The organism is Nonomuraea endophytica (genome assembly GCF_014203235.1).
GTDB classification, from domain to species: Bacteria; Actinomycetota; Actinomycetes; order Streptosporangiales; family Streptosporangiaceae; genus Nonomuraea; species Nonomuraea endophytica.
Genome location: NZ_JACHIN010000002.1, coordinates 169,150 through 843,122 on the forward strand (window position 1 = coordinate 169,150; position 673,973 = coordinate 843,122).

General features: G+C 70.8%; 608 protein-coding genes, 8 tRNA genes, 2 pseudogenes and 3 riboswitches. Of the genes and pseudogenes, 280 read left to right on the top strand and 338 right to left on the bottom strand.

Annotated features, from left to right (window positions below; all coding sequences use genetic code 11):
* Positions 1-491: 491 nt before the first annotated feature.
* Positions 492-1,025, top strand: a complete 534-nt coding sequence (locus HNR40_RS08870) for an RICIN domain-containing protein (RefSeq protein ID WP_184959776.1) — start codon at positions 492-494, stop codon at positions 1,023-1,025.
* A gap of 130 nt (positions 1,026-1,155) precedes the next feature.
* Here the strand turns inward: HNR40_RS08870 and HNR40_RS08875 are convergent, their stop codons facing one another.
* Positions 1,156-1,350, bottom strand: a complete 195-nt coding sequence (locus HNR40_RS08875; protein WP_184959777.1) for a hypothetical protein — start codon at positions 1,348-1,350, stop codon at positions 1,156-1,158.
* A gap of 475 nt (positions 1,351-1,825) precedes the next feature.
* On the opposite strand from HNR40_RS08875, the gene HNR40_RS08880 reads away from it, so the two are divergent.
* Positions 1,826-2,206 carry a hypothetical protein gene (locus tag HNR40_RS08880; RefSeq protein ID WP_184959778.1) on the top strand — a complete coding sequence of 127 codons (381 nt, stop codon included), beginning with the start codon at positions 1,826-1,828 and terminating at the stop codon, positions 2,204-2,206.
* Positions 2,207-2,742: 536 nt separating this feature from the next.
* Here HNR40_RS08880 and HNR40_RS08885 read toward each other — a convergent pair.
* Positions 2,743-3,129, bottom strand: a complete 387-nt coding sequence (locus HNR40_RS08885) for a hypothetical protein (RefSeq protein ID WP_184959779.1) — start codon at positions 3,127-3,129, stop codon at positions 2,743-2,745.
* 24 nt (positions 3,130-3,153) lie between these two features.
* Here HNR40_RS08885 and HNR40_RS08890 point away from each other — a divergent pair, with 24 nt between their 5' ends.
* Together HNR40_RS08890 and HNR40_RS08895 are read left to right on the top strand one after the other, a co-directional pair.
* Positions 3,154-3,786: a PadR family transcriptional regulator gene (locus HNR40_RS08890; protein ID WP_184959780.1), complete on the top strand. Its 633-nt coding sequence runs from the start codon at positions 3,154-3,156 to the stop codon at positions 3,784-3,786.
* On the top strand, positions 3,783-5,354 hold the full coding sequence (locus tag HNR40_RS08895; RefSeq protein ID WP_184959781.1) for an FAD-dependent monooxygenase: 1,572 nt from the start codon (positions 3,783-3,785) through the stop codon (positions 5,352-5,354). Before HNR40_RS08890 ends, HNR40_RS08895 begins: the two co-directional genes overlap by 4 nt.
* Before the next feature lie 81 nt (positions 5,355-5,435).
* Here HNR40_RS08895 and HNR40_RS08900 read toward each other — a convergent pair whose 3' ends face one another.
* Both HNR40_RS08900 and HNR40_RS08905 read right to left on the bottom strand, forming a co-directional pair.
* Positions 5,436-5,681 (bottom strand): Mu transposase domain-containing protein, encoded by a 246-nt coding sequence (locus HNR40_RS08900; RefSeq protein WP_221340180.1) that lies wholly within the window; start codon positions 5,679-5,681, stop codon positions 5,436-5,438.
* Positions 5,682-5,944: 263 nt separating this feature from the next.
* Complete coding sequence (locus tag HNR40_RS08905; protein ID WP_184959782.1) at positions 5,945-6,892, bottom strand: sulfotransferase domain-containing protein; 948 nt, start codon at positions 6,890-6,892, stop codon at positions 5,945-5,947.
* Between the two features lie 101 nt (positions 6,893-6,993).
* On the opposite strand from HNR40_RS08905, the gene HNR40_RS08910 reads away from it, so the two are divergent.
* Positions 6,994-7,239 (top strand): GNAT family N-acetyltransferase, encoded by a 246-nt coding sequence (locus HNR40_RS08910; protein WP_376773462.1) that lies wholly within the window; start codon positions 6,994-6,996, stop codon positions 7,237-7,239.
* A 665-nt stretch (positions 7,240-7,904) separates the two neighbouring features.
* On the opposite strand, the gene HNR40_RS08915 is transcribed toward HNR40_RS08910, so the two are convergent.
* A complete protein-coding gene (locus tag HNR40_RS08915) occupies positions 7,905-8,093 on the bottom strand; it encodes a hypothetical protein (RefSeq protein ID WP_184959783.1) in 189 nt (62 codons plus the stop codon).
* 155 nt (positions 8,094-8,248) lie between these two features.
* On the opposite strand from HNR40_RS08915, the gene HNR40_RS08920 reads away from it, so the two are divergent.
* A complete protein-coding gene (locus HNR40_RS08920) occupies positions 8,249-8,467 on the top strand; it encodes a tetratricopeptide repeat protein (RefSeq protein WP_184959784.1) in 219 nt (72 codons plus the stop codon).
* A gap of 107 nt (positions 8,468-8,574) precedes the next feature.
* Here the strand turns inward: HNR40_RS08920 and HNR40_RS08925 are convergent, their stop codons facing one another.
* Positions 8,575-9,168 carry a TetR/AcrR family transcriptional regulator gene (locus HNR40_RS08925; RefSeq protein WP_184959785.1) on the bottom strand — a complete coding sequence of 198 codons (594 nt, stop codon included), beginning with the start codon at positions 9,166-9,168 and terminating at the stop codon, positions 8,575-8,577.
* A 101-nt stretch (positions 9,169-9,269) separates the two neighbouring features.
* Between HNR40_RS08925 and HNR40_RS08930 the strand changes: the two genes are divergently transcribed.
* Together HNR40_RS08930 and HNR40_RS08935 are read left to right on the top strand one after the other, a co-directional pair.
* Positions 9,270-10,793, top strand: coding sequence for an MFS transporter (locus tag HNR40_RS08930; protein ID WP_312896251.1), 1,524 nt, complete (start codon positions 9,270-9,272; stop codon positions 10,791-10,793).
* A 68-nt stretch (positions 10,794-10,861) separates the two neighbouring features.
* Positions 10,862-11,191 (top strand): Tn3 family transposase, encoded by a 330-nt coding sequence (locus tag HNR40_RS08935; RefSeq protein WP_221340181.1) that lies wholly within the window; start codon positions 10,862-10,864, stop codon positions 11,189-11,191.
* A 382-nt stretch (positions 11,192-11,573) separates the two neighbouring features.
* Here HNR40_RS08935 and HNR40_RS08940 read toward each other — a convergent pair whose 3' ends face one another.
* The 3 genes from HNR40_RS08940 to HNR40_RS08950 all read right to left on the bottom strand — a co-directional run bounded on the left by HNR40_RS08940 (position 11,574) and on the right by HNR40_RS08950 (position 13,664).
* On the bottom strand, positions 11,574-12,077 hold the full coding sequence (locus HNR40_RS08940) for a DoxX family protein (RefSeq protein WP_184959786.1): 504 nt from the start codon (positions 12,075-12,077) through the stop codon (positions 11,574-11,576).
* A gap of 314 nt (positions 12,078-12,391) precedes the next feature.
* Positions 12,392-12,634, bottom strand: a complete 243-nt coding sequence (locus HNR40_RS08945) for a hypothetical protein (RefSeq protein ID WP_184959787.1) — start codon at positions 12,632-12,634, stop codon at positions 12,392-12,394.
* Between the two features lie 187 nt (positions 12,635-12,821).
* Entirely contained in the window at positions 12,822-13,664 is an 843-nt protein-coding gene (locus HNR40_RS08950) for an alpha/beta fold hydrolase (protein ID WP_184959788.1), read from the bottom strand.
* Between the two features lie 353 nt (positions 13,665-14,017).
* Here HNR40_RS08950 and HNR40_RS08955 point away from each other — a divergent pair, with 353 nt between their 5' ends.
* From HNR40_RS08955 to HNR40_RS08965, 3 genes are all read left to right on the top strand, one after another.
* Positions 14,018-15,022, top strand: a complete 1,005-nt coding sequence (locus HNR40_RS08955; protein ID WP_312896252.1) for a GlxA family transcriptional regulator — start codon at positions 14,018-14,020, stop codon at positions 15,020-15,022.
* On the top strand, positions 15,019-15,621 hold the full coding sequence (locus HNR40_RS08960; RefSeq protein ID WP_184959789.1) for a DJ-1/PfpI family protein: 603 nt from the start codon (positions 15,019-15,021) through the stop codon (positions 15,619-15,621). The genes HNR40_RS08955 and HNR40_RS08960 overlap by 4 nt, the downstream gene beginning before the upstream one ends.
* Before the next feature lie 365 nt (positions 15,622-15,986).
* Positions 15,987-16,697, top strand: a complete 711-nt coding sequence (locus HNR40_RS08965; RefSeq protein WP_184959790.1) for an alpha/beta fold hydrolase — start codon at positions 15,987-15,989, stop codon at positions 16,695-16,697.
* Here the strand turns inward: HNR40_RS08965 and HNR40_RS08970 are convergent.
* The 6 genes and pseudogenes from HNR40_RS08970 to HNR40_RS56130 all read right to left on the bottom strand — a co-directional run bounded on the left by HNR40_RS08970 (position 16,621) and on the right by HNR40_RS56130 (position 22,946).
* On the bottom strand, positions 16,621-17,265 hold the full coding sequence (locus tag HNR40_RS08970; protein ID WP_184959791.1) for a hypothetical protein: 645 nt from the start codon (positions 17,263-17,265) through the stop codon (positions 16,621-16,623). The genes HNR40_RS08965 and HNR40_RS08970 overlap by 77 nt on opposite strands.
* A 351-nt stretch (positions 17,266-17,616) precedes the next feature.
* A pseudogene (locus HNR40_RS08975) lies at positions 17,617-18,530 on the bottom strand (DUF817 family protein).
* A 770-nt stretch (positions 18,531-19,300) separates the two neighbouring features.
* The gene (locus tag HNR40_RS08980; RefSeq protein ID WP_184959792.1) at positions 19,301-19,621 is read right to left on the bottom strand and encodes a hypothetical protein; all 321 of its coding nucleotides are present in this window, start codon (positions 19,619-19,621) and stop codon (positions 19,301-19,303) included.
* Between the two features lie 365 nt (positions 19,622-19,986).
* Entirely contained in the window at positions 19,987-20,583 is a 597-nt protein-coding gene (locus HNR40_RS08985; protein WP_184959793.1) for a transposase, read from the bottom strand.
* 363 nt (positions 20,584-20,946) lie between these two features.
* Positions 20,947-22,497, bottom strand: a complete 1,551-nt coding sequence (locus HNR40_RS08990) for an SdrD B-like domain-containing protein (protein WP_184959794.1) — start codon at positions 22,495-22,497, stop codon at positions 20,947-20,949.
* Between the two features lie 317 nt (positions 22,498-22,814).
* Positions 22,815-22,946 (bottom strand): hypothetical protein, encoded by a 132-nt coding sequence (locus HNR40_RS56130; RefSeq protein ID WP_281395109.1) that lies wholly within the window; start codon positions 22,944-22,946, stop codon positions 22,815-22,817.
* 30 nt (positions 22,947-22,976) lie between these two features.
* Between HNR40_RS56130 and HNR40_RS08995 the strand changes: the two genes are divergently transcribed.
* Positions 22,977-23,297, top strand: a complete 321-nt coding sequence (locus tag HNR40_RS08995) for a hypothetical protein (protein WP_184959795.1) — start codon at positions 22,977-22,979, stop codon at positions 23,295-23,297.
* Positions 23,298-23,380: 83 nt separating this feature from the next.
* On the opposite strand, the gene HNR40_RS09000 is transcribed toward HNR40_RS08995, so the two are convergent.
* Positions 23,381-23,536, bottom strand: coding sequence for a hypothetical protein (locus tag HNR40_RS09000; RefSeq protein ID WP_184959796.1), 156 nt, complete (start codon positions 23,534-23,536; stop codon positions 23,381-23,383).
* Positions 23,537-23,849: 313 nt separating this feature from the next.
* Here HNR40_RS09000 and HNR40_RS09005 point away from each other — a divergent pair, with 313 nt between their 5' ends.
* Together HNR40_RS09005 and HNR40_RS09010 are read left to right on the top strand one after the other, a co-directional pair.
* On the top strand, positions 23,850-24,995 hold the full coding sequence (locus HNR40_RS09005) for a serine hydrolase domain-containing protein (RefSeq protein ID WP_184959797.1): 1,146 nt from the start codon (positions 23,850-23,852) through the stop codon (positions 24,993-24,995).
* On the top strand, positions 24,992-26,305 hold the full coding sequence (locus HNR40_RS09010) for an alpha/beta hydrolase family protein (protein WP_184959798.1): 1,314 nt from the start codon (positions 24,992-24,994) through the stop codon (positions 26,303-26,305). The genes HNR40_RS09005 and HNR40_RS09010 overlap by 4 nt, the downstream gene beginning before the upstream one ends.
* 27 nt (positions 26,306-26,332) lie before the next feature.
* Here the strand turns inward: HNR40_RS09010 and HNR40_RS09015 are convergent, their stop codons facing one another.
* The 4 genes and pseudogenes from HNR40_RS09015 to HNR40_RS09030 all read right to left on the bottom strand — a co-directional run bounded on the left by HNR40_RS09015 (position 26,333) and on the right by HNR40_RS09030 (position 28,879).
* The gene (locus HNR40_RS09015) at positions 26,333-26,482 is read right to left on the bottom strand and encodes an ABC transporter permease (RefSeq protein ID WP_246508779.1); all 150 of its coding nucleotides are present in this window, start codon (positions 26,480-26,482) and stop codon (positions 26,333-26,335) included.
* Between the two features lie 124 nt (positions 26,483-26,606).
* Positions 26,607-27,521 (bottom strand): annotated as a pseudogene (locus HNR40_RS57825) (aminotransferase class III-fold pyridoxal phosphate-dependent enzyme); the annotation flags it as partial.
* Positions 27,437-27,784: a hypothetical protein gene (locus tag HNR40_RS09025; protein WP_184959799.1), complete on the bottom strand. Its 348-nt coding sequence runs from the start codon at positions 27,782-27,784 to the stop codon at positions 27,437-27,439. The gene HNR40_RS09025 and the pseudogene HNR40_RS57825, both read right to left, overlap by 85 nt.
* Positions 27,785-28,276: 492 nt before the next feature.
* A complete protein-coding gene (locus HNR40_RS09030) occupies positions 28,277-28,879 on the bottom strand; it encodes a TetR/AcrR family transcriptional regulator (RefSeq protein ID WP_221340182.1) in 603 nt (200 codons plus the stop codon).
* 82 nt (positions 28,880-28,961) lie between these two features.
* Between HNR40_RS09030 and HNR40_RS09035 the strand changes: the two genes are divergently transcribed.
* The 3 genes from HNR40_RS09035 to HNR40_RS09045 all read left to right on the top strand — a co-directional run bounded on the left by HNR40_RS09035 (position 28,962) and on the right by HNR40_RS09045 (position 32,113).
* Entirely contained in the window at positions 28,962-30,188 is a 1,227-nt protein-coding gene (locus HNR40_RS09035; protein ID WP_184959800.1) for a metal-dependent hydrolase family protein, read from the top strand.
* Positions 30,185-31,051, top strand: coding sequence for an alpha/beta hydrolase (locus HNR40_RS09040; RefSeq protein WP_184959801.1), 867 nt, complete (start codon positions 30,185-30,187; stop codon positions 31,049-31,051). The genes HNR40_RS09035 and HNR40_RS09040 overlap by 4 nt, the downstream gene beginning before the upstream one ends.
* A 183-nt stretch (positions 31,052-31,234) precedes the next feature.
* Positions 31,235-32,113, top strand: a complete 879-nt coding sequence (locus tag HNR40_RS09045; RefSeq protein ID WP_184959802.1) for a hypothetical protein — start codon at positions 31,235-31,237, stop codon at positions 32,111-32,113.
* A 67-nt stretch (positions 32,114-32,180) separates the two neighbouring features.
* On the opposite strand, the gene HNR40_RS09050 is transcribed toward HNR40_RS09045, so the two are convergent.
* Both HNR40_RS09050 and HNR40_RS09055 read right to left on the bottom strand, forming a co-directional pair.
* Positions 32,181-32,549, bottom strand: coding sequence for a PASTA domain-containing protein (locus HNR40_RS09050; protein WP_184959803.1), 369 nt, complete (start codon positions 32,547-32,549; stop codon positions 32,181-32,183).
* A gap of 370 nt (positions 32,550-32,919) precedes the next feature.
* Entirely contained in the window at positions 32,920-33,444 is a 525-nt protein-coding gene (locus tag HNR40_RS09055; RefSeq protein WP_184959804.1) for a hypothetical protein, read from the bottom strand.
* 331 nt (positions 33,445-33,775) lie between these two features.
* On the opposite strand from HNR40_RS09055, the gene HNR40_RS09060 reads away from it, so the two are divergent.
* The 8 genes from HNR40_RS09060 to HNR40_RS09095 all read left to right on the top strand — a co-directional run bounded on the left by HNR40_RS09060 (position 33,776) and on the right by HNR40_RS09095 (position 41,839).
* Complete coding sequence (locus HNR40_RS09060; protein WP_184959805.1) at positions 33,776-34,477, top strand: LuxR C-terminal-related transcriptional regulator; 702 nt, start codon at positions 33,776-33,778, stop codon at positions 34,475-34,477.
* A gap of 86 nt (positions 34,478-34,563) precedes the next feature.
* The gene (locus HNR40_RS09065) at positions 34,564-34,923 is read left to right on the top strand and encodes a hypothetical protein (RefSeq protein WP_184959806.1); all 360 of its coding nucleotides are present in this window, start codon (positions 34,564-34,566) and stop codon (positions 34,921-34,923) included.
* Positions 34,924-34,932: 9 nt separating this feature from the next.
* Positions 34,933-35,715: a hypothetical protein gene (locus HNR40_RS09070; RefSeq protein ID WP_184959807.1), complete on the top strand. Its 783-nt coding sequence runs from the start codon at positions 34,933-34,935 to the stop codon at positions 35,713-35,715.
* Entirely contained in the window at positions 35,715-36,137 is a 423-nt protein-coding gene (locus HNR40_RS09075; RefSeq protein WP_184959808.1) for a hypothetical protein, read from the top strand. Before HNR40_RS09070 ends, HNR40_RS09075 begins: the two co-directional genes overlap by 1 nt.
* A complete protein-coding gene (locus HNR40_RS09080; RefSeq protein ID WP_184959809.1) occupies positions 36,134-36,700 on the top strand; it encodes a hypothetical protein in 567 nt (188 codons plus the stop codon). The genes HNR40_RS09075 and HNR40_RS09080 overlap by 4 nt, the downstream gene beginning before the upstream one ends.
* A gap of 15 nt (positions 36,701-36,715) precedes the next feature.
* The gene (locus HNR40_RS09085; RefSeq protein ID WP_184959810.1) at positions 36,716-37,177 is read left to right on the top strand and encodes a PASTA domain-containing protein; all 462 of its coding nucleotides are present in this window, start codon (positions 36,716-36,718) and stop codon (positions 37,175-37,177) included.
* A gap of 8 nt (positions 37,178-37,185) precedes the next feature.
* Positions 37,186-40,881: a S8 family serine peptidase gene (locus HNR40_RS09090; protein WP_184959811.1), complete on the top strand. Its 3,696-nt coding sequence runs from the start codon at positions 37,186-37,188 to the stop codon at positions 40,879-40,881.
* Between the two features lie 376 nt (positions 40,882-41,257).
* Entirely contained in the window at positions 41,258-41,839 is a 582-nt protein-coding gene (locus tag HNR40_RS09095) for an HAD family hydrolase (protein ID WP_184959812.1), read from the top strand.
* Positions 41,840-41,849: 10 nt separating this feature from the next.
* Here HNR40_RS09095 and HNR40_RS09100 read toward each other — a convergent pair whose 3' ends face one another.
* A complete protein-coding gene (locus HNR40_RS09100) occupies positions 41,850-42,629 on the bottom strand; it encodes a helix-turn-helix domain-containing protein (RefSeq protein WP_184959813.1) in 780 nt (259 codons plus the stop codon).
* Positions 42,630-42,751: 122 nt separating this feature from the next.
* On the opposite strand from HNR40_RS09100, the gene HNR40_RS09105 reads away from it, so the two are divergent.
* From HNR40_RS09105 to HNR40_RS09125, 5 genes are all read left to right on the top strand, one after another.
* Positions 42,752-43,165, top strand: coding sequence for a hypothetical protein (locus HNR40_RS09105; protein WP_184959814.1), 414 nt, complete (start codon positions 42,752-42,754; stop codon positions 43,163-43,165).
* Positions 43,166-43,458: 293 nt separating this feature from the next.
* The gene (locus tag HNR40_RS09110) at positions 43,459-44,934 is read left to right on the top strand and encodes an alpha/beta fold hydrolase (RefSeq protein ID WP_184959815.1); all 1,476 of its coding nucleotides are present in this window, start codon (positions 43,459-43,461) and stop codon (positions 44,932-44,934) included.
* Positions 44,935-44,963: 29 nt separating this feature from the next.
* On the top strand, positions 44,964-45,785 hold the full coding sequence (locus HNR40_RS09115) for a S1 family peptidase (protein ID WP_184959816.1): 822 nt from the start codon (positions 44,964-44,966) through the stop codon (positions 45,783-45,785).
* 126 nt (positions 45,786-45,911) lie between these two features.
* Positions 45,912-47,993, top strand: a complete 2,082-nt coding sequence (locus HNR40_RS09120; RefSeq protein WP_281395111.1) for a WD40 repeat domain-containing serine/threonine protein kinase — start codon at positions 45,912-45,914, stop codon at positions 47,991-47,993.
* A 205-nt stretch (positions 47,994-48,198) separates the two neighbouring features.
* The gene (locus tag HNR40_RS09125) at positions 48,199-48,975 is read left to right on the top strand and encodes a maleylpyruvate isomerase family mycothiol-dependent enzyme (RefSeq protein WP_184959818.1); all 777 of its coding nucleotides are present in this window, start codon (positions 48,199-48,201) and stop codon (positions 48,973-48,975) included.
* A gap of 204 nt (positions 48,976-49,179) precedes the next feature.
* Here the strand turns inward: HNR40_RS09125 and HNR40_RS09130 are convergent, their stop codons facing one another.
* A complete protein-coding gene (locus tag HNR40_RS09130) occupies positions 49,180-49,779 on the bottom strand; it encodes a TetR/AcrR family transcriptional regulator (RefSeq protein WP_184959819.1) in 600 nt (199 codons plus the stop codon).
* A gap of 81 nt (positions 49,780-49,860) precedes the next feature.
* On the opposite strand from HNR40_RS09130, the gene HNR40_RS09135 reads away from it, so the two are divergent.
* Together HNR40_RS09135 and HNR40_RS09140 are read left to right on the top strand one after the other, a co-directional pair.
* Complete coding sequence (locus HNR40_RS09135) at positions 49,861-50,841, top strand: SDR family NAD(P)-dependent oxidoreductase (RefSeq protein WP_184959820.1); 981 nt, start codon at positions 49,861-49,863, stop codon at positions 50,839-50,841.
* Positions 50,838-51,251, top strand: a complete 414-nt coding sequence (locus tag HNR40_RS09140) for a hypothetical protein (protein ID WP_184959821.1) — start codon at positions 50,838-50,840, stop codon at positions 51,249-51,251. The genes HNR40_RS09135 and HNR40_RS09140 overlap by 4 nt, the downstream gene beginning before the upstream one ends.
* A gap of 15 nt (positions 51,252-51,266) precedes the next feature.
* Here the strand turns inward: HNR40_RS09140 and HNR40_RS54315 are convergent, their stop codons facing one another.
* Positions 51,267-51,740, bottom strand: a complete 474-nt coding sequence (locus HNR40_RS54315; RefSeq protein WP_312896253.1) for an Lrp/AsnC family transcriptional regulator — start codon at positions 51,738-51,740, stop codon at positions 51,267-51,269.
* Positions 51,741-51,917: 177 nt separating this feature from the next.
* Between HNR40_RS54315 and HNR40_RS09150 the strand changes: the two genes are divergently transcribed.
* A complete protein-coding gene (locus HNR40_RS09150) occupies positions 51,918-53,264 on the top strand; it encodes a transaminase (protein ID WP_184959823.1) in 1,347 nt (448 codons plus the stop codon).
* On the opposite strand, the gene HNR40_RS09155 is transcribed toward HNR40_RS09150, so the two are convergent.
* Both HNR40_RS09155 and HNR40_RS09160 read right to left on the bottom strand, forming a co-directional pair.
* Positions 53,265-54,692, bottom strand: coding sequence for an MFS transporter (locus HNR40_RS09155; RefSeq protein WP_221340183.1), 1,428 nt, complete (start codon positions 54,690-54,692; stop codon positions 53,265-53,267).
* A 25-nt stretch (positions 54,693-54,717) separates the two neighbouring features.
* Entirely contained in the window at positions 54,718-55,161 is a 444-nt protein-coding gene (locus tag HNR40_RS09160; RefSeq protein WP_184959824.1) for a MarR family winged helix-turn-helix transcriptional regulator, read from the bottom strand.
* 131 nt (positions 55,162-55,292) lie between these two features.
* On the opposite strand from HNR40_RS09160, the gene HNR40_RS09165 reads away from it, so the two are divergent.
* Genes HNR40_RS09165 through HNR40_RS09195 form a run of 7 tightly spaced genes read left to right on the top strand, consistent with a single transcriptional unit; the run spans position 55,293 to position 65,237 of the window.
* Positions 55,293-56,729, top strand: a complete 1,437-nt coding sequence (locus HNR40_RS09165) for an amidase (RefSeq protein ID WP_184959825.1) — start codon at positions 55,293-55,295, stop codon at positions 56,727-56,729.
* On the top strand, positions 56,726-57,964 hold the full coding sequence (locus HNR40_RS09170; RefSeq protein ID WP_184959826.1) for an alpha/beta hydrolase family protein: 1,239 nt from the start codon (positions 56,726-56,728) through the stop codon (positions 57,962-57,964). Before HNR40_RS09165 ends, HNR40_RS09170 begins: the two co-directional genes overlap by 4 nt.
* Before the next feature lie 28 nt (positions 57,965-57,992).
* Positions 57,993-59,360: an MFS transporter gene (locus HNR40_RS09175; protein ID WP_184959828.1), complete on the top strand. Its 1,368-nt coding sequence runs from the start codon at positions 57,993-57,995 to the stop codon at positions 59,358-59,360.
* 4 nt (positions 59,361-59,364) lie between these two features.
* Positions 59,365-60,108: an SDR family NAD(P)-dependent oxidoreductase gene (locus HNR40_RS09180; protein WP_184959830.1), complete on the top strand. Its 744-nt coding sequence runs from the start codon at positions 59,365-59,367 to the stop codon at positions 60,106-60,108.
* Positions 60,109-60,119: 11 nt separating this feature from the next.
* Positions 60,120-61,373 carry an aminotransferase class V-fold PLP-dependent enzyme gene (locus HNR40_RS09185; protein ID WP_184959831.1) on the top strand — a complete coding sequence of 418 codons (1,254 nt, stop codon included), beginning with the start codon at positions 60,120-60,122 and terminating at the stop codon, positions 61,371-61,373.
* Positions 61,363-63,444, top strand: a complete 2,082-nt coding sequence (locus tag HNR40_RS09190; RefSeq protein ID WP_221340184.1) for a hydantoinase/oxoprolinase family protein — start codon at positions 61,363-61,365, stop codon at positions 63,442-63,444. The genes HNR40_RS09185 and HNR40_RS09190 overlap by 11 nt, the downstream gene beginning before the upstream one ends.
* Positions 63,441-65,237, top strand: coding sequence for a hydantoinase B/oxoprolinase family protein (locus HNR40_RS09195; RefSeq protein WP_221340185.1), 1,797 nt, complete (start codon positions 63,441-63,443; stop codon positions 65,235-65,237). The genes HNR40_RS09190 and HNR40_RS09195 overlap by 4 nt, the downstream gene beginning before the upstream one ends.
* On the opposite strand, the gene HNR40_RS09200 is transcribed toward HNR40_RS09195, so the two are convergent.
* From HNR40_RS09200 to HNR40_RS09255, 12 genes are all read right to left on the bottom strand, one after another.
* Entirely contained in the window at positions 65,234-66,790 is a 1,557-nt protein-coding gene (locus tag HNR40_RS09200; protein ID WP_184959833.1) for a dipeptide ABC transporter ATP-binding protein, read from the bottom strand. The genes HNR40_RS09195 and HNR40_RS09200 overlap by 4 nt on opposite strands.
* Positions 66,787-67,602, bottom strand: a complete 816-nt coding sequence (locus HNR40_RS09205) for an ABC transporter permease (RefSeq protein ID WP_312896254.1) — start codon at positions 67,600-67,602, stop codon at positions 66,787-66,789. The genes HNR40_RS09200 and HNR40_RS09205 overlap by 4 nt, the downstream gene beginning before the upstream one ends.
* Positions 67,603-67,623: 21 nt before the next feature.
* A complete protein-coding gene (locus HNR40_RS09210) occupies positions 67,624-68,529 on the bottom strand; it encodes an ABC transporter permease (protein WP_184959835.1) in 906 nt (301 codons plus the stop codon).
* Positions 68,526-70,121 carry an ABC transporter substrate-binding protein gene (locus tag HNR40_RS09215; RefSeq protein ID WP_312896255.1) on the bottom strand — a complete coding sequence of 532 codons (1,596 nt, stop codon included), beginning with the start codon at positions 70,119-70,121 and terminating at the stop codon, positions 68,526-68,528. Before HNR40_RS09215 ends, HNR40_RS09210 begins: the two co-directional genes overlap by 4 nt.
* Positions 70,118-71,209, bottom strand: coding sequence for an LLM class flavin-dependent oxidoreductase (locus tag HNR40_RS09220; RefSeq protein WP_184959837.1), 1,092 nt, complete (start codon positions 71,207-71,209; stop codon positions 70,118-70,120). Before HNR40_RS09220 ends, HNR40_RS09215 begins: the two co-directional genes overlap by 4 nt.
* Complete coding sequence (locus HNR40_RS09225) at positions 71,206-72,240, bottom strand: LLM class flavin-dependent oxidoreductase (RefSeq protein ID WP_184959839.1); 1,035 nt, start codon at positions 72,238-72,240, stop codon at positions 71,206-71,208. The genes HNR40_RS09220 and HNR40_RS09225 overlap by 4 nt, the downstream gene beginning before the upstream one ends.
* A complete protein-coding gene (locus tag HNR40_RS09230; RefSeq protein ID WP_184959841.1) occupies positions 72,237-73,382 on the bottom strand; it encodes an LLM class flavin-dependent oxidoreductase in 1,146 nt (381 codons plus the stop codon). The genes HNR40_RS09225 and HNR40_RS09230 overlap by 4 nt, the downstream gene beginning before the upstream one ends.
* Complete coding sequence (locus HNR40_RS09235) at positions 73,379-74,698, bottom strand: NtaA/DmoA family FMN-dependent monooxygenase (RefSeq protein WP_184959843.1); 1,320 nt, start codon at positions 74,696-74,698, stop codon at positions 73,379-73,381. The genes HNR40_RS09230 and HNR40_RS09235 overlap by 4 nt, the downstream gene beginning before the upstream one ends.
* A complete protein-coding gene (locus HNR40_RS57100) occupies positions 74,695-75,582 on the bottom strand; it encodes a glutathione S-transferase C-terminal domain-containing protein (protein WP_184959845.1) in 888 nt (295 codons plus the stop codon). The genes HNR40_RS09235 and HNR40_RS57100 overlap by 4 nt, the downstream gene beginning before the upstream one ends.
* 15 nt (positions 75,583-75,597) lie before the next feature.
* Complete coding sequence (locus HNR40_RS09245) at positions 75,598-76,110, bottom strand: flavin reductase family protein (RefSeq protein ID WP_184959847.1); 513 nt, start codon at positions 76,108-76,110, stop codon at positions 75,598-75,600.
* A gap of 438 nt (positions 76,111-76,548) precedes the next feature.
* Positions 76,549-76,929 carry an ester cyclase gene (locus tag HNR40_RS09250; protein WP_221340186.1) on the bottom strand — a complete coding sequence of 127 codons (381 nt, stop codon included), beginning with the start codon at positions 76,927-76,929 and terminating at the stop codon, positions 76,549-76,551.
* Between the two features lie 78 nt (positions 76,930-77,007).
* Positions 77,008-78,105: a GDSL-type esterase/lipase family protein gene (locus tag HNR40_RS09255; RefSeq protein ID WP_184959852.1), complete on the bottom strand. Its 1,098-nt coding sequence runs from the start codon at positions 78,103-78,105 to the stop codon at positions 77,008-77,010.
* 175 nt (positions 78,106-78,280) lie between these two features.
* Between HNR40_RS09255 and HNR40_RS09260 the strand changes: the two genes are divergently transcribed.
* On the top strand, positions 78,281-78,724 hold the full coding sequence (locus tag HNR40_RS09260) for a winged helix-turn-helix transcriptional regulator (protein WP_184959854.1): 444 nt from the start codon (positions 78,281-78,283) through the stop codon (positions 78,722-78,724).
* A gap of 178 nt (positions 78,725-78,902) precedes the next feature.
* Here the strand turns inward: HNR40_RS09260 and HNR40_RS09265 are convergent, their stop codons facing one another.
* Complete coding sequence (locus HNR40_RS09265; RefSeq protein WP_184959856.1) at positions 78,903-79,829, bottom strand: NmrA family NAD(P)-binding protein; 927 nt, start codon at positions 79,827-79,829, stop codon at positions 78,903-78,905.
* 127 nt (positions 79,830-79,956) lie between these two features.
* Between HNR40_RS09265 and HNR40_RS09270 the strand changes: the two genes are divergently transcribed.
* Genes HNR40_RS09270 through HNR40_RS09280 form a run of 3 tightly spaced genes read left to right on the top strand, consistent with a single transcriptional unit; the run spans position 79,957 to position 83,826 of the window.
* Entirely contained in the window at positions 79,957-80,553 is a 597-nt protein-coding gene (locus HNR40_RS09270; protein ID WP_184959858.1) for a TetR/AcrR family transcriptional regulator, read from the top strand.
* A gap of 10 nt (positions 80,554-80,563) precedes the next feature.
* The gene (locus HNR40_RS09275) at positions 80,564-82,084 is read left to right on the top strand and encodes an ABC transporter transmembrane domain-containing protein (RefSeq protein ID WP_221340187.1); all 1,521 of its coding nucleotides are present in this window, start codon (positions 80,564-80,566) and stop codon (positions 82,082-82,084) included.
* Entirely contained in the window at positions 82,081-83,826 is a 1,746-nt protein-coding gene (locus tag HNR40_RS09280; RefSeq protein ID WP_184959859.1) for an ABC transporter ATP-binding protein, read from the top strand. Before HNR40_RS09275 ends, HNR40_RS09280 begins: the two co-directional genes overlap by 4 nt.
* Here HNR40_RS09280 and HNR40_RS09285 read toward each other — a convergent pair.
* The gene (locus HNR40_RS09285) at positions 83,810-84,676 is read right to left on the bottom strand and encodes a serine protein kinase RIO (RefSeq protein WP_246508782.1); all 867 of its coding nucleotides are present in this window, start codon (positions 84,674-84,676) and stop codon (positions 83,810-83,812) included. The two genes, HNR40_RS09280 and HNR40_RS09285, sit on opposite strands and share 17 nt — an antisense overlap.
* Positions 84,677-84,907: 231 nt before the next feature.
* Here HNR40_RS09285 and HNR40_RS09290 point away from each other — a divergent pair, with 231 nt between their 5' ends.
* Together HNR40_RS09290 and HNR40_RS09295 are read left to right on the top strand one after the other, a co-directional pair.
* Positions 84,908-85,267 (top strand): PadR family transcriptional regulator, encoded by a 360-nt coding sequence (locus HNR40_RS09290; RefSeq protein WP_184959861.1) that lies wholly within the window; start codon positions 84,908-84,910, stop codon positions 85,265-85,267.
* A 74-nt stretch (positions 85,268-85,341) separates the two neighbouring features.
* Positions 85,342-86,217 (top strand): hypothetical protein, encoded by an 876-nt coding sequence (locus HNR40_RS09295; RefSeq protein WP_184959862.1) that lies wholly within the window; start codon positions 85,342-85,344, stop codon positions 86,215-86,217.
* Positions 86,218-86,245: 28 nt separating this feature from the next.
* Here the strand turns inward: HNR40_RS09295 and HNR40_RS09300 are convergent, their stop codons facing one another.
* Positions 86,246-86,590, bottom strand: a complete 345-nt coding sequence (locus HNR40_RS09300; protein WP_184959863.1) for a hypothetical protein — start codon at positions 86,588-86,590, stop codon at positions 86,246-86,248.
* Between the two features lie 173 nt (positions 86,591-86,763).
* Here HNR40_RS09300 and HNR40_RS09305 point away from each other — a divergent pair, with 173 nt between their 5' ends.
* Positions 86,764-87,537, top strand: a complete 774-nt coding sequence (locus HNR40_RS09305; RefSeq protein ID WP_184959864.1) for a hypothetical protein — start codon at positions 86,764-86,766, stop codon at positions 87,535-87,537.
* A gap of 350 nt (positions 87,538-87,887) precedes the next feature.
* Here HNR40_RS09305 and HNR40_RS09310 read toward each other — a convergent pair whose 3' ends face one another.
* Positions 87,888-88,643: an SDR family NAD(P)-dependent oxidoreductase gene (locus tag HNR40_RS09310; protein ID WP_184959865.1), complete on the bottom strand. Its 756-nt coding sequence runs from the start codon at positions 88,641-88,643 to the stop codon at positions 87,888-87,890.
* Positions 88,644-88,734: 91 nt separating this feature from the next.
* Between HNR40_RS09310 and HNR40_RS09315 the strand changes: the two genes are divergently transcribed.
* Positions 88,735-89,601 (top strand): LysR family transcriptional regulator, encoded by an 867-nt coding sequence (locus tag HNR40_RS09315; protein WP_184959866.1) that lies wholly within the window; start codon positions 88,735-88,737, stop codon positions 89,599-89,601.
* On the opposite strand, the gene HNR40_RS57105 is transcribed toward HNR40_RS09315, so the two are convergent.
* A complete protein-coding gene (locus tag HNR40_RS57105) occupies positions 89,576-90,466 on the bottom strand; it encodes a nitroreductase/quinone reductase family protein (RefSeq protein ID WP_184959867.1) in 891 nt (296 codons plus the stop codon). The two genes, HNR40_RS09315 and HNR40_RS57105, sit on opposite strands and share 26 nt — an antisense overlap.
* A gap of 78 nt (positions 90,467-90,544) precedes the next feature.
* Between HNR40_RS57105 and wrbA the strand changes: the two genes are divergently transcribed.
* Complete coding sequence (gene wrbA, locus HNR40_RS09325) at positions 90,545-91,156, top strand: NAD(P)H:quinone oxidoreductase (protein ID WP_184959868.1); 612 nt, start codon at positions 90,545-90,547, stop codon at positions 91,154-91,156.
* Positions 91,153-92,571: an MFS transporter gene (locus HNR40_RS09330; protein WP_312896256.1), complete on the top strand. Its 1,419-nt coding sequence runs from the start codon at positions 91,153-91,155 to the stop codon at positions 92,569-92,571. The genes wrbA and HNR40_RS09330 overlap by 4 nt, the downstream gene beginning before the upstream one ends.
* 15 nt (positions 92,572-92,586) lie before the next feature.
* Here HNR40_RS09330 and HNR40_RS09335 read toward each other — a convergent pair whose 3' ends face one another.
* From HNR40_RS09335 to HNR40_RS09350, 4 genes are all read right to left on the bottom strand, one after another.
* Positions 92,587-92,928: a hypothetical protein gene (locus HNR40_RS09335; protein ID WP_184959869.1), complete on the bottom strand. Its 342-nt coding sequence runs from the start codon at positions 92,926-92,928 to the stop codon at positions 92,587-92,589.
* A 100-nt stretch (positions 92,929-93,028) separates the two neighbouring features.
* The gene (locus HNR40_RS09340; RefSeq protein WP_184959870.1) at positions 93,029-93,940 is read right to left on the bottom strand and encodes a YihY/virulence factor BrkB family protein; all 912 of its coding nucleotides are present in this window, start codon (positions 93,938-93,940) and stop codon (positions 93,029-93,031) included.
* Between the two features lie 46 nt (positions 93,941-93,986).
* A complete protein-coding gene (locus tag HNR40_RS09345; protein WP_184959871.1) occupies positions 93,987-94,310 on the bottom strand; it encodes an STAS domain-containing protein in 324 nt (107 codons plus the stop codon).
* Positions 94,307-94,768: a DUF5994 family protein gene (locus tag HNR40_RS09350; RefSeq protein ID WP_184959872.1), complete on the bottom strand. Its 462-nt coding sequence runs from the start codon at positions 94,766-94,768 to the stop codon at positions 94,307-94,309. The genes HNR40_RS09345 and HNR40_RS09350 overlap by 4 nt, the downstream gene beginning before the upstream one ends.
* A 189-nt stretch (positions 94,769-94,957) precedes the next feature.
* On the opposite strand from HNR40_RS09350, the gene HNR40_RS09355 reads away from it, so the two are divergent.
* The 4 genes from HNR40_RS09355 to HNR40_RS09370 all read left to right on the top strand — a co-directional run bounded on the left by HNR40_RS09355 (position 94,958) and on the right by HNR40_RS09370 (position 99,700).
* Complete coding sequence (locus HNR40_RS09355; RefSeq protein WP_184959873.1) at positions 94,958-95,965, top strand: glycosyltransferase family 4 protein; 1,008 nt, start codon at positions 94,958-94,960, stop codon at positions 95,963-95,965.
* Between the two features lie 158 nt (positions 95,966-96,123).
* Complete coding sequence (locus HNR40_RS09360) at positions 96,124-97,248, top strand: glycosyltransferase (protein ID WP_184959874.1); 1,125 nt, start codon at positions 96,124-96,126, stop codon at positions 97,246-97,248.
* Complete coding sequence (locus HNR40_RS09365) at positions 97,245-98,240, top strand: glycosyltransferase (protein ID WP_184959875.1); 996 nt, start codon at positions 97,245-97,247, stop codon at positions 98,238-98,240. Before HNR40_RS09360 ends, HNR40_RS09365 begins: the two co-directional genes overlap by 4 nt.
* Entirely contained in the window at positions 98,237-99,700 is a 1,464-nt protein-coding gene (locus HNR40_RS09370) for a glycoside hydrolase family 130 protein (protein WP_184959876.1), read from the top strand. The genes HNR40_RS09365 and HNR40_RS09370 overlap by 4 nt, the downstream gene beginning before the upstream one ends.
* On the opposite strand, the gene HNR40_RS09375 is transcribed toward HNR40_RS09370, so the two are convergent.
* The 4 genes from HNR40_RS09375 to HNR40_RS09390 all read right to left on the bottom strand — a co-directional run bounded on the left by HNR40_RS09375 (position 99,697) and on the right by HNR40_RS09390 (position 103,577).
* Positions 99,697-100,620: a LysR family transcriptional regulator gene (locus HNR40_RS09375; RefSeq protein ID WP_184959877.1), complete on the bottom strand. Its 924-nt coding sequence runs from the start codon at positions 100,618-100,620 to the stop codon at positions 99,697-99,699. The two genes, HNR40_RS09370 and HNR40_RS09375, sit on opposite strands and share 4 nt — an antisense overlap.
* Positions 100,621-100,868: 248 nt before the next feature.
* A complete protein-coding gene (locus HNR40_RS09380) occupies positions 100,869-101,873 on the bottom strand; it encodes an acyl-CoA desaturase (protein WP_184959878.1) in 1,005 nt (334 codons plus the stop codon).
* An 18-nt stretch (positions 101,874-101,891) separates the two neighbouring features.
* Positions 101,892-102,203 (bottom strand): UBP-type zinc finger domain-containing protein, encoded by a 312-nt coding sequence (locus tag HNR40_RS09385; RefSeq protein ID WP_184959879.1) that lies wholly within the window; start codon positions 102,201-102,203, stop codon positions 101,892-101,894.
* Between the two features lie 123 nt (positions 102,204-102,326).
* Entirely contained in the window at positions 102,327-103,577 is a 1,251-nt protein-coding gene (locus HNR40_RS09390; RefSeq protein WP_184959880.1) for a serine hydrolase domain-containing protein, read from the bottom strand.
* A gap of 227 nt (positions 103,578-103,804) precedes the next feature.
* Here HNR40_RS09390 and HNR40_RS09395 point away from each other — a divergent pair, with 227 nt between their 5' ends.
* Complete coding sequence (locus HNR40_RS09395) at positions 103,805-104,563, top strand: GbsR/MarR family transcriptional regulator (protein WP_184959881.1); 759 nt, start codon at positions 103,805-103,807, stop codon at positions 104,561-104,563.
* Here HNR40_RS09395 and HNR40_RS09400 read toward each other — a convergent pair.
* Both HNR40_RS09400 and HNR40_RS09405 read right to left on the bottom strand, forming a co-directional pair.
* A complete protein-coding gene (locus HNR40_RS09400) occupies positions 104,532-105,329 on the bottom strand; it encodes a CPBP family intramembrane glutamic endopeptidase (RefSeq protein WP_184959882.1) in 798 nt (265 codons plus the stop codon). The genes HNR40_RS09395 and HNR40_RS09400 overlap by 32 nt on opposite strands.
* An 80-nt stretch (positions 105,330-105,409) precedes the next feature.
* Positions 105,410-107,245 carry an AMP-binding protein gene (locus tag HNR40_RS09405; RefSeq protein ID WP_184959883.1) on the bottom strand — a complete coding sequence of 612 codons (1,836 nt, stop codon included), beginning with the start codon at positions 107,243-107,245 and terminating at the stop codon, positions 105,410-105,412.
* A gap of 365 nt (positions 107,246-107,610) precedes the next feature.
* On the opposite strand from HNR40_RS09405, the gene HNR40_RS09410 reads away from it, so the two are divergent.
* The 4 genes from HNR40_RS09410 to HNR40_RS09425 are packed head-to-tail and all read left to right on the top strand — an operon-like array spanning position 107,611 to position 113,618.
* Entirely contained in the window at positions 107,611-109,005 is a 1,395-nt protein-coding gene (locus HNR40_RS09410) for an asparagine synthase-related protein (RefSeq protein ID WP_184959884.1), read from the top strand.
* A 1-nt stretch (position 109,006) separates the two neighbouring features.
* A complete protein-coding gene (locus tag HNR40_RS09415) occupies positions 109,007-110,797 on the top strand; it encodes an alpha/beta hydrolase family protein (protein WP_184959885.1) in 1,791 nt (596 codons plus the stop codon).
* Entirely contained in the window at positions 110,794-112,230 is a 1,437-nt protein-coding gene (locus tag HNR40_RS09420) for an asparagine synthase-related protein (RefSeq protein ID WP_184959886.1), read from the top strand. Before HNR40_RS09415 ends, HNR40_RS09420 begins: the two co-directional genes overlap by 4 nt.
* A complete protein-coding gene (locus HNR40_RS09425; RefSeq protein ID WP_184959887.1) occupies positions 112,227-113,618 on the top strand; it encodes a hypothetical protein in 1,392 nt (463 codons plus the stop codon). Before HNR40_RS09420 ends, HNR40_RS09425 begins: the two co-directional genes overlap by 4 nt.
* Here HNR40_RS09425 and HNR40_RS09430 read toward each other — a convergent pair.
* Both HNR40_RS09430 and HNR40_RS09435 read right to left on the bottom strand, forming a co-directional pair.
* Positions 113,593-115,299: a TfuA-like protein gene (locus HNR40_RS09430; RefSeq protein ID WP_221340188.1), complete on the bottom strand. Its 1,707-nt coding sequence runs from the start codon at positions 115,297-115,299 to the stop codon at positions 113,593-113,595. The two genes, HNR40_RS09425 and HNR40_RS09430, sit on opposite strands and share 26 nt — an antisense overlap.
* Positions 115,296-116,414 (bottom strand): YcaO-like family protein, encoded by a 1,119-nt coding sequence (locus tag HNR40_RS09435; RefSeq protein ID WP_184959889.1) that lies wholly within the window; start codon positions 116,412-116,414, stop codon positions 115,296-115,298. The genes HNR40_RS09430 and HNR40_RS09435 overlap by 4 nt, the downstream gene beginning before the upstream one ends.
* Before the next feature lie 277 nt (positions 116,415-116,691).
* Between HNR40_RS09435 and speB the strand changes: the two genes are divergently transcribed.
* Complete coding sequence (speB, locus tag HNR40_RS09440) at positions 116,692-117,531, top strand: agmatinase (protein ID WP_184959890.1); 840 nt, start codon at positions 116,692-116,694, stop codon at positions 117,529-117,531.
* Here speB and HNR40_RS57110 read toward each other — a convergent pair.
* From HNR40_RS57110 to HNR40_RS09495, 11 genes are all read right to left on the bottom strand, one after another.
* Entirely contained in the window at positions 117,528-119,318 is a 1,791-nt protein-coding gene (locus HNR40_RS57110; protein ID WP_184959891.1) for an ABC transporter ATP-binding protein, read from the bottom strand. The genes speB and HNR40_RS57110 overlap by 4 nt on opposite strands.
* Positions 119,315-120,262 (bottom strand): phytanoyl-CoA dioxygenase family protein, encoded by a 948-nt coding sequence (locus tag HNR40_RS09450; RefSeq protein WP_184959892.1) that lies wholly within the window; start codon positions 120,260-120,262, stop codon positions 119,315-119,317. Before HNR40_RS09450 ends, HNR40_RS57110 begins: the two co-directional genes overlap by 4 nt.
* Before the next feature lie 28 nt (positions 120,263-120,290).
* Positions 120,291-120,812 (bottom strand): GNAT family N-acetyltransferase, encoded by a 522-nt coding sequence (locus tag HNR40_RS09455; protein WP_184959893.1) that lies wholly within the window; start codon positions 120,810-120,812, stop codon positions 120,291-120,293.
* A gap of 38 nt (positions 120,813-120,850) precedes the next feature.
* Entirely contained in the window at positions 120,851-121,669 is an 819-nt protein-coding gene (locus HNR40_RS09460) for a phytanoyl-CoA dioxygenase family protein (protein ID WP_184959894.1), read from the bottom strand.
* A gap of 73 nt (positions 121,670-121,742) precedes the next feature.
* Positions 121,743-122,528, bottom strand: a complete 786-nt coding sequence (locus HNR40_RS09465) for a PIG-L deacetylase family protein (protein WP_184959895.1) — start codon at positions 122,526-122,528, stop codon at positions 121,743-121,745.
* Positions 122,525-123,679: a glycosyltransferase family 4 protein gene (locus tag HNR40_RS09470; RefSeq protein ID WP_184959896.1), complete on the bottom strand. Its 1,155-nt coding sequence runs from the start codon at positions 123,677-123,679 to the stop codon at positions 122,525-122,527. The genes HNR40_RS09465 and HNR40_RS09470 overlap by 4 nt, the downstream gene beginning before the upstream one ends.
* Positions 123,679-124,809 carry an acyl-CoA dehydrogenase family protein gene (locus HNR40_RS09475; protein WP_184959897.1) on the bottom strand — a complete coding sequence of 377 codons (1,131 nt, stop codon included), beginning with the start codon at positions 124,807-124,809 and terminating at the stop codon, positions 123,679-123,681. Before HNR40_RS09475 ends, HNR40_RS09470 begins: the two co-directional genes overlap by 1 nt.
* Positions 124,806-125,096, bottom strand: a complete 291-nt coding sequence (locus HNR40_RS56150) for an acyl carrier protein (RefSeq protein ID WP_312896257.1) — start codon at positions 125,094-125,096, stop codon at positions 124,806-124,808. Before HNR40_RS56150 ends, HNR40_RS09475 begins: the two co-directional genes overlap by 4 nt.
* Positions 125,097-125,101: 5 nt before the next feature.
* Positions 125,102-125,962 carry a hypothetical protein gene (locus HNR40_RS09485; protein ID WP_184959899.1) on the bottom strand — a complete coding sequence of 287 codons (861 nt, stop codon included), beginning with the start codon at positions 125,960-125,962 and terminating at the stop codon, positions 125,102-125,104.
* Positions 125,959-127,368 carry a condensation domain-containing protein gene (locus HNR40_RS09490; protein ID WP_184959900.1) on the bottom strand — a complete coding sequence of 470 codons (1,410 nt, stop codon included), beginning with the start codon at positions 127,366-127,368 and terminating at the stop codon, positions 125,959-125,961. Before HNR40_RS09490 ends, HNR40_RS09485 begins: the two co-directional genes overlap by 4 nt.
* Positions 127,368-128,384, bottom strand: a complete 1,017-nt coding sequence (locus HNR40_RS09495) for a ParB/RepB/Spo0J family partition protein (RefSeq protein WP_221340189.1) — start codon at positions 128,382-128,384, stop codon at positions 127,368-127,370. The genes HNR40_RS09490 and HNR40_RS09495 overlap by 1 nt, the downstream gene beginning before the upstream one ends.
* Positions 128,385-128,660: 276 nt before the next feature.
* On the opposite strand from HNR40_RS09495, the gene HNR40_RS09500 reads away from it, so the two are divergent.
* The 3 genes from HNR40_RS09500 to HNR40_RS09510 are packed head-to-tail and all read left to right on the top strand — an operon-like array spanning position 128,661 to position 133,078.
* Entirely contained in the window at positions 128,661-130,205 is a 1,545-nt protein-coding gene (locus tag HNR40_RS09500) for an FAD-dependent oxidoreductase (RefSeq protein ID WP_184959902.1), read from the top strand.
* A 15-nt stretch (positions 130,206-130,220) separates the two neighbouring features.
* Positions 130,221-131,465: an aminotransferase class III-fold pyridoxal phosphate-dependent enzyme gene (locus HNR40_RS09505; protein WP_184959903.1), complete on the top strand. Its 1,245-nt coding sequence runs from the start codon at positions 130,221-130,223 to the stop codon at positions 131,463-131,465.
* A gap of 35 nt (positions 131,466-131,500) precedes the next feature.
* A complete protein-coding gene (locus HNR40_RS09510) occupies positions 131,501-133,078 on the top strand; it encodes a bis-aminopropyl spermidine synthase family protein (protein WP_312896258.1) in 1,578 nt (525 codons plus the stop codon).
* A 13-nt stretch (positions 133,079-133,091) separates the two neighbouring features.
* Here HNR40_RS09510 and HNR40_RS09515 read toward each other — a convergent pair whose 3' ends face one another.
* From HNR40_RS09515 to HNR40_RS09535, 5 genes are all read right to left on the bottom strand, one after another.
* Positions 133,092-133,880 (bottom strand): class-II aminoacyl-tRNA synthetase family protein, encoded by a 789-nt coding sequence (locus HNR40_RS09515; protein WP_184959904.1) that lies wholly within the window; start codon positions 133,878-133,880, stop codon positions 133,092-133,094.
* A complete protein-coding gene (locus HNR40_RS09520) occupies positions 133,877-134,536 on the bottom strand; it encodes a class I SAM-dependent methyltransferase (RefSeq protein ID WP_184959905.1) in 660 nt (219 codons plus the stop codon). The genes HNR40_RS09515 and HNR40_RS09520 overlap by 4 nt, the downstream gene beginning before the upstream one ends.
* 78 nt (positions 134,537-134,614) lie before the next feature.
* A complete protein-coding gene (locus tag HNR40_RS09525) occupies positions 134,615-135,730 on the bottom strand; it encodes a MerR family transcriptional regulator (protein ID WP_221340190.1) in 1,116 nt (371 codons plus the stop codon).
* Between the two features lie 34 nt (positions 135,731-135,764).
* Positions 135,765-136,958 (bottom strand): FAD-dependent monooxygenase, encoded by a 1,194-nt coding sequence (locus HNR40_RS09530; RefSeq protein WP_184959906.1) that lies wholly within the window; start codon positions 136,956-136,958, stop codon positions 135,765-135,767.
* The gene (locus HNR40_RS09535; protein ID WP_221340191.1) at positions 136,955-137,596 is read right to left on the bottom strand and encodes an MFS transporter; all 642 of its coding nucleotides are present in this window, start codon (positions 137,594-137,596) and stop codon (positions 136,955-136,957) included. Before HNR40_RS09535 ends, HNR40_RS09530 begins: the two co-directional genes overlap by 4 nt.
* Before the next feature lie 89 nt (positions 137,597-137,685).
* Here HNR40_RS09535 and HNR40_RS09540 point away from each other — a divergent pair, with 89 nt between their 5' ends.
* The gene (locus HNR40_RS09540; protein WP_184959907.1) at positions 137,686-137,985 is read left to right on the top strand and encodes a hypothetical protein; all 300 of its coding nucleotides are present in this window, start codon (positions 137,686-137,688) and stop codon (positions 137,983-137,985) included.
* 24 nt (positions 137,986-138,009) lie between these two features.
* Here the strand turns inward: HNR40_RS09540 and HNR40_RS09545 are convergent, their stop codons facing one another.
* The gene (locus HNR40_RS09545; protein ID WP_184959908.1) at positions 138,010-138,720 is read right to left on the bottom strand and encodes a hypothetical protein; all 711 of its coding nucleotides are present in this window, start codon (positions 138,718-138,720) and stop codon (positions 138,010-138,012) included.
* A 118-nt stretch (positions 138,721-138,838) separates the two neighbouring features.
* Here HNR40_RS09545 and HNR40_RS09550 point away from each other — a divergent pair, with 118 nt between their 5' ends.
* Together HNR40_RS09550 and HNR40_RS09555 are read left to right on the top strand one after the other, a co-directional pair.
* The gene (locus tag HNR40_RS09550; RefSeq protein ID WP_184959909.1) at positions 138,839-141,955 is read left to right on the top strand and encodes a S8 family peptidase; all 3,117 of its coding nucleotides are present in this window, start codon (positions 138,839-138,841) and stop codon (positions 141,953-141,955) included.
* Between the two features lie 88 nt (positions 141,956-142,043).
* A complete protein-coding gene (locus HNR40_RS09555) occupies positions 142,044-142,430 on the top strand; it encodes a peptidase inhibitor family I36 protein (protein WP_184959911.1) in 387 nt (128 codons plus the stop codon).
* 52 nt (positions 142,431-142,482) lie between these two features.
* Here the strand turns inward: HNR40_RS09555 and HNR40_RS09560 are convergent, their stop codons facing one another.
* Positions 142,483-142,824, bottom strand: coding sequence for a VOC family protein (locus tag HNR40_RS09560; RefSeq protein ID WP_184959913.1), 342 nt, complete (start codon positions 142,822-142,824; stop codon positions 142,483-142,485).
* Between the two features lie 84 nt (positions 142,825-142,908).
* On the bottom strand, positions 142,909-143,862 hold the full coding sequence (locus HNR40_RS09565) for an alpha/beta fold hydrolase (RefSeq protein ID WP_184959915.1): 954 nt from the start codon (positions 143,860-143,862) through the stop codon (positions 142,909-142,911).
* 243 nt (positions 143,863-144,105) lie between these two features.
* Here HNR40_RS09565 and HNR40_RS09570 point away from each other — a divergent pair, with 243 nt between their 5' ends.
* Positions 144,106-144,951, top strand: a complete 846-nt coding sequence (locus HNR40_RS09570; RefSeq protein WP_184959917.1) for a GNAT family N-acetyltransferase — start codon at positions 144,106-144,108, stop codon at positions 144,949-144,951.
* On the opposite strand, the gene HNR40_RS09575 is transcribed toward HNR40_RS09570, so the two are convergent.
* From HNR40_RS09575 to HNR40_RS09620, 10 genes are all read right to left on the bottom strand, one after another.
* The gene (locus tag HNR40_RS09575) at positions 144,912-146,522 is read right to left on the bottom strand and encodes a PucR family transcriptional regulator (protein ID WP_184959919.1); all 1,611 of its coding nucleotides are present in this window, start codon (positions 146,520-146,522) and stop codon (positions 144,912-144,914) included. The genes HNR40_RS09570 and HNR40_RS09575 overlap by 40 nt on opposite strands.
* 221 nt (positions 146,523-146,743) lie before the next feature.
* Positions 146,744-147,367, bottom strand: coding sequence for an FMN-binding negative transcriptional regulator (locus HNR40_RS09580; RefSeq protein ID WP_184959921.1), 624 nt, complete (start codon positions 147,365-147,367; stop codon positions 146,744-146,746).
* A complete protein-coding gene (locus HNR40_RS09585) occupies positions 147,358-148,200 on the bottom strand; it encodes an ABC transporter ATP-binding protein (RefSeq protein WP_184959923.1) in 843 nt (280 codons plus the stop codon). The genes HNR40_RS09580 and HNR40_RS09585 overlap by 10 nt, the downstream gene beginning before the upstream one ends.
* Positions 148,201-148,212: 12 nt before the next feature.
* On the bottom strand, positions 148,213-149,274 hold the full coding sequence (locus HNR40_RS09590) for a FecCD family ABC transporter permease (RefSeq protein ID WP_221340192.1): 1,062 nt from the start codon (positions 149,272-149,274) through the stop codon (positions 148,213-148,215).
* A gap of 5 nt (positions 149,275-149,279) precedes the next feature.
* A complete protein-coding gene (locus HNR40_RS09595; RefSeq protein ID WP_246508785.1) occupies positions 149,280-150,314 on the bottom strand; it encodes a FecCD family ABC transporter permease in 1,035 nt (344 codons plus the stop codon).
* Positions 150,311-151,693, bottom strand: coding sequence for a serine hydrolase domain-containing protein (locus HNR40_RS09600; RefSeq protein ID WP_184959924.1), 1,383 nt, complete (start codon positions 151,691-151,693; stop codon positions 150,311-150,313). The genes HNR40_RS09595 and HNR40_RS09600 overlap by 4 nt, the downstream gene beginning before the upstream one ends.
* Positions 151,690-152,796: an o-succinylbenzoate synthase gene (gene menC, locus HNR40_RS09605; RefSeq protein ID WP_184959925.1), complete on the bottom strand. Its 1,107-nt coding sequence runs from the start codon at positions 152,794-152,796 to the stop codon at positions 151,690-151,692. The genes HNR40_RS09600 and menC overlap by 4 nt, the downstream gene beginning before the upstream one ends.
* A gap of 30 nt (positions 152,797-152,826) precedes the next feature.
* Positions 152,827-153,918, bottom strand: coding sequence for an ABC transporter substrate-binding protein (locus HNR40_RS09610; RefSeq protein ID WP_184959926.1), 1,092 nt, complete (start codon positions 153,916-153,918; stop codon positions 152,827-152,829).
* Between the two features lie 191 nt (positions 153,919-154,109).
* Positions 154,110-155,591, bottom strand: coding sequence for an amidohydrolase (locus HNR40_RS09615; RefSeq protein WP_184959927.1), 1,482 nt, complete (start codon positions 155,589-155,591; stop codon positions 154,110-154,112).
* A 181-nt stretch (positions 155,592-155,772) separates the two neighbouring features.
* Positions 155,773-157,164, bottom strand: a complete 1,392-nt coding sequence (locus HNR40_RS09620; protein WP_246508787.1) for an MFS transporter — start codon at positions 157,162-157,164, stop codon at positions 155,773-155,775.
* A gap of 72 nt (positions 157,165-157,236) precedes the next feature.
* Here HNR40_RS09620 and HNR40_RS09625 point away from each other — a divergent pair, with 72 nt between their 5' ends.
* Complete coding sequence (locus tag HNR40_RS09625) at positions 157,237-157,701, top strand: MarR family winged helix-turn-helix transcriptional regulator (RefSeq protein WP_184959928.1); 465 nt, start codon at positions 157,237-157,239, stop codon at positions 157,699-157,701.
* On the opposite strand, the gene HNR40_RS09630 is transcribed toward HNR40_RS09625, so the two are convergent.
* Entirely contained in the window at positions 157,698-158,057 is a 360-nt protein-coding gene (locus HNR40_RS09630; RefSeq protein ID WP_184959929.1) for a winged helix-turn-helix transcriptional regulator, read from the bottom strand. The genes HNR40_RS09625 and HNR40_RS09630 overlap by 4 nt on opposite strands.
* 121 nt (positions 158,058-158,178) lie before the next feature.
* On the opposite strand from HNR40_RS09630, the gene HNR40_RS09635 reads away from it, so the two are divergent.
* Together HNR40_RS09635 and HNR40_RS09640 are read left to right on the top strand one after the other, a co-directional pair.
* The gene (locus tag HNR40_RS09635; RefSeq protein WP_184959930.1) at positions 158,179-159,057 is read left to right on the top strand and encodes an NAD(P)-dependent oxidoreductase; all 879 of its coding nucleotides are present in this window, start codon (positions 158,179-158,181) and stop codon (positions 159,055-159,057) included.
* Positions 159,058-159,120: 63 nt separating this feature from the next.
* Positions 159,121-159,717, top strand: a complete 597-nt coding sequence (locus HNR40_RS09640) for a dihydrofolate reductase family protein (protein WP_184959932.1) — start codon at positions 159,121-159,123, stop codon at positions 159,715-159,717.
* Positions 159,718-159,723: 6 nt separating this feature from the next.
* On the opposite strand, the gene HNR40_RS09645 is transcribed toward HNR40_RS09640, so the two are convergent.
* Positions 159,724-160,356: a pyridoxamine 5'-phosphate oxidase family protein gene (locus HNR40_RS09645; RefSeq protein ID WP_184959934.1), complete on the bottom strand. Its 633-nt coding sequence runs from the start codon at positions 160,354-160,356 to the stop codon at positions 159,724-159,726.
* A gap of 228 nt (positions 160,357-160,584) precedes the next feature.
* On the opposite strand from HNR40_RS09645, the gene HNR40_RS57115 reads away from it, so the two are divergent.
* From HNR40_RS57115 to HNR40_RS09655, 3 genes are read left to right on the top strand one after another with little or no spacing between them, the layout of a single operon-like run.
* Entirely contained in the window at positions 160,585-160,719 is a 135-nt protein-coding gene (locus tag HNR40_RS57115) for a hypothetical protein (protein ID WP_312896259.1), read from the top strand.
* Between the two features lie 2 nt (positions 160,720-160,721).
* On the top strand, positions 160,722-161,267 hold the full coding sequence (locus HNR40_RS57120; RefSeq protein WP_184959936.1) for a HesA/MoeB/ThiF family protein: 546 nt from the start codon (positions 160,722-160,724) through the stop codon (positions 161,265-161,267).
* A 27-nt stretch (positions 161,268-161,294) separates the two neighbouring features.
* The gene (locus HNR40_RS09655) at positions 161,295-162,116 is read left to right on the top strand and encodes a hypothetical protein (RefSeq protein WP_184959938.1); all 822 of its coding nucleotides are present in this window, start codon (positions 161,295-161,297) and stop codon (positions 162,114-162,116) included.
* Here HNR40_RS09655 and HNR40_RS09660 read toward each other — a convergent pair whose 3' ends face one another.
* Genes HNR40_RS09660 through HNR40_RS09695 form a run of 8 tightly spaced genes read right to left on the bottom strand, consistent with a single transcriptional unit; the run spans position 162,117 to position 172,419 of the window.
* Positions 162,117-163,283, bottom strand: a complete 1,167-nt coding sequence (locus HNR40_RS09660; RefSeq protein ID WP_184959940.1) for an MFS transporter — start codon at positions 163,281-163,283, stop codon at positions 162,117-162,119.
* Positions 163,280-163,831 (bottom strand): Chromate resistance protein ChrB, encoded by a 552-nt coding sequence (locus HNR40_RS09665; protein WP_312896260.1) that lies wholly within the window; start codon positions 163,829-163,831, stop codon positions 163,280-163,282. Before HNR40_RS09665 ends, HNR40_RS09660 begins: the two co-directional genes overlap by 4 nt.
* 24 nt (positions 163,832-163,855) lie before the next feature.
* Positions 163,856-165,091, bottom strand: a complete 1,236-nt coding sequence (locus HNR40_RS09670; protein WP_184959942.1) for an aminotransferase class I/II-fold pyridoxal phosphate-dependent enzyme — start codon at positions 165,089-165,091, stop codon at positions 163,856-163,858.
* Positions 165,088-166,560 carry an MFS transporter gene (locus HNR40_RS09675; RefSeq protein WP_184959944.1) on the bottom strand — a complete coding sequence of 491 codons (1,473 nt, stop codon included), beginning with the start codon at positions 166,558-166,560 and terminating at the stop codon, positions 165,088-165,090. Before HNR40_RS09675 ends, HNR40_RS09670 begins: the two co-directional genes overlap by 4 nt.
* Before the next feature lie 6 nt (positions 166,561-166,566).
* Positions 166,567-167,427 (bottom strand): SDR family NAD(P)-dependent oxidoreductase, encoded by an 861-nt coding sequence (locus HNR40_RS09680; protein WP_184959945.1) that lies wholly within the window; start codon positions 167,425-167,427, stop codon positions 166,567-166,569.
* A complete protein-coding gene (locus HNR40_RS09685) occupies positions 167,424-168,509 on the bottom strand; it encodes an amidinotransferase (RefSeq protein ID WP_184959946.1) in 1,086 nt (361 codons plus the stop codon). Before HNR40_RS09685 ends, HNR40_RS09680 begins: the two co-directional genes overlap by 4 nt.
* A gap of 23 nt (positions 168,510-168,532) precedes the next feature.
* Positions 168,533-169,777, bottom strand: a complete 1,245-nt coding sequence (locus tag HNR40_RS09690) for a beta-ketoacyl-[acyl-carrier-protein] synthase family protein (protein WP_184959947.1) — start codon at positions 169,775-169,777, stop codon at positions 168,533-168,535.
* A gap of 20 nt (positions 169,778-169,797) precedes the next feature.
* Complete coding sequence (locus HNR40_RS09695) at positions 169,798-172,419, bottom strand: aldehyde dehydrogenase family protein (RefSeq protein WP_312896297.1); 2,622 nt, start codon at positions 172,417-172,419, stop codon at positions 169,798-169,800.
* Positions 172,420-172,766: 347 nt separating this feature from the next.
* On the opposite strand from HNR40_RS09695, the gene HNR40_RS09700 reads away from it, so the two are divergent.
* The 6 genes from HNR40_RS09700 to HNR40_RS09725 are packed head-to-tail and all read left to right on the top strand — an operon-like array spanning position 172,767 to position 177,971.
* The gene (locus tag HNR40_RS09700; RefSeq protein ID WP_184959949.1) at positions 172,767-173,024 is read left to right on the top strand and encodes an acyl carrier protein; all 258 of its coding nucleotides are present in this window, start codon (positions 172,767-172,769) and stop codon (positions 173,022-173,024) included.
* Positions 173,021-173,791, top strand: a complete 771-nt coding sequence (fabI, locus tag HNR40_RS09705; protein WP_184959950.1) for an enoyl-ACP reductase FabI — start codon at positions 173,021-173,023, stop codon at positions 173,789-173,791. Before HNR40_RS09700 ends, fabI begins: the two co-directional genes overlap by 4 nt.
* Positions 173,778-175,463, top strand: a complete 1,686-nt coding sequence (locus tag HNR40_RS09710) for a thiamine pyrophosphate-binding protein (protein WP_221340193.1) — start codon at positions 173,778-173,780, stop codon at positions 175,461-175,463. Before fabI ends, HNR40_RS09710 begins: the two co-directional genes overlap by 14 nt.
* Positions 175,453-176,532, top strand: coding sequence for an SAM-dependent methyltransferase (locus tag HNR40_RS09715; protein WP_184959951.1), 1,080 nt, complete (start codon positions 175,453-175,455; stop codon positions 176,530-176,532). The genes HNR40_RS09710 and HNR40_RS09715 overlap by 11 nt, the downstream gene beginning before the upstream one ends.
* Positions 176,533-176,565: 33 nt before the next feature.
* Positions 176,566-177,384, top strand: coding sequence for a metalloregulator ArsR/SmtB family transcription factor (locus HNR40_RS09720; protein ID WP_184959953.1), 819 nt, complete (start codon positions 176,566-176,568; stop codon positions 177,382-177,384).
* The gene (locus tag HNR40_RS09725; RefSeq protein WP_184959956.1) at positions 177,381-177,971 is read left to right on the top strand and encodes a dihydrofolate reductase family protein; all 591 of its coding nucleotides are present in this window, start codon (positions 177,381-177,383) and stop codon (positions 177,969-177,971) included. Before HNR40_RS09720 ends, HNR40_RS09725 begins: the two co-directional genes overlap by 4 nt.
* Before the next feature lie 10 nt (positions 177,972-177,981).
* Here the strand turns inward: HNR40_RS09725 and HNR40_RS09730 are convergent, their stop codons facing one another.
* Both HNR40_RS09730 and HNR40_RS09735 read right to left on the bottom strand, forming a co-directional pair.
* A complete protein-coding gene (locus HNR40_RS09730) occupies positions 177,982-178,896 on the bottom strand; it encodes a CU044_5270 family protein (protein ID WP_184959958.1) in 915 nt (304 codons plus the stop codon).
* Complete coding sequence (locus HNR40_RS09735) at positions 178,896-179,429, bottom strand: RNA polymerase sigma factor (protein ID WP_184959960.1); 534 nt, start codon at positions 179,427-179,429, stop codon at positions 178,896-178,898. The genes HNR40_RS09730 and HNR40_RS09735 overlap by 1 nt, the downstream gene beginning before the upstream one ends.
* A gap of 126 nt (positions 179,430-179,555) precedes the next feature.
* Between HNR40_RS09735 and HNR40_RS09740 the strand changes: the two genes are divergently transcribed.
* The gene (locus HNR40_RS09740; RefSeq protein WP_184959962.1) at positions 179,556-179,945 is read left to right on the top strand and encodes a Cpe/LpqF family protein; all 390 of its coding nucleotides are present in this window, start codon (positions 179,556-179,558) and stop codon (positions 179,943-179,945) included.
* 36 nt (positions 179,946-179,981) lie between these two features.
* Here HNR40_RS09740 and HNR40_RS09745 read toward each other — a convergent pair whose 3' ends face one another.
* The 3 genes from HNR40_RS09745 to HNR40_RS09755 all read right to left on the bottom strand — a co-directional run bounded on the left by HNR40_RS09745 (position 179,982) and on the right by HNR40_RS09755 (position 183,855).
* On the bottom strand, positions 179,982-181,691 hold the full coding sequence (locus tag HNR40_RS09745) for a S8 family peptidase (protein ID WP_312896261.1): 1,710 nt from the start codon (positions 181,689-181,691) through the stop codon (positions 179,982-179,984).
* 115 nt (positions 181,692-181,806) lie between these two features.
* Positions 181,807-182,751, bottom strand: a complete 945-nt coding sequence (locus HNR40_RS09750) for a hypothetical protein (RefSeq protein ID WP_184959964.1) — start codon at positions 182,749-182,751, stop codon at positions 181,807-181,809.
* Between the two features lie 63 nt (positions 182,752-182,814).
* Positions 182,815-183,855, bottom strand: coding sequence for a TetR family transcriptional regulator (locus HNR40_RS09755; protein WP_184959966.1), 1,041 nt, complete (start codon positions 183,853-183,855; stop codon positions 182,815-182,817).
* 77 nt (positions 183,856-183,932) lie between these two features.
* Here HNR40_RS09755 and HNR40_RS09760 point away from each other — a divergent pair, with 77 nt between their 5' ends.
* The gene (locus tag HNR40_RS09760) at positions 183,933-185,024 is read left to right on the top strand and encodes an FAD-dependent monooxygenase (RefSeq protein ID WP_184959968.1); all 1,092 of its coding nucleotides are present in this window, start codon (positions 183,933-183,935) and stop codon (positions 185,022-185,024) included.
* A gap of 350 nt (positions 185,025-185,374) precedes the next feature.
* On the opposite strand, the gene HNR40_RS09765 is transcribed toward HNR40_RS09760, so the two are convergent.
* Positions 185,375-186,160 (bottom strand): hypothetical protein, encoded by a 786-nt coding sequence (locus HNR40_RS09765; protein ID WP_184959970.1) that lies wholly within the window; start codon positions 186,158-186,160, stop codon positions 185,375-185,377.
* A gap of 140 nt (positions 186,161-186,300) precedes the next feature.
* Entirely contained in the window at positions 186,301-189,252 is a 2,952-nt protein-coding gene (locus HNR40_RS56160; RefSeq protein WP_184959972.1) for a helix-turn-helix transcriptional regulator, read from the bottom strand.
* Between the two features lie 74 nt (positions 189,253-189,326).
* Here HNR40_RS56160 and HNR40_RS09775 point away from each other — a divergent pair, with 74 nt between their 5' ends.
* The 7 genes from HNR40_RS09775 to HNR40_RS09805 are packed head-to-tail and all read left to right on the top strand — an operon-like array spanning position 189,327 to position 195,060.
* Positions 189,327-190,373: an MFS transporter gene (locus tag HNR40_RS09775; RefSeq protein WP_184959974.1), complete on the top strand. Its 1,047-nt coding sequence runs from the start codon at positions 189,327-189,329 to the stop codon at positions 190,371-190,373.
* A 30-nt stretch (positions 190,374-190,403) separates the two neighbouring features.
* Positions 190,404-190,757 carry a GntR family transcriptional regulator gene (locus tag HNR40_RS09780; RefSeq protein ID WP_184959976.1) on the top strand — a complete coding sequence of 118 codons (354 nt, stop codon included), beginning with the start codon at positions 190,404-190,406 and terminating at the stop codon, positions 190,755-190,757.
* A complete protein-coding gene (locus HNR40_RS09785; protein WP_184959978.1) occupies positions 190,754-191,620 on the top strand; it encodes an ATP-binding cassette domain-containing protein in 867 nt (288 codons plus the stop codon). The genes HNR40_RS09780 and HNR40_RS09785 overlap by 4 nt, the downstream gene beginning before the upstream one ends.
* Entirely contained in the window at positions 191,617-192,318 is a 702-nt protein-coding gene (locus tag HNR40_RS09790; RefSeq protein WP_184959980.1) for a hypothetical protein, read from the top strand. The genes HNR40_RS09785 and HNR40_RS09790 overlap by 4 nt, the downstream gene beginning before the upstream one ends.
* A gap of 3 nt (positions 192,319-192,321) precedes the next feature.
* Entirely contained in the window at positions 192,322-193,014 is a 693-nt protein-coding gene (locus HNR40_RS09795; protein WP_221340194.1) for an ABC transporter ATP-binding protein, read from the top strand.
* A 1-nt stretch (position 193,015) separates the two neighbouring features.
* Positions 193,016-193,999 carry an ABC transporter permease gene (locus HNR40_RS09800; protein WP_184959981.1) on the top strand — a complete coding sequence of 328 codons (984 nt, stop codon included), beginning with the start codon at positions 193,016-193,018 and terminating at the stop codon, positions 193,997-193,999.
* Positions 193,996-195,060: an ABC transporter permease gene (locus HNR40_RS09805; protein ID WP_184959983.1), complete on the top strand. Its 1,065-nt coding sequence runs from the start codon at positions 193,996-193,998 to the stop codon at positions 195,058-195,060. The genes HNR40_RS09800 and HNR40_RS09805 overlap by 4 nt, the downstream gene beginning before the upstream one ends.
* Here the strand turns inward: HNR40_RS09805 and HNR40_RS09810 are convergent.
* Entirely contained in the window at positions 195,050-195,676 is a 627-nt protein-coding gene (locus tag HNR40_RS09810; protein WP_221340241.1) for a hypothetical protein, read from the bottom strand. The two genes, HNR40_RS09805 and HNR40_RS09810, sit on opposite strands and share 11 nt — an antisense overlap.
* A gap of 20 nt (positions 195,677-195,696) precedes the next feature.
* On the opposite strand from HNR40_RS09810, the gene HNR40_RS09815 reads away from it, so the two are divergent.
* Positions 195,697-195,870, top strand: a complete 174-nt coding sequence (locus HNR40_RS09815) for a hypothetical protein (protein ID WP_184959985.1) — start codon at positions 195,697-195,699, stop codon at positions 195,868-195,870.
* Here HNR40_RS09815 and HNR40_RS09820 read toward each other — a convergent pair.
* Positions 195,846-197,399 carry an ABC transporter substrate-binding protein gene (locus HNR40_RS09820; RefSeq protein WP_184959986.1) on the bottom strand — a complete coding sequence of 518 codons (1,554 nt, stop codon included), beginning with the start codon at positions 197,397-197,399 and terminating at the stop codon, positions 195,846-195,848. The genes HNR40_RS09815 and HNR40_RS09820 overlap by 25 nt on opposite strands.
* A 161-nt stretch (positions 197,400-197,560) precedes the next feature.
* Between HNR40_RS09820 and HNR40_RS09825 the strand changes: the two genes are divergently transcribed.
* Together HNR40_RS09825 and HNR40_RS09830 are read left to right on the top strand one after the other, a co-directional pair.
* Positions 197,561-199,450 (top strand): sensor histidine kinase, encoded by a 1,890-nt coding sequence (locus tag HNR40_RS09825; RefSeq protein WP_246508792.1) that lies wholly within the window; start codon positions 197,561-197,563, stop codon positions 199,448-199,450.
* The gene (locus HNR40_RS09830) at positions 199,443-199,799 is read left to right on the top strand and encodes a DUF742 domain-containing protein (RefSeq protein ID WP_184959987.1); all 357 of its coding nucleotides are present in this window, start codon (positions 199,443-199,445) and stop codon (positions 199,797-199,799) included. Before HNR40_RS09825 ends, HNR40_RS09830 begins: the two co-directional genes overlap by 8 nt.
* Positions 199,800-199,836: 37 nt before the next feature.
* Here HNR40_RS09830 and HNR40_RS09835 read toward each other — a convergent pair whose 3' ends face one another.
* From HNR40_RS09835 to HNR40_RS09865, 7 genes are all read right to left on the bottom strand, one after another.
* Positions 199,837-200,703 carry an ABC transporter ATP-binding protein gene (locus HNR40_RS09835; protein ID WP_184959988.1) on the bottom strand — a complete coding sequence of 289 codons (867 nt, stop codon included), beginning with the start codon at positions 200,701-200,703 and terminating at the stop codon, positions 199,837-199,839.
* Positions 200,700-201,428 (bottom strand): ATP-binding cassette domain-containing protein, encoded by a 729-nt coding sequence (locus HNR40_RS09840; RefSeq protein WP_184959989.1) that lies wholly within the window; start codon positions 201,426-201,428, stop codon positions 200,700-200,702. The genes HNR40_RS09835 and HNR40_RS09840 overlap by 4 nt, the downstream gene beginning before the upstream one ends.
* Entirely contained in the window at positions 201,425-202,342 is a 918-nt protein-coding gene (locus tag HNR40_RS09845) for an ABC transporter permease (protein WP_184959990.1), read from the bottom strand. Before HNR40_RS09845 ends, HNR40_RS09840 begins: the two co-directional genes overlap by 4 nt.
* A complete protein-coding gene (locus tag HNR40_RS09850; RefSeq protein WP_184959991.1) occupies positions 202,339-203,355 on the bottom strand; it encodes an ABC transporter permease in 1,017 nt (338 codons plus the stop codon). Before HNR40_RS09850 ends, HNR40_RS09845 begins: the two co-directional genes overlap by 4 nt.
* Positions 203,355-204,962 (bottom strand): ABC transporter substrate-binding protein, encoded by a 1,608-nt coding sequence (locus HNR40_RS09855; RefSeq protein WP_184959992.1) that lies wholly within the window; start codon positions 204,960-204,962, stop codon positions 203,355-203,357. The genes HNR40_RS09850 and HNR40_RS09855 overlap by 1 nt, the downstream gene beginning before the upstream one ends.
* A 77-nt stretch (positions 204,963-205,039) precedes the next feature.
* Positions 205,040-206,587, bottom strand: a complete 1,548-nt coding sequence (locus tag HNR40_RS09860; RefSeq protein ID WP_184959993.1) for a hydantoinase/oxoprolinase N-terminal domain-containing protein — start codon at positions 206,585-206,587, stop codon at positions 205,040-205,042.
* Complete coding sequence (locus tag HNR40_RS09865; protein ID WP_312896262.1) at positions 206,584-207,645, bottom strand: S-methyl thiohydantoin desulfurase family protein; 1,062 nt, start codon at positions 207,643-207,645, stop codon at positions 206,584-206,586. Before HNR40_RS09865 ends, HNR40_RS09860 begins: the two co-directional genes overlap by 4 nt.
* A gap of 264 nt (positions 207,646-207,909) precedes the next feature.
* Between HNR40_RS09865 and HNR40_RS09870 the strand changes: the two genes are divergently transcribed.
* The 7 genes from HNR40_RS09870 (at position 207,910) to HNR40_RS56165 (ending at position 214,309) form a co-directional block, all read left to right on the top strand.
* Positions 207,910-207,982: transfer RNA gene (locus HNR40_RS09870), tRNA-Met, on the top strand.
* A gap of 1 nt (position 207,983) precedes the next feature.
* Positions 207,984-208,056 (top strand) — tRNA-Arg (locus HNR40_RS09875).
* Between the two features lie 15 nt (positions 208,057-208,071).
* On the top strand, positions 208,072-208,509 hold the full coding sequence (locus HNR40_RS09880) for an RpiB/LacA/LacB family sugar-phosphate isomerase (RefSeq protein ID WP_184959994.1): 438 nt from the start codon (positions 208,072-208,074) through the stop codon (positions 208,507-208,509).
* The gene (locus HNR40_RS09885) at positions 208,506-209,000 is read left to right on the top strand and encodes a hypothetical protein (protein WP_184959995.1); all 495 of its coding nucleotides are present in this window, start codon (positions 208,506-208,508) and stop codon (positions 208,998-209,000) included. The genes HNR40_RS09880 and HNR40_RS09885 overlap by 4 nt, the downstream gene beginning before the upstream one ends.
* Positions 209,001-209,032: 32 nt before the next feature.
* Positions 209,033-210,196: an amidohydrolase gene (locus tag HNR40_RS09890; protein WP_184959996.1), complete on the top strand. Its 1,164-nt coding sequence runs from the start codon at positions 209,033-209,035 to the stop codon at positions 210,194-210,196.
* Between the two features lie 28 nt (positions 210,197-210,224).
* Complete coding sequence (locus HNR40_RS09895; RefSeq protein WP_184959997.1) at positions 210,225-212,954, top strand: Tex family protein; 2,730 nt, start codon at positions 210,225-210,227, stop codon at positions 212,952-212,954.
* 104 nt (positions 212,955-213,058) lie between these two features.
* Entirely contained in the window at positions 213,059-214,309 is a 1,251-nt protein-coding gene (locus HNR40_RS56165; protein WP_184959998.1) for a hypothetical protein, read from the top strand.
* 272 nt (positions 214,310-214,581) lie between these two features.
* Here HNR40_RS56165 and HNR40_RS09905 read toward each other — a convergent pair whose 3' ends face one another.
* The 9 genes from HNR40_RS09905 to HNR40_RS09945 form a co-directional block, all read right to left on the bottom strand.
* On the bottom strand, positions 214,582-215,007 hold the full coding sequence (locus HNR40_RS09905; protein WP_184959999.1) for a hypothetical protein: 426 nt from the start codon (positions 215,005-215,007) through the stop codon (positions 214,582-214,584).
* Between the two features lie 123 nt (positions 215,008-215,130).
* Complete coding sequence (locus HNR40_RS09910) at positions 215,131-215,994, bottom strand: sigma-70 family RNA polymerase sigma factor (protein ID WP_221340195.1); 864 nt, start codon at positions 215,992-215,994, stop codon at positions 215,131-215,133.
* Between the two features lie 40 nt (positions 215,995-216,034).
* Positions 216,035-216,421 carry an STAS domain-containing protein gene (locus HNR40_RS09915; RefSeq protein ID WP_184960001.1) on the bottom strand — a complete coding sequence of 129 codons (387 nt, stop codon included), beginning with the start codon at positions 216,419-216,421 and terminating at the stop codon, positions 216,035-216,037.
* Positions 216,422-216,462: 41 nt separating this feature from the next.
* On the bottom strand, positions 216,463-217,440 hold the full coding sequence (locus HNR40_RS09920; protein WP_184960002.1) for a phosphotriesterase family protein: 978 nt from the start codon (positions 217,438-217,440) through the stop codon (positions 216,463-216,465).
* 59 nt (positions 217,441-217,499) lie between these two features.
* Positions 217,500-218,849, bottom strand: a complete 1,350-nt coding sequence (locus HNR40_RS09925; protein WP_184960003.1) for an APC family permease — start codon at positions 218,847-218,849, stop codon at positions 217,500-217,502.
* Positions 218,850-218,930: 81 nt separating this feature from the next.
* Positions 218,931-219,389, bottom strand: coding sequence for a universal stress protein (locus tag HNR40_RS09930; protein WP_184960004.1), 459 nt, complete (start codon positions 219,387-219,389; stop codon positions 218,931-218,933).
* A gap of 73 nt (positions 219,390-219,462) precedes the next feature.
* Complete coding sequence (locus HNR40_RS09935) at positions 219,463-220,098, bottom strand: DUF998 domain-containing protein (RefSeq protein WP_184960005.1); 636 nt, start codon at positions 220,096-220,098, stop codon at positions 219,463-219,465.
* A 147-nt stretch (positions 220,099-220,245) separates the two neighbouring features.
* Positions 220,246-221,397, bottom strand: a complete 1,152-nt coding sequence (locus tag HNR40_RS09940; protein ID WP_221340196.1) for a low temperature requirement protein A — start codon at positions 221,395-221,397, stop codon at positions 220,246-220,248.
* Positions 221,398-221,426: 29 nt separating this feature from the next.
* A complete protein-coding gene (locus HNR40_RS09945; RefSeq protein WP_184960006.1) occupies positions 221,427-222,347 on the bottom strand; it encodes an anti-sigma factor RsbA family regulatory protein in 921 nt (306 codons plus the stop codon).
* Positions 222,348-222,527: 180 nt separating this feature from the next.
* On the opposite strand from HNR40_RS09945, the gene HNR40_RS09950 reads away from it, so the two are divergent.
* Entirely contained in the window at positions 222,528-223,076 is a 549-nt protein-coding gene (locus tag HNR40_RS09950; protein WP_221340198.1) for a DUF1707 SHOCT-like domain-containing protein, read from the top strand.
* Here HNR40_RS09950 and HNR40_RS09955 read toward each other — a convergent pair.
* The 4 genes from HNR40_RS09955 to HNR40_RS09970 all read right to left on the bottom strand — a co-directional run bounded on the left by HNR40_RS09955 (position 223,046) and on the right by HNR40_RS09970 (position 226,588).
* Positions 223,046-224,149: an aromatic ring-hydroxylating oxygenase subunit alpha gene (locus HNR40_RS09955; protein WP_184960007.1), complete on the bottom strand. Its 1,104-nt coding sequence runs from the start codon at positions 224,147-224,149 to the stop codon at positions 223,046-223,048. The genes HNR40_RS09950 and HNR40_RS09955 overlap by 31 nt on opposite strands.
* Before the next feature lie 74 nt (positions 224,150-224,223).
* On the bottom strand, positions 224,224-224,646 hold the full coding sequence (locus HNR40_RS09960) for a hypothetical protein (RefSeq protein ID WP_184960008.1): 423 nt from the start codon (positions 224,644-224,646) through the stop codon (positions 224,224-224,226).
* Positions 224,631-225,179: a hypothetical protein gene (locus HNR40_RS09965; protein WP_246508793.1), complete on the bottom strand. Its 549-nt coding sequence runs from the start codon at positions 225,177-225,179 to the stop codon at positions 224,631-224,633. The genes HNR40_RS09960 and HNR40_RS09965 overlap by 16 nt, the downstream gene beginning before the upstream one ends.
* Before the next feature lie 56 nt (positions 225,180-225,235).
* Positions 225,236-226,588: an APC family permease gene (locus HNR40_RS09970; protein WP_184960009.1), complete on the bottom strand. Its 1,353-nt coding sequence runs from the start codon at positions 226,586-226,588 to the stop codon at positions 225,236-225,238.
* Positions 226,589-226,697: 109 nt separating this feature from the next.
* Here HNR40_RS09970 and HNR40_RS09975 point away from each other — a divergent pair, with 109 nt between their 5' ends.
* The 3 genes from HNR40_RS09975 to HNR40_RS09985 all read left to right on the top strand — a co-directional run bounded on the left by HNR40_RS09975 (position 226,698) and on the right by HNR40_RS09985 (position 230,258).
* Entirely contained in the window at positions 226,698-227,078 is a 381-nt protein-coding gene (locus HNR40_RS09975) for a DUF8711 family protein (RefSeq protein ID WP_184960010.1), read from the top strand.
* A 567-nt stretch (positions 227,079-227,645) separates the two neighbouring features.
* Positions 227,646-229,094, top strand: coding sequence for a DUF2079 domain-containing protein (locus HNR40_RS09980; RefSeq protein WP_312896263.1), 1,449 nt, complete (start codon positions 227,646-227,648; stop codon positions 229,092-229,094).
* Positions 229,095-229,469: 375 nt separating this feature from the next.
* The gene (locus HNR40_RS09985) at positions 229,470-230,258 is read left to right on the top strand and encodes an NAD-dependent epimerase/dehydratase family protein (RefSeq protein WP_184960011.1); all 789 of its coding nucleotides are present in this window, start codon (positions 229,470-229,472) and stop codon (positions 230,256-230,258) included.
* 9 nt (positions 230,259-230,267) lie between these two features.
* Here the strand turns inward: HNR40_RS09985 and HNR40_RS09990 are convergent, their stop codons facing one another.
* Positions 230,268-231,464 (bottom strand): glycosyltransferase family 4 protein, encoded by a 1,197-nt coding sequence (locus HNR40_RS09990; RefSeq protein ID WP_184960012.1) that lies wholly within the window; start codon positions 231,462-231,464, stop codon positions 230,268-230,270.
* A 24-nt stretch (positions 231,465-231,488) separates the two neighbouring features.
* On the opposite strand from HNR40_RS09990, the gene HNR40_RS09995 reads away from it, so the two are divergent.
* The 3 genes from HNR40_RS09995 (at position 231,489) to HNR40_RS10005 (ending at position 236,791) form a co-directional block, all read left to right on the top strand.
* Positions 231,489-232,307, top strand: a complete 819-nt coding sequence (locus HNR40_RS09995; protein ID WP_312896264.1) for a PIG-L deacetylase family protein — start codon at positions 231,489-231,491, stop codon at positions 232,305-232,307.
* The gene (locus HNR40_RS10000; protein ID WP_184960013.1) at positions 232,307-233,359 is read left to right on the top strand and encodes a lysylphosphatidylglycerol synthase transmembrane domain-containing protein; all 1,053 of its coding nucleotides are present in this window, start codon (positions 232,307-232,309) and stop codon (positions 233,357-233,359) included. Before HNR40_RS09995 ends, HNR40_RS10000 begins: the two co-directional genes overlap by 1 nt.
* A gap of 63 nt (positions 233,360-233,422) precedes the next feature.
* Positions 233,423-236,791, top strand: coding sequence for an ATP-binding protein (locus tag HNR40_RS10005; RefSeq protein ID WP_184960014.1), 3,369 nt, complete (start codon positions 233,423-233,425; stop codon positions 236,789-236,791).
* On the opposite strand, the gene HNR40_RS10010 is transcribed toward HNR40_RS10005, so the two are convergent.
* Positions 236,760-237,263, bottom strand: coding sequence for a hypothetical protein (locus HNR40_RS10010; RefSeq protein WP_184960015.1), 504 nt, complete (start codon positions 237,261-237,263; stop codon positions 236,760-236,762). The genes HNR40_RS10005 and HNR40_RS10010 overlap by 32 nt on opposite strands.
* A gap of 161 nt (positions 237,264-237,424) precedes the next feature.
* Here HNR40_RS10010 and HNR40_RS10015 point away from each other — a divergent pair, with 161 nt between their 5' ends.
* Entirely contained in the window at positions 237,425-237,940 is a 516-nt protein-coding gene (locus tag HNR40_RS10015; RefSeq protein ID WP_184960016.1) for a DedA family protein, read from the top strand.
* Positions 237,941-237,952: 12 nt separating this feature from the next.
* Here HNR40_RS10015 and HNR40_RS10020 read toward each other — a convergent pair whose 3' ends face one another.
* Positions 237,953-238,144, bottom strand: a complete 192-nt coding sequence (locus HNR40_RS10020; RefSeq protein WP_184960017.1) for a YegP family protein — start codon at positions 238,142-238,144, stop codon at positions 237,953-237,955.
* A 117-nt stretch (positions 238,145-238,261) separates the two neighbouring features.
* Between HNR40_RS10020 and HNR40_RS10025 the strand changes: the two genes are divergently transcribed.
* Complete coding sequence (locus HNR40_RS10025; RefSeq protein WP_184960018.1) at positions 238,262-239,104, top strand: D-alanyl-D-alanine carboxypeptidase family protein; 843 nt, start codon at positions 238,262-238,264, stop codon at positions 239,102-239,104.
* Here the strand turns inward: HNR40_RS10025 and HNR40_RS10030 are convergent.
* Both HNR40_RS10030 and HNR40_RS10035 read right to left on the bottom strand, forming a co-directional pair.
* On the bottom strand, positions 239,101-239,910 hold the full coding sequence (locus HNR40_RS10030) for a TrmH family RNA methyltransferase (RefSeq protein ID WP_184960521.1): 810 nt from the start codon (positions 239,908-239,910) through the stop codon (positions 239,101-239,103). The two genes, HNR40_RS10025 and HNR40_RS10030, sit on opposite strands and share 4 nt — an antisense overlap.
* Positions 239,907-240,668: a DUF4184 family protein gene (locus HNR40_RS10035; RefSeq protein ID WP_184960019.1), complete on the bottom strand. Its 762-nt coding sequence runs from the start codon at positions 240,666-240,668 to the stop codon at positions 239,907-239,909. The genes HNR40_RS10030 and HNR40_RS10035 overlap by 4 nt, the downstream gene beginning before the upstream one ends.
* Positions 240,669-240,788: 120 nt before the next feature.
* Between HNR40_RS10035 and HNR40_RS10040 the strand changes: the two genes are divergently transcribed.
* The 8 genes from HNR40_RS10040 (at position 240,789) to HNR40_RS10075 (ending at position 250,573) form a co-directional block, all read left to right on the top strand.
* Positions 240,789-241,424 carry a cation diffusion facilitator family transporter gene (locus tag HNR40_RS10040; RefSeq protein ID WP_312896265.1) on the top strand — a complete coding sequence of 212 codons (636 nt, stop codon included), beginning with the start codon at positions 240,789-240,791 and terminating at the stop codon, positions 241,422-241,424.
* A 240-nt stretch (positions 241,425-241,664) separates the two neighbouring features.
* A complete protein-coding gene (locus tag HNR40_RS10045; RefSeq protein ID WP_246508794.1) occupies positions 241,665-243,335 on the top strand; it encodes a substrate-binding and VWA domain-containing protein in 1,671 nt (556 codons plus the stop codon).
* A 108-nt stretch (positions 243,336-243,443) separates the two neighbouring features.
* Positions 243,444-244,979, top strand: a complete 1,536-nt coding sequence (locus HNR40_RS10050) for an RNA polymerase sigma factor (protein WP_184960021.1) — start codon at positions 243,444-243,446, stop codon at positions 244,977-244,979.
* A gap of 416 nt (positions 244,980-245,395) precedes the next feature.
* Positions 245,396-246,514, top strand: a complete 1,119-nt coding sequence (locus HNR40_RS10055) for a GNAT family N-acetyltransferase (protein WP_184960022.1) — start codon at positions 245,396-245,398, stop codon at positions 246,512-246,514.
* 149 nt (positions 246,515-246,663) lie between these two features.
* Positions 246,664-247,497: a glycosyltransferase family 2 protein gene (locus HNR40_RS10060; RefSeq protein WP_184960023.1), complete on the top strand. Its 834-nt coding sequence runs from the start codon at positions 246,664-246,666 to the stop codon at positions 247,495-247,497.
* Between the two features lie 16 nt (positions 247,498-247,513).
* Complete coding sequence (locus HNR40_RS10065; RefSeq protein ID WP_184960025.1) at positions 247,514-248,443, top strand: glycosyltransferase family 2 protein; 930 nt, start codon at positions 247,514-247,516, stop codon at positions 248,441-248,443.
* Positions 248,440-249,234 carry a polysaccharide deacetylase family protein gene (locus tag HNR40_RS10070; RefSeq protein WP_184960026.1) on the top strand — a complete coding sequence of 265 codons (795 nt, stop codon included), beginning with the start codon at positions 248,440-248,442 and terminating at the stop codon, positions 249,232-249,234. The genes HNR40_RS10065 and HNR40_RS10070 overlap by 4 nt, the downstream gene beginning before the upstream one ends.
* The gene (locus tag HNR40_RS10075) at positions 249,227-250,573 is read left to right on the top strand and encodes a lipopolysaccharide biosynthesis protein (protein WP_184960028.1); all 1,347 of its coding nucleotides are present in this window, start codon (positions 249,227-249,229) and stop codon (positions 250,571-250,573) included. The genes HNR40_RS10070 and HNR40_RS10075 overlap by 8 nt, the downstream gene beginning before the upstream one ends.
* On the opposite strand, the gene HNR40_RS10080 is transcribed toward HNR40_RS10075, so the two are convergent.
* Positions 250,511-251,449, bottom strand: a complete 939-nt coding sequence (locus tag HNR40_RS10080) for a glycosyltransferase family 2 protein (RefSeq protein WP_184960030.1) — start codon at positions 251,447-251,449, stop codon at positions 250,511-250,513. The two genes, HNR40_RS10075 and HNR40_RS10080, sit on opposite strands and share 63 nt — an antisense overlap.
* 62 nt (positions 251,450-251,511) lie before the next feature.
* On the opposite strand from HNR40_RS10080, the gene HNR40_RS10085 reads away from it, so the two are divergent.
* Together HNR40_RS10085 and HNR40_RS10090 are read left to right on the top strand one after the other, a co-directional pair.
* Complete coding sequence (locus HNR40_RS10085; RefSeq protein ID WP_184960032.1) at positions 251,512-252,690, top strand: DegT/DnrJ/EryC1/StrS family aminotransferase; 1,179 nt, start codon at positions 251,512-251,514, stop codon at positions 252,688-252,690.
* 54 nt (positions 252,691-252,744) lie between these two features.
* Positions 252,745-253,827 carry a glycoside hydrolase family 26 protein gene (locus HNR40_RS10090; RefSeq protein ID WP_184960034.1) on the top strand — a complete coding sequence of 361 codons (1,083 nt, stop codon included), beginning with the start codon at positions 252,745-252,747 and terminating at the stop codon, positions 253,825-253,827.
* On the opposite strand, the gene HNR40_RS10095 is transcribed toward HNR40_RS10090, so the two are convergent.
* Positions 253,824-254,870, bottom strand: coding sequence for an XRE family transcriptional regulator (locus tag HNR40_RS10095; RefSeq protein ID WP_184960036.1), 1,047 nt, complete (start codon positions 254,868-254,870; stop codon positions 253,824-253,826). The two genes, HNR40_RS10090 and HNR40_RS10095, sit on opposite strands and share 4 nt — an antisense overlap.
* Before the next feature lie 449 nt (positions 254,871-255,319).
* On the opposite strand from HNR40_RS10095, the gene HNR40_RS10100 reads away from it, so the two are divergent.
* Positions 255,320-258,337 carry a glycosyltransferase family 2 protein gene (locus HNR40_RS10100; protein WP_184960038.1) on the top strand — a complete coding sequence of 1,006 codons (3,018 nt, stop codon included), beginning with the start codon at positions 255,320-255,322 and terminating at the stop codon, positions 258,335-258,337.
* Positions 258,334-258,729: a hypothetical protein gene (locus HNR40_RS10105; protein ID WP_184960040.1), complete on the top strand. Its 396-nt coding sequence runs from the start codon at positions 258,334-258,336 to the stop codon at positions 258,727-258,729. Before HNR40_RS10100 ends, HNR40_RS10105 begins: the two co-directional genes overlap by 4 nt.
* Positions 258,730-259,289: 560 nt before the next feature.
* On the opposite strand, the gene HNR40_RS10110 is transcribed toward HNR40_RS10105, so the two are convergent.
* Positions 259,290-259,928 carry a pyridoxamine 5'-phosphate oxidase family protein gene (locus tag HNR40_RS10110; protein ID WP_184960042.1) on the bottom strand — a complete coding sequence of 213 codons (639 nt, stop codon included), beginning with the start codon at positions 259,926-259,928 and terminating at the stop codon, positions 259,290-259,292.
* 73 nt (positions 259,929-260,001) lie between these two features.
* Between HNR40_RS10110 and pdxR the strand changes: the two genes are divergently transcribed.
* From pdxR to HNR40_RS10160, 10 genes are all read left to right on the top strand, one after another.
* Positions 260,002-261,396 carry a MocR-like pyridoxine biosynthesis transcription factor PdxR gene (pdxR, locus tag HNR40_RS10115; protein WP_312896266.1) on the top strand — a complete coding sequence of 465 codons (1,395 nt, stop codon included), beginning with the start codon at positions 260,002-260,004 and terminating at the stop codon, positions 261,394-261,396.
* A gap of 9 nt (positions 261,397-261,405) precedes the next feature.
* Positions 261,406-262,437, top strand: a complete 1,032-nt coding sequence (locus tag HNR40_RS10120; protein WP_184960046.1) for a phosphotransferase family protein — start codon at positions 261,406-261,408, stop codon at positions 262,435-262,437.
* Positions 262,434-263,195, top strand: a complete 762-nt coding sequence (locus HNR40_RS10125; RefSeq protein WP_184960048.1) for an SDR family oxidoreductase — start codon at positions 262,434-262,436, stop codon at positions 263,193-263,195. Before HNR40_RS10120 ends, HNR40_RS10125 begins: the two co-directional genes overlap by 4 nt.
* A gap of 681 nt (positions 263,196-263,876) precedes the next feature.
* Positions 263,877-266,186 carry a serine/threonine-protein kinase gene (locus HNR40_RS56170; RefSeq protein WP_184960050.1) on the top strand — a complete coding sequence of 770 codons (2,310 nt, stop codon included), beginning with the start codon at positions 263,877-263,879 and terminating at the stop codon, positions 266,184-266,186.
* Between the two features lie 88 nt (positions 266,187-266,274).
* On the top strand, positions 266,275-268,083 hold the full coding sequence (locus tag HNR40_RS56175) for a serine/threonine-protein kinase (protein WP_184960052.1): 1,809 nt from the start codon (positions 266,275-266,277) through the stop codon (positions 268,081-268,083).
* Between the two features lie 22 nt (positions 268,084-268,105).
* Positions 268,106-269,419, top strand: a complete 1,314-nt coding sequence (locus HNR40_RS10140; RefSeq protein WP_184960054.1) for a protein kinase family protein — start codon at positions 268,106-268,108, stop codon at positions 269,417-269,419.
* 37 nt (positions 269,420-269,456) lie between these two features.
* Positions 269,457-270,848 carry a DUF2510 domain-containing protein gene (locus HNR40_RS56180; protein WP_184960055.1) on the top strand — a complete coding sequence of 464 codons (1,392 nt, stop codon included), beginning with the start codon at positions 269,457-269,459 and terminating at the stop codon, positions 270,846-270,848.
* A gap of 22 nt (positions 270,849-270,870) precedes the next feature.
* On the top strand, positions 270,871-271,464 hold the full coding sequence (gene orn, locus HNR40_RS10150) for an oligoribonuclease (RefSeq protein ID WP_184960056.1): 594 nt from the start codon (positions 270,871-270,873) through the stop codon (positions 271,462-271,464).
* A gap of 67 nt (positions 271,465-271,531) precedes the next feature.
* Positions 271,532-271,604 (top strand) — tRNA-His (locus tag HNR40_RS10155).
* Between the two features lie 159 nt (positions 271,605-271,763).
* The gene (locus HNR40_RS10160; protein WP_184960057.1) at positions 271,764-271,991 is read left to right on the top strand and encodes a helix-turn-helix domain-containing protein; all 228 of its coding nucleotides are present in this window, start codon (positions 271,764-271,766) and stop codon (positions 271,989-271,991) included.
* A gap of 122 nt (positions 271,992-272,113) precedes the next feature.
* On the opposite strand, the gene HNR40_RS10165 is transcribed toward HNR40_RS10160, so the two are convergent.
* The gene (locus HNR40_RS10165) at positions 272,114-272,446 is read right to left on the bottom strand and encodes a nuclear transport factor 2 family protein (RefSeq protein ID WP_184960058.1); all 333 of its coding nucleotides are present in this window, start codon (positions 272,444-272,446) and stop codon (positions 272,114-272,116) included.
* A gap of 86 nt (positions 272,447-272,532) precedes the next feature.
* Between HNR40_RS10165 and HNR40_RS10170 the strand changes: the two genes are divergently transcribed.
* Positions 272,533-273,372 (top strand): helix-turn-helix domain-containing protein, encoded by an 840-nt coding sequence (locus HNR40_RS10170; RefSeq protein WP_184960059.1) that lies wholly within the window; start codon positions 272,533-272,535, stop codon positions 273,370-273,372.
* Here HNR40_RS10170 and lat read toward each other — a convergent pair.
* The 5 genes from lat to HNR40_RS10195 all read right to left on the bottom strand — a co-directional run bounded on the left by lat (position 273,344) and on the right by HNR40_RS10195 (position 277,861).
* Entirely contained in the window at positions 273,344-274,615 is a 1,272-nt protein-coding gene (lat, locus tag HNR40_RS10175) for an L-lysine 6-transaminase (RefSeq protein WP_184960060.1), read from the bottom strand. The two genes, HNR40_RS10170 and lat, sit on opposite strands and share 29 nt — an antisense overlap.
* A gap of 82 nt (positions 274,616-274,697) precedes the next feature.
* On the bottom strand, positions 274,698-275,225 hold the full coding sequence (locus tag HNR40_RS10180) for an HdeD family acid-resistance protein (protein ID WP_184960061.1): 528 nt from the start codon (positions 275,223-275,225) through the stop codon (positions 274,698-274,700).
* Positions 275,226-275,271: 46 nt separating this feature from the next.
* The gene (locus HNR40_RS10185; protein ID WP_184960062.1) at positions 275,272-275,637 is read right to left on the bottom strand and encodes a PPOX class F420-dependent oxidoreductase; all 366 of its coding nucleotides are present in this window, start codon (positions 275,635-275,637) and stop codon (positions 275,272-275,274) included.
* Entirely contained in the window at positions 275,634-276,281 is a 648-nt protein-coding gene (trhA, locus tag HNR40_RS10190; protein ID WP_184960063.1) for a PAQR family membrane homeostasis protein TrhA, read from the bottom strand. Before trhA ends, HNR40_RS10185 begins: the two co-directional genes overlap by 4 nt.
* A 41-nt stretch (positions 276,282-276,322) precedes the next feature.
* Positions 276,323-277,861 (bottom strand): penicillin-binding transpeptidase domain-containing protein, encoded by a 1,539-nt coding sequence (locus HNR40_RS10195; RefSeq protein ID WP_184960064.1) that lies wholly within the window; start codon positions 277,859-277,861, stop codon positions 276,323-276,325.
* A 29-nt stretch (positions 277,862-277,890) separates the two neighbouring features.
* Between HNR40_RS10195 and HNR40_RS10200 the strand changes: the two genes are divergently transcribed.
* A complete protein-coding gene (locus tag HNR40_RS10200) occupies positions 277,891-278,736 on the top strand; it encodes a spermidine synthase (RefSeq protein ID WP_312896267.1) in 846 nt (281 codons plus the stop codon).
* Between the two features lie 18 nt (positions 278,737-278,754).
* On the opposite strand, the gene HNR40_RS10205 is transcribed toward HNR40_RS10200, so the two are convergent.
* Positions 278,755-279,435 carry a response regulator transcription factor gene (locus tag HNR40_RS10205; protein WP_184960065.1) on the bottom strand — a complete coding sequence of 227 codons (681 nt, stop codon included), beginning with the start codon at positions 279,433-279,435 and terminating at the stop codon, positions 278,755-278,757.
* On the bottom strand, positions 279,428-281,137 hold the full coding sequence (locus HNR40_RS10210; protein ID WP_184960066.1) for a sensor histidine kinase: 1,710 nt from the start codon (positions 281,135-281,137) through the stop codon (positions 279,428-279,430). The genes HNR40_RS10205 and HNR40_RS10210 overlap by 8 nt, the downstream gene beginning before the upstream one ends.
* 109 nt (positions 281,138-281,246) lie before the next feature.
* Here HNR40_RS10210 and HNR40_RS10215 point away from each other — a divergent pair, with 109 nt between their 5' ends.
* Complete coding sequence (locus HNR40_RS10215; RefSeq protein WP_184960068.1) at positions 281,247-282,587, top strand: serine hydrolase; 1,341 nt, start codon at positions 281,247-281,249, stop codon at positions 282,585-282,587.
* Here the strand turns inward: HNR40_RS10215 and HNR40_RS10220 are convergent.
* From HNR40_RS10220 to HNR40_RS10260, 9 genes are read right to left on the bottom strand one after another with little or no spacing between them, the layout of a single operon-like run.
* A complete protein-coding gene (locus HNR40_RS10220; protein ID WP_184960070.1) occupies positions 282,571-284,109 on the bottom strand; it encodes an amylo-alpha-1,6-glucosidase in 1,539 nt (512 codons plus the stop codon). The genes HNR40_RS10215 and HNR40_RS10220 overlap by 17 nt on opposite strands.
* A 2-nt stretch (positions 284,110-284,111) precedes the next feature.
* Positions 284,112-284,933 carry a carbohydrate ABC transporter permease gene (locus HNR40_RS10225; protein ID WP_184960072.1) on the bottom strand — a complete coding sequence of 274 codons (822 nt, stop codon included), beginning with the start codon at positions 284,931-284,933 and terminating at the stop codon, positions 284,112-284,114.
* Between the two features lie 9 nt (positions 284,934-284,942).
* Positions 284,943-285,875, bottom strand: coding sequence for a carbohydrate ABC transporter permease (locus tag HNR40_RS10230; RefSeq protein ID WP_184960074.1), 933 nt, complete (start codon positions 285,873-285,875; stop codon positions 284,943-284,945).
* The gene (locus HNR40_RS10235; protein WP_184960076.1) at positions 285,875-287,170 is read right to left on the bottom strand and encodes an ABC transporter substrate-binding protein; all 1,296 of its coding nucleotides are present in this window, start codon (positions 287,168-287,170) and stop codon (positions 285,875-285,877) included. Before HNR40_RS10235 ends, HNR40_RS10230 begins: the two co-directional genes overlap by 1 nt.
* A 19-nt stretch (positions 287,171-287,189) precedes the next feature.
* Complete coding sequence (locus HNR40_RS10240) at positions 287,190-287,930, bottom strand: SDR family NAD(P)-dependent oxidoreductase (protein ID WP_184960078.1); 741 nt, start codon at positions 287,928-287,930, stop codon at positions 287,190-287,192.
* A complete protein-coding gene (locus tag HNR40_RS10245) occupies positions 287,927-289,108 on the bottom strand; it encodes an ATP-NAD kinase family protein (RefSeq protein WP_184960080.1) in 1,182 nt (393 codons plus the stop codon). The genes HNR40_RS10240 and HNR40_RS10245 overlap by 4 nt, the downstream gene beginning before the upstream one ends.
* A gap of 3 nt (positions 289,109-289,111) precedes the next feature.
* A complete protein-coding gene (gene gcvPB, locus HNR40_RS10250) occupies positions 289,112-290,677 on the bottom strand; it encodes an aminomethyl-transferring glycine dehydrogenase subunit GcvPB (protein ID WP_184960082.1) in 1,566 nt (521 codons plus the stop codon).
* Positions 290,674-291,996 carry an aminomethyl-transferring glycine dehydrogenase subunit GcvPA gene (gene gcvPA, locus HNR40_RS10255; RefSeq protein WP_184960084.1) on the bottom strand — a complete coding sequence of 441 codons (1,323 nt, stop codon included), beginning with the start codon at positions 291,994-291,996 and terminating at the stop codon, positions 290,674-290,676. Before gcvPA ends, gcvPB begins: the two co-directional genes overlap by 4 nt.
* Positions 291,993-293,927 (bottom strand): beta-galactosidase, encoded by a 1,935-nt coding sequence (locus HNR40_RS10260; protein WP_312896268.1) that lies wholly within the window; start codon positions 293,925-293,927, stop codon positions 291,993-291,995. Before HNR40_RS10260 ends, gcvPA begins: the two co-directional genes overlap by 4 nt.
* Positions 293,928-294,037: 110 nt before the next feature.
* Here HNR40_RS10260 and HNR40_RS10265 point away from each other — a divergent pair, with 110 nt between their 5' ends.
* Positions 294,038-294,682: a GntR family transcriptional regulator gene (locus HNR40_RS10265; RefSeq protein WP_184960088.1), complete on the top strand. Its 645-nt coding sequence runs from the start codon at positions 294,038-294,040 to the stop codon at positions 294,680-294,682.
* 64 nt (positions 294,683-294,746) lie between these two features.
* On the top strand, positions 294,747-295,712 hold the full coding sequence (locus HNR40_RS10270) for a pirin family protein (protein WP_184960090.1): 966 nt from the start codon (positions 294,747-294,749) through the stop codon (positions 295,710-295,712).
* A 3-nt stretch (positions 295,713-295,715) separates the two neighbouring features.
* Here the strand turns inward: HNR40_RS10270 and HNR40_RS10275 are convergent, their stop codons facing one another.
* A complete protein-coding gene (locus HNR40_RS10275) occupies positions 295,716-296,951 on the bottom strand; it encodes an alkyl sulfatase dimerization domain-containing protein (RefSeq protein ID WP_184960092.1) in 1,236 nt (411 codons plus the stop codon).
* Between the two features lie 165 nt (positions 296,952-297,116).
* Here HNR40_RS10275 and ngcE point away from each other — a divergent pair, with 165 nt between their 5' ends.
* From ngcE to HNR40_RS10310, 7 genes are all read left to right on the top strand, one after another.
* Positions 297,117-298,559, top strand: coding sequence for an N-acetylglucosamine/diacetylchitobiose ABC transporter substrate-binding protein (ngcE, locus tag HNR40_RS10280; protein ID WP_184960094.1), 1,443 nt, complete (start codon positions 297,117-297,119; stop codon positions 298,557-298,559).
* Between the two features lie 55 nt (positions 298,560-298,614).
* Positions 298,615-299,478, top strand: coding sequence for a carbohydrate ABC transporter permease (locus HNR40_RS10285; RefSeq protein WP_312896269.1), 864 nt, complete (start codon positions 298,615-298,617; stop codon positions 299,476-299,478).
* Between the two features lie 54 nt (positions 299,479-299,532).
* Complete coding sequence (locus tag HNR40_RS10290; protein WP_184960098.1) at positions 299,533-300,375, top strand: carbohydrate ABC transporter permease; 843 nt, start codon at positions 299,533-299,535, stop codon at positions 300,373-300,375.
* Positions 300,376-300,385: 10 nt separating this feature from the next.
* Positions 300,386-300,634, top strand: coding sequence for a 4a-hydroxytetrahydrobiopterin dehydratase (locus HNR40_RS10295; protein WP_184960100.1), 249 nt, complete (start codon positions 300,386-300,388; stop codon positions 300,632-300,634).
* A 58-nt stretch (positions 300,635-300,692) separates the two neighbouring features.
* Positions 300,693-301,238, top strand: coding sequence for a superoxide dismutase family protein (locus HNR40_RS10300; protein WP_184960102.1), 546 nt, complete (start codon positions 300,693-300,695; stop codon positions 301,236-301,238).
* A 376-nt stretch (positions 301,239-301,614) separates the two neighbouring features.
* Positions 301,615-302,709, top strand: coding sequence for a low temperature requirement protein A (locus tag HNR40_RS10305; protein ID WP_184960104.1), 1,095 nt, complete (start codon positions 301,615-301,617; stop codon positions 302,707-302,709).
* On the top strand, positions 302,706-303,029 hold the full coding sequence (locus tag HNR40_RS10310; RefSeq protein WP_184960106.1) for a nuclear transport factor 2 family protein: 324 nt from the start codon (positions 302,706-302,708) through the stop codon (positions 303,027-303,029). The genes HNR40_RS10305 and HNR40_RS10310 overlap by 4 nt, the downstream gene beginning before the upstream one ends.
* A gap of 39 nt (positions 303,030-303,068) precedes the next feature.
* Here the strand turns inward: HNR40_RS10310 and HNR40_RS10315 are convergent, their stop codons facing one another.
* Entirely contained in the window at positions 303,069-304,283 is a 1,215-nt protein-coding gene (locus tag HNR40_RS10315; protein WP_184960108.1) for an aminotransferase class III-fold pyridoxal phosphate-dependent enzyme, read from the bottom strand.
* Position 304,284: 1 nt separating this feature from the next.
* The gene (locus HNR40_RS10320; protein ID WP_184960110.1) at positions 304,285-305,220 is read right to left on the bottom strand and encodes a carbohydrate kinase family protein; all 936 of its coding nucleotides are present in this window, start codon (positions 305,218-305,220) and stop codon (positions 304,285-304,287) included.
* 49 nt (positions 305,221-305,269) lie between these two features.
* On the opposite strand from HNR40_RS10320, the gene HNR40_RS10325 reads away from it, so the two are divergent.
* The 3 genes from HNR40_RS10325 to HNR40_RS10335 are packed head-to-tail and all read left to right on the top strand — an operon-like array spanning position 305,270 to position 307,455.
* Positions 305,270-305,863, top strand: a complete 594-nt coding sequence (locus HNR40_RS10325) for a TetR/AcrR family transcriptional regulator (RefSeq protein ID WP_184960112.1) — start codon at positions 305,270-305,272, stop codon at positions 305,861-305,863.
* Positions 305,864-305,901: 38 nt separating this feature from the next.
* Complete coding sequence (locus tag HNR40_RS10330) at positions 305,902-306,783, top strand: ClpX C4-type zinc finger protein (protein WP_184960114.1); 882 nt, start codon at positions 305,902-305,904, stop codon at positions 306,781-306,783.
* A 24-nt stretch (positions 306,784-306,807) separates the two neighbouring features.
* The gene (locus HNR40_RS10335) at positions 306,808-307,455 is read left to right on the top strand and encodes a class II aldolase/adducin family protein (RefSeq protein ID WP_184960116.1); all 648 of its coding nucleotides are present in this window, start codon (positions 306,808-306,810) and stop codon (positions 307,453-307,455) included.
* A gap of 142 nt (positions 307,456-307,597) precedes the next feature.
* Here the strand turns inward: HNR40_RS10335 and HNR40_RS10340 are convergent, their stop codons facing one another.
* Entirely contained in the window at positions 307,598-309,163 is a 1,566-nt protein-coding gene (locus HNR40_RS10340; RefSeq protein WP_312896270.1) for a DUF885 domain-containing protein, read from the bottom strand.
* 23 nt (positions 309,164-309,186) lie between these two features.
* Between HNR40_RS10340 and HNR40_RS10345 the strand changes: the two genes are divergently transcribed.
* The 5 genes from HNR40_RS10345 (at position 309,187) to HNR40_RS10365 (ending at position 312,439) form a co-directional block, all read left to right on the top strand.
* Entirely contained in the window at positions 309,187-310,404 is a 1,218-nt protein-coding gene (locus tag HNR40_RS10345; RefSeq protein WP_184960120.1) for a DUF4032 domain-containing protein, read from the top strand.
* 137 nt (positions 310,405-310,541) lie between these two features.
* Complete coding sequence (locus tag HNR40_RS10350) at positions 310,542-310,910, top strand: roadblock/LC7 domain-containing protein (protein WP_184960122.1); 369 nt, start codon at positions 310,542-310,544, stop codon at positions 310,908-310,910.
* Positions 310,911-310,914: 4 nt separating this feature from the next.
* Positions 310,915-311,613 (top strand): hypothetical protein, encoded by a 699-nt coding sequence (locus HNR40_RS10355; RefSeq protein WP_184960124.1) that lies wholly within the window; start codon positions 310,915-310,917, stop codon positions 311,611-311,613.
* Between the two features lie 59 nt (positions 311,614-311,672).
* Positions 311,673-312,047 carry a roadblock/LC7 domain-containing protein gene (locus tag HNR40_RS10360; RefSeq protein ID WP_184960126.1) on the top strand — a complete coding sequence of 125 codons (375 nt, stop codon included), beginning with the start codon at positions 311,673-311,675 and terminating at the stop codon, positions 312,045-312,047.
* A gap of 20 nt (positions 312,048-312,067) precedes the next feature.
* A complete protein-coding gene (locus HNR40_RS10365) occupies positions 312,068-312,439 on the top strand; it encodes a hypothetical protein (protein WP_184960524.1) in 372 nt (123 codons plus the stop codon).
* Positions 312,440-312,483: 44 nt separating this feature from the next.
* Here HNR40_RS10365 and HNR40_RS10370 read toward each other — a convergent pair whose 3' ends face one another.
* From HNR40_RS10370 to HNR40_RS10405, 8 genes are all read right to left on the bottom strand, one after another.
* Entirely contained in the window at positions 312,484-313,347 is an 864-nt protein-coding gene (locus HNR40_RS10370) for an alpha/beta fold hydrolase (RefSeq protein ID WP_312896271.1), read from the bottom strand.
* A gap of 25 nt (positions 313,348-313,372) precedes the next feature.
* Positions 313,373-314,218 carry an RlpA-like double-psi beta-barrel domain-containing protein gene (locus HNR40_RS10375; protein WP_221340200.1) on the bottom strand — a complete coding sequence of 282 codons (846 nt, stop codon included), beginning with the start codon at positions 314,216-314,218 and terminating at the stop codon, positions 313,373-313,375.
* A gap of 184 nt (positions 314,219-314,402) precedes the next feature.
* A riboswitch (cyclic di-AMP (ydaO/yuaA leader) is annotated at positions 314,403-314,542 on the bottom strand.
* Between the two features lie 164 nt (positions 314,543-314,706).
* Positions 314,707-314,907, bottom strand: coding sequence for a DUF5302 domain-containing protein (locus HNR40_RS10380; RefSeq protein WP_184960130.1), 201 nt, complete (start codon positions 314,905-314,907; stop codon positions 314,707-314,709).
* Between the two features lie 72 nt (positions 314,908-314,979).
* Positions 314,980-315,834 (bottom strand): aldo/keto reductase, encoded by an 855-nt coding sequence (locus HNR40_RS10385; RefSeq protein WP_184960131.1) that lies wholly within the window; start codon positions 315,832-315,834, stop codon positions 314,980-314,982.
* Positions 315,819-316,607: a class I SAM-dependent methyltransferase family protein gene (locus HNR40_RS10390; protein ID WP_184960132.1), complete on the bottom strand. Its 789-nt coding sequence runs from the start codon at positions 316,605-316,607 to the stop codon at positions 315,819-315,821. Before HNR40_RS10390 ends, HNR40_RS10385 begins: the two co-directional genes overlap by 16 nt.
* A gap of 6 nt (positions 316,608-316,613) precedes the next feature.
* Positions 316,614-317,195 carry a lysophospholipid acyltransferase family protein gene (locus HNR40_RS10395; RefSeq protein ID WP_221340201.1) on the bottom strand — a complete coding sequence of 194 codons (582 nt, stop codon included), beginning with the start codon at positions 317,193-317,195 and terminating at the stop codon, positions 316,614-316,616.
* Positions 317,192-317,977: a phosphatidate cytidylyltransferase gene (locus tag HNR40_RS10400; RefSeq protein WP_184960133.1), complete on the bottom strand. Its 786-nt coding sequence runs from the start codon at positions 317,975-317,977 to the stop codon at positions 317,192-317,194. The genes HNR40_RS10395 and HNR40_RS10400 overlap by 4 nt, the downstream gene beginning before the upstream one ends.
* Positions 317,974-318,546, bottom strand: coding sequence for a CDP-alcohol phosphatidyltransferase family protein (locus HNR40_RS10405; protein WP_184960134.1), 573 nt, complete (start codon positions 318,544-318,546; stop codon positions 317,974-317,976). Before HNR40_RS10405 ends, HNR40_RS10400 begins: the two co-directional genes overlap by 4 nt.
* A 163-nt stretch (positions 318,547-318,709) precedes the next feature.
* Here HNR40_RS10405 and HNR40_RS10410 point away from each other — a divergent pair, with 163 nt between their 5' ends.
* From HNR40_RS10410 to HNR40_RS10420, 3 genes are read left to right on the top strand one after another with little or no spacing between them, the layout of a single operon-like run.
* Entirely contained in the window at positions 318,710-319,714 is a 1,005-nt protein-coding gene (locus HNR40_RS10410; RefSeq protein ID WP_184960135.1) for a rod shape-determining protein, read from the top strand.
* Between the two features lie 9 nt (positions 319,715-319,723).
* Positions 319,724-321,925: an AfsR/SARP family transcriptional regulator gene (locus tag HNR40_RS10415; RefSeq protein WP_184960136.1), complete on the top strand. Its 2,202-nt coding sequence runs from the start codon at positions 319,724-319,726 to the stop codon at positions 321,923-321,925.
* A gap of 47 nt (positions 321,926-321,972) precedes the next feature.
* Positions 321,973-322,851: an alpha/beta fold hydrolase gene (locus HNR40_RS10420; RefSeq protein ID WP_184960137.1), complete on the top strand. Its 879-nt coding sequence runs from the start codon at positions 321,973-321,975 to the stop codon at positions 322,849-322,851.
* A gap of 68 nt (positions 322,852-322,919) precedes the next feature.
* On the opposite strand, the gene HNR40_RS10425 is transcribed toward HNR40_RS10420, so the two are convergent.
* Positions 322,920-324,029: a DUF3089 domain-containing protein gene (locus HNR40_RS10425; protein ID WP_184960139.1), complete on the bottom strand. Its 1,110-nt coding sequence runs from the start codon at positions 324,027-324,029 to the stop codon at positions 322,920-322,922.
* Positions 324,030-325,047: 1,018 nt separating this feature from the next.
* Between HNR40_RS10425 and HNR40_RS10435 the strand changes: the two genes are divergently transcribed.
* Positions 325,048-327,300 (top strand): glycoside hydrolase family 3 C-terminal domain-containing protein, encoded by a 2,253-nt coding sequence (locus HNR40_RS10435; protein ID WP_184960141.1) that lies wholly within the window; start codon positions 325,048-325,050, stop codon positions 327,298-327,300.
* A gap of 660 nt (positions 327,301-327,960) precedes the next feature.
* Here the strand turns inward: HNR40_RS10435 and HNR40_RS10440 are convergent.
* The 4 genes from HNR40_RS10440 to HNR40_RS10455 all read right to left on the bottom strand — a co-directional run bounded on the left by HNR40_RS10440 (position 327,961) and on the right by HNR40_RS10455 (position 333,755).
* The gene (locus HNR40_RS10440) at positions 327,961-328,488 is read right to left on the bottom strand and encodes a TetR/AcrR family transcriptional regulator (protein ID WP_184960143.1); all 528 of its coding nucleotides are present in this window, start codon (positions 328,486-328,488) and stop codon (positions 327,961-327,963) included.
* 424 nt (positions 328,489-328,912) lie between these two features.
* On the bottom strand, positions 328,913-329,482 hold the full coding sequence (locus tag HNR40_RS10445; RefSeq protein ID WP_184960145.1) for a TetR/AcrR family transcriptional regulator: 570 nt from the start codon (positions 329,480-329,482) through the stop codon (positions 328,913-328,915).
* Between the two features lie 281 nt (positions 329,483-329,763).
* Positions 329,764-331,107: an MFS transporter gene (locus tag HNR40_RS10450; protein WP_184960147.1), complete on the bottom strand. Its 1,344-nt coding sequence runs from the start codon at positions 331,105-331,107 to the stop codon at positions 329,764-329,766.
* Positions 331,108-331,244: 137 nt separating this feature from the next.
* Positions 331,245-333,755, bottom strand: a complete 2,511-nt coding sequence (locus HNR40_RS10455; protein WP_184960149.1) for a family 78 glycoside hydrolase catalytic domain — start codon at positions 333,753-333,755, stop codon at positions 331,245-331,247.
* Between the two features lie 36 nt (positions 333,756-333,791).
* On the opposite strand from HNR40_RS10455, the gene HNR40_RS10460 reads away from it, so the two are divergent.
* On the top strand, positions 333,792-334,364 hold the full coding sequence (locus HNR40_RS10460; RefSeq protein ID WP_184960151.1) for a TetR/AcrR family transcriptional regulator: 573 nt from the start codon (positions 333,792-333,794) through the stop codon (positions 334,362-334,364).
* Here the strand turns inward: HNR40_RS10460 and HNR40_RS10465 are convergent.
* From HNR40_RS10465 to HNR40_RS10475, 3 genes are all read right to left on the bottom strand, one after another.
* A complete protein-coding gene (locus tag HNR40_RS10465) occupies positions 334,361-335,773 on the bottom strand; it encodes a carboxylesterase/lipase family protein (protein ID WP_184960153.1) in 1,413 nt (470 codons plus the stop codon). The two genes, HNR40_RS10460 and HNR40_RS10465, sit on opposite strands and share 4 nt — an antisense overlap.
* An 87-nt stretch (positions 335,774-335,860) precedes the next feature.
* On the bottom strand, positions 335,861-336,988 hold the full coding sequence (locus HNR40_RS10470; protein ID WP_184960155.1) for a PucR family transcriptional regulator: 1,128 nt from the start codon (positions 336,986-336,988) through the stop codon (positions 335,861-335,863).
* A gap of 435 nt (positions 336,989-337,423) precedes the next feature.
* On the bottom strand, positions 337,424-338,371 hold the full coding sequence (locus HNR40_RS10475; protein WP_184960156.1) for an alpha/beta hydrolase: 948 nt from the start codon (positions 338,369-338,371) through the stop codon (positions 337,424-337,426).
* 92 nt (positions 338,372-338,463) lie between these two features.
* Here HNR40_RS10475 and HNR40_RS54395 point away from each other — a divergent pair, with 92 nt between their 5' ends.
* The 4 genes from HNR40_RS54395 to HNR40_RS10495 are packed head-to-tail and all read left to right on the top strand — an operon-like array spanning position 338,464 to position 345,428.
* On the top strand, positions 338,464-339,987 hold the full coding sequence (locus HNR40_RS54395) for an ABC transporter substrate-binding protein (RefSeq protein WP_184960157.1): 1,524 nt from the start codon (positions 338,464-338,466) through the stop codon (positions 339,985-339,987).
* Position 339,988: 1 nt separating this feature from the next.
* A complete protein-coding gene (locus tag HNR40_RS10485) occupies positions 339,989-340,927 on the top strand; it encodes an ABC transporter permease (RefSeq protein ID WP_184960158.1) in 939 nt (312 codons plus the stop codon).
* Positions 340,924-343,434 (top strand): ABC transporter ATP-binding protein/permease, encoded by a 2,511-nt coding sequence (locus tag HNR40_RS10490; RefSeq protein ID WP_184960160.1) that lies wholly within the window; start codon positions 340,924-340,926, stop codon positions 343,432-343,434. Before HNR40_RS10485 ends, HNR40_RS10490 begins: the two co-directional genes overlap by 4 nt.
* Entirely contained in the window at positions 343,431-345,428 is a 1,998-nt protein-coding gene (locus HNR40_RS10495; RefSeq protein ID WP_184960162.1) for a hypothetical protein, read from the top strand. The genes HNR40_RS10490 and HNR40_RS10495 overlap by 4 nt, the downstream gene beginning before the upstream one ends.
* Here HNR40_RS10495 and HNR40_RS10500 read toward each other — a convergent pair.
* The 6 genes from HNR40_RS10500 to HNR40_RS10525 form a co-directional block, all read right to left on the bottom strand.
* Positions 345,361-345,750, bottom strand: coding sequence for a hypothetical protein (locus HNR40_RS10500; RefSeq protein ID WP_184960164.1), 390 nt, complete (start codon positions 345,748-345,750; stop codon positions 345,361-345,363). The two genes, HNR40_RS10495 and HNR40_RS10500, sit on opposite strands and share 68 nt — an antisense overlap.
* On the bottom strand, positions 345,747-346,652 hold the full coding sequence (locus tag HNR40_RS53515; protein WP_221340203.1) for a 2'-5' RNA ligase family protein: 906 nt from the start codon (positions 346,650-346,652) through the stop codon (positions 345,747-345,749). The genes HNR40_RS10500 and HNR40_RS53515 overlap by 4 nt, the downstream gene beginning before the upstream one ends.
* A 210-nt stretch (positions 346,653-346,862) precedes the next feature.
* Positions 346,863-347,924 (bottom strand): YhaZ family DNA alkylation repair protein, encoded by a 1,062-nt coding sequence (locus HNR40_RS10510; RefSeq protein ID WP_184960166.1) that lies wholly within the window; start codon positions 347,922-347,924, stop codon positions 346,863-346,865.
* Complete coding sequence (locus HNR40_RS10515) at positions 347,909-349,111, bottom strand: RNA polymerase sigma factor (RefSeq protein WP_184960167.1); 1,203 nt, start codon at positions 349,109-349,111, stop codon at positions 347,909-347,911. The genes HNR40_RS10510 and HNR40_RS10515 overlap by 16 nt, the downstream gene beginning before the upstream one ends.
* 59 nt (positions 349,112-349,170) lie before the next feature.
* Positions 349,171-349,506, bottom strand: a complete 336-nt coding sequence (locus tag HNR40_RS10520; protein WP_184960169.1) for a YciI family protein — start codon at positions 349,504-349,506, stop codon at positions 349,171-349,173.
* On the bottom strand, positions 349,506-350,201 hold the full coding sequence (locus HNR40_RS10525; RefSeq protein ID WP_184960171.1) for an SRPBCC domain-containing protein: 696 nt from the start codon (positions 350,199-350,201) through the stop codon (positions 349,506-349,508). Before HNR40_RS10525 ends, HNR40_RS10520 begins: the two co-directional genes overlap by 1 nt.
* 114 nt (positions 350,202-350,315) lie before the next feature.
* Between HNR40_RS10525 and HNR40_RS10530 the strand changes: the two genes are divergently transcribed.
* From HNR40_RS10530 to HNR40_RS10540, 3 genes are read left to right on the top strand one after another with little or no spacing between them, the layout of a single operon-like run.
* Positions 350,316-351,125: an ABC transporter ATP-binding protein gene (locus tag HNR40_RS10530; RefSeq protein ID WP_376773466.1), complete on the top strand. Its 810-nt coding sequence runs from the start codon at positions 350,316-350,318 to the stop codon at positions 351,123-351,125.
* A gap of 10 nt (positions 351,126-351,135) precedes the next feature.
* A complete protein-coding gene (locus HNR40_RS10535) occupies positions 351,136-352,128 on the top strand; it encodes an ABC transporter substrate-binding protein (RefSeq protein WP_184960175.1) in 993 nt (330 codons plus the stop codon).
* Complete coding sequence (locus HNR40_RS10540; protein WP_184960177.1) at positions 352,125-354,197, top strand: iron ABC transporter permease; 2,073 nt, start codon at positions 352,125-352,127, stop codon at positions 354,195-354,197. The genes HNR40_RS10535 and HNR40_RS10540 overlap by 4 nt, the downstream gene beginning before the upstream one ends.
* 188 nt (positions 354,198-354,385) lie before the next feature.
* Here HNR40_RS10540 and HNR40_RS10545 read toward each other — a convergent pair whose 3' ends face one another.
* The 3 genes from HNR40_RS10545 to HNR40_RS10555 all read right to left on the bottom strand — a co-directional run bounded on the left by HNR40_RS10545 (position 354,386) and on the right by HNR40_RS10555 (position 357,870).
* On the bottom strand, positions 354,386-355,639 hold the full coding sequence (locus tag HNR40_RS10545) for a lamin tail domain-containing protein (RefSeq protein ID WP_184960179.1): 1,254 nt from the start codon (positions 355,637-355,639) through the stop codon (positions 354,386-354,388).
* A gap of 66 nt (positions 355,640-355,705) precedes the next feature.
* Entirely contained in the window at positions 355,706-357,040 is a 1,335-nt protein-coding gene (locus HNR40_RS10550; protein WP_184960181.1) for a vWA domain-containing protein, read from the bottom strand.
* Complete coding sequence (locus HNR40_RS10555) at positions 357,040-357,870, bottom strand: AAA family ATPase (RefSeq protein ID WP_184960183.1); 831 nt, start codon at positions 357,868-357,870, stop codon at positions 357,040-357,042. Before HNR40_RS10555 ends, HNR40_RS10550 begins: the two co-directional genes overlap by 1 nt.
* Positions 357,871-357,974: 104 nt before the next feature.
* Between HNR40_RS10555 and HNR40_RS10560 the strand changes: the two genes are divergently transcribed.
* A tRNA-Lys gene (locus HNR40_RS10560) sits at positions 357,975-358,048 on the top strand.
* 312 nt (positions 358,049-358,360) lie between these two features.
* Here the strand turns inward: HNR40_RS10560 and HNR40_RS10565 are convergent.
* A complete protein-coding gene (locus HNR40_RS10565; RefSeq protein ID WP_184960185.1) occupies positions 358,361-361,153 on the bottom strand; it encodes an AAA domain-containing protein in 2,793 nt (930 codons plus the stop codon).
* Between the two features lie 617 nt (positions 361,154-361,770).
* Positions 361,771-365,196 (bottom strand): serine protease, encoded by a 3,426-nt coding sequence (locus HNR40_RS10570; protein ID WP_184960187.1) that lies wholly within the window; start codon positions 365,194-365,196, stop codon positions 361,771-361,773.
* Between the two features lie 48 nt (positions 365,197-365,244).
* Here HNR40_RS10570 and HNR40_RS10575 point away from each other — a divergent pair, with 48 nt between their 5' ends.
* Both HNR40_RS10575 and HNR40_RS10580 read left to right on the top strand, forming a co-directional pair.
* On the top strand, positions 365,245-365,565 hold the full coding sequence (locus HNR40_RS10575; RefSeq protein WP_184960189.1) for a CU044_2847 family protein: 321 nt from the start codon (positions 365,245-365,247) through the stop codon (positions 365,563-365,565).
* Between the two features lie 54 nt (positions 365,566-365,619).
* Positions 365,620-366,843, top strand: a complete 1,224-nt coding sequence (locus HNR40_RS10580; RefSeq protein ID WP_184960191.1) for an MFS transporter — start codon at positions 365,620-365,622, stop codon at positions 366,841-366,843.
* A 2-nt stretch (positions 366,844-366,845) separates the two neighbouring features.
* On the opposite strand, the gene HNR40_RS10585 is transcribed toward HNR40_RS10580, so the two are convergent.
* The 8 genes from HNR40_RS10585 to HNR40_RS10620 all read right to left on the bottom strand — a co-directional run bounded on the left by HNR40_RS10585 (position 366,846) and on the right by HNR40_RS10620 (position 373,264).
* Positions 366,846-367,610 (bottom strand): NAD(P)-binding domain-containing protein, encoded by a 765-nt coding sequence (locus HNR40_RS10585; RefSeq protein ID WP_184960193.1) that lies wholly within the window; start codon positions 367,608-367,610, stop codon positions 366,846-366,848.
* 28 nt (positions 367,611-367,638) lie between these two features.
* A complete protein-coding gene (locus tag HNR40_RS10590) occupies positions 367,639-367,875 on the bottom strand; it encodes an FCD domain-containing protein (protein WP_184960195.1) in 237 nt (78 codons plus the stop codon).
* Positions 367,876-367,884: 9 nt separating this feature from the next.
* Entirely contained in the window at positions 367,885-368,145 is a 261-nt protein-coding gene (locus tag HNR40_RS10595; RefSeq protein WP_184960197.1) for a DUF6510 family protein, read from the bottom strand.
* A complete protein-coding gene (locus HNR40_RS10600; protein ID WP_184960199.1) occupies positions 368,142-368,810 on the bottom strand; it encodes a ferredoxin reductase in 669 nt (222 codons plus the stop codon). Before HNR40_RS10600 ends, HNR40_RS10595 begins: the two co-directional genes overlap by 4 nt.
* The gene (locus HNR40_RS10605; protein WP_184960201.1) at positions 368,803-369,399 is read right to left on the bottom strand and encodes a sulfite oxidase-like oxidoreductase; all 597 of its coding nucleotides are present in this window, start codon (positions 369,397-369,399) and stop codon (positions 368,803-368,805) included. The genes HNR40_RS10600 and HNR40_RS10605 overlap by 8 nt, the downstream gene beginning before the upstream one ends.
* Before the next feature lie 504 nt (positions 369,400-369,903).
* Positions 369,904-371,637, bottom strand: a complete 1,734-nt coding sequence (locus tag HNR40_RS10610) for an alpha/beta hydrolase (protein ID WP_184960203.1) — start codon at positions 371,635-371,637, stop codon at positions 369,904-369,906.
* A gap of 234 nt (positions 371,638-371,871) precedes the next feature.
* Positions 371,872-372,705, bottom strand: a complete 834-nt coding sequence (locus tag HNR40_RS10615; RefSeq protein ID WP_184960205.1) for a DUF72 domain-containing protein — start codon at positions 372,703-372,705, stop codon at positions 371,872-371,874.
* A 10-nt stretch (positions 372,706-372,715) separates the two neighbouring features.
* Entirely contained in the window at positions 372,716-373,264 is a 549-nt protein-coding gene (locus HNR40_RS10620; RefSeq protein WP_184960207.1) for a TetR/AcrR family transcriptional regulator, read from the bottom strand.
* 54 nt (positions 373,265-373,318) lie between these two features.
* Between HNR40_RS10620 and HNR40_RS10625 the strand changes: the two genes are divergently transcribed.
* Positions 373,319-376,405, top strand: a complete 3,087-nt coding sequence (locus tag HNR40_RS10625) for a bifunctional cytochrome P450/NADPH--P450 reductase (RefSeq protein ID WP_184960209.1) — start codon at positions 373,319-373,321, stop codon at positions 376,403-376,405.
* A gap of 34 nt (positions 376,406-376,439) precedes the next feature.
* Here the strand turns inward: HNR40_RS10625 and HNR40_RS10630 are convergent, their stop codons facing one another.
* The 5 genes from HNR40_RS10630 to HNR40_RS10650 form a co-directional block, all read right to left on the bottom strand.
* Positions 376,440-377,684, bottom strand: a complete 1,245-nt coding sequence (locus HNR40_RS10630; RefSeq protein WP_184960211.1) for a TIGR02679 family protein — start codon at positions 377,682-377,684, stop codon at positions 376,440-376,442.
* Positions 377,677-381,675, bottom strand: a complete 3,999-nt coding sequence (locus HNR40_RS10635) for a TIGR02680 family protein (protein WP_184960213.1) — start codon at positions 381,673-381,675, stop codon at positions 377,677-377,679. The genes HNR40_RS10630 and HNR40_RS10635 overlap by 8 nt, the downstream gene beginning before the upstream one ends.
* A complete protein-coding gene (locus HNR40_RS10640; RefSeq protein WP_184960215.1) occupies positions 381,675-382,805 on the bottom strand; it encodes a TIGR02678 family protein in 1,131 nt (376 codons plus the stop codon). The genes HNR40_RS10635 and HNR40_RS10640 overlap by 1 nt, the downstream gene beginning before the upstream one ends.
* Positions 382,802-384,304, bottom strand: a complete 1,503-nt coding sequence (locus HNR40_RS10645) for a TIGR02677 family protein (protein ID WP_184960217.1) — start codon at positions 384,302-384,304, stop codon at positions 382,802-382,804. The genes HNR40_RS10640 and HNR40_RS10645 overlap by 4 nt, the downstream gene beginning before the upstream one ends.
* A 130-nt stretch (positions 384,305-384,434) precedes the next feature.
* Positions 384,435-385,199: a nuclease-related domain-containing protein gene (locus HNR40_RS10650; protein WP_184960219.1), complete on the bottom strand. Its 765-nt coding sequence runs from the start codon at positions 385,197-385,199 to the stop codon at positions 384,435-384,437.
* A 154-nt stretch (positions 385,200-385,353) separates the two neighbouring features.
* Here HNR40_RS10650 and HNR40_RS10655 point away from each other — a divergent pair, with 154 nt between their 5' ends.
* Together HNR40_RS10655 and HNR40_RS10660 are read left to right on the top strand one after the other, a co-directional pair.
* Complete coding sequence (locus tag HNR40_RS10655) at positions 385,354-385,947, top strand: TetR/AcrR family transcriptional regulator (protein WP_184960221.1); 594 nt, start codon at positions 385,354-385,356, stop codon at positions 385,945-385,947.
* A gap of 49 nt (positions 385,948-385,996) precedes the next feature.
* Positions 385,997-389,278 (top strand): protein kinase domain-containing protein, encoded by a 3,282-nt coding sequence (locus HNR40_RS10660; protein WP_184960223.1) that lies wholly within the window; start codon positions 385,997-385,999, stop codon positions 389,276-389,278.
* On the opposite strand, the gene HNR40_RS53520 is transcribed toward HNR40_RS10660, so the two are convergent.
* The 3 genes from HNR40_RS53520 to HNR40_RS10670 are packed head-to-tail and all read right to left on the bottom strand — an operon-like array spanning position 389,258 to position 392,648.
* Positions 389,258-390,307 carry an acyl-CoA dehydrogenase family protein gene (locus tag HNR40_RS53520; protein WP_221340284.1) on the bottom strand — a complete coding sequence of 350 codons (1,050 nt, stop codon included), beginning with the start codon at positions 390,305-390,307 and terminating at the stop codon, positions 389,258-389,260. The two genes, HNR40_RS10660 and HNR40_RS53520, sit on opposite strands and share 21 nt — an antisense overlap.
* A complete protein-coding gene (locus HNR40_RS53525; protein WP_312896273.1) occupies positions 390,304-391,455 on the bottom strand; it encodes an acyl-CoA dehydrogenase family protein in 1,152 nt (383 codons plus the stop codon). Before HNR40_RS53525 ends, HNR40_RS53520 begins: the two co-directional genes overlap by 4 nt.
* Positions 391,446-392,648, bottom strand: a complete 1,203-nt coding sequence (locus tag HNR40_RS10670; RefSeq protein WP_184960225.1) for an acyl-CoA dehydrogenase family protein — start codon at positions 392,646-392,648, stop codon at positions 391,446-391,448. Before HNR40_RS10670 ends, HNR40_RS53525 begins: the two co-directional genes overlap by 10 nt.
* A 105-nt stretch (positions 392,649-392,753) precedes the next feature.
* Here HNR40_RS10670 and HNR40_RS10675 point away from each other — a divergent pair, with 105 nt between their 5' ends.
* Both HNR40_RS10675 and HNR40_RS10680 read left to right on the top strand, forming a co-directional pair.
* Positions 392,754-393,317: a GNAT family N-acetyltransferase gene (locus tag HNR40_RS10675; protein WP_184960227.1), complete on the top strand. Its 564-nt coding sequence runs from the start codon at positions 392,754-392,756 to the stop codon at positions 393,315-393,317.
* A gap of 24 nt (positions 393,318-393,341) precedes the next feature.
* A complete protein-coding gene (locus HNR40_RS10680) occupies positions 393,342-395,708 on the top strand; it encodes an nSTAND1 domain-containing NTPase (RefSeq protein ID WP_184960229.1) in 2,367 nt (788 codons plus the stop codon).
* 272 nt (positions 395,709-395,980) lie between these two features.
* Here HNR40_RS10680 and HNR40_RS10685 read toward each other — a convergent pair whose 3' ends face one another.
* Positions 395,981-396,580, bottom strand: coding sequence for a TetR/AcrR family transcriptional regulator (locus HNR40_RS10685; RefSeq protein WP_312896274.1), 600 nt, complete (start codon positions 396,578-396,580; stop codon positions 395,981-395,983).
* 77 nt (positions 396,581-396,657) lie between these two features.
* Here HNR40_RS10685 and HNR40_RS10690 point away from each other — a divergent pair, with 77 nt between their 5' ends.
* A complete protein-coding gene (locus HNR40_RS10690; protein WP_184960231.1) occupies positions 396,658-397,827 on the top strand; it encodes an FAD-dependent monooxygenase in 1,170 nt (389 codons plus the stop codon).
* On the opposite strand, the gene HNR40_RS10695 is transcribed toward HNR40_RS10690, so the two are convergent.
* Positions 397,724-398,614, bottom strand: coding sequence for a DMT family transporter (locus HNR40_RS10695; protein WP_184960234.1), 891 nt, complete (start codon positions 398,612-398,614; stop codon positions 397,724-397,726). The two genes, HNR40_RS10690 and HNR40_RS10695, sit on opposite strands and share 104 nt — an antisense overlap.
* Positions 398,615-398,693: 79 nt before the next feature.
* Positions 398,694-399,065 carry a VOC family protein gene (locus HNR40_RS10700; protein ID WP_184960236.1) on the bottom strand — a complete coding sequence of 124 codons (372 nt, stop codon included), beginning with the start codon at positions 399,063-399,065 and terminating at the stop codon, positions 398,694-398,696.
* 113 nt (positions 399,066-399,178) lie between these two features.
* On the opposite strand from HNR40_RS10700, the gene HNR40_RS10705 reads away from it, so the two are divergent.
* The 5 genes from HNR40_RS10705 to HNR40_RS10730 all read left to right on the top strand — a co-directional run bounded on the left by HNR40_RS10705 (position 399,179) and on the right by HNR40_RS10730 (position 404,749).
* Positions 399,179-399,604 (top strand): cupin domain-containing protein, encoded by a 426-nt coding sequence (locus HNR40_RS10705; protein WP_184960238.1) that lies wholly within the window; start codon positions 399,179-399,181, stop codon positions 399,602-399,604.
* Positions 399,605-399,767: 163 nt separating this feature from the next.
* Positions 399,768-400,937, top strand: coding sequence for a DMT family transporter (locus HNR40_RS54400; RefSeq protein ID WP_246508806.1), 1,170 nt, complete (start codon positions 399,768-399,770; stop codon positions 400,935-400,937).
* A 111-nt stretch (positions 400,938-401,048) separates the two neighbouring features.
* Positions 401,049-403,232: an accessory Sec system translocase SecA2 gene (gene secA2, locus HNR40_RS10720; protein ID WP_184960241.1), complete on the top strand. Its 2,184-nt coding sequence runs from the start codon at positions 401,049-401,051 to the stop codon at positions 403,230-403,232.
* Positions 403,233-403,285: 53 nt separating this feature from the next.
* Positions 403,286-404,161 (top strand): hypothetical protein, encoded by an 876-nt coding sequence (locus HNR40_RS10725; protein ID WP_184960243.1) that lies wholly within the window; start codon positions 403,286-403,288, stop codon positions 404,159-404,161.
* Between the two features lie 12 nt (positions 404,162-404,173).
* Complete coding sequence (locus tag HNR40_RS10730; RefSeq protein WP_184960245.1) at positions 404,174-404,749, top strand: GrpB family protein; 576 nt, start codon at positions 404,174-404,176, stop codon at positions 404,747-404,749.
* On the opposite strand, the gene HNR40_RS10735 is transcribed toward HNR40_RS10730, so the two are convergent.
* The gene (locus HNR40_RS10735) at positions 404,746-405,546 is read right to left on the bottom strand and encodes an SAM-dependent methyltransferase (RefSeq protein ID WP_184960247.1); all 801 of its coding nucleotides are present in this window, start codon (positions 405,544-405,546) and stop codon (positions 404,746-404,748) included. The two genes, HNR40_RS10730 and HNR40_RS10735, sit on opposite strands and share 4 nt — an antisense overlap.
* An 86-nt stretch (positions 405,547-405,632) precedes the next feature.
* On the opposite strand from HNR40_RS10735, the gene HNR40_RS10740 reads away from it, so the two are divergent.
* Together HNR40_RS10740 and HNR40_RS10745 are read left to right on the top strand one after the other, a co-directional pair.
* Positions 405,633-406,139 (top strand): DUF6328 family protein, encoded by a 507-nt coding sequence (locus HNR40_RS10740; RefSeq protein WP_184960249.1) that lies wholly within the window; start codon positions 405,633-405,635, stop codon positions 406,137-406,139.
* A 16-nt stretch (positions 406,140-406,155) separates the two neighbouring features.
* Entirely contained in the window at positions 406,156-406,305 is a 150-nt protein-coding gene (locus tag HNR40_RS10745) for a GPGG-motif small membrane protein (protein WP_181019798.1), read from the top strand.
* Between the two features lie 35 nt (positions 406,306-406,340).
* Here the strand turns inward: HNR40_RS10745 and HNR40_RS10750 are convergent, their stop codons facing one another.
* The 3 genes from HNR40_RS10750 to HNR40_RS10760 all read right to left on the bottom strand — a co-directional run bounded on the left by HNR40_RS10750 (position 406,341) and on the right by HNR40_RS10760 (position 410,071).
* Complete coding sequence (locus HNR40_RS10750) at positions 406,341-407,891, bottom strand: amidohydrolase family protein (RefSeq protein WP_312896275.1); 1,551 nt, start codon at positions 407,889-407,891, stop codon at positions 406,341-406,343.
* 57 nt (positions 407,892-407,948) lie between these two features.
* Positions 407,949-409,664: a phosphomethylpyrimidine synthase ThiC gene (gene thiC, locus HNR40_RS10755; protein ID WP_281395129.1), complete on the bottom strand. Its 1,716-nt coding sequence runs from the start codon at positions 409,662-409,664 to the stop codon at positions 407,949-407,951.
* Positions 409,657-409,769: riboswitch (TPP riboswitch) on the bottom strand. It overlaps the preceding gene by 8 nt.
* 41 nt (positions 409,770-409,810) lie before the next feature.
* Positions 409,811-410,071: a DUF6458 family protein gene (locus tag HNR40_RS10760; RefSeq protein WP_184960253.1), complete on the bottom strand. Its 261-nt coding sequence runs from the start codon at positions 410,069-410,071 to the stop codon at positions 409,811-409,813.
* A 30-nt stretch (positions 410,072-410,101) separates the two neighbouring features.
* On the opposite strand from HNR40_RS10760, the gene HNR40_RS10765 reads away from it, so the two are divergent.
* The 4 genes from HNR40_RS10765 to HNR40_RS10780 all read left to right on the top strand — a co-directional run bounded on the left by HNR40_RS10765 (position 410,102) and on the right by HNR40_RS10780 (position 415,339).
* The gene (locus HNR40_RS10765; RefSeq protein WP_184960255.1) at positions 410,102-410,587 is read left to right on the top strand and encodes a shikimate kinase; all 486 of its coding nucleotides are present in this window, start codon (positions 410,102-410,104) and stop codon (positions 410,585-410,587) included.
* Positions 410,588-410,596: 9 nt separating this feature from the next.
* The gene (locus tag HNR40_RS10770; RefSeq protein ID WP_184960257.1) at positions 410,597-411,145 is read left to right on the top strand and encodes a GNAT family N-acetyltransferase; all 549 of its coding nucleotides are present in this window, start codon (positions 410,597-410,599) and stop codon (positions 411,143-411,145) included.
* 97 nt (positions 411,146-411,242) lie between these two features.
* The gene (locus HNR40_RS10775; protein ID WP_246508953.1) at positions 411,243-414,620 is read left to right on the top strand and encodes a protein kinase domain-containing protein; all 3,378 of its coding nucleotides are present in this window, start codon (positions 411,243-411,245) and stop codon (positions 414,618-414,620) included.
* A 56-nt stretch (positions 414,621-414,676) separates the two neighbouring features.
* Positions 414,677-415,339: a hemerythrin domain-containing protein gene (locus HNR40_RS10780; protein ID WP_184960261.1), complete on the top strand. Its 663-nt coding sequence runs from the start codon at positions 414,677-414,679 to the stop codon at positions 415,337-415,339.
* Here HNR40_RS10780 and HNR40_RS10785 read toward each other — a convergent pair.
* Positions 415,336-418,521, bottom strand: coding sequence for an ATP-binding protein (locus HNR40_RS10785; RefSeq protein ID WP_221340205.1), 3,186 nt, complete (start codon positions 418,519-418,521; stop codon positions 415,336-415,338). The two genes, HNR40_RS10780 and HNR40_RS10785, sit on opposite strands and share 4 nt — an antisense overlap.
* A gap of 68 nt (positions 418,522-418,589) precedes the next feature.
* Here HNR40_RS10785 and HNR40_RS10790 point away from each other — a divergent pair, with 68 nt between their 5' ends.
* Entirely contained in the window at positions 418,590-419,696 is a 1,107-nt protein-coding gene (locus tag HNR40_RS10790; RefSeq protein WP_184960265.1) for a winged helix DNA-binding domain-containing protein, read from the top strand.
* Between the two features lie 16 nt (positions 419,697-419,712).
* On the opposite strand, the gene HNR40_RS10795 is transcribed toward HNR40_RS10790, so the two are convergent.
* The 3 genes from HNR40_RS10795 to HNR40_RS10805 are packed head-to-tail and all read right to left on the bottom strand — an operon-like array spanning position 419,713 to position 422,638.
* On the bottom strand, positions 419,713-420,531 hold the full coding sequence (locus tag HNR40_RS10795; RefSeq protein ID WP_184960267.1) for a carbohydrate ABC transporter permease: 819 nt from the start codon (positions 420,529-420,531) through the stop codon (positions 419,713-419,715).
* Positions 420,528-421,409 (bottom strand): carbohydrate ABC transporter permease, encoded by an 882-nt coding sequence (locus HNR40_RS10800; RefSeq protein WP_312896276.1) that lies wholly within the window; start codon positions 421,407-421,409, stop codon positions 420,528-420,530. The genes HNR40_RS10795 and HNR40_RS10800 overlap by 4 nt, the downstream gene beginning before the upstream one ends.
* A complete protein-coding gene (locus HNR40_RS10805) occupies positions 421,406-422,638 on the bottom strand; it encodes an extracellular solute-binding protein (protein WP_184960269.1) in 1,233 nt (410 codons plus the stop codon). Before HNR40_RS10805 ends, HNR40_RS10800 begins: the two co-directional genes overlap by 4 nt.
* A 108-nt stretch (positions 422,639-422,746) precedes the next feature.
* On the opposite strand from HNR40_RS10805, the gene HNR40_RS10810 reads away from it, so the two are divergent.
* The 9 genes from HNR40_RS10810 (at position 422,747) to HNR40_RS54415 (ending at position 431,596) form a co-directional block, all read left to right on the top strand.
* Positions 422,747-423,520 carry an IclR family transcriptional regulator gene (locus HNR40_RS10810; RefSeq protein ID WP_184960271.1) on the top strand — a complete coding sequence of 258 codons (774 nt, stop codon included), beginning with the start codon at positions 422,747-422,749 and terminating at the stop codon, positions 423,518-423,520.
* Positions 423,517-424,461: a sugar kinase gene (locus tag HNR40_RS10815; RefSeq protein WP_184960273.1), complete on the top strand. Its 945-nt coding sequence runs from the start codon at positions 423,517-423,519 to the stop codon at positions 424,459-424,461. The genes HNR40_RS10810 and HNR40_RS10815 overlap by 4 nt, the downstream gene beginning before the upstream one ends.
* Positions 424,462-424,548: 87 nt before the next feature.
* Positions 424,549-426,138, top strand: a complete 1,590-nt coding sequence (locus tag HNR40_RS10820) for an ABC transporter substrate-binding protein (RefSeq protein WP_184960275.1) — start codon at positions 424,549-424,551, stop codon at positions 426,136-426,138.
* Entirely contained in the window at positions 426,135-427,049 is a 915-nt protein-coding gene (locus HNR40_RS10825) for an ABC transporter permease (protein ID WP_184960277.1), read from the top strand. Before HNR40_RS10820 ends, HNR40_RS10825 begins: the two co-directional genes overlap by 4 nt.
* Positions 427,046-427,873 carry an ABC transporter permease gene (locus HNR40_RS54405; RefSeq protein WP_184960279.1) on the top strand — a complete coding sequence of 276 codons (828 nt, stop codon included), beginning with the start codon at positions 427,046-427,048 and terminating at the stop codon, positions 427,871-427,873. Before HNR40_RS10825 ends, HNR40_RS54405 begins: the two co-directional genes overlap by 4 nt.
* Positions 427,873-429,525 (top strand): ABC transporter ATP-binding protein, encoded by a 1,653-nt coding sequence (locus HNR40_RS10835; protein ID WP_184960281.1) that lies wholly within the window; start codon positions 427,873-427,875, stop codon positions 429,523-429,525. Before HNR40_RS54405 ends, HNR40_RS10835 begins: the two co-directional genes overlap by 1 nt.
* The gene (locus tag HNR40_RS57125) at positions 429,522-430,271 is read left to right on the top strand and encodes a (2Fe-2S)-binding protein (RefSeq protein WP_221340206.1); all 750 of its coding nucleotides are present in this window, start codon (positions 429,522-429,524) and stop codon (positions 430,269-430,271) included. The genes HNR40_RS10835 and HNR40_RS57125 overlap by 4 nt, the downstream gene beginning before the upstream one ends.
* A gap of 18 nt (positions 430,272-430,289) precedes the next feature.
* Positions 430,290-430,664 carry a BlaI/MecI/CopY family transcriptional regulator gene (locus HNR40_RS10845; protein WP_184960283.1) on the top strand — a complete coding sequence of 125 codons (375 nt, stop codon included), beginning with the start codon at positions 430,290-430,292 and terminating at the stop codon, positions 430,662-430,664.
* Positions 430,661-431,596 (top strand): M56 family metallopeptidase, encoded by a 936-nt coding sequence (locus HNR40_RS54415; protein ID WP_184960285.1) that lies wholly within the window; start codon positions 430,661-430,663, stop codon positions 431,594-431,596. The genes HNR40_RS10845 and HNR40_RS54415 overlap by 4 nt, the downstream gene beginning before the upstream one ends.
* Here the strand turns inward: HNR40_RS54415 and HNR40_RS10855 are convergent.
* Positions 431,589-432,743 carry a 4-hydroxybenzoate 3-monooxygenase gene (locus tag HNR40_RS10855; RefSeq protein ID WP_184960287.1) on the bottom strand — a complete coding sequence of 385 codons (1,155 nt, stop codon included), beginning with the start codon at positions 432,741-432,743 and terminating at the stop codon, positions 431,589-431,591. The two genes, HNR40_RS54415 and HNR40_RS10855, sit on opposite strands and share 8 nt — an antisense overlap.
* 96 nt (positions 432,744-432,839) lie before the next feature.
* On the opposite strand from HNR40_RS10855, the gene HNR40_RS10860 reads away from it, so the two are divergent.
* Both HNR40_RS10860 and HNR40_RS10865 read left to right on the top strand, forming a co-directional pair.
* Entirely contained in the window at positions 432,840-433,985 is a 1,146-nt protein-coding gene (locus HNR40_RS10860) for an AMP-binding protein (RefSeq protein WP_184960289.1), read from the top strand.
* Positions 433,982-435,601, top strand: a complete 1,620-nt coding sequence (locus HNR40_RS10865) for a serine/threonine-protein kinase (protein ID WP_312896277.1) — start codon at positions 433,982-433,984, stop codon at positions 435,599-435,601. The genes HNR40_RS10860 and HNR40_RS10865 overlap by 4 nt, the downstream gene beginning before the upstream one ends.
* 4 nt (positions 435,602-435,605) lie before the next feature.
* Here HNR40_RS10865 and HNR40_RS10870 read toward each other — a convergent pair whose 3' ends face one another.
* Positions 435,606-435,971 carry a hypothetical protein gene (locus HNR40_RS10870; RefSeq protein ID WP_184960291.1) on the bottom strand — a complete coding sequence of 122 codons (366 nt, stop codon included), beginning with the start codon at positions 435,969-435,971 and terminating at the stop codon, positions 435,606-435,608.
* 184 nt (positions 435,972-436,155) lie between these two features.
* On the opposite strand from HNR40_RS10870, the gene HNR40_RS10875 reads away from it, so the two are divergent.
* From HNR40_RS10875 to HNR40_RS10885, 3 genes are all read left to right on the top strand, one after another.
* On the top strand, positions 436,156-438,438 hold the full coding sequence (locus HNR40_RS10875; protein ID WP_184960293.1) for a serine/threonine-protein kinase: 2,283 nt from the start codon (positions 436,156-436,158) through the stop codon (positions 438,436-438,438).
* 72 nt (positions 438,439-438,510) lie between these two features.
* Complete coding sequence (locus HNR40_RS10880; protein ID WP_184960294.1) at positions 438,511-440,319, top strand: serine/threonine-protein kinase; 1,809 nt, start codon at positions 438,511-438,513, stop codon at positions 440,317-440,319.
* 77 nt (positions 440,320-440,396) lie between these two features.
* Positions 440,397-441,170, top strand: a complete 774-nt coding sequence (locus tag HNR40_RS10885) for an FHA domain-containing protein (RefSeq protein ID WP_184960295.1) — start codon at positions 440,397-440,399, stop codon at positions 441,168-441,170.
* Between the two features lie 150 nt (positions 441,171-441,320).
* Here the strand turns inward: HNR40_RS10885 and HNR40_RS10890 are convergent, their stop codons facing one another.
* The 5 genes from HNR40_RS10890 to HNR40_RS10910 all read right to left on the bottom strand — a co-directional run bounded on the left by HNR40_RS10890 (position 441,321) and on the right by HNR40_RS10910 (position 445,919).
* Positions 441,321-442,196 carry an alpha/beta fold hydrolase gene (locus tag HNR40_RS10890; RefSeq protein WP_184960296.1) on the bottom strand — a complete coding sequence of 292 codons (876 nt, stop codon included), beginning with the start codon at positions 442,194-442,196 and terminating at the stop codon, positions 441,321-441,323.
* Positions 442,193-442,876 (bottom strand): TetR/AcrR family transcriptional regulator, encoded by a 684-nt coding sequence (locus tag HNR40_RS10895; RefSeq protein ID WP_184960298.1) that lies wholly within the window; start codon positions 442,874-442,876, stop codon positions 442,193-442,195. The genes HNR40_RS10890 and HNR40_RS10895 overlap by 4 nt, the downstream gene beginning before the upstream one ends.
* A 26-nt stretch (positions 442,877-442,902) precedes the next feature.
* A complete protein-coding gene (locus HNR40_RS10900; protein ID WP_184960300.1) occupies positions 442,903-443,841 on the bottom strand; it encodes a CU044_5270 family protein in 939 nt (312 codons plus the stop codon).
* On the bottom strand, positions 443,834-444,430 hold the full coding sequence (locus HNR40_RS10905; RefSeq protein ID WP_184960302.1) for an RNA polymerase sigma factor: 597 nt from the start codon (positions 444,428-444,430) through the stop codon (positions 443,834-443,836). Before HNR40_RS10905 ends, HNR40_RS10900 begins: the two co-directional genes overlap by 8 nt.
* A 265-nt stretch (positions 444,431-444,695) precedes the next feature.
* Entirely contained in the window at positions 444,696-445,919 is a 1,224-nt protein-coding gene (locus HNR40_RS10910; protein ID WP_184960303.1) for a hypothetical protein, read from the bottom strand.
* Positions 445,920-445,985: 66 nt separating this feature from the next.
* Between HNR40_RS10910 and HNR40_RS10915 the strand changes: the two genes are divergently transcribed.
* Positions 445,986-446,447, top strand: coding sequence for a hypothetical protein (locus tag HNR40_RS10915; protein WP_184960304.1), 462 nt, complete (start codon positions 445,986-445,988; stop codon positions 446,445-446,447).
* Positions 446,448-446,490: 43 nt separating this feature from the next.
* Here HNR40_RS10915 and HNR40_RS10920 read toward each other — a convergent pair whose 3' ends face one another.
* The 12 genes from HNR40_RS10920 to HNR40_RS10975 all read right to left on the bottom strand — a co-directional run bounded on the left by HNR40_RS10920 (position 446,491) and on the right by HNR40_RS10975 (position 460,307).
* Positions 446,491-446,904 carry a hypothetical protein gene (locus tag HNR40_RS10920; RefSeq protein WP_184960305.1) on the bottom strand — a complete coding sequence of 138 codons (414 nt, stop codon included), beginning with the start codon at positions 446,902-446,904 and terminating at the stop codon, positions 446,491-446,493.
* A gap of 87 nt (positions 446,905-446,991) precedes the next feature.
* Positions 446,992-447,423 carry a hypothetical protein gene (locus HNR40_RS10925; protein WP_184960306.1) on the bottom strand — a complete coding sequence of 144 codons (432 nt, stop codon included), beginning with the start codon at positions 447,421-447,423 and terminating at the stop codon, positions 446,992-446,994.
* Positions 447,424-447,441: 18 nt separating this feature from the next.
* Entirely contained in the window at positions 447,442-447,885 is a 444-nt protein-coding gene (locus tag HNR40_RS10930) for a hypothetical protein (protein WP_184960307.1), read from the bottom strand.
* The gene (locus HNR40_RS10935) at positions 447,882-449,102 is read right to left on the bottom strand and encodes a hypothetical protein (RefSeq protein ID WP_184960308.1); all 1,221 of its coding nucleotides are present in this window, start codon (positions 449,100-449,102) and stop codon (positions 447,882-447,884) included. Before HNR40_RS10935 ends, HNR40_RS10930 begins: the two co-directional genes overlap by 4 nt.
* Positions 449,103-449,106: 4 nt before the next feature.
* Entirely contained in the window at positions 449,107-449,373 is a 267-nt protein-coding gene (locus HNR40_RS10940) for a hypothetical protein (RefSeq protein ID WP_184960309.1), read from the bottom strand.
* 10 nt (positions 449,374-449,383) lie between these two features.
* Complete coding sequence (locus tag HNR40_RS10945) at positions 449,384-451,462, bottom strand: transglutaminase family protein (RefSeq protein ID WP_184960310.1); 2,079 nt, start codon at positions 451,460-451,462, stop codon at positions 449,384-449,386.
* A complete protein-coding gene (locus tag HNR40_RS57130; RefSeq protein WP_184960311.1) occupies positions 451,459-452,544 on the bottom strand; it encodes a DUF58 domain-containing protein in 1,086 nt (361 codons plus the stop codon). Before HNR40_RS57130 ends, HNR40_RS10945 begins: the two co-directional genes overlap by 4 nt.
* Entirely contained in the window at positions 452,541-453,518 is a 978-nt protein-coding gene (locus HNR40_RS10955; protein ID WP_184960312.1) for an AAA family ATPase, read from the bottom strand. The genes HNR40_RS57130 and HNR40_RS10955 overlap by 4 nt, the downstream gene beginning before the upstream one ends.
* A gap of 20 nt (positions 453,519-453,538) precedes the next feature.
* The gene (locus tag HNR40_RS10960) at positions 453,539-454,948 is read right to left on the bottom strand and encodes a serine/threonine-protein kinase (protein ID WP_184960313.1); all 1,410 of its coding nucleotides are present in this window, start codon (positions 454,946-454,948) and stop codon (positions 453,539-453,541) included.
* A gap of 62 nt (positions 454,949-455,010) precedes the next feature.
* The gene (locus tag HNR40_RS10965) at positions 455,011-459,255 is read right to left on the bottom strand and encodes a type VII secretion EssC family protein (RefSeq protein WP_184960314.1); all 4,245 of its coding nucleotides are present in this window, start codon (positions 459,253-459,255) and stop codon (positions 455,011-455,013) included.
* A 31-nt stretch (positions 459,256-459,286) separates the two neighbouring features.
* Positions 459,287-459,550: a WXG100 family type VII secretion target gene (locus tag HNR40_RS10970; protein ID WP_184960315.1), complete on the bottom strand. Its 264-nt coding sequence runs from the start codon at positions 459,548-459,550 to the stop codon at positions 459,287-459,289.
* A gap of 79 nt (positions 459,551-459,629) precedes the next feature.
* Positions 459,630-460,307, bottom strand: a complete 678-nt coding sequence (locus HNR40_RS10975) for an FHA domain-containing protein (RefSeq protein WP_221340207.1) — start codon at positions 460,305-460,307, stop codon at positions 459,630-459,632.
* A gap of 162 nt (positions 460,308-460,469) precedes the next feature.
* Between HNR40_RS10975 and HNR40_RS54425 the strand changes: the two genes are divergently transcribed.
* Positions 460,470-462,866 (top strand): PASTA domain-containing protein, encoded by a 2,397-nt coding sequence (locus HNR40_RS54425; protein ID WP_184960316.1) that lies wholly within the window; start codon positions 460,470-460,472, stop codon positions 462,864-462,866.
* Positions 462,867-463,188: 322 nt separating this feature from the next.
* On the opposite strand, the gene HNR40_RS10985 is transcribed toward HNR40_RS54425, so the two are convergent.
* The 4 genes from HNR40_RS10985 to HNR40_RS11000 all read right to left on the bottom strand — a co-directional run bounded on the left by HNR40_RS10985 (position 463,189) and on the right by HNR40_RS11000 (position 466,069).
* Complete coding sequence (locus tag HNR40_RS10985; RefSeq protein ID WP_184960559.1) at positions 463,189-463,485, bottom strand: hypothetical protein; 297 nt, start codon at positions 463,483-463,485, stop codon at positions 463,189-463,191.
* A gap of 726 nt (positions 463,486-464,211) precedes the next feature.
* A tRNA-Lys gene (locus HNR40_RS10990) sits at positions 464,212-464,285 on the bottom strand.
* A 45-nt stretch (positions 464,286-464,330) separates the two neighbouring features.
* Complete coding sequence (locus HNR40_RS10995) at positions 464,331-465,251, bottom strand: nucleoside hydrolase (RefSeq protein WP_221340208.1); 921 nt, start codon at positions 465,249-465,251, stop codon at positions 464,331-464,333.
* A 425-nt stretch (positions 465,252-465,676) separates the two neighbouring features.
* Positions 465,677-466,069: an OsmC family protein gene (locus tag HNR40_RS11000; RefSeq protein WP_184960317.1), complete on the bottom strand. Its 393-nt coding sequence runs from the start codon at positions 466,067-466,069 to the stop codon at positions 465,677-465,679.
* A 106-nt stretch (positions 466,070-466,175) separates the two neighbouring features.
* Here HNR40_RS11000 and HNR40_RS11005 point away from each other — a divergent pair, with 106 nt between their 5' ends.
* A complete protein-coding gene (locus HNR40_RS11005) occupies positions 466,176-466,946 on the top strand; it encodes an FAD:protein FMN transferase (protein ID WP_184960318.1) in 771 nt (256 codons plus the stop codon).
* Here the strand turns inward: HNR40_RS11005 and HNR40_RS11010 are convergent.
* Positions 466,943-467,218 (bottom strand): hypothetical protein, encoded by a 276-nt coding sequence (locus tag HNR40_RS11010; RefSeq protein WP_184960319.1) that lies wholly within the window; start codon positions 467,216-467,218, stop codon positions 466,943-466,945. The two genes, HNR40_RS11005 and HNR40_RS11010, sit on opposite strands and share 4 nt — an antisense overlap.
* A 106-nt stretch (positions 467,219-467,324) precedes the next feature.
* On the opposite strand from HNR40_RS11010, the gene HNR40_RS11015 reads away from it, so the two are divergent.
* The 3 genes from HNR40_RS11015 to HNR40_RS11025 are packed head-to-tail and all read left to right on the top strand — an operon-like array spanning position 467,325 to position 470,211.
* Positions 467,325-468,512: a cation:proton antiporter gene (locus HNR40_RS11015; protein ID WP_184960320.1), complete on the top strand. Its 1,188-nt coding sequence runs from the start codon at positions 467,325-467,327 to the stop codon at positions 468,510-468,512.
* Positions 468,509-468,883 carry a phage holin family protein gene (locus HNR40_RS11020; protein WP_184960321.1) on the top strand — a complete coding sequence of 125 codons (375 nt, stop codon included), beginning with the start codon at positions 468,509-468,511 and terminating at the stop codon, positions 468,881-468,883. Before HNR40_RS11015 ends, HNR40_RS11020 begins: the two co-directional genes overlap by 4 nt.
* 8 nt (positions 468,884-468,891) lie before the next feature.
* Positions 468,892-470,211 carry an aromatic amino acid ammonia-lyase gene (locus tag HNR40_RS11025; protein ID WP_184960322.1) on the top strand — a complete coding sequence of 440 codons (1,320 nt, stop codon included), beginning with the start codon at positions 468,892-468,894 and terminating at the stop codon, positions 470,209-470,211.
* Here the strand turns inward: HNR40_RS11025 and HNR40_RS11030 are convergent.
* The 4 genes from HNR40_RS11030 to HNR40_RS11045 are packed head-to-tail and all read right to left on the bottom strand — an operon-like array spanning position 470,179 to position 473,621.
* Positions 470,179-470,826 carry a hypothetical protein gene (locus tag HNR40_RS11030; protein WP_221340209.1) on the bottom strand — a complete coding sequence of 216 codons (648 nt, stop codon included), beginning with the start codon at positions 470,824-470,826 and terminating at the stop codon, positions 470,179-470,181. The genes HNR40_RS11025 and HNR40_RS11030 overlap by 33 nt on opposite strands.
* A complete protein-coding gene (locus HNR40_RS11035; protein ID WP_184960323.1) occupies positions 470,823-471,596 on the bottom strand; it encodes a hypothetical protein in 774 nt (257 codons plus the stop codon). The genes HNR40_RS11030 and HNR40_RS11035 overlap by 4 nt, the downstream gene beginning before the upstream one ends.
* Complete coding sequence (locus tag HNR40_RS11040; RefSeq protein WP_184960324.1) at positions 471,586-472,707, bottom strand: ATP-grasp domain-containing protein; 1,122 nt, start codon at positions 472,705-472,707, stop codon at positions 471,586-471,588. Before HNR40_RS11040 ends, HNR40_RS11035 begins: the two co-directional genes overlap by 11 nt.
* Positions 472,704-473,621, bottom strand: coding sequence for an NAD-dependent epimerase/dehydratase family protein (locus HNR40_RS11045; RefSeq protein ID WP_312896278.1), 918 nt, complete (start codon positions 473,619-473,621; stop codon positions 472,704-472,706). Before HNR40_RS11045 ends, HNR40_RS11040 begins: the two co-directional genes overlap by 4 nt.
* A gap of 274 nt (positions 473,622-473,895) precedes the next feature.
* Here HNR40_RS11045 and HNR40_RS57135 point away from each other — a divergent pair, with 274 nt between their 5' ends.
* Genes HNR40_RS57135 through HNR40_RS11070 form a run of 5 tightly spaced genes read left to right on the top strand, consistent with a single transcriptional unit; the run spans position 473,896 to position 478,586 of the window.
* Positions 473,896-474,792: a GNAT family N-acetyltransferase gene (locus HNR40_RS57135; RefSeq protein ID WP_184960326.1), complete on the top strand. Its 897-nt coding sequence runs from the start codon at positions 473,896-473,898 to the stop codon at positions 474,790-474,792.
* Positions 474,789-475,778 (top strand): hypothetical protein, encoded by a 990-nt coding sequence (locus tag HNR40_RS11055; RefSeq protein WP_184960327.1) that lies wholly within the window; start codon positions 474,789-474,791, stop codon positions 475,776-475,778. The genes HNR40_RS57135 and HNR40_RS11055 overlap by 4 nt, the downstream gene beginning before the upstream one ends.
* Entirely contained in the window at positions 475,775-476,494 is a 720-nt protein-coding gene (locus HNR40_RS11060; RefSeq protein WP_184960328.1) for a hypothetical protein, read from the top strand. The genes HNR40_RS11055 and HNR40_RS11060 overlap by 4 nt, the downstream gene beginning before the upstream one ends.
* Positions 476,491-477,669, top strand: a complete 1,179-nt coding sequence (locus HNR40_RS11065; RefSeq protein WP_184960329.1) for a hypothetical protein — start codon at positions 476,491-476,493, stop codon at positions 477,667-477,669. The genes HNR40_RS11060 and HNR40_RS11065 overlap by 4 nt, the downstream gene beginning before the upstream one ends.
* Positions 477,666-478,586, top strand: a complete 921-nt coding sequence (locus tag HNR40_RS11070) for a glycosyltransferase family 2 protein (protein WP_312896279.1) — start codon at positions 477,666-477,668, stop codon at positions 478,584-478,586. The genes HNR40_RS11065 and HNR40_RS11070 overlap by 4 nt, the downstream gene beginning before the upstream one ends.
* An 11-nt stretch (positions 478,587-478,597) precedes the next feature.
* Here HNR40_RS11070 and HNR40_RS11075 read toward each other — a convergent pair whose 3' ends face one another.
* Positions 478,598-479,587: a LacI family DNA-binding transcriptional regulator gene (locus tag HNR40_RS11075; RefSeq protein ID WP_184960330.1), complete on the bottom strand. Its 990-nt coding sequence runs from the start codon at positions 479,585-479,587 to the stop codon at positions 478,598-478,600.
* A 162-nt stretch (positions 479,588-479,749) separates the two neighbouring features.
* On the opposite strand from HNR40_RS11075, the gene HNR40_RS11080 reads away from it, so the two are divergent.
* Together HNR40_RS11080 and HNR40_RS11085 are read left to right on the top strand one after the other, a co-directional pair.
* A complete protein-coding gene (locus HNR40_RS11080) occupies positions 479,750-480,610 on the top strand; it encodes an amidohydrolase family protein (RefSeq protein ID WP_184960331.1) in 861 nt (286 codons plus the stop codon).
* Positions 480,607-481,179 carry a cysteine dioxygenase gene (locus HNR40_RS11085; protein WP_184960332.1) on the top strand — a complete coding sequence of 191 codons (573 nt, stop codon included), beginning with the start codon at positions 480,607-480,609 and terminating at the stop codon, positions 481,177-481,179. The genes HNR40_RS11080 and HNR40_RS11085 overlap by 4 nt, the downstream gene beginning before the upstream one ends.
* Before the next feature lie 7 nt (positions 481,180-481,186).
* On the opposite strand, the gene HNR40_RS11090 is transcribed toward HNR40_RS11085, so the two are convergent.
* The 3 genes from HNR40_RS11090 to HNR40_RS11100 all read right to left on the bottom strand — a co-directional run bounded on the left by HNR40_RS11090 (position 481,187) and on the right by HNR40_RS11100 (position 484,134).
* Positions 481,187-482,209: a glycerophosphodiester phosphodiesterase gene (locus HNR40_RS11090; protein ID WP_312896280.1), complete on the bottom strand. Its 1,023-nt coding sequence runs from the start codon at positions 482,207-482,209 to the stop codon at positions 481,187-481,189.
* A gap of 86 nt (positions 482,210-482,295) precedes the next feature.
* On the bottom strand, positions 482,296-482,958 hold the full coding sequence (locus HNR40_RS11095; RefSeq protein WP_184960334.1) for a (2Fe-2S)-binding protein: 663 nt from the start codon (positions 482,956-482,958) through the stop codon (positions 482,296-482,298).
* 15 nt (positions 482,959-482,973) lie between these two features.
* Complete coding sequence (locus HNR40_RS11100; protein WP_184960335.1) at positions 482,974-484,134, bottom strand: MFS transporter; 1,161 nt, start codon at positions 484,132-484,134, stop codon at positions 482,974-482,976.
* Between the two features lie 69 nt (positions 484,135-484,203).
* Between HNR40_RS11100 and HNR40_RS11105 the strand changes: the two genes are divergently transcribed.
* On the top strand, positions 484,204-485,193 hold the full coding sequence (locus tag HNR40_RS11105; RefSeq protein WP_312896281.1) for a LacI family DNA-binding transcriptional regulator: 990 nt from the start codon (positions 484,204-484,206) through the stop codon (positions 485,191-485,193).
* Here HNR40_RS11105 and HNR40_RS11110 read toward each other — a convergent pair.
* Positions 485,182-486,387 carry an MFS transporter gene (locus tag HNR40_RS11110; protein ID WP_184960336.1) on the bottom strand — a complete coding sequence of 402 codons (1,206 nt, stop codon included), beginning with the start codon at positions 486,385-486,387 and terminating at the stop codon, positions 485,182-485,184. The two genes, HNR40_RS11105 and HNR40_RS11110, sit on opposite strands and share 12 nt — an antisense overlap.
* A gap of 116 nt (positions 486,388-486,503) precedes the next feature.
* Here HNR40_RS11110 and HNR40_RS11115 point away from each other — a divergent pair, with 116 nt between their 5' ends.
* The 9 genes from HNR40_RS11115 (at position 486,504) to HNR40_RS11155 (ending at position 496,315) form a co-directional block, all read left to right on the top strand.
* A complete protein-coding gene (locus tag HNR40_RS11115; RefSeq protein ID WP_312896282.1) occupies positions 486,504-487,502 on the top strand; it encodes an ArsR/SmtB family transcription factor in 999 nt (332 codons plus the stop codon).
* A 43-nt stretch (positions 487,503-487,545) separates the two neighbouring features.
* Positions 487,546-488,487: a sugar-binding transcriptional regulator gene (locus tag HNR40_RS11120; protein ID WP_184960337.1), complete on the top strand. Its 942-nt coding sequence runs from the start codon at positions 487,546-487,548 to the stop codon at positions 488,485-488,487.
* A 68-nt stretch (positions 488,488-488,555) separates the two neighbouring features.
* Entirely contained in the window at positions 488,556-489,605 is a 1,050-nt protein-coding gene (locus HNR40_RS11125) for an ABC transporter substrate-binding protein (RefSeq protein ID WP_221340210.1), read from the top strand.
* Positions 489,606-489,607: 2 nt separating this feature from the next.
* Positions 489,608-490,363 carry an ATP-binding cassette domain-containing protein gene (locus tag HNR40_RS11130; protein ID WP_184960338.1) on the top strand — a complete coding sequence of 252 codons (756 nt, stop codon included), beginning with the start codon at positions 489,608-489,610 and terminating at the stop codon, positions 490,361-490,363.
* A complete protein-coding gene (locus HNR40_RS11135) occupies positions 490,360-491,553 on the top strand; it encodes a sugar ABC transporter permease (RefSeq protein WP_184960339.1) in 1,194 nt (397 codons plus the stop codon). The genes HNR40_RS11130 and HNR40_RS11135 overlap by 4 nt, the downstream gene beginning before the upstream one ends.
* The gene (locus tag HNR40_RS11140) at positions 491,553-493,004 is read left to right on the top strand and encodes an FGGY-family carbohydrate kinase (RefSeq protein WP_184960340.1); all 1,452 of its coding nucleotides are present in this window, start codon (positions 491,553-491,555) and stop codon (positions 493,002-493,004) included. The genes HNR40_RS11135 and HNR40_RS11140 overlap by 1 nt, the downstream gene beginning before the upstream one ends.
* A gap of 214 nt (positions 493,005-493,218) precedes the next feature.
* On the top strand, positions 493,219-494,709 hold the full coding sequence (locus HNR40_RS11145; protein ID WP_184960341.1) for an FGGY-family carbohydrate kinase: 1,491 nt from the start codon (positions 493,219-493,221) through the stop codon (positions 494,707-494,709).
* The gene (locus tag HNR40_RS11150; protein ID WP_184960342.1) at positions 494,706-495,299 is read left to right on the top strand and encodes a histidine phosphatase family protein; all 594 of its coding nucleotides are present in this window, start codon (positions 494,706-494,708) and stop codon (positions 495,297-495,299) included. The genes HNR40_RS11145 and HNR40_RS11150 overlap by 4 nt, the downstream gene beginning before the upstream one ends.
* On the top strand, positions 495,296-496,315 hold the full coding sequence (locus HNR40_RS11155; RefSeq protein WP_184960343.1) for a 2-hydroxyacid dehydrogenase: 1,020 nt from the start codon (positions 495,296-495,298) through the stop codon (positions 496,313-496,315). Before HNR40_RS11150 ends, HNR40_RS11155 begins: the two co-directional genes overlap by 4 nt.
* On the opposite strand, the gene HNR40_RS11160 is transcribed toward HNR40_RS11155, so the two are convergent.
* The 6 genes from HNR40_RS11160 to HNR40_RS11185 form a co-directional block, all read right to left on the bottom strand.
* Positions 496,305-497,132, bottom strand: coding sequence for a carbohydrate ABC transporter permease (locus tag HNR40_RS11160; protein WP_184960344.1), 828 nt, complete (start codon positions 497,130-497,132; stop codon positions 496,305-496,307). The two genes, HNR40_RS11155 and HNR40_RS11160, sit on opposite strands and share 11 nt — an antisense overlap.
* Complete coding sequence (locus tag HNR40_RS11165; RefSeq protein ID WP_184960345.1) at positions 497,129-498,010, bottom strand: carbohydrate ABC transporter permease; 882 nt, start codon at positions 498,008-498,010, stop codon at positions 497,129-497,131. The genes HNR40_RS11160 and HNR40_RS11165 overlap by 4 nt, the downstream gene beginning before the upstream one ends.
* Positions 498,011-498,059: 49 nt before the next feature.
* On the bottom strand, positions 498,060-499,358 hold the full coding sequence (locus tag HNR40_RS11170; protein ID WP_184960346.1) for an ABC transporter substrate-binding protein: 1,299 nt from the start codon (positions 499,356-499,358) through the stop codon (positions 498,060-498,062).
* A gap of 109 nt (positions 499,359-499,467) precedes the next feature.
* The gene (locus tag HNR40_RS11175) at positions 499,468-500,247 is read right to left on the bottom strand and encodes an AMP-binding protein (protein ID WP_184960347.1); all 780 of its coding nucleotides are present in this window, start codon (positions 500,245-500,247) and stop codon (positions 499,468-499,470) included.
* 392 nt (positions 500,248-500,639) lie between these two features.
* Positions 500,640-503,000, bottom strand: coding sequence for a tetratricopeptide repeat protein (locus HNR40_RS11180; protein WP_184960348.1), 2,361 nt, complete (start codon positions 502,998-503,000; stop codon positions 500,640-500,642).
* 20 nt (positions 503,001-503,020) lie between these two features.
* Positions 503,021-505,429, bottom strand: coding sequence for a LuxR C-terminal-related transcriptional regulator (locus HNR40_RS11185; RefSeq protein WP_184960349.1), 2,409 nt, complete (start codon positions 505,427-505,429; stop codon positions 503,021-503,023).
* Positions 505,430-505,570: 141 nt separating this feature from the next.
* On the opposite strand from HNR40_RS11185, the gene HNR40_RS11190 reads away from it, so the two are divergent.
* Positions 505,571-507,436: an ABC transporter ATP-binding protein gene (locus tag HNR40_RS11190; RefSeq protein ID WP_184960350.1), complete on the top strand. Its 1,866-nt coding sequence runs from the start codon at positions 505,571-505,573 to the stop codon at positions 507,434-507,436.
* On the opposite strand, the gene HNR40_RS11195 is transcribed toward HNR40_RS11190, so the two are convergent.
* Entirely contained in the window at positions 507,433-508,356 is a 924-nt protein-coding gene (locus HNR40_RS11195; protein ID WP_184960351.1) for an aldo/keto reductase, read from the bottom strand. The genes HNR40_RS11190 and HNR40_RS11195 overlap by 4 nt on opposite strands.
* A gap of 69 nt (positions 508,357-508,425) precedes the next feature.
* On the opposite strand from HNR40_RS11195, the gene HNR40_RS11200 reads away from it, so the two are divergent.
* Complete coding sequence (locus HNR40_RS11200; RefSeq protein ID WP_184960352.1) at positions 508,426-508,794, top strand: MerR family transcriptional regulator; 369 nt, start codon at positions 508,426-508,428, stop codon at positions 508,792-508,794.
* 36 nt (positions 508,795-508,830) lie between these two features.
* The gene (locus HNR40_RS11205) at positions 508,831-510,288 is read left to right on the top strand and encodes a peptidoglycan D,D-transpeptidase FtsI family protein (protein WP_184960353.1); all 1,458 of its coding nucleotides are present in this window, start codon (positions 508,831-508,833) and stop codon (positions 510,286-510,288) included.
* Positions 510,289-510,346: 58 nt separating this feature from the next.
* Here the strand turns inward: HNR40_RS11205 and HNR40_RS11210 are convergent, their stop codons facing one another.
* The gene (locus HNR40_RS11210; RefSeq protein ID WP_184960354.1) at positions 510,347-510,985 is read right to left on the bottom strand and encodes a TetR/AcrR family transcriptional regulator; all 639 of its coding nucleotides are present in this window, start codon (positions 510,983-510,985) and stop codon (positions 510,347-510,349) included.
* Positions 510,986-511,065: 80 nt separating this feature from the next.
* On the opposite strand from HNR40_RS11210, the gene HNR40_RS11215 reads away from it, so the two are divergent.
* Positions 511,066-512,358 carry a GH1 family beta-glucosidase gene (locus tag HNR40_RS11215; protein ID WP_184960355.1) on the top strand — a complete coding sequence of 431 codons (1,293 nt, stop codon included), beginning with the start codon at positions 511,066-511,068 and terminating at the stop codon, positions 512,356-512,358.
* On the opposite strand, the gene HNR40_RS11220 is transcribed toward HNR40_RS11215, so the two are convergent.
* From HNR40_RS11220 to HNR40_RS11230, 3 genes are all read right to left on the bottom strand, one after another.
* Positions 512,340-513,440: an NAD(P)/FAD-dependent oxidoreductase gene (locus HNR40_RS11220; RefSeq protein WP_184960356.1), complete on the bottom strand. Its 1,101-nt coding sequence runs from the start codon at positions 513,438-513,440 to the stop codon at positions 512,340-512,342. The genes HNR40_RS11215 and HNR40_RS11220 overlap by 19 nt on opposite strands.
* 64 nt (positions 513,441-513,504) lie before the next feature.
* Positions 513,505-514,350: an RNA polymerase sigma factor SigJ gene (gene sigJ / locus HNR40_RS11225; protein ID WP_184960357.1), complete on the bottom strand. Its 846-nt coding sequence runs from the start codon at positions 514,348-514,350 to the stop codon at positions 513,505-513,507.
* Complete coding sequence (locus HNR40_RS11230; protein ID WP_312896283.1) at positions 514,350-515,240, bottom strand: coiled-coil domain-containing protein; 891 nt, start codon at positions 515,238-515,240, stop codon at positions 514,350-514,352. The genes sigJ and HNR40_RS11230 overlap by 1 nt, the downstream gene beginning before the upstream one ends.
* A 274-nt stretch (positions 515,241-515,514) precedes the next feature.
* On the opposite strand from HNR40_RS11230, the gene HNR40_RS11235 reads away from it, so the two are divergent.
* A complete protein-coding gene (locus tag HNR40_RS11235) occupies positions 515,515-518,448 on the top strand; it encodes a M14 family metallopeptidase (protein WP_312896284.1) in 2,934 nt (977 codons plus the stop codon).
* Positions 518,449-518,951: 503 nt separating this feature from the next.
* Positions 518,952-520,385 carry an aldehyde dehydrogenase gene (locus HNR40_RS11240; RefSeq protein ID WP_184960359.1) on the top strand — a complete coding sequence of 478 codons (1,434 nt, stop codon included), beginning with the start codon at positions 518,952-518,954 and terminating at the stop codon, positions 520,383-520,385.
* Positions 520,386-520,869: 484 nt separating this feature from the next.
* Here HNR40_RS11240 and HNR40_RS11245 read toward each other — a convergent pair whose 3' ends face one another.
* Genes HNR40_RS11245 through HNR40_RS11260 form a run of 4 tightly spaced genes read right to left on the bottom strand, consistent with a single transcriptional unit; the run spans position 520,870 to position 525,236 of the window.
* A complete protein-coding gene (locus HNR40_RS11245; RefSeq protein WP_184960360.1) occupies positions 520,870-521,628 on the bottom strand; it encodes an alpha/beta hydrolase in 759 nt (252 codons plus the stop codon).
* A gap of 10 nt (positions 521,629-521,638) precedes the next feature.
* Positions 521,639-521,989 carry an AMP-binding protein gene (locus HNR40_RS11250; RefSeq protein WP_184960361.1) on the bottom strand — a complete coding sequence of 117 codons (351 nt, stop codon included), beginning with the start codon at positions 521,987-521,989 and terminating at the stop codon, positions 521,639-521,641.
* A 55-nt stretch (positions 521,990-522,044) separates the two neighbouring features.
* Positions 522,045-524,459, bottom strand: a complete 2,415-nt coding sequence (locus tag HNR40_RS11255; protein ID WP_184960362.1) for a LuxR C-terminal-related transcriptional regulator — start codon at positions 524,457-524,459, stop codon at positions 522,045-522,047.
* 42 nt (positions 524,460-524,501) lie between these two features.
* Complete coding sequence (locus HNR40_RS11260) at positions 524,502-525,236, bottom strand: AMP-binding protein (RefSeq protein ID WP_184960363.1); 735 nt, start codon at positions 525,234-525,236, stop codon at positions 524,502-524,504.
* Between the two features lie 78 nt (positions 525,237-525,314).
* On the opposite strand from HNR40_RS11260, the gene HNR40_RS11265 reads away from it, so the two are divergent.
* Both HNR40_RS11265 and typA read left to right on the top strand, forming a co-directional pair.
* The gene (locus tag HNR40_RS11265) at positions 525,315-525,854 is read left to right on the top strand and encodes a TetR/AcrR family transcriptional regulator (RefSeq protein ID WP_221340211.1); all 540 of its coding nucleotides are present in this window, start codon (positions 525,315-525,317) and stop codon (positions 525,852-525,854) included.
* A 72-nt stretch (positions 525,855-525,926) separates the two neighbouring features.
* A complete protein-coding gene (gene typA / locus HNR40_RS11270; protein WP_184960365.1) occupies positions 525,927-527,780 on the top strand; it encodes a translational GTPase TypA in 1,854 nt (617 codons plus the stop codon).
* Between the two features lie 53 nt (positions 527,781-527,833).
* Here typA and HNR40_RS11275 read toward each other — a convergent pair whose 3' ends face one another.
* Positions 527,834-528,448: a hypothetical protein gene (locus tag HNR40_RS11275; protein WP_184960366.1), complete on the bottom strand. Its 615-nt coding sequence runs from the start codon at positions 528,446-528,448 to the stop codon at positions 527,834-527,836.
* A 142-nt stretch (positions 528,449-528,590) separates the two neighbouring features.
* Here HNR40_RS11275 and HNR40_RS11280 point away from each other — a divergent pair, with 142 nt between their 5' ends.
* On the top strand, positions 528,591-531,080 hold the full coding sequence (locus HNR40_RS11280) for a hypothetical protein (protein WP_184960367.1): 2,490 nt from the start codon (positions 528,591-528,593) through the stop codon (positions 531,078-531,080).
* A gap of 68 nt (positions 531,081-531,148) precedes the next feature.
* Here the strand turns inward: HNR40_RS11280 and HNR40_RS11285 are convergent, their stop codons facing one another.
* The 6 genes from HNR40_RS11285 to HNR40_RS11310 form a co-directional block, all read right to left on the bottom strand.
* Positions 531,149-532,576, bottom strand: coding sequence for a DUF2079 domain-containing protein (locus HNR40_RS11285; protein WP_312896285.1), 1,428 nt, complete (start codon positions 532,574-532,576; stop codon positions 531,149-531,151).
* A gap of 274 nt (positions 532,577-532,850) precedes the next feature.
* Positions 532,851-533,501, bottom strand: a complete 651-nt coding sequence (locus tag HNR40_RS11290) for a DUF2461 domain-containing protein (RefSeq protein ID WP_184960369.1) — start codon at positions 533,499-533,501, stop codon at positions 532,851-532,853.
* A 29-nt stretch (positions 533,502-533,530) separates the two neighbouring features.
* The gene (locus tag HNR40_RS11295) at positions 533,531-535,060 is read right to left on the bottom strand and encodes a helicase HerA-like domain-containing protein (RefSeq protein WP_184960370.1); all 1,530 of its coding nucleotides are present in this window, start codon (positions 535,058-535,060) and stop codon (positions 533,531-533,533) included.
* Positions 535,057-535,782, bottom strand: a complete 726-nt coding sequence (locus HNR40_RS11300) for a polysaccharide deacetylase family protein (RefSeq protein ID WP_184960371.1) — start codon at positions 535,780-535,782, stop codon at positions 535,057-535,059. The genes HNR40_RS11295 and HNR40_RS11300 overlap by 4 nt, the downstream gene beginning before the upstream one ends.
* A 90-nt stretch (positions 535,783-535,872) precedes the next feature.
* On the bottom strand, positions 535,873-536,178 hold the full coding sequence (locus tag HNR40_RS11305) for a hypothetical protein (protein ID WP_184960372.1): 306 nt from the start codon (positions 536,176-536,178) through the stop codon (positions 535,873-535,875).
* A gap of 111 nt (positions 536,179-536,289) precedes the next feature.
* Positions 536,290-536,865 carry a helix-turn-helix domain-containing protein gene (locus tag HNR40_RS11310; RefSeq protein WP_184960373.1) on the bottom strand — a complete coding sequence of 192 codons (576 nt, stop codon included), beginning with the start codon at positions 536,863-536,865 and terminating at the stop codon, positions 536,290-536,292.
* An 88-nt stretch (positions 536,866-536,953) separates the two neighbouring features.
* Between HNR40_RS11310 and HNR40_RS57140 the strand changes: the two genes are divergently transcribed.
* Positions 536,954-537,787, top strand: coding sequence for an EamA family transporter (locus HNR40_RS57140; protein ID WP_184960374.1), 834 nt, complete (start codon positions 536,954-536,956; stop codon positions 537,785-537,787).
* Positions 537,788-537,866: 79 nt separating this feature from the next.
* The gene (locus tag HNR40_RS11320; RefSeq protein ID WP_184960375.1) at positions 537,867-538,772 is read left to right on the top strand and encodes an anti-sigma factor RsbA family regulatory protein; all 906 of its coding nucleotides are present in this window, start codon (positions 537,867-537,869) and stop codon (positions 538,770-538,772) included.
* Here the strand turns inward: HNR40_RS11320 and HNR40_RS11325 are convergent.
* Complete coding sequence (locus HNR40_RS11325) at positions 538,749-539,333, bottom strand: sigma-70 family RNA polymerase sigma factor (protein ID WP_184960376.1); 585 nt, start codon at positions 539,331-539,333, stop codon at positions 538,749-538,751. The two genes, HNR40_RS11320 and HNR40_RS11325, sit on opposite strands and share 24 nt — an antisense overlap.
* A gap of 245 nt (positions 539,334-539,578) precedes the next feature.
* On the opposite strand from HNR40_RS11325, the gene HNR40_RS11330 reads away from it, so the two are divergent.
* Positions 539,579-540,652, top strand: coding sequence for a PLP-dependent cysteine synthase family protein (locus HNR40_RS11330; protein WP_184960377.1), 1,074 nt, complete (start codon positions 539,579-539,581; stop codon positions 540,650-540,652).
* On the opposite strand, the gene HNR40_RS11335 is transcribed toward HNR40_RS11330, so the two are convergent.
* Positions 540,649-541,614, bottom strand: coding sequence for an ABC transporter substrate-binding protein (locus tag HNR40_RS11335; RefSeq protein WP_184960378.1), 966 nt, complete (start codon positions 541,612-541,614; stop codon positions 540,649-540,651). The genes HNR40_RS11330 and HNR40_RS11335 overlap by 4 nt on opposite strands.
* A 95-nt stretch (positions 541,615-541,709) precedes the next feature.
* On the opposite strand from HNR40_RS11335, the gene HNR40_RS11340 reads away from it, so the two are divergent.
* Genes HNR40_RS11340 through HNR40_RS11350 form a run of 3 tightly spaced genes read left to right on the top strand, consistent with a single transcriptional unit; the run spans position 541,710 to position 544,569 of the window.
* Entirely contained in the window at positions 541,710-542,741 is a 1,032-nt protein-coding gene (locus tag HNR40_RS11340) for a FecCD family ABC transporter permease (RefSeq protein WP_184960379.1), read from the top strand.
* A complete protein-coding gene (locus HNR40_RS11345; RefSeq protein WP_312896286.1) occupies positions 542,738-543,790 on the top strand; it encodes a FecCD family ABC transporter permease in 1,053 nt (350 codons plus the stop codon). Before HNR40_RS11340 ends, HNR40_RS11345 begins: the two co-directional genes overlap by 4 nt.
* Positions 543,787-544,569: an ABC transporter ATP-binding protein gene (locus HNR40_RS11350; RefSeq protein ID WP_184960380.1), complete on the top strand. Its 783-nt coding sequence runs from the start codon at positions 543,787-543,789 to the stop codon at positions 544,567-544,569. The genes HNR40_RS11345 and HNR40_RS11350 overlap by 4 nt, the downstream gene beginning before the upstream one ends.
* A gap of 41 nt (positions 544,570-544,610) precedes the next feature.
* On the opposite strand, the gene HNR40_RS57145 is transcribed toward HNR40_RS11350, so the two are convergent.
* The 6 genes from HNR40_RS57145 to HNR40_RS11375 form a co-directional block, all read right to left on the bottom strand.
* Entirely contained in the window at positions 544,611-546,281 is a 1,671-nt protein-coding gene (locus HNR40_RS57145) for a tetratricopeptide repeat protein (protein WP_184960381.1), read from the bottom strand.
* Between the two features lie 336 nt (positions 546,282-546,617).
* Complete coding sequence (ftsY, locus tag HNR40_RS11360; protein ID WP_184960382.1) at positions 546,618-547,799, bottom strand: signal recognition particle-docking protein FtsY; 1,182 nt, start codon at positions 547,797-547,799, stop codon at positions 546,618-546,620.
* 54 nt (positions 547,800-547,853) lie between these two features.
* Positions 547,854-551,531 carry a chromosome segregation protein SMC gene (gene smc / locus HNR40_RS11365; RefSeq protein WP_184960383.1) on the bottom strand — a complete coding sequence of 1,226 codons (3,678 nt, stop codon included), beginning with the start codon at positions 551,529-551,531 and terminating at the stop codon, positions 547,854-547,856.
* A 219-nt stretch (positions 551,532-551,750) separates the two neighbouring features.
* Positions 551,751-551,945: a hypothetical protein gene (locus tag HNR40_RS53530; protein WP_221340212.1), complete on the bottom strand. Its 195-nt coding sequence runs from the start codon at positions 551,943-551,945 to the stop codon at positions 551,751-551,753.
* Between the two features lie 190 nt (positions 551,946-552,135).
* Positions 552,136-552,414, bottom strand: a complete 279-nt coding sequence (locus HNR40_RS11370; protein ID WP_184960384.1) for an acylphosphatase — start codon at positions 552,412-552,414, stop codon at positions 552,136-552,138.
* Positions 552,415-553,332: a LysR family transcriptional regulator gene (locus HNR40_RS11375; RefSeq protein WP_184960385.1), complete on the bottom strand. Its 918-nt coding sequence runs from the start codon at positions 553,330-553,332 to the stop codon at positions 552,415-552,417.
* A 78-nt stretch (positions 553,333-553,410) separates the two neighbouring features.
* On the opposite strand from HNR40_RS11375, the gene HNR40_RS11380 reads away from it, so the two are divergent.
* Entirely contained in the window at positions 553,411-554,544 is a 1,134-nt protein-coding gene (locus HNR40_RS11380) for an MFS transporter (RefSeq protein ID WP_184960386.1), read from the top strand.
* Here HNR40_RS11380 and mutM read toward each other — a convergent pair.
* From mutM to HNR40_RS11420, 8 genes are all read right to left on the bottom strand, one after another.
* Complete coding sequence (mutM, locus tag HNR40_RS11385; RefSeq protein WP_184960387.1) at positions 554,492-555,334, bottom strand: bifunctional DNA-formamidopyrimidine glycosylase/DNA-(apurinic or apyrimidinic site) lyase; 843 nt, start codon at positions 555,332-555,334, stop codon at positions 554,492-554,494. The two genes, HNR40_RS11380 and mutM, sit on opposite strands and share 53 nt — an antisense overlap.
* Before the next feature lie 2 nt (positions 555,335-555,336).
* Complete coding sequence (gene rnc / locus HNR40_RS11390; protein ID WP_184960542.1) at positions 555,337-556,056, bottom strand: ribonuclease III; 720 nt, start codon at positions 556,054-556,056, stop codon at positions 555,337-555,339.
* Between the two features lie 209 nt (positions 556,057-556,265).
* Positions 556,266-556,445 (bottom strand): 50S ribosomal protein L32, encoded by a 180-nt coding sequence (gene rpmF, locus HNR40_RS11395; protein ID WP_184960388.1) that lies wholly within the window; start codon positions 556,443-556,445, stop codon positions 556,266-556,268.
* A 1-nt stretch (position 556,446) separates the two neighbouring features.
* Complete coding sequence (locus tag HNR40_RS11400) at positions 556,447-556,998, bottom strand: YceD family protein (protein ID WP_184960389.1); 552 nt, start codon at positions 556,996-556,998, stop codon at positions 556,447-556,449.
* Between the two features lie 72 nt (positions 556,999-557,070).
* Positions 557,071-557,547: a pantetheine-phosphate adenylyltransferase gene (gene coaD, locus HNR40_RS11405; RefSeq protein WP_184960390.1), complete on the bottom strand. Its 477-nt coding sequence runs from the start codon at positions 557,545-557,547 to the stop codon at positions 557,071-557,073.
* 15 nt (positions 557,548-557,562) lie between these two features.
* Positions 557,563-558,129 (bottom strand): 16S rRNA (guanine(966)-N(2))-methyltransferase RsmD, encoded by a 567-nt coding sequence (gene rsmD / locus HNR40_RS11410; protein ID WP_184960391.1) that lies wholly within the window; start codon positions 558,127-558,129, stop codon positions 557,563-557,565.
* A gap of 885 nt (positions 558,130-559,014) precedes the next feature.
* Entirely contained in the window at positions 559,015-561,228 is a 2,214-nt protein-coding gene (gene recG, locus HNR40_RS11415) for an ATP-dependent DNA helicase RecG (RefSeq protein WP_184960543.1), read from the bottom strand.
* 52 nt (positions 561,229-561,280) lie between these two features.
* A complete protein-coding gene (locus tag HNR40_RS11420; RefSeq protein WP_184960392.1) occupies positions 561,281-562,825 on the bottom strand; it encodes a fatty acid kinase ATP-binding subunit FakA in 1,545 nt (514 codons plus the stop codon).
* 198 nt (positions 562,826-563,023) lie between these two features.
* On the opposite strand from HNR40_RS11420, the gene rpmB reads away from it, so the two are divergent.
* Positions 563,024-563,209, top strand: coding sequence for a 50S ribosomal protein L28 (rpmB, locus tag HNR40_RS11425; protein ID WP_049556934.1), 186 nt, complete (start codon positions 563,024-563,026; stop codon positions 563,207-563,209).
* A 76-nt stretch (positions 563,210-563,285) separates the two neighbouring features.
* On the opposite strand, the gene thiD is transcribed toward rpmB, so the two are convergent.
* The 3 genes from thiD to HNR40_RS11440 form a co-directional block, all read right to left on the bottom strand.
* On the bottom strand, positions 563,286-564,095 hold the full coding sequence (gene thiD, locus HNR40_RS11430; protein ID WP_184960393.1) for a bifunctional hydroxymethylpyrimidine kinase/phosphomethylpyrimidine kinase: 810 nt from the start codon (positions 564,093-564,095) through the stop codon (positions 563,286-563,288).
* An 8-nt stretch (positions 564,096-564,103) separates the two neighbouring features.
* Complete coding sequence (locus tag HNR40_RS11435; protein WP_184960394.1) at positions 564,104-565,117, bottom strand: cellulose binding domain-containing protein; 1,014 nt, start codon at positions 565,115-565,117, stop codon at positions 564,104-564,106.
* Between the two features lie 1,457 nt (positions 565,118-566,574).
* Positions 566,575-567,693 (bottom strand): thiamine-phosphate kinase, encoded by a 1,119-nt coding sequence (locus tag HNR40_RS11440; protein ID WP_246508807.1) that lies wholly within the window; start codon positions 567,691-567,693, stop codon positions 566,575-566,577.
* Positions 567,694-567,945: 252 nt separating this feature from the next.
* On the opposite strand from HNR40_RS11440, the gene HNR40_RS11445 reads away from it, so the two are divergent.
* Positions 567,946-568,179: an Lrp/AsnC family transcriptional regulator gene (locus HNR40_RS11445; RefSeq protein ID WP_184960545.1), complete on the top strand. Its 234-nt coding sequence runs from the start codon at positions 567,946-567,948 to the stop codon at positions 568,177-568,179.
* A gap of 20 nt (positions 568,180-568,199) precedes the next feature.
* Complete coding sequence (locus HNR40_RS11450) at positions 568,200-568,634, top strand: DUF3515 domain-containing protein (RefSeq protein ID WP_184960395.1); 435 nt, start codon at positions 568,200-568,202, stop codon at positions 568,632-568,634.
* Here HNR40_RS11450 and HNR40_RS11455 read toward each other — a convergent pair.
* From HNR40_RS11455 to HNR40_RS11465, 3 genes are read right to left on the bottom strand one after another with little or no spacing between them, the layout of a single operon-like run.
* Complete coding sequence (locus HNR40_RS11455) at positions 568,617-569,711, bottom strand: D-alanine--D-alanine ligase family protein (RefSeq protein ID WP_184960396.1); 1,095 nt, start codon at positions 569,709-569,711, stop codon at positions 568,617-568,619. The two genes, HNR40_RS11450 and HNR40_RS11455, sit on opposite strands and share 18 nt — an antisense overlap.
* Before the next feature lie 28 nt (positions 569,712-569,739).
* Positions 569,740-570,750 (bottom strand): NAD(P)H-dependent glycerol-3-phosphate dehydrogenase, encoded by a 1,011-nt coding sequence (locus HNR40_RS11460; protein ID WP_184960397.1) that lies wholly within the window; start codon positions 570,748-570,750, stop codon positions 569,740-569,742.
* A gap of 4 nt (positions 570,751-570,754) precedes the next feature.
* A complete protein-coding gene (locus tag HNR40_RS11465; protein WP_184960398.1) occupies positions 570,755-571,465 on the bottom strand; it encodes a lysophospholipid acyltransferase family protein in 711 nt (236 codons plus the stop codon).
* Positions 571,466-571,545: 80 nt separating this feature from the next.
* Here HNR40_RS11465 and cofC point away from each other — a divergent pair, with 80 nt between their 5' ends.
* Positions 571,546-572,181 carry a 2-phospho-L-lactate guanylyltransferase gene (gene cofC, locus HNR40_RS11470; protein WP_184960399.1) on the top strand — a complete coding sequence of 212 codons (636 nt, stop codon included), beginning with the start codon at positions 571,546-571,548 and terminating at the stop codon, positions 572,179-572,181.
* 173 nt (positions 572,182-572,354) lie between these two features.
* Here the strand turns inward: cofC and HNR40_RS11475 are convergent, their stop codons facing one another.
* Positions 572,355-573,578: an MFS transporter gene (locus HNR40_RS11475; RefSeq protein WP_246508808.1), complete on the bottom strand. Its 1,224-nt coding sequence runs from the start codon at positions 573,576-573,578 to the stop codon at positions 572,355-572,357.
* A gap of 55 nt (positions 573,579-573,633) precedes the next feature.
* On the opposite strand from HNR40_RS11475, the gene HNR40_RS11480 reads away from it, so the two are divergent.
* On the top strand, positions 573,634-573,834 hold the full coding sequence (locus HNR40_RS11480; RefSeq protein WP_184960401.1) for a hypothetical protein: 201 nt from the start codon (positions 573,634-573,636) through the stop codon (positions 573,832-573,834).
* A 57-nt stretch (positions 573,835-573,891) separates the two neighbouring features.
* On the opposite strand, the gene HNR40_RS11485 is transcribed toward HNR40_RS11480, so the two are convergent.
* The 4 genes from HNR40_RS11485 to leuC all read right to left on the bottom strand — a co-directional run bounded on the left by HNR40_RS11485 (position 573,892) and on the right by leuC (position 576,507).
* Entirely contained in the window at positions 573,892-574,191 is a 300-nt protein-coding gene (locus HNR40_RS11485; protein WP_157250888.1) for an HU family DNA-binding protein, read from the bottom strand.
* A 91-nt stretch (positions 574,192-574,282) separates the two neighbouring features.
* Entirely contained in the window at positions 574,283-574,525 is a 243-nt protein-coding gene (locus HNR40_RS11490) for an SCO5555 family protein (protein WP_184960402.1), read from the bottom strand.
* Positions 574,504-575,091, bottom strand: a complete 588-nt coding sequence (gene leuD, locus HNR40_RS11495; RefSeq protein ID WP_184960403.1) for a 3-isopropylmalate dehydratase small subunit — start codon at positions 575,089-575,091, stop codon at positions 574,504-574,506. Before leuD ends, HNR40_RS11490 begins: the two co-directional genes overlap by 22 nt.
* Before the next feature lie 18 nt (positions 575,092-575,109).
* The gene (gene leuC, locus HNR40_RS11500) at positions 575,110-576,507 is read right to left on the bottom strand and encodes a 3-isopropylmalate dehydratase large subunit (RefSeq protein WP_184960404.1); all 1,398 of its coding nucleotides are present in this window, start codon (positions 576,505-576,507) and stop codon (positions 575,110-575,112) included.
* Between the two features lie 65 nt (positions 576,508-576,572).
* Between leuC and HNR40_RS11505 the strand changes: the two genes are divergently transcribed.
* Positions 576,573-577,289, top strand: coding sequence for an IclR family transcriptional regulator (locus tag HNR40_RS11505; RefSeq protein ID WP_157250884.1), 717 nt, complete (start codon positions 576,573-576,575; stop codon positions 577,287-577,289).
* 68 nt (positions 577,290-577,357) lie between these two features.
* Entirely contained in the window at positions 577,358-579,085 is a 1,728-nt protein-coding gene (locus tag HNR40_RS11510; protein WP_184960405.1) for a hypothetical protein, read from the top strand.
* Positions 579,086-579,113: 28 nt separating this feature from the next.
* On the opposite strand, the gene HNR40_RS11515 is transcribed toward HNR40_RS11510, so the two are convergent.
* From HNR40_RS11515 to HNR40_RS11540, 6 genes are read right to left on the bottom strand one after another with little or no spacing between them, the layout of a single operon-like run.
* On the bottom strand, positions 579,114-579,680 hold the full coding sequence (locus tag HNR40_RS11515; RefSeq protein WP_184960406.1) for a hypothetical protein: 567 nt from the start codon (positions 579,678-579,680) through the stop codon (positions 579,114-579,116).
* On the bottom strand, positions 579,677-580,240 hold the full coding sequence (locus HNR40_RS57150) for a DUF6286 domain-containing protein (RefSeq protein ID WP_184960407.1): 564 nt from the start codon (positions 580,238-580,240) through the stop codon (positions 579,677-579,679). Before HNR40_RS57150 ends, HNR40_RS11515 begins: the two co-directional genes overlap by 4 nt.
* Positions 580,237-580,656 carry an Asp23/Gls24 family envelope stress response protein gene (locus tag HNR40_RS11525; RefSeq protein WP_184960408.1) on the bottom strand — a complete coding sequence of 140 codons (420 nt, stop codon included), beginning with the start codon at positions 580,654-580,656 and terminating at the stop codon, positions 580,237-580,239. The genes HNR40_RS57150 and HNR40_RS11525 overlap by 4 nt, the downstream gene beginning before the upstream one ends.
* On the bottom strand, positions 580,653-580,838 hold the full coding sequence (locus tag HNR40_RS11530) for a DUF2273 domain-containing protein (RefSeq protein ID WP_184960409.1): 186 nt from the start codon (positions 580,836-580,838) through the stop codon (positions 580,653-580,655). Before HNR40_RS11530 ends, HNR40_RS11525 begins: the two co-directional genes overlap by 4 nt.
* Complete coding sequence (locus HNR40_RS11535) at positions 580,835-581,107, bottom strand: Asp23/Gls24 family envelope stress response protein (RefSeq protein ID WP_184960410.1); 273 nt, start codon at positions 581,105-581,107, stop codon at positions 580,835-580,837. Before HNR40_RS11535 ends, HNR40_RS11530 begins: the two co-directional genes overlap by 4 nt.
* Positions 581,104-581,574, bottom strand: coding sequence for an Asp23/Gls24 family envelope stress response protein (locus HNR40_RS11540; RefSeq protein WP_184960546.1), 471 nt, complete (start codon positions 581,572-581,574; stop codon positions 581,104-581,106). Before HNR40_RS11540 ends, HNR40_RS11535 begins: the two co-directional genes overlap by 4 nt.
* 179 nt (positions 581,575-581,753) lie before the next feature.
* On the opposite strand from HNR40_RS11540, the gene HNR40_RS11545 reads away from it, so the two are divergent.
* A complete protein-coding gene (locus HNR40_RS11545) occupies positions 581,754-582,530 on the top strand; it encodes a fumarylacetoacetate hydrolase family protein (protein WP_184960411.1) in 777 nt (258 codons plus the stop codon).
* The gene (gene gltX / locus HNR40_RS11550) at positions 582,523-583,896 is read left to right on the top strand and encodes a glutamate--tRNA ligase (protein WP_184960412.1); all 1,374 of its coding nucleotides are present in this window, start codon (positions 582,523-582,525) and stop codon (positions 583,894-583,896) included. Before HNR40_RS11545 ends, gltX begins: the two co-directional genes overlap by 8 nt.
* Here the strand turns inward: gltX and HNR40_RS11555 are convergent.
* Positions 583,790-585,073, bottom strand: coding sequence for an MATE family efflux transporter (locus HNR40_RS11555; RefSeq protein WP_184960413.1), 1,284 nt, complete (start codon positions 585,071-585,073; stop codon positions 583,790-583,792). The genes gltX and HNR40_RS11555 overlap by 107 nt on opposite strands.
* Positions 585,074-585,128: 55 nt before the next feature.
* Here HNR40_RS11555 and HNR40_RS11560 point away from each other — a divergent pair, with 55 nt between their 5' ends.
* Positions 585,129-585,668 (top strand): PadR family transcriptional regulator, encoded by a 540-nt coding sequence (locus HNR40_RS11560; RefSeq protein WP_184960414.1) that lies wholly within the window; start codon positions 585,129-585,131, stop codon positions 585,666-585,668.
* A 43-nt stretch (positions 585,669-585,711) separates the two neighbouring features.
* On the opposite strand, the gene HNR40_RS11565 is transcribed toward HNR40_RS11560, so the two are convergent.
* Entirely contained in the window at positions 585,712-587,679 is a 1,968-nt protein-coding gene (locus tag HNR40_RS11565; RefSeq protein ID WP_184960415.1) for a M3 family metallopeptidase, read from the bottom strand.
* A gap of 166 nt (positions 587,680-587,845) precedes the next feature.
* On the opposite strand from HNR40_RS11565, the gene HNR40_RS11570 reads away from it, so the two are divergent.
* From HNR40_RS11570 to HNR40_RS11585, 4 genes are all read left to right on the top strand, one after another.
* A tRNA-Gln gene (locus HNR40_RS11570) sits at positions 587,846-587,917 on the top strand.
* Positions 587,918-587,959: 42 nt separating this feature from the next.
* A complete protein-coding gene (locus HNR40_RS11575; RefSeq protein ID WP_184960416.1) occupies positions 587,960-588,541 on the top strand; it encodes a hypothetical protein in 582 nt (193 codons plus the stop codon).
* A 78-nt stretch (positions 588,542-588,619) separates the two neighbouring features.
* Positions 588,620-588,695 (top strand) — tRNA-Glu (locus HNR40_RS11580).
* Positions 588,696-588,713: 18 nt separating this feature from the next.
* Positions 588,714-588,786: transfer RNA gene (locus HNR40_RS11585), tRNA-Glu, on the top strand.
* Positions 588,787-589,327: 541 nt separating this feature from the next.
* Here HNR40_RS11585 and HNR40_RS11590 read toward each other — a convergent pair.
* Genes HNR40_RS11590 through HNR40_RS11600 form a run of 3 tightly spaced genes read right to left on the bottom strand, consistent with a single transcriptional unit; the run spans position 589,328 to position 591,121 of the window.
* Positions 589,328-589,684, bottom strand: a complete 357-nt coding sequence (locus HNR40_RS11590; protein WP_184960417.1) for an antibiotic biosynthesis monooxygenase family protein — start codon at positions 589,682-589,684, stop codon at positions 589,328-589,330.
* A gap of 44 nt (positions 589,685-589,728) precedes the next feature.
* A complete protein-coding gene (locus HNR40_RS11595) occupies positions 589,729-590,502 on the bottom strand; it encodes an SAM-dependent methyltransferase (RefSeq protein ID WP_184960418.1) in 774 nt (257 codons plus the stop codon).
* A 13-nt stretch (positions 590,503-590,515) separates the two neighbouring features.
* The gene (locus HNR40_RS11600; RefSeq protein ID WP_184960419.1) at positions 590,516-591,121 is read right to left on the bottom strand and encodes an HD domain-containing protein; all 606 of its coding nucleotides are present in this window, start codon (positions 591,119-591,121) and stop codon (positions 590,516-590,518) included.
* A 112-nt stretch (positions 591,122-591,233) separates the two neighbouring features.
* On the opposite strand from HNR40_RS11600, the gene HNR40_RS11605 reads away from it, so the two are divergent.
* Both HNR40_RS11605 and HNR40_RS11610 read left to right on the top strand, forming a co-directional pair.
* The gene (locus HNR40_RS11605) at positions 591,234-592,853 is read left to right on the top strand and encodes a heparinase II/III family protein (RefSeq protein WP_312896287.1); all 1,620 of its coding nucleotides are present in this window, start codon (positions 591,234-591,236) and stop codon (positions 592,851-592,853) included.
* 84 nt (positions 592,854-592,937) lie between these two features.
* Positions 592,938-594,458: a golvesin C-terminal-like domain-containing protein gene (locus HNR40_RS11610; protein ID WP_184960420.1), complete on the top strand. Its 1,521-nt coding sequence runs from the start codon at positions 592,938-592,940 to the stop codon at positions 594,456-594,458.
* A gap of 65 nt (positions 594,459-594,523) precedes the next feature.
* Here the strand turns inward: HNR40_RS11610 and cimA are convergent, their stop codons facing one another.
* Complete coding sequence (cimA, locus tag HNR40_RS11615; protein ID WP_184960421.1) at positions 594,524-596,098, bottom strand: citramalate synthase; 1,575 nt, start codon at positions 596,096-596,098, stop codon at positions 594,524-594,526.
* A gap of 230 nt (positions 596,099-596,328) precedes the next feature.
* Complete coding sequence (locus tag HNR40_RS11620; protein WP_184960422.1) at positions 596,329-596,976, bottom strand: DsbA family protein; 648 nt, start codon at positions 596,974-596,976, stop codon at positions 596,329-596,331.
* Between the two features lie 132 nt (positions 596,977-597,108).
* Here HNR40_RS11620 and HNR40_RS11625 point away from each other — a divergent pair, with 132 nt between their 5' ends.
* Positions 597,109-597,696: a Uma2 family endonuclease gene (locus HNR40_RS11625; protein WP_184960423.1), complete on the top strand. Its 588-nt coding sequence runs from the start codon at positions 597,109-597,111 to the stop codon at positions 597,694-597,696.
* A 14-nt stretch (positions 597,697-597,710) separates the two neighbouring features.
* Entirely contained in the window at positions 597,711-598,355 is a 645-nt protein-coding gene (locus tag HNR40_RS11630) for an O-methyltransferase (RefSeq protein ID WP_184960424.1), read from the top strand.
* Between the two features lie 468 nt (positions 598,356-598,823).
* Here the strand turns inward: HNR40_RS11630 and HNR40_RS11635 are convergent, their stop codons facing one another.
* Positions 598,824-599,921, bottom strand: a complete 1,098-nt coding sequence (locus HNR40_RS11635) for a branched-chain amino acid aminotransferase (RefSeq protein ID WP_184960425.1) — start codon at positions 599,919-599,921, stop codon at positions 598,824-598,826.
* 310 nt (positions 599,922-600,231) lie between these two features.
* Positions 600,232-601,287, bottom strand: coding sequence for a 3-isopropylmalate dehydrogenase (locus HNR40_RS11640; RefSeq protein ID WP_184960426.1), 1,056 nt, complete (start codon positions 601,285-601,287; stop codon positions 600,232-600,234).
* A 99-nt stretch (positions 601,288-601,386) separates the two neighbouring features.
* Positions 601,387-601,532: riboswitch (cyclic di-AMP (ydaO/yuaA leader) on the top strand.
* 315 nt (positions 601,533-601,847) lie between these two features.
* On the opposite strand from HNR40_RS11640, the gene HNR40_RS11645 reads away from it, so the two are divergent.
* Positions 601,848-602,336: a C40 family peptidase gene (locus HNR40_RS11645; protein WP_184960427.1), complete on the top strand. Its 489-nt coding sequence runs from the start codon at positions 601,848-601,850 to the stop codon at positions 602,334-602,336.
* Between the two features lie 293 nt (positions 602,337-602,629).
* Here HNR40_RS11645 and HNR40_RS53535 read toward each other — a convergent pair whose 3' ends face one another.
* Complete coding sequence (locus HNR40_RS53535) at positions 602,630-604,240, bottom strand: ROK family transcriptional regulator (protein ID WP_221340216.1); 1,611 nt, start codon at positions 604,238-604,240, stop codon at positions 602,630-602,632.
* Positions 604,241-604,783: 543 nt separating this feature from the next.
* Between HNR40_RS53535 and HNR40_RS11660 the strand changes: the two genes are divergently transcribed.
* Genes HNR40_RS11660 through HNR40_RS11680 form a run of 5 tightly spaced genes read left to right on the top strand, consistent with a single transcriptional unit; the run spans position 604,784 to position 609,444 of the window.
* Entirely contained in the window at positions 604,784-605,869 is a 1,086-nt protein-coding gene (locus HNR40_RS11660; protein ID WP_246508809.1) for a sugar ABC transporter substrate-binding protein, read from the top strand.
* A complete protein-coding gene (locus HNR40_RS11665) occupies positions 605,870-606,580 on the top strand; it encodes an ATP-binding cassette domain-containing protein (RefSeq protein ID WP_184960429.1) in 711 nt (236 codons plus the stop codon). It begins immediately after the preceding gene.
* Positions 606,577-607,752 carry a sugar ABC transporter permease gene (locus HNR40_RS11670; protein ID WP_184960430.1) on the top strand — a complete coding sequence of 392 codons (1,176 nt, stop codon included), beginning with the start codon at positions 606,577-606,579 and terminating at the stop codon, positions 607,750-607,752. Before HNR40_RS11665 ends, HNR40_RS11670 begins: the two co-directional genes overlap by 4 nt.
* Positions 607,749-608,621 carry an ROK family protein gene (locus HNR40_RS11675; RefSeq protein WP_184960431.1) on the top strand — a complete coding sequence of 291 codons (873 nt, stop codon included), beginning with the start codon at positions 607,749-607,751 and terminating at the stop codon, positions 608,619-608,621. Before HNR40_RS11670 ends, HNR40_RS11675 begins: the two co-directional genes overlap by 4 nt.
* Before the next feature lie 10 nt (positions 608,622-608,631).
* A complete protein-coding gene (locus HNR40_RS11680) occupies positions 608,632-609,444 on the top strand; it encodes a class I SAM-dependent methyltransferase (RefSeq protein ID WP_184960432.1) in 813 nt (270 codons plus the stop codon).
* A 431-nt stretch (positions 609,445-609,875) separates the two neighbouring features.
* Here the strand turns inward: HNR40_RS11680 and serA are convergent, their stop codons facing one another.
* Positions 609,876-611,465, bottom strand: a complete 1,590-nt coding sequence (gene serA, locus HNR40_RS11685; protein ID WP_184960433.1) for a phosphoglycerate dehydrogenase — start codon at positions 611,463-611,465, stop codon at positions 609,876-609,878.
* 276 nt (positions 611,466-611,741) lie between these two features.
* Here serA and HNR40_RS11690 point away from each other — a divergent pair, with 276 nt between their 5' ends.
* The 3 genes from HNR40_RS11690 (at position 611,742) to HNR40_RS11700 (ending at position 614,782) form a co-directional block, all read left to right on the top strand.
* Positions 611,742-612,605 (top strand): hypothetical protein, encoded by an 864-nt coding sequence (locus tag HNR40_RS11690; RefSeq protein WP_184960434.1) that lies wholly within the window; start codon positions 611,742-611,744, stop codon positions 612,603-612,605.
* Between the two features lie 84 nt (positions 612,606-612,689).
* Positions 612,690-614,069 (top strand): MFS transporter, encoded by a 1,380-nt coding sequence (locus HNR40_RS11695; protein ID WP_184960435.1) that lies wholly within the window; start codon positions 612,690-612,692, stop codon positions 614,067-614,069.
* Complete coding sequence (locus HNR40_RS11700) at positions 614,027-614,782, top strand: class I SAM-dependent methyltransferase (protein ID WP_184960436.1); 756 nt, start codon at positions 614,027-614,029, stop codon at positions 614,780-614,782. Before HNR40_RS11695 ends, HNR40_RS11700 begins: the two co-directional genes overlap by 43 nt.
* Here the strand turns inward: HNR40_RS11700 and HNR40_RS11705 are convergent.
* The 4 genes from HNR40_RS11705 to HNR40_RS11720 all read right to left on the bottom strand — a co-directional run bounded on the left by HNR40_RS11705 (position 614,779) and on the right by HNR40_RS11720 (position 619,029).
* On the bottom strand, positions 614,779-615,150 hold the full coding sequence (locus HNR40_RS11705; RefSeq protein WP_184960437.1) for a hypothetical protein: 372 nt from the start codon (positions 615,148-615,150) through the stop codon (positions 614,779-614,781). The two genes, HNR40_RS11700 and HNR40_RS11705, sit on opposite strands and share 4 nt — an antisense overlap.
* A 104-nt stretch (positions 615,151-615,254) precedes the next feature.
* Positions 615,255-617,843 (bottom strand): ABC transporter permease, encoded by a 2,589-nt coding sequence (locus tag HNR40_RS11710; RefSeq protein WP_184960438.1) that lies wholly within the window; start codon positions 617,841-617,843, stop codon positions 615,255-615,257.
* The gene (locus HNR40_RS11715; RefSeq protein ID WP_184960439.1) at positions 617,840-618,520 is read right to left on the bottom strand and encodes an ABC transporter ATP-binding protein; all 681 of its coding nucleotides are present in this window, start codon (positions 618,518-618,520) and stop codon (positions 617,840-617,842) included. The genes HNR40_RS11710 and HNR40_RS11715 overlap by 4 nt, the downstream gene beginning before the upstream one ends.
* Entirely contained in the window at positions 618,517-619,029 is a 513-nt protein-coding gene (locus HNR40_RS11720; protein ID WP_184960440.1) for a PadR family transcriptional regulator, read from the bottom strand. The genes HNR40_RS11715 and HNR40_RS11720 overlap by 4 nt, the downstream gene beginning before the upstream one ends.
* A gap of 88 nt (positions 619,030-619,117) precedes the next feature.
* On the opposite strand from HNR40_RS11720, the gene HNR40_RS11725 reads away from it, so the two are divergent.
* From HNR40_RS11725 to HNR40_RS11740, 4 genes are all read left to right on the top strand, one after another.
* Positions 619,118-619,669, top strand: coding sequence for an FHA domain-containing protein (locus tag HNR40_RS11725; protein ID WP_184960441.1), 552 nt, complete (start codon positions 619,118-619,120; stop codon positions 619,667-619,669).
* A gap of 79 nt (positions 619,670-619,748) precedes the next feature.
* Positions 619,749-621,302, top strand: coding sequence for a D-alanyl-D-alanine carboxypeptidase/D-alanyl-D-alanine endopeptidase (gene dacB, locus HNR40_RS11730; RefSeq protein ID WP_184960442.1), 1,554 nt, complete (start codon positions 619,749-619,751; stop codon positions 621,300-621,302).
* Positions 621,303-621,843: 541 nt separating this feature from the next.
* Positions 621,844-622,653 (top strand): CAP domain-containing protein, encoded by an 810-nt coding sequence (locus HNR40_RS53540; RefSeq protein ID WP_221340217.1) that lies wholly within the window; start codon positions 621,844-621,846, stop codon positions 622,651-622,653.
* 266 nt (positions 622,654-622,919) lie between these two features.
* On the top strand, positions 622,920-623,852 hold the full coding sequence (locus HNR40_RS11740) for a YobF C-terminal domain-containing protein (RefSeq protein WP_312896288.1): 933 nt from the start codon (positions 622,920-622,922) through the stop codon (positions 623,850-623,852).
* 60 nt (positions 623,853-623,912) lie between these two features.
* Here HNR40_RS11740 and HNR40_RS11745 read toward each other — a convergent pair whose 3' ends face one another.
* Positions 623,913-624,419, bottom strand: a complete 507-nt coding sequence (locus HNR40_RS11745; RefSeq protein WP_184960443.1) for a MarR family winged helix-turn-helix transcriptional regulator — start codon at positions 624,417-624,419, stop codon at positions 623,913-623,915.
* A gap of 30 nt (positions 624,420-624,449) precedes the next feature.
* On the opposite strand from HNR40_RS11745, the gene HNR40_RS11750 reads away from it, so the two are divergent.
* Entirely contained in the window at positions 624,450-625,391 is a 942-nt protein-coding gene (locus tag HNR40_RS11750; RefSeq protein ID WP_184960444.1) for an EamA family transporter, read from the top strand.
* Here the strand turns inward: HNR40_RS11750 and HNR40_RS54445 are convergent.
* Positions 625,378-627,675 (bottom strand): LuxR family transcriptional regulator, encoded by a 2,298-nt coding sequence (locus HNR40_RS54445; RefSeq protein ID WP_246508815.1) that lies wholly within the window; start codon positions 627,673-627,675, stop codon positions 625,378-625,380. The two genes, HNR40_RS11750 and HNR40_RS54445, sit on opposite strands and share 14 nt — an antisense overlap.
* Entirely contained in the window at positions 627,626-628,168 is a 543-nt protein-coding gene (locus HNR40_RS11760; RefSeq protein WP_312896289.1) for an AAA family ATPase, read from the bottom strand. Before HNR40_RS11760 ends, HNR40_RS54445 begins: the two co-directional genes overlap by 50 nt.
* A gap of 102 nt (positions 628,169-628,270) precedes the next feature.
* Here HNR40_RS11760 and HNR40_RS11765 point away from each other — a divergent pair, with 102 nt between their 5' ends.
* On the top strand, positions 628,271-629,680 hold the full coding sequence (locus tag HNR40_RS11765; protein WP_312896290.1) for an MFS transporter: 1,410 nt from the start codon (positions 628,271-628,273) through the stop codon (positions 629,678-629,680).
* 52 nt (positions 629,681-629,732) lie between these two features.
* Here HNR40_RS11765 and ilvC read toward each other — a convergent pair whose 3' ends face one another.
* From ilvC to HNR40_RS11790, 5 genes are all read right to left on the bottom strand, one after another.
* Complete coding sequence (gene ilvC, locus HNR40_RS11770; protein ID WP_512699310.1) at positions 629,733-630,725, bottom strand: ketol-acid reductoisomerase; 993 nt, start codon at positions 630,723-630,725, stop codon at positions 629,733-629,735.
* A 14-nt stretch (positions 630,726-630,739) separates the two neighbouring features.
* Positions 630,740-631,264: an acetolactate synthase small subunit gene (gene ilvN / locus HNR40_RS11775; RefSeq protein WP_184960445.1), complete on the bottom strand. Its 525-nt coding sequence runs from the start codon at positions 631,262-631,264 to the stop codon at positions 630,740-630,742.
* A complete protein-coding gene (locus HNR40_RS11780; RefSeq protein ID WP_184960446.1) occupies positions 631,264-632,997 on the bottom strand; it encodes an acetolactate synthase large subunit in 1,734 nt (577 codons plus the stop codon). Before HNR40_RS11780 ends, ilvN begins: the two co-directional genes overlap by 1 nt.
* Before the next feature lie 215 nt (positions 632,998-633,212).
* Positions 633,213-635,852, bottom strand: coding sequence for a putative bifunctional diguanylate cyclase/phosphodiesterase (locus HNR40_RS11785; protein ID WP_312896291.1), 2,640 nt, complete (start codon positions 635,850-635,852; stop codon positions 633,213-633,215).
* Between the two features lie 178 nt (positions 635,853-636,030).
* Positions 636,031-636,939, bottom strand: coding sequence for a 2-hydroxyacid dehydrogenase (locus HNR40_RS11790; RefSeq protein WP_184960447.1), 909 nt, complete (start codon positions 636,937-636,939; stop codon positions 636,031-636,033).
* 38 nt (positions 636,940-636,977) lie between these two features.
* Here HNR40_RS11790 and HNR40_RS11795 point away from each other — a divergent pair, with 38 nt between their 5' ends.
* Positions 636,978-638,003 (top strand): PQQ-dependent sugar dehydrogenase, encoded by a 1,026-nt coding sequence (locus tag HNR40_RS11795; RefSeq protein ID WP_184960448.1) that lies wholly within the window; start codon positions 636,978-636,980, stop codon positions 638,001-638,003.
* Here HNR40_RS11795 and HNR40_RS11800 read toward each other — a convergent pair.
* From HNR40_RS11800 to HNR40_RS11810, 3 genes are all read right to left on the bottom strand, one after another.
* Entirely contained in the window at positions 637,984-639,954 is a 1,971-nt protein-coding gene (locus tag HNR40_RS11800; protein ID WP_184960449.1) for a VanW family protein, read from the bottom strand. The two genes, HNR40_RS11795 and HNR40_RS11800, sit on opposite strands and share 20 nt — an antisense overlap.
* A gap of 90 nt (positions 639,955-640,044) precedes the next feature.
* Positions 640,045-640,695, bottom strand: coding sequence for a response regulator (locus tag HNR40_RS11805; RefSeq protein ID WP_184960450.1), 651 nt, complete (start codon positions 640,693-640,695; stop codon positions 640,045-640,047).
* Entirely contained in the window at positions 640,692-642,251 is a 1,560-nt protein-coding gene (locus HNR40_RS11810) for an ATP-binding protein (protein WP_184960451.1), read from the bottom strand. The genes HNR40_RS11805 and HNR40_RS11810 overlap by 4 nt, the downstream gene beginning before the upstream one ends.
* 136 nt (positions 642,252-642,387) lie before the next feature.
* On the opposite strand from HNR40_RS11810, the gene HNR40_RS11815 reads away from it, so the two are divergent.
* The 3 genes from HNR40_RS11815 to HNR40_RS11825 are packed head-to-tail and all read left to right on the top strand — an operon-like array spanning position 642,388 to position 645,395.
* A complete protein-coding gene (locus tag HNR40_RS11815) occupies positions 642,388-643,362 on the top strand; it encodes a Bug family tripartite tricarboxylate transporter substrate binding protein (RefSeq protein WP_184960452.1) in 975 nt (324 codons plus the stop codon).
* Positions 643,362-643,868: a tripartite tricarboxylate transporter TctB family protein gene (locus tag HNR40_RS11820; RefSeq protein ID WP_184960453.1), complete on the top strand. Its 507-nt coding sequence runs from the start codon at positions 643,362-643,364 to the stop codon at positions 643,866-643,868. Before HNR40_RS11815 ends, HNR40_RS11820 begins: the two co-directional genes overlap by 1 nt.
* 3 nt (positions 643,869-643,871) lie before the next feature.
* The gene (locus tag HNR40_RS11825) at positions 643,872-645,395 is read left to right on the top strand and encodes a tripartite tricarboxylate transporter permease (RefSeq protein WP_184960454.1); all 1,524 of its coding nucleotides are present in this window, start codon (positions 643,872-643,874) and stop codon (positions 645,393-645,395) included.
* A 423-nt stretch (positions 645,396-645,818) separates the two neighbouring features.
* Here the strand turns inward: HNR40_RS11825 and HNR40_RS11830 are convergent, their stop codons facing one another.
* Together HNR40_RS11830 and HNR40_RS11835 are read right to left on the bottom strand one after the other, a co-directional pair.
* Positions 645,819-646,136: a type II toxin-antitoxin system PemK/MazF family toxin gene (locus HNR40_RS11830; protein ID WP_312896292.1), complete on the bottom strand. Its 318-nt coding sequence runs from the start codon at positions 646,134-646,136 to the stop codon at positions 645,819-645,821.
* Complete coding sequence (locus HNR40_RS11835) at positions 646,133-646,426, bottom strand: hypothetical protein (RefSeq protein WP_184960455.1); 294 nt, start codon at positions 646,424-646,426, stop codon at positions 646,133-646,135. Before HNR40_RS11835 ends, HNR40_RS11830 begins: the two co-directional genes overlap by 4 nt.
* Here HNR40_RS11835 and HNR40_RS11840 point away from each other — a divergent pair.
* Positions 646,425-646,973 carry a hypothetical protein gene (locus HNR40_RS11840; RefSeq protein WP_221340218.1) on the top strand — a complete coding sequence of 183 codons (549 nt, stop codon included), beginning with the start codon at positions 646,425-646,427 and terminating at the stop codon, positions 646,971-646,973. The genes HNR40_RS11835 and HNR40_RS11840 overlap by 2 nt on opposite strands.
* A 451-nt stretch (positions 646,974-647,424) precedes the next feature.
* Here HNR40_RS11840 and HNR40_RS11845 read toward each other — a convergent pair whose 3' ends face one another.
* The 4 genes from HNR40_RS11845 to gatC all read right to left on the bottom strand — a co-directional run bounded on the left by HNR40_RS11845 (position 647,425) and on the right by gatC (position 652,181).
* Entirely contained in the window at positions 647,425-648,753 is a 1,329-nt protein-coding gene (locus HNR40_RS11845; RefSeq protein WP_246508817.1) for an MFS transporter, read from the bottom strand.
* 148 nt (positions 648,754-648,901) lie between these two features.
* Positions 648,902-650,389 carry an Asp-tRNA(Asn)/Glu-tRNA(Gln) amidotransferase subunit GatB gene (gene gatB, locus HNR40_RS11850; RefSeq protein WP_184960557.1) on the bottom strand — a complete coding sequence of 496 codons (1,488 nt, stop codon included), beginning with the start codon at positions 650,387-650,389 and terminating at the stop codon, positions 648,902-648,904.
* A gap of 5 nt (positions 650,390-650,394) precedes the next feature.
* Positions 650,395-651,885 carry an Asp-tRNA(Asn)/Glu-tRNA(Gln) amidotransferase subunit GatA gene (gatA, locus tag HNR40_RS11855; RefSeq protein WP_184960457.1) on the bottom strand — a complete coding sequence of 497 codons (1,491 nt, stop codon included), beginning with the start codon at positions 651,883-651,885 and terminating at the stop codon, positions 650,395-650,397.
* A complete protein-coding gene (gatC, locus tag HNR40_RS11860) occupies positions 651,882-652,181 on the bottom strand; it encodes an Asp-tRNA(Asn)/Glu-tRNA(Gln) amidotransferase subunit GatC (protein ID WP_184960458.1) in 300 nt (99 codons plus the stop codon). Before gatC ends, gatA begins: the two co-directional genes overlap by 4 nt.
* 176 nt (positions 652,182-652,357) lie before the next feature.
* Between gatC and HNR40_RS11865 the strand changes: the two genes are divergently transcribed.
* Positions 652,358-652,948 carry a TetR/AcrR family transcriptional regulator gene (locus HNR40_RS11865; RefSeq protein WP_184960459.1) on the top strand — a complete coding sequence of 197 codons (591 nt, stop codon included), beginning with the start codon at positions 652,358-652,360 and terminating at the stop codon, positions 652,946-652,948.
* A 99-nt stretch (positions 652,949-653,047) separates the two neighbouring features.
* Positions 653,048-653,281 carry a hypothetical protein gene (locus HNR40_RS11870; protein WP_184960460.1) on the top strand — a complete coding sequence of 78 codons (234 nt, stop codon included), beginning with the start codon at positions 653,048-653,050 and terminating at the stop codon, positions 653,279-653,281.
* On the opposite strand, the gene HNR40_RS11875 is transcribed toward HNR40_RS11870, so the two are convergent.
* From HNR40_RS11875 to HNR40_RS11900, 6 genes are all read right to left on the bottom strand, one after another.
* Positions 653,265-655,340, bottom strand: a complete 2,076-nt coding sequence (locus tag HNR40_RS11875; RefSeq protein ID WP_184960461.1) for a putative bifunctional diguanylate cyclase/phosphodiesterase — start codon at positions 655,338-655,340, stop codon at positions 653,265-653,267. The genes HNR40_RS11870 and HNR40_RS11875 overlap by 17 nt on opposite strands.
* 196 nt (positions 655,341-655,536) lie before the next feature.
* Entirely contained in the window at positions 655,537-657,711 is a 2,175-nt protein-coding gene (ligA, locus tag HNR40_RS11880; RefSeq protein WP_184960462.1) for an NAD-dependent DNA ligase LigA, read from the bottom strand.
* A 55-nt stretch (positions 657,712-657,766) separates the two neighbouring features.
* A complete protein-coding gene (locus tag HNR40_RS11885; RefSeq protein ID WP_184960463.1) occupies positions 657,767-658,084 on the bottom strand; it encodes a hypothetical protein in 318 nt (105 codons plus the stop codon).
* A gap of 32 nt (positions 658,085-658,116) precedes the next feature.
* On the bottom strand, positions 658,117-662,013 hold the full coding sequence (locus HNR40_RS11890) for a caspase, EACC1-associated type (protein ID WP_184960464.1): 3,897 nt from the start codon (positions 662,011-662,013) through the stop codon (positions 658,117-658,119).
* An 85-nt stretch (positions 662,014-662,098) separates the two neighbouring features.
* A complete protein-coding gene (locus HNR40_RS11895) occupies positions 662,099-662,518 on the bottom strand; it encodes a hypothetical protein (RefSeq protein WP_184960465.1) in 420 nt (139 codons plus the stop codon).
* A 14-nt stretch (positions 662,519-662,532) separates the two neighbouring features.
* Complete coding sequence (locus HNR40_RS11900; RefSeq protein ID WP_184960466.1) at positions 662,533-663,525, bottom strand: methionine synthase; 993 nt, start codon at positions 663,523-663,525, stop codon at positions 662,533-662,535.
* A 28-nt stretch (positions 663,526-663,553) separates the two neighbouring features.
* Here HNR40_RS11900 and HNR40_RS11905 point away from each other — a divergent pair, with 28 nt between their 5' ends.
* Positions 663,554-664,186 carry an MBL fold metallo-hydrolase gene (locus tag HNR40_RS11905; protein ID WP_184960467.1) on the top strand — a complete coding sequence of 211 codons (633 nt, stop codon included), beginning with the start codon at positions 663,554-663,556 and terminating at the stop codon, positions 664,184-664,186.
* Positions 664,187-664,872: 686 nt separating this feature from the next.
* On the opposite strand, the gene mnmA is transcribed toward HNR40_RS11905, so the two are convergent.
* Positions 664,873-665,934, bottom strand: coding sequence for a tRNA 2-thiouridine(34) synthase MnmA (gene mnmA, locus HNR40_RS11910; RefSeq protein ID WP_184960468.1), 1,062 nt, complete (start codon positions 665,932-665,934; stop codon positions 664,873-664,875).
* A gap of 367 nt (positions 665,935-666,301) precedes the next feature.
* Between mnmA and HNR40_RS11915 the strand changes: the two genes are divergently transcribed.
* Positions 666,302-667,357 (top strand): DUF695 domain-containing protein, encoded by a 1,056-nt coding sequence (locus HNR40_RS11915; RefSeq protein WP_184960469.1) that lies wholly within the window; start codon positions 666,302-666,304, stop codon positions 667,355-667,357.
* Here HNR40_RS11915 and HNR40_RS11920 read toward each other — a convergent pair.
* Together HNR40_RS11920 and HNR40_RS11925 are read right to left on the bottom strand one after the other, a co-directional pair.
* On the bottom strand, positions 667,278-669,083 hold the full coding sequence (locus tag HNR40_RS11920; RefSeq protein ID WP_184960470.1) for a sensor histidine kinase: 1,806 nt from the start codon (positions 669,081-669,083) through the stop codon (positions 667,278-667,280). The genes HNR40_RS11915 and HNR40_RS11920 overlap by 80 nt on opposite strands.
* A complete protein-coding gene (locus HNR40_RS11925; RefSeq protein ID WP_184960471.1) occupies positions 669,070-669,753 on the bottom strand; it encodes a response regulator in 684 nt (227 codons plus the stop codon). Before HNR40_RS11925 ends, HNR40_RS11920 begins: the two co-directional genes overlap by 14 nt.
* 80 nt (positions 669,754-669,833) lie before the next feature.
* Between HNR40_RS11925 and HNR40_RS11930 the strand changes: the two genes are divergently transcribed.
* Positions 669,834-670,358 carry a hypothetical protein gene (locus tag HNR40_RS11930; RefSeq protein WP_184960472.1) on the top strand — a complete coding sequence of 175 codons (525 nt, stop codon included), beginning with the start codon at positions 669,834-669,836 and terminating at the stop codon, positions 670,356-670,358.
* On the opposite strand, the gene HNR40_RS11935 is transcribed toward HNR40_RS11930, so the two are convergent.
* Entirely contained in the window at positions 670,355-671,479 is a 1,125-nt protein-coding gene (locus tag HNR40_RS11935) for an MFS transporter (RefSeq protein WP_246508819.1), read from the bottom strand. The two genes, HNR40_RS11930 and HNR40_RS11935, sit on opposite strands and share 4 nt — an antisense overlap.
* Before the next feature lie 149 nt (positions 671,480-671,628).
* Positions 671,629-672,129 (bottom strand): TetR/AcrR family transcriptional regulator, encoded by a 501-nt coding sequence (locus tag HNR40_RS11940; protein WP_221340219.1) that lies wholly within the window; start codon positions 672,127-672,129, stop codon positions 671,629-671,631.
* A 54-nt stretch (positions 672,130-672,183) separates the two neighbouring features.
* Here HNR40_RS11940 and HNR40_RS11945 point away from each other — a divergent pair, with 54 nt between their 5' ends.
* Together HNR40_RS11945 and HNR40_RS11950 are read left to right on the top strand one after the other, a co-directional pair.
* Positions 672,184-673,347, top strand: coding sequence for a cysteine desulfurase family protein (locus tag HNR40_RS11945; protein WP_312896293.1), 1,164 nt, complete (start codon positions 672,184-672,186; stop codon positions 673,345-673,347).
* A complete protein-coding gene (locus HNR40_RS11950) occupies positions 673,344-673,835 on the top strand; it encodes an HIT family protein (RefSeq protein ID WP_184960475.1) in 492 nt (163 codons plus the stop codon). The genes HNR40_RS11945 and HNR40_RS11950 overlap by 4 nt, the downstream gene beginning before the upstream one ends.
* Positions 673,836-673,973 lie beyond the last annotated feature (138 nt).

Consider the following 673,973-nt stretch of genomic DNA (forward strand, 5'->3'; position numbering starts at 1 on the left):
CTGCCCGACTCGGTCATGGCGGCAGGTGTGGGATCTGAACACCGGCAAGCAGCGCGGCCAGCGTCGCCGGCGAAGCCTGCTGCAACGCCTTGACGGCGGAGAAGAGTCAGTAACTACAAAGATCTTGGCGGAACCCTGGCAAAGGTGGATCATTCGCATCTTGACCTGGATCGTCGTAGGTCAAAGAGAGTGAACAGTCTGATTTTCTCAGCTACTCCCACCATTTCCCAGTCACTCCCTTTCCTGCGCCCGTAGCTCACGATCACGTAGATGGCCTGGTCGCAGGTGCGGTAGACGCCGCAGCTCGCCTGGGGTGTCCGGTGTCGCACCCGAATCGGCTTCGGTCAAACGCCACAGCCGCGCTGTGTATAAGGACATACAGTCATCCGCCGGACCGCGGTGTACTTCTCTCGCGCCCGACAACGGGCCGTCTCAACACGTGACGCCAGCACCGACTGGCTCTGAAACGCAGAGGACTTTCAATGTCACAGATGCTTGTTCTCCGCCGTGTCGCCGCCCTGGTCATGGCTGGCCTCGCCAGCACAGTCGCCCTCGCCGCGCCGGCCCAGGCCGGCTTCAGCACTCACGCGCCGCTGCGCAATGACAATGACACGGGAATGTGCATGGGTGTCAGCGGTGGTTCGAACGCGGCTGGCGCCGAGATCAGGCTGTTCCGGTGTGTTGGAGGGGGAAACCAGGACTACAAGTTTCTCGCTACCACCACCAACGCTATTCTGTTGCACGCGAACAATGGCAGCGGAAACTGCGTGGGTGTGAAAGACGGCTCGTTCGCCAACGATGCGCAACTCGTACTGGTTCCCTGCAGCCGAAGCGATGCGCGATGGATCCCTATCGGTACTCTTTCCGGAACCGGGAAAGTAACGTTCCGGAACGCCAAGACAGGACGATGCATCGGCGTGGACGGTGGCTCCACAGCCCACGGCGCTCGAATTGCCCAGTACACGTGCGGCGACACCACCCGTGGCAACCAGGTTTGGCATTCCGATGACCGCGCCGGCTTGTGAGCGAGGGACGTAGGGGGCGCCCGCCGGGGCATTGCGACTCCTTGGAAGGATCGTCCCCGGGTAACTCCAAGGCGTGGATGGCAGCCGTTATGGTCAACCGGCCGGTGACTCGATCAACTGGGCTTCCAGATCAGCGATCATCTTGGCGAGCACGCTGGTGTCCGGATCCTGCCGGCCACCTGGGGGCGACCGTGGCGAGGGCCGGGCGGCGTTTGTCGGCCAGCGCGTCCAGCCGGAAGAACTGCTCCAACTCCAACGCCGTCGGCTCCTCAGGGAAGCGGCCGTAGCGGGCTACCTGCTCATCGGAGAGAAATTCGAATGGCATGAGCCAGAACCGTAAGCCCCATCCACCAGGGCAAACAGTCCTCGTCACTGAACCGAAACGAAGATCAAGTTTCGAGCGCCAATCCCATCGGCGGGTCGGCGGCGACAACGCTGAGCCTTTTGCTCATATTGAGCCTATTCATGCCGAATGAGGGTTTTGTCTCCATGGGCTGGTCGACAGAAACCGGCCATGGCCACCCCTCCTCACCAGCAGCGACACGCTCGAACGCGGCTTCGCGGCCCGACCGAGCCGATGCTGGCAAGGACCGTGGATCACCTGCCTGCGGGCAAGCCCGACCGGTGGGCCTACGAGCCCAAGCTCGACGGCTTCCACGCGCTGGCCACCATCGACTCAGCTGAGGCGGATCCCTGTAGAGAGGTGAGGCAGGCGCGGGCCGATGAACGGTGCTGGTGTCATCCAGGGGGTGGTCCACGGCCGAAGAAGGGGGTGTCAACTCCTCGACAGGAAGATGAACATGACCGAGACACTCACGAAGATGCCCCTGTCCACTCCGCTCACCACCGAGGACGCGCAGCGCATCGTGGACCAGATCTGCGCGGACGACGAACTGGCCTGGCAGGTGGCTGCCGAACTCGACCGTGATCCCCGGCTCCTGCTCGCCCGGCTGTTCAAGCTCAACCCCGCCCAGCAGGGCGGGCTGCTGCGGATCAAGCTGGAGCGCGCTCGGTCCACCTTCGCCGTGGTCGCCCGCGCACTGCGCGAGGGCGATCCCGTGATCGTGCGCGTCAACCAGGCCGCCGCGGTCACCTCGGCGTTCAAATGCTCCATCAGCGCCTCGATGGAGATGAGCCTGACCGGCGGCGGAACGGTCACCGTTGAGGCTTCCATCTCCTAGCAGGGAGGTTTCTGACCCTCGACTGAGCGACTCGTGCCCGGTCGGCTAGCACCGGGGCACGAGGAGCAGCGGAGTGAACCGGCGGCATGAGCGCGCTGGTGGCTCAGCACTGAGCCACCAGCGCTGAGCGGCGCATTGGTACCTCCCGCGTCGAGCAGGTGCGGCAGGGCAGCGGGGGCTCGAGTGGAGACAGCCTCTCGGGCTCACCGCGCGGAACTGCCTACGGTCTGCCGATCGTCCCTGCTCTCACCCTCAGCATCGCCGCGGCCGCCGTCGGCCCGGGATGTTGTCGGCGTCCCTGTTGGAGGTGACCACACGATGGACCGTCGCCAGCGCCACCCGGAGGCGGCTGGCGAGCGGCCGCACCGGCAGCTTGCCGGTCTGCCAGTAGACGACACAGCCCAGACCGTTAACCGGCTGATCGGGACGATGGAGGTGTGACCGGCCAGCCGCCTATGGAGGGAGTTCCCCAAGGCCACAGCGAAGATCACCGACGACCTCGACCAGTTGCTCGACAACCCCGCCGAGCACTGGGTTCATCTGCGCACAACCAACACCTGCCCAAACAGCGGCCCCCAGCGCGGTTCCGCCTGCTCGACCCGCTCGCCGAAGCCCGTGTCGCAGTCGGCGAACATGCCTGCCAGCAACACCCGGCGCTGATCGGCGTCACCGTAGCCGGGCCGATTGGCGTCCAGGTCGTCGTCGGCCTCGATGTTGATGGCGGCGATCGTGGTGATGTCCCACAGACGCCGCCGATCACATGCCGGCCACGCGGCGGCCCCGAGACGGGGATAGTCGGCGGCCCTGACCCGCTGCCGCTGCCCGGCCGTGGGGAACCGCCCGGTGGACAGGAACCACTCGTGCCAGTCCCGCGAGATCTCCTTGAAATGCGCGCACACCCGGGATCTGAGTTGATTAGTCATAATCTAACTAGTAATGTCATGACTATGAAAGCGACGGAACGACGCTCAGCGCTCGGGTTGGTCGTCTTGGTGGCACTCCACGAGGAGCCGATGCACGCCTACCGCATCCACGCGCTCATCAAGGCCCGCGGCAAGGATCGGCTCGTCAACGTTCGCGGCCGGGCGAGCATCTACCAGGCCATCGATCGGCTGCAACGACTCGGGCTCATCGCCGTTCGCGAAAGCGGCAGCGTCGACAAGCGGCCCGAACGCAGGGTCTACGAGATCACCAAGCAGGGCCGCGAGACCACCGGCCACTGGCTGAAGGAGATGCTCACCGAGACCGGCGACGAGTTCCCGGAATTCCTCGTCGGCGTCTCCTTCCTCACCGTACTCACTCCTGAAGAAGTCCAACAGGAGTTGACCCAACGCGCCGAACGCCTGCAAACAGAACTCGACGCGCTCGACGCGGTGTTCCAGCAGGCCGGCGACGTTCCACGCGTCTTCATGCTCGAAGAGGAGCTCCGCCGCGCGAGCGTCAGGACCGAACTCGACTGGCTCGGGTCCGTGCTCGACGACCTACGTACCAAGCGCATCAGCTGGAACGACCAGTGGCTGATGGAAATCGCGGCCAAATACAACTACCAAATCGACGATCGGGAGGGGCCCGAGACATGACCACCGCCCACGAGCACGTACCAGTTCTCATCGTCGGGGGCGGCCTCGTCGGCCTGGCCACCTCGATGTTCTTGTCCCAGCACGGCGTACGCCATCTGCTCGTCGACAAGCACCCCGAGGTCACGCTGCAGGGCAGAGCGCGGGGCATCAACCCACGCACGATGGAGATCTACCGCGCCTTCGGAGTCGCCGACGCCGTGAACGAGGCGGGCACGCCGTTCGCAGACGATGCCGGCGGCGTGCGCTGTGAGACCGTGGCCGGTGAGTGGCACTGGCTGTTCCCGCCGGAGCTGCCGCGTGCGTGGCCCGAGCACACGGCCGGAACGTTCAACCTGGCCGACCAGAACGCCGTCGAGCCGGTCCTCATCGAGGCCGCTCGGCACAACGGCGCCGAGCAGCGCTTCGAGACCGAGCTGACCGCCTTCGAGCAGGACGACGACGGCGTCACCGCCACGATCCGGGACCGGAAGACCAACGAAACAAGGACACTCCGCGCCGACTACATGGTGGCAGCCGACGGGCGGCGGAGCCCGATCCGGGAACAGCTCGATATCGCCAAGCCTCTCCAAGGGCAGACGCTGAACTTCGTCAGCGTCATCTTCAAGGCCGACCTCGACCAGATCATCGAGCGGCGCGCGATCCTGTGGCTCATCGTGAACGAGAAGATCGGCGTCACCCTTCTCGCCACGACCGCCAAGCACGGCCGCTGGGGGCTCAGCATCGGCTACGACCCGGCCACGCAGTCGCCTGGCGACTTCACCGCGGAGCGCTGCGCCGAGATCATCCACGGCGCCCTCGGCCGCGACGACATCCCCGTCGTCGTGCAGGACGTGACCCCGTGGACGCAGGAAGTGTCGGTCGCCGAGACGTTCCGGCAGGGGCGTGTCTTCCTCGCCGGCGATGCCGCGCACACCTGGTCGCCTGCCGGTGGCATTGGCGCCAACACCGGCGTCCAGGATGGTCACAACCTCGCCTGGAAGCTCGCCGCGGTGCTGAACGGCTCGGCCGCGCCCGCCCTGCTGGACAGCTACGAGCCCGAACGCCGGCCGATCGCCCAGACCCTTGCCGAACTCACCGAACTGCGGCAGGCCAGGCGCTCCGGCCACAACCCGGAGCATGATGAGATCGACGACCTCCACTGGGCGCTCGGCCAGCGCTACACCTCGCCGGCGGTGCTCGGCGCGCCGTACGGCACCGTGTTCGGCGACGTCCTCGACCTGCACGGCCAGCCCGGTACGCGGGCACCGCACCTGTGGCTGGAGCGGGACGGCGAGCGCATCGCGGTGCACGACCTGTTCGCCCACTCGTTCGTGCTGCTCACCGGCGCAGACGGCAAGGCCTGGCTGGAGGCCGCGGACAACGTCGAGGTGTACCGCATCGGTACGGCGGGCGAGAACGTGGAGCTGGTGGACGTCGAGTCGGAGTTCGCCCACCGGTACGACCTGGGAACCGACGGCGCGGTGCTGGTTCGGCCGGACGGCTACGTGGCCTGGCGCGCCGAGCCCGGCACCACCGACCCGGCCCGCGCCCTCCGCGATGCCCTCGCCACGATCCTCGGCCAGTCATAGCGAGCACGAACTCGGCCGGGACGGATCCGCCGGTCGAGTCTTCGGCGGACTCGACCCTGTCCGCCGCCAGTCTCCCGCACGTCATCGCGGGCATCCACAGCGTCGATCCCCGCCGCCCTCGGCGATCAGCCGCTCGTGCCGGGCCACCTCCTGCCCCTTGCGGTAGACCACCAGATGCGAGGCGCGCAGCAGCACCCGCGCCGTCTGCCCGATCGGCCAGGCGGGCACCGAGTAGCGGTTGGTGCGCACCACGATCACGCTGTAGCGGTCCACCCGTGGGGTGAACAGCCGTGCCGTCTCGAACCGTTCGGTCCGCAGAACACCCATGCCTGGCCGGCTGTTGCGCATGCTCCGCGACCACGGCGCCGAGAACGCGCTCGACAGCAGCTGCTGGAGGTATGTCTCGTCGGTGCGTTGAGGCTTCCGTCACCAGGGCGGTTCGGCGAAGGAGTCGGCCAGGGGGTCGCCGCGGGTCGGGCGCAGGCTGTGCCGGCACTCGTCGTACGGGATCACTGGCTGCGGGGGCGCGATGCCGTCCGCCGCCAGTTTCGCGGTCAGCTCCGGTGCGGCTTCACTCGTGCGCCGCGTTCCTAGGGGTTGCCTGCCGCCGGCAGGGCGGGCCGATGGATCCAGGCGGTGAGGTCCGCGGGTGCGCATTCGGCGACTCGGGCGGCGTACCGGGGAAGCTCTTCCTCGCTGAGGATCTGCCGCCATTGGCCTGTTGTTCCGTTGTGGAAGAACTGGCTGTGGTCGTGATAGAAGCCGTGGTGGCTGGCTTCGGGCGCGAGTTCGACGGCTCGGCCTTTCATGACCGTGAACGTGGCGGCCTGGACCAGGTCCGGCCAGGCTGTCTCGGTGATGGCGATGCCGAGCCGGGCTGCTATGTGGTGCATCTGCCCTTGGAGGTCGTCGAGGAGGTCCTCGTAGCGCAGCAGCACGATGTTCGGCTGGTCGCGGACCTGCCAGAACGTGTGTAGATGGTGAAGCATGATCTCCAGGTCGGACACGGCCTTGCCGGGCGCGGCCGGATTGACCCAGGACCAGAAGCGCTCGCGCGTGGTCCCGCTCGGCGGGGACGGAGCGGCGGCCAGCAACTCGTCAAGGGCCGCGGCGCCGACGGCGTCCTTCCGCAAGGCGAGGGACACGGCGCGGTCGGTGTTGCCGGCATGGTTGTCCAGGGACACGGCCACGTCCCGGGGGTCCCGGCTTGCGCAGAGGTAGGTGACCCGGTCGTCGAGGGGCAATCCGTCGAGGGGCGTATGGGTCTTGATGATCCGCCGGTGCGTCTGTGCCTCGAGGTCGGCCAGTACTCCGGTGAGCGGGCGCAGCAGGACGTCCAGCCACGGCGAGATCTGGTCGAGCGGCCGGTCGAAGGTCGTGCTCTTGAAGATTTCCAGGGCGCAGATCATCTGCAGCCAGGTCGTGCCGCACTTGGCCGGGGTGCTGATCACGATGTCGCCGGGACGGAAGACGAACCCATCCCAGCGGGCCGAGTCCGTAAAGGAGGTCTGGTAGCGAACGCGTTCCCCCAAGCCCATGCGGGGAGAGTGGCAGCAGCCAGATCGGGCCGTCAACCGTCAGATCAAGCCGCCCGAGCGGGGCCATTCAAGCGAGGGTCGCGCGTCGCGGGGGCTATTGGGTGGTCGGCTCGGCTCGTGGCCGCGGGGTTGCCGCGCAAGCCCTTCGAGTGGTCGCTGTATGGGCCCTTGGTGACCTGCACATTCCCCGTCTTCAGCTGTTTGTCGAGCCATGGAATGCCGCGTCACGGCGGACGGCTGAGCGTGTGGGTTTCCGGCGCGAGGGCCTGCTGCGCGGTTGGCAGCAGCTGGGTGAGGAACGCCGAGACATGATCATGTACTCGATGCTGGATGTTGATCTGTCCTGACTGGCCGCCGGCTGACCGCGGCGGCGTAGGTGGGCCAAGACCAGGTCCAGGATCAGGACCAGGGAGCGTCCGGTGTGTTCGCCCTCCAGCACCTTGACCGCGACGCCGCGCTGGAACAGCTCGTTGAGGACGATCAGTCCTTCCGGCAGATTACGGCCGAGGCGGTCGACCTTCCTGGACCGCGACGCCACCCGGGGCGCCGTAAAGAACCAGCATCCTGTGGTGCCTGCGACCGATGTGTTTCGCCTGAACGTCTGCCTGATCCGGATTCGGCGGAATGGGTTGCCCCGGGGTGGCGGGCTTGGCCATCGTGGCGGTTGTGGGTGTCCACGATGATGCCGCTTCTGCCCGTGGGTGCGCGGGTGGAGGCGAGCGGGCCGCGATCGGCCGTGGCGCGGGACAACTCGGGCACCATCGTCACCGGCGACCTCCACGCGGCGGCCGCCCCTGCCTGCGCCGGCCCAGATCGAGGCGCCCGCCGGGCTGCTTGGATTGCCGCGCCGTCCCACACCCTGGTTCGCCGGACGCGAGGGGGCATGGCAGGAACTGGCGACCACGTTGGAGGCCGGTGCCGGAGCGGGGGTGATCTGTCAGGCGGTGGTCGGGCTGGGCGGGATCGGCAAGAGTGAGCTGGCGTTGCAGTACGGCTTCGCCCGCCGTCCGGATTACGCGCTGGTGTGGTGGATCGACGCTGACAGCCCGGCGCAGATCCAGGCCGGTCTGGCCGCCTTGGCGCGGGCGCTGGTGGCGGGCAGCGACTCGGTGGCGGCCGGGCAGGCCTCGCCGGAGGAGGCAGCCGCCTGGGCGATCACCTGGCTGGCCGGCCGTACCGGCTGGCTGGTGGTGTTCGACAACGTCGAAGAGGCGGCGCACGTCGAGCCGTACCTGGCCAGGTTGACGAGCGGTCATGTGCTGATCACCACCCGGCGTGACGTCGGCTGGCGGCAGCTGGGCGTCACCCCGCTACGGTTGGACGCCTCGCCCGGCCTCGATCCGGTCGCTGGGCGACTTGATCGGCCCGCCGGACGCCGCCGACTCGGCCGACACGCTGACCAACCGCGCCAACCTCGCCTACTGGATGGGGGACGCGGTGGCCGCTGGTGCCATGTACGCCGAGATGCTGCCCATCAGCGAGCGCGTCCTCGGTCCTGAGCACCCCGAGACGCCGGCCGTCCGCGCCAACCTCGCCTTCTGGAGTGATCAGGCTGAGGCTCGGAGGCTTCAGTAGACGATGACGGTCTCAACGGGTCAGCGCATCACGGCTGGACGCACGGGATCGATCACGCGGGCACGTTAACCCCGGCTCCTTGCAGGGCGCTGAACGGCCTTTGACTTCTATGCGGCGTTTCCGGTGGTGAAGGCGCCCAGCAGGGTCTCCCTGATGACCCGTGAGGCGTCGCCCGGGTCCAGTCGCCCGGCCGCGATCTCGTCGGCGGCGCCGTGCATGACCAGGTGGGTGACCGTCAGCAGCCAGCTCACCGGCAGATCGGCGCGGAACACCCCCTCCCGCTGCCCCCGCCCGAGCAGCTCGCGTACCCGAGCTTCTGACCTCACGTGCAGCTCGCGAATCCGGGCAGGCGCCAGCTCCTTCTGCGCCGCGACCAGCAGCGCACGCGAGTCGTCCACGAGCTGCCAGCTGCTCTCGACGAGCTGGACCAGCGCGGCCCGCGGATCACCCTCCGGCTCCAGCGCCCCCAGCGTCTGTTCCCCTCGCTCCAGCGCGTGGGTCAGAGCGGCCTCCAGCAGCTCGGCCCGCGTGGGGAAGTGCCCGTAGAGGGTCATCCTGCCCACCCGCGCCGCCGCCGCGATGTCGATCATCGACGCCTCGGGCGTACGGCGCAGCGTCTCGATGGTGGCGGCCACGATCGCGGCGCGGTTGCGTCGGGCGTCGGCGCGGAGGCCGCCTTTGGGGCGCTCTTCTACGGCCATGTCCCCAACTCCAGGAATTCGTAGTGCTGCATACGAGTTATGCTACCGTGCCGACGATACCTCAAGGGGGTATCCCACTCCGACAATGAAGGGACGTCCCTGTGTCCACGCAGACGCCCGCCGGCCAACGCGCCGGCCTCAGGCAGTGGCTCGGCCTGGTGGTACTGGTCCTGCCGGCCATGTTGCTGTTCATGATGCTCACGATCTTGTTCCTGGCGATCCCGCATATGGCCGCGGACCTACGGCCGAGCAGCACCCAGACGCTGTGGATCATCGACATCTACGGATTCCTGATGGCCGGACTGCTGATCACCATGGGCACCCTGGGCGACCGCATCGGCCACCGACGACTGCTCATGGCAGGCGCGGCGGTGTTCGCCGTCGTCTCCCTGATCGCCGCCAACACCTCCGACCCGGCCATGATGATCGTGTGGCGAGCCGTACTCGGAATCGCCGCGGCCACCCAGATGCCCGCCACCCTGGGCCTGGTCTTCGCCACCTTCGCCGACGCCCGCCAGCGCGCCATCGCCGTGGGCATCTGGTCCGGCGCCATCTCGGTCGGCACCGGCCTGGGACCCGTACTCGGCGGCGTGCTCCTGGAAGCCTTCTCCTGGCGGGCCGTCTTCCTGATCGCCGTACCGATCATGGCGGTCGTAGCGATCGGCGCCCTCCTCCTGCCCGACCACCGCAACCCCGCCGCCGGCCGCATCGACCTGGCCAGCGTGGCACTATCACTGGCGACCCTGCTCCCGATCGTCTACGGCGTGAAGGAACTCCCCAAGAACGCGCCCCTCGCACTGACAGCCATCGCGATCGGAGCGGCTTTCGGCACCTGGTTCGTACGCCGCCAGCTACGCCTGCACGAACCCCTCCTGGACATTCGCCTGTTCGGCAACCGCACCATCGCCGGCGCCTTGGGCGTCTTCCTCCTGGCCGCGACCGCACTGGGCGGCGTGTACCTGCTGTTCACCCAATACCTCCAGCTAGTAGAGGGCCTCTCCCCCCTGCGGGCGGGCCTGTGGGTACTCCCGGGCGCGGCTCTACTGGTGATCGTCTCCACCCTCACCCCTGCCCTGGTACGGCGGGTGCCCCCCGGCCACCTGATCGCGGCAGGCCTGACCACCCAGGTCATCGGCTACGTCATGCTCACCCAGGTCAACGCGGTAGGCGGCCTGCCGCTACTGGCAGCCGGCTTCTTCATCCTCTACCCCGCGGTCGCTCCGTCCATGGCCCTGACCACCAACCTGGTCGTCGCCTCCGTGCCCCCGCACAAGGCAGGCGCCGCCTCCGGACTCGCCACCACCTGCAGCGACCTGGGCATCTCCCTGGGCATCGCCGTCATCGGCAGCATCGCCGCCGCCATCTACCGAACCGACATCGCCACCACCCTGCCCACAGGGCTCCCCGAAAGGACAGCAGCCGCCGCCCGCGAAAGCCTCGACAGCGCCGTCCCCGCCGCCAAAACCCTGTCCCCCGAGCTGAGCACCGCACTCCTGACACCAGCCCGCGAAGCGTTCACCAGCGGCCTGAACACGGCAGCCGTCATCGCCACAGTCATCGCGGCAAGCGCCGCAATCCTGGCAGTCGCAACCCTGCGCCACATCCCCAGAACCCCCGCCAACTAACCCCATCAGACCGCCCGGCCGTACAGGAAGCACGCGATCAAGCAGAAGACCGCTCCACCGAGGCGATCTTGCGCCGGTTCACCGAGTCGGCCTCCCACCCCACCTACCAGGCAATGCTGGAGGTCGGCCGCGCCCAGAAAACGATCTTTGTGGCACGTTACCTACGGCTGCGTGAGCCGCAGCGGGAGATCCACGAGGACCTGAACGTGGTGGAGTCCTTTACGGTGATCTTCTCCGGCAAGGGCGCTGACATCGCCACCAACCGGCGCGAGGAGTTGGAGATGACCGTCTTGTGCCTGCGCATCCCGCAGGCGGCGCTGGTCTACATCAACACCCTGATGCTCCAGGACGTCCTGGCCGAAGCCGCCTGGGCCGACAAGCTCACCACCGAGGCCTGACCCCGCTGTTTTGGCAACATGTCCTGCCGTACGGCGAGGTGCGCCCGGATGTGGCCAAGCGGCTGGCGCTGGGCAGCGCGGCCCCGCCGCCCGCTGCGGACTCGCGCGAGCCCGAGGAGTAGGCAACCACCAGGAGAGGAGGAGGGGTGTAAACCCTGGCCTCGCGCAAGGGAACGGCCAGTGGCGCATCCGGTGAGACTGCCGGGTTACGCCATTGACCGTTCGGGCATCGTCCACGGGCTTTGCTCTGTCCAGCGGCACGGTCGTGGTCCGAGCGCCAGCCCTTAGGAGGCGGGTCTGATGCGTGAATACTGGGCCTGGAACCGGTCGGCGGCGATGCCGGTTTCCGTGATGCGTCCGGCCAGGCGCATCGCCGGCGACCCTAGGCCGCCACCCGCTCGCGGATCTCATGGACCGGCGCCTGGCGCTCGTACGCCGGAATCAGGCGGGCGCCCAACGCCCGGGCGCCGATCACCATGGCGGCGGCGGCCAGGACGATGTCCTTGAAGATGTACTGCGCCTCCAGCGTCGGCGCGCCGGGGAACAGGTCCGTGAAGAACAGGACGTACGGTGCGAAGAACCCGGCCATCGCACCGGTCATCACGACCAGCCCGGTCTTCAGCAGCTTGCCGGTGACCAGCGTGAGACCGATGAAGACCTCCATGCTGGCGATCACGAACTGTGCCGCGTAGCCCGACACCGTTCCCAGGGACAGCTTCTCCAGTGTGGCCACCGACAAGGCCTCCGCCGGACTGACTCCTGGGAAGTACTTGAGCGTCCCGAAGGCCACGAAGACCAGGCCGAGGCTGACGCGCAGCACGTCGATGCTGTGGCGGGACAGCCAGCCGGTCAGTTTGACGATCATGTTCTCGATGGTTCCGGTCATTTCGCACTCCTGGGTGGATGCCGTTTTCGTCTGGGTTCAGACTCGCGAAAACGTCGCCGGAGAACGTCAGGCCGGCGGACGCATTTGGGCTACTCCGTCGCGCGTACGATGGGCCGGCCCGTACCAGCCTTTCGGCGTAAGGGATTCCCCCAAGGGGGGCCGTCGGCCACGTCGGAGCGCACGGGACCCGTACTCCGCGGGGAGTAGTTCGCCCGAATCCGGCTGCGCTCATCTCATTGCGATGACAGCGGAGACGTGGCCAAAAGTCCTTCTACCGGACGGGTGCGGTCGGAGCGCTGACCTGCGGCAGAGGACTACACCTTGGCGGCCGCCGAGTCCTGGCCGGCGCCGAACTCGGCGCGCCGGCCGCGCGGCTGGCCTGACCGGAAGAGCCGGTCGCTCCCGGCGAGGTCGCCGCCGCCGACCGCCGCGGGCCGCGACTGGTACGCCAGCCCGTCTACGCCGGATGGGACGGGGTCTCGTTCCTGCTGCGCCAGGTCTGCAACGTCATCGAGTGACGCCCGGGTGAATTGACCTTCACGGGGGTTGAGAATCATCAGCCAGCTCACCGGCCGTAGTGGTCGAGGGGCTGCAGCCAGGTGTCGGTTTGGAGTTGGCGAGTCAAGCTCCGCTGTCGGGGTGTTCACCAGTGCGCGTGAGCTGGTGTGGAACATGCCACAAGAAGACCGCTTCCCCACGCGACGTTGATCGTTCCCAGGCTGGTGTCATGGTTGCCGACTGAGTTCAGTGCCCTGCCTGCGGGGCGTCGAGTTGTCGCAGAACGTCCTCGACTGTCTGGATGATGATCTCGGGTTGATCGTGGGGGATCTGGTGGGTGGCGCGTTCGGCGATGATGAGGCGTCCTTGGGGAGATTGGGTGGCCAGCCGGTGATGGTTGGCGTTCAGGTGCGCAAGCTGGGTCTGGGGCATTCGGGGGCGTTTGCCGGCGGTGATCACTCGGATGGGCACGGGCGGCAGGGTGCGCTGGTCCAGTGCATCGGCGACCTCGCGCATGTGGTGTGGCATGGCCGCCAGGGTGCCGGCGAGTTCACGGATGGACCGGGAGGTCTTGGAGGGCACGAGCGCGCGCAGGCGGAGCAGTTTCGAGGCGAGGGTGAACGACGTCGTGCGCACCAGTGCTGAACCGGGTGGCGTCTGGCTGACGGTGGGGTCTACGAAGACCAGCCCTGCTATGTCGTCGGGGTAGCGCAGCGCGTAGAGCTGGATGACCAGTCCCCCGTAGGACCATCCGGCGAACACAGCCGGCAGCGGAAGACCAAGGCTGCGCAGGAGCCGGTGCAGATCGTCGGTCATATCGGCGACGGTGCGTGCTTGCGGGCCGTCGGACCGGCCGGCGCCGGCCCGGTCGTAGGTGACCAGGGTGGTCAGTTCGGCCAGCTTGGCTTCCAGTTCCGTTCCCCAAGCGCCGCCAACGCCCTGTCCCGCGCCGCCGCAGTCGAGAACCAGGGTGGTGCTGCGGCCTCGGACCTGCGCGCATAGTTTGCGCTCGTCGATGTCGACCAACACAGTCCTCGAGGCGCGGCCGCCGATGTCGCTGCCATCAACATTCATGCCGTCAACGTACATTGACGTCACCTTTGACGTCAATCTTGATTGACTCCAGGGGGTTACGCACCCGTACGAGCGGAGCTCGACGCTTGCAGATGTTGCAGACCCTGAACCAGTACGGCTGCGGCGACATAGAGGATCACTTCTGGCGGCTGGATATCGAGGCGCCCGCCAAGCCTCCAGGCACGAGCCTGGTGCCGAGGCACGGGGGAGATCTTCTCCAGTTCGGCGTGCACCGAGCCGCTACGCCCCCCGGGTACCGTGCCCGTGCGCGGCCCGCAGACCGCCGGCTCGACAAGCCGCCGCTCTCGGGACACTCACCAGGAGCGGCGCGGAGGGCATGGAGCGGCATGGCGTGATATGTGGGGTACGTGTCGTTGCGCCATGGCCTGGGCGTCGGCGACGCTGAAGGAGTGACCCCACCACCATGTGTCGCCTTCGTCATCTTCGAGGGCTTCCAGCCACTGGACCTGGCCGGCCCGTACGAGGTGTTCACCCATCCGGGTGAGTACCTGTGTCAGATCGTGGCCTCCGCATCCGGGCCCGTACGCTCTGCCGGTGGCCTGTGCGTCCAGGCTGGGCACAGTGTCGGCGACCTCGACCCGTCCGGCATCGACACGCTGATCGTTGTCGGTGGCAACGGCGTGGACGAGGCACGGCACGACAGCGCTCTGATCCGGTGGATCGCCGTCGCCGGGACATCCGCGCGACGCGTGGCCTCTGTCTGCAGCGGCGTGTTCCTGCTCGCCGCGGCCGGCCTGCTGGACGGCCGCCGGGTCACCACGCACTGGCGCAGGGAAGCTCAGCTGGTCCGCGAGCATCCCGAGGTGAGCGTGGACTGCGATCCGATCTTCATCCGCGACGGTCACGTGTGGACCTCAGCAGGGGTGACCGCGGGAATGGATCTCGCGCTCGCACTGGTCGAGGACGATTTCGGACGGCATGTGGCCCATGACGTGGCCCGGGAGATGGTGCTGTTCCTGCGGCGCCCGGGCAGCCAGTCGCAGTTCAGCGTGCCGTTGTGGTCCGCGCAGCCGTCCAGCGACCGGATCCGTGTGGTGGTGGAGGCGATCCACGCGGATCCGGGCGCCCGGCACGGCCTGCCGGAGCTGGCCGCCCGTGCCGGGTTGAGCCCGCGGCACCTGCAGCGGCGTTTCACCGCCGAACTCGGTGTGCCGCCCGCGACGTACGTGGAGCGGGTGCGGGTGGAGGCGGCGGGCCGTGCCCTGGTCGAGGGTGACGAGCCGGTGGAGGTGGTCGCCCGGCGAAGTGGGTTCGGCACGGCGGAGTCCCTGCGCCGCGTGTTCCACCGCCATCGGGGGGTTGCGCCATCCGAGTACCGGGACCGATTTCGATCTGCGAAGGAGTACGTATGACGAGCTATGGGTTGCTGATCTTCGAGGGTGCCGAGGAGCTCGACTTCGCCGGGCCCTGGGAGGTGTTCACCGCATCTGCCATGGTCCGCGACCGGGGTGACACCGCCGTGCTGATCGCCGAGCGGGAGGATCCGGTTCGCTGTGCCAAGGGCATGCGCGTGCTGCCCGATCACACGCTGGGCGACCACCCGCCGCTGGACGTCCTGCTGGTCCCCGGCGGCATGGGCACCCGCCGCGAGGTGGGCAATCCGGTAGTGACCGGCTGGATCGCCAAGGTCTCCGCCCAGGCGGACTGGGTGACCAGCGTGTGCACCGGAGCGCTGCTCCTGCACGAGGCAGGACCGGCACGAAACCGCCGCGTCGCCACCCACCACGCGTTCGAGGACACGCTCCAGGCCCGTGGACAGATCACGGTGGTGCGTGACGCGCGCTATGTCGTCGACGGCAACCTGGTCACCAGTCAGGGCGTCTCGGCCGGAATCGACATGGCGCTGTGGCTGATCGGCCGCTTGCACGGCCGCGAGCACGCGCGTGCGGTCCGCCGCTACATCCAGTACGAGCCCGCGCCGCCGTACCTCGCCGACGAGCCCATCGGCTGAAACCGCGATACCGAAGAAGCCGACGGCCCCGACCTTGCCGCAGGGCGCGCTGCTCTCGGCCGCCGTCGTCATCGGCTCCGAACACGACCGGCCGACGCGCGGCCGAACGCGCCGACCAGGTCCGTGCCACACGCCACAAGGCGATCGATCGGGGACACGTTCCTCGGCGGCTGTGCGGCCGGGTTCCGCGGCAAAGGCTCGGCCCGCACCGACCGCCGGCACCCCCGGCGCGTACGGCATGACGCCACCACCACCCGTGACGGCGGCACCCCTCGTCGACGGCCTGATCACCATGCCCGCCGCCGCCGTCGCGCGCTCGGAATTTCCACGACAATTCCTGGCCCCACCGATCAAGGGAGACTTCCATGAGCACATTCGTATTGATTCACGGCGGCGGAGACGTTGGATGGTACTGGCACCTGGTCGAAGCCGAACTACGGGCACAAGGGCACGACGTCCTGGCTCCCGACCTCCCAGGCGATGACGAGTCCCAGACCCTGACCGACTACGCCGACCACGTGGTCGAAGTCGTCGGCGACAGGCGGGACCTGGTCGTCGTGGGCCACTCCTTCGGCGCCTTCACCGCCCCGCTGGTCGCCGACCGGCTCCCCGCCGATGTGCTGGTCCTGATGGCCGGCATGATCCCGACACCGGGCGAGTCGCCCGATGAGTGGTGGGCCGGCACCGGCTGCCAGACTGCGGTGGCCGAGCAGGCCAAGCGCGACGGCGGGCTGACCGGCCACGCCGACCCCTACGTCAGCTTCTACCAGGACGTCCCCCGGGAACTGGCCGAAGAGGCGTTGAGCAAGGAACGCGCCCACCACCCCTCCAGGACCGCCTCTGCCGCCCCGTGGCCGCTGGCCGCCTGGCCGGACGTTCCGACCAGGTTCGTACTCAGCACCGAGGACCGCACCTTCCCGCCCGACTTCATGCGCCGGCTGGCCGCCGACCGCCTCGGCATCGTCCCCGACGAAATCCCGGGCAGCCACTGCGTCGCCCTCAGCCGCCCCAAACCAGTGGCCGACCTGCTGGTGAACTACGCCAGGGCAGCATCGGCCACGAAGACCCGGCAGTGACCCGCTCCCCCGCCGAGCGCCGCCCGGGAACGGACGCGGACCACCCCACAAGCTGATCTTCGTCGGCGCCGAGGCGCCGGTGACAGGCGGGTGCAGCGTATGACACGACATGATGGCCGGTGGCGCGGCCGACGTGCTCGATCGCCTGCTGCCGCTCGGCCAGGCGCGCGAGCTCGGCGCGGCGCACCTCCAGGACGGCGGTGATGGCCTCGGGCGGCAGCTGCTCGCGCAGGTCGACGGCGGCGCCGCGGTATCTCTCGCGTACGGCGTCGCGGACGGTGTGTTCGTACGCGGAGCGGGCCGACTGCAAAGGGTGCTTGGCCAGGACGTCACGGTGCTTGCGGTAGTCCGGCGGCATCGCCTCGTCCGGCAGCCAGTCGACCGCCTTGTCCGGCCAGCCGTCGGCGCCGGGCGACGGCACTTCCGGCGGCCAGCCGTCCGGCAGCTGGCTGCCGACAGCCGCAGTCGCCGGCGGCGGCGGCGGCCTGGTGGTGCTGGCGGGCGGATCCCGGGGCAGGCGGGTGTAGTCGACGCCGTCGATCGGGCCAGGCCCAGCAGCGGCATCCACTCCTGCCGCTCCTTCAGCCCGCCGGTGAACCCCTGGTCGCGCCGGTTCCAGGCAGCGGGTCCTGGCCGACCGGCGCCCCGGCGATCCCCTATCCAGCGCTGCCCGCTCCTGCGGAGCGTCGCCAGCGAGGTTCTCGGCACCGGGGGTGGCCACCTCCAGGCAGGCCGTACAGCACGTGGACAGCCGCTCCCCAGGAGATCGGCGCGCCGCCCATCCACAGTCCGTACCTCGTTCCCGACATCACAAGCGATAGGCCGGTCGGCGGCCCGACGCAGGGTGCGTCGCGCAGAGCCGTGCGGTCGCGCGGAACATGGCTATGCGGTTCTCGGGGTGTTCTGGAACGAACGCCGGTCAGCCGTAGAGGGAACGATCCGGTTGGCGTGGCTGGTCACATGCGCCGTCGAGGCGGCGCAGCGGCAGTGCCCAGCCGCGGGTGCGGCCAGGGAAGGGCGGCCGCAGGTGTAGCCGCCCCTGTCTCCCCTGCCAGCAGGCGACCATCACGAAGGTGACGCTGACCAGCAGCGCCCAGGCTCCGAACTTGGCCGGATGGACCAGCTGCCACGTCCCCCGCTGATAGGGGTACTGCCAGGCGCCCAAGTAGGTCGCGATGTTCTCGGCCACCCACAGGAAGAATCCGATGAGGACGAGCGACTGTGCCAGCGGCATCTGGTAGCGATGCTCGCCCACGGTGAAGTGCACCACGGTCCCCCACGTGGCCACGGCGAGCGCGAGGGCGAGCGGGATACGCAGGTCGATCCACCAGTGCTGGGTGATGAAGTTCGCGTAGATCGCCCGAACTTCGTGAAGGCGTCCTCGGGATAGCTCCACGACCCGAACCTGACCTTGATCAGCTCGAAGGCCAGCCCGACCAGATGGAACCCTGCGATGACCACCGTCTCCTGGGTGCTCTCCCACCGCAGCGCACGGAAGACCACAGTCACGGTCACGGCGTAGACCAGCAGTGCGTCGTAGCGCGGGATCGGCAGCGGCAGTACCGACGAGGCGGCGAGGCCCACGAACATGGCCACTGCGAACCGGCACGACCTGGCCTCGGCGCACACGAAGCGGATCAGCTGGGCGACTGAGAACGTCATGCTCTGTCCGAGATCCTCCACGACGCCGAAGTTCTGCGGCCTTCGGGGAGGTTCAGTGCAGAAACGAGGAAGTCGCAACCGGCCCGGCGACGGCGACTGCTGCAACCTGACTTCGCGGCTTGTCGGTGGAGTGCGCGATGTGGTGGCGGCCGATGGTCTGCAGGCGCGCATGGCGGGGCTGCTGGTGCGGCGATCCTCGGCACCGAGCGCCCAAGGTGAACGGGAGATCGCCTACTAGCACGGAGGCTTGCGTTCCGCCCTGCGACGAAGAATCAGAAGTTATGTCCGGATTCTGGAGCGTGCCTGAACCGATCGCCGGTAACCCCTCGGCGGACCGCGATTACCTGGACGAGTTCGGCCTTCTCGATGGCGTCTCCCGCCTGGAATACGGCTGGCGCCGAGGCTGCTACGTCGGCCGCGATCGAAGAGCTGACCGGCCGCCGGGTGATGGGCTGGGATCCTGACGCTCCTGCCGTTTCATCCACGGCGAGCCGGCCTGATGCTCATGCTCGGTCACTGCGTGACGCGTCAATAGGCGTCACCCAGCACCACAGCGCGAGTTCGGCGCCGACGAGGGCTCAGTTAGCGTGGGCCGTCCCTGGTCAGGGCCACATGGCGACAGCGCTGAAGCCCGTGCCGCTATTGACGCTTCCCGGCTACTCCCGTGACTCCCTCGCGCGGCGAGGCCAACTCGGCTGGAGCTGTGAGGTCGCAGCCGAAGTGGCGAGTTCTCAAGTGATCTGGCGGAGCCGGTGGCGAAGCGACACTGTTTCTCACCCGATGTGGCGAGCACCGACTCAGGGACCGCGCTGGTCGCGGCCACAGCCACCATCAGACGATACGGCTTCCAGAAACTCGCCACATCGGGCGAGAAGCACCGACCGCCTCGATGCTGTCCAGGAGGTGAGCACCCCACCGGGTGCTCACATCCGAGGGCCTGGCTAGCAGTGGATCGTGGTGTACTGCGCGCCCTTGACAGTCCAGTTGAACCACCACGAGACCACGCCGTTGGCGTCGGCGTACTTCCTGATGTTCCTGAGCTCCGTTCGCTTGCCGTCCTTGGTATAGGCCGGGCAGACGCCGACCCTGGTCTCGGTGCAGTTCTTGTAGTAGTGGACCATCGCGCCCCCATTGGGGCTCGGCGGATCGAAGCTCGTCCAGCAGGGCAACGCGCTCTGGGCGGTTGCCGACGCGCTGGTGGGGAGGGTGGTGAGACCCATCACGGCAACAGCCGCAGCAACCAGGGCCAGGGATCGCTTCAACGGATTCATGCTCCTTCGGTGCATCTGTTGATCTTCGAAGTGGCTACGTCCGGAAAGCTAGTCGGTTTGGCTTTTGATCGGCTTTTCGTGGCGGCATACTGTGCCGCGCCGGTCTGCGCGGGAGGCACGCTGTTGTGGCCACCGCACCCGTGATCGTCGAGCCGGCGAACATCGCCGCAACCACCGAGCCCTGCTGCCGCAGACCGTCCGGCTCGTGGACGCCATCGACGAGGTGTTCAGGATCTTCATCGCCGGCGCCCAGCTCGCGCCCGACGCCGACCCACGCAGCTGCCCGTCGCCGACGACTACATCGACGCGCTCAGCCTGTTCCGCCCGAATATTGAGGTGCGTGCCCTGAGCTGCGGTTACGCAGAGTGGCGGTGTTCGCTGATCGTGCCTGCGACGACGGGCTGTCGGCGGATGGATCGCAGGTCGTTGAGGTCGGTTACGTCCCGGGTGGGCCTTGCTACGCTGTCCGCGGGACGTTGGTCCCGTAGCTGGTGCGGCCGGTGCCCGTTGTGGTGCATTGGATGCTCCTGGAGCACGCGGGTCAGGTGGCGTTCATTGAGGATCACGCTTCGGTCCGGGAGTTCGCGGCGCAGTGTGGCGATGACCCGCTCGCAGACGGCGTTCATCCGCGGCGTCCGCGCCAACGTGGTGACGATCCGCAGCTCTGCAACTGTGAAGACCTCCCGGAAGGCGGAGGTGAAGAGCGGTTCGCGATCGTGGATCACGAACCGTAACCCCGGGAAACGGTCACCCAGGTCCATCACCAGGTTGCGAGCCTGCGCACCGTCCACTCCCCGGTCGGATGTACAGCCGCCCCGGCCAGCTGCGGTCGCCGGGTGCCATGCTCGGCGGTACGCCGGGCCGAAACCGGCGTGCAGGATTCCCATGCCGTTGGAGGCAGCGAGGTTGTACCCCAGCCGGGCCAATTCGCCTGCATTCTCCGATGTCCCCAAGTCAGGTTCCCCCGGACATCCGCACAATCAGTGCTCTGATCGGCCGACGGGTGCGGGCCGTCCCGAACGCCGCCGGTTGGTGAAGGTCCATTTGCGTGCTACGAGGTTGCGATGCCAGCGCAAGATCGGGGCTGGGGTGACCTGGCATCATCGCCGCCGTCCAGTTCTCCCCACGCCCGTGGGGGGTGAACCGATAGTGATCCAGGGACGGATTTGGTGTGCCCCGGGCCTGGTGGAGTCGCGTTTCTGGACTGTCACGCCACGGATGGTCATGAGATCCTCTTCGTCCGGCCAGTACTCGGCAGCGCCGATCCTTCCAGAGGGTGGCGACAGCGGCAGCAGCACGTTCATCGACCATCAGCCTCATGGTGTGACGGTCCAAGTGCCAAACGGCTTGAAGGCGCTGCACTTGGCTCCGGACTGGATGTCCGTGGTCTTTTTCGGCCCTGGCCCCACGGTGAGGGCGAGGAGCGCGGTGTCTCGCAGGTAGTACGTGGCTTGCGCGTCGATCGTGGCGCTCAAGCCGCTGTTGGCCGCCGCGTCGTTGTACCACAGGCGTGCCACGCCGGAGTTGTGCCTCGAGCCTGTGCACGCGTTTCGCACCGACACTCGCAGCTTGAGCTGTGATCCCGGGGGGAAGCTCACCGGGGTGAATGGGGCGAGGGTGACGGTGGCCAGATGCGCGTTGTTGAAGCCGCTGCTGCCGCCACCGAAGCTGTTGAGCTGACCGGAGGCCACCAGGGTGGAGTCGCGGTAGACCTCGGCGAGCAGGTCGAATTTAACGCCCACGTCGTCGCTGTTCTTGAGCCCGATCCAGATCCTCGGCGAGCCCAGCGCTGTGAGCTGCCTGGTCTGCGCCTGGAGGCCCTCGATCTTCACGTTGTCGATAACGTTCCCTGCGCTGATCCCGAGGCTGAGGTATCCCTGGGCGTAGGCGGCGTCGGTCGCGGCGTTGGTGAGCGTGTCGTCGACGTAGCTGCGAAGCTGGCCGCCGATGGCGCACAGCTTCACCCGGTGCGGGTCGGTGCCGAACACGGCCTTGGGCGGGTTGGTCCCGTTGTTGAAGTAGCCGCCGTCCTTGTAGAGGGAGATGAAGTTGTAGTTGGGGTGTTCGGCGATGGTGTTGAGATCAGAGCCGTAGCCCGTGCCGCCGAACGGTGTGGCGTGCTGCTGCCGTACGTGGAGGGCGACGATCCCGGCTGTGGGGAATCTGACGTCGAAGGACAGGCACTGGTCGGTGAGCAGGAGCGCGGGCAGTCCGACGGGGTCGGCCCCGCCGGGGAAGGTCAGGGCGTTGCCCTGGATGACAGGCATGGACTGCTCAGCTGTCCACCCGTTGTCGTGTGCGACGAGGGTGGTGCCGTCGGCGTCGGTGAAGTCGTCGGCGAAAACCGTGGCCAGCGCCGGCGCCGGGGAGATGCCGAAATCCTGCACGTAGCCGGATCCCAGATGGGGCAGGCCGACGATGCCCAGTGTCGTGCCGACCGTCCCGGACGGCGGTCGCATGTGGAGCCAGTTCTCTTCGGCGGGCGCGACGTCGGGGAAGGAGTAGCCGCCATCGGCGTCCGTGGTGGCCGTTAGCTGCTCGTTCACCTGCCCGAAGCCCAGACCGGAGTAGAGCGTGACGATCACGCCCGCGTGCCCGCTCTCCCCGGTGTCGCGGACGCCGTTGCCGTTGGCGTCGTCGTAGACCGTGCCGTCGAGGGTGACGCCTGTGGTGTAGAGCTCGGCGGTCGAGGCGGCGTGGTTGCCGGCGTCGTAGGCACCGGCCATCAGTACGTCACCGTCGTCGAGCTTGACCGGCTCCCCGCCGTGCTGGCTGGTGAAGGCAGCAGCACCGTAGGTCCAGTTGTCGGAGGCGGACGCCGCGCCGGGAAAACAAAGTATGGCAGCGAGCGCAATTAATGCACACATACCGCGCGACAGCCTTTTCGGGGAAACTGTGGATCGCATGTCGACCTCTGCGATAAGAAACGTGAACACTGATCCCCGATGGACCTAGAACACTAACCGAGGCGACCGGTCCGACAACACGCGCAATAGCCATAAAATTCTAACCCGAGGAGTATTCCATTTCCCCCGCAAATAGGACTCTAGGGGTGAAAATCCAACAAAGGGACTATTTGGGAGGTTTCCATGAAGTCCTTATTGCTCGTCGGCGAGGTCCTTAAGTTCGGCCAGGGCTTGTCGCAGGTGGCCCGGGAGGGTTCAGAGGCCGCGGCCAGTGTCGCTCAGATCGAGGGCGGCGAGCGCGTAGTGAGCACCGCCCGGCACTCCTGACCGCCCGCGCTGCGGCGGACCAACATGGAAAGCAGTTCCTGATCGCCCAGGCCGAGCACATCGTTGCCGCCGATTTCTTCCACGTCGACACAATTCTCTTGCAGCGTCTGTACGTGTTGTTTGTGATGGAGGTGGAGGCACGGCGCGTGCACATCCTGGGCGTGACCGCCAGCCCCACCGGCGCGTGGACGACTCAGCACGTCCGCAATCTGCTCATGAACCTCAGGAGCAGGCTGGGCTCGTTTCGGTTCCTCATCCGTGATCGGGATACCAAATTTACCGCCGCCAGCGAGGGGATCACGGTGATGAAGACTCCACCGCGAACGCCTCCAGCCAACTGCTACGCCGAACGCTGGGGGCGCACCGGCCGAGCTGAGTGCACCGACCGCATGCTCGTCTACGGCGAACGCCACCTGCGATCACACGAGTTTTGAAGCGGTAGCACGCACCTGCTCCTCCAGCGCGCCACGGCCACGGGGGCGCGCACGACACGGCCATGTGGCACCTGGTTCCTCGATCATCTCCATCGCGCCAACTCCCGGATCCACACCAGCGGCTCGGGCCGGGTCTTGGCCGGCATCTCCAGCACCGCCGCAGGGTTGGAGTCGATCAGCCGGCCCTGGCAGATGGCCACGCTCAGCGCATGCCGAAGGGTCGCCCGGATGCCGTGCATCGTGGCCACGCTCACCGCCCGCCGGACGACCGAGCCGTCCGTGCTCGAGCACGCCGACCAACCGCGCGCCTGACCGGGAAGCCAGCCCCGGACATGGTGAACGCAGGCCCGCTACGCGTGCGCCACCGAAATCGGGGCACGCTCGACCTCTTGGACGCTGACCTGCGTGTTCGCGTAGGCGGTTGAGGTCGGCTCCGTCATCCTCCTGACGGAGCGACCCGCCGACCGGCCTGTGCGAAATCCCGTTCTCCAGGGCGATAACCCCGCGTCAACCGCTTCCTAGCGTGGAGTGACCACCAACACGGGAGTGAACATGCGCAGAAGAACGGGATCGGCGCTCGCCCTCGCGGCCGCGCTGACCTTGAGCTTTGCCCCGGCGGCCCAGGCCGCGGAGCGGCCGGTGAGCGCCGCCGGGGATGAACTGGGCGATGTGCAGGCGGCGGTCGACGCCCTGGCCAGGACCCCGGGCGTGCTCGCGGTGATCGGCGAGGCACGGGTCGACGGCCGCCTGGTCGGCAGCGGCTCGGCCGGATCGCGCCTGCGGGATGGCAAGGGTGGGAAGGTGCCGCCGGGCGCCCGCTACCGGGCCGGTTCGCAGACGAAGCTGATGATCGCCGTGGCCGTGCTGCAGTTGGTCAAGGAGGGCAAGCTCGGCCTGGACGACAAGGTCGGCAAGCTGCTGCCCCAGGTCAGGCGGGGGGCCATCGTGCAGAAGGCGAACAGCATCACTGTCCGGCACCTTCTGCGCCACACCTCCGGCATCCCCGACTGGGGCGGCAAGATCGCCGCCGACCCCGACCGCTACTTCTTCAAGGACGTCGACCGCCACCACAGCCCGCTGGAGGTCGTCAAGCTGTCCAGGGGCCTGCCCCGCACCGGCGCACCCGGCGAACGCTTCTCCTACTCCAACACCAACTTCACCCTGCTCGGCATGATCGTCGAGAAGGTGACCGGCCGCTCTCTGCGGAGCGAGATCGACCGGCGGATCTTCAAGCCGCTGCGCATGACCCGCAGCTATCTGGCCACGAAACCGGGTATCAAGGGCACTCACGCGCACAGCTACATGTCCGACGCCTCGGGAAAGCTCCATGACGTGTCCCGGCTGAATCCGTCCTTCGGCGGCGCGGCCGGCGGTGTCATCTCCACGGCCCGTGACCTCAGCACCTTCGCCCGCGCGTTCCGCGGCGGCAAGCTGCTGCCGCCCAAGCTGATGAAGGTGCTCAGCGACCCGCCCGAGGGCATGCCCGAACCGCCTCCGGGGCCTCAGCCCTGCGCCGGTACGCAGGTCGGCAGTTTCCCCGGCTACATCAGCGCCACGGCCACGTCCAACGACGGACGGCGCCAGTTCGCGTTCTCCATCACCCTCAGCGGGCCGGACAAGGTCCGCAGGGACGTCCTGGACAAGCCCGGCCTGCTGCAGAAGGCGGCGGAGTCCGTGATCTGCCCCGGTGCGTCATGATCGAGCAGACGCGCCCGAGAAGGCGTGCCGTCCTGGGGCTCGCGCCGGCCGTGCTGCTGGCGGTCAACGCGCTACCGGCGATCGCGGCGGGGTCGTCGCCGACGTCGTTCACTCCCGTGATGCCGGCGCCGACGGGCGCCTATCCGATCGGCCGGGTGATGATCCACCTGGTCGACCGTAAGCGGCGAGATCCCTGGAATCCCGGCAGGAAGCGCGAGCTGATGGTGACCGTCACCTACCCGGCTCGTGCGACCGGAGGGTGCCCACGAGGTTCCTGGATGACGCCGACTCAGTCGAAGGCCCTGGAGGGCCTCAACGACTACCTGGGCATCGCGAAGGGAACGGTGAACTGGCGCGGGATGCTCGGGCACGCCCGAGTGGGCGCTCCCGTCCACCGGCGGCGCGGCGGGCTGCCGGTGGTGCTGGTTTCGCACGGGGTCTGGGGCAGCCGCGAAGCGCACGGCGCGCACACCGAGGACCTGGCGAGTCACGGCTACGTGGTGGTGTCGATCGACCACACCTTCGAGGCGGCGGCGGTCGAGTTCCCCGGTGGTCGGGTCGAGGTCTCGGCTCAGCGGCCGAGCCCGGAACTGCTGAAGAACATCGAGTTCATCAATAAGATGATGAACGCCCGGGTGGCCGACGTCAGATTCGTCCTCGACGAGCTGGAACGCCTGGACGACGGCCACAACGTGGACGCGTCCCGAAGGCCGCTGCCTCCGGGCCTGCCCGGCTCGCTGGATCTGCGGCGGACCGGCATGTTCGGCCACTCCGGCGGGGGTTTCACCACGGCCGAGGCGATGTTCCACGACAGGCGGATCCGCGCCGGGATCAACCTCGACGGCCAGATGAAGCCGCCCTTCGACGGCTCGTACGGCCAAGCCGCCCAGCGGGGCCTGGGCAGGGATCGGGCCTTCCTCCTGTTCGGCGGCGGCCGGCTGATCAATCCCCAGGGCCAGATCGTCAACCACAACCATGTGATCGGAGCGGCCAACCCCACCAACGACGACACGTCCTGGGCGAGCTTCTGGAAGGCGCACCGGGGGTGGAAGCGCGATTTCACCCTGCGTGACGGCGCGCACGAGAGCTTCACGGATCTCCAGCTCCTGTTCCGGCAGGTCGCCGAGCACTGGAACCTCTCCGTGGCGGCCAAGCTCGACCCCCGCATCGGCGTCGTCGCCGGCGGGAGGTCGATCCTGGCCCAGCGCACGTACATCGCCGCCTTCTTCGATCTGCACCTGCTGGGCCGAGACCGCCATATGCTGAACGGCCCTTCACGCCACTTCCCCGAGATCGCCTTCGTACCTTAGGAGACCCCTGGCCGGGCCGGGTGGATGTCAGCGGAGGGCGTCCGCCGGTTCCATCCGGGCGGCGCGCAGCGACGGGTAGAGCCCGGCGAGCAGGCCGACGACCGCACCCAGGAGCGGGGCCAGCAGGGTGACGCGCACGTCGAGGAGCGGGGTCCAGGCCCGCCAGGTCGAGCGCATGGAGTCCGGCCAGGTCGTGGACGGGCCGCGGTGGCCCGAAGCTCACGTGGAAGGCCACCGGCAGCCCTTGCACCCGCAGCGGCACGCCGTGCCGCCGCCCCAGCTCGGCCAGCCCCGCCATCAGCCGGCGCCCGTGGTCCTCGATCCGCGCGTACGGCGGGGCCGAGGTCAGCGTGTCGAGGGTGGCGACGATGGCGGCCGCCGCCATCACCGAGGCGTTGAACGTGCCGGAGTGGTTGACCTTTCCGGTGCCGAACCTGGCCATCAGATCGGCCCGTCCGGCCACCGCGCTGACCGGCCAGCCTCCCGCCAGCGCCTTGCCGTACACGGCGAGGTCGGGTGTCACGCCGAAGTGCCGCGCGGCACCGCCGAGTGCGAGCCGGAACCCCGTGATGACCTCGTCGAAGACGAGCACGGCGCCGGCCCGGTCCGTCAGCTCGCGCACCAGGTCGAGGAAGCCGGCCCTGGGCGGGATGGCGCCCGCGTTGCACATCATCGGCTCGCAGATGACGGCGGCGATCTCGGCGCCGTGCCGGTCGAACAGCGCGGTGAGGGCCTCGGCGTCGTTGAAGGGGACCACCAGCCAGTCGGCGAGAGCGCCGGCGACAGGGCCCTGAGCGCCGCGTCCATCGCGGTGGGCAGGACGAAGCCGGGGCCGAGTCCGTATATGGCCGTCATCGCGGTGCCGGTGGTGGCTCCGTAGAACAGACAGGCGGCCAGGAGCGTGAGGCCCAGGGCGGCGGCGAGTTGGGGGCCGATCGTCCGGCTCAGCCTGCTCGCCGGGATCATCCCGGCCGCGAACACCAGCGTGTAGACGGTGACGATGCGGAGAGGTGCTTTCCCCGGGGTGGTTCCGACCCGAGCGGAAGGCCCAGACAGCGGAGCGACGAGTTACGGCCGGAGTGACCGCCGGGCTGGGGCGCCCGGCGGCCCGCGTGGATGCGGCTACCGGTTCTAGGAGAACACCACCGACCGCAGCTTCAGCCGCTCGCCACCCCGGCCGACGACCGGGCGAAGGGTGAAGTAGTCGCCATCGCATTCGGGGCCGGTGAAGACCGTGGCGGTGGACGTGGTCCGGTTGCGCGGCGAGTGGGCAGGTTGGCTCGCATCAGGGTCGGCCACCTCGGGCAGGGTGATGCACTCCCAGCTCTCCGGATCGGAAAGCGTCGCTCGCTGCGGGGTCCCGTCCAAGCCCACGAAGGTGTACGAGAACTCGCCCTCGGCGGCGAAGGCGGGAGCGGGAGCGGTGGACATGGCGGTGAGGACGACGGCGAGGGCAACAGCGGCTTGGCGCAGACGCACGGGGCACGACCTTTCACGGTGGGCTGGGAGGGGGTCCGGAAGGCCGGAACCCCACCCTTTGTTACTCAACGCTTTCACGTGACTACGCCTCGCGCATGTGGCGGAGGGGTAAAAGTCTTCGCAGGCGGTGAGCGCACAGGCGCTCGCCTCGTCATGGCGTGACAGGTCCAGTACGAAGCGGTAGCGCGCGTTGCCCTGCGCCAGGCGATCGAGCACGTCCTGGACGCGGGCCGAGGGCAGGACCTCGACGTCTGCGGTGGTCTGCTGCTCGGCGCAGTGTGCCATCCAGGGCGGCGGCCAGCTTCACCCCGAGGTGGCCCAGGCGGGCTACGGCCACTCGGGAGCCCGGCCCGACGCCGACGGACTCCCAGACCGTGATGGCCCGCTGGTACTCGTTGATGGCTCCGCTGAGTACCTTTCGGCGCTGTATCCAGGGGCAGAAGGTGAAGCGGGTGCGGGAGGTAGGCGTCGTGGCGACAGGCGGCTCCCTGCTCAAACCCCAGGACGTGTTCGTGGAACGGATCGGCCCTTGCTCATGCGCAGAATCAAGGCGACAGCGTCCTCCGACTGGACCGCTGGAGTCAGAACCTGCTGTAAGAGCAGGCCACGAATCGCGGCAACGGTGACAGTGGCCGTAGTCAGCGCTTCCGTGGTGGAGAGTCCTTCACGTTCCGCGAGCGACGCCAGCATCTTGGTCAGGTCGTCGAGCGAGTCGATGAACTCACGAAAGTCCTCCGGCCTATAGGCAGCCAGTCCGACCACGTGAAAGAAGCCGCGTACCCGTGACAACTGCTGCGGGCGGGTGTAGGTCCGCCAGATCGCCACGACGAGGTCGTCAAAGGTGCCCTGCTGGGCGGCCGCGAAAAGTGCCTCGTTGTCACGAGATCGCTGCGCCTTGAGCATGGCCGCCAAAACGCCCGGGAGTGACCCGAAGTGGTACCGCAGGAGGGCATGGCTGGTCTCGGTCCGGGCGGCGATCTCGCGGAGCGACACCTCCGGTGAGGGAAGGTCCTCGCCGAAGGCGTCGAGAAGCCGAGCCAGGAGACGCTCGCGTGCGTCGCCTTTGCGTTCCGTGCTTGACAGGATCACTCCCACAGTTTATCCATTGGAAAAGAAGGCTGGCGATGTTGCTTCCCACATGGTGGCAGTCGGCTCGCAACGGCGGAGGGATCGACTCGTGGGACGTTTTCAGGTAGTCGGCGCGGCGGTCGTGGACGGGTCGGGCCGCGACCCCAGCGACGTCGACGTCACCGTCGAAGACGGGCACATCACCCGGCTCGGCGCCTCCAGCGCACATGGCGAGCGCCTCGATGCCGGGGGACTGACGATGACGCCCGGCCTGATCGACGCGCACGTTCACCTGGGTTTGTCGAGCCCGATCCAGCCGCAGTTCTCGTTTCAGATCAGTGCCGCCGAGATCGCGGCGGACATCTTCGCCACGGCCGGCGCGACGCTCGATGCCGGTTTCACGACCGTCCGGGACACCGGCGGGATCGACGGCGGCGTCGTCACCACGATCGCGAAGGGCAAGGTCAGGGGACCGCGCGTGCTGTCGTGCGGGCCGGTGCAGTGCCAGATCGGCGGGCACGGCTACTACGGAGCCGACTGGGAACCCACCGAGCTGTGGAGCAGTCATCACATTCCGGGTCTGTGTGCCCTCTCCATGATGTCGGGCAACGCGGACGAGCTACGCGCCAATGTGCGGGAGACCTTCCGCCGCGGAGCCTCCTTTCTGAAGCTCTGTGTGACCGGCGGAGTGGTCGGCGCTCACGACCAGCTGACCGACACCCAGTTCACCGTGGAAGAGATCGCCGTCGCTGTCCAAGAAGCTGCGGCACGGGGCACCTATGTGACGGTTCACGCCCATAACAACGAAGGCATCCGAAACGCGGTCGAAGCCGGGGCGCGTTGTGTCGAGCACGGCACCGACCTCGATGAGTCCACGGCCACCCTGATGGCCACGCGCGGGGTCGCCCTCGTGCCCACGTTCGCTGTCGTCGAGCAGCTGCTGCACAACCCCTCCGGAGCCGGCCTCGGCGAGTCGGCTCGCGATCGAGTGATGGGTGTACGTGAACGGATGACGCAGGCGCTTGCCGTAGCCAAGGAGGCCGGAGTGCGGATCGGGCTGGGTTCCGATCTCATCGGTCCGGCTCAGGACCGTCGAGGAGAGGAGCTCAGGTTGCGCGCGAACCTCGAGACGCCGATGGACGCCCTCGTGGCGGCCACGAAGACCAACGCCGAGATCCTCGGCCTGTCCGGCCAGGTGGGGGTCATCGCCCCCGGCATGCGGGCAGACCTCGTGCTCTGGAACGGCGACCCACTCGAAGATCCGAAGCTCTTCGCCGATCCCGCCAACGCCGTCGTCGTCGTCCAGGCCGGACGCGTTGTGAAGGACCTGCGATGAGCGCCATGTGGCAGGGCTGCCTCGCCGACACCGACTACTTCGAGGTGCGTTCCGGCGGTGGGCATGACTACGGCGTCTGGGTCACCACGCCACCGCGCTACGACCCCGCCACGACGCGAGCGCCTGTCGTGTACGTCCTCGACGGCAACTTCGCCGTGGGCATGACGGCTCCGCTCATCGTCACCCAGCTCGACCCCATGCAACAGATCCAGCCCTACGTCCAAGTCAGCGTCGGCTACGCGGGCGAGGAAGCACAGCACTGGGCACGGCTGCGCAACAGAGACCTCGTGCCACCCGGCGAACCCATCTCCAGGGAGTTCATCGACGCCGTGGAGAAGAGTCTTCAATCGGGCGCGATGACACGCGAGCAGGCCGACGCGTACCTCGCCGAACTACGCGACACCCACGCCGACGCGTTCCTGAGTTTCCTCACCACCGAACTGCACCCGCGAATCGAACGCGACTACGGCACAGCCACGAGCGGTCACGGCCTTTTCGGCTATTCCTACGGCGGACTTTTCAGCCTCTACACCTGGCTCACCGGCAGCACGTTCTTCGAGAGCATCGGCGCGGGCAGCCCCGGCGTCGCCAGTGAAGACAGTCAGGTCTTCGCCCAGCTCAAAGAGATGGGCGACAGCCATAATGCCACCAAGCTTCACGTGACCTTCAACGACCGAGAGCTTCTCGGAGACCTGGCCATTTACCAGAGCATCACGAAGAACACGGCCACCCTGCTTCACCGCCTCACCTCCCACAGCGGATCCGTCACCAGCGCGGTCCTGAAGGAAACGCACGTGACAGGACTGCAGGCCTCATTCCTCAGCTACCTCAGAACCTGCCGTTCCTCTCAGTTCGCTCACTGAGGGGTCCGTCCGGGCTCTGACGGCCGCATTGGTGTACGGCGCGGCGAACAACCAACATCCATTCCCTAGGCCGCTCCCGAAGGGCGTTCATCGAGCGGGGAGAGCGGTCGAGGGCTATCCTCCTATGACGCAGTGGGTGCAAGGTGTAGCCGTGCCCGGTCGGATCGACGGCAGGAGATCTTCGTGGCCCTTCTCGCTGAGGTCATGGCGCTGACCGCTGTCCTTGGCCTGTACCTGCCAGGGCCGACCCCGCCTGACGAGCCCCCATCGACCAAGATCGAACCGTGGTCCAGCTCGGCCGAGGCCAAAAGCGCGAACGCCCCCGTCTTCGTCCAGTCCTCACCCGTCAGGGTGCCCGCGGGCGGGAGCGCCGAAGCCGTCGCCACCTGCCCGGCCGGTACGTTGGTGTTCGGCGGAGGTGAAAGCAACCCCGTCTCCGGGAGCGTGGTCCTCACCCGCTCGGTCCCGTGGCGCGACACGTGGGAGACCACCGTACGCAACAACGGCACGAGCGACGCCTACGTCACCGGGTACGCGGTCTGCGGGAGCGGCCTCACCGCGTACCAGCAGGTCCGCGGAAGCGCGGTCAGCGTCACCCCGAACGGCGGGCAGGACATCGCCAGCGTGACCTGCCCGGCCGGGATGCGCATCCTCGGCGGCGGGCAGTGGATCAGCGGCCCGCTCAACGTCTCCATCGACGCCTCGCTTCCGCTGAGCGACTCCGGCGGTGATGACTGGTTCATCCGGGTCCGCAACCACAACGCGGAGATCATCGGCATTCAGCCCATCGCCATCTGCGGCAGCGACCTGACGACCCAGCTCGTTCGGGGAGCGGGAGCCGTCCTCGCCCCGGGCGAGTACAAACCGGTCACCGCGACCTGCCCGGCAGGGACCACGCTTCTCGGCGGCGGCGGAGGCGGTGTCTGGTACGAAGTCCACCAGGGCGTGACCATCACCGACTCCTACCGTTCCGCACAGGACTCCTGGACGATCTACGCCCGCTCGCATCCCTCCAACACCGGCCGGAGAAGCATCATTTCGTACGCCATCTGCGGAACCTGACAGGCCGGCTCTTCCCTCCGACCGAAACCTCGCAGCGGGAAGGGGCGTCGTCGGGTCGCTCTGAACGTCAGGGGCAGGGGTGCGGCGGGCGCTGCCAGATCCAGACGTCGACCGCGGTGCCGGCCGGGTAGAGGACCAGCGGGTTGGAGCCGACGGACGTGCGCGGGCTCTGCCGGGCGATCAGGCCGATGTTGTTGCAGACGTGGTCGATCGTGGAACGCTGGACGCCGAAGGAGAAGCCGAAGGCGGCCAGCGTGGACCGGGCCTCGCCGATGCCCAGGCCGACGATGTCCGGCATCTCGCAGAATCGCACGCCATGGTTCGTGACGCAGACCGGGGACGCGACAGCGCTCTGCGCGCTGGCGCTGCCGGTGAGCAGGGCGGTGCCCAGGCAGGCGGTGGCGGCAACGGCGCTCGCCCAGCGGAGTGTTCTCATCAGGTATCCCTTCGGGGAGGTGTCATCACCCTTGGGGCGTTCCATCACGTTCCTCGCCGTGCCATGAACAGGCAGCTCGCCCTGGCGCAGGCGATCCGCGGTGCCTGTGGTCCCTGCCCGAACGTCCCGCATGAGGGTCGACGTCAAACGCCCGGCCAGTTGATCGCGGCTTCGGGCAGGACGCGGTCAGGGGCGCCGGGAAGCTTGTCGGTCAGGCGGAGGCCGGGGCTGCGGGATCGCTGGTAGTTCAGGGTCTTCTCGGGCTCATCAGAGAAGTACGGCTCCTGCGCTTACCTGGGCCGCCGGCTCGGTCCGGGATCTGGTGGAGTCGAGCCGGCGGCCTACCCGGGGTGCTGCGTCGGGGTGCGGGTCAGTAGCGGATCCAGAGGGAACTGGTCCGGTCGTTCATGCGGTCCCCGACGTAGCCCACGTTGGGCCCGTTGCCTACCCCGTCGTACCAGTACTGCGAGTCGCCGTTCAATCTGTAGCCGTCGTAGATGGTCACCTCACGACAGTCGCTGTACGTGTAGAAGCCGGAGATCTCGTTGTCCCAGATGAGGTTCGGCCGCAGGCGGTAGCCGGACGAGTCGCAGGGGCCCTCCTCCGCCGACACGATGATGCGTGTGATCTCCGGCGGGTTGTTGTGCGCGTTCCAGAACCACTCCATGAGCAGCACGTCGGGCGCGGCAGCCGCCGTGAAGGCCGAGGAGGTCGGGTCGTCGCCGCACGTCTGCGACTTCACCGGCGAGAAGCGCCCGCCGACCGACTTTCCGACCTCGACAACGCAGAACTTCCCGTCGGGTATCGCCTGGGCGTGGGCCGGAGCCGTCAGCAACGTGCCGGCGAAGATGAGCGCGCTGGCGGCGCCCAGCAGCGTTCGTAAGCTGCGTTTCACGATTTCCTCCTGATCGAATACGGGTTTCACTGCCTTCGCCGCTCGGACCGCGCCCATCGCGATCTCTAGCGCTGCCCCTGGTCACGAAGGCCTTCAGCTCCGATTTAGCACGGGGGAATTGATCGGCCTCAGAGCTGAGCGGCCAATCAATCAATGGCGAACAATCATGTGAGGGCTGGGCACGATTGGGGATTTGGGCGTGCCGGGGCGAGGAAGGTTGCCCGTACCCCGTGTACTGGCGGCTCGGATTGTTGATGCGGTCGCCGGGACGGCCGATGGTTGCGGCAAGGGAGCGTTGTCCTGCGCTCACCCACGTCTCCCGGGATAGCCGATGGATCATCACGAACACCGGTCTCTGCCGCTCGACGCCACGGCACGCCGTACCAGCGGACCTGTGATGTTGCTGATCGACGACGTCTGCTTGACGCGGGACGCGCTGGCGGGCCGGCTGCGCGAGGAGAAATGGGTGGGTGAGGTGCTCACGGCCGGCGACGCGCGGACCGTCACCGAATCGCTTGTCGCGCACCCGGTGAACATCGTCCTGCTCAGCCTGACCTGCGTGGCGTGGCAGCCGATTCTCGCCGCCGTACGCCTCGCCGCGCCTGTCGTGCCGGTCGTGATCCTGGCCACCTCAGGCGCGGAGAACGAAATCCTGTGCTGCGCGGAGGCGGGGGTGCTCGGCTTCATGATGAGGGACGGCACGTGGGCGGATCTCCAGCGGACGGTCACGGCGGCGGTCAGGGGCGAGACTGCGTGTCCTCAGCCGGTCGCCCACGCCTTGATGCGGCTGGTGGCCCGCTCGCGCGCCACCCCGCCGGACCAGGCCAGGCTGACGCCGAGGGAACGCGAGGTCCTGGTCCTGATCGAGCGCGGAATGGCGAACAAGCAGATCGCCCGGCAGCTCGGCATCGAGGTACGCACGGTGAAGAACCACGTGCACAACGTCCTGGAGAAGCTACGCGTGAGCCGCCGTGGCGAAGCGGCGGCCCGGCTGCGTTCGGCGGAGCACGAAGACCATCTGGGCCCTGTCTAGTACCTCGGGCTTGGTCCTCCCGCTGGATCCAAGATGGGCCTTAGGCTCCATTCTCTTCAGGGCCGGCGGTTCCTACGGTCGAGGTTGTGCCACGGATCCGCGTCGCCCTCGCCGGGGTCACCGCCACGCTCAGCCGCGTGGTCCGGGACGCCCTGGATCAGGAGGCCGATCTCCTGCTCGTCGCCGAGGAAAGTGGCGAGATCCGCATCCTGCTCGACGTGGGCCGCGCCGACGTGGTGATCGTGAATCTGGCCGGTGGTGAGCTGCCCCCGATGGTGGAGCGGCTCGTCGATGAGTATCCAGACATCGGTGTTCTGGGCGTCGACCTCGACCACGGGCGAGGCCTGCTGTATCGCCTGCGGCCGACGCTCGTCGCGATCGATCCCCTGTCGCCGGCCACGCTGGCCGCCGCCATCAGATGGGCGGCCGGAGACGCTGCCGCCTGAGGAGGTGCGATGGCCGAGACTTTCTACCCATCCCTGCGCGAGGTGCTGGACCCCCGGTACGCGGACCTGGCCGATGCCCAGTTGGAGGGGGCGTTCGCCGCGGCCTTCGGCGAAGACGTCACCCCGGCCGAGTACGAGGAGTTCTTCAACCAGCTCGGCCGGGCGCTCAACACCGCGGCGCCGGTGCTGGCCAGCATCGGGCAGGGAGCACTGTCCGGAGCGGCGGCGGGCGGGGCGCTGGGCGGTCCATGGGGTGCGCTCGGCGGCGCGATCACCGGAGGCGTGGGTTCCGCGCTGGCCGGGCACACCACGGGGCCGGCCCGTGACGTCGGACGGGTCATCACCGGCGTGGTGGGCACCGCCGGTTCCCTCACCAGCCGTCAGGCTCCGGCGGGCGGTCCCTCCGCCGTGCCCGCCGCCGGACATCTGCAGGCGTTGCTCGCCGACCCTCGGATCATGTCCGCGCTCGCCCTCCTGTTGCAGCGCGGCGGCGGCACGGTTCCGGTCGGGGCCGCCCGCACGCCGGTCGAGGCCTCCGAGGTCGCCGGGCTGGTCGGCGCCCTGGCGCTGGAGGCGGCAGCGGAGGCGCACGCCGGCGAAGCCGTACCCGCCTATCTGCTCGACACGGCCGGGCAGCTCGTCGTCGATCCCGCCGACCCCGCACAACGAGCGGGACGGCTGCTGCAGCTCTTCGGCACGGAAGGCGCGGAAGGCACGGAAGGCGCGGACACCGACTGGGGCGATGTCTGGGACGACGCCGACTCGGCGGACGAGGTCTGGCAGGAGCTCTGATGACGGAACCCATGGCGGCGCTCCTGCAGCAGCAACTGTCCAAGGGCGACCCGCAGCTGGCCCAGCTCGCCCAGTTCCTCACCCGGCGAGAGGAGCAGCTCACCAGGGAACTCGCCGACGAGGAGGCTGAGCGCGCCCTCGCGCTCAGCAGGGAGGCATCCTCCCTGCGCCGTCTCATGGACGAGATGTCCGCCCGCGTCGACACGCTCCAGCACCGCCTCGACGAGTTGGCGGGCGCGCTGGGAGCGTGCCCGGGATGCTGGGGTACCGACCCCGATTGCCGCTACTGCCGCGGGCACGGGCGTCCCGGCCAGTTGCCGCCCGACAAAGTGGCGTTCGACCAGCTCGTTCTTCCCGCCGTCAGGACCCACACCGTCCTGAGCCGGCGATCTCACCCACGGCAGACAGGGAGCGAGACGTGACATCCGCCTACTTCGAAGAACTGGAAGCGCTGCTCGACGACGCCGAGTCGGAGGACTTCGACGAACGTACGCGCCGCCCGCCGGCCACCGTTCGCACGCCGCCCAGGCAGAGCAGCTTCGTCCAGCGGTCGGCGCCGTCGGCGGCCAGCCAGTCGCAGGTCCAGGCCGCCGCGCGCAACCTCGACTCGAAGATCGAGACACTGAGCACCGCGGTGCGGGCCCTGGAGACGCGGACCGACGCGCTCACGACGGCCCAGGACAGGCAGACCGCCCTCCTGCGCAGGGAGGTCGCGGGCCGGCGCAAGGCCGCCGACGGCCTGCGTACCGACCTTCAGCAGACCAAGATGCTGGCCGTGTTGCTGCCCATGCTCACCCAGCAGGCCGTCGAGTCCACCGACGACAACGGCCGCCCCGTCAGGGTTCTCACGCAGTCGCAGAACCCGCTCACGATGATCCTGCCGTTGCTGCTGCTCACCCAGCCGCCCTCGGGCGCCGACGGGAACAAGGGCGCCTTCGGCGACCCGACCATGCTGATTCTGCTGCTGACAGCGTTCAACCGCTGAGAGGGGGCGGCGACCATGCAGGGACTCGTCATCGGAGGCGCCCCCGGCCAGACCGCCGCGGTCCAGGTCGGCGTCCCCAACGTCATCGGCAAGAGCCGCGCGGACGCGGAAGCCGACCTCGGGCAACTGGGTCTCAGGGCACGGGTCGAGGAGATCGAAGCGATCGGCCCGGTCGGCACCGTCTACGCCCAGGATCCGATGCCGCCGGCCAGGCGGGCGAAGGGCTTCGCGGTGCTGCTCCACATCGTCAGGGCCGTGCCTGGGCCGCCCCCCGACCTGTCGGCCAAGCTCGACGCGCTCAAGGCGGTGGTGGACAAGGTCGACTCCGCGCTGACGGCACTCACCGCTACGGCCGGCGGGCTGGAGACCGACACGGCCGCGGGAACTCGGCACGGGCAGGTGACCACCGCACTTCAGCAGATCAGCGACAAGCTCGACAGGCTTACGAAGATCACTCCGACGAAGAAGCGCACGTAGGGCCGGCCGTGGATCCGGCCCTCAGCAAGCTGGTGTCGGGCGGCGCGGCCGACGACGAGGTACGCGTGCTGATCCGCCTGCGGGACCCGGCCAGAACCCCGGATCTGGCCAGGATCGTCAGCCGGTTCGGAGACGTCGTCACGGCCCGGGTCCCGCGCGGCTCGATCACCCGCTTGTGGGCCGATGACACCACGTGGTCGGTCAAGGCTCCGCACGCCTACGCGCCGGAGGTGGAGTCGCTCACCGAGGAGGGGCCCGGAGCTGCCACAACCACCGTGCCGACGGCCTACACCGGGCACGGGGTTGTCCTGGGAGTCGCCGACTGGGGGTGCGACTTCGCCCATCCCGACCTCAGAAACGCCGACGGCACCACACGTCTCCTGGCCCTCTGGGACCAGCGGCCGGCCGCTCCAGGCGGCGCCCAGCCCTACGGGTACGGCCGGATCCACGACGCCGACCGGATCAACGCCGCGCTCGCCCGGCCCGACCCCTACCGTGCGCTGGGCTATCACCCCGCCGACTTCGACTACGGGGCGGGGGCGCACGGGTCTCACACCATCAGCCTCGCCGCCGGGAACGGCCGGGGTGGCGGGCCGCGCGGTGTCGCTCCCTCCGCCGCGCTCGTCTTCGTCAACCTGAGGAAGGGGGAAACCCGCCCGCTGGGTGACTCGGTCGAACTTCTGGAGTCGATCGACTTCATCCACCGCATCGCCGGCCGCCCCTGCGTCATCAGCCTCAGCCTTGGCCGTCACGCCGGCGAGCACACCGGTTGCACGCTGGTCGAAAGGGCCATGGACCACCTGCTCGCCGTCACACCCGGCCTGGCGATCGTGCAGAGCTGCGGCAACTACTACCAGCGGCGGGCTCACGCCTCGTGGCTCCTGCGCCGGGGAGAAACGCGCAGCTTCGCCGTACGGGCGGATTCCGCCGACCGGACGACCAACGAGGTCGACATCTGGTACGAGGGCCGTGACACGCTAACCGTCGAAGTCACCGCTCCGGACGGATCGCAGCGATGCGTCGTACGGCAGGGCGAACAGGCCACGCTCACCGCGGAAGACCGGCAGATCGCACGTGTCTACCACCGGGCCTGCGACCCCAACAACGGCGATCACCAATGCGCGGTCTTCCTCGAGCCCCACGCGGGAGAAGGGGACTGGACGATCGCGCTGCACGCCGAGGACGTGGTCGACGGCAGGGTTCACGCGTGGATCGAGCGGGATGGCGGCTGCCGGAGCTGCCAATCCCACTTCGACCGGGAAGACAGCGACCCGCGCACCACGACGGGCTCGATCGCCAACGGCTTCCGGACGATCGTGGTCGGCGCCTACGACGCGCTGCAGAGCGACCGCCCCAGGGCGCCGTTCAGCTCGGTCGGCCCCACCCGCGACCATCGCGACAAACCAGACCTGGTCGCGCCGGGTGTCCAGGTGCTCGGCGCGAGATCCCAGCCCCGCGACGGCGACCGGAACTCGTTGTACGTCGGGATGTCGGGCACGTCCATGGCCGCGCCGCAGGTCGCCGGGGCCGTGGCCCTGCTGTTCGAGGCGGCCGGGAGGCTTCTGCCCATCGACGAGACCAGAAGACTCCTGCTCGCCGGCTGTGACCCACCCAGCAAAGACACCCAGGGGCTGGGCAGCGGATACCTCAACGTGGAGCAGTCGCTCGCACACCTCTTCGCACAGGAGCCGACAGTGAACCCCATCCCTTCCGGTCTCGGCGCGGCCGATCTCTTCGACGCCTATGCGGTACGAAGGAGCGGACCCGGGAACTTCGACGTCATCGGCGCACCCCGGGAACCCCTCCAGGTTCCTCTCCGGGCCGGCGATCTCGTGATCACCAGCCCGCGCGGGATCCCCTACGCTTCGGTGTCGGTTCTGGCGGGGCCCGATGTGCTCACGCATCCGCAGGCGGGCCGCGGCCGGCCGCCTGGGCGATACGTCGCGGTGCTCGATGGCCCGGCCAGGCTGGTCGCCGATCTGGGCGGGACGCTGCTGCCGTACACCCTCATCTTGCGCTCGCGCGAGGACGCCGAGAGCGAGCCCGGACTGTGGGTCCCCCGCGCCGAACGGGTCCCGCACGCCAAGAGCGCCGGGCTGAGCCATGTCCGCACCGCGCCATGGCGCCTGGTCATGCACACCATCGAGGCCGAGCCGTCCGTCGACGGCTTCCGCGCCATGGTGGCCAGACACCCCAGCCCCGCGCACCTGTGGGCCATGCCGTCGGCCGACCTGCTCCTGCAGGTCATCCCGCTCGACCGGGCGGCCTACGCGCTCAAGCACCCGAGCGGCACGGTCGAGACCAACCGTTCGCGCGCGGTCCAGGTGGAGATCTGGGGGAACGCCGCGAACATGGCCAACGCCCCTCGCGAGACGCTCGACTGGCTCGCCGAACGGGTCCTGCGTCCGGTGGCCGAGCTCGTGCCGCTCAACCTGCTCAACGTCAAAGCCACCGGCGGGCGGGAGTGCTACGGCGCGAGGGCGGCCTGCCGCATGTCCGACGCTGAGTGGGCGGCCTTCGACGGCGTCTGTGGTCACCAGCACGTCCCGAACAACAGCCACTGGGACCCCGGACGGCTGGACCTCGGCTACCTGGCCCGGCGAGCCGGATCCCCGGCCGCCGAGGCAGAAACCGTCGACGACGCCGAGCGGACGACGGCCAGCGCCGCCGCCAGACTCGAGTGGCTGGACCTGTCCACCACGACCGGTGGCGACGGTGCCGCGCACCTGTACTACCTGGCCTCCGGCCCGCCGGGCGGCGGCGGCTCGACGTTCCGGCTGCGCGTCACCAACACCAACACCGTCAGCAACTTCAGGAACCCGCGGCTCAAGGTCCGGCTGCTCGCCGACGATCCGTCGGGCAAACCTGTGGTGATCCCCCTGGGCGGCCAAGGGGACAAGCCATGGAAAATCATCAGAAGCGAGGAGGTGCCCGACGAGAGTTCACGAGTGATCGAGCTCGAACTCGACCGGGCGACCCGATGGAAGGCCTACGACCCCGACTCGCCCCGGCGCTGGATCGAGGTCGAGTACCACTGGTACGAGGGTGGCCTGGGCGGCTACGTCGCCCACTACACCGCCACCCGGCTCAGCTTCTTCCTGGTCGCACCCTTCGAGCTGCTGGCAGGCCGCAAACGTTTCGTCGAGGATCGGCCGCTGGACGACCCCGCCCAGTACCGCGGGTACTGGCGACTGCTGTGGGCCAACGCCGACCCGCGGCCCGCGACCTACACCCTCTCCATCGAGGCCTCCGCGTCCCTCGCCCGATCCGGCGAGATCTCCGTCACCACCGCCACGACCCTGACAAGAGCGAAAGAAGAGTCACACACCATCACGGACACCGCCGAACTGTCGGCGGGATTCAGCGTGCAGTCCATGCTCACCCTCGGCCAGAAGTTCGGAACCTCGGTCAGCAGCGGCGTTCGCTGGAACGAAACGCTGGCCAAGGCGCTCACGACGGTGGCATCCCGCAGCCGGACCTTCACCCAAGGCCACACCGAACGCTTCCAGACCTCCGGAACCATCCCGGCCGCACCGCCCGGGCGCGAGCAAGTCCTGTACGCGTACCCGATCCTCGGCCTGTACGAGGTGCCGGTCGTCATCTACGGCGGCGCCAACGGCCTCGGCCAGGCGACCACGCGGAAGACGGACGTCGTCCCGGTCGTCTGGCTCAGAGGTTGGGGGGCCAAGGTGGAACTTCTGTAGCCCGCGGCTCAGAGCATGGTGTCCTGCCGGGGTGATCTGAGTTCGAACGCGCGAACGATGCTCGCGACCTGGGCTATCGCGGCGACAACGGCGATGGCAAGATCGGGTTACTCGTCGCCGTCCTCTGGGTGAGCGCGGCCTGGCTGGTCGTGCTGCGGTTGAAGGACGTACCGCTGCCGATGCTGACCGCCTGTGGCCTGCTGCTGTCGTGGGCGCGGCCATGTACCGCATGCTCATCAACCCGGGCACCAGCCGACCCCGCGTACCTGGAGGCCGTCATCCACCAAGCCGACCGGCTACTGCGCCCCGCCCCTCAACAAGAAGGACCAGACGACTACGCACTCCCGAGCCAGAGTGGCCTCGATAAAATGGCCCGGTGATTCTGGCTCTTCCCTCCGGCGAGTTCGACGCCTACCTCTTCGACTGCGACGGGACCATCGCCGATTCCATGCCGCTGCGCTTTCTCGCCTGGCGGCAGGCGTTGGGCGAGTGGGGATGTGAGCTATCCGAGGAACTGTTCTACGCGTGGGCCGGTCGGACGGTGGCCGACATCCTCACCGACCTCAACGCGAGTCAGGGGCTGGCCATGCCGGTGCCGGCCGTCGCCCGGCGCGGTGAGGAACTGTGCCAGGAAATGCTGCCCCAGCTGACCGCAGTTCCCGGCGTGCTCGAACACATCGAAGCTGAATTCGGACGCATCCCGTTCGCTGTCGTGTCTGGCAGCAGTCGTGAATCGGTGACGGCGACGCTGACCGCCCTGGCACTGCTCGACAAATTCGAGGTAATGGTCTGCGCCGGCGATTATGCGCGGGCCAAACCCGCCCCGGATCCGTTTCTGCTGGCAGCCCGGCAATTGGGCGTCGACCCGAAGCGCTGCCTGGTTTTTGAGGACGCCGACAACGGAATTCAAGCTGCTGAGGCCGCCGGCATGGCCTGGGTCCGCGTTCCCCCGCCATGAATCCCTGCCCTCAGGCAGGGGACGGTTTCGGGTGCTGCACGATGGAGGAGGTGCAGCGGACGACGCCGATCCCGGAGACGGCGCGGCCGTCATTGTCCTTCCAGAGCTCGAAGTTGTAGCGGCCCGGCCGCAGTCCGGTCCAGGTGTGAACCTGCCAGGAATTGCACTCGAAGCGGGCGGACGCGCCGCCGGGCCGTAACGCGATCCAGTACTCGATCATCCCGGTGGGGCAGGAGAAGTTCGCCCAGATCTCCAGGTCGCCCTCGGTGTGCTGCGTCCACTCGCGAGAGGTCACCTGCTTGAACATGTTCGTGACCTTCCAGGGGAAGCCGTTGGCAGGCGATACCGAGGGAGAGGCCGAGGCGGGAGTGGCGGCCGCAGGACCCGGCTCCCGGCTGGAGAACCAGAGGTATCCGACACCCCCGGCGATGATCACAACGGCGAGCGCGGCGGCCAGCGGGACCCGCCAGGACGCACGCCGCACCGACTCGCCGGCAGGTTCTGCTGGAAGCTCCACCGCTGATCCCGGCTCCCCGGCGATCACGCGCCACCGCGCCTCCCAGACATCCGGATCCCCGCCACAGGCCGCGACATACGATCGGACGAAGTCCAGCGGCGGCAACTCCGCCGGATTCAGCCGCCGGGAAATCGTGCTGGAGTGGTAGCGCATCCGCTGCCCGACCTCCTGCAGCGACATCTCGCCGCGTAGCCGGCGCAGATCGTCGACGAATTCCGCAATGGGACCCGTCTCCCGGTCGATCGGCTGATCCTTACGTCCACCTCGCGACATGGCCCGCTCCGGATTGTTGCGGTTGTTGCTGCTATTGATGCGTAGCCCAGAAGCGATGACAAGAGCAATCAGTTATGGCGAGCTAGCACTGTCCTCCAACTCCCGACCAAAGGAGATGACAGATGTCAGGCCGAATCCGGAAGCTGCTGGCCACCCTCGCCATCGTCGCGGCCACTCTGGCCGTCATACCGGCGGGGGCGTCCGCCGACAGCGTCATGCACCGGGACATCTATTCCTACGCGGGCGGCTACAAGGTCAACCTCTCGATCTTCGGCAACGCCGGCCAGGCACGGGGCATGTGCACCATCACCAACTTGCCGGAATCGATGATCATCCGCGCCTGCCAGCTCCTCCGCAGCACCTCCGGCGGCGCCGGCACGGAAAGCGGCAACGGCTGGCAGAGGCACTTCCCGAGGGCCTACTCCAGGACGCTCGGGCTGGCCTGCGGCACCTTCTACCGGGTCTTCATCCGCTTCCAGGCCGTGAGCGCCAGCGCACCGTCCACCGCCTACGGGAACTGGTGGCGTCCCTGCTAAGTCACCGACGCCACCAACTGGGAGAGATCTTTCCAGTTGGTGGCGAACGTCGGTCCAGCAAAACGTCAATCCGTTGGCGGCGGCGTTTCGCAAGAGGTGATCTTGTCCGGAGAGACGGGCACCGTCGAACCACAGCCCGGAGCCGGCGCGCGGATGACGGCGTAGTGGATGGGCGACCGCGTGGCAGTCGACACGGCCTGGATACATGTGGTGCTCAGGATGGCCGGAGTACGCCTGCCGGCGTGCCTCGCGTGCCGCAGGGCGCGCGGGCAGGACCACCGAAGGGGGCGCCGATGCTCAGCACTCGTCATCTCTCACGTGCCGCACTGACGCTGGCCGCGACCGTGTGCCTGACCGGCCTGCCGGCTCTGGCCGGTACGGCGGGCGCGGCGACGGAGCCGCTGGCGTGGAAGAGATGCGCCACGACGGCCAAGGACTGGCCGGTCGCGAACGACGCCGAATCCGAATGCGCGATGCTGACGGTCCCGATGGACCACGCGAACCCGCGGGGCCGTACGATCAAGATCGCGGTGAGCCGGCTCAAGGCCAAGGACCCCGGCCGGCGCCGCGGCGTGCTGGTGATCAGCCCCGGCGGCCCCGGCATCTCCAACATCACCGCCCCGGCCTCGTACGCGACCAACAGCCTCGGGACGCTGACCGCCGACCACGATCTGATCGGGTTCGACCCCAGAGGCGTGGGCTACAGCGACAAGATCAATTGCGAGGAGGGCGCCGTCAGGGAGCCGCCGCCCGGCGCGTCCGCCAAGGCCAGGGCGAAGGCCGCCTTCAGCCAGATGGCCGCCTCCAACAAGCGGTGCACGGCGATGGATCCCGGCTTCGTCCGGCAGTTGACCACCACGAACATCGCCCGCGACGTCGATGCCATCCGTGCGGCGCTCGGCGCGCCGAAGATCGGTTTCTACGGCGTGTCGTACGGCACCGCGGTGGGCTTGACCTACCGGTCGCTGTTCGACGACCGGGTGGACCGGATGTGGGTGGACTCGGTGATGCCACCCGTCATGGACCTCGCCGCCATGGACGCCGTCACCGACGCTGTCGGCGAGAAGTCCTTCGAGCGGTTCCTCACATGGCTGGCCGGGCGCGACGCCGAGTACCACTTCGGGACGACCGCCGCCGCCGTCCGCACGACGATCTTCGCCCTGCGCGACCGGCTCGACCGCGAGCCGCTGACGGCCGGCAAGGAGACCCGGCTGGACGGCGACTGGGTCAGAGGCCTGCTCGGCGCGGGCGCCGACGGCTGGGCCGCCTCTGCCAGGGATCTGGCCACCGTCCGGGAGGACGGCATCCCACGGTCGGCGCGGACGGAGGCGGCCGGCGCGCAGGTGTTCGGCTTCGACGACGCGCCCCTGGGCATGAACACCACCCAGTACAACGCGATCTTCTGCAACGAGGGAACCGGCGGGCGCGACTTCGAACAGGTGTGGGCCGATGCGCAGGATCGCCGGCAACGCTTCCCGGGCACCGGCGGCAGAATCGAGTTCAGCAGCTGGTGCGCGGGATGGCCGTGGCCCGCGCGCCCGTGGCAGCCGGTCAAGGGGAGCAGCCCGCTGCAACTGTCCGGCCACGTCGGCGAATCCGTCACACCGTACGGCTGGGCAGTGGACGCCCAGAACGCTGTCGGCGGAACCTTGCTGACGATCCAGGACGACACGCACGGCTCGCTGGGCCGGCTGCCCTGCGCCGCGAAGGCGATCGACTTCTTCCGCACCGGCCGCACCAGCGGGGGCACCTGCCCCGGCACGCGATGAGCCCGCCCGCTTCCACGAACGGACCTGACATGCGCAGACTTCGACGAATCAGCGCGGCGCTCGCCGCCACCCTTCTCGGCCTGTCGCTGGTGACGCACCCGACGCAGGCCACCACCGTGGACCTGACCGGCAGCGTCAACGTCAACGGCTGCTCGGGAGCACTGGTACGGCTGCCCGCCTCCACACCCGCAGACCCGGCTCTCGTCCTGACGAACGGACACTGTTACGAGGGTGCGTGGCCCGTCCCCGACGAGGTTCTGGTGGACCAGCCCTCCCACCGCCTGTTCGAGCTGCTCGACGCCACCGGCAAACCCGTGGCCGCCCTGCACGCCGCCAGAGCGCTCTACGTGACCATGACCGGTACCGACATCGCGCTGTACCGGCTCGGCATGACATATCAGCAACTGGAGCGGGACCACCGCATCCGGCCGCTCACAGTCTCGGCGCAGCGCCCCGAGCCGGGGAAGGAGATCCGGGTGGTCTCCGGCAGCCTGAAGAAGGTCTTCTCGTGTGCCATCGACCGGCTCACGTACCGCGTACTGGAGTCGGGCTACATGACCAAGGACGTCCTGCGCTACACGTCGGCCTGCAAGACGGGCCCGGGAACCTCGGGCTCTCCGGTCCTCGACGTGGCGAGCGGCGAGGTCGTCGGGATCAACAACACCAGCAACCGCGACGGCGGCAGGTGCACGCTGAACAACCCGTGTGAGATGAGCCGCGACGGCGTCATCACCGCCCGGAAGGCCACCGCCTACGGCACCCAGACGTACTGGCTCACGACGTGCGTCACGGCGGGAAACAAGCTCGACCTGGACCGGCCCGGCTGCCTGCTGCCCAGACCCGGCCGCTAGGCAGGCGGACGATCCTGGCGGTGACCAGCGCGGCAGGCCGGTCGAGGTCCAGCACGATCCCGATAGCACAGCAGGAGCGAAAGGGCACAGAGGTGCCCACCCCGCGCATCTGATTTACTGCGAATCATGAACGGGGTCTTAGTGGGTGGCCGATATCGCTTGCTGGAGGAGATTGGCGCAGGTGGGATGGGCCGCGTCTGGCGCGGTCAGGACGAGCTGATGGGCCGTCCGGTCGCGGTCAAGGAGATCCGCCTGCCGACGGCCGACCAGCAGTTCTACGAGCGGGTCGTGCACGAGGTCAAGTCGGCGGCCCTGCTCCACCATCCCCGCGTCGTGACTATCCACGACATCGTGTCGGCCGACGACGGTCCGATGATCGTCATGGAGTACTTCGCCGGCCGCTCACTGGCCCAGGTGATCGCCACCGACGGCCCGCTCCCGGTGGCGCACGTACGCGGAATCGCCGTCGACGTGCTGAACGTCCTGGTCGAGGCCCACCAAGCCGGCATCGTCCACCGCAACCTCAGGCCGTCGAACATCCTGCTGTCCGACGCCCGCCTCGTGGTGACCGACTTCGGCGTCAGCCGTCCCCCCGAAGAACACTCGCCCACGCCGTTGACCACCGCGGCCTTCCTGCCGCCGGAGCAGGTACGCGGCGAGCACGCGGGCCCGGCGGGCGACCTGTGGTCACTGGGCGCCACGCTCCACGCCGCGCTGGAAGGACGCTCGCCGTTCGAGGGTCCGACCCTCGTCGCGACAATGGCGGCGGTCCTGGCCGCGGATCGGCCTCGCCCCGAACGTGCGGGCCCACTGACCCCGCTGCTGGACGCCCTGCTCCAACGGGATCCGGCCCGCCGCCCGACCGCCACTCAGGCGCTGGCGCTCCTGGCGGCGCCTCCCCCCGCCATGCCCGCCGGACCGCCCATAGCCGTGCGGCCCACGCCTCCCACCGCCCCGTACAACGCATCACCCGCCATCCCGAACGCACCGCACCGCACATCGCCCGCCGCGCCGCCGACCGGGCCGGCGCTCCTGCGCCGCCGCAGTCTCCTGTACGGCGGAGCCGCCGCCGCCCTGCTGACCGGCATCGGCGCCACGGCCGCGTTCCTGCTGCAAGACGACACACCCGAACGCCCAACCCGGCGGGCCCAGCCGTCAACCACGCCGCAGACCGGCACGCCCAGTCCGGCGACCACCGCTCTCAAGTGGACGGCCCTGCACACCTTCACCGGCCACGACAAGAAGACTCCCGGCGAGGCGGTGTTCACCCCGGACGGCGACTCCGTGATCATCAGCCGCTACCGAGGCGGCGGCATGCTCGCGTCATGGGATGTCCGCACCGGCAAGCGCCTGCGCGTCTTCGGCGACGCCGACCTCGGCACCGACTCCCTCTCGCTCAATCCGGACGGAACCAGGGTGGTCACCTCCGGCGTGGACAGGACTTCGTTGTGGAACCCCGCGACCGGCGCCCTGGTCGAGAAGCTGGGCGGCCACAGCACCTCCTGGGCGGCGAAGTTCAGTCCCGACGGCTCGACGCTGGTCACCACCGGCGGAGGCGAACCCGTTCTGCTTTGGACCCCGGAAGGCAAGCTGCTCGCGAAGCTCAAGGGACACAAGGGCATCGTCTGGAACCCCGCCTTCAGTTCCGACTCCACACTCCTCATCACCCCCAGCGAAGATCGCACGGCCCGGCTGTGGGACGTACGCGAACGCGAGCTCCTGCACACGCTCAAGGGCCACCTCGACATCGTCACCGACGCCTCCATCAGCCCCGACGGCAAGCTCGCGGCCACCTCCAGCCGCGACGGCACCGCCCGGCTGTGGGACACCGGCACCGGCGAACAACTGGCCGAACTGGAAGGCGAGGTCTACAACCTCGCCTTCCGCCCCACGGCGCCCGCGCTCCTGGCGACCACCGACATCACCGGACCATTCCGATACTGGAACCCCGCCTCACCCGGCCAGCCCACCGAGCTGCCCGATCAGGGCCGGCTCAACGCCCTGACCTTCTCCGCCGACGGCTCGCTCCTGGCCACCTGCGCCGAGAACGGCGAGATCTACCTGTGGGACGGCGCCACGGGAGCCGCGGCCGCGACCCTCACCGGCCACACCGGCGCGGTACGGTTCGCGGCCTTCAACCACGACGGCACCACGCTGGCCTCCTGCGCGGAAGACGGCACGGCGCGCGTCTGGCAACTCTCACGGTAGGACCGACTCCCCCAAGTCATCGCCAGTCGTTCGACCGATGCGGCCCGGTCCCCTCCGCCCCTACCGTTGCGACAAGGGCGGAGGCGCCTTTCACCCCCGGGCCGCGGATACCACAGGTAGCCTCTGATCATCGACAGGCGTTTCGGCATTGAGTGACCTGGCCCGCGAACTTCGTGTAGATCACACAGCACTTGGAGGTGCAGCGATGGACACGTCCGCGTATCTGAAGGCCGTTGTCGAGCAGACGAGTACGTTCGCCGATTGGGTGCACGACAAGGACGCGACGGCCCCGGTGCCGACATGTCCGGAGTGGACCCTGGCCGATCTCGTCGACCACGTCGGCAGCGTACAGCGCATGGTGTCCATGCTCGTGGGCGAGCGGATGACCGAGCCGAGCAAGGCGTTCGAAGGCTATGTTCCGGGTCCGGCCGATTCGGGCCAGTGGCGTGCCTGGCTGAACGACGGCGCGGCGGAGGCGACTCAGGCGTTCACGTCGGTCACCGACGACACGCCGGTGTGGGATCCCTCGGGCGCCGCCGCGGGCGTGCCGTTCTGGTCACGCCGGCTCCTGGGCGAGGCCTGCGTGCACCGCGCGGACGCGGCTTCGGCGCTCGGCACACGGTACGAGCTGGCGCCGGACCTCGCCGTTGAGGCCTTGGAGGACTGGCTCGACACGATGACCTCCCGCGGCTACTGGGAGAACAGGCCGGGCTTCGCCGATGCGATGCGCGGGGACGGTCAGACGCTGCACTTCCACGCGACCGACGCGCCCGGGGAGTGGGTGGCCCGCCGGGAACCGGACCGGGTCGCGCTGGAGCGCACCCACACCAAGGCGGACGTCGCGGTACGCGGCCCGGCCGCCGAACTCCTGCTCGTGATCAGCAGGCGGCGCCCCCTGGAAGCGGCTCCCACGCTGGAAGTGCATGGGGATCGGGCGCTGTTCGTCCACTGGATCGAACACATGGACTGGGTCACCGGCTGACCCACGCGAGCGCCACCCCGTCGCCTCCGGGGAAGGACCATTCCGTCGCGGACGAGCTCGCCATAGGGCTCGGGTTCGGCGGGCTTCAGGGCGAGGTCCAGGTCGCCGCCGGCCGCGGCATCACCACGATGCCCGCCGCGCCGCCCGCCTGGCCGCCGCGCTGCGCACCGCCGTACTCGAAGCGGAAACACCGGCGTGAAGGGGTCAGGCGATGGATCGCGCCACCAGGGCCATGGCCTGCCGCATGGCGTTCCGCACCTCGTCGGGGCCGTCGCCGCGCTGCAGAGAGGTCAGCGCGGACGCGCTGACCGCGCCCACCATCGCGCCGACCAGCGCGGCGGCGAGGACGGCGTCGAGCCTGTCGGGGTACGCCCGCTGCAGCGCCCGGGCCAGTTCGGCCTGGGCGGTGAGGTAGCGCTGCAGCAGCCGGGCCTGCAGCGCCGGTTCCGAGGCTGCGAGTCGTGCCCGGAGCGCCGCGAGTCCACTGGACAGGTCGCGGTCCCAGGCGTTGACGATCATCTGGTCCGTCGCCCGCACCAGCACGTCGGGCAGCCGCTCCCCCGCGTCGCGCTCGGCGATCGCCTCCAGCGCCAGGTCGACGCGGACGTCGGTGTCGGCCAGGAGCACGTCCTCCTTGGTCTGGAAGTGGAGGAAGTAGGTGCGGGGGGACACCTCGGCGGCGTCGGCGATCTCGGCCACGGTCACCTGGTCGTAGCCCCTGTCCTGGAACAGGCGGACGGCCGCCTCGATCAACGCCTGCCGGGTGCGTTGCTTCTTGCGCTCCCGCAGTCCCAGTTTCTCCATGTGAGCCATCTTACTTCAGCATCTGCAGTCATACACACGATGAATCGCTACAGTGACTGCATCGAATGAAGGGTGAAGATCATGGGAAGTCTGGACGGACGGGTCATCCTCATCACCGGGGCGGGGCGTGGCATCGGGCGGGAGGAGGCGTTGTTCTTCGCCGCCGAGGGCGCCAAGGTCGTGGTCAACGACCCGGGCGTCGCCATCGACGGCACCGGCGGGGACGGCGGCGTGGCGGCGGAGGTCGTCGAGGAGATCACCGCGGCCGGCGGACAGGCGGTGGCCAGCACCGACAGCGTCGCCGACTGGGACGGCGCCCGGCGGATGGTGGAGACGGCGCTGCGCTCCTTCGGCGACCTGCACGTCGTGGTCAACAACGCGGCCATCACCCGGAACGCCGGCCTGACCGACCTGACGGAGCGGGACTTCGACGACGTCCTGGCCGTCAAGCTCAAGGGCACCTTCGCGGTGACGCACTGGGCGGCCCGGCACTGGCGCGACCGGTTCCGGGCGGGGGTCCGTGCCGATCGTGCCGTCGTCAACACCGCCTCCGGCTCCGGGCTGCTCAACCCGCTGCCCGCGCAGGTCTCCTACGCGGCGAGCAACGCCGGGGTCGCGGCGCTGACCATCGTGGCCGCCCTCGAACTGGGGCAGTACGGCGTGCGGGTCAACTGCGTCTCGCCGTCGATGGCCCGCACCCGGCTCACCCTCGGCGTCCCGGGCATGAGCCAGGAAGGGCCGGCGGCCGCGTTCGACCCGCTGCACCCGGCCGCCATCGCGCCCGTCGCCGCCTACCTGGCCGGTCCGGCCTGCCCGCTCACCGGCCAGGTGCTGTCGGTGCGAGGCGGTACGGTCTCGGTCAACCACGGCTGGACCCTCGCCGGCCACCTCCACAAGGACGGGCCATGGAGCGTGGCCGAACTCGCGGAGAAGGTGAAAGAGCTGCCGATGGACGACCCGTTCGACAAGCTCGCCGAGGCCCTGTCCGGCGCGCTCGGCACCACCGGACGGGCCGAACTCCAGGAGATGATCAGCTCCCTGCTGGGCGAACCCGCTCGATGAGCCTGGCCAGCCTGGGGCTGAGCGCCGTTCAGAAGCGTCTGTACTGCCACTTCTACCTCAACCCGGCGCGCGGCGGCGGCACCTCCCGACCCAACCGGTTCGCCTTCATGGCCTGGCCGGACTGGCTGACCTACGACTCCATCGCGCCGGCGCCGAGCGTCTCCCGGCCCACGCTGATCGTGCACAGCCAGGACGCCGCCATCCCTGACGGCGCCCGCCGCTTCCACGACGGAGCGGACATGACCGGGCGGATGCCGGAGAGGTACATCGAGGCGATCTTCAGCTTCTACGGCGACGGGACACTCGACGAATCCCGGATCTATCCGACGGTGGAGGACGTGACGGGCACTCCCCCGCGAAGTTTCCGGCAGTGGGCGCTGGCCCACCGCGCGGCCTTCTCCGGGGAGTGATCCGCTCCTGGGGCGTCACAGCGCGCCCCAGGAGTACGTCACCTTCTCGATCTTCATGTAGGTGAAGAGCTCGGTGCTGCGCACGCCGGGAATGCGCCGGACGACGTCGTTCAGGATGGTCAGCAGTTCGGCCGAGTCGCGCCCGATGACCTCGATGAGGATGTCGTAGCGCCCGGAGGACAGCACCACGTAAACGATCTGGTCGACGTCCGACAACGCCGCGGCGACCGCCCGCAGGTCTCCGTCCGCGTTGATCCCGATCATGGCCTGGACGTTGAAGCCCATCTTGAACGGCTCGGAGACGGCCACCACTTCGATGACGCCGTTGTCGAGGAGCCGCTGCACCCGCTGGCGCACCGCGGCGCGGGACAGCCCGACCTCAGGCCCCAGTTTGGAGTACGGCATGCGCCCGTCCACCTGGAGAACCCGGATGATCGACTTGTCGATTTCATCAAGTTCGACCTGGTGTGCCCGGTTGTCCTCGGCCACGCGGCGCCTCCCACACTGATCTTTACTCCCAACCGTACAACGCGTCGATCGTATCGCTTCCCGATACCGAGTACGGCAAGCGATTAGCTTGCCTCCGACTAGAGTGCCAGCGAAAAGCTTGAAAACATCGAGATCTGGTGTACAGAATGACTGTCTCGTCCATAGGAGGCAGTCACGATGAGCGACGTGTTGAGCGAACTGCTGGCCAGGGAACGGGCCGCGTACGCCGCCCGCAACCCCCGATCGCGCGCGGCGCACGAGCGCGCCGACCATCTGCTGGGCCGGGTGCCGATGACCTGGATGGCCAAGTCGGCCGCGGAGTTCCCGCTGTACCTGGACCGTGCCTCCGGGGCGCGGGTGTGGGACGCCGACGGCCATGAGCTCGTCGACTTCTGCCTGGGCGACACCGGCGCGATGGCGGGGCACTCGCCCGAGGCCACGGTCAAGGCGGTGACCAGGCGCTACGCCGAGCTCGGCGGCGCCACCACGATGATGCCGACCGAGGACGCCGCGGCCGTGGCCGAGGAGCTGACCCGGCGGTTCGGCGTCAGCCGGTGGAGCTTCGCCCTGACCGCCACCGACGCGAACCGGTGGGCGTTGCGGCTGGCCCGCGCGGTCACCGAGCGGCCGAGGGTGCTGGTGATGAGCTTCAGCTACCACGGCAGCGTCGACGAGTCGTTCATCGTGACCGGGCCGGACGGTCCGGTGTCGCGTCCCGGCAACGTGGGCGCGCCGTTCGACGTGACGCGGACCAGCCGGGTGGTCGAGTTCAACGACGTGGAGGCGCTGGAGCGGGAGCTGGCCCCGTGCGACGTGGCCGCCGTGCTGATGGAGCCGGCCATGACCAACATGGGCATCGTGCTGCCCGAGCCGGGTTATCTCGCCGCGGTCCGCGAGCTGACACGGCGGGCGGGAACGCTGCTGATCAACGACGAGACGCACACGGTCTCGGCGGGACCGGGCGGCTGCACGAGGGCGTGGGGGCTGCGGCCCGACGTCGTGACCGTGGGCAAGGCGATCGCCGGCGGGCTGCCCATCGGCGCGTACGGGCTGACCGGCGAGCTGGCCGAGCGGCTGCTGGGGCGCGCTGACCTCGACCTGGTCGACACCGGCGGCGTCGGCGGCACGCTGGCCGGCAACGCGCTGTCGATGGCGGCGGCGCGGGCGACCCTCGGCGAGGTGCTCACCGAGGGCGCCTACGACCGGATGATCGCCCTGTCGGCCCGCTACACCGAGGGCGTCCAGCGGCTCATCGACACCCATGGGCTGCCGTGGGTGGTGACGCGGCTCGGCGCGCGCTCCGAGTACCGGTTCATGGCGCCGGGGCCGCGCAACGGCACCGAGTCCTACCTGTCGACCGACGCCGAGCTCGAGGACTACCTCCACCTCTATCTGCTCAACCGGGGCGTGATGCTGACGCCGTTCCACAACATGGCCCTGATGTGCCCCGACACCACCGAGGCCGACGTCGATCTGCACCTGGAGATCCTCGGCGCCGCGGTGGCCGCACTGCCCACAGCTTGATCAGGCGCGCAGGGGGACCGCCTTGATCGCCAGTGCGGCCAGCAGGCTGATCGTGGCCAGCCCGGCCGACACGGCGAAGACGGTCCCCGTCGCCCCGGCATAGGCATCGCGTACGGCGGGGCCGTACCCCTGGGCGGAGCTCACGGCGTGCGTGACGATCGCGCCCAGCACGGACATGCCCATCACCCCGCCGAGCGAGCGGAAGAACGACACCGACGCGCTCGCCGCGCCGACCCGGTCGGCGGGCGCGCCGTTCTGGACGGCAAGCACGTAGTTCTGCATCACGACCCCGATGCCGAGACCGACGAGGACGGTCGATGCGACGACATACCAGAGGGGCGGCCCCGAGCCGAGGACCGCCAGCATCGCCAGGCCGCCGGCCAGCGCGGCCGAGCCGCCCACGAGAAAGCCCTTCCAGCGTCCGAACCGGGTGATGAGGTGACCGGAGCCGAGCGAGGCGAGCGTGGTGCTCACCATCATGGGCATGCACAGCAGCCCGGCCTCGGTCGGCGAGTAGCCGCGGGCGAGCTGGAAGTACTGGCTGATGAAGACGATGGAGCTGAACATGACCATCCCCACGGCCGCGCTCCCGGCGATCGCGAGCGCGGTGGTGCGCCGGCGCAGCAGGGACAGCGGTACGACGGGGTCGGGGTGCCGCCGTTCGGCGAGGTACAGAAGGACACCGGCGACGAACGTGCCGGCCAGGCACGCGGCGCTCTGCCAGGACACCCACGGGAAGGCGCGGCCGGCGAAGGTCACCCACACCGCGGGAGTCATGGCGGTCACGGTGGTCAGCAGCGCGCCGAGGTAGTCGACGCGGGCCTCGCTCCGGATCCAGGGCACGCGCAGGTATCTGTTCAGGATGACCAGGCTCACCACCGCGAAGGGGACAACTACGAAGAAGCACCAGCGCCAGCCCAGCCAGGCGGTGTCGACGATCGCCCCGCCGATCAGCGGTCCGCACAGGGTGCCGAGGGCCATCACGGTGGCGATGTAGCCGCCGTAGCGCCCGCCCTGCCGCGGCGGGACGATGCCGGCCACGATGGCCTGCGCCGTCGCCAGTAACCCGCCCATCGCGACGCCCTGTACGGCGCGCATGCCGATGAGCATCTCGATGGTGGGGGACGTCCCGGCGGCCACCGACCCGGCGGCGAACAGCGCCAGCGCCGCCTGGACGACCTTGCGCTTGTCGAACTGGTCGGCCAGCCGCCCCCACAACGGGATGCTGACGGTCATCGTGAGCAGGGAGGTGGCCACGAGCCAGGTGTACTGCGCCTGGCTTCCGCCGAGAGCGGTCACGATCGACGGCACCGCGTTGGTGACGATCAGCGTGCTGGACACGGCGGAGAACAGGGCGAGTAGCAACCCGGCCAGGGCCTTCAGGATCTCGCGCTCGGACAGCCGGGAGGAGGGAGCATCTAGTTCCATGCTTTAACTATATGGACATGTCGCACTACTTGGCAGGGCCGAAGTCCTTGTCGGCCTGCTCGTCGAGGGCCGCGTCGAGCGCCTCGCTGTTGAGCACCTTCAGGACCTCCTGGGCGTCGCCGAGCACGTCCTGGAAACGCTCGACGAGCAGGCGGTTCACGGTGTCCAGGACCTCGTGCCCGTGCCGGGTGACGTCGAAGACCACGCCGCGCCCGTCGGAGGCCAGCCCGCCGCGCTCGATCAGGCCGCTCTTGACCATCCCGTTGGTGAGGGCGGAGATGGCCGGCCTGCTGACGGCCGTGTACCTGGCCAGCTCGTAGGCCCGTTGCCGACCGGCGGCCGCGCTGGTCAGGGCCCGGTACTGCGGCATGGTCAGGCCGCCCTCCTCGCACGCCTGCTGGGCGATGCGGGCCAGGCGGACGATCGTCCGGACGGCGGCGAGCAGGTCGGCGTCCATGCCCTTGTCCATGTCTCTCCTTCACACTGCGTCCCTGATCGGCCACAGCCTAATTCAATGGATTGGGGCGCTCTGCCCCATTGCGCACGACGAGAAAGTGGCTACACTCCCCATATGATTAAAGCACTTAACTACTTCTGGCCATGGGCGGCCGGGTAACGCCAGCCGGCCTGGACGCACTGGCCCAGGCCGAACTCGTCCGCACCCGCCAGGTCACCCCGGCCGAGCTGCTGGACGACACGATCGACCGCATCGAGAAGACGAACCCGGCGATCAACGCAATCGTCACCAAGATGTACGACGAGGCCCGCGAGACGCTGGCCGCCCCACTGCCGGAAGGGCCGTTCACCGGCGTGCCGTTCCTTCTGAAGGACGGCGGCGGCGTGGCCTACGCGGGAGTGCCGATGACCTCCGCCAGCAGGTTCCTGGCCGACTACGTCCCCGACCGGGACGGCGAGCTCACCCGCAGGTACAAGGCCGCCGGGCTCGTGGTCTGCGGCAAGACCAACCTGCCCGAGTTCGGGCTCCAGCCGACCACCGAACCGGAGCTGTTCGGCCCCACCAGGAACCCCTGGGACCCTGACCTGTCGGCCGGCGGCTCCAGCGGCGGCGCGGCCGCGGCGGTCGCGGCCCGCATGGTCACGATGGCCAACGCCAGCGACAGCGGCGGGTCCATCCGGGTGCCGGCCTCGTGCTGCGGCGTGTTCGGGATGAAGCCGACCCGGTTGCGCATCGCCTCCGCCCGCAGGCGGGCCGGGGTCTCCATGCGCATCGCGGTGCTGAGCGAACACGCGATCACGCTCAGCGTCCGCGACTGCGCGGCCCTGCTCGACGCCACCGCCGGACCGCTGCCCGGCGACCCCTTCGTCGCACCCCCGCCACCCCGCCCGTACCTGGAGGAGACCAGAACCGACCCCGGCAGGCTGCGGATCGTCTTCACCAGGCAGTCACTCGTCGGCGCGCCGATCCACCCGGACGCCGTCGCGGCCGTGGAGGACGCGGCCCGCCTGTGCGAGAGCCTCGGCCACCACGTGGAGGAGGGCACGCCCCGGCTGGGCTCCGATCTGGCCAGGCCGTTCACGACCGTCTCCGCGGGCGGTCTGGCCTGGGACATCGCCCACCTCGAACGCGTCACCGGCAAGAAGGCCCGGCCTGAGGACTTCGAGGCGGCCACCTGGGCCATGATCGAGAAGGGCCGGTCCGGCTCGACCAGCCTGATCGACTACATGGACGCGCTAGCCGAGCTGCAGACCCTCTGCGACGACCTGGCCGCCTTCCAGGCGCCTTACGATCTCTGGCTCACGCCCGCCACCGCCTCCCCGGCCCCGCCGCTGGGCGCGTTCGCCACCGGCGGGCTCGCCGCCATGGGCGCATTCCTGCAGTTCACCACGCTCATCAACATCACCGGCCAGCCGGCCGTGTCGATCCCGCTCTACTGGAACTCCGCCGGGGTCCCGCTCGGCGCCCACTTCGTCGCGCCCTACGGCGACGAAGGCATGCTCTTCCGTCTCGCCGCCCAGCTCGAGGCCGCGCGCCCCTGGGCCGCGCGGGCCCCCCACCAAGCCGAGAGGTTCTCATGACGACGTCCACCGACACCCGGCCCAATCCGTACTTCCCCGGCGACCACTGGACCTCGCACGTGTTCATCGCCAACGAGGTGATGGACGACCAGATCAAGCACACGCTCGGCATGATGTTCTTCGGCATGTCCGACCTCGGCGAATGCCTGGAGGCGGCGGCGAAGGTCCGGCTCGACGACGAGGAGAGCTGGGTCACGGCCTGGTCCGACGTGGCCTTGCGGCTGCAGCGGCGGGCCGAGGCGGCCGAGCGGAAGGGGCGGCTGGTCAGCGCGGCCGACGCCTACCTGCGGGCCTCGACGTACTGGCGCACCTCGCTGCTGCACTTCAGCTTCCCCGACGACCCCAGGGTCAGGGGGAACGCGGTCGCGGCCTACGCCTGTTACGACCGCTACCTGGAGCTGTCGGACTATCCGGGACAGCTGCTCAAGATTCCCTACCAGGACAGCTTCCTGCCCTCCTACCTCTACCGTTCCCCGCTGGCCAAGGGGCCGGCGCCGCTGCTGATCTTCTTCCAGGGGCGGGACGCCTGGGCGGAGGACACCCGCTGGGTCTACGACAACGCGATCCGGCGTGGCTACCACTGCCTCGCCGTACAGGGACCTGGGCAGGGTGCGGCGCTGCGCGTCAACAACCTCCACTTCCGCCACGACTGGGAGAACGTCGTCTCCCCCATCGTGGACGTGGCCGAGAAGCTCGACGGCGTCGACCGCGAGCGCATCGGCCTCATGGGACTGAGCTTCGGCGGCTACCTCGCGCCCCGGGCGGCGGCGTTCGAGTCCCGGCTGAAGGTGTGCGTGGCCAACCCGGGCGTGCTGAAGTGGGGCGCCTCCATCAAGGAGAACCTGCCGGAGACGATCGGCCAGGCCCTGGAGGAGGGGCCCGACGCGTTCAACGCCGCGGCGGCCGCCCTCAGTGAGGCCTCGCCGCTGGCCGACTGGTTCATCCGCGACTCCTCCTGGAAGCACGGCGTGCAGACGCCGTACGAGCTGTTCAAGGAGCTCGACGCCTGCGACCTGACCGACGTGGCCGGGCAGATCACCTGCCGCACGCTGGTCATGGACGGCACCGAGGAGCGGTTCTCCGCAGGACACGCCGAGCAGCTCTATGACGCGCTGACCTGCCCGAAGGACTTCCTGCTCTTCGACGCGGACTCGACCGCGCAGCTGCACTGCCAGACCGGCGGCACCGCGACGGCAGCCGAGTTCACCTTCGACTGGCTGGACGAGCACCTCTAAACGGCGCCGTGAAGGAAGAGGGCGACCCATGACCGCCGCCGATGCGCCGGATCCGTCCGAACCCGTCGTCCTGCCGGACGACCTGCTGCCCGGTGCCGAAGCCACGGAGCCGGGACTGCTCGACACACTCCGCCACGGCGGCTGGTCGCTCTGCGCGACCGCCATCCCGCTCGTGGCCCTCGAACAACTCACCCGCGACGCGACCACCACGCTGGCGCCGGACATCAGGGACTACTTCGGCATCTCCGCCGGCTTCCTCACCGCGATGGCCGGGCTGTCGGGGGTGGCGCTGACGGTCGGCGGCATTCCGATGGCGTGGCTGGCCGACCGGGTCAACCGCAAGCATCTCGTGGTCGCCTCGGCCGTGCTGGGCACGTGCGCGCTGACGCTGGCCGGGCTGGCGCAGGACACCTGGCAACTGCTCGTGGCCTACCTGCTGACCGGCGTCGCCGCCGCGTACTCCAACCCGGTCTTCCTGTCGATGTTGTCCGACGGCTACCCCGTCCAGGGGCGCGGCCGGATCCTGTCGCTGCACGCCATGGCCACTCCGCTGGGACAGGCGCTGGGCCCGGCCCTGGCCGGTGGGGTGGCCGGGCTCGTGGGCGGGCCGCAGGCGTGGCGGTGGGCGTACTTCGCGCTCGCCGTGCCGTACGCGCTGGCCGCCATCGCCGCGGCCGTCTTCCTCAGGGAGCCCGGCCGGGGCCGGGCCGAGCAACACCTGTTCTCCGGTACGGCCGGCCCGCCGGTGGGCATCTTGCAGGCGTTCCGGGAGATGATGCGGGTCAAGACCTTCGTCCACATGTGCGTGGGCATCGGGGTCCTCGGCCTGGCCCTGGCCACGCTCCCCCTCCAGATGTCGATCCTGCTCGGCGACGAGTACGGGTTCGACGCCTCAGCCCGGGGCGTCGTCTTCTCCCTGGCCCAGATCCCGGTCATCGCCGCGATGATCATCACCGGGCACCACTTCGACCGCTCCTACCGGCGCCAACCGGAACGGATCATGCACCTGGCCGGCTTCGCCATGCTGGCCTTCGGCGGGCTCGTGCTCGTCGGCGTCTGGTTCCCGTCGGTCTGGCCCCTGCTCACCTTCTACGTGCTGGCCTGCATGTGCAGCGGCATCGCGCTCACCGCGGTCAACCCGCTGATCGCCTCGGTCACCCCGCCCCGGGTGCGTACCCAGGCGTTCGCGATCCTGCCGGTGTTCACCTTCCTCATGGGCGGCTTCCTCGGGTCGGTCTTCGCCGGTTTCGTCGCCGACTCCTTCGGGCCGCGCATGGCGCTGACGGTGGTCATGCCGCTGTCGGCGTTCGCCGCCGGATACGTCTTCCTCCACAGCGCCCGCTACCTGCGGCCGGACATCGCCGCGGCGCTGACAGAACTCACCAGAAGGGCGTGACAGCATGTTCGACCTGTCAGGCAAGGTCGCCGTGGTCACCGGCGCCAGCTCCGGCATCGGGGCGGAGATCGCCCGCGCGGCCGGCGCGGCCGGGGCCCACGTGGTCCTGGCCGGCCGCTCCGAGTCCCGGCTGGAGGAGGCCGCGAAGGCGGTGACCGCCGCCGGGGCCGACGCGGCCACCGTGGCCGTGGACCTGCGCGCCGACGACGCGCCGGAGGCGATCGTCGCGGCGGCGCTGGCCCGGTTCGGCCGGATCGACGTCCTGGTCCACTCAGCCGGGATCTACACGCAGGCGTCGCTGGAGGAGACCACCGACGAGGTGTTCGACGACCAGTGGACGATCAACGTGCGGGCGCCCTTCCGGCTCACCCGGGCGGTCCGGCCCCACCTCGGCCGCGGAGCCTCGATCATCTTCGTCTCGTCCATGTCGGGGCACGTCGGCTCGCCCAACGACAGCGCATACTGCGCCTCCAAGGGCGCCATTGAGCTCATGGTCAAGGCCCTGGCCACGGAGCTGGCGCCCGCCGGGATCCGGGTCAACGCGGTCGCGCCGGGCAACGTGCACACCCCGATCAACCAGGAGCTGATCACCGCCGAGGTGGAGCGGGAGATCGTGGCAGCCACCCCGGCCGGGCGCATCGGGCTGGTCCACGACATCAGCCCGGCGGTCGTGTTCCTGGCCTCCGACGCCGCGGCGTACGTGGTCGGCGCGAGCCTGCCCGTCGACGGCGGCTTCATCGCCCAGTAAAGGAGTTTGGCATGACCCGTTTTCCCAGTGGCGTCGGATCCGACGACTGGCACCGCGAACTCGACCGGCTGGAGCTGGTCTCCCGTTTCCACGAGACCGCGCGCAACCTTTTCGACGAGGGCCCGCACCTGGTGTCGACACCCGATCTGCCCTGGGGAGACGCGGTCCGCGAGGCGTCGGTGGAGGCGTACCGCCGCTTCGTCCACGGCGAGACCTGGATCACCGGCGGCGGCGCGCGCGAGATGGAAGCCGAGATCGTGCGGTGGATGGGCCGCCTGCTCGGCGCCGAGGAACCGGCCGGTTTCGTGACGTCCGGCGGCTCGGAGTCCAACATGTGCGCCATCCTGACCGCCAGGCAGTTGTCCGGGCGGCGTACCGGAAGCGTCGTCTATCCCGACAACGGCCACTACTCCCTGCCCAAGCTGTGCGCGATGTTCGGCCTCGACCCGGTGCCCGTCCCCGCTCCCGCCGAGGGGCTGCACCTGGTGGACCCGGCCGCCATCGAGGCGGCGATCCGCCCGGACACCATCGCCATCATCGCCACCGCCGGCACCTGGGCCTATGGCAGCATCGACCCGATCGAGGCGATGAGCGAGATCGCGCTCAGGCGGGGCCTGTACCTGCACGTCGACGGCGCGTTCGGCGGCTACATCCTGCCCTTCCTGGAGCGTTCCGGTTACGACCCGGGCATCCCGCCCTGGGACTTCCGCCTGCCCGGCGTCTGCTCGATCAGCGCCGACCTGCACAAGAACGGCATGGCCCCGCCACCGGCCGGCACGTTGTTCTTCCGCGACGCCTCCCTGCTCGCCGCGGCGAAGGAGATCTGCCCGCCCAACGGCACGATGTCGGGCACCCGGGGCACCGGGCCCATCGCGGGCGCCTGGACCATGGTCAAGCTCCTGGGCGAGCCCGGCTACACCGCCGTCTCCCTGGCGTCGATGGCCATGCGCGACGAACTGGCCGAGGGCGTGGCCAAGATCGACGGCCTGCGGGTGCATCCCGGGTCGCGGATCAACATGTCGCTCATCCATTCCGACACCCTCGACCTGCGACCGGCCGCCGACGAACTGCGGGCGCGCGGGTGGATGTTCGCCGCCCGCGTGGTGCCGGCCCCGGTCGGCATCGTCGTGGTGCCCATGCCGCACAACCATGGGCAGATCCCCCACTTCCTCGACGATCTTCGCGATGCGGTACGGCTGGCCGTACCCCTGACCGGCGACGCGGCCGAGGCCGAGCGAGAGAGCGTGTCCAGCTATGGCTTCTGAAGCCTCCCTGCGGGTGTCGGTGGACATCGGCGGGACCTTCACCGATCTGGTGGTGGAACGCGAGGCCCGCCTGCGCCTGTTCAAGTCGCCGACGGTGCCGGACGACCCGGTGCTCGGCATCCTGAACGTCCTGGGCATGGCCGCCGCGGCCGACGGCGTGCCGCTGGAGGCGTTCCTGGGCCGGGTCGGGTCGTTCGCGCACGCGACCACCCGCGGCCTGAACGCCGTCCTCACCGGCGCCACGGCCCGCACGGCGCTGCTCACCACCGCCGGTCATCCGGACGTCCTGCTGTTGCGCGAGGGCGGCAGGCGGGATCCGTTCGACTTCACCACGCCCTTCCCCGAGCCGTACGTCCCGCGCTCGCTCACCTTCGAGGTGGACGAACGCGTCTCCGCCACCGGCGCGGTCCTGCGGCCGCTCGACCTGGCGGCGCTGGAGCGCACCTGCGGGCTGCTGATCGAGGCGGAGGTCGAGGCGGTCGCGGTCTGCCTGCTGTGGGCCACGGTCAACCCGGCCCACGAGCAGGCCGTGGGCGAGGTGCTCACGCGCCGGCTGCCCGGGGTGCCGCACACGCTCTCGCACGCGCTCAACCCGTCCCTGCGCGAGTACCGGCGGGCCTCGTCCACGGCCATCGACGCCTCGCTCAAGCCGTTGATGAGCGCCTACTTCGACGGGCTCACCGCCCGGCTGCGCGCGGCCGGGCTGACCGGCCGCGTCCTGATGGTCACCTCCGCCGGCGGCGTCGCCGACGTGGCCGACGCCATCGCCATGCCGATTCTCACGATCAACTCGGGACCGTCGATGGCGCCGGTGGCCGGCCGCGCCTACGCCTTCACCGACCTGGGCGCGGACGAGGTGATCGTCGCGGACGCCGGCGGCACCACCTACGACGTGACGCTGGTGCGCAAGGGCGAGATCCCCTCGACCCGCTCGGCGTGGGTGGGCGCGGAGGGCACCGGGCACATGACCGGCCTGGCGTCCATCGACGTCAAGAGCGTCGGCGCGGGCGGCGGCAGCATCGCCTGGGTGGACTCCGGCGGCCTGTTGCACGTCGGCCCGCGGAGCGCGGGCTCGGTGCCGGGCCCCGCCTGTTACGGTCGCGGGGGCACCGCGGCCACCGTGACCGATGCCGCGCTGGTCCTGGGCTACCTGGACCCGGACTCCTTCTCCAACGGCTCGATGACCCTGGACCCGGCCGCCGCCCTGGCCGCGGTCACCCGGGACGTCGGCGGGCCGCTCGGGCTCGATCCGGTCGGCGCGGCCCGGGCGATCCTGGAGCTGACCACCGAGCAGATGGTCCGCGCCATCGAGGAGATCACCCTGCAGCAGGGCATCGATCCCGGCCGCGCCGTCCTGGTGGGCGGTGGCGGAGCGGCCGGGCTCAACGCGGTCGCGGTGGCCGCCCGCCTGGGCAGCCGCAGCCTGGTCGTTCCCGCCGTGGGCGCCGCCCTCGCCGCGGCCGGCGCCCTCATGTCCGACCTCACCGCGGTGTACTCCGCCACGGTCCCTGCCGTGACCAGCGCCTTCGACACCGGGAAGGTCAACCGCGCGCTCGCCGGCCTGCTCGCCCGCTGCCGCGAGTTCGTCGCCAGGATGCCGGGCTCCGGCGCCTCCATCACGCTGTACGCCGAAGCGCGCTACCCGCAGCAGATCTGGGAACTCGAGGTCCCGTTGCGCGTACGCGCCTTCGAACCCGGCGACGTCGAGGAGTTCGAGACCGACTTCCACGCCATGCACCGGCAGATCCTCGGCATCGCCGACGAGGCGTCGCCGGTGGAGGTGGTGAGCTGGGACGCGAGGGTACGCGTCGCGCTGCCCGGCTCCGGCGCCACGCTGACGACCCGGCTCGCCGATCCACGACGCCCGTCGATGCGGCGGGCCTTCGTGGCCGGTCACGGCATGACCGACGTCCCCGTACGGCCCCTGGCCACGATCGCGCCGGGCGAACGGGTGCCGGGACCGGTGCTCGTCGAGTCGCCGTTCACCACCGTGGTGATCGCCGACACCACCAGCACGGCGGAGCTGGGACCCTCCGGCTCCCTGATCATCAATGGAGGTGACGCCGCGTGACCAGCGTGGAAGCCCCGGCGCCGGGCCGTACCGGAGAACGGCTGGACGGAGCCAGGCTCGCGGTGCTCAGCCACCGCTTCGAGGCCATCGTGCGCCGGATGTCGAACACCCTGGCCCGCTCGGGACGCTCCGGCGTGCTGAACACCGCCAGGGACTTCTCCTGCTGCGTGCTCACCGCGGCCGGCGAGGTGCTGATGACCGGCGACAGCCCGCCGATCCACGTGATGGGCGGCCCTGACCTGCAGGCCAGGTCGATGCTGGAGTTCTATCCCCGGCCACGGGCGGGTGACGCGTTCCTGCACAACTCGCCCTACCACGGCAACACGCACGCGGCCGACCACTCCATCCTGGTGCCGGTGGTGGACGACGACGGCGTGCACCGCTTCACCGTGCTGGCCAAGGCCCATCAGGCGGACTGCGGCAACTCGGTGCCCACCACGTACATGGCCAGCGCCCGCGACGTGTACGAGGAGGGGGCGCTGATCTTCCCGGTCGTCCGCGTGCAGGACGCCTACGCCGACTGCGCGGACATCCTGCGCATGTGCGAGATGCGCATCAGGGTGCCCGAGCAGTGGCGCGGCGACTATCTCGCGGTCCTGGGCAGCGCCCGCATCGGCGAGCGCGCGCTGCTCCAGCTCGCCGACGAGGTCGGCTGGAACACGCTGAGCGGCTTCGCCCGCGACTGGCTCGACTACGGCGAGGCCCGCATGGACGCGGCCATCCGCGCGCTGCCCGAAGGCGTGGCGACCACCGCGACCCGGCACGATCCTTTCCCCGGCGTGCCCGACGGTGTGCCGATCCAGGCCACGGTGGCAGTCCGCCCGGACGCGGGCATGATCGAGGTCGATCTGCGCGACAACCCCGACTGCGTGCCGTCCGGCCTCAACCTCAGCGAGGCGTCGTCGCGTACGGCCGCGCTCATCGGCGTCTTCAACAGCATCGACCACACCGTCCCGCACAACCAGGGCAGCTTCCGCCGCGTGCGGGTGCGCCTGCGCGACAACTGCGTCGTCGGCATCCCGCGCCACCCCTTCAGCTGTTCGGTGGCCACCACGAACCTGGCCAACCGGGTGGGCAACATCGTCCAGCGCGCGATGGCCGAGATCGGGACGGACATGGGGCTGGCGGAGGTCGGCTCCGGCATGTCGCCGTCCGAGGCGGTCGTGTCCGGCGTCGACGAGCGGACCGGCGCGCCGTTCGTCAACCAGATCTTCATCGGCCCCAACGGCGGCGCCGGCGGACCGGCGGCCGACGGCTGGCTGACCATGAGCGACCTCGGCAGCGGTGGCACGCTGCTGCTGGACAGCGTGGAGATCGACGAGCTCAAACAGCCGATCGTCATCCACCGGCGGCATCTCGCGCCCGACACGGAAGGCGCGGGCCGGCATCGCGGCGCGCCTGGGCTGGAGGTCGAGTACGGCCCGCTCGGCGGCACGATCGCGGCCATCTACGCCAACGACGGCTCGATCAACCCGATGATGGGCGCCGGAGGCGGCCTGCCCGGCGCCCCGTCGGCCCAGCTCAAGCGGGAGCGCGACGGGACGCTGCGCCCGGTGGACATCTGCGGCCCGGTCCACGTCGAGGACGGCGAACGCCTGCTCGCCCGTACCAGCGGCGGCGGCGGGTACGGTCCCCCGCACACCCGCGAGCCCGAGGCGGTGGCCCGCGACGTGCGCGAGGGCTGGATCACCGCGGCGCGGGCCCGCGAGGTCTACCTGGTCGCCCTCGACGCAGACGGCCACCCGGACCCGGCCGGGACGGCCCGCCTGCGCTCCGCTCAGGTGTCTGACTAGAGGGTGGAGAGTTCCAGGCGGGGCACGGCGGCCATCAACGCCTGGGTGTAGGGGTGGCGGGGCCGGGTGAACACCTCCTCGACGTCGCCCTCCTCCACCACCCGGCCGTCCTTCATGACCAGCACCCGGTCGGCGATGGCGGCGACCACGGCCAGGTCGTGGGAGATGAACACGATCGCGGTACCGTACTCGGCCTGGATGTCGGCGAGCAGGTCGAGGACCTGCGCCTGGATGGACACGTCGAGAGCGGAGACCGGTTCGTCGCAGACCAGCACGTCGGGCCGGGGACCGAGGGCGCGGGCGATGGCGACGCGCTGGCGCTGGCCGCCGGACAGCACGCGGGGGCTCAGGGCGGCCGTCTCCGGCGGCAGCCCGACGCGGGCCAGCAGGTCGAGCACCCGCGCGAACCGCTCGGCCCTGGGCAGGCGGAGCGGTTCGGCGATGAGGCGGCCGACGGTGTGGCGGGGGTCGAAGGAGTCGAGCGGGCTCTGGGAGATGAGCTGGATCCTGGGCCGGAGCGGGCGGCGTTCGCGTTCCCGCAGCTGAGTCCAGGGCTCCCGGTGCAGGGTGGCGTGGCCCTGATCGGGTTCGAGAAGGGCGAGTGCCAGGCGGGCGAGCGTGGTCTTGCCCGACCCGGACTCGCCCACGACGCCGAGCGTCTCGCCCTTGTGGAGGGCGAAGGAGACGTCGTGGACGACGCGGCGGGAGCCGTACGAGCGAGTGAGATTTATGCCCGCGAGGGCCTGAACGGACAGGTCGGGGGCGGGGCGGGTCGCCCGGGAGGTCGCGGACGGCACGGCGGCCAGCAGCGATCGGGTGTAGTCGTGCCTGGGCGCGGCCAGCACCTCGCGCGCGGGCCCCTCCTCCACGATCCGGCCGTCCTTCATGACCAGGATGCGGTCGGCGATCGCGGCGACCACGGCCAGGTCGTGGCTGATGAGCAGCAGCGCGGTGCCCGCGGCCCTGCGCTCGGCGAGCAGGCGCAGGATCTGGGCCTGGATCGTGACGTCGAGCGCGGTGGTGGGCTCGTCGGCGATGATCAGTTGCGGGTCGGCGGCGATGGCCGAGGCGATGAGCGCCCGCTGGCGCAGCCCGCCGGAGAGCTGGTGCGGGTACTGCCCGGCCCGGGTCCGCGGTTCTGGCACGCCGACCGCGTCGAGCAGTTCGGCCACCCGGTCCGCGCGGCGGGCCCGGGGCACGACGTCGTGCAGGGCGAGCACCTCGGCGATCTCGGCGCCCACGGTGCGCAGCGGGTCGAGCGAGACCAGCGCGTCCTGGAGGACGAGCCCGGCGAACCTGCCGCGCAGCCGCCGCCAGTCGCCGGTGGTGAAGGCGCGGGCGTCCCGGCCCGTGACGCGGAACGTCCCAGCTTGGACGGCCGAGCCGGGTCCGGCCAGGCCGAGCAGGGTCCGCGCGGTGACGCTCTTGCCGGACCCGGACTCGCCGACGATCGCCACGCACTCGCCGGGCTCGATCGACAGGGAGACGCCGTGGACGACCTCGGCGGGCCCGAAGCTCACCCGCAGATCCTCCACGGTCACCAGTGAGGTCATGGTTTTCTCCCCTCGAAGCGGCGTTGCGGGCGGCGGCCGACGACGGTCAGGCAGACGACGGTGAGCGTGATCGCCAGGCCCGGGAAGAGCGCCTCCCACCAGGCGACCCGCAGGTAGTTGCGGGCCTCGGAGAGCATCGCGCCCCACTCGGCGGCGGGCGGCTGCGGCCCCATGCCGAGGAAGCTGAGCCCGGCGCTCGCGATGACGGCCTGGCCGAGGCCGATCGTGGCGAGTACGGGGATCGGGCCGAGCACGTTGGGCAGCACGTGCCCGGCGATGATCGCCAGGCGGGAGCGGCCGAAGGTGAGCGCCTGCTCGACATAGCCGGAGTGGCGCACGACGAAGGTCTGGGCGCGGATCACCCGGGCGTAGTTCGGGATCTGCGCGATCGCGATGGCGAAGATGACGTTGACGGTGCCGGGCCCGGTGATCGCCACCACCAGGAGGGCGAGCAGCAGTTCGGGCAGCGTGGACAGCACGTCGAACGAGCGGGCCAGCGCCTCGTCGAGCCACTTCGGCGACAGCCCGGCGGCGAGACCGAGCAGCGTGCCGCAGGCGACGGCCAAGAGGGAGGCGGCGAGGCCGATGCTGAGGGAGTGGCGGGCGCCGTGGACGACTCGGGCCAGCACGTCGCGGCCGAGGTGGTCGGTGCCGAACCAGTGATCGGCGTTGGGCGGGGCCAGCGCGTTCAACGGGTCGGCGGCCAGCGGATCGGCGGCGGTGAGCAGGACCGGCACGGCCACCGCCAGGGCGAGCACGGCGAGGAACACCACCGGCACGTGTGAGAGCTTGGGCCCTGAACGGGCGAGCACGTGTGCGAGCTTGGGCACGCGTCAGCCCCGGATCCGGGGGTCGATGACGCGGTAGGCCAGGTCGAGCAGCGTGCTGATGGTGACGTACGCGACGGCCGACAGCAGCACGACGGCCATCACGACCGGCATGTCGCGGCCGGTCACCGCCTGCATCGCCACCTGGCCGAGCCCCGGCCGCCCGAACAGCACCTCGGTGATCACCGCGCCGCCCAGCAGCGTCCCGGTGAACCACCCGGCCAGCGTCAGGGCGGGGATCAGCGCGTGCCGCAGGGCGTGCCGGGCGACCAGCGCGCGTTCGGTGAGCCCGCGCGCCCTGGCCGTCACCGCGAACGGCTGCTCCAGCGCCCGCTCCAGCCCGCCACGCAACACCTGCCCGAGCACGCCCGCGACGGGCAGTCCGAGCGCGAGCGCGGGCAGCACCAGCGCCCGCGGCCCCTGCGCCCCCGAGACGGGGAACCAGCCGAGCGTGAACGAGAACACCGACAGCAGCACGATCCCGATGAGGAACGGCGGCACCGACACCGACACCAGTTCGGCGGCCGAGGTGACGCCGCGCAGCCACCGCCCCCTGCCCGCGGTGACGATCGCGATGATCCCGGCCAGCGCCACCCCGGTCCCGGCGGCGGCCAGCGTGAGCTGCACGGTCGGCCCGATCTGGGTGGCGAGGATCTCGCCGACCCCGCGCTGCAACTGATAGGAGCGGCCGAGGTCGCCGTGCAGCAGCCGCCACAGGTAGGACAGGTACTGCACGAACTCGGGCCGGTCGAGCCCCCACTCGGTGATGATCTTCGTTCTGATCTCCGGCGTGTCGGGACCGTCGCCGACGAGGATGTCGATGGTGTCGCCGGGAGCGAGCAGGAGCGCGACGTACGAGGCGGTGGCGGCGGCCCAGAGCACCGCCAGCGCGGTGCCCAGTCGCTTGATCATGTGCCGATCCGGACGTCGTACGCGCTCGCCGGGGTGCCGGACGCGGGGTCGAAGCCGAGCCCCTGCACACTCTTCTGCGCGGCGATCTGGTCGGCGGGGACGTAGAGCGGGAACACGATGGCGTTGTCCACCACGGCCGCCCGCTGGACCCGGGCGTAGAGCTTCTCGCGTTCGGCCTGGTCGTGGGTGGCTGAGGCGGCCGCGAGCCAGGAGTCCACCTTGGGGTCGGCGAAGCGGGTGCGGTTGATCGCGGCCTTCTCCGGCAGGATGAGGTTGAGCGCGGCGCCCGCGTCGGAGTCGCCGCGGGAGTTGCCGAACAGCTCGTACTCGTTCTCGTCCAGGGCCTTCTGCGCGCTGCCCTGGTCCACGATCTTGACCTGGAGGTCGATGCCCGCGTTCTGCTTGACCTGGGCCTGGACGGCCTGGGCGAGGATGTCGCGGCGGTCGCGGACGAACGGCGCCGAGGCGACCTCGCGCACCGTGAGCCGCTTGCCGGCCTTGACCCGGTAGCCCTCGGCGTCGCGCTGCTTCCACCCGGCCGCGTCGAGCAGGGCGTTGGCCTTGGCGACGTCGCCGCCGTACCCGTTTTCGAGGGTGGCGTCGTAGAAGGGGCTCTTCGCGCCGACGATGCTCCACGCCCTGGTGGCGGTGCCCTGGTAGACGGACTTCAGCACGGCGTCCACGTTCACGGCCTCGCGGAACGCCTCGCGTACGCGCTGGTCGTCGAAGGGGGCGTGCTCGGTGTTGAAGTAGTAGGAGTAGGCGGTGCCGGAGTTCAGTGACGTCTGCAGGGCCAGGTTCGGGTCCTTCTTGATCAGGGCCACGTCCGTGGCGGGCACACCCTCGATGACCTGCACCTGGCCGGAGCTGAGCGCGCCGATGCGGACGGCGGCCTCGGGCAGGAACCGGTAGGTGATCTCGGAGAGGTGGGCCGGGCCCCGGTGGGCCGCGCCGGCGGGCGGCCAGTTGTAGGCGGGGTTGCGCCGGTAGTGGATCTCCTGTCCCTGGACGTACCTGTCGAGGATGAACGGCCCGGTGCCGGCCAGGTCGAGGCCGCCGAACCGGAGGTCCTTGGCGCTCTTGAGCGCCTTCGGCGAGACCTGCCCCGCGTAGGGCGAGGCGAGGAAGTCCAGGAACAGCGCGTCGGCCTCTTTGAGGGTGATCTTCACCTGGTACGGCGCCGCGACCTCCGCCCGGTCGAAGGCCTTGAGCTGGATCGCGGCCACCGCCGGGTTGTAGCCGGGCACGAGGAACTGGTCGAGGTTGGCCTTGACGGCGGCGGCGTCGAACTTCGTGCCGTCGTGGAACGTGACGTCGTCGCGCAGGTCGAGCGTGTAGGTCAGCTTGTCGTCCGAGACCTTCCACGAGGTGGCCAGCCACGGCCGGAAGGAGCCGTCCTCGGCCTTGGACAACAGCGCGTCGAACTGGTTGAACACCAGCAGCCTGACCTTGTTCTGCGCCCACAACTGCGGGTTCAGGGTGATCGGCTGCGTCTCGATCGCCCAGGTCAGCGTGGTGGCCGGGGCGGAATCCGCAGGCTGCGCGCCGCACGCGGCGACGGCCAGCAGAAGGACGGGGATCAGGCGCTTCACGGGCGGTTCCAGGCGTCGGCGAGCAGCTCGTAGGAGAGCGCCCGGTCTTCGTGGCGGTGGGTGATGGTGGTGATGAGCAGTTCGTCGGCCCCGGTCACCCGGCGCAGCACGCGCAGCCCCTCCGCCACCTGTTCCGGCGGGCCGACGAACCGCGTGTCGACGCGGTCCTTGACCAGTTCCCGGTCGGCGTCCGTCCAGATGTGCGCGTCGGCTTCCTCGGGAGTGGGGTACGGCATCGCGCCCGCCCCGGTCCTGATGCTGCGGACCCACAGGTCGTACCCCTTGGCCACCTCGCGGGCCGTGGGCTCGTCGGCGGCGGCGAGCACGTCCGCCGAGACGATCACGTACGGCTCGGCCAGCACGTCCGACGGTTTGAAGGCGGCCCGATACGCGTCGACCGCTTCCAGCACGCCGGACGGGCTGACGTGGTAGTTCGCGGCGAACGGCAAGCCCCGTTCACCCGCGACCTGGGCGCTCTGCCCGCCGCTGCTGCCGAGGATCCACACCTCCACGCCGGCGCCCTCACCGGGGACGGCGTGCGCCTCGTGGGTGCCGTTGAGGAAGGCGAGCACGTCGTCGATCTGCTCGGCGAAGTCGGGCGTCTGGGCGCCCGGCTGCTGAAGCAGGGTCGCGTAGTGGACGAGATGGGGGTGCTTGGCCAGCCGCGAGAAGTCGAACGGCGGCGGGATGAGCAGCCCGTCCACGACCCGGGCGTCCTTCGGCTCGAAGGCCGGCGCCTTGGCCAGCTCGGCGCGGCGCTGCCCCGAGCGGCCTATCCCCAGGTCGACGCGGCCCGGATACAGGGCGTCGATGAGCCCGAACTGCTCGACCACGGACAGCGGTGTCTGATGCCCGAGCTGCACGGCGCCCGATCCGACCCGGATCGTGGAGGTGGCCGCCGCCACCAGGGCGATCAGCACGGCCGGGGCGGAGCTGGCGACGCCGGGCGCGAAGTGGTGCTCGGCGAGCCAGTAGCGGCGGTAGCCGAGCCGCTCGGCCCGCCGGGCGAGGTCGATGGTGTCGCGGAGCGCCTCGGCGGCGGTCTGCCCCGAGCTGATCGGGGCGAGGTCGAGAATGGACAGGGTCACGACACGCCTCCGGGGAACGGCCGGCTGGGAATCTCCGCGCGCAGCACGGGCGCGATCTCGGTCTGGAACAACTCCAGCGCCTCGCGGTGCTGCCCCGGTGTGAGCCCGTCGGCGTCGGCGTGCAGGTGCATGACCTCGTGCCCGAACCGTTTCCGGTAGCGCAGCACCTTGTCGATGACCTGCTGCGGGCTGCCGACCAGGATCGAGCTGCGCTCGATGGCGTCCTCCAGGGTCGGGAAGACGATGGGCAGCCCGGCCTCGCGCTGGAATGCCACCCGGGCGTCATAGATCGGGCGGTACGTCGCTATCGCCTCCTGCGAGGTGGAGGCCGCGTAGAAGCCCGCGCTTCCGGCTCCGACCAGCGCGTCGGCGGGATCGTGCCCGTAGTGCGCCCAGCGCTCCCGGTAGTAGTCGATCAGTTCGGCGTAGGGGTCGATGGGATTGGTGACGTTGGCGGAGAACAACGGGTCGCCGTAGCGGGCCGCCAGATCCACCGACTCCTTGCTGGTGGCGCTGCCGTGCCAGACCCGGATCGGCTGCTGCAACGGCCTCGGCCAGGTCTGGGCCTCGGTGAGCGACGGCCGGAACGTGCCCTGCCAGGTGACCTTGTCCTCGCGCCACAGGCGGCGGAACAGCTCGTACGCCTCCCTGTTGCGCTCCCACTGGTCCTTGGCGGTGACGTGGAAGAGCCTGGCCTGCGCGGAGCCGTTCCCCTTGCCGATGATCAGCTCCAGCCGGCCTTCCGACAGGTGATCGAGCGTGGCGTAGTCCTCGTACGCGCGGACCGGGTCCAGCAGGCTCAGCGTCGTGACCGCCGTGAACAGCCGGATCCTGGACGTCCTGGCCGCGATGTGGCTGAGCACCACCGGCGGCGAGGAGGAGAGGAACGGATACTCGTGCCGTTCCCCCACCCCGAACCCGTCGAAGCCCAGCTCCTCCCCCAGCACCGCGTTCTCGACGACCTCGCGGAACCGCTCGGTGGGCGACCGATCGTCGTTGTGCACGATCAACGTGATGAGCAGAAATTTCATGTCACCTCCGCATAGCGGCTGAGCGGGCGCGGCAGGCCGAGCAGCCCGCGCAACGTGGCGGCCTCGTACGCGTGCCGGAACGCCCCGCGCCCGCGCAACTCCGCCGTCAGCTCGCGGGCGATCTGTTCCAGGTCGTACGGCAGCGCGCCGGGCCGTAGCCGGAATCCCTGGATCCCGGCCCGCCGCCACTCCAGCAGCAGGTCGGCGAGCTGGGTCACGGTCCCGGCGAAGATCGCGGCATCGGAGACGAGCTCGGCCCCGTCCAGTTCGTCCAGGCGCGCCTTGCGCCGGGCCGCGTCATCGCCGAGGAACACGACCAGGTCGGCGAAGATCTTCAGCTCGCCGGACAGCCCGCCGACCTCCTCGACGACGGCGCGGGCGTGCTCGGCGGAGTGCGGGGTGACGTAGACGACGTCGGCGCCGGCCGCGGCGAACTCGTACGGCAGCCGCGAGTGGGCCAGCGCGGTCACCACCGGCTGCCCCTGCGGCGGCCTGGGCGTGATGGACGGTCCCTTGACCGAGAAGTAGCGCCCGGCGAAGTCGACGTAGTGGAGCTTGACCCGGTCGATGAAGCGGCCGGTGGCCACGTCGCGGATCTCGGCGTCGTCCTCCCAGCTGTCCCAGAGCCGCCTGGCCACCTCGACCGCGTCCGTGGCCTCGGCGAACAGCTCGCGTACGTGCGGATCAGCCTCGTGACCCAGTGGCTTCAGCGGCGGGACCTCCTTGCGGCCGAAGTGCCGCGCCTCCGAGGCGCGCGGCGAGATCTGCGCCCGCCACCCCGCCCGGCCGCCGCTGACGTGGTCGAGCGTGGCGATGCCGATGGCCACGTGGAACGGCTCGGTGTGGGTGACGGTCGCGGTCGGCACCAGCCCGATCCGGCTGGTGACCGGCGCCAGCCGGGCCGCGAGCAGCACGGCGTCGAACCGCCCCCGCACCTGATCAGTGCGGTCGTCGTCGCCGTCGAGAAGGGTGGACTGCAGTCCCAGGGCGTCCTCGATGGTCACGAAGTCGAGCAGCCCGCGCTCGGCCTCGGCCACCAGCCGCGCCCAGTGGCGGGCGGAGAAGACGTCCGGCGGCGACTCGCGCCAGGCGGCCGGATGCCATCCCGCGCCGTCCAGCGCCACGGCCAGGTGCAGTGTCATGTCAGCCCCAGGTGTTCTCGCAGGGTGGCGCCGGTGTAGTCGGCGCGGAACGCACCGCGCTCCTGCAGCAGCGGCACCACCCGGTCCACGAACTCGTCCAGCCCGCCGGGCGTCAGGTGCGGCACGAGGATGAACCCGTCGGCGGCCTTCGCCTGCACGTGCTCGTCGATCCGCCGCGCGACGCTCTCCGGGGTGCCGATGAACGTCTGCCGCCCGGTCACCTCGATGACCAGCTCGCGGATCGACAGCCCCTTCTCCTCGGCCAGCGCCCGCCACTTGGCGGCCACGGAGGCCCGGTCCTTGAGCGGCACCCGGCCCTGGGAGACGCCTTCGGACAGGTCCGGCTCGATCTCCGGTAGCGGGCCTTCCGGATCGTAGGCGGACATGTCACGACCCCAGACCTGTTCCAGGAACGCCGTCGCGGTCTGCGGCCCGACCTGCTGGCGGCGGATCGTGGCCGCGTTCTCGGCCGCCTCCGCCTCGGTGTCGCCCAGCGCGAACGTCACGCCTGGCATGATCTTGAGCTGGTGGGGCTGCCGGCCGTACCTGGTCAGGCGGCGTTTGACGTCGGCGTAGAAACGTTTGCCGTCCTCCAGGCCGCCGTGCGGCGTGAAGATCACGTCGGCGTGCGCGGCGGCGAACTCGCGGCCCTCGTCCGAGTCGCCCGCCTGGATGATGACCGGGCGTCCCTGCGGGCTGCGGGGCGAGGTGAACCGGCCCTCGACGGAGAAGTGGTCGCCGTGGTGCTCGACCGTCCTGATGCCGCCTTCCCGGATGAACCGGCCTGTGGCCGATTCCGCCACGACCGCGTCCGGCCGCCAGGAGTCCCACAGCTCGCGTGACAGCCGCAGGAACTCGGCGGCCCGCTCGTAGCGCTGGGAACGGTCGAGGTAGCCGCCCCTTCGGAAGTTCTCGCCGGTGAACGCGTCGGAGGTGGTCACCACGTTCCACGCGGCCCGGCCCTCGCTCAGGTGGTCGAGCGTGGACAGGCGCCTGGCCAGCTCGTACGGCTCGTTGAAGGTGGCGTTCACGGTCCCGGCCAGGCCGAGCCGGTCCGTGACGGCCGCCAGGGCGCTGAGCACGGTGAGCGCCTCCGGGCGGCCCACCACGTCGAGGTCGTGGATGCGTCCCTTGAGCTCGCGCAGCCGTAGCCCTTCCGCGAGGAAGAAGAAGTCGAGCTTGCCGCGCTCGGCCGTCCGGGCCAGGTGGACGAAGGAGGCGAAGTCGATCTGGCTGCCGGAGCGGGGGTCGGCCCAGACGGTGGTGTTGTTCACGCCGGGGAAGTGGGCCGCCAGATGGACCTGGGTGCGCGTCATCGACCACGCCCGTGCGGGGCGTCCCAGGCGGCGGGCAGGTTTTCGGTGGTCTCCCGGAAGGCGGTCCGCTGGTAGAGGTCGCGGGCGTAGGGCCACAGGTGCTCGAAGTCGCCCAGTTCCCACCGGCCGGTGTCGAACCTGGCCAGCGTCACCCACAGCCGCACGTCCGCCTCGGTGATCGTGTCACCGGTCAGGAAACGCCGCTCGGCCAGGCGCTCGTCCAGACGTTCCAGCGCCGAGACGACCGTGTGGCGCTCCCGCTCGCGATCGTCCTCGGTGGCGGCGCCGGCCACGCGGGAGACGCCGGTGTTGACGTCGCGGTAGATCCACGCGTTCAGCTCGTCGATCTCCGGGCGCAGGGCCGGCGGGTAGAGGTCGATCGAGGTGTCGGCCCATTGCTCGAACTGGGTGGCCAGGTCGATCGTGATGTCGGGGAAGTGGTTGCTGACGACGGCGCCGGTCCGCCGGTCCCAGAGCACGGGGACCGAGATGTGTCCGGCGTACCCCTTCTCGGTCGCGTCGTAGGCCTGCTCCAGCAGGGTGAACCCGTTGACCGGGTCGGCTCCCCTGCGCTCCCTGAACGCCCAGCCCCGGCCGTCGCGCTCGTCGTCCACGTAGGACAGGGAGACGACGTCCTCCAGGCCCTTGAGCTTGCGGACGATGGCGGCCCGGTGGGCGTAGGGGCAGACCCAGGCGACATAGAGGTGGTAGCGGCCGGGCCCGGCGCGGAATCCGCTGGAGCCGTCGGCGGTGATCCGGCCCTGGAAGGGATAGACGGGGCGGTTCCAGTCCGGCGAGAGGTGCGCGCGGCCGGGCCCGTAGTGGCCGTGGGCGACGTGGTCGACGGGGCTCGCGTAGGCCCGCGTCTGCGTGGGTGTGGACACAAGCTGCTCCGGGGTTCAGGAGTCGGGGTGGGCCAGGAAGCGGCCGAAGCGGCCCTGGTGGTAGAGGAGCGGGCGGCCGGGGTGCCGCACGTCGGTCTCGGCGACCAGCCCGACCACCAGGACGTGGTCGCCGACGTCGGCCCTCTCGTAGGGCAGGCAGATCAGATGCGCGGAGACGTCCTGCAGGAGCGGCGCGCCCAGCGGCCCGGACCGCCAGCGGGTGGGCGCGGCGAACCGGTCGACGTTCTTGCGGGCGAAGCGGGCTGCCAGCTCGGCCTGGTCGCTGGCCAGGATGTTGACCGCGAAGTGGTCGGCGGCGCCCAGTTGGGGCCAGGTGGTGGAGGAACGGTCCACGTAGAAGGAGACCAGGGGTGGATCGAGGCTGACGGCGGAGAACGACGTGGCGGTGAGGCCGACGGGCCGGCCGTCACGCTGGGCGGTGATGACCACGACGCCGCTGGCGTGCACGGCAAGCGCCTGCCTGAACTGGTCGGCGGCGATGGAACGGTCGGGCAGCGTGTCGGTCATGCGGACGAGCTCGTTCTGTCGGGGTGACCGAATGTGGGGGTTGGCTTGATCACGAGAGTTCCTCACGGGAGTGGGCATGCTCGCGCCGGCGACTGTTCGGGGCGCGCGAAATCGTCGGTGAGGCCAGTGAGGGTGGGATTCGGCGGCTACAGGTTCATGATCAGCAACACTGCGCGCTGGCGACGTGGCCGTGATCCACGTGGGAGCGCCTGGTCAGCAGGAAACCCTTGCTCATACAACGAAGCTAGGCCGAGACTGGTCAAAAGTCAACATTACCTACTCGTTTAGAGGGTTATTATCCGTGGCCGGAACCCTGCCACCATCGCTGACCTGGCGCTTCGCTGCCGATCGCCCTCAGGATGCCCGGCCGGACAGCGTGAAAGAGCCGGGCGACCAGTTTCGCCCGGCTCTTTCCAAGCCTTGTTCGGTCTCCAGAACTTAACCGGCGGCAGGCGAGATCTGCTGAATCAGGCCGAGCATGTCCGGAGCCACCCACTCCTCAGCGATCTTGTCTCCCTTCATGCGATAGACCTCGACGCTCCGGAAGCTGACGCGCCTGCCGGTGGCCTCGAACTGCTGGAACGCCCCCGTGTGCGTGCCATGAAGGGAAAGCAGCACCGTCACCTTGTCGCCCACGCCGAACATGTCCTGAACCTCGATCTTCAGGTCGGGAAAGGCGCCCTTCATCTCCTCCCCACCCGCACGCCAGATCTCCCGCCCGCGCAGCGGCTCGAGGCTTCCGGGCACGTTCGCGATGAAGTCCTCCGTCAGCAACTCCTCGGCCGCGTCCAGATCGCCGTCAAGGTCAAACCCCTCCAAACGGCAGCCCGGCAACCCCCAAGCCCGCAACTAGTCGCCACGCAGCCGGCGTCCGGGTTCGTCACAAGGGCGTGCTTGCTAGAGGGTGCCGAGGGTGACGGCGTTGGCCATGGCTTGGGCGCCCTTGTCGTTGAGGTGCATGCCGTCGCCGCTGTCCAGGTCGGGGTGGATGTAGTCGGGGGCTTCGGGGTTCGCGACCGCTTGGGCCACGTCGAAGACCGCGTCGAAGGTGTCGGTGGTACGGATCCAGGCGTTCACTTCGCGTCGGGTGGCGAGGCCATCGGGGGTGCTGATCCCCGGGTAGATGGCGCCCGCGTAGGGGCCGATGGTGGCGGCGAGGATCTTCAGGTCGGCCTTGTGCGCGCGGTGCGCCAGGGTCTTGAAGCCTTCGATGAGGGCGTCGGCGGTGACGGGTGGTTCTCCCGTCATGCCGGGAAGGCCGAGGTCGTTGATGCCGAAATGCACCAGGACGTGGGTCAGGCCGGGAATGGAGAGAACGTCGCGGTCGAAGCGCGCCAGTCCGTGTTCGCCGATCTCGTCGCGCAGGAGGCGGTTGCCGGCGATGCCCTGGTTGACGACCCATCCCCGCTTGAGGCGCCGGTTGAGGAAGTCCACGGAGCGGTTGTTCGCGCTGATCGTGGAGCCGACGCCTTCGAACCAGGAGTCGCCGAACGCCACGGCGATCGCGGTGTCGTCCGGCGCGAGCACGTCGACGCCCGAGACGTAGAATCTGCCTTCTACCTGCTCGGCATCGGGGAGCGAGAGAGCCGTGACGTGGTTGCCGCCGATGATGTGAGCGGTCTCCGCGGGTTTGTGGGAGTAGGTGGCCAGGCCTGTTTCCTCAGGGAGATGGAGACTGAGGAGCAGGTCGGCGCCGGGGGCGACGGGCAGGTCGATCGCGTCGCTGGTGATCTCCTCTCCCGGCGCAATGGTGATCCTCTCGGCGCCGTCGAAGGTGAGAGCGGCCTGGCCGTACTCGGTGACCGCGCTCGTCGCGGCGATGGTCAAGGGGGTACGGCCGTAGCGGTTTGTCAGACCCACCCGAATGCGTTCTCCACCGCCGGCCATGTGGAGCACCTGGCGCACCGTCTGGTCGGCGAAGCCGCGCGGTTCGGTGAGCTGGACCCGCTCGTACGGACTGATCACCGCGCTACGGAAGCCGGCTATCCAGATCATGCTGAATCCATTCTTCGCTGTGCGGACGTGATGGCGAATTCGACGTCCAGGACCAGGGCGAGGCTCGTGGCTTGTCTTCGGCAGTTGCCTTGCACCACTATGGGTGGGCAACTCTCCGAGGGGAAGTGCGCACTTCGAAGTGCGTAACTCACCCACTGGCAGGAAAGAGCGGTCAATGCCATCGAGTACGGCGGCGCAGAAGCGGGCACAGGCGAAGGGCGACTACGACGCGTTCCTGGCGATGTGTCCAAGCCGCCAGTTGCTCGACCGGATCTCCGACAAGTGGGTCGCGCTCATCATGGCCGCACTCGGGAGCGACGGCCCCCAGCAACCCGGCCACGACAGCACCGGCGAGTCGCGGTCGATGCGCTACTCCGAGCTGTCCCGCAGGCTGGCCGGGGTCAGCCAGAAGATGCTCACCCAGACGCTGCGCTCCCTTGAGCGCGACGGGCTGGTCACCCGCACGGTGACGCCGACGGTGCCGATCACGGTCACGTACGAACTGACCGAACTCGGCCTCTCGCTCCACCACCTGATGCGCGGCGTCAAGGCATGGGCCGAGGCGCACATGGACACGGTTCTCGCCAACCGCGAGCATTACGACACCCGCAGCGCCTGAATCAGCACAGCAGAACTCCGGCCTATCGGCGAGGGTCACCGCCATACGCCGCAGACCGACCGTAGATGAGCCTGTCCCCGGCCGATCCCGGTCACCTCGTCCGAGTTCGGCAAGGGCGAGCTGACCGGACGGCAGCTGCCGCAGCGCGGGGACGGGTCCAGGTCCGGGCCACACGACGTCAGACGAGCGTGGGATCGAGGTGCCGGCCTGCCCACTCCTCGAAGGTGGTGAGCGGGAGACCCAGGTCCTCGGCGTATCGCGGGCGCGCAGGCTGCCCGGCCACGTTCATCCACTCGTGCGCGATGCCCATAGCCGGCATTCCGGCGGCGAGCGCCTGCTCCTCGGTCATGTCCGGCGCGACCAGGCGCGTGTCCAACACGCGGGAGAGCACCTCGGCGATCACCGTCATGGTCAGGTAGTCGCTCGCCAACTCCAGCTCCAGCCCGTCGAACCGCTCGGGCTCGGCGATGGCCGCGGCGGCCGCGGCGCCGATGTCGTCCACAGCCACCAGGGACAGCCGGGTCCCGGGCTTGACGACGCTCACCAGGCCGCCCTCCAGGCCGCGCGGGAACAGGAACGCCATGGCGGGCTGGAAGTTCTCCATGAAGAAGGACGGCTTGAGGATCGTCCAGTGGGGGAAGCCGGCCGCGCGTACCCGGTCCTGGATCGTGCTCTTGGCCCCCAGGCTGTCGTCCAGTGAGCCCCAGCGGCCGGGGATCCAGCCGGGAGTATCGGTGTGCTGGCCGGCGCCGCTGGTGGACGTGTGCACGAACTGCGGCACGCCGGCGGCCTTCGCGCCCTCGATGAGGTTGACGGCCTGGGCCACCTCTCCGTCGAAGTCGAAGCCTTCGCCGGTCATGGGGGCCATCTGCACGGAGAAGACGGCGCGTGCGCCCTCGGCGGCCCGGATCACCGAGTCGCGGTCGCCCAGGTCGCCGGTGACGAGTTCGGCGCCGAGCGCCTCGACGGCCTTGGCCCGGGTGGTGGCCGGGTCGCGCACGAGGGCGCGGACCGGAACGCCGGCGGCGCGGAGGGCACGGGCGGTGGCCCCGCCCTGCCTGCCGGTGGCGCCGGTGACCAGGACGGGCGCGGAATCGGTGGACATGGCTCTCCCTCAGACTCGTAAACGGCGGGGCCCGCCGTTTTCCTCTGCGGTACGATATGGCGGGGCACGCCACTTAGCAAGCCGAAGTGGCGGCACCCGCCACTTAGCCGAACTTGGAGACGACGCCATGCCCGACCGCCAGCGCGCGGACGCCCAGCGCAACTACGCGCGCATCCTCACCGTGGCCGAGCAAGAGGTCGCCACGCACGGCGCCGGCGCCTCCCTGGAACAGATCGCCCGCGTCGCGGGGGTGGGCTCGGCGACCGTACGGCGCCACTTCCCCACCCGCCGGGCCCTGCTGACGGCCGTCTCCCACCAGCGGATCGAGGCCCTGGCCGAACGCGCCCACGAGCTGGCCGGCAAGGACGACAGCCGCGCCGCGCTCCTGGAATGGCTCGGCGACGTCGTCGCCTACTGCGTCGCGGCCCGGGGACTGGCGGCGGCACTGGCCTACGACGAGGCGGGACTCGACAACAGTTGCTCGGCGATGCTGGAAGAGGCCGGAAACCCGCTGCTGCGCCGCGCCGCGCGGGACGGCGCGGTGGCGGAGGGCATCACCGTCGCCGACCTGATCGCCCTGATCGTCGGCATCGTCCTCGCCACAGAGCACCACCCCGACCCCGTCACCCGCGCGAGCCGGCTTTTCGCGCTGGCCGTGGTGGGTCTCAGCCCAGAGAACGAATACCCCCAGGGCGGACAAAGAGGCACCAAAGCCGTGCTCTAGCGTCTTCACCATGAAGGCGGCCCGGTATCTGTGCTGGCTGGCCTGGGCACAGAAGGGCCGGGTCGCGCTGGGCGCGATGCTGGGAACCCTGTGGATGGTGGGCCTGACGCTCCCGCCGTACCTGCTGTCCAGGGTGATCGACGACGGTCTGGCGCCCGGCTGGGTGCTGGCGCTGCTCGGCGCGGGGCTGGTCAACGCCTGGCTGGCGATGTTGCGGCACCGCACGATGACCAAGATCCGGATGGACGCCAACTTCCGCACGGTGCGCGCCCTGATCGAGCAGATCAACAACCTGGGCGCCGACCTGCCCAAGCGCACGTCGGCGGGGGACGTGGTGACGATCGGCATCGGCGACGTCATCGCCATCGCCGCCTCGCTGACCGTGACCGGCCCCGGTGTGGGCGCGGTGGTCAGCTACGGCGTGGTGGCGGTGCTGTTGCTGCAGGTCTCCGTGCTGCTGGCCGTGGTGGTGCTGCTGGGCGTGCCGCTGCTGGCGATCGTGCTCGGCCCGCTGCTCGGGCGGCTGATGAAGGTCCAGTACGGCTACCGCGAGAACCAGGGCAGGCTGACCACCCGCCTGGTGGACCTGATCGAGGGATTGCGGGTCCTCAACGCCTTCGGCGGCAAGGCTGCCTACGCCGAGCGGTACCGCGCCGACTCGGCGAGCCTGCGCGAGCAGGGTTACCGGGTGGCGTCGCTGACGAGCTGGATCGGCGCGCTGGGCACCGGTTTGCCCGCTCTGTTCCTGGCCGCCGTCACCTGGCTGGGCGCCCGGCTGGCAGCCGAGGGGACGATCACGGTGGGCGAACTGGTCGGTGTATACGGATATATCGCCATGCTGGTGGTTCCCGTCTCCTTCTTCATCGAGGGCAGCTTCCAGATCAGCCACGGCCTGGTCGCCGCCCGCCAGGTCACCCGTTTCCTCGCGCTGCGCGCCCCGGACCGGCCCCCGCCCGCCGGGCCCGAGGTCGCGCCGGGCAGCCTGGTGGGGCTGGTCAGCGCCCGGCCCGAGGAGAGCGTGGCCATGCTCGAAGGGATGGGCGGGTTCGACGGCACCTCACTGATCGCCGACCACGACGCCGCCCTGTTCGCGGGCACGCTGCGCGAGGTACTCCAGGGCCGGGGCGAGGCGGACGACGAGGCCGTCCACCGGGCCGTGCACGTCGCCGCGGCCCAGGACGTGGTCGCGGGGCTGCGCCACGGGCTCGACTCGACGATCGAACCCGGCGGCCGCAACCTGTCGGGCGGCCAGCGTCAGCGCGTACGCCTGGCCCGGGCGCTGCTGGCCGAACCCGAGGTGCTGCTGGCCGTGGAGCCCACCTCCGCGCTGGACGCCCACACCGAGTCCCTGCTCGCCGGGCGGCTCCGCAAGGCACGCGCCGGCCGTACCACATTCGTCGCGACCACCTCGCCGCTGCTGCTCGCCCAGGCCGACCAGGTGCTGTTCATCGAGGACGGGCAGGTCGCCGCCACCGGCACCCACCACGAGCTGATGGACTCCACCCCCGCCTACCGATCGGTGCTCGGATGAACCGCGACCTGCCCGTCGCCGACCGCCGGCAGGTACGCCGGGCCGCCCTGCGCCTGGTCAGGCGTGACATCCCGGGCTTCACCACGACGCTGCTGCTCAACAGCCTCGCGGCGGCGGCGGCGCTGGTCAGCCCGTGGCTGCTGGGCCGCATCATCGACGCGATCAGCGCCGGGCGCACGGTCGACCTGCTCGCCGCGATCGCCGTGGGCGCGGCGCTGGCCCAGCTGGTTCTGTCCAGGTACGCCGAGAAGGTCGGCACCCGCTTCAGCGAGCGGGTCCAGGAGCACATCCGCGGCGAACTCCTGGATCGTGTGCTGGCCCTGCCCGCCGCCACGGTCGAGCACCTCCGCACCGGCGACCTGACCGCCCGGGGAACCACCGACGTGGCCCTGGTCGGCCGCACCCTGCGCGACGCCGCCCCCGCGATCCTCGTCTCCTCGTTGCAAGCGCTCTTCCTGATCGTCGCCGTCTTCCTCGTCGACCCGGTCCTCGGCGCCTGCGGCCTGCTCGCGCTGGCCGGCATCGGGGCCGCCTCCCGCTGGTACCTTCGCCGGGCCCGGCCCGCGTACCTGGAGGAAGGCGCCGCCCGCTCGGAGCTGGCCGAGCACCTGGCCGCCAACGCGGCGGGAGCCCGTACCATCGAGGCCCTGGGCCTGCGGGACAAGCGCACGCGCGCGGCCGAGCGAGTGATCGAGCGCGGCCGCACCGCCCAGCTGCGGACCCTCTTCCTGCGCAGCGTGCTCTGGCCGTCGGTGGAGGTCTCCTCGATCCTGCCGCCCGTGCTGGTGCTGCTGCTCGGCGGCGTGCTCCTGGACCGTGGCCAGGTCACACTGGGCGCGGTCGTCACCTGCGTGCTGTACCTGCGCCAGCTCGGCCAGCCGATCGAGACGATCCTGATCTGGCTGGAGCAGTTGCAGAGCAGCGGCGCCTCCTTCGCCAGGATCGAGGGCCTCGCGACGCCGGCGCGCGAGGAGGTCGCCGCCGCGCCGCCGCAGGGCGACCGCATCGAGGCGCGCGCCGTGCACTTCGCCTACGAGGCCGGCGACGACGTGCTGAAGGGCGTCGATCTCGCGGTACGGCCCGGCGAGCGCCTGGCCGTCGTGGGACCCTCCGGAGCCGGCAAGTCCACCCTCGGCAAGCTGCTGGCCGGCATCGACCGCCCCCGCCTGGGCCTGGTCACCGTCGGCTCGGTGCCGGTCGCCGACCTCTCCCCCGCCCAGCTCCGCGAGCACGTCGTCCTGGTCACCCAGGAGCAGCACCTGTTCCTCGGCACCGTCCGCGACAACCTGCTGCTGGCCGACCCGGCGGCCGACGACGACCGCCTGTACAAGGCGCTCGCGGCGGTCGGCGCCGACTGGGTCGCCTCGCTCGACGACGAGCTGGGGTCCCAGTCGTCCGGTGAAGCCCTCGGCCCGGACCGGGTCCAGCAGCTCGCCCTGGCCAGGGTCGTCCTGGCCGATCCGCACACGGTCGTCCTCGACGAGGCCACCGCCATGCTCGACCCCCGCACCGCCAGGCGCGCCGAACGTTCGCTCGCCGCCGTCCTGGAGGGGCGTACCGTCATCGCGATCGCCCACCGCCTGCACACGGCCCGCGACGCCGACCGCGTGGTGGTCATGGACGACGGCCGGGTGGTGGAGGTCGGCCCCCACGACGAGCTGGTCGCCGCGGGCGGGGTCTACGAGACGCTGTGGAGTTCGTGGTACGGCTCGCGCGCTCCCGAGGTCAGAACACCATCGTGAGCAGGTCGGCGAACAGCTCCTGCTCGTCGACCTCAAGCCCGCGGTTCGTGAACCACGCGGCCATGTTGTGGCAGTCGCGCATCAGGAAGTCCATGCCCCTCGGGTTGCCGACGACGTCGACCACCTGAGGCAGGTCGATCATCACGATCCGCTCGCCCTGCGCCAGAACGTTGAACGGCGAGAGGTCGCCGTGCGCGAGCCCCGCGCGGGCCAGTTCGCGCATGCCGTCACGGAGCTGCTCGAAGTAAACGCCAAGCAGCTCCTTCGACGGCCGGACCTGGGCGAGCCGGGGCGCGGCGCCGCCCTCGCCGTCGTCGATGAACTCCATCAGCAGCTCGGTGCCCTCCACCTGCACCGGATACGGCACCGGGACCCCGGCCGTCCACAGCAGGTTGAGGGCATCCCATTCGGCGTACGCCCACTGACCGGCCGCGACACCGCGACCGTGCGTGGTCTTCTTCGCCATCGCCCGGCTGTCGCGGCTGTTGCGGGTACGGCGGCCCTCGACGTACGCCGCGCTGCGGTTGAAGGTCCGGTGTTCCTCGGTCCGGTACCGCTTCGCGGCCAGCAGCGAGGACTTCGCCGGGTTGTCGCCAATGGCCTCGACGGCCCGTTCGAGCAGGAAGACGTCGGCTTCCTTGCCGGTCTTGAGAATGCCGAGCTCGGTGTCGATCGCCGCCTGTTCCGTCACGACCCACGAGGGGCGTGGTTCCGGGCCGCGAGAGCCGCGTTCGACATCCAGCCAGGTGGACCACCGCTGATTCGGGCCCAGCTTCTCGTCGACCGCGTGGAAGGTGAAGACGAAGGCGTCGGCGTTGGAGTGGTCAGAGAGTTCGTACTCGGAAGACAACGGGTGTGCTCCTGAACAGAGAGGTGGGACTGATGCGGACATGCCGCAGCACGGTGATGGCCATCCGTCAGCCCTCCTTAGTCCAGGCAGCGCTCGCCGCCGCTCGATCAACCCAGCCTGCCCACCCGATCCGAACCCCGCAACGCATTTTCCGGGACCGCGCGGCTCCCCCTGAGGCGCATTGCTATAAGTTGTCGTTCTGTATATATAGATCACATGAGTATGCGATCGATGCAGGAGCCAACGTTCCTGATCTTGACCGCCCTGGCCGCCAGACCGCAGCACGGCTACGGCATCATCGCCGATGTCGCGGAGATCTCCAGCGGGAAGGTTCGGCTACGCGCCGGCACCCTATACGCCGCGCTCGACCGCCTCTCGGGCGAGGGGCTCATCGAGACCGAGCGGGAGGAAATCGTCGATGGGCGGGCGCGACGCTATTACCGCCTGACCGCCAACGGCGCCACCCGCCTGTCCGCCGAAGCACAGCGGCTGCGCAACCACGCCGAGACCGCCTTCGCCCGGCTGAGCATTCCCCCCGGCACGGCCTTCAGCCCGTTCCCCCTCCCACTGTCGCCCCGGGAGGCCTGGTGACCTCCTTGGAGCAGCGTTACCGCAGTCTGCTGAGGTGGTATCCACGATGGCACCGCCGGCTCCATGGACAGGAGATGCTCGCGGTTCTTCTCCAAACCGCGGCACCCGGCCAGCGGCGCCCCGGCTTGTCCGATGCCCTGGATCTCATTCGCGGCGGCCTGCTCGTTCGGGTCAACCACACGGTAGGGGCGCCGTCCGCACCACACTGGCGGCGAGCCGTCAATCTGGCGGCCCTGCTTGGGCCATTGGCGCTCTTCACTCTGGGAATGGCCGACACGGCGGGCTTCGCCGTCCGGTGGCTGCACGACGCCCGCTCCGGCATGCATTTCCTGAATTCCCCGGGCCGCCTCGTCATGCAGTTACTCGCGTTCGCGTTGCCGTACCTGCTGATCGGGGTGCTCGCCTGGCGCGGACGGCGGAAGCTCGCGGCGGGTTGTGCCTGGGCATGGGTGTTCGTGCACGCCTACCTGGTCACGGCTGTCCCACCTGACCTGGACCTGGCTCCCCATCACGTCACTCTGGGTGCCGGAATGGCCTACCTCGGCGGCCTCGCCAGCATCGAGTCTGCCAACATTATCGTCGCCGTTCTGGTGACCTTCGCCGCCGATCCCAAGGCCGCTTCTCTAACGTTCGGCAAGGCGCTGACCTGGATGACCGCCGGATTCGCCACGCTGTTCGCAGGTGAATTCCTGGTGCTCGTCATATCCGGCGTCGGTGGGCCGGTGGCCTACGTCCTCCTTCTCCTCGCCGTTTCGCTGCCGGTCGCTACGGTGGCCATGAACTCGGCCACCGGGCGCCGGGTGGCGTTCATCTTGCTCTTGCTGCTTGTGCTGGTCTTCCCTGGCAACCTCGTGCGCCCAGCAATGGCTCTCACCGCAATGGCACTGGCGATCATCACGAGTCTCGCCATACGGGTATGTGCCCAGGAACGGAGGCCCGGATCGTCGTAGCCATCCGGATGAACGCGATATGGGGCGTTCAAGGGGTGCGGCGGAGGGCGGCGGTGAGTCCTGCGATCACGGCCGTGGTCAGTACCCATCCGGCCGTGATGAATCCCCAGAACCAGTAGAGCGCCGGGGTGGCCGGACGGGGACGGAAGGCTTTCTCCTGCCCGAGGTCCACCAGGGGCGGCATGAGCACGTCGAGGCTGTAGGCGAGCCGGTGGTACTGCACGGCGGGCGTGCCGGAGACCGGGATGAGCTGCGCGCCCGGGAAGACGAACTGGCCCAGGACGAGGAAGGCGAGGATCCACAGGGCCGCCAGCCAGGTGCGGTAGCCGTAGCCGACAAGCATGAGCAGGAGCCAGCTCGCGAGCCTGGCCACGGGTTGAGTACCCGGCTCCGCGCCCAATGCTTGGCGATCATGACGCGTCTGGCGGCTTCCTCGCGGTCCGTCCGGTGGTAGGCGGCGGCGAGCTGGTCGTAGATGCCGGGGGTGCAGCCCGCCTCATTGGTTCGCAGCCACCGCAGGGCCGCCCGGACAGGGACGTCGTTGTCTTGGCCGTCGAGGAGGGTGTCGTAGACGAAGCCACGCAGGAGAGCGGTGGGGGGCCAGGTGGCCTCGGAGTAGGTGAAGGTGCCTGTCCGCGCACGGGTGAGGTTGATCTTGCCCGCGGGGAATCGGGCCAGTTTCACCGTCAGCTGTCCGGTCTGCACCGCACCGAGATCGAGGGCGTTCCTGTTCTCCTCTCCGGTGACAGTTGCCCTCGAGCCGAAGGCGAGATGGCCGGCGATGCGCGCGGCGTTCAGCCGCACCCGCCCCACGGCCTTGAACTCTTCGCCGCACTGCATGTCCTCTCCGACGATCAGCCCCCACCCGCTGATCGCCCTGCCGCCCTCGTTCACGAGGACGGCGCCGTTGAGGCCGAGACGCCCACCGATCTCGGCATGCACGAGCCTGATTCCGCCCTCGGCGCGGAAGCCGTTGCCGCACGCCATCCCTCCGGTGACCCTCAGGTCCTTGGCGTTCAGCGCGAACACGTCGTGAACCGCGGCCGGCGCGACATCGCCCCGGTCCAGGACGGCTCCCGAGAGGTCGAGGTTGCCGCTGATGTGCGCCCCGGCGAGGAGTACTCCACCGCTGTGCGCGGTGAAGTCGGTGAGCTTGAGATCGCCGGTGAGCCGCAGGCGTCCGGCGATCAGCTTGGGCACGTGGCAGCCGGGCAGGTGGATCGAGCGCGCCGTGGCCTCGGTGAGGTTGACCGGTTGCGCGAAATGGCAGCGGTCCAGGAACAACGGGCAGGTGAGCTCGGCCGCCTCCAGATCGAGTAGGCCGGCGATGCGGGCGCCCCGCAGCTTGATCCAGAGCGCTCGTTTCGGACGTCGCCTGAGCGGCTGCGATCCCGGCAGCGCCTGCCCCGTGAGGAGTGCCGCAAGAACCTGAGCGCGGATGGTCCGCTGCGCTGCCCAGGCGCCTCCCCTCGCCGGATCGTCCTGGCCCGGTTTGGACAGATCCAGCAGTGCCTTGGTCGAAGCGCAGTCAACGAGGCGTCGTTCGGGGTGAGTCAGGCGCATCGGTCCTCGCCTCCAACCGGTGGGTCGAGACGTGGAGTTATCGGGAGAAGCAGAGCACGTGTTAGCACAGGCCGTCGCGGGCTCCTTCCCGCCGGCGGGGCTGGGCGCTAGACGGGGATGGCGTCGCTCTTTGGGCCCAGGAAGTAGCCGCCGCTGACGTCGAGGACGTGGCCGGTGATCCAGCGGGAATCCTCGCGGGCGAGCAACGCGACCGCGTCGGCGATGTCGGCGGGCTGGCCGATGCGCCCCTGGGCGGTGAAGGCGGCGACGAGCTCGGCGGCTTCGGGGGCGTGTGGGATCCAGGCGTTCATGTCGGTCTCGGTGACGCCCGGTGAGACGGTGTTGATGGTGATTCCGCGCTCGCCCAGCTGCGGCGCGAGGCTGAATCCGAGCGTGTCGAGCGCTCCCTTGGTCATCGCGTAGACGATGTCGGGCAGCGCGATCCGCACGACCGCGGAGGAGATGTTGATGATCCGGCCGCCGTCGTTGAGCAGCGGCAGCGCGTGTTCGATGATGAAGTACGGCGCGCGCACGTTGACGGCGAACACCCGGTCGAAGTCGGCCACGTCCACCTGGCCGAACCGGCCGCCGAGGATGGCGGCGTTGTTGACCAGAATGTCGAGCCGGGTCTCGCCGAGTCCGTCGAACAACGCGTCCACGCCGTCCTCGAAGGCGGCCTGGACCGTGCGGGCCTGACCTCCCGCTCGCTCGATCCCGGCCACGACCTCCTTGGCCAGTGCCTCGTTCCCGGCATAGTGCACGATCACCTGGGCGCCGTCGGCGGCGAGCCGTTCGGCGATGGCGCGGCCGATGCCGCGTGAGGCTCCGGTGACCAGCGCCGTCTTGCCCGACAAATCCGTCATCTCAGATACTCCTCAGCTCGGTGGTGGATGACGTTCATCGTCGGACGTACGGCGCAGCAGCGTCCAAGACCGACTGTTATAGCTTTTTGCTATGGACACCCATATTCGGGATCTTCGCTACTTCGTCGCGGTCGCCGAGGAGCTGTCCTTCACCCGGGCGGCCGACGAGCGGCTGTACATCTCCCAGCCGTCGCTGAGCAGGCAGATCCGGCAGCTGGAGAGCTCGTTACGCACCCGGCTCTTCGACCGCGACCGGCGTACCGTCGCACTCACCCCCGCAGGAGCCGAGCTGCTCCCCCGCGCCCGGCAGATCATCGAGCAGTGGGAGCAGGCCGAGCGGGCCGTCGCCGACGTCAGCCGCGGCTCGCTGACCGTCGGCTTCCAGACGAGGATCGCGCGTGGGATCATCGCCGCGGCCGCCGAGCGGCTACCCGGCCACAACCTGCGCTTCCGGCAGATCTCCTGGGGCGACCCGTCGGTCGGGCTGGCCGGGCGCCAGGTGGACGTGGCCATCGCCTGGCTGCCCGTTCCGTCCGGGATCACGTGGGAGGTGGTCAGCACCGAGGACCGCTGGGTGGCCCTGCCCTCGCGGCACCGGCTGGCGGGGCGGGCCGCGGTGACGCTCGCCGAACTGGCCGACGAACCGTTCGTCGCGCTGCCCGCCTCGGCCGGGCCCATGCGCGCGTTCTGGCTGGCCGCCGCCGAACGCGACCGGCCCCCGGTGGTGGCGGTCGAGGTGGAGACCGCCGAGGAGGCGATCGAGGCCGTCGCCGCCGGACACGCGGTCGTGCTCGTCTCCGCGGTCAACGCCGAGCTCTACCGGCACGACGACGTGGTCTGCGTGCCGGTCACCGGGCTGGAGCCGGCCCGGCTGGCGGTCGCCTGGCGGACCGACGACCACCGCCCGGCCATCCGCGCCATCGCCCGTACGCTCATGACCTGCCTGTGCCCGACCTGACCGGTTCGAGGACGAAGACCGGGATCTGACGGTCGGTCTTGCGCTGATACTCGGCATAGTCCGGGTACGCGGCCACGGCCCGGCCCCACCAGAGTGCCTTCTCCTCCCCGAACACCTCGCGTGCCCGGTACTCCCCGGTCACCGCGCCGTCCTGAAGCTCGATGTCCGGCTCGGCGACCACGCTGGAGTACCACTGCGGGTTCTTCGGCGCGCCGCCCAGGGACGCGACAGCCGCGTACTGGCCTCCATGCTCGACCCGCATCAGCGGTGTTTTGCGAATCTTGCCGGTCTTGGCGCCCCGGTAGGTCACCAACACGGTGGGCAGGCCACTGATCGTGACGCCGTCGGTCGTGCCGGTGCGCATGATCTGCTCGACATGCTCGCGTACCCACGCCGACCCGCTCGGCTCGTAGTCACCCTGCCGTTGGCGGGCGCGCCTGGTGTCCACGTTGGCGGTCAAGGTGTTGAGGACGCCCGGCAGCGCCGCCACCGTCTCGGCGGGCAGGCCGAGCACGGTCTCGTCAGCCAGGTCGCACCACAGTCGCTTGACCTCCTCGACCAGAGCCTTGCCGCTGTCGGTGAGCTCGACGACGCTGGCGCGCTTGTCGGTGGGAGCGGGCGCGCGGCGGATGTGACCGGCCGCTTCGAGCTTGCGGCTCATGAGCGTGACGCTGGGCGGCTCGCAGCCGAGCGCCTCGCTGAGCTGGGCCTGGATCATCGGGCCGGTACGGTCCAGCTCCAGCAGGAGCGCCTCCTGCCCCGGATGCAGGCCGAGCGGATCCAGAAGCGCCGCGGCCCTGGCCCGGTGGCGCAGGCTCAGCAGGCGGATGGCCTGGTTGAGCGCGTCGGCTTGCTCGAAGTCCATGAGCCCTCCTTGACAGTTTAGTTATGCGCATAACTATTATGCGCATAACTAATCCTAACCGACAACGAGGAGCCGGGCATGACCGTAAAGGTCGCCGTCATCTACTACAGCGCGACAGGCACCGTGCGCTCGCTCGCGCAGGCCGTCGCCGAGGGCGCCGCCTCGGCCGGGGCGGACGTACGGCTGCGACGGGTCGCCGAACTGGCGCCCGACAGCGCCGTCGGCCAAGGGCCGATCGCCGAAGCCGAGGTGGAGGACCTGGCGTGGGCCGACGCGTTCGCGTTCGGCACACCAACCCGGTTCGGCGCGCCGGCCGCGCAGCTCAAGCGGTTCATCGACCAGGCCGTCGGCCTGTGGCACGGAGGCGGACTGGCCGACAAGCCGGTGACGGCCTTCACCTCGGCGTTCAACCGGCACGGCGGCAGTGAGGCCACGATCCTGTCGCTGGGCAACGTCTTCTACCACTGGGGGTCGCTGATCGTGCCGCCCGGTTTCACCGATCCGGTCGTGTACGCCGCCGGCGGCAACCCCTACGGCACGTCCTACGTGAGCGGCCCGGCAGGCGACGGCCCAGACACCGCGGCCCTGGAGGCGGCCAGATACCAGGGCCGCCGGCTGGCCCAGATCACCATCCGGCTGCTGGGAAGAACCGGCGAAGCCCTGGCCGCGACGACCTCCCAGACCGCGTGACCGGCGGCGTCGGCACCGCGCCGCGGTGGACCGGCCGCACCTGGATGATCCTGTCGCTGGCATGTGCCGGCCAGTTCATGGTCATCCTGGACGCGTCCATCGTGAACGTCGCACTACCCTCCGTCCGCGAGGACCTCGGCTTCACGCCCACCGGCCTGACCTGGGTGGTAAACGGATACCTGCTCACCTTCGCCGGCTTCATGCTGCTGGGCGGCCGCGCCGCCGACCTGTTCGGCCCGCGCCGCACCCTGGTCGCCGGACTGTTCGTGTTCTCCGCCGCGAGTCTGGCCGGCGGCCTGGCGACCGCTCCCGGGATCCTGGTGGCGGCCCGCCTCGCGCAGGGCGTTGGAGCCGCCATGATGGCTCCGGCCACGCTGGCCGTGATCAACACCTCCTTCACCGGGCCGGACGCGCGGGTCAAGGCGTTCGGCGCGTGGTCCGCGGCGGGCGGGGTCGGCGGAATGGTCGGCGCGCTCGCGGGCGGCGCCATCACCACCGGCCTGTCGTGGCGGTGGGTCTTCCTCATCAACGTGCCGATCGGCGCGGCGCTGATCGTCGGAGCCCTGATCTCCCTGCCCGGCACCCGGACGGACCGGCGGCAATCCCTCGATCTCACCGGTGCGATCACCGGAACGGCGGGACTGGCCGCACTGATCTACGGAGTGATGCAGAGCGCCGACCACGGCTGGTCGTCCGGACCGGTCATCGGGCCGGCAGCGGCAGGCCTGCTCCTGCTCGTCCTCTTCACCGCCGTAGAGGCGCGTTTCGCCACCCGGCCGATGATGCCCCTGCGGCTGTTCAGGATCCGAGGGGTGGCCGTCGGCAACGGCATGCTGCTGCTGTTCGGCGGAATCGCCATCGCGATGTGGTACTTCACCTCGCTGTTCCAGCAGAACGTCCTCGGCTTCACCGCACTGCAGGCCGGACTCGGCCAGACCCCCGCGGCGATGATGTTCATGGTGACCGCACGATGGGCCGCGCCCCTGCTGCCCCGCACCGGTCCACGCCCCCTGATCCTGTACGGCAGCGCCTGTTTCCTGGCCGGTTTCGGCTGGCTCTCCCTGGCCCACGCCGACAGCCTCTACCTCATCAGCGTGCTCGGCCCGACCCTGCTCATAGCGGCCGGCATCGGCCTGACCTTCCCCACCCTCATGGCGGCCGCGACCGCCGACAGCCCCGAGGGCGACGCGGGAATCATCAGCGGCCTGGCCCAAACCGCAAGCCAGATAGGCGGATCGATCGGCCTGGCCGTGCTCGCGACAGCCGCCGGCGCCAGAGCCGCATCGCAGACCGGCGGCGGTTCCTCACCCACCGCCCTCGCCGCCGGCTACAGCCTGGTCTTCCTCATGGCGGCCGGCCTCGCCCTGGCCATCGCGCTGGTCAGCCTGCTCCTGCCACGCCACCGACACGACTGACCGTGGATGCCCAGGCTAGACGCTGTCACCCTGTACGGCGGTGTCGAGAAGATGGGCGCCGGCGTCGTGCAGGGTGATGCCGAAGCCGCTCGGGACGTCATCGGGGGAAGCCGGTTCGTCCGCGGCCACGATCGCCTTGAAGCGGGTGTCGCGGGTCGGACCGTCGCCGACCAGGTGGCCGCACAGGGTGCCTTCGCGGTCGTACACGGCCCACCGGCCCGCGCCCACCTGTGGCATCGCGGCCGGGTTGTCCTTGAGCCACTGGGCGTTGGCCGCGTGCTCGGCCTGCCCGTCGGCCTCGTTCCGCTGGGCGGGTTCTGTCGAGGCATGATCGTGGTTCGTGCGAGCACTACTCATGTCGCGTCTCGCTCTCAGATAGTGGCTGAAGCACCTCCATGAGGAAACGATTCAGCGCCTCCTCGTATCGTATGGGAACACGTCTCACACTCGGACGCGGCTATATGGCCTTTGTCGGTTCGTGGCCCCGCGAACGGATGGCCAGGTCGGTGACGTGGCCGTTCTTGCTGGTGGCGGCCAGGGCGGCGGCGAAGAGGATGAGCTGGTTGACGACCTTGAGGAACAGCAGCATGCCCACCGCGCCGGCCACCACCTGGTAGGCGGGGTTGGCCGCGGTGAGGTTGAGAAAGAACTGGCCCAGGGACTTGAGGATCTCCACGCCAATCGTGATCAACAGTGCCGGGCCGACGATGCGGCGCAGCGGTACCCGGAGCCGGGGCGGGGCGCTGAGCAGCGCGAGGGCCAGCAGCGTGTTCACGCCGAAGCCGAGGATGAAGGCGGCGCCGTCCAGGAGCCAGCGGGCGGGGAGGGCGTCGACGCCGACGGTACGCATGGTCAGCCAGGTCAGCACCGTTTGGGCGCCGAAGGCGAGGGCCAGCGAGGCGGCGAGCAGGAGGCCGAGACCTGCCAGGACGCCCAGGTCGATGAGCTGGCGCAGCCAGAAGCCGCCCGGATACTCCGGCACCCGCCAGATCGCTCTGCTCGCCGAGCGCAGGGTGTCCATCCAGAACAGGCCGGCCAGGACCAGGCCGACGAGGGCGAGCAGGCCTGCCGTACCTCTCGCGTTGAGAAGTGCCTGGACGTCCAGGCGGGGGAAGTTTCCCGCGAGGTAGTCCTGTACGGCCTCCAGGACCGTCGGCTCGTTCAGGATGTGCCCGAGGATGGCGAAACCCAGCAGGGCCAGGGCGAAGGTGGCGAAGAAGGCGTAGTAGGTGAGTGCGGCGGAAAGGCGTCCGCCGTCGGTCTCGTCATAGCGCACGACCGCGCGTACCAGGTGATCCAGCCAGCCGTGACGGCGACGGGCGCCCGCCCACCAAGCTGCGAGCCCCTTGCCCAACCCACCGACTGCCATCCCCGTGCACTACCCCGTGCGGGGCGCGTCATGGCCCGCATCATGGTCACAGCATGATCGGGAAGCTGCGGTCCAGGCCGGAGGCGTGCAGCAGCCGGGTCATGAAGGGCGAGAGGCCGGTCAGGACCAGCGTGATGCCCCGGGCGCGGGCGCGGGCTTGCACGCCGAGCAGCATGCCCAGCCCGTCGGCGCCGCAGAAGGTGACCTGGGACAGATCCAGCACGAGCAGGCTGTTGCTGTAGTTGAGAGCGCTCATCAGCTGCCTGCGTACCTGCTCCAGGGTGAAGATGTCGATGTCCCCCGACAGGCGCATCAGGGTGGGCGCCGAGGCGCCCGCTCCGCCGAGCGGGGCGGTGTCGATGACGCTCATGGAAGTCTCCCCTCTGGAGAAGGCAGGAGGTGGGTGAGAGTCAGGCCGTCGATGGTCTGGGCGGCGAGATCGGGAGCGGTCGATGGGACGAGCAGGAGGACGACCTGGTCGGCGGCCGCGAAGCTGAGGATGATCACGCGCGGGTCGCTGTGGTGGAACCAGCCGACGCGGACCCGCCGCCCGCGGGCCGGGATGTGGCGCGGGAGGTTCTTCCAGGCGTCGATGTGCACGTCTACCCGGAGCGTGATCCGGTCCAGCAGCCGGTCCACGGCGGCGATGAGCGCGGGCAGTTCGGCGGCCGCGTCGCGGGAGTAGGGCCACCAGGCCCCGTCCACCACCGCTCGCCGATCCAGCGCCGGGTTGAGCACGAGCCTCGGCGTGGAGTCGACTCCGGGGATCGCCGGGGTTGACGGGCTCGGTTGAGCGAAAAGTGCCTGTGAGAGAAGCGTCGGCGTCATGATGACTGACCCGTCCGGGTCCCTGCGAAAGGGGCCGGTGATGGTTCGCCGGGGGCGACGCAGACTTGAATGCCGACGCTCGAAAAGTCCTCGGTACTTCATTTTACCGCATTTCTCCGGCAAATACGAAATTCCGGAAGCGCCAAATTTGCTATTCATCATCTTTATGGCCATATTTCAGTGGTGACTATGAGGGTGGCGCTACTGGGACCGATCGCCTGGCGTACGCCTCCGCTTCACTACGGCCCATGGGAGCAGGTGACGAGTCTGCTGGCCGAGGGGCTGGTCGGCCGCGGGGTCGAGGTGACGCTCTTCGCCACCCTGGACTCGGTCACCACGGCGTCCCTGGACGGGGTGAGCCCGCACGGATATGCCGACGATCCGTCCCTCGACGGACGCGTGTGGGAGGCGATGCACGTCGCGCACGCGTTCAGCCGCTCAGGCGAGTTCGATCTCGTCCACAGCCATCTCGACTGGCTGCCCCTGGCGTTCGCCGATCACTGCCGAGCGCCGCTGCTCACCACGGTGCACGGGTTCTCCGGAGCGGCCATCCTGCCCGCCTACACCCGTGCCCGGTCCCAGTACGTGTCCATCTCGGACGCCGACCGGGCCCCGGAGCTGGACTACGTCGCCACCGTCCACCACGGCATCGATCTCGGGGCGTTCCCCTTCGACCCGGAAGGCGGCCAGAGGCTGATCAGCTTCGGCCGAGTCCATCCCGACAAGGGAACCCACAGCGCGATCGAGATCGCCCGGCGGGCGGGGATGCCGCTCGACATCTGCGGCATCGTCCAGGATGAGCGGTACTTCGAGGAGGAGATCGCGCCGAAGGTCGACGGCGAGCGGGTCGCCTTCCACGGCTCGGTCGGGCCTCACGAACGCGGTGAGATCCTCGGCAGGAGTGCGGCGCTCCTGCATCCGATCGCGTTCGACGAGCCCTTCGGCCTGTCGGTGGTGGAGGCGATGGCCTGCGGAACCCCCGTCGTGGCCTACCGCCGCGGGTCGATGGCCGAGGTCGTGGACCCGGGGGTGACGGGCTTTCTGGTGGACTCGCTCGACGAGGCGGTCGCCGCCGTGGCGCGCGTCGGGTCGATCGATCGGGCCGGCTGCCGGGCGCAGGCCCGCCGCAGGTTCGGCGTGGAGCAGATGGTGGACGGCTATCTGCGCGTTTATGGCGAGATATTGGGGTCGAAGTAGCGCCTGGTACTGTCGATAAGGCGTGGACCCCGCCATCAGCCGAGGGTCGCGGCAGCTGGGCTCCGCATGAGGACGGTCCCCGGGTGAGCAAGCCCTGGATCTTCAGCCAGTCCGTATGGCATTCATTTTGGTGCGGGCGCTTCAGGAAGGCACGACCTTTGGCCCGTACCTACGGCTTCCTCAGCACGCATCCGCCCACCCGGTGCGGGCTCGCGACCTTCAACTCGGCTCTGGCCGCCCATCTCGCCCAGGAGGGCGGGATCGTCCGGGTCATCGCGGACGGCGACGACGACCGGCCGCTGCCCGAGGTCGTGCACACCTGGTCTCCCGGCGGGCGCGGCGGCTGGCAGGCCGCGGCCGCGGCGCTCGAGCAGTTCGACGTGGCCATCGTGCAGCACGAGTACGGCATCTATCCGGGCGCCAACGGCGAGGACGTGCTGCCGCTGCTGCGCGGCCTGGCGGTGCCCAGTGTCGTCGTGCTGCACACCGTGCTGGCCAGGCCCACTCCCCAGCAGAAGGACCTGCTGGAGGAGATCGCGGCCGCCGCAGGAGCGGTCGTGACCATGACCGGCACCGCCCGCGACCGGCTGCTGACCGGCTACAAGGTCGACGCCGGCAAGGTGTTCCTCATTCCGCACGGAACCGCCGACCACCGGCGGGTCCCGTCGCGGCGTCAGCTCCGGCCGCACCTGCTCACCTGGGGGCTGATCGGCCCCGGCAAGGGACTGGAGTGGGCGTTGCGGGCGCTGGCGCTGCTGGACGACGTGTCGCCGACCTACACCATCGCCGGCAGGACCCACCCGAAGGTGCTGGAGTCGCAGGGCGAGGCCTACCGGGCCGGCCTGTACGTGCTCGCGAACCGGCTCGGGGTGGCGCCGGCCGTACGGCATGATCCGGTTTACCGGGACCAGCGGTCGCTGAGCCGGCTGGTCCGCTCGGCGGACGTCGTCGTGCTGCCCTACGACTCGACCGAGCAGGTCACGTCGGGGGTCCTCATCGAGGCCGTGGCCGCGGGCGTGCCGGTGGTCGCCACCGAGTTCCCGCACGCGGTGGAGCTGCTCACGGACGGCCCCGGGCTGATCGTCCCGCACGCCGACCCGGTCGCGATGGCCGCCGCCGTGCGGCGTGTGCTCACCGAACCGGGGCTGGCCGACGAGCTCGCCGGCCGTACCCGCTCCTTGGTTTCGAGCATGTTGTGGCCGGCGGTCGCGGCCCGCTACGAGGACCTCGTCCGCATGCTCGTCGCCGAACGGCCGGCCGCCGTGGCCGCGGCGATCCCATGACCCCCGGCTTTCAGCACCTGATCCGGCTGAGCGACGACACCGGCCTGTTCGAGCACGCGCGGCGCGCGGTCGTCCGCCGCCAGCACGGTTACTGCACCGACGACGTGGCCCGCGGGCTCGTCGTCATCAGCCGCGAACCGGACCCCACTCCCGAGCTGACCCGGCTGGCGGAGTGTTACCTGGCCTTTCTCACGCACGCCCAGGATCGCACCGGCGCGTTCAGGAACCGGCTCGGCTTCGACCGGCGCTGGCACGACCGGGCCGGCATCGGCGACTGGTGGGGGCGCGCGATGTGGGGACTCGGCACCGCGGCGGCCCGCGGCTGCGCTCCCTGGATCAGGGAGGAGGCGCTGCACGCCTTCGCCCTCGGCGCGGAGCGGCGCTCCCCGCACCCGCGCGCCATGGCCTTCGCCGGGCTGGGCGCCGCCGAGATCCTGCGCACCACCTCGGACAGCACCATGGCAGCCGCCCTGCTGACCGACGCCGCGCAGGCCGTCGGCACGCCGCCGGAGGATCCCGGGTGGCCGTGGCCGCAGCCGTACCTGACCTATGCCAACGCCGCGCTCGCCGAAGTGCTCATCGCGGCCGGTGACCTGAGCGGCGACCGGTCGCTGCTCGGCACCGGCCTGCACATGCTCACCTGGCTGTCGGACATCCAGACACGCGACGGCCGGCTCTCCGCCGTGCCCGCCGCGGGCTGGCGGCAGGGCGCGCCGCGTCAGCGCTACGACCAGCAGCCCATCGAGGTCGCCGCGCTCGCCGACGCCTGTGCCGTCGCCGCGCGCGTGACCGGCGATCCTGCCTGGCACGAAGGTGTACGGCGGGCCGCCGCCTGGTTCCTGGGCGCCAACGACGCCGGAGCCAGGATGTGGGACCCGGACACCGGCGGCGCCTACGACGGCCTGACCGAGGACGGCCCCAACCTCAACCAGGGCGCGGAGTCCACCATCGCGCTGATCTCCACCATGCAGCAGGCCGGGGAGCTCGGATGACCAACGGCGACCTGGCCACCCGGCTCGGCCCGGCGATCGCCCCCGACCCGCGCAGAGTGATCATCAAGCTCTTCGTGCCGGGTGAGGACGCCGCGCTGACCCGCACCCGCTCGGCCGCGCTCATCGACCGCGTCACCGGCCTCGACGAGGACACGGCCGCCGGCCTGCTCCAGGACGTGCTGCGCCGCTTCGGCGGGCGTCACGACGACCTCGAAGCGACCTTCGCGCACCACCACGACCTGGTCCGCCATCGTGTACGGCGCGACGCCGAGCTCTCCCTGACCGCCCGGCTCCTCGTCGGCGCCTACTTCAGCCACGAGTACGCCGTCGAGGGCGCGGCCGTGTGCAACCCCTCGATGGTCCCCCACCCGGATCAGAGCGGCCTGGCCCCGGGCACGCTCCGGGTGGCGATCAGCCTGCGGCAGATCGGCGAGGGACACCTGTCGTCCATCGGCTTCACCACCGCCGTGCTCGGCCCCGGCTCCGGCCTCGTCCTCGGCGAGCGCTCCGGCCCGCTGTCCACCGGGCGCGGGCATCCGGTCCGCCACCGGCGCGACCTGCTCGCCGCCGACGCATGGGACAACGAGGTCTCGGCCGCCATGCTGAGGGCGCTGCCGGAACACTTCGACGACGACGACTTCGAGCGGACCATCGCCCGGCTCCCCGGCGACCTGCTCACCCGCACCACCGCGCAGCGGACGCTGGAGGAGCTGCGCCGGGCGATCCGCGCCGAGTACGCGGTGGCCTTCCCCGCCGAACTCCCCCTGCACCGGCGGGTGCTCTGGCCGTCGACGGCGGCCGAGCGCAACGGCATGGAGGACGCCCGTTTCGTGCAGGTCTTCGATGAGGACGGCACCGCGTCGTACCGGGCGACCTACACCGCCTACGACGGGCAGCACATCCGTTCCCACCTGCTCGCCAGCGACGACCTGCGCCTGTTCACGATCACCCCGATGCGCGGCCCCGCCGCCGCCAACAAGGGGATGGCGCTGTTCCCCCGCCCGGTCGCCGGGCGAAGGCTCGCACTGTGCCGTTCCGACGGCGAGGTCATCGGCCTCACCACCCTCGACCGGAACAACACGTGGCAGCCGCCGGTCCCGCTGCACGTCCCCCGCCGCGCGTGGGAGCTGATCCAGGTGGGCAACTGCGGCTCACCCATCGAGACGGAGTACGGCTGGCTCGTCCTGACCCACGGCGTCGGCCCGATGCGCGACTACGCCATCGGCGCCCTGCTCCTCGACCTCGACAAGCCGGACCGGGTCATCGCCGAACTCCCCGGCACGCTCCTGACCGCGGGCGGCGCGGAGCGCGACGGCTACGTCCCCAACGTCGTGTACTCGTGTGGCGGACTCCTGCACGCCGACGCCGTCTGGCTGCCCTATGGGGCCGGTGACACGCGGGTCGGGTTCGCGCGCGTACCTCTCGACCGTCTTGTCGAGGCGATGCGCCCACCGGCCTAGACCGCGTCGTCGCTGTGCCGGGTGGGCTCCAGCCAGCCGAGGCGTTCGGCGAGGTCTCTGGCGCTGTTGATGACGGTGGCGATGTGGGGCGAGGGGTTGGCGTCGTGCCACAGCAGTGACCAGGGGTAGTGCGTGGCGGGTTCGGTCAGGGGGCGCCAGGTGGTGCCCGGCCGGTTGGAGGTGCGGAAGGAGGAGGGCAGGCAGTGCACGCAGCGGTGCTGGAGGACGAGGTCGGCGGCGGCGCGGGTGCTCTCGACGGTTCCCTGGTAGATGGTGGGCGTGAAACCGGCCGAGCGGCACAGCTCGATGACGAGCTGGTTGAGCTCCGGGGTCTGGGACTCCTCGCCCAGCAGCAGCAACTCGTCGGCGAGTGCGGCGACGGGCACGTGGTCCATGCCGGCCAGGCGGTGGTCCTCGGGAACCAGCACGCCGAGCGGATCGAGCCTGATCAGCTTGGACGCCACTCCCGCCGAGGTCTGGAGGGCCAGTCCGATGGCGATGTCCAGGCGGCCGTCGGCCAGCTGCCGGTACTGCTCGGGGGTGCCCGCCTCGACCTGGTGGATCCTGATCGCCGGGTGGGTGCGCTGAAGTTCGCGCAGGATCTGCGGCATGGAGTCGTATCCGGCGTCGATGATGCCGACGCGCAGCGTGGGCGCCGGCCCGACGGCGTTGCGCGCGGCCTGTACGGCCCGGCCCACGTGGTCGAGGATCAGCCGCGCCTCGACGAGGAAGGCGGCGCCCGCCGGAGTCAGGCCGACGTGGTGGGTGCTGCGGTCCAGGAGCACCACGCCCAGTTCGCGCTCCAGCCGCTGGATCTGCTGGCTCAGCGCGGACTGCACGATGTGCTCGCGGGCCGCCGCCCGGCCGAAGTGCAGCTCTTCGGCCAGCGTCACGAAATACCGCAGCTGCCGCAGTTCCATGCCCGCCACCCCTTTCTTCACCGGGCGGCGCTTCTACCCCCACTCTAGGTGCCTCGGGATCAGTCCTTCGTCTTCAGTTCGGGCCGCTTGGGCTTGGTCGTGATCAGGCGGCCGCGGCGCGGCCTGAACCACTCCTTGACGGCCTGGACCTTGTTGTTGATCTGCCACCGCAGACTCATCGCGGTTTCCTCTCCACTCGGCTCTGGAGCCTGAGTGTCCTGCTTGGTATTCGGCGTGGAAACGAGCAATCAGCGGTAACGGTCATCACTGGAATCGATGACCGGGGCGCGGGCGCGGCGGCGCAGGATGCGGGCGGGGTCCGGCCAGTGGACGTCGCTCGCCCAGCCCAGCCGTTCGAACAGGCGGATCATGGCGGCGGACGGGTCGAGCTGCCCGCGCTGGAGGCCGTGGCGTGCGCAGGTGGGTTCGCTGTGGTGGCCGTTGTGCCAGCTCTCGCCGAACGACAGCAGGGCCAGGGGCCACAGGTTGGTGGACCGGTCGTGGCGGCGGGTCCTGAACGGCCTGCTGCCGATGACGTGGCACAGGGAGTTGACGCTCCAGGTGACGTGTTGCAGCAGCGCGACGCGGATCAGCCCGGCCCACAGGAAGGCGGTCAGGGCACCGTACAGTGTGCCGCTGATCGCCCAGCCGAGCAGGAACGGCAGCGTCAGCGACAGCGCGCACAACGCGGGAAAGGCGCGCGCCACCCGGGACATGGCCCGATCGGCCAGCAGGTCGGGGGCGTAGCGGGTGATCGGCGTCCGGTCGTCGGAGAACAGCCAGCCCAGGTGGGCGTGGGCAAGCCCCCGAAGCTGCCCGCGCAGGCCGGTGCCGTACCGGTAGGGAGAGTGGGGGTCGCCGGGCCGGTCGGTGAAGGCGTGATGGCGGCGGTGCACGGCGACCCAGTCGAGCACGTTGCCCTGGAAGCCCATCGACCCGGCGACCGCCAGGACCACCCGCAACCAGGGCCGGGCGGTGAAGGAGCCGTGGGTGAGCAGCCGGTGGAAGCCGATGGTCACGCCGAGCCCGGTCACCACGTAGAAGATCGCGGCGAGCAGCAGATCGGTGAGCGCGATCCCCTGCCCCCACGACGCGAAGATCGCGACGACGAGCGCGATGAACGGCAGCACCACGATCGCCGCCGTCAGCCCCACCTGAACTCCGTTGGCCGGAGGGTGCTGTTCAGCCCCCGGGAACGGAGACCTGCCGTCGTAGTCCTGCCGGTCTTTGACCGGCGGTTCGGAGATGGTCACGGGATCCCTTTCGTCGCTCTAGACGATCCGTCGATGCACGAAGCACCATCGTGAGATCGGCGGTGGTCCCAGGACCGCGGCCACCGGGTGGTCGGTCTCCTGGTAGTGGGCCCTGGCGTGGCCGTTCCACGAACCATCGGAACAGGCCACCCAGCCGCAGGACAGGCACATCGTCAACCGCGACCAGGTCTGGCCGACGGCCAGACATTCCCGGCATTCGGCTGACATGTACTCCACGGCCTTGAGCTCGTCGGCGTGCTCGCAACGCGGGGCCTGACCGTTCGGCCCGGCCCGCGCGATCACGATCGGCCCTTCTGCTTCCAGGGGCATCACGACCCCCTCACGGTGACGGCGACGCGAGCTGCGCCTACCGGTCAGCTACCAGTCAAGGGGAACGGCGTGCCATCGGAAACGCGCAATCCCAGCTAGCCTCATCAGCTACCGCGATAGCCGTTATCCCAGGCAGGAGCGGACGGCGTCGGCCAGGTTCGAGGCTCGCGGGTCGTCGGGGCGCAGGTCCCAGAGGTTGGTGACGTAGCCGAAGCCGACACCGGCGTCGGGGTCGGCGAAGCCGATCGAGCCGCCGGAGCCGGGGTGGCCGAACGATCCCGGTCCGAGCATCGGCAACGGCGGGCAGGAGCGCCAGAACCCGTGCGACATGGAGAAGGAGCGGTCGGCCGGGATGTTCAGCTCAGGCGGCAGCCCGTGCATGCGCGTCTTGTCGGTCTGGACGGCGATCGCCTTCTCGACGGTGGACGGGTCGAGCAGCCGCACGCCGTCGACGTCGCTCACCGTGGCGGCGTACATCCGGGCCAGCGACCGCGCGTCGGAGATGCCGTTGGCGGCCGGGAACTCCGCCGCGCGCCAGGCGCGGGTGCCGTAGTAGGCGACCGAGGGGTCGGCCATGTTGTCCAGCGCGCCGCCGAGCGACCCGGCGCGCATCGCCACCGAGTCCGGGCCCCACCCGGCGTTCATCCAGGCGGTGACGGTGTCCGCGTCCAGCCCGGTGCTCTTGATCATCCCGGCGGTCAGCTCCTCCACGCTGAACGGCGCGGCGTTGTCGATCCGGGCCAGGCGTCCCTCGTGTTCCTCCGGCAGCCCGACCCAGGTGCTCAGTCCGAGCGGAGCGGCCACCTCGTCGGCGAAGAACGTGCCGAGCGTCTTGCCGGAGATCCGGCGCACGAGCTCCCCGACCAGGTAGCCGTACGTGACGCCGTGGTAGACGTGCTCGGTGCCCGGCTTCCACAGCGGCGGCTGCGCCTCGAGCGCCCGGATGACCGGGTCCCAGGCGCACGCCTGCTCGAAGGTCAGCGGCCCGTCGACGACCGGCAGCCCGGCCTGGTGCGACAGCAGCCAGCTGACCTTGATCTCTTCCTTGCCATTGGCGCCGAACTCCGGCCAGTAGTCGACCACCGGGGCGTCGAGATCGAGCTCGCCACGTCGCACCAGCATGTGGGCGGCGATCGCGGTGAAGCCCTTCGTCGTGGAGGCGACCCGGACGATCGTGTCCTCGGCCCAGGGCCGGTTCGGCTCGCGGCCGGCGGGGTCGTCCACCTCGCGACCGGCGACGCCGCCCCACAGGTCGACGACCTTGCGGCCGTCCACGTAGACGCTGCACGCCGCACCCAGTTCGCCGGGATTGTCGAAGTTCGCCCGGAACGCGTCGGCCACCTTGCCCCAGCCGTTCTCAACACCGTTTTCCATCGTTGTAGCCCTCTCGGGAAGATTCGTTCACGAATGACTGAACTTCTGCGAAGGTACATTGCATTCACAGTTTGGTCAACATGCGATATTGCCCTTCTAACAGGAGTTATGAGTCAGCATTGCAATGATTATGACGCTGATTGCAATGGATGATCACGTCCCGCATTGCAATGGAGCTGGAGTGATTGCATACTGTGCCGCAGTCGGCAGATGGGAGACGAGCGCCGATGCCCGGAGACAGGCTCACCAACGAGGACCGTCAGCTCATCGCCGCCGGGCTGGCCGAGGGGCTCGGGTTCGCGGAGATCGGCCGGCGTCTCGGGCGGCCCGCCTCGACCGTCATGCGGGAGGTCAACCGCAACGGCGGAACCGACGGCTACCGGGCGCAGCGGGCGCAGGAGGCCACGAAGCGACGTGCCCGCCGGGAGAGGCGGGCCCAGTCTCCGCCGCCGCCCCTCGGCGACACCAGCCATGGCCGTGACCCCCAGGCGGTCCACGACTTCACGGAATCCTTCGCCACGCTCCTGGAGCAGCAGGGGATGCCGCGCATGGCGGCCAGGGTGCTGGCCTGCCTGTGGGTCACCGACTCCGGCACCCTCACCGCCGCCGACCTGGTAGAGCGGCTTCGTGTCAGCCCCGCGTCGATCTCACAGACCATCGCCCTGCTCGAACAGCAGGGACTGATCAGGCGGGAACGCGCTCCGGGCGGACGCCGCGAACGCTACGTCGTCGACGACGAGCTCTGGGTACGCTCCACGCTCGCGGCCCTGCGGATGAACGACGCCCTGGTCGCCGCCTCGCAGAGCGCGGCGGCGATCCTCGGCGCCACGACCCCGGCCGGCGTCCGCTTCGACGTCTCCGCCGAGTTCCTGCTCCTCGTGAACGGGGCCCTCCGGCAGGTCATGGAGCAATGGCAGGAAGGCCACGCCGCCCGGAAAGGGCTTCATGACGCCCTCACATCTGATAGCCGGAGGCGAGGGCGATGACGCCGACCACGGTCATCAGCAGCGCCGAGCCGGGGTGCATGGTGATCGAGATGCGGATGTCCTGCTTCTTCCAGGCGAGCCAGACGCCCGGGTAGAGGAAGACGAGCTTGGACAGGACCGTCCAAGGGGCCCAGAAGTGGTAGACGGAGAAGAAGAACGTGTTGAAGAACGGAGCCCACTTGCCGAGCTGCGGAAGGCGGGGCAGCAGGAAGCCGCGGAAGTAGTACTCCTCGATCAGGGGCAGGGTGAAGCCGGTGAACGGCGCGCAGATGAGCAGCGTGGTGAGCACGAGGTCCGGCGAGTAGCCCTGGAGGTAGGCGGTGCCGTCGGGGCCGGCGCCCTGGTAGTTCACCCAGGTGAAGAACCAGTCGTAGACGATGTTGTCCAGTGGGGTCAGCGAGAGGGAGACGACGGTCATCCACACGAGGCACGCGGCCCCCAGCCAGATGACCTTGCCGCGGGAGAGTGGTTTGTCGTGGTAGCGGACGACGCCCTTTATCGTGAAGCGGCCGGTCTGTTTCTTGCCCAGCCACAGTAGGAACAGCTGGAGCGGGAAGAGCACGATCGCGAGGGCGATGGCCCAGGCCATGAAGATCGGGTAGCCCATGGACCGGACCAGGGGGGCGGCGATGAAGGCGTACACGGCGACGATTAACGCGCCGGGCACCAGGTGCAGTGCGATGGAGAACGGGACGGAGTGACGGTCGGCGAGGAGCTTCGCGACGAAGCCATTCGTGTTGGCCGGGGCCGGGGTTGCTGTGTTCATGCCGGGAAGTTTGTCTCCGCGCCCCTACACGGACCTGACATCGCTCTGACACGGCTACGCGTCGCCGTGAAAGCCCCAGGTCATGGGGCGGGTTGGTCCCATGACCTTCGCAGGGCATCGGACAGATCTCCGGCCCGGGGATAGCGCAGGACCAGCGCGGGTCTGACGCTCCGGCCGGTACGGCGTTCCAGCTCGGCGGCGAGGCGTGTGGCCAGCAGGGAGTGGCCGCCCAGCCGGAAGAAGTCGCTGTCCCGCTGGATCGGCTCCACGGCCAGGGTGGCGCGGAAGGCGGCGAAGACCGTCCTTTCCACCTCACCCTCGGGCGTTTCCGTCCCTTCCACCTCGGCCTCGGGCGTTTCCGTCCCTTCCACCTCGGCCTCGGGCGTTTCCATCCCTTCCACCTCGGCCTCGGGTGTTTCCGGCCCGGCGACCTCGGGCCGGTGCGCGCGCACGTAGTCCTCGGCCAGCAGCCGTTTGCGCACCTTGCCGTTGGGTGTGACGGGCAGTTCGTCGAGCACCACGATGTCCACCGGCACGTGACTGCCCGGCAACCGCTCCGCGCAGTAGTCGCGCAGCCCGGCCGCCAGTTCTGTGGGCGTCTCCAGGACGACTGCTGCGGTTACCGCCCGGCCGAGTGCGGTGTGCGGCACCCCGAACACGGCCACCTCCCGGACGGCCGGATGGGTGCGCAGCGCGGCCTCGACCGTCGCGGAGGCGATGTTCAGCCCGCCGGAGACGATGACGTCGTCGGCCCGTTCCACGAAGTGCACCAGGGCGTCGTCGTCGAGCCGGCACAGGTCGCCGGTCGCGATCCAGCCGTCGGCCAGGTAGCGCGTGCCCGTCTCGGTGGCGCCCGCCGGCTCCAGGTAGCTCAGTACCGGGCCGGTGTCGCGGAGCCAGAGCTCGCCCACCTGCCCGGGGGCCACGTCCCGGCCCGCGCCGTCCACCACGCGGGCGTCATCGCCCAACCGGCCGAGCGCGGGTGGGCGGCCCGGCAGGCACCGGTGCTGAAGACCCGCGCCGCCCTCGGCGATCGTGTAGACGTTGAAGATCTCGGCCTGCGGGAACACCTCGGCGAGACCGTCCACGGTGGGCTGGTCCAGCGGGGCCGAGGACGACACCACCGACCGGATCCGCGCCGGCGCGCGGCCCTGCCTGCGCAGGGCGGCCACGGCGAGCCGTGCGGTGGTCGGCACCAGGCTCATGGCGCTCACCCGGTGCTCGTCGATCAGCGCGGCCAGCCGTTCCGGCGCGAACGGCTGGCCGAGCACCACGTGCACCCCGTTGATCAGGCAGCTCTTCAGCACGGACTGCGCCGCGTTCGTGCCGATCGCCACGGCGGTGAACAGGGCGTTGGGCTGCGCCTCCGGGACGTCGTCGTCCTGCTCCCAGTCGTCGGTGAGGGAGCGGTGGCTGCTCAGCACGGCCTTGGCCGCGCCGGTGGTGCCGGAGGTGAGGATCACCGCCGCGGGATCCGTCTCGGCACGACGCACCGCCTCCGAGACAGGCGGTGTGGCAGTGGTCAGGGCGGCGGCGGTCGACAGCCAGCCGCCGAACGCCATCGCGTCCGCTTCAGGGTGTGCTTCCCCGACCACCAGACCGGCCGCGCCCACCTGGGCGGCGGTGGACAACAAGTGTGCCCGGGGGACGGGCGCGCGTACCGGAACGGCCACCCCGCCCGCAGCAAGCACGCCCATGAAGCAGGTGGCGAAGCGGAGCCAGTCGCCGTCCTCGAAGGCGAGCACCACCCGCTGCCCCGGCCGCGCACCGAGGGCGGCCAGCCCCGCCGCGTCCCGCCGCGCGCCCAGATGCCAGCTCAGGTAGTCGAGTGTGCCCACCCCGTCGACGGTGAACGCCGGCGCCGCCGGGTGGGCGGCTGCCCTCCGGGCGAGGACGTCATGCAGTAACCCGGGCAACAGCGGTCCCTCCCCGCACATGGCGTACCGGGCGATCTTCTCACCATAGGCGCCACAAGTCGCCATGATCAGACCGCCCAATTGGGATAAACGTTCATCATTGACGCTATTACCGCTTATTTCTAAGAATCGTCCTCGAAATTCGCACCGATAGGAGGTACGAAATGGGGCACAGCGACCTACCACGTGACAGCTGTGGTGGAGTGCGCAGGTGCGGCGGCAATCTTCTCGTCGCCAACGCCGTGCAGCCGAAAGAATCGGCCGTCCGCCGTAATGTCCGCGCAGTCTCCGAGTTCTGGTCAACGTTCCGGGCATCGCGCAAGATGCTGAACAAGAGCCGGTAACTGTTGCGATCAGAGATCAGCATGACTGGAGGGGTTTCGGACGCCCTGTCCGAGCCCCTCTACTTGCGACCGGAGGACGGCGCGCTCGACCGTGATCCGCTGCGCCTGGTCACCCCGGCGAAGCGGTTCTCCCTGGAACCACTGGCGCTGCTCCTGGACGGGCTGCCGTTCGAGGCGGAGTTCCCGCCGGAAAGCCCCTGGGAGGGCGTGGTACGGCACCGCCCACCTCTCGACCTTCCTCCGCTGGGCTCCACGGACGACGCGGCATTGGGCGAGGAGTTCGCCGCGGCCGTCTCGCGCAGCCTCGGCGACGCGGAGTCCGCCGTGGTCCTGCTCTCGGGCGGCATGGACTCGTGGGCCGTCTTCTCGCACGCCTGGCGGCAGACGCAGCGCGAGGGACGGCGGCTGAGCGCGGTCGTGTGGAACCTGCGCGACCAGTTCGGCAAGGCGACCGCCTCACTCGTGCACCGCCAGCTCCAGGCCGTGGGCATCTCCTGTGACCTGCACGTCCTGCCCGCCGAGTGGCACGCGCTGCCCGAGCCGCTCTGGTCGCCGCTCGGCCCCCGCCACGACTACTACACCCGCCTGCACCAGGCCACCGTGGACCACGCCACCGGCATCGGGGCGAGCGTCCTGCTCAGCGGCCAGGGCGGCGACGAGGTGCTCGGCGCGTGGAACCACCTGTCCGCCTCGCTGGCACGCGGACGCAGGTGGCGGGACCTGCGCAGCTACCTCACGAGCTTCAGCCAGGCCGACTCCCTGGTGGAGGTGGCGGGCGAGGCGGCAGCGCTCGCCGCGCGACGGCTGCCGTCACACCTCTCCTTCCAGCTGTACGTGGCTACCGCGCTGCGCGACGTCGTCAACAGCGGCCGCCCGTCGGTGCTCACCGGCGGCTACCGGGAATCGGTCAAGGGCTGGACCGAGGGCTGGCTGGCGGACAGGTTCGCGTCGTTCGGGGAGGCGGGCGGCGACTGGACGACGGCCAGCCTGCGCGACTCCATCTTCCCCTGGGCCTACGACGCGCATCCGCTCGGGGCGCCGATCCGGCAACGCTCGCCGTTCGTGGACGAGCACTTCGTGCGCTACGCCTTCGGGCTGCCGCCGGCCACCCGGTTCCGGGCCGAGGGGCCGTACCCGTACCAGTGGTACAAGGCGCTGCACCTGCGGCTGTTGCCCGCCGCGCTGCGCCCGATGCTGCCGGGCTACAAGCAGAGCTACTCCGACGCCTTCCGGCGATACGTGCTCGACGTGCTGCCCGAGGGGCCGACGCTGATCGAGGAACTGGGGCTGATCCAACCCCTGGACCGGCTCGACCTGGAGCGGGTCCATCCCCGGCTGCCCATCGTGGTGCGCAACGTGGATCAATGGGTGGCGGGCGCTCTGGAAGCCGGCGCCGAGCCGGTGAGCGCTCACTAGCATGAACGGCGCGGCACGCAGGTGGTTCGGCGCGGAGCCGGCCGTCAACCTCGCCCTGTCCCCCGACGGCCGGGCCGTGAGCTGGCAGAGCGAGCAGAAGCCGGGATTGTTCGTCTGGCGCCCGGAACACGGCGTGCGCAGGCTCCGGCCCGGCCGGATCGTGGATCACGCGTGGTTGCCCGGGAGCCGCGCGCTGGTCGCGGTCGTCGCGGGCCGTACCGAACAAGTGATCGTCCTCGACGAGGCCGCCGGACGGACGGCCGACGTCACGCCCGAGGGCCTCGCCGGGGTCCACGTCGTGGACCGTGACCAGCCGCGACGGGGAAGCCTGCTGCTGGGCGGCGTCGGCGCGGACGGGCGAGCGGCGTGGCACGTGCTGTCCTCGCCCGGCGGGCCGGCCCGTCGCGTGGCCGCGCCCGGTGCGGCCGGACGCCTGTTCAGCGACGCCGGCGACCGGCCGTGCGCGGCCACCGCCCGCGCGGAGGACGGCTCCCTCGTCGTGTACGCGGCGGAGGCGGACGCCTGGCACGAGGTGTGGCGCTCGCGTCCGCCCGGCTCCCTGGTCACCCATCCCGTCGACGTCACGGCGGACGGGCTCGGCCTCTACCTGTCCGGCCCCTGTCGCGACGGGTTCCTCGGTGTACGCCTGCTGGACCTGCGTACCGGCAAGACGCGGACGGTTCTCGAGGACGGCGAGCACGACCTCGACGTCGTGCTGCATCCGGCGACGCGGATTCCACAGCTGGCGCTGGTGTCGGGAGCCCGCCAGGGCCTCAGGCCGCTCGACGCCGAGCTCGCCGCCGACCTGTCCGTCCTCACCTCACGTCATCCGGGTGAGCTCGAAATCGTGGGCCTGACCAGGGACAACACCGTCTGGCTGGTACAGGCCGACGACGGCGAGTCCGCGCCCAGGCACCTGCTGTGGAACCGCGGCGACGGCACCGCCCACCCCCTCACCGCCCGGCGACCGGGCCTGATGCGCAGGGCGAACCGGCGGGCGCTCGCGCCCACCGCCGCCGTGACCGTTCCCGCGCGCGACGGGCTGACGCTCGACGGCTACCTGGTCACGCCGGCCGTCGGCGCGCCGCCGTACCCCAGCGTGCTGCTCGTGCACGGCGGGCCGTGGTCGCGCGACGTGTGGGGCCTCTCGCCGCAGGCCCAGTGGCTGGCCGAGCTGGGGTACGCGTCGCTGCGGGTCAACTTCCGCGGTTCGGAGGGGTACGGCACGCGCTTCCTCGACCTCGGCAGGGCCAGCTGGGGCGGCGGGATGCAGGACGACCTGGAGGACACGCTGCGCTGGGCGGTCTCGGAAGGGCACGTCGACCCGGACCGGGTGGCCGTCATGGGGCAGTCGTACGGCGGGTACGCGGCGCTCATGGCGGCGACCGCCCGGCCGAAGGCGTTCGCGCTGGCCGTGGCCATCTGCGCGCCCACGGATCTGGTGGCCTTCATGCGGTACGTGAAGCGGTCGTCGCACCACGAACGCGCACATTTCCTGCACCGCGTGGGCGACCCGGACGACGACGCCAGGCGCCTGCGCGCCCAGTCGCCCCTCACCCACGCCGCCGGATGTCATACGCCGGTGCTGCTCGTGCACGGCCGGGACGACCCGCTGGTCCCCTACACCCAGGCCACCACCATGGCCGACGCGCTCGCCGAGCACCGCCGCCCCCACCACTGCCTGGTGCTCTCCGGCGAGGGACACGGCATCACCAGCCCCGCCAACCGGGTCCGGCTCGCCCGGGTGGTTGGCCGACAGCTCGCGTACCACCTCGCAGGGAGGCCCACATGACCAGCCCTCAGGACACGCACCTGACACCACCGCGGGCCGCGACCGAGGAGCGCCCGTCCTTCCGCTACGTCACCGCCCCCGACAGACTCGCGCCGTTCATAACCAACCCGACATACCGAGAAACCGGCTCGGAACATGCCGCGAGCCCCTCAGGTGTTTACTCCCTGGCAGCGCTGGCGACCTGGTTCACCTGGCCCGCGCTGAGCACTGATCTGTTCCCCGCCGCGCCATGGGTAGGGCTTGAGCGTGTACGGCACGCGCCGCCCCGGCCCCGTGGCCACGCCCGCCCCGGCGAGCTGCGCGACCGGCTCGAAGCCGCGGTAGAACGGGCGATCGGCGACCGGGAGCACGTGGCGGTCGCCACCTCGGGCGGGCTCGACTCCGCCGCGCTGCTAGCGGTCACCGCCCGGCTCTGCCGCCGTACCGGCAGACGGTTGATGACCGTCACCATGGACATCCCGGACGACCGGGGCCGCCGCCCGAAGGTGGTCGTGGACCGGCTGCTGGAGTTCCTCGGGCTACGCTGCCTCCACCTGCGCGTGGACACGGCCCCCCGCCGCTGGCCGGAGCCGGACTGGTGCGAGCACGGCCCCCGCTTCGACGGCTTCCCCCGGCTGCACCGCGGGATGGCCGAGCTCGCCGCCGACGCGGGAGCGCAGGTCCTGCTCCACGGCAGCGGCGCCGACCAGCTGCTGGAGGCTCCCGGCTACATGGCCGCGCGCCTGGCCCGCCAGGGTGCATTCGGCGACCTGGCCGCCTACCTCAAGGACGCTGCGGCCGGCGGCGGCCCTCCCCTGCGGGAACTGACGGCCGTCCTCGCCGGAGGGCTGAACCGCGGAATCTCCTCCGCCCTCTACTGGCCGACGGCCTGGCCGCAACGGACCCAGGAACCCGGCTCTGCCCTGCTGACCGAGGAGGTCCACGAGGCGGCGTGCGCCTGGGAGCGCGACTACCGGCAAGAGTCGGCCCGGGTCGCCGCCGAGGCGGGCATGTCCTGGGCGGAGGCGCTGATGATCCACCGGACCTTCCCGTACGACGTCGTGGTACCGGCCACCGAACTCCCCGAGGCCGCCCCCTTCTACGACCCGGCCTTCGCCGAGTACGCCCTCCACCTGCCCGTGGCCGCCCGTTACTCCTCGGCCTACGAGAACGAGTACCTGCGCAGGAAGCACCTGGTCACCGACTTGCTCCCGGAGGGGATCGGCTCCGTGCTGCCGCCGTACCGTCAACGCGGCTCGCGCTCTTACTCCCGGTACTGGCGGCTGACGCGCGTGGAACCGACGCTGGCCATGGAGCGGGGGCTGCTGCGGCCGGACTGGCGGACGCGGTGCCGGGACACGTTCGAGGTGGCGACGGCCAGCGCGGTGGAGCTGTGGCTGCGCGGCGCGGAGGAACGCGGCGCACGCATGGCCGACTCCGGGGCGACGGCGTGACCACCCGGCCCGTCCCGGGCATTCCGGTGCGCGCTGTGGGCAGGATCGACGTGGGCGCGCTGGCGTTGTACCTGTCGCGTCCGTCACTGGCGCTGGGGGTCTACCCCGCCTCTCCATGGCTGGAGCCCGGGGACTCGCAGGGCACAGCCGATGACAACGTGCCCGGCAAGACCGATCCCCGTGAGCTGGGTGAGCGGCTGGCGGAGGCCGTTCGGCGGGCGGTCGGGTCCCACCGGACGGTGGCTGTCCTGCATGACGGGAGCCTGGGCGCTACGGCGTTGCTGGCGGCGGCGGACGCGGCCGGACGAGCGGTGGGGGCCGAGGTGACCGTCGTGGTGGCCGACCATCCCGACCCGCAGGGCGCGAGCGTGGGCGTGCGGGCTCAGCAGGTCATCGCGCTCCTCGGCGGGCGCCACCGGTTCCTCCTGGCCGAAGCCGACCGGCTGCTCGATCGGCGCGACCACGTGCCCGGGGAAGGTGGGTCGCGCGGCCGTACACCGTGGGAGGAGGGCCCGGGGGATCGCGTCGGGTGGAACCCCGTCGCGCCCGACCTCGGGCGGACGCCCCTGGTGCGGGCGGGCGAGGCCAGGGCCGCGCAGCTCGGGGCGTCGATGATCCTCACCCCTGACGGCGGTGAAGAGCTTCTGCAGTCCGGGCCCCTGCCGGTCCCCTCCGGGCTCGCGGAACTGCGGGCCGCGAGTCGTGGGCTGGCCGACGGATGGCAGGTGGAGGGCGTCGCCGCGGCGCTCGCGGACGCCGCCGCCATGCTGGGACGTGGTGCGGCGGCCCGGCGGCTGCGTGCCCGCCTGCAGGTGGCCCAGGCGCCGTTCGCACAGGTGCTGGGCAGGGCGCCGCGGGTGCTCGCGCCGGACCTGCGCGCCCACGTGGAGGCGTGGACGGCCGGTTGGGTCAGCCGGTTGGCCGAAGACCTGGCCGACGATCCCGACCCGGTCCGCGCGTACGTGCGGGCCCGCATGGCACGTTTCGCCGGTCCGCATCCGGCCTCGGTGGCCGCCGCGGCGCCGGTTCCGCGCGCGGCGCCGTTCCTCGACCCCGGCTTCATCGCGTGGGCGCTGCGGCTGCCCCCGAGCGCCCGCTACGACGCCCGCAGGCCAACGCCCCACCTGCGACGCAACAGGCTGCTGATCTCGCTCATCCCGCAGGCAGCCCACAGCGCGCTCCCCGCCACGCCCCCTCCCCCGCCGTCCGGCACGATCCCCGCCGCACGCCTTCCCCAAGCGTCCGGCGAGTACCCGCTGTGCCGCGAGCTCGGGCTGCTGGTTCCGGGAGAGGAAAGTGCGCCGACGGAGGTCCGGGCCAGGCTGACGGTGCTGGAGGAGTGGCTGGCCGGGTACGAGCAGGTCAGCCCAGGCCGAAACGGCGGTTGAACGCCTCGCCGAACGGGCTCACGAGGCGGCGCCGTACGGCCCCGCCCAGGACGGACCGCAACCGCATGCCAGGCGATGGCCGGGTACGCCCGGTGGTGGGCTGCCAGAAGAACGTCACCGACGACGTGGTGCCGTGCCCTTCGACGAGGTGGCCCCAGTAAAGGGGGATGTAGAGCGCCTCACCCGCCCGTACGGTGCACCGCAGCGGCGAGCCCGGCCCTTCCGACACGGTGGAGAAGTCGATGCGGCTGAAGTTGAACCGGTAGGAGTACCACGGGTGGAAGTTCAGGTACCGATGATCCTCCGGCGGGTACAGCAGCACGTCCTTGGCCCCGCTCACCTGGCACAGCAGGGCCTGTTCGCTGCTGTGGTAGTGCAGCGCGGTCACCGTGTCGCGGCCCAGGAAGAACGCCAGCCCCAGCTCCGGCGCCCCACTCAGGCAGTCCGGAACCGACAGGTCCTCCGCCAGCTCCGGCAGCAGATCCAGCAATGGCGCCTGGGCGAGGTAGCAGCGCTCGGCCTCCCCGGGTGAGGTGAGGAGGTCGAGGTAGCGGTCCATGCGCAGGGAGGACTGCACCCAGCTTCCGTAGTAGGAGCCGGACGGGTAGAGCTCGACGGGCACCCGCGTCGCGCCGACCTTCTCGCGGAAGTAGCCGGGGTTCCAGCGGTCCAGGGCGGGCCAGCCGTCAAGGGCGCCTTCGATGAGGACAGGGCGGCGGGCCCGTTCGAGTTCTCGCACGTCACCGATGTCCGCGGCCTGCCGCCGGGTCACCTCGGCCGCGCGGATCGCCGTCCCGGCGGGCCGGCTCGGCAGGCTTTCCTCCGGCCGCTCGCTGATCGTCTGCCTGCCGTCACCGTTCACTGCCCTGGACTCCTTTCGCCGTTGGCCGCGCCGGCGGCCGGCCGTTCGCCTGTCTCCGTGGGCCGCTCCGGACGGCGGGTGCCCGTCGCCCACGACGAGCTCGCCCCAGTTCTCCGTCTGCTCGAATGGCCACGCCGGCGGCGAGGGCGGGCCGGCGCCCGTTTCGAGCCACCGCCCCATCTCGGCCAGCAGCCGCTCGGCGTCCAGCCGCTTCTGGTCCAGCGCGCCCCCGGGCAGCCATGCGCGCAGCCGATCGAGGTGCGCCGCTGCCTCGGACTCGGCGGCGTGGTCGAGAAGGGCCGCCCAGTCCCGGTCGGGGTAGTACATGTCCTTGGCCCGCGCCGCCAGCGCCTCGGCCACGTCCGCGTCGAGGATCTCCTCCCGTACGGCTGCCGCCAGCGTCGCCCTGATGTTGACCATGGGTTCCGACATCGGGCGGTATCCGCCCTGCGCCGGGGCGTGCAGCACCGCCACCTCGTCGTCGTCGGTCAGCAGGCCCAGCCGGTACTGCTCCGCCACCTCGCCCACCGGGATCATGCCGAACGGGGCCAGCTCGGCGGCCCGGAGCGCGCCCATGCTGGCGGCGCCGTACACCCTGATGCCGAGTGAGAGGGCGTAGAGGATCTCCTTGTGCCAGACGGCGGGGACGCGCTCGAAGTACCCGTCCACGATCCCGATCGCGGAGGGACGCTCGCGTGCGGCGCGGTAGACGCTGCCGAGCTCGGCGGGCGGCCGGTAGTCGGCGGGCAGGATGCGCGCGGCCTCCTCGACGGGCAGCGTGGGCCCCAGGAACACCACCGGCGGACGCGGGACGCTCACTCTTCCCATGGCCGCCACCGCAGTCCGGGCACGACCGCCTTGACCACCGGCACGCCCAGCTCTTCGATCGTCAGATCGACCACGACGGCCGAGGTGGCCAGCCGGGCCACCAGCCAGTCCAGGTCTTCGTTGGTCGTCGGGTGGTCGATGTCGGGGGCCTCGGTGAAGTCGCGCATGGGCTGGTCGGCGACCGCGTCGCCGACGGCGCGCCGTTGCTCGGGGTCGAAGTACCAGGTCTGCCGCTCGCGGCCGATGTCGTCGCGCGAGCCCACGATCACCGTCGCGCGGGCCTGCGCCGCTTCGGTGAGGGCGCGGGACAGCGCGATGGCCCGGCGGGGATGGCAGCCGGAGCCCTGTGTCTGGGGCAGGGGGTGGTACCAGGGCGTGTCGGTCTCCACGGCCAGGCAGTTGAAGACGGGCGCCCCGGTCTCCGAGGTCAGGTCCCAGATCAGCACGTCGATCCCGGCCTGGCGGAACCGTTCGAGCAGCGCCTGGCAGCCGCTGTCGGAGATCGACTCCGGCCGCACCATCCGCCGGGCGGCGAACATGTCGCCGGCGTCCTGCGCGGCGACGATGGCGTCACGTTCGACGAGCTCGCACAGGGCGTGGACGGCGGCCTCGATGAGGCTGTTGCCGGAGGCCAGGCCGTTGGAGCCGTTCTGCACGGAGTGGTCGCCGGGCGCGATCGGCACCCGCCAGTCGCAGTGCACCGCCTCGTACGGCACCCAGACCGGCTCGCGTCTCATCAGGTCCCAGCCGCGTGCCCAGCGCATCGCGCGATCGGGGTCGTACCCGCTGCACGGGCAGCGGACGAGCGTCATCGGATCGAGTACGGCCTCGCCGCCGTCGGCCAGCGCGCGGAAGCTGTCGTAGCGGAGCGGCAGGTGGTGGGTCTCGGCGTGCCACAGTTCGAGCGACTCCATGATCGCGGACACCTTGGCGGCCTCGGCGGTGACGCCCTTGCCCTGCGAGACGGTCAGGCTGCGCGAGGCGGGGCGGATCGCGCACCAGACCGGGATCCCGATCCGGTCCATTCCGGTCACGTTCGCCACGCGGGTGATCCCGGCGACGGACATGGCGGGCGACACCCGTTCGAGGGTCGCGGCCGGGCTCACGGCTCGATCCGTGCCGTCACGGTACTCCTTGCGGATCGGCCGCGCCCATTCGGCGGCCCAACGGCCGGATAATTCCGTAACAAAGGAATGAGAAATGAGATTCCCCCTATTGCCGCATCCGGTAGACGGTGTTGTGCGCGCGATCTTTGATCTATGCTGCCGACCGATAACCAAAGAGACAAGTGTGCGATTGGGGATATGAGTGCCCACGCGGACGTTTCATGACATTCCCCCGTCAAATGACGGCAGGTTCGAGGGTCGTCCGAGTGACGTGGCCGTGCTGGGCATACCCGTCGACTCGGGCACCGGCGGCCGGCCGGGCGCGCGCTTCGGCCCGGCGGCCATCCGCGACGCCTCCACCCTCATCGCCGGCAACCTCTACCACGTCGGGCTGGAGACCGAGATCTTCGAGCACCTGAGGATCGTCGACGTGGGCGACGTGCCCGTCACCCCCGGCCAGCACGAGCGCAACCTGGACGCCGCGGAGAAGTGGGTGCGCGAGCTCATGTCCGTGACGGAGCAGGTGGTGGTGCTCGGCGGCGACCACTCGGTGCTCCTGCCGGTGCTGCGGGCCGTGGCCGACAAGCACGGCCCGGTCAGCTTCGTGCACTGGGACGCGCACGCCGACACCTGGGACGGCGGCCCGGAACGCCTGCTCACCCACGCCACGGCGGTCCGGCGGGTCATCGAGGAAGGGCTGACCAACCAGGTGTTCCAGCTCGGGCTGCGCGGCTACGGCCCGTCCAGGGAGACCTTCGCCTGGGCCGGGGAGAACGGCGTCGAGCACTGGACCATGATGGACGTCGAGGAGACCGGGCTCACCGACATCATCCAGCAGGTGATCTCCACGATCACCGGCAAGGTCTACATCTCCATCGACATCGACGTGCTGGACCCCTCGTACGCGCCCGGCACCGGCACCCCCGAGCCCGGCGGCCTGACCAGCAGGGAACTGCTCGCCGGCATCCGCGACCTGGTGCTCAACACCGACGTCGTCGGCATGGACGTCGTGGAGGTCGCGCCGCCGTACGACCACGCCGACATCACGGCGCTGGTGGCCAACCGCTGCGTGCTGGAGTTCCTGGCGGGAACGGCCCGGCGCAAGACCGCCGGCTAGCCGGACCGGGCGGCGTACTCGGCGCACAGCCGCGCGTAGCTGCCGCCCCGGGAGATCAGCTCCTCGTGGGAGCCGTGCTCGACCAGGACCCCGTCGTCCAGCACGAGCACGCGGTCGGCGGTCTGCGCCGTCTCCAGCCGGTGGGTGATCAGCAGGACGGTCCGCCTGCCCCGCTCGGCGCGCAGCCGCTGGATCAGCGCGGCCTCGGCCTGGACGTCGAGCGCCGCGGTCGGCTCGTCCAGCACCCAGACGGGCGCGTCGCGGTAGAGGACCCGCGCCAGCGCCAGCCGCTGCCACTGCCCGCCGGACAGGTCGCGCGCGCCGGGAAACATCCGGCCGACCAGGTTGTCCGCTCCCTGAGGCAGTCGCGCGACCAGCCCGTCCAGCCCACCGGCCCGCAGCGCGAAGTCCAGCCGCTCATGGTCAAGCGGCCGATCCGCCCGCCCGAGACGGACCGATTCGGCCACCGTGAACTCGTAGCGCCCGTACTCCTGGTAGAGCACGCCGATCAGCTCCCGCAGCCGGGCCGGGTCCAGCCCAGCCAGATCGGCCCCATCCACCAGGATGCGCCCATTGACCGGCCCGAGCAGCCCGAGCAGGAGCTTGACCAGCGTGGACTTGCCCGCCCCGTTCCGTCCCACCAGCACGGTGAACTCGCCGGGCCGGAGCGTGAACGACACCTCGCGCAGCACCGGCGACCCGCCCGCGTAGGCGTACCCGACGCCCTGGAACTCGACCTCCGGCACGTGCTCCACGACCACGGGCGCGGCCTCGGAAGGCGGATCGGCCGGCCGGGCCGGCCCGTACGCCAGCGCGACGAAATCGGTGAGGTAGGCGGCGTGCTCCTCGATGTCCACCGCGATGGTGAACAGGTCCACCGTGCTGCTCACCAGGGTGTTGAAGGCGGTGAAGACCAGGAACAGCTCGGCCACCGTCAGCGCCCCCGACTGCGCCTGACCGGCGGCGAGGTAGTAGGCCACCACCAGGCACACGGCGCTCAGCACCCCCGCGACCAGCCCGCGCGCCACGCTGTGGCGGCTCGCCGCGACGACCGCCCGCAGCGCGCGGCGGCTGATGTCGTCGTGCATCCGCGTGAACGGCGCCGCCAGCCCGTAGCTGCGCACGTCCTTGGCCAGGTCGTAGCGGACGAGCAACTCGGTGAGGTAGTCGCGGCGGCGCTCCAGCTCGGTGGTGCCCCGGCGCGCGAGATAGATGGCCCTGGCCTCCAGCCGCCGCTGCACCAGCAACGGCACGCCGGCCAGCAGGGCCAGCCCGATGAGCCGGAAGTCCAGAACGGCCAGCACGCCCACCATGCCGGCCAGCGAGACGATCTGGCCGCAGAACTCGATGAGGATCCCGGCGATGGCCGCCGGCCGCCAGGTCACGCCGTCGTGTGCCCGTGCGACGGCGTCGTACCATGCCGGATCGTCGAAGCGCTCCAGCGGCGCGAAGCCCGTGACCCGCAGCAGCCGCTGCTCGGCGGTGATGCCGACCAGCTCGGTCAGCTCCTCGCGGCGCACGGACAGCAGCGCGGCGAGCGCCACCCGCGCCGCGGTCAGCCCGCCGAGCACGAGGATCCACGTCGTCGCCCGGCCGTCGTCGCCCTGCGAGAACGCCTCGACGATCTCGCGCACGATGAGCAGGAGTGCCGCGGGCAGCGTGGACACGGCCGTGGACAGCAGCATGACGAGGACCAGGAGCCTGGGTGAGGCCTCGAAGCAGAGCCGGATCGCCACCCTGGCCGCGCCGGCCCCGCCCTCTTTCCCGGGCCGGCGGGTTGAGGTCACCTCCGACCGGACTCCACGTCGAGCAACCGGGAGGCCGGGTGCGGGAGGAGCTCGTGCCAGCTCTCCTGCCGGTCGGGCAGCAGGAACTCCACCTGCCGGACCCGCAGCGGCACCCGCAGCCAGCGCCGCTGGGCCCAGCCGGTGGCCAGTTCCTCCCAGCCGGGCACGCGCGGGTAGTGGTGCGGGCGCAGCGAGGCGAAGCAGACCGCCTCACGCGCGGACTGGTAGCGGTACTCGACGGCTCCGCGCAGGTACGGCGAGAGGTTCTCGTCCACGGCCCGCGTCGCCAGCGCGTGCAGCACGACCACGTCGCCCGGCCCCAGGTCCGGGGCCCGCCACCAGTCGCCCTCGTCCGGCCCGACCTCGGCCTCGACGCCTCCGGTGTCCAGCACGGTCAGCGGGCGTACCCCTGGCACGGAGCGCTCCCGCAGCACGCGCAGCGCGCCGCCGTCGGCGGGGAACGGGGTGAACGGCACCCAGGCGGTCAGCACGTCCGGGGTGCCCTGGACGTAGGTGTGCTCCTGGTGCGGCGGCACCCAGAAGCCGGGGTGCACCAGGCTGACCTGGCGCCGCGTGTGGTTCAGCAGGTGCTTGCCGAGGACGGCCCGCATCACCCGGATGACCTCGGGCGCGTGCGCGAGTTCGTGCATCAGCTCGACCCGCTGCAGGTCCTGGTACATGCGCCACCAGCGGGGGCTGCCGTCGCGGCGGTTGGCCGCCGGACGCGGCTCGGCGTCGTTCCCGTCGTCGGCCAGCCACTCGTGGCGGCGGAGCACCTCGGTGAACCGGGCGCGCAGCTCGGCCAGGCGCGCCTCCGGCAGCAGGCCCCTGAACAGGAGCATGCCGTGCTCCCGCAGGCGCCGCCTGAGCGCGTCGGGATCGCCGGCGATCGGGGTGGAGTCCTCGGCGACCACTGTGACGCCGTCGTTCTGCAGGCTCATCATGCTCCCCAGGCGTTTCGCGGATGAATGCTCACTCGTAGTGGTTGAACACCACGGCGTCCTGCAGCCACGCGCTCCGCGCCCGCCAGAACGCCATGCCGTCCTTCCAGGTCGGGTTGACCTCGGCGCGGAACATCCGCGCCCGGCGGCGACGGAACTCCGCGATCGCGCCCTCCACGAGCGCGGACCCGATGCCGCGGCGGCGGCTCTCCTGCCGGACGTAGAACTCGCGGACGGAGCCGACGCGGAAGTCGTTGACCGACTGGGTCTGGATCTCCCCGGTCAGGAACCCCTCCAGCTCGTGCCCGCTGTCGGCCACCAGGCAGAACGACAGCTCGTCGGTGAGCGCGGCCCGGAGCAGATCCCTGGTGCCCTCAAGCGGGTCGCGGGTGAACGCCTCCACCTCCGACACCTCGGGCCGCGCGGGTACGGCCACGCCCGGCCCCCAGCGGTCGTAGGAGAGCAGGGGCACATGCTCACCGGCGTTCATGCCCCACAGCAGCAGCACCTCTTCGACGTCCTGCTCGGTGATCAGACGGACCTCGTACGGCACGTGCCCTCCCTGAAGGCGCGGACGGGACGGCGCGGTGGTCACTCCGCCCCGCCTTCTGACAGGGCGCCGACCGGGTGGCCGACGTACTCGGCGGCCACCTCGACGGCCAGCGCCTCGACCTCGCCGCGTACCTCTGCTTCCAGCAGGACCGACGGCTCGGCGCGCAGCCACGACGCGGCCAGCAGCAGCCACAACATCGGGCGGGCCGTGCCGGTGGTGTTCGTGGTGCCCCGGTGCCACAGGCGCACGTCGCGCACCAGCACGTCGCCGGCGCGCATGGCGACGCGCTCGGGTGGCCGGGCCGGCCGCCGTTCCTCCAGGAGTTCCTCGCGTACGCACAGCGAGCCGGGACGGTAGACGTCCTGGGAGGCCAGTTCGTGGGTGCCGGGCCAGACCTCGATGCTGCCGTTGTCCGCGCCGGTGCCGACCAGGGCGATGTTGACGGCCAGCATGAACGGCGGGTGGGCCACGCTCCCCGGCCACAGCGGCTCCCAGTCGGCGTGGACCGGCTGCGGCCGGAAGCCGGGCAGCACGGTGTGGCCGTGGTAGCTGAGCACGCGGGGCGCGGTCAGCGGCCCGCGGCACAGGGCGAGCACGGCCGGATGACCGAGGAACGCCGCCACGTGCCCGTCGACGCCGCCGGGGGGACGGTGCCGCATGTGGCCGTCGTCGTAGGCCATGAGGGCGTCGTGGTGGTCCACCAGCAGGGGGACCTCGGCGAGCATGCGCGCACCGACCTCACGGGCCCGGCCGGCCAGGCCGGTGCCGGTGAGCAGCACGGCGCCGTCGGCGGCGAGTGCCCCGGTCGCGCCGGGCAGCCACGTGGCCTGATCGGGCGAGACGTCGAAGGACCGCACGGACGGGGACGGTGCCATAGGACCTCCGGTTCCGGAGACGGGCAGGATGTTATCAATGGGTTTGCCGGGCATGTCAATGATCTCCATCCGGGGGCGGGGCGGCGTCCCAGTGGCGTTCGGCCGGGCTGTCGCCGCCGGCCGCGCGGGCGTGTGCGAGCAGCTGGTCCGGCCAGTCGTCGTCCCAGAGCATGGGGTGCTGTGACCGGTACGCGGCGGCGGCCTCGATCTTGCGCCGCCAGTCGTCGTCCGTCAGGGGCTCGGCGGCCGCCGGGCGGTGACGTGGTTGTTCGAGTGCGTAGGGCAGGTCCTCGTACCAGCGGGCCCGCGGCCCGTCCGCGACCTCCCGCAGGGCCGTCGCGCAGCCCTGTGCCGTCAGCACGTGGTCGAGGTGACCGCCGATCGCCGCGGGCGCGTGCACCTCGTCCGGCGCCAGCCGGGAGATCCATGCGCCCAGTTCGGCGGCGACGGCCTCGGCCAGTGCGAGGTCGTCAGGGCCCGGCGGCGAGAAGAGGTCGTCCCCGGCCGCGCAGCGGGGTGAGCCGCCGGGTCCGCGCCGGTAGAGCGCCTCCAGGAAGTCCAGGTGCACCGGCTCGGCGCCCAGGACCGCGCAGGCCCGCAGGTCCTCGTCACGGCGCAGCCGCATGCCGGCGGCGGCCGATTCGCCGATCGCCGGGCAGGCTTCACGCCACCAGGTGTGGTACTGCTCCGCGTACGGCGGCATCGGGTCGCCCGCGCACCCGGCGAACACCGTCACCACCACGACCCGCGCCCCTCGGGAGGTCAGCGCGGCGATCGTGCCGCCGCGGGACAGCACGGCGTCGTCGAGATGCGCCGACACGACGAGCGCCGTGCGGCTCATCGGACCGCCTCCGCCAGCCGCGCCCGGAGCAGGCGGTAGCGGCTCTCCCAGGTCAGCTCGCGCCCCCGGCCCAGCGCCCGCCTCCTCAGCTCGGCCCGCAGGGCGGGCTCGCGGAGCAGGCGTCCGAGCTGCCGGGCGAGATCGCCCGGCCGCCGGTAGTCGAAGTAGCGCACCGCGTCCCGTCCCACCTCGGGCACTCCCCCGCGCGCGCTCGCCAGGCAGGCCAGCCCGCTGGCCAGGCCCTCGGTCAGGACGAGAGGGCTGGCGTCCTCACACAGCGAGGGCACACAGAGCACGTCGGCCGCGCGGTACACCTCTCCGATGACGGCCCGGTCCACGAACGGCGAGAACTCCACCCGGTCGCCCAGCAAGGACGCGCGGTGCTTCACCTGCCGCTCGTACCGGTCCGGCGCGGAGGACGCGTGCAGTTCGGCGTTGCCCACCATCCGCAGCCGGAATCGCGCACCGGCGCGTGCCAGCTCCACGCTGGCGTTGATCAGCGCCATCGGTCCCTTCTCCGGGGCGAGCCGGCCGGTGAAGAGCACGACCGGCGCCTCCCCCGGCGGCTGCGGGCCGGGGTGGAACCTGGCCGGGTCGTGCCCGTTGAGCACCACCGCGACCGCTGACAGTGGCAGGCCGGTCCCGTCGAGGAAGCGCTCGGCCACGAACCGGCTCACGCACACCACCAGGTCCGCCTCGGCCACCACGCGCGCCCGCTCGGCCGCCGGGAACGAGCGGAACATGTCGGCGTGCAGGTAGAGGCAGATCCGCGCGCGCGGCCGGATCCGCCGCAGCTCCGGGACGGCGGCGACCGCGTTGTGCAGCACGACCGGTCCGTCGAAGCCGGCCGGCAGCGCCTCCAGAGCGGGCTGGAAGAACGCGGCGTAGTGGGCGCGGCGCTCGCCCCGCCCGGCCGACTCGTCGTCCTCCCGCCGGGCGTGCTCGTCCAGCGTCTCGCCGGGGCTGTCGTAGACGAGCAGCCGTTCCTCCCGCGACCTGTGCTCCCCCGCGCGGTCGGCGACGATCACCGTGTCGCCGCCGTGCCGGGTGTGCTCACGGGTGAGGTCGGCGGCGACCGTGCCGAGCGAGCCGCCGCTGGCCGGTGAGTAGACCTCGCCGGGCGGGAGCACGTGTGCCCAGGTCTCGCCCATCACCGATCCCTGGCCACGAGGGCGAGCTGGGAGCTGATGGCCACCAGGCGCTCGTTGTTGATCATCAGGGGCGCCGACAGCAGGTCGCGCAGGATCCGGGCCACGGAGTAGGGGCCGTCCTCGGAGTAGCCGGCCATGCCGCACGCCCGCATGGCCGCCAGTGCGACGTCCACGGCGACCTGTGACGTGGCCAGCTTGAGGGCGTTGACCCTGAGCGTGAAGGCGACGGTCGGCTCCGCGGCTCCGGTCATGACGTCCTGTGTGTCCCTGGCCGCGGCGTCGAGCTGCGCCTCCAGGCCAGCCAGCCGCCAGCGCATCTCGGCCAGGCTTGAGCTCGGCGGTCCCGCGCTCTCCCCGCGTGCCCTCGCATAACGCACGGCCCGGTCGGCGGCCTCGGACGCCAGGCCGTACCAGACTCCGGCCCACAGCACGTGGGACAGCGGGGTCATGACGCGGGCGACGAGGTCGCCGAACGGCACCGGCAGGATCCGCCACTCCTCGAACTCGGCGCTGACCCGCAGCGCCGGGCTGCACGTCCCGCGCATGCCGAGAGGGTTCCAGCCGCCCAGGACCTCCAGCCGCGTACGCGCGGAGTCGGCGAGCACGGCGACCTGGTCGCTGGGCGGTGAGTCCGGACCCCGGCGGGCGCTGACGAGCAGGGCGTCGGCCTCGACGCCGTAGGAGACGGTGGTGGCGCGCTTGTCCAGGCGGGCGCCGGAGCCGTCGCGTTCGACCGCGCAGGAGCTGGTGCGCAGCGCGCCGCCGATGCCCGCCTCGCTGGTGGCCGAGGCGATGAGGAGCTGGTCGCGTACGACCATGGTCACGGCTTCGCGCAGTTCCGGCGCTCCTTCGCCGACGAGCAGGCAGGCGAGCTGCACCTGGTGCATCGCCCAGATCATGGCGGTGGCGCCGCAGCCGCGCGCCAGGGCCGCGGCCATGCCGGCGAGCGCGGGCACGTCCGCGCCGAGGCCCCCGCGTTCCACCGGGGCGGCGGCGGCGAGCAGGCCGTGCGCGCGCAGGGCCGACAGCGCCTCCTTGGGGAAACGCGCGTCCCTGTCGACCGTGGAAGCGTGCTCGGCCAGCACCCCGCCGGCCAGCTCCCGGCAGGTCCGCTGCGGATCTCCGGTCATGGGCGGTCGTCTCCCCGCGTCAGGCCCATGACCGCGTCCGTGATGACGGCCAGCGACCGGAACGTCGCCCGGGTGAGCAGCTCGTCGGGGAACTCGACCCGGAACTCGTCCTCCACCGCGACCATGACGCCCACCATCGCGAGCGACTCCATCCCCAGCTCCCATAGGTCGGCCTCGGCGTCCACGGACTCGATGACGCCGGGCAGCAGGTCCTTTCTGACCAGCAGGTCGCGCACGCGGCTCTCCACGTGAGTGCGCTCGTCACCGTGTACGGCTCTCGCAGGCACCGCGTTCATCCTCTCGGTCCGGTCTGCACAGCAGTCGCGAAGGACACCCCGGCCGGGCGGCCGGCGTCCAGTCCCACGGGCCCCATCTCCCCGGAGATGCGGGCGAGGACGGCCCCGGTGGAGCTGAGCACGTCCCACTCGGCGGGGTCGAGCAGCCCCCAGCGCAGCATCGCCCCCACGATCAGCGGGTCGTGCGGCACCCACACCCCCTCGTTCTCGATCTCCGCCCAGTAGTGCAGGACGGAGAACGGCGGCGAGATGATCACGCCCTGGGCGAGGCGGATCGGCAGGCCGCGGCGACGGCCCTCGCGCACCAGGAAGAGCGAGCCGCCCGTGCAGTCCGCGATGCCGGTGCGCTCGACGAAGTCCAGGTCGAGCCCGACCGTCATGGGCAGGCGCACGAACCTGACGCGGCCGAACTCCTCCAGCAGCTCCGCGGCGCGCGGCTCCGGCTTGGGCCAGGCGGCGGGCAGGTCGAAGTGGGCGACCGCCGAGCCTTCCGGGCACGGGGTCCAGCCGGTCGGCAGCAGGACGTGGAAGTCGCAGTCCTGGTCCTCGCCGGGTTCGTGGGCGCACTCCGGCACGTACTCGATTTCGGCGCGCGCGGCCGTACCGGAGCGCAGGCCTTTCGCCCACGAGGGCGGGCCGAACGTCCACAGGGAGCGGACACCCAGGTCGAGTGAGACGTTGAGCAGGTCGAAGTGGTCGAAGCCGTCCGGGCCGCCGAGCCCGGCGGCGAGCATGGCCCGCAGCACGTCGGAGGGCAGGCCGTAGTCGCGCTCGGCCGAGCTCCACGGCACCTCCGGGTTCCGGGCATCGTCCGGGATCAGCCGCAGCGAGCGCAGCGTCCCGTCGGGCACGCTCACGCGGTCGCCTCCCCTCGGGGTGGGGCGATGCCGGTCAGCGTGCCCACGTCGGCCGGGCGGATCTCGCCGAACGCCGACTCGACCAGCAGCCGCTCGATGCCGGACAGCACGTCACGCAGGGCGCCGGCGTCCAGGTAGCGGGCGTCGGCGTGCAGGGTCAGCCGGAGCATCTCGGGGGTGTCCTCGGCGTACAGCGCGAACTTCTCCTGCTCCACCGCGGGCTCCGGCCGGATGAGGCTGTCGCGCAGCGCCTGCAGCACGGCCGCCTCGTCGACCGAGCCGACCAGCCGGCGCTCCGGACGGGTCTCCTCGCGCATGTCGTTGAACACACACGACAGGTCGAGCCGGACGCCGCGTTCCTCCTCCGTCTCCTGGATGATCCGGCGTAGCTCCCGCTTGTCGTACAGGCCGTTGCGGTAGGCGCGGAGCGAGGCGGTCCAGGCTCGGGTGACGACGTCGCCGAAACTCTCCCCGCGCAGGTCCAGCGTGACGAGCGCGCCCTGGATCATGCAGGCGACCGCGCGCCGCTCCGGCTCCTGGGTGCGGTTGGCGCAGATGAGCTGGACCGCGCAGACCGGCATCCCGGTGTACGCGCCGAGCACCAGCCCCGTCGCCCCGAGCAGGATCGCCGTCCCGCTGACGTCGTACCGCCTCGCCTGGAGGTTCAGGGCGAGGTCGGCGGCCCTGGAGAAGAGGACCGCCGCGTGGTAGGAAGGCGGGCCCGGCTCACCTTCTGCGGGGAACATCGTGGGCGGGACCGTGGCCAGCCTGGCGCGCCAGTGGTCCAGCGCGCCCGCGAGCCGCCGGCCGCCCTCGTCGGAGCGTTCGTAGGCGGCCTGCTCCAGCGGCTGCCGGGCGGTGGGCGGCGCGGGCCGTACCAGACCTTTGGCGCGGGCCTCGACCATCGCGGCCAGGTCGGCGACGAGATTGCGCATGCCGCCGCCGTCGGCCGCGGTGTGCGCGATGCTCAGCAGAACGGCCAGCGGCTCGCCCGCGCGGTGAAAGACCGTGGGACGTAACGGCAGCTCAGCGGAGAGGTCCCACGGCAACCGCTCCACCACCTGGCGGCGCCCGGCCAGCGCCGCCCACAGCCCGTCGCCGTCGGGGCCGAGGTCGGCCAGGTCCACGGGCAGCCGGCCCGCGCTCGTGACCGTCTGCGTCAGCCGGCCGGCGGCGTCCTCGGTCAGGAAGGTGCGGAGCGACTCGTGCCGGCACATCAGCGCGCCCAGCTCGTCCAGCACGTCCTCGACGGTGAGCCCGGCCGGCACCTCCACCTCGCCGGAGGGGTTGAAGAACGCCTCGCTCGGGTCCTTGGCGGTGATGTCCAGCCACATGGAGACCTGTCCGCAGGTGGCGGGTCCCGAACCGGTGCTCTGCCCGGTGAACTCGGCCGATCGTCGTTCCACTACTGCCCCCTTGCCTGCGAGCGGGAGTGCGGCGGGCCCTCCGCCTGGTCGTCGAGGCGCTCCCGCACGTCGTGGGCGAAGTCGATCCAGATCTCCGCGCACTGCAGTGCCAGGTCGGCCACGATGGGCGCCAGGTGTGAGGGGACCGCGTCGAGCAGGTTCGGCTGCATGTCCTTGGCCGTCACGTGAATGTGCATCCAGCGGAGCAGGTGCCTGCCCGCCTCGGACAGCCGCAGCGACGGGTCGCGCTGAATGGACTGCAGCCGCATGACCACATCGGTGGTCCGGTGCTCCGGGCGGCGGCGTTTGGGGGTGCGCGCGGCCACGGGGCCGGCGTCGGCGTGCCGTTCCGCGGTCTGTGCGGCCAGGGGGTCCTCGCCGCGCCGGATCCGCTGGCGTACGGCGTGCGCGGTGCCGACCGACACCGCCGCGTCCTGCGCGATCTTCCGCAGGGAGGCGTCGGGGTTGGCGGCGATCACCATGGCCGCGCGCACCCGGCCCTCCTCGGCGTTCAGCGGACGGCGGCGGCCGTCCTTGCCGACGCGGGCGTTCAACTGTGGAAAATCCACGGTCGAGCACTGCCGCAGTCCGCTCACGGTCTTCGCCGACAGCCCCGTGACCTCGGCGATCGACCGGTCGGACATGCCTGGATGGGATTCGATGATGCGGAGCGCCGCCGCGCGCCGGTCCTGCAGCGACAGCGGCAGGCCGTGGGTGGCGTTGGCCCGCACCGCCGCCAGGAAGACCGCTTCCTCGCTCCCCTCGAAGAACCGTGCGTCGATCATCTGCCGGCCGTTGAGGATGGCGGCACCGAGGCGGTGCATCCCGTCGATCACGCGCATGGTCTCGCGGTGGACGAGGATGGGGGGAAGTCCGGTCTCCACGGCGGCCAGCCGGCGGACGTGGTCCTCATCCACTCCGAGGAGACGTGGCGAGTCCCCCCTTTTCAGGAGCTTGATGTGCAGCGCATATACCTGGCGCGTGTCGTCGTTGTCGCGTTCCGATTCAACTCCCACGATACTCCCGGTGTGTGAGACGGCCACCGGTGCTAGCCCACGACAGTGTGGACGACGGCTTGCAAGGGCCATATAAGAGCACACAAGATCGCACTCAGTCCATAACCCCAACTGTGGTCGATCCGTTTCCCGGGAATTCCCGCATATTGCTCCATATTTGAACTACCGCTATCTGTCATTATTAGTGACGGATAGTAATTCCGGACTGTTTGACGTGATCGCCGGGTTCGTTGCTAACCTGTGACCCTTGCGAAGATCACGCACTCCGGGGGGCTGGTGAGCGCTGTGCTGGACGCCTCGGCCGTCTATCGCTCGGCCGACGTGTGCGTCATCGGCAGCGGTCCCGGCGGGGCCGTCACGGCCCACCTCCTGGCCCGGCGCGGCCTGCGGGTGCTGCTGCTGGAAGCGGGCGACCGGGTCGGTCCCGGCGCGACGCTCGAAGCACTCGAACCCGGATGGGAACCCGCGCTCGCCCGCCTGGGACGAGGCCGACCGGCCCTCGTCGGGCGGCCCTGGTCGGCGAAGGCCCTCGGCGGCGGGATGGGCCTGTTCGCCGGCATCGGATTCCGGCTGCGACACGTCGACTTCGACGCCCGCGAGCACGTCGCCGACGACGCCCTCGACCCCCGCTGGCCCATCGCCTACGCCGACCTGCGCGAGCACTACGACGAGATGGAACGCCTGCTCGGCGTCGCCAGAACCCACGGCGCCGACCCGCTCGAACCCGACGGCGCACCCGCCTCGCTGCCGCCGCACGCCTACAGCCCGCCCGGCCGCCTGCTCGCCGGCGCCGGCCGCCACCTGGGCCTGCGCCCTTTCCCGACGCCCCTGCTCATCAACTCCACCGAGTACGCCGGCCGCCCCGCCTGCCACGGCTGCGGCCCCTGCAACGAGCACGCCTGCCCCACCGGCGCCAAGGCGGACGTGGTCTCCACCCTGCTGGACCCGGCCGTCGAGGAGAACTCGCTCGTGGTGGCGACGGGCGGCCGGGCGCTGCGCGTCCACGCCTCCGCCTGCGACCGGGTCAGCTCGGTCGAATGGCTCGACCAGCGCGCCAAGGTCCGGCACACGACGCGGGCGAGGTGCGTGGTGCTGGCCGCGAACGCCGTACAGTCCTCGGCCCTTCTCCTGCGCTCGCCCTCACGCTGGTCACCGGCGGGCCTGGGCAACCGCCACGACGTCGTGGGGCGCGGTCTCTGCTTCAAGGTCAGCGGGTACGCCGCCGGCACCGTAGCCACGCGGAGCGCCCAAAGCAGCGGCGGCCCGTTCTCGACCGTGTCCTTCTCCGACCACTACCTCGACGACGCCTGCCCGAAAGGCCTGGGCGGCATCATGTACGAGGCCAGCCCGGCCGAACGCGCGCCCCGCGACGGAAAGCTGCCGCTGCGCGTGCACTACCTCGCCGCCGACCAGCCGATGTGGCGCAACCGGGTACGCCTGTCCAACAAGAAGAACGGACTCGGCACACCCCAGCTGATGATGGAGTACACGACACATCCCCTGGACGCGGCCCGGCTCCGCTACCTCGCGGAAAAGGCGAAGAAACTCCTCGCGCAGGCCGGCGCCGCCGACATCACGCTCGAAGAGTCCGGCTACGAACGCGGCAGCCGCCATCTGCACGGCGGCTGCCGGGCGGGCGACGACCCCCGGACCTCCGTGGTCGACGCCGACGGCCGGATCCACGACCAGGACAACGTCTACGTGGTGGACGGCGGGTTCTTCCCCTATCCCGGCGGGGTGAATCCGACCTTCACCATCTTGGCGAACGCCTCCCGGATCGCTCGCCGGATCGCCCGGGACCTCGCGACGGCCACCATCTGATTCGAGGGAGAACCCATGGCCAGAACAGCTGCCACGTCCATCGCCCCGGACGGGCGGGCGAGCGCGCTGGCGCTGCCCGGCTCGGGACCGGCCTTCGAGCGGGCCTCCGGCACGCGGGTGTGGGACACGCAGGGCCGCTGCCACGTGGACCTGTCGTCGTGCAGCGGCGCCGCGCCGCTCGGCGCCGGGTACCGGCCGGTGGTGGACGCGGCGGTCGCGGAGATGCACCGCGCGGGCATCCTGCCGGAGGCCACCTCGCCGCTGCGCGAGGAGGGGGCCCGCCGGATCGTCGAGATCTTCCCGTGCGCCCAAGCGGTCGAGTTCTTCCGTACGGGGTCCTGCGCGACGACCGCCGCCGTCCGCCTGGCCCGGCTGCACACCGGCGCGCGTACCGTGCTCACCTCCGGCTATCACGGGTGGCACGACTGGCAGTTGCAGTACCGACCCGCGATGGGGCTGGCCGACCGCGATCCCGACACCGCCGACTTCGGCTACGACCTGGACCTTCTCGAACGGCTGGCGCGCCGGCGCGGCGACCTGGCCGCGGTGATCGTGACGCCCGAGGTGAACGTCTTCCCGGACGAGTTCGCCCGCGAGGTCGAGCGGATCGCCCGCGCCCACGGCGGCCTGGTCATCGTGGACGAGGTGATGACCGGCTTCCGCTACGCCTGGGGCGGCTACCACGCCGCCGCGGGGCTGAATCCCGATCTGATCACGCTGAGCAAGGGCCTGGCCAACGGGTTCGCGCTCTCCGCCGTCGCCGGGGACGCCGCGGTCATGGAGGCGGCCCGCCGTACCCACCTCGGCAACACCTATCAGCGGGAGACCACGCCCTTCGCGGCGGCGCTGGCGACCCTGGACGCGAGTGCCGGCGGGGCCGCGGTCGAGGCGATGCGGGCGGCGGGCGAGCGGCTCATGCGCGGGCTGGACGGCCTGTTCGACGAGGCGTCCGTGGCGGCGTGGGCACGTTCTTGGCCGACCATGTTCGACGTCGTCTTCGCCGATCCGGACCTGGGGCGGCAGTTCTTCGCGGCGCTGCGGGAGAGCGGTTACCCGATGGCGTACGGCCAGCGGTTCATGCCCTCGGCGGCGCTGACGGACGACGACATCGCGGGCTTCCTGGACGCGGCCGCCCGCGCGCTCCCCCACGGTGGCCCGGGGGGACGGGGAGACGGCACGGAGGCGGCCGTCGGCTACGCCGGCGAGCACTTCGCCGCCACCCGCGAGACGGTCGAGCGCTGGTGGCGCTCCGGGGCTTGATCGCGCATACCCGCGACCCCCGTTAGGGTTCCGCTGTGGATGAGGAGCAGAACGTACGCGACCTGGCGGCGGCGACCGGCCTGGACCCGAGGCGCACCGGCGAGGTGCTGACCGCGCTCGGCGAGGGCCCGTGGTGGGCACTTCCCGATCTGGTGCGACGGACCGCCGTCTCCAGGCGCTCGATCGAGGCGATGCTCCGCGAGGTGGGCCCGGAACGCTCCGGCGACCGCTACCGCCTGTCCCCCGAGCGCGTGCGCGCCCTGCTCTGCACCGGTCACGCTCCGGTTGTCGCCGCCGGGCCCGTCGACCATCTCCTGCCCGGCCACGCGGACCTGGTCGAGCGGATGGGGAAGCTGATCGCGGGGGCGCCGCGGGCGAGCCAGGCTCTCGACCACGTCTCCGCCACCCCGGAGACCGTGGTGCGGCGGGCGCTGCTGCTCGGGGCGCGGTCCTGGCCGCCGGGGGCGCGCGTGCTGTGCGTCGGCGACCACGACCTGACCTCGCTCGCCATCGCGTCCCTCCACCCCGAGGTGGAGATCGCGGTGGCCGACATCGACGAGCGCATCCTGGCCTACATCGACCGGTGCGCCGCCGAACTCGGGCTGTCGGTGCGCACTCGCTGGGCCGACCTGCGGCTGGGCCTGCCCTCCTCCCTCCACGGCTACGCCGACGTGACCGTGACCGACCCGCCCTACACCCCGGAGGGCATCGGGCTGTTCGTCGCGCGGTGCGTGGAGGGGCTCCGGGATCCGGAGCAGGGGCGGGTGATGCTGGCGTACGGGGCCAGCGAGCGTACGCCGATGCTCGCGCTGAAGGTACAGACCTCCCTGCACGACCTCAACATGGCCTACGAGGCCATGTATCCCGATCTCAATCGCTATTTCGGGGCGGAGGCCATCGGGTCGGCCGCCGACCTCTACATCCTGCGCCCCACCACGAAGACCAAGCCCGCCGTGGCCGCCCGGGTGGAGCGGTTCGCCGCCGCCATCTACACGCACGGGCCGCAGTCGGTGGAGAGCAAGGCCGGCTCCGGGGACGAGCGCTTGCTCAAGCAGGCCACCGAGTTCGCGCCCGAACTGCTGGTGGGCGACTGGCCCGCCGGGTTCCTGCCGCAGACGCCGCGGGTGCGCCTGGCCACGTGGCTGGCCAAGCCGTACGCCGCCGCGCCCGAGCGGGTGGCCGTCGCCGTGCCCGCCGGCCTGGAGACGGCGCTGCCCCGCCTGCTGCTCGCGGCGAGGGCGGGCCACGTCCGCGCCTTCCCCGCCGAGCCTCCGGGGGACGTGAAGGAGACCGCCGCGCTGCTGTCGCCGGTCTACACGATCACCGTCCAGGACGCCGCCATCGACGCGGTACGGCGTCCGCCCGCCGACGACCCGGCCGAGCTGTTGCTGCGCCGGCTCCTGGACCGGGCCCACGGCAAACTCATCAACACGTGGCGGGAAGGGCTGATCCGCGCCCATGACGGGCTGACCAAGCGGCAGGCCCGCGACCTCGTCCTGCGGATCGCTCCCTGGGCCGACGAGGTCACCGCGCTTGAGCTCCCGCTGCACCGCCTGGCTGAGCTGGGCGAAGCCGTACGCACGACACTGCGCGAGGCGACGGGGGCGACCTGACCAACCCGCGCGACTACGCTGTCAGGGCGGCGCTCACTGAGGTGGGCCAGTGCTCCGGCATCGGGCCGTGGGCGTGTTGGAGGGCGAGCAGCAGGCGGTCCAGGCCGACGCCGAGGCAGGCGGTGTGGGCGGGCGTACCGTCGGCGGTCCGGATGCCGAACGCCGCTCCGAAGTGCTCCTTGTGGTAGTTGACCGAGACCACCGCCTGACGGACGTCCGGCGCGACGTCGGCCGCGAGCTCCCACTTGAGCCCGTCGGCCTGTTGCGCGGCGGCGAGCAGCTTGCCCGTCCGCCCCCAGAACGGGTCGTTCGCCAGACCGGCCTCCGGCCGCACGCCCAGGGACTCCAGCCAGCCGGTGAGCCGGTCGAGGCGGTCGTCGCGCCAGGTCAGGCACTGCTCGGGGGTACCCAGCAGGACGGTCTCGAACATGCGGAAGGATCTGAGGCGGCCGCGCTCGGTCGTGGCCTCCTGGCGGAAGCAGTCGGCGACCACGGTGAGTTCTTCCGGCCCGTCGAGGGTGCGCCCCTCGTAGCGGGGATAGACGTGGTAGCAGGCCGCCGGTGTCAGCACCAGGTCCGTGGCCGCGCCGCCCTGGCTGACCGTGCCGAGCAGATGCGGGAAGGACGCGGCGTAACCCGCCCGCTCCGCCACCGAGGCGGCGAGGACGGGCGGTGCCCGCAGGTGACACAGCGGCTCCCCGGCGCACAACCGGCGCAGGGCGTGAACCACGGTCGCGACCATTTCGTCGGCAGCCCCGTCGAGGAGGGTCACCCCGGGCGCCGGGGTCGGTTCCGCGTTCACGGACCGGCCAGCGCGGTGCCGCAGACCACGATGGGGAACTCCGTGCCGTCTCCGTCCTCCTCCGGCTGGCCGCTCTCCTCGGCGGCCAGGCCGTACAGGAAGGCCGTGGCGCCGCGCAGCCCGCCGTACCCGCGACACTGAACGGAGTCCGGCCCGAACACCTCGGCCAGCAGGTCGCGCAGCCCGGCCGGGGTGAACCTCCACCGGTCGGCCATGAGCGCGTCGTCCACCGGGTCGGTACGGCTGATCCCCGGCACCGTCACCAGCAGGCTGCCTCCGGGTACGAGGCTGCGCCGCACGTTGACCAGGGCCGCGCGGGGATCCCGTACGTACTGGAGTGTCTGGATGAGCAGAACGCAGCGATAGCGCGCGGCGGGCAGGGACTCGTGCCCGGCCAGGTCGGCGATCAGCGTGGCGTCCTCGTTGTCCGGGTCGATGTCCACGACGTCGGTCTGTGCGGTTTCGCCGGCGAACCGCCGGGCGTAGACGTTCTCACCGACCTCCAGGAGCGGCGGGCGGATCAGGTGGGCCCCGGCCGACAGGAAGGCGTCGATGTACCGGCGGTCGATGGGGGTGCCGCGGTCGTAGCCGAAGCAGTCGCTGAAGGGCTCGGCCCTGGCCAGGACGCCCCATGACGACGGCCCGAGGTCACCCATCCCGCACTCCCCCCGGTCACGATCACGCAGGGAGCAGCATCGCATTCACCCGCGAAAACGGGCAAGAAATGCGCCGGTTCAGGCGATGAGCAGGCGGAGGCCGAGATCCGCCGCGTCGAGGCCGGCGACGTCGCCGTTGCGCTCGGCCCACCGGCCGGAGTCGAGGTCCTCGCCGAGACTCCGCACCGCCCGCCGCTCGACCTCCGGCCCGACCTTCGTCCACACCGACATCGCCCGGCGCACACGATCTTCCAGGTACGCCCCCGGCCGCCGCCAGTACGCCTCGAAGAGGCCGTCGGCGCAGTCCCACGGGATGGGCACCGGCTCGGCGCGGGCGTCGATCGCCCCGGCCATCCCGGCGAGCGGGGGAAACTCCGCGAGGACGGCGGCGAACTCGGGCAGGTAGTCGCGGGTGAGCCAGAACCGGTCCTGCCAGCCGGGCTCGTCGGTGTCGAACGTCAGCACCACCACGCGACGGGCCACCCGCCGCATCTCGCGCAGCCCCGCGATCGGGTCGCCCCAGTGGTGAACGGTGGAGACGGCCATCGCGACGTCGAAGGACCGGTCCTCGAACGGCAGGCTCTCCGCGGCGGCGGCCACGCACGGCGCCGACCCGGCGGGCCGCTGGCTCCGCATGACCGCCGACGGCTCCGCCGCCGTCACCTCCCGATCGGCGGGCTCGTACGAGCCGGTGCCGGCCCCGACGTTCAGGACCGTGCGCGCGTCGCCGAGCGCGTCCCAGATCTGCGCGGCGATCCTTGGCTCGGTACGCCGGGTCGCGGTGTACGCGCCGCCGATCTCGTCGTACAGCCGTGCGCCGAGCACCTCCAGTTGTTCCGCCGGTGTCACGTTCAGCCCCTTCGCCCGCGCCTCAAGCTCCCTGTCGATGGCCGCCACCATGGCGTCGGCGCGGTCACGTCGCTCCAGCAGCAGGCCGCGCAGCCGGCGCAGGTGCGCGACCGCGTCGGTGGACGGGTCGCCGACCAGTTCCGCGACCTCGCGCAGCCCGAAGCCCAGCCGCCGGTAGGCCAGCACCTCCCGCAGCCGCTCCACGTCGCCCGCCGAATAGGCCCGGTACCCGGCCGAGGTCCGCGCCGACGGCCGGACCAGCCCGATCTCGTCGTAGTGGTGCAGTGTGCGGACGCTCACACCGGCCAGCCCGGCCACGTGTCCCACGGTCCAGTGATCCTCCACGGCCCCGACTATGCCGCCTGACGCCACGTGAGGGTCAACCGGTCATCATGGGTGTGAATTCGGGCAGGGTGAGGGCCGAATGGGCCGGTCGTCCCTCAGCCGGGGGGATGGCGCTGAGCTTGCGGAGCCTGTCGTTGCGCTGCTCCAGGGCCTCCGCGGTGGTCGGGAAGAGGGTGGTGCCGCCCTCGCCGACCAGCCCCTGGTTCACGGTCACGAACTCGCGGGTGCCGTCTTCGTAGGCGGCGAAGCCCCCGGCGTGGTCCCGGTCCGCCAGCGAACCGGCCAGCATGTACGCGCCGACGAGCGCCAGGCTGGTGCCCTGCCCGCTGAGGAACGAGGGCGCGTACGCGGCGTCGCCCACCAGCGCGACCCGGCCGCTGGACCAGCGGGGCATCCGGATCTGGCTGACCGCGTCGAAGAACACGTCGTCCGCCTCGCGCATGGCGGCCAGCATGCCCGGAACCTCCCAGCCGGCGTCGGCGAAGACCGAGGCGACCAGGTCCCGCTGCGCCTCCGGGTCGGGGAACGCGTCGAACGGCGGTACCGGTTGTGCGAAGTTCAGGAAGGCGTGCACCTCGTCGTCGTCCCCCACGGCGTAGAGGGCCGCCGCCCTGCCCGGGGTGTTCCACATCACGGTCTCGTGGGAGAGCCCGAACGTGTTGGGCATGGTGAACACGGCGAAGCAGTAACCGAGATACCGGTGGAACTGCTCCTCCGGCCCGAACAACATCTCTCGGGTGCGCGAGTGCGTGCCCTCAGCGCCGATCACCATGTCGAACGTACGGCTGCCGCCCCCGTGGAAGGTGACGTCGACCCCGCGGCCTGACTGGTCGAGCGTGTCGATGGAGTCGTCGAACAGGAACTCCACGTCGTCACGGACCGCCGTGTAGAGCGCGTTGTTCAGGTCCCCGCGCCGCACCTCCAGGTCCCGCCCCGCGACACCGCCGCTGACGGCGTGCGGATGGATCGAGGCCACCTGGCCGCCGTCCCCGTCGAGGAAGGTCAGCCGGCGCAGGTCGATGTGCGCCTCCCGCAGCCGCGGCAGGATCCCCATCCTCCGGACGACCTCCAGCGCGGTGCCGCGCACGTCGATGGGGTAGCCGCCGGCGCGGAGCGTGCCCGCCTTCTCCACCACCGTGACCGCGTGTCCGTGGCGGTTCAGCCAGAACGCGAGGGCGGGCCCGGCGATGCTCGCCCCCGAGATCAGAATCTTGCGCCTCGGCGTCATTCCTTGACTCCTTTGCTCATGGTACGGACGACAAGCAGCGACAGCGCCGTGACGACGCCGGCGATGACGAAGCCGGTGATGTAGGCCGATTCGGCCGGGACACTCGACCAGGGGGCGGTCCCGGCGGTGAGGAAGGCGCCGCTGACCTGCGCGCCCGCGGCGAAGCCGATCACCCGGGTCACCAGGACCAGGCTGGTGGCGGTGCCGGTGTTGCCGTGATCGACGGAGGTGGCGGTCTTGACGACCATGGCCGTAATGCAGACACCACTGGCCAGGGCGACCAGCGCCTTGGCGACGACGAGGTGCCAGACCTCGCTGTGCAGGAACGCCAGGGTGAGCAGCGTCGCCGCCATGACGCCGACTCCGGCGGTGACCACGGCGGTCGAGCCGAAACGCCGCGCCGCGAACCCGCCCAGCGGCCCGCTGATCGCCGCCGCGATGGCTCCGGGCAGCAGGTACCGCCCGATGTCGGTGGAGCTGGCCGCGAAGCCGTATCCGTCGGCGGACAGCGAGAACAGCTGCGGAACGAGGAACATCGACACCGCGGTGCCCACGCAGACCGCGAAGGTTACGCGGTGGGCCGCTGACGGCACCGATTCGGTCAGCGAAAGGTCGGTGTTCGGCCTGGGTCGTATCAACGCGGCGTTGCCTGGGCGGTATCTGGGTTTGGGTTGTGGGCGGGGGTCGCCAGATCGGTACCACCCGGGACAACACAGAAGGAGACAGCATGACGATCATGCGGGCGGCGGCACGGTTGACGTCCATCGGGCTGGTCGGTGTCGCCATCGGCGTGCTGCCGGCACTGCCCACGCTCGCCGAGGCGCAGAAGCCGGCGGCGGCAGCGTGCAACCCGGCCAGGCTGGTGGCGAAGGCCAAGAAGGCCGGCAAGCAGGTCACCATGAAGAAGGCGAGGAGGCTGTGCGCGCTCATGGACGGCGGAGTCAAGTCGCAGGCACCGACGCCCGCGACCAAGCCGGGTTCCGTCCCGGTCACGGACCTGCTGAACGGCCTGATCAAGCAGCGCTGACCCTAAACCCTCAGTGATCGGCGGTCACCAGCTCAGCGCCTTCGGCCGCCCCGGCGATGCAGGCGGCCGGTTGCCCAGGATCCGTACGCCCAGCGGAACCAACGCCACGCACAGCAGAGCGGCGGCCAGCACGTCGGGGATCGAGGCGCTCTTCAGCACGCCCATCCAGGTGCCTCCGGCCAGAAGCAGCATCAAGGCGCGGGCCGTACCGAGGAGGCCGGATCGCCAGGCGGCGACGGCCAGCAGGAGCGAGCCCGCGTACTGGCCGACCGAGGCCCAGACCGGCACCAGCCACGGTCCGTAGGAGATGTCGACGTACTCCTTCATGATCGCGTTCGTGGCCTGGTCCAGCCCGATGACCTCGGTGAGCTGGAAGGCGGTCTGGTCGGCACCGGCGAAGTACAGGCGGGCGAAGAGCCCGGCGGCCAGCAGCGTGGCGCCCCAGAAGGCGAGGCCGCCGCCCACCCGCTGGGCCAGGGCGATGAAGGCGGGGAACATCAGCAGCGCCCCCAGCGTGAAGACCGCGTAGGCGAGGGCGAACAGGGCGGGTTCGGCGGTGTAGCCCAGGAGCTGGCCGTAGGCGGCGAACGGCTGTGCTTCGGCCCATAGCTGCTGCTGAGGCGTGAGTGCGGTGACCGTGCTCAGGTGGCGGAGCAGGAAGCCGGCGCACAGGACCGCCGGCCCCACGACGAGCGTCACCCCGCCGATCCACCGCCCGGGAAAGTCTGCGTTCATGGCACGCAGTCTGGCGACGGCGTGCCGGGCCGCTCATCCGCCGATCGTCAACCGCCACCCCTGCCGAAAGTCAGGTCCGGGCGGTAACAAGCCGATCTTGCCGGACATTGACACGATCATGAAGACGTTAAGCAGATCAGTGCTGGCCGCCCTCCTGGCGGCCGCGATCGGCGTCACCCCGGCCGCGGCGGCGCGGGCGCCGGCCCCGCGGGCGAACGCGGTGACCCTGATCACCGGCGACCGGGTCGTGCTCGCCGGGCAGGGCCACCGGGTGGAACCGGGCCCCGGCAGGCAGGTCGGCTTCATGAAGCAGGTGCGCGGGGGCCACCTGTACGTGATCCCCTCCGACGCGATGCCACTGGTCACCCAGGGTGTGCTGGACCGCCGGCTGTTCGACGTCACCCAACTGCTGGCCTGGCGGTACGGCGACGCCGACACCCCCGACATCCCCATCATCGAGCAGGGCTTCACCGCCCCGCTGGGCTCCGCACAGGTACGGCGGCTGCCCACCCTGGGCATGAACGCGGCCCGTGTTCCCAAGGCCGAGGCCGCCCAGGCCTGGCGGCAGCTCACCGCAGCTCGCACGCTGGCGGCGGGCCGTACCAAAGTGTGGCTGGACGGCCGCAGGCCGTTCACGCTGGACGAGAGCGTCAAGCAGATCGGCGCGCCCCAGGCGTGGCAGCAGGGCATGACGGGCAAGGGCGTCACCGTCGCGGTGCTCGACTCCGGTTACGACGCCGAGCACCCGGCCTTCAAGGACGCGGTCGTGCAGGAGCGGAACTTCAGCGACGAACCCGACATGCGCGACGACCTCGGCCACGGCACCCACGTCTCCTCGATCGTGCTCGGCCGGGGCGAGAAGTACCGGGGCGTGGCGCCCGAGGCGAGCCTGGCCATGGGCAAGGTGGGCGGGCGAAAGGGGCCGACCGACTCGGCCATCCTCGCCGGCATGGAGTGGGCGGCGGTCGAGGTCAAGGCCAAGGTCGTCAACATGAGCTTCGGCGCTCCCGACGGCCCCGAACTGGACCCGCTGGAGCAGGCGGTCAACACGCTGTCGGAGCGGACCGGCACGCTGTTCGTCGCGGGGGCCGGAAACGATGCGCCCAAGGGCAAGGTGATCAGTCCGGGCAGCGCCGAGGCGGCGCTCACCGTGGGCGCGGTCGACAGGCAGGGCCGGATGGCCGACTTCTCCAGCCCGGGGCCGAGGGTGAGCGACCACGCGATCAAACCCGACGTGACCGCACCCGGCGTGGAGATCGTGGCCGCAGCTCCCGGCGGCGGCCATCGGCCGATGAGCGGCACGTCGATGGCCACCCCGCACGTGGCGGGCGCCGCGGCGATCCTGGCCCAGCGCCATCCGGACTGGACGGGCGCGCAGCTCAAGGCCGCGCTGACCGGCAGCGCCGCCGCCGTCCCCGGCGCGACGCTCTATCAGCAGGGAGCGGGCACGATCGATCTGGTACGCGCGCTGCGCCAGCAGGTCGTCCCCCGTCAGGCGAACCTGTGGGCGAGCTTCCCCTGGGACGACGCCGGCGGGCGGACCGCGACCAGGACGATCACCTACGCCAACTCCGGCGACACCCCGCTCACCCTCGACCTGTCGGCCGACGGCGAGGTGCTGAAGCTGCCGTCCGGCCAGGTCACGGTCCCGGCCCGGGGCGAGGCGTCGGTCACGCTCACCATCGACGCCGCCGGGAAGGCCGCGGGCGACCACCCGGGAACGGTCACCGCCAGGTCGGGCGAGACGGTCATCCGCACCCTGGCCGGCGCGTACGTCGAGCCGGAGTCCTACGACGCGATCATCACCATCATCGGCAAGCAGGGCCTGCCCACCGACCCCTTCTTCAGTGAGATCTACGACCCCAGGACCGGAACCGTTCACGTTCCGGCCTACCGGGACGGCGTGGCCAGGGTCCGGCTGCCGGAAGGCGACTGGAATCTCTACGCGTTCCTCTGGCAGCGGGTCGAGGGCAAGACGGTCCGGACGCTCGCCGACAGCCCGCTGAAGGTGGACGGCGGCGACCAGCGGGTCACCGTGGACACGCGCCGGGCCAAGCCGGTGAAGATCAGCATCGACGATCCGGATGCCCGGCTCCAGGACACGTTCGCGCTCGGGCTGGACCACGGCAAGTGGAACGCCTGGGGATTCATGGGCGGCGTGGACGTCAACTCCGAGCTCTTCGTCGTTCCGGCCCCGTCGCCCGGCCTGATCTACACCCTGGCGACCACCTGGAACAGCAAGGACGCCTACACGCTGGTGGACCGGCGCAGCGGCGGCCTGCCCGAGGACCCCACGTATCACGCCAAGCGAAAGGACCTGGCCAAGATCACCGCCACCTACCGCGCCGCCGCGGCGCAGGCCACGGGCAGGCCGCTGGTCGGACTGCACGGCTTCGGCCTGGACGCGCCGGCCGGCGAGATCGCCCTGCCCGGCACTCTTACCCACTACCTCACGCCCGGGGTGAAGTACGACAGCGGGTTCGAGGTCGGCACGTCGCTCATGTCCGACGGGGGGAGGGTCATGAAGCGCGGGCACACCAGTGAGGTGTGGAACACCGCGGTCACCGGGCCGTCGTTCCTGTCGCCGGGCGGCAGCCGTACCGGGGACGGCTTGAGCTTCTCCGCGCTGGGGATGTTCGCCGACGGCGGCGCGGACAGAACGGGCACGGACCTCGCCGCCACCGGCGTCGCCACGCTCGCCAAGGGCGGTCAGGTGCTGGCCAGGGCCGATCTCGCCAACTGCGACGTCTACCAGCCGGAGGGCTGCGAACTGCGCGCGGACCTGCCCGCCGGGCCGGGCCGCTACACGCTGACCGCGTCGATGAGCAGGGACGTCCCGCACTCCACGCTGTCCACCGGGGTGGAGTCGCTGTGGTCGTTCCGCTCGGCGACCACGGCCGGGGAGCGGCCGCTGCCGCTCATGGCGGTCCGCTACAGCCCGGAGGGGCTGGACCCGTCCAACCGCGCCAAGGCCGGCGGAGTGACCCGGCTGCCTCTGCGGGTCGAGCGCAACCCCGGTTCGGCGCCGGCGAAGGTGGTGTCGGTCCGGCTGGAGACGTCCGCCGACGACGGCGCGAACTGGCGTCCGGTCCCGGTCGTCCGCGTCGGACGGGACTGGCGCGCGGTGCTGACGAACCCGAGCGCGCCCGGGTTCGTCTCCCTTCGCGCGGCCGTGACCGACAGCGCGGGCGACACGGTGACGCAGACCATCCTGCGGGCGTACGCCGTCGGCTGAGAAGTAGGCCTGAGGATGTGCTGTGCGCAGCCCGGACTCCAACCTAGAGTGATCATCTGATCGCTCTAGGTATCCGAGGAGTAGTTGCATGTTCCACAAGATCACCGTTTCGGCGGCGGCCGCGCTCATCACCCTGAGCTGCGTGAGCGCCGGCGCGTCAGCACAGGCCGCCGCCGCCCCCTCCAGCGAGGCCCTGCGGCGCGCCGCCGACCAGTGCGCGGCCGGCGAGATCTGCTTCTGGCGCGATCGAGACTACCGGGGCACACCCTGGCGGTGGATGCCCTCCAACGGTTACCGGGACATGCCCGGCTACCTGCACGACCACGTCTATTCCTTCTACGCGAACGTGCGCGGCTGCTTCGTCGACTACGACCCTCGCGAGTTCCGCAAGGTGAACATCGGCGACTACGCCATGGCCTACGACACCAGCTTCGGCTCCAGGATCGACGCCGTCGCCGTGCACAGCGCCTGCTGAACCAGCTCCGGCCCTTCCCCTTTTCTTGGGGAAGGGCCGGTTTTCGTCGTGATCAGGTCCCGGTGCCGCCGTAGCTGATCTCGTTGCCCTCCGCGTCCCGGTAGATCACCTTGACCACGCCGCCGCCGAACGTCTCGCGCTCCGCGGGCTCGATGCCCCGCCCGGCGAGCGCGGCCACCCGCTCGTCCAGGTCCTCGACGTACGAGAACACCAGCGCGTGCCCCGCCCGTTTCGGGTCCTGCACGATGTAGACGTAGCGGTGCTCGGCCACCTCCCACACCGCCTCGATCTCGTTCGGCAGGAACGACGGCTCAGCGCCGAAGAACCGCTCGTACCACGGCAGCGCCGTCGCGTAGTCGGTGACGGGGATTCCGGCGAAGAGGTCCAGCGCCATGATGCCTCCGCGGGTAGTCGACAGGTCGCCGGTACTGACCCCGGCAGCTTCGCAAACTCATCGGTGACAGCACTGGCATCCTGCTCAGGCGGGGAGGGAGGCGAGCCAGCCGGTGAGGATGCGGTTGACCTCGTCGCCGCACTCCTGCTGGACCCAGTGGCCGCAGCCGTCGAGGATGTGTGAGCCGAGCAGGCCGGGCAGCGTGGCGGGGTACGCCCGGATCGCCTCGCTGAGCCATGTGGTGGAGGCGTCCAGGGCTCCGCCGATGAACAGGGACGGCTGCGGGATGGGCCGGCCGGAGTAGGCGGCGAGGTCTTCCCAGTCGCGGTCCATGTTGCGGTAGCGGTTGAGGGCCCCGGTCAGGCCGGTCCGCTCGAACTCCGCGGCGTACAGGTCGAGGTCGTCCTCGCCGAGCCAGGACGGCAGCCGGTCCACCGGAAAACGATCACGCAGTCGTCCTCCGGGGCTGACGAAGTGCGGGTCGCGTGCGGGCATGGTGCCGGCGGACAGGGCGGCGTAGATGCCCGCCAGCCAGCCTCGGACATCTGGTTCGATCTCCGCTTCGGCCCTGCCGGGTTCCTGGAAGTAGGACACGTAGAACTCGTCGTCGCCGCCCATCCCGGCGAAGACCTCGCTGGGCCGCGGGCCGCCGGGCGGCGTATAGGGAACGCTCAGCAGGGCGACGGCGCGGAAGACGTCCGGGCGGGTGAGGGCGGAGGCCGCGGCGATGCTCGCGCCCCAGTCGTGCCCGACGATCACCGCGCTGTCCGCGCCGAGCGCCTCCACGACGGCGACGTTGTCCTCGACCAGTTCGAGCATCCGGTACGCGGACGCCTCCGCCGGTTTGGAGGAGCGCCCGTAGCCGCGAACGTCGACGGCCACGGCGCGGTATCCGGCCGCGGCCAGAGCGGTCAGCTGATGGCGCCAGGAGTACCAGAACTCCGGGAATCCGTGCACCAGAAGCACCAGCGGGCCGGCGCCGTGCTCCACGAGATGCGTCCTGCCCGCCGGAGAGGTGACCAGCCGGTGTGTGAACATGCGTTCTCCGTTCCTGTGGATACGCAGCATGAAACCTCGGCGGAGGACATCGCAAATGGCTTTGCCACTTCGGCAAAGAGCGCCGTTCGTTTGGATCACCCAAGGAGTCCGGCGGAATTTGTGGGTCGGTCTGTGCCGCTGCCCATGCCTCGCCGGTCAGGATGGCCCGGTCCGTATGAAGGCGTGAGGTGGAGCAGAAGCGTGATGACGAATGGCGGCAAGTCTCCTGGTGCCGGGGACGCAGTGCTGGTTGCGGACGGCTGGCTGCTCGGCGCGGCCTCGCTCGCCGCTGACGCGGCCGAGCGTGCCGGAGTGACGATCGAGCCGGCCTCCTCGCAGGCCGACTGCGAGGCCGCGAGCCGGCTCTTCGATCATGTCTGGAACCAGCAGGAGAGCAGCCTGCTCACCCCGGGCGCGTTGATCGCGCTCGCTCACAGCGGCAACTACGTCGCCGTGGTGCGGGCCGGTGACCGGGTGGTGGGCGCGGCGGCGGGCTTCTTCGGGCCGCCGTGGGCGCGTACGTTGCACAGTCATCTCGCGGGCGTCCTGCCCGAGCTGCGCGGGCGCGGGGCGGGGAACGCCCTGAAACTGCACCAGCGGCACTGGGCGCTGAGCATGGGAGCCACGAACATCACCTGGACGTTCGACCCCCTCGTGGCCCGCAACGCCTACCTCAACGTGCACCGCCTGGGCGCCCGCATCGACCATTACTTCGAGAACTTCTACGGCGCCATGGGCGACACGCTCAACGGGCACGACGACTCGGACCGGGCGCTGGCGAACTGGAACCTGCTGCGTCCATATCCGCACCCGCAGGCCGGTCTGGACAGGGAGCCGCACTACCTGCTCCGCCGGGACGGCGACCGCCCGCTCCTGGAGAGCCCCGGCTCGGCAGCCGAACTGCTCGCGCTGCAGATCCCGGCGGACATCGAGACCCTGCGGCACACGAACCCGCCCGCCGCCAGCGCGTGGCGGGCCGGTCTGCGCAAGGCGATGACGTGGGCGCTCTCCGACGGCTGGGCTGTCGTGGACGTCCGCCGGGACGGCTGCTACCTGCTGGAACGCCCGGTGGCGGGCTCCGGCGGGTAAAGATGCAGCTGGAGCTGCAGCGTGAACCTCGCGGCCGGGTCGTCGAGCGAGAACTCCCCGATCTCCGACATCCGCTTGAGCCGGTACCGGAAGGTGTTCTGGTGGACGTGGGTCGCCACGGAGGCGGCCATCACGTCGCCGTGGGCGTCCAGCCAGGCGCGCAACGTCTCCACCATGAACGTCGAGTCCCGGGTCTCGTCATAGGCGAGCAGCCGGGCGTAGGCGCCGAACGGCCCGCGCTTCGAGCTCGCGGCGAGGTCGCGCAGCTCCATGAGGAGGGCCTCCACCTCGACGTCGGAGGCGCGGGCCACCCGGTCGGCCCACGGCGCCGATGACGGCTCGGGCGGACGCCGTCCCAGCACCCGCAGCGCGCGGTCCGCGTCCGCCCGGGACAGCTCCAGCTCGGCGGCCTCGTGCACGACCCTGCCGATGCCGATGACGGCGCCCTCGGCGCCGCGTCCGATGAAGCTCCGGCAGGTGAGTTCGAGGCTGACCTCGGTGTCCTCGCGCCGGGACGGCACGAGCGCGTAGACGGTGTCGTCGAGCAGCGCCACGGCGGTGTCGGCCCAGGTCCCGGCCAGGTGGACCTGGAAGGAGACCGCGAGCCGCTGCAGCTTGGTGACGTGTGCCGCGGCCCCGGTGTACGCGCCGTCGGCCGGTTCGTTCAGCGTCAGCGCGACCACGATCAGCGACTGCCCGGCCAGGCGCAGCCGGTCGAGCGCGGAACGGGCCTCGGGCCCGCCGGTGAGAGCGGTGGCCACGAGGTCGGTCCGCAGCCGCCTGGCGCCGTCCGCGCCGGCCCGGAGCTGCAGCATGTGCAGGGCCACTAGCCGGGAGGCGTCGAGCAGCAGGTCGTCCTTCTCGGTGGTGAGCGGCTTGTCGACGACGCCCCAGATCGAGCCCAGGATCTCGTCACCGGCGCGGACGGCGACCGCGACCCGGCCCCGGGTGACACGTCCGTCGGGGAGGTCGAGCGGCGGCAGGAACACCGGGCGCACGGACTCGCGGATCGCGCGCAGCGCCCCGCGTTCCTCGTCGAAGGCCCAGTAGGGCTCGGGAGTGCGGCGACCCAGGATCACCTCGACGCGGATCGGGTCGGTCTCCCCCTGGTGGTCGGAGTAGGCCAGCACCACCGAGTTGCGGTCCTCGATGGTGACGTGGGCGCCGATGAGATCGCTGATGGCGCCGGCCATGCCGAACAGATCGCCGACCTCGCGCCCGCCCAGGTCGCGGACCTTCGGGTGCGGGGGCGACTGCAGGGCCGTCCCGAGCACCGCGATCACCTGCTGCCAGGACACTCCGGCCGGCAGGCCGAGCACGACCATGCCCTCGTCGGGAAGCAGGTCGTCGACGGCCAGCTCGCGTTCGCCCGGCTGCCTGATGAGCACCGCGGCGGCGGCGTGCAGGCAGGCCAGCCGTACCAGCGAGCGGACGTCGTCGGGCGCGGTGACGCCGACGCCGAGCACGATCGCGCCCACGGGGATCGGCGGCGGGTCGTCCGCGTCATGGACGACGACGCCGCCGACGGGCGCCAGGTAGCGGGGCGTGCCCGCGAGGGTGGCGAGCAGCATCGGTCCCAGGTGCTGAAGGACCCTGCCCAGGGTCGGCCCTCGGCCGGCGGGCTCACCGTGGGAGGACCGCCCGTCGTCGGTGGGATTCGGTGTGGTTCCCACTGTTCACCTGCCTGTCGATCCCGGAGTGGTCCGCCCATGGTAGGCACGTCGACCAGCGCGGATCTCGGTGGAAACGACGAGAGCGGCCCGGCTGATTCGTGCGCCTGACCCAGGGCCGGTCAGTGGGGACAGCCGTAGCGTGCCCGCATCAAGGCCGCGGCCTCGACGTGGTGCGCCGCCTCCAGGCCGGCGATGGTGCCCAGGCGGTCGCCCGGCGAGCGGTTCTGGCCGATCTTCAGCTTCACCTCCAGCCGGTCGATCGGCATCTCGAACGCCTGCAGCTCTCCCAGGAGCTCATCGGTCCGGCGCCGCGCCCAGCCGTCGGGCCGCCACCTGTCCAGCCCGTCGGTACGCGCCCCTTCGTGCGCCTTGACCAGCGCCATCAGGTGCCGCTTGACCAGCTTCGGATCGTCGAGCGGCCGGGCGGTGCCGGCGGCCTCGACCGCGCCGAAGTTGTAGGTGGGCAGGCCCTGGTCGGCGTACCAGGCCGGGCTCACGTACGCGACGGGCCCGGTAAAGGCGACACGCAGTGCGGTGCCGTGGCGGAGCGCGCCGGCCACGGGGTCGGCGGCCGAGACGTGCCCGACCAGAGTGCCGTTCGGGCCCTGGTCCCGGCGGAGCTCCACCGGCACGAACGACAGCCGGACGTCCGGGTCGAGGGCGATGACGACCGCGAACGGCCAGCGCTCCATCAGGTCGTGCGCCTGCCCGGTGTCGGCCTTGAAGTCGGGGTTCACGTACACCGGGCACCGGTCCTGTTGCGGGCCGCCGGGATGACCAGCGGCGTCCCGGTCTCGGGGTCGTCGATGATCGAGCAGGGAAGCTGGTAGACCTTCTCGATCAGCTCCGGGGTGACGATCTCCTTGGGCGATCCGCCGGCCACCACCGACCCGTCGCGCATGGCGATCAGGTGGGTGGCGTACCTCGCGGCGAGGTTGAGCTCGTGCAGCACCACCACGATCGTGCGCTCCCCGCTCTCCTGCAGCTCGGCGCAGAGGTCCAGCACCTCGACCTGGTGGGTGATGTCGAGGTAGGTGGTCGGCTCGTCGAGCAGCAGCAGCGGGGTCTCCTGGGCGAGCGCCATGGCCAGCCACACGCGCTGGCGCTGCCCGCCGGAGAGCTCGTCGACGTAGCGGGTCGCGAGATCGCCGGTGTTGGTCCGTTCGAGCGCGTTGGTCACGGCCACGTCGTCGTCGGCCGACCACTGCCGCAGGAACTTCTGGTGCGGAAAGCGCCCGCGGGCCACGAGGTCGGCCACGGTGATGCCGTCGGGGGCGATCGAGGTCTGCGGGAGGAGGCCGAGCCGGCGCGCGACCTCCTTCGACGGGTACTTCGCGATGTCCTCCCCATCGAGTACGACGCTGCCGCGCTCCGGTGGCAGGAGCCGCGCGAGCGCGCGCAGCAGGGTGGACTTCCCGCAGGCGTTCGGGCCGACGATCATCGTGAGCGAACCGTCGGGGATGTCGATCGACAGGTTCTCGGCGACGACGCGCTCGCCGTACCTCAGAGACAGGTTGTGCGCGCGGAGGCGATTGCCGGGGAGCGCGTCGGCCGCGGGCGGGTTCTCTATCTTCATGGGCACTCCACGTCAGAGTCGGGAGGCGCGGCTCTGCTGGTACAGCAGCCAGGCCAGGTAGGTACCGCCGATACAGAGGGTCGGGATGCCGACCGGCATCTGGGAGTCCGGCCAGACGCGCTGGGCGGCGAGATCGCTCACGATCAGGATCAGTGCCCCCATCAGGGCGGCGGGCACGATGGACACCGAGCCGCCGGTCAGGCGGCGCATGATCTGCGGCGCCGCCAGCGCGACGAACGCGATCGGCCCGGCGGTCGCGACGGCTCCGGCGCACAGCACGGTCCCGATCAGCAGCAACCGCAGCCGGGTCGGCTTGACGCGGACGCCGAGCCCCTGCGCGAGATCGTCGCCCATCTCCAGCAGGCGCATCTGGTTCCCGATCGCGAGCACCGGGACGATCATCACGATGACGGTCAGCCCGATGATCTGGACCTGCTGCCAGTCCGCGCCGTTGAGGCTGCCCACCAGCCAGGTGTACGCGCTCTCGGCGTCCTGCAACCGGGCACGGAGCAGCAGGTAGGAGATGAGGCTGTCGAGCAGCGCGGTGGCGGCGACGCCGACCAGGATCAGGCGGAACCCCTGGATGCCGCGGCGGTTGGCGAGTCCGTAGACGGTGGCGGCGGTGGCGAAGCCGCCGATGAGGGCGCCGGCCATGCCGGAGCCTTCCTGACCGCCGAAGACCAGGACCATGGCCACGGCGCCCGCCGAGGCGCCCATGGTGAAGCCCATGATCTCCGGGCTGCCCAGGGGATTGCGGGTCACCGACTGGAAGATCGCGCCGCTGGCGCCCAGCGCGAGACCGACCAGCCCGGCGGTGAGCAGCCGGGGCAGCCGCAGATCGAAGATCACGAACTCCTGGGCCTCTCCCCGGTTGCCGGTCAGCGTCGCCAGTACCTCACCAGGTGACATCGGGTAGTCGCCGACGCCCAGCTGCACCAGCGCGAAGCCGAGGGCGACCAGCACGACCGCGGCGCTCGCGAGCACGGCGCGCGGACTCCAGAGGACCGACCATCCGCGCCAGGCCAGCCGCGCGGCCGTGTGCGGCGCCGCCTGCGCACGGCGGGCCGTCTTCACGGCGCTCACAGTCCGGCCATCCGGCGCCGGCGGATCAGGTAGACGAACACCGGCGCGCCGACGATGGCGGTGACCAGTGCCGTGGGCAGCTCGCCCGGCCGGGCGATCAGCCGCCCGGCCAGGTCGGCGGCCACCATGAGGATCGGCCCGGCGAGCAGGCAGTAGGGCAGCAGCCAGCGATGGTCGGGGCCGGTGAAGGTGCGGACCATGTGCGGCACGACCAGGCCGACGAACGAGATCGGCCCGGCGGCCGCCGTGGCGGCCCCGCACAGCAGCGTGGTCGCGACGACTCCCAGCAGACGGGTACGCCCCACGTTGGCCCCGAGCCCCTTGGCCGCGTCCTCGCCCAGAGCCAGCGCGTTGAGTGAGGAGACCAGGAACAGCGTCAGCACGATCCCGACGACGATGAACGGCGCCACCTGGATCACCACCGGAGCCGTGCGGCCGGACAACGTTCCGACGCTCCAGGCCCGGAAGCCGTTGAACACCGTGGACGACAGCAGGACGATCGCGGAGATCACGCCGGTGAGCGCCGCGGTGATGGCCGCGCCGGCGAGGGCGAGCCGGGCCGGGCTGGCTCCCGCCGTGCCCGCCGAGCCGAGCGTGTAGACGGCCACGGTCGCGATGCCGGCCCCGATGAGGGCGAACCAGACGTAGCCGGTGAGCGAGGCGACCCCGAGGTGCGCCATCGCGATCACCACGCCCAGCGCGGCGCCGGCGTTGACGCCGAGGAGGCCGGGCTCGGCGAGCGGGTTGCGGCTCAGCGCCTGCATCAGCGCGCCGGCGGTCGCCAGTGCCGCGCCGACCAGGACCGCGAGGATCGTCCGTGGCAACCGTACGCCGCGCACGATGACGTCGGCGTCGGTGCCGCCCGCGGTGAGCGACTGCCAGACGTCCGCGAACGGCACGTTCTCGGCGCCCAGGGACAGGCTCGCCGCCATGAGAAGGAGCAGGATCACGGCCGCGACCCCGAGTCCGAGCGTCAGCCGCCGGTGACCGGCCCGCGCCACCACGGGCGCCGGGAGCGTCCGGGTGCTCAACGGACCCGCTCCAGTTCACACCAGTGGGTGAGGCAGTTGCCCACCCGGTCGCCGCTCTCGCCGTGCTTGACCGCCCTGGCGGATCCCACCAGGCAGTCTTCGCCGACGTCGAGGGCGAGTTCGAGCCATGGGCCGGCCCGCAGCGCGTCGGGGGTGGGAAGCTGTGCCTCGGCCGCGAGCATCACGTCGTACGACTCGTCCTCCTCGACCCGGGCCGGGATCCGGCCGTTGCCGGCCACCTCGATCCACGCCGTCCCGTCGCCGGACATCCCCATCCGCAGCGGGATCGCGCCGGTGGGGGTCTCCACCCGGCCGGACCACTCACCGACCGGCATCGGCGCGTCCGCCTTGGGGGCGTCTTCCGGTCCGATGCGGCTCACCAGGCTTTCGAGGAGGATCTCGCACGCCGTACGGGTGTGGGCGAAGGAGCCGGTGCGGTTGACCACCGCGGCGGCGCTCACCCCCAGCTCAGGCAGTACGGCCAGCGAAGCGCCCACCCCGCACATGTCTCCGGCGTGGGCCAGCACCTCGACCCCGCCGGAGTAACGGACGTTCCATCCCAGCCCGTAGCGCTCGGTGGAGGGTTGCGACTCCCCCAGCCCCGGCGTCCGCACCGCCGCCGCCGAACCCGGAGCGAGCACCGCCGACCCGTACGTGTGCGTCAGCCCGAACCTGGCCAGGTCGGCGGCCGACATCCAGGCCATGCTGGCGGCCGGGTGGCTGGTGGTGATCGTCGGGTAGGGAACATGCCGCTCGGCCGTGTACGGCACCGCCGCGTCTTCCCCTCCGGCACCGGCGCCATAGGCGCCCGTACTCAGCCCCAGCGGTCCGAACAGATACCGGTCCAGCAGCTCGCCCAGGGGATGGCCGGTGGCCGCGACCAGCCACGGCTCCAGCACGCCGTACCCCAGGTTGGCGTACTCGAAGCGGGTGCCGGGCTCGTGGATCAGGACGCCGTACCGGTCGACGGCCCGCTCGATGCCCAGGGGCGCCTCGCCGTAGGCGAAGTCCCAGTACCGTCCGAACCCGGCGGTGTGGGTCAGCGCCTGACGCGCGGTCGGCCGGCCGCGGCGGCCTGGACGCGGCCGGTCGAGCCAGGGCAGCCGGTCGGCCAGCGGCTCGTCGAGGTCGATGAGCCCGCGCTCGGCGAGCATGACGCACAGGGTCGCGACGACGGGCTTGGTGACCGAGGCCAGCAGGTACGGCGTGTCGCCGGTCGCCGGCCGCCCGTTGAGGTCGGCCAGCCCGAAGCCGCGGGCCTCCACCCGGTCACCCTGGGCGATCGCGAGCGAGACCGACGGCAGCCGGTGCTGTGCCATCAGGTCCTCGATCCGGTCGGCGACCTGGTCGAGGCTCGGTATGAGCGTGCTGTCGGTCATCGTTCGTAGCTCCAGGTGTCCACGGTGAACGTGCGGAGAAGGTCCGGATCGGGCGTGGCGCCGATGCCGGGATCGGTGGGGACGAGCACGTGCCCGTCCGGCTCAAGCGTGACGGGGTCGGTGATGTCGGTCTCGTAGAAGCGGTCGGAGGCCGACGTGTCGCCCGGAAGGGTGAAGCCCGGGAGCGCGGCGAGGGCGATGTTGGCCCGCCGGCCGAGGCCGCTCTCCAGCATGCCGCCGCACCACACGGCCACCCCGTGCGCCTGGGCCAGGTCGTGGATCCGCTTGGCCTCCAGGTAGCCGCCGACGCGTCCCGGCTTGACGTTGATGATGCTCGCGGCGCCCATCGAGATCGCCGCCGCGGCCGAGCGGGCCGAGACCACGGACTCGTCCAGGCACAGCGGTGTCGTCAGCATCTCGGCCAGCCGGGCGTGCTGATAGAGGTCGTCGTGGTGCAGGGGCTGCTCGATGAGCAGCAGCCCGAACTCGTCGAGCCGCCGCAGCAGCGGGGCGTCGGCGAGATCGTAGGCCGCGTTGGCGTCCACCTGCAGCGGCAGGTCGTCGCCGAACTCCTTCCTGACCGCCCGGACCGGCTCCACGTCCCAGCCGGGCTGGATCTTGAGCTTGATCCGCCGGTATCCCTCGTCCACGAACCCGCCCACGACGTCCAGCAGCGCCGCCACCGACGGCTGGATGCCGACCGAGACGCCGGCCGGAATCCTCGTCCTGGTGGCGCCGAAGTACTGGGCGAGCGACTCCCCGCGGAGCCGGAGCACGAGGTCGAGAACGGCCAGCTCCAGCGCCGCCTTCGCCATGGGATGGCCGACCACGCCGCGCAGCGCCGGCGCCACCTCCTCCGCCGTGGTGACCTCCGCCGCGAGCAGGCGGGGCAGCAGGAACGAACGCATGACGTCCACGGCGCCGCGGCTGTGCTCGCTGGAGTAGGTCGGCTCCCGCTCCGCCACGCACTCGCCCCAGCCCTCGGCCCCTCCTCCCGCGATCCGGACCAGGACGAGCTCGCGCTCGGTGCTGACGCCGTTCGACGTCTGGAACGGCGCGCGGAGCGGCAGCCGCACGGTGCGTATCTCGACGGACTCGATCATGCGTTCCTCCTGTGTTGTCTGGTGCGGCCGTCAGGAGGAGAAGTTCTCGACCTTGGTGCTCGTGTTCCCGTCGATGGCCGCCTTGATCTGCGGGATGACGTGCTCGATCGCGTACGGCAGGCTCAGCACCGTGCCCCAGTCCATCGACCAGAACGCCGAGTCGACCTTCATCCCGGTCGACCAGAGGGAACGGCCCTCCTTGGTGGACTTCAGCCCGGAGACGACCGGGTTCTTCTTCAGCGCCTCCACCTGACCGCCGTCGGTCGTCCACAGCACGAGATCGGCCGCACCGATCAGGGAGAGCTTCTCCGAGGAGATGTCCGCGCTGTAGGCGGTGCCCACCAGCGCGTCCAGCTCGGGCAGGCTCTTGAAGCCGAGGTTGGTGAAGAACTTGGAGCGCGGGGTGGCGGGACCGATCACCTTGAACGTGTCCCCCCAGCACTCGGCGATCGCCACGGTCAGGCCGGCGAAGCCCGGGTTGGCCGCGACGGCCGCCTTCACCTGGCCGGCGACGCCGTCCACCAGCGTCTTGCCCTTGTCCTCCCGGCCCAGGGCGGTCGCGAGCATCCGGGTCTGCTGCTCCAGCGGCGCGTTCCAGTCGGTGAAGCCCTTGGGCTGCGCCACCACCGGGCAGATCGAGCTGAGCTTGTCGTACTCCTTCTTCGTCATGCCGCCCATGACCCCGGTGATCAGGTCCGGCTTCAGCGCGAGGATCTTCTCGATGGAGTACTCCTCGAAGTCGAGGAAGTCCGGGTTCTTGGGGAAGGCGGCCTTGTTCCACGGGTGCAGCGGCGAGTACCAGTCACCGCTGAACACCCCGACGGCCACGGGCGGCACGCCGAGTGCGACGAGGACGTCGATGTCGGTCTGGCCCAGCGCGACGATCCGCTTGGGGTCCTTGGGAACCGTGGTCTTGCCGTACGCGTGCTCGATCACCCTGTCGACGCTGCCGGTGGCCCCGGCCGGCGACGGCTTGCTGTCCTCCTTCGCGCAGCCCGGCACCGCGAGCGCCATGCCCAGCGCTCCGAGCCCGGTCAAGAAGCCACGCCGTCCGAAACTCTGTCGTCCGAAACTCTTCTGTGAGGTGGCGCGCAGCGCGCTGCCTGCCGTCGGCCTGATCATGCCGGACCACTCCTCCACGTTCTGGAACCTCGTCTGGGGTGCGGCATACCTTAGGTCGGCACATCGCCGCACTTCGTCAGTGATCCCGACGAACTCTGCGCCGCCGATCCGTGCGTACGGCAGACGCCGTTGACAGCTCCCGGGCGCCCGTCGAGCCGGTCCGGCAGGAGGTTCGCCCGTTTTGCCGGAGATCACCAACGCCGGTAGACCAGTTCACCGGCGACCACGGTGGCCTCGACGGGCATGGCAGCCAGTTGCCCGGCTTCCTCTGTCTTGAGGGCGCGGGGGTCCGTCGCCAGGACGACGAGGTCGGCGGGCACGCCGGGGGTCAGCCGGTCGTGCCGCATCGAGGCGCTCAGGGCCTGGTCGATGGAGATCCGCTGCTCGGCGTGCCAGGGCGACTGGCCGCGGTCGGCCCTGGACACGGCCGACGCCATCGAGACCCACGGATCCAGCGGCGCCACCGGCGCGTCCGACCCGAAGAGGACCCGGGCGCCGGCCGACAGGAGCGAGGCCAGCGGGAAGGCCCGCTCGGTACGCCCGTGCCAGTGCCGGTCGGCCACGTCGCGGTCGTCGATGACGTGGCGCGGCTGGACGCTCGCCGCCACCCCGAGCCGGGCGAAGCGCTCCAGGTCGCGCGTGCTCACGAGTTGCGCGTGCTCGATCGTCCCCCGGGCGCCGGTCTTCTCGAACGTGTCGAGGGCGAGCGTGTTGGCGCGATCGCCGATCGCGTGGACGGCGGACGTGATGCCTGCCTCGTGGGCCCGGCCGACCAGGTCACGCAGGTCGTCGGCCCCGACCGCCTGCAGGCCGAAGGCCTCCTCCCCGTCGAGGCCGGGGAACGGGTCGTGGCACCAGGCGGTCCGCGTGTTCAGCGAACCGTCCACCACGATCTTGAACGACCCCATCTCGACCAGGCCCCGGGTGCCGGGCAGTACGTCACCGGTGGCCAGCCCGCGACGGATCGCGTCGTCGAGGTGGTCGGTGTACACCCCGCACGCCACCCGCATCGTCACCCCGGACCGGGCCCGGCGCTCCCAGCTGTCCAGGTTCGGCCGGCGCTCGAACTCGACGATCCCCACGGTTCCGCGCGCGTGCGCCCGGCGCACCGACTCGGCCACGAGCGCGTCGAGGTGCTCGACGGGCAGGTCGTTGATCCTGGCCACGAGCTCGTAGCAGTCCTGCTCAAGGACCAGCCCGTCCGAGCGGAGGGCCGGCGCCCACCGGCGCAGGGCCTCGGTGTTGAGCCAGGCGCAGTGGATGTCGTGGCTGATCAGGACGACCGGGACGGGTCCGGTGCAGGCGTCGAGCAGCTCGGCGGTGGGCAGGTCGGGCCAGGTCCCGTCCTGGAAACCGGTGCCGACCAGCGTGGCGCCCGGGTCCAGCGGCCGTTCGGCCAGCCGCGCGCGGACCAGGGCCGCGCACTCGGCCGCCGACCGGGCCGAAGAGACGTCCAGGCGGCTCTCGCGCAGGGCCCACATGTCGACGTGCACATGGTGGTCCCACAGACCGGGCATCACCACCCGGCCGTCCAGGTCGACGGTCTCACTGTTTGCCCGAACGGTCCCGGTGGGGTGGATGGCGGCGACCCGGTCGTCGTGCAGCACGATGTCCATGAGCTGGTCGGCGAGGCGGGCGCGGGTGAGAGTGAGCGTGGTGGGCTTCGAAATCATGGTCACACTGTCCAGGGCCCGCCTGACGCGGACACCGGGCCATCGCACGGATTTGGCCGCAGCGCATCGTCGCGGTCAACGAAAACCTGCCGCCGCCCCCGCCGCCGTAAGTCCGGCATCACCCCTGCCACCGGAAGTGCGGCATCACCCCCCGCCGCCTCGCTCGGCGGCCGTCGTGCGCTCAGGCGTGATCCGGGGCGGGCGCCAGGTCGCGGTTGAGCCTGCCGTAGATGAACGCGAACGCGGCGGCCAGCGCGCCCGCCCCGGCGGCGACGCCGAAGACCCACTGGTAGCCGTGTTCCCCGGGCAGCGAGGCCAGGATGGCGGCGATCACCGCGCCGGCCGTGCTGCCGCCCGCGATGCGGACCAGCGCGTTGATCCCGGCCGCGACCGCGGTCTGCTCGGGCCGGACGTGTTCGACCGCCATCGTGCCCAGCGCGGCGTAGCTGACGCCCAGCCCGATGCCCATGAGCGAGGTGGCGACCAGGATGTCGGCGGGGCCGGTGTGCGCGAAGACGAGCCAGAGGCCCGCCGCGCCGGCGATCGCGGAGCCCGTCCCGACCAGCGAGGCGGCGGCGAAGCGGCGCATGAGCCGGCCCGCGAACAGCGAGATCACCAGCATGAACAGCGTGCTGGGCAGCAGGTAGAGACCGACCTGCAGGACGCTCGCGCGCAGCGCGGGTCCCTGCACGAAGCCGGAGATGCCGGTCATGCTCATGAAGAAGCCGAACCCGAGCAGCATCGAGGCCACGGTCGCGCCGACGGTGCCGCGGTGGACCAGCATCGCCATCTGCACCAGCGGCTCGCTCACCCGGCGCTCGACCAGCACCCAGACGAAGGCCACCACGGCCGCCAGCGCGAACACGCCGAGCGTCGCCGCCGAGGTCCAGCCCCACGTGCCGCCCTGGCTGATCGCCAGCAGGAGCGCCACCAGCCAGACGATCATCAGTGCGGCGCCGGCCAGGTCGGGACGGCCGCCGCCGGCTGGGGTGGTGTCGCGTACGAGGAAGAAGACGAAGAGCGAGCCGATCACCGACAGTCCGGTCGTCACCCAGAAGAGCATGTGGTAGTCACCGGCGACCAGGCCCGCCAGCAGCATGCCGCCGCCGGCGCCGAATCCCATGGTCGCGCTGAGCACGCCGATGCCGGTGGCGAGCTGCTCGCGTGGAAGTACGTCACGGACCACGCCGATCGCCAGCGGTACCAGGGCGGCGACGAAGCCCTGGAGCACGCGGCCCACGATCAACCAGGGCAGGGTGGTGGCCAGCGCGGCGATGACCGAGCCGGCGATGAGCAGGGCCAGCGCGCCGAGGATCACGCGCCGCTTGCCGTACATGTCGCCGAATCTCGACAACAGCGGTGTGGCGACCGCGCTCACGAGCAAGCTGATCGTGAGCGTCCAGCTCACGGCGGTCAACGAGGCGTTCAGTTCGCGCTGGAGGATGGGAAGCAACGGGACGACGGCGGTGTTCTGGACGGCGGCCACGGAGGCGGCGAACGCCAGCACCACCACTCCTGGCCATGGGTTCCTGGTGGGTGTCATGCGCTCGGCGGTCGCGGCGACTGTCGCCATGACGGCTCCTTAGGTAACTTGGGTAAGTAACTGAGAAGCGATAATACATACGTAAGTTAGGTAAGCAAATAGATGGACCAGGATCTCGCTTCCACCGTCGCCGCCTTCCGCAGCGTCGTGTCGACGCTCAAGCGCGCCAAGACCCAGGACCTGATGGGCACGGCGGCCGGCATGCGGGTCGATCAGCCGGACGCGCAAGTCCTGATCCACCTGCTCGACTCCGGCGAGCCGCGCCGGGTCGGCGCGATCGCGCACGCCCTGCACGTGGAGAGCCCGCACGTCACCAGGACCGTCACCAAGCTCGAACGGCAGGGCCTGCTGGAACGCGTGCGCGACCCCGACGACGGCCGGGCCTGGCGGATCTGGCTGACTCCGCACGGAACCGAGGTGGCCCAGGTCTGCATGCGGGTCAACCTGGAGCTCTTCGAGACCGCCATGGCCGCCTGGGACCCGGAGGATCGCGCCGACCTCACCCGCCTGCTCGGCAAGCTCTCCACGGAGATGACGGCGATCCTTGAGGAACGCATGGGGAGCTAGGGCGACAGATCCACCTTCTCCGCCCCGATCCGCTTGATGCGTTCGGTGCCCCAGCGTCCCAGGGAGCTCAGGGCGGCGTTGAGCGAGACGCCGTCCTCGGTCAGCGAGTACTCGACCTTCGGCGGCACCTCGCGATACACCTCACGGTGGACGAGACCGTCTTCCTCCATTTCGCGCAGATGCTGGATCAGCATCTTCTCGCTGACGCCCGGCAGCCCGCGCCGGAGCTCGGCGAAGCGGCGGGTGCCGTAGTTGTTCAGCTCCCAGAGGATCAGCGACTTCCACTTACCCGAGACCACGTCCATCGCCGCGTCGATGCCACAGAAGTACGGGCCCCGTCGTGCTGATGTCGCCATCCGCCCTCCTCTGACGTACTTACCTGTGGGTGGGTACCCCACTAAATAGTCGGTACTGGTCAACCCTAACCGTGGTGGAAAAGGATTGGCCAGGTACGACGAACTCGAAGGGGGACCCAAGATGACGGACAACGTCCAGGTGAGCGTGCTAGGGCTGGGGGCGATGGGCGGCGCTCTGGCGGGCGCGCTGGTGAAGGCCGGACACCAGACCACCGTCTGGAACCGCTCCCCCGGCAAGGCGGACGACCTCGTCGCCCTGGGCGCGCGGAACGCCGCGACCGCCGGTGACGCGGTGCTCGCCGGCCCGCTGGTGATCGCGTGCCTGCTGGACCACGCGTCGGTCCACGAGGTGCTCGATCCGCTCGCCGGTGAGCTGGCCGGCCGTACCTTGGTCAACGTGACCACGACCTCACCGGCCCAGTCGCGGGAGCTGGCCGAGTGGGCGGACCGTGCCGGGATCGCGTACCTGGACGGCGGGATCATGGCCGTGCCGCACATGATCGGGCAGCCGGGGTCGTCGATCCTCTACAGCGGCTCCGCCGAGGTCTTCGAGCGGTACAAGCCGCTGCTGGATCTGTGGGGAACGAGCACCTACTTCGGGGAGGACGCCGGGCTGGCGTCGTTGTACGACCTCGCCCTGCTCGCGGGCATGTACGTGATGTTCGCCGGGTTCATGCACGGCGCCGCCATGGTCGCGCCGGCCGGGGTGACGGCGGGTGAGTTCGCGTCCATGGCCGCGCCCTGGCTGAGCGCCATGACCGGCTCCTTCCAGGGGTTCGCCGCGGTCGTCGACGGCGGCGACTACACCGTCGCCGGGCAGCAGAGCCTGGAGTTCTCCAACCTCAACGACCTCGTGGCCGCCAGCGCCGAGCAGGGCGTCAGCACCGAGGTGATCGGCATGGTCCAGACGCTCGTCCGCCGCCAGATCGACGCGGGCCACGGCCAGGAGGGCTTCGCCAGGATCATCGAGAGCATCAGGAATTCTCCGGCGGACATGTAGAGGACGCCCGGACGGCTCCGACCCTCCTGTGAAAGCGCACCAGAGTCGCAGGAGGTAAGCACGATGAGCAAGGTCATCTGTGACATGTCGATGTCACTCGACGGCTACGTGGCCGGGCCGCACCAGAGCATGGACAACCCGTTCGGCGAGGGCGTGGGCGACCGGCTGCACCAGTGGATGTTCGAGGAGGCCGAGCAGCACGCCAGGGTGATCGAGGGCATCACCGCGGCCGGCGCGTTCATCATGGGCCGCAACATGTTCGGCCCCGGCCGCGGCGCCTGGGACCTGGACTGGAAGGGCTGGTGGGGCGACGAGCCGCCGTACCACGCGCCGGTCTTCGTCCTGACCCACCACCCGCGCGAGCCGCTGACGATGAAGGGCGGCACGAGCTACACCTTCGTCACCGACGGGATCGAGTCGGCCCTGGCCCAGGCGCGTGCGGCGGCCGGTGACCGGGACGTCGCGGTCGCGGGTGGCGCCGAGACGGTGAACAGGTATCTGGCGGCGGGGCTCATCGACGAGCTGCGCCTGCACGTCGCGCCGCTGACCCTCGGCCGGGGCGAGCGGCTGCTGCACGGCGTCGGTGAGCGTGCCCTCGAACCCGTCGGCGCGCCCTGGGGCACCGGCCTGGTCACCCACCTGGCGTACAGGGTGGTGTGACGGGCGTCAGTACTGGTTCGTCCGGGCGTCCAGGGCGAGTCCCTCGTCGATCGCCGCCACCGGGACGTCCTTGAGGTTCATCTGGTCCTTGGCGATCTGCCCGAGCGTGGGCAGGCTCTTGCGGTCCGGCCAGGTCTCGGGCTTCCAGAGCGAGGAGCGCAGGAACGCCTTGGCGCAGTGCATGTACAGCTCTTCGACCTCGATCAGTACGGCCAGCTGCGGCCGTTTCCCCTTCACGACCAGGTCGTCGAAGAACGGCGCGTCGGCCACCAGCGAGGCGCGCCCGTTGACCCGGAGCGTCTCGTTCATCCCCGGCACGATGAACAGCAGTCCGGCATGCGGGTTGAGCAGCATGTTGCGGAAGCTGTCGAGCCGGTGGTTGCCGGGCCGGTCGGCGAGGACGAGGCGGTGGTCGTCGAGGACCAGCACCGATCCGGCGGGGTCACCGCGGGGCGAGACGTCGCAGGTGCCGTCGGTGTTGGAGGTGGCCAGCAGCACGAACGGCGAGTGCGCGATGATCGTGCGCGCGTGCTCGTCGATGCGGGCGATGTCCTTGTCCCAGATGACCGCATGTGGTTCCTTGACGATCTCCCGGAGCTCGGCATCGGTCGTCACCATACGCATCTCAGAGGAGCTCATCCCCAGAGAATAAGGTAAGGCTCATCTAACTAGCGAGGTTGTGTCTTCACCAGATCCCCGGGCCCCGGCCGGGCCAGGCTCGGCGACTTCCCGGCCACCGGCCGGATCCCGCGCGAGCTGGGCGATCCGCTCCGGCGGCTGCTGCTGGCCTGCGCGGCCGAGCCGGTCGAGGTCTCCGCCCTGCGCGACCTGCTCGACGACGTCGCGCCGGGGACAGTCGACGCCGCGGTGGCGCGCCTCCTGGCCGCCCGCGTCCTGGTCACCGCGGCCGACGTCGAGGCCCTCACCGCCGACGAACGGCTCTCACGCCAGGCGCTGTTCCTGTCCATGTTCCACGGCGAGCGGCGGACGTCGGCGCGCTGAAAGTGCAGGTCGCCGCCGCCCGCCTGCGCGAGCACGCGCCCGACGTCAAGGTCACCGAGGTCGAGCGGCGAATCACCGGGGCCGGCGACCTGGTCGACGTCGTGCCGGGCGCCGACCTGGTGGTCAACACCGTGGACCGGCCCCAGCTGCGGATCAGACGCTGGGTCAACCGGGCGTGCGTAAAGGCGCGCGTGCCGTTCATCCTGGGCGGTTTCACCCAGCACGTGGCACTCGTCGGGCCGCTGGTGGTGCCGGGCGTGACCGGCTGCCTGGCCTGTCAGGGGCGAGACTTCGCCGGCCGGTACGGCTCCGCCGTCCTGCCCTCGCCGGCCAACTCAGAACGGCTGACCCCGTCGTTCGGCCCGCTGTGCGGCACGGTGTCCGGCCTGGTCGCCGGAGAGGCCATCCGCTACCTGACCGGAACCGGCACCTGCGCGGCCCTCGGCGCCACGATCCGCCTGGACCTGCTCGACCTCACGACGGCGACCAGCCCGTTCGAGCGGCGGGAGGACTGCTGGGTCTGCGACGCCCGCCCCCTCCTCCCTTAGCCTCGCACGATATGTCAGCATCTCCGGGTGCCGAACCATCGTCATCCGGTCCTCGCCCTCGCGCTGGCCGTGCTGCTCAGCGGGTGTACCCCGGCTCCGGCCGTCCCCTCCCGGCCGCCGACGTCGCCCAAGCTCCTCCGGGAGAGCCTGACCGCCGACTGCATGAAGCGGCGCGGGTTCACGTATCGCATGGCCGTGGCCACGCCCACGCCGGACCCGTTGAACGACGGCGACTACCCCGCCGTCGTAGCCGACCGCAAGAAGTACGGCTTCCGGATCTTCGCCCCGCTCGTCGACCCGGTCGACGCCAAGCTGGCCGTCGAGGCGGACTCCAACGACGTGCTCGCCGACGCCCTGTCGCCCACGCAGCAGAAGGCGTACCGGGAGGCCATGAGCACCTGTTATGTCTGGGCGGCCGGCCGGGCCCTCGGCAGGAAGGTGACCAGCCACGACGACCTGAACAAGCAGATCACCGACGCCCTGGACGCGGCCCTCAGCCAGGAGTTCGACGGCGATCCGCGCATGGTCGGGCTGGCACGGAAGTACGCCTCGTGCCTGGCCGCCAGGGGCCGGCCGGTCGGCGACGTACGGCCGAGCAAGATCAAGTGGCAGGTCAGGCAGACCGTCAACAACCAGCTGTGGGCCCTCGGACGCCGTCAGCAAGCCGAGCCGGTGCCGGGTCGCAGGTACTACCCGAACCTGACCAGGGCGGAGGCGGAGCCGTACTTCCGGGAGGAGGTGCGGGCTGCGGTGGATGACATCGAGTGCGGCGAGAAGTTCCACCTCGCCTTCCAGCCGAGGGCGAAGCGGGTTCAGGACCGCATCGGCTACACATGGGGGTTCCAGTGATCATCGTCTGTTGCCGGAGCTGCGGAGGATGAGCGGCAGCACCGCGGTGGCCGCGGCGAGGACGGCGAAGCCCCAGGGCAGCGTGGCCGCGGTGGCGACGGCGGCGACCAGCAGCGGGCCGCCCGCGTCGCCCAGTTCGCGGCCGAGCTCCGCGGTGCCCATGGTCTGGCCGAGCCGCTCCGGCGGGGTCGCGGCGGCGAGGGCGGCGAAGGCGAGCGGGGTGATCAGTCCGGTTCCGGCCCCGATCAGCGCGGCGGCCGGGAGCAACCCGGGCAGGCCGGGCAGCATGGCGGCGGCCAGGCCGCTCGCGGTGAGCAGCAGGCCGGCCGCGACGCCAGTGCCGGTGGTCAGGCGGCCGGAGTCGAGGGCGCGCCCCGCCCACGGCTGCACGAGTGCGGCGCACAGGGCCAGGACCGAGACGGCCGCCCCGGTGGCCAGCGGCGACAGCCCGGCCGTGGCTCCGGACAGCGGCAGGAACCCGACCCCCACGGAAAGGGCGGCCGTCGCGGCGGCCAGCGCGGCCACCGGGCGGAGGAACGCGCCGTCGGTCAGCCGCGTGACCAGGTCCACGACGCTCTGCCGGGCCCTGGGCAGGGGCGGCACCACCGGAACCGCGAGCCAGGCCCACACCGCCACCGCCGCGGCCAGCGCGGCGAGCACCACGAACAGCAGCGTCAGCCCACCGGCCCACACCAGCGCGCCGCCGAGCAGGGGCCCGGCGGTGTAGCCGATGCTCTTGAAGAAGCCGTAGGAGCCGAACGCGCGCCCGTGCCTGGCCCGCGGGTTGAGCCGGGCCACCAGCGCGGAGGCGGCCGGGGAGAACGCCGAGGCGGCGGCGCCCTGGCCCAGCCGGGCCGCCCACAACCAGCCGGGGTCGCGTACCAGGACGAAGAGGGCGGAGGCCGCGGCGAAGCCGACCAGCCCGCCGAGCAGGACCGGCCGGGCGCCGATCCGGTCGGCCAGCGCGCCGAACACCGGCTTGAGCACCACCTCGGCGCCGTCGTACAGGGCGAGCAGCAGGCCCAGGTAGAGCACCGACCTGACCAGGTCCGCCTCGCCCTGGCCGAGGTTGGCGGCGATGCCGTGGGCGCCGAAGGCGGTGGTGAACCCGGCCGCGTACAGGGGCCAGGTCCGCCTCACGGAGACGGGCGGCGCGGCGAGCGTCACGGCTCCTCGCTCGGGGCGAAGGCGTGCAGGTGGGCGAAGACCCGCTCGCTGTAGTCCTCGAAGCGGCGGGCGCACTCGGCCAGGCGGTGCTCCGCGGGCCCGGCTCCCGGAGCGCCGAACACGTCCCTGGCCTTCAGGTCGCGGTGCCAGCGGCGCAGCCGTTCCAGGCTCTGCTCCTCTTCTTCGAGCTCGGCCAGGGTGAACTTGCCGGTGCGGATCTCCTTGTCCAGCTCCGCCTCGTACTTGCCGCAGTCGGCCGTGAACTCCGCCCAGTCCTCCTCGCGGGCGGCGGTGAACATCGCCCGGAACCTGGCCGCGTCGGCGGGCTCACGTCCGCCGGCGTGCAGCACCACGACCTCTCCTTCCGCGCGCCCGGTCAGTCGTACGGCCCGCTCGATGCCATCGGCGAACACCGGCACCCGGGGCACCGCCCACACACCCTGCCCGAGCGACAGCCCGCCCACCTTGCGCAGCTCCCGCCACACCGCGACCCGATGCCGGGACGGCTGCGCGGGCAACCGCACGATCAAGACCACCCATTCGTCCACCAGAGGAAAGTAACACGCGTTACATCAGAATTTGAACTGCTCCTTGAGCGTCGCCAGGGTGGAGAGGAAGCCGTCCAGCTGGTCCTCGGTGTGGCCGTCGCTGATGATCAGGCGGAGCAGGGCCTTGTTGCGCTTGACAGCCGGGTAGACGAAGACGGGCACGAGGTAGCCGTGGTCGAGGAACGCCTGCCGCAGTTCCACGGCGATGTCGTCGTCGTTGACCGGGACCGAGACGATGTAGGTGCTCGTCTCGCTGGTCTCGCAGCCGATGTCGGCCAATCGCCGGCGGAACGCGGTCACCTTGGCCAGGTAGGAGTCGACGATCTCCGGATCGCGGCTCAGCCGGCGGATGATCTCCCGGGCGGTGACGGCGGTGGGCGGTTGCATGGCGGCGGTGAACATCGACGTGCCCGACAGGAGCTCGAAGGACTGCACCGCCGCCGTCGGCCCGGCTATCGCCCCGCCCTCCAGGCCCACCGCCTTGGAGAACGACATCATCACGAAGTCCGCCCGCTCGCGCATGTGCTGGTATTCGGTGGCGAAGGGCCGGTGGGCTGGGCCGTAGATCATGAAGCCGTTGGCGTCGTCGACGAAGCTGATGGCGTTGTGTTTCTCGCACAGGTCCAGGAGCGCGGGGATGGGGCCCATGGTGCCGTCGGCCGAGTAGACGCTCTCCATGACGACGACCACTTTGCCCCCGCCACCGACCTTGGTGAGGACGCGGTCGAGGTGGTCCGGGTCGTTATGGCGGAAGAAGAAGACACGTTTGCCGTATCCCAGGCCCTCGACCGCCTTCCACAGACTCCAGTGGGAGTCCCGGTCCAGGACGAACACCGAGTCGGAGTTGTTCATGCGCACTCCGGCGCCGAGGTCGATGTCCTGGCTCATGGCGTGCACGAAACCCACGTTGGCCAGCAGGCCGGTGGCGAAGCTGAGGGCGCGTTCCTTGCCGGTCGCCTGGCTGACGTCGTGTTCCAGTTCCAGGTGGGCGCGGCACACGCCCTGCGTCATCCGGGAGCCGCCGGTGGTGAGGCCGTACTGGTGGGCGCCTTCGGCGAAGCACTGCCGCAGGTCGGTGCGCTGGTGCATGTTCAGGAGATTGATGCTGGCGAGGTTCGTCAGCGTGCGGCCGTTCTGCGTGATGCTGGGGCCGGTGATGCCGTCCACGATCGCCGGCTCACCGATCAGGCCCGATCCCTCCTCAAGGACCTGGGCGAACGTCTCGAAACCCCACTTGTCCACGGCGCCGGAGCTCGTCATGGCTTTTCTCCTAGGTTCGGGGCGGTTCGGGGATGTCGGCGAAGCACGACCACGATGACCAGCCCGGTGATCATCAGGAGCGCCGCGGACACGATGACGGTCAGGTGCAGACTGGCGACGAACGTCTCCCGGGCGGACTCGGCTATCTGGGGGTACGCGCTGCGCAGGGCGAGGGCCGAGTCCCTGACCACCCCCGCGTGCGGAAACCAGGCGGCGAAGGAGGCGGACATGACACTGCCCAGGACGGCGATCCCGAGCCCGCCGCCGAGCTCGTAGGAGGTCTCCTCGACGGCCGCCGCCTGCCCGGCGTGCTCGGTGGCGACGGCGTTCATCATCGCGTTGGACGCCGCGGTCAGCGCCACGGACAGCGAGAAGCCCATCGCCGCGAAGCAGAGGCCGGTCAGCCACGGCTGGTCGGCGGTGGACAGCGTCACCAAGGGGGCCAGCGCCACCGAGGTGCCCACCAGCCCGGCCGCGACCAGCGGCGGCGCGCCGAAGCGGGCCACGAGTGGTCCGCCGACGAGGCTGCCGAGCACGCTGGTCACGCTCATCGGCAGGATGCGCAAGGCGGCCGACAGCGGCCCGAGCCCCAGGACCAGTTGCAGGTACTGGGTGAAGAACAGCTCCAGCCCCACCAGCACGAGGAACGTGACCAGGATGGACACGGCCGCCGTGGAGAAGGCGGGGTTGGCGAACAGCCGTACTTCGAGCAGCGGGTGGTCGGCGCGCAGCTGCCTGCGCACGAACCACAACAGCAGCACCACGGCGCCGGCCCAGCTCGCCGAGGCCGTCGGGGCGAACAGCGACTCGTGCCCGGCCGTCTTGATGCCGAAGGCGAGGCTGAGCACCCCGCCCGTGGCCAGGACCGCGCCCAGCGCGTCCCAGCGTCCCGAGTCGGCCCGCGGCGACTCCGGCACCAGGAGCAGGGTGAGCGGGATCGCGGCGAGCATGACCGGGACGTTGATCAGGAACACCGCGCCCCACCAGGTCCATTCGACGAGCGCGCCGCCGACGAGCGGACCGACGATGGCGCCTCCCGCGGCGACGGCGCTCCACACGCCGAGGGCCGTCGCGCGCGGCTTCGGGTCGGTGAACACCTGCCTGATCATCGAGAGCGTGGACGGCATGATCATCGCGCCGCCGAGTCCGAGGATCGCGCGGGCCGTGATGAGGATCGCGACGTTCGGGGCGAACGCCGCCGCTAGCGAGGCGACGCCGAACACCGCGTATCCCCACAGGAGCATCGACCGCCTGCCGTACCGGTCACCGAGGGCGGCGAACGGGAGCAGCAGGGGCGCGCAGACGAGGGAGTAGACGTCGGCGATCCACAGCACCTGCTGCGAGCTCGGGCCGAGGTCGGCCGAGAGCTGCGGCAGCGCGGTGTAGAGCACCGTGATGTCGATGACGACGATGAACAGGCTGGCGCACAGAATCGTCAGCACGACCCACGGGTTTTGCGTGCCCTTCATGTCGTCCTATTCCCGGAAGGTGTACGAGGCGAGAGTGTCGAAGGCCCGCGTGGGCAGAATCCATCGAGCCATGGCGAGCACTCGCGCGTCCCAGCCGACCAGGTAGCGGCTGCGCGGCCGCGCCGAGGTCAGGGCGTGGACGATGGCCTCGCTCACCCGCGTGGGATGGGCGGCCAGCTTCAGCATGCGGTCCTGGTCGACCCGCGCCCGCTCGACCGAGCGGGACCAGGCCGGGTAGTACAGGCGCAGCTGGTCGGCGTGCACCTTGTCCGGCAGGGACTCGAACGCGCGCAGCGAGCGCGGCCAGAGCGGGGTGCGCACCGCGCCCGGGTTGACGAGCACCACGTGGATGCCCCACCGGCGCAGCTCCATGCGCAGCGCGTTCGACGACGCCTCCAGGGCGTACTTGGCCGCGCAGCTCGCGCCGATGCTGGGGAACACGCACAGCCCGTTGATGCTGCTGATGTTCACCACCCGGCCGCCGGTCGCGCGCAGTTGCGGAGTGAACGCCCTGGTCACGGCGAGCGGGCCCAGGTAGTTGACCTCCAGTTCGTGGCGGACGAACTCCATGGGCAGGATCTCGAGCGGGCCGTGGTACTCGGCGGTCGCCGCGTTGACCACGCCGACCAGGCGGCGCCCCGGTCCCGGCACCTTAGCCACCGCCTCCTCGACGGAATCGGGCGAGGTGACGTCGAGATGGATCGGCTCGATCCCCTCCGGGCTGTCGGCGAAGGTCTCCGTGACGGCCCGCTCGGGGTCGCGTACCCCGGCGAAGACGTGGAAGCCCTTGGCCGCCAGCGCCCGTGCGGTGACCGAGCCGATCCCGCCCGCCGCGCCGGTGATCAATACGGTACGGCCGTCGGTCATGCCGGGAAGTACGAGCGGAGCGGGCCGTCACGCCGGACGTCGAGCGTCGCGCAGTGGAAGGATCCGGCGAAGGCGTAGTAGGACTCGAACGAGCACGGAACGGGCGTGAAGCCCCACTCCTTGAACGCCTGGATCATGGGCTCCTGGTTGCGTTCGACGACCACGCGGCGCTCGTCGAGCATGAGGACGTTCATGTTGACCCAGCCGCTGACCACGCCGATCGGGTTGGAGGCGGTGTGGACCGGGTCGGGCGCCACGAGCACGTCCCAGTCCCGCAGCACCGGCGGGAGGCTGGCCAGGTCGAGGAACTCGGGGTTGACCAGCACCTTGCCGGGGGCCAGCGGCATGAACGTGGTGTCGATGTGCATGGCCTGCGGGCAGCGGGACTCCAGCACGTGGATGCGGTAGTCGTCGCCGAGGTGGCGGCGCAGCCAGTCGATGCCGGCCTGGTTGGTGACGTGGCTGCGCTGGCAGAAGATGTCACGCCCGGCCCGGACGAAGTCGGCGGCGTCGAAGGTCGGCTCGAACTCGGTGGTGACGAAGCCGATGGGCTCGCCGGGCTCGGGCACGCGGTAGTCGTCGTCGTACAGGTCGTCGAGAAGCTGCGGGCGGGGCGCGGCGGTCCACCGGGCGCCGGCCGCGGAGTATTCCTTCAGAAGCCGCCGGTAGGGCCAGGTCTCGTACTGCCGACCCCGGTCGGCCATCGGCGCCTCGATGATCTCATCGCCGATGACCAGGAAGACGTCACGCGGGTTGGCCGCGCAGAACCCGGTCCCGACCTGCCAGGACGGGGTGGAGAATCCGGCGGCGAAGTCGATCGGGTCGGGCCGGCGCACCCGCACCCCGGCCGTCTGGAGGATGTCGACGAACTGTTCCAGGTCGGCCTTGGCGGGCTCGATCATCTCGGGCGGATAGGGGGTGCCGTCCGCCCCGCTGACCTCCTCGATCGTGTCCCACTCCCCCGGCGGCACCGTGACCTTGTTGATCACGTTCCACTCGGGCAGCATCGCGCCGTCCACCACGCCGACGACGACCTCTTCCAGCGGGTCCCACTCGTTGTGCGAACTTACGGGTCCAGACATCGTTGCCCTTTCCGGTAGCGAGTTCACGGCGTCCACGCGCGGACCACCAGGGCCGCGTTGTGACCGCCGAATCCGAAGGAGTTGCTCAGCGCGGCGCCCACGTCCATGCGGCGCACGTGGTGCGGGACGTAGTCGAGGTCCTCGTCCTCTGGCGCGTCGCAGTTGAACGTGGGCGGCACGAGGCCGGTCGCGATCGCCCTGACGGTGGCGATGAGCTCGGCGGTGCCGGCGGCGCCGATCATGTGACCGGTCAGCGCCTTGATGGAGCTGATCGGCGGCACCCGCGCGCCGAAGACGTTGCGGATCGCCAGGCTCTCGATCCTGTCGTTGAGCACCGTCCCGGTGCCGTGCGCGTTGATGTAGTCGATGCCGTCCGGTTCGATGCCGGCGTCCCGCAGCGCGAGCCGCATCACCGTGGCCGCGCCCAGCCCGTCGGGATGCGGCGCGGTCGGATGGAAGGCGTCGGTCGTGGCCGCGTAGCCGGCGACCTCCGCCTGGATCGCCGCGCCCCTGCGCAGGGCGTGCTCGGCCTCCTCCAGGACGACCACCGCCGCGCCCGAGCCCATGACGAAGCCGTCGCGGTCCCGGTCGAAGGGGCGGCAGGCGCGTTCCGGCTCGTCGTTGCGCCGCGACAGCGCGCCGGTGATGCCGGTGGTCGCCATGTCGAAGGGAGTGATGGAGTCGTCGCAGCCGCCGGCGATCGCCATGTCCGCCCGGCCGGTCCTGATCCACATGGCCGCCTCGCCGACGCTCATGGTGCCGGTGGCGCAGGCCGTGCTCATGGAGCCCGAGGGCCCCGCGGCCCCGAAGCGCAGGGCGATCTCCGCCGACGGGCTGTCGGCGGACAGCGCCGCCGCCGCGTACGGCGGCACGCCACGGGGACCACGCTCGGCGAAGCGGCCGTAGAGCGACTGCTGCAGCCAGCTGCTTCCGTAACCTGAGCTGACCAGGACGCCCAGCCGGGGTTTGAGCTCCCCGCCCTGCGGCAGCTTGGCCTCATCGGCCGCCTGGACCGCCGCCGCCAGACCGAACTGGGCGAAGCTGTCGAGCCTGCGGCTCACCTTGTGCGGCATGTACACCAGAGGGTCGAAGTCGCGGACCTGTGCGGCGATCGTGGTGCTGTGCCCGGCCGGGTCGAACGCGTCGATCGTCGCTATGCCGCTGCGGCCCTGGAGCAGGCTGGACCAGAACGTGTCGACGTCCTGGCCGACGGGAGAGATGACGCCCGCGCCGGTGATGACCACGCGTCGGGGATGGCGGATCGGCATGGGCAGACTGCCTTTCGCGTTCAGACGAGACGTGGCGTGGTGGTCAGGTGCTCGGCGACCACCTGGGAGATGAGCGCGGGCCCGGTCCAGCGCTTGCCGTAGCGCATGACGTAGCCCGCCATGACACCGTGCCCGCCGAACGGCTGGTTGCCGTTGTCGACGTCGATCAGCGTGCTGTTCACGGCCACGGTGTGCCTTTTGCGCAGGGTGTCGACGAGGCCGGGCTCGCCGTCGTACACCATGGCGCCCATCGCCCGTTCGGCGAAGAAGGGCGAGTCGATGTGCTGGCTCACCTGCTGCGCCGTGGAGTAGCCGACGACGTTGAAGATCGGGGCGAAGAACTCCACGATGGGCACGCGCGGGGCCCAGTCCCGTACCAGGACGGTGGGTTCGACGCGTTTGGTGCGGAAGTCGATGGCGCCTCCGGCGACGATGTGCTCGTGGTTGCGGCGCAGGTAGTCGGCGGAGGCCTCGACCGCGGTGTCGTACCAGAGGCTTCCGTAGTCGGCTTCGGGGTCGGTGTTGCTGCCGTACTTGGCCGCCTTCACCGCCTGGGTGAGGCCGTCGACGAAGCTGTCCTTGACGGAGTCGTGGACGTAGAGGACGTCGGGTCCGTAGCAGTCCTGGCCCGAGTTGAGCAGACGCACCCGCATGGCATCCCGTACGGCCCGGCCGACCTGCGCGTCCGGCCCCACGATGAACGGGTTGACGCCCTGCCCGAAGAACACGAAGAGCTGTTCGTCGCGCAGCGTGGCACGGACCTGTTCGGCGTTCTTGTACGTGCCGGTGAAGATGACGACGTCGGCGGAGGCCACCTGGCCGGTGACGAACTCCCGCTGGCTGGCCTCGACCACCTCGATCGGCAGGTTGTGCACGGGTGCCAGGAGGGCGTGCAGCCGGTGGAGCTGATCGGCGATCACGCTCGCCGGCCGGGCCGTCAGCCGCTCGGTGAACAGCGCCGGCACCAGGAGATAGAGGACGTAGCTGTAGAGCAGGACGTTGGACGGCATGAACGCGGCCAGGCGGCGGACTCTGGCCGGTCCGTTGGCGAGGATCTCCTCGACCGCACCGGCCAGGGTGGCGCGGGAAGCGTCGATCTCGTCCATGACCGACCGGTGCAGGGAGATCTCGGTGAGGATGTCGATGACCGGCTGGGGGTCGTCCCGCAGCATCTCCTCCACGGCCCGCAGGCCGCGCACCCGTTCCTCGGGCGGCATCATGGCCGACGTCCCCGCCGGCGCCTGGACGCCGCCGGTGGCCGCCAGCCGCCGCAACGCCGCCATGTCGGGTTTGCCGCGGGCGGTGACCGGGATCCGGTCGAGCACGATGACCTGGTTGGGGCCTTCGTGCGCGGGAAGCTGCGCGGTGAGCCGGGCCCGCCAGTCGGCGGGCTGCGGTTCACCGGCGTCGGCCACGAAGAAGACGAGCCGGCACCCCAGCCGCTCGTCCTCCACCGGGACGACCGCGACCGGACGGTTCAGCACGGCGGCCGCCCGGCGTTCCACGGCCTCCGGATAGATGGTGTGCCCGAGGCGGTGGACGGCGAACTTGCGGCCGACGACGTAGAGGTTGCCCTCGGCGTCGACGTGGCCCAGGTCGTTGGTGCGCAGCTCGGTCAGGGGCGCCGCCGCCTCCTCCAGAGGCAGGTAGCCCTCCATCAGGTCGGCGGAGCGTACGACGACCTCGCCGGTCTGGCCGGCGCTCAGTTCCTTGCCGTCGTCGTCGACGATCGTCACGTCCACTCCGGGCAGCGGGCGGCCGCAGCCGTTCGGGTTGTCCGGCGTGGCCAGCGCGATGTTGCCGGCCTCCGTGCTGCCGTAGCCGTCCAGCAGCGGCTGGCCGACCTCGGTGAGGAACCTGTCGGAGAGCGTCGGATCCAGGGGCGCGCCGCCCACACACCACATGCGGACACGGGACAGGTCGGCCAGCAGCTCCGGGCGGCGCTCGCCGAGGTTCAGGATCGTGTGGTACGTCGACGGCGTCGCGTCCACGGACGTGGCGCCCGCTTCCGCGCCGGCCCGCAGGGCCCGGTCGAGCCGGCCGTACGGGGTGATGAGCAGCGAGCAGTCGCTCATCAACCAGGTCAGGACCAGCGAGATCCCGTATTGGTGGGAGAAGGGGAGGAGCGGCAGAAGCACGTCCTCGGGGGTGTAGGCCATCCGGGCACAGGTCCGCTCGGTGTTCGCGATGATCGAACGGCCGGAGCGCACGATGCCCTTGGGGTGACCGGTCGAGCCGGACGACCACGCGATCAGCGCGTCGCGGCGGCCGGTCCAGGGGTTGAGGTCGAGGGACCGGACAGGCGGATCCTGCACCGTTGAGACCAGCCGGCCGAGCTCGATGGTTCGCATACCGGCCGGTGGCGGTGTGGCGTCATCCGTCAGTGCGATGTTCGTTCCCGAGACAGTTGCCATCCGCTCGAGTTCACCGCGTGTTTGATGTGCGTCCACAATCACGATGGAAATGTTTAGGTTGACGAGGGCGAGGAATCCTGCGACAAAATCCGGCGAGTTCCGCGCGACCAGGAGAATTCGATCCCCCGGTGCGATGCCGTCTCGTGTGAGCCCCTGCGAGACGGCGGCTGCGATGCTCGCCACCCGTTCATTCGTTATTGCCGATCCATCGGAGATCAGCATCAGCATCACCTACCGAGGACTTTCCTACGTGACGCCGGATAACGGGTCAACGTTGGTCTTTCCGGTCATCACACCTCCGAACACTCGCGGTTAACCACGCGAAACTTCCTAGTCATACCAGGTATTTGCACCTACATGCTCACCTGACGCATCGGGTCGCCCACACTCCGTCAGAGCAAAGACAGAGCTCCTACCAGCGATTATGAGAACTCTGGTAATCGGCATAGCCAGATTGTCCGGCATCTGGACGCAGATAACGGCCAGCCCGAAAAGGATCATCGACCATCCTTGACGCTTACAAGCGTTCCGACGTATAACCTCAATCGGTGTAACTTCCATCGAGAGGTTGGGTAATGACTGAAACTCGCGAAGACATATACGGCGAGGTCAGCGCCATCATCCAGGAAGTAACAGGAATGCAAGCGGCAGATGTATCCCCAAAGAAATCCATCGTCGATGACCTCGATATCGACTCGCTGTCGATGGTTGAGATCGGGGTGGCGGTCGAGGACAAGTTCGCGGTCGAGATCACGGACGCCGAGATGCCGAAAATAGTGACCGTCGAGGACCTGATCGACCACATCGAGCAGGCGATGGCGGCCCGCGATTGAACGGGATTCTGACCGGAAAACGACTGCTCATCACGGGTGTTCTCACTCCGTCGTCCATCGCATTCCACGTGGCCAGGCTGGCGCTGGAGAATGGCGCGGAAGTCGTTCTCACGGCCTTTCCCCGGGTAAGCCTCGTCGAGCGTCTCGTGCGCCGGCTGCCGGGACCGGCGCCGGTCGTCGGCCTCGACGTCACCGATCCCGAACAGCTCGGTAACCTCGCCGACCGCGTCGGAGAACATTTCGGCGAGCTCGACGGCGTGCTCCACTCGATCGCCTACGCGCCGCCCGCCGCCCTGGGCGGCAACTTCACCACCACCACGTGGCCCGACGTCGCCACCACGCTGCGGACCTCGACCTACTCACTCCACAGCCTGTCGATCGCGCTCCTGCCGCTGCTGCGCAAGCCGGGCTCGTCGATCGTCGGGCTCGACTTCGACTCCTCGGTGAGCTGGTCCGAGTACGACTGGATGGGCGTGGCCAAGAGCGGGCTCGAATCCTGCGCCCGCTACCTCGCCTACTATCTCGGCCCCCAGGGCATCCGGGTGAACCTGGTCGCGGCCGGCCCGATCAGGACCATGGCGGCCTCGGAGTTCACCAAGGAGCCTGGCGACGACTTCTACGCCACCTGGCAGGCCAAGGCCCCGCTGGGCTGGGAGGCCGACGCCGATCCCGTGGCACGGGCCTGCGTGGCGTTGTTCTCCGACTGGTTCCCCGCCACGACCGGGGAGATCCTGCACGTGGACGGCGGCGCGCATGCCGTCGGCTGAGCCCGGGACGCCCATGTGGCGCCACATCGCCACGACCCTCGCGCACGCCGGATGCGACCTGGTGACCGGCGTGCCCTCCGACGAACCCGCGCTGCTCGACGCCGCGCTCGCCGTGCCGGGACTCAAGGCGGTGCCGGTGCGCGACCAGCGGGCCGGCGCCTGCCTGGCCGCCGGGCACGCTCTGGTGTCCGGCAGGCCGGCCGTCCTCGCGACCAACTCCGGTCCCTCGCTGCCCAACGCCCTGGCCGGCCTGCTGGAGGCGGCGTCGCTGCACGCGCCCGTCGTGGTGGTGACCACCCGGATCCCCAGGGCCGGTCTTGGCAGGGGCGGCTTCCAGCAGGTGGACCAGCGTGCGGTCAGCGCCGCCGTGGCCAAGTGGTACGTGCTGGCCGAGGACGTGGACCAGCTCGACTGGGCGCTGCGGCAGGCCGTGCACCGGGCGATCAACGGCGCGCCCGGGGTCGTGGTCGTCGAGCTCGCCGAGGAGGCGCTCCAGGGCGAGCCACCGCGAACCGCCGCGCCGACGGCTCGCCCGCCCCGGCTGCGGTCCGCGCCCGCCGCGGACGATCTCGACCGGGCGGTGGACACGATGGCGCGGGCCGCCGCGCCGGTGATCATCGCGGGCGGCGGCGCGAAGGCGGCCGGCGCGGGCGCTCCCCTGCGCGCGCTGGCCGAGAGCTGGGGCGCGGCCGTGTTCGCCACCGCCGCCGGGCGCGGCGTGCTCGACGAGAACCATCCACGCTACTGCGGTCTCGCCGGGCTCTACGCGGCCGCTCCCGCCGCCGCGCTGCTCGACGACGCCGACGTGATCCTGGCCTTGGGCACCCGCCTGGAGGAGACCGTACGCACGGGGTGGACCCTGTCCGGGCAGCGCCTGATCCACGTGGACGTCGATCCCGACGCCTTCGACCTGGCCGTCCGCCCCGAGATCGCGCTGGCCGGCGACGCCGCCCTCACCGCGGGACTGCTCGCCGACCGCCTCAAGGCGCACCCGTCGCCGGCCTGGTCGGAGCGCGTCGCCGCGGTGAAGACCGAACTCCCCCACGCCGGGTCCCTCGCCGCCGAGACCCTGCGCGCGGTCGGGTCCAGGTTCGGGCGCGACCTCGTGCTCGTCCAGGAGAACGGACTCCACGACATGTGGAGCTACCACTACCCGCTGTTGTCGCTGTCAGAGCGGGCCAGGGTGGTGGCGCCGGGTGAGCAGACCATGATGGGCTTCGGCGTGGCCGCGTCGCTCGGCGCCGCGCTCGCCGAACCGTCACTGCCCACCGTCGTGATCTGCGGCGACGGCGCGATGACGATGAGCATGAACGCGCTGCCGGCCGCCGCCGAGCACGGCGCCGGAATCGTCTTCGTCGTCTTCGACAACGGCGGCTTCGGCTGGCCGCGCTACGTCCGCGCCCTGGCCGGAGCCGACACCCGCATCACCCGGTTCCCCGGCGGCGAGCCGCCCTACGAGGCGGTGATCCGCGCACTCGGCGGCTGGACCGCCCGCTGCCGGACGGCCGGCGACCTCGATCCCGCGCTGGAGGAAGCCGCCCAGCACGCCAAGAACGGCGCGCTCGCGCTGGTCGCCGTCCCCGTCTCCGACACCGACATCCCTCCCGGCGTGCTTCGCGTGTACGGCGGCGCCGCCGAGTCCCCAGACAAGGCAGGCGACCATGACGCGTGACATCTACACCTGGAAGGGCGGCTCGGTCGGCATCGCGGTCAGCGACAACCCCGACCTCTGGCCCTCCGTCGGTGAATACCCCTTCTACGACCGGATCCTGTACTACGTCATGACCCACGACCACCTCAGGAACGCCGCCCTCGGCCACGCGCTGCGGGCGGTGGCCGCGGGCCGCCGGGTCATCGACATCGGAACGGGCCGCGACCTCAACTGGGCCCTGGAAGCCGCCGGCCACGGGGCCAAGCACGTGTACGCGATCGAGGCCATCCAGGAGAGCCACGAAATGGCGATCAGGCGGGGGGCGGCCTCGCCGTACGCGGACGTCATCGAGGTCGTGCACGGCACCTCCTTCGACGTGCGGCCGGCCGAGCGGGCCGAGGTGTGCGTGGCCGAGCTCATCGGGTCGATCGCCAGCTCGGAGGGCATGCTCGCGGCCATGGCCGACGCGCACGAGCGGCTGCTCACGCACGACGGCGTGGTCGTGCCGGCCGCCTGTGACACGTTGGTGGGGGCGGTGTCGTCGCGGGAGCTGTTTCCGGATGGTCCGGCCTTTTCGCGGAAGGCGCTGCCGTACCTCAGGAAGATCTTCGATCTTTACGAGCAGCCCTTCGACGTGCGGCTGGCGGTGGCCGATCCGGGGCCGGAGGTCCTGTTGTCCACGGTGGGGGCGGTGGAGACGCTCCGGTTCGACGGCTCCACACCGCTGGACGACACCACGCGCGTGAGCCTGATGATCGAGCGCGACGGAGCCGTGGACGGGTTGCTGTGCTGGATCGGGCTGGACGCGGGCGCGGGCGCCAGGCGGCTGGACTCGCTGCTGGACAAGACGAGCTGGATGCCGGTTTACCTGCCGGTGTTCGACTCCCTGGTGCGGGTGCGGCGGGGGGATGAGCTCACGGTGGAGTTCGAGCGCCGCACGAGCGACGACGGCGTCCACCCCGACTACCACGTACGCGGGACGCTGGCCACGAGCGCCGGGGTGACCAGCGGGTCGCTCCTGTCCGGGCACCACGAGCCGCAGCTGGGGACGAAGCCGATCTACCGTCAGCTTCTCGAAGCTATTCGTTGACACGAATATTCGCCATGGTGAATACTCATGGCCATGGACGCACTCCTCACCGCACTGGCCGACCCGGCCCGCTGGCGGCTCGTCACCCTGTTGGCCGAGCGGCCCCGCTCGGTCGGCGTCCTGGCCCAGCTCGCCGGCGCGCGCCAGCCGCAGACGACCAAACATCTGCAGACGCTGGAACGCGCCGGCGTCGTCGCCTCCCACCGCTTCGGCCAGCGCCGCGTCTACGCGCTTCAGCCCGGCCCACTGCGGGACCTGGCGGCCGCGATCAACCTGCTGGCCGAGACCGCCGAACAACGCGGGACCTTCGACCGCTACGAGCGCAGCCTCGACGCGGAGCGGCTCGCGGCGGAGGAGGCGGGGTGGGCCGACGGCCGCTCGTTCCGGTTCCGGCGCGCGCTGCCGGGACCACCTGAGCTGGTCTGGCGGCATCTGACCGAGACCTCCCTGCTTGCCCACTGGTGGACCCCCGAGGACCTGCGCGTCTCGGAGCTCGTCTTCGAGGCGCGGCCGGGCGGGCGGATCATCCACGAGTACCGCGACGTCGAGGACGCCGACGGCTCCGACCTGGTGGTCGGACGCGCCGAGGGCACCGTCGACGAGGTACGCCCCCGCGAGCGCCTCGTCTACCGCAGCTCCCCGCTGCTGCCCGGCGGCGACACCGCCTTCACCGCCCACGTCGACCTCGGGCTCCGGCCCACCGACACGGGCACCGAACTCGACGTCCACTGGCGGATCACCGACAGCACCGTCGAATCCGCCGACTTCATCGCCGGCATCGAGATCGGCTTCGGCCAGAGCCTCGACAAACTGACCGCGGCCCTCGCCGCCGACACAAGGAGCACGAAATGACCAGCCGCATGGTGACCGCCAACATCTCCATCACCCTCGACGGCCGCTACCACGGCCCCGGCGGACCCGGTGACTTCGGGGCGTTCGCCCCGTACGTGACCAGCGACGTCGCCCGCGACCACATGAACCGCATCTGGGAGAACGCCACGACGGCGGTGCTCGGCCGGGTCAACGCCGAAGGCTTCATCGGCTACTGGTCCACGGTCGCCGAGGACGACAACGCCGACCCGCGCGACCGCGGCTACGCCAAGTGGCTGGTCGACACCGAGAAGGTGGTCTTCTCCAGAACCCTGACCGAAGCGCCGTGGGAGCGCACGCGCATCGTGAACGCCCCCGTCGCCGACGTCGTCACCGAGCTCAAGACCACCGGCGAGGGCGAGATCCTGGCCAACACCAGCCCGACCATCATCAAGGCGCTGCTGTCGGCGGACCTGCTCGACCGGCTCTACCTCATGGTCTTCCCCGAGATCGTCGGCGGCGGGCAGCGCCTGTTCGACGACGGCCTGCCGGCCACCAAGTGGACCCTCACCCACCAGGTGACCGGCCCGCTCGGCGAGATGGCCATGGTGTACGACAGGGCCCGCTGAACCGGGCGCCTCAGTCCTGGGGTGGTGTCTCGTCCGTCCAGCCCAGCCGCTTGACCACGTACGACGTCATCTCATCCTGTACGGCCAGCAGTTCACCGGTGTCCCGGTCGATGATGATCCGCTGCTCGCCGTACTGCAGCGCGACCCCGGCGCGGCCCTCGGCGTCGGTGACCCCGTCGGCGACCAGGACGCCCGGCAGCCCGGCGAGCAGCCGGTAGAGCGCCGCCCGCGTGCCCGGAGTGCTCTCGGCGTCGAGCAGCATCCATTTCGCCGAACCCCAGAGCCAGCCCTCCTCGCTGTCGGCCCCGTCGCCGGGGAACCGCTTGAGCATCTCGGCCTTGAGCGCGCCCGCCTCGGTGGGCAGGCTGGTGACGGGCGTCAGGTCCAGGGGGATGAAATAGGTCCTGCCGATCTGGCAGCCGTCGCTGCCCCGGCAGAGCGCGGGCGAACCGTCGTCCTTCCACGCCTGCTCGTCGGCGGGGGTGAGGGGTTTGGTGGTGACCTGGCCGCGGTCGGTGTGCCGGCGTCCTTCCCTGTTCACCCACAGCACCTCCTCGATCCGGTGCTCGACGGTGTAGCCGGCGGCCGTCCTCGTCTGTGAGAGGCGCAGCAGGTCCCGGCGCCACCAGGCGCCCTCGCCCGGTGGCCGCGCGGCCAGGCGGTCGGCCGCCGTGCCGATCACCTGGGCCGGATCCGGCGCCAGCGCCGCCGTCTCCACCTGGCGGTCGCCCAGCATGGGCGCCACCACGAAGCCGCCGGCCAGCACCACGCCGACCGCCGCGGCCGCGAGCGCCACCTTGGACCAGGCGGGCAGGCCGCGGCGGCGGGCGCCGCCGAGCATCCGCGCCCGGACCGCCATCGTCCTGGCCGGGTCGGCGGGCGGCACGTCCGGCATCACCTCGTCGATGACCTGGAACTTCTTCATCACACCTCAACTCCCAACGCGTCACGCAGCTTGTTCCTGGCCCGGCTCAGCCGGGAGGCGACGGTGCCGTAGGCGACGCCGAGCGCCGCGGCCACCTCGTCGTAGGTCAGCTCGCCGTACGCGACGAGCAGCACCACATCGCGCTCCCCGCGCGACAGCCCGGCCAGCGCGGCCGAGAGCTTCTGCACGGTCACGCCGGCGGCGATCCGGTCCACGACGCGTTGTTCGTGGCCGTCGTCGCCGGTGGACGGGCCGGATCTGGCCAGCGCGCGGTAGCGCCGGAGCTCGGCCCGGCGATGTTTGCCGATGAGGTTGGTGGCTATGCCGTACAGCCAGGGTCTGATGCCGCCCTTGGCGGCGTCGAAGCTGTCGCGGTGGCTGAAGGCGCTCAGAAAGGTCTCCGCGGCGAGGTCCTCGGCGATGTCGAGGTCGAGGCGGCGGCCGATGTAGCGGCGTATCTCCTCGTAGTGCGCGTCGAAGACGGTGGCGAATCGCTCGGGGTCGGCGACCGCGCCGTCGAGTGACATGGTCATACGCGGATCTCTCTTGCCGGGGAGTCTGGACACCAGTGATTACCCGCTCCCGGCGCACCCTTCCATCAGATTTCTACCTGAACGATATGATCCCACCCGCGTCCGACGAGATCGTGAGGAGTTTGGGTGAGAGCTGTCAGGGTGTTCGCCGCGGTGCTGGCCGCCGTCTCGATCGCGGTGGCGGGGTGTGGCGGCGGCGACGGCGGGGCGGCGGCGGTGGCCGTTCCCGACAGTCCGGCCGGCAAGCAGCTGAGCTGGTACATGGACGCCGTGAACCGGACGCCGGTCGCGGACAAGGAGCTCAAGGAGCACCTCAGCGAGACCTTCCTTAAGGAGGTCCCGCCGGAGGAGTTCAACCGGCTCGCCAAGACGCTGGCCGGGCTGAAGGTGACCGAGCTGACAGAGGTGAAGCCGGACGCGCTGAAGGGCAAGGCGTCCGCGTCCGGGCAGGAGTACAAGACGGAGATCTCGGTCGACGACGCCGGAAAGATCGACTATCTCCTGATCACGGGCTGAGACCGGGTGCGGCCCGGGGGCCGCACCCGGCGGGGATCAGCGGACGGCGTCCAGGGCGTCGACGATGCCGGAGCCGTAGAAGCCGTTACGGGCCCGGTTGCCTTCGCACAGGTGCGTGGCGGTCACCGTGGTGCCGTTGGGCAGGTGGCGGGTGTAGGTGAAGTCCGGCGGCGTCGGGCACGAGGTCCTGGTCGCGGTGGCCTTCAGGGCGGATTCGACGATGCTCGGGCTCAGGGTCTTGCCGCCGTGTCTCGGGTCGCGGTGGCCGTACCTGCTGACGATCAGCGCGGCGACGCCCGCGGCGCGCGGGGAGGCCATCGAGGTGCCCTGCAAATACTGGTAGTAGGCGCAGGTGCCGCGCTGGCAGTCCCGGACCACGTAGTCGACGTTGGGCGAGCCGTCGGGGTTGAGCTCGCCGTTGTCCCTGGCGAGCTGCTCGGGGTAGGCCGACAGCGTGGCCTTGGTGACGTCGCGGGTGTTGGCCGGGGTGTCGTAGACGTCGCCGCCGGGAGACGACACGTCAACGAAACCGTTGCCGAAGCTGGAGTAGTACGACTTGCGCTTGCTGATGCCCGTGGCCGAGACGCTGATCACGTTGCGGCCCTCGCCGGGCATGGAGATGCAGCTCGGCGGGATGGTCCGCGTGTACGGCGCCTCGCCGGGCTCGCTGGCGAAGTCGGGGCTGCTCGTGTCCACGTAGGTCTTGGTGTAGTCGGCCGCCTGGTTGCCGGCCGCCGCCACGAGCGTGACGCCGCGCCGATGGGCGTAGTCGAGCGCCCGCTGGGTCGCCTTGATGATGACCGCCTGCTCGGCCCGGTCCGCGGGGGAATCGGCGGCGTTGTCCGTGCAGTTGAACAGCCACGGATCGATGTAGTAGCTCATGTTGACCACGTCGATGCCGTGGTCTCCGGCGTACGTCAGCGCGTCCACGCTGGGCTGCAGGAAGAAGTAGCCGGAGTCCTGACCGGCACGCAGGTTGACCAGCGTCACCTTGGGCGCGACGCCCGCGATGCCCAGCCGGTTGATCGGCGAGCCGATCGAGGACGCCACGTGGGTGCCGTGGCCGTTCTCGTCCACGTTGGCCTCGTCCTCGCACGAGCCGTCGGCCTCGTCCGCGCACGGGCCGTCGACCGGGGCGCCGTTGGCGTCGGCCGGGATGTCGGTGGTGAAGTTCCGGCTCAGCGAGTTGCTGAAGTTGGGTGCGATGTCCGGGTGCGTACCGTCCACGCCGGTGTCCAGAATGGCCACGACCACATCGCGTCCGCCCTGGTTGTACCGGTACGAACCGTCGGCGGTCGCGTGGATCTGCTTCATGTCCCACTGCAGCTCGGCCAGCGGCTCGGCGCCCGGCTTCGGCCTTCCGGCCGTCGGTCCCGCCTTGCCGCGCCCGGCGTCGTGCCCTTCCTTTTCGACCGTGTCGGTACGGCGTGCCGTACCTCCGGCCCGTGCGCTGGGCGGCGCCTGCCCGATCGTGCGGTTGCGGGCGACGCCCTCTATCGCCCCGTCCGACGCCAGCGCGGCGGCGAAGTCGGCGCGACTGGTCGTGACGGTGGCCAGGCCGACCGCGGTGTTCTCCTTGACGACGACGCCGCCCGCTGCCTCGATGGCCTGGCGGGCGCCGGTGGCGCCGTCCTTGTAGAGCACCACGTACTCGGCTTCTGGTCCTTGCCGCTGTGCCTGCACCGGTGCCGACATTGCGGCACCGACGAGTAAGGCGGCGGCGGAGACCATGATGACGCGTTTCACGCGTACCTCCCGTAGGGGCGGAAAGAGCTCGCCGCCACTGTGAAGGGATTTGCCGGATTCGACCACCTTTGATGAGATCCGTGACCCGAGCGTGACCAACGCCGGTCGGAATGAGTCAGGGATGCAGGTGGGACCAGCTGGCCTCGTGACCCCAGAGGGAGGCGGGGTCGACGTAGTGGCGCAGGAGGTCGTTCAGCTCGGCGTCGCCTCGGCCGTTCAGCTCCTCGGAGGCGATCTTCCTCGCCACCCCGGCCAGGAAGTCGGCCATCTGGATCCGCGCGTCGAGCCGGGACTCCGTCAGGCGCAGACCGGCCAGCCGGGCGCGGGAGGCCAGGCGGGGGTCGTTGAAGACGCCCTTCAGCTCGACGATCCGCTCCTCCGACAGCGTGGTCTGGCGGTCGTGGACCACCTCGACCGGGCGGCCCGACGAGCTCCATGCCACGACGGCCTGGATGATGGCGGGGATCAGGGGGTCGAGGACCGGGATCGTGCGGGGGTCCTCGGCCGGCCTTTCCAGATACGCGTCCAGGTTCGGGCGGGTCGCGGCCAGCGGGCCGGTCAGTTCCGGGGCTCGCAGGTCGTTCAGGCGGTCGTAGAAGGTCTGCGCGGGTACGCGGGCGCGCATGACGTCGTTGAACGACTCCAGGAGCGGGATCCATCCGGGCAGGGTGGGGCCGGTGCGGTAGAGGGTCTCTGTCTCAAAACGACGGTAGAAGCCGAGGCTGGGGCTGTAGGGGTCGTCCAGCAGGTCGACGATCCTGCTGACGATGAAGAAGCGTTTCTCCACCAGGTAGACGCGGGCGGTGCCGTAGATGGGACCGGACGGGCCCAGGAGCCAGACGAGGGCCGAGCGGTGCTTGCCGCGTAGCAGGTGGTTGGCCTTGTATTCGGTGGCCGGTGAACGGATGCGGTCGCGCAGCACGCGGATGACGTCGTCGGCCGCCTCGATCTCCATCGACACGCTGGCATGCGCGAACACGTCGGTGATCGCGGCGGTCAGGTTCTCCCCCTCCGCCCCGGACTCGTCACACGCGATTTCAAGATCTTGACCGGTCACCATAAGGGCTCCATCGTTGCCCGTGCCTCGAACCAGGCGCAACGGGTTTCGTGCGGTGTCTCAAAACTAGAGATGGCGGTAGAGGGTGGCTCGTGAGACACCCAGGATCTGGGCTACCTCCGACACGGTGGTGTCGCCGTTCTCCCGAAGGCGACGCGCCTCGGCGATCATCTCGTCACTCATACTCCGAGGCCGACCCCCCACCCTGCTTCCACCCCCACCCAAAACCCCCTCAGAACCCGCATCGCCTCCGCCCAACGCCCCTCCCCTTCCAACCCCAGCCCGCCGCCCTCCACCCGCAGACCCCTTCTTCCCGCCCGACGCCCTCTCCCCTCCGGCCCCAGGGCGCTCCTTTCCGGCTGCAGACCGCCGCTCTCTGGCCGAAGGCCGCTCCCCATCGCCCAAAGCCCGCGCGCCCACGGAAGGCCCCTCGCCTCCGGCCGACACCCTCTCCCCTCCGGCTCCAGGGCGCTCCTTTCCGGCCGAAGACTGCTCCACTCCCGCCGAAGGGCTCTCCCCTCCCGGAGTGCTCTCATCGACCCGGGTCCGGGTAGTTCCGGGGAGTCCGGAAGGGGTGGGAAGGTCTGGGGGGTCGGTGAGGAGGCGGCGGGCGCCGTTCAGGATGTGGTGGCGTAGTTCGTCTGTCGGCACGTCGGCGAGCAGGATCACCGGGTCGCTGAGCAGCGCCACCACCTGGATGGCGCGCACCCGCCCGGACAGGTCGGGGTCGGGGCCGGCGACCATCTCGTTGGCCCGGTTCATCACCGTGAACCACCGCTCGAACGCCTCCCGCGGCAGCGCGGGCATGTTGGCGACGATGGTGCTCAACACGTCCCGGTGCCGCAGGTACACCTCCAGCAGCGTCTCAACCGTCCCCCACCCGCCGCCGCCCTCCCGCGCCACCCGTTCCACGGCCGCGTCGGTGTCGTCGATGAGCGGCTGGGCGAGGGTGGCGAGGATGTCGGCCTTGGTGCGGAAGTGGTACAGAACGGCGGTCTTGGTCAGCCCCAGCGCCTCGGCGATCTCGCGGACCGAGGTGTTCTGGCTGCCCTGGCGCGCGAACAGTTCCCCGGCGGCGGCGAGGATCCTGTCCCTGGTGTCGATCACACCGCGCATCCTACCTCTTGCCTGACCATTGGTCAGGGGGTTATGATCGCAACTGACCAATGGTCAGGGGAAGGACCATGATGAACATCCTCATCTCAGGGGCGGGCATCGCGGGCTCCACGCTGGCGTACTGGCTGGCGCGGCATGGCATGAACGCCACCGTCGTCGAGCGGTCGGCTGGACAGCGTTCGAGCGGCAGCCCGGTGGACGTGCGGGGGCACGCGGTCGAGGTGGCCGAGCGGATGGGCGTGTTGCCCCGGTTGCGGGAGGCGGCCACGCGGGTGAACAGGATGACGTTCGTGGACGCCGCCGGTCGGCGGGTGGGCGGGATGCGTGTGGGGCGGCCGGGTGGTGGGGAGGTTGAGCTGCGCCGTACCGACCTCGCCGGGATTTTGACGGAGGCCGCCCGCGACCACGCCGAGTACGTCTACGGCGACTCCATCGCGAGCCTCACGCAGGACGGCGGCGGCGTGGACGTCGCGTTCGACCGTGGCACGCGGCGGCGGTTCGACCTGGTGGTGGGCGCCGACGGCCTCCATTCCAATGTGCGGCGGCTGGCATTCGGCGCGGAATCCCGCTTCGTACGGCATCTCGGGCTTTATGTCGCGACGCTCCCCTTCACCGGGCGGGTGTCCGATCCGAGCGAGGTCGTCATGTACAACGCCCCCGGCCGCTCCGCCACCCTCCATCCCTCGAACGGCGAGGCGGTCGCGGCCTTCATCTTCCACGCGCCCACGTTGCCCGGCTTCGACCACCGCGACACCGAACAGCACCGGCGCCTGCTGCACGCCGCCTACCGCGAGCCCGCCTGGCGCCTGCCCGAGCTGATGGAACAGGTGGCGACCACGGACGACCTGTTCTTCGACGCGGTCAGCCGGGTCCGCCTGGACACCTGGTCGGCGGGGCGGGTGACGCTGGTGGGCGACGCCGCGTCATCGGTGTCCCTGTTCGGCGACGGATCCACCCTGGCGATGTCGGCGGCATACACGCTGGCGGAAGAGCTGGCAGCCGACGTCACCACCGCCCTGACCCGCTACGAACACCGCCACCGCACACTCGCCGACCCCCGCCAGCGCCACGTCACGATGGTCTCCCGCCTCCTGATCCCCAAGACCCGCTACGGCCTGACCACCCGCAACCTCCTGACCCGCCTCCTCCCCACCCCCTAACCCCTCCCGCCCTCGCCACCCGGGCCCCGCCACACCCACGCGACCCCCCGAAGCCCGCGCTGCCCAAGGCCGTGTCGCACCCAAGACAGGGTTGCTAAGGCCGCGCAGCCCAAGGCCGGTCGTGCCCAAGACAGGGGTTCGAAGGCCGCGCCTCCTCAAGCCCGCGCAGCCCAAGGCCGGTCGTGCCCGAGGCAGGGGTTCCGGAGGCCGCGCCTCCTCAAGCCCGCGTCCCGGAGCACCGCGTTCTCCGAGCGTGCATGCCCGAGCACGCACCTCCCCGGACGCCCGGCAAGTCCGGCAGGCGAATTGGGCTCCTGGTCGCGCGGAAGGTCGTGAGGTGTTCGGTCAGGTCAGGACTTCATGAGGGTGGTGGGCAGGACGCCGCCTGTTCCGGCGTCGAGGGCCGCCCTGGCCTGCCGTACCGCCTCAAGGACGTTGCCCGCGGCGCTCGGTGAGTCCTCCACGGTCATCCGCACCTCCACCTCCACCGGCGACCCGCCGAACCCCTCCCCCTCAAGCCGGATGTAGGCGACCTTGCGATCCTCCAGAAACGGGATGTACGCGGCCGACACATGCGCGGACGCCCCCGCACCCGCCACCTTGGTCGCGCGTTTGCCGGACAGCCGGGCCGGGTCCTGGAGGTTGAGGAAGTCGGCGTTGCCCCCACCGAGCAGTTGGTAGGCATCGTGGAGCGCGACGCCGCCGGAGGTCAGGGCGTCGACGAGGGCACGGTGTACGAGCGTGGCGCCGAACGAGCTCTTCAGGTCGTCGCCGATCAGCGGAAGCCCGGCCTCGGCGAAGCGCCCGGCCCAGGCGGGGTCGCGGGCGATCACGGAGGGCATGCAGTTGACGAAGGCGCATCCGGCCAGCAGCGCGGCCTGCGCGTACAGCTCGGTGGTGTGTTGCGCGCCGACCGGGAGGAAGTTGACGAGCACGTCGGTACCACGCAACGCCGCGACGACGTCCTCCAGTACGGCCTCGCCCCGCGCATCGGGAACCCCAGCGACGGCTTCCCCGGCGAGCGGCCCCTCTTCACCGGCCATGAGCCCCTCGGCCACAACCACCCCGGTCGGCGGCACCTCGGCGAAGGCGCGGGCGTTGTTGGGCGGAGCCCAGATGGCATCCGCGAGATCCAACCCGACCTTCGCAGGATTCACATCAAAAGCCACGCTGAACGAAATATCCGGCCACTCATAGAAGACCGAGCCCTGTACCAGCGAGGACGCGCAGTTCCCCACCCCAACCAACCCGACATTTGCCATGAAACCAGAGCATGTCAGATCAATCCGCTACGCCGCGCCACCGCCGCCGCCTCCACCCGTGACGACACGGCCAGCTTGGCCATGATGTTCGAGACGTGCACCCCCGACGTACGCGCCGAGATGAACAACCGCTCCGCGATCTGCCGATTGCTCAATCCCTCCGCCACCAGCCCCAGCACCTCCAGCTCCCGCGCCGTCAACCCGTGCCCCGCACCCGCGAGATCCACTCGCCCCACCGCCGCGAAAGCCTCCACCTCCCGCCGCAACGGCCCGGCCCCCAGCCGCACCGCGATCTCCCCCGCCTCCCGCAACGCTTCCCCCGCCCGAGCCCTCCCCACCTGCCCCGACCGCGCCTCCCCGCCTGCGCCCCGCCTTCCACGCGCCGCCCGCGCCTCTCCGCCGTCCGACCGCGCCTCCGGTGTGTCCCGCCGCTGTCCGTCCTGCGCGGCCCGCAGCAAAGCCCACCCCAGCATGTACGGCTGGCCGACCGACCGCCAAGCGCCCACGGCCTCCTCCCAAGATCCCCCGAGCTCAGCCTCGAACGTCGCCCGGTGCGCCCGCTGCACCCGTCCCACCGTGGCCACGCCGTCCGGCGCCCCGGTCAACGCCCCGGCCCGAGCCGCGATCACCAGCAACGGCCAGGCGTACCGTCGGCTGAGCGTCAGGTCGTGCGCCTCCAGCACGTGCCCGACCAGGCGGCGCACCCGGAGCTCGTCCCCGGCGGCCTCGGCCAGGCGGCATTCGAGCAGATCGGGCTCCAGGCACGAGTCGTACCCACGCGAACGCCCCAGCATCAACGGCCGGGCCTCGTCCACAACGGCGGTGGCCTCGTCGAGAGCGCCCTCCCAGACCGCGACCGTGCCCAGCACCATGAGCAGCCAGGCGCGGTAGATGGGCGGCGGGTCCAGGGCCAGCGCGACCCCGATCACCTCCCGCGCCTCCTGCCAGCGGCCGAGCGAGGACAGCGGCTCGGCGAGGTTGGCGGCCAGCAGCGCCCCCCGCGACCTGGCCATCCCGGCCCGCTCGGCCCGCTCGATCCCCGCCCTGGCCACCGCCTCGGCCCTGGCGTGCTCCCCGGCCGCTTCCAGTACGTCGGCTTCGCTGGCGTAGGCCATGAGCACGGCGTCCTCATCCACCACTCCCACCGTCCCAGCCGCCAGCCCCAGGTAACCGGGCACCACCTCCACGACCCCGCCGCCAGGGTCCGAGACCCGTCCAGGCACCAACACCGAACCATCAGAGGCGGAGGACCAACCAGACGAGGGCTCGGAGGGCAGGGCTGCCGGAGGTGCAGAGGAGGGGGCAGAAGGCGGGACAGAAGGCGGGGCAGAGGGCGGGGCAGAGGGCGGGCTGGGAGGTGAGACGGAAGGCGGCGGGGTGGAGGGCGGGGTGGGTGGGGGTGTGCGGGTGGTGGTCGGGGTGCGGGTGGTGGTGGGTGTGCGGGCTTGGGTGTAGAGGGTTGTGGCGGTGGTTAGGTCGCCTTCCAGGGCGGTCAGGGCGGCGAGGGTGGTCAGGGAGCGGGTGTCGCCCAGGTGGAGCGCCTGCTCGGCGTGTCTTCTGGCCTCGGTGTCCTGGCCGTTCCAGGCCAACGTGGTGGCCAGGGCGCCGAGGAGGCGGGCGTCGTCGGGCGCCAGCCGTACCGCCTCGCGAAGGTCGGACAGGCCGTCTTCGCCGAGCTGATCGCGGACGGTCACCCGGAGTTCCAGCAGGCGGGCCCGCCGTGTGCCGGTGACCTCGGACAGGGCCGATGTGGTCAGGTCTTCGGCTCGGCTTGCCTCGCCGGCGTGCAGGGCGTCGCGGGCGGCCAGTTCCAGGACTCGGGCGTGGTCGAGGCCGGGTGGGGGTTCGGCTGAGTGCCACAGGTCGAGCACCAGGTCCCAGCGCCGTCCCTCCACCGCCGCCGCGAACGCGCGCTCCGGCTCCCCGGCCGCCCGCCAATGTTCCGCCGCCTCAGAAGCCACCCCAGATGCCGCTCCAGCAAAAGCCCCAGATGCCGCCTCGGCAAAAGCCCCGGAAACAGCCCCGGTCAGCCCCTCAAGGGCGAGGGCGACCCGGGCGTGCAACCGCTTACGCTCCCCAGGCAACAACTCATCGTAAGCAGCATCCCGTATCAACGCATGCCGGAACCGATACCCGTCACCATCCACCAGCAACAACCGAGCCCGCACCAAAGGCCGCAAGGCCTCATCCAGCTCCAGCTCCCCCACCCCGGCAGCAGCCAGCAACACCGGATGTTCAACCCGCCGCCCAGCCACAGCGGCCACCCGCAAAACGTCCCGGCAAGGCGACGGAAGCTTGTCGGCCGCCCCCAGCAGCACGTCACGCAACGAGTCCGGCACAGCGCTCCCGCAGTCGGCGAGTGCCTCGACGAACAGCGGGTTCCCCTCACTCCTGGCCATGATCACGTCAAGTCCGGCCCCGGGCCGGGCCCCGACCAGCCGCACCACGTCATCCCGCAACAACGGCGGCAACCACAACGTCCGCACCCCGGGCAGCCGCACAACGGTCCGCGAGGTGGCGACCACCATCACCCCCCCGCGAGTCAGGTTCCGCAGCAGAAAGGCGAGCAGGTCAAGGCTGGCCTGATCAGCCCAGTGGAGATCGTCGAGGACGAGCACCAGCGGCCCCGCCCTCTCCACCACCTGCAGCGCCTCCTCGAACAACCGCGCCCGCCCGAGATCCACGGCAGGCACCCCGAGCTCAGGCAGCAACCGAGCCAGCTCACCGGGTCCGAAGGGCGCGCCGTGCTCCCTGACCAGCCGCCGCAGCACCGGCACGAACACCGAGTACGGCAGCCCACCGGGATCCCCACCCCCGGAAACCACCCGCGCGTCCACTCGCCCGGCGAACTCCGCGGCCAGCCGCGTCTTCCCCATCCCCGCCTCGCCCACGACGAGCACGGCGGAGGGCGTATGGGCCCACGCCTCGGCGAGCGCGGCCAGCTCAGCATCCCTACCTACGAACACATAAGGCAGCTTAAAGAGGCATCTACGCATCCTGCCGGATCCGCGAAAAAGGCCAGGCTGGCACCGTCACCCCCATGAACCGCCTCATGCTCGCATCAGCCTCCGGCCTCCTGGGCTTCTACCTGCTGTTCTCCGCCGTCCCTGCCTTCCTGGGCGACGGCATGTCGGCCGGTCTGGCCACCGGCGCGCTCATGCTGGGCACCGTTCTGCTGGAACTGGCCGTCCCTTGGCTCCTCAGCCGGTACGGCTACCGCCGCGTCCTGTCCGCCGGCCTGCTCCTCCTGGGCCCGCCGTCGTTCGCCCTGCCGATCCACGAGCTGGTCCTGCCGATCTCCCTGCTGCGCGGCGCCGGCCTGGGCATCGTGGTGGTGGCGGGCACCGCGCTGGTGGCCGAGCTGGTCCCGGCCGAACGCCGCAGCGAGGGCCTCGGCCTGTACGGCGTGGCCGTGGGCGTCCCCTCGATCATCGGCCTGCCCCTGGGCCTGTGGGCGGGAGATCACCTGGGCTTCGTGCCCATCTTCGTCGTGGCCGGCCTGGTCCCGCTGGCGGGCCTGGCCGCGGCGAGGGGCCTGCCGGACCTGAAGCCGATCCCGCGGAAGCACCAGAGGAGCGGCGGCCTGGCCGCGCCGATCGCCGTCTTCGGCGCCATCACGCTGGCCGCGGGCGTGGCCATCACGTTCCTGCCGCTGGCCACCTCCCCGACGCTCGCCTCGGCGGCGCTGCTGGCGCAGTCGATCCTGACCCCCGCCGCCCGCTGGTGGGCGGGCCGCCACGCGGGGGCCGGCTGGCTGGCCCCGTCGGTGCTGGCCGCGGCGGCGGGCATCGGCCTGCTGTTCTGGTCGGCGGAGCCGGTGGCGGTGGTGGCGGGGATGGCGTTGTTCGGCGCCGGGTTCGGGGTGGCGCAGAACCTGACGCTGACGCTGATGTTCGAGCGCGGCGAGGCGGGACGGGTGAGCGCGCTGTGGAACCTCGCCTTCGACGCGGGCATGGGCGTGGGCGCCCTGGGCCTGGGTGTGGTGATGGGCGTGACCGGCTACCCGCTGGGTTTCGCGCTGGTGGCCGTGGTGGTTCTGGCAGTTGTTCCGTTGACCGGGAACCGCAAGGCTTCTATGGTTCGTTAGTGGAGTAATGAACCATAGAAGCAGGTGTCCATGTTCGACGACCGGAGCCCCATCTACCGGCAGATCGCGGAGCACATCAAAGCCGATGTGCTGAGCGAGGCGTTGAAGGGCGACGAGCAGGTGATGTCGACCAACCAGTACGCCGCCTTCTACCGGATCAACCCGGCCACCGCCGCCAAGGCGTTCCAGCAGCTCGTCGACGAAGGCGTGCTCTACAAAAAGCGAGGTATCGGCATGTTCGTCAGCCCGGACGCCCGGGACGCGCTGAGGGCCGGCCGGAGGGAGGGCTTCTTCACCGACGTCGTCGACCCGATGGTGAACGAGGCCAAGGCCATCGGCATCTCCCTCGATGACGTGATCGAGCGGATCAAGGGGGAGATGTGAGGATCGAAGCCCGGGACCTGGTGCTGCGCTATGGCGAGGTCACCGCGCTCGACCGGCTGACGTTCGAGCTGGAGGGCGGCAAGATCTACGGCCTGCTGGGCCGTAACGGCTCCGGCAAGACGAGCCTGATGTCCGTGCTGTCCGCCTTCCGTAAGCAGTCGGCGGGGAGCGTGCTGCTGGACGGCGCTCCGGTGTGGGAGAACCCCGCCGTGACCAGCGCCGTCAGCCTCATCCGGGACGCCGGCGAGAGCGTCGACCTCGGCACCGCCGCCGACGCGCTCTACTTCGCCGAGTGGCTGCGCCCCACCTGGGACGCCGCCTACGCCAAGGAGCTGATGGAGCTGTTCGGGCTCCAGCCGAAGGCGAACGTCAAGGCCATGTCGAAGGGCCAGCGCTCGGCGATGGGCGTGGTGGTCGGGCTGGCCTCGCGGGCGCCGCTGACCATGTTCGACGAGTCGTACCTGGGCATGGACGCGCCCTCCCGGCACGCCTTCTACGACGCGCTGCTGGCCGACTACATGGCGCACCCACGCACGATCATCCTGTCCACCCACCTCATCGAGGAGGTGAGCCCGATGTTCGAGGAGGTCGTCGTCATCGACCGCGGACGCCTCATCGTGCACGAGGAGACCGAGCGCCTGCTGGCCCGCGGCCACGCGGTCACCGGGGCGGCCGCCGCCGTGGACGGGTTCGTGACCGGCCTGACCGTGCTCGGCGAGAAGGTGCTCGGGCCCACGAAGTCCGCGATGGTCTACGGCGAGCTCGACGCCGCCCACCGGCGCAAGGCCGCCGAGGCGGGGCTCACGCTCGGGCCGATCGCCATGCAGGAGCTGTTCATCCATCTGACCGGAGGCCCCAAGTGAGGTTCCCCACGCGGCTGCTGGCCGCCAACCTGTGGGTCGCCTTCTTCGCCTGGGCCGCGTACCTGGTCCTGGTGATCGTGATCACCCTGGCCATCCACTTCTTCGGCAACCTCACGCAGAGCGCGTGGGAGCAGGCCGGTCAGCTGCCGCGCTGGGTGGTGCTGTTCGTCGGGGTGGCGATGGTGCGCCAGTTCCTGCCGCTGTTCATCGCCAACGGGCAGACCAGGCGGCAGTTCGGCTTCCAGGCGGCGATCACCACGGCGCTCTACACGCCGTTCGTGGCCCTGCTGATGAGCGCCGGATACCTGGTCGAACGGGTGCTCTACACGATCATCGACCGGCCGCAGTCGCTGGAGCGGGCGCACCTCTACACCGACCCGACGCAGGTGCCGCTGGTCTTCCTGGAGCACACCGTGGAGTTCATGGCCTGGATCACCGCGGGCATGTTCATGGGCGCCGGCTTCTATCGCTGGCAGGCGGGCGGCCTGCTGACCATCCCGGTCGGCGTCGGGCTGGTCGTGCTCGGGCTGAGCGCCGTCGGCGCCCGGTTCGGGGTGCCGATGAGCGGCTTCTCGCTCGGCTTCCGGATTCCGGCGGGGCCGGTGCTGACGCTGGTGATGGGGCTGGGCACGTTCGCGCTCGGGCTGCTGCTGACCTGGTCGGTGATCAGGGACACACCACTGAGGAACGGGGGTTAGGACATGGCGGTGTTAGCCGTCGAGGGACTGCGCAAGAGCTATCGCGATCTGGTGGCCGTGGACGGGCTCGGCTTCGCCGTACGGGAAGGGGAGACCTACGGCCTGCTCGGGCCGAACGGCGCGGGCAAGAGCACGGCGATCTCCATGATCGTCGGCATCCTCGCCCCCGACGCGGGCAGCGTGAGCGCGCCGCCGAAGGCGCGCGTCGGCTACGTCCCGCAGGAGGTGGCCGTCTATCCGGACCTGACCGCGCGGGAGAACCTCCGCTTCTTCAGCGGCATGTACGGCATGCGCCGCGCCGAGGCGAAATCCAGAACCACCGAGGTCCTGCGACTGGTCGGCCTGTCCGACCGGGCGGACGAGGCGGTGGCCAAGTACTCGGGCGGCATGCAGCGCCGCCTCAACATCGCCGTCGGCCTGCTCAACCGCCCCAGCCTGCTCGTCCTCGACGAGCCCACGGCCGGCGTCGACCCGCAGAGCCGCAACGCCATCCTCGACAGCGTCCAGCGGATGACCGGCGAGGGCCTCGCGGTCCTCTACACCACGCACTACATGGAGGAGGCCCAGCGCCTCTGCGACCGCGTCGGCATCATCGACCACGGCCGCCTGCTGGCCGAGGGCACCCCCGCCGAGCTGGGCGAACCCGACTTGGAAGCGGCCTTCCTACGCCTGACCGGCCGCGAGCTGAGGGACTGACATGCTGCGCATCCTGCTCAAGGACCTGCGCCGCCGCTCGCGCGACAGCATGCTGCTGGTCTTCGGGGTGGTGCTCCCGCTCGGCATGGCGTTCGTCTTCGGCGTGACCCTGTCCGGCAGCGGCTCCCAGCAGCTCGGCCGGTACGGCGTGGCGGGCCCGTCGGCCGCCGAGTTCACCCAGCGCACCGGCCTGCCCGACCTCAAGCCCGTCGCCGACGCCGCGCAGGCCAGACGCCTGGCCGAGACGAACGAGCTCGACGCCGTCTTCGTGGTCTCGCCCGCCGGGATCGAGGTCGTCGGCAGCGTGGACGCGCCGCTGGCCGTCCAGATGGCCAGGGAGGTGGCCGAGTCGTACGCACTGCCGGGCGGCCGGAACGTCCAGGTCGTGCAGGACGCGACGCTCGGCACCCGCCAGCTCGACACCCGCACCTACCACGCGGCGGGCGCGGCGATGTTCTTCGCGTTCTTCGCGGTGATGCTCAGCGTCACCGGCCTGTTCGAGGAGCGCCGCAACGGCACGCTGGCGCGCCTGCTGTCGATGCCGGTGCCGCGCGCCTCGATCCTGACGGCCAAGCTGCTGGTCGGCGTCATCGTCGGCCTCGCGGGCATGGCGCTGCTGGTGGCCGCGACGACTCTGCTGCTCGGCGTGCGCTGGGGACCGCCCGCCGGGGTGGCCGCGCTGATCGTGGCCGGCGTGCTGGCCGCGACCGGCCTGATGACCGCTCTGGCCTCCTTCGCCCGCACGCCCGAGCAGGCCGCCAACTGGCAGTCCACGGCGGCGGCGGTGCTCGGGCTGCTCGGCGGCTCGTTCTTCCCGGTGGCGCCGGAGCTGAGCGTGTTCACCCCCCACCACTGGTTCCTGGAGGGGCTGGCGGAGCTGCGGGGCGGCGCCTCGATCCTGCCCGCGCTGGCCGTCCTGCTCGCCGTCGCCGCGCTCAGCTTCCCGGTGGCGGCCGTCCGCGTGCGAAGGATGGTGGCGCCGTGAAGATCGTGTTGATGGCCGGGCTCAACCTGCGCCGGATGTTCAAGGACCGCACCAACATCTTCTTCGTGCTCGTCGCCCCCTTCCTGCTCATCCTGGTGCTCGGCCAGCTCTACGGCGGCGGCCAGCAGCTCAGGCTCGGCGTCGTGGCCGGACCGGGAGCCCCGTCGGAACGGCTGGCGAGCGCCCTGGCCTCGGGCAGCCGGGTCACGGTCGAACGGCTGGCCGACGAGGAGGCGCTGCGCGCGGCGGTCGAGCGCGGCCGGCTGCACGCGGGCCTGGTCATCCCCGCCTCCTACGACAGCGGCGGCGGACGGGTACGCCATCTGGTCCGGGCGACCGACATCAAAAGCCACGACACCGGCACCTGGATCCGTTCGATCGTCCGTCAGGAGGGCGCCCGCGGGCAGCCGTCGCTGCCGGTGCGGGTCACCACGACGGGCAAGACGCCGTTCCCCGAAGGGCTGAACGCCTACGCGATCGCGGCGCCCGGCCTGCTGCTCATGTTCACCTTCCTGACCTCGCTGACCGCGGCGCTGGGGCTGGTGGAGTCGCGGGCGATCGGGGTGACGGCGCGGCTGTCGGCCGGGCCCACGCGGCTGCGTACGATCATCGCCGGCGAGGCGGCGGGACGGATCGCGATCGCGCTGTTCCAGGCGGTGCTGATCATGCTGGGGTCGATGGCGCTGTTCGGGGTCTCGTGGGGCGACCCGGTGGGGGCGGTGGCGGTGCTGCTGGTCTTCTCGCTGGTCGGCGGCGGCGCGGGCATGCTGCTGGGGGCCGCGTTCCGCACGCCGGGGCCGTCGATCTCGGTGGCCATGCTGCTCGGGCTCGGGCTGCCGACGCTGGGCGGCGCGACGATCCCGCTGGAGTCGTTCGCCGAGCCGATGCGGACGCTCGCCCACCTCACCCCGCACGCGTGGGGCTACGACGCCTTCGCCCGCCTCATCCGGCACGGCGACGGCCTCACCGGCGTGCTGCCGCAGCTCGCCGTGCTCGGCGTCCTCGCCGTCGTCCTGTTCGCCCTGGGCACGTGGCGGCTGCGGCGCGCGCTCAGCGGGTGAGCTCGACGCCGACGGTGATCTCGTTGCCGAGCTTGTGCCCGAGCATGAGGTCGAGCTCGTCGCCGCTCCAGAAGCGGCCCGGGTCATACCAGTTGGGCCGCTTGCCGCCCGGCAGCAGGCCCATCTCCTCGTAGGTCACCGCCACCACCTCGGCGCAGTAGGCGCTCTCCAGCGTGCGGTCCTTGACCCGGCCGCGCAGCTGGGGGACGCGGCCGCGGGCCCAGCGTCCGGCCAGGCGGGCGGTGGACGGGAACGGCGTGCCGTCCAGCCTGGCCACCGTGCGCAGGGCGGCGTCCTCCATCTCGGGCGTGGCCTGCGGCTCCAGCTGGCGCAGCCAGGCCCGCTGGCCGTACCGGTCGGCCCAGACCGTCACCGCGTCGCGCAGGTCGTGCAGCTGCACGCCGCGGTGATGGGTGCCCGACCACAGGTCGAGCAGCGACTTGCCCAGCTCCGCGTGCCACATCATCGGCGGCATGTCCTCGGTCACGATCGCCATTCCGACATGGTTGACCGGGCTGTTGGTCATCGTCTGGATGGCCCGGTCGGGAACCGACCGCCCGCGGAAGATCCAGAGATCTCCCGTCCTGGTGACGTTCACAGCCTCATCGAGAGTCAGCACATTGTTAGCCTAAGCACATGCGCTGGTGGAAATGGCTCGGACTTGCCGGAATCGCTGGAGTCGCGGCGACCGGAGTGGTGATCGCGCGGGACGAACGGCGCCGCCGCGCCTACACGCCCGACGAGATCAGGACCCGCCTGCGCGAGCGGGTGGAGACGGAGTCGGCTCAGGCCGACGGCCGCAGGTCGTAGACGAAGACCACGTCCGGATAGGCCGGGTTGTCGTCGTACCCGGCGACGGCGCCCAGGTAGGCCCGCTGGTAGTTGACCACCCAGGGGAAGGCCGCCACCGCCCGCACGTCCAGCAGCCTGCCGGTGAGCTGCCTGAAGCTCTTCTGGGCGGCCGGCCGGTCGGTCACGTTGAGCACCGGCAGCATGTCGATCATGCTGTCGGCCACGGGGTCCTTGAGATAGGTCAGGTTGAAGACCGGCGGGGTGCCGCTGCGGAAGACGTTGCCGAACCACGAGTAGCCGTCGGCGTAGTCGGGCCACCAATACATGACGAAGATGTCCTGGTCGCGCTTCTTGCCCCGGTCCCACTGAGCGATCCAGGGCATCGGCCGGGCGTCGAGCGTGACGTTGAGCGTCCTCAGCGTCTCCGTCAGCCGCCGCGCGAGCGTGGCCTGGTCGGCGTCGCCCTCGGCGTAGGTGAGCGTGAGCTTGAGCGGCCTGCCGCCCGGACCGTAGCCCGCCCGTTGCAGCAGTTGCGCGCTCATGGCGAGGTCCTGACGGGGTGTCCGCCCGCGCTGGTGTCCCGGCAGCCCTTCCGGCACGATCCCGCTCGCCGGTACGGCGGCGCCGTCCATCGCCTTGATCAGCCCCCGGTAGTCGACCGCCTTCTGCACGGCCTTGCGGAGCCGGACGTCGCGCAGCGGCCCCTCGGCGGTGTTGAACAGCAGCATCGCGGTCTGCAGCGACGGCATGGAGGCGGTCCGCACGCCGGGCGTCCTGGTGGCCCGGTCGTAAAGCCGGGGGCTGAGCCGGTTGACGAAGCTGACCTCGCCGGCCTGGAGCAGTTCCCAGCGGCGGCGCGGGTCGGGCACGACGCGGTACTTGACGGTCCGGTAGTGCGGGCGGTCCCATCCGCCCCAGTAGCCGGCGAAGGCCTTGAGCGTGAGCTCGTTCTCCTCGCCCTTGCGCCAGCTCGCGATCGTGTAGGGGCCGGAGCCGGCGTCGGTCTTGCCGTCCTTCACCTGGTCGACGGCGGCGGTGTCGTAGATGTAGGCGGCGTACGCGGCCGAGGCGGTCAGGTCCAGCGGGGCGGCGTACTTGAGCTGGAAGGTCACGGTCAGCGGGCCGGGGGCCTGGATCGACTCGACCGCGTCCCAGATGTAGGAGGCGCCGGCGCCGGTCTTCATCGTCCGCTCGACGGCGGCCTTGACCGCGGCGGCGTCGAGCGGCCTGCCGCTGTGGAACGTCACGCCGGGGCGCAGGGTGAACGTCCAGGTCTTGCCGTCGGAGCTGGCGTTCCAGGCTGTGGCCAGGCGGGGGCCGGCCTTCTTGGTGACCGGGTTCCAGACGGTGAGGGTCTCGTAGATGTTCTGCAGGGCGATGATCTCGTTGGAGTACGAGGTCGCCGGGTCCCAGTCGGTGACGACGTCCAGGTTCTGGGCGTAGACGAAGGCGGCTTCCCCGGGTTGCGCCTGCCGTACCTCAGGAGGGGGCGCCGAGCACGCCGCGATGGTGAGTGCCAGCGCGGCCGCTGCGAGACGACGGCGCATGCATCTCCCCTGTGACCGATGTTGCGCCTGAAACTACTGCAAATTGACGCCACGGATGCCCGAAAGTCCTGAAAAATAGGGAATTCTGGTGATCGAATTGCTATCCTCAAGGCTTGTCCCGTCCGGGGTTTCCAGTTGGGGACCGGCCGGAGTGAGGTGTCATGACCCGCAGCAGAACGATCCGCATGAAGATCGTCGGTCTGCTGCTGGTTCCGCTCATGTCGATGGTGGTGTTGTGGGGCGTGATCGCCGCGGTGACCGCGGGCGAGAGCCTGGAGCTCAGGGAGTACACCACGTTGTGGTCCAACCTGCGCCATCCCGCCTATCGCCTGATCGGTGAGATCCAGCGCGAACGGCTGGCTTCGACGCGCCTGCTGCGCTCCGGCGGCAGCATGGAGCGCTCGTCGGCCAACGCCCAGCGCGCCCGCACCGACCAGGCGGCCGAGGAGTTCAAGGTCCAGACCGCCAAGTCGAAGGACGCCTCCCCCGCGATCAGCTCCCAGGTCGACCAGGTCCTCATCCAGCTCGGCCGGCTCGACGCGCTCAGGGGCGAGATCGACGCCGGGCTCACCGCGCGCGTGCACGCCATCGAGACCTACAGCGCCATGATCGACTCGCTGTTCGGCCTGCACCGGCGGGTCGCCTTCGTCGACGACATCCCGATCTACGAGCAGTCGCGCATCGTGATCGACCTCGGCTACGCCAAGGAACTGCTCACCAGGGAGCAGGCCGTCGCCTCCGGCCCCACCACCGCGCAGGAACGCCGGATCTTCACCCAGCTCGTCGGCAACCGGCGCTTCCTCGTCGACCAGTCCGTCGCCGAGCTCGACCCGGCCATGCGCGACGCCCAGGTGGCCCTGCTCACCTCGCCGCTCTACCAGCGCATGCGGGTGATGGAGGACCAGATCATCGCCGGGCGGACCCCGGAGGGCTGGGTCACCACCACCGAGTCGCTGTCGAAGTCCTTCCAGGACTTCCAGATGACCGCCTCGCAGATGCTCACCGCGCGCGCCGCCCCCGTGGCCGACTCGGTACTGCTGCGCGCGCTCATCCTGGGCGGCACCGGCCTCGCGCTCGTGGTCGTGTCCATCGTGATCTCGATGCGCGCCGGGAACCGGCTGTCCAAGGAGCTGGTCACGCTCCGGATGGCCGCCCTGGAAGTGGCGCAGGACCGGCTGCCCCAGGTCGTCGAGAAGCTGCGCAAGGGCGAGCAGATCGACGTGCCCGAGGTGAAGGTCGCCAGCACCACGACCGAGATCGACGACGTCGGCCAGGCCTTCTCCACCGTGCAGAGCACCGCCGTCGAGGCCGCCGTCGGCCAGGCGCAGCTGCGCGAGGGCGTCGGCCACGTCTTCCGCAACCTGGCCAGGCGCAGCCAGACGCTCCTGCACCGCCAGCGCATCCAGCTGGAGGGCATGCAGCACAAGGCCACCGAGCCGGACGCGCTGGACGACCTGTTCCGCCTCGACCACCTCACCACCCGGATGCGCCGCCACGCGGAGGGACTGATCATCCTGTCCGGCGCGACGCCCGGCCGCGGCTGGAGCAAGCCGGTGCCGCTGCACGACGTGGCCCGCGGCGCCACCGCCGAGGTGGAGGACTACCAGCGGGTGGTGGTCGAGCCGATGCCCAGCCACGCGCTGGTCGGGCCGCTCGTCGGCGACGTCATCCACCTGATCGCCGAGCTCATCGAGAACGCCACCGTGTACTCGCCCCCGCACACCCCGGTCATGGTGCGCGGCGAGGCCGCGGCCCGGGGCTTCGCCATCGAGGTGGAGGACCGGGGGCTCGGCATGAGCCCCGAGGAGCTGGCCGACCTGAACACCCGCCTGGCCAGCCCGCCCGAATTCGACCTTGCCGACAGCGACAGGCTCGGCCTGTTCGTCGTCGCCCGCCTGGCCGCCAGGCATGACATCCGCGTGACGTTGCGCGGTTCACCATATGGAGGGACCACCGCCATCGTGCTGATCCCGGCAGAGCATGTGACGCAGCAGAGCGAGACGCCGGCCGAGCCCACCGCCCGCCCCATCAAGGTGGTGCGCGGTGAGTGACGAGCGCTGGCTCGACGAGGACGCCGGGCCGATCGTGCCCGCGTACCTCCTCACCCGCGGGCGTACCGTCCCCGCGAGCGAGGCCATCGACCTGATCGCGGTGATCATCACCGCCGGGGGCCTCACCCCGCCGATGGGCCTCGGCCCCGAGCACCTGATCATCATGCAGAAGTGCACCAAGCCCACCCGGCTCGTGGACGTGGCCGCCGAGCTGAACCTGCCCATCGGCGTCGTCCGGGTCCTGGTCGGCGACCTGCACGCCCAGCAGCTCGTCCAGGTCGAGCACCCGCCGCCCGCGCCCGACAAGCGGGTCCTGCTGGAGGTGATCAGCGGCCTCAAGGCCCTGTGAGCGGCCTTATGGTGCTGTGAGCACCTTTTGTTAAGGCTTATGGCCCGGTGAGGACGTCTTCCGCGCGGTGGCAGGCCACCGTGCGGCCCTCCCCCACCTCACGGAGTTCCGGCGCGCGCTCACACTCCGGTACGGCCAGCGGGCAGCGTGACCGGAACGGGCACCCCGTCTCGGCAGGCGGCGCACTGGTGCCCGCCTGCGGCGGCTGCCCGCCCAGCGTGGGCACGGCGTCCCTGAGCGCCTTGGTGTAGGGGTGGGCGGGGGCGGCCAGCAGCTCAGCGGTCGGCCCCGACTCGACCACCCGCCCGGCGAACAGCACGTGGCTGGTCCTGCACAGCCTGCCCACGACGGCGAGGTTGTGGGTGATCAGCAGGCGTTCGGTGTCCAGCCCGGCCAGCAGGTCGAGGACCTTGGCCTGCACGGTGACGTCCAGGGCGCTGGTGGGCTCGTCGAGGATGAGCAGTTTCGGGCCGACGGCCAGGGCGCGGGCGATGACGACGCGCTGGCGCTGGCCGCCGGACAGCTCGTGGGGGCGGCGGACGGCCAGGGCGGGGTCGAGGCCGACCTGTTCCATGAGCTCGCCGACGCGGGCCCGGTCGGGCAGTCCCTCGGCGATCGAGGCGCCCACGCGCCTGCGGGGGTTGAGGGACTCGGCCTGGAAGACCGGCTGGACGTCGCGCCGGAAGGCCCTCATGTCAGCTTTTTTCAGGTCTTGCCCGCCGTACCAGATGGTGCCCTTCTGCGGCTTCAGGAGGCCGAGGAAGGCGCGGGCGAGCGTGGTCTTGCCGGAGCCGCTCTCGCCGATCAGGCCAACGCCGCCGCCGGTCACGTCCAGGCTCACGTCGTGGACGACGGACTGCCTGCCGTACCCGAGAGTGAGGTCTTGCGCGCGCAGGATCGTCACGGCGTGGCCTCCAGCAGGTCGCGGGTGTAGGGGTGGGACGGGTCGGCCAGCACGCGCGCGGCCGGGCCCGACTCCACGACCTCGCCGTCCTTCATGACCAGCACCCGGTCGGCGATGGTGCTGACCAGGGCCAGGTCGTGGGAGACGAGCAGGATGGCCAGGTCGCGCTCGCGCTGCAGGCGGCGCAGGACCGTGATCACCTCGGCCTGGACGGTGACGTCCAGGGCGCTGGTGGGCTCGTCGGCCAGGACGACCCCCGCGCCCAGGGCGATGGCCAGCGCGATCGCGAAGCGCTGGGCCTGGCCGCCGGAGATCTCGTGCGGGTAGCGGCGCAGGATCGCCGGGTCCAGCATGACCGCCTTCACCGCGGCCACCGGGTCGGCGGTGACGCCGTGGAGCTTCAGCGCGCGGCGCATCAGCGTGCCCAGGCGGGTGGTGGGGCTGAGCGCGGCCTGCGGCGACTGCATGACCAGGGCCGCGCGGGCGCCTCTGATCGCGCGCAGTTCGCGGGGCGAGGCGGTGCGCACGTCCAGGCCGCAGACCTTGATGCTGCCCGAGACGTCGGCGTTCTCGGTGAGGCCGAGCAGCGACATCAGCGTCGTCGACTTGCCCGAGCCGCTCTCCCCCACGATCGCCACGCACTCGCCCGCGGCCACGTCGAGTTCGGGGACGCGGGCGACGGTCCGGGCACCGTAGCGCACCTCCAGGTCACGCACCTCGATCATCGCACCACCCTCGTGTTTATGGTCGCGACCGCTTCGCGGCTCGTTGGCTCGTTCCTCGCTCTCTCCCCGCGAGCTCCTTCGCTCCGGGGGTCGAGGGCGTTGCGCAGCCCCTCGCCCATCACGTTGAAGGCGAAGGCGGTCAGCACGATCGCCAGGCCGGGGAAGGTGACCACCCACCAGTTCGTGGTGAACAGGGTCTGGCCCTGCTCGACCATCAGGCCCCACTCCGCGGTCGGCTCGTGGGCGCCGAGCCCCAGGTAGGACAGGGCGGCGGCGGTCAGGATCACGCCACCGGCGTCGAGCGAGACCTGGACGAGCACGGGCGTCAGCGAGTTCGGCAGCACGTGGCGTAGCACGATCAGCGGCGCGGGCACGCCGAGGCACCGGGCGGCGTCCACGTACGGGCGGTTGGCCACGGAGGCGGCGACCGAGGCGGCCAGCCGCGCGTACCAGGGCCACCAGGTGACCGCGATCGCCACGATCACCGTGGTGACGCTCGGCTGGAGCACCACCGCCAGCGCCAGCGACAGCAGCAGCGCGGGAAAGGCCAGGAAGACGTCGGTGACCCGCATGATCACGTCCCGCAGCCAGCCGCCCGCGTAGCCCGCGATCATGCCCAGGGTGACGCCGACCAGCGCGGAGGCGGCCAGCACCGCCACGGCGATGCCCAGCGAGGTGCGCCCGCCGTAAAGCACGCGGGTGAACACGTCGCGGCCCACCTGGTCGGTGCCGAACCAGTGCTCGGCGCTCGGCGGCAGCAGCGCCTCCAGCGGTTTGGGATCGTCCACCGGGTATGGCGCCAGCCACGGCGCGAAGAGCGAGGCCAGCACGACCAGGACGATGAGCACGGCCCCGGCGGCGGCGAACCGGTCGGGCATCCTGGGCAGCGTCCTGCGCAGCTCGGGGGCCTTCATCGGGCCCTCGCCCTCGGGTCCACGACGCCCTGCAGGAGGTCGACGGCCAGGTTGCTCAGCACGTACACGATCGCGATCATCAGCGTGATCCCGGCGATGGCCGGGGTGTCCAGCGAGCGGATCGAGTCGACCGCGTAGCGGCCCAGGCCGGGCCAGTTGAAGACCGCCTCGACCAGGAAGCCGTTGACCATGGCGTAGGCGAAGACCAGCGCGATCAGCGACAGCACCGGGTTGAGCGCGGCCCGCAGCGCGAACCTGGTCAGGATCTTGGATTCGGAGAAGCCCAGGGCGCGCTCCAGCCTGGCGTGGTCCTGGCCCGCCTCCTCGATCAGCGCGGCGCGGGTGAGCTGGGCGATGACGCCGGCCGGGTAGGCCGCCACCACGAGGGCGGGCAGGACGAGGTGCTGCAGCGTGCTGGTGAAGATGGGCCAGTTGCCGGTGATGAGCGCGTCCACGATCGTGATGTTGGTCCAGAGGGTGAGCGGGCTGGTGGTGTCCAGGGCCCCGTCGTACTCACCGGCCACGGGGAACCAGCCGAGGTTGCTGGCGAAGACCGTCTGCACGGCCAGGGCCAGCCAGAAGACGGGGACGGAGACGGCCAGCATGGAGCCGACGCGTACCCCCAGGTCCGGAAATTTCGTCTTGTAGCGGGCGGCGAGCACGCCGATCGGGATGCCCACCGCGATGGCCAGGATCAGCGCCGTCCCCACCAGCTCCAGCGAGGCGGGGAAGGCCGTCATCAGATCCTCGCGGACCGGGCGCCTGGTGTGCAGGCTGGTGCCCCAGTCGCCGGTCACCAGGTCGCGCACGTAGTTCCAGAGCTGGACCGGCAGCGGGTCGTCCAGCCCGAAGCGCGCCCGCGCCGCCGCCAGCTCCTCCGGCGAGGCCTTCGGCCCCGCGAAGGCCACCGCCGGATCGCCCGGCACCAGCCGCATGATCACGAAGGTGAGCGTGACCACGCCGGCCACGACCAGGAGTGCCTGGCCGAGCCGGCGGAGCAGGTAACGCCACATCAGCGCGACAGGTCGTAGAAGAACACCACGTTCGGGTAGGCCGGGTTGTCGACATAACCCTTCACGTCGGCGGTGAGCGCGCGCTGGTAGGTCTGCACGTACGGCACCGCCACCGCGGCCTTCTCCTGGATGATCTTCTTCTGCAGGTCGGCGTAGACCTGGTCGGCCTTGAGCTGGTCGGTCGCGGTCAGCTCGGGCAGCGAGTCGATCGCCTTGTCGATCTCGGCGTCCTTCAGGTACGACAGGTTGAACTCAGGCTGGTCCTTGCTGCGGAAGACGTTGAGGAACCAGCTGTAGGCGTCGGCGTAGTCCGGGTACCAGTACATGACGAAGACGTCCTGGCCCTTCTTCTTGCCCAGGTCCCACTGCGCCTCCCAGGCCATCGGCTTGGCCTCGACGGCGACGTTGACGTTCTTCAGCGCCGAGCTCAGCAGCGTGACCAGGAGCTTCTGGTCGTCGTCGCCCTGGGCGTAGGTGAGCTTGAGCTTCAGCTCCTCGTTGTCGGGGCCGTAACCGGCCGACTGCAGCAGCTCCTGCGCCTTGGCCAGGTCCTGCTTGGGCTCCATGCCGGCGACGTGGCCGAGCAGTCCCTGCGGGACCAGGCCGCTGCTCTTGACGCCCGCGCCCTTGAGCGCCGCGGCCAGGCCGTCGTAGTCGATGGCCAGCTGCAGGGCCTGCCGTACCTCGGCGGACTTGGTCGGGCCCGACTCGGTGTTGAACAACACCAGCAGGTTCTGGAACGACGGCGTCTGCTTCACCTGGACGCCCTGCGTCATCCCGGCCTGCTCGAACAACTGCGGGTTGAGGCGCTGCACGAAGTTGACCTCGCCGCGCTGCAGCAGTTGCCAGGCGGTGGTGAGCTGCGGGGTGACCCGGAAGGCGACCTTCTTGTACTGCTCGGGCTTCCAACCGCCCCAGTAGCCCTCGTACGCCTTCAGCGTGAGCTCGGTCTCCTTGCCCTTCTGCCACTGGTCGATCGTGTACGGGCCGGTGCCGCCGTCCTTCTTGCCGTCCTTGTCCACGCCGTCCACGTCGTAGATGTAGGCGGCGTAACCGGCGGAGGAGACGAGGTCGAGCGGGGTGGCGTACTTGAGCGTGAACTTCAGCGTGGCCGGGTCGACGGCCTCGATGGTGTCGACGGCGCTCCAGATGTAGGCCGGGCCGCCGTTCATCTTGATCGTGCGCTCGATGGCCTTCTTGGCCGCCTCGGCGTCCAAGGGCTTGCCGGTGTGGAACTTCACGCCCTGGCGGAGCTTGAAGGTCCACTCCTTGCCGTCCTTGGCCGACGACCACTCGGTGGCGAGGCGCGGCTCCGGCTTCTTCGTCTCGGCGTTGTACCTGGTCAGGCCCTCGTAGATGTTGGACATGGCGACGATCTCGTTGGAGTACGAGGTCGCCGGGTCCCAGTCGGTGACCACGCCCAGGTTGGGCGAGTAGACGAAGGTGGCGTCGTTCTGCTTGGGCGCGGCGCCGCCGGTGGCGGCGGCCGACTCGCTGGGCCCCGGCGTCCCGCCGGCTCCGCGCACCTGTCCGCCGGCGCAGGCGGAGGCGGTCAGAGCGACGGCGCCGGCGACCCCGGCGACGGCCAGTCGCTTGTGCCAGTGCATATATGGGGTCCTTTCAATGGGTTTTGTCCGGCTTCAGCCGCGGCAAGATCGTAGCGACGAACGTTCGCCGTTGGGCGTCAATTCGATAGCGGACCTGCGGCCTTTACATGAAGGCGCACCGCTGGTTCCGCCAGGTAACTCAGCGGAACCTCGTGCACATCCACCAGTTCAACACGTGCGGGATCGGCCCCTGCCAGCACGGCCTTCGCCGCCGCCTCCTCCTTCGCGCGCTCGATGGCCCGGGTACGGCCGGCCCCCGCCGGCACGATCGTGTCCACCCGGCCGCTGGCCAGCGCGATGGCCGCGCCGACGGCGTTGGCCACCTCGGCGTGCTCGGGCCTGATCACCTGGCTGACTCCGGGGATCCGCCCGGCCAGCAGGAACGCGCCGCCGCCCACCGCGACCAGCGGGCGGTCGGCTCGGCCCAGCGACATACGGTCAACAGCGTCGGCCACCATCTCGTCGGCGATGACCAGGCTACCCGCAAGCATTTCCGCCGCACCCGCGTGCTCGTCCAGCGCGGAGTGCCACTCGCGCGGCGCGCCGGGCATGCGGCCGGCGTGCACGCCCGCATCGGTCATGGTGGGCACCGTACCGCCGAAGACCAGCGCGGACTCCGCCAGCCGGTAGCCCACCGAGTCCGGGCCGATCGCACCCGGGCGCAGCCGGGTCCCGCCGCCCATCGCGATGGCCAGGATGTCGGGCATGCGGAAGTTGGTCAGCACGCCGCCGATCTCCACCGCCGCGGCCGACTCCCGGGGAAAGCCGCCCATGAGCACGCCCAGGTCGGTGGAGGTGCCGCCGACGTCGGCCACGATGGCGTCCTTCACCCCCGACAGGAACGCCGCGCCGCGCAGCGAGTTGGCCGGTCCCGAGCCGATCGTGGAGACGGGCAGGCGGGCGGCGTACTCCACCGTCATCAGCGTGCCGTCGTTCTGCGCCAGGTACGGCCGCGCCGTCAGGCTCCGCTCGGCCAGGGCTTCCACCAGCGCCCTGGTGACCGCGGACGCCACGCCGTACAGGGCGGCGTTGAGCACGGTCGCGTTCTCGCGCTCCAGCAGCCCGAGCGAGCCGATCTCGTGGCTGAGGCTGACCGGCAGGCCGTACTCGCGCTCGACGAGTTCGCCGACGAGGCGCTCGTGCTCGGCGTCGGCCGGGCTGAACACGCCCGACACCGCCACCGCGTCGGCCGTGACGCCGTCCAGGAAGCGGCGGACGGCGTCGAGGTCGAGCGGGCTGATCGGGCGGCCGTCCACGTAGTGGCCGCCGGGCAGGATCGCCTCGCCCGCCGAGACCGCGGCGCGCAGGTCGGCCGGCCAGTCGGTCAGCGGCGGCACGGACGTGGTCGCGGGCGCTCCCAGCCGCACGACCGCGACCCGGCCGAGGTTGCGGCGCTCCAGGATCGCGTTGGTGGCGTGGGTGGTGCCCAGCATGACCCTGCCGACCGTGTCCACGGGGCCGGTGCGGGCCAGTTCGGTCAGGACGGCGTCCAGGGCGGCGCGCAGGCCGCCGGTGACGTCGGCCGTGGTGGCGCGCTTCGCCTTGGCCACCACCCGGTCGGCCGCGTCGAGCACCACCGCGTCCGTGTTGGTGCCGCCGACGTCGATTCCGATGCGCAACGTCATGCGAGCTCCTCCACGGGCACGTAGTCCAGGTCGTAGCCGAACGCGGCCGGGCCGGCGGTCTCCAGGCCCTTCACGGTGCGCCAGAGCGGGTCGCAGGCCCAGGCGAGCACGGTGACGCGCTGGCCGTAGCGCAGCGACTCGGTCTGAACGGCGATCGCGGTCTCGGTGTCCACGACCGTGATCAGGTCGGGGACGATCGCGCGGACCCGGCCGTCCTCCAGCGCGACCAGGTTCTCGTTCTGCAGTTCCAGGGTGAGCGTGCGGCCCCGGTCGGCGCCGGTGCCCTCGATCACGGCCGAGCCTCTGACGAAGCCGCCGGAGGTGCGGCGTTCGACGTCGGTCAGCTTGCCGGTGATCAGGCGGCGGGCGCCCAGCTCGTCCTGGAGGGCGCCGAGCGGGTCGGCGGTCTGCTCGGTGGACCTGCCCACGGCTATCGCGCGGGTGACCGTACCCTCGATGACCGCGCCGCGCGCCTGTGCCGCGGTCAGCACGTAGTCGGCCATCAGCGCGCTCGAACCGGCGGCCACGCATACGGCGCGGGCCAGCCGTTCCGACCACAAGCCGTCCACGGGCCTGATGGTCACCACGTTTCCCGCCACATCCGACATGATCACCAGGTCGGCCGGGAGCCCGGCCACGTACATGGAGACCATCTGGACCTCGGGAAACGCCCGGCCCATGCCGTCGGCGTCGAGCAGCGGCAGCCCGAGCTGGGCGGCCCAGGCGACCGGCGCGACCCCGTTGCCGCCGCCGATCTCCGAGGACATCACCGCGGCCGGAGCGCGGCCGAAGATGCGCTCCGCCTCCTCGGCGATCCGCTTCGGCTCGTCCTCGCTGTGGATCATCTCGTGGCTGACCGTCGGCGCGCCGATCCCGGACAGCGGGAGGATCAGGGCGTCCTCCGGCAGATCGGCGAGCGTGATGAGCGGAACCCCGCCGTGGGCCTGGATCGCGCGCCGCGCAGCTAACGAACCGGTGCGCACGTCTCCACCGCCGCCGGTGCCCAGCACCGCGCAGCCCCTCGCGAGAGCAGGGATGTCATCCTCTTTGATCAGCACACAAGCCACCGTAGTGGTCGTTTATCACTTATCCCCGCGAACTCCCGTTCGTGCCCACATGACCAGTCCCGGCTGCGAACCTGGTGGAGACCGGCATTAATCCCGTTGCACCGCTCACCCCCCTCACGGCATCCTCGTCACATCGCCCGAAAGGACCAGTCATGAACACCCTCCGAATGCGTGACCGCCGTAGCGGCATGTCCTGGGCTTAGGAACGCACGACTCGTGCCCCGGGACATGGTTCCCGGGGCATTCGCATGTCCGGACGGGTGGGGGCGCTGGTGTGCCCGGCGGTTTCATAAGCCGCCCCAGGCGGGTTCGATCCCCGCACCCGTCACGCCTTCGTGGCGCAGTGGAGAGCGCGCCTGCTTGCGGAGCAGGAGGTCGCTGGTTCGATTCCAGCCGAAGGCACGAGAACATCAGAGCATGCGCATTTCAGTGGCGGCCGACAGCCTCGACGGAGTGGCCGGGACGGTGGTGGCCGAGCTGCGCGCTCGCGGCCACGAAGTGATCACCCATGGCGCGCTCAACGACGACGAGCGCGACGACTGGGCGTGGGCGTCGGAGTCGGCCGCCCGCGACGTGGCCGAGGGGCGCGCCGAACAGGCCGTCGTCGCCTGCTGGACCGGCACGGGCGCGGCGATCGCGGCCAACAAGGTCGCCGGCGTGCGCGCCGCCCTGTGCGCCGACGCCCACACCGCCGACGGCGCGCGCACGTGGAACGACGCCAACGTGCTCGCCCTGAGCATCCGGCTGACGTCGCCGGCGCTGCTCACCGAGATCCTGGACGCGTGGTTCGCGGGCACGCCGAGCACCGACGCGGACGACGTGGCCAACGTGGCGCATCTGGACGAGATCAGGTGACGTTCGAGGAGGTGGCCGGGGAGGTGCACACGGCGATCTCGGCCGGTGAGCTCTCCGGCGATCGGGTCGTCGAGCTGGCGGTCGCGCTGGAGGGGCTGGGCGTGGCCGTACCGGCTGACCTGGATCTTCGCACGCTCCTCACCGGCTTCGCGCGCCTGGACACGTCCGTGCGGACGGTGCAGCGCGACCTCGACGCGACCGCGCTCCCCGGGCGGCTGCGCGTCTGCGCGCCCGCGTGGGGCGGCGGGTGGCTGCGGGTGGGGTACGGCGGGCAGGCATCCTCCACCGGCTTCGACCCGCGCCGAAGCGCCGACCCGCTGGCGGAGGTGGCCGACGTCGCCCAGGAGATCATCGTCGAGGAGCTCTGGACGAGCTGGCCGCTCTGCCCCGAGCACGGCTTCGGACTGCACGTGAACAACACCCCCGAATGGGTCTGTACAGGGACGAAACACCACGTGGTCGCCGCCGTGGGAAGGCTCGGCGGGGGCTGAGTTTCGTCGGTCCCCGGGTCTATGGTTCTGCCATGACCGCGACACTCCTGCGCGGCGGCCACCCCTGGGGGCATGGGGCGCCGGCCGACATCCTGGTGGGCGACGGCCTGATCCAGGAGGTCGGCCCAGCGCTCGACGCCCCCGCCGCCCGCGTCGTCGACGTCACCGGCCAGCTCGTGCTGCCCGGCCTCGTCGAGTCACACTGCCACCTCGACAAGACGCTCTACGGCGGGCCGTGGGTGCCCCACTCCGCCGACGACACCCTCGCCGGGCGCATCGGCAACGATCTGGCCAGGCGGGCCGAGCTGGGCGTGCCCAGCGTGGAGCGGATCGAGCGGCTGCTGCGGCGAATGAGCGCCTGCGGCACCACCCACGCGCGCACCCACACCGACATCGACCCCGAGGTCGGCCTGCGCGGTGTCGAGGCGGTGCGCGAGGCGGCCGGCCGCGTCCCGGTCACCGTGCAGCAGGTCGCCTTCCCCCAGCACGGCGTGCTCACCAACCCCGGCACCGCCGAGCTGCTCGAAGCGGCGCTGAAGAGCGGCGTGGAGGCGGTCGGCGGGCTCGACCCCGCCGGCATCGACCGCGACCCGGTGCGCCACCTCGACCTGATCTTCGGCCTGGCCGAGCGCTATGCCGCCCACCTCGACATCCACCTCCACGACGGCGGCACGCTCGGCGCCTGGGAGCTGGAGCTCATCACCGAGCGCACCAAGACGCTGGGGCTGGGCGGCCGGGTCACGGTCAGCCACGCCTACGCGCTGGGCCAGATCGACGAGGCCCACCAGGGCCGGCTGGCCGAGGGCTTCGCCGACGCGGGCGTGGCGCTGGCCACCGGCGCCGTCTACAGCTTCCCGGTGCCGCCGGTGAAGAAGATGCGCGCGGCCGGGGTGGTGATCGCCTGCGGCCACGACGGCATCCGCGACCTGTGGGGGCCCTACGGCTCGGGCGACATGCTGGAGCGGGCGATGCACCTGGCCTACCGCAGCACCTTCCGCTCCGATCCCGACATCGAGCTCGCGCTGGAGGCCGCGACCTACGGCGGCGCGCGGGCGCTCGGCCTCACCGGCTACGGCCTGTCCGCGGGCGACCGGGCCGACCTCGTCGTCGTGCCGGCAGGCGGCGCGGCCGAGGCAGTGGTGACCCATCCGTCCCGCTCTCTGGTCATGAAAGACGGCGCGGTCCTGCACAATTGACCGGCGGGGACCATCGAAAGGCAGGCAAGTGCTCTCTATTCACCAGCGGATCGCGGAAGAACTCGGGGTGCGCGAAGGGCAGGTGCAGGCGGCCGTCGACTTGCTCGACGGCGGCGCCACCGTGCCGTTCATCGCCCGCTACCGCAAGGAGGTCACGGGCACCCTCGACGACGCGCAACTACGCACGCTCGAAGAACGGCTGCGCTACCTGCGCGAGCTGGAAGAGCGGCGCGCGGCCATCCTGGAGTCGATCGAGTCGCAGGGCAAGCTCGACGACGAGCTCAGGGCGCAGATCATGGCGGCCGACACCAAGGCCCGCCTGGAGGACATCTACCTGCCCTACAAGCCCAAGCGGCGCACCAAGGCGCAGATCGCCCGCGAGCTGGGGCTTGAGCCGCTGGCCGACCAGCTGCTCGCCGACCCCTCGCTGAGCCCGCTGGCCGTGGCCGAGGGCTTCCTCACCGAGGGCGTGGCCGACGCCGCCGCCGCGCTCGAAGGGGCGCGCGCCATCCTCATCGAGCGCTTCGCCGAGGACGCCGACCTCATCGGCGAGCTGCGCGAGCAGCTGTGGCGCCGCGGGCAGCTCGCCGCCAAGGTGCGTGAGGGCAAGGAGGAGGCGGGGGCCAAGTTCTCCGACTACTTCGACTTCGCCGAGCCGTTCACCAAGCTGCCCTCCCACCGGATCCTGGCGATGTTCCGCGGGGAGAAGGAGGAGATCCTCTCCCTCACGCTGGAGCCCGACGAGGGCACCGACTACGAGCCGCGCATCGCCGCCCGCTTCGGCATCGCCGACCAGGGGCGGCCCGCCGACCAGTGGCTGGGCGAGACCGTGCGCTGGGCCTGGCGCACCCGCATCCTCGTCCACCTGGGCCTCGACCTGCGCATGCGCATGTGGCAGGAGGCCGAGGAGGAGGCGGTGCGCGTCTTCGCCACCAACCTGCGCGACCTGCTGCTCGCGGCGCCCGCCGGCACCCGCGCCACCATGGGCCTCGACCCCGGCCTGCGCACCGGCGTGAAGGTCGCGGTCGTCGACGCCACCGGCAAGGTCGTCGAGACCGCCACCATCTACCCCCACGAGCCCAAGCGGCAGTGGGACCAGTCGCTGGCCGCCCTCGGCGCGCTGGCCCAGCGCCACGGCGTCGAGCTGATCGCCATCGGCAACGGCACCGCCTCCCGCGAGACCGACAAGCTCGCCGGGGAGCTGGTCAAGCACATGCCCGGCATCACCAAGATCGTGGTCTCGGAGGCCGGGGCTTCGGTCTACTCGGCTTCGCCGTACGCGTCGCAGGAGCTTCCCGAACTGGACGTGTCGCTGCGCGGCGCGGTCTCGATCGCCCGCCGCCTGCAGGACCCGCTGGCCGAGCTGGTCAAGATCGACCCGAAGTCCATCGGCGTCGGCCAGTACCAGCACGACCTGTCGGAGACCAAGCTCTCCCGCTCGCTCGACGCGGTCGTCGAGGACTGCGTGAACGCGGTGGGCGTCGACGTCAACACCGCCTCGGCGCCCCTGCTGACCCGCGTGTCCGGCATCGGCTCCACCCTGGCCGACAACATCGTCCAGCACCGCGACTCCAACGGCCCCTTCCGCACCCGCACCGCGTTGAAGGACGTTGCGCGCCTGGGTCCCAAGGCCTTCGAGCAGTGCGCCGGCTTCCTGCGCATCGCCGACGGCGAGGACCCGCTCGACTCCTCCAGCGTGCACCCCGAGTCGTACCCGGTGGTGCGCCGCATGCTCGGCGCGATCGAGGGCGACCTCAAAACGCTGATCGGCAACACCGCGACCCTCCGTTCCCTGAAGCCGCACGACTACGTCGACGACACCTTCGGCCTGCCGACCGTCACCGACATCCTGCGCGAACTGGAGAAGCCCGGCCGCGACCCGCGTCCCGCCTTCAAGACGGCGACGTTCAAGGAGGGCGTGGAGAAGCTGTCCGACCTGACACCGGGCATGATCCTGGAGGGCGTCGTCACCAACGTGGCCGCCTTCGGCGCCTTCGTCGACGTCGGCGTCCACCAGGACGGACTCGTCCACGTGTCGGCCATGTCCCGCACCTTCGTCAAGGACCCGCGCGACGTGGCCAAGCCGGGCGACATCGTCCGCGTCAAGGTCCTGGACGTGGACATTCCCCGCAAGCGCATCTCCCTGACCCTGCGCCTGGAAGACGACACGGAATCCGACTCCCGCCCCCGAGGCCCCCGAGCCGACCGCCCCCGAGGCGGCCAGACCAGTTCGGGCCAGGGCGGCACCGGCCAGGGAGGTTCCGGTCGAGGCGGTCCCGGCCAGGGCGGTCCCGGCCAGGGCGGATCTGGTCAGAGCGGATCTGGCCAGGGTGCTTCCGGTAGGGGCGGTCCCGGCGAGGGTAGAGGCGGTCGTGGCGACGCCAGGACCGGCGACTCCCGCGGCGGCGGTGCCCGTGGCGATGGCAAGCCCGGTTCCGGCCGAGGCGACGGCGGCACCGGCCGGGGCGGCGACAGTCGCGGCGGCGAGGGCCGCAGCGGTGACGGGCGTGGTGGTGACGGGCGTGGTGGTGACGGGCGTGGTGGTGACGGGCGTGGTGGTGACGGGCGTGGTGGTGACGGGCGTGGTGGTGACGGGCGCGGTGGTCGCGACAACGCGCGTGGCCAGGGCGGTAACCGCGACGGCCAGCGGGGCGGCAACCAGCGGGGCGGTCGTGACGGCGGGCGCCGTCCGGCCCCGTCGGGCGCGATGGCCGAAGCACTCCGCAAGGCGGGCCTGACCGGCGACGACGCCCGCTAACCCACCCTGGCAGACAGCTCATGCCGCCCGGACACACACGTCCGGGCGGCATGCGCCGTCTCTGCGGGTGCGTGGGGTTGGCGGGCAGGCGATACGGTCGAGGGATGACGATGAGTGACCGGTATGGGGTGGCCATTGAGCAGGCGGGCGATCTGCTGAGGTGGCGGTCGCCGTTGCGGGCCGAGTTGTGGGCCAGCCGGTTCGTCGCTGAGTTCGATGCGGATGGCGGTGACGAGGAGGCGTTCGGCGAGCTGCTTGAGGGTGCTTCCGGTCAGGAGGCGGCTCTGGTGGCCGCGGCGCTCAGCGCGGTGGGCACGCCCGTGCGGGCTGCCGACCCGGGGCCGGAGTGGCTTGCCCGGCTGGGTGACGTCACGTGCGAGTCCGCCTGGTACGGCAAGGCCGACCCCTACGGCGAGCAGGTCCTGGCGGCGCTCACCTTCCGGTACCGCAACGGCAAGGAACCCCACACCGTCGTGGTGGCCATCGACCAGGTCAACGGCGGGATCGCGGTGGACGTCGCGGTCGAGGAGCCCAAGTTCCTGGACGACCTGTGCCTGAGCCCCGCCGACCCGGCACTGGTGGCCGGGCGCATCCTGGAGGCCTTCTCCCTGCTGGACATGCTGCTCGGCGCCCCCGTGGCCGACACCCTCCCCCCACTACGCGCCCTCACCCTCACCCGCGCCCGCTCCATCCCGGCCCACCTCGCCAACACCCGAACCCAGCCCGCCAAAGACCCGGGCCACCCGGCTGTTGCCCAGACCCGGCCGACCGACCACCCGGCCCAGCCGGCCGACGCCCAAACCCGGCCAACCCAAGACCCGGGCCAGCCGGTCCACACCCAGACCCGGCCGACTGGCGACCCGGCCCACCCCGATGTCCCGGCCCAAGCGCCCCACATCCCGCCTGCCGAGGCCCGTTCGGCGCCGACCGACGATCCGGCAGGATCGGACCACGCGCAGTCCCGGCCGGCCGACGAGGTGGCACAGACCGGCGGAACAACAGCAGGCTTCCGGGCGCCCGACCTGTCGGAGTTCTCCGAGTTGGCTGACGTGCCCGGGGCGGCGGAGGCGTATCGGGTGTTGGTGGAGTTTGTAGGGGATCGGGACCTGTGGTGGAGTCCGGCCCGGGTGTCGGCCTTCCTCACGGTGTGGCTGCCGAGGGAGGCCACTCTCAGCAGGGAGGCCATTGAGGCGATGCCCGAGGTGGTGCGGGCGTGGACGCGCCGGGTCGCCGACGAGCCGGCGATCCACGAGCAGATCGACGCCGACGCCCCCGGGCTCGCGGCGCGGATGGCGGACGAGTCGCTGGCCGGGCTGCGCAAGACGCTGACACAGCGGCGACAGCCCGAGGAGTGACCGGTCCCACAAGCCGGGTGGACGGAGTTCTCATGTCGTACGGCTATGCTGCACGTTGACATTTCCACGGCCCGGATCCGGGCGACCAGAGGGAGATCTACACGATGTACAAGGAGTTCGCTGCTGAGGCCGTGGTCTGGGTTGTCCCGATCGTCGTGCTGATCGGTCTCGCTCTGATGATCACCGCCTAGGTCCACGAACCACGGTGAGGGGTCGAACCGGGTTCGACCCCTTCTTGACGTAGTGGCACGGTCCAGAGCTAGGGCAGCAGGTCAGCCGTACCACTCGTAGTGGACGACGGTGTTGACGCGGGTGTCCCAGCGGATCTGGCCGTTCAGGTACCGGTCCCACAGGCGGTTGAGCTTGGAGCCGCGGACCGTGCAGGACGCCCAGCGGACGCCGCGTGGCCGGATCTGGCCCACGTGGTCACGGCACAGGCCCATGTAGCGGCCGTTCACGCGCAGCTTGGCGCGCAGGTTCACGTCGTAGAGGCGCTTGGAAGAGATGTTCTTGATGCGCACCCGGATCCGGCAGGTGTCCTTGCACCGCCCCCAGTGGATCTTGGTGCGGATGAGTTGTTTCCGGCTGGATTCCATGGTGACGGTGGTGGACGAGGCGTTCGCGGCGGAGGGTATGGCGATCACCAGGCTCGTGGCGGCCATGGTGATCGCTAAGGCTCCGGCGAGACGTCTGAGCATTCTGCCCCCAGAACTATCTGGACGGCCGCTTCCCCCTGTTTGAAGCGGCCTCAGTTACCTCGATTAACCATCAGGCGTTCCGGACAGTCAATGAATCTCGGCATTACGCACATAGCGGGCGCGTTATGACGCCCACGCCAGTAACGGCTCGCATTGGCGGAGGCGTTTCAGGGCCTGTTTCTCCAGTTGCCGAATGCGCTCCCTGGTCAGCCCGAGTCGTGATCCTATTTCGGTATAAGTCTGTTTGCGGGTGCCGGCCAGGCCGTACCGGAATCTCAGGATGAACGCCTCGCGCGGCGGGAGAGTCGTGAACACGACCTCCAGCTCCTCGCTCAACGCCCGACACTCCATGAGCTCCGGCGCGCTGAACCCGTCCTCGTCGAGGATCAGGTCGCCCATGCTCGTGTCGCCGCCCTCCCCCACGGGCAGGTCGAGGCTGACCGTTTCGCGGGCGAGCCGGCGCAGTCCGCTGATCTCGTCGAGCGTCCGCCCCGTCGCCTCCATCAGTTCCGCGTCGTACGGCGAGCGGCCCAGGTCCATCGCCAACCGCCGCTCTATCCGGAAAAATCGGGAAACGGCCTCGGCCATGTGGATCGGCAAACGGACGGTACGGCTCTTGTCGTGAATGCCACGCTCGATCGCCTGCCGGATCCACCACATCCCATAGGTGGAGAATTTGTACCCGCGCCGGTAGTCGAACTTCTCCACCGCCCGGATCAGCCCGAGGCTGCCCTCCTGGATGACGTCGAGCAGCGGCAACCCGCGGTGCGCGTACTTCTTGGCCGTCGACACCACCAGCCGCAGATTCGCCCGGATCAGCGCGTCCTTGGCGGCCTCGCCGTCCGTGCGGAGCTCCCGCAGGTCAGCGCAGTCCGCGCCGCCCGCGAGCAGGTGGCCGGCGTAGAGGCCGGCTTCGATGCGTTTGGCCAGATCGACCTCGTCCGCGGCCGACAGCAGCGGCGTCCTGCCGATCTGGCGCAGGTACATGCCCAGCAGGTCGGGCTCTTCCGATGACATGCACCGGCGACTACCCGGTAAACGGCGGCGAATTCCCGTCGGCACTGAGTTCGGCGATGGCCAGCTCCGCCGTGGTGCGGATGTCGAAGAACTTGTCCAGCGCGGTGATCGCGAACAGGTGCTTGCACCGGCCGTTGAGCCCGGCGAGCAACAGCCGCCCGCCGGAAGCCGTGACGGCCTTGTGCAGATAGACCAGGACGGACAGACCCGAGGAGTCGCAGACGCTCACCGCCTGCATGTCGATCACGAGCATGGGTGGCTGGGTGAGGTCGAGGGCCTTGGTGACGCGGTCGCGCACCTCGGCCGCGGAGCCGAAGTCGAAATCCCCCGTGAGCCTTGCGATGACACAGGGCCCCTGAAGGCCCAGGCTGATCGACAGGGCTTGCTCCGAAGTCACCCAGTTCCACCTACCTGCGTCGGTCTTCCGGTCCCACCACTTTACGAGAAGTGGCGTCTCGGGTTGACCACCAGCATCTGCTCAATCTGCTCATCGGTCACACCCGAGGCGCGCAGGGCGGGCAGCACGTCGTCGTGGATGTGATCGTAGCGCCACTTGGGAGCCGCCGTCGCGAGGGCCTCGTCCCACTTCCCCCCGAAATAGTCCATGAAGCAGGCCGCGTCATGGCTCAGCACCATCCGATCGGAGTAGCCCCTCTCGCACAGCGTCGCGATCGTGGCCACCCGCTGGGGCGTGGGGTTGTAGAGCTCGAGGCCGAACCGGTCCATCCCGAGCGTCGCCCCGGTGTCGGCCATCCGCATCAGATAGTCGAGATCGTTGGTGTCCCCGGCGTGTCCCACGACCACCTTGGTCAGGTCCACGCCCTCCTTGGCGAACATGTCGAGCGCCACCGGCCCCGACTGGGTGAACGAGTTCGTGTGCACGGTGATCGGCGCGCCGGTCTGCGCGTGCGCCCGCGCGACCGCCCGGCAGATCCGCTCGACGCCGGGCGTGAGCCCGTCCTGCTCGACCACGCACTTGAGGAACGCCGCCTTGACCCCGGTGTCGGCGATGCCCACGGTCAGGTCGCGCACGAAGTCGTCGATCATCGGATCCGGAATGTCGAGGATGAGTCCGGGCCCCCGGTGCTCATATTGGTGCGGCAGCTCGTGGTAGCTGTAGATCCCGGTCGCGGCGATGATGTTCAGCTCCGGTACGGCTTCCGCGATCCGCTGGATCCGCGGGATGTAGCGCCCGAGCCCCCACACCGTGGGATCGACGATGGTACGGACCCCTTTGGCGGCCAGCGCGCCAAGCTTGCGTATCGCGTCCTCGACCCGGAACTCCTCGTCCCACCAGTCACCCTTGCCGTAGTTGTCCAGGTGCTCGGTGAAGACGACGAAGACGTGCTCGTGCATGAGCGTCTGGCCGAGTTCCTCGACGTCGACGGGACCACGGACGGTGCTGACGCTGGGCATCCCGAACCTCCATACCGGCTGGTCTGATCGCGCAACCGTAAGTCGCCCGCGTGGCGCGGTCAACGCCCCGCGGTCGAGCGGTGCCGCAGGAACCACAGCACGGCGCCGAAGGCGAACACGGCCAGCCCGGTGACCACGGCCGTCCAGGGCAGCGTGAACGCCAGCAGCAGGCAGAGCCCGAGCCCGGCGACCGGGATCGCCCGATGCGGCGCGCCCTCGGCTCTGGTCAGGGTCAGGGCGGCGGCGTTGGCGATCGCGTAGTAGACCAGGACGCCGAAGGAGGAGAACGCGATGGCGCCGCGCAGGTCGGCCAGCAGCAACAGGATGATCACCGTCACGCCCACGGCCAGCTCGGCGCGGTGGGGCACCTGCCGGACCGGGTGGATCGCGTCGAGGGACGCCGGCAGGTCGCGGTTGCGGGCCATCGCGAGGACGGTGCGCGAGACGCCCAGCACCAGCGCCAGCAGCGCGCCCAGCGCGGCCACGGCGGCGCCGGCCGAGACGACGGGGACCAGCCAGGTGACGTCAGCGGTCCTGGCCACGTCGGCCAGCGGGGCCCGCGACAGCCCGAGGCGCTCCGGGCCGAGCGCGTGGAGGGCGGCCAGCGCCACCAGCGTGTAGACGACGAGCGTGACAGCCAGGGCGATGCCGATGGCGCGCGGGATCGTGCGGGACGGGTCGCGCACCTCCTCGCCCAGCGTGGCGATGCGCGCGTAGCCGGCGAAGGCGAAGAAGAGCAGCCCCGCCCCCTGCAGCACGCCCAGCAAGCTCCAGGAGCCTTCATCGGCGACCGTCAGCGCGACCATGCTGATCTCCGGCTCGGGCTCGGGCGAGAGTCCGAGCCAGCCGGGCGTCGCGAGCGGATCCGGCATGCCATGGGCGGTGGGGTCGGCGAGCGAGAACGGCGGCGCCGGCCAGGACATCAGCCCGGCGGCGACGACCATGGCCAGCACCGCCAGCACGAAGGCGATCATGACACGGGCCGCCCCCGCCGAGCGCTGCACCCCGAGCAGGTTGAGCGCGGTCACGCCCGCGACGGCGCCGATCGCCAGCGGCTGGGCCAGGGCCGGCGCCACGTAGGCGCCGAACGTCAGCGCCATCGCGGCGCAGGAGGCGGTCTTGCCGACGGTGAAGCCCCAGCCGGCCAGATAGCCCCAGAAGGGGCTCAGCCGGCGCCTGCCGTAGACGTAGGTGCCGCCGGACTCCGGGTAGAGGGCGGCCAGCCGCGCCGAGGAGGTGGCGTTGCAGTAGGCGACGACCGCGGCGATCGCGAGGGCCGGGAACAGCCATGACCCGGCCGCCTGGACCGCGGGCCCGAACGCCACGAACACGCCCGCGCCGATCATCGCGCTCAGCCCGATCACCACCGCGTCGGTGGTGCCGAGCCTGCGCGCGAGCCGTTCGGCCACCGCTCCCCCTAGATCAGTCCTGGAAGGAGACTCTGCACCATCGGACCGACACTTCGGTGAACGGACGGTGAACCGGCCGGGCTACTCTTCCCGCTCCGGCGCCGGCACGACCAGGACGGGCCGGCCCGCGTGGTGCAGCACCCGGTCGGAGGTGCTCCCCAGCAGAAGGGACTTCACCCCGCCGAGCCCCCGGGTGCCGGTGACGATGAGGGTGGCGTCGAGTTCCTTGGCCACGTCCACGACCGTCGACCACACCGCCACGCCGTCCAGTTCGCACCTGGCCGTGGCCTCGAACCCGGCCTTCCTGGCCAGCTCGGCCCCCTGCTCGGCCAGCTTCCGCATGGCGTCCCCGACCGCCTGGTCCTCGGCCGCGGAGAACTCCGGCGCCATGACCATGCCCACGGAGGCGCGGGCGGCGCTCATGGCGAGCCGTTCCCAGACGGTGAGTACGACGGCGCTCTCGCCCTTGAGCACCCGGCCGGCGAAGGCGATCGCCGCCTTGGCGTCGTCGGAACCGTCGTACGCGATCAGAATCGTCATTTAGGCCATCCCAAAGTAGAAGTCACTGATCTCCTCCTGCCCCGATTCAGGCCCGGGAATCGGGGCGGCCACACTAGGCGAGGACGGACGAGCGCGCGGCCTGGGTGGGCTGACGACGGCGGCCCTTGGCCAGCATCGAGAACCCGATCAGGGCCAGCACCGCCAGCTCGGACACCACGACCACCCGCTGCGTGAGCCCGGCGGGGATGTCGGCGTTGTCCAGCGGGATGCCCAGCATGCGCACCACGTAGGGCACGACCACCAGGAGCAGGGCGCCCAGCGCGACGCCGCACAGGACCTTCATGGCCGGGGCGTACCGCACGCGCGCCCTGGCCAGCAGCATGCCCGCGAGCGGCATGGCCAGGAAGGCGGCGAAAGCGGCGTACCTGTGAATGCCGCCCGACAGTGACAGCGGGACGCCGGGGCGGTCGGTCGGGAAGGCGCCGATGAGGAACATGCAGGTCCCCCAGGCCACCAGCAGCCAGACGACCCTCCGGTCGACGCCGGAGCGGCGCAGCGCCTCGGCGATGAGCGCCGAGCCGAGCGCGAACAGGGTCAGCGAGGCCGGAAGCAGCCAGCCGCCGGATGCCCAGGCGTATTCGCTGATCACACTGTGGAACGGGTCGAGCCCAGCCTCGGCGTGCAAGGTGAGCATGGCGCCGCTTCCGGTGCCGATGGCCGCGAATCCGCTGACGAGCAATCCCTTCATGCCTCAAAGTTCGTGGAATGCGAGCTTCGCGAGTATCGGAGATCGACCCTAAGCAGCCCTGATCAACCCCCTACTACCTTGGTCGGGGGTCACCCCGGACCGCCGCTCTGACCTGGGCGGAGACAGACCCTGGTAGGGCCTGCCTCCTCAGGGTCGGGCCCGCCTGCGCCACCTGCCGGCCTGGGTGATGATCACCAGCGCCGCGCACACCACGGCCATCACCGGCACCGGCTGCGGGGTCAGCGGCGCCAGCAGGACCAGCGCGGTCGCGGCCAGGAAGGCGGCGGTGTCGGCGCGGCCGTAGCGGTGCGGGCGCAGGTGCAGCAGCCAGACCATGAACAGGAACAGGGCCACCGGCACCGCGACCGCGTATCCGGCGGCGACGGCCGAGATGTGCGCCTTGCCGGTGAGATGGTCCAGGCTGACCTCGATGCCCGAGCTCAGCGCGCCGATGCCGGCGAAGATCAGGTAGTGGCCGTAGCCCCACGGTATGGCGCGGCGGTTGGAGGTGAGCAGGTCGGCGGTCGGCGGGGCGAAGTAGATCCACCACAGCGAGAAGACGATCACCAGCGCGGAGATCGCCAGCGTGACCAGCCCGGCCTGGATGCCGTGCTCGCGCCCGGCCTCCTGCACGGCGACGGTCGCGGCCAGCACGTTCTCACCCATCATGATCAGCGTGAAGAGCCCGTAGCGCTCGGCGATGTGGTGCGGGTGCCACGGTGTACGGCCGGCCGCCTCCGCCCACACCGGCACCGCCAGCTCGACCAGGGCGCACACCACGAACCCGGCCAGCCGCCACTCCTGCGGCACGAACAGCAGCACGATCCACGTCACCTGCGCCGAGCAGATCCCGGAGGCGTACCGCAACGCGGTGCGCCGCCCCGCCGGGTGCCCGGCCGCGGCGCGCAGCCACTGCGAGGCCATGGCCAGGCGCATGATCACGTACCCGAGCACGAACAGGCTGATGTCGCCGTCCTGGAAGGCCCTCGGCACGCCCGCGGCCAGCACCAGCACGCCCGACATCTGCACGAGCGTGGTGATCCGGTACCACCAGTCGTCCACGTCGTACGCGGAGGCGAACCAGGTGTAGTTCATCCACGCCCACCAGACAGCGAAGAAGCACGTCAGGTAGCCGCTCAGCCCCTGGGCCAGATGCCCCTCGGAGAGCGCGTGGTGAAGCTGGCTCCCGGCGAAGGAGACGGCGACCACGAAGCACAGGTCGAAGAAGAGTTCCAGCGGGGTCGCCACGCGGTGCGACTCGCCGGTGTCGCGCGGGCGCATCGGGCGCAGGCCGTTCATGTGTCGGGTCTACCCTGGCCAGGACAAGATCAGGTCACGGCGAAGTATGTGCGCACCACAGTGCCGCCCGCCCACGTGTGGACCCTGACCAGGTCGCTGAGCAGGTTGACGATGAGCAGCCCGCGCGAGCCGGCCATGCGCGGGTCGACCGGCCGGCGGCCGGCCAGCGGGTCGGTGATGTGGCCGGCGTCGCTGACCTCGCACACCAGGTGGCCGTTGTCGGTCCAGATGCGGACCAGGCCGGAGCCGCCGCCGTGGTCGAGGCTGTTGGCGCCGAGCTCGGCGATCACCAGCCGCACGTCGTCGAGCCTGGTCCCGGTGAAGCCGGCCAGCGCGGCCTGGGAGGCGGCCAGCGCGCGGGCGGCGCCCAGGTTGGTGCTGTCGAAGCGGAGCGAGATCGGCTCGATCGGCTCGGGGAACGGCCGGTTGTGCCAGGTGATCACCAGCTCGGGCGCGTAGGCGTCGCTGTGGCGCTCGCCGCCGGTGTCGCGTAGCACCGGGTGGGTGCGCTCGGCCTCGCTCAGCACGTCGGGCGCGAGCCGTTCCGCGTCGTAGGGGCACAGGATCGTGGCCTGCCGGCCGACGAAAGCGTAGTTGATCAGCGCCTCGTGCTGGGCGCAGGCGGGGTATTCCTCCGGGGAGCGGCCCGGCCAGATGGGCTCGCCGACGATCCGCACCCGCTCGCCGTCGTGGCGGTCGGCGAAGTCGGTCAGCACGGCGGGGATGATCCGGCCCGGGTTGCGCCCGGCGTCGGCCATGTCCACGAGCATGACCCGCTCGGCGTCCCCGGCCAGGGCGGGGACGAGGACGGCCAGCCGTTCCGCGGGAACGGCGACCGCGACCGGCTCCATGCGCGCCAGCCCTTCGCGCACGAACGAGGTGATGGCAGAGACGTACTCCCGGTCGCCTCGGTAGAAGAGGGCCGGGTGCGCGAAAGGGTCCGCCAGCATCAAGCCACACGTTACTCCGAGCTGATGACTTCAAGGCTTTCTGATGGGTATCTCTCCGGTGTGAAGAGAATTCAGATCGTGCGGCGCCCCCACCTCCCGCGCCGGCCGCTTCCCCTCGATCTGCGCACGCCCTCGGGAAGGAAGCTCCCGTTCTGAGGACTGCGAACCTATGCTCGAGCCATGTCGGAATTGCACGTGCGCGTCGCCGACGAGGATCGGGATCGCACCGCCCAGCAGTTGCAGCACGCCTTCGCCGAGGGCCGCCTCACCCCCGCCGAACTGGACGAGCGGCTGAGCCTCGTCTTCTCCGGCCGGACCTACGGCGACCTGCTCGCGGTCGTCTCGGATCTGCCCGCGGCCTCCACCGCCGAGGAGACCGTCCACCTGGAGACGAAGAACGGCCACGTGAAGCGCTCCGGTGACTGGGACGTGCCCCGCCACCTGCGCGTCACGTCCAAGTACGGCAGCGTCGACCTCGACTTCTCCGAGGCGGTCCTGTCGCATCCCGTGGTGGACATCGTGTTCGATCTCACGTACGGCTCCGCCAGCGTCGTCCTGCCGCCCGGCGCCTCGGCCAACGTGGACGACTTCGCCAACCAGTGGGGCTCGACCTCCTCCGACGTCCCCAGCCGGCCGCGTCCGGGCGTACCGCACATCAGGGTCAGCGGCGAGAGCAAGTACGGCGCGCTGCGCGTGCGCTATCCGCGCAAGCGGTGGTTCACCCACTGATGGAAGGCGGAGATGTGGTGCTCGCTGGGCACCAGCACGCCGCCCGCGCGGTAGGCGCGTGAGGACATGCCGGGCTGGGTCCGTTCGCAGGCGTCGAAGTCCTGCTCGTTGACCCGGTGGAAGAGCTCGACGGAGTGCGTGAGGTCTGCGCCCGCGGCCACCACGTCGGGGTGGTAGAGCCAGTCGCACTCCACGACCGTGCGGTCGGCGGCCAGCGGGAACATCCTGTGCATGATCACGTGGTCCGGCACGAGGTTGATGAAGACCTGCGGCTTGACGGTGATCGCGTAGTAGCGCCGGTCCTGCTCGTCGGAGACGCCGGGCAGCTTGCCGAAGCCTGCCCTGCCGTCGACGGTGAACCCCTCGACCCGCTCGGCGAACTCCGCGCCGTGGCCGACGTAGTACTGCGCCGCGTAGCCCCCGGCGAACTCGGGCAGCACCGCGGTCAGCTCCGGGTGGATGGTGGCGCAGTGGTAGCACTCCATGAAGTTCTCGACGATGAGCTTCCAGTTCGCCTGTACGTCGTAGACGATGCGGCGGCCGAGTGCCAGCTTGTCGACGTGGTAATGCTCGATCGCGGCGGGGTCGCCGAGCCGTTCGGTGGCGGCGCCGGTGACGGTCTCCTCGAAGGAGGGCGGCTCGCCGGCCAGGCAGAGCCAGGCGTAGCCGAGCCATTCGCGCAGGTGGACGGGGATCAGGCCGTACTCGACGCGGTCGATGTCCGGCATCTTCACCAGGTTGGGCGCGGCGACGAGCTTGCCGTCGAGGTCGTACGACCAGGCGTGGTAGACGCAGCGGATGGTCCGCTTGACCTCGCCTTCCGGCTCGGCGCACAGTTGCGCGCCCCGGTGCCGGCAGACATTGAGGAAGGCGCGTAAGACGCCGTCGCGGCCGCGCACGACGATCACACTCTCCCGGCCGATCCTGACGGTCTTGAAGGCGCCGGGCCGCGGGAGTTCGTCGGTCCTGACCGCGCAGAACCAGAGGTCTTCGAAGATCTTCTCCTGTTCCTCGCGGAAGATCTCGGGGTCGGTGTAGGAGCGACCGGGAAGGGTGGAGACCAGACTCGACATGTTTCCCCGCTTGTTGCGTATTACGCGACGAGTTGCTCTATATGCGACATCGTCGGGTCGGGTTCGCGAGCCTGTCAATAGGTGATCCGCCGGCGCAGGCGGGAGAACAACGGGTAGAGCAGGACGAGGCCGATCAGGACCAGCGCGAAGGTCAGGATCCACTCGTTCGAGCCGCCCTCGGTGTACACCTGCGCGGGGCGGCCCACGTCGACGGCTTTGAGCGCCTGGCCCTGGGCCATGGTGTCGCGGGCGCTGCCGTACAGGGAGACCTCGCGCGCGCCAGAGGCGGTGGCGAAGCGCCCGTACCACGCGCAGGCCTCATGGCCGCCCGGATGCGTCACGCACGACAGGCGGCCCGCCGTGAACGTGCCCCAGGTTCCCTCGGCCCGCGCGGCGCGCACGACGGGCCCGAGGTTGGGGACGGCGAGCGCCAGCAGCAACGCGGCGGTCACCGTCGCCACGACGACGGTGAAACGGCTGTTCACGCCCGCGCGCACGAGCAGGACATGCGCGCCCGCTCCTCCTTGTTCGGCCGGGCGTGCAGGATCATCGCGACCACCATCGGGATGAAGACCACCGTGTTGTAGAACAGGTGCAGCTCGACTCGGGGGAAGATCAGCTGCGCGACGCTCGTCTGCACCGGCCGGCCCGCCAGGAACCAGCCCGACTGCACCTGGATGAGCAACAGCAGGTGCTCGACGTGGTGCCAGATCTGGATGCCCAGGGCGATGTTCCACCACAGCCGGGCGCGCCCCACGAATCCCTTGCGCAGCACCCAGAGCGCCACGAGCATGACCAGCGCGTAGCCGTAGTGCAGCGCCTCCGAGGTGACCAGCCAGGGGAAGAACTGCCCCAGCACTCCCCTGGCCTCCGGCACGGGCCAGCCCAGCACCCAGATCTGGACCGCCTGCACGATGTGCTCGGCCCAGTGCGCGAGCACGACGAACAGGAACACGTTCAGCGCGGTCCGGTGACGGGGACCGTTGAGCGTCCCGGTCAGGCCCGTCGACATCGGTATGGCGGTCATCATCCCTCCAACGCGTGGACAGCCGCACCTGTTGTACGGCCCGGCCACGCGTCAGGGATTCAGTCCTCCGGCGTGATCTTGGTGGGATCCACCTGGGTGACCCGGCCCACGAAGATCCAGTTGATGAACCACAGGACCACGCCCAGCCCGATGAGGGCCGCCGCCCGCAGGTAGATGTCCGCGCCCCTGCCGGTCAGCGGCAGCGCCAGGAACAGGCACACCACAGCGCCGAGCACCGGCGCCCAGGTCGGCGCCCGGTAGTGGTCGTGGCCGACGTCGTCCCTGCGCAGGATCAGCACGCAGACGTTGACCAGCGCGAACACCAGCAGCAACAACAGCACGGTGGTGTCGGCCAGCGGCGCCACGTCGCCCGTCGAGACCAGGATCGCCGCGATCGCGATCGTGAACACGATGGCGATCCACGGAGTGGACCTGGTCGGGTGAACCGTGCCGAAGAACGGGGGGATGATGCGCTGGCGGGCCATGCCGTACACGAGCCTGGAGGCCATCAGCATGTTGATCAGCGCGGTGTTGCCGACGGCGAGCAGCGCGATCAGCGCGAAGAGCTTCGGCGGGAAGGCCAGCCCCGCGACCTTCACCACCTCCAGCAGCGGGCCCGAGGACTCCATCAGCGTCTTGGTGTCGACGAGCATGGTCGCCGTGAACGCCACCGCCATGTAGATCACCGCGGCCACGATCAGGCCGCCGAACAGGGCGCGCGGGAAGTCCTTCTGCGGGTTCTTGGCCTCCTCGGCCAGGTTGACCGAGTCCTCGAAGCCGAGCAGGGCGTAGAAGGCCAGCGCGGTGCCGCCGAGGACGCCGAGGAAGGCGCCGTTGGCCGGGTGGAACTCGATCGCCCTGGCCGGCTCGCCGTCCCCGGAGAAGAGCGCGAAGATGCCGATGGCCACGATCACCAGCAGGCCGAACGCCTCGATGATGGTCAGGGCCACGTTCACCTTGACGGACTCCGAAATTCCGGCGAAGTTCACCAGAGCCACCAGGGCCAGGAAGATGAACGCGCCGACGAGCACCGGCAGCGTCACGAACTCGGCCAGATAGCGACCGCCGAAAGCCCTGGCCGCCGCGCTCGCCGAGGTGATGCCGCTCATCATCACGGTGAACGCCACGATGAAGGTGACGAACGGGATGCCGAACGCCTTGTTGACATACAGCGCCGCTCCGGCCGCCTGAGGGTATTTACCGACCAGTTCGGCATAGGCCGTGGCGGTCAGCGCGGCGAGCACGAACGCCACCAGGAACGGCAGCCACAGCGCCCCTCCAACATGCCCGGCGACCTTCCCGACCAGCGCATATATGCCCGCGCCGAGAATGTCACCGACGACGAACAGGAGCAGGACCCGGCGGCCGATGACCCGCTTCAGTGAGTGTTGTTCTACCTGACCAGTGCTCATGACCTTGGACTACCCAGGACTGTCACCACTGATGTTGGCAATGTGCAAGCGAGATTCAAGGAATGGTCCATAATGTCCCTTCGTCTCTACACCTACGAAGGGCACAACCATGACTTCCTCCCGCCGTCGCATCGCCATCACGATCGCGACGCTGACTCTTGCCGGACTCGCGACCGCCTGTGGCGCGGTCGACAAGGCCGTGGACTGCAACACGGCCGCTCAGGAGGTCACCAAGATCTCCAATGAGTTCACCCAGTCCATGGCCACCGCCGCCACCGACCCCGACGCCTTCAACAAGGCGAGCGAGGAGGCCGCGGGCAAGGTCAAGACCTTGGCCGGCAAGTACGACGGCGAGCTCGCCGCTGCGCTCAACGATCTGGCCAGCGGGTTCGAGGGCATGAAGATGGACAAGAACAACCCTGCCTCCGCGATGGACGGCGTCAACAAGCTGCAGGGCTTCACCACCAAGATCCAGAGCGCCTGCAGCTGATCCCCTGAGCCCACGGCCGCCGCACCGCCTGTGGGGGGCAGCGCGGCGCGGCGGCCGTGTCGGAGGCCTCAGCTCTTCAGCTCATAGCCATCGAACGACTACTTTGCGGCTCTCGCTAATCACACTTTCTAACCTCGAAGGCGTACCCCTCATCCTCGTAATATGAATTGGGGTAGCCGCTTCCAATCAAAGAGATTGTGCGACTGGCGGCAGCCGCTTCCGCCGCTCGTTTCCGAGTGGCATTGCCCGCCGGATAGGTATAGACGCTGTCAAGCCAGCATGCCAGGACAGCAGGCGGCTTGGATACGACGTTTTCGCTGGTAGCGCCCGCCTGACCCACCGAAGCGAAACCGAATGCAACCGTTGCGGCGGCAAGCACGAATACGGCTCTCAACTTCACAGCAACCTCCTCGAAAATCGACGTCCTACGCATTTCATTACAACCCGCTCCCGGGGGATGATCAAGAGCGCGGCAAAGGTGTGTTACCTTTTCGTTATTCGCGTGCTTCGGTAATTGAGAAATCACGCTCTGCGGCGGATGGCGACAGCCCTGTACTCTTGCTGCCCGTGACGGCGGAGATCATGACGGCGGAAACCGTGACGACACGCGGCCGCCGGCTTCCGCGGCACCGGTACCGGGTCGGGCTGATCGTCCTGGTGGCCGCGGCGGCGTACTCCGTGATCGGGCTGGTGAAGCTGGCCACGTTCAGGGCGAGTACCTACGATCTGGTCATCGTCGACCAGGCGGTGCGTAACTACTCGCGCTTCCGGCCGCCGTACATCCCCGTCGTGGGCGGGTGGCACGACCGGGGGATGGACTACCTCCAGATCGTCGACCACTTCTCGCCGATCTACGCGCTGCTGGCGCCGTTCTACTGGATCCACGACGGGCCCGGCTCGCTGATCGTCGCGCAGGCGCTGTTGTTCGCGGCGGCGATTCCGTTCCTGTGGTTGTTCACGCGGCGGGTGCTCGGGATCGGGCCCGCTTACCTGGTCTCCGTCGCCTATGCGCTGTCGTGGCCGGTGGCGCAGGCGATCGCGTTCGACGCGCACGAGGTCATGTTCGTGCCGCTGCTGACCGCCATCATGATCGAGCGCTACCAGGCGGGACGGTTTCTGCCCGCCTTCCTGGCGATGTTCGGGCTCCTCCTGGTCAAGGAGGACATGGGGCTGATGGTGATCGGGTTCGGCCTCTACCTGTTCGTCGTCGGCGACCGCTTCCGCGGCCTCTGCTGCGCGGTGATCGGCGCGGCCGGGGTCATGCTCACCCGGGGCGCGATCATCCCCATGCTCGGCGGCGACACCTCCGACTTCTGGGCCTACAACCACCTCGGGCCCGACCTGCCCGGCGCGCTGCTCGGCATCCTGCGCGACCCGCTCGGAACACTGCTGCTGCCCTTCAGCGCCGAGGCCAAGGTCGACACGTTGTTCCTGCTGGTGTGGCCGACGCTGCTGCTGTGCCTGCTGTCGCCGCTGTCGCTGATCGCGCTGCCGCACGTGCTGGAACGGATGCTCTCGGACCGGGAGCTGTGGTGGCAGGCCGACTTCCAGTACAGCGCGTTCACGGTGATCATCCTGTTCTGCGCGGGGGTGGATGGTCTCGCCCGGTTGCAGCGGTGGCTGGGGCGCAAGGACCTCGCTGTGGTGTGGTCGGCGGCGGTGCTGGTGGTCGCGATCACCCTTGTGCCGCGCTTCGCCCTCGACCAGCTCTACCACTCGGACTTCTACAAGGGCGACCAGGCCAAGATCGTGGCTGCTCGGGAGGCGGTGGCGAAGATCCCGGACGGGGTGGTGGTCGAGGCCGCCAACAGCTTCGGGCCATCGTTGACGGGGCGTACGACGGTGCTGCTGTGGACGGCCAAGTCGCACAACGCGCCTTGGGTGATCGCGGACACGTCGCGCTGGGAGTTCCCCTTCGGCTCAGCCGACGACCAACGCGCCCAGGTCGCCGTCCTCCTCTCCCAGGGCTACACCACCATCTTCGACCGCGACGGCGTGATCGTCCTTCGCCGCTGAGCTTTTTGCTCTCTTTGTGCGCGGCGCTTCACGATGTGCGGGTCTTTTTGGCGTTACGGCAAGCCGCCCCCACGCCACCCGCCGACGCTGGCGGGCGCCGATCGTGGGGGTCGCTTCTCACGTCGGACGTGGTCCCCGCCGTCACGGCCCCCGTGTGGGAGTCGTCGTGGCCCCCCGTGTGGGGAGGTCGCGGCTCCCTGTGAGAGTCGTCGCGGTGCCCATGTGGAAGCCGTCGCGCGCACGTGGGGGAAGGCGTCGCGGCGCCCATGCGGAAGGCGTCGCGCGCACGTGTGGGAAGGCGTCGCGGCGCCCGTGTGAAAGGCCTCGCCGTGCCCGTTCGGGAATCTGTCGGTGGCGTTCGGCAGACTCCTTCCCATGAGGCTGGGGAAGATCGTGTTGACCGGTGCCGCCGGGCGGGTGGGGGCGGCGGTCCGGGATGGTCTGCGGGCGCGGGCAGAGCGGCTGGTGCTGGTTGACCGGGTGCCTATCGAGGCGCGGGCGGGCAATGAGGAGGTCGTCACCGCCGAGCTCGACGGTCTCGGCGCGGTCCTGGAGGTGGTCCGGGGCGCCGACGTGGTCGTGCATCTGTCCGGGATTCCCGATGAGGCGCCTCTGCCCGACCTGCTGCAAGCCAATGTGCTGGGCACCCATCACGTCTTCGAGGCCGCCCGGCTGACCGGGGTGCCGCGGGTCGTGCTGGCCGGCAGCAACCGGCTGACCGGCTACTATCCCGCCACGCGGACGCTCGGCCCCGATCTCGCGCCCCGGCCCGACGGCCTCTACGGCGTCTCCAAGGCCGCTGTCGAAGCCCTGGGCCATCTCTATGCCGACAAGTTCGGGCTCCAGATCGTCAGCCTGCGGATCGGGAGCCTCGAACCCGAGCCCGAGGACGCCCGGCACCTGGCCACCTGGCTCAGTCCCCGCGACTGCGCCGGCTTCTTCGCAGCGGCCCTCACCGCCCCGGTCGACGGGTTCGTGGCCGGCTACGCGGTCTCGGCCAACGCCCGGCGCTTCTGGGAGCTGCCCGACCTCGGCTACACCCCGCTGGACAACGCCGAGGCCTTCGCCGCCCGCTTCCCCGGCGCCGGCGCCTTCTTCGTGGACGGCATGCCCCAGGGCGGCTCGTTCGCCGAGGCCGCCTACACCCTCCCCCACCTGCGGTAACCCACAACGTCAGCCGATGGCCTGCTTATAGGCCTGGTCGAAGCCCTCCAGGACCGACTTCCAGGAGCCGGCCGTCGGTTCTGTCGTGCGGTTGTGGGCCGCGATCGTCTCGCGGAGCGTCGTGTCGGTGGTCAGGCGGGCGATGCAGCGGGCCAGGTCCGGTTCGTTGCGGGCCAGCAGGCCCTCCTCGCCGTGCCGGACGAAGTCGGCGACTCCGCTGCGTTCGCGGGCGATCACCGGCAGCCCCGCCGCCCTCGCCTCCAGGGCGGCGATGCCGAACGACTCCAGGGGCGCGGGCGCCACGAACATGTCGGCCGAGGCCAGCAGCCGGGCGATCTCCTCGCGGCTCTGGCGGCCGGGGAGCGTCACCCAGCCCGTCATGTCGTGCTGGGTCAGGTACCGGTCCATCGAGCTTCTCGCCGGGCCGTCGCCGACGATCGTCGCGCGCATCGGGATGCCGGACGGGATCCTGGCGCGGGCGGTGTTCAGGGCCTTCAGGAGGCGGACCGGGTGTTTGCGCGGGGCCAGCCTGCCGACCGCCACGATGTGGACGCCGCCCTTGCCCGCCTCTTCAGAAAGCTCGACAGAAGGCTCGCCGAAATGCTCGTCGGAACGGTCTTCAGAAGGCTCGTCGGAAGGCAGGGCTGACGGCAGCGCTGACAGCGGGACTGACGGCAGGGCTGATGGGCGCCAGCCGGTCAGGTCCAGGCCGTTGGAGACCACGTGGACCGGCACCCCCCGGCCCGCGACCCGGCGGATCGGTACGGCGGCCGCGCTGCTCACGGTGGTGGCGACCACGCCCCAGCGGTGCCATTCGTAGACGAGGCGGAGCAGGCGGTAGACGGCGCGGGTGCCCGGGTCCCACATGCTGTGGACGGTCACCACGACGGGCAGTCCGGCCCGTACGGCGGCGCGTACCCCCATCCAGGCGAACGGCGAGACCGCTCCCGTGTGCACGTGCACGACGTCGGGACGGGAGGAGGTGACCAGGCGGGTGACATGTCCCACACCGCGGGGGTGTACGGGCAGGTCGAAGGGCATTCTGGCGACGATCCTGTGCACGCCGTCGAGGGGCTCGCCGCGGGTGGCCGTGGCCACCTCGACCTCGTGGCCCGCCTCCCGCTGCTGGCGTACGAGGTCGGCAACCTGGACCTCGATCCCTCCGAGCCGCGGCAGGTAACAGTCACTCACGTGAAAGATCCGCACCTCTCCCAGACTAATCTGGGCCCTGTGCCAACAAAGCCACGCACAGCTGTGTTCTTCCACGCCCACCCCGATGACGAGGCCCTGCTGACGGCGGGCACCATGGCGATGCTCGCGGCCGAGGGGCACCGGGTGGTGCTGGTGGTGGCCACGGCGGGCGAGCGCGGTCTGGCGGAGATGGATCCGGGGGATGAGCTGGGCGAGACGCGGCTCAAGGAGCTCTACACGTCGGCCGCGCTGCTGGGCTGCGCCCGGGTGGAGTGCCTGGGGTATGGCGACTCGGGGCTGAGCCCGAAGGGCGGCGTCGCGGAGGAGCGGCCGGACAACGCCTTCATCGACGCCGACTCCGACAAGGCGGCCAGGGAACTGGCCGAGATCCTCAAGGACGAGTCGGCCGACCTGCTGGCGATCTACGATCCGGCCGGCGGGTACGGGCATCCTGACCACGTGCAGGTGCACCGGGTGGGCAGGCGCGCGGCGGAGCTGGCCGGGACGGAGATCGTCCTGGAGGCGACGGTGAACCGCGATCCGTTGCTCAAGGCGCTCAAGCTGGCGGGGAAGGTATACCGGTTTCCGCCGGAGTTCGATCCCCGGACGTTCGAGAGCGCCTACACTGCGGGCGATCAGATCACCCATCGGGTCAACGTCAGGAAGTACACGAAGCAGAAGCGGGCGTCGATGGAGGCGCACGTCTCCCAGGCCAGCGGCGGCGACAGCGACCGTACGCTGGCCGTGATGCTGAAGATCCCCGGCCCCCTCTACCGCCTGGTGTTCGGCACCGAGTGGTTCGTCCGCAGGGACGTCCCTCCGGGCACCCGGCTCACCCACCCCTTCGAGCAGGTGTGATGAAGAACAAGTGGCTGCAGGTCACTCTGTCCGTGTTGTCCCTTGCTCTGGCGGTCCTGCTGGTGGTCTACCTGCCGCAGATCGTGCAGGCGCTGACCGGCAAGCCGGTCTCGTGGCGGGAGATCGGCGCGGAGTTCGGCCAGCTCGGCGTGGGCACGATCGCGCTGATGGCCGGGCTGTGGCTGCTGAGCCTGCTGGCTTACACGTTCGTGCTGACCAATTCACAGCCCGGCCTCAGCAACCTGCAGGGCCTCACGCTCAACGCCGCGGGCAGCGCGGTCAGCAACCTGCTGCCGTTCGGCGGGGCGGCGGGCGTGGCGCTGACGTTCGCCATGTGCAAGGGCTGGGGGTTCGGCTACCGGTCGATCGTGGTGATGACGCTGGTCAGCGGCGTGTGGAACACGCTGTTCCGGTTCATTCTGCCCGCGGTCGGGATCATCGCGCTGCTCATGGCGGGTGAGGTGGTCAACACGACCGTGGAGCGGGCGGGCTGGGCGGGCGCGATCTCGATCCTGGTGCTCGTGGTCGTCGTGGCGGCTGCGCTGTACTGGGACCGGGCGGCGGTGCTCCTGGGCAAGGCGCTCGACGTGCTGGGCAGGCCGTTCAAGAAGGAGATCGCGCCGTCGTTCCACAAGCTGCGCGCCGACACCGCGGGGATCGTCAAGACGCGCTGGCCGGGGCTGTCACTGGCGATGATCGCGTTCCTGGCGCTCCAGTGGGGGATCATGGTGGTCTGCATGCAGGCCACGGGCGCGTACCCGGGGCTGGCGCAGTCGATCGCGGTCTTCGCGCTGTCGCGGGTGCTCACCGCGGCGCTGATCACGCCGAGCGGCGCCGGGATCATGGAGGGCGGGGTGGTGCTCCTGCTCGTGTCGTTCGGCATCGACACGGCTCCGGCGACCGCGACCGCACTGTTGTTCGGCTTCTGGACTTACACTGTCGAGATCCCGTTCGGCGGCCTGGCTCTGGGCGCGTGGGCGCTCCTGCGCAGGCGCAACAGCCGCAACGGCGTCGCCAACCCCCCGTCCGAGAGCATGAAGGCCCCGCAGTGACCCTTCCAAACCCCTCAAAGACCTTGTGCGTGATTCGGAAGCGCGCATAGCGTGGCGGCTGACATGGTGGCGTTTCGAGTTCTGGGGCCAGTCGAGGCGTACGAAAACGACGAACTCGACCTCGGCGGGTTGCGGCAGCGAGCCGTCCTCGCCCGCTTGCTCGTGGCCAGGGGTCAGGTCGTGCCGGTCGACACCCTGCTCTACGACCTGTGGGCCGACGACACCGCCAAGGGCGCCCAGTCGGGTCTGCAGGTCTACATCTCCCGTCTGCGCCGCGTGCTGGAGCCCGGCCGTCCGCGCGGGGGTCCCAACCGGCTGCTGGTGACGGTCGCCTCCGGGTACGCGCTGCGCGTCGCGCCCGACCAGGTCGACGCGCTGCGCTTCGAGCAGCTGGTACGCAGCGCCGGAGAGCGCCTGGAGGGCGATGACCCCCAGTCGGCCAGGACCTTCCTGGAGAAGGCGCTCGGGCTGTGGCGCGGCACGCCGTACTCCGACTTCGCCGACCAGACGTGGGCGGAGGCCGAGGTGAACCGGCTGACCGAGCTGCGGCTGGTGGCGCGCGAGCGCCACGCCGACACCGGGCTGCGCCTCGGGCTCAACGCCGAGACCGTGCCCGACCTGGAGGCGATGACCACCGAGCATCCGCTGCGCGAGGAGGGGTGGCGGCTGCTGTCGCTGGGCCTTTACCGCAGCGGCCGGCAGGGCGACGCGCTGGCCGCGCTGCGCAGGGCGCGCGGCATCCTGGCCGACGAGCTCGGCATCGACCCCGGTCCCGCGCTGCGCAAGCTGGAGTCCGACATCCTCGCCCAGGCGCCCGGCCTGGAGCTGGTCCCGCTGGCCCGCCCGGCCCGCCCGGCGCAGCCGGTCAACGACACCTGGCCGCCGCGTCCCGCCGCGCCGGTGGAGCCGCCGCCGCTGGAGCCGGAGCCGTTCGTCGGCCGCGACGCCGAGCTGACCAGGCTGACGCAGGCCGCCGCCCGCACGGGCCGTTTCCAGGTGGCGATCGTCACCGGTGTGGCCGGGGCGGGCAAGACCACGCTGCTGAGCCAGTTGGAGAGCAAGCTCGCCACCGACGGCTGGATCACCTCCTCCGGCGCCTGCCCCGACTCCACCGCCACCCCGCCCGGCTGGGCCTGGGTGGAGATCCTGCGCACGCTGGTCGGCGTGACCGGCGCCGGCGAGTACGCCCAGTTGCTCGCGCCCCTGCTCGACGACGCCGACCCCGATCCCGACGACGACGAGCTGTCCGGCGGCTTCCGCCTGCACCGCGCGGTCGGCGGCTACCTGGCCGGAGTGGCCCGCCGCTCCCCCGTGCTGCTCACCCTGGAAGACCTCCACTGGGCCGACGACCAGACGCTGGCGCTGCTGCGCGCGCTGCCGAGCCTGCTGGCCACCAGCAGGGTCATGCTCGTGGTCACGTGCAGGGAGAGCGAGCTGGACGACCGGCAGTCCGACGTGCTGGCCGCGCTGGCCAGGCTCGGCCCGGTCCGGGTGGGGCTGTCCGGGCTCGACCCGAAGGCGGTGGCCGAGCTGGTGCGGGCCACCTGCGTACGCGAGATCGACGAGGACGCGGTCGAGTCGATCGTCGAGCGCACCGGCGGCAACCCGTTCTTCGTGCGCGAGACCGTGCGCCTGCTCGACTCCGAGGCCGCGGCGGCCGGTGAGACGACGACCACCGCGGTGTTGTCGCGGGTGCCGTCCGGCGTCCGTGACGTGCTGCGGCGGCGCGTCTCGCGGCTGCCCGCCGAGGCGCAGCAGATCCTGCTGCAGGCGGCGGTGATCGGCCGTGACGTGGACATCGACGTGCTCATCGGCGTGGCCGGCGCGGAGGAGCAGGTGGTCGAGGCGGTCGAGGCGGCGCTTCTGGCCGGGCTCGTCACCGAGCCGGGTCCGGGCATGCTGCGCTTCGACCACGACCTGGTGCGCGACACGATCTACTCCGACGCCTCGCGGCTGCGCCGTACCCGATTGCACGCGGCCGTCGCGAAGGAGATCGAGGAGCGCAGCCCCGCGGACGTGGCGGCGCTGGCCCACCACTACTTCCTCGCCGACGCCGCGGAGAAGGCGGTGCACTACGCCGGGCTGGCGGCCGAGCAGGCCGAGCGGCGCTTCGCGCACCGCGAGGCGGCGCGGCTGTGGGAGCAGGCGATCGCGGCCTTCGAGCGCACCGGCGGCGACACCAGGGAACGTCTGCAGCTGATGCTGCGCCAGATCAAGGCCCTCGCGGTCTGCGGCGACATGACCGCGGCCAGGCTGCTGCGCCGCCAGGCGATGGACCTGGCGCTGCCGCTGCAGGACCTGGAGATCACCGCGCGGGTGGCGGCGTCGCTGGCGGTGCCGCACAAGGGCATGGCGCGCGACTTCACCCGCACCGCGTGGGAGATCGTCGACGTCACCGAGAAGGCGCTCATCGAGCTGCCCGAGGGTGAGCAGACGCTGCGCGCGAGCCTGCTGACCACGCTGGCGCTGGAGCTGGAGGGCTCTTCCTCGCCCGAGCGGGGCCGTCAGGCGTCGCTGGAGGCGCTGGAGCTGGCCCGGCAGAGCGGCGACCCGGCGCTGATCGCGGCGGCGCTGAGCGGGCGGCTGCGCCAGTCCTACGACATCCCGGCCGTCGACACCCGCGAGAGCATCGGACGCGAGCTGCTGGAGGTGGCGCAGCGCTCCGGCCAGATGTCCACGCAGGCGCTGGCCCACCTGGTGCTGCTGGAGTGCGCGGCGGCGCGCGGCGAGTTCGCGGTGGCAGACCAGCACGCGGCGGCGGCCGAGCGGCTGTCGAAGCAATACGACCTGTCGGCCCCCGCGGCCGTCTGCGCCTGGTACTCAGGCCAGCGGCTGATGATCTCGGGTGACTACGCGGGCGCCGAGCGCGCCTATCGCGACGCGGCCAGGATGACCGCGCGGGTCGGCATGCTCGAAGGCCGCCAGGACCTGCCGCTGATCACCACGTTCTGCCTGCGCCTGGTCGACGGGCGGGCGGCCGAGACGGTCGAGCTGCTGAGCGAGAAGCACCTGGGCGGCGCCAAGTGGACGCTCGACCCCTACGCGCTCGCGCTGGCCTCGGCCGGGCACATCTCCGACGCCAAGGCGGTGGCGGCCACCCGTCCGCCGGTGCGGCCCGACTTCCTGTACGAGCTGGCGATGACCTGGCGGGCCCTGGCCGGGATGCTGCTCGACGACCGCGGGCGGATGGTCGACTGCTACGACAAGCTCAAGCCGTTCGCCGACCGCGTCGCCGGCGCGGGCACGGGCGTCGTGGCGCTCTGGCCCGTGGCGCTGACGCTGGGAGATCTCGCGGTACGGCTGGGCCAGCCCGACGCCGCACTCGACCACTACCGCAAGGCGCTGGAGGTGGCCGAGCGGGTCGGCGTGGCCCGCTGGGTGGAGGCGGCGCGGCGTTCGGTCAGCAACTCACTTGGAAACGGTCGCTCCTGATCGTCTTCTGACCCTGCACGGCGAACTCGACCCGGTACCAGCCGGGGTTGTCGGCGACCCTGGCCTGCCAGGAGACGGTGCGCCGGGCGGCGCCGAACCCGGAGTGGTCGACCAGGTAGACGCTCCACCGCTTGGTGTAGGGGCTCCAGCGCGACAGCTGCCAGCGGTAGAGCACGGTCTGCGCGGGGTCGGGGTTGACCACGACGGTCCTGGCCAGGTAGACGCGGTCGCAGCCGGGCCCGCCGGACTTGGCGGTGACGGAGATGGCGCCGGGCGCGACGGCGGCGGGCTGTGAGGTGATCGGCACCTCGCGGGCCTGCAGCGTGATCGCCTGCTCGGGCCGCGGGGCCGACCTGGCGGCGTCGTAGGCGGTGACGCCCGCGTACGCGCCGGTGGCGGCCAAGGCGGCGACGAACAGCTTGACGGCGTTGGCCGATCCGGCGGTGAGCGCCGCTGTGGTTGCCTTGCTCATGGTCACCACTCCTTCGTTCTCACCCTCAGGTGTACGCGCGGGGGGTTGAGGGTTGCTTGTCGCGCACTTGCAATCGGGGAAGACTGGCGAGGTGACACGGGCTCGGGGGATCAAATAAGGTAAGCCTGGCCTTATATTCGCTTGGTGGGGTGATGTCTGGAATGCGATACCTTGCGGGCATCCCTGATCCGACGAGAGCGTCGTTCTTCGGCCTGCCGTACTGGGTCATCGTGCTGGTGGGGGCGATCGCGCTCTTCGGCGCCTTCCAGGCCTACTACTGGATCGGGCACAAGCTCGGCGAGAAGCTCTACGACTCCCGGATCGGCCGGCGGCTGCCGCGCGCGCAGATCGCCCGGGTCGAGAAGGTCGTGGAGAAGTGGGGGGCGCTGGCCGTCTACGGGTGCTTCTGGGTGCCCGTGCTGCGCCACACGCTGCCCTGGGTCGCGGGCGTGCTGCGCATCTCCTACCCCTGGTACGTCGTGGCCAGCGCGCTGGGGTGTCTCACCTGGGTGCCGGTGACGTCGTTCGCGCTGTACGGGGTGATCTGGGGCTGGTTCCAGCTCGCCACGCACTCCCCGGTCACGGCCGTGGTCGTGGCGGTCGTCGCGGTGGCGGTGATCGTGTTCCTGGTCGTCAGGCGCAGGCGGCGCAAGGCGGACAAGGCCCTGGCCGCCTGACGGCCCGGCCTTTCAGACGGCCGCGAACGACTGGTCGTCGATCTCGGCCGTGGCCGCGTTCCTGCGTACGGACTCGATGCCGTTCACGCAGGCGGCCTTGGTCGTGTAGCCCTCGCTGACGGCGATCGTCTGGCCGTTGCCGGCGACCAGCTTGAAGCGGTATTCGTCCCGCTTGTCCTTGGAAATGACGAATTTCCCAGCCATGATGAACCCCCCGGATTGCCCGATGTAACGATCATTTACCCCCATCTAGCTGTTGTTTTCCCGCCATGGAGTCAAGTTCGGCAAACGGACCTTAGATCACCTGTCACCATGGCTGACATGCATATTGGGGGAATCTTCGCCTCTGCGGTAGCCGTACTCGTGGGTCTGACGTCCGGTTTCGCGCCCGCGCACGCGACCGCGAAGCCCGACGTCGGCGCCAAGCAGGCCTACGTCGTCGACTCGGCCGGAACGATCCACTACGGCAAGCGCCAGACCAAGCGGGTCCCGGTGGCCAGCCTGGTCAAGGTGATGACCGCCCACGTGGTGCTGCGCGAGGCCAAGCTGACCGACACCGTCACCATCACCGCCGCCGACGTACGGCACGCCGCCGTGAACGGCGCCACCACGGCCGCCCTGCGCAAGGGCGAGCGGCTGACGGTCCGCGACCTGCTCTACGGCCTCATGCTGCCCTCGGGCGCCGACGCGTCCAATGCGCTGGCCAGGGTCTACGGACCGGGCAAGAAGGCCTTCATCGCCAAGATGAACGCCACCGCGCGCAGCCTGGGCCTGGCCGACACCCGCTATACCAACGCCGACGGCCTGCCGGCTCCGGCGGGCGGCGGCTACTCGACCGCCGTCGACCAGGTCAAGCTCGCCCAGATCGCGCTGAAGAATCCCGTCTTCACCCAGGTCGCCTCCGCCAAGGTGCACAGGGTCGCCAAGTCCGGCGCGCACCGCGCCCACACCTGGCGCAACACCAACAAGCTGCTGGAGCGCACCGACGGCGTGCTCGGCATCAAGACCGGCTACACCCGCGCGGCCGGGTTCTGCCTGGTCTTCGCCGCGGAGCGCAACGGCAGGCAGGTGGTCGGCGTGCTGCTCGGCGACACCAACGAGCGCCGGTTCGCGCAGGCGGAGGAGCTGCTCGACTACGCCGGGGAGCAGATCACCGCCGGTTAGGCGCGCATCAGTCCATGGCAGGCGATGGCCGCCGCCGCGACCACGTTCAGCGAGTCGACCCCGGCGGCCATCGCCTGCGCGCTCATCGGGATGCAGACCGCCTCGTCGGCCTCACGCAGCCAGCGCGAGGACAGGCCGTCGCCCTCCGAGCCGAGCAGCAGCGCCACCCGATCCCCCATCTTCACCTGGTCCAGCGGGGTCGCCGACTGGTCGGGCGTCAGCGCCAGCGACCGGAACCCCAGCTCACGGAGCCTGGCCAGCCCGTCGAACCAGTTGCCCATCCGCGCGTACGGGATCGAGAACACCGATCCCATCGACACCTTGACCGAGCGCCGGTAGAGCGGGTCCGCGCACCGGGGCGACAGCACGACCGCGTCCACCCCGAGCGCCGCCGCGCACCGGAAGATCGCGCCGATGTTGGAGTGGTCGACCAGGTCCTCCAGCACCACGACCCGCGAGGCGCCCGCGAGCACCTCCTCCACCGGCGGCAGCGGCAGGCGCTCCATGGAGGCCAGCGCGCCCCGGTGCACGGGGAAACCGGCGACACCCGTCATGATCTCGTCGCTCACCACGTAGACCAGCGCGTCGCCGAGCACGTCGGCCAGCGACGGCAGCCACCGCTCGGTGGTCAGCACCGACCGCACCGGATAACCGGCGCCGACCGCCCGCCTGATCACCTTCTCGCCCTCGGCCAGGAACAACCCGCGCTCGGCCTCCAGGCTCTTGCGCAGCCCGACGTCGCGCAGGCCGGTGTAGTCGGCCAGCCGGGGATCGGCCGCGTCGCTCACGTACTCAAGCACCTTCAGATGGTACGCACCCCGCGCCGCCTGACCTGCCAGACGACCGAGTAGCCGGTGAGCACGAGGCCGAGCCCGATCAGGGTGCCCGCGCCGACCCTGGTGAACAGGCTGGCCAGGCTGCCGTGGTCGGGGTGGTCGAAGAAGGGCCAGAGCGCCCCGCCCGCCACGACGCCCGCGGCGCAGGCCCACAGGACGGCCCGCCGTACCGGCTGGGGGGTGTGCAGATGGTCGGGTACGGCGACCGCCGCCATCCTGGACAGTCCGCGCACCGCCCACCACGCGACGATCGCCAGCCCGACGGCCGATGACAGGTACTGCAGCACGCGGAAGACGGTGGTCACGCCGAGCACACGCTCGTCGAAGAAGCTCCAGCCCCACACGTCCACGCTGTAGGAGTGGGTGAAGGAGTCCCAGAACACGTGGGTGGCCGCGCCCAGGAGCGCTCCAAGGACGATGGGCACTAGCCGGTAGGACGGCCGGAGGGTCGCGGCCCGCCCGCTCAGCGCCGGGGGCAGCAGCGCGATCAGCGGCTCCCTGAACACCCGGTGGAAGAGGAACACGAGCACGACCACGGAGAGCAGGTCGAGGGTGAGGATGCCCTGCCAGGAGTGCCAGTCGGCGTAGTCCGGCAGAAAGGGCAGGAAGATCGGCAGGTCGGGCACCATCGCGCCGATCGCCAGCGCCCACGGGTCCAGCCAGGCGCGCAGCCGGGCGGCCGAGATCAGGGGCAATACTGCGGCCACGTGAGCGGGGGTGAACGGCACCGGGACACCCTACCCGGCGAATCTTGACCCTTCTTTGCGCAAACCCCCTAAGGTGACCTTGAGTAGTGGGTATGTTACGGATCGCTGTCGGCGGCCGGACGTGGGATCTCGGGGGTTAAGGTGCCTGACCAGCTGGTTCATGCGCATCCGGCCGCGTCAGTCGACTGGCTGCGTGACGCCCGCAGGGCCCGCCTGCTGAGCCTGGTCACGCTGGTGTGGCTGGCGGCGGAGAGCTCGCTCGGACTGGCCGCGGGGTTCTCGGCGCACTCGGTGGCGCTGATCGGGTGGGGGCTGTCGGCCCTGGTCGAGGCGGCTGCCAGCCTGATCGTGCTGTGGCGCTTCACCGGCTCGCGCACGCTGTCGTCCTCGGCCGAGCACACCGCGCGCCGGGCGATCGCGGTGAGCTTCTGGGTGCTGGCCCCCTACCTCGTGGTGCACGTGGCCCACGACCTCGACGCCGGCCACCGGGCCGCGCCCAGCGTCCTCGGCATCGCGGTGACGGCGGTGAGCCTGGTCACGATGCCGGTTCTGGCGGCGCTCAAGCGACGCCTGGCCCGGCGGCTCGGCTCCGGCGCGACCGCGGGCGAGGCGGCCCAGAACCTCATCTGCGCGGTGATGGCCGCGGGGGTTCTGCTCGGGCTCTGGCTCAACACGCTGGGCTGGTGGTGGGTGGATCCGGCCGTCGCGCTGGTGCTGGCGGCGGTCGCCGTACGCGAGGGAGTGCGCGCGTGGCGCGGTCACGCATGCTGCCACTGACGGACACGCTGGGTCATCATCACACCAAAAGACCTGTTTTGTTGCGCCAAGCCCACCGAGTATCGTTCCCGGAGTATTAAAGGAGCATCTACCGCCAGGATCTCCGAAAGGTCTCGACACACCGAAGAGGACATCGTGGGGCGACATCGCACAGACGAACTCGATGACGGGTATCGAGGCCAGGATCCGGGCCCGCGCCGGCGCAGCCGGGGCAGCGGGCGTGGCAAGGTTCTGGTCCCCTTGGCAGGTGCGGTGGCGCTGGCGGTGCTCCTGGGCGTGGCCGCGTTCGTCATCTTCAACCGCGACCACGACTGCTCCGGCGGCAAGCTGCCGCTGAGCGTGGTGGCCGCCCCCGACATCCAGCCCGCGCTGCAGAAGATCGCCGGCGACTACAACAAGTCGCTGCAGTCGATCGACAGCAAGTGCGTCGAGGTGAAGGTCGCCAAGGAGAACCCGTTCAAGGCGGCCAACAACATCGCCTCCGGCAAGCTGACCCCCGACGTGTGGATCGCCGACTCCAGCCTGATGGTCTCCGAGGTACGCGCCACCACGGCCGGCGCGGCCATGCCGGAGCCGTCGGGTTCGGTGGCCAGGACCCCGATCGTGCTGGCAGCGGCCAAGTCGATGGCCTCCAAGCTCTCCGGCAGCCTGCAGCCGAGCTGGGCCGGGATGATCTCGGCCGCGAACGTGGCCAACCCCGACGGCCCCGGCCGCAAGGTCCGCGTGCTGGCCCTGGACCCGAAGAAGAACTCCGCCGGTCTCGGCGCGCTGCTGGCCGCGTCGGGCGCGGCCAAGGAGGCGGAGCTCGACGACAAGGCCATGGTCGGCGCGCTCAAGGAGCTGTCGGACCAGGTGGTGCCCAGCCCCGACGCGTTGCTGGCCAGCCTCGCGGTGAAGTCGGGCAGCAAGGTGCCGGTCGGCGTCGCCCCCGAGCAGGCCATCTACGCCCACAACCTGAAGAAGCCGGACTCGCTCATCGTCCCGCTCTATCCGGAAGAGGGCACGCTCAGCCTCGACTACCCGATCGTGATCACCACCAAGAGCCCGGACATCCGCAAGGCCGCCGACGCCTTCAAGGCCGAACTGGCCGGGCAGTCGGCCCAGAAGACCCTGCGCGAGCACGGCTTCCGCAGCCCCGACGGCAAGGCCGGCGACGTCCTGACCAAGGACAAGGGCTTCGACCCCAAGACCCCCGAGGCGCTCAAGGCCCCGGACGCCAAGACCATCGCCGCCATGGCGCAGTCGTGGTCCCGGCTCAGCCTCGGCACCCGGATGCTGGCCCTGCTGGACGTCTCCGGCACCATGGCCTATCCGGTGGCCGGCGCCGGCATGACGCGCATGCAGGCCATCACCAAGATCGCCAGTGAGGGTCTCGGCCTGTTCGAGGCCGACTCGGAGATCGGCGTGTGGGCCTTCTCCACGCACCTGCAGGGCACGCAGGACTGGCGCGAGCTGATCTCGGTCGGCCCGCTGAGCGAGTCGGTCAACGGCGTGCTGCGCAAGGACGCCTTCTCCACCCAGCTCGGCAGCATCCAGGCCAAGCCGACGGGCAACACCGGCCTGAACGACACCCTGAAGGCCGCCTACGCCCAGATGACCAAGGAATACGCCGACGACAAGATCAACACCGTCCTGATCCTGACGGACGGCGCCGGCAACGACGACCCCGAGGGCGGCATCAGCAACGCCGAGGTCCTGAGCTACCTGAAGAAGACCTACAACCCCAAGCGCCCGGTGAGCATCCTGCTGATCGCCTTCGGCCCCGACGCCCCCAAGGGCAGGGCCGAGATGGACACGCTCGCCAAGGCCACCGGCGGCGAGGCGTACATCGCCAAGAACATCCTCCAGGTGCGCGACTTCTTCGCCCAGGGGATGGCCCGGCGCCTGTGCGCGCCGCGCTGCGACGGCTGACCTCGCACGTCACACCTTTCCCACCTCATGCCGGATCGGCATGAGGTGGCAACCCCTGTCTGAAAGGCGGCGTCCTCCACCCGGGACTTGCACCTGCGGGGAGGGTTTGTGGCTGGATGGCCTAACGTCGATCGCGCCGACGACCATGAGCTGGCGCAGGGGTTGCGTCGCGGCGACACCGACGCTCCCGCGAAGCTCTACGACGCCTACGCCGAACGGCTGCACGACTACGCGTGCTCGCTGACCGGCGACCGCGACAGCGCGGCGGACTCGGTGCACGACGCGCTGGTCACCGCCCAGGGCGGCGCCGAGCGGCTGCAGGAGGCGACCCGGCTGCGCGCCTGGCTCTACGCGCTGACCCGCTTCCAGGCGGCGGCCAGGATGGCGCGCAAGGACGGCGCGCCCGCCGGCCCGCCGCCGCCGGTGCTCGAAGAGCCGGAGGACCCCGAGCTCTCGGCGCTGGTGCACGAGGTGCTGGGCGAGCTCAGCAAGAACGAGCGGGAGGTCCTGGAGCTGTCGTTGCGGCACGGGCTGACGCCCGCCGAGGTCGGCTCGGTGCTGGGGCTGACCTCGCGGCAGTCGGCGACGCGGCTGGGGCGGGCGCGCGACCATCTGGAGAACGCGGCGGCAGCCGTACTGCTGGCCAGGACGGGCCGGGCGCACTGCCCCGACCTGTCGGCGATGGTGGACTCGTGGGAGGGTCCGCTGACGCTCATGCTGCGCCGCCGGCTGTCGGGGCACATCGGCGGGTGCGAGGTCTGCACCGAGGGCCGCCACCGGCAGGTGGCCGCGGCGAAGCTGCTGGACCTGGTGCCGGTCGCCTACCCGCCGATCTCGCTGCGCCGCCGGGTGGTCGACACCTGCGTCAACCCCGAGCTCGACCACGCGCGCACGCTGATCATGGAGCGGGGCGACAGCTTCGACCGCACCGGGTTCCCGGTCGAGCAGCGCGGCGGGCGCGGTTCGCGGCGGCGGCGTCCGCGCAGGCTCGCCCCGGTGGTGCTGGCAGGGGTCGCGGTGCTGGCGGGCACGGGCGCGATGGCGCTGATGAACGGCGAGAGCGGTAGCCCGGCCGCGGCCATGCCGACCTCCTCCCCCACGGACTCGCGGGCGCCGATGTCGGTGCCGACCGACGAGCCGGTGGAGGAGGAGTTCACCGAGGAGCCGGCCCCGGACCCGACCACGCCGGAGCCCACCCGCTCCGACCCGCCGCCCCGGGTGACGCCCACCGACCGGCCGGGCCCGCGTACCACCAAGCCCGCGAGCGACCCGACCAGGACCCGCAGGCCCGCGCCCGGCGCCCGGCTGACGGTGGGCTGCCCCAGCTCGATCAGCGGCGCCGCGAAGGTCGGGCTGACCGCGCGGAACGCGAGCGTGTCCTGGACGTCAGGGCCGTCGGAGGGGCTGGGCGTCTTCCCCGCGAGCGGGACGATCAAGGCGGGCGCTTCGGCGTCCATCTGGGTGACGGTGGACGACCCGGAGGCCGCGGGCTCGGGCACGGTCATTTTCAGCTCGAACGGCGGCGCCGCCACCTGCGCCCTTTCCTGGCGGGGACGGCAGGCGCCCACCCAGGAGCCCACACCCTCCGAGGAGCCGACTCCGACCGGCGAACCCACCGAGACGCCTGGAGAAGCGACAGAGTAACACTCGGATGATATTCGGGGATATATCCGGCACTAGGTCGAACTTCCCCCCTGTGATAGGGCATCCTGGGAGGCTTGGGGGCGCGTACCGGGACCAAGGCTCACATTTCTCGCACTCTCTGTCGCATGCGAGAAACCTGGTGACCAGGGTAAACCGGCACGGGCCGCCAGGCGTCGCCATTGACGCGCCCACAGCACGATTGGTCCCATGAATGGGCGATCAATCGTGCCATCACCGTTTTTAGAGCCAGGAGAGACGAGCCAAGATGCCCGAGCACGCCTCTGGGACGCGGCTGACAACGCATCCCGTTGCGGCTACCGTCGGTCTGTTGCGTGATCGTGATCTGTTCGCCGCTCTATCAGGAGGAGCCGGGGCAACTGTCGGGGGAAGACCGTGCTGACCGAAGTGGGGGCCAGGTGAACATCACCGTCGTTCGCCCGGGAGACCTCGGCGAGACCGAAAGGTCGCGCTGGCGGGAGTTGCAGAAGGCCGACCCGAGCCTGGACAACCCCTTCCTCTCGGTGGAGTTCGCCCTCGCGATGGACCGCCTGCGCGGCTACGTCAGGACGGCGGTCGTGGAGGACGCCGGCGAGATCGTCGGATTCTTCCCCTACGAGCGCCACCACTTCGGCATCGGCAAGCCTCTCGGCGGCTTCCTCACCACCTGCCACGGCCTCATCGGCGTGCGGGAGGTCAAGGTCGAGGCCAAGGCGCTGCTGCGCGCGTGCGGGCTCAACGTCTTCGCCTTCGACCACATGGTCGCCGGCCAGCCGACGTTCGCCCCGTACGAGAGCGACGTGCGCCCGGCCGCGGTCATGGACTTCACCGCCGGCTACGAGGCCTGGCTCGCCCAGGTGAAGGAGAACTCCGCCAAGAACCTGAAGACCTGGCGCTACAAGGAACGCAAGCTCGCCAGGGAGCACGGCGAGCTGCGCCTGTCCTGGGCGTCCACCGACCACGGCGAGCTGCGCCAGCTGCTCGCCTGGAAATCCGACCAGTACCGCAGGACGGGCCGGGTCGACCGGTTCGCGCAGCCGTGGATCGTCGAGCTGACCGAGCAGATGCACGCCGAGCGCTCCCCCGGCTTCGCCGGCGTGCTCACCATGCTCTACGCCGGCGACGTCCCCGTGGCCGGGCACTTCGGCCTGCGCACGGCCACGACACTGGTCGGCTGGTTCCCCGCCTACGACTCCGAATTCGGGAAGTACTCGCCCGGCATCGTCCACCACCTCCGCATGGCGGAGGCGGCCGCCGGCGCGGGACTGCACACGGTCGACATGGGCAAGGGTGGCAAGGATTACAAGCACTGGCTGAAGAGCGGCACGCTCCACGTCTCCGAGGGCCGCGTCTCGCGGCCGTCCGCGGCGGCCGCCGCGCACTGGATCGGCAGAGTTCCCTTCAACAAGGCGCGAACAATTGTCACCGATTCGCCGTCTCTCTATAGAGCGGCGGATCGTGTGTTGAAGGGCTTTGGGCGTATGCGTAGTACTCGAGGCCAAGAGTCAGACGTCAAAGAACCATCGGGAGCGCTCTAAGCGCTCCCACCCCCTCGGCAGCACAACACCAGCACCCTCACTCCCACTGGACCGGCAATGCATCGTTTACCGCTTTCGGCACCCCCACAGCACCCGGGTATGGCCGAGCGTGGCCTGCGGCGGGTGGTCCCGGAAGGATTGTTCCCGAAATGAGTCCCGAGAACATCAGGCACAACGGCAAGGCGCAGGTGACCTCACTGCGGTCCATGCCGCCGCTTGAGCGTTTCACCCCTGTGACACCCCACCTGGCGATATCGCCCAGAGTCAGCGTGGTGGTGCCGGCCATGAACGAGGCGGAGAACCTGCCGCATCTGTTCGCCACCTTGCCCCAATGGATCGACGAGGTCGTGCTCGTCGACGGCAACTCCGTTGACGACACCGTCGCCGTCGCCAGACGCCTGCGCCCCAACCTGAGGATCATCACGCAGACCGGCAAGGGCAAGGGCAACGCCTTGGCCGCCGGTTTCGCCGCCTGCACGGGTGACATCATCGTGATGATCGACGCCGACGGCTCCATGGACGGGAGGGAGATCATCTCGTTCGTGGGCGCTTTGGTGACCGGAGCCGACTTCGTCAAGGGCTCGCGCTACGCCACCGGCGGCGGCAGCGACGACCTGACCTTCGGCCGCAGCGTCGGCAACAAGGCCCTCACCGCGCTGGTCAACCTCATGTACGGCACGCGCTACACCGACCTGTGCTACGGCTACAACGCCTTCTGGGCCCACCACCTCGACGTGCTCGACCTGGACTGCGACGGGTTCGAGGTGGAGACGCTGATGAACGTGCGCGCCGCCAAGGCCGGGCTGACGATCCACGAGGTGCCCAGCCACGAACGGCACCGCATCCACGGGCAGAGCAACCTGCGCACCTTCCGGGACGGCTTCCGGGTGCTCAGCACCATCCTGCGGGAATGGCGGCGGCCACCCGGTCTCCAGTTGCCCGAACCCACCGCCACACCCGCCGCCGACCGGGGCGTCGCTTAGCCACGAAGGCCCACCCGTGCTTACATCCGTCGTCATCTGCGTCTACACCGAGGAGCGCTGGGAGGACATCAGGCAGGCAGTGGAGTCGATCGAGAACCAGCGCCGCAAGGCACACGAGCTGATCCTCGTCGTCGACCACAACCCCGGCCTGCACCTCAAGCTCACCCGGGCCTACCCGAAGGCCGTCGTCGTGGAGAACTCCCACGAGCAGGGCCTGTCGGGCGGCAAGAACACCGGTGCCGGTGTCGCCAGTGGCGATGTCGTCGCCTATCTCGACGACGACGCGGTGGCCGATCCCGGCTGGCTGGAGGCTTTGGAGGAGGGCTTCCAGGAACCAGGGGTGGTCGGCGTCGGCGGGCGTACCGATCCGCTGTGGGCGTCGCAGCGGCGTCCGCGGTGGTTCCCGCACGAGTTCGACTGGACCGTCGGCTGCAGCTATCGCGGCATGCCGGCGGTCCGGGCTCCGGTCCGCAACGTCATGGGCGGCAACGCCGCCTTCTTACGCGAGGCCGTCACCGGAGTCGGCGGCTTCCACAGCGGCATCGGCCGCAGCGTCCAGGGGCGCAAGAGCCGGCCGCTGGGCTGTGAGGAGACCGAGTTCTGCATCCGGCTGACCCAGCGCAGGCCCGGGTCGGTCATGTTGTTCGAGCCGCGGGCGCTGATCGGCCACAAGGTGCCCAAGCAGCGCGAGACGTTCTCCTACTTCCGCTCCCGCTGTTACGCGGAAGGGCTGTCCAAGGCGCTGGTCACCCGCGAGGTGGGCACGCAGGACGGCCTGTCCAGCGAGCGCGCCCACGCGCTCAAGGCGCTGCCCAAGGGCGCTCTGCGCGGCCTGGGCGAGGCGCTGCGCGGCGACCCGGGCGGGCTCGGCCGGGCCGGGGCGATCGTCATCGGGCTGGCCTGGACCGCGTGGGGCTATGCCGTCGGCTCCTGGAGGCTGCGATGATCCGGGTGCCGATCCTGATGTACCACTCCGTCACCGACCGGCCCAACGAGGCGACCAGGCCGCTGGCCGTACGACCCGGTGACTTCGCCGAGCAGGTGGCGTACCTGGCCGACGGCGGGTACACGCCGATGACCTTCGCCGACCTCGTCGCGGCGCTCAACCACAACCAGGTGCCCCAGAAGGCGGTCGTGATCACCTTCGACGACGGGTACGCCGACTTCCACTCCCACGCGCTGCCCGTCCTGGAGCGCCGCCGGATGCCCGCCACGATCTTCGTCACCAGCGGCTGGCTGGCCGACGCCGGCAAGGACGCGGCGGGCCGCCCGCTGGACGACATGCTCACCTGGGGCCAGGCCCGCGAGGCCGCCGCCAGCGGCATCGAGATCGGCGGGCACAGCCACAGCCATCCCCAGCTCGACCAGCTGACCGACGCCGAGCTCCGCCAGGAGCTGCGCAGGAACAAGGGCCTGCTGGAGGACAAGGTGGGCACGCCCGTCGTGACCATGGCATACCCCTACGGCTACTCCAGCGCGCGGGTGCGCCGCGAGGTGCGCAAGGCCGGATACTTCGCCGCCTGCGCGGTCAGCAACGCCATCGCCGCCGACCGGCACGACGTGCTGGCCGTGCCGCGGCTGACCGTGGCCAGGCGCACCAGCATGGACCGCTTCCGCCGCGCCGTAGAAGGCCGCGGCGTGCCGCTCATCTACCTGAGGGAACGCACGCTGACCAAGGGCTACGCGATCGTCCGCCGCGCGCGTTACGCGATGCGGCAGGTGTCCCCCGGTGACTGAGCGCGGCCTGAAGAGGTTCCTGCCCGCCGACCTCGACGACCCGCTGCTGCGCAGCGCCTACTCCCTCATGCTCAACGCCGGCGCGGGCGCCGTCATCGGGCTGGCCTACTGGACCGTGACGGCGCGCGTCTTCGACGAGAAGGACGTCGGCGTCGGCATGGCCATCCTGGCCGCGATGAGGTTCCTGGCCGCGATCACCTCCTTCGGCTTCGTCGGTACGGTCGCCCGCTTCGTCCCCGAGGCCGGCCTGCGCACCGCCCGCTTCGTCGGCACGGTCTACGGCGCCGCCACCGGCCTGGCCATAGCCGGCTGCGCGATCTTCCTGCTCACGCTGTCCAGCTGGGGCGAGACCTACAGCCTGCTGTCCGGCTGGACCGCCGGGCTGGTCTTCACGGTCATGGTGATCGTCTGGAGCGTCTGCACGCTGCAGGACGTGGTGCTGACCGGCCTGCGCAAGGCGCCCTGGGTGCCGGTGGCGAACCTGATCTTCTGGGTGGTCCGCTTCGGCGTCCTGGCCGTGTGCGCCGTGCTGCTGGGGAACTCGGCCGGCGTCTCGGTCTCCTGGGCGGTCTTCCTGGCCTGGATCGCTCCCGGCCTGGTCGTCTCCCTGTGCCTCAACACGGCCGTCTTCCGCAAGCTGATCCCCCAGCACGCCCGGCTCACCGCGGACAAGAAGCTGCCGCCGCCGCGCCAGATCGGCCGCTTCCTGGCCGGCGACTACGCCGGCTCGATCTTCACGCTGCTGTTCAACTACGGCGTGCCCGTGCTGGTCGCGGCCCAGGTCTCCAAGGAGATGAACGCCTACTACGGGCTGACCATCACCCTCGGCGCCATGCTGGAGATGCTCAGCTACACCATGGCCTCCTCGCTGACCGTGGAGGGCGCCTTCGACAAGGCGACGCTGGCCGACAACTGCCGCCGGGCGCTGCGGCGCACGTTCCTCATCCTGACGCCGCTGGTCGTCGCGGCGACGCTGCTGGCGCCGGTGGCGCTGCTGCTGTTCGGCGATGGGTACGCGCAGCACGCCACCGACCTCATGCGGCTGATCGCGCTGGCTGCCCTGCCGCGTGCCGTGGTCGAGCTCTACCTGGGCGCGCTGCGGGCGCTGCGGCGGGCGGGGATGATCGTGTTCGTGCAGTTCGGGATGGCCGTGATGGCGATCGGCGGGGCGCAACTGCTCCTGCCGCTCTACGGGATCACCGGGGTGGGCCTGGCGATCCTGGCCAGCCAGACGATCACGGCGCTGGCGGTGCTGCCGGGGTTGTGGCGGGTCGCCTCAGGGCGCGCCCAGGCCGCGCGCCTCCATCCGCCGGACGACCCAGGTGGGGCTCAGGCGTAGCAGGGCGATGGCGGCCACGCCGTACGACCTGATCTCGCGCGGGTCGGTGGTGAAGGCCCGCATCGACCAGCGCAGCGCTTCGGCGCGGCGGCCCACCGCGACGCGGGTGAAGGCCACCTGCCCGGCCAGGCGGGAGTAGCCCTTGCGGGAGGTGCGGATCTCCGGGTAGCGCTCCAGCAGCCACTGCAGGGCCTCGGCGATGACGTCCCAGCGTCCGGCGAAGTGCGACTGGGCGTGCATGCGGACGTGGAGGTGCTCCTCCGGCACGTGCACGATGGGCGCGCACCTGGCGGCGCGCAGGAGCATCTCGTAGTCCTCGCCGTAGCCGCTGGGGATCGTCTCGGAGAACAGGCCGACGGCGTCGCCGGTCAGGGCGGAGCGGCGGGCCAGGAAGCCGGAGGGGTGCATGGCGGGCTGGCGCCCGTCGAGCAGGTCGGCGAAGGGGACCCGCTCCTTCTCCAGGTGGATGTGGCGGGTCCAGTCCTCGTGGACGATGAGCGAGCCGCAGGTGGCGAAGACGGCGTCGGGGTGCTTCTGGACCGCGCGGACCTGCGCGGTGATCTTCGTGGGCAGCCAGGTGTCGTCGTCGTCGCAGAAGGCGACCCACTCGACGCTCTCGGCGTGGGCCAGGATGCCGCTGTTGCGGGCGGCGGGCAGGCCGCGCGAGCGCTCGTTCCTGACCAGCCGGACCGGGCGGGCCGGGTCGTCGGAGGCGAGCTCGGGATCGGGGTCGCCGCCGTCGAACACGACGACGGTGGTGACCTGGCCCGGGTAGTCCTGGGAGGTGATGCCCTTGAGTGTGTCTCTGATCATCTCCGGCCGGTCACCGCGCGTACACACCACGACGCCCACTTCGGGCCACGTGCCAGACTCCATGGATAGACCGCCTTGGGAGACAAGACCTGCGATCGCTGAAGTTACAGCGTATCGTTCCAGGAGTGCCGAAGAACCAGGGAAAACGGGACGATGTCCTGATCGCGCCGCTGGTTCAGCGGACCGGTCTGCACGGCGTGTACCTGCCCTCCGCCAGGCTCGGGCTCTACCTCGCGTTCCGCGCTCTCGTGGAGCGCGGGCAGCGGGTGCTGATGTCCCCGGTCAACTGCGAGACCGTGCTCTTCGCGGCGGTCGCCGCCGGGTTGCGGCCGGTCATGGCGCCCGTCTCGCCGGACGACGCGACCATCGACGTCGAGCGCGTCGACTGGACCGGGATCGGCGCGGTCGTCGCCACGCACATGTACGGCCTGCCGGGCCGGATCGACCGCCTGGCCGCCGAGTGCGCGGCCAGAGGCGTGGTCCTGGTCGAGGACTGCGCCCACGCCTTCCAGACCCGGCTCGGCGAGCGGCACGTGGGCACGTTCGGCGCGGCGGCGGCCTTCAGCCTGTCCAAGCACGCGCGGGCGGGCTCCGGCGGCGTCCTGCTGTTGCGCGAGGCCGAGGCCGCCCGGCGGGCCGCGGCCATGCGCGACCGGCTGCTGCTCGCCCCCTCCACCGCCGGTGAGCTGCGCACCGTCGTCGCCCCCCTGCTGCGCGACGTCGTCTACGCGCTGCGCCTGAGCACCCCGGCCTGGCGGCTGGCCCGCGCGCTCGGCATCGAGGCCACCTACGTCAGCGACGACTCGCGCGCCCGCGACCTGGCCGCCGTGGGCCACGAGGACCTGCCCGCCTTCGACCGCTGGATGTCCGTCGGCTCCGGCGGCTACCGCAACGCCCACGGCGCCGTGCAGCGCCGGTTCGCCGCCGCCCGCCAGCGCACCGCCGAGCGCGAGCGGGCCCGGCGCGTGGCGGGCGTCAGGCTGCTGGCCGGGCTGCCGGTGACCGCCCCGCCGGTGCGGGAACTGGCCGACCAGCCGCTCTTCCGCGTACCGCTGCTGGTCGAGGAGCGTGACGAGGCGATCCGCGCGCTGGAACGGCGCGGCGTGATCACCACCGCGCTCTACACGCCGCCGCTGGACGAGGACTTCGGCGCGCCGCTCACCGAGCCCGGCCCCACCCCCGAGGTGGCCTCCTGGTGGACCCGCCACGTGCTGCCCGTCGACCCGCTCCAGGCGGCCCGCGCGCTGCCCGTGCTCCGCACCCTCGCCGCGCCGGTACGGCCCGCCGTCAGTACAGCCGATTGAAGGCGGCCTCCCTACACTGGAGGCCGATTCACGCATCATCCGTACGGAGCCCCCATGCCTCAGGAATCGGCGGGAAAGCACGCCGTGCCCCGCAAGAGCCGCCGGGTCCTGTGGAGTCTGGTCGTCGGCCTCGCCGTCCTCGCCACCGGGACCGTCGTGTACGTCACGTCCTCCTCCGCCCCCGACGCGGGCGCCGTCGGCGGCCGCCCGTGCGGCTCCCCCGCCACGCTCAAGCAGGGCCCCGCCTGCGGCGCCTGGTGGGGCATCTACACCCCGCCGGCCAGCGGCGGCCTGCTCAGCTCGGTCACCACGCTGGAACGCCAGGTCGGCAGGAAGTTCGACGTCGTGTTCGCCTACCACGACATGTCCGAGACGCCCAACGGCCAGATGCTGCGCGACGACGAGCCCCAGATCGGCCGCGACCGGCTCCTGCTGCTCGGCTGGGAGTCCGAACGCTGGAACACCTCGGACAACATCCCCTGGGCCAGCATCGCCCGCGGCGAGGCCGACCACAGCGTCATCGACCCCCAGGCGCGGCGCATCAAGGAGTACGGCAAGCCCGTCCTGCTGGGCTTCGACGGCGAGATGGAGATGCGCAAGGACGCCGGAACCCCGGCCGACTACGTGGCCGCCTACCGGCACATCGTCGACCGCTTCCGCACCCTCGGCGTCACCAACGTGGCCTGGGTGTGGGGCGTCACCGGCTACTACCCGTTCCGGCACCGCTGGAAGCCGTTCTACCCGGGTGACGCCTACGTCGACTGGGTCAGCTACGACCCCTACAACTTCGCCCGCTGCCGCAACGCCGAATGGCAGGACTTCAAGACGACGATCAAGCCCACCTACGACTGGTTCGTGAGCAACGGGTTCGGCAAGAAGCCGTTCATCCTGAGCGAGTACGGCAGCGAGCACAACGTGCGCGACGACCGGGCCCGCGGGCGCTGGTACGCCGACGTGCCCGACGTGCTGGAAGACCTGCCCAACATCAAGGCGGTCGTCCAGTGGAACGCCGTGGACGCCGACGGCTGCGACTTCACGCTCACCGGTCCTGGCACGCTGGCCGAGTTCGGGCAGGCGGGGAAGGCGGCCTACGTACGGCAGAGCCTGCCCGCCGCCGTCACCCAGCCTGGGTCCTAGCCAGTCTTCACCCAGGACGGGCGGTCCACGGGTACGAAGCGGAAGATCTGGTCGCGTTTGCCGGAGCAGGCGAGCTGGGCTATCTCGGCGCCGGGGTGGATGTCGGCTTCGCCGTACAGGGCGCCGAGGCATTTGCCGCTGTGGACGGGACGCAGCCTGAACCCGGTGCGGTCGCGCTCCAGCAGGAAACGCTGGTGGGCGGCGGAGATGCACTCGCTGGGAGCGAGCAGGGCCTCGTCGCCGAGGTAGGCGCCGTCCACGCTCAGGCAGCCGACGCCCTCCTTGGGGTGATGCCACTGGATCTCGTAGACGCCGGGGCCGAGGGCTTTGAGGTAGATGCCGGGACCCTCGGCCGAGCAGGAGACCTGGACGGCCAGCGGGCGGTTGGTCCGGCCCGAGCGCTCGCGGCCCTCGCTCACGCACAGGCCGCGGTCGGCGACGTGCGCGGGGACGATCTGGTACCAGCCGTCCTGCGGGGCCTGCGCCGTGGCGGTCTGGCTGGCCGCGGCGCGGCCTTCCAGCATGTCGCCCACGCCTCTGATGAGCGTGGGGGCGAACAGGAGCGCGACCGCGAGCCCTGCGGCCACCGCGATCGCCGGCCACCACCGGCGGGCCAGGGACCTGCGCGGCGGGGCAGGTTCGGCCGGATCCGGCGACGGGCGCACCGGCGTCCCTGGGTCAGGCCCGATCTCGCTTGTACCGGCCTGTTCGCCAGTGCCGTTCTGGCCGCTTGTGCCGGTCTGCTCGCCTGTGCCGGCCTGCTCTACGGTGCCGGCTGCCAGGTTTCTTCTGGCGCGGATCCAGCGGTCGGTCTCCGCCTCGTCCAGGCCGCAGGCGGCGGTGAAGGCGGCCACGAAGTCCTCCCTGGGCAGGGTGGTCCTGCCCAAGACGCCCGCCACCGTGCTCACCGGCAGCGCGCCGCCCGACGCGCTCGCCAGCCGCCGGTAGGTGAGGCCGCTCCAGCGGCGTAATCGGGCCAGCGCGGCGACGTACTCGGCGCCGGTGGTGGCTTGCGCCGGGTCGGGGGGACCGTCCTCGTCCAACGCTGCTTCTTCCGCTCGGAGCCCACTCCCGGCTCGGGCGGTCATGCTAACAAATGATCTTTACTCGGGTCATCCCCCCTGCCCTGACGAGGGAAGGGAGGCAGGGGGGATGCTCGATCGGCCGGTCAGCAGCAGATGTCGGCTCCGCGTAGAACGTTGCCGCGCGGCTCCCGCCTCGGCCGGAGCCGAAGCCGATGCCCCTGTTTCCGGCTTCGTGCTTCCTGACCGCCTCGGAGCGGACACGGACGTGGGATGCGCATCGGGCGACCTCCGTCGGGCAGGTTTTAAGGACCACCCAGAAGCTCGCCCACCCGGCCGCCCGCTGCCAAGATCGAACAACGTTCCGAACTGTTCGGAACACTCTGAACGAGACGGTGATCAGGCGATTCCGGACCGAGTAAAGTCACGGGTAGCCGTCGTTCAGCTCTGGGTCGGGAAAGGTACACACGGTGGAGGGCAGGCAAGCCGACGAGGCGCTCGATGACGAGACGACACGTCAGCTGAAGCGGCCCGCCGCCGACAAGGCGGCCTTAGCTGACGACGACACGACGAAGGTGGCCCGGCTGCCCAGGCCGCGCGCCGACGACGAGGACGACGCGCCCACCGGCGTGCTGGTCTGGGACGCGCGCAAGCTGCTCCCACCGGAGCCGGATGAGGACGAGGACGACGCCACCAGCACCCGCCCGATCCCGAAGATCCCGGCCGCGCCGCCGCCCCCGATCGACGAGAAGGCGGTGCCCACGCTCTCGGTGGTCGTCGTCACCGGCGAGGTCGGCGCCTGGCACCAGCTACGCGTCACGCTCGCCTCCCTGCGCGCCCAGCTTGAGCCGCCCGAGCAGATCATCGTGGTCGTCGACCACTGCCCCGAGCTGGCCGACCTGGCCCGCGGCGGGCTGGACGACGTCGTGGTGCTGCACAACGAGGGGCAGCGCGGCGTGGCCGCCGCCCGCAACCTGGGCCTGACGGTCGCGACCGGCGACGTCGTCGCCTTCCACGACGACGAGACGGCCGCCGAGCCCGACTGGTCCACCTGCCTGATGCGGTCCTTCGACGACCGGCGGGTGCTGGCCGTGCGGAGCAACCTGACGCTGCGGTGGGTGGCGGGGCGGCCGAGGTGGTTCCCCGAGGAGCTCGCCTGGATCATGGGCGCCTCGTGCACCGGCTCGCCCGACGAGGCCGGGCCGATCGACGACATCTACGGCGCCGGGGTGGCCTTCCGCCGCGCCGCGCTGACCGAGGCGGGCGGCTTCCCCGCCGACCTCGACCACCAGGCGGGCGACGTGCTCGCCGAGCCGCCCGGAGGCGTGAAGGCCGAGCTGTTCCACCTGCTCAAGGAGCGCAACCCCAACGGCCGGGTCCACTTCGAACCCTCCGCGCACCTGCGGGCGGGCATCTCGGCCAGGCGGGCCACGCGGGCGTACGTGATCTCCCGCTGTGTCGCCGAGGGCAAGTCGCTGGCGGCGGTCCCCCACCGCGGGCGGGGGCGGCGGGCGCTCAGCGCGCACCTGGCGCAGCTGAAGTCCTCGCTGCCGCGCACGACCTTCCAGGCGATCACCGTCACCGGGCCCGGCAACGTCCGGCCGGGGCAGGCGCTGATCACCCGGCTGCTGGCGATGCTCGCCACCGTCATCGGCTACATGAGCGGCCGCATGGACTCCACGCGCGCCGACCAGATCCCCGCCGCGGGGAACCTGACCTGGTTCGTGGCCCGCACCGCGCTGCCGGTCTCCACCATCCTGTGGGGGCTGTCGCTGCGCCGGGTCAAGCTCGACCAGATGACCGACCTCGGACTGCTCACGGTCCTGCCGGCGACGTTCTGGATCGCGATCGTGGTCATGATCGTCGGGTTCGTGGCGCTGCTCAACGACCGGCACGCGCTGGAGCTGTGGCACGCCGGATACGCGCTCATCCTCATCGCGGTCCTGCACGCCACGCCCAGCCTGCTCTATCCCACGCTGCGCTACCCGTGGGCGTGGAAGCACGTCTCGGTCATCGACTACCTGATCAGGCACGGCGCCACCGACCCCGCCGCGGGCTCGCTGTCGGCCTACCACCAGTGGCCGGGGTTCTTCTCCTTCTTCGCCCTGATGACCGAGGCGGCGGGGCTGGAGAACGCGCTCGACATCGCCAAGTGGGGCCCGCTGGTCTTCAACGTGGCCACGCTGCTTCCGTTGCTGCTGCTGTTCAGGACCGTGACCCGCAACAGGCAGCTCATCTGGGGCGGCATCTGGGTGTACTTCTCCTGCTCGTGGGTCGGGCAGGACTACTTCTCGCCGCAGGCCACCACGCTGGTGCTCTACCTCATCGTGCTGGCCGTGGTCGTGCGGAGGTTCAGACGCGGGCCCATCAGGGCCGGAGACGATCCCCACGGGCTGGCCGCCGAGCCGCCGCCCATGACGACGACGTACGCGCGGCTCACCTGGACGCTGCTGCTGGTCGTCCCGATCGCCGCGATCGCCTCCTCCCACCAGCTCACGCCGCTCATGCTGGTGGCCACGCTCGGCCTGCTGTTCATCCTGCGGCGTTACCGCAACTTCGGCATCCTCATGGTGAGCGCGACGTTGGCCGCCGGCTGGGCCGTGGGCATCGCCTGGCAGGTGCTCGAAAGCAAGATCAACTTCATCGTCGGCTCGCTCGGCGACGCCGGCGGCAACCTCGACGCCGGGCTCGTGGCCCTCGGTGACGTCGCCCCCGGCCAGGTGATCGTCGCCTACGCCGACCGCGCCCTGTCCGTCGGCCTGTGGCTGCTGGCCATCGGCGGCGCCATCCTGCGCCGCCAGTGGCTGCGCCGTCCCGGCCTGCCGCTGCTGATGATCGGGCTGGCGCCGCTGGCCTTCTTCGCCGCCGGCAGCTACGGCGGCGAGATCCTCTTCCGCGTCTACCTGTTCACGCTGCCGATGACCGCGTTCCTGGCCGCCGCCGTCTTCCTGCCCAGCAAGCGCGCCTTCGTACGGCTGGCCGTCCTGCCCGTCGTCCTGCTGCTGATGGTCGCCGGCTTCTTCTTCGGCAACTACGGCAAGGAACAGGGCAACTACTTCACCCTCGACGAGGTCGAGCTGGTCAAGGAGCTCCACCGGATCGCCCCCGTCAACTCGCTCATCGTCGCGCCCACCTTCTTCCTGCCCGGCGCCTACGACCAATACGAACGCTTCGACCAGAGCTGGCTCGACGAACTACCGCCCTCACGCGAGGCCGTCCCCAACCTGCCCGCCTACGTGCCGACGCTCGCCGAGTTCGTCAAGAAGCCGGCGCCGTCGCTGATCAACCTCATGTCCAAGCTCCCGCCCGGCGCCAAGGGCTACCTCGTGCTCAACCGCACCCAGCGCCCCGCCACCGAGACGCCCGGCATTCTGCCCAAGGGCACCATCGACCGGCTCAAACGGGAGGTGGAGGCGTCGAAGCGGTTCAAGAAGGTGCTGAGCAACCCCGGTGGGGACGTCTACGAACTGCTGCCGGAGAAATCATGACGTTCTCGCGGGTGTCGTTGCTGTTGCTGGGACTGTCCGGGTGGCTCGCCGTCCTCGTCGGCCATCTGGCCGCGGGGTCGGCCGTGCGGGTGGTGGTGACGATCCTGTTCCTGGTGCTGTGCCCGGGGGCGGCGGTGCTGGGGCTGGTCCGGCCGCTGCTGGGGCGGCGCGACCACACGGGTGACGCGATGGAGAGCGGGGCGCTGGCGTTCGCCATCAGCGTGGGGCTGGGCATGCTGGTCAGCGAGGCGTTCTTCCTCACCTCCACGTTCACCCTGGACCGCGCGCTCATCACTCTTGCCGCCATCACGTCCGCGGCCGCCTTGGGCGCCATGTTCACCACCTCCCGCACCCGCTCCTCTCGCGAAGGCGTCATTCGCCGCCGATCTTGACCTCTTTCTCTCTCATCCGTTACGGCAAGCCAAGTGGGCGCCTCCCGCCGTCGCGGGCTCGCACCCGTGCGAGGCCGGCCGGCAGTCGGACGGGGTTCTCGCCGTAACGCCGCACGTGTGACCACTGCCCGTGGCCCACGCTGCCCGCCGCGACTACGCGCCGGTCACCACCGTCCCCCATCCCGCCGTCTCGGCGCGGGGAAAAGCCCGGGGGCCTGACCTACTACCCCAGCGTCTCAGCCCCTCGCCCCCTCGACCTCTCACCCCTCGGCCTCTCGCCCCCTCACCCCTCGCCGCCTCACCCCTCGCCCCCTCGGCTCCTCGGTCCCTCGGCTCCTCGCCGCCTCACCCCTCGCCCCCTCGGCTCCTCGGTCCCTCGGCTCCTCGGCCTCACACCCCTCAGCCCCTCGGCCTCACGCGCCTTGGCCTCTTGGCGTCTCACCGCTTGGCCTCTTGGCGTCTCGGCTCTTGGTCTGTTGGCGTCTCGGCTCATCGCTTCCTTGGTCCTTCGGTCCCTCGGTCTCGCCCTTGGGGTCTCGGGTGTTGGGTGGGTGGGCCGGTTAGGTGCGGGAGTGGATGTGGGTGGGGGGTTGGGTGGTGGGGTCCAGGACGGGGTCGGGGATGGGGGTGCCGTAGGTGGTGACCAGCGGGAGGATGCCGGCCCAGATGGGGAGGGCGTAGTCGTAGTCCTCGTCGCTGGGAGGGCCGGTGCGGAGCTTTACCGAGGCTTCCGTGAGGCTCAGGGCCAGGACTGAGGTGGCGGCCAGTTCCTTGCGGCTGGGCTGGCGGGCGTAGTCCCACTGGCCGGGAGCCAGGTGGTCGGTGAGGGCGCGGAGGCCGGCGAGGCGTTCGTCGGGGTCGGTGACCAGGCGGGCGGTGCCGTAGATCATGGCGCTGCGGTAGTTGAACGAGTGGTTGAAGACCGAGCGCGCCAGGACTATGCCGTCCACGTGCGTCACCGTCACGCAGATTTCTGTGTCCTGGCCTGAGCGGAGGGACTTGGCGCCGGTGGAGCCGTGGAGGTAGAGGGTGTCGTCGATGCGGCCGTAGCCGGTCGGGACGACCATCGGGTGCCCGTCGTGCACCACGCCCAGGTGGCAGATCAGCCCGGTGTCGAGCACCTCGTACAGGTCGGCGCGGTCGGTGCTGGCGCGGTGCTTCTCGCGGCCGAGCGTGGTGCGGGGTGTGGTGGAGAGCATGCGGTCCATACTGCACAGGAAGTGGACTTGTAGATTAGGGCCACTAAATGCCGATTCATGGAGACCACTTCCTGTGCGCAGCCTTGTTGACCTGCCTGTCGCTCTTTCCCGGGAGTCGGCGGAGCCGCTTGCCGCTCAATTGACCGCCTGGCTGCGGGAGGCCATGCGGGGCGGGACGCTGGCTCCCGGGGAGCGGTTGCCGTCCAGCCGGGGGCTGGCGGCGCAGCTGGGCGTCAGCCGTACCGTGGTGACTGAGGCCTACCAGCAGCTTTACGCGGAGGGATGGCTGGACGGGCGGCACGGGTCGGGGACGTTCGTGGCCCAGTTGTACGCGCCTCCGCCGGCCGTTGACGCCCCCATGACCACTGTGGCTCCGCCCGTCTCGGCGGACACGAAGCCCCTGATCGATCTGGCGCCGGGTGAGCCCTGGGTGCGGGACTTCGACCGGGCCGCGTGGAAGCGGGCGTGGCGCAAGGCGGCCGATCTGCCTCCGGGCGACGACCCCGACCCGTACGGCCTGCCATACCTGCGAGAACTGCTCGCCGCGCACCTCAGGCGGACCAGGGCCGTGGCGGTCGGGCCCGAAAACGTCCTTGTCACCAGGGGCACCGCCAACGGCCTGGACCTGGTCACGCTCGCGCTGCTCGGGCGGGGCGGGCGGGCCGGAGTGGAGGATCCGGGCTATCGGGTCACCCGGAACGTCTTCGCCGGGCGTGGCGTCGAGGTGGTGCCGTGCCCGGTGGACAGCGACGGCGTGATCGTGGAGGGGCTGCCCGGGGATCTGAGTGTGCTGTATACGACTCCTGCGCATCAGTACCCGATGGGCGGGCGGCTGCCGATCCCGCGCAGGGAGCGACTGCTGGCGTGGGCCAGGCGGACCGGCGCGATGATCGTGGAGGACGACTACGACGCCGAGTTCCGCTACGACGTGGCGCCGCTGCCCGCGCTCTACGGGCTCGATCCGTCGCGTGTCGTGTTGCTGGGGACGTTGTCCAAGTCGCTCGCCCCGGACGTCGGCGTCGGCTGGCTGGTCGGGCAGCGGGACCTTCTGGCCAGGATCGCGGGCATCAGGAAGGATCTGGGCGACCGTACCAGCGGGCCGGTGCAGCAGGCGGTCGGCACGCTGCTGGAGCACGGCGACCTCGACCGGCACCTGCGGCGGATGCGCCTGGAGTACGCGCGCCGCCGGGCCGCCGTGGTCGAGATCCTGGGCCCGGTGTGCCGTCTGCACGGCGACACGGCGGGCCTGCACGTCCTGGCCGAACTGCCCGAGGACGTGGTGGCGGAGATCGTGCGCGAGGCCGCCGCGCGCGGTGTGCGCCTGGACTCGGTGGAGCGCCACCACCACGGCGCGCCGAGGGTGCACGGACTGGTCATCGGGTACGGCTCCGCGTCGCTGGCCGACGTCCGCAAGGGCTGCGCGATTCTCGCGGACCTCATTGCGCCGCTGACCAGAGCAAGGTTCTAATGTGGTCCCATGACCGTTCCCGGCTTGGACTGGCCCCGACTGGCCGACTGGATCGCCACCCACGTGCCCGGCGCCGGTGAGGCGCTGTCGGCGTCGCTGATCTCCGGCGGCAAGTCGAACCTCACCTACCGCGTCGAGTGCGGCGAGCGGCCGGTCGTGCTGCGCCGCCCGCCGCTCGGGCACGTGCTGCCGACCGCGCACGACATGCGCCGCGAGTGGCGGGTGATCTCCGCGCTGAACGGCACGCCGGTTCCGGTGCCCGAGGCGCTCGCCTTCTGCGCCGACGAGGAGGTCATCGGGGCCCCCTTCTACGTGATGGGTCACGTGGACGGCGCAGCCGTACGCACCAGGGCCGAGCTCGGCGACCCGCCGCCCGAGCAGGCCCGGCGGCTGTCGCAACGGCTGGCGGAGATCCTCGCGGCCATCCACGACGTCGACTACCGGCAGGTGGGGCTGGGCGACTTCGGGCGGCCCGAGGGGTACCTGGCCAGGCAGCTGAACCGGTGGGAACAGCAGTGGGAGCGGTCGAAGGCGGCCGACCTGCCCGAGTACGACCGGCTGGTGGGGCGGCTGCGCGAGCGTATGCCGGCGCGATCGGAGAGCACGCTCGTGCACGGCGACTACCGGCTGGACAACACGCTGGTCAGGCGGGATCCGCCGGAGATCCTGGCGGTGGTCGACTGGGAGATGTCCACGCTCGGCGATCCACTGGCCGATCTGGGGCTGACGCTCACGTACTGGCAGGATCCGGGCGACGCGGAACGTGCCGGCGTGCCCGTGGCCGGGGATGTGACGCTGGCGCCGGGGTTTCTGAACGCGGCCGAGTTCGCCGCGTGCTACGCCAAGGTGTCCGGGCGGGATATCTCGGACATCAATTACTACGTGGCTTTCGGCAACTTCAAGCTGGCCGTCATCGTCGAGGGTATCCATGCCAGGTTCCGGCAGGGTAAGACCGTGGGAGAGGGCTTCGACGGCATCGGCGCCGCCGTACCCACGCTGATCGCCCGCGCCCACCGCATGCTCGACCAGGAGGCCCCATGAGTACGGTCGCGTTGATCACCGGAGCCGCCAGCGGGATCGGCGCGGCCGTCGCCAGGCGACTGGCCCGCGGCGGCGCCCGCTGCGTGCTCGTCGACGTCGACGCGGACGGCGCGGAACGGCTGGCCAAAGAGCTCGACGGCACCGCGGTGGCGGGCGACGTCACCGACCGCGACACCTCCGCGCGGGCCGTCGCCACCGCCGAGCGCGCGTACGGCCGGCTCGACCTCGTCCATCTCAACGCCGGCATCTCCAGCGGCGTGGACCTGACCGCCTTCGACCCCGACCAGTACCGCAAGGCCGTCGGCGTCAACGTCGACGGCGTCGTGTACGGCGTGGCCGAATCCCTGCCCGCCCTCACCCGCGGAGGCGGCGGCGCGATCGTGGTCACCTCGTCGCTGGCCGGGCTCGTCGCCTATGACGGGGACCCGGTGTACACGATGACCAAGCACGCGGTGGTGGGACTGGTCAGAGGGCTGGCCAAGCCGCTCGCCGCGTCCGGGGTGCGGATCGGGGCGGTGTGCCCCGGGTTCACCGACACGCCTTTGGTGGCCGGGATGCGGGACGTGTTCCTGGGGGCCGGGTTCCCGCTGCTGGACGCTGAGGACGTGGCGGCGGCGGTGGAGACGGCCTTCTACTCCGAGGAACCCGGCACCATCCTGATCGTCCAGCCCGGCCGCGCCCCCGTCCCTTACCGGTTCGCCGGCGTCCCAGGCCCGGCAGGCGGCGAACGCCCACCCACCCCCATAACCACCACCTAACCCGCCACCCCACGCCCCGCCGCCCGGCGCCTCGCGCCCCGGGTGCCGCAGTGCTGCCTGGACCGCACCACCCACGCGACCTCCGGCGCGCCACCCAACAACACGCCGCCTCGCCCGACACGCCCAGTACCGCGCCCACGCTGCGCCACCCGCTACCTGGCGCCGCTGGTTGCGGGTGGGGACCCCGGAGGCGCGGGAACCCGGAGGCGGAGGTGCCGCTGCTGGGAAGGCCGTGGTGCCCGGGAGACCGTGGGCGCCCGGAACCCGGAGCGCCCAGGAGCCCTGGGTGCCCGAAATCCGGAGCGCCCAGGAGCCCTGGGTGCCCGGAACCCCGGAGTGCCTGGAGGCCAGGGGAGCGCGACTCAGAGGCGGGGTCCCGAACAGCCGTGTGGCCGTGGCTCGGGGCCGGAGGGTGAGAAGCCGGGAGGGCGTGGCTCGGAGGTCGGGGTGTGAGGAGTCAGGGGCGAGTGAGGGCGTGACTTAGAGCGGGTTGGAAGGGAGCCGGGGCGAGGGTTCGGAGGGTGGGTGGGGTTGGGGCTGGTCAGGGGGGTGGGTGGGGAGACCGGTTAGAGAAGGTATCGGTATAGCCGTTCACATCCGGAGATGGCAGTAGTTTCATGAAAACCTGACCGCTAGATCGCACGTCCAATCTGGTGGGCCGCCTCCTGATGGGAGTTGGCGATGGAGTGGAGTGCCCCCGGTTACACCGAGATCCGACAGCTCGGTACGGGCGGAAGTGGCCGGGTCGTCTTGGCCGAGCACGACGACACCGGTGTCAAAGTCGCGATCAAGTATCTGGCCGAACGGCTCAGGCAGGATCCGGCCGCGCTGGCCAGGTTCCAGTCGGAGGCGCGGCTGCTCACCACGTTGCGCGATCAGCACATCGCGACCATGTGGGAGTACATCCAGGAGCCCAGCGGCGCCGCCATCGTGATGGAGCTGGTCAACGGCGTGTCCCTGCGCGCCCTGCTCCGCGAGAACGGCACCACGAGCCCCGAGGCGGCCCTGGTGGTGCTGAAGGGTTCGCTGCTGGGGCTGGCCCGTGCGCACACGATCGGGCTGGTGCACCGGGACTACAAGCCGGAGAACGTGATCGTCCGCGAGGACGGGGCCAGCAAGCTGGTCGACTTCGGCATCGCCGTACGGGAGGGGACGGCTGCCCATCCCGAGGGCACGCCGCCCTACATGGCGCCGGAGATGTGGGCGGGCGGGCCCGCCTCACCGGCCACCGACGTGTACGCGGCGACCGCGGTCTTCTTCGAGTGCCTGACCGGGCACCGGCCCTATCGTTCGACCGAGCCGAGCGTGCTGGGCTATCAGCATCTGCACGCGCCGATCCCGGTCCACGACGCGCCGGAGCCCGTACGCGATCTCGTGACCCGAGGCATGGCCAAGCATCCCGACCAGCGCCCGGCCAGTGCGGCGGACTTCGTGGCCGAGCTGGAGGAGGCGGCCAGGGCGGGCTACGGCGAGGACTGGGAGGAACGCGGCAAACGCCGCCTGGCCGCGCTGGTGGCCCTGCTGGCGGCTCTCTGGCCGGTCCCGCAACCGGTGGCGACGCCTGAGGTGGGCACGTCCGTGACGCGGACGGTCTTCAAGGCGATGCGGCACAACGCGGTCAGGATGGGGGTCGGCACGGGCCTGGCGGTCGCGGTGGCGGTCGCCGCGGTGGTGATCCTGAGCTCGCGCGGTCCGTCGACCACTCCGGTGGACGTGGTCGCGGCGTCGCGGACTCCGGCGCCGCTCAGCCCGGCGCAGTTAGGCACGCCGCCGACGACCACGCTCCCGGAGACCCCCGAGGTGGTCGATCCGAGCGCGGTGGCCTCCGTGCCGGTGGCGGTGATCCCGTCGGCGTCGAGCCCGTCCAGCCCGGAGCCCACCGATCCGCCCGAGACCACCGGCCCGGCCGAGACCACCGCACCCACCACCAATACCCCCACGCCCACCAAGCCAACGACCAAACCGACCACCAAGACACCCACCCCGAAACCCACGAAGACGCCCACTCCCCCGGCGACGGTCTCGGGCATCGGCCTGGGCAAGCTGACGCTCTCCTCCAATGACGGGAACGCGGCCGCTGGAACGGCCACCGTACGCGTCACGAGCAAGGTCCCGGTCACGCTGACGGCCCGCTTCACGGTCGGCGGCACGCCCGTCAAGACCACGACGGCGCGGCTGAGCGGCGCGCTCAGCTACACGCGCTCCTTCAGCCACACCCTGGACGACAGCGCGTGCGGCGAGACGGTCACGCTGACCGTCAGCACCTCGCCCGCCGCGACGGGCGGCGCGAAGAGCGCGAGCGTGAACGTCCCCGAATGCCCCACGGAGGTCACCCGCCTGCGCGTGGCGCTGTCGGTGGCCGAGTCACCCGGCCGCGCGGTGAGCATGCGGATCTCGGCCGCGGCCAGCGGAACGGCCGCGATCCCGATGCGCGCAAGCCTTTCCCTGAACGGCGAGCCGGTCCTGACCCGGGAGTCGACCCTGTCCGGCGACACCTCCTACACCCGCGCCTACAGCCACACCTTCGACAAGCGTCCCTGCGGCGGCACGCTGACCGTCACCGTCACCGCGGGCGACCGGCAGGCCACGTCACGGGCGACGGTCAGCTGTCCGGCGGGCGTGCAGCGCATCAGCGTGCTGCGCGCCGCGCTCGGCGCGCGCGGCCTGGCGAGCGCGGCGGTCGCCGTCTCCACCCTCAACGACCAGGCGGTACGGCTGAGCGTCGTGTTCACCGTGGCGGGACGGACCATCGGCAGCGACGCCGTGGACCTGGCCGGGGAGACCTCCTACACCAGATCCTTCTCGTTCCAGGCCGGGAAGACGCCCTGCGGGTCCCGGTGGTCGGTGACGGCGTCGGCCGGAGGGAAGGCGGACAGCGCCAGCGGACAAACCCCCGCCTGCCCCTCCGAACCCTCCGAAAGCCCGTCGGAGACGCCAACAGAACAGAAACCCTCCGAGAAGACGTCGGAAACCCCCAAACCGGAACGGTGAAATATCCGACTTCTCTGGAGTAAGACGGGTTACACTGCCGAGCGTCTGCTGTGGGTGGGGGCCCTGACGACTCCAGAGAAGAGGCGTTATGTATGGGCATTGGGGGGTTCCCGGCTACACCGAGGTACGCGAACTCGGGGCCGGTGCGTCAGGACGCGTAGTCCTGGCCACCAGGGACCATGACGGCGAGCAGGTCGCCATCAAGTACCTGTCCGACGAGTTGCGCGCCGACGTCACGTTCGTCGCGCGCTTCCGCCATGAGGCCCGCCTGCTGGGCACCATGCGCAGCCCGTACAACGCCCGGCTGATCGACTACGTCGAGACCGGCGAGGGCGCCGCCATCATCATGGACCTGGTCAACGGCGTCTCCCTGCGCGAGGTCCTCAGCTCGGAGGGCCCCACGGGGCCCGAGGCCGCGCTGACGGTCCTGAAGGGCTCGCTGCTCGGCCTGTCCGAGGCCCACGCTGTCGGCGTGGTCCACCGGGACTTCAAGCCCGAGAACGTGATCGTCCAGGGCGACGGCACCAGCAAGCTGGTCGACTTCGGCATCGCCGTACGGGCCGGGCAAGGGGCCAACACGTCGGGCACGCCGCCGTACATGGCGCCCGAGCAGTGGTCGGGCGCGCCCGCGTCGCCCACGACCGACGTGTACGCGGCCACGATCGTCTTCTTCGAATGCCTGACCGGCGCCCGGCCCTACCGGGCGACCAACCTGGCCGCGCTGGCCCGCCAGCACCACAGCACGCCGCCGCCGGTCGACGAGGTTCCCGAGGCGCTTCGGGGGCTGGTCGAGCGGGGGCTGGCCAAGCATCCCACCGAACGTCCGCCGACGGCCGACGCGCTGCTGGCGGAGCTGGAGGCGGTGGCGGTCGAGGCGTACGGGCCGGGCTGGGAGGAGCGCGGGCACCGCCGCCTGGCCAGGCTGGCCGGGTTGCTGCTGCTCATGTTCCCGACGCCGCCCGAAGAGGTGGCCGAGGTCGCGACGACGATGGCGCGTACCGATCTCACGTCACCGGCGGCCAAGCTGATGACCAAGCTGGGGGCGAAGGTCGCGATCGGGGCGGTCTGCACCGGTGTGCTGGTGGCCGTCGCGATCGTGGTGGTCAGCTCCTCCGACGACGAGCCCACGCTCCAAGCCGCACGCAGTACGCCCACCGCCAGCGCGTCATCGCTCGAAGTGCCGCTCCCGGAGGAGACCACACCGGAGCCGACACCCGAGGCGACCACGCCCGAGCCGACCCCGGAGCCGTCCGTCTCGGTGACCGCGGCGCCGCCGCCCGTGGCGGTGACGACGAAGCCGCCCGTCAAGACCCCGACCCCGAAGCCCACGCCCACTCCCAAGGCGACGCCGACCAAGACGAAGAAGCCGGCCAAGACGCCGTCGCCCAGCGAGACGCCGGACGAGGGCATCACGGGACGCTCCAGCGCCGACGAGACCTCGCCGCCGCCCAGCTCTTCGCCGCCCACCACCTCGGCCCCGCCGACCACCCAACCCCCCACGACCCGGCCACCCACCACCCAGCCGCCGACAACCCAGCCGCCCACGACCCGGCCGCCCGAGGGCGAACAGCCCCCGGAGAAGGAACCGACCCGCGGCGACCAAACCGACACCCAGCAGGGCACGCGCTCCCGGCAGGCCGGCTCCCAGCGAGCCGCGGGCTCCCAGGCACAGTCGGCCCCCCGGGCCGCCGCCCAGCAGGGCGCCGGGTCCGGTGACGCGGTCCAGGAGGACGGCGCGGCTCTGGAGGGGGTCGCCTCCGAGGGGTTCGCCTCCGAGGGGTTCGACGGGAAGGGCGTGGCGGCGGTGCTGGCCTTCGGGCTGGTGACGTCCGGCGCGGTTCCCGTCACACTTGCGGTGAAGCGCCGCATGTCTGGCAGGCACCGCAGGAGGCGCTAGGAGACCCGGGGGTACGACGGCGATGAGCAACGCGAGCGAGTCCATCGCCGGTTACCGGCTCACGGACCACACCCGCATCACCGAACTCGGCACCTGGTTCGACGCGATCACGCCGTCCGGCCGCAGGGCGGGCGCGCTGCGGTTCGACGGCGGCGTGGTCGGCCTGCCCGGCGTGCGCGAGCGCGTCGTGGCCACGGTGGTGGCCGACCGGCCGCTGACGCAGAACGGGCTGAGCGGCCTGGTGCAGGTGGCCGACGTGGTGGCGGCGGGCGAGGAGGTGTGGCTGCTCACGGCCGGACCGGTCAGCCCGTCGCTGGGCGATCTCATGGCGGCGCGGGCGGTGGACCCGCCGGGGGCGGCAGCCGTACTCGTGGAGACGGCGCAGACGCTGCAGGCCCTGCACGCGTCGGGACTGGCGCACGGCGCCCTGCACCCGGGCACGGTCGTGATCGGCGACGACGGCTCCGCGGTGCTGATCGAGCGCGGCCTGGCCGACGCGATCAGAGGGCTGCGGGCCGAGCCCGAGCGGGACGTGGCGGCGTGGGCGTCACTGGCCAGGGCGCTGGGCGCGGACTGCCCGGCGCCGTCCGCGCAGCTGCTCGACCGGGCGGCGGCCACGGCCACGCTCCACGGGCTGGCGGCGGCCAGGGACGTGCTGCTCGGCCAGCGTGAGGTACTGCCCGGCGGACAGATCACCCGCGACCGGCTGGCCCAGGAGGTGCGTAACCGGACGACCTTGGAGATCGGCGTCAACCCGATCCCCGATCGCGACGAGGGCGAGATCGTCACCCTGCTGCACGTTCCCGCGCTGGAGCAGCAGCACTTCGGACCCGGGGTGGCGGCGTCCATCGGCACCACGGCGGAGCGGATCTGGCGGGAGGGCCGGGCCGACGCCGTCGGGGCGCCGGGCAAGCGGCGCGGGCGGGCCGCGCGGGCCAGGCGGCGGCGGACGATCCTGGCGGCGGCGGTGTTCGCGGTGATCGTGGCGGGGGCGTTGCTGGCGTGGTTCCGGCTGAGCGGGCCGTCGACGCCGCTGGCGGTGACCTCGGTCGACGTGACGGCGCCGAAGAAGGCCCAGGGCTGCGACGCGGACGTGCTGATCAGCGGCAAGATCATCACGAACGGCGCATCCGGGGAGATCGTCTACGAGTGGGCGCAGAGCGACAGGAAGGAGAAGATCCGCCAGACGCAGCGCACCACCTCCGACAAGTCGTCCTACACGGTGCCGCTGAAGTGGACGGTGTCGGGCAAAAGCACGGCCAAGCTCACGGCGACGCTGACCGTGGTCTCGCCGCAGCGCCTGCAGGACAAGGCGAGCTTCACCTACAAGTGCTGACAATGCATCTCATAGCAGTTCTTACTACTCTGGCGACATGACCTCGCAGACCCCCGCGGGCTGGTACCCCGACCCCTACGGATCGCCCCAACTCCGCTGGTGGGACGGCAACCAGTGGACCGATGCCACGCACGCGCAGGAGCAGACTCCCCCGACCCTCGTCGAGGGCGGCACGGACTGGTCGGCCCACCCGGCCAACCCCACGCTGCAGTTCGGCCAGCCCACGCAGGGCCAGAGCCAGTACGGCCAGCCGGACCCCCAGGCGTCCTCCGGCCCCCAGCCGCCTCCGGGGTCCACACCCTTCGCCCAGCCGTCATCCGGCGCGAACCCGTACGCCCCACCTTCTTCCGGCGCGAACGCCTACGAGCAGCCGCCCGCCGCGAACCCGTACGCCCAGCCGTCATCGGGCGGAAACCCGTACGGACAACCGCCGTCCGGCGCGAACCAGTACGCGCAGCCGTCCTTCGCCGAGAACCCCTACGCCCAGCAACAGCCGGGCCAGCAAGCCCAGCAGCCGGGCCAGCACACCCAGCCGGGCCAGTACGCCCAGCCGGGCCAGTTCAACCAGCAGCCAGGCCAGTACGGCCAGCCCCCCTACGGCCAGCAGCCGACCGCCCAGTACGGGCAGTACGGCCAGCTCCCCGGCCCCACCGCCTACGGCCAGCAGCCCAAGAAGCCCGGCGGCCCCCTGCCCTGGATCCTCGGCGGCGTGGGCGTGCTGGTCGTGGTGGCGCTGATCGTGGTGGCCGCGGTCGTCGTGGTCAACAGGACCGGCGGCACCACCGCCCAGGAGACCCCGCCGCCCTCCTCGGACATCTTCCCGACCCCGACCGAGACCGAGGACCCGGGCACCACCTCCACCCCGGACCCGGCGCCCTCGACGATGCCCGGCATCCAGGACGGCCGCATCACCGACCCCCAGGCGGGCGTCTCGTTCCAGGCGCCCGAGGGCTGGACGGTCCCCCCGGCCGACCGGGTCAACGGCACCGACCCGACGCAGCAGCGGTGGACCAGCGCGGTCGAGGCGGTCTCGCACGAGAAGTACAACGGCGAGTCCAACTGGATCGGCAACGTCTACAGCGGCGCGCTGAACGAGCTCTACCCCTATGAGAACGGCCAGAGCCTGCAGACGGCGGCCGGCGCGGTGCTGGCCTCGTTCAGCAACTACTACCAGCTCACGCACACCCGCAAGATCGTCAAGAACGAGGCGCTCAAGATCGGCGACAAGGACGCGTGGGTGTTGCAGTTCGAGCTCGACTTCTCCAAGATCTCCGAGGAGAAGAAGTACAAGTGGAAGAAGGAGAACGGCGCGGTGGTGCTCATGGACAGGGGTCCGGGCGAGCGTCCGGCGCTGGTTTACATCTCCGTTCCGGACAATCTGGGCACCGATGTGGTGGACCAGGTTATCGGCTCGCTCAAGCCCGCCTGAGCAGGGGCACTAGGCTGACCCCATGAGTGACTTGCTCGTATGGATCGACTGCGAGATGACCGGCCTCGACCTGAGTCGTGACGCGCTCGTCGAAGTGGCGTGCGTCATCACCGACAGCGAGCTCAACCAGGTGGACGAGGGCGTCGACGTGGTCATCAAGCCCCCGCCGGAGTCGCTGGAGCAGATGTCGCGGGTGGTGCGCGAGATGCACACGGCCTCGGGTCTGCTGCCGCAGCTCGCCGGCGGGGTCACGCTGGCCGAGGCCGAGTCGCTCGTGCTGGAGTACATCCGCCGCCACGTGCCCGAGTCGAAGAAGGCGCCGCTGTGCGGCAACTCGATCGGCACCGACCGCACGTTCATCTCGCGTGACATGCCCGCGGTCGACGCGTACCTGCACTATCGGATGATCGACGTGTCGTCGATCAAGGAGCTGGTGCGCCGCTGGTATCCGCGGGTCTACTTCGCCGCGCCGGAGAAGCAGGGCGGCCACCGGGCCCTCGCGGACATCACCGAGTCGATCAGGGAGCTGCGCTACTATCGGGCCGCGGTGTTCGTCGGCCAGCCGGGTCCCGATTCGGTCACGGCCCGCGGACTCGCCGAACGTGTCAGCGGTTAATCGGGTGGCGTAAAGACTCCCGAACACCGCTACACTTTTCCTGTGCCGCCGCGATGCGGCACGCATGGTGGGTGTAGCTCAGTTGGTAGAGCGCCAGGTTGTGGTCCTGGATGTCGCGGGTTCAAGTCCCGTCACTCACCCTTGGTGACATGGCCGGTCCTGAAGGACCGGCCATCGTCGTTTTCTCCGGCATCGTCCCCAAACCAAGACTTTGCGAGTTATGCTCGCTGTCTACCGCTAGCGCCGGAAGCACGGGGGTCCCTCGGCGATCTGACCGACATCGTGCCCACGGAGGCCGGATGAGAGTCGACGACACCGCCTTCGGCGGCGTGTTCACATCCTTAAGCAAGCGCGAGGCAGAGGTCATGGATCTGATAGCCACAGGTCAGTCCAATGGCCAGATAGCCCAGCGCTTGTTCCTGAGCGAGAAGACAGTGAAAAACCACGTCAATCGCATCTACGCCAAACTCGGCGTGGATTCCCGCGTCACCGCCATAGGCCTGTGGAACTCAAGGTCTGACGACTAGTTTCCCGTACGGCAGAGCCGCCCCCACCCCAACCGCCACACAGGGCTGGGGGCCCTCCAGGGTGACGCTCCTCCGCCGCACCGCCCGACCGCCGTGACGCGCGCCCGCGCCCGGCTGGGTGGTCACTCCATGCCCACCTTCAGATAGCCGGTCGCCTCGGCGATCAGGCCGTCGCGCAGCCGCATGAGGTTGAGGCCCCTGGTGACGGCGCCGCCCGAGGCGAACCTCCACCGGATGACCGCCTGGTCGCCCAGCACGCTGACGTCCTCGACCGTCCAGGTGAGCGTCTCGTCAGCGGCCAGCGCCGACCAGAAGCGCAGCGCTTCGCCGGGCCCGGTGTAGGCGGCCCCGTCCACGTTCTCCAGCGCGCAGTCGGCGGCCACCAGAGCGGGCAGGCCGGAGGGGTCGTGGGTGCGGAAGGCGGCGTTGAAATCGTCGATCACGTTTTTCGTCATGCCGACGATCCTGCTCGGCGGCGCGCGGGGCGGCAATTCCCGGCAGGGAATCGTGGCTAGCGCCCGGTTTGGGCTAGAAAGTGCTTGTGGAACGATTCGGAAGCGCGCTGAAGCACTGGCGCGGCGTCCGCCGGGTCAGCCAGCTTGAGCTGGCCGGGCGCGCGGGCACGACGCAGCGGCATCTCAGCTTCATGGAGAGCGGGCGCTCGCGGCCCGGCAGGGAGATCGTGGTCCGGCTGTCCGACTCGCTCGGGCTGTCGCCGCGTGAGCGCAACGGGCTCCTGCTGGCCGCTGGGTACGCTCCGGCCTTCCCGGAGTCCCACCTGGACGACCCCGTGCTGCGGCCGGTCAGGGAGGCATTGGAGCGCGTGCTGGAGGGGCATCTGCCGTACCCGGCCGTGGTGGTGCGGCCCTACGGCGAGCTGCTCGCCGCCAACGCGGCCTTCGAGGTCCTGACCGAGGGCGCCGCGCCGGAGTTGCTGGAGCCGCCGGTGAACCTGTTCCGGCTGGCGCTGCATCCTCGGGGCATGGGCGCGCGGGTGGCGAACCTGGCCGACTGGGGACGGCACGTGGTGGAGAACCTGCGGGCCCAGCTGCTGCGCAGCCCCGATCCTCGGCTGGACGTCTACATCGAGGAGCTGGAGTCCTATCTGCCCGAGGCGGCGCCGGGGCCCGAGCACCTGGGCTTCGCCGTCCCGCTGCGGCTGTGCTCACGGGACGGCGAGCTGCGGCTGCTGACCACGATCACCTCGTTCGCCACCGCGATGGACGTGACGGTCGCCGAGCTGCACCTGGAGGCGTTCCTGCCCGCCGACGCGGCCACGGCGACCGCCCTGCGCGACCGGGCCCTCAGATCAGACCCCGAGCGGGCGCCCAGACCAGGGTCCGAGGGGGCGCTCAGGCCAGGGTCCGTGCGATCGCCTTGAGGCCGTGGTCCAGGTCTTCTTCCGTGATGTTCAGGGCGGGGCGCAGCCGTACCGACCGCTCGCCGCACGGCAGGACCAGGACGGCCTCGTCCTCCCTCAGCCGGCGGACCAGCGCGTCGCGGGCGGCCGGGTCGGGCAGGTCGAAGGCGATCATGAAGCCGCGGCCGCGGGCGTTCGACATCAGGTCGGGGTGCTCGGCCTGGATCTTGGTCAGTCCTTCGAGCGCCTGCTCGCCGAGCGTGGCGGCGCGGGCGATGAGGTCGTCGCGCTCGATGATCTCCAGGAGGGCGCGGGAGCGGACCATGTCGACCAGCCCGCCGCCCCAGGTGGAGTTGATCCGGCTGCTGACCTGGAAGACGTTGTCGGCGACCTCGTCCACCCTGCGCCCGGCCATGATGCCGCCCACCTGGACCTTCTTGGCGAAGGCCACGATGTCGGGTTCGAGGCCGAGCTGCTGGTAGGCCCAGGGGGTGCCGGTGGTCCCCGCGCCGGTCTGCACCTCGTCCAGGACGAACAGCGCGTCGTACTCGTGGCACAGCTGCTGCATCGCCCGCAGGAACTCCGGGCGCATGTGGTTGTCGCCGCCCTCGCCCTGGATGGGCTCGGCGATGAAGCAGGCGATTTCGTGGGGGTGGGCCTCGAACGCGGCGCGGGCCTGGGCCAGGGCGCGCGCCTCCGCGGCCTCCACGTCGCCGTGGTGGATCGCGGGGACCTCGATGCGCGGCCAGTCGAAGGTGGGGAAGCGGTCGGTCTTGGCCGGGTCGGTGTTGGTGAGGCTGAGCGTGTAGCCGCTGCGGCCGTGGAAGGCGCGGGTCAGGTGCAGGACCTTGGTCCCGAGGGCACGGCCGCGCCCGGCCGCCTCGTTGCGCCGGCTCTTCCAGTCGAAGGCGGTCTTGAGCGCGTTCTCGACGGCCAGCGCCCCGCCCTCCACGAAGAACAGGTGGGGCAGTTCAGGATCGCCGAGCACGCGGCTGAAGGTGTCGGCGAAGTCGGCCAGGTGCTCGGTGTACATGTCCGGGTTGGCGGGCTTGTTACGCGCCACCTCGCCCAGGAGTCGTGCCGTTCCCGCGTCGAACGGGGGGTTCACGCCCAGCGGAGCCGAGGCGAAGAAGGTGTAGAAGTCCAGGTACTTGCGGCCGGTGCGCAGGTCGGTGAGCCAGGAACCCTGGCTGCGTTCGAGGTCGAGCACCAGCCGGTAGCCGTCGACGAGGAGATGGCGGGCGAGGCGGTCGAGTACATCCATGTCTTCCTCCCGGGTGAGCCAGACACGACATACCTTCCCTATAGATGCCGTAAATACCCGTAAACTTTCCGTGCCCATCGCTTCACGGCGCGAGCTTCTTCACCTTGAAGGACAGGACGACCATCGCGACGCCGTAGATGATGGCGAAGACGCCGAGCAGCCAGGTCAGCGTGAGCATCCCGGTGGCCGGCCAGATGATGAGCAGGATGCCGAAGATCACCGAGAGCACGCCGCCCAGGATGAGCATCCACTCGTTGTCGATCTCCTTGCGGAGCGCGATGCCGGCGACGATCTCGGCGATGCCGGTGAAGATCGCCCAGAAGGCGATGACGTAGAGCAGCGCGAGCGCGGTGATCCCCGGCCAGGCGAAGGCCACGATGCCGGCGAGGATGCCGATGATGCCGGAGATGATCAGCCAGGCCCTCGACTGCACGCTGTGGCCGAAGGCCGCGAAGAGCGAGAAGAGGCCGCTGACGATCGCGTAGGCGCCGAAGAAGATCACCAGGACGTACAGCGTGATCCCCGGCCAGACCAGCGCCAGGATGCCGAAGATGATGGCGCAGATGCCTCGGATGAGTACGAGCCACCACGTGCGCGCGATTTGCTCCATGCCCCGATGCTTTCCAGAAAGATCACTCATGGAGACCCCGATGGGGTCAAATATCGGTGATCCGGATGGCAAGAGTTCCGGTGGCGCCCCTTCTGAGCCGGCTGCCCAGCAGGGTGATCCGCCCGATCAGGCCGTACTTGCGCCGCAGCAGGTCGCGCACCCGCTCCGACTCCCCGGCCGGGAGGATCTCCGCCTTGCCGTCCACGGCCGGGCCGGTCACCTTGCCGCGCAGGTCGCACGGGGCGACGGTGACGCGCGGGTTGGCCCGGACGCGCTTGACCTTCCAGGAGTCGGCGACCGTCCAGATCACGACCGCCTCGCCGTCGCGGGCGCACCAGACCGGGGTGGCCACCGGGGTGCCGTCGCGCTTGAAGGTGGTCACCGACACGTACCGCTCATCACCGAGGTTCACACGTGGGAGTACACCACGATCGACACGGCGATGTACTGCACCAGGTACGCGGCCAGCGTGAAGGCGTGGAAGACCTCGTGGAACCCGAACCACGCGGGTGACGGGTCCGGGCGGCGCAGGCCGTACACGATGGCTCCGGCGCTGTAGAAGACGCCGCCCACGGCCACCAGGATGACGGCGGCGATGCCCGCGCCCTCCAGCAGTTGAGGCATCACGAAGACGGCCGTCCAGCCGAGCGCGAGGTAGAGGACGGTGTAGAGCCAGCGCGGCGCCCCCATCCAGAAGACGCGGAACAGCACGCCCATCAGCGCGCCGCCCCAGATGACCGAGACGACCGCGATGCGGGCGACGCCGGACATGGCCAGCAGGGCGAAGGGCGTGTAGGTGCCCGCGATGATCAGGTAGATGTTGGCGTGGTCGAACCGGCGCAGCACCTCGGCCAGCCTGGGGCCGAGCGTGCCGCGGTGATAGGTGGCCGAGATGCCGAAGAGCAGCCCCGAGGTGACGGCGTAGATCGCCGAGGCCAGCCGTGCCTGCAGCGTCGGGCCGAGTGCCACGAGCGCGAATCCCGCGACAAGCGTCACGGGCAGCGCCCCCGTGTGCAACCAGCCGCGCAGCCTGGGCTTCGCGAAGGTGGTCGTCATATAACTTACGGTACCGTAGGTTAGGTACCCCTTAGCAACCCCTACAGCCCTTGCAGGAAGCGCACCGCGATGGGGACGGCGGCCGAGCGGCCCGAGCCGCCGTTGCGGACGAACACGCAGAAGGCCAGGTCGTCCTGGTAGCCGATGAACCAGCCGTGCTCGCTCCCCGTGTCCACCTCGGCGGTGCCGGTCTTGCCCGCCACGCCCTCGGGCAGGCCGGCGCCGGCGGCGGTGCCGTACTCGACCACGCCCCGCATCATCTCCCGCAGCCCCTCGGCCACGTCCGCGTCCAACTCGACGTCGAGCAGGGGCGGGCCGTCGAGGTCGGCCGCCTCGTCGGCGGGCAGCAGCCGGGGCGAGCGCCACACGCCGCTCTCGACCGCGGCGGCGACGGCGGCCATGCACAGCGGCGTGGCCTGCACGCTCGCCTGGCCGATGGCGGCCTCGCCGAGCCAGTCCAGGTTCAGCTTGTCCGGCTCGGGGATCCGGCCGCAGGCGCCGCCCGCGCCGGTGGGCACCTGCATGCCGCGAAAGCCCCAGGGGGCGGCGGCCTCGATCAGGTCGCCCGGCTCCATGCGGGTGGTGACCTCCTCGACGAAGGTGGTGTTGCAGGAGTGCGCGAACGCCTCGGTCAAGCTGATCGTGCCCCGGTCGGTGCCGCCGGCGTTCGTGAAGGACCTGAAGTTGGGGATCTGGTAGGTACCCGGGCAGTCGACCTGCGACGATCCGGACAGCCCGGTCCCCATCAGCGCCGCGGCCACCACGGTCTTGAACGTCGAGCCGGGCGGGAAGTACGTGGTGAACGCCTTGCTGCCGCGCTCCAGCCGGTCGGCCACGCCGACGATCTCGCCGGTGCTCGACCGGATCGCCACGATGGCCGCGTCCGAGACGCCGTCCAGGGCCCGCGCGGCGGCGGCCTGCACGGCGCGCGAGAGCGTGGTCTTCTGCGCCTTGGGCTTGGACACCTTGCTGATCAGCGTCTGGGTGCTGTCGTCCGGCAGGATCGCCTGCAGCGCGGTGCCCTTCTTGTGCGGGTACGCGTCGGCCACCTTCTCCAGGTAGTACGCGGCGTAGTTGTTCTCAGGGAAGCGCTCTCCCTCACTGGTGACCAGCTCGACCGAGGGCGCCTGCACCGAGGCCAGCTCCAGGATGCCGTTGTCCTTGAGCAGCGGGTGCAGGGTCTCCGGGGACCAGAGGACGTGCCAGCCCTTCTCGCGTACGGCCAGCCTCAGCGTGCCCTGGAACTCCCACCAGCCGAGCTCGCGTAATTTCCGCCTCCCGGTGAACGGCACCTCGGCGCTCTGCTCGCCGGTCATCGTGAGCGCGCCGGGGGTCAGCTCGATGGCGTCCACGCGCAGCGAAGTGGACAGGGTCAGGTGCCGTTCCATGAAATCGTCGGGCACCTGGAAGACGAGCCTGCTCATGGCCTGCACGTCGCCGCGGCGCCAGGCGGTGAAGTACGACGCGGCCGTCCGCTCCGGGCTTCCGTGCGTGCTGTTGGCCGCGAGGACCGCGAAGGCTCCCGCCCCCATCACCGCCAGAAGCGCAATAAGGAGGACAATCAGCCTTCGTCGTCGCATACCGTTTCTCCCAGGGAAGGGGACAGAAAGTGGCACGTGGACAGCGGGAGCCGATGCCCGGCCGGTACCCGGTGACGTTCGGTGAAGTCGAGCTGCTCCGGGATCTGGACAGGCAGGACGGCTGGGTGCTGTCCAAGGATGGCGTACCTCAGTCATACATCGACCTACAAGACCCCACATTTCTGGAATTTGAATATGTGCGGCTGATGGCCGATGTGATCGACGTCATGGATGACGGCCCGCTCAGCTGTCTGCACGTCGGCGGGGGTGCGTGCTCCATCCCCCGCTACGTCTCCGCCACCCGCCCCGGCTCCCGCCACATCGTCCTCGAGCCCGACGGCCTGCTGGTCAACCTCGTGCGCGAACAGCTCGACCTGCGCTCGGTCCCCAAGCTCAAGGTGATCGTCGCCGGCGGCAGGGAGGGCACCCAGAAGGTCTGGGACGACAGCGCCGACCTGGTCGTGCTCGACGCCTTCACCGCCGCCACGATGCCGGTCGAACTGGCCACCACCGAGTACCTGGCCGACCTGGCGCGCGTGCTGCGCCCCACCGGCACGCTGCTGATCAACATCGCGGACGGCAAGGGCCTGGCCTTCGCCCGCCGCCTGCTGGCCACCGTCACCGCCGCCTACGGCCACGTCGCGCTGCTGGCCGAGCCCGCCATCATGCGCGGGCGCCGCTTCGGCAACCTCATCGTCGCCGCCTCCCGCACCGCCCTGCCCGTCGACCTGCTCACCCGCCGCGCGGCCGGCGGCCTCACCCAGGCCAGATGCGTGTACGGCGAGGCCCTCACGAACTTCGTCGCCGGCGCCGCCCCCATCCGCGACGGCGACCCGGTCCTCGCCCCGGTGCCGCCCCCGTCGGTCTTCGGATGAGGCTCTTGGGATGAGGCCTCAGCCCTCCAGGTAGGCCAGCACCGCGGCCACCCGCCGGTTGACGTCGCCGGTGTTCTCCAGCCCGAGCTTGGAGAAGATCACGTTGACGTGCTTCTCCACCGACGACAGCGACAGGTGCATCGCCCGCCCGATCGCGGGGTTGGAGCGCCCCCGCGCCATCTCCCGCAGCACCTCGCGCTCCCGCTCGGTCAGCGAGCCGAGCGGCGAGCCGCCCCCGCCGCGCACCTCCCGCCGCGACATCAGCCCCTCGACCACCTTGGGGTCGATCACCGAGCCGCCCTCGGCCACCGCGGTGATCGCGCCGAGCAGCTCGTCGAGGTCGCCGACCCGGTCCTTCAGCAGGTAGGCGAAGCCCTCGGTGCCCTTCTTGAACAGCTCGAAGGCGTAGAGCGCGTCGCCGAACTGCGACAGCACCACCACCCCGACCCCGGGAAACGCCGACCGGACGGCGTGGGCCGCGTCGATGCCCTCGAATCCGGCCCGCCAGCCGCCGCCCGGCATCCTGATGTCGGTGACCACCACGTCGGGCGAGAACCTGCGGACCGCGTCGAGCAGCTCGTCGGCATTGCCCACCGCGGCCACCACCTCGACCCGCCCCGACGTCTCCAGCAGCCGCCTGGTGCCCTCGCGCACCAGGTAGTGGTCGTCGGCCACGACCATACGCAGCGGCTCAGCCATGTGCCGGCACCCACGCGCTCACCGTGGTCCCCTCTCCGATCGTGCTCGACACCTCCAGGCCGCCGCCGAGCGCGCTCAGCCGGTCGGCCAGGGCGCCCAGGGCGGTGGCTGACGGCTCGAAGCCCCTGCCGTCGTCACGGACCGAGGCCCGCAGCCGGCCGTCGTGGTGCGACAGCCGTACCTCTATCTTTCCAGCGGCGGCGTGCTTGAGCGCGTTGGCCAGCGCCTCGCTGACGGTGAAGTAGAGGGCGCCTTCGATCTCGTCGGCGAAGCGGGCCGCGCGCAGGTCCGGGTCGGCCAGCACGGTCGTCGGCACCGGCAGGCGGGCGCAGCGCGACTCCACCGCCTCCACCAGGCCGCCCTGCGCCAGCACGGACGGATGGATGCCGGCGGCCAGCTCCCGCAGGTCGTCGAGGGTCTGGCGGGCCTGCTCGCGCAGCGGCGGCAGCATCTCGGGCGCGCCGCCGGATGCGCGGGCCAGCTCCAGCCCGGCGATGAGCGCGACGAGCTGCTGCTGCACGCCGTCGTGGATGTTGCGCTCCAGCCGCCGCCGCTCGGCCTCCTGGGCGTTGACCAGCCGCCCGGCCAGCGCGGCGCTGCGGATGGCCAGCCCGACCGGCACCGCGAAGGCGTGCAGCAGCCGCCGGTCCTCGGCGGTGAAGCGCCCCTGGTTCTTCTCCCCCACGGCCAGCTCCCCGAGCCCGCCGGCCACGCGCTCGCGCACGGTCGCCTCGCCCTGCCTCTCGCCCGCGGTGAAGCGCGGGCCGCCGGTGAGTGACACCTCCGCCCACCGCACGTCCAGCCCCTCCCGTACGGCCCGCGCCAGCCCGGCCAGCTGCTCCCCCGGCTCGGCGTCCTGGAGCTCCGGCGACAGCTCGGACAGCAGCTCGCTCACCGTGGGCCGCATGTCGAAGACGAGCGAGAGCCTGGAGCCCCGGATGCCGAGCCGGATGTCGAGCAGCCGGTGCCGCACCAGCGCGACGCCGATCGCCCCCGGCACCGCCGCCACCACGGTCATGGTCCCGATGCCCACGATCGCCAGGTGATCGGCGAGCAGGTAGAACAGCACCACCGCGAACCCGATGACACCGAGCGCGCTCCCGCAGATCATCCACAGGTACTGCGGCCGCTCCTGTGCCCCCGCCCGCCGCCACCGCACGACCAGCCCGAAGAGCACGACGATCGCCATGGTGTACACGACCATCTGCGCCAGTCCGCTGACCATCGAGGCCACCAGGTCGGCCGGGCCGGTCATGACGGGCGGCCCCTGTTTGAACGGGTCCAGGGACGACTGGGTCGTCGCCACCGCGTGCAGGGCGATCGCCACCCCGGCGATCCAGGCGACCGGCCGCCACCGCCGCGAGGGCAGCCGGCCGTCGGGGAACAGCAGCGGCAGGAAGACCCACACCAGCCCGTAGAAGACCGCGAACGCGGCGGTGAACCCGTTGCCCAGAAAGTCCGCGCCCGCGTGCCGGGCCAGCGCGCTGCCCAGCGTGCCCACGCCGAGGCTGCAGGCGGTGGCCAGCAGCAGCCAGCCGTACGGGATCTCGGGGCGGCGCAGCGTGATCAGCCAGCCGAGCACGGGGGTGAGCAGGCCGATCAGCATGAAGAGCCACTGGTCGACCCCATTGCCGTCCATCATCGAGCCGATGATCAGGCTCACCCCGGACAGCACCGCCAGGGCGCTCGCGAACGCTCTCATGGGTATCCATCCTGCTCAGAGGCCATGCGTCACGTCTATGCGGTTGACCGCATACCGGTGTGCGGTCAACCCGGTGGGTACGGCGGGCCCGGGTCGCCAGAGTGGAGCCATGATCCCTCGACTGACATCGAAGTCCCTGCTCGCCCTGGCCGTCGCCGCGACGCTGCTGGCCGGATCAGGCGTCGCGACCGCCGCCGGCGCCACGGCCGGCCCGTCGCCCTCACCCACGGGCTCGCCCGGCGTGGAGATCCCCGCGACGCCCGCCGGGCAGCAGTTGCGCTGGGTGCTCGACGCCATCGGGCGCGCGCCGGTCCCGGAGAGCGAGATCAAGGAGCACATCGCCGACAGCTACCTCGCCGCGGTGCCGCCGGCCGAGGTCAACGCGTTCCTCCAGCAGCTGGCGGGGCTGACGCTGAACGCCGTGGACAGCTCCCGGCCGAAGCAGATCGAGGTCACGGCCACCCTGGCGGGCCACAAGCTCACGGTCACGCTGGGAGTCGACGACACCGGCAAGATCGATCTCCTGGGCGCCGAGCCGATCCTGCCCCTGCCTCCGGAGCCCAAGACCTGGAAGGAACTGGACGAGCGCCTCGCCAAGGTGGCGCCCCGGCACGCCTACCTGGCGGCGGAGATCAAGGGGAGCCGGATCCGCCCGATCCACGCGATCGGCCAGAACACCGACCGGCCGATCGGCTCCATGTTCAAGCTCTACATTCTCGGCGCGCTCGCCAAGCAGATCCGCCAGGGCAAGCTCTCCTGGAACACTCAGCTCACGATCACGCCGGAGCTGAAGAGCCTGCCCAGCGGCGAGTTGCAGGACCGTCCCAACGGCAGCAAGGTCAGCGTCCTGGAAGCGGCCACGCTGATGATCTCCATCAGCGACAACACCGGCACCGACATGCTCCTGCACAAGGTGGGCAAGAAGGCCGTCGAGAAGACCATGCGGGCCTGGGGCGCCCGGGACAAGAGGAACTTCCCGGTCCTCAGCACCCGGGAGATGTTCACGCTCAAGGGCGCCGACTATCCCAAGCACACCAAGGCCTACCTCGCGCTCGGCACGGCGGCCAAGCGTGCCTACCTGCGTGACACGATCGGCAAGCTGCCGCTCACCTCGATCGTGCCGTGGCTGAAGCCGCCGCGCGAGCTCGACACCATCGAATGGTTCGCCTCCCCCGCCGACATCGCCCGCGCCCACGCCGAGCTGCGCAAGTTCACCGACCCGAACGTCGGCCGGGTGATGTCCGTCAACCCCGGCAGCCTGGCGGAGGGCACCTGGTACAAGGGCGGCTCGGAGGTGGGCCTGCTGGCCCTCGGCCATTCCTACCGGGCGGCGAACGGGAAGGTCTACGCCATCACCACGCTGGCGACCGACCCGTCCGCGCCGTTCCCGGCCACCGCGACGCCCGAGTTGGTGTCTCTGGCGCGGGGCGCGGTCAAGCTGGCGAAGTGATCGCCAGGTCCAGGAAGAGGGCGGCCGACCAGCCGAAGCCGGTGGTCGCCCGCTTGGCCTTCCGGCCCGTCTCCGGGTTCCAGTACTCGTAGAGGCCGCCGCCGTCGCGGACCATGGCCAGCGTCCTGGCCACCAGGGCGTCGGCGGCCTCGCCGTACCCGGAACGGCGCAGCCCGTCGGCGAGCAGGTAGTTGACGTTCAGCCAGACCGGGCCGCGCCACATGGCGTCGGGGTCGTGGCGGGGGTCGTCGAAGGCCACGGTGGGCACCGGGCGTTCGCCCCAGAAGGAGGGCGAGCGGAGGTCGGCCACCAGGCGGTCGGCGACCTCCTTCGGCAGCCGGCCGGTGAACAGCGGCATCAGGTCCAGCGGGGTCCTGACCTCGGCCACGACCTCGCCGACCAGGGTGCGGAAGCGGGCGCCGGTCCAGCGTCGCCCGACCATGAGGTCGGTGAGCGCCTGGGCCCTGGCCCGCCAGTCCGCGGCCTCGGGGCGGCCGAGCTCGGCCGCGATGTCGGCCAGCCGGTCGTACTGGAAGGCCAGGTAGGAGTTGAGGTCCGGGGGTTCGGCGCGGGGGCCGTGGTCCCAGATCGGGCTGTCGTCCAGGCCGGATGAGTACGGGTGCAGGTACTCGGCCAGACCGTCGCCGTCCGGGTCGGAGCGCTCGAACCACCACTCCTGGGAGCGGACCAGCTTCGGGTAGACCTCTTCCAGGAAGCCGCGGTCGGGGGCGGCCTCGTGGATCTTCCAGACGGCCCACGCGGTCAGCGGGGGCTTGGTGACCGGCACGACCTCCCTGAGCGGCTCGCCGCCGACGTGCTCGGCCAGGCGGGCCAGGTCGGAGCGGGGCAGGTCGGTCGTCTCCGCCAGCGACCCGTGGTCGTGCACGACGTCGGGGATCAGCCCGTCCTCGCGCTGGTTGTCCAGCAGGATGCGGATCTGCTCGCGGGCCAGCTCCGGCTCCGCGTGCCGCAGGGCGATGGCGTGGAAGTAGGAGTCCCAGTTCCACAGGCCCACGTAGCCGTACTTGGAGGGGACGAGCGACTCGCGGCCCCTGATGTCGATCAGGTTGACCGCGAGCGTCCACCAGGCCATCTGGGCGCGCTCACGCAGGTCCTCGCGTACGGCGGGCAGCTTGGCGAACCAGGCCGCCCACCTTTCGGCCGCCTTCTCCGGGACGTCCTCGTGGACGCCCTCGCCCACGAGGGTGAACGTTCCTTCCACGGCGGCCTCGCCCTGGTCCCAGACCGCGCGGGCGCCGGTCCCGGTCAGGACCAAGGTCTCCGGGTCGGCGAAGGCCAGGCTCACGCCGTCCTCGAAGTCGATCCGGTCGGGGAGCGCCTGCCGTACCGGCAGCTCGTGGTCGCCGCGGAAGAGCCGCAGGCCCGTGAGGACGGCCGTCTCGCCGAGACGGGTCTCGTACAGGGCGCGGGCGATCCACAGGGAGCCGTCGTCGGCGGCCATCACCAGCAGGCGGGAGCCGCGGTCGGTGAAGGGGCGCTCGCGCAGGTCGAGGGTGAACAAGGTCAGCGTCCTCCGAGGCCGGAAGCGGCCATCGAGTTGATGATCTTCCGCTGGCCGATCAGGAAGGCGATCAGCGTGGGCACGACCGCGATCGAGGAGGCGGCCAGGATGAGGCCGTAGTCGATCGCGCCGAACTGCTTGGCGTAGGTGGCCAGCAGCATCGGCACCGTGAACAGCTCGGGCGTGTTGAGGAAGATCAGCGGGAAGAAGTAGGAGTTCCAGGCGGCGAGGAAGGCGATGATGCCCATCGCGCCGAGGCCCGGCTTGATGTTGGGGAGCACGATCCGCCAGAAGATCGTCCAGCGGTTGGCGCCGTCGATCCTGGCCGCCTCCTCCAGCTCTACCGGGACCGCCCGGATGAACTGGCGCAGCAGGAAGACGGCGAACGGGTTCACGATCGTCGGCACGATCAGCGACATGTGCGAGTCGACCCAGCCGAACTTGGCCAGCATCAGGTAGAGCGGGACGATCGTCACCTGCGGCGGGACCATCTGGGTGGCCAGGAACAGCACGAACAGCGCGCCGGAGCCGCGGAACTTGATGCGGGCGAAGGCGTAGGCGGCCATCGCCGAGGTCAGCAGCGTCAGGGCGACGTTCACGACCGCGATGTAGAAGCTGTTCCAGAAAGCGCCCAGGATGGTGCTCCCGGTCAGCACCTCGACGTAGTTCTGCGGCAGCCAGGGGCTGGGCAGCCAGTCGGTCGGGTTGTTGAGCATCTGGTGCGTGCCCTTGAAGGACGTCAGCAGCATCCAGACGAAGGGGAACAGCATCAGGAGCCCGCCGACGGTCAGCGAGACGTGCAGGGCTACCTGCCTGGTTCGCATGGCGGATCCCTAGGAGTCGTAGTGGACGAAGCGCTTTTGCGCGGCGAACTGGACGAGCGTGACGATCAGGGTGAGCAGCAGCAGGAGGATCGACGCGGCGCTGCTCATGCCGAACTCGAACTTCTGGAAGCCCAGCTCGAACACGCGGAACACGATCGTCTGAGCGCCCTCGTTGTCCTTCGGGTCGACCAGCACGTAGATCAGGTCGAACGCCTGCAGTGAACTGATCACCGCGACGATCGTGGAGAAGAAGATCGTCGGAGACAGCAGCGGGAGCGTGACCCGGCGGAAGATCTGCACGGGGCTCGCCCCGTCGATCCGCGCCGCCTCGAAGACCTGCGGCGGGATCGTCTGCAGACCGGCCATGAAGATGACCACGTTGAGTCCGAGCGAGGACCAGATCGTCACCACCGCGATGGAGACGACCACCCACTGGGGGCTGCCCAGCCAGTCGGGCGCGGTGATGCCGAACCAGTTCTTCAGCGAGGTGTTCAGCACGCCGTTCTCGTCGTTGGCCAGGATGACCTGCCAGATCAGCGCGACCGCCACCGAGCTCGTGACCACCGGCATGAAGTACAGCACCCGGTAGAAGTTGCCGCCCTTGATGCTGTTGAGCCCCACCGCGATGAGAACGGCCAGCGACAGGCCGATGGGCACGGTGATCAGCGCGATCTTGACGGTGTTCCAGACCGCCCGGCCGAACTCCGGGTCGCCGAGCTGGGCGGCGAAGTTGTCGAACCCGACCCAGCTCTGGTTGCCGAGCCCGTCCCACTTCATGAACGCCAGCACGAGCGCGAAGCCCAGCGGCACCACCAGGAACACGATCAGGCCGATGACCTGGGGCGCGAGGAAGAAGGCGGCCCACAGGCCGTCCCGGCTCCGCACCTTCCCCTTGGGGGAGGCGTGGGCCGGGGCGGTCCTGGGGCGGGTGAGAGTGGCCACTAGCCGAGCTTGCCTTCAACGAGTTTCTGCAGCTCGGTCATGCCCTGGTCGAAGGGGACCTTGCCCTGCCACACCTTCATGAGGTGCTCGTTGATGTCGGCGGTCAGACCGGGCACGGCGACCTCCTCCGGGTAGTTGGCGAACCCGTTGTCGCGCACGTCGATCAGGGTCTGCGCGTGCTCGGGGTAGCCGTCCAGGACGACCGACTCGGCGCCCTTGATCGACGGCACGGCGCCGCCGCCCTTCATGCGGGTGATCTGGCCTTCCTTGCTGACGAAGTTCGTGAAGAACTGGAAGGCCTCCTTCGCGTGCGGAGTGTCCTTGTTGATCGCCAGGTAGGAGGCGGCCACGGCGCCCGACATCGGCTTCCCGTCCGGGGAGGGGAAGGGCACGATGTCGTAGTTGGCCTTGTCGCCGCCCTTCTTGAGGATGTCGATCACCCAGCGGCCGCCGGCGTAGAAGCCGGCCTTGTGCTTGAGGAACTGGGTGTTGCCGCCGTTGCTGGCCGGGAGCAGGTCGATCGAGACGAACGTCTTGTCCTGGTAGCCCTTGGCCAGCGTCTGCAGCGCCTCGCGGGACTTGGGGTCGGTGGTCGCGGTGAACTTGCCGCCGTCCCACGCCTTGCCGCCGAAGCCGTGGATCATGCTGTACGTGGAGCCGTACCAGTTCCAGAACAGGGAGCCGGACCTGCCGGACTTGACCAGCTTCTGGCTCATCTCCAGGTACTTGGGCATCGTCCACTGGCCCGCGGCGTAAAGCTCGGCCGGGTTCTCGGTGATGCCGGCGTCCTTGAGCGCCTGCTTGTCGAACCAGAGGACCTCGGGGTTGACGTCGTTCGGGACGCCGTAGATCTGGCCGTCCTTCTTGGCGCCGCCGTACACGCCGTCGAAGAAGTCCTCGGGCTTGCTCTTGGAGTCCGCGCTCGCGAGCTGGTCGTTGAGCGGGGTCAGGACACCGGCCTGGACGAACTTGCCGATGTTGTCGTCGCCCACGAAGAACACGTCGGGCGCGGTCTTGCTGGTCAGCTGGGTGAGGAGCTTGGGGTGGTAGTCCTCGTACTTGGCCACCGGCTCGAGCTTGAGCTTGATGTTGGGGTTCTTGCTCTCGAACTCCTTGACCAGGGGCTCGTAGAGCTTCATGTCCTCCGCCGACCCCCAGGCCGACCAGCGAATGGTCACCGGGCCGCCGGCGGCGTCCTTGCCGCTGGAGCCGGGGACGCCCGGTGCGCCGCCGCCGCCACTGCATGCCGTGGCAGCGATCGCGAGGATGCCGATGACGGCCGCCGCACGCTTCATGTCTTACTCCTGAGGGGTGTTACGCGAGCCCGCCGCCGTCGACGACGAGCGCTGATCCGGTGATGTAGCTGGCGGCGTCACTCGCCAGGAAGAGCACGGCCTGAGCGATCTCCTCGGGGGTGCCCGAGCGACCCATCGGCCGGTCGGCGGCGTCCTTCTCGAACGCCGCCCAGTCCTCGTTGAGCTGCTTGGCCTCGTCGCGCAGCATGGGGGTGTTGGTGTCGCCGGGATTGACGGAGTTGACGCGGATCCCGGCCTTGGCGTGGTCGATCGCCAGCGCCCTGGTCATGTTGACCACGGCCGCCTTGGAGGCGCAGTAGGAGATCGCGTTGCCGCCGCCCTTGAGGCCCCAGCCCGAACCGGTGTTGACGATCGAGCCGCCTTCGGTCATGGCCGGGATGGCGTACTTGCTCATGAGGAAGACCGAGCGCACGTTGACCGCCATGACCCGGTCCCACTCCTCGACGTCGAGGTCGAGCGCGGTGGTGCGGCGGATGATGCCGGCGTTGTTGAACAGCACGTGCAGGCCGCCGTAGGTCTCGACCGCGGTGCGGACGATCTGCTCGCAGTCCTTCGGCTGCGACACGTCGGCCTGTACGGCGGTGCCGCCGACCTCCTCGGCCACGGCCCGCGCCCCGGCGGCGTCGACGTCGGCGACGACGACCTTCGCGCCCTCCTTGGCGAACAGGATCGCGGTCGCGCGGCCGATGCCCGAGGCACCGCCGGTGACGATCGCTACCTTGCCGTCGAGCGTGCTCATATCTGGAACTCCTCACTTGCCGGACAGATCCGGTAGATCGTGCTTTCGCGGTATCCGGTGATCACCCGGGCGTGTCCGCTGAGCTTGCTGTCTGTCTCTTCGTCGCCGGTGTCGGCCAGCAGCGGACGGCCGTTGAGCGTGGCCAGCTTCTGCTGGGTGGCCAGCACGATCAGCTCCCCTCCGCCGGCCCTGACCGCGTCGAGCACCCGGGGCGAGACCTGCTGGTTGCCGCGGCCGAGCACGAAGCCCTGCCCGCCGATCACCGACAGGACCAGCGCCGACCGCTCGCCGCGCACCAGCTCGAACAACTCGGGCTCCGAGACGTCCGCACCGACCACGACACCACCGACGCCGCCGAATCCCGAGCCGCCACGCTCGACCACGTCCACGCCCAGCAGCGTCGTGGCCAGCCCCAGTTCCCTGCCCACGGCCAGCGTGGTCGCGCCGGGGCCCAGGACGTAGCGGATGCCGGGGCGCATCGTGGCCACGACCTCGCGGGCGATGCCCTCGACGGTCCCCTCGGCCGTCGCGGACGAGCCCGCCTTCCTGCCCGACAGCGCCGCACGGGCCGCGGGGACCCTGAGCGAGCCGTACAGGCGTGGACTGACCTCGCCGCGGCGGTAGAGCTCCTCGTCGAGATCCACCACCTCGGCCTCGGCCGTCGTGCCGTCGAAGTCGGCGGCCACGAACCCGGCCGTGGCCGGGCTGATCGCGAAGCAGCCCGAGTAGACCTTGACCCCCGCCGGGATCCCGAGGACCGGAGGGGCCGCTTCACCGAGCTCCTGGACGGCGTCCAGGACGTCGCGCGCGGTGCCGTCGCCGCCGGCGAACAGCAGCAGGTCGACGTCGGCCAGCGCGGCCACCGCCGCCCTGGTGTCCTCCGCCGTCGTCAGTCCCACCCCGCCGGCGATCCGGCCGGGCTCCGGGTGGTGGGGGGCCGGTGGCCGCACCAGCTCGTGGGCGCCTTCGACACCCATCGGGCCGGGGACCGTGGCGATCCGGACGCCGGGACGGCGGGCGAGCAGCGTGCGGACGGCCTGCGCCGCCCGCTCCCCCGCCCGCGGCCGCGCGCCCCTGGCCAGGGCCTCGCGCTGGACGTCGGTCCCGTCGCTGCCCTTGAGCCCGGCCGAGCCGCCCAGCCCGGCCACCGGATTGACCACGAACCCCACGGTGAACATGGCTCAGCCCTGGCCCGACAGGTGCTTGCGCACGTAGGCGCGCCAGGTGGGCGCCCACTGCTTCGGGTCGTCCAGCGACGTCATGTCGATCTTGTGGATCGTCTGGTTGTACGGCGCGCCCTTGACGAACTCAGGGTCCCGGCGCGCCTCGTCGGCGACGTGGGCCAGGATCGCGGCGTACTCGTCGAGGTCCTCCTTGGCGTAGGACTCGGTGGGCTCCAGCGTGAAGGGCTCGGGCACCAGGTAGGGGTGGTGCGAGGTCCAGTAGTGGACGCCGAAGTCCGCGGCGCGGGTGCCGATCTCCTCCGAGTGCACGCCGGTCTCCTCCGACAGCTGCTGCCAGGAGTAGCGGGCCTGCTCGACGTGGCGGCTGTTCCATGGGACGGAGGCGCCGGGAATCTGGAGGATCTTGTGCATGAGGTAGTTGTTGTTGAGCACCGCGGTCTCGGCGACCTGGCGGAGCCCTTCCGCGCCCAGCGACATGATCCACGCGTAGGCCCGGACGACGTTCGGGGTGACGCCGAGGAACGGGCGGATCTTGCCAACGGACTTTTCCGGATATTTCAGCACAAAACGCTCATTGCCGTCGAATTCCACCCGGTCGACGGTCGGCTCGGGCAGGAACGGCTCCAGCGCCGGCGCGACACCACAGGCGCCCGCCGCCGGTCCGCCGCAGGAGTGCGGGGTGGAGAACGTCTTGTGCAGGTTGAAGTGGCACAGGTCGAAACCGACGTCGCGCGCCCGGGTGATGCCCAGGATGCCGTTGGCGTTGGCCTGGTCGTAGCAGGCCAGGCCGCCCACCGAGTGCACCAGGTCCACGAACTCCTTGATGCGCGAGTTGAAGACGCCCGTGTCCTCCGGGTTCGTGATCATCAGCGCGGCGGTGCGCGGGCCGATGGCCGCCTTCAGCGCCTCGATGTCCGGCAGGCCCTCGGCGTCCGGCATCAGCGTGATGACCTCGTACCCGGCGGTCTTGGCGCAGGCCGCGTTGGACGGGTGCGAGAACATCGTGGTGATGACCTGGTCGCGGTGCTCGCCGCCGTTGGCGTTGTGGTAGGCGCGGATCATCGCGATGTTGGCGTAGATCGCCGCCGACCCGGAGCCCGGCTGCAGCGAGACCCGGGACATCCCCGAGATCTCCGCCAGCATCCGCTCCATGCGCCAGTAGATCTCCAGCACGCCCTGCACGGTGTCCTCGTGCTGGTGCGGGTGGAGCGGATTGGTCGCCTTGGCGAACAGGTCGTTGACCTTGGGGCTGTACTTCATCGTGCAGGTGCCCTGGCCGACGTCGATGTTGAGGTCGAAGCCCAGGTTCTCCTGCGACAGCCGCAGGTAGTGCCGCAACACGTGCAGCTGCGACATCTCGGGCAGCTTCGGCGCGTGCTCCCGACGCACCGACGCGGGCAGCTCCACCCCGGGCCCCTCGGCCTGGGGCACGGCGATGCCGCGCCGTCCCGGCCGGGAGAGCTCGAAGATGATCGGCTCGTCCCACCGGGCCTGGTGGAAGCGGCGCAGCGGCGGCTTGGGCGCCACCGGCAGCTCGGCGAACGACTCTCCGTGACCGCTCATGCGCCCAGAACCTCCTTGACGGCCGCTGCGAGCCGGTCGATGTCGTCGGTGGAGTGGCACTCGGTCACGCACACGAGCACCGTGCGGTCGTCGAGGGCGACGCCGCCGAAGATCCCCTTGTCCCGCAGCCCGTCCAGGAGCGCGCCGGACGAGGGCACCTCGATCGCGAACTCGCGGAAGTGCACGGCGTCCCTGTGCCGCACGGTGACGTGCCTGCCCAGGGCGTCCATGGCGTAGCGGGTACGCGACAGGACCGTCTCGCCGAGCTCCTTCATGCCCTCCGGGCCCATGAGCGCCAGGTAGACACCGGCCGTGATGCCCCAGAGGGCGGCGGCCGTACCGACCCATTCCTTGCCCTCTTCGCGGTGGGCGAAGGAGGTGCGGTCGTAGTAGACGTCGCCGAAGCCGTACTCGCCGGGGACCTTCGTCGGCGCGATGCCGAACAGGCGCGAGGGGAACTCGGCGACCAGCGGCTCGTGGTCCTGGGTGGCGATGTAGCCGGCGTGGCCGCCGCCGTAGCCCGGGTGCATGCCGAGCGGCTGGATGTCGCCGCAGGCGATGTCGGCGCCGTAGGCGGCCGGGGGCGCGAGGACGCCGAGGGAGATCGGGTCGGCGCTGACGACCAGCAGCGCGCCGTTGGCGTGCGCCAGGTCGGCCAGCTCCTTGCCCCGGGTCTCGACCACGCCGTAGACGTTCGGGGTCTCCAGGTAGATCGCGCCGAAGGTGTCGTCGATCTCGACCTCGCCGATCTCGCCGTTGGCGGCGACCGGCGCGAAGACCATCTCGATGTCGTGGCTGAGGAAGTCACGCAGCTTGCTCAGCTTCTCGGCGGCGATGGCGCCGCTGAGCAGGACCTTGGGCCGGCCGGTGTAGCGGCAGGCCATCCGGATGGCGGTGCCGGACGCCTGGTAGCCGTCGTAGGTGGGGACGTTGACCACGTCCATCTCGAGCAGCTCGCCCATCATGCTGACGTACTCGAACAGGGCCTGGAAACGCCCATGGTCCTCGTACGGCTCGCCGGCGTAGGCGGTGAGGAACTCGCTGCGCGAGTTGACCTCGTCGCAGACGGCCGGGACGTAGTGCGCGTAGCTGCCGTGCCCGAGGAAGCTCAGCCCGGCCACGTTCTTGGCGAACAGGCCCTCCATGTGGCGCACCAGGTCCTGCTCGGCCACCAGCGGCGCGGGCAGGTCGAGGGGGCGGTTCAGCCGCAGCTCGGCCGGGATGTCGGCGTAGAACTCCTCGACGCTCCGCGCGCCGACGGCGGCCAGCATCTCGGCCCTGACACCCGGCTCGGTGTTCGGGATATAGGGGTGTGTCAACGGATCTCCTTCAACACGATGGCGTCTCGGGGGGCGAGCTCGATCTCGCCGTGGAGGGTGGTCTGGGTGAGCAGGTCCTCGCCCCGGTGCGGGAGCGTGACCCGCCGGGTCTCGGCCGTGTGGTTGAGCAGGAAGAGGTACGCGCCCCTCCGCACGGCCTCCACCCCCTCGGGAACCTCGACGCCCTTGACTGCCGCGCGGGCGAGCACGTCGTCGAGGATCGGCGTCACGTCGTCGAGCAGGCAGCTCAGGTAGGTGGCCCGGCCCTTGCGGGTGATCGCGGGCCGCCCGTCGAGGTCGCCGCCCCGGTAGCGGGCCAGCACCTCGGCGTCGATCGGCCGCAGCCACTCCGCCCACGTGTGCGCGCTCCCGCCGTCCACGGGCCGGCGGACGCCGTCGGGCAGCGGCCACCACTCGTCCACGGCCACGCCGAGCAGCTCGCGCAGCGGTCCGGGCGCGCCGCCGTCGTGCACCTGGTCGTTGGCGTCGACCACGCCGCTGAACGGCCCCACGACCAGCTCTCCCCGGTACGTCGCGAGCTCGTCACCGGCGAGGTAGAGGTTGGGCGCGATCACCAGCTTGTAGCCGGACAGGTCCCGGCCCGGCGGCGTCAGGTCCACCGCGATGCCACGCGCGTGCAGCGGCGCGTACCAGGCCAGCAGCAGGTCCTTGAGCTTGAGCCGGTTGGACGGCATCGACTCGGGCGCCTCCAGGCCCCACCAGCTGTCCCAGTCGAGGACCAGGGCGACCTCGGCGTCGCCGTGGGAGCCGGCGACCTCGCCGAGCTTGCGCAGGTCGGCGCCCAGGCGCAGGGTGTCCTGCCAGCCCCGGGTGGCGGTGCCGCCGTGCGGGAGCATCGCGGAGTGGAACTTCTCCGGGCCGTACTTGGCCTGGCGCCACTGGAAGAACATGACGCCGTCGGAGCCGTGGGCCAGCGCCTGCAGGCTGTGCAGGCGCATCATGCCGGGCGGCTTGGGCGCGTTGACCTCGCGCCACGACACGGCGCTCGGGGCCGACTCCAGCAGCAGCCACGGCTGCCGCTTCAGCGAGCGCATCAGGTCGTAGCTGAGCGCCACGGCCACGTGCGAGCGCGGGTCGGCGGGGTCGGGGTAGGCGTCGTCGCTGACGAAGTCCTCGGCGGCGGCCCACTTCCAGTAGTCCAGGCCGTGCAGGATGCTCATGAAGTTCGTGGTGACCTTGACCTCGGGGGTCACCCGGCGCAGCACGGCCTTCTCGGCCTCGAAGAGCTCCAGCAGGGCGTCGCTGCAGAAGCGGCGCCAGTCGAGCAGCTGCGCGGGGTTGACCGGGCCGGGGGCGGTGCGGGGCGGCTCGACCTGGGCCAGGTCGGTGTAGTGCTGGCCCCAGCAGGAGGTGCCCCAGGCGGCGTTGAGGCCGTCGGCGTCCTTGTAGCGCTCGGCCAGCCAGCGGCGGAAGTGCCGGGCCGACTCCTCGCAGAAACACTCGAGGGTGTGGTCGGCGTACTCGTTGCCGATGTGCCACATGGCCAGGGCGGGGTGGTCCTTGTAGCGCTCGGCCATCGCCTCGGCCAGCCGTACGACGTGGTCCTTGAAGACCGGAGAGCTGGGGCAGTAGCCCTGCCGGGAGCCGAACTCCAGCCGCACGCCGTCGGCGCTCACCGGCATCACCGAGGGGTGCTCACGCACCAGCCACGGCGGCGGGGTGGCGGTCGCGGTGGCCAGGTCGGCGGCGATCCCGTGCTCGTGCAGGAGGTCGAGGACGCGGTCGAGCCAGCCGAAGTCGTACTCGCCTCTTCTCGGCTCCAGCCGTGACCACGAGAACACGGCGACGGTGGCCATGTTCACGCCGGCCTCGGCCATCAGACGCATGTCCTCGGCCCAGACCTCCTCGGGCCACTGCTCGGGGTTGTAGTCCCCGCCGAACAGCAACCCCGGCACCCGGGTCAGCCCCACTCTTGCTCCTCTTGTGCTGTGTACTATTTTGTACACAGAATTCATAGTGCAGTATTTTGCATCACGTCAAGCGCTACGCTGATCAGGGAAGATCACACCGAAGGAGTGCCATGCCGATCGAGCGGCGACCACTGCGCGAGCAGATCAGGGACGAGCTCTTGAGAAGGCTCGATCGCGGCGACTTTTCCGCGGGCACGGACATCAACGAGGCGGCGCTCGCCGGTGAGCTCGGCGTCAGCCGCACTCCCCTGCGTGAGGCGCTCATCACACTCGCCGGCGAGGGCGTGCTGGAGAGCTCTCAGGGCCGGGGCTTCCGGTTCGCGCCGGTGAGCAAGAGGGAGTTCAGGGAGCTGTGCGAGATCGTCGCCGCCCTGGAGTCGCTGGCGCTGGAGACCTCCGACCCCGGCTACCTGCGCAAGATCGCCCCCGAGCTGCTACGGCTGGCGCGCGACTTCCCCGACCCGGTCGCCGAGCAGCAGATCATAGAACGCCACGACGACGAGTGGCACGACCTGCTGCTGAGCGGTTGTCAGAACGAGCGCCTGCTGGACCTGATCACCAGCGTCAAGGCCGGCATGCGGCGCTACGCCCACCTGATCGCCGGCGACGACGCCCCCTTGGAGCGCGAGGCGGCCGAGCACTGCGAGGTGGCCGAACTGCTCATGGCCGGACACCTCGACAAGGCTACGGAGGCGCTGCGCGACAACTGGGTGAACGGGATGGAGCGCATGATGTCCCGCATCCCGTCCGCTTAGAATCCGGAATAGTTGAAAGATAAACTGGGTTAGGCCCTGCAGACACCGCAGGAAGGAGCCCGACATGCCCGCCGTAACCGTTGAGAACCCGCTCACCCTCCCGCGCATCCCGGCCCACACCGGTCCGCAGCGCAAGGTGATGGCGGTGGAGACCGCGCCCACCGGCTTCGAGGGCGAAGGCTTCCCCGTACGCAAGGCCCTGGCCGCCATCAAGCCGCAGTACCTCGACCCGTTCGTCATGATGGACCAGATGGGCGAGGTCGACTACGCCGCGGGCGAGCCCAAGGGCACCCCGTGGCACCCGCACCGCGGCTTCGAGACCGTCACGTACATGATCGACGGAGTCATGGACCACCTCGACTCCAACGGCGGCGGCGGCACGATCACCAACGGCGACACCCAGTGGATGACGGCCGGCGCCGGCATCCTGCACAAGGAGGCGCCGCCGGAGTGGCTCGTCCAGAAGGGCGGCCTGTTCCACGGCATCCAGCTCTGGGTCAACCTCCCCGGGTCCAAGAAGATGATCGCCCCCCGCTACCAGGACATCGGCAGCTCCAGCGTCGTCCTGCTCAGCAGCGACGACGGCGGCGCGCTGGTGCGCCTGATCGCCGGGGACCTGGGCGGGCACGCCGGGCCCGGCTCCACCCAGACGCCCATCACGCTGCTGCACGCCTCGATCAGCCCCGGCGCCCGCCTGACGCTGCCCTGGCGCAGGGACTTCAACGCGCTCGCTTACGCGCTGTCCGGGAACGGCGGCGCGGGCGCGGAGAAGACCGCGTTCGGCAGTGGGCAGCTGGCCGTGTTCGACGGGTTCGGCAACCGTCCCGGACTGGCCACCTCGGGTGAGGCGATCACGCTCACCGCGGCGCCCCGGTCGGCGCTGGAGGTGATCGTCCTGGGCGGCGAGCCCATCGGCGAGCCGGTGGCCCACTACGGGCCGTTCGTCATGAACACGCGGGCCGAGCTGGTTCAGGCCTTCGAGGACTACCAGGCGGGCAAGCTGGGCGTCATCCCGGCCGAACACGCCTGACCGCTAACGGACCCGTTTTTCTGATTCCGCCGCGGCCCAGGCGAAGACGCTTCTGGCCATCAGCGACTGTTCGCCCGCCGCTCTGGCCGCGAAGACCTCGGCGCGGACCCGGTGCACGCCCGGGTCGCCGGGGGCGGCCAGTGCGGCCATCTCGGCCAGGTGGCCGGCCAGGCGCTCGTCACCCTCGCCCAGGGCCTTCAGCGCGGCGTCGGCCAGCACCGAGGCGCCGCCTGCCAGGTCGGCGACCGCCGCCGCCACCGCGGCGTCCGGGGCGGGCTTCAGGGTGGCGGGGTTGCCGTCGTACCAGCCGCCGTACAACCGCCAGAGGTTCCTGACCACGAACTCGGGCTCGTCGTAGCGGGCACGCAGGTACGGCCGGTCGGCCAGGTGCGCCGGGGGGCGTACCGTGTGCATGATCTCGTCCAGGCGGGCGCCGGCGTTGAGGAGGCCGAGCGCCTGGGTGACCAGGGACTCCAGCCATTCCGCCGTCTCCAGGAGCGCGGTGCGGATGCGGTCGCGGCCGAAGATGGGCGCGCCGTGGCTCGGGAGCATGATCTCGGCGTCCAGGGCGGCCATGCGGCGCAGGGCGTGGACCCACTCACGCGGGTAGCGCTGGACCTTCTGCGGATTGCCGCAGTTCGGGGTGACCCAGATGAACAGGTCGCCGGGCAGCAGGAGCTTGTGTTCCGGGACGTAGCCGACGCTCGCGTCGTCGGTCTCGCCCTTGGCGTGGAAGAGGTCGAAGGTGAGGCCGCCGCGCCGTACCGTCAGGGAGTCGTCGTAGGTGACGTCGGGGTGGCGGTAGTCCATGGGCCAGCGCAGGTTCGGGGCCTGGAACTGGCGCTGGTTGATGATCGCGTTGTAGCCGTTCGTCAGCACATAGCGGTGGAAACGGGCTACAACTGCCTGGTGGGCGTAGATCGTCGCGCGGGGTCCGGACTCCTCGAAGGGCGCGGTGCCGAAGACGTGGTCGATGTGGCCGTGGGAGTAGAAGGCCGTGGTCAGCGGGGCCTTCGACCAGGCGCGTACGTCGGTGTGGAGCTGCCCGGCCGAGAAGGGGCTGCTGGTGTCGAAGAGGACCAGTTCGCCCTCGGTCTCGAAGGTGATCACGTTGCCGAAGCCCGGCCACCACCCGAGCCCGTCCGCGATCGGCTGGACACCCTTGCCGTCCATGCCCGTGTCCACGATGCTGTCGTCCGACTCGCCGTTCCAGATACGGTCCGCGTACTCCTCAATCATGGGCATAACCTTGTTCTAGAACACCATTCTAGGCAAGGGGTCACGGAAGCGCCTCACAAGGTCACGGGTCGATTGCGCCCTCTTGACGGGAGTCACCGGACATTCATACGTTCGGCAAAACGTTTAGGAAACTTTCCTAATTGATCCCCTTCAGGAGAGATCAGTATGTCCCACCCGGGAGAGATCACACGGCGCCAGCTGCTGCGCCGGATCGGCCTGACCGCGTTCGTCGCCGGCCCCGGGGTGGGCCTGCTCTCAGCCTGCGCCACCGGCGGCACCACCGCGGCTCCGTCCGCCTCCGCCCCCGCCTCCAGCGCCGGCACCGACCCGAAGAACCCCTTCGGCGTCGACGCCAAGAAGGGCCTCGAGGTCGTCATCTTCACCGGCGGCTTCAAGGACGACTACGCCAAGCTCGTCCACGAGGCGATGTACACCAAGTCCTTCGCCGGCGTCTCCATCAAGCACACCGGCACCCAGAACGTCGGCACCATGCTGCGTCCGCGCTTCCTCGCCGGTGACGCCCCCGACGTCGTCAACAACTCCGGCCCCGAGGCCATGGACGTGGCCGCGCTGGCCGCCGAGGGCCACGTCGCCGACCTGGGCCCGCTCTGGGACGCCCCGGCGCTCGACGACCCGGGCAAGAAGGTCCGCGACACCGTCACCCCGGCCGCGATCGAGGAGGGCAAGCTCAACGGCAAGGACATGACGCTCAACTACGTCGTGTCCCACCGCGGGCTCTGGTACAACAGCAAGCTCTTCGAGAAGGAGGGCTGGACGCTCCCGCAGACCCTCGACGAGTTCAAGGCGCTGGGCGACAAGGCCAAGGCCAAGGGCATCCACCTGTTCGCGTACCCGGGCCAGAAGGGCCCGTACTACATGCTGTGGAACATGCTCTACCAGGCCGCGAAGATCGGCGGCAACCAGGCCATCATCGACATCGACAACCTGGTGGACAACGCCTGGAAGTCGGAGGCGTTCAAGGCGTCCGTGACCGCCTGGCACGAGATCTTCACGAAGTACAGCGACAAGTCCTACCTCGGCCTGGACCACACCCAGACCCAGATCAAGCACCTGCAGGACAAGTTCCTCTTCTACCCGACCGGCTCCTGGCTGGAAGGCGAGATGGCCAAGGACAAGCCGGACACCTTCGAGTACGCCCTCGCGCCGTTCCCCACCGTCACCGCCAACGACACGATGCCCTACGGCGCCATCCAGGTCGGCACCGGCGAGGTCTTCTTCGCCACCGCCAAGGGCAAGAACCCGCAGGGCGCGCTGGAGTACCTGCGCATCATGCTCTCCAAGGAGGGCGCGAAGGGCTTCGTCGAGCAGACCAAGAGCCTCACCATCGTGAACGGCTCCGCCGAGGGCGTCGACCTGCCCCCGGGCCTGGCCTCGGCCAACAAGGTGCAGACCGCCGCCGGTCAGAGCCTCATCACCTCCGCCCGCTTCGAGGGCTGGTACAAGGAGCTGTTCGACTACGCCTGGGCGCAGCAGAACATCCTCATGGGCGGCCGCATGACCGTCGACGAGTTCCTGGACAAGGTCCAGAAGAAGGCCGACGACATCAAGGCCGACTCCTCCATCGCCAAGCAGACCAGGAACGCGTAACTCGATGGAGCGGCTTCGCAAGTACGGTTTTGTCCTGGGATTTCTCGCCGTCCCGGTGACGCTTTACGTAGTCTTCGTGATCAGTCCGTACATCCAGGCTTTTCAGCTCTCGCTGACGAGCTGGAACGGTTACCAGGCGAACCCCGCCTTCGTCGGGTTTGAGAACTTCACCAGACTCTTCAACGACGAGGTCTTCTGGAACGCCCTGCGGACGCACGGGATCGTCCTGCTTGTGATGCCGCTCGTCGTGCTCGCCCTCGCGCTGGTCTTCGCCTTCCTGCTCAACCTGGGAGGCGGCTCGCGCGGGGCCGGCATGCGGGGCGTGTGGGGCTCGACCTTCTACAAGGTCGTGTTCTTCGCGCCCCAGGTCCTGGCCGTCGCCATCGTCGGCGTGCTCTGGAAGGCGATCTACCGCCCCGACGAGAGCGGCGTGATCAACGGCGCCGTCATGAAGCTGGGCGGCGAGCCGATCGGCTGGATGAGCGACCCGAACCTGGCCCTGTGGTCGCTGATCGCGGTCATGGTCTGGCAGGCGGTCGGCTTCTACGTGGTGCTGTTCTCCGCGGGCATGTCGGCCATCCCGAAGGACTACTTCGAGGCCGCCGCGCTCGACGGCGCCGGCCGGTTCACGCTCTTCTTCCGCATCACGCTGCCGCTGCTGCGTGACACGATCCAGGTCGGCTGGGTCTACCTGGGCATCGCCGCCTTCGACTGCTTCGCCCTGGTCCAGGTGCTCACCCTGGACGCCGGCGGGCCCGACGGCGCCACCACCGTGCTCCCGGTGGAGATCTTCAAGACCGCCTTCTCCTACAGCAAGGTCGGGTACGCCTCCGCGATGGGCGTGGCGCTGTTCTTCCTGACGATCACCTTCGCGGTGCTGACCCTGCGCGTCACCCGGCGCGAGAAGATCGAGATGTGATGGATCCGAGGCGACACGCATCCATCCGTCATCGCTCCGCAAGAGGACTCTGACATGCGAAACAAGCCGAAGCCCAGCGCCCTGAGCGGCCTGTCGCACGTCGCGCTCGCCGTCTGGGCGCTGCTGATCATCCTTCCGCTCCTGTGGACGTTCCTGGCCGCGTTCAAGGACAACACCGAGATCTTCGGCGACGCGCTCCAGTTCCCCGGCGCGGCCCGCTGGGACAACTGGGCCCGTGCCTGGGAGAAGGCCCACGTCGGGCAGTACATGATCAACACGGTGATCGTCGTGTTCTTCAGCACGCTCGGCACCATGTTGTTCGGCTCCATGGCCGCCTACGTGCTGGCCCGCTACAAGTTCGTCGGCAGCAAGCTCATCTACCTGCTGTTCGTCTCCGGCATGGCCTTCCCGGTGTTCCTGGCGATCACCCCGCTGTTCTTCGTGGTGAAGCAGGTCGGGCTGCTCAACTCCTACCTCGGCCTGATCATCGTCTACATCGCCTACTCGCTGCCGTTCACCGTCTTCTTCCTGGCCGCCTTCTTCCGTACGCTGCCCGAGGCGGTGGCCGAAGCGGCGAAGATCGACGGAGCCTCGCACACCCGCACGTTCTTCCAGGTCATGCTGCCGATGGCCAAGCCCGGCCTGATCAGCATCACCATCTTCAACGTGCTCGGCCAGTGGAACCAGTACCTGCTGCCGCTCGCGCTCGTGCCGGCCGACCGTTCGAAATGGGTCATCACCCAGGGCATCGCCGACATCTCCACCATCGCCGGCTACGAGGCCGACTGGCCCGCCCTGTTCGCCGCCATGAACCTGGCGATCATCCCGGTGCTGATCGTCTACATCATCTTCCAGCGCCAGATCCAGTCCGGGCTCGGCGCGGGGGCCTTGAAGTAACGTTGCCCCCATGAGTGAGTGGACCCGCGAAGGCGAGGAACTCCGGCGCACGATCACCGCGCCGGACTTCCCCACGGCCATCCGCATCGTCGACGAGATCGCGGTCAAGGCCGAGGAGATGAACCACCATCCCGACATCGACATCCGGTGGCGTACCCTCCACCTGGTCCTGACCACGCACGACACGGGCGGCCTGACCGACCTCGACCACCGGCTGGCGGCCATCATCGACGACATCGCGGCCAAACACGGAGCGTAAGACCTTGGTCACTCGCTAGAGTTGACGGGCCCACAGCCCGTCACTCCGGGGAGAGACCATGCGTCGGCCCGCCATCCTTCTGTCGCTGTTCGTGCCGCTGCTGGCCGCGGGCTGCACCCAGTCCGCCACCCCAGCCGCGGCCCCCTCACCCCCAGCCGCCGTCACCCTCAAGGGCGCCGGCCGCTTCACCGACGCCGACACCGCGGCCATCGCCTACGACCGCAAGCTCGCCCCCGCCGGGTCCCAGGCCAGCCTGACCGCCGAGTCTATCGGCGGCAGGACGACGTCGTCGCTGGTCGTGGAGGGGCTGCTGCCCAAGCGTGCGTACGGCGCGCACCTGCACACCAACCCGTGCGGCGCCAAGCCCGACGACGCCGGGCCCCACTTCCAGCACCACGGGACCAGCGCCAACGCGGCGAACGAGGTGTGGCTCGACCTCACCACGGACGCCGAGGGCACGGGCCGCGCGACAGCCCGCAACGACTGGACCCTGGAGCCCGGCCACCTCCCCCGCGCCCTGGTCATCCACGCCCAGCCAACCACCAGCACGGGCCCGTCCGCAGGCACCGCCGGCCCCCGAGTAGCCTGCCTAACCCTCAACTAGCCCACCCCTCCCCCCACCACCCCTCCTCCCGGGCCACTCCTAGGGTCCGCCACCCGCTCCCCGGCCACCTCTTCCCCCGGCCGCCCCCTTCCGCTGCCACTCCGGGCTGCCGTTTCCCCCGAGCCGCCCTCTCCCCCCGGCTTGCCCCTCCTCGGTCGCCCCATTCCCCAGCGGTAGCCGCGTGTGTCTGCCCCGCGCCTGGCGTTGCCGCTACCTTCGCGCTTCCTGCCGCCCTCACCGGCGCGCCCGATGTTGAAGCCCCCGTTAGGCGCCGCCCGTTGCCCCCTGGGTGCACCTCTGCTGTGCCCGGGTCTGGGCGGGCTTGTCGGGCTATGGCCCTAGGATGCTTACACAATTACGTCGAAGGGCTTGAAGAATGTCTGAACGCCGGTGGCAGCCGCCCCGCTTAAGGCTTTTCGAGGGTGACCACAGGCGCGCCACCTGGCTGGAACTCCTGTACGACCTCGTGTTCGTCGTGGCCGTGGCGGAGCTCGCCGACGTACTGGCCCATGGGAACGGCCTGGCCTTCGTAGGCCTGTTCATCCCGCTCTGGTGGGCGTGGGCGGGCTACGTCTTCTACGCCAACCGCTTCGACACCGACGACGTCAGCCACCGCCTGCTCATGCTGCCGCAGATCCTGGCGATCGCCCTCATGGCCGCCAGCGTCGGCGACATCGGCAACCGGTCGGCGTTGTTCGCCGTGTCATACGTCGTCGTACGTCTGCTGCTCATCGTCGCCTATGTCCGGGCGCGCAAGCACGTCCCCGAGGCCCGCGCGCTCACCACCCGCTACATCCAGGGCTTCGCGATCGCGGCGGCGATCTGGCTGCTGTCGCTGGCGTTCGAGCCGCCGATCCGGTACGTCCTGTGGGGCGTCGCCGTGGCCATCGACCTGGCGACGCCGTTCCTCGCGCGACGGCACCAAGGCTCACTGCCGCCGCAGACGGAGCACCTCCCCGAGCGGTTCGGGCTGTTCGTCGTGATCGTCCTGGGTGAGGTCGTCGCGGCGGTCGTCTTCGGCCTCAAGAGCCATGCCGTGACGCCGGGCAGCGTGTTGATCGCGCTGAGCGGGATCGCGGTGGCGATGGCCTTCTGGTGGCTGTACTTCGGTCACCTCGACGAGTCGGTCGTCCTGCGCACGCGGCTGGCCGGGCAGGTATGGGTGTATTCGCACCTGCCGCTGGCGCTCGGGCTGGCCGCGTTCGGCATCGGGGTGGAGCACGCGCTGGCCGAGCCGGGATCGTCCGGCTGGTCGGTGGGCATCCCGGCCGCGCTCGTCCTGGCGACGCTCGGCCTGCAACACCTGTGCTCGGGCGACCGCCGCTCCTCCACCGTCCGCGCCGCGAGCGCCGGGCTGATCCTCGTGTTCTCGTGGCTCCCGGTGACCGTCGTGCTCATCTTCGTCCTGCTTCTCGGCGCCGGTCAGGTCGCGTACCTGCTGGCCCGCCCCGTCACCGGAGACGCCAAATGATCGAAGACCTCTTCACCCGCCAGCTGGCTGCCATCGCCGACGGCGACCTGGAGGCCGTCCTCGCCCAGTACCGCGAGGACGCCATGATCGTCCGCCTGGACCGCGTGGCGACCGGCCCCGAGGAGATCCGCGCCTTCTTCGCCGCCTACCTGGAGCTCAAGCCCCGGGTGACGGAGATCAAGGCCCTCCAGGCGGTGAACGACACCATCTTCTACAACGCCGTCATGACCGTGAACAACAACCAGGTCAACGCCTACGGCACCCTGATCGTCCGGGACGGCCGGATCTGGCGCCAGACCGCCGCCGCCCTCCCGCTCTAGCCCCGCCTTCACGGGTCCTCCCCGGGGGAGGCCGGGGTGTCAGCCGAGGTGGGCGCGGGTTTCGGCGAAGGCGGCGTCGGTGCCCTCCAGGGCGCGGGCCACGTCGGCCTCCGTGTGGGCGGCGGACATGAACCAGTTGTGCCACGGATGGATGTACACCCCGTGCCGCAAGCACGCCGAACTCCAGTGCATGGCCACCGACAGATCGGCGTCACCTTCGAAGCTCAGCCAGGGAATCGTCACCGGCCCCGTCTGCTTCACCGTGAACCCGTGGGACCTGGCCTGCGCGTAGAGCCCTTCACGCAGCTGGGAGCCGGCCTTCTCCATGGCCGCGATGCCGTTGGTGTCGCGCAGGGTCTCGATCGTGGCCTTGGCCGCCGCCATGGCCACGGCGGAGAACCAGAAGGAGCCGGTCGAGTACAGCGTCTGCGCCGGTCCGCGCAGTGCGTCGGTGCCGGTGACCGCGGCGATCGGATACCCGTTGGCCATCGCCTTCGACCAGGCGGTCAGGTCGGGGCGCACGCCGTACGGCTCCCATGACCCGCGCAGATCGATCCGGAACCCCGCCCGGACGTCGTCGATCACCAGCGCGGCCCCGAGCCGGTCGGCCAGCGCCCGCGCGCCCCGCGCGAACTCCGGCTCCACCAGCTCCTGGTCCTCGAACGAGTCGTGCTTGAACGGCGTCACGATGATCGCCGCCACCTCGCCCTCGACCGTGGCCGCGGCCTCCTCCAGGCCGGCCAGCGAGTTGTAGGCGAACTCCACGAGATCGGCCCGCTCGCTGGGCGTGGTCCCGGCCAGAGACGGTGTGCACCAGGGGTCGGCCCCGTGGTACGCGCCGTGCGCCATCAGCACCTTGTTCCGGCCGGTGGCCGCCCTGGCCACCATCAGCGCCTGCGTCGTGGCGTCGGTGCCGTTCTTGGAGAACATCGCCCAGTCAGCGCTGGGCACGGTGTCGACCAGCAGCTCCGCCAGCTCGACCATGACCGCGCCGGGCCCGTTGAGACAGTCACCCTTGGCCAGCTGAGCAGCAGCGGCCGCCTCCACCTCGGGATGCCGGTGCCCAAGCACCACCGGCCCCCAGCTGCACATGAAGTCGATGTACTCCCGCCCGTCCACGTCCCACTGCCGGCATCCGTCGCCGCGCTCGAAGAACTGCGGGTAGCCCGGCGCGAAGATGGCGGCGTTGAGATGCCCGTACATCCCGCCCGGCACTACCTTGTCGGCGCGCTGACGAAGTTCGCTGTCTGTCATCTCAATTCCTGCCGTCGTCCAGGTGGCTGAGGGTGGAGGGGAGGTCGGTGATGCCCGCGTCGGAGCCCAGGCCAGTCGCCACGCGGGCGGCGGCGGCCGTGCCCCAGCGGGCGGCGGTGATCACGTCCTGGCCGTGCAGGAGGCCGGTGATGAAGCCCGCGCAGTACGCGTCGCCGCAGCCGGTCGTGTCGCTGACCTCGGTCTTCAGGGCCGGCACCACCTCGCCGGTCAGCGGGCCTCCGGTGAAGATCTGGCTGCCCTCCGAGCCCATGGTGATCAGGACGGCCTCGGGGCCCTCGGCCAGCAGGGCCTCGGCGGCCTCTTCCAGGGTTTCGGCGCCGGTCATGAGGAGGGCCTGGGACTCGTTGGGGAGGACGTAGTCGACGTGCGGGAGGAACGCCTTCGCCATACCCAGCAGGTCGGGCATCTCCGAGAGGAGGTCCATCGTGACGATGGTTCCGGCGGCGCGGAGCGTGTCCAGGAGCGCGAAGAACGCGGGGTCGCCCAGGCCGAAGGTCACGTCCACGCCGCCCAGGTGCACGGCCCTCGCCGTACGCAGGATGCCGGGGTCCACGTCGGCGGGGGTGACGGTGAGGTTGGCGCCGGGGACGTGGAAGCTGGGGCGGCCGCCGTCGGGGCGGATGGGGAGGATGGAGGCGGCGGTCTGATCGCCGGGGCGGCGGCGGATGTGGGAGACGTCCACGCCGTGCCGGGCCATGACCATGAGGAGGAAGTCGCCGAGCTCGTCGTCGCCTATGGCGCCCAGGGAGATCACCTGGTTGCCGAGTTTGGCCAGGTCCACGGCGGTTCCGGCGGCTGCGCCCGCGGCGGTGAGGCGGATCTGGTCGACGAGCACGGTGTCCTGGCCCTGGGGGATGTGCTCCACGGGGCGGGTGAGGATGTCGACGATGTGCACGCCGACTGTGACGACCGTCATACCGCGTTAGTAGACAGACGTCCGACTAAAAAGTCAATACAATGCCCGCATGCCGAAGATCGTGGACCACGACGAGCGCCGGCGCGACGTGCTGACCGCCGCCAGCAGGGTCATCGTGCGGGATGGCATCGACGCCGCGACCACCCGCGCCATCGCCAAGGAGGCCGGGCTCTCCAACGGTGTTTTGTCGCACTACTTCGCCGACAAGGATGAGATCTTGCTGTCGGCGTTGCGGGAGTCGCATCGGCGGATCCGGGAGCGGCTGACCGCCAAGGTCGGCGAGCTCACCGGGCTCGCGGCGTTGCGGGAGGTCCTGCTGGACAACCTGCCGCTCGACGCGGAGCGCACCCAGGAGACCCGGCTGGAGGTCAGCTTCTGGAGCCGGAGCCTGGCGTCGGACGAGCTGGCCGAGGTGCAGCGGGCGGAGGCGGGTGAGTTGCGCGCCGCCGTACACGGACTGCTGGAGGAGGCTCGGGCGGCGGGAGAGGTACGCGCGGAGGCGGACCTCGACGATGCCACCGAGCATTTGCTCGCCCTGGTCGACGGGCTGAGCCTGCACCTGCTGCTGTATCCGGGGCGGCTGCGGCACGCGGATCTCGAACGGCTCATGGGGGCGGCGATCGACGGCCTCGCGACAAGTTAGGGTTGTCGAAACGAAGAAGACAACTTAACGTTGTCGGCATGGACAGCTCCGCGCTGAACACCCAGGCCATGATCGAGGCGGTGGCCGAACGGGCCGCCTCACCGGATCCCCTGGTCCTGCTCGAAACCGCCATCGGCTACGCGACGCTGGCAGGCGCCGCCGCCGATGCCATGGTCGACCACTACGTCGACGCCGCCCGCACCGCCGGGCTCTCCTGGACCGACATCGGCGACCGGCTCGGCATCAGCAAGCAGGCCGCCCGCCAGCGGTTCGCCGCGCGGCTGGAGGTGAGCGGCGGGCCCGCGGCCGAGCCGGCGCCGGTCGCGCCCCGGCTGTCGGCGTGCGTCGAGGCCGCGCAGGCCCACGCGGACGCGGAGGGCAGCGTGCCGGGCACCCAGCACCTGCTGCTCGGGCTGCTGGAGGTGGGGGTCGCCGCGAGCGTGCTCGACCGGGTGGGGGTGACCAGGGAGGCGATCCGCGAATCGGCCGCACGGCTGCTCGCGCCGCGTGGGGGCGTGGTGGGGGACGGCGAGGCGTACGACAACGTGATGCGCGCCCGCCGCCTCGCCGCGAGCAGAGGCCAGAACCTGACCCGCACCCAGCACCTGCTGTGGATCCTCGCCACGGACCCCGGCTCGTCGGCGCGGCGCGTCCTGGACGATCTCGGGGTCGACCCCGCGCGGATCAAGAAGGAGCTCAACGACCTCATCCCGCCCCCTCCCCGGCCCGGACGCCGCGGGCGGAAGCTCGGCAAGCGCGACGTTTCGACCTGCTCGTTCTGCGGCTGCACGGACCCGGGCCGGGCGATGGTCAACGGGCCGGGCGTGCGGATCTGCGGCGAATGCGTCGGCTTTGCCACCGAGATCATCCACACCGCCCACAGCACTGCGGCCGCGCCCGGCCGCCGCCTGATCCCCTGACCCGGTCGCGGTACATTGTCCGGCATGCTGCTGGCCGAGCTCAGACAACAGATGTGCGAGTACGGCCGGCGTGCCGTCGACCAGGGCCTCGTCATCGGCTCATCCGGGAACCTGAGCGCCAGGGACGGCGACCTCGTCGCGGTCACCCCGTCCGGTGTCCAGCTCGACCGGCTGACCGCCGAGGCGTGCCCGGTCGTCGACATGGACGGATACCTGGTGGAAGGCGACCTCCAGCCCTCGTCCGAGACCCCGATGCACCTCGCCGTCTACACCACCACGCCGGCGCGGGCGATCGTGCACACGCACTCGGTGTTCGGGACGGTGGTGGCCACCACGATGACCGAACTGCCACCGGTGCACTACAACGCGCTCATGCTGGGCGGGGTGGTGCGGGTGGCCGAGTACGCCACGTACGGGACGCCTGAGCTCGCGGCCAACGTCAAGCAGGCCATGGAAGGCAAGCAGGCGGCGTTGCTGGCCAACCACGGCGGGGTGACGATCGGCGCGACGCTGGAGCAGGCGTTCGAGGCGACCCGGCTGCTTGAGTGGCTGTGTGAGGTGTACGTGCGCGGGTTGTCGATCGGGAAGCCCACGGTGCTGACCGAGGACCAGTTGACGGCGGTGATCGACCGCTCACTCAACCCGCCCCCCTTCCCCCGCCGCGCCCCCTGACCACCCGGTGGCCAGGGCTTGGCGAGACCTTCGAAAGACAACCCAACGAACAGACCGGAAGGCCCGAAGGGCAGCGACCCGGGACCGGGGACCCCGGGAGGCCGCAAGGGCGAGGGCCCGCGGGCTGGGAGGGCGGGGTGGGTTAGGGCAGGGCTTTTTCGGCCAGGCCGAGGGGGAGGCCGCCGGAGCCGGCCAGGCGGTCGTGGAAGGACTTGAGGGTGCCCGAGTAGGACTCCCGGATGCGGTCGATCTCGATGGCGCCCGTCAGGTACGACGGCGCCTGCGTGGGCCAGGCGCAGTACCTGTTGACCTCCCCCTGCGCCGTCCCCGGCGACAGCGAGGCCCGAGTGGCCATGAAGGTCTCGGCCTGCTCGATCGTCATGTCCCCGCAGTGCAGCGCCGTGTCGACGACGATGCGGGCGGCGCGGAAGATCCGGCAGTCCAGGTGGGCCAGTTCGGTGGCGGGCGTGTCGAAGTAGCCCTGCTCGTGCAGCATCTTCTCGACGTACAGGGCCCACCCCTCGGTGAAGTACGGCGTGCGGAACACCTTCCTGACCGTCCGGCGGCTCTCGGCGATGTGCGACAGGTGCCAGTGGTGCCCCGGGTAGGCCTCGTGGACCGCGATCGACGGCATCTGGGCGCGGGAGTTGGTGCGCAGCCGCTGGCGTACCTGCTCGTCGGTGAAGTCGTCGGGGGTGTAGGGCACGTAGAAGATGCCGGTGCGGGAGCTGCTGAGGGGCGGCGGGGCGAGGTAGTGGGCCACGGCGAGGATGGGGCGCGTGTACTCGGCCGAGGGCAGCACCTTGCACTTCTCCCCGTCGGGGAAGGTGACGAGGTCGCGCTCGCGGACGAACTCGCGGGCGCGCTGGGTTTCGGCCTCGTATTCGGCGCGCATGGCTTCGAGGGTGGGCGGGTGGTCGTCCATGAGGGATTCCATGGCGGCGCGCCAGTCTTCGGTGCCGTCGACGCGCTTGGCCACCTCGCGCATGCGGGTGTCGAGGGCTGCCCACTCGTGTTCGCCCTTGGCGTGGAGGTCGGCGGCGCCGTACCCGAGGAGCTCGCGCTCGCGCAGGAGGACGGTGTAGAGCTGTTCGCCCATGCGCCAGGTGCCGCCGCACTCGAAGCCGTCGAGGAAGGTGACGAGCTGGTCGAAGGCGTCGGCGGCGGGTTCCGCCGCGGCGGCGAGCTTGGCGCGCAGGTCGGGGTCGTCGACCAGCGACGGCAGCGTGGAGGTGAGGAAGCGGCGGCCGGTGCGGGCCTGGCCGAGTCCGCGCTGGATGAGCAGCGGCGCGGCGATCGTGGGGTCGAGGTTGGCGCGGCAGTCGGCCAGGACGCCGGGGACCTCGGCCAGCCGGGAGACGGCGGCGGCGACCAGTTCGTGCTCGGGCTTGAGCTTCTGCTGGAACGGCGCGTTCAGGGAGGTGAACACGAGGGAGACGTAGAAGGCGGGGTCGCGCCGCCAGGCCGGCCACTGCGCCATGGCGACGGAGCCGCGCAGCTGGGACAGGACGAGGTCGCGGTCGATCGCGTCGTCGAGTGTCGGGGGCTCCAGCTCGGACAGGCGGGTGATCCAGCGGCGCTCTTCGTCTTCGACGGCGATCAGTGCGGCGGCGGAGAAGTCGCCGAGCGTGTGGTCGTATCCGTCGGCGCCGAGGTGGTTGGCGAGGATGGGGTTGTTGGTGAAGTACCAGGAGAGAAACTCGTCCACGGATCGCACCATATCCTGATGAAATGCCCCTACAGATCACCGGCGCGCTGGGTGACCCCGACCTGATCCGGCTGCCCTGGGAGACCCCTCTCGCCGAGTGGCCGCAGCACCATCTGGTCGACCTGCCCCGCGGCATCTCGCGGCACGTGGTCCGCTTCGCCCGTTTGTCCGGCAAGGTTTACGCGATCAAGGAGATCAGCGAGAGGTACGCCAAGCGCGAGTACCAGCTGCTCTGGGACCTGGCCAGGCTGGACGCCCCCTCGGTGGAGCCGGTCGCCTACGTCACCGGCCGCGACGAGGGCCTGGACGCCGCGCTGATCACCCGGCACCTGCAGTTCTCGCTGCCCTACCGGGCGGTGATGTCAGGCACGCTGCGCCCCGACACGCTGACCAGGCTGCTCGACGCTTTGGCCGTGCTGCTGGTGCGCCTGCATCTCAACGGTTTCTACTGGGGCGACTGCTCGCTGTCGAACACGCTTTTCCGCCGGGACGCCGGTGCGTTCGCCGCGTACCTGGTGGACGCCGAGACCGGCGAGATGCATCCGATGATCAGCGAGGGCCAGCGGCTGGCCGACATCGAGACCGCGCACGTCAACATCTTCGGCGAGATGCTCGACCTGGAGGCCGGCGGCCTGCTGCACCCGTCGATCGATCCGATGGAGACGGCCGAGGACATCGTCACCCGCTACCACCGGCTGTGGAGCGAGATCACCCAGGACGAGATCATCGAAGAGGTGGACTGGCACAAGGTCGAGCAGCGCATCCGGCGGCTCAACCTGCTCGGTTTCGACGTGGCCGAGATGATGGTGCGCCGCAAGGTCGGCACCGGGCGGCTGATCGTGCGGCCCAAGGTGGTCGACGCGGGTCACCACCAGCGCCGCCTGCTCCGCCTGACCGGCCTGGACGTGGAGGAGAACCAGGCCCGCAGGCTCCTCAACGACCTGGACGGCTTCCGCGTCGCCAAGGGCCTGCGGCACGAGGACGAGGCGATCGTGGCGCACCGGTGGCTGGCCGAGGCCTTCCAGCCGACGATCGAGGCGATCCCGGCCGAGCTGCGCCGCAAGCTGGACACGGCGCAGGTGTTCCACGAGGTGCTCGACCACCGGTGGTACCTGTCGGAGGCGGCGGGCGGCGACGTGGGGCTGAGCGCGGCGGTGAAGTCGTACATCGACGAGGTGCTGGTGCACAAGCCGGATGAGAAGGCCCTGCTGCCCGACGAACCGGCCAACCCCACAATGTGAGGAAATTTCGCTTGTAGCTGGGCATTGTCGCTGGTGAGGGCTATATATGCCACCTGGTGGAGATATCTTCCGCTGGGGGAACAAAGCCCTTCCCCGCGGCCCGGGGCGGGATGGCCGTCCGGCTCTACGCTGCGTCAGTGCTCGCATTAGACGACTGCCTCCTCAGCGTGATGGACATCCCGGGCGTCCTCGACGCGCTGGTGATGGATCACCTCAGCGGAACCGTGATGGCCTCCGGCGGGCGCGGCGAGGCCGAGCGGTCGGCGCCCGCGCTCGGCGAGACGCTGCGCGTCACCATGGACGCCCTCGCCGGCGCCACCCACCGTGGAACGGTCCGCATCGACGACCTGATCGTCATCGCCGACGACGGCTACCACCTGCTGCATCCGGTGGAGATGCCCTTCGACGGCCCGCTGGTGATCTACGTGCGGCTCGACCTCGGCCGCGCCAACCTGGCCCTGGCCCGCCACCAGCTCAGCTCGATCACCGGCCGGCTGCGGGGCTGACGCCGTGGCCGCCGTCCATACGCTGCTCACCGGCCTGGCCAGGGAACACGCCACCGGTTCGCTCAACGTGCCCCCGGCCGGCAAGGCGTACCTGCGCGAGGGGCGGATCGCCCACCTGGAGTGCCCGCGCACGCCGTCGGTCGAGCGGCTGCTGACCGCGCACGGCAGGGCGGGCGGCTACAGCCGGGCCGAGCTGGAGTTCTGCGTGGCCGGCGCGGTGCTGGACGCCGCCTACTTCCTGCTGCCGGCCGAGCTCCCGGCGGCGCGGCCGAAGTTCCGGCCGGGCGAGTGCCCGCGGCCGGACACCCGGCTGGAGTTCGAGCTCGCCTGGCTGGTCGGCGAATGCGCGCGAAGGAGAGCCCAGTTGGCGCAGATCTGGTCCTCGGCCGAACTGGACGACGTCCCGGTGACCCCGGCCGCGCGGCTGCCCGGCCATCGGGCGACCGTGAGCGCGCTGGAGTGGGAGATCCTGCTCAGCTCCGACCGGGTGGCGACGCCGGCCGAGCTCGCCGACCGGCTGGGGCAGCCCGCCTACTCGGTGCTGCTCGCGGTCCGCCGCCTGGCCGCCGCGGGGCTCCTGGTCGCGCCGCTGATGCCGCGACGGCGGGGGCGGGCGCTGGATCGGGCGGTGCCGCCGGCGCTGCCACAGAGTGACCCGAATGTCCTGGCCGCGGTGAAGAGGGCGCTGGAGGAGCTGGAGTGAGGTTCTCCGCGACGAGCCTGCGCCTTCGCGCCCTGCTACGGAACGGAAGGAGACCCTCCGTGGAACTCTGCGAACGGGTGCTCAGTGAGATGACCAGGCTGCGCGAGCGCGTGCCCGAGGTCAGCGGCAGCGTCGCCTGCACCGTGGACGGACTGCAGATCGCCGGCGACCTGCCCGGCGACCGGTGCGACCAGACCGCCGCGCTCTCGGCGGCGGTGCTGGCGCTCAGCCGGCGCATGGCCGACCTCGCGGGAAAGGGCGTGCTGCAGGAGACGCTGGTGTCGGCCAGCGCCGGGTTCGCCGCCCTTTACGCCGCGGGGCCCACCATCGTCCTCACCGTCGTGGCCGAGCCGGGCGCCAATCTCGGCCTGCTGCGGCTGGAGGGGCGCAAGACGGCGGCCGCGCTGGCCGCCATCGCATCGCGACAGCGGTGAACACACACAAGGAGGTACGCATGGCCGGCATGGACGTCTCCCTCAAGGAGATGATGGCCATCGACGGCGCCGTCGGCGCGGCGGTGGTCGATCACGGCAGCGGCATGGCGCTGGGCACCCTCGGCGGCTCGAAGGACCTCGACCTGCAGGTCGCGGCGGCGGGCAACACCGAGGTGGTCAAGGCGAAGATGCGCACGATGGACTCGCTCGGCCTCAAGGACGCCATCGAGGACATCCTCATCACGCTCGGCACCCAGTACCACATCATCCGGCCGATGGCCGGGCGCGGCGGCAAGGGCCTGTTCCTCTACCTGGCGCTCGACCGCGGCCGGGCCAACCTGGCGATGGCCCGCCACCACCTGCGCAACGTGGAGGAGAAGCTGGAGGTCTGAGTGCGTCGCGCGGCCGCCGTGGGGGAACGGCCGCGCGACGCGGGTCACCCGGCCGTGTGTTTCGTGATCTCTTCCACGATCCGCGACCAGAGTGGCTTGGGCAGATCGTGCCCCATTCCGGGGAACGTGACCAGTCTTGAGCGCGGAATTGCCGTAGCGGTCGCGCGCCCACCGGCGACCGGAATGAGCACGTCTTCCTCTCCGTGCAGGACAAGCGTGGGTACGGCCAGCCGAGCCAGCCTTTCGGTCCGGTCACCGGAGGCGAGAATGGCGGCCAATTGCCGGGCCGTCCCCGCCGGGTCGTGCGCCCGGTCATAAGCGAGACCGGCGAGCCGGGCGATCCGCTCGGTGTCCAGGTCGTATCCGGGCGAGCCGATCACCGCCCACGTCTTCTGGGCCAGCGCGATCGCGGCCACGCGGTCGGCGGGCGGGGCCGACATCAAGGTCGCGCTCGCCTCCGGCGTGGGCGGCGAGACCTGCGGTCCCGGCGTGGACATGATCGAGGTCAGCGTGCGCACCCGCCCGGGGTGGTCGAGCGCGAGCTGCTGGGCGATCATTCCGCCCAGCGACGCGCCGACGACGTGCGCGGCGGGCCAGCCGAGCGCGTCGATCAGCCCGGCCGCGTCCCGCGCCATGTCCGCCAGCAGGTACGGCGAAGCGGGCGATCCGAATTCCGGAACGCCCGCCTCGTGCAGATGTGTGGATTCACCGGCGTCGCGGTTGTCGAACCGGACGACATGGTGGCCCTGCTCGGCGAGGAGCTCGCAGAACTCCTCGTCCCAGTGGATGAGCTGGGCGCCGAGCCCCATGATGAGCAGCAGCGGCCGTGCTTGTGGCGAGCCGAAGCTGTCGTAGACGATCTCGATGCCGTTGACGGCCGCGCGCTGGGTCATGAGGAACAGAATCACATTCTGTTCCTCATGAGTAAAGAGGTCAGCTGCGGTCGAACGCCTTGCGGATGCGGCCGCGGGCCAGGAACATGCCGCCGCTCAGGAAGGCCAGGGCGCTGATGAGGGCGAGTCCGCCCACACCGTTCGACTCGGTGTCACGGGTGGTGACCGCCGCGGCCAGCTCGGCCTGCGGCGCCTTGTCCTGCGCGGAGGCCTTGACCGGAGCCTTCTCGGGCGCCTGCTCGGGAGCCTTCTCGGCGACCTGGGCGGGAGCGGGCGGGGTCTCCGGCCGCTCCTCGTCCTTCTTGTCGGTCTTCTTCTCCTCCGCGGTCACGACCGGCGGCGTGGCCGGCCTGGCGTCCTTGCGGGACCAGGCGCCGGTGGAGAAGGCGACGGGGTGGTTCTTCTTGCCCACGCCGGGGCCCCACTTGGTGATGACGTACTCGATCTTGATGTGGCCCTGGCCGCCGACGCCGTCGACGCTCAGCGAGCTGGAGTTGAACTTGCCGCCGGTCAGCGAGGCGAAGGTCTTGGCGTCGAGGTCGAGCATGATGCCCCTGTTCGAGGGGACCCCGGGGCCGCGGTCGCCGACGAAGAACGGCTCCTTCTTGCCCTTGTAGACGACGTAGCCCTCGGTCAGGAGGGGCCAGCTCGGGCTGGCGGCCAGGCCCTTCTGCATGGGTTTGCCGGAGGCGGGAAGACCGGTGTCGCCGTTGCGACCGGAGGCGTCGTCCCAGTAGTAGGAGGCGGTGGTGGAGCCCTTGAGAAGGGGCTTCTTCTCGGAGAAGTCATCCGCGTGTGCGGTTGCGCCGGCGCTGAGGGTGACCGCGCCGATGACGGCGACGGAGGCGAGCATGGTGAAAGAACGCATGCCAAGGCGGGAAGACATGAAGAAGAGAAGTCCTTTGTGCGGGGACAGGGGAAATGCGCTCGTCAAAGAGGCGTAGCCGGGCACAAAGCCGAACGGACGCTACGCGAAAGCGCGGGGGGAAAGCCTGGGGAAGGGGCCGCTCAGTAGGCGGCGGGTGAAACTACGCGGAATGGGGGTTCATCGCGGTGGTGCATGAAAAGATCAGTCCTCTCCATCGCGCCTACCGGGTTAGCTGACGGGTTCGGGCGTGGAGATGCCCTACCGACGCGTACGTCGGATTCACCCCAAAGGAACATGTGGTTCCCCGGTTCCCGCGGGTACGGGATTCGGCGCCAGCCGGCCGCCTCTTCCTGGTGAAGGGTCGGGTCGCCAGCTGGTAACGCTTAGGACTGTAAGTGCCAAAGACGGCAAAAGCAAAACAATCGCCATGAAACGGGCGAAGATCTACCTAAGAAGGTCAAGAAAAAGGGGGGTACGGCCAAGCCGTACCCCCTCAGAACGGCGGCTCAGCCGCCGCTCTTGCGCCGGAACGAACGCTTGCTGGCAGCAGGGCCGTGTGCGCCGTGGATCTTTGACTGATCCGTGCCCCTGCCACCCGCACCCGAGTCGGAGTGCTGATTGCGCTTGCGCTCCAGGGCCTCCCGGAACTTGCGCTTCATCTCGTCCTCGGGAGTTTCGCTGACTTCCGGCTCCGGTGTTTCCGCCATGAGGACCTCCTGGTGTTGGGGACCACAACAGCTTCGCACGACGGCCGACCTGACGCGAAACCGGGCACCGTGTCAGTCCAGCCGGGCCAGTTCGTCGTCGGTGAGTCGCAGGTCGGCGGCGGCCAGCGAGTCGAGGATCGTCGCCGGGCGGCTGGAGCCCGGGATCGGGATCACCACCGGGCTCCTGGCCAGCTCCCACGCCAGGCAGACCCGCTGCGGCGAGACCCCGCGCTCGGCCGCGACCTGCCCGAAGGCGGCGTGGCGGCTGCCGAGGCGGCCGACGTGGTTCATGCCGCCCAGCGGCTCCCACGGCAGGAACGCCACCCCCATCTCCTCGCAGACGTCCACCTCGGGCTCGCTGCTGCGAAAGCTCGGCGAGTACTGGTTCTGCACGCTCACCAGCCGCCCGCCGAGGATCTCGTTGGCCTGCCTGATCTGGGCCGGGTTCGCGTTGGAGATCCCGGCCATCCGGATCTTCCCGGCGTCGAGCAGGTCCACGAGCGTGCCGATCGACTCCTCGTACGGCACCGCCGGGTCGGGCCGGTGATGCTGGTAAAGCCCGATCGCCTCGACGCCCAGCGCCTTGAGCGAGCGGTCGCAGGCCTGCTTCAGGTACTCGGGACGGCCGTCCACGGCCCAGCGTCCGCGCGGCCGGGTGTGCCCGCCCTTGGTGGCCACGAGCACCGCGTCCTTGTCGCCGCCCCAGCTCGCCAGCGCCTTGGCGACGATGCGCTCGTTGTGCCCGACCTCGGCCTCCGTCGGCGTGTACGCGTCGGCGGTGTCGATCAGCGTGATCCCGGCGTCCAGGGCGGCGTGGATGGTCCTGATCGACTGCTCCTCGTCGGGCATGTGGCCCTCCACCGACATCGGCATCGCACCGAGCCCGATGGCACTGACACTCATCTCACCGATCAGTCGTGTCTGCATGCGTCCATGGTCATACATTCCGGCCGCTGAGTCGCCGTGGTCACCGTGAACAGGCCGACCTTCTCCCGTCTGCTGACGACGTCGGCGTACCCGGCCTCGACGGCCCAGGTGTGCAGTTGCTCGGCCGAGCGGCACTTCATCACCCACAGCCGCCCGTCGCGGTTGGGCAGCACGTTGGCGATGAACTCCAGCTGCGGGTGGCGGGTCTGCGTGGTGAAGATCAGCACGCCGTCGTGGGCGAGCAGGTCGCGCAGCCTGGCCAGGGACTTCCTGATCGTCTCGTCGTCCAGGATCAGCTCGTACAGTCCGCTGACCACGATGATGTCGGCCGGCCGGTCCAGCGGCTCGGGGTCGAAGGCGTCGCCGCGCTCGTAGCGGACGTTCGCCAGGCCGCGTTCCTTGGCCAGTTCCCTGCCCAGGCGCAGGCCGTCGGCGGCCAGGTCGCGGCAGACCACCTCGACCTCGGGCTGCTCCCTGGCCACGTCCTGCAGGTAGCGGCCGGGCCCGGCGGCCACGTCGAGGATCAGCGCGCGGCCCGCCCTGGCCGACACCTCGTCCCTGATGACCTCCTTGAGCAGGTCACGGCGGGCGCGGATGGCCCGCCAGCCGACCGAGTTCAGGTAGATCCGGTCGAGGGGCCAGCCGTGGGCCTTGTTGACGTAGACGTAGTCGAGCATGGTGCCGCTGTCGAAGCCGTGGCGGTAGCCGATGCGGATGCCGCGGCTGGTCCGGCCGGCGGTGCGCATCAGGAGCCGCATGAGTGCCCACTTCATGAAATTTCACCCTTCGGGAGTTGTCGGGAGCTGTCGGGAGCGCATGAGCTGATGTGCCGTCTTCAGGTCGGGGACGGGCGGCAGGAAGCGGACCGTCACCGGGGCGCGGCTCAGGCGGCCGTGCACCGGCAGCACCCGGCCGGTCCCCTCCAGCAGCACCGGGACGATCGGGACACCGGCCGCCTCGGCCAGCCGCGCCGCGCCGCCGTGGAACTCGCCGACGCGGCCGTCGCGCGAGCGGGTGCCCTCCGGGTAGACGACCAGGACCCGGCCTTGGTCCAGCAGTTGTACGGCTGCCGCCAGGTCCCTGGACCCGCCGCCGCCGCGCCGTACCGGGAAGCCGGAGACCAGCGTCCGGCAGACCAGCGCCCGCGCCCGGGTGGCGAACCAGTAGTCGGCGGCGGCCGCCACCGACGGGCGCAGCCGCGCGGGCAGCGCGGCCAGCAGCGCGGCGGTGTCGGCGTGGGAGCAGTGGTTGGCGACCACGACGCACGGCCCGCCCGGCACCGGGCCCTCGACGGCCAGGCCGCCGCTGCACGCGAAGGCGGTACGCCACAGCCGCCGCCGCATCGCGGCCCCGAGCCTCACGGCAGCACCACCACGACGGCCAGCGCCACGAGCAGCGAGTCCACGCGGTCCAGCAGGCCGCCGAAGCCGGGCAGCCAGGTGCCCGCGTCCTTGACCCCGGCGCCCCGCTTGAGCATCGACTCCAGCAGGTCGCCGAGCGGCGCCCCGGCGGCCACGGCCAGCGCGGTGACCGGCGCGAGCTCGCCCAGCAGGAACAGGACGGTCAGACCGCCCGCGGCGCCGCCCACGACCCCGCCCCAGGTCTTGGCCGGGGACAACGGCGACAGCGCCGGGCCGCCCAGCAGCCTGCCGCCGCACCAGGCGCAGACGTCGGCCAGCGCGACGGCCAGCACGAGGGCGAACGCGGTCCCCGGGGCGAGTGTGGCCAGGGCGCTCAGCGGCGCGATCCAGAGCAGCCCGAAGACCGAGTACGCGGCCCGCCTGCCGCCGTCCTCGGCGTCGCCGCCGAGCACCGGGACGAGAACGAGCGCCAGCAGCAGCAACGGCCCCGCGGCGAGCGGCGAGGGCAGGAACGGCAGCACGGCGACGGCGCCGGCCAGGATCAGGGCCTCCGGCGGGCGCAGCCGGACCAGCCGGGCGTACTCGGCGGCGCACACGACGCCCAGCGCCGCCGCCAGCGCCGCCGCGCCGACCGGACCGGCCAGCAGCGCCAGCGTCACCACCGGGGCGGCCACGGCCCAGGTCAGCCAGCGCTGGACGAGCTCGCGCCGGTGCGAGATCCACACGGCCACGCCGCTGGCGCCGAGCGCGCCGGCCAGGAAGGGAGCGGTCTCGAGTATCACGCCAGCTCCCTTCCGATGCGCGCCAGCCGTACCAGAGCGGTGATCGCCGAGCCGGCGGCGAGCACGATCAGCCACGGCGCCCAGCCCGTGAGGGCGAAGGCGGCCAGCAGCACGCAGCGCTCGGTCTTGCCCACGGGGCCGCCCTGCGCGCGCCGCGCCCCCGCGGCGGCACCGGCCAGGGCGATCCACGACGGCAAGGTGGCCGCCAGCGCCGTGGTCGCGACCAGCGCGGGCGGGGCCAGGACGAGGCAGCCGGCGAGCACGGCCAGTTCGGCCAGGCGGTCGCCCAGCTCGTTGACGACGGCGCCGAACCGGGTGGCGCGCCCGCTCTCGCGGGCGACGCCGCCGTCGAGGTTGGCGCAGGCCAGCCGGGCGGCCAGGAGCAGCGCGACGGCGAGCGCGGCGAGCGGCCCGGGACGAGTGGTCGCCAGTACGGCTCCCGCCGCGGCCGCGAAGGCGACCCCGGCGGCGGTGATGGCCCACGGGGGTACCTCACGGGCGACCAGGAGGGTGCGCACGCCACCCAGCCGGGCGGCGTACCAGGGCTTGAGTGCGTAGAGGCCGTTCATATGACCAGGTTCTGACCTGGAGGCGGGCCGACACATGGGGCTTTAAGCGCATATGAGGTGAGTAGCCCTACTCAACCCGTCAAAGGATCGAACGTTCTTGAGGTTGTGGTGGAACTTCGCCGGATATGAGGCTCAACATGACCCGCCGACCGATTGGTGCGATATGAACCCCATGCGCATCCTGGGCCAGGATCTGGCGCTGGACCTCGGAGCAGCCAGCACCCAGATCTACGCCAGGAAGCGCGGCATCGTCATCAACGAACCCTCACTCGTCGTCCGCTGCTCCACCACCGGCAAGGTGATCGGCTACGGCGCCGACACCCCGGCGGGCACCGGCCCCGAACCCGTCGCGATCCGGCCCGTCGTCGGCGGCGTCCCCGCCGACGTGGACCTGACCACGCGCATGATCAGGCACTTCCTGCGCAAGGTGCACGGGCATCCGTTCTCCCGTCCGCGCATGGTCATCGCGCTGCCCGCCGACAGCACGGGCTTCGCCGGCAACGCCCTGCGCGACCTGGCCTTCCAGGCGGAAGCCCGGCGCGTCTACCTCGTCCACCACGGCCTGGCCGCCGCGCTCGGCGCCGGGCTGCCGGTCAGGGAGGCGGCCGGGAACATGATCATCGACATCGGCCGCGACACCACCAGGATCGCCGTCGTCTCGTGCGCCAGCGTCGTACACGCAGCCACCGTCCAATCCGGCGGCGCCGACGTCAACCGGGCCATCGTCGCCCAGGTCAAGCACGACCACGGCCTCGACATCACCGAACAGTCCGCCGAGGTGGCCAAACGCGGCATCGGCTCGGCCTGGCGGCCGGTGAACCGGACCGCGAGCGTGCGGGGCGTCGACCGCTCCGGCCGGACCGGGATCGTGGCGATCTCGGCCGGGCAGGTGTACGAGGCGACCCGGCAGACCGTCACCATGATCGTACGAGCCGCCCGCGAGGTCATCGAACGCTGCTCCCCCGACCTGGCCGCCGACGTGGCCGACCGGGGCGCGGTGCTGACCGGCGGCGGCGCGCTCATGCGCGGGCTGGCGCGGCGGCTGCGGCTCGAACTGGAGGTGCCTGTCCAGCGGGCCGAACGCCCGGTCGAGACGGTCGCGCTGGGCCTCGGCCGCTGCGTGGACGACATCGGCCGGATCAGCAGGGACACGCTGATGCAGCCGTAGGGTCGAAGAATGGACGACACGCCGCGCCTCGGCTCGCTCGGCCCGGTGAGTGCGGGGCTGATCGAGCTGGACCTGCTCGGCCCGGTGCGCGCGCGGCGTGGGCCGGTTGAACTTGATCTGGGTTCGCCCAAGCAGCGGCTGCTGCTGGCCGCCCTGGCCCTGGCCGACGGCCGTACGCTCGGCCGTGACCAGCTGATCGACGTGCTGTGGGCTGACGACCCGCCTGCCACCGCCCGCAACGTCCTGCGGACCTACGCCTCCCGGCTGCGCGGCGTGCTCGGTCGTGAGGCGCTGGTGTCCGTCGGGTCCGGCTACCGGCTTGTCCCTGTGCTTACTGATCTGGCGGAGTTCGAGCGGCTGCGGGATGCCGGGCGGCTGTCTGACGCGCTTGCCCTGTGGCGGGGTGAGGCTCTGGCCGACCTGTCCGGTCCCTATGCCGAGGCCACGCGGGCCGGGCTGGAGGAGCGGCGGCTGGCCGTGCTGGAGCTTCGCCTGGCCGCCGACCTGGAGGCCGGGGTGGAGGTTACCGGTGAGCTGAGCGCGCTGGTGGCGGCGTACCCGCTGCGGGAGAGCGTGCGCGCCCTGCTGATGCGGGCGCTGTACCGGGGCGGGCGGCAGGCGGAGGCGATCGGGGTGTTCACCGAGGCGCGGCGCGTGCTGGACGAGGAGCTGGGAGTCGAGCCGTCTGCCGAACTCGCCGACGTCTACCAACAGCTCATCACAGGCACCCTCCCCACAGCCCCGCTCACCGCCGGTACGGCAGGCCCGGTTCCTGCCCAGTTGCCGGGCGACATTCCCGATTTCACCGGGCGGCAGGAGGTCGTGGAGGCGGTCGAGGAGCTCCTGCGGACCGGCGTGGTGGCGATCTCCGGGCTCGGCGGCGTCGGGAAGACGGCGCTGGCCGTTCACGTCGCCCATCGGGTCAGGGAGCGGTATTCCGACGGCCAGCTCCACGTGGACCTGCGCGGCGCGGGCGCGGACCCGGCCGACCCCGCCCTGGTGCTCGAACGCTTCCTCGACGCCCTCGGCGCCGACCGCATCCCGCCCGACCCGGAGCAACGGGCCGCCCTGCTACGCACGCTGACCGTGGACAGGCGGGCGCTGTTCCTGCTGGACAACGCGGCCTCGGCGGCCCAGGTCCGGCCGCTGCTGCCGTCCGGGCCAGGCAGCGGAGTACTGGTCACCAGCCGCGCCCGCCTGTCCGACCTCACCGGCGCCCGGCACGTGGACCTCGACGTGCCACCGGAACACGAAGCCGTCGCCCTGTTCGCCGCAGTCGCCCGGCTCCCCTCCGGGCCGACGACCGCGCCGGTTCCTTCCGAGCAGACGCCCGCGCGGGATTCCTCCGGACGGACGGCCACGCGGGTTCCCACCGAGCAGACGGCCGCGTCGGATCCCGCCAGGGAGACGGTCCCCTCCGGGGAGGCGGTCGCGCGGGTGGTTCAGGCGTGCGGGTATCTGCCGCTGGCCGTGCGGGTGGCCGGGGCGCGGCTGGCGGCACGGCCTCGGTGGAGTGTCGAGGACCTGCTGACCCGGCTGTCCGCGCAGCGGCTGGGTGAGTTGCGGGTGGGGGATGTGGGGGTGGAGGCGTCGTTCGCGCTGAGTTATGACCAGCTTGGGGAAGAACTGGCCAGGGGGTTTCGGCGGCTGGCCGTACCCGACAGCGCTGAACTGACCGTGGAACTGGCGGCGGCGGTGCTCGGCCGCGACGCGCGGGAAGCCGAGCGGACCTGCGAGGAGCTTGTGGACCTCAGCCTGCTGGAGTCGGCGGCGGCCGGTCGCTACCGCTACCACGACCTGCTGCGGGACTTCGCGCTCGCCCGCACGCCCGAGGCGGAGCGGCGCGCGGCGCTCGCCACCGTTCAGGCGAGCTGGCTGGCGGCCGTCACCGGCGCGGCCGAGCGTGCCATGACCGATCCCGGCGCCCGCGAACTGCTGCTGGAGGAGGCGTCGTGCCTGGCCGCCATGGACCGGCGGCATCGCGGCGCGCCCGACCCCGAGCTGACGGTGGGCAGCACGCTCGTGGTGGCCCGCGCGCTGGCCCTGGTGGGGGCGCTCGACCCGCCGCCCGCCGACCCGTTCTCCCCCGCCGACCCCAGGATCGCCTACGCCCGCGGCCTGCTCGCCCTGGGACTGTGGGAGGCCGGCGCGCACCAGGTCGTCCACGGCAAGGCCGCCCTGGAGGCCGCTCTGGCAGCGCTCGGGCGTTGAAGGCTGATTCCATCGTTCTTCAACACGTGCGCTCCAGGCTGTTCCCCATGACCGGTATCGAAGGATTCACCTACCAGCGCGTCCCCGTCGACGCGGACGTCTCGCTCAACGTGGCCGTCGGCGGCTCCGGCTCGCCGATCGTTCTCCTGCACGGCTTCCCGCAGACCCACCTCATCTGGCGGCACGTCGCCCCCGCCCTCGCCGCCGACCATCAGGTGATCGTCCCCGACCTGCGCGGGTACGGCGCCAGCGACAAGCCGGCCGACCTCGACGGACAGACCTACTCCAAGCGGCGCATGGCCCAGGACGTCGTCAACCTGGCCGGTGCGCTCGGGCACGACCGGTTCGCGCTGGCCGGGCATGACCGGGGCGGGCTGGTCGCCTTCCGGGCCGGGCTGGACCATCCGGACACGATCACCCATCTGGCGCCGATCGACATGCTGCCCACTGCCGACATGTGGGAGGTCATGAGCGGGGTGGCGGCCGCGGTCGGGTTCCATCTGTACCTGATGGCGCAGCCGCCCGGATTGCCGGAACGGCTGATCGCCGCGGCGCCAGACGCGTTCTTCGGGCACTTTCTCGACACCTGGGTGCTTCGGGCCGAGGCGATTCCGTCCGATGTGCGGGCCGAATATCTGCGGGCCTCGCGGGAGGCCGTGACCTCGATCGTGGCCGACTACCGGGCCAGTGCGGGTGTCGACCGTGAGCACGATCTGGCCGACCGGGTGGCGGGGCGGCGGCTGGGCATGCCGGTGACCGTACTGCAGCAGGACTGGGGGGCTGTGCTGCCTTACGACGCCGTCGCGCTCTGGGCTGCTTGGGCGCCTGACCTCGTGCATCGCACGATCAGCAGCGGGCACTTCGTCGCCGAGGAGGACCCTGAACTGGTGCTCAAGGCCCTCCGCGACCTGTTGTCCCGTGCGTGAGGTGCTTGCTGTTTGAGGCTAATGAGGTGCTGTTGCCTTAGTTTGCCGGTCGGCCCGCTCGTGCGGTGCTAGTCGGCGCGGGCGGTCCAGGCGGTGGCCTGGGCCGCGATCAGTGCGGCCAGGCCGCCGCCGTCGACGTTGTAGTCGAGGACGTGCAGGCCCAGGGCCGAGTGGGAGGAGCGGATGCTGTCCAGCCCGTCCACCTGCAGCCAGTCGAGCCTGCCCTTGCTGGTGTCGGTGCGTGCGCATCTTCCCGTGGCCAGGTCCGCGTACGCCGCGAAGCCCGTCGGATGCGCGGTCGGCGTGAAGTTGAGCAGCAGGCTGAGCGAACCCGCCGGTGCCAGCAGGTTCCCCCTGAGGAGTTTCTTGGTCGGCATGTAGGGGCGCATGGGTGTGGTCGCGTCGGCGGGTCCACCGGCCAGGACGGCGGCGGGGTTCACGCACAGGACGCGGTGTGCCGGGTCGGGCGCGCGGCCGAAGGCGACCGTCTCCTCATGGCCGGGCTGCAGATCGGCCGAGTTGAAGGCCACCACACAACCGACCGGCACGGGGGCCTGACTGCTGGGCCGTTCACACGCCGGAAGGTGCTGGAACGTCGAGACCGGGTCCGAGCCACCCCCGGACGGCGCGTCGACCGGCACCCTGACCTCGGCGCCGACGATGTAGGCGGCTACGAGGCTCTTCGTGTTGGCCGCGTTGCCGTCGAACTCCTCCTGCAGCAGGCGGGCCAGGTGAAAGGCGCCCTGCGAGTGGCCCAGCAGGACGACGCCGCGTCGCTTGCCGGTGGCGGGGTCGATGTTGTCGGTGTCCCAGTACTGCCGGAATGCCTGCTTCAGGTCCTGGTACGCGGTCTCGAAGTGCGGCGGGATGATGGCGCCCAGCAGGTAGCCGGTGAGGGCGACCTGGCGGTAGAGCGGCACGAACACCCGGCAGTTGCCGGTCAGGCGGCCCATCTGCGTCAGCGTGACGGCGGCCTCGCTCTCCCTGGCGACCGGCGGGTTGCCGCCCAGCAGCAGGAGCGGGTTGGCCAGCAGGTTGACGGTGGGATAGGCGTAGAAGCAGTCCACCTTCGGGGACTGGGGTGGGGGTAGCGGTTCGTGGGCTGTGGTGCCGTCGGGACGGATGACGGTGGCGTCCAGGCCAACTTGATGGCCGTCCGGGTACCTACCGGTGATCACGGGATCCATGGGGTTCCCTGCGGCATCCTGCCCACAGGGGTTGCCCGCCTTGCCAGGCCGACACAACCACACAGGCTGAGCCAGCGGCCCGGTCAACAGATCCTTAGCCGCCTCCTCCGCCGCCAACCCCTCCACGGCCTCGCTGTCCCCAGGTGACCTGTCCCCAGGTGACCTGTCCCCAGGTCTCCCGTCCCCAGGCGTCCCGCCCCCAGGTCTCCCGCCCCCAGGCGTCCCGCCCCCAGGTCTCCCGCCCCCAGGCGTCCCGCCCCCAGGCGTCCCGCCCCCAGGTCTCCCGTCCCCAGGCGTCCCGCCCCCAGGTCTCCCGTCCCCAGGCGTCCCGCCCCCAGGTCTCCCGTCCCCAGGCGTCCCGCCCCCAGGTCTCCCGTCCCCAGGTCTCCCGTCCCCAGGTCTCCCGTCCCCAGGTCTCCCGTCCCCAGGTCTCCCGTCCCCAGGCGTCCCGTCCCCAGGCGTCCCGTCCCCAGGCGTCCCGTCCCCAGGCGTCCCGCCCCCAGGCGTCCCGCCCCCAGGCGTCCCGCCCCCAGGCGTCCCGCCCCCAGGTCTCCCGTCCCCAGGTCTCCCGTCCCCGGGAGCGCTATCCCCGAGCGTCCCGTTCACAGGCGTGCCCTTCACAGGCGTACCGGTCGGGGTTGTGTCGTTCTGGCCAGACAGGGTGAGGGCGGTCCCGGTCTGGCCAGAGGAGCCCTCCGTGCCAGTCTGGCCAGCTAAGACACCCACGCCGGTCTGGGCGGAGGTGGCGGGGGTGGTGGTTGTGGGTGGGGTGGTGTGGGCGGCGGCCGGGGTGGTCGCGGTTAAGCACGCTGCCGTGATCAGGCAGGCGGCGGACAGTACGGCGGTGCGTCTGCGCATGCGCTGCTCCAAAAAACCTACCGACTGATTGGTAGCCTCACCGTAGGGCCAGCGATGCACCCCGTCAACGGCGTCGGCGAATGCCTACCAATTGATCGGTAGTTTTTGTTAGCCTCGCCGTACTGCGCGCCCTGACCGCGAAAGGAAACGCATGACAGACAACGCTCTCGACCGGCTCACCCTCGCCGAGCGAGCCGCGCTCACCTCCGGCGAGTCGCTCTGGCGCACCCAGGCGATCGAGCGGGCCGGTATTCCGTCGATCACGCTCAGCGACGGACCGCACGGCGTACGCCGCCAGCCGGACGACGGCGATCACCTGGGAGTCGGGCACAGTACCCCGGCCACCTGCTTCCCGCCCGCCGTGGGGCTCGGTTCCTCCTGGGATCCGGAGCTGGTACGCAGGGTCGGGGAGGCGCTCGGGCGGGAGTCGCGTGCCATGGACGTGCAGGTATTGCTCGGTCCCGGCGTCAACATCAAGCGCTCTCCGCTGTGCGGACGCAACTTCGAGTACTTCTCCGAGGACCCGCGCCTGTCCGGCGTGCTCGGCGCCGCGCTCGTCCTCGGCATCCAGTCGCAGGGTGTGGGCGCCGCCGTCAAGCACTTCGCGGCCAACAACCAGGAGACCGACCGCATGCGCGTCAGCGCCGAGGTCGACGAACGCACCTTGCGCGAGATCTACCTCCCCGCCTTCCAGCACGTCGTCACCGTTGCGAAGCCGTGGATGGTGATGAGCGCTTACAACCGGGTCAATGGCGTGTACGCCTCCGAACATCCTTGGCTGCTGACCGAGGTGCTGCGCGACGAGTGGGGCTTCCGTGGCGTCGTCGTGTCCGACTGGGGCGCGGTCGACGATCGGGTGGCGGCACTCTGGGCCGGGCTGGACCTGGAGATGCCGACCTCCGGCCGTGCCTCCGACGCGTCGGTGGTCAAGGCGGTGGAGGCCGGCGCGCTTGACCAGGAGTTGCTGGACGCCTCGGCCGCCCGCGTCCTGGCGCTGGTGGCGCGGGCCCAGCCCGGCGAGGGCACGTTCGACGCCGGAGCGCACCACCGGCTGGCGCGCGAGGTGGCCGGTCAGTGCGCCGTGTTGCTGAAGAACGACGGTGTGCTGCCTCTGGGGTTCCAGGATTCGGTGGCGGTGGTGGGCGAACTCGCGCGTACCCCCAGATATCAGGGGGCGGGCAGCTCCCACATCGTGCCCACGCGGCTGGACGACGTGCTCACCGAGATGCGCGCGCTGGCCGGACGGGAGCTGGAGTACGCGCCCGGATACCGGCTCGGCGACGCCGGCCGTTCCCCCGAACTGGAGGAGGAGGCGCGGGCCGTCGCGGCGCGCGCCACGACCACGGTCGTCTGCCTCGGGCTGCCGGCGGAGGACGAGGGAGAGGGATACGACCGTACACATCTGGAGCTTCCGGACAATCAGCGCGCGCTGCTCGACGTCGTGGCCGCCACCGGGACGCGGGTGGTCGTCGTGCTGTCCAACGGCGGCGTCGTCCGGGTGGCGGACTGGGATGGGGCGGCCTCCGCCGTACTGGAAGGATGGTTGCTCGGACAGGCGGGCGGCGGCGCGATCGCCGACATCCTTTACGGCGAGGTCAACCCGTCCGGGCGCCTGGCCGAAACCATCCCGCTGCGGCTGGAGGACACCGCCTCCTACCTCGACTTCCCCGGCGAACTCGGCACCGTCCGCTACACCGAGGGCGTCTTCGTCGGCTACCGCTACCACGACGCGCTCGACGCGGCGGTCAGCTACCCGTTCGGGCACGGCCTGTCTTATACCGAGTTCGGGTACTCCGACCTCGATGTCCACACCCGCGGCTCCGGCGAGGAACTCGTCGTCCGCGTCAGCGTCCGCATCACCAACCTCGGCGACCGGGCCGGCCAGGAGGTCGCGCAGGTCTACGTCGCCGCCCCCAGCAACGACGTCCGCCGCCCCGCCCGCGAACTGCGCGCCTTCCGAAAAGTCACCCTCGAACCCGGTGCCAGCACAACCGTGCGCTTCTATCTCGCTTTTCGGGACTTCGCCTACTTTCATCCGGTACGGCGGCGCTGGACCATCGACCCGGGCACCGCCACCATCCACGTCGGCGCTTCGTCCCGGGATCTGCGGGTGGCGGCGACCCTTGTGCTGGAGGGCAGCAAGCGGCCCGTGCCGGCGGCCATCACGCCGGATTCGTCCTTGGCTGATTGGCTGGCGGCGCCGGGTGGGCTGGATGTGTTGCAGCGGGAGATGCGACCGCCTGCCGAGACTGGGCAGTCGCATTCGCGGTTTCTTACCGAGCCTGCTTTGCGGATGGCGGGGTCGGTGCCTGTACGGCGGCTTGCCCGGTTTCCTGGGGCTTACTTGGATCCGGAGCGGTTGGACAAACTGGCTGATGAGGTGAACGAGCGGGCGGGCTGGTGAAGCCATTCTCCCGGTGATGCGTTCACCCCCACAGTCACACGCACCGTGAGACCCCCACCCCCACAGCCGCACACACCGTGAGACCCCCACCCCCACAGCCGCACACACCGTGAAACCCCCACCCCCACGGCCGCACGCGCTGCCCCAGTGACCGCTCGCCGTTCGAGGCCGCTGCCCCTGTGCGGCTCGATCGGCGAGTCGATGCCCACGAGGCCGCACGCTCTCTGAGGATGCCGTCCCGAGGGCCGCTTTGATTGGCGAGACCGCTCCTTCCAAGACCGTCGTCCCGAGTCCGCTCCTCCCGAGTCCGCTCCTCCCGGAGCCGCTCCTCCCGGGGCCGCTCGTTCGGCGCGGCCACTGCGCGCGAGGCTGCTCGTTCCTCGGCCAGCCTTGAGGTGCGCCTACCGACCGCCAGGTCGCTACTGGGCGGAGCGGAGCAGGGAGAGATCGCTGCCCGCATGCCACACTCCCCGCGCATACCGCAATCCGCGCGCGAGCCGCACTCCCCGCATGGCGCTCTTCTCGTGAGCTGAGGCGGCGGATTGGGTCCGTCCGGACGGGGCGGCCGGTGCTCTGAAAGGTGGCCCGACCGGCACGTCCGGAACCGGGTGACCAGGGCCGGGCGGTGAGGGAGCCGGTCGTGCACGTACCTGTCGGGGATTACCCGGTGATGGAGTCCAGATAGGCGTCAAGGGCCCCAAGCAGGTCGAAGTCAGACTCAATAAGCCACTGGATCTGCAAACCATCCAGCACAGCGATCAGCAACGGCCCGTTCACCGGCCGGGTGATCTCCCCATTGGCGCGGGCCTTGGCCAGCGTGGCCGAGAACAGCTCCCGACTCGTCCGGTACCGCTTGACGAAGAAGTCATGCGCGGGATGCCCAGGGTCGGTGGCCTCAGCCGAAAGCGTCACAAACAGCCGCATAACCCCGGGATCAGCCATGTTCCGCACCATCAGCTCGCGAACAGCCAGCCGAAAGCTCCCCAGCTCAGCCCAAGTCTGCTCGAACCAGGGAACGTCCATGTCGGTCCGCTGCTGAAGCACCTCAGCCAGCAGATCCTCCTTGGACGGAAAGTAGTGCAACACCCCGGCCAGCGTCAGCCCGACCTCCGCCGCCACATCCCGCATCGACGCGCCCCGGTAGCCACGGACACTGAAGAGCTCTCGGGCCGCCTGAAGGATCTGCATCCTCCGCGCGATCCCCACGGCGTACGGTCGTTTCGACGGCATACCCGCCACCCTAACAAATCAACCAACCGATAGGTCGTTTTTCCACCCCAGCTCAACCACACCCACCACACACCCAGCCTCCCCGGCCTCCAACCACCCAGCCACCAGAACCCCACACCCCCGATCCACCAGAACCCCACACCCCCGTTCCACATGACGCCCAACCCGCATCACCATCACAGCCGCACAGCCGCACAGCCGCACAGCCGCACAGCCGCACAGCCGCAGCGACAGTGTGAACTACGCGGACCCGCCAGCCTCATGGACCCGTCAGAAACGCAGGCGCCAGGGGGCGCAGGTGCCAGGGGGCTCAAAGGCCTGTGGGACGCAGGACTCTAGGACGCGCACCCTCCGCACGGGAGCTCCTCACCCAGGGCAAGGCCTATCGCGTGATGCTGTCCAGGTAGGCGTCCAGGGCGGTCAGAAGGTCGAAGTCCGGCTCCAGCAACCACTGCACCTGCAACCCATCCAGAACGGCGATCAGCAACGGCCCGCTCGCGCCCTCCACCACTTCACCCCGCTCCTGAGCCTTGGCCAGCGTGGCCGAGAACAGCTCACGACTCGTCCGGTACCGCTTGGCGAAGAAGTCGTGCGCCGGATGCTGGGCATCAGCCGCCTCGGCCGACAACGTGACGAACAACCGCATGACCCCGGCCCGCCCCATATTCCGAACCTGAAGCTCCCGTACGGCCAGCCGAAAGCTCCCCAGCTCAGCCCACTTCTCCTCGAACCACGGGATGTCGATGTCATCGCGCTGCTGAAGCACCTCGGCCAGCAGATCCTCCTTGGACGGAAAGTAGTGCAACACCCCCGCCAGGCTGAGCCCCACGCGCGCGGCCACGTCGCGCATGGACCCACCGCGATAGCCCCTGACGCTGAACACCTCACGTGCGGCCTCGAGAATCTGCTCCCTGCGAGCCACCCCGACGGCGTAGCGCCTCTTGGCTACCATGCAACAAACCTTACCAAAAATTACCAATCAGTCGGTAGGTTTTCCGTCTCTGGGGTCCTGCTGTTCTCCGGGGTCCTGCTGTTCTCCGGGGTCCTGCTGTTCTCCGGGGTCCTGCTGTTCTCCGGGGTCCTGCTGTTCTCCGGGGTCCTGCTGTTCCGTGCTCGGCCGTGACACGGTCCGCGCGCGCATCGCAGTGTTACCAAGCAGTCGGTAGCTTTCTCCGCGCCTCCCACTCCGTACGCCGCAGGCCGTCCCCTCGGCCGGACGGCGCCGGGAGAGGGTCAGGGCTGGGTGAGGAGGAGTTTGCGGTCGGCCAGTTCGGCGGCGGCGCGGGAGGCTATCTCTCGGGTGATCGGGTACGCGGCGAAGGCCAGGGCGCCAACTATGCCTATGGCAGCCGGTATCAGGCTTTGGGCGTACAGGATGCCCTGGATCGCTTCGGGGCCCTGGGCGACGCCGCCGCTGCGGTAGCCGGTGGCGGCCAGGGTGTACGCGAGGAGGCCGCCGCCCACGCCGCTGCCCGCCTTGGTGGCGAACGAGGTCATGGCGGCGAGGGAGGCTTCGGTGCGGAAGCCGTACTGCCACTCGGTGTAGTCGGCGAGTTCGGCGAGCAGGACCAGGCCCAGCGCCACGGCGCCGCCGAAACCGAAGCCCGTCAGCGCGAAGCAGGCGAGCACGGGCAGCGGCGTCGGCGGGACGGCCATCAGCAGGGCGAGGCCGGCGATGGAGACGGCGAGGCTGAGGAGGTACCAGGGTTTGGCGCCGTTCCGTCTGGCCATGATGGGGACCACGATCGCACCGATGACCATGGGGATGGCCATGACCAGGGCTGCGGCGGAGAGGTAGGCCTGGTCGCCGATGTAGTAGAGGAAGAAGTACGGCATGGCGGCGGTGAGGGAGCCGCTGGCCGCCTGTACTGCGACTTTGGAGGTGAGCAGGATCGGGACGGCGCGGTGGGCGAAGAAGACGCGGCGTACGTCGGACAGGCGGTAGCGCTCCGGCGACAACGGCTTGACGCGCTCGCGCACGCGCACCGCCATGAGGGTCACCAGGACGCAGCCGACCAGGGCGATCATGCTGACGTACGTGAGCCAGCCTCCCGTTCCGCCGCCCAACGCCTGGACGATGGGGAGCGTGGCGCCGGTGCTCAGCGCCGCCGCCAGCAGGCCGGTGAGGCCGACGATGCTCGCGAGCTGACTTCTGGTACGCGCGTCGCCGGCCACCACGGGCAGCAACGACGTCACCGGGATCTGGAACAGATCGAGCAGCAGGCCCCACAGCAGGTAGGTGATCCAGGCGGCGAGCAGAGCGTTCGGGAACCAGGCGGGGGCGGCGAAGAGCGCCACCAGGCAGACGGCGCAGAGGATGCCGCCGATGAGCACGTAGAGGCGGAACCGCCCCCACCGAGTGACTGGTAGGTGGTCGACGAGGTAGCCCATGATCGGGTCGCTCGCGCCGTCCACGATCCGGGCCACCAGCATCAGCGTGCCCACGGCCGCGGCGCCGATGCCGACCACGTCGGTGAGGTACAGCAGGAGGAAACCGGAGGCCGCGCCCATCAGCGCGCCGCCCGCCACGCCACCGAAGAAGGCGAGCTTTTCCACCAGTCCGGGCCGGTCTTCCATGCGCCCTCCAAAAACCTACCAACTGATTGGTAGCAGACAGGCTAGGTGAGCAATGTCATTCCGGTCAACGCCCCAAAACCACGCGTTCTCAACACAACCTGAGCCCGCCTCGTGCGAAGCCCCTGCGGGTTGGGCCCCTACTTGGCGATGTCTGTGCCGTTGGCTCGGGGCCATGGGGTGGTCCAGTGGTGGGTGCCGGACTGGATTTCGAAGGGGGGTGTGTTGGGGAGGGTGACCAGGGCTGTGGTGTTTGGGGGGACTGTGGCGTTGGTGGTCATCGTGTCCTTGGTCAGGGTCCACCTGAGTTCGGCTTTTCCGTAGGGGGTGCGGAGGGTGGCTTTCGCGCGGGTCAGGTTGGCGCCTGGTCTGGGGGTCAGGAGGATGCGGCGGTAGCCCGGCGCACCAGGGGCTATTCCGGCTACTACGCGGTGGAGCCAGTCGGCGACCGCACCGAACGCGTAGTGGTTGAACGAGGTCATCTCGCCCGGGTTGACGGTGCCGTCGGGCAGCATGCTGTCCCATCGTTCCCAGATCGTGGTGGCTCCCATCGTGACGGCGTACAACCAGGACGGGCATTCTCGCTGAAGCAGCAACCGGTACGCGGCCTCCACCTGCCCAGCCTCGGTCAGGGCGTCGCACACCTCCGGAGTTCCGAGGAAGCCCGTGGCGATGTGGTGACCGCCGTCGGCGAGTACTCGGGCCAGCCGTTCACCGGCGAACTCCCGCTGCTCCCGCGTAGGCAGCAGGTCGAAGCGCAGCGCGAGCGCGTAACCGGTGGCGGAGTCCCCCAGCACCGTTCCCTCCGGCGACACATAGGCGTCCGCGAAGGCCTGCCGGACTTGTGCGGACAAAGCGGTGTAGGGCCCGGCGTCCTCCCCAAGCACCTCCGCCGCCTGCGCCACGACTCTCGCGGAGTGCGCGAGGTAGGCGGTGGCGACAACCTCCTTGGATGTACGGCCGTCGCCCGGTTTGTCCGGCGGCGCGGCCGGGTCCAGCCAGTCGCCGAACTGGTATCCGGTATCCCAAAGCCTCCTGTCACCCGCCAACTCCGCCACATGCTCGACATAGCGTCGCATGCTGGGGAACTGCCGCTCCAGCAGCGCGGCGTCGCCGTACCGCTGATAAAGGGTCCAGGGGACCAGGACGGCGGCGTCGCCCCACCCGGCGGCGGCGATCACGGCGCGCTCCCCCAGCACGTTGGGGACCACGACGGGAACGGCTCCGCTCGGCGCCTGTTCGGCGGCCAGGTCGGCCAGCCACGAGGTGAGCATTCCGGCGCAGTCGTGCAGGAAGGCGGCGGCGGGGGTGAAGACCTGGAGGTCGCCGGTCCAGCCGAGGCGTTCGTCGCGCTGGGGGCAGTCGGTGGGCAGGTCGAGGAAGTTGCCGCGCATGCTCCACACGACGTTCTCGTGCAGGCGGTTGACCAGCGGGTCCGAACACTCGAAGTGGCCGGTGCGTTCCATGTCGGTGTGGCAGACGACGGCGCGGACGAGCGCCGGGTCCGCGGGGCCTTCTATGGAGGCGTAGCGGAAGCCGTGGAAGGTGAAGCGCGGTTCCCAGACCTCTTCGGCGTCGCCGCGCAGGATGTAGACGTCGGTGGCGGCGGCGGTGCGCAGCGGGCGGGTGGACAGTTCGCCGGCCTCCAGGACCTCCGCGTGGCGCAGGATCACGCGTTCGCCGGCCTGCCCGCGGGCGGTGATGCGCAGGCGGCCGACGAGGTTCTGGCCGAAGTCGAGGATGGTCTGTCCCGACGGGGAGGTCAGGATCTCTGTCGGGGTGAGTTCCTGGGTACGGCGCACCGGTGGGCCGGTGGGGGCCACCAATGTGGACAGGTCGTGGTCCAGCGGGTCCACGGGGCGCCAGTCGGCGGGTGACTGGAGGCGGGCGTCGTGGGTCTCGCCGTCGTAGATGCCGCTGGCCAGGAGGGGGCCGGGGGCGCACTGCCAGTCGGGGCCGGTGCCGTAGCGCTGGACGGTGCCGTCGGCGTAGGTGATCTCCAGCTGGGCCAGCAGCGCCAGGCGCTCACCGTAGACAGCGATGGTGCCGCCCTGGAAGCCCAGGCGGCCCCGGTACCAGCCCTCCGCGAGGATCGCGGCGAGCCTGTTGGGGCCGGGGCGCAGGAGCGTGGTGACGTCGTAGGTCTGGTAGCGCAGGCGGTGCTTGTAGCTGGTCCAGCCGGGCGTCATGACGTGGTCGCCGACCGTGACGCCGTTGAGCTCGAGTTCGTAGACGCCCAGCGCGGTGGCGTAGAGCCTGGCCGACGTTACGGCGGGCCGTACCGTGAACTCGCCACGCAGAAGGTGCTCCTCGCCCGGCGGCGCGACGAAGCGCGCGGACCAGTCGGCCGGGCCGAGCAGTCCGGCCTCGGCGACGGCGGGCGGGCTCCAGTCCGACCACGCGCCGTCCGCGTCGCGCACGCGGACGCTGACCGACACGCGCTCGCGGGCGGCCAGCGGCGCGAACGGCCACGGGACCAGCACCGACTCCCCCGACTCGACCAGGACGCGCTCGCCCCTGGCCGATACCTCGTAGGCGCTCTGGCGCCATCCCGGACTTTCGCTATTGACGATCCAGGAGAGTCTTGGATGGCTTTCGCCCAGGCCAAGGGGTTCGTCGAGGTGTTCGAAGCGGGGCGCCGCAATGTCCATGAGGCATGCTTACTTACAACTAAGTAAGTTGTCCATATGAAGAACCGCAAAGAGGAGATCGCGGCCGTGGCCGCCGAACTCTTCGCCCGCACCGGCTTCCGCGGCACCGGGATGACCGAGATCGCGCAGCGTGTCGGCATCACCGAGCCGGGGCTGCTCTACCACTTCCGCAACAAGGAGGGCCTGCTGCGCGCGGTCATCGAGTGGCGGGACGGCAGGAGCCTCGACTTCACCCGCGAGGCGGCGGCGCTCGGCGGGCTGGGCACGATCCGCGAGATGCCCGCCTTCGCCCGGCGCAACCGGGAGGAACGCGGGCTGACCAAGCTGTTCGCGGTGCTGGTGGCGGAGAATCTGGAGCCCGGTGCGCCAGCGCACGAGTACTTCCGCGAGCGCTACCGGGCGATGCGCGCCCTGGTGACCGGAGCGCTGCGGACGGGCCAGGAACGCGGCGAGATCCGGGCGGACCTCGACCCGGAGGGCAAGGCGGCGGAGATCATCGCCACGCTCGACGGCCTGGCCACCCAATGGCTGCTGGATCCCGAGCAGGTGGACCTGGTCGAACGCATCGAAGCGTACGCGCAGTCGCTCGAACACGACCTTCCGCGCTAGTCCCAGAGGGCGTGCACTTCCGCCCGGTTGTCCTCCACGACCGCCGAATCGGCGTCGAAGACCATCGTCGGCCGGGTCGAGGGGTTCCACGCGGGCCAGCCCGGCTCCCCGGTGGTGGCGAAGCGCACCCACGCCGCGTGCATCTCGTCGGCCAGGCCCTGCGGCGGGTTCTCCCCCACCATCCAGCGCGACTCGGGCATGGCCAGCGCGTCGAACACGAACGGGATCTCCATGGCGTGGGCCGCGCCGAGGTCCCGTTCGGGCGAGCGCCAGGCGAACTCGTACAGCCACGTGCGCCCGATCGGACGCCCCTCGGCCAGGCGGCGGTTGGCCAGCCGTACCAGACGGTCGGTGAGCACGAGCCCGAACACCTCGCCCGGCTTCGCCCCCGGATACAGCGCTTTGTAACCGCGCCATACCCGCCCCTTCACCCCCATCTTGAGCATCGCCAGGCGGGCCATCAGCGGCCCCATCCGGTCGACGCCGCCGGTCGGCACGAACCACAGCCGGTACTCCTCCGTGGTGTGCCCGATCAGCACCTCCACCTCGGGGTCGACGTTGTCCTCCGGCGGCCCGGCGACCAGTTCGCCGTCGATCACCGGCCCCAGCTGCGGCCCGCCGGCCAGGCCGCTCTTGCCCATGACCGCGGCCTGCGCGTCGAGCAGCCGCTCCTCGTCCACGTCGGCGAAGGCGGCGGCGGTGGCCGGCACGCCGAGGCGGCGGGCGATCTGGCCGGTCGCCTTACTGACGGCCGCGCGGTGTGCCGCGGCGGGCCCGCCGCTCTGGATGATCGCCCGGTTCAGCAAGCGCCGGGCCGCCGGTACGCCGAGCAGTACCCCCAGGTCGATCGCACCGGCCGACTCGCCGAAGACGGTGACGTTGTCCGGATCGCCGCCGAACGCCTCGATGTTCTCCCGCACCCACGTCAGCGCGGCGATCTGGTCGAGCAGCCCGCGATTGTCCGGAGCGTCCGGGAAACTGGCCCAGCCCTCGACTCCCAGGCGATAGTTGATCGCCACCATCACCACGCCGTCGCGGGCGAACGCGCTGCCGTCATACAGCGGGACCGCGTTGGAGCCGTTGCGGTTGGAACCACCATGGATCCACACCATGACCGGCCGCCGCCCGTCGAGGCCGGGCGTCCACAGGTTGAGGTTGAGACAGTCCTCGCCCGGGATGGCCACCTCGGCGAGGATCTCGTCCAGCGGCGGACGGTATCCGCGCCTGACCGCCGTCGGGCCGTTGGCGAGCGCGTCGCGCACGCCTTCCCACGGTGGTGGCGGCTCGGGCGCGCGGAAGCGCAGCTCACCAAAGGGAGGTGCGGCGTACGGCACGCCGCGGAAGACGGCGACGCCGTTCTCCAGCAGGCCGCGCAGCTTGCCCGGCCGGGTCTCGACGATGATCTCCATGGCGCCTGCCTTCAGCGATAAGGGCGGTGGCTCCATTTTCCTGGAATCTTGTTCTACCGGCACTGGGCCACAGACCCGGCTTTTCGGTCAGGGTTTGGGCGATGGCACAAGGCGGTGGCCGATCAGGGCGGCGTACAGTGCCGCCACGTCCCCTGGGCGCTCCAGCGATCTTCCGGTGAGGCGTTCGACCCTGGCCAGCCGGTTGCGTACCGTGTTGCGGTGGCAGTAGAGCCTGCGGGCCAGCTCTGAGGTGGACTCGCCGCTCTCCATCCACGCCGACAGCACCTCCAGCAGGGCCTCGGCGTCGGAACGGTCGAGCACGGGGCCGAGCACCGCGGCGGTGACCCGTTCCGCCAGGTCGGGGGCGGCCGCGACGAGCGCGCCGATCGGGCGGCTGTCCACGGTGGCCGCCTCCTTGCTGCCCGGCGGCAGACCCGCCCACACCAGCCTGGCCAGGCGGAAGGCGGCGGCGGTCTGCGGCAGCCGTTCGTAGGGGGCGCTGATCCCGATCCTGCCGCGCCCGGCCAGCGCCGCGCGCACCGTACCCGAGTCGGCCACGATGCCCACCTGGTCGTCCGCGCGCAGCCGCCAAGCGCCGACCAGCCCGATCGTGGACAACGGCACCGCCGGATCCGCCACCACGCACAGGTACGGCCCGCGCGCCGGCAGCCCGAGCGCGTGCGCACTGCCGCCCAGCACGCTCCAGTCGGTGACCCGGCCCTCGATCAGGGCGTCCAGCAGCACCTGGCGCTCACGCTCGTCCTGCCTGGCCAGCTCCAGCATGGCCTCGTGGTAGCTGTCGGTGACCGCCACGGAGTAGCCGTCGATGAGCGACCAGACCTCGGTCATCGAGGTGGCGAGCGTCTCCACCGGGTAGCCGGGGTCGGCCATGGCCCGCGCCACCAGGCTCTCCCACACCACCCGGAACCCGATGCGGTAGGCATGCAGCACCGCCCCCAGCGGCACCCCCTGCTCGGCCCTCCTTCGCGCGGTCTCCCTGGACACCACGGCCTTGACCTGGCGCTGTTCGGCCAGGTCGAGCAGGTGCTCGTCGAGGTTGCGCCGGTTGTACTCCCGCACCTCGGCCAGCCGCTCTTCCGGCATGGCCGCGTAGGTCTCGTCCTCGGCCACGATGGCGGCGAACATGCGGTCGGCGAGCCCCTGCACGTCCTCCCGCAGCTCGGCGGCCAGACGTGCGATCCGTGGGTCACCCATGTGCGGCAGCATAACCGCCACCCCTTGTGCCCTCGCACATGGCCGCAGGTCAGCACCACCACGCACCACACGTCAACGGCACGATGCACCGCGCACCGCAGGTCGACACCACCGTGCACCGCAGGACAACGCCGCGATGCGTCGCAGGGTCTGCGCCGCGAGGCTAGAGCGGGCCGGCTCTGCCATAGGGCAGCTCTGGGGGCAGCGCATTACGAGACAGCGTCACCGTGCACCCCACGTCACCGGCGCGACGCGCCTCGCCGTGGCGCATCGTCGCGGGCCGAGGCCGCGGGCCCGGGGGTCGCGGACCAGGGTCGCGGGCCCGGGGGTCGCGAACCATGGGCGCGGGTCAGCACGCGGGCCGGGTCGCGGGTCAGCGTCGCGGAGCCGCGCCGTGGCGCATCGTCGCGGGTCAGTGTTGCGGGGCGCTGGGGGTTAGTGGGTCATGGTGGTGGCTATTGAGGTCACGACGGTGGTGCGCCACACCCGTGACGAGGCCAGCATCCCGGTCAACGTGTGTGAGCCATGAACATGCCCAGGAAACTCGCGGAAGGTCACCGGCACCCCCGCCTCGGCCAGCCGTGCGGCATAGCGGCGGGCGTCGCCGGCCAGGGGGTCGCACTCGGCCGACAGGATCACCGCGGGCGGCAGTCCGGACAGGTCGGGGGCGTGCAGGGGTGAGGCGATCGGGTCGGTGGCGTCGTGCCCGGACAGGTAGGTGCCCACGCACCACTCCAGCTCCGACCGGGTCAGCACATGCCCTTCGGCGTAGGTCTCGACGGTGGGTGAGGACATGGTCAGGTCGAAGGCGGGGATCTCCATCACCTGGATCACCGGCATGGGCCCGCCCCGCTCCTTGGCCAGCAGTGACACGGCCGCGCTCAGGTTGCCGCCGGCGCTCTCGCCGCCCACGCCCACCCGCGCGGGGTCGAACCCGAGCCGCCCGGCCTGCTCGACGGTCCACTCGAACGCCCGGTAGCAGTCTTCGGCGGGAACGGGGAACGGAAACTCGGGCGCCAACCGGTAATCCACGTTGACCACCACGACTCCGGCGCCCGCGGCGATGGCGCGCGAGCGGCGGTCGCTGTCGTCGATGGTGCCCATCAGCCAGCCGCCGCCGTGGAAGAGCACCATGGCCCCGGCGTTCTCCTCGGCCGGACGGTACACGCGGACGGTGATCTCGCCGTCGGGGTCGGCGACCTTGATCCGCTCCTCGAAGACCGTCGCGATCTCTGGCTCCTCCTGCACGTAGTCGCCATAGGGGTTGACCCCTTCCGCCTTGCGTTCGGCGTTCATGCGGCGGCGGGCGACGGCGTCGTGGGGCGCCGGCGGCTGGGAGTGGATCATGGCGATCAGGGGGGCGATCTGCGGGTCGACGGGCATGTGAACTCCTCGGATCGGCATCGTTACCAAAAGCCTACCAATTGATAGGTAGTTTTTGTTAGCCTCGCCACACCCCATCCGAGGAGGTTCCGATGCCGAGATCTCGCGGGACGGCCTTGGCGGCCGCGGCCGTCGCCCTCGCAGTCGCGGGCACCGCATGTTCCGGCGGCGCTGCCGAACGCGCCGCCACGGCGGAGCGCATGCTCACCCTGGCCGTAGCGGCCGACGTCTCGTCCTGGGACCCAGCCGTCGGCGCCGGGGGCAACTCCCTGGGCTACCTGCAGGCTGTCTACTCGTCCCTGACCACGCTCAACGCCGACTTCTCCGTCTCACCCGGCGTCGCCACCACCTGGTCCTACGACCGGCCCAAGACCACGCTGACCATGACCATCCGCGACGGCGTGACCTTCTCCGACGGCACCCCGCTCGACGCCGCCGCGGTCAAGGCGAACCTGGACCGAGGATTGAGCACGCCGGGCGCCACCCAGTCGGCGCTGGCCGGCATCGCGAGCGTCGAGGCCACCGGCCCGACCGAGCTGATGGTCAAGCTCAAGAAGCCCGATCCGGGTCTGCTCTACCAGCTCTCCATGGTCCCCGGCATGATCGCCAGCCCCAAGGCCTTCGCCACGCTCAAGACGAACCCGGTGGGCAGCGGGCCGTACGTGCTGGACCTGAACGCCAGCACCCGAGGCACGTCCTACACCTTCACCCGCAACCCCAAGTACTCCCTGCCGGCCACGTTCGGCTTCGACAAGCTGGTGATGAAGGCGCTGCCCGACACCAACGCGATGGCCAACGCCGCGCTCAGCGGCCAGGTCGACGCCGGCGGCGTGCCCATGGCCAGCCTGCCGCAGGTTCAGGGCGCGGGCCTGGAGCACAGGAAGATGCCCGGCCTGATCATGGGCATGTGGATCGTCGACCGCGCGGGCAAGCTGGCTCCCCCGCTGGCCAAGCTCAAGGTACGGCAGGCCATCAACCACGGCCTCGACGCCGAGGGCATACTCAAGGCGGTCGACAAGGGCAACGGCGACCGGCGCACCCAGATGTTCGCCGCCGGCACGCCCGCCTACCTGGCCGCGCTCAACTCCCGTTACCCCTACGACCCGGACAAGGCCAAGCGGCTGCTGGCCGAGGCGGGCTACCCGGACGGCTTCGAGCTGACCCTGCCCAGCGAGAACACCTACGTGCCCGCGTTGTACCCGATCGTCGCCCAGCAGCTCGGCCAGATCGGCATCAAGGTGAAGTACAAGCCGGTCTCCAGCAACCTCATCACCCAGCAGTACCTGGCCGGCACGTACCCGGCCTTCATGTACACCTACACCGCCACCGAGAACTGGCTGGACGCCTCGCTGTTCCTGGCCAAGGGCGGGGTGTTCAACCCGTTCCACGTGGAGGACCCGGTGGTTGCCAAGCTCATGGACCGGATCGCGGTCGCGGAGGAGGCCGAGCGCGGCAAGCTGTTCCAGGAGCTGAACACCCATGTGGTGGAGCAGGCGTGGTTCGCCCCGCTGTACGCCGCCACCAACCTCATGGTCTGGAAGAAGGACAAGGTCAGGATCGACGCCGCCGCCGACCAGATCTTCGTCTTCCTGCGCGACTACCACCCGGTGGGCTGACGTGCTCAGGCTGCTGTCGCGGCGGCTGATCGCGGCGGGCGTCCTGCTCGTCGTCATCACCGCCCTCACCTCGTTGCTCACCACGCTGGTGCCCGACCCCACGCACAACCTGCTCGGCATGACGGCCACGCCCGAGCAGGTCGCCGCCAAGCGGGTGGAGCTCGGGCTGGACCGGCCGGTCAGCGTGCGGTACCTGGACTGGCTGGGCGGGGCCGTACAGGGGGATCTGGGGGTGTCGTGGTTCACCGGGCTGCCGGTGGTCGAGACGATCACCGCCCGGCTGCCCATCACGGTGTCGCTGGCGGTCATCGCGACGCTGGTCTCGGCGGTGACCGGGATCGCGTTCGGCATGGCGGCGGCGATCCGGCGCGGGTGGCTGGACCGGGCGCTGCAGGTCGCGGCGGCGCTCGGCTTCGCCGTACCGGGGATGTGGGTGGCTTTGCTGCTGGTCATCGTCTTCGCGGTGCAGTTGCGGTGGCTGCCGGCGACCGGGTACGTGGCGTTCGCGGAGAGCCCGGCCGACTGGGCGCGTTCGCTGCTGCTGCCGGTCGTGGCGATCGCCGCCGGGTCGGTGGCGGCGGTGGCCGCGCAGACCCGCAACGCGGTGGCCGCCGTGCTGAACCAGGACTACGTGCGCACGCTGCGCAGCCGGGGCCTGCCCCGGCGCCGGCTGTTGCTGCGCCACGTGCTGCGCAACGCCGCGCCGACCGCGCTGACCGTGGTCAGCCTGCAGTTCATCGGCCTGCTCGGCGGGGCCATCATCGTCGAGCAGATCTTCGCGATCAACGGGCTCGGCAGCCTGGCCGCCGCCGCCTCCAGCCGCTCCGACATCCCGGTCGTGCTGGGCGTGGTCGTGGTCGGCGTGCTCATCGTGCTCACCGTCAACCTGGTCGTCGACCTGCTGGTGAGCTGGCTCGACCCGAAGGTGCGCACCCCATGAGCCTTCTCCGCAGGCCCGCCGCGCTCGTGGCCGCCGTCGTGCTGCTGCTGGTCGTGGTCGCGGCGGTGGCCGGGGCGTGGCTGGCTCCCTACGGGCCTGACCAGGTCGATCTGCGGGCCGCGCTGGCCGGTCCCGGCCCGGGGCATCCGCTCGGCGGCGACGGCTCCGGCCGCGACGTGCTCAGCCGGCTGCTGCACGGCACCCGCGCCACCGTGTCGGGCGCGCTGCTGGCGGCCGGGGTGGCGCTGGTGATGGGCGTCGTGGCCGGGACGCTGGCCGGATACTTCGCTCGATGGGCGGACGCGGTGGCGAGCTGGTTGTTCAACCTGCTCATGGCGCTGCCGGCGTTCATCGTCGTGCTGGCCTTCGTCGCGGTGATGGGCCCGGACCTCGTCGGCACCATGGCGTTCGTCGGCTTTCTGGCCTCGCCGTCCATCTACCGGCTGGTCCGCGCCGCGACCATGCGGGTGCGCGGCGAGTTCTACATCGACGCCGCCCGCGTGTCCGGCCTGTCCGACCTGCGCGTGGTGCGCAGGCACGTGCTGCCGGTGGTCCGCTCGGCGATCATCGTGCAGGCGCCGTTGCTGTTCGGCGCGGCCCTGCTGCTCCAGGCCGGCATCGACTTCCTCGGCCTCGGCGAGCCCGGCGCGGCAAGCTGGGGCGCGATGCTCAACGACGCCGCCGCCAACGTCTTCCGCGCCCCGTGGCTGTCGATCTGGCCCGGTCTCGCGATCGCCGCGACCGTGCTCGCGGTGACGGTCCTCGGCAACGCCGTACGCGACGCGCTTGAGGACACCCCGATCCAGGCGGCGGGCCGCGCCCCCTCTACCCGCGGGCCTGCCGCCTCCCCCGCCCCGGCCCCCGCCGACGGCGCACTCCTCGCCGTCTCCGGTCTCACGGTCACGCACCGTACGGCCGGCGGCGAGGTCACCGTCGTCGACGGCGTCGACCTCCAGGTACGGCCGGGCGAGGTCGTCGGCCTGGTCGGCGAGTCCGGCTCGGGCAAGACCCAGACCGTCCTGGCAGCCCTCGGCCTGCTGCCGCCGAGCGGCCGGGTGGCCGCCGGATCGGTCCGCTTCGCCGGGGCCGAGCTGACCGAAATGACCGAACGCGAGCTGAACCGCGTCCGCGGCCCCCGCATCGGCTACGTCTCCCAGGAGCCGATGTCCAACCTCGACCCGAGCTTCCGCGTCGGCAGCCAGCTCGTCGAGCCACTGCGCGCGCACCTCGGCCTGTCGAGGCGGGCGGCCCGCCGCCGGGCGCTCGAACTGCTGGCCAGGGTCGGAATCGCCGAGCCCGAGCGCATCTACCGCGCCTACCCGCACGAGATCTCCGGCGGCACCGCCCAGCGCGTGCTCATCGCCGGAGCCATCTCGTGCGACCCCGAGCTGCTGGTGGCCGACGAGCCCACCACGGCGCTGGACGTCACCGTGCAGGCCGAGGTGCTCGACCTGCTGCGCTCCTTGCAGAGCGAACGCGACATGGCGGTGCTGCTGGTGACCCACGACCTGGGTGTGGTGGCGGACATGTGCGACCGGGTGACGGTGATGCGCGACGGCCGCCTGGTGGAGAGCGCGCCCACGCGGACGCTGTTCGCCCAGCCGGCGCAGCCGTACACGAAGGATCTGCTGGCGGCCAACCCGCACAACGCCGCGCGGCGCGAGCGGAGTGCGGCGGTCGGGCCGCCGCTGCTGGAGATCGACCGGCTGCGGGTGGACTACCCGCAGCGTGGCCTGGGGCGCCCGCCGGTGCGGGTGCTCAAGGAGGTCAGCCTGACCGTCGGCGAGGGCGAGACGCTCGGGCTGGTCGGGGAGTCCGGCTCGGGCAAGACGACGCTCGGCCGCGCCGTGCTCGGCCTCGCGCCGATCGTCGGCGGCTCCATCCGGTACGGCGGGCAGCCCCTACCCGGCCGCCGGGCCCGAGCCCGCCAGATCCAGGCGGTGTTCCAGGACCCGTTCAGCTCACTCAACCCGGCCATGAGCATCCACGACATCCTGGTCGAGCCGCTGCTCGCGCACGGCATGGCCGACCGGGCCGAGGCCGACCGGCGCATCGCCCTGCTGCTCGACCGGGTCGAACTGCCGGCCGGCACCGGCGCCCGGCGCGCCCGCGAGCTGTCCGGCGGGCAACGCCAGCGGGTGGCCATCGCCCGCGCGCTCGCCCTCGGCCCGCGCCTGATCATCTGCGACGAGCCCGTCTCCGCGCTCGACGTCTCGACCCAGGCGCAGGTGCTCGCCCTGCTCACCGAGATCCAGCGCGACACCGGGGTGAGCTACCTGTTCATCTCGCACGACCTGGCGGTGGTGCGCAACGTCAGCGACCGGGTCGCGGTCATGTCGGGCGGCGTGCTGGTCGAGACCGGCGACGCCGAGCAGGTGACCACCGAGCCGCGCGACCCGTATACGCGGCGGCTGCTGCTGTCGGCGCTGGTGCCGGACCCGGACCCGGACCGGCAGGCGGCCCGGCGCGCGGCCCGGCTCGGGCTGGCCGCGAAGGAGCAGGCGTGATCGACAGGGAGCGGCTGGTGCGGCGGCACTCGGTGGTGATCACGTCCTGGCATCCCTCGTGCACGCTCAGCCTGGGCAACGGCGACTTCGCGGTCAACGTGGACGTGACCGGGCTGCAGACGTACCCGGAGGCGCACGAGCTGCCGCCTCGGCACATGCCTGCGGTCTTCGACGCTGACGACTTTCCGGTGCCGTTGCGGATCCAGTCGAGCTGGGGGTGGTACTCCACCGACCCCGGCGTGCCGTACACGCTGGATGAGGCGGCGACGGGCTATTCCACCCGCACCCGCACGGTGCGCTACCCCGACCGGATGCGGATCGGGGCGGACGGCGTGGCCTCGGCCGACGCGGGCGGCTGGCTCTACGCCAATCCGCGTCGGCTCGATCTGGGGCGGATCGGGCTGCGGTTCGACCCGGCGCTGGAGCTGACCGGGACCCGCGTGGAGCTCGACCTGTGGACGGGCAGCGTGCGCTCGGCCTTCCTGCTCGGCGGGCAGCCGGTCGAGGTGCGGACCGTGGTCCATCCCGAGCTGGACGTGGTCGCCACGCTGGTGCGCTCGCCGCTGCTGGCGGCCGGTGCGCTGGGCGTCGCGATCACCTTTCCCGGTCAGCGCGACCCGCTCTCCCCGGGTGAACGGCTGGCGCAGGCCACCCGCTACGGGCCGGAGGGGATCGCGCGCGAGGTCGGCGACGCGCGCTACCACGTGCGCGTGCGGACCGACGGGCGCTGGGGGCCCGGCCCGGTGATCGGCACGGACGCCGATGCGCTGAGGCTGAGCGCCGCCTTCTCCCCCGGGCCGCCGGACGAGCCGCCCGCCTTCGACGCGGTGGCGGAGGCGGCGGCCGGATACTGGCGGGCGTACTGGACGTCCGGCGCGGCGGTCAGCTTCGAGGGCAGCACCGATCCGCGCGCGGGCGAGCTGGAGCGGCGCGTGGTGCTCTCGCAGTACCTGACCGCCGTGCACTGCTCGGGGTCGGCGCCGCCGCAGGAGTCGGGGCTCGTGCACAACTCCTGGGGCGGCAAGTTCCATCTGGAGATGCACTGGTGGCACGCCGCCCACTTCGTCCTGTGGGGACGGCCTGAGCTGCTCGAACGCGGCCTCGGCTGGTACCGCGAGATCCTGGGTGCCGCCCGGCGCACCGCCGCTGAGCAGGGGTACGCGGGCGCGCGCTGGCCCAAGCAGGTCGGCCCGGACGGCCGCGAGGCGCCCAGCCCGATCGGCGCCTTCCTCATCTGGCAGCAGCCGCACCCGATCCACTACGCCGAACTGCTCCGGCACAACGGCGTGCCCGGCGCCCTGGAGCGCTACGCCGACCTGGTCTTCACCACCGCCGACTTCATGGCCTCCTACGCCGAGCCGGACGAGGACGGCGTTCACCACCTCGGGCCGCCGCTGGTCCCGGCGCAGGAGACGTACTTCCCCGGCCGGGCCCACACCGCCGACCCCACCTTCGAGCTGGCCTACTGGCACTGGGGCCTGCGGGTCGCGCAGGAGTGGCGCGAGCGGCTCGGCCTGGAGCGGGAGCCCGGGTGGGACGCGGTGCTGCGCGGGCTGGCCAGGCCACTCGTGCGCGACGGCGTGTACGCGGCGGTCGCCACCGAGCCCTACACGCTGCCCGACGACCACCCGTCGATGCTCATGGCACTCGGCTTCCTGCCCGCAACCCCGCTGATCGATCCCGAGGTCATGTCGGCCACGTACGACCACGTGCTGCGTACCTGGGATCTGGGGAGCACGTGGGGGTGGGACTACCCGGTGCTGGCCATGTGCGCCACCCGGCTCGGCCGTCCCGGCGACGCGGTCGACGCGCTGCTCATGGACACCTTCAAGAACCACTACCTGCCCACCGGGCACGTGCCGCAGTTCCCCGGCGGGCTGTCGGTCTACCTGCCGGCCAACGGCGGGCTGCTGGCGGCCGTGGCGCTCATGGCCGGCCGGTTCCCGGAGGGGTGGCGGGTGTCGCACGAAGGTCTGGGGACGTTCCCGCCGTGACCGCGCGCCGGTCGAGCGCCTGGGCCCATTTGACCGCGACGGCCGCGACCTGGATCAGCTCGGTGCGCAGCGCCTCGGGGTCGGACTCGGCGAACGCCTCCAGCACCTCCTCGGCCAGGATGTGCCGCCAGGTCAGCGTGCCGTCGTCGAACGCGGCCGAGGTCTCGCGCTTGGCCGCGTCTGCGGCGGGCGTACGGGATGGGGAGGTTCCGTCGGGAATGTCCTGGATGCCCCAGCGCACGTCCTGGGCGCGCCGCTCGCCGGCGATCTCGTCCAGGACACGCTCCAGCGAGCCGGGCAGGCCGTAGTCTCCGTCGTTCACAGCGTCTCCAGCACACGGAAGCGTTCGGTCACCACGAGCGTGTCGTCGTCGATCACGGGCGCGCGGCCCAGGTGGGCCACGTGCTCGGGGCTGAGCCAGAAGCACTCGTGACCGGCCCGCCACTCCGCGACCCCGGCGTAGTCCTCGCCCTCGTCGTGGGCGAACCGATCGTCGATCTCCCGGATCGGCACCACCTTCACCTCGGTGGTCTCCAGCAGCGCCACCCGCCGCCCGGCCGAATCGACCAGCGCGTCCCAGGACCCCGCCACCGGCAGGGGCTCGTCCTCATGCTCGTAGTCGGCCAGCAGCGAACTCGTCGCGGTCTTGCGCCCGGCCAGAATCGCCGCGACCAGCGTGTCCCGCAGCGGCCCCGGATAGGCGAACTCCGCCTCCCCCACCTCCCCGAACGGAAAACACGCCCGCCGCCGCCACCGCTCGCCGTCGAAGACCTCCAGCGTCACGCCGCTGGCCCGCATCCGCACCGGCAGCCCGCTCACCCCGCGCTCGATCGCGTCCGCGCCCTCGTCGTCCATCCCCTGCCCGACCGTGAGGTGCGGCGTGATCTCCCCATATTTCCCCCGGTACGGCTGCGCCTGCGGCCACCGCGCCACCACGGCCTCGGTCAGCTTCCTGACCGGCTCCGCAGGCTCGGGAGCCAGATAGACCACGCCGGGAAACCGCCCGAACCGCTCGAAGACCAGGTCAAAACGCTCACAGGAGGCGAACAGCTCGCGCAACGCGCCCTCGTCTACCCGGTCGGCGTCGAGGAACGGGTAGAGCACGGTCACGTGGGCGGGCACCCCGTAGGCGATCGACGGGTCATAACGCTGCCGCCACGGCCCCACGACCTGCTCGGCGGCGGGCACGTTGACCGTCAGCGCGGTCTCGCCTCGGGTGAACATGGCCGGAAGTATCCCACGGGCCCGATGTCCGAGCCGTGACCCGCCCGCCGAGGCCACAACCCCCAACCGACCCACGCCACCCCGCCCAGGCAACCCCTTCACCCCTCCCTTGGGACCGTCTCCGTCCATGCGGCCCAGTGGGCGGCACGCCGGGGTTCCTGCCGGATGTCCTGGGCTTCGGCGGGGATGCGGGTCTGGGACCGGCTCGGGTCAGGGGGTGAGGTGGAAGGCGGCGGTGGCTCGGACCACGCCGTTGACCATGATCTCCAGCGTGCGCGGCCCCGGCGGCTCCACCCGCGTGGTCACCGGCCGGAACGAGTGGGACTTGGTCACCGAGAAAGCCTCCCCCGCCACCCCGGCCACCCGCTCGCCCAGATGGAACACCCGCCGCGACCCCTCCCGGCACACCGCATAACGCAACACCACGGGCCCGGGCTCAGAAGCCGTCACCACCACCGTGAACGGCAGCTTCTCCCCCACCGCCACCCGCCCGGCCGAAAGCGTCAGCGACTCCACCGCGCCCCCGCCCGCCCGCGCCCCGACCAGCCCCAGCGCCTCGGGATGCCCTTCACGCAACAACCCCCGTACGGCATGCCGCACCACCTTCTCCACATGCGACCCGCCCGAAGCCCGCCACCCGGCCAGCAACGCGATCGCCGCCTCCGGATGCCCCTTGGTGAAGTCGTTGACGTGGTTGGCCACGGACCGGCGCACGTACTCGCTCGGGTCGTCGCGCAGCCGGTTGAGGATCGGCAGCGTCGGCCCCGGCTCCATCAGCCAGCTCACCCGGGTGGCCCAGGGCAGTCTCGGCCGGGTGCCCTCGGAGGCCAGGCGGCGCAGGTGCTCGTCGGCCGAGCCCGCCCAGCCGTACATGATCTCCAGGGCGGCCTGCCCGTGACGCTCCAGGAAGGGCCGCACGGCGAACTCGGCCGTGGCGTGCGGCGTGATCGCGGCCAGCGTCTCCATCGCGACGTCGAGGTCGCCGAGCCCGTGGAGCGCGACGTAGTCGGTGGCGGGCCAGCCGCTCCACATGTCGAACTTGGGCGCGCCGGCCCGCAGGGCGGCGGCCACGGCGGGGAACGGCAGGCCGGCGACCAGGCCGAGCGTCCTGGCGACGTGCCGCACGCGGTCCTTGAGCTCCAGCGGGCCGAGGCCGGAGACGGCCTCGTGGACGAACCGCTCGCGCGCGAAGGCGGGCAGCGACGCGGCGAGACCGTCGGCGAGAACCCCGACGGAGGCGGCGTTGACGAGCTCTTTCAGGGGTTGGGCCACAGTTCCACACCGTGCCACATGGCACCGACAGTTCTGGCGCGCTCCTGCAGGAACTCCTGCTCGGCGGCGTTGTCGCTGAGCGCCAGCGCGGCCCGGTACGCCTCCACCGCCTCGGCGTCGCGGCCCAGCCGGTGCAGGAGTTCGGCCTTGGCCGCCGGCAAGTAGTGATACCCGGCCAGGCGGCCCTCGCGCTCCAGCTCCTCGATCGCCTCCAGGGCGGCGGCCGGACCCTCGACCATGGCCAGGGCCACCGCCTTGTTGAGCGCGACCACGGGTGACGGCCAGATCCGCAGCAGCTCGCCGTACAGGATGAGGATCTGCGGCCAGTCGGTCTCCTCGTAGCTGGACGCCTGGGCGTGCAGCGCGGCGATCGCGGCCTGCAGCGTGAAGCGGCCGGGCGGTCCCGCGGTGAGCGCGCCGACGATGAGCCGGTCGGCCTCGGCGATCAGCTCGCGGTCCCACAGCGTGCGGTCCTGCTCCTCCAGCCGCAGCAACCGTCCGGCCTCGTCGGTACGGGTGGCCCGCCGGGCCTGGTGCACCAGCAGGAGCGCCAGCAGCCCGGTGGCCTCCCGGTCGGCGGGCAGCAGCCGGACCAGCATGCGCGCCAGGTCGAGCGCGCGGCCGGTGAGCTCGTCGCGGACCAGGTCGCGGCCGGAGTGCGCGGTGTGGCCGGTCGAGTACAGCAGGTGGATCACGGTCAGCACCGCGTCCACGCGCGCGGGCAGATCCTCCGCGTACGGCACCGCGTAAGGGATGTGCGCCGCCGCGATCTTCTTCTTGGCCCTGGTGATCCGGGCCGCCATCGTCGGCTCGGAGACCAGGAAGGCCCCGGCGATGTCCGGCGTCGGCACCCCGCACACCAGCCGCAGCGTGAGCGCGACCCGCGCCTCGGGGGCCAGCGCGGGATGGCAGCAGGTGAAGATCAGCCGGAGCCGGTCGTCGGGCACGGCGCCGGTCTCCGGCGTCTCCTCCTCGACGCCGATCAGCAGCGGCAGCTTGGCGGCGAGGGTCCGCTCGCGCCGCATGGCGTTGAGCGCGGTGCGCCGGGCGACCGTGGTCAGCCACGCGCCGGGCCGTTCTGGCACGCCGTCCTTCACCCAGGTGCGCAGCGCCTGGACGTAGGCGTCCTGCACGGCCTCCTCGGCGGCGTCGAGGTCGCGGGTGACGCGCACCGTGGCGGCGAGCACGTAGGCCCACTCGCCCCGGTGCGCGTCCTCGACGGCCCGCTCGACCGAGCGGGCCGTGCTCAGCTCACCACCTCGAAGCCGATCAGCGGCCTGACCTCCACGCAGCCCTCGACGATCGGCGTCATCGCGGCCAGCGTCAGCGCGTGGTCGAGGTCGCGCGCCTCGATGACGAAGACGCCGCCGAGCGCCTCCTTGGTCTCGATGAACGGCCCGTCGGTCACCAGTCCGCCGCGGATGACCGTGGCGGTGCCCGGCTGGTCCAGGGCCAGTCCGGCGATGGTCCTGCCACCCTTCTCCGCGATCTTCCCGGGCAGGTCCATGTGGCCCTGCATGACCTCGGGCGGGAGGTTCTCGGGCGGCACGGCCTCGAAGATGAGCACCGCGTACTGGGGCATCACACCACCTCCTTGACCAGCCAGGCGTTCCAGTCCGCGCTGGAGTCGCCGCCCGCGAACAGGTGGTGGGCCACGCCGACCGGCCAGCCCCACACGTCGCGGCCGTAGAAACGGTACAGCGCGTCGCCGCTCGTGACCCCGAGGAAGGCGGGCGTGGCGTAGTCGACGACGCCGTCGATCGGGGTCAGGCCGGCGGGCGTCAGCCGTACCCGGTCACCGGCGGCGACCTCGTCCGGCAGGCCGAGCGCGGCGCGGACGGCGGCCAGGCTCACCTCGGCCTCGGCGGTGACGTAGTCGCAGCGGCGCCCGGCGAAGTGGCGCACGTACTGGCCGAGTGAGTGGTTGTAGAAGGCGGTGTGCTGGCGGCAGGCGTCGGCCTGGACGTCGTAGTCGTCGTCGGGCAGCACGCCGTTGTGGGTGTAGGTGAGGAGGGTCTTCGCGCCGCGCGGCTCCAGCACGAAGTCGAGCTGGTTGAAGCCGTCGAGGTCGGGGCCGCGGGTGGTGAAGTGGCGGTGCGGCTCCCAGACCGTCACGGTGCCGCCCGACGGTGTGAGTCCTGTCTCACTGCCGCCCACGCGCGGCTCGTAGTCGATCTTCCACAGCCAGCCGTCCGCGCGGACGGTGATGGCCTCCCAGACCTGCTCCGGCGAGCCGTCCAGCTCGCCCTGCCAGCGCACCTCTATCGCTCTGGACATGATCTGTCTCCTTCGTCGTCCGGTGCTTTACCCATCCGACAAACGAGGCGAGCGGAAATCGACAGCTGGTCACAAAGGATTGACTTTAGGCAAGGGTAGCCTAACCTTATGCCCGTGACAGGGAAGATCTCGCTGGCCGGAGCCGATCTCCGCCTCAGCTACCACGGCACGTGCGTGGTCGAAGAGGGCCGTATCGACCTCCGTCCCGGCCAGGTGACCGCCCTGGTCGGCCCGAACGGCAGCGGCAAGTCCACGCTGCTGCGCGCGCTGGCCAGGCTGCACCGTCCCGAAGCGGGCACGGTGACGTTCGGCGACGGCGGGTCCGCGCTGGACCTGTCGCCCCGCGACTTCGCCCGCCGGGTCACGCTGCTCGCGCAGAGCCGCCCCACCCCGAGCGGGGTGCAGGTCAGCGACGTGGTCGGCTATGGCCGCCACCCGTACCGGGGCCGCTGGAAGGCCGGCGACCCCGACGGCGCCGCCGCCGTCGACCGCGCGATGACGCTGACCGGCGTCGCCGCGATGGCCGGCCGCCCGGTGGACGAGCTGTCCGGCGGCGAGCTCCAGCGCGTGTGGCTGGCCACCTGCCTGGCGCAGGACACCGCCGTCCTGCTGCTGGACGAGCCCACCACCTTCCTCGACCTGCGCTATCAGGTCGAGTTGCTGGAGCTCGTCCGCGACCTGGCCGACGAGCACGACGTCGCCATCGGCATCGTGCTCCACGACCTCAACCAGGCGGCCGAGATCGCCGACCGCATCGTGCTGCTGCACGGCGGCAGGGTACGGGCCGACGGCCCGCCCACCGAGGTGCTCACCGAAGAGCTCCTCACCGACGCCTACGGCATCCGCATCGACGTCACGCAAGACCCCCAGACGGGCACGGTGCGCACCCGGCCGATCGGCCGGCACCTGCCCGTCGCGACCTGACAGGAAAGACATGCTCCCCCTGCGCACGGCCCTCGCGGCCCTGGCCGCGATCGCCGCTCTCAGCGCCTGCGGCACCACCGAGACCCCCGTCCCCGCCGCGTCCTCCACCCCCGGCGGTACGGCTTCCGCCACCGCCGCCCCGGTCACCGTGACCGACGCGCGGGGCAAGCCGATCACGCTCGAGCGCCCGGCCAGCAGGGTCGTCAGCCTCGAATGGGGCGAGACCGAGATGCTGGCCAGCCTCGGCGTGATGCCGGTCGGCGCCGCCGACACCAAGGGCTACGCCACCTGGGTGACCGCGGCCCCGCTCGACGCGTCGGTCAAGGACGTCGGCATGCGTACCGAGCCGAGCGTCGACTCCATCGCCGCCCTCCAGCCCGACCTCGTCGTGATGGAGACCGACGACGAGGGCCTGGTGGCCCAGGTGGAGAAGATCGCGCCGGTGCTGGTCTTCAAGGGCAGCGACGCGACGGGCAACTTCCAGCGCATGCGCGAGGAGTTCAAGCTGCTGGCCACCGCGGTCGGCAAGACGGCTGAGGCGGACAAGGCGCTGTCGGACTTCGACGCCGCCCTGGCCGACGGCAAGCAGAAGCTGGCCGCCGCCGGTGTCGCGGGCAAGCCGTTCGCGATGGCCGACGGGTGGAAGGAAGGCAGCACGATCTCCGTCCGCCTGTTCGGCAAGGGCGCGCTGGTTTCCGACGTGGCCGAGGGGCTCGGGCTCAAGAACGCCTGGAGCGGCAAGGTCGACAAGGTCTGGGGCCTCGGCAACACCGACGTCGAGGGCCTGACCGCGCTCAAGGACGCCGAGACCCGCTTCTTCTACAGCGCCTCCGACGGCGTCGACGTCTTCGCCGACGGCCTGGCCTCGAACGCCATCTGGAAGTCGCTGCCGTTCGTGAAGAAGCAGGGCGTCACCAAGCTGCCCGACGGCATCTGGACCTTCGGTGGCCCGGCATCGTGCAAGCAGTACGCGGAGGCGCTCGTCAAGGCCCTCACCGCTTGAGCACGCTCACGTCCGTCGAGGTCCCGATCACGCCGCTGCGGCGGGTCGGGACCGCGGGGGTCTTCCTCCTCGCGCTGGCGGCGCTCGCGGTGGTCTCGGCCGTGCACATCACCCAGGGCACCTCCTCGGTGGGCGCGATGGACGTGTTGTCCGGCATCTTCGGCGGCAGCGACGAGGCGGTCAGGGTGCTGCTGGCCTCCCGGCTGCCCCGGCTGCTGGCCGGGGTGGCGGTGGGCGTCGCGCTCGGGGCGGCCGGCTCGCTGCTGCAGTCGATCGCCCGCAACCCGATGGCCTCGCCGGACACGCTCGCCGTCAGCAACGGCGCCTACCTGACCGTCGCCACGGCGGCCGCGTTCGGCCTCTCGCTGCCGCTCGTGCTCTCCGGCGGCCTCGCCTTCTTCGGCGGGCTGGCCGCCGCGGCTCTGGTGCTGGCGTTGTCGGCGGGCGGGCGTACCGGCACCACCCGGCTCATCCTGGCCGGTTCGGCCACCGCGCTGGCGCTCGGCTCGCTGACCAACCTCGTCATGATCCTCTTCCAGGAGGGCACCACCGGCCTCTACGCCTGGGGCAGCGGCTCCCTGGTGCAGAGCGACCTGGGCGCGGTCACCCAGCTCGGCCCGGTGATCCTGGCCTGCCTGCTGGCCGCCATGGCCGCCGGTCCCAAGCTGGACATCCTCGGCCTGGGCGACGACACCGCCTCCGTGCTCGGCGTCAACGTGCGCAGGCTGCGCCTCGTGCTGACGTTGCTGGCCGTGGTGCTGGCGGCGGCGGCCGTGACGATCGCCGGTCCCATCGGCTTCGTGGGCCTCTGCGCGCCGGTGATCGTACGGCTGCTGCCCCGGTCGATCCCCGGGCTGCACCGGCACCGCTCGCTGCTGCCGCTGTCCGCGCTGGCCGGGGCGCTCATCGTGCTCGGCTCCGACATCCTGCTGCGGGCCGTGCTCGGCGCGCAGGCCGGGGTGGACGTGCCGCCCGGCGTGGTCACCACGCTGCTGGGCGCGGTGGTCATGATCTGGCTGGCCCGCCGCTACCGCGACGCCGGTCCCACCCGGCAGCCGCCCGCCGTGCGCACGGTCGCCGGGCGGTCCCGCGCCGGCTTCCTCATCGTCGTCGCGATCGGCCTCACGCTCCTGACCGGGGCCGCGGTGCTCGGCATGCTGGGCGGCGACACGTGGCTGCTCACCGGGGACGTGGCCAACTGGCTGCAGGGCCGTACCGGACGGGCGCTCACCTACGTGCTCGACCAGCGCTACCCGCGCGTGCTCGCCGCGCTGCTGGCCGGAGCGGCGCTCGCCGTGGCCGGCACCGCCGTGCAGGCGGTCTGCCGCAACCCGCTCGCCGAACCCGGCGTGCTCGGCGTGACCACGGGCGCGGGAGTGGGCGCGATCACGCTGCTGACGACCGTGCCGATGGCGGGCATCTGGGCGATGACGGGGGCGGCGGGCGCGGGCGCGCTGGTCGCGTTCGGCCTGGTCTACCTGCTGTCCTGGCGCGGCGGCCTGAACTCCGACCGGCTCGTCCTCATCGGCGTCGCCGTCCAGTCGGCCTGCACGGCGATGACCGTGATGATCATCGTCAAGTCCGACCCCTGGAACACCGCGAAGGCCCTGACCTGGCTGTCCGGCTCCACCTACGGCAGGCTGCCGATCCAGCTGATCCCGGTCGCGCTGGCGCTGGTGGTGTCCGTCCCGCTGATCGCGTGGCTCCGCCGCGACCTGGACCTCCTCGCGCTCAACGAGGACACGCCGCGCGTGCTCGGCGTCCCCCTTGAGCCGGTACGGCTGGCCGCCCTGGCCGCCTCCGTCGTGCTGACCGCCACGGCGGTGTCGGCCGTCGGCGTGGTCGGATTCGTCGGCCTGGTCGCCCCGCACGCCGCGCGGGCCCTGGTCGGCGCCAAGCACGCGCGGGTGCTCCCGGTGGCCGCGCTGCTGGGCGCGCTCCTGGTCAGCCTGGCCGACACCCTCGGCCGCACGGTCATCGCACCGGCCCAGGTCCCGGCCGGGCTGGTGACGGCGCTGATCGGCACGCCTTACTTCGTCTGGCTCCTTTGGCGCTCACGCGCCCGCTAGCGACTCATCCACTTGGCCGGTGAAGGGTGCCCGTTGCGGTGGTGCGTGTGTCCGACGTGAGAAGCGACCCCCACGATCGGCCCCCGCCCGCGTCGGCGGGTGGGGGTGGGGCGGCTGGGCCGTACCGTATGGGGGGGTTAACGCCCGCTGGGGGTCAGCGCCCGCCTGGGGTCAGCGCCCGCTTGGGGTCAGCGCCCGAAGCAGATCGTACGGCCGGCCAGCACCGCGTCGGGTTTGTAGGAGACCTGGTCGACCAGCGCGCCCGCGCCGTCGGTGAGGACCAGCGCGTCGCCCGCGTTGCCGAGCTGGAGCGCGCCGCTCAGCGTCACCTGGTGGACGTCGCCGCCGCCGAGCGTGCCGGAAAGGGCGTGGCGGCCGCCGGCGGCGTCGAGCAGCGCCCAGTCCTGCAGGTTGATCGGGCCGGGCGTCGCGTTGATCAGCGTGACGCGCTCGCGGCCGCCGTCGGGTCCCACCGGGTCGGGCAGCGCGGCCACGATGAGGACGTCGCCGATCGCCGCGGGCCTCGGGTGGACGGGCGCGCCGGGCGGGGCCGGGTCGGGGCTGATGATGAAGTCCTCGGGCCAGGCGGTGAGCTGGATCTCGTTCCCGGCGGCGCGTACGACGTCGTGCATGTTGCCGTATTCGCCCTTCTGCAGGAGGAAGAGCTGGTCGTCGCGGTTGACCGGGTCCTCGCGCAGCCACGCGTCGAAGCCGTCGAACGTGGTGCGGCCCGAGGCCAGATAGGGGACGAGCCGGCGGAAGAGCTTGGGCCAGATCACCGCCTGCTGCAGGGCGTGGAGGTCGGCGATCTTGGCGCTGCTGTCGGGGTCGCCGGTGGCTCGGGGCCAGATGCCCGCGTTGCCGTCGCGGGCGGCACGCGAAGCGGTGGCCAGGTGGTCGCGCAGGCTCGCGGGCAGGGTGGCGTAGAAGGCCGGGTAGGCCAGGCCGCTCTTGAGCAGGGCGGCGTTGACGGAACGGTCCACACCGGCCTCGTCAAGGAACACCGCCGAGCCGTCCGCGCCCCGGTGCTCGCCGGTGAAGGCGAAGGCGATCAGGCGGCCGTTGCCGTCGATGCCGTTCGACAGCACGTGGCCGCGGATCGTGTCCTGGTCGGCCGACTGGACCTTGTTCGGCAGGTCGGGGAAGTAGACCACGTTGGTGAAGCCGAGCAGGCGCAGCAGTTCGTCGCGGGCGGCGTTGGCTCCCTGCAGCTCCTGGTGGGTGTCGCCGAAGTGCGTCTCCAGGGCGTCGATCGCCTCCAGGCGGGTGGAGATGCCCCGGCCGTTGATCTTCGGGGGCGTTCCGCTGGGGCGGGGCAGGCCCTCGACCAGCGCGGGGGTGTCAGGCTTGAACTTGACCGTGTCGCCGTCCGGTTCCGGCCCTTGGCGGGGAAGGTCGGGGTAGCGGATGACGAACTCGCCTTTGAGCAGGGTGTAGCTCATGGTGCCCCCTCGACGGGACTGGGTGTCTGACGGGAACGTAACCCAGCTCCGGCCCCATGTCGCGACTTATGCGAGTGTCTCGATGAATGCTGTCAGCTGTTGGACATTCCGACATTCGTGCATGGGGATAACGGTGGCGTAGGAGGAGGCGATCGAGTCGCCGGTGTCCCACTGGGCCGTGGGCTCGGGGTTCAGCCAGTACGCGTGGCGGGCCCTGGCGGTCAGCGCCTTCAGCGTGTCCAGGGCCGGGGGCTGGTAGTTGCTGCGGGCGTCGCCGAGGATGAGCAGGGACGTCTTGGGGCCTACGGCGTCGCCGTACCTCTCCGCGAAGCCCTCGAAGGCGTGGCCGTAGTTGGTGCGCCCGAACCTGATCATGTCGGACTCGTTGGCCAGCGTGGTCATCGCCTCGACCACGTCCGCGCCGGGGACGAAGAACCTGGTGATCTCGTCCACCCGGTCCACGAAGCCGAACGCGCGTACCTTCGTGAACTGCTCCCTGAGCGCGTAGGTGAGCAACAGCGTGAAATGCGCGAACGACGAGACCGAGTCGCTGGTGTCGCACAACACGACCAGCTCGGGGCGGTGCGGCCGGGGCGGCTTGAACACCGTCGTCAGCGGCACCCCGCCGCTCTGCAGCGAGGCCCGGACCGTCCGCCGGAAGTCCAGGCGTCCCCGGCGGCCGCGCCGCTGCTTGATCGTGAGGCGCGCCGCCAGCCTGCGGGCCAGCGGATACACCTCCCTGCGCAGCCGTGCCAGGTCCGCCTTGGTGACGCGCAGGAAGTCGATCTGGTCGAGCGGCGGCTTGACGGTGGAGCGGGCGATGCGCTCGACGCCGGAGTCCTCGGCGATGCGCCGCCGGACGTCCGCCGCCACCGCGTCCTGAAATCTCGCGATATTGGCGTTCACCCGGTGCCGGGCCGTCTTCTCGGCGAGCCCGCCGCGTTCCTGACCGGCCAGGACCTCCTGGAGGATGCGCGCCATCAGCGTCTCCGGCGACAGAGCCCGCAGGACGCTGTAGCTGAACCAGTTCTGCCGCCCCGGTCCGGCTGCCTGGCGGCCGAACCGCTCGACCATCGCGCGGGCGAACTCCGCCATCTCCGCGTCGCCGGAGTCGATCAGCAGTTCGGCCAGCCGTTCACGAGGATCGCCGTCCTGATCAGCCGGGACGTGCAGCTCGCTGATCACCGGCGGGAACCACAGGTCGAACAGCACGTCGAACCCGGCCCGATACCCCGGCTTCTTGATCAGCGTGGTCGCGTACGCGGCCCGCAGCGCCTCCCGCTGCGACAGGTCGATCACCCGCAGCGCCCGCGCGGCGTCCAGCCCCTCGGCCAGCGACACCGGCATCCCCGCCTCGCGCAACGCGTTCACGAACCCGACATGCCTGTCGACCAGCGACATCAGAGCCCGAGCTCCTTGACCGCCCGCACATGGTCGGAGTTGTGCTTGAGCACCACCCCGAGCGTTGCGGAAACAGTCTCCTCGTCCAGTTCCTCCCGCCCAAGCGCCAGCAGCGTCCGCGCCCAGTCCACCGTCTCCGCCACCGACGGCGCCTTCTTCAGCTCCAGCGCCCTGAGCGTGGCCACGGTCCGCGCCAGCTGCTCAGCCAGATCCGCCCGAATCGAGGGAACCTGACTCAGCACGATGTCCCGCTCCCGCTCCGGCGTCGGATAGGCGATGTGCAGATAAAGACAGCGCCGCTTGAGCGCCTCGGACAGCTCACGCGTGGCGTTCGAGGTCAGCACCACGTACGGCCGGCGGACGGCGGCGATCGTCCCCAGCTCCGGAATCGTCACCTGAAAATCCGACAACAGCTCCAGCAGCAGACCCTCGACCTCGACATCCGCCTTGTCCATCTCATCAATGAGCAGGACAGTGGGCCCGCTGGCCCGGATCGCCTTGAGCAACGGCCGCTCCAGCAGGAACTCCTCGCCGAAGATGTCCTCATCGGTGCTGGTCGCCTGAATCCTGAGCAGTTGCTTCTTGTAGTTCCACTCGTAGAGCGCCCGGGCCTCGTCCAGCCCCTCGTAGCACTGCAACCTGATCAACGTCGCCCCGGTGGCCTCCGCCACCGCCTTGGCCAGCTGGGTCTTCCCCACCCCCGCCGGTCCTTCGGCGAGCAGCGGCTTGCCCAGGGCGGCGGCCAGGTAGACGGAGGTGGCTATGGAATCGTCGGAGAGGTAGCTGGCGGCGGCGAGCCGCGCGGACACATCGGCGGGCGAGTCGAACATAGCGCTCCTGTCGAGGCGGGTAGGCCGAACTTTATTCTAATAGGTGAGGCGGTCCGGTATCGATTCGCGCTTGGTGGGGAGGACCGGTATATTCCTCTCTGCAAGCGCCGCTAGCTCAGTTGGTTAGAGCAGCTGACTCTTAATCAGCGGGTCCGGGGTTCGAGTCCCTGGCGGCGCACCCCGATGAAACCCCAGCTCAGCGCGCTGAGCTGGGGTTTCTTGGTTCCCGGAAGATCTGCGCCGGATGCCGGTGGTGACGACCTGCTGTCGCATTTGGCAGAGCGTCGCGGCCACGTCACTACACGCGTTCTGCGGCTCGGGAGGTCACCACGCGTCTTGGGGCCTCTGGCATCACGCCCGTAGTCGATGAGAGGTCGACCGGCAGGGGCTCTCCCGCATGACGTCGCGGTGATCACGCAAGCCACCGTGACGGCGCAGCGTTGCCTCTATGGAGCCGCGGACGAATCGACAGGTGCGGACAGTCCATGGTTCATGCCGGTGGGAGCCATCGTTGCACCAGGTGGCGAGGGATGGTGGCGTCGACGTGCCACAACTGGCGGGCCGGGTCCCATCTGGCGCGCATCCCGGCGTCTCTGGCCAACTGCTTGAGTTCGTCCTTCTCCCGGCGGGACACATCGAGATAGAGGCGTCCGTCGGCCACGACGCCCGGGGCGATGTGGCCGTCATCCGGGTTCCGGGGGGCTGGGGGTGGCCAGGGGCGGGCGGGGCGTTCCATGCGGGCGCGGTCGACGATGTTCCGGACTCGCCGGCAGCAGGTCGGGTCGGTGATCCGCATCATCAGGTCGGTGGGGCCGACGTTCGCCAGGAGGTTGAGGGAACCGTGCCACAGCACGGTCTCGTCGAGGATGAGTACCTTCTCGTGCATGCGCTCGCGCAGGGTCACCTGGCATCCGGCGGCGCGAAGTTCGCCGACGAGGTCATCCCTGCGTGAATCCGGCGACTGGTCACGGGTATGGACGGTGACGCCGACGCCGGCCTGTACGCGGGGGGTGAGGTGACGCAGCCAGGTCCGGACGGGGGCCGGGTCGAGGAAGGCGCAGTAGACCTCGATGGATCGCTGGGCGCGGGCGATGTCCCAGGCGACGGCGCGTGGCACCTCGTCGGCGGGGAAGAACGCGGGCCGTGCCAGTTCTTCCTCGGGTAGCCCCGCCAGGTCGGCCGCGCTGCGGAATGGCACGAGATCGTCCACCGACAGCCGTTGGGCGTGCCGTTCCAGGTGATCGAGCATGCGGGCGGCTTCGCCGGCCGGGTTGAGTTTGGTGTGGAGGAACCCTGTGTCGGCCACCACGATGAGGTGGTCCTGGGCCCGGCTGAGGGCGACGTTGAGCAGGCGGCAGGTGGAGGAGGAGAGGCCGAGTCCCTCGTAGAAGAAGCCGGTCTTGCTTCCCCCGCCTGCGACGGTGTCGATGATGACGAGCGGGCGCTGGCTGCCCTGGAAGCGGTGGACGGTGTCGACCAGCCCGTCGTACTGCTGGCCGAAACGGTAGGTCAGGCTGGCTTGGAGCGCTTTCACCTGCGCCTTGTACGGGGCGATCACGGCCACCCGGCTCGTGGGCTGTTCGTCGGCGGACAGGTCCGTCCATTTGCGGGCAGGCAGGATCCGGTCATACTGCAGGCCGCGGATGAGTTCGTGGATGACCGCCTCGTGCACGGAGTTGGTGGTGTGCGCGCCGGCGCGGTACTCGGGGTTGGGCAGGCGGCGTGTGGTGGTGTCGATGAGGATGAGCGGCCCGCCCAGGAGCGGGGATTCGGGAAGGCGGCCGCTATCTCCCCGGCCGGTGCGGAGCGGTGAGTCCGGGTAGGCCACGGTGTTCACGATCTCGCAGATCGCCCGGCGCATCCGGTATTGCGTGTCCAGGCAGACCATGCGCGGATCGGCGCGCTGGGCCGTACCGGAGATGTCGACGAGCCCGGCGAGGCTGAACGGATCGCGGTCCATCCACAGCCGGGCGTGTTCCTGGTCGCCGGGCGAGGTGTTACGGTCCGACGAGGCCTTGGTGACCGCGGGCAGCTGGCGGAAGTCGCCGGCGAGAATGACCCGGCGGGTGGCGAGCCCGGCCGCGCACCATGCCGAGGGTGTATTGACCATCCCGGCCTCGTCGATGATGACGACGTCGATGGCATCCATGAGCTTGCGCGACTGCACCGCCTTGGCCACGGTGGTGCCCATGATCCGGCAGTTCGAGCGGACCACGTCGGCGATCTTCCGGAGCTCCTTCTGGAGCTGCGACAGCTGAGGTTGCAACTGGTCGACGGCGCGTTGGATCGGGCCGTGGGGCGGGATCGTGCGCAGGCGTGTTCGCAGGGCGAGCACTTCGGTCCCGGTCCTGGCCGCCTCGGCCGCGTAGCGTTGCCGGGCGTCATGAGCGGTGCGAAGTTGCTGGTCGAGGGCGGTCAGCTCGTGCTGGCCCGTCCATCGCATCCGGCCCAGATGGTCAAGCTTGTCCTGTTTCCGCTTGGCGAAGAGACCAGAGGGTGTGCCGAGGTTGTGGATCTCGCGGTCGATGTCGCCGATCGCGGCCTGCCGTAGCCGGATCTGCTGCCGCAGGGTGCCGGCGTGGCGATCGGCCTCGTCACGCTGGGCGTGGAGGTTCGCGAGCCGGGTCTGCGCTTCCGCCGCCTCAGTGTGTACGGCGAGATCCCGGCGTGCCGCCTCCAGGCGCTCACGGATGTCGGTGATCTGCGTGGTGAGCGCGGTGGACAGTCGCTGGGTGACCTGGATCGGGTCGATCTTGTCGCCGAACGCGGCTGCCAGCGAGGCCAACTCGATCTCTCCGGCACGCTGCACGAGCCCCGCGTCGAAGCCTTCCTCGTCCGACAGCAGGGTGCAGATCCGTTCCAGCGCCTGATCGACGGCCACCTTCGTCGGCGCCACGAACAGCACCCGCGACCCCTGCCGATAGCAGCCTTCGGCGATACAGCCGACCACGTCGGTCTTTCCGGTGCCCGGAGGACCCCAGATGAAGGTCAGGTCGCTGCCCAGCGCCTGCTCGACCCCCCGTCGCTGCTGATCGTTGAGCGAACGCTCCCGGTATTCGCGGATGAAGCGCTCGGGGGTCGCGCAGCGATCGATGCGCGGGCGCCCCTGGCCGGTCAACCAGCCCGTGGCGGTCAGATTGACCGGGGAGTTGCTTCCGCCGGCCGACTCGAGCCTCTCGACGACGGCCTCCCACCCGGCCGTCTCGTCCTCGCGTATCTGCGCGTTGCCCGGCTGGCCGCCGAAGTCGGCCACGGTACGAACCCTGACCCTGCCATCCGGCATACGCTGGACCTCAGCGGGCGCCCAGGCACCGCGCGAGCTGGACAGGCGGATCAGCTGCCGCTCCCCCGCGAATCTGTCCTTCCACGCCTTGCAGGAAAACAGATATTCGTGTCGCTCTCCTTCCTTTCCGATCCCGCGTCCAGCCGACAGGGACAACTTCTCCCCATCACCGTCGCCACGCAGCTCTGCGGCGACCTCCAGACGTACGGCACGCAAAAGATCATCCACGGGGAACGGCTTGCGCTGCGGACCTGTCATCGTGCTCCCGGGGTGAGGAGATCAAGAGGGCCGTGCGGATCAGGACCTTACCCACGCCGCGCCCGGCGCGCACTCGACCACATGTTCAGGAGCCCGGCATGATTACCACGAATCGCCGCGCAGCCGACCGGCTCCCGCGCATCACCTGGCTCGCCGACCGTGCGGGCCTGCGGATCGAGGGCGAACTCGACCACTCCACGCTGTCCACCCTGAAGCGGGTGCTGGCCTCGATGGCGAGCGGTGCCGCCGCAGATGCGGCGCCTGTTCCAGCTCATCGGCTGGGATCGGGTGCCTGGCCTCCGGCTGCGGGCGCCGTACTCCGGCTGATCCCGTTCGAACGAAGAGGCCTCGGCCAAGGGTCAGGGGCAGAGCGGATCGGTGTGGGCGCCGTCGGGCACCAGCTTCTTGATCTCGTCGGACTCGGCATCCAGCTCTCCGTACACCCGGCACAGATGAGCCAGCTCCGCCTCCACCCCGGGCGAGGCGACCTCGACGCCTTGCGCCGCCATCGCGGCGAGCCGGTCGGCGGCGCTCTGCCCGCCTGAAGGGAGCAGCAGCCCGATCTGGTCGGCGGTGACCAGCGCGAAGGCGTCCTCACCGATCGGGAGCAGGGTCCGCCAGGCCATGGGCAGGCGGAGCTGTTGGGCACGCTCGCCACCGGGTATCGACCAGCGGGTGACCGGCTGCGCGTCGCTCAACTGGGCGGCGAAGGCCTGCACGTCCTTCAGCGACAGGCTGCTCGGCTGGGTCACCGGGAAGTCGAGCCAGGTGTTGTGGAGGATGGATCCGGTGGCGTCGAAGGCGGGCGAGCCGACCGATTCGGCGAGGCTCATGTCGTCCAGCCGGGCGATCTGCCGGCCGGTCCCGGTGTCCCAGACGAGGAAGGCGGGCTGCTTCTCACGTTCCTCGAATGCCGCCACCCGGCGTCCGTCCCCGCTCATCGTGATAATAGAGCTCGCCAGGCTCTCGTGCAGCATCGTGGTGGCGCCGCCGAAGGCGAGGCGAAGCAGGCGGTGGCCGGTCGCGTTCTGCTTTCCGGCCTTCGCGTCGGCGGAGAAGACCAGATGTCCGAGTACGGCACCGCCGGGGATCAGCCGGAAGAACGAGATCGAGTCACTGGGGCCCACCTCCAGCGGCACCGAGGGCAGTGGCTTGCCGGTGGGGAGGTCCCAGCGCATCAGGCCGGTCTTTCCCGCCACGGTCGTGACGAGCCCGACGCTCTTTCCCTCCGGGTCGATGGAGACGCCTCCCGGCACGACGTTGTCGGGCAGGACGAGCGCGAAGGCGGTGTCCATGCGGGCGAGGTCGGTGACGACCAGGCAGGTACGCACCACGGTGAAGGCCAGGTGCGCGGTGGGCGAGTCAGGCACCTTGATCACGCATCTGCCGTCGGGCACCCGGCTATAGGGAGTGACCTCGATTCTGGCGGTGTAGGTGGCGGCGGCGTAGCGGCGGTCGGCGCTGAGGGTGATGTGGTTGGCGCTGGCGCCGCCCTCGGCGGGGAGCGTCACCGGGTTCGCGGCGCCGTTGCCGAGCTGCCACAGGACGACTCTGCTGTCCGGGGAGCGGGTGAGCAGCGCCCGGCCGTCTGTGCTGATTTTTCCGGACAAGCTGCCGCCGGGGCGGGACTCCCCTTTGAAGGAGACGACGCCGACCGAGGTGTCGGAGATGATCCGGGTCAGCGACAGGGCGCCGCCGTACAGGTCGTGGATCTTCTTGCGGGTGTCCGGGGTGTCCCTGGTCCTGTAGGCACGGATGGCCAGCTGGGCCGCGCCGTAGGGGTCCGTGGCCGCTCGCTGCTGGGCGCGGTCGAGCAGGGTCTGCGCGGCGTTGGCGCTGACCGCGCCGCTGAGCGGGATCCAGACGGCCAGCCCGGCCGCCACCACGACGGCCAGGGCTGCCGCGCGCCGCCGTCTGACGTGGCGGCGCCGCCGTACGCTGAGATCGATGAACTCCCGCTCTTCCTCGCTCAGGTCGGCGGGCCGCTCCCTGAGCCGGCGGAGCGCGTCGCCGAGGTCCGCGCCGGCGAGCAGCCGGGCGGGCCGGCGGTCGTGCCGGCGCCAGAGCGCGATCCGGCGGCGCAGCGACTCCTGCCAGAGGCGGAACTCGCGGGCCTGACCGGCGAGCTTCCGCAGCCGGGTCCAGCGGGTGACCAGCGCCTCGTGGACGAGGTCCGCGCGACGGCCCTCGTCCACGACGACCAGGCGGGAGACGGCGAGGCGTTGCGCGACCGCCCACTGCGCCGCGTCGAGTTGCTCGCGCGGCGCGCTCCGCCGGGTGATCTCCTGGCCCTCCGGGTCGGGGCGGGTGAGCTGGATGAGCAGGCGTTCGGCGTCCCGCTGCTCGCCCACGGTCAGCTCGGCCCAGACCTGCTCGGCGAAACGGTTGAGGCCTTCGCGGACGCCGCCGATCTCCTCGTACGCCTGGTGCGTCAGCTTTCCGTCCGACTGGCGTTCCCAGAGCTGGGCCAGGGTGAACTGCAGCAGCGGCAGCCGTCCTGGCCCCACCCCGAGGTCGTCCAGGAGCCGGACGGCGAGGCCGCGCTCGTACTCCACCAGCGGGATCCGCACGATCGGTTCGAGCACCGCGGCGCGCAGGCCCCGGGTGGAGAGCTCGCCCACGTTGATGGTGCGCTCGCCCGCCGCGAGCGGCGCGAGCTCCGGATCGCGCAGGATGGGGGTCAGGTAGTCCGTCCGGAGCGCGGCCAGCACGCCGAGCGCGGAGTTCGGCCGCTCGGCGTGGAGGAGCGCCCTGGCGAAGGCGGTACGCTGCTCCGCCGGTGCGGAGAGCACCTCTTCGAGCTGGTCGACGACCAGGATGAGCCGGGACGCGCCGAGCTGGTCGAGAACCGACCTGACCAGCTCCGGCATGGCGCCGCGCTCCAGATGCCTGGCGAGCTCGTCGGCCCTGGTGAGGCGGTCGGCCGGGTCGCCGCGGCTCAGCGCGAGGGCGAGCGCGTGCAGGGGGCTCCGTCCCTGTCCCGGCCGGAAGTGGGCGACCGCGAGGCCCTGGAGGCGCGGGATCACGCCCGCCTGGATGATCGAGGACTTGCCCACGCCGGACGGCCCGGTGACGGTCACCACCGGCCGTTCCACGACGAGCCGGGAGATGCGGTCGACCTCGTCCGACCGGCCGAAGAAGCTGGCGGCGTGCTCGGGCCCGAACGGCAGCAGTCCGCGGAAGGGCGAGATCGGCCGTACGGCGTCGCGTAACCCCGGCCATGCCTCCAGCAGCTGGGCGGTGGGGATGAGGTAGCCGCTGCGCCGGCCGCCGGTCCACGCCGCGACCACCATGCCGACGACGTCGCCGCGATCGAGGTGCCAGGCGGGAGTGCCGGAGAACCCGCCCTTGATGTCGAACCGGCTGCCCTCCTCGACGTCGACCTGGAGCCAGCCGTCCGCCTGGGCGCCGCGGAGCACGCCCACGCTCCACACGCCCTGCTCCTTGCCGTCGGGAAAGCCGACCATGGCGACCCGCTCGTCGAAGGAGGCGTGGTCGACGAGCGGCGCGGGCTGGACGTCCACGCTCCGGCCGAGGCGGAGTACGGCGACGTCGCGTGCCCCGTCCCAGAGCATGATCTCGGCATCGAGCCGGGCGCCACCGGGCAGGAAGGCCACCGACACGCGGCCCTCCGGCGGGGAGTCCGGCTCGAACTCGACGCCGGTGGCGAGACTCACCACGTGGGCCGCGGTGATCAGATGCTCGCCGGTCACGGGGAAGGCCGCCCCCACCGGCCGCCCATCCCGGCCCAGGACGCCGGCCACGCTCGGGGCGCTCGTCCGCATGCGAACCACGCTAAGCCCAAACGGCCTGGCTTGCCGTACGCTCCCTTCGTGACCTACGTGGAGATACCGCTGGACGGCGGCGGCAGGCTGGTCGTCGAGGTTGAGCCCGCGGAAGCCGAGGAGATCCAGCGGGCCGGTCGCGCCGGCCGCGCCCTCCGCCAGGCCGGCAGCACCCTGCAGGCGGCGATCACCAGCGTGACCCCCGCGGTGGAGAGCATCGCGCGCAAGCTGCGCGACATCGAGAACCCGCCGGACCGGCTGGAGCTCACCTTCGGCATCAAGATCTCCGGCGAGGCCGACGTGGCCATCGCCAAGACCTCCTCGGAGGCGCAGTTCCAGGTCGTCCTCGAATGGGGACAGACCGGCTGACACCTGAAAAACACATTGCCGCAGGTAGGCAATGAAAAGTATGGTTTTGCGCTCGTGATCAGAGTCATGGAACGGGTGCTGCCGGCCCGGCTGGGGACAGGGTTCCGGTGGTTGCTCGCGTCGAGCTGGCTGACGAACCTCGGCGACGGGCTCGCGGCCGCCGCCGGGCCGTTGCTGATCGCGACGCTGACCCGCGATCCCCTGATGATCTCACTGTCGGCGCTGGTGGGCTGGGCCCCGCAGCTGCTCTTCAGCCTCTACGCGGGGGTGCTGTCGGACCGGCACGACCGGCGCCGGATCGTGATGTTCGCGAACCTGGCCCGCGCGGTGGTGCTCGCGGCGCTCGTCGTGCTCGTGGCCACCGGCACGGTGACGGTGGTGACGGCGCTGATCATGCTGACGCTCCGGGCCGTCGCCGAGGTGTTCGCCGACAACGCGACGGCCACACTGACCCCGACGATGGTCGACCGGGACGATCTCGTGATCGCCAACGCCCGGCTGGGCACCGGGTTCATCACGCTCAACCAGCTCGCCGGGCCGCCGATCGGCGCGGCGCTGTTCGCCGTGGGCTACACCTGGCCGTTCGCCAGCCAGCTGCTGCTGGTGCTGGCGGGGGTCCTGCTGGTCAGCCGGATCAGCCTGCCGCCCCACGGCCGCCAGGCCGGCGACCCCAAGCCCGACACGATCCGGGAGCTCGTCGCCGGGTTCCGGTGGACCATCAAGCACGCGGCGGTACGCACGCTGGCGCTCACCATCCTGATCTTCAACTTCACGTTCGGCGCCGCCTGGTCGGTGCTCGTCCTGTATGCCCAGGACCAGCTCGGCCTCGGCGCCATCGGCTTCGGCCTGATGAGCACCATCAGCGGCATCGGCGGGCTCGTCGGCACCGCCCTGTACGGCGCGATCACCCGCCGGGTCAGCCTCGGCGCGCTGATGCGGATCGGGCTCATCATCGAGACCCTCACCCACCTGGGGCTGGCCCTCACCCATTCACCGTGGGTGGCCGGCGGCATCTTCCTCGTCTTCGGGGCGCACGCCTTCATCTGGGGCACCACCTCGGTCACCGTCCGCCAGCGGGCGGTCCCGCACGAACTGCAGGGCCGGGTGGGCGCCGTCAACACCATCTGCGTCTTCGGCGGCCTGGTCGTCGGTTCCCTGATCGGCGGCATCCTGGCCACCCGCTTCGGGGTGTCGGCGCCGTTCTGGTTCGCTTTCGCCGGCTCCGCGGTGTTCGTGGTGCTGTTGTGGCGGCAGCTGCTGCACATCGCCCACGACTAGGGCTATCTGAGCCGGGCGAGCAGGTCGTCGAGGACCTTGCCGAGCGCTTCGGAGTTGGCGTCGTTGAACCAGGTGGTCCGGACGCGTTCGTTGCTCCCGTTCGGGGTCTCGTGGTCGGCGGCGAGCTGGGCCAGGGAGCGGCCCTCGTCGCCCAGGCTGCGTCCGACGCCCTGGAACAGGCTGCGGACGTAGCGGTCCGCGACCTCGGCCGGCACGCCCTGGCCGACGGCCCACGACGCGAGCGTGGCGAGGTAGGAGTAGTGGGTGGTCAGCGTCCCCGTCAGCGCGGAGAAGACGCTGAAGGCCGCCTCGTCCTCGACCGGGAGCGCTCCGCCCAGGCGCTCGAAGAGCGCGTCCACGTCCGGGTGCGACGGGCACGTCACCGTGACGGAGTCACGTTCGCGTACCGGTGGCAGCGGGATGGCCCGCACCACGGGGACGTCGGTGGCGAGGATCCGGCGCAGCTCGTCGATGCCGACACCGGCCAGCAGGCTGACCACGATCTTGCCCGGGTCCACCCGCAGGCCGGTAAGCGCTTCCTGCCGGTCGTACGGGCGTACGGCGATGATGACCAGCTCGGCGCGGTCCACCACGGCCTGGTTGTCCGCGCACACCCGCACACTCTCGTACGACGAGGACAGCTCCGCGGCCGTGCGCGCGCCCCGCGGGGAGAGGAACACCTCGGGAGGCTCCTCGGCTCCCTCACACAGGCCCACCACGATGGCCCGGCCGATCTCGCCCACGCCGATGATACCGATGCGCTTCATGGTGTCTTCCTTCATGTGTTCAGCCAGATCAGGACCATCGTGCGGGAATCTTCCCAGATGCGGCCGATTCGGTCGGCCGCCCGGTCAGGTCGCCGTCGGCGAGCGCGGCCAGGATCCGCTCGTGCCGCGGGGCCGCGTGGCTCTCGCGGTCGCCGTCGCGCATGTACGCCGGCTCGTAGCGAGCCACCCGGATCCGGAGCGCGTTGACCATCTCGCGCAGGCTGGTGTTGGGGCAGGCGGCCACGAACGGCTCCGCTGACCCCATGTGCCTATTTTAGGGGCCGAGCGGTATGCGCAGCGAGACGGCCCCGCGCAGGTCCAGCCAGGCCGTCTCCGGCCCGCGGACCAGCCGCATCACCACCTCGTCACACCCCGGGCAGCGCGCGACCAGCCCCGGATCGGGCCCGTAGACCCGCAGACCGGCGACCGGACCGACCAGCCCGCACGAGGCGCACGTACCCGAGGCCTTGGACAGATCGACGGCGAAGATCTCGCTGAGCGGTCCGGCCATCGCGTTGCCGTCGACGTGGTTCATGAGGACGCTCCAAAGCGCTCGGTCTTGACGCGTGCAGGATCGTGGCCGAGCCCCACGAGCAGATCGGCCGCCGCCTCGACGAACCCGGTCGGCCCGCACACGAAACAGTCAGGACCCGGCCCCGGCAGGTCCGCGGCGGTGAGGCGGCTGTTGCGCACCCGGGTGTAGACCAGCGACGCCTCGACGCCGGGATCGGGTTTACGCAGCTCGTCGGCGTAGTAGAGCTGCTCGGGCGAGCGAAGCGAGTAGATCAGCTGGAACGGCGTCGCCACGCCCGCCACGCGCCGGGTCCTGATCATCGCCATGAGCGGCACGATCCCGGCGCCCCCGGCAACCAGCAGGACCGGCGCCGGATCATCCGGCCGCCACACGAACCAGCCCCCGACCGGCCCCCGGATCTCCAACTGGTCATCCGGCTCCATGACCTGGGTGAGGTAAGGCGAGACCTCCCCGTCCTCCAGGCGCTGCACGGTCAGCTCGACGCCCTGGGTGGTGGCCAGGGAGTAGCTGCGGCGGGCGGTGTAGCCGTCTTCGGCGGTCAGCCGTACGTCCACGTGCTGGCCCGCCAGATGACCGGGCCAGCCGGGCACGTCGAAGACCAGCGTACGAGCGGACGGAGTCTCATCCCGCGTCTCGATCAGCCGCGCTGATTGCCACTTAGTCATCGGAGTACCGCTGCTCACGCCACGGATCGCCGTAGTTGTGATACCCGGCGGTCTCCCAGAAGCCCGGATGGTCCTGGTTCAGCAGGCGGATTCCGCGTACCCACTTGGCCGACTTCCAGAAGTACAGATGCGGCACCAGCAGCCGCGCCGGCCCGCCATGCCGAGGCTCCAGCTCTTCCCCGTCGAAGCGATGGACGATCCACGCCTTTCCATCCAGCAGATCCTCCAACGGCAGGTTGGTCGTGTAGCCCCCATAGGAGTAGACCAGCGCGTACTCGGCGGCAGTCTCGACATCCTCGAAAAGCACATCCAGCGAGACGCCCTGCCAGGTCGTGTCCAGCTTGGACCAGGTCGTCACACAATGAATGTCAACCGTCGGCGTCTCGACCGGCAGTCCCATCAGTTCTTCCCACGTCCACCGATGCACCCGCTCGGCCTCGGTGTCGATGGCGAACTCCCACCTGTCCAGCGGAACCCGCGGAGTGGGCCCGGCCGACAACACCGGAAAATCCTCGGTCAGATACTGACCTGGTGGAAGCCGATCATCCTTACGCTGCTTACCGCGAAACCCGCGGGAGAAGACGCTCATGTCTCACCATCACTTCGTTCAACGGGCCAACGCCCCCATCCAGTATCCCGCAACCCGCCAGACCAGATACAGGTGGACGACGCACCGAGGAAGAGGCTGTCATCCTTGGCCCTGGTAAGGGAGAGCTTGAATCCGTCAGGCTGTGACTCCCCACTCAGGTCCGGGTTGCCATTACTCCCTACGGCGACGATGCGATGACCTCGTGACTGCCAAAATGCCCGAATTTGTCGAGAAATAGCCATATTTTGATCCTTCGGGGCATCGCGCAGCCAGTAGGCGCGGCTCACGATGATCCGATTTTCGGAGGCATCTTCGCCCAGGCAACCACTTGGCGCGTTGAAGGACGGAAGCACCTCCAGCTTGGGTCTCGGGGTGATCGCGTGGGCCGTCTCGCTGATCAGCTCGTCAATCCGGCCAACCGCTTGCGTCTGGGTAAGCGTGGGTTTGTCCGCGGCGCAGCTCGTCAGGAGGAGGGCGAGAGCGAGGAGAGCACGGGGCACATCGTCACCTGTTCAGCTTGGGAGCAAGCGCGGGGTCGAACTCGGGCATGAGGAGTTGAGGCTGATCGTCACGGGGCGGGGGCGAAGTAAGTTGGTCGAACTCCCCGTTGATGAGCCGGCCCATGTTGCGCAGTGAGGCGGAGTCAGCGTCCCAATAGCTGCTGTGAGCGGCCGTGTAGACCTCCCGGCCCACGGGGAAACGTTGGGCCCCGAACGCATCGTCCCCCGGATCCGCCCCGAAGCTGCCCAGTGTGGCGACCGGATCGCCGCCGGCCTCGCCTACCCATACGTGTCCGGGGGCGAGGCCGAGTTCGCTGGCGTGGTTGACGCCTACGCCGGGGCTGCCGAGGAGGATGAGGTCGTCGGCCAGGCGGCCCGGACGGAGGGTGGCGGCGTGGCCGCTGGTGAGGGAGCCGTAGCTGTGGCCGATGACGACGGAGCGGGCCGTACTGGATGGGTGGTGGGAGGCGCGCAGGCCGTCGGTGAAGGAGGCCAGGGCGGCGCCGCCTTTCGTGGCCGCGCCTTGGAAGGCTACGGATTTGGCTGGGTCGAACAGGCCGGGGTCGATCTGGGGGGCGTCGTAGCCCAGCCAGGTGATCGAGGCTATGGACTTTCCGCCTCCGGTTACCGCGGCTTGGCGCCACAGGGCTCGGGCGCGTTCTAGGTCGCCGTGGGCGGCGTCCAGGCCGGAGGTGAGGCCGGAGACGTTGGTGACGGTGATGTCGGCGGTGTCGGGGTCGCCCCAGGAGATGATCAGCCTGCCGTTGCCGGTCAGGTCGACGGCGAGGAGCAGCGGTTTCGGGTAGCCGGGTTGGGGCTGGAGTTCTTGTTCGATGAGTTCCAGGCGGCGGAGCTGGTTGGCGATCTTCTCCCAGCGGCCCAGGTCTGTGGGGTGGTCGAATTCCTCCAGTTCTGTGGTTAGGCGGGCCTTCTCTGTGCTCAGCCAGTGGCGGTTGGCCTGGTCGCGGATGGCCGCGGGCAGGCCGTTGAGGTTGCCGAAGCCGGGGAGGGTGGTTAGTCGATGGCCTTCCGGCACAGCGTGCCACCAGGCGTTCACGCGGGCGGCCAGGCTTGTGTCCTGGCCGCTTTCCTGTACGGCGAGCAGCGCACGGACCGCCGAGGCATCTCCGGCGGCCACCTGGTTCAGGAGCTGCCGCACCTGACCGGAGCCAGGCTCATGGGCGCCGAACAGGTCATACGCGGCCAGCCCTGCGGGAAGCGCGCTCCAGGGGACGGAACGCTGGATGCGGGACAGGCGCTGTCGCAGGTCCCGGCCGCTTTCGACGGACCAACCGGCCACCTGGCCGAGGGTGTGGCCTGGCTGGGACGACAGACCGTGGGCGGTCAGTTCGGAGGCCAGGCGGGCGCCGGCCGACGCGAGCGCGTGGCCCGCGTGGTCGAGGGCCGATATCAGCGTGGTCATCGCGTGCGGGTCGATTCCGCGGAACGTGCCCGCGGGGGCATTTGCGCCGGTCGGTGCCGTGGTCATGGCGGGGATGGTGAGGTTCGGGCCGCCGTGCCGTACGACCGCGTCGCCCAGGGCGCGCATCGCGGCGGACAGCGAGGACTGGAGTCTGGTCCGGTGCCCGGCTAGGTCGGTCGTGAACGCCGTGGCGCCGCCCCCGACCCAGGCGTGGGCGTGCATCAGCCGGGCGGCGGTGTCCAGTGCGGCGTGGTGTTCGATGGCCAGTGCCGTCACTCGTTTGAAGGCTTCCAGCGCCGCCGCGTACTCCGCCATGACCGGCTCAGGATGCCAGGCCGGACGCCTCTTCCTCAGGTGGTCGGCGGCTTGCCCGGGTTCCTGGATGTTTGGCCATTAGGTCTACTCATCGCGGCCGTGGTCTCGCCGATGCCGGGCTTGAGGAACCGGCGACGGGACTGTGCGGCTGCCGGGGGAGGTCGATCCGCGCGTGGTCGCGGCGCCGGATGCGGTCGGTTGGGGACGATCGCGTGCCGACGATGGGCTGATCGGTCAGAACAGGGTGAGCGGGGGCTCTTCGGCGACCGGCTCCGGCAGGGGTGTGAGGTCGGGGAGTTGGGCGCGTACCTCGTCGTGGAAGCGGCGGGCCAGGGTCAGCGCCTCGGCGTTGTCGGGGGTGTGGATGAAGACGGTCGGCGATCGGCCTTCGCGGAGCCAGGCCGCGGTCGTTTCCACCCAGAAGTGCCAGCCTTCTACGGTTTTGGTGGTGTCGTCGCGGCCCAGGTAGCGGACGATGGGGCGTTCGGTGAGGGCGTGCGAGCGGCGGGGGACGCGGGGTTTCTTGGTCCACGCGTCCCGCTCGGCGTCGCTGGTCGGCGGGCTTTCGAAGAGCGTGACGGTGTCGAACGGCACCCATTCGGTATCCAGCCCGCCCAGCAACCGCTCCAGGTCGCCGATGGACGGGGCGTGGTCGAAGAAGGCGCGGTGCCGTACCTCGACCGCGTAGTTGTAGGCGGCGGGCATGCGGCGCAGGAACGTGGCCAGCACGCCCAGGTCGGACGGGGAGAAAGAGCTGGGCAGCTGCACCCAGAGGGCGTGGGCGCGGGAGCCTAGGGGTTCGATGGCGTGCAGGAAGGCGCGGACCTGGTCGCCGACGTCGCCGAGCCGGCCTTCGTGGGTGATCGTCTTGGGTAGCTTGATCACGAAGCGGAAGTCGGCCGGGGTCTGCGCCGCCCAGGTCTCGACGGTGGTGCGGGACGGCGTGGCGTAGAAGGTGGTGTTGCCTTCGACCGCGTTGCACCGGGTGGCGTAGGAGCCGAGCCGCTCCTCCTGGGGAAGCCCCCACCGGGCATGACTCCACATCGCGCATCCCACGTGTAGATCCATGAATCCGACGTTACCGGTCCAGGTACGCTTCCAGTCCGCCGATCAGCAGGGTGATGGCGTCGTCGAAGGCGTCGGGCCGGACGCCGCCGGTCGACTCGGAGAAGATGAAGCCGCTGACGAACGAGCTGAGGATTTCGGCCGTCCCTGACAGTTCGTCCTCCGGGACTCCGGCCATCCGCAGGAGGCGGTCGAGCATCAGCCACAGACCGCCCTGCTGCCTGCTCATCACCTCGGGGTTGTTGAACACGTACCGCCACAGTGACGGCTGGCGGCGGGCCAGTTCGCGGTAGGCGTGGCCGAGCGCCCGCATCTGGTCCTGCCAGGGCGAGCCGTCGTCGGGTGGTGTCGCCAGCTGGCCGCCGACCCTGAGGCAGAGCTCGTGGAGCAGGGCCGTCTTGTTCTCGACGTGGTGGTAGAGCGACATGGGGTTGACGTCCAGCTCGGCGGCGAGCTTGCGCATGGACAGTCCCTCGACGCCGCCCGCGTCGATCAGCCGCCACGCCGCGGCGTAGATCTCTTCCCGAGTCAGAGGGGCACCCCTCCGCGCGCTCACTGCCATACGCCGTATGGTAGCGTCTGCCATACGGTGTATGGCTGACCCATTGGAGTGTCCATGATCCCCTCACCGCCTGGACTGCCCCTGCTCGGCAACATGCTTCAGGTGCCGGCGCACTCGCCGGCCGCCTACTTCGACGAACTGGCGGCCCGCTACGAGGAAGGCCTGTTCCGGCTGAACCTGCTCGGGAACGACGTCCTGTTCGTCTACGACCCGGACCTGGTCGGGGAACTCTGCGACGAGAGCCGTTTCCACAAGGGCATCCAGCCGCCGCTGTCCTTCCTGCGCGACCTGGCGGGCGACGCCCTGTTCACCGCCCGGCACGACGAGCCCGTCTGGGGCCACGCTCACCGCATCCTGATGCCCGCCTTCAGCCAGCGCTCCATGCGCGCCTACTTCCCGCAGATGCTGGAGGTGGCCGACCAGCTGATCGACTCCTGGGCCACCCGCCAGGGGCAGGACCTGCCCGTTTCGGATGACATGACCAGGCTGACGCTGGACACGATCTCGCTGACCGGCTTCGGCTACCGATTCCGCTCCTTCGACCAGCCCGAGCTGCACCCGTTCCTGCGCGCGATGGGCTCGGCGCTGACCGAGGCGATGCTGCGCCTGCGCCAGCCGCCCGTGGTGACCAAGATGCTGCGCAAGCGCCAGGAGGCCTACGAAAGCGACATCCAGACCATGCGGGTCCTGGTCGAGGAGGTCATCGAGCAGCGCACCGCGCGGCCGTCAGGCGCCTCCGATCTGCTCGGTCTCATGATGGAGGCGACCGACCCGCGCACCGGCGAGCGGCTGTCCGAGGCGAACATCCGCGACCAGGTCATCACCTTCCTCATCGCCGGGCACGAGACGACCAGCGGCCTGCTCTCCTTCGCCCTGTACAACCTGCTGCGCGACCCGCATACCCTGGCCAGGGCCTACGCCGAGGTCGACGCCCTGCTGCCCGGCGACACCCCGCCGACCTACGAGACGATCATGAAGCTGGACGTGATCTCCCGGGTCCTGGAGGAGACGCTGCGCGTGTGGTCGCCGATCCCGGCCTTCTCGGTGACGGCGTTCGAGGACACGGTGATCGGCGGTTCCTATCCGGTACGCGCCGGCCAGCAGGCGGTCATCGTGCTGCCGTCGCTGCACCGCAGCCGGAAGGCCTGGGACCGGCCGGAGGAGTTCGACATCGACCGCTGGCTCCCCGAAAACCGCAAAAATCACCATAAATCCGCGTACAAGCCGTTCGGCAACGGCGAGCGCGCCTGCATCGGCCGCCAGTTCGCCCTCACCGAGGCCCGGCTCGCCCTCGCGATGGTCCTGCGCCGCTTCGCCGTCTCCGACCCCACCGCCTACAAGATCAAGACCAAGCAGACCCTCACCCTCAAGCCCGAGGGCTTCACGGTCCGGGTCCGCGACCGCCGCCCCCACGAGCGCGGCGCCGCCCAGCAGCCGGTCACCGAACAGCACGAACAGCAGCAGGACCTCGCCGTCACCGGCACCGCGCTCACCGTGGCCTACGGCTCCAACCTCGGCACCTGCTCCGACCTCGCCGAACGCCTGGCCGAGCGGGCCGGCCGGGCCGGCTTCGCCACCACGCTGACCACGCTCGACGACCTGCGCCCGCCCGCCGAGGGCCTGCTGCTCGTCGTCACCTCCTCCTACAACGGCCGCGCCCCCGACAACGCCCAGCGCTTCGACGCGCTGGAAGAGCTTCCCGACCTTTCCGGTGTACGGCTGGCCGTGCTCGGCTGCGGCAACACCCAGTGGCCCACCTACCAGGACTTCCCCCGCCGGGCCTTCGACAAGCTGGTGGCGGCGGGAGCCGTACCCCTGATCGAGAGGGGTGAGGCGGACGCGGACGGCGACTTCGACGGGGACGTCTCGGCGTGGACGGCGCGGTTGTGGGCGGCTCTCGCGGAGGAGTACGCGGCGTCGGCGGAGGCGGCGGGGCCGCGCTACGAGATGGAGGTCCTGACCGAGGCCGAGGTACGGCCGGCGGTCGTGTCCGAGCGGGCGGTGCCGCTGCGGGTGGTCTCCAACGAGGAGCTGACCGGCGACCCGTCAGGGCTGTGGGACTTCTCGAAGGAGGCGCCGCGGGCGGGCGTGCGCTCGATCGTGGCCGAACTGCCGGAAGGCGTCACCTACGCCGCCGGCGACCACCTGGCGGTCTTCGCCAAGAACGACCCCGAGCTGGTGGAATGGGCGCTGCGCGTCCTCCGCGTCCCCCGCGACCAGGTGGTACGGCTGCGCGCCCAGGGCGTCACCCACCTCCCCCTGGACACCCCGGTCACGGCCGGGCTGCTGCTGACCGACTTCGTGGAACTGCAGCAGGTGGCCACCCGCGCGGACCTGACCACGCTGGCCGCGCACACGGCGTGCCCCTGGACCACCCGGCAGCTCGGGGAGCTGACCGAGGGCTACGCCGACGAGATCCTGGCCAAGCGCGTCTCGGTGCTGGCGCTGCTGGACCGCTTCCCCGCGATCGAGCTGCCGCTGCCCGTGTTCCTGGAGCTGGCGGGGCCGATCAAGCCGCGCTACTACTCCGCCTCGTCCTCGCCGCTGGCCGACCCCGGGCGCATCCGGATCACGGTCGGGCTGGTGGAGGGCGCGGCCTGGTCGGGGACGGGCGAGTATCGGGGGATGGCCTCGGCGTACCTGGCGGGGCTGGCGGCCGGCGAGGTGTTCTACGGCTACGTCCGGGTGCCGGCCCCGCCGTTCCGGCTGCCCGCCGACCCGGCCACGCCGGTGATCATGGTCGGGCCCGGGACCGGGTTCGCCCCGTTGCGCGGCTTCCTGGAGGACCGCGCGCTGCGGGGCGCCACCGGGGCCGCCCTGGTGTTCACCGGCTGCCGCCACCCCGAGCACGACTGGCTCTACCGCGCGGACGTGACGGCCTGGGCGCCCGACGCGCACGTCGCGTTCTCCGCCCGCGACGGCCGCCTCGTCCAGGACGCGCTGGCCGAGCAGGCCGACCGGGTGTGGGAGCTGCTGGAGCGGGGCGCCCATGTCTACGTCTGCGGCGACGGGCTGCGCATGGCCCCCGCCGTACGGCAGGCCTTCCTCGCCATCCACCACGCCAAGACCGGGCGGCCGGGCGAGGAGTGGCTGGCGGCGCTCGACGCCGACGGCCGCTACCAGCAGGACGTCTTCGCCTGAGGCGCCGCCAGGTCGCTCAGCAGGACGTCTTCGCCTAGAGCGGGGCCAGGTCGCTCAGCAGGTCGGACAGGACCAGCTCCTCCTCCACGCGGACCGCCCGCCGCCGCATCGCCTCCGACAGCGGCGGGTCCCAGGGCGTGGGCACGGCGCGTCCTGCCAGCGGGGCCGCACTGGCCGCCCGCTGGTAGGACGCGGCGTCGTACCGCCACGGCGTGAACCCCACGCGCTCGTGGACGGCCGCGGCGATCGCGACGCCGCCCCAGTCGAAGTCGCCGTGGTAGGCGAACGACGATCCCCCGGCGGCCAGCAGGTCGAGCAGGCGCCAGACGGCCGCGGACGGCCGGCCGTTCACGCAGACCAGGGGCGGGCAGGCGGCGCCGAGGTCGTCCGCGGCGGCGGCCACCACGACGGGGTTCTCGCACAGGCGCACCAGGCCCGCGTTGATCGGTTCCGCGCGGCGGAGCTGGCGCAGCGTGCGCACGTGCGGCTCGCCCGGCGTGGGGTCGCCGGGCAGGCCGAGGCTCAGGACCAGCGACGACAGCTCGTCCAGGTGCACGCCGACTGCCGCCCAGGCCGCCCGCCTGGCGTCGGCGCCGCCTTCCGCCGCGTACGGGAGTCCGGCCAGGGCGCGGGCCGCCGACAGGGCCAGGGTCGCCACCGGGCGGCCGTCGTCCAGGGCGTGCGCGTCACCGCAGGTCTCGGCGGCCAGCCGGCCGATCGGCACCCCCGTGGACGGCAGCCGCGCCAGCACCGCGACGAGCCGGTCCAGCAGGGACCCGGCGTCGGCGGGCTCGGGCGCCAGCCTGCGTACCAGACCGGAGGAGTCCAGCCAGCCCCGCCACCCCGCGAGGGCCTGCCGGTCCGCGACGCGCCCGCCGAGATCCTGCCGGTCCGCGACGCGCCCGTCGAGGGCCTTCCGGTCGGCGAGGTGCGTGTCCAAAGCCGCGAACGCGGTGCGCCAGGCGGTGTCGCGGTCGGCGGCCAGGGCGGTCAGGTCGCGGATCGGGCCGCGCAGGACCGCGACCGCCTGGGCGAGGCCGTCGCAGGCGCCGCTGGCCCGCAGCACCCGGTCGACCTCCTCCAGCGAGACCGACAGCGACGCGCCGCTCCCGGCCCGGCGGCCGAGCAGCGTCTCAACCGCCCGCCGCTGGCCGTGCGTCGCGCCCGCCAGCGACACCGAGCCGGTCAGCGGCTTGCCGCGTTCCAGCCGGGTGCGCGCCCTGTCCACCAGCCACGCCAACTCCTCCCCGCCCAGCAGCCGCGTGAGCCGGTCACTCATCGGCCAGAGCCCCCGGCGCGGGGCGTTCGACCCGGCGGCGCTCCCTGCCGTCCCAGCGCCACGGCGTGACCAGGACGGCGTCGATGCCGTCGCGCCGCGACAGCTGGGCGATGGCCAGGCCGGGCACCTGCGGGTAGCAGCCCCACTCGCGCTCGCTGGTCATCACCACGTCCATGTCGAAGGTGGCCAGCAGGCCGAGGCACTTGGCCCGCGAGTCGTCGTCCACCCCGGCGAACGCCTCGTCGAGCGCGACCAGGCGCGGCGCGTACGGGTTGCCCGCCGACTTGTAGTGCGCGGAGGCGGCGGCGAACAGAGGCACCGAGGCGGCCAGCACCCGCTCCCCGCCGGAGGCGGGACCGGTGGCGGGGCGCCACTGGCCCTCCTGGAGGCGCTGGATGGCGAACTCGTGCCAAGCTCGGTAGTCCAGGGCCCTGGTCAGCGCCTCGATCCAGCCCGCCGCCGGGTTGTCGGCGTGCTCCCTGGCGATGCGCTCCTGCAGGAAGGCGCCGACCGCCGTCCGGTCGTCCTGCGACCACGCGTCGACGGTCTGGCGCAGCTTGCCGCGGACCCGGTCCAGGCCCGCCGGGGCGTTCTTCGCGGTCTTCCACACCAGGCGCAGCCGCATGCCGGTGGAGGTGGGGCGCGACTGGAGCTCCTCGTTCATGCTGCCGACCTCGGTCTCGGCCGCCGCGATGAGCTCGTGCAGCGTTCCGGCGACCTCGTTGAGCAGGTGGTTCTCCAGCAGCTCGCGTTCCTTGGCCGACAGCAGCCGGGCGCGGCCGGCCGTCTCCTCGGCCAGCGCGCCGACCAGGTCGGGGATGTCGCGGGCCCGGCCCTGGAACGTCACGTCGACGATCATGACGCCTTCCGTGACGGTCAGGCCCGCCGAGTGGCCCTGCCTGGCCATCGCGTCGGACAACAGCTTGTGCTCGTCGGCGACCTTGCGCTGGACGCGTTCCCACGGGCCGTCGCCGTCGTCGGCCGCCTCCAGGTCGGCGTTGACCGCCCGCGCGAGGACGACCGTGGGCGTGGCCGACCAGGCGGTGGCCGGGTCCGGCACGTCGCGGCCGGGCAGCGCGATCTTGAGCAGGCCGGTCGCGGCGAACGCGCGGAAGTCGCGCACCGCCTCGTCCCTGGCGCGGGTGGCCTCGACGATCTCGCCGGCCAGCCGTTCGCGCACACCCTCCGCCTTGCCGCGTTCGGTCGCCAGCCGCTGCTGCCTGGCGCGGGCGTCGCTCTCGGCCCGGTCCCGCCCGCGCAGCTCCTGCCGCACCTCCTCCAGGCGGCGGAACAGCTCCTCCACCGCCGCGCCCGCCGTCTCGGCGAGCGAGCGGTACACCTCGGCCGCCGCCCGCGCCCGCTCCCCCGCCTCAGCGGCCAACTGCGCCGCCTCGGCCAGCCGCTCGGCCGCGAGCGCGACCTCCTGCGCGGCCTCACGTTCGGTCTCGCGCGCCATGCTCAGCGCGTGTACGGCCGGCCACAACCTGGCCAGCTCCAATCGGTACTCGGCCAGCGCCGTCCTGATCTCCCCCAGCGGCCCGCGCTCGGCCGGCAAGCCCACGTCACCGGCGAACTCGGCCGCCCGCACCTGGGCCGCGTCGAGCTCGGCCTGCCGGGTGTTCATCACGCCGACGGCGCGCTGGTGGCGCTCGTGGATCGTCCTGCGGCGCTCGTGGGCTCCGGCGAGCTTCACGTGGGCCTCGCGGACCGGGGCGTCGGTGGGGAGTGCGCGGTGCTCGGTGGCCAGGACGGCCTGCCGTACCGCGAGGTCCTGCTTGTCGCGGTCGAGGTCGTCGGCGCGCAGCGTGGCGTCGGCGAGTTCCTGGGCGAGCGCGGCCACGCGGGTACGGCGGGCGGCCTCGCGCGCGCCCTCGCCGATGTGGTCGGCGCCCGCCTTCTGCCAGGCGCCAGCCAGCAGGCCGTTGACCCAGCGGCCGTCGGTGGCGATCCAGGTCGGCGAGCCGGGCCCGAGCCCGATCCCGGCCAGCACGGAGAGCACGATCGCGTCGTCGAGTGCGGCGGCCTGCGGGTCGGCGCGGTCGATCGCGGGGCGCAGCACGTTCGCGCAGGACGGCCCGGTCACCCTGCCGCGCAGGATCACCGTGTCGCCGAGTATCAGCTCGGCCTGCGGGGTCAGCCACGCGTCCAGCAGGCCCGCCGCCTCCAGGGCGGCCTCAAGGCCGGCGCGGTGGTCGGCGGGCACCCCGTCGGCGAAGTCCACGACCTTCCACAACGGCGCGCCCGGCCGGGTGTCGCCGCGCGGGGCGCGCGTGTGCGGGGCGGGCGGCGCGTCGTGGCCGCCCGCCTCCAGCCGGGCGATCTCCACGGCCAGCTCGTCGGCGGCCTGCCGGGCGGCGGCGAGCTCGGCGTCCAGCTCGGTCTCGCGCCGGGCGAGCGCCGCCGTGGCCTGTCTCAGCGCGTCGTCGACGGCGGCGGCCGCCGGATTGGGTCCGGCCGCGTTCTCCGCCCAGTCCTGGAGTACGGCCAGCACGCCGTCCCGATCGGCCACCCGCAGTTCGCTCAGCCCGGTGAGGTAGCCGGTGAAGGAGTCCAGCAGCTCGGCGGCCCGCTCATCGGCGACCTGCCCGGCCAGCGCGATCGCCTCGGCGGCCTCGGTGAGCTCACCGGTCAGCCGGTCGACCTCGGCCCTGGCCGTCGTGACCCCGGCTGCGGCGTCGGCCACCACCTCCAGCAGGCGTTCAAGCTGGGCGATCGCGTGCTCCTGGCTGACGACGGCGTGCTCGGACTCGCGCCGGGACTCCGAAAGCTCGATCCCGGCCCGGCCCGCCGCGTCCCCGGCCGCGCGGTGGATCGTGTCGTGCTCCTCCTGCGCCAGCGCGGCCTTCTCACGCGCGGTCCCGGCCCGGCGGGCCAGCCGCCCGGTCTCGCCGTCGGCGCGGCTCAGCTCCTGGCCGGTGCGCTGGGCGTGCTCGGCCAGGCGGCCCGCCTCCTCGCGGGTCTGGTCCAGCCGCTCCGCGTCGCGCATCTCCGGGCTCTGCTGCAGCGCCGTACGGCGGGCGTCGAGCAGGTTCTTCTCCGTGGCCAGCTCGCTGAGCAGGTCGTCGACCGACTCCAGCTCGGCCTCCGCCGCCGACTGGCGCAGCTCCGCCTCGGCCAGGTCGCGGCCGAGCTGCTCGTAGCGGCTCTGCGTGAGCCTGGGCCCGGCCGCCTTCCGCTTGGTGGCCGTGGCCGCGTAGGTGCGGTAGTGGTCCAGGAAGTCGGCCGCGGCCTTGCGCGCCTCGTCCAGGCCGCGCAGCGCGTCGCGTTCCTCGTCCAGGCCGCGGAAGGCGTCGGCGACCGTGGCCAGCAGCGTGGAGCTGAGCGGGGGCAGCGCCTCGGTGAGGGCCCTGGACAGCAGCTTCTCGTCCGGCCGCTTCGACAGCTGCGGCTGGCGGAGCTGGATCAGCAGGTTGACCAGCGCCTCGTAGCGGTGCTCGCCCAGCCAGAACAGCGCCTCGTCCACAGCCCGCCGGTAGTCGGCCGCCCGGTCGTAGACCATGCCGTGGCCGTCCACGGCCTCGCGCAGGTTCTCCCTGGTCAACGCCACGCCGGTGGGCGAGATCAGGCTCAGCCCCGCCCCGACGCGCTGCGGGGTGACGAAGAACCAGTGCCTGACCACGCCCCGGTCCCTGACCGCCTTCAGCCCGCAGCCGATCGTGCGGAACTCCTCGCTGCCGTCGGCGGCGCGGCGGCCGAACTCCAGCCAGGTGTAGCCGAGCCGCTCCGGATGCGGATGCTTGCCGCCGAGCAGCAGGTTCCACTCCATGCGCTTCTGCCGGTCGCCGTCCGGTTCGACCCGGTGCGAGGTCAGCTCGCCGTCCAGCAGGAAGGGCAGCGTGAGCGCGAGCACCTTCGACTTGCCGGTGCCGTTGTTGCCGCGCAGCAGCAGGCGGCCGTCGTGGAAGTGGAACTCCTCGACGTCGTAGTAGAACATGTCGACCAGGCCCGCGCGCAGCGGCTTCCAGCGCTCCGCGCCGGGGGTGGGCAGCATCAGTTTCCTTTGACCGTAGGCGGATCGAGCGCGTAGCGGGAGATGGCCGGCAGGCCGGTGACCCTGCTCCCTTCCACGTGCGCCAGGCGCAGGGCGGTCAGCTTGCCGAGCGCCACCGCCAGCAGGCCGTCCTCCGCGCCCGGGTCGGTGACGCCCTTGCGCCAGAAGGAGGTGTGCTCGGCGGCCGCGTGCCGGACGAACGCCTTGAGTTCCTCGGTCGAGGCGCTGCCCAGCGCGGCCAGGCGCTCGGCGACCAGCAAGGTGACGTGGCCGTCCGTGCGCTGCTCGGGCAGCCGCACGTCGGTCAGCTCGTCGTCGGGGTCGACCATGGCGATGCCCTCCGCCCTGACCTCGGCGACCAGGCCCGTGGCCTGCTCGATCCTGCGGATGATCGCGTGCCGCTGCGAGGTCAGGTACGCCAGCTCGTCCACCCCCAGATCCTTGAAGTACAGGACCGGATCGTCCAGCAGCCACCTGGTCAGCCGGCGGCGTAACGCCTGGTTGCGCAGGTCGTCGGTGTCGGCGTACGGCTCGGCGGTCAGCTCGGCCAGCCGTTCCTCGAAGGACTCGGCGGTGATCGTGGACGGCCCGCGCAGCCCGGTGAGCAGCCCGGCCAGCACCTTGCGCCGCACGTCGTAGAGGACGTCGCCGGTGTCGGCCAGGTACGCCTCCTCATCACCCGAGACCCGGTCGAGAACTCCCCAGCCGAGCAGCGTACGGACCACCGCCACCAGGTCCCCGCGCTCGGCCCTGCTGCCGAGCGTGAAGGCGTGCTCGGCGCCCGCGTCCAGCACCTCCTCGGCCAGCTTGCCCAGCGTGGTCTGCGCGTCGGCCCGTTCGAGCACGGACAGGGCCAGGCAGAGCACCACGTAACGCCGCCGCCCGAACGGCTCCCCGGCCCGGCCGAGCGCGGGACGGGTCGCGTCCAGCGTGTCCGGCACCGCCTTGAACAGCCGGGCGGACTCCGAGTCCACGACGAGCCGCCAGCCGGTCTCCCTGGTCAGCCAGTCGCGCAGCTCGGCGGCGTGCCGCCGGACCAGCACGAGCTTGTCCGGGTCGCGCAGCAGCGGGCTCATCAGCAGGGCGCGCAGCGCCGCCTGGCACTGGGCCAGCTCCTCCTCGGGGGTCACGCGACCACCGTGATCTCGATCACGTGCTCGGGGCCGGTCAGCAACCCGTCCTCGGTCTCGATCGCGACCATCCCGCCGTCCGGCACCAGCGTGAGCCGTACCTCCATCGAACCGTCGCCGGTCGTGGTCTTCACCTCCGTGTCGTGCGGCCCGCGGGCCGACAGCGCGTCCCCGAGCAGCCCCAGGAACAGCCGGAAGGCCATCGGGTCCAGCACGCCCAGCCGCGACAGCAGCACGGGCCCGTCCGTGCGCAGCCGCTCGCGCGCCCGCGACGTCTGCGCCGCCTCCCGCTCCACCTGCTCCAGCAGAAACCGGCGGGCCTGTGAGCGGTCGGCCACCTTGTTGGGCCTGCCGCGCCGTTCATAGGATCCGGTACGGCGGAGCTGCGGCGAGATCCGGATCGGCGGCGCCTGCGCCCACGGGGTGGAGGCGGGCACCTCGGCGATCTCCTGCGGCGGGATCGTCAGATGCCGGGCCGGGGCCAGCCCGAACGCCGCCCGCCACAGCCGGTGCATCGCGGCCTCGTCCGGCGCGTCCGCGAACCACTTGGCCAGCGTCCTGAAGTCGGCCGAGCGGTCCGATCGGCCGGATCGCCGCTCGTTGAGCAGGCCGACGGTGTCGATGAGCTGCTTGATCGCGGTGACCGCCGACTGCCGCAGCAGCCTGGCCTGTGACGGGTGGCCGACGTCCCGCGAGACGAACCAGTCGCGCAGGCCACGCCACCTGTTCTCCCAGCCGGCCAGCACCTTGGCGTACTCGGCCGCGGCGTCGGCGCCGTCCGGCACCGCGTCGGCGGCCTCGCGCCGGGCGGCCGTCTCCAGCAGCGCGTGCTGGCCCAGTTCCTCCAGTTCGAGCAGCAGCCGGGCGATGCGGGCGCCGGAGTTGGCCAGCTCGGCGATGAAGCGGTTGATGTAGTCGATCAACCGCTCCTTGTAGGCGATGAAGCCGTCCACGTCGCCGTCGGCGAAGTCGATCGCGCGCCGCAGCGAGGCCATGAACGCCCGCGCGTTGTCGGCCAGCGACGCGAACCGCTCGGCCAGGGAGATCAGGATCAGGTGAACGCCCGCCGGATCGGGGTCGTCCTGCCTGCTCAGCGTGACCAGGGCCTGGAGCTGGTCGGCGATGTCGCCGAGCGCCACCGCCTGGAGCTGGCCCCGCCGGCCGATCGCCTCCTCGTAGAAGGCGATGGCCTGCTCGGCCGCCTGCCCGGCGGCGGTCAGCTGGAAGAGCAGCCGCTTGCGGTGGAAGTCCTCGACCGACGACACCCTGCCGGTGTCGGCGTCGGAGCGCAGGTTGCCCCAGTCCACGAGCCGCTTGAGCGCCTGGGCGAGCTGGTCGTCGCTGTCGCGCCGTAACTCCGCGGCGATCTCCTCCGGCCGCAGGTGGACCACGAACCGCTCCTTGGCCCGCGCGAACGCCACCAGGATCTCCCGGTAGAACGCGGCGTTGGGCGCGCTCAGGTGAGCGAACGCCTGCGGTTGCTGAGGAGCGGGAGCCATATGTCTAGTGTGAACAATTCCGATCGGGTGTCACCCTGATTGACCCGCACCGTATCCATCATGCGATCAACCGCCCTCCGTGCTATGGACCGGCAGGGCGGAGCGCCGCCGGCGGACGGCGCTCACTCGCTCACATGCGGTGGAGTTCCCGGGCGGCGATACGGGCGAGGAGTTCCACCTGCGTGGTGCTCAGCGCCGCGGAGGAGCTCGCCCGGATCATGCGGGGCGCCAGATGCGGCTTGAGCAGGGTGAGACCTTCGGCCGTGAGCAGGCCGCCTCTCGGCATCATCCCGCAGTGCACCGCGATCATCGGGGTGATCGTGACCGGGATGCCGGTTTCCTTGGTGAGGAGCTCGGCGAACGCGTTGCCGGTCTCCACCAGGCCGTTGGCGACCTTGGTGCCGAACTTCTCGCCGAAGAACAGCCGGCCACCGTAAGAGGCGATCTCGGTGTCCGGGCTCCACGACTCGTTGTCGATGATCCAGACACCGCCGGGGCCGATGACCAGATGATCGATGGAGGCCTGACCGCGGATCGCGCGGCCGTCGAGCACGCGGTAACCCTGCTTGGTCAGCGCGCGGCGCAGCGTCTTTCCGGTGATCGCCTCACCGCGGCGGCGTCCTCGCCAGACCGCGGTGGCGCGGAACTGCGCCCAGTACCAGTACCAGTCGGCGCCTGCCACGATGCCGGCCAGGCCCAGCGCGTAGAGCGCGGGGAACGGCAGGTCGAAGCGGATCGCCAAGGCCAGGCCGGCCGCGAAGCCCACGGCGGCCTTGATCGCACGGTTGCGACGGCGGTTCTTGGTGTCCTCCCTCCAGAACTTCTCGTAGTACCACTGGGGCGACGACCCCGTGAACTTCGGGTCCTGCTGCACATAGATCGAGCCACCAGGCACGGCAAACTCCCCGAGTTGCTAGGAAATACTTGGATCTGCCACGCCGGAGATCCCTCGCCACGTCACGTGATACCCAATATCAAACAAAGGCCACCCTAAGGTGAGGGAAATAGCACCGCGAATCACGCACGAGACGCTCAACCGACCAGTCGGTATGCTGGGGTTCGTGACGGGGAAGGATGAGCCGGTGCGCCGGCGGCTGCTCAGCGAGGCGACGAGGCTGTTCGCCGAGCGCGGGTTCGAGGGCACCTCGGTGCAGGAGATCGTGGCCGCCGCGGGGGTGACCAAGGGCGCCATGTACCACTACTTCGACTCCAAGGACGACCTGCTGCATGAGATCTACGCGCGGGTGCTGCGGATGCAGATGGAACGGCTGACGCAGATCGCCGACGAACCCCGCCCGGTCAGGGAACGGCTGCGCGACGCCGCAGCGGACGTGGTCGAGACCAGTACCGCCAACCTCGACGATTCCAAGATCTTCTTCCGGTCGATGCATCTGCTGGCCCCGGAGACGCAGAAGAGCGTGCGGGCCGAGCGCCGACGCTACCACGAGCGTTTCCGGGACCTCGTCACCGAGGGGCAGCGCGAAGGCGTCTTCCGCGAGGACATCCAGGCCGAGATCGTCGTCGACTTCTTCTTCGGCTCGGTGCACCACCTGGGCAGCTGGTACCACACCGACGGGCCGCTGTCCGGGGGCGAAGTGGGCCGCCAGTTCGCCGAACTCCTCCTGACCTCGCTCAAGCCGTGACCCCCTACCCATGGACAACCGCCGGATTTTGCGCATCATCTAAGTCTTTGTGAAGACGGATCCCGAACACCTCGGCGGCTACTGGATAGCCGGACGCCTCGGCAGCGGCGGCCAGGGTGTGGTCTACGAGGCCTACGACGACGCCGGCGAGCGGTACGCGCTCAAGGCACTGCACACCGCGCCGGACGAGCGTGAGGTCGAGGCGGCCCGGCGGGTCCGGTCCTTGTGCGTGTCTCGGGTGCTGGCCGCCGGGGTGGACGGGGGCACGCCGTACGTGGTGAGCGAGTTCGTGGCCGGGCCGAGTCTGCGGGTCAAGGTCGGCGAGTCCGGCCCGTACCAGGGCATCGACCTGCACCGCCTGGCCACCGGCGCGGCGACCGCGCTCACCGCGATCCACGAGGCCGGGGTGGTGCACCGGGACCTCACCCCGGACAACGTCCTGCTCGGCCCCGACGGCCCCAAGGTGATCGACTTCGGCCTCCCTCCTTCGCCGGGCCGGTCCCCCGAGCCCGCACCCGCGGACCAGACGCCCGAGGACGACGTCCACGCGTGGGGTCGTCTCACGCTGTTCGCCGCCACCGGTGAGGAGACCGGCTCCGTGGCGGCGCTGGAGCCGCCGCTGCGTGACCTGGTGGCCCAGGCCCTCGACGAGGACGCCAACCGGCGGCCGTCCGCCCGCGACCTGCTGCTGAAGCTGCTGGACAGCGCGGGCGACCCGCTGGCCGAGGGTGCCGAGACCGCCCGTGGCCTGCGCACCGACGCGCCCGAGCCGTCGCTGGGAGAGCTGGCGGAGCAGGTGTACACCGGGCTGAGCCGGGCGGAACAGGACGCCGCCCCCGCGGTCTTCCTCCACCTGACCGGCAAGACCACCGGCGGCCACGACATCACCCGCCCCGCCGCCGCCCTGGTCGTCCAGAGGTACACCGACGCCGGGCTCCTCCACAGGCCGGGTGAGGGGCGTGTGGTGCTGGCGCACTCGGCGTTGCTGGTGGCCTGGCCGAGGCTGCGGGAGTGGATGGAGGGCGGGCCGGTCGTTTCCCTGGCCGAGGCGGCCGATGCCTGGCAGCGGAGGGGGCGGCGGGCGGCGGATCTGCCGCAGGGTGAGCGGCTCGACACCGTGCTGGGCTGGGCCGCCGGTGGGCAGTTGGTGGCGCTGAGCCGTACCGAGAGAGAGTTCGTCGTGGCCGGGACCCGGCTGGCCGGGGTCAGGGCGCGGCGGCGGGGAGTTGTGGCGGGCGTGCTCGCGGCGCTGCTCGTCGTGGCGCTGGCCACCGCGGGGGTGGCCTTCTGGCAAGCCGGTACGGCGACGCAGGCGCTCGCCGAGACGACGGCCAAGGCGCTGGCCGGAACGGCGGGGACGCTGCGGACCGGCGACCCGATCACCTCGCGGCTGCTGAGTGCGGCGGCCTGGCGGCTGGCGCCGGTCGCGGAGGCTCGCTCGGCGCTGATGGCGGCGGCGACGGACCCCGTGCGGGACGTTTTCGCCGATCCGGACGCCGGCGCCGACTCCGTGTACGCCCTCGACCAGGCGGGGCGCTGGCTCGTGGCGGTGCGCGGGGGCACGGCGCGGGTGTGGGACCCGGTGTCCAAGACGCTGCTGATGGAGGTCAGGGGCGCGGGACGGTCGGCGCGGCTGGCGGCGCTGAACCCGGCGGGCACCACCCTGGCCGTCGCCACGACCGGTGACGTGCGGGTGTTCGACACACGTTCCGGCATCCTGTTGCGGTCGTTGCCGGTGAAGGCGGCGCTGGCGCTGTCGTATCAGGGCGAGATTCTCTCCACGACCGACAAGTCGGGCTTGGGGGTGTTGTGGCGGGCTGACGGCGGGCAGGTGACGGCGCGGCCGATGAGCATGCTGAGCACGGACGGGCGGCGGGTGCTGGCCACCTCGGTCGCCAGCGATGTGGTCGCGCCCAGGCCGCCGGAGATCCTGGAGGGCGGCGGCAAGCTCGACCTGCCCTGGCTGACCGCGCTCCGGGGCGCCGTCACGGCCGGGGCGCTCGGCCCCGACGGCACCACGGTCGTGCTGTCGGGCCCCTCGGGCACCCGCGTCCACGACCTGGCCAGCGGCCGGACGCTGGCCAGCACCGGTCCGGCCGCCTCGTCCCTGTCCTACTCCCCCGACGGCCGCCTGCTCGCCCAGGGCGGCCGGGAGGGCGTCGCCGTCTGGCAGACCGGAACCTGGCAACGCATGCTGAACATCCCCGACCGTGCCGCCTCCCCCACGAACGACTCCCCCGCCCGGGGCGACTCCCCTACGAGCGACTCCCCTACGCGAGGCGACTCCCCTGCGGGAGGCGACTCCCCTGCGGGAGGCGACTCCTCGCAGGGGCGTGACACCGAGGGCCTGGGGCGGGCGCTGGTGGTCGGGCCTTCCGGGGTGCGGTACGCCGGTCCGGGCGGCCGGGTGCGGACCTACACGGTCCCGGCCACCGCGCAACCACCCTTCGGGCCAGGCACCCGGGCCCTGAGCAGGGACGGCCGGATCCTGGCCGTGGCCGACGGGACCACGATCACGCTCTGGGACTCGGGCCGGCTCACCGCCACCCTGCCCAGCACCGCCACTCTGATGGCCTTCAGCTGGGACGGCAAGCGACTGGCCGTGGCCACCCCGGGTCAGCCCTCCGTGGACGTCTGGGACCTGGCCGAGAACAGCAGGATCAGCACGCTGAGCTCCTCCCCGGCCTCCGGCCTGGCCTACTCCCCCGACGGCAGAACGCTGGCGGTGGCCTCGAAGGACTGGGTCGAACTCCACGCCGCCGGGCAGGTGCGCCGCGTGGCGGGGGTGACCGGGCCCGGACTGGTGTGGAGGCCCGACGGGCTGCTGCTGGTCGCGTACGACGACGAGCGTGTCCACACCGTGGACCCGCTGACCGCCGCGCCGTCGGTCCCCAACGCCAACGGCAAGGCCGCCGGTGTGGTCGCCTTCAGCGCCGACGGCAGGATGGCGGCGACCGGCAACACGCTCGGCCACATCACGCTCTGGGACACCGCCCTGCGCGCCCCGCTGGGCCCGCCGCTGGTGACCGGGAAGCGGGTGCGCGCGCTGATGTTCTCGCGGGACGGCGCCGTGCTGGCTGCCGCCGGGCAGGACGGGCTGACGCTCTGGGACGTGCGGACCGGCGCCAGGCTCGGCCAGCCGGTGGAGGTCGGCGAGCCCGTCCTGGCCCAGGGCTCCGACGTCCTGGCGATCGGCGCCGACGGACAAAGGCGGACGATCGCCGTGGACCCGGAACGGGCGCTGCGCGGCATCTGCGCCCAGGACGGCGAGCTGTCGCCGGCCGCCTGGGCGCGGTATCTGCCGGGCCTGTCACCCAGGAAGATCTGCTAGCTCCGCCAGCGCCGCGCGATGGTCGCCGGGCGTGCCGAGCGCGATCTCGGTGGCCTTCGCGCGCTTCAGGTAGAGGTGGATGGGGTGCTCCCAGGTCATCCCGATCCCGCCGTGCAACTGCACCGCCTCCTCGGCCACGTGTACGGCCACGCCCGCGTTCCACGCCTGGGCCACCGCGACCGCCAGCGGAGAGGTGTCGGCGGCGGCGTTGCGCGCGGCGGCCCTGGCACGGACCACGTCCAGCCAGAGGTCGGCCAGCCGGTGCTTGATCGCCTGGAAGGAGCCGATCGGCCGGGCGAACTGGTGGCGTTCGCGGACGTAGGCCAGCGTGGTCTCCAGGCACCACTCGGCCACCCCGAGCTGTTCCGAGGCGAGCAGCCCGGCCCCGAACCGCAGTACCTCGGCCACGTCGCACGACCCGAGCCGCGCGGCGGCGGCCCCGGAGAAGGCGACGGTCGCGACGGGCCTGGTCAGGTCGAGTGAGGGGCGCGTGGTGATCTCCGCGTGCCCGGCCTCGACCAGGTAGAGCGCGCCACCGGCCGGGACCAGCAGCACGTCGGCGGCCTCGGCGCCCGCCACGTCCGCCACAGTGCCGGTGAGGGTCGTGCCGGACGCCTCCACTGTGTCGGCGGCCCGGTGGTAGGGGGTCGCGGTGAAGGGGACGGCGAGCGCGGCTGTCGTGTCGCCGGAGGCCAGCCGGCCGAGCAGGTCGGCGGCCCCCGCGTCCAGCGCGGCCCTGGTGGCCAGGACCGAGCTGGTGAAGAACGGCACCGGCGCCGCTCCCCTGCCCAGCTCCTCCAGGACGACGGCCACCTCGCTGGCCGAGGCGCCGGCGCCGCCGTACGACTCGGGGATCAGCAGGCCCGCCACGCCGATCTCGCGCGAGAGCGTCTTCCACAGGTCGAGGTCGTACGGCGCGGGGGACTCCACGCGCTTCAGCACCGCCGAGGGCGGGCAGCGGTCGGCCAGCAGCGCGCGGACGGCGGCCCGCAGCTCCTCCTCGACCTCCGTGTACAGCAGAGTGGTCACCGCGGCAGGTCCTTCCAGGGCACGTCCTTGTCGATGCGGGGCTCCGAGGGCAGGCCGAGCACGCGCTCGGAGACGATGTTGCGCAGGATCTCCGAGGTGCCGCCCTCGATGGAGTTGCCCTTGGCGCGCAGGTAGCGGTAGCCGGGGCCGCGGCCGAGCATGTCGACGTCCTCGGAGCGGCGGAACGACCAGTCGTCGTAGCCGAGGTCGCGGCGCAGCTCCAGGTCCAGGCCGGTGAGCTCCTGGTTGAGCTTGGCGAAGGAGAGCTTCATGCCGGAGCCCTCCGGTCCGGGCTGGCCGGCGGCCAGTTGTTCGCGCAGCCGTACCGCGGAAAGGCGGGTGACCTCGGACTCGACCCAGAGCTTGAGCAGGCGCTGGTGGAGTTCGGGGGTGCGCAGGTCGGGGCGGGAGCGCCAGGTGTCGGAGACGACGCCGATCATGCCGCCGCCCCGGCGGCCCGGGGTGCCGCCGATGGCGACGCGCTCGTTCATGAGCGTGGTCTGGGCGACCCGCCAGCCGTCGCCGACCTCGCCGAGGCGCAGGTCGTCGGACAGGCGCACGCCGGTGAGGAAGACCTCGTTGAACTCGGCCTCGCCGGTGATCTGGCGCAGCGGGCGCACCTCGACGCCGGGGGCGCTCATGTCGCAGACGAAGTAGGTCATGCCGCGGTGTTTGGGCACGTCCGGATCGGTGCGGGTGACGAGGATGGCCCAGCGGGCGTGGTGGGCGCCCGACGTCCATACCTTCTGGCCGTCCACGACCCATTCGTCGCCGTCGCGTACGGCGCGGGTGGCGAGGGTGGCCAGGTCGGATCCGGCGCCGGGCTCGGAGAAGAGCTGGCACCAGATCTCCTCGCCGGTGTAGAGGGGGCGCAGGAAACGTTCCTTCTGCTCCTGGGTGCCGAAGGCGAGGATCGTCGGCGCGGCCATGCCGAGTCCAATGGCCTGCAGGCCGATGTTGGGCTGCGGGGTGTGGGCGAGCTCCTTCTCCACAACCTGCTGCAGGTCGCGGGGCGCCCCGAGGCCGCCGAGCCCCTCGGGGAAGTGCACCCACGCCAGCCCCGCCTCGAACCGGGCCCGCAGGAAGCCCACCTGGTCGGCGGGGTCGGCCGAGGCGAGCAGGCCGGCGATCCTGTCCCTTACATCCACTTCTTCAGCTCCCGGTAGGCAAGAGAACGTTTGTGCACCTCGTCGGGCCCGTCGGCGAACCTGAGCGAGCGGGCGCCCGCCCACAGGCCGGCCAGCGGGAAGTCCTGGGAGACGCCGCCCGCGCCGTGGACCTGGATGGCCTTGTCGAGGATCCACTCGACGGTGATCGGCGTGGAGATCTTGATGGCCTGGATCTCGGTGTGGGCGCCGCGGTTGCCGACGGTGTCCATGAGCCAGGCGGTCTTCAGCACCAGCAGCCGCAGCTGCTCGATCTTGATGCGGGACTCGGCGATCCAGTCCTGGACCACGCCCTGCTGGGCGACGGGCTTGCCGAAGGTGGTGCGGGCCAGCGCCCGCTTGCACATCATCTCGACGGCCCGCTCGGCCATGCCGATCAGGCGCATGCAGTGGTGGATGCGGCCGGGGCCGAGGCGGGCCTGGGCGACCGCGAAGCCGCCGCCCTCCTCGCCGATGAGGTTCTCGGCGGGCACCCTGACGTCCTCGAAGACCATTTCGGCGTGGCCGCCGTGGTCGGCGTCGGTGTAGCCGAAGACGTGCATGCCGCGCTTGATGTGCAGCCCGGGAGCGTCGCGCGGGACCAGGATCATGCTCTGCTGGCGGTGTGAGGGCGCCTCGGGGTCCGTCTTGCCCATCACGATGAAGATCTTGCAGTTGGGGTTCATGGCGCCGGAGATGAACCACTTGCGGCCGTTGATCACGTACTCGTCGCCGTCGCGGGTGATCGAGGTCGCGATGTTGGTGGCGTCGGAGGAGGCCACGTCGGGCTCGGTCATCGCGAACGCCGAGCGGATCTCGCCGTCCAGCAGGGGCCGCAGCCACTCCTTGCGCTGCCACTCGCTGCCGAACATGGAGAGGACCTCCATGTTGCCGGTGTCGGGCGCTGCGCAGTTGGTGGCCACCGGCGCGATGGCCGGCGACCTGCCCATGATCTCCGCCAGCGGGGCGTACTGGAGGTTCGTCAGCCCCGCGCCGTGGTCCCCGGGCAGGAACAGGTTCCACAACCCGCGTTTCCTGGCCTCGTCCTTGAGGTCGGCCAGGAGCGGGGGCGCGCTCCAGCCGCTCTCCGCGGCCTGTTCCTCGAAGGCGGCCTCGGCCGGATAGACACATTCGTCCATGAAGCGGAGCAGGCGCTCGCGCAGGTCCTCGGTGACGCTGTCGAAGGCGAAGTCCATAGCGCGACCTTACCGACCGGTCGGTATGACCGTCCACAGTGGTCTCCCACATTTCCCCACAGGTGGCCATAAACCCAGGTCAACCCACCCTCTAAGCTGAGCGGCATGACCGCGCGCATGCCCGCTCCCACCGTGCTCGAGAACGACGTCGTCCGGCTCGAACCGCTCACCCTCGACCACGTCCCCGACCTGTTCGCCGCCGGAGGCGACGACGACGAGGTCTGGCGCTGGATGCCCGCGCCCACCCCGCGCACCAAGGAGGACCTGGCCCGGATCGTCAAGGGCGTCGTCGCCAACCACGTCGCCTTCGCGGTGATCCACCGGGGCCGCACCATCGGCCAGACGACCTACGCGGACGTGCCCGGGTTCGACGAGAGCGTCGAGATCGGCTGGACCTGGTACGGCCGCGCCGCCTGGCGTACCGAGGTCAACACCAACTGCAAGATCCTCCTGATCGACCACGCCTTCTCCCTCGGCTACAACCGGGTGATGTTCAAGACCGACGACCTCAACGAACGCTCCAAGGCGGCGGTCGCCCGCATCGGCGGCGTCCACGAGGGAACCCTGCGCCGGCACCGCAGACGCCCCGACGGCACCTGGCGCGATTCCGCCTATTTCGGCATCCTCGAAGAGGAGTGGCCCGAGCACCGGGCTCGTCTGAACCGTTAGCCGAAGGGCGGCGTCTAACCCCTGATGGATGATCGGCTCGGGGGCTACTGGCTGGGCATCCGGCTCGGTGGGCGCACCGTTGAGGCCTACGACGAGTCGGGGCTGCGCCGTGCCCTGACCCAGTGCGTGCCGCCGGAGGACACCGAGCCGCTGCGGCGCGTGAAGAGCCTGCACGTCGCCGCCGTGGTCGAGGTGGCCACCACCTACCTGATCAGCGACTACGTCGAGGGACGCAGCCTGCGCCGGGCCGTCGAGACCCGGGGCCCCTACTCGGCCGACGACCTCTACCGCCTGGCCGCCGCCACGGCCACCGCGCTGGCCGCCATCCACGAGGCCGGAGCCGTCCACGGCGCGCTCGACCCCGGCGCCGTCCTGCTCACCGACGACGGCCCCCGCCTGGTCGGCCTCGGCACCGGAGCCGCGGGCGGGCCCGCCGACGACGTGCGCGCCTGGGGCCTGCTGCTCGCCTTCGCCGCCGGCGGCCTCGCCGAGCTGGACCTCGCGCTGGCCGACCTGGTCACCGCCGCCCTCAACCCCGACCCAGAACGCCGTCCCGGCGCCCGCCAGCTGCTCATGTCGCTGCTGGACCAGCCGCAGTCGCAGCAGGGCCGATTACTCCCGCCCGAGCCGGTGCACGACCCGCCGCTCGGCACCCGCGCCGAGCAGCTCTACGCCGCGCTCAGCCGGGCCGAGCAAGAGCTCGTCCCCGAGGTGCTGCTCCGCCTGGTGGGCATGGACGAGCGCGGCGACGACACCCGCGTGACCGTCCGCCGAGCCGAGCTCGTGGCCGGCCGCACGCCGGAGCAGGCCGTCGCGATCGAGCGCGTGCTCGAGGTGTACGGCGAGGCCGGGCTGCTGACCCTCGACGAGGAGAACGTGGCCATGGGCTGCGGGGCGCTCCTCCGGGCGTGGCCGAGGCTGCACGAATGGCTCGACGCCGAGCGCGACGGGCTGGCCGTACACCGGGAGCTGGCGCGGGCGGCGCGGCGGTGGGAGAGCGGCGGGCGGCGCGAGGCCGACCTGTTCCACGACGGCACGCTCGACCGGGCGCTGGCCTGGGCCGCCACCGGGCGGCGGCACGTCACGCTGGGCGGCGACGAACAGGCCTTCCTCGACGCCGGGCTGACGTCAGGACGCCGCAGAGGCCGCCGCCGCTGGATCGTGGCGGCGTCCGTGGCGGTCGTGGTGCTCGCGGTCGCGATCTGGCAGTACGGCACCGCCCAGGGCAAGGTCGACGAGGCGATGGCCAGAGTCGCGGCCACCAGGGCGGAGACGATCAGGCCGAGCGACCCGGTGCTGGCCCGCAAGCTGAGCTTCACCTCGTGGGCCCTGGCGCCGGTGCCGGAGGCCGAGCGACAGCTCGCCAAGTCCGACACCGACCCGGTGAGCGGTTCGTTCACCGACCCGACGGCGACCGAGCGGTCCCTGCACACGCTGAGCGCCGACGGCCGGAAGCTGGCCGCCCTGACCGACGGCGTGCTGCGGATCTTCGACACGCTCACCGGCGAACAACTCGCCACCACGCCCGGCCCGCCGGAGAAGATCCGGGCCATCGCCTGGTCGTCGCTGGAACGTGACCTGGCGCTGGTCGGCATCGAGCGCACCTACTTCTGGGACACGACGGCGGGCGGCGGCGTCAAGGTCAAGTTCGCCCGGGGACTCAGCCAGCCGGGCCGGCACGCGGCGTGGTTCAGCCCGGGAGGCGCCTTCCTGTTCGCCGAAGGCAGCGAGTACGGCGAGCGGTGGGCCTGGAACCTCGGCCTGGACGAGGAGGAGTTCGCCGGCCGGTTCGTGGTGGTGGGGCCGGACGACCGGCGGGTGCTGGAGTTCGACGGCCGCCGCTCGGTGATCGACGACCTGCACACGGGGCGGGTCACCCCGGCGCCGTGGCTGGAGCGGATGCCGCCCGACTACACCGTCTTCAGCCCGGACGGCTCGCGGGTGGCCATCGCCGGCGAGGACGGGGTGCAGCTCTACGACCTGACCGGGGTGCCGATGCTGTCGACGCCGCTGCAGCCCTCGTCGGGCACGTTGCGCTTCAGCCCCGACGGCAAGTACCTGGCCGGGACCGACAGCGACCGGGTCCGGGTCTGGCGGGTGGCCAGCGGCACGCTCACGGTGGACCGCCAGGTGCCGCTGGCGGGCGGGGACCGGCCGGTGCAGGCGGTCTTCGATCAGTCGAGCTCCGGGATCTGGGTGCTGGGCGGGCGTGGGACCGTGCTGTCGATCGCGGCCGACGGCGTCTACCGGACCGCCCAGGTGCCCGCGGCCAGGTCGGCCGAGGCGATCTGCGCGGATTCGGGCGGGCTCAGCCGGGACGAGTGGGCCAGGCACCTGCCCGAGCTGCCCTACCGCGACCTGTGTCGCCCCCCACGCACCGCCCCACACTAACGCTCACCCCCGATCTCACCCGCTCACCCCCGATCTCACCCGCTCACCCCCGATCTCACCCGCTCACCCCCGACCTCACCCCCTCACCCCCGACCTCACCCCCTCACCCCTGGTCTCGCCCGCGCACCCCCGCTCCCCTCCGATCTCGCCCGCGCACCCCCGGCCTCACCCGCCCACCCCTGATCTCGCCCGATCATCTCTGATCACCCCGCTCACCTCCGGTCTCACCCGCTCATCCCTGGCCTCGCCCGCGCACCCCCGACCTCGCCCGATCATCTCCGATCACCCCGCTCACCTCCGGGCTCGGCGGGCTTGGCGAGTGACCCTTGGTGACCGGTCATGCCGCGCACCAGCTCTTCGAGGCCCTTGCGCAGGTCCTCGTAGGTGGGAATCTCGCCCGCCCCGGCCAGCGCGTCGAACACCAGGCCCTCGGCGTAGGCGATGAGCTGGCGGCCGTGCCGTACCGGATCGGTGGAGCCCAGGGCGGCGGCGAGGGCGGTTGCGGGCGCGCGGAACTGGGTGCCGGCCGCGTCATAGATCGTGCGGAGTTCCGGGCGGCGGGTGGCCTCCAGGGCGAGCTCGTAGCGGGCCAGCGTGCGGCGGCTGTCCTGGAGCTGCTTGTGGAGGGCGGCGGCGAGCTGGTCGATCGGGTGGGCGCCGGGCTGGATCACCGACTCGAACGTTCTGCGCTCCAGGACGGTGAGGCGGTTCAGCGTGAGCTCCAGGAGGGCGGCGCGGGTGCGGGCCAGGTTGGAGGTGGAGCCCGGTGGGAGTCCCGCGGCCTCGTCCACGGCGCGGTGGGTCAGTCCGCGCATGCCCCGCTCGGACAGCAGTGCGATCGCGGTCTCCGCGATGAGCTCGGAACGGTTCACGGCATCGGATACTACACTTGTAGTTGAAACTACGCCTGTAGTACGGTCGAACTACAGGCGTAGTGAAGGAGTGGGCGATGGCGACGGCAGTGGTGATCGGCGGCGGCGTGGGCGGGCTGACCGCGGGCCTGGCGCTCCGGCTCAAGGGCTGGGACGTGACGGTCCTGGAGCGGGCCCCGGCGCTGGAGAACGTGGGATCGGGCCTGGCCGTCTCCCCCAACGGGCTGCGCGCCCTGGACACCGTCGGGCTCGGGGACCCGGTGCGCGAGCTGGCCCGCGTGCAGGGCGCCGCCGGGCTGCGCAAGGCGGACGGGCGCTGGCTTTCGCGGACCTCGCAGGAACGCGCCCGGCTCCGCTACGGCGACGGCGTCGTGCTCCTACTGCGGCGGGTGCTGGTGGACCTGCTGGCCGACCGGCTCGGCCAGGCGAACATCCGGCTCGACACCGAGGTCACCGGCCTGGATCCGGAGAGCGGCACGGTCGAGACCGAGGCCGGAACCCTCCGGGCCGATCTGGTCGTCGCGGCCGACGGCATCCGGTCCGGGACCAGGCGGCAGCTCTTCCCCGGACACCCGGAGCCGGTCTACTCAGGAGTGACCGCCTGGCGCGGGCTGCTGCGGCGGCCCGAGGGCGTGACGGTCCACAGCGCGGAGAGCTGGGGCGCCGGCCTGGTGTTCGGGACCCATCAGCTGGCCGACGACCTCGTGTACTTCTACGCCACCGACCTCGCCGCGCCCGGCGGGCGGGCCGCCGACGAGCGCGCCGAGCTGCTGCGGCGCTTCGGGAACTGGCACCGGCCGATCCCCGCGATGCTGGACGCGGTGGACCCGGGCGCGATCCTGCGCAACGACGTCTACTACCTGGCGACCCCGCTGCCCCGCCTGCACCAGGGCCGGGTGGCGCTGCTCGGCGACGCGGCCCATCCGATGACGCCCAACCTCGGGCAGGGCGCCTGCCAGGCGGTCGAGGACGCGGTCGTGCTCGCCCACCACGCGGGCGGGGACCTGGCCGACTACACCGAGGCGCGGCTGGGCCGTACCGCGGAGATCGTCAGAAGGTCCATGGCGATCTGCCGGGCGACGAAGATCCGCAACCCGGTGGCGATCGGGCTGCGGGATCTCGGCATGAGGGTGGCCGGCAGGTTCAGCGCAGATCTGATGTTGCGGGCAATGGACTCGGTTCTGGACTGGCGGCCACCGGCGCCGGCCGGTCCTTCGAGTGGTCGGGCGCCAACCGGCCGAGCGTGATCGTGCCGCCGACGGTCAGCGCGGCGGCGATGACCGCGGGCACGGCGGTCGATGGGCTGGTCGGCAGCGGCTCACCGAGCAGGATCGCGCCGGCCAGCACCGAGGTGATCGGGTCGATCACCTGCACACCGGCGTACGCGATGCCGAAATATCCCACCGCGTAGGACTTCTGCAGCAGCACCACCGCGCAGATCAGCAGGACCGGCACCGCCAGCGTGAACCAGTGCAGCAGCCTGCTCAGGTCGCCCTCAAGCCCGCCCCCGACCACGCGTACGAACGTGGACACACTGGCCGTCACCGCGCCCGCCCCCACCGAGAGCAGCAGCGCCTTGTTCGCCCCCTCGACCCGCCGCGCCGCCACCTGCGTGATCAGCACGACGACACCGATCACCGCCAGGAACGCGAGCGCCGCAGGGGTCCCCAGCCGCGGCGTCACGTGCTCCTGCGGGACGAGCAGCATCAGCCACAGCAACCCCACCGCGACCGCGATAGACCCAAAGATCTCCGCCTTGTACGGCTTGCGCCCATACATGAACGCCGCCAGCGGCACCGCGAACACCAGCGTGGCCACGCTGATCGGCTGCACCACCACGAGCGGCGCGAAACTCAGCGCCACCGCGTGCAAGCTGGCGCCGGTGAACCCGATGACGCCCCCGATCCACCAGCGCGGGCGTTTGACGAGCTTGAGCGTCGCCCCCTGAGCCACCGCCTCGTACTGTTGCAGCGCCGCGCCGAGCGCGTATCCCAGTGCCCCTGCCAGAGCAATCGCCAGACCGACCCACGTCATGGGCGCCCGCAGAGGGGCATGGAACCTTTCAAGAGCATTCACCCAGCTTATGGCTCGGTGTCCGCTCTCGGATCAGCCTTTAGGAGGAAGGGCATACACAGAAGAGATGCCCTTCGGGGTCCTGGAGTACCACCCATCGGGTGCCTTCCTCGGTCACACCCGGCTGGAACTCGGGCTTCGTGGCTCCGAGCTCCACGTATTCGGCGACCGCCTTCTCCACGTCCGGCACCCGGAAGTCGAAGTGGAACTGCTTGTCGGGACTCGGCCAGGTGACCGGTTTACGGTCCGGGACCCGACCGAAATAGAGGGACACGGTGCCGTCACCGACGGCCGCGTACTCGTCCTCGGAGTACTGGATCTCGTAACCGGTGATCTGGTGGTAGAACTCGGCGAGCCGCTTGGGCTCCGCGCAGTCGAGGGTGAACGCCAGAAGCTTGGCCTTGGTTGTCATGGAGACTACTCTGCCAGCCGTACCTGCCACCTTCTGTCAGGTACGTGGAAGTGCCTTGAGCAGGAAAAAGTGCGTTCTTCCGCGAGATTTCGGGTGGGTCCACGATCGGAGACATGACGATCATCGACAGGCCCGACTACCGGCCCTTCCCCGACCCCGCCAAGCCGCGCTCCCTCACCTGGCCCGTCATGGACCCGGTCCGCGCCGACGGCCACTACGTCAAGGACATCGTGCTCAACTTCGAGCACCTCGCCGACGGCGAGGGCATCCCCCTGCACCGGCACACAGGGGAGGAGGTGCTCATCATCGACGAGGGCGAGGCCGAGGCCTTCCTCGGCGACGAGACCCGCCTCGTGGGGCCCGGCGCCGTCATCTTCGTCCCGCCGGGCACGCCGCACGGCTTCCGCAACGCCTCCGGCGCGGTGGTACGGCTGCACGCCTACTTCCGCGAGCACGTCGTCGGCACCCAAATCGACGGCCGCCCCGCCTCCCTGGATGACTTCCGCCTGATCACGGACGCGTGGGCGAATTCCAGATGAAGGCCCCGCTAAAGTGGACCCTGTGTACGGACGACTGATCTGCTCCCCGCCGCCCGCCCTCTAGCGGGCGGCTGACCTCCTTCCCCGGATACCCCGAGATCGGGCCCGGTGGTGAGCGCTGCCCGCGCGCGGGCCTCATCCACCTCATCCGGAAAGATCAGTCATGACCCCGATTTCCGCGCGCCGCGGCGTGGTGTACGCCTCCATCGCCGCAGCCGCCTGGGGCACCGGCGGCGCCGCCGGTTCGCTCCTGTTCACCACCCTGGACCCGGTTTCCGTCTCGTTCTGGCGCTACCTCCTGGGCGCCGCCTTCCTCCTCCCCCTCCTCCTCCACCCCACACGAACCCACCCCACCCGAACCCACCCCACCCGAACCCACCCCACACCGTCGCGGCACCTCGCCCCCTCCCGGCTCCCCAGGCTCTTCAGCGCCGCGTCGGCGAGAAGCGACCACGGCGGAGACCGGCGCACCGACACGGCGAGCAACAGCCGGATCGCCAGGTGGTGGCCACGAGATGGCGCCACCCGCGCCACGGACGCCGAGCTTTTCGGCGCCGCGTCGGCAAGAAGGGCCGACGCCAGCGACCGGCCCACTGTGACGGCGGGCAACCGGTGGGTGGCCAAGGGCTCGGGTGGGGCGAGTTCTGTGGGTGGGCGGTGGAGCGTCAGAGGGGTGGCGCGGGTTGGGGTGGTGGGGGTGGGGATGGCGGTGTATCAGGCGGCCTACTTCGCGGCCATCGCCGAGTCCGGCATCGCCCTGGCCACCGTGGTGACGATGGGCGCCACCCCGGTCCTCACCGCCCTGGGCGGCAGGTTCCTGCTGAACGAGCGCCTCAGCCGCGTCGGCCTGGTCGCGCTGGCCGCCGCCCTGGCGGGCCTGGCCCTGCTGACGGGCGGCGGCACGGGAGAAGGGACGACGACGGGCGTGGCGTGGTCGCTGCTGTCCGCGCTCGGCTACGCCGCCGTCACCCTGTACTCCCGCCGCCACAACGGCGACCCGGAGGCCACGGCGGTGGGCGGGTTCGCGGTGGGCGCCGCCTGCCTGGCGCCGTTCCCGCTGGCGGGGGGCATCCTGCCGGAGTTCACGCTGAGCACGGCGGCCACGCTGCTGTTCCTGGGCGCGGTCCCGACGGCGCTGGCCTACGCGCTGTTCTTCCGTTCCCTCACGGCACTCCCGGCCACAACCGTCTCGGTCATCTCGCTCGGGGAGGCCGTGGGAGCGGCGATGATAGGAGTGGTGCTGTTCGGCGAAAGGCTGACGCTTCCGGCCTGGTCGGGATGTGTTCTGCTGCTGGCCGCTGTCGTGGTTCTGACCGTGCACGGGCAAAGGTGAGTTAGGGTCCGGTACGGCGGTGCCTGCCGTACCGGACCCCTTATCGGGGGAATAAGGGGGAACGGTGCCGAGGGAGCGCGCGTTGGAGGAACCGTGGCCTCGATTACCGGAATGATCAGGAATCTCCTGGACCGTCCAGGTGGGGTGAACCTGAGTCCGTACATGAAGATCGTCAAGACGGCGAACACCCGCGCCGACCGGATCGGCAAGCTCGACGATCTGCCTGAGCCGTCCATGGACGATCTGGCCGAGTTCTGCGCCGTCGCCCGCGAGGCCGCCGACCGCACGCTCGGGCTGCGGCCGTACGACGTGCAACTGCTTGGGACGCTCGCGCTCCTCCACGGTCACGTCGCCGAGATGGCGACCGGCGAGGGCAAGACCCTGTCCGGCGCGATGGCGGCGGCCGGGTACGCGCTGCAGGGCAAGCGTGTGCACGTGATGTCGGTCAACGACTACCTGGCCAGGCGCGACGCCGAGTGGATGGCGCCGTTCTACGAGGCCATGGGCGTCAGCGTCGGCTGGATCGGGCAGAACTCCACGCCCGAGGAGCGCCGCGCCGCCTACTCCTGCGACGTGACCTACGGCCCGGTCAGCGAGATCGGCTTCGACGTGCTGCGTGACCGGCTGCGTACGGACGCGGCGGCGGTTCTGGTGCCGGAGCCCGAGGTGGCGCTGATCGACGAGGCCGACTCGGTGCTCGTGGACGAGGCCCGGGTGCCGCTCGTGATGGCGGGGGCGGCCGACGAGGGCAGCGCCGTACCTGAAATGGCGGCGCTGGTGCGCACGCTGGTGCGCGGCTACCACTACGAGATCGACGAGGGCGCGCGCAACGTCTACCTGACGCCGAAGGGCGCCGACAGCGTGGAGAACATCCTCGACGTCGAGCTCTACGACGAGAACGAGCCGAGCACGCTCATCGAGCTGAACCTGGCCCTGCACGCCCATGCGCTGCTGGCCAAGGACGTCGACTACATCGTGCGCGACGGCAAGGTGCAGCTGATCAACCCGTCGCGCGGCCGGGTGGCGCTGCTGCAGCGCTGGCCGGACGGCCTTCAGGCGGCCGTGGAGGCCAAGGAGGCGCTGCCGCCGAGCGAGAAGGGCGAGATCCTCGACTCGCTCACCATCCAGGGCCTGATCAAGCGCTATCCCAAGATTTCCGGCATGACCGGCACAGCGGTCGCCGTCAGCGAGCAGCTCGGCGAGTTCTACGGCCTGAAGGTCGCCGTCATCCCGCCCAACACCCCCGCCATCCGCCAGGACGAGCCCGACCGGATCTACCCGACGGTGCCCGACAAGGACGCGGCGCTCGTCGAGGAGATCCAGGAGGCGCACGCCACCGGCCGCCCGATCCTCATCGGCACCCTGGACGTCGCCGAGTCGGAGAACCTCGCCAAGCTCCTGCAGCGCCGTAACCTGGAGCCCGTCGTCCTCAACGCCAAGAACGACGCGGAAGAGGCGGCGATCATCGCCAGGGCCGGCGAGCGCGGCGCGATCACGGTCTCCACCCAGATGGCCGGCCGCGGCACCGACATCCGCCTGGGCGACGGCGTGGCCGAGCTCGGCGGCCTCTACCTGATCGGCTCCGGCCGCCACGCCAGCAGCCGCCTGGACGACCAGTTGCGCGGCCGCGCCGGCCGCCAGGGCGACCCGGGCGGCTCGGTCTTCTTCGTCAGCATGCAGGACGACCTGATCACCCAGTTCGTCCCGGACGAGCGCCCGCCCGCCGCCGACCCCGACGGCCTGGTACGCCACCGCCGCGGCGCCTACCTGGTCGGCCACGCCCAGCGGGTCGCCGAGGGCGTCAACCTGGAGATCCACCGCAACACCTGGCGCTACACCCGCCTGCTTGAGCACCAGCGCGAGCTGATCCTGGAGTGGCGCGACAAGGTCCTCCACACCGACTCGGCCGCCAAGGCGCTGGCCGAGGCCGACGGCGAGCGGTGGGACGCGCTGCCCGACGACACCCGCGAGGAGACCGCGCGCCAGATCGTGCTGCACGCGATCGACACCTGCTGGACCGAGCACCTGGCCTTCCTCACCGACCTGCGCGAGGGCATCCACCTGCGGGCGCTCGGCCGGATGAGCCCGATCGACGAGTTCCACCGGGAGGCGGTCGCTGAGTACAAGTCGCTGCAGGCCGAGATCGAGCGGCGTTCGCTGGAGGCGTTCGAGTCGCCGGAGCCCGACCTAAAACGCCCCTCCGCGACGTGGACCTACCTGGTGCAGGACAACCCGTTCGGCACCGAGTGGGACCGCATCCTCAAGCGCGTCACCTCCGCCGCCCGCCGGGGCTAGACACGGCGGAAACTTGCAAGACCGGTCCGGGGCGGCGCGGGAAGGATGAGGTCATGACTGTTGACCTGACCGCCGCCGCCGACTTCATGGCCACGCACGCGCGTGTCCTGGACCGGCGGCGCTTCGATGTCCTGCTCGGCTCCGGCGACCCCGCCGGGCTGCTGCCCGCGGTGGACGCCTACCGCAACCCGGACGGCGGCTACGGCTGGGGCCTGGAGCCCGACCTACGATCCCCGGAGAGCCAGCCGGGCGCCGCTCTGCACGCCTTCGAGGTGTTCGCGGAGATGGCCCCGGCCGTCGCCGTCCATGCGGAACGGCTGTGCGACTGGCTGGAGACGGTGACGCTGCCCGACGGCGGCCTGCCGTTCTCGCTGCCGCTGACCGTGCGGGCGGGCACCGCCCCGTGGTGGAGCGGCGGCGACGCGACCACCTCCTCGCTGCAGATCACCGCCGTGAGCGCGGCTGCGGCCCTCCACGTCCCGTCGGTGGCGGGGCATCCGTGGCTGGACCGCGCGATCCGCTACTGCCTGGACGCCATCCGCGCGCTGGACACGCACCCGCACGCCTACGTGCTGTCGTTCGCCATCCGCTTCCTGGACGCCGTCCACGACCGCGAGCCCGAGGCCGCCGCCCTCCTGAACGGCCTGGCCAAGCTCATCCCGGGCAACGGCGAGGTCCCCGTGGAGGGCGGCACCGCCGACGAGAAGCTCACCCCGCTCGATTTCGCCCCGCGCCCCGATCGCCCGGCGCGTGCCCTGTTCACCCCGGCCCAGATCGAGGCCGACCTCGACCGGCTGGCCGCCGGGCAGAAGGCGGACGGCGGCTGGACCGTCGAGTACGCGAAGATCTCGCCCGCCGGCGCCCTGGAGTGGCGCGGCGTCGCCACCTTCAACACCGTCGACGTTTTGCGGCGCAACGGCCGGCTCTGAGATTCTGGGCCGATGACCGGACGCCCTGTAGTCGTGCCCCATGATCCCGACTGGAAGGAGCGGGCGGCGCGGCTGCGGGCGGAGCTCCGGCGCGTACTCGGGCCGGTGGCGCTGCACGTGGAGCACATCGGCAGCACCTCGATCCCCGGCATGGCCGCCAAGCCGCTGTTCGACCTGCAGGTCAGCGTCCTCGACCTGCACGAGGCCGAGCGGGTCTTCGGCGGGCCCCTGGAGGCGCTGGGGTTCACGATGTCGCCGTACCGGAGCGACCACGTGCCCGCGGGGCTGGAGGACGACCCCGCCAGATGGGCGAAACGGCTCTGGACCCGGCGGGGGCGCCCCGAGGACGAGGTCAACCTGCACGTGCGGGTGCTCGGCGCGCCCAACGACCGCCTGGCGCTGCTGTTTCGGGACTGGTTCCGGGCGCATCCGCTCGCCGTACCGGCTTATGCGGACTTCAAGCGGCGGCTGGCCGGGGCGGTGCGTGAGACGGGCGACTACTCCGACGTCAAGGACCCGGTGGTGGACCTGGTCGCCGTGGTCGCCGAAGAGTGGGCCGCCGAAACCGGCTGGACCGCCCATCCCTAGGGTTTGCGGGCCACGCCGCCCAGCAGGAGCTCCTCCCAGGTCTCCAGCGGCCCCGGACTGCCCTCGGGACGCCAGTGGGGCAGGTGGACGAGGCCGGGGCTGACCATGTCAAGGCCGTCGTAGAAGCGGTTGATCGACTCGGCGGTGCGGAAGCGGCCGGTGCCCATCGTGGCGTGCAGCATCGCCTCCAGCGCCTTCGCCTTGGGGTTGTGGGAGGTCATCATGTTGGAGGCGGCCAGGTAGCTGCCCCGCGGCAGCGCGTCCATGTACTGCTTGACCAGCCCGTGCGGGTCGTCATCGTCGGGGAACAGGTGCAGCAGGCTCATCATGAGCAGGCCCACCGGCCGGGAGAAGTCGATCAGGTCGAGCAGGTCGGCGGCGCCGAGCACGGCGTCGACGTCCGTGGCGTCCGCGGTGATGGCCGTGGCGCGCAGGTTGGTACGCAGGATCGAGCGGGCGTGCGGCTCGACCATCGGGTCGAGGTCCACGTAGACGACGCGGGCCTCGGGGTTGGCGAACTGGGCGACCTCGTGGGTGTTCTCGATCGTCGGCAGGCCGGCGCCCAGGTCGATGAGCTGGGTGACGCCGGCCTCGCGCACCAGGTGGTCGGTGACGCGGCCGACGAAGGCGCGGTTGCACCAGACGAGGCTGACCACCTCGGGGACCGCCGCGGCCAGGTGTTCTGCCACGGCCCGGTCCACGGTGAAGTTCTCGGTGCCGCCCAGCAGCGCGTCGTATACACGAGCCACGCTCGGCCGGGTGGCATCGACCCCGGGTGGAATCCATTCGTTGATCATGGGCGGCTCCGCCGAAGTTCCGTTGCCGCGGATCGTATCCACACCGCGGCCGGTATGTCAGCGCCTCTGCGGGGTAGCGCCCGAGCATGACGGACACTTCTCACGGCGAGTCGGACAGAGAGCGCGAGTCTCACAAGGAACGCGTGGATCGCGAGCTGAGCGAGCTGCTGCAGGGCCTGCGCGTCGCGGTCACCGGGGTCCAGGTGCTGTTCGCCTTCCTGCTGACCGTTCCTTTTCAGCAAGGATTCGGCAAAGTGGACACCACGGGGCTGTGGCTGTTCTTCGTCGCGCTCATGGGCGCCGCGCTGGCGTCGGTGTGCTTCATCACGCCCGCGGCACAGCACCGGGTCTTCTTCCGCACCGGCCTCAAGGAGCGCATGATCAAACGCGCGAACTCCCTGGGCATCGCGGGAGCGGTGCTTCTGCTGATCGCCATGACCGCGGCGGTGGCCATGGTGGCCGAGGTCGTGCTGAACGTCTGGCCGGCCACCTTGTTCGGCGCCGTGGTGGCACTCACAGCCGGGTGGTTCTGGCTCATCCAGCCCATCACCGACATCTATCGCAGCAAGGGCACGTTAGAGGAGAAATCCTGAGGGCAGCAGCATGACCATGGCTACATTGCTCTGGATCATCGCCGTCATTCTCGTCGTCGCCGGGATCTACGTCATCCTGGCCCGGCGGGACATCCTGTGGGGCATCGTCCTCATCGTGCTGGGATTCCTCGTGGGTCCCGGCGGAGTCAGCATCTTCAATGTGTGAGGAAGGCGGGCCGGACAGAACCGGCCCGCCTTCTCTCACCTCTCAACCGTTTCAGCCGTTTCCCAGGTTCTCAGGTAGGCCTCGGCCCCCTGAGCCATGTCCCGGACGAACGCGTCGCCGGCCAGCGACCTGATGTCCTCGATCCAGTCGGGCACCAGGCCGTAGTTGGCGACGCCGTCCACGTTGTAGTCCCATGTCCGCTGTCCCGTGCTGTGCCGGTCGAAGCTGACCGACCCGTCGTGGGAGTGGAAGGGGTACGCCACCGCGCTGCCGGCCCGAGGAGCCGGCAGTTTACCCAGGCCGTTGGCGTCGAGGCCGTACCCGAACCCGGGGCGGCCCGCCGCGTCGCGCAGCGGCTTGGTCTCACGCCAGGCGTTGGCGAACCCCTCGGCCCCGTGGCCGTATGAGGTGACCATGCCGCCCAGCCGGTAGATCCGCTGGTAGTTGAGCGCGTCTGTCCAGCTGTGCGAGGAGATCACGCCCGCGTAGCCGGCCTGCTCCAGGAGGGTGAGCGTCCGGTCCGCGGCCTTGACGCTCATGTGGTCGACCTCGATGAGCATGCCGCGGCTCATCATGCCCTTGACCATGTGCTCGCCGAGCGAGGTGAGCCCCCGTCTGTTGCAGTGCGGTCCCGGCGGGTAGACGGGCAGGCTGACGCCGGGCGGCAGCCAGCGGGCCAGTTCCGGCGGGAGCACCGCGGGCGAGATGGTGTTGTCGCGCTGCGGCCCGGTGCACGCCTCCGTCTGCCAGAAGCGGCCCGACGACAGGAAGTTGCCCAGGTTGACGATGGCGCCCTGGGTGCCGGAGTCGAAGCGGACGCCGCACAGGGCGTTGTCGTACTTGTGGCAGACGAACATGGAGCGGACGCCGAGCTCGTACATCTCGTCCAGGCCCCGGTCGATCTGGGCCTTGGTGCAGTGCGGGATGCCGAGCGTCTGCCGGCAGCCGAACGGCTCCGAGGTCTCGATGCCGAGCACCACGGCGAGCTTTCCGGAGGCGATGACCGAGCGGGCCTCGGCCGGGCTCTTGACCACGCGGAACCAGCCCTGGCCGGGGCCGCCGCTCTGCTGGTCGATGTAGTCCTGCATCTCGAAGGTACGGCGGGCCTCCAGCCGGATGGAGCCCATCTCGTCACAGGGGTTCGTCTTCAGCGGGTAGATCTCGCAGAGCTGGCGGTTGGCCACGAGGTCGTTGACCATGATCCGCAGCCCGCCGCGCCAGGCGCGCTCGATCCAGGTGTAGTAGGCCTGCTGGTGAGTCAGCGAGTCGTGGGCCGGCCAGCTCCTGAACGTGGGCCAGCCGACGGGGTCGTGGGTGCCGGTCGGCTGACCGGTGCGGGTGAAGTTCTCGAACCAGGCGGCTTCGCCGTTCGGGAAGTGGTCGAGGCAGTCGACCAGAGCCCTGGCGATGCCGCCCGGGTCGAACGGCTTGCCGCAGAGCAGCTTGCCGCCGAACGCTTCGTAGGACATCAGGTGGCTGTGCGCGTCGATGAAGCCGCTCACGGGCTGCTCGCTGCGGGATAACGCGGGGGCGGGTAACGCGAGCAGGGCGATGGCGACCAGGACGGCGAGTATGCGGCTGATCACGCCCTCAGCGTGGGCTCCTTACAGACGCCAGTCAAGACCCAATGTGAGTCCTACTCGCTATTTTGGGTCCGCCGGATTTTGCCCCCGCAGGTAGACCTCGCCCCCGAGTTCGGTGAACTCCACCGCCTTCTCCGCCATCCCCACCTGGATGGCAGCGGAGTCCGTCAACCCATGCTCCTGCGCATATTTCCGGACATCGTGGGTGATCTTCATCGAACAGAACTTCGGCCCGCACATACTGCAGAAATGCGCGGTCTTGGCGGGCTCGGCCGGGAGCGTCGCGTCGTGGAACGAGCGGGCCGTCACCGGATCCAGCGACAGATTGAACTGGTCCTCCCAGCGGAACTCGAAGCGGGCGTCCGACAGCGCGTCGTCCCACTCCTGCGCCCGCGGGTGCCCCTTGGCGAGGTCGGCGGCATGGGCCGCGATCTTGTAGGTGATGACCCCGGTCTTGACATCGTCCTTGTCCGGCAGGCCCAGATGCTCCTTGGGGGTGACGTAGCAGAGCATGGCGGTGCCGTACCAGCCGATCATCGCGGCGCCGATGCCCGAGGTGATGTGGTCGTAGCCCGGCGCGACGTCGGTCACCAGCGGGCCCAGCGTGTAGAACGGCGCGTCGTCGCAGATCTCGCGCTGCAGGTCCACGTTCTCCTTGATCTTGTGCATGGGCACGTGGCCGGGCCCCTCGATCATGACCTGCACGTCGTGCGCTCGGGCGATCTTCGTCAGCTCGCCCAGCGTGCGCAGCTCCGCGAACTGCGCCTCGTCGTTGGCGTCGGCGATCGAGCCGGGCCGCAGGCCGTCGCCGAGCGAGAACGCCACGTCGTAGCTCGCCAGCAGCTCGCACATCTCCTCGAAGTGCTTGTACAGGAAGCTCTCCCGGTGGTGGGCCAGGCACCACGCCGCCATGATCGAGCCGCCGCGCGAGACGATGCCGGTCTTGCGCCGTGCGGTCAGCGGCACGTACGCCAGCCGTACCCCCGCGTGCACGGTCATGTAGTCGACGCCCTGCTCGCACTGCTCGACCAGCGTGTCCCGGTAGACCTCCCACGACAGGTCGGCCGCCACGCCGCCGACCTTCTCCAGCGCCTGGTAGATCGGAACGGTCCCGATCGGGACCGGCGCGTTCCTGATGATCCACTCGCGGGTGGTGTGGATGTTGCGGCCGGTGGACAGGTCCATCACGGTGTCGGCGCCCCACCGGGTGGCCCAGGTCATCTTCTCCACCTCCTCGGAGATCGAGGAGGCGACCGCGGAGTTGCCGATGTTGGCGTTGATCTTCACGTGGAAGTTGCGGCCGATGACCATCGGCTCGCTCTCCGGATGGTTGACGTTGGCCGGGATGATCGCCCGCCCGGCCGCCACCTCCTTGCGCACGAACTCGCCGCTCACCCCCTCCCTGACCGCGACGAACTCCATCTCCTTGGTGACCACCCCGCGCCGCGCGTAGGCGAGCTGGGTCACGGGCGCCCCGGTGGCCCGAAGCGGCTTGCGCCCGTCGCCGGGGAAGACCTCGGTGTTCGCGCGGGCCCAGGCCTGCTGCTCCTTGAAGCCGTCGTCGATGGGCCGTACCTGGCGGCCGCCGTAGCGGGCGACGTCGCCGCGTTCGAGCACCCACACCTCCCGCAGCCGCGGCAGACCCCGGGTGATGTCGGGGTTGTCCGGCCCGGAGGTGTCGTACAGCTCCACCGACGTCCCGTTCGACAGATGCACCCGCCGCATGGGCACCCGCAGGTCGCCGAGATGGATCTTGGAAAAGCGCGCGTCGCTCATCGCGCAAACTCCCTTCGCCGGCATTACCCGGATCAGGTTCTGGCGGTCGGCGGCTGCTCCAGCCGTCCTCTCAGCCCGTTGCACCGGGCTCCCGCGTTCGGACCGCGCCACCGTACCCCGGCGACCCGGGGTACGCACAAGTCCCTCTACAGCGGCGGTTCGTCGATACGGCGCCTCTCCTCGTAGACGGTCGTCGTACGGCGCGCGTGCGGGTCCTCGGGGATCGGCTGTTGAATCACCCTGCGGGTAACGTGCATGCGGTACAGGCCGAACAGCAACCCGGCCAGACCACCGATCATGAGGACGACGCCGATCACATTGATGTCAAGACCGGCGAGGTCGAACTCGACCGCCCAGGTCAGGATCGCGCCGAGCATGATGAGGATGATGCCTCCGGCGATTGTCATAATGCACCTCCAGAGGAAACCACTATCCCCATGTCGAAGAACAAACCTGTCGTCGTGATCGGGCTCATGGGCTCGGGCAAGACGACCGTCGGCAAACTGCTGGCCCGCGAGCTGGGCGTGCGGCTCAGCGACAGCGACCCGTACCTGCGCGGGCGTTACGGCGCCAGCGCCGCCGAGATCGCGAAGGCGGAGGGCGCGGACGTCCTGCACGAGCGGGAGTCCGAGCACGTGCTGCACGCGCTGACCGAGCCGCCCCAGGTGATCGCGGCGGCGGCCAGCACCGTGGAGGACCCGCGGGTACGCGAGGCGCTGCGCGCGGCCTTCGTGGTCTGGCTGGACGCCCCCGACGAGATCCTGGCCCAGCGGATGCGCTCGTCCGACCACCGGCCGGAGTTCTCGCCCTCCGCCATGCGGGCGCGCCGCGAGCCGTACTTCCTGCAGGTCGCCGACCTGCGGCTGGACGTCTCCACGGCCACCCCGGAAAACACGGCGACAACCATTTACGAGGCTCTATAAATTGGAGAAATGTTCGCGAACAAACCCACCCTCGCCGGTGACCGGGTCACCCTCGTACCCGTCGGGCCCGAGCACGTCGAGGGCCTGATCGAGCTCTGCGACGACCCCGAGGTCGCCCGGCTCACGGGCTCCCACACCCACGACGGGATCGCCCCCAAGGCGGCCCTGGAGTGGTATTCCACCCGGCGCGACCACGAGGACCGGCTCGACCTGGCCATCATGGCCCCGGACGGGTACGTCGGCGAGGTCGTGCTCAACGAGCTCGACAAGGACAACCTGTCGTGCAACCTGCGCATCGCCCTGGTCGGCGCGCGCGCGTTCGGCAAGGGCTACGGCACCGAGGCCATCCGCCTGGTGCTCGACCACGCCTTCGCCACGACCCCTCTGCACCGCATCGAGCTGGGCGTATACGATTTCAACGACCGCGCCAAGCACGTCTACGAGAAGGTCGGCTTCGTGCGGGAGGGCGTGCAGCGTGACGCGCTGCTGTGGGAGGGACAGTGGTACGACTCGGTGACGATGTCCGTGCTGCGTACGGAGTGGAAACCCCTGTCATAATGATCATGACGCACGGGTCCCTCGAGGCGCGCGAGGGACCTGTGGCGTTCCGGCCGGCAACCAATTCCGCCTTGTGCGCATCTAAGGGGCAGTGACGATGCGCTTGGTGCCCGGTGACCCCGAACGGCTTGGCGGCTATTGGCTGGCCGGTCGGCTCGGCGCGGGCGGCCAGGGCGTCGTCTACGACGCCTACGACGCCGATGGCCGCCGCTTCGCGGTGAAGGTCCTGCACGGCGGGCTGACCGGGCAGCTGGCCAAGGAGGCGGCCGCGGCTGGCCGGGTGGCCTCCTTCTGCACCGCCCGGGTGGTCGAGGCCAGGCTGGACGCCGAGCGGCCGTACATCGTCAGCGAGTTCGTCGAGGGCCCCAACCTGCGCCAGGCGCTCGAACGTCACGGCCCCTACTCCGGCGACTCCCTGCTCAGGCTGGCCGTCGCGCTGGCCACCGCGCTGGCCGCCGTTCACAGCTCGGGCGTGGTGCACCGCGACCTCAAGCCGGAGAACGTGCTGCTCGGGCCGGACGGGCCCCGGGTGATCGACTTCGGCGTCGCGCGCACGACCGACGGGGCGAGCACGAGCTTCATCGGCGGCACCCCCACCTACATGGCCCCCGAGGTCTTCACCGGCCGCCGCGCCGGGCCGCCGGCCGACGTGTTCGCCTGGGGCGGCGTGGTGCTGTTCGCCGCCACCGGCGAGGACCCGTTCCAGGCCGAGAGCCTCGGCGGCGTCATGCACCGGGTGCTCACGGTCGATCCCGACCCCGGCGACCTGGCCGAGCCGCTGCGCTCGCTGGTCGCCCGCGCGCTGGCCAAGGACCCCGACGGGCGCCCCACCGCCGCCGAGCTGCTGCTCGGGCTGCTGGGCAGCGCGGAGCCGAGCGCCGGCGCCGAGCTGGCGGCCGAGGTCAGGCCGCCGGACGGGCTGAGCGGCGAGCGGCCGCTCGGCGAGGTCGCCGAGGAGGTCTACGCCGCGCTCACCCCCGAGCAGCAGCGCGCCGTGCCCAGCCTGCTGCTGCGGATGCTCGACGGCGAGACGCTCCGCCGCATCCCGCGCGACGAGGCCGAGGACCTCGGCGTGCTGGCCCACTTCGCCGAAGCCGGTCTCCTGGTACGGCGCAGCCTCAAGGTGGCCCCCGAGGACACCGAGACCGGCAAGCTCGTCGCCGTCTCCGACGACCTGGTCGCCCCGGCCAGCGCCGCGCTCTACCACGCCTGGCCCAGGCTGCGCGCCTGGGTGGCCGACGACCGCGACGGCCTGGCCGTGCACGGCAGGCTGCGCGGGGCCGCGCTCCACTGGCAGGCCCACCGCCGCCGCAGCGCCGACCTCTACCACGGCAGCGCCCTGGACACCGCGCTCGGCTGGGCCGCCACCACCCGCCGCCACGTGGGCCTCAACGCCCTCGAACGCGACTTCCTCGACCGCAGCGCCGCCCAGGCCAGGCGGCGCGGGCGGCGGCGCGGGCTGGCCCTGGCCGCGATGGCGGCGCTGCTGGCGGTCGCCGTCTCGGCGTCGGTGCTGGCCGTACGGCAGAGCCAGGATCTCAGCGAGCAGCTCGCGCAGGCCAACGCGCGGGCGGTGGCGGCGCGGGCGGAGGCGCTGCGCGCGACGGATCCGCAGGCGGCGATGCGGCTGAGCGTGGCGGCCTGGAGCCTGTCGCCGGTCTTCGAGGCCAGGACCGCGCTGCAGCATTCGCTGGCCCAGCCGGAGGTGAGCGTGTTCACCGACCCGGAGATCGTGCCGTCGGCCGCCTACCACCTGGCCTTCGACGGGAAGAGCCTGCTCAAGCGGACCGGCGACCAGGTCGTCACCTGGGACATCGCCACCGGCAAGGCCACCGGCCGGTCCAGGGTGCCGGGCGGGCAGGTCGAGGCGATCAGCGACGACGGCGCGATGGCGGCCGTCTCCGACGGCACGACGGTGAGCACGGTCGATCTGGCCACGGGCAAGCGGGTCGGCGCCGCCCGCCCGCAGGGCGACGCGGTGGAACTACTGGCCGGCGGGCGGCTGCTGGCCCTGTCCGCAGCGGGCAGGACCGCGCTCTACCCCGCCGATGGCGCGCCGCTGCCGCTCGACCTGACGGGCCGGACCTACGCCGTCTCCCGCGACGGCCGGTGGGCCGCGCTGGGCTCCGCCGACGACGGCGGCCGGGCCGAGCTGTGGGACCTGCGCGCCCGCAAGCGCACCGCCACGGTGCAGGTGGACGTGCCGGTGGCCAAGAGCGGGGCGGAACTGCCGCTGGCGTTCAGCCCGGACGGCTCCCGCCTGGCCGTCACCGGCGCCACGGGGATCACGCTCGTCGACACCGCCACCGGCGGCCACCGCCTGCTGCCGAGCAGGGGCGGCTCGCTGCTGCCCGTCGTCTTCAGCCCGGACGGCAGGTTCCTGGCCGAGCGGCTGGAGGACCAGGCCCAGCTGTGGCGGGTGGCCGACACCAGCATTCTCGGCCAGTACCCCGTCAGGCAGGCGGAGGCCGCCCTCGCCTTCTCCGCCGACGGCCGCGAGCTGCGCTACGTGAAGGGCGCCGGCTCGGTCGTCTCCATCGACGTCTCCAGCGCGGTCGAGCTGACGCCCGACGAGGAGGCCGTCAGCATGGGGATGGCCCGGCTCTCGCCCGGTGGCAGGGTGACCGCGCTGCAGGTCTCCGGCGCGATCAAGCTCACCGACGCGCTCAAGAAGGAGCCGCTCGGCCGTATCCAGGGCACCGGCGACCTCGCCTTCGACGACGGCGGCACCCTGCTGGCCGTGGCCGGCGACCCGGTCGTGATCTGGGACGTGGCCGCCGGCCGCCGCGTCAACGCCATCGACACCGGCCACGAGCCCTCCGCCGTACGGCTGTCGCCCGACGGCGGCACGCTCGCGGTCGTCCGCGGGCCGGACATCGACCTGTGGAGCGTGCGCGACGGCCGCAAGACCAGCACGCTGTCCGGCGTGGGCAGCACCGCGCTGGCCTTCAGCCCCGATGGCAAGACCCTGGCCGCCGGCGCCGACCTGGTGGAGGTGATCACCGGCCGGGTCACCCGCGACCCCGCCGGGGTCCGCAACCTGGCGCCGGACGCCGTCGCCTTCAGCCCGGACGGCCGCACGCTCGGCTACGTGCTCGGCGAGGACGGCCGCATGCTCCTGTGGGACTTCACCTCCCGCAAGGGCCGCACGGCGCCCGTCTCCTCCGGCGCCCTGCACCTGCGCTTCTCCCCCGACGGCCGGCTGCTGGCCGTCGGCGGCGAGCGGGTGGAGATCTGGGAGGCGGACTCGCTGCGCGAGGTCGGCCAGGCGCCGGTCGACGCCTACCCCGCCGACATGGCCTTCAGCGACGACGGGCGGCGGCTGTTCGTCGTGCAGCCCGGCGGCGAGGTGCAGCAGTCGCCGATCGACCCGCTGCTCGCCGCCGAGCAGGTGTGCGCGCGGGCGGGCGGCGCGCTCAGCGAGGCCGAGTGGGCCAAGCTCATCCCCGAGGCCTCCTACCGCAGCAGCTGCTGACCCGGCGACAAGTACGCCACCAGAGGACGGAAAGAGCGCAGGCTCATGCTGACCGCATGAGCACCGTACAGATCCCCACGTTCACGGCACGCGGCGGCGCCGGGCAGGAGCCCGAGCCCAACCTGACCTCGATGTACGTCATCCACCGGGCCATGCTCGCCGACCTGCGCCGGCTCACCGCCCTGCTCGCCCGGCCCGGGTCGCTCGGTGTCGCTCGGGTCGCGGTCCTGCGCGAGTACGTCTCCAGCCTGCTCGTCGAGATCGACCACCACCACGCCAACGAGGACGACCTGCTGTGGCCGATCATCGAGCGGACCGCCGGACCTGCCGTGGACCTGAACCCGTTCACCGACGACCACGCGATGCTGGAGCCGCTGCTGAACCGCTGCCGCCGGGCCGTGCACGGCGACCCGGCCGCGCTCGGGACCGAGCTGGCGGAGCTGCTCGCGCTGCTCGACGAGCACATCGCCGAGGAGGAGTCCGACCTGTTCCCGATCGTCTCCCGGTTCGTGCCCCACCAGGCGTACGCGTGGGTGGAGAAACAGGTGGCCAAGCGCGCCACGCTCAAGGAGCTGACCTTCACCGTTCCGTGGCTGGCCAGCTACGCGACCAAGCAGGAGCTCGACGGGCTGCTGGCCGACGCGGGCGCGCCGTTCCGTGTGCTGCTGGCCGTCACCCGGGGCCGCTACGCCCGGCGCGTGCGGCTGCTGTTCGGTTAACCGCCGAGGCGGGCGCGGGCGGCGGCGATCCAGGGGGCCACGCCCGCCCGCTCCGCCACCTCCAGGGCGTGCCGGTAGTGCGGGTCCGCGGGGAGGCCCAGGCGGGCGGCCACGTCACCGAGGACCTGAGCCGTGGGCCAGACGGCCAGGTAGCCGGTGCCGCCCACGGGCTGGTCCGCCACGGGCAGCAGGTCGGTGTAGGCCCACTCCATGCGCTCTCGGTCGTCGAGGGCCCGGCCGAGCAACGCGCGGACCGCGGTGAGGAAATGCCAGAAGTAGTCGCGCCTGATCGGCTTCATCGGGCCGGCCAGCCTGGCCCGCGCCTCGTCCGCGCGGCCCGCGTGGCACAGGGCCAGGGCGTGGATCTCGGTGACCTGGTCGCGCCAGGGTTCGTAGCCGGTCCACGGCTCGATCTCGGGCAGCAGCGGGGAGACGTCGCCGCGCAGCAGGTGCATGCCGTACAGGGCGATCAGGAGGATGCCGGCCTCGTGCTGCCACATGCCGAGGCGGCCGGCCAGCTTGGCGGCGGCGCGGTAGCGGCGTTCCGCCTCGGTGTAGTCCTCGGCCAGGACCGCGCGCAGGCCGTGATAGAAGCCGGCCACGGCCTCGGGCAGCGTGAGGCCGTGGCGGGTGGCCCGCGCGGCGTGGTGGTCGGCGGCGGCGAAGTCGGCGCGGCCGGTGGCGCTCTGCATGAGCATCAGGTGGGCCAGCACCTCCAGCGTGCTGTCGGCCTCGGCCATCGTGAGCAGTTCCCGCCCGATCTCCTCGCGCTCGGCCAGGCCGTCGTAGCGGTAGCTCTCGTGGTGGCGGCCGTTCAGCGCCAGGGCGAGCAGGCCGGGGTCGCCCAGCCGGCGGGCCATGGCGACGGCCTCCCGGGAGGCCAGGTAGCCGCGTTCGGTGGGTTCGCCCTCCAGCTCGAAGGCGAGCGTGGTCAGCAGCTGGCAGCGGGCCCTGCCGTCGCCGGGAGGCAGCGACTCCAGTGCCGACTCGACCGCGGCCAGCAGGTCCGTGTCGAGCCCGCCGTACTCCCTGCTGCTCCAGAACATCGGCACGTCGAAGGAGACGATCACCTGCGCCAGCAGCTCGGGATCGCCGAGCGGCAGCGCCTCGCGCACCGCCCTGGTGCGGTGGGTGCGGGCCTCGACCAGCCGTCCGTCGTTGGCCAGGGCGGAGACCTTCGCCAGCGTGAGCTCCAGGCGCTCGCGGGCGGTGCCGTCGAAGCCGTCGAGCGCGTGCTGCCACAGCTCGGCCGCCTGCGCGAAGGCGAAGCGCCGCTCGGCCTGCCGCGCGGCGAGCCTGGCATAGTGAACGGCTTTCGCCCGCTCCGCGGCGGCGAGGTAGTGGTGGGCCAGGGCGGCCACGTCGTCCGGCTCGTGTTCCTCGATCGCGCGGGCGACCTGGCCGTGCAGCCGCGCCCGGCGGATGCGCGACAGGTCGTCGTAGAGCGTGTCGCGGATGAGCACGTGGGCGAAGCGCAGCCGGCCCGTCTCCGGCTCGGTCAGCAGCCCGGTGACCAGGCCGGACTCGATGGCCTCCAGCACCGCCTCCTCGTCGCCGCCGCTGACGGCCGTCAGGACGGCCACGCCGCTCTCCCTGCCGATGACCGCGCCGTGCCGCAGGATGGTACGCGCCTGCGCGGGCAGCCGGGCCAGGCGGCGGCGCAGCACGTCCCGCACGCCCGCCGGGACGGCGACCGTGCCCTCGGAGTCGAGCAGCCGCGCGGTCTCCCTGACGAAGAACGGGTTGCCGCCGGTGCGCTCGGCGATCTCGGCGACCGCCTCGGGCGGGGCCGGGCGGGCGCAGGTGATCCTGACCAGCTCGGCGACCTCGGCCCGCGACAGCCCGCCCAGCTCGACGCGCAGCGGTTCGTGGGCGGCGATCGCGGCCAGGGCGTCGGCCAGGCGTTCGCTGGGCTCGGTGTGGCGGTAGGAGCCGATCACCAGCAGGCGGGCGGCGGTGTTCTCGGCGATGACGTGGGTGAGCAGGGCGAGCGTCTCGGCGTCGGCGCGGTGCAGGTCGTCCAGGACGATCAGGAGCGGCTGCCTGGCCGCCGCCACGCCCGCGAAGGCGGCCACAGCGCGGTGCAGCCGGAAGCGCGCGGTCGCCGCGTCGCCCCTGACCGCGGCGTCGCGCAGCAGCGGAGCCAGCGCCTCCGGGTCGTCGGGCGGCACCCTGGCGGCCAGCTCCCGCAGCAGCTCGGCCCAGGCCCAGCCGGGCGGCGCGCCCTCGTGCTCGGGGCAGCGTCCCCAGCCGGCCGCCCATCCCTCCGCCACGAGCCGGGTCCTGACCTGCTCGATGAAGGCCGTCTTGCCCGCGCCGGGCTCCCCGCTGACCAGCACGACTCCTGCGGGCAGCGCGAGCACCTCGGCGAGTTCTCTCCGCCTGCCCACGTACGGCTGCGCCGGCGCGACCGGCCGCTCGGGCGGGGCCGCGGGAGCCGGCCGGTCGCTGAGATGGGCGGCCTGGGCGAGGATGTCCTCCTCCAGCCGCCGCAGCTCGGGCCCGGGATCGACGCCGAGCTCCTCCACCAGGTGGGCGCGGGCCCGGCGCAGCGCGCCCAGCGCCTCTCCCTGCCGCCCGCATCGGTACAGGGCCCGCGCCAGCAGCGCCCACGCCGCCTCGCGCAGGGGATGAGCGCCGACGAGCCCCTCCAGATCAGGTACGGCCCGCGCCGCCCCGCCCTGCCCGATCAGCTCCCCCGCGTGCCGTTCGACGGCCGAGGCGCGCAGCTCGTCCAGCCTGGCCGCCTCGGCGTCGGCCCACGCCAGACCGGCGAACTCCTGGTAGGCGGGCCCGCGCCACAACGCGAGCGCCTCGGCCAGCGCCGTGGCGTCCGCCGACGGGTCGCGCACCAGGCTCTCGAACCGCCAGGCGTCCACCGCGCCGGCGGGCAGCCGTACCGCGTAGCCGGGCGGGACGGTCACCAGCACGCCGCCGGTGGAGCGCGGCGAGCGGCCGGGTTCGAGCGCCCGGCGCAGGTTGGAGATGTAGCTCTGGACGGCGGCCAGCGCCTTGGGCGGGGCCTCGTCGGCGTAGAGGTCGTCGATGAGCCGGTCCACGGGCACCACCTGGCCGCCGGCGGCCAGCAGCCTGGCCAGAACCGAGCGCTGGCGCGGCCGTCCCAGCACCAGGGGCTCATCGTCGACGTGGACGGTGAGCGGGCCGAGCACCTGGAAGGTCATCACAACACCGCCACCGTACCCAGAATCGCGGAAGCGGATATGCCGCGATTGCCCCTACGGTAGTGGCCATGGATCCCGTCCTCAGCCTCCGGGCGCTCAACCGGGCCGCGATGGAGCGGCAACTGCTGCTGCGCCGTACGGACCTGTCGGTGGTCGAGGTGGTCGAGCACCTCTTCGGCCTGCAGGCCCAGACCCCGCACACCTGGTACGCCGGGCTGTGGAACCGGATCGAGGGCTTCGACCCGCTGGCCGCCTCCGCGCTGCTGGACAAGCGTGAGCTGGTCAGGATCGCGCTGCAGCGCTCGACCATTCACCTGGTCTCGGCCCGTGACTGCCTGGCGCTGCGGCCGCTGCTGGATCCGGTGACCGAGCGGGGCACCCGCTCGACCTTCGTCAGGAAGTTGTCCGGCGTCGACCTCGACGAGCTGGCCGTGGCCGGTCGCGCGCTGGTGGAGGAGCGGGCGCTGACCTTCGCCGAGCTGGGCAAGGAGCTGGCGGAGCGGTGGCCGGGCAACGACGCGCACGCGCTGAGCCAGGTCGTGCGGTGGCTGGTGCCGCTGGTGCAGGTGCCGCCGCGGGGTCTGTGGGGGCGTAGCGGGCCGATCGCGCACACCTCGGCCGAGTCGTGGCTGGGGAACTCCGAGCCGCCGATGGCGGCCGAGGAGATGGTGCGGCGGTATCTGCGGGCGTTCGGACCGGCCTCGGTGAAGGACGTGCAGACCTGGTCGGGGCTGACCAGGCTGGCCGAGGTGTTCAAGGGCATGGATCTGGTGCGTTACCGGGCCGAGGACGATCGTGTCCTCTACGACCTGCCCGACATGACGCTGCCTTCCGCCGAAATTTCGGTGCCTGTGCGGTTCATGTATGACTTCGACAATGCGTTCATCGGATATGCCGACCGGACGAGGTTCATCACCCCGCAGGCCCTTGAGGTGGGCGGCGCGTTCGTCAAGGCGAACGTCCAGTGGCGGCTCATCCTGGTGGACGGGTTCACCGCCGGCGACTGGACGGTGAGCACCGAGAAGGGCACGTCCACGCTCACGATCCACCAGTGGAAGCCGTTCGCCCCCGCCGACCTGCGCGAGGCCGAGGAGGAAGGGGCGAGGCTGCTGGAGTTCCTCGCCCCCGGCGACCGGCACGAGATCGCCGCCGTGCTCGGCGCGTCCCGCTCCTAGCTCTTCACGACCACTCCTAGCTCTTCACCGCGCCGCCCAGGCCCGAGACGAGCCTGCGCTGGACCACCACGAAGAAGATCAGCACGGGGATCGTCATCAGCGTCGAGGCCGCCATGATCCCGCCCCAGTCGTTCTCGTCGGGCTTGAAGAAGACGAGCAGCGCCGAGGGCAGGGTCTGGTTGTCCTTGGCGGAGATGATGAAGGTCCTGGCGAAGATGAAGTCGTTCCACGCGGTGATGAAGGAGAACACGCTGGTCGCCACGAGCCCCGGCGCGACCAGCGGGAACAGGATGCGCCAGAGCACCGTGGCCCGGCCGGCCCCGTCGATCATGGCCGCCTCCTCCAGCGCCTCCGGCACCGCCGCCACGAACCCGCGCATCATCCAGATCGCGAACGGCAGCGAGAACGCGAGCTGCACCAGCACCAGCGCGCCCAGCGTGTTGAGCAGCTGAAGGTCGCGCACCACGAAGAACAGCGGGATCGTCAGCGCCTCCACCGGCACCATCTGCGCGATCAGGAACATGATCAGCACGGTGGTCCTGAAGCGGAAGTTGAAGCGTGTCACCGCCACCGCCGCGAGGAAGGCGATCAGGGCCGACAGCACCACCACGGCCAGCGCCACCAGCGCGCTGTTGAGGAGGTAGCGGGCGAAGCCCTCGCCGGTCAGGACCCGGACGAAGTTCTCGAGGGTCGGGTGGGCCGTCCACGGGCGTACGTCCAGAGACTGGATCTCACCGGCCGGCTTCAGCGCCGACAGCGCCATCCAGTAGAGCGGGAAGGCGGTGAGCAGCGCGACCACCAGCGCCACGGCGTTGGCGATCCAGCGGCCCCTCACAGCTTCTCCCCCGTCCGGTAGAGCGCGCGGATGTAGACCAGCGTCACCGCCAGCAGGATCAGCGCCATCACCACCCCGATCGCGGCCCCGAGGCCGTACTCCGACGAGCCGAAGGCCGTCTGGTAGGCGTAGACGTTGAGCACGGTGTTCTGGCCCGCGATCCCGCCGCCGTTGGTCATGACGTAGATCTGCGTGAAGATCTTGAAGTCCCAGATGATCGACTGGATCACCACGATCGTCACCAGCGGCCTGAGCATCGGCATCGTCACACGCCAGAAGGTGCCCACCGCCGAGGCGCCGTCCAGGGCCGCGGCCTCCAGGACCTCGCCGGGGATCGCCTTCATCCCGGCGTACAGGGTCACCATCACGAACGGGAACGAGTGCCACACGACCGTGGCCCCGACCACGCCGAACGTCACCCACTTGTCGTAGAACCAGTTGTAGCCGTCGAGCCCGAGCACCTGGTTGACCAGCCCGAGGTCGGCGTCGAACAGGAACATCCACACGGTCGAGCCGGTGATCGCCGGGGCCGCCCACGCGCCGAGCGCCGCCAGCGACAGCGTGGTGCGCGCCCACGGCGAGGCCTTGTCCATGACGATCGCGAGCGCGGCGCCGACGACCAGCGTCGCCAGCACCAGCGCCGCCGCGAAGACCACCGTCTGGACGAGCACACTCCAGAAGCGCTCGTCGGACAGGAGCCTCGCGTAGTTCCCGAACCCCAGGAACCGGGTCGGCTCCCCGCCGCTGACCTGGGCCTGCCGGTAGTCGAAGACCGACAGCAGGCCCAGCATGTACAACGGGTAGCCGAACATCGGCCCGAGCACGGCCGCCGTGGGCAGCAGGTACACCCATGGCCTGGCCCGTGAGACGCGCGTCACCCGAAGGCGGCCTTCACGGCGGCGGCGGCCTCGGTGGTCGCCTCCTCGACGGTCGCCTGCTTGGTGGCGACCTTCTGCAGCATCGTCGGGATGACCTTGCTGTTGTCGATCTTCACCCAGGCCGGGTCGATCGGCACGAACTTGGTGCCCTTGGCCACGGTGTCGAGGAACGGCTTCAGGAAGGGATCCTTGGCCGCCAGTTCCTCCCGCACACCCGTCAGCGTGGGCAGGTTGCCCATGGCCTCGTACATCTTGGCCTGGTACGCCTTGCCGCCGAGCAGCTTGACGAAGTCGTTGGCCAGCGTGCGGTGCTTGGCGTTCTTCATCACGCCCAGGTTGTTGCCGCCGGCGAAGGCCGGGGCGATCGAGCCGGGGGCCGCGCCGGGCAGCGGGATGACCTTGTACTTGCCCGCCACCGCGCCCGCGTCCACGGCCGAGCGGCTGAAGTTGCCCAGGATGCCCATGGCGGCCTTGCCGCTGGCGAACAGTTCGACGGTCTTGCCGCCGGTCAGCGAGGCGCAGGCCTGGGCCGGGCAGATGTCGTCGGACAGCAGGTCGGTGTAGGCCTTGACGCCCTTGCGGGACTCGGGGCTGTCGAGCGTGGTGATGTCGCCGCCGGCGTCCCAGACGAAGGGCAGCGCGCCGAAGGTGTACTCGCCGCCCACGGCGATGCCGTACAAGTCGGGCTTCTTGGCCCGGATCGTGCGCGCGGTCTCGGTGAGCTCCGCGATCGTCGTCGGCGGCTTGAGCTTCAGCTCGTCGAAGACGTCGGTGCGGTAGTAGAGGGCGCGGATGCCGATGAACCACGGCAGCCCGTACGCCTTGCCGTCGACCGTCGCGGACTTCACCAGGTCGGCGCCCAGGTCCTCGCCGGCCAGGTCGAGTTCGGCGAAGCCGCCGGCGGCGGCGTACTCGGCCAGGTCGGTGTTGCCGTACTCGGCCACGTCGGGGGCGCTGGCCGGGTCGTTGAAGGCGCCCTTGAACTTCTCGTGGCGCGCGGGGGTGGTGGGGACCCAGCTGACCTGGACCTTGACGTCGGCGTGCGACGCGCTGAACTCCTTGATCGCCTCCTGGATGACCTTGTCCTTCGGAGCGCGGTTGGGCTCGTCGTAGAGCCACACGTTCAGCGTTCCGGTCTTCTCGTCGCCGCCGCCGCCCGTGGTCGGGGCGGTGGAGGGCGCGCAGGCCGCAAGCGCCAAGAGGGCCGCGGCACAGTAAAGAAACTTCACTATTGCCTCCTTGGCGCCGACACTAGGAAGCTCTCCCTGAGTCGAAAAGACTTGTCACGACTTGTTGTGCAATGCACAACGAGGTGCTGCAGAATGTGACATCAACGCATGCTTCGCCGTAATTTGGCGATCGTGCCCGACCGCAACCAGTCCGCATCCCTGCGCCGCGCGCTCCTGGTCCTCGACCACGTGCGCGCCCACAGCGGACTGACGCTCACCCAGCTCGCCGAGGCGGTCGGCCTGTCCAAGAGCACCGTGCTGCGCCTGGCCACCCCGCTCATCGAGGCCCGCCTGCTGGAACGCGACAGGAAGACCGGGGCCTACCGGCTCGGCCACGGCACGCTCCAGCTCGGCCAGGCCTACCTGGCCACCCTCGACCTGCGCGCGGTCGCCGCCGAGGAGTCGCACCGCCTGGTCGCCGAGGTGCGCGAGACCGTCCACCTGGTCGTCTACGACCCGCCGCACGTCGTCTACATCGACAAGGTCGAGAACCAGGCCACCGTCCGCATGGCCTCGCGCATCGGCAGCCGCGGCCCGCTGCACTCCACGGCCGTCGGCAAGGCCATCCTCGCCTGGCAGCCGGACTCGGCCATCCCCGACGACCTGCCCGCGATGACCAGGCACACGATCACCGACCACGAACGGCTGCGCCGCGAGCTCACCCGCGTCAGGCAGCGCGGCTACGCCGTCGACGACCGCGAGAACGAGCCCGAGGTGCGCTGCGTCGGCGCGCCCATCTTCAACCACACCGACACGGTCAGCGCCGCCATCTCGGTCTCCGGCCTCACCTCGCGCATCACCGCCGCGCGGGTGCGGGAACTGGGCCCGATGGTGGCGGAGGCCGCCGCACGCATCTCGAGAAAGCTGGGGTCCACACGATGACCGACCTGGTGACGTTCGGCGAGACCATGGCCCTGTTCGCCGCCAGGCGGACCGGCCCGCTGCGTTTCGCCCGCGACTTCGACCTCGGCCTGGGCGGCGCCGAGTCGAACGTGGCCATCGGCGTCAGCCGGCTCGGCCACGACGTCACCTGGGTCGGCCGGGTCGGCGACGACGAGTTCGGCGAGCTGATCGCCTCGACCCTGCGCGCCGAGCGCGTGGACGCCCGCGCGATCCCCGACCCGGACGCGCCCACCGGCCTGATGATCAAGGGCAGGCGCACCGCCGACCTCATCGACGTGCGCTACTACCGCAAGGACAGCGCCGGCTCCCGCCTGTCCCCCGCCGACCTCGACCCCGCGCTCATCGCGGGCGCCCGCGCCCTGCACGTCTCCGCCATCACCCCGGCCCTGTCCCCCTCGGCCAGGGCGGCGGTGCGGCACGCCATCGACGCCGCCCGCGCGGCCGGCGTCCTCGTCTCGCTCGACGTCAACTACCGCAAGGCGCTGTGGACGCGCGAGGAGGCCGGCGCGTGGCTGCGCTCGGTGATCGCCGACGTGGACGTGGTGTTCGCGACCGAGGACGAGGCCCGGCTGATCGCCGACACCGACGATCCCGACGATCCCGTCGCGCTGGCCAAGGCGCTGGGGCCGCGCCACGTGCTGCTCAAGTTCGGGGCGCGGGGGGCGATGGAGCTCTCCGACGACCAGGTACGGCATGCGGAGCCGTACAAGGTGACCGAGGTCGACCCCGTGGGGGCGGGCGACGCCTTCGCGGCCGGCTGGCTGGCCGACTGGCTGGCCGGGGCGGACCCGGACCGGCGCCTGCGCACCGCCTGCGCCGCGGGCGCCTTCGCGGTGACCTCGCAGGGCGACTGGGAGTCGCTGCCCCGGCGCGCCGACCTCGACCTCCTGCGGCCGACGTCGGAGGGCGTCAGCCGCTGAGCGGGAAAGAAACCGGTCACTACTACTCATCATCGGATTTCCTGGCTAGAGTGCTCCCCACGACCTCGCATACCCCCCGGAGGTTCCGTGAAATACTCTGCCGTTCTCGTGTTCGCCCTGGTAGCGACGCTGGCCGCGTGCAGCGGCGCACCGGCCCAACGACCCGCGGCCCAGGCGGCCAAGACCGTGACCATCGCGATCTCCTCCGACGAGGGAACCCTCACCCCCTTCACCAACGAGAGCGGCTACCCGGGCGACAACCTGGTCAAGCTCATCTTCGACACCCTGCTGGTCCAGAAGGGCGAGAGCGTGGCGCCCTCGCTGGCCACCGCGGTCGAGACCACCGACAACAAGGTGTTCAGGCTGCCGCTGCGCACCGGCGTCACCTGGCAGGACGGCCGGCCGTTCACCGCCGCCGACGTGGTGTTCAGCGTGGAGTTCTACCGCGAGAACCTCTCCGGCGACTCCGCGATCGACGTGCGCCCGATCCGCACGGTCAAGGCGGACGGCGACGCGGTCACGATGACGCTCGCCGCCCCCGACCCCGAGTTCCCCCTGCGCATCCTGTCCGACATGGCCATGCTCCCCAAGCACCTGTGGGAGTCGGTCACCAAGGTCAACGAGGCGGGCACCGACAAGGCGATCGGCACAGGACCGTTCCGGCTGACCGCCTACGACAAGGAACGCGGCTACACGCTCACCGCCAACCCCGGCTACTTCGGCGGCAAGCCCAAGGTCGACACCGTCAAGGTCAACGTCATCCCGCAGGAGACCACCCAGTTCGCCGCCCTGCGCACCGGCGAGGTCTCCCTGTCGGTCAGGAACGTGCCACCGCAGCAGCGCGCCTCCCTGCAGAGCCAGCCGAACATCGGCATCGCCGAGGGCACCGAGTTCGCCTCCACGATGCTGCAGTTCAACACCACCCGCCCGCCCTTCGACCGCGCAGAGGTACGGCGCGCCCTCGCCAAGGCCGTCGACGTGCGCGACCTGGTCAAGACCGCGCTCCTCGGCCAGGGCACACCGGGCAACCCCGGCTTCGTCCACCCCGAGTCCCCGGTCGGCGGCCCGGCCCTGCCCCCGCTGTTCGACGTCGAGGCCGCCAAGCGCGAACTCGACGCCCTGGGCGCGAAGCCCGGCCCCGGCGGCGTCAGGACCCTGGACGGCAAGCCCATGAGCTACGAACTGCTCGTCCAGAGCACCTCCACCGACCGGCTGCGCAGCGCCGAGCTGATCCGCGACATGCTCAAGAACGTCGGCGTCGAGATCAAGGTGACCTCGCTCGACCCGGACTCGCTCGACACCAAGGTCTGGCCCGACTATGACGTCAAGAAGGGCCGCAACTACGACCTCACCATGTGGGGCTGGTCGGCGCCGGTCATGCAGACCAGCAGCCAGATCGTCTCGCTCTTCGACAGCGACCCCGAGGACGGCAACCTCAACATCGGCGGCTTCGCCGACGCCGGGGTCGACAAGGCCATCGACGAGCTGAAGGCCACCACCACGCCGGAGAAGCGGGCCGAGGCCGCGGCCGCGCTCCAGCAGAAGATCGCCGAGCAGCTCCCCTTCCTCACCCTCTACTACCGCAACGGCGCCTACGCCTACCGCAAGGACGCCTACGCCGGCTGGACCTGGCAGAACGGCCTCGGTGTCCTGCACAGCGGCTCGTTCGTCGGATGAGGCGAATCCTGGAGTACGGCGCGGTCGTGGTGATCGCGCTGCTGCTCAACTTCCTGCTGCCCAGAGCGCTGCCCGGCGGACCGATGAAGCTCTTCGGCAGCCCCGAGGCGCTGTCCAGGCTGACCGAGGCAGAACGCGCCCAGATCGCCCAGCAGTACGGCTTCGGCCGCCCGCTCCCCGAGCAGTTCGCCGACTACCTGACCGGCGTCTTCACCCTGGACCTCGGCACGTCCCTGTCGGACGGCCGGCCGGTGGCCGAGGCCATCGGCGAGGCCCTGCCCTGGACGCTGCTGCTGGTCGGCACCAGCATCGTCATCACCTGCGTGCTGGGCGTCGCGCTCGGCGTGCTCGGCGCGCTGCGCAGGCGCCGGGGCGGCGGCGCCGGACTGCTCGGCACCGCCATCGTGCTCGACTCGCTGCCGGCGTTCTGGCTCGGCATGTTGCTCATCGTCGTGTTCGGAGTCCAGCTGAACGTGCTGCCCACCTACGGCGCCGGCACCCTGGCCCACCTGGTGCTGCCGGTGACCACGCTGGTGGTGACCGGACTCGGCTACTTCTTCCTCTACACCCGCTCCTCGATGCTGACCGTGCTGACCAGCGAACCGGTCCAGCACGCCCACGCGCGCGGCGTGCCGTACGGGAGACTGGTCCGCAGGCACGCGCTGCGACCGGCGCTGCTGCCCGTGCACACCATCGTGCTCATGGAGATCGGCTTCCTGGCCGGCGGCTCGATCGTCATCGAGACCGTCTTCGCCTATCCGGGGCTCGGGCGGCTGACGTTCGGCGCGATCTCGGCCCGCGACTACCCGCTGATGCAGGGCGCCTTCCTCGTGCTGACGCTCATGGTGGTGGCGATGAACGCGATCGCCGACGCCACCTACCCGCTGCTCGACCCCCGGGCCCGGCAGTGAGGGCGCTCGGCCGGCAGGGGCGCACCGGCCTCGCGCTGCTGGCCGTCATCACCGCCGCCGCCGTCTACGGCCTGCTCCTGCCCGACTCCGCCGGCACCGCCAGGATCGGCGAGCCCTACGCCCCGCCCGGCCCCGGGCTGCCGCTGGGCGCCGACGACCTCGGCCGCAGCCTCCTCGACCAGCTGCTCGTCGGCGCGGCCACCTCACTCGGCCTCGGCTTCCTGGTGGCGCTCGTGGTCACCGCGCTGGCCGCGGTCATCGGCGGCGCCGCCGCCATCGGGCCCCGCTGGCTCTCCTCGCTGATCATGCGCTCGATCGACGTGATGCTCATCCTGCCCGAGCTGATCCTGTTCATCCTGGCCGCAGCCTTCCTAGGGCAGTCGTTCGGAATCAGGGTGGCCATCCTGGTCGTGCTCATGTGGCCGGTTCCGGCCCGGGTGCTGCGCGCCGGGATGCTGACCGCGTGGTCGCGCGGCCACCTGGAGGTCGCGCGGGCGATGGGCGCGCCGCGCTGGTGGCTGCTGCTGCGGCACGGCTCCTACCTCATCGGGCCGCTGCTCATCCCGGTGTTCGTCCGCGCCGCCATGCGGGCGATCCTCTACGACGCCACCCTGTCCTTCCTCGGCCTGGGCGACCCCACCGCGCCGAGCTGGGGCACCACCTTGTACTGGGTGCAGGTCAACGGCGTCTTCCTGTCCGAGGCGTGGGTGTGGTGGGCGCTGCCGCCCGGCCTGGCCATCACGCTGAGCGTGCTCGCGCTGGCGCTGATCGGCACCGCGGTCGAAGAACGGCTCAACCCGGCGTTGAAGGAGGTGCCCGCCTGATGCTCTCCATCACCGGGATGTCGGTCTGCTACGACGGGCTGCCCGCGGTCGACCGGGTCAGCCTGGACGTCGGCGACGGCGAGATCGTGGCGCTCGTGGGTGAGAGCGGCTGCGGCAAGACCTCGCTGGCCAGGGCGCTGCTCGGGCTGCTGCCCGGCTCGGCCGAGGTGACCGGCTCGGCCATGCTCGGGGATGACGACCTCGCCCGCCGTACCGACTGGGCGGGGGTGCGCGGGCGGAAGATCGCGATCGTGCCCCAGGGCGCGATGACCGGGCTCAGCCCGGTCCACAAGGTCGGCGCGCAGATCGAGGAGATGCTCACGCTGCACGGCGGCCGGGCGCGGCCGGGCGAGCTGCTCGACCGCGTCGGGCTCGGCGCCGAGCACCTCACCTGCCACCCGCACGAGCTGTCCGGCGGGCAGCGGCAGCGGGTGGCGATCGCGCTGGCGCTGGCCGGCGAGCCGTCGCTGCTGGTCGCCGACGAACCCACCACCGGGCTCGACGCGATCGTGCAGCGCCAGGTGCTCGCGCTGCTGGCCTCGCTCGGCATCGGCATGCTGATCGTCTCGCACGACCTGGCCGCGCTGGCCCCGCACGCCGACCGGGTGGCGGTCATGTACGCCGGCCGCCTGGCCGAGGACCGCCCCAAGGGCGCGCCGCCGCGCCACCCCTACACGCTCGGCCTGCTCACGGCCACCCCGGCCACCGACCGCTCGATCCCCTGGGGCAGCGTGCCCGGCTCCGCGCCTCCGCTCGGACAGGCACGGCCAGGCTGCCGGTTCGCGCCGCGCTGCCCGCTCGCCCTCGACCCCTGCCACGACGTGGACCCGCCGCTCGTGGACGGCCTCGCCTGCCACCACCCCGGCGCGCCCGTCTATCCCGTCGTGCCGCGCTCCACCCCCTCAGCCGGTACGGCAGCCGCCACCCTCACCGGCATCCGCCACACCTACCGGCGCCGCGGCGTCCAGGCGCTCAAGGGCGTGGACCTGGAGGTGCGGTCAGGCGAGATCGTCGGCCTGGTCGGAGAGAGCGGCTCCGGCAAGTCCACGCTGGCCAGGATCGCCCTCGGCCTGATCAAGCCGACGGCGGGCCGGGTCGTGGTGGACGGCGAGGAGCTGACCGGCCGGACCGGCAAGGCGCTGCGGCTCCTGCAGCGGCGCATCGGCTTCGTGCACCAGGACCCCTACGACTCCCTGCACCCGGGCATGCGGGTGGGCGCGCTGGTGGCCGAGCCGCTCGTGGTCGCGGGCACGCCGGGCGACCGGGAGGAGAAGGTGCTGGCCGCGCTGGAGGCGGCCGGGCTGCCGTGCGAGCGGGAGTTCCTGCGCCGCTTCCCCGGCCAGCTGTCCGGCGGTCAGCGCCAGCGCGTCTCCATCGCCCGCGCGCTGGCCGGCGAGCCCGTGCTGCTCATCGCCGACGAGGCCACCTCGATGCTCGACGTCTCGACCAGGGCCGGGATCGCGACGACGCTGCGCTCCCTGGCCTCCGGACGCGGCCTGGCCGTCGTCTTCGTCACGCACGACCTGGGCGAGGCCGTCCAGGCGTGCGACAGGATCGTCGTGCTGCGCTCCGGCGAGATCGTCGAGCACGGCCCGGCGGCGGACCTGGCCGCCGCGCCCGCCCACCCCTACACGCAGGAGCTGCTGAAGTGAGAGACGTGTTCGCCCGCCTGGCGTCCTTCGGAGACAGGTACCGGCTGGAGACCGGGCTGACCGGAGCCGGCTGGCTGGCCTGCGACCGCCTCCTCGACCCCGGCTCCGACGAGCTCGGCCAGGTCCTGGAGGCCGAGCGGACGGCCAGCGGGCAGGTGTCGGAGCACGCGACCGCGCTGACCGTCATGGCCGTCTACTCCGGCACCGTCACCGCCTCGGCGCTGCTGGCCTGGGCGCTGGAGGACGTCCTGGTGGACATGCGCCCGCCGAACGTGGCCATTCGCCTGTCCCCGCACCACGGCTTCGAGGCGGTGGCGCTGCGCGAGCCCGAGGTGCGCCCCGGCTCACTGGACACGCTCGTCTCGTGGGTGCTGAACGAGCACCTGCTCCCCCTGGCCCTGGCCATGCGGACACGGACCAGGGCCGGGCTGCGCCAGCTCAACGGCGGCGTGGCCCACGGCTGCGCCGCCGCGTTCTGCATCGCCAGCCGCCTCGGGGCGGACGTGGACGTCCTGCACGCCGCCTATCAGCGCTTCCTCGCCGCGGCCCCGGTGCTGGACCCCCTCGGCGAGGTGGTACGGCTGCGCGAGGGCGAGCGCGAGGGCCTGTTCTACCTCCGCCGCACGTGCTGTCTCTACTACACCTCGGCCGAGGCGGTGAAGTGCTCAAGCTGCTGCCTGGACAGCGTCGAGGACCGCGTGGCCGCCTACCGCAGGGTCCTGGCGGCCGGGGTCGTGCCCCATTGAACTCGGTAGCATGAGCGCATGAAGCGCGGCCTGGGAGAACTCGAGTCCACGATCATGGACAGGATGTGGGCCTACCACAAGCCCGCATCGGTGCGCGACGTGCTCGAAGACCTCCGCAAGGACAGGGAGATCGCCTACACCACGGTGATGACGGTGATGGACAAGCTCCACACCAAGGGCCTGCTCAAGCGCAAGCCGGTCGGCCGCGCCTACGTCTACGAGCCGGTCGCCTCCAAGGAGGCCTACACCGCCGAGCTGATGCGCGACTCCCTGGCCGCGAGCGGCAACCAGGCCGCGACGCTGGTGCACTTCCTGGAGCGGCTGACCCCCGAGGAGGCCACCGCGCTGGAGGCGGCGCTGCAGGTCTTCCCGCCCGGAGGCCGCAAGCAGTGATCGTCCCGCTCTTCCTCGCCCTCTACTCGGTCGTGGCGGCCGTGCTGCTGCCGCGCCTGCTCGCCAGGGCGTCGTGGACGTCCAGGGCGCCCCGGCTGGCGATCGGCATGTGGCAGGCGGCCGGCTTCTCGGCCGTCGCCGCCGCGCTGCTGGCCGCGATCTCCCTCGCGGTGCCCACCGACCTGATCGGCCACGGCCTGGCCCGCTTCTTCGAGGCCTGCACGGAGCTTCCCGACCTCTCGCTGACCGGGGTGCGCGCCGGGCTGGCCGGCGCCGCCCTCATCGTGGCCAGGCTCGCCTACTCGGTGGCCGACGTGGTGCTGCGCACCCGCCGCGAGCGCCGCCGCCACGCCGAGATGCTCGCCCTGCTCGGCCGGCCCGACGGCGACCTCGGCGCGGTCGTGGTCGAGCACGCCGAGCGCGTCGCCTACTGCCTGCCCGGCCGCCGCGCCCAGACCGTCATCACCACCGGCGCCCTGGCGTCGCTGACCCCCGACCAGGTGGCCGCCGTCCTCGCCCACGAGCACGCCCACCTGCGCGGGCGTCACCACCTCGTGCTGGCCGGGGCCGAGATCCTCACCCGGGCCTTCCCTCGGGTGCCGCTGTTCGAGCGGGCGCGGGCCGAGCTGGCCAGGCTGGTCGAGCTGCTGGCCGACGACATGGCGGCCAGGCGCCACCACCGCATCCACATCGCCGCCGCGCTGGTGGGCCTGGCGACCGGCCGGGTGCCCGCCTTCGCGCTGGCCGCCGGCGGCGAGACCGCCCTGACCAGGGTGCGCCGCATGCTCCACCCGCACGAGCCGCTGGAGCGCCGCGAGCGCCTGTCCGCGCTGCTGGCGGTCGCCGGGCTGCTGGCGGGCCCCGCCGCGCTGGTGGCCGTGCCCGGCCTGACCTCCTTCCTGGCCCACCACTGCCACGGGTTGTTCAGCTGAGTCCCACGTAGTTCTCGGCCAGCGTGGTCGCCGCGGCCGCCGACGAGGTCACGTAGTCCAGGTAGGACAGCTGCAGGCGGCGGCCGTAGGCGTCCTCGTCGTCGAAGGTGTGCAGCAGCGTCGTCATCCACCAGGAGAAGTGCTGCGCCCGCCACACCCGCCGCAGGCACGCCGCCGAGTAGCCGTCGAGCAGGTCGGTGGCACCGGTGGCGAAGTAGGCGGCCAGCGCCTCGGTGAGGTTGTTGACGTCGGCCACGGCCAGGTTGAGTCCCTTGGCACCGGTGGGCGGGACGATGTGGGCGGAGTCGCCGGCCAGGTACAGCCGGCCGTACTGCATGGGCTCGGCGACGAAGCTGCGCATGGGCGTGACGCCCTTCTCCAAGATCTCGCCCGTCTCCAGCGTGAAGCCGGGGATCGTCTCCAGGCGGGCTTTCAGCTCGGCCCAGACGCGCTCGTCCGGCCAGTCGGCGAGGTCGGCGTCGGGCGGCACCTGGAGGTAGAAGCGGCTGACCTCGGGCGAGCGCATGCTGTGCAGGGCGAAGCCGCGATCGGTCCTGGCGTAGATGAGCTCCTCGGCCGACGGGCGCACCCGGGCCAGCACGCCGAGCCAGGCGAACGGGTATTCGCGCTCGAACACCGTCAGCACGCCCTCCGGGATCGACGGCCTGGACACGCCGTGGAAGCCGTCGCAGCCGGCGATCACCTCGCAGTCGAGGCGCTCGCCGCCGAACGTCACGTACGGCGCGCCCTCCAGGTCGTGCACCTCCACGTCGTCCACCTCGAAACGCAGGTCGCCGCCCGCTGCGAGCCTGGCGTCGATCAGGTCCCTGACCACCTCCTGCTGGCCGTAGACGGTGATCCGCCGGTCGGGAACCAGCTTCTCGAAGGGGATGCGGTGGGCGGCGCCGCCGTACCTCAGCTCGATGCCCTCGTGCGGCAGTCCCTCGCGCAGCAGCCGCTCGCCCACCCCGGCCGCGATCAGCGTGTCGACCGTGCCCTGCTCCAGGACCCCGGCGCGGACGCGCTGCTCGACGTGCTCGCGCGAGCGGCGCTCCAGCACCACCGACGAGATCCCGCGCAGGTGGAGCAGATGGGACAGCAACAATCCGGCGGGGCCCGCGCCGATGATCCCTACTTGTGTACGCATGAGGCACATCATCTCCGGCGGGGCGCGTACTTTGACAAGGACAGAGCGGCCTGGGCGGTGCTTTCGTGAGGTCCGGTCGACCTCTGGAGTCCCGCCATGTACACACCCGTGCACGAGCTCGTCGCCGCTCATGCCCTGGCCGGGCCGGATCGGGTGGCGGTCGTCCGCGACGGCGTCGCGCTCACCTACGGCGAGCTGAACAGCCTGGCGCAGCGCCTGGCCAGGCGGTTGATCGCGCGGGGCGTGCGGCCGGAGACGCCGGTCGGGGTGCTTCTGGACCGGTCTGCGGAGTTCGTGCTGGCCGCGCTGGCGGTGCTCAAGGCGGCGGGCGCTTACGTGCCGTGCGGGCTGATTTCCACCGAGCTGGTGATCACCGCGCGGACGCTGGACGGGGACGGGCCCGTGACGCCGGGGCCGCTGCCGACCGTGCGGCCCGGCAACCTGGCCTGCGTTTTGGCGCCGAGGGTGGCGGTGCCGCACGCGGGGATCACCCGGCTCGTGCACGATCCGGCGTACGTCAGCCTGAACGCCGGAGAGAGCGTGCTGCACGCCTCGCCGGTCACCCGCGACACGGCCGCCTTCGAGATCTGGGGCGCGCTGGCCAACGGCGCCCGGCTGGTCGTCGCGCCGCCGGGGCGTACGTCGCCGGGCGAGCTGGGCGCGCTGCTGCGCGAGGAGCGGGTGACGACGGCGTTCCTGTCCACGTGGTCGTTCCACCGGATGGTCGAGGAGCGCCTGCCCGACCTGGCCGGGCTGCGCCAGGTGCTGACCCGAGGCGGCGTGCTCTCGCCCGCGCACGCGCGTACCTTCGTGCGCGCCCACCCGCGAACGGCCCTGATCAACGTGTACGGCGCCGCCGAGATGACCGCCTTCGTCACCAGCCACCTGGTCTCGCAGGGCGCCGCCGCGACCATCCTGATCGGCCGCCCGATCGACGGCACCCGCGTCCGCGTGCTCGACGAGAACCTGAACCCCGCCACGACCGGCCACCTCTACGCGGGCGGCCCCGGCCTGGCCCGCGGCTACCACGGCGACCCGGCCATGACCGCCGCCCGGTTCGTCCCCGACCCCCGCGGCCGAGGCGAACGCCTCTTCGCCACCGGCGCCCTGGTCAGAGTCCTGTCCGGCGGCGCGATCGAACTCCTCGGCCACACCGGGCGGCCTCCGCGCGGCGCCGGAGATCCCGGTGGCCGAAGTCACCGCGCGCGACGACCGCCACGGGCCCTAAGCTTTGGCGCGTGACCCCCGGACAAAAGGTGATCGACGGTCGTTTCGAGCTGCTGGACCGGCTCGGCAGCGGCGGCATGGGCACGGTCTGGCGTGCCCGCGACCTTGCGCTCCACCGAGAAGTCGCGCTCAAGGAGGTCCGCCCGCACGGACCGCTGGACGACGACCCCGGCCGCGCCCGGATGATGCGCGACAGGATCCTGCTGGAAGCGCGCGCGCTGGCCAGGCTCCATCACCCGAACGTGGTCACCATCCACCACATCGTGGACACCCCGGAGACGCCGCACCCGTGGATCGTCATGGAGCTGGTGCCCGGCCGTTCGCTCCAGGACCGCATCGCCAAGGAGCTCATGCCGCCGGCCGAGGCCGCCAGGCTGGGCCGGGGGATCCTGGCCGCGCTGCACGCCGCGCACACTGCCGGCATCCTGCACCGCGACGTCAAGCCAGCCAACGTGCTGCTGCGCACCGACGGCAGCCCGGTCCTGACCGACTTCGGCATCGCCGCCCTCTACGACTCGCCCGGCCTGACGGCCACGGGTGAGCTGGTGGGCTCGCCCGAGTACATCGCGCCGGAGCGACTGCGCGGCCAGGAGGGCAACCCGGCCTCCGACCTGTGGTCGCTCGGCATGCTGCTCTACGTCGCGGTCGAGGGCACCCACCCGATGCGCCGCGACACGCCGCTGGCGACGCTCGCCGCCGTCCTGGACGGCCGCGTCCCGCCGCCGCGCCAGTCCGGGCCGCTGACGCCCGTGCTCAGCGCCCTGCTCACCTCGGACCCGGGCGCGCGTCCCGACCCGGCCCGCCTCGACGCGATGCTCGCCGACGCCGCCATGGCCCCGCCCATGTACGCCACCCCGCCGCCCGCCTACGCCCCGCCCCAGCCCGGTTACCCGCCGCCGCAGCCCGTCTACGGCATGCCCACCGGCCCGAACCCCAACGCGCAGGGCTGGGCCACCCAGTCCACCCGGCGCCGGCGCGGCGCGGGACCACTCGTGGCAGGCGCGGTCGTGCTGGCGGCGCTCCTGGTGGCGGGCGTCATCCTGGTCCCCCAGTGGCTGGCCCCCGGCCCGTCGGACGACCCCACCGGCCCGAACACCGCGACGAGCGGCAAGCCGTCCGCCTCGGCCATGGTCGGCGATGACGACGACGATCCCCCGGTCACCGAGGCGCCCGTCCCCGACACCAGCCCCCTGCTCACCCCCGGCCGCATCCGCCAGGTGATCGCCGCCATGGAGAAGGCCTCGGGCAGCAAGGTGTTCAGCGACTTCTCGGTGCACGAGCAGTTCGCCTCGGCCAAGGCTCCGGTCCGCGGGAAGAAGTCCCTCTACGACACCTGGGACTACCGCGACGGCGAGGTCAGCAAGGGCTCGGGCGGCACCATGTCCAGCATGGACAAGACCGTCCAGCTCAGCTCGCTCAACTGGGAGGCGCTGCCGTCCCTGTTCAAGACGGCCGAGAAGCGGCTGGGCATCGACAAGCCGACCTCCCGTTACGTGATCGTCCAGCCGGGCTGGCCGTTCAACGGCCCGCCCAAGCCGGCGATCCTCGTCTACCTGAGCGACGACTACGGCGGCGCGTACCTGGCCGCCGACGCCAAGGGCAAGATCATTAGGATGTACAAGCGGGACTGACGCCTCAGCCCTCGAAGCGGACCGTCGCGCCCCGGTCGGTGATCGACAGGACGCGGACGTTCAGGCTGTTGATGCTCCCGCTGCCGCCCGCGCCGAGGGTCGTGGCGACACCGGGTCCCTCCACCCGCACCATGTCCTGGTTGAAGGCGTACACCTTGGAGACCCACACCCGGGACAGGCGGTAGCGGGCGGCGACGCGGAAGCTCACCGGCCTGGTGATCGTGATCTTGCACTTCCCGTCGTAGCAGGCGCGGAGGTTCGGCTTCGCCGCGGCGGTGGCGAACTGCGTCGCGGCGCTCGCCGGGGTGGCGAAGGACGCCGCGGCCATGACGGCGGCGAGGGTCAGAGCGGTGATGGTCGTCCGGTGCATGGAGGCCCCTTTCATCGGTTCGGCTTCATCGTTTCGGCGAGCCCCAGGATGCACCCTCCGTGCCGGGACCGGTCCCCAGTGTGACGAAAACGCCCGGGGACCGGTCCCGGACGCGCGATGCTAAGACCTCACCACGCCGGCGCGGGCCGCGGGCGGCACGATTCCGGCGTTCGGAGGGACAGGCGTGGACTCCACGGTCGACTGGTTCTCATCACCGCACGAGGTGATGCGGCAGCTACCCGGCTACCGGATTGTCCGGATCATCTCCCAGACCGCGATGAGCTCGGTCTACCTCGCCGAGGACCTCACGCTCCCGCGCCACGTGGTTCTCAAGGTGATGAACCCGCACCTGGCCAAAAAGGACCCGAGCTTCCGCCTGCGGTTCACCCGCGAGGTGGCCACCGCGGCCCGCCTGGACCACCCGCACATCGTCCCCGTGTACGCCAGCGGCGACCTCAACGGCACCGTCTACGTCGTGCTCAGGCACGTCAACGGCGGAGATCTCGGCGAGCTGATCCGCACCCAGGGCAGGCTCGACCTCGCGCGCGCCGCGCACATCGTCGGCCAGGTCGCCTCGGCGCTGGACGCCGCCCACCAGGTCGGCCTGATCCACCGCGACATCAAGCCGGGCAACATCCTCATCGACACCGCCGACCACGTCTACCTGTGTGACTTCGGCATCGCGAAGATGGAGTCGGCCACCTCCCTCACGACCGAGGGGCAGTTCCTCGGCACGATGGACTACGCGGCGCCGGAGCAGTTCAGGTCAGGCCCGATCGACCGGCGCACCGACGTCTACGCCCTGGGCGCGGTGCTCTACCAATGCCTGACGGGCGAGAAACCGTTCCCGAACCGCGACCCGTCCGCGGTGCTGTGGGCACATCTGCACAAGACGCCGCCGAAGGTCACCGACCACCGGCCCGACCTCGACCCCGGCATCGACGGCGTGGTCCAGAAGGCCATGGCCAAGGAGCCGCGCGCCCGCTACGACACCTGCGGCGCCCTGGCCGCCGCCGTGACCAGGCCCGGCACCCCGCGTCCCGCCCCCGCGCGCCCGCGCAGGGCGGTCTGGGTGGCGCTCGCCGCCGTCGTCGTGCTCGCCATCGTGATCACGCTGATCGTCCGCCCGTGGTCCGACGATCCCGCCGCGCTCGCCCGCGTGCCCGCCGCGCTGCGCGGGACCTGCGAGCGGGCCGGCGACGGCGCGGGCCTGCCGCTGTCGGCCGCGTCGCTGTCGTGCCGGGCCTCGGGTCAGACCGTGCAGATCGGGTTGTACGCCTCCGACTCCGCCCTGGGCCAGGCCTACGACCAGACCCTGCGGCAGGCGGGCGTACCCCGTGCGCAGGGCGACTGCTCGAAAGCGTCGGGCGCCGAGCACCGCTACCCCGGCATCGGCGCTCCCCAGGGCCGCCTGCTGTGCTTCGAGCGGAACGCGGTGACGTGGCTGGTGTGGACCGACGACAAGCACCGGACCATGGCGAAGATGGAGAGCCGCGCCGCCGACGAGCTCAAACTCCAGCAGACCTGGAGCACCTGGACCAAAGACCCGGCCTTCCCCGCTCCGCCGGAGAAGGAGGTCATGGACCTAATCGGGCAGACGGACTGCCGGCGGGCCGCGGCCGGGACGCTCGACCAGTTCCGCGACGTCGTCACCGGCGTGGTCTGCTCAGCGGACGAGAAGGGCGCCGACGACGTCTCCTACTACCGTTTCGCGAGCCTGGACGGCCTGCGCCGCAGCCACACCGGCCAGGTCGGCAGGACCAAGGCGCCGGACGCCTTCTGCCCTGACGAGAAGCCCGCGAAGTTCCTGAGCAACTCCACCTACGACAACAAGAGCGCCCACCTCGGCGAGATCCTCTGCTACAAGGACGAGACGCCCACGGTCGAGTGGACCGTCGAGCCGCTGCTGCTGATGGGCCGGGCCACCGGCAAGGACGCCCAGGCCCTCATCACCTGGTGGGAGGAGTCGCGGGCCCCGACCATCGACACGGTGATCGCGGCGGTCAACGCGCAGGCCGAGCCGCCCTTCCCGACCGAGCGGGAGAAGTCCGTGCTCGACCGCGTTCCGGCCGCGTCCCGCGTCAACTGCCTGCGGCCGACGGCCGAGCAGATCAAGAGCAACGTGCCCGGCGCGCAGGTGACGGCGGTGGCGTGCGGCCCCACCTCGGGCGCGGGCGTCGTCTTCTACTACCAGTTCCCCGACACCGCGTCGATGCGGCGCAACTACCAGGCGATCGCCCCGGACGGCGGCTCGTGCGACGCTAAGTCGCGCACGTTCATCGGCGAGAACGCGTACTCGATCGACGGCAAGACCGCGGGGCGGCTGCTGTGCGGCGAGAGCAAGGCGGGCCGGCCCTACCTCTCGTGGACCAACGAGAAGTTGAGGATTCAGGGGTTCGCGTTCAACACTCTGGAACGCGCGGTGCTGCTGAATTGGTGGAAAGAGGACGCCGGACCGATCTCCTGAGCGAAGGCGCTGACTGCGGGCCCATCGCTGGGTAAAGTGCGCAGTGTTCCGTCCCCTCTGAAGGGAACCACGGTGCGTCTGGGCAGGTCGGTCGGCCGTCGCTATCGGCTCACCAACGGTCCCATCCGCAGCAGGACCAGCGAGGTCTGGCTCGCCCGCGACGAGCAACTCGGGCGGGACGTCGTGCTCAAGCGGATGCTGAGCGGACACGACAGCGTGCGCGGGTTCAGCCGGCTGCGGGCCGAGGCGCGGGCTCTGGCGCGCTTCAACCACCCGCACATCGTCACGCTCTTCGACGCGGTCCAGGACGGCCAGGGCCGGCGGGCCACGTCCTGGCTGGTCATGGAGCACGTGTCGGGCGGGAGCCTGAACGGGCGGCAGGCCGTCACGCCGGAGGTCGCCGCGAGCGTCGGCGCGCAGGTCGCCGACGCGCTGGTGTGCCTGCACGCCGAGGGCATCGTCCACGGCGACATCAAGCCGGGCAACGTCGTGGTGACCGGCGACGGCACGGTCAAGCTCGCCGACTTCGGCGCCGCCTACCGCGTCGGCGGCAATGAGACGATCACCCCGAACAGCGCGATCAGCTACACGCCCGACTACGCCGCCCCCGAGGTCATCCTCGGCCGGCTGGAGCGCGGCTCGGACGTGTTCTCGCTCGGCGCGATGCTCCACGCGCTCGTCACCGGCTCGCCGCCCGAGCGCGGCCCGAGCGGGCGCGTCCTGCTGACGGCCGACCTCGGGGTGCTGGACGACGTGCTGCGCGCGATGCTCGCCAAGGAGCCGGGCCTGCGTCCCGACGCCACGGAGGTGCTGCGCCGGCTCACGGAGATCGCGGGCGGGGCCGTCCTCCCTCCCAGTGTGAACGGCACCGCCGACTTCCCCACGGACCCGCCCGCCGGGAGCATCATCGTGGACGCGGTCAGAAACCACCCGTACTTGACCGGCGCGACCGCCGCCCTCGTGGCGGCGCTGACCGGGATCGCGTCCTTCCTCCTGCCGCCGTCGGAGCGCGACGGCAGCGCGCAGGCGGGCAGCCCGGCGTCCCTGATCGGTGACCCGCGCACGGTTGATCCGTGCGCGCTGACCGAACCCGTCGCGCTGGGCCGGTTCGGCGCCACCGAACTCGACCGGAACTACGGCAACTTCGACCGGTGCGACGTGCTGGTGCGCCCGGAGGACGACAGCGTCGTGGACGTCAGGGTGGACTTCAACCACGACCCGGGCGCCGAGCAGCCCGGTCAGGCCAGGACCGTGGGAAGGGTCGGCATCGTCGAACAACCCGCCGAGCGCGACTCCTGCCTGCGGACCCTGCTGCCGGCCGGGGAGAGCGACACCAACATCACCATCACCGCCAAACGCGACGACCCAGGCAAGGCACCGCTGTGCGCGATCGCCGACGTCGCCACCGGCAGCGCCGTCACCCTGCTGAACAACGGGCCGCTGCCCCGCCGTACCCTGCCCGAGCGATCGCTGGCGCACCGGGACGCCTGCGCGCTGCTACCCGCCGGCGCGCTGGAGGTCATCCCCGGCATCGACGCCAACGACCCGGACGTCGGGTTCGGCAGCTGGCAGTGCGCATGGGCGAGCACGACCAGCAAGCTCTGGCTCGACGTCCGCTTCGACCAGGGACCACCCCCGAACCCCGCCAACGGCTCCGCCACCGTCGTCAACGGCTACCGCACGATCCTGCGCCCCGAGACCGACGGCGACGACCGATCGTGCCTGGCCCAGCTGGTCTACCGCACGTACCACGACGAGGACGGGCGGGCGGCGGAGACCGTCAACCTCCTCGTCAGCGGATCACGCTCGGCCGACCAGCTCTGCCAGCTCGCCAGGCGGCTCACCGCCTCCGCCGCCGCCAGGCTGCCGCACCCGGCCTGACCTCGGCTCGGGACCGGTCCCGAAGCGGTCGGTGGATCCTGACATCCAGTGCCGGTGATCTCTGAAGGAGACGAGCGATGCATTTCCCCGACAGCCTTGCCCGCGGCGTCGCGCCCGTTCGTCCCGGCACGCTGCACGCCCGTACCGTCACCGGCGGCGTCAAGGCCGCCCCGCAGGCCGGCGCGGTCGTCAGGTTCGGCAGGGCCGGCAAGCCGGAGGTCGACCTGGGCGTCGGCGAGGACGACCTGCACGTGAGCCGACAGCACGGCGAGCTCGCCTACCGCGAGCGGCAGTGGTGGCTGCGCAACACCGGCCAGCAGCTCGTCCGGCTGCCGCGCGGGCAGTTCCTGCACGCCACGACCGATCCCATCCCGCTCGCCACCGGCTACACGCCGCTGTTCGTGAAGGGGTGCGGCCATCGCGAGCACCTGGTCGAGCTTTACGTGAGCGGCCACGACGACGACGGGCTGACCCCCCACCGCCGGGCCGAGACGCTGCCGCCCAAGATCTGGCCGCTCGACGACGTCGAACGCCTCCTGCTCGTCATCCTCGGCCAGCGGTACCTGTATTACGAGGAGAACCCGCGTCCGCTGACGTACCGGCAGGCCGCCGACTCCCTGGCCGACATCCGCCGGGACGAGCGCTGGGGCGAACGCAAGATCGAGGCCAGGGTCGAGACGGTACGCCGTCGCCTGGACGCGTGCGGATTCCCCTTTCCGTTGATCCACGACATGGCGATGGGCCGGCCCTGCGACAACAACCTCCTGCACAACCTGCTGAGGGGCCTGGTCGACTCCACGACCCTGGTCCCGACGGACCTCGAACTGCTGGAGGACGACCACCACGCCTGACCCAGGAAGCCCTGGACGAGATCTTCGACGCCGGACCCATGCACCACGCCTACACCTGATCGATCTCCCGGCCGCCGAGCCGGTGCGCCTGCGCGGTCCGCGTCGGAACCAATGTCCAGGTCATCACGCTGGTCTTCGCCGACCTTGAGATCACCTCCTCACAGCCGCCAGAAAGTCGCGGGCCAGGCGGCTGAACTGCTCCGGCTGGTCGTAGGTGACGATGTGCCCGGCGCCGGGCAGCGTGACCAGGCGGCTGTCCGGGGTCGCCGCGGCTGCCGCCGCCATCTCGGCGTGACCGACGAGCGGGTCGCGGTCGCCGCGTACCCAGAGGGTGGGCACGGTGAGTTCCGGCAGGTCGGGCAGGTAGTTCACGCGCATGGCGAAGGGGCCGTAGGCGCGGACCATCCAGTCGTCCAGGGCGGGCTCGCCGTACTCGGCCTTGGCCGCCGCCTCCTCCGTCGCCAGGGCGAGGATGGTGTCGAAGTCGCGGGTGCCGGCTCCGGCCGTGAGGTTGGCGATCATCGACTGGCGTACCGTCCCGGGGCGGCGGGCCAGGTAGCGGCTGCTCAGCCGCATCGCACCCGGTGTGCGGGTGACCATCCAGGTGAGGAACTGGGCCTTCCTCTTGGCCCCGAGCCCGCCGGGTGCGATGGCGATCAGGGCGTCGAGCCGGTCCGGGTGCTTCAGCGCGTACCCGATCGCGATTCCGGCGCCCAGGGAGATCCCGATGACGGAGACCCGCGGCAGGTTGAGCACGTCGAGCAGGTCGTCGAGGAAGCGGGTGTAGAACGCCTCGTCCAGGACGCCCCGCCAGGGACGGCTGCCGCCGTGGCGGGGCAGGTCGATGAGGTACACGCGGTGGTCGGGCGCCAGGTCCCGGACGACGTGCCGCCAGACCCCCTGCGCGGTGTCGAGCATCCCGCCGTGCAGCAGCAGCACGGGCGGGCCTGTCCCGCCGGCCCGGTAGAGCCGCACGGGGCCGCCGAAGACGGTCAGGTCGGTATGAGTGTCGAAAACGCCGGTCATGCGGGCTCCTCCAGCCGGCCAAGTTGGTCGTCGAGCCGGGCCAGCAGGGACAGCTGCGTCTCCCGCGCGGCCGCCGGATCGGCGGGCAGGTCGCTCGCCAGCCCCCGGCCGACCAGGTCGGCGAACAGACCGACGGCCTCCTGGAGCTCCTGCGCGGTCATCTCCCCGAAGACGCCGGGCGCGTGGAGCAGGCCCAGCGTGAACACACCGAGGACGCGGACGACGCTCTCCGTGGAGACCGCCGGATCGATGACCCCGGCCCGCTGCAGCTGGCCGACGTAGTCGCCCAGCCACCGGAACCGGTCGAGATAGCGCTCGTCACCCACACCCCGGACGTGCTCGCCCAGCACCGCCGCGTCCCCCAGGTAGAGCGCGCTCATCAGGGGGTTCGCGAGCGTCGCCTCCACCGCGAACCGGTAGACGGCGGGGAGGTCGACCAGGCCGGGCGCGCTCAGCACGCTTCGGTGCACCTGGGCGGTCAGCTCGCGCATGTCGCGGTTGAGCACGGCGGCGAGAATCGCCGCCTTGTCGGCGAACTCCAGGTAGACGGCGCCCTTGCCGATCCCGGCGCGTGCGGCGAGGTCGGCGACGGTGGTGTCGGGCCAGCCCTTGTCGAGAATGAGCTGCCGGGCGGCGGCGAGGATGCGTCCCCGCCGGTCCGGGATGAGTGGGCGCGGCATAGTGACCAGAATTGCAGATCGGGTCACTACCCCGCAAGGCCGGACCGGTCCACGATCCCCGACGCCAGCCACACGTCGGCGAAGACCGAGCCCTTCTTAAAGATCACCTCTCCGTAGCGCACCTCGTCCTGCAGCCAGATCATCTGGTCGGCCATGACCTGATAGGTGCCCGGGTCGAGGATGATGTAGCGGCGCGGGCTCTCCGCCGACCTGAACAGGCCGAGCCCCGTCCTGCCGGTCGCGTCCTTGACGTTCTGCTCGATGCGGACTCCTGGGATCTTCGCCAGCGCGCGGAAGATGGCCGCCTCAAGCTTGGGCGGCATGACCGCCTGCTGCTTCAGATACAGCGTGAGGATCCGGAACGCGCGCTGGTCCGGGGCCTCGACCACCTTGGGCACCCCCTCTTCCCGGGGCTTGTCGATCCAGTGCCGGTCACCCGCGACATGGGCGATCAGCTCGTCCGGATCGGTGGGAAGCTTGAGCAGCTTTTTCCGGTACGCCTGAGGCGACAGGTCGTCGTCCCCCGGATCCGGCGGAACATCCGCAACCCGGAAATTTCCGTCTATGTCCCACCCAGCGGTCTGCTTGCCGTCATAACGCAGCCAGCTCTCGCGCGTCGTCGTCCGGCCGTCCGCGGGCTGCACGTTCAAGGTCTTGGTGTACTGCCACTGGTCAGGCCGGGGCTCCGGCGCCACCGGCCGCTTCTCGACGGCCTCGGCCGCCCGCTCCAGCACGGTCTCGGAGTTCAGCGGAATCGCCTCGACGAACGGCAGCGGCCGTACGTCCGGGGACTGCCTGAGCACCACGACGGCGACGACCACCGCCACCGCGGTGACCAGCAAGGACGGCACCACCACCAGCCCGCGCCGACGCCGCGTCACCCGGCGGCGGAGCCTGCGCAGCCGGTCGGCGTCGGGCGTCGGCGCGTCAGAACGCAGCTCGGCGAGGATCTTCAGGTCATCCATGATCTGCCTCCGCATCCACGACTAGGGCCGACGGATCGACGCCGCCCAGCGCCGCACGCGTCTTCTTCCTGGCGCGATGCAACCGCGAGCGGACCGTGCCGATGGGGATGCCGAGGGCCAGCGCCACTTCCTCGTAGCTGAGATCGGCCCAGGCGATCATCAGCAGGACCTCGCGGTCCTCCGGCGACAACACCGCGAGTGCCCCCGCGAGATCGCGCTGCGCCGCCGACGCCGACACCCGCGCCTCGACCCGGTCGGCATAACTCTCCGCCACCTCGTCGACGCCGGTCCGTGCCAGAGCCTGGAAAAACCGTTGTTCTTTACGGCGGTGCCTGCCGATCAGGTTGGCCGCGATGCCGTACAGCCAGGGGCGGGCTTCGGGGTGACTGACGTCGTAGCGGGCGCGGCGCCGGAAGGCGGTCAAGAACGTCTCCGCGACCACGTCATCGGCCAGCGAGTCACCCAGCCGCCGCGTCACATAGCGGTGTAAAGCGGGTGCGTGCCGGTCGAACAGGGCCGCGAAGGCGGCGGGATCGCGCCTGGACCGCTGGATCAGCTCCGCGTCCGCCAGGCTCACATCGGCTGCCAAGCCTGCGCTCCGTTCCTCGGTGTCGTCACCCTCTTTTCCCCGAAGCGCCAACTTGAGTTCTCGGCCGCTGCTTCCTACAAAGCAGAGACGGCACCCCGCACGATCCCCGGACCGACGGCACCCCGCACAATGCCCGGACCGGCGGCGCTCCGCACGATGGCAGGAGCGGCGGCACTCCGCACGATGGCAGGAGCGGCGGCACTCCGCACGATGGCAGGAGCGGCGGCACTCCGCACGATGGCAGGGGCGGCGGCGAGAAGCGAGATCAGGGAAGCAGGCTCCAGCGCGGGCCGTCGGCGGTGTCCTCTACCCGCACCCCACCCTCGGCGAGCGCATCACGCACCGCGTCCGCGCCCTCATAAGCCCCTTCACACCGAAACTTCTCCCGTACGGCCAGCAACGGCGGCACGATCCTCGCCACCACCCGCTGACCGGTGTGCGCCGCGAGCGAGGCGATCAGCCGCCTGAGCACGTCCCTGGCCTGGAGCGGCCCGCCGTCATCCTGTTCGGTGTCAGCTGACCACCCGGCGATGTCCTCCTCCAACCGCAACACCGTCCGGGTGGCCGCCGAGACGTCATCCGAGCCCAGCGCCGCGGCAAACGACTGTTCACAAGCCTCAACGATCTCCCCCAAAGTCCGCTGAGCAGCGACCACCTCAGGAACCGCAGGCGCGACAAACCGACCCTCCCCCAGCAACAGCTCACGAAGCTCGGCCAATGTGGCCGTGGCACCGGCAGGCAACACACTCTGCCCGCCCCGGGTCCGCACCGTGACCCCGCCCCGGCCCGCCACGCGTACCCGCTCATCCACAAGATCGATGACCAGCGCCGTATGCTCGTCAATCCCCAAAATCCCCGTACCGACAGAAAGCTCCCGCTCCATGAGCGACAACCGCCGCTCCCCGAGATAACAGAACCGCGTGTCATGCGTGCCACCCTCCGCATTGTCATAGTGCGGAATGACGACGGCGTTCAGCCCAACGGCCCCCAGCAGATCAACCCCCTCCCGCCAGTACGGCTCCGCCCCCACCTTGTAGATCTCATAAACCGGAACAGTCGCCACCCCGGCCGTACAAGCGGCAGCAGAGGCGAAAACGGTGACCCCCTCCCGAGCCCGCACCCGCGCGAGCAGATCCGCCATCGCCGACCCACCCGCCCACCGGTCCAGCGCGTACGTCGGGCTCCCAGGACCGCAAAACACCCAGTCCGCACCCGCGACAACGCCATTGACCTCGACATCCAGCCCGACACTCCGGGCGAAGTACTGGCACGCGCGCGCCGAGATCTCCGCGACGTTCTCCTGAAAGGCGTACGGAGTATCAAGCAGAACAGCCCGAGGCTTAGCCCCCAACCCACTGATCGCGGCACGATGCACCTCGACCATGGTCGGACTGGTCTCACCCGACCCCATCAGCAGCAATGTTCCGTGCATCGCGTCCCTCCTCATGTGCCGCACTTCCAGCGACGCACGGGCGAGCCCCTGCAGCAAGTCAACACCTGCTGAACGGACGCTCCTGCATACTTATCGCAGCTATTCGACACGACGGGGAGCGACGTGACTATCTCGGTTGAGGTGCTGATGCTACTGGCCGACCAACAGGGCGCATGGTCCTACCGCCAAGCCACCGCCACCCCGAAACCAGGCGAAACCCCCGACGAAACAGCCCGCCGCCTGAGCGGCATCCACCCCGACAACCAGGCCCACGTAGTGCACTCGACAAGCTGGCGCCACCAACCCGACCGGGACCAGATCATCCTCACCTACGCCGTATGCCCCGACCCCAACCCAGAAGCCCCAAGAACCCCCCTGACCAGCCCGACCATAGCCCGAGGCTCATCCCCCGCCACCCCAAGCCCGGACCAGATCGAACCCGCGAACGTAGCCGCCCACGCCATCCAGCACCTGGCCTTCCTCCGGTCTACCGACCCCGTGGTCGAACGCACCCTGGAGCAGTGGCCCACCATCGCCATGGCCCTGGCCTTCCCCACCAAAGAACTCGACACCGCCCGCGCATAGCCCACCGGGAACAGGCGACCTGACGGTTCGCGGCTATTCGCGGCTAAAGGTCCAGGCCGGTGTTGAACAGGTCCTCCTGGATGAGATCGATCAGCAGCCGGTGGGTTCCGGGTGATCGTCGACGTCTGCCAGGTCCTCGACGTCGAGGAGGGTCGGCCGACGCACCCCGATCGCCTTTCCCGGGATCGCCGATGGACATGACCTCGGCGGCGATGCCCGCCGCGTGTTCCGGGTAGATCTCGGCCAGCACCGGGCAGAGCAGGTACGCGGACTCGACGTACCCGGCGCAATAGGGCAGCAGGCTCTTGATCTCGTCGAAGGCGCCCCGTGATTGCAGCTCGCGTGCCAACGCGCCGAGATGCCGGGGGCTGTCCTGGGCCCCGCCTCGATGTCCGCGTAGCTCAGCCGCGACACGCGTCGCGTACCAGGCGGTGAACGCGTCGGTGGACCCTCTCATCTCGGCGTCGCGTATCTGGGTCGCCGTGGTCGGGTTCGTCGCCGCTGTTCGCCGGGCCGATATTCCTGCCGTAGGCCTGGACGTGGCCTATCTCGATGTCGCCCCGAGTACTTGGCTCGTCGGGCACGGCCAGGAGACGTGGCAGGCGCCGCACTCGTGTTCGCTGCCGTCCGCCCGCAGGCACGGCGTGTGGATGCTCCGAAGCTCCATGAGCACCGCGGGCGGGGTGGAGATCCGGCCGTTCAGGACAAGGAAGAGGATCGAGCCGCCAACGGCGGCCAGCGCGCCGATGAGAGACCTGCCGGCTCCCTGGACGGCGCATTGGCCGACGATCCCCGACTCCAGCGGCGATTCGCCGCCGGCTACCAGCCCGAAGCTCGCGACCAGCGACGGGCCGCAACTCAGTTCCGTGCCCAGGATGGCGATGCTCACCGGCATCGTGAAGTACGCGAGGCCGATAAGCCCGCCGATGGTGAGGGCGATCCAATCCCAGCTGATGGTCTGCGGTGACTGTCGCATCGTGAGAGGTCCTTTCTGTCAGCCGGTGAAAGAGGTGAGGATGTCGGCCAGCACGTCCGGCTCGGCCGCCGGTTGTGTGCCGAGGAGCGTGTGCACGGTGCGCAGGCCGTTCGGGGAGCGGTCCTGACGGCCGGTCACCAGGACGACGTGGCGGAAGGCGCGCCCGTCCACGTCGACGACCGCCTCCCTGACGACGGCCCTGCCGTCCTCGGCGACCGGGCGGAGCACCGACCCCGCGCCGAGGTCGAGCAGCACCTGCTCGGCCAGGTCGCCGAGCGGCTGGGCGTCAGGCAGCCGCGCACCAAAGACCAGCACGGTCGGCCGGGAACCGTGACGCTCCGGGCCGAGGAAGGCGATCAGGGCATCCGGCGGCTCGATGGCCGTCCAGCCGTCGGGGACGCTGATGCGAAACGGCCACAGACCGGGCGAGACGTCGTTGGGCCAGGTGACGGTGACCGTCATGGCAGACTCTTGATCGCGTTGAACGGGGCCGAAACGATCTTGCGCACGTCGACCTCGACGCCGCCCGTCAGCTTGGCGCCGGGGCCGAACGCCAGTCCGCCGCTGAGTTGCAGCTTGAGCTTGCCGTCGTGGAACCCGCCATCGGCATGCGCCGACATGCCGACGCCGCCCTGGACCTCTACTCCCGCCTTGGCCTTGACTCCCGCGACGTCCGCCGAGCCTTCGACGCCTGCTTTCGCGCCCACGAACCCGTCGAAGCCGCCCCGGGCCCGGAACCCGTCGGGTCCCACACGCGCCTCGGCCCCGGCCGAGACCTCTCCGCCTCCTGCCCGCGCGGACCAGCCCGCCTCCAGGTGGCGCGCCCGCCAGCCGCCGTCCGCTTTCAGGGCGTAGGCCTCGGCCCGGAAGTCGCCACGCGCGCCGTAGTCGGAGCCGATACGGCCGGCGCCGCCGGATACCTCGAACGCGCGGTGCCCGAGGGTGTACCGCCCGCCGAGGGGCAATTTGCCGCTCGACAGCGCTCCATCGTCCCCGTACTTCCCGTACAGAAGGGAGAACAACGGTGCGGCGGGCGACAGGCCATTGCGCTGGATGCGACGCAGCTCTTGCGGAGTCAGCCCATGCCCTCCCGCTCTCCGCGGCCCGGGGCGCATCCCCCGCTCCTTGAGCGTCTCCTGAAGCCGTGGCCCGATCACGACCTCGCCGGGCGGCGCCGGCAACGTTCTGAGCACCGCCGCGCCCTGACAGGCCGCGGCCAGTGCGCGCACGGCACGGTCCCGCTCGCGGGCGGCCTCCTCATGGCGGCGTCTCGCCCGCTTCACTTCCTCTTCGGCCTCTTCGATCTCCTGTTTCGACCGCGCGAGCGCGACTGGATCTGCCGTCGCCGGCAGTCCGGACAGACGCGTGTGCACTTCGCTCAGCCGGCGCTCGGCCCGGTCCAGCTTGTCGCGCGCTTCCTGTTCCTCCGCGATGGGGGCGACGACGCGGCGCAGCGCGTCGGCGAGTTCCTCGTGCGCGGACCGGGCGGTGATCAACGCGGTCGCCAGGCCGCCCAGCGTGGTCATGAAGCGAGAGGCGCACGGCCCGACCAACGTTCCGGCGGCGAGGCCGGAGGCGACCATGCGCATCGTGCCGGCGGCGCCGTCAAGGTCGCGTGCCCGTAGTCCGTGCTCGTCCGACGCGCTCAGCAGCGTGCCGGGATCGGCCGCGTCATGCATGCCGTCACCCGCCCGCGACGCGGAAAGCGAGCGCGGTCAGCTCCGCCTGCCGCGAGGTCAGCCGGACGATCTCCTCGATCTCCCCGAGGTGGGCGGCCAGGCTGGCCGTGACGTCGTGCAGGGCCGCGTCGGCGGCGGTGTCACCGGTGGCCGGCCGTCCCCCGGCGGAGAAGGACGGGGCAGAGAGGGGCAGCGCGGCCGCCGCGCCACCGAGGTGGGCGCCCAGGCTGATGAGCGCGGCGGGCTGGGCCGCGATCCGTTGTGTGGTCATGCATGGGACGTTAGAAGCGCGCGTGGCGCCGCGAAATGGGAAGCGTTTCCCATCGCGGCCGCATCGCCGCGGCCATCCTGCGCCGGATCGGCAGGCCGGTCCGGAGCCCGGCAAGCGCGGCGTCGGCCAGGGCCCAGGCTCGTTCGCCCTCGGCCGCCCCGACCTCGTGCCCGCCATACATGGCCTGATCGACCAGCGGCAACAGGTCCGCAGTGGGCGGGGCCATGCTGGGGAAGCGCGTCGTCGCGGCCGTGGCCGCCTCTCCCGTGGTGCTGCCCGGGGCCAGCCTCAGGCCGGCGTCGCGGGATCGGTCGAGCGTCTCGCGCCAGGCCGCCATCACCCGACCGCGCGGATCGGCGGTACGGCGGCGCCGTACCCTCACCGTCCACTTGAGCAGGGGTACGGCTGCCGCCGCGGCCCCGGCCACGACCGGGATGAGCAGCCACCACCAGGATGGGCCCTGCTGACGGGGGCTCGCGGGAGCGGGGGCGGCGTGGCCGGACGGGTGACGCTCGGCGTCGATGGGAGAGGCGGCCTCCTCCTCGGGCGCCGGTTCGGCGCGGTCCGCGGGCGGGCGGTCGCGATCGCCGCGGGGCGTGGGGTGGAAGGGCACCCACCCCGCTCGCTCGAATCGCACCTCGGCCCAGGCGTCCACGTCCCGCTCGGTGATCGTGTACCGGCCGGCGCGGCGGGTGGCAGGGCGGAAGCCGACCACGACCCGGACGTCGTATCCCAGCGAGCGGGCCAGGACCGCGTACGCGGAGGCGTATTGTTCGGCCGTGCCGCGTTTGGTCTCCTTCATCAGGTGCCGGATCTGCCAGGCGCCGTGGCCGCTCGGTGGGCTGGGCGAGGAGTCTTCCGCGTAGGCGGCCGAGGTGAAGTGGGCGGCCAGGCGGCGCAGCCCGTCGTATCCGCGACCGGCCCCGGCGATCTTCTCCGCCTCGCCGGTGAACGCGGCGACCGCCGCGTCGTGCGCTGGTCCGGACGCGGGTCGGTCGGCGGCGAGTTCGGCCGGGCGGGCGGAAGCGAGCGCGCTGCGTACCGTGTAGCCGGGCGGCACCGGCTGGTCGTCGGGCAGCACCACGTCGCCGGTCTCCGGGTCCACGCCGAGCCCGGCGGCCGAGACCTCCAGCGGGCGGCCGCTGGAGACCAGCATGCCGAGAGGGCCTGGCTGTTCGACGCGTACGTGTTCGGTGGTCGTGCCGTGGGGATGCTCGCGTTCTGGCAACGTGGTCCCGGCTCGCCAGTAGGTGGCGGTGGAGGTCCAGTACGAGCCGTCGAAGGCGGTCAGCGTGGCGTAACGGAGCCAGGTGAGCGCGCGGCCGGTGGTGACCGTGAGCCGTACCTGGGCCCGGCCCGTGTGGAGCGCGGGGAACTGGGCCAGCGGGCTGGTTGCCTGGCGGGGCCGTACCGGCTGGGGGATGAGCTCGCGGGCGTCGAGCGGCCGGTCGCGCGTGGCGAGGACGCCCGGCGCGAACAGGCTCGCGGCCACGCCCGCAGCCAGGACGAGCGGGACCACGGCCACCACCGCCAGGTGGATCCCGGAGCCGCGCGGCCACGCCCCGAGCACCAGGAACGCGGCGACGATCAGCACCGCGCCCGGTCCGAGCCAAGCCGCCGCGCCGGCGGGGGCCGAGACGGCGAGCCCGGCGGCGGTGCCGAGCAACGCCAGCGGTAGGCCCCGCACCACGGGCTTGCCGCGCAGTACGGTCTCGGCGGCCATGAGCGAGGAAAGCCCGGCCAGGACCGCGACGGTGGCCAGTTCCGCGCCGTCCGGCACCAGCGGCGGGATCGAGGTGAGCAGCCGGCGGGGTCCGCCGAGGACGTTGGAGGGCAGCACCAGCGCGAGGTAGGCGGCCAGGACGAACGCGCCGGCCGTCGACCGGGTGACGGCCGGGATCCGGGTGGCCAGGGCGGTGAGGAGACAGGTCGCCACGGTCACCGCGGCGGCACCCGCAGTGGGTAGGACGTAGCGCGGGTTGGCCAGGGCTTCGACGGGGGTGGGCGCGAACGTGCCGGCGAAGGCGAGGACCGGAAGCAGTCCGGCGGCAACAGCCAGCGCGCAGCCGCCCACTCTCCTGGCGGTCATCCGCGCTCTCCGCTCAGGCGTCCGATCGCCTGGATCGCACTGGCAGCCAGGGGCGCGCTGATCGTCGTCAGCGCGGCGCGGCGAAGCGCGGTGGACGTGGTGGCGGCGGGGTCCAGCCGCACGACCAACGCGGCGGAGAGCCGGGACACGGCGCCGGTGATCAGGACGATGTGTCCGTCCATCTCGGCGACGCGGCCCTTCTCGACCCGGCGCGCGGCGGCGAGCCGGTCCAGGGGGCTGCGAGCGCCCATGGCCGCCAGCTTGCCGAGGTCTTCGCCGATCACCACGAGTTCGGTCGGCACAGGCGCGGCCACGATCGAGGCGGCCACCTCCACCGCCTCCTCGAACGCGGCCTCGTCCAGCACGTCCGATCGAGCGTCCAGGACGACCGTGGCGGCGGGGTCATGGGTGTTCACGCGCTCCTGGACGAGCAGCGAGCCGGTGCGGGCGGTGGAGCGCCAGTGGATGAGCCGGGGGTCGTCGCCCGGCCGGTACTCGCGCAGCCCGGCGAACGTGCCGGTGCCGTGCGGTGCCCGCCTGCCGAGGTCACCGTCCTCGTCGGACAGCGCGCCCACGGGCAGCGAGCGAAGAGGATGTACGCGCGGGTGCACCCAGATCGGCGCCGGACCGGTGATCGTCCGGCGGCGGACGACCAGCCCGAGCGGGTCACGGCGTTCCAGCCTGAGCGGGCCCAGCATGAGCAGGCCACGCCTGGGCGCGGGGACGGAGTACTCGACCGTGACCGACCCGCCGCGCACCGGCGGCGCGATCACGCTCCCCATCTCCTTGCCGTCGGCTCTGTCGGCCACGCCGGTCCAGCCCAGGGGACGCCGTCCGGCGTTGCCCACCGTGATCACGCAGACGAGGTCGGTGCCGGCGGCGACGTGGTCCCCGGTGGTGGCGCGGGTGACCTCCAGCCGGTCCGGTAACGCTACGATCGCCAGCGCGGCCAGCACCAGCACGGGCGCCGCCCCGCCCAGGCCGACCAGCGCGGTGTAGCCGCCGGTCAGGCCCACGGCCAGCGCCAGAGCGCCTCCGGCCAGCACGCAGACGCCGGTGCCCGTGAGGATCGGCGCGTTCACCGGGTCCCTGCCGGGACGGGAACGGTCACCCGGGAAAGGATCTCGTCCACCACGCCCGCCGTGGACAGGCCGTCGATCTCGGACTGGGCGGCCAGCATCAGGCGGTGCGCCAGCACGGCTTCCGCGACGGCCTTGACGTCATCCGGGGTCACGAAAGCGCGCCCCTCTCCCGCCGCCCACGCCTGGGCGGTCCGCACCAGGGCGAGGCTGCCGCGCGGGCTGAGTCCGAGCCGAAGCTGCGGTGCGGTGCGCGTGGCCTCGGCGATCCGCGCGACGTATTCGGCGACCGCGTCACCGACGTAGATGCGGCTGACGTACTCGATCATCCAGCGGATCTGCTCGATCGTGGCCACGGGGCGTACCTCGGGCGGAGCTCCGTTGCGCGTCCGGCCCATGATGAGGTCGCGCTCGGCGGCGAGATCGGGGTAGCCGACCGCGATGCGCAGCAGGAAGCGGTCGAGCTGCGCCTCCGGCAGCCGGTAGGTGCCCTGCAGGTCGATGGGGTTCTGGGTGGCGACCACGAGGAAGGGCCGGGGCACCGGGTGCGCGCGGCCGTCCATGGTCACCTGCCGTTCCTCCATCACCTCCAGCAGCGCGGACTGCGTCTTCGGCGAGGCCCGGTTGATCTCGTCGGCCAGCACGATATGGGAGAAGACCGGGCCGGGGCGGAAGCCGAACGCGCCGGACTGCTGGTCGTAGATCGTCGTGCCGGTGATGTCCGTCGGCAGCAGGTCGGGGGTGAACTGGATGCGATGCCAGCTCGCGTCGATGGACGCGGCGACCGCCTTGGCCAGGGAGGTCTTGCCCACGCCTGGAACGTCCTCGACGAGCAGGTGCCCGCCGGCGAACAAGCACGTCAGTGCCATCCGTACGGCATGCGGCTTACCCGAGAGCACGCGCTCGACGTTGGCCCGGACCGCCGCATAGCCCGCGGCGAAGTACGCCTCAGGATCGGCATCGGTACTGGTGGCCATTTCTGCCTCCGTCTTCACGGCTAGTCGGTGGGACCACGCCCGTCGGCGGCCCTGCAGGCAGGCTCGGCCGGCGGCGGTGACGGCTGGTCGCTGAGGACGAGCACGTGAACCGAGTAGCAGTGCTCCGTCGTGTGATCCAGTCCGCGGATGTCATAGGTCGTCTTGCGGTCGCCGGACAACTGGTCGATGATCGTGTCCCCCCGCTTGATCACGTACCCGCGAAAGCCGGGCACCGATGAGGCGTCGGCGAAGTCGAGCGTGATGCGGCCCCTGGCCGGGCTCGTCACGGCCACCGGGATGGAGTCCAGACGACCGGTAGGACCCGGGGTAGCCGTGGGGGTGGCCTTGGTTTGGTCGGGCAGTCCATACCAGATGCCCGCGCCGGCGGAGGCCAGCAGCGTCGCGGCGAGAGCGGCGACCGGCCACCACCGCAAGCGGCGCGGGGTGGGTGGCTCGGCCGGGGGCTCGGGGATGGGGACCGGGGACCCGCTCGTGGTGAGCGTGCCGGGCGGGAGCTCGAAGTGCGTCCGCGGGAGCGGCGGCAGCGGCGGCGGAACGCCCGGCGGCAGTTCGCCGGCGCCGAAGGCCTGGGCCACGGAGTTCGCGCCCATCCGGCGGCCCACGTCCTTGGCCAGGCAGTTCGCGATGACTGGCCAGAGGTCGTCGCCGATCTCAGGCGGGCGGACCGGCTCATCCGCCAGGTGGGCCAGTAACAGAGCCGTCTGGTCGGTGTGCAGGAACGGCCGGCGTCCGGCGAGCAGTTCAAAGGCCATGACGCCCAGTGCGTAGACGTCGGCCGCCGGCGTCGGCGGCTCCCCCTTGGCCAGTTCGGGGGCCAGATATTGGGACGTGCCCACGAAGGTGGATTGCTTGGTGAGCGTCTGACCGTCGGCCACATGGGCGACGCCGAAGTCCGTCAGCCTGGCCCAGGGGTCGCCCCCGCGCCAGGTGACGAGCACGTTCTCCGGTTTGACGTCACGGTGCACGATGCCGGCCGCGTGGGCGGCGGCGAGCGCCTGGGCGACGTGGCCGAGGACGGCGACGGACTTCGCGCGGTCCATCACCTTCCGGCCGAGCGCGGCGCGCAAATTCTCGCCGGGCACCAACTCCATGACGATGGCGAGCGTGGAGCCTTCGGCGACGAGATCGTAGACGGGCACGAGGTGCGGGTGCTTCAGCGAGCGCAGCGCGACGCCCTCGCGCAGGAAGCGGGCGACCGCCGCAGGATCGTCTGCGTACTCCTCCTTGAGCACCTTGATGGCCACCGGCTCGTCGTCGGCCAGCCGCCGGCCCCGCCAGACCTGACCGTTCGCGCCGCGGCCGATGAGCTCCTGCCTGACGTATCGAGTGCCCAGGCGTACCGGCTCGGGCTCGGGCAGGGGGGACCCCGAAGGGGGCGAGGTGCGCAGTTTGGCCGGATCTCTATCCAATGCGGGCGTGTCCTCAGTGGGAGACTCGGGGGAGAACGGCGGTCGTACTATAACGGCCGGACTCATCGGGCAAATGCCGTTTCGTGGACAGGTACTTGAATCGGCATCTGTCGCCCGCGTATCACCAGAATCCCCCGTCCCGGCGGCCATAGGCCCCGGGGCCGCGCCAGCTTGACGTCGAGGAGTTCACCGTCGACCGGCGAGCCCGGGGTCAACAGGAGTCCGGCCCGCCCTCGCCTCAGCGTGGCCAGCCAGCCTCGATAGCGCTGGAGTTGCAGGTCGTCGGTGGTCCCGGCGGCAACCAGCACGCCGCCGTCGTCACGAACCGTCCTGGCCAGTTCCTCCAGCACCGTCGCGCAGCCCCGGTCTGCAAGCAGCTCCGCGTCGTCGACCAGCACCGCGCAGGGTCCCGTCAGCACCTCGGCCAGCCGTTCGGCCTCCGCCATGCCGGAGAGCACCGCCTCCACGCCGGGCCGTCCGGCCAGCTCCGACAGCGGTGACCGGCGCGGGCAGACCAGCACCAGCGGCAACGAGGTGAGTGAGCGTGCCACCGCCATCAGGGCAGCACTGCGCCCGGACCCCGGCGGACCCGCGATCATGAACCGATGGCCGACTTCGGCCAGGTCGATGTCCTGGGGAGCCAGCCGGTCGCCGCCCACGCCGATCGTGCACACGGCGACACCGCGCGGCGGCGGGGCGCAACGCAGCCGGTCCAGCTCGTCCAAGCTGATCCGCTCCGGCAGCGGGTCAACGGTCTTCGGCAGCGCCGCAGCCGGCACGCCTTGTGCGTTCATGGCGGGTTCCTCCAGGGGAAGCGTGAGTTGCACCTCGACCTCACCGGGCACGACGACGGCGCGTCCCTCCGGCATCGAGGAGGGCAGAAGCTTGGGGTTCAGCCCATAGACGGCGGCGTCGCCGGGGTCGGCATGGCGCAGCACGATCCGGACCGCCACCGCCCCGGACAGCCGATGCGTGAACCCGGAGCGGTCGGAGGCGAGCACGACACCGATCCCCGCGGAGGGTCCGTGCCGCAGCAGCCCGTCGAGCGCGTCCACGAGCCGGCCGCCGTCGGTATCGGCGAACCTGGCCACAAGGCCCTCGTAACGATCCACCATCAGCAGCAGGTACGGCAGGCCGTCCACCCGACTCTCGGCCATCAGCCGCTGACGCCGCCCGAGCTCGGCGGTGAGCAGGGCGATGACGCGCTCGGCCCGATCGAGGTCGTCGGCGTCCACGTAGGCGCCGCAGTGCGGCAACTGACGCACCGCTGCGAGCGCCCCGTTACCCTGGTCGAGGACGTAGAGGTGCAGTTCGGCCGGGCTGTTGCGCCGGGCCAGCTCGGCGGCCATCGCGCGCAGCGCGGTGGATCGGCCGCTTCTGGCCATCCCGGCGACCAGCACAGTCCCGGCGGCCCGCAGGTCCAGGACGTAGGGGCGCTGTTCCTGCCGGCCCGGGTGATCGGCCAGGCCGATCCGAACGGCGATCGGCGCGGCGCCGGGCGCGTCGGGCAGGTCGGGCAGGTCGGCCGCCCGCACCTGCTCGGGCAGCGGAGGCAGCCAGGGCGAGGCGGGCAGGGCGGCCCCGGAGTGACGGGCGGCCTCCCGGATGGCCGCGACGAGCCTGCTCAGGTCGGTCTCGCCGTCGTGACCCATCTCCTCCTCGGCCGGCCCGGCGGGCGTCGCGCCAAGGTCGGCGACGATCCTCGGCCGGATCGTCACCTCGCGATCGCCCTCGTCGGCACCGGCCCAGGGTCCACCCACCCGGGCGGTCTGCAGCAACTCCAGATCGGAGTGCCCCGACCGCAGGTACGCCCGACCCGGCCGGCGGCGCGACAGCCGTGCCGCGTCTGGTACGTCGATCACGTCGCCGCTGTCGGCGGAGCTGGTCACCCGGAGGCAGACCCGCAGGTTCAGGTTGGCCCGCAGGTCGGCGCTCACCGCGCCGGCCGGACGCTGAGTGGCGAGGATCACGTGCACGCCGAGACTGCGTCCGCGCATGCCGATCCCGGCGACGCCGCTGACGAACTCGGGCACCTCCTCCACGAGGGTCGCGAACTCGTCGATCACGATGACCAGCCGGGCCAGCGGGCGTCCGGCCCTCGCCCAGTAGTCCTCGATGTCCTTGGCTCCGGCTTCGGCCAGCAGCTCTTCCCTGCGGCGCAGCTCGGCCGCCAGCGATTCCAGAGCCCGCGCGGACAGATGGCCGTCGAGGTCGGTGACCATGCCGACGCAGTGCGGCAGGTCGCGGCAGTCCGAGAACGCGCTGCCGCCCTTGTAGTCGATGAGGACCATGGACAGCCATACGGGCGAGTTGGCGACCGCGAGGCCCGCGATCAGCGTCTGCAGGAGCTCGGACTTTCCCGCGCCGCTGGTGCCCGCGATCAGCGCGTGGGGTCCGTCCCGTTTCACGTCGACCACGACCGGGCCGTCAGGTCCCACGCCCAGCGTGACCCGGCTGCTCCGGCCCGCCGTCCAGCCTCGCTCGATCGCCTCGGCGCAGGGGTCGGGACCCAGGCCGAGCAGGTCGAGCAGCCGTACGGAGTCAGGCAGGTCGGCCTCGGCACCCGCCGTACCACCGAGCACACGGATCGGTGCCAGGGCGCTGCTCAGCCGGGCGGCATCGGCCTCGGCGAGGCGGTCGAGCAGGACGGTTTCGACGCCCTCGTCGCGGCTGCGCACGCGTGCACGGGTCCCGGAGTCCCCGGTGGCGACCACAGTCGTGCGGCACTCGGCGGGCAGGTGGTTCTCATCGGTGTCCAGGCAGATCGCGTAGACGCCCAGCTCCGGCCCTTCGGTGAGCAGTTCGGCCAGGCCTGGCACCGAGCGCAGGCGCCTGGCGCCGTCGGCGACCAGGATCAGGCTGCGTCCCTTCGGCAGGCCGTCGCGCAACGTCGCCCGCTGCTCGGCCTGCCGTTCGGCGAGCATCCGGCGCAGCTCGGCCAGCCGGGTGGCGGCCTGCTCGGCGCCGACCGCGATCATGCGGCGGCATGCCAGCTCCGGTAGATGAGGGAGGGTGTGCGGAAGCCAGGTGGCCCACTCCCACCCGGCCGCGTCGTCCTGCCCGGTGACGATCAGCAGGCCCAGGTCGTGCGGCGCGTGCAGAACGGCCAGGTGGGCCAGCGCCGCCCTGACCGTGGGCATCATGCTCTCGCGCGGGCCGGCCAGACCCAGCACACCGGCCTGCGCGAGGCTGACGGTGACGGGAGCGTGCGTGATCAGCGGAATCTCCGGTTCGTCCGTGTCTGTCGCGCCGGTGAAGCTCACGTCCACCGGCCGGACGGCCAGGCCGAGGCGCAGCCGGAGGAAGTCGGTGTCGTCCCGGCGGCGCTCGTACAACCTGCTGGTCGGGCCGGTCGCGATCCGCAGCGTCCGCCCGGGGTCGGGAGCGGCGTCGCGGGCCGCTCTCCCCTGCTCCGCCGCGGCCGTGGCCAGGCGTTCCAGGAGGGCGGCGCGCTCCCGGTCGTACTCGGCGCAGGCCGTCTTGTAGTCGCGCCTTCCTCCCCTGCGATCGGAGACGAGGTTGGCCACCATGAGGATCGGCGACAGCGCGGCGAAGGCCAGGAAGTAGGCGGCGCCGGGAAAGATCAGGTAGACGGCCCCCGCGAGCACGAGGGGAAGCAGGATCGCGATCAGGGGGAACCGGATCGTGCGGGGTTCCTGGGGGCGGCGCGGGAGGTTCAGCTGGAGTACCGGCTGCCGGATCGGCAGCCGGGGCGGGCGATTCAGCAGGATCGAGCCGTCCTCCGACGCCGGGTGCAGCGGCGCATCGGCCGGGTCGACCGGGCGGACCGTCAGCACCGTCTCTCCCATGCCGAACGGCTCGCCCGGCGTCACCGTGGCCGGGGCGCCGAGGCGGACGCCGTGCCAGGCCACGCCGTTGCGCGAACCTGCGTCGGCCAATTCGGCGCTGCCGCCGGCCGCCGCGGTCAGCGTGGCGTGGTGGCGGCTGACCTCCGGATCCTCGAGCGCTAGCGCGTTGTCCGGCGCACGGCCGAGGGTGATGACGATGTCGGGGGGCAGCATGGCGCGTGCCGTGCCGGCCGCTCCCCCGATCACCGCCACCTCGAACCCGTCGTCCGGGGGCCGGGCCGTACCCTCTGCAGGCCCTGTGGTGAGACGGGCGCCGACGGGCAGCGGCGCGCGGCTGAGCGGGACGCTGCCCGCCAGCTCCGCGCCGTCCGCCCGCAGGCGCGCATCTGCCGACAGGGCCAGCGCTCCGGCCAGGTCGGCGACGGTGGCCTGCGCGCCCGCGCGGATCACGACCGCCGCCGCCCGCCCGCCGGTCTCGACGAGGATTTCCCTCTCCACAGCTGGTTCCTCCGCCTCGGCCCCGGCGCGCTCAGCCGCCCGCCTGCTCCAGGGCCTCGGCCCGGCGGCGGACCTCGGTTGCCGCCTCCAGTAGGGCCGCCGACAGCTTCCTCAGCGCGGGCTCGTACTCACCGCTCCATGAGGTGCGGAATCTGTCGGCGGCACCGCCGCGCCAGTACGTGCCGGCCAGTTCGTTGCCCAGGTCGCGCAGCAGCGTGTCGACCGTGCCGGCCTGTCGCTGGAAGTTGGCGTTGAGCGAATGGAGCTGGGGGATCTCGCCGCCGATGATGGTCATGACGCCTCCTCGGTGTGATGGGTGGGTGCGGCACCGAGGCTAGGACCGCGACGTGCGGCGGCGGTATGGGAAGGGGTCCCTACAAGTTCAGGAGCCGGAGGTCGTCGCGGGTGATGAGACCCCGGCTGATCGCGTACTCGGCCAGGTTGACCAGCGCGCTGGCCCCCGTCATGTCGGGCACACCGGCGGCGTCCAGCCGTTTGCGCAGGTACTCGATTCGCCTGACCAAGGTGGTACGCGGCCAGTTGAGCCGGCTCGCGGCGGCGTTGTAGTCCTTGGGACGCGGGTCGTACTTGGGCGGATCCTCCAGGTAGCCGCGGAACAACGCCACCATCGCGAGCCTGTCGCTGTGGTTGACCACGACCTCCTCCCCCACCGCGGTCGGCAGGCTGTTGCCGGGCGCGGAGTCGTCCCCCGGGTCGCCGACGCGGTTGGCCTGCGGGGTCAGCGACAGATGATGCTTGCCCCTGCTTCCGTGCACGAGGATCTTCGTGGGTTCCTCGACCGCCCGCCGCCGCCCGGGTGCCAGGACGCTGGGCAGGCCCAGGCCGTCCACGACGGTGAGCTTGCACGCGCTCGATCGGTTGGTCAGCCACCATGTGCCGTTGTCGTGGCCGATGCTGCCGGCCAGGCGTGAGATCCCGGTGTCCTCCGGATCGAGACAGAACGTGCAGTCGCGATCCCGTCCGAACGTGAGCTGCTCATGCTCGGCAAGATCCACGACCTGTCCGGCCTTTTCCACTCGCATCGCGGCCACACCGCCTCTCCTCGGAGCCCTGGATTGGGAAGCATTTCCCATTCGGATTCGCAGCGGCAAGAGAGGAAATGCCCCTATTCTCGGACGCCTCTCGAGCCCCTCGCATGGAGGACCGTCATGTCCGGCTCCCCCTTACCCTCTCGCCGTTCCCGGCGTGCGGTCGTGATCAATCGCGTCCTCATGGCCACGCTGGCCGTGGCGCTTGTGGTGGCGGTCGGATTCGGCACCGGCTACACGACGTCGAAGGCCGCCTTCAGCGACGACGTCGCCTACCTGCCAAAGGGGTCGGGCGTGGGCAGGTTCAACGCCAGCAGCAATGAGGTGGACGCGCGGACCGCGGTCGACCTGGCCACGGGCGACCAGGTCCTGGAGGTCGTCCAGGTACGGCCGGACTCGGTCTGGGTCGTCAACCACGACACCAACACCGTGACGCCCTTGCCCACCGACACGCTGCAACCTGGCAAGGGGATCAAGAAGGCGGCAGACCACAAGCTCAAGCTCCTGGCCGGCGGCGGGCAGGCGTACCTGCTGGACAAAAGCACCGGGAAGCTGGACAAACTCGACGGTACGCACGGCAAGCCGGGCACGCTGCAGATCCCGCCGGTCGCGGACGCGGTGGCGGACACCGGCGGCACGGTCTGGGCCTACACCCGCCCTACCGGCGAACTGCTGGAGATCAGCAAGGGCGCGTTGAAGGGCCGGCACACGGTGGCCGACCCGGGGGCTCTCGGTACGCTGACCACGGTCGCCAACCTGCCGGTGGTGTACCTGGACGACACCGGGCAGGCGGCCATGTACGACTCCGGCGGCCTGCGCAGGAAGCTGGAACTGAGTGCTCGGCAGGGCCTCGTATCCCAGCCCGGCACCACCTCGAGCGTCGTCACCGTCGTCTCCCGCGCCGAGGGCACGCTGACCGTCGGCGACTTCCAGTCGCGCCGCATGACCAACGTGACCCTCAAAGGGCGGGCGAACCATCAGTTCGACCGGCCGCTGGTGCACCACGGCAGGGTGTACGTCCCGGACTACACCAAGCTGCAGCTGGTGATCGTCGAGTTGGCCACGGGCCGGATCAGAAGCGAGACGGTGCCCAGCAAGTCCGGGGAGTTTCAGCTCACCGCCCGCGACGACCGGGTGTGGGTCAACGACCAGAAGCACCCGATCACGTTGTCCTTTGACGCGAACGGCAAGCGCATCGAGATCGACGCCGGCACGACCAAGGGCGCGGAGGACGATGCACTTCCCTCACCAAAACCGTCACCCACGCCGACGCCTCCCGTCGTAAGGGCCAGCGACCCGCCGGAGCAGCGAACGCCGCCGAAAATCGTGAGCCCGACCGCGGCTCCCAAGCCGCGCCACGAGACCGTGCCCAACCTGGTCGGCATGGCCAAGGCCCAGGCATGCGAGCGGCTGGAGCCGAACCTTCGATGCGTGGCCGTGGCGCGGCAGGACGAAACCGCGCAGGAGGCCACCGGCACCGTCCTGAGCACCACGCCGTCCGGCGGCACGCGCGTCCCCCGCGGCAGCGCGGTCACCGTCTACTACCGCGGCCCGCTGGCGGTGCCGAAAATCATGGGCCTGCCCGCCGACCAGGCCTGCCAGAAGCTGGACGAGGCCCAGCTGCAGTGTGTACGGCGCCCCTCGGGCACGGCGAAGACGGCGGCGGGCGTGGGCGTGGTGCAAGCCCAGGATCCCCAGCCGGACTCCCCCGCCGAGACCGGCACCAAGGTCACGATCACGTTCCCCGGCGAGATCGAGGTGGGAACGTACACGAACCTGCCGATCACGGATGCCTGCGCCGCGGTGCAGCAAGCCGGACTGGTGTGCAAGCCGCAAGAGTCGGGTCCAGGCAAGCCGTCCGACGTCGTCCAGTCGCAGCAACCGACTCCCGGTTCCGGCCTGGCTCAGAACGGTACGGTGACCGTCACCTACCTCGGCAAGCCCGCCGTACCCTCGGTCAAGGGCATGACGCCGGACGCGGCGTGCGCGGCGCTGCGCACCGCCTTCCTGGACTGCGCGCCGAAGGCAAGCGGCGCGGCCACGCTGGAGACCAACAAGATTCTGGCCCAAGCACCGGAAGCGGGCACGCGCCAGCCGTCAGGAACCGCCGTGACCATCGAGTACCAGCCGACCGACCCCGCCGCGCTCAACCGGTTCAAGGCACCGGCGCCCAGACGCGGCAACTTCCTGTCGCCAGGCGGGGGCGCTCCGGCCGCCGACTGGCACCCCTTCCCCGCGATCGGCAGGGTCTACAGGGTTGAGGATGCCGGAAAGGTCAACGGCCTGCACATCGTCAACCGGTCCCGCTGCGAGAGCAAGTGCGGAGAGGCCGGAGGCTACTACTTCAGCGCCAACCCCACGCCACAACCCGACTGGGCCTTTGAGGGACCGGCGTTCGCCTGCTTCGTCCAGCCGATTCCCGGAACCGTCCCGTTGCAAGCCCTCTTCAACAAGCAGGCGGTCGCGTGGGCGTGGGCTCCCGCCGACAGCGGGGAATACAACACCTTCGTCCAGGGCGGATTCGAACCCAGGTTCACGGTCTGTCACGTCTGGCCGAGGTGACAGCGAGGTGCGCGGCCACCTCTCCGCAGCTGCGCACCTGTTCCTATTCGGCAGAAGTAGTTCGGATCATCGCGTTATTCATCACCGCCTGCCATGCGACAGGCGCTGCGGCTGAGGTGGAGCCCTATTGTCCGCCGGTGTCGCGGCAGGCGCACGAGATATACGACATCAACCAATCGTGCGCCTCGGTGAACGGCGATCTAGACAACGGGCGAGTGCCGAATTGGGTGAGCGGTTTGAGCAATCACGCCGTAAGCCCATGGAGACGTCGCCCGTTTCGCAGCCTCGGAATCCTCAGAATCGGGCGATGCTGTGTCTGAGGTCAGGCAGCCCGAGACCGAGCCCGGAACACGATCAACGAGTAATGGCGAATCGGGCGAGCCCGGTGATAGCACGAAGAAGGGTTGGGGCACCGGATCGGACGACGGATCAGGAACCTCGTGGACCGGATGATCCACAGCCGGAGACGGGTGTGGTCCCTGAGATGGGCCATCACCTCGCGGTACAGCGCTCGTTCGAGTTGCTGACGGAGCAGCTTGAAGTGCTCGGCCCAGGACAGCAGGTGCACGCAGTCGCGCCCGCGGCGGCGGATCTCGTCGGCGACCAGGTACGGGGTCATGACCTCGCGCAGGTTGCCCAGGGATCGCTGAGCCCTTCCACGATGACTGGTTGAACCAGCTTCCATTGTCGTTGCAGGCCGCCGCACTGATCCATTGCACTTTCAGCGAGCTGGACCAGTATGTCCGCTGGTGGTTCTTCCGCCTGGCCGCACGATGCGGGGCCGAGTATCTGCGCTCCACAGACTCGCGGTAGTTCCAGGGCGACAAGCCTGCGGTTTTGAGACTGGAGGACATGGAAGGGTTCGACATGACAAAGCGGTGACGTGTCCTCGCAGCCTCACCGCTGGTTGGGAGCCTGCCCGAACAGCCGCACGCTTTGGCCCCTTTGTGTCCCATTCAGATGACCATGTGCTAATGCCCGCCCGCGCAGGGTCAGCAAAGACGAGGTGGCACCCCTATGCAGGCCAGGACGGCAGTCACCATGCGACGACCTGCTGCTGCCCACTATGCAGCTTCGCTTTCACGTGGTCTGCGAACAGGCGAATCTTGGACAAGGGCGCCCGCGGGGCCTCTCAGCGTGGCGCGACCTTGGTCATCCTGCACATCTGAACTGACGAAAGGGGTTAAACCCGGAGATCGGATCCCCCGACCACGTGCCGGAACAGTGCCGAAGAGCAACCCGCGAGCGACCAATGCCGTGCCTCGGCCTCACCAGAGACGGTTCGAGGCTCCCCAGCAACCGAGAAACCCCAGCTCGGATGTATCCGGCTGGGGTTTCGGTCGGGTGCGCCGCCAGGGACTCGAACCCCGGACCCGCTGATTAAGAGTCAGCTGCTCTAACCAACTGAGCTAGCGGCGCTTGCGACACACGTAACTGTAGCAGCCACCAAGACCACCACGCACATCACCCAAGCCGCCCCGCCAACCTTCCATAAGAGGTGATCATCAGGTCCCAGAACCGGTCAACGTCCAGGTGGGTGGCCACCTGCGTGTTGGGGGTGGGGGAATTGAAGTCGGTGACGGTCATGCCGGTGGTGTAGTGGCCGGCGGTCTCCACGCGTACTTCGGCGGGGGTCAAAGTTAGGAGGGTGGGGTCTATGACGTGGGCTACGGCGACGGCGTCATGGAGGGCGGGGCCGGATTCGGCGGTGATCGGGGCGTAGTACTGGACGCTGGGGAGGATTAGTGATGATAGGCGGCCCAGGTCACGCATCCGGTCCAGGACTCTGGTGGTGACTCTTGCGGTCAGTGTCACGTCCAGGCCTACCTGGGTTGTGGTCCAGCCGGCGTTGAAGGTGATGGCGGCTGCCTCGGGGTCGGTGAGGATGTTGAACTCGGCTGCCGGGTTGTGGTTGCCGCGGGTGTAGGAACCGCCCATGATCACGAAGTCTCGGACCCAGGTCACGATTCTGGGTTCTTTGCGGACGGCCAGGGCGATGTTCGTGAGGGGGCCTGTGGCCACCAAAGTGATCTCGCCTGGGTTGTCGCGGAGGGTGGAGATGATGAAGTCGACCGCGTGGCCGTCGGCGATGGCGCGGACCGCAGGAGGGAGTACGGCGTCGCCCAGGCCGCCGGCTCCATGTACGTGCGCGGCGTCCATGGGGCCGCGGACCAGGGCGCCGGAGCAGCCGGGGACGATCGGGACGTCGCCCAGATCCAGGAAGTCGCGCAGGGCCAGGGCGTTGGCGGTGGTCAGGTCCAAGCCGACGTTGCCGCCGACGGTGGTGATGCCGCGGAGGTCGAGGGCTTCCGATCCGGCCGCCAGAGCCAGCGCCAAGGCGTCGTCGATGCCGGGGTCGCAGTCAATCAGCATGGAAACTGTCACAAAAACCCAGCGTATGGGTGTTTGTCGGTAAAAATCCCCAACACAGGCCTCATGACGCTCAGGTCTCGTGAAAGCTCAGGTCTCGTGACGATCAGGTCCGGCGAAAGCACCGGTCTCGTGAAAAGCAGAGGTCGTGTGAGGCACACGCCTCGTGAAAGCACACGCCTTGTGACGCACAAGGCTCTGGACGTGAATCGGGGCCGGAGCAGCTTCCCCCAAAGCTACCCCGGCCCCGATATATGGCGGTCCAGGCCGGTACCTTCCCCCGAAGCACCGGCGGTCCCGCACTGCAGACGACGGTCCCCCTCCGCGTCCGCATCGGTAAAAGTCTGCAAGTCAGTCGCAGGACTCTTGACCTGCTTCGACACTACAGAGGCGAATGCAACGGACGCGTCATATAGGGGTCGAATGTCTCCCCAAAAGGGCTACGGAAGCTCCAAACGGACCTCAGTACCTTCAGACAGCGACCGGCTCACCGTGCAGTACTTCTCGTGCACCCGATGCGCCACCGCCCGGTACACCTCGTCGGCCTTCTCCGACGGCACCTCGACGTCGTAGGTGACGGTCACCGGCCCGAGCAGGTTGGGCTGAACCTTCTCCGCCTCGACGGTCATCGCCAGCCGGATGAGCTGGTGCCCCCGCTGAGCCGTGAGCGGTTCGACGGTGACGATGTTGCATCCGCCCACCGCCGCCAGCAGGAGCTCCACGGGGCTGAAGACGCCGTCCTCGTCACCGCCGCCGATCCGCACCTCGGCCCCACGGGCGTTGGTCGCCCGGAACCCGCCGTCATCTGTCCGCTCAACACGCACGTTTGCCATGCATCAGACCCTACTCACGCGCCCCTGAAGCCATGGCACCGGCAAAGCGCTTAGGTCCGCCATACGCCCGTTATGAAACTGTGTCCTCCCGAGAGAGGAGCCCCACATGACGTTCCCTGGATCCGCACGCACGGAGACGGTACTGAACACCTCCGTCAATGTGGACATCCGTACGGCATTGCCCCAGCGTGAGCTGGTTCCCATGCTGGACAACGCCTTCGCCTGGCTGCGCTGGGTGGATCGGACGTTCGACCCCTTCAACGAGGAGAGCCAGATCGCCCGGCTCAACGCGGGCAGGACGATCGAGCAGGTGCCGGAGTTGATCGAGGTACTGCACCGGTGCGACGAGATGGCCGAGGCGACGGACGGGTGGTTCGACTCGCGGATCGGCGGGACCCTGGACGTCTCGGGTTACATCAAGGGCTGGGCGGTGGAACGGCTCTCGCGGGCGCTGGCCAGCGCCGGAGCGGTGGACCACCGGATCACCGCGGGCCGGGACATCCGGGTGCGCGGTTCCTCGCTGCCGGGGCGGCCGTGGCGTGTGGGCATCCGCGACCCGCGTACCAACGCGGTGCGCCGCATGGTCTTCGCCAACGACCTGGCGATCTCCACCTCGGGCAAGACCCGTGTGGTCGATCCCCGCACGGGCGAGGCCCAGCACGTGCTCGGCTGGGTGACGGTGATCGGCCCGGATCTGAGTACGGCTGACGCTTTCGCCACCGCCATGTACGCGATGGGCCCGATCCGTGCCCGCCGCTTCGCCATGGATCTCGCGGCGGCGGAGCCGTACGAGGTGATGATCGTCACGCGCGGCGGGCGCTCGGTGAGCACGCCCGGTTTCGCCCTGTACGGCACGCCGTCGCAACTCGCCGGCTAAGCCTCCGGATGCTGGATGAGGTAATCGATATAGATGGGTTTGAGCGCCTCACCCAGATCCCCTTCACCCGCGGCGAGGGCGTCGCTGAGCAAGGCCGAGACGCGGCTGAGGTCGTTGGCGGTCTCCCCGTCGTGACCACTGGCCGCCTCGGCCGCCGGGATCACCTTGAGCAGGTTCCATAGAAACCCCAGGTCTCCATGGCGTACCGCATAGCGGACCGCACGCTCGTGCAGTTCGCTGGCCGGCAACGACTCCAGTTCCTTCGCGTCCATCTCGCTCCCTTCCTCCCCTTGCACCGCTCTTCCCCGTCCTGGGCCTGCATAACGCCAACAGTCCGGCGAGTGACTACATGGAGTGACGGGTGGGCACATAGCGTGCATGATCACTGTCCTGATCATCGTCCTGGCCGCCGCGATCTCGCCGATCGTCGCCCACGCGCTCGGCCGGTTCGTCCGGGTGCCGAACGTGGTGCTGGAGATCCTGCTCGGCGTCCTGTGCGGCCCGGTGGTGTTCGGCTGGATCAAGACCGACGGCGTCATTGAGACGATCTCCCAGTTCGGGCTCTCGATGCTCATGTTCATGGCCGGCTACGAGATCGAGTTCGCCCGGATCAAGGGCCGGCCGATCAGGCTGGCGATCTACGGCTGGTTCGCGTCGCTGGCGCTCGGGCTGCTCGTGGCGGTGGCGACGAACGGGTTCACGCTGGCCGCCCAGGTGATCGGGCTGGCCCTGTGCACGACCGCGCTCGGCACGATCCTGCCGATGGTGCGGGACGCGGGCGCGCTGCCCACGCCGTTCGGCAGCCGGGTGCTGGGGATCGGGGCGCTCGGGGAGTTCGGCCCGATCGTGGCCATGGCCTTCGTGTTCTCCGAGGACGAGCGCTGGCACACGATCGCGCTCATCGCGCTGTTCACCGTCATCGCGATCATCGCGGCGGCGATGGCCGCCCGGCCGCGGCATCCGCTGTTGGCGCGGCTGGTCGCCGGCACGATGGGCAGCAGCGGCCAGCTCGCGGTGCGCATCGTCATGTTCGTGCTGATCGCGATGATCGCCGCCGCGTCCGCGTTCGGCCTGGACGTCCTGCTCGGCGCGTTCGCGGCGGGCATCGTGGTACGGCTGGCCGTCGCCTCGGGCCCGGAGGCCGAGGAGCACGTGATCTCCTCCAAACTCGACGCGATCGGCTTCGGCTTCCTCATCCCGTTCTTCTTCGTGGTCAGCGGCGCCAACCTGGACCTGAAGGCGTTGTTCACCGACCCGCACAGCCTGCTGCTGATCCCGGTCTTCCTGCTCGCGTTCCTGCTGGTGCGCGGGCTGCCCACGTACCTGCTGCACCAGCGCGACCCCGACCTGCGGCCCGGCGAGAACAGGGCGCTGGCGCTGTTCGCCGCGGCCGGTCTGCCGCTGATCGTGGTGATCACCAACACCGGCGTGCAGCAGGGCGCGATCAGCTCGGCGCACGCCGCCGCGATGGTCACCGCGGGCGTGTTCAGCGTCATGATCTATCCGCTGGTGGCGCTGCGCCTCTACCGATCGGCCCTCAAGGAGTGCGAGGATCTATCAGCGTGATATTCATCCTGAGAATCCTGGCGGCCGCGGTCGCCCTGTGGGTCGCCACACAACTGCTCCCCGGCATCACGGTCAACACCGACACCACGGCGAAGTACTGGGGCACGCTCGTCGTGGTCGCCCTCATCTTCGGCCTGATCAACGCGATCGTGAAGCCCATCGTCAAGATGCTGGGCTGCGCGGTGATCGTGCTGACGCTGGGGCTCTTCCTCCTGGTGATCAACGCGGCGATGCTGCTGCTCACCAGCTGGATCGCCGGGCAGCTCGACGTGCCGTTCCATGTGGACGGCTTCGTCACCGCGCTCATCGGCTCGATCATCATCAGCGTCGTGACCTGGCTGCTCAGCCTGGTCATCCCCGACGGCGACTGATCACACCCATGGAACTCCACGGCGCCGGCCTGACCTGCTCGCGGGTCGCGGCCGTGGCCAGCGGCCGGGCCCGGGTGACGATCGGCTCCACCGATCGCGCCCGGGCCGCGTGGGCCACCGCGCAGGCGCTGACCGGCCCGGTCTACGGGCAGAGCACGGGCGTCGGCGCGAACAAGGACGTCGAGGTGGCCGCGTCCGGGCTCGACCTGCTGCGCAGCCACGCGGGTGGCGCCGGGCCGCTCATCGAGGCGGAACGCGTCAGGGGGATGCTGGCCGTCCGCCTGAACCAGTTGCTCGCGGGCGGCTCCGGGATCGACCCGGCGGTGCTGCCGGTGCTCGCCGAGGCGATCAACGCGGGCGTCACTCCCCCGGTACGCACTTACGGGGCCATCGGCACCGGCGACCTGACGGCGCTGGCCGGCACCGCCCTGTGCCTGCTGGGCGAGCAGGCGTGGCACGGCGGCGACGGTCCGCGCTTCGCGCTGGCGAGCTCGGACGGGCTGCCGTTCATCAGCTCGGGCGCGCTGACGCTGGCCGACGCGGCGCTGGCCTGTCATCGGCTGCGCGGGCTGCTGGACGCCGCGGTCGACGTGGCCGCGTTCTCCTTCACCGCGGTCGGGGCTTCGGCGGAGCCGCTGGCGGCAGCCGTACAGGAAGCGAGACCGCATCAGGGGCAGGCGGTGGTGGCCGCGCGGCTGCGCGGCCTGCTCAACGGCGAGCTCGCCACTCGCGTGCAGGACCCGTACGGCTACCGCGCCTTCGCCCAGGTGCACGGCGGCGCGCTCGACGCGCTGGAACGGGCAGCCACGACCGTCGAGGTGGACCTCAACGCCGCCGCCGAGAACCCGCTCATCGACCGCTCGCTGGCCTGGCACAACGGCAACTTCCACTCGGCGCCGGTGGCGCTGGCCCTGGACACGCTGCGCGCGGCGCTCGTGCAGACGGCGCAGCTGAGCACCGCCCGGCTGGGCACGCTGATGGAGCCGGGCTATACCGGCGCCCTGCCCTTCCTCGCCGACCGGCCGGGCGCCTCCGGCCTGATGATCCTGGAGTACGTGGCGCAGGACGCGCTGGCCGAGCTGCGCCACCTGGCGACGCCGGTCACCACCGGCACCGCGGTGATCTCGCGCGGCACCGAGGACCACGCCGGCTTCGCCACCCAGGCGGCCCGTTACGCGCTGCGCTGCGTGGAGCCGCTGGAGATCGTGCTGGCCTGCGAGCGGGTGGCCGCCGTACGGGCCCGCCGCGGGGCCGAGCCGGACCGCCCGCTGGACGGCGACCTCGACGCGGCCCGGCTACTCCTGCGGCCGGGCGGAACGCCGCCGTAGCCACCGGCGCGGCACGAACAGCACCAGAAGCGCCACGACCACGTGCGCGGCGATGAAGGCGTACGCCTCGTACTTGGTGGCCGGGTGGCCGATCCGCACGGTGATGTGGTCGGCCCAGCCCCACACCTCGGGGATGGCGTCGAGCCGGCGGTTCATGGAGACCGCCACGAGGTCCTCCAGCCCCGACACGTGCAGGATCGACATCGCCAGGCCGGTGCGCAGCACGCCCTCCCGCGAGCCGCCGCCGAGCCGGTAGGCCAGCAGCAGCGCCACGATAAGGAACGGCACGAAGACCACGACGTGCAGGTAGAGGTCCTCGAAGGTGCCGGACTTGTCCTCGATGTCCATAGCGGCCATGAAGGTCTTCGGCACGAAGTACAGCAGGAAGGCCAGGAACACCGCCGGGATGGCCACCAGGTGCATCTTGAGCCGCCGCGCCCACTCGACGTCCAGCCAGGCGATCGCCACGATGGCGGCCAGCTGCGGCGTGAGCTTGACGAGGAAGCTCCACAGCGAGGTGATCTCCTGCTCGTACGGCAGGACGAAGCGGACGATTCCCGCCAGCGCCACCGCAAGGGCGCCCGCGAGCAGCGTCACCCGGTTGGCTCTGATCACGATGCGACTCCAAGGATCGGGGTGCCGTGGCCGGGGCAGCGGCCGAGCTCGCCACCGCCGTCCGGGACCACGGCGACGAGCACCGGACGGCGTCTGCCCAGCGCGGAGACGGCCAGCGCGCCGCCCTCCGGCCGGGCGTGGAAGCGCCGCCACAGCAGATGGACCCGGCCGCAACCGGCTCGGGCCGCGTAATAGCCGAGGTGCGGGTCGTGCACCAGCGCTCCCTCGGCGGCGCCGGCGAGCGTCACCCGCTCCAGCACCTTCACCTCGACGCCCGCCAGCTCGGGCAGGAACGACGCCACCGCCGCCCGCTCGCCCACCACGACCACGCGGCCGGCGTCGGCGGCGAGCTTGAGCGCGGGCGCGTTGAGCTCACGCCGCCTGCGCTCGTGCACGACCGTGGCCTCCGGATCCAGCAGCACACCGTACGGCGGGCCGCCCAGCCCCAGCGTGCGCCGATCCAGCACGGCCCGGCGCACCTCCAGCACCGGAACCCGCCCGCGGACCCCCGCCTCACCCAGCGCCGCGCGCAGCCCGCCCGCAGGCCCGATCCACAGGCTCGGCTCGGCCCCCGGATCGTACGGCTCGGCGAACGGGCACAGCCGGTGCAGCTGATCGGCCAGCTCCCCGGTGGGCGTGGGCAGGGGCTCGTCGAGCGCCCGGCCCGCGCGTACCCACTGGTCGCGGTAGTAGGGCACGCGGGAGAAGGCCAGCCGGACCGTTCGCCGGTAGGACCTCTCCCACGCCGCGGCGGAGAACCTAACGGACATCGACCTTGACCAGCGCGTCCAGGTCCGGGGGCGTGTGGTCGACGACGTAGCCGAGCTTGGCCCGGCACTCGGTATAGGGGAAGACGTGGTCGCCGGGGAAGGCGACCACCACGATCTCGGCGCTGTCCGGCAGCGACTCCAGGCCGTGGATCCGGCGCAGGACGCCTTCGTGCGGCGCGCGCAGCACCCGTACCGAGGCGGGGCCCCGTCGAGTCGGGGTGAGGTCGGGGCGTTCGCCGACGGCCAGCCGGACGGTGGCCTCGACCGTGTCCACGCCGTACATCAGGCCGAGCGCCTCGCCCAGCCCGTTGCCGCCGATGCGCGCGCCCATCTCGATCAGCGTGACCACGCCGTCCTCGACGAACAGGTCCACGTTGAGCGGGCCGTCGCGGTAGCCGACCTCGGCGCAGACCAGCTCCAGCTGCCGGGTGACCTCCTTGTCGAGGACGCCGTCGCCCGGCTCCATGTCGTGCCCGACCGCGACCACCTCGGGCGGTTCCGTGACGCGCCGGCTCAGGCCGAGCAGGGCGATCCTGCCGTCCTGGAGCATGGCCTCGCCACAGAGGTCCTGGCCGGTCAGGAGCTGTTCGATGATGATGCGGCCGGTCGGGGAGACGGCCCGCGCGTGCTCGACCGCCTGGGCGAGGTCCTCCTGCTCGCGGACGATCGTGATGCCGCGTGAGCTGCCGGAGTCGACCGGTTTGACGATGACCGGCAGCGCCGGCCGTACCTCGGGATCGGTGGAGTAGTGCGGGCTCGGCAGGCCGAGGCGCAGGCAGGTCTCGCGGAAGGCGGCCTTGTCCGTCGAGACCCGCAGGGTCTCGTCGGTGAGCGCGCAGGGCAGGCCGAGCATGCGGGCCAGCTCGACCAGCGAGGGGAGGTTGATGTCGCTGCCGGGGGCGAGCAGTCCGGCCAGGCGGTCGCGGTCGCGCAGCGCGGCCGCGATGGCCGGCACGTCGCGGGTGCTGACGTGCACGAACTCGTCGGCCTCCGCCACGCCCGGTGCGTCGGCCCGCATGTCCACGCAGATCGTGGACAGGCCCAGCCGCCGGGCGGCCCGGAAGGCACTGACCGTGCCGTCCGAGCCGCCGAGGATCACGACGTGCTTCACCTCGGGGTGTTCCAGTGGGTGCCGCGGTTCTCGATGAACCAGTCGACCGTCTTGGCCATGCCCTCCTGCAGCGTGATCAGCGAGGCGGGGTCGATGCCGACCGGGCGCAGCGTCTCGGGGTCGGCGGTGACGGCGGTCTCCGGCGTCTCGCCCGGACGCATGGGCAGGTCCACGATCGGCGCGCGCTCGTAGCCGCGCTCCTCGCACATGTCGATGATCATCTCGGCGACCGCGCGGATGCTCGTCGACTCGGTCGGGCCGACCTCGACCACGTGGCCGAGCGGGGGCTTGACCGCGGCGGTCTCCAGCGCGGCGACCAGGCCCCTGGCCACGTCGCCGACCCACACCATGTCGGAGATCTGGGTGCCGCCGCCGTAGAGCTCGACCGGCATGCCGGACAGGGCGCGGCAGATCACCGCGGGGGTGATCTTGCGTACCTTTCCTGCGGCGAACGGCGGCGCCGCCATCTGCCGGGGTCCGTAGGCGTTGACCACTCTGACCAGGTTGACCCTGGTGCCTCGGTGGGCGTTGAACATGCGCGCGAAGCGCTCGACGGCGGTCTTGGAGATGGAGTAGCTGTTGTCCATCCAGTGGTTGCCCACGCAGATGTAGACACCGGGGAGGTCGTACTGGGCGACCGCTTCCAGGAAGTTCAGACCGCCCATGAGGTTGGTCTCCGCGGCGGGCCGCGGATTGGTGATCGTCTCCTGGGTGCCGAGGACGGCGGCCAGGTGGATGATCGCATCGGCGTGGGCGGCCAGCTCGGTCATGGCCGTGGCGTCCCTGATGTCGCCGAGCATGACCTCGAACGGGCTTGAGCCGCGATCCTGGTGGTCGAAGACGATCGGAGTATGCCCTCTGGCGGCTAACTCCTCACAGACGTAACGGCCGATGAAGCCATTACCACCCGTCACCCCTACTTTCATGGCATTCCCCTGATCAAACGCCGCGCTGTTTTGTGCGCGGTCAGTAGGTACACGCGTCCAGGTGTGGCGCGCGGCCATGATCAAATCAGACATATACTCCCAACTATGACTGTCAGTCATTTCGTTGCGATTTCGTAATTTTTCGGGTGAATCAGGGACCTAAGTGAAGATTGAACTGTCTTACCCGGATATTGACCCAGAGCCTGCTGGCTGGGAAGATCTCCGGATTCGTCAGGGGTTAACGGCTATATGGTCCTATGACGTGATCCGTAGCTCCTTTGCCGCCTCGTGGGCCCGGCCGCTGCTGGGCGTCTTCCGCGACGGCGACCGCGTCACCGGCGCCATCGGCGCGGTCTGCCGTGGCCTGTGGCCGACCCGGTCTTCCCGCCCGCCGCTCTTTCTCGACGTGCGATTACCGGCTCACTCCAACGCTCCCACCTGGTGCCTGCCCGAGGGCGCCGACGGCCGCGAGCTCATCAGGAGCTTCGAGCGGGCCGTCGCGGCCGAGCTCGGCTGGGGCCTGGCCGGTGTGGTCTACCGCATGGTCACCGAACCCGCGCTGCCGCTGGTCGTCCGGCGCGGCGCCATCGTCAGGCAGTCCCCCGGCTCCACGGAGATGGACCTGGGCTGGTCGTCAGCGGACGGGTGGATCAGCACGCTCAGCCGTAACCGCCGCTCCACGCTGCGGCGGCAGATCAAGCGCATCGCCCAGGACGGCGAGCTGCGCGTGCGCGAGGGCAGCGCCCGCCGTGACCTCGACCCGGCGGAACTGGCCGCGCTCGACGAACGCCACGCCTCCCGGCTGAGCTCGTCCTTCGATCCGCGCCTGCCGCTGTCGCCCGCGTACTTCGCCGCGCTGCTGGGCCGCGAGGACGTGTGGACGCTCAGCTACCACCACGGCGAGAAGCTGCTGGCCTTCGCCATGGTCTACGACCACCCGGTCGCCCCCATGTACGGCCCGTGGGCCGCGCTGCCGCCGGAGCAGGGCGGCCGCAAGGACCTCTACTTCGACAGCTACGCCCGGATCGTCGCCCACGCGACGGCCTCGGGCGCCAAACGCCTGTTCGCCGGCAGGGGCTTCGTTGACGTGAAGCGCTCGCTGGGGTTCGAATACGTCCCCATGAAGGTCGTGGCGGTACCCAGGTGGGCGATCGGATGAGCCTGGAGTTCCTGGATCCCCGGCACGACCCGGAGCCCGCCGACTGGGAGGAATTACGCCTGGCCGCCGGGCAGTGGGTGACCTGGCGCTACGACCTGCTGCGCGCCTACGCCTGGGGCGCCCAGGCGCCGGTGGTGCTGGCAATCCTGCGGCGGGACGGCAAGGCGGTCGGCGCCGCCTCGGCCTCGCTGCGCACCCCCCGGCTACGGCGCGGCGTCTACACCGCGGCACGTGGCCCGGCCGGTGTGCTGGACGTCCACGCGCCGGGAAACCGCTCCCAGAAGGGCTGGTGGTTCCGCGACGAACCGGACCCCGGCCTGCTGCGCGCCTACGCGCGCGGCCTGCGCCGGGAGCTGGGCCCCGGCTGGCGGAGCATGGTCTGGCGCGAGGTCTCGGCCGACGAGCGCGCCCTGCTCCCCGGGCCGGTCAAGGTGAACCTGCCCACCGCGCCCCTGGCCAAGCTCGCCCTCCCCTGGCCTGGCCTGGACGACTGGTACGCCCGGCTCGACCCCCGCCGCCGCGACTCGCTGCGCAGGCGGGCCAGGACGTTCTCCACCGAGCTGACCGTCCGGATCGGCCCCGCCGCCGAGTTGGTCGGCGCGGAGGAGGCGGCCCGGCTGCGCGCCGAGAACGACCTCAAGCACCGCAGCAGGTTCCTCCCCGTCGCGCCGCTGCCACTGCCGTACCTGGAGGCGCTGATCGGCGGCGGGGAGAGCGTCGCCCTCACCTACCGGCACAAGCGTCGGCTGCTCGGCCTCTCCCTGATCCTCGACCACCCGGCCTGGCCCATCTGCCTGAGCTGGGGCGCCCTTCCCCCGGAGAGCGGCGGGCGCAAACACCTGTACTTCGACGGCTACGTCCGCATGGTCGAGTGGGCGATCGGGGCCGGCAAGCGCGGCCTGGTGCTCGGCAAGGGACAGGCCGAGGTCAAGAGCGGGCTCGGCGCGGAGCTGGTGCCCTCGTCGGCGGTGGCGGTGCCGTTGTGAGATGCCTGCAGTGCGGTGATCCGCACCCCTCCGATCTGGGCCGGCGGCGGTACTCGTGCCGGGCGTGCGGCGCCGTCTACCGGGCCGTTCCCTCGGCGCCCCGGCCGGTGGCCGGCGATCCGCTCGTGCCGTACCTTCCCGCGCGCATGATCCGCTGGATCCGCGACCACGACGACGACTCGCCGCTCGACCGGGAGACGCTGGCGCGCTGGTACAAGGAGTTCGACGCGCTGATCGCCAAGGCCAGGACCGACGAGGCGGTGCGCGCCGAGGTCGAGGAGATCAGCGAGGTCCCGCTGGACGAGCTGCCCGCCAAGCCGCCCGCCTTCCCCAAGGTGTGCGCGGCCCTGCACGCCGCCTGCTACGACCTGGCCCTCGCCCAGGCCCGCCTCGACCCCTCGGCCGCCGAGCGGCTGGCCCACGTCCGCGCCTGGCTGGCGGGCCCCGGCCGCCCGGCGACCTGGACCGCCGCCCGCCCCTCAGAACCACCCGCCCGCGAACACGTAGAAGCCCTCCTGCCCCTGCCGGACACCTTCGAGTCCGCGCAGGTCAGGACCTTCTTCACCGCGCTGTTCGGCATGGAGAAGGGCCCGTCGCTGACCGGCGTGCTCGACCGTTTCGGCCGCGAACAGGTGGAATCCGCCCTGCGCGCCTACCTGCACGACGGCAGCCGCCCATTGCGCGAGCGCGTGCTCGCCGACCTGGACGCCGGATGACCGCCACCGCCACCCACCGCATCGGGCTGACGCGGCTGACGACGCTGATCGCCGGCCGCGCGACCTTCCGCGTCATGCTGTACGGCTCCGCCGCCCTGCTCGCCCTGGCCTGGAGCCGCGCGGACTTCGCCGCCTACGCCGCGGTCATGGGCGCCGTCGGCTGGCTGTGCATGGTCGTCCAGTCGGGCACCGAGAAGGCCGCGCTCAAGCTGATCCCGCGCGCCCGCCGTACCCGCGACCAGCTCGCCGGCATGCTCCGCGCCCTGGTGGCGTACATACCGCTGCCGCCCACCGCCGCCGCGGTCATCGCGCTGGCCCTGGCCCCCCGTCACCCGGTCACGCTCTACCTGCTGGGCATCGCCTACTACGTGGCGCTCGGCTGCGGCATGCTCGGCGTCGCCCTGCACCGAGCGCTCGGCCGCTACGTCCGCGACACCGTCCACTTCGCCGTGCTCGGCCTGGGCATGGGCGCGATGGCGGCGCTGGCCTTCTTCGCCGGGGTCGGCCCGACCGGCTACCTGACCGGGCTGCTGGCGCTGGTCACCGCGCTCAACCTCTCGCTGCTGCCCGGCCTGCCCCGCGCCGGACGCCCGCGTCCCGGGCTGCGCCGCGTGCTGGCGGGCACGATCGTGCTGATGGGCGCGGCCGACGTCATGAACAACGCCATGATCGGCACGCTCTTCGTCGAGCTCTCGCTCAGCGCCCACGCCGGCCAGAGCGGCGAGCTCTACTTCGTCACCCTCGCCTGGGGCTTCGCCCTCTCCGTGCTCTACACGCTGCAGCGGATCTACCAGCCGCAGCTGTCGCTCAGGGTGGCGGGCGGCGGCGCGGCTGGGGCACGGGTGCTGGGACGGCGCATGGCCGGGCTGGCCGCCCTGGCCGGGGTGCTCTGGCTGGCGCTGGCCGGGATCGCCCTGATCCAGCACATCCACGGCCCGATCGCGCTCGGCGTGCTCGCGCTCACCCTGCTTCCCGTGCAGGCGCTGGCCAGCGGCGCCACGTTCGTCGTCGAGCACACCGATCCCCGGGCCAACGCCAAGGCCGTGGTGGCCGCCCTGGCGGCGGTCGCCGCGCTGGGCGCGGTGGCCATCCCCCTGGCCGGGGCGGCCGGGGCCGTATACGCGCTGGGGGCGAACCCGCTCGTCCTCGGCCTGGCGCTGAGGAGATCGCAGTGACGACGGGCCTGACGGTGCTGGTGCCGTGCTTCAACGAAGGCGCCCAGGTGGACGTGGCCTACCGCGACCTCGTCGCCGAACTGTCCCCGATCGAGGACCTGGAGATCCTCTTCGTGGACGACGGCAGCTCCGACGACTCGCTGGCCCGGATGCGGGCTCTGGCCGAGGCCGATTCCCGGGTGCGCTACCTGTCCTTCACCCGCAACTTCGGCATCGACGCGGTCATGGCTGCCGGGTTCTCCTACGCCGCCCAGCCGTGGACGGTGCAGTGCGACGCCGACTTACAGGTGCCGCCCTCGCAGATCTGGACGCTGCTCGCCAAGGCCGCCGAGGGGTACGACGTGGTCTTCGGCCACCGGGTCAACCGGCACGACCCGCTCGTGCGCAAGCTCGGCTCGCTCGGTCTGCACTGGTCGGCCCGCGCGGTGTTCAAGATCGGCATGCCGCGGGGGGCCTCCACCTTCCGGCTGGTCCGCACGCCGGTGGCCAGGACGATCAGCGACCTGCGCCTGCCGTGGTTCATGCCGGCCGTACCCCTGGTGGGGGCGCGGTACGCGGCGGTGAGCGTCACGCACCGCGAGCGCAGCGCCGGACGATCGAAGCTGCGGCTCGGCCGGCTGGCCGGGCACGCGTTCGAGCTGTTCTTCGGGTTCTCGTGGCGGCCGCTCAACCTGCTCTACCTGCTGGCGGCGCTCGGGCTCGTGGTCGCGGCGCTCGGCCTCACCGGGGCGCACCTCGCGCTGTCGGCGGTGACGCTGGCCGGGCTGGCGGTGGTCGGCCGCTACGTGCACCGGATCGCGCCCCGGCGTCCGCTCTTCTACGTGCGTGAGGCGAACGTGCCTTTACGCGGCGGGGACACCCTCACGGGCGGGGCGCCCTGCCCGCCGCCGCCGGTCGTCCTGAGCGACGCCGTGTAGAAAGGGCCGGCTCAGGAGACGTCTTTGATCGAGCCGCGTTCGCGCAGCGTGGGCTGCTGGACGACGCGGCGGCGCTTCGGCCCGCCGTCGACCGCCGCGACCGCCAGGCGGACGGCGGCTCTGACGATGCTGCTGATGGCCCAGTCGACGGTGGTGAGGCCGGGGGTGAGCAGGCCGGACATCGGATGGTCGTCATAGCCCATCACCGACACGTCGTCCGGGATCGACAGGCCCAGCTCGGCCGCCGCCGCGTAGACGCCGTAGGCGATGGAGTCGGAGAAGCAGAAGACGGCGCTCGGCCGGCCCTCCTCCAGGAGGCGGCGGGCCGCGGCGGTGGCGCCGGCCAGCTCGTAGGGGGCTGTGGTGACCTCCAGGTCGAGCCCCAGCCGCTCGGCCTCGGCGCTGACGTGGACGTCAGCCGGCCGGTCGGGGGTGCTGGGGCGGGTCGGGGTGAGCACCGCCACCCGGCGGTGGCCCAGCGCCTTGAGATGTTCCAGGGCCAGCGTCACCCCGCGCCGGTTGTCGAAGACGACCTCGCCCGCCGTGCCCTCCAGCGAGTCGCCGATCGAGACCACGGGCAGCGACTCGCACAGCTCGGGCCAGAAGGCCGCGGCGGGGTCGACCGGCTGCACGATGAGCCCGTCGACACGCTGGTCGCGCAGCTGCTGGGCGAGCGCGCGCTCCCGGTCGGGGTCGCCGACCGCGTCGAGTATCAGCGCGTAGCGGTCCTTCTCCCGCAGGCCCCTGCTGATGCCGACGGCCAGGGACTGCTGCCACAGGTCTTCGAGCGATCCGCAGAGGACGCCGATCATGCCGGTCCGGCCGCTGGCGAGGGCGCGGGCGATGGGGTCGGCCTCGTAGCCGAGTTCGGCGGCGGCGGCCCGCACGCGCTCCATCGTCTCCTCGGAGACCTGCATGCCGCGCAGCGCATAGGAGACCGCGGCCGGTGACAGGCCTGTGGCCTGCGCCACTTCCTTGATGGTCGCTCTCTTGCGGGGCATCAAGCCAGCCTATTGCGTGTGACCGACAGAAGGGCGCAGCGTTGACAGGACCCTAGGTGAAGCGGTTCACTGAACCGTATCAGTGAATCGCTTCACGCTTGTGTCTTCCGAGGCGGCGACGTTTACCTATATTATCAGTAGGAAATACAGGGAGGTGTGGCCGTGAGCATCGATGTGCATCAGCACCTGTGGACGCGTTCGTTCGTGGAGGCGCTGCGTGCGCGGACGGCCGCGCCGTACCTCGACGGGTGGACGCTCATCCTGGACGGCGAGCCGCCGTACGAGGTGAACCCGGCCGACCACGACCCCGACACCCGCGAGACCGGCGAGCTCGCGCTCGTGTCGCTGTCCAGCCCGCTCGGCATCGAGGCGCTGCCGCCCGAGGAGTCCTGGCCGCTCATCGAGGCCTACCACGACGGCGTGCTGGAGCTGCCCGAGCGCTTCGGCGCCTGGGCGGCCACCTGCCACAGCGAGCCCGATCCGGCCCGCCTGGCCAAGGACCTCGACCGCGGCTTCGCCGGACTGCAGATCCCGGCCACCGCCGAGCCGCTCGACGAACTGCTCGACGTGCTCGTGGAGCGGGACCTGCCCCTGCTCGTCCACCCCGGTCCGGCCGCGGGCAGCCCGGGGCGCCCGTCCTGGTGGCCGGCGGTCGTGCCGTACGTGCAGCAGATGCACGCGGCCTGGTACCACTTCCACGCCGTGGTGCGCCCGCGCCACCCGAAGCTGCGCGTCTGCTTCACGCTGCTCGCGGGCCTGGCGCCGCTGCACTCCGAACGCCTCATCGCCAGAGGCGGCCAGAACCGCGGCCTGGTCGACCCCGGCTTCTTCGTGGAGACCTCGAGTTACGGCCCGCGCGCGATCGACGCGATCGTCCGCGAGCTCGGCGTCGACGTCGTCGTCAACGGCTCCGACGCCCCCTACGCCACGGCCCCCGACCCGGGCCTGGGCAACGCGGCGGCACACGCCATCCGCGTGACCAACCCCCGTCGTCTACTCGGCAGAAAGGAGAACCGCACATGAGCACGCGACTGGTCAACACAGCCGAGCTCCCCAGCGAGGCAACCCAGACACAGGACGGGGGCACCTGCACCAATCTTCCTGAGCGCGCCCTCGACCGGCGCGAGCTGCGCGAACTCGTCAACGACCTGGCCGCCAACCCGGACGGATGGCAGGAGCTCGTCGACTTCCCGCAGGACGGCGGCCGCCACTACGCCTCGCTCTACCGCGACGCCTACGTGGACGTGTGGCTCCTGTGCTGGCGTCCCGAGGACGACACCGGCTGGCACGACCACGACATCAGCTCCGGCGCCGTGCACGTGGTGCAGGGCGCGCTGCTGGAGTGCAACCCGCGCATCGGCGGCGAACACCTGGAGACGGTGGTGGGCGAGGGCCAGTCGTTCTCGTTCGGCCCCGACCACATCCACCGCCTCAACGGCGCCACCTCGCACAGCGTCTCGATCCACGCCTACTCGCCGCCGCTGTGGCGGCTCGGCCAGTACTCGATCGACGACGGCGGCGTGATGCGCCGCACGTCGGTGAGCTACGCCGACGAACTGCGCCCGCTCGACTCCGCCGCCGAGGTGGCCTGACCCCGGCTCAGCCGCGCCCGCTGATGACGGCCCGGCCCATGGCCGGGTCGTCGCAGAACGCGCCGTCGATGCCCAGCGACACCAGCTTGGACAGGAAGCCCATCACGTCACCGGTCGCCCGCGCGTAGACGGGGCTGGCCGGGTTGCCGAGGCGGTGGTCCAGCGGGAGCTGGGAGTTCTCGTTGCGGATCGTCCAGATGTGCACGTCCAGGCGGGCCCGGTGCGCGTCCTTCACCAGCGTGGTCGGCGGCTGCAGGCGGCCGTCGGCGCCCACCGGGAGGATGCGGCGCGTGTCCACGCCGACGCCGTTGGCGTAGGAGGCCACCTCGCGCAGGCCCTGCGGCTTCACCATGTCGTCGTAGGTGCGCGGGTCGCCGGAGGCCGTCCAGTCGTACGGCTTGCCGCCGAAGGTGATCAGCTGGATCAGCGGCAGCCGGGTCTTGGAGCGCATCTCGCGCAGGTTGGCGGTCTCGAAGGACTGGATGAACGCCTTGCGCACCCGGTAGCGGCCGAGGATCTCCAGGAGGGGCTCCTCCAGGGACAGCCCGACGGAGTCGAAGTAGGTCGGGTGCTTGGTCTCGGGGTAGACGCCCACGCGGTGGCGCTGGGCGAGCTGGACGACCTCTTCGAAGGTGGGGATCTCGGCCAGGCCGTCGAAGGCGGTGTTGTCGGGCCGCAGGTCCGGGATGCGTTCCTTGGCGCGCAGGGTCTTGAGCTCGGCGAGCGTGAAGTCCTCGGTGAACCAGCCGGTCACGGGACGGCCGTCGATCGTCTTGGTGGTGCGGCGGTGGGCGAACTCGGTGTGGGCGGCGACGTCGGTGGTGCCGGAGATCTCGTTCTCGTGCCGGGCGACGAGCACGTGGTCCTTGGTGGACACGAGGTCGGGCTCGATGTAGTCGGCGCCCATCGCGATCGCGGCCTCGTACGACAGGAGGGTGTGCTCGGGGCGGTGGGCGCTGGCGCCCCGGTGCCCGATGACGACCGGCTCCTTGGGCGAGTGAGCCGCGACGGGCTCCGATGAGATCAGCACGACGGCGACCGTAACACCGGCCAGCACCTTGCCCCATAATCTGCCCAAAAATCGCTGCTGCATCATGCCGCGCAGAGTAGACCTGCTTAGTTACGCGCGAGAACACAGCAGGTGGAACACGGCTCAACATCCGGAAGCGTGATCCACAGGCAGCAGGTCTTGCGGAAGTAGCCGTCGCCCGAGGGGGTGAGCAGCCCGTCCACGGGCTTGCCGATCTCGCGCAGCAGCGTCATGTAGTCGCCCTTGACGACCTGGGTGAGCGGGTGCGCGACGGCCTCGGCGGTGGAGCCCCACAGCGTGCGCTCGCCGACCCTGGCCATCCGGCTGAGGATTTTGACCAGCGGCGCCTGGGATTCGGCCACCGCCCCCGCGATCGCCTCCGAGCCCGTCCCCCACGTGATCCGCGAGGCCCCGATGGTCACACCGGCGTCGGAGACCTTGAAATACGTGTCCCGAAATTTCATGACCGGCACCCGCCCGTCCAGCGCCCACCCCAGCGCCATCGGGAACATGTGCCAATACCCGTAGGTCTTCCACAACAGCGCCGCGCCGACGTGGCGTGGCGCGTTCCAGCGCCCCGCCGTCCGCTCCACAAGCTCCCCCATCAGCGTGTACGGCTCCCGCACCAGCTCGGAGACGGCGGTCCAGCTGTCGTCGGGCTCGATCTCCAGCCCGGGATCCACCCCGAGCACCCCGCCACGGCCCTCGGCGACCCGCTGGAGCACCTCCGTCAGCACCGAACCCTCCATGCCTATAGGTTAGCCTTACCTAAACGTAGCAGGCCGTCCCGCGAGCCATCCCACGACGAGCTGCACCACCAGGATCGCCATGCCCACGCCGAGCGGCGCCGTCCACCCGCCCGAGCTCTGCCGCAGCGCCCCGAACAGCACCGGACCCACCGCGGCCAGCACGTACCCCACCGACTGCGCCACCGCCGACAACGCCGTCACCGCCGTCGGATCGGGCGCCCGCAGCGTGATCAGCAGCAGCGCCAGCCCGAACGCCGCCCCCTGCCCCACGCCCAGCACGATCATCCACAGCCAGGGGACGGTGACCGGCGCCACCAGCAGCCCGAGGTACCCGGCCATGGTGAGCAGCACGGCGGCGGCCACGTAGCCCGACTGCGAGCGCCGCCGCCCCGCCAGCACCGGCACCGCGAACGTGGCGCCCACCTGCACGAGCGTCGTCATGCTGAGCAGGTATCCGGACTGGTCGGCGGGGAGCCCGGCCTCCAGGAAGACGGTCGGCAGCCAGGCCAGGATCACGTAGAAGGTGAGCGACTGCAGGCCCATGAGGCCGGTGACGTACCAGGTGATCCGGCTGCGGACGACCGCGCGGAAGGGCCTCGGGCCGTTCTGCGCGGCGGCCTGCTTGCCCAGCGCCTGCGGCAGCCAGAGCAGCGCGGCGGCCAGCGCGGGCAACGCGATCATGGCCGAGACGCCGCGCCAGCCGTACCCTGTGGATCTCTCCAGGGGGATCATGAGCGCGGAGGCGGTCGCCGCGCCCGCGCTCGCGGCTGAGCTGTAGACGCCGGTGAAGAGGTTGACGCGGCCGGGGAAGTGCTGTTTGACGATGCCGGGCATGACGACGTTCATGACCGCGATGGCGGTGGCTGCGACCGCGGCGCCGGCGTACAGGGCGGGCGCGCCGTCGAGGGTGCGCAGGACCACGCCGAGAGCGAGCACGAGCAGCCCGGCCAGCAGCGTGCGGTCGAGGCCGATGCGGCGGGCCAGCACCGGCGCGAGCGGCCCGAAGACGCCCAGGCAGACGATCATGACGGTGGTGATCGCGCCGCCGCCCGCGGGGGTGAGGCCGACGTCGGTCATGATCTCGTCCAGCAGCGGGGAGACGCCCGCGATGGCCGGCCGCAAGTTCAGCGCGGCGAGCACGAATCCGGCGACGAGCAGTGCGAACCTGAACGACATAGGGGATCTACTCTCGCATAACCTCCTGACAACGTTGTCTAGGGGTGCCGCTTGAGAAATGATCGCATCGTGAGACCGACGATGAAGGACGTCGCCTCGGCCGCCGGAGTCGCGCTTAAGACTGTATCGCGGGTGGTCAACGGCGAACCCGGCGTGAACCCGACCACCGCCGAGCGGGTGCGCGCGGCCATCGACGCGCTCGGCTACAGCCGCAACGAGAGCGCCAGAGTCCTGCGCCAGGGCCGCACCGCCACGGTCGGCCTGGTCATCGAGGACATCTCCGACCCCTTCTACTCCGGTCTCGGCCGGGCCGTCGAGCAGGTCGCGATCGCCCACGGCTGCCTGCTGCTGAGTGGCTCCTCCGGCGAGAACCCGGAGCGCGAGCGGGAGCTGGTCCGCACGTTCTGCGCGCGCCGCGTGGACGGGCTGATCGTGGTCCCGGCCGGTGACGACCATTCCTACCTGCGGCCCGAGCTCGACGCCGGCACGCCCGCGGTCTTCGTGGACCGGCCGCCCGGCCCCGAGATCGACGTGGACACCGTGCTGTGCGACAACGCGGGCGGCGCCCGGCTGGCCGTCGCGCACCTGCGGCGGGCGGGGCACCGGCGCATCGCCTTCCTCGGCGACAGCCCGTCCATCTTCACCGCGGCCGAGCGGCTGAAGGGCTACCGCGCGGCGCTGGGCGGGTTGTTCGACCCGGCGCTGGTCTCGATGCGCGCCCCCGACCTGGCCGGCACCGGCGCCGACCTGGAACACATGCTCGGCCTGCCCGACCCGCCGACCGCGGTGTTCACCGGCAACGGGCGGCTGACCGTCACCACGCTGAGGACGCTGCGCGGGCGGCCGCTCGCGCTGGTCGGCTTCGACGACTTCGAACTGGCCGACCTGCTCACGCCGGGCGTGACCGTGGTCGCCCAGGATCCGGCCGGGCTCGGCCGGGTGGCCTCCGAGCTGCTGTTCCGCCGCCTGGCCGGTGATCGCGGCCCGGCCCAGCACCTCCAGCTCCCGGTGCGCCTCATCGCCCGCGGATCAGGCGAGCAGTCCCCCTCAGATTCCTGAACGGCGGGCAGTCCCCTTCAGCTGCCTGAACAGGGCCAGCGCCACCACGACCCCCGCCGCGCCGCCGATGACCATGGCCGCCGGCGGGCCGGTCAGCTCGCCCACGCCGCCCACGATCGCCGCCCCCGCCGCCTGCCCGGTCATCAGCCCCGCCGACTGCAGGCCGAACGCCTGCCCGCGCACGTGCTCGGGCACCGCCTCCAGGAAGCGCCGCTGGAGCCCGAGCTGATAGGCCAGCCCGGCCGCCGCGCACGCCGACAGCACCGACGCCCACACCACCCCCGGTTCCAGGACGAAGAACAACCAGGGCACGCCGAGCAGCACAGCGAGCGGCAGCGACAGCCGTTCACGCAGGGACGGCGCGGCGAAGCGCCCCACGACGAACTCCCCCACCGCCATGCCCACCGCCGCCGCGGCGAGCACCACGCCCGCCTGCCCCTGCCCGCCCATGTACGGCACGACCATCGCCTCCGGCCCGGCCAGGCACAGCACCGGCAGCCATCCGGCCAGCAGCAGCCCGCGTACCGAGCGATCGGCGAGCAGTTCCCTGTTCACCCGCAGCGTGGCGCGCACCGCGCCGCGCTCGCCGACCTGCCGAGCCCCCCGGTACGGCAGGCCGAGCCGCAGCACCAGCGCGGCCGCCAGCGAAAGACCGGCGGTCACCGCCAGCGCCCCGTGCGCCCCGGTCCAGGCCAGGAACGCCCCGCCCAGCGCCAGCCCGCCGACCTGGGCCCCGGCGGAGGTCACCCCCATCAGCGACCTGGCCAGCACAAAAGCGTCACCCGGCAGCACGTCGGGCAGCATCGCGCTGCGCGCCGCCCCGAACACCGGCGAGAACAGCCCGGTCACCAGCACCAGCGCGAGCATCGCCCACACCGGCAGCCCGGCGAAAGCCAGCAGCAGGCAGACGACCACCCTGACCAGCTCACCGGCGATCATCAGCGCCCGCGGCGGCAGCCGGTCGGCCAGCGACAGCAGGAACATGCCGCCGAAGATGTAGGGCAGCCAGCCCGCCATATAGGCCGCCGCCGACAGGCCGGGCGAGCCGCTCTGGGCGTAGACGAGCACCGACAGCGCCAGCATCTTGATCGAGTCACCGGCGATCATCAGCGCGAAGCTGCCGAACAGCACCCGGAACTCGCGCACGGCGAAGACCTCGCCGAACGTGGCGCCGCGCTCACTCGTCTGGGACAACACGACTCCTTGCGAAAGAGGATGGGCGGCTCCGGAGGGAGGTTCGGAGCCGCCGGTCTTCACGATGCTGGGCCGGGCTCTGCCACGAAGGCCAAGCTTTCGGATATAACCGAAAGGTGTTCAGGGTCGGAGTCACCCCGCAGGATGTGGTGGCCAGCAGGTTCGCGATCTCGCCGCTGGTCGAGACCATGCACGCGCAGTGGGTGCTCGACGGCCGCACCGAGGCCGGGGTCCACGTCAACTGGGCGCGGCGCTGGCGCGAGCACTACCGGGAGCTGGAAAGGCGGCACCCGGCGCTGCGCGCGGCCGCGGTGATCTCCGGCAACAGGGGCTCGGACAACGTGGACTTCCTGGCCCCGCCGCCGACCGGCGTGAACGTGCCGTTCGAGCGGGAGCTGGCGGCCATGCGGGCCACCCCGCTCGCGCAGGCGCGCGCGGAGATCGACCGGGCGCTGGCCGGACGGCACACGGCGCACCGGCCTACGGTTCCGCCGCCCGTGCGCGAGATGCTCCTCGGCTCCGACGTGGTCACGCTGCTGGCCGACGCCTACGAGGCGCTGTGGGCGGAGATCGTCTCCAAGAGCTGGCCGTTCTTCCACGCGGTCCTGGAGCGGGACGTCGTGCAGCGGGCGGGGCAGCTGGCCACCTACGGCTGGGCGGCGGCGCTGGACGACCTCAGCTCGCAGGTGCGCTGGGACCCCTCCGGGCACATCGAGGTACGGCTGCGCGACACCGTGGGCCGCGATCACCGGCTGGGCGGCAAGGGGCTGCTCTTCCTGCCGTCGGTGTTCACGACGGGGCTGGGGTTGTATCTGGAGGAGGCGTGGCCGTACGCGCTGACCTATCCGGCGCGCGGGATCATGGCGGGCACGGCCGTGTCGCCGGGCGGGCTGGCCGGGCTCGTCGGGCGGACTCGCGCCCGCATCCTGACCGAGCTGGCCACGCCGGCGACGACGACGCACCTGGCGGCGTTGTTCGGGCACAGCGCGGGCACGACGGGCGGGCACCTGGGGGCGCTGCGCCGGGCCGGGCTGGTGTCGGGCACACGAACCGGACGCAAGGTCCTTTACACTCGCACCGCGCTCGGCGACGCCCTGGTGCAGGGACAGGTATAGTCGAGATCATCCGTTCAGCACAAGTGTTCAAGGGAGCACGCGCATGAGTCCCGAACCCGAAGCGCGTTTCCCGCACCAGCTGATGTACACAGCGGCCAAGCAGTACTACCTGGAGGATGCCACCCAGGCCGAGATCGCCGCCAGCCTGGGCGTGAGCAGGGCCACCGTCAGCCGTTTACTGACCGAGGCCCGCAAGCAGGGCATCGTCGAGATCCGCGTGCACCGGCCGGAGTCGCTGGAGGACGGGCGCCTGGCCGCCGAGCTGGCCGGTCTCCTGGGCATCCAGCGTGTCTACCTGGTGCCCAAGGTGAGCGGGCCGAAGCTCGGGCCTTGGCTGGCCCCGGGCCTCGCCCGCGCGCTGGCCGACACGGGGCTGGAGCCGGGCGACGTGGTGCTGGTGTCCTCGGGCAGCACCGTCTACGAGTGCGCCCGCGAGGGGCTGGGCAGGTTCCCCGGCGTCACGGTCGCGCCGGCCGTCGGCGGGCAGGAGGAGCCGCAGCCCTGGTTCCAGACCAACGAGACCACCCGCATCCTGGCCGAGGGCCTGGGCGGGGTGCCCAGCTACCTCTACGCACCCGCGCTACCTGGACCGGAGCTGTTCTACTCGCTGCAGCACGAGCCGTCCGTGCGCCGGGTCATGGACCTGTGGGCGCGGGCCAAGTGCGCCATCATGGGCGTCGGCTCGGCGCCGATGATGCGCCAGGTCGTGCCCGCGTTCGTCCCGCGTGAGGCGCCCAGCCTGAACCAGGCCGTCGGCGACGTGTGCTCGCGCTTCTACGACCGCGACGGCGAGCCCGTGGGCTACTCCGGCAGCGAGCGCCTGGTGGCCACGAGTGTCGAGGAACTTCGGCGTATCCCGCACTCGATCGCGGTGGCCGTCGGCACGGAGAAGGCGGCCGCGATCGTGGCCGCGGCCAGGGGCGGCTACTTCAACCGGCTGGTCACCGACGCGACGACCGCGGAGAGCATCCTTACCATCTCGTAGAAATTTTGCTCTGGACATCTGTTCTATGGTCGGGCTAGCGTGATGCGCACCACAGGACGGAGGTCGCCGTGAAGACAACCCTGACGGCCGCATTGGCGGTGGCGTTGCTCGCCGGGTGCGGGAGTGCCACAACCACCGGGGGCACGGGCTCCACGGAAAGCGCGAAGGTCGCCTTCCTCATGCCCGACCTGGCCTCGACCAGGTACGAGCAGGCCGACGCCCCGCTGTTCAAGGCCAAGATGAAGCAGCTCTGCCCGAGCTGCGAGGTGATTTACCAGAACGCCGACTCCGACGCCTCCAAGCAGCAGCAACAGGCCAACTCGGCCATGGCCCAGGGGGTCAAGGCCATCGTGCTGGACCCGGTCGACTCGGCCGCCGCGGCCTCGATCGTGAAGTCCGCGCAGTCGCAGCAGATCGCGGTCATCGCCTACGACCGGCCCATCCCGACCACCCCCGCCGACTACTACATCTCCTTCGACAACGAGAAGATCGGCTCGATGATCGGGCAGTCGCTCGTCGACCACCTCAAGAAGGAGAAGGCGAAGGGCGGCCTGCTCCAGGTCAACGGCTCCCCCACGGACGCCGCGGCCGGACTGATCAAGAAGGGCATCCACAGCGCGATCGACCCGAGCGGCTTCAAGCTGCTGGCCGAGTACGACACCCCCGACTGGCAGCCGGAGAAGGCCCAGCAGTGGGTGGCCGGCCAGATCAGCCAGTTCCGCGACGACATCGCCGGCGTGGTGGCCGCCAACGACGGCACCGCCGGCGGCTCGATCGCCGCGTTCAAGGCGGCCGGGGTGAAGGTGCCGCCGATCACCGGCAACGACGCCGAAGTCGCCGCCGCCCAGCGCATCATCGCCGGCGACCAGTACAACACGATCTCCAAGCCCATCAAGATCGTCGCCGAGGCGTCGGCCGTGGTGGCGTGGGAGTTCATGCAGGGCAAGAAGCCCGCGGGCAAGGCGACGCTCTACAACACGCCGTCGGAGCTGTTCGTGCCGACCGTGGTCACCAAGGAGAACATCAAGGAAGTGCTCTTCGACAGCGGGCTGATGAAGGCGGCCGACGCGTGCAAGGGCGAGTACGCGGCGGGCTGCGCCGAGCTGGGCATCAAGTAACCATGCCCCCGATCCTCTCCCTGCGCGGGATCACCAAGACCTTCGGCGCGGTCGCCGCGCTCACCGACGTCGACCTGGACGTACGCGCCGGCCAGGTCGTCGCGGTGGTCGGCGACAACGGCGCGGGCAAGTCCACCCTGGTCAAGGTTCTGTCGGGCGTGCACCCGCAGGACGGCGGGACGATCACCTTCGACGGCGGGCAGACCACGATCCCCACGCCCGCCGCGGCCCAGCGGCTCGGCATCGCCACCGTCTTCCAGGACCTGGCGCTCTGCGAGAACCTCAACGTGATCGAGAACCTCTTCCTCGGTCAGGAGATCCGCCCGTTCCGGCTGGACGACGTGGCCATGGAGACCCGCTCGCACGACCTGCTCAAGCAGCTGTCGGCGAAGATCCCCAACCTGCGCGCCCCGGTCGCCGGGCTCTCCGGCGGCCAGCGCCAGACCGTGGCCATCGCCCGCTCGCTGCTCGGCGAGCCGAAGGTCATCATCCTGGACGAGCCGACCGCCGCGCTGGGCGTGGCCCAGACCGCCGAGGTGCTCAACCTCGTCGAGCGGCTCAGGGAGAACGACCTGGGCGTCATCATGATCAGCCACAACATGGCCGACGTGAAGGCGGTGGCCGACAAGGTCGCGGTGCTGAGGCTGGGGCGCAACAACGGCGTGTTCGACGCCGCCGAGGTGTCGGCCGAGGAGATCGTGGCCGCCATCACCGGCGCGAGCGACAACGTGGTGAGCAGAAGGGCGGCGCGCTCATGACCACAACCCTGCAGAGGCAGCGGCTCAAAGGCACCGTGGAGAGCGTACGCGGCGGCGACCTGGGCGTGATCCCGGTCGTCGTCGGGCTGGTGGTGATCTGGACGGTCTTCCAGATCCTCAACCCGGTCTTCCTGTCCAGCCGCAACCTGGTCGACCTGGCCATGGACTCGGCGCCAGTCGGGATCATGGCGCTGGGCATCGTGTGCGTCCTGCTGGTCGGGCAGATCGACCTGTCCGTCGGCTCGGTCAGCGGCCTGTCAGGCGCTGTGCTGGCGGTGCTCTTCGTCGACCAGGGCCTGCCGGTCGTGGTCGCGATCCTGGCCGCGATGGCGCTGGGCGCGCTCATCGGCTACCTGTACGCCCAGCTGTTCAACCGCTTCGGCGTCCCGAGCTTCGTCATCACGCTCGCCGGGCTGCTGGCCTTCCTCGGGCTGCAGCTGTGGGTGCTGCGCGGCAAGGGCGCGATCAACCTGCCCTTCGAGTCGGGACTGGTGAACTTCGCCCAGCTCAGCTTCGTGCCGCCGTGGCTGGCCTACGTGTTCGTGGCCGTGGCCGCCGGGTGGCTGTTCGTCTCGGGCTTCCTGCACGCCCGCGCCAGGCGGGACGCCGGGCTGCCCGCCCGCGGCCTGACCGGGCTGCTGGTGCGCAGCGGGGCGCTGCTGATCGGCCTCGGGGGCGTGGTCTGGTACCTCAACCAGGCTCGCGGCGTCGGCTGGATGTTCGTGCTGTTCGTAGCGATGGTGCTGGTCATGCACTACCTGCTCGCCCGGACGAAGTGGGGCAAGTCCGTCTATGCCGTGGGCGGCAACGTCGAGGCCGCCCGGCGCGCCGCGATCAACGTGAAGGCCGCCTACACCTCGGTGTTCGTGCTGTGCAGCACGTTCGCCGCGATCGGCGGCATCCTCATGGCGGCCAGGCTCGCCGCCGCCAACCAGAGCAGCGGCACCGGCGACGTCAATCTCAACGCGATCGCCGCCGCGGTGATCGGCGGCACCAGCCTGTTCGGCGGGCGCGGCACCGCCTTCGGCGCGCTGCTCGGCATCGTCGTCATCCAGTCCATCTCCAGCGGCCTGACCCTGCTGAACCTCGACTCCTCGATCCGCTTCATGGTCACCGGGGCCGTCCTGCTGCTCGCCGTGATCGTGGACTCGGTCGCGCGCAAGTCGCGTACCTCCCACGGCAGGGCGTGATGGCGGCCATCTGCGTCGACGCCGGGACCACGGTGATCAAGGCGGTCGGCTACACCGCCGACGGGACCGAGTCCACCGTGGCCCGCCGTTCCGTGGCCGTCTCCAGGCCCGCCCCCGGCCACGCCGAGCAGGACATGGACGCGGTCTGGACGGCGGTCGCCGCCGCGGTCGCCGAGGTCGTGGCCGAGCTCGGCCCGGTGGACTTCCTGGCGCTCACCGCCCAGGGCGACGGCTGCTGGCCGGTCGGCCCGGACGGCGCGCCCACAGGCCCGGCCATCCTGTGGAACGACGCCAGGGCCGCCGGGATCGTCGGCGAATGGAACCGCACCGGCGTCTCCGAGCGGGCCTTCCGCATCAACGGCTCCGCGCCCGCCTCCGGGCTGCCCAGCGCGATCCTGGCCTGGCTCTCCGCCCACGACCCTGACCGCCTGGCCCGCTCCTCGTCGGTGCTCAACTGCGGCGGCTGGCTGTTCGCCAAGCTCACCGGGCACCTGGCCACCGACTACTCCGCCTTCACCGACCTGCTCGCCGGCCGCTACTCCGCCGAACTCCTCACGCTGTTCGGCGTCGAGCAGGCCGGACGGCTGCTGCCCGAGCTGCGCCTGACCGACCGGGCCGAGCCACTCGCCCGGGCCGCCGCCGAGCAGGTGGGCCTGCCCGAGGGCACCCCGGTCGTGCTCGCGCCCTACGACATCGCCGCCACCGCGCTCGGCGCGGGCGCGGTGGCCGACGGGCAGGCCTGCGCGATCCTGGGCACCACCCTGTGCACCGAGATCGTCGTGGACCGTCCCTCACTGAGCGGCGAGCCCGTCGGCATCACCGTCGCGCTCGGCTCCTCCTACCTGCGGGCGATGCCCACGTTCGCGGGCACCGAGGTGATCCACTGGGCCTGCCGCCTGCTGGGCCTCAGCGGTCCCGCCGAACTGGCCGACCTCGCCGCCCGCGGCACGCCCGGCGCGGACGGGCTGGCGTTCCTGCCCTACCTCTCGCCCGCCGGAGAGCGCTCACCCTTCGTCGATCCGCAGGCCCGGGGCTCCTTCCTCGGGCTGTCGCTGGAACACGGCCGCGAACACGTCGCCAGAGCCGTGCTCGAAGGGCTGGCCCTGGTCATCGCCGACTGCCTGGCCGCCGCCGGCGGCTCGCCGCACGAACTGCGGGTCTGCGGGGGCGGGGCGGCCAGCGCGCTGTGGGTGCGGCTGATCGCGGACGTGACCGGGCTGCCCGTGCTCCGCTCCGCCGACGCGGAGGCGGGCGCGCGGGGCGCGTTCCTGGTCGGGCTGGTCGCCACGGGTGCCGCGCCGTCCACAGCGGAGGCCGCCACCCAGCATGTACGGCCCGGCCGTCCCGTTCACCCGTCCGGGTCAATCATGAAATTTCAGGACTTCTTGGCCTTGCGTGAGGCCGCCTCGGCCACCTGGCCACTGCTGGCGGAGTTGCGGGGCCGTACATGAGAAGACCGAGCGTCACGGGGGCGCGCATGCGGAGGCCGTACATGAGAAGACCGAGCGTCACGGGGGCGCGCATGCGGAGGCCGTACATGAAAAGGCCGAACGTCACAGGGGCGCACATGCGGAGGCCGTACATGAGAAGACCGAGCGTCACGGGGGCGCACATGCGGGGGCGGAATGTCGCGAGGGCGCTCATGAGCAGGTCGCGGGGGCGTCCATGAGTGTCTGGGTCGGGATCGATCTCGGGACGCAGAGCGTGCGCGCCATGGCGGTCACCGGTGACGGCGAGGTGCTCGGCACGGCCGCGCGCCCGCTGACCAGCCGCCGCGACGGCGACCGGCACGAGCAGGACCCCGAGCAGTGGTGGGGCCAGCTCGCCGCCGCCTGCGCCGAGGCGCTCGCGGGCGTGGAGCCCGCGCGGGTCGCGGGGGTGGCCGTGGACGCCACCTCTGGAACGATCCTGCTCACCACCAAGGACGGCGAACCGGTCACACCGGCGCTCATGTACGACGACCGCCGCGCGGCCGCCGAGCTCGACCGGGTCGACGACGTGGGCGGGCCGGTGTGGGCGCGGCTGGGGTACCAGCGGATGCAGGCCAACTGGGCGCTGCCCAAGCTGCTGTGGCTGCTGCGCTCGGCGCCGCCCGGCGTCCGGCTGGCGCACCAGAGCGACTTCGTCACCCGCCGCCTGGCGGGCGAGCCGGTGGCCACCGACCTGAGCAACGCGCTGAAGACCGGCGTGGACCTCATCGCCGAGGACTGGCCGACGGCGGTCATGGACGCGCTCGGGGTGCCGCCGGACGTGCTGCCCCCGGTGGTGCGGCCCGGGGCGCGGATCGGGAGCGTGTGCGCGCGGGCAGCTCGGGAGACCGGCCTGCCGGAAGGCACCCCGATCCTGGCCGGCACCACCGACGGCTGCGCGGCCCAGCTCGGCGCGGGAGCGATCCGGGTGGGCTCCTGGAACTCGGTGCTCGGCACCACGCTCGTCCTCAAGGGCGTCACCCGCGACCTCATCCACGACCCGCTCGGCGTCGTCTACTCCCACCGGGCCCCGGACGGTTCCTGGCTGCCCGGCGGCGCCTCCAGCACCGGCACCGGCGTCCTGTCCACGGCCCTGCCCGGCCGCGACCTCACCGCCCTGAGCCACGAAGCCACCACCCGCGACCAAGCCACCCGCGAACAGGCCGCTCGTGAACGAGCCACCCGCGCGAGCGCCGGCCGGGAGCGCGCAGGCGTGTCGGTTCCGCCCGTGATCTACCCGTTGGTCTCGCCGGGAGAGCGCTTCCCCTTCGCCGCCGCGGACGCCCGTTCCTTCACCCTGGGCACCCCCGCCGACGACGTCGAGACCTACATGGCGATCCTGACCGGCGCCGCCTACGTCGAACGGCTCTGCTTCGACTACCTCGACCTGCTCGGCGCCCCGGTGGACGGTGAGATCATCCTGACCGGCGGCGCCACCAGGAGCGCCTACGGCAACCAGTTGCGCGCCGACGTGCTCGGCCGCCCGGTGACGCTGCGCGAGAACGCCGAGCCGGCCCTGGGCATGGCCGCCCTGGCCGCCTCCGCCGATCTGGCCAGGACCAGGGAGGTCGTCGAGCCGCGGCCCCGCGACGCGGAGCCGTACCTGCGATTCGTGGAGGAGCTGCGCGCCCGGGGCTGGCTCGACGAGCGGGTGGCCCGCCACGCGACGGAGAGGACACGAGCATGACCCTGCTGCTGGCCAGGCACGGCGAGACCATCTGGCACGACGGCAACCGCTACGCGGGGCTCAGCGACGTCGCGCTGACCCCGCGCGGCGAGGAGCAGGCGGGTGAGCTGGCCGCGTGGGCGAAGGGCGCGGGCCTGAGCGCCGTGTGGGCATCCACGCTCGGCCGCGCGAAGATCACCGCCGCGGCGAGCGCGACGGCCGCCGGGGTGCCGCTGCACGTGGACGAACGGCTGCGCGAGCTCGACTTCGGCCAGGGCGACGGCCTGACCGCCGCCGAGATGCGGGAGCGCTTTCCCGAGGCCCGCGCGGCCTTCGAGGCCGACCCGGCCGCCAATCCGCTGCCCGGCGGGGAGGATCCGGTCGCGGCGGCGGAGCGCTTCCTGGCCTGCCTGCGGGAGATCCCGCCCGGCCGGGTGCTGGTCGTCGCGCACACCACCGCGATCAGGCTGGCGCTGTGCGCGCTGGTCGGCCTGCCGCTGGGCGCGTACCGAAGGGCCTTTCCGAGGCTGGACAACTGCGCGATCACGGAGATCGACCTCAACGGCGCGATCCTCCGTTACAACGCCCCTACTTCCTGGAGCCGCACGTGACTGTCCGTGTGCTCGCCGCCGGCGATCACTTCGTACTCAACCGCCTGCTCGTGGCGGCCATGCGCCGCGAGGTGCCTTCGGGACTGGCGGTCGGGGAGCTGACGCTGCCCTGGCCGGTGGTGCCGTTCGGCCCCGTGGGCGAGGTGCGGGAGGCCTCCGACGTCGAGGACTCGCTGATCGAGGCGCTGCGCGGGGTCGAGGTCTGCGTCACGCAGATGGCGCCGCTGACCGAACGGGTGCTGGCCGAGGCCAGGGATCTCAGGCTGTTCTGCGTCACCCGCGGCGGTCCGGTCAACGCCAACCTGGCCGCGGCCACGAAGGCGGGGGTCGCGGTGACGTTCGCGCCGGGCCGCAACGCGGTGGCCACCGCGGAGCACACGGTGGCGCTGCTGCTGGCGGCCACCCGCCGCATCCCGCAGACGCACGCCGACCTGGCCGCGGGCGTCTGGCGCGGCGACTACTACGTCTACGACAACGTCGGCCCCGAGCTGGAGGGCAGCACGGTCGGCCTGGTCGGCTACGGCGCGATCGGCAGCCGCGTGGCCCGCATCCTGCGCGGGTTCGGGGCCGAGGTGCTGGTGCACGACCCGTACGTGGAGCTGGAGGAGTCGGTGGAGCTGCCCGAGCTGCTGGCCCGCTCGCGGTTCCTGTCGCTGCACGCCCGCGCCACCCCCGAGACCGACGCGATGATCGGCGCCGCCGAGCTGGCCGCGCTGCCGCGCGGCTCGGTCGTGGTCAACTCCGCCCGCGGCTCCCTGCTGGACTACGACGCGCTCTGTGACGCGCTGGAGTCCGGCCACCTGTTCGGCGCGGCGCTGGACGTCTTCCCCGAGGAGCCCATCCCGGCCGGCTCGCGCCTGCTCACCACGCCGAACCTGGTGATGACCCCGCACCTGGCCGGCGGCAGCAAGCAGACGGCGGCCAACGCCGCGCGCATCGCCGCCGAGGAGGTCGGCCGCTACACCCGCGGCGAGCCGCTGGCCCACCTGGCCAACCCGGAGCTGTTCAGCCCTTGAGCGCGCCGGCCATCAGCCCGCGCATGAAGAAGCGGCCGAGCAGGACGTAGATGATCATCGTCGGGATCGAGGCCAGGATCGCCGCCGCCATCTGCTGGCTGTACGGCGTGGCCTGCGCCCCGGCGATGTTGTTGAGCATGACGGTCGTCGGCCAGCTCCTGGGCCCGGTGATGAACACGGCGAACAGGAAGTCGTTCCACAACGAGGTGAACTGCCAGATGATCACCACGGCGATGGCCGGGCCCGAGACGGGCAGCACGACCGACCAGTAGGTGCGCAGCATCCCCGCGCCGTCCACCCGGGAGGCCTCGATGAGCTCGTCCGGGATGGTGACGTAGTAGTTGCGGAAGATCAGCGTGCAGATCGGGATGCCGTAGACCACGTGGGCGAGGATCAGGCCGGGCAGGCCGCCGTAGAAGACGCCCTGGACGCCGAAGAGGTCGTTGAGGCCGACCAGCAGCTCGACCAGCGGGATCATCACGCCCTGGTAGGGGATGAACATGCCGAACAGGAACAGCGTGAACAGCAGGTCCGCGCCGGGGAAGCGCCACTTGGACAGCACGTAGCCGTTCATGGAGCCCAGCGCGCACGACAGCAGCGAGCCGGGCACCGCGAGGAGCACGCTGTTCCAGATGCCGGGCGCCAGCTTCTCCCACGCCACCCGCCAGGGCTCCAGCGTCCAGGTCTGGGGCAGGGCCCACGCCTGTGACGGGTCCGCCTCGGTGAGCGGCTTGAAGCTGGTCGCCAGCAGGACGTAGATCGGGATGAGGAACACCACGACGAAGGCGAGCAGAAGGGTCAGGCGCACGGCCTTCATGAACGCCTGTCCTTCCGTACGGTCCAGATGAGGTAGGGGATCACGAAGATCGCGACACTGAGCACGATGTACGTGGCGATCGTGGCGCCCTTGGCCGGGTCCTGGGAGTCGAAGACCGCCACCCACATGAAGACCGCGGGCACGTCGGTGATGATCTGCTTGCCGGAGACCGCGACGATCAGGTCGAAGACCTTGAGCGAGATGTGCCCGAGGATGATCAGCGCCGACAGCGTCACGGGCCGCAGCAGCGGCAGCACGATGTGCCGGTAGACGCCCCACTCGGTGCATCCGTCCACCCGCGCGGCCTCGCGCAGTTCTTCGGGGACGCCCCGGAAGCCCGCCAGGAAGAGTGCCATGACATATCCGGACATCTGCCAGATGGCGGGGATCGCCATCGCGGCCATCCCCCAGTCCGGATCACGGAACCACGCCCACTGCGGCAACCCGATCGTCTCGAACAACCGGTTCAGGCCGACCGCCCGCTCCCCGGTGCCCGAGTTCATCAGCCACCGCCACACGATGCCGGTCGCCACGAACGAGATCGCCATCGGGAACAGGTAGATCGCCCGGAACGTGCCCTCGCCCCTGATCCCCTTCTCCATGAGGAAGGCCAGGAACCAGCCGAGCACCAGCGCGCCCAGCACGAACACGACCGTGAACAGGATCGCGTGGTTGACCGAGAGGTGCCACCTCTCCAGGTCCCAGATGTCGATGAAGTTCTTCAGCCCGACGAAGTTCCCCTCGGCCACCTCGCTGTGCTTGTCCGTCATGGCCAGCTGCACGTTCCAGCCGAGCATGCCGTACACGAAGACGCCGATCGCCACGATGGACGGCGCCACGAGGAGGAGCCCAGGCAGCCAGGTGCGTGCCCGTCTCACAACCAGTCCTTTCCAAAGGGGGTACGGCCCCGCCGTACCCCCTCTGATGTCACTGCGCGTTGGCCGTGGCCGCGTCGGCCAGACCCTTCTGCAGCGCTGCCACGTCCTGCTTGCCCAGGTAGAGACCGACCTGCTCGTTGATCGCGGTGAGCCACGGCTGGCTGACCGCCACACCGTGCTGGACGGAGCCGGCCAGCTTGTTGCCCGACCAGTCCTTCAGCGCGTCACCGAGGTAGTCGGTGTACAGGGCGGCGTCGGCGTCCTTGCGGGCCGGGATGGAGCCCTTCTTCGGGTTGAAGGCGTCCTGGCCCTCCTTGCTGGCCGCCACCTTCAGCCACGCGAGCGCGCCCTCACGGTTCTTGGCGCCCTTGGGCAGGGTGAAGCTGTCCGACAACCACAGGTAGGTGCCCTCGGTGCCGGGCGCGGGCGCCCAGTCGAAGTCGGTCTTCGACGTCTTGCCGAGGCCGCCGTCCGGCGGGTTGTGGAAGTAGCCGTAGGCCCAGTCGCCCATGATATTGAAGGCCGCCTGGCCGTCTGCCACCTGCTTGGCGGCGGGCTGCCAGTCGTCCTGCGGGTCACCGGCGAACGACATGATCGTCTTGAAGCTCTCCAGCGCCTTGGTCACCTCGGGGGCGGCCCAGTTGGCGCCCGGCTTGAACAGGGCGTTGTAGCCGTCGGTGCCCAGCGAGCCGAGCATGACGTTCTCCAGCAGGTGGGTGACCGTCCACTCCGAACCGATCGAGAGCGGGATCTTGCCCTTGGCCTTGACCTTGCCCAGCGCGGCGATGAACTCCTCGATCGTCTTCGGCGCGCCCGCGACCCCGGCCTCCTTCAGGACCGCCGGGTTGAACCACAGCACGTTGGAGCGGTGGATGTTCACCGGCACCGAATAGATCTTGCCGTCCACGCTGATCTGCTCGACCAGCTGGGCCGGGAAGACGTCCTTGAGCTTCAGCTCGTCATACAGCGAGGTGAGGTCCTCCAGTTGCCCGGCCTTGATGTAGCCCTGCAGCTCGGCGCCCGCGTGACCCTGGAAGGAGTCCGGCGGCTCGCCACCCTGCAGCTTGGTCTGGAGCAGAGCCTTCGCCTTATCTCCCGAACCGCCCGCGACCGCGGCGTCCAGGAACTTCAGGTTAGGGTTCTGGGTTTCAAATATCTTCCGCATCGCGGCCAGACCGTCGGCCTCACCGGGCCCGGTCCACCAGGAGAAGACCTCGACGTCGCTCGACGCGGCCTTCGTAGCGCCATCGGTGGCCTGGCCTGCGGGTGTGTTCCCACCGCCACAGGCGGTCACTCCGAGCAGGCCAGCCATCGTGATCGCGACGGCTGCCAACCACCGTCGTCGCATCGCACACCGTCCCTTCGAGACCCCCGAACGAACTCAGGTTGACAACGTTGTCAGTAGGGCCATCAACCCACTTCGCCCGCAGCGTCGTCAAGGCATGCTCGATAACAGCTCAGAGACGTTCGAACCCGCCGCCCGCTCCGGCCACGACCGTGACGCCGAAGTCGTGCTTGGTGCCGGGCAGATCCGCGGCGTCCGACGTGGCCGCCGCCACCACCAGCGCGCCGCTCAGCACCGCCAGCCCGACCAGCGCGATCAGATCGCACCCGTCATCGGGCTTCCAGGTGGCCAGAACCACGTCGGACTCGGTCAGCTTCACCTGCTCGTCCAGCTCCGCCATCCGCGCCAGCAGCTCCGACTGGGCCATCCGGCGGCCGCCGGACAACACCAGCGCGTCCTGCAGCCGGGCGTCGATCGTCGGTAAAGGCGTCGGCTCCAGAGTCAGCAGGTCCTCGAAGTCGATCGTGTCGACGACGGAACCGAAGGCGATCACCTGCCGGACCCGGGATTCCTCCACCGCCCGCAGCGACAGCGGAGCCAGGTCCGGCGTGGTGATCAGCGTCCGCGCGTCGCACTCGGACAGCCGCTCGGCCAGTTCCGCCCCCGAAAGGCGCGGGTCGAGCGGCGCGGCGACGCCGCCGGCCGCGAGCACCGTGTGGACGGCCAGCGTCTGCGCGCAGGCCGTGCTCACATGGACGCCCACGACCTGCTCGCGCCTGGCGCCCCTGCGTACCATCCCGGACGCCGCCCTGGTCACCTCGGTGACCAGCCTGCGATAGCTGTAAACGAGGCCGCCGTGGAGATCCACGAGCGCCGGCCGGTCCCCTCGTTCGTAGGCCCGGCCGAACACCTCGTTGGTCACGGTGCCCGCAGACGAGACGATCGGCTTCATGCTTAGGACGGTACGGCGGGCATGCGTGCCGCAGCATCCACCGATGTATGTATACCGATGTGCATTCACCGGGTTCCTCGACAGTTCGTCAACTGAATCCGTTGCGGGGCGGGCTCGAGCCCTGCGCGGCTCGAGCCCGCTGTCGCGTGCCCCAGACCAAAACCCCCACCCCTCCGAGGAGGCCCTGATCCGTGTTGGGCACGCGACGCTCCCGGCGGACCGGCCGGGCGCGCCTCCGGTGTGGGCACCCCGGAGCACCGGGGTTCGGAGGTTGGCGCCAGTCGGCCGATCACATGGCAAACGCTAGGCCGACCGGGAGCCCGGCACATGCACTGAGATGGCCATTCGAGGATGTATCCGCCAGTGCCGAAAGATGTGTAGAGAGGTTGGGCTCAGCGCTGCTCGATGACCCAGGCGGCGATCTGTGTACGCGTGCAGAACCCCAGCTTGGCCAGGATGTTCGCCACGTGCCGCGCGGCCGTCGCCGGGCTGATGACCAGCTCGTCGGCGATCCCCTTGTTGCTCAGCCCCCGTGAGACCAGCTCGGCCACTTCCAGCTCCCTGGCCGTCAGCTTGCTGTCCTGCCCCATCGGCACCACCGGCACGTCGGAGCGCTCGGGCAGAGTGCCGTCGAGCGCGCACCGCACCGCCTCGTCCGCGCTCATCGCCGCCCCCTCCGCCCACAGCTGCGCCACCAGCGCCTCCCCCAGGCTGCGGCGCGCGGGCGCGAGGATCTCCTCCTCCCGCGCCTCGGGGCGGCGCTCGCGCAGCGCCACCGATGCCGACATCAGCAGCACCGCGCGCCGTTCGTCGCCCTCGGCAACGAGCAGCCCGGCCCACGCCTCCAGCCTGCGGGCGATGCCCGTGCGCAGGCCGGCGTCCCGGCTGAGCTCCAGCGCCTCGGTCAGCCGCGCCCGAGCCTCACGCAGGTCGCCCTGCTCCAGCGCCACCCGGCCGAGCCCGGCCAGGCAGCTGATGGTCTGCTGGCGGGCGTCGACGTGGCGTACCAGCCGCAGGCCGCTCTCGTAGTGGCGCTTGGCGGTCGCGCTGTCGCCCACCCGGCGCGCCACCTGGGCCAGGCCGATGTGTCCGTTGGACAGGCCCCAGTGGTTGTCGAGCCGCTCGCACAGCGCCAGCACCTCCTCGAAGGCCCGCCGCGCCTCGTGCAGCCGGCCCTCGTGCAGGGCCAGGCCCGCCCTGGTGCCCTGGGCGATCGAGGCCAGGATCGCGTCGCCGCTCCTGGCCGCCACCTCCAGCGCCTGCCGCAGCGGCTCCTGCTCGCCGGAGGTCTGGGCGCGCAGGATCATGCCGACGGCCTCGCCGTAGCTGTCGCCCGCCGACCTGCACATCCCGAGGCCCGAGCGCGCGCACCGCGCCGCGGTCGCGAGGTCGCCGCTCTGTACGGCCAGCTCCCCGCGCAGCACGGTCGCCTGCCCGAGGAGCCCGAGGTCGCCGGTCTCGGTCGCCAGGAGGCGGTCCAGGGGCCCGGCCAGGCCGAGATTGCGGCCGCTGGCCACCAGCATGTAGCGCATGTCGGTGAGCATCCTGAGCGCGACCTCCTGGCGGCCGATCGCGATCGACCAGTCCAGCGCCGCGCTGATCTCGCTCTTGAGGCCGTCGAAGAGGTTGCCGAAGCGCTCCATCACCGCCCAGGACGTGCGGGCCCCCGGCGCCACCGCCTGCTTGAACTCCACCGCCAGCCGGGCCATCGCCGCCAGGTGCGCCCGGCGCAGCTCCATCTCCTCGTCCGTCTGCGACAGCTGCTCGACCGCGTACTCCCTGACGGTCTCCAGCAGCCGGTAGCGCGCCTCGCCGGCGATCTCGCCGTCCACCACGACCAGCGACTTGTCCACCAGGTCGCACAGCCGGGCGAGCACCTCCTCCTCGGGCAGCCCGTCGCCCTGGCAGACCCACTCGGCCACGTCGAGCGTCCAGCAGGAACGGAAGACCGCAAGGCGGCGCAGCAGCAGGCGCTCCTGCTCCGACAGCAGCCGGTAGCTCCAGTCGACCGCCGCCCGCAGCGTGCGCTGGCGCGCCGGAGCCGTGCGGGCGCCGGCCGACAGCAGGCGGAACCGGTCGTCGAGCCGCTCGATCAGCTGCCGCAGCGACAGCGCCCTGACCATGGCCGCGGCCAGCTCGATCGCCAGCGGCAGCCCGTCCAGCGCCCGGCACAGACGTACCACCTGTGGCAGCAGCTCGTCGCTCAGCTCGAACCCGGGACGGACCGCGGCCGCCCTGGCGTGGAAGAGCCGCACCGCCTCGGAGCGCCGGGGATCGCCGCCCAGCGACAGCGGCGGCACCCGCCAGACCGTCTCGCCGGGCACCCGCAGCGGCTCCCTGCTGGTGGCCAGCACGGTCACCCCCGGGCAGGCGCCGACCAGGTCGCGCGAGAGCTCGGCGCACTCGCCCACGAGCTGCTCGCAGTTGTCGAGCACCACGAGCACGCGGCGGTCGCCGATCCGCTCGGGCAGCGGCGTGCCGGAGTCGGCGGCCAGCCCCAGCGCGGCCGCCACGTGGTCGGCCACGCTCACGTCGGCGCCCAGGTCGGACAGGTCGACCAGCCGGGCGCCGCCGGAGAAGCGCGGCGCGACCCGCGCCGCCAGGCGGATCGCCAGACGCGTCTTGCCGATGCCCCCCGCTCCGCACAGCGTCACGACGCGCGCCACGTCGAGCAGCTGGACCAGCTCGTCGACATCCGACTCGCGGCCGACGAACAGGTTGGGCTCGGCGGGGAGGTTCCACGCGGTAATCATCACTCTGAGTGTGACACCGACTACTCGTTCATACCATGCTCGATCGCCCAGGTGGCCACCTGGGTCCTGGAGGTGAAGCCGAGTTTCGCCAGGATGTTGCTGACGTGCCTGGCCACGGTGGCCGGGCTGATGACCAGTTCCTCGGCCAGTTTCCTGTTGGAAAGGCCCCGGGCGATCAGGCCGGCGATCTCGCGTTCGCGCTCGGTCAGGGTGCCGTCGGGCGCCACCGGGACCGGGATGCCCAGGCGGGGGCGTACGGGGGGCTCGCCGCGCACGGCGTACTCGATGGCCTGGTGCCAGGGCAGCGTGCGGCCCTCCGCCCACAGCTGCGCCACCATCGTCTCCCCCAGCGCGCGCCTGGCGGGCGCGAGGAGCTCCTGGATGCGCGCGCCGCTCAGGCTGAGCAGCAGCGCGCCGCCCATCCGCTCGCGCAGCGCAGAGGCCGCGGCCATCAGGCGTACGGCCCGCACGTGCTCGCCCTCGCGCAGCGCCAGGTCGGCGAAGCCGTCGACCAGCTCGACCGCGACCGCCCGCTGGCCCAGCCCCGAGCTGAGCGCCAGGCTCTCGGCCAGCCGGCGCCGCGCGGTGTCGAAGTCGCCCAGCTCCGTGGCGATCCGGCCGAGCCCGGTCAGGCAGCGGATGCGCTCGCCCCGGTGGTCGATCGGGTCGAGCAGCTCCTGCGCGTATTGGTAGTGGTGGGCCGCCGCCTCCAGGTCACCGCGGGAGTGGGCGATCTGGGCCAGGCCGATCACCGCCAGCGCCATGCCCCAGTCGTTGGCGTCGCGGTGGCTGTCGATCATCTGCTCGTAGAGCCTGGCCGACTCCCTCAACTGCCCGGCGACCTGCGCGTGCAGCGCCTTGATGTAGGTCACGAGCGAGCGCACGTAGGAGTCGCCGGCCTTGCCCGCCAGCTCGGCGGCCCGGTCGAGGGTGATCTCCTCGTCGCCGGCGCCCACCGCGCACAGCATGATGATCGCGAGCGCCTCGCTGATCAGGTGGCCGCTCGCCCGGCCCAGCCGCACCGCCTCGCGGCCGTGGCGCACCACGCCGACCGCGTCGCCGCCGAAGAAGCAGACCACCGACCTGATCGCCAGCGCGTGCGCCACCTGGCCCGGCATGACCGTGTCGGAGTCCTGCAGCAGCTCGTCGATGTGCCTGGCCGCCTCGTCGAACCGGCCGCCCGCGATGATCACCCACTGCAGGTCGGTGCACATGCGCAGGCCCCGCTCCACCTGGCCGGTACGGCGGGCGTACCCCAGCCCGGCGTACAGGTTGGGCTGCATGGCGTCGATGACCAGCGCCCGCCGGGTGATCTCCGGCCAGTGGCGCCGGTCGCAGGTCGCGATCAGGTCGCCGAGCCGCTTCGAGACGAGGAACACGCACTCCAGGTGCCGCTGCCTCAGCTCGTCCTCGTCGCCCGACTCCTGGAGCCGCTGCCTGCCGTAGTCGCGTACCGTGTCGAGCATGCGGTAGCGGATCTCGCCGCCCGCCTCGCCGTCGGCCAGCACCAGCGACTTGTCGACCAGCTCGGCCATCGTCGCCAGCACCTCGTCGGCGGCCAGCCCAGGGCACGGGCAGGTCAGCTCGGCCAGCTCCAGGGTCCAGCCGCCGCGGAAGGCGGTCAGGCGCTGCAGCAGCAACTGGGCCGGGGCGCTCAGCATCCGGTAGCTCCACTCGACCGTGGCCAGCAGCGTGCGCTGACGGGCCGGCGCCGAGCGTGAACCGCTGGTCAGCAGCTTGAACCGGTCGGACAGCCGGGACCTGATCTGCTCCACCGACAGCACCCTGGTCATGGCCGCCGCCAGCTCGATCGCCAGCGGGATGCCCTCCAGCTCCGCGCAGAGCGCGCTGACCGCGGTGTCCTCCTGGGCGGTCCAGGTCAGCCCGCCGCCGGCCACCGACCGGTCGACGAACAGCCGCACCGCGTCGCTGCCGCCGCCCGCCACCGGCAGCAGCGACAGCGGCGGCACCCGCCAGACCGTCTCGCCGAGCACCCGCAGCGGCTCGCGGCTCGTGGCCATCACCCGCAGGTCGGGGCAGGCGCCCAGCAGGTAGGTGCACAGCTCGGCGCAGTCCTCGATGAGGTGCTCGCAGTTGTCCAGCACGAGCAGCTGCTTGCCGCCGCCGACAGCCGTGGCCACCGCCTGGGCGGGGTCGCCGTCGGGCGACACCTGGACGCCGAGCACCGCGGCCACGCGTTGCGCGAGCAGGTCGCCGCAGTCGAGGTCGGCCAGCTCCACCAGCCAGACGCCGTCGCTGAACACCTCGACCGCCTCGTGCGCCACACTCAGGCACAACCGCGTCTTGCCGATGCCGCCGGTGCCGCACAAGGTCACGACACGCACCGCCATCAGCAGGCGCAACAGCTCATCCAGGTCGGACTCCCGGCCGATGAACGCGTTGGGAACCGTCGGAAGGTTCGTGGGCACCGTCGTTACTCCTCGCGGGGGGCGGGCAACAGCACTACCGACAGTGTTACACCCGTCACAGAGAATTTGGGGCCAGCCAGACCAGGCTTATCTGACCGCGGGCCAGATCGGATTGTCAGTGCCCTGCTTCACACTTCATTCATGGGCGACGACGCGCTGGAAATCGGCGAGATCACCATCTCCGACTGGCACGCGCACACCGACAAGATGGCCGAGGCCGGATTCCTCACCATCGCCAGGCGGCTGCCCTCGCTCATCGGGCAGGCCATGCGGCTGGCGTGGCGGGCCAGCCCGCGCGACACCGTCGCCACGGTCTCGCTCAACCTGCTGGGCGGGGTGTTCACCGCGTTCGGGCTGCTGGCCACGACCGGGGTGCTGACGGCGCTGTTCAGCGACGGTCCGACGCCCGACCGGGTGATGGCCGCGCTGCCGAGCCTGGCTCTGGTGGCGGGGGCCGCCGCGATGCGCACCGCCGTACAGGCTGGGGCGGGATGGGCGCAGTCGCGGCTGGACCCGCAGGTGAGCCGGCTGACGGAGGAGCGGCTCTACGGCCTGACCAGCAGGGTCGAGCTCGCCGCTTACGACGACCCCGACTTCCACGACGCGCTGCAGCGGGCCAGGCTGCGCGGCGTGGCCATGGCCGACTCGGTGGTCACCTCGGCCATCGACGTGGTCACCGCCCTGGTCGGGCTGCTGGCGGTGGCCGGCGTGCTGGGCGTGCTGCATCCGGTGCTGCTGCCGTTGCTGCTGCTGGCCGTGCTGCCCGACGCGTGGGCGGCGGGGCGCAGCGCCCGCATGCGCTACACCACCCTTTACACCCTGATCCCGGCCAACCGCCGCAAATGGATCATCGCCGAGCTGCTGGCCAACCGGCAGCCCGCCGCGGAGGTCCGCTCGTTCACGATGCGCGGCTTCCTTCTGCGCATGTACGACGCGGTCGCCCGCGCCGAGCAGGAGGTGCTGCTGCGCCTGGCCAAGCGCCAGACGCTCACCCGGGTCCTGGGGGAGTCGCTGGGCGGCCTCGGCAGCGGCCTGGTCTACGTGGCGCTCGGCGTCCTGCTCGCCCTCGGCTCCATCCTGCTGGCCGTGGCAGGCACCGCGGTCCTGGCCATCCGCCAGGGCCAGTCGTCGCTGGGCAACCTCATGTACGCCACCAACCGCCTCTACGAGGAGGGCCTCTACTTCACCGACTTCCTCGACTTCTGCGAGGACGCCGAGCGCCGCCTGGCCAAGCCGCGCCCGGTGGAGGCTCCGGAGTCCTTCGCCCGGATCTCCGCCCATGACGTCACCTTCGCCTACCCGGGCTCCGACAACCCGGCGCTGCGCGGCGTCTCCATCGAGGTCAACGCGGGCGAGGTCATCGCGTTCGTGGGCGAGAACGGCTCCGGCAAGACCACGCTCGCCAAGATCCTCTCCGGCCTCTACGAACCCGACTCGGGCAACGTGACCTGGGACGACGTCGACCTGCGCGACGTCGAGCCCGAGGCGCTGCGCATGCGCACGGCGGTCATCGCCCAGGACCACACCCGCTGGCCGCTGACCGCCCGCTACAACATCACCATGGGCACCGGCAAGGGCGAGGAGGCGCTCGACGCCGCCGCCCGGGTGGCGGGGGCCGACGCGGTCATCGCCGACCTCCCGCACGGCTACCGCACCCTGCTCGACCGCCGCTTCAAGGACGGCCAGGAGCTGTCCGGCGGCCAGTGGCAGCGCATCGCCGTGGCCCGCGGCTTCCACCGCGACGCCCCGCTGCTGATCTGCGACGAGCCCACCGCCGCCCTCGACGCCCGCGCCGAGCACGCGCTGTTCGAACGCATCCGCGACCACGCCGACGGCCGCACGGTCCTGCTCATCACCCACCGGCTGGCCAGCGTCCGCTACGCCGACCGCATCTACGTCCTCGACCACGGCAAGGTCGTCGAGGCCGGCACCCACGCCGCCCTGATGTCGCTGGACGGCCTGTACGCCGACCTCTACACCCTGCAGTCGTCGGCCTACCGCGACTAGACGGCGGCGTCGAGCCGGTCCTTCTGGGCCGGGTCGAGGGTCAGCGATGTGGCGCCGATGGCCTCGTCGAGCTGGGCGAGCCGGGTAGCGCCGACGATCGGCACGTGCCCGTCGGCCAGCAGCCAGGCCAGCACGACCTGGTTGGGCGTGGCGCCCAGTTCGCCGGCCACCTCGCCCAGGACCGCCAGGCGGCGGGTGGTGCCGGGGTGGTCGTAGGACTCCGGCAGCGGCCGGTCGGCCCGGCCGGTGTAGGAGCCGGCCATGAGCGTGTTGTAGGCCCACAGCGAGATCCCGGAGTCGGCCACGTGCTCCAGCGTCTCCTCGGTCACCAGCACGTGCGCGCTCTCGGCCTGCCGGGTCAGCGGGCGCGGGCGCAGGTAGGTGTGGCGCAGTTGCAGGTGGGTGTACGGCATCCAGCCGTGCCCCGCCGACAGGTTCCTGGCCCGCTCCAGCCGCCAGGCGCGCATGTTGCTGGCCCCGAGCGCGCGGATCTTGCCGTCCTTGGCCAGCGCGTTGAACGCCTCCAAAGACTCCTCAAGCGGGACGGAAGCATCATCAATGTGCGACCAATACACATCGATGTAGTCGGTCCGCAATCTCGTGAGGCTGCCCTCGGCGGCCTTCGCGATCGCCGAAGCCGACAGCCCTTCCATCGAGTCGAGCGTGCGGTCGCCGGCGACCGTCGGCCGGGCGCCGGCCTTGGTGCTCAGCACCACCCGGTCCCGGTTGCCCCGCGCGGCCAGCCACGCCCCGATGGCCGCCTCGCTCTCGTCCCCGGTGCACCCCTCCACCCAGAAGGGGTAGTTGTTGGCCGTGTCGATCATCGTGCCGCCGGCCTCGGCGAACCGGTCGAGCAGGGCGAAGGTGTCGTCCATGGTGACGGCGGTGCCGAAACCGATCGTGCCCAGTGCGAGTCTCATGGCCACGACTGTGGCTCCTGGAGCCCACTCCAGGTCAAGTTTGACCTGGAGTGCACTCCAGGTGGGACGATGGAGTGCGTGAGCGTCTACACACCCTCGGAAGTCGTCGAGGAGACCGGCTTCAGCCTCGACACCCTGCGCTACTACGAGAAGATCGGGCTGCTGGCCGGCATCGAACGCAACTCCGCAGGCCAGCGCCGCTTCACCCAGCAAGACCTCGGCTGGCTCAACCTGATCCGCTGCCTGCGCGACACCGGGATGCCCATCGCCGGGATGCTGCGCTTCGCGGACCTGGTCCGCCAGGGCGAGCACACCGTCGCCGAGCGCATCGAGCTCCTCGAAGAGCACGACCGGCGGGTCAAGGAGCAGATCGCCAACCTCGCCGAGCGGCAGAAGTACATTCACCACAAGATTTCCTACTACCGCAGCGTCCTCTAGCCCTGGCTTGGGTTTCCGGCTGTTAGACCGAGGAGCATGGCCGGACCCAGGGCGAAACGGATCAACATTCCCCTGCGCCGAGTGGCGCTGATCTGCTCGGCGATGTTGTTCGCGCTGCTGGCCAACGTCACCTATCTTCAGGCGTTCGAGGCGTACAGCCTGAACGCCGATCCGCGTAACCAGCGCACGATCATCGCCAGGTTCGACCACGCCCGGGGGGACATCTCCACCTATGACGGTTCGGTGATCGCCTACAGCGAGCGCGCGGACGGCGGGCCGTACCTCTATCGGCGGGTCTATCCGGAAGGGGAGCTCTACGCGCCCGCGACCGGCTACCTGTCCCTCTACCGCGAGACCGGCGTCGAGCATGCCGAGGACGGTGTTTTGTCGGGGTCGGACGCCAAGGTCAAGGTGCGCGCGCTGGTGAAGGACGGGAGCGCGGCGGGGGCCGACGTCCGGCTGACGATCGTGGACCGGGTGCAGCGGGCCGCCTATGACGCTTTGAAGGCGACCGGGCGGCCCGGCGCCGCCGTGGCGATCAATCCGGTGACCGGGGCGATCCTGGCGATGGCCTCCTATCCGTCCTACGACCCGAACGCGTTCGCCGGGTTCGACGCCGGCGAACTCGCCGAGGCCGACCGGCGCCTGCGCGCCGACCCCGGCAGGCCGCTGCTCAACCGCGCGCTCGGCCAGAACTACCCGCCCGGCTCGACGTTCAAGGTGGTGACCGCGGCGGCGGCGCTGGCCTCCGGCGCCTACACGCCGTCCTCGCAGGTGGACGCGCCCCTCCAGTTGCAGCTTCCCGGCACGACCACCTCCCTGGGCAACTTCGGCGGCACGTCCTGCGGTGACGGGCATCCGCCGCTGGGCTACGCCTTCCAGGTGTCGTGCAACACCGCGTTCGCCAACATCGGCCTCGACCTGGGGTCGGACACGCTGCGGGAGGTGGCGCAGGCGTTCGGGTTCGACACCGACGAGCTGACCGTGCCGCTCCCGGTCGCGGAGAGCGGTTACCCGAAGGGCATGGACCAGGCCCAGACCGCCCTGTCGGCGATCGGCCAGTACGAGGACCGGGCGACGCCGCTGATGATCGCCATGATGTCGGCGGCGGTCGCCAACCGGGGCACGCTCATGCGCCCGTACCTGGTGGAGGAGGCCCGGCTGCCCGACGGCTCGGTCATCAACCGCGCCTGGCCCACCGAGTACCGCACCACGATGCCCGAGACGGTGGCGGCCGACCTCACCGCGATGATGGTCTCCGTCACCCAGCCCGGCGGTACGGGCGCCGCCGCGGCGATCCCCGGCGTTGCGGTGGCGGCCAAGACCGGGACCGCCGAGCACGTGCGTGGGGCGGCGGCGCACGCCGTCATCACCGCCTTCGCCCCGGCCGACGCGCCGGAGGTGGCGGTGGGCGTGGTCGTGGAGAACGGCGGTTCGGGGGGCGAGACGGCCGCGCCGATCGCCCAGGCCGTCCTCCGCTCGGCGCTCCCCTAGGGCTCCCTAGGGAAGGTGGTCGACCAGGGAAGATGGTCGGCCAGAGAAAGGTGGTTGGCTAAGGAAGGTGGTCGGCCAGGTAGCGGCGAACCAGCTGCTTGCATTCGGCGATCAGCTCGGGGTCGCCGTCCGGGTGCATGCGGAACGCCAGCTTCAGCACCGCGTCCGTGGCCTCCACCGCCACCAGCAGCGCCCGGTCCAGTCCCGACCCCGCGGGCGCGTGGAGCAGGTCGACGGTCAGCGCCCGCAGCCGGTCGGCCACGATGACGTTGTTCTCCAGCGCCGCGTCCAGCGTCCGGTTGGTGCCCTCGACCGCGGGCCCGCCGGGCGTGGGCAGCACCTCGCCGAAGTCCACCACGGCGAACCCCGGCGTCGTGCGCTTCATCGCGACGAACTCGTCGATGGCCAGGTCGACGAGGTCGGTCCAGTGTTCAAGGTCGGCGCCGGCGATCCGCTCGGTCACCCGCTGGAGGAACGCCTCCAGGTTGCGCATGGCCAGCGCGCGGACCAACCCCTGCTTGTCGGGAAAGAACTGATAGAACGTGCCGATCGGGACCTCAGCTCGGCGCGCGACCTCCTTGGTGGTCAGCGCGTCATACCCGACCTGGTCGAGCAGCAGCGCGCACTCGTCGAGCATCCGCTCTACCCGTTCCACGCTGCGGCGCTGGGCGGGGCGGCGGCGCAAGGTACTCGTCATGCTCTCCATCCTGGCGTATTACCAGCAAGTACAGTCTTGCTCTTTCGGCCCGGCAATTACATGAGTGATACTCACCTCTTATGAGCACCTTCTTGTGGGGTACGGCTACCGCCGCCTACCAGATCGAGGGCGCCGTCGCGGAAGACGGCCGGGGCACCTCGATCTGGGACACCTTCACCCACGAGCCCGGCCGCGTGCGCGACGGCCACACCGGCGACGTGGCCTGCGACCATTACCACCGCACCGCCGAGGACATCGCGCTCATGTCCGGTCTCGGCGTCAACGCCTACCGCTTCTCCATCTCCTGGCCGAGGGTCCAGCCCGGCGGGCGTACCAATGAGAAGGGCCTGGGCTTCTACGACCGCCTCGTGGACGACCTGCTGGCCGAGGGCATCACGCCGGTGCCCACCCTGTTCCACTGGGATCTGCCGCAGGAGCTCCAGGACGAGGGCGGGTGGATGAATCGCGATATTTCCGGAAAATTCGCGGATTACGCTGCCATCGTGGCCCATCGCCTGGCCGACCGGGTCGGGACCTGGATCACCCTCAACGAGCCCTTCGTTCACATGGCCTTCGGCTACGCACTCGGCGTGCACGCCCCCGGCCAGAGCCTGCTGCTCGACGCCCTGCCCACCGCCCACCACCAGCTCCTGGCCCACGGACTGGCGACCCAGGCGCTGCGCGCGGCCGGCGCCCGCGAGATCCTCATCTCCAACAACTGCACCCCGGTCTGGCCCGCCTCCGACAGCCCCGAGGACCTCGCCGCCGCCGAGGCCTACGACACGCTGCACAACCGGCTGTTCAACGATCCCATCCTCACCGGCGCGTACCCGGACCTGTCGGCCTTCGGCAAGGACGCCCCGCAGGACGGCCTGGACGTGATCTCCACCCCCATCGACGGCCTCGGCGTCAACTACTACAACCCCACCCGCATCGCCGCGCCGCGGCAGGACGCCTTCCCGTTCGACGACGCCGGCATCACCGGCTACCCCACCACCGCCTTCGGCTGGCCCGTCGTCCCCGACGGCCTGCACGAACTGCTGACGGGCCTCAAGCAGCGGTACGGCCAGCGCCTCCCGCCCGTCTACGTCACCGAGAACGGCTGCTCCCAGCCCGACGACGTCTCCCCCGACGGCACCGTGGACGACCCGGAGCGCATCGCCTTCCTCGACGGCCACCTCGCCGCGCTCCAGCGGGCCCGGCGGGACGGCGTGGACGTGCGCGGCTACTTCGTCTGGTCGCTGCTGGACAACTTCGAGTGGGCTGAGGGCTACAACCAGCGCTTCGGGCTGGTCCACGTGGACTTCGAGACGCTGCGCCGTACACCCAAGAGCTCCTACCACTGGCTGAAGGCCTACTTGGGCCACCAGTAGGAGCGCGGCAGCAGGCGGGCGAGGCGCAGCGAGCCGGCCGCGTACCAGCAGATCAGCTCCTTGACCCACGCGCCGGGGCGGCCGGGCAGGATCAGCTCGATCGGCGAGTCGTCGCGGCGGACGGCCTGGATGACGCCGTCGCGGCGGCCGAGGCTGACGCACTGGATCAGGTAGCGGAAGCGGAAGGGGCGGGCCGCGCGGCCACGGGCGCGGGCGTTGACGGCGTCGGCGGCGTGCGCGCCGATCGGCATGCCGACCGCGCACGACATGCGCGAGAGCCCGGCCCTCGGCACGTTCACGGCGGCGGCGTCGCCGACCGCGTAGACGTCGGGGTGGGAGATCGAGCGGAGCGTGGCGTCGACGAGCGTCCTGCCGCGCTCGTCCACCGCCAGCCCGGCCTTGGCGGCAAGTTCCGGCACGGCGAACGAACCCGCCCACACCACGACGTCTGCCTCGATCGGGCCCTGCGCGGTGGTGAGCCCGTCCGGGGTCACCGCCTCGACCCGCGTGTCCGGGTGGACGCTGACGCCCAGCCTGGCCAGCACCTTGGCGACGTGCGCGCGGCCGCGGCCCGACAGCCCGGCGGCCGGGTGGGCGCCGGTGACCAGCTTGACCTGCCATCGCGGGTACGACTCGGCGAGCTCCGTGGCCAGTTCGATCCCGGTCAGCCCGCCGCCCACGACAGCCAGGCGGCCGCCGCCCTCGCGCAGCCGTTCCCCCAGCGCGACCGCGTTCTCGGCGGCGTAGGCGTGCTCGGCCACGCCCGGGACGCTGGCGTCGGTGAAGCTGCCCAGCGCGTAGACGAGCGTGTCGTAGCTGAACTCGCGCCCGTCTTCCAGCGTGAGCGTGCGGGCCTCGGCGTCGATGCCGGTGACCCGGCCGGCGACGGTCCTGATGCCGGTCCCCCGGGTCAGGTCGGCCAGCGGCGTGCTCACCGACGGCCGGCCGGCCGCCCGCTCGTGCAGCCTGATCCGCTCGGTGAAGTTGTCGTCGGCGCTGATCAGGGTGATCCGGTGGCTCCTGTCGAGTCTGAGCGCCGCCGACATGCCCGCGTATCCGGCTCCGATGACCACGATGTCCATGTCCGTCTCCTGTCCTTCGCTTCTTCAGGGGAGACAGGAGTGCTGCGGGAAATGTCTGAGTGAACTACATCACATGGCCCAGCTTGTCCGGATTTCTCACGACATCGACCTCGGTGATCCGTCCGCCGGAGACGGTGAAGGACATGACGGTGTCGACGGTCGCGCCTTCGTTCACGATCACGATGCCCGGCCCGCCGTTGACGTCGCGGAAGTCCGCCGCCATGCCGGTGAACCAGCGTTCGACCAGCCCCATCACGACCCTGGCCACCTTCTCGGCGCCGACGACCGGCACCAGGGCCGCGCCCACCACGCCGCCGCCGTCGGCGCGCCAGACCACGTCCGGGTCGAGCACGGCCACGAGCGCCCGCAGGTCGCCGGTGGTGGCCGCCGCCGCGAAGGCCCGCACCGCCGCCGCCTGCTCGTCACGGTCGAGCGAGCGCCGCGGCGCGTAGTCACGCACGCGCAGCCGACCGCGCGCCGCCAGCTGACGGACCGCGCCGGGACTCCTGCCCAGGATGTCGGCGATCTCCTCGTACGGCATCGCGAACACGTCATGCAGCACCAGCGACGTCCGCTCGGCCGGGCTCAGCCGTTCCTGGACGGCCAGCAGCGCCATGCCCACGGACTCGTCCATCGTCGCCCGGTCCTCCGGGCCCGGCTCCTCGACCACCGGCTCGGGCAGCCACGGCCCGATGTAGGACTCGCGCTTGGCGCGGGCGGAGCCGAGCTGGTCGTAACAGATCCGGCTCACGACGGTGGCCAGGTAGGCCCTCGGGTCGGTGACGGCGGCCTGGTCGGCCTGCCGCCAGCGCAGCCAGGTCTCCTGCACCGCGTCGTCGGCGTCGGCGACGCTGCCCAGCAGCCGGTAGGCCACGGCCCACAGGTGGCTGCGGTGCTCCTCGAAGTCCATCAGAACACGGAGACGTGGACGTGGTCGTAGTGGTTGGCGGTGACGCTGCCCCGGTCGGACATGGGATCCCAGCCGCCGCCCGAGCGGATGTCGTAATAGCGCTGTTTCCAGATGATGTACATCACGCCGAGGCGGGAGCCGTTCTTGATCAGGAACTCGGCCAGGGCGTCGCCCCGGTCGGCGTCGGCGCCGGAGGCGTAGCCGCGCGACATCATGAAGTCGCAGGCCCGGCCCTTTCCGTGCTCGCCGGGGTCGCCGGGGCGCAGGCAGCCCACGCCGTAGGGCATGGGGAAGTTCTGCATGACCTCGATCTTCACGCTGGTCATGCGCTGGGTGAGGCCCGCGCCGCCGGTCGGGGTCTGGAAGCCGTACTTGGCCAGGAGTTTCTCGACGTCGCGCCGCTTGTCGCGCATCTCCTTGATCTTCTTCTCAAGGTCCTTGATCTTGGCGTCCGCCGCCTTCTTGGCGGTGTTGGCGCTCTTGATCAGTTGCTCGATGCGCAGGACCCGGCTGGTGCGCTCGTCGGACATGTACTGCATGTTGGCGGCCTGGCCGAGCAGCATGGCGGGGTCGGCGATGGCCAGGAGCTGGGTCCCGTCGAGCGGCCCGCTCATGTAGGTGCTCTGGGCGATGTTGGCGACCTCGCCGCGCGCCCCGGCGAGCTGGCTCCTGAGCTTGTCGGCGTTCTCGGTGGCCTTCTTGGCCTGGATGCGCGCGTCTTCCAGGAACTCGATCTGGCCCCTGAAGAGCTTGTTGAGCTGTGCGGCCTGCTTCGTCAGCTTGCGCAGCTGCGCTGGGCTGCCGGGATCGGCGGTGGCGGCCTGCGGAAGGGGTGCGGCGAGCAGGCCGACGAGCACGGTGGCTATGGCGGCGAAACGCCTGACTCCCACGCTCGTCCCTCCCCTCCTAGACGTGGTGACTATAGAAGATGATCTTGGTCGTTGCCACCGGAACCGACTAACCCATGCACCATTGGCGAAGTATCTACCACTTTGTGAGGTCGCCCCGAACTTTGGGTCTTGCCGAGGACACCCCGCGGAGCGAAATTGCGAGCGAATCGTCTCTGCGAAGGGGCAGACCGTGTCACGTTCTTTAACGCTCCTCACAGCCGTCTTAATCGGCTTAGGCAGCTCCCTGGTCTCCGTCGAGGCCCAGGCGTCGGTTGTGAATCCACTGCCGCCCAGCGATCGTATCGAGCTCTACCAGCTCGACAGCCCGCTCGGCACCGGCGAGAAACTCAGGGAGGCAGGCTTCGACGTCGTACAACAGCAGGTCAACGGCGGTAAGGAGCACATCGAGCTGACCGCCGACCAGGCGGGGCTCGCGGGACTCACAAAGCTCGGCCACAAGCCGGAGCCCGTGCGCAACCGGCAAGGCCAGACACAGCTGGAGGCGGCCAAAGCCCAGGCCGCCGGCGGCTACACCGTCTGGAAGTCCTACACGGAGCCGGGCGGCATCGCCGACCAGCTCAGATCCATCGCCAACGCCAACAAAGACGTGGTCAAGCTGATGTCCATCGGCAAGACCATCCAGGGCAAGGACATCCTCGCCGCCAAGGTCACCTCACTGGCCCGCATCCTGCCGGACGGCGCCAAGCCCGGGGTCCTCTACTCCTCTACGCAGCACGCCCGCGAGTGGATCTCGACCGAGGTCAACATGCGGCTGCTCAAGCACGTGGTCGCCAACAAGGCGTCGCTGCGCGGCCTGCTGGGCACCACCGAGCTCTGGTTCCTGCCGGTGGCCAACCCCGACGGCTACGACTTCACCTTTACCGAGGGCAACCGTCTCTGGCGTAAGAACCTGCGCGACGTGAACGGCGACGGGACCATCACCCGCGGCGACGGCGTCGACCCGAACCGGAACTTCCCCACGAACTTCCACTACGACGAGGAGGGCTCCTCCTCGATCCCGAGCAGCGACACCTACCGGGGCGCCGGCCCGGCCAGCGAGCCGGAGACCAAGGCCTTCGACGGCCTGATGAAGCGCATCCGGTTCGCCTTCAACGTCAACTACCACTCCTTCGGCCCGCTGCTGCTCTACCCGCTGGGTGTGCAGATCGCGACGGAGACCGCCGACAACCCGATCTACGAGGCGCTGTCGGGCGACGACGCCAACCCGGCGATCCCCGGCTTCGACCCCGACCTCGGCGCGGAGCTGTACATCACCAACGGCGACACCAACGACCGCGCGCACTCCGCGTACGGCACGCTGTCCTGGACCCCCGAGCTGAACGAGGGCTGCGACGGCTGCGGCTTCGTCTTCCCCGATGACGAGGCGCTGGTCCAGGCGGAGTTCGAGAAGAACATCCCCTTCGCACTCGATGTGGCCAAGTCCGCGCGCAACCCGGTCGAACCCGTCAGCCACCTGGGCAACACGACACCGGACTTCGTCCTGGACAGCTTCGAGACCAGCAACGGCCGCGACCAGGTCGTCCAGGTCAACGCCAAGCGCAAGCTGGGTCCGGTCTGGCTGCAGTACCAGGTCAACGGCGGGCGTACCAAGAGCGTGCTGACCGGCGAGTATCGCGGCGGCGAGCGCTACGGCGCGGGCTACAACCGCTACTACCACTGGATGCGCGGCAAGATCACCGGCACCCGGCCGGGCGACACGGTGAAGGTCTGGTTCAGTTCGATCGGCAAGAAGAGCGACTCCTTCACCTACAAGGTCAACAGCGACATCGGGGGCAAGGTTCTCGTCCTGGCCGCCGAGGACGTCACCGGCATCAGCCCCGTCCAGGGCGTCACCGAGGCGAAGTACGCCGACGAGTACGTCAAGTCGCTCGACGAGGCCGGCTACAGCTCCGACGTCTACGACGTGGACAAGGCCGGACGCAAGGCCCCGCACCCGCTCGGCACGCTGAGCCACTACAAGGCGATCGTCTGGGAGACCGGCGACGACATCATCCCGAGAAGCGTCGGCCAGGCCCCCGGCACCACGTCCAAGCTGGGCGTGGACACCGAACTCGCGGTGCGCGACTACCTCAACGAGGGCGGCAAGCTGCTGCACGCCGGCAAGTACCCGTCCTACGCGGCCAACAACAACGGCGCCTACTTCTTCCAGCCCAACCAGCCCACACAGCCCGAGTGCACGACGCCGTCCGACCCGCCGTGCATCCCGATCTTCAACGACTTCCAGCAGTACTGGCTCGGCGCCTACGTCTTCTTCGACGACGCCGGCACCGACCACGGCACCGGCAACCCCTTCGCCCTCCAGGGCAAGGGCGGCAAGTTCGAGGGCTTCAACGGCACACTCGAGCCCACCCACACCAACTCCTACGTGGCCACCTCGGCCATCCTGCCCGCCGCGCAGTTCCCGCTGTTCGCCAGCTCCGCCCAGATCAAGTGGGTACGGCCCGGCGGCCCCTTCGACCCGCACACCGGCGCCTGGGACGTCTACAGCGGCATCGCCGACGTCTCCTGGAAGCGCCTGACCAAGACCATCAACCTGACCGGCAAGAGCAGCGGCGACCTGTCGTTCTGGACGTCCTTCGACACCGAGGCCGCCTGGGACTTCCTGACCGTCGAGGCCCGCACCGCCGGCCAGGACGACTGGACCACCCTGCCCGACGTCAACGGCCACACCACCCAGGACACCGGGGAGAGCTGCAAGACCGAGAACTCCGGCGGCTGGCGCGACATCCACCCCTTCACCCAGCGCTACCAGGGCGTCAACTGCGAGCCCACCGGAACCTCCGGCGCCTGGCACGCCGCCTCGGGCAACTCGGGCGGCTGGCAGCAGTGGAAGATCGACCTGACCCCGTACGCGGGCAAGCAGGTCGAGCTGTCGATCTCCTACATCAGCGACTGGGCCACACAGGGCGCCGGCGTCTTCCTCGACGACTTCACGGTGACCCTGGACGGCGCGAGCGCCGAGCAGACCTCGTTCGAGTCGGACCTGGGCGGCTGGACCGCCGCCGACCCGCCTGCCGGATCGGCGCCGTCCGTCAACAACTGGTTCCGCACCGACCAGCTCTTCGAGGAGGGCGGCGGCATCGTCACCCGTGACACGGTCTACCTCGGATTCGGCGCGGAGAGCCTCACCACCCAGGCCATGCGGACCGACCTGGTGAGGAGGTCCCTGAAGCACCTGATCGGCTAACCACGTAGTAGAGGGCGGCTGCCGAGCGGTCACAACGGGCCCCACCACAAGCCCAGACCCACTCGACAGCCGCCCACCCCTAACCCGCCACCCCTCCCCGCCCCAACCCCTCCAAGCCCCACCCCGCAGCCCCCGCAGCCCCTCCGAGGCCCGCACCTTCCATGCCGTGCCCCTCCCCGGCGGCGGCAGCCCTGGAGCGCGCCTCTGCCCCTTCGCGGAGCCACGTCCGTATCCCCTTCGCCGCGCGCCCTTCCAAGCCACGGCGATGTCCCTCGCGGCGGGCCCTTCCGGGCCACGGCCACATCCCCTCGCGGCGCGCCCTTCCGGGCCACGGACCCGAGGACCGTAGGCTTCCCGAGGCCTCTTCCGTGCTGGCTGTCAGTGACGAGGTACCTTGTGCCCTTGCCGTTCTGGACAGAACATGGTTCGGTTTCCCTGGACACGGCTCTTCGCCAGAGGAAGACTGAACCAAGCAAGCATTCGGTCGGTAGGAGGCTCACGACATGCGCCAGCACGACACGCTGTTCATCGGGGGCGAATGGGTGGCCCCCGCGGGCACCGGTGTGATCGACGTCATCTCCCCGCACACCGAGGAGGTCGTGGGCCGGGTACCCGACGGCACCCCGGCCGACATGGACCGCGCGGTCGCCGCCGCCCGCGAGGCCTTCGACCACGGCCCCTGGCCCCGCATGACCTTCGCGGAACGCGCCGCGGTCATCGGCAGGCTGGCCGACATCTACGCCGCCAAGCAGGGCGAGATGGCCGCGCTCATCACCGAGGAGATGGGCTCGCCGATCACGTTCTCCAACCTGGCCCAGGCACCGCAGCCGCTCGGCATGCTGCAGTTCTACGCCGAGTACGGCAAGACGTTCGAGCAGGAGGAAGAGCGTCCCGGCCTGTTCGGCCCCACCACCGTGCGGCGCGAGCCGGTCGGCGTGGTGGCCGCGATCGTGCCGTGGAACGTCCCGCAGTTCGTCTCGATGACCAAGATCGCACCGGCGCTGCTGGCCGGGTGCACGATCGTGCTCAAGCCCGCGCCGGAGACACCTCTCGACTCCTACCTGTTCGCGGAGATGGTCACCGAGGCCGGCATCCCGGCGGGCGTACTCAACATCGTCCCGGCGGGCCGTGAGGCCGGCGAGCACCTCGTCTCCCACCCGGACGTCGACAAGGTCGCCTTCACCGGCTCCACCGCCGCCGGCCGGCGCATCGCCGCCATCTGCGGCGAGCAGCTCAAGCGGGTCAGCCTCGAACTGGGCGGCAAGTCCGCCGCCATCATCCTCGACGACGCCGACCTGCCCTCCAGCATGGGCATGCTCGCCATCGCCTCGCTCATGAACAACGGCCAGGCCTGCGTGGCCCAGACGCGCATCCTCGCCTCTCGCAACAGGTACGACGAGGTCGTCGAGGCCGTCGCCGCCATGGTCAGCTCCCAGCCCGTGGGCGACCCGGCCGACCCGGCGACCGGCATCGGCCCCCTGGTCGCCAAGCGGCAGCAGGAGCGGGTGGAGGGGTACATCAAGATCGGCATGGACGAGGGCGCCAAGGTCGTCGTCGGCGGACTGTCCCGCCCGATGGACCGCGGCTGGTACGTGGCCCCGACCGTCTTCGCCGGCGCCACCAACGAGATGCGGATCGCCCGCGAGGAGATCTTCGGCCCCGTCCTCGCCGTCATCCCCTACGAGGACGAGGCGGACGCGCTCCGCATCGCCAACGACAGCGACTACGGCCTGTGCGGCACCGTCTGGACCGCCGACACCGACCACGGCATGGACATCGCCCGCCAGGTCCGCACCGGCACCTACGGCGTCAACTGCCTCATGCTGGAGGCCAACGTCCCGTTCGGCGGCTACAAGGCCAGCGGCCTCGGCCGCGAACTCGGCCCCGAGGGCCTGAGCGCCTACCTGGAGTACAAGACCATCGCCCGCCTCGGCTAACCCAAAGCACCAAAACCCGAACCCCCGAAAAGCCGTAAACCGAGACTGGGCGCACCCTCCGCGCCGGACCACCTCGGTGCCGGGAGAACCCCGGAGCCGGGAGAGTCCGGCAGCGGGTGCGTCGGGGGAGCAGGTGGACCCGAAGGCGGGTGACCCCGGAAGCGGGTGGATCGGGGAGCAGGTAAGCCCGGAAGCGGGTGGGCCGGGAGTGAGTGACCCCGGGAGTGGGTGACCCCGGAAGCGGGTGAGCAGGGCAGTGGGTGGACCCCGGGCTGACCTGGGGAAGTGTGGAAGTACGAGAGGGGCCCGCGATCCCGCGGGCCCCCTTCGCACGTCCAGATGGCACCCAGCGCGCCCCCGCAACGCTGGGCGACCGTCTGACTACATGAAGTATGTCCTACGGTCTCCACCCGGGGCGGATTCCTTCCCCAAGGACTTTCTCCCGGCGGTTTTCTTCCATCCGCCCTAGGTAGACGCCTATTACTCAGGAAAGGTTCGAATCAATCCACTTTCCGATCCGGAGAACCAGATCCGGCCTGGCCGCCGACTCGGCGTGGCCGTACCCCGGCTCGATCCACAGCTCCTTCGGCTCCCGAGCGCCGTCATAAAGCTGCCGGGCGTGCTCCAGCGGAAAGAACGTGTCAGCGTCCCCGTGCACGATCAGCAACGGAGTGGGCGAGATCAGGGCGGCGGCCTCGTGCGGCGGCATCGGGACCGGGTCCCAGCGCCCGCGCGCGATCCGGGTCCGCTTGACCACGCGCGCGGCGATCCGGCCGATCGGCTTCTCGATCGCCCAGTGGACCTGGCGCATGGGCTTGGTGTCCCGGTAGTACCACCGCGCGGGACCGCTCACCGCGACGACCGCGTCGATCCCCCCGTGCAACCCCGCATGCCGTACGGCGACCGCCGCCCCCATGGAAAAGCCCACCACGGCGATCTTGCGGTATCCGATGACCCGCGCGTGCCGTACCGCGGCCTCCACGTCGTGGATCTCAAGGTCGCCCACGGTGGTCTCGCCGCCCGAGCGCCCGTGCCCGCGGAAGTCGAAGGACACCACACCGCCGAACTGGCTGAGCACATGCGTGATCCGCCGCGTGTCAGCGCACCGCCACGACCCGGTGAATCCGTGGGCCAGCACGATCCCGGCCTCGACGGCGCCGGAGGCGGATGGCGTGTGGACGCCTTCCAGGCGGATGCCGTCCGAGGTTCTGAGCATGACGGGGAAATTCTTCGCAAGCGGCATGAATCCGAGCTTAGGCACCCAGCTCAGCGGCGCTCATCACCACCCTGATCCTGGAGTCCTGAGCGGCCGCCAGCGCCCGCGGATCGTCGGAGATCATCAGCCGCGCGGAGCTGGTCACCACCCGCTCCCAGAGGCCGTCGCCGTCGGGCGCCAGCGGCGAGACGGCCGCTCCGGCCGCCATCACCGCGTCCGCCGCCACCAGCAGGTCGGATCCGACCGGCAGGCAGATCAGCACCGTGTCGCCCGCCCGCACGCCGCGGCGCCTGAGCAGCGCGGCGGCCGTGGCCAGCCGCTCATCGTGCTGCTCTTCGGTGAGCGTCTGCCCCGTCCCGGGGTCGATCATGACGATCCGCTGGTCCATGCGACCACGGTAGGGACGCCGGGATCAGTGCACATGGGGCGGATTATGCAGATGATTATGCAGAAGGAACACCATGGTCGGCGGCCCACACGGCGATCTGCGCGCGTGAGGTGTAACCGAGTTTGTCCATGATGTTGGCGATGTGCCGGGCCACCGTCGCGGGGCTGATCACCAGTTCCTCGGCGATGGCCTTGTTGGACAGGCCGCGGGTGAGCATGCCGGCGATCTCCTGTTCGCGGGCGGTCAGCAGCGAGCCGCGTACCGGCCCCACCTGGAGCGGGCCCGTGGCCGGTTCCGGCCGGCGCCCCTCCAGCACCTGCGTCGCCACCTCGTACGGCGGCCGCGACCGCCCCCTGGACCACAACGACGTCGTGCGCCCCTCGCCCAGCTTGGCACGGGCGGCCGACAGCAGTTCGTCGACCTTGACCGAGCCGGTCCGCTGGCCCATCGACTCGCGCAGGGTCGCGACCGCTGACGAGGCCAGCACCGCGCTCTCCAGGTCGCCCTCGGCCCGTGCCAGCGTGGCCAGCGAGACGAGGCAACGGTTCATGGCCTGGCGCAGGCCGCACTCGCGGGCCATGGCGAGCGCCTCGGCCAGCCGTTCGCGGGCGGCGGGCAGGTCGCCGAGCTGCGCGCAGACGCGGCCGCTCCTGGCGAGGTTCTGGGCGAGGTCGCCGCGGTTGCCGAGTTCGCGCAGCCAGGAGATGGCCGCGTCGTAGTGCTCGGCGGCCGACTCCAGGTCGCCGCGGGTCTCGGCGGCCAGCCCCAGGTGGGAGGCGGCCATGGCGAGAATCCAGGGATGGCCGTGCGCGTTCGCCACGGCGTAGGCGTCCTCGGCGCCGCGCTGGGCCTCGCGCTGGCGGCCGCGCTGCAGCGAGTAGATGGACGCCTCGATGAGCGCCCCGGCCTCGTTGAACCGGTCGCCGTTCTCCCTGGCCACCGCCAGCGCGCTGTCGATGTGGACGGTCGCCTCGTCGCCCCTGCCCATGCGCAGCAGCGCGCCGCCGGCCACCGTGTGGGCCGTGGCCAGGACGAACGGGTCACCAGCCATGCCGGCCAGGCCCTCGCGGGCGGCGGCCAGGCCGCTGTCGAGGTCGTCGCGGCTCAGCAGCCCGTACGCCAGATAGCCCTTCGCCAGCCCGATCTGCTCCGGCACCACCAGGCTGAGATCCTGCCGCAGCAGCCGCTCGACCCAGCCGACGACCTCGGCGGCGCTGCCGCCCAGCGACAGCAGGCCGCTGCTGCGCATGCACAACCGCAGGCCCATGGTGATGTTGCCGGAGCGCAGCGCCCACTCCAGCGCGGCCCGCTGGTCGGCGAGCCGGTCGCGGCTGCCGGTGTGGGCGGCCAGCCGTTCGCGCCAGGTGACGCCCGGCGTGAGGAACTCGGCGTCGAACGCCCGCTCCTGAAGCTTGCACAGCACCCTCAGGTGCAGGTCGCGCACCATCCGCTCCTCGTCGGAGTCGGCCAGCCGCTCGGCGGCGAACTGGCGGATGGTGTCGAGCAGCCGGAAGCGCCCGCGGTCCTCGTCGCAGATCACCAGGGACTTGTCGACCAGCGCGCCCAGCAGCGTGACCATGCGCGACTCCGACAGCGGCGGCTCGGCGCACACCCGCTCGACCAGGTCGAGGTCGAAGCCGCCGGCCAGCACCGACAGCCGGCGCAGCAGCGTCTTCTCCGCCTCCGACAGCAGGTCGTGGCTCCACTCGACCGCCGCGGCCAGCGTGCGCTGCCGGGCGGGAGCAGTACGGTCCCCGGAGGTGAGCAGCGCGAACCGGTCGTCGATCCGGTCGGCGATCTGGCCGGGGCTCAGCATGCGGGTGCGGGCGGCGGCCAGTTCGAGTGCGAGCGGGAGCCCGTCGAGCGCGCGGCAGAGCCTGGCCACGTCGGGCAGGCTCTCCTCGCCGAGCTGGGTTCCGGCGGCCCGCGCCCGGTTGAGGAAAAGCTGCACCGACTCGGCCGCCGACGGGTCGGAACCGGGCAGGTCGAGCGGCGGCACGTGCCAGATCAGCTCGCCGGGGATGCGCAGCGCCTCCCGGCTCGTGGCCAGCACGCGTACGCCGGGACAGCCGGCCAGCAGCGCCGCGGCCGCGTGCGCGGTGGCCTCGACGAGGTGCTCGCAGTTGTCCAGCAGGACCAGGCAGCTCGACCCGGCCAGGCGGGTGACGACGGCGTCGGTGAGGTCGCGGCCGCGCTCGCTCTCCAGCCCGAACACCTCGGCGATCTCCTGGACCACCAGCTCGGGCCGGGAGATCTTGGCCAGTTCGACCGCCCACACGCCGTCGGCGAAGTCGTCGAGCAGCCGGTGGGCCACGCGTAACGCCAGCCGCGTCTTGCCGATGCCGCCGACTCCGCACAGTGTCACCGCGCGCGTCTCGTCGAACATCGCGCACAGGTCGCCGATGTCGCGCTCACGGCCGACGAACCGGTTGGGCTCGGCCGGCAGGTTGTGCCGCGGGGCATCCGCCATGACTTCACAGTGGCGCACTTGGCGCACTCTGTCACCGTTTTCTCACAGGGCAAGTGAGCTGGTGACCGCCCTGTCGTCGACCACCCGCAGCAGCGGATCGCCCAGCAGCCGCCTGGCCAGCTCGTACGGCGCCACGACCAGCGTGGCCGCGTGTTCGCTGGCCAATACCCGGCAGCCGATCAGCGTCGGCTCGTGCGCCACGACCACGTGCGCGCCGCACATGAGCGCCAGGTCCAGCGTGCGCAGCGCCTTGAACACGTCGGTGACGGCCACCAGCACCACGTCGTCCTTGCCGATGAGCAGCCGCGCGGCGAGCCTGCGCAGGTCGCCGGCGAGCTCCTCGTGGCTCAGCACCCGCCGGCCGTCAAGGGTCAGCGCCGGTCCTGCCAGCGGGCCGAAGTCCACTCTCTCCTCGCCGATCAGTGAGGAGAACCGGTCCGGCCCCTGGCCCGGTTCGAAGGTGAACACCTTCTCCGCCCGCGTCTCGCGCATCCGGTGGACGACGGCCAGCCGCGCGACGCCTCCGGGATTGAGCAGCGCCACCCCGCCCGACCAGGCGACGGCATGCACCGCGCATGGCAGTGCCGCGCCCGGAGGCAGGTCGACCAGCACGTGGTCCCCGTACCTCAAGCCGTGACGGCGCAGCCCGGCCGCCGCGTGAGTGACTCGGCGGACGAGAGTGGCATAGGTCATGACCTCGCCGGTCCGTACGTCGGTGACCGCGGGACGGTCGCCTCCGGCCGGAGCCGCGTTCATGACCAACTCTGTCCAGGTCATGCCGTCAATGTAGGGAGCAACGCCCGCCCCGGCATCATCATGAATGTGCAAGCGGCTATGTATCTCTACGCTTGCGCCATGGACGAGACGGCCGATCGCATCCTCGATGCCGCTTTCGCGCGGATCGTGGAGCACGGCCTGCGCCGGACCACCATGGACGACGTCGCCCGCGCGGCCGGCCTGTCGCGGGTGACCGTCTACCGCCGCTTCTCCCGCAAGGGAGATCTCATCCAGGCGTTGATCATGCGGGAGCTCCATCGGTTCCTGGGGGAGTTCGAGGCGGCGGTGGGGCCGCTGCCGACGCTGGCCGACCAGGTGGCAGAGGGGTTCGCCGTCACCCTTAAGGGGGTGCGGGGGCACGCGCTGCTCGGCAGGCTGCTGGCCGGGGAGCCGGAGACGATCTTGCCGCACCTGACGCTGGAGGCGGGGCCGTACCTTAAGGTGGCCAGGGAACATCTGGCCGGGCATCTGCGCAGCCCGGAATCAGAAGCGGTCGCCGAGGTGTTCATAAGGGTGACCCTGTCGTTCCTGCTCACCCCGGACAGCGTCGTACCCCTGAGCAGCGACGAGGAGGCCAGGGCGTTCGCCGCCCGGCACCTCGTGCCGCTCCTGCCATGAGCGGGATCAACTAGACTTAATAGGCCGCGGTTCGCGCGGTCTGCCTCCACGAACACAGAGCGAGACGTCATCATGCCTTTGAACAGCCGCGACGACCTGCGGAACATCGCGATCATCGCGCACGTCGACCATGGCAAGACCACGCTGGTCGACGCCATGCTCTGGCAGTCCGGGGCCTTCCGCGCCAACCAGGACGTCGACGACCGCGTCATGGACTCCAACGACCTAGAGCGCGAGAAGGGCATCACCATTCTCGCGAAGAACACCGCCGTCAAGCACGGCGACATGACCATCAACATCATCGACACCCCCGGCCACGCCGACTTCGGCGGCGAGGTCGAGCGCGGGTTGTCGATGGTCGACGGCGTCGTGCTGCTGGTGGACGCCTCCGAGGGCCCGCTGCCCCAGACGCGCTTCGTGCTGCGCAAGGCGCTGTCGGCGAAGATGCCGGTCATCCTGTGCATCAACAAGGTCGACCGCCCCGACTCCCGCATCGCGGAGGTCGTGGACGAAGTTTACGCACTGTTCATGGACCTCGACGCGACCGACGACCAGATCGACTTCCCGATCGTCTACGCCTCGGCCAAGGCCGGGCGCGCCGCGCTGGCACGGCCCGACGACGGCGGCATGCCCGACTCCGAGGACCTCGAGCCGCTGTTCGACATCATCAAGTCGACCATCCCGGCGCCGACCTACGACCCGAGCGCCCCGCTGCAGGCGCACGTCACCAACCTCGACGCCTCCTCCTACCTGGGCCGGATCGCGCTGTGCCGCATCCACCAGGGCAAGATTCGCAAGGGTCAGCAGGTCGCGTGGTGCCGTACCGATGGCACGATCCAGCGCGTCAAGATCACTGAGCTGCTCATGACCGACGCTCTGGAGCGCAAGCCCGCCGAGGAGGCCGGTCCCGGCGACATCATCGCGATCGCGGGCATCCCCGAGATCATGATCGGTGAGACGCTGGCCGACCCCGAGGACCCGCGCCCGCTGCCGCTCATCACGGTCGACGAGCCGGCCATCTCGATGACCATCGGCACCAACACCTCGCCGCTGGTCGGCAAGGCCAAGGGCTCCAAGGTCACCGCCCGCATGGTCAAGGACCGCCTCGACAAGGAGCTCGTCGGCAACGTCTCGCTGCGCATCCTGCCCACCGAGCGTCCCGACGCGTGGGAGGTCCAGGGCCGTGGCGAGCTGGCGCTGGCCATCCTGGTCGAGCAGATGCGCCGCGAGGGCTACGAGCTGACCGTCGGCAAGCCCCAAGTCGTCACCAAGGAGGTCGACGGCAAGGTGCACGAGCCGGTCGAGCGCCTCACGGTCGACTGCCCCGAGGAATACCTCGGCGCCGTCACCCAGCTCCTCGCCGTCCGCAAGGGCCGCATGGAGCACATGACCAACCACGGCACCGGCTGGATCCGCATGGAGTTCGTGGTCCCGGCGCGCGGCCTGATCGGCTTCCGCACCGAGTTCCTCACCGAGACGCGCGGCACCGGCCTGGTGCACCACGTCTTCGAGGCCTACGAGCCGTGGTTCGGCGAGCTGCGCACCCGCAACAACGGCTCGCTGGTGGCCGACCGCTCCGGTCCGGTGACCGCGTTCGCCATGCTCAACCTCCAGGAGCGCGGCACGCTGTTCGTCGGCCCCACCACCGAGGTGTACGAGGGCATGATCGTCGGCGAGAACTCCCGCTCCGACGACATGGACGTCAACATCACCAAGGAGAAGAAGCTCACCAACATGCGCTCCTCCACGGCCGACGTCACCGAGACGCTGACGCCGCCGCGGGTGCTATCGCTCGAGCAGGCGCTGGAGTTCATCCGGGACGACGAGTGCGTGGAGATCACGCCGGAGACGGTCCGCATCCGCAAGGTCGTGCTGGACGCCTCCACCCGCGCCCGCACGGTCGCGCGGGCCAAGCGCAACAACTGACACAACCACGTCAAAAGGGGTACGGCAGGCGTCTGCCGTACCCCTTTGGCGTGTTATTTCAGCAGCAGCCGCCGCTGCTCCCCCACCGGGGGCCGGGCCCAGGTCACCTCACCGTCGTCGATGAGCCCCTGGACCACCTCCCGCATGGCGTCACCGGCGGCGTGGCGCTCGGCCGCCTTGGCCAGATCGATCATCAGCGTGTTCTCGTCCTCGCCCGGGGCGATCACCGACACGTAGCCGAGTTCGGCGTCGCCGTACCAGCTGCCGAGGTTCTCGGTGACCTCGCGCACGGCGGCGAGGACCTCTGTGGAGGCCGTCCCGCGCAGGTGCAGGACCCCGGGCTGGGCGACCTCGACGCAGACCTTCATGAGCCCCTCCACCGCGCCTTCGGGGTCGCGCAGCGCGTTGTGGCTCAGGGCCGCGAAGCGCGCGGCCAGAACGTAGAGCGAGATCGCCCGCGGCGGGTCCGCGAGCGTCAGAATCCCGTGTTCCCCGTGGATGGTGAGCTTGCCGCCCCCTTCTTCGTAGGCGCGCAGACCGGTCATGAAGGCGGTCTCCGCCTGGGCGCTCAGTTGTAGTTGCCAGCCCCACTTCCGCTCGACCGGGAAGCGGCCGTCGTCTGCCTGTCCCTTCTGCTTGTCGCGGCGAAGTCGCCGGGTGATCCACACGATTTCGCAGTCCCCTCTCTGCTCATCGGGCACAAAGGGGGCAGATTAGCCCGATCTCCCAGCTCGCGGACCGGTGTAATCACACCGTTACCTAGGTCCGTGGAACATCAGCGGTCTCACATGAATCATCCAAGGTGTGGGCTTGATCCGGAGGGTCGTCGCGTACGGGCTCGCCGCCCTTTCGGCTGCGGCGATCATCTGGTGCACCCTCACGGCGATGCCGGTGGATCGGCCGCTGTCACGGGGACAGCCCGACGGGTCGCGTCCGCTGCCCTCCGGCTCGGCCGACGAGCGCAGGGCCACCACCGACGTCACCATCGCCAGGGCCACCGCCGCCGACCTCCGGCAGGTGCCACCGGCGCGCATCGACGAGCGCCGGCATCAGGTCAGGGTGACGATCATCCACACGATCCGGATGGACGAGGACGACCCGCTCGCCGGCTGGATCAGGGGCAGCGTGCCGCCGGACCTGCGGGCGATCACCGACAAGGGCCTCGGTCAGCTCAAGGTGAGCGGTGGCTGGATCGCGCCCACCGTCAGGTATCCGGCCGAGCTCACCACCTCCGGCGGCAAGTCCACCGCCGAGTTCCGGGTGATCGTGCTGCGCCAGGTCGCCAGGAGCGAGGAGCTGACGCTGGAGTTCCAGTCGCCCGGCGTGCAGCCCTCGCTGATCAATCAGCGCACGATCACGCTCTTCCCCACCGAGTGGAGCGTGCTGCGCGCCTCGGGTCTCGAACCGGAGCGCGAAGAGGCCGAACGGCTGCAGTTCACCGTGAACTACCGCGTCACCGTCACCCTCGTGCACGACTCCTACGGCTTCGTCGACCACGAGGAGGACGAGGCCTTCTCCTGGGGCAGCGAGCTGGCGATCGTCACCGCGCTCCTGCTGATCGCCTTCCTGCTGCGCTCGCTCGGCCGGCCCTGGTGGCAGCGGGTCCACAACCGGGAGCTGTTCATCGGCCTCGTGCTGGCCACACCCGTGCTGGCCAGCCCGTTCTACGCCACCGGCCTCCAGGGCATCGCGTACGTGGTGATGTTCGGCCTGCTGCCCGCCATCGCGGTGCGCCACGCCGGCCGCATGGTGCCCACGCCGGCGCCCTGGACCAGCCGCGACGCGCTCGCGGTGACCGCGCTCGGCGTGCTCGTGGCCTTCGCCATGTTCCTGTGGTCGACCCGCCACGTCCAGCTCCACCCGCCCCAGCTGATCACCGGCGTCACCGTCGCCGCGCTGGCCGCCGCGGGCGCCGCGATCGCCTTCAGCGCCGACCTCGGCATCCGTTTCGTGGTGGTACGGCTGGCCGCCGTGGCCGCCGGGATCGCCATCGGCGCCCTGGCGCTGGCCCTGTGGTTCAAGGCGCTGTTCTACGACGTCTACCCGCCCGACAGCGTCCACCTGGTGCTCGGCCTGTTCTGGTCGCTGATCCCGATCGGCGCCGTCGCCGTCGTCACCAGAACCTGGTCGCGCGGCGCCGTCGTGGCCGCGGTGATCCTCAGCCTGCTCATGCAGGGCTGGCCCACCGAATGGCTCGACGACGGCTCCTGGAGCACCCCCGTCGACCACCCCGAGCCCATGCTCGGCACGCTGGAGCTCACCCCGCTGGTCCGCGGCGTGCTCGGGCTGCTGCTGCTCGGCTTCGTCCTGCTGGTCCTGCGGCTGCGCCGCCTCGGCGGCGAACTGGACGCCGTGCACCACCGCGCCGCCGTCGCCAGCGTCACCGTCTGCCTGATGGTGCTCCACCTGTCGCCCAGAGGCACCGGCAGCCTGCCCGACCTCGACGTCGCCGTGCCCCTGCTCTCGGTCACCTCGGTCTTCGCGTGGATCTCCGCGTGGTGGCTGCTCGGGCCCACGCCGGACGGGCTGGACGAGCCGCGTACCGCTGAGGAACACCGCGCGATGGTACGCCGCGCCCTGCACAAGCGGCTCCTGCTCGTCTCCGAGCAGGAGCTCTACCGCGTCGGCCGAGGCAGGATCGGCGCCGGCGAGCTGTCGATGAGCGACTTCGAGCAGCAGCGCGACGAGCTCGAGACCGCCCTGGACGATCACGGCCGCCATCCCGAGACCGCCTTCGCCACCAGCGCCGCCTGCACGCCCTGGCACAACGGCGTACACGCCTTCGTGATCTGCCTGCTGCTCAGCCTGCCGTTCCTCTTCATGTACGGCCTGCCCGCCGGACCCGACCTGGCCAGCTACCTGTTCGACGCCCGCTACCTGCTGACGCTGCCCGCTTTCGGCTTCCTGTTCGGCTACTTCTACCCGCGCATCAGGGGCACGCAGCCGATGACGAAGGTGCTGCACCTGATGGCCGCCGCGCTGGTCACGGAGCTGTCGGCGTACCTGCCCGCCTTCGCCGAGCCGGACGTCTCCGCCTTCGACAAGCTCCAGTTACTGGCGATCGTGGTCGGGCAGGTCGCGCTGGTCTACATCGGGCTCGGGCTCTTCTGGGAGTGGCGGCTCATGCACCTGGCCGGGGAGCCGTGGGGCCGGGTCAGAAACGTCCGCAGCCTGCGCAGCCTGGCCACGCCGCTGGTCGCCGTCCTGATCGCCGTGGTCACCACAGCCGCCACCTCGGCCGCCAGCCAGTCCGTCGACCGGATCCTCCGCGGCGACCAGGTCCAGACCGGCGGCCCATAAAAGCACCGGCGGCTTTTTAGGCGTCGAGCGGCCCCAAGCTTTGAGCGGACCCTAGCTTCGGGCGGCCCCTAGAGCTTCGGATCCGGCCCCGGCCGGTGCAGCACCACATAGGCGTCCTGGCGGAACCGGATCTGGTATCCCGCCGCCACCAGCGCGTCGAGCCGTTCGGACTGCTCCCGCGCGTCCTTGAACGGGAACACCCGCCGTCCCACCTCCACCACCACCCACGGCGCCCACCGCGGCGTACGGTCCAGCAGCAGCACCCGCGCCCGCCCGGTCAGCAGCGGCCCCAGATTGTTGGCCACCTCCACCAGCGCCCCGTCCGGCACCGTGGCCACGGCCCTGGCGGCGGCGAGTTCCCTCGGATCGCGCCGGTACGAGCCGGGATCGCCGAGCTGCGCCAGCGCGAAGAACGGCACGGTGGCCAGCGCGAACACCACGATCCCGGCAACCCAGACCTTCCGCAGCCGCTCGAACCGCCGCACCGCGTCGACCCCGGCCGCGAAGATCACCACGACCAGGAACGCGTTGTAGTGATACTCGGGCACCCACCAGTTGGGGAACGAGCTGGCCAGCATCCGCTCCGCCAGCAACGGCACCGCCATCAGCACCAGCGGCGAACCCAGCGCCGCCAGCACCGAAACCCCCAGCAGGAGCAACAGGGTCACCAGCTTGACCGGCGGCGTCCCCAGCAGCCCGAAGGCCGTGAGCGGATCGGTCACGATCGTCCGCACCGCGCTCGACACCCCGTCGCCCAGGGCCCCATAAGCCCAGTAGTAGTCGGGCCGCCCGCCGAAGGCGGGGATGAGCACCTGCGAGGCCAGCCCCGTGAACGCCACCCCGCTCAGCACGAACCCGCCGCCGAGCACCCGCCATCCGGCCCGCGTCAGCAGCACCAGCCCGAACCCGGCGACCAGCAGCCCCATGTCCTCCTTGACGCACAGCAGCGCGAGCGCGGCCAGCACGACGGCGACCTTGCGCCCGGCCTGCCAGCGTTCGAGCATGACCGCGGTGAGCAGCGGCACGAACGCCGCCTCGTGGAAGTCGAAGGCCACCGCCTCGGCCACCGGCCACGACAGCGTGTAGGCGATCGCCACCGCGTAGGCGGCTCCCGTCCCGAGCGCCCGCCGGGCGAACACCCAGAGCGGCACGGCCGCCGCCGCCAGCAGCGCCGACTGCGCGATCAGCAGCGTCTCCGGCCCGTCATGCAGCCAGTAGAGTGGTGCGAGCAGGGCGAGGATCGGCGACCAGTGGTCACCGAGCACGGAGAAGCCGGCCCCGAAGTCGTTGTGCACACCCTTGACGATGGCGATCGGCAGCCGGAAGTCGGAGTAGGCCCGGACCGCCTGGTCGAAGATCACCAGATCGTAGGTGCCGGCCTTGAGCGAGTGGACCCGTACGAAAGACAGCACCGAGTAGACCACCGCCGCGACCCCGGCGATCCCCCAGATCCCCCACCACTCCCGCCTGGAGGCACCGGGAACGTCGCCACCCACGCTGACGCCCTCCTCGTTTCCCGGCCAATGCCCTGCAACGGTACCGGTGCCAGAACCACGCCCAGGACAGCCGTCACCGGCCCCGCAGCTCACAGCCCTTAACGGCGCGAAGCAGCCCCGGCCCCATGCCTCCGAGGCAGCCCCGGCCCCTTGCCCCCGAGCCAACCTCGAGCCCATAGGCAGAGCAGCTCACAGCCCTTGCCCGCGAGTCAGCCCCGACCCCTTGGCGGCGACGTGGCTCCGAGCCCTTAGCGGCGGCGCAGCTCAGCGTCCTCTAGCGGCGGGGTAGCTCGGAGCCGCGCACGTGGGTGGACAGCCACTCCACCAGCGGCGCGAACTCACGCCAGGCCTCACGGACCCGGGACTCGACCTCCGGCGTGTGGACCCACGGCTCCGGCTCCGCGCGCACACCGGCGTAGATGGAGCGGTGACGCAGCAGGTCGAGGCGCGGATGGTCCTCGGGCACGCCGCGCGGCCGGGTCTTCAGGCGGTCGCCGCGGATCTCGTACCCCTGGGCCTGAAGGTCGGCGACGATCCGGGTCAGGGGCTTGCCGGACAGGTCGGCCGACACGGCCTCGCGGTAGCGGGCGACCTGGTCGGCGGCCTGGGTGTAGATGCCGCCCGCGAGGAACAGCCCGGCGGCGCTGATCTCCACATAGAGGCCGATGCCCGGCTGGGTGTCGATGAAGGCGCCCTGATGGGTCTTGTAGGGCGACTTGTCCTTGGCGAAGCGCACGTCACGATAGGGACGGAACAGCTGGGCGGCCCCGAACTCCGGGCCCAGCGCGTCGGTCAGGGCGAGCATCGGCGCCCTGACCGCGTCGTCGTAGAGGTGCTTGTGGCGGGTGAAGTACGCCTTGGAGTTGTCCGCCTCAAGGCCCTCGAAAAAGATGAACGCCTCGTCGGGGAAGCCGGTGAAACCCATGCGCCCAGGGTGCCAGACCTGACCGACAGTCAGCGGCGGCGGCGGGCCGTACCGAAGATGGATCTGCTGATCTCGCGCCCGAGCGAGCTGGCGGCGGAGCGGGCGAACGACTTGAACACGGACGAACCGAGCACACTCTCCAGCAGCGTCGGCTCCGCCTCGGGCGAAGGCGAGCGCGAGGGCGAGGGTGAAGGCGAGGGCAGCGGGGCCTGGGACGGGGCTGGCGGCGGGGGTACCACTTTCGCGGCCAGGATCTCGTAGGCCGAGTCGCGGTCGATGGCCTGCGCGTACTTGGGACGCAGCGGCGAGGCGGCGATCACGCCCTGCACCACGGCCGCGTCCGCGGGCGCCATGCGCGAGCGCGGCGCCCGCATCCGGGTCCAGGCCACCGGCGTCGGGATGCCCTTCTCCGACAGCACGGTCACGACCGCCTCGCCGATCCCGAGCTGCGTGAGCACCTCCTCCAGGTCGTAGGAGGAGTTGGGGAAGGTGGACACGGTCGCCTTCAACGCCTTGGCGTCCTGCGGGGTGAAGGCCCGCAGCGCGTGCTGGACCCGGGCGCCGAGCTGCGCGAGCACGTCGGCCGGCACGTCCTTGGGCGTCTGGGTGACGAAGAACACGCCGATCCCCTTGGAGCGGATCAGCCGCACGGTCTGCGTGATCGAGCGCAGGAACGCCTTGGACGCGTCGCTGAACAGCAGGTGCGCCTCGTCGAAGAAGAAGACCAGCCGCGGCTTGTCCGGATCGCCCACCTCGGGCATCTCGCTGAACAGGTCGGCGAGCAGCCACATCAGGAAGGTCGAGAACATCGCCGGACGATCCTGTACGGCCGGCAGCTCCAGGATCGACACCATCCCGCGCCCGTCCGGCATCACCCGCAGCAGGTCGGCGGTGTCGAACTCGGGCTCGCCGAAGAACTGGTCGGCCCCTTCGGCGGCGAAGTTCACCAGCGCCCGCAGGATCACCCCCGCGGTCTGCTTGGACAGCCCGCCCACGCCCTTGAGCGCGTCGGGGTTGTCGAGCAGGTATTGGATGACCGCGCGCAGGTCCTTGAGGTCGAGCAGCGGCAGCCCCGCCTGGTCGGCGAAGTGGAAGATGAGCCCGAGCGAGGACTCCTGGGTGTCGTTGAGCCCGAGCACCTTCGACAGCAGCGTGGGCCCGAAGGCGGTCATGGTGGCGCGCAGCGGGATGCCGTCGCCGATGCCGCCGAGCGCGTAGAACTCGGTGGGGCAGGCCTGCGGCGACCAGATCTGGCCGATGCCGGCGGTGCGTCGCATGAGCTTGTCGGACGGGTCGCCGGGCTGGGCCATGCCGGACAGGTCGCCCTTGATGTCGGCCAGGAACACCGGCACGCCGGCGGCCGACAGCTGCTCGGCGATGACCTGCAGCGTCTTGGTCTTGCCGGTGCCGGTGGCGCCGGCGACCAGGCCGTGGCGGTTGAGCATGCGCAGCGGCAGGCGTATCTGGGCGTCGGGGCGGCCCTCGCCGTCCACGACCAGGGCGCCGAGGTCGATGGTGGGCTCGTCGAAGGTGTAGCCCCTGATGATGTCGTCGATCATCGTTCGGTGTACTTCCTGCCTGGTGCCGGCGGCTTGCCGTACAGCTCGGACACGGTGACGAACGCGTAGCCCTTGTTCGCGAACACGTCGAGGATCTTGGGCATGGCGTCGACCGTGGTGCGGTGGATGTCGTGCATGAGGATGATCGATCCGGGTTTCGCCTGTACGGCGCGCCTGGCCACGATCGAGGCGCTGCGGTCGCGCCAGTCGAGCGTGTCGACGTTCCAGAGGATCTGGGCCAGTCCCTCGCGCCGGGTGGCGGCGGCCACGGAGGCGTCGGTCGACCCGTACGGCGGCCGCATGAGCGTCATCCGCACCCCGGTCTCCCGTTCGACCACGTCCTGGGTGTGCTTGAGCTGATAGCGCAGCCCGGTCTCCGACAGCGTGGTGAGCTGCTCGTGGCTCCAGGAGTGGTTGCCGAGCTCGTGCCCGTCGTCGACCATGTGGCGCAGGTTGCCGTGCCTGTCGGCGGCGACCATCTGGCCGACGACGAAGAAGGTCGCCTTGGCCGCGTGCCTGCGCAGCATGCCGAGCAGCCGGGCGGTGTGGTCGCCGGGCCCGTCGTCGAAGGTCAGTGCGACGCACTTGGCCTTCTTGCAGTCGATCCGGTTTTTGCCCGGCCAGTCGAGCTGCATGGCGGTCAGCTGCCTGGCCAGGACGCCCGGGTCGACGGGGTCAGGGTCCGGCGGTCGCATCGGCAGCGCCGACGCGACCCCGGCCATCGGTTGCACATCTGCGCACCCTGCCGTCAGCAACAGCGCCAACGGCCACCCCCACCAGCGCATATTCCCCCCGGAATCGCGTCGGGGGCGCTACGGGTAGTCGCCGGCCGAGTCCCCCCGTAATTCCTTGGCCAGCTCATCCCACCAGGCTGGGACATCGGCCTGTAGCTCCGCATAGCGACGCGCCACTCTTATGGCACATCCAACCGGATCCGTACCCAAATGCCGACGTTTCACCGCTCCTTCCTGCCAACGGTAAAAACCATCTCTGAATCGCACGACCAAGCCGATCCACACCGACAGGATCGCGTCATCGCCGACTTCGTATGCCGTGGTCACACCGAGACTTTGTAGTTCCCCACGGAGCTTCTCGGTGGCCGCACGGGCCTCACTCACGCATACCTCCAGTTGACCGAGTGCATGCACCTTGGGGATGCCCCTGCGATGACCCCACTCACCCCGGAGTAATCATGGAACTCCGAGCCGTCATCCGGAAGGTGTTCGCCGTTATTGGTCGTGAACGACCCTCGGCTCGGCCACTACCATGATCATTCTGACCTCTTCCGTGCCCTCGTTGGCATAGCGGTGGGGTCGGTCGGCGGTGAACAGGGCGGCGGCGTCGGTGCCCACGCGGTAACTCCTGCCATACACGGTGAGGGTCAGCTCGCCCCGCAGGACGGTGATCATCTCACGGGTGCCGGGCGGGTGGGCGTCGCCGTCGTGGTGCTCGCCGGGGGCCAGCCGCCAGTCCCACAGCTCCAGGATCAGCGGCTCGTCGGCGCCGACCAGCAGCATGGCGCGCGAGGCGCCCATCTCGAAGTTGACCACGTCGGACTTGTCGATGATGCGCACGACCGGGACGTCGGCCACCTCGACCAGCCGCGCCACGGTGACGCCGAGCGCGGAGGCGATCCGGGTGAGCGTGGAGACGCTGGGATTGGTCCTGGCCTGTTCGACCTGGACCAGCATGCCTCTGCTCACACCCGAGCGGGCGGCCAGCGCGTCGAGCGTCAGGCCACGGTGGGCCCGCTGCGCCCGCACGTTGTTGGCGATGGCCGCGGTGATCGTCTCCGCATCTTCCATGCAGTGCAGTCTAGTGAACAAAATGTGTAGTCTGTCGCACTCCGTGTACTGTACTAATAGTTCAACCGAGTGAACTGGAGTGTGCGACGTGACTGCGGTGATCCTCGCGACCGTCTGCGCGGTGGTCTACGGCACGGCCGACTTCTGCGGCGGCCTGGCCACGCGACGATCGCGCGTGCTGTCGGTCGTGGCGCTCTCCCAGGTCGCCGGCCTGGTCCTCATCCTCGCCCTGCTCCCGCTGCTGCCCGGACTGTTCGACCAGCGGGCGCTGTGGTGGGGCATGGGCGCGGGCGTCGCGGGCGCGGCCGGGCTGGTGCTGTTCTACCGCGCGCTGGCCACCGGGACGATGTCGGTGGTCGCGCCGACCACGGCGGTCACCTCAGCCACTCTGCCGGTGGTGTTCGGCCTGGTGACGGGCGAGCGGCCGGCGCCGCAGGCGCTGATCGGCATCGTCCTGGCGCTGGCCGCGGTGATGCTGGTCAGCCAGGACCCGACCGCGAGCAGGCGCGGCTCGCTCGGATCGGTGCTGATCGCCCTGGCCGCCGGCGCGGGCTTCGGCGGCTTCTTCATCCTGCTCGACCTGTCCCCCGACGGCACCGGGCTGTGGCCGCTGGTCGGCGCCAGAATCTCCTCGGTGTCGCTGGTCGTGCTGCTGGCGGTCGTCGCCCGGCGCTCGCTCAGGCCCACCGCCGGCTCGCTGCGCATCATCGCGCTGGCCGGTCTGCTCGACATGGCGGCCAACGTGTTGTTCCTGCTGGCCAAGCAGGAGGGCATGCTCAGCCTGGTCGCCGTGCTGGTCTCGCTCTACCCGGCCAGCACGCTCCTGCTGGCCAGGTACGTGCTGGGCGAGCGGCTGCACACCATCCAGGTGGCCGGTGTCGCCTGCGCTCTCAGTGCGGTCGCGCTCATAGCCGTTGCGTAGCCCACCGGCCGCTTGCTACGTTTCGGCCGTGCACCCTGCGCGGGCACAGACCAATCACGAGTCGCTACGGCACATAGGGATGCCCTACGACTCCGATGAGGGCTTCCTCGGCCTCGTCGTGCCCCGCGTGCGCGCCGCGCTCCACGAGGGCCGCCGGGTGCTCGCGGTCACCTGCTCGCGCAAGCTGCAGCTCCTGGCCGACGCCCTGGGCCGCGACGCCGGCCGGATCGACAGCAGGATCGCCGCCTCCTGGTACGCGCATCCGCAGCGGACGCTGGCCGCGTACCACGAGTACGCCAGAGACCTCCCGACGCTGATCGTCGGCGAGCCCTGCTGGCAGGGCAGGACCGAGCGGGAGATCCGCGAGTGGATCCGCTACGAGTCGGTGCTCAACGCGGCGCTCGGCGCCGCGCCCGCGATCGTCGTCTGCCTCTACGACGTGCGCACCGCGCCGGCCGCCGCACTCGACTACCGCGCCGTCACCCATCCATTCCTGGCCGGTGTGTACGGCGAAGCCGTCAGCGAGGCCTTCGTCGAGCCCCACGACCTGATCCTGGACGGCGACCGCCGCCCGCTCCCGGACCCGACGGGCCAGGTCACCTCGGTCGGGTTCACCGCCCACGAGCTCAAGCGCTTCAGGCAGGCCGTGGCCGACTACGCCAAGGCGGCGGGGATGGAGCGCAACCTGGTCGCCTCGCTGGTGCTGAGCGTCTCGGAGATCGCGGCCAACTGCGTCGAGCACGGCGCGGGCCACGGAATGATCAGGATGTGGGTGACGGGCAGGGAGCTGGTCTGCGAGATCGCCGACCCGGGCGGCGTCCTGGACGACCCGTTACCCGGCTATATACCACCGGAGCCCGAATCCCCTCGGGGATACGGGCTCTGGATCAGTCGTCAGCTCTGCGATCTGGTGGAGATGCGGGACGATGCCGGAACGCTCCGGGTCCGCCTCCACATGGGCCTAGGCGGCCCGCTGGGCGGGTAGGCGCACGGCGCCTTCCTCGACCGCGTACTCCTCGAGCATGCTGCGCAGCTGCTTGCGGCCGCGGTGCAGCCGGGACATCACGGTGCCGATGGGGGTGCCCATCCGGTCGGCGATCTCCTTGTAGGCGAAGCCCTCGACGTCGGCCAGGTAGACGGCGACGCGGAAGTCTTCGGGCAGTGCGCGCAGCGCGTTCATCACGCTGCTGTCGGGCAGGCGCTCCAGGGCCTCGGTCTCGGCGGACTTGAGGCCAGTGGAGCTGTGCGACTCGGCCGCGTGCAGCTGCCAGTCCTCGACCTCCTCGGCGGCCGAGAGCTTGGGCGAGCGCTGCTTCTTGCGGTAGTCGTTGATGAAGTTGTTGGTGAGGATGCGGTGCAGCCACGCCTTGAGGTTGGTGCCCTCGCGGAACTGGTGGTAGGACGTGTACGCCTTCGCCACGGTCTCCTGGACGAGGTCCTCCGCGTCGGCGGTGTTGCGCGTGAGGCGCATCGCGGAGGCGAACAGCTGCGAGGTCACGGGCACGACGTCGCGCTCGAACCAATCCTGACGCTGCTCTTCGGTCATCGTGATCAAATCATTCCCCCTTGCTATCCCCCGTCTCGGCACGAGCCGCCAGACAGCAGCTCCATGCTCGCAAAACCCCCGTAAGGGCTGCGTTAACCGGTTCTGCCTGGTCAGGGAGGTGAACAGTCCCACTGCTCGCGGCGTGCGTAGTCACGTCCACGGCCGGACTAGTCTCATTATCGTAACACTATCCACCCATTTCCGCAGATAAAGTGGCCAGTGTCACATGAGATAGCGTATGGACCATGGACTTCGTCGACCGCCACGACTCCGGCGCCCGGCACTGGGTGGCCGAGGCCGTCCGGACGGTCGAAGCCGATACCAATCGCAGCAGTGACACCCATCTCCACGTCTTTCCGCTGCCCGCCCGCTGGGGCGTAAACCTTTATATGAAAGACGAGTCGGTGCACCCTACAGGTTCACTGAAACACCGGCTCGCTCGCTCTTTGTTCCTCTACGGCCTCGCCAACGGCTGGATCGGCCCCGGGACCACCATCGTGGAGGCCTCCAGCGGCTCCACCGCGGTCAGCGAGGCCTACTTCGCCCGGCTGGTCGGCCTGCCGTTCATCGCCGTGATGCCGGCGACCACCTCCCCGGAGAAGATCGCCCTCATCGAGTTCTACGGCGGCAAGTGCCACCTGGTCGACCAGCCGTCGGCGATCTACGAGGAGTCGCGCCGGCTGGCCGCCGAGACCGGCGGCCACTTCATGGACCAGTTCACCTACGCCGAGCGGGCCACCGACTGGCGCGGCAACAACAACATCGCCGAGTCGATCTTCGGCCAGCTCGCCCTGGAGCCGCATCCCGAGCCCACCTGGATCGTGGTCGGCGCGGGCACCGGCGGCACCTCGGCCACGATCGGCCGCTACATCCGCTACCGCCGCCACCACACCCGCCTGGCCGTCGCCGACCCCGAGGGCTCGGCCTTCTACCCGGCCTGGGCCGAGCGCGACTGGACGACCACCGCGAGCGGCTCGCGCATCGAGGGCATCGGCCGGCCGAGGGTGGAGCCGTCGTTCCAGCCGGACGTGATCGACCGCATGATCCACGTGCCCGACGCCCGCTCGGTCGCCGGGATGCGGTGGGTCCAGGAGGTCACCGGCCGTCCGGTCGGCGCCTCCACCGGCACCAACATCGCCGCCTGCGTCGATCTCATCAAGGAGATGCGCGCCGAGGGCGACCAGGGCAGCGTGGTGACGCTGATCTGCGACGGCGCCGAGCGCTACGCCGGCACCTACGGCGACGACGCCTGGCTGGAGGCCCAGGGCCTGGACATCCAGCCGCATCTGTCCGACCTGCGGGCCTTCCTCGGCGCCTAGACGCCCTTGGCCGGGTCCACGGAGAAGAACTTCGCCAGGTCGTCCAGGATCGCGTGCGCGCCCTGGATGCCGACGGCGCTCATCCACGTGAGGTCGGCGACCTCGTGCTTGGCGCCCTTGAGCTTGTCCCACAGCGGGTTGGTGACGAACTTCTGCTTCGGCGCGTCGGCCGTCGGGTCGGCGTAGGTGGAGACGAAGATGTGGTCGGCGTCCAGCTCGGCGATGCGCTCCTGGCTGATCGGGACCATGATCTGGTTCGGGTCCTTCGGCTGCTCGGCGGGGCGCGGGAAGCCCACGTCCTTCAGCACGACGCCGGAGTAGGAGTTCTCGACGTAGAGCCGGGCCGTGGGCTCGCCGGCGAAGCGGACCACGGCGACGGTGGGCAGCTTGCCCTCCTTCTCCTTGATCCCCGCGCCGATCTTGCCCGCCCGCTCCTCGAACTTCTTGAGCGTCTCCTCCGCCAGCGTCTCCTTGCCCAGGGCCTGGCCCATGAGGACGAGGTTCTGCTTCCAGATCGCGCCGGTGGTCTCGCTGAAGACGGTCGGGGCGATCTTGGCGAGCTTGTCGTACAGGTCCTTGTGCCGGACCTTCGCCGAGACGATCAGGTCGGGCTTCAGCGCCATGATCTTCTCAAGGCTGGGCTGCTCAAGCGTGCCGACCGAGGTGGCCTCCTTGCCGTACTCGGCCGCCACCGCGCCCAGGTACTCGGGCAGCTTGTCGTCGATCGACCGATAGCTCGTGTAGCCGACGACCGGCGTCTGCAACGTGAGCACCGCGTCGACGAAGCTCTGGTCGAGCGCGACCACCCGCTTCGGCTGCGCCGGGATCTTCGTCTCGCCCATGGCGTGCTTGATGACGCGGAAAGGCGCGCTCTCGGCGGCCTTGGGGGCCGCGGCCTGGCCGCCACACGCCGCCAGTCCCATCGCGAGTACGGCTACCGCGACCGCACGGAACGCTTTCATGATGTCCCTCTCCGAATAAGGCAACCCTAAATTAGGTTAGCCCTGCCTAAGCTGGCATACTTCACCAGGATCGGGCAAATGAGTAGGAGGAAGGCATGGTGGCAACCACCGCCGTGAAGCTTCCTCAGCTCCGTCACCGCCGCCTGACCTGGCTGATCGGGCTCACGGGGGTACTCGTGCTCGCGATCGTCCTGAGCATTACCATCGGCGCCAAAGCGGTGCCGCTCACCGACGCCTGGCACGCGCTGACCTCGCCCACCGGCACCGAGAGCGACATCATCATCCGCTCGCTGCGCCTGCCCCGCACCGCGCTCGGCATCCTGGCCGGGATCGCGCTCGGCGTCGCCGGCGCGCTCATGCAGGGCCACACCCGCAACCCGCTCGCCGACCCCGGCCTGCTCGGCGTCACCCAGGGCGCCGCCTTCGCCATGGTCGCCTCGATCATCTTCCTCGGCACCACCAGCCTGCTCGGCTTCATCTGGTTCGGCCTGGCCGGCGCGCTCGTCGCCAGCGTCGGCGTCTTCGCCCTCGGCATGGTCGGCGGGCGCGGCGGCCCCACCCCGGTCACGCTGGCCCTGGCCGGCACCGCCGTCAGCGCCTTCCTCTACGCGCTCACCTCGGCGATGGTCCTGCTCGACGAGCAGGCCATGGACGTCTTCCGCTTCTGGCAGTCCGGCTCCATCGCCGCCCGGGGCACCGAGGTGATCTGGCAGGTGCTGCCGTTCATCGCGGCCGGGCTGCTCCTGGCCCTGCTCAACGCCTCCGGCCTCAACGCCCTGTCACTCGGCGAGGACGTGGCCCGCAACCTCGGCCAGAACATCGCCCTCACCCGGGCCGTCGGCGTCGCCTCGGTCACGCTGCTGACCGGCGCCGCCGTCGCCGCGTGCGGCTCGCTGTCGTTCATCGGCCTGATCGTGCCGCACCTGGCCCGCCGCGTGTCGGGGACCGACCATCGGTGGCTGCTGCCGTACTCCGGGCTGATCGGCGCCGCGCTCCTGCTGCTCGGCGACGTGATCGGCCGGGTCGTGGCGCCGCCCGGCGAGCTTGAGGTCGGCGTGGTGCTCGCGCTGCTCGGCGCGCCCTTCTTCGTGGCGCTGGTCCGCCGCAGGAAGCCGGTGCGGCTGTGACCTCCTACGCGCTCAGAATCGCCGGCCTGTCCTGGCAGGTACGGCTGCGCGGCCTCGCCGTCACCTTCGGCGGCCTGGTCCTGCTGGTGCTGCTGATGGCGCTGAACATGCGCATCGGCGACCTGCCCATGACCGTGGGAGAGGTGTTCACGGACACCTTCGACGCCTCCAGCCCCGCCCACTTCGTCATCATGGAACTGCGCCTGCCCAGAGCCCTGACCGGCGCGCTGGTCGGCGCCGCGCTGGCCCTCTCCGGCGCGATCATCCAGTCGATCGCCCGCAACCCGCTGGCCAGCCCCGAGATCCTCGGCGTCACCACCGGCGCCTCGGTCACCGTGGTCGCCGGAGTGGTGGTCAGCGGCGGCGTTCACGGCGGGGTCAGCGGCCTGCTGTCCAGCGTGGGCATGCCGGCGCTCGCCCTGCTGGGCGGCCTGCTCGGCGCCGTGATCGTCTACGGCCTGGCCTGGCGGCGCGGCCTCGACGGCTACCGTCTCGTCCTGGTCGGCATCGGCGTGGCCGCGGTCTTCACCAACGTCAAGTACTGGCTGATGACCGTCGGCGACGTCAACGACACCGCCCAGGCGATGGTGTGGATCAGCGGCTCGCTCCACGGCCGCGGCTGGGAGCACGTGATCCCGGTCGCGCTGGCGCTGGCGGTGCTGATCCCGCTGACCCTGCTCGGCACCCGCTCGCTCAACGCCCTGCGCTTCTCCGACGACACCGTCACCGCGCTCGGCGTCCGCATGAACCTGTCCAGAGCCCTGATGATCCTGGCCGCGGTGCTGCTGGCGGCCGTGGCCACCGCCTCGGCCGGCCCCGTCGCCTTCGTCGCGCTGGCCTCCCCGCAGATCGCGCTGCGGCTGATCCGCTCGGCCCAGCCGCCGCTGCTGTCGTCGGCGATCGTCGGCGCCGTGCTCACCGCCGGCGCCGACCTGCTCGCCCGCACCGCCTTCTCCCCCATCGAGCTGCCGGTCGGTGTCGTCACGGCCGTGCTCGGCGCACCGTATCTGATCTACCTTCTGACCCGCATCCGTAAGGGGCGCACATGAGACTGCAGGCCGTAGACGTCAAACTTGGTTACGGCGACCGCGTCATCGTGGACGGGCTCGACCTCGGCGTCGAGGCCGGAACCGTGACCACGATCATCGGTCCCAACGGTTGCGGCAAGTCCACGCTGCTGCGCGCCCTCGGCCGCCTGCTCAAGCCGTCGGGCGGCGAGGTCCTGCTGGACGGCAAGAAGATCTCCACGATCGCCACCAAGGAGGTGGCGCGGATCCTCACCGTGCTGCCCCAATCCCCCTCGGCCCCCGAAGGGCTCACCGTCGCCGACCTCGTGGCCAGAGGACGGCACCCGCACCAGACCTGGTACCGCCAGTGGTCGTCCGACGACGAGAAGGCCGTGGGCGTCGCACTGAACATGACCGGCCTCTCCGACCTCGCCGAGCGGCCGCTGGACGAGCTGTCCGGCGGGCAGCGGCAGCGCGCGTGGATCTCCATGGCGCTGGCCCAGGGCACCGACCTGCTGTTGCTCGACGAGCCGACGACCTTCCTCGACCTGGCCCATCAGGTGGAGGTGCTGGAGCTGGTGCGCGATCTGCACGCGCAGGCGGGCCGTACCATCGTGATGGTCCTGCACGACCTCAACCTGGCCGCCCGCTACGCCGACCGGCTGGTGGCGATGCGCGACGGCAGCGTGGTGGCGGCGGGCACGCCGCACGAGGTGCTGACCGAAGACCTCATCCGAGAGGTCTTCGACCTGGACTCCAAGGTCATCACCGACCCCGTGGCCGGCACCCCGCTGGTCGTCCCCATCGGCTCACACCGCTAGCGGGCCTCGCGCGAGGCGCGTCATGGTCAGCACGACGCTCGCTAGCGGGCCAGCTCGCGGCGAACGTCCGGGTCGTCCGGATCCAGCCGGGCCGCCCGCTCCAGATCAGCCCGCGCCTCCCGCTCCCGTCCCGCCGCGCGCAGCGCCAGCGCCCGGTTGAACAGCAGCTCCGCCCGCTCCTCCAGCTCCAGCGCGCGGGTCAGGTCGGCGACCGCCGCCTCGGGCGCGCCCTCCTCGAACGACAGCCCGCCGCGCCCCGCCCACGCCGCCACCAGCCCGCCGTCCAGCGCCAGCGCGCCGTCGTAGGCCGCCCTGGCCGCCGCCCGCCGGCCCGCCGCCTGCTCGACCTGCCCCAGCACACACAGCAGGTACGGCTCCCGCGGCGTCAGCCGCAACCCCGCCTCCACGTCGGCCCGCGCCCCGGCCTGATCACCCAGGGCGGCTCGCAGCCCGGCCCGGTTGACGTAGCCGGGCGCGAAGCCCGGATCGAGTTCCAGCGCGTAGTCGAGATCGGCCTGCGCTCCGGCCAGGTCACCGCGCGTGTAGCGGACCTCGGCGCGGTTGTAGTACGGCTCGGGGAAGGGCGGGCTGACCCGCATCGCGCTCTCGTAGTCGGCGACCGCCTCATCGAGACGCCCCAGCTTGTGGAGGAGCGTCCCGCGATCGAGGTAGTAGTCGGGGTAGCCGGGGTCGGCGGCGATCGCGGCGGCGTAGTCGGCCAGCGCCTCCCCGGTGCGGCCCAGGACGCCGAGGAGCTGGCCGCGGTTGGCCCGCAGCACCAGCCGGTGGATCGGGTGCCGGTCCGGCGGCAGGTCCCGGTCGGCCAGCTCGATGGCCTGCTCGACCAGGGTCAGGGCGGCGGTCAGGCGGCCGCGCCGTACCTCGACCAGGGCCTTGGCGTTGAGGTCGAAGCCGAGGTGGAAGGCGCGCTCACGGCGGTCGGGCAGCAGCGAGGCGATGGTAATCGCCTCGTTGATCCAGGCCAGCGCCTCCTCGGGGTCGCGCCGGACGGGATCGTGGTGGCGGACGAACAACATCGCGATCGAGCAGGCCACGGTGGCGCGGTGGCCGGGCTCGGTGGCGGCGCGCCTGGCCCGCTCGTACAGCTCGCGGGCGGCGGGCTCGCGGCCGATCGCCTCCAGCGCGGCGGTGGTGCGGTGCAGCAGCGTCCACCAGCGCTCGGGGTCGTCGTCGTGGGTGAGCCGCTCCAGCTCGGCCAGCCCGGCCTCGGCCATGGCGTGGTGGAAGCCCTCGTCGCGGAAGCGGTCGTAGTCGGTGGAAAACGGCCCGTCGCCGGGCCGGCCCTCCGCCTCGGTGATCACCAGCTCGGGTACGCGCCGCCGCAGCACCTCGACCAGCTGGACGTCGGTCGGATCGGCCGCGGCCAGGTTCGCCACGGCGACGGCCAGCGGCCCGGTCCTGGCCAGGTGGTCACGGACGAACTCGGCCAGCCCGTTGGCGATTCGCAGCGTACGCCCCGCGCCCGGAATCAGGATGCGCTGCTCGCGCGGCAGGCCGTCGGCCAGCGACCCCCGGCTGCGCGGCACCCGCGCCGCGAGGTGCGGCGCGGCGGCCCTGATCTCGATGTCGTGGGCGGCCACCAGGTCGGGCCCGTACGCGAGCGCCGCGGGCACGAGGGCGTCAAGGAGCGCAGCGCCGAACGTGTAGGGGCCGTGGGGACGCCGGTCCACGTCGAAGGTCGGAAGGTTCACCAGGTCCTTTTCCAAGCCGAAGGGCGGCCCGCGTCTCCCCCAGAGAAGGAGACGGACCGCCCCTTTGAGATCAGTTCTTGTGCCGCGGCGCGTCGACGCCTGCAGGCTTGACTGTTCCCGGCTTGTGGACCACGACCTTTTTCATTCTTGCCCTTCCACTCCGCACACACCTCATGACGCGAACGTTCCGAATCCGTCCGCGATCTCTGGGTGACCGACTCATGTGAACACACGCCCGAGTCGGAGATCAAGACCTGCGGGGTAAGGGTCATTACCCACCAAATAAGGAGACGCTCCACGGAACCCCATGGAGCGTCCGAAAACCCACCAAAAGCCTCAGTCGTCACCCAAGATCGCGTCGACGAAGACCTCCGGATCGAACGGCGCCAGGTCGTCCGACCCCTCGCCCAGACCCACCAGCTTCACCGGAACTCCCAGCTCACGCTGCACCGAGATCACGATGCCGCCCTTGGCCGTGCCGTCGAGCTTGGTCAGCGCGATGCCCGTGATGTTGACCACCTCGGCGAACACCTGGGCCTGGCGCATGCCGTTCTGGCCGGTCGTGGCGTCGAGCACGAGCAGGACCTCGTCGACCGTGGCCTTCTTCTCGATGACGCGCTTGACCTTGCCCAGCTCGTCCATGAGGCCGGTCTTGGTGTGCAGGCGGCCGGCGGTGTCGACGATCACGACGTCCGCCTTCTCCGCCATGCCCTTGGCCGTCGCGTCGAACGCGACCGACGCCGGGTCGCCGCCCTCCGGGCCGCGCACCACCTCGGCGCCCACCCGGTCGCCCCAGGTCTGCAACTGGTCGGCGGCGGCGGCGCGGAAGGTGTCGGCGGCGCCGAGCACGACCTTCTTGCCGTCACCCACCAGCGAACGGGCCAGCTTGCCCGTCGTGGTGGTCTTGCCGGTGCCGTTGACGCCGACCACGAGCACCACCGCGGGCCGTTCGCCGTGCTTGGCGACGTGCAGCGTGCGGTCGAGGTCGGGGTTGACCTGCGCCAGCAACTGCTCGCGCAACAGACCGCGCACCTCCTGCGGCGTCCGGCTGCCGAGCACCTTGACCTTGGTCTTCAGCTCCTCGACCATCATCTGCGTCGGCGCGACGCCGACGTCGGCGGTGATCAGGCTCTCCTCGATCTCGTCCCACACCTCGTCGTCGAGACGGTCGCGGGACAGCAGCTCCAGCAGGCCGCGGCCGAACGCGCTCTGCGAGCGGGCCAGCCGCGAACGCAGCCGCACCATCCGGCCGGCCGACGGCGGCGGCACCTCGACCTCGGGCGCCGCGGGCTTGACCTCGACCGGAGGAGCCGGCGGCGGAAGCGTGGTGGTGGCGCCCTCGGACTCCTCACCACCCCCGGCGGGCCGCTTCTCCGTGTCTTCCGGAAGCGGGATCGTCGCCGGTGGCTCGACCGGCGGCGCGCCCTTGCCACCCGGCCTGAACAGCAGGAAGAGGCCGCCGGCCGCCAGCAGGGCGACGACGACCACGATCACGATGATGCCCAGGTAACCATCCACAACAAGTCAGTTTTCCAGATCAGCCCGCATGCTCGCGCCCGGGGCGCGTGCTCGTCAGGCCGGTTCGCGCTCCCGCAGGCGCTGGCTGACGACCTGGGTGACGCCGTCACCACGCATGGATACGCCGTACAGAGCGTCGGCGATCTCCATCGTGCGCTTGTTGTGGGTGATGACGATCAGCTGCGAACTCTGCCGCAACTCCTCGAAAAGCGTCAGCAGCCGCTGCGTGTTGGTGTCGTCGAGCGCCGCCTCGACCTCGTCCATCACATAGAACGGCGACGGCCGTGCCTTGAAGATGGAGATCAGGAACGCCACCGCCGTCAGCGACCGCTCACCGCCCGACAGCAGCGACAGCCGCTTGACCTTCTTGCCCGGCGGCCTGGCCTCGACCTCGATGCCGGTCGTCAGCATGTCGGCGGGGTCGGTGAGCACGAGCCGCCCGTCGCCGCCCGGGAACACCCGGGTGAAGATCTGCTCGAACTCGCGGGCGACGTCCTCGTAGGCGGAGGAGAACATCGCCTCGACCCGGTTGTCGACCTCCTGGACGACGGTCATCAGCTCCCGCCTGGTCTTCTTGAGGTCTTCGAGCTGGCTGTTGAGGAAGGCGTGGCGCTCCTCCAGCGCCGCGAACTCCTCCAGCGCCAGCGGGTTGACCTTGCCGAGCTGGTTCATCTGCTTCTCGGCGATCCGGGCGCGCTTCTCCTGCTCCTCCCGGACGTACGGCACGGGCGGATCTCCGGGGACCGGGGCGGCCGGGCCGTACTCGGAGATCAGCGACTCGGCCTCCACGCCGAACTCGTCGAGCGCCCGCTGCTCCATCTGCTCCAGCCGGAGCCGCTGCTCGGTGCGGGCCATCTCGCTGCCGTGCACCCGGTTGACCAGCTTGTCGAGCTCCTGCGACAGCTCGCGCACGCGCACGCGTACCTGCTTCAGCTCGGCGTCGATCGCCACCCTGGCCAGGTCCGCCTCGTCGCGCTCGCGCGAGGCCAGCTCGATCGAGCCGGCCAGCGCCCCGAGCACCCGCTTGGCGCCCTTGGCCACGGCCTCGGCCACGACGGCCTGCGCGCGCCGCCTGGCCCGCTGCGCGGCGGCCTGGGCGCGCTCCTGACGCTCGCGTTCGGCGGCCCGCAGCAGGCCGTCGGCCCTGCCCTCGATGCCCTTGACCCGCTCCTCCGCGGTGCGGACCTGCAGGCGGGTCTCCATCTCGCGCTGCCTGGCGAGGTTGGTGGCCTCGGCCAGTTCGTCGCGGGTGTCGGTGGTGGGCTCGGACTCCAGCTCGCTGGCGTATTCGGCCTCGGCCAGCCGGATCTCCAGCTCGGCCACCTCTTCGAGCGCCTCGGCCCGCGCCTCCTCGGCGGTGGCCACGCTCTTGGCCAGGCGGGCGGCCTCGGCGGCGGCTGCCTGGGCGGCCGCCTCCAGCTGGGCCAGGCGCTTGGCGGCTGCGGCGTTGCGCTGGTCGGCCTCGCGCTGCCTGCCCCTGACCTGGTCGAGCGTGCCCTGGGCGGCGCTGAGGCCGGACTGGGCGGTGCTGACGGCGGTCTGGGCCTCGGTGACGCGGGCCTGCGCGGCTTCGAGCCCGGCCTGGGCCTCGTGCTCGGCCTCGACGGCCGCCTCGAAGCCCGCGGCGCTGTGCTCGGCGGTGATCTGGGCGGCGTCGAGGTCGGCGGTGGCCTGGTCGAGGGCGGAGCGCATCTGCAGGACGGACGAACCGCCCACCGCGCCGCCGTCCGCCAGGTGGACGCCCACCAGGTCGCCCTGCCTGGTCACGGCCCTGAGCTCGGGCCGCCGCTCCACCAGCTCCTTCGCCCCGGCCAGGTCGTCGACCACGACGATGCCGGTCAGCACGTGGTCGACCGCGGCTCTGAGGTGGTCGGGAACGGTCACCAGATCGGCGGCCCAGACACCCCGCGCGTCGAGGGCGGGCCGGGACCCGGCGCGGCCCTCGCCCGCGATCAGGATGGTCGCGTGACCGCCCTCTCCGGCGCGCAGGAGCTCGAAGGCCTCCACCGCCGTGTCGAGCGACTTCACCGCGATCGCCTCGGCCACCGGGCCCAGGACGGCGGCGACGGCCAGCTCGGCGCCCGGCGCGACGGCCAGCTCGGTGGCCAGCGGGCCCAGGACTCCGGCCAGGTCGGCCTCCAGCAGCGCGGCGCCGCCGTCGGCGCCCTTGCTCAGGCCGAGTTCGAGTGCTTCGCGCCGGGCCTGGAGGCTCGCCACCGCGCGCTGGGCCTGCTGGTCGGCGGTGCGGGCGGTGCCCACGGCGGATTTGGCCGCCTGCAGTGCCGCGCGCGGGGCGTCCAGCCCCGACCTGGACTCCTCCACGGCGGCGCGGGCCTCGTCGGCGACCGCCTTGGCCTCCTCGACCAGCGCCTGAGCGGTGTCCAGCTCCTCGGCGAGCGCAGGGTCGACGGCGGGCTCGGCGCGCTGCTGCTCCTCGAGCTCCATCCGGCCGACACGCTCACGCTCGGCGGCGTCGAAGACGCCCTGCGCCAGGCGGCCGATCTCCTCGTCGGCTGCGCGGGCGCGGCTGCGCGCCGAGTCGACCTTGCCGCGCAGCCTGGCCAGGCCCTCGCGGCGGTCGGCCTGGGCGCGGGCGGCCATGGACAGGCGCTGCTCCTCGCGGCTCAGCTCCGCCTCGGCCTCGGCCCGGCGCTGGACGGCCTCCTCCAGCAGCTCCCGGGCGTGCTCCAGCTCGGCGTTGAGAATGAGCTCCTGCTCGCGGGCCTCGGCGGCCTCGCGTTCGAGCTCCTCGGGGTCGCGGCCGCGCCGTTCGATGGCGGCGGCGTCGACCGCGTGGCGGTGGCGTTCCGCGGCGAGCTGCTCCAGCCCCGAGGTGCGCTCGCGCAGGGACGACAGCCGGAAGAAGGTCTCCTGCGCGGCCGACAGCCTCGGCTGGGCCTGCGCCTCGGCCGCCTCCAGGGCGGCCTCACGCTCCTGGCCCTGCGCCAGCTCAGTCTCCACGTGAGTACGGCGGGCCTGGATGGCAGCCTCGTCGGCCGCCTCGCGGCGCAGCGTGTCGCGCAGGATGCCGACGTCGTCGGCCAGCAGCCGCAGCCGGGCGTCACGCAGGTCGGCCTGGATGACGGCGGCCTTCCGGGCGATCTCGGCCTGGCGGCCCAGCGGCTTGAGCTGGCGGCGCAACTCGGTGGCGAGGTCCTGGACGCGGGTGAGGTTGGCCTGCATCGCGTCGAGCTTGCGCAGCGCCTTTTCCTTGCGCTTGCGGTGCTTGAGCACGCCCGCGGCCTCTTCGATGAAGGCCCGGCGGTCCTCGGGACCCGCGTGGAGCACGGCGTCGAGCTGGCCCTGGCCGACGATGACGTGCATCTCCCTGCCGATGCCCGAGTCGGACAGCAGCTCCTGGATGTCGAGCAGGCGGCACGTGTCACCGTTGATGGCGTACTCGGACTGGCCGCTTCTGAACATCAGGCGGCTGATCGTCACCTCGGTGTAGTCGATCGGCAGCGCGCCGTCGGAGTTGTCGATCGTCAGCGTGACCTCGGCCCGGCCGAGGGGCGGCCGGCTGGAGGTGCCGGCGAAGATCACGTCCTCCATCTTGCCGCCGCGCAGCGACTTGGCGCTGTGCTCGCCCATGACCCAGGCGAGGGCGTCGACGACGTTGGACTTGCCGGAGCCGTTGGGCCCGACGACACAGGTGATCCCCGGTTCGAAACGCAGTGCGGTGGCCGAGGCGAAAGACTTGAATCCACGCAGGGTGAGGGTCTTCAGGTACACCCGATGACCCCCTCCCGTCGACTGCGTTCCGGAAAGCCTACTGGTCTCTGCCCTAGGGCTCGTGCTAAGAACCAGTCTGCGATACGGCAAGCCGGGTGAGGGCGGTTATCCGCGCGTGTCTGGACACTCGCGGACCACCAACGTAAACATCATGAGAAATGTGGACAAATAGCAAGGGACGCCTCTCCGAGACGTCCCTAGATGTAGCGCTCCGATCACTCAGGTGAGTGCCGGCTCGCGCTCCTGCAAACGGCCCCGTGCCTCGTCACGGGTCTGCGCCGCAAGAGCGTCATTCTGGGCCTGGAGCCGGATGAGTTCTGCCTCCAGATCCCGAATACGCTGTTGCAGGCGGCGCATCTCCGAGACCATCCGAGGGTCAGGACCGCCGACGTGGCCGAGTAGAGCCTTCGCCATGGTTAAGGGTCCTCCACGCTGAGTGACCAGACTGGTTCGCGCACTTCTATTCCGCGGGAGGGGTGCGCGTGGTACCTAACAAGAGTCGCACCGGCAGTGTGGGCGGTCAAGTCGAACGCACCGCAGAGACGCACCGATGGGCACTCCCGACATACAACTATACCCTATTTGGGGGGTTTAGCGAAACGGTCTACCTCTCCATAAACCCAACCAAACTACCTCGGGGTTCGCTCCACCGTTCCACTACTCCCGTCACCTTGCCCGGCGTGTCGCAACCTCGGAGCAGCTCAAGCAGCTTGACGCAGGACTCCCTGGACCCCTCCGCCACGACCTCCACGCGGCCGTCGTCCATGTTGCGCGCCCACCCGGCCAGCCCCAGCTCAAGCGCACGCGCACGGGTCCACCAGCGGAAGCCGACACCCTGGACACGGCCCCTTACCCAGGCCGTCAACCGCGTGTCATCGCCCATTCATCCGGTCACTCTCTGTAGATTTACTGCCACTTCTCCGACATTTCGGTCGGCGGCCACCTCAGCGAAAGCGGTCATCGCGGCCGTGCGCCGCGTACGCTGCCACACCAGGCCGAGCACCGAGTCCGGCAGGCCCGTGACCGGCACGAACGCGACGTCGTCCCGCCCCAGGTAGGCCGCCGTCGGGGTGCAGAACAACATGCTCCCGCGGTTCAGCGCCACCTCGGTCAGGCCCTCCTGGCTCGTGGAAACCGTCCCGGCCGACGGGATGGGCAGGCCGCCGGGCGTCGTCAGCGGGGCCGTCAGCTCCCTCCAGCAGCGCGGCGCCGGGCCCTCCAGCCCGACCAGCGGCACTTCCGCCAGCTCCTCGGCGTCGATGGACACGCGTCCGGCCAGCGGATGCGCCGGCGACAGGGCCAGCTTCATTGGCACCCGGTTCAGCGCGACGCTCGTCTCCAGATCGGGCTCGGCGACCGGAAGCAGGGTGAATGTGAGATCCACCACACCTTCGCGCACCTTGCCGAACGGGTTGGACAGCGGGACCTCGACCAGTTCGACCGCGCACTCGGGGAAACGGTGCTCGAAGGCGCGTACCGCCCCGGTGACGACCTCGCCCGGCGTGCTGAGGAATCCGACCCGCAGCACGCCGTACACGCTCCTGGCGGCCGATCTGGCGCGGTTCACCGCGCCGTGCAGCCCCTCGAAGGCGGGGCGCACGTCGGCGAGGAAGCGCTCGCCCAGCGGGGTCAGCCGGACCCGGCGGCTCGTGCGCTCGAAGAGCCGGGCGCCGATCGAGTCCTCCAGCGCGCGGACGATCTGGCTGACCCGGCCCGGGGACAGGTACAGCCGCTCGGCTGCCTTGGCGAAGTGGAGCTCCTCGCTCACCACGACGAACGTCTCCAGCTGTCTGAACTCCATGGCACCCCTTAGTCCAGCTAAACCAAGGATTCGATCTTCGGCATTGTTCCCGGGGGCGCTCGTTCACAGGCTTGGACCATGACGACGATTGACACATCCCGGGCCTATTGGTCCGCCATCATCGCCACGGCGGTCGGCATTTTCATCGTGGTGACCAGCGAGATGATGCCCATCGGGCTGCTGACGCCGATCAGCGGCGCGATGGGAGTTTCCACCGGCGTCGCCGGGCTGACCATGTCGGCGCCCGGCCTGGTCGCCGCGGTGGCCGCGCCGCTGCTGGCCATGAGCGTGCGCGGGCTCGACCGGCGGCTGCTGCTTGCCGGGCTCATGGCGTTGCTGGTGGTGTCGAACCTGGTGGCGGCGCTCTCGCCCAGCTTCACGGTGATGATGGCGGCCCGGGTGGTGACCGGCGTGAGCATCGGCGGCTACTGGGCCTTCGCCGCGAGCCTCGCCGTACGGCTCGTGCCGCCGGGCTCCGTGGGCCGGGCCACCGCCATGATCGCGGGTGGCGTCTCCGTGGCCTCCGTGCTCGGCGTTCCCACGGGCACGCTGATCGCCTCCATGGCCGACTGGCGCTGGGCGTTCGGGGTGATGGCGCTGCTCGCCCTGGCCGTCACCGTCGCGCTCCTGACCCTGCTGCCGCCGCTGCCCGCCGAGGGCACGGTCAGCCTGGGCGGCGTCTGGCGCGACCCCGGCATGCGGGCCGTGCTGATCGTCATCGGCGTGGTGGTGGTCGGCCACTTCGGCGCGTACACCTATGTGCGGCCCTTCCTGGAGCAGAGCGGCGCCGACATCAGCCTCACCCTCCTCGCCTACGGCCTGGCCGGCGTCGCCGGCAACTTCGCGGCGGGCGCGCTCGCCGCCAAGCGGCCCAAGCAGGTGATCATCACGCTGGCCCTGCTCATCGCCGTGGCCACCGCCGCGCTGCCCCTGACCAGCGATCCGCTCCTGCTGGTCGTGCTGTGGGGCGCGGCCTACGGCGGCGTCTCCGTCACCAGCCAGCTCTGGATGATCAAGGCGGGCGGCGGCGAGTCCGGCATGGCCTGGGTGTCGTCGATGTTCAACGCCACCATCGCCGCCGGCGCGCTGGTCGGCGGGCGGATCGTGGACAGCGTGTCGCTGCCGGCCGTGCTGTGGTTCGCGGCGGTGATGGCCGTGCTCAGCGCGGCTTTCGCTGGCACGTCGGGCAGGAGTAGGACGAGCGGTTCATGAACGGGTCGCGCCTGATCGGGGTGCCGCACCGCGAGCAGGGCAGGTCGCGCCTGCCGTAGGCCTCAAGGGAACGCTCGAAGTAGCCGCTCTCGCCGTTGACGTTGACGTAGAGGCTGTCGAAGGACGTGCCGCCCTGCGCCAGAGCGGAGCTCATGACCGCGCGCACCCCGGCCAGCAGCTCGGTGACCTTGGGCCTCGTGAGGGTCCTGGTCGAGCGGGCCCAGTGAAGCTTGGCCAGCCACAGCGCCTCGTCGGCGTAGATGTTGCCGACGCCGCTGATCAGCGACTGGTCGAGCAGTGCCCGTTTGACCTCGGTGTTCTTCGCCTTCAGCTTGCGGGCGAAGACCTCGTCGGCGAAGGAGTCCTCGAACGGGTCGGGCGCGATGTGCGCGATCGGCTCGGGGACTCCGCCGGCCATCGGCGTCACCATGACGTGGCCGAACGTGCGCTGGTCGACGAAGCGCAGGTCGGGGCCGCCGTCGGCGAAGCGCAGCCGTACGCGCAGATGCTTCTCCAGCGGCGAGTCCGGCCGCGCCACGAGCAGCTGGCCGCTCATCCCCAGGTGGGCCATGAGCGCGTCGTCGGGGCCGAGCGGCAGCCACAGGTACTTGCCGCGGCGCTCGGCCGAGACGATCGTGCGGCCCTTCAGCCGCGAGGCGAACTCGTCGGCCCCGTGCAGGTGCCGCCGGATGGCGCGAGGATGCAGCACCTCGGCCTCGGCGATCTCCCGCCCGGTGACCCATTCCGCGAGGCCGCGGCGGACGACCTCAACCTCGGGCAGTTCGGGCATCTCTAGCCGGCCGGCTGGCTCTCGCGCTGCTCACGACGCGCCCTGATGCGGGTCCAGGCCGCCTCGGCCGCCTGCTGCTCGGCCTCCTTCTTGCTGCGGCCGGTGCCCGAGCCGTAGGACTCGCCGCCCACGCGCACCACCGCGGTGAACGACTTGGCGTGGTCGGGGCCGCTCTCCTCGACGTGGTACTCGGGCACGCCGAGTGCCTCCGAGGCGGTCAGCTCCTGCAGCGAGGTCTTCCAGTCGAGGCCGGCGCCCAGCGAGGCGGAGCGCACGATCAGCGGATCGAACAGCACGTGCACGACGCGGAAGGCCTCTTCCAGGCCCTTGTCCACGTAGATCGCGCCGATCAGCGCCTCCAGCGTGTCGGCCAGGATGGACGACTTGTCGCGCCCGCCGGTGCCCTCCTCGCCCCTGCCGAGGCGGAGGAAGCGGCCCAGGCCCAGGGACCTGGCCACATCGGCCAGCGCGCGCATGTTGACCACCGCGGCCCGCAGCTTGGCCAGCTGGCCCTCGGGCAGATCGGGGTGGTTGCGGTAGAGCGTATCGGTGACGACCAGGCCCAGCACCGAGTCGCCCAGGAACTCCAGGCGCTCGTTGGTGGGCAGGCCGCCGTTCTCGTACGCGTAGGAGCGGTGCGTCAGCGCCCGCTCAAGGATGTCGGAAGCGAGTCGCGTCGAAAGGACTCGTTCCAGTTCGTCTCTGGCGACCTCCACGGCCACCGGCTTAGGACCTGCGCCCACGTGTTTCCTCCTCGGACACCTTCACATGGCGCGATGGCTGTGGAAGATGCCCGAAAACGTGGTGGGCGTCGGGGATGGTGTCCCGGCGTCCACCACGGCCGCGGGCGAACCGCCACCGCACGCATCTCAGACGTTAACGCCGACCGGGGCACAATTGCACCCGGTCGGCATCACGTCAACTCTGCGAATCAGGCAGACGGCTCGACGACCTGACGGCGGTTGTACGTGCCGCAGCTCGGGCAGGCGATGTGCGGCTGCTTCGGCGAACGGCACTGCGGGCAGCTCACCAGCGCGACAGCAGTCGTCTTCCACTGGGAGCGACGGGCGCGGGTGTTGCTCCGCGACATCTTTCGCTTCGGGACGGCCACGTCACTTCTCCTGATCGTTATCGTTCTCGGTAACCAGACCTTGCAACGACGCCCAGCGGGCGTCGATCTTCTCGTGCCGGTGGTCCGGGCCGGCGTCAGCCAGCCTGGCCCCGCACTCCACGCAGAGCCCCGGGCAGTCGTCACCGCACATGGGGCTCAACGGCAGTGCGAGCACCGCCGCGTCGCGGAACGTCGGCTCGAGGTCGAGCAGCTCACCGTCGAGCAGCGAATCCTCCTCCGAGGCGTCCTCGTCGGTGTAGAAGAACAGCTCCTGCAGCGGCACCTCGATGCCCGATGAGATCGGGTCGAGGCAGCGGGCGCATTCCCCGGCCAGCGGGGCCCGCGCCGTGCCACTGACGAGCACGCCTTCCATCACTGCTTCGAACCGGAGTTCGAGCTCGACTTCGGCATCCTTGGGGACACCGATCATGTCGACGCCGAGATCCGCCGGTGCCGGGAGCGAGAGCCGGCGCTCCAGCATCGTGCCCGGTCGCTTGCCCAGGTCGTGGGTAGAGATCACCCATGGGGAGCGGGGGTCGAGGTGCTGAGTCATCCTTGCTCTCGCTAGGCATGGCGAAACGATCGCCGTCGTACAAGGCCGAATAGAAAGAATACCAGGCCCTGGTCAGCCCCTGAGCCGCTCGATGAGCAGCTTGTGCACCAGATCCGGGACCAGGCCGGATACGTCCCCGCCGTAGCGGGCGATCTCCTTGACCCTGCTGGACGAGAGGAAAGAGTACTCGGGGTTGGTCGGCATGAACAGCGTCTCGACCCCGGACAGGCGATAGTTGAGCTGCGCCATCTGCAGCTCGTAGTCGAAGTCGCTGACCACCCGGATGCCCTTGACGATCGCTGGGATGTCGTTCTCCTTGCAGAAGTCGACCAGCAGGCCGTGGAACTTCCGCACCTTGACGTTCGGATACTCCTTGGTCACGGTCTGCAGGACCTCGATCCGCTCGTCGACCGTGAACAGGCTGCTCTTCTCGAGGTTGATGAGCACCGCGACGGTCACCTCGTCGTAGAGCCGGGCGGACCGGCCGATGATGTCGAGATGACCGTTGGTGATGGGGTCGAACGACCCCGGGCAGACAACGCGCCGCAAGATGCCCTCCCAGGCTTACGGGTCCCTGGCGGCGCGACCGTACCAAACGGACGCTTCGCCATAACGACGGACCCTCTCCTCAACGTAGCCTTCCGGCCATACCAGGGCATTTCCCCTGGTCTCGCGTTCAACCGCGATCAGGGCGTCCTCCGCCAGCCATCCGTTGTCCCTGAGCCGCGCCAGCACGTCCAGAACCTCGTCATCGCCCACCACATAGGGCGGATCCGCGAACACCACGTCATAAGGCTCATCCGCCGGCTTGGCCAGCACCCGCTCCACCCGGTCGTGCACCACCTGAGCGCCGTCCAGCCCCAGCGCCGCGACGTTCGCCCTGATCGTCCGGACCGCCTTCGCGTCCGCCTCGACCAGCAGCGCGTGCACGGCCCCACGCGACAGAGCCTCCAGCCCGACCGCCCCGGAACCCGCGAACAGATCCATCACCCGCGCCCCGTCCAGCCAGTGAAGTGAACCGAGGGTAGAGAAGATCCCTTCCCTTGCCCTGTCGCTGGTAGGTCGCGTCCCGCGCCCCGGCGGAACCGCCAGCCGACGCCCACCCGCGCTCCCCGCGATGATCCGAGTCATGAGGGCCATTGTTCACCATGTCACCGCAGGTCAAGAGTGGACAAGTGTCGGCCTCGACTGCGCAAGGGTCGTTCCCTTGGGGCGGGCGGGCCCGCATGATGATGACTGCGGCCTTCGAGGTGACCCAAATGGAGGCCGACCGGCGTGATCGTGAGCCCTTCCGCACGCCGGATCCCTCGGCACCTGACCCGAGGGTGGGCCCAGCCGGGGACGGCATTCGGGGGGAGGCCGTCCCCGCCGCTGGGCCTATGTTTGTTCTCTTCGTTTTCTGTCAGGTCTCTTCTTTCTTCAGCGCCATCACGCCGCTCCAGCGCCTTTCGGCCGCGCGCCCGCTCGCCTTCACGCCCGCTTTCACGCCTTCACGCCTTCACGCCTTCACGCCTTCACGCCTTCACGCCTTCACGCCTTCACGCCTTCACGCCTTTTCGCCCTTTCGCCGTTACGGCAAGCCTGGCTACCGCCACCCGCCGACGCGGGTTTCCGCCGATCGTGGGGATCGCTTCTCACGTCGCACGGGGTCCCCGCCGCAACGGCGATCCGTGAACCGGCCACCGTGCCCCACCCCGGCCGCCTGCCAAGGCGCCGAGCCCCGCCGCACAACACCCCACCGCCCGGCGCCCCCCAAAAACCTCGGTGGTGTCCCGGAACCTCGGTGGTGTCCCGGCCGCACGCCCGCACAGGCCCCTAGCTTCGGTACCACCCCGCGCGATCCCAGAGCTACCGCCGGAAGGGCGCCACACGGGCTCCTCTGGCCGTGCTGGCGGTTGGATGCCCTTCTGGGTGTGATGGTGCCTGTCCGGCTTTCCTGGTGCTGTGTGTGCCCTTCTGGTCTGCCGCACGGCACCACGGTGCTCGGGCGGTCTGGGTGGCGCTCGGTGGGTGGGGTTAGGTCTTTTCTAGGTAGGTGGCTTTTTCGTCGGCCAGGAGGCGGGCTATTTCGGCTCGTAGGCCCTCGTGGGAGGTTAGGGCGGGGTCCTTTTCCAGGAAGGCGGCTGCTTCGGCTCGGGCGGTTTCTATGACGTCTTCGTCGCGTAGTAGCTGCAGCATCTTCAGGGATGAGCGCTTGCCCGACTGGGCCGCGCCCAGGACGTCGCCTTCGCGGCGTTGTTCCAGGTCGACGCGGGACAGTTCGAAGCCGTCCAGAGTTGAGGCGACCGCGTCCAGGCGGGCCCTGGCCGGGGTGCCCTCGGGGAATTCGGAGACCAGGAGGCACAGGCCCGGCAGGCCGCCTCTGCCGACCCGGCCGCGGAGCTGGTGGAGCTGGGAGACGCCGAACCGGTCGGCGTCCATGATGATCATGGCGGAGGAGTTGGGCACGTCCACGCCCACTTCGATGACCGTGGTGGCGACCAGGACGTCCACCTCGCCTCGGGTGAAGGCGCGCATGACCGCGTCCTTCTCCTCCGGCGGCAGCTTGCCGTGCAGCACCTCCAGGCGCAGGCCGTGCAGTGGGCCCTCGGCCAGCATCTCGGCGACTTCCAGCACTGCCAGTGGCGGGCGGCGTTCCTCTTCGGACGACGCCACCGATGCCAGGTCGCCCTCGTCGCCCTCCAGGTCGCCGATGCGCGGGCAGACGATATAGGCCTGGCGGCCCAGGCCGACCTCCTCCCGCACGCGCTGCCACGTGCGTTCCAGGAAGTGGGGCTTCTCGGCGGCCGGCACCACGTGGGTGGTGATGGGGGCGCGGCCCGAGGGGAGCTGCGACAGCGTGGAGACCTCCAGGTCGCCGAAGACGGTCATGGCGACCGTGCGCGGGATCGGGGTGGCGGTCATCACCAGGACGTGGGGCCTGCCGCCGCCGGCCTTCTCGCGCAGGGCGTCGCGTTGCTCGACGCCGAAGCGGTGCTGCTCGTCGACGACGACCAGGCCCAGGTCGGCGAACTGCACGTGCTCCTGGAGCAGGGCGTGCGTGCCGACGACGACGCCGGCCGTACCGGAAGCGGCGTCGAGAAGGGCCGCGCGGCGGGCGGCGGCGCCCATGGAGCCCGTGAGCAGGGTCACCGCGGTGCCGCCGAACATGCCGCCGGCGGCGAGGTCGCCGAGCATCGCGGTGATGGAGCGGTGGTGTTGCTGGGCCAGCACTTCGGTGGGGGCGAGCAGGACGGCCTGGCCGCCCGCGTCGACGACCTGGAGCATCGCGCGCAGCGCCACCACCGTCTTGCCCGCGCCGACCTCGCCCTGGAGCAGGCGGTGCATCGGGTGGGGCAGGGCGAGGTCGGCGGCGATCTCCTCGCCGACCGCGGCCTGGCCCTCGGTCAGGGCGAACGGCAGGCGGGCGTCGAAGTCGTCGAGCATGCCGCCGGAGCCGCGCGGACGCGGCTTGGCCGGCCACGCGGTCGCGGCCTGCCTGCGCTGCAGCAGCACGGCCTGGAGCACGAACGCCTCGTCGAACTTCAGCCGGTCGCGCGCCCTGTGCACCTCGCCGAAGTCCTTCGGCCGGTGGATGGCCACCAGCGCGTCGCCGAGGTCGGCCAGGCCGTGGCGGGCGCGCAGGTCGGCGGGCAGCGGGTCGTCGAGCGGGCCGAGCGTGTCGAGCACGATGCCGATCGCGCGCCTGATCGCCCAGGGGGTGAGGTCCTTGCCCGCCGGGTAGATGGGCACCGGCGCGGTGGAGAACTCCTCGGCGCTGGTCTCGCTCTCGTCGAACAGCTCGAACTCGGGGTGCGTCAGCTGCCAGCGCGGAGTGGCGCGGGAGCCGAACGCGCCGACCTTTCCGGCGAACATGCCGCGTCTGCCCGGCTTCAGGCGGGACTCGGCCACGTGGGAGCCCTTGCCGAAGAACGACAGGTAGATCTTCTTGCCGGTGCCGTCGACGACCTCGACCTCCAGCCAGGTGCCGCCGCGGTTGCGCATGGGCTTGCGCATGGCGCGGGTGACCTCGCCGACCACGGTGACGTGCTCGTCGACCTCCAGCATGTCGAGCGAGGTCAGCTCGCCGCGCTCGGCGTAGCGGCGCGGGTAGTGGCGCAGCAGGTCGCCGACCGTCTCCAGGCCGAGCACGCTGTGCAGCAGCTTGGCGGTCTTCGGGTCGAGCGCCTTGGCCAGCGGCTCGTCGAATCGGCTTCTTCTGCCTCCTTCGTCGGAGGAGGAGGAAGCCATGGCGCTGTGTTCGCTCACGGTCATATGTTCTACCGCGTGTGACCGACAGGAATCATTCCACGCCGATGAGCAGCGGGTAGCCGCCCTGGCCGCCCTCGTAGACGACCAGGTCGGCGTCGGGGCGGGTACGGGAGAGGTGGTGCTCGACGTGCGGCGCGAGCCGTACCGGAGCGTCCTTGCCCGTGACGAGGGTCACGAGCTCGCCGCCGCCCGCCAGCATCCGGTCCACGACGAGCGTGGCGACCTCGTCGAGCGCGGCGCCGATGTGCACGACGTCGCCGTCGATCAGGCCGAGCACGTCGCCGGGACGGCAGATGCCCGCGCTGGTCACGGCCTCGCGGTCGGCGACGGTGATGTGGCCGTGGCGGGTGTGTCCAGCGGCGTCGGTCATCGCGACCACGTCGTCGTCGAAGCGGCGCAGCGAGTCGTGGACGGCCAGCGCGGCCAGCCCCTGCACGGTGGCCTTGGTGGGCAGCACGCTGACCGTGACGCCGTCCTCGCGGGCGATCTCCGCGGCGGCGGCGGCCACGTCGCCCACGCTCTCGTCGTTCGGCAGCACGGTGACCTCGCCGCCCGCCTCGCGGATCGCGGCCAGCATCTCGGGCAGGGAGGGGCTGGTGCCGGGCTCGCGGCGTACCACGACGGCCCCGCACTCCTCGAACAGCGCCGCGATCCCGGCACCCGCCGCGACCGCCACCACGCCTCTGCCCACGCCGCCGATGTGCGTGCGCTCGGCCAGGTAGGTCACCCTGATCCGGTACGGGCGTCCCGCCTTCAGCGCCGCCTCGATCGCCGGACCGGCCTCCGCGACGTGCACGTGGACGTTCCACAGCCCGTCACCGCCGACCACGACCAGCGAGTCGCCCATCGCGTCGAGCTCGGCGCGCAGCCCGGCCACCGCCGCGTCCTCGGCGTCGAGCAGGTACATCACCTCGTAGCCCGCGCCCACCTCGGCCATCGGCGTCACGCGCCCGGTCGGGGCGGGCACCTCGAAGCGCCGCGTGTGGGTGCCGGTGATCACCGCCTCCAGCGTCTCCAGGATGATCGCCAGCCCGGCCCCGCCCGCGTCCACCACGCCGCTGCGCGCCAGCACGTCGAGCTGCTCGGGGGTCCGCCTGAGCGCCGCCCGCGCCTGCCCCGCCGCCCGCCTGGCGACCTCTTCGAGGTCACCGTCCAGATCGTGTACGGCTACCGCCACGGCCGACAGCACGCTGAGCACGGTCCCCTCGACGGGCCTGGCCACCGCCTGCCTGGCCAGCTCGGCCGCCCTGACCAGCGCCGTCCGCAGGTCGGAGCCGCCCTTCAGCACCTCGGCCAGCCCGCGCAGCGCCTGGCTGACAATGACGCCCGAGTTGCCGCGGGCGCCGACCATCGCGCCGTAGGAGAGGGTCTGCCAGACCACGGCCCCGTCCACGTCGTCGGGCAGGGACTCGACCGCCTCGGCCGCCGACAGCATGGTCAGGTACAGGTTGGTGCCCGTGTCACCGTCCGCGACGGGGAAGACGTTGAGCGCGTCGATCTCCGCCCTGGCCCGGCCCAGCGAGTCCGCCGCCAGCCGTGACCAACGCCGCACCGCGGGCGGCTCCAAGACCTGCATGTGGGCGATCCGACCTCCCTGAATGCGCTACCGTTAATGGAGGAGAATATCCCCGTTCGCCGGGGCGTCCAGTGCTGAGTTCGCGCCCACTGGTGCGGATCAGATATTCTCGTCTGGCTAGCCGGTTGTCCCGGCATGCCCACCGCCCGGAATGCATCAGCGGACAGGGCTACATCGACTGTTTTAAGGAGCGATACCGTGGCTTCCGTCTGCGATGTCTGCCGCAAGGGGCCGACCTTCGGCAACAACGTGTCCCACTCGCACCGCCGCACCCGTCGTCGTTGGAATCCCAACATTCAGACGGTTCGCGCGGTCATCGGCGGCACGCCGAAGAAGCTGAACGTGTGCACCTCGTGCATCAAGGCGGGCAAGGTCACCCGCTAACACAACTTTTCTCTCAGAAGCCCGGCGCACCCCTAGAGTGCCGGGCTTTTGTGATGTCCATCCTCCGCGTCGGCCGTCAGCCCGTGCGCCATTCCCAGGCGTGGTCGACGGGGCCGATGCCGCCGCCCAGCGGGAAGCCGCGCGCGATGGCGCCGGTCACGTACTCCTTCGCCTTGGCCACCGCGACCGGCATCTCCTCGCCCCGGGCCAGGTGGGAGGCGATGGCTGAGGCCAGCGTGCAGCCGGTGCCGTGGGTGTGGCGGTTGTCGTGGCGTTCGGCGCGGAAGCGGTACTCGGCGCCGCCGTCGGTCAGAAGGTCGACGGGTTCGCCCGGCAGGTGACCGCCCTTGATGAGCGCCCAGGCGGGCCCCAGCTCCAGGATCGCGTCGGCGGCGCGGCGCAGGCCGTCCTCGTCCTCGACCTTCACCGACGTGAGCTGCTCGACCTCCCAGAGGTTGGGCGTGACCACGGTGGCCACCGGCAGCAGCCGCGTCCTGAGCGAGTCCACGGCCTCGGGCACGAGCAGCGTGTCGCCGTGCTTGGACACCCCGACCGGGTCCACCACCAGGGGCGCGTCGTAGGCGCCGAGCACCTCGGCGACCAGCTCGACCAGCGCCGGTGAGGCCAGCATGCCGGTCTTGACGGCCTGTGCCCCGATGTCGCCCAGCACGGAGTCGAGCTGCGCGCGTACGGCCTCCGGCGGCAGCTCCCAGTAACCCTGGACGCCCAGGGAGTTCTGCGCGGTGACCGCGGCGATCACGCTCATGCCGTGCACGCCGTTGGCGAGCATGGTCTTCAGATCGGCCTGGATGCCCGCACCGCCGCCGGAGTCGGATCCGGCGACGGTCAGGACGCGTGGAGGGGTCACAACCGTCATGTCCCCCATCCAACCATTCAGCTGAGCGAGCACTCCCCGCCGACCAGCCCGCAGCTCTCCGGCGCCTTGCCCTTGCCGATGGCGGTGAACGTCACACTCGCCGTCGCCCCGGTCGCCAGCGACTGGGAGACGTCGATGATCAGCAGCTGGCCGTCCTGGGTCCAGGCGGCGCCGTCCACGTCCGTGACCCGGCCGGAGACCGGCAACGACAACGTGAGGCTGCCCATCGTCTCGGAAGAGGCGTTGACCACCTCGACGCTCGCCTTGTAAGCGGTGAGCCCCTGCTTCGTGACGTCGAACTTCACGTTCACCGAACTGCCGCCCGGCGCCTGCCTGACGCCCGAGGACTGCGTGTCCTGCGGGTTCGGCACCCCGGCGTCGGTCGGGAAGGTGCCCGAACTCGGCTCCGCCGTACTGGTCGGCTCGGAGGTCGGCTCCTCGGTCACCGTCGACTGCGGCGTGGGCTCGTCGTCCTCGGTGGGCTGCGTGGTCTGCTTCTGCTTCGTCTTGGTCGGGGTGGGCTTGGGAGTCGGCGTACGGCGGGGCGCACGCGCGCTGTACGTCGGCGTCGGCCGCTTCGACTCCGACGGCGTCGCCTCCTCGGGCTCCTCCGTCAGCTCCTCATCCGGTTCCCCCTCGCCGGGACCCGGATCACTCACCGACGGAACGGGCTGGCCGTTGTTCCCCGACTGCTGAACGGCCGCGCAACTACTCCCCTGCTTGCATTCGCCGGAGGCGCCCATCATCTTGACCCCGGCCACCGTACCGCCGAGCACCACGGCCACGGCCGCCACCGACAACAACGCCACCCGCGCCCGGCCACCGGACGACGGCCCGCCCGGCAGGTCATCACCCCGGGGAGGCGGCTTACGGCGGCCGCGTTTGCTCTTGCCCTGAGGCTCCTCCGGCATGTCGCCCTCGGACGACCAGCCGGAACCCAGGAAGCCGTCATTGCTCTCGGCCCAGGCGGGCATCGGCGAGACGACGGTCGGCGAACCGGCCACCTTTATGTCGCCGGGTTCGGGCGGCATGCCGCCGGTGTCCCAAGGCTGGGCGCCGGTGTGGCGCTCGGCGGTGTCGTCCTGACCCGCGAACGGATCCGACTGCGGCGCCGCGAACGGACCCGACTGGGCCGGTTGCGCCGCGAACGGGTCCGATGACGCCGCTTGAGCCGCGAACGGGTCCGAGGCCGGGCGGCCTTGCCCCGGGAACGGACCAGAGGCGTCCTGACCCGAGAAGGCATCCTGACCCGCGAAGGGAGGTTGGCCCGTGAGGGGAGGCTGGCCCGTGAGGGGAGGTTGGCCCGTGAGGGGAGGTTGGCCCGATTGAGGGGATTGACCCGCGAGGGAAGGTGGGCCAGCGAGAGGAGGCTGAGCCGCGAACGGATCCGACGGGAGGGCCGCCGTTCCTCCGTCGCTCCCGGACTGCTCACCGAAGCGCTGGGTCTCGTCGTGAGGCCGCTCAAAGGCCCCACCACCTACCGACCGATTGAAAGGTCCAGGGGTGGACGGCTGAGGCGGCGGCGCGAAGGCCCCCGTGGTCTCAAACGGCTCAGGGGTACGCCCAGCGGGCCCTTGCCCGGGAGCCGCGCCCTGAAAGCCGTCAAAGGCGTCGGGACGGGTAAAGGCCCCGGTGGTCTCGAAGGGATCCTCCCCAGAGGCCCCAATCACCGGCCCAGCCCCAGGACGCCCTGACGCGGCCCCCATGTCCGCGCCTTCAGGGATGGGGCCTGTGTGAGCGGGTCCGTCCATCGGGCCCGGGCCGGGTCGCCCTGCCATCGGGTCCACGCCTGGGCGACCCGCCATAGGGTCTGCGCCTGGGCGACCCGCCATCGGGTCCATGCTCGGGCGACCCGCCATGGGGTCTGCGCCAGGGCGGCCCATCGTGGGGTCACCCGCAGGGCGGCCGGGCATCGAGGCCTGACCGGGGTGACCTGCCATGGGGTCACCGGTGGGCTGGCCGGGCGCTGGGGCCTGGCCGGGGCGACCCATCGCGGGGTCACCGGCGGGATGGCCGGGCGCTGGGGCCTGACCGGGGCGACCCATCGCGGGGTCGCCAGTGGGGCCGGGCGTTGGGGCCTGGTTGGGGTGGCCCGGTGTGGGGTCACCCTTGGGGTGGCCGGGGCGGGTTCCCGGGTTTGGGGACCATTGGCCCGTGACCTCTAGCTGGTCCGGGGGTGCGGGCCAGCCCGGTTCCTGGTCGTTGATGGCGAAGAAGGAGCTGGTGGCCGAAGGGTCCGGGGCTGCTGACCAGGCGGCGGCTGGATCGGTGGTGGACCTGAGGTCCTCCTCCTGTGAGTCGTCGTCCGGCCTGCTCATCCCCCAATCACTGCCGTCATCGGATCCACCTGTGCCGTGGCGGCCCATGGCTGCCCTTTCTGCCGGTTACAGTGGCCGCCAATCTTCATAACACCTTTACTACGCCTTTGTCACAGCTTTCACGGGAGTCACTAGTCATTCCCTGAAAATTTTACGTAAAACGGGACAAGTCATCCCTTGAAGTGGTCCCAACCACGTGGTCCATCGTCACGCCCCGTAACCGTGACGCCCTCGCCCACCTCGATCCGGCCCACGATTCGCCACTCGGGCGGCAGCCGTACCTCCGGGGGGAACACCGCCACCAGCGCGTGATCCTCACCCCCGGCCAGCACCCAGTCGAGCGGGTCGGCCCCGAGCTCCTTGGCGGCGGCCAGCACCGGCTCATCCACCGCGAACGCGGCCGGATCCAGCACGATCCGCACACCGCTCGCCTTCGCGATGTGGCCCAGGTCCTGCAGGAGGCCGTCGCTGACGTCCATCATCGCGCTCGCCCCGAGCCGCGCCGCCTCAGGCCCGCTCTTGTACGGCGGGCGGGGCCGCCGATGCCCCTCCACAGCCTCCAGCAACAGCCCTTCCTCTCCCGCAGTTCCAGCCCCCACCTCCCCGGCCTCTGGCAAGGCCTCTCCGGGCACAACCGCACGGGAAGCGGTGCCACGCGAACCCGAGCCGGCAGACCAAGCAGCGGAACGCCCCGGGCCCACTACACCGGGGACAGAGGAGTCGGGTTCCGTGGACTCTGAGCCCGGGTCTGTGGAGGTGGAGCCCACGCACCCCGGGGTGGGGGCGGGAGGGGGTGGGGTGGGGAGGTGGCCGGATTCTAGGAGGGCCAGGCCGGCGGCGGCGTGGCCGAGGCGGCCCGCGATGGCGACCACGTGGCCGGGCTTGGCGGCGGAGCGGGTTACCGGGGCTTGGCCGGACAGGGTGCCCAGGGCGGTGACGCCTATGACCACGGTGTCGGATCGGGCCAGGTCGCCGCCGACCACTGACGCGCCTACCAAAGCGCACTCGTCTCGGAAGCCCAACGTCAGCTCGTCTATCCACGAGAGGGGGAGGTCGGCGGGCATGCCGAGGGCGACGACCATGGAGGTGGGGGTGGCGCCCATGGCGGCTATGTCGGCGAGGTTCTGGGCGGCGGCCTTGCGGCCGACGTCGTAGCCGGAGGACCAGTCACGGCGGAAGTGGCGGCCCTCGACCAGGAGGTCGGTGGAGACGACGACCCGGCCGTCGGGCGCGGTGACGACGGCCGCGTCGTCTCCGGGGCCGAGGAGTACGTCAGGCCCCTGAGGCAACTGTCCGGAGATTCGGGATATAACCCTGAACTCACCGAAATTTCCGACTCTAATGGTGCACCTCCTGTGCAAACACGGTATGTGGAGGCCTGCGTCACCTGCCCGCCAGGGTGCCTACGTATGCTGAAACACACACAGGACACGCCGGGTCACGCAGGTGCGAACCCGGGCGACCGGCCACACTCCCGCACACCGGCCGGGAAAGGGTACGGTGGCCCTTCGGCGCTGATCCAATTCGCCCTGGAGGACGTCATGGTGCAGGCCTACATCCTTATTCAGACCGAAGTGGGCAAGGCCGCGACCGTGGCCCGCGAGATCGCCGGCATCCCCGGCGTCACGCAGGCCGAGGACGTGACCGGCCCCTACGACGTGATCGTGCGCGCGGAAGCCCGCAACGTCGATGAGCTCGGCAAACTGGTCGTGGCCCAGATTCAGGCGGTGGAGGGCATCACACGTACTCTTACGTGCCCGATCGTTCACATCTAGAGCAAGAGAGCTTTTCCCTCATGCGCGCCGCCGTCGTCCTCCTCGTCCTGCTAGCCGTCGCCGGATGCGGCGGTGCCGTACAGGTGGAACCGCCCGCGCCGCAGGGTGCGGCGGCCACGGCGTGCGCGAAGCTCGGCCCGCTGCTGCCCCAGACGTTGGGCGGCGCGCAGCGCACGACCTCCAGCCCCGAGTCCCCCTACGTCGCCGTCTGGGGCGAGGGCGAGATCGCGGTGCGCTGCGGCGTCGGGCGGCCGGTCAGGATGGCGCCGACGGATCAGTTGCAGGAGATCGACGGGGTCGGCTGGTTCGCCGACCCGGACCGGAGCACGTTGTTCACCGCGATCACCGACGTGGCCTATGTCGAGACCACGATCGCGGCCGGGCACGTCGCCCCGGAGATCCTCGCGCGGCTGTCCGGGGCGATCGGCCAGGTCACCTCAGCGAAGACCGGGTGAACGGCGCAGCGCCAGCTGCACCAGCCGGTCCACCAGCGCCGGGTAGTCGAGCCCCGAGGCCGCCCAGAGCTGCGGCGCCACCGACAGCGAGGTGAAGCCGGGCATCGTGTTGATCTCGTTGAAGATCAGCTTGCCCTCGGCCGTGTAGAAGAAGTCGACCCGCGCGAGACCCTCGCACTCCAGCGTCTCGAAGGCGCGCACCGCCATGGCGCGAAGCTCCTCGGCGACCTCGGCGGGGATGTCGGCGGGCACGGTCAGCGACATCTGGTCGGGGTAGTACTTGGCCTCGAAGTCGAAGAACGCCTGCCCGCCCTGAACCTGCACCTCACCGGGCCGCGAGGCGGCGGGAGGATCGTCGCCCAGCGACTCCAGCACCGCGCACTCGATCTCGCGGCCGACGATCGCCGCCTCGATGAGCACCTTGGGGTCGTGCGCGCGGGCGGCCTCGACGGAGGCCTCCAGCGAGGCGCGGTCGTGCGCCTTGGAGATGCCCTGGGAGGAGCCGGCGCGGGCCGGCTTGACGAACACCGGCCAGCCGAGCTCCTCGGCCTCCTTGAGCACCCGGTCGCGGTCGAGGCGCCAGTCGCGGTCGCGCACGACCACGTAGCGGCCGACGGGCAGCCCGGCGGCGGCCATGACCGTCTTCATGTACGCCTTGTCCATGCCGACCGCGCTGGCCAGCACACCGGAGCCGACATAGCGGACCCCGGCCATCTCCAGGAGCCCCTGGATGGTGCCGTCCTCGGCGAACGGGCCGTGCATCACCGGGAAGACCACGTCGACGGAGCCCAGCTCCACGGGGATGCTGCCGGGGTCGTAGGCCACCAGCGAACCGCCGTCGGCGGGCAGGGCCAGCGCGGCCCCCGAGGTGTCGACCACGGGCAGCTCGCCCGCCTCGATGGCGAAGCGCTGGCTGCCTGTGGCGAGCACCCACCTGCCGTCCTGGGCGATCCCGATCGGGATCACTTCGTACTTGGTCCTGTCGATCGCGTCCAGAACACTGCCCGCCCCCATGAGGGAGACGGCGTGCTCGGAATTACGACCTCCGAATACGACGGCGACGCGTGGCTTGCTCATGGTGTCCGAATCTACCGGAGACAGCCGCTCAGACGCCGTAACGCTCGGGTTTGGGCGAGCGCGACATCAGCAACATCCCCGCTTCCCTGGGCGACATGCCGTCGTGCACGACACCCACGACGACCTCGGTGATCGGCATTTCGACGTCGTGCTTGCGGGCCAGCTCCAGCACCGACTCGCAGGACTTGACGCCCTCGGCGGTCTGGCGCGTCGCGGCGATCACCTCTTCCAGGGTCATGCCGCGGCCCAGGTTCTCGCCGAACGTGCGGTTGCGCGACAGCGGCGAGGTGCAGGTGGCCACCAGGTCGCCCATGCCGGCCAGGCCGGAGAAGGTGTGGGGGTCGGCGCCGAGCGCCGCGCCGAGCCGGGAGATTTCGGCCAGCCCACGGGTGATCATCATGGCGGCCACGTTGTCGCCCATGCCCATGCCCACGGCGACGCCGACGGCCAGCGCGATCACGTTCTTGACCGCGCCGCCCAGCTCCACGCCGACGACGTCGAGATTGGTATACGGGCGGAACCACGGCGGCAGGTGGCAGACGTCCTGCAGCCGCTTGGCCACGGCCTCGTCGGTGCAGGCCACGACGGTCGCGGCGGGCTGGCGCTGGGCGATCTCCTTGGCCAGGTTGGGCCCGGAGATCACCGCCACGCGTTCCTCGGGCACGCCGGCGACCTCGCGGATCACCTCGCTCATCCGCTTGGTGGTGCCGAGCTCGATGCCCTTCATCAGGCTGACCAGCACCGCGCCGTCGGGGATGTGCTCGCGCCAGGTGTCCAGGTTCCCGCGCAGTGTCTGCGACGGTACGGCCAGCACCACGAAGTCGGCCCCGTCCAGCGCCTCGGCCGCCGAGTCGGTGGCACGCAGCGAACCGGGCAGGGTGATGCCGGGCAGATAGTCGGGGTTCTCCCCGGTCGAGTTGATCGCCGAGACGAGCTCGGGCCTGCGCCCCCACAGCACCGTCTCGTTGCCCGCCTCGGCCAGGATCATGGCGAACGTGGTCCCCCACGATCCGGTGCCGAACACAGCGGTCTTGGTCATGCGTTCACCGCCCGGCGGGGTCGAAGGGAGTTTCCGGAGCCTTCTCGCCGCGCAGCTCGGCCAGCTGAACGGTGATCGCCGCCATGATGTCGGCGGTGGCCTCGCGCAGCACGTCGGCGTGCGCGGGCCGGCCCGTGTACTTGGACAGGTCGACCGGCGGCCCCACCGAGACCCGGAAGGTCTTGCGCGGGAACAGCTTTGGCCGCTTCTCCCCATAAGGCAGCAGTTCCTGGGCCCCCCAGTGCGCCACCGGGATGACCTGGGCGCCGCTCTCCAGGGCCAGCCGCGCCGCGCCGGTCTTGCCGGCCATCGGCCACAGGCCGGGATCGCGGGTGACGGTGCCCTCCGGGTAGAAGAGCACGACCGCGCCGTCCCGCAGCCGCTCCGCCGAGTAGCTGAGCGACTTGGCCGCGTCGCTGCTCCCCCGCTGAACGGGGATGGCCAGCAGCCCGCGCACGGCGGCCCCGAGCCCCGGCACCTTGAACAGCCCCGCCTTGGCCAGGATGACCGGCCAGCGGCCGTTGTTGTAGAGGAAGTGCGCGAGCAGCACCGGGTCGGCCCAGGACAGGTGGTTGGTGGCGATGATCATGCCGCCGGTGCGCGGGATGCGCTCGCCGTGCCGCCAGTCCTTCTTGACCAGGAGCCACGACAGCGGCTTCACGATCACCACCGCGAGGGTTTCCCAGAAGCGCGATGGTCGCACGGGGCGGCTCATGGTCTCCTCCAACAGGTACGGAATGCGTCTCAAGTCTCCCGGTTGGCCGCGCGGGATGTCGAGGCACGAGACTTAAGCCTATGAGCATCCGCTGGTCACTGGTCATCCCGGTGAAGACGCTGGTCGCGGCGAAGACCCGGCTGGCCGCCGCCACGGGTCCCCACCGCACCCGGCTCGCCGTCGCGGTCGCCTGCGACACCGTCTCCGCGGCGCTCTCCTGCCCGCTCGTGGCGCGGGTAGTCGTGGTGACGGCCGATCCCGCCGCGGCCGGTCCGCTCGGCGCCCTCGGCGCCGAGGTGGTGCACGACCCCGACCGCGGCCTCAACACCGCCCTGCGCACGGGCGCCGCCCATGCCGTACGGCTGGCGCCGCACGAACCCGTGGGCGCCCTCCAGGCCGACCTGCCCACGCTGCGACCGCAGGAACTGGCCGCGGTGCTGACGGCGGCGGCCGACCACGACCAGTCGTTCGTGCCCGACGCCCTCGACGTCGGCACCACCTTCTACGGCGTACGGCCCGGCGTCCCGTTCACCCCGCGCTTCGGCGGCGAGTCACGGGCCAAGCACCTGGCCGGTGGCGCCAAGGAGCTGGAGCTGACGGGCATCGACTCGGTCCGCCGCGACGTGGACACCCCGGACGACCTGCGCGCGGCCATCCTGCTCGGACTGGGCCGCCACACCGCCGCCGTGGTGCGTTTGATGAAGCCCGCTTTCTGAGGTTACGGCGAGCCGCCCCACCCCCACCCGCCGTCGTGCGCGGGCGCAGATCGTGGGGATCGCTTCTCACGTCGGACGTGGTCCCCACCGCAACGGCCCACCTCGACCGGCCAAGTGGTCCAAACCCCCGAAACCGGCCAGCTTCGGGCGCGTAGCCCGGAGAGAGGTGAGGGTCAGGGGGTTGGGGCTAGGTCCAGGCGGCGGATCGAGCGGGCCAGGACCGCGGGCAGGTTCGCGACGGCGACCAGCAGCACGCCGGTCACGAACACCACGCGCCCGCCGCCCCACTCCCCCAGCGCCCCGCCGAGCAGCCCGCCGATCGGCACCGCGCTCCACATGAGGAAGCGCATGCTGGCGTTGACCCGGCCGAGCAGGTGCTCGGGTGTGGTGCGCTGGCGGTAGCTGACCTGGGTGATGTTGAACACCACGCCGGCCGCCCCGGCCAGCAGGTTGAACACGGGGAACAACACCAGCCACCATCCACCGGCGACCAGCGTCATGGGCAGGTAGAGGACCGTGACCATGCCCGCCGCCCCGGCCATCGTGCGTCCGACACCGAAGCGGGCGGTGATCCGGGTGGAGAAGGCCGCTCCGGCCAGCCCGCCGACGGCGGCCACGGACAGCATCAGGCCGTAGAGCCCGGCGCCGACGCCCAGCTCCTTGATCAGGTAGAGCGGCTGGCCGACGGCCCAGATGCCGTTGCCGAGCTGTACCAGCGCGCCGAGCAGGGCGACGACGCGCAGGACCGGCTCGGCGACCACGTACCTGATGCCTTCGGCCATCTCCCGCCGCAGCCGCCGCCCCGGCTGTTTGGGGGCGGGCGTCTCCCGGACGCGTACGCGCGACAGCAGTACCCCTGAGGCGAGATAGCTGACGGCGTCGGCCAGCAGCGCGAACGGCGCGGTCAGCCACTGCACGAGCAGGCCGCCGAGACCGGGCCCGGCCAGCATGGAGACCCTGCTGGTGGCCTCCAGGACGCTGTTGCCGCGTTCGAGCCCGTCCTTGCCAACGACGGCGGGCAGGAAGCTCATGTGCGCGACGTCGAAGAAGACCGTGCAGAAGCCGATGACCAGCGCGACCAGGTAGAGCTGGACCAGCGAGAGCACCCCGAGCCACGCGGCGACCGGGACGCTCAGCAGCGCGAAGCCGCGGATCAGGTCGGTCCACACCAGGATGGGACGGCGGCGCAGCCGGTCCACCCAGACCCCGGCGGGCAGCCCGACCAGCAGGAAGGCGATCATCTGCGCGGCGGTGAGCAGGCCGAGCTGGAACGACCCGGCGTCCAGAGTGAGCACCGCGGCCAGCGGGAGGGCGACGAACGTGACCTGCGTGCCGGCCTGCGTCACGGCGTTCGCCACCGCGAATCGCGAAAAGTCGGCATTCCCCCGAAGACGCATGGGGCTCGATCTTCCAGGGCTCGCCCACCCGGGTCAAACGATTTACGCTGGTCGCGTGCAGGCGACAGTGCGTACCTACGACCCGGCCACCCGTTCGGGGACGGTCTTCCTCGACGACGGCACGGTCCTCGACTTCCCGACCCGCGCCTTCGACGCGGGACCGCTTCTGCTGCTGCGCTCCGGCCAGCGGGTGAACCTGGCCGTGGCCGACGGCGAGGTCACGTTCATCACGCTCTCGACTTTCCCGATGCCCTGAAACGCGAGGGCCCGGACCCCGCTCAGTAGCGGGATCCGGGCCATCACGCAGAAGTGACTACTTCTTCTTCGACGCCTTCTTGCCGCCGGCGTTCACCAGCTCCTTGAAGTCGGAGCCGGGACGGAACTTAGGCGCCCAGCTCTCGGCCACCTTGATCTCCGCACCGGTCGACGGGTTCCTGGCCGTGCGCGCAGGCTTGTGAACCATCTCGAACGCGCCGAAGCCCGTGATCGAGACCTTGTCTCCGCTCGCCACAGCCTTCTGGACGGCGTCGATAATCGCGTTCACGGCCTCGGTGGCCGTCTTCTTGTCGCCCACCCGGTCAGCGATGGCGTCGACGAGTTCCCGCTTGTTCATCTATCCCCCTGTTACGGCTCGGGGTTCCAGCACACTCGCCTCACGTAGAAACCCCTTACGCGCTCGAAATTAAGGGGCTTTCCGGGGGAACTCAATCACCGGGCGTGTTTTCTTGACCGCGTGGCGTGTCGTCGAGCCCCTCGATGAAGGCCTCAAGACGGCTGGCGGCGCGCTCGGGATCGCGCTTGGCCAGGTCGCAGATCGCCAGATATCTGCGGGCGACACGCTCTTTCTCGTCGGCGGGGAGCAGGCGGACGCGGCGGTGCGCCTCGCGCAACCGCCGCGCCAGTTCGTCGTCTTCCAGGTCGTCGTCTAGACGGTCGTCGGCAGCCATGGCTGCCGACCATTCTCGTACGTGGCGATGTCGTCGGCGTGACGCAGGGTCAGCCCGATGTCGTCCAGGCCCTCCAGCAGCCGCCAGCGCGTGTAGTCGTCGATCTCGAAACTCCACGCGTCCTGACCGAGTCGCACCTCGCGTTCCGTCAGGTCGACGGTGATCTGGGTGGTCGGGTCGGCCTCGACCGCCGCCTGCAGTTCCTCGACGATTTTGGCGTCCAGGATGACGGGGAGCAGGCCCATCTTGGTGGAGTTGTTGCGGAAGATGTCGCCGAAGCGGGCGGCGATCACCACGCGGAAGCCGTACTGCTGAATGGCCCAGACGGCGTGCTCGCGCGAGGAGCCCGTGCCGAAGTCGGGACCGGCCAGCAGGATGGTGGCGCCGTCGTAGACGGGGTTGTTCAGGACGAAGGAGGGGTCCTCGCGCCAGGCGGAGAACAGGCCCTTCTCGAAGCCGGTGCGGCTGACCTGCTTGAGCCAGACGGCCGGGATGATCTGGTCGGTGTCGACGTTGCTGCGGCGCAGCGGCACCGCCGTACCGGTGTGGGTGGTGAAGGCGTCCATGTGCGTGGTCCTCTGCGGTCAGGCCGTGACGGCCAGGTCGGCGGGCGCGGTCAGGCGGCCGGTTACGGCGGTGGCGGCGGCGACCTGCGGCGACACCAGATGGGTGCGGCCACCCTTGCCCTGACGGCCCTCGAAGTTGCGGTTGGAGGTCGAGGCGCTGCGCTCGCCCGGCTGGAGCGTGTCGGGGTTCATGCCCAGGCACATCGAGCAGCCGGCCTGCCGCCACTCGGCTCCGGCGGCCTCGAAGACCTTGTCCAGGCCCTCCTTCTCCGCCTCCAGCTTGACCAGCATCGAACCGGGCACGATCAGCGTGCGCGTCTTCACCTGCCGGCCGCGCAGGATCTCGGCGGCGGCGCGCAGGTCCTCGATGCGGCCGTTGGTGCACGAGCCGACGAAGACGGTGTCGACCTCGATCTCGCTCAGCGGCGTGCCGGCGGTCAGGCCCATGTACTCCAGCGCCCGCTCGGCCGCCGCCCGCTCGGTCGCGTCCGCCATCTCCGCAGGATCCGGTACGGCCGCGCCCAGCGGCAGCCCCTGCCCGGGATTGGTGCCCCAGGTGACGAACGGCGTGAGCACCGAGGCGTCGATCTCCACGACCTTGTCGAACACCGCGTCGTCGTCGGTCTTCAGCGTCTTCCAGTATTCGACCGCGGTGTCCCAGTCCGCACCGGTGGGCGCGTGTTTACGGCCCTTGAGGTAGGCGAACGTGGTCTCGTCCGGAGCGATCATGCCGGCGCGCGCGCCGGCCTCGATCGACATGTTGCAGACGGTCATCCGGCCCTCCATCGAGAGCTTGCGGACGGCCTCGCCCCGGTACTCCACGATGTAGCCCTGGCCGCCGCCGGTGCCGATCTTGGCGATGATGGCCAGGATCAGGTCCTTGGCCGTGACGCCCACGGGCAGCTCGCCGGAGACCTCGATCGCCATCGTCTTGGGCCGGTAGGCGGGCAGCGTCTGGGTGGCCAGCACGTGCTCGACCTCGGAGGTGCCGATGCCGAAGGCGATGCCGCCGAACGCGCCGTGGGTGGAGGTGTGAGAATCGCCACACACGATCGTCATGCCCGGCTGGGTCAGGCCGAACTGCGGGCCGATGATGTGCACCACGCCCTGCCCGGCGTCGCCCATCGGGTGCAGCCGGACGCCGAACTCGGCGGCGTTCTTGCGCAGGGTCTCGACCTGCGTCTTGGACACCGGGTCGCTGATGGGGCCCAGCACGGTCGGCACGTTGTGGTCTTCGGTGGCGATGGTGAGATCGGGGCGGCGCACCTTGCGTCCGGCCATGCGGAGGCCGTCGAACGCCTGCGGGCTGGTCACCTCGTGGATGAGGTGAAGGTCGATGAAGAGCAGGTCGGGTTCGCCTTCCGCGCGCCGTACGACGTGTTGCTCCCAGACCTTCTCCGCCAGTGTGCGGCCCATTGATCTCCTCCTTGAGACTCCGCGCCGACTTGCTTTCTCAGATGTCGAGACGGCAGTATCGGTCTATGGACAACTCTAGCGGAGTCGGCGTACTGGACAAGGCCGTTCTCGTGCTCAATGCCCTGGAGGCCGGACCGGCCTCGCTCGCGCAGCTGGTTCAGGCCACCGGTCTGGCCCGGCCGACAGCACACCGCCTGGCCGTCGCGCTGGAGCACCACCGCATCGTGACGCGCGACACCCAGGGCAGATTCGTCCTCGGACCGCGTTTGTCGGAGTTGTCCACGGCGGCCGGCGAGGACCGGCTGCTCGCCGTCGCGGCGCCGGTGCTGACCCAGTTGCGCGATTTGACCGGCGAGAGCGCGCAGCTCTACCGGCGCCAGGGTGACGAGCGCGTGTGCGTGGCCGCCGCCGAGCGGGCCAGCGGACTGCGCGACACCGTGCCCGTCGGGTCGGCGCTGCCGATGACCGCCGGATCCGCCGCACAGATTTTGCTCGCCTGGGAGGAGCCCGACCGGTTGCACAGAGGGCTGCGCGGGGCCAAGTTCACCGCCGCCACTCTGGCCAGTGTGCGCCGGCGCGGATGGGCCCACAGCGTGGGCGAACGGGAGCAGGGTGTGGCCAGCGTCTCGGCCCCCATCAGGGGCAGCGGCGGCAAGGTGATCGCCGCCGTCTCCGTCTCCGGACCGATCGAACGCCTCACCCGCGCGCCCGGCCGGCTGCACGCGGTGCCGGTGATGGCGGCGGCCGAGCGGATCACCGAGTCGATGCGCCGTTCCTCCTGAGGTGCCATGATCAGCTAAACCGTGTATTTGGGGAGCCGAGCGCGTCCCGGGCGCACTAGCCTGAGTGGGTGACAGATCGCATCGAGGTAGCCGCCACTGAGCTGCGACCCCTGCTCGAAGAGTTCATCGTCTGGGCGCGCACCAACGCCCCCGACAGCTCCCCCGAACTGGTGGGACCCGCCGCTCTTTGGCACCGCATCACCTTCTCCTCCAACGTCGGCACCTGGACGCGTGCCAACGTGCGGGGGGTCATGCTCGAACAGATGCCCAAGGTGGTGGACGACCCCGATGCCGCCGCCGACGGCATGGTCCCGGCGCTCGACGCCTACCTCACGTTCCTGTCGAAGTCCGGCCGCCTGAGCGAGCGCTCCGACGCGCTGGCCGACCTCCTCGGCGAACTCGCCGACGTCGAGGAGGACTTCATCGATCTGATGGAGGACCTCATCGGCGACGAGGAGGGCGACGAAGACGCGGACGAGGACGACGAGGAGGAAGGCGGCGATCTCGGGGACTTCGAGCCGTTCGCCGACCGCCTCGCCGAGCTCGACACGATCCGGCTCAGCCCCGACTCCGAGCTGGCCGAGGCGGTGCGGGCCGTACCTCTGATCGCCAAGGCCCGTGACCTGTCGGTCTGGGTCGGCACCGGGCGCCGGGTCGGCGACGAGTCGCTGCTGTCCGACGACGAGGTGGTCGAGGCCCTCGACGTGGTCGGGCTGCCGAAGCCGCAGGCCGGCGAGGACGTCCCGCAGCTGTGGAACATCTGGAACCTCGCGGTCGACCTGGAGTTCATCGAGCCGGCCGGCGACGACACCGTCAGCGTCGACGACGACACCGCGAGCTGGCCCTTCGACGACGACGAGGACGTCCTCGACGCGTGGATGCTGGGCCTGCACTCGGTCGACTACGGCGACCCGGAGCTCGACGACGACGATCTCACCATGGCCCTGGCCGGTCTCACCCGCGGCCTGCTGATCCGGCTGCTGCTGGCCGGCGGCGCCCGTGAGCTCGACGGCCTCAGGCGCGAGCTGGAGGAGGCCGCCACCGAGATCGACGAGCTCGGCTCCGAGGCCTGGGCGGCGGCCGCCGCCCACTACGGCGGCGACCCGCTCGCCCCCGTGCTCGACTGGCTGGTCGGCTACGGCATGGTGGCCGTCTCCGGCGAGGTCAAGCTGACCCCGCTCGGCGTGGAAGGCGTCGTGCACCTGGCCGACGACGCCGACATCGAGGTGGACGCGCGACCCGCCATCGAGTCCATGAGCGCGCTCGACCTGCTCACGCTGAGCGCCGAGCTGCCCGAGGAGGAGGCCGACGCCGAGTTCGCCGCGTGGATGGAGCTGCGCGAGCCGGCCCGTGCCGCCGAGGAGCTCCTGGAGGCCGCGGCGCAGGACGACAACGACGCCCTGGTCCGCGTACAGGCCGCCAGCGTGGTCGGCACGCTCGGCGAGGCCGCCGTACCGGCCTGGCAGGAGGCGCTCAACCACCCGGCGCTGCGCCCCTACGCCGCCACGCACCTCACCCAGCTTGAGGTCCCGGACTCCCCCGAGCCCACCCAGGACGATACCCACTGGCTCATCCTGGACATGTGGACCATCTCCGCGGGTCTGGGCCGCGCCGAGTTCGTGAGCAGCCTGCAGGACGTCGGGCCCGAGCTCCTGAACAACCTCCTGGAGGTCAGCTGGAAGATCCCCCACGCGCACGTGGAGGAGCTTCTCGACCTGATCTCCCAGGTCCACCCGGACAAGCAGGTCGCCAAGGCGGCCAAGCGCGCCCTGTTCAAGGCCCGCTCCACCGCCTGACCCGGGCCGCCCTCCGCCCCGGAAGACTTCAGCGGGCGGAGGGCGGTTTCAGGCTCACGCGGGCGACCGCGGGCAGCTCGTCCGTCTCCAGGGCCTGGCGCATGTGCGGGATCGCCACGCCGGCCAGGTGATCCTTGATCTCGTCGATCGGGGCGCGCTCGTCGGCGACCAGGCGCAGCCGTACCTCTGGATGGCGGGGTGAGCCCGCCAGGTCGGCGCTGGCGCTGAGCACGGCGGGGCTCGCGGCGGCCTCCGCCGCGACGGCCTCGGTCACGCCGCTCGCGGAGATCTCCGTGACGCCGTCGGGTCCGCTGTCGAGGCGCAGCGACGACAACCTCGACCGCCTCCCCTGTACGGCCAGCCACCGCAACCCCAGCACGACCAGCACGATCCCGCCAAGGGCCACCAGCCACCAGGCCCACGAGAACGCGAAGAACTCCCTGACCGGCCCGTTCACCAGCGGCTCGGCGGCGGGCGCCCAGTTCTGCGGCATCAGCGCGAGACTCCTGGCCACCGCCGCGCCCCCGAGCACGATCAGCAGCAGCCCGACCAGGGCGAGGCCGAGACGGTTGCCCCGGCGGGTGGTGCGGTTCACGGTCGCTCCTTCAGCCGGACGGACACCTTGTAGGGCTGGACCGGCGCGAGCCCGGCCATTCTCGCCAGCACGGCCTCGCGGACCTGCTCGCCGGTGGCGGCGTCGTTCCATCCGCTGGTGGTGGCCGTGACCGCGACGGTGCGCCCGCGCAGCGCCGCGACGGCCGAGCGCACGCCGGGCACCTCCCCCGCGGCGTGGGCCAGCGTGTCGGAGAAGCTCTGCGGCCGGACCCCGATGACGAGCTGCGGGTCGCTGGTGTGCAGCGGGACCATCCTCGGCCGCCCTGGCACGAACGCCAGCACCAGCAGCGCCAGCCCGATCAGCGTCACCACGATGCCGCCGATCAGCACGGCCGGGCTCTGCCACAGCGTGGTGGAACCCCACTCCAGCAGGTTCCGGACCGGCAGCCAGCCGAGCGGGCGGCCGAAGAGCCCGGAGATCACCTCGGCGGCCACGACCGCGCCCAGCGCGACCAGCAGCGCCGCCACGATCACCGCCGGAACCGTGCGCTGGGGCCGGAACTCCTTGAGCGCCTCCCGGTCCCCCGGCGCGGCGCTCACCGGGCCGCCCCCTCGTCCTCCGTCGTCAGGTGCGTGACGATGACGTCGATCTCGCTCGCGCGCAGCCCGGTCATCTGGGCCAGCTCGCCGGTCAGCTCCTCGCGGATGCGGCGGGCGGTCGAGCGCAGCGGCGCCGGGTAGCCGACGGTGATGAAGAGCCGGACCCTGACCTGGTCGCCGTCCACCCGGGCTGCCGTGGTGCGCGTCCACGGCAGCCCGTCGTGCTCGGCGACCGCGAGGACCCCGGGCAGCGTCCCGGCCAGCTCGCAGGTGATGCGGGTGGCCGCCCGGTCGGTGACCGTGGTGCGCCCGCGCGACTCCGCCGGCACCCGCTGGGCGGGCAGCAGCACGTCGGCGGGCGTCTCCGTCGCGACCGCGGTGGTCTCGGTTGTCTCTGTGGTCTCAGCGGCGGTCATTTGCGTCTCACGGTGAGATGGGCGACGTTCACCTCGCCGCCCTCGGCGAGGCGGCCGACGAGGAAGCCGAGCGCGCCGAGCAGCAGCACCAGCAGGAACGCGCCGATGCCGCCGAAGGCCCCGGCGAGGCCGAGCACCATGCCCACGGCCATGCCGATGATGGACAGCGGGTGGTTCGTCATGAGGTCTCCTCCAGGTCGTCGATGCGGATGTTGACCGGGCGCCCGCCCGCCAGGCCCGCCACGGCGCGGCGGACCTTCGCGGCGAGCTGGGGCAGCGGGTGACCCTCGCGGGCGACGATCGAGATCTCGACGCCGCTGTCACGCACGGCCACCCCGACCAGGCGCTCACCCGGCAGATAGGTGGACACGGTCCCGAACGGGCCGCCGGACAGGCCGGCCACCCCCGGGACGCCGCGTGCCTTCTCGGCGATCGCCCGCGCGTCGGTCATTGGACCCGGGGCTCCTTCTTGGGCGTCTCCTCGGACCTCTGGCCCGGCACGTGCACGTCGTCGACCTTGATGTTGACCTCGGTGACCTCCAGGCCGCACATGCGCTCGACCGCCGAGACGACGTTCTTGCGCACCGCCCCGGCCAGGTCGGGGATGGCGGTGCCGTACTCGACGACGAGGTCCAGGTCGACGGCGGCCTGGCGTTCGCCGACCTCGACGGAGACCCCCTGCGTGACGCTCTTGTCCGCGCCGACGATGCCCCGCACCGTGCCCATGGCGCGCGCGGCGCCGGCGCCCATGTCGAACACGCCGCTGACCTCGCGGGCGGCGAGCCCGGCTATCTTGGCCACGACCGCGTCGTCGATGGTCGTGGTGCCATTCTCACTGTCGAGCGCGCCGCTGGCGGTGCCGTTCTGGGTCCGTGCCCGCGGTACGGCCGGCGTCTCCTTGACCGTGGCTTCCGACACGATCGTCACCCCCGAGAATTGAAGTATCACAGCATGTAGTGACTGCTAAGCAGCCTAATTTCCGACATACCGGGAAAAATGCGTCATGAGCAGGATTTATTGACAAGTCCTGACTTGCGCTGGATGAGCCACGGACCAACGTGGGCCGAGCCCCGGCACGTCGGCGATAGCCTTGTCTGGTGCGTATAGCGAGGTTCTCCACAGGCGAAGGCGTCTCGTTCGGCGTGGTCGAGGGCGGCCCTGGCGAGGAGGTCGTCTCCGCGGTCGCCGGGCACCCCTTCAACCAGGTGCAGTTCACCGGCGAGCGGTTCCCGCTGGCCCAGGTGAAGCTGCTGTCACCGATGCTGCCCAGCAAGGTGATCGCCATCGGCCGCAACTACGCCGAGCACGCCGCCGAGCTGGGCAACGAGGTCCCGGACGAACCGCTCATCTTCCTCAAGCCGTCGACCTCGGTCATCGGCCACGGCGAGCCCATCGCCTACCCGACGTCGCTGTCCGACCGCGTCGACTACGAGGGCGAGCTGGCCGTGGTCATCGGCCGCCTGTGCCGCGAGGTCCCCGTCGAGCGGGTCAAGGACGTCATCTTCGGCTATACCTGCGCCAACGACGTCACCGCCCGCGACCTGCAGAAGAAGGACGTGCAGTTCACCCGGGCCAAAGGCTTCGACACCTTCTGCCCGCTGGGGCCGTGGATCCAGACCGACCTCGACCCGAGCGACCTCGCGCTGACCACGACCGTCAACGGCGAGGTGCGCCAGAGCGGCCGCACCAACCAGCTCATCAACGACATCCCCGCGCTGGTGGCCTACGTCAGCGCCGTCATGACGCTGATCCCCGGCGACGTGATCCTGACCGGCACCCCTGCGGGCGTGGGCCCGCTGGAGGTCGGCGACGAGGTCAGCGTCGGCATCGAGGGCATCGGCACACTCACGAACAAGGTGGTTTCCCGTGACTGACCTGCGGGTGCGCTTCGCGCCCTCACCGACCGGCATGTTCCACGTGGGCGGCGCCCGCACCGCGCTGTTCAACTGGGCGCTGGCCGAGCAGTCGGGCGGCCAGTTCGTGCTGCGCATCGAGGACACCGACGCCTCGCGCAACAAGCCGGAGTGGACCGAGGGCATCATCTCCGCGCTCGACTGGATCGGCGTCAACGGCACCAACCCGGCCTTCGAGGGCCCCTACTTCCAGTCCGCCTTCGAGCCGCAGCACCGCGAGGCCGTGGCCAAGCTCCTCGCCGACGGCCGCGCCTATTACTGCGACTGCACCCGTGAAGACCTGGTGGCCCGCACCGGCTCCGAGCACAAGGGCTACGACGGCCACTGCCGCGAGCGCGGCCTGACCGCGGGCGCGACCCGTTTCCGCACCCCCGACGAGGGCGTCACGGTGGTGGACGACGTCATCCGGGGCCGCGTGGAGTTCCCCAACGACGCGCAGGAGGACTTCGTCATCGCCCGCACCGACGGCTCGCCGCTCTACGTGCTGGCCAACGCGGTCGACGACATCACCCAGGACATCACTCACGTCATCCGCGGCGAGGAGCACCTGGGCAACGCGGCCAAGCAGGTCATGCTCTGGCCCGCGCTGGGCAAGCGGCCGCCGGTCTGGGCGCACCTGCCGGTGATCGTCAACGAGCAGCGCAAGAAGCTGTCCAAGCGCCGCGACAAGGTGGCCCTGGAGTCCTACCGCGAGGAGGGCTACCTGGCCGAGGCGATGGTCAACTACCTCATGCTGCTGGGCTGGGGTCCGGGCGACGACCGCGAGATCATGCCGTGGTCGGAGATGATGCCGCTGTTCAAGCTGGACAACGTCAACTCCGCCAGCGCCTTCTTCGACGAGAAGAAGCTGCGCGCCTTCAACGGCGAGTACATCCGCGCGCTGCCGCTGGAGACCTTCGAGGAGCGCTGCGCCGCCTACCTCGACCCGAGCTGGGACCGCGAGACGTTCAGCAAGGTCGCCCCGCTGGCCCAGACCCGCATCGCCGTGCTGTCGGAGATCCGGCAGAACGTCGACTTCCTCTTCCTGCCCGAGCCCGCCTTCGACGAGGCCTCCTGGGACAAGGCGATGAAGAACTCCCCCGTGGAGATCCTCACCGGCTACCTGGAGCGCCTCACGGACGTGAGCTGGGACCCCGAGTCGCTCAAGGTCGCGCTGGAGGAGGTCGGCGCCATGCACGGGCTGAAGCTCGGCAAGGCGCAGGCGCCGGTCCGGGTGGCTGTCACGGGCCGGACCGTGGGCCTGCCGCTGTTCGAGTCGATCGAGGTCCTCGGCCGCGAGCGCTCCCAGGACCGCCTGCGCGCCGCCCTGGCAAAGCTCCAGGCGTGAGTACGGCGCCGCCGAGGCTCACCAGAGCCCCGGCGGCCATCGACAGCCACACCCCGGTGACGCCGAGCCACGAGCTCAGCGTGTAGGCGAGGGGCAGCTGCACCGCGAAGCCCGCCAGCGTGGCGGCCAGCAGGCGGCCGCCCCGCCCGTCGGCCTGCAGAACTCCGCCGGCGGCGATCAGCCCGCCGAACGGCACCAGGTAGAGCGTCATCCAGCGCAGAAACTCCACCGCGGGCCCCGGATCGGCGGTGAACCATCCGGCGACCGGCGCGGCCACCAGGTTGAGCACCGCCGCCACGGCCACGCCTGCGCCCAGCCCGAGCAGCAGCGGCCGCCCGGCCGGCTCGGATCGGGCCGTCCTGATCATCGTGGCCTGGCGCAGCGCGTAGAAGACCATGACGCCGGCCAGCATGATCTTCGAGCCGATGCCGTAGCCGGCCTGCGCGGCCACTCCGAACCTGGCGACCACGTCCACCAGGACCATGCCGGCCAGGGCGCGGGCCAGGAAGTCGCCTGACATGGGCAGCCCGGTGCGCACGATCTCCCACGCGGGGGCGCGGCCCGGGGCGTCGGCCGGCGCCTGCCGTACCAGCGAGAGCAGGGCGAGGCAGACGGTGGCCAGGCGGGCCAGGACGGTGGCCAGCGCGGCGCCCTGGACGCCCATGCCGAGGCCGTAGATGAACAGCGGGTCGAGGACGATGACCAGGGCGTTGCAGATCAGCGCGTTGCGCATCGGGGTCCGGGTGTTGCCCTTGCCCTTGAGCACGCCGTCCACCAGGCACTGGGCGAAGAAGACGGGCAGGCCGGCCAGGGAGATCAGGTAGTAGCCGGAGGTCAGCGCGGCGGTGGGGGCGTCGGCGGCGAGGAGGGCGGCCAGGGGTTCGCGCAGCAATACACCGGGGACGGCCACGGCCAGGCTGAACGCGGCCCAGAGCAGCCAGCCGGTCCTGACCAGGGGCGCGAGCGGCGCGCGGCCGTCGCGGCGGCCGACGAGCACGGTGAGGCCGGTCTGGACGGCCAGGAACAGCCCGAGCGCCAGGTACTCGGTGGTCGTGGCCACGGTGACCGCAGCGACCGCGCTCTCGCCCAGGCCGGAGACCCAGAGCAGGTCGATCACGCTCACCGCGACGACCGCGGTGAGCAGCTCCACGTAGATGGGGAACGCCAGCCTGACCATAGTAATGCCTCGATTCGTTATAGCTCGCTTAGAGGTATAGCGATACGATGCGCCCATGGCAAGCGGCGGTGACCTGACCCTGACGATCCTGGGGTTCCTCGACGAGCGGCCGATGCACGGCTACGAGCTCAAGGCCAGGCTCAACGCGCTCAGCGGCCACCTGCGCCCGGTCAGCGACGGCGCGCTCTACCCGGCCATCGCCCGGCTGGAGGCCAAGGACCTGGTCGAACGGCACGAGGAACAAGGCGCGGCGGCGGCGCGGCGGCTCGTGCTGACGCTGACGGACAAGGGCAGGGAAGAACTGCTGCGCCGCCTGCGCGAGCCCACCGACATCGAGATCAGCGACCAGACGCGGTTCTTCGCGCTGCTGACGTTCCTGTCGGCGCTGCCGGACGCGGCCGAACGGGCGCGGGTGCTGCGGCGCAGGCTCGACTTCCTGGAGACCCCGGCCAGCTTCTTCTACGACGGCGAGCGGCCGGTGCGCGCGGAGGAGGAGCGCGATCCCTACCGGCGGGGGATGCTGCTGGTCGCGCGGGCCACGGGCGCCGCCGAGCGGGAGTGGCTCAGGAACGAGCTGGGGGCCGAAAAAAGGTGAGGAGGTACGGCAGGCCCCGCCGTACCCCCTCAGAAGGGACTTTCTACACCAATCCGCGACGCTCAAGGAGCGGGCGGATGCTGGGCTCGCGGCCGCGGAAGTTGCGGAAGGCGGTCAGCGCGTCGAGGCTGCCACCCTTCGACAGCAGCTCGCGGCGGAAATGGTCGCCGTTCTCGCGCTTCAGGCCGCCGTTCTCCTTGAACCACTCCACGCTCTCGGCGTCGAGCACCTCGCTCCAGATGTAGGAGTAATAGCCGGCGCTGTAGCCGCCGGAGAAGATGTGCGCGAAGTAGTTGGTGCGGTAGCGCGGGAGCACCAGCGGGAAGGCGATCCCCGCCGACTCCAGGGCCGCGGCCTCGAACGCCCGCGCGTCCTCGACCGTCTCGCCCGCGGCCAGCTTGTGCCAGGCCCAGTCGAGCAGGGTCGCGGCCAGGTACTCGACGGTCTGGAAGCCCTGGTTGAACTTCTCCGTCGCCTGCATCTTCTCCACGAGCTCGGCGGGCATCGGCTCGCCCGTCTCGTGGTGCTTGGCGTAGTTGGCGAGGATCTCCGGCCAGGTCGCCCACATCTCGTTGACCTGCGACGGGTACTCCACGAAGTCACGCGGCACGTTCGTGCCCGACACCCTCGGGTAGCGCACCGCCGAGAACAGGCCGTGCAGCGCGTGCCCGAACTCGTGGAAGGCCGTGTTGACCTCGTCGAACGTCAGCAGCGTCGGCCCGTCGGCCGGCTTGGTGACGTTCAGGTTGTTCATGACGACGGGCAGCTCGCCGAACAGGTAGGACTGGTCGACCAGGTTGTTCATCCACGCGCCGCCGCGCTTGGTCGGGCGGGCGTACGGGTCGAGCAGGAACAGGCCGAGCTGCGAGCCGTCCTCGTTGGCGACCTCCCAGACCGAGACGTCCTCGTGGTAGCCCTTCAGATCGGTCCGCTCGGTGAAGCGCAGCCCGTACAGGCGGCCGGCCGCGTGGAAGATGCCGTCGCGGAAGACCCGGTCGAGCTCGAAGTAGGGCCGCATCGCGTCGGCGTCGAAGTCGTACTTCGCCTTGCGCACCTTCTCGGTGTAGAACGACCAGTCCCACGGCTCGATCGCGAACCCGGCCTGCTCGGCCAGCGCCTCCGCTTCCCTCTTCGCGTTGCGTACGGCGGGGCCGACGAGCTGGCCCAGCATCTCCTCGACCGCCTCGGCCGTCTTGGCCGTCTGGTCGGCGACGCTGTAGGAGGCGTGGCTCGGGAAGCCGAGCAGCTTCGCGCGCTCGGCGCGCAGGGTGGCCATCCGGACGGCGAGGTCCAGGTTCGCCGGCGCCCGCTCCACCGACAGCGTGTACAGCTCGCGGCGGGTCTCCCGGTTCGTCAGCTGCGCCAGGCCGGGCTGGTTGGTGAAGTTGAGCAGCGGCAGGACGTACTTGCCGTCCTTCTCCAGCGCCTTCAGCCGCTCCTCGTCGAAGCCGTCCAGCTCAGCGGCGTCCTCGACGACCAGCGCCGACTCCTTGCTGGCCCTGAGGAGGTTCTGCGAGAAGTCGGTGGACAGGGTGGAGAGCTCCTCGTTGAGCCGCTTGAGCCGCTCCTGGTCGCCCTCGGACAGGTCGGCGCCGGCCCTGATGAAGTCCTCGCGGTACTTCTCCAGCAGCCACGACTCCTCCGGGTCCGAGGTGTTGACCTGCTTGATGCGCGCCCACAGCGCGCGGTCGAGCCGGATCTCGTCGCTGTGCTTGGTCAGCCTCGGCGAGATCTCCTTCTCGATGGCCATGATGCCGTCGGTGGAGTCGGAGGAGACGATGCTGAAGAAGACCATGCCCGTGCGGCCGAGGACGCGGCCAGAGCGCTCCAGCGCCGCGATCGTGTTGTCGAACGTGGGCGCCTCTTCGCTGTTCGCGATCGCCGCCACCTCGGCCAGGTGCTCGCTCATGCCGCGCTCGAACGCGGGGAGGTAGTGCTCCTCCCGGATAGCCCCGAAGTCAGGCAGCTGATAGGGCAGGCTGCTGGGTGAAAAGAACGGGTTCTCTGCCAACGTTCGAGCTCCTCGTGCGGTGGTTTTGTCCTCGTTCAGCTTGGCATGTCATGGGGGCTGCCGGGTGCCGCCGACGCCCGGTTCGGCAATCGTTTTGGTGGTGACCGCCAAGCTGGGCTATTCTTTCGGACGTCGCCAAGGCGAGCTCCGAAGGGGTTCGTTTCGGTGGGGTATGGTGTAATTGGCAGCACGACTGATTCTGGTTCAGTTAGTCTAGGTTCGAGTCCTGGTACCCCAGCTCTGACGGATGTCCTCTCACCGGGGCATCCGTTTTCTGCTTATGGAAGAGTTTCGTATTCGCCCGGGTTCCTTCCCCCGGCTCGCGCTGGCCTTCGCCGGACCGCTGCCGCTCTTCTTCCTCGTCTGCCTGCTGCTGGGCGCCATCCTCACCGGGTCCACCCTGGGCGGCGTGCTGCTGGGGCTGCTCGCCGCGGGGGCGCTGGTGGGGGTTCTGGCGGTCAAGCACCGCAGGCTGGTCTCGGGGACCGTCGTGCGGTTCTCCGAGACTGGTGTCGAACTCGACGACGCGCGCGGCTTCTTCGTACGCCTGCTGTGGGCCGACATCACCCGGGTGGGCGTGGTGGAGACCCAGAGCGCCGATCCGCGCCGCATCGGGCGCGCCGGGGGCCTGCGGGTGCGCGCGCAGCCGTTGCGGGCCACCGGGCTCATCGGGTGGGGCACCCGCCGCACACCTGAGCGGCTGCCGGGCTGGATGCGGGCGCGACTGGCCGCCGTTCCCGTCGATCCGGAGACCGGGCGGGCCGAGGTCGCCATCCCGCTGGGGGAGCTTGATCCGCTGTGGGAGCGGGGGCCGATGGGGGCCTGGATCCGGCGGTACCGGCCCGATCTCATGGGCTCTTAAGCGGTTTGGAGTGCTCCTCGGGGTGCGGTAGAGTTACCTGCGTCGCCGGGGAGACCCGGCGAAATCACTTGTGGTCAGGGTCCCGTCGTCTAGTGGCCCAGGACGCCGCCCTCTCAAGGCGGTAGCGCCGGTTCGAATCCGGTCGGGACTACCACTGCCACAAGTCCACGAAGGTCCCGTCGTCTAGTGGCCCAGGACGCCGCCCTCTCAAGGCGGTAGCGCCGGTTCGAATCCGGTCGGGACTACGTCTTCCTCCTCGAAACCTTTTTTGTTTCTGTTACGGCAAGCCTCCCTGCCGCCACCCGCCGTCGTGGGCTCAGGCCGATCGTGGGGGTCGCTTCTCACGTCGGACGTGGTCCCCATCGCAACGGCCCACGTGAACCAGTTCCCTACCCCGCCCCGGCCGCCGACCACGGGCGCCGCCCACCACCGCCCCACGTCCCGCCGTCTCGGCGCCCTGGGAAACCCCGCACAACCCTCCGCCGCCTGCCACTGCCCCGGCCGCCTCGGGAAACCCCACAACCCGCCGCGTGCCGCCGCCTCGGCGCCCGGGAAACCCGCACAACCACCCGCCTCAGCGCCGTGGGAAACCCGCACAACCTCGCCGCCGTCTCGGTCTTGTTGGCAGACCCGCCGCCGTCCCCTGATGTCGCTGTGCCTCGGGAAACCCCACAGCCACCCGCCCTTGGCCGCCATCTCGGTGGTTCTGCCGCCGCGCCGGGGCCGGTGTGTCGCCACCCGAGCCCGGCCGCCAACGCGGCGCCTCGGGTGGCCGAGGGTGTGTGGTTAGTTTTTGGGGCCGGCGCTTTGGATTACCTCGAAGGACCAGACTTGGGAGCCCGTTGCCGCGGGGCCGCCTTGACCGTGGCCGTGGCCCTGGGCGCCCTGGGACTTGGCGGCTTCCGCGGCCTGGGCGTGGCCGCGTTGGAAGGCGGGGCCCTGTTGCCAGGCCACGAAGTCCTCCTCGCTGCGCCAGCGCGTGTACACGAGGTACTGGTCGGTCCCTTCGAGCGGCCGCAGCAGCTCGAACCACTCGAACCCGTCGGCCGAGTCGACCATCCCGGCGCGGTTGGCGAACCTCTTCTCCAGGTCCTCGCGCATCTCGGCGGGAACGGTCAGAGCGTTGATCTTCACGACAGCCATGTGCCAACCCTATGCGGGGCGCCTCCCGGGAGAGGCGCAAGGCCCTACGGCTTGCGGGCCAGCCCGCAGAACTCGTCCACGGCCGGGCCCGGCGCGCCCTCGGGACGCCAGTCGGGGCAGGAGACGACGCCGGGCTCCAGCAGTTCCAGGCCGTCGAAGAAGCCGGCGATCTGGTCCGGGTGGCGCAGGTGGTAAGGGACGGAGCCGCTCTGGTTCCAGATGGCGATGGCCGCCTCGAACTCGGGGCCCTTGATGACGTTGGTGCCGTCGGCGATCGCCACGTAACTGCCCGAGGGCAGCGCGTCGACCAGCGTGCCCACGACTTCCTTGGCCTGGTCGTAGTCGGGCAGGTGGCCGAGGATGTTGAGGAGCATCAGCGCCACCGGGCGCGAGAGGTCTAGCGTGGTCGCGCCGGCCCCGGCCAGGATCGCCGCGGGCTCGCGCAGGTCGGCCTCGATGTACTCGGTGAGGCCTTCCTCGCTGCCGACCAGCAGGGCGCGGGCGTGCGCCAGGACGATCGGGTCGTTGTCCACGTAGACGACGCGGGCTTCGGGGGCGACGCGCTGGGCGACTTCGTGGGTGTTGTTGACCGTGGGAAGACCGGTGCCGATGTCCAGGAACTGGCGGATCCCGGCCTCGCCCGCCAGGAACGTCACGGCACGGGTCAGGAAGCCTCGCGACTCCTTGGCGATCGGCACGATCTCCGGGAAAACGCGGGCGAACTGGTCGCCGATCTCCCGATCGATCTCGTAGTTGTCCTTGCCCCCGAGCCAGTAGTTCCAGATTCTCGGCGAATGGGACACAGTCTTATCGATCACAGGACAAACCTAATCACACGCTGCGGAAGTTCAGGGGGTTCGCGGCGAGATTGGCGACGAACCCGGCGCGGATGAAACCGCCGGCGACGCTGTCCGGCTTGCGGGTTCCCTGCTCGGTCATGCGGGCGGTGAACTCCTCGACGAGGTCCAGGCGCGGATAGAGGCGCAGGACCTCGTTCTTGACCGGCTCGGGGATCTCGTCGGTCTGGCGGCCGGAGATGTCCATGGCGGTGGAGAGCTCCAGGAGGTGGCCCTCCGGGTCGTCGTTCACGTCCACCTCGGCCCACATGTGGCGCACGATCACCTCGGCCGCCCGCTTCCTGCGCTCGGCCGGCCAGCCGGCGCCCGCGCCGAACACCCACGCCACATGTCCCCCCGCCGCCTCGAAGGCCACCGTGTGGCTGTCGAACTCCTTCGTCAGCCCGAGATCGTGCAACATCGCCGAGACGTAGAGGAGTTCGGCGTCGAAGGCGATGGCGTTCTCCTGGCCGTAGGCGGCGGCGAACAGGTAGGCGCGGATGGAGTGGTTGAGCAGCGACGTCGTGTGGAATTCGGTCGCTACCTCGAGCGCGAGACGGCAGGCGGCGCTGTCCGGGATCAGGATGTCTGCGTAGTTCACGAAGACAGCATGGCATCGAGCCGCTAACGATCGCGCACCCGGCTTGACCTCTTGATCGCCGGTCCGAGAGCATGTCTCGCTCCCGTGAAGACACCCTCGGAAGGACACCGGCGTGCGCCGCCTCGCGATCCCTCTTGCCCTCATGCTCGCCACCACCGGGCTCGGGGCTCCCGCGCAGGCCGCCGACAAGGTCAAGCGCACCGCACAGTGCCAGGGCGACTGGATTCCAGGTACGCCCACCGCTGAGGACGTGATGAACGGGGAGATCTCGCTGGTCGGGCAGCCGGCGTACAAGCTCGGCAAGAAGATCAACTGGGGCGCGAGCCCGTACCGGAACAGGTCGTGGGAGTTCGTCTTCCACTCGCTGCGCTGGGTCGGCACGCTCGTGGTCGGTTACGAGAACACCGGTGAGGCACGCTATCTGGAGCGCGCCAAGGAGATCACCAAGGACTGGGTGGCGAGCAACAAGCGCGGGGCGAGCCGTACCAAGCCATATGTCTGGAAGGACCACCCCACGTCGCTGCGCACGCAGGCGCTGGTCTGCCTGAGCATGCACGTCAAGGACGGCTGGCTCTCCGACAGCCTGAAGGAGCACGCGAAGCTGCTGTCGGACGCCCGGCTGTACAAGAAGGGGCACAACCACGGCATCGACCAGGACATCGCGCTCATGGCGATCGGCTGCCGGATGGCGCGGCGCGACTGGGCGTCACTGGCGATCAAGCGGCTGACCGGCACGGTCAAGCTCGACGTGGACTCCCAGGGCGCGCTCATGGAGCAGGCGCCGCGCTACGCCGTCTACGTGTACGGCCGGCTCCAGGTCGCCATGACCAACATGCGCGACTGCGACCGCAAGGTGCCCGGCGAGATCGCCAAGCGGACCGAGGCATTGAAGGACTTCGTCGCCCACTCCACCGAGCCCAGCGGCTACATGGTGCCGATCGGCGACGGCAGCGCCGAGACCGAGCCGAAGATGGAGACCGGCACGCCCAAGGAGAAGGTCAAGGTCTACCGGGCCGGTTACGCCTACGGGCGCACCGACTGGACCAAGGAGGCGGCGTACTACTCGCTGCGCTTCGGGCCGGGCACGAAGTTCCACGGGCACGAGGACCACATGAGCGTCACCTACTACGCCGACGGGCGCGACATCCTGGTCGACGCGGGGTTCCACTCCTACGAGAAGAGCGCCTACCGCTACTGGACGCTCTCCCCCGAGGCGCACAACGTGCCCATGGTCGAGGGCGCGCGGTTCCGGCCGCGCACCTACACGAAGCTCACCAAGGCGACGTACGGCTCCGGCCGCCAGACTTTCCGGGTCGCCGACAAGGCGTACGGCGTCGGGCGTACCAGAAGTGTGTTCGTCAATCACGGCGAGGACGTGATGGCGGTGCGCGACAAGGCGAGCGGCGGGAAGAAGGTGCGCAACCTGTGGCGGTTCGACCCTTCGCTGACGGTGGTCTCCAACGCGGGCGGCAAGGTCGTGCTGGGTGACGGGAAGTACCGGGTCACGCTGGTGCAGCTGGCGGGGTGCGAGCCGGTCGGCGGGCAGAAGGTGGAGCGGGGCGGCAAGCGGGGCTGGGTCTCGCCGACGTACCTGTCGAAGAAGCCGGCCAGCGTGGTCGTCTCGCCTGCGGCCAAGGAGCTGGTGACCGTGGTCGTCCCGGGCACCGACGAGCCGAAGGTGTCCTGCTCGGGCGGCAAGGTGAAGGTGAACGGCGTGTCCGTGGTCTTCTGAACACGAGGGCGACGGAAAGTTTCAAGTAAACCCGGAGTGATGTCAATTATCGACATCTGTCAGGGATAGTCGTATCTTGCGGCCATGAGGGCTACTCGAACCCCCCGATTAGTGCTGCTCGTGACGAGCATGATCGCCATGCTCACCCTCGTCCTGCCGACCACGACCGCCCGCGCGAACGCGAAGGCCGCCCCGCTCGGCGACGCCTTCGCCCAGGCCGCGCAGACCTACAAGGTGCCCCGCGACCTGCTGGCCACCATCGCCTACGCCGAGACCCACTTCGACGGGCACGTCGGCGCGCCCAGCGCCAGCGGCGGCTACGGCGTCATGCACCTGGTCAGCAACCCCACCGCCAAGGTCCTGGAGAAGGCCGCCGAGCTCACCGGCCTGTCCACGCGGGCGCTCAAGCGCGACGCCGCGGCCAACGTCAAGGGCGGCGCCGCCGTGCTGCGCGCCTACGCCGACGAGCTCGGGCTGGCCGCCGACGCGGCGCTCGGCGCGTGGTACCCGGTCGTCGCCAAGTACAGCAACGCCGCCGACCCGGCCACCGCCCGCCTGTACGCCGACACCGTCTACGACTTCCTCGGCAAGGGCCTGACCGGCACCGCGGGCGCCGAGCAGATCAGCGTTCCCGCCCAGATGGTCACCGCCGAGCGCGGCGCGTACGAACAGGCCCAGGACCTCACCGCGATGGCCGCCCTCAGCCCCGACTACCCGCCGGCCGCGTGGGTCGCCGCGAACTCCGGCAACTACACCGCCTCCAGCCGCGAGTCCAGCTACAACATCGACCGGGTGATCATCCACGTCACGCAGGGCTCGTACGCCGGCACCATCTCCTGGTTCCAGAACCCGAGCGCCAACGTCTCCGCCCACTACGTGATCCGCTCATCCGACGGCGCGGTCACCCAGATGGTCCGTGACAAGGACGTCGCCTGGCACGCCGGCAACTGGAGCTACAACACGCGTTCCATCGGCATCGAGCACGAGGGCTTCGTCGACAACCCCTCGTGGTTCACCGACGCCATGTACCGCAGCTCGGCGGCGCTGACCGCCTACCTGTGCAACAAGTACGGCATCCCGAAGACGCGCACCGGCATCATCGGGCACAACGAGGTCCCCGGCGCCACCCACACCGACCCCGGCCGGCACTGGGACTGGAACAAGTACATGCAGTACGTCACCGGAGGCGGCGGCACCACCTGGTCCACCATCGTGGACAACACGACCGCCGACCGGTTCAGCTCCAGCGCCAACTGGGGCACCTCGACGTACTCCACCCAGCGCCACGGGCCCGACTACCGCTACGCCGAGCCCGTCGCCGCCAGCGACCCGGCCTGGTACAAGGCCGGCATCCCCACCGCCGGCACCTACAAGGTCGAGGTCTGGTACCCGGCGCTGCCCGGTTACAACAGCTCGGCCCCGTACATCGTGGCCGCCTCGGGCGGCAACCAGACGGTCTACGTCGACCAGCGTTCCGGCGGGGGCGGGTGGCGAAGCATCGGCACCTTCTCGCTCAACGCCGGTGACTACAACGTGGTCGGGGTCAGCCGCTGGACGTCCGGCGTCGGCCTCGTGATCGCCGACGCCGTGCGGATCAGCAAATAACGGCTTTGGGGGTACGGCGGCGCCGTACCCCCAAAAATCCCTAACACGCGGCCCTTTACGGCCTGCTACAACTCGCGGCCCGCGCGCAGCAGACCATAGGTGACGGCCTGCTCCAGGGCCTGCCAGGAGGCGTCGATGATGTTCTCGTCCACGCCGACCGTGGCCCACTCGCCCGTGGCGTCGCTGGTGGTGATGAGGACGCGGGTGATGGCGTCGGTGCCGTGGGTGCCCTCGAGTATGCGGACCTTGAAGTCGATCAGCTCGACCGCGGCCAGCTCGGGGTAGAGCTTCTCCAGGCCCAGGCGGACCGCCCTGTCGAGGGCGTTGACCGGGCCGTTGCCCTCGCCGGTGGCCACGATGCGCTCGCCCTTGGCGTGCAGTTTGACGGTGGCCTCGCTGACCAGTTCGCCGCCCTTGGTGCGCTCGACGATCACCCGCCAGGACTCGACCTCGAAGTGGCGCCTGCGCTCGCCGTGCAGGGTGTCGCGCAGCAGCAGCTCGAACGAGGCGTCGGCGGCCTCGAACGTGTAGCCCTGGGACTCCAGCTCTTTGACCCGGTCGACCAGTTCCTTGGAGGTCTCGGCGGACAGCTGGTAGCCCAGCTCGCGGCCCTTCAGCTCGACGCTGGCCCGTCCGGCCATGTCGGAGACCAGCATGCGCATGTCGTTGCCGACCGCGGCGGGGTCGATGTGCTGGTAGAGGTTCGGGTCCACCTTGATGGCGCTGGCGTGCAGGCCGGCCTTGTGCGCGAAGGCGGACATGCCCACGTAGGGGGCGTGCGAGTTCGGGGTGACGTTGGTGACCTCGGTGATCGCGTGGGCGATCCGGGTCATGTCCTGCAGCGCGGTCGGCGGAACCAGGTCGAAGCCCCGCTTGAGCTGGAGGTTCGCCACGACCGTGAACAGGTTCGCGTTGCCGGATCGCTCGCCGTAACCGTTGGCGCAGCCCTGCACGTGGGTCGCGCCCGCCTTCACCGCGGCCAGCGTGTTCGCGACCGCGCAGCCGGTGTCGTCGTGGCAGTGGATGCCCACGCGGGCGCTGGTCTGGACGGCCGCGTACACCACCTCGGCGAGTTCGTCGGGAAGCATGCCGCCGTTGGTGTCGCACAGGGCGACCACGTCCGCCCCGGCCTCGGCAGCGGTCCTGAGGACCTCGAGAGCGTAGTCTGGATTCGACCTGTATCCGTCGAAGAAGTGCTCGGCGTCGAGGAAGACCCGCTGGCCCTCCGCTTTCAGATGAGAGACGGTGTCGCGGATCATCGCGAGATTCTCACTGAGGGTCGTGCGGAGGGCCAGCTCCACGTGCCGGTCGTGGCTCTTGGCGACAAGAGTCACGACCGGCGCGCCGGATTCGCGCAGTGCGGCTACCAAAGGGTCATCGGCTGCCTTCATGCCTGCCCGGCGGGTCGCGCCGAATGCGGCAAGCTGCGCGTGCTTCAGGTCGAGCTCTGTTTGAGCCCGCCTGAAGAACTCTGTGTCCTTGGGGTTGGCGCCAGGCCAGCCCCCCTCGATGAAACCGACGCCCAGGCCGTCCAAGTGGCGCGCGATCGACAGCTTGTCGGCCACCGTGAGGTTGAGGCCTTCTTGCTGTGCGCCGTCGCGCAGCGTGGTGTCGTACACGTGGAAGCGGTCGTCGGCCATCTGATTGGTCTCCCGTGGAAATGAAAAAGACCCCTCACGGACGTGAGAGGTCTGCGCGCTGGCGGTGTCCTTTGTCAGCCAGCGCGCCTGCCGATAATGAGCAGACCGTAGAACATGGTGATGCCGAGTGTGCCACATGGATTCACCATCTGGCACGCTGGTCTCACGTTCTGGGACATTCTTTGTACGACGAGGCGCTGACATGGGCGGCTTCGGGTGGTGACGGTCGTTCAGACGGTGATGCCGTCGCCGCCCGTGATGAGCTGCTCCAGGGCCTTCGGGTCGAACGCGACGTCACCCAGCATCTCGCCGTTGAACAGCACCGTCGGCGTCCCGTCGAGGCGGACGCCGTCGTTCTGGCTGAGGTGCTGCTTGGCGAAGGCCTGCGTGGTCACGCACTCGTCCACCGAGGCGCCCGCCTTGCGCGCGGCGCCGACCAGCTCGTCCGGCGTGAACCCGCTGGCAGTGCCGTGCGGAGCCGGTTGAATGGCGTAAAGCTGATCACGGAAGGCCAGCCAGTTGGCCGCGGGCACACAACGGGCGGCGGCGGCCGCGCGGACGCTGTTGGACCGCATCGGCTCGTCCCGGAAGATCGTCACCGGATGGAAGACCACCTTCACACTGCCCGCCTTGGCCAGGCGCTGAAGCGTGGGATCCACGGCGGCGTGAAGCTGCTTGCAGATAGGACAGTCGAAGTCCTCATACAGATCGAGGACCGGCGTGGTAACCCCCGGCCTGGCCAGCACCATCGAGCCGTCCGGCTGGCGGGTGAGCTGGTAGGTGCCCGGTTTGCCACCCGTGTCGGCGAAGGCCAGAACGGCGACTATGGCAAGCACGACACACGCGGCAACACATGCCGCCACCAGCCTCTTGTTCATCGCAGGCGACCCTATCATTTACGACATATTGCCCAAATATTCGAACTGACTTGCTAGGTCTTTTCGAGGGCATTACCTTGGGTCGCGCGCCAATCACATTGCGTTCATCTCTCAGGAGGGGATGATGGAACCATGGCCAAGCTGCTCGCGCGTCCCACTGCCGAAGAGCATCCGTCTGACCAGCACTACCGGGCGGCGTGCAGGCTGTTCCCCGAGCATCGCGTGGAGCTCATCGACGGCCGGATCGTGGTGAACCCCGTGCCCACCGGACTCCACAACAACATCATCGCGCTGCTTCTCTTCCAGATCACCGGCTTGCTGGTGGAGAAGGACTGGCGGCCTTGGACCAACATCAAGCTGTTCCTGGGAACCCAGAGCGACAGGTTCATCCCGGACCTCGTGATCGTCTCCAAGCGGCCGCGCATGTGGGGCGATGACGAGGTGTACGCCGACGACACGAAACTGGTCGTGGAGGTCGTCTCCCCCAGCAGCGTCCACGACGACTACGTCATCAAGCCCAAGGCCTACGCCGCCGCGAAGGTTCCCGCCTTCCTCCGCATCGACCCGGCCAAGTCGACGGCCAGCCTGTTCACCCGCCCGTCCGCAGACGGCTACACCGTTTACGCCGAAGTCGCCATGGGCGCGCCACTCGCCATGCCCGACCCCTGGAACCTCATCCTCGACACGGGCGAACTCCATGACGCCGAGACCTCCGGCTGATCGACAATGACGCCATGAAGAACTTCGTGCTCGACCAGCCGATCGCCCAATACATCCACGAACACACCACGCGCCCCGATCCGCTTCTTGAGCAACTCGCCATCGAGACCCGCGAGGCCACCGGCGACCAGGCCAACATGCAGATCTCCGCTTCCCAGGGACGTCTGCTCACCATGCTCACCCAGCTCGTCGAGCCGTCGGTGGCGGTCGAGGTGGGCACGTTCACCGGCTACTCGTCGCTCTGCCTCGCCCGTGGGCTGTCCGGCGGGCACCTCTACTGCTACGACGTGAGCGAGGAGTGGACCGCGATCGCCAAGCGCTACTGGGAGGACGCCGGCGTATCCGACCGCATCACCCTGACCCTCGGCCCCGCCACCGAAACCCTGCCCGCCCTCCAGCGCTCCGTCGACCTGGCCTTCATCGACGCCGACAAGCCCGGCTATCCCGCCTACTACGAACTGCTGATGGAACGCCTGCGTCCTGGCGGACTGATCATGGTGGACAACACCCTGTGGACCGGGTACGTGGTCGACCCGTCGAGGAACGACGAGAACACGGTGGCGATCCGCGAGTTCAACGACATGGTGATGCAAGATCCGCGCGTGACCACGACCATCCTCCCGATCTCCGACGGCCTCACCTTGATCCGCAAGAACTGACCAACCCACTGCCCTGGTGCTCCACGCGGTCCAGCCGTGGGGTCCTCCTGGCACGCCCGCGTTCTTCCGCCTAAGACCCATGGGTCAGCGCGCGGTCAGGCTGGCCACGGTTCGCCTCGTGTCCGTCCGGCGCGTCGGCCTCGTGTTCTTCCGGCGTGGCCTCCGGCTGGGCGGCTCCGGCTGGGCTCCGGGCGGACTCTGTCGGGTGGGTGTCCGTCCGGCAGATACCCCGTCGTGTCGATGCCTGTCCAGTGGAGGGCTCCCCCGGCCATGCTTCGATGGCGGCACTCTCCTGGGGGCAGGGCACAGGTGGCGGTGTTCTCCAGGGTGTCCGGGGTCAGGGTGTGCTGCCCCACGGGGTGTGCTGCCCCACGGGGTGTGCTGCCCCACGCGGTGTGGGGCAGCGGCACGAGGTGTGGGGCAGCGGCACGAGGTGTGGGGCAGCGTGGGATGTGGGGCAGCTTGGGGTTAGCTGATCTTGTGGATCCAGCTGTGGGGGTCGGGGCGGGTGCCGTACTGGATGCCGACGAGTTCGTCGCGGATGCGCATCGTGACCGGGCCCGGGGTGCCGTCGCCCACGGTCCAGGCGCGGTCGGCGCCCTTGACCGAGCCGACCGGCGTCACCACGGCGGCGGTGCCGCAGGCGAAGACCTCGGTCAGTTCGCCCGACTCGCAGCCTGCCTGCCATTCCTCGATCGACAGGCGGCCCTCTTCGGCCTTCAGGCCGAGGTCGCCGGCGAGCGTGAGGATGGACTCGCGGGTGATTCCGGGCAGGAGCGTGCCGGTGAGGGCGGGGGTGAGGAGGCGGTCGCCGTACACGAAGAAGAGGTTCATTCCGCCCATCTCCTCCACGTACCGGTGCTCGTGGGAGTCGAGCCAGACGACCTGGTCGCAGCCCTGGGCGACGGCCTCGCGCTGGGCGACGAAGGCTCCGGCGTAGTTGCCGCCGCACTTGGCGGCGCCGGTGCCGCCGGGGGCGGCGCGGGTGTATTCCGTCGAGAGCCACACGGAGACGGGCTTGACGCCGCCGCTGAAATACGAGGCGGCGGGTGAAGCGATGACCATGAAGCGGTAGTTCTCGGACGGGTAGTTGACGCCGAGGCCGACCTGGGTGGCGATGATGAACGGGCGCAGGTAGAGGCTGTGGCCCTCGGTGGTCGGGACCCAGTCGCGGTCGGCCTGGACGAGGAGTTCGAGCGCCTCGACGAAGGTGTCTTCCGGCAGTTCCGGCATGGCCATGCGCAGGCAGGACTGGTTGAAGCGGGCGGCATTGGCGTAGGGGCGGAAGGTGACGATGGAGCCGTTCGCGTGCCGGTAGGCCTTGAGGCCCTCGAAGAGCTCCTGCGCGTAGTGGAAGACGGAGGTCGCGGGGTCGAGCGTGAGCGGTCCATACGGCGTGAGGCGGGCGTCGTGCCAGCCGGTGCCCTCGGTGTAGTCGATCGAGACCATGTGATCGGTGAAGGCCTTCCCGAACCCGGGGCTCGCCAGTACCGCCTCGCGCTCTGCCGCGGTGCGAGCGTGGTCGGATAGCTGCACGTCGAAGCTGAGCTTCTGAGAGGTGGTCATGACGGAGATCCTTCTCTTTCTCTGAGGTCTACCCTGCATCCATTCTGCGCCGGATCGGGTAGAGGGAACTTACTGCATCTAAAAGGACGACCGTTAGGGCGCAACGAAAACGCCCGGAGGCTCTCGCGAGCCACCGGGCGTGGGTGGTCAGGCGGCCGCGAGTGCGCTGGGGGCGCCTGGGCCGCTTGTCAGGTTGATACCGGGGTGTTCACGAGCTGCGGGTTCGCACGCTGCCTGCCGTACCTCCGCAGATGTCAAAAAGACCCTTCTGCGGTACGACGGGCTGCTCGTGGGCCGGTGGCCTGCGGCGTCAGGCGCCGCCGGATACTCGGGCGGCGATGTCGTCGCCGATTTCCCGGGTGGTGCGGGCGGCGGCGTGCGAGAGGCGCTCGACGATGTCGTCGGCGACGGCCTGCTCGACGCGGGCGGCCTCGGCGGTCAGCCCGACGTGGTCGAGGAGCATGGCGACCGAGAGGATGGTGGCGGTCGGGTCGGCCTTGCTCTGCCCGGCGATGTCGGGCGCGCTGCCGTGCACCGGCTCGAACATGCTCGGCGCGGCGCCCTCGGGGTTGATGTTGCCGCTGGCCGCGAGGCCGATGCCACCGGCCACCGCGGCGCCGAGGTCGGTGATGATGTCGCCGAACAGGTTGTCGGTGACGATCACGTCGAAGCGCTCGGGCTGGTTGACGAAGAACATCGTGGCCGCGTCGATGTGCACGTAGTCGGTGGTGACCTCGGGGTATTCCTCGGCCACGCGGTCGAAGGTGCGCTGCCAGAGGTCACCGGCGAAGGTGAGCACGTTGGTCTTGTGGACCAGCGTGAGCTTCTTGCGCGGGCGGCTCTGCGCCTTGGCGAAGGCGTAGCGGACGACGCGCTCGACGCCGTAGGCGGTGTTGATGGACTCCTGCGTCGCCACCTCATGCGGTGTGCCCTTGCGCATGGCCCCGCCGGTACCGGCGTAGAGCGACTCGGTGCCTTCGCGGACGACGACGATGTCGATGTTCTCGGGCGGCGTGTCGGCCAGCGGCGTCGCGACGCCGGGCAGCAGCTTGACCGGGCGCAGGTTGACGTAGTGGTCGAAGTCGAAGCGGATGCGCAGGAGCAGGTCGCGCTCCAGCAGGCCGGGCGGCACCTTGCGGGGGTCGCCGACGGCGCCGAGCAGGATCGCGTCGTAGCCGCGCAGCTCCTGCAGCACGGAGTCGGGTAGAACCTCGCCGGTCCTGGCATAGCGGTCCGCGCCGAGGTCGTACTCGGTGATGTCGAACTTGGGACCGACCGCCTGGAGAACCTTGAGGCCCTCGGTGACGACCTCGGTACCGATGCCGTCTCCGGGGATGACGGCCAGGCGAATGCTACGCGACTCCATGGGCGGTACCTTACCGGTTCGTCTCGCCTGCCGAGCAACCCATCTCATTTTCCGGACACTGCATTTTGCCCGATTTGCACGCTTTTGACTGTTTCGTTAGAGTCCCACCAGCCTAATCCGCACACCGCAGTGCGGAGCCGGGGACCCATTTCCCCCATAGGGGCGAATCGGCGCTTACCACGCCGTAGGGCTACTTCCAGGCCCGAGCCCGACAGCTAACCCGGTAGGCCGTGTGGAAGGACATTCCCCTGTCTCGCATCATCGCGACCGCTGTGCTTTTCACCGTCACCGGTGTCACCGCAGCCACCCTCGCATCCCCCGCCACCGCATCCCCCACCTCCCCCGCCACCGCATTTCCCACCTCCCCCGCCCCCCTCGCCACCCCCACTCCCCCCGTCTCTCCGGTTACCCCCGCTCCGGTCACCCCCGATCCCCCCGCTAGCCCTGCTTCCCCCGTCATCCCCACCACCCCCGTCATCCCCGTTTCCCCCACTTCGCCCGCTTCTCCCGTCACCTCCGCTTCTCCCGCCTCTCCCGTCACCACCGTCGACCCCTACGAGGTGACGCTGAACGGCCAGGAGCTCAAGGAAATCCAGGAGCAAGGGGCCCCCAAGCCCAGCTGGCAGAAGGCCCTGGACTACGCCATGGACAAGCGCGGTACTCCGTATGTCTGGGGCGGCACCACCAAACGCGGCTACGACTGCTCCGGGCTCATGCTCCGCGCCTACGAAAGCGCGGGCATCGACCTGCCCCGCACCGCCGCCCAGCAGTACTCGGCGTTCTCCAGGAAGATCAGCTGGAAGAACCTGAAGCCCGGCGACCTGGTCTTCTTCTCCGGACTCGGGCATGTGGGCATGATCTCCCGGCCTGGGCACATGGTGCACTCGCCGCGTACTGGCGATGTGGTCAAGGAGGAGAAGCTCAGCGCCTGGCGCCGACAGGCCTTTGTGGGCGCCGTGCGTCCTGATCCGGCGGGCGTCAAACTCACCACCCACCTCGCAAAACTCCGCCAAGCACCCGCACCCGTAATGCCCACCGCCACGCTGTGACGAGCTTCGGTTTCTGATTGTCTTCTGCTCGTCTTCTGATGGCGCAGCCGCCCGCTGGCCCTGTCGGCGCGGGTTCTGTCAGCGCTAAATCTGTCAGCGCTGGCCGTTCTGCCCCGCGCGGGTTCTGCCCCGCGCGGGTTCTGCCACTGCGTGTTCTTCTCTTACGGCAAGCCAGCCACCCCCGCCCGCCGCACGTGGACCTGTCTGTCCAGGGAAACGGTCGTCCAGCGGGGGTGGCTGGCCGCCGTTACGACCGCACGTGCAGATGGCACCCCGCGTACCCCCCGCCGATCTCAGCCCATACGGGTGGAGAAGATCAGATCCCAGGCGCGGCCCCTCGCATGGGCGACAGCGCCCAGCAACACCCCGCTGTCGCCCAGAGCGCTGGCCACGATCGTGGGCCGGAGGGGCCCCAGTTCGCTGATTCGGCGTTGGATCGCGTCGCCCAGCAGGTCGAGGTTGTGTCCTACGCCGCCGGAGAGCACGATCACCTCCGGGTCCAGGACGGCGGCCACCGCCACGAGCAACCCGCCGATCCGCCGGCCCTCCGCTGCCACGACCGACAGCGCTGCCGGATCTCCCCGTTCGGCGGCGGCGAAGATCTCCTTGGCCGTTCCCAGGGACAGCCCGGCGGCCCGAGCCGCCCGTACCACTCCCGGCGCCGCGGCCACGGTCTCGGTTGCCCCGTGCTCCCGCACACTCGCGTCCCCCTGGTCCACGCCGACCGACTGCGCGACACCGGGGAAGGACTCTCGGGCCGCCTGAGCCGACACCCCGGCAACAGATCGGCCACCCGAAACCTCGGACGGCAGTTCCGGGGCGGGACGTGCGGCAGGCGCGGACTGGGTATCAGGGTCGGCCCAGCCGTCAAGACCGGGACGCGCCTCGGAACCCTGCCGGATGTCCGGGCTGGGCCGGATGTCCGGGCTGGGCTGAGTGTCGGAGCCCTGCGGGATGTCGGAGCCCTGCCTTGCCTTAGAGCCCTGCCCTGCCTTGGAGCCCTGCGTGGTGTCGGAGTCCTGCCGGGTGTCGGAGCCCTGCCGGGTGTCGGGGTTGGGTTGGGCGCTGGGGGCGGTTCGGGCTTCGGGGATTGGGGGGTTGGGGCTCGCGGACTCTGGGGTGGGGAGGTGCGGGGTGGGTGGTTCTGGGGTGGGGGCGGGGAGGTCGTCGGTGGCGGGGAGGTAGGAGACCTCGCCTGCCGCTCCCCTCGCGCCTACATACAGTTCGCCGTTGACGACTATGCCCATGCCCACGCCGGTGCCGATGGAGACCAGGGCGAAGTTGGACTTGCCCTGGCCCTCGCCGTACGCGTGTTCGCCGACGGCGGCGAGGTTGATGTCGTTCTCGATGACCAGGTCGACGTCGAGGGCGGCGCGCAGGCGGTCGGCCAGGTCGGGGCCCGGGAGGTTGGGGGCGAAGTCCAGGCGGCCGGCGTTTTGGTCGTAGACGCCTGGGGAGCCTACGACGGCGCAGACTATCGCCGACCAGTCGAGTTCGGCTTCGTGGGCGGCCGCGCGGGCCAGGCGGGCGACGAGTTCGGCCAGTTCGGCCGAGGTGCGCGCGGTGTTGCGGCCGTCGGTACGGCCGGCGAAAGTACCCCGGAGATCGGCCACCGCCACCCGGATCCAGTCGCGGCCGATGTCGATGCCGGCGACGTGGGCCGAGGCGGCGTTCACGTCGTACAGGGAGGTTACGGGGCCGGGGCGGCCGGACACCTCGCCTACCAGGTGGACCAGTCCGTCTTCCTCCAGTCCTGCCAGGGCGGCGGAGACGGTGGGCTTGGACAGGCCGGTGACCTTGGCGAGGTCGGCTCTGGACGCGGGGCCCTCCCGGTGGAGTTGGTCCAGTAGGCGCCGCTCGTTCATGACCCGCAGCAACCGCGGGTTTCCCAGCTCGCTTCGCACCGCGACCTCCCCTTCACGGCAGACTCTAGCCAACGCGCCGGATAGTAAATTACCTTTCTTACCAACCACCTTCCAATCATCCCGATCCACCCGGCACACCGCCCAAACTCCACCTCAAAACCCCAAAGCCCCCTCTCCAGGTGATCCCTAGAAGGAACGGTCCGCGGGGCCCCGAGACAGAAGGCCACCCCGGCAAGAGACAACCCCACGCAATAGGCAAACCCGGGCAAGGAAGGACAACGCGGGCAAGAGCGGCAGGCCAAGCAACGCAGGGGGCTCGAAACAACGCGGGTCCGGCACAGGAACCGGCCCGGCACAGGGGCGGGCCCAGCGTAGGAGGGCGGGCCCGGAAGAACGTGGGTCCGGCACAGGAAGCGGGGCCGGCACAGGGGCAGGCCCGGCGTAGGAGGGCGGGCTCGGAAGAACGCGGGGTCCGCCACAGGAAGCGGGGCCGGTGAAGGAGGAAGGGCGGGTTGACAGGTAGGTGGAAACCGGGGGTCTGGCTGCACTCGAGAGGAACGATGTGCGATGCACCGAGGAGTGATGGTCCCCGTCGCAGCCGCGATGCTGCTGCTGGCGGGTTGTGGCAGCGGCGGCGCCGGTACGACGGCGAGCGCCCAACCTTCCCAAGCGGAACAATCAGGACAGGCCAAGAAGATCGCCCTGTTCCTGCCCGAATCCAAGACGACCAGGTACGAGGCCTTCGACCGGCCCCTGTTCGAGGCCAAGGTCAAGGCGCTCTGCGCGACCTGCGAGATCCTCTACAGCAACGCCGACCAGGACGCCGCAAAGCAGCAACAGCAGGTCGAGGCGGCCATCACCCAGGGCGCGAACGTTCTGGTCCTGGACGCGGTGGACGCCGCGGCCGTGGCGCCGCTGGTACATCAGGCCAAGCAGAAGCAGATCCCGGTCATCGCCTATGACCGGCTGATCTCGGGGATCGACTACGCGTACTACGTGTCGTTCAACAACGTGCGGGTGGGCGAGATGCAGGGGCAGGCGCTGCTGGACGCGCTCAACGCCAACGGCACGGCGGCGAAGGGCGAGATCGTGATGATCCACGGCTCCCCCACGGACCCGAGCTCGGCCGACTACAAGAAGGGCGCCAAGAGCGTTCTGGACGGCAAGGTGAAGGTGGGCAGGGAGTTCGACACGCCGGACTGGAGCCCGGACAAGGCGCAGCAGCAGATGGAGCAGGCGATCACGGCGCTGGGCCGGGACAAGATCGTGGGTGTGCTGAGCGCCAACGACGGCATGGCGGGCGGCGCGATCGCGGCGATGAGGCGGGCGGGGTACGCGACGCTGCCGCCGATCACCGGCCAGGACGCCGAACTCGCCGCGATCCAGCGCATTCTCACCGGCGAACAGCACATGACCATTTATCTGAACATCAGGGCCGAGGCGGAGAAGTCCGCCGAGCTGGCCGTCGCCCTGGCCAACGGCGAGACCCCGCAGGCCCCGGCCAAGGTCAACAACGGCACCGCCGACATCCCGGCCTTCCTCCTCGACCCCATCCCGGTCACCGCCGACAAGGTCAAGGACACGATCGTGCAGGACAAGTTCTACACGGTCGAGCAGATCTGCACCGCCGAGGTCAAGGCGGCCTGCGCGAAGAACGGCATCCAGTAGATGATCTCCGCATCGGGGATCACCAAGCGGTACGGCGCGGTCCAGGCCCTCGACGGAGCGAGCCTGGACCTGCGTCCCGGCGAGGTGGTCGCGCTCATGGGCGACAACGGCGCGGGCAAGTCCACCCTGGTCAAGGCCATCTCGGGGGTGGTCATCCCGGACGCGGGCACGATCGCCGTGGACGGCGCGCCGGTCAGGATCGGCGGCCCGCGCGACGCCCAGGCCCTCGGCATCGCCACCGTCTACCAGGACCTCGCCCTGTGCGAGAACCTCGACGTCGTCGGCAACCTCTTCCTCGGCGCCGAGGACCGGTTCCTGCGCCACATCCGGATGGAGCGCGCCACCCGCGACCTGCTCGGCCAGCTCGACGTGCGCATCCGCGACATCCGGGTGCCGGTCGCGATGCTCTCCGGCGGCCAGCGGCAGTCGGTGGCCATCGCGCGGGCGCTGCTCGGCTCGCCGCGCCTGGTCATCCTGGACGAGCCGACCGCCGCGCTCGGCGTGGAGCAGACCGCGCAGGTGCTCGCGCTCATCGGACGGCTGCGCGAGCGCGGGCTCGCGGTGCTGGTCGTCTCCCACAACCTGGCCGACGTGCGCGCGGTGAGCGACCGGGTGGCCGTCCTGCGCCTGGGCCGCAACGCGGGAGTCTTCGGTACGGCTACCGCCGCCCAGGAAGAGATCGTCGCCGCCATCACAGGAGCGGGAGCATGAACCCGGACACGACGCTGCGCACGCCGTACCCGATGAAGGTGTTGAAGCGGGGCGACATCGGCGCGTGGCCGGTCGTCGGCGCGCTCGTCGCGATCGCGATCATCTTCAGCACGCTCAACGACCGGTTCCTGTCCGCGCAGAACCTCACCACGCTGGCCCTGCAGATGGCGGCGACCGGCACGATCGCGCTCGGCATCATCATGGTGCTGCTGCTGGGCGAGATCGACCTGTCGGCCGGATCGGTCAGCGGGCTGTGCGCGACGGTCATGACGATCGTCAACGTGAAGCAGGGCTGGCATCCGCTGGCCTCGATCGGGCTCGCGCTGGCGGCGGGGGCGGCGATCGGGCTGCTGCACGGGTTCATGCTGACCCGGCTGCGGATGCCGTCGTTCGTGGTCACGCTGGCCGGGCTGATGGGCTGGCAGGGGTTGCTGCTCTACCTGCTGCGCGAGGGCGGCACGATCAACCTGCCGTTCACCGGCTTCATCTCCAAGCTGAGCGACACCTGGCTGCCGGGCTGGCTGTCGTGGCTGGTGGTGGCGGGGCTGGTGCTCGGCTCCGGCGGCGTGAGCCTGCTGAACCGGGTCCACCGGTCGCGGGCCGGGCTGCCCGTCACGCCGGTGTGGTGGCTGGGGGCGCGCTCGGCGGGGCTGGCGGTGCTGCTCGGCGCGGGCGTGCTGATCATGTCGGCCGACCGCGGCGTGCCGCTGCTGCTGGTCATCTTCGCCACGCTGGTGGTGGGGTTCGACCTCCTGCTGCGGCACACCGCCTTCGGCCGGCACGTCTACGCGGTCGGCGGCAACGCCGAGGCGGCCAGGCGCGCGGGCATCAACGTGACCAGGATCCGGATCCTGGCGTTCATGCTGGGCTCGACGCTCGCCGCGGCCGGCGGGATCCTGGCGGCCAGCCGCCTGTCCGCGGTCAACCAGCAGTCGGGCGGCAGCGACGTCCTGCTCATGGCGATCGCCGCTGCGGTCATCGGCGGCACCTCGCTGTTCGGCGGGCGCGGCCGCGCCTACGCCGCGCTGCTCGGGGTGCTGGTCATCCAGTCGATCACCAGCGGTATGTTCCTGCTCAGCGTGGACTCGTCGGTCCGCCTCATGGTCACGGCCGCGGTGCTCGCACTCGCCGTCGCCATCGACTCCCTCGCCAGAAAGGGTCCTATCAGGTGAGCCAGGTGCTGGGCATCGACGTCGGCGGCACGAAGATCGCGGTGGGGGTCTCCGGCGCCGACGGGCCCGAGGTCACCGCGCGCGAACGCCTGGACACCGGCCCCGACGCGCTCGCGCGGGCGCTCGCCGCCGCCCGCCGCCTCGACCGGCATCCGGCCGCGGTCGGCTTCTCGACCACGGGGGTGATCCGCGACGGCGTGGTACGGCTGTCGCCGAACGTCCCCGGCTGGGACGGCCTGGAGCTGCCCAGGCTGCTGGCCGAGGAGTTCGGCGACATCCCCGTGGCCATCGACAACGACGTGAACGCCGCGGCCGCCGCCGAACTGCGCTGGGGCGCGCTGCGCGGCGTCTCCACCGGCCTCTACCTGAACCTCGGCACCGGCCTGGCCGCGGCCCTGATCGTCGGCGGGACCGTGGTGCCGGGGGCGCACGGCGCGGCGGGCGAGATCGGCTACCTGCAGGTGGAGCCGGGTGAACCGGCGTTCGCCGACGGCCATGTGCCGCTGGAGGAGCGGGTGTCGGGCAGCGGCCTGGCCAGGCGTGCCTCGGCCCTGCTGGGCCGTCCGGTCACCACCGCCCATCTCCTCACCCACTACTCCCAGGCCGAGGGTCCTGACGAGGTGGTGCGGGATCTGGTGACACAGGCGTTGCGGCTGCTGGCGGTCAGCGTGGCCAACCTGTGCGTGATGGTCGATCCCGAACGCCTCGTGGTGGGCGGCGGGATGATGGGGGCGGCCGACGTGATCATGCCGGGGTTGCTGGCCGAGGTGCGGCGGGCCGTACCCTTCCCGCCGGAGGTACGGCAGGCGCGCTTCAGCGACGACGCACCGTTGCTGGGAGCCCTCGCACTGGCCCATGCCGCGATCTAGCCTGGCGGGCATGGCGACGAAGGTACGGCTCAGTGGCGAGCGAGCCACGCTGCTGGCGACGTTGTGGGGGCGGGCCCTGGATGCCAGGTCGTCCGCCTCGATCCTCCGCGACACGATGGCGATCCAGGTCGTGGAGCAGATCGACTTCGACTTCCGCCGCACGGGGCTGCGGCCCGGCGAGGAGTACACGGTCGCGCTGCGGGCGCGGCAGATCGACGTGTGGGCCAAGGAATGGCTGGCCACGCATCCGGAGGCGACCGTTCTCCACCTGGGCTGCGGCCTCGACAGCCGCGCGTGGCGGCTGGATCCGGGGCCGGGCGTGCGGTGGTTCGACGTGGACTATCCGGACGTGATCGAGTTGCGGGAGAAGCTCTACCCGCCGCGCGAGCACTACACGGCGATCGGCTCGTCGGTGACCGACCTGGCCTGGCTGGAGCAGGTGCCCGCCGACCGGCCGGTGCTGGTCGTCGCCGAGGGTCTCGTCTACTACCTGCGCGAGGACGAGGGGCGCGCGCTCCTCCACACGATCGTGGAACGCTTCCCGCTCGGCCAGTTCATCTTCGAGACGCTCAGCCGCCGGGGCATGAAGCTGCAGAAGATGAACAAGGCCATGCAGACCGCGGGCGCCAAGGTCTACTGGGGCATCGACTCCGTGGCCGAACTGGAGTCGATCCATCCCAGGCTGCGGTGCGTGACCGTGATGAGCGCCCTCGACCTCGACGGATACGCCGCGCTCGGCTTCAAGTACCGCCTGCTGGTGGGCCTCGGGAGGCTGATTCCCACCCTCAGGAAAATGGCGACGTTCTACCGCCTGAGCTTCTAGCGGGAGGGGGCGCCGCCGTTGTCGCGCCGGTCCAGGGCGAACTGGACGGCTTCGGCCGCCTCTTCCTCGTGCTCGTCGGCGTGGTTCCAGGGATACATCTCGTACATGATGCGACTCGTCTCATATCGCGGGCGTACTTCAAGAAGGAGGCCGGACCCCGGTCACGGGTCGGACCGGGCCTGGTCCAACCGATCCGGGTCACGGATCCGGTGGAAAGAGGGACTTAACGGCCGACGCAACGCCACACACCGCGGCGAGTGGTCGACCTGCCCTAGCAGGCCCATCGGGGGCGGGCAGGTAACGAATACGAGAACCTGGCGCACTACCGCCAGCGTACCTCGGGATCTCGTTGGATGTCCTAGCATCTCGCATGCTGAGACAAGAAAGCGGCCGTCGTGGAATGTTCCACGGCGGCCGCCTTGCTGAAGCGGTTAGTCTTCGAGGTCCACCGAGCGGCCGCTGTCGGCGCCGATCTCGGCGACGATCTGGTCCACGACGTCGGCCGGGATGGCCGAGTCGACGGTCAGCGCGATGAGCGCCTTGCCGCCCTTGGTGTCGCGGGCCACCTGCATCGAGGCGATGTTGATGCCCTGCTCGCCGAGCAGGCGGCCGACCACGCCGACGATGCCGGGGCGGTCGGTGTAGGTGAAGAACGACAGGTGCGCGGTCGGCTCGATCTCCATCTCGTAGCCGTTGACCTCGACGATCTTCGTGACCTGGCGGGGGCCGGAGAGCGTACCGGACACCGAGACCTGGCGGCCGTCCGCCAGGACGCCGCGGACGGTGACGACGTTGCGCCAGTCGGGGCTGTCGGAGCTGGTGACCAGCTCGACGTGGATGCCGCGGTCCTTGGCCAGGAGCGGCGCGTTGACGTAGGTGACCTGCTCCTCGATGACGTCGGCGAAGACGCCCTTGAGCGCGGCCAGCTCGACCACGCGCACGTCCTGGGAGGCGATCTCGCCGCGCACCTCGATGTCGAGCTTGGTGGCGACCTCGCCGGCCAGCGCGGTGAAGACGCGGCCCAGCTTCTCGGCCAGCGGCAGGCCCGGCTTGACGTCCTCGGCGACCGCGCCGCCCTGGACGTTGACCGCGTCCGGCACGAACTCGCCGGCCAGCGCCAGCTTCACGCTCCGCGCGACCTGGGTGCCGGCCTTCTCCTGGGCCTCGTGCGTGGAGGCGCCGAGGTGCGGGGTGGCGACGACCTGGTCGAGCTCGAACAGCGGGCTGTCGACGCAGGGCTCCTTCGCGAACACGTCGAGGCCGGCGCCGGCGACCCGGCCCTCCTTGATCGCGGCGTAGAGCGCGCCCTCGTCCACGATGCCGCCGCGGGCGACGTTGATGATGCGTACGCTCGGCTTGACCTCGTGCAGCTCCTTGTCGCCGATGAGACCGAGGGTCTCCTTCGACTTGGGCAGGTGCACGGTGATGAAGTCGGCCTGCTTGATGGCCTCCTCCAGGCTGACCAGCCGCACGCCCATCTGCGCGGCGCGGGCCGGCGGCAGGTAGGGGTCGTAGGCGATCAGCTCGACGCCGAACGGCTGCAGCCGCTGGGCCACGAGCTGGCCGATCTTGCCCAGTCCGAGGATGGCCACGACCTTCTCGTCCAGCTCGACACCGGTGTACTTGGACCGCTTCCACTCGCCGTTCTTCAGCGCCGAGTGAGCCTGGGCGGTGTTGCGGGCGGAGGCAAGGATGAGCGCGATCGTCTGCTCGGCGGCGCTGGTGATGTTGGAGGTCGGCGCGTTGACGACCATGACACCGGCCTTGGTCGCAGCATCGACGTCAACGTTGTCGAGGCCGACACCGGCGCGGGCGACCACGCGCAGCTTCGGCGCCGCGGCGATGGCCTCGGCGTCCACCTGGGTGGCGGACCTCACGATGATCGCGTCCACATCGGCGATGGCGGGCAGAAGCTGGGAGCGGTCGGCGCCGTCGGTGTGACGGACCTCGAAGTCCGCGGCGAGCACGGCGAGGCCTGCCTCGGACAGCTCCTCGGCGACCAGGACGACGGGCTTGTTCACAGTGGATCCTTAGGGCATGCGGCGGGCTGTGGAGGGGCACTGCGGTGGGCCCCTCGGGATCCCTCAGAGTGTATCCGCGCTTGTGAACGCGTTCACGAGGGTCTTGGGATCTGAGACGTACAGCACGCTGATACCGCAGCTGGGACGGGGGATACGAGGGTGACGAGTACCCCGCTCCGGGGAAACTCATCCATCCCGCGGCCATCTTTGTCTTGATCGGGAGATTTATTCGCTATTAGCCTGATAAGCCGTGGCCAACTACCTATGGTTCGTCATATGAGCATCGGGAACCCCGCTCTCGCCGACGTGCTCGCCCAGCATGGCAGTCCCCATCGCCTGCTCGGCGCCCTCAGTGATGGTGGAGTCCTCGTTGCCGTGCGACCAGACCGATCAGTCGTGCTCGGCACGACACAGGCGGGTGACCGAGTATTGCTCGGGTACACCAGCCCGATGACCTACGCCCGGCATCGAGGCAGCCATTCCCTCTCGGCGTGCGACGCCGACACCATCCTGGACATCCAGCGGGTCACCGGGGTGCGGGAGATCGTGATCGACGCTGCCGGGCCCGCCGCGGCAGCCGTACCGATCGACGATCTGCAGCGTTTCCTCAGATCCACCAGGACGGGACCCACACCGGTGCTGTCGGCCGCCGCTCCGGCGGCCTACGCGACGGGCGCGATGGCGACGGTCTCGCGCGGCGGGGACATGTTCCGGCCCGCGCACAAGACCGCCATGATGCCGGAGGCGCCCGCCCAGCCGTGGATCCCGGCGCCGCGCCCGCACCTGTCCGGGCCGATGCAGCAGGTGGACCCCGGTTACCGGCGCTGCACCCACCCGATCCTGCCCGCGCTGCGCCAGGCGATCGCCCAGCTGCTGGGCGACTACCCGCTGGTGCACCACGTGTGGATCTCCGAGGCCCGCACCGCGTCGGGCGCGACGGGGATCATGCTGCACGTGAAGGTGCACATGTCGGCGGCCGAGGACGTGGTGCGCGACCTTCACAGGGGCGCTCGGGCCAGGCTGCCGCAGTTCGCCGCCAGCGGGGCGCCGATCCTGATGGCCCGCGTGGCCGACGCGCGCAGCGAGCAGCGCATGGTGGAGATCGGCGCGCACGTGGTCTGCGCGGACGTCACCGACTGAGCGATGTCTCCCCGGGACCGGAGAGCGCCGGTCCCGGCCGTTGGGTCTTACCGAGCAAGGGCTCGGTAGGTTTGAATGTGGGGCATGATCGCACCGGTGGCGAACGCCCCCACGGTCCCGCGCGGCGTGCGGCTGGGCTACGGCGTGGGCTCCTTCTGCACGGCCACGTTCGCCGCCGTCCCCGGCCTGCTGCTGCTGTATTACATGACCAACTTCCTGGCCGTGCCCGCCTGGCTGGCCGGTGCGATCGTGGCCGCGCCCAAGGTCTGGGACCTGGTCATCAACCCGCTGGTGGGCCGCTGGTCTGACCGCACCCGCTCGCGCCTCGGGCCACGCCGCCCGTGGATGCTGGCCGGCGCGCTCACGCTGCCGCTGGCCTTCGTCGCCGTCTTCGCCGGTCCGCCCCTGCGCGGCCTGCCCGCCGCCCTCTACGTGGGCGCCTGCTTCCTGCTCGCCGCCACCGCGTACGCGCTGTTCGAGGTCCCTTACAAGGCGATGCCCGCCGAGATGACCGAGGACTACCACGAGCGCACCTCGCTGCTGCAGTGGCGCATGGTCTTCATCGGCGCCGCCACCGCCATCAGCGGCATCCTCGCCCCCACGATCGTCAACAGCCAGGGCGACAACGGCACGCTCGGCAGCTACCGCCTCATGGCGGTGACGATCGCGGTCATCATGTTCGCCGCGATGCTCGGCTCCTTCTTCGGTACGGCCCGCGCCCCCATGACCGGCGCCCCCGAACCCGACGGCGGCCGCCTGTGGGAGCAGTTCAAGGCGGTCCGGCGCAACCGGGCCTTCATCTGGCTGCTGGCCCTGAGCTCCACCCAGATGCTGGCCGTCAGCATGATGCTGGCCGCCGCCCCGTACTTCGCCGCGTACACGGTCGGCAACCCCAAGGCGACCACCACGCTCTTCGCGGTGCTGGTCGGGCCGATGCTGCTGACGATGCCGCTCTGGGTCTGGCTGTCGAAGCGCTTCGACAAGCGCGGCGCGATGGTGCTGGCCGCGGTGATCTACGCGGGCGGGACGGCGCTGGCCGCCGCCACGCCCGTGCTGGGGCCGGTCTACGCGCATCTGACGTTGCTTCTGGTGGGCGCGGGCATCGCGGGGGTCCAGCTGCTGCAGTTCTCGATGCTGGCCGACGTGGTCGCGGTGGACGCCGCGGTCACCGGCAAGCGGCGCGCCGGGGTGTTCACCGGGCTGTGGACGGCCATCGAGAGCGGCATCGCCTCCTTCGGCGCGCTGTTCTTCGGGACGGTGCTGTCGATCGGCGGATTCATCGAGTCGGACCCGAGTCGCCCGGTCAGGCAACCTGACACTGCGGTTACCGCAGTTTTGCTCGGCCAGACCGTGGTGCCCTCGGTAATCATCCTGTTGTCTGTTTTCATGACATTGAAGTACCGCCTGCCGAGGGACGTCCCATGGACCGATCAAGCCTCTACCACCAGGCCCGCTATGCCCTGAGGCATCCGGACCGGATCTTCCCCCACCTGCGGCGGCTGAGCCGCGACACCTGGCTGCGCCTGCGCACCGACGACCACGTGGCCTACTACCGGGCGGTCATGAAGTCCGACACCGCACGCAGCGCCGAGGCGGCCGTGGGCTCCAAGTCGCACGAGCGCTGGATCAAGCTGGGCCAGATGCAGTTCGACTACCTGGTCCGCCACGGCCTGAGCCCCGAGCACCGCATGCTGGAGATCGGCTGCGGCAACCTGCGGGCCGGCCGCCTCTTCATCGACTACCTGGACCCCGGCAACTACTACGGCCTCGACATCTCCCCCGACATCCTCGTCGCCGCCCAGGAGACCCTGGTGACGCACGGCCTGCAGAACCGCCTGCCGCACCTGACGCCCGTGCGCGACCTGCGCTTCGGCTTCCTGCCCGACGCGCACTTCGACGTCGTGCACGCCCACAGCGTCTTCTCACACTCGCCGCTGGAGGTCATCGACGAGTGCTTCCGGCACGTGGGCCGGGTGATGAAGCCTGAAGGATGGTTCGACTTCACCTACGACCGCACCGAGGGCAAGGAGCACCAAGTGCTGCGGGAGGACTTCTACTACCGCACCGAGACCCTCGTCGCCCTGGCCGACCGGCACGACCTGGACGCCGTCTTCATGCCCGACTGGGAGAACCTCCGGCACAAGCAGTCGAAGATCCGGGTGACCCGCAGGGCCTAGTCCTCTTCGCCCTCCTTGGGCGGTGGCGGCTGCCAGCCGGAAACCTTGAGGGTGAGCGCGTGGACTTCGCGGTCGAGCCCCTCAAGCTTGTCCAGCCGCCGATCCACATGGTCGAACCGCACGTTCATCTCATGCCGCAACCCGCCGACCTGCGCGCCGGTCTCATTCCGCAGACCGCCGACCTGCGCCCCCATCTCGTTGCGCAAGCCGCTGAACTCCGCTCGCATCTCGCCGCGCAAGCCGCTGAACTCGGCTCTTGTCTCGCCGGCCAAGCCGCTGATCTCGGCCCTGATCGTACGCAAACACAGGCCGATCATGGTGGCCAGAGCCGCACCCATGAGGCCGATCATGGTCCAGGTCTGCGCCATGGTCATCATGGTAGAACCCCCTCCGCCAGGTGTCACCGGTCGGTGACCGACTGTGACAGCCGGGCGGAGGGGGTCGGGGGGTCGAGCGGGGTTCTGTGGATAACTCAGGCGATCCGGCGCGACAGTGTGAGCCGGGTGCGGGTGAACGCCCCGGCGATCACCGCCGCCACCAGGGGCAGGACGATCACCGTGACGGCCAGCAGGGCCCACGGGACGGCGACGTTGCTCAGGCTCATCGGCACCGGTTCCCCGTCGAAAGTCCTGTTGGAGAGCTCGGACCAGGCCAACGCGATGCCCGTGCCCGTCCCCGCCCCGAGGCCCACCACGGTGCCGAGCAGCGTGATGTAGGCGGCCTGCGTGGCGACGACCAGCCGCCTGGTGACGGATGGGGCGCCGACCGCCGACATGGTGTCCAGGTCGCGGCGCATGTCGGCCGCCGCGAGTCCGGTGGCGGCGAAGGTGCCGCCGAGTGCCAGGACCAGCGCCGCCACGGCCATCGCCCAGAACAGCGCCTCGCCGTTGTTGCTGTAGCCGGTCTCCACCTGTGCGTCCGCGCCCCAGGTCAACGACTCCATCTCCTTCTGGAACGCCACCGGGTCGGCGGGGGTGTAGGTGGCGTACAGGCGGCGGAGGCTGACCGAGTAACCGGCCCTGGTCAGGGCGGAGGGCGGGATCAGCACTCCGTTGAGCTCCGGGTCGGACGGACGCGCCGTGACCGCGGGCATCCCGATTTTCAGCACCTCCCCGCCTGCCTCTCCGAGGAACTCCATCTCCACCCGGCCGTCCCTCACCGCGTCGGGATGGAACGCGATCGCCTTTCCCTCCGCCAGGGCCGCCTCGGCCTTGGCGTCTCTGCGGCCCAGGACGAGGGCGAGCAGGTCCGCGTCACCGATCGGCATGTCAAACAAGATGAAAGCGGCCGGACACTCCTGGCAGGCCTTGTCGGGATCGGACAGCGCGAGCTTGCCGATCCCGCCCCTCTTGTCGCGTACGGCGTAGCCGGGCACGAACGTCGTCCCCGAATACGTCTTCTCCACCGACGCCCGGAACTCCGCCCAGCGCCGGTCATCGGCGGTGAGCGCGGAGACGGAGACCGTGCCCGCGGGCATCCTGGCCTCGTACTCGGCGCGTGCCTGCGCGTCCAGGCTGGTGTAGCCGATGCCCACCGCCACCAGCGCGGTGGTCACGCCCATGACCGCGGCGGCGGCGGAAGCCGTACGGACGCGATGACGGGTGGCGTCGCGGACGGACAGGCGCAGCGAGAGCGGCAGCCGTGCGGCCAGGCCCGCGGTGCGGCGGACCAGCCAGGGCATGAGCGCGACCAGCCCGAGCTGCACCAGCACGGCCGCGGCCAGGATCATCGTGTAGAGCGAGTGGATGGCGAAGTAGGTGGCGGCCAGACCGGCGAGCACGAGGGCCAGCCCGAGCAGGGGCTTGCCGGCACGCTCGCGCGGCATGACGTCCTCGCGTCCCGCGAGCACCTGGGCGGGGGACTGCCTGGCGGCCTGCACCGCGGGCACGAGGGCGGCGATGACTCCGCTGGCCAGGCCGAGCAGGGCGATGCCCGCCACATACAGCCACGGAATGTCGATCGGGCCCACGATCGACACGATGGGGATGATCGACGGTCCGGCCACGCCCGCCACGAGGCCGAGCACGAGGCCGGTGACGGTCGCGATCCCGCCCAGGAGGAGGCCGTCGGCCAGGACGATCGTACGCAGATGGCCGGGCGAGGCGCCTTGGGCGGCGTAGACGGCCAGTTCTCTGCGCCTGCGCCGCAGGGAGACCGCGAAAGCGGGCCCGGCCAGCAGCACGGTCTCCAGCACGATCATGACGACGCCCGCGCCGAGGGTGATGACATTGGTGACCGTGCGGTCCTCCGGCCCGTAGAGCTGGAGATCGAAGCCCGTGTCGGGCGGCGGGTCGGTGATGACGGCGCGCGAGTGCACGGCCAGGCCGGCCTGGCCGAGCTTCTCCACCTCGGGCCAGAGCACCGGGGCGTCGGCGTCGAGCAGGAAGCCGGTCCCCTGGCCGTCGCGCTTGTCGAACAGGATCGTGCCGCGCTGGGCCACGAGCTCGGTCCTCTCGGCCTCGAACGGGTGCGTGAGCACGCCGACCACCTTCACCGGCCGGTACTGCCTGCTCACCTGGAGGGTGTCACCGAGCCGCATCCCCCTGCCGGCGAGCGTGGCCGAGACCGCGACCTCGCCGGGAGCGGCGGGGAAGCGGCCACCGACCAGTTCGCGCATGCCGCGGGTCATGGGGTCGCGCAGGTCGATCTCCAGCGCGGACACGTTCAGGTAGGTCGCGCCCATGCGCACGTCGACCGATCCTCTGTCGTAGGTGATCAGGCGGCCCCGCACCATCTCCGCGAGCTGTTCGATCTTCCACTCGGTCGGTTTCTCACCCGTACCACCGCCGGGAGGGGAACCGTCATGGAAGGAGACAAGGTCTCCCGAGACGTTCTGAACAATCGGCCGGCGGGGGTTCTGCGTGATGATGTGGGCGTCGGCCGACCCGAGGCGGGTGTCCAGGCCCTCGCGGAAGCTCACCTGGCTCGTGTCGATGCCGGTCAGCAGGGCGGTGAAGACGAGGACCGGCAACGCGATCATCACCATGACCAGCGCGCTGCGCCCCTTGGCCCGCAGGCCGTCTCTTCGCGAGATGCGCAGCGCGGCGCGGAAGGCGCTCATCGGGCGCTCTCCAGCGGGACCTCGGTCGAGTCCGCGATCTCGCCGTCGCGCAGGAACACCACCTTGTCGGCCCAGCCGGCGTACCTGGGCTCGTGGGTGACCAGGAGGACGGCCGCCCCGGCGTCGCAGCGGCCGCGTAGCAGCTGAAGGATCTCGTCGCCGGTGGCGGTGTCGAGGGCGCCGGTCGGCTCGTCGGCCAGCAGCAGGCGGCGCTCCCCCACCAGGGCGCGGGCGATCGCCACGCGCTGGCGCTGGCCGCCGGACAGCTCCTGGGGGAAGCGGTCGGCGATGTGGTCGAGCGCCACCTCGGCCAGCACGGCCAGGGCCTCCTCGCGAGCCTGCCGGGCGCGCACGCCGTCGAGCTCGCGGGGCAGCATCACGTTCTCGGCCGCGGTGAGGGCGGGGATGAGGTTGAGGTCCTGGAAGACATATCCGACGCTACGCCGCCGCAGCGCGGCCAGGTCGCGCACCTCGGCCAGGTCGTGCCCCTCGATCACGACGCGGCCCGAGGTGGGCCGGTCGAGCCCGCCGGCGAGGTTGAGCAGGGTGGACTTGCCCGAGCCCGACGGGCCCATCACCGCGACCAGCTCGCCGGGGGAGACGTCGAGGTTCACCCCCTTGAGCGCGTGCACCCCCTCGTGCACGCGGGCCACGTCCTGCAGACTCACCACGGTCATGCCTTCTTCTCCTTGAGAACGGCCTCGCAGTGGTCCAGCCAGCGCTGTTCCGCCTCGGCCTTGAAGATCGTCGAATCGAGGACGAGCCGCTGTGCGAGCCCGCCGGTGTGGGCGCGTTTGGCCCTGGTCAGCTCCTGCAGCGCACGCATGGTGGCGGTGCGCTGGGTGAGGATGACGTGGGCCACGTCCGTGTCCTGGGCGGCGACGGCCATGGCCAGTTTGATCACGAGCTCGTCCCGAGGCCGGTCGGACTGGCCGACGGGGGTGCTGAACCATCGCTCCAGGTCCTCCCGACCGGCCTCGGTGATCGTGTAGACGGATCGCCCCTGGTCGTCGGCGCCGCCGGGCTCGACCAGGCCGTCACGTTCCATGCGGGAGAGCGTCGTGTAGACCTGGCCGATGTTCAGCGGCCAGGTCGCCCCCGTCGACGCCTCGAACTCCTGCTTGAGCTGGTAGCCGTAACGCGGCCCAACGCTGAGGAGTGCCAGCATTCCGTGTCTGATCGACATGGATACCGAGTATGCATACTCAGTATGCGTACCGCAAGAGATCCTCGTATTCTGGACAGGGAACGCTCCTCAGGCCGATACTCAAGGGATGAGCTCGACGCATCCCCCGTTCCGCGCATCCGACGGGGAACGTGATCGCGCGATCAACGAGCTCCGTGACCGCGCAGTCGAGGGACGCATCTCTCACGACACTTTCGTCGGCAGGGTGGATCAGGCGTTGCGCGCGCAGAACCGCTACGAGCTCGACGAGCTGGTCGCCGACCTGCCACGCAGGGCCACCCTGCGGCAACGGCTGACCGACATGGTCTCGGCGGTGTCCGACCTCACGACCCGCGTGCAGACCGCGTGGCGGCGTCCGCGCCTGCCCCGGCTGGCGCTGCCGGACGACGAGCGCGTCCGCTACGTCGTGGGCCGCGGCTCGGCCTGCGACCTCGTGCTCTCGGACCTGACCGTCTCACGCATCCACGCGGAGCTGCGGCGCGAGGACGACGGCGGGTGGATGCTGGTCGACCTTGGCTCGCTCAACGGCACCCGGCTGAACGGCTGGCGCCTGGTGGGCCCGGCGAAGGTACGATCGGGCGACGAGATCTCCTTCGGCGACTGTGGTTTCCTTCTGACCTCGGGTCAACCCTCAGCCTAAAATACGGAGATTTGCGGATTACAGGCTTCCCGCGCTGTTCGATGATCCCAGCGAGTCCTCTCAGCTCTTTGGAGATCACATGCGGCGCACCTCCGCCTCCCTAGCCGCGGGCGCGCTCGTCGCGGCCCTCGCGTGGGCTTCCTCACCCGCCACCCCGGCCAGCGCGCTCGACCCCGCCGCCGGCGTGGCCGACCTGGCCACCGACATCAACAAGATCCTCGCCGACTCCCGCCTCACCATCGCCCGCGCGGGCGTCGTGGTGAAGAGCGCGGCCAACGGCGAGGAGCTCTACGCCACCGACGCCGGCAAGTTACTCACCCCCGCCTCCAACACCAAGCTGTTCACCGCCGCGGCGGCCGCCGAGACGCTCGGCCTCGACTACCGTTTCACCACCTCCGTGCTGTCCTCCGGACGCAAGGTCGGCTCCGTCCTCACCGGCGACCTCGTCCTGCGCGGCACCGGCGACCCGACGATCCTCGCCGAGGACTACGACCGCCTGGCCGCCGCCGTGGCGGGCAAGGGCATCAAGGTCGTCACCGGCAAGCTCGTCGCGGACGACACCTGGTTCGACGGCCAGCGCCTCGGCAACGACTGGTCCTGGGACGACGAGACCGCGTACTACGCCGCGCCGATCTCGGCCCTGACCGCCTCCCCCGACCGCGACTACGACGCCGGCTCCATCGTCGCCTCGGTCGCCGCCGCGGGCTCGGCGGTGAAGGTCTCCACGACGCCCGAGACGGACTACTTCAAGATCGTCAACCGGGCCACGGTGGGCGCCGAGACCAACGTCCTCATCGAACGCCAGCACGGCACCAGGACCGTCCTCATCACCGGCACCGTGGCCGACCCGTACGACGAGTGGGTGGCCGTCGACGACCCCACGGCCTACGTGTCCACGTTGTTCCGCAAGTCGCTGGCCAAGCACGGGGTGAAGGTCCTCGGCCCGACCACCTCGGCCGCCGCGCCGTCCGGCGCCGCCGAGCTGGCCAAGCACGAGTCGATGCCGCTGAACGAGCTGTTCGTGCCGTTCATGAAGCTGAGCAACAACATCCACGCCGAGATCCTCACCAAGGCCATGGGCCGCAAGGTCGCCGGACAGGGCAGCTGGTCGGCCGGCCTCAAGGTCAGCACCGACTTCGCCAAGGCCAACGGCGTCCAGGTCATCAACATGCGCGACGGCTCCGGCCTGTCCCGCCGCGACGCCTTCACGCCCACGTCGATCACGCAACTGCTGAGCGCGGTGCGGGCCAAGCCGTGGTTCCCCGCCTACTACAACTCGCTGCCGATCGCGGGCGAGCAGGACCGCTTCGTGGGCGGGACGCTGCGCAGCCGCATGCGCGGCACCCCGGCCGCCGGAAACGTCCACGCCAAGACCGGCTCACTCACCGGCGTCACCTCCTTGTCCGGGTATGTGACGAGCGCGGACGGGGAGCCGCTGGTGTTCGCGATCATGCTCAACCAGTACCTGTCCGGTGCCCCGAAGGACATCGAAGACAAGATCGCCATCCGCCTCGCCCAATTCTCCCGCACCAACCCGACCACGACCGATCTCCGCTCATCCTCACCGTCGTCGTCTTCTCCGTCTTCTCACGGCGATCTCGAGTGCTCCTGGCTCAAGCCCGCGTCCTGCTGAACCCTTCCATCCGTTACGGCAAGCCGCCCTGCCCCCACCCCCCGCACGGGGCTGGGGGCATTCCAGGGTCACGGCAGGCAGGCCGCGCGTGGCGGGCCGCCGTGACGCACGCCCCGCTGGCCAAAACCCCACCCTCTTGGCCGGCTACGCGGTTTTGGACCACTTGGCCGGTCGAGGTGGGCCGTTGCGGTGGGGACCACGTGCGACGTGAGAAGCGATCCCCACGATCTGCGCCCGCGCACGACGGCGGGTGGGGGTGGGGTGGCTTGCCGTATTGGCAAGGGGCGGTTGTGAAGGTCTGGACGGCAACCCGCACGAAGAGTTTTGGCGCGGACGCGCGGCGGGGGATCTAGGTTTACCCAGGTGCGGGGGAGTTTTGTTACGAATGGGACACCTGGGACTCCAGGTATAGGGTGGTTTTTCGGGACATGCCCGATGTGTGCGCACCAGAATGCGGGTTCGAAGCAGCGTCTAACCCCCATCGGAGGACAACGTGCGCAGACAGCTCCAGGCACTTGCCTGCCTCGGAAGTCTGGCGGCATTGAGCACTCCCGTCACCGCCGCCCACGCCGCCACCCCCACCGCCGGCGCGGAGCTCTGCCAGATCGTCGCGGCCAAGCCGTACGTCGACGGCAAGGGCATGGTGCGCGGGGCCGCCGCGCGCAAGGGCTGCGACGACCCCGCCCGCCTGCGGGTACGGATCAAGCAGGCCCGTCCGGGCCCCGACCGCACGGTCAAGAGCGGCTCCAAGGTCATCACCAACGGCAGCATCGTGGCCGGAATCCGCTGCACCACCACCCCCCGCACCTTCTACGTGATCGCCCTCGACTCCACCGGCCAGACCAGCAGGTCCAGGCCCGTGCGGCTGTCGTGCTCCACCACCCCGACCCCCACCCCGACCCCCACGCCGTCGCCCAGCCCCACGGGCACCCCGGCTCCCACGCCCACCCCCACGAACGGCGGCGGCGTCGGCTCGGCCGTGGAGGAAGAGGTCGTCAAGCTCACCAACGCGGCGCGCGCGGCCGGCGGCTGCAAGCCCCTCACCCACGACCCCAAGCTGAACGCCGCGGCCAGGGGCCACTCGGCCGACATGGCCGCGAAGGGCTACTTCTCCCACACCTCCCAGGACGGCCGCTCCCCCGGTGACCGGATCAAGGCCGCAGGATTCGGCTCCATGAGCGCGTGGGGCGAGAACATCGCCATGGGCCAGCGCACCGCCGCCTCCGTCGTGGACGGCTGGATGAAGAGCCCCGGCCACAAGGCGAACATCATGAACTGCAACTTCACCCACATCGGCGCCGGCCAGGACCCGAAGGGCCCGCACTGGACCCAGGTCTTCGCCCGCCGCTGACCCGGCCCGACCACGGGAGCGCCGGGCGGCCTCCTCCGTGCGCAACGCGCCGGAATCCCACCTCGCCCAGGCGCTCCCCTCCAAGCGGGCCCGCCCTCCGTCCCTACCGCACAGGGATCGGGGGCGGGCCCGCGACCGCGCGCCCCCGACGCCCCCTGCCGCCCAGGGGCCGGAGGGCCGCTCACGCGGTCCGCGCCCCCTCTGCCGCTACTCCCCCCTCAGCGGTACGGCGGGCGGCGCGGACCGCCGGACTTGACCCTCACACCGTGGCAGGCCGTTCACTGACCGGCATGCTCACCTACCTGGGCTCCGGCCCCTACTGCTACAGCAACTCGCTCGCGATGGCTCTCGGCGAGCACGCGCCACCCGTGGGCGTCATCGAAACACTGACCGGCGCCCCGTTCGGAGCACAGCTCATCGGCGGCGACACCCCGTTCTTCGACCCATACGCATGGGACCCCGAGATCGGCCTGGACGCGGCGATCGAGTCGCTCGGCTGGACCTGCGTACGCACCTCGGGCGGCGCCCCTTCCGAAGCCCTGGCCCGCCTGCGTGCCGTCGACGGCCCCGCCCTGGCCGGTCCGCTCGACATGGAACTGCTGACCTACTCCCCCGAACCCGGCGGCGACCACTACGTCATGGTGCTCGCGGTGGACGGCGACACCGTCCTCCTCCACGACCCGGAGGGCTTCCCGTACGCCACGCTGCCCGTCGAGGACTTCCTCAAGTCCTGGCAGGCCGAGTCCGTCACGTACGAATCCGAGGGCTTCGTCCTGCGCACCGGCTTCACCCGGGTCCGCGAGGTGCCGTATATGGACGCGCTCCGCGGCTCGCTGCCCGGCGCGGCCCGCTGGCTGGCCGGACGCGACGACCTGCCGGTCCCGCCGGGCACGCTCGGCGGCGCGGAGGCCGTGCACGCGCTCGCCGACCTGGTGGAGTCCGGGCTGCCGCCGCAGACCCGCGGGCTGCTGACGGCCTTCGCCATCAGGGTCGGCGTGCGCCGCCTGTCCGACGCGTCGGCCTGCCTCGGCCTGCTCGGCCTGCCGGAGTCCGCCGCGGTGGCGGGCGACCAGGCCCGCCTGCTGGGCGCCTTCCAGTATCCGCTCACCACAGGCGACGACCCGGCCGCCGCGGAGGCCCTGCGCCGCCTGGCCCCGACGTACGTGACCCTGCACGACAAAATCCAGGCCCACCGGTAAACCAGGCTCGACTGACCTGCGGGCCAAGGCGAGGTGCACCCAAGCCGCAGGCCCGTGCGGTCAGTCGTCCAGGAGGGCGAGGAAGTCGCGCAGCATGCCGGGCAGTTGCTCCCGTTCCCGGCGCGGGAGCCGCTCGAACACCTCGCGCTGCGCCGCCAGCCCCGCCGTGACGGCCTGGTCGGCCACCTCCAGCCCGCGCGCCGTCAGCGTGATCACCAGGCCGCGCCGGTCGTCGGGGTCGGGTGAGCGGGTGACCAGCCCGGCCTTCTCCAGCCGGTCGAGCCGCCCGGTCATCCCGCCGGAGGTCAGCATCAGCGACGCCGCCAGCGCCTTCGGCGACAGCTGGTACGGCTCGCCCGACCGCCGCAGCGTGGCCACCACGTCGAACTCGCCCCTGCTGATCCCGAACCGGGCATGAACCTGCTCCTGCCTGACACCCATCCGCTGCGAGATGCGGTAGATCCGCCCGAACACCTCCATGGCCTGGGTCTCCAGGTCGGGCCGTTCGCGGGCCCACTGCTCGATGATGCGGTCGACGTCGTCCACGATTCCCAGAATAGCTTGCATCTAAGTAGCTTAAGGTTAAGATACTTAGATATGAGAGACTTTCGGCTTGTCGCCTTCACCGCGGTCGCGCCCGCGCTCTGGGGCACCACCTACCTCGTGACCACCGAGTTCCTGCCCGCGAACAGGCCGCTGCTGGCCGCCGCCGTCCGCGCGTTGCCCGCCGGACTGCTGCTGATCGCCACCGTGGCCCTGCTCGCCGGACGGCTGGCGCTGCCGAAGCACGCGTGGTGGTGGCGTTCGGCCCTGCTCGGGTTCCTGAACATCGGGTTGTTCTTCGCCTTGCTCTTCGTCGGCGCCTACCGGCTGCCCGGCGGCGTGGCCGCGGTCCTCGGGGCGTTGGGTCCGTTCGTGGTGGCCGCGCTGGCGTACCTGCTGCTGCGTGAGCGGCCGGGCGGGCGGGCCATGCTCGGCGCGGTCATCGGCGTGGTCGGGGTGGCCCTGCTCGTGCTCCGCTCCACGGTCGCTTTGGACGCGATCGGGCTGGCGGCGGCGGCCGGAGGAATGGTCGTGATGTCGCTGGGCACCGTGCTCGGCCGCCGCTGGGGCGCGCCCGAGGGGTTCGCGAACCGCTCCACCGCGCTGCTGGCGCTGACCGGCTGGCAGCTGACGTGGGGCGGGTTGTTGCTGGTGCCGTTCATGTTCCTGATCGAGGGCGCGCTGCCGTCCTTCACGCTCACCAACCTCGGCGGCTACGCCTATCTCACGCTCGTCGGCACCGCGCTGGCTTATGTCCTGTGGTTCCGCGGCGTCACCACGCTCGCCCCCACCCGCGTCACGGTCCTCGCCCTGCTCAGCCCGGTGGTGGCGGCCGTCCTCGGCTGGGCCGCGCTCGGCCAGTCCCTGTCGCCCGGCCAGCTCCTCGGCGCCGCGGCGGTCCTAGGCGCGATCCTGCTGGGCGCCTCCCGGCCGCGCCGCTCCGAGCCGCCCGTCGCCCCCACGGCCGAGCCGCTGGCCCCGGCTAGGCGAGCGTGAGCCTGATCAGCTCTCTGCGCGAGGAGACGCCGAGCTTGGGATAGGCCTTGTAGAGGTGGTACTCGACGGTCCGCGGGCTCAGGAACAGCTTGGCCGCGATCTCCCTGCTGCTCGCTCCGTCGGCCGCCAGCCGTACCACCTGGAGCTCCTGCGGCGTCAGCCGGTCGAGCAGGTCGGCCGCGGCGGGCGTCGCGGCCGAGCCGCCCGCGATCCGCAACTCGGCCCGCGCCCGCTCGGCCCACGGCCGCGCACGCAGCCGTTCGAACGTCTCCAACGCCGACCCCAGCAGCCCCCTCGCGTCGGCGCGGCGCCGCTCACGCCGCAACCACTCGCCGTAGAGAAGCTCGGTCCGCGCGCGCTCGAAGGGCCGGCTCGTCCCCTCATGCAGCTGTACGGCCCGCGCGAAGTGAGCCTCGTCGTCGGTCAGCAAGGCCAGGCAGCGCTCGGCCATCGACAGCGCCCAGGGCTGCCCGCCGGCGGCCGACCACTCGCGCAGCGCGCGCAACGGCTCCCGCGCCGCCTCCGGCGCGCCGACCCTGACGGCGGCCTCCACGAGATCCCCGGTCGCGCCCATGAGCACACCCGCGTGCCCGCCGGGACCCTGACGGGCGGCGAGCAGGCGGTCGAGCGCCTCCTGGGGACGTCCGAGGCCCAGGTCGAGCAGGCTCAGCATCGTGTCGGCGGCGACCCGGCCGGTGGCGGTGGAGTGGCGGGTGAGTTCCAGGCAGCGTTCCTCGTCGCCCTCGATCGCGGCGATCCTGGCCAGGACCGTGTCGAGCTGCCCGGCCCGGCGGCGCAGCCCGGTGTCGCGGGCGATCGCCGCCGCCTCGGCCACGGACGCCTCGGCGTCGCGGTGGAGCCCGGCCACGACCTGTATCTGGGCGAGCGCCTGGAGGGCGTCGGGCAGCGCGCCGACCAGCCCGTAGCGGCGGCACATGGCCACCTCCTCGGCCGCCCTGGCGAGGGCGGCGGCGTCGTCGCCCACGATCCAGCCCAGGTGCACCGCCCGCATCCGCGGCCCGCCCTCCTCCCGCGCGGCGGTCGTGAGCAGGCGGACACCCTCGGAGTGGTCGCCGGAGATCAGCGCGGCCATGCCGCGCGCCGCCGGGTCCGGCCGTCCCAGGGACTCCAGCCGGTCGGCGGCCACCTCCACGATGTCCGGCATACCGGCGAACCAGGCGTAGTCGGCGGCGGTGCGCAACATCCCGGCCGCCACGTCCACGGGCGCCGTTCCTGCGGCCTCCACGAGGATGGCGGCGGCGTCGCCCGCGTCGCCGCGCTCCAGCTCCACCGCGGCGCGCACCCGGGCCGCCGTCGCCGGCGCTGGCCCGGCGGAGGTGAGTGCGCGGGTCTGCTCGGCCAGGTCGGCCGCGAGGTCGACGTCACCGGCGGACAGGGCGAGCGTGGCGGCCTCGGCCAGGCGGACGGCGCGTTCGTCCTGGTCGGGGGTGAGGTGGGCGGCCTGCCGGTAGAGGTGCGCGGCGGCGGCGCAGGCGGTGCGGAGCCTGGCCCGCTCGGCGGCGGCCACCAGTTCGGCCGCCGTCTCCTGGTCGGGGGCGATCGTGACCAGGGACAGATGCAGGGCGCGGGTGTCGGGGTCGTCGGCCGCGCCCGCCAGCGCCCGGTGCGCGGCCATCCGCCGGGCCATGGGCATGCCACGGTAGGCGGCGGTGGCGATCAGCGGGTGCCGGAAGGCGATCCCGGCCCCGGTGACCCGGATCAGCGCGGCACGCTCGGCAGGCTGCAGATCGTCAAGCCCGGCCCCGAACTCCCTCCCCGCCACCAACACCGCCCGCAAATCCCGCCCCTCCTGCCCAAAACCCCCAAAAGACCCAGAAGACCGGGAAGAGCCGGCGATGCCGGACAGGCCGGACGAGCCCGAGGGCCCCCGGGACGAGCCGCGGGAGCCGGACGAGCCCGAGGGGCCGTGGGAGGTGGGCGAGCCGGAGGGGTTGGCCTCGACGTGGGCGCTGCCTGCGGCGGCGGTGAGGAGCAGCATGAGCTGGGTCCGTTCCGGCAGGACCGCGATCTGTGCCCGGAAGGCGGCCAGCACCCGATCGGCCACCGGCAGCGGCTCGCCCCGCCCGCCCTCGGGCGCGGCCGCCGCGAACTCACGCAGCGCCAGCGGGTTGCCGCCCGACTCGGCCAGCACACGTTCCCGCAACGCGGGCGCCAGCCCGTACGCGCCCAGCAAAAGACCGGCGTCATCGGCCCCAAGCCGCTCGGGACGCAGCTCAGCCAGCCCCGGCGCGTCGAACCCCTCCGGCCGCGCCGCGAACACCATGGCCACCCCCGTCGGCGCCGAGCCGCCGGGCGGCGAAGGTCAGCGCGTCCGTGCTGGCCCGGTCCAGCCATTGCGCGTCGTCCACCAGGCACAGGACAGGCTGCTCGCCCGCCAGCTCGGCCAGCAGCGTCAACACGGCCAGCCCGATCCTGAACCGGTCGCTGGGCGCCTCGTCCGCCGCCGGGCCGCCCAGGACGGAGTGCAGCGCGCGGGCCTGGGCCTCGGGCAGATCATCCAGCCGGGACTGCAACGGCCACAACAGCCCGACCAGTCCGGCAAAGGCCAGGTCGGCCTCGGCCTCGACGCCGGTCACCCTGACCACCCGCACCCCGTCGACCCCGGCCCGCTCGGCGGTCCAGTCGAGCAGCGCCGACTTGCCGATGCCCGCCTCGCCGCGCAGGACCAGCGCCCCGCTCCGTCCCTCCAGGGCGTCGGTGACCAAGGCCCCGAGCGCGGCTTGCTCGGCGCGCCTGCCGTGCAGCACGTGGCCCACCGGACACCCCCGAAGTTCCGTAACCCAACCCAGAAATCCTACTGATTCGCGGTACGTAGACCTTTCCTACGGTGGTGACCAGCCGTTTTAAGGAGTTTGACCGTGAATGAGAAACGTGGGATGAGCCTGGCTCTCCTGGCGTTCGCCAACCTGATCACCTCACTGGATTTCACCATCGTCTACGTCGCCTTGCCGGACATCGCGCGGGAGGTCGGGTTCACCCCGCACTCGCTGCAGTGGGTGGTGAGCGCCTACGCGGTGCTGTTCGGCGGGTTCCTGCTGCTCGGCGGCCGGTTGGCGGACCTGGTGGGCCGGCGCAGGATGTTCGCCGCCGGCCTCAGCCTGTACGGCGTGGGCTCCCTGCTCGGCGGCCTGGCCCCCTCCCCCGCCCTGCTGATCGTGGCCAGGATGCTCCAGGGACTCGGCGGGGCGATCCTCGCACCGGCCACGCTTTCCCTGGTCAACACCATGTTCCCGGCCGGCAGTGCCCGTACCAGAGCGTTGACCGTGTGGGCGACCGGCGGCGCGGCGGGGCTGAGCCTCGGCTCGCTGCTCGGCGGCGCGCTCACCAACTGGCTCGGCTGGCAGTGGGTCTTCTTCGTCAACGTGCCGCTGGCCCTCATCGGCCTCGCCCTCGCGCCCGGCCTGCTGGTCGCCGACGGCGCGCGGGAGCGCGGGCGGACCTTCGACCTGCCCGGCGCCCTCACCGGTACGGCCGGCGTCACGCTCCTGGTGTTCGCCGTCGCCCAGGGACCGGAGGCGGGCTGGACCTCGACCCCGGTCATCGTCTCGGCCCTGCTGGCCGCGGCCCTGCTGGCGGCGTTCCTGATGGTGGAGAAACGCAGTTCCAGCCCCCTGATGCCGCTGAGGCTGTTCGGCAACCGGAGCCTGAGCGCCGCCGCCGTGGTCATCCTGGTGTTCGGGCTGACCCTGCAGGCGATCCCGTACTTCCTGACGCTCTACTTCCAGGGCGTGCTCGGGTTCACCGCGCTGCAGACCGGGGTCGCCTTCCTCGGCCCGACCCTGTCCATCACGTTCGGCAACACGATCAGCGAGCGCCTGATCGGCCGGCTCGGCACCAGGACCACGCTCATCGCCGGCATCCTCGCGGGCGCCGCGGGCAGCGCGCTGCTCGGGCCGGGGATGACGGCGGACGGGTCGTACCTGACCGTGCTGGCCGGCATCGTGGTCGTCGGCCTGGGGATGGGCCTGATCTACCCGGCCATGTTCAACGCGGTGGGCAGCGGTGTGGACGGCTCCGAGCAGGGCACCGCCTCCGGCATCGCCAACACCGCGCTCCAGGTGGGTTCGGGGGCCGGGCTGGCGGTGCTGGTGGCCGTGGCCAACGCCGGGCTGGGCGGGCTGTCCGGTGAGGCGCTGCGCGCGGCCACCGCCGACGGCCTCGCGGTCGCCGCCTACGTCGCCGCGGCCGGATCGCTGCTCGGCGTCCTGGCCGCGCTGCGCCTGCCCGGCCTGTCCAGGACCCCGGTCCTGGCGGAGGACAGCGTCTGAAAAGCCCTGAGGGGTGGCCACCTGGCGGCGGCCACCCCTCAGGAAAGCGTGATCAGCCCTTCAGCCAGCTCATCATCGGCCGCAGCTGAGCGCCGGTCTTCTCGATCGGGTGCTCGGCCAGCTCCTCGCGGTGGCGGGTGAACTCCTTCTGGCCGCTGTCGAACTCCTCGACCAGCTGCCGGGCGAAGGTGCCGTTCTGGACCTCTTCGAGGATGCGCTTCATCTCCTTCTTGGTCTCCTCGGTCACCACGCGCGAGCCGCGGGTGTAGCCGCCGTACTCGGCGGTGTCGGAGACCGACCAGTACATCTTGGAGATGCCGCCCTCGTACATGAGGTCGACGATCAGCTTCATCTCGTGCAGGCACTCGAAGTAGGCCACCTCGGGCTGGTAGCCGGCCTCGATGAGCGTCTCGAAGCCCGCCTTGATCAGCTCGGAGACGCCGCCGCACAGCACGGCCTGCTCGCCGAACAGGTCGGTCTCGGTCTCCTCGGTGAAGGTGGTCTTCAGGGCGCCCGCGCGCGTGCCGCCGATGCCCTTGGCGTACGAGAGGGCGAGGTCGAAGGCCTTGCCGGAGGCGTCCTTCTCGACCGCGACGAGACACGGCACACCGCGCCCGGCCTGGTACTGGCGGCGCACGAGGTGGCCGGGGCCCTTCGGGGCGACCATGGCGACGTCGACGCCCTCGGGCGCCTCGATGAGGCCGTAGCGGATGTTGAGGCCGTGGCCGAAGAAGAGCGCGTCGCCCTCCTGCAGGTTCGGCTGGATGTCGTTCTCGAAGATGCCGCGCTGCAGGTGGTCCGGCGCGAGGATCATGATGAGGTCGGCCTCGGCCGCGGCCTCGGCCGGGGTGACGACGCGCAGGCCCTCGGCCTGGGCCAGCTCACGGCTCTTGGACGTCTCGGGCAGCCCGACGCGGACGTCCACGCCGGAGTCGCGCAGGGACAGGGCGTGCGCGTGGCCCTGGGAGCCGTACCCGATGACGGCCACGACCCTGCCCTGGATGATGGACAGATCGGCCTGGTCATCATAGAAGATCTCGGTCACTTGCTGAAAACCTTTCAGGCGGTACGGTCCAGTGCCCTGAGGGACCGGTCGGTGATGGAACGGGCGCCGCGGCCGATGGCCACCATGCCCGACTGGACGAGCTCTTTGATGCCGAACGGCTCGAGCACCTTCACGAAGGCCTCAAGCTTGTCCGGCGTGCCGGTGACCTCGATGGTCACCGCGTCGGCCGCCACGTCGACGCAGCGGGCGCGGAAGAGCTGGACGAGTTCGAGCACGTGCGAGCGGCTGTCGGCGTCGGCCTTGACCTTGATGAGCATGAGCTCGCGCTGCACGGACAGCGAGGTGTCCAGCTCGACGATCTTCAGGACGTTCACCAGCTTGTTGAGCTGCTTGGTGACCTGCTCCAGCGGGAGTTCTTCCACGCTGACCACGATCGTCATTCGGGAGATGTCGTCGTGCTCGGTGGGCCCGACGGCAAGTGAGTCGATGTTGAAGCCTCGCCTGCTGAACAGCGAGGAGACGCGTGCCAGCACGCCGGGCTTGTTCTCCACCAGCACGGAGAGCGTGTGTCTGCTCATCAGTCCTCGCTGTCCCAGACCGGGGCCATGTCCCGGGCGATCTTGATGTCGTCGTTGCTGGTGCCCGCGGCCACCATCGGCCAGACCATAGCGTCCTGGTGGACCACGAAGTCGACCACGACGGGCACGTCGTTGATCTCCATGGCCTTCTTGATGGTCGCGTCCACGTCTTCGGGGCGTTCGCACCGCAGACCGACACAACCATAGGCCTCGGCGAGCTTCACGAAGTCGGGGATGCGGCGGGTGGTCTGCAGGTCGGTGTTGGAGTAGCGCTTGTCGTAGAACAGGGTCTGCCACTGGCGGACCATGCCGAGGTTACCGTTGTTGATGACCGCGATCTTGATCGGCACGCCTTCGATGGCGCAGGTGGCCAGCTCCTGGTTGGTCATCTGGAAGCAGCCGTCGCCGTCGATCGCCCACACGGTCGCCTCGGGCCGGCCCATCTTGGCGCCCATCGCGGCCGGAACGGCGAAGCCCATCGTGCCGAGCCCGCCGGAGTTGATGAACGTGCCCGGGTTCTCGTAGTCGATGAACTGCGACGCCCACATCTGGTGCTGCCCGACCCCGGCCACGTAGTACGTCTCCGGCCCGGCGATGGCGCTGAGCCGCTGCATCACGTACTGCGGGGCCAGCGAGCCGTCCTCGAACTCGTCGTAGCCCAGCGGGTAGGTCTCCTTGTAGCCGTTGAGCAGCGTCCACCAGTCGGTGTAGTCGCCCTTGCCGGCGGTCCCGACGGCGCCGATGAGGTCGGTGATGACCTCCTTGCAGTCGCCCACGATCGGGACGTCCGCGTGGCGGTTCTTGGAGATCTCGGCCGGGTCGATGTCCGCGTGCACGATCTTGGCGTGCGGCGCGAACGTGGACAGCTGGCCGGTCACCCGGTCGTCGAAGCGGACGCCGAGGCCGACGATCAGGTCGGCCTTCTGCAGCGCGCCGACCGCGGAGACGCTGCCGTGCATCCCGGGCATGCCCATGTGCTGGGGATGGCCGTCGGGGAAGGTGCCGCGCGCCATCAGCGTGGTGATGACCGGGATCTCGGTCAGTTCGGCCAGCTGCAGCAGCTCGGCCGACGCGCCCGCCTTGTGCACGCCGCCGCCCACGTAGAGGACGGGGCGCCGCGACTCGGCGATGAGCTTGGCGGCCTCGCGGATCTGCTTGGAGTGCGGCCGCGTCACCGGGCGGTAGCCGGGCAGCTGCATCGTCGGCGGCCAGTGGAACTCGGTCTGCGCCTGCAGCGCGTCCTTGGAGATGTCCACCAGGACCGGACCGGGACGGCCGGTGGAGGCGATGTGGAAAGCCTCCATGATCGTGCGCGGGATGTCCGCGGCATCGGTCACCAGGAAGTTGTGCTTGGTGATCGGCATGGTGATGCCAGAGATGTCGGCTTCCTGGAAGGCGTCCGTGCCGATGGCGGCGCTCGCCACCTGTCCGGTGATGGCCACGATCGGCACCGAGTCCATGTAGGCGTCGGCGATCGGGGTCACCAGGTTCGTCGCGCCGGGGCCGCTGGTGGCCATGCAGACGCCGACCTTGCCGGTCGCCTGTGCGTATCCCTCGGCCGCGTGGCCGGCGCCCTGCTCGTGGCGTACGAGCACGTGCCGGACCTTGACCGAGTCGTAGAGGGGATCGTAGGCGGGGAGGATCGCTCCGCCGGGAATCCCGAACACGGTGTCGACTCCCACGTGCTCCAGGGCCCTGACCAGGGCCTGTGCACCTGTCATCCGTTCGGTCATCGGCTCGTTCCTTAAAGGCCAGACACTTAAGGACATAAAAAATGCCCCTCCCCACCGGGGGGTGGGACTGGGGCGGCGCGCAGGTCGAAGTGCTTCGCTATCGGCCCGCGCGCCGGCGAAGTACTACGAGAATCTCACTGCGAAGCATGCTGCCACCTTAGCCGCTCAATGGCCCACAGTGTCAACTTGCTGGACAGCTATCTCATTATTTGGGATCACAGCGCCGACTGCAGGCTGGTGCGCATCAGGGTGTCGACCCCCCGCGCCGCCATCGGCCGCGCCACCAGGAAGCCCTGGCCGCGCGTGCAGCCCATCTCCCGCAGCTTCTCCAGCTGCTCGGGGCGCTCGATGCCCTCGGCCACGACGATCAGGCCCAGGTCGTGTCCCAGACGGACGATCGTCCTGGTCAGCAGCGTCAGCGTCTCGTCGCGGCCCAGGCCGGAGACGAAGCTCGGGTCGATCTTGATCATGTCGACCGGGAGCTGCCGCAGGAACGCCAGCGAGGCGTAGCCGGTGCCGAAGTCGTCGATGGCCAGCCGTACGCCCAGAGCACGCAGCTCCGACAGCCGGGAGATCGTCTCCTCGGCGTCCTCCACCAGCATCTCCTCGATCACCTCAAGGGTCAGCGCGGAGGCCGGCAGCCCGCTCTCCTCCAGGGCCTGCGAGACCGTCTCGACGAAGCGCGGCGCGGTGATCTGCCGGGCCGAGAGGTTGAGCGACAGGCCGATGTCCCAGGAGGACGCCCGCCAGGCGGCCACCTCGCGGCAGGCCTCGCGCAGGATCCACTCGCTCAGCGGCACGATCAGCCCGGTGTCCTCGGCGGGGCCGAGGAACTGCTCGGGCGGCACGAACGTCGAGCCGCGCCACCAGCGCACCAGCGCCTCCACCGCGGTCACCCGCGAGGTCGCCAGGTCCACCACCGGCTGGTACTCGATCGCGAACTGGTTCTCGATCAGCGCCCGCTGCAGGTCGGCGGCGAGTTCGAGGCGGCGCACCGCGTCGGCGTGCATCTGCGCGGCGAACACCTCCACCCGCCGGCCGCCCAGGTCCTTCGCCCTCGCCATGGCCACGTCGGCGTTGCGCAGGAGATCGCCCGCGGGCATCTCCTCCTCGGCGAAGGCCACGCCCACGGACGCGGTCAGCGCCACGTCGCGGTCGGCGACCCGGAAGGGCTCCTGGGAGACCGCGCGCAGCAGGCGCTCGGCCACGTCCACCGCGAGCTGGGCCTCGCCGCCGGTCTCCACCAGCACCGCGAACTCGTCACCGCCCCAACGGGCGAGCGTGTCCTCGGGGCGTACGACGCCGCGCAGCCGTCTGGCCGCCTGGCCGAGCAGGGTGTCGCCGCTGGCGTGGCCCACCGAGTCGTTGACCGAGGTGAAGCCGTCGAGGTCGAGGAAGATCGCGGCCTGCCCTGAGACCCGTCCCGCCACGACCTCGCGGGTGCGCTCCTCGAAGTAGGAGCGGTTGGGCAGCCCGGTGACGCCGTCGTGGAAGGTCAGGTGGACGACCTGGTTGCGCAGGGCCTCTTCGTCGCTGATGTCGCGGGTGGTGATCAGCAGCACGTCCTCGCCGCCCACGTGGCGGGTGGCCACCGACTCGGTGGGCCGCCAGGTGCCGTCGGCCGCGCGTACCCGGCAGGCGATCAGGCAGGCGCCGGGCTCCGCCGTGTCCTCGTCGAGGCCCATGGCGCGCAGCGCGATCTGGATGCCGGGCAGGTCTTCGGGGTGGATGTAGTCGAAGATCGAGCCGCCGACGATCTCGTCGGGGCGGTAGCCGTACGTGACCTCGACGCCCGCGCCGATCTCGCGCACGGTGCCGTCGTAGTCGCACAGCAGCACCACGTCGCCCGAGCTCTCGGCCAGCTCGCGCAGCTGCCGGTCGCCGAGCGCGACCAGCCCGCGCAGCCGCGCGTGCGAGGTCGCCAGCACGAACAGGCGCAGCACGAGGATCAGCACCACGGAGGCGGCGACCACCACGACGCCGGTGACCGGACGGTCGCGGCTGCCGGCCAGGTGGGCGGCGAGCACGACGACCGAGACGGCCACCAGGGCCAGCGGGACCAGCGCGAGCAGATCGGACACGGCGGCGGCGCTCGCGGGCCGCTCGTCGTCGGTACGGCGCACGCCCCAAGGGGCCGCCGCCAGCAGCAGGAACGCCACCGGCGCCAGCACGAGGCTCCACGTGGGCGGGGCGCCCTCGCCGAGCCTGGCCACGGCGGAGGCGGTCTCGGCGACCGTGGTCGTGGCCAGGACGCCGATCCCGGCCAGCCCGAGCGGCAGGCCGGAGAGCGTCCCCTTGACCACGACGGGGATGGTCGCGCAGGTCACCAGCAGGCAGACCATGGCGGGCAGCAGCATGAAGGTGAAGCCGGGCGAGCTTTCGGCGTAGACCTGGCGCAGCGCGACGACCCAGCCGATGAGGAAGAGCGCGGCCGTGCACAGGTAGGCGTCGATCAGGTAGCGCAGCGCCGCCTTGGCGGTGGTCCTGCGTCCCGAGGCGATGATCGCCCCGCCCGCCATGAGGACGGCGCCGACCAGCACGAGCAGGTCGGCGAAGCTGAGGATGAAGCTGGAGGCGGTGGCTATCGGGCGCACGCCGACACCGGCCGACCACACCACGGCGCCCGCGCCCAGCCAGCGCGCCCCGGCCGCGTGCCGTGCGTCGCCCGACCTGAACGCGCTCACCAGCAGGGAGACCGCCGCCAGCAGCGCCGCCGTCAGTCCCGCGATCGCGCCGGTCACCAGCGCCGGCCCGCCCACCGCCAGCGCAATGGCGAAACCGGCCGCGCCTATGGCGGCGGCGGCCGTAATCGGCGCCCGTGGGTCACGCCAGCGGATCACAGTCCTTGCCCTCACATCGACAGTGTGTGCGGTGCCGGGTACGCGGGTGGTGACAACGCCGATGTCGTCACCGATCTGATAACCACACAGACCGAATTGCTCTCGAGTCCTCCTTGACTGAGAGTCAAGAGGGCCCAATAGACGACTACCGTACGCACCGAAGGTCACGGACCAGCCACGTTCCGGATTCCTCTCAATACGTGTCGGAAATGACGTTGTTAAGCGGCTCGCCCGCCAGATAGCGCAGCAGTTGCGAGCGCACCAGGCGCAGCATGCGCCGCCCTGACGCGGGGGTGCTGCCCGCGACGTGCGGGGTGATGAGCAGGCCGGGAGCCGACCAGAGCGGGTGCCCTTCCGGCAGCGGCTCGGGGGCGGTGACGTCCACGGCCGCCTTGAGCCGGCCGGACTTCAGCTCGGCCACCAGGGCGTCGGTGTCGACCACGCCGCCCCTGGCCGCGTTGACGAGCAGCGCGCCGTCCTTCATCCGGGCCAGGAACGCCGCGTCGACCATGCCCGCGGTGTCGGCGGTGGCCGGCACGAGCAGCACGACCACGTCGGCCCGCGGCAGCAGTTCGGGCAGTTCGTCCATGCCGTGCACGCCCTCGCGCGCGGTGCGGGCCACCCGGACGACGTCCACCTCGAACCCGTCGAGCCGCCGCTCCAGCGCGCCGCCGATGGACCCGTAGCCGACGATCAGCACCGTGGAGTCGGCCAGGACCCCGGTGTGGTGATAGGTCCAGGCGCCCCTGCGCTGCGCGTCCACGAACTCGGGGAACTCGCGCAGCACCGCGATCATCGCGCCGACCGCCCACTCGGCGGTGCCCGCGTCGTGGACGCCGCGCGCGTTGCAGAGCACCGCGCCCTCGGGCATGTTCGGCCGGTACGGTTCCACCCCCGCGGTGACCGTCTGCACGAGGCGCAGCGAGGGCATCTTGGCCAGCGTCCCCTTGACGTCGCGCGGCGTGATCAGCGGCGGCACCCACACCTCGACGTCCTCGATCCCGTCCGGCAATTCCCCCTTCCCGTCATAGACCACGCATTGAACGCGAGGCAGGTCGGAAAGGACGTCAATCATGGCTTCTGACGGCACCCAGATCTTCATGCCGAGAACCTTACGACCCGGGGGTCAGTATGGAAGGCATGAGGAAGCTCTGGTTGATCGTCCTGCTCGCGCTGGCCGGGTGTTCCACCGGCGGCGCGGTGACGCCCGCGGCCAACGTGCCCGCCGCCCCGCCGCCCGGTGAGCCACGGGTGGTGGCCTCCGGCCTGAGCGTGCCGTGGGGCATCGCGTTCCTGCCCGGCGGGGACGCCCTGGTCACCGAGCGCGACAGCGCAAGGCTGCTCCGGGTGACGGCGCAGGGCAAGGTCACCGAGGTGGCGAAGATCTCCGAGGCCAGTCCGGGCGGCGAGGGCGGCCTGATGGGCGTCGCGGTCAAGGACGACTTCGTCTTCCTCTACTACACCGCTGCCGAGGACAACAGGATCGTCCGCTACCGCCTGAGCGGTGACACGATCGCCGAGCCGAAGGTCCTGGTCGACGGCATCCCCAAGGCCGGCATCCACAACGGCGGCCGGCTCGCGTTCGGCCCCGACGGCTTCCTCTACGCCTCGACCGGCGAGGCGGGCGAGCGCCCCCTGGCCCAGGACCCGGACTCGCTGGGCGGCAAGATCCTGCGCATGGGCGTGGACGGCGACGCCCGGATCTACACGCTCGGCCACCGCAACGTCCAGGGCATGGCCTGGGACGAGAAGGGCCGCATGTACGCGTCCGAGTTCGGCGCCAGCTCCTTCGACGAGGTCAACCAGATCGTCGAGGGCCGCAACTACGGCTGGCCGCAGGAGGAGGGCCAGGGCGAGGACGCCGCGTTCGCCGACCCGATCGTCACCTGGGGCACCGGCGAGGCGTCACCGTCCGGCATGGCCTACGCGGCGGGCTCGCTGTGGGTGGGCGCGCTGCGCGGCGCCCGGCTGTGGCAGGTCCCGCTGGACGCCGAGGGCCGGCCGGGCAAGCCGGTCGCGCACTTCGAGGACACCTACGGCCGGCTGCGCGCGGTCGCCGTGGCCCCCGACGGCACGCTGTGGGTGGGCACGAGCAACAAGGACGGCAGGGGCTCGCCCGCCCAGGACGACGACAGGATCCTCGCCGTCACTCCACGTCGTTCCTAGCGGCGCAGGTGACCTGGGCCTGCGGGCGGTACTCGGTGGTCACCTTCTTGTCCCGCTTGACTTCCTTGCCGTTGTCGTAGAAGACGCGGGTGACGTCTACGGTGAAACCCTGCTGGCCGACGGTCGGCAGGCAACCGGCCTCGCTGCTGCTCTGGCGGCGGAACGGGGTGACTTCGCGGCGGTCGGAGACGACGGCCTCGACCTTGTCGTAGCGCCTGGTGCTCCACAGCGTGACCGTGACCGAGGTGGGTGAGTAAGCGGTCTTGATCAGCACGCCGTACTGGGAGTTGTTGACCCAGGTGAAGTCGCGGCGCGGGTAGAGGACGGCCACGTCGCGGCCCTCGGGGTAGCGGGGGGCGTGGTAGTCCATGGGCGTGTGCTCGCCGTTCTCGAAGCCGCCGAGGAAGACCGCGTTGTAGAGCGTGGTGGCGAACTGCGAGCCGCCGCCGCCCACGACGTTGACCATCCGGCCGCCGACGACCTGCGGGGCTTCGAGGTAGCCGGCCTCCGTGGTCGGCTGGCCCATGGCCTCGTTGAAGGAGAAGGTCTTGCGCGGCAGCACCATCGTGCCGTCGAGCTGCTGGGCCATCTTCTGGATGTTGGACGCGCGCGCCTGGCAGCAGTCGAACAACGTGGTGAACGTCGCGACGCTCTCCTTGATCCCGAGCCCGCTCACCTCCGAGGTGCTGAGCTGCGGCTTGACCGCGCCGAGCGAGACCGCCAGCGTACGGCTGCCGCCCCGCGCCAGCACGCGGTTCAGGTCCTCGGCCAGCTTGCCGGCGTCCACTCCCCTGCCCTGGCGGGCCGGGACGAGCACGGGCCGGTTGTCGATGATCTGATACGTGGCGTCCGCCGGCCGCTGGGCCAGGTCGACCAGCTTGCCCTCGATGGGCTCCAGCGCCTTCTCCGCGTCGAACTCCGGCTTCAGCGCGCCCTTGCCGTCGGCGACGAAGGTGAGGTGGGCGGCGATGGCGGCGGGGCTGAGCTCGGCCTGCTTGCCGTCCTTGGTCAGGGTGACCGGGGCGGCGACCGCCCGCTTGGCGTCGGCGACGGCCCGCCGTACCGACTCCTCGGTGGTGTCGGGCTTGGCCGGGACCATGTTGAGCGCGACGTCGCCCTGGGAGCGCAGGAACGCGGTGCTGATGGCGCGCACGGCGGCGTCGCGGTCGAGGAGCAGTCCGTCCTGCGGCAGTACGGCGCGCGGACGCAGGCCGGAGAAGACGACGCGGCCCTCCTTGGGCGCCTTGTCCACGGATTCCGCGAGGCCCTCGACGGTCCTGGCGAGCTGGGCGGCGTCGATGGAGATCTTGGGCTGGAGGTCGGTGGTGCCGGTCATGGCCCGCCAGACCTCGGCGGGGGTGGGGAAGCCGCTGGGGGCCTCGCCGATGGTGGCGACCACGTCGAGTTCGAGTCCGGCCTCGTCGGGCTGGATGCTCTCCTCGCGCCCGCCCATGCTGACGGTGACGGGCCGGTCGAGCCGGGCGGCGAGCTCGGCGCGGAGCTTGTCGGCGGCCTGGGTGACGGTCAGCCCGCCGATGTCGATGCCGGCGACGCGGGTGCCGCGCAGCACCGAGCCGGACATGACGACCGCGGGCACGAGGTAGGCCAGCAGGCCCAGGACCACGAGAACGAGCAGGAGCGTGGGCAGGATACGGCGGCGCTGCGGCTCGGGGTCGTAACTGGGCGGGCGGGGCGGCGGCTCGGCGGGCCGGAAGGACGCGGGCGGCTGGGGCTCCTGCATCGGCCAGGGCGTGGGCGGCGGGGCCACGGGCGGCAGTCCGCCGCCGGCGGCCGGCTCCGGCTTGGGTTCGGGCTGGCCGGTGGCGCCAAAGATGTCCCGTGAGACGCCAGGCGGCAGTCCCTCGACCTTCGGTGGCTTCTTGCCGGGCATGGGCAAGGGCACCGAGGCGAACGGGTCGGTCGGTGAATCGATCGGTCCGGCGCGCCGCACGCCTCTATCTCCTCCTGCTCCGCAGCCTCTCCTCAGGCAACAGTAAGGCACGGGTATCCCGGTATGTCACGGGAAATGGGTTATCTCGGGTCAACCAATCCAGCGGTAGCGGTGTTCTGGGCGGCCCGCGGTGCCGTACCTCGGACGGAGTTCCGCTTTGCCCACCGCGCACAGGTGCTCCAGGTACCTGCGGGCCGACACCCGCGACAGGCCCGCCAGCGCGGCCGCCTCGGCGGCCGACAGGTCCCCGGCCACGGCGCGCAGCGTGTCGGCTACCAGCTCGCACGTGGCCGACGACAGGCCCTTGGGCAGCGGCGTCTTGAGCGCGCCGAACAGCCGGTCGACCTCGTCCTGGCCGACCTCGGGGCCGAGCGCGGTCAGCCGCTTCCTGCTCGCGGCGTACTGGCTCAGGCGGTCGGTCAGCGCGGCGGCGGTGAACGGCTTGATCAGGTAGTTGACCGCGCCGCTGCGCATCGCCTCCCTGACCGTGGGCAGGTCGCGGGCGGCGCTGATCATGAGCACGTCCACGTCGTTCAGCGCCTTGAGCACGTCGAGGCCGGACAGGTCGGGGAGATAGATGTCGAGCAGCACCAGGTCGGGGCGGAAGCGGCGGACGGCCTCCAGCGCGTCGTTGCCGGTGTGGGCCGCGGCCACGACCTCGAAGCCCGGTATCCGCGCGACGTAGCCGCTGTGGATCCTGGCCACCATGAAGTCGTCGTCGACGACCAGCACCTTGATCATGGCAGCAGCGCGGTGAAGACCGCTCCTCCCTCGTTGCGTACGTTCACCCAGCCACCCCTCCGCAAACACGCCTGCCTGGTCAGCGCCAGCCCGAGCCCGCGCTGACCGGCGCGCGCGGCCTTGGTGGTGAAGCCCTCCCTGAAGACCTCCTCGACCAGGCCGGGGGTGATGCCCGGGCCGGAGTCGCCGACGCGCACGTGCAGGCCGTCTGCGTCCGCCCGCACCGAAACCTCGATCGTGCCGGGGGCGCCGTCGAGCGCGTCGATGGCGTTGGCCACCAGGTTGCCCACGACCAGGACGGCGTCCTGCGGGTCGCCGAGCACGCCCTCGGGCACGTCGGAGTCCTCGGCCAGCTCCAGCGTCGCGCCGCGCTCGGCCGCCTCGGCCGACTTGGCCAGCAGCAGGGCGGCAAGGGTGGGGTCCTGGACGCGTTCGCGCATGCCGATGGCGTAGGTGCTGCGGGTGGATCTGGTGATGAAGGAGATCGCCGCCTCCTGCTCGCCCAGATCCAGCAGGCCGACCACGGTGTGCATGCGGTTGGCGAACTCGTGGGCCTGCGCCCGGAGGGCCTCGGTGGCGCTGCTGGCGTCGTCCAGGTCGCGGGCCAGCCGTACCAGCTCGGTCCTGTCGCGCAGGGTGACCACCCAGCCGCGGTGCTGGCCGCGCACCGAGACGGGGGTGCGGTTGAGCACCAGCACCCGGTCGCCGTGCAGGACGATGCGGTCCTCGCCCGGGTCGGCGCCGCCGAGCACGTCGCGCATGCGGTCGGAGACCGGCATCGCGGTAAGGTCCTCGCCGACCTCGCCGAGCAGTTCGCGGGCGGCGTCGTTGACGAGCGTGACGCGGCCGGTGAGGTCGAGGGCGAGCACGCCCTCCTTCACGCCGTGCAGCACACCCTCGCGCTGCTCCAGCAGCGCGGCGATCTCGCGCGGCTCCAGGCCGAAGGTCTGCCTGCGCACACGCGCGGTGATCAGGGCCGCCGCGGCGGAACCGGCGAACAGCACGGCCAGCGCCGTCCACAGCAGCGGCGGCAGGGTGTCGAACAGCTGCTCGCTGACCGTGGCCTCCAGCACGCCGACCGAGGTCAGGCCGATCACGGTGCCGTATTCGTCGAAGACCGGCGCCTTGCCCCTGACGGTGGTGCCGATGGTGCCGGTCTCGGTGCCGACCCAGGTGCGGCCGGTCTCGATGACGCCGCTGCCGTCGGTGGACAGCTTCCGGCCGATCAGGGTGGCGTTGGGGTGCGCGTAGCGGGTCTGGTCGCGGTTGGCGATCACGACGTAGTCGGCGCCGGTGGCCTGCTGGACGCTGACGGCGAGCGGCTGCAGCACCTTTTCCGGATTTTTCGCGTTAAAGGCCTCGCGGACCTGCGGCATGCCCGCCACCGACTGGGCGATGGCCAGGGCGCGCTGCTGGTAGCGCGAGTTCAGCTGGGTACGCGTGTGCCCGGCCCACACGACGGCCGTACCCCCGACGGCGAGCAACACGATCACCATCTGGAGCACGAACAGCTGGGTGCCGAGCGAGGCGTTTGTGACCCTCCTCACGCGCTTCATGGAAACAGGCCCAGGTCACGGGCGGGTAGCGACCAATACGAACAAAAAGACGGCAAGTGCGAAAAGACTCGACCGGACGGGGTTCTCGGCTCACCATCGCAGTTCACCGAACGTGAGAACCCCCCTTGGAGTGATCATGCGCTTGCGCATATTCGCCGCGGTCGCGGCCCTTTCCGTGGCCACGCTGTCGGCCTGCGGCAACAGCGGCGGCACGAGCGCCTCCGGCAGCGGCACGCTGAAGATCATGGCGCCCGCCAACGCCGGCGGCGGCTGGGACCAGACCTCGCGCACCGCCGAGCAGGCGATCAAGCAGGCCGACCCCTCACGCAAGGTCGAGGTCTACAACGTGCCCGGCGCCGGCGGCACCATCGGCCTGGCCCAGTTGGCCGGCGAGAAGGGCAACGGCAGCCTGCTCATGACGATGGGCCTGGTCATGGTCGGCGCCATCGAGCAGAACAAGTCCAAGGTCACGCTGTCGGACACCACGCCGATCGCCAAGCTGACCGAGGAGTACGAGATCATCGTCGTGCCCGCCGAGTCCAAGCTCAAGACCGTCGCCGACCTGGTCGCGGCGTGGAAGGCCGACCCGAAGACCGTCTCCATCGCGGGCGGCTCGGCCGGCGGCACCGACCACATCCTGGCCGGGCTCATGGCCAAGGCCGCGGGCGTCGACCCCAAGCAGATCAACTACGTCGCCAACTCCGGCGGCGGCGAGGCGCTCAACCTCCTGCTGGGCAACAAGGCCACGATCGGCATCTCGGGCGTCGGCGAGTTCGCCGAGCAGGTGAAGGCCGGCAAGCTGCGCGCCCTGGCCGTCAGCTCCCCGCAGCGCCTGCCCGACCTCGACGCGCCCACGATCAAGGAGGGCGGCCTGGACGTCGAGATCGCCAACTGGCGCGGCATGGTCGCCCCCGGCGGCCTGTCCGACGCCGACAAGAAGGCGCTGACCGACCTGGTCACCAAGATGCACGCCTCGCAGGCGTGGAAGGACGCGGTCGCCAAGAACGGCTGGATCGACTCCTTCCAGACCGGCGACCAGTTCGCCACGTACCTCAACTCCGAGCAGACCCGGGTCAAGTCCATCATCGCCGAGATGGGGCTCGTCTCCTGATGGAGCCCACGCAGAGCAAGAAGCGGGGCTGGTGGCGACCCGAACTCGGGTTGGCGCTGGCCCTGCTGGCCGTCGGCGTCTACGTGATCGCCGGCACCCTGAACGTGGAGGCGGCGACCTCCGTCGTCGGCCTGGGGCCGAGGTTCTTCCCCATGCTGGTCGGCGGCGCCATCACCGTCGTGGGCGTCTTCTACGTGATCGACGTCGTGCGCGGCGGCCGCGGCGACCCCGAGGAGAGCGAGGACATCGACGCCGACGCCCCCGCCGACCTCAAACAGGTCGGCCTCGTCGGCGGCGTCTTCCTCGCCTTCACCGCGCTGCTCGACACGCTCGGCTGGGTCATCGCCGGCAGCCTGCTGTTCTTCGGCCTGTCACTGGCACTCGGCGCCGAGCACCGCGTCCGCGCGGCGGTCATCGCCGTGGTCCTGGGCCTCGGCACCTACCTCGCCTTCGTCAAGGGCCTCGGCGTGAACCTGCCCGCCGGCCTCCTGGAAGGGGTGATCTGAGCCATGGACTCCCTCCAGCTCCTGCTCGACGGCTTCGCCTCCGCGCTGACCCCCATCAACCTGCTGTACGCGCTGGTCGGCGTCACCCTCGGCACCCTCGTCGGCGTCCTGCCCGGCATCGGCCCGGCCATGACGGTCGCGCTACTGCTGCCGGTGACGTTCACCGTGCCGCCGGCCAGCGCGTTCATCATGTTCGCCGGCATCTACTACGGCGGCATGTACGGCGGCTCCACCACCTCCATCCTGCTCAACACCCCCGGCGAGTCCTCCTCCATGATCACCGCGCTGGAGGGCAACAAGATGGCCAAGCGGGGCCGCGCCGCCCAAGCGCTGGCCACGGCCGCCATCGGCTCGTTCGTCGCGGGCACCCTGGCCACCGGCCTGCTCGTGGTGGCGGCCCCGGCCGTGGTCGCGTTCGCGATCGCCTTCGGCCCCGAGGACTACTTCGCCCTCGCCATCCTGGCCTTCACCGCGGTCTCCTCGGTGCTGTCCCGCTCGGTCGTACGCGGTCTGGCCTCGCTCGGCTTCGGCCTCGCGATCGGGCTCGTCGGCATCGACCAGCAGACCGGGCAGGCCAGGCTCACGATGGGCATCCCGCAGTTGTTCGACGGCATCGACGTGGTGATCGTCGCGGTGGGCCTGTTCGCGCTGGGCGAGGCCCTGTACGTGGCGTCCCGGCTACGGCACGTGCCGCCGGAGGTCATCCCCGTCGGCCGCGCGTACCTGGGCCGCGCCGACTGGGCGCGCTCCTGGAAACCGTGGCTGCGCGGCACCGCGCTGGGCTTCCCGTTCGGCGCGCTGCCGGGCGGCGGCGCCGAGATCCCCACCTTCCTGTCGTACGCGACCGAGAAGAAGCTGGCCCGAGGCGTAGCCCGCGAGGAGTACGGCAAAGGCGCCATCGAAGGCGTAGCCGGCCCGGAGGCCGCCAACAACGCCTCCGCCGCCGGCACCCTGGTCCCCCTCCTCAGCCTGGGCCTGCCCACATCCGCCACCGCCGCGATCCTCCTCGCCGCCTTCCAGCAGTACGGCCTGCAACCCGGGCCCCAGCTCTTCGACCACAACCCGGCCCTGGTCTGGGGCATGATCGCATCCCTGTTCGTGGGCAACGCGATGCTGCTGGTGCTCAACCTGCCATTGGCGCCGCTCTGGGCAAAGGTGCTGCATGTGCCGCGGCCGTACCTTTATGCGGGGATCGTGATGTTCGCCGCGCTGGGCGTCTACGCCCTGAACGCCTCGGCCGTGGACCTGATCGTCCTCTTCGTACTGGGCCTGCTCGGCTGGGCGATGCGCCGCTTCGGCCTGCCGGTGGCGCCCGCGGTGATCGGCATGATCCTGGGCCCGATGGCCGAAATCCAGCTCCGCCGCGCCCTGGCCATCGGCGCAGGCGAGGTCACCGTCCTGATCAAAAGCCCGATAGCGATAGTTCTACTCCTGCTGTCCGCACTGGCACTACTGACCCCGCTCTTAAGAAAGCTGATGGCACGACGCCGCGGCGAACGGATCACACCTGGATCACACCCCGAATAGGAATGCTGATACAGGGCATCACCCAGGTGGTTCCTGGGGAAAGACGTTGCGGCCCCGCCGACCTTGTCCACCGGCGGGGCCACAAACACGGTCTTCCCCATCAGCGCGCTCCGCGCGTGGTGATTCCAGGCGCGTCTCCAGCCGACCTGAACCCCTGAAGGTCGCCCTTCCGATCGACCGTTCCTAAGGTCCCACCCGTCGCCCAGCTAAGTGGTCGGCCAGTTGGAGCCCACCCTGGTTCAGAGGCGCTCCGCTTCGCTTCGCGCGTACTTCCAGTCGGGCTGGCGCCCGACCCCGCGCCGGTCCTCGCTACGCTCGGGCGTTCTGATCGTGCGCGCCTACGGCGCGGGCTTGCGCGCACGTAAGCAGGCGCGAGGCCCATCGGTCTCCACGCCGAAGCGGCGGAGCATCGGCGCGCTTTCATCAGAGGGCCAAGGCCCGTGCCAAGCCCTTGCCGACTTCACTCATGGTTGCCAGGCTGAGCGCACCCATGTCGCGCTGGATCTCGTCACGGAACATGGGGCTCAGATCATCGCAGATGACGAACCCCGCCAGCGGGTCATTGGGGCCGAGAGGAATCCACGACGGAAGGTCTCTTCGCGTGGTCGTGATCCGGGCGACGATGACGTCATCGATAGCCTTGTTGCGAGCGTTATTGGACACCACCAGCCATGGCTTGCGGCCTTGCCCGAGATCGGCTTCGTAGACGCGTCCACGTAGAGGGATGATCAAGTCGCTCACTGGCCACGGTCCCGCCTGCGGTTGCGCATAGCAGCGCGGTAATCCAGATCTTCCTCGCTCATGTCATCCGCCCAAGCCGTGTAGCCGGTAATGGCAACCTTCTCCTCTACGGCAGCGCGTCCCGCTGCGAGCAGTGCGGATAGCAGTGCGGCCTCCGAGGCTTCCTCGGCGAGCTCCCGATCGGAGAGCCTGCTCAGCGTCGCACGGTAGGCGTCACTGTCCCGTAGGTGGGACAAGAACTTGGTGTCTTCTGCATCCAGGGGTACGGTCTGGCGCTTCACGCTCATCATGCATCAGATTATACATTTGATTCTGCCGCAGATGTTGCACCACTGGATCGATCGCGCACGGTTCGCATGGTTCCCGCAGGCCCCACATCACGCCGTGCACCCGCGTGATACGCGGGAGGCGAGGCTCGTGGTGCAGGGCGCCGGGTCGGGGATGCCGGTCTCGCCGGCGGTGAAGATCGTGGCGTTCCGTGGACTACAGGAGGCCGCGGCCTGCCGCATGCTGGCCACACTCCCCGGCGTCATCGTGATCGACAATGTGTCCGACCAGGCCGGCCTGGTCGGGGTGACCCTTCAACTGCCCACCTCCGGCGGCCGGATCCAGCTCGTCATCGACCGGCAGAGCGGTGACCTGCTCGCGGTCCAGCACGTCGGGGCCCATACCGGGACTGAGGCCAGGCGTGCCGTGGTCGGCCTCGATCATCAAGCAGGTCGGCTGGGGCGCCACCCGCCCGGTGCCGCCGCCCGGCTGCAAGGGCACCTACTGAGGACCCGCTCAGAGACTGTCGCCAAGGACTCAAGTGCCGGTCTAAAGCGGGGCCGCTCCTGAGTGCGCTGACCCAGGCGGCCAACCGCAAGCAGCGCGGCTCTCGGAGCGGTCGCGCTGCTCGGCACGCAGCGCTCAGGCCACGGCGCGCGGGTCGGTGCGTGTGGGGGGGCCGGGGTGCGCGAGGCCGTGATGCGGGGGCTCGGGGGCTCGGGTCCGAAGGGCGCGGGTCCGAAGGGCGCGGGTCCGAAGGGCGCGGGTCCGAAGGGCGCGGGTCCGAGGCGCGGGCCCGGGAGGCGCGTGGTGCGGGTCGGGTCGGGGTGGGTGAGGGGTTGGAGTGGGTGAGGGGTTGGAGTGGGTGAGGGGTTGGAGTGGATGAGGGGTTGGAGTGGATGAGGGGTTGGAGTGGATGAGGGGTTGGAGTGGATGAGGGGTTGGAGTGGATGAGGGGTTGGTCGGGCATGGGAGAGCCGGGCGCCTGGGGTGGGCGTCCGGCTCTGGCATTGAAAGGGGGTCAGGCGGCGGTGGCTACCGCGGTCTTCTGGTGGCCTGGGGTGGTGACGCCGAAGCGGGGGGCCACCCACAAGCCGGCCAGCGCCATCACCAGCGTCGCCGCGAACACGGTCCAGTAGCCCGAGGCCGCCGCCGTGAACAGGGCGCTGGTGACCGCGACCGCCACCACCGAGAAGACCGCCTCGCCCACCTGCAGCGACGAGGAGTTGGCCCCCTGCTCGCCGGGCGAGGACAGTTCGAGGGTGAGCACCGAGAGGGTCGGGTACACCAGCCCCATCCCGAATCCGGCGATGATCCACGACGGGTACGCCAGCCAGATCGGCACCGGTTCGAAGGTGACGGCGCCCATCAGCAGGATGCCCAGGGCGATCATGGCGGTGCCGCCGCGCAGGTTGGTCATCCGGCTGAAGACTTCGCGGCCCTGCAGCCACGAGGCGAGCGACCAGGTCAGGGCGCCGCCGGTCAAGGCGATGCCGGCGACGAAGGTCGACAGCCCGCGCTGGCTGATCAGCATCAGCGGGATGATCACTTCGGCGGCGAAGAAGGCGCCGGTGGCCAGGCCGCGCAGGGCGACGACGGAGGGCAGGCCCCTGGCGGCGCGCAGTGTGCCGGCGGGCAGCAGCCTCGGCAGTGCCAGCGCCAGGACGACCAGGCCGGAGACGAGGAGGAGCACCTGGCCTTGGCTGCCGTACTGCATGAGGCCGGCGCCGACGGCGGTCACCGCGGCCCAGCCGAGCTTGCCGAGCATGCCGGGGGCGGTGTCGGCCTGTCCGCCGGAGACCGGCTGGCCCACCAGGCCGCGGAACAGGAACAGTGCCGCGATCGCGGTCAGGATCGGCACGCCCAGGAAGACCCAGCGCCATCCGGCGGTCTCCACGACGACTCCGACGATGGCCGGTCCGACCATGGACGGCACCACCCATGCCGTCGCGAACAACGAGAAGATCTTCGGGTGCAGCGACTCGGGGTAGGTCCTGGCCACCACGACGTACAGGGCCACCTGGACGAGCGCCCCGCCGAAGCCCTGCACGAGGCGTCCGGCGATCAGCATCTCCATGCTCTGCGCGAACCCGGCCAGCCCCAGGCCGCCGGCGAACGTCACCGCTCCCGCCCAAAGCGGAGCGAGCGGCCCGCGGAGGTCGGCCCATCGGCCGCCCAGGACGGTTCCGATCACACCGGCGGCCATGGCGCCGCTGAAGGCCAGGCCGTAAAGCTCAAGTCCACCCAGTTCGCGGGCGACGACGGGCATGGCGACCGCGACCGCCATGTACTCGAAGGCGACGAGGGACACCATCGCCACCAGGCCAATTGTCAATGCTGTGCGCTTCATGCCCTGAAAGTACGGCGGCGCCGGGGATAGCACATCGTGCCGTGGACCTAGGCCCCTCTGGGCCAATAGTCCTAGACCTTCTATATCCAGAATAACCGGAATGACGGCCAGAGCAAGGGCCCCGCCGCGACGGCAGGGCCCTTGGGAACTACTCGGAGACGCCCAGCTTCTCCAGGATCAGCTGCCGGGCGCGGCCGGCGTCGGCCTTGCCTCGACTGGCCTTCATGACGCCGCCGACCAGCGCGCCCACCGCGGCGATCTTGCCGGAGCGGATCTTGTCGGCCACGTCGGCGTTGCCGGCCAGGACCTCGTCGATGATGGCCGACAGCTCGCCCTCGTCGTTGACGATCTCCAGGCCGCGCGCGGCCACGACCGCGTCGGGCGTGCCCTCGCCGGCCAGCACGCCTTCCAGCACCTGGCGGGCCAGCTTGTCGTTGAGCGAGCCGGAGGCGACCAGCTCGGTCACGCGGGCGATGTCGGCCGGCGTGATGGGCAGGTCGGCCAGCGTGGTGGCGCTCTCGTTGGCGCGGCGGGCCAACTCGCCCATCCACCACTTGCGCGCGTCGGCCGCCGGGGCGCCCGCCGCGACCGTCGCCTCGACCAGGTCGATGGCGTCGGCGTTGTGCATGGCCTGCATGTCGAGGTCGGACACGCCCCACTCGGCCTGCAGCCGTTTGCGCTTGACCAGCGGCAGCTCGGGCAGCTCCGCCTTGAGCCTGGCCACCCACGCCGCGTCGGGCGCGATGGGGACCAGGTCGGGCTCGGGGAAGTAGCGGTAGTCCTGCGCCTCTTCCTTGGAACGGCCCGGCGTCGTGGTGCCGGTGTCCTCGTGGAAGTGCCTGGTCTCCTGGATGATCTTGCCACCCTCGGCCAGGATGTGGGCCTGCCGTTCGATCTCGGAACGGACCGCCCGCTCGACGCTGCGCAGCGAGTTGACGTTCTTGGTCTCGGTGCGGGTGCCCCACTCGGAGGAGCCGCGCGGCATCAGCGAGACGTTCACGTCGCAGCGCATGGACCCTTCCTCCATGCGTACGTCGGAGACGCCCAGCGCCCGCATGATCTCGCGCAGCTCGGTGGCGTAGGCCTTGGCCACCTCGGGCGCCATCCGGTCGGTGCCCGGGATCGGCTTGGTGACGATCTCGACCAGCGGGATGCCGGCGCGGTTGTAGTCGACGATCGAGTAGTCGGCGCCCTGGATGCGGCCGGTGGCGCCGCCCACGTGGGTGGACTTGCCGGTGTCCTCCTCCAGGTGCACGCGCTCGATCTCGACGCGCACGGTCTCGCCGTCGACCTCGACGTCGAGGTAGCCGTCGAAGCAGAGCGGCTCGTCATATTGCGAGATCTGGTAGTTCTTCGGCATGTCCGGATAGAAGTAGTTCTTCCGGGCGAAGCGGCACCACTCGGCGATGGAGCAGTTGAGCGCCAGGCCGATGCGGATCGTGGACTCGATCGCCGCCTCGTTGGCCACCGGCAGCGCGCCGGGGAAGGCCAGGCAGGTCGGGCAGACCTGCGTGTTGGGGGCGGCGCCGAAGGTGGTCTTGCAGCCGCAGAACATCTTCGAGGCGGTGCCGAGCTCGACATGGGTTTCCAGGCCGAGAACGGGCTCGAACCGGCCCAGCGCCTCGTCAAAAGCCATCACGGTCATAGCGCGGGCGCCTCCTTCAGCAGCGGGCCGCCCCAGCGGCTCTCCAGGGCCTTCTCGACCGCGGCGGCGACCCGGTAGCAGCGGTCGTCGCCCAGCACCGGAGCCATGATCTGCAGGCCGACCGGCAGGTCGTCCTCGTCGGCCAGGCCGCACGGCACCGAGATGGCCGCGTTGCCCGTCAGGTTCGACGGGATCGTGCACAGGTCGGCGAGGTACATCGCCATCGGGTCGCCGGTGCGCTCACCGAGCTTGAACGCCGTGGTCGGCGTGGTCGGCGAGATCAGCACGTCCACCTGCTGGTAGGCGGCCTCGAAGTCGCGCGAGATGAGCGTGCGGACCTTCTGGGCCTGGCCGTAGTAGGCGTCGTAGTAGCCGCTCGACAGGGCGTAGGTGCCGAGCATGATGCGCCGCTTGACCTCGGGGCCGAAGCCGGCGGCCCTGGTCAGCGCCATGACCTCCTCGGCGCTCCTGGTGCCGTCGTCGCCGACGCGCAGGCCGTAGCGCATGGCGTCGAAGCGCGCGAGGTTGGACGAGCACTCCGACGGCGCGATGAGGTAGTAGGCGGGCAGCGCGGTGGTGAAGGTCGGGCAGGAGACCTCGACGACCTTGGCGCCGAGCGACTCCAGCAGCTCGACGGCGTCGTGGAAGCGGTTGAGCACGCCCTGCTGATATCCCTCGCCGCCGAACTCCTTGACGACGCCGATGCGCATGCCCTGGACGTCGCCGTGGCGGGCGGCCTCGACGACGGCGGGCACCGGGGCGTCGATGGAGGTGGAGTCCATCGGGTCGTGCCCGGAGAAGACCTCGTGCAGCAGCGCGGTGTCGAGCACGTTGCGGGCGAACGGGCCCGGTGTGTCGAGCGAGCTGGCGAAGGCGATGACGCCGTAGCGGGAGGAGCCGCCGTAGGTGGGCTTCATGCCGACGATGCCGGTGACCGAGGCGGGCTGGCGGATGGAGCCGCCGGTGTCGGTGCCGGTGGACAGCGGCGCCTCGTAGGCCGCCACCGCCGCCGACGAGCCGCCGGACGAGCCGCCCGGGGTTCGGGTGAGGTCCCACGGGTTGTGCGAGTCGCCGTAGGCGGAGTTCTCCGTGGATGAGCCCATCGCGAACTCGTCGAGGTTGGTCTTGCCGAGGATGACCAGACCAGCCGCGCGCAGCCGCGCGGTCACGGTCGCGTCGTACGGCGGCCGCCACCCCTCAAGGATCTTGGACGCGGCGGTCGTCGGCATGTCATGGGTGGAGAAGATGTCCTTGTGCGCGATCGGCACACCGGCCAGCGGCCCGAGCTTCTCCCCCGCGGCCAGCCGGGCGTCGACCGCCCGCGCCTGGGCCAGCGTGACCTCGCGGTCGACGTGGAGGAAGGCCTTGACCTTGGGCTCGACCTCGGCCATCCGGTCGAGGTGCGCCTCGGCCACCTCGGCGGAGGAGGTCTCGCCGGCGGCGATGAGCGCGCCCAGCTCGGCGGCCGTCTTGTGGATGAGACTCATGCTTCCTCCCCCAGGATGCGCGGAACCCGGAAGCGGTCGTCCTCGACGGCCGGCGCCCCGGCCAGGGCTTGCTCGGGCGTCAGGGACTGTCGCACCTCGTCGGCGCGGAAGACGTTGGTCAGCGGAAGCGCGTGCGACGAAGGCGGCACGTCCTCGGCGGCGACCTCGGCGACCTTCGCGACAGCCTCGATGATCGCATCGAGCTGCGTGGCGTAGTGGTCGAGCTCGTCGTCGGAGAGCGCCATCCTGGACAGCCGGGCCAGGTGGGCGACCTCGTCGCGGGTTATGGCGGACATGAGTCGTTGAACCCGTTTCTGGATGGAGTTTGGACACTGTCATCCTAGGGGGCTCGGGCAAGCGGGACCGAACGGTTTGCGGGGCCTGCGGTTCATCTGTTTCCGCTGCGTAACGCAATTTAAAAACGAAACGTTCAGTATTGCCACTCGACGCCGACGAAGAGGACTATCTGGACATGTCAGACGAGCAGCGGTCAGCTGGACCGGGACGCCCCCGCAGCACGGCCACGCACGCGGCGATCCTGCGCGCGGCCAGGCACCTGCTCGCCGAGTCCGGGTACGCCCGGCTGACCATGGACGGCGTCGCGAGCCGTGCGGCAGTCAGCAAGGCGACCCTCTACCGCTGGTGGAGCGGGAAGGCCGAGCTCGTCGTGGAGGTCCTGCTCCGCGAGGTCACCACCGAGGACGTGCCCGACCTCGGCTCCACGAGAGCCGAGATGCGGGCCCTGCTGCGGCTGCTGGCCGGCATGGACGAGGAGTCCGACCCGGCGCTCACCGAAGCGGGCTGGGCGCTGATGGCCGACCCCGACGGGCGCAAGGCCATGCAGGCGCACTTCCTCAACCGCCGCCGCGACAGCGGGCGCACGCTGATCCGGCGCGCCGCCGAACGCGGCGACCTGCCCAGCGGCGTCGACGACGACTTCCTCATCGACCTCTACTCGGGATTCCTGTTCTACCGGGTGCTGTTCTGGCAGCAGCCCATCCACGAGCGGGACATCGACCGGCTGCTCGACCTGATCTTCGACGGCCGGCCGCCGCTCCGCTAGCCGTACCCCCGACATCTCTGAAGCCCCCGCGCGCCGGGCCGATGACGCCTGCCTCGGAGCCCCCATGACCGAGACCACCGCAAAGCCCTCTCTCCCCCCGTGTCCGTCGCCGCCGTGGTCGGCCTGCTGGTGTTCGTCGAGATCACCAGCGGCCTCATCCAGGGCATGACCCCCGCCATCACCCCCGCCATCGGCAAGCAGCTCGGCGTCTCGAACGCGTCGCTGCACTGGATCAGCGCGCCAGGGTCCTGGACCTGCACGCCCGCCGGTCGTGAAGATCACAAAAAGGCCGGAGAAGGCCGAGAGGTCCTGAAGCTCAGGCGGTTCTGGTGACCTCGGCGGGGCGGTAGCCGTAACCGAGCGCGGGTTCGGGGTCGAGGTGGTCGCGCAGCCAGAGGGTGGCGTCGGCGGCGACCATCGGCTCGCAGAACAGCCAGCCCTGCCCCACGTCACACCCCATCTCGGCCAGCCGCAGCGCGGCCTCGTCCGACTCGACGCCCTCGGCCACCGAGCGCAGCCCGAGCGAGCGGACGAGGTCCACGATGGAGCGGACGATCCGCTCGTCGTCCTCGGACTCGGTGATCCGCCGCACGAACGACGAGTCGATCTTGACCTCGGCGACCGCGAGGCGCTGGAGGCGGATGAGCGAGGAATAGCCGGTGCCGAAGTCGTCAAGGGAAAGCGGCACGCCCAGCGCGGCCAGCGCCTTGATCGTGTCGTGCGTGTACGCCTGGTCGCCCATCAGGATGCGCTCGGTGACCTCCAGCTGGATGGCGTCCGGCGGCAGGCTGTAGCGGGCCAGCCCGACCTCCAGCTGCTCGGGCAGCGCCGAGTCGAGCAGGTCGCGGGCCGAGACGTTGACCGAGATCTGCACCTTGAGCCCCATGTGCCACCACCGGGCGGCCTGTTCCAGCGCCTCCTCGATGACGTACTCGGTGAGCTGCCGCATCAGGTACGACTGCTCGGCCAGCGGAATGAACTCGGCCGGAGGGATCGTCCCGTGCACCGGGTGCCGCCAGCGCACCAGCGCCTCGACCCCGTGGACGGCGCCGGTGGTGAGGCCGACCTTGGGCTGGTAGTGCAGGCGCAGCTCGCGGTTGTCGACCGCGCGGCGCAGGTCGCCGAGCAGGTGGAGGCGCTCGGGCGAGTTGCGGTCCTTGTCCGGCTGGTAGAGCTCGACGCCGGTACGCGCCTCCTTGGCCATGTACATGGCGACGTCGGCGCGCTGCATGAGGAGCTCGAAGTCGGGCGCGTGGTCGGGGAAGAGCGCGATGCCGACCGATCCGTCGAGGTCGAAGGTCATGCCTTCGAGCCGCACCGGCTCGGTGAGGGCGGCGCGCAGCCTGGCCGCCACCTCGCGGGCGGCGTGGGCGTCGCGGATGGAGGGCAGCAGCACGGCGAACTCGTCGCCGCCGAGCCTGGCCACGACGTCGCCGGGCCGTACCGAATGGAGGAGGCGGTGGGCCACCATCTGCAGCAGGCGGTCGCCTACCGGGTGGCCCATGGTGTCGTTGACCTCCTTGAACCGGTCGAGGTCGAGGAGGAACAGGCCCACCCGCTCGCCTTCGCGCGCCTCGGCCAGCGCCTCCTCGGTGCTGACGATGAGCATCTTGCGGTTGGGCAGGCCGGTGAGCTCGTCGTGCAGCGCCTGGTGGTCGCGGCGCATGGAGAGGGTCGCGGTGAAGTAGACGGCGGCCAGCGGGGCGACGAAGAGCGGCACGAGTCCGGGCGAGTGGCTCATGACGACCACGACCAGGGGCGCGAGGCCCAGCAGCGCGGTGTAGACGAGGGCCTGCGGTCCGGCGGTGCCGCGCAGGACGCGGATCACCGAGCGGCGCTCGTGCAGCGCGACGGCGCCGCAGACGAGCATGGCCCGGGTGATGAAGTAGGCGATGCCGGACAGCGCGATCGGCACGAGGTCGGCGCCGCTCGGCACCCAGGGCACCGCGGGGGTGGGCACGATCCCGAAGACGCCGAGCACGACGGCGGCGGCGGTGAGCGCGAGCGTGGACTGGCCCACGTTGAACAGGACCCGGTGCCAGGCCTTGCGGGTGACGACCCCGTTCATGACGACGCCGACGACCTGCATGAGCACGGCCGTGGGCAGCCCGAAGTGCAGCAGCACCGCGAAGGTGAACATCGTCGAGGGGTAGGTGCCGCCCACGGAGGCCGCGGACGAGACCATCACGGGCCTGAGCTCGCCCAGCACGACCAGCACCGCGAGCACCCAGAACAGCGGGGTGCGGGCGAGCTCCGCCAGGCCGACGGGGTCGAGCCTGAGTATGGCCGCGACCAGCGCGGTGCCGCCGATCGCGGAGATGGCCGCGAGGAAGGCCCACAGCGGAGTGCCCATGCGCGGGCCGGTGTCGCGGGTGTCGGTTGGGTCAGTCATGAGTAACAGAACCCCCATTAGGTCACTATGGGAGGGTACGACCTTAACCCCACTTCGCGAAACCGAGTGCGTACGTTCCGTCACTTCGCCTTTCCGACATTACCTCACATTCTGACCGGCCCAGAACCTGCTTCTAGAACCCGATACGGCCCTGACCTCGCGCAATACCCGGCGCGACCAAGGGCTCCAGGATCTTTTACGGCTCAGGCTCGACCGCGACCCCCGCGGCCGCCTCCGGCCCCTGCTCCAGCAGCACGCCGAAGCCCTGCTCGTCGAGGATGGGCACGCCGAGTGACACCGCCTTGTCGTACTTCGACCCGGCGTTCTCCCCCACCACCACGAAGGCGGTCTTCTTGGAGACGGAACCGGCCACCTTGCCGCCGCGCGACTCGATCTCCAGCGCGGCGGAGTCGCGGGTGTAGCCCTCCAGCGTGCCGGTGACCACGAGCGTCAGCCCCTCCAGGGTCTTGGGGCCGGTCGCCTGCGCGGGCTCGTCGTCCTCCATGCGCACGCCCGCCGCCCGCCACCGCTCGACGATCTCGCGGTGCCAGCCGACCTCGAACCACTCCTTGATCGTGGCGGCCATGTTGGGCCCGATGTCCTTGATCGCGGCCAGCTCTTCGACCGAGGCGTTCATGACGGCGTCGATCGAGCGCAGCGCCGAGGCCAGCACACGCGCCGTCGGCGGCCCCACGTGCCGGATCGACAACGCCACCAGCACCCGCCACAGCTCCTTGTCCTTGGCCGCCTCCAGCTGCTCGCGCAGGCTGAGCGCGGCCATCGACGGCTCGCCGTTGGCGTTGGAGAACAACGAGACGACCTTCGGCTCGCCGGTCTTCTCGTCGATCTTGGGCGCGCCGGTGTCCTGGTCGCGGACGATCGAGCGGATCGGGATCAGCTTGTCGAGCGTGAGGTCGAACAGGTCGGCCTCGGTACGCAGCACCGGCTCCTGCCCGGCCACCGGCTGGGTGAGCGCGGTCGCCGCGACGTACCCCAGGCCGCCGATGTCCAGGGCGTTGCGGCGGGCGGCGAAGAAGACCCGCTCGCGCAGCTGCGCCGGGCAGTGCTGGGCGTTCGGGCAGCGCAGGTCGGCGTCGCCCTCCTTCTCGTAGGCCAGCGCGGTGCCGCAGGCCGGGCAGTGGGTCGGCATCACGAACTCGCGCTCACTGCCGTCGCGCAGGGCGAGCACGGGGCCGACGATCTCGGGGATGACGTCTCCGGCCTTGCGCAGCACCACGGTGTCGCCGATGAGCACGCCCTTGGCCTTCACCACGGCCGCGTTGTGCAGGGTGGCGCGTTCCACCGTCGATCCGGCCACCACGATCGGCTCCATGACCGCGAACGGCGTGACCCGGCCCGTCCTGCCGACGCCCACGTGGATGTCGAGCAGCTTGGTGTTGACCTCCTCGGGCGGGTACTTGTAGGCGATCGCCCAGCGCGGCGCCCGCGAGGTCGAGCCCAGCTCACGCTGGGTGCGGAAGTTGTCGACCTTCACCACGACGCCGTCGATCTCGTACGCCGGGTCGTGCCGGTGCACCCGGTAGTGCTCGATGAAGGCGTTGACCTCGGCGAGCCCGGCCACCACCCGGTAGAGGTCGGAGACCGGCAGCCCGAAGGCGCGCAGCCGGTCGTAGACGTCCGATTGCGCCTTGGGCTCCTCGGCGCCCTCCCAGACCCCGATCCCGTGCACGATCATGCGCAGCGGGCGCTGGGCGGTGATGCGCGGGTCCTTCTGCCGAAGCGTGCCGGCCGCAGCGTTGCGCGGGTTGGCGAACAGCGGCTTGCCCTCGGCGCCCAACTGCTCGTTGAGCTTGGCGAAGTCGGCCACCGGGATGTAGACCTCGCCGCGGACCTCCACCAGCGACGGGACGTCGTCGCCCTGCAGCCGGTGCGGCACCCCCTGGATCGTGCGCACGTTGGGGGTCACGTCGTCACCCGTGCGCCCGTCGCCGCGGGTCGCGCCGCGCTCCAGCTTCCCGTCCCGGTAGACCAGCGCGATCGCCAGCCCGTCGATCTTCAGCTCGCACAGGTACGGCCCCGCGTCCCCCTCGGCCAGCCGTTCCGCCCGCGCGCTCCACGCGGCCATGTCGGCCTCGTTGAAGGCGTTGTCCAGGCTCTCCATCCGCGCCACGTGCTGCACCTTGGCGAAGTCGCCCGACGGCGGCGCGCCCACCTTCTGCGTGGGCGAGTCGGGCGTGCGCAGCGTGGGGTCGTTCTCCTCCAGCTCGAGCAGCTCGCGGAACCACTGGTCGAACTGGGCGTCGCTCACCGTCGGATCGTCGAGCACGTAATACCGCCAGCGAGCTTCTTCGACCAGTTCGCTTACTTCTGCGTGCCTCTTGCGGGCATCGTCGGGCGCTTCGGCGGTCATCCCCGTACTCCCCTCGTTCAACGTTCAGAGAGAACGCTATCCAAGGGAGCGGCGGTCAGGAAAAGACATTGGGGTCCCTGCCGCGCACCCCTGTCTCGTGCGAATTGATCCGCTCGACTTTGGCGCCCATCTCGGTGACCTTCCGGCTGGTGTTGATGACGATCGTGCCGGTGTCGGTGCCGGGCCCGGGATTGTAGATCTCACGGCTGCCCCGGCCGCCGCCCTCGGTCCTGTAGTAGATGGTCAGCCGGGTGTCCCAGCCCGGTCCGCCGTCCTCCAGCGAGTAGCGGACGCGGTACCTCTTGAACCCTTTTCTCCGAGGGCTGATCTTGAGTGTCGCGTCGGCCCGGTGAGAAGGCGACGGAAGGGACACCGTGCTCCTGCTCTCCACCATTTCCCGCCCTTCTAACACGTGGTCAGTGCGCAGGCCGCGATCAACGGCTGGTCGATCACATCGGCCAAATAGCGGAAATCCCATTCGACAACCCCGCTTTGGACGTTACTTGCGACCATCGCGTACGTGCCAGGCCCAAAGGCGACCCCTTCCCCCGACCTGGACAAGGTGTGCACGCGGCGGGGCCCGGAACGGTCCCTGATGAGCCAGACGGCGACCGTCTCGTCCAGGGCGGCCGTGGCGGCGACGCGGCCGTCGGGGCTGATCGCCACCTCGTGGACCGGGCCGCCGTGCCCGCCCATCGAGCCCGTCGCGCGCAGCCGCGTGCCCCCGCTCACCTCCCACAGCACCGCCTTCCTGTCCTCGCCACCGCTCACCACCAGTTCCCCGCGTACGGCCAGCGCCCGCACCTCACCCGAGTGCCCGTCACCCGTGCCGGTACGGCGGGGCCGTTCAGGGTCACGCAGATCCCACAGCGCCAGCCGCCCGTCGGCCCCGCCCCCGACCCCGAACCCGTCGCCCAGCGCGACCACGGAGGTTGCGCCCGTCCCGGGCAGGCGTTTCTCCAGCCCGGTCGCCGCTGACCACAGGACCACCCCGTCGGGCCCGCTCATCAGCGCCAGGCGGCCGTCGGGGCTGAGCGCGACCGAGCGCAACCGCATCCCCTCGGCCAGGGTCAGCGATCCGGCCGGACGGCGCAGCGTCGCCCCGGACTCGCCGCCGACCAGCGCCGAGGCGCCGTCCGCGCTCAGCGCCACCGCCGTCGCCGCCGGAAAGCGCGCCACCTCACCACCCGGACCCCAGAGGGTGGCGCCCTCGCGGTCGTGGGTCAGCTTCATCCCCCCGCCCACCGCGATCTGGTCGGCCGCGCCGGGCAGGAGCTTCCTGCCGGGCGGGTCGGCGTAGCGCCAGAGGATGGCGGTGGTGTCGCCGCTGCCGGTGAGCAGCCGTCCGCCGGGTCCGAACTCGACCGCGGTCACCTCGGCGGTGTGCCCGGCCAGCCGGGTCCGCACCTGCGGGAAGCGCGGGTCGGCCAGGTCCCAGACGATGACCGAGTAGTCGTCGCCGGCCGTGGCCAGCATGGTGCCCTGCGGCGCGAAGGCCACGTCGCCGATGAAGCCCTCGTGCCCGGTCAGGTAGCCGACCAGCTCGGGTTTGCCGCGTACGTCCCAGACGCGGTCGCCCACCACAGCCAGGGCTCCGTCAGCGCGCGCCGCGACGCCGAGGCTCGGGTTGGACTCCGTCGCCGGCACGGGCAGCGGCTCGGAGGCGCCGGTGTCCAGGCGCCAGACGCGGCCGGCGCCCGTGGCGTCGGCCGTCACCAGCACCTCACCGGCCACGGCCAGGTCGGTGACCGGCGGGCCGAAGCGGGAGAGCATCTTCGGCGTGCCGCGCACGTCCCACAGCTCCACGCCGCGGTCCGTGGCCACGGCCACCCGGCCGCCGCCCGCGTAGAACTCCGCGTGGTGGCCGGGATCGCCCAGGACCGCCGCCAGCCGGGGCGACGGGCCGGACAGGTCCCAGATCTCCGGCGCCGTCTCGCGCCAGGACACCACCGCCCGGCCGTCCGGGCCGAAGCGGGCCGCGTAGACCGAGCCCTTGCCGGTGCCGGGCAGGGTGGCGAGTTTAGTGCGTCTGTCCAGGTCCCAGAGGTGGAGCGTGCCCTGGAAGTCGCCGGTCAGGGCCCTGGTCCCGTCCGGGCTGACGGCGACCGCGTTGACCGAGGCGGTGAACCCGGTCAGGCGGGCGCGGTAGGCCATGCTCAGCGCGTCGGCGGCCAGGGCCGACTCCGTCACGGTTCCGGCGTCGGTTCTGACCGCCTCGATGCCGAGGCGGAGGGCGGCGGGCGGGTCTGCCTGCCGTACGACGTCGGCCTGGAAGACCTTCGCGCGCGCGTCGGCCGTCCGACGCTCGCCCTCCGCCTCCTGATATTTCAGTACGGCCACCGCCGAGGCGATCAGCGACACCACGAGCAGCCCGCTCAGCACCGACACCAGCGCCACCCGCAGCCGGGCCCGCCGCCGCGCCAACGCCTGCGAGGCGGCCAGGAACCGGGACACCAGCGGCCCCGGCCGCCGCCCCGCCGCCCATTCGCGGGCCAGCTCCAGCCGCGAGCCCTGATACAGCCCCGCCTGATCGCCCTCCCACGCGCGGGCCGCCTCGACCAGGCGCTGCTCGACCAGGAGCGCGGTCCGGTCGTTCTCGATCCAGCCGCGCAACGCCGGCCAGGCGGTCAGCAACGCCTCGTGGGTGATCGTGACGTGCTCGCCGTCCAGCGTGAGCAGGCGGGCGTCGTCGGCGGCGAACGCGTCGATCGCCTCCTCGTCCACGTCGGGCAGCTCCAGGGCGAGCCGGTCGCGAGTGAGGCGGCGGCGGGTGTCGTCGGTGCCGTCGCCGACGTGCACCAGCCGCAGGAACAGCGCCTGCGCACGGCCCGGGTCCGGCAGCGAGGCCAGTACGTCGTCGGCGGTGGCGGCGAGCGCGCCGTGGATGCCGCCGGTCTGCCGGTATCCGGCCACCGTCAGGACGGTTCTGCGGCGCTGCTGCCAGGTGGCCAGCAGCGCGTGGGACAGCAGCGGCAGCCGTCCCGGTTCCTGGCCGAGGTCGCGCAGGAGCAGCTCGACCAGGCCGGGCTCCAGCGTCAGCCCGGCCGCCGTGGCGGGGCGTTCGATGGCGGCGCGTAACTCGTCCTCGGTCATCGCGCCGACCACGACCTGGCCGCGTTCCAGCGCGGTGCGCAGGGCGGGGTGCTCGGCGCAGCGGCCGAGGAAGTCGGCGCGGACGGCCAGCACGGTCAGGCCAGGACGGGCGCAGACACGCGCCGCGGCGTCCAGGTCCTCCTCGAACTGGTCGACGATCAGCACGTCCACGTCGCCGGGCAGGGGGTCGCCCGGCCTGATCACCGCGGCGGTGCGCGGGCCGCCCATCGCGCCCTGGCGCAGCGCCGGTACCAGCCCGGCGCGCAGCAGCGAGGACTTGCCCGACCCCGACGGCCCGGTGACGATCAGCGGCGCCGGGTCGGCCTCGCGTTCGGCCAGCCGCCTGACCAGCTCGGCGACCAGCCGGTCCCGGCCGAAGAACAGCGCCGCGTCCGTCTCTCCGAACGCGACCAGGCCCTTGTAGGGGGCGCCATCCGGCAGGCCGGACGGCGACAGCCGTACACCGTCGGGAGAGAGGCCGTGAGCGGGGTTACGGGCGAGCGCGAGCTCGCCCACGCGGCCGGTGGAGCGGGCGCGCGGGCGCGGGAACCCGGCCGCGGGCAGCGTGCGGCTCAGATGCCGGTGGACGTGCTGCAGCGTCAGGTACGGCGGGCCGCCCGGATCCCCCTCCTGCAGCAGGCGCAGCAGGGCTCCGGAGAAGGCCGTGTACCTGGCTCCCTCCGGGGCGAAGGAGGGCTCGCTGCGTCCGGCCGAGGTCAGCACGTACGCGCCGGTGATCTCGGTGAGCCCGGCCACCTCGTCCAGCGCGGACATGCCCTCGATGGCCCGGCCGGAGAAGCAGCAGTCCAGGACCACGGCGACCGGCGCGTCCACGTTGTCGAGGAGGTATCGCCGCACGGTGTCATACGGCAGAGCCGTGTGTTCCAGGTGGAGCGGCCCGGAACGGGTGACACCGGCGGCTAGATGAAGCGAGCCACGACGGCTGACAAGGCCGTGGCCCACGTAATACACGATCAGCGGGCCGCCCGCGGCGGCCGCCGCCTGGGAGACGGCGGCGCCCAGCTCCAGCGGACTCGCCAGATCGAGCCCGACCCGGACGTCGGCCAGCCCGCACGTCTCCAGCAACACCGCACGCAGGTCGTGGAGGGTACGAGCGACCGCGGGGAGGTCCGGCAGGTCGGATTCTGGACGATGCGTGCCCGTGCCGATCAGCAGCGCGCTGGCGCCCGCGAAGTCACCGGCTCTCACGCATCGAGTTCAGCACAATCTCGCGATCGCGCTATGGGTAGGGCCCTACTCAGCCACCTGGGGCCTCAGCCTTGGTGCCCAGACCTCAGCCGCCTTGGGCCCAGACGCCGTCCCAGCCGGAGCACTTTCCGGTGATCTTGGTGGCGGTGCCGCGGCAGACCTTGCCCTCGATGGAGAGCATGTAGCCGGTGCTGAGGGAGAAGGCCAGCGGCTTGGTGCCCGAGCAGTTCTTGTAGGTCTTCTTGCCCTGGCCGCCGCTCTCCTTGGTCCAGCGGAACTTCAGCCAGGAACATCCCTTCTTGCCGGGGAAGTCGTAGAGCTTGCCGGAGACGGTGAAGCCGGGCCGGTCGAGGACGACCTTGCCCTTGGCCTTGCCCGCACGGTCGGCCGAATAGATGGAACCCCAGCTCCAGGTCTCGGGGTTGGCCGAGGCCATGGCTGGGGCAGCCAGCGTCGCCGACGCGAAGAGGAGGGTCGCGCCCACGGCTATGGTGCGAAAAATCATGATTCTGAGGCTAGTCAGGCGCCTTGCATCCCGCTTGCAGGATCATCCCTCAGCACCTCCGCCGCCTTGTGACACGTGCGCAGCGCCGACCGCGCGTACCGCGGAGAGGCCCCCGCCAGCCCGCACGCGGGCGTGAGCGTGACCCGGTCGGCCAGTTCCCCCGGCGCGAACCCGAGCCGCCGCCACATCTCCACCGCCGGAGCGGCCACGGCGCCGACGTCCGGCAGCGGCGCGTCCGTGCCCGGCACCACGCCCAGCAGGAACACCATCCCGGCCTCGACCGCCTCGCCGATCGCCTCGTCGTCGCGCCGCCGCAGCAGCGAGGCGTCCATGGACACCCCGCGCACCCCGGCCCGCCGCAGCAGCCCGAAGGGCACGCCGGGCGCGCAACAGTGCACCAGCGGCGCCCCGAACCCCTTCAGCGACTCCTCCACCCGCCACTCCTCGACCGGAGCCAGCCGCCCGAACCCCGAAGCCGTCGGCACCGTCCCCCTCAGCACCCCCGGCAGTCCGGGCTCGTCGAGCTGCAGCACCACCTCGCTCACCCTGGGCAGCCGCTTCCTGACCTCGGCCAGATGCTCCTCGACTCCCTGGGCGAGCGAAGCGGTCAGATCCCGCACCGCCCCGGCGTCGGACAACATCTTGTCGCCGTGACGCAGCTCGATCGCGCCGGCCAGCGTCCACGGCCCGCACACCTGCACCTTGAACGGCCCCTCGAACCCCTGCCCCAGCTCCTCCAGCCCGTCAAGATCCCGGCGCAGATGGTCGGCCGCCCGATGGTGATCACGCCCCGGCCGGTCCGTCAGCCGCCACCCGGACGGCTGAACCTCGACCGCCAGATCGACGAGCATCGACGCCGTCCGCCCGAGCATGTCCGCACCCACACCTCTGGCCGGAAGCTCCGGCAGATAAGGCAACCCGGGCACCTCACCGAACACCACACGCAGCGCCTCCAGATGATCTTCACCCGGATGCGAGCCAATCCCGGTAGCCTCCCACGCAGTCATGGCCCCCAGCCTAGTTATCGTGGGGACCATGGAGCTCACCAAGTACGGACACGCGTGCGTGCGGCTGGAGAAGGACGGAAAGGTCCTGATCATCGACCCGGGCGTCTTCACCGAGGACCCGGTCCTGGACGACGCCGACGCCGTGCTCATCACCCACGCCCACTTCGACCACCTCGACACCGAGCGCCTCAAGGCCGCCTCCCCCGGCATCGAGGTCTGGACCTGCGCGGAAGTGGCGGCCGAACTGGCGGACCTGCCGATGAACGTCCAGACGGTGAAGCACGGCGACACGTTCACCACGGCCGGATTCACCGTGAGCACCCACGGCGAATGGCACGCCGCCAACCACCCCGACATGCCGATCGCCAACAATGTCGGTTTCCTGGTGGACGAGGAGCTCTTCTACCCCGGTGACGCGCTGACTGTTCCCGAGACGCGGGTGGGAACACTGCTGGTCCCGACCGGGGCGCCGTGGTTGAAGCTGTCCGAGATGGTGGAGTACCTACGCACGATCCGCCCGGCGCGGGCATATTCGACGCACGACGCGCTGTACAGCGAGGTGGGCCTGACCTTGGTGGACAACTGGCTCAAAATGGAAGCCGACCGCCAACACGCCGACATCCGCCGCCTCCCCCTCCGCTCCCCCGTTTCCCTCACCTAGGTCCGGTTCCGTCGCGCTGTCTCTTTCCGGCGCGCCGTCTCTTTCCGTCGCGCTGTCTCTTTCCGTCGCGCTTCCGCTACGGCGCTCTTCTGTCACGGCGCTTTTCCGTTACGGCAAGCCGCCCCACCGCCACCCGCCGCCGTGGGCTGGCGCCGATCGGGGGGATCGCTTCTCACGTCGGACGTGGTCCCCACCGCAACGGCCCCCTTGCCCAGCCACCACGCCAAGGCCGGCCACCTCTCCCAGTTGCCATGCCAGGACTAGCCACCTTGCCCAGCCACCATGCCAGGGCTGGCCACCTGCCATGGCGCCGAGCCCCACCGCCCAACACCCCGCCGCCCCGGCGCCCGAAATGCAAGGGCGAGCCGCCGATCCCGAGACTCCAGCCCCCGCGGCTCCCGAGCTCCACCACCCCAAGGTTCTCGCCCGCCAGCAAGGCACCCGCATGGGCAACCCACCGGTCCCGAGGCTCCGCCATCCCACGTCTCCCGAGGCTCCGCCACCCCCCTCGGCTCCCGCCCGCCGGGAAGGCACCCGCGTGGGAAACCCACTAGTCGAAGGCAGGCTCCCGGGGCAACCCCTCGGTCCGGAGGCAGCCCGCCGGTCCCGAAGGCAGGTTTGCGGGGGCTGCCCCTCGTAACCGTGCACTGGCCAGGCGGCTGGTAGGGCACAGCCGGGGGGTGCGGTTAGGAGGAGGAGGAGGTGATGGTGGCGGAGCCTATTACCGTGTCGCCTGTGTAGAGGACGGCGGCCTGGCCGGCGGCTACGCCGGTGGCGGGGCGGGTGAGGGTGATGTGGAGGTCGTCGCCGGTCTGCTCGTAGTGGCAGTCGTAGACCTCGCCGTGGGCGCGTAGCTGGACCGTGACCGGGCCTGTGGCGGCGGGGCCGTTCCACAGGGGGCGGACGCAGTGGATCTTCGTGACCTCCAGCGCCGCGCGCGGGCCCACTGTCACGGTGTTGGAGACCGGCTCGATCGACAGCACGTAGCGGGGGCGGCCGTCGGGGGCGGGGCGGTCGATGTGCAGGCCCTTGCGCTGGCCCACCGTGAAGCCGTGCGCGCCCTGGTGGGCGCCCACCACCTCGCCGTCCTGGTCGAGGATGCGGCCGGGCTCGGAGCCGAGGCGCTTGGCCAGGAAGCCGCGGGTGTCGCCGTCGGCGATGAAGCAGATGTCGTGGCTGTCGGGCTTGTCGGCCACGGTCAGGCCGCGGCGGGAGGCCTCCTCGCGTACCTGCGCCTTGGTGGAGTCGCCGAGCGGGAAGATCGCGTGGCTGAGCTGCTCGCGGGTGAGCACGCCCAGCACGTACGACTGGTCCTTGGCCATGTCCGGGCTCCTGGACAGCACACCATCGGCCAGCTTCGCGTGATGCCCGGTGGCCACCGCGTCGAACCCCAGCGCCAGCGCCCGATCCAGCACCGCCTCGAACTTGATCTTCTCGTTGCACCGCAGGCACGGGTTCGGCGTGCGGCCCGCGGCGTACTCGGCCACGAAGTCCTCGACGACGTCCCGCTGGAAACGCTCGGCCATGTCCCAGATGTAGAACGGGATCCCGATCACGTCCGCGGCCCTGCGCGCGTCGCGGGAGTCCTCGATCGTGCAACACCCACGCGCGCCGGTACGGTGCGATTGAGGGTTGGCCGACAGAGCCAGATGCACACCGGTGACATCGTGACCGGCCTCGGCGATCCGGGCAGCGGCCACGGCAGAGTCGACGCCGCCCGACATGGCGGCAAGCACACGAAGTCCCATGACCCAACCAGCGTACCCGCTCCACTACGCCACCCTTTTCCCCTCCCACCCCCTCCGGCGGCCAACCAAGAGCCCAGCCTGGGCAACGACAGACCATCGATAGCCGGCCGACGATGACGGAACGGCTGGCCGACCTTGGCGCGGGTGGCTGGTCAAACGGTGGCTGGTCAAGGGGGGCCGTTGCGGTGGGGACCACGTCCGACGTGAGAAGCGATCCCCCCGATCGGCGCCAGCCCACGGCGGCGGGTGGCGGTGGGGCGGCTTGCCGTAACGGAAAGGGCCGTGAGAAGACACCGCGACGGAAAGCAGCGAGGCACGGCGAAAAGTTGGGCGGAGGCGAGGGCTGGCTCTGAGACAATGACGGGTTATGCGACTGTTCGGGCGCAAGGACGACGAGGACCAGGAGCCGGTCATGCCCGGTGATCTCATTGCCGACTTCTGGGTGTGGTGGGAGCGAACGCGCCCGCGGTTGGACGGCATGGTGGCGGCCGAAGAGGCCGAGCGGCTGGCTGAGGCGCTGGAGCCGGCTGTCGCTGCGGTGCATCCGGGGCTTGTCTATGAGATCGCGCCGGGGCGGGGGGCGGCTCATGCGCTGGTCGTGACCGCGGCCGGGGACGCCGAGTTGCGGTCGCTGGCGCATCGGTGGGCCAAGGCGGCGCCGCCGGCGGATCTGCTGTGGGAGTTCCATCCGTCGCGGCAGGCCAATCCGCTGGCGCTGGAGCTGACGCTGGATGTGGGCGGCAAGGAGTTCGCGCTGGAGGAGCTGATGCTCGGGCTGCGCGTGCCGCGCGGGTCGGCGCGGATCGACGTGGCCGCCTATCACCCGGTGTTCGGCGAGCTGGACGACGAGACGCGCATGGAGGCGGCGCTGCTGGCGCTCGACTGGCTGCTCGGCGAGGACGACGTGGCCCGCTGGATCGGTGAGATCACCGCGGCCACGTTCCAGCCGATCGACGCCGTCTCGGCCGCTCATCTGCGCGCGGTGGTCGACGACGTGGCCTCGGGCTATGACGAGGAGCAGTGGGCGCTGCTGGAGGGACAGACCGCGGGTGGCGCGCCGCTGGTCGCCACGACCCGGTATCCGCTGCGGCCGGTCGACTATCCGCTGTTCGACCAGCACATCCAGATCACGCTCCCCTACTCCCATCGCGACGAGAACGGGCTGCCGGTCGGCGACTCGCTCGTCGCACTGCGCGACTTCGAGGAACGGCTGGCCGCCCGCCTGACCAAGCTCCACGCCGACGCGATCCTGGCGGCGCACCTGAGCGCCGAGGGCCACCGGGTGATCCACCTGTATGCGGACCCGACGGGCGAGGCGGCCATCCACGCCAAGGAGCTCATCGTCAGCTGGCAGGAGGGCGATCCGGTGGTGGACGTCGACTCCGATCCCGCCTGGGTGTCGGTGGCGCCGTTCCTGTCCTGAGCGGCAGCGTGATGGTGAAGACGGCGCCCTCTCCCAGGGTGCCGGCCGCCGTCACCGTTCCGCCGTGGGCGGTGACGATGCTGCGGACGATGGCCAGGCCGAGTCCGCTGCCGCCGCCCTTCCTGCTGCGGGAGCGGTCGGCCCGCCAGAAGCGGTCGAAGACGTGGGGCAGGTCCTCCGGAGCGATGCCGGTGCCGGTGTCGGCCACCTCGATCACCATCTGATCGCCGCGCGGGCGGCCGGTCAGGGCGACGTGGCCGCCGGGCGGGGTGTGGCGTACCGCGTTGGTGACCAGGTTGCCTACGGCTTGGCGTAGCCGTACCGGGTCGGCTTCGAGGGTGAGGCCGGGGGCGGCGGTGACGGTCAGGGTGCGGCCGGGGGCCGGGTGGGCCGCGGCCACCTGGTCGAGGAGGTCGCGCAGGTCGGCGGGCTCGGGGTGGAGGCGGAGCTTGCCCGCGTCGGCGATCGACAGGTCCTGCAGGTCGTCGACGATGTGTTGCAGCAGCAGCGACTCCTTGAGCAGGCGTCTGGTGTCCAGGGGCGCGACGCCGTCTTCGACGGCCTCCAGCCAGCCTCGGATGTTGCTGAGCGGGGTGCGGAGTTCGTGGGCGACGTCGCTGACCATGTCCTTGCGCAGCGCCTCCAGGCGGAGCCGGTGTTCGGCCATCTCGTTGAAGGCGGCGGCGAGCTCGCCGAGTTCGCCGCCTGCCGACACGTTGACCTTGGCGGCGCCGTCCTCGCGCATGCGGTGGACGGCGGCGGTGAGGGCGCGTAGCGGGTGGATGACGCGGGTGGCCAGGTAGAAGCTGATGCCGGCGCTCAGCACCAGGATGGCGGCGGCCACGGCGGCGATGCGGGCGGTGTTCTCCGGTGAGAGGTTCAGGGCGGGGGCGGTGGGGGCGGATTCGATGAACAGCCAGGCCGCCGGGGCCACGTGGGAGCGCAGTTGCTCGCGGCGGCTGGTGTCGAGGCAGCCGTTGACGCCCGCGGCGACGGGGCCGCCGACGACGGCGGGGCGGGTCCAGGTCCAGGTGAGGTCGCGGGCGAGCTTGACGGGGTCGCCGCCCTCGCGGTTCAGGCAGGCGTTGACCAGGGAGTTGAGCTGGCGCAGCGCCTTGGCCTCGGTGCGGGTGGGGCGGGCGAGCTCTTGCTTGGAGCACGTGTCGCGGGCCGGGTCGGGTCCGGTGCCTTCCACCTCGACGTCGGGACGGCCGGACGGGCTGGTCGCCGCCTTGGCGTCGAACCCGATGCGGCGCAGGCACTCCACGCGCCGCTGGGCGACCTGGCGCAGCGCGCGTTCCTCGGCCGGGCGCAGGGTGAACGGGCCGGTGGCCCTGGGGTCGATCCGGTCGGGGCCGACCGAGGGCAGCAGCGCGGTGTCCACGGCCAGCGGGTCGACCACGGCCGATGGGGTCGCGGGCGGGGTGCCGGGGGCGGAGGCGGCGATCGGGCGGCGGTCGTGGGTGGTCAGCGTGATCTTGCGGCCGGTCTTGGCGGCGAGGTCGGCGACGATCTTGTCCACGCCGGTCCATGACGGGTGGCGGGCGGCGTAGGCGAGGAGGGTGTCGTAGACGCGGGTGTCCTCGGCGAGCGCCTGGCCGCGCTGCTGCTGGATGGCGCCCGAGGTCAGGGTGCCGACGACCCAGGCGGTCGCGGCTACGGAGCAGACGGCCACGAGCACGGAGGCGGCGAGCAGTTTGACCCGCAGCCCGCTACGGCGCCGCATCGACGAGCTTGTAGCCGACGCCATAGACGGTCAGCAGGGTGACGGGGCGGCGCGGGTCGGGTTCGAGCTTCTTGCGGAGGTTCATCACGTGCATGTCGACCGTGCGCTCGGTGATGTAGCGGTCGAAGCCGTGGATGTGCTCCAGGAGCTGGCGGCGGGTGAAGACCCGTTCCGGTTCGGCCGCCATGGCCACCAGGAGCTGGAACTCGCCCGGGGTGCACTCGACGGGCCGTCCGCCCTGCCGTACCTCGTGGCGGAGGGGATCGACGAGCAGGTCGCCGATGGCGTGCACGGGAGAGGCGGCGCGCACGCGGCGGCGCAGGAGGGCGCGGGCGCGCGCCATCAGCTCGCGGGGGCTGAACGGCTTGGTCATGTAGTCGTCGGCGCCCAGGTCGAGGCCGAGCAGCAGGTCGTCCTCGGTGGTGCGGGCGGTCAGCATGAGCAGCGGCACGTCGGACTCGGCGCGCAGGACGCGGCAGACGTCCAGGCCGTCCACCCGGGGCAGCATGAGGTCCAGGATGACCAGGTCGGGCTCGGCGGCGCGGGCCGCGTCGATGGCGGCGCGGCCGTCGTGCACGGCGGTGACCCGGTGGCCCTCGTGTTCGAGGTAGCGGCGGATCAGCTCGGCCTGGCCCTCGTCATCCTCGGCGATCAAGACATGTGCCCCCATGCGCTTCACGGTATGTGACAAGACAGGTTCCCCATGTCGTCCTGACAAGTCCCTTAAAAGCGGGCGGCAGGGTGAGGCCCATGAAGCTCACCAAGGCACTCGCCGTAGCCGGTCTCACCGCCGTCACGCTGGGCGGCGGCATGGTCGCGGCACACGCCGCGACCCCCAGCCCGGCGCCCGCGCCCGTCAACACCCCCGCCCCCGCACCCGCAGCGGAGAAGGGTGTACGGCTCCCGCTCGACTACACCGAGTCCCGCCTTCTGCGCCTGAGGGAGGAATACAACCGCTGCCTCAAGGCGCAGGGCGTGAAGTTCACCAAGGCCCCGGCGGTCCTGGGTCCGGGCAGCGTCGGCGTCCCGGCCAAGGGCCAGGAGGCCAAGGTGAAGCGCTGCGCGGACAAGCGGGTGCTGATGCCCAAGGCGATGGACCCCAGGTACAACCGGAACTACGACGCCGACTTCCGTGAGTGGGTACGCCTGCTCAACGCCGCCGGGCTCAAGGTGAAGGCCGTGAAGGGCGGCTGGGACTACACCGAGACCCCGAAGCTGGGCAAGGCGGAACGCCTGGAGATCGAGCGGCGCACCCGCGTCGAGGCCTTCTCCTAACTGGCTCTGGCCAGCTCGCGCTCCTCGCCCCGCTCCGGCATCCGCACGGGGGCGAGCAGGCGCGGGCGCGGCAGGAAGCGGGCGGCCAGCGCGATCAGCAGGCCGAGCACCACGGCCAGCCCCAGCGCGGTGCGCAGCGAGGTCACGTCGGACAGGAACCCGATCACCACGGGACCGAGCAGCAGTCCGGCGTACCCCATCGCGCCCGCCTGGGCGATCGCGGGCCCGGGGGTGTCGGTGGCGGTTCCCGCCATGGACATCGTCACCGGTGCGATCGTGGCGACGCCGAGGCCGACGAAGAACATCGCGGCCAAGGCCATGATCGGCGTCGCCGCGGTCAGCACGATGGCGAAGAAGGCGGCCGTGGCCAGCCCGGAGGCGGTCATCAGGCCCTTCACTCCGAAGCGGGAGCGCAGGCCGTCACCGGTGAGCCTGGCCAGCAGCATGCCGGCCTCGAAGATCGGGTAGCCGAGCGCGGCCAGCGCCTCCGGGGCGCCGAGCGAGTCGCGCATGAACAGGCCGTTCCAGTCGGCGACGGTGCCCTCGACCATGAACGCGAAGAACATGATGGCGCCGAGCAGGTAGACGACCGGGGGCAGGCGCTTCTTGCCGGTCTCGGCCGCCGCACCGGCAACGGGCTTGTCGGCCAGGTACGAACGGCTCACGAACACCATGACGGGCAGCGAGACGAGGGCGATGAGCGCCAGGTTGGCGGTCAGCGACAGCCCCGAAGCGATCGACACCGAGCCGATCACACCCGCGCCGATGGCGCCGACGCACCATCCCGCGTGCATGCTGTTCATGAGCGGCCGGCCGTACGCCTGCTCGACCGCCGAGCCCTGGGCGTTCATGGCGATGTCGACCGCGCCGAACGCCATGCCGAACAGCACCGCGGTCACCAGCAGCAACGGCAGGGTGGGCGCGAAGGCCAGCCCGAGCAGGGAGAGCGCGGTCAGGGGACCGGCGACCCGCAGGACCGACCTGCTGCCCGCGCGGCTCATGACGCCGCGCATCGCCTGCATGCTGACGAGCGCGCCGAGACCCCAGGCGAGCAGTACGCCGCCCACCTCCGCCGCGGTCAGACCGAGTTTGTCGGTCAGCGCGGGGATGCGCACGGTCATGGTGCCTACCATCAAGCCGGCAAGGACAAAGGTGAGGATTGCCCCGAAACGGGCAGTCCTCAGGTCGCGGGTCATCACAGGTTCCTTTCACACGCACAAAGAAGAGGGGCACGGCCGCCGGGCCGTACCCCTGTCAGGAAGGGTGTCGCTCAGAGGAGCGCGAGCAGACGCCGCTCAAGCGCGGCGAGCTCCTCCTCCGAATGCAGGCTCGGATCGTGGCTGGCTACGTCCCACAGGCCCTCACAGGCCAGGCGGACGATCTGGGCGGCGACCGGGTCGGGCTCGTCCTTGACGCCCTCGGAATGCCAGCGGCTCATGGCCTCACGCAGCGGCGTGAGCAGGAACATGTTCCCGGAGGCTCCGGTCACCACGGCCCATCGTCGGAGCCGGCTGGAGCGGATCGCCGCCATCGTGGCGCCCAGGTATCGTTTGGTATAGGTGTCGTACGGCTGCGCGGCCATCAGCTCGTCGAAGTCGCCGATGAGGCGCTCGGCCATCGCTTTGATCAGCGCTTCCTTGGTGCTGAAGTGATAGAGCAGCCCGCCCTTGCTCACTCCCGCACGGTCGGCCACGGCGGCCAGTGTGAGCGCGTCGGAGCCCTGGTCGCAGAGGAGTCCCTCCGCGGCATCCAGCAACTCGTCTCTACGCATACCTGACACTGTACCGTCCGGACGGTACAGTAGCAAGCGAGATACCCTGGACGGGTGACCAGACCGTCGGCCTACCTTGATCACGCGGCGACCACTCCCATGCTCCCCGAGGCGATCCAGGCCATGACGGAGCAACTCGGCCGCGTCGGCAACGCCTCCTCCCTGCACGCCGCCGGGCGCCAGACGCGCCGGATCGTCGAGGAGTCGCGCGAGTCCATCGCCGAAGCCCTCGGCGCCCGCCCCAGCGAGGTCGTCTTCACCTCCGGCGGCACCGAAGCCGACAACCTCGCCATCAAAGGCCTCTACTGGTCGCGCCGCCCCGCCGACCGCATCCTCCTCAGCTCCGTCGAGCACCACGCCGCGCTCGACCCGGCCCAGTGGCTCGAACGCAGCCAGGGCGCCCGCGTCACCCTCCTGCCCGTCGACCCGGTGGGCCGCGTGCACCCGTCGGAGCTGCGCGCGGCCATCGCCGACGACCCGTCCGGCGTGGCCATGGTCAGCGTCATGTGGGCCAACAACGAGGTCGGCACCGTCCAGCCCGTTCGCGAACTCGCCGCCGTCGCCCACGAGCACGGCATCCCCTTCCACACCGACGCCGTGCAGGCCATCGGCCAGCTGCCCGTCTCCTTCGCCGAGTCCACGGCCGACGCGCTCACGCTGACCGGGCACAAGATCGGCGGCCCGATGGGCGTCGGCGTCCTGCTGCTGGCCAGGGGGCTGACCCCGGTCTCCGTCCTCCACGGCGGCGGCCAAGAGCGCGACGTACGCTCCGGCACCCTCGACGCCCCCGCCATCGCCGGGCTCGCCGCCGCCGTGCGCGTCGCGGTGCGCGAACAGGAGCAGGAGCACGCCCGCCTGACCGCCCTGCGCGACACCCTCATCCAGCGCGTACGGCAGGCCGTCCCCGACGTCGTGCTCAACGGCGACCCCGTCGACCGGCTGCCCGGCAACGCCCACTTCTCCTTCCCCGGCTGCGAAGGCGACGCCCTGCTCATGCTCCTGGACGCCAAGGGCGTGGAGTGCTCGACCGGCTCCGCCTGCTCGGCGGGGGTCGCCCAGCCCTCCCACGTCCTGCTGGCCATGGGCGCCGACGCGGCCACCGCCCGCGGCTCACTCCGCTTCACCCTGGGCCACACCTCGACCCAGGAAGACGTCGAGCGCCTGGTGGACGTCCTGCCCGCCGCCGTAGAACGCGCCCGCCGAGCAGGCCTCTCATGACCGGCCGGGTCCCCTTCGACGTCGCCGCCTACCAGGCACGCGTCCAGCGCGGCCCGTGCTTCATCTGCGCGATCGTGGCCGGTGACCCCGCCTACGACGTGGAGAAGGTCTTCTACGAGGACGAACACCACCTGGCCTTCCTCGCCCGCTACGCCACCCTGCCCGGGTACGTGCTGGTGTCCCCGAAGGCGCATGTGGAGCACGTGGTCCGCGACCTCGACGAGGACGCCTACCTGAAGCTCATGGGCGTCGTGCGCCGGGTGGCGCTGGCCGTGGAGGCGGTGGTCCCGTCCGAGCGGACCTACGTGCTCTCGCTCGGCAGCCGGCAGGGCAACGCCCACCTGCACTGGCACGTGGCGGCGTTGCCGCCGGGGGTTCCCTATGAGCGGCAGCAGTACCACGCGCTGATGGCCGAGAACGGCGTGCTGGAGTGGAGTCCCGAGGAGGGCGAGCTCCTGGCCGCGCGGCTGAAGCGGGCTCTCGGCTGAAGAGCGGGCGGGGGGGGGGCCCCCCCCCCGGGGGGGGGCCCCCCCCCGCGGGGGGGGGGGGGGGGGGGCGCCCCCGCGGGCCCCCCCGCGCGCACCACCAATAACCCGGGGGGGAGGGTGAGGGGGGTGTGGGAGGGC

Excerpts from the sequence above, each read along its gene's own strand:
- HNR40_RS08870 (WP_184959776.1), top strand. The coding sequence starts at position 492 with ATGCTTGTTCTCCGCCGTGTCGCCGCCCTGGTCATGGCTGGCCTCGCC.
- HNR40_RS08875 (WP_184959777.1), bottom strand. The coding sequence starts at position 1,350 with ATGCCATTCGAATTTCTCTCCGATGAGCAGGTAGCCCGCTACGGCCGC.
- HNR40_RS08880 (WP_184959778.1), top strand. The coding sequence starts at position 1,826 with ATGACCGAGACACTCACGAAGATGCCCCTGTCCACTCCGCTCACCACC.
- HNR40_RS08885 (WP_184959779.1), bottom strand. The coding sequence starts at position 3,129 with ATGACTAATCAACTCAGATCCCGGGTGTGCGCGCATTTCAAGGAGATC.
- HNR40_RS08890 (WP_184959780.1), top strand. The coding sequence starts at position 3,154 with ATGAAAGCGACGGAACGACGCTCAGCGCTCGGGTTGGTCGTCTTGGTG.
- HNR40_RS08895 (WP_184959781.1), top strand. The coding sequence starts at position 3,783 with ATGACCACCGCCCACGAGCACGTACCAGTTCTCATCGTCGGGGGCGGC.
- HNR40_RS08900 (WP_221340180.1), bottom strand. The coding sequence starts at position 5,681 with ATGGGTGTTCTGCGGACCGAACGGTTCGAGACGGCACGGCTGTTCACC.
- HNR40_RS08905 (WP_184959782.1), bottom strand. The coding sequence starts at position 6,892 with ATGGGCTTGGGGGAACGCGTTCGCTACCAGACCTCCTTTACGGACTCG.
- HNR40_RS08925 (WP_184959785.1), bottom strand. The coding sequence starts at position 9,168 with ATGGCCGTAGAAGAGCGCCCCAAAGGCGGCCTCCGCGCCGACGCCCGA.
- HNR40_RS08940 (WP_184959786.1), bottom strand. The coding sequence starts at position 12,077 with ATGACCGGAACCATCGAGAACATGATCGTCAAACTGACCGGCTGGCTG.
- HNR40_RS08945 (WP_184959787.1), bottom strand. The coding sequence starts at position 12,634 with ATGATTCTCAACCCCCGTGAAGGTCAATTCACCCGGGCGTCACTCGAT.
- HNR40_RS08950 (WP_184959788.1), bottom strand. The coding sequence starts at position 13,664 with ATGTACGTTGACGGCATGAATGTTGATGGCAGCGACATCGGCGGCCGC.
- HNR40_RS08960 (WP_184959789.1), top strand. The coding sequence starts at position 15,019 with ATGACGAGCTATGGGTTGCTGATCTTCGAGGGTGCCGAGGAGCTCGAC.
- HNR40_RS08965 (WP_184959790.1), top strand. The coding sequence starts at position 15,987 with ATGAGCACATTCGTATTGATTCACGGCGGCGGAGACGTTGGATGGTAC.
- HNR40_RS08990 (WP_184959794.1), bottom strand. The coding sequence starts at position 22,497 with ATGTGTGCATTAATTGCGCTCGCTGCCATACTTTGTTTTCCCGGCGCG.
- HNR40_RS09000 (WP_184959796.1), bottom strand. The coding sequence starts at position 23,536 with ATGCACGGCATCCGGGCGACCCTTCGGCATGCGCTGAGCGTGGCCATC.
- HNR40_RS09005 (WP_184959797.1), top strand. The coding sequence starts at position 23,850 with ATGCGCAGAAGAACGGGATCGGCGCTCGCCCTCGCGGCCGCGCTGACC.
- HNR40_RS09010 (WP_184959798.1), top strand. The coding sequence starts at position 24,992 with ATGATCGAGCAGACGCGCCCGAGAAGGCGTGCCGTCCTGGGGCTCGCG.
- HNR40_RS09015 (WP_246508779.1), bottom strand. The coding sequence starts at position 26,482 with ATGCGCTCGACCTGGCGGGCCTGGACCCCGCTCCTCGACGTGCGCGTC.
- HNR40_RS09040 (WP_184959801.1), top strand. The coding sequence starts at position 30,185 with ATGAGCGCCATGTGGCAGGGCTGCCTCGCCGACACCGACTACTTCGAG.
- HNR40_RS09050 (WP_184959803.1), bottom strand. The coding sequence starts at position 32,549 with ATGAGAACACTCCGCTGGGCGAGCGCCGTTGCCGCCACCGCCTGCCTG.
- HNR40_RS09060 (WP_184959805.1), top strand. The coding sequence starts at position 33,776 with ATGGATCATCACGAACACCGGTCTCTGCCGCTCGACGCCACGGCACGC.
- HNR40_RS09070 (WP_184959807.1), top strand. The coding sequence starts at position 34,933 with ATGGCCGAGACTTTCTACCCATCCCTGCGCGAGGTGCTGGACCCCCGG.
- HNR40_RS09075 (WP_184959808.1), top strand. The coding sequence starts at position 35,715 with ATGACGGAACCCATGGCGGCGCTCCTGCAGCAGCAACTGTCCAAGGGC.
- HNR40_RS09085 (WP_184959810.1), top strand. The coding sequence starts at position 36,716 with ATGCAGGGACTCGTCATCGGAGGCGCCCCCGGCCAGACCGCCGCGGTC.
- HNR40_RS09100 (WP_184959813.1), bottom strand. The coding sequence starts at position 42,629 with ATGTCGCGAGGTGGACGTAAGGATCAGCCGATCGACCGGGAGACGGGT.
- HNR40_RS09105 (WP_184959814.1), top strand. The coding sequence starts at position 42,752 with ATGTCAGGCCGAATCCGGAAGCTGCTGGCCACCCTCGCCATCGTCGCG.
- HNR40_RS09110 (WP_184959815.1), top strand. The coding sequence starts at position 43,459 with ATGCTCAGCACTCGTCATCTCTCACGTGCCGCACTGACGCTGGCCGCG.
- HNR40_RS09115 (WP_184959816.1), top strand. The coding sequence starts at position 44,964 with ATGCGCAGACTTCGACGAATCAGCGCGGCGCTCGCCGCCACCCTTCTC.
- HNR40_RS09120 (WP_281395111.1), top strand. The coding sequence starts at position 45,912 with ATGAACGGGGTCTTAGTGGGTGGCCGATATCGCTTGCTGGAGGAGATT.
- HNR40_RS09125 (WP_184959818.1), top strand. The coding sequence starts at position 48,199 with ATGGACACGTCCGCGTATCTGAAGGCCGTTGTCGAGCAGACGAGTACG.
- HNR40_RS09130 (WP_184959819.1), bottom strand. The coding sequence starts at position 49,779 with ATGGAGAAACTGGGACTGCGGGAGCGCAAGAAGCAACGCACCCGGCAG.
- HNR40_RS09135 (WP_184959820.1), top strand. The coding sequence starts at position 49,861 with ATGGGAAGTCTGGACGGACGGGTCATCCTCATCACCGGGGCGGGGCGT.
- HNR40_RS09140 (WP_184959821.1), top strand. The coding sequence starts at position 50,838 with ATGAGCCTGGCCAGCCTGGGGCTGAGCGCCGTTCAGAAGCGTCTGTAC.
- HNR40_RS09150 (WP_184959823.1), top strand. The coding sequence starts at position 51,918 with ATGAGCGACGTGTTGAGCGAACTGCTGGCCAGGGAACGGGCCGCGTAC.
- HNR40_RS09155 (WP_221340183.1), bottom strand. The coding sequence starts at position 54,692 with ATGGAACTAGATGCTCCCTCCTCCCGGCTGTCCGAGCGCGAGATCCTG.
- HNR40_RS09160 (WP_184959824.1), bottom strand. The coding sequence starts at position 55,161 with ATGGACAAGGGCATGGACGCCGACCTGCTCGCCGCCGTCCGGACGATC.
- HNR40_RS09165 (WP_184959825.1), top strand. The coding sequence starts at position 55,293 with ATGGGCGGCCGGGTAACGCCAGCCGGCCTGGACGCACTGGCCCAGGCC.
- HNR40_RS09170 (WP_184959826.1), top strand. The coding sequence starts at position 56,726 with ATGACGACGTCCACCGACACCCGGCCCAATCCGTACTTCCCCGGCGAC.
- HNR40_RS09175 (WP_184959828.1), top strand. The coding sequence starts at position 57,993 with ATGACCGCCGCCGATGCGCCGGATCCGTCCGAACCCGTCGTCCTGCCG.
- HNR40_RS09180 (WP_184959830.1), top strand. The coding sequence starts at position 59,365 with ATGTTCGACCTGTCAGGCAAGGTCGCCGTGGTCACCGGCGCCAGCTCC.
- HNR40_RS09185 (WP_184959831.1), top strand. The coding sequence starts at position 60,120 with ATGACCCGTTTTCCCAGTGGCGTCGGATCCGACGACTGGCACCGCGAA.
- HNR40_RS09190 (WP_221340184.1), top strand. The coding sequence starts at position 61,363 with ATGGCTTCTGAAGCCTCCCTGCGGGTGTCGGTGGACATCGGCGGGACC.
- HNR40_RS09200 (WP_184959833.1), bottom strand. The coding sequence starts at position 66,790 with ATGACCTCACTGGTGACCGTGGAGGATCTGCGGGTGAGCTTCGGGCCC.
- HNR40_RS09210 (WP_184959835.1), bottom strand. The coding sequence starts at position 68,529 with ATGATCAAGCGACTGGGCACCGCGCTGGCGGTGCTCTGGGCCGCCGCC.
- HNR40_RS09225 (WP_184959839.1), bottom strand. The coding sequence starts at position 72,240 with ATGAAATTTCTGCTCATCACGTTGATCGTGCACAACGACGATCGGTCG.
- HNR40_RS09230 (WP_184959841.1), bottom strand. The coding sequence starts at position 73,382 with ATGACACTGCACCTGGCCGTGGCGCTGGACGGCGCGGGATGGCATCCG.
- HNR40_RS09235 (WP_184959843.1), bottom strand. The coding sequence starts at position 74,698 with ATGACGCGCACCCAGGTCCATCTGGCGGCCCACTTCCCCGGCGTGAAC.
- HNR40_RS09245 (WP_184959847.1), bottom strand. The coding sequence starts at position 76,110 with ATGACCGACACGCTGCCCGACCGTTCCATCGCCGCCGACCAGTTCAGG.
- HNR40_RS09255 (WP_184959852.1), bottom strand. The coding sequence starts at position 78,105 with ATGATCTGGATAGCCGGCTTCCGTAGCGCGGTGATCAGTCCGTACGAG.
- HNR40_RS09260 (WP_184959854.1), top strand. The coding sequence starts at position 78,281 with ATGCCATCGAGTACGGCGGCGCAGAAGCGGGCACAGGCGAAGGGCGAC.
- HNR40_RS09265 (WP_184959856.1), bottom strand. The coding sequence starts at position 79,829 with ATGTCCACCGATTCCGCGCCCGTCCTGGTCACCGGCGCCACCGGCAGG.
- HNR40_RS09270 (WP_184959858.1), top strand. The coding sequence starts at position 79,957 with ATGCCCGACCGCCAGCGCGCGGACGCCCAGCGCAACTACGCGCGCATC.
- HNR40_RS09275 (WP_221340187.1), top strand. The coding sequence starts at position 80,564 with ATGAAGGCGGCCCGGTATCTGTGCTGGCTGGCCTGGGCACAGAAGGGC.
- HNR40_RS09280 (WP_184959859.1), top strand. The coding sequence starts at position 82,081 with ATGAACCGCGACCTGCCCGTCGCCGACCGCCGGCAGGTACGCCGGGCC.
- HNR40_RS09290 (WP_184959861.1), top strand. The coding sequence starts at position 84,908 with ATGCAGGAGCCAACGTTCCTGATCTTGACCGCCCTGGCCGCCAGACCG.
- HNR40_RS09295 (WP_184959862.1), top strand. The coding sequence starts at position 85,342 with ATGCTCGCGGTTCTTCTCCAAACCGCGGCACCCGGCCAGCGGCGCCCC.
- HNR40_RS09310 (WP_184959865.1), bottom strand. The coding sequence starts at position 88,643 with ATGACGGATTTGTCGGGCAAGACGGCGCTGGTCACCGGAGCCTCACGC.
- HNR40_RS09315 (WP_184959866.1), top strand. The coding sequence starts at position 88,735 with ATGGACACCCATATTCGGGATCTTCGCTACTTCGTCGCGGTCGCCGAG.
- HNR40_RS57105 (WP_184959867.1), bottom strand. The coding sequence starts at position 90,466 with ATGGACTTCGAGCAAGCCGACGCGCTCAACCAGGCCATCCGCCTGCTG.
- wrbA (WP_184959868.1), top strand. The coding sequence starts at position 90,545 with ATGACCGTAAAGGTCGCCGTCATCTACTACAGCGCGACAGGCACCGTG.
- HNR40_RS09335 (WP_184959869.1), bottom strand. The coding sequence starts at position 92,928 with ATGAGTAGTGCTCGCACGAACCACGATCATGCCTCGACAGAACCCGCC.
- HNR40_RS09340 (WP_184959870.1), bottom strand. The coding sequence starts at position 93,940 with ATGGCAGTCGGTGGGTTGGGCAAGGGGCTCGCAGCTTGGTGGGCGGGC.
- HNR40_RS09345 (WP_184959871.1), bottom strand. The coding sequence starts at position 94,310 with ATGAGCGTCATCGACACCGCCCCGCTCGGCGGAGCGGGCGCCTCGGCG.
- HNR40_RS09350 (WP_184959872.1), bottom strand. The coding sequence starts at position 94,768 with ATGACGCCGACGCTTCTCTCACAGGCACTTTTCGCTCAACCGAGCCCG.
- HNR40_RS09355 (WP_184959873.1), top strand. The coding sequence starts at position 94,958 with ATGAGGGTGGCGCTACTGGGACCGATCGCCTGGCGTACGCCTCCGCTT.
- HNR40_RS09365 (WP_184959875.1), top strand. The coding sequence starts at position 97,245 with ATGACCCCCGGCTTTCAGCACCTGATCCGGCTGAGCGACGACACCGGC.
- HNR40_RS09370 (WP_184959876.1), top strand. The coding sequence starts at position 98,237 with ATGACCAACGGCGACCTGGCCACCCGGCTCGGCCCGGCGATCGCCCCC.
- HNR40_RS09375 (WP_184959877.1), bottom strand. The coding sequence starts at position 100,620 with ATGGAACTGCGGCAGCTGCGGTATTTCGTGACGCTGGCCGAAGAGCTG.
- HNR40_RS09385 (WP_184959879.1), bottom strand. The coding sequence starts at position 102,203 with ATGCCCCTGGAAGCAGAAGGGCCGATCGTGATCGCGCGGGCCGGGCCG.
- HNR40_RS09390 (WP_184959880.1), bottom strand. The coding sequence starts at position 103,577 with ATGGAAAACGGTGTTGAGAACGGCTGGGGCAAGGTGGCCGACGCGTTC.
- HNR40_RS09395 (WP_184959881.1), top strand. The coding sequence starts at position 103,805 with ATGCCCGGAGACAGGCTCACCAACGAGGACCGTCAGCTCATCGCCGCC.
- HNR40_RS09400 (WP_184959882.1), bottom strand. The coding sequence starts at position 105,329 with ATGAACACAGCAACCCCGGCCCCGGCCAACACGAATGGCTTCGTCGCG.
- HNR40_RS09410 (WP_184959884.1), top strand. The coding sequence starts at position 107,611 with ATGACTGGAGGGGTTTCGGACGCCCTGTCCGAGCCCCTCTACTTGCGA.
- HNR40_RS09415 (WP_184959885.1), top strand. The coding sequence starts at position 109,007 with ATGAACGGCGCGGCACGCAGGTGGTTCGGCGCGGAGCCGGCCGTCAAC.
- HNR40_RS09420 (WP_184959886.1), top strand. The coding sequence starts at position 110,794 with ATGACCAGCCCTCAGGACACGCACCTGACACCACCGCGGGCCGCGACC.
- HNR40_RS09450 (WP_184959892.1), bottom strand. The coding sequence starts at position 120,262 with ATGATGAGCCTGCAGAACGACGGCGTCACAGTGGTCGCCGAGGACTCC.
- HNR40_RS09465 (WP_184959895.1), bottom strand. The coding sequence starts at position 122,528 with ATGAGCCGCACGGCGCTCGTCGTGTCGGCGCATCTCGACGACGCCGTG.
- HNR40_RS09470 (WP_184959896.1), bottom strand. The coding sequence starts at position 123,679 with ATGGGCGAGACCTGGGCACACGTGCTCCCGCCCGGCGAGGTCTACTCA.
- HNR40_RS09475 (WP_184959897.1), bottom strand. The coding sequence starts at position 124,809 with ATGACCGGAGATCCGCAGCGGACCTGCCGGGAGCTGGCCGGCGGGGTG.
- HNR40_RS09505 (WP_184959903.1), top strand. The coding sequence starts at position 130,221 with ATGGCCAGAACAGCTGCCACGTCCATCGCCCCGGACGGGCGGGCGAGC.
- HNR40_RS09520 (WP_184959905.1), bottom strand. The coding sequence starts at position 134,536 with ATGGGTGACCTCGGGCCGTCGTCATGGGGCGTCCTGGCCAGGGCCGAG.
- HNR40_RS09530 (WP_184959906.1), bottom strand. The coding sequence starts at position 136,958 with ATGACGCCGAGGCGCAAGATTCTGATCTCGGGGGCGAGCATCGCCGGG.
- HNR40_RS09540 (WP_184959907.1), top strand. The coding sequence starts at position 137,686 with ATGACGATCATGCGGGCGGCGGCACGGTTGACGTCCATCGGGCTGGTC.
- HNR40_RS09545 (WP_184959908.1), bottom strand. The coding sequence starts at position 138,720 with ATGAACGCAGACTTTCCCGGGCGGTGGATCGGCGGGGTGACGCTCGTC.
- HNR40_RS09550 (WP_184959909.1), top strand. The coding sequence starts at position 138,839 with ATGAAGACGTTAAGCAGATCAGTGCTGGCCGCCCTCCTGGCGGCCGCG.
- HNR40_RS09555 (WP_184959911.1), top strand. The coding sequence starts at position 142,044 with ATGTTCCACAAGATCACCGTTTCGGCGGCGGCCGCGCTCATCACCCTG.
- HNR40_RS09560 (WP_184959913.1), bottom strand. The coding sequence starts at position 142,824 with ATGGCGCTGGACCTCTTCGCCGGAATCCCCGTCACCGACTACGCGACG.
- HNR40_RS09565 (WP_184959915.1), bottom strand. The coding sequence starts at position 143,862 with ATGTTCACACACCGGCTGGTCACCTCTCCGGCGGGCAGGACGCATCTC.
- HNR40_RS09575 (WP_184959919.1), bottom strand. The coding sequence starts at position 146,522 with ATGCTGCTCGCCACCCTCGCGGGCACGCCCCGCTACCTGGCGCCCGTC.
- HNR40_RS09585 (WP_184959923.1), bottom strand. The coding sequence starts at position 148,200 with ATGAAGATAGAGAACCCGCCCGCGGCCGACGCGCTCCCCGGCAATCGC.
- HNR40_RS09600 (WP_184959924.1), bottom strand. The coding sequence starts at position 151,693 with ATGACCGACAGCACGCTCATACCGAGCCTCGACCAGGTCGCCGACCGG.
- menC (WP_184959925.1), bottom strand. The coding sequence starts at position 152,796 with ATGATCGAGTCCGTCGAGATACGCACCGTGCGGCTGCCGCTCCGCGCG.
- HNR40_RS09610 (WP_184959926.1), bottom strand. The coding sequence starts at position 153,918 with ATGATCAGGCCGACGGCAGGCAGCGCGCTGCGCGCCACCTCACAGAAG.
- HNR40_RS09615 (WP_184959927.1), bottom strand. The coding sequence starts at position 155,591 with ATGATTTCGAAGCCCACCACGCTCACTCTCACCCGCGCCCGCCTCGCC.
- HNR40_RS09620 (WP_246508787.1), bottom strand. The coding sequence starts at position 157,164 with ATGGCGACAGTCGCCGCGACCGCCGAGCGCATGACACCCACCAGGAAC.
- HNR40_RS09625 (WP_184959928.1), top strand. The coding sequence starts at position 157,237 with ATGGACCAGGATCTCGCTTCCACCGTCGCCGCCTTCCGCAGCGTCGTG.
- HNR40_RS09630 (WP_184959929.1), bottom strand. The coding sequence starts at position 158,057 with ATGGCGACATCAGCACGACGGGGCCCGTACTTCTGTGGCATCGACGCG.
- HNR40_RS09635 (WP_184959930.1), top strand. The coding sequence starts at position 158,179 with ATGACGGACAACGTCCAGGTGAGCGTGCTAGGGCTGGGGGCGATGGGC.
- HNR40_RS09640 (WP_184959932.1), top strand. The coding sequence starts at position 159,121 with ATGAGCAAGGTCATCTGTGACATGTCGATGTCACTCGACGGCTACGTG.
- HNR40_RS09645 (WP_184959934.1), bottom strand. The coding sequence starts at position 160,356 with ATGAGCTCCTCTGAGATGCGTATGGTGACGACCGATGCCGAGCTCCGG.
- HNR40_RS09670 (WP_184959942.1), bottom strand. The coding sequence starts at position 165,091 with ATGACGAGCTCCGGCGCCGTGGACAAGTGGGGTTTCGAGACGTTCGCC.
- HNR40_RS09675 (WP_184959944.1), bottom strand. The coding sequence starts at position 166,560 with ATGAAGGGCACGCAAAACCCGTGGGTCGTGCTGACGATTCTGTGCGCC.
- HNR40_RS09680 (WP_184959945.1), bottom strand. The coding sequence starts at position 167,427 with ATGACCGACGGCCGTACCGTATTGATCACCGGCGCGGCGGGCGGGATC.
- HNR40_RS09685 (WP_184959946.1), bottom strand. The coding sequence starts at position 168,509 with ATGTCTGGACCCGTAAGTTCGCACAACGAGTGGGACCCGCTGGAAGAG.
- HNR40_RS09690 (WP_184959947.1), bottom strand. The coding sequence starts at position 169,777 with ATGCCGATCCGCCATCCCCGACGCGTGGTCATCACCGGCGCGGGCGTC.
- HNR40_RS09695 (WP_312896297.1), bottom strand. The coding sequence starts at position 172,419 with ATGCTGATGCTGATCTCCGATGGATCGGCAATAACGAATGAACGGGTG.
- HNR40_RS09700 (WP_184959949.1), top strand. The coding sequence starts at position 172,767 with ATGACTGAAACTCGCGAAGACATATACGGCGAGGTCAGCGCCATCATC.
- HNR40_RS09710 (WP_221340193.1), top strand. The coding sequence starts at position 173,778 with ATGCCGTCGGCTGAGCCCGGGACGCCCATGTGGCGCCACATCGCCACG.
- HNR40_RS09715 (WP_184959951.1), top strand. The coding sequence starts at position 175,453 with ATGACGCGTGACATCTACACCTGGAAGGGCGGCTCGGTCGGCATCGCG.
- HNR40_RS09720 (WP_184959953.1), top strand. The coding sequence starts at position 176,566 with ATGGACGCACTCCTCACCGCACTGGCCGACCCGGCCCGCTGGCGGCTC.
- HNR40_RS09725 (WP_184959956.1), top strand. The coding sequence starts at position 177,381 with ATGACCAGCCGCATGGTGACCGCCAACATCTCCATCACCCTCGACGGC.
- HNR40_RS09730 (WP_184959958.1), bottom strand. The coding sequence starts at position 178,896 with ATGAAGAAGTTCCAGGTCATCGACGAGGTGATGCCGGACGTGCCGCCC.
- HNR40_RS09735 (WP_184959960.1), bottom strand. The coding sequence starts at position 179,429 with ATGACCATGTCACTCGACGGCGCGGTCGCCGACCCCGAGCGATTCGCC.
- HNR40_RS09750 (WP_184959964.1), bottom strand. The coding sequence starts at position 182,751 with ATGGTGACCGGTCAAGATCTTGAAATCGCGTGTGACGAGTCCGGGGCG.
- HNR40_RS09760 (WP_184959968.1), top strand. The coding sequence starts at position 183,933 with ATGATGAACATCCTCATCTCAGGGGCGGGCATCGCGGGCTCCACGCTG.
- HNR40_RS09775 (WP_184959974.1), top strand. The coding sequence starts at position 189,327 with ATGAACCGCCTCATGCTCGCATCAGCCTCCGGCCTCCTGGGCTTCTAC.
- HNR40_RS09780 (WP_184959976.1), top strand. The coding sequence starts at position 190,404 with ATGTTCGACGACCGGAGCCCCATCTACCGGCAGATCGCGGAGCACATC.
- HNR40_RS09795 (WP_221340194.1), top strand. The coding sequence starts at position 192,322 with ATGGCGGTGTTAGCCGTCGAGGGACTGCGCAAGAGCTATCGCGATCTG.
- HNR40_RS09800 (WP_184959981.1), top strand. The coding sequence starts at position 193,016 with ATGCTGCGCATCCTGCTCAAGGACCTGCGCCGCCGCTCGCGCGACAGC.
- HNR40_RS09815 (WP_184959985.1), top strand. The coding sequence starts at position 195,697 with ATGCGCTGGTGGAAATGGCTCGGACTTGCCGGAATCGCTGGAGTCGCG.
- HNR40_RS09820 (WP_184959986.1), bottom strand. The coding sequence starts at position 197,399 with ATGCGCCGTCGTCTCGCAGCGGCCGCGCTGGCACTCACCATCGCGGCG.
- HNR40_RS09825 (WP_246508792.1), top strand. The coding sequence starts at position 197,561 with ATGACCCGCAGCAGAACGATCCGCATGAAGATCGTCGGTCTGCTGCTG.
- HNR40_RS09840 (WP_184959989.1), bottom strand. The coding sequence starts at position 201,428 with ATGATCGAGGTGCGTGACCTGGAGGTGCGCTACGGTGCCCGGACCGTC.
- HNR40_RS09845 (WP_184959990.1), bottom strand. The coding sequence starts at position 202,342 with ATGAAGGCCCCCGAGCTGCGCAGGACGCTGCCCAGGATGCCCGACCGG.
- HNR40_RS09850 (WP_184959991.1), bottom strand. The coding sequence starts at position 203,355 with ATGTGGCGTTACCTGCTCCGCCGGCTCGGCCAGGCACTCCTGGTCGTG.
- HNR40_RS09855 (WP_184959992.1), bottom strand. The coding sequence starts at position 204,962 with ATGCACTGGCACAAGCGACTGGCCGTCGCCGGGGTCGCCGGCGCCGTC.
- HNR40_RS09860 (WP_184959993.1), bottom strand. The coding sequence starts at position 206,587 with ATGACGTTGCGCATCGGAATCGACGTCGGCGGCACCAACACGGACGCG.
- HNR40_RS09880 (WP_184959994.1), top strand. The coding sequence starts at position 208,072 with ATGCGCATTTCAGTGGCGGCCGACAGCCTCGACGGAGTGGCCGGGACG.
- HNR40_RS09890 (WP_184959996.1), top strand. The coding sequence starts at position 209,033 with ATGACCGCGACACTCCTGCGCGGCGGCCACCCCTGGGGGCATGGGGCG.
- HNR40_RS56165 (WP_184959998.1), top strand. The coding sequence starts at position 213,059 with ATGACGATGAGTGACCGGTATGGGGTGGCCATTGAGCAGGCGGGCGAT.
- HNR40_RS09905 (WP_184959999.1), bottom strand. The coding sequence starts at position 215,007 with ATGCTCAGACGTCTCGCCGGAGCCTTAGCGATCACCATGGCCGCCACG.
- HNR40_RS09910 (WP_221340195.1), bottom strand. The coding sequence starts at position 215,994 with ATGTACCTGCGCCAGATCGGCAGGACGCCGCTGCTGTCGGCCGCGGAC.
- HNR40_RS09920 (WP_184960002.1), bottom strand. The coding sequence starts at position 217,440 with ATGCCCAGCGTCAGCACCGTCCGTGGTCCCGTCGACGTCGAGGAACTC.
- HNR40_RS09930 (WP_184960004.1), bottom strand. The coding sequence starts at position 219,389 with ATGACGATTCTGATCGCGTACGACGGTTCCGACGACGCCAAGGCGGCG.
- HNR40_RS09935 (WP_184960005.1), bottom strand. The coding sequence starts at position 220,098 with ATGAAGGGATTGCTCGTCAGCGGATTCGCGGCCATCGGCACCGGAAGC.
- HNR40_RS09940 (WP_221340196.1), bottom strand. The coding sequence starts at position 221,397 with ATGAACGGCCTGCGCCCGATGCGCCCGCGCGACACCGGCGAGTCGCAC.
- HNR40_RS09945 (WP_184960006.1), bottom strand. The coding sequence starts at position 222,347 with ATGCTGGCGGACCCTTTCGCGCACCCGGCCCTCTTCTACCGAGGCGAC.
- HNR40_RS09950 (WP_221340198.1), top strand. The coding sequence starts at position 222,528 with ATGTCGGAATTGCACGTGCGCGTCGCCGACGAGGATCGGGATCGCACC.
- HNR40_RS09955 (WP_184960007.1), bottom strand. The coding sequence starts at position 224,149 with ATGTCGAGTCTGGTCTCCACCCTTCCCGGTCGCTCCTACACCGACCCC.
- HNR40_RS09965 (WP_246508793.1), bottom strand. The coding sequence starts at position 225,179 with ATGATGACCGCCATACCGATGTCGACGGGCCTGACCGGGACGCTCAAC.
- HNR40_RS09970 (WP_184960009.1), bottom strand. The coding sequence starts at position 226,588 with ATGAGCACTGGTCAGGTAGAACAACACTCACTGAAGCGGGTCATCGGC.
- HNR40_RS09975 (WP_184960010.1), top strand. The coding sequence starts at position 226,698 with ATGACTTCCTCCCGCCGTCGCATCGCCATCACGATCGCGACGCTGACT.
- HNR40_RS09985 (WP_184960011.1), top strand. The coding sequence starts at position 229,470 with ATGAGGCTGGGGAAGATCGTGTTGACCGGTGCCGCCGGGCGGGTGGGG.
- HNR40_RS10000 (WP_184960013.1), top strand. The coding sequence starts at position 232,307 with ATGAAGAACAAGTGGCTGCAGGTCACTCTGTCCGTGTTGTCCCTTGCT.
- HNR40_RS10005 (WP_184960014.1), top strand. The coding sequence starts at position 233,423 with ATGGTGGCGTTTCGAGTTCTGGGGCCAGTCGAGGCGTACGAAAACGAC.
- HNR40_RS10010 (WP_184960015.1), bottom strand. The coding sequence starts at position 237,263 with ATGAGCAAGGCAACCACAGCGGCGCTCACCGCCGGATCGGCCAACGCC.
- HNR40_RS10015 (WP_184960016.1), top strand. The coding sequence starts at position 237,425 with ATGCGATACCTTGCGGGCATCCCTGATCCGACGAGAGCGTCGTTCTTC.
- HNR40_RS10020 (WP_184960017.1), bottom strand. The coding sequence starts at position 238,144 with ATGGCTGGGAAATTCGTCATTTCCAAGGACAAGCGGGACGAATACCGC.
- HNR40_RS10025 (WP_184960018.1), top strand. The coding sequence starts at position 238,262 with ATGCATATTGGGGGAATCTTCGCCTCTGCGGTAGCCGTACTCGTGGGT.
- HNR40_RS10060 (WP_184960023.1), top strand. The coding sequence starts at position 246,664 with ATGAGTCCCGAGAACATCAGGCACAACGGCAAGGCGCAGGTGACCTCA.
- HNR40_RS10070 (WP_184960026.1), top strand. The coding sequence starts at position 248,440 with ATGATCCGGGTGCCGATCCTGATGTACCACTCCGTCACCGACCGGCCC.
- HNR40_RS10080 (WP_184960030.1), bottom strand. The coding sequence starts at position 251,449 with ATGGAGTCTGGCACGTGGCCCGAAGTGGGCGTCGTGGTGTGTACGCGC.
- HNR40_RS10090 (WP_184960034.1), top strand. The coding sequence starts at position 252,745 with ATGCCTCAGGAATCGGCGGGAAAGCACGCCGTGCCCCGCAAGAGCCGC.
- HNR40_RS10105 (WP_184960040.1), top strand. The coding sequence starts at position 258,334 with ATGACGTTCTCGCGGGTGTCGTTGCTGTTGCTGGGACTGTCCGGGTGG.
- HNR40_RS10110 (WP_184960042.1), bottom strand. The coding sequence starts at position 259,928 with ATGCTCTCCACCACACCCCGCACCACGCTCGGCCGCGAGAAGCACCGC.
- HNR40_RS10120 (WP_184960046.1), top strand. The coding sequence starts at position 261,406 with ATGACCGTTCCCGGCTTGGACTGGCCCCGACTGGCCGACTGGATCGCC.
- HNR40_RS10125 (WP_184960048.1), top strand. The coding sequence starts at position 262,434 with ATGAGTACGGTCGCGTTGATCACCGGAGCCGCCAGCGGGATCGGCGCG.
- HNR40_RS56170 (WP_184960050.1), top strand. The coding sequence starts at position 263,877 with ATGGAGTGGAGTGCCCCCGGTTACACCGAGATCCGACAGCTCGGTACG.
- HNR40_RS56175 (WP_184960052.1), top strand. The coding sequence starts at position 266,275 with ATGTATGGGCATTGGGGGGTTCCCGGCTACACCGAGGTACGCGAACTC.
- HNR40_RS10140 (WP_184960054.1), top strand. The coding sequence starts at position 268,106 with ATGAGCAACGCGAGCGAGTCCATCGCCGGTTACCGGCTCACGGACCAC.
- HNR40_RS56180 (WP_184960055.1), top strand. The coding sequence starts at position 269,457 with ATGACCTCGCAGACCCCCGCGGGCTGGTACCCCGACCCCTACGGATCG.
- orn (WP_184960056.1), top strand. The coding sequence starts at position 270,871 with ATGAGTGACTTGCTCGTATGGATCGACTGCGAGATGACCGGCCTCGAC.
- HNR40_RS10160 (WP_184960057.1), top strand. The coding sequence starts at position 271,764 with ATGAGAGTCGACGACACCGCCTTCGGCGGCGTGTTCACATCCTTAAGC.
- HNR40_RS10165 (WP_184960058.1), bottom strand. The coding sequence starts at position 272,446 with ATGACGAAAAACGTGATCGACGATTTCAACGCCGCCTTCCGCACCCAC.
- lat (WP_184960060.1), bottom strand. The coding sequence starts at position 274,615 with ATGGATGTACTCGACCGCCTCGCCCGCCATCTCCTCGTCGACGGCTAC.
- HNR40_RS10180 (WP_184960061.1), bottom strand. The coding sequence starts at position 275,225 with ATGGAGCAAATCGCGCGCACGTGGTGGCTCGTACTCATCCGAGGCATC.
- trhA (WP_184960063.1), bottom strand. The coding sequence starts at position 276,281 with ATGACGACCACCTTCGCGAAGCCCAGGCTGCGCGGCTGGTTGCACACG.
- HNR40_RS10195 (WP_184960064.1), bottom strand. The coding sequence starts at position 277,861 with ATGCGACGACGAAGGCTGATTGTCCTCCTTATTGCGCTTCTGGCGGTG.
- HNR40_RS10205 (WP_184960065.1), bottom strand. The coding sequence starts at position 279,435 with ATGGCTGAGCCGCTGCGTATGGTCGTGGCCGACGACCACTACCTGGTG.
- HNR40_RS10210 (WP_184960066.1), bottom strand. The coding sequence starts at position 281,137 with ATGAGAGCGTTCGCGAGCGCCCTGGCGGTGCTGTCCGGGGTGAGCCTG.
- HNR40_RS10215 (WP_184960068.1), top strand. The coding sequence starts at position 281,247 with ATGATCCCTCGACTGACATCGAAGTCCCTGCTCGCCCTGGCCGTCGCC.
- HNR40_RS10225 (WP_184960072.1), bottom strand. The coding sequence starts at position 284,933 with ATGCGAACCAGGCAGGTAGCCCTGCACGTCTCGCTGACCGTCGGCGGG.
- HNR40_RS10235 (WP_184960076.1), bottom strand. The coding sequence starts at position 287,170 with ATGAAGCGTGCGGCGGCCGTCATCGGCATCCTCGCGATCGCTGCCACG.
- HNR40_RS10240 (WP_184960078.1), bottom strand. The coding sequence starts at position 287,930 with ATGAGCACGCTCGACGGCAAGGTAGCGATCGTCACCGGCGGTGCCTCG.
- HNR40_RS10245 (WP_184960080.1), bottom strand. The coding sequence starts at position 289,108 with ATGTTCACCGTGGGGTTCGTGGTCAATCCGGTGGCCGGGCTGGGCGGC.
- gcvPB (WP_184960082.1), bottom strand. The coding sequence starts at position 290,677 with ATGAGCGGTCACGGAGAGTCGTTCGCCGAGCTGCCGGTGGCGCCCAAG.
- HNR40_RS10265 (WP_184960088.1), top strand. The coding sequence starts at position 294,038 with ATGCCGATCGAGCGGCGACCACTGCGCGAGCAGATCAGGGACGAGCTC.
- HNR40_RS10270 (WP_184960090.1), top strand. The coding sequence starts at position 294,747 with ATGCCCGCCGTAACCGTTGAGAACCCGCTCACCCTCCCGCGCATCCCG.
- HNR40_RS10275 (WP_184960092.1), bottom strand. The coding sequence starts at position 296,951 with ATGATTGAGGAGTACGCGGACCGTATCTGGAACGGCGAGTCGGACGAC.
- ngcE (WP_184960094.1), top strand. The coding sequence starts at position 297,117 with ATGTCCCACCCGGGAGAGATCACACGGCGCCAGCTGCTGCGCCGGATC.
- HNR40_RS10290 (WP_184960098.1), top strand. The coding sequence starts at position 299,533 with ATGCGAAACAAGCCGAAGCCCAGCGCCCTGAGCGGCCTGTCGCACGTC.
- HNR40_RS10295 (WP_184960100.1), top strand. The coding sequence starts at position 300,386 with ATGAGTGAGTGGACCCGCGAAGGCGAGGAACTCCGGCGCACGATCACC.
- HNR40_RS10300 (WP_184960102.1), top strand. The coding sequence starts at position 300,693 with ATGCGTCGGCCCGCCATCCTTCTGTCGCTGTTCGTGCCGCTGCTGGCC.
- HNR40_RS10305 (WP_184960104.1), top strand. The coding sequence starts at position 301,615 with ATGTCTGAACGCCGGTGGCAGCCGCCCCGCTTAAGGCTTTTCGAGGGT.
- HNR40_RS10310 (WP_184960106.1), top strand. The coding sequence starts at position 302,706 with ATGATCGAAGACCTCTTCACCCGCCAGCTGGCTGCCATCGCCGACGGC.
- HNR40_RS10315 (WP_184960108.1), bottom strand. The coding sequence starts at position 304,283 with ATGACAGACAGCGAACTTCGTCAGCGCGCCGACAAGGTAGTGCCGGGC.
- HNR40_RS10320 (WP_184960110.1), bottom strand. The coding sequence starts at position 305,220 with ATGACGGTCGTCACAGTCGGCGTGCACATCGTCGACATCCTCACCCGC.
- HNR40_RS10325 (WP_184960112.1), top strand. The coding sequence starts at position 305,270 with ATGCCGAAGATCGTGGACCACGACGAGCGCCGGCGCGACGTGCTGACC.
- HNR40_RS10330 (WP_184960114.1), top strand. The coding sequence starts at position 305,902 with ATGGACAGCTCCGCGCTGAACACCCAGGCCATGATCGAGGCGGTGGCC.
- HNR40_RS10335 (WP_184960116.1), top strand. The coding sequence starts at position 306,808 with ATGCTGCTGGCCGAGCTCAGACAACAGATGTGCGAGTACGGCCGGCGT.
- HNR40_RS10345 (WP_184960120.1), top strand. The coding sequence starts at position 309,187 with ATGCCCCTACAGATCACCGGCGCGCTGGGTGACCCCGACCTGATCCGG.
- HNR40_RS10365 (WP_184960524.1), top strand. The coding sequence starts at position 312,068 with ATGGCCGGCATGGACGTCTCCCTCAAGGAGATGATGGCCATCGACGGC.
- HNR40_RS10375 (WP_221340200.1), bottom strand. The coding sequence starts at position 314,218 with ATGTCTTCCCGCCTTGGCATGCGTTCTTTCACCATGCTCGCCTCCGTC.
- HNR40_RS10380 (WP_184960130.1), bottom strand. The coding sequence starts at position 314,907 with ATGGCGGAAACACCGGAGCCGGAAGTCAGCGAAACTCCCGAGGACGAG.
- HNR40_RS10385 (WP_184960131.1), bottom strand. The coding sequence starts at position 315,834 with ATGCAGACACGACTGATCGGTGAGATGAGTGTCAGTGCCATCGGGCTC.
- HNR40_RS10390 (WP_184960132.1), bottom strand. The coding sequence starts at position 316,607 with ATGAAGTGGGCACTCATGCGGCTCCTGATGCGCACCGCCGGCCGGACC.
- HNR40_RS10405 (WP_184960134.1), bottom strand. The coding sequence starts at position 318,546 with ATGAACGGCCTCTACGCACTCAAGCCCTGGTACGCCGCCCGGCTGGGT.
- HNR40_RS10410 (WP_184960135.1), top strand. The coding sequence starts at position 318,710 with ATGAACCCCATGCGCATCCTGGGCCAGGATCTGGCGCTGGACCTCGGA.
- HNR40_RS10415 (WP_184960136.1), top strand. The coding sequence starts at position 319,724 with ATGGACGACACGCCGCGCCTCGGCTCGCTCGGCCCGGTGAGTGCGGGG.
- HNR40_RS10420 (WP_184960137.1), top strand. The coding sequence starts at position 321,973 with ATGACCGGTATCGAAGGATTCACCTACCAGCGCGTCCCCGTCGACGCG.
- HNR40_RS10435 (WP_184960141.1), top strand. The coding sequence starts at position 325,048 with ATGACAGACAACGCTCTCGACCGGCTCACCCTCGCCGAGCGAGCCGCG.
- HNR40_RS10440 (WP_184960143.1), bottom strand. The coding sequence starts at position 328,488 with ATGCAGATCCTTCAGGCGGCCCGAGAGCTCTTCAGTGTCCGTGGCTAC.
- HNR40_RS10445 (WP_184960145.1), bottom strand. The coding sequence starts at position 329,482 with ATGGTAGCCAAGAGGCGCTACGCCGTCGGGGTGGCTCGCAGGGAGCAG.
- HNR40_RS10450 (WP_184960147.1), bottom strand. The coding sequence starts at position 331,107 with ATGGAAGACCGGCCCGGACTGGTGGAAAAGCTCGCCTTCTTCGGTGGC.
- HNR40_RS10455 (WP_184960149.1), bottom strand. The coding sequence starts at position 333,755 with ATGGACATTGCGGCGCCCCGCTTCGAACACCTCGACGAACCCCTTGGC.
- HNR40_RS10460 (WP_184960151.1), top strand. The coding sequence starts at position 333,792 with ATGAAGAACCGCAAAGAGGAGATCGCGGCCGTGGCCGCCGAACTCTTC.
- HNR40_RS10465 (WP_184960153.1), bottom strand. The coding sequence starts at position 335,773 with ATGGAGATCATCGTCGAGACCCGGCCGGGCAAGCTGCGCGGCCTGCTG.
- HNR40_RS10470 (WP_184960155.1), bottom strand. The coding sequence starts at position 336,988 with ATGGGTGACCCACGGATCGCACGTCTGGCCGCCGAGCTGCGGGAGGAC.
- HNR40_RS10475 (WP_184960156.1), bottom strand. The coding sequence starts at position 338,371 with ATGCCCGTCGACCCGCAGATCGCCCCCCTGATCGCCATGATCCACTCC.
- HNR40_RS54395 (WP_184960157.1), top strand. The coding sequence starts at position 338,464 with ATGCCGAGATCTCGCGGGACGGCCTTGGCGGCCGCGGCCGTCGCCCTC.
- HNR40_RS10490 (WP_184960160.1), top strand. The coding sequence starts at position 340,924 with ATGAGCCTTCTCCGCAGGCCCGCCGCGCTCGTGGCCGCCGTCGTGCTG.
- HNR40_RS53515 (WP_221340203.1), bottom strand. The coding sequence starts at position 346,652 with ATGTTCACCCGAGGCGAGACCGCGCTGACGGTCAACGTGCCCGCCGCC.
- HNR40_RS10520 (WP_184960169.1), bottom strand. The coding sequence starts at position 349,506 with ATGCCCCAGTACGCGGTGCTCATCTTCGAGGCCGTGCCGCCCGAGAAC.
- HNR40_RS10525 (WP_184960171.1), bottom strand. The coding sequence starts at position 350,201 with ATGTCCAGAGCGATAGAGGTGCGCTGGCAGGGCGAGCTGGACGGCTCG.
- HNR40_RS10535 (WP_184960175.1), top strand. The coding sequence starts at position 351,136 with ATGCTCCCCCTGCGCACGGCCCTCGCGGCCCTGGCCGCGATCGCCGCT.
- HNR40_RS10545 (WP_184960179.1), bottom strand. The coding sequence starts at position 355,639 with ATGAGCTACACCCTGCTCAAAGGCGAGTTCGTCATCCGCTACCCCGAC.
- HNR40_RS10550 (WP_184960181.1), bottom strand. The coding sequence starts at position 357,040 with ATGTCGCTGGTCGACAGGCATGTCGGGTTCGTGAACGCGTTGCGCGAG.
- HNR40_RS10555 (WP_184960183.1), bottom strand. The coding sequence starts at position 357,870 with ATGTTCGACTCGCCCGCCGATGTGTCCGCGCGGCTCGCCGCCGCCAGC.
- HNR40_RS10565 (WP_184960185.1), bottom strand. The coding sequence starts at position 361,153 with ATGCCGGATGGCAGGGTCAGGGTTCGTACCGTGGCCGACTTCGGCGGC.
- HNR40_RS10570 (WP_184960187.1), bottom strand. The coding sequence starts at position 365,196 with ATGCGGACGAGCGCCCCGAGCGTGGCCGGCGTCCTGGGCCGGGATGGG.
- HNR40_RS10585 (WP_184960193.1), bottom strand. The coding sequence starts at position 367,610 with ATGAAGCGCATCGGTATCATCGGCGTGGGCGAGATCGGCCGGGCCATC.
- HNR40_RS10590 (WP_184960195.1), bottom strand. The coding sequence starts at position 367,875 with ATGGGGTCAGCGGAGCCGTTCGTGGCCGCCTGCCCCAACACCAGCCTG.
- HNR40_RS10595 (WP_184960197.1), bottom strand. The coding sequence starts at position 368,145 with ATGAACCACGTCGACGGCAACGCGATGGCCGGACCGCTCAGCGAGATC.
- HNR40_RS10600 (WP_184960199.1), bottom strand. The coding sequence starts at position 368,810 with ATGACTAAGTGGCAATCAGCGCGGCTGATCGAGACGCGGGATGAGACT.
- HNR40_RS10605 (WP_184960201.1), bottom strand. The coding sequence starts at position 369,399 with ATGAGCGTCTTCTCCCGCGGGTTTCGCGGTAAGCAGCGTAAGGATGAT.
- HNR40_RS10610 (WP_184960203.1), bottom strand. The coding sequence starts at position 371,637 with ATGGCGGAGTACGCGGCGGCGCTGGAAGCCTTCAAACGAGTGACGGCA.
- HNR40_RS10615 (WP_184960205.1), bottom strand. The coding sequence starts at position 372,705 with ATGGATCTACACGTGGGATGCGCGATGTGGAGTCATGCCCGGTGGGGG.
- HNR40_RS10620 (WP_184960207.1), bottom strand. The coding sequence starts at position 373,264 with ATGGCAGTGAGCGCGCGGAGGGGTGCCCCTCTGACTCGGGAAGAGATC.
- HNR40_RS10625 (WP_184960209.1), top strand. The coding sequence starts at position 373,319 with ATGATCCCCTCACCGCCTGGACTGCCCCTGCTCGGCAACATGCTTCAG.
- HNR40_RS10630 (WP_184960211.1), bottom strand. The coding sequence starts at position 377,684 with ATGAGTGACCGGCTCACGCGGCTGCTGGGCGGGGAGGAGTTGGCGTGG.
- HNR40_RS10635 (WP_184960213.1), bottom strand. The coding sequence starts at position 381,675 with ATGCTGCCCACCCCCGGCGCGGAGCGCTGGAAGCCGCTGCGCGCGGGC.
- HNR40_RS10645 (WP_184960217.1), bottom strand. The coding sequence starts at position 384,304 with ATGGCTCCCGCTCCTCAGCAACCGCAGGCGTTCGCTCACCTGAGCGCG.
- HNR40_RS10655 (WP_184960221.1), top strand. The coding sequence starts at position 385,354 with ATGCTGGGGTTCGTGACGGGGAAGGATGAGCCGGTGCGCCGGCGGCTG.
- HNR40_RS10670 (WP_184960225.1), bottom strand. The coding sequence starts at position 392,648 with ATGGACTTCGCCTTCGACAGCGTCACCGAGGACCTGCGCGAGCGCCTG.
- HNR40_RS10675 (WP_184960227.1), top strand. The coding sequence starts at position 392,754 with ATGACCGCGCGCATGCCCGCTCCCACCGTGCTCGAGAACGACGTCGTC.
- HNR40_RS10680 (WP_184960229.1), top strand. The coding sequence starts at position 393,342 with ATGGATGATCGGCTCGGGGGCTACTGGCTGGGCATCCGGCTCGGTGGG.
- HNR40_RS10690 (WP_184960231.1), top strand. The coding sequence starts at position 396,658 with ATGGCGACGGCAGTGGTGATCGGCGGCGGCGTGGGCGGGCTGACCGCG.
- HNR40_RS10695 (WP_184960234.1), bottom strand. The coding sequence starts at position 398,614 with ATGACGTGGGTCGGTCTGGCGATTGCTCTGGCAGGGGCACTGGGATAC.
- HNR40_RS10700 (WP_184960236.1), bottom strand. The coding sequence starts at position 399,065 with ATGACAACCAAGGCCAAGCTTCTGGCGTTCACCCTCGACTGCGCGGAG.
- HNR40_RS10705 (WP_184960238.1), top strand. The coding sequence starts at position 399,179 with ATGACGATCATCGACAGGCCCGACTACCGGCCCTTCCCCGACCCCGCC.
- HNR40_RS54400 (WP_246508806.1), top strand. The coding sequence starts at position 399,768 with ATGACCCCGATTTCCGCGCGCCGCGGCGTGGTGTACGCCTCCATCGCC.
- secA2 (WP_184960241.1), top strand. The coding sequence starts at position 401,049 with ATGATCAGGAATCTCCTGGACCGTCCAGGTGGGGTGAACCTGAGTCCG.
- HNR40_RS10725 (WP_184960243.1), top strand. The coding sequence starts at position 403,286 with ATGACTGTTGACCTGACCGCCGCCGCCGACTTCATGGCCACGCACGCG.
- HNR40_RS10730 (WP_184960245.1), top strand. The coding sequence starts at position 404,174 with ATGACCGGACGCCCTGTAGTCGTGCCCCATGATCCCGACTGGAAGGAG.
- HNR40_RS10735 (WP_184960247.1), bottom strand. The coding sequence starts at position 405,546 with ATGATCAACGAATGGATTCCACCCGGGGTCGATGCCACCCGGCCGAGC.
- HNR40_RS10740 (WP_184960249.1), top strand. The coding sequence starts at position 405,633 with ATGACGGACACTTCTCACGGCGAGTCGGACAGAGAGCGCGAGTCTCAC.
- HNR40_RS10745 (WP_181019798.1), top strand. The coding sequence starts at position 406,156 with ATGGCTACATTGCTCTGGATCATCGCCGTCATTCTCGTCGTCGCCGGG.
- thiC (WP_281395129.1), bottom strand. The coding sequence starts at position 409,664 with ATGAGCGACGCGCGCTTTTCCAAGATCCATCTCGGCGACCTGCGGGTG.
- HNR40_RS10760 (WP_184960253.1), bottom strand. The coding sequence starts at position 410,071 with ATGACAATCGCCGGAGGCATCATCCTCATCATGCTCGGCGCGATCCTG.
- HNR40_RS10765 (WP_184960255.1), top strand. The coding sequence starts at position 410,102 with ATGTCGAAGAACAAACCTGTCGTCGTGATCGGGCTCATGGGCTCGGGC.
- HNR40_RS10770 (WP_184960257.1), top strand. The coding sequence starts at position 410,597 with ATGTTCGCGAACAAACCCACCCTCGCCGGTGACCGGGTCACCCTCGTA.
- HNR40_RS10775 (WP_246508953.1), top strand. The coding sequence starts at position 411,243 with ATGCGCTTGGTGCCCGGTGACCCCGAACGGCTTGGCGGCTATTGGCTG.
- HNR40_RS10780 (WP_184960261.1), top strand. The coding sequence starts at position 414,677 with ATGAGCACCGTACAGATCCCCACGTTCACGGCACGCGGCGGCGCCGGG.
- HNR40_RS10785 (WP_221340205.1), bottom strand. The coding sequence starts at position 418,521 with ATGACCTTCCAGGTGCTCGGCCCGCTCACCGTCCACGTCGACGATGAG.
- HNR40_RS10790 (WP_184960265.1), top strand. The coding sequence starts at position 418,590 with ATGGATCCCGTCCTCAGCCTCCGGGCGCTCAACCGGGCCGCGATGGAG.
- HNR40_RS10810 (WP_184960271.1), top strand. The coding sequence starts at position 422,747 with ATGCTTCGCCGTAATTTGGCGATCGTGCCCGACCGCAACCAGTCCGCA.
- HNR40_RS10815 (WP_184960273.1), top strand. The coding sequence starts at position 423,517 with ATGACCGACCTGGTGACGTTCGGCGAGACCATGGCCCTGTTCGCCGCC.
- HNR40_RS10825 (WP_184960277.1), top strand. The coding sequence starts at position 426,135 with ATGAGGCGAATCCTGGAGTACGGCGCGGTCGTGGTGATCGCGCTGCTG.
- HNR40_RS10835 (WP_184960281.1), top strand. The coding sequence starts at position 427,873 with ATGCTCTCCATCACCGGGATGTCGGTCTGCTACGACGGGCTGCCCGCG.
- HNR40_RS10845 (WP_184960283.1), top strand. The coding sequence starts at position 430,290 with ATGAAGCGCGGCCTGGGAGAACTCGAGTCCACGATCATGGACAGGATG.
- HNR40_RS10855 (WP_184960287.1), bottom strand. The coding sequence starts at position 432,743 with ATGCGTACACAAGTAGGGATCATCGGCGCGGGCCCCGCCGGATTGTTG.
- HNR40_RS10860 (WP_184960289.1), top strand. The coding sequence starts at position 432,840 with ATGTACACACCCGTGCACGAGCTCGTCGCCGCTCATGCCCTGGCCGGG.
- HNR40_RS10870 (WP_184960291.1), bottom strand. The coding sequence starts at position 435,971 with ATGCACCGGACGACCATCACCGCTCTGACCCTCGCCGCCGTCATGGCC.
- HNR40_RS10885 (WP_184960295.1), top strand. The coding sequence starts at position 440,397 with ATGCATTTCCCCGACAGCCTTGCCCGCGGCGTCGCGCCCGTTCGTCCC.
- HNR40_RS10890 (WP_184960296.1), bottom strand. The coding sequence starts at position 442,196 with ATGACCGGCGTTTTCGACACTCATACCGACCTGACCGTCTTCGGCGGC.
- HNR40_RS10895 (WP_184960298.1), bottom strand. The coding sequence starts at position 442,876 with ATGCCGCGCCCACTCATCCCGGACCGGCGGGGACGCATCCTCGCCGCC.
- HNR40_RS10900 (WP_184960300.1), bottom strand. The coding sequence starts at position 443,841 with ATGGATGACCTGAAGATCCTCGCCGAGCTGCGTTCTGACGCGCCGACG.
- HNR40_RS10920 (WP_184960305.1), bottom strand. The coding sequence starts at position 446,904 with ATGAGAGGGTCCACCGACGCGTTCACCGCCTGGTACGCGACGCGTGTC.
- HNR40_RS10925 (WP_184960306.1), bottom strand. The coding sequence starts at position 447,423 with ATGCGACAGTCACCGCAGACCATCAGCTGGGATTGGATCGCCCTCACC.
- HNR40_RS10930 (WP_184960307.1), bottom strand. The coding sequence starts at position 447,885 with ATGACGGTCACCGTCACCTGGCCCAACGACGTCTCGCCCGGTCTGTGG.
- HNR40_RS10935 (WP_184960308.1), bottom strand. The coding sequence starts at position 449,102 with ATGCATGACGCGGCCGATCCCGGCACGCTGCTGAGCGCGTCGGACGAG.
- HNR40_RS10940 (WP_184960309.1), bottom strand. The coding sequence starts at position 449,373 with ATGACCACACAACGGATCGCGGCCCAGCCCGCCGCGCTCATCAGCCTG.
- HNR40_RS10945 (WP_184960310.1), bottom strand. The coding sequence starts at position 451,462 with ATGACCGCCAGGAGAGTGGGCGGCTGCGCGCTGGCTGTTGCCGCCGGA.
- HNR40_RS10955 (WP_184960312.1), bottom strand. The coding sequence starts at position 453,518 with ATGGCCACCAGTACCGATGCCGATCCTGAGGCGTACTTCGCCGCGGGC.
- HNR40_RS10970 (WP_184960315.1), bottom strand. The coding sequence starts at position 459,550 with ATGACCATCATCGGCGGCGAGATCCCCCAGCTCCATTCGCTCAACGCC.
- HNR40_RS10985 (WP_184960559.1), bottom strand. The coding sequence starts at position 463,485 with ATGACCCCGTACCTGGTCGCCGACGAGATCCGCCGCCGCGGGCGCGAC.
- HNR40_RS11000 (WP_184960317.1), bottom strand. The coding sequence starts at position 466,069 with ATGGCAAACGTGCGTGTTGAGCGGACAGATGACGGCGGGTTCCGGGCG.
- HNR40_RS11005 (WP_184960318.1), top strand. The coding sequence starts at position 466,176 with ATGACGTTCCCTGGATCCGCACGCACGGAGACGGTACTGAACACCTCC.
- HNR40_RS11010 (WP_184960319.1), bottom strand. The coding sequence starts at position 467,218 with ATGGACGCGAAGGAACTGGAGTCGTTGCCGGCCAGCGAACTGCACGAG.
- HNR40_RS11015 (WP_184960320.1), top strand. The coding sequence starts at position 467,325 with ATGATCACTGTCCTGATCATCGTCCTGGCCGCCGCGATCTCGCCGATC.
- HNR40_RS11025 (WP_184960322.1), top strand. The coding sequence starts at position 468,892 with ATGGAACTCCACGGCGCCGGCCTGACCTGCTCGCGGGTCGCGGCCGTG.
- HNR40_RS11035 (WP_184960323.1), bottom strand. The coding sequence starts at position 471,596 with ATGTCCGTTAGGTTCTCCGCCGCGGCGTGGGAGAGGTCCTACCGGCGA.
- HNR40_RS11055 (WP_184960327.1), top strand. The coding sequence starts at position 474,789 with ATGAGCCTGGAGTTCCTGGATCCCCGGCACGACCCGGAGCCCGCCGAC.
- HNR40_RS11065 (WP_184960329.1), top strand. The coding sequence starts at position 476,491 with ATGACCGCCACCGCCACCCACCGCATCGGGCTGACGCGGCTGACGACG.
- HNR40_RS11075 (WP_184960330.1), bottom strand. The coding sequence starts at position 479,587 with ATGCCCCGCAAGAGAGCGACCATCAAGGAAGTGGCGCAGGCCACAGGC.
- HNR40_RS11085 (WP_184960332.1), top strand. The coding sequence starts at position 480,607 with ATGAGCACGCGACTGGTCAACACAGCCGAGCTCCCCAGCGAGGCAACC.
- HNR40_RS11095 (WP_184960334.1), bottom strand. The coding sequence starts at position 482,958 with ATGGAGGGTTCGGTGCTGACGGAGGTGCTCCAGCGGGTCGCCGAGGGC.
- HNR40_RS11100 (WP_184960335.1), bottom strand. The coding sequence starts at position 484,134 with ATGTCGTTCAGGTTCGCACTGCTCGTCGCCGGATTCGTGCTCGCCGCG.
- HNR40_RS11120 (WP_184960337.1), top strand. The coding sequence starts at position 487,546 with ATGAGTCCCGAACCCGAAGCGCGTTTCCCGCACCAGCTGATGTACACA.
- HNR40_RS11130 (WP_184960338.1), top strand. The coding sequence starts at position 489,608 with ATGCCCCCGATCCTCTCCCTGCGCGGGATCACCAAGACCTTCGGCGCG.
- HNR40_RS11135 (WP_184960339.1), top strand. The coding sequence starts at position 490,360 with ATGACCACAACCCTGCAGAGGCAGCGGCTCAAAGGCACCGTGGAGAGC.
- HNR40_RS11140 (WP_184960340.1), top strand. The coding sequence starts at position 491,553 with ATGGCGGCCATCTGCGTCGACGCCGGGACCACGGTGATCAAGGCGGTC.
- HNR40_RS11145 (WP_184960341.1), top strand. The coding sequence starts at position 493,219 with ATGAGTGTCTGGGTCGGGATCGATCTCGGGACGCAGAGCGTGCGCGCC.
- HNR40_RS11150 (WP_184960342.1), top strand. The coding sequence starts at position 494,706 with ATGACCCTGCTGCTGGCCAGGCACGGCGAGACCATCTGGCACGACGGC.
- HNR40_RS11160 (WP_184960344.1), bottom strand. The coding sequence starts at position 497,132 with ATGAAGGCCGTGCGCCTGACCCTTCTGCTCGCCTTCGTCGTGGTGTTC.
- HNR40_RS11170 (WP_184960346.1), bottom strand. The coding sequence starts at position 499,358 with ATGCGACGACGGTGGTTGGCAGCCGTCGCGATCACGATGGCTGGCCTG.
- HNR40_RS11175 (WP_184960347.1), bottom strand. The coding sequence starts at position 500,247 with ATGAAGCCGATCGTCTCGTCTGCGGGCACCGTGACCAACGAGGTGTTC.
- HNR40_RS11180 (WP_184960348.1), bottom strand. The coding sequence starts at position 503,000 with ATGATTACCGCGTGGAACCTCCCCGCCGAGCCCAACCTGTTCGTCGGC.
- HNR40_RS11190 (WP_184960350.1), top strand. The coding sequence starts at position 505,571 with ATGGGCGACGACGCGCTGGAAATCGGCGAGATCACCATCTCCGACTGG.
- HNR40_RS11195 (WP_184960351.1), bottom strand. The coding sequence starts at position 508,356 with ATGAGACTCGCACTGGGCACGATCGGTTTCGGCACCGCCGTCACCATG.
- HNR40_RS11200 (WP_184960352.1), top strand. The coding sequence starts at position 508,426 with ATGGAGTGCGTGAGCGTCTACACACCCTCGGAAGTCGTCGAGGAGACC.
- HNR40_RS11205 (WP_184960353.1), top strand. The coding sequence starts at position 508,831 with ATGGCCGGACCCAGGGCGAAACGGATCAACATTCCCCTGCGCCGAGTG.
- HNR40_RS11210 (WP_184960354.1), bottom strand. The coding sequence starts at position 510,985 with ATGACGAGTACCTTGCGCCGCCGCCCCGCCCAGCGCCGCAGCGTGGAA.
- HNR40_RS11215 (WP_184960355.1), top strand. The coding sequence starts at position 511,066 with ATGAGCACCTTCTTGTGGGGTACGGCTACCGCCGCCTACCAGATCGAG.
- HNR40_RS11220 (WP_184960356.1), bottom strand. The coding sequence starts at position 513,440 with ATGGACATCGTGGTCATCGGAGCCGGATACGCGGGCATGTCGGCGGCG.
- sigJ (WP_184960357.1), bottom strand. The coding sequence starts at position 514,350 with ATGGACTTCGAGGAGCACCGCAGCCACCTGTGGGCCGTGGCCTACCGG.
- HNR40_RS11240 (WP_184960359.1), top strand. The coding sequence starts at position 518,952 with ATGCGCCAGCACGACACGCTGTTCATCGGGGGCGAATGGGTGGCCCCC.
- HNR40_RS11245 (WP_184960360.1), bottom strand. The coding sequence starts at position 521,628 with ATGCCGCTTGCGAAGAATTTCCCCGTCATGCTCAGAACCTCGGACGGC.
- HNR40_RS11250 (WP_184960361.1), bottom strand. The coding sequence starts at position 521,989 with ATGGACCAGCGGATCGTCATGATCGACCCCGGGACGGGGCAGACGCTC.
- HNR40_RS11255 (WP_184960362.1), bottom strand. The coding sequence starts at position 524,459 with ATGGCGGATGCCCCGCGGCACAACCTGCCGGCCGAGCCCAACCGGTTC.
- HNR40_RS11260 (WP_184960363.1), bottom strand. The coding sequence starts at position 525,236 with ATGACCTGGACAGAGTTGGTCATGAACGCGGCTCCGGCCGGAGGCGAC.
- HNR40_RS11265 (WP_221340211.1), top strand. The coding sequence starts at position 525,315 with ATGGACGAGACGGCCGATCGCATCCTCGATGCCGCTTTCGCGCGGATC.
- typA (WP_184960365.1), top strand. The coding sequence starts at position 525,927 with ATGCCTTTGAACAGCCGCGACGACCTGCGGAACATCGCGATCATCGCG.
- HNR40_RS11290 (WP_184960369.1), bottom strand. The coding sequence starts at position 533,501 with ATGGGTTTCACCGGCTTCCCCGACGAGGCGTTCATCTTTTTCGAGGGC.
- HNR40_RS11295 (WP_184960370.1), bottom strand. The coding sequence starts at position 535,060 with ATGATCGACGACATCATCAGGGGCTACACCTTCGACGAGCCCACCATC.
- HNR40_RS11300 (WP_184960371.1), bottom strand. The coding sequence starts at position 535,782 with ATGGCCGGGGTCGCGTCGGCGCTGCCGATGCGACCGCCGGACCCTGAC.
- HNR40_RS11310 (WP_184960373.1), bottom strand. The coding sequence starts at position 536,865 with ATGGAAGATGCGGAGACGATCACCGCGGCCATCGCCAACAACGTGCGG.
- HNR40_RS11320 (WP_184960375.1), top strand. The coding sequence starts at position 537,867 with ATGCCCTACGACTCCGATGAGGGCTTCCTCGGCCTCGTCGTGCCCCGC.
- HNR40_RS11325 (WP_184960376.1), bottom strand. The coding sequence starts at position 539,333 with ATGACCGAAGAGCAGCGTCAGGATTGGTTCGAGCGCGACGTCGTGCCC.
- HNR40_RS11330 (WP_184960377.1), top strand. The coding sequence starts at position 539,579 with ATGGACTTCGTCGACCGCCACGACTCCGGCGCCCGGCACTGGGTGGCC.
- HNR40_RS11335 (WP_184960378.1), bottom strand. The coding sequence starts at position 541,614 with ATGAAAGCGTTCCGTGCGGTCGCGGTAGCCGTACTCGCGATGGGACTG.
- HNR40_RS11340 (WP_184960379.1), top strand. The coding sequence starts at position 541,710 with ATGGTGGCAACCACCGCCGTGAAGCTTCCTCAGCTCCGTCACCGCCGC.
- HNR40_RS11350 (WP_184960380.1), top strand. The coding sequence starts at position 543,787 with ATGAGACTGCAGGCCGTAGACGTCAAACTTGGTTACGGCGACCGCGTC.
- HNR40_RS53530 (WP_221340212.1), bottom strand. The coding sequence starts at position 551,945 with ATGGCGAAGGCTCTACTCGGCCACGTCGGCGGTCCTGACCCTCGGATG.
- HNR40_RS11370 (WP_184960384.1), bottom strand. The coding sequence starts at position 552,414 with ATGGGCGATGACACGCGGTTGACGGCCTGGGTAAGGGGCCGTGTCCAG.
- HNR40_RS11375 (WP_184960385.1), bottom strand. The coding sequence starts at position 553,332 with ATGGAGTTCAGACAGCTGGAGACGTTCGTCGTGGTGAGCGAGGAGCTC.
- HNR40_RS11380 (WP_184960386.1), top strand. The coding sequence starts at position 553,411 with ATGACGACGATTGACACATCCCGGGCCTATTGGTCCGCCATCATCGCC.
- mutM (WP_184960387.1), bottom strand. The coding sequence starts at position 555,334 with ATGCCCGAACTGCCCGAGGTTGAGGTCGTCCGCCGCGGCCTCGCGGAA.
- HNR40_RS11400 (WP_184960389.1), bottom strand. The coding sequence starts at position 556,998 with ATGACTCAGCACCTCGACCCCCGCTCCCCATGGGTGATCTCTACCCAC.
- rsmD (WP_184960391.1), bottom strand. The coding sequence starts at position 558,129 with ATGACTCGGATCATCGCGGGGAGCGCGGGTGGGCGTCGGCTGGCGGTT.
- recG (WP_184960543.1), bottom strand. The coding sequence starts at position 561,228 with ATGGCTTCCTCCTCCTCCGACGAAGGAGGCAGAAGAAGCCGATTCGAC.
- HNR40_RS11420 (WP_184960392.1), bottom strand. The coding sequence starts at position 562,825 with ATGCAGGTCTTGGAGCCGCCCGCGGTGCGGCGTTGGTCACGGCTGGCG.
- thiD (WP_184960393.1), bottom strand. The coding sequence starts at position 564,095 with ATGGGGGACATGACGGTTGTGACCCCTCCACGCGTCCTGACCGTCGCC.
- HNR40_RS11435 (WP_184960394.1), bottom strand. The coding sequence starts at position 565,117 with ATGCCGCCCGAACCCGGCGACATAAAGGTGGCCGGTTCGCCGACCGTC.
- HNR40_RS11445 (WP_184960545.1), top strand. The coding sequence starts at position 567,946 with ATGGTGCAGGCCTACATCCTTATTCAGACCGAAGTGGGCAAGGCCGCG.
- HNR40_RS11450 (WP_184960395.1), top strand. The coding sequence starts at position 568,200 with ATGCGCGCCGCCGTCGTCCTCCTCGTCCTGCTAGCCGTCGCCGGATGC.
- HNR40_RS11455 (WP_184960396.1), bottom strand. The coding sequence starts at position 569,711 with ATGAGCAAGCCACGCGTCGCCGTCGTATTCGGAGGTCGTAATTCCGAG.
- HNR40_RS11460 (WP_184960397.1), bottom strand. The coding sequence starts at position 570,750 with ATGACCAAGACCGCTGTGTTCGGCACCGGATCGTGGGGGACCACGTTC.
- HNR40_RS11465 (WP_184960398.1), bottom strand. The coding sequence starts at position 571,465 with ATGAGCCGCCCCGTGCGACCATCGCGCTTCTGGGAAACCCTCGCGGTG.
- cofC (WP_184960399.1), top strand. The coding sequence starts at position 571,546 with ATGAGCATCCGCTGGTCACTGGTCATCCCGGTGAAGACGCTGGTCGCG.
- HNR40_RS11475 (WP_246508808.1), bottom strand. The coding sequence starts at position 573,578 with ATGCGTCTTCGGGGGAATGCCGACTTTTCGCGATTCGCGGTGGCGAAC.
- HNR40_RS11485 (WP_157250888.1), bottom strand. The coding sequence starts at position 574,191 with ATGAACAAGCGGGAACTCGTCGACGCCATCGCTGACCGGGTGGGCGAC.
- HNR40_RS11490 (WP_184960402.1), bottom strand. The coding sequence starts at position 574,525 with ATGGCTGCCGACGACCGTCTAGACGACGACCTGGAAGACGACGAACTG.
- leuD (WP_184960403.1), bottom strand. The coding sequence starts at position 575,091 with ATGGACGCCTTCACCACCCACACCGGTACGGCGGTGCCGCTGCGCCGC.
- leuC (WP_184960404.1), bottom strand. The coding sequence starts at position 576,507 with ATGGGCCGCACACTGGCGGAGAAGGTCTGGGAGCAACACGTCGTACGG.
- HNR40_RS11505 (WP_157250884.1), top strand. The coding sequence starts at position 576,573 with ATGGACAACTCTAGCGGAGTCGGCGTACTGGACAAGGCCGTTCTCGTG.
- HNR40_RS11525 (WP_184960408.1), bottom strand. The coding sequence starts at position 580,656 with ATGACCGCCGCTGAGACCACAGAGACAACCGAGACCACCGCGGTCGCG.
- HNR40_RS11530 (WP_184960409.1), bottom strand. The coding sequence starts at position 580,838 with ATGACGAACCACCCGCTGTCCATCATCGGCATGGCCGTGGGCATGGTG.
- HNR40_RS11535 (WP_184960410.1), bottom strand. The coding sequence starts at position 581,107 with ATGACCGACGCGCGGGCGATCGCCGAGAAGGCACGCGGCGTCCCGGGG.
- HNR40_RS11555 (WP_184960413.1), bottom strand. The coding sequence starts at position 585,073 with ATGGTCAGGCTGGCGTTCCCCATCTACGTGGAGCTGCTCACCGCGGTC.
- HNR40_RS11560 (WP_184960414.1), top strand. The coding sequence starts at position 585,129 with ATGGCAAGCGGCGGTGACCTGACCCTGACGATCCTGGGGTTCCTCGAC.
- HNR40_RS11575 (WP_184960416.1), top strand. The coding sequence starts at position 587,960 with ATGGAAGAGTTTCGTATTCGCCCGGGTTCCTTCCCCCGGCTCGCGCTG.
- HNR40_RS11590 (WP_184960417.1), bottom strand. The coding sequence starts at position 589,684 with ATGGCTGTCGTGAAGATCAACGCTCTGACCGTTCCCGCCGAGATGCGC.
- HNR40_RS11610 (WP_184960420.1), top strand. The coding sequence starts at position 592,938 with ATGAGGGCTACTCGAACCCCCCGATTAGTGCTGCTCGTGACGAGCATG.
- cimA (WP_184960421.1), bottom strand. The coding sequence starts at position 596,098 with ATGGCCGACGACCGCTTCCACGTGTACGACACCACGCTGCGCGACGGC.
- HNR40_RS11620 (WP_184960422.1), bottom strand. The coding sequence starts at position 596,976 with ATGAACAAGAGGCTGGTGGCGGCATGTGTTGCCGCGTGTGTCGTGCTT.
- HNR40_RS11625 (WP_184960423.1), top strand. The coding sequence starts at position 597,109 with ATGGCCAAGCTGCTCGCGCGTCCCACTGCCGAAGAGCATCCGTCTGAC.
- HNR40_RS11630 (WP_184960424.1), top strand. The coding sequence starts at position 597,711 with ATGAAGAACTTCGTGCTCGACCAGCCGATCGCCCAATACATCCACGAA.
- HNR40_RS11635 (WP_184960425.1), bottom strand. The coding sequence starts at position 599,921 with ATGACCACCTCTCAGAAGCTCAGCTTCGACGTGCAGCTATCCGACCAC.
- HNR40_RS11640 (WP_184960426.1), bottom strand. The coding sequence starts at position 601,287 with ATGGAGTCGCGTAGCATTCGCCTGGCCGTCATCCCCGGAGACGGCATC.
- HNR40_RS11660 (WP_246508809.1), top strand. The coding sequence starts at position 604,784 with ATGGTCCCCGTCGCAGCCGCGATGCTGCTGCTGGCGGGTTGTGGCAGC.
- HNR40_RS11665 (WP_184960429.1), top strand. The coding sequence starts at position 605,870 with ATGATCTCCGCATCGGGGATCACCAAGCGGTACGGCGCGGTCCAGGCC.
- HNR40_RS11670 (WP_184960430.1), top strand. The coding sequence starts at position 606,577 with ATGAACCCGGACACGACGCTGCGCACGCCGTACCCGATGAAGGTGTTG.
- HNR40_RS11680 (WP_184960432.1), top strand. The coding sequence starts at position 608,632 with ATGGCGACGAAGGTACGGCTCAGTGGCGAGCGAGCCACGCTGCTGGCG.
- HNR40_RS11690 (WP_184960434.1), top strand. The coding sequence starts at position 611,742 with ATGAGCATCGGGAACCCCGCTCTCGCCGACGTGCTCGCCCAGCATGGC.
- HNR40_RS11695 (WP_184960435.1), top strand. The coding sequence starts at position 612,690 with ATGATCGCACCGGTGGCGAACGCCCCCACGGTCCCGCGCGGCGTGCGG.
- HNR40_RS11700 (WP_184960436.1), top strand. The coding sequence starts at position 614,027 with ATGGACCGATCAAGCCTCTACCACCAGGCCCGCTATGCCCTGAGGCAT.
- HNR40_RS11705 (WP_184960437.1), bottom strand. The coding sequence starts at position 615,150 with ATGGCGCAGACCTGGACCATGATCGGCCTCATGGGTGCGGCTCTGGCC.
- HNR40_RS11710 (WP_184960438.1), bottom strand. The coding sequence starts at position 617,843 with ATGAGCGCCTTCCGCGCCGCGCTGCGCATCTCGCGAAGAGACGGCCTG.
- HNR40_RS11715 (WP_184960439.1), bottom strand. The coding sequence starts at position 618,520 with ATGACCGTGGTGAGTCTGCAGGACGTGGCCCGCGTGCACGAGGGGGTG.
- HNR40_RS11720 (WP_184960440.1), bottom strand. The coding sequence starts at position 619,029 with ATGTCGATCAGACACGGAATGCTGGCACTCCTCAGCGTTGGGCCGCGT.
- HNR40_RS11725 (WP_184960441.1), top strand. The coding sequence starts at position 619,118 with ATGAGCTCGACGCATCCCCCGTTCCGCGCATCCGACGGGGAACGTGAT.
- dacB (WP_184960442.1), top strand. The coding sequence starts at position 619,749 with ATGCGGCGCACCTCCGCCTCCCTAGCCGCGGGCGCGCTCGTCGCGGCC.
- HNR40_RS11745 (WP_184960443.1), bottom strand. The coding sequence starts at position 624,419 with ATGCAAGCTATTCTGGGAATCGTGGACGACGTCGACCGCATCATCGAG.
- HNR40_RS11750 (WP_184960444.1), top strand. The coding sequence starts at position 624,450 with ATGAGAGACTTTCGGCTTGTCGCCTTCACCGCGGTCGCGCCCGCGCTC.
- HNR40_RS54445 (WP_246508815.1), bottom strand. The coding sequence starts at position 627,675 with ATGGTGTTCGCGGCGCGGCCGGAGGGGTTCGACGCGCCGGGGCTGGCT.
- ilvN (WP_184960445.1), bottom strand. The coding sequence starts at position 631,264 with ATGAGCAGACACACGCTCTCCGTGCTGGTGGAGAACAAGCCCGGCGTG.
- HNR40_RS11780 (WP_184960446.1), bottom strand. The coding sequence starts at position 632,997 with ATGACCGAACGGATGACAGGTGCACAGGCCCTGGTCAGGGCCCTGGAG.
- HNR40_RS11790 (WP_184960447.1), bottom strand. The coding sequence starts at position 636,939 with ATGAAGATCTGGGTGCCGTCAGAAGCCATGATTGACGTCCTTTCCGAC.
- HNR40_RS11795 (WP_184960448.1), top strand. The coding sequence starts at position 636,978 with ATGAGGAAGCTCTGGTTGATCGTCCTGCTCGCGCTGGCCGGGTGTTCC.
- HNR40_RS11805 (WP_184960450.1), bottom strand. The coding sequence starts at position 640,695 with ATGATCAAGGTGCTGGTCGTCGACGACGACTTCATGGTGGCCAGGATC.
- HNR40_RS11810 (WP_184960451.1), bottom strand. The coding sequence starts at position 642,251 with ATGAAGCGCGTGAGGAGGGTCACAAACGCCTCGCTCGGCACCCAGCTG.
- HNR40_RS11815 (WP_184960452.1), top strand. The coding sequence starts at position 642,388 with ATGCGCTTGCGCATATTCGCCGCGGTCGCGGCCCTTTCCGTGGCCACG.
- HNR40_RS11820 (WP_184960453.1), top strand. The coding sequence starts at position 643,362 with ATGGAGCCCACGCAGAGCAAGAAGCGGGGCTGGTGGCGACCCGAACTC.
- HNR40_RS11825 (WP_184960454.1), top strand. The coding sequence starts at position 643,872 with ATGGACTCCCTCCAGCTCCTGCTCGACGGCTTCGCCTCCGCGCTGACC.
- HNR40_RS11840 (WP_221340218.1), top strand. The coding sequence starts at position 646,425 with ATGCATCAGATTATACATTTGATTCTGCCGCAGATGTTGCACCACTGG.
- HNR40_RS11835 (WP_184960455.1), bottom strand. The coding sequence starts at position 646,426 with ATGATGAGCGTGAAGCGCCAGACCGTACCCCTGGATGCAGAAGACACC.
- HNR40_RS11845 (WP_246508817.1), bottom strand. The coding sequence starts at position 648,753 with ATGAAGCGCACAGCATTGACAATTGGCCTGGTGGCGATGGTGTCCCTC.
- gatB (WP_184960557.1), bottom strand. The coding sequence starts at position 650,389 with ATGGCTTTTGACGAGGCGCTGGGCCGGTTCGAGCCCGTTCTCGGCCTG.
- gatA (WP_184960457.1), bottom strand. The coding sequence starts at position 651,885 with ATGAGTCTCATCCACAAGACGGCCGCCGAGCTGGGCGCGCTCATCGCC.
- gatC (WP_184960458.1), bottom strand. The coding sequence starts at position 652,181 with ATGTCCGCCATAACCCGCGACGAGGTCGCCCACCTGGCCCGGCTGTCC.
- HNR40_RS11865 (WP_184960459.1), top strand. The coding sequence starts at position 652,358 with ATGTCAGACGAGCAGCGGTCAGCTGGACCGGGACGCCCCCGCAGCACG.
- HNR40_RS11875 (WP_184960461.1), bottom strand. The coding sequence starts at position 655,340 with ATGACTGACCCAACCGACACCCGCGACACCGGCCCGCGCATGGGCACT.
- ligA (WP_184960462.1), bottom strand. The coding sequence starts at position 657,711 with ATGACCGCCGAAGCGCCCGACGATGCCCGCAAGAGGCACGCAGAAGTA.
- HNR40_RS11895 (WP_184960465.1), bottom strand. The coding sequence starts at position 662,518 with ATGATTTTTCGCACCATAGCCGTGGGCGCGACCCTCCTCTTCGCGTCG.
- HNR40_RS11900 (WP_184960466.1), bottom strand. The coding sequence starts at position 663,525 with ATGACTGCGTGGGAGGCTACCGGGATTGGCTCGCATCCGGGTGAAGAT.
- HNR40_RS11905 (WP_184960467.1), top strand. The coding sequence starts at position 663,554 with ATGGAGCTCACCAAGTACGGACACGCGTGCGTGCGGCTGGAGAAGGAC.
- mnmA (WP_184960468.1), bottom strand. The coding sequence starts at position 665,934 with ATGGGACTTCGTGTGCTTGCCGCCATGTCGGGCGGCGTCGACTCTGCC.
- HNR40_RS11915 (WP_184960469.1), top strand. The coding sequence starts at position 666,302 with ATGCGACTGTTCGGGCGCAAGGACGACGAGGACCAGGAGCCGGTCATG.
- HNR40_RS11920 (WP_184960470.1), bottom strand. The coding sequence starts at position 669,083 with ATGCGGCGCCGTAGCGGGCTGCGGGTCAAACTGCTCGCCGCCTCCGTG.
- HNR40_RS11925 (WP_184960471.1), bottom strand. The coding sequence starts at position 669,753 with ATGGGGGCACATGTCTTGATCGCCGAGGATGACGAGGGCCAGGCCGAG.
- HNR40_RS11930 (WP_184960472.1), top strand. The coding sequence starts at position 669,834 with ATGAAGCTCACCAAGGCACTCGCCGTAGCCGGTCTCACCGCCGTCACG.
- HNR40_RS11935 (WP_246508819.1), bottom strand. The coding sequence starts at position 671,479 with ATGACCGTGCGCATCCCCGCGCTGACCGACAAACTCGGTCTGACCGCG.
- HNR40_RS11940 (WP_221340219.1), bottom strand. The coding sequence starts at position 672,129 with ATGCGTAGAGACGAGTTGCTGGATGCCGCGGAGGGACTCCTCTGCGAC.
- HNR40_RS11950 (WP_184960475.1), top strand. The coding sequence starts at position 673,344 with ATGACCGGCCGGGTCCCCTTCGACGTCGCCGCCTACCAGGCACGCGTC.